The organism is Methanospirillum hungatei (assembly GCF_019263745.1).
Lineage (GTDB): Archaea > Halobacteriota > Methanomicrobia > Methanomicrobiales > Methanospirillaceae > Methanospirillum > Methanospirillum purgamenti.
This window is the reverse complement of record NZ_CP077107.1, coordinates 1,094,655-2,017,400: the sequence shown is the minus strand read 5'-3', so window position 1 is coordinate 2,017,400 and position 922,746 is coordinate 1,094,655. Positions and strand designations below refer to the sequence as shown.

Sequence of the window (922,746 nt, the reverse complement as noted above, 5' to 3'; positions counted from 1 at the left end):
CCACAGCATCCATAAGAGGGAATTTATGAAGTATGTTCAGACGACCTGCCCGTACTGCGGAACCGGATGTTCATTTAATCTGGTCGTAGACAAAGGGATTGTAACCGGGGTTGCACCCTATCAGCGTTCTCCGGTGAATGAAGGAAAATTATGTCCGAAAGGGACCTATGCCCACCAGTTTATCAACAGCCCTGACCGATTGAAAAAACCACTCATCAAAAAAGATGGGAAATTTGTCGAGGCTTCCTGGGATGAAGCACTCAAACTTGTTGCTGAAAAGTTTAGGTCCTATAAACCAGACGAGTGTGCCTGTCTTGCCTCCGCCAGGGTATCAAATGAAGATAATTATGCAATGATGAAGTTTGCCCGTGGAGTGCTCAAAACAAAACACATCGATCACTGTGCCCGTCTGTGCCATGCATCCACGGTAGCAGGCCTTGCAAATATCTTCGGGTCCGGTGCAATGACAAACTCGATCGGTGATATCGCAGAATCCAAATGTGTGTTCATTATCGGTTCAAACACCTTTGAATGCCACCCGCTTATTGGTCGCCGGGTTATGCAGGCAAAGGCAAAGGGTGCAAAGTTCATCTATGCCGACCCCAGGTATACTCCGACCGGAAAACAGGCTGACCTGTACCTTCAGTTCAGGTCAGGTACCGATGTTGCCCTGATGAATGGGATGATGCAGGAGATCATCAGGAATGGCTGGGAAAACAAGGAGTTTATCCAAAACCGATGTAACGGGTTTGATGATCTGAAAAAAGAGGTCATGAAGGATGACTACAGCCTTGAGAATGTGTCAAAGATAACTGGTGTTCCAGCTGAAAAGATCAAGACTGCTGCAGAATGGTTTGCAAAATCCGGGGCGAGTGCAATTCTTTACTCTATGGGTATCACCCAGCACACCACCGGAGTTGACAATGTCAAGTCCTGTGGAAACCTGCAGATGCTGACCGGAAATCTCGGACGACCAGGAACCGGTGTGAATGCACTTCGTGGACAGAACAATGTACAGGGTGCCTGTGACATGGGATGTCTTCCGGTGGTCTACACGGCGTACCAGAAGGTTATCGATGAAGCAGCCCAGAAGAAGTTTGCAGATGCATGGAAGTTTCCTGATGGGATTGCAAAAGGTGAGAACGGATACGAAGTCACGACGTTGATGAATGTCCTGACAGAAAAGCCGGGAGAGATAAAGTGTCTCTATATCATGGGCGAAAATCCGATGATCTCAGATCCTGACCTGACTCATGTGGAGCATGCACTCAAAACTCTTGACTTCCTGGTTGTCCAGGATATCTTCCTGAATGAGACGACAGAGTTTGCAGATGTTGTTTTGCCGGCAGCCTGTTATGCAGAGAAGGATGGAACCCAGACTTCCACCGAACGCAGGGTTCAGATGTGGAGAAAAGCTCAGGATCCACCAGGAGAAGCAAAAGGTGACTGGGAGATCATCGCATCCATTGCTGCTAAGATGGGGTATGGTGCCCAGTTCCCCTGGAAAACTTCAGAAGATGTGTTCAAGGAGATGGCAACGCTTACTCCGTCCTATGGCGGGATGACCTATGAGCGTCTGAACCGGCCTGAAGCACTTCACTGGCCGTGCCCGGCCCAGGATCATCCGGGAACACCGATTCTCCATGGAGAGAAGTTCGGTATGCCTGATGGAAAGGGTCTCATGACTGGTATTCCGTTCAAATGGCCCCAGGAAGTTCCAGACAATGAATACCCGTTTGTGCTGACCACCGGACGTTCCATCTGGCAGTGGCATACCGGCACTATGACCCGCCGGTCTGCAAGTCTTGAGCGTGAAGAACCAACCGGATGGGTTGAGATAAACACTGATGATGCGAAGAAACTTGGTGTCGTAGATAAGGAGAAAGTAAAAGCGAAAACAAGACGAGGAGAGATAACCATCACTGCACGGGTGACACCGGATATTATGCCAGGTGTTGTGTTCATACCGTTCCACTATGTAGAATGCGCCGCAAATGTCCTGACCATCAATGCTCTGGACCCGATTGCAAAAATTCCCGAGTCCAAAGCCTGTGCGGTGAAGATTGAGAAGATTGCGGAGGCGAAGTAAGATGGGACTTTTTGAATCAAAACCTGCCGTCAAGGCTGGTGAAATGGTTTATGCATGGACGACTGAGGACAAGATTGCACAAAAGGCAGAATGTGGTGGTGCGGTCACAGGTCTCTTAAAATATGCCCTTGCCAACAAAATGGTGGATGCCGTTCTTGCTGTGCAGAGAGGACAGGATATTTATGATGCGGTTCCGACCATCGTCACTGATCCAGACAAGCTTGCCGGAACTGCCGGTTCCCTGCATTGTGGAACGCTCCTGCTTGCAAAAGTGGTTCAAAAGTTCCAGAAGGGTTCACCAGACAAAAAACTTGCCGTTACCGTTAAAGGCTGTGATCTCATGGCGCTCCATGAACTCGCAAAACGCAAAGGGGTGAACCTCTCTAACCTGCTTCTCATCGGGGTGAACTGTGGTGGTACCGTCTCCCCGGTCAAGGCCAGATCAATGATAAAGGAGGTCTATGATGTGGATCCGAACCTTGTCCACAAAGAGGAGATAGACAAGGGTCAGTTCATCATCGAATATGAAGGGGGGCATAAGGGGATCTCGATAGATGAACTGGAAGATGGCGGCTATGGGCGACGGTCCAACTGTCGCCGATGCCTGTACAAAGTGCCCCGTCAGGCTGATCTTGCATGTGGTAACTGGGGAGTCATCGGCGATAAGGCCGGGAAAGCAACTTTTGTTGAAGTTTGCAGTGACAAGGGTGCAGATCTCCTGCAAAAAGCCGTAAAGGGTGGTGCTATTGCAACTGCTCCGGCTGATCCCAAGGGAATTGAGATCAGAAAGAAGGTTGAGGGTGCGATGGTGAAACTTGGTCAGAAGTGGCGGAAAAAGGACTTTACCTCACTCAAGGCTGATCTCTGGAATAAAATTGCAGAGGAGACGTCCCGGTGTATCAAGTGTTACTCCTGTATTGAGAACTGCCCGGTCTGTATGCCTGTTTCGAATAACGGAGTTGAGACGAAATCGCTCATGGTCGAGCAGGGTGCACTGCCCCCGTCACCCATGTTCCATATGAGACGGTTTGCCCATATTTCAGATTCATGCGTCAACTGTGGTCAGTGTGAGGAGCTATGTGCTATGGATATTCCGCTGGCATTGTTCTCTCATGCGATCAGGAGTGAGGCTGATCTCGCTTTTGAGCCAAAACTTGGAAAACCAGATTATTCCAATTAATTTTTTTGGGCTGATTAGAACTATTTCTTTCCCGGTTCAACCTGGATCGTTTCATAAAAAGGAAGAATAATAGGATGGACATATCTGGCAAAAACGGTGTCAAATACGCAGGTCTCCAGATCATCAGGCTGAATTCTGCAGATGGTTCCGTCATCTTCTACCCCAATGAGGATCATTCCACCACGATGATTTGCCAGAGCCACGATCTCTTTCGCGAGTAGCTCAGGTTTTATCCCGTCTCTCTTGAATTCGACACCTGAGTTCTCACCATGAGAGATTATCTCAAGCAGATCTTTTGTGAGCATGTGACTCTTCATTTTACTTTGTTTTTCTTCTTCAATAATCCCTGTGTATTTATCCAGAATTATTTTTTTGAGTTCCTTTCCTTAAAACACGGGGTTAAATTTATTTTTAATATTCGTGTTCATATTGCAATTTAATTCAATATTTAAGATAATAAATGACTTAAAATGTGATACTTATAACGGGACGCTATTCTCTGATCATTCCCTGAGCCTATGTCTAACACCCCTTTAAATTGATCTGGAATAGTGGGCTTCTATATGTCTGCATTGCGCCATCATTTTCAAGAATAAGTTATAATATGGGGGATTTTGTTCCCGAATATTTGTCCCATATAAATAATAAGAATTCCGGCTCAATTCATGAGTATTTTTGTTACTCAAGGCCAAAGATAAGAACCGCTGGAGTTCTGTTTCATATATTCACTACTCAATATTATGCATTTTTCGATTTTTACGGATTTTTAGCCCTTATTTGGCTTTATTGATTACATTTTCTGTGATATATCCTGCCATTACACTCATGATCAGAATCATAAGATACCGGAGTCCGATCTCTCCGAAGTAGGTTGGGATATCCATACCATTCAGAGGGAGAAGTATCCCGATGTCCAGAAACCAGTTGATGACAAGCCATATTCCCCCGATCATCCAGCCCTTTCTGACATACCGGTCAGATATCTCCGAAAAAAGTCTGGTCAGAAGTACTGCACCGATAACTCCACCGGCCAGGATCATGATTGTCTTAAAAAAATGCACATCAACCAGGAGTGCTCCTTCGGGTGAATAGAATGGAATTGCGATGATAAATGGAACCAGCCAGACGAGAATACCATATAGGATTGTTTTCAACGTGAAATTCATCTTCAGATATGTGACCTTGTGATCAAATAAAGGGTGAGAGTCTCCGGAAAGGGAGACTTGTCAGAAAAAAATTCCAATCCGTTCTTTCATGGTAGCCATCTGTTTCTCCTATTAGGTATCAAAACCAATGATGTATCGACATGTCACTTGATACGCTCAGATCATCTATCGAAGATAAAGATCATGCAATTATCACCCTTATAGCAGAAAGAATGAGTATTGTAGAGGACATAGCCCGGGAAAAAGAACGGCAGGGACTTCCCGTTCGGATCCCTGATCAGGCCAATGCTGTCCTTGATCGGGCCACAACAGAATCCAATAATCTCGGCCTGGACCCTGCACCCATCCGGGAGATATTTCAGATACTGGTCAGGATGAGCGAAGAGTTTCAGGAGCAGTGGCGGGAAAAAAAGGAGTAATAGTTAGAATAACTCCATCAGGATGATGGCTGCAAAGAAAAACATAATACATCCTATGATTATCCGGATCACTCTTCTTTGTTCAATCCTGAACTCGTTCACCCGCTCCGGTGGCAGGCCCCAGGCAAGCAGGGCAATAATGACCAGAAGCGGAATGATGAATGCAAAGTTATAGATGAGAAGGTATCCAAGACCTCCGCTAACATCAGTCCGGAGCGATATCATCGACAGGATGGCGAGATAAATTCCACCAGTGCAGGGAAGTTCAAACATCCCGACCAGAATTCCAAGCACGAAAGCCGATGGGATGGTTGACTTTTCAATATACCGGTTTATTGTTCCTTTTCTCCCCTCCGGAATTGCTAATGATGGACCCTTTCCCGGATAAAATGCATCCTTTATCATCAGAATACCAGCAATGATCGCAATCACTGCCGCCACAAAGGAGAATCCTTTGACCAGCCCGGTTGTCTGGATAATGGTGAAGATCCCCACTCCGGACAGGAAGTAGAAGAAAAAGACCGCCGCTGAATAGACGATCCCTGCCAGAATCATCTTCTGTCTGCTACCAAGTGACATCAGATATATCAGCAGAATCACAAGGACTGCAAAAGCACAGGGATTAATACCATCAAGAAGTCCTGCTCCGACTATCAGAGGAATACTGATATCCGTCCCGTCTGTATTTGATTGAGACGAGGTTGTAAATTGTGGAAGTGAAGGGAATGAGAATCCTTTCTGATTCAGCTTTTCATATCCACTCACCAGGGGTTCAAAATTTGTCCTGATGGCATAGTCCCCCTCAAGTACTGCATTTCCCATAAAGATGATCGGAACTGATGCATACTGCCGGTTATACTCCGCTTTGCTATTTTCAAACAATTCTCTATTCTCGGTACTATTAAACAGGTCATGGTACGAGATAACGATGCCCGGGTTGGCAGACCGGTATTCATCCAAGTACGCTATGGCACTGTGACAGGCACCACAATGGATATTGTAAAAAAACTGGATGGAGAGGATTTCTGCTGTTGTATTCGGATCCTGGAGAATGGTGATATACGCAGTATCTTCGCTTATCTCAGTTCCGTTCTTCAGATACACTGAACCACTGGCTGGTCCCGTCAGACATGTCAGGAGAATGACAGTTATAATGCCAGCGAGGAGATATTTCTGCAGTATTGTCGTAGCCGTTACACCTCGTCGCTTCGGTCGGTGATCATGGTCCCTACTCCCTCAGCAGTGAAGAGTTCCATGATCAGGTTGTGGGCAAGGTTGCCGTTGATGATGTGGGCATAGGGAACCCCGCCATGAAGGGCACGAAGAACTGCCAGCACTTTTGGGATCATTCCTTCGGATACTACGCCTGATGCAATCAGATCCTCGGCATCCTGTGGTGTCATCCGCCGGTATACCTCAGTCCGCTCACGGTTCATGATGCCATCCACATCAGTCATGCTGATCAGTTTGTGTGCACCAAGAGCGATTGCAAGTTCACCGGCTGCGGTATCTGCATTGATGTTCAGATCATTGCCGCTCCGGTCAATGGCAAGCGGAGAGATGACGGGGATGAACTGGTTATCAAGCAGAGTATGGAGGAGAGCAGGCCGAATCTCTTCTATCTCCCCGACATGCCCGAGATCAACCTCTTCCTCCCGGTTGTCAACTCTGACCTTCTGCCGGTCCATCTTTCTGGCGATGATGAGGTTGGCGTCATTTCCAGAGATTCCAACAGCCCGCCCCCCGGCACGGGAAACGAGGGACACTATCTTTGAATTTATCTTGCCGACAAGGACCATCTGGGCAACTTCCAGGGTGTCATCATCAGTTATCCGAAGCCCGGAAACGAAACGGGGCTGTTTCCCCATGGCCTTCATCTTCTCGGTGATCTCAGGCCCTCCTCCGTGAACAATTACACACTTGATTCCGACCAGCTGGAGGAGAACAACATCACGGATGACCGTGTCCATGATGCAGGTGTCGACCATGGCATGACCGCCCAGCTTGATGACCATGCTCCTGCCATGAAACTTCTGGATGTAGGGCAGTGCCTCCATCAGAACGTCTTCACGCTTCATGTGGTGTACTTCCCGTTAATCTCAACATATTTTTCAGTCAGGTCACAGCCCCAGGCCGTCGCATGCTCTTTTCCAAGGGCAAGGTCAAGTTCAATCCTGACCTCACCGCCGGAGAGGGCAGCCTTCGCCTGTGAGAGATCTGCAGCGATAGTTCCCCGGTCGCATACCTGTGCCCGGATGTTCCGGTTCGCAATCCAGCATGAGACGATCTCAGGATCTATCTCTGCACCAGACCGGCCGGCAGCAGCAACGATACGTCCCCAGTTCGGATCCTCTCCGTACACGGCGGTCTTAACCAGGGGAGATCCGACAATGGTCCGTGCGATGAGGTCTGCGTCATCTTCGGTCAGAGCGTTTCTGACAACAACCTCGATCATCTTTGTGGCTCCCTCCCCATCCTTTGCGATCTGTTTTCCAAGGATGGTGCAGCACTCCTCTAGAGCTCTGGCAAACTCATCCTTCGGGACTTTTCCTGCTGCTCCGGTTGCGGTGAGAAACACCACATCATTGGTACTGGTATCTCCGTCAACCACAACCCGGTTAAAGCTCCGTCTGACTGCTGATTTAAGTGCACCCTGCAGATCCTGCTGGCTTATTTCTGCATCGGTGTACACATATCCGAGCATGGTGCCCATGTTTGGTGCAATCATCCCTGATCCTTTACATATACCACCGATAACAAAACCGTCACGCTCCACAAGAGCGTGTTTTTCGGTCAGGTCGGTTGTCATGATGGCCCGTGCTGCGGTGATCTCTGCATCCGCACTATGGGTGAGGGTTGGGGAGATGCGTGAGCACTGGTCCCGGATCAGGGGCAGGTTCAGGTACCGGCTGATGACTCCGGTACTGGCAACACCAACCGTCTCCGGTTCTACACCAAGGTACTCACCGGCAATTACTGCCATCTCCATGGCATCTGATATTCCCTGTTTTCCAGTCAGGGCATTTGCACATCCACTGTTTGTTATGGTGGCGGTCAGGTATCCCTTCTTCATCCGTTCACGCATGAGGATGATGGGGGCTGCGCTCGCCTTATTCATGGTAAATGCAGCTGCTGCAGTTCCTTCCGCCTCAATAAGTGCAAGACCATATTTGCCCTCTTTGATTCCTGCTGCTTTTACTCCCTCTATCGCACAAATTGACTGCATTTTACGCATCCTTATCGCCAGCCAGGGACCAGACAATGTCCTCTCGGGTGATTATTCCAACAAGCCTGTTATTTTCTGTAACACAGAGCCGATCAATCTTCTTCTCGAGCATCTGCTGTGCTGCAGATTCGATATCATCATCCGGGGAGATGGTGATCACCGGTTTACTCATGATGTCTGCTATCTTCTTTTGTCTGATATCGGTCAGGGCCTTTTTGGTATGTTCCCAGTTGATAAATTCCCTGACTGGAAGTTCGATGATCTCAAGGGGGGATGGAAGCCAGAGATCATCAGAGGGTCCTTTTGTCATGAGGAGCTGTATGATATCAGTCTCGGTAACGATACCAACAAGTGTATTCCCCTCAAGAATGGGAATTCCACCAATCTTTCTGCTGCGCATTACTCCGGCAACATCAGCAATTGAATCGCCTGCCTGACAGGTCACCGGGTCCTTGGTCATTGCATCTCGAACAATCATATTCTCTCCATCAGGGAAGCATCCCCGGATTCATCAGCCCGAGTGTTTCGTCCCATCCGCACATCAGGTTCATATTCTGTATTGCCTGACCACTTGCTCCCTTTACCAGGTTATCAATGACTGATACGGCGACGATCCGGTCCTCTGAAGCTTCAACGATCAGGTCGCAGAAGTTGGATCCCCTGACTGCATTGAGGGAGGGTCGCTGATACCGGACAAATGGTTCGTTCCGGTAATAATCCTGGTATAATTTCTCAACCTCTTTCTGCTCGAGTGGTTCATCAAGCAGGATATGTGCGGTGGTCAGAATACCACGGTTCACCGGAAGCAGATGGGGGGTGAAGTAACACCGGGCCTTTGATCCAAGGTGGGCTAGTTCCTGTCTCATCTCGGCCAGGTGACGGTGACTGGTCAGTTTATATGCCGTCAGGTTGTCCCCGACATTTGGAAAGTGGGTCGTTGCTGACGGGCTGTCACCGGCACCTGATACCCCAGTCTTTGAGTCATAAATGACTGTATGAGCTTTTTTTGCCAGGGGAGCTGATGCCAGGGTAGCACCAGTTGGAAAACAGCCAGGATTGGAGACGAAGGGTGCATTTTTACAGGCATCACGATGTAATTCACATAATCCATAGGGGATATCTTTCCATGCGGTATGTGGCGTCCCGTAGACTTCTTCAAAGACTGCTTTCGGGAGCCGGTAATCAGCAGAGAGATCAATTATTTTTATTCCCTGTTCCATCAGGTCCGGAACATATGCCATGGCGGCCGTGTGTGGGACTGCGAGGAATGCGATATCTGTATCAAGTGCAGATATCTCCGGGTTTTCAAAGGTAAGATCACAAAAACCTTTGAGATGGGGATGTTGTGACGTCACCGGCCTTCCTGCCAGCTGTCGGGATGTTGCGACATCAATGGTCACATGAGGGTGTGATTGCATCAGTCGGATCAGTTCGCCACCGGTGTATCCGGAAGCGCCGATGATTGCAGCTTTCATAGAAGAGTTTCTCATTTTTTAGAGGTTTAATACTATCATTATTACGGCTGAATCGCGTTTGAATTGTAAATCATCCTGAAACATGTATGGTTTCAGAAGGATGTGGTTACCATTTTGGCCTTTCTTCCTAAATGTGTACTAGTTATGAGTGATCCGGCAGCCCCGAAAGAAACCGGGCAAAAAGTAAATGCAGAGAAACCGGGGAAAATTACGCCGGCAATGCAACAATTTTACGATGCAAAGCAGCAGTACCCGGACTGTGTCATCTTCTTTCGGATGGGTGATTTTTATGAGACGTTCTGTGAGGATGCCCGGATTTGTGCCAGAGAACTTGATATCACCCTGACCTCACGGGGCCGGATGCCGGACGGTCAGGAGATTCCGCTTGCCGGGGTTCCGTACCATGCTGTCGATACCTACCTGTCCCGCATGATCAGCAAAGGATACAAGGTCGCCATCTGCGAGCAGGTCGAGGATCCGAAAAAAGCGAAAGGGATTGTGAAGAGGGCGGTTGTCAGGGTCGTCACACCGGGAACCGTCATTGATGCCGCTCTCCTCTCAACCGAACAGGCACGATACCTGATGGCAGTCTGGCCTGACCTGAAAAAGAAACGGGTCGGGCTTTCTTTCATCGACATTTCAACCGGTGATTTTCAGTTTACCGATATCCCCTTACAGGATATGAACGATGGCATCCGGTCTGAAGCAGCACGATATCATCCGTCGGAATGTATCATCCCTGCAGGTGCCGGTGAGGATCTGGTACGGTTTTTGCATCTTGCCCTACCGCTTGTATCATCCCAGGATCCCTCATTGTTCACGATGGCATCCGCAGAGGAGGTTCTCTGCCGGCAGTTTGGTGTCACATCCCTGGAAGATCTGCCCTGTGCCGGTTATCCTGCAGGAACCATTGCAGCAGGGGCTGCCCTTGCCTATGCCCAGAAGACTCAGTTTGATGCATTATCCCATATCAGGTCAGTTCATCGATCAGATCTCCGATCACACCTTGTCCTTGATGCCGTCACCCTGCGAAATCTGGAAGTGCTTTCGAATATCCGGGACCGGACCGAAGAAGGGACCCTTGTTGTAACCATTGATATGACCCTGACCCCGATGGGGCGCCGTCTGCTGAGGCGACGGATTGCAGCACCCCTTCTGGATCCAGATGCGATTAACCGCAGGCTTGATGCCGTTTCATATTGTATTGACCGGTCAGCAATCAGGCATGAGGTTCGGACCTGTATCCACCGGTTCCCTGATCTTGAGCGGATTGCCGGCCGGATCAGCTATGGGAATGCAAGTCCACGTGACCTGGTAACCCTTGCAGGAGCACATGAATCGGTGAAAAATCTCAAGTCTATCCTTTCTAACGAGAGTAACATTCCTGAAGAACTGTCTGATGCAATCGCCGGAATCAGGGATATTACTCCTCTCGCTGATCTTATTACCAAGGCAATTGCCCTGGATCCACCCGCCCTGGTCAGAAAAGGTGGTGTGATACAGGACGGGTATCATGAGGAGCTTGATCATCTCCGGTCTATCTCACGGAACGGGAAGCAGTGGATTGCGGATCTTGAGCAGCAGGAGAAGGAACGGACCGGGATAAAATCCCTGAAAATAAAATACAACGCGGTTTTTGGATACTATATCGAGATAACAAAAGCAAATCTCGCGAGCGTTCCTGATGATTATGAACGCCGCCAGACAACAGCGAACGGAGAGCGATACACCGTTCCTGCACTCCGCGAGATGGAGTCACAGATTGCAACGGCAGATGAGCGGCTGCTGAGTCTTGAAGAGGAGATATTCAGGGATATTCTCGAAAAGGCCAGCCTGGAGGTCCCGGCCATTCAGGAGATCGCCCAGGCGGTTGGAATGATTGATCTCTATGCCGGACTTGCTGAAGCAGCACTCAAACACCAGTATGTCAGGCCTGAACTGATTGATGAACCAACCCTTCTGATCCGGGAGGGGCGTCATCCAGTGGTGGAAAGCAGCATCGGAGGAGGATTTGTCCCCAACGATGCAGAGCTCTCGGCAGGGGAGGACCAGATTCTCATCATCACCGGGGCAAATATGGCCGGAAAGTCCACATACATGCGGAGCGTGGCCCTGATCATCATTCTTGCCCAGATGGGGAGTTATGTTCCAGCAACCTACGCCAGAGTCGGGGTTGTTGACCGGATATTTACGAGAGTCGGAGCATTTGATGACCTTGCCTCCGGGCAGAGTACCTTTATGGTCGAGATGATGGAGCTTGCAACTATCCTCAACCATGCAACGGAGAGGAGCCTGGTCATATTGGATGAGATCGGCAGAGGGACCAGCACCCTTGACGGGTACTGTATTGCAAAAGCGGTCCTTGAACATCTTCATGGAAAGAGGTCAAAAGGGCCGCGATGTCTTTTTGCGACCCATTTCCATGAGATAGTCGGGATAGAAGCAGACCTAAAGCGAGTCAGGAATTGTCATTTCGCGGTAAAGGAGACTGACAGGGATATCATTTTTCTCCGCAAACTGGTGCCCGGTGCAACTGACCGGAGTTATGGTATTCATGTAGCTCAGCTGGCCGGAGTCCCGGCTTCGGTTGTCACCCGGTCTGAAGAACTGATGAAACGTATCATGAGCGGGGAGGATCCGATGGGCGGAGGTGTCAAGCGGTACACCCAGATGATCCTTCTTGATGCAGGAACAGAGCCGGTGAGAGAGTCAGGGCCGGATCCCCTCCGGGAAGAACTCCGCTCGCTTCAGGTGAATGAGATCACACCGATGCAGGCACTTGGCATCCTCGCCGGTCTGCAGGAGAAAGCACAACATCCATGATTGAATCTGCCCCGGTCATCCAGGTCCTTGATGAATCCACCGTCCATCTGATCGCTGCCGGTGAGGTGGTGGATCGTCCGGTTTCAATCGTCAAAGAACTGGTTGAGAATGCGATCGATGCAGCATCATCACGGATTACGGTGGAAGTCTCAACCGCCCATGGTGCGATATCCCGCATCCGAATCACCGATGACGGGGTTGGGATCCCTTCTGATCAGGTCAGTATTGCCTTTCTTGCCCATGCCACAAGTAAAATCAGGACCGGTGATGATCTGCTTTCATGCCGAACTCTTGGGTTTCGGGGTGAAGCACTGGCAAGCATTGCAGCAGTCTCCTACGTGACGATGGTTACAAAGCCAAAGGAATCGGAGACGGCAATCAGGTTTCGGATCACGGGGGGAGAGGTCGTCGAATGTGCCGAGACCGGTGCTCCAAACGGGACTTCGATAATGGTTGAGGAGGTGTTTTTCAACACACCAGCCAGGCGAAAGTTCCTGAAAAGCCTGCAGACAGAGGTTACTCACATCACATCCCTTCTTGAGTCATTTGCCTGCCTGTATCCGGGCATCACCTTCAGATATCTCGTAAACGGGATAGAGAAGTATTCCACCCATGGAGGATCTGACCTTTCTGATATCTTCCGGGCATTGTACCCGTCTGAGGCGGGGATGATGATCCCCATCAGAGGCGAGGAAGGAAATACCCTCGTGACCGGTCTGATCTCACTCCCGAAACTGGTGAAGCAGAATAGGCAACGGTTTCTCATTGCAGTAAATGGTCGTCTTGTTCAGTCTCCTGCGATGATATCTGCAGTAAAACGGGCGTATGGATCGCTGATACCTGGCAATGTATGGCCGGTTGCGGTCCTGATGCTTGAAATCCCTCCTGCAGAGGTCGATGCGAACATCCATCCGACCAAGCGTGAAGTCAGGTTCTCTGCAGAACGAAAGATCCTTGACCTGCTTGTCCGGACCGTCAGGAGAGCACTTGAAGATGCAGATCTCCTTGACCTCCCGACTGAACCGGATGAAGATTCCCAGATCTCTCTCTCTGATATTCCTTCTCCGGCACCAACTCCGATCCGGTATGGGACGATGGCAGCAGCACCGGTTGCACGCCAGGTATGTGAAGCAACTCTTGCCGGGTACCGGACCACGTCACGCCAGCTCCTGCAGACGAGGTTACAGGAGAGTGTCGATGAGGGTCTGGTCAGGGATGAACGGTTTCCTGAACTCTTCTGGATTGGGCAGGTTGGTGGGACATATATTATCGCAAGTGACAAGACCGGGGCATTATTTCTCATTGATCAGCATGCAGCCCATGAACGGGTCAGGTATGATAAACTAAAAGAGCAGGAGTCTTTACACCTGAAAACCCAGGAACTGATTGCCCCGGTAGTGCTCACCCTCAGCCCTTCCGAGGCCGGGCTTATCCCGTCTGTTCTTCCGGTCCTCTCCGATGAAGGGTTTATTATTGAGCCCTTTGGTCAGGATACCTGGTGTGTACGGGGTGTTCCGGTGGTCCTCGGAAGATATGAAGATCCTGAAACGGTCAGGGAGATAATAGGAACCATCCTTTCAGAGGATGATGGACCAGTCAGGTTAAAAGAGCAGGTTCTCCGGCTGGTTGCCTGCAGGAGTGCGGTCAAGGCCGGAGCAGTGCTTACTCCGGAACAGGGGATGGATATTATCACCCAGTTGTCACAGACCGCTGATCCCTGGACCTGTCCACATGGCCGGCCGACGATAATCTCGTTTTCGTGTCAGGAATTAAGTAAAATGTTTAAGAGGGTATAGTTCGCAGAATCATTCATGAAATGCGATCTCAATAAATGATAGATAACAAATATTGATGGAATCATTCATGTCAAATTATTGTTTTTCTATCCATGCTTTGTCAATGGCCCAAGAACGTGATATTTCTCATGAGTGGATTAGAAAAACAATTGAAGATCCTGATTACACAGAATTGAGAGAAGATGGGACGATGCATTATGTTTCTGCAATACCAGAGAGGAAGGGGAAGTTTTTACGGGTAATTGTCAATCCATCTGTTCATCCACAAAGAATTATCACAGTGTTCTTTGATCGGAGGGTTCGAAAATGAAAATTACAATAGATTCTGCAAATGAGGCTCTTTATCTGAGGTTTCATGACTCACCGATTATGGATTCTGAGGAGATACAACCTGGAGTTATTCTCGATTATGATGAAGATAACCGAATTGTTGGTATTGAGCTTCTAAACATGAGTCAGCAGATAATAAGCAATATTATGAAAAATTTCTCAATAGAGACAAAGTGATGTCACATAATAATAAGCGTTGTGGGAAAATATTATGGTAATATCCTCATTTTATTTCCTATTTAAGGTTCAAATTATCAATTTTATGATCGGTGAATCCCAGTTGTCGAAGAACGATCAGAATATAATGAGATTACCGAGTATGCACAAGTCATAAGTCCTCATCTCATGATGAACTACATATCTGTGATTACTACAATCATGTAATATTTCCATATAAAAAACCTGTGCCATCTGGTATTACTCATGATCCAGCCTGAACGAATTACTTCTTTCAATAACCAGGAACCGAAGGGTTCGTACATCCTCTACTGGATGCAATCAGCGGTCAGGACCAGGTTTAACCATGCCCTTGAATATGCCATCGAAAGATCGAACGATCTGAAAAAACCACTTATCGTCGTCTTCTGCCTTGTCCGCTCCTATTCTGAGGCAACACCTGTTCATTACCGGTTTTTATGGGAAGGTCTTCAGGATGTGAACCGTTCTCTCTCCGAGCGGGGAATCGGATTTCAGATCCTGTCCGGGAGTCCGGTTGATATCATTCCCCGGATAGCAGACGATGCCTGCATGGTAGTTACTGATCAGGGCTGGATCCGGCTTCAGCGGGAATGGAGGCAGAAGGTCATTGATGCCGTTCCCTGTAAGGTAGTAGTTGTTGAGACCAATCTGATCGTACCGGTTCAGGTTGCTTCACCAAAAGAGGAATGGTCGGCAGGAACATTCAGGCCAAAAATTACCCGACAACTGCCTGCCTTTCTGCACCCCCTCACCACCCGGCATGTGCAGGTAGAATCGACGGACTATCAGCCATTCATGGAAATTTCGTCCGCAACAAAACGCGAGTTTAACCAGGAACCTGTTACTGATGATACTTCTCCTCAGTTCCTTCCCGGAGGAGAGACCGCTGCAGACCATTATCTCTCTGCATTTCTTTCCGGGACTATCGACCGGTATGAGGCCACCCATAATGATCCGACAGCCCGGGCAACATCATATTTAAGCGCATACCTTCATTTCGGCCAAATATCACCGCTTGATATCGCCCTCCGAGTGATGGACCATCCCGGACCAGGAACAAATGCGTTCCTGGAACAACTCATCGTTCGGAGGGAGTTATCACATAATTTTGTCTGGTATAATCCCCGCTATGATCATTATGATGGCCTTCCGGAATGGACGAGGAAGACCCTTGGGAAACACCGGATGGATTCACGGGAGTATTCATACACACTGGCAGATTTTGAGCAGTGCAGGACTCATGATACGGCTTGGAATGCGATGCAACTCTCGATGATTCGGACCGGCTATCTGCATGGATACCTGCGAATGTACTGGGGGAAAAAGATCCTTGAATGGACCGAAACACCTGAAGAGGCATATGCTGTTGCGCTTTCTCTCAATAACCGGTATGAACTCGATGGACGGGACCCGAACGGATTCTGCGGGGTTGCCTGGTGTTTTGGAAAACATGACCGGCCATGGAAGGAGAGACCTATTTTTGGAACCATCCGGTTCATGAATGAGGCAGGACTCAGGCGGAAGTTCAGGCTGGATGGATGGGTAGATCGGACACTTGAACTCTATTCCTGAACCTGATGTTGGCTAATTTACTCAAGGCCCCTGATAAGGCCCCTCTCTTTTGCAATCCTGATTGCCCTCGCCACTTCTTCAGGTGATACCCGGCGAAGAAGATCAGAAAAGTCGTCTGGACAGGTTCTCCTGATATCACCAGCCGGACGGTACTGGTCCATGATATTGAGCCAGGTATTCGGGGAGATCTGATCAGCGATGAAACGGATAATCTTTTCTGACTCTTCACTCCTTCCGGGGAGGAGAAGGTGCCGGATGAGGAGTCCGTGTGTTGCAATACCGTTCTCAAGGGCAAGGTCACCCACCTGACGATGCATCTCACTCAGTGCTGCCTTACAAATCTGTGGGTAATCAGGTGTATGTGCCAGTATGCTGCCTGTCCGCTCGTCTGCAAATTTGAAATCCGGCATATAGATATCGATGATTCCTTCCAAAAGCTGGAGTGTGTCCGGGTCTTCATATCCTCCTGTATTATACACAATCGGGATATGAAGACCGGTATCTGATGCAATCAGGAGCGCTTTCAGGATTGCCGGGAGTTGGTGGGTTGGGGTGACCAGATTGATATTATGGCATCCCTGCGCCTGAAGATGGAGATAGATGTTTGCGAGATCCTGTTCGGTTATTTCCCTCCCCATCCGCTCATGGCTAATTTCATAGTTCTGGCAAAACATGCATCCCATGGTGCATCCGGTAAAAAAGATGGTCCCTGATCCCTTGGTCCCCGATATTGGCTGTTCTTCGCCAAAATGCTGGCCGAATGAGGCAACATGGGGATGGATACCGATTCTGCAAAATCCATACTCCCCATCGGAGCGTAGGGCTCTGCAGTGACGGGGACAGAGGATACATGGTGAAGAACGTTCCTCTATTGCGTGTATCCGGGAAATGAGAAGTTCACGGGAGATGGTGAGGTACCCTGGACTGGTCATCTGTCAGGGGAATAGTCATCATGGCAGGAGAAAAAAATTGAGATCAGTTCCCTGTAGGGGTTTAAGATTAAAATTTAGATCTTATCTTTTCCGGCTATGTAGTTCAGTGGCTTTTGTCTCTTGCCCCTGACGACATCAAAACCCTGGGTTCTTTTCAGACGCTTCACTTCATCCTGCAGTTCTTCGATAATACCGAGTAAACGGTTTACCAAGGCAGGGTCAGAATTCGAACTGATAATATCAGGGGTGATTTCTTTTAGATATTCAGAAATTTCAGATTTCATAAAGATATTCGTGTATACAAATGGTTTCTGTGAATAAGTAGATTCGGATACCGCGAGATACAGACTGATTTCCGTACATAATCCATTTTCTTGCACTATTATTGTCTGATTGTTCTATAGGTGAGGAGATATATTTGAATGCTACATCCTGAAGACGGGGAGAATATAACTAATATTTGGGATTCTGGTTGACTGGTTACATGGACGAATTTTTTGACTCTGATGATTCTGTATCAATACACCGGTTCAATGCAATGCTTTCAGAGTTTTATCTGAAGAACCGGCGCCCCATGCCATGGAGGGACGAGATTACTCCTTACCGGGTTGTTGTATCTGAGATAATGCTGCAGCAGACCCAGGTCCCCCGGGTCCTGAAAAAGTTTGAGGAGTTTATGCAGATTTTCCCTGATTTTGCGGCTCTTGCGCAGGCATCACTTGAGGATGTCCTGCGGGTATGGCAGGGACTTGGCTATAACCGACGGGCAAAATACCTCCTTCAGATTTCACAGGAGATAATGAACCGGTGGGACGGAGTTGTTCCTGATGACCCAGCAGTACTACAGACGCTTCCTGGAATTGGCGCCGCAACTGCAGGATCGATAGTTGTGTTCGCCTATGATCGCCCGGTAGTATTCATTGAGACAAATGTCCGCCGCGTTTTTATTCACCATTTTTTTCAGGACCGGGGGAGCGTATCAGATAAAGAGATCTATCCGGTGCTCAACCGGACTCTTGACCACACGCACCCCCGGGATTGGTATTACAGTATCATGGATTACGGAACATATCTTGCGGGGGCAATAGAGAATCCGAACCGCCGGAGCAGGCATTATGCGGTGCAATCGAAATTCTCCGGGAGTGATAGGGAGATTCGGGGGAGAATCCTGAAAATCCTATTAGATGAGGGTCCTACAGCGGTTGACATCATCCATCAGAAAATCCAGAGTGAGAAGGAGCGGACGGATCGGATTCTCGGGCAGATGATACATGAGGGCCTTCTGATGAGGGATGGGTCTCTTATCCGGTTTCTTGATAGTAAAGACTTCTTTCTGTGAGTCACTTAAATGCGTTTTTGATGGCCTGCCTAATTTTTCAATTAGGTCTTCAACTTTAGAAAAGCTGCCTAATTAGAATATAGCAATCCTACTTCCTATTATACTTCGGCAGTCCATTTAAGTGTATCAAGAATCTCTTTTTGTCTGGATGAGAGCCCGGTTATCAGAACTCTGTCATTTCCAAGGCCGATGAGACGGATTTTTGTCAGTTCAAGAGCAATTTTTTCGGCAGTGTAAATAGATAACAGTCCCGATTTTTCATACTGTACATGAACCCAGTTGGTTATCACATGGGCGATAAATGCAATAAGGAACGCTCCGTTTCGCATAATTTCACTATCAACAGAAAGTGGGAATACTTGAAAATTTTTAATAAATGTAGTGAGGAAATTTTCAGATTTTGCTCGTTCCTCGAGCCATTCAAGGCAGGTATCCCACTGGTACTCAGGGTCTCCGGAAATGATGACCGATATTCCACTATTTTTTAAATATTTACCCAATGCTTTCTTTTTCACATCAACTAATATTCTATTATTCTGGACTCGCCATTGAAGGAATGGTTCATACTTACCAGCAACATCCGCAACTGCTTCGGCCGGATTCACCCACTTATAAATTGGTTTATCATTTAAATTTTCAAGAATGAGATTCACATCTTCGCTGAATCTCTCTCTGATCTCCTCCTCTTTTCGTGGGCTGTAGATGATATATCCCTTTAAATTCACTGTTTCTAGAGTGAGGTTTACCGGAATAACAAACAATGTTTCACCGCGGAAAATTTTGAGGTTTTTTGGATGCATCAAATCGGTCCTGTAATGCTTTATCTCCTCTTTTATTATGTCATGGTCAGGATCAAGTGGGAAGATAACAGGCAATTCACTATATATCGCTCCATACAGGTTCATTGATGATGAATAGTTTTTTCCTGATATGATTACGCCTTTTTTTCCAGAAAATAGGCGCATTCCGGCGTTAACCGCTTTGATGAGATCTGATGTGATGAGGTATTGGGCCGTTGAAAGATATCCGACGGGAATATTTTCTATATTATCGTAAAACAGAGCAATAGGTTCAATTCCATGGTGAGAGATTCCTTTAAACCATGATGTTTCCTGGATCATCGGAATGTTAACCGTGCTTATTCTCATATTTCCGCTTTCTGGTATCTGTGATAAGGAACGGCAGATACTGAGGTGTATTGATCCTTCTCCCAGTTTTTTCAAAAGTCGGGTAATGTTTTGTGCAGTTATTTTTAGCCCAGAAAAAAACCGTGGAAGAACAGTCCCGTCATACCATGAAGCGGGTGAATGTAATGCATCTGGATGATGAATACCTGCAAAAAGGAGGGTTAAAAAGAGCCTGACTTCATGGTCTGTCAGATGTGCTGCTAAGATCTCCTGAATATGCAAGGTTTTTACTGCCTGAAGATAGGGAATGAATTCTCCAAAAGCATAGACCCGTTCAGGGGTTTTTGCTTTTTCCCTTACTCTGACCGGTTGCCCATCGATATTTTTTCCCAGGTATCTGCTCTTTTGTCTGGTTCTCCTGGTTTCTTTATCGTAATAATAGGTGATCTCATACAGGTATTCATGCCCGTTGATCTTTTTGACACGGGTTGTAGTTTTCACATATCCTAATAGGCATGCAATATATTTTATAATTTTTTGTTTTCAGCATAATGAATTCTAAATTTGCATTAAATCTGGTTGCCTAAATTTATATCCTGAAATATTATTCTAAACAGCAATTTATAGGATCCCAAAGGCTAAATTTAATATATCTCAGTGATAATCTATAATTACCTCTCTGCATTAGAACCTGCATGGAGACACCCCCCATCCGAATAACACCTGACGCATACATGTGAAATGCCTCATTTCACACCCCCCATCAAATGTGTGTATCAATTCATGAGGTTCTTGTAGGAGGAGAATGTTCGATGAAGACCCCATTGGTCTCTGTGATACCCATTATCACTGGTTGACTGCCCCAAGGGAGCAGAGACCAATCCCCTTTCCTTAAAAATTTGTTTATGTTTCTATTCTATGTTCCGGTAACAAATAGAATAAACATTTTTCCTTCAATCACTGGAGGATCTTGAGCTGTTCCTTCGTAAATCTTCTCATCTGAGTAACCCAGATTTTCACATACAACAATCCGACAATTTGGATCAATAGATATTAGTCGTTTGGCTAATTTTTCGATTGGAAATGCAGGATCTCCAATAATACAGGTTTTTCTATGAGATCTTGTCATTTCACAGCATTCAGCAATTGCCTGGTCATGATTTCTTCCATGAGCAGTGACAAGATACAGGTTTGTTAAAGAGATACCTGTCTTTGCTGCACCTAGTTGTACGGAAGATATTCCGGGAATTATCTCTCCTCCAAGATAACCAAGTCCTGATATCATCGGATCCCCGGTTGAAAGTACGATTGCATGGGAAGGAAGTATCCGAAGTGCTTTGTAATCCTCAATGATCCGGACTTCTGCATGTTTGGAGATGTAGTTTTTGACAATTTCTAGAGCGCGTTCTGAACCGACGATAAGATTACCTGTTTGAATTGCTACAATAGCCGCTTCAGTCAGCATTCCCGGCCCGCACCCTACACCAACAATCTTCATCCGGAGTCTCCGATGATCGTTCCTTCCCGGTTCACAATGACAATCCTGACATTTGAGTGTGCGCTCTTATAGATCTGAAAAGATGCCTGCATGGCCGGCAGAAAGCGCTCGGTTGTCATGAATTCTTCAACGGTTGAAAACCCGGTTCCTTCAAGAATTGCGGGATTTACATATTTTAAGACAAGAGCAGGGAGACCGCAGATGGTAACCTCACCGGTGAGATGTGGAATAATAGTGCCCAGTCGGGAGCCAGCAAGGATGACTTTATGGTCTGGGAATAACATCCGGGCATATCGCATACCGATCCTGCCAGTGGTAAGCACGACCCGTTCTGCATGAACCGCCCGATCACATGCGGCCTGCTCCAGGTGATCATCCCAGGGTTCAACAAACCCTGTTGTACCAAGTATGGATATTCCTTCTGTAACTCCGACCATCTTATTCAGGGTTTTTTCAGCAACTTCTCTTCCCTGACGTGCAAAAATCCTGACCGCCACTCCAGATATCCCGGCTTCCTGCACAGCCTCCTCTATTGCGGTTTGTATCTCATCTCTGGCCATGTAAGAGACTGCTGGATCTCCGGATTTGTACCGGGGAGTGTCACGGCTCCATCTGCCGATCCCTTCGCCAAAGATAAGGGAAATTCCTGAATCGGTGACAGTTGCTTCTGCTGTAAAGACCAGTCCTGACGTCACATCTCCCGGATAGTCCCCGGAATATTTACTACATTCCCCGGTTCCTCTGTCTATTGACACCGGTATCTGAACACGAAGACCCGTAGGGGTAAGAATTGATACTTCAGTAATACCGGTTTTTTTGAGGGAGAGGACTGAAGCCTTGGCTGCAGCAGCTGCGGAACTCCCGGTAGTAAATCCACGCCTTCGTATCGTTCCATCTGAAGTAAGGACCGCAAGACCCTGACTGACAAGGAGGCGTGAGGTCTTGTCTGTACAGAGAGTGACCCATTCCTCCGGATATGTAAATCCGCTAACCGGATCCTGCATGTTACTCAATGGTTCCGGCCGCTTCCACGAACATGGTGATGATCTCATTCATGGCAGCAACGGCGACCGGAGTGCCCCCACGTGTTCCTTCGTTGGAGATCGAGGAGATATCAAAGGTCCGAAGGAGTTCTTTTGACTCTGCTGCGTTCACAAAACCAACCGGTGTCCCGATAATAAGGGCAGGTCTGATCCCTTTTTGAATCATATCGCACAGAACCAGAAGTGCTGACGGAGCATTTCCGATAACAATAATGGATCCGGTAAGGTGATCCCCAAGAGCCATAATTGCTGCAGATGTGCGTGTCTTCCCCCCGGTATCAGGTGATGAAAGGGTATCAAGGATACAGGTCACCTTACTTTTGTGTCCCTTCTTTTGGATCCCGGTCTGCACCATCCTGATATCAGTAAATATTGGTGCTCCCGCTCGCAGAGCTGCAAAACCGGCACTCACCGGATCTCCTTGAAACCGCATCAGGTCTGCCATTGCAAAATCACCGACAGCGATTGAGCAACGCTGGCGAATCCGGTCAAGGGGTCCAGCATCTCCGATGGTCTTCCTGGCCAGTTCCCGTGATGTACGTGATATGGCATATCCTTCCGGTGTATCAGCTCCGATATCGGTATAGGTATTAGTAGACATATTTCCGGTGGTACCCGCGGGGGGTGAACATTCCTCTGGCATCTGCATATCTCCTGAGCATTCGTGTCTCTTCACCGCCAATAAAAACAACGGTGTGCATGTCTACACTATCAAAAACGTCCATGACATTCGCAAGAGTGGTGACGATAATCGTCTCATCCGGACGGTAGGCATCCTTTACAATCCCCACCGGGGTTTCACCGGCGAGGTGTTCGCGTGCGATATCGACGACATCTTCAAACAGGCTGGTTCGTGTGCGGCTTTTGGGATTATAGAGTACAATAGGGATCCCGGCCGTACATAATGCCCTGATGCGTTTCTTTATAACATCACGGGGTGTAAGCAGGTCTGAAAGGCTGATGACAGCAAAATCATTGGTGAGAGGAGCCCCAAGCAGAGCAGCACCGGCACTTGCAGCCGTCACTCCAGGAATGATGTCAATCTTCAGGTCCGGAGCAATTCGTTCGGCCATCTCAAGGATAAGTCCGGCCATTCCATATACGCCAGGATCTCCACCGGATACCATGACGACATGTTTGTCCTGTGCAAGAGCAATAGCCTGCTTTGCGCGGTTTACCTCTTTTCCCATCTGACTTTTGATGACTTCCTGATGAGTAAATAAATGGGGTATCTGGTTGATGTAAAAGTCATTCCCGATGACAATGTCCGCGTTCTTTATTGCTTTTTCAGCTGCGATAGTCAGCATCTCCGGACTGCCAGGGCCTATTCCGACGACTGCGAGTGAGCCGGTGGGAGTTTGAGTTTTATTCTGCGATTGCGATGGTGACGTTTCCATAGATCTGTTTCTCCAGGATGAGGTGGTGATGGACTGATACAGCAAGTGCTGCTGGTTCTGCAACACCGGGAAGTCCGAACCGTGATGCAGCAGACTTTGAAGGGGGGGCCTCCTCATTCAGGTCGGATGGATCAAGAAAGATGATATTTCTGCCCAGTGTTCTGATCGCTTCAAGAAGGCCCGACTCATGAGATTTGATTGCGCCGGATGCATAGATGGCAATATCTTCTAAATTGATACCGGCCGCTTCACATGCGGAATGAATTGCCTGCATGATTTCATCTGCAGATGTTCCCAGCCTGCATCCGATACCGACCACATACGGTCCATCTGCAACAAGGAATGAGACTCCTGATCCCGCAATAACCATCCCGGGACCTGGCACCCGGTATACTCCGGCATTCCCGATAAGGACCGATGCGTTCGCCTGCCTGGTGGACCGGGTATTGATAACCCGGAGGTTTTCACGGGTTGCCAGGACTTCGACAGCTTCCCGTCCGGTTGCTTCGGTTGCGGTGGTGATGACCGGAGTTAGGTTGCATCTCTCCTGTAGCAGGTATGCAAGATCATTTGCTCCATGATGACCTCCCAGAACAGGTATTGCATACTGCATATCAGGACTTATCACGACAACTGCAGGATCTGTCCACTTGTCATGGATCAGGGGCGCTATATTCCGGATTACGATGCCGATTGCCATGATCGCAACTATCCGCTGTGTGGTCTGAAAGAGTTCAGAGAATAATCCTGAACGGTAGGGGATAAACTCTGCGTTAATTGCTTTAGCGATTCTCTCTCCCTGCTCCTGAAAGTACGGGAGCGCTGTTACAACCGTACTCATGAATAAAGGAATGACCTGATATGTCCTTGTGGATCTTCTGCAAATACTTCACCAATAAGCAGAAGAGCAGATTTTGTAATCCCTGCATCCGCCGCTTTCCTGGCAATGTCCTGCACCGTTCCCCTGATGATCTTCTGATCTGGCCATGTTGCGTGGTATATTACCACAGCAGTAGTCTCCGGGTGGCAGGCCAGGCGGGATGTAATCTCCTCAAGTTTGTCAGTTCCCAGGAAGACTGCCATGGTTTCGCCGGTCTGTGAGAGTTCGAATATCTTGTCTTTCTCAAGGGTTTTTCCAGCGGGGCGGGTGATGATGACCGATTCTGATACTCCCCGAAGTGTCAGCTGAGCCTGTAATGCTGCTGCAGCGCCAAAGAGCGATGAGACTCCCGGGACGACTTCGACAGATATGCCTTCCTGCTTTAGAAGATCAATCTGTTCAACGATTGCCCCATAGAGTGCAGGATCTCCTGAATGAAGTCTGATTACCGTTTTTCCTTCCCGAATTCCCCTGACCATGATGGGAACCATCTCTTCAAGGCTCATGCCATTACTGTCATACTTCTCGCCCGCCGGAGAACTTGCAACAAGGTCAGGATTGACCAGTGATCCGGCATATATCAGGATGTCAGCGGAGTCAAGGAGTCTTCGTCCCTTCACAGTAATGAGATCAGGATCTCCAGGTCCGGCACCAATAAACCAGATTTTATTCATATGTCACGCTCTGCATACAGGAGTGAGAAGTAACTGCTCTCTTCCGGAAGGTCATCCCCGGTGAGGACCTGCATACCGTCCATATACATCCGCTCCACCAGTGAAAACCTTGAGTACCCTTCTTTCCGGAGATTTTCTGCCAACTCATGGGGTTTTCTGACTTTCATCCGAATCAGGGATTTTATCGCACTCCCGTCGGTGACACAAAATCCCCCGGTAATGGGAAGCCCGGTCTCAGACATGAGTGCCGTTATTGATGAGATGCCGGGAACAGTACCTACGGTGATATCCGGATATCTCTCCTTCAGGATAACCGTGAGACGGGAGAAGGTTGAAAAGATATTCGGGTCACCAATGATTCCAAAGACGACATTCTTATCCCTGGCATCTGTCGCAATCTTTTCAGAATTCTCGATGATCTGCGCCCGAATCATCTCTTCGTCATGACTCATGGGAAAGGGAAGTTCAATGGGGGTGCAGTATGGCTCAACCAGACGCCTTGCCAGACCGCCTGGAATATACACAACATCTGCTTTCTGCAGCATGCGAACCGCCTTGAGGGTCAGAAGCTCAGGATCGCCAGGACCAAGACCCACTCCGGTGAGCATCAGGCAACCCCTCCGGTGATGATGAATACCGGGTCAAGGGGTTTGAGCATAAATCCCCCGGCAAGGGGCATACTTTTTGAAACCTGAACAAGGGTGACGTCATGAAACATATCAAATTCCTGTAATGTTGATTGTGCAATATTGAGCGTTTCAAGAAGAACTGCAGTGATAACAATGGTTTTCACCTTCAGGTGAGCAAGCCGGGTGATGATATCAGAAAGATTCTTCGACCCCCCAACGAAGGCTTTATCTACTTTTTCCAGAGAGGAGAGAATAGAAACAGCGTTGCCAAAGTGCGGTGTTACATTTGCAAAACCACTCTTTCGCAGTTCTTCACAGGTCCATCGGTATGCTTCCTCTCTGATATCCATGGCATGGACATGAGAAACCAGTGGTGCAGCGGTCAGGGTAACTTTTCCGGTCCCACACCCGATATCAGCAAAAATATCTGCTGGTTTCAGATCCAGTTTGTGCATGGCTATTGCCAGCACTTCATCCTTTGTTGGTCCGCCTGTTGGTGGTTTATCCGGTGGACGATGTATCATATGCTCCGTATACATTAGCGGGTGCCCTTCAAAAGTGATTGGTTTTGAACATTTCAGAGGTCAGATACCCGGTAGTTTATCCGGGTTTTCATTGTGTATGAGTGATCGAACCGGAATTGACCGGTTGTTTGTCTGGTTAAACATGGTCACCCGTTCAAAAACCCTGGTAACCATCCCTCCGGTTGTCAGAATAAGACTGGTTCGCCCGTTCATTGCCTGGAGGATACATTTGTCGATGACTGCATAGGAGATATCCGGAGTCAGACCCCATTGGCGGGCACAAATTTTTGCCCTGCTTCCCATCACTCCGATGGTGTCACATGAAGTCCTGGCAAGAATCGCCTGTATATGTGGTCCGGATATCTGGTCAACATCCCCGACATGTATTGTCCCATATCCATTGTCAGAGAGGCGGATTGATCCATGATGATCCTGCTCGATGATTCTGATGATGTCAAGGACGGTTCTAGGTAAGGTTCCCGGTGTTTTCATTCCCCTGCTCTTCAGTTCCTGCGAGAGCTCAAGAAGTATCGGCGTTTTCAGCCGTGCCCGCCTGACCAGTTCTTTATCTGAGAATGCCTCTCCCGGAGTTCCAGATGCTATTATCCTACCCTTTTCCATCAGAACTATACGGTCGGCCCAGGGATAGGCAAGCTCAACGTCATGGGTGGAGATGATGATAGTTTTCCCCTGGTGGTTGAGTTCATCAAGGAGGTCCATAATGTCTTCGCTTCCGGCAGGATCAAGCATGCTCGTAGGTTCGTCCAGGATGAGGACATCAGGATCCATGGCAAGGATCCCTGCGATGGCGACCCTCTTCTTCTCCCCGCCTGAAAGGTGATAAGGAGGACGCTTCTCAAAACCTTCGAGTCCGACGCTATGCAGCGCATCTGTAACTACCTGCTTCACCTGTTCATCTGAATAATCCAGGTTCACCGGTCCAAATGCGACATCCTGCCATACGGTAGGTGCAATTATCTGAACATCCGGATCCTGAAAGACAAACCCGATCTTCTGCCTGATCTTCCGAAGTGATGCACGATCATATGAAACCGGGTTTCCATGGAAGGTAACCAATCCCTTGTCTGGTCGTATCATCCCATTGAGGGTGAGGAGGAGGGTGGATTTTCCTGCTCCATTAGAACCGACCAGAGCAATCTTTTCTCCTCTCTGAATACGGAGGCTGATAGCTAAGAGTGCAGGGGAGGCATATGGATATGCATATTCGAGATCTCTGAGTTCGATGAGTGGTTCCATGTGATCTTTTCCTTTACCCTGATGTCCAGAGGATCATGCCGATGATGATGAAAAGATAGATAGAAACAACAGAAAGAGATCTCCATTCCATTGGATTATAGGTGATCATTTTTGCGTATTTTCCATTATAGCATCGGCAATCCATGGCATGAATAAGATCTTCGCCCGCATCCCATGATGTGATGAAGATGCTCCCAAAGAGCATGCTGTAGGATTTGATTGCTTCGCGGGGTTTGGTGTATCCAAGACGCATCTGTTGTGCGAGATATATCTGGTGGGCTTTTTCCATAAAAATGAAGATGTACCGGTAGATGATCATTGAAAGGTCAATAAACAGGTCAGGGACTTTCAGTTTTTTCATGATACCGAAGAGATCGGTCATGGGTGTTGTCAGGGATATGAAAAACAAAGCGCACATGCCTCCGAAAACTCTAGCGAAAATATGCAGTCCCTGATTCAGGCTTTCCTCAGTTACGGTGAGGGTAAGCCAGGAAAATACCTGGAATGACCATATTTCTGTCACTCCCTCGGAAAGAAAAATGATGACAAGTGCGCTCAAGAGTGCAAAGCTGAGCGGAATTTCAAGCAGTTTCAGATAAAACTTGAAATTTATCTTTGCGATAACAATGATTACGATACTCAAAGATATCGCAAGAAAACAAGGGACAATATAATTTGGCGTTAATAAAACAAGGATGATTGATCCAATACCAAGAAGAAGTTTGGTATATGGATGGACCTGTAGAAGGGCATTATGTTGTGCTGCTTCTTCCAGGAAATCATGGGCAAACATTATTGATTCAATTTTGATTTATTTTTCGTTGTCCTAGTAAGTATCCAAACCCCAGTCCGAGAATAATTCCGCCAAATGCTGCCTGAAGTGCAAATAATCCAGATTCGATCTCACCGGATGGGGGTGCCCACTGGGGAATCAGGGGGGCGACATCATCTTCTGCAACTCCGGTCAGTTCAGAAACAACTGCTGATCCAACGCCGTCTGAACCTCCGAACTCTGCATCCGGGTTGATGGAAGCGGTGTAGAGAAACACTCCGATGAACAGGATCACAATGATTCCGACGATAATCTCAAATTGATATTTCATTTTTCACTCTCCCCGTGCGGCTTTGATCTTCTCTTCAGAGAATATTTTCATTCTGACAATAATGTCTGGTTTAATATCAACAATGTATTTGAACACCAGTGCGAGCACAGCTCCTTCCAGGATTGCCAGTGGAATCTGCGTTATTGCAAAGACACCAAGGAAGGTTGCAAACAGGCCCCCGAATCCAAGGTCTCCAGCCGGTACAGCCAGGGTGAGCTCAAGAGCGGTGATGACGTAGGTGAAGAGATCAGCGAGAGCAACGGCGATAAATACCGTGATATACATGTTTAGTTTGGTATCACGAAGAGCGCGGTAGACATAGTATCCCAAAAACGGACCGCATATTGCCATCGAAAATGTGTTTGCACCAAGGGTTGAAAGCCCACCATGTGCCAGGAAGAGTGCCTGGAAGAGGAGGACGATAAATCCGATGATGGTGGTTACGAAAGGGCCGAACACGATGGCTGAGAGGCCGGTCCCGGTAGGATGGGAACAACTTCCGGTGACTGACGGAAGTTTGAGTGCTGAGAGGATAAAGATAAGTGCGCCACAAATACCCAGGAGTGGAAGTGCATCTTTATTCTCTGTAATGAGTTTTTTCAATTGAACGAATCCGTAAATAATGAATGGTAATGAAATAATCCACCAAATTGCCGCCCAAAGGGGCGGAAGAAATCCTTCCATAACATGCATAATGAGAACTCCTAAAGAAATTTTGTTTTATTGTTAATAAATTTGATCAAAAAACAATGAGGATATTTTTCGAGACTTATGACAAATAACGGTCCATTTCTCTCAAATTTTGTATGGGGGTAATTCGGTTGTAAGATTAACATAACCGCGCAATTCGCCAATACGAGGATTTTTTCACAATCGGAGTGATTCTGAAAGAATGTGAGTTTAGAGTGATATCATACCTACAATCCGGAATGTCGGACGAAGGGAATGGTCTGGGGGTTTAGGATATCAAATCGATGACTATATATCTGGATCAATACAACTTTGTTATCCCACACGCTTCCTGAAACATCAGGAGCCGGCGGCCGGGGAATGTTTGTTCGAGAAGGGCAATACAAAAGTATATAACCTTCAGGGAGCAACGTAAGAGGCCGTTTTAATGGAGAGCCGACGAATGCATTGAAGTGCAGTATCGGTTCTGACATAGGAATACTGGTAATGTGGATATCTGTCTACATCTGCCAATACTTTAAGTGATACAGTGTGCGAGAAATTTGGAAATTCTGGTTGATCCTGCCAGAGGCCACTGCTATCGGGGTTTGACTAAGCCATGCGAGTCGAGAGGTGTAAGACCTCGGCGTACTGCTCAGTAACACGTGGACAATCTGCCCTGAAGTGGAGGATAATCCCGGGAAACTGGGGGTAATACTCCATAGTTCGTGCTGACTGGAATGTTATGCGAACGAAAGATCCGTCGCTTCAGGATGAGTCTGCGGCCGATTAGGTAGTTGTTGGGGTAACGGCCCAACAAGCCTGTCATCGGTACGGGTTGTGGGAGCAAGAGCCCGGAGATGGATTCTGAGACACGAATCCAGGCCCTACGGGGCGCAGCAGGCGCGAAAACTTTACCATGCGGGCAACCGTGATAAGGAAACCCCGAGTGCCAGCACAGGCTGGCTGTCCGCCAGTGTAAATAACTGGTGAAGAAAGGGCCGGGCAAGACCGGTGCCAGCCGCCGCGGTAATACCGGCGGCTCGAGTGGTGGCCACTATTACTGGGCTTAAAGGGTCCGTAGCTTGATATGCAAGTCTCTTGAGAAATCCGCCAGCTTAACTGGTGGGCGTTCAGGGGAAACTGCATTTCTAGGGACCGGGAGAGGTGAGAGGTACTGCCGGGGTAGGAGTGAAATCCTGTAATCCCGGTGGGACCACCTATGGCGAAGGCATCTCACCAGAACGGGTCCGACAGTGAGGGACGAAAGCTGGGGGAGCAAACCGGATTAGATACCCGGGTAGTCCCAGCTGTAAACGATGCGCGTTAGGTGTGTCAGTGACCACGTGTCACTGAGGTGCCGAAGGGAAACCGTGAAACGCGCCGCCTGGGGAGTACGGTCGCAAGGCTGAAACTTAAAGGAATTGGCGGGGGAGCACCACAACGGGTGGAGCCTGCGGTTTAATCGGACTCAACGCCGGGAATCTCACCGGATAAGACAGCTGAATGATAGTCGGGATGAAGACTCTACTTGACTAGCTGAGAGGAGGTGCATGGCCGTCGTCAGTTCGTACTGTGAAGCATCCTGTTTAGTCAGGCAACGAGCGAGACCCACGCGAGCAGTTGCCAGCTTGACCTTCGGGTTGATGGGGACACTGCTCGGACCGCCTCTGCTAAAGGGGAGGAAGGAATGGGCAACGGTAGGTCAGCATGCCCCGAATTATCCGGGCTACACGCGGGCTACAATGGATAGGACAATGGGTTTCTACACCGAGAGGTGATGACAATCTCCTAAACCTATCCGAAGTTCGGATTGCGGGTTGTAACTCACCCGCATGAAGCTGGAATCCGTAGTAATCGCGTTTCAACATAGCGCGGTGAATATGTCCCTGCTCCTTGCACACACCGCCCGTCAAACCACCCGAGTGAGGTCTTGATGAGGATGTATCTCTGATATGTTCGAATCTGGGTTTTGCAAGGGGGGTTAAGTCGTAACAAGGTAGCCGTAGGGGAATCTGCGGCTGGATCACCTCCTAACGAAATGAAAGTAGTAGCAGATGCAGACAGACCATAGAGTTGCCAGTGTTCCGGAATGGAATCAGAGGGCTCGTAGCTCAGTTGGAAGAGCGCGGCGTTTGCAACGCCGAGGCCTGGGGTTCAAATCCCCACGGGTCCACTGGTGTTAGATTTTAGATGCACCCGGTCTGGCGACAGATCCGGGGAAGGGCTTGAGACCCCGTGAAACCGGGGCAATGATACGCTGTGTAAAGGAGACGCAGAAAGAGATCACTAGGCGTTTCTGGACGTTACATGGGTTTGAAGAAACTACAAAGACGTTCTTACGCCTGTCAGTGGATGGCTCGGTTCGGGTGCCGACGAAGGGCGTGCCAAGCTGCGATAAGCTCCGGGTAGGCGCAAGGAGCCATTGAACCGGAGATCCCCGAATAGGACATCCAGATGCGTTCTGCATCATTCCGTCATCGGAAAGGGAACGCCCCGAATTGAAACATCTTAGTAGGGGCAGGAGAAGAAACCAACCGGGATGTCGTTAGTAGAGGCGATCGAACACGACAGAGTTCAAACCGAATCCTTCGGGAGATGTGGTGTATGGACCGCAGCAAAAGACATGCATTCAGAACTGAAGTTGCCTGGAACGGTGTACCAGAGAGGGTGACAGTCCCGTATGTGTATGAATGTATGCTTGAGCGGTATCCTGAGTAACGTGGGTCGGAATTCCCGCGTGAATGTGGGGGTCATCAACCTCCAAAACTAAATACTCCCCGAAACCGATAGCGTAGTAGTAGCGTGAGCGAAAGCTGAAAAGCAACCCTGGAAAGGTGTTGAAAAGTGCCTGAAACTGACAGGTTATCGCGTGATATGGCACGAAAGGATCTTCAAAGCGAAGGAACTCGTTGCAAGACGGTAGTACGGGTTTTGTTGCCGGTGTCATATCGTACGTTTTGAAGAACGGGCCAGAGAGTTTATTCTGTTGGCGACGGTTAATTTCTATGAAAGAAGCCAAAGGGAAACCAACAAGTCCGCAGCCGCAAGGTCAGGGACGACGTACTACCAGTGCGTGAAGTCAGCAGGATAAGACCCGAAGCCCGGCGATCTATGCGTGGGCAGGTTGAAGCGTGCCGAAAGGTGCGTGGAGGACCGCAAGCGGTTTTGATATGCAAATCATTCGCGTGACCTGCGTATAGGAGTGAAAGATTAATCGAGCCGGGCATCAGCTGGTTCCTCTCGAAACATGCCGTAGCATGACCTGGCCTGAGATAGACAGTGAGGTAGAGCACTGATTGGGGAAGCTGGGGGCGAAAGTCCTCACTCTCCTGTCAAACTCCAAATTCCCTGTCATCTGAGACGGCCGGAAGTCCGCATTACGGGGTAAGCTTGTAATGCGTAAGGGAGACAACCCAGACCGTGGTTAATGTCCCTCAGTGCAGGCTCAGTGTAAACACTGAAAGTAGTCCTGGGTCAAAGACAACTGGGAGGTGAGCTTAGAAGCAGCTACCCTTTAAAAAGTGCGTAACAGCTTACCAGTCAAGATTCAGGGCGCTGAAAATGGACGGGGCTTAAGCCTGCCACAGATACCACGGACCATATAATAGTATGATGGCGTAGAGAGGCGTCCTGCATGGGCGGAAGCAGGGTTGCAAGATCCTGTGGACCGTGTAGGAATGAAAATTCTGGCAGTAGTAGAAGCTTAAGATTGGTGAGAATCCAATCCGCCGCAGGGGCTAGGTTTCCTCGACAATGTTCGTCAGTCGAGGGTTAGTCGGTCCTAAGACGTACCGTAATTCGAGTACGCCGAAAGGGAAACAGGTTAATATTCCTGTACCTGCATCAAACAATCCTGACGCTTTCGGATAGGCATTGCGGAGCCGTCGCTCCGTCTAAGCTGGATATGAAATTGGAGTACCGTAATGGTGAGAATTTTTCTAAACGGTGATGGGGTAACAATGCTGATTCCAGGAGCCCGTGAAAAGGGTGATGTAGTCCGTACCGAGAACTGACACAGGTGCCCCTCGCTGAGAAGGCGAAGGCGTGTCGGGAGTAATCGTGTTAAGGGAACTCGGCAAATTAGCCCTGTAACTTTGGGATAAGGGGTGCCTGCCCAGCGATTGGGCAGGTCGCAGTGACAAGATCGCTCCGACTGTCTAATAACAACATAGCAGACTGCAACTCCGAAAGGACTCGTATAGTCTGTGATTCCTGCCCAGTGCGAGTATCTGAACACCGGGTTCAACCGGACGAAGGACTCGTAAACGGCGGGGGTAACTATGACCCTCTTAAGGTAGCGTAGTACCTTGTCGCTTAATTGGCGACTTGCATGAATGGAATAACGAGAGCGATACTGTCCCTAACACGAACCCGTTGAACCTTTTGTACTAGTGCAGAGACTAGTGACTCCTTATGGGAAGTGAAGACCCCGTGGAGCTTTACTGCAGCCTGTCGTTGGGTTACGGTATTACCTGCGCAGGGTAGATGGGAGACGTCGATCCAACCCTTGTGGGGGTTGGTTAGTCAACGATGAGACACCATCCTGGTTTTATTGTAATTCTAACTGATTTATCAGGACATCGATAGGTAGGCAGTTTGGGTGGGGCGCCACACCCTCGAAAAAATATCAAGGGTGCCCTAAGGTCAACTCAAGCGGGTCAGAAACCCGCTGAAGAGTGTCAAGAGCAAAAGTTGGCCTGACGCGATTTCGCATAGCAAGAAATCGCGAGAGGAAACTCGGGTCTAACGAACCAATACGCCCTGTTGATGAGGGCTATTGACTACAGAAAAGCTACCCCGGGGATAACAGAGTCGTCGCCGGCAAGAGCACATATCGACCCGGCGGCTTGCTACCTCGATGTCGGTTCTTTCCATCCTGGCTGTGCAGCAGCAGCCAAGGGTGAGGTTGTTCGCCTATTAAAGGGGATCGTGAGCTGGGTTTAGACCGTCGTGAGACAGGTCGGTTACTATCTATAAGGAGTGTCGGAAGTCTGAAGGCAAGAGTGAAATAGTACGAGAGGAACTTTCACTCGGCGCCTCTGGTCGATCGGTTGTCTGACAAGGCATGGCCGAGCAGCTACGCGCCAAGAGATAAAAGCTGAAAGCATCTAAGCTTGAAACTCAGCCTGAACAAGAGACTTCATTAAAGACCCGGGTAAAAGACCCGGTTGATAGGTTCGGGATGTAAGCACGAAGGCAACGACGTGTTCAGTCCGCGAATACTAATAGTCCTAATAACGTCAAATTCAGTTTCTCAAACCCAGACGAAATCCTGAAACGCTACTGATTCTTTTCCTGCGTCTCCAACACTGTCCAAGCCAGGCCAAGATGGCGGAGCGGCCACGCGGTTGACTGCAGATCAACTACACTCCGGTTCAAATCCGGATCTTGGCTCTCAATAGCGGCCACAGCAGGTGTGTTACACCCGTTCCCTTTCCGAACACGGAAGTTAAGACACCTCACGTGGATGATGGTACTGAGGTACGCGAGTCCTCGGGAAACCTTCCTCGCTGCTATTGTTCAAGTAAGAAATTATCTATTCTTGAATTGTTCTTCTTGTTATTATTGTAAATCGAAAAAGTATTGTTGTATTAATTATCAGCAACTACGTCTGATGATAGATATTTTCTGAAAATGTTTTGAATACTTATATCGTCTTCAATCCGCATTGTTGTATTATTTTCAGGATTTAGATCATTTGGCCAATTAGCATTCCACCAGACAAAACCTATAACATGAGACCATTGGTTTTGCTCAATAAGAGTTGAAAATGCCTCTTCAATCCATACATCAGCAGAGGTATATGGATTTCTTATGTCTGTGCCAAATTCAGATAGTAACACAGGTTTTGATTGAGAAATGTTTCTAGCTGTCTGATATCCTCCGTTCATCATTACCCAAAATGGAAGAGAGTTTTTATCATCAGGGGTGAGTGCCCCATATGCTGAAATCCCGATTATGTCAATCAATTCATCTCCTGGATAGTACATCTTCGGATTATTCCACTCTTCTTCAGGATTTGAATGCCAATTGATATGAAATACCCAGATAAGGTTATCTGCTCCTTCTTCTTTCATAAGTGTAATGATATGTCGATATACTGATTGGAACAATAAGGTCCCCTTTTCTTTGCCAGTCCAATAGCCATTCCATGAGAACCACCATCCATTCATTTCTGTTCCGTATTCTATCAATAAGGGGTATGGCAGTTCTTTTGCCTCTTTTGCGAACTGACGAATTTCAGTATCATAAAAACCATCCCGAATTCTTTTCAGCGTATATAGTGGTTCAGGTCTGTATTGCTTATTATCAGTCCGGAGCATAAGTCTTACATATGGAATCGCTCCAAAAGCATGTATGGTGGTAATCTGTTCTATTGGGAAACTTCTATGTATGCTCCATTCATGTGAAAATGCGATGATTTTCAAAGGTTTCCCTGAGTGATATATATATGATTGAATGCTCTTATTTGAAATTTCCATTTCGTTATTATGATACCGGACTGGTGTGAATGCACCATTCCATAGTGTTCCGTTTTCTGGGAGGCTCAGGTTGATAGCATATCCATTTCCTACGATAATTTGTATCAGAAGTAATAATAGAAGGAACATTCTACTAAAATAAAGGCATGTACGTTTTCTTTCTATAGATATGAGATGATTTGGTATTTTAAATACAGATTGAGTCATACGTTGAATTACTATAGATGCCTGGATATGTAACAATTCACATATCAAAATAGGAGAAGATGATGAAACCTGGAATATTAAAATCTCCGGATACATCTTTGGGAGAGAGATTTCAGGTTTTGTTCGTAATTAGTTCTCCAGATATTGCAGTTTTATCCCAAAAATATCTGGAACTATCAGATCTTTTATCTGTTACGGTTTCTCACAATGGTCAGGAAGCTCTCGCATTTGTACAAAAAAGGTCATATGATGTAATTTTATCTGATTATGATCTTGATGATATGGATGCTATTACACTTCATATCAATCTGGAGCGGATAGGTCAGAAAAAACCATTTTTATTATTCAGTATACCTGACAGAGACCGTGATATTCTAATTGATTATGCGCAGGATCCCCAAAAACATGTTGATAGTGAACATGATGTTAATATCATTTTTAATGAGCAGATTCAGAAAATCGTTCAGTCAGTAGAACTTTTCAGAGCCCGGAACAGACTGGAGCTCTATGCTCGTCACCTTGAAGAACTTGTTGAGGAACGAACCAAACAGTTACAGATTGCGGAGCGTTTTGCAATAATTGGGGAACTTGCTACCATGATTGGGCATGATATGCGAAATCCTCTTCAGGTCATCACAAACATGCAATATCTTTTAGAGATGAAAATCAGCAAAATGCACCAGGACGAAGCATTTGTTCTTGTAAAGCATGGAATTCCTGAAATATTTAATCGGATACGAACTGAGGTTCTCTATTTGAACAAAATTGTATCTGATTTACAGGATTATGCAAGAGATATTCATCCAGAAGTATCAATAGTCAATCCAATTCTAGTTATGGATGAGATACTAAAAAATATCTCAATTCCTGATAATATTCAGGTAATAAAAAGAATAGAATCAGATTTTTTAATTTCAGGAGATCCATTTTTACTCACCAGAGTATTGGAAAACCTGATTAACAATGCCATACAGGCAATGGAAAAAGGAGGGATCCTTACTTTGAAGATATCCCGGGTTAAAGAGAATGTCTGTATAATGATATCAGATACTGGTGTTGGTATTCCTCCGGAGTCTTTATCAAAAATATTTGAACCTCTGTATACAACCAAGCCGAAAGGAACTGGATTGGGATTAGCAGTAACAAAACGGCTGGTTGAAGCACATGGGGGAACGATAACCCTGGTGAATACATCTTCTGAAGGGACAACGTTTGAAGTTACACTTCCTGCATCATAGATTTACATAATGGAGAAAATTATGAAGAGAATCCTAATTGTCGATGATGATTTGGCAATCCTCGATAGTACCAAACAAATTCTTGAATTTGAAGGATATGAAGTAGAAACCGCGGCAACCGCTGGAGGAGGACTGGAAAAAATTGAGTCTCAATTTTTTAATCTTGCACTGTTTGATATAAAACTCCCTGATATGGAAGGAACAGAACTCCTTGAAAGAGCACATAAAATCCGGCCTGATATGAAAAAGATCATGGTCACCGGGTATGCAAGTCTGGAAAATTCGGTTTTTTCACTCAACGCTGGAGCAGATGCGTACATTATGAAACCAGTTAATCCTAAAGATCTGTTACAGAAGATTAAAGAAAAACTGGATGAGCAGGAGAGAGATAAGATTATCGATGGCGATAAAGTAGCCGAATTCTTAGAAGAACGCCTTCTCTCAATCCGATAAATGCACTATCATGAGCGACCTTACCAAGGAAGAATTAATCACCACATTACAGGGGATGGATGTTCCCAATACAGTTTTGCTTGAAGATCCTTCAATTACCCTAGATACCTTTATTCTAGCGATAAAAAAATTTCGAATACAGGCTCCTGATGATTTCTATGCGTTCTTAGCTGACCGGATAGGGCTGGCCTTCATGGAGCGCGATATTCTTTTTGCCAACCCGCGAATTGGTTCAATACTCCCCTATGCAGTTGGTGAAGAAGTTCTCATCGCTCTCCTGGAGTCAAAACCAACATACCTGAAAATTGCAACGGCAAATCCCCTGGATGAACCCTTATTCAAACGGTTAGAAGAGGTATTTGGGAAAAAAATTGAAAAAGTAGTAACACCACTCGATGCCATCCTCACAATCACTGATACGAGTTATCAAGGGCCACATGCGTACAGTGCTCTGAGTGAATTGGTGGATCGTCAACCGGAAGAATCTGCATTCCGGATACTTGTTCCCTGGCAAAAAGCAACAATTATCATCGGCACGATCCTTGTTCTTTTTCTCATTGCCATAAATCCATACTTCTGGCTCTTCATCCTTTTTACCATCATCAATATCACGTATTTCGTGATGAATCCGGTCAAATTCTATGTGTCAATGCAGGGGATGACAGGAGAGAAGAATGTTATTCACATCTCTGATGAAGATATTCAAAATCTGAAAGATGAGGATCTTCCGATATATACCGTCCTGGTCCCACTCTTTCATGAACAGGAGATGCTCCCTCACATTTTGCAAAATATTGCAAATATCAATTATCCGCGTGATAAACTTGATGTTAAAATCCTGATGGAAGAGGAAGATACAGAAACAATTGAAAAGGCCAGAAAATTAGGTCTTTTTGGGAATGTGGAAGAAATCATCTCCCCTATGTCTGAAGCGGAGTATCACGCATTTTTAAGTGTCTTCCACCCGGTTGTCATCCCGAAGGCAGATATCACAACGAAACCCCGTGCCTGTAATTATGGATTAAAGCGTTCACGGGGAGAATTTGTGGTAATCTATGATGCAGAGGATTTCCCTGATCGGGATCAATTAAAAAAGGTAGTTATTGCATTCCAGCGTCTCGGTCCGAAATACGCATGTGTTCAGTGCCTTCTGAATTTCTACAATCCACGGAAGAATATGCTGACACGGTGGTTCTCAATTGAATATTCTTATTACTATGATTTTTACATCCAGGGATTGGATAAAATTGATGCACCAATCCCTCTAGGAGGAACGAGTAACCACTTCAGAATGAAAACCCTGCGGGAGCTGGGTGCATGGGATCCATACAATGTGACCGAAGATGCCGACCTGGGTATGCGAATAGCACGGAAAAATCTCCATACTGCAGTCCTGAATTCTCATACCTATGAAGAAGCAGTTACTCGTGTTCCATCATGGATACGTCAGCGTTCACGATGGGTGAAGGGATTTGTTATCACCTGGTTTGTGACGATGCGGCATCCGGTTAAAGTTCTGAAAGATATCGGAATCAAAAATTTTTTTATCTTTCAGACTGGCTTTGGGGGTAATTTTTACCTCCCACTTATGAATCTCTTCCTTTGGCTGGTATTTGCGGCAGGTTTTATCATTCCGGAATATTTTTCCAGCTGGTTTGATTTCTGGCCCTTTGCAGCGATTGCAGTATTCAATCTTCTGATAGGAAATCTCTTCTTTCTGACCATGATGGTCTTTGCAACCTGGAAAGAAAAGCAACGTGATCTTCTTCTCTATGCACTCTTTTCACCGATATATTGGTTACTGATGAGTATTGGTGCATGGAAAGGAACCCTGCAACTTATCTTTAAGCCGTATAAATGGGAAAAAACAAGCCATGGTACTGAAATTGTTCACGAACAGTTATTAATAGAACACCCGGAGCGGTTTTCTAAACCGGTGAAATGGATAGAGGTGAAATCCCCGGAGGTTGACCGTGGAGCGCGAAAAGTAACCGGCAGCCAGATCGCGTTTTCGATAGGGATAACGATTCTTCTAATTTTGCTCGCTCTGATCATCTTTGGTGTGATAGAGTATAAGCCAATTTCAGACCATTTCACAATTACAAAAATCCCCGGCTTAAGTCAGGTAATGACACCTTTGGAAGATTACCAATCAGGTCGTGATGTACGGTTGCTGAATTATGAAGCATTACCCGGTCCATACTCAACATCACCACCGATTATTAATTCTGAACCTGTGAGAACACAGGAAATTACTTCGTTTGATACCATCGAGCCAGGAAGACCTGCACGAGTATTTTATACACCTGGAGAACCAGGACTTGCCGTCAGATATGATCCTCAGGTGAACCGGATTATTATAATTTCAGAAAAAAGGCTTCCTGAAGGGGACTTTTATGTGGTCACTGCTCGTTCTGGTGGAGTAGAATATTCAAAAAACATGGATATTACTCCTGGGACTATGGTTCTGGACGGTGGATTAAACACAACAGACATCAGAGTTTTCCGGGTGTTGAAGACTGGTGCACGCATTCCTGTGATAGATACGGCCATATAAAAAATCAGATGATGCCACAGGCATCTGTTGAGAAAGGAAGGGTTTGGTTATAGAGGTATATTGCTTCATCCGGAAGCAAAGATTCTGCTGCTGCTCGTGCTTTCCATCTTCTAAACTCCTCGTTTTCAGGATCAAATGAGAGGGCTTTTGTGAAGTATTCGTGAGCAATGGGAAACTTGCCTAATTCATAATAACTTTGCCCGCCAAAGAACCAAGCCCACCGGTTACATGGAAACAGATCGATAGATTTGTCAAACTCATCTGCAGCAAGCTGGTATCTACTTTGGTTCAGGTAACAGTTCCCCTTCGTATAATAAGTCCAGGGTATAGAAGGATCAAGTTGTATCCCTTTATTCAGATATGCTATTGCATATTCACACTGGCCTCCTTTCTGCAGGATATCTCCCCGATAATAATACGCCCAGGCATTTCCAGGATCCAGTAGGATTGTTTTATCAAAACTACATAGTGCATCCTGGTATTTTCCAAATTCATACTGGGCCATTCCCCGGTAATACCATGCCTCCGGATTCATCGGATCGAATTTGACAGCAGAGTTAAGGTAGTTGAGTGCATCTGCATACCTTCCGTCATGATATGCAATCGCGCCCTGATAGAACCACAGTGATGCATTTTTGGGTGCATCTGCGGTCTTCTTCGATACATTTGCCAGTGACCATGAGGCTGGATCCTGTGCAGCCCGGATTGATAGGTACAGGGTTCGGTATTCTTTCGTATATGGGTCGATGGTGAGTGCAGAGTTAATAGCCTCAAGTGCCAGGTCATATTGCATGGTGTTATAATACGCATTGGCAAGTTCATACCAGGCAGGGGCCTTGCATGATGATATCTCAAGACTGGTTTTCAGTTCATTAATAGCAGATTCATAGTCCCCAGAAATAGCCAGGTTTTTTCCATATACAAATCGCGTCCATTCATTATCTGGATTTAATTTTATGGCAGTTTCATAGTGCATTCTGGCAGCGGTAAGGTTTCCCAGTTTTTCAGATGCCCTGCCCATTTCATAATAGGTGCCGGCGTTGGAGGGATCAAGTTCCAGTGCTTTTTGTAGTGCTTCAATTGCCGGTGCATATCTTCCCAGTTCGGTATATGTTGTTCCGGTGAAGTACCAGGCAGGAGCATTGTCCGGATCATATGTGGTTGCTTTGATAAACCAAGGAAGTGCCTCACTGTGTCTTCCCTCTTCAAACAGAAGGCGCCCCTTATTAAAAGCCGACCATGTATTATTCGGTTCAATAAGGAGATCATGTTCAACCTGGATATAGGTCAGGGGTTTGGTTGTATTTACTCGTAAGGATGATAAGAGGTTCAGAGCGGTTTCATTTCCTGGGAGGAGATCAAGAACTTTCAGAAGTTCTCGACCTGCTCGTTCTCTTTCTCCTGCTGTGATGAGTATTTGCGATTTAGTGAGGAGGATTGTACCATTACGAGGATTATACTCTGCAGCTTTTGTTATTGCGTCTAGTGCTCCGTCAACATCCCCATTTTCATAAAGTTCTTTGGCTTTTGCATACCAAAGGTCTGGATTTTTTGGATCTAAAGTTAGTAAATTATTCAGACTCGTCAGAATGGTTGTTGGTTCTTCTGAATTATTCGTTTCAGGTTCTATTCCATTTTTATCAGTTATGCATCCGCATAACAACAAAAGCATAATGAGAATTACAAACAGGACATGATGAGTCTGCATATCATGTCATCGATGTTTAAGTAAAAAAATAAAACTCGAAGAGATAAGGAGAAAAATTAGATAGAAATCCCTGCTGGGAGAGGAACAGTTGAATTTGCTTTTTGCATTGTCGCAATCATTGAGCTGTTGAACTTTTCAGCAGGTGACATGGATGCGATTTCAGAGCTGTTGAATTTTTCAGCAGGGTGCATGGATGCGATTTCAGAGCTGTTGAACTTTTCAGCAGGTGACATGGATGCGATTTCAGAGCTGTTGAACTTTTCAGCAGGTGACATGGATGCGATTTCAGAGCTGTTGAACTTTTCAGCAGGTGACATGGATGCGATTTCAGAGCTGTTGAACTTTTCAGCAGGGTGCATAGATGCGATTTCAGAGCTGTTGAACTTTTCAGCAGGGTGCATAGATGCGATTTCAGAGCTGTTGAACTTTTCAGCAGGGTGCATAGATGCGATTTCAGAGCTGTTGAATTTTTCAGCAGGGTGCATGGATGCAATCATTGAACTGTTAAATTTTGGTATTACCATACCGCCGGGATAAATTACATCATCTGCATAGGCAAAGCTAAGAAATGAAGCAATTAATAATCCTGTTATTATTACGAGTATACCAGACCGAAGGGCTGCCATAATATTTCCTCAGAATTCGTTAGTTATGGAGATATTTAATGATAATCTTTCAAATTTTGAATTCTTGAGGTATGGTAGAGAGATTGAAGAAAAATTTTTAAAGAAAAAATTGGAAAAAATAAATTACCTTATTGTAAGGAAAGTATTACGATATTTAATTGAGTTTCACTCCCGATGGAAGTGGTACGGTTGAAATTGAGTTCTGCATAGTTCCAATTTCAGAGCTGTTAAACTTCTGTGAGTTCTGCATGGTTCCGATTTCAGAGCTGTTGAACTTCTGTGAGTTCTGCATAGTTCCAATTTCAGAGCTGTTAAACTTCTGTGAGTTCTGCATGGTTCCGATTTCAGAGCTGTTGAACTTCTGTGAGTTCTGCATAGTTCCGATTTCAGAGCTGTTGAACTTCTGTGAGTTCTGCATAGTTCCGATTTCAGAGCTGTTGAACTTCTGTGAGTTCTGCATGGTTCCGATTTCAGAGCTGTTGAACTTCTGAGAGTTTTGCATGGTTCCAATTTCAGAGCTGTTGAACTTCTGAGAGTTTTGCATAGTTCCGATTTCAGAGCTGTTAAACTTCTGTGAGTTCTGCATGGTTCCAATTTCAGAGCTGTTGAACTTCTGTGAGTTCTGCATAGTTCCGATTTCAGAGCTGTTGAACTTCTGTGAGTTCTGCATAGTTCCGATTTCAGAGCTGTTGAACTTCTGTGAGTTCTGCATAGTTCCGATTTCAGAGCTGTTGAACTTCTGTGAGTTCTGCATAGTTCCGATTTCAGAGCTGTTGAACTTCTGTGAGTTCTGCATAGTTCCAATTTCAGAGCTGTTGAACTTCTGTGAGTTCTGCATAGTTCCGATTTCAGAGCTGTTGAACTTCTGTGAGTTCTGCATAGTTCCGATTTCAGAGCTGTTGAACTTCTGTGAGTTCTGCATAGTTCCGATTTCAGAGCTGTTGAACTTCTGTGAGTTCTGCATAGTTCCGATTTCAGAGCTGTTGAACTTTTCAGCTGGTTGCATGGTACCTATCATTGAACTGTTAAATTTTGGAATTACCATACCACCAGGATAGATTTCATCGTCTGCATAAGCGAAACAGATCATTGATCCAATCGCTACAATTATACCCATTATAATTACGCCAGAACCGACGGATGCCATATTAAACCTCAGTTCTTTTTGGATAGGAAGATATTTAAGGCTAGTCTAATTTCGGTTATATGTTTTAGACTGAATAAAATAGAGATATTACTTTTACGACTTTTCAATTAGATAAAATAAAAAAAGTAAACGAAATAGTACATTTCACTGATGTTTCTTTAATTTGCCTTAATGTCAAGGATCCAGCGGTAGACAGAAGGCGCAACATTTCCACACTGGCGGCAGCGCAGTATATGATATCCTCCTTGTTCAAGAGCACACACCTGTTCTTTGATTTGGACCGAATTTGAAAATGTTATCCAATGAGCAGTTCCCTCATCAGAAAGCATGGATAAGAAAAGATATGGGGAATTTATGAGTCCATACGGAGTTGGGATAATGATTCGCGAAAATTTCTGACGGATGAAATTGTTTGCTAGTAATGCGTCTCCTCTAATAATGTGAACTTGTGACGACACACCATTCACTATAGTGTTGATGGCCATCCAGGAACACGCATGTTCATTCATCTCAATAGCGATTACCTGAGAACCTCGTGCCGCAGCAGGGATAACATATGGTCCTACACCTGCAAATGGGACAAAGATTCTTTCACCTGGTTTTACAAGGTCGGCGATCCGTTTCCGTTCTGACCCCATTTTTGATGAAAAGTATACATGGCTGACATCAAGATGGTACTTGAATCCAAATTCCCGATGTTCAGTAACCAAATTCTTTCCAAAGATTGGATTGAAAAGTGTAGTCCGAAAAGGTCCGTTCACACTCCCGGTTTTATTTAATATTGTGTGTATTGATGGTCTTCGCGCTAGAAGTGCGGCAACAATAGCGTCATGATACTGCGTGAGAGATGAAGGAATACCGATGATTGCGATATTTCCGATTATTTCATACCCACCAGGAAGCTTGATCAGAAGGTCATCAGGGATGATTCCAGTTAAATCTTTTCGAAGGCCCATGTTATTGTGGTCAAATATATTCTGATACCTGGATTCTCCTGAATCCATTTTATGTAACTTCTTTTGAATCGCTCACATGAATATTGGCCAGTTTTGTTTGTTTGAGTCGGTATAATTTCAGGTGATTCTCCTATCATTTGTATGAATCACTGGTCGTCACAATGAACGTATTTTTTAATCATACCAGACATATGAGAATCACAGGTATGAGAAAGCAACTTACGGCTATCATTGAAAGAGAAAATAATGGATATTTTTCACTCTGTCCTGAACTGGATATTGCCAGCCAGGGGGACAGTGTTGAAGAGGCCCGTGATAATCTCCGTGAAGCGATAGAACTTTTTTTTGAATTTGCTTCATCATCGGAGATACAAAACCAGTTACATGAGGAGATCTACATAACCCGGCTTGAGGTGGCAGTTGGGTAAATTGCGTATCCTCTCCGGAAAAGAGGTATGTATGATTCTTGCGAATCATGATTTTTTTGAGGTGCATCAGTGGGGGAGTCATATTGTTATGCAAAAACAGTTGACAGATACTATCATTACCGTTCCGGTTCTTAATCATCCAGAAGTACGTATTGGTACGCTCCAATCTATTATTCGTCAATCCGGAATTCCAAGAAGTGAATTCGAATAAAATTTTTGTTGATCTATTGGTCTCCCTCTGAGCTAATACGGAGGATGAAATCCGTGATTAGTAGCATGAAACCCTCAGTTCGTTTCCCCCGCCGTCTGTCATATCGATCCGGATAGTCACTTTTCATGGCGTGAAAGCGATCATTGTCGATTGCGAAAGGAGTCAAATGTATAACTGAAGATATAAACTGTTTCTTAAAAAAGGGGTGTAAGAGATCCGAACTAGTTGTTCTAATGCTGTTGACGGGATCCGAACCCGCGACCTCCAGATATCTCAGTCTTGAACTTATGAGTCTGGCGCCCTAACCAGCTAGGCCACAACAGCACAAAGTGCATTATAAGAAAGTCGTTTCAACATAAATACCTGACGATTTTACGATCACATGATCTCATTATAATGAGTGATCAATCTCATTTCATGGAATCAGATGAGCGTAATCAGGTTGTTGTGGTTTTTTGTACGGTCCCATCAGGCTCAGCGCATACCATTGCCGGAGAACTTCTCGATAAACATCTTGCAGCCTGTGTCAACATATTCCCTGTCAGATCTATGTATCGATGGGAAGGATCGCTCTGTGATGATTCTGAAGATCTCCTGATCATCAAAACATGTGCTGGTAAATCGAGTCTATTGACTGAAGTTTTGGTTAGCATTCATCCTTATGCAGTACCTGAGGTTCTTTGCCTTCCCGTACAGGGAGGATTCTCTGGGTATCTGTCATGGGTAGTAGGTGAGGTGTACCCTGCTCATTCCAATTCATGAATAATTATGCTGTGCATGTTTTATAAGAAAGCGAAGAGTATTCGATATCTGCACAGCATATAGTGATGGGGATAAGACTGGCAGAAGGGACCGAAAAAATCATTGAATTAATAGCGGAAAATTCTGAAGGTATAAGTATACACGAGGTTGCCGAAAACCTGGGAATACATCGGAATACTGCTGCAAAATATCTGGAAATACTACATAGCCAGGGTCTTGTTGAAGTAAAAAAAATCGGAGTTACAAAGTTATATTACTCCAGCCGGATGACTCCCCTCTCCTGTGTTATCCGATTATTTTCAGAACCAGTATTTGGGATTGATCGTGGTCGAATCATCCGATCAGTAAATCAATCCGCGCTGGATCTGATCGGACTTTTAAAAACAGAATGCATCGGGCGCTCACTCGTGATGCTTGATGAACACCTCTCTCCAGGTATATTCTCTGGTATTCTACCTGCCCTTCGAGGAGATGAGACGACATTTCAAGCTGTCAGACACACATGTAATGGCAAAAACTGCTATATTATCAAAGGTATCCCTGTCCGACTGGAAAATGGACGAAGTGGGGCCGCGCTTATTGTCCTTGATAGTCAGTCTGTTGAAGGAGCCCAAATGCGTCTTCGGTTTTGTGAACAACAACTTGACCAGTTAAAAACAGTCTCATATCCCTTCATCGCCCAATTTTCAGATACGTTCGAGATAATTTTTGCAAATGAAGGATTTTTACAAACTTTTCATCCCACCTCTACCAGAGGTTCAGGGGGGAGACTTCTCCTGGAATGCTTTGAAAAAGATGACTCTCCCTTGAGAAAAGCAATAGAATGTGCAAAAGAAACCGGAGAACACAAAACAAATATCCGAATGATCCATTCATCCGGTGACGTCAGGCATTATCAATGGACCATCCGGGCATCCCAGGATTCTGACAATTGGAAATTTCTTGCTGTTGGTATTGATGTTACCGAGCACTTTCTTCAAAAAGAACAATTCAACCATTTTTTTGAATCCGCTGAAATGCTCTTTGGGAAAAGAACCCAGGATCTTCGGGAAATAAACCGGCAATTATACAATGAAATCTCTGAAAGAAAAAAATCTGAAGAAACGCTCCGGATGTATGAGCACACCCTCCGGAATGTGGCAGATATGGTTTTCTGGTTTACCCGGGACGGGCATGTTACTTTTTATAATGATTCTGCGAAACAGGCTCTGAAATTACCTGATGAGAATGATAAGATCTGGATCAGTTCTTTCATACCTCATCCACCGCTTGGTGATTGGAATATCTTTCATGGAGAATTGATGCGCCAGGGAAGCATCGTTCTCCAGACATCAATGATCCGGCAAAATCAGGAAATATTCCCAGTAGAGATACGATTCACCTTCATCTCTTATGGTGGCAGGGAATACTGCTGCTCTGTAGCACGGGATATACATGAACGTATTGAAGCACTTGATAAGCTGGTTGTGAGTGAGAGCCGGTTCAGGGAACTTGCTGAAACCATATCAGATGTCGTCTACATCCGTGATCTAGTGCAAGGAAAAATCGATTATTTAAACCGCGCTTTTGAATTGATATATCAAAGACCTATTCAGGAAATGTATGTCTCCCCGTCTTTATGGAGTTCTTCAATCCATCCTGATGATCGTGACAGGTTGATGATGCTTTCAGAAGGTGAAAGTTCATGTGATCGATTAACTATGGAATATCGCATCATACGTCCGTCTGGCGATGTCAGATGGGTGCGATCAAAGATATATTACGTCAGGGATAGTATGAATACTCCCATCAGGGAAATTGGAGTTATAACAGATTGTTCACAAGAAAAACGCATTCAGGATGAGCTAAAAGAAATTAATGAACGATTTTATCTGGCTCTTCATGCAGCACCTGTGGCCATGTTCGGCCAGGACAATGACCTTGTGTACACCTGGGTTGAAAATTCATCAATGGGTCTTACAGACTCTGATATTATCGGGTACACTGACCATGAGATCTTTCCAAAGGAAACTGCCGATGAATTACACAAATTAAAATCAGAGGTTCTTGTTTTTGGAAAACCATGTAACAAGGAGGTTGAAGTGCACCTTGGCGGGAAAATGTGCCCGATTCATCTTTTTCTTCGTCCGTATCGAAATGTGTCTGGAGAGATTACTGGCCTTATCGGGGCAGCCATTGAGATGCAGGATATGTTACATCAGAAACGAAGGTCTACCCTTACTGAAATCCGATATAGGAAATTGTTTGATGCTATCCATGAAGGTTACATTGTTTTTTCGTCAGTTATGAGTAAAAATGGAGAAATATGTGATTTTTGTATTACTGATCTGAATCATTATGCTGTCCGGAGAATAAACCGGTCGAAAAAGGAACTCATTGGAAGGAAACTTTCTGATTTTCGTCCGGATATTGATCATTTGTGGATTGACACTCTCTTAGAGGTTGCCAGATCTGGCAATCAGAAGGAATTTGTATCCTACTCTGAATTTTTTAAGGGGTATTATTCATTTCAGGCATTTTTGGTCGGTGAAGATCTCATTGGTGCTGTCATCAGGGATGTTACTGATGAAATGAGACGGAATGAGCATTTACAGGCATATCGCGATCTTGCCATGGAATTATCTGCGACAACGAATATCCATCATGCACTTGATCTTATTCTTGATACAGCACTTCAGGTTCCTGGGATTGACTCTGGGGGTTTGTATATTCTCCATGATGAGGAAAAATACCCTGTTTTAAAATTATATACTCACAAGGGTCTTTCTGATTCATATGTGAATGCAGTCAGTGAAGTTGTGGTGGATGAGAATATTCTTGGTCTTTTTCATCAAAAAATTCCGAACTATATTACGATTGATGATCCTGAGTCTGATCCAATTAGGCCGGTACTCCAGGAAGAGGGATTGAGATCTTTTGTGCTTATTCCTTTATATGAGGGAGGAATTCTTATTGGATGTTTGAATCTTGGATCGCATTCTCTCCCGGATATACCTGAACGTGAAAAGCCATTTCTTGAAGCATTGTCCGGATGGTTAGGAAAAACGCTTCAACGTTTCATGGATTCTGATAAAAAGATCGATACATCCGGATATGTGATTGTAAAACCGGATGGCTCGATTCTTGAAGGAACACTCTGGAAGAATAGAATCCATGTTCCTGAAGATTTAACCAGCCTTATCCAAAAAAATCATGCGAACCTACTGACCGGTAAGGAAATTGAGGGGTTTATAAATGGACACCTCCAGCCATATGTAATACGGTTCTGTCCATGGGGGGATGATGTTGCTTATATTATCAGATCAGGAGGGGACAGGTCCTGACCTTCGACCAGAACATCTCTTGATAGACACTTCAATAACTGCAATATGTGCAATACTCTCTTCAGGATACAGGCCACCAGAAGTACTGGCATATTTTGATGCAATGATCCCAAGAGCTTCTGATTTTCTTTGTCCGGTAAGAAGCGTGCTCACACCTTCGATCATTACACTCTCATATGCCATTCCATAATCACAGGGATTCTTACTGGAGATAAGTTCACATCCCTGTTCAATTGTGATACAAACACGAGGATTCTTAGACAAAATTTCGATCTTTTTTCCTTCACATGCAGAATGCAGAAGGATTGTTCCATTATGATGCACAAAGCACATCGGAACGCAATATGGAGTTTCATCATCACTCATCGCGACGTGGCAGAAGAGTGCTGTATTGAGGATTTGAGTAATCCTCTCTATTTCTGTTATTTCCTTGTCTTTCCGACGCATTCATGCCTGCCGGTTTTTTTCAATGACAGCAACAAGCCCGGCAGCGATGGCTGCTACTTTTTTATCACTCCGAAGAGGAGTAGACAGCTGGGTCATTCTGGTCTCTTCTTCCTGGATGTACCGCTTCAGGGTCTTATTGATATGTTCTTCCTGGAGGAAGTGTGTATGAGTGTTTCCCGCTATGAATTCAGGATTATGGATGACGGCGTGGTGCAGGGGCAGGGTTGTCTTGACACCAAGTATAACATATTCGTATATCGCCCGGCGCATTCGTGATATTGCATATTCCCTGCTCATACCCCACGCACACAGTTTGGCAATCATTGAGTCATAGAATGGTGGAATAGTATACCCGGCATGAATGCCTGAGTCAAGTCTGATCCCTGGACCGCCTGGTGATCGGTACCTGGTGATCTTTCCAGGATCAGCTGCGAAATTATTCAGAGGATCTTCTGCATTGATTCGACATTCTATCGCATGTCCTCGAAGAGTAATGTCTTCCTGTCCGTATTCGATGGGATCTCCTGATGCAACAATGATCTGCTCTTTTACAATGTCGATACCAGTGACCAGTTCGGTGATGGTGTGTTCAACCTGGAGCCGGGTGTTCATCTCCATGAAGTAATAATTCCCATTATCATAGAGGAACTCCACCGTACCTGCATTGACATAATTGACAGCTTCTGCAACTCTCAATGCTGAGTCTGTCATTTTCTCCCGCAGTTCAGGGGTCATGACCGGACAGGGCGCTTCTTCGATGAGTTTCTGATGTCTTCTCTGTATCGAGCATTCTCGCTCAAACATGTGAACGCGGTTCTTGTGTTCATCACAAAACACCTGCACTTCGACATGACGTGGTTTCTGCAAATACTTCTCGATGAAGACTGTCCGATCACCAAAAGCAGATTCTGCAATTCGCATTGCCCCGTCTATTGCAGACTCGATCTCTGAGGGATCATGGACTATCTGCATCCCGATACCTCCCCCTCCGGCACTGGCCTTTACAATAACTGGATACCCTATTGAATTTGCTATCTTTGCTGCCGTGTCTAGATCATCGATCCCTCCTTCAGTGCCTGGAAGAACCGGAACACCGGCATTTTTCATCGTCTGTTTGGACTGGATCTTTGAGCCCATTGCCGAGATGGTCTTTGATTTGGGACCGATGAAGGTAATTCCTTCTTCAGTACACAGTCTTGCAAACTCGGCATTCTCTGCAAGAAATCCATATCCTGGATGGATAGCTTCAGCACCGGCCTTTTTAGCAACTTCGACAATTCGTTCCTTGTTCAGGTATGATTTCGATGGCGGGGCAGGACCAACCGGGAACGCTTCATCTGCGTAATGAACAAAGAGCGAGTCCTTGTCTGCTTCTGAATAAATCGCAACGGTGTCGATTCCCAGTTCTCGACATGCCCGCATGACCCGGATCGAGATCTCTCCACGGTTTGCAATCAGTATCTTTTCGAAATATTTCATTCAACCACCAGGAGCACATCACCAGCTAGCACGGTGTCTCCGGCATCGACAAAGATCTCTTTTACTACTCCATCACGGGGGCTTGTGATCGGATTTTCCATCTTCATGGCCTCAAGAACAATGAGGGTTTCTCCGGCAGTCACCTGATCCCCACGTCCAACCCGGATCTGAAGAACCATGCCCTGCATATTGCTCTTGACTCCCCCGGGAATATCGGACTTTGGTGGTTCTGATGCCTTTTGTTTTCCTTCAACCAACTGATCCCCGATAGCAAGGATCCGGACTGTAAATGTCTCGCCGTCTACCTCAACCTGCATGGAAGATGGCAGGGAAAGATTTGAATCCTTTTTCTGAACTGCTGATGGAATGGGTTCTGGTTTTCGTTCTCCCTTCAGGAATGACGGGGCAATGGCCGGATAGAGGATGTAGGTGAGTACGTCTTCTTCCTGCCTGATGAGGCCTGCTTCTGTTGCTTCAGCCTTCATCTTTTCATACATGGGTGCCAGAAGGTCTGCCGGCCGCACTGCGATAACCTCTTCGTTACCGATGATCAGCGTCCGGATTTCATCAGAGATGGGCCCGGGTGACTTACCATACAGCCCTTTTACATAATCCTTGACTTCGTTTGAGATGGTCTTGTACCTCCCACCGGTCAGGACGTTAAATACTGCCTGGGTTCCCACAATCTGTGATGTCGGGGTGACAAGCGGTGGATACCCAAGATCTTCTCTAACCCGGGGGATTTCATCAAAAACGGCTTCCATCTTGTCAAGTGCATCCTGATCCTGGAGCTGAGAGACAAGGTTCGTAATCATTCCGCCCGGCAGCTGGTAAATAAGTACATCACTATCAACCCGTTCAGCAACCGGAGTAAACAGACCCTCGTATTTATTGCGGATCTTCAGACATTCATTTCTGATCTGCCGGAGTTGGAGAAGATCTATCCCAGTATCTCGCGATGTTCCCTGTACTGAAGCTACAATGCTCTCAGTGGGTGGCTGGCTTGTCCCGAGCGCAAACGGTGACATGGCGGTATCGAGAATATCCACTCCTGCATCGATGGCAGCATCATATGACATTGGTGCTATGCCACTGGTGCAATGACTATGCAGATCAACCAGGACATCCATCTCGTCTTTTATACCGGTGATGAGTTCTTTTGCAATACCCGGCATGATAAGTCCAGCCATGTCCTTAATGCAGATTGAGTCACAATCACGGGCATATAGTTCCCGCGCGAGATCTACAAAACCCTTGACCGAGTGGACCGGACTTGTTGTGTACGATATCGTTCCCTGAAGGTGAGCGCCGGTCTCTTTAACCCTGGTCATCGGACGCTCCATATTTCTGATATCATTCAGGGCATCAAACACCCGGAATATGTCAACCCCATTTTTATGCGAGAGGTCAACAAACCGATCAACCACATCATCAGAATAGTGGCGGTACCCGACCAGATTCTGGCCCCGCAGGAGCATCTGAATGGGAGTGTGATTCAGTTCTGCCTTGAGTTTCCGAAGTCGTTCCCATGGATCCTCATTGAGAAACCTGATACAACTGTCAAAGGTGGCCCCACCCCATGCCTCAACCGAGAAGAAACCGGCCTTATCTATAGAGCGGGTCAGCGGGATCATGTCCTCAGTTCGCATTCTAGTTGCGATAAGTGACTGGTGCGCATCCCGAAGTGTTGTATCTGTTATGCAAAGCCGTTTTATTCGGTCAGAACTCATTTGGACACCTATATTACCGCCAGGGTGCGGTTCAAACAATAAAGGTTGAACCGGATATAATAAAAAAGTCTCCTGCAATCAGGGAAAAAAGCAAAACGGCGCAGCAAAATGCCCCGGCTATCCGGTCTTTCAATGGTGAAACAAAGACAGGACAATGAGTCCCCCCGCTGGTGTACCCACGTAGGGTAAGAACGACTGCTCGTTCCTGTGCTAGTTGTAGTTGTCGTATGACGACTCCGGAAAAAACCGCCGGGATCATGGTTGGGGATAGCCTCTTTCCTTTCTGGCGGATTGCAACAGATACCCGGTTCGTCTCTCTTGCAAGTACTTCAAGTGAAGACATACTCAGTTCTCCTATAAGTCCCAGGTCAAATCCGGTTTTATTACCAAACAACCAGACCCCAACATCCAGAAGTTCTCCCGGATACCGGCCGGCATACATCCATGATGCAATGATGAGGATTGCCGTAATCCTGATTATATATGAGAAACCGTCCTCTCCTGACCAGATTGCAGCAAGTCCCATTACTACCGGGACAAGGAGAATGAGGATAAGAGAGCGAATGGTTCTGATCGATGTCTGTGCTTTTCCAAAAATCATCCACCAGATCAGAGAAAGAATCGCTCCGGCCAGAGAGACCCACGCCGCTGCTGAAAGGATAACAGTTGCCAGCAGCCTTATTCTTGGATCCTGCATACCGCCTCCTCAAGATCCTGCCTTGAAAGACCAGCGGGACATATCCCATGGTTGAGTAAGTACCTGATAAGTGGAGGTGCTCTCTTCCACCTGGTTAATCCTTCAGGCATTGAGCCTACCTTGGTTAGTACACCATTGTCCAGCTCCCAGAGTATGTCAATCGATGGGAGATGAGTTATGTCATGACTGATGAGAATGACTACCTGGCTGGAATGATCCTCAATAAGCTGGCTCACCCATTCTCTGGCCTCTCCATCTAACCCTGCATAGGGTTCGTCAAGAATGATAAGATCATATCCGCCGGTGAGAATTGCGGCAAGTTCAAGTCTTCTAAGTTCACCTCGCGAAAGTGCAAAAATATCGGCATTCTCTTTACCGATTAGTCCGGCTCGTGCGATGATCATCCGGGTGTCATGGCACCAGCTTGCGGCTTCTTCCTGTACGGTTATAGTACTGACATGGTAACTTGTGTCCTGCAGGAGCATGACTCTCCGTGTCCCTTCCCACCTGATGACTCCCTGGTCTGGTTTCTCAATTCCGGCAAGTATCTCACCAAGTGTTGTCTTTCCTGATCCGACCCGGCCGGTGAGAAGATGTATACCTGGTTGAAATGTGCCATCAGCCTGCAGGGTAAATGAACCATTTTTGCGGACGATTCCTTCAAGGCTAATCCCAGGAGAACTCACAAGGTATCCCTGCCAGATGTTTCAGCAATCACCGTTTTCCAAAATCCTGGATCATTCAGGTGACAATGTCCTCCCTGGTTACCCGTGTTTTGTGAGGATGTATGATCCTGCATCTCGCCATTTTCCAAGGTAATTATCTTGTCTGCATGAGCCAGGTGCTCGGGTCTGTGGGATGAAAAGAGAACATACCTGATCCCTGACTTTTGTATGATATTGTCCAGATGACTACAGAACTCATCATCAAGATGTGAGTCTGTCTCATCAAGAATGAGGAGATCAGGTTGTGCAATCATTGCTGCTCCACATGCAATAAGAACCAGTTCACCACCAGATAGTCCATGAACTGCCCGATCAAGGAGATGAGATATTCCAAGGTTTCTTGCACATACACAGACGATCTTTTCTATATCTGTGCAGTTTTTTTTAGAAAATCTTAGATGACTTGCCAACTCATCAAAAACCCGTGTGAAAAGAATGTTTCTATCCGGATATTCCCCCACCCACCCGATAACACAATCTGCAGGGTTTTTTCCGTCAATGTGGATTGTTCCAGTCCCTGGGGGAAAAATTCCTGCGAGAAGTTTTAAAAATGTGGTTTTTCCCGAACCATTCGGACCGGTTATTCCACAAACACCTGGTTTTATGGCACAGGAAGAGATGTTAAGGATTCCAGATCTTACTGCATGAATCTCGATCATCGGGTTGTAAGCCTGGTTGTATATGGCTGGATTCTTTTGGTTATGAGAAATGCTGCGGTAGACTTGATGATGTCTCCGGGAATAAATGGGAGCATCCCTGCGGTAATGGCCGGGATAATACCCATTGGAACGGACAGTATCAGCCATGATAAGCCAAACAGGTAAATAATGAGAATGCCGCTGGCAAGCCCTGCAACATGGATTTTTTCTGATTCCTGTTCATAGCATAATCCAACCATAATTGCAGCCGGAATAAATCCAATGAGGTATCCTCCGGTTGGACCGATCAGAACTCCGAGCCCCGCTGCACCGTTGTGAAATACCGGAAGCCCGATAGCTCCAAGAAGCAGGTATAATGCCATCGGAATTCCGGCATATCGCTTCATGATCGTTCCTGTCAGAAGAACACCCAGTGTCTGCAGGGTGATTGGTACCGGGATGAATGGGATTGATATCCAGGAAAAAACTGTGGTCATCGCGATGAAAAGGGTGGTGTGGGTGATGATGAGAGATCGGTGATAGTCGCCAGTCATTGTTATATGTGAATACAGTCGCCGGCAATGACTCGTTCTATCTTGCCGTTATCTTTCTTTACAACGAGTGCTCCATTTGGATCGATATCAATTGCTTCCCCTTCAAAGTGGGATCGAAGTGTTACGATCCGAACCCTTCGTCCAATGGTTGAGGAAAAATTCTTCCATTCCCTGATGACCGCATCATATTCTCCTTGTGAGATCATCTCGTATCTGTTCTCGAACTCTTTTAGTATTGCGGCAAGAAGAACAGCGCGGTCCACATCCTGGTTTACTTCCTGGCTGATCGAGGTAATGGTGCTACGGATGGTCTGATTTAGGGACTCAAGATTCACGTTTGCATCAATGCCGATACCTACCAGGCAGTATTCTACCTTTTGACCTTCTGCGCCAAGTTCAAGAAGAATCCCTGCTACTTTCTTGTCACCGATGATGATATCATTCGGCCATTTGATAAGGGCACCAATATCATACATCTTGCGTAAAACCCGTGCAACTGATACCGATGCAGCAAGGGTCAGCATAAAGAGGTGATCAATTGGGATCTGTGGCTGGAGGATGATGGTGACCCAGATACCACCAGTCGGTGAAACCCAGGCCCTCCCCATCCTTCCGATACCGCCGGTCTGTTCCTCAGCGATGATGACCATTCCGTTCATCTCATCGATTCCCCCCTGCTCTGCAAGATCCTTGCCGTACCAGATGGTTGACGGGATGCTTTCAAAAAACCGCATCCTCCTGCCGATGAGTTTTGTTTTCAGGTGTTTGTAGATAATATGGGGACGATAATCCTGGTTTTTATCATGGAGGACATATCCCTCTTCTTCTGAAGCGGTGATGTCATACCCGAGCTGGCGGAGCTCATTGATATGTTTCCATACTGCTGATTTTGAGAGAGAGAGTGCCTGTGCTATCTCACTGGTTTCAACCGGCTCATCTGACTTTTCAAGAATTTCAAGGACTTTGAACGCCTGCGTATACATGATATCACCGCTTTGCCCTGATCTGCTCTGTCGGAAGGGGACAGGGATCTTTCCCACATACCTGTTTAATTATAGTTGACTGGTGTTCCATCAGAGTTGCCAGGTCGAAAATTCCGGTAATGTCCACAAGACCGACTGCTGCGAAGGTATTTCCCTCCTCATCTTTTAAAGGAGCGACTATTACCGGAACCCCTTTGTACTGTCCGGTCGTTGGTGTGACTTTCTGAAGTTTTCCGGACGTTAATACTTCTTCAAGAATGGGACCTGAATAATCGGCGTCAACCACTATGCCTTCTTCAATCCGAATCCCCGGTTTACCTACAGACCGCGCTGTCACTGGTAATTTTCCTACCATTTCATGAATAGCCATACAGATAGGTATCCAATCCGTTGCTTCAGCCTGATCAGATAAGATATAACGGTTCATCATCTTCCCTCAATTATTCCCTTGTGTCTGATTACAATAACCCTTCGCCTCCACCGGCGCAGAACTCGCGGACAAACCGGTGTGAAGGGTATTCATGCAGACTGGCAATGATGATTCGCCCCGAACCATAGGTTATCTGCACCATCACCGGACCTGATGGTGCCTCCAAAATTACCTGCCCGTCTGATATGCCTGTAATGTTATCCAGTATTCCATCAATGGACACTTCGTCAGCCCCATCTTCAAGAATAGATGCTGAGGTGTGTCCTTCATTGACTGCAAGCAGCGTCTTTGCGAATCCATATCGGTATGTTATTGGGACCGGAAGCCAGTCATACGCATGAGACATGTCTGTGCCTGCTCCAAATGCAAGCACAGTGCCCCCTTCACTCACAAATCTTTTGATCCTAGGGCTGATTGCCCGGAGTGCTGCAAGGGTGCTGGTATGACCAGGAGCAGCAAATCCGGCAGGAATGACAACTCCATGAAATCTTCTTTTGAAAAATGGAGCTGCCAGAAGATGTGGAGTGACCAGTTCACAGGTATGGCCACACTCTTCAAATAATCTGGTAAAAAGGATCGGCCCTTCCCAGATGACTGCAACCTGATGTGCCATTTATCCTTTTATAACTCCAAGTGGTTCCAGTCGTGCTACAAGCCTTGACAATCCCAGGTTGTGGACAACAGAGACCACTTCAGATGATGGTTTGTAAGCATCTGGTGCTTCTTCTGCAATGGCCCCGTCATGGGGAGCTTTTACCATGATGCCCGCTTTTCCGAGCGTTTCCCGGATATTTTTTCCTTGGATCTTCTTTTTTGCCTGGGATCGGGAGAGAACCCTGCCTGCTCCATGACAGGTTGATCCAAAGGTCCGGTTCATGGCAACATCTGTCCCCTTCAGAAGGTATGAGGAGGATCCCATGCTTCCTGGAATGATAACCGGCTGACCGACGTGAGAGTAATCAGATGGCACATCGGGACAGCCAGGACCAAATGCTCGCGTTGCACCTTTCCGGTGAACACAAACTCTGGCCTTCTTTCCATCTATCTCATGTTCTTCCAGTTTTGCGACATTATGGGCAACATCATAGACCAGCCTGATGTCATCATATGCAATTCCGCACATGCTTGTAAGCACATTTCTTATCTGGTGGGTGATGATCTGACGGTTTGCCCATGCATAATTTGCTGCAGCGGCCATTCCACCAAAGTAGGCTTTTCCTTCCGGGGATGTCAGGGGAGCACAGGCAAGTTGCTTGTCCGGGAGGTTGATATGGTACTTTGTTACGGCATGTTCGAGGATCTGGAGATGGTCAGTACAGACCTGGTGACCAAGTCCGCGAGATCCACAGTGAACCATCATACAAACCTGTCCTTTTTCTATCCCATATGCCTGGGCAGCCTGTTCATCATAGATCTCTTCTACAACCTGAATTTCAAGAAAATGATTTCCTGCACCCAGCGTTCCACTCTGAGGGACTCCCCGTGAGCGTGCTTTTTTTGAGACATGAGCGGGATCTGCTTCTTTCATCCTTCCCTGCTCTTCGCAGTGGAGAAGGTCATCCTGGTTGCCATATCCTTCTGCAACAGCAAAACCTGCCCCATCGGTCATCATTGTCTCGAGTTGCTTTTCAGAAAGGCGAAGCGTGGATCGTGCACCAACTCCGACTGGAACCGCATCATACAGGTTATCCAGTATCTCTTTCTTCTTAATCAGGTCAGAGGGCTGCAGAGGTGTCGTAAGAAGTCTGACTCCACAGTTGATATCAAACCCTACTCCGCCCGGAGAGATCACACCGGTTCCATAATCAAATGCTGCAACTCCTCCGATAGGAAAACCGTATCCCCAATGGATGTCAGGCATGGCCAGCGAATTATGAATAATTCCCGGCATGGTTGCAACATTCGCCAGTTGCTGCAGCGCTCCCTCTTCAAGGGTTTTCGAGAGCATGTCAGAGAGAAAGAACCGGCCCGGAACATTCATTCCTGGAATAAATCCAACCGGAACTTCCCATTCATATTCACCGATTCGCTGTACTCCGTCAATCATACCTGTCACTCACACATCAAACAATACATCGCAGAAATATTCATTCTGATCCTGCTTTATGGAAAGACCATACCAGGAGATTCCTTTCACTTCAGTTCCTCCTCCGTGAATCTTTGGATCAAACAGTTCGCCTTTGAGGACTGCCCTAATCTCACCCTCACTGATAGTAATATCAAAATATGAGAAGACAAGGTTTTGGACTTCAGATTCATAGAGCAGTTCTGATAGGAATCCATGAAGCAGGTGCTCTATTGTATCACCTGATACTGAGATGATGACATCCTGCACAGGTTTTGCCTCACCTCGGTACATTGTTTTCATCAGGGCGCGGCCAGCGTCTGTAAACAGGCCACAAAGGTCAGGTGCCCTGATGTGCATCAGGATATCTGCAGTATGTTCTCTCTCTTCAAAACTCATCAGAGTCCGTTGTATTCGTCCGGAAAGGCTTCGTCCCGCATCCCGACATGATAGGGAACCAGTCCCATGTGTATATGGTCGATATACCTGGCCTGGTACATTGAGATATATATTGTGCGTTCTCCTGCCTTGAGTGCCAGGTCACTTGGCTTTGGAGGTTTATATGAGACCGGGAGGAGAATCGGGCCGCCACAGGATGTTGAGATTCGAAAATCGGTATTTCGTTCTTTCATATACTCGATAACCTCATTGTCAATGAATATCGAGTGGGAACCAGCCTCATCGTACAGGCCGGCTTTTAGTTCAGACATCCAAGACACATGTGACCCGAGTAGCAAAAATGATTGTGATAATCCTGTTTATACTGCCAGGATTTTTCGGACCGACGGGGCATCCTTTTCTTTGAGCCTGTACATTCTGCAGCGTTTCTTTTCATCCCGGATTCCTTGTAATACTCCGATTCTTGATGAAACAAGGCCAATCATTCCTCCCACACCATGATATGATATTTGATATTTCGGCGCAAGATGCTCGTAAATTTCCTCAATGGTGAGATCCTGTCGGTGAAGAAATAATGAAAGAGCAGCACGCCTGACCCCGTTTGGATCCCCGGAAAGCCAGGCTTTCAGTCTCTGTTCTACCAGGTGCTGGCGTGTCTGAATTGTCATATCCTCCGGTTTTATATCGGCTGATCATAAGGTTTCCTCTATCCTGCCCTGAAATGATGAGAATGGGTGGCCATGTTGAATGGTTTAATGAACATAGGGCTCTAACCCTTCTGCGCATGAATTTTTTCACTTATGATATCAGCTCCATCTCTCCGGTGAAGCTCTGTATCATACCGATGGTGATACTGGTGTTATCACTGGTATCGGTCGGGATGATGTGGATGCAGACCGGCCTCCCGGTTAGTCCGGGCATAGAATTTCAGGGCGGTATCAGTGTTACTATCGTAACAGATGAGACTCCTGAAGAACTGAAGGAATTTTTCTCAGGATATCCCCTAATCAGTGTAAATGAAGGTATCAACAACGGTAAGTATCTGAAGTTCGGACCGATGGATGATGCAACCGCAATTGAGTTTACCAAGAAAGTTGAAGAGAAATATTCCGGTGCAAAAATAGATCAGATCGGCTCCTCTTTTGGAAAAACCCTCCAGGAACAGGCCATCATTGCCCTTCTCATATCCTTCATTGGTATGGCAATTGTTGTCTTTGCTGTATTCAGAACTTTTGTCCCTGCAGCGGCAGTCGTTGTTTCTGCATTTGCTGACATGGTCATGACAGGTGCAGCAATGAATGTGCTGGGTATCCAGTTGTCACTTGGAACAACAGCAGCTCTTCTGATGCTGATTGGTTATTCTGTAGACAGTGATATCCTTCTTACCTCCCGTGTTCTGAAAAGAAAGGGGAAGTTTGATGAGAAGATGCAGGGAGCTTTTAAGACTGGTATTATTATGACTACCACCACCTTTGGTGCCATTCTTGCCATGTGGGCTGTCTCTGCGATTGGTGGTATTCAGATCATCTGGGAAATTGCATCTGTCCTTCTGATTGGACTCTTCTTTGATGTCATGAACACCTGGCTTACCAATGCAGGAATTATCAAGTGGTATATGATCGAAGGAAAAGGCAGGTTATCATCTGGTCAGCGGGGTGCATAAATGGATAAAGAAACCCTGATGGACATGATAAAGGATTACCGGGTTGCACTATACCTGGTTCTTCTCATTGCCTCGATTATTGTCATTTTTCCTCATCCAGGCCCGTCAGGTCTTGATACAAACCTGCAGTTCGGCCTTGATCTGGATGGAGGATCCTGGATCCAGCTCGAGTTTCAATCAGCTATTGTCACATTTAAATCAGACAAGACATTAGATCAGTTAGTCCCAGAACTCAAGACAAAACTGGATGCTGAAGTAAATCTCATCGATCAGAATACCCTGGAAATTCGTTCAGGCATCTCTGAAGAAGAGCTTCGTGCGGTTTTTGCTGAGCTTGATACTGAACTGGTTTCATTCAATCCGGGAGTAACCAAGGAGACTGCAGATGATGTAAAGCGGATCCTTGAGAACAAGATTAACAGTCTTGGTACCCGGGATGCTAAAGTATACGTCATTACTGCTCTCAATGGTATCAGCCGATATATCCGGATTGAGATGGCAGGTGTCTCCATGGGTGAGGCCCAGGAGATCGTGGGAAAACAGGGTAAGTTCGAGATTCGGATTCACACCACCGGCAATGAGACTGAACATATCCTCTTTGGAGATGCAATTCAGTCGGTCGCAAATCCATCCCAGACACCACCCAACAGCAATAACTGGGGGGTATCTTTCGTCATTACCGAAAGTGCTGCCGAAGATCTTCGCCAGGCTGCAATTCGTGTTGGCGCAACCAAGAAACCCGAAGGCCACAACCTGGACATGATCCTTGATGGTAAGGTTGTATATTCAGCACCGCTCTCACCTGATCTTGCAGCAGAACTACAGTCACGGAGTACCTCCAACCTCCTCGCATCAACCGGTGTTGGTGAAGAAGGACGGGAGCAGGCAAAACTCCTTGAGATCCACCTGAGAAATGGTGCGCTGCCTGTTGGCGTTTCGATTGCCGGTTCCGGTTCAGTTTCTCCTGAACTCGGTGATCAGTTCAAGTTCTGGAGTGTCCTTGCCGGATTGTTTGCATTATTAGCAGTTGCAGTCAGTGTATACATCCGGTACCGTGAACCTGGTATCGTGTTCCCGATGGTTCTTATCAATGGATCTGAAATCATCATTCTGCTCGCATTCACAACCTTCTTCATGCAACTGGATCTTGCAACCATCGCTGGTCTGATTGCTGTGCTTGGAACAGGTATTGATCAGTTGGTTATCATCACCGATGAGATCCTGCACGAAGGAAAAGTCCCGTCACCAAACCTGTACTTAAAACGGTTAAAACGGGCACTTGGTATCATTGTTGCATCAGCAGGAACCGTCCTTATCGCCATGCTTCCACTGGCTGTTATGGATCTTTCAACCCTGCGAGGTTTTGCAATCATCACCATTCTCGGTGTTTTAGTGGGTGTTCTGGTAACTCGTCCGGCATATGGACGGATTATCATGTCTATCCTCTCCAAATAACCGATACCATACTTTTATCTGTTTTTTAAACGCAATTCTGCTAAGGTGCATCATGTCAAAACCGATTCTTATGGACTTCTATGCCGAATGGTGCGGACCATGCAAAAGAATGGGCCCGATTCTTGAAGATCTGAAAAACCGTATGGGCGATCTTGTTGAGATCCGTAAAATCAACGTTGATGAAAATATGACTGAAGCTCAGAATTATCACATATCAGTTGTTCCAACCATCATCATCGAGAAGGATGGTATTGTAGTCCAGAAATTCCAGGGTGTTACGGAGGCAGATACCTTGGAATCGGTTCTTCGTCCCCTGGTGGCATAACGTGCGGGTAGGAATCGTAGGAGGAACCGGAGAGATTGGGGAAGGGATGGCAATGCGCCTTTCCCGAATCATGGATGTCTGCGTTGGATCCCGTGAAGTTCAGAAAGCCCATGAGACCTGTGATACATGTCTTATTTCTGCAAAAGAACGTGGAATTAATTGTTCTGTAGAACCAGGATCCAACCAGCAGGTCGTGGATGAGTCAGATCTAATTATCCTGGCAATCCCGTTCAAACATGTTGAGTCAACCATCCGGGGCATCACTGGCTGGGAGGACAAGATTGTTGTAAGTCCGGTAAATCCGATGGAACGGCGTGATTGTTTTGTGTATACTCCTCCGACAGAAGGTTCTGCAGCTCTGTTTATTCAGAAAATTCTGCCTTCGAATACCCGGATATGTACTGCGTTTAATAATATTGCCGGAAACCGGTGGCGGGATGTAGATAGCGTTCTCTCGTATTCAGTCCCGGTCTGCGGTGATGATCCTGATGCGAAGCGAATCGTTATGGATCTGGTTGATTCTATTTCAGAACTCAAATCATTTGACGCAGGACCCCTATCCTCATCACATATTGTTGAAAGTATAACGCCCCTCCTTCTGAATGTTGCACGATTTAACAAAATGAAGGATGTCGGAATCCGGTTTGTGTAGTAGATACATGGTTGTTGATGAATTTTCACGAATAGGAAAACGACTCTTCTCCGAACATCTGGTTGGTGGTAACTTTGGCAACATGAGTGTTCGTGATGAAGAAGAGAGTTTTCTGATCACGAGGTCAGGTTCATACCTTGATGATCCTGGTGAACTTGTCCAGGTGTCACTCTTTGGTGATGTCCCATCCCATGCTTCAAGTGAATGGCGTGTTCACCGGGCAGTATACCAACAGACACGACACCGGGCAATTGTCCATGCTCATCCTCCATATGCCGTTGCAGCATCTTTGGTTCTTGAAGAAATCACTCCTCTTGATAGTGAAGGGAAGATGTTCTGTCCGACGATTCCAATTGCCGTAGGAGAACCCGGCAGCCGGGAACTGGCAGATGATGTTGCAGACTGTCTTGCGTTGACCGGGCTTTGTATCGCCAGAGGACATGGTACCTTTGCCACTGGAAAAACCCTGGAGGAAGCATATCTGTACACATCCCTGGCTGAACATGCATGCCGGGTTTTGTCTCTGGTATCTTCATTTCAGTGATAATGATGACACTTGAAGAAAAGATTGCGTCTCTTCCGCCCCAACTCCGGGATCAGGTGGAAGATTATGTTGATTTTTTAAACAGCCGTCTGAGTGAACAGGAGAATGACACAGGATTCTCTATAGAAGAAGAGGAGGAGCTTGTGCCAATGGATGCACCTTCCTTTTCATCCACGAGTCCTGAATCTTCATTCAGACAAAAAAGCGTAAAGGGCCGGACAGACTCATCTGGAATTATCCTGGCAGAAGAACGTCCTCCGGAAACAGATCCCGACTATATTGATTTTGCTGATATCAACAGCCGGTTTGGTCATACTCCAAAGACAGAGGAAGAACACAGAGGGCATGGCCGTCTGCGTCGCCTTCTTGACTGGATGTAAATTTATACGACACGTGACGTTGTTGAAAGCTCAATACCCTTCCCGGATATAATAAACGGCAGCAGTCTTCCTGGAGGCATAAGTCCGGTCATTTTTTTCACGTTCAGGGTTCTTATGATCTCGTTTCCGTGTTTTTCTTCATGCAGGTGGATAACAACATCACAGAGCCGGATCAGTTGTATTTCGTTATAGGGTGCATGTAGTCCCTCATATAAAGTAAAAAAAGCATTATCGCGTGATGCCTGCACTGTTGCTCTGCATGAGACAACTCCTGCAAGTACTGGATCAATGCCTTCCCGCATGATAAGAGTAGATAAGGAGTCGATTATTAACCCACCATTACCTGCATTTTCAAATATTTCACTCGTTGTCAGATTTCGTGCATGAATCATCCCTTCGAGCAGGTAGCCGTCAAGCATGAAAAATTTCCTATGTTCGGGTAATATTTCCCAGAACTGGCGGGCAAACTGATCAATACCTGAAGTAGCCGAGCCGATAAGAAGGATGGTACTCCCTGGGAGAAATCCTCCGTCAAGAGCAAGATCAAATCCATTTATGCCGGTTCGGTTCCTTCCCACATATGTGCGGATCATCGATCCGGCTTTATCCTCTGATTCTTCAGACATGGTACTATGGGTCAGTTCCTCCTGATTCCCTGCAGATGGGAACTGACAGGTTTCGACATTATCTATATATTGCGTCTTATGTAATTATGGTAGTAGAATAAAGGGGGGTTCTTGGTCAGAGTCCGTTCGGTGTGGGGTGGCACTAGGGGGACTTCAGGCCAAGGATGAATATATGAAAGTAAAGGTGGGGAGTTTTAAAAAACAGGTTCGTGCATCGAATGATAAGGGAAAACCTGCCGGAGAGCCATCTTTACAAGATACTCCACCTAAGGAAAAAGTTTCCCGACTGTCTGCCCTGTCTGGCAAAAAGAAAGAAAAAACTGGAAAAACCAATAAACCAGCAAGTTTACGCCGGCTTGGGAAGAAGGATGAAAAAGATCAGTCCGTTTCTGGTACAGGATCTGGGGAATCGAAAAAGAAGGGTTCACTATTTGGAACAATTGGAAAAATAGCACCTCTGGCAAAAAAACGTGAGCAATATGATCCCAAGGTCCATGGGATGATGGTTGACCTCACGTATGTGCCTCCTCCCGGGACTGAAGAGATAGAGGTCTATCCGGTTAATCCTCCTTTTGCATATATCCGGATTACGTACAACTATACCACGCATGAGTACCTGTACGAAGTTGTTGAACCGGTATATTCAGAAGCAGAAAAGAAGCTTCTCGATGAGCTTAAAAAAGGAATATTTGAACGGGTGAATGTAAACACCCGACAGATTTCACGTGAGACTGCGGGGGAGACTCTTGAGTCCATGATGAATGAGGTGCTGGCAGATTATGCAATCAACCTGGACCCTCTGACCTATGAGAAGATCCATTATCACCTGAAAAAAGACTTTCTTGGGGATGGACTTGTTGATCCGGTGATGCATGATCGGTTTATTGAAGATATCTCCTGTGACGGTATCGGCAGACCTCTTTTTGTATATCATTCGAGATACGAATCAATAGAGTCTAATCTCTTCTATTCTGATAATCCAGAACTTGATTCGTTTGTCACTAAGCTTGCTCAGCGTGCCGGAAAACACATCTCAGTTGCAGATCCGATGCTGGATGCAACAATGCAGGATGGATCCCGTATTCAGATGACACTCGGGACCGAAGTAACAGCACATGGGTCTACTTTTACCATCCGGAAATTCAAAGATGAACCGATCACCCCGACTGACCTGATCGAATGGGGTACCTTTTCTCCTCTCTCGATAGCATTCCTCTGGCTTGCTGTTGAAAACGGGAAGTCATGCATCTTTGCCGGTGGGACAGCGTCAGGAAAGACAACCTCACTGAATGCTATCTCCCTATTTATTCCACCCTTGGCAAAGATAGTCACACTTGAGGATACCAGGGAACTGAAGCTTCCCCATGCCAATTGGATTCCAAGTGTCACCCGTGAGTCCTTTGATGTGAGCGGTAAAGGGGAGATTGATATGTATGAACTCTTAAAAGCTGCTCTTCGTCAGCGTCCTGAGTACCTGATTGTTGGAGAAGTCCGTGGTCGTGAAGCACTCACTCTCTTTCAGGCGATGTCAACCGGGCATGTGACGTATTCCACAATGCACGCGGATTCAGTATCCTCAGCAGTCCATCGTCTGGAAAATCCTCCCATCTCAGTTCCAAGAAACATGCTTTCTGCCTTAAACCTGGTTTGTGTGCAGGTCCAGGCACGGGTCGGCGGTCAGCGCATCCGGCGTAACAAACAGATTATCGAGGTCCTGGATATTGATCCCAGAACCAATGAACTGATCACAAATGAAGTATTCAGATGGAGGCAGGCAACCGATGAGATCTCATACTCTGGCAAGTCGTTTATTCTGGAAGAGATCATGGAGTCACATGGGTGGGATGAGGAAAGAATTCGTCGTGATCTTCTCCAGCGGCAGGAAGTACTTGAGTGGATGCGTGAACAGAAAATCCGCGACTTTCGTGATGTGAGCAAAATTGTTGTCTCGTACTTCAGGGATTCCGAGACCTTAATGGAACAGATCCGGTCTGGTGGCAATGAATTCTTATGAGCGGTTCTGCTTCTCCCTGCTTGGAAGCCGGATGTCAGGCAAACGGGAGAAATACTATGAACTCATTGAGAATCTCAAGTCTGCCAGAATGGGTATTACCTTTGAAGCATACCTTTCTACTGCTGTATTCACCTCTGTTCTTGTCGGAATTATTGGCTCAATCCTGATTGCCCTTCTTGTGTACCTCCTGAACGTCCCGGCACTGATATCTTTTCGGGGTAATGTTCCCACGGATATTGCAGCGACTATCAACCAGTTCCAGGGATACTACCTCATGGTGGGGACACTTATTGCTGGCATCGTCTCTTTTGTGGTGCTGTATGGGACGACATTTCTCATCTATCTGGTTTATCCTTCTGTAGTTGCTGGGGGAAGAAGACGCAATATCGAGACAACCCTTCCATATGCTATCAACTATCTTGCTGCAATGTCTACCGCAGGCATCCCTCCGGCAGAGGTTTTCCGGCAACTGGGGAACTCGACGATATATGGTGAGTCTTCGGTTGAAGCTCGGTATATCATCCTTGAGGTGGATGTGTTTGGGCATGATCTTATCGAAGCATTGAAAAATGTCTCCATGAGTACACCAAGTCCGCGTATGCGTGACTTTCTCCAGGGGTGTATCGGAAGTGTTGCAGCGGGAAGCAACATCTCTGATTTTTTCAGGACAAAAGCAGAACAGTATACCGGCGAAAACAGGCAGACACAGAAACAATTTCTTGATACCCTCGCACTGATAGCCGAGAGTTATGTAACCGCTCTTGTTGCCGGAACTCTGTTCATGATTCTTATTCAGTCTATCATGGCTATTCTGTCTGGAGAATCAACACCCTTGTTTCTGTATATTATCATCTATCTGATCATTCCGTTTGGAAGTGTGATGTTTGTGGTTCTGATAGATTCGATGACGCCGGAGTGGTGAAAATGGGACTATTTGGGGACCGGAAAAAAGAAAAAATCTCGGTTGATCCGAAGAGTGAAGAGATTTATTCAAAAATTGAAACGTACTACCACTACTCCGAGGGCACACTCCGGTTTATCAAACACCCGTTCCGGACCCTGTTTGAAAAACCGATCAATATTCTCTATGTGTCAGTCCCGGCAGGCCTTCTCTTTTTTATTGTCGGACTCACGATGGCCCTTCAGAATGGAGGTCCTGGAGCCCTTCTGACAAATTCGTTCATAGATGATGTAGCAGTATTTACAACGGTTATCATCGTCGGACCCCTGGCGGTAACTGATCTTCTTGAAGGAAGACGAATCACGAGTATCGAGATTGCGCTTCCCAACTTTTTTCGGGATCTGGCTGGTATGCACGAAAGTGGTATGACCTTGCCTGGTGCTATTCACCTGGTATCTCAGGCTGAGTATGGTGCTCTCACCCGGCATATCCGCCAGCTTGATCAGCGCATATCATGGAACTTTGCATTCATTGATGCCATACGCCAGCTTGGAAAAGAGATCCCGATCCCTCTTGTGGAACGGAGTGTGGATCTTGTAGCGCGTGCGAGTGATGCCGGTGGTGATATCGTTGAGGTTCTGCGTGCAGCCGGGAAGGACTCAGCAGAATATGTGATCATGAAGACTGACCGGAAGAACAACATGTTCATCTATGTCATCATCATCCTTGCATCATTTGCAGTGTTCCTCTTTGTAGTCATGATCCTGGTTTCATCGTTCCTGAAGACCATGGCCGATCTTGGAGCAGAAACGGGGGCATCTGGTCAGGCAGGATTTAACCTGGGAGGGTTTGACCTGGCTCTCTATATACGCGTCTTCTCTCATGCCGGTATGTTCCAGGGATTTTTCTCAGGGCTTGTTGCCGGTGTCATGGGTGAAGGGCGTGTTACAGCAGGGCTGAAATATTCAGTTCTGATGCTCCTTATCGCCTGGGTTACATTCAGGTTTATGGTATAACTGGATCAAATGTTCTCTGTGGGGATCTCAACCTTGCGATAACCCCCTTCCGGAACCACGATCTCAAACCTGGCACCAATTCCGAAAGTTCCCTGCTCAGTGATGGTAATACCAGTCAGTCCGAGAACCTCCCGTGCGAAAAAAAGTCCCCATCCGGTACCAGATCCAACACCCCGTTCAAAAATCCGCTCTTTCATAGAATCTGCAATGCCTTCCCCATCATCTTCATAGAGAATCACCAGGTTAGAGTCTCTCATTTTGGTGTGAATAGAGATGTAAAAGACATTTTTTCCATGCTTGAGGCTGTTGTCGATGAGGTTATAGAACACTTTTTGCAGTAACTGATCAGCGTATACCTCTACCTGCTCGCCCTGATAACTGAATGTCAATCCCTTTTTCTTTGTCATGGCATAGGCAAGATTCCAGCATGTACCAAGGTTCTGCCAGATTGGAGCCTGCATCCCGGCTTTCTGGTACTCTTTGGAAAATTCAATATGTTTATTGACTCGGTCAGCTGCCTCTTCTGCCGCCTCCACAAGGTTCAGGATGATCTCATCTGTGGTCTTCCGATGGACGAGGCCAAGCATTCCACGAATGGTGGTCAGCTGGTTTACGATATCATGCCTGGTCATGCTCCCAAGCAGACTGAGTTTTTTGTTTGAGAGGAGGAGAGCCTTCTCGTTGTCCTTGAAGGTTGTTATGTCATTCATAACACAGAGATGCCCTTCCTGCCCACCTTCAAGGGGATAGGGTGCTGCAACGACACTGATATACAGATCAGCCCCATCCTTCTTCCTGGTGTGAAATTCCCGGTGAACTGGTTGATCAGCGAATAGTTCCTCTGGTCGTATCGTCTGTTCAGCCTCTAAGAGGTTCAATATACTTTTACCAGCCAGCTCACCGGGTGTCATTCCAAAAAATGATGCCATCTTTGGATTCGCAAACCAGATATGGTTGTCCGGCCCCATCAGACAGATTCCTTCTTCTGCCAGGGCAATAAGTCTTGAAAGGCGTTGCTCAGTCGCATGTCGCTGCTCTACGGCCTGCTCAATCTGATCAAGCATGAGATTTATAGATCTGCTGAGATCCCCGATTTCATCATCCCGTCCAGTTTTAATCCGCCCTGATAGTAATCCACTTTTTCCAACTTTTTCAAGTTCTGTGTTTAATTCCCCAAGAGGGGCGATGACGATAAGGTTGATGAGTGTTATGGCAACCCCCATGAAACAGATAACCAACAGCAGGAGGGAAAAGAAGAGGTAATCCCTGGTATACAGCCCGCTCATGTAGAGGTCACGAACTCCTTCTACCTTGAGAAGGAGAAATGGGAATCCAAAAATGTCTGGGAGAACCCTGGCTGCCTGAATTGAATCTCTGGTGACTGTCGCGTGCAGGACAGGAAAGTTTTGGGAGGTTTTCTCCTTTTGTGTCAGAATCCGTGCGGTTACATTCTGCAACAGAAGATCTGATATGTCAGCACACATCTGCTGGTCAAGTGGATTGAGAATTGTAAGCGTCCCCCTGGAAGGCCCTTCCTGGTGTGTGGTTAATATTGGGTTTTGTGCAATAAGCCAGGCCGTGTTATTCCACCCGATAAGACCTGCACGCTTTGTTTCAGTCCTGGATTTGTTGATCAATGCTCCAAGATCCGGAGGTATCTCAGTCAGTTCAGGTGCATTATCAGAAATACCCCTCCCGACGATGATGCTTCCATTCAGATCCTGGATAATAAAATATCGGATCTTCAATGCCTCAAAAGTAGATAATGCCAGGTTGGAAGAGATATATGCCGGATCATGTGTCACCAAAAAATCATAGGTTGTATCCCATTCAGCCCAGTCTGTTCCAATCTGCTGGATCCTGTCTATCTCCTGTTCTATTGCATGTTCTGCCCTCAGGATGTCCTGGTCCACGTATTTTTTTTCCAGACTTGAAAAGGAGTCCATTATTGTGTATTCAAACGAGAAGAGGAGGACTACCATGACGGCAAAGAATGTGCATGCAATTACGAGTATCATCTTTGGATAGAGCCGCATAGGAGTCCCCCTGATAGCGATATAGACAAAAGTCCGGTGTGGTGTTGTGAGTATTATATCCGGTCAGGATATCACAAGCAACCGATATTTTGCTTATATGACTACACTAGGATAGTCCCACTCATAAAGGGAAAAAAGTTCGGGATACCTATCACTGGCTGGTCAAATCTACTTTCTGGAGTAGTTCCGGTGTGTCAACCGTAAAGGTGAAGGATCGGAGGATTCCAGACTCATTATGAATAACACCGGTATACTGGCCGTAGAGAAGCTGGAATGTGGTCTGTCCTTGTGAGGATGTGACATCATTACCAACTATCTTTCCCCCGCTTTTTATGGTTACTCTGAGTCCGGATACGGGTATTCCGTTGTTCATGATGTCAATAATAACATTTCCGATGCCTTTCTTGACTGATCTGATCTCAGGAATAGGATTTGATGCAGGAACACGGAGATGGCTTTTATCATATATCCGGCAACCGGTTACAAACCTGCTTGCGATCTCTGGTTCTGTCGGATAAAATGTGAAGTTCTGGCTGTTTTTCAGGAACAGCACACTTCGATCTCCATAGAGGACTCCCGACCGGTCAATATAAATTCCTCCTTCTGGTTCACCTTTCATAAAAATGAGAAATGCCCGATACCCTTCTGCTCCGGTTGTCGATGCAATACCATAGGCCTTTTGCGCTTTCAGTTCTCGGACCAGTTCAGGGAGATACCAACTTCCAAGAGGTTTTGTATTTTCAATGATGAAGTTCAGCGGAACATTCTCATCAAAGTCACCGATATGCTGGGGGACATCTGGTGATGTCTGTTGATATTTTTGTTCAGACTCCTGGAGAACACTCCTCGCAATATCTGCCTGACTGGTATCTTTTCCGGTTACCTTTGCTGAAACTATAGATCCATCTGATCCAAACACTCCTTCAATGCGCCAGAGATGATTGATTTTTTTTCCATCAGGATAGGTTACCGGTCTTTCAAATTCAACATCCGGATTATCTGGTGTAAGGGATTTGACACTATCTGTAATCTGTGCTCGTTCTCTCTCATCGATGTCATGGAAAAACTTCTTACCGATAAGGTCAGTTGCGGGAATACCATACACTGCCCCATATGAGTCATTAGCCCGGATGATTGTGAGGTCTGGGAGAAGATCTACAAAGATTTCAGTCTGCACCGTGAGGACAGAATGGTAGAGTTGTTCCCGTGCTGCCAGTTCCTTTTTTGCATGATGCCCGGCATGTGCCTGGAGGATCCGCTGCTCAAGTTCACTGAACTGTATTACCGGATCGCTACCCTTCCGGATATAGTAATCTGCGCCACTATTCAGGGCAGATATGACGATTTCCTCTTTCCCTTTGCCCGTAAAAAGGATAAACGGAACACCCTCATAATTTGCCCGTACGTATTTGAGGAGCTGGATACCATCCATGTCCTGCATAAGATAGTCTGATACAATGACATCATACTGGCCTGTTCGTAATGAATCTATTGCCTCTTTTCCGGAAGAAACGCAGGTTAATGTGACTTTTCCAGAAGCCCCCAGATACTCCCGGGCGAGCATCAGGTGGGGAACCTCGTCATCAACATACAGGACTGAAACGGGCATAAATGGGTTAGTGTATGATTATTTCCTATTAAAATTAATGGAGTGAACTGGGTAGGGAAGTATCCTGTAAGTATCTTTTATTGACCTTTTTCTCGTGCTTATTATACCTATTGGGGCAAAACGAAAGAATGTACAATGGGTGTTGACGGTAATCAATTTGCCAGAAAGAGAGGAGCAGAGTAAAAATAACTTGATGGGATAGATATTTTTGTGAAATATTGTAAATAAGCCTATTATTCAGGTTTTGACTAACTATTTCTGTTGTCCTGAATGAGAATATTATGGTTATTAATGATGGGTTATACTTTTATTCCCATCTCGTTCAGTGCATTCTCTATGGAATGGAGTTTTCTTTTTATTTCAGAAAATTCTTTCTCAAAATATGATTCAGAGTCTTTTCGTAACCCTTTGATCTCCACTACCGTATCATGCTGGAGTGAGATCATCCCATCCTGTTTACCTAACATCTGATCCTGTTTTTCCAAGCTTATTGTTGTATTTTCAACAATCCGATAGAGATGTGATAATGCGATATCAATTATTTCAAATAATTCCTGGTCTTTATCTCCCCGGATAATTTCAAATTTTGTGTAATCTCCAATTGCATCATGCCAGGTGACATTACATTCACGGACATCTATTGGGTATTCACTAACGTTGATATTCTCGATAAAACTTTTAAGGTCATTTTCTTCACCCTCTGCAATTATTTCGACCTCTCCGGATTCAAGATTCTGTACCTGTCCAAATATTTTTTTCCTGAAGGTGGCTTTTCGAACATATTCACGGTATCCAACAGCCTGAACGTCACCCCCTGCGATTATTTTTACTCGTCTTATCATGTTCATAAATTAGGGAGATGAGCGGAAATAGTTTTTCTGAGAATAATTCGTGCCTTTCTTCAATATCTTCAGTGATGAGTTTGTTAATACTTGTAGATATGAATACAATTGCTTATTTTGTATTCAGGGGGCAAATAATTTCACGAAAAAACCGACTCTCATATTTTCAACAGGATATGGTTTAATATTGATTAATTGTCTTATTATAAACGTAGTCCATTAAGGTTTGGAATTCTCTCTTACAATATCATTCATAAAAAATTGTAGTTGCTTGCTATGTATCGAAATAAAAAAACTGCTGTTGTTGTTCCTGCATATAAAGAAGAATTACTTATAGTGCCGACCCTGGAATCGATTCCGGATTTCGTTGACCGGGTATACGTTGTGAATGATGGATCTCCAGACCAGACAGGTGCCCTCATTGATTCATATGCGAAGAAAGATAATCGGGTAATTCCTATCCATCATCTTAAAAACAAAGGAGTGGGGGGAGCAATCATCTCCGGGTATAAACGGGCATTTTCTGACGGGATGGATATTGTTGCAGTGATGGCAGGGGATAATCAGATGGATCCTGCTTTCCTTCCTGAACTATTAGATCCTGTTGCTGATGAAGCAGTGGATTACTCAGTTGGGAACCGGTTAGTGAATGAGAAATTCCGGGAGGGTATGTCTACATGGCGGTTTGTTGGTAACTCTGTTTTGACTCTCCTTACAAAGATAGCATCCGGGTATTGGCAACTCATGGATCCCCAAAACGGTTATACAGCGATTTCTAGGCGTGCTCTGGAGACTATTTCACTTGATGAGATATATCCCCGGTACGGATATTGTAATGATCTCCTGGTCTGGCTCAATACATTTGGATTTCGCGTCCGGAATGTGCCTCATCCGGCCAGGTATGGGCTTGAGCGATCAAAGATAAAATATTCTACATATATTGTCCGGTTGTCCTGGTTACTCCTGAATGCGTTTATCTGGCGGATGAAAATGAAATATGTTTTATTGTCGTTTCATCCTTTGGTGTTTTTCTATTGTGCAGGCGTTTTTTTTACGTTTATTTCAGTTTTGTTTGGATTATATGCACTCTGGTTTAAGTTTATTATGAATAATTCAATATTTGTTCCGGCAGTAGTCTCTGTGATTTTGTTTGCATTAGGAGTACAGTTTCTTTTGTTTGCTATGATGTTTGATATGCAGGAGGAGAACAGAGGGGCATGGTACAGTTAAAAACCCATAATTTCTAAATTTATACCTGCACGTGTCTAATAGATTGATTTTTCGTTAAAATATAAATGACAAATAATTGTATTCCTTTTGAATGGTGAAAAACTATTCGCGATTTAGACTTTGATGTACTTATGGCAGGATTTTTGCTAGTATTCTAAAAAAGGGATTTTGTTAGGATTATTATCAGAGCAGGCCCCTTTAAATTTTTATTTTTATAATGATGTTTTTAAAGGATTATCTTGACTGTTCCATCTAAAAATCAAGGATATCTTTTTTATGCCATGATTCCATGTTTATGGAGAGCATCTTTTACCAGCTCAAGTTCATGTTCTATTTTATTAAACCGTTCATTCATCTCGGTCTTCAGGTCATATCGTAAGGTCTGAATCTCTTTATTTGTCTGTCTCTGGGTGTCAATCATCTGTTCCTGTTTTTCTATCATGAGGTCTTGTTTCTCGATCATTTGATCTTGTTTATCTAACATGAGATCCTGTTTTTCAAGCATCTTTTCCTGTGAGGACTGTATGCTTAAAATGGCGGGAATTCCTTTATCCAGTTGTTCAACCTGAACTAGGTGTATGTAATCCAGTATATTGATGACCCTTCTATTGTATGGTTCGATTGAAATCTTATCGACAACAGCATGGGTTGGAATAATCTCCTCCAAACCTGTAACAAAGTCTTGAACGACGTCCGTTTCTCCTTCAATACAGATCTCTATCTGCTGAATGGTATCATGGGTACCATGGTTAAATGCGGAAAAGCCGGTAAGTCCTGAAGTCAAAGCCCGGTTTAAGAGGAAAACCCTGTATCCTACTTCATGAACTTTCGGACCTTCTATTATTATTTTGTTTTTTATGATCTGCATGGATATCTGATTATTTTGAATCCGAATTGTAAATAATTTCACAATATCCGGGATGTCAGATTGTCCGTGTTTCCAGTGGTTTGGCTCTGGTTTGATGGGATTTAATGTTTCCTGGTTCTGGTGACTGATGGATTCTAAAAAATTGGCATGTGATGATTTTATGATGTACCCTGGAGGGGAGAAAATCTGCTTTCATCAAATGGGTATGGGTTTCATATGGGCGATTCTAAAACCTCTTTTTCCAACGATATTTTCTCCTCCCTGACATGCAACCAGGATGTGTCACATCTTCTCAAAAGTGACAATCTCCCCATAAATGAGATTCAAAAAATCTTCTTTACAATGGGTCGCTGTTCCCGTATTTTATATCCGCCTATATAAATCACCCTCTTATTATCAATGTCCGTAAAACACCCTTGAGAAAACAATATTCTTTCTTATATTGGGAAACAAGTGCCTGAATGTCCGTATTTTTCCAAGCACCAATTCCAAGGATCAACCTGGACATAATTTCTTAATCCCTGCTCAAATTGGGAAGATTAGGTGAGTGGTCTTCAGGGTTTAAACCGGGAAAATAAGGTTCACGGATTATTGGCATAAAATCCGAAAAAAACTTTAAAAATGAGGTTTTCTCTGTCCCATCCTGTTGGGCTTTAGAAATGACTTTTAGTTATTAATGATCTGCTCATAGGTTAGGAGCGAAAGCTGTATACTATAGATTCTGGTTAAAAATCCTCTTATTTCACCTGCTCCTACTTATAACCAACACTCGCTGCCGCCGAGTGTTGGTTAGTATTCAGATCTGATAATATATCTGGAGGCAGTTGCATAACTAAAATGTCATTTCCGCAAGAGGATAATTTCCACTCGATTGTAAAAAATTCGTTGAAATAATCTCCAATTCTTACCTCATTGTACTATCGGTTTGGAGTCATACAACAGCATCTCTAACTGATTCAAATTTTTGTTAATGGACACGGAATCCTGGTCAGTAATCTTCATAGTTGATGGATATAGTATATAGAAAAGAAGACTTGAATGAAAGGGAGATTGCTGATTCCAATCGGAAATATAAGGGGGTGGTTTTGGGCCCTGAGGGATGGTTTATCCCTCTTTTACCTTCTCAATTGAATCTCCCAAATCAGGTATTGAATCACAAATAGTTACTTTGAACTGGTCTGCAACCTCTCTAGCGGAGTCTTCCACGAATGGAGTAATCATAATCATCCCGTCGACCTTTTTTCCGGTCTTTTTGGAATAATATTCTCCTTTTTTCAAAAATACGAATACATCACTCTTGCTAACCGATGCTTTTAACTCCACTACGAGTGTTTTTTCACCGGTCACAATGACATCTATCTCAATCTCTGATGGATGTCCGAATACAAATCCTTCTGTATCCTTAACCAGGTAGTTGAAGACTTCATATCCGGTCTCAGATAAAATTGTAGTTAGACCATTTCTGAATGATCGTTCAGATTCAACTCCCCATTTTCTTCCAAGACCTCCGATTTTAAATTCGATTGTCCGGGTAAGATCTTTAATAGAGAGTTCGGTATTTTTTTGAGCTTCAGCTAGTTCTTCAACTTTAACTTCAGTTCTTTTTTGAGCTTCAGCTAGTTCCTCAACTTTGACTTCAGTTCTTTTTTGAGCTTCAGCCAGTTCAAAGACTATATTTTTCAGTTCGGTAAAATCTTCTCTCTTTACTCCGAGTGATTCTTTTACAGCTCCCCAGAATTCTATCATTGGATTCTGAAGTTCATTCGGAAAGAGATCAATAACTTCCTTTATTGTATTCATACTGAAAGCCTGATCTGTTAATAATCATATTTGTAAGAATAAATAAGTTCCAGATTTTTATAATCCTCAATTCTGGGATTAGTAATATGAAGAGACAACCATTTCCTTCACGTGTTTCCGAAATTTTCGATCTGATTTAGTGGTTAAATCACTATCCGGAAACAAAATGCACTATTGTCATAGCAATTTTTCCGGGTTAATCCTGATAAATAACATGAAGCTAAAGAGATAGTATTGTGATGAGATTATTTGGGGGCTTTTTTTTGTTGCCTGTTAGGGAAACAAATTGAGAAAGAGTCTTATTATAATGATTTCGGCTTTTTTATGTGTTTTTTACAGAATCTGCCAAATCAGGTAATGAATCACATATGGTTATATTGAACTTTTTTTCGACTTCTCTTGCGGAGTCTTCCACGAATGGTGTAATCATTATCATCCCGTCGACCTTTTTCCCGGTCATTTTGGAATAATATTCTCCTTTTTTCATGAATACGAATACATCGCTCTTGCTTACCTATGCTTTGATCTCCACCACGAGTGTTTTCTCACCGGTCACAATAACATCTATCTCAATCTCTGATGGATGTCCGAATACAAATCCCTTTGTATCCTTAACCAGGTAGTTGAAGACTTCATATCCGGACTATGAGAGAATTGTAGCAAGACCCCTTCTGAATGAGCGTTCAGAATCGACTCCCCATTTTCTTCCAAGGCCACCGATTTTAAAATCGATCGTCCGGGTAAGTTCTTTAATAGAGAGTTCAGTCTGTTTTTGCTCTTCAGCCAATCCAAAGACAATATTTTTCAGTTCGGTAAGATCTTCTCTCTTTAATCCGAGAGATTCTTTTACAACTGCCCAGAACTCTATCATCGGATTCTGAAGTGCATTTGAGAAACGGTCAATGAATTATTTTATGGTGCTCATGGCGTGTTCCGGTCGAAAATTTTTTATTCTTATATATTTATAATATTTACATTGGTCATATTCGTTGACAATTCTAAAAAGGAGAGGTGAATTTCCTGGCAGTTATCATAATGTGTTTTCTAAAAAGCATATTGTGATATTCTCGAAAGGATCCCCTGGAAACTCTTGTTGATCCGGACGGTAAATTGATCCGGAGATTTCAGGTTTTTTTTGAGGTACTTGAGAGTCTTAAACCTGATTATTATCTGGGGATTGGTTCAGGATCATAGGGGAAAAAAACCTAATATACCCGTAAAAGAGTCTGAAAATCAGCTCAAAGAACAGACAGATCGTATCCTGGTGTATGACACATAAGCACGAACCTGAACCAGGAACTTTTGTGGTAAATATCATGATTCCAATTCGCTACGTGGAAGAAGGATTTAGGATTTTGACCCGGCCATTTGGTAAAAAGGTATAAACGTTCAACACTAATATTACGGTACTATCTTTAAATAATCAGTTGTTGGATCATTCATGTAACCGGTGATTTTTATGAAAACAATCATTATTCCAATCACAATAACCTATCTCCCCGAGGGTTTCTTCCTGGCAACTAGTGATCTACTTCCTGGATTAATTGCTCAGGGTAGTAGTATTGATGAAACTATTGAGATAGCTGAAGATGTTGCACGACACCTGATATCGATAGAATTAGAAGAAAAAGGGTGTAATAACACTGAAACAGATCATGAATCAAAATATCTTTTAGATATCCATGTCCCGATTCCTGTATCCGTATGACACGAATACCACCATATCAATCCAAAGAAGTGGTCTGTAAACTGATTAAAGCCGGATATGTTTTAAAACGCCATGGAAAAGGATCACATGAAATTTATTATAATCCGGACATAAAACGTTCCGTAACAATTCCGAATCACCCCGGACAACCAATTCCAATTGGTACTATCCATGCAATTATTCATGCCATGGGTTTATCAAATGAGGAATTTATTTCATTGTAATTGATTATTATCGTGTAGTTGATTCATCCAATTATCATTATACAGAGAGAGTAAAGAGAAGATTCAAATATTTTTTTCCTGTATTGGTAACTGGTAGTTCATATATACCGGGCTTTCAGAGTTTTGAACGAAACATGCCTGAAGAGGTAAGCCGGATGAAAGACCATTAACTCATGAAATTCATATGTTTCATCCAAGGGCTTTATTGTTCAGAATACACTATGATAAAAACTCATCAATAGTTAATTCTATGAATTATTTTATTTATGTGCAAAGATATGTTATTCGGATTATACTTGGAGATACATTATGGAAGTAACGGACCTCACTTATGCAGAAATTAAAGATATCTCAGTATCAGAATATTTATCTGGATTTCAGTATATCCATATAATTAAAGCAAATCGCCCAAAAATAAAAAAAAAGAGAGAACATGCATATGAGGGTATTTGCTCTGCCTTAAGCCGCCTTACAGGAAATTTGACAGATTATATCATCCAGGCAAGAGAAGAACGAATATGAATGGTTTTTTTAATACATCTGCCCGTAAAGATCTTTCATAACGAGGAAGGATTAAAAAAAACCTGTGATTATTCCAGAAAATTATTCCAAAAAATTTCATGAAAATCCTTTCAGTTGTCGGTGCAAGACCGCAATTCATTAAATGTGCTCCGGTGTCCAGAGAGCTTCGTAAGAATCACCAGGAGGTCCTGGTCCACACCGGTCAGCATTATGATCCGGAAATGTCAGAGGTTTTTTTTGATGAACTTAAGATCCCAAAACCTGATTATTATCTGGGGATTGGTTCTGGATCACATGGGAAACAAACCGGTGAAATGCTGGTAAAGATAGAAGAGACAATATCAATAGAAAGTCCCGATTTGGTTCTGGTATATGGTGATACAAATTCCACCCTTGCAGGAGCATTGGCAGCAGTAAAACTCCATATTCCGGTAGCTCATGTCGAATCTGGTCTTCGGAGTTTTGACCGAAATATGCCTGAAGAGGTGAACCGCGTTTTGGTTGACCATGTATCAGATCTGCTCTTTTGTCCGACTAAAACTGCGGTGGATAATCTCCGGGAAGAAGGAATAACAAAGGGAGTGTTCCACACCGGTGATGTAATGGCTGATGCTTTGGAGTATTATCGGAATATTGCCTCAGAGCACTCGAAACTCCTGGGAGATTTTTCTCTGAAACCCGGCCAATATATGGTTCTTACTATCCACAGGCCTTCTAACACTGATAATTTAGAAAATATGAGGAATATTATCGGTGCTGTCAGTGATTGTAAAATTCCGACATTGTTTCCGGTTCATCCCCGGACGAGGAATTTAATCCGAAAATATGAATTGTCTAAGAAACTTCCTGAAAACCTGATAATATGTGATCCACTTGGGTATCTTGATATGATAACAGTGATGAGTTCTGCTGCGAAAATTCTCACCGATTCTGGTGGGATTCAAAAGGAGGCATACCTGCTCTCGGTCCCCTGCATCACACTCCGGGAAAACACCGAATGGGTTGAGACAGTGGATGCGGGTTGGAACGTACTGGTGGGGGCTGACCGGAAAAAGATCCTTGAGATGATCAGTACATTTGCTCCTCCAAAAGAATATCCGGATCTGTTTGGTCGAGGCGGGTCAAAGAGAATTGTTGAGATAATCGGAAAATTTTTAAGTGCAATTTCTCTATGATAATAATCGAGGGAAACAGGTGGGAGTTATCCGTAATCTAAACATACTTAATCCAAATTTTCAGGAGCAATATAAATCCAGAAGTGATTGTGAAAGGACACATTCCCATATGAAACGAACATTCAATTTCTGTGTGAAATGGATTCAAAATCGCTCCAAAGAGTTCTATATTGCATTGAATTTTATTTCATATCAAGTGGTATTATTGGCAAGACTTCTGAAAAGTGAAGTAGATATTCAGGGTTTATCTCATTATTACTAAAAATCCAACAATTTCAAGATTGCCACTCATTAGCGAATGCTATCTAACTATTTTCATAAATTGAGTTAATATGATAGAATTGGGTAATGAAATTGGAGAAAAAATGGACGAACTTGTGAATGACTTGTGTAAGAATATCTTGTTGACAGTATTCGACATTTGCCCCGAATTATAAATGGCAGATTGTCCAGTTCGTTTTTCTTCACTGGATGGCCAATCAGTTAAATCTAATCTTTCTAGTGGTAAATAATATAGGGGACCTGTGGTGAAATCCATACTTGTGGTTGGTTGAAAAGTTCCGATTAGTATTAATATTTCTTAATTTTTAATAATGATTAACTTTTATGAGTTAGAATGAATGACTGTTAACCTATACACGATATTATACCGATTGCTTATATCTTCTGTTATTTATTTCAAGAAGATATCATTTGTAGATCACATTATTAGATTTATTCTAAATAAACCCCTTTACAAAGGGGTAATAATTCTTGGAAGCGGAACTGCAGTGGTTCAACTAATTGGTATTCTTTCCATGCCAATTATTACACGTCTTTATACTCCCTCTGATCTGGGAATTCTTGCTGTATTTTCTTCAGTCTTGGCAATGTTGGGGATTGGTGCTTCACTAAAGTATGAATTTGCATTAGGATTACCTAAAAATGATGGCGAGGCGATAAATCTCCTTTTTTTGTGTGTGATACTCTTGTTTAGTACTACTGTTTCTTTATCTTTTTTACTATTATTTGCTAGTTTTTTTTATACAAATCCTTTCCATATAGATCTATCTAAGAAATATTATGGATATTTAGTGATTGGTTTCTTCGGAATGGGATTGTATAATGTCTTGAATAATTGGGCAATTCGTCAACAAGATTATAAGATGATTACTCATACAAAAATCAACCAAGGTATTGGAGGGGTGTCATTAAAAATTATTCTTGGAATTATATCCTTTGGTCCTTTAGGTCTGATAATTGGGCATATTATCTCTCAAATAACTGGTATACTTATTCTTGGCAGGAGAGTATGGAGCAAAGAAATTAATAATTTAAATAAATTATCTTTCTGTAATGTTAAAATATTAGCAAAAAAGTATAAAGCGTTTCCGATATTTCATTTTCCTGCCTCAATTATAAACACACTATCATTGCAAATTCCATCTATTATATTACTTTGGGTTTATGATTCTCAAATAGTGGGTTTTTATTCGCTTGCATATACTTTAGTAGTGTTTCCAGGTAATGCAATTTCTCAAGCAATGGGACAGGCATACTTAGGTGAAGCAACAAAAATGGTTAGAGAGAATTCGAAAAGTTTGAGAGAATTTTATTTAAAAACAATCAAACATTTGTCAATTATTGCTATACCATTGATAGGTTTACCTGCGTTACTTGCACCCTTTTTAATTCCATATATTTTTGGAGAGGTTTGGAGTGATTCAGGTTTATTTTGTTGGCTTTTGGCACCAATGGCTATTGTTGGATTTATCATTTCCCCAACTTCTATTCTATCGATATATGGAAATAATCATTGGAACCTGATATGGGATATAACTCGAACAGGAGGAGTAATTTTAGGATTTTATTTCTGTATCTTGTTTAGATGTTCAGTATCAATAACACTTACTGTTTATACAATAATTATGATAGTAATGTATTTTGTTCTCGTCTTTATTGTATTGCATGTAATTGAGAAATTTTTGAAATTTGTTGTTATTAATCAATAATTAATCTGTGATACCAATAGTAATGAAGTAATAATCTTTGAAGTTTAAAAGAAAATTTATGAATCCAAAAATATTTTTACATAATATCTAAAAATCCAATTCCATGAACTATAAAGTGAAACATATGATTTGTCCAATCTGTCATTCTAATGCTATTAAACTAAATTCGTTAAGATTATTGAATTTAATAGATTCTTCAACTTACCACTGTAAAAAATGTGGTCTATATTTTAGGGAGCCATTACCTGATGCAAAAACAATAAACGAATATTATTCATCACGGTATTTTCGATATTCAGACAATATTGAGAGAAATATGGCTGAAGTACAGTCTAAATTTATTATTGATGGGCTGAAAAAAATAAAAATTGAGCCACATAAAATAAATTATTTGGAGTTTGGAGCAGGAAGAGGGTGGGTTTTATCATACTTAAAACGATCAGGTTTTTTAAATTCTGGAATGGGATTTGATTCTGATCCAGTTTCAACCCAATGGGGGGAAGAGAATTTAAAAGTCGATTTAAAAGCAGGTTTTTTATGTGAAGATTTGGTAAAGGAAATTGGGATTCATCGTTCAGAAATTAATTTCATTTCTCTAATTCATTTATTAGAGCATCTTGATAATCCTAATAAAATAATTAATATCTTTCAAGCATACTTGCACGAGCATTACCTCTTTTTGGAAGTTCCTGATGCGGAATATGAGGGACCTGTTATGGAAGTAGATACATTCCCATCCAGTTCAATGGGACAACACTTTTGGTCTTTTTCAGAATTGAGCCTTCGAATTCTGTTAGAGAATAACAATTATGAGATATTGTTTTTAGAACGGGTAGGAAATCCTCATTATTGGGATTCACGGATTGATTACCTGTTTATATGGAAGGATTACTTCAAAGATAGAGAAATAATGTTTGAATGCGGTATTTTTAGTTTAAGGAATATTTGTATATCGGATTTTACCATGTGTGTAAGAATAAGCCTAATGTATTTAACTAATTTCTTTAAAAAAAAGAATTCCCGATTAAATTTGCCGGTAATTAGAATACTAGCGAAAAAGAAAGAAATTATATCTAATGATGAAAAATACAACTCGTGATTTTAAAAAAGTCATATGGAATTTTTTTAAGATTTCTCGTTTTAATGGATTTGATCAATTGACTATAATGAATTAAATAATTCGGACTGTAATTGCCAAAGATGTTTTTGTGAGAGAATGGAAATGCTATTGTCTCTTTAAATTGATTATTGTTTAAGAAATTTTTTGACAATCCGATTTCACAAGAAAAATGGGCATCACTTCCTGCAACAAAAGGCTTTTTGAATTTTCGAGCTAATTCGAGAGATGAATTGTTTTCAATTATTGAGGATCTGCTATTAAAGATTTCAATGGCATCACATTGTGAAATTATTTGTTCATAAAGTACATGTCCCCTATAAGGATGAGGCAGAATTACCATTCCTCCTTGAGCTTTAATTTCTTCAATAACAACAATTGATTCTCTCGATTTTATATCCTCGTTTAAATATATTCCAATAATATCTCCAATTTCTGTATTGATCTCAGATCCAATAATCACATGAAAATTTGGATCATTATTAAATTTTTGAGTTTCAATTCCTCCTCTAATCGAATTATGATCAGTTAGGGCAACTGTATTTAAACCACGTTTTTTAGCAATTTTTAATATCTTTTTTGGGGATAAAAGGGAATCATATGAATATTTTGAATGAATATGAAAATCAGCGACAATTTTAAATTTTTGGTTTTCCATGTGGGTACCGTAAATTTTTATTTAAAATTTTTGATTTTAATACAATAATTGTATTTATTATTTGAATGATGTTAGGAAAAAAATCTTCGATCATTATGTTACTAAATGCTTTTTTATTAAATAACTCTCGTATCATTGGTATGATGGAGGAGGGTTTGGAAAATAAAAATAAAAAATCATCTGGAAAAGGCCAACGAAATATTATGTCTTTTGAATAATTATCAATTGGTTCAATATCACCCTTTAATGACATCTCTACAAGTAATCTTGGAAAATCCAGATTTGAAGAGATAGATAAATCTAAAGATCCCCAAAATTTTGGATTAATTTCCATTAGAACATAATTATCATTACGAGTATCTTTTTTGAATTCGACCATGGCTACTCCATGCCATTTAAGTTCTTTTAATATCCTAATTCCAGTGTTTTTCAATTCCTCATAAAAAACACTTTTTGCACAAGTACTAGAGCCACCTGTAATTGGATATTCTCGAATTCTTTGATGCATAAAAAAAGTTCTCAATTCACCTTTATTGAACAGTGCATATAATCCATAACCATCACCAGGTATATATTCCTGAACAACATTTGTAGAAAAATCAATTCTATTTACTTCTTCTTGAGAATTGATATACCTTATTTGTCCTGATTCATAAATTCCTTTGACAACAACGGGATATTTGTTGATGCCTTTAACGGAGTAATATTCCATTGGAGTTAAAATGTTAAGTTTTTTTGCTAAATCTAATGTCTTTCTTTTATCTGATGCAATTTCAATGGCGGTTTTTCCTGCAAGAGGAATTGTAACTAATGGTAGCAGTTTATCTCTGTGGTTAGATATTGTTATTGTTGAATTATATCCAACTGGAAGTAGAATATCTATTTTATTGTTCATTAAATAATTTTCCAAAAATTGAACAAATTCAACTTCATTTTTCGGATCAGGAGAAATTAATTTTTCTTTACAATATTTCGAGTAAAATGACTGGGATCTTTTATTTTGTCCCAAAGCGACAATATAATAGCCTGCTCGACCCAGACTTCTAACAATTCCTAAAGTATGTTTGTAGTTAGCATCTGTCACTATTATTTTAATTTGTGATTTCAAAACTGATTCAATCTCCACAAAGTGATCAGGGCAATAATGGGGTCTCCATATATGCTGGTTTCTTTTCACAATAAACAAGTATTTTCTCTAACACTTTTCTTTCAATATAATTCTCTCTGAAGTTTGTATTATGCCAGTTCACTACAAACACTCCCTTGCATTTGCGCACTGAATCAATTATCTCCTTAACAACTCTCCACGCCCCATCATAATTAACCCGCATATACTGCTGAAACAAACTCATGTACATCACATGGAGTAACAACTCTATAATATCAATTCTTTTCTGGTATTCATCTTTCATAACGGTATAGAAAACCTGGTTTTCTCAATCTCTCTTTTTGACAAAAAGGCTATACCCATAGTGCCGAGATCAACAGTAACAACAACTTTTGTATCATCTTCAATCTCTCTCCAAGCCTTTTGCATCCCTTGAGACCAAGCGATGTCATCAAAGATAATAATTGCATCATCTGCCAAATAGGGTAATGCTTCTTTGAAGTATTTGAGCACGGCATCATGATCATGATGCCCATCGTTGAATAAAAAATCTACATGTTGTAATGATGAAAGAGCACTAAGGTAGGTATCATCAAAAGGACCACATACTACATCAACATTCTTTAATTCAACCTCTTCCATTGTTTCTTTTGCAATTTTACATGATTCTGGAGATCCTTCAAGAGTCAATAATCTTCCTTTTTTATTCAAAGTTAGTGCAGCTGCCTGATATGATGCAGAAATGCCCAGACACGTACCTAACTCTAAACATGAAGCAGGCTTTAGTTTCCGAATTAATTTAAAAATTAAAAGGGCCCAAAATTTCGATTTGCTAATCCTGCATAATTGTGAAACTGAAGTGGTCGAGCGAAATCCTTCTCGCATCTGTTCTTTGGTTCTGTCAGATTTGGGGTTTCCAGCACCATAATCAACACTTTCGACTACCAAATCCGATTTTAACAAAAAAGATCTTCGTTTTTCTACGAGAGATATGTATCGTTCTTCTTCAGGAGTAATTATATTATCAATAGTTTCGATGAGAGCATCACCAATGAGATGAATACTTTCACACTCATGATCTGTTAAAGATTGAATAATATATTTTATTTTTCGTCGGTGGAATGTCAAATGAATGGTTGTTAATACATTGTTGGACTTGACTCTCATAATCTGTATGTGTTTACTGTGGATGAGTGACATGAAACCCCCTTTCAAAATAATTTATTTATATTAACTGATTGTATTGGATTAAGACTTGTTTTGTAATATGGATATGATCATGAAAACTAAATACCTTCACATAGAACGAACATTCGTATGTGTTAACTGGTTATAACTTGTAACTCACCGGATAAATGATTTGATTCATACTTCCTATCCACGCTCCTCTTTTTATTGAGAATGCCATAATCTTTTCTACAATCTTTTTTTCATAGCTATCATTGACATATCCGGTATTATGCCAGTTTATGACCAATACACCACGACAATTATGTACATTATCAATAGATTTTTTAACCACTCTCCACGCCCCATCAAAATCAAGCCGCATATACTGGTGAAACAAACTCATGTCCATCACATGAAGCGGGAACTCAATAATATCAATCTCCTTCCCGGTATTCAAATTCACCGGCTTGTACGGATGACACATTCCACTCCGGAAACCCATACAGTCAGAATATCCAAGTGTCGAATCATATGAAAACCCCGCCTGTTCTAGTAACTCCCAGGTCTTTGGCACCTGGAACTTAAGATAATGACTGCGGTATCCCGTTACCTTCTCCCCAAGTACCTTTTCAAGTCGAGTCTTCTCAATCAATAGTCGGTCCAGGTTAAAGGGAGCATCAAATCCTCCATGTAACCCAATCTCACTCCCTGCATCAAGAATATCACCTAAAACATCTTCAACATCTGATAACCTATATCGGAACTCCGGTTCGCCGGGTTCCAGGGCCTGAAAAAACCAGGTTGACGTTACCCCGTATTTTTCCTCTAAAGATAATATCTCTTTAAAATTATAAAAAGGGCTTTTTCGGTTACATGCCGAACCGATTTCTCGTACGGCTCTCTTTCGGTCGCCCTGCCTGGCAGACAGGAGCCCATTCAGGATTTTCATGTATGGCGATGAATATATCACATCAACATCATGGGTTACACACAGGGCAAATTCGCACCCGTCCGGGTATTCTGGTTTGATTAATCCCTGTTCATACAGGTATTCTGATACCGAAGGTCTGAAGATATCCCTATCCTGGCTTGCCCAGTACGGAAATCTGCCATGCATATCACGGATGGGGTTTTCGTATTCTTCCCGCCTGGTGAACCGATCCCAGAGGTCCGGGCGAGTAAGACGAAGTGTATTACTATCTATCTTCATAGTGTGTAATTATCTCCACAATTTTTGCAGATGCGCCTGACCCAAACAAATCCGGATGTGTTGGTTCGGGAATAAATGTATGGATCATCTTTTCTATTCTGGATCTCTCTGATCCTACTAAGGTGTTCCATCCTGCATTCACTGTTTCAACCCACTCGGTATTATCACGGAGAGTTAAACATGGAGTATGAAGAATGTATGATTCTTTCTGAATACCACCAGAATCAGTCAGGATTTTTAAGGCATGCCGCATCACCATGATCATATCCAGATACCCGAGAGGATCACACAAAATGATGTTATCCGGCATTTTATTCCATATACCAAAATCAATAAGATTCTTTTTTGTCCTGGGATGAACCGGAAATATTGTTTTCACACCACTGTCTGAAATTGCTCTGATGATATCATTCATACATTCAGGGTTGTCTGAGTTGGATGGCCGGTGAATGGTTAGGACCAGGTACTGACCTGACCTGAGAGAGTATTGTTCAAGTATAGGAGATTGTTTTTCCGCCAGCGTAAGATTCTCTATCAATGCATCAGCCATCACATCCCCGGTCAGAAACACGCCCTTTTTTATGCCTTCGCTATAGAGATTATCAACAGCAGTCTGTGTCGGGCAGAATAAGATGTCTGATAGATGATCAACTAAAACCCGATTCACCTCTTCTGGCATGCCTCTATCAAAACTTCGAAGACCGGCTTCAACATGAGCAACCGGAATATGGAGTTTTGCGGCTGCCAACGCTCCTGCCAGAGTTGAGTTGGTATCCCCGTATACTAAAACCAAATCAGGTCTTTCAAGAGAAAGTATCTCCTCAATTTTTACGAGCATTTCACCCGTCTGTTTGCCATGTGATCCTGAACCAATCCCCAGATTATAGTCCGGTTTTGGGATATTAAGTTCTTTAAAGAAGATTTCAGACATCTCCGGATCATAATGTTGACCGGTGTGGATCAGAATCTCTGTGTTTTTCTCTCTAATTAACCGCGAAACCGGGGATGATTTGATGAACTGGGGCCTGGCACCGAGGACTGAAATAATTTTCATGGAATGATTTGGATTTTTTTGGAGGAATCAACCAATAATTTTTTAATAATTTAATCTCGTCTTTCTTTTTTTAGAATTGGATTAAAAACAGTGTAGTGACATTCTTCTGCGACACATGACAATATTGCATCACAACAAACAAAAATCCAATCTTCATTTGCGATTAAAGAAAAAGCTGCTAGATGAAGTGAATCAAGGGTTCGAAGTCCGAATCTTTTTCCATATGAAAATATGAGGTTTTGTGCTTCTTTTATTATCGGTGATGTTGTTGACTGAATGTAATAATTTGCCATTTCCTTTTCAAACCCTGTAATGGCAATAGAGAGTTTTTTTTTGATAATTCATGATTTCGATATCGTCTATATAATGCACTATAATATTCGATTTGTGCAATATCTAATATATAGAGATTATTCTGTTCATTTAAGATCAAATTTTGGATTGATTCTGATCCTTCCTCGTTATGAAATATCTTAACAAGAGCAGATGTATCAAAAAAAAGATTCATACTCGTTCTTCTCTTCCCTGGACAATATCATCTGTCAGGGTTCCTGTAAGATTGTTAAGGGCAGAGCAAACATCCTCATATGCATGTTCTCTCTTATTTTTATGTAATTTTGGGCGAATTGCTTTAATTGCGTGGATATACTGATATACTGATAAATATTCTGAAGCTGACATGTCTTTAATTTCTTCATAAATGAGGTCCTTTACTTTCATAATCTATCTCCTGGTATAATCCGAATCAGATATCTTTGCACATAGAGAAAAAAGTTTATAAACTTTACTATGTGTATGTTATTTTATTATTATGCATTATGGGCAATAAAGCCCTTGGTTGAAGTATATGAGTTTCATGTATCAACAGATTATCATTCAGCTTACCTCTTCAGGTATATTTCAATAATAACTTTGAAGGACAATTTCATCTGAACTATCAATTATCGATAACATGAATAAATATTTGACCATTTTCTGTTTTTTCTCTGTAATATAATAATTAGATCAAGCAATTGCAATTCAGGATTCAATTACAGTTCATTCACAAATATGATGCGTTAATTTTCTTTTCTCGATGAAATTACTTTTTGGTATAATAAAGAATATCTTTCCTCAACTGACTCGAAAGAATACAATTGACTTAACTTTTTAGCCTCTTTCATGAATTTTTGAAGTTGTTCTCTATTTTCAATAAAATACCCAATATCCTGGATTATTTTCTCTTTACTATCGATCTGATCATACAACAAGCTACATTGTTTCAGGTTTTCTCTCTCTTCTATATTTGCCCTGATGATTGGAACAACACCATACAAGAGATAATCAAAGATTTTATTTGGACTACAAGAAACCCAATATGGTGAATTCACATCTATAAGGAAAAATCCAAAATGTGCATCAGAAGTAAAATGAATCACTTCATTTCGGTTCAGATATCCGGCATAAAAAAACCTTCCCGAGTACATCGTTTTAAGGATATCAAATCTCTCCAGGAGATCTTTTTCTGATGTTGATCCCCCTATCGTAACATACACTTCCGGAAATTTCTTTAAAAGTGCTAAGCAAATATCCATCATTCCATTTATATCCCGGTCTACTTTTGTACTTAATGATCCGATGTATGTGATGTTTATCCGATCTGAATGCAATACAGTTGATATTTTTTCATGAATTCTGTCGGCAAACCGATTGTCAATATTTGGATAATTTGGAACAACTACAATATGATTTACACCGGGAATATGAGTTTTCGTACTATGGATTTGGTTATCAGTCACCAGGACAATCCCATCTATAAAAAAACGGGTAAATTTTTCACAATATTTCCCGATACCTTTCATTTCTTCATAATATTCATGACGATCGTAAACGATGAAACTGTTTTTATATTTAAAAATTTTCAAGACTGCTCCAAAAATGAGCAGGAAAGGATCATGAACATGAAAAATAATTCGTTCTCCTTTCTTCTGAACAATTTTCCGAATTAATTTTATTAATTTATACCATATCCATGGAGAAAATAACATTGAAAGATAAACAAGGATATAATTGAATATTCCTCCTTTGAAAATAATCGGGCATTGAAGTGAGTAATTACTCTTTATTTTGTCTATTATCATCTCCGGAGTTTTTTGATGCAGGTTAAACCGTATCCTTTCAATGGGAATCTGATTTTTTTTACAAAAATCAATATGACGGATGATTCGTTGATCATTTTCAGGATGATTATCTAATACGATAATATGAAAAGGGTATAAGCGAGAGTGATTTTGCATCAGTATTATAAATATTTATATTCCCTTATATATTCCTGAACCATTCTGTCAAGAGTAAATTTCTTTTCAACCCTATTGCGATTAAAAAGTCCCATTTCACGACGCAAAGAAGAGTCTTCAGCGAGGATTCTGATTGATTCTGCAAAATCTTTTACATTATCCATTTCACAGAGAAAACCACCCTTTCCATCAACTACCAGTTCAGGCATACTTGAACAATCTGTTGTAACAACAGGCTTTCCACATGCCATGGCTTCTGCAACCGAGAGCCCGAAGCCCTCAAGCCGAGTTGGAAAGAGAAAAATATCTGCATAATTGTATATTTCTACCAGTTCATGTAAAGATAATTTCCCGGTGGATATAATATTAGGTGCATTTAAGTGGGTATTCTTTCGTAATCCCCCACTTATTAACAGCGAATACTTGTCCCCGAGTTCATTCATAATTTTTGGAAGCAGATCACCACCCTTTCTAATTGTTGCATTTCCGGAAAAGAATAATATGGTATTTTTGGAAGGAACTACAATATTTGAGTCAATTCTCTGATTTTCAACATCGAATGGTTTAAAAAAATTTTCATCAATTCCATTGTAAATGAGGATAGAATCAGAATAGCCAAATACTTCTTCAATTTTGTTTTTTGTATAGTTGCTTATACTGATTACTGAATCTGCAACATTAATGCTCTTTTTTTCCCATTGAAAAATATATGAATGATAGAGCCGTTGTAAAGAGGTTTTATAGGGCAGAAAAATTGGATCATGTACAAGAAGGTGTTCTGTTACTAATAAAGGTTGGTTGTTGTTTTTAAATGGATACCCATTCCAGGTATTTGCATGAATGATATCATAACCTGCCGATTTGCAAATTTTTCCCATGAATGATGGGACATATCCAGACCATCTCGGGAGGTTTTGAATATCGGCTTGAATTGATGAGTTATTCAATCCGGAAACAAGATTGTAGGTGAAGACATCTGATCCTGAATCGGCTTGTGCTAATGGAAAAAGTATTTTCAATCCTGATCAACTCTTGGTTTTTCAAGCATCAGGATCCAAGTTGGAATGAATGGATAGAGCAATGTAAGAAATATTGTAGGCATTCGGGTAATCATTGATTCTGGTTTAATTAAATCAGTACCCGCAAATAATTCCGGTTCCCTGATAATCCGGATGGTATAGTCATGAATCCTGAACATTGAGATTATTTTTTTAAAGGACCACCATGTCAGATGTTTCTCATAATAATAATCACCACGATTCATTAGTCTTAAGTAACGATGAGCCAGCCCCTTCGGTATCCATGAAAGAAAAGGAAGATGATAATGCCCTTCCATAATAGAAAGGGCATTCCCTGCAGCACAATAACTTACTCCTCCTGATATAAGTGTTCTATATATTTCTTTGAACAATTTTTTAGAATCTGGGAGGTGTTCATACACATGGTTACAGATACAGAATGCTGTGGAATTGTTACGAAACGGGAGATTCATGCCATCAGCACAGATAAAATCGATATCCTGAAAAAGGTAATCCTGTTTTGCTTTTTTTAATGCTTCAAAATCGATATCAATTCCGATTTTCTGTTGAAAATCTCCCTTCAGATGATGTAATATGATCCCTCCTGAACATCCAATATCAACAACTATCCCGAAATTCCTGTCATTTTTAAAATAATCGTCCAATACCAATTGAATTTTTTTTGCTTTATCCATTCTGTCATTTATATTTAAAACTGCTGGATTGATTTGTGAATATCCTTCCTGGTATTCAGACCTCATTTGATTCATGTAATACTTCCTGATATACTTCAATAAACTGGTCACTTATTTTATCCCAGGAAAAGCGATCCCGAACGGTCTTTAGTCCAGCCTCTCTGAACCGAGCAGCAAGTTCTGGATTTTCAAGGATTTGAATTATTGCATCAGCCAAACCCTGTGGATCACCAGGTGAAACAAGAAGCCCGTTTACACCGTCCTCGATGATGTCCGGAATACCTCCGATATTGCTACCGATAACTGGGACCCCTGATGCCATGGCTTCAAGGAGAACCACACCGAGGCCTTCTGTCTGGTTATTATGGATAATAGAAGGCAGAACAAAAACGTCAGCATTAGAATAATAATGTAAAAGTGAATCCCTGGTAATTCTTCCGAGAAAGGAAATATGTGATAAAATTTTTAACCTTTGCGATAATTCAATTAACTTTTCTTTATCAGGTCCATCACCGATAATATTTAGTTGGACACATAAAGAACTTTTATTCTGGATAATTTGTTGTGCTTTTATAAGATATTCTACTCCTTTCCATCCAATTAACCTACCTACAAAAAGAATTTTTTTTTCTTTATTGTGTCTCTGAATTATTGAATACTCTTCCGGGTGTATCCCCATTGGAATAATATTAATGATTTTGTTTGGGAGTATTCTGCGAATCCGTTTATATGTATGTTGACTATTTGAGGTGATATGATCAGAATATTTTGCTATCACTCTCATCCAGGGATATGCGATCCTGTATGAATGAATGATATGAATATCCGTACCGTGAATTGATAAAATATGTGGAATACCTGTAAAAAAACTGATAGCAGCCCCTATCAGTCCCTGAGGGATTATCCAATGAGAGTGAATAAGATCAATTTTCTCATTTTTCGCGATTTTAAATGCAAACAGTAATTGACATGCTGAAAATAGGAATAACTGAAAAATTGCTAAAGGTGATTGAGTAATCGACGGAATAATCCCTCCCTTTTTATTTAACAGTTGTCCTGTTCGAGTAAACCAGTAAGGAAATCGAAAAATTTTGATACCATCCTGAACCTCATAACAACGAAGTCCTGGTTGATTGGGGCAAAGAACAATTACCTCATATTCCTTGATTGTAATAGCTAAAGTTAAATCTCTCATAAACATACTATGAACGTCTTCTTGATGGGCCGGGTATGAGCTAGTGAGAAATAGTATTTTAACCATACATGAAATGAGGAAGATTTTCTTCATTATTTACTAATATACATACTACAGAAATCTTTAATTAAATCAACTAATATCTTCATTCTATCTATGAGAATGTTATATGTAAATACAATCAAAATTATTTATAAGTGATGTTTGATTTTACGCACCAGGCATACATTGACCTCTGTGCTAGATTAACTAAATCGTCTTATAATTTTTATTCAGTAGCAGAATTCCTTTCGACTTTTTCCAATACTCCTATCTATGACAAAAAAATCGTAATAATTCGCCATGATATTGATCGATGGGTTAATAATGCGGAAAGGATGGCCCATTTAGAAAAAAAAATGGGCATTAAATCTTCCTACTACTTTAGATATCCTAGTACCTTCTCTCCACTTGTTATGAAATTGCTATATTCATATGGTCATGAAATTGGATATCATTACGAAGTCCTTTGTAAAACCAAAGGAGATATAAGTTCAGCCTGGGTTTTATTTCAAAAAGAATTGTCAATTTTTCGTGAAATTATTCCAATTCGTACTGTGAGTATGCACGGTTCTCCTCTCTCTCCATATGATAATCGGCTTCTTTGGAATTATTATTCGCTGTCTGACCTTGGGATTATTGGTGAAGCGTATGATATACCGGCTAATTTTCTCTATTTTACAGATACTGGTCGGGCATGGAATGGAAAAAATAATCTTCGCGATCATATGTCTGGGGGGATATTCTATTTTCGTCAAATTCATACAACTCAGGAATTGATTGAATTTATTTATAAAGAAAAACCCCCTTTTTTATATTTAAATATACACCCTGAAAGATGGAATAATTCTCCAGTAATGTACTCTGTGAGCTTAATTATGGATAATGTCTTTTCAGCGGGAAAAAAGATCATTACGTTATATCAGGATTTTTAATATGAATAATGTGTTTGCAATTTTGGGAACTGCAGGGTGCAAAAAAACACTTCATACAATAGATTACCTCATGACGAGAATGAGGGACCTTCCTATCGTAATTTTTGAAACCGATTTTCGATTTATTTTTACTGCATCTCAAATTATTTTTAAACGTAATCATCTTCTTTTTACTTGGCAGAATTCAACAAAATGGACCGAGAGATTAATCGCTTTAATTAAACTGTTTGGTTTTTCAGTATTTTTGTTCCTTCCACCTTTTATTATAAAACCTTTTTTTATTATAATTGGAATGATTAGATCTGCAATTTTTTCATATCAATTGAGTAACCGTGGGATTAGTTTTTATCCTGTCAAAAACTTATCGACCCAAATAACAAAAACTATTCTCATAAACAATGGGATTACCTGGGCATTCCTGGCTAGTAGTCAATGGATTATAAAACCTGAAATACTCACGAACGAATATAATATTATAAATCTTCATCCTGGAATATTACCCTATCACCGTTCACTAGATTCATTTTTCTGGTCAATATTTTACCATGATGGAATCGGTGTGAGCGCCCATATTGTTGATTCTGGAATTGATACTGGGCCGATTTTAAAAAGGTTCTTCTTTTTTCCTAATGGCATTGATTTAATAAAATTAAGAAAGGAATGTGATCGTTTATTTCCTATTTTTGTATACATTATGATAGATCAAATCTACAATAAGGGAATTCAACCAATACATCAGGAAAATGGGTTAGGTCTCCACCATCGACCGATGAACCTGAATGAACTGAAAATGACGGGAAAAATTCTAAAAAATTTATATCATGATATTTATATTAATTAATTTTCTCAACGCTAATTAATATTTTAGAGGAATATTATGGTATTTTAGATGGCTCCTCATTTGAATGATATGACCTAATATATCAAATGAAAAATATGAGTGAATACATATTGCACCGTTGGCAACCAGAAAGGATACCCGTTCATTTTTGCATGAGTATAAAAAAGAACCATCATAAATTGAATAGAAATTGGGATACTGATCAAAACTCCATAAAAAATAGGGAAAATCCTTTTTGATAACCATATGTCCCTTTTGATGATTGCAGATCCCATAAGTAGGAGATATATCATGAGAACAATCGCAATCATCAAGGATCGATATTGAAGAATTGAAAAACCTGCAAAAATATATCCGGATATTATGATCATGAGTGGACTCAGAAGTATTAGAGATATGGTTGAATAGAAAAGCCATCCTTTTTGGTTTTTTCTTATGAGTGGTGAGAATAGGAGAACCGAGGAGATTCCCATTGGAATATAGAGAGGTGAAAAATATCGCATGTCAGGTAGGCTCCCCTCACTCATTATTGATCCATGCATTACACGGGCATAGGCAATAATGGTAATTCCGATGATAAAAAAACAAAAATATGTCTGTTTTTTAATCTCTGTAGTAAATATTTTACTACATTGATCTCGCGATTTGATCCCATAAACAAGAGCTGGCAGAAAAATCGGGCTCATGAGAAGAATGCCTATCCCTCCATTTAGAGGGTTCATTAAGAGGTAGTATAAATCAACATGTATTGTTTGGATGTTCGGGACAAAGAAATGTATTGCATAGAATATATATGACGTAACATCCTGAAAGATACTACTATTGTTAAAACCACCATTCTGAATTATGGATGCCGTCTCCACAAATCTACTATTTACTACATAATGATATTGAGGGGGTAATAAGGGATTTTGTGTTATTAGAAAGTTATTTAGGAAAAATGGTAAAAGCCCAGCAATTGAACCAATAGTTCCTGCAAGAATCCGTTTAAAATTATTCATATTAAGAATACCAAAATTGCCAGTATTCTTTGTTAGAATGGATACCATTTCCCATAAAGCCAAACCAATTAATATAATTGATCCATATTCCGGTCTAGCCCAGCAAATTAATCCACCAATGAAAAAAACCCCAAAGGTCTTTGGCAATGAATTAGAGCATCGGTTTATAGAAAACGTCAGGATGAGACATGCCACAACAAATGCTATTAATATATGGTCTTTTGCTGATCCTGACCAGAACAGATATGAGGAACATGAGATGACTGACATTGCTCCGAGAATCGATATCGTCCGTGATAGTAGTAATGATCGGAAAGTTGTGTATATCATCGGTGCAATGAGAGCACAGAGTATTTCGCAGGTAAATACTATTGCTGCAGATTCTACCGGACTGTCATCCCAAGTTGTCTCAAATGGCTGGTAGAAATAAAGGTTTAAAAGAAAAAATCCTAAGAATAAGAATAGAAAAATAATAAATACTTTCTCTAAATTTTTATATTGGAATCTGGATGATAATGTAATACATCCAAGGAGAGACAGTGTTCCGGCAACAAACCATCCGATTAGAAAAAGTAAACGGAAAAAATCTCCAAAAGTATGAATTATTAATAAGGATGGGATCGCCAGGAAAGGCAACATCAGGCTATACGCAAGGTAATTATCACGTGTTGTAAAATAAGCACTCAGTTCTCCAGAAAAAAGTCTTCCATATTTACCTTCGTTTTCTATAAGCTGAGAACCAGTGAATAGTTGATTTAGTTGGTTTGTTGTGATCCATTCATCAGTGATAAATAATGATGGAGAGGAAATGGAAAAACAAAGACAAAATGATAAACCTGCTAGGATGAGCATTATTACAAGATCGACTTTATTATTCTCATCCAAATGAAACATCACATAATATTTCTTTTCTCATATGTTTAAATCCGTGGTCTTGTAGAATCACCTATCTAGCTTTAAAACAAATTTTTCATATGCACTTATATCGTGTTCTTTTCTTTCTCTCCTTCTTTCTGGCAATTTTTGGAATAATTGATGGAGCGGATAATTTAGAAAATTCCCTTTTTATAAAATCAATAGATTTCTATCAGAAGGGTGATTATGAAGCATCATTGAAGATGGTTAATGATATTATTTCAATAAATGAAACGAATGGTTCTGCTCTCAATCTTCGCGGTTTAATCAATATGAATCTGGGAAAACATGAAGCCGCTCAAAAGGATTTTGAAAAAACACTGCAATATAGTAGTAACCACTCCCAAATCTATTACAATCTAGGTCTTAATGCATATCATTCTGGGAATATGTTCCAGGCAGATCATTACTTTAGCAAGGCATATGAAGATAATAATCCCTTTTTTAATCTCTTTTATTATGCGGGAGTTGTAAAATCAGAGTTGGGTCAATATAATGATGCAGTCTCCCTCCTTAAAAATGCATCACGTATACATCCTCATGATCCGCAGGCATGGATTCATTTGGGTATCGCATATGAACAGATACGAAAATTTGATCTAGCTGTTCAGGCATATGATAATGCCATTATCTCAGACCCTGCCCTTCCTGGACCTTGGATGAACAAAGGTAAAATATTTCTCTCATTCGGAAACATCTCATTAGCATGGATGGCCTTTGAGAATTATACATCCTTGGATCCTGATGATGATATAGGCTGGTTTTACTATGCCAAATCCCTTCATGATGATAAGATGTTGAATGCGTCAATAGAGGCATTACATCAGGCTATTGAAATTGATCCAACGAATCAAATCTATTCTGAACACTTAAAGTTGTATATCGATGAAAAAAACTCCATAGAATTAGGGGCCGTAAGTGAGCGACTAGATGATCGATTTATTATTTTATTATTATTTATTATTGGTTGCATGAGTATTATAATAATATATAGAAAATAGGGGATAGGTTTTCCTTTACTTGTTGCAGAAAATTTATTTACTCTTTTAAAAATTTATAGGGATATGAAATATTTCCCAAATGTAAATTCTAATATTGGTAACCAATAAGTATATCCGTTTGGTTTTTGATGACCAGTAATAACAGTGTCGATTATCTGAAATGTCAGGGGAATTACAACCAGAATTAAAATGACATAAAGTAAGGTTTTGTTTGAAAATGGATATTCCTTTGATATAGTTGCTAAAATAATACTCAATATTCCAAAAACTATCATCATATATTCCAACGGAACCATAAAATCCTGAAATGATGCACCTTGGGTTGATAAACTCAAAATTATTAGAATGTACGATATTGGAAAACACATTATTGCAGTTATAAATATCTTAAAGACTTTTTCAGTAGTTGAGGAGATAATGGGCGATAAAAGAAGTATTGATACGATATTTAGTGGAACATACAGGGGGGAATAGTATCTCATGTCTGGTAACACTCCAAAACTTACATTTGAACCGTGTAATACCCTGAGGTAGGCAAGAAATGATATAAAGATAAAAAATATTGCAAAATGAATCATCATTTGAGATTTGACCGTATAATTCTTGTGAATATTCTTTCTATGTGCAAAAAAAAATCCACATGCAGGAAGCAGCAATGGAACGATAAAAAGAATACCCACTCCTCCGTTTTGTGGATCTATCATTATCCCATATAAATCAGATATATCTATGCTATCCGGCATGTAGAATGAAATAACCTTCCATATCATCGAAAATACTCCGCTATTTATGTGGGTTATAGCATTCGATTCAATTATCTCTGCAGTTTGATCCACTGGCAAATTTCGAGTAGCAATATAGATGTATTGAGGGGGGATAAATGGATTTTTGGTTGTTATAATATTATTATAGAAAAATGGAATTAAACCACATAGAGTCCCTCCTCCTGCCCATCCTACTGCGATTATTATTTTTTGGAGTGAGCGTCTTTTATCTACATATTGTGGAAAAATGTTTTTCCAAACAAACCATCCAACCAATCCTAATAATACCACAACTCCATACTCGGTTCTTGCCCAGCAAAGCAGACCGCAGATCAAAAATAAAAAAAACCATCTTACTCCTGATTGATGGTTAATAATCAGAGAGATCAGAAAAAAAATACAGGTGACAAGAAAAGCCACTAATATATGATCTTTTGCTGATCCGGCCCATATCAGATATGATGAACAACATAATGTAATGATTGAAGATATAATTGCAGTTTTCCTATTGTTTAAAAATTGGATGAAAGTGCCATATAAAAGGGGTGTCATGAGGCTGAAAAGTACACTCCCCATGAAAATTATGGCCGCTGTCTCAACAGGTCTGATTTCACTTTCTGCGGGGAATGGTCGGTAAAAAATGATGTTTGAGATGAAAAGTGCTGTAAAAATAATAAACAAACACAGAGAGATTATTTCATCCCGTTTATTATATACAAAAAATTTTCTAAATAGGGCGAGGGTGATGTATCCGATGCTTGCCCATATGCATAAAAATAACAATCTAAAATTATCTGATGTGACATGGATTATATGTAACACAGGTAAAGAGACAACTGGAAGAAATAAACTATACGCCAGATAATTCTGTTTGGCTACAAAATATGAGTCTAATTCTCCTGTAAATAATGTACCGTATTTTCCTTCATTAAAGGTAATTTGTGAATTATGAGATATTTGATAAAGTTGATTCAGAGTAATCCATTCATCATTCATCAATATGCCGGGGGTGGTGATAGCGAAACAGCACACAAAGGATATCCCGGCCAATATGCACATTATGATGAGATCTGTTTTTAGAAAACCTGTGTTTTCCGATAAACATGGTCTTAAACGGGTAATATGCATGTGATCAACTATTATTTTTTTATATGATTATAGTTAATGGCACTATTATCTGGAAGTTGTGCCTTATACTATGAAATGCAAATAGAGTGGTAACCTTGAATAATCTTTTTATTATGATTATTCAAAAACGTTGTAACTGGCATAATAATTGGCTGGGAGAAAGGTATTGCATGAATAAAGAAAAGTGCCATGTATTATGTAGATTGAAAAGCAGGAGCATTATATCCAAACTGTTGGTGGTCTCGATACTTGTATTCGTGCTCGGTCTTGTTAATGCAGAACAGACAGGAGATTCTCTGAATACGGACAGTGATTTCAAGAATAATGAGACTTTGTCTAATTGGTTAATACAAGGAGAAAATTTTTTTGAAAATGGGGATTTTGTCCTTGCATTAAAAAATTATCAGAATGCGTATGAGATATCCCCTGATGACTCGGACATCCTGTATAAAATTGGATTAACACATTTAATGCTTGGGAATATGGAGATTGCAGAGCAATATTTTAATGATTCAATACGGAAAAATGGTAATCCTGAAGTTTTATTCTATCATGGTGTTGCAAATTACGGATTGAAGCGTTATTCGCAGTCAGTAAAATCTTATGGAAAATATCTGGATTTCTATCCCAACGACTCATATGCCTTATTTAATCTTGGACAAGCCTACGAGCAAGATGGAAAGTACAATTTAGCCCTACAGGCCTATGAAAATGCAACACGGGTAGATCCATCATATGCAAAACCATGGTATTTTATTGGCGTGTTGTATGGATCGTTTGGTAATCATTTGATGGCCAGAAATGCTTATGTCCATTATATAGAGTTAGAACCTGATGATCATCGGGGTTGGTTTGCTTTATCCCTGGAAGAGTATTCGCTGAAAAATGTAACCGAATCTGTTATTGCAATGGAACATGCTGTTCGGCTAAATTCAAATAATACTATGTACCAACAATATCTCGAAATATTATTAGAAGGAGATAACAATTCTTCGAATAAGAATCAGAATATTCCTTTAAGTATGATATCAATAATAATTGCACTGTTTACTGGAATAATCTCCATTCGATGTCATATGAAAATCATATGATATGAACAGATCAATTGGATCAAAAAAGAGGGTAATTTAAATGATTACTCCACCATCATACCCGGTTGCAAGTGTTTTTGCAACAAGTGTAGATGCACCAACTTTTGGTTTAATTTCAATGGTAAACGAATTCCCCGGTGCCGGACCTGGATTTGGATTCAATGTGACCTTTATCTTTTCTGTTGGCCGAAGAATAGTCGTTCCAGCGCTACCAACTGCAGTATAGCCGGCTGAACCACTTAAATCTCTTGCTTTTCCACCGCTCAAACTCCATACATATGTGACTTCTCTCATTTTCTGAGGTTGTCCACCTTCAGGAATTGAAAGGTAAAGATTGATCTTGTTCGTTGTTGTTCCTGTAAGACTTCCATACAATTGTCCATCTAATACGAGATTAGATGTCGACTGTTTCACACCTGAATAGGTAACTTCCTGAGACTTCTGAGTAGCAAAGAATCCTGCTCCCAGCATGACATATGAAAACACTGCGGCCACAACAACAAAGGCAATCAGAACGATTGCTGCTTCGAGACCGGAAAATGCTGCTTCTTTCTTCATGTCTATTCACCTGTCTGGATCACCCAGACTATCTCACTATTGCTTTATTTATATATAAAACTAGTGGTCTGAACTCTTTATAATTTAGAATCAAAATTTAAAGTTAGTATACTAATTCTCGAACATTGTTTTTGAACAATTGTTCTTTGCATGAAAATTTACAGTAGAAATAACCAAAAAGAAAGATTGAGAAAAAGTTGAATTAAATAATCACTCCGCCAGTGTATCCCGTAGCTAGGGTCTTGGCGATAAGAGTAGATGCTCCAATTTTTGGTTTGATTTCAATAGTAAATGTCTCACCTGGTACTGGTGTGTCGGTTGGAGTTAACGTGACCTTTACCTTTTCGGTAGGGACAAGAATATCATTCGTTAATGCTGGGTCAATTGTAATACCGGTACCAAGAGTTCTCTCTTCCCCAATACCGCCTTCTAAACTATAAACAAAAACGACTTCGCCAATATCTTGTGGCTGACCACCTTCTGGAATTGATAGATAAAATTCAATCGTATCTACATCGCCATCTGTACTATCGTAGTTCCCATATAATTGACCATCTAGTACGAGGTTTGATGTCGACTGTTTTACACCTGAATAGGTAACTTCCTGTGACTTCTGAGTAGCGAAAAATCCCGCACCCAGCATGACATAGGAAAACACTGCGGCCACTACAACAAAGGCAATCAGGACGATTGCCGCTTCGAGACCGGAAAATGCTGCTTCTTTCTTCATGTCTATTCACCTGTCTGGATCACCCAGACTATCTCACTATTGCTTTATTTATATATAAAAGTAATGTTTGGTTCCAGTTTCGTGATTTATAAAATGAAAATCCTCTCTAACCTCATTTGCTCGTAAAAATAAGATTTGTTAGTATAAAACAGGCCCCCCGGCAAATGTCTGACTTAAATGATACGTAACAAAGGTAGATGGTCCCATTTGTGGCTTTAATTCAATAGTAAACCAACCTGCAGGTATGGGTCCGCCAACATCTTTCAGAGTAAATATTTGCTTATCTCCCGGAAACATAATAGGTCCATGTTCAACTCCGAATTTCAAGCCAACGGCCCCCCCTGGACCTCCATATTCATATGTTCTTATCTCTCCATTGGATGAATGGGTATATACAATAACGAGCTTGGACAAATCCTGAGGTTGGCCTGTTTCTAGAACACCTGCAGAAAATTCAACATGATCCAATCGGTTATCATTTCCAAGGTATGCATAAACTGCCCCTTCCATGTACATCGCTGAAGATGCTTGTTTGTATCCGGAAACGGTAACTTCTTCTGTCTTTCCTGCGGTAAAAAACCCAGAGCTTAAGACTGACATTCCAAAAACTGCTGCCACAACGACGAATGCTATTAGAATAATAGCTGATTCAAGCCCAGTGAATCCCTCATTTTTTGCATACATGTGTTATCCCCTTTTAGTACTTTTTAAATTGGAATAAAATACTTTTCGAGTCGTGTGATCAATGAAATAGTAATCTTTGAGAAAATATTCTGGGTATTGGTTTTTTTCACATATCTCAATTATTGGTAATTATCGCGATCCTAAAGATATTTTGATTTATCTTGCTTTATCAGTTTATTTCCTTTTTTTAATCAAATAGAAAAATTTAGAAAAATCACGGCGCGTTCCTGATTTGGATACAATATTATTCATAGTGAATATGGGACCATTGCCAATAACAGAACTGATTAAACACTCTAATTTTTAATTAGTATATATAATCTCGTTTCTCCTCCACTACAGGCGCGGTCTTTCGCAATCATTCAGTAGGGAAACCGAATTCACGTCATGAAAAAAACTCCCGATAAAACTAAAAAAAATAACACCGGACAACCATTATTCAATATTAAAAACTCATATCTGCGTTGAAGGATAATTATCATTCATTAACTCAGGATTCCAATATGCCACAATTCCGGATCGGCACAGACGATTTTAAAAAACTGCGTGATGAAAATGGCTACTTCGTAGATAAATCCCTCTTGATAAAGGAAATAATAGAAGGAAGTGATGTTACCCTGCTCCCTCGTCCCCGGAGGTTTGGCAAGACCCTCAACATGACCATGCTCCGGTACTTTTTTGAAAAAAACGAGACAAGCAATGCATATCTTTTCGAGGGTCTTGAGATTATAAAATATCCTCAATACATGGAGTACCAGGGTCAGTACCCAGTCATCTTTATTAGTTTAAAAGATTTCAAAAGGTCTTCATATGAGAGTTTTCTTGCAGCAGTACGAACCGAAATGTCGCGCCTTTTCTCTTCCTTTTCTGTTCTGATTTCCTCTCTGGATAATGGAAAAAAGGATCGTTTTTTACGTATCTGTAGAGAACAGGCAGACGTTGATGATCTCTATGGGAGCCTGAAAGAGCTCATCCTCAATTGTTACCAGTATTATCAAAAACCGGTTGTGGTAATCATCGATGAGTATGATGCACCGATGATTGAAGCATGGACAAACGGATATTACGAAGAAATCTCTCAGTTCATGAGGTTCTGGCTTGGAGGGGGTCTCAAACACGATAATGCGTCTTCTTTGTACCGTGCCGTTATTACAGGTATCCTGCGAATTGCAAAAGAGTCTATTTTCTCCGAACTAAACAATCTCAAGATCTGCACAACCTTGCTCCCCAATACATTAGCCCACCAATTTGGGTTTACCGAAGAGGAGGTTGAAAAAATCCTAATTGACTTCCATCTCATTGATCAGGCAAAAACCGTTCGTGAATGGTATAATGGATATTCCTTCGGTACAAAAACGATATATAATCCCTGGTCTGTCTCGAATTACATAGATAATTTTCCCGCTCCTCCAGGACCACACTGGCTGAACACCTCATCAAACGCACTCATATACGAAGAACTCAATGGAGGAGGCCTTGAGATCAAAAAAGATCTGGAACGCCTGTTATCCGGAGAAGAACTCAGGTATCCGATCAACGAGACCATCACCTTTCGCGATATTGGAAAGAGCCCTGTCAATATCTGGAGTTTTTTATACTACTCCGGTTACCTGAATGCTGACACTCCGGAGTGGGCGGAATATGATGAAACCCTCCTGACATATTCGTTAAAAATTCCAAATCAGGAGATAGCTGTTGCCTATCGTCAGTTTGTAAATTATACACTGGAAGATGGAGTTCAGCCAGGTGTAAAACAATTTATCTCCGTTTTTCTGGAAGATAAACCATCAATCGTTCTTGAGCAGGTACTTCAGGAACTCACCTTGACCCTTGTCAGCATGTATGATCTCGCGAAACTACCAGAAGCGGTCTTTCATGCATTTGTCCTAGGCCTCCTTGCGAATTTGAGGATTGTCTACGAGATCAAATCAAATACAGAATCAGGATATGGCCGGGCTGATATCCTCATGATCCCAAAAACTTCCCGATACCAGACAGGTTACATTATTGAGTTCAAGTCAATCGGTCTGGAAGAAAATATCGAAGAGGCTTGTACCCGTGCATTGACCCAGATACATAAGAATGTATATCATGCAGCAGTTCACAATGCCGGTATTCCTCCACAACAGGTGAGGTCTCTTGCAATCATTCTACAGGGAAAACGAATTTTCGTGAGAGAAAAAATTCCAGATAAACCATAAAAAACCTCACCTATACCACCCATAAAACAGATACCCGACCGGATTTGTTATCAAATATCTTGTCAATCCTCATCTCTCTTCATTTTATCCAGCTCTTCCCGTGCTCTGACCCGGACGACACTATCTTCATCCTGTGAACACCGGTTCAGAACAGAAATGATCTCATCCTCACCGCCTAATTTTCCAAGAGCCTTGATTGCCCGAAGTCTGACTCCTGCATCAGTATCTTTCGTAGCCTGGATAATATATGGTGTAATGGTTGAGTTACCAATTCTCCCCAAGGTTTTTACAGCCTCTCGTCTGACATAATGAGATTCATCGTATAATGCCCCGATTATGGGATCAAGAGTTGGTATTTTTCCAGACGTGACCCGTAAGGCTACGAGGGATCCGACCCGGACTCTCCAGTCTTTATCATGCACTCCCTGCATTAACTCTGGCACAGCCAAATCTCCCAGATGCCCGAGTGCCTCAGCCGCAGTTTCCTTCACATACCGGTCATCGTCAGTCAGAGCTTTCATAAGCGGTTTGACCGCTTTTATGGCCCCGGTCCGGCCCAATGCATCAGCAGCACTTCGACGGACATATGCACTATCATCGCTTAATGCATGAATCAGGGGGAGAACAATACGTGGATCAGATAATTCGGAAAGAGCATCTACTGCCTCTTCTCTCTCTTTTTCATCCTCACTCCCAAGTGCATTAATAATAGTGTCAAAATCCCCACAAAACTTAGAGAAGGTTTCTTCTTTTTTCCGCTCTCCCCTTTCAATCAGGTCTGTCAAAACCATCTCAACAAGCCTGCGGTCTTTCACATAAAGGAGAAGGACCATAATGGTTGCAAGATCCAGACCGGTATAGAGCATCACAAATGCAATACTAAACTGATACCCAAACACGTCAGCAAATATTGCAAACAAGATTACTGATACCAGAATAATACCAACCAATCTTAAGCCGGATTTCGGATACCAGAGTGCCAGAAGAATGATTGGTATTAAATACAGGTGGGGAATGAAGACATAAATAAACCGAAATCCTGTCCAAGGACTCTCCCAGAGAACATAGATTGATACAAAAAGTGAAATGAGCGCTAAAAGTGCTATGATAAGAATTTTTCCGGGTTCTATGTATCCCCGGTGCACATGAATGTAAGTCAGGATCTTATCGAGCACTGTCATCTCCAAAATGCAGATTAGACTTCACCAAAAATCGTCATACGCGCTTCTTTTTCGAACTCATCCTGGTTTTTGATCGCCGCAGCCTGATGTGCAGGAGTGTCCCAGAAATAATATTTCTCAATCTGCATCAGTCGGATCCACCGGTTTGTTATCTCCTCTCCCACCTGGTATATCTGATAATATGTCTCCGGACGGGGATGTTCACAAACCGAAGCAACTTTGAGTTCTTTTAAGATATTGACCATGGCATCACCAACAAGTTTGGTCTGGTACCACGGATTTTTCTGCCACCGGTGCGTGAGCATCTCCATGAGGTTCAGGTTTTTGAATTTTTTCAGTTCAGGAATATTGATCATGGGGTTCAATTTCATCTCGCTCATGACCTCACCGAGCATCAGGTCTCGGGCGAAGAACATCCCGTTATGCATGACAAAATATCGCCGTGGAATATAGTCCTTAAATGAAACCAGATCATGCATATCACGCATGCTCTCTTTCATGAGATAATATACCTGCGCGTTACGCATAACCGGACAGAGTTTCGCTACAACGACATTTGAGAGCAACGTCCATGGAAGATCGATTATTGACTCGTGAAAGAGCATGTATAGATAAAACATCAGTTTCTTCTTGATCCAAAAGTCAAGATGCCTGGTCTTTTCATCCTTTAAGACATCAAGGTAGATCTGCTCCATGCCGGCGGTTGCAGATTTAGCATCAAAAGAGAGGACTTTAAATCCATTATTTTTCGCGGCAATACCCCTGAGCAGGAGTTTTATTGCATTCTGGGCAATCACAAAGTCTTTGAGCATTCCTATCTGCTGATTGGAAAATGCGATGACATTTCGTGAGCCCGGATATGTATATTGATCCAGCAATATTCCTTTCCGAGGAGCTTCCTGTTTCCGGGAAAGGTGAATCGTTGTTCCCAGCTGTTCTTCAATATGATCGAGGAGAGACTGAAGAGAGGATGATATCTCGTACTTATTTTCCATGGACATCGAGATATTTGGTCATCATCGTATTTTACGGCAGCGATGTGAATGTGTCATTTTTCATATAGTGAAAGCATAAATATTGATCCAACCAATGAGAAAGAATCAGGAATATGGCAGAAAATACTACTCATAAATTTCTTAGTAAGCGTGATGTGCTTCTCAATAAGGCAGATGCGTTTGCACTGGAAGCAGATCAACTTGCCTACCAGGGGAAGTACGAGGAGGCGGTAGATAAATATGATCAGGCGCTTGCGATATACCCCTCTAATCCGGACCTCTGGGCGTTTAAGGCAATCACATTATCTGGAGGGCTGGGCCGGAATGATGAAGCACTTGAATGCTGGGAGCGGGCAAAGAAACTGGATCATGTCTTGGCCGATGCAATTACCGATGTGCCCTCATCAGAATCTGCAATGACGGTCCATGAACGTGATCTTGTGGATTTCAAAGGGAGTACTGCGGATCGTATCCGGAACCTGGTCAAACAGCAGGCTATGGATAAGAAAAAGAAATAATTATTCTAAATTTTACTATTTTTGACGATAGAAATCAGCCTTCTTTGATAATATGATTACATCGCTCTTGCTGATCGAAGAGTTAAAACTCAATGGTATTTGATAAATGGTTTATTGATTTTTCAGTCTCATTTTGTGTTACAGCAATATCTGCATTTTTTTAACTCGTTTAAAATCCTTCTCTCTTATCCATCTGTTCATTTTTCATGATATTTCATAATTGTTGTTGGGATCCTCAAGATTAGCAGGGAAGTATCGGATGACCTTGTAATTGCACTCATGAGTAGTATTTCAGCATACTATTCCACTCAGTTCCACTTTTTGGTGGATAGCCTTGGTGAACCGGCATTCGTATATAAATCATCTTTCTATACAAATCCTGAAGGCTTTCCAAATATAATATAGAAAAGATATGCCCGGTTCAAATCTTCCAATAGGAATTCAATCGTTTTCAGAGATAAGAACCCACAATTATTTGTATGTCGACAAAACCAGGTATATTTCATCCCTATACAACACAGGCAAATACTACTTTCTTTCAAGACCTCGCCGTTTTGGAAAAAGTCTCTTTATAGATACTCTGGATTGTGCATTTTCCGGTAGAAAAGACCTCTTTGAAGGTCTATATCTCACGACTCCTGATTCCGGATGGGATTTTGAGAAAATATACCCGGTCCTACGGGTAGATTTTGCAGGGGGTACTATCCGGAAACCGGAGGATCTTCGGGAACGTCTTGACAGGTTACTCGATGAATGGGAAGATCGTTTTCAGACAAGACAAACAGAGGGCTCACCTGGCGAGCGGATGCTATACCTCATTCCTCAAATCGCAGAGATTAGTAAAACTCAAGTAGTTCTTCTTGTTGACGAGTATGACAAACCAATTCTTGACAATCTGGAAGATCTATCCGTTGTAGTAAATTTAAGGGATCAACTCAAGGATTTTTATGGGGCCATTAAACCCCTTGATGTGTATATTCGGTTTGTCTTTTTGACTGGCGTATCAAAATTTTCAAAGACCGGTATCTTTTCTGGTTTGAATAACCTGAAAGATATCACCCTTGATAAGCGGTATTCATCTATATGTGGGTATACAGAAGAAGATCTGCTCACTGTTTTTCGGGAAAGGGTCACATCATTTGATCTTAAAGAGATTTCAAGATGGTATAATGGATATTCATGGCTGGGGGAATCAGTTTACAATCCATTTGATATTTTATTATTTTTTGACGAGGGAGTATTCAGGCCTTTTTGGTTTGAGACAGGGACTCCATCATTTCTTTTAAAAATCTGGAAAGCAGATCCCAGGTCTCCTGCCGACTATGATGGTATGGTCATTGGTGAAGAGATCCTCGGTTCATTTGATCCTGAACAGATTAGGATGGAGACTCTGCTTTATCAGAGTGGGTACCTGACCATCCGGGAATGGACTGCAGATGCAGTGCGAGGTCTGTCCTGCATCATAGGATACCCGAATATTGAAGTAAGGACATCATTAAACATCCTTTTCTCTGAAGCACTAACTGGCAGAAATATTACATACTACCGGTCCAGCCTATATGATCTGCTTGAAACAGAAAATATCTCTGGACTCCATGATTTCTTTTTAAGGTTTTTTGCATCCATTCCTCATGACTGGTATCGAAAAAACCAAATCGCACGGTTCGAAGGGTATTATGCGAGTGTTTTTTACACCTGCTTTGCATCTCTTGGATACCAGGTAATTCCGGAAGATACTACAAATCATGGAAGGATAGATCTGACTGTTCAAACACATAATGCCATCTGGATCTTTGAGTTTAAGGTTCTCGGTCCTAATCTGGGAATTGAGAAAAGACCTCTTGATCAGATTCGGATGAAGGGATATGCTCAAAAATATTATGGGACAGAACTTTCTGTATACGAGATTGGTGTTATCTTTGATCCGACCATACGAAATATCGTGTCATGGGAAGTAGGACGATGATTCAGGTTACCTGATTCGTAATCTGAAAAATCTGGTGTTTGTTGATTTTTATCAACTATTTAAAAGATAATAATGGGTGTTGCCTAATGGGCTGCCATAAATCATTCACACAATATAAGGTATCTAGCGCTTGAGCAGCATTATATATAATAATTGCGTATTAACATTTGAGTTTTTACGGGTGATCAATCATGATGAAACAAATAATATTCGTTTTAATTTTCCTTATGCTAATAGGCGCCGGTTTACAAACAATAGCGGCGGCTCCGGATGGAGGAGTTCCTGTTCTTTCAGCGGTGGTTAAAACTCCTGATGTTCCGCTTCCCACTCATTATTCACCGCCATCAGTCGTGAGTCCTGTCTCTCCGGCAGCTGGCCCACCTGTCAGCAGATCTCCGGTCGGAATAGTTCATTCTCCGGTTATGGGCAGTTACCTAACCGGGCAAAGTGAACAGGAGCAGGCTACTGCATCCGTCAATGCCTCTAAGGCTGCACCAATGATGAATCAGTCATATGCACCGGATCGGGTAATTGTTAAGTTTAAAACCTCTGGTCTGTCTTCACAATCATCAGTCAGCCAGATTCAGGCCGAGGCGCATGCAGCTTTAGGTGCGATGGTCATTGCTGATGCAAAAACCCTGGGTGTTGAGGGTATGCAGGTTGTGAGTGTTCCAAATAGTACCGGGACGATGAAGGCTATCGGTCTGTACAAGATGAATCCAATGGTTGAGTACGCTCAGCCCGATTATATCTATCATGCTTCTCCAGTGGAACCGATTCATATCCCTGTGCAGGTAAATGAAAAAGCGATCTCGTACCGGACTAATGTGGTCCAGGGTACCGCACACGTACCATCGACTGGTTCGACCACGACTCCTTCTCCACCAGCTATCCAGAATCCGGCTGTCAGTTCTGGTGTGTCAACTGGTCCTGTATCAGCTACGAATGAGTCTGAAGGATTTGGATACATGCACTTCTCCCTCGAAGATGTAGCTCGGATACAGAGTGAATATAATGCTGCAGTCAAGGTAAAAAATGCCCCCCTTTCTACCACTCTGGGAAGTAAAAGCCTGCTCTCCAACATTCAGTATACTCCATCAGAACGGAACCAGGGGAATTGTGGCAACTGCTGGGTCTGGGCCTCGACAGGGGTTATTGAAAATGCCCTCACCGTTCAGAACGGTATAAAAGATCGCTTGTCCATACAGTATTTTGATTCAAATTACAATGGCGGGAGTGCTACCACAGGAGCATGTAATGGTGGATGGGCAAGCACGTTTGCAAATTTCTATAGCACCTCTGGATTTAAACAGGTCATCCCGTGGTCAAATACGAATGCGTATTACAATGACCGGTATGCCTGTTCGTACGGGTGTGGAGCACAGACTCCTGCATCGAGCATCTCAACAACCCCGAACCATCCGGTAACCAGCATATCAACCAGCTGGCTTTCTACATATCGTGTCTCCCAGGCACAGGCGATTGCCAATATCAAGGCACAGATTGATGCAAACAAAGCTGTCTGGTGGGCATTCTTCCTCCCGGACAGTTCCTCCTGGAGTGCATTTAGCTCGTACTGGTCAGGTCATACAGAAGCTGCCCTCTGGAATCCGGACACCTACAATAACAAGGTATATGGATCATCCGGAGGCGGTCATGCGGTTATTATTGTCGGGTACGATGATTCCAGCAGTGATCCGAACCAGCGGTACTGGATAGTCCTGAACAGCTGGGGAAGCAACAGCGGACGTCCGAATGGTCTGTTCAGATTAAAAATGAATATGGATTATAGTGGTCGTTCATCCAATGGGTATCAGAGCCATTATTTCTCTATATTTAATGTAAATTATGGTGCCAGCACACAGACCGGATCCATTTATAACTCTTCAAATCCGACTGGTGCAAGAATCTGGCTGGACGGAACTGACACCGGGAAAAATACCCCGAATACACTCTCATCCGTTACCGCAGGTACTCATTCGGTTACCAACAAACTCCCGAATTATAATGATTATACTACATCTGCGACGGTAACCGGTGGGCAGACCACGACAGTACAGGGCAGTTTAACCCCTTCCGGATCCACCAGTTCGATCTCAAATGATCCATATGCATCATATCTCTGGGGTTTACACAATACCGGGCAGACTGGAGGAACAGCTGATGCTGACATCGACGCTCCGGAAGCCTGGGCTGTAACAAAGGGTTCAACAAGTGTCATTGTGGGGGTTGTTGACACAGGAGTTGATTATAACCATCCGGACCTTAAGGCCAATATGGTCGGTGGGTATAACGCAATTACCGGGACTACCAACCCGATGGACGACAATGGACATGGTACCCATTGTGCCGGAACCATCGGGGCAGTTGGTAACAATGGTATTGGTGTGGTTGGTGTGAACTGGAATGTCAAGATCATGCCGCTCAAGTTCCTTAGTTCATCCGGTTCCGGGTATACGAGTGATGCAATAGAAGCCTTTGCCTGGGGATATAACCGTGGTGTCCGGATCTTCTCGAACTCCTGGGGGGGCTATGGTACTGATACAGCTCTTCAGGACGCGATAAGCCAGTATTCAGATGCATTGTTTATCTGTGCAGCTGGAAATGATGGTTCAAATACTGATGTTTCACCACAATCTCCGAGTGCTCTGCCAAATGCAAATATTATTGCTGTTGCTGCAACAGATCATCGCGATAGTCTTGCTTCGTTTTCCAATTATGGAGCAAGTACCGTCGATGTTGCTGCACCGGGTGTGAGCATATATAGTACCTACCGGGGAGGATCGTATACATATATGTCAGGAACCTCGATGGCGACACCGCATGTTGCCGGGATTGCTGCATTAATTAAGGCGGTGAAATCAGGGTACACGGTTGCACAGGTGAAGCAGGCAATACTGAGTGGGGTGGATAAAAAGAGTGGTTTGTCCGGGAAGTGTGTGACCGGGGGCCGGGTGAATGCGTTGCAGAGTGTCCATGTAATAGAAATATCCAATGGTATTGCAATGTTCCGTCCATCCATTGGATGGTGGTTCTTTGACAATGATCTTGACGGTAGAACAGATAAATCATTTCAATATGGAATTAACGGAGACATCCCACTTGTGGGTGACTGGACAGGAAATGGGAAGGTAGGTATTGCAATGTTCCGTCCATCCATTGGATGGTGGTTCTTTGACAATGATCTTGACGGTAGAACAGATAAATCATTTCAATATGGAATTAACGGAGACATCCCACTTGTGGGTGACTGGACAGGAAATGGGAAGGTAGGTATTGCAATGTTCCGTCCATCCATTGGATGGTGGTTCTTTGACAATGATCTTGACGGTAGAACAGATAAATCATTTCAATATGGAATTAACGGAGACATCCCACTTGTGGGTGACTGGACAGGAAATGGGAAGGTAGGTATTGCAATGTTCCGTCCATCCATTGGATGGTGGTTCTTTGACAATGATCTTGACGGTAGAACAGATAAATCATTTCGATATGGAATTAACGGAGACGTCCCACTTGTGGGTGACTGGACAGGAAATGGGAAGGTAGGTATTGCAATGTTCCGTCCATCCATTGGATGGTGGTTCTTTGACAATGATCTTGACGGTAGAACAGATAAATCATTTCAATATGGAATTAACGGAGACATCCCACTTGTGGGTGACTGGACAGGAAATGGGAAGGTAGGTATTGCAATGTTCCGTCCATCCATTAGATGGTGGTTCTTTGACAATGATCTTGACGGTAGAACAGATAAGTCATTTCAATATGGAATTAACGGTGATATCTGTAAGGCAATTGTACAATAAAACCTCCAATTTCCCATAGTTGAATAGAGCCCATCATCCTATTCAGCATTACTAACAATAATAGGATCAATTTCCATCAAAGTGATCTTTAGCCAACCTATTGTTGATTTCGACATTCGGAGTGTTACTAAATTTTGACAATAAATCGAGACAAAATAGAAACCTTTATATATTTTCGCGCGACCCTACGGTGAGCATCGTAGGGTCAATAGGAGGATATGCAAAAACCTCTCCCAAACGACCCAGAACATCTTGGAACGTGGCAGGATAAATTACTTCCTTATGATTTTTTATTTGAAAAATCGCGTGAAACCGGATTTGTCAAACGATTTCGAAAAATTAATCCCGTATATCTGTTGTATGTCCTAATTTTCGGAGTGAGTAGTCATGGACCCTGAACTCGGCATCAGTTAGGGAATATCTGATAATTTAATTTGCGCGACAAGTCCCGAACCCTCTTCGGAACCTCTGACAATTCAGGACCCTCTCCCACCTGATATGAGTACACTTTACTGAATTTTGTAAGGAGATCGTGCGGAGATATTTGAGTTAAAAGATTGGCTGCCTTCAAACGGTTCAAGATTGCACAATATATGCATAAACAGATAAATGAAACAAAGATATGCCCAAAAAGTGCCTCATTACTTCGCAGGTAAATTTTGTCAGTTCTCAATTCATTTTTGAACGTATCAAAGTGTTTTTCAACCATATCACGTGATTTATAGCCCAAGTTTGCCACTTTTACTTTAGACACCCTTTGAGATCATCCCCTCTCACGATCTAATTTTTCTAATAATTTCATCAGAAAAATGATTTTGACAGTTGACTATTTTTCCATCAAAACTTCATGAAATCCCCCAATTATGGTACAAAATCATCGTGTTTATGGCATCAAAATTGGAGTGAATGAACCTTTTTGTCTTCCTCATCCATGAATCAACGGTAACTGTCAAATTCGATAGCGCCGTTTTGATGAATTTCGTTGACGTATGCTTCAGTTCCGGGATCTCAAATCGGATCAGTGAGACAAATAACTGTGCGATAAATCCAATGATTAATGCTCCGTAAATACTGTTATCGGTCCATACACGCAATGGTTTGATCTCGATTTCGTTCTTGAGAGAGTTGAATATCTTCTCAATTGAGTCCTTTTTTCGATAGGTTAGAAGGGCTTCAGTAAGTGTCAAATTCTTGCTCGATTTCAGGCAGAAAAATCCCTCTCTCCCAGTGATGAACTTTTCTTCAAGAAGCCTTACAGCATCATCTTCGGAGAGTTCAATCAGCTTTGTTTGGATGGAGTAGTCCACCTCCACAAGAAGATTGTTTATCCTGAATCGTTTTGGAAGAGCTTTATTCTTATCAATACTCTCCTGAATGACCTTTGCTTCTTTTATCTCCCGAACGACTTTTCGGGCTCTGGATTCCAGCTACTCTTTCTGTAGCTTTTTTGAGAAGTAGAGATAGTTGGTACTGTTTGGTTTCTCTATTTTAATTCCGCGAATACCTGATTCTACATCAATAACCTGAGGATTATTGGTTTCAAACTCAGCGATGATCTTGTCGTCGCTCTTGTTGAGCTTCTTTCCGGTAATGTACTGGAGATTATCTGCCCGGATCATCTGGGTATTAGCGACACTATTCGCTCCTTTATCGAATATTACCAGAGAATCCTCTTTCAACCGGTTTCTAGACTGTCGATATGTCTTCTTAAAGTGGGTCTGATCATTGAGGTTACCAGGTTCGATTGTCATCCCAATTGGGATATTAATCGGGTCGGAAAGTTCTGTAACACCAACGGTGATCTGTTTTTTATCTGGTCGATGATCCCGGCTGTACCCATACTTTCCAAGTCGGACCTCAGTGCCATGAAGGACAATGCTGGTCCAGTCCATGTTGATGTTGGTATGCTCGAAATCGTACCGAGAAAAAAGGATATCCTGGATGTCAGAGATGATTTCTTCCCGATTAGCACCAAGAATTTCAAGGACGCGGTACAGTGTTCTCTCACTGAAAGAACAGAGGGAAAATTCCTCAAGCACTTCAGGTCGGTTGATCCACTCGTGAGATCTTTTGATGCTGAAGTTATCTGTCAATTTGTAGCTGATGAGGGCCCGAAGCAGACTATTGATATCTATACCCCTCGTCTTGTGTTTCCCGAAGATATCGCTTAAGTTCAGGACTTCATACAGCTTATCAACAAGAAAAATGGTTCCGATAGGAAAAGATATATTGTCATTCGGTTCAAGTTCCCACATTCCGCAGTTTGTTATGTGAAATAGTATTTTTCATGATGCGTCCCAAGCAATCGAATAATTTTTCGAATCGTTTTATCCAAATTGAGAACTTTGGTGACGATTCTGCCTTCAATCCGAAGTGAGAGTTCTCTAACTCTTCGAAATAAAAAGAAAATCCAGCGTAATGTTGGTTTTTGAGTTGGTTTACCGGTTTGATTCGGCACTGTTTCATTAGTCTCTTTGAGACTTTTCCGTAACTTGTACTCTGTTACGGCGTATACATATAGACAAAGAACCATGATCATTGCCAAAGCCTGAATTCTCCCAGTATTTTTAAGAAATACGTCAGATACCCGGAACGTTTTATCCTTCAGAAACCTGAATCCTTTTTCGACCTGTGATTGACCTTTATCCGACACTCGGCACCAAAAAATTTACGCATAATATTTTTCCACATGCGGCCCTATCAATCGAACAATATCTCTTAATTCATCTGTGAAATTTAAAATTCGCACAATTATTATGGAATTATCAATTTCCTTAATCTGCCTTACTCTTCTGAACATGAAGAACAACCATTTTGCAGATGGTCTCTGAGTTGGTTTTCCTTTTTGATCCCGGATTTGTTTCTTCTCAATTTTCAATGTCTCACGAACTACCCACTCTGTGAACGAATATACAAGAAGGCATAGAACCATTATCATGGATAAGGCTGCAACACGATTTGAATTTTCCAGATAAACCTCGGATGCATGAAATGAATTCCCCTTTATGAACCTGAATCCTCTTTCAACGGCATTTTGTTCCTTATAATATTCAAGACAGGTGTTCGGATCGACGGTAGTGTCATTGCTCGCGAGAATAAACCTACCCATCATTGCTTGCTCTTTTTGAATAACCTCCTGGTTTAGGGTTAATTTGCATGAAACAGAATACCATTTCTCAAGAACCTCACCTTTTTTCGGTCTCCCAACCTTCCCTGAGGGTTTTTTGTTATCACATGTAATTTCAATATCAGAAAGGATGTATCGCTTATGCTTTGACATCCATCTTTCTACAGCGAGACGTGCATCATTTTCACATGCAAACCCGTTGACCAATGATTTATTCAGGGCAGTCTGACTTTTCTCCAGTTTATCTTCTATTTTTTCAATATCATGTTTGATGCTGGCTTTATGTCTCTCTTCAGAGTGGAATAAAAACCATTTTTGATCGATACCGCCATACTTACTATCGAAAGCAGCATACTTATACCGGGCATCCGAACATGGAATCCACTCAACGTCAGATTTGAGGATAGTTTTTACCTCCTTAATCGTTTCAGGAACATGAGTTATCCAGTAACAGTGAGAACCTAGATCTTGAACCATTTTTGCGGCGTAAAGGGCTGAATCAGCCATATGGTAAACTTTCTGGTCTGTGTTGAAATTCTTTCGAACTTCCTGAATGGTTCGAATTAAAGTCTTTTTATCTGAGGCATTACCAGATAAAGGCTCCATAAAAACAGGAATCCCACGTTGATCCGTTACTAAACATAGGACTAACTGTTTCAAATCATTGCGGTGATCTTTAGAATGCCCTCGAACCAGCTTAATCAGGCGAGTATTTAGTTCTTCATCATACTCTCCTGTTACACTGATCGTTGTTGTATCATAATGAAGTCGAAGAACTCCATGGAGAAGATTATCAAGGATTTCAAGGATGATACCGGTGAATAACTCTGTTGGACCTGCAGCGGCTATCGCATCAAGAGTTTCACCAAATAAGTACTGATTCAAATGCTTTGCTTCAATTTCCTCGCCAATTAAACGTTCGGTTGCAACATCATCAAAGTATTCTGGCATCAGGTAAAGTCGACGCTCAGTAAAACCCAGGCAATTGAGAAGTAATGCTTTCACTGCCTGGCCATGAGTGACAATATGACTACGTTTTTTGGGAATGAAACGATCGATATATTCACAAATTCCAAGTTTGTCTATTATCCCTGAGACTATGCCTAAATGAGCGATGGTCACATTTGAATCAGCAACGATGGATATTATTCAAAAAGAGTATACAACGCACTCAGATTTAAATGTTTGTACTAAAAATAGGTTTCGTAACACTCGTTGCTGCCGAGTGTCGGATGAAAAATGATTTGGAAACATTACCCCTCAATGCGAGGAGAGAGGATTCTGTACGTGGATATTTGTTCATGGTTTTCATTGCTCTTATTATTCGAATGAGGTTGCAAACCATCATGAAGGAGACAGGACTTGCTACAAAATATTCTGTCGAAAAACTCCTTCTCGAACTCGAAAAGATCAAAGTGTTTGAGTTATCTCAAGGAGAAACTCTGCTGTCTAAAGTCAGTAAGAAAAACAGAGAAATTTTAGACACACTTAATTTATGTGCCTAAAGATCCGGGAGGTGAGGTTAATTAACCCACACTTTTCCACGATGAGCCGATGTAAAGATAACACATAAAAGAGGTTAGAAATTAAATGAGAAGGGAAAGTGTTCAACTATGCGTTTGAACTGCTTAGTTTCAGCGGTATGGGTGTTCAATTCGTCCGGTCAAACTGTTCAGATCTAAGCGTTGTAATCAATCTATGTGCCTAAAGGTTTTCGGGAGGTGAGGTTAATCGCCTTTTAAAATCTCAAATTTCTCTAAAAATATCGGTACTGATGATACTAGCTCAAAGTATTTTACCTCTTGATACCACTCCCATTGGGAACTGATTCGAATTAAATAATCTACTGATTTGTAATTTGGATGTAGATTAAAATTTATAATTGCAGGTATTTCTTGTGATTGAGGATCATTTCCATATTTAATAGAAATATCACCGGCTTCATCACTTTTTATTCTGAGATATAAATAGTTACCTGATTTTTTGTCAATTATATTAGGTATGTTTGAAAATAATATTGGTTCATTGTTGCCAATATTCATTCCTCCTTCTTTTAATAGACTCATTATTGGTTTCTTTAAAAACATAGAATATGAATCAAAAGTTCCCCAGATATAAGGTAATTTTTTAAGAGAAAAATCACGATTGATTTTAGTATCCAATTTAAAATCAAAAGATGGAGTAATGAATCCGCTTCTTAAAGTTAAATTGCTGTTATTAGGTGGATCCATTCTAAAACTAGTGATGTTGTTAATTTCATGAGGGATAGTTATACTAAAAAGGTTTTCTTCTGATTTTGATTCATATATATTTCCGAACATCGAATTTTTTTCGCAATATGGAGATCCATTAATAGAATAAAAAATTTGTATCTGACCATTTGTATCCGAATAATAAAATAAATTTAATGTTGTAGATGCAGATAGTATTTTCTGAATATAAGATCTATTAAAAATTAAATTGGCAATATATGGATCGTCGTTTTCTGATTGTAAAATAATACTACTATTTTTATTCTCTATTTTAATATTATGGATTTCTGGTGTTTCAATCAAGAATGGGATACTCTCTACTTGGCCCAAATTAGGAGTATATAGATTCTGATTGAGGTCATTTCGAAGCCATACTTCAAACATATCAATTTTTCCAATAGGCCTATAATTATTATATATATATTCAGCAATTCGATAATTTCGAAATTCGGTTGGAATCCCATCAATATGCCATCCCCCAGTAATAACAATTGGAATGTTATCTAAATTATCTCGTAATGATTGAATTGTCTCATTTTGAAACCATTCTCCAGCATTTGGAGTAATTACTGAATGAGGAATATATTCTTTACGTAATATTGTGAATGGAAGGAGGAAATTCGAAAGATCGTAATATGTTTCATTATGTTTCAAAAATTGTTGTAAATAGATACCGAGATCATAAACACCATTATATTCATTAAATTCATTTTTGTGAATCTGAACTCGGTTTTCATGTTCATGCCAATTATTAAAAGAAAAAAAACTATTTGAGAAATCTGTTTGAAATGAATTTAATGGAATTTGTGTAATTAGTCCTCCACAAATAAGAATAATGATAAGAAAGATTATTGAAAAAATTTTTTTCTGTTGACACCAAACGAATGGAATTAAACAAGCTAAAACAAGAGTGTAAAATAATGAGAATGATTCCATAAGAGAATGGCGTTGAATACCTCGTTGGGATAAGAATAGGGATGCGATTGAAATAAATACAATAATAATTAACTGATAATTAAATGAATTCCGTTTAAATAATAAACTCCATATAAAAAAAACTAGAATCGATAATGAAAATAAAGGGAATAATGCATATTGAAGAACAACTTTAATGTCATAATTTGAAAAAAGATCAGGATAGGTCCCAGAAGGATCATTAATAATATACATATTAATTATTCGTATAATTGGAGATATTAAAGGAGTATCCGAAATATAACATAAAAAAATGAAGATAAATCCAAATATTATTAATATAGTAATTGTACTGATACAGTAAGGAAATATAAAATTTAAATTTTTCTTGATATCTGTGCCTAATTTGGAATATATCATTAAAAATGTTATCAGTAATACTGCGAAAAGTGATGCTATTCCTGCTTCAGGCCTTAAAGTAATACCAAAAAGAATTACTAATTCCAATAAAATAAAATTACATAAATGCGAATTTCTTAAAAATTTGACAAAAAGGATTGCAGATAAAAATATAATAATGCAATGTTCATCTGGTAATATTCCTAAAAGTGGAAGAAAAATGACTAAGAAAAATGCTGTAGATCCTTCCATAAATTCTTTCAATAAAAAATAACTCAATAGTGCAACTAATAAAGGGGTTATCCATGACCATAAAAAACAATCAAAAGGATAATATCCATTAATGAACGAATAAAGGATTGGAGAGTATATATCCATGAACCCATGAGGATTTGCAATATCGATTTGAGGAAAAGCACCATAATCAAATAATTGCTGAATCACAGTACTTGTTAATCCATGTTCAAATACATTCCCCCTCAATACTTGGGTAAAACTACCTCCTGAAACATAATTGCTAAAAATTATGAGAGCTGATAGAATTGCAGGGAGAACATAATTATTTTGACACGATTCTATGTTAATATATGCCCGTTTCTCTTTTAGTTGATAATGATAGAGCATAAAGCTCATCATGATAAATAATATAAAAATGATTAATGAAAGAATTCTTGCATCAATAAATAACCATCTAGATAGCCAAAATTGGAGTTCGTTTGTTAAAGGGATTGATACGGGATAAAAACAAATTGGCACTAAGCTACAAATTAAAATATTACGATAATTGGGATCAAAAATTCGAATATTAATTTTAGGTAAATATATATAATAAATAATTATTAAAATAAGAAATTGATAGAAATAAATTACAAGCGAATAAAAATCAATAATAAATCCATCATTTTTTAAAACTAGAAATAAAAATGATGTGACAAATGGAATGGTAAAAAATATATGCATAAAATGAAAATCTTTTAAAAATCCCTCGCTTTTATGAAATTTAATTGAATAATTTTTTACAATTATTAAGAAAATTAGACAGCACATCAATGTAAATATGAGGTGTAAATTAAACTGGAAAAGGTGGTTTTTTGATATAAAAAAAAGGAATAAATTTGTAATGCCTAATATAGAAAAAAATGCAAGATAATTGCGTTCTGCATTAAATAACCCGTTTGACATAATTTTAGAGAAATACTTCTCTATGGCTATTACTAAGAATATTGCGAGAACTCCTGTCGATATAATCGCAAATAGATAAAACTTAGTTCTTATTGCAGTATCTACACCATTTAAGATACCAACTCCAATAATTCTATTTAAAAAAGAAGTTACAGGAAAATTTCTACTATCAATGAGTATAGTAAATAAGTAGAAATAATAGAGTGAACAAATAAAAGAGACGATTGCAAAAACATCTATTGGCAACTGATACGCTTTTGATTGAGATAATTCATTTTGAGATGATACCATGTCTAATTTAATTATTTCTATCTAAAGATTATGAAGTGTTTGGTTTGTATTATTTCAGGTTATGAAAAAATGGTAATATTATGAAAGATGACAACTATATTTCCGGATTTCTTGAAGATGCATGCAGTATCATTTATTCTATTGATTGTAATGAAATAAAAAAAATGATTCAGATTTTACAAAAGCTTAGAGAGAATAATGGTAGGCTATTCATTCTTGGAGTTGGTGGAGGAGCGGGTCACGCATCTCATGCTGTCAACGATTTTCGGAAAATTGCTGGAATTGAGTCTTATGCCCCAACAGACAATGTATCTGAGTTAACTGCCAGAGTAAATGATGATGGATGGGAAACAATATTTGAAAACTGGCTAAAGGAAAGCCATTTTAACAAGAACGATTGTATCTTTGTTTTTTCTGTTGGAGGAGGAAATGAGGAAAAAAATATTAGTGTGAACCTTGTAAAGGCTTTGAAATTAGCAAAAGAGATTGGATCACCGGTTATAGGCATTGTAGGGCGAGATGGAGGTTATACTGCTAAAGTTGCTGATGCCTGTGTAATTATCCCTACTGTCAATGAGAAAACGGTGACACCACAGACAGAAGCCTTTCAGGCAGTAATATGGCATTTAATTGTCTCTAGCCCGGAAATGCAAAAATATGAAATGAAGTGGGAAAGCACGAAGTAATTTTTTATGGAATCGGCAGTATTTCTGGACAGAGACGGTACTCTAAATGATTTGGTGCTAAATCAAGTAACAAATGAATATGAACCCCCTCATTCTCCTGAAGAATTAATATTTTTACCTAATGTAATTCAATCGCTCTGTGCTCTTCAAAAAGCTGGATTTAAATTATTTGTTATTTCGAATCAACCGGATTATGCAAAAGGGAAAACAACCCTTCAGAAACTAAAAGACGTCCATCATGCGTTAGATCAGATGTTAAAAAAAAAGGGGATCAACATCGAAGAATATTATTATTGTTATCATCATCCAAATGGAATAATTCCAGATTATTCATTTCAATGTGAATGTCGAAAACCAAGCCCATATTTTATAAAAAAGGCCTCGAAAAAGTTCAATATTGAAATACATAATTCCTGGATGATTGGTGACAGAGATTCTGATATTGAATGTGGAATTGCTGCAGGAGTAAAAACGATTCTTGTGAAATATCCTCTCTCTGTGGAATATCAAAAATTTTCTTCACCGGGATTTATCGTAAAGAATTTAAAGGAATCAATTGAAATAATTTTGGAAAACTGGAATAAAGTATGAGTCAATTAAAAAATTTAAATATAAAACTTTTTGCAGATGGCGCTGATCTCAATGGTATGATTGAAGAATATAACAAAGGAATAGTAAGTGGTTTTACTACTAATCCAACTTTAATGAAAAAGGCTGGAGTCCAGGATTATGAAAAGTTTGCAAAAGAGGTAATAAAATTAATTCCTGATCTACCAATTTCATTTGAGGTTTTTTCAGACGATTTTCAGAATATGGAGCGGGAAGCAAAAATTATCTCTGGATGGGGAAAAAATGTGTACATTAAAATCCCAATCACCAATACAAAGGGAGAATTTTCAATCCCCCTTATTAAGAAACTCTCTCATGATGGTCTCCAGTTAAATATAACCGCCATTTTGACTCTCAATCAAGTTAAAGGGGTATTTGAAGTGTTATCTCCAGAAACTCCTGCGATTGTTTCGATTTTTGCAGGGCGCATCGCTGATACGGGTTGTGATCCTATTCCAATCATGTCAGAAGCAGCAGCAATATTAAAACCTAATGAAAAGACAGAATTATTATGGGCAAGTACTCGTGAATTATTAAATCTCTTTCAGGCTGAAAAATGCGGTTGCCACATAATAACCATCACCAATGACATTCTTAAAAAATTATCACTTGTGGGAAAAGATCTTTCTGAACTCTCATTAGAAACGGTTCATATGTTTTATGCTGATGCACAAAGTGCAGGGTACAAAATATAATTATTTTTTTTACTTTATTTTTAACATTATGGGGCTTATTGTATGAAAATCGGAATATTAGGAGGTGGATTAACTGGGCTAACTTTAGCTTACTTTTTACAATGTGAAGCTGAGGTAATCGAAAAGGATCCTGTTTGTGGAGGACTATGTAGAACCTTCACAAAAAATGGTTTTTCCTATGATTGGGGTGGCCATATAATTTTTTCAAAAGATCAGGAGGTTTTGGATTTTATGGTGTCGGTATTAGATAAAAATGTAGATCGACATTATCGAAATAACAAAGTCCTGTTCAAAAAAGGATTAGTAAAATATCCATTTGAAAATGGCCTATCTGAGATTCCAAAAAATGATAATTATGAATGCTTATTTCATTTTATAAATAATTCATTTCCCAAACCTACCAACTTTAAGGAGTGGATTTATTATACTTTTGGAAAAGGAATTGCGGAGAAGTATCTTATTCCATATAATGAGAAGATCTGGAATATTGATATTGAATTAATGGGACTCGATTGGGTTGAAAGAGTTCCTAAACCCCCTGTAGAAGATATTATAAAATCCGCAATCGGAATTGAAACAGAAGGATATGTACATCAATTATATTTTTACTATCCTATTTCAGGAGGAATTCAAGGATTAATTGAGGCCATTAAGAATAAAATTACCAATGTCTCCAATAATTTTGAGGTTACGAGTATTAGTCGTCAAGCAGATCAATGGGTTGTAAGCAATGGGGTTGATGATAGAAAATTTGATAGAATTATTTCTACGATACCAATATTTAATTTATTAAACGCGTTAGAAGATGTTCCTCATCACATTTTGGATACAGCTAAGAAGCTCAGATATAATTCTCTGATCGTTGTAATGATTGGGGTGAATGTTGAGAATTTATCAGATAAAACCGCGGTTTATATCCCTGATCCACACCACCTATTTCATCGTATATGCTTTAATAAGTATTTCAGTATAAATAATGTTCCTGCTGGAAAATCATCGATTATGGCAGAAATAACTGCGAATAATGGAGATACCATTTGGAACATGACTGACGATGAAATTATTGATAGTGTCATCAATAGTCTTGTTGAGGAGGATTTTTTCAAAAAAGAAGATGTATGTGAAACAGATATTAATAGAACTCAATATGCATATGTCATTCCTGATTTGGAATACTCTCAAAATTTGGCTATTATTCAAAGTTATTTGAAGGATCAGGGCATAGAATTATGTGGGCGTTTCGCGGAATATAAGTATCTTAATATGGATGCATGTATTCGAAGTGCGATGGATTTAGCCAATACTGTAAATAAGGAATTAATATGAAAGCCTTTGTCACTGGTGGTGCAGGTTTTATTGGAAGTCATCTGGTTGATCATCTGATAAAAATTGGTTCTGTAACGGTTTTTGATAATCTATCTTCTGGTAGAGAAAGTTTTATCCATCATCATCACAAAAACAACAATTTTGCCTTGATTAAAGGAGATCTTTTAGATAAGGACTTGCTTATTCGTTCGATTGAGAATCATGATATTGTCTTTCATCTTGCTGCAAATCCTGATGCCAGATTAGGTAATATCGACACATCGTTAGATCTACATCAGGAAACAATCGTAACATATAATGTTCTAGAAGCGATGAGAGTTAATAATATTAATAAAATTGTATTCTCATCCAGTGGAACAATATATGGTGAAGTCCCTGTAAAACCCATACATGAAGATTTTGGTCCCGTATTGCCGATTTCTCTGTATGGTGCCGGGAAATTAGCTTCAGAAGGCCTCATTAGCGCCTTTTGTAATACTTTTGGTTTACAAGGATGGATTTATCGTTTTGCTAATGTTGTTGGAGATCGTGGAACACATGGAGTAATTTTTGATTTTATTAATAAATTAAAAAAGAATCCTTTAGAACTTGAAATCCTTGGAGATGGAACACAAGAGAAACCATACCTTGAAGTAAATGATTGTATCGAAGGGATATTATTTGGTCTTTTCAACTCTAAGGATCGAGTAAATGTTTTTAATTTGGGATGTGATTCATCAACCAGTGTCCAAAAAATTGCACGAATGGTATTAGAAGAAATGAAGCTCACTAATACCAAATGTAAATACACAGGTTCAGATCGTGGGTGGCCAGGAGATGTTCCACAATACCGGTGCGATTGTCTAAAAATCAATACTCTTGGTTGGAAGGCAAAATATACATCCGATGAAGCAGTTCATTTAACTATTAAAGCACTGATTAAAGAACTTGGTGCTGTATAAATGCAGGTTGTAATTCTTGCGGGAGGGTTGGCAACCCGATTGAGACCAATTACAGAAACTATTCCTAAATCGATGGTTTTAATAAACAACAAACCTTTTCTTGAGTATCAAATTAGATTTTTAAAAAAAGCAGGTATTTTTAATATTATTTTATGTGTTGGTCATCTTTCAGAAAAAATTGAAGGGTACTTTGGGGACGGTTCAAAGTTTGGAGTGTCTATTTTATATAGTAAAGATGGTGACACACTTTTAGGTACCGGTGGTGCAATAAAGAAAGCAGAGTCGCTTGTTTGGGATGAATTTTTCGTTATATATGGGGATTCATATCTTTTTTTGGACTTTGAATCTGTTTACAGTCTTTTTAAAAAATCTGAAAAGCAAGCTCTCATGGTTGTCTATAGAAATCAAAACCAATTTGATATAAGTAATGTGTTGGTTTTAAATGGAATGGTCTCAAAATACGATAAAAAGAACATTCTGGGTGATTTAGATTACATAGATTATGGTATTTTGCTATTTAGAAAAAAGGTACTGGATCTAATTCCAATAAACCATGTTTATCCATTAGAGATGGTCCTTCAACAATTAATTGCACAAAATGAGTTATCAGCTTATGAAGCAAAGAAGAGATTTTATGAAGTCGGATCGCATAAAGGTATGGAAGAATTTAGTCAGTATATTCTGAATAATTATAAATAATGGAAGAATACTATGATAATCTCAAGAGCACCTGTAAGGATTTCCCTCGGAGGAGGAGGTACTGACCTGGAATCGTATTATTCGAAATACGGAGGTTTTTTAATCTCCGGGGCAATAGATAAATATATTTTTATATCTGCAAACAGGCGTTTTTACAACACAATTCGTTTAGGTTATTCTAAAACTGAAATTGTGGATTCATATGAAGAAATCCAGCATGGAATCTTTAAGGAAGCTCTCCGACATGTGCAACCACATGATGGATGCGGTATTGAGCTCGTGTCTATTGCAGATGTCCCTGCAAATTGTGGACTCGGGTCATCAAGTAGTTTTACTGTTTCTCTTCTCAATGCCCTGCATGCATATAATCGTGATTATCTATCTCAAAAGCAATTAGCAGAAGAAGCATGTATGATTGAAATTGAGAAACTTGGACAACCGATTGGAAAACAGGATCAATATATTAGTGCTTTTGGTGGAATTACCACTCTCACTTTTGAAAAAAATGGCGATGTGGTTGTAGATCCTATTAAAATGAGTGATGATGCAATAGATGAATTGGAGAGAAATGTTCTGTTATATTATACTGGCATCGAACGAAGTGCATCAGATATTTTGTCAGAACAAAATGAAAAAAGTATAAAAGATGAATCTGATGTTATTGATTCTCTGCATCAGATTAAAAAAATTGGCTATGATACTAGGAATGCATTTGAAAATGGAAATTTGGATAAATTCGGGGAACTTCTTGATGTTCATTGGAACAATAAAAAACAACTTTCAAAAAATATTTCTAACCCCTTTATTGATTCCTGCTATGAAATTGCTCTGAAAAATGGAGCTATTGGCGGTAAAATTATGGGTGCCGGAGGAGGTGGATTTTTTATGTTTTATGCACCTGAAAAACATGATCTTCTTACTCGTGCAATGAAAGAAAAAGGGCTCAAACCAATGAGGTTCAGGTTTGACTTCGAAGGGGCAAAAATTTTATTTAACATGAAAAAATAATGCTCATGGAATTGGATGTGGTTAAAATAATGGTACATGATAAAAAAGAAAATTATCACTATTTTGAGGATATTAATCAAGGAATAGTAAAACATGTTGGCTCAAATTTGAAAATTTTGGATGTGGGGTGTGGCTTTGGAGCATTGGGAGAAGAACTTCAAAAGAGGAATAATATTGTTTATGGGATAGATATCTCAAAATATGCAGTTTCTGTTGCAAAAGATCGTATAAATGGTGCGTTTGTTTCTAATGCTACTGAATTAGAGAATCTTCCAGAGGAAATTGTGAATGAAAAATTTGATTTAATTATCTTTGCAGATATCCTTGAGCATATATATGATCCAGCAGATTTATTAAGTAAATACATTCAATTTCTTAAACCAAGTGGCACAATAATCGCTTCCATACCTAATATTGCAACTTGGAATGTTCGATTTTCTTTACTTTTCGGTTCTTTTACTTATAAAGATACAGGTACATTGGATAAAACGCACATCCGGTTTTTTACAAGAAAAACAGCAAAAATATTGATTCAAAAGGCCGGGTATGAAATCCTTTTACTTGATATTACGCCAAATTTTATCCGGCCCTTTGTACCTTGGATAAAAAGCTGGTTTGTTCGAAATGGCGTTCCTCAAGTAGATCCTAGGATGATTATTCAGTCAAGGCAATACCAATTTTACTTGAAGAGGATATATCCAATTGAATATAAATTAGCAAAAATCTGGAAAAATTTCTTTTCATTTCAATTTATATTTATAGCTAAACCTCATAAATAAAAGGGCGATTTTTATGTCAAATATTTCTGTTGTCATGATTACTTTAAATGAAGAACGAGCAATATCAAAAGTCATTAATGATATTAATTGTATTGTTCCTGATTCTGAAATTTTGATTGTGGATAGTAGTACTGATAAGACTCCTGATATTGCTCATGAATTAGGGTGTAAAGTTATCCGCCAATATCCTCCTCAAGGATATGGGAAAGCAATGGAATTGGCATTAATGTCTGCAAATAATGAAATAATTATTACCCTTGATTGTGATGATACCTACCCTACAAAAAAGATTCCAGAATTAGTTTATTGGATGGAACAGGGATATGATATTGTCAATGCATCACGTTTAGGTAATAAAAAGCCTAAAAACATGCCCTTTGGTAATTATCTTGCCAATTGGTTTTTTGCTTTTTCAACAAAATTACTATTTGGAATTCAAACTACCGATATTCACTCCGGTATGCGAGCATATAAAAAAGAAATGATACACAACATTCAATGGAACCCTGCAGGTGCAGCCTTTCCTGTAGAATTATTAATAAAACCTATTCAAATGGGATATAAAATGAAAGAAATTCCAATTGATTATAATGAGCGCATTGGGGATGTTACAATGAGAGCATTTTCTAGTACAATGTGGACCATTAAAAGATTATTTCACTTAAAATTTTAATTAGTCTAATTATCGATAATTATGAAAAAAATTACTATTTTTGGAATTATTTTAAGTTTTTTTTTTATTGTTTTATGTTTTAAAAATTTTAATTTAGAAGAATTTATTTCTTCATTATCTAATGTTAATATAATTTTAATATTTGCTGCTGCTGCATTTTTTTTGTTTAGTTACATATTACGTGGGATAAGATGGCAAATTATGTTAAAATCGGTGAAAAATATTCAATTTACATCAATTTTTTGTGTTCTTTTTGTTGGATTCATGGCAAATACATTTTTACCTTTGCGTTTAGGAGAATTTGTTAGGGCATATTTAATTGGTATAAAAGAAAATATTAGCAAAATTGCCTCATTATCTTCAATCATTCTTGAACGAATATTTGATGGGATAATCCTCGTTTTATTTTTAAGTATTTTATTGATAATTTATCCCTTTCCTGAATGGGTACGCAATCTAGGGGTTTTTACATCATCTCTATTTTTTGGAGGAATCATAATAATCCTAATCTCTACATATTATCAATCAAAAACTATTACCTTGGTTTCTTTCTTCCTTTTTTTTCTTCCAGGTAATTACGACTTAAAAATTAAAAATTGCTTGGAAAAATTATTTCTTGGTTTAGGTATGTTAAAAAATGGCTGTCAAACATTTTTTACTTTAATCTGTTCGATTTTGATTTGGTTAATTGAAGCTTGCGTGTATTTTATTTTATTAATGGCATTTAATATTTCCAACTCCTCTCTTTTTTTTATTGCCATCTTCACAATGATTATAATTAATTTTGGAATAATGATTCCATCATCACCAGGGAATATTGGCACATATCATTATTTTGGCATTATGGGATTGACTGCTTTTGGGATTAATTCCAACACTGCTTTTGCTTACACAATAGTTGCAAATGCAATGATGTTTGTTTGCATTGTTGTTTCAGGAATTATTAGCACATGGTATTTGGGAATTAGTTTATCTGTAATAAAAAAGGAAATTGATCCATCAGAGTGATCTTAAGATCTCATCGGTTAATATTTAATTACGATTAAAAGATAAAGTAACCGACACTCGGCAGTAGATAATTTTCAATGAATAATTTTAAAAATCATCTATTCTGAAATCAAGTTTAAATTTGATGGTTTTTTCAATTTAGTCAATTTTAAAATTACAGTCGAATAGAGAGAAGAGATTACTCCCTTCCCCCCTTCTAAGAACCGTACGTGAACCTTTCAATTCATACGGCTCAAGCACCTTACAACCCGAATTTCGGGCGGCATTTAGGAAAGTAGTTTAGTTTCACTTGGACATCTGGAGTTCTTCGCTTCATTCTTTCCATGCGATTGATAAAGCCCAAGTTTGCCACTAACAAAAAATAAATGTGCTCTTAGTGATGTTTGAATCGATGAAAATGCAAACAAAACTAAGAACTAATGAACTCCCACGTTCCGCAGATCCTTTTATAAAATTCAATTAATCATAAAAGCTTAACTATAAATACTTCCTGATCGATCTCTATGGATAAACGATGGATTTCGATGATATCTTCGTATCAGATTCAGATCGGACAATCGGTCATCTTGGACTTGTTGCTGGTAGTTATGATGAACTGAATATTGGTCAGATAATTGATAACTTCATTCCAAAAACAGGTCCACATCACTTGACCCATGGCGATATTGTTAAAGCAATGGTCATAAATGGCCTAGGATATATTGAACGGCGGCTTTATCTTTTTCCTGCATTTTTTACCGATATCTCCCTCACTCGTCTTTTTAACAAGGAGATCACTCCAACACAATTGAATGATGATCTTCTGGGTCGGACTTTAGATGCAATTCATGCGTTTGGAGAAACCGAAATGTTCAATCATATTGTATCGGAATGCCTTGAAAGAGACCAATTCGCAATCAATTTAGTAAATAACGATACTACCAACTTTAGTGTCCATGGAAACTATGACTCAGACAGCAATACTGAAGAAATTGAGATAACGCATGGTCATCCAAAGGATGGTCGCTGGGATCTTAAACGATTTGCACTTGGAATGGCAACCAATCAACATGGAATTCCTCTTCTTCTTCAGACATTCTCAGGGAATGAGTCTGATAAAAAAGCACTCCTTGAGATCATAACGAAAGTTAAAAAGAACCTCAATGTTGCAGAAAAAGTCATTCATGTAGCAGATTCAGCATTCTATACTGAAGAAAATCTTCAGACGCTCGGCTTTCATACCTTCTGGATATCACGTGTTCCCTTAACAATATCTGAAGCTGAGTCTCTTCGAAAAACTTCTGAATCTTTCACTTCCTGCGAAGACAGTCGTTATTCATACTATTGCTCATCATCCAATTACGCCGGAGTCAGACAAACTTGGATTGTCTTTCATTCAAGTGAACAACAAAGAAAAAAAGAGAAGGATTTTGATAAAAAAGTAGAGAAAGAACTCATACGAGCTCAAAAATCCCTAAAACACCTGGCCTGTAAACGTTTTGCCTGTGAACCCGATGCCAGAAGTGCTGCTGCCGAATGGGTTTCGAAACACCCGTGGGTAATTTTTGATACTTGTTCTATAAAACAAGTTCACGAGCGATTAGAGAAGAAACGGGGACGGCCTGGAAAAGATGAAACGCTCATACTGAAATATGTTATTGAGGCTGATATCTCACTAAATTTTACTGAATTAGAAAAAGAAAAGTCAATTCTTGGCAGATTTATTATTGCGACAAATGATCTGGATTTGGATCCTGAAACCACGTTAAACTATTATAAAGCCGACACTCGGCAGCAACGAGTGTTACGAAACCTATTTTTAGTACAAACATTTAAATCTGAGTGCGTTGTATACTCTTTTTGAATAATGTCCATCGTTGCTGATTCAAATGTGACCATCGCTCATTTAGGCATAGTCTCAGGGATAATAGACAAACCCACATTCGCCAGATCTTTTTTCAGGTGTAGAATTTTTCATACTCCGGTCCAAGCAAATGTAGTATCTTTAAGTTCTCTGGACTCAATCGTTGAACTGATGAGCATAATCTATCATTGAATACGAGAGTGCAGGATTTTATTTCCCTGAACTTAAAGAAAATCCATTTTAAGGTTGGCTTTTGAGTTGGTTTTTTCTTTTGATTCAAAACAGACGACTTTTCTTCTTGCAACCGCTTTCTCATTAACCACTCAGTATATGCATAAATCATGAGGCAAAGAACCATAATCATACATAATGCCTCAATACGTCTCTCATTTTTCAGATACACTTCAGCAACTCTGAACGATTTGTCTTTTAAGAATCGAAATCCTTGTTCAACCAGCATTTGTCCTTTATAATGGTTGAGTACTGCTTCACCATCCAGATCGAGAACATTTGTTGCAAGAATAAACCTGCCCAGGGAAGCACGTTCTTTCTCAATTGTCTTCTGATTTGGTTTGACAGAGGCCTTTATTTGATATTTCGCCAGGAGAACTTCACCTTCTTTTGGTCTCCCCCGCTTACCATTTGCTCGTTTATGAACAATTTTAACATCAGATTCACTCAGAGCCACCAATGATGCCTTATCCAGATAACGTGTAAGAGCATTTCTGGCATCCGCTTCACATTCATAAAGGATAGTCGTGACCTCTTTCAATCCTTTTATTGCAACCTTGTATCGCTTTTCAAGGTTTTTATCAAATGTTTTTTCCTCACGAACTTTCATTTCTTCAGATGAGACAATGATCCATTTTTGGAGGATCCCTCCATAAGTAGAGTTTACGGAACAGCAGGAATATCTGGGATCAGATGTAGGAACCAAATTCACATCTGCTTTCAGGAGTTCGGTCATCTCGTTAATCGTAGCAGGAACATTGGAGATCCATTTTGTTTCATTGCCTAGAGAATTGATATTCTTTTCAGTATAGAGGGCACTATCTCCCATAAATATGACATCAGGATCAAATTCAAAAGATTCTTTTAGAGAGAGAATGGTTTTGACTAATGTCTCCTTATCTGACTCGTTTCCATCATGAGCCCGAGCAAATATCGGAATGCCGTGTTGATTCACCACTAGACTGAGAACGAATCGTTTGAGATCCCATCGTTTATCTTTTGGATGTCCTTTTGTAATTCTGATACAACTATCTCCAGAACCGTTTTCATATTCACCATGAACACTGAAATTTGTTGTATCTACGTGACCGAGTTGTAATTTCTCCTTGTAAACGGTAAACATTTGAGTAACTAGGTCTGTAAATAACTTTGTGGGTCCATAGGCATGGATTTGATCCATTAATCGACCTAATACAGATTCGTTGAAATGACTGGCTGAAATATCTGGACCTATCAGTCTTTCGAGATCAAGGTTTTGACAGTATTCCGGAAAAAGATATAGACGTCTCTCGGTAAATCCGAGGCCGTTGGGAATAAAAGCTAATAATATTTGAGAACTGGATAATCGGTGCTGCCAGTTTTGGGGAGAGCTTGATCGATTATTTGAGCCAAACCAAGTTTGTGGAATGTTCCTGCTACAATTCCAAGATGATCAATTGATTTAATCGAGTCTATTTGAAGAGGAATTTCCAGGGATTCCATTCTTAATAGATATTGAATAAAACTTAGTTATATAGTTTACTATTATATAATTAATTTAAGAGATCTGGCGAATGTGGGTGTGTGACATGTAGCTGGTATTTCAGATTGCGTAATGCTATTCCATCCGCTCGGAATATCCCTACCATAGCATGCGATTCTGGTAACGGAATGGTGTGAAGCCTATGGGACAACGTGGGGAAAACAGGTAACCAGAACTTGTTCATCTGCAAGGGAAAGGATGTCATGGAGAAACATATGTTGAATCATCGTATGGATCGTAATCGGCGACAAGCGAAAACTGGTTGACTACGCTTGAACCAAAAGGTATGGAATCAGGATGTATTGGTAACCCACACAATATGTCGAACGGACAGATGGTTCCCGGTCTAAAGATGGCTCCTAAAACATCTGAATTATCTGAATATCAGAACTTGGTAACCTGGATATGCTCCTCAATGAGGTAAGAACTTCGTGAGAAAAACTGAAGGTATAGACGGGAGAGGAAGCAGCAAAAAGCAAATGTCTGTCTGCAATTGACAGGATAGGAGTCTCTCCAACCCGAAAGGGTGCTGACTTGCTGCAGGTACTTTACGGCAAAGAAGGGAGGCAAATCTATGAATGTACGTCATTCAACGACGCCAAAGAGCGAGAAACGTGCAAATATTTCTCTCTCCCAACAATGGGATTCCATTGACTGGAAGAATGTGAGAGAAACGGTTAATAGGCTGCAGACCCAGATTGCAAAGGCAGTTAATGAAGGTAAGTATAATTTAGCGAAACGGCTTCAGTATCTTCTTTCTCATTCATTCCACGCAAAACTCCTTGCGATACGGATTGTCACTCACAACCGTGGGAAGAGAACTCCAGGTATTGATGGTGAACTTTGGACCTCTTCGAAAGATAAGATGCAGGCAGCATTAAGTCTTTCAGATAAACAATACAAAGCTCAACCTTTAAAGCGGATATATATTCCTAAACCTGGTAAAGATACGAAACGTCCTCTTTCTATCCCAACAATGTACGACCGGGCAATGCAGGCATTATATGCCTTTACTCTTCAACCAGTTGCAGAAACTCTTGCTGATTCTCGGTCATTCGGATTTAGACTGTTCCGTAGTACTCAAGATGCATCTCAGTACCTATACGTTTGCCTATGGCATAAAACCGGGGCAGAATGGATACTTGAAGGCGACATTAAAGGATGCTTTGACAACATCTCTCATCAATGGCTTAAAGAAAATGTTCTGATTGATTTATCGATCTTAAACCAGTTCTTAAAGTCAGGATATATCTACGAACAGAACTTGTTCCCAACCGATCAAGGAACACCACAAGGTGGCATCATTTCACCGATCCTTGCTAATATGGCACTCGATGGAATGGAAGATCTGATTATGGAAAGGTATCCAAAGATGAAAGTACATTTTGTCAGATATGCGGACGATTTCGTGGTCACTACTCCCACCAAAGAAATTGCTGAAGAAGTAAAATCCCTTATCAGCGACTTTCTTGCAAAAAGGGGATTAACACTATCTGAATCCAAGACGAAAATCACGCACATCAATGATGGGTTTGATTTCTTGGGTATTAATATACGTAAATACAGAGGGGTTCTCCTGATGAAGCCATCCAAAGAGTCTGTGAAGAAGATTACCCGGAAAATCGGATTGGTTCTTCTTAAAGCTGCCGCCTGGAATCAGGACAAGGTGATTCAGAAACTCAACCCAATTATTATTGGGTGGACAAATTATCACCGACATATCGCCTCAACGAAAACATTTAACAGAATGGATTTTATTCTATGGAATCAACTGTGGCAATGGGCGAAACGAAGGCATCCTGATAAGGGACGCAAATGGGTAGCACAACGATACTGGTCAAAGAAAGGGAATCGGAACTGGGTATTTTGTTCGGAGGAACAGACACTAAAAATGTTCTCTGAAACATCAATCCCACATTCCGCAGTTTGTTATGTGAAATAATATTTTTCATGATGCGTCCCAAGCAATCTAATAATTTCCGAATCGTTTTATCCAAATTGAGAACTTTGGTGACGATTCTGCCATCAATCCGAAGTGAGAGTTCTCTAATTCTTCGAAATAAAAAGAAAATCCAGCGTAATGTTGGTTTTTGAGTTGGTTTACCTGTTTGATTCGGCACTGTTTCATTAGTCTCTTTGAGACTTTTCCGTAACTTGTACTCTGTTACGGCGTATACATATAGACAAAGAACCATGATCATTGCCAAAGCCTGAATTCTCTCAGTATTTTTAAGAAATACGTCAGATACCCGGAAAGTTTTATCCTTCAGAAACCTGAATCCTTTTTCGACCTGTGATTGACCTTTATAATAGTTTAACGTGGTTTCAGGATCCAAATCCAGATCATTTGTCGCAATAATAAATCTGCCAAGAATTGACTTTTCTTTTTCTAATTCAGTAAAATTTAGTGAGATATCAGCCTCAATAACATATTTCAGTATGAGCGTTTCATCTTTTCCAGGCCGTCCCCGTTTCTTCTCTAATCGCTCGTGAACTTGTTTTATAGAACAAGTATCAAAAATTACCCACGGGTGTTTCGAAACCCATTCGGCAGCAGCACTTCTGGCATCGGGTTCACAGGCAAAACGTTTACAGGCCAGGTGTTTTAGGGATTTTTGAGCTCGTATGAGTTCTTTCTCTACTTTTTTATCAAAATCCTTCTCTTTTTTTCTTTGTTGTTCACTTGAATGAAAGACAATCCAAGTTTGTCTGACTCCGGCGTAATTGGATGATGAGCAATAGTATGAATAACGACTGTCTTCGCAGGAAGTGAAAGATTCAGAAGTTTTTCGAAGAGACTCAGCTTCAGATATTGTTAAGGGAACACGTGATATCCAGAAGGTATGAAAGCCGAGCGTCTGAAGATTTTCTTCAGTATAGAATGCTGAATCTGCTACATGAATGACTTTTTCTGCAACATTGAGGTTCTTTTTAACTTTCGTTATGATCTCAAGGAGTGCTTTTTTATCAGACTCATTCCCTGAGAATGTCTGAAGAAGAAGAGGAATTCCATGTTGATTGGTTGCCATTCCAAGTGCAAATCGTTTAAGATCCCAGCGACCATCCTTTGGATGACCATGCGTTATCTCAATTTCTTCAGTATTGCTGTCTGAGTCATAGTTTCCATGGACACTAAAGTTGGTAGTATCGTTATTTACTAAATTGATTGCGAATTGGTCTCTTTCAAGGCATTCCGATACAATATGATTGAACATTTCGGTTTCTCCAAACGCATGAATTGCATCTAAAGTCCGACCCAGAAGATCATCATTCAATTGTGTTGGAGTGATCTCCTTGTTAAAAAGACGAGTGAGGGAGATATCGGTAAAAAATGCAGGAAAAAGATAAAGCCGCCGTTCAATATATCCTAGGCCATTTATGACCATTGCTTTAACAATATCGCCATGTGTCAAGTGATGTGGACCTGTTTTTGGAATGAAATTATCAATTATCTGACCAATATTCAGTTCATCATAACTACCAGCAACAAGTCCAAGATGACCGATTGTCCGATCTGAATCTGATACGAAGATATCATCGAAATTCATCGTTTATCCATAGAGATCGATCAGGAAGTATTTATAGTTAAGCTTTTATGATTAATTGAATTTTATAAAAGGATCTGCGGAACGTGGGATCAATCAGAAGGCATTTCATGGTTAAACTCGACAGGAATCCTTTTCTTGACAGAGAGTACTTTCTCAATCGTATCAAGAGGATGAAGAAAAGAACGCCAGATGTTCAAGTGAAATTAACTTACTTTCCTATCTACCGCCCGAAATTCGGGTTGTAAGGTACTTGAGCCGTATGAATCGAAAGGATTCACGTACGGTTCTTAGAAGGGGGGAAGGGAGTAATCTCTTCTCCCTATTCGACTTCACAGATGAATTAAGAGATATTGTTCGATTGATAGGGCCGCATGTGGAAAAATATTATGAGTGAATTTTTTGGTGCCGAGTGTCGGCTTTAAGATCAGTAATGTCAATTATCATGAGGATTATGTTGTCTTAACACATCGTTGTAATGTTTTAAAACATTAATCTCGCCCATCCCTGTATGATCATCCTCTACTGATAAAGTGCCTTTCAATCCTCCAATATCTATAGCCCCATTAACAACATCTATGAAACATCTCTGAGCATTTTGTATCGGGAATTCAATTTCCAATGCATAATCCCCGAATTGATCCAACATCTCCTCAATAAATGTCAGTATTCCTTTATGAATCTGATCAATTCGAGTGAACTCAATTTGTGACTTTCCTGCTTCTTTGAAAACCGGATAAATATCTCCGGATAAACCAGATGAAAACCTGATTAACTGCCCTTTCGGACTGGTTAAAACTGCCTCAAGTAACAGACTATACATAAAGAGTGGATATTGTCTGATATCAGAAGGATCCAAAATTTTTCCATAATATGCTTCAAAAACTGTTGCTCGATTTACTTTTTTAGAATAATTTGAAGTAATAAAATAATATCCATGGATATCTGAACATAGTAGTTCCATCAGAGCTTTTTGAATTGTCCCTGAATATCCCAGATCGACAACTCCTATCTGTGCTTCTTCATCAAAACCCATGCTATGACAATAAGCAAGAAATAATTCACGTTCTTTTTGAGCTTCCACTAATAATTGAGGTAAGACTTTTTGTAAATGTCCAAATAATATGGTATAATCCTCCGGTAATGAGATCTTCATCTCAAGGATTTGTGATCCAAGAATATCCTCAATATTTGATAATGAGGAGACATTTAATCTTTTAGTAAAAAAATCTCGCAAATTTCCTCTATATTCTCCATCTAGCAGAATATGGAGATCTGACTCCATTTGTAATAAAGGAAAAGTTACTGAACGCCGCGAACATAAAAAATATTCACTGGTTGGATATTTTACATTCTCATCTGTTTTTTTTAGATGGTTAACCACTAACATATATGCACTATGTAATAAGTGTCCCTCCCTGGCTAAAAACCAGAGATGATCACACCTCTTTTTCTGTGAATTTTTTATCAGCCACACAATAAAGTTAAAAATTATAGGACCGAAAACAATGTACCCAAAAGAATAGGGTTCTTCAATTGATAAAGAAGATGAGAACATTCGATTATTGTTTGGTTTTAAGCAAAAAAAATTTGCATACTTGCCGAAAAGAAGGTTATCTCTCCAGTTCTTGTATGGATCACTGGTTGACCATAATTGTGCCCCAAAATCTGTCATTTGAAAAAGTGCAGTTGGACGAATTACATGAATAATAATGCCGTATCCTTTATCAAAGAGTCTTTGCCAATCAGTTTCTTCATTATCTCCAACATGCAAATATTTATCCGGAATTAGACCTTCAGATTCAATTACATAATCCCATAAATCCCCCCTATCTTTTCTTTTCCCTGTTTCACTGGATAAATATAGTTTGTCAAAAAAATCAATACCTTTACTTTCGAGAATATGCCTGATATGAGTCTCTTCAAAATAGGTATCAGATATTAGAATCAAGCGTTTTCCTAGATTTTTTGCTTCTCTAGCGGCATCAATAACCTCTTTTCGGGGGATAAGAATTTCCAGTTCCGTGGAGAATTCCAAGTTTAGCATTTCAGATGCCGTTTTATTATCAATTGGGGAAATTTCTGATAGGGTTGCATAAATTTCTGAAAGTTTTACATCACCCTGGTAATTTTTCTTTTTACGAGCGAAACTCTCTGCTTTTTGTCGTAAATTTTTAAACCCCTTAATACCATATTCTGAGAAGATTCGCTCTTCAAGGTAACTGAATACCATATGTGGTGTTGCGAAAGGTCTTATCAGCAGAGTATCAAAGAGATCAAAGGAGACAACGGATATAAATGGAAGAATCTCAATAATTGATGGTTGACAAAAATATTTTTGAAAATTTTTACTACTTTTATAACTTAAATGCAGTAGTTTTGGATTTGTTACTACTAAATGATGAAATCCTTTACTTTGTGCTGATAAAACAAAACATCTTTCAAGAGCATGTTGCAGAGTTCCATCATTTTGGCCTGATTCTTCAGGAAAATCAGTTAACTGGAGATTTAAGTCTAATAATGGTTCTAATGCTTCGCGCTTTATCCAAAATATCGAACCTATAGGGTAATCAAAATAAATATCGGGATCAAATTGAATGTTTAACCGATTTGCAATTATTGATCCTAGATTTTTATTTGATAACCAAGTACATGCGATATATGTCAGTTCTGGAAAAATCTCAGGATATATTATGCCTAATTTCGGATCTTTTAGAAATGCAGTAAAAATGGCGCGAATGAGTTGTTCTGAGCCGAGTACACCTTCAAAAAGATGTTTTCGCCAGTTTTTTTGTTCTTTCCCGCTGTATAATGATTTTTTTGTATGAATGTGGCAGATGTAATCATATTCCCTAATGATTGATTCAAATTCAACAAAAAGTGGCGCAAGGTCTCGTCCACGGTTTTCCACTACTCTTATAATCGAATATTCCAGATGTGGAATTTGTTTTAACTTTTCAGTAATTACTTGTTTATGTTCATGTTGTGTAACAGAGATGAGTAATGTAAAATTGTAGGGAATGTTTTGTAAAAATTCGCAGATTTCATCAAACAAATCAATGTAATAAACATGGGCATGTACAACTATTTTTTTATCAGTTAACATTATGAATTGGGTGGGATTAATTGAATATTTCTCCCCAAAACCATCTCTTTTCCCTATAAATTGGGTATATTTTGGATTTTTGCAATTTTTTATGTGCCTCTTGGCAGCAATAATTAATGCCTTGAAACCATCTTTTTTCAGAATTATTAGTCCATCATGAAAAAGAGAGATATTTCTCTCAATTAAATTGGATATCGGGTGCCATAAAAAATGAAAAAATTTTCTTTTTAAAAAGAGAAAAATTTGCCATCCGACAGTATCTGTGACATTCTTTTTAATGATATCAACAGATTGGATATTACTGTGATTTATTTTCTGTTCGACATCCTCCATGATAGTTACAGATTGTGATGTAAAAGATTTGATTGAATGAACTTTATTATCTCTATTCAATCCTAGAAGATCTGGTTTAGGTAATCGCCCCTCACTGAAACCAATCTTCTCATAATGGATAAGTGGATTAATTCCTGCCTTCTTAATATCTGGATAATTATTGAGGTAAAATTGTGTAGAGAAATTGGGGCCGGGGTTCCTATGTTCACGCCATCCATAGTGTGCGTAATGCCATGCCGGATTAATCCCAAAAACCGCGACATCACGATATTTACTAGTATACCAGTTGGGATCAAAATATATTGATTTTTTTATATATCTATAGTCTTGGCATCCCTGAATAAAAGTAATGAACTGGATATAGGTGTGTTTACTCATCTAAATCATCTCAAATTTATATCGATTTTTTTGAATTGTTTTGTTTGGAAAATGTTGATTATTTCTGTTCTTTTTTTATCAACCTTTGATAATGCAGTGATATGCGGTTTTTCTTTAACTTTTAGAATTTAAATTTCCTCTAATATTATGGAGTTTTACTAATAATTGCCATATTATACTATCTTTAAATCTACTAAGTTCCTGTAATAATTGACTTACTTGATCTTCTCTCTCTTGATTTAATTGTGTAATTTTTACTTCGTACTCCTGAACTTGGTTTTTGTAGCCCTGAATATGAGCCTCGTACTCCTGAACTTGGTTTTCGTAGCCCTGAATATGAGCCTCGTACTCCTGAACTTGGTTTTTGTAGCCCTGAATATGAGCCTCGTACTCCTGAACTTGGTTTTTGTAGCCCTGAATATGAGCCTCGTACTCCTGAACTTGGTTTTTGTAGCCCTGAATATGAGCCTCGTACTCCTGAACTTGGTTTTCGTAGCCCTGAATATGAGCCTCGTACTCCTGAACTTGGTTTTCGTAGCCCTGAATATGAGCCTCGTACTCCTGAACTTGGTTTTCGTAGCCCAGAATCCTGTTTTCGTAGTCCTGAACACGGCTTTCGTAGCCCAGAATCCTGTTTTCGTAGTCCTGAACACGGCTTTCGTAGCCCAGAATCCTGTTTTCGTAGTCCTGAACTCGGTTATCACAGTCCCCCTGTATCTGCTTTATGTGGGCATTTTTCTTTGAAATCAGGGTGTTAGATATATCAATACAACAACTGCGTGTGCTTTTAAGGTCACCTAAATCTCTATTTGATGCAATTGCAACATAGTATACTATATTATTATCATCTTCAGTGAAATTAAAGGAATTCTCATCTCTTTTCATCTTAAAATCGATGGCATTAAAGTTCCCTTGAGGATATAGACTCCAAAGAAGTGATCCTGCTAATACCCTTTGCCCAAAGAACGCAACATCCGAGAAATAATTCTTAAGAAGATGTTTAAATTCATTGAAATAGAGTTCTTTTACATGAAATGGATTGTGATAATCAGGTTCATCTGTATATACCTGTTTATTTGGTGTTGAGATAATAATCAGCCCATCCTTTTTTAAAAGCCGTTTTATTTCAGAAACCAGCTGTTCATGATTCTCAATATGTTCCATTGCTTCAAAACAGACTATGACATCAAAAAGTCCTTCTCCGGGGATTGGAACATTGCATATTGATCCTTGGATATATTCAAGATTTGCTTTAAAGTAACGGTTTTCAGCATGTCTGACTGATTCTGGATCAATGTCAATTCCAACAACTTTGCTTGCTTCTCTGGCAAGTATATAACTACCATATCCTTCACCTGATGCAAGATCCAGGACATCTTTGCCACGAACAAGGTGCGATGCAAAGGCATAACGATGCAGGTGTTCATAATGTATCTCTACATCCCAAAAATCAATATAAGGTAAATATCTTTCTCCAGTCCAATCTAACATTTGTAACACCTAATTATTTTCTGATCCTATTATTATTCCATCTGAAAGATTTACAAATCCTTCAAATTTCATTTTAGATTTAATATTTAATATTAGTTCATCTTCAAATCGATCAAATCTTTCGATTTCATTAGAATTATTATCAGCAAGAGCAACTGCTGGTGTAATAAAATAAATACCGGAAGTTAATATACCATGATATTTGAAAGACACTTTTAATTGTTCGTTCCTCTCTAAAGATTTAATATCACATTTTCCCCATAACGTGTTGATTCCCGTTATCGTAACGTGCTTATTTCGAACTGTTGTACCAACTGTTATTGGTTCATTAATAGATTCATTTGCCTTAATTATCATGTGGATATAAAAATAATCTCCATATTCAATTGAAGAAACTGATAATCCCTTCTCATCACATATTTTCGCTTCAATAATTTCAATCCTACGGGTCCCGGTCCTTATCTTTGGTCTTTCTAAATTCTGACTCACTTTTGGATTAATTGGACATAACAATACAGGCCATCCCCACCCTCCCCAGCAGTAACTGATATCCTGCTGGGAACCCTCAGTAATAAACCGGATAATTACATCTTTTCCCTCATATGCAGAAAGACTGATCATCTGGTTATGCCAGCCCCGGTCGGATGTATTCTCATGAGGTTCAAGGACATGAGAAAAAACCACATCATCATTGATTATCACAGAGAAACGCATCCCATGAGCAATAAAATCGTATGCACTTGGATAAATACCGATCGCAAATGATAACATGGTCCCAGGATTTACCGGAACACGGTACTGTAACTCAGAAGGGGGATGAGCAAAGATTGTTCTTCTTGGTGCATTTTTTATATCAACTCGCAATTCCCGAATACTTTCAGGTGTCTGGATCTTCTTATCCGCTTTTGCCAGGTGATCAATGAAATTATATATTGTCTCCCAATTCTCATCCGGTTTTTCTCCATACTCCTGAAGATTGGCTTCATAATATTTCTGCTCACGTTCAGCAATCAAGGCTAGATATTTATTTGCAATCATCGCTGAATCCCCTAATTCAAGCATACGTCCCCCATCCAGAATCATTGCATGATCACACAGGCCCCGGACTGCTTCAGTATCGTGACCAACATAAAGGATTGTTTTTCCGGATTCTTTCATTTCGTGGATCTTACGAAAACATCGATGCTGAAAAAGTGCATCCCCGACAGCCAGTGCTTCATCAACAATAAGAATATCTGCATTTACATTCACCGCAACAGAGAATGCAAGTCTGGCATACATACCTGATGAATATGTACGGAGAGGTTGGTCGATAAAATCACCAAGTTCTGAAAAGTAGATTATATCTGACATCCGCTTATCAACCTCCTCTTTCGAAAGACCCATAATCGAGCCATACATGTACACGTTTGCTCGTCCGGTAAACTCCGGATGGAACCCGGCACCTAATTCCAATATCGCAGATACTTTCCCCCTTGCCAAAAAAAAACCTCCGGATGGCTCTAATACTCCGGCAAGGATTGAGAGGAGAGTACTTTTTCCTGACCCATTCTGCCCGAGAATGCCGAATGTAGATCCTTTGGGCACGGTAAAGGAAATATCTTGGAGTGCCCAGAATTCCTGATAATATTTCTTTTTACCGAAAGAAACATAATCAAGTAGTCGTTTTCCCTGAGATGGATACAATTTAAACATCTTTGAAAGGTTATTTACTTCAATGGCATATTCATTCATATTAATTCACCAAACCCCCGCTTAACAGAGCGAAATATATATAGAGAGAGAGCGAAGAGCACAATTGTAATAAGTATAATAACTCCCATATTCATCATATCAGGAAATGTATTATAAAGTAGTGAATCCCGATAAAATTCCAAAATATAATACAGGGGATTCAGATAGAGTATCCACCTGATCTCTTCAGGCACAATGGTAATAACATACACAATTGGAGTAACCCAGAACCACACCTGAAATACTGAATTTATTATCTGTGGAATGTCCCTGAAAAAAACAGTTGCAGCTGAGAACAGGAAAGAAAAACCCAGAGTAAAAAATATTTGTAGAATGATAAGAAAAGGTAGAATCAGAACCATAATCCCCGGAATTCCCTTGAGAGTAAAAAAGATCAGGAAATATATCAAAAGACCGATTACGAGGTTGATTGATTCTGATATGGTAATATAGATCGGAAATATCTCACTGGGAAATGGCACTTTTTTGATATAGTTTTTATTATCAATAATTGCCTGGGATGCTCTCATTACCGTGGACTGAAACGCAACCCAAGGAAGAAACCCTGCAGCGAAGTAGAGGGAGAAATCAAAGATACTGTCACTTCCTGGAATTCTCATTTTTAAAAAAAAACCAAAAACAATGATATAAATGATTAATGTAACGAGAGGATTGATAAATGACCAGTAAATACCAAGAAGAGAACCAACATAGCGTTGTTGTAGGTCTCTTTTAACGAAATTCCATAATAAATTACTATGATTAAAAATTGCCATCTTAAAAACTTCCTAATTAGGGGATAATAATATCCGTGATGAAGGATTAACACCATCAAACATTTTTGTAAACAATACTAAATCTCTTGAAATTGCTTTACATTTAGTAAGAATTTTATTCAACCCCGTCGAATTAATTTTTCCATCAAAGAACAGTACCTTCGGCCCGCATAATCCAACATTGGGAAATAATTCTAATTCATGAACTAAATGCAAAAGACAATCCGGATCAAGTTCTGTATCAGTATTGAGAGTAAAAATATATTCACCCTTCGATGCCCGAATGCCAGTGTTTACTCCGCCTGAAAATCCGAGGTTTTTTGAATTTTTTATTATCAAAACCCAAGGGAAATTTTTTGCGACGTAATCACAACTTTCGTCAACAGATCCATTATCAACAAATATCGTCTCTGTATTGGTGTAAGATTGATTCTGAACTGAATTGAGACATCTCTCCAAATATTGAAGACCGTTATAATTTGGAATTACAATGCTGACTAATGGAAATGAATTTATTTTTAACTTATTCATATCAATTTTTTGTATCATTATAAAAATCTTTTATTATTGAATGCGAAACCAAAAAAGCAGTGTCGGATACTAGAAATTTGAAAATGAGCATGGCTAATATACCTTCTTTTTTTTACCATTAAAAAAAGGCCCCTGAGCGCATCCCACTTAGATTGGATTGCAATTTTCCCTTTTCCATGAAATGTATAATAAATAATTATTCCGATTGTCCGCCCAATTATCCATGGCATAGATAATAACAATAACCATAATGGAAAAACCTTGACTGGATACCAGAGAATATTTCGATTTCCATAATATATTGTAATGTCGGAATCAACCCCGGCTGTTCCTCCGTGATGATGAAACACCACGGCATCTGGTATGTATCTGCATTTCCATCCTGCACATTGTACCCGGAAGACAAGATCGACATCCTCCATAAATAAAAAAAAATCATCATCAAATTCACCAGCATCAAAAAAAGTCTCTTTTCTAAACACTGCTGCTCCTCCACATGGTCCGAGGATATCTTCAGAATTGTTATATTGTCCGGTATCTTCTTCTCCCATTCCCCGGTCCCAGGCTGCTCCGGATAGCGAGAAACATATACCAGTAGAGTTAATTCTTCCATCTGGATACAGCATTTTCGGTGCATACATCCCATAATTAGGATATTCAGATATTCCTTCATGTATTTTTATTAGGAATTGTGGGTGGAGCGTTGTGTCAGTATTCAGGAAAAGAAAAAAATCACCTTTTGCTACCCGGGCACCATCATTACACCCTCCTGCATATCCGCGATTCTGATGATTCATGATTATTTGAACATCTGGATATGTTACACGAACAAACGATACACTTCTATCTTTTGATGCATTATCTACTAGAATTATTTCAAAGTCCTGAAATTCTTGGGCAAGTATAGAGTCAATACATGGTCCAAGAAATGCAATCCCGTTATAGTTCGGAATAATTATACTGAATGTGACCATGTTTCATAAGTTTTTGTCACTGCATTGATGATAGCAGTATTAAAGATCTTAATATCAAATTCAGATGCTCTCATCTTACAGGCTTCAAGATATGTTTCCGGATGACGGGATATTTTTTCCACTGCCTCAATAATTGATTTCACATCAGGTTGTATTAACTTCCCGCATTCCGGGGTGACAGTCTCAACAAATCCCCCTTCTGCAACGGCGATAACTGGTTTTCCACTCGCCATTGCTTCTAATGGAGTAATTCCAAAATCTTCATCAATCGCTGTACATATGAGTCCTCGGCAGTGTGAATAAAGATTTATTAATTCAAAATCCGGAATTTGACCAAGAATTGTGACGTTGCTATGCGTATCGGCGATTCTTCTGATATATTGAGAGTACGGAGCTGCATGATCTCCTGAACTTGTACCGCCAACAATGATCAGGTTTTGGTCAGGCATATGGGAGAATGCTTCAATCTGAAGATCAATCCGTTTTTCCGGATAAAGACGATTTACTGACAACCAATAGTTCTCACACTCTCGACAGGAATAAAGGGACGTATCAACTGGAGGGTATATGACAGGGGCTTCACGGAAGTAATATTGTCTGATTCGTCCTTGAACATTTTTCGAATTTGCAACAATGCCATCAATTTTCTTTATTGATTGCCTATCCAGGACTCTCATGACCGATGCCCAACTCGAGAATGCGGTTCTAATCGGATATGGGAAGCGATTTTGAAAAACCGGGTACAGATCATAGAGTGCCCTTATTGGTGTATGACAGTAATAAAGTGAAGGATTATGATTTCGGGAGGCATGATGAGCCCAGTTTCCACTAAAAACAAACATATCATACTTATCTGACAGATCGCTCTGCCAAAACAGTTTCGCCGCTCCCATCTGTCTCAAAAAAGGCTTTTCTGATACTTCTCCTAATGAATGAGTTTTTTTCAAAGGATCAAACCATTCTGGCATTGAACAATCAGTAGTATAGATATCTGCATGAAGGCAATTTGCAATTGCCATAACCACTCTTTCACCCCCGCCAATAGTTGAAAAATAGTCATGAAAAATAGCGACTTTCACACAAATCTGAATTATTAATCGGTGTAATGAAGCATAAATGTTCATGCAAGAGCCAAGATATTATTATGATTTAATCTAACACTTATTATACCACCTCATTGATGACTTGTGACGATAAAAGGAATTATTCTTGCCGGAGGAGCAGGAACTCGACTGTACCCTTTGACAAAGACAATATCAAAGCACCTGCTTCCGGTTTATGATAAACCTCTGATTTATTATCCCCTCTCCATTCTCATGTTATCCGGGATAAAAGAGATTTTGCTCATCTCTACCCCTCGTGATCTTCCACTATATGAGGAACTCTTTGGAGATGGGAAACAATTAGGCCTCTCTCTTTCTTATGCAATCCAGGAGGAGCCACGAGGACTCGCAGATGCATTTATTGTTGGAGAAAAGTTTATTGGTTCTGACCGGGTTGCCCTGATATTGGGTGATAACATATTTTATGGTCAGCACTTTTCTGAAATTCTCAAACGGGCTGTGGCACATGAAAGCGGAGCAACAATTTTTGGATATTATGTCCGAGATCCCACAGCATTTGGTGTTGTCGAATTTGATTTGGATGGAAACGCCATCTCAATTGAAGAAAAACCCCAAAAACCAAAATCCCACTTTGCTGTTCCTGGTTTATATTTCTATGATAATGACGTAGTATCCATTGCGAAAAATCTGAAACCCTCAGCACGTGGAGAAATTGAGATTACTGATGTAAATAAAAAATATCTGGAAAAGGGAAACCTGAAGGTGGAACTTTTTGGTAGAGGGATGGCATGGCTTGATTCCGGGACTCATGACTCTCTCCTTGAAGCCGCTCAATTCATAGAGACAATTCAAAAAAGACAAGGACTGTACGTAGCCTGTATTGAAGAGATCGCATACCAGCAGGGGTATATTACCCGCAATCAACTTTTAGAGTTGGCAAATTGTCTGGATAAAACTGAATATGGCCAATACCTGATTGCTCTTGCCAATGGAAATAGAAGGGAATAAATGGGAAAAATTACCGTAAAACAAACAACTCTTGATGGAGTCCTTCTTATGGAACCCCAGTTTTTTAAAGACTCGCGGGGATTCTTTGTGGAGAGTTACAATAAAAATGATTTCTCTCAGGCAGGTATTATTGACGAGTTCGTCCAGGATAATCATTCAAAGTCGCAAAAAGGTGTGCTTCGTGGTCTTCATTATCAATACCCTCATGCACAGGGAAAACTGGTCCGTGTCCTAAAGGGTTCTATCTATGATGTAGCGGTAGATATCCGGGTAGGATCCCCAACCTTTGGAGAACATTTTGCAGTAATCCTCAGTGAGGAACATCCAGCGATGCTTTTTGTTCCAACCGGGTTTGCGCATGGATTTCTTGTTTTGCAGGATAATACTGAAGTGATGTACAAAGTTACTGATTTCTATTATCCTGTGGGAGATGCAGGACTCCACTGGAATGATCCAACCCTTTCCATACCCTGGCCCCTTGACGTTATTGGTTTAAAATCTCCAATATTATCTGAAAAAGACACCATTCACCCAACTCTTGCTGAACTTAAATCACCTTTTCTATACAACCAGGATTAGAAGATCATGAAACTGCTCATTACTGGTGCCCATGGTCAGCTTGGTCAGGATATGACGAATTTATGTAGAAGAAGTCGATATGAAGTCCTGCCATGTAGTTCCCAGGATCTTGACATCACTGATTATTATACTGTGCTTGAGTATGTGAGTAAAACTCACCCTGATTTCATTGTTAATTGTGCTGCATACAATGCTGTTGATATGGCAGAAAAAGAATGGGAGAAGGCATTTTTTGTTAATGGAACAGGACCGAAGAACCTTGCCCTGGCAGCGAACATGGTCGGTGCAGTTCTGGTCCATTATTCTACGGATTATGTCTTTAATGGTCAGATAGATAGACCATATACAATTGTAGACTTTCCCACACCAATAAGCAAATATGGGGAGAGCAAACTCCTGGGAGAGCAGCAGGTTTTGAGGCATGCACATTCCTATTATCTCATTCGAATCTCATGGGTGTTTGGGTCTGGAAACATGAATTTTGTCAAAAAGGTTCTGGAATGGAGTGAAAAACAGGATTTAATTACCGTTGTCGATGATCAGATATCATCACCAACCTATACTTATGATCTTGCAAAAGCGACTCTTGATCTCATTAAAACCGGTCAATATGGATTATATCATTGCACCAATGCAGGGTTTTGTTCAAGATACGATTTTGCTTCATACATCCTTCAAAAAATAGGATGGACAGGGGATCTTGTTCCTGGAAAAAGTGGTGAATTTAAAACACCCGCCATTCGTCCCAGTTTTTCAGCACTTGATAACTTTGGAATTACCCAGGTAATGGGATACACTATGCCTTCATGGCAGGACGCAGTCGATCGCTTTTTACATGAAATTGGAAGGATATAACATGAATATTCTTGTTACCGGAGTAGCTGGTTTTATTGGCTCAAATTTTGTCTACCAGTACCTCAAAGACCATCCAGGTGACTCCCTAATTGGTTTTGATGCTCTTACATATGCAGGAAATCTTGACAATTTAAGTAATATCCCAGAAGGGGAGAAGAAGAGATTTCATTTTGTGAAAGGAGATATAACGGATCCTGAACAGATCAAAGCTACATTCAATCGCTATGACATTCAGGGAGTTATCAATTTTGCAGCAGAATCACATGTGGATAGATCCATACATGATCCTGCCATATTCCTACGAACAAACATCCTGGGGACACATACGCTCCTTGATGCAGCAAAAACAGCATGGCTGAGGGATGGAAAATGGAAAGAGAACACCACATTTCTTCAGGTATCCACCGACGAGGTCTATGGCGCACTCGGCCCGGATGGTCTCTTCAGAGAGACAACTCCACTTGATCCCCATAGTCCCTATTCAGCAAGTAAAGCAGGATCAGATCTCATTGTAAAAGCATATCATGATACCTTTAGCATGCCTGTGGTCATCACCCGATGCTCGAATAATTATGGGCCATATCAATTCCCGGAAAAACTCATCCCTTTGATAATCACCCGGGCCTTGGATCATCAGTCCATTCCGGTATATGGAGATGGCCGACAGATCCGCGACTGGCTCTATGTCATGGATCATTGCCGTGCAATAGACCTAGCTTTTCATAAAGGAAAAGCGGGTGAAGTATACAATATCGGTGGTTCAAATGAACGGGAAAATATCTTTATTGTAAAGACAATATTGCAGTTTCTTAGTGAAATGACTGGAGATTCGGATATCAATGAAGACCTGATATCGTATGTTACCGACAGGCTCGGTCATGACCGGAGATATGCAATAGATGCCTCAAAAATCCAGCGGGAATTAGGGTGGGTACCAGAAACTTCTTTTGAAGAAGGAATCCGGAACACAATCCAATGGTATCTGGTACATCGAAATTGGGTGAAAAGTGTGATCTCCGGTGAATACCAGAGTTTTTACAAGAAAAATTATGGATGAGCCAGTAAATAACTTTCTCATTTCTCGTTATCACTGGAGGAAGACAAATGGGTAAGACAACTCTTGTCAGAGAATTTATTCGCTCCAGACCTTCACTTTCCTTTTTTTGATAATCACAAAAAAAAAATTATAACAAATCTGATGATATCCTGCAATTAATATCATAACAGATATGGTCTCTCAGAAACTTCCCATTGGAATACAGTCTTTTGAAAAGATCCGAACCGGTGGGTATGCATATGTTGACAAAACGCCCTTTATTTCTGATATCGTTCGGAATGGATCATACTATTTTCTCTCCCGGCCTCGCAGGTTTGGAAAAAGCCTGTTTATTGACACCATCGATTGTGCCTTCTCTGGGAAAGTGGAACTATTTTCTGGATTATATCTTACAACTCCTGAATCCGGATGGGATTTTGAGAAGGTGTACCCTGTCCTGCGAGTTGATTTTGCTGGTGGAACCTTTAGAATCGAACAGGATCTCATCGGAAGGCTTGACCGGATATTAGACCAGTGGGAGGAACAATACCAAACCGAAAAAACTCACGGTTCTCCTGGAGAACGGCTTTTCTATCTTATTCCAAATATTGCATCAAAGACAAAAAGCCCAATTGTGATCCTCATCGATGAATATGATAAACCAATTCTTGACAATCTTGAAGATCCATCTCTTTCGGCTAAAATGCGTGATATTCTCAAGGATTTTTACGGAGCGATAAAACCACTTGATCTTCACCTGCGATTTGTATTCCTGACCGGGGTCTCAAAATTTGTAAAAACAGGGATTTTCTCAGGCCTGAATAATCTGAAAGACATCACCATAGACACACGATATTCATCTATTTGTGGATACACGGGACAGGATCTAATCAACGTTTTTGGCGACAGGATCTCTGGGTATGACATTCATGACATCTCCAGATGGTATAATGGGTACTCCTGGACCGGTGAATCTGTCTACAATCCTTTTGATATCCTTTTGTTTCTGGATCAGGGTATATTTAGACCTTATTGGTTTGAGACCGGAACACCGTCATTCCTCATAAAAATCTGGAAAACTGACCCTCGCCTCCCTGCAGATTATGATGGATTAATAACCGGTGAAGAGATCCTTGGCTCATTTGATCCGGAACACATCAGAATGGAGACACTTCTCTTTCAGAGTGGGTATCTGACTATAAAAGAATGGTCTGCGGATCTTGTCCGGGGTCTTCGGTGTGTGCTAGGATTTCCAAATATTGAGGTTCGGACTTCATTAAATACACTCTTCTCTGAAGCACTGAGTGGAAGAAACGCTCCCGAAAATCGTGATCGTCTTTATGCTCTCCTTGATGCGGGCGATATATCCGGATTACATACTCTGTTCCATGCTTTTTTCGCCTCGATTCCTCATGATTGGTATCGGAAAAACCATATCTCCCGGTTTGAGGGATATTATGCGAGTGTTATATATACGTATTTTGCAAGTCTTGGATATGAAGTAATACCAGAGGACACTACAAATCTTGGGCAGATAGATCTCACAATAAAGACGAATAAAGCAATTTGGTTGTTTGAATTTAAAGTATTAGGATCAAATCGGGAAAAAATAGAAAACCCACTTGAACAACTTCGGAAAAAAGGATATGCAGAGAAATATCGAAAAGATATTCTCCCTATATATGAAATTGGAATTGTTTTTGATCCAGAAAGCCGAAACATTGTGAGATGGGAGGTTCAAGAGCCAGAGAAATTGGGTATGGGAGAATAGTATGAAAAATATTGCATTTTTATCATAAACCAATAAAGGAAAATCTGGTATAATTTATCCCAAAAATCCGCAGCCCTCCCGTTCACAACGCAGAAGCATCATACTTACATGGAGCGCAGTAAAGATTAATTGTAGTCCGATTATTACGCTGGTAAGTGATAATACAGCGTTGGTAATCTGCATAAGTGGACCTGTAGTTGTCACATAATTTACTAATATATACAATCCACTCAAAAAACCTGCAGCCATAAAGATAAACCCAATAACCAGAATCTTCTCTAATGAATGGTATTTAAGAATACGGGAAAACCATGGACCACAGTCATCTAACCGGTGTGTTACACTATATGATTTCATCACAAGCCCGGAAAAAAGAAACTGCAGGCCTCCGAGCATGAAAATGTCTCCCAGAATAAATGAATGAAGGCCCTGTAACTCTACAGTTCTGGAAAAACTTACTACTCCCATGAGTAATAATCCGGTGATGATAAAGACAAGTCCGGGTACAATCAAAAATCTCAATGGACGTAAGAGTAGAATGAACCGTATATGTCGCCATCCATCTGCAAAACTATGTAATTTCGAAGGGCTTTTTCTGGGATAGTAGATAATTGGGATTTCCTCAACAACAAGACCTTTTCGTGCAGCTTCAATAAGCATTTCAGATGCAAACTCCATCCCTCCTGTATGCAACTGTAATCTTCCCAATGCTTCTTTGCTAATTGCTCTCATTCCACTATGTGTATCACTAAACCGGGAATGAAATGTAAAATTGAGTAACCTGGTGAGAAGAGGATTCCCAATATATTGATGGAGCCATGGCATTGAATTCGGCAGAATTTCTCCTTTTAATCGGGACCCTATGACTAAATCTGCCTTTCCACGGATTATTGGTTGAATCAGTTCTGGAATAATGGAAAAATCATAGGTATCATCAGCATCACCGATAACAATGATTTCTCCATGTGCATGGGAAAAAGCTGATAAATAAGCATTTCCGTATCCCCGTTTCTTTGGTTTGATGACCCGTGCCCCATGTTCACGAGCAATCTCCGGGGTGGCATCGGTTGACGAATCGGCTACAATAATCTCATATGAAATATTTTTTTTCAGACATCCTGCTTTCACTTTTTCCAGACAGGAACCAATCGTATCTTCTTCATTCAGAGCCGGGATGATAATCGAGACAAGTGGAGTCATTTATCTAAAACCTATACATTCATTTTCTGTCATATCTATGATAAACCATTCTAATCTTCGTTTAAGAAGACCAATTCATTTTTTAATAACATACCTTGCCCCGCATATGATATGAACACATACTGTTATTATTCTGTCAAGAACCGCAATAGTCACCCCGGTAGCAAGGGGGATTCCATATGATGAAAAAACAGCGGTGAGTCCTCCTTCAACCAGACCAATTCCCGAGAGTGTAATTGGAACAAGAGCCAGAGAACTAACCAGTGATTGCAGGATGGTAATATCTACTATGGGTAGTGAGTAACCCAGAATTTCAGCAAGTAGTATGAGCCGAAAACCATGCATGAATGCTATAAAAATAGTCCACATGGTTGCGACTGGAAGAATGAGTTTCGGGTTTGTAAGTCTTTTTAAACTCGAATGTATTTCAGATCCAAATTGATGGATCCTTTGTAAAGATGGCCGGTTTAAAAAGGTCAGCCCTTTTTCCATGTAAATCCAGGACATACTTAAAAGGAATACCGGTATAATTGAGATTATGATAAAAATTATAGTCATTTCCTGAGGAAATAAAGAAGAAAAAAGAAGGACGGCCAATCCGCAAAATATAATTTTACCAATAAAGTCACAATATCTGTCCAGGATGACCGATGCAAGACCCACGCTTATTGGGATGTGATCCCTGACAAAATAAGGTCTTGTCATATCGCCAATTCTTCCGGGAGAGATATCCGAAAGTAATATTCCTGCTGAAAATGCTAAAAATGATTCATTTATGGAGATTTTGTAATTCATCGAACAGAGGAGATAACGCCAGCGAAGAGATAAAAGAAAAAGTGTCAAAACATAAAGAAAAAAAACTGGAATAAGTGATATCAGGGATACGGAGTGGAGTTCGGATATTATTGATTGAAGGTTACAAGACCATACCAAAAATGCAATGAGAGTTAAACTGATGATTACTTTAATGATGAATAATTCGTTTTTTCTCTCTTTGAAGATTTGAAAAAGAGATTCAAATTTCATGGTCCGTGTTTAAGATATTATAGAGAGCCTGGTGATGTAAATGCCTTTTTTCAATGATTATCTGAATCCTGTATGTGAATAAAGGATATTGGTGCACATGTTAAAATGTAAAAATTTTCTCCGAATGACTTATTATATGGATTGTCATCCATTATCAACTCAGTGAAGATATATTATCTCTCAAAAATAAATGTCCGGTATTTGTAAAGGTTAAAAATGGTCGCATAAGAAATGTATTTCTTTTTTTGGACACATAATGCAAAAAGGAATGCTATCAACTATAAACAAAAAGCTCAAAATAGTCTGTGATGACGTTGGACTTGTCCTGGGTGCGAGCTCATTCCACCTATCTTCTCATCCTTCTTGTATTATTATCATCGTTCACTGGGTTGTGGTTTCGGTTTCTGCCAATGGAGTATCTTGGCGACGGTCCTGTTCAAAAGCTCATTTTTATGGATACCTGGTATTCGATGAGGCAGATTGAGCAGATTACAGCTAATTACCCTGAATATGCATGGTTTGATCCAATGACTGCATATCCAACAGGAAAAGATGTTGACTGGGGTCCCTTGTTCCCCTTCCTGTGTGCAACTCTCTGTGTTCTTTTGGGGGCAGTGACTCGACCTGAAAATATGGTTATGGCATCATATGTTCCCCCATTACTATTTCTTATACTCGTCCCGGTCATGTGGTATCTTGGAAAATTGACCGGTGGAGAAAGAACAGGGTGGATCGCAGCAATAATCGTTCCAATCATTACAGGAGAGCTTCTGTACCGTTCATTTTTTGGGTACCTTGATCATCATCTGACTGAAACGTTGTTCTCAACCCTGTTCATAACACTCCTCCTTGCCCTTATTCTCACGATCCAAAAAGAAAAAACGATAATTTATTCAACAAAAAGCCTGATTCTTGCGGGATCTGCAGGATTTGCGTATTTCCTAGGAATTATGAACATTCCAACCATGGTCCTCTTTCTGGGCATTGGTGCCATAATCCTTTTTATTCATGCGATTTACGTCCGGAATTATAAAGAACTGTCATCTCTTTTCATTCATTTGTGTCTATTCTGGCTCGTTTTTTCTTTATTTTTCCTCTTTCTGGGAATAAATTTTGATGGATTATCTGTGCATCGTTATACTATTGTTCATATTTTTATTGCAATGGTGCTCCCTGTACTTGTTGGGATTTTCGGTCTTATTTCATATGTCTGTGACCAAAAACCAGTTAAATACTTCTATGGCGGAGTAATTGGGACGATTATTGGAGGGTATGCTGTATTTGTAATGGGATTCCCATCCATTCACGATCAATTTGTTAATTATTTAAAAACATTTTTCTTATTCCCGTATGCAGATTCATTCATTAATGAAATGCAGATGTGGGAACCGGTTCGTGCATGGTACTCATATAATATCGCGTTAATCCTTGCGTTTCTGGGAATTTTAATCTGCCTCATTCAACTGTTCCGTTCGTATCATCCGGTACGTATGGGAGTCCTCGTCTGGGGTCTGATTATTCTCTTTGCAACCATCATGCATCTCCGGTATGAGTATTATGCCAGCGTCGTCATTGTTTTGTTTGCAGCGATTACCCTGAGCACGCTTTATACAAAAATCACCGAGTATGAACAGCCCTTATCCAGATCAAAAAAAGATACTGAGAAAAAGCATCCATTATCCATCCGGGCGATGAGTGTTGTTTCCATTCTGATTATCCTGATTGGAGTTTTATCCGCACAGACGATATTTATTATCACTGACACCCAGATCGGCCAGATCTCCATTAGTAATGACTGGGCTGACTCTCTTCTCTGGCTTTCTGACAACTCCCCGGAGCCTGGTATTATGTATGACAAAATCTATGAAAAAGCAAACTTTACTTATCCGGTGGAGTCATATGGGATCCTCTCTTGGTGGGATTACGGGCACTGGATTACATTCCTGAGTAAAAGAATACCAATAACTTCACCTTTCCAGGATAATGTCCCCCCGGTTGCAAAATTCCTGTCTGCACAATCTGAAGAAGATGCGAATACTCATGCCGCAGAAGTAGGAGCAAGGTACGTCATAACTGATTATGCAACCGTTACGTTAAAATTTGCAGCACTCCCCCTTTGGGCATATGGGAAAGACAGCATATCATCATACCAGGAAACATATTACCAGCAATCACCCGAATCAGGAAGGTATGATCCAATCCTCGTATTAAAACAACCATACTTTATGAGCACCGCATCGCGGTTGCACCTTTTTGATGGTTCATACACTTCCGGATCAGGAGGCACTCTTTTAACAATCGATCAAAGCCCATTGAATGATGGAATCCCGGTAATCACAAGTGCTGGCGAGATATCTGCACATGATGCTCAAAATTTGGCCCCCTCATCCCAGCGTCTGGCAGGATCAATTCAGTTCACAAAACCCATAACTGATGTCCCAGCACTTGGCCATTACCGACTGATTTATGAATCACCCACAACGGTTGCATCAGATGATGTACGCCAGATTAAAGAAGTAAAGATTTTTGAGCGGGTCAATGGCTATACTCTGCCTGGCACCGGAACGATTGAGCTTCCTCTCACTTCAAACCAGGGACGCAATTATACCTGGCAACAAAAGAGTTCAAACGGCTCTTTCACACTTCCCTATAGCACACAGAACAATCCGTACGAAGTTCGTGCAACCGGACCATATCGGATAATTGAAACTGGAAAAACAGTGGAAGTTTCAGAAGATCAGATAACCTGATCCTCATACTCTTTTAAAATCATCTTCAGATCGTTCGATATCGTCCTCTTCAAGGTATTCTCCGATCTGAACTTCTATTACTTCAAGGGGAATTTTTCCTGAGTTTCCAAGACGGTGCATTACTCCTGCGGGAACAAAGGTGCTCTCACCTGGTCGGATAAAGGAATGAGTACCATCAAGTTCAACATCCGCAGTTCCATGAACAACGACCCAGTGTTCACTTCGATGATGATGTCGTTGCAAAGATAATCGATTACCTGGGTTTACCGTGAGTCGCTTTATCTGAAAGCCTGGTCCGGTTTCTAGGCCGAGATATGATCCCCATGGCCGGTAAACCAACCGGTGTATTTCTGTTATTGGATTACCTTGTTTTTTGAGATCTTTTACCATATCTCCGACTTTCTCAGCCATATCCCGCCGACAAATTAAAAGGGCATCTGGTGTATCAACGACTACTGTATCCTGGATACCGATGAGTGCCGTTAATCTATCTTTTGTGGTAACAAAATTCCCACATGATTCAATCGCAACACAATTTCCGGTATTCTCACAGGCATCTTTCCCGGAGATTTCATACCATGCATTAAAATTCCCTAAATCAGACCAGCTAGATGTTAATGGCACGACCGCAACCTTATCAGAATGTTCAAGGATACCATAATCGATTGAAATTGAAGGCAACTCATCCCAGATTAACTCTTTTTCAAAAGCATCTGCTATTTCCTGCTGATATGTTCGAAGTTCACTCAAAAATACCGGAGCAGAGAAGAGAAACATCCCACTATTCCAGTAATAACCATCCTGAACATACCGTTCTGCTGTTTTAACATCAGGTTTCTCTTTAAATTCCCTGACGAGATATCCTCCCCCTAATTGAGTTCCAGGAGCAATATATCCGTAACCTGTATGTGGACTATCTGGAACAATTCCGAAGGTTACGATATAATTATCAGCCAAAGGCAACGCTTTTATCAATTCTTCCCCAGCTGAGGCACCAAGCTGATGATCACTGGGAAAAACAAAGATTGACGCGTCCTTGTCTTTTTCTGCGATTTTTTTAACACCCCATGTTATTGCAGGAAGTGTGTTTTTTCCCGAGGGTTCAAGTAAAACCTGGTCATCAGATATCTGATATCCTAACTCAGTAATCTGATTTTTCACCAGGAAATGGTGGAGCATATTTGTTACAACAAAAACGGAACCGGCTTCGCTGTTTTCAAGCGCACGGAGATATGTTTTTTGAAAGAGTGAATGGCCATTTACCTGAAGAAATTGTTTTGGATAATATGTCCTGGAAAGTGGCCAGAGCCGGGTTCCAACTCCTCCAGCCAGAATAATTGTATAAACACCCTTCATCCCTATTACATCACCTTCAAGAACAATGAACCCTGGTATCAAAAATGATGAATGCCCGAAAACATATAGTATGAACGAATATGCACATTCATAAATTTCTGATTATACTCATGCTTCTGATCTTCTCATTCCTGGCTGGATGTATATCTGAGCAGGCTCCACCGCCTGAATCAATTCCCGGGCCTTCTATTATAGAAATTGAAGATATTGCAAGTTCTGGTTCGGTTTTTACTGTCAGTGATGCAACAGGGAGGGAGGTTGAAATTCCTAAGAATATAACCCATATTCTGTGTTCGGGCCCTGGGTGTTTACGATATCTTGCTTATCTTCAGGCGTCAGAAATAACCCTTACAAACAATCCTGAAGAACGATATGTCACCAGATTGGCATGGCTTCCGTACCTTGTAGCTAATCCAGGTCTCCGGGATCTCCCTTCCATCCAGGCTCCGCTATATCCGGCACAGATCCAGTCCCTGTCACCAAAGCCTGACCTGATAGTGCTCATGAATAGTTCAGGACCATATAGTCCGGATGATCTCTCCAGGATGACAAATACCCCTATTCTGGTTCTAAAAGAAGGTGATCTAATCAATGCAAGGGAAGATATGAATTACTCGATCCGGGTACTTGGGCTTATTACCGGAAAAGGTGAACGTGCATCCGATGTGATTCGATTTTTTGATAAAATTATCGATAATCTGAAGAGCAGAGTCTCGACAATTCCTGAATTTCAACATAAGGTAGCATATATTGCTGGTTTTTCGACAGGGTTTAGTACTGGTGCAGATTCAACCGCATCACATTACCACCCATTTGACCTTATTAAAGTTGAAAATGCAGCAGAACAGACAATAAATGGGAATAATGAAGTGATTCAGTTTTCATCAGAACAGATTCGCAAGATGAATCCTGATGCGCTATTCATTGATCTCTCAACCCTCGAAAAGAAAGAGACTGCCATGGATGATTTAGAACGAAATCAGGATTTTTCAAAGATTGGGGCAATAAAAAACGGTGAGGTATATGGTATACTTCCAACTCGCATGTATGGAGAAAGTCATGAAGTCGTACTCATGAATGCATATGGTATTGGAAAATTCCTGTATCCGAATAAATTCATGGACGTTGATCCAAAAACAATGGCAGATTATATCTTCATCTATCTGTATGGAGAACCCATCTTTGAAGAAGTAAATAAGGAGTTTGGTAACCTTGCTTTCAGCAGAATCCCTGTTTTTATGTGATCAGAGTGGTGGCGAATTGTCATTTTCTCCGCTTTTCTGAAATTCTCCTTCCAGGTTCTCACGGGATTTATGTGAACATTTAATCTGGGGCTGTTTTGTTACCTGGAGTGTACCGGAGAGAAGAGATTCGATTTGTAACGTTAGATAATTTTCATACAATTGTTTACGGTATGAATTTTTGAATTGTATCTGAAAAGAATAGATGGGCTCGCTGAGATTCGAACTCAGGATCTCCGCCATGTCAAGGCGACGTCATAACCAGCTAGACCACGAGCCCCCGATTGTGCCTTACAATGTAGCCTTCCTGTACATATATGTGTTTTGATCTGATCTTGAAAAAATGATTAGATCCTGGCAAATTTTGCCGAGTAGATACCTGGCATACCACGGATCGCTTCCATCACACCTTCCGGGACATCTCCATCCACATTGAGGACCATGATTGCCTCTTCTCCGGGTTGGAACCGTCCAACCTGCATACCGGCAATATTGATCTGATGCTCTCCAAGAATAGTAGAGGCGCGACCAATAACTCCCGGACGGTCAAGGTGCCGTGAAATGATTACTGCTCCTTCTGGCACCATGTCCATGGTATATCCGGCGATAGAAACAATTCGTGCCCCACCTTTATAGAACACTGATCCGGAGATTACCAGTTCTGTGCTATCTGTTGTCACCTTCATCGTGAGAAGATTTTTGTACCCGGCGGATTCTTCGGTGGTTGTCTCAGATACTGCAATGCCCCGATCCTTGGCAATGTAGGCAGCATTCACCATGTTTACTGGAAATCTGAGGATGGGATCCAAAAGCCCCTTAATAGCCATATGGGTGATGAGTTTTGTTGACTGCCCTAGTGTTGCGAGGTCTCCCCCATACACCATCTCCAGTTTCTGAACACGGCCATCAACGATCTGGATCATTAGTCTTCCAATGCGCTCACCAAGGGTTGCAAAAGGCTCAATCATTTCATGCTGCTCGGATGGGATAATTGGTGCATTTACAACATATTTTGCATCCCCGCCTCCGAGCACCTCAAGACACTGCCTCGCAATTGAGATGGCCACATTCTTCTGTGCTTCAACGGTGCTTGCTCCCAGATGTGGTGTTACAATGATGTTTGGAATCCCGATGAGTGGAGAGTCTTTTGGTGGCTCCTCTTCAAACACATCTATAGCGGCACCCGCAACCTTTCCTGATTTCACCGCGACAGCAAGTGCTGCCTCATCGATGATCCCTCCACGGGCACAATTGATGATCCGGACACCATCTTTCATGGTGGCTATTGTTTTTTCATTGATGATATGCCTGGTTTCTTTGATAAGAGGTGTATGGACGGTGATGATATCTGCTTTTGTGAAAAGGGTATCAAGGCTCATGGAATCAATGCCCATCTCCGCTGCTTTATCTGGAGAGATGAACGGATCATACCCGATGATATGCATGTTAAACGATGATGCGCGTTTAGCGACTTCACGACCAATACGCCCAAGTCCGACAATTCCTAGAGTCTTCTCATTGAGTTCCACTCCCATGAACTTGGATCGTTTCCACTCTCCTGCCTGCATGGATGCATTTGCCTGGGGAATATTCCGGCAAAGAGACTGCATCATGGCCATGGTATGTTCAGTTGCTGCAAGGGTATTTCCCTCTGGAGCATTCGCCACAATTACCCCATGACGGGTAGCAGCATTCATATCGATATTGTCAACTCCGGCACCCGCTCGACCAATAAACCGAAGTTTTTTGCCTGCTTCAATCACCCGCTCGGTTACCTGGGTACCAGATCGGACAAGCAGCGCATCATAATTCTCAATTGTTGCAACCAGTTCATCTTCAGAAAGCCCGGTGTTCACGTCCACCATGGCATGTTCGCGGAGAATTTCTATTCCTTCTTCCGCGAGTTCGTCACTTACAAGGATGGTATATGTCACAGTACTCTCTTAGAAATTAGAGTGAGATTACTTGATAGTTCGCAGAAATGACTGATCTTTTTTTATGTGAAGGTCTGATTGTTACTATCAGATCAGTTCAAACAAAAATCATACAATTCGTTTTCTTTTATTTTTTGCAGATTGATGAAGGCTAAAAAGTGCTGCATCACTGGTCTTTGTGTCTGCAATATTGTAGATACATACTCCTGTTTTCTTTGCATTTTGAACAAAATTTGTATCTGACTCATTAATTGTATACGGGAAAATATCTACACTGATTCCAATGTCCGAGAATAAATCCTGGAATTCTTCGATCCTATCCATCAGCCGTTTTTCACTTTCCCGAATCACTAAAAGCAGATCAATATCACTTCCTGGAACTGCTTTAAAATGTGCAAAAGAACCAAAAAGCCATACTTCAAGGATATTAGGATAATTCTGAAACCTTTCTGATACTCTAATTAATCTCTCAATAATAAGAGGATAATTAAGCCAGAATATCCTGACAGAATCTAATGATATTTCCTGCACTACTGATTGCTGCATGTGCATCCTCTCTGGTAAAGTGTTCATGGGGTGTGCCATATGTCAATCCGTCCGGATATCGGCTTATTATGTAAAGTCGGTCAAGTCGTTTTGCATGAGAAAGCAGGCCGCCATCGATATCAATTGAATCAATTAATCCAATTAATAATTTCTCTGCAGAATGACCCCAGGCATCTCCTCCGAAATACTGATACAGAGATTTTATAGACTTTTCTGCAGCTTGTTGTGAGATAAAACAAGCCCACTCATAATTTCCTGCCATGCAATTATCAACTGCGGCTTTTAGATCATATTTTGCCTGCACTATCCAATCATGGCTTCGTTCGGGCATAAAAAAATTAAATTTATCTATCAAACAAGGATGTTTGTACATCCCGGTCAACCATGGTCACACACCGGTCATCAGATAACTCATCCCTGATCTCAACCGGATAACACCCGGTCAGGCACCCAAGACACAGGTCATGACGGGGAAGTCCGATACTGTCCACCAGCGAATCAATTGAGAGATAATGAAGACTTGTCGCGGTAATACTTTTCCTGACCTCTTCAACATCTTTATCACTTCCAATTAATTCAGCTCTGGTAGGCATGTCAACACCAAGGTAACAGGGTGCTTTGATGATCGGAGATCCAATTCTCATATGTATCTCTCTAGCACCCGCTTCCCGCATAGTTTCAATTATCCGCCGTGATGTAGTTCCTCTGACGATGGAATCATCAACGAGAATGATTGATCGATCACGAAGATGATCCGGAATTGGATTTAACTTTATCCTGACTGCCCGTTCACGCTTTTCCTGTGTCGGCATGATAAACGTGCGACCCATGTACCTGTTTTTAATCAGGCACTCCATGAACGGAATAGATGATCGTTCTGAAAAGCCAACAGCATAAGCAGTTCCCGAATCAGGAACGGTACATACTGCATCTGCCTTTAATGGATTTTCTTCGTAGATTTGAGCTCCGATTTTTCGTCTGACATCATAAACTAATGAACCATCAATGAATGAATCAGCTCTTGCAAAATAGATGTACTCAAACACACAATGGCCTTTCCGGGAGGCTACCGCAATCTGCTTAAATTTGATGCCATCTTCAGAAATATGGAGCATCTCACCTGGATGGACATCCCGTTCATACTTCCCGTTCAGTGCATCAATAGCAACGCTCTCTGATGCTACTATATATCCGGATTCTGTTCTGCCAAAACAGAGCGGGCGAATCCCATGAGGATCACGAAATGCATAGAGATCCCCGTCAAAGAGCATCACAACCGAGTATGAACCCTTCAGACAGGCCATGCATTTTTTCACCGCGTCTTCAATCGTCCCTCCTTTTCTTATGGACTCGGTGATTATCTTGGAAATGATCTCAGTATCAGAAGTAGACCAGAATATCTGTCCCCGGTCCTCAAACTGTGTCCGAAGTTCCCGATAATTCACCAGGTTTCCATTATGCGCAATAGCAATAACATGCCCGCGAAAGGTGAATAAAAACGGTTGTATGTTTTCAGGCCTGTTTTCTCCGGTGGTCGGATACCTGACATGCCCGATTCCTGCTGACCCTACAAGAGATTGTAGGATCTGTTCACTGAAGACTTCGGAGACAAGTCCGTTGCCCTTGTGTTTGCACAGACCTGAACCGTTAAATGTAGCTATACCGGCACTCTCCTGGCCGCGATGCTGGAGAGCATATAACGCATAATAAAGAGAAAAAGAGACGTCGGCAGAATTCCTGATGCCAACGATCCCGCACATGATTAATGAGTTGCAACTTTTGGCCGCTTGGTTATCCAGCCGTAAGAGCGCATGCGGGTAGAGCGACCAAATCCACATGATGAACAGATTTTATGTCGCTTGTGGTAGGACATCCGGCCGCATCGTCTGCAGGTCAGATGAGTCTGTGTCTGTCTCTTTCCTCGTGATGGTGTTCCTTTTGACATTATGTTACCTCTTTATTGGGGATTCGGGGAGATGTAGATTACATTATCGCCGCGAATAATCAGGGTACCAATACTGTGAGCCTGCCCCTCCACAATTTCCTCGGCTTTGTCAAGAACAAGGTTCATGTGGACATCATATCCCTGGAGAACTCCCTTGATTTCCCTGCCCCCTTTAAGGGATATCAGGACTGGTTGGCGATTCAGGACCTGATCTAAAATATCCATAGGTCTTTTAGTCATATCAATACCCTGCACTACTCGAAATGAGTGAATAATTTGCGCCGGGATGACTCATAAACATACCTGTTGTGTCATGCATATGTACTGCTCCGTTTTGTTTATGGGAATTCAGGTTCCCGTACTATACAACATATGGGTAAGCTGACTTCAAAAAGAAGACATTCAATACGAAAGTCCCAGGTTAGCGGAATACTGGAACGGCTTCGAGAGGAGATAGGGGACGGAGCAGAGCAGTTTTCCGGAAAGATGATTGAAATAATCGAGACAAACCAGGATGTTCACCTCTATCTGGTTGACAAAGAGCCGTTGATCCTTGAAAAGGATGGGATACTGTTTCCCAGCCTGCGTGGTGCATTATCACGTCCGTTTCCACAAAAACGGATTGTGGTGGATATGGGTGCAGTATCATTCGTGGTCAACGGGGCTGATATCATGCGGCCGGGCGTTGTTGACGTATCTCCGGATGTTACTGCAGGAAAACCGGTTCAGATTGTTGATGAGCGTCATGGAAAACCACTGGCACTTGGTATTGCATTATTTGATGCGGCGGATCTCCTCGCGCAGGAGAAAGGAAAGATATCCAGAACATGGCATTACGTCGGTGATGATATCTGGAATCTTGAGTTCTGAAATGAGAAAGGACGCCCATCAGGCCTGAAAAACCAGTATCTTTATTACAACTGACAGAAAAGGTTCTTATATGGGACTTCGCGACCTTCTCTTCGGAAGCAAGGATACCTCTTCCCCGGACGAATATAAAGATCTCACCCTGAAGGAGTATGAACTCAGTGAGAACCCAGCCCTTCTTGTTAAGGTCGCCACGGTTACAGGTCTGCGGGAAAGTCAGATCGTAAAAGATCAGGTATATGACGGGAATATTGTAATTGTTGATATTACTCGTCTGAAAATGGACAAAATCAATTATGAACGGGTTATGAAAGACTTCTATCAGGTTGCACGGGATGTAGACGGGGATATTGTTGGTCTTGGGGATCAACAATATGTAATAATCACCCCGAAAAATGTAAAAATATCCCGTGACCGCATCGGTGGCGGTGCCTGAGCTTGGAACAGGAAGTCAGAGGAACGTGTCCGTCCTGTGGAGAGGAGGTTGACTGGCTCTATAAGACCGAGAATATACCCTATTTTTCAGATATTCTCATAATTACCTGTTCCTGTCCTGACTGCGGCTACCGGTTTTCTGATGTGCAGAATATCACCACAAATGAACCAGTCCGGTATACCTTTTGTGCGTGCTGTGAGGATGACCTCTCGGTCCGTGTGGTCAGAAGTAGCGCAGGAAAAATAATCATACCTGAACTTGGTGTTGAGATTGATCCTGGTCCGGCATGTGAAGGATTTGTGTCAAATGTTGAGGGCGTTCTGCTCCGAATTGACAAGGTTCTTGATGGTGTCCTGATTGATGGTGATGATATACAGCGAAGGAATGCTCTTTCTTTAAAAGAGAAAATTGTAAATCTTCAAAATGGGAAAGGAAGCATCACTCTTATCATTGAAGATCCACATGGAAATTCGTTGATTGATTCAGAAAAAGCTGAAAAGGGGACTTATTGTCCAGATAACTCTTAAAATAGTTTTTTCCCGTTGAGTGATATCCCCGGACTTCTCTCAATTTTTCCAACAACCTGAGCATCAGGATAATATTTTTTGACAGTGTTCACGCCTTCTTGTGGCATGATGATAACATATCCCATACCCATGTTAAACGTCCGGTACATCTCCTGTTCAGATATCCCGCCGGTCTGTACAATCCAGGTGTAAATCTCCTGGGGTGGAAGGGGTGAGTCGAATATATACCCGAATTCTCCGAGACGGTTCAGATTTAAAAGGCCGCCACCAGTGATGTGGCACATTCCATGTACGTCTGTTTCTTCACAAATCCGCAGGACATCTGCATAGATACGGGTTGGTTTTAGAAGACTTTCCCCGAGTGTTTCTCCTGATTGCAGGCGTTCATCATATGATCCATGCTGTTCTACCATCCGGCGGGCAAGTGTCAACCCATTGCTGTGAATACCGGATGAAGGAATGCCAACCATAATATCGCCTGGAACAATGGCTGAACCTGTGATGACCTTTTCTTTTTCCTGAATACCAAGGCATGCTCCGGCAAGGTCAAGACCTGTCACCAACCCCTTTAGCGTTGCTGTCTCACCTCCCAGTATTGAGAGGTTCGCAAGTTTTGCTCCTTCATTGAGACCTTTACCGATCTGCTTCATCTGATCATGAGACAGTTCAGATGTGGCAATATAGTCTACAAATGCAATTGGCTCAAGATTCATAACATACAGGTCATTGACATTCATTGCAATACAGTCAATACCCACCGTAGACCAGTTCTGCAATGCATCAGCGACCAGCATTTTTGTGCCAACTCCATCAACTGCCATGGCAAGGACATATTTTCCAAAAGAGACAAATCCTGCGAAATGACCTATCTCTGATGCCATACTGAATTCGCCCTTCCTTCGGTAGGTCAATTCGGAGATGAGACTTTTGACTGCCGCAGCTTCAAGATCAATATCTACTCCTGCTTCCCGATATGCGTCCTGCTCCATGCTCATACCTCTTCATTCATGAGATTAAATTCATCATGCAATATCCGGACTGCTAATGGGCCATCCTGTTGTCGGACGACAAAAGAAATATTTACTTCAGATGAACCTTGTGAAATCATCATCACGTTAATTCCGGCTTTTCCCAGTGCAGAAAATGTCCGTCCAGCAGTGCCTGCCATGCCCGCCATTCCTGAACCTACTACTGCGACAGCACAGACATCTTCATTAGCAGTAATGTCCCTGAATACACACCGCTCTTTTAATGGCAGTAATGCCTCCATGGCAGTTTTCACCTGTTGTGCTTCGATGATCAGGGTAATATTTGCTTCAGATGAGCCCTGTGATATCATCATCACGTTAATCTGATGCTCAGCAAGCAGGGTGAATATGTGCCTGGCTACTCCTGGTCTTCCTACCATCTGTGCTCCGGTGATAGTAATCGCTGCAACTTTGTCGATATAGGTGATGGCTTTTACGACGCGTGAGTCTTTGAGTTCCCCGCCTTCGATAACCGTTCCCGGATAGTCCGGATTAAAGGTATTCTTGACCCAGACTGGAATTCCCTTTTGCATGGCTGGTTCAATGGACCGTGAATGCATGACCTTTGCCCCAAAGTATGAGAGCTCCATTACCTCGATGTAGGAGATACGGGAAATAACCCGCGCTTCTGGGACCATCCTGGGATCGGTTGTCATGATGCCATCCACATCGGTCCATATCCAGATCTCATCAGCGTCCAGGGCAGCACCAATGATTGTGGCTGAATAATCTGATCCTGATCTGCCAAGTGTGGTAACTACCCCTTTTTCTGTACATCCCATAAAACCGGTGATGACCGGGACTGAATGTTCAATGATCGGTTCAAGACGGGTTTTAATACGTGTTTCCCCGGCAGGCAGAGCGATAGCATCTCCATGGTTTTCTGTGGTGAGAATCCCTGCTTCACATCCGTCAAGTACCATTGATGGTATTCCGCGCTGACGAAGTGCAGCACTTATGATCGGTGCATTGAGGCGTTCACCAAATGAGATGATGTAATCACGGGATCTGACAGTAAGTTCTCTGAGATGATAGACTGCATAAAGAAAATCACGCAGGTTTTCTATGCGCCGGGTGATTATCTCACTGGTTTCCTGGAAAAAATCAGGAGCGACTTCTTGTAAGGTAGTCAGATGATTCTCGATGAGAAATGAGATGAGATCAGATATCTCTTCTGCATCCCGTGAAGTAACCATCGCTTCTGCACAGGAAATCAACCGGTCAGTGACCCCTCTTTTTGCAGAAACTACAACTGCCAGATGATCATGCCTGGAAAATCGGTCATATACAATATCTATAGCCCTTCTGACTGACTCTGCGTTCTGGACAGAAGTGCCCCCAAACTTCATGATGAGTTTCATGCAGGTGCAACTCTCCGTTACTATGTGTTGTTTTTTCTCAAAAGGGATGCTGAAAGATGATCTCTCCTGGTGATGTATTACCAAAAATACAAAGATGGTCTGGTTATGACCTGTATGTAATGCAGATTCAGGAGATCATCAGGTCCCATGTCCTGGTTATCGGGAGCGGGGGTGCGGGAGTCCGGGCTGCTATTGAAGCCTCTGCAGCCGGAACCTGTGTTCTAATTTCACGGACTATTGTTGGAAAAGGTGGGTGCACCATCATGGCTGAGGGCGGATATAATGCCGTGATGAACGAGGAGGATAATATCTCGGATCATTTTGCTGATACGATGAAAGGCGGCGCGTACCTGAATGATCAGGATCTCGTTCGCGTTCTGACAGAAGAGGCCCCCCTGCGAATGAATGATCTCATCTCCTGGGGAGCAGTGTTTGATGTTACCGATTCCTGCACTATCTGTCAACGTCCCTTTGGCGGGCAATGTTTTCCCCGGACTTGTTATGCTGGTGATCGGACCGGACATGAGATGATGATCACGCTGATGGAACGTCTTTCTGGAACCAATGTTCGAATTTGTCATGAGATTGCTGCTTTTGATCTCCTGGTATCTGAAGGCAGGGTAATTGGTGCACTGGGTCTTGACCGGAAAGGACGATTGTACACGTTTCTTGCGGATGCCACAGTCCTTGCAACTGGTGGAGGGACACGTGTCTTTGACATCTCCACAAACTCCACCAGCGGGACTGGAGACGGGTACGCCATGGGGTGGCGCGCAGGAGCTGAGCTGATCGATATGGAGCAGATTCAGTTTCATCCAACCGGAGCTGTCTATCCATGGGATGCCCGGGGAAGACTTGTAACTGAAGCAGTCAGGGGAGAAGGAGGTGTTCTCAAAAACTCTCTTGGTGAACGTTTTATGGCACGGTATGACCCGGTAAAAATGGAACTCTCTACCCGGGATGTTGTGGCAAGGGCCTGTGCAACTGAGATCATGGAGGGAAGAGGCACACCACATGGCGGAGTATGGCTTGATGTTTCCCATCTCCCTGCCAGGCAGATTGAAGAGCGCCTGCCGGTGATGCTTGAGCAGTTCCTGAAATATGGTGTTGATATACGGACAGAACCGATGGAAGTTGCACCAACTGCACATCATATCATGGGAGGACTCCGGATAGATCCCTTCTGCCAGACCACATTGCCTGGTCTTTATGCTTGTGGAGAAGCTGCCGGTGGTGTGCATGGAGCAAACCGTCTTGGAGGAAATGCACTTGCAGAAACACAGGTATTTGGTGCTCGTGCTGGAGGATCTGCATCAAAAGCCAGTGTCCAGAATATCTCCGCACCACAGGATCAGGTAGGTGCCGCATTATCAATGATGGATGGGTATCTGTCTGGTGATGTTCTTCCTGATGTTGTCAAACACGAACTGCAGACGATCATGTGGAGAGGGGCGGGAATTTTTCGAAGTAAAGTTGTTCTTGAAGAGACGAAAGTGGGTCTGGATCATTTATCCAGAAAAAAACTCAAAGCAGTTGACCCTTCCGGGCTTATTGATTGTTGCATAACCAGGAATATGATTGACACAGCACGATTGATTGTAACGGCAGCAATACTTCGGGATGAATCACGAGGTGCCCATGTCAGAACCGACATAATACAGGATTGGGATAGTAAGAATTCACCATTTGGGCATACAATACTCACCAGGACTGGAGCTACCATCGAGCGGAGGAGATCCTGATGCAGATGAATGTGACGATTTCCAGATTTAATCCTGAGACTGATTCTGTACCCCGAATGGAACCCTGGCAGGTAAATGTTGAAGAAGGGGCCCGGGTTTTAAATGTCCTTGATGCTATCCATGCTCTGGATCCGACTCTTGCATACCGGTCCAGTTGCCGGGCTGGTCAGTGTGGAAGTTGTGCTGTAAAAGTGAATGGTGAGCCAGTTCTTGCCTGCACTGAAGAAGCGAAGGAGGGAATGGTGATTGAGCCGCTGGATCTCCCGGTTATCCAGGATTTAATGGTAGATCTTATCTCCGGAATTTCATCTATTCCCCGTATTCATACCTGCACATGTGGCACACTTCCCTCACAGGATGAAGTAGCAAAAATGAAACCTCTTCGTGATTGCATAGAATGTCTCTCCTGTGTATCTGTCTGTCCTGCGATGAAGGTTACTGACTTTCTTGGACCTACCTCGATGCGTTCACAGATGCGGATTGCTCTTGATCCACGAGAACCAGGAAACAGGATTCGTGAAGCAATTTCCCAGGGTCTTTTCACCTGTACGAGTTGCAACCGGTGCTGGCGTGTATGCCCGAAAGATATTGAAACTCCTGGAAAAGCCATTGAAAAACTTCGGGAGATAGCAAACCGCGAAGGTCTCACTCTTCCTCGCCACCAGGAGGTTGCAGAACTGGTCCGGACAACCGGGAGAAGTGTTGAGTCCGGAAAACATGTTTTCCTCGATCTTGTTGATGAAGTCATAGAGCCATATGGAGAAGTCAAACGGGAAGTCGGTTTCTTCTCTGGATGCATGTTTAATGCAAGACTCCCTGAACGTGCACTGGATATGATCGAGGTCATGCGACATGCCGGAATCAGGGTGATCATTCCAAAAGAGCAGGTTTGTTGTGGTTCTCCACTGATAAGAACTGGTCAGACTTCTTTTCTCGATGAGATTAAAGAACGGAATATCAAGGCATTTCAGGATCGAGGAATTAAAACAGTCATGACGATGTGTGCCGGTTGCGGGGCAACCCTCAAGCATGATTACGAGACTCCGTTTGAAGTAAAAGATGTCTCTGAGATTCTGACAGAAACAGGACTGCCCCCACTTACAAAAGTTCCGGTCACTGCTACATATCATGATCCCTGTCACCTGATGAACGGTCAGCAGATAACAGAGCAGCCGCGTGAGATCCTAAAAGATGCAGTAGAACGGTTTGTAGAGATGCCTGCCCAGTGTTGTGGTTCTGGTGGTGGAGTAAGATCCGGACTCCCGGATGAAGCAGCAGCGCTTGGCGAGTTACGACGAACAGCGATTAATAAAACCGGTGCTGATATTGTTGTGACCATCTGTCCATTCTGCGAATACCATATTCAGGAACACAGTGATCGGCCGGTTAAAAATCTTATGACCGTTCTCGTTGAAGCACTTGGAAAAAAACCAGCAGAACTCTGATATGAAACGGGAACCATCCTTCGTCCATGAGTATCTGCAAAATTTTAGGTTGCCAGGCCAGGATGGTCAGACGACATTGCAGCCAGTACAAGCCACCGTGTGTGATGTCGTTTCCATTCAGGGGATAAACTACCACCGGTTTACGAATGAGTTCTGGACAGCCCGTCAGCGACAGGCAGCAAAAATTCAGGAGATATCTTATCGTGCCTGTTTTAAACCCCAACTCCCCCGGTTTTTCATTACTCTCTTAACAGATCCTGGCAATGTTGTCTATGATCCCTTCTCCGGGCGGGGAACTACCTCAATTGAAGCAGCATTACTTGGCCGATCAATTATAGCAAATGACATAAATCCCCTGTCCCGGATTCTGACTGAACCACGACTGAGCCCACCAACACTGGAACAAGTACGTGTCAGACTATATGAAATCCCAGATCTTGCATCACCCGGATGTGATCTCGATCTTTCAATGTTCTACCACCCTGACACGCTCAGATCTCTTTGCAGTCTACGGGAATATCTCATATCCAGATCAAACAGGGGAGAATGTGATCCAGTTGATCAGTGGATCAGAATGGTTGCTACAAACCGGCTTTCCGGGCACTCATCAGGATTTTTTTCAGTCTATACACTCCCTCCAAATCAGGCCGTCTCACCTGAAAGGCAGATTGTAATCAACCGTGATAGAAATCAGACTCCCCCATTCCGGGATGTCAGGGAGATAATTCTCAAAAAAACCAGATCACTCCTGCAGGGTATTGATCCGAAACAAAAAGAGAATTTCGTCAAGACTGCAGAAAATTCCCTCTTTCTCACCGGTGATGCAAGATATACCCCGGAGATCGAAGATAACTGTGTATCACTGACAGTAACGTCACCTCCATTCCTGGATATTGTGCAGTATGCAGCAGATAATTGGCTTCGGTGCTGGTTTAACGGCCTTGATGCAGCAGTTATTGGCAAAAAAATATCCACTGCAAGAAAAACCTCCGACTGGGAAACAATCATGCAGGATGTATTCAGGGAGTTATTCCGAATCACAAAACCAGGTGGATATGTAGCATTTGAGGTAGGAGAAGTCAGGAATGGTAAGATCAGACTTGATGAACATGTTATCCCACTTGGAATACATGCAGGTTTCTCGTGTTGCGGGGTTCTTATTAATAAGCAGGACTTTACAAAGACGGCAAATATCTGGGGAGTAAACAATATGTCTGTTGGAACGAATACAAACCGGATTGTATTATTCTATAAGCCTTTGGCTGGTAATGGTTAGTTATAGTTTATATCTCCATTCCGTTTTTTAAAAAAGAATTATGTTAAATAATTCCTGATGATTGGATAAAAACAGAGAGGAGAATCCGGGTTATTCCTGCATGGGAATGGTTTATCGGAAAAAATGAGTACGTATTTCCTGGTTATCGTGTCATTAGGTAATCAAATGCAGACAGAGCTGCTTTTGCACCTTCGCCACATGCAATAATGATCTGTTTTCCGGATATTGCAGTAACATCACCTGCAGCGAATATTCCTGGTGCACTGGTTCGACAATTTATATCAATCTCAATCTCTTTTTGTTCATTGAGTTTGAGTAGTCCATCAACAAATGAAGTATTTGGTATCCATCCGATTTCTGTGAACAATCCGTCTAATTTTAATTTTTTCTCTTCGCCGGTTTCACGGTTCTTGATTACAACTTCTGACAACCGGTCTTCTCCGGAGAGTTCGGTAATTTCATATCCGGTATAGGTTATAATATTCTGTCTCTGCGCGTATTGCGAAGTATATACAGCATCAGCCCTGATTGAACTTCTGACAATAAGATGCACTTCTTTAGCAATACCACTCATCTCAAGGGCGGTTGTGAGAGCAGAGTTGCCTCCTCCGACAACACCGACAACCTTGTCCCGAAAGAGCGGTCCGTCACAGGTGGCACAGACTGAAAGTCCTCTTCCGATGAACTGGTCTTCTTTTGGGACCCCTAGTTTTCTCGGTTTTTTACCCTGAGCAAGAATGACTGTTTTTCCTTTGAATTCCTGGTCTGAAACAGTTTTGATAGCAAATCCCCCGGACGTGGGAAGGAGAGACTGGATCTGATCCAGCTCAACTCTGATGTCAAGTTCTCTGATCTGTTCCTCAAATTTTGCCATCAGATCATCACCGGTAATCATCCGGTATCCCATGTAATTTTCAATGTTCCAACTCTCGAGTGCCTGACCCCCGATATCTGGAGATATGATGAGTGTTTTTAAATTTTTCCTGACACAATAAAGGGCAGCAGTAAGGCCTGCAGGACCTGCTCCGGCAATGATAACGTCAAAAAGATCTGTTTTCTTTTCAGATGTGAACAGTTCCCTCAGTCTGTCTGTGTCAAATCCTACAATAACCTCATCACCGGAAACGATAACCGGCACACCATATTGCCCGGAAAGCTCAACCATTTCTTTGGCTGCTTTCCGGTCTATTCCGACATCTATTGACCGGTATGGGACATTATTTCTATCAAGAAAGGCTTTTGCCAGTCTGCAATAGGGACAGTTCTGGGTGGAATATACTGTGACCTCGGGCATATGGGATAGATATGTATCTGGTATATAAAAGAGAAGCGGGAGTGAAAACGCAGGATTATTCCCTGCGTCTCAGAAGCAGCAGAGCAAGTCCTGCAGCAAATGGTGCAATGAACAGGGGTGCTTTTGTCTCAGTTGCAACTGGGGTATCAACATCTGTAGGAACATCCGCTATTGTCCCTGATTGTGATGGCGTAACTGATTTATCAATACTCCCTTCTTTTCCTGGAATAAAGGTAAGATCAAGCCGCTGTGATTCTCCTGCGTACAGTTTTACTTTTTCAGCTGCCTGCTTATCACCGATCCAGAAGGTAATATACTGCCCAATCTGATCCTCTGCTCCATTGACAACCAGCCGGCGGTCAAATGTGTCTGGTCCCCCATAGGATCCTGCTTTTGTTGTAGTCACATTCCCTACTTCAGTGCCATTGATTTTGGCAAGAATGACTGTGCCTGCATCGACAGGGGTATCATTCATGGTAGCGTTTCCATAGAACTCATATGGCAGCGGGGGGATTGCAGAAACACCGGCCACAAGAACTGTAAAGAACAGGAGTATTACTCCAATTTTGTAGTACATGGTACGGATCTCCATTCTGAATATGTCTTATGAAAAGGACTTATAAAAATATAGGGGTTTGTTTCAGGCGACCGGGCTGATCGTTCCTGGTGAATCCACATATATCCAGAATCCTTCGAACGGATTGAGCACTGACTGGCTCTGTGCATCTTTCATTGTTGCGTCCCGATATTGTTGTGATGAACTGTCAAATGTAACGAGATATGTCCAGGTTGATAGACCTGAAAGTGCCGATTCAGGCGCTCTTTCTGTTGTTCCGGTAATGCCTGCAAGGTTCCAGCCAGGAGCGAGGAATTTTGATTCAATGACACCTTCCTGAATCTTCAGGGGGATCATAACCGGGGTTGTTGTATAAACCCAGTATCCTGTCATTGGGCTCAGGATATGCTCCTTTCCAATTGTCACCCAACCTGTCTTATCATAGGTCAGCATAGAATGCCCGCCGCTTTGAACATTTTTAAATATCTCTGCAGTCTCAAATCCCGGAGATGGCAGCACAGGAATGTTAATGAGATTCCACCCGGGTTTCAGATTGATTTGAATATCCCGGGGTGCAGGTCCAGATGTAGGTGCTGGTGTGGGTGTTGTATCTCCACTTCCTACGGTAATGGATCCCTGTGTACTCTCTGCCTGAACCTGACTCCCGGCATCATCATCAATAATCAGATTTTGAATAGTTATTTTGGCATTTCCTTCCCCTGATGCCTGAAGAGATAATGTAGCCAGGGTAATGGATGAAGCTCCGGCTTCCACACCACTATTCAGATCGATAGCGCGAAGAGCATACACACCTGCTTCTCCCGGAACTGCTTCGGAAAGGGATGCCCATTGTGGAAATGTAACATTAGTTATTGATACAACTGTCGGATTATCTGAAGAAACTTTCATCTGATATCCGGAAATCCCTGTCGGGGCAGTGTCAAGAATGAGACTTGTGGTACCCGAACTTCCAGGATTTAAAGTAACCGGAGCCATTGATATGACTGCTCCACTCGTAAGCGTGATCATAAAAACTGCTGCAAAAAGCAGTACAATACAGATTATACGATATTTCATGATTGAATCTCCGCAAACAGGGCCTGAACATCACTCAAATCCAGTGCCCCATTCTCATTAAAATCAAACGCATCGGCATATTCCTGAGTCTGAAGCCAGGCAAAATATTTGAAGAAAACTGTAGGATCCTGTAAATCCATCTCTTTATTCCCATTGAGATCTTCATACTTGCCATCTCCGTCAGGGTCGGTTGGTACTGGTCCGTCTCCGTTGAGTGGACCAATCGGTGAACGAGTAATGGGCGTAGAGGTCTGAACCTGCTCTGATTTATTGGTGTTCTCATATCTACTGCCTTCCACTTCAAGAATCCAGAGATCACCCAGAGCGTGATCACCAGAGACATCGCCATCTGAAGAAGCAGTCATCCCGGTTACTACAAGGGTATCTGCATTGGTTCTTTTGACCCATGATCCCCGGTCAACAGAAGATCCTCCAATCTGTCGGTGCCAGATCAATTTTCCATCTCCATCAACCTCACCTATCAGGAGATCTGATTCTCCATGATTTCCGGCAAAGTGTCCGTCAACAGAATAACTGTCACCCACCAGATATGCTCCACCTCCAGGAGACGGCTCCAGTTTCCAGACATTATCACTAAAACTGCCCCCGTATGTCTGGTTCCAGATAATTGTTCCATCAGGGGCGAGACGCATAAGCCAGATGTCCCCTGCTCCGTTGTTTTTTACAATATCTCCATCATCAGATGCTGTGACTGCCGCAACCATCAGGTCACCAGAGGCCAGTTCAATAACTGAATGCCCCCAGTCAAGTGCTGATCCACCAAAAGACTGCTCCCATAACAAGGTTCCATTCATATCTGTCTTAATTATCCAGACATCACTGCTGGTCCGGTTACCTGATACCATACCATCAGTGGAGTTGGTGTTACCACATGCAACAATGGCATTGTCACCAGTTATTGTTACGCTGGTTCCACTATCCCGTCTGCTTCCACCATATGTCTGTTGCCAAAGAAGGTTCCCATCTTTATCCAGTCTGACAAGCCACAGATCGCCACCCCCAAGATGTCTTCGAAGATTTCCATTTGAGGACATGGAGTAGCCACATAATATATATCCGCCATCTGGTAGCACCGCAATATCAGATCCCTCATCGATCAGGTCACCACCAAGTGCCTGATCCCATCGGATATTACCATCTGGCCCAAGATTGATGAACCACAGATCTCCGTTTCCATGATACCCGCTGACATCCCCGTTGTATGATCCAGTGGTTCCGATGACTGCCGCTCCTCCGTCTGGGAGATTTCTGACTGAAAGGGCATAATCAGTTTCATTCCCTCCGAATAATTTTTCCCAGAGTATAGTTCCGTTTGAATCAAACCTGATTACCCAGGCATCTCCGTTTCCAAGTTCACCGAGATCAACTGAATCATCCGGATATGCAACTCCACAGACAGTTGTGTTCCCATCAGGTGAAGTATCAAGCCCATAACCCCATTCAGGTATATTCGGAAGACCCAACACCTGATTTTTCAGGATATCTCCTGGTGATGCTCCACATACCATCACCGGAATACATGCCAGGATACATAGAATTAAAAAGTAATGTCTCATCGCGGTACACTCCCCCATTTAGAAATATTCGGGAATAGCGAATATAAAGGTTCTTCACTGAATATATGAATCATTTTTTATCTGATGTAGCATAGAACCGATAAAATATTAAATAGTCTCCTCTCCTTATACCCGGTATTGGGTGAGAAGAGAACTCTTCTTGGTATTCTGAAATAAATATGAGAGGATAATTTCAGGTTAAGGGGGATTTGTAATGGTGGGTGACGAAGAGATACAGGATATTTATAAAAAAGGAATTGAAGCATATCGGAGGGGAGATCTCAGTCAGGCGTCTCATCATCTGATGCAGGTCGTTGAAACTGATGAGCATGATCATCGTGCCTGGAACGCCCTTGGTGTCGTATTAACAAAGATGGGAAAATATCAGGATGCAGATGTATGTTTTGAAAATGCGCTCATTCTTGATCAGGGGAATGCAGTATATGAAAGAAATCGTGTCAAAAACTCTTCACATGTTAAAAAAGACATGAAGGAGTTGCTTTCATCAGGATATTTCTCACTTCCTGCCAATCTTCCCTTTGGACTGTCTGCTCCATATCTGTTCGGTGGAATCCTGTTGTTATTGATACTAATTGCACTCCTTGCAGTAATTATCCCACCTTTCTTCCAGCCAGAACCTCTCGCAACATCTGCTGGTGATATTCAGATTTCAATCGAACAACTGGATGATCTGATTCTTGTCAGAAATAATGGAGGCGCCGGGCTGGAAAAGGTTGCCGAATTTCTTTTAACCGGCAACAATCAGACGATTCATTCGTTAAGTGGATTACCGCGAAATCTGGGTACCAGCAAAGGATCCACCCTTGGAATACCTCATGAGGACTTATATCCGATTTCTGATGATAACACGGTCACCATCCGGTTATCTGCACGTTATGTGGATGATTCTGAAAGACCTGTCCTGAATCAGAAAATTATCCTTCCTGTACTGGTAAATGAGACCGCAGTCATGAATATAACTCCAGTTCTGATTCCATATGATCCACAATACAAAACCGGTGACATACTGATTAATGAAAGTGGTTCTTATCTCTTAGTTTCTGATTTATTACCTGACAATCAATACAGGATTCAATCGTTAAACCGGCGAAATGAAGGGCTTTTCTTTATTCAACCGAATTCAGCACAAAATATGAGTATGCAGGAGACTGAACAATCTTCTATTAAATCCGCAATGCTCCTGATTCCGGCAGAAGGAATGTTAAGTCCAGACATTCCCTATCAGGCTGTCCGAAATGACTCATCATCAGGGATAGGCCCCTTGTATGTGCCTGGGGATGTTGTCTCTTCATCAAAAAGTTCATCTGAAGAGGCTTTTGTTGTCCTCGGATTTGATTCAGGAACAGATGAATATGCATTTGATAACCTGTATAAGTATCATTCAGGTGAATGGGGGTACCGTCCGGATGCTCTCTCTGAATGGAAGGATCGGAGTGAATTCGAACGCTCATATCCAGTTCGGGAAACCAGAATTGCGTTAAGTCAGGTTGGCATTGGTGAAGAATCCTCTCCACCTGGAACACAACCGTTGTATAAGGATGGTGACATCGTTGCGAAGGACCGGGGTGCCGATGCCTCTCTTCTTCTCATAATGGGGTATGATCCTCTCACGAACTCCTATGTAACATCCCCTATCTGGCAATCATATAATGGCGGGTGGGAACGAGCTGAAAAAAGTGAAGTCATCATTCGCTCTGCTCTGGAAAAAGAGTATTCTTACCGGGTCAGAACCATTGATTCTTCCTTGGTAAAAGTCAGGTAGTGGTAAATTCATCTGGAATTGTTGGGACGGGGGCAAGGGAGGAAGGCTCACCCATTATGATGATAGGTATTGATATATTTCTCCCTGGAAATCCGTCTTTTTGCGAAGATATAACTAATCTGTACATGTTTTCAGGTTCTACAAGGGATATGGGAACAGTTACAAGAAAAGATCCATCAGTACCTGAACTACCTGTTTTATTCATCTCCTGGAATTGAAAAAGAAGGTCAGCAATCACTGGCTGTTTATTCCCATCCACAATCGTTCCTTTGATACGGATGATGTCACCTGGTGCGTAGTATGCACGATCAGTCTGAACACTCATGATTAGATTGCCAGCATTTCCCTCCTGCCCTACATCTGGTGCACTTAGAGCCAGTACCGGACAGAGTATACCTAAACCAGCACAGAGAAGAACACTCAAAACGATTATACAATTTTTATTCATCGAATCACCAGAGATGTGCCCGTTCACTTTCATTCAAATAAAGCGAGTCTCCTTGATTAATATCCGGAAATGCAGTATAGAAAGCTTCGAGATGATATGGAATCATATTGACTCTGAATTTATTCCAGGGGTGGTCTTCAGTCTGGGTAATGTTACGAAGGTTATCATCAGTAATATTTCCTCTCTGTGCCTGTGCAAAAGCGACAAAAAAACGTTGCCGATCTGTAAGCCCGTCATATCCGGGAGTATCAAGGGTATCAGGATTCGGTCTGGAACGAATATAAGCATCATATGCAAGGGTAAGACCACCGAGATCCGCTGAACTTTCAATAAGCATCTGAGTCCCGTTCAAGGTTAGGTTGTCAAGCACCTTTGTTGAATTCACCTGGACAATGAGTGGCCATGCTGCATGGAAGTACTGATTTGCATCATCATCGGTCCACCAGTTTTCTTTCTTCCCGTCAGGACTATACTGCTGCCCTCCGATGTCAATCATATGAGTAAGTTCGTGTCCGTAGACCCAACCAAATGATCCATAATTCCATGCATCGTCAACCAACGGATCAAAAAATGGTGGATTTAAGAAACCGGCCGGGACAACGATCCTGTTATGAACCAGATCATAATGAGCTTCAACACCATGTGGTGACACGTACCAGACATCAGGATCAGAAGGTTCTCCCGATAACTGAAGACTACCGTTTGTGAAATATTCAGTTAACGCGAGCATATTTTCAAGATATGATTGATCTCTGATCGTCAGGTTCTGGTACTCCCCCCAATCTTCAGGATACCCTGCCTGTTCTTTGAGGTACGACATTTTAAGCAGAGCCGTATCCTTCGTTTCCTGACTCATCCAGGAGAGATTGAGAACCCGCTCTCTCATTACCTCCCTGATGTTTTTGATAATATCTTCTGCTTTTGCTTTATCAGATGAACTAAAATATTTATCAACATAGAGATGGGCAATAGGATTTCCCAGGTACAGGTTCAGAATGTCAAAAACTCTGTCTTTTTGTGGAGTGATCTCTTTTTTAGAGAGTTTTTCGTCATAGAACTGATAATAAGCCTCCTGCATATCAGGAGAAGCAAATGGGCTTGCGAATTGTAATACCCGCCAGGTAAGGTATAGTTTCAAATCATCAACTGGTTCTGTAGATAGAATTCTGCCGACTTCCTGAAGATAGTGCGGGTTCATCACGTACACTTCTTTGAGATCAGGCCTTCCCGATCTCTCAAATAATGCTTCCCAGTTGGTGCCTGGAAAAAGAGTGTTCAGATCAGATACATTATATGTTCCTTCACTCAGGTTCTGGGGCGAACTTGAATGTGACGTGTTAAGTAACATCTCAGCACGTGCAAGACGACGCTCAATCCGGAATATTTTATCTGCTGCGTTAATAGCAGCGTTAGAATCCATGCCCTGATTCGTACATGTTGAGATGATGTACTTCTTCATCTCATTTTGAACTCGTTTAGCCTCATCAAATTCAAGTTCATAATATGGTGGAAACCGGATGGTGAAATCTCCAGTCTCAATAACTGCGATAAGCTCCTTTCTCTTTTGAGGATTTTCATCTATATAGAGAATAAAAAAAGGATCAAGCCCACGTGCAGTTAAATTTGATGCAACTCTCCTCACCTCAGCTCTATTTTGTGCACGTTCAATCTCTTCAAGATCATCCTGTACAGGTGTCAGACCAACTTCAGCATTTAGCCGGTCATTCATGGCCGCCCGGTAAAAGGATCCGAGAAGTTGCCGGGGTGTTCCATCTTCAGCTCCATAGTCTAGGGAAGCATCCTCAACAAGTTCTCTGACACGGGTATCAACGGTGTCTTTCACTTCTTCAAATGCAGTGTAGAAGGTGTTCTCAGGTGGTACCGGATGGTCCTGTACCCAGTAATAATTTGCATATGAAAAGAAGTCTTCACCAGGATCGATTGAGAGATTCATTCCTGGTGGTGATGCAGTCGAGACGATGTCAGCATGTCCGAATCCTGATAGGAAAATACCTGTGAAAACCAGGACAAAAAAACCTGTGATTCTCACGGGTATGAGATATTCTTGTTTTTTTTCAGCATGTATCTTGCGCGAAAATTTTTGAAATCGGTTATTTCTTATATTCATGGTGTGATATTCCTGCAAAACATGGATTTGATGGGAAGCCATCATGGCATATGGTGTAAAAGATGTAAGAACTGTTATGGATCCAATGGATAACCAGTATCATTTCGTCCTTATCATCATTCTTATATCACTCATTATCGCTGCTGGAATATCTCTTTTTTTTACCTCCGGGCAGGGTCCGGATTTCTCTACCGATAAATCCTGGAATTCTCCCTATGATGCAAATAATAGTATTGAATCAGACAAACCATCCTCATGGATAGTCAGAATACTCTGGTTTGATGATACAAACCGGACCTATTCATTTCAGGACTATCCATCTGAATTGAAGCCAGATCCGAAAACCTACACGTTCACCGGGGTGTCTCCGACCGGCTCAAAACCTGCGATGATACGGTTTCTTTCCTGGGATGGAAACACAGAACGAATGGTGGGGGCGCAGTACATCATCGATCAGGAGGATGTTACCTCAATTTTAAACAGGTACAGCCTGACAGCATCCAAATCTCCGGACACAATCTCCTCAATGAAAGGAACAACCACTCCAAAACCGGCAGGAACACCTAATCCCGAGATGTTGATACCCGAGGCCGGATTTGTCTGCCAGAATGCAGATGGCACATATACTGCAAGATTTGGTTATATATCCAGACATGATCACCCGGTTTCAGTTCCCATAGGTGAGCAGAACCGGTTTTATCCTGGAGAAGCAGACCGAGGTCAGCCGGATATATTCTTACCCGGAGTTCATCGTGATGCGGTAACTATCACCTATCCATCTGATGCAACAAATCAGATGTGGTCACTTATGAATAAACAGGCATCTGCAGGTACTGTTCCTGCACTGGATACATCAATCAATATTGATCCAAAATCCGGATATGCACCCCTTGAAGTCAGGTTTTCCCAGCGTTCGAGTGGTAATGTAATGACTAATCCCGTGTCTGGTGTTTGGATACTGGGAGATGGCACAACGATAAACCAGACCGGAGCGTTTTCTCACCGGTATGAAAACCCAGGTATGTATCAGGTCAGGTATATTGTGTCAAATATGTGCGGGCAGGCATCTGATTCTGAAGTTATCAGGGTATATCGTGCATCATATTCCTGGACTCCTCATCCGGATGATCCGGCAACGATTACATTTCGGGAAACATCAGAAGGTACACCCACCGTATTCTTCTGGGATTTTGGTGACGGGTATACCTCCTGGGAACGAAATCCTGTTCACATCTATGCCGGTCCTGGCACCTATCATGTTGGGCTGACAATATCTGGCGAGCATGGAAAAGGAACAGCAGTAAAGGCCATTACTATACCATAACCGTGATAACCAGCCATATTTCCTGTTCCTGAGTTTGAAAATCCTCTAAAATTACTTCCTAAAATTCTTTCCCGGGAGGTCCAATTATCTTTTTTACTGCACTCAGGAGGTTTTCTGCAATATATGGTTTGACTACATACCCTCGGGCTCCCATTTTTCGTGCAAGTGTAACCATATTCTCCTCGCCAACAGAGGTACACATCATCACTTTTGCATCCGGGTGCTCTGCCCTGATTCGCCTGAGTACTTCAATACCATTTAAATCCGGCATAATGAGATCCAGCATGACAAGCTGAGGTGCAAGAGCTTCATATTGGCGTATTCCCTCTTCACCACAGTTCGCAAGTCCTGCAATCTCATAACCGGCAGAAGCAAGAATTGACCGAAGAAGATTTCGATCAAAATCAGTATCATCAATAATCAGTATTCCCATGTTTTGTAACCTGTTTGAGGATGATTGTAATATCCGGGTTGGAAATTAAAAATTCCAAATATTCATACGGGCAGGATCAGGGTCTCCAATAACCTCCTTCACTGTAGATAACAGCGATTTTGCTTGGAATGGTTTGATGATAAACCCTTTCGCCCCATGTCTCATGGCAAGGTCAACAACCGGGTCAGAATGTGCTGAGGTGCATATCAGGGCTTTTGTTTTGTTATTCTCTTTCATGAGACTGATAAGAACTTCTATTCCGTTCATCTTTGGCATCATAAGATCAATAGTAACCAGATCTGGCCTGAGTGTCTTACAAAGTTCAACGCCCTCTTCACCACTTCTGGCTGTTCCAATCACTTCATACCCTGCAGAAAGGAGGATAGAATGTAATACTTTTCTGTCAAGTTCTTCGTCGTCAATGATGAGTATTGTAGGCATTCACTGGCTCCACGTTGTTATCTATCCTGTTTTTCCGGAAGAGTAAAGGAAAATGTTGCTCCTTCTCCTACAGATCCTTCAGCCCAGATCCTTCCTCCATGTCGGTGGATAATTCTCTGGACGGTTGCAAGGCCTATCCCATTTCCGGGAAATTCCTGGTACGGATGGAGTCTCTGAAGAGGGGCGAAGAGAAGATGAGATTTTTCTGGTGGGAACCCTGCTCCGTTGTCTTTTACGAAAAAGACCTTCGTCTGCCCCTGCATCATGCTTCCAACCTCGATTTGCGCACTTTGTGTACGCATTGTATATTTCCAGGCATTACCAAGGATATTTTTCAAGGCTATCTCACATAAACCTTTATCACCAAATGCAATAAGTCCATCATCAACAGCCCATTGAACAGAGCGATCAGGATCATTCAGTGCGAGTTGGTTCAGGATTTCAGTAGCCATTTTCGTAATATCAAGATGAACCATCTGTATAGGCGCCCGTGTCACCCGTGACAGCCGTAAAAAGTCCTCAATGAGATGATCCATCTGGTTTGCTGCCTGCCTTATCCTGCTGAGGCATTCTATCCCATCCGGTGGGAGATATCCAGCATATGTTTCTTCAAGAATACGAGAGTATCCGTCTATGGCAATAAGAGGCGCCCGTAGATCATGTGAGACTGAGTAACTGAATGAATCAAGTTCCCGGTTAGCTGCCGCAAGTTCATTCTCAAGTCTTGATCGCTCACGTGCCATTTCTATGGTAACATGCAGATCCCGTTCCCGGAATGGTTTGACCAGATATCCGAATGGTCCTGAATCCTTGGCACGTGCTATTGTCTGTTCATCTGCATATGCCGTGAGAAAAATGACCGGAATATGATATTGAGTTGATATCAGGTTTGCAGCTTGTATTCCATCGATTTTTCCTGCAAGGTGTATGTCCATGAGGATTACATCAGGTCTGCTTTTTCCTGCCTCTTCAATTGCTTCTTCTCCAGTCGGGAGAGTGTCCACAACTTCATATCCATATCTGCGTAATTTTGATGCAATAGATTCTGCAACGATCGCCTCATCTTCTACGATCAGAACCTGTGTCATTTTCTCCCTCCCTGTTTTGGGAATTGTACTGAACATATCATACCTGCCCCCACACCATTCTCTATCAATAATTTACCCCGTATCTGTCTAGCAAGAATTCGTACCAGTCTCATTCCTAGGCTCGATGTTTTCTCGATGTCAAATCCTGCTGGAAGACCCACCCCATCATCAGAATATTCAAGCAAACAGGATTCGTCATTACATGCCAGTTTGATCCTGATCACACCTGATGGCCGATCAACAAAAGCATATTTCATTGAATTGACCATGAGTTCATTCACAATCAGACCAATCGTGACCGATGTGTCCAGACTGAGTCTTATCCCTCCGACATCAATATCAGTTCTGATATCCCGTACGGTTGCAAATCCCTCGGTGACTGCCTGGGACAAATTTTCAAGGTAATGATCAAAGGGGATTTCTGCAAGTGACTCGGTCCGATATAATGTTTCATGAACAAGGGCCATTGAATTTATCCTTTGCTCACAATCATGAAGCGCTGATAGTATTACATCATCAGAAATGTACTCCTCCTGAAGCTGGAGCATGCTGGAGATTATCTGCATGTTGTTTTTTACCCGGTGATGAAGCTCCCTGAAAAGAACATCTTTCTCTTCGATCATATGATGGAGTTTCTCCTGGTACCGCTTGTTTTCTGTAATATCTACCAGGATACCTCGTGTTCCTGAAAACTGGTCATTCTTGATAACCGGCGCCAGAGAAAGGTGAATGATTCGAGGTTCATCGGTATCACCGGCGGCGATAAAATCCCCAGTCATTGGTTTCAGTTCCGCAGCTACCTTATTGAGAATAGTTGAAAAACGAAGATGTTCCTGCTCTGATACAAGTTCGTAGATCTTGCATATGTTTGGATCCTGAAGATTTGTTCTTCCAAATAATGCGGTAACTCCCCTGTTGCAAAAAGTAAGATTTCCCTGGATATCAGCCTCAAAAAGTGGTTCCGGTAGGAGATCTGCCATCTCCCGAAACCGGCGTTCACTCTCAATGAGTGCCTGCTCCTGCATTCTCTGACTGGTTTTATCCCGAATGAGGAGGAGAATTGCATCTTCACCTGCATGAGATATTGGCACGGTGATTAATTCCCCATAGATCCTTTTCCCACTTTTTGTCATGAGAAATCCTTCTCCGGTCGAAGGACCCTGACCTCGAATCTTTGTTTTAATGATGCCCTCAAACCACTTTTGTAAATCTGCATCCAACAAATCATGAAAAGGCTTTCGAAAAAAATCATCCATATTTGCGGTTTCAAATAAAGCATTTGCCGCGGGATTGAGGTATACAATGGTACCATCGGTGAGAATTGCGATTGCATCCGGCGATGTTTCAGAGAGTTGCATATACCGCTCTTCACTTTCAATGAGTGCATCACGTAATGCTTCCTCGGCTTCAATTCTTGAAATTACATTTCCAATCTGTGATGTAACACCCTCAAGTGGATGCCTGATTTCAAAAGGTATTTCTGCCAGGTTGTCTGATGCAAGAATAATCCAACCCATGATATCTCCAAAACGAAGGATCGGAATAAATGCAAATGAAGAGAATCGGGTTTCATATTGGTGCAGATCTGTCAGGCTGACATATACTGGATTACCTGGGGCAAGGAGTATATCATTCTGATTTTTGAAAAAATCCTCTAAAAATCTGTATAATGCTGCCCGATATGGCCCCTGTTCAAGAAAGGGTGTGAGTTTTCCACTCATGCGGTTGTGAAGATATACTGCTCCTGTCTGACACTCACTTATCTCAATTGCAGCAGAAAGGGATGAATTCAATGCCGCTTCAGTAGATGAACTGGTTGCAAGAGAGAGTCCCAGATTGCGTAGAACAGATTCTTGCCTTTCTGTTTCGCGTTGTTTGGAAATATCTCTTCCGACAGCCTGGATCTCCAGTATATTAAATACATTATCATAGATGACCCGAATTGTCCATTGGTGCCAGATTATTTTTCCGTGTACCCCGGTAAATGGTAATTCTATCTCTGCTGACGGATTATCTGGGTCACAAAACTCGATAATGTCCTGTATCTTTCCTTGATGATCTGGATAGAGAGAATGAAAGTTTACTCCACTTAAAATGTCATAAGGAACCTGAAGGTTATTGAGAAATGCCGAATTCACAAAGATGATGACACCGTCTGGATCCAATCTGCAGACAAATTCTGTGAGATCCTCGACGACAGCCCGATATTGGCGCTCTTTTTCAACAAGTGACTTTTCTGCCCGATATCTTCGCACTCCTTTATGGATATAATGCGCGAGTTCCGTAAAGAGTTCTTCTGGATTTCCGCCTTTCTTTATGTAATAATCTGCTCCTGCATTGATCGCCTGTATCGCAACTTCTTCATGTCCTTTTCCGGTAAAAAAAATAATCGGAATATCCTGATTCATCGACCGGATTTCAGTTAACAGAACAATCCCATCGATATCCGGCATTTCATAATCGATAATGAGGCAGTCAAACGCAAACAGATCTTCTCTGGTCAGGGCATCAGAACCCGAATTACAAACCTCAACTCCGATTGAATATACGATCGTCAGATAATCCCGGATCGCAGAAAGCAGGCCCGGTTCATCATCTACAAACAATACTTGTATCGGAGGTTCTGACTCCATTCAAATCCACCTGCTTGTCATATGCAAGAGCCTGATCGGGGTTTTATCTGGTATATTGACAAATATCATTATCCTATTCGGGGTAGATACACTAATCCGTTACAAAGCATTATGAAGCAATACACATATTTCCTTCTCCTAGGTATCATCGCAATCCTCGAGGTTGGAATATTTTACTGGTCAGTAGAGAACCTTGAACCCCTGATTATGACCGGAGCTGTAGTAATTGGGGTACTTGCTGCCTGGATTTCAAGGCAGATGGTGGATGATGTAATTACTGATGAACGTTCTCATCTTATCACTGAGAAGGCATCTTTGAGAACCCTTCAGGTTATGGGAATAACTCTTTTTTCATATGCTCTTGGAGGTGTGGTTATTAGTATCGGGGGAGATACATTCGGTCCTTTTTCTTATCAGATAGCTCGTTTTTCATTCCTTCTCATGTTTATTGTCTTTCTGATGATAATTGTCTACATCCTCTTCATCTCCTGGTACGAGCGAAAATTTGGTGCCGGAGGGGAGGATGAAGAATAAAATCAAGGTTTTCCGTGCGATGTATGATCTAACGCAAGAAGATCTTGCCAGGGAAGTTGGTGTTACCAGGCAAACCATTCTCGCTATTGAAAAGGGAAAATATGATCCGTCCCTTGAATTAGCGTTTAGAATGGCCCGTAGGTTTCAAGTTACGATTGAAGAGATATTTATTTTTGAAGAGAATTCCTCATAAATTCATGGTCGATGCGTGCTAGCGATAACAAAATGCTGAGTATGCTTGTCCATGAGGAAAGTAGATATAACAGAATGTAAATATAACTATACATGCGCAGGAACAATCCTGCACGGAAATGACTGGAGGTGATACCAAAGCTGTTCCATGTAAAGCCCCACACCTACCCATCCGGTATGCCGTCCTCACCAGAGGAATTAATGAAACCAGAAGAGACATGACCGGTTCAGGCAGATACATTTAAACCCCCCATCCAGCACTCCCCGCACAATAATCTGCCTGAATCCGGAAATGGATACACCCCATAAACTTTTCTTGATCCGGGTTCCCTTCCCGGATCAATTACCGATATATTCTATTGTGTTTGCAGGGATGGTGTTCCCATGATCGCAGATACTGTTTCAAGGAGGTTTGAAGCTGAAACAGGCTTCTGAAACAAAGCTTCAGCTCCGGTTCTTTTCGCAAGATCAGGGATCATCTCATGATAAATTGAGGTACAGATGAGAAAGGAGACTGACGGACTGGTCCCTTTCATGACTTTCAGAAGGTCCATACCATTCATATCCGGCATTATCAGATCCAACGTTACGAGATCAGGCTTATTCTGATGAAACAATGATATTGCCTCAGCACCGGATGATGCTTTTCCGGTTACCTGATATCCGGCATTAGTTAATATGTCAGCCAAATAGTCCCGATGTGTGGGTTTGCCATCAACAACTAATATTCCGGGCATAAATGTCTCAAAGGTCCGGATTTGTTTCTTCGATTTTCTAATTATAAATATATGCCATGCAATACGTGAAATCCTTTTTAAAAACCAAATAGGCAGATGAAATGAATATATACGGTATAAATGAGCATCTGGCATATCGTTACCGGAATGCCATATCGGCAAAAAAGCATCATTGGAATATGTACTCCTCTCCTCTCTGCCTGCTGAATGATAATCACATTACTTGCTGCTCCCAGGATAGTGAGATTTCCAGCAATGGTACTTCCTGCAGCAAGAGCAAGGATGACAGATGGAGAGACACCTGGTGAGAGCAGGAGTGGCTGAAAAAGAGCTACAAAGGGAACATTTGAGATTACTTGTGAGAGTAGAACGCCTGCAGTCATAACAAAAAAAACGTCAGAAATTCCGGTCTCCGGGAGTAAATCCTGAAAAAAACCTGTGTCATAAACACTCTGCATAAGTATGAACATAGCTGCAAAAAAGATGAGGGTATACCAATCAATATCCTTGAAAAGCCGTATTTTGTCTTTTGAAAATACTACAACAGGGATTGCACCAGTTAATGCAATCCACTCAATTGGAATTGACCATTTCCATATCTGCAGCCCATCCAGGATCTGGAGACCAACTCCCACCACAAGGATAATGAATGAAAGATAAACAGGCCAGCGGTCTATCGCCATCCTACTTATAAGTAACATACAATCCAAGTTTTCAGGTTCTACCTTTCGAAAAAGAGGACGAAGAATTGCATAAATTACACCCATTGAAAGGATAGTTGGAATAAAAAGACCAATGAAAAAGAGCAAATATGGTGATAGTTCTGGTATGTAGGAAGCAATGAGATAATTTTGTGGATTGCCTATAGGACTGAACACACTTCCTGTTGTGACTGAAAAACAAAGGGCGATCATGGCCCCTGGTTTTGATATTAAAAAACGATCTGCGATCGTTAGGATGAGTGGTGCCCCGATGATAGCAATCGTGTCATTCATGAGCACCGCTGATAACAGTCCCATGGTCCCGATGATGAGAGCGAGTAACATTTCACCAGAATGTGCATGGTGACAGATCCAAGAGATACAATCCTCAAGTATGCCACTGGATTTCACCCCCTCTCCAATAACGAACATTCCAAGTAAAAAAAACATAACTCCTGGATTTATTGCATGGAATGCATCAGAAAGGGATATCTGACCAGTAAAAAGTACCCCACCTGCCCCGATAAGCATGATCTGCCATATGCGGATTGAGTACCCGCCAACCTGTCGAACAGCAATAAGGATAAAGACAAGAACCAGAATAACAAGAGCAAGCTGCGTGATAGCACCTCTCCGGGGGTAAATATATTCTTCTTCTGCTCTGATAATAACAAGGTACACAAAACCCTAAAAAAACCGGATATAATAATCTAGTGTATGAATTGTCCCAGGGTTTTTCTCATTCTTATTATATCTCTGCTTATCCTCTCATCCGGGGTGCTTGCCCTGGATTCAAAAGTACCAAAGGATGGCGTTGTGTTCGTTGGAGAGAATGATATTGACATTTCTGATTGTAATGTCCGTGCAGGTGATGAAATTGCATTCTGGAGTTCCGGTTCACCCGAAGGAACACCTGATTCACGGGCAAAGGTCATGGATGCCCGGCATTTTTTTGTAGATCCTGCGTTCTTTTCCGGGAAAACGGGGACATGGTATGGGCTGGTTAGTAAAAAACCAGTATTTAAGGTTGAAGATCCCTGGATTCAGTTTGATGTAGTTGAACAGGGGATTGATCATGAACCAGAATGGATTAAAAAAGGAAACCTAGTCTCATTTAAAATATCGACAAATATGTATGTGTTAAGTGAGCGTCCTGGTTCAGCAGGAGTTCCTGTCAGGATAAATCTTACCGGTCCGAATGAAACCGTTTACACTACACTCCAGTCTCCTACCGGGTCTTATAATCTTGAAAATATTTTTGTATACTATAGTCCTTTTGACACTGGTGCAGCGTGGGAAACGAAGGATGACACCATCTATCCGGAAGGTGAATATACTGCGTGGGCATCAATACAGGTGAATGATATTGGTGAGAAAAACCCTGGAGATGGTATCACCACAAGTCTGAAGACGACGATAACCCTGAGTAAAGTAAAACCTGAAGAAAAGAAACAAGATGAAACTGATGATGAAAAGGAAGAAAATGGAGCGAATGAATCTTCAGATGATGAGGAGGAGGAGTCAGAAACCCCTACACCAACCCCATCACCGACACCTGAACCAACCGAAGAGCCTACTCCTGTTCTAACCATTGATATTACACCAATTGTAACAAGTTCAGTTGAAGAAGTAACCGCACGACCAACAAAACCTCCTCTCCCCTCCCCTCCAAAGACATCTGATGAAAAAACCCCAAAACAACCACTTGGACTTTTTGTTTGCATATTATCCTTATCTGCGGTTTTTATTCTTGTCGGAAAAAGATTCCATTAACTTTTTTAGAGATACGGTGCCTCCGTGTATTCTGATGGTTCTATTACCCGTACCCTGATATTCCCTGATGACCCACGTTAGTACTACATGAAACGTGCACTCCTCTCAGTCTGGAATAAGGATGGAATAACAGACCTTGCCCGCAGCCTGCATTCAGCCGGGATTGAACTGCTGAGTTCAGGAGGTACAGCAAAAGTTCTCACAAATGCCGGAATTCCTCTTATTGAAGTATCAGAATATACCGGATTTCCGGAAATGATGGATGGCCGGGTCAAAACTCTTCACCCTTTAATTCATGGCGGAATTTTGGGGCGTAGAGGCATTGATGATGCCGTCATGCAGCAACATGCAATCGGCCCAATTGATCTCGTTGTCGTAAACCTCTATCCGTTTGAAGAGATGACAAAGCAGGGACTCCCCCTTGATGAACTTATTGAATTTATTGATATCGGGGGACCTGCCATGATTCGTGCAGCTGCGAAAAACTTCCAGGATGTGCTGGTTGTCATAGATCCGGCAGATTACCGGATCGTTATAGATACAATATCATCCGGAAAAGAATTTACGAAAGGTGAACGCCTGACTTTTGCCAGAAAGGTTTTCGCCAGGATGGCAGCATATGATGGGGCAATCAGCAATTATCTTTACAGCTTAGATCAGGAACTCCCGACGGTTTACTCAGCCCAGTTCAGGCATGGCCGGATGCTTAGGTATGGAGAGAATCCCCACCAGATTGCAGCAGTGTACGGTGAAGCAGGAATCGGTGGAAGTATCCCCCTTCAGGGAAAAGCGATGTCATATAATAATTACCTGGATGTTGATGCAGCTGTTGGTCTTCTTCGGGAGTTTGACGAGTGTGCTGCCGTTATCGTCAAACACAATAATCCCTGTGGTGTCGCAACAGGAAAGGATGTACTGTCAGTGTACAAAGCTGCCCGTGATGTTGATCCGGTATCTGCATATGGTGGCATCGTTGCTGTGAACTGTGAAGTACACGAAGATCTTGCCAGGGAGATAGCATCAACCTTCATTGAAGTGCTGGCAGCTCCTTTCTTCTCCCCCGAAGCCAGAGACATTTTGAAAGCAAAGGAGAACCTCCGATTACTACAGATTACTGAGCCTGTCAGCAAAGAAGCGATCCGGACAATTGACGGAGGTGCTCTTATTCAGGTCACTCCTGTGCAGCGTGAGGAATGGCAGGTTGTATCAGACCGCGATCCGACTGCTGATGAGGAGATTGCCATGATGCTGGCTATGAAAGTGTGCAAACACGTAAAAAGTAATGCAATAGTTTTTGCTGATAAGAACCGTGCACTTGGGATTGGTGCCGGACAGATGAGCAGAGTGGATAGTGCGAAGATTGCCATATCTAAAGCACAGTTTCCCCTGTCCGGTTCAGTTGTTGCATCTGATGCATTTTTGCCATTCTCTGATACTCTTGAGGTTGCTGCAGAAGCAGGAGCTACTGCCCTTATTCAGCCAGGTGGTTCTATCCGGGATAACGAGGTTATTGATGAAGCGAACCGTAGGAAAATGGCTATGGTCTTTACCGGAGTCAGGTATTTCAGGCACTGACCAAAGGAAGATGAACAACAAAACCATACACGTATTAGGCAGTTAGTAATGGCTTTACCATCCACAGCAGAACCATGTATCCCTTTGAAGGATATCATGCTTATGATGATCTCACGGATAGGTGAGATAGCACAGACGCTCCAGCAGGATGAGGTTGATTGTTTCATCTCTGAACTGATGCGGGCAGAACGGATTTTTGTGGTGGGAGCTGGCAGGTCAGGATTTGTTGCGAAATCCTTTGCCATGCGCCTTATGCATCTGGGATTTACATCATATGTGGTTGGTGAAACCGTCACCCCGGCATTTCATAAAAATGATACTCTGATAGCATTTTCAGGATCAGGAAAAACAAAATCAGTCCTTGAAGCATGTGAAACGACGAAACAGATTGGTGGAAATATCTGTCTGATTACCGGATGTAAAACATCACCGATGACAGAACTCGCTTCCTGTGTGGTGCTACTTAGTACCGAAGAGGAGAGTTGTCATATTGGATCTGATCATTTTGACCTTAGGCAGCTTCGTGGCGAGCACCGTTCGATTGCAGCAACCTGTACTCCGCTTGGTACGTTATTTGAGACTTCAGCTATGATATTTGCTGATTCTGTGGTTAGTATCCTCATTGAAATGAAGCACTGCACGGTTGAAGAAATTATGCACCGGTATACCAATATGCAGTAATCCATTCTCCTGATCTATTTTTGAAGATGATATATTCGGAGTTCTTCACCATCATCCAGGATCTCATTTCCAATAGTCTGAAAAAAGTATCCGAATTTTATAAATAACTCTTCACATTTCTCAAAATCCTGTAATGAGGAGATAAGTACCAATATCCTGCCATCAGGTGTTAACACTTCCGGAATCTGTAGTAAAAACCTGCGTAATGGCTCCCTCCCGTCAAAACCTCCATCGAGGGCATATTCGAGCCAGTCATCACATTTCTCCTCTGGGTGTGTCGGGATATAGGGGGGATTGAATAACACGAAAGTAAAAATCCGGCAAATTCCTGCTGCAATATCTGTTCTTACAACATTCAGCCCATTTAGTTTTGCCATAATCGCTGCATGGGGATTGATGTCTGTTGCAACGACGTATAAGCAACCGTCCAGGTGAGCAGCAATATACCCGCTTCCGGTTCCCACTTCAAGGACAATATCATCAGGTTTCAGTTCTTTTTGTGCATGACGCAGTAAAAAAAACGTATCTTCTCTTGGTGGGTATACCTGCGTCGGATCAGATACTGATCCGATTTGAAATGGTGGCAAAGTCTTCAAGATAGAGTGCCTCTGGTCGTGATGATAAAATCTCAGGATCAAGATCCTTAAGAACAGTTTCTATCTTTTCATTTCCATATGTTCCAGCCAATGCTTTCAGGGTGGACTGAACCGTTTTCCTCCGGCGTGTAAACAGTTCACGGACAATGTTTTCATATATCTGCCGGTTTTCAATCGCAAAAAGTGGTTCCCTGGGTTCAATCCACATAACGGTTGATCTGACTGCAGGGGGAGGTGAGAATGCTCCGGGTGGAAGATCAAAACACCTGTTTGCTCTGGCATATGTCTGAAGCATGATAGAAAGTCTTCCACATTCACGAGTTCCCGGGTGAGCCATCATCCGATCAGCAAACTCTTTTTGGTACATGAGGATTGCTGCTTCAAATCCGATATCAAGAAGCCGGAATGTTATCGGTGAAGAGATGGAGTAAGGAAGATTTGCCATTACTATTTCAAATGGCGGGAGGGGAACCTTGACAGCATCTCCGTGAATTATGGTAAGAGATCCATCCGCAAGTTCTGACGCAAATCGGGAAGATAACTTGTCAATGAGATTTGCATCAAGTTCTACAGAGACGACTCTGGCACCCCGATCGAGAAGTGCCTGAGTCAGAATACCAGCACCAGGACCTATTTCAAGAACGATTCTTCCTGAAATGTCCAGAATGTCTGCAATACGAGCGACAATCCGAGGATCGGTCAAAAAGTGCTGATCCCGGTAAGCTCTCATCGTGAGGTAAAGAGGTGGTATTTGACATTCGGATCCTGAATTTCTTCCAAAATCCGGTTGAGTATCATCCGATCAGGATGCGGGATTGTTTTAATCCGCTGAGAGATATCAGCAAATGATTCAAACTGCTTTTTCTCCCGCTCTTCGATGATCTCCCACATCAGCTTCTTTCCAATTCCTGGAAGCAGGTGAAGCATATGGAGTTTGGGGGTAATCGGGATCGAACGGTTGTAAAAATCTACAAATTCCTTTTCTCGATCTTTTACTATTCGTTCGATACCAAAAGACAGTTCCTGAACGGCACTGTGTGTCAGTTCATCAAACCTGAGTCGGCGTTTTACCCGCTCAATCTTTGGACGCTCTCCCCCTCCGATATATACGAGTTCACCAATGTCGAGGTTTGGGGTTTTTGGAATCAGTTCAAGTAGTTTGAACTGCTCAACTCCCACCGCCTGGACTATTGGTTCCCTTCGGTACATGGGCCTTGGATCATCTGGATATCCCTTCGGGAGGATATCCAAAACTACTGCATTGATCTCTTTTTTCTCCTCTTTCATGAGAATCTACCTATCTGAAGTGGGAAATCACCAGATCAATGATAGCATCCAGTTCTTCGGGGGTGTGTGAAAACTTATCTCTTCCAAATACTGCCCGCACTTCATCCCGTGTACGTGGCATAACACTTGCAATACGGTATGCCACGTCAGGTTTTACTTTATCAAGCTGTAGCAGTGCCTGCACAAGTTCTGCTGACTTTTCTGCAGATGTTTTTGAGATCTGATTGGCATGTTCAATACTCCGCCGAAGCTCATATGACATCTCTTTGCCCTTTTCAAGACGTGCCGCTTCCACATTCAGGAGCTCTTCTTTCAGTTCGGGGAGAGTAATTGCTTTTTCCTGCAGGATTCCTTTTATCTTCATGCCAATCTTCCTCTATTTTCGTTTAGTACTGCTGTGCACGGAGGTGCTGTGGACGGGAGATGACCGTTTTGTTTTTGTTACCATCACGGATCTCTACAAGCCAGGCACGACCACGCTGACCGACAACTGAGCCGGTCTTGCCATGGAATCTGCGGTGAGGCATTCCTTTCTGAATGCTCGGTTCACAAACAATATGAACCTTTTGACCAATCTCAAACTTCTGGATAACCAGGGTTACCGGGAGAACACCACGTGATCTGAGATCTTTCTTAAATTTATACCGCGTCTTTTTTCTTGGTCCGTTATGAAGTGCCATGAGATTTCACCTGATCTATCCCTTCCACGTGGATTACATCGAGTTGTACTACGCGAGCAGGGGTTTTCAGGACCTCTGTCAAACTAGGCGTAGTCCGTCCCTGGTCACCGGATATCAGCTCTTTAATATACAGGCCGGATTCACCGGTGACCTCAAGTACGAAGTCTTTACCCTCTTTTCCTGTATATCTGATATCGAGAACGCCCCGTTCACGTACTTTATCTGCCCTCCGGTGGGCTACACGTATTGGCGTGCGCTGACGTATTATAGCCCCCGATAGTTGCTGTACTGCTGATTGAAGGGCGGTTTCCGGGACGGAACCGTCTATATCGACCAGAATCCTGTATTTTTTATGCCCCTTGTGGCTCTTTAAGGTTTCCACCTCAGACCGTGCACTCCATCTGATATCAGCAACTCCTACCCTGCCTTCATTGTAGGTATTTATAGCATTCTGGAGTTCTTCCGGGTTTGCATCCCTAATATGAGGATTGACTATCTCAAGCACAAAAGGTCTACCTGATCCTATCATCACAGCATCAATATCTTCTCTTCCGGCACCATGAAGGATAACTCGTTCAGCCTTAAATATCGGAAGAAGCGGTTTTCCTATGAGTTCTTCCACAGAATCCTGGTATTGTTTTCCAGTACCGGAACATGCCTCACACCCGGCGCCCTTACATGATCTGCATGTCCAGTGTGTCTGCGGAATTCCCCGCTCATATTTGAGATATCTTCCGTAGAGAAAGAGAGGACGGATTTGGACTTCAATGGTGTCTTCGCTGATATTGAGGACTGCAATTAGATCTGGATTTTTTGTATCTCCTACAAGGGTGGATTTTGCAGCAACACACTTCCCTACTTCGCGATTGATTTCTGATTTGAGCGGTTCAGGATCAGAGAGTCCGAGATCACTCCACACCATCTCCTCAGATTCACTCATAAGGGGAGGAACCTTCGATCCGATTACAAAGGTTTTTCCTTCAATTCCTGATAACGCTTCAATTACACGTTCTGCCCATGAATCGGTAGTCTTAAAAAAATCCCCACAAATCCAGCAGGGCTCCTTCTGTTCCATGTATGGCTGATTCAGGGACAAGGCAGCTGAAATCCGAATCCCTTTTCCTCTCATATCATTTGAGAGGCCAAAGGACCGCTTCGCTACCATCCGACCAAGACAATGGTCACAAATATCTCCATATTCTGTTACTTTCTGGTATAATTCAGTCAGTTCCATCCTGATCTCCTTCGGTCGATTTCGTTGAGGATAAGAACAATTGCATGATCTGCATGGACAATTGCCGGTCCGAGAGAATATTTCGGAAGATCCCTGATGCAACTCATCTCCTCCTCTGAAAAGTTCCGGTTGTCTGAGAGAAGGAATGCATCTGGCATATCTTCAGAGGCTATATTCCGGATATCTGTCCCCGATTCATCAAGAACAGCATAGTTTTTCTCTGTAAGCTGATCTGCCAGAACTCCTTTCCTGATTAAAAGGCCCGGACCTGCTTCCCGGAATGTTTTTCCAGTAGGAATCGCCAGCGTTTTTTTTATATACGAGGCAATGTTTCGCTCATCTGGTGACATGCTTCTGAGTGCTGATCCATCAAACCGGATAATTTTACCTGGATGTGGCGGACCTAGAAGCATGATATCACAGATGGTATCTTCCCGGATGCCGTGGGACAAAAAAAGTGATGATGCGATTGCCCGACAAAGGAGGTCCATTCGCCCTCCTCCCCCAGGCAGGTCATTTAACGAGAATGATGCATCGGTACTTGCGGTATGGCCAATGACGGTAAACGATGTCATCAGCCCATTTTCCCGAACTTCTTCATCAACCGCTGCATCCCCTTCTCTCCGCCTTTCAATCCTTTAAATGTCCGTTTCATCATCTTGTAATATTTGATAAGTTCACGGACTTCCTCAAGATTCGCACCTGCCCCTTGTGCAATCCGTTGGATACGTGAACCATTCAGAACTGTTGGATCATCAAGTTCCACAGATGTCATTGAGTCCATGATAACCCGGTATTTGCTCATCTTTGAAGCGGTTACATCAAGTGCTTCTGTCGGAAGATCCATTCCTCCAAGTGGCAGCATGGAAAGAACCTGTTTTAATGGGCCCATTTTATTTACTGCCTCAAGCTGGCGATACATATCCCGAAGAGTGAATTTTCCGGAAAGCATGGCATTGACGTCAATATCCTGTTCGTCAATAGACTCCTGAACACGTTCTGCGAGGGCTTTCAGATCACCCATACCAAGCAGCCGGGATATGTAACTATTTGGATCAAACCACTCAAGATCCTCGATGGTTTCTCCCTGACCAATGAAGACGATACCCGAGCCAGTCTCAGCAACTGCCGACATGGCACCACCACCTTTTGCTGTACCGTCCATCTTGGTGATGATGACACCATCAATGTTTACCGCTTCATGGAATCTACGTGCCTGCTCCCGTGCCTGCTGACCCAGAGCTGCATCTAATACAAGCCATCGGTGTGTTGCTTTTGTAATTTCATTTAGATCAATGATCTCTGTAATGAGTTCATCTTCAAGGGCATGACGCCCCTGAGTATCTACAATGATAACTTCTTCTTTGAGCTTTGCAAGTCCCTCTCTGACAATCTTCCTGGCATCATGCTCTTTTGGATCACCATAGCAGGGAACATTGACTTTGTCACAAAGTGTCTTGACCTGGGTATATGCACCAGGTCTGAAGGTATCAGCACAGATAACGGCAACCCGCATCCCTTTTCGTTTGAAGAACCTGGCTAGCTTGGCGGTTGTTGTTGTTTTACCTGATCCCTGAAGACCAGCCATCAGGATTACCTGTTTCCCCAGAGTTACTTCCACTTTTTTACCGACAAGGGCAACAAGTTCCTCATACACAATACGAAGAACATGTTCCCGTGCAGTAACTCCTTTAGGAGGCTGTTCATCAAGAGCCCGTTTTTTGATGGTCTGCGATAGTTGCATGACCTGCTTGACATTGACATCAGACTGCAGAAGAGCACGTTGGAGATCTTTTACCAGTTCTTCTACTGCAGTCCGGTCAATCACGGTTTTGCCGGCCAGTTTACGCAGGGCATCCTTCAGGTTTGATCCCAGGTTATCAAGCATTATGTATCACCAAGCAGGTCTTCTACGACAAGGCCCGGATTAAAGGCCATAACATCATCATATCCCTGTCCGGTACCGATGAAAAGGAGTGGCTTTCCAACAGCATGGGCTATGGAAATCGCTGCTCCGCCTTTTGGATCCATATCTACCTTTGTGAGCATGATGGCATCCATTCCCACAGATTTTGAAAATTCTTCAGCCCGGATGACTGCATCATTTCCGGCAACTGCTTCATCAACATATACAATGAGGTCTGGTTTGATGACTCTTCGGATTTTTGCCAGCTGGTTCATCAGGTTTGCCCGGTTATGAAACCGCCCTGCTGTGTCTCCGAGAACAACATCGATCTTATGTGCCCGGGCATACTCAACAGTATCAAACAGGACGGCTGTTGGATCAGATCCTTCCTGATGCTGGATTACCTTCACCCCAAGCCGTTCTCCATGAACATCTATCTGTTCGATCGCTCCTGCACGGAAGGTATCACCAGCGCCCAGAACAACTGAAAACCCGTTATTTTGTAAAAATCGGGTTACCTTTGCAATAGAGGTTGTTTTACCTGTTCCATTTACTCCGGTGAAGAGAATCTTTACGGGACGTTCATGTTCCCGGATAAATGCACAGATATCTACTCCCTCTCCCAACACGCCCAATAGGGCATCAGCGAGGGCATTTTTAACAATCGAATCAACAGAAGTTCCGATCTTCCGTTTTGATCCAGATAGATCCTTCTTTATTCTCGAGAGGATTTCTTCAGTAACAGAAAAGGCAACATCACTTTCAAGCAATCCCATCTCAAGCTCGTCAAGGATGTCACTGATGTCTTTTTCTGAGATTATGAATTCCCTGTCACGGACAAAGGAGACGATCTTTTCAGTAAATCCTGCCGGAGTTTTTTTCTCAGGTTCAAGAGCCGGACTCTTTTCTGGCACCGGTTCTGAATGAGGAAGTGCTTTTGATACAGGCTCCGGAGTATTCGAAGGTTCCGGTGCTGTTTCTTCAATAGTTTTTTCCAGTTTTTTTCTGGCAGAAAAGAGTTTTTCTTTGAGTGCTTTGAACATGTTCCGTCACCTGCTGCCAATACAAAAGAGCAGGAGTTTACTGGAGGGAACCTGCACCCTGTTGTTCAGCCTGCGCCTGTCTGTATAATTGTTCGAGACGTTTCTGGATATCTTTAACTTGTGCATCAATTTTTTGCAGGACTTCGGTTAGATTTTTGGCAGATGCTTCCATCTCCTTAATGCGATCCTGCAGGTATGATATTGCACCTGAGTTCGTTTTCTGAACAATGATATCAGAACCAATACTGACAAAAACTTCATCTGGCTGGACAATGTTTGCCCTGATATTCAGTCCGCCACCAATTGGCATGAATACCGGTGATTCCCCTGCTTCAGCGAGGGCATTGAGTGTCTCTATTGAAGCATTTGCCTCACGGATTCCTTCTTCCATAATTCCAAGCTGGCGGGAGTATACTTCGGCCTGCTGGGTATATTGATTCAGGTAATTCTGAAGAGACTGAACTTCCCGGGGGTCAACAGGGGCCACTGGTATCACTCTCCACTCACTTCAGAGATAGATTCAACTTTTATGTAAGGGCGGGCAAGGCGGTGCTTGCTGCCGATTATTGCATAAATCCGCTCTTCTGCCTGGGTGGCATTCGGTGCAGAAAGAACCTTTGTGTATGGTTTCCAGAAGTCACGCTTCTCCTGATAGGTTCCTTTTACTTCAAATTTCTTCTCTTCCATCTTTATTCCTCCTCAAAACCTAAAATATCTTCAATTCTGCCGAGTTCATATCCGCTTGTCCCGACTCCGGCCAGGTATCCGTGGCGGTTTGCAACAAGACCGGTTCCGACCATTGCATTCCCCATGGTAACAGTTCCTTTACCTACAGGCAGGTCACAGACTTCTTCCAGTATTTTTATCTCACCTGGAGTGCTTCGGGGACTGACAACAACACCCGCATTCGTTGCAACAGCTGCCATTCCTACGGTTTTTATCTCACCAAGGGTAAGGGGGATTACCGGGACTTTTAAAAACTCACTCAATGCTTCCATGAGTTCTTCTTCCATTTCCGGGTGAACTGCTGCAAAAGAATCATTTGCTAGAATGACATTTCCTGCAGCATTCATGCCCTCCTCAAGTAGCATCAGATCTCGGTATTCTGAAAGGATCTCGATCTCTTCATCGGATGCCATACCGGTGATGACCAGACCATGATTGTTACCAGCCAGCAAAGATCCGATAATCGGACTTTTCTGGATCGTCGTCCGGATAACATCAACCTTGAGAGCTTCCTGATACTGCTGAATGAGTTCCTCTGGTGCATCTGGTGGAACAACCGCGATATCGTCAAATACGCGGGTGAAAACGCCTATGTGGGGATCTCCGGCTATCGAGACAAAACGATCCATCTACTCCTCAGCCAGCTCAGCCTGAACATGCCCGTCTTCGAGCTTCATTGCCCGAACGCGGACCTTTGCAGGTGGCTTTTCTGTTCCCCTTGACCAGATCTTTTCATTAATATCCTGACCAAGGCGAACATCGTCACTTTTCATGTGGCGGCACAAGAATGCACGGATATCTTTCATTGCTTTTGCACTCCGGCGCCATCGTGGCACTCTCTTTACTCCCCCAAGGGGAATTACATACATCTGTTCCTGAAGTTTCTCAACCATGGATAATCACACCTTCAGGGTGCTCCGCCGCCAGCTGTGACGCTGTGGGTGGGCCATTACTGCTCTGGCTGTCTTTACCATAACCCACTGGGGAACTCTGCGGTTCTGAGTGGTCTTTTTAGATAACCGAATCTTTCGGCACTTTGTCAGTTTGCTCATGATACACCTATGAATTGTTCTTTCTGCCGGTAATGAGGGATTGCTGATGGGCAGGCGGGAAGTATTGAGCGGGAGAAAGACCTCTTTTTATGAGTTCTTCACGGATCCCAGTTTCATAATCCCCGTTTTTGATCTCTCCTGTTTCTCCATATGATACCGTGAGATACCGGGAAACAAGTCTCTCTACCTCACGTTTTGGAAATCCGATAAGAGGCCTGATATAGGAACATCCATATCGATCTCCGATACTTCGGATTTCATCATCGGAAAGCAGGGGTACCCGATCACCAAACCGCGTCCCATCAGCTACCACATCATATAATCCACAAAGTTCCCGGATTGCTTCACGATGAACCTTCTGGATTCCATTATTTGGAAAACCTTCCTGTACAATGAGGTCAACAATTTCATGCAGGAAATCTTCTCCAAATGTATGCACATGATGAGGAAACCCAAGTGACGCAGCAGCCTCCTTTACGTTTGTGATACTGGCATTCTGGCTTAAGAGAAAGGTATTCAGTTCGACCTCATACCAGGTGGAGAGGAGAATGGCAGCAATAGAGCTGTCCTTTCCACCTGAAAAGAGGACGCCGGCCTTCATCCCTTCCGCCTGATATTGAATTCCCGTTTTGCCGGGGTCACCTGCTGGAGGATGACCTTCAATTGTTCATCTGTTATTTTTGCCTTGATTCTGCCGCTTTGTGCGAGCATTACCAGTTGTTGCTCAACAGCCCGTGCAAAATCAGGCTTGGTGAGTTTGATGGTATTGAGTCGCTCCCTGGCTTCCGGCTCAAGAATCTGCATGAGTGCCATCTGCATCTGCGCATCATACTGCTGTTGACGGTCAATCTCCTGCTGTTGTACTGCAGCCTGTTGCTGCATTTCTGCCATTTTTCTTCGACGGATTTCTGCCAGCTCGTCTTCTCCCATCTTTTTCACCAACACCAATCACTGGTTTTCTTTACTGACTGTATAGGCTATTCCATCCAGGAATGAAGTTCCTGCTGGAGTAATGACTCTACCGTTCTTCTGTTTTGCAACAAATCCAGCTGCTTCAAGCTGCTGAAGTGATTTACGCAGGATAGAGCCACTTCCTTTTACAGACTTGCCCGGTTTTGATCCACGGTTTTTCTTACCGCCATAAACCGAGCGCATTCTCTCAACACCGACCGGTCCATCAACATATACACGCCTGAGAACAGCTGCTGCTCTGGTGTACCACCATTCCGGATCTTCCGGAGGCATCTCACGGTGTGTTCCGGTCTTTACAAATGGTGCCCATTCAGGCGCGGTTATTTCGGCTTTTTCCTTCAGTTCCGTTGCCGCTTTTGCGATGAGCTTGTCAGCCGGAACATCATATACAGTAGTCATCGATAGTCCACACTCTCAATACGGATAGTAGTCTCTACTTATACGCGTGTAGTATTCATATATATTTCGAGGTTCCGATTATCGGAACATCTGAGGATCTCCAAGGACCATGGTTCTTCCACGGACCTGAAGGAGTTTTGTTTTGCTTTCTGTCGCAACAGATATTGGATCGACATCAACTGATGCAAGCCACTTTACCTTGATTACTTTTCTGACTTTTACTTGTCCCTTGATCTCATCAATTATTGTGTCGGTTATTCCCTGTTTTCCAACCCATATAGTCGGTTTCAGATCATGAAATGCGGGATTCGCTTGCTTTTTCTTTTCCATTGATATTTTTGCTCCTGCTTATTGGAAATCTGCGGTGCCATCCACAGGAGAGGCAGGTTATAATGACCCGCCCCCGATATATTCGAACTGTTCCAGTCCTCCCGGGAACCAGATATGAATTGCACTTTCTGCAATATCTTCTCCTTAGTTCAGGAGGAATCCGTATCCGTTCCTTCATGGCAATCAGACGGGCTTGTCTGACACAGTGATGACTATATTCCGGATCCCACTGAAAGAAAGATTCAGCCTGGGAAAACAAGATCAAGATCCGTTCCATAGCTATATGCTTTCTATCAGAACGCGGATATCTTCGACTCATATTTCAAGGCAATATTCTAACTCTACGCCCTTCAATTCTCAATCTGTGCTCGAAAAAGAGCCTGACTGCATCTGGGTACGCCTGGTGCTCTTCAATCAGGATTCGGGAAGAAAGACTCTCTTCATCATCATCATCCAGGACCGGGACTGTTCGCTGGATAATTACCGGCCCTGCGTCCATATCCCTGGTTACAAAATGGACCGTGCATCCGGCTACTTTTGTCCCATAATCAAGTGCCTGCTGTTGTGCATGAAGTCCCGCAAAAGCAGGAAGGAGAGAAGGATGGATATTTATCATCTTTCCGTGGTATGTATCAACAATCCTGTCGCCTAACAGACGCATATAACCGGCCAGGATAATGAGATCCGGATTATACCGCGCAATTACTTCCATCAAAGCCTCTTCATATCGGATTTTATCTGAAAATGATTTATAAGAGACGACTTCATGTGGAATTCCTGCTTTATTTGCTCGTGTGATAGCGTACGCATCCGGATTATCGGTGATGAGACAGACACATCGTGCATGAATGGATCCTTCCTTCACCCGGTCAATGATAGCCTGAAAATTTGATCCTCTTCCTGATGCCAGGACAACGAAGGTTCCCTGCTTCATCCCTCTTTCTCCTGTTCTTCATTTGTGAGAAGAGGTGGAATACGGATTAATTTTAAACGATTGATTCTTTTTCCGGTCATCTGTATTACCACCAGTCGGACTCCTTCTTCAGGTAATTCGCATACATCGCCAATCCGGGGAATATTTCCCAGCCGTTCGATAAATAGTCCTGCTATCGTTTCATAGGTTTCACTCATCGGCAGGAAAAGGTTGAGTTCCTTATTGAGATCCTCAACCCACATCCTGGCATCGACCGAATACACATCATCTGCAACTCTGACTAGTTCATGTTCTTCGGTATCAAATTCGTCAAGAATGTCTCCGACCAGTTCTTCAAGTATGTCCTCAACCGTAATAATTCCAACAAAGCTCCCATACTCATCTAAAACGATGGCCATATGGGTTTTTTTGACACGTAATTCCCGCAGCAGGTCATCAATATTCTTTGTCTCCGGGACAAAAAGGGGTTCAGATAGCAAATCGACAATAGATCGTCCTTCCTGTTTTTCAAGCATTGAAAAAATTGCATCCTTGACATTGAGCACTCCCCGGATTGTATCGATATTTTCATGCCAAACCGGCAAGCGGGAGAAACCGGTTGTTTTGAAGATGTCCAATGCCTCATCTGAACTTGCAGTATCTTCAATCATGACAACATCAATCCTGGGTGTCATAACTTCGCGCACACGGGTGTCAGCAAATTCAAAAACCGAGTGCAACATCTCCTGCTCGTCTTTTTCTATTGTTCCTTCTTCCTGTCCAACATCAATCCATTCCTTGATCTCTTCTTCAGTGATCATATGATGAGCAAAAGCTCCTGCCCCGGTCATCTTTCCGGCCAGAGCATTAAATATGTAAATCACCGGTGAGAAGAATCGTGAAAGAAGAAGAATAAATGGAGAGAGACGTAAAGCCAGCTTGGTAGCATTTCTTGTCGCATACATTTTCGGCCATATCTCTCCAAAGATAAGCAGTAATATCACAACGACAATTGTAGCTACTGATACGGCAAGCCCTGTTTCACCAAAAAATCCAATTGATACAGCTGTTGCAACAGATGCCGCAAGAATATTTACAATGTTATTGCCGATAAGAATGGTGATCAGAAATCGATCCGGACTTTTTTTCAGGGTTGCTAGGGCTTCTGATCCTTGTTCTTTTTCATTGACAAGGGTTCTGACCTTTGCCCTGGTTATTGAGAATAATGCAACTTCTGAGCCGGAAAAAAATCCGGACAGAATGAGGCAAAACAAGAAAATAATTAAGTATAGGTAGTATTCTATCATTCACCAATCACGCCGGAATACGGCATAGACTAATTGATTTTCCACAGGTGCCATGGCATTCATGAACCTCTGTCTTACTGTTCTTACATGATATTGTTAACAAAAAGAAAAAGATACCTCTAAAACAATGTTGGAAAAATCCTCGCCATAAGTGAGATACTTGAGTCCTCTCTCGTCTGCCCATCCGCAATATAAATTCTGAATATAGGGCTATTTTTAATAAAATTGCATTTCATCCAGATTTTGATGGGTGCGTGTCTTATGAGAGGGATATTATCTCATAGATTTTTTCAGCCATGCAATCTCCTGAGCCATAAATGTAATTTTATCTGAATATGATAATTCTCTTGGTAAAACCAGGTCATTAATTTCAAGAGTTACCTGGCCGTTATACCCATTTTCTTTAATTTTCGACAAAAATGTGCTGACTTTCGTATCTCCTGATACAGGTCCGTGTAATTTTCCATTTTTTCCTCCGGAAAGGTGAATATTTACCAATTCAGGTTCTCCAATCTCTACAAATGATCTAACAATATCAGGTCCGCTGTCCATAGCATGGGCAAAATCAAATGTAAAACAGAGCCAGGATCGTTCGTCCAGGAGCTTCATGATTTCATCCGGAGCAGTCAAAAGTGCATTTACCGCTGGTTCCATATTTTCTATGGCTACTTTAACTGACAGATCGTCAACAATTTCTTCCAAACAATCAAGCATATGCCCTAGTCTTTGATAATCAGTAATACTGGGAGGTCGTTTTGCAGTTCTCCTTCCTGGATGAATCGTGCAGATAGATGCTCCTATTTGTTCTGCAAGATAAATTGACCGGATAATCCATTGAATAGAAACTTCTCGGACGTCAGGGTTTATTGAGCATGGATTCAGGTCAAGAACCGGTGCATGAACTGATAGCGGGATCTTTGTAGGATACATGGCAATCCACTTTTTTAGGCTCTCAATGTTTAACCCATTCAACCAGAAATCCGGAGTTTCTAACCAGAATTCAAGGGTGTCAGATCCACAGAGTCCGGGTGCCTGAAAAATATCTTCCATTGACGCGTCATGGAAGAACATACTTGAGAACGAAATGTCCATTACCAGAGATTATCTATCCGGATGAAGATAATCGATCAGGCGATCATGGATCAGGTAACACTTGACCAATGGAACAAATCCAGCGGACCACGATCACTCCGGGTCTCTGAAGTGTCAAAAATTATCACCAGACTCCTGGATCACAAAGATCTTCAGGATATCTGGATATCTGGAGAGATTACCAATTTTAAAAAACACAGTTCTGGTCATTTGTATTTTTCTCTCTCTGAGCAGGTATCTGGAAAGGAATCTGTAATATCCTGTGCTATTTGGAAGAATGCGGCACGATATCTTGATTTTACTCCAAAAGACGGTATGGAAGTTTCTGCGTATGGCTCAGTTACGCATTATGAACCTGGTGGCAGATACTCTTTTCAAATATCTCAGATGAGACCTTCCGGGGCTGGAGAACGAGCGTTATTAATTGAGCAATGGCGCAGGGAAATGGCAGGGAAAGGGTGGTTTAGTCAGGAACGGAAAAGACAACCTCCAAAATATCCAGTTAGAATTGGTGTCGTGACATCATCAACCGGCGCGGTAATCCATGACATCAGGAACGTTATATCTGGAAGGTTTTCTGCAGAAATAATCCTCTCTCCTGCGATGGTCCAAGGGTGCTCTGCCCATGAAGACATTGCACAAGCCATAAAAAGAGTTCAGAATATGGTAGATGTTCTGATAGTTGGTCGTGGTGGCGGGAGTTATGAGGATCTCTTTCCTTTTAATCATCCCTGTGTTGTTGAAGCGATAGTCTCCTGTCCTGTTCCGGTTATCGCAGCCATTGGGCATGAAGTAGACATCACTCTTGCTGATCTTGCTGCTGATGTAAGCGCATCAACTCCATCTCATGCAGCAGAACAATGTGTACCGGATAGGCAGGGGGAACTTGAAAACCTTCACCATCTGAAGAAAAGGATGTTTTTGCAAATCCTGAATCGATATGAATCGGCGCAGGATGATATAAATAGTGTCAGGGATCGTATCTCATCAGCCCGTCTTTTCAGAGAAATCGGATTAAAACGCGAATCCCTTGTGGAAATAACCGATCGACTGATTCGTGGGGCACTTGTATCGAAAAGTCATGCATACACACATCTTGTTGAACTTCGGGGCAGACTTGATGGCAAACACCCAGCCACATTTCTAAAACGTGAACTTCCAGAGCAACGGGCATTTCTGGCTGAGCTATCTGAACGACTCTCATCTGGAGTGACTGTAAGGACTCAAAAAGAAAAAGCAGAATTAGAATTATTGTCTGCTCTTCTTTCAGCACGGGGACCTGAAGCACTATTCAGGCAAGGATTCTGTCTGGTCCAGGCTGGAGAAAAGGTGGTCCGTTCATGTTCCGATCTCTCTCCTGGTGACTTAGTCCGGATGCGATTTGTTGATGGAACAGCGGATGCAAGCATTATGCAGGTGAATCATGACAAAAAAGTATGAAGAACTTATTAGTGAACTAAGAGAGATAGTAAAAAAAATTGAGGATAACAATACCAGTCTTGATGAAATGATCACTCTGTATGAACAGGGAACTATCCTTGTCAGGCAGTGTGAGGATCGTTTGACCGAAATTGAAGTAAAAATTACGGAACTTGGGAGAGAATCATGAAGCCGGTTACCAGTGTTATATGTATATCTGTTCTGATTGTTGGCTTTCTCCTCTGTGCTGGTTGTGCCAGTTACACAACCCCGGAGATAAACATTGTTCCTACAATTACGCAGGTAAATGCATCTCCTGATACCTTTACCCTGACATATGATGTGATACTTGATATTACAAATACCGGGTCTAATAATGCATATGATGTTGCCGTTATGGTCCTTGTAAGTACACCAACAGACCTTCCGGAATATCGTTTTATCCATGAGAATATTGAGGTAGGTACAATAGAAAAAAAACAGTCGACGTCTGTAAAAACTCAACTGGCTCTTCAGATGACGCCTGATAATTACTCGTTATTGTCCAGAGGAGAACGAAAGGCAGAAGTGGAGGCAAAGATTACCAGTATGAGTTCAAACATTATGGGATAATCTGATTATCCTTGCATACATTTTATATTCATAGAGTTTGTATCTTTCATCGTGATATCACAAGGCCGGGCAATAATTCTTGTAGATCTCATTTTTGCAGGCATCTCATTAGTTTGTGGGACAATAGCCTGTACTTCATTGGTCAATTACATCGTTGATTCGATTCGGACTGGTGCTCCTGCTTCATTAACCATCCCATGGATTATCGCAACGTTGATTCTGCTTGGAATTACTATCTATTCCTTCCGGAAGATTGAATCTACTCCTATCCGGATGCTGGTAATAATTCTTGTTTTTGTTCCGCAGATTGTGTATCTGCTTATGGACCAGACGATTCCCTTCCCTGATGTCTGGTTTATGAAATAATGAAAAAAGGATTATAGCCCCATCACGGTGCTACCTGTTTTTGAGTCTGTCGCTGAAAATGTCAGAGTATTACTGGTGGATGCCATGTACTTCTCATCGCCTTCAAACACTGCCCGCACCGGAACAACTCCGCCTTCCCATGTGCTAATGGTTCCTGAGAAACGCCCGTCACCATCTGTTGTCGTATCAAGGAGCGGGAGGAAATCAGTGCCATAATCTGGTACTTCGATGGTAATCGACGCTCGTGGTACCCCTTTTCCTGATGAATCTACAAGTCTTCCTGATACCTGGACACTCGTTCCAACAGTGGGACGCAGGTTATCAGCAGAAATGGTCAGGCTGGTGATGACCGGAAGTGATGAATCCTGGGGCTGTGTTGTCGGTTTTGAAACTGGAGTGGTCTGTGATGCCGGTACTGATGACTCTGCCGGAACATATCCGCTCAACCCGGTGGTCTGAATGATCTCTGACTTTGCTGTTGTTCCACTTACTGTAGCCACAGCCTGGAAATATGGAACTGTGTTCAGATCATCCGGAACTGCCCATACAAAGACTCCGTTCTCTTGTGCTTTAATTGTCACAATATCGTGGAATGGATCATCTACTTTCAGTTTTCCCGTAATAGTCACATCGGCATTATAGTTTCTGCCACCAACATATCCGGCGAGAATTGCAGGTTGTCCAGCTTCGGATCCATGTGGGTAATATGCGAGTTTTACCCAGGAATCACTTGAGACTTTCTTCGGCACTTCACTTGTTGGTTCTGGTGTCCAGTCTACTTCGACTGTTGGAAAAAGTCCTATTCCAGCAACAGATGATAGTTCAATATCCCAACCCTCATACGGATTCCAGTAATGTGTCTCAGGAAAATCTGCACACACCATTGGGATCATACTAAGCACCAGCCCCATAAGGAAAATGCCATACAGAATTATCCTGTATATTGCAGGCTTGTTACACCCATCTGATTTCATACCATAGGGATGTACCATATGAAAAGAAAGAGTTGCTGAGAAGACACATGTGTATTATCTTCCAAGGGTGCTATGGGCCCGGGCAAGGTGCTGTGCCGCTAAAGCACCAAGTAATGACAGTTCTCCGGCAAGTACCCCGGATGCTATGATCTCTGCCAGTTTTTTAGCATTGGATCCTGGTGGAGTTCCACTTCCTAAAACATCAAGCATCCTGAGGCTCTCTGCCTGTGTATCTATGCCGGTTCCACCCCCTACTGTCCCAACCGGGAGAGCGGGAAGAGTAACTGAAACGTATACACCATCTGGTGCTGAATCAACTGTTGTGATACATAGTGACCCCTCAACAACATGAGCAGGATCCTGCCCACACGCAATAAACATAGCAGCAATGATATTCGCTGCATGAGCATTGAATCCCAGAGAGCCAGCCCGTGCAGAGCCTACCAGATTTTTTCGTGCATTGACTTCAAGAAGGGATGAAGCGGTTGTTTTCAGAACGCGTTCTATCAACTCATTTGTCAGCAGTATTCCGGCTGATACTGTCTTTCCTCTTCCCATCACAGCGTTTATTGATGCGGGTTTTTTATCCGTGCACCAGTTTCCTGAGAGTGCGATCAGTCGTGCTCCGGTCTTCTGACTGATAAGATCCGCTGCTTTTGCTGATGCAATGGTAACCATATTCATCCCCATAGCATCGCCGGTAAAGAATGCCATCCTGACAAATACTGATGTCCCACCCGTTGTTACATCAATGGAGGTCAGTTTTCCAAACCTGGTGGTTGCTTCTGCTTCTGCTCTGATCTCATCCTGGTGGTTCATGACCCAGTCGCATATTGTTTTTGCATGGATTATGCTGTCTGCTGCAAAGACAGGGGCACGAGTCATACCATCTTTTAAAATTCTGACCTCAGTTCCTCCGGCTGCTGATATGAGGCTGCATCCCCGGTTTACTGATGCAATAAGGGCCCCTTCTGTTGTTGCCAGCGGGAGGTAATAGGATCCTTCTGCATATTCTCCGTGAATCGTGATCGGTCCAGCAACTCCAACAGGAACCTGGATAGTCCCGATCATATTCTCGCAGTTTTTCTTTACAACTGCATCAAGACTGATTGAGAGGTCACCAATGTGCTCGAGCTTTGTATTGGTCTCTTCCTCGATAAACCGGCGACGAATTGCAACGGCCTTATCTGGTGGCAATTCCTTTTCAAGTGCATATAATTTCAGTGATCCATCACGCAATCTGCGGAGGTACTCATCCATACATATCTGTTATACCGGCCCGGCCATAACACATGAGGGATGCAGACGAAACGCTGGTGTCTGAAAGTACACCGGTCAGAAGGTGAGCAGGTAAGAAAAAACCTTATCGAGAAAGGTCTGCTTGACCGGCTCTATAAAATCAGATCTGAGGGTGATTTTCTCCTTATCCCGGTAATCCAGAACATCGATGGGGCAATATGTGAGGAACTTACCCCTATTCCAATTCAGAAAGAGCTCCCCCGGTTTGAACAGGTTGGAGGAATTGCCATCATGCAGGATGATGATCCTACCGGTGCTGGAGAAATCCTTGCATCAAAAGCAACATATCACACGGTTCTCTATGCCGAAAGTGCAGTTAATGGACCGTTCAGAACAAAAAAATACAAATTATTGGCAGGGATGGACACGACCGCAACAGATTATACTGAATATGGCCATCGCTTCTCAATTGATCTCTCTCTTGCATACTTTTCTGCCCGACTTTCCGGAGAAAGGCAGCGCATTCTACATCAGATGCATCCGGGAGAACGGGTAATCGATATGTTTGCAGGAGTAGGTCCGTTTGCAATCACCCTCGCAAAAAAAGCATCCGTTATATATGCTGGTGATATGAATCCCGAAGCGGTCATTCTTATGGTCAAAAATTGCTCCCGTAATCGTGTAACTAACATCGTTCCAATTCTCGCTGATGCCGTTCATCTTCCAGATATGATTCCTGGACTGGCGGATCGGATCATCATGAATCTTCCACTCCACGCAGTTGCATTTCTTGATGCAGCGTTTAAACTAATACGACCAGGAGGAATGATTCACCTGTATGCTCTGGTCAGTAGGGAGGATGAGTACCTTGATATGCTCAAATCCTTTCCTACCCAAAAAATTGATTATAAGTTTGTGAGATCCTATTCACCTGACCGGTTCCATGTCGTGTATGATATAGTGGCAGGGGATCAGGATTTTTCAATTATTGAGTAAACCAGATTTTCCAGAATCTCATCAGCAGAAATGACACTCCATAGGAATTCCAAGAATTATCAGACGGGGCAGGCTGGTATCTGTCTCTTGGCTGATATTATTGTAATAAGCCTCAACTGATGAATTTTTCTTGTACCGGTCAGTTGAATTGACCGTAATATTCGTTTCTTCAGATGTTATCGGGCTTGCAGCAGTAAAGGTAAAAATTACCGGTGAAGTGTTGGCTTGAGGGAGAGAATTCGTCACTCTGTCATCTGCAGATGTTGTCACTATTAGAATCAGGATAATTAGAATACCAATTCCCAGACAAGCCACCCTATCCATGCTCATCATGTTCGTGAAAAAAAGAGATAGTTTTTCTCACCTAATTATTTCGGCGGTGGAACAGGAACCCTACTGCACATAATCCCCCGATAATGGCGAGAAGTGGTACAGGTGCCCGTGTTTGTGTTGGAAGGGGTGTTTGTGTCGGTTCTTTTGTGGGTTGCGCAATTGGCACCATTTCAATTATCATATCGGTTGTATTTCCTCCGGTTATGGTTACCGGCCGGGTTGCGTCAGAATAGTCATTCATCCGAACTATCAGAATATGTTGACCTGGCTGGACTGATGGAAGAGTCAGGGGTGTAATACCCTTAAACAGATTATCCAGGAATACATAGGCTCCTGATGGATTTGAGTTTACTACAAGGGTTCCGTTCTTTGTGGCCGGGTTTGGGGATGACTGAAGGGCAACCTGAACCGTACTGGTTTGTCCTCCATTCACAGATACGGTTCCCTGATAGTCCTGATTTTGTGGATGTGATATCCGAATGGTATATATCCCCGGATTTAAACCCGGAATATCCAGGTATCCGGTAGATGGTGTTTTTCCTTTGTAATCATTGTTCAGGAACACCTCAGAAGACCCCGGAGTGCTTGCTACCTGGACAGATCCATATGATGGCCCATGTGGCTCAAGCTGAGCGGTTATCTGGTTTTGTTGACCGGCATAGAGGGTGACCCCGGAGCTAAAGGTATTATAACCGGCATATTTGAGAACCAGGGTGTGTGCTCCGGCAGAAGCTGATAATGTATATGGTGTCTGTCCATAATACACACCATCAAGGAAGATGTCAGCTCCTGAAGGTGTACTTGTAACGTATAATGTTCCAAATCTGTCAACAGGTGATAATGAAGCACTTACCTGTGCCTCTGTTCCGGTATTGACTCTTACCTGCGTTGTATATGGCTGGTATCCATCTTTGGTAACCTTGATTGTATGACTTCCTGGCAACAGATTATCAAAGGTACATGGAGTGAGATCCTGGTTACCGCCATCAAGGATTGCTACACTTCTGGTAGGATTTGATTGCACCCGGATACTCCCATATTGCGCCATTGGAACAAGAGTCGCAGTTATCGGAATTGTTTGGTCTGGTCCGGGATTTTGAGAAAGGGCAGAGGTCCAGTCGTAATATCCGCTCATTCTGATAAGAATCTGATGAGATGGTGTTCCGGTTGAGTATACTTTTACTAAGGCTGGTGCTGATCCCTGGTATACTCCATCAAAGGTAACTTCTGCTGCTGTTGGGTTTGATTCGATGTATACCCATCCATAATCCGGCCCGATGATGGTAGGAGTAGGGGATGGTGTTGGTGACTCGGTAGGAGTAACGGTGGGAGTAAAAGTAGGAGTCACTGTCGGTTCCATGCTGACAAGGTGGGCATTAATCGGAATAGTCTGACCGGGTGCAGGATTTTCAGAAAGAGATGTACTCCAATCCTGGTACCCATCCATAGAGATGTAAATCTGGTGAAATGGCGAGGCAGTTGATAGTACCTGAACCATAACCGGGCTTTGTCCTTGTGCATCACCGTCAAAGGTGACCCATGCTCCGGATGGAATAGTGTTTATTGATATCCACCCATATTGGTCTCCTATCGTTGGTTCAATCGTGATGGTTGGTAATTCTGTTGGAAAATCGGTAGGATAGACGGTTGGATAATCCGGATCTTCACCTTCGGGAATGAGCGGTCCATCAAACCCTATAGGTACCGCATTATTCACATTCTGTTCTGCAGGCACTGAATTGCAATAAACAATCAATATCAGGATGACTGTTATCAAAACCCTGGAAAGTGACATATGAATGAGTTGGAGTAAAGGGCAATATATCTAATGATGCAATATTCTGAAGAACACTCTATAAAAGAACTATTGACTTCTCAATCATTCTGATTTTGTTTCCTCTGAAAGGGGGTGTAAATGAATCAGTGTCATACGTATATTGATAATTCACGGCGTGAAATATGTAATCACTGGAGTAAGACATGGAAAAACTTCCGTGCGAAACAATTGTGTGGGACTCACTGCCTGCAATCCGGGCTGCTATTGCGGTTGAGATGGTACGGATCGGGCTTTCCCAGAAAATGGTAGCATCGATTCTGAATATGGCACCATCAGCAGTTTCTCAGTATTTATCAGGAAAACGTGGGTATCGTATTGTTTTTTCTGATGAAGTTACATCGGCTATCGCTTCACTTGCTGCAGATCTCGTTTCGGGTCAGATTAGTGATCCAAGAGAAAGAATTTGCAAAATCTGCGTTCTTATTCGTGGAGGAGATTCGGTTTGTTCTGCCTGTACAACTCCGGATAGTCATACACCCACCATATGCAGGCAGGATTAATGTTCCCTGATAACGATGCATACTCCACTCACAATCCCTCCCTGAATAGATACCCGGGAGGTTGAAATAAACACTCTTTTTTTTCTTCCTCCCCTGGCCCGGATAATTGCTTTCAGATCCCGGATTTCATCACCAGTACAGGTTTCCTGGACAAGATCCCGACCGGCATTCAGTTCAGGAGTGATAATGGAAAGGGCAGTACTACCAATGAGTTCATCCCGTGGGTACCCGGTCATCAATTCAGCACCACGATTCCAGGATAGAACTTTCCCGGCAGGTGTTGTCGTAATTACCGCTTCATGAAGCATATCCATAAGTGATGCCAGCAGGACTGGAGCTGATCCGCCTTCCTGGAATCCGGTGATATCCCGGGAAAATCCGATAATTTCTCTTATCTCCCCACCGTTATCAGATATTGGAAATAACCGCTCATCAAACCATCTGACGGTATCCCTCTCTTGTAACGGGAAGATTATCCTGTATGGTTCCCCTTTTGTGTGAACATACCCAGCAGCATCTGATATAAGATGTCTTGCATGTGTGTCACAGAAATTGAGTCTGTTCTCGCCTATCATGCTCTGTGGATCCCGATGATGAGCAACTCCGTACCGGGGATTGACATAGGTAAACATCAGTTCTGGTGTCATGACAAAGATACGCTCATCAGTCTCATCTGCAAGTGCGTGAAACAGTTTATAATATCTGTTTTTACTCTCTTCAGCCTCTTTCCAATCATTTACATCTTCGATAACAAGAAAATGGCCTTTTGTTCCATCGTACATGACGACATCAGCAACAGTAAGCCAGATGAGTCTTTTTCGTTCTGATCTGATTAATTCCACATCAGATGCAAACACCATCGGTCGATCAGAAGAAATTATCCACGTCCTGATATCCTGTTTTAATCCCTGGATCGTGAGTAGATCAAGAACATTTCTCCCGGCCAGCTGGTTGAGTTCCATCTCCAGGAAATCTGCAGCACTCAGGTTTGCATTCCTGATTACGTAGGAGTCATCGGTCTGGATAACAGCTGAAGAGATGTAGTTTAGAAGAGTTGTTATGGGGATTCTTTTAGAAAGGGAGAATATTTTTGCTTTTCCTACAGATCGGACATCAACTATACCAGAGAGAAACATCATCTCAATATACTTGCTGATGGTGTTTCGTGACATGGACAAACCGGCAGATATCTCTGATATTGTTAAACCACCTCGATTCTCTCGTAAATGCTCTGTTATCCGGGAGATGTAATAGTGGGTATTGTCCATCGGTGGAAAGAGATTGTCGGTGTCATTATATAATTGTGGCGATCCCTTGACTCAAGATATATGTAGTGAAAAAAGACATCTTTCATCATGTCACTCCCGAACCGGCTGGTACATGAACACAGCTTGTATCTTCGCCAGCATGCATATAATCCGGTGGACTGGTATCCCTGGGGAGAAGAAGCATTTAAAATCGCTCGGGAGCAGGATAAACCTGTTTTTCTCTCAATTGGATATGCAGCATGTCATTGGTGTCATGTGATGGAACATACATGTTTTGAGGATGAATCTGTTGCACATCTTCTAAATGCTCATTTTATCTCAATCAAAGTAGATAGAGAAGAACACCCGGACATAGATGCCATTTATATGAATGTCTGTCAGGCCATGACTGGCTCTGGTGGCTGGCCGCTCAGTCTCTTTTTAACTCCTGATAAACGTCCCTTTTATGCAGCTACCTATATCCCTCGAGACAGTAGTCCGGGAATGCCTGGGATGCTTGACATTCTTCCTTATCTTGCGGATGTCTGGAAGACAAGAAAAGGAGAAGTTCATGCAATCGCTGACCAGATTATTACAGCAATTCTTAAACACAATGAGAGAAATCAACCCGGCAACATTCAGGATATTGTAGAAAATGCCGCAAAAAACCTTATCAATCGGTATGATCCGGTTCATGGAGGTTTTTCACGTGCCCCTAAGTTTCCTTCAGTCTCTACCCTTATGTTTCTGTTTCGGTATTCCTGGTACCAGAATGAATCAAATATACTCTCAATGGTTGTAAAAACCCTTGATCAGATTGCATATGGCGGGATCCGGGATCATCTGGACGGTGGTTTTCACCGGTATGCAACAGATAATGCATGGAAACTTCCTCATTTTGAAAAAATGCTCTATGATCAGGCGATGGCCGTTCTTGTGTACACTGAAGCATGGCAGGTAACAGGTTCTCTTAGTTATAAACACATTGCAATATCTGCCCTTGAATATATGATGCATTCATTACAGGAAAAAGAGGGTGGGTTTTATTCTTCTGAAGATGCGGACAGCCCTGGTGGGGAGGGGGCATATTATCTCTGGACCTATGATGAAATATCCCATTTGTGTGGATCAGATGCAGAAATAGTATGCCAGCTATTTCACCTCTCTAAAAATGGTAATGTATCTGGTGTGCATGGAATGAAACCTGGAGACAATGTGCTCTATCCGCAGGAGAATCCTATTGAAAAATTAAAAAGTTTGGGAATTTCTGATCCCCAGGAGTACTATCAAAAAATTATTCACACCCTTCGGACTGCCCGGGCAAACCGCGAGAAACCAGCAACGGATGATAAAATTCTTACCGATTGGAATAGTATGGCCGTCTGGGCTTTGGCATATGCCGGATCAGTCTTTCAAATTGACCGGTACATCATGCAGGCTATCAATACTGCTGATTTTTTGTTTTCTACCATGGTCCGTTCTGATGGCACGGTTCTTCATCGCTGGCATGATGGGGATGTAGGAATTGCTGGGACAAGCAGTGATTATCTCTCCTTGTCATGGTCTTGTATGGTACTGTATCAGGTTACCGGAGATGAGAAATGGTTTATCCGGTCACAGGATTTGGAAAAGGAAGCTTCAATGAGGTTTTACGATCATCAGAATGGCGGGTATTTTCAGACAGAAAGCCTGGTTGATCTGCCCGTGCGGCTGAAAGATCATACTGACGGTCCGGTCCCCAGCGTGAATGGGATAGCGTACCTTCTCCTCCGATCTCTTGGAGAAATCACGGGAGATGAGGAATATATAAAAAAATCCCAGGATATTGAGCGATATTATGCTAAGTCTGAAGAGTGGGTAGCATATTCTTCTCCTTCATTTCTCATGGGACTTTGTGAAAACAAACATAGGGGAAGAGCGGTACTCATGGGAGATCCAAAAAATCCTGAATACTCAAAGATGTGGTCAGAACTATGGTCCTGTTTTTGTCCGGGGTTCATAAGAATCCCAGTTAGAGGAAATAAATCATCAATTATTAAAAATATCCTCGGTTCAGATGTTTTGGACAGTATTCCAAAAGTCCTCATCTGCGCAAGAAACCAGTGCTACCCTCCAGTCACATCTGTAGAAAAGTTGCAGGAGTTTTTAAGGAAATCAGATGTTTTTAAGGGCGATGAGGTTTCGAACGCCACTGAGTCTCCAGACAAGTGAGCGCTCTTCAGTGCAGATTGATTCAGGTGGATCCTGTGGTGAATGACCAAGTGCAGCAAGTATATTATTTGAAAGGTTTTGTTCCTGTATGAGTCTTACAAACCGCTCCCTGATAAGTTTCTTTTCAATTGAATCATTCACTTCTTCAAGATAACCCTGAAGGGTTACAAACATGTAACAGGAGAGATCTTTGGTATATTTGTCAATCTCTACAGAGACATAGGGAGATTTTCTGAAATATTCAATCTTTTTACCATACTTAGTGGATAGGAAATAGATGTGTTTCCCATCAAATACATATAAAAATGGTGCAATATAAGGATATTTTTCCCCTGAAAAAGCGATTCGGGCCATGAACCGGCTATGAATTAATGCATCATACTCTTCTTTTTCCATGCGGGGGATCTTCACTATTTCCATGATACCTAAAACAACATTTACCTTACTGGTAATAAACTATGCAGACCTGAGTCTCCAATGGAAATAGTGTTCATCTGACAATTTTTCATGATTTAACATACCTATTGTTATTTGTTTTGAAAGGGAAACTACTTTATTGAATCAATCACATCCTGATTGGAATCTTTGAGATAGATGAGATGGAACATCCTATGATCCGATGTCACTGTATGGTTCAGGTAATCACAGTCTTTTGTATATGCTTTTTTTTTGTCTGTACCTGTATAGCAGCAGAAAGTATCCATGATGCAACGGTATGGATAAACAAAGGGAAAGACGCATTTCAGAATAAGGATTTTGTCAGCGCGATCGCTGCGTATGATCAGGCCCTTCTTCTTGATGAATTTTATACGGAAGGGTGGAAATTACGCGGTGATGCTCTGATGGAACTGAAACGGTACGCTGAAGCGGCAGAGTCTTATGATCGCGCCATCTCAATCGACAAAACAAATGCTGATCTGCTTGGAAAAAAGGGTCGTGCCATTTATGAACTTGGGAAATATCAGGATGCCCTTGATATATTCACACGTGCCGTATCGTTAAATCCGTATATTTTTCAAAACCAGGATGGATATGGGGACGTGCTGGCAGCTCTGAATCGGTTTACCGAAGCAGATTATGCATATACCAGTGCACTTAAAATCGATCCAAAGAGTAATGCCACCTGGAATAAGAAAGGGGAAGTCCTCGCAAAGATGTACCGGAATGAAGAGGCACTTGCTGCATTTAACCAGTCAATCCAGATATATCCTGAGTCAGCAGAAGTCTGGAATAATCTTGGTAGTGTCTATTTTTCTATGGGAAATATGGAAAAAGCTCTAAAGGCGTTTGAGCAGGCTATATCCCTGGATGAAAGTTATATTCCGCAAAAATATGGAGATACGCTCAGCCGGCTTGCAAAGGCCGGTCAGGATGATCAAATAATTTCATCTTCTACAAGCTCCTCTGATCCTGTTTCGCCCCTTATCTTTACTCTCCCGCCCGCCATATTTCTCTTAAACTATGTTATGATCGGGATAGGAATTCTAGCAATTCTCATGATTGGAATACTTGGGTTCATGAAGAGACGGACTCTGAAAAAAAGAGGGTTATAATTTTTGGATCATGAATACCTGGAGAGGATGGTCCTGATTATCTCTTCCCGGTTTATGACCTTTTTCTCTTTATTCTCTGGAAAAGAGGGCTTTATCGTTTTATAAAAAATTCCCAGCGGAATCGGACCGGGGTCAGAATAGTTCCATTGCTGGCCGGTCCTGCAGGCAACATCAAATTGTGACACATTTGCTTCAGATGTTTCGTAAACAAATTCATCATACTGTGGTGTCATGTTAAAAAATGAGGCACAGATCTGCAGAACGTCAATGTGAGCAAAACCCGGATGAAGTATTGCCTCCCGTATGATTCGTTTCAGAAGTGGGATTTTTCTTGAATATCCTCTGGCAACAAAGGTGGCGCCTGATCCAAGGAGCATCTCGATAATGTTTAAGGGATATTCGTGAATTCCTCCCGGAGTAGATTTCCCCCGATATCCATAAGGAGAGGTTGGTGTGTATTGACCGGTTGTTAGCCCGTAAACCCGGTTGTTATGACATATTACCGTGATGTCAATGTTCCGTTTTGCAGCATGAATAAGATGTTCAAGCCCTTCAGCATAGAGATCCCCATCTCCTGCAAAACAAATCACTTTCAGATCCGGATTTGCCATTTTTATTCCCGATGCGACTGGGATTGTTCTCCCATGAAGTGAGTAAAAACTATTCAGATTAAAGTAATCTGCAATTTTTGCATGACACCCGATTCCTGTAACAAAAACAAAATTTTCTCTTGGAACACCTTCTTTTTCAAACTCTTCGATAACAAACTTGACTGCATGCTGAATCGCAAAGTTACCACATCCCGGACACCAGGTATTTTTTGTATCAGCTACCAGCGATTCATTCGGGTTCATACATACCTCCTGATCTGTTCCTCTAGTTCTTCTACAGCAGACGGTCGTCCGTCATACCGTAAAATCTGTTGATCTGGTACTATTCCATGTTCCCGGAGAATTTTATCTAGCTGACCCATTGCACTCTCTTCAATGAGTATGATCTTTTCTACCCCTTCCATCGCTTTCAAAAAGGATTTTTTTGGAAATGGTTCGAGGATAAGAGGAGAGATTATTCTCACCGACATGGTTTGGATTGCTTCTGTCACAGGTCCCCGAACGGATCCCCAGCATATGATACCGGTTGTGGCATTTTTATCTCCATCAATGAAAATATTCTCCGGTCTGTCAACATATTCACAGAGTACCTGTTGCTTTCGCTTTCGTTTCTCGACCATGAACCTGGTTACCTGTGGATCTTCTGTGGTAATTCCCCTGACATCGTGTGTATAACTGTTTACCTTTATGGATTCTCCCGGGTATGGAGGTGAAAGGACCGGGGATATTCCATCAGGATGGTCTGCATACCTGTTATAGGGAAATGTGGGTCCGGGCTTGGTGGTTGGTTCTGTTCTCGGTAATGATGATGAGCCAGTGTATATCCCTTCTGAAAATGTTTTATCTGTCAGAATAAATGCGGGTATCTGGAATTGCGAGGAGATCTGAACCGCTTCTGCACCCAGACGAAGTGCTTCATCAGGATTTGCTGGTGCTGCTATCCATCGGGGAAATTCTCCCTGTCCAGCATGTCGTATAAACATAAGGTCTGACTGAGCAGTATACGTGGGCAGACCGGTTGAAGGCCCTGTCCTTTGTGATACGATAATGACGATAGGGAGTTCTGCCTGTCCGGCAAGTGATAGTCCTTCGGTCATTAGGCAGAATCCACCTCCTGATGTTCCGACAGCAGACTTTTTTCCGGTATATGAGAACCCAAGAGCCATGAGAATTACTGCAATCTCACTCTCCGGATGGTACACCGTGATTCCTGTCTCTTCAGCAACACTTGCGAGAAAATGAAGCACTCCTGAAGATGGCGTCATTGGATAGGCAATATATGCATCAATACCTCCTGCCAAAAGACCTATCGCTATCCATTCATTTCCTGACAGAAATGGTTTCGTCTCTCCTGAAATCGGTGAAATATTAAGGCCTGGTGTGACGGTTTTCCATGCAGCCTGTGCAATCTGCAGGTTTTTCTCTATTTTTTTAGGAATTTTTCGTGATAAAACTGATTCAACATGCTCCCAAGGCACACCAAGATACCTGAACAAAACTGCAATCATAGCAGTATTTCCCATAATAGGGATGCCCTGTAGTTCGTTTATGATCTGAGTGATAGAAATTCCTACACCCTCTGTCTTTACCTTATCTTTATCAAAAAGTATGATCCCATGGTTAGCCAGTTTGTCAAGATGAGTATCTACCGTCTGCTGATCAAAAGCAATAATTGCGTTTACTTTTGTGCGGTGCGTGAAAATAGGCTCTTTTGCAGCCCGGATGATACAAAAATTATGCCCTCCCCTGATGAGTGATGGGTAATCAACATACTGGTATACATGATAACCGAGCGAGGAAAAAATAGAGCCGATTATCTGACCTGCCTGGGAAATGCCATCCCCTGCTTTTCCCCCTATCAAAATAGAATATTCATTCATCAGTGTGCCTCTTGTGGGACATCTGTTCTGGCTGGTAATGAACATTCCTCTCTGTGAAGTATTTGATAGTCAGGGTGTTGGATTAAAAAAATATAGAGATAACTGTAGATGTATAGATTTTTTCGTCAGGTATATTCTTACGCCGCAAATATAATAGAGGGATCAGAACTTTTATATCTCTTAACACCCTGGAGATATATATGCGCGTTTTAACCCTCTCTGGCAGCCCCCTCAAGAAAGGAAACACGAGTCAGCTCATTACTTATTTAACAAAACAAATGGAAAAATCTGATATTCAAGATCTGAAATTAACATCACTTTCCCTCTCCGGTGAAAAAATTTCTCCCTGTAAAGCATGCAAAAAATGCATGGAAACTGGTTCCTGTGTCGTGAAAGATGATTTTCAATCAATCGCAAAGAAGATGCTGAAAAGTGATCTTATCATAATCGGATCTCCGGTTTTTTTCCACGACGTATCCGGACCGGTAAAAAATCTCATTGATCGGACATATTCACTCTGGCATGACCGACAGTTGAAGGGAAAGAAAATTATTCCGGTCGCTGTTAGTGCTGCATCAGGAGAAGATAGAACCCTTGAAACGTTGCGGATATGGGCACAGGCCCATGAGATGAAGATTATCAGGTCAGTATCTGGTCATGGATATAAGAAAGGAGAAGTCCTGAAGGATGAAGAAGCCAGGACAGCAGCGAAAAATGCTCTTAGGGAATTAATGGGAGAACTCCAAATTGAAGAATGATCTCAATTATTTATGATCCAAAGGAATATACTCAATATGTAGGGGTAATCTAAATGTTCTGAAAAAAGTATCTTTTTCAGATTCTATCGCCCAAAATTCGAGTGAACAGTCCGATATACAGGAGATCGATAATACAATACTCTCCTTATCTCGTGAAAACTCTGCTTTCTCTATTCGGCAGTTATGACTTCTGTCCAGATTTTCAGCCATCCGTAAAAGAAGTGACAATATTCTGACTGTTCTTCGCTCTGTTCGTCCAAGTTCCTGAAATGGAACATCACGGCTTCGTGGTAGTTTTTTTCGGTGATATCTGGCAACAAGGCCAATCATGAGCACCTCATATTGATTAAAGCCCAATAGCGGAACCTCAGTTATGAGATAAAATGAATGCTGATGATGATTAGAAAAGGAGATAAATTGTCCTACATCATGCAGGTATGCTGCATGTGTCAGTAATTCTTCAGATTCTTCCTGATATTTGAATAATTTTGACCGAATTGCGGAGTGGTAGAGTTGGAGTGATAATTTGACAATGTGGGCCGCATGTTTTTCGTCGATATGACATAACTTTCCAAGATGCCTGACAGAACGTTCCCTTATGGATACCTGTTCTGCATGAGGAAATTCTGGAATCCGGGAGATATAATCCACCAGAAGACCGTCACGAAGAGATCGGTTTGATACGAATATTCCAGAAACTTTTGTTGCCTTTAGTATTTCATGAAGGATTAATGCTCCAGCAACGATGATATCGGCCCGTTCAGGATTTAACCCCTGAACGTTTTTTCTAGCCTCCAGGGGAAGACCAGATAAATATGATATGATCGCTTCGAGTTCATCGGTTCCCAAAAAACCAGAAACATGAGTACTCTGAAATGGTTTATATGAACTGGCAATGGTTTCAAGTGCAAGAATGGTACCAGAACTTCCAAAGGCTCTTGTTACAGATAAAACCCGGATCTGTTTTGCAATGTGGACAATCTCATGTTCGATATGACGCCGAACCTGTTTCAGGGTATCTGGTGAGATTTTTCCATCTTTTTCTGGGTTTATGAGAGTTCCTGTTGTTCGTATGGCTCCAAGTTTCAGGCTGCGAAGGATACTCGGTTCATGCTGATCACCGACGATTATCTCGGTAGATCCTCCACCAATGTCGATGAAAAGTGCTTTCTCATCGCGAATATCAATCCCACTGGATACTCCCAGCCAGATAAGACGTGCTTCTTCTGTTCCGGAGATGATGTGAATTCTGATTCCTGTTAGGTCTTCAATATGGAGGCAGAGTTCTTCTCCGTTTTCTGCTTCACGTGCTGCAGATGTTGCAACGGCGACAAACTCTTCTACCCCCCGGCTTTTTGCCAGTTCAATCAGTTTTGTAATAACACTGATTGCCCGTTCAATCGCAGTAATGGTCAGACGATTAGCCGGATATTCCCCTTCTCCAAGTCGGATCACTTCTTTTTGCTGAGTGAGGAGAGTGTACGAACCATTCGTGTTTAACCTGACCACCAACAGTCGTACCGAATTTGTGCCAAGATCAATAAATCCAACAACTCGAGGTTTTTTCAGGTGCATATAAGGGAAATCCTGCGGTTTATGGTAGTTTCCAAAAGCTGGCTCTTCTCAGAAAAAACAGCGATATCAATGAGAGATGGATGTCTGCATGTTATGGAAATAATAAGTTCATCATCACCGATAGTGCAGGTAAGATCAGATACTGCATTTTGGTGTGCCCGGTCAAGACTGTCTGCGATCCGAAGTATCCCAGAGCAAAATATCACTATCTGTTGATCTGCACCATCAAGATCACGGAACACTGCATGATCCGGCTTTGGGCTGGTTTTCCTATGATATCGGGCGATTAATGAAACCATTTTTCTTTCCCTGTTACTAAATGGGATAGTCCTATCTGCCAGGATGATGTCTCGTGATGCTTTGTGATGGGCTATCTGAGGCCGACTCCATCCAATATCGTGTAGTAAAGCGGCAGATTTTAAGATGTCACGTTCTTTTTTCTCGTATGTGTGGAGTTCACCAAGAGCCTTAAATAACAGAGCAGAGAGTCTGCACACCTCCCTGGCATGACCAGGATCAGGATCAAATCTGTCTGCATATCCAATGATAACCGGCCATATGGTCTTTTCCATCAGAGAGAATCCTCCGGTTCAGAGACCACATCAAGGGGCTTTCCCTCTGAAATGATCCGGCGGAATGAATCAGGGAGATGCCTTTTTCGCAATGCATCTATGGCTCTTGAAATGTCATATGAAACCCGGACATGAACTATGGAAAATGGATCAAGGCTGAGAAGGGCATAGCATGCCCGGGGATCGCCATCTTCTGTTCTTCCGACACTACCACAGTTTACAAACCAGACTCCATCTACCTGTCTGATAGACGGTATGTGTGCATGGCCGGTTACGATAATATCAGCCTTTGATTTTTGCGCAATTTCCCGAAATCTTGTCTCTGGTGTCTCCTGGACCAGGTATTCATTGAGTGAACCTGGACTGCCATGTGTGACCAAAATGGATGTACCTCTTACCCGGAATCTGTGTTGACGGGGGAGGGCTGCCAGATATGCCCGGTTTTCCCGAGAGAGATGATGATAAGCATATCTCATTGCAATCTGTTTATCCCGTGACTTAGGTCTCCCGGTTTTCCATTTTTTTGAAAGAACCGAACGATCGTAATTTCCGATTACTGATAAGACATGAGAAGACCGGAGCAGGGTCATTACTTCATCAGGAAATGCTCCATATCCAATACTATCTCCTGCATTGAAGACTGCTGATGCTCCCCGCTCTTTTGCATCGAAAAGAACCGCTTCAAGAGCGGGTAGATTTGCATGAACATCTGAAATAAGAGCAATCTTTACCGGTCCTTTTGGATCCTGCTCACATTGCTCCTGAAAGGAATACTGTACCGGAATAGATATCTTCTCTTCAAGCCGAATCCAGAATCCCTCTTCCTTCATTGAATTCCATAGGTTTTGGAGTTCTCTGAATAGTTCTGTACGTTTCTTTTTCCGATTCTCAAGAAGGTCTAAAAAACCTGGTTCCAACCAGGAAAAAAAATCCGGATTTCCAAAATAATCCAATGCCCTTTCTTTTTCATCTTTGATGAAATAAGGTATTTTTTCAATCCATACGTCGCAGTCATGCATATCCCCAAGCACGTCCTGCAAAGATTTAAACATTTTAATTTCAGATTTTAACCCGCATTCGAAGAGACCCGAAAATGATTCAAGCGTATAGCGAAGTCTTTTGGCAGCAATACGCATTTCATGGTGTCTGTGGATCATGTCCGGGTCAGAAAGCCAGGGTTCATACCAGAAAAGATCCTGCATAGCGGTCATAATGTGAAGGAACGCCTGCTCATATGCATAGTGTGAGTTTTCTCCGGTATCAGCCAGTTCTGCTTTGATTTTTTGCTCATGAAGGCAGGTTGCTATCGCTTCGAGATCCCCGGATTTTTCAAGCGTATTTACAACTTTCACGACATCCGGTTGTATCATAAGTCGCCTTTGAACAAGCCTGAAGAGGAGACATTCAAGACCAGGTCTTATATGATCTATTGTTTCAGCGTAAGGCCATACTCCTGGTTTCCTCTCACATGGATGGCATTCAACTGATTCTTCCTGGTTTGGATATGTTGTATCAGTCAGAACCCGGAATTCTTCCTCGTGATAGTGAAAGAAAAGAGGTTCATTCCTTGAATCTGTGACCCTTTTTTCAAAATATTCATGAACAAAAGTTATCTGAACATCAAGATCCCGTGCTTCCCCGAGTGCCTTTGTGAGGTTTCTTATCTTTTTTCTCCATCGTTTTGCATGGGCACTGGGAAGACTGGATGAAAAAATGGTGAAACATGCCCGGAGCCGCCGGGTTGCAACCCGGGCCCGGTGTACATATTCAATATCGTCTGATGACCTGACCCCTGATAATTCCTGCTCCAGCTGGCTCATGAGTGGGAGCATTGTTTCTGCCGTATATCTGCTAAATCCCGGATCTTCTGAATTTTTATATGAACATTTCATGAAAATCCTCCAGGGAGGATCACCCAGGCGGTAATCAGGTATATGATATATGATGAACCGTATTTCTCTTCTTTGATCCTTACACAGATCCTTTATCTTATAAAATAGGGATATGTATCGTTATTTTTTCGATTCAATCGTCATGCAATATTCTAATGCCTGATTCTGTTCTGTATCTCTGGGTTTTTCTTTCTTGAATACGAATGCACTGATTACTGCTTTTAAAACCATAGCAATTGAAAAGATACAGATACCTAATACCAGCCACATGAGCATCGAGACATTGTCCTGGATGATCGGAATATTGCCAATCAGAAATCCTCCCCCTACAAGTCCCCCGGTCCATAGGACTGCCCCAAAAACGTTATAAAATAAAAACCAGCGATAGTTCATCGTTCCTATTCCGGCAAGGAAGGGGGCAAAGGTTCTGACAATTGGGACAAACCGTGCGATAACAATGGTAATGCCTCCATATGTCTCAAAATAGTGATGGGTTTTTATGAGTCATTCTTTATGAATGAATGCAGCAAGGCGACCTTCCATAATTTTGCATCCGGCATACCTTCCTATCCAGAAATTTACGGTATCTCCTATTACAGCAGCAGATCCAATGATGAGAAGTAATACCCAGATATTGAGCACTCCGCTTCCTGCAAGTGCACCACTGACAAAAAGAAGAGAATCTCCAGGCAAAAATGGGGTTATGACAAAACCGGTCTCACAGAAGATGATGAGAAACAGTACACCATAGATAAGAGGCCCTAATTCTCCGGCCATCTGTTCAAGAGATGAGTCAATATGAAGAATAAGATCAAAAATGGTAAAATCCATGTATCCGGAAATGTTCCCTCTCCAGAGCAATAGGGTTTCCCATTGATAGTAATGGCAGTTATTGGTATGGTCATTGGTTGATGGAGCCCTCTCTATGTACATATAGAGAAGTCTGATATCTCTATATTCTCTGGAGGCAATCTGCTTATTATCTAGGTCCATTATAGGTTTTGATGCGTGAGATGCTATGAGGCAGAACAAGATAACGCTATCAGGTATAATTATAATTGGGCTCTTTATTGGAGCTGTACTCCTCTGCGGATGTATCGGAACAAATGAATCCAAATCTTCTACTCCTGAGGGAAGCAGTGAAAATCCATTGAAACAGGCACAGATACCGGAATCCGGTGTACTTACGATTACCGGTTCAACAACTGTGCTTCCGGTCGCAGCCCAGGCAGCAGAACTCTACATGGATACTCATCCTGGTGTTGATGTACAGGTGAATGGTGGAGGCTCAGGAGTCGGTGTCCAATCAGCCGGATCAGGTACTGCCATGATTGGAATGGCTTCCCGTGATTTGAAGAGCGAAGAGAAAGAAAAATACCCGGAACTGGTTGAGCATCAAATTGCCATCGACGGTATTGCAATCATTACTCACAAAACAAACCCAATTGCTTCACTTACCCTTGATCAGGTAAAAGCCATTTATAATGGAAATATTACCAATTGGAAAGAAGTCGGGGGCATTGATGCAAACATCGTTGTAATTGGTCGTGATAGTGCATCCGGAACCAGAGAATTCTTCCATGAGAAGGTCATGAATAAAGAAGATTTTATTCAGACCCAACTTGAAAAGAACTCAAATGGTGCAGTAAAACAAAGTGTTGCACAGACTCCTGCAGCAATCGGGTACGTTGGTCTTGGATATATCGACGAAACTATCCATGCTGTGCCAATCCTCGTTGATGGTACGTCTGTAATACCCTCTATTGAATCGGTAAAGGATAAATCATATCCGATTGCACGGCCACTGAATTTCCTGACAAATGGGGAACCATCTGGTCTTATTGCTGAGTTTATTGCATTCATCGACAGTCCGGAAGGACAAGAAGTTGTAATTGATGAAGGCTTTGTTCCCCTTACCCGGTAAACCCTTTTTTTCTTTTTTCTCCCGCTGTTTGTATCATATCTTTCTGATGGCCTTCTTTTCTGTATTCTGACAGCAGATTCTGTGTTCACATCAGATTGGGGATTTTGACAAGGTCAGTAGTTGCAACCTGCATTGAGTGAAATCCTGTAATAATTCTCAGGTAAAACGGTATCCTTTTAGAATAATTCCGGAAAAAATGGTTAAAAAGAAGAAGAAACGGGAAGAGGAAAGATCAGATTATCTCGATGCGTTCACCTGTTACCATGTAGGTGGTCATCTCAGCAATATTACATGCCTGGTCACCACACCGCTCCAGGTACCGGTCGATAATGACATATCTTGCCAGTATTGAGACATGGTCTTTATCTGTCTCCATTCTTTTGATAAGATCCCTCATTACTTCGCAATAAAGCCGGTCAATCTCAGAATCCCGCTCTCGCATATTCCTGATACGGGATACTTCACGGTCAGTAAATGCATCCATTGCATCTTCGATCATTGCAAGAACTTTTCTACCGACGATAATGAGTTTATCAGGATCAGCAAGACCGCAGCATTGGGAGAGGACCTTGATTGTGTCCCCGATATCATAGCCCATCCGCCCGATCCGTTCAAAATTATATATGATGCGAAGTGACGCTACAATTTCCCTCATGTCACGTGCAACCGGCTGGTATAAAGCCAGGTATCTGAACATTGCTTCTTCAACCGCAATGAATCGTTTTTTGAGTTCTATTTTACGTTCACAAACATCCTGTGCCAGGTCTGCATCTGCACGTTCGAAGGCATCAATGCTGTCCTGAAGCATGGTTATTGCAAATTTCCCAAGATTACATGCTTCCTCATGGATCTGCAAAAGTTCAGTTCGAATCTTATCTGTCATGGTCATCCGAATCTTCCGGTGATATAGTTCTCAGTCAATTCTTTATGTGGATTCTCAAATATCTGCCTGGTTTCACCAAACTCAATGAGGTCACCTAAGTACATAAATGCCGTATAATCTGAAACGCGGGAGGCTTGGGACATACTGTGGGTGACAATTATCACACAATACTCACGTTTGAGATCATCAATCAGATCCTCGATCTTTGATGTTGCTATCGGGTCAAGGGCACTACACGGTTCATCCATCAGGATGATCTCCGGATTTACTGCAAGGGTTCTCGCGATACAGAGCCGTTGTTGCTGACCTCCGGAAAGACTCATTGCAGAATCATGGAGCCGATCTTTTACTTCTTCCCACAATGCAGCTTTTCGAAGGCAATTATGTACTATTTCATCAAGTTGTTTTTTATTTCTGGTGCCATGAACCCGTGGGCCATATGCAATATTCTCGTAGATAGATTTTGGGAAGGGATTTGGCTTTTGGAAAACCATCCCAATCTTTATTCTCAGATCTACCGGATCAGCATCAGGTCCGTTGATATTTTGTCCATGGTAAAGGATGTCTCCAGTGACCCGGCAATCGGAGACCAGATCATTCATGCGGTTAAAACACCGGATTAGTGTGGATTTTCCACATCCGGAGGGACCAATCAGAGCGGTGACCTTTCTGTTCGCTATTGGCAGGGTTACATTGCGCAGAGCCTGGGTTTCGCCATACCAGAGGTTTAAATTCTGCACATCAATGATTATTTCTTCATTCATTGGTTACCACCTGACTTTTTTATCATAATGATTTCTGATGACAATTGCCCCTCCATAAATCAAAATAACGAGGACTAAAAGAACCACTGCGGTTGCGTACTGGTTATTTCTGGCTCCCGGAACATTGGTTGCCAGGATAAAAAGATGGTATGGAAGGGCCATAACCGGATCAAGAAATGAATCCGGAAGCCTGCGTTGCATGAACACAACTGCAGTAAACATGATTGGAGCAGTCTCTCCGGCAGCCCGACCAATTGAAAGAATTGCTCCGGTAATAATTCCTGGAATAGAGGGAGGCAGGACCACCCTGCGAACGGTCTGCCACTTCGTTGCCCCAAGGGCATATGATCCCTCCCTGATACTGTCAGGAACACTTTTCAGGGCTTCTTCGGTGGTCCGTATGACTGTTGGAAGAACCATGAGGGCCAGGGTTACCATACCCGCAATAAGGGAGATGCCAAACCCAAGGAACAGAACAAGGAATGTGAACCCAAACAGACCAAATACGATGGAAGGAGTTCCATTTAGAAGATCTGTAGCGGTTCTGATAATCCGTGTGAGAATATTCTCTTTAGTATATTCAACCAGATATATGGCTGCCCCTATTCCAAGAGGCAAAGCAATGAGAATTGATCCGGTCACAAGATAGAATGTCCCGATAATGGCCGGATATATCCCTCCACCACGTCCAAGATTTCGTGGGGCCTGTGTCAGGAAATCAAGGGTAACATATGGAAGGCCGTTTGAAAATATATCATAGAGGATAAAAATGAGAATGAGTGTTACAACTGCCATCATCAAACCAATTATTGAAAACCATATTTTCTGAATGGTTTGTCTGATACAGTATCTGTCAACCAGTCTTCCGATTATGTAAAGAAGCACAATACATACTGCTCCATACCACATTCCGATACTGAGCAGGGCTAACCCGAGAAGGGCTGTTAATCCCAGGGGGGTATACTGCGTTATCCAGGACAGCCGGTCATTTATCATAAGATCTGAAAACAGTCCCTTTTTCGAACCTCCTCCTGTTTGTGAACTCTTTATCCGTTTCATCACCATCAGGGCTGAAAGGTTGATAATCAGGGTTATCAGAAGTAAAACAACAGCGACCCCAAATAAAGCATGATAATGAAGTGATCCAACAGCAACTTCTCCCATCTCGATACCAAGTGTCCCTGTCAGTGTTCGCACCGGTGAGAGAATATTCCAGATTGGTTCTGGTATTATAGCTGCATTGCCGGTAACCATTATCACTGCCATCGTCTCACCTACCGCCCGGCCGATACCAAGAATTATCGCTGCAGTTATACCGGATAGAGCAGCAGGAATAATTACATGGGAAATAGTCTGCCAATGGGTAGCACCAAGAGCGAGAGATCCTTCTTTTAAGTACCGGGGAACTGAACTGATGGCATCTTCTGATACACTAATAATTGTCGGTAATGACATGATCCCAAGCAGAATTGATCCTGCCAGAACCGATTCTCCGGATGGGACTGAAAGAATGTCCTGTAAAAATTTAACCAGAATGACAAGACCGAAAAAACCATACACTACAGAAGGAATTCCAGCAAGAAGTTCAATGGCTGGTTTCAGAATAGTTCTCATCCGTGGGCTTGCAAGTTCAGCAATATAAATGGCACAGGCAATACCAAATGGAACCGCAAAGATCATTGCCCCGAGGGTAACAAGCAATGTTCCGACAATAAGTGGAACAAGTCCGTATTTTGGAATGACGCTGGCAGGATCCCATCGTTCTCCGGTGAGAAAAGGAATAAGCCCGATATCCAGAAAGGCAGGTACTGCATCATAAAGCAGGAAAATCAGGATGAAAAATATGCCGATGATTGAGGATATGGCACAGACAAACCATAGAGTATGCATGGTCAGTTCAAGTGGTCTTCGTTTCCGGCAAAATTTCAGGGTATTGTGCAGTCCTGATGTCACGTTCTCTCTGACTCCTTATTGAGCGATTGACCGGATTTATCAGATCATACAATATTTGCTGGTAAGTATGAACATTTGCATGATGATGGTCCGGACTACGCAGGTTATGTATCATGCTCCTGAATAAAGCATCAGGTTATGTTCTAGAGAATATGGAGAACTATTGTGAGATATAGGATCTCTATAGGTGACGATGTGTATTTTTCATGATATTCCCTTTTCTTGAAAAAAGAGCTAATAGTCAGGCTTGATGTTATCTTAGTATCAAAAAAATAATAATAATTTATCTTATTGTCTTATTTTTTTGTAAATTTAGATAATATTATGATTGATATCCTGCATATGTTATTATCAGGATGACAGAGGAAACCATCAGGGATATAACCATACTGCCAGGACGAAATCGCAGGGGAATACAGGAGGCATTTGATGAGATCCACATCAGACCAGGCGATACCCTGTCTATCGTCGGGCCGACCGGGTCAGGAAAAAGTGCCTTTATCAACGATATCGAGATATTTGCAAACCGGGATACCGTCACCGGGCGGCAGATCCTGGTCAACGGAAAACTTCCTCCGGAGCGGTATGTCCGTGACCCGGCAGCAAAACCTGTTGCCCTCATCACCCAGAATACCCGGTGCCTGTGTGACCTCTGCGTATCAGACTTTTTACGAATGCATCTCCTTTCCCGTGGATATATGAAAGAGTCCTGCATTCAGGAGACTATCAATCTTGCAAACCAGTTTACCGGAGAACCGATCACCGCCCATGTCCGGATGACCAGCCTTTCCGGAGGACAGACCAGATCTCTGATGGTGGCAGATGCCATTCTCATCTCAAATACACCGATAATCCTGCTTGATGAGGTTGAAAATGCTGGTATATTCAAAGAAAAGGTAATAGAAGTCCTTCGTCAGCATCACAAGGCCCTGCTCTTTGTCACCCATGATCCCCTGGTCTCCCTACTCTCAGATCGGCGGATCGTCATGCAGGATGGTGCCGTCTCCCGGGTCATCGAGCCAGACGGGGCAGAGGAGCATGCAATCCGTCAGATGCTTCACATGGATGGCGTTATCGGCCAGATGAGAGAGATGATTCGTGCCGGTGAACTGATCACTTCGCCCATTCCGGTATCCTACTGATGAAACTCATCATCATCGCCGGTCCTCCCTCGGCTGGAAAGACTGCGGTCACCAGGCAGATAATCAGGACCCATCCGGAGCTGAAAACTGCATACCTGAAGATAGATGTCGTCTGTGCCACCGAAGACGAAGAGATCAGGGATGAGTTTCATATTCCGGCAAAGAAGGTCTACTCCGGTGATCTCTGTCCTGATCATGCAGGCATCATGATCCTTGATGAGGCTATTCAGTGGGCAATGGCAGAAGAGGCAGATATGCTCATCGTCGAGAGTGCGGGCCTTTGTCTGCGATGTACTCCGTATACCACCCAGTCATTTGGTATTGTCGTCTTATCTGCAATCTCCGGGATTCAGTCACCTGCAAAGATGGCACCCATGATAGCCCTTGCCGATATCGCGGTGGTGACCAGGATTGACCTTGTCTCACAAGCGGAGAAGGAGGTGTTCAGAGAGAAGATCCGGGGCATCAGGGGAGATATCGATATTGTTGAGACCAATGCCGTGCAGGGAACTGGTATGCGATACCTGACAAGGGCTATTGGCGAAACCCAGGATATCCAGGACCCGTCCACCATCACCCTCCGGGGTATCCCTCCGCTTGGTGTGTGTACGGTCTGCATTGGAAAGACGAACATCGGATGGAAGCATCATACTGGCGTTCTTCGTCAGCTTGATGGAGATACACTCATGTTCAGAGGTGACTGATGGGAGAGGACTGGACCCCGCCTGGAAGAAACTGTGGTGCATGCGGGTACGGGACCTGTGATGAGTTCTCTCTTGCTCTTCGGACTGGGACCAGAAAAAAGGAGGAATGCCCGTTCTCCTCTCAGGTCCTGCATCAGAAGATGCCCTGTACAGAGGCTATTCTGGGGACCGCTGATATTTTGGGAGACCCCTTTGATTTTATCCTGCACCCATTACCTGGTGAATGTTCGGCAAGGAAAATTCTCCTTCCATTCAGACCTGATCTCGTTGAAAAATGGGATGTCCAGCCGGGTGATATCCTGACCGGACGGCCGATGGGAGCCGGATGCCCGGTCCAGCATGTCCTGCAGGTGTTGTCAGCAAGCAACGTATCAGGGGTGATAGAAACGCACGTTGTCGGTCCGCTCTACTCACGAGGGAGAGAGGTAAAAGATCTTGAGGCCTATCATATCATTGGGTTTGAAGGAATGGCAGAGAGTGTCCGTCAGTCACCGGTATTTGGGAGGAGGATGCGGTTTCTCCCTGCGTATTGTATGATGAATCTTTCCCATACCGGCGTTGTGAACCAGTTATTCTCGCGAAAAGAAGGACTGCAGGTACGGGTGGAGGATATCAGGCTCCTATGAGACCAATCGATGAGATCCGGACTGCCCTTGCTGATGGTTCTGCAGTTATCCTGACCGCATCGGAGTTAAAGAAAAGAATTGCACAAGGTGATACCATCTCTGATGTTGATGTGGTCACCTGTGGAACTTGTGGAGTTATGTCTGGCACCTATGCGGTCCTTTCTGTTCCTGTTGCCCCTCCCGGAGCCTTTTCACGTGCAGATACCATCTCTCTGCAGGGAGTGCCTGCAATTCCTGGTCCCTGCCCGAATGAACGACTGGGTCTTGTGGATCTCATGGTATTCGGGACAGCCCATGCAGATGACCGGTATGGCGGGGGACATCTGATCCATGACCTCATTGCTGGTAAGGAGATCCATGTCGCAGTTACCTCGGCTGGAAAGAACTATGAGGCTGATGTAACCCTTTCTGACCTCCCGTTTGCCCGGTTATTCACAACCCGGAGTGCGTTTAAGAACTACTCTGCAATCATCAATCGTGCCTGCGAACCTGAGAAGACGATATTTTCTGCCCTGCCTCTTCAGGGTACCAGTACACAGGCTACCGTATCCGGATGCGGGGAGATAAACCCGGTGGAAAATGATCCAACCCTTCGGTTCCTCTCTTCCGGTACTCCGGTGATCGTGAACGGGGCTGGTGGCCGGGTTATTGGAACCGGGACCAGGAGTTCTACTGAGCGGCCCAATCTTTCAGTCCATGCCGACCTGAAGGAGATGGATGCACAGTTTTGTGGCGGTTTTCTCACCGCTGCAGGTCCTGAGTGTATCACCAGTATCGGGACTGTAATTCCGGTTGTTGACAAGGATGTCCTCACTTCCCTTTCTGTCCGGGATTGTGATATTCCAATGCCGGTTGTGGATATCAGTGACCGCCAGCCGGTTGGGACTGCCTCGTATGATCAGGTCTGGACCGGCACTGCAACACGGGTCTTGTATCATCCACAGCGATGTCTTCATTGTTCTCCCTGTGATGCCAGAACCTCGTGTCCGGTTGATGCAATCCGGGAAGACGGGACGATCAATCAGATACAATGTTTTGTCTGTGGAACCTGTGTGCAGATCTGTAAAGAATCAGCGTATGAGGGGAATTTTGGTTCCATCAGGAGCGATAGAGATGGATCTGGCATTCCGATTGTCCTCCGGCAGTCTGACCGGAGAAGAGCAGAGATACTCTGCAGGAAAGTGCGGGATATGCTGGTCAGGGGTGAATTTCAGGTATGACCGGATATACGCTCACCTGCCCGGTATGTAATAAGGAATTTTCCGATTCCTATACGCTCACCTGTCCGGATGGGTGTCAGGGACTTATTCGGGCAAAATATTCAGTACGTCAGATAACGCACCATGAGGCGCCGGGTGTTTTCAAATATATGGACTGGCTTCCGGTCATCAGTTCACTCCCGACCCGGGCTGAGCCGGTCTGTTTCAAAAGTGAGGGTCTTGCTCGTGCTTTGGGCCTTTCAGATCTCTGGATTGTCTTCTCCGGGTACTGGCCTGAAGTGGGTGCCTTTGCCGTGAGCGGTTCGTTTAAGGAGTTTGAAGCCTTCCCGACGATGCAGCGGATATCCGAGCGGACGAAGGGAATCATCCAGGTGTCCTCTGCCGGAAATACAGGCCGAGCATTTGCCGAGGTTTCAGCTCAGACTGGTCAGCCGGTCATCATCGTCGTTCCTGAATCTGCACGAGACCGGATATTCACGACCCTACCAGCACACGATATCCTGCTGATTACCATCTCAGGTGATTATACCGATGCCATCAGTCTGGGACACCGGATCTGCACACTCCCAGGTGTTTTTCCGGAAGGAGGAGCGAAAAATGTTGCCAGACGTGATGGCATGGGCACCGTCATGCTGGCTGGAACCCTTGCGATGGGAACACTTCCTGACTGGTACGTGCAGGCTGTCGGGAGCGGAACCGGGGGAATTGCAGCATACGAAGCCTCGCTCCGGCTTATTGCAGATGGTCGGTTCGGGACGAAAATGCCCCGCCTCCTTCTCTTCCAGAATGAACCATTTATCCCGATGGTCAGGGCCTGGCAGGAGGGAAGACGGGAGATCAGAGATGAAGATATGCCTGATGCAGAACATGCCATCTCCCAGGTGTATTCAGATGTCCTGACAAACCGGACACCTCCCTATGGAATTGCCGGAGGGGTGTTTGATACGCTCATCGCAACAAACGGACTCATGGCCGGCGTTTCATCTGAAGATGCACAGGAAGGAGGAAACCTCTTCTCTTCATGTGAAGGAATAGATCCTGATCCTGCTGCAGCGGTTTGTGTGGCAGGCTTACGAGAGGCAGTTCGTTCAGGGATGATCAACCCTGATGAGAAGATTCTTATCAATATCACGGGGGGAGGATATGCCAGGGGAGCGAAAGATCTTCCCCGGTTTGTAAAAGAACCAGGTATCGTGACATCAAAAGAGACTCCCTTTGAGAAGATAACTGCAGTGGTGCAGGAATGGATGAGATATTATGCATGAACAGACCGTTTCAGGGATATTAAAAAAGGAAGCAATTGAGTATATCATCTCGCTTCCCTGTGATCGGACAAAAGATCTCTGTGAGATCCTTGAGAAAGAATTCCGGTATATTACCATCTCACGTGAAGAGGACGGTATTGGGATTCTGTCCGGCCTGTCCCTGATGGGAAAACGGGGCGTATTACAGATGCAGAGTTCAGGTCTTGGTAACTCTCTCAATGCCCTGATGACCCTCCCCTACCTGTACATGCTTCCCCTGCCAATCCTTGCAAGCTGGAGAGGATATTACCAGGAGAAAATATCTGCCCAGATCCCGTTTAATGAAAAGATCCCGGATCTCCTGAAATTATACAATATTCCCTGCACGATTATCCGGGAACCTGCGGATATTGATCTCATCACCTCGGTCATCAGTGATGCCTGGATCGAAAGCAGACCTCATGTTGCTCTTATCTCACCTCAGGTCTGGGAGGGAGAGGAAGAACTCCTGAAATCCGAACCAACAGTACGGACCAGAACAACGAGTCTTTCCTATCAGGGAGTCATTCATGAATCAGTCATGCAGCGGGCTGATGCAATCGGGGTTCTTGCGTCGTTGATGACCGATGAACTGGTCGTCTCAAATATCGGTGTTCCATCAAAGGAACTCTATCATGCATGGGATAATCCGGCCAATTTCTACATGCTCGGCTCATATACACAGGCAAGTCCCCTTGGATTTGGTATCGCTCTTGGAACTGACCGGACGGTGGTCGTCCTTGACGGTGACGGAAGCCTTCTTGGAACAGCTGTCCTTCCGGTTATTGCCGGAGAATCCCCTGATAATCTGATTATTATCGGTCTTGACAACGGAGTATTTGGAAGCACCGGAAATCAGTGTTCTCCGGCATGGAAGACTGTTGATCTGGAATTACTGGCACGAGCCAGCGGATTTGTTCGGACATGGAAAGTTCACACTCCTGAAGAACTCCGGGATGCATATACAAAGGCACGTTCAGGTGGTCCATCATTTATTCATGTAATTATCAGACCTGGAAACCGGAATGTTCCAAATATTTTACTCTCTCCACTGGAGATTAAAAACAGGTTCTATTCTGAGGTCAGGAAGAACTGACCAGAACAGAATCAGACTACGAATTTATTTGTCTCTTTATTGAGGTTTTCGGCAACTTCATGGACATGGATTATCTGTTCTGAAATCTGGTCAATTGCTGCCGAGGCTTCTTCACTTGCTGCTGCTGCTGCAACGGCATCTTTCGCAGTTCCTGAAACAAGGGTATTTACTTCGTTTATAGACGCGGTAATCTCTTCTACTGCAGCAGCCTGTTGTTCTGCAGACTTTGCTACATTATCCATCTGTAAACTGACTGTATTAACCGAATCAATGATCTTATTGAAGACTTCGAGCGTTTCATTCAGAGCTTTTCCACCTTCTCTGACTACCATGACACTCTTATCCATAGTTTCAGAGGCCTGCTCTGTCTTCTTTGTTAACCCCTCAATCATCTCAGAAATATTCTCTGCAGACTTCCTGGACTCAAGAGCCAGTGATTTGACTTCACTTGCAACAACGGCAAATCCTCTTCCTGCCTCTCCTGCCCGTGCTGCTTCAATAGCGGCATTTAATGCAAGAAGGTTCGTTTGTGATGCAATATCAGATATCACGAGGGATATCTTGCTTATTTTGCTCATCTCTTCCATGATCTCATGGACCAGACCAGTGACCATGTCCGTTGAGCTCGTGATCTCTTTCATACCCCGTTCAGCTTCCTGTGCAAGGGCCGATCCTTGTTTCGAGAGATTGTTGGTATCTGAGGAGATCTGATTTACTTCTCCTGTCCGTGCTGATACTTCAGATACGTTGACTGCAAGATCTTCCATTGCCCGCAGAATCTGAGAAAGACCATCTCCACCCTGTTCTGCTTTGAGACTTACATTTTGTGCAATTTCAGCAAGAAGCGAAGATCCACCAGAAATATCCCTGATACTTGAAGAAGCCTGGGTTGAAACATTATTTAATACTTCGATCTGTTTGGTAATGATTGAAATTGCATCAGAGACATGATGGCCCACATCATCAAGGGCTGTTTGAAATGCTTTCCACTCTCCAGAGTATGAAACATCGGTATTCATTCTTCTGGTGAAATCATACTGTGCATAATCATTTGAGACATCCATTGCCTCATGAATCGGGATAACAACTGAATCCAGTGTTTTATTGATCCCCTCGATAATCTTCCTGAAATCTCCTTTATGCTGGGAGGGATCGGCACGAACCTGTAATCTTCCTTCAGATCCTGACGTAACAAGCATATCCACATCAGAGATAACATCCCGGATATTATCCCGCATCCTGACAAGCGGCCCATGGATCTGATCCCTATCTGATGCCTGGATTATCTCTGCATTCATGTCACCGTCTGCAATCCGAGTCACATAAATAATCAGGCCATTTAACCAGTCATGAACCGCATTAATTCCATCTCTAATCTTGGCATGATCACCCACACATTCGATCTCGACTCGTTCACTCAGGTCCCCTTTCCGGATCTTTTGAAGAATCCGGTTTCCTGCCCGGATAGGGGTAAGAATTGCATCAAGCATCTCATTCATACCCTTGATGGTTTCTGCATATTCTCCGGTGAATAATTCTGGTCTTCCCCTGTTTGCCAGGTCACCACGTTTTGCCGCCTCCACCATCAGGGAGATCTCCTTGTGTACCTCCTTCGTAACATCAGCCACTCCGTTGACAGCCTGCCTAATCTTTTCATGCTCCCCGGAATATACCTGGTCGATACCTGCACTCATATCACCTTTCGCAATCTTCTGGAGCACTCGGTTCATGTCCCTGAATGGATGAAGAATGCCATTGAGCATCTCATTGATGCCGGTGATGAGTTTAAACATATCTCCTTTGTAATCTTGTGCATTGAGTCGTGCTCTCAGGTTGCCGCTCTTCATCTCTTCGGCAAGATGGAGAATGTCACGAATAGCATGATGCTCAGGGGTATTATCAATTATTGAAACAATCAGGGATGGGGTTTTAGAATACTCTGACTGGCGAATGGTTACTTTTCCTGATAATTCAACTTTGTCAAACCTGGTAAATACCCATTCAAACCTGGTGTTTTTTCCTCTTTGAACTGTCTTCAGGAGTTCTTGAATCATAACTGCTGAAGAAGAACCATCAGGCTGATGGGTGGGAGACAAATCAGATAGGAAAGATCCCATGAGATCATCTGCCTGGCGCGCCCGAAATGTGCGGATAGCTGCCATATTAGCATATATAATGCGGTTTTCTTTCAGAACCAGAATGGGGTTTGGGATATCATTGAGTATTGTCTGTGATTCCCGGTTCTGGTAGCCATCCGGGTTTGTTGTCTGTTGGTATGAATCCGCCATATTAATCTGGTTTCTCCTTTTTTTGGAGTGGTATGATTGAGTCGGCGGATAAGAAGAAAAAGGTAATGAAGGGATCAGTTCTTCAAAGCCGCCTGAAGTCGCTGATTTACGATCTCCCAGTTCACTATGTTCCAGAAATTTTCGATAAATTTCCCCCGGTCATTCATGTAATCAAGATAATACGCATGCTCCCAGACATCCAGCACCATCAGGATTCGAAATCCGGGAAATACGTTTACATTATGTTTTTCAACCTGCATGAGCAGAAGTCGTTGTGTCCCAAGGCATACCGAAAGAGTAGCCCACCCTGATCCCTCTACTGAAGATGCTGCCTGGGTAAATTCTTTTTTAAACCGGTCAAATGAACCAAAGTCCTTGTTTATCCATTCTGCAAGGATCCCAGATGGTGCTCCTCCACCACCATTTCCTGCCGGGGCAAGGTTTTCCCAGAAAAGCGTGTGAAGACGGTGTCCGCCGATATGAAATGATAACTCCTTGAGGAGTGCCTTCTGATCAAGGTCAGAACCTTCACTTCGTGCCTTTTCCAGTTTTTCAAAAATGGTGTTTGCTCCGGTTACGTAGGCCTGGTGGTGTTTCTGGTGATGCAAAGTCAGTTGTTTTTCAGAAATATGTGGAGATAGTGCTCCGTATGCATATGACAGTGCAGGGAGTGAGTACTTCTTTGAGTCATCCATAGGTGTTTCTCCTGAATGTGAAATTCTCTACACCACTACTTAAGATGTTCGGATCTGATCTGAAATTACACATATTTTTGTCAGATTTCATGCTAAGGATATACATGGATATATATGATACCAGGGTGCCTCATAGCAAGGTTGCTGATGGAAGTCAGTTAGCGGAAATTTTCCATCCTTTACGTCTCAATAGAGACATATCTGCACGATATAGTATCGCTCATGCATGGGTTGAGCCTGGGAAGAAAACTCTGCCTCATCGGCTTATCCAGTCTTCTGAAGCATATTACATCTTATCCGGGAAGGGAATGATGCATATTGGTGATGAAACAGAGGAGGTTTATGACGGGCAACTGGTGTATATCCCTCCAGGAAAAACTCAGTGGATTGAGAATACCGGCTCTGAAGATCTCCTCTTTCTTGCAATTTGTGATCCACTCTGGAGAGAAGAGGATGAGATCATCGGCAGAAAAAGTGTATCTGAACCTGACCGGAATGATCCCTTTATGCAGGCTGCGATAAGGGAAGCAGAACTGGGCCGAGATGAAGGGGGTATACCTATCGGTTCTGTGCTGGTAAAAAATGGAGAAATAATTGGTAGAGGACATAACCGGCGGGTTCAGGACGTAGACCCAGTGGTCCATGCAGAGATTGATTGTATCCGGAATGCTGGAAGAATTGGATCATTCAAAGATTGTATCCTGTACTCGACTTTGATGCCTTGTTACTTATGTGCCGGAGCAGTTGTGCAGTTTAACATTCCTCAGGTTATTGTCGGCGAATCAAGAACATTTCCCGGAGCACGAGAATTCATGGAAGCTCATGGAGTGAAGGTTTTGGATCTTGATCTTTTGGAATGTGTTCAGATGATGGAGGCCTTTATTAGAAAATGCCCGGAACTCTGGAATGAAGATATCGGGGTTTTATAACTTGTGAAAAATTCACAAAAATCAACTTCGATGTATTGATATGCATAACTCAGAAAGGTGTACATGTCATGCCCGGGAAGATCAAGAAGTTAATTGAAACCCTAATTGAGATACGATCACAGGGGAATCCCTCAATTGCCTCAACAACACGAACAAAACTTTTATTAAAAGGAATAGATAGCAAAAAATTTACCGAACAATCTGATGATGATCCTGCCGTTATTAATAGTATTATGCAGATAGCAGATGAAATGGGAATCAAACTGAGGGTATAAATGTCAGTTCATGTAACAAAATCACAAAACCCGGATCCATATGCAGCAGCTGATGAAATCCGGACATCCTTTGCAGAAACAAAACCGTGTCTGGTACTTTTTTTCGCATCCTCCAGTTATGGGCCGGACGGTATAAGTGCAGCGATGAAGAATGCCTTTCCGGATTCGATGACTATTGGGTGCTCAACAGCAGGTGAGTTAATTTCTGGTCACATGCTCAAAAAGTCAGTTGTCGCAATGGGCTTTGATTCAGATACAATAAAAAATGTGTATGCCGATACAATATCGCTTGATTCACAAAAATCTGTGGATACAACTCTTGATAATCTCACCGGCTCAATGGGGAAAACCCCGATCTCACTTGATCCATCCCGTTATGTTGGTCTCATCCTTTTTGACGGGCTTTCTGGAGCAGAAGAAACGGTAATGGAGAGAATTGGTGACCGTACGGATATTCAGGTAATTGGTGGGTCAGCAGGTGATGATCTTGCGTTTTCCGCAACATATGTTTACCTGAATGGCAAGGCCTATAAAAATACTGCAATATTCGCCATCCTTGAGCCATCGAAGCGGTTTGATATTCTCAAAACCCAGTCATTTTGTTCTCTCGGGAAAAAACTGACACCCACAAAAGTTGATTCTGCAAGCAGAAAAGTTCTGGAATTTAATGGAAAACCTGCCGCTCAGGCGTATGCAGATGCAATTGGAGTTTCGTGCAGTGATGTTTCATCCCGATTTATGAAAAATCCGGTTGGTCTGATGGCTGAAAACGAACCTTTTGTCAGAAGTCCTCAGCGGGTTGAACAGGATGCTGTCTATTTCTATTGTCAGGTCCGGGAAGGAGTAGACCTGGAGGTTCTCTCCTCCACTGACATTGTGTCAGATACAAAAAAGGCAATTGAAGAAGCAAACAAAAATGCTCCGATTGAAGCAATAATTAATTTTAACTGTATATTACGAACTCTTCAACTTGAACAGGAAGGGAAAACAGATGAGTATGGGCAAATATTTACTGATATCCCGACAATCGGTTTTTCAACATATGGAGAAGAGTACATCGGTCATATCAATCAAACCGCAACGATGCTTTTATTTTTAAAATAAAAAAATTATTTTTTAGCCGAGACGACATCACTTTCAGATGCAGCATAAGGATAGAGTCCTTTAAACCTGACTTTCAAATCTTCTGGAGGTGATGCAGATGGACGGAAAAATGAAAACGATCCGTCTCGTTCCGTTCGTGTTACCTTCAGGTACTGGAATTTTCCGGGAGTGGCTCCTGCAGCGGTTGATTCCAGAACTATCCATTTGTTTCCAAGCGGCTCTCCTGTAGTGGAAATCAGGGTTCCTGTTATGTAAAATTCCTGTCCTGCCTGAGGTGTTGCAGGATCGAGTGCAATTGATATTTTGGTAGGTATACGGTCCTGCTCTTCTGCACAGACACCGGTCCCAGCAAGGATACCAAAAGCACACACCATCAGGAGGAGGAGTACAGAACTTCTCATCAATGACGAGTGGTGTGAGTACATGTTCATTCCTATCTATTTCAGAGTTCATCAGGTTGCCTGTCATCGGGGCACCCATCCGATTGTACCTCAACTTTTTGAACGATTCTCTAACTAATAGCATAGTTGGATTCAACTGTCAAATCCAGTTCCCCTATGAAATTCTGGGAAAAAAGATCACGATAGTGGATGGTCTTATTTAGTATCTGAAATCAGAGTGGTAAATAAAGGTTGCAGAGATTTCTTGTACAACGAAACAATTGGACTTAAAAGTTAAAATATAACTCTCTAAATAAATAAATCATTTGTTTGATGCAGATATGGTTAACTTTCGGACTATTTCCGATTGGTGAGGGCTATTAAGCATTTTATGGATAAATGGCCTCCCTATTGAGGTATAATGATTATTATGGTTTTTATTCGTACTATTTTATTTTCAGAGTAAAGAGGGGGATTTTTACTCCAGATTTAACAAGATATTATTTACCCAACTAAAACCCTATTATTAAAGACAATTCTATTGCCCTAATTAGTATTCACACATTTCTGTTCATTCCAAATAATGGTGGTTTTTCTATGACTATTTACTACAAATTTGTCAGAATGTCCAAATTTTTTATTGATTCACTGTTTTCAGTAATAAAAAAAGAAAATTCGATTAAAAAATGGGAGCGTAAAATTAAACGTATCAATCTTGAAAACAATGATATTTTATCAAAATTGTTGAATGATGATGATGTTTTTGTGGATGTTGGAGCAAATACTGGATCAGTAACTGAGGAACTCTTAAAGAGAAAAAAACTATCATTATGCATCCTTTTTGAGCCGATACCTGTATATTATAATTATTGTAAGGAGAAGTTTTCAAAGAGTGAAAATGTTATCGTAGAAAACTACGCATTAACTGATAAAAAGGGTGAGTTTAGTATTTTCATGAGTGAACAAAATTTTGGATGGAATACGATGATTGGTAGTAGGGCGAGTCATGATATGAAAGAACTATCTATCAATGGTATTAGTTTTGATGAATATATTGAAAAAAATCCACTTAAAAAAATTAATCTTATTAAAATTGATGTTGAGGGTGCAGAATATAAAGTATTAAATGGCATGAAAAAAACAATTGCCAAATATAAACCAATAATTTTCTGTGAAATTGGATTTGGAAAATCACTTCATCCAAATTGGAATGAAGAAGTAGAAATTTTCGAATGGATCTTCAATAATGGCTATAAAAGAATTGATTATAATGTAGAGAAAACACAAGATGTGATTCTTTACCCATTGGCCAATTGACATAATCGTTTAACCCAAATTTGAGATTTAAACAATTTTTGATGTTTGAATCAACTAAAATACAAAGAAAAATAAGAATCTTTGAACTTGCGCTAAATGAAAGCATATCCATGGCTCTGTTAATTTTTTACGTTTTATAAATGTGACTTTCACAATTATTTGACTTAAGATCTCAATATTTATGGAATAAATGAATCTATCCACCAAAATGACATTTATGTAAAAAATGCTGTCATCGATGGAAGATTATCACTTGTTTTTAGAGACTGAGTCGATTGAGAATACTTTCACCTTTCTTAAAAAACGAGATCGGAGATTAATCCATTACAAGTCTAAACCGATAACATTATTTTATAAATGGTGCCATAAGTCGATCCTTGTCCAGGTAGGGTGGTTCAAATAGTAATCTTTAGATACTGATCTGGTGCACTAAATATGAGGTTCTGCACCGGATCTACCGCTTAATGATATCCGGTTGGAAGTATACTATGGAACATATTGATGAAAGAAGCAGAAACAACATATTTCTCGTTGATGATACAGCAAATCCGGCACCATTAGGACTCTGTGCTTTTGGTATGACAACGATCCTCCTCAGTCTACACAATGCTGGAATTACTGCAATAGGAAGTCCGATTCTTGCTATGGCATTGTTTTATGGTGGAATTGCACAGGTAATTGCCGGAATCCTGGAGTGGAAGAAGAATAATACCTTTGGCATGGTCACGTTTGGAAGCTTTGGATTTTTCTGGATATCCTTTGCCTTTATTCTCCTGTTACCAAAGATGAACCTGATAGGTGCACCAACAAATCCTGAACTTGCCGCATTTTTAGGAGTTTGGGGATTGTTTGCACTTGGTCTATTTATCTGCACCTTTAGAATGCATCGTGTCTTACAGGTAACACTCTTTTTCGTTGTTCTCTTAGTTGCACTGTTAGTTCTCAACGAACTTACCGGAATTGCAATGCTCGGGATCTTTGGTGGATATGTGGGTTGTATTGCAGGTCTCTTAGCATTATATATTGGGATGGGACAAGTCATCAACGAAGTCTTTGGTGAGCGGATATTTCCTGTCTGATTCCTTTTTTTAATTTTCGTAATTTACTATTATGACATTTTTATGATTCAAATTGGTGTGTAATCTGTTCTTCTCTGCACCAGTTTTCTTCCGAGATCTTCGGCGATATAATTCATTTCTGATGGGTCAAGGTATTCTCCGGATTTTGCACCCGCCGATGAAGAAATACTCTCTTCATATAACGTCCCACCAATATCATTTGCTCCTGACATAAGTCCAATCTGCACCATCTTCAGCCCCAGTTTCACCCATGATACCTGGATGTTTTTAAAATTATCAAGGAAGAGCCGTGAGACGGCAATCATAAGCATGTCCTGTCGGCCGGTCGCTCCAGGTCTGGCTAATCCCTTTTGATAGAGAGGTGTGCCTGGATGGATGAAGGATAAAGGAACAAATTCTGTAAATCCTCTGGTTTCATCCTGAATGTCTCGAAGTATCGAAAGGTGGGTAACCTGGTCTTCAACCGACTCACAATGACCGTGCATGATGGTAGCAGTTGACCGTAGACCGATCTCATGAGACTCCTTAATAATCCGTATCCATTCATCTGTCGGGATTTTCTCTGGACAAATTGTTTTTCTGACTGAATCGACCAGGATTTCAGCGGCAGTGCCACAGAGTGTTCCAACACCTGCATCCTTGAATTTTTCCAGGACTTCTCTGGTTGAGCAGTTGGATTTTCTCGCAGCATATGCCACTTCCATAGGATTAGATGCATGAATATGAACACCTGGTGCATGGTCCCGGATGGTTTTGTATATGGACAAGTATGAATCAAGTGTATAATCTGGATGAAGTCCGCTTACCGTACAGATCTCTGTCACCCCTCGGTTTTTTGCATCTTCTGCTTTTTTTGCAACATCTTCAGGAGTTAATTCATATGCCTGTAGATCACTTTTTGTGCAGGAAAATCCACAAAAACCACAGTGGTTCACACAGATATTTGAACAATTAATATTTTGATTTTTTACCCATGTGATTGTGTTTCCGGTTATTTTTTCCCGCATTATATCTGCTGTATATGCGATTAAAAAAGCAGTTTTATCCCTGGTCTTAAAGAGTTCTATTGCTTCTGGAATGGTTAAGCGATGCCCATTTTGTACATCATCAAGGAGGGTTTGCAGTGTAGCAGGGGTGGTATGCATGGTTCCCATGATATGATTTCATGGTGCATCCAGATGAATGTTGACCTTCGTCATGGTGCATGACCATATGGGTGCCGGAAAGGAAAACGCAGAGTACATATGAGTTCCTGCACATACTTTCTTCAGGTACGAGTACAAAGTACATAATTATTATTCCGGAGTGGGTTCGATTAGTCTTATTGAGGATGAGTTACCTGATGAGGAAAAAACTTCAGAAGTGGTAACTCCAGAAGATGAAATTATCAGGGTCCGTCTGCCAAAAAAATCTGAGCATGAACAGTTCGCGATAGCGGAACTCATGATGGGTGCGAATCATATCAGGGTCAGGTGCTCAGATGGAGTGACCAGACTTGGTCGAATTAAAGGCAAAATGAAGAAACGTGCCTGGATTCGTGAAGGTGATATCATTATTATTGTTCCCTGGAGCTTCCAGGATGACAAGTGTGATATCACATATCGATATACACCACCCCAGCGTGACTGGTTACGTCGAAATAATTATCTCTGATTTATCTGACCTGGTTTTTCTGCGATATGGCAGAGAATCTTATTTTTTCTATTTGTTCATTTCTTATTCAATTTGGAATCATTTCACAATACCAAATTGTGGTGTTCATTTTATTACCTGACTCCATCCTATCCAGAGGTCAGCATCAGGATATCAGTACCTTTAATCTACTTAAAAGAGATACCTGCATCAGATATGATCTCGGTGCTTTTTGTTGATGATGAACCGGTGCTTGTTGATATAGGTCGTCTTTTTTTAGAGCGGGTTGGAAATTTTTCAGTGACCGGTGTTGAATCAGCACAGAAAGCACTTGAGATGTTGTCCGAAAAACCCTTTGATGTTATCATTGCAGATTACCAGATGCCAGGTATGACCGGGATTGATCTGCTTCGTATTGTCCGGAGTCAGTATGGTGATATTCCTTTCATTCTCTTCACCGGACGGGGTAGAGAGGATGTCGCACGGGATGCAATCAACATCGGAGCGAATTTTTATGTACAAAAAGGGGGCGATCCCAAGTTACAGTTTGCTGATATTGCACATAAGGTTGAAACCGCAGTCGAACGAAGGAGGGCTTTGATTGCAATAAAAACCTCTGAGCAAAGGTTTCATGACATCATCAACTTTTTACCTGATGCAACATTCGCCATCAATACAGATGGTTCGATAATAGCCTGGAACCGGGAGATTGAACGGATTACCAATACCCGAGCTGAAGATATGATCGGGAAATGGGGATTTGCCCATTCTATTCCTTTTTACGGAAAACGACGCCCGATGATAATTGATCTGTTATTGCATCCTGATCCTGCATTTGAACAAATCTATCCTTCTCTTCACCGGGAGGATGGAATGATAACCGCTGAAGGAGTGCTCTTTTTAAATGATAAAAAACACTTCTTCCTTGCACGGTCCTCTTTTTTATATGGTCCGGATGGAAAAATTGCAGGAGCTATTGAGAGTCTTCGGGATATTACCCGCCAGAAAGAATCAGAAGAGAAACTCATCAGGGTGTTTGATCACCTCCCCCTTGGCCTTCAGATCTTTACCATGAACAAGAACGGTCATCTGGTCTGTACTGGAGGAAATCCTGCTTCAGAAGAGATAACCGGACTTGGTACACGGTGTTCTCCTGGAAGACCCATTGAAGATGTATTCCCTGGTGAAGAAGGCCAGAGGATTTGTGCTGTATCTAAAAAGGTTGCAATGGAAGGAGGCAAGGATTCGATAGATAATCTTGAAATATCTTTGGATGGTTCAAAAAGACATTATAATGTTAGAATATTTCAGACCTATCCAGGGGAAGTTGCTTTGATTTATCTTTGAATTCTGCTATGCATAATTATTCATGTATTTGATACATATGTGAGATACATTATGGGCCAGTCACGAAAATATGAGTTCAAATATTTACATTGATAACGGTGCAGGCATTCCGGAGGATGAGAAGAAAGGGGTTTTCAAACGGGGATCTGGAAAGAATACTGGTCTTGGCCTCTTTCTTATCAGAGAGATCCTCTCCATCACCGATATCAACATCATAGAGACCGGAACTCCGGGGAAAGGAGTCAGGTTTGAGATGACAGTTCCTGATTTATATTTCAGGAAATGTGATCCCTGATCTTATTCCTGTCTTATTGCGATGACACCAGGGAAAAATAACAACGATGCTGAGTTCATACAATACCGAAGACCAGATGGAGGTGGCCCATCATCAAAGACATGACCCAGGTGTGCATCACAGCAGGCACAAAGGACTTCTACCCTGTTCATTCCATGCGAGAGATCTTGTCTGGATTTTATATTCCTGAGTGATACCGGATTTGAAAAACTTGGCCATCCTGTTCCAGAGTCAAATTTATCCACCGATGAAAAGAGATCTGTTCCACAACAGCCACATCGGTATAAGCCAGGAGTTTTTGTAGCATAGTATGCCCCTGAAAAGGCAGGTTCTGTACCTCCTTTTCTTGCAACATCATAGACGATTGGATTCAGGATATTCTCCCATTCTTCATCGGTTCTGACAATCCGTTTAACATCTCTCATTTTTCCGATGTCAGCATGATAGATAGGGATGAGATCTGGATGAGCCATATTATGTAGTGTGGCTATAAAACGGATAAAATGATGTTATCTGCAATCCGTTTGAACCGTCTACTCTCTGGTATATACACCACAAAGAAAAAGGATCTCTTATAGATTGAATCCGAAATCTGTTGTGAACATTCCCTCTCTGCCAGAAATCGCTTACAATGATAACAGATATTTCACGACCGGGATGCATCGAATTGGTACGCCATCATGTTCGATAACATCTTCATAATCGTTCGTAAGGAGAATGGATTCAGGTGTATCATCTCCCTGTAGCGGGATGGTAAACCCTGCTAATTCACGTGAAGGAATCTCCCTGACTGAAATATCATCATACCAGACCTGAATCCTATGGCTGATATTCATCCCTTCTTTTACGATGAAATCGATTTCGTTTCCGTTTTTCGAGAAGTACACTTCTTCATACTGTTGCCTTAGAAAACAGGCGATGACATTTTCAACCTGCCATCCGGTGTCTTCGGAAAATGCGAATGCAACGCGATTACGAAGGCCGTTGTCGATTGCATAGGGTTTGAATCCTGATCGCATGGAATGTTTCAATGAATACGAGAAGCTGGTTACTTGAAAGAGCAGGTAACTTTCTAAAAGTGCAGAGATATATGATTCTGTTTTATCCTGTGAGATTGAAAAATTCTTTTTCAGTTTTGAGATATTTGTGGGCCGTGCTACCTGTGTCAACAGATAGACTGCGAGATTTCGAAGACTTGTCACATCCCTAATCTCATATCTGGATACGATGTCCCGATAGAGTATATCGTCAAAGTAACTCTTCAGGAGGATCTTCTTCTCATTCTCAGTTTTTTTGAGTGTCACTTCTGGAAAGCCACCATACATGAGATATTCATGGAATAAATTTCGTATTGCAGATTTCTTATTGAAATAATCCAGTTCAGTCCGGACATGCACATCGTTGAACCGAAGATATTCGATAAATGAAAGGGGGAAGACCTCAAAAGTGACGTTTCTCCCGGTTAGTTTCGTTCCAATCTCACGGGAAAGGATGGATGCTGATGAGCCGGTTACAAAAAATTTGATATCTTCTGTATCCTGTCTCCCCCGAACCCATGATTCCCAGCCGATCACCTGTTGTATCTCATCAAGAAAAACCCAGCATTTACCTTCCGGATATATCCGTTCCCGATACGTCCGATAGATATCTTCGAGAAGGGTGATGGAGTACTCTAGAGCAAAGAGTGGTTCTTCCAGATTTACCCGGAGGATTGCTGTTGGTGGGATCCCGGTTTTTACGAGTTCCTGAATAACCTGATTCATGAGCGTGGTTTTTCCGGATCGCCGTATTCCTTTCAGAACCAGTACTTCTTTGGATTGAACCTGTGCACAGCAGGCAGGGAGCAGATCCCTGGGAATACCTGCATCAATAGCCCCGGATATCCAAAACGGGTTATATGCAGATAATATTTCCAGGATTTTTGAAGAGTTCACAGGGGTCACCGATATATCTTATATTGTTGTAGTAATATGACCGATATATCGGTTAAGCATTTGGGTTACCCGCCCATTATCTCTTCATAGACCTTGTCAATCATATACTTCGTAACCTGCTCCTTGAACTCCTCACTCTCAAAAAATTTATTCACGATCTTTTCGTTACTCTCCATTCTTCCGGATATGATCATCTTTAGTTCATCTCGTAGGCATACCCGAACTTATTCTTATCAATCGCCTGGGCGGGAATATAGAGTGCATACCGCGAATCGGTTGGTAAAATCCTCAACCTTCGAGAGGAATCATACTAAGCACAAGAATAGAAAAGCCCCGCACTCCAGTTCTCAATCTTGCCGGACAGGGAATGAAAGCAGGGGCACATTACCGGAATCAAACTCTGAACACTTTTTTCTTTCCATCCCCAGGAGGACGTCATTACCTGCTGCATCTGTTGCGAGAGGATTGGAGAATGCCGGTGCAACCCGGATCCCCACCGTCCCTGCCTATACAGACAGTACCGTGACTAGGCACCCTCAGGAAATGGAGCCCATAAACTAGAGTAGCCACCAGGAGCGGGCGATCTCGTTTCGGTCTGCCCGGGAGAACAGAACGAAGCCGGATACCAGAATGCCAGAATCGCCGGCTCAAAGCAGCCGGTTGATATCATCGCATGGAAAGGGGAGAAAGTCCTCTTTCTTGGTGTCTCCTAGTATAAAAAACGACAGAATCATCAGACACACCCAGAAGATCCTCACCATTGCTATCAAAGTTTAAGCGGTGAGCTCCCCCGGATCGCTCCAGTTCTGGCTCTACAAATCCGGAGTGTGGCTTCGCTTTTAAGTCGGGCAGTAATTTTAGATCACAATCTATGCGAATATCATACAATATTATTGATACATCAGGTGGCGAAACGGCAACCTCTTTCTAAAAAGGATTCTCTTTTCATGCAAAACTGATGCCCTGACCTTTTTCTCATTTTTTTCAAGACCTGAAAAGGAAACTCTCCTCATTTGATTATTATTTCACAAAATCTGATTCTATGCAGTCTCGTGCACATTTCCCCGTCATAACCGGATTCTTCAATATTCCCGCGTTATCGGTTCCTGGTAAGATCCCAATACCTGATGAACACTCCGTGAAGGAGATACCAAAATGAATATTTTCAGTTCTCTCTCCAAACCCCCCTCTATTATTCGGCAATCAAATCGCATGATTCAGATTCACTATTGTGACCGAATCATTCATCCAAAAATCCTCATTTCGTTACCTATTAATAGATGCCGAATGGATCTTGTTCTCCCATTAGGACTTTAAAATCGTTAAATCAATTCAAATGGGACTGTTCCCTAAAAAGGAGCACGGTACCATGACAACAAGAAAACAAGATTTCTATCTGTTCTTCTGGGCACCGCTCTCAGATGATCAGTCACATGAAAAGAATATCAACTGGAATCAGAAGAAGAACGAATCCCCCAACCATGAAAAAGCAGGCCAGCTCATCACAGGTGGGGTTCTTTCTATCTTTCCTTTTGGAGAGCAAAAAAGTTCCCCATCCTGGAATTTCGGGACTCTTCCAGCACAACAAGGTCCCGGCCAGGGAAGAAACCCAGGCCACTTGGTCAATGGACTGCTTTCGGGGGCTTTGAACTTAAAGTTCAAATCTCCAGAAGGGATTTGGACACGGATCTGTATCGCTCTGGATCTCACCAGATCGCATCCAAATCAGCACGTGCAACAAGGCAGAGGGATGATCCATGTCTGACACCCCTGATTATTCCACCTGTCGGACCTCGCCTCACGCAGCACGCCGGCTTCTTCAGGAGCTTGGATATACTGCACTGCGGGTCGTAACCCCAACCCTGCCTATCGATATCATAGCATGGAAAAACCGGCAGGACATCCTCTTAATTAAAGTAAAATCCCTGAGGAGACCGCTTAAGAAAGACCGTCTCGTGAGCGAGATGAACCCGCTTTTTCAAATGGCAGCATCAGGTACCTGTCCGGGGACCATCCAGCTCTGGATCAGACGGGCTGCTGTCTGGGATCGCTATCATGTCATGGCCGGTGGATTTGCAGCAATAAAGGAGGGTGTCCATGGCATTTGACCGGAGATCAGAGATCCTGCGAGCCCTTCACCTCATCTCCTCCCCTGGCAGAGTTGTAGAAGTCAGAATTATCACTAATGATGGAATCGGCTCAGGATATTTTGACAACTTTGAGAAACTCGCAGACCAGGTCTGTATCCTGGACGACAATCCGCAGATCCGGGGGATCTACATCACCTTAAACGAAGTAAACCCGGCACTGCTCGCTCGTCGTGCGAACCGAATCATAATCAGACTTTCAAAAAAAGATGCCACAACCGCCGACAAGGACATCATCAGAAGGCATTGGCTTCCTATTGATATCGATCCAGTCCGCCCCTCCGGCGTCTCATCATCAGACGAAGAACACCAGTATGCCATGAACAAGGCACAGGAGATATCTGCCTATCTCCAGTCAGTCGGATGGCCTGAACCTATCATCGCCGACTCTGGAAATGGGGCTCATCTCTTATGCAAAATTGATCTTCCCAATGATGAGGCTGCTACAGACCTGGTCAAAAACTGTCTGACAGCACTCTCTGCCCGGTTCTCTGACGACATCTGTACCATCGATACCGCGAACTACAATGCTGCCCGGATATGGAAACTCTACGGCACAAGGACACGGAAAGGGGACAACACCCCACCTCGTTCACACCGGGTCGCATCACTGACAGAAGAACCAGCATCCCTACAACTGACCGGTTGTGACCATCTCACAACTCTTGCCTCACTGTACCCAACCGAAACCGGAACCCGGCCGTCAGGGAAAACTACGTCAAAAAACCTTATCTCCGATAATCCTGTTGACCTTGCAACATGGCTTTCCAGGTATAATATTGGATATACCAGGAAACCATATGGGGACGGCACCCTCTTTATTCTTGACCAGTGCCCGTTCTCAGATGCTCATCAGGATGGAGCCTATGCCATTCAATTTAAATCAGGTGCCATCTTTGCCGGATGTCATCACAACAGTTGTGGCGGCGGAATACAGCGGTGGAAAGATCTAAAACAGAAATATGAAGGCACACCCTATACAGAAGACCGGCTTTCCAGAATAAAAAAAGAGAATGCCAGGAAACGATATCTGGCCGAACAAAATCTCCTGGGAGGCCTGCAATCATCAGACACCCATGAGACGACAGATATTGATGATTTAGAAGATTCAAAAAATTCCGGATCTTCAAAGTCCCATCCCTGGAAAAAGAAGAAAGCCCAAAAATCAGGTATACAAAAAGAAAATCACCCCAACTTTGAGCACGAAGAAAATCCGGAAATAATACAAAAAGCCGAAGAGATCCTCCGTCAAGGACACCCGGTCCAGTACATGCGTGAAACCTTTGCCCTAGACCATGTCGGGGATCAGGTTGTCGCAGAATGCCTCATTCTCTCGCTTGCATCCCGGATAGTCATCAACTCAAAAGGTCTTCATGTCTCAATCACCGGAGATTCAGGAAAAGGAAAGTCACATGCCATTGACACCATGCTGGCCCAGGTTCCGGAAGAGTTCCGGTTATCCGGCCGGATAAGTGACAAAGCACTCTTTTACTCACAGGATTTGAAACCCGGAAAAGTCATAGCCCTTGATGATGTCTCCCTCTCAGAGCAGATGCAGGAGATCTTAAAAGGAGTCATCACCTCATTTCTGAAACCATTCAAGTATCGGACCGTCACAAAAGACAGAAACGGTATCACCTGTACCATCCCCGAGCGATGTGTCTGGTGGGTCGCAAAGGTCGAAGGGGTCGGAGATGATCAGATCTTCAACCGGATGCTCACCGCATGGATAGACGACAGTGAAGAGCAGGACAAGAAAGTCCTGGAGCGGACACTTCGGGAGGCAGCACAGATACCACCAGCAGTCTCATCGGTCAGGGAAGAGATCCTTGTTATCAGGCAGATATGGCGGATGGTAGAGGACACCTTTGTCATCATCCCCTATGCAGAACAGATAGAGTTTCAGTCTGTTGCAAACCGGCGAAACCCGGACATGCTCCTTGACCTGATCAAGACAAATGCCGCTCTTATGCAGTTTCAGCGTGAGAGAAAAACCGTTGATGGAACTGAGTATATCATCGCATCCATGGATGATTTCAAACAAGCGGTCAGGCTGTACAATGCCCTGAACGGAGATACCGGCGGCCAGATAACAAAGCTCACCCGCAATGAATCATCACTAATTAAAGCTATCCGGATGTTAAACCAGGAAGAACTTACTGTCCTTGACATCCAGCGGGTGACAGGATGGACCAATTCTGCTATATCCAAACTTCTGAACGGATACGCATCACGGGGCCATATTTACTCAGGACTCTTGCAGAAATGTCCGGCCATATCCTTCTATGATCGATCAGTCACCGTCGGAGATGTCGGACAGACCACCCACCGGAGAAGCAAGGTGTATGTCTGGGATAATTCCTTGTATTACGCATGGGTGAAGGGAGGAGCTGTATCACTTCGTCAGTCAGAAGACGATCACCATCATGATGACTCATCTCCGCCTGATGATCCAGAGGATGATTTCAGAAAATTTTCTGCAGAGACCGACCGGATTTCTGCACCTGCAGAAAATGAAAGGACTTCAGATCTCTCTCAAAATAGTACATGTACACATATACTTAGAGATAGAGAATCATTTTCTGCAGCAGGCACACTCACAGAAGGGGCTGAAGATATCAGGAGAAGCACCGGTGATCATGTCTGCGAACCCCTGTGTCCGGACCTGGTTGCAGAAAACGAACTCCTGATTTCAACAGATCAGTCCTCTTTATCAGATCAAAGCAATAAATCTGGGCGGATAACTTCAGAAAATAACAGAAAACATGCAGAAAAGATTGCTGCAACCATCAAACCGGATGAGTACCTCCGCATAGAAGGATGGCCGGAAAAAAAGCCCTGTCATCTTTGTGGACGATCTCTGGTCCAGTACCGGAAAAGATCCCATCAGAAGGGAGAAGAACTGGCATTTCTCTGTGCAGACTGCTATAACAAGGCGGTCAGCAGACATGTTGCATCCATTATACCCCTTCCAGGTCTCATCAGCACTGATCAGATGGTCAGACTCAACGCCAGTGCAGGAAAGTGTCATGTCTGTAATACCAATCCACTGATCTGGTATGATCATACAGCTCATCTTGGCCTGTGTGATGCCTGTTATCTTCGGGAACAGTCAAAAAAGTCTGAAGGGGGCAGTTCATGTTCCCAATGAACCGGCCATCCGCTGGGAATTGTGCTATGAAAAATTGTCCGCATCTTCTTTGGATCTGGTACCTGAGACAGGGAGATCCAAAAAAACCGGCACGGAGGAGAATATGTGAACTTTCCGGAAACTCACCTTCATATCTGGATCGATGCCCTTTGGAGGATGGAGGGATGATATGAACCCATTCACAGTCAGAACAGTCCGGAAGACTCTGTTTGTCCGGTGCGGGAGAATGTTCCTGGATGGTGATCTCCTCCGGATTGGTATTGATGGCCGGGGATGTTCTGCCATCAGCATCGACGAAACTTGGGTAGTCCTTCTTGGCCTGGGAGAGAGTCCGGTCACCGGTCCTGATGGTGAAAGCTCTGGTTCTGCATGGCTTTCAGAGAGTGGAAAGGGGTTTTACTGGACTATCGGGGACAGGGTGTACTCAACCCCGGTCCAGCGGGTAAAGATGGTCCTCTCCGGAAAACACAAAAAAGCCCCCGTATTTGAGAGATTACCTATGACTGAATGTGGTGAGTTTTTCTCTCCCTCAATTCACATCGCGGATCGGATGAAATTGTGATGATGCAGTTACTTCTGAATGTTCCCCGAAATGTTTCTCTCCGGGAGTATTTTCCAAAACATGGTGTAAATATTGCTCAAACCCAACTATCGTCTGCTTTCTTTTATCTCTGCCCTTTCAACCTGATAGTGCCGGAGTGCACACGGCAGGGGAATCGAACATGGCAGATTTTGTATCAAAATCAGTAGTAAAAAGTGCAGAGCGGGTACTTGCGACCCCTCTTGCTGGTAAAGCAGTCTTAAACACCATTATCGGGAATATTCTCGTAGATAATCCATGGGGATGCACGTCCTACATTTCCGGTGGAGACACCCTCCCGGCGGTGGCGAAAAGTTCGGAATATTACACCGGGACGGTTATATATGAAAATAACGACGGAAAGCAGGTAGGAAGGATATCGGTACGTTCACCGGCATCAGGTGCCTTTGATACCACCATCGCCAGCATTCTTGCAAATAGTGCAATAGAGACCACCATGGGTGGTACACCATCACATGACAGCTCTGAAGATGGCTTTAATATCACACTCAAGTGTCATGCTGAAAATGGAGAACTCTACAATGTCAGCTTCAAACGTGACAAGGTGAGCATCTCCAGTTACGAATCAGACAGCATCCTGACTACCGTTGAGACCTGGGCAGATACGGTCAGTGAACTGGCCTGAACTCTCCCTTTTTGGAGATCGGATGAACAAGGTTCTGGTCGCTCTTGGAGTATTGCTGCTCGTTATGCCCTGTGGCCTGACATATGCGGATTCGCTCTCATCATCAATCGTCTGTTCAGGAGCAACCTGGGTATCTTCATCGGTGATCAGTGATGCCCGGTCATATGCAGCACACCTGTTTACTTCTGACCAAGCTGTGGTAAACCGCACCCTCAACATCGGAGAAGTAATTACGACACTCGTATCCGGTAGATCAACCGGTCCACTGGGGATAGATGAGTATACTGGTCAGACCCACAATCAGACAGCACAGGATCCTACCTGCACGTTTTCCGTTCTGAATCAAAAATCCGGACGTCAGGATGATATCTCAACGCATGGCCTCTTCATCAGTGGCGATTATCTCTCACACCGGATCCTTTCAGAGAAAACGGTTGCAGGTTCAGTCGTAAACGGAAGTGGTATCCTTCTTACAAAGGCTCATTCTGATGATGGGAACCGCACGGTTTCACATGCTTCAGATATTGCAGGGTCCATGAATGTCACCGAGGAGATAGTATTCGGGGAGGAAGAAAATGATTGAACTGGTTTTGGCTGCAGGATGTGGAGTCACGTCAATAATCAATGTCCTGTGCACGGTCCTGCTCTGGATGAGATATGCAGATCAGGCAGGGATAATATCAGTGGTCAGGACTGATGAGGATGGGGATGTAACCGTCAGGTATCCTTTCCTTTCACGGGAGAAGTAAGATGCACTGGGCAGATACTCATCCCCCCGGATATTTCCGGGCAGAGAGAGACTGGCTCTCTCCTCCTGATGATAGGGATGATGATGACCCGGAGGATGAGAAAATATGAGACAATAGCAGGCTGATGAAACGGGTAACCCGGTTGGATGGTATGTCAGATATTGTCAGAATTACCTATGTCGGGTATGCTTACTCCCAGCTCGTTTTTTTTCAACGTCATTTCAGAATGTTCATGCAGATTTGGTCTCATACCTGTTTTTATACGATTCTATGAATACATCTGTCCCCCAAGGTCCGGATCCGAAAGAGAACGGTGCAATATTTTTAGGTTGGCTCAAAAAACGTGGGGGATTACGTGGTGCGGCGGATTGTGAGCGAAAATGTAAAGAGAATGGATTTGAAGCGAAACGGTTTATAAAAGACATGGGGGAAGAAAGAATCGCACTTTATCTTTCTCGGTGAAACAAGGTCATTGTATTGAAAGATAAGGTATGGGCTGATCAATGGATGATACATTATGATCTTGAAGTGCCACATCACCAGCATTGGATTGATATGTAAAAATTATTACTGAATGAGATCAATTTTTTACACTTCACTCTCCAATGATATTCAAAGGTGGTGTCATGTGATACCATATTTATCAGGAGGGGATGAATACCATGTCAGAGAAAATATTATCAGAATTACCTGAAAATCTTAAGGATTTTTTGGATATTCCTTATGGTGGGTTATTTGGGAATTCGGCGCAGGCACAGATAGTTGAAGAGATCATTGCCGATCCAACCATGCATTATCGCCCGAAATATCTTGAAGAGATGACGGGCAGGAAACCAAAGACGGTGAGAGATGCATTACAAAAACTGGTACAACTCGGATTAATCGAGAATGTCTCAAAAGATACCTATCATCCGGTATATCGGGTAGTGGTAGAGTCGAAAAAGTTCATTGCACTATCACTCCTGGCATATGCACTGCTTGATGACCGGGATAAAACCCGATGTATGGATACTGCAATCCTGGATTATTATCATAAAAACCTGGAAAAACAGGATAAACCACTGGCATGTGCAACAGCATCTCCTGAAATGTGGGGGATAACTACAGACCGTGAACCCTATAAAAACGGTTTTGTGGTTGCAGAAGGAGTTTAGTATGGATAAAAAGTCAAGTGAGAAAAATAATCCCGGAACTATCGATTTTCAAAAGTTATACGCTTTTAAACCTGAAGATCTGATTTTGGATATCACCAATTGCTCGTACTCAAATATGGCATATGTACAGGTTTCACATCGGGATGTGTCAATTGACTTTCTTGAAATGCCAGGAATTAAAAAAGAGGGTAAAAATGTTGTCAAAGGCACACGCATCTATATGTCTCATGCTGCAGCTCAGAAATTAGCAGAATCGTTATCCAATCTCCTTGATAAGGTTCATTCAGACGGTGAGATGGAAACGTATACTCCGACTACAGCATGCTCAATTGAGTCTCCAGGCAATAAAAAAATCAAATAAACCGGGGCATAATTTGGTATCATAAGATCCTGGGCTTCATTTTATCATACCATGAAATTTTCTCATCCCGTTTATGATCTCCATACCTTCTTCCTGAAATCATAGTCAGAAAACCCGATTATTATTTTAAATTTTCATTGCTTACAAAATATTTATTAAGAATTATAAATATAAGGGCATCTGTTATTGTACGGAATGGGGGGTTTTCTCTATGAAAGATCATAATAGGGTAGATAAAAAATTTAGAATACTATTTATTCTGGGCATAATGCTTCTTTGTCCATGTATCGCGGCCGGTTCAGACTTGATCTCACCGGTCGTGTTCGAATCCGGATATTACAATACTACAGAATCAGGAGGTATTCCAGCGTCAGATGGAGTACTGGCTGATTCACTCACACCTCCGGTTGCTAGCTTCTCTATTTCTCAGTCATCCGGACCGGTTCCTTTGAAAATTCAGTTTACTGATCATTCAACAGGAAATCCAACACAATGGGGATGGTATTTTGGTGATGGCGGAACTTCCAATGATCAAAATCCTGAACATATCTATACTACTCCCGGTGTTTATCCGGTTGGATTCCTTGTCGCTAACAGTGCGGGATATAACAAAACGTTTGTACCAGGCCTGATTCAGGTGCAAAATCCGGTTCCTGCACCAACTCAGGTTCCATCTCCAGGTACATACCCGCCAACAGCATCATTCATGGGATCACCTACTACCGGACCGGTTCCGCTCACCATCCTGTTCATCGATACATCAACAGATAAACCTGTATCATGGGGTTGGTATTTTGGTGACGGCAGTTATTCACCCAGGCAACATCCGTATCATACATATACCCGTCCGGGAATGTACCCAGTCTCGCTTACTGCATCGAACGCAGGAGGATCTGATACCTTCATTGCGGAGAATTATATCGTTGCAACAACTCCGGTCCCGACACCAACGCCACGACCAACGATTAAACCACCCTGTCCTCTGATTCTGTCCCAATCGGTAGAAGTGACAGATCCTTCCTTACCGGTGGCGAAATTCAGTGCAGAAACCATTGAAGCATCAGATATATTCATGGTACGGTTTATTGACGAATCTCTCGGAGATCCGACATTCCGACTCTGGTACTTCGATGATGGCAGCTATTCAACTGATACTAATCCGGTGTATACCTACACCGACCCCGGAACACACCAGGTGTCACTCATGGTGGTAAATGATGCCGGTTCCAGCACGATCTCCGGAATGGTTGAGGTCAATACAGGACAGAACGGTGCAGGAGGAAACACAAATCTCACTCTCCCGTCTTTTTCGAGGAGTACTCCTCTCTCACCCGGATTCGCCAAGTTGGTGGCTGAAAATCCAGACTCCTGGTCCTGGATCTTTGAGGGATGGAATAAGTCAGCAAATAGTGTCCCTCACCCGAATCTGACACCCGGTGGGATATCTGCATCGAAAAATTTTGGGAAAAATACAGGAGAGAGTATGGCCCTCAAAGAAGGGATAATCAAGGGTGGTCTGGGCGGTCTGTAAAAAGGGGGTTTTCTGGATTGTGAAGGGTAGGTAAATCCTTGTTTTTTAAAAGTGAATAATATTTTTTATAAACTCGATGCTCTTTTCCTTTGTTTTTTGATGCATAATCTTCATATACTTTTTAATGACTGTATATCTATGAGGCAGGGTAGATGATTCAACTGGATGATCTGACAATAAGTAAAAAATTGTTGATTCTCGTTATTGTGGGAATCTTAGCGATAATTGTGGTTGGTTGTATCGGAATATTCAGTACACAACAAATAAACGGACAATTGGGTGAGTTATATCAAAATAAATATGCCCATTCAGTTCTGGCACTTGAAGCGTATTCTGACATGATGAGCTTTGCAGTCGGTGGATACATGCTCACCCTGGAGCCTGATCCGGTAAAAAAAGTCGCCATTCAGGATGCGAATCAATTGCCATATGTCGCTTCTTTCAAAGAAAAACTGGCAGAGTATGAATCTATTCCAATGAATGAGGACGAAACAGCAGTTTTTACTGATCTCAAACAGGCGTCAACAGAATATTTCGATCTTGCACAACAGACCAATGACTTAAATTTTGCCGGAAAAGTCGAAGAATCAACAAAATTGAGAACCGAAGTATTAGTTCCGACACGTCAGAAAACCTATGATGGATTAGCGAAATTAATAGAACTCAATACCCAGAGTGCAAACCAATATTATCTGGATGCACAGGCTGGTTATCAGTCAATCGTTCTGATCACGGTCATTATTACCATTATCTGTGCGATTATTCTCCTGCTCATTTCATGGCTCATCATTCGAAATCTTACCCGAAGAATCAATATGCTCATTACTGGTATGGGTGAAGTTGGAGCAGGAAACCTGTCACACCGGATAGCTCTGACCGGTAAGGATGAAATTACCCAAATTGGTTCCTCATTTGATTCGATGGCAGTAAATCTTGAGAAGCAATCCCATGAGATTAACCGGAATATTGAGAGATCAAAACAGGCCAATACAGCGATAATGAATGTAGCAAACGCGATTAAGAGCGGTAACATTGATGCAACCATCAATACCTCTGAACATGAAGGGGAATTTCTTGTAACAGTCCAAAGTGTCAATGACCTTATCAGTGCATTCGTTCATCCGCTTCAAGAGGCAATGAACATCGTCAATAAGTTTGCTGCCGGAAATTTTGCCGCCAGGTATGATTCGAAATCACAGGTAAAAGGCGACTTCGAGAAATTTAAAAATGCTCTCGATAACAGCGGAATGAGTGTATCCGGAGCAATAAATGGTGTCAAGAAAGAGGTGAATACCTTAAGTGGTGTGATGGAAGAGACAAATGCAGGTGCTGAGGAAGTCACCAGTACTATCACCATGCTTGCACAGAACTCTTCATCGGTTAGCATGCTCGCGGAACGAAACAGCAGTAGTATATCTCAAGTTCTTTCTGCTATGGATGATCTTTCCAAAGCTGTTGGGGCTGTTGCATCATCTGCAGAGGAAGCATCAGAAAAAGCAATGCACACCGTGGATCTTTCAAAGAAGGGTCTTAACCTGGCCGGAAAAGCTGAGACCGGTATGAATGGAATAATGGTCTCATTTGAGGATACAGGAAACAATATCCAAGACATCAATAATCAGATGGAGGAGATTGGTAAGATTGTGGACATCATTACCGGAATATCAGAACAGACCGGTCTTCTTGCCCTTAATGCAGCAATAGAGGCTGCCCGTGCTGGAGAAGCAGGCATGGGTTTTGCTGTTGTTGCCGATGAAGTCAAATCACTTGCCCTGGAATCTCAAAAATCCGCAGAAAATATTGCAACCATCATTGGTAACCTGCAAAAGAAATCTCAGGTGGTTTCTGATTCCATGACTGAATCGCTCAGTGAAGTAAAGAGTGGAAATGAGGCGGTAAGAGAAACACTGGGCGTTTTCAATGAGATTGTACAGGCGATCAATGTTATTTACGAACAGCTTGCAGAGGGAGCCAGTGCCTCTGAGGAACAGGCTGCTGCAGTGGAGGAAATAACTGCAAGTGTCCATGAGATTGAGACCCTGGTTCAGCAGACAGCGAAAGAGGCTGTTGATTCAGCAGCAGCCACGCAGGAAGTGACTGCATCCATAGATCAGATCTCACGTGCTATCTCCGAAGCAACTGCATCTGTTCAACGTATCGCAGCAGAAATGGGCCAATTTACGGTCTCATAATTTATTTTTGATACCTATCCCGGTACATTTTTTCATGAGTATTCCCATTACGGACAATAATAGAAATAGCCTGACCAATCCGGTACTTGATAATCCATTTGAACTGACCCTTGGAACAGTCATCCTGGTCGTCTTTGGGATGTTCATGCTTCTCTTCGGTCTGCTCAGGTTCAGAATTCAGACTGGTGAATTGCCATATAATCCGGATAGTGCCTATGGACTCTTGCTTGTTCTGTGTTCCATTCAGATGATAACACTGGGAAAAACCCCATTCGGAACATTCCATCGTAACTGGATACTCATCATTCTTGGATTCTCAACCGCCATCCTTGGGACTGGAGCCTGTTTTATTCCAGGATTTCTGGCTGGGATAATCCCAGAATTGGTTGGTATCCTCATGATAACCGGAGGGTTTGTACTTTTTCTTCATCTGCTCTTCTCAAAAGGAAGGACACAGGAGTGGATCAGGGTTCCAGGAATACTACAACATCTCACCTTCGCCTGTGGATTTGTATACCTGACAGAGATTCTGTTTGGTCTTGTGATTCTTTTCCCCTGGTTTTTCTCAGGTGTTTCTGCCAGTCTGCTCTCTTTGGTCTTTAGTGTCAGTCTCTTTTATCTTGCATGGTGTATTCAGAAAGTCTCATTGGTCTATCCTCAGAAAGAAACTGCAGACCAGACAAATTCTTCAGTTTCTCATAGTAAAAACCGTCTCTTTCAGGTGCTCTTTTTAGAGGAAGTTCCCCTCTCTATTCCGGTTTCATTCCTTCTTCTGCTTGGAGTTATCTTTACCGAATGTGCAGTCCTTCTCATCCCGGTAAGTCAGGGGCTGTATCCGTTCTCTCGTGACAGTCAGTTTGGTCTGCTCATGGTAATCATGGCAATTCAGGTGCTGGCACTTGGAAAAACCCCGCTGGGTGTGTATAAACGATCCTGGATCCTGATCCTTATCGGTCTTGTCGTCGTCTCACTTGGCATATATTCCTGTATCATTCCAGGACTTTTGACCGGCTGGATGTTTTTCAGCTTGGGTATCTGGAATGTGATAACCGGAAGCACCGGTCTTGGAAAGATACTTCATCCGGTTGTTCGTACCATACAAAGCCCTCCGGATGACCTGGTTTTTCCATCTCCTGCAAAGAAAAAACTTCTTCGAATGGTGATTATCCTTCACCTCTTAACAATACTATTTGGAATAAACCTGATTATCCCTGGGTTTATCCCCGGAGAGATAGTTCTTGGGAATCTTTTCATTTTGGGAATTCTTTTAATACTCCTGGCAGGTATGGTGGGAAAGGTACCGACAACCGTGTGAAGAGAATCGAATACCTTAACCTGTGTTGAAAAAAATTAGTTCAATGATCACATGCCCGCATCTTTGGGATAGCAGGCATTCTCTTTGTGAAATGAGGCATTATCATGACAGATCAAACCAATGTAAACACCCTTTTTGGAGAGATTGGAGATGACAAAGCATTCAGGGAGCGGTACGGTGAACAGATCGGTGCTGGAATGGCTGCCGTAATCTATGCCCGGGATGGCGTTGCAGCAAAGGTATTTCGGGATAACCAGCCGCCCAGACAGGCATTTCAGGAGGCGTACACCATGGCAGTCATCAATGAACTGGGTATTCCTGCTCCGAAGGTGTATGGCGTTGAGACCTTCAGTAACCGGACCGTACTGCTTATGGATCTGGTCAAAGGGATCTCACTCCTTGATGTTATGATCAAAGACAGAAGTAAGGTCGCGGAATGTATGGACACAGTCGTAAAACTTCAGGCAGCTCTGCATCAGGTGAAATTTACCGATTTCCGTCCTCTCAAAATGATGCAGCAGGGAATGATTACCGCAAGTCTCGGATTATCACCTGAAGAAAAAGAACGTCTTATCGGAATGCTTCCTTCGCTTCCTGATGATATCATTCTCTGTCATGGCGATTTCCATGGAGGGAACATACTCTGTGATGGGGATTCATGTATGATTATTGACTGGGCAGAGGTCTCCTGTGGCTGTCCTGCAGCTGATGCATGTAGAAGTTACATGGATTATTACATAGCCAGGCAGGGACTTGAGGATCTTTATCTGGATAAATACTGTGCTGTAACAGGGAGAACACGGGATGAGGTTCTGACCTGGCTTCCGGTAGTCGCTGGTTCAGTCTATGGATATCTCTCCCTGGAAGCGCAAAAGATAGTCCGTCCACTCTTCTGATGAGTAGGATGACCCGATCACGAAAAAACTAATTTTTTCAGCACGTATTGTATTCTTCTCATCTTCCTGCTTCAACTTTTTTAAAAATGCAGTATAATTCAACGAATTCAGTATTTTAAAAGAAGACACAGATATAAAATTGTAAAACTTCCTTAATACTCGAATTTTGCTCCAGAAACAATGATGGGAAATGCTTATTTGAGATCTCTTTTTTCATCTGTCAGGAACCAAATCGCTGCCCTACAAAAATAATCCTTGTTTCATAATCCGATTAATATCATATATAATAAATATTTGCCATGCGTTATGGTGATTAATAGTGTGGTGCAGGGGAATCAAACACGCGAAGATAATATGGTACCGTGGGGAACATCATGCAAAACAAATTAAAAAAATGGATCGATAATGCAACAATCGGGCAGAAAATTATTCTCATTTGTCTGATTCTGGTTACCGTTCCGACCATCGTGCTTGGGTATGTAGCGTACTCAAGTGCTGAAACGACAATCACAGATGATATCCGGATGAGTCTTGAGATGCAGACAGCGGATATCACCGAAGAGACGAAAACAGTCTTTGATCTGACTCAGGTCAAGGTAAATAGTGATCTGAATGTCCTTCGTGAGCTCTTTTACGAAAAAGGAAAACCTTCGATAGTAAATGACGAACTCATTCTTGGTTCTTCCTATAAGGTGAATAACAATTTTGAGATAGTGGATGAAGTCCAGTCTCTTCTGGGAGGGGCAGCAACAGTATTTCAGAAGAAAGGAAACCAGGCCATCCGGATATCAACCAATGTAATTGGAGATGATGGAAAACGGGCAATTGGAACTCCGGTTTCAGATGCAGTGTATGATGCGGTCATCAATAAAGGACAGACCTATTATGGAACTGCAAATGTTGTTGGAAAGAATTACATTACCGCTTATGAGCCGATAAAAGATAACTCAGGAAATATTATTGGTATCCTCTTTGTCGGTGTTGAAGAGGCCACAACTATCGGTCTTCTGCAGGAACAGATCAGGAACAAAAAGATCGGTGAACATGGGTACATGTATATCCTGGATAGCAAAGGAAAACTGCTCCTTCACCCATCTCTGGAAGGTCAGGATATGACCTCGCATGACTTTGTCAAGACAATTCTTGCAGAAAAGAAAGGATACCTGGAATACCCCTGGCAGGGTACACATAAAATCGCTGCATATGATTACTTTGAACCATTTGACTGGATCATCGTTGCCAGTAGTGATCTCTCTGACTTTACCGGACCACTTGATACCATTCGAAACACTATCATCCTCGTTGTTGTTCTTGGAATCATTGCTGGGACCCTGGTCTCGTTAGCATTTGGTCGCTCAATATCACGCAGAATGGATGAACTGGTCAAGGTAGCCCATCAGATCCAGCATGGGAATCTCTCGGTGAGCATTGCTGAATCACAAAGTAAAGATGAAATCTCAATTCTAGGGAAAGCCTTTGCAGAGGTTGTATCAACCTTCCAACTCTTCAGGGATGAGGTCCGGACCTTAAGTTCTGCAGCATCATCTGGAAACCTGAACGTCAGGGGAGATGTCAGTAAATTCCAGGGAGATTATGCGGTTATCATTGACGGAGTAAATGAGACCGTTGATGCCATAGCCGTTCCCCTACAGGAAGCCATGAATCTGTGTGGAAAATATGCCACTGGTGACTTCCAGGCCCGGATGAACCCAAACCTGCACCTGGAAGGGGAGTTTATTGAGTTCAAAGATGCTCTGAACACCATCGGTGTGGATCTTTCCCATGCCCTGACCGCCGTCCGTGATCACATGACTATCTTATCTGGTCAGGTGAATGAGATCACAAATAAGGTCAACGAGGTTACCCGTGAAACCGATGTTGCACACAAAAGCATTGAAGATGTCTCTGAAGGTGTCGGTCAGGTCGCCCGGATTGCATCGGCAGTGAATGACCTTGCAGATAAGAGTGGTATGAATACCCAGCAGATCCTCGCAGCCATGCAGGATCTTGCCACAACCGTCTCGTCAGTTGCGGCAAAAATGGAGCAGGTGTCTGTTCTTACAAACACTGCTGCAGAACTCTCTGAGAATGGTAAGAAAGCAGCTGGCGAGGCAGAGACTGGTATGAAGGACATCATGCAGGCATCCTCTACAATCAATGAGATGAACCAGGAGATCAGTCAGCAGATGGGGGAGATCGGTCGTATCGTGGATATCATAAGTTCCATTGCCGAAGAGACCAACCTTCTGGCCCTGAACGCTGCAATCGAGGCTGCACGGGCAGGAGAAGCCGGTCTTGGGTTTGCTGTTGTGGCATCAGAAGTCAAGGAACTTGCAAATGAATCCCAGAAGTCAGCAGAACATATTGCAGGCATTATATCCGGACTTCAGAAAAAATCAGGGGCCATGGCCGCAGCTGTTGGGAAGTCCCTGACCGAGATTGAGAGCGGGAATGTTGCGGTCAATGAAACCCTCGATATCTTTAATGAGATCGTGACTTCCATCTCGGTCATCAATGCAAACATGAGTGAGGTTGCCGCTGCAAGTGAGCAACAGGCCGCATCTGTTGAAGAAGTAACCGCAACGGTAAATGAATTCAGTGACATGGTAACCCAGACCGCGAAAGAGTCAGTAGGCCTGGCTGCTGCAAGTGAAGAGTCATCAGCCGCAGTAGACCAGATTACTCATATGGTCTCCCAGGTGAATTCCTCCATGGAAGAAATACACATAGTAACAGATCAGGCTCATGAAACAGTGCAGCGGATTCATGATGAGATGGACCAGTTTAAGGTTTGATCCCCCTTTCCTTCTTTTCGTTCCTAAACATCTATGAATTCTGATGGCTAACGTGTATCACCATGTTTGCACAACGGATCGAGAATCTTCCCCCCTATTTATTTGCCCGCATAGATGAGATGAAAGCAAAGAAAAGGGCTGAAGGGGTTGATGTTATCGACCTTGGAGTCGGCGACCCTGATCTTCCTACTCCGCCCCATATTGTCGATGCTCTCATTGATGCAGCTAAAAATCCGGACAATCATCATTATCCGTCCTATCTGGGCATGGCAGCATACCGCCAGGCTGTCGCGGGCTGGTACAATAAGCGGTTTGGTGTTGATGTAGATCCCAACTCACAGGTCATCTCCCTGATGGGTTCAAAGGATGGGGTTGCCCATATCCCTGAAGCTCTCGTGGGTCCGGGAGATTATGTTCTGGTTCCAAGTCCCGGGTATCCGGTCTATAGCACAGGAGCCCTCTTTGCTGAAGCAAAAACTCATGAGATGCCCCTTCTCAAAGAGAATGGGTTTCTCCCTGATCTTGATGCTATTCCGAAGGATGTTGCAAAGAAAGCAAAACTTATGTGGATTAACTATCCGAATAATCCAACATCAGCCATTGCACCCCCCTCATTCTACCAGGAGGTTGTAGAATTTGCACGGGAACATGGTATTGTGGTTGTCAGTGACAATGCCTACTCTGAAATCTCTTTTGATGGATACAAGGCACCGTCTTTTCTTGAGACCGACGGAGCAGATGAGATAGGTATTGAGATGCACTCCCTGTCAAAGACCTACAATATGACCGGATGGCGGATAGGAATGGCAGTCGGAAATAAGGAGGTTATCCGCGGTCTTGGTATTGTAAAAACCAATATTGATTCAGGGGTATTTAATCCGGTTCAGTATGCAGCAATAGCGGCTCTTCAGGGTCCCCAGGATTGTGTTGCAGAGGCATGTAAGGTCTACCAGGAACGGCGTGATGTGCTGGTTAGTGGCCTTACCAAGCTTGGATTTGATGTTACCACACCAAAGGCAACCTTCTATGTCTGGATGAGTGTTCCAGATAGCATCTCATTTGCAGCAAAGATGCTTGATGAGACCGGAATTGTTGTAACTCCCGGTGTCGGCTTTGGAAAATCCGGAGAAGGCTATGTCAGATTCGCAATTACCCGCTCTGTTGACCGTATAAAAGAGGCAGTGGACCGGATGGGAGAGGTGAAATGGTGAACCTTCCACCGCATCTCTCCATACAGAATCACCACCTGATGATTGACGGGTGTGATACGGTTGAACTGGCATTCGATTATGGAACCCCCCTGTATGTCACCGATGAGACCAGAATACGGGACAACTTCCGGGGGTATGTGGCTGCTCTGTCAGCCCATTACTCACATATCCGGGTTCTCTATGCAGCAAAGGCAAATGGAAACCTCAATATCATAAAGATCCTTGCAGAGGAGGGTGCAGGAGCAGATGTCTTCTCATCCGGAGAACTGCATATGGCCCTTCTTGCCGGGATGAAGCCAGAGCACCTGCTCTTTAATGGCTCCTCAAAGACCGAGGCAGATCATCGTCTGGCTGTGGAGAAAGATGTCAGGGTATCACTTGATTCGCTGGATGAACTGGCTCAGCTTGACCGGATTGCAGGAGAAGCAGGAAAGGTTGCCCAGATATCCTTCAGGGTTAATCCGGCAATTGATGTGCCGACACACCCGAAGATAGCAACCGGACTTGCAACATCGAAATTTGGTATCCCGGCAACAGAGATTGCCGATGCCTATGCTGCAGCCCTTGCCTGTAAAAACGTCGTCCCGGTTGGTATTCACTGTCACATCGGTTCCCAAATCCTTGAGATCGAACCTTTTGCAAAGGAAGCACAGGTTATGATGGAGGTTGTTGAAGAGCTCCACCGGATGGGTGTGAAGTTCAAATTCATTGACCTTGGTGGCGGACTTGGAGTGGCATATGATCATCATGGACCAGATGCACCATCCTTTGCCAGCTATGCAAGTGCTGTCATGCCGGTCTGCACATCGGTCCTTGGACGGCTCGGTATTTCACCTGAGATCTGGATTGAACCAGGCCGGTCCATGGTCTGTGACTCAACAGTCCTCCTGACCAAAGTGAACTCGGTCAAAAAGGCACACAAGACCTTTGTGAATGTGGACGCAGGATTCAATCTTCTCATCCGTCCGGCGATGTATGATTCATACCATGAGGTGCTCGTGGCAAACCGTGCTGATGAAAAACCGGCTGGAACATACACGATCACGGGCCCCATCTGTGAGACGGGAGATATCCTTGCCCATGATCGGGAGCTTCCCGACGTTGTTGCCAGCGACCTGATAGCTGTCCTTGATGCTGGTGCCTACGGATACTCCATGGCATCCCAGTACAATGGCAGGGGCCGGTGTGCAGAGGTGCTGGTAAGGAAAGGGCAGGCAGAACTGATGAGAAGGGCAGAGACCATTGCTGACCTGATGGCAAACCTCGTGACTCCTTCATGGCTTTCATAACACCGGAGTGAACCGGTGGTCAGATATCACTACGCTCTGGTCGATGACCTGGTTAGCAGGGAAGAATTTGACCGTCTGATAGAGAAAAAAATAAACGATTGCGGAAATCTTGCAGATGAGACTGCTGCAGCCCTGCTGGTGGTAAAAGATCTTGGCCGATCCCATGTCAAGATCCGTGGTCTTCGGGGAAAATCCTCCCTCTTCTGTTTTTATGGAAAGATAATCGGATTCTCCGGTGTAAAGGAGTTTGATAGGTCAGATGGAGAGAAGGGTCTTGTCTCACGGCTGACGGTGGCTGATGAGACCGGACAGGTTGAACTGGTCTTCTGGGACGAACAGGCTGCAGCCCTTGAAGACACGTTTGAGATTGCTGATGTGGTTGAGATTATCGGACGACATGGAAAGTCTATCCGGGAGATTATGCCGCTCAACCTGCGAAAGACGTGTGTTGACATCGACTGCGTGATGGAGGTGAAAGAACGGAAACCTCCTGAGCGCACTGATCTGCATCTTCTCATCCTCAGTCTTGCAGAGCCCCGTCCATTTACCCGTCGGGATGGAACCGGTGGTGAGATGGTGAGCGGACTTGTCGGTGACACAAATGGAACTGCACGGCTTCTCTGCTGGGAATCTGCCCTGTTATCCGGAGTATCGCCTGGGACGTCCATATCGGTGACCGGTGCTCTGGTAAAAGAAGGAGATTATGGGGGAAGAGAGGTTATATTTGACGAAGAGAGTCACATCTCCCCTGTCAATACTATCCCGGCAATTCCGGTAACGCCACTTGGTACCCTTGTCCCTGAACAGAGTTTTACTGTCCGGGGAACCATTACAAAAATCCTTCCTGCAAAACCGTTTACGAAACGGGATGGTACGACTTCCTGGGTCAGGAACCTCCGGTTTTCTGATGAGAGTGCAGAAGTTCCTCTGGTACTCTGGGATGCTGATGCAAAACGAACGCTCCTTTCCGGTGAAACGCTCATGCTTTACAATGCCTATGCAAAGATTGGGCGATCTGGTGAGACTGAAGTATCCCTCGGAAGGAGCGGCGCTCTGTTCGTGGTTCCGGGACAAACAGAAAAAGTCCGGATTGAAGGAGTCGTTCTTCATGTACCAGAAGGTACCCTTCTTGCAACCAGCGAGGGATCATGGCTTGTGGAGACAAAACTTCCTCATGGTACCCATGTGATCATGACTGGCCTGGCAAGTGGAAAAAGAGTCTTTTGCGAAAGTGAAGAAGTGGTAAATCACGACCATGCAGCTATGAAAAATGACATTTCCGCTTTTATCCGGTCACTTTCATAAATGCAGTTTTCACTTTCACCCCGTTTCTTTTAGGCTTAAATACCCCTCGTTGCCACCTGTATGATGAGGAAAATACTATGGCAACAGAAGCATACAAACTTGAGGACATTCCCGGTGTGGGACCTACTACCGCAGAGAAACTCCGCGAAGCCGGGTATGAGTCAGTGGAGAAGATTGCACAGGCAACTGCAACTGAACTCTATGATACTGCAGAAATTGGGGAGGCAACCGCCCGCAAGATGATAAAATGGTGCACAACCCAGCTGAACCCTGATGCAGAAGAATCCACAACTGCTCCGTCCGCAAATAAGGAAGATATAACAAATATGCCACAACGGAGACTGGATATTGAAGATATTCCGGGTGTCGGCCCGGCTATTGCAGAAAAACTTCGGGATGCAGGATTTCTGACTGTTGAAAGTATTGCAACCTCACTCCCTTCAACCCTGGCAGAAGCTGCAGAACTGGGTGAGGCAACCGCAAAGAAGATGATCAAGTGGTGCCGGGATCAGGCAGATATTGGCGGATTTAAGACTGGAACCGATGTCTTTGAGCAACGTCTGAAAGTCAAGAAACTTCGCACCCTTGTTCCGGAAGTCGATGAACTCCTTGGTGGAGGATTTGAGACCCAGGCCATCACTGAGATGTATGGTGAGTTCGGTTCTGGTAAATCCCAGATTGTCCACCAGATGGCAGTCAATGTTCAGCTCCCTGAGGAACTTGGTGGTCTTGGTGGTTCGGTCATCTACGTAGACACTGAAAACACCTTCAGACCTGAACGTATTGAGCAGATGGTAAAGGGCCTAGAGATAGAAGGTGCAGAACCTCAGGAATTCTTAAAAAATATCCACGTTGCCCGTGCCCAGACCTCTGACCATCAGATGCTCCTTATCGAGACATCCAGAGAACTTGCTGAAGAACTGAAGGCTGCAGGGAAACCAGTCAAGCTGGTAATTGTGGATTCTCTTACCGGTCTTTTCAGGTCAGAGTATGCAGGACGGGGATCTCTTGCAGAACGTCAGCAGAAACTGAACCGTCACATGCATGACATCTTCAAACTCTGTGACGAGTACAATGCCATAGGCCTTGTGACAAACCAGGTCCAATCCAATCCGGCAGTTTTCTTTGGTGATCCGACAAAACCTATCGGAGGAAATATCGTCGGCCATACTGCCACCTTCAGGGTATACCTGCGTAAAAGCAAGGGCGGAAAGCGTATCTTCCGGCTTGTTGACAGTCCAAACCTGCCGGAAGGGGAAGCAACGTTCCTTGTGGAAGAGGGCGGTCTTCGGTCCTGCTAAATCCACAATTATAGGAGTTTATCTGTGTTACGGGGCGTGATAACTGATATAGATGGAACACTGACTGATGAAAAGCGCAGGCTTTCGACTGCTGCCATAGAGACAATACGAAAGCTCCAGGAGAATGGTATAGAGGTGGTGCTCTCCTCAGGGAACACCTCCTGCCTTCTCAAAGGGCTCTGCAAGCTCATCGGCACCGGTGGAACATTCATTGGTGAAAATGGTGGCGTGTACCGCATTGGATTTCAGGGCTCAATGAAGGTTATGGCGAACCGGGATATTGCAGTAAAAGCTTTGAACCTGTTAGAAGAATACTATACGAAAAAAGGCATCCGTCTTGAACTTTACTCCCACCAGGAGCGGTATTCTGATATCGCGTTTGCCCGGGAGGTACCGGTAGACGAGGTGAGGTCTCTTCTTGCCGGCTGGCCGGTTGATATCATGGATACGAACTTTGCGATTCATATTCATGAGGCTGGAATCGATAAAGGAAAGACGTTTCATATTGTTGCAGAACAGCTAGGTATACTACCTGAGGAGTTCCTTGGCATAGGAGACTCAGAGAACGATATCGGTATGATTAAGGCTGCAGGTACCGGTTGTTGCGTTGCAAATGCACAAGAAGATGTACGGAATATTTCTGACTTTTGTTCATCAGTTCCGTACGGAGAAGGATTTGTTGAGATTATGAGGAAGTACTTCCCTCACATTCTGGCAAGATAACGGTCTACCACGATAAAGTCCTTGATGTCCCTTACTGCTTCAAAGGGGATAAGCATCCGATCTCCGTCCAGAGTATATCCGGTTGTATCAAAGGACTGGTCCGGCTCGAGCACAAGGTCGGTGATAAGGCCAGTATCAAAATCTACCATCAGATTGCGAAGTGATCCGATTGCTTTCCCGTCATTGGTCACGATCTGTTTCCGTGAGAGCGTGCGGGCAAGTATGGACTTCATATATCAGATTTCGGTTGTATCCAATAATAAATCTCCCGATCAGATACTGATATCTCCGGTTATCGTCCTGGTTTTATACCAGTCTGTTTGAGAGCTTTTTCAATTGACCAGTATCCCCGGTCGAACTCTTCCTGTAATTGCTGGTTAACCTCTTTCTGAGAAAGATTGGTCTGGTTCAGCTCGTTATACCTGGATCGGAGTCGCTCTGTCTCATCTTTATTCCAGGCCTTCCTGGTCCGTTTCCTGCCAGGTTCCTTTGGTGTTTGTGCGGTATTGAGAAGAAATCCGGGGATCAGCGCTGCCATCTCATCTATCCTGGCATCAAACATAACGGGAGATATCTCAAATCCGGTTGCTCTTCGTGAGAGTCCGATCGCAGTTTTTGCGGTTGAAAACCCACCCAGGAAGAGATCACAGACCAGATCCCCTTCATTACTGCTGTACTGGATGATTTTACTTAAAAGAGCGGTGGGAAGTTCATTTTTATTCTTCACCTTTCTTGGTTTATACTCCCGGTTGATGATCCAGACATCCTCCCGGTCCTGGTAATTGAGCGATCCCCCGTTCTCATCCTTCTCCGAGAGGGAGAACCTGCATTCGGTGTTAAAGGTCCGCTTTCCCCCGGGCTTTGCAAAAAACAGGATATGGTAGTGCGATGAGACATACTTCAGACTGGTAAATACCCCGAAGTTATATCGCCAGATGATATGGTTTACTTCCTCCAGGCTGGTTTTGTAGAGTGCATTGAGGATGTGACGAAGATGGGTATAACCAGATACGATATAAAGAGAACCTCCAGGCCTGAGAATACGCTCAGCCTGACCGATCCAGTCCTTTGTAAATGATTCATAATCCTCCGCTGGGATTTCTACATATCCATCTGTTACAAATGATTCATCCCGGTTATAGTGCCGGTGGAGTTTGTCCCCTTCAATGCCATAGGGAGGATCAGTTATGATGAGATCAACGGAGTTATCCGGAATAAGAACAGATCCAGAGATGCATTCACCGTTGTAAAAAATACCTCCCGGAGTTGTAACAGATCGCATGAAAGAGGAATTAATTAGTCGGCAGTGTCCGGAAGATATCTGACTGGGTCAGGATTCCCACCGGTCTGTTCTCTTCGAAAACAACAAGACGTCCGATAGAACGCTCCTTGAATTTTCTGATGACCTCGTAGAGCTGGACCGATGCATCAGCATATACCACATCTTCAGTCATGACCTCACTGACCTGGGTGTCTAGTGGAAGATCCTGTTCTATGGCGTGAAGTATATCTGACATGGTTACAATGCCCCGGAGAAATCCCCCGTCCATGACTGGAGCACCATGGATGTGGTGTGTATTAAAGAGTCTTACGGCCTCTTTCAGGGAATTTTTTGTAGAAAGCATCTTAATTGGGGTGGTCATATAGTCCCGGATAGGTTTTTTTGGCAAAGATACCATCTCAAGGATTGAGACGATCAGGGCTGGCTCATTCTCATCTTTCCCAAAGACTTCACCCTTGATAAGCAGTTTATTGACCGGGGTTGGTCCAATGGTGATGACATCACCATTATTGAAAAGTTTCACACTTCCGATGATCCGAATCTGGGCATGGCAGATATCGGCATGGGAGAGGGTGGTAAAGATGATCTCACCAACTTTCACACCCGGAACAATCTCTCCGTCACGGGAGATCTTGACTTCATATGCTTCCCCGTTGTGTTTCAGGTTGAGTTCTTTGTACGCAAGAGCGGTCGGATGGTACCCCCCTTTTGGCCCTGGAATTCCATCAACGAGTCCTATCGCCTTGAGTGCCTGCATCTGGTTTCTGACAGTTCCGGGATTGCGTAAAATGATGTCAGCTATCTCCTCTCCTTTTATCGGAAGGGATTTTTTCTCATACAGGCTGATAAGAGTAATCAGGATATCGTTTTGAATCGGAGATAAATCCATAATTATGTGCTCATGAGTGCCTTCATCATATTCAATTCCCACTAAAGAACGATGTAGATGCCTGTCAAAAATTTTTGTGACTGGCTGGATCAGGTCTATCAGATTTTATTGAGTGTATCTACATGATAAATCATGATGGTTATGAGGGTATTACGAGATCCTGTATTGATGTGTAAACCTGAATAAATTGGGTATTTTATAGTTGAAAGAAGAACGCGACCATGCCACCAAATTGATTGAGTATATGAGTGTCAGGAATTTACTTTCTTGTTGATAATATTTGACAGGATTACCCACATACTTTTCAAGTATTAATGGCGGGAGTTTTTGTAAATTTGGGGACATCACATGGTATATGTATACAATATATCCGCTAAAACTGAATGCCCCTTTCGTGGATTTTTATTGTTATCCCATAGATAATTAGGATTCATCAAGAGAGGGTGTCCAATTATGGAGCGGTAACTCATCCAATCAAATTTCAGTTGATTTGATCAGCTCGGTTTCTATGTATTAGCCATCTATTCAGTTTTTAACCAACGACAATAAAAGAATATTTTTATCTATAAATGTGGCTTACGAAGTTATATGCAAAGAAAGTTGATTTTGCTGTTTTCACTATTATCTGTGATATTATTAGCTTTTTGGGTTCAGGCAGATAATGATAACAGTAATTACGAGAAAGGTTTGAGGCTTTTTGAACAAGGAAAATTTGAAGAAGCCCTGGATGCTTTTGACCAACAAATTCTAATTAATGAAAAATCATGCACCGTTTGGGCCGCAAAAGCACTTACTCTTTATAAATTAGGTCAGTATGACGAAGCAAAATCGGCAATAGAAAAAGAATTAGAATTAGATCAGTTTAAAGAAAAAACCGTAAATGGCATCATTGGTCAGATTGCTCTTTTTGGAAAAAATATGGGATTTTCAAATGATGATTTTGTTGGTTTTTTTACTGAAATGGTCACAAAATTTGAAAATCCATCCGATACATCAGAAAAAAAGAATGATAACCCCAATACAGTGATTGACACTCCAGATCCGATAAAAGATAACCCTGATTCAGTGAGTGACAAACCTTGCCCGATGACTGGTAGTTCTGATCCAGTGAGTGATAATCCTGTTCCGATAACCGATAATCCAGCTCCTGTCAATGATAATTCTAATCCGATAATTAACAATCCTATACCACTGGATGAGAATTCAGTTCCAATAACTGATGGTCCAGTTCCAGTGAATGATAATCTTGTTGATGACGATGAGAATTCAGATACTGACTGGATTTCTAAAGGAAGCGAGTTTCAGAAAAATGGTGAATTAGATAAGGCAATTGAAGCATTTAACAAAGCAATAGATATTAATCCAAAAGATGAAATAGCATGGAATAATAAAGGGACGGCTTTAGTAGAACAAGGTAAATTTAATGAGGCAATTGAAGCCTTTGATAAAGCGATAAATATTAATTCGGATTTCGAAGATGCCTGGATGAATAAGGGATTAATACTGAAAAACCTAGGTAGATATGAAGAAGCAATTGACGCATTTGAAGAGGTTTTACGAATTAATCCAAATAATGAATTAGTTCAGGAGTATAGAGATGAATTGTTAAAGTTAATCAACGATTCGAATCCAACGAAGAATCAACCACCCGTAAACAATCAGCAACCCATCAAAGAACAACCACCCGTAAACCAAAAGCCCGTAACTCCTCATAAGGATTGTTGTGCAGTAATGATGAGTTGTGGTGGGAATCTTGATTGTTATTATGGTGAGGGATGTGGGACTAATGATTTACCTCTAAATTGCATGGTCTAGGTCAATTATTAATTTTTTTTCCGTGAAAATCTGGAATTTGAATATGATAATCAATAGAGAGGGTGTTGCTTGACGATTAAGTCGGTTTTTTAGTAATAAAATAAACTCATTTTCTGAATCACTCGGTTGTTCTGGCATTTCCCATTGGATTATTCTAATGCGGAAGTCTGAATGGAAAACAAAAGAATGTGATAGTGGGGTTGGGTTAGTGATATCACTTGTTTTTCAGACAGAGCCCTTTCTTTCATAAAATTCTCATTACTTTGAATGAATATCATTCTGCATTTAAGCTTCGCTTTGGAATTATTTTTCTTTTTCAATACTGGTGCAGATGATCATTAATAACCTGATAGGATAAGGTACGATATGAGGTTGTCAATGAAGAGAACCCTTGGTTTTGTATTACTCTGTCTGATTGCTATTCTCTGCAACAATGCAGCGGCAATTGACTTTACCGACTGGAAACAGATCACCGTAGATGAGAGTCTTGTGAACAGTTCATCTGACACGGTATTCACCGTCATGTCCCCCCCAGGATTTGTGAACGCAACAAATGATTCGCCGATTGGTCCTGTTACATCTTTTAACAATGAAACAAATCCTGAATCTGTAATCACGATAATTGTTATAGAAAATCCGATTGGCCAGCAGCTGAACGATACAAATTCAGAAGCATACCTGGATAATTTCATGCTTGGAGCCGACATCACTCCGGATCTAGGAACTGAACCTCAGTACCTGGAAAGCGGGGGTATTGTTGATTATGGTACCCATGGTGACATGGTGGCCGGTGTCTATATTACGAGCACTGATGAGAAGGTCATCATTACATCCGGATTCTACCCTACAAAGGAGGATGCGGCAACAGGAGTTGAAACCCTGGCGATGGTAGCCGGCACGATTGAAATTCAGGCCGAAGAATAATCTTTGGCTCTCATTACCCAATTATCATCTCCTCTTTTTTAAAATGGGTATGAGAATGCCCTGATGTGTAAAAACGGGATAGAGGAGGGTTTTTAGTTCATATACTATATTCCGGACAATCAAGGCGGTATCCTTTGTCATATGCGTCGTTCATCTCATCCTTTCTTCCAAGAGCCTTGAGAACATGACCCTTCTTTCTCCATAAGTACCCTTTATTTGGTCGTATCTGAATTGCTCGCTCGAATGCTGCAAGTGCCTCTTCAAACCTGCCAAGTTCGATGAGTGTATCGCCATTCAACTCTAAAAGCTCAGGATCTTCCGGATTTACCCTGACCGCTTTGTCAAATGCCTCCATGGCTTGCCCATATCGACCTAATTCATGCAAGGCTTTTCCTTTCGATACCAAAGCAGGAATATTATGCGGATATTTTAGAATGACCTTCTCAAATGCATCAATCGCTTCTTCGAATCGAGCCAGCTCGGTGAGAGCACGACCCATTTGCATCAATATATCGATGTCATCAGGAGATAACTCAAGTATCCTGGAAAAATCCTCGACAGCGTTCTGATATCTCTGGATTTGCATATGGAACGATGCTCTTTTTTTCCATGCTTCAACATCATCGGGATGTAACTGAATTAACTGATCAAATTTTATGACAGCCTCCTCATACCTTCCCCGTGCATTCAGATACACCGCCTGATGGAATGATTTATCAAAACTCATGGTCTTTCCTCGTCAATTCAGATAAAAATTGCCCCTCTGATTGTAGGAGATACCTGTCCTGTGGTAAATTAGGATTTGCAGACTGATAAGAATAAATAATTTTCTGATGGCTCTTCTGTTTGTATGAGACCTGTTTAAGCAAAAAAGGATTTTATTTACGAATTGTAATTACGTGTTATTGTTCTGTCTCTGTAAACTCCGTTTCTATCTCTATTGCCGTATCAAATGCTTTTAATGCCTCATCATGCCTGCCCAGGAAATTTAAGGCAAACCCTTTGTTGTTCCATGCATCAGCGTACCGTGGATCAATTTGTATCGCTTTGTTAAAGGCGATGAGTGCGTCTTCATATTTTTCAAGGTGTGTAAGGGCATTTCCTTTATTATTCCATGGATCAGCATAATCTGGAACCAGATGAATTGCATGTTCACATGCCTCAATTGCTTCATCATACCGTTCCAGTACATTGAGAATCGTTCCTTTGTTATTCCATGCCATGGCATCATCTGGGTTTATTTCAAGAGCTTTATTCGATGCTTCAAGTGCTTCATCATATTTCTCCAGGAGGAAAAGAATGGTTCCTTTATTTACCCATGCATCAATATCTTCAGGATTATTCTCAATCTTCGTATTACAGTCTTTTAACGCCTCCTTGTATTCGTCTATCGTTTGTAGAATGTCTTCTTTATTTTTTATGAGATCCGGGCCATTGCCGGAAAAAGATAATTTATCCATACTGATGATTTGATTTTGGAGTGGTTAATAATTATTTTCTGTCTTTTTTCCACGATTGTCCAGGATTTTCTGGTAAAGTGGGAAAAATTTCCCAATTGCTTGGTAAATAAATCAAGAGGGAGTACCTATATACCTGTAACGGTATACATACGGGTGAAATATCGTGAGTTTTGAAAAAATCCCTACAGTCCCCACAGCAGATGAAGTCCTTGATCGGGCACTTCGTCGTGCTGCAAAAAAGATGCGGGAGAAACCAAATAAAAAACGTGCAAGTGTTGAGTTTGTTGAGGCTGCATACCTCTCGGTCCATGATAAATTAGTAGCCGTTATCCAGTCTTTTCCAACCATTTCAGATGAGCCACAGTTTTACCAGGATATTGTTGAAATCCTCTGGACAACCGATCGACTAAAAAAGTCCCTGGGTGCTGTCGGCTGGGCTGCCCGCTGGTCTAAAGATCACCGGGGAGGTCTAGCAAAGGATGTCAGATACTCCTCTGAAGAGAATGCGACTGCATCACGAAAGAAAGCAATAGCACGCCTTTCCTCTGTTGTTCATCAGATTGAAGATGATCTCCTCTTCCTGAATGAAGTCCGGAACATCCTTCGAAAGCTTCCAACTGTGGAAGACTCTTTTACCATCGTTGTGGCCGGATTTCCAAATGTAGGAAAGTCTTCGTTTATCCGGAGAGTCTCCTCTGCAGAACCAGAGATTGCTTCCTACCCGTTCACGACCAAAGGCATCATTGTTGGTCATTATTATCATGGAAGAGAGAAGATCCAGCTCATTGACACCCCTGGAGTTCTTGACCGCCCGGGAATTGAACGAAATGCCATCGAACGGCAGGCATTATCGGCTATCGTGAATATCGCGGATGCCCTCCTCTTTATCCTTGATCCAAGTGCCCATTGCGGGTATCCTCTGGAGGAGCAACTTCGGCTCCTTGAGGAAGTAAAAGGCCTTGTTCAGGTCCCGATAATTGTTGTCTCAAATAAGGCAGACATCACACGTATTCCTGAATACCCGGCCATGTCTACTGGAAACGGTGAAGGTGTCCAGGAGATTCTTGATGCCCTGTTAGTGCAAAAGGCCGGATGGGAACCAAAAAAAGCAAAAGAACCTGAAGAAGATCAGGTTTGAATCTATTTTTCCCGTTACTCATGTCTGAGAGCTTCAATTGGCCTCAGATCAGATGCCTTCCATGCCGGATATAATCCTGACAGGATACTGGTTGCAACACCAAAAATCATCCCATAGGGTATCTGGATAAGGCTTGAAAAGGCAAAGAGATATGATGTCTCCTGGAGCATGACGGCAATTGCTGCATACCCCCCGAGAAAGCTTAAAATCCCTCCGATTATGGAGCCGGTAATCCCAAGAATAAGGGATTCGTAGATGAACATACTTCTGACTTCTGCCCGTTTTGTCCCGATTGACCGGAGAATTCCGATCTCACGGTACCGCTCCATAACTGACATCATCATGACATTAAAGATGGAAACTCCGGCAACAATGAGTGATATCCCACCAATGGCCATGGTAAATGTTGAAATTCTGCCGAATGTTTCAAGGATAGTCTCAAGGATGGCTTTGGTGTCATAGACATTGACCTCAGTTTCACGCCTGTTGAGTTGTGCATCTATGGAATCTTTTACCTGATCGATATCTTTCAGGTTCCTGACCTTCACAATCACCTGGTCATACCCGTTGACATCATAAAAGTCCTTGTACCACTGATCTGACGCAACAATGGCATAATCTGGGCTGATATCAAATCCCATTCCCCGCTCATCCAGTATTCCGACAACTCTGACTCCGGCCTCCTCATCGCCAACCAGTATTCTGGATCCAACGGCAAGGTTATTCTCGCTGGCTAGTTTTGCCCCGACCATTACTCCTGATGCACCCCGGAGGAACTGACCTTTTTCCAGTTCAAGAAGGGTCGGGATGTCCTGGGGATCAATGCCATAAATGGAAGCGGCCAGTATCTCCCGCCCGATCCTGATACGGTCACCTCCGGCGTATACCGCAACCACCTCGTTATTTCCAGAAGCACGTCGGATTTGTTCCAGTTGCCGATCTGTAATCCGTTGATCTGTTCCGGTACTCGTCATTCCCTGAAATGAGATATGGGGAGTTACTACAACTGAATCACCGACATCAGTGAGAGAATCTGCAACAGATAAAACCAGGCTGTTACCTAAGATCCCCATTGAAGAGATCGCAACAACACCGATGATGATACCAATGGCAGCGAGAAGGGATCGAAGCCAGTGAATCTGCAGGTTTCTGACAGCAAGACCAAAAAAAAGACGGTGACTACTCATGCTCCCTCCTTTATCTTTCCATCTTCTATCAGGATGACCCGGTCTGCATACTCTGCCGTCCGGGGATCGTGGGTAACCATGACAATCGTCTTCCCTTGTTCCCTACACAGTCTGGTTAACAGGTCCATAATTGCAGTTCCGGTTTTTGTATCCAGGTTTCCGGTTGGTTCATCACAAAGCATGATCTCCGGATCATTGACAAGGGCCCGGGCTATTGCAACCCGCTGCTGTTGTCCGCCGGAAAGCTGACCAGGGCGATGATGCCAGAGATCAGGAGCAAGTCCCACTGCAGCAAGAACCTCTTTGCACCGGTCCGTGCATCCGGTCTCTCCGGTTTTGAGAATGAGTGGATACTGGACATTTTCAAGGGCATTGAGAAGGAGGATCAGGTTAAACTGCTGAAAAATAAAACCCAGTACATCCCGGCGAAGCTCGGTGAGCTGGTCATCAGTCATGGTTTTGATATTTTTCCCGTCGATGATTACCTCACCTGAAGTTGGAATATCAAGACACCCGATCATATTCAGCAGTGTTGACTTGCCTGATCCAGACGGTCCCATAATGGCAATGAATTCCCCTCTTCGGATCTCAAGAGAGATGTGATTCAGAGCCACAACATCTCCTGCAGCCAGGGGGTAAATCTTGGTGACATCAGAAAAGACGATCACCTGCTGTGTACCCATCTTATCCTCGTGGTCTTCGGCTATACCAGACAGCACCGATCACTCCCAGAGCTATAATCACGATTACTCCGATGATAACTGGTGAAAATCCTTCTTCAGCCTGTTTCGGTTTGGGACCGGTTCCTCCACCAAGTTCAACCAGGGTATCAGAAGAAAATTCGTTCCCGTCATTATCCTTAAAGGAGGTTCTGAGGGGGACTTCTGTTACATTTTCATCGGCACGGAATGTCACTTCAAAACTTGCAAAGTCATCAGGCTTGAGTGCACCTACAGCGTATACCTTGAACGGAAATACCGGGACTGCAGGTTCTTTAGAGGTTATCACAACAGCATTTGCCGTTTCAAGTCCAGAGTTTGTGACATCACCGGTTACCCGGAAATGATCCTTATCGGTATCAACCTGTACATTTGAAAGAACAGTATCTGCCTGCTTCCGACTCTTTTTCCCGATCTCGACAGGCAGGGTGTATGAAACCTCATGCTGGTTGATACCATTCTGATACTGCACAATGAATTCAATGGGGGAATCTCCGTATGGTGTCACAGCAAAGGGGATGTCTACAGAATTATCCGGACCCAGGACACCGGTAAAGAATGATGTCGGTGTAATTTCATGTTCACTGTTTTGAGGTATTACGGTGACTCCGGTTACCTGATTATCACGGGGATTCCCGATATGAAGGGTGATATCTTCTTTCTTTCCGGAAACCCAGGTTTCAGGTTTATTGAGGACTGATACCTCGAGGGGGTTTTCCTGAACAATCACCCTGAAAGGATACCGAAGGAAGTTTGCATCCCTGAAGTCAACTGATAGAATGGGATAAAATATCCCAGTTGTTCCTCCGGCCTGGAGGGTATAGGTAAAACTCATGCTATTACCTGCACCAATTGCACCAACCTTCCCATAACTGTCTGAAAGAACTTTAAATTCTTTAGAGAGAAGTTGTGCGGATGATATCGCCACACTTTTTGTTCCGGTGTTTGCAAGTGTTATCGTCACAGTGGCCGTGTCATATGGCATGAGGACAGCCGGGTCAATTGAGAGGTTAATTACCTGTACTTGAGCAGCTGCCGCCTCGTTTTCCGGCAGAAGTTCGGCTGAGCTTATAGAGATTATCAGGAGAATGACAAAAAACAGGGAATATATTGCCCCTCTCTTCATACAGATCCTCCGGTAAAGAGGAGGAGGCTTGAGAGGGTGTATGCAATGTAGATGAGTACTGGAAGTCCTGCAACGATGAGTGCTTTCTTAGCTGGAAGTCCACAGCAGGTTTCAACACCGATTGACCAGATATTTGCCACCCAGATAAGGAAGATGATGGTGACAATGGTTGAGATGATGCTGAATTCATGAAGAGCCGGATCCAGCATCATGGACATGGCTGCCTGGCTAATTTCTTCAGGATTTGTTGATCGGATGGGGCTGATATCTGCCTGTGGGATATAGTATCCGCTTAGGAGAAGCGTGATGATGGTTGCAAAGACAAGGGGAACCATACCATAGCCGCAGATTTCCATGACCCGCTTGAATGTGCCGGTCCCCTGCATTATTTTCTGAAGTCCAAAGAGGATGACTGCAGCAACCAGCCAGATGACAAAGGTTGAGATGAAAGTGGTAATTGCAGCACTAACTGCAGCGATTGTAGCAAGCCCTTCCATCATCCCGGAGAATAATTTCCCTGAGAGTTCTCCCATCATATAGCCGGTTAATGATCCGACAATTGCCATCACAAAGATAATTATGGCTGGAATTTTTAGAGACGGTTCGTTTGTGCATATTGTGCCGAAAAAGGCACGTGGGTTTGTTAAGATTTCCGTTATCATAGTTTCTTCTTATGTTGTAGGTTCTATGACCTGTTATGAGTTATTCATCTCCGGTTCTGTTTAAGCAGTACGAAAGGTTTATCCGGTAATTGAACCATGAGATCCTTTCATATTTTTCAATTAAATCAATTGGGAATACATGAATAGATGTTCAGATCTCCTCTTTCAGGGGGAATACTTACTGATCATGCTGATAATTATGGGAGAGAGTGATACAAGCCGTTCAGTCGCAACCAGAAACAGCAATTCAGGATCGGTTCTGAAATACGAGTGAACCAGAACATTGCGCATCCCTACAATGTCCCTCCATGGAATACCAGGATACTCGGAAAGAATTTCATTCGGGAGGTGATTTACCGCTTCTCCTATGATCATTATCTGGTCCCTGACTGCACTCATTGTCTTCTTGTCATGAGAGAATTCTTCCAGGGTGAGATCATCGATGAATTCAGATATCAATGATATTGCTTCGTTGATGTCATGGAGATAGAGGATCCAGCTTCTCATATTTCAATCGCATCTGCAAGGATTGCTTCCCGAAGTTCTTGACGAATCGCCCGCCTTGGAACAACATCCACTGTTCTCCCGAAAATATCCTCATAGTAGAGTTTCAGACCGGAAAGGTCGAGGAGATCAGCACCGGGAGCAAAGTCTACCAGGATATCTATGTCACTGTCGTCATGAGCATCACCCCGGGCACGGGATCCAAAAAGGGCAAGTTTATCCACGTGATATCGTTCTTTCACGACATTCAGTGAATGATGAAGAGTGGAGAAAATTTCCTCTGATTTTATTGCCGATGTCATAGTGCCTCCTCTTTATTCATCGTGTAGATCATGTTTTATCATTCGTTTCGATATAAAGGCCCGTAGGAATAGATTTTTACTGTTTTCAATAATTAACTCTCTGACCTGTTATGAGTTATTCATCTCCGGTTCTGTTTCATCATCGAAGAAGAACAGTTCTTCAATGCTGGTATGCAGAATGCAGGCGATATGATGGGCCAGCCGGAGGGATGGATTATATTTTCCTTTTTCAAGAAAAACAATGGTCTCCCGCCTGACTCCTGCTTTCTGGGCAAGATCGGCCTGAGTTATTCCCTCTCGAACCCTGAATTCCTTTATCCGGGTGTACACGGCTCCTCCCTAGTAGACATCACCCTTGTGGTTAAAGTACGTCTGAAAGAGGATGGTGCTGATGGGCATGAGGATGATGAGAATAAGGACGACTGATTCTGCCGGAACCTGCATACCTCCAAGACTTATCGCAGTGGCAAGGAGTATTACCACGATATAAGTCAGGTACCAGGAGCAGGCAATCCCATATGTCCCGATACGGAGGGATCGTTCATCCTGCAGTCCAAGCTCACCATCCTGCCTCTTCATCCTCCAGTGTAAAAGGAGGAGGATCATACCAAAAACCATCCCCATAGTAGGTGTTGCCGGTAGGAGTGGGGTCGGTGTAAGGATTCCGGCGAATGATATACCTATACACAGAATACCCATGACCGCAATAATCCGGCGAACCTCTGTGGTATTGTGCTTTTTCAGAAGATACATGGCTCCAATCCCAAGAGCAATCAGGAGAATCCAGATAAGTGCATCATATGAAAATCCTGATGCCAGGTACGTTCCGATTAGAACGACAAGTATCAGGGCAGTTATGGTTATTTCAAGTGTGATGATTGCAGTTCGGTTCATGCTATCACTGTGAGATATTTCTCACACTATGTTAGATATATTCCACTTATGTGAGATAAATCTAACTATATACGTATGATTCAAAAAACCAATGGATAGAACGATAAAAATGATATCAGGTGAACATCTTTGTCATTGTTTCCTTATCAAATCGGAAACCAATGGATATCAGACCCGAAACTGTCTCATTCATGTTCACGAGGTTGTCTTCAGAGCCTTTTAAAAGAATGCCTATCGTGCCGGTAACTGATAGATCAAGAGCTTTTGCAGTTCGTCTCCCTGCTTTATCATCGATGATAAGAGGGAGATTCAGTTCCTTTGCCAGAATTATCGCTTCAGATTCACCAATTCCAAGATATATGTGCAATGTTTCAACTGCAATGATGTCACTGACCTCTTGAATTCTGATCCATTCACAATTTCTGACTTCCAATGCACCAGGTCTGTTTTTTCCATTTATCACAACCTCCTGCCATACTGCATCAGGAATGATTACCTCATCAAAATAATGATGAAGTAATTCCAATTGTCCCAATGCTGAAAGAACAATGAGAGGTGTAGAATTAGTTATGATTTTTCTCATTTGAGAATTTGTTTAAGGGTATTCAGATCCTCTTCAGCATCTTCTATAGAATAAGCAAGGCCAATATTACGACTCATAAGTTCCTCTATCATATCTATTTTGGTTTCAAAACCAGCAATCTCTGCTGCTTTCCCTAATGAAATCCTCCCTTCACGAAATAACTCAACTGCCAGGGATTTTCGGATATATCCTCCAAGTTCATCTGGTTTTATATTTATAAGCCATGGTAATGATTTTGGGAGATCAATGGTTGTCTGGATGGTACTGGATGTCATAAATGCTACTCATACCTGTATGGATAAATTGACTAAGCTGAATATTCTATTAACAACATTTGGAGCATATATTTTTTCACTATAATACTTTCCACCGAACCAGAATAAATAATCCAAGAGCACTTGCTGCAACTGCACAAAACATGATAAACGAAAATGCAAACGGATTATCCTGCAATGGGAGATGAACATTCATCCCATAAATACTCGCGATAAGTGTCGGTAATGAAATTAGAATCGTGATACTGGTCAGGAGTTTCATCACGACATTCACATTATTGTTAATAATCGAAGCAAATGTCCCGGTCATACCCATGATAATGGATGTATAGATATTTGCCATCTCAAGAGCCTGTTTATTCTCAATAACCATCTCCTCGTACAGGTCATGCTCTTCATCGGTCATTTCAAGGATATTGGAGTACGAAAATTTCTCAACCATCAGTGAGTTGGACCGGAGAGATGTCGTAAAAAACACGAGGCTTTTGTGCAGGTTAAAGAGATCAAGGAGAAGTACGTTAGTTGTTGACCGGTGCAGGTTCATCTCAATCTGGCTGGACATCCGGTTGATATCTTTCAGGTACCGGAGAAACCGAAGAGCAGTCCGGTAACAGATCTGAAGTGCAAACCTGGTTCTGGTCCGGGTGTCGAAATTTCTGACCCATCCGGAGAGAAACTCATCAAGAACATCAACCTCGGTGAGGGTGACAGTGATGATCACATGTCCGGTCAGTATGATGCCAATTGGAAGGGTGATATACGGGATTACTGCTTCTTCCGGTTCCCGTCGTGGCGATCTGATCAGAATGAGGACATTTCCTTCATCCACTTCAAAACGTGCCCGTTCATCTACATCAAGGGGATCGGTAAAAAACTCAACCCAGACTCCAAATCGTTCAACAAGAAGTGATATTTCCTTTTCCGTGGGATTGACTACCTTGATCCAGCACCCGTCTTCCCACGTGTCTACCGGAACCAGACCCTCGTGTGTGGTAATATATGCTGAAATCATGGTCTATCCCCACCAGAATAAATGTGAATAATACTGCAGACTGATGGTATAAATAGGGGTAGGGAGAGCGGAACAGGTGTTTCTTGAATCTCTATGGTGGTATGACTGGATTGGAGGGCCATGTACTGAATATATCAGTACAGGTATGAGGATCTGAATGAGCCTATTTATTTTGAGATAAACACTCACCTTTCACCTGTAACACATATCCGCTCACACAACCATTGAGTACTCTTATGCAGGAATATCCGGTTAAACGAACTCACATTAAGGTTCTTCCTGAGAATATTACCGCGAAGATAACCGAACATTTTGGGATCGCTCCTGTAGAAAAAGACGGGTGGTACACGCTTTCATTTGGCGCCCTTGAATCAATGCAAGTAAAACTGGGAGAGGCAAAAAAATCTATTATCATTGCGACTGTCTCAAAGCAGGGGATAGAAGATGAACAGATTATCCTTGATACCAACAAGCGTTTCCGAAGATATCTGGATGATGTAACCGGGTACTCAACCAAGGACCGGGTAAAAAAAGCAAAAACAGTAGAATAAATTTCTACTCTATTATTATTGCCGGTTTGAAGGGAAGGGCTGATCCTGCCTTCATGTGATGGCATGCATCTGCTGGTACTACTTCTATCTCAAGTTTTGTGTCGTCTACCAGAAATGCTGATGCACCTTTGAATATTGCAAGTTCATCTGGTTTTTGTGAGACAATCCGGTCAACGAGGTCGGATGGGAGTTTGTGGAAGAGATTTGTACACTGTTTTACTGCATCTGCAGCCTCTCTACCCCGTGTTTTTATATCCTCCTTCTGCATGACATCCCGAATGACATTCTTCTTGTCCGGTGCTTCGGCGATGAGTGTTAAGATATCCCATTTCCAGGAAGGTGCAACACAAATGGTCACTTTCCGAGGCGGTGTCTTCAGGATCCGAAGAATTGATTCGATGTCTTCTACCGTTCTGACTAGAAGTTCTTCTGCAATCTCTGCAGGATCATCCATCTTCGCAGTATCTGATTCAGGCCAGGGTGCGAATGAGACCAGACCGTCTCCGATTTCCTTCCAAAGATCCTCACAGGTAAATGGGATAATTGGAGCAAGTAGTCTTACCCATGTGGAACAGAGCGTCTTCATGGCAGTCTTTCCGGGAGGATTTTGACCAAGACGGCGTTTGTACCATTTCAGATCAGATTCAAATCCGAAGAATGCCTCCTGAAGTGCCTGCCTTGTCTGGAAGTTCTCCATGGCTGTAGTTACTAGTGAAATATGATTCTGCATCCGTGAGATAAGCCATCGGTCAATATCCGTATCAGGGCCGTCAGATGCAAGTCCTTCTCTGATAGTCTGTGCGAACCGCTCGATCTGTTTCTTGGTGGAAGAGACAAGTTCATTTCTCCAGTCAAAGTCCTGCCAGGGTTCACCTGAACCTATCAGGAACATTCTGACGGTATCAGCACCAAAGTCATTGATTGCATCCTCAAGCAGGTACACATTCCCCTTTGATGAAGACATCTTTGCCCCGTTTAAGAGACCCATTCCAAAGACCACCATGCCATGAGGGAGGCATTCTTTTGGGAATATTGTGCAGTGGTGGAAGAGCTGGAACGTCAGGTGATTGGAGATGAGATCTTTTGCCGAGAACCTGAAGTCGTACGGGTACCAGTACAGGAACTCCTTTCTCATACCGTCAAGCCGTTCCCGCTCGGGGAGTCCTTCAGAATCTTTTCCAAGGAATATGTAATCAAAGACTGCAGGAGTCAGGAGATTTGGATCAATATGTTTGATTCTGGAGGCAATGGTGTAATACGCCATGTAGATGGTTGAGTCAGAGAGTGGCTCGATAAGCCAGTCCGGATCCCATGGCATTTTTGTACCAAGACCAATACGTCGTGAACATGCCCAGTCCTTCAGCCAGTCAACAGTTCTGAAAAACTCTGCCCTGACCTCCTGGGGGACAAGTTCCATATCCTCAAGATGATCCTTGACCTGCTGTTTCCATGCCTCATCACTATATTCAAGGAACCACTGGTCATGGAGGACTTTCACAAAAACCCTTGATCCACACCGGCACACAACCGGCCGGGTGTCAAACTCGTACATGATACCGGAATGGTGTTTTTCAGTCAGAACCTGGGCGATCTCATCCCTGGCAAACTTGACTGGTTTTCCACCGTACTGTTCGTACATTTTTCCGGTTGCATGTTCGGCAGAATACACTGACTGAGTCAGTTCCACAAGATTTGGATCATCCTGGTTGATGATGTCAGCCTTTTCGACTGCTTCAACAGCAGGGAATTCGCCATATCCTTCTACTTTTATAAGTCCGACTGGTTTGATCTCAGTATACTGACCTTTTCGCTGCAGGTCACGGAGAGCGATGTAGTCATACGGTGCATGAGCCGGGACACTCATCACCAGACCGGTTGCCATGTCCGGATCAACAAAGACTGCAGGAAGGATGGGGATCTCTCCACAGAACGGATGGCTGACGACCTTGTCTACGAGATCTGATCCAGGAATGGTACCAATCTCATTGACCTCATGATCCTGCAGGGAGATCTTCTCCATGGCTTGTCTGGAGAGGATCCATTCTTTTCCATCAACGCGGGCCCTGACATATTCTACCGTGGGATTGACCCAGAGGTTGGTAACACCATAGATGGTCTCTGGCCGGAGAGTTGCACAGGGAATGAATACATCTCCGAACTGGAACATGATAAGAGTGAATTTCTGGATTTCAGCCTTGTCACCCTCAAGGAGATCATGGTCACCGACCGGATTTTCACACTGGGGACAGTACCTGACCGGATGAGCTCCTTTGTTCACATGGCCTGCTTCCCGGAGATGGTACCACTGCCATTCGATAAACTTGCTATAGGTGGGCTCAACCGTGGTAAACCGTCGTGACCAGTCGATAGAAAGACCGGCCTTTGTCATGACCCGTTCATATTCGTTTGAAAAATGGTTGACGATGTTTAACGGATCGGTAAAGGTCTCAAGGACATCTGCCGGAACCCGGTACAGATCCCGGTAGAGTTTTATGGCACTCTCATCCCGCCGTGCAATCCGTTTTGAGATACCGATAACCGGGGCACCGGTGACATGAAATGCCATTGGATAGAGGACTTCCCTTCCCCTCATCCGCCAGAACCGGGCGACAACATCAGGAACAATGTATGTCCGGCCATGACCGACATGCATGGCACCACTTGGGTACGGGTAGGCAACGGTCAGGTAAAATTTCTTTTTTTCAGAGGGGGTGGCAATAAACACCCCGTCCCATTGTTTCCGAATAGCAGCTTCTAAAGCCTGTGTCTCTTCCGTCATTCACACCCTCACACTGTTTTGAGCCTGATGGGTTCGCCTTCGTTATACCTACGCAGCATCTCCTGTGCTATAGTGCTGTTTTTGGCCAGGTGTATCTCGCCTGAATCATTCACAGTAGCAGTGAACAGGTATTCCCGACCGGCAAATACGTCCACGATCTTTCCGGTATTGTCTGGAGAGATGATGGAAAGTTGTTTCTTGTCAATCCTGACCTGGAGACCATCACCAAGCGTTAACTCCTCCCGATCAGGCTGGCCTGGTGAGAGTGCTTTTACCTTCTTAGCAAGTTCTGATGATGGTCTGATATCAATACCAACACCGACTTTATTGACAATTGCAGCGATGTTTTTCCCGCCTTTTCCTATCGCTGCGGGTACATCCCGGTCATCGATATAGACGACTGCCTTTGTTGCAGAGAGCATCTCAACACTGACCTCACCGCCGGTATATCTTCCGATCTCCCGCTGGATGTCACGTTCAGTAATTGCCCATACGTTTGTCTCTTCTTCTTCGTCAGGTTCCTCGTCATCAGATGCTTTTTCCTCGACTGGTTCCTCTTCTGGCTCGGCATGGATGACGGTCTCTTCCGGAGGAACATACTTCTCGGAGTTGTCAGGTTCTTCTTCCTCTTCCTCAACCGGCAGGACAATGGTCTCGGTGCCGTATCTGAAGATTTCAAAGATGGGGAGGTTGGTCTTTACATCTGAAACAGTGGTGACCGGCCTTATCTGCATTTCAGAATCAATCCCCTCTGGGACTTTCATAGAGAAGGCAGTTGAGCATATCTGGTGTATCTGCCCGTCTCTGACATAGATCATGCTGCCAAAGATCTGGGCAAGAACCGAGAAGTCAAGCCGGTCTGCGAATCGTTGGAGTGCCTCGTGGGGTGATACGGCATGAATGATTCCGATCATCCCGATACCGGCAAGCCGCATGTCAGCAAATACCTCAAAATCCTCGTTTCTGCGAAGTTCATCAAAGATGACAAAATCAGGTCTGACCAGGAGGAGTACATCAGCAGTATTGGCCATACTCCCGTCAAGGGCACTGTACTGGGTTATCTGGTCTGGAACAAGCATCTCACGTGGCTGTTCCATCGTTTTGATTATGACTCCTTCATCACAGAGGTAGGTTGCGATTGCCTGGGCAAGGGTGGTCTTTCCACATCCCGGTGGGCCGGTGATAAGAATACCTGGCTTTTCTCCCCGAAGCATCTGCTTGATGAGATCAGATTCGGCATAGTCTTCCAGTGCGAGGTCAACAATCGGCCTGACTGCAGTAATCTCCATTCCATCAGAGAACGGACGTCTGGTTATTGATATCCGCATTGATCCTATCTGGACAACGGTTACTCCCCGCTTTTCTATCTCGATAAATCCGTCAGGGTCACGTTTTGCACGCTCAAGGATCTCCTGGGCGATCATTCGCAGTTCGTATTCCGTGCAGAGTTGGTCACGAAGGGTCATCGTCTCGGTCTTTTGGATGGTCCCTTTTCGTGCAACCGGCTTTGCCCGTTCTTTCAGATAGACGGCGATGGTATGTTCATCAAAAAACTGGTCTATGGCAAGCGGAGTGAAATCTTCCACCTGTGGCCGGAGATAGAGGACATCAAGGCCTTTTGCCTTTGCAACCTCTGACTGGACCACGTCACTGGTGATAAACCTGGCTCCGTAATCAATGGCTACTTTTCGGATGAGTGCATCTATTTCACCGCCACTGGCAAGCTTTACTTGCTCAAGGGTGGGGCGGACACCAACAAATTCTATCGATATTATACCCTGTTCGGCTAGTTTGCAGAGCTCCTGGAGTTCTGTAAGGCCTGAGAAACCTATTTCTCTTCCCTGGTTTGCCTGGGCCTCCAGTTCAGCAACAACTGCTTCCGGTATTATTATATGGGCTCCGTTATATTCTCCGGTATCAATTAGATTGGTGATGCGTCCGTCTATTACGACGCTGGTATCAGGAACTATTTTCAAATATTTTCACCGGGTTATAATTGGTCATTCATTCCTTTTATTATATACCTATTCTCGCTCAAAATCGCGTTCTGATATTTCTTTTCCGGTGATTGTCACCTTCTGATCCCCGGCATCAGGAAGGATGGCAGGACTGGTCAGGAAAAACAGGTGTATGGGTATTCTATGGCATGAACAGAGAGAGGAGAGCCATGAAAAAGTCACCCAGAACCAGTGCGGTCAGAAATCCTGCAGTGATGGGAATGAGGAAGGGAACCCCATAACTTATCCACACCGTTCCGGCTTTCTTATAGAGTTCAAGTTCTTTCCTGTATTGATTCGGATTTTCTTTAAGGGATTTTGTGTACACCCGCTTTCCTCCGGCCAGCATGTCCCTGATTGCCGCCCTGACCGGGATGAATGATCGGGTGAGAACTCCATCTGTCTCGTCAAAATGTTCCATGACAATACCAAACTCATCTGCTATCGTCTCACCCTTGACCGGGTATCCCAGGAAGAGGTAGGGAAGGGGGGCCTTGTTTCCTTTGACCAGGTTCATGATGAAGAAGGCCACCGGCAAGAGCAGGTTCAGGACGACGGCATTAAAGAGGGCACTAAAGGGAAGAAAGACATAGGGGGGAAAACCGAAGAGCGGGTATCCGGTGAGGGGGACAAAGGGGAAACACGGGACCAGTACGGTTATCAGGATGAGTGCCTTGGTATCTGCCATTCCCATGAGATGAAATCTCGTGAAGAGATAGAACGCAACGACAAAGAAGAGGATCAGGGGAATGAGTGGCATCATATAGGGGAGGGAGCCTGAGGTGATGACCGAGTACCAGAACCATATCAGCATCGGGATGCCGATGGCAACCGCCGGGTACCACATCACTACCGGAACAGCCCGTTCCCTGATATCTTCCCGACATCCATAGAGGAGCGTCACCAGAAGAACAATTGCATTGATAAGTAAAGGGATCATTATCGGAGGAAGTGAGAACGGATCCATATGGTAAGATCAGGGAGGAAAAAGGATATAGTGATAGTGATTGGTGCCGGATTTATCTCCGTAATATACCCATGTCGGAGAGTCTGGCCGGCAGGTATTCATCCGTGACAAAATCAAGACCCCGTGCTGCAAATGCCTGCTGTTCTGACTTCAGGTTTAGTGCCAGCTGCAGGTTTATCTGTTCTTTCCAGTAGTCGCCTGCAAACCGGGGATCAGTCAGTTCTGCCTTGAGAGCAGCGATATCCTGCTCAGTCAGGGAATCGGAAGGAAGGTCATAGTCCCTGATATCGGATGGCTGCACCCCAATGAACCGTGAGGATGGAGTAACCAGTATCTCTGATATATGGGCACTCTTTATCGCCCCGTATGCAACACTTGCAAAGATTCGGTATGACCACGGGTCACCATCGGTAAACACGGTGACCGGGAGCTGGAACTCACTGGCCAGCCGGTTTAGGACTCTCCGGGTGGATCGTGCCGGCTGTCCTTTCAGGTGGACAAGAATAGCCTGGTACTTCTCGTCAAACCCGTTCTCGATAAGCCGGGCATACATACCACCGGTCTCGATGGCAATGACCATCTTTGCATCATGCTCGACAAATTCGAGGGAATCAACATTGGTCGGGATCTGGTATCCTGACTCACCGATATCATCCTGGCAGTGGAGTTCCCTCGTTCCCCGTCTTGTATCCTCACGGATCTTGAGTGGTCCGAAGATACTTGCCCCGTCTTCTTCAGGCCGCAGGTGAAAGTGTTCACGCTGGACATCGGTCAGGATCTCAAGGTCTTCTACTAGCAGATTTGAATCATTCTGTGCACCAAATTTTGCCCGTTTCCAGCCTTCGGAGATGTAATACAGTTCTCTGAGCGTTGATGACCGGTTTTCAGAGATCTGATGTTTTAAAAACCAGATGACATATGCCATCTTGAGGATATGCAGAGCACTCTTCTCTGTTCCTGCTTCCCGAAGCCGCTCCCGGTCGCCGTACTTCCATACCTCGGCCTCTTCATCATAGGCGATATTTTTTTTTGTCCGGGTTGGCATGGTGACGGAGGGAAGTTCGCCCCTGGTCATCTGCTCGTACCACTTCTCCGGAATGGCAAGCAGCCGTTTGATGGTGTTTTCCCTGATATCTTCCTTACGACCGGTCAAGATCTACCACCACTTTCTTCTTTTCATCAACACCCCTGATGTCAATCATTCCATTCCCGGTTCCCGTATAGCTGAGCTTCCAGCCCTCACCGCCGGCAAGCCTCATCTGCCAGACTGCGGACTTGTCAGTTCCCATCTCTTCAACAAAGACTGCCGGGGGATCTGAGGTACTGACATCATCGACGGTGATCACATACAGAGTCAGATCAAGGGCGTGGGATGTATAATTCTGAATAGACACGTTCACGATCCCTTTATCGGTCCATTTCTTTGCAACCAGTCGTCGCATGATCTGGCCCTCAATCGGGGTGATATCAGGGACCGGCTTTTCAATGGTCTCTGCAACCTTTGTCGCAATCTCAGGGATGATGGCACAGATTGCCCGGGCACGCTCTTCAGACAGTCTGCTTTTGTCTCGTCGTGAGAGGAAGGTCTTGAGATCCCGGCCTAGTTCCTGCAGTGCAAGGGTTACCTCCCGCTCAATCTCCGGTATTGACGCGATGGCATCCTTGCTTTCACTGGTAAAGGGAACATTGGTTGAGGCAACATGAACCAGGATGAGGACCGGCCCGGTTGGCAGTCCTGACTGGCTGATATTATATGCCCGCCAGTTTACCGTGCTGATACATCCGGTGATGGCACAGGCTCCCTGTTGGTACATAAGGGGAACCCGGTTTGCAAACCGCATGATCCGGGCATTGCCTTCAGCCTCCAGTTTCCCTCCATATCCAAGGGCAGCCTCGACGATGAACGGGTGACCATGGTATACACTGGCCGGTCGGGTCCGTGCAGAACAGAAATCGAATTGAAACTCTTTCTCAAGACCCTGCCTGATGAGGACTTCCCCAATCGGTGAGAGACACTGGTTTGCCGGCGGTGGTGGGACCTTTGCCTGCTGCATGGCGGACTGAAGACGTGCAAGACCATCGGCATCCAGTTTATTGGCTTTTGTCGTCTCTTTGAGCCCGGCGAGCTGGATGATCTCATGGGCTGTCTTCAGGCCGACCCTGGAGAAACTATTGATAAGAAATGGTTCAAGTGGCTCTTTCGAACCGGCTGCTATTCGTTTGAGTTCTCCAAGTTCAACTCCGTGCGGATGAGGGAGTATGGCCTGAGGGGGGATGATCGGTTCATCACTGGCCCGGTCAAAGATGATTGCTTCCCCGTCTATCTCTACCCTGAGCCGGGCATGGGGGTTGACCACCGAGGTATACCGCAGGTATTCAACCAGCCTCTTCCTGGCGGTGAGGGAGCTCTTAAACTCAATTTCTATTCTGGTCCCATGTACCCGGTCCCATGTGGTCTCTTCCCTTTTCAGGATCTCAGGCTCATTGGTCTCGGTTTTTATCTGGACCTGGAACCGGAATGCCGGACGGTCAGACCCGCACCGGGAGATAACAAGCGTCGGTCTGCCACTTGTCAGCTGGGCATAGAGGACGGCGGCAGATATCCCGATACCCTGCTGTCCGCGTGACTGCCTGATCTGGTGAAACCGTGAACCATAGAGGAGTTTTCCAAAGACATAGGGGATATTATCCGGAACAATGCCTGGCCCGTTGTCCTCCACAACAACCTTAAAGATATCCCCCTCCATCCGGAAGATACCAAGATAGATATCAGGAAGGACTCCTGCTTCCTCACAGGCGTCAAGGGCATTATCAATCGCTTCTTTTACTGTGGTGACTATGCCACGGGTCGGGGAGTCAAAACCGAGAAGATGTTTGTTCTTCTCAAAAAATTCAGCAACACTTATACTTCGCTGTTGTTTTGCAAGATCATCAGCATGAGCAGGTTTTGGTGATGCCATAAAATTATGCGGATGTCAGTTTCTCTATTGCCTCATCGGCGGTGACCTTCTCCTGGGTTCCAGCCTTCAGGTCTTTGAGGGTAATGGTCCCGGTTGCAACTTCTTCCTTTCCGATGATGATCGCAAAGTCTGCACTCTTTCCTGCAGCCTTCATCTGGGCTGAGAAGCTCCGGTCCATCAGGTCGGTCTCGGTGATGATACCATTCATCCTGAACTGCTCGGCTACCGTGAGAGCATAGTCCCGTCCTTCACTTGTGGTGATGATCATCACCTGCGGCTGCCAGGGGATCCAGCTCTCCTCTCCCAGAGCGACCATCACCCGGTCAAAGCCGATGGCAAATCCGGCCGACGGGGTATCTTCTCCTCCAAAGAGATGGGCAAGACGGTACGCACCTCCACCAAGGATCTGGTTTTCGGCACCCAGCCCCTCGGCAAAGCATTCAAAGACAACCCCGGTATAGTAATCAAGGCCCCGGGCAATGGCCGGGTTAATCTCGTACGGAATGCCGGATGCGTCAAGGATGGCAAACATCTCCCTGATCCGGACAGCCTCCGGTATCTCTCCGATGACTGCAAAGACATCATCAAGGGTCCGGGCACCACACAGCCGGATGAGGGGATCACACAGCTGGTCCTGTCCGATGTCACGGAGGTATGTGACTGCGGCTTCTTCCTCCCGCTTGTCAAGAAATGCCCGTATCTTCTTCTTGTCGGCATCGGCAAGATCAGCGAGGAGAGTCCGCATAAAAGAGAGATGACCAATGCGGAGAACAAACTTCACTCCTGCGGTCCTGAGAAGGTCATATCCGAGCGTGATAACCTCGGCATCTCCCATGGCAGAGTCTGCACCGATTAGTTCTGCACCAAACTGCCAGAACTGACGGTATCTTCCCTTTTGTGGGCGTTCATACCTGAAACAGTCGGCAAAATAACACCATTTGATTGGCTTGTTAAGAGATCGCCCCTCTTCAACATACGTCCGGAGGACCGGTGCGGTCAGTTCTGGCCTGAGTGCAAGAGACCTGCCGCCCTTGTCCTCAAACACGTACATCTCATTGATGATCCCTTCTCCTGACCGGATGGTGAAGAGCTCCAGTTCTTCAAATACCGGGGTTGCTATCTCCCGGAATCCATAGAGTCGTGCCCGTGCCCGCATCCGTGCTTCTATCTCACGACGCCGTTCCATCTCGTCAGGGAGCATATCCCGTGTCCCGCGTGGTTTTTGTATCATAATGTTACCTTCTGGTATTTTTCCGGGGAACACTCCCGAAGAACCTGGTTATTGCCGGTTCGTTTGTCCAGATCTTCTCTCTCTCCTCTTTTCCCTGAAGGTACAGGCCAAGCAGGACAATCCCGGTCCCAAGGATGGAGACCTCCGGCCACAGAAAGACGATACCTGCACCAGCGGTTGCAAGCGCAGTCTGGTATACTCCGTGTATTGAGGCTTTCCTGTACCCGGGAAGGAGGGACCGTGCCCATATCCGGATATCACGAAGCCAGAGGAAGATACAGACAAGAACGCCAAAGACCGATATCAGAAAGAGAATACTCATCGCAATGAACCTATTATGTACTGTTTCTTGCATATCGTACTTATTCCATATGGAGAAAGGACTGGATCTGAAACACATTCTGCAGGCAGCATATGATCATACCTTGAGTCCGGATGAGGCTCTGGCACAGATATGTGCTGAATCTGTTCTGCCGGTCGGCTCGGTAGCATGTCTTGATATGTCCAGGAAGGCCCGGTGCGGAATCCCTGAAGTAATCCTTGCAGAAGGAAAAGAGCCTGCTCATCTCCGTTCTATTGTTGAAAGTTATGTTATGTCCGCCGGCAGATGCATCATATCCCGACTTGTCCCTGAACGTGCTTTCCCTCTCATGGAATGGGCACGGAGTGAGGATATTTCATCTGTATGGTCGGATGAAGGGCGCGTTCTGGTCCTTGCGAAGGGGACTACAATTGAAAAGACCGGAGGAGTTGTCGGGATCATCACCGCCGGCACGTCTGATATCAGGGTTGCCGAGGAGGCCCGGGTTATAGCTGAAGAGATGGGCTGTGAGGTCCGCAGGGCATATGATGTCGGTGTTGCCGGGATTCACCGCCTCTTCCCGGTCATTCGCGAGATGGACGGATGTCATGCGTTCGTCGTCGCGGCGGGAAGGGAAGGGACTCTTCCGTCTGTGGTAGCAGGTCTTGTGGATCGTCCGGTTATCGGGGTGCCGGTCTCAACCGGGTACGGATACATGGGCGCAGGTCAGGCTGCTCTTGCCAGCATGCTTCAGTCTTGTTCGGTCCTGACGGTGGTCAATATTGATGCAGGATTTGTTGCCGGTGCCTCTGCCGCAATGATCGCAAACCTGGTGGTGAGATCATGATTCGGGCTCTTTATATTGGTAGGTTTCAGCCCTATCACAACGGTCACCATTATGTGATAAACCAGATCGCAAAAGAAGCAGACGAACTCATCATTGGGATTGGCAGTGCTCAGATGAGTCATGAACCTGCAGATCCTTTCACTGCCGGAGAACGGGTCCTTATGATCACTGGTGCCCTTCAGGATCTGCACAAACCACTGTATGTCATCCCGCTTGAGGATATCAATCGCAATGTATTGTGGGTATCACATGTCCGTGCAATGACACCACCATTTCACCGGATTTACTCAGGGAACCCGCTTGTCATCCGGCTCTTTCATGAGGCCGGGATTGAGGTACTCAGTCCTGCTCTGTATGAGCGGGCAACATTATCAGGGACGAAGATCAGGGGCCGGATTGTCAGTAACGAGCTTTGGGAAGACTATGTTCCTCCTCCAGTTGTCAGAGTGATTCAGGAGATAGACGGAATATCCAGAATAAGGGCACTGAACCAGGATGATGGGGACTACCCCGGATTATAAGGAGATGGGTCATGTTTGAATCAATAAAAAAAATATTCAGCAAAACATCAGAAAAAGTATCAAAATCAGCGATATCACTGGAAGAACTCCCTGCCTGGCTTGATGAGAAGGAAGCAGATTGTATCTCCCGCCGGAATGCAGCATCCACGAGTTCACGTGAAAGACTCCTGAAACTTGAACAGGATCTTCACCAGCTTCTGACAGAATTTGGCGATGAGTCATCAGATGAACCCCATCACCACAAAGTGGAGCAGGTCAACCGTCACGCTCTCCCCCAGTTCTGTAAAAAGATAGAATCTGAACTTGAAGGTGATTTCTCAGAGGATGATGAGATCTTTTATCGGGAAGTTGCCGGACTTATCAACGGGTGTTTTAAGGCGTACCGGGGGCCGGGCAAGTACCTGCACCATCTCTACCCAGATGAAGTGAAGGTCTTTAAACAAACCCTGGATCAGATGGGTCACGAAATGAATCGTATGACCGAGGTAATTCGTATTTCACGAGAACGTCTCACGCACATTGCTGAAATGCGTGATCTCCTGCATGAACGGGATGCCCTGATTGAGGAGGATTCGCGGGCAGATGCAGAAGAGAAAAAATATGAAATCCGGTTATCTGAACTCAGAACAGAACTCCAAAAAGCCGAGTCAGAGATGGAGCATCTGGTTGCTTCAGATCTCTATGCCTCATATCTGCATCTTGAAGATGAGACCGAAAAGCTCAGACAGCAGATAGAGAAAGCCAGTGAAACATGGGAGTCCCAGATCCGAATTGCAATCCCGGTATGGAAGAGAGCAGTGAAAGCCTTCCAGGAACAGGCAAAACCAGTAGATGAAAAGAACATGGAGGATCTCATTCAACAGGCCTCGTCACCCCGTCGTGATGACGATGAGATGGCACGACTGGTTTCCTTGACGGCAAAACCTCTCTTCACTCTGTTCGAGTCGGGAACCGTACAGGCAAAGAACTCGTTTGAAAAGAATCTTTTCACATCAGCTGATGAATATGCAAAAAAATTCAGTGAGATATCCACCAGTCTGCACACCCTCTCTGGTGAACTGAACAATAAGAGAAAAGAACTTGAAAAAAATCCAACCCTGGATCAGAAGAATCACATCGCCCAGACCATTGGTGAAGCACAAAAAAGGATAGATGAGATGAACCAGGAAGAGGAGAAGCAAAAAGAGAGACTCTCATCCCTGAATGAAAGAAAAAAAACCATCCTTGAAGATCTGAAAAAGAATTTTTCTGAATTTACCGAAGAGGAGATGGATCTTACGCTCCCAGGTGAAGATACATGAGAACGACACGAACCCTCCCGGTTGAGATGGGAACGGTTGCCTGTCTTCCTACGAAACGTGAAGATATCGAAAAATGCAGGTTTTGTGTTCATTCGGTACGGTTTGGCATCCCTGGAAAAGAGATCCCATCCCCTGCCCGGGCTTTTTGCACCATGAGCCGGGCAACTGAAGAAGTTGACCTCAAAAAAGTCATCAGTGTGGTATGTGATGATGCAGGACTGGAAGGTTTTCGCAGCATCATGAATGTTATCGGCTAAAAAAGGGAAGTATCTCCTCTATCCGGACATGAGCCTCGATGTGATCTGCGAGGGCATCAAAAGGATCCTTGTCCTGTGTTGGTGGTGTCCATGCAAGTCCCTTCCGTTCGCAGAGGAAGGCAACAAATGCTGCAGCGACATCAGGGGATGTGAAAAGACCGTGCATATAGGTTCCAATTAGCAGCCCATCTTCACTGACTACTCCCTCTCCTGAAAATGCTTCTTTGATCTCACCCCTGCAGGTGGTTCCCATATGGATCTCATATCCTGATACTGATGCGATTTTTTCCAGAAATGGTCCGTAACCTGATGATGTGCGTGTCACCTGCACCGTTGTCTTCTCATACCCGGAAAACGTGGTTGTGCAGGGAATAAGACCGAGGCCCTGGTATTCTCCCTCTTTTGACTCAACCCCGGAATCAAGAATCCGTTCGCAGAGCATCTGGTAGCCACCACAGATACCGATAATAGGGATTCCTTGAGCCCTGGCGTTTTTGATCTCATCACCTGTTCCTGACTCAATCACTTCTTTAAGATCTTCAATGGTGTTTTTTGTTCCTGGAAGAATTATGGCGTCAAAACCGGTCAGTGGTGTTCCGGGTTTTACATACCTGACCGACGCATACCGCTCAAGAACCTCATAGTCGGTGAAGTTGGATATCCGGGGCAGGTGGATGACGGCTATCTCAACCGGAGCACTTTTGGCTGTTTTATCCTGCAATGAAAGGGAGTCTTCACTGGGGATATCCACATCTGTCATTGGTACAAGACCTATTGCAGGAACACCGGTAAGGTCCTCAAGGATTCTCATCCCATCTGAGAAAAGTGCAGGATCTCCCCTGAACTTATTGACGATGACTGCTTTAACCAGCGGGCGGATGTCATCCGGAAGGAGTGAGATTGTTCCATATACTTGTGCAAATACCCCTCCCCGTTCAATATCTGCAACCAGAATAATCGGAAAGCGAAGTGCCCTAGCGAGACCGATATTTGCGATATCACGATCAAAAAGATTAACTTCAGCAGCTCCTCCTGCTCCTTCAACAACGAGGGCACCATACCTGCTTTTGAGCGTTTCTGCAGCTTTTAATGCAACGGTTAGGAGGTTATCTGTTACTTTGTAGTAGTCACCGGCATACACATCGTGGTGTGGTTTTCCCAGGAGAACAATTTGTGATGACTGGTCTCCTTTTGGTTTGAGAAGGATGGGATTCATCTCAACACAGGGGGGAATGCATGCCGCAAATGCCTGCATTGCCTGGGCTATTCCGATCTCGCCCCCATCCTCGGTTACCCAGGAGTTCAGGCTCATATTTTGTGATTTAAATGGAGCAACAGATATCCCACGCCTTCGCAGGATACGGCAAAGCCCGGCTACCATTGTGCTCTTCCCGACATGAGAAGCGGTCCCCAGGACCATAACAGACATAGAACTCAGGTATGATGGATGAAGATAATATAGTGCAGCAACCACTTCCATCCACAGATATGAAAAATCCGGAATATGCCGGGATATTTCATGATAAGCATTTAATAGTAAAACATGAGATGGAATAAGTAATGAATGGTGGTATCTGCTCCATATGTGGGCTACCAAAGGAACTCTGTATCTGTGAGGAAGTTGCAAAAGAACAGCAGCGAATAAACGTGAAAGTGAATAAACGTCGGTACGGGAAAGAAGTCACCGTTATTGAAGGGCTTGATCCGACTGACATTGATCTAGAAGATCTTTCAAAGTTTATGAAGAGCAAACTGGCCTGTGGCGGTACGGTGAAAGGCAACTCCATAGAATTACAGGGTAACCACCGTGAAAGGGTTATCAATCTCCTTGGCACAAAGGGATATGCGGTGGATAATATCTCTTAAATTATAAAAGAGGCTATTTTTTCTTTTTTTGCCGAATCATCGAGTGTAAATCAAGGCGGTATGTATCCTCTCTTCCGACCCTGACTACCCGGTCATCTGATTCAGCCAGGCGTGACAGATTCAAATCATACCGACCAGGTTCGATAATTCTGATGCTTTCTATTGAATCCGGATCCTGGTTAATTGAGTCGGGTTTTGTGTCATGAGCTTTTTCCTGAGAGAGATCAGGTTGCGCTGATTCTTGAACTTCAGTGGTGGTCCCCTTTTGTTCCTCCCTTCTCCTACCATTTTCAAATACAAATTTTCCACACCCGCAGACCGGACACCCATCCCTGAGATGACGGGCATCAGGGAACAGGGTTTTACAGCCGGCGCAACGATGGGGCATCGATTACCTACCTGATATCCAGGCGCTGATAAGGCCCCTGTCTTTGCGGATCATCTTGAGTTGATTCGCAGGACCGATGACTGTCAGTCTCCTGCTTTCATCATCTCCTCTGATAAATCTTGAGAACACACTTGTTCCTCTTTGTTTTGAGGGATATGTCTCAATCTCAATACCGGAAAAACCGTCTGGAAGGATCTCCTGCATGGTCATCTCAATAAGGACAGATTGTTCATCGGGTGTCAGGCCGGATTCAAGAATGACTATGGTCCCTTCACGGACATTATCCAGAATAAGCCTGATCTTTTCCATTGAAGCCATCTGGGCAAGCCGTTCTTCAGATATGAGGTCTATTCGTACACCCTGCATGATATTCACCTGAAATGCTGGACCATCTCTTCATAGAGACTTTCTATCTGGGTTCCATCAAGACATGAAACCGGCACAACCGGATGCTGGGGGAATGCACTTCGTATCCGTTGAGGTGCCGCATCAGGAAGATCGATCTTGTTTGCTGCGATAATCACCGGCAGTTTCCTGCTCTCGATGATACCAATCATCATGATATTGACTTGTGCAAAGGGATCGAGGGTTGCATCGATCATATAGATGACCCCATCAATATCCTCTCTAAGCCAGTGCATGGCCTCTGCAACTCCTTCTGTCGCTTCGCGTGCCCGGGTTATCGCATCTTCCCGTTCTATCCCGTATTCTAAAAACTCTTTATAGTCAACCCTGGTGGTAACGCCGGGTGTATCAACAATATCGATAGTAATTGAGCGGCCATTTGAACTGGTTATGGTAATGTTTCCTGTTCTTATTGCTCGTCTGGTCTCATGGGGCACCTCACTGGTTGTTCCAGAAATTGCTCCTGACCAGTCTTCAGCTATCCTGTTTGCAAGAGTTGTTTTTCCCGCATTTGGTGGGCCATAAATACCAATGCGGGCGGTTTTCTTCTGAAAAAGACCTGATAGGATTCGCGAGAGTGTCTGGCTTATACCCATAGTAGTTACGTCCCGGCGCTATTTTTAAAAATCAGGCCAACAAAAGCCTGCCTGTCTACAAGGGTATGATCAGGGAGTATTATTATTGTTGTCATCCCACCTGTCTCGGATCTTAATATTTGATAACCCGGTCACCGGAGCGATGGATTAATACCCGATCCCGATAAGTATCAGAGCAATGCATCTGCCCGGGAAACCGAGAGGTGACAGTAATGAGCTATAACAGTGACACGATCCAGCTCGAGACCAAGGTCCCAGTGCGGGAGATAATGCGAACGAACCCCAAGACTATTGATTATCATGCAACGGTAGCGCATGCTGCACGAAAAATGTGCAGTAAAGATCCATCTGGCAGTTGTATTGTCCTGAAGGATGGCGTTGCTGTGGGGATAGTAACAGAGCAGGACATAAACTGCAAGGTTGTCGCCCGGGATCTCCGCCCGAGTGAAGTTCATGTCAGTGAGATCATGACTTCACCCTTGATCACGATTAGCACAGATAAAACCGTTGAGGATGCTGCACATCTGATGATCCATAACAGGGTCCGGAGATTGCCCATTATCAATGAAAAAGGTGTCGTGATTGGCATAGTCAGTGTCCGGGACATTGTTGCAGTCAGTACCGAGATCAATGAACTAATGGGGGAGCTGGTTGTCATCAACCGTGCTGACGAAATTAGTTCAGGAATGTGCAGTAGATGTGGACAGATGTCAGATGATCTGACGAGTGTTGATGGAACTCTCATCTGTCCGAACTGCATGGAAGATGACCGGTTATAGGGTGCTGCAGCTGACAAAAGCCATCCATGCCGGATGCTTATGTCCGGATTTCCGGATATACACCCGCCGGTTTTTGATAACAGGACGTGTTTCAATAATTGCACACTGTCATCATGAGTTTCGGACGGTGTTCCGTCCGGAGGTATAAATTTTTGAATTTACCCGGACACCTGCTGGTCTGTTTCTTATTTGGATTAGCAGGATGTCCATACATTTTCACCGTCTAACTGAAGGCTGGTATCTCCATGAATTCACATCATGACAACGGTAACAGAACGGTACTTTCGATAGCAACATCGAAGGTGATCTCAGCACCGCCGACAATGCGGATCTTTGGCGCTATTGAGACCCTTACCCAATGGGGATTTCGCAGACTGCCCATTGTTGATCCAGGAACTCACCGGCTGAAAGGTATTATTACTGCACGGGATGTCATCGATTTTCTCGGCGGTGGAGAACTTTTCAACCTCATTAATGTCAAACATGATGGGAATTTCCTCGCAGCAATAAATGAAAGTGTAAGCAAAATAATGAAGACTGATGTCAGGACATTACACCCTGACGCTAGTCTTTCTGAAGCTCTTGAAATCATTTTACGTGACCGCATTGGTGGTATCCCCATTGTTGATGACGAGGGGGTGCTCAATGGTATCATTACCGAACGTGATGTCTTGAAAATCCTGTGTCGTTCACATGCAGCAACTCCGGTTGAAGATGTGATGACCCGTTCACTACTGGTTCAACAACCAGATTGTCCGCTTGCTACGGTTACCAAGGTGATGACTGAGCACCAGTTCAGAAGACTCCCTATTGTAAAAAAAGATATTTTATTTGGGATTATTACCGCGACTGATATTGTCCGGTATATTGGCTCTGGAAAGGTGTTTGAAAAACTCGTCACTGGAGATGTGGCTGAGGTTATGAGTATTCCTGTCAGGGATTTGTTAAGTGGCAATCTGTTCACAACAAATTCAGAAGCGACCGTAACTGATGCAGCCAGGGCGATGATGGCTAAAAAAGTAGGCGCCCTTCCAGTGATTGATCAGAGCCGTCTTGTTGGACTTGTTACAGAATTTGACCTGGTAAGAGCTTTTTCACCCAATGAAATGAGCAGGAGATAAGTGATGCTGGTATCTGATCTGATGTCTACGCCAGTTCATGCTGCTAAACCGAATGACACGGTATCATATGCTCGTAACCAGATGCTTAGACATAAAATATCCAGGATCCTTGTGATTGAAGATGGACGCGCACTTGGGATCATTACAAAGAAGGATATCGGGTTTCGGTTACGGAGAAATAATCCTCAATGGCGGCACCGGCAGATCGATAATGAGCCACTGATCCGGGTGATGAGTACCGATCTTGTACGTTTGTCTCCGGATAGCAGCATTCGGGATGCGCTCCTTCTCCTCCTGGCCCACCAGATTAGTGGTGCTCCGGTTATTGACCAGGGCATGGTGCTGGGAATCCTGACAAGGACTGACATCCTGCGCTCAAAAATTGTAGATAAACTGGATGTTCCGGTTACAGAACTGATGCATGAACCGGTACAGGTTACTCCACAGCATTCCCATGGGCATGTTGTTGATCTGATTAAAAATGGAGCTGAAGCGGTTATTGTTGTTGATGATGGAGGAGCTGTCGGGATAATTACTGACACTGATCTTGCCTTTTATGAAGATCACCCTGATACTGTAGGGTCTGGTACTGCAGCGGGGATTATGCGTTCTTCTATCCTTTCTCTTCCTGAAACAGCGAGAACCAGAGAAGCCGTTGCGGTCATGTTAGAGACCGCCTGCCAGAGTGTGATAATCTCCGGCGAGAATGGCGTAAAAGGAATAATTACCAGAGATGACATAATACGGGAAGTGGTTCAATGACCAATACCATACTTGTACGAGACGTAATGGCAAAACCAGTCACAGTTGCAAAGTCTGCACCAGTGACTGATGCCTTAGATAAGATGCTTGATACCGGACTTGACCCCCTGGTGGTACTTCACCAGGGAGAAGTTGTTGGGACTGTTTCACGTCAGAAGATAGTAGAAAAGCTTGGTGCCAGACACAGCTCTGAAGTTGCACCTACTGCGATTCATGTCTCCAATACGATTGATACTGAATTTACCATTGTATATGAGGATCAGGAACTTGATGTTCTGATTCCGCTTCTTCAGAACCAGGCAAAACTTGCAGTGGTTTATGATGGAGATAACAAAATCGTGGGCCAAGTCTCATACGGAGATTTACTTGCAAAGATGGTTCCAGAAGGGGATCTCTCCTCAGTCACTGATCCACATCATGTAATTGAAGCAGGAGAACGGATGGTACATCTCCGTCGGAAAATGGTTGATGAGAAAATTGCCAGATGCGTTGTCATGGCTGATAACAAGATGGCAGGTCTTGTGTCTGAGACAGATGTTGCTATCGCTCTCACCAAGTTCCGTGAAGCAGTAGATGACCGGCACCAGGAACATCAGATCCGTAACATTCTGGTAAAAGATATCATGAGTGCTCCGGTAATGAGCGTTGAAAAGAACGTTACTATTCCGGATGTTGTGTCAAAAATGCTTTCAAAGAACATCAGCAGCCTTCCAGTCACAGATAATGGAAAGGTTATTGGAATCGTCACCCGGGAATCCCTTATCCGGGCATTATAACTTTTTTTCGATATTTCAATATACATACAGAGTTAATCCGCTGTATGAATCTTCACCCCATGGAGCCGGTTAAACCGGAAAACCGGGTAGATTTACTCCTGAAGCAGATGAGTATGACCGGCTTTCAGGGTAGAAAGCTTGGAGAATCTGTTGCGGTATGGAGCCAGATGATTGAGGAACCTGGTGTTTCGATTCTAGCCGGCCTGTCTGGTGCGATGATCCCAGCTGGTATGCAGGAATGCCTGATCGCGCTGCTTGAGAACCGTTTCATTGATGTTCTGGTATCAACCGGGGCAAATATCTTTCATGACATCTGTGAACATGTGGGTATTCGGCATTATCTCGGACATCATATGGCCGATGATCAGGAACTCTTCAAACAGGGGATTGACCGGATTTATGATGTGTTTGCATATGAGGATCAGTTTCGGGGTGTTGATGCGAAAATTGCAGAGTTCGCACAGGGACTAGGCGATTTTTCAGGTTCTTCTGCAGATTTTATTAGACAACTTGGGATTTGGCTTACAAAACAATATCCTTTAGGAAAGTCTGTAACTGCCACCGCAGCCCGTCTGAATATCCCCATTTTCATACCTGCCCTGTGCGACTCCTCCATAGGAATCGCTCTTGTGATGGCACGAAGGGATGGTTACCAGATCATGATTGATCAGTTAGCTGATGCAGACCAGCTGACCGGTTATGTAGAACAGGCACATAAAACAGGCGTCATCTATATAGGCGGGGGGGTTCCGAAAAATTTCATTCAACAAACGCAGGTTATTGCGTCCATACATGATCATGTGTGCGGGGGACATGATTATGCGATCCAGTATACAACAGATACACCACATTATGGCGGACTTTCCGGCTGTACATTTGAAGAAGCAGTATCCTGGGGTAAGGAGTCATGTACCTGCAGGAAAGTCCAGTGTTTTTGTGATGCGACGATTGCAATTCCTTTTGTTACATCTGCCCTTCTTGGCGCAGGAATTCATCGTTCGGTTCATCCATGATTGGAGTCAGGTGGGGAGCAGGTATCATAACCCTTATATCTCATTCCCATCCACATTAGTAAGCACAATTCCTGTAGCAGCAGATATTCTGTTGCGAGTGTCGATATGATGCGATTTTGCATGTTGAGGTAGCCAAGCCAGGTATGGCGCAGGGTTGCTAACCCTGTGTCCCTTGGGACTCGGGGGTTCAAATCCCTCCCTCAACGCTGACACGCAGGCAATTCCCTGAAGTGAGGCATTGCATGGCTCAGGATGACCAGGAGATAAACTACTTTGTCAGGGTTCATAATACCGACCTTGACGGGACGAAGCCCGTTCTTATTTCCCTGACCGGTATCAAAGGGGTCGGACGACATACTGCCAAGTTCATTGCTGAAACTGCAGGTGTTGAAAAGAACGTATTGATGGGTAAACTTGATGAAGCATCTGTTGACCGGATCCGTGAAGTTATCAGCAACTATGTTGACCGGATTCCTGTCTGGATGACCAACCGCCCCAAGGACCTCTACACCGGTGCAAAGCGCCATCTGCTTGGAGCAGATGTCTCGATGACCGTTGATGATGATATCAACCTTCTCAAGAAGATTCGTGCATACCGTGGAATCAGACATGAGACAGGTCAGAAAGTCCGTGGTCAGCGTACCAAGTCTACCGGAAGAACCGGCCTTATTGTCGGTGTGAAGAGAAAGAAAGCCTAGGCGGGATGAAACATGGGCTATCCAGGTAAAAACCATAAACAGTACCAGACACCCAAGCGTCCGTTCGAACTCTCCCGTATTGAGGAAGAGACCCGCCTTGTTATTGAGTACGGTCTCAGAAACAAGCGTGAAGTCTGGATCGCCAAGGGAGCTCTCCGGAAATACCGAAAAGCTGCACGTGAAATCATCGCTCTGCAGTCAACCGGTTCAGAACAGGTTCGGGTTGAGCGGAAGAAAGAAGAGCTTATTGGTTCACTGCAGCGCTCCGGAATGCTTGGAGAGAACGCAGACATCGATAATGTGCTTGCATTAAAAGTCGAGCAGCAGCTTGACCGGAGACTTCAGACCCAGGTCTATCGCCGCGGGTTTGCTCGTTCTCCAAAACAGGCACGTCAGTTCATCACGCATGGACACATCGCAATTGGTGGACGTCGTGTTACTATTCCAGGGTACACGGTAAGCGCAAAGGAACAGGAAGAGATTTCATACTCTGGTTCTTCACCTCTGGTCAGTGATATTCACTCAGAACGCCAGCGGATTGCAAAGGTTGGGAGATAATCATGAGTGAAGGGAAGGAAAAATGGGGCGTTGCTCATATCTACGCGTCATTTAACAACACCATTATCACTGTAACGGATCTGACCGGTGCTGAAACGATTACGAAAAGCTCTGGAGGTATGGTCGTAAAGCAAGACCGTAACGAGAGTTCTCCGTATGCAGCAATGCAGATGGCTGGAAACGTGGCACAGGCAGCAAGAGAAAAAGGAATTGTAGGCCTTCATGTAAAGGTCCGTGCTCCAGGACGCGGAAAACAGCGTTCTCCAGGGCCGGGGGCTCAGGCTGCAATTCGGGCACTTGCCCGTGCAGGGATGCGTATCGGACTCATCGAGGATGTGACTCCGGTACCACACGACTCAATCAGGCCAAAAGGCGGGAGAAGGGGTCGTAGAGTCTGATGAAGATCGAATTCAGCAGTCTTGAAGAGAACGCTGCGTCGTTTGTGCTCAGTGATATCTCTATCGCATTTGCCAATGCGCTCCGCAGATCCATGGTCAGTGAAGTTATGGCATTTGCAATTGAAGATGTCAAAATTTATGACAATACCAGTGCACTCTTCGACGAAATTCTGGCTCACCGGCTGGGTTTAATCCCTCTGGTTACTGATCCTGATAGTTATGTTCCACGCAGCCAGTGTTCCTGTAATGGAGCTGGTTGTCCACGATGCACCGTTACTCTTACCATGAGCGTTGAGGGTCCGGGTGTTGTGATGTCTGGTGACCTGATATCACAGGATTCAGTAGTGCGACCGGCAGTAGACAATATTCCTATCGTAAAACTTGAGAAGAACCAGAAGGTTGTGATCGAGGCACAGGCATACATGGAGCGTGGAATGGAACATGCTAAATGGTCCCCTACGACGGTATGCGGATACAAGAACTATCCAATTATCACCCCTGATGAGCGGTGTGATGGATGTGGGCTGTGTGTTGAGGTCTGTCCGAAGGAAATTCTACAGGTAAAGGGTTCTGCTATCGGGGTAAAGGATGGTGCTCTTGAGTCTTGTTCTTTGTGCCGGCTCTGTGAGCAGGCATGTCTGAACAGCGGGATAGGAGATGAACCGGCCATTCATATTGGAATGGATGATCGGAGATTTCTCTTCACCGTAGAGAGTGCCGGAGCATTACCTACAGTCGGAATTATCAAGCAGGGACTGCTGTTTCTGAAAAATCAGTCAGATGAATTACACGATGCTTTGAGTGAAATTAGAGGGTAACGGAGCATGACCAGAAGGAATGATAAGTCCAATCCGCGCCTTGCCGAACTCATCAGACTCCTGAAGCAGACGTCGCGTGAGAACGAAGTAGAGATCTGGGGTGATATCGCATCCAGACTCGAAAAATCGCGGAAAAACTACGCGGAAGTAAATGTCAGCAAAATTAACCGGTATGCACAGGAAGGAGAAACTCTGATTGTGCCGGGTAAAGTGCTTGGGAGTGGAGTTGTAGAGGCAGGTGTGACGGTTGCTGCACTGAGTTTTTCAGATGCCGCAGTAAGTAAGATCACCGGAGCAAAAGGGCAGTGCATCAGTATTGAACAGTTGCTCTCCCAGAACCCGAAAGGGAGCAGGACCAGGATACTGAGGTAGGTGTGATCATGGTAACGGTAATTGACGGTGATGGCCTGCTTATGGGGAGACTTGCCAGTAATGTTGCAAAGCGTGCCCTTGCAGGTGAAGAGATCGCAGTGATCAACGCTGAGAAAGCAGTTGTGTCCGGAAGCCGTGCACGTGTTCTTGGCAACTATAAACAGAAACGCCAACGCGGTTCACGGGAAGGCGGTCCGTTCTTTCCACGAAGACCGGATCATATCCTGAAAAGGACCATTCGTGGTATGATTCCTTACAAGCGCGAGCGGGGAATCGAGGCCATGAAGCGGATCAAGATTTATGTTGGTATACCGGATGAGTTATCCGGACTGCCAAGTGAAACGATTGAGGATGCAAGCAAGAAGCGGCTGGGCAACCCGTCACATGTGACACTCGGTGCAATCAGCACGTTCCTTGGAGCAAAATACTGATCAGGTGACCTCTGATGAGAATAATCAATACCAGTGGAAAGAGAAAAACCGCGGTTGCCCGGGCAACGTTCCGGCCTGGTAAAGGGGTAGTTCGCATTAACTCTCTGTCACTTGATGTGTTCTCCACCGAGCTTGCCAGAATGAAGATATCCGAACCACTTCAGCTACTTCCAGATGTGCTGGAGGGTGTGGATGTCTCCATTAAGGTAGCCGGAGGGGGCGTCATGGGACAGGCAGAAGCGGCACGTACTGCTCTTGCCAGGGGAATTGTCAAGTGGCATAATGATCCCCGTATGAAAGATGTATATCACGTGTATGATCGCAGTCTGCTCGTGAATGACTCACGTCAGAAAGAAGCCAAAAAGCCACATGGTCGTGGGGCACGGAAGAAATTCCAGAAATCATACCGGTGAGCTTTATTAGGATGAACAATAACATTAGTGGAGCAACCAGATGATACCGGTTCGCTGTTTCACCTGCGGAAAGGTAATCTCCACAGCATACGAGGAATATAAACGCCGTCGGGATGCGAGCGAGGATCCAAAAAGGATCCTCGACGATCTCGGAATGGATCGGTATTGTTGCCGGCGTATGTTACTCACGCACAAGGAGATTATTGACGAGCTTAACCCATACCAATGAGGGGTCGTAGGGTAGCCTGGACCATCCTAGGGCGTTCGGGACGCTCTGACCTGAGTTCGAATCTCAGCGACCCCATTCTTGTGCCAACGGATTTTTGAGGAGTTACGCATGCAAACTTATACTCGCTATGAGAAGGCGCGGATTGTCGGCGCCCGGGCACTTCAGATATCTATGGGTGCCCCGATCCTCATTGCTAGTTCAAGTATTGATCCACTTGAGATAGCAATGGAGGAATTCGACCGTGAGGTTATTCCGATAACAGTGAAACGGAGATAGGTATCGGATGACCATCACGCGCGCAATAACTCTGCGAACCATCCTCGATTCCAGAGGAAGAAAGACGGTTGAAGCTGAGGTCAGAACTGAACATGGGTTTGGTAGAGCAGCAGCACCGGGTGGTGCAAGTACGGGCATATACGAAGCGGCTGTTCGTGATCCCGCTCTTGCAATATCTGAAGCCGAAAACCAGGTGCTCCCACATCTGATCGGGATTGATTCATCAGATCAGATCGGTGTAGATGCTCTGCTCCATGAGATAGATGGGACCGACAATTTCTCCAAAATCGGAGCAAACCTTACGGTCTCATTATCACTCGCTATGGCGAAAGCAGCAGCTGATTCGCGAAATATTCCGCTTTGGCAACATCTCGGAGGTATTTTTGTGGATTATGCACCAAGGCCCCTTGGCAATGTCATTGGGGGCGGTGCTCATGCTTCCCATGCTACAGAGTTTCAGGAATTTCTCGTAGTGCCAACCGGCTGCGAAAGTGTGCGTGATGGTATCTTCGCCAATGCGCAGGTACATGCAACAGTGCATGATCTGTTGAAAAAACGTGGAATACATGCAGGAAAAGGGGATGAAGGGGCCTGGGCTCCCCCGATCTCTGATCCTGATGCATTTGGGATACTGACTGAAGCCATCTCTCTTGTTTCAGATGAAACAGGATTTGAAATAAGTCCAGGAATAGATGTGGCAGCAAGTCAGATGTACGATCCTGAGTCAGGGATGTACCGTTATCGGGACGGGACAACCAGATCACCAGAAGAACAGGTTACGTATATTGCTGACCTGATTGACGAGTATGATCTGGTATATGTAGAGGATCCTCTCCATGAAGAAGACTATACCGGTTTTGCTGCCCTGAATCGGGAGGCTGGAAACAGGTGTCTTATCTGTGGAGATGACCTCTTTGTAACCAACACAAAGCGTATCCAGGAAGGGATATCTCATGGGAGTGCGAATTGTGTGCTTATCAAGCCAAATCAGATCGGCACACTGACTGACACCTGTGAAGCTATTCACCTTGCACAGCGTCATGGGCTGGAAACGGTCATGAGTCACCGGTCTGGTGAGACTGAAGACACAACCATCGCTCATCTTGGATGTGCATTTCAGTGCATATTTATAAAAACGGGGGTTGTCGGCGGGGAGCGGACAGCCAAATTAAACGAACTCATGCGGATTGAGGAGAGTATCTATGAACGGAAATGAAATGGAGATTGAACTGAACGAACCACTCGTTTCAGTTGAAGAGTATCTTGCAGCAGGTGTTCACATCGGAACCCAGCAGAAGAGCAGCGACATGAAGAACTTCATCTACCGCGTCCGCGGAGATGGATTATATATTCTGGACATCAGGGAAACCGATGAGCGGATAAAACTTGCCGCAAAATTCCTTTCCCAGTATGATCCGGCAAAGATCTTGGTAGTGACCTCACGTCAGTATGGTCAGTATCCTGCACGCAAGTTTGCAGATTCTATCGGAGCAACCCCGATCATCGGCAGATATATTCCGGGAACCCTGACAAATCCATTACTGCCACGATATGCAGAGCCGGATGTTGTTGTTGTGACTGACCCGGTCAGTGACCTGCAGGTTATCAAGGAAGCAATTCAGGTCAGCATTCCTGTAGTCGCTCTCTGTGATACAAACAATATGACAAGCCTTGTGGATGTAGTAGTCCCAACCAACAATAAAGGGCGCAAGGCACTCTCTATGATATACTTCCTCCTGACCAAGGAGTTCCTCCGACATAAAGGATACAACACTTCCCTGACCCCTGAAGACTTCGAAACCGAGATGTAAATTTCCTGATAAACGTTCAGTTGGAACCGATATCCTGAAACGTACCTGGGTTCAATTCCTCGTCCATGAAGAGCAGGGCTAGTACAGTGGCTGGGATGTTTTATCCTGGTGAACCCGGACGTCTCAGGCAACTTCTGTCTGAACTTTTCCGGAGCTGTGCATTTTCCGGTGATGCAGCGGGGATTGTATCTCCCCATGCCGGATATGTATACTCCGGCAGGACTGCAGCTCAGGCATTTGCTGCTTTCGATGAGCAGTTTGATGGGACATTTCTAGTAATAGGTCCCAGTCATCGGGGTTTTCCTTCCTGTATCTCTCAGATTCCTTGGGAAACTCCACTTGGAATCCTTGAACCTGATACAGATCTGGGAGCATATCTACATCTCCCAATAGATGAACGGGCGATGAGTTATGGATCTGAAAATTCTCTGGAAGTACAGATGCCGTTTATACAATATCGGTTTCCGCGATCCAGAATTCTTCCTCTCATGATGGGTCAACAGACTCTTTCAGAAGTGCATCGGATATCATCAATCATAATCGAAGCTCTGGAAAAATATGAACAACCGGTAAAAATCGTGGCATCAAGTGACTTCTCTCATTATGTCTCTCATGACAAGGCATACCGCGACGATCACTATGCAATAGAGGCACTTGTACGTATGGATGTTCCTGAGTTTTTTTCCAGAATAAAGTCGCATAACATCACAGCCTGTGGATATGGTCCAATAGGATGCATGATTGAAGTGTTAAAGACCCGGGGTAAAAACCGGTGCGACCTGCTCGAATATACCACTTCAGGAGAGACAAGTGGTGATTATGATCAGGTCGTAGGGTATGCGGCTTTGGCGGTGCAATAGTGGCAACCTGGAGTGCACCCGGTAAGGTGTTTTTATTCGGTGAACATGCAGTTCTCTATCAAAAACCCGGGATAGCACTTGCAATAAGACCACGAGTATATGTTACCGTAAGGAGAACAAACCATCCACATCAGGCGAAATCTCCATATATTGATCAATGTTTTCGTGAATTTGGTGTGAAGGGGAGTGTATATATCAATTCACAATTACCAAGTTCATCGGGACTTGGGTCATCAGCTGCAGTCACGGTTGCTACACTTGCAGCGATAAATGATGAGTTTGATATGGGGAGAAGCCGTGAGCAAATAGCTGAAATGGCCTGGAAAATAGAGAAAAAAGTGCAAAAAGGCCGGGCCAGTGCAACAGATACTACTGTTTCAACCTATGGTGGGATGTTTCTCATTAAAGAAGGAACACGAAAGCGGCTTGCTCCTCAAAATTATCATCTTGTAATAGGCAACAGTCAGATTTCACATTCAACTAGTAGGATGGTTGAAAAAGTAGCTGAACTGAAACAAAAACACCCCTCAATCATAAACCCGGTTTTGGATTCTATTGAAGCAATCGTCATGGATGCCATGAAACATCTCGATGAACCGGTTTATCTTGGAAAACTGATGGATATGAATCATAATCTCCTTGAGACATTGGGTGTCGGCCACCCCCAACTCTCGAGATTAGTACTTGCAGCTCGTTCGACCGGTGCTTTTGGGGCAAAAATCACCGGTGCAGGTGGTGGCGGCTGCATGGTAGCTCTTGCTCCGAAAAATATTCGGGCCAGGATAGCAGGAGCCATTGAGGTATTTGATGGCCGGGCAATAATCACCTGTATTGATACAGAAGGGTTGAGAAAGGAGCGGGATGCCTGATCGAATTATTCTAAAACTTGGCGGGAGTGTCATCACCGATAAGGAAAGTGGTGAGGTAGGAGTTATTCGTGAGAACATCCTGCAAGAGGTAGCCAGATCACTCAAAGAATTTGCAGATATTTCTCTTCTTCTTATTCATGGTGCAGGATCATGCGGACATCCGCAAGCTCAGCAGTATAAAATTCAGTATGGCGTCTCAACAGAGAACAGAGAAGGGATATATGAAACCCATATTGCGGTATCAGGATTAAATGAACTTGTCGTTAAAACTCTTCGAAACGAAGGAATTGAAGCGATAAGTGTACATCCACTAGAAGGGATGGTTGCTTCAGAGGGAGAACTAACCGGATATTGCCTGGATCACCTGAACCTTATGATGAGTCTGGGATTGGTTCCTGTCCTCCATGGTGATGTAGTAATGGATACAAAGAAGGGAGCATGTATTATTTCCGGTGATCAACTGGTCAGGGTATTGGCACAACAGCTGGGTATGAAACGCATCGGTCTCGCAACTGATGTTGCCGGTCTGCTTGATGCTGATGGGTCAGTTGTGAGGGAACTGCGCCCTTCAATGGCGCATACCATAAGGATTGGAGGCTCCGGCTCTGTAGATGTTACCGGAGGAATGAAAGGAAAAATTACAGAACTCCTTCGCCTTGCTGATATGGGCATTGAGTCAAATATATTCCATATATCACGACTCAAGGAGTTTTTAAGCGGGGCTGATCATGGAGGAACCCGGATCATGCCGGAGGATGTTGCATGAACAGAAGAGAATTTACCTCCTCCCGCAAGTTAGACCATCTTCGTATATGTCTTGATGAGAACATTGAAACAGGAACGACGGGATTTGAAGAAATCAGACTTGTCCATGAAGCACTCCCCGACAGCGATATGGATAGTCTTTCCCTGAAAACCAGATTTTTAGGGCATGATCTCGGCTCACCCCTGTTTATTTCTGCAATGACCGGAGGACATCCGGAGACAAAGGAAGTCAATGCAGTTTTAGGAGAAATTGCTGGTGAACTTGGTCTTGGTATTGGCGTAGGATCTCAAAGGGCAGCGATTGAAAATCCGGATCTTGCAGATACCTTCTCTATTGTCAGGGAAAAAGCCCCGAATACCTTTATTGTTGGGAATCTGGGCATCGTTCAGTTGCGAGATCATGGGATTGAATGGGCTGAACAGGCAGTTGAGATGATTGATGCTGATGCTCTTGCAATTCACCTCAATTTTTTGCAGGAATCAATACAACCCGAAGGAGATCATGATGCAGGTGGCTGTCAGGCCGCACTTCGTGAACTCTGCGGAGAACTGAAGGTTCCGGTTATTGTGAAGGAAACCGGTTCGGGCATTTCGTATGAAACCGGAATAAGATGTTATGGAGCAGGTGCAGCCTGTATAGATATCGGTGGGTATGGTGGCTCTTCATGGGCTCTCATTGAAAGTCACCGGTCAGGAAGTGTTGCAGGCAGAGAAGATCTGTACCTGAAAGGATTAGGTGAGCGGTTTGGAGAATGGGGCCTTCCTACCGCTGTAAGTTTATATGAAGTTACCAGGTGCGGGGGGCCGGTAATTGCGAGCGGAGGGCTTCGATCCGGAATAGATGTGGCAAAGGCACTGGTAATGGGTGCCGGTCTTACCGGAATGGCACTTCCCCTTTTAAAACCTGCCTTCGAGGGCCCTGATACATTGCGGGAAACAATCCGGATCATCCATCAGGAACTCCGGATAAGTATGTTTCTTACCGGAAAATCCCGAATATCCGAGTTACCACAGGCCCGGTGGTATCTCACCGGTAAGACACGGGAAATGATAGAAAACCTTCAAGGAGGAGAGAGAATTGGACATTGAGATCCTTGCAGTGGGCGGGTATAATGAATTTGGGCGAAATATGACCGCCGTCCGCTGTGGCAAAGAAATAATAATATTTGATATGGGTATCAGGCTTGATTCCCTGATGATGTACCCCGAAATTGAAATGGAAAACTCCCATTCACTGGACTTAATTCAGATGGGTGTTATTCCGGATGACACGGTAATGAACCAGCTCGAAGGGACGGTAAAAGCAGTCATCCTCTCACATGGTCATTTGGATCATATTGGGGCAGTGCCTAAGTTAGTTCATCGCTATAATGCACCCATCATCGGGACTCCCTATACCATAGAGCTAGTAAAGCAACAGATTGAGGGTGAAAAGAAATTTGGAGTCAGTAATAAACTGATTTCAATTAAATATGGACAGCGGTATAATATCTCAAATACATTGTCGATGGAGTTTATCCGGACCCAGCATAGTATAATTGATACAGCAACCGTTGCTCTCTATACTCCGAAAGGAGCAATTATCTATGCCCTTGATTTTAAATTAGACCGAAACCCGGTTTTAGGTGAACCACCGGACTTTGCAAAGTTTAAAAAGATCGGTAAAGAAGGGGTACTCTGTCTGATCACAGAATCGACAAATGTAAACCGGAAAGGCCGATGTCCAAGTGAACAGATAGCGAAAAACATGGTCCGTGATGTGATGACAAGTTATGAGGATGATAAAAATGCAATCATCGTCAGCACATTTGCATCACATATAGCCCGTGTAAAAACGATCGCCGAATGTGCACATGAAATTGGTCGAAAACCATTGCTTCTTGGCCGATCAATGGAACGATTCTGTGTTACTGCAGAGCAGATGAAAATGGTCAGATTCCCGGATACCACTAGTGTCTTTGGCAACCGCCGGGTCGTAGAACGAACTCTGCGTCGACTTATAAAGTCAGGAAAAGAGCAGTATGTTCCCATAGTCACCGGTCATCAGGGCGAACCTGGATCAATTCTCACCAGAATTGCCCAGAATGATACACCCTATAAAATCGAACGCGGTGATAAAGTCATGATCAGTGCCCAGCTGATCCCGAATGATATGAATCGTGCTCAGAGGTACCGGATGTTTACCATGTTGAAATCTCAGGGAGCCCGGTTGTTTGATGAATTACACGTGAGTGGTCATGCTTATTGCGAAGATCATTATGAGTTTGTTCATATGCTCAATCCGCAGTATATAGTATCAGCTCATGGTGGAATTGATCTCACATCGGAATATCTGGGTTTAGCAACTGAGCTTGGGTACACTCTGAACAAGGATTTCTTCCTTATGGCGAATGGTCAGAGACAAAAACTGGCATAATGGAAACAGAATGCGTATGGAGCTTGAGACGTATCTTAAAAAAACTGCAGAAGAGGTCAATTCTCTTTTGCAGGATAGTTATGGAGATCCGAAAACCGCTCTTTCAAGGGCGGCGAACCACCTGTTATTTGCCGGAGGAAAACGCCTCCGCCCTGCCTTATTTAAACTGGCAGCTGATGCAGTAAAGCCCGGTTCTTCAAAAATTATCATGCCGGCTGGTCTTTCCCTTGAAGTGACTCACAACTTTACGCTCATCCATGACGATATCATGGATAAAGATGAGTTCAGGCGGGGGCAAAAGACCGTTCATACGCTCTGGGGAGAACCGGCTGCGATTCTTGCCGGTGATGTATTATATGCCCGTGCATTTTCTCTTATCTGTACCGCTGATGCGCCTGAAGAACCGAAAGTGAAAGCGATAGCGCTTCTTGCCCGCACTTGTGAGGAGATATGTGAGGGACAGCAACAGGATATGTCCTTTGAAGAGCGTGGCGTTGTCAGCAGAGACGAATACCTTGAGATGGTAACAAAGAAAACCGGGGTATTGTATGGTGCTGCTGCAGCAATAGGTGCTCTTTTAGCTGGTGGTTCTGATGCACAGGTGGACGGCCTTTATAATTACGGATGCAGGATAGGAGCAGCGTTTCAGATCCAGGATGATCTCATCGACTTGCTTGCGTCATCGGCAAAGTCCGGCAAAGATCAAGCCTCTGATATCCGGGAAGGAAAGCAGACTCTTATTGCTATCACTGCACGGGAGCAGGGGATTGACCTCAAGCCATGGCGTCGTCCGTTAAATCATGAAGAAATTGCATCACTTATCACCATGTTGACAGATAAGGGTGTAATTGATACGGTTCAGAAAGATGCTGAATCGATGATAACCTCTGCAATTCATGATCTTTCTGTATTGTCAGATACGATGGAGAAATACCTGCTTGCTGAGTTAGCCTGGTACTTTATCAGAAGGGACTACTGATGGACGATACACGTTCTGTTTTACTTATCGCAGCTCTCTTGAATGCAGTCAAGCATAAAAGCGTCCCGGCAGCAGGCGCAGTTATGGGGGCCATCCTTGGAACCCATCCGGAACTTCGTTCAAAAGCTGCTGAGATAAAAGGATTGCTTGGCTCTGTCCTTGATGAGGTCTCTTCGTTGTCTATTGAAGAGCGTGAAGAGAAACTGAAGACTCTGGCTCCTGATCAATATGCATCTCTCTTCGAAAAGAAAGAGAAGAAGAAGGCTGGCCTTCCGGATCTTCCAAAAAGTGAGGGAGGAGTGGTCATGAGGTTTGCTCCGAATCCCTCTGGACCTCTTCATCTTGGACATGCACGGGCTGCATTTCTCAACGATGAGTACATCAGACGATATGGCGGTAAATATATCCTCCGGATAGAAGATACCGATCCGAAACGGGTGGATCCCGAGGCCTATGATATGGTCAGGGAAGATATCACATGGATGGGCCTTTCCATCTCTGAAACTATCTTCCAGTCAGATCGGTTCCCAAAATATTATGAGGTCGGAAAGGAGCTCATTCAGAAAGGCCATGCCTATGTCTGCCGATGTGATAACGAGAAGTTTAAAGATCTTAAAATGCACAAGACCGCCTGTCCATGTCGGAGTCAGTCTCCTGAAGAGGCGATGGATCTTTTTGAACAGATGCTCGAGGGAGTATTTGCCGAAGGAGAAGTTGGTGTCAGGTTAAAAACCGACCTGAACCATCCAGACCCTGCAATGCGTGATTATCCGCTATTCCGGATCCTGACCTCCACACCACACCAGCGGGTAGATGCCATCGTTTATCCGCTCATGAATCTCTCCGTTGCTGTTGATGATCACCTGCTTGGAATGACTCATGTTATCAGGGGGAAGGATCATATTGCGAACACGAAGCGACAGGAGTTTATCTTTAATTATATGGGATGGGAAACCCCGGTTTATCGTCATTATGGCCGGATGGGTATTGAGGGTGTGGTCCTCTCAACTTCTCAGATGCGAGCCGGGATTCAGTCTGGTGAATATTCCGGATGGGACGATGTCAGGCTTGGGACACTTCGTGCGATGGCAAGGCGGGGTATTCAACCCCAGGCAGTCAGAAATGCTGTTGTAGAAATTGGTATTGGGGAAACCGATATTCAGTTCTCCTGGGAAAACCTCTATGCCAAGAACAAAGATATCATCGATAGTAATGCAGACCGGTTCTTCTTTGTTCCGGATCCTGTACGTGTTCTCATATCCGGAAGTGAGAAGGTAGTGGCAAAAGCTATGAGATACCCCGGTGATGAATCAAGAGGGTATCGAGAAATACCCTATGAGGGGACAATCTACCTCCCACGAGCTGACTTAGCATCAGGTGCGGAATTTTTAAGACTCAAGGATCTCTTCAATATCAAAGTGTTTCGTGAAGGAGATATCGTGAGAGGTGAATATGCTGGTGATGACCTTCAGGAAGCCAGAAGTAAAAAAGCCCCGATCATTCAGTGGCTTCCGGAAAAACATGCAAATCCCTGCACCCTGAAAACTCAGGAAGGAGATGTCATTGGGGTTTGTGAACCTGAGGCAGTCGCCACGAAAGATCGGATTGTCCAGTTTGAGCGTGTCGGGTTTGCACGAATTGATGCAACTGGCAATCCAGCGGTGGCGTACTTTACCCACCGCTGATTTTTAAAAAATTTTTTACAAAGAAAGAATTTTTTTCAGGTACTCAGGCAGGGCAAATCCTGCTTCATGGGTTGCCCCGTTATAATATTGCAGATCCGATAGAGAACGATCCCGGATAATCTCATCAACATTGGCTTTGGTTATCTGTCTGGGATCTCTCTTATCAGATGCACAGGCCATGCCCCACAGGCTTCCATAGAGTGGGATATACACAAAGTAGGGAGCCACGATGTGAAAGACACTGATGAGGTTTTTCATTAGGCCAGATACCCGCTCAGGTGCATACACCGGCGGTCCGATATGCAGGACAAACATACCTCCCTCATTCAAAAGTGCCTTGCAATCTGCCATAAATCGCGGTGAGTAGAGTTCGGCAGCCGGACCCAGGGGATCGGTCAGGTCCAGTACGATCAGATCAAACTTCTCTCCTTCTCTTGGTCCTATCTCCCTGACATATTTCAGTCCATCCTCGATAAGAATCTCTATTCGTGGGTCATCAAGGGATCCGTGGTGAACTGATTCAAAGTATTTTCGTGAAAGGTCAACAACAGCCTTGTCCAGTTCGACGAGAACAATCCGTTTTACAGATGGATGCTTGAATACCTCATCTGCAGATCCACCGTCCCCTCCACCGATTATGAGGACGGTCTTTGGATCAGGATGAGAGATAAGGGCGGGATGAATCATATTCTCATGATAAAAGAACTCATCCCGTTCTGATGTCATGAAATACCCGTCAAGCCTGAACAGTCTTCCAAGTTCTGGGGTATCCCAAACCTCATAGACCTGAAAAGGTGTTTCACCCCGTTCAAGCAGTGTTCCCTTTTTAAAGAAAAATCCGCTGTTACCGTTCAGTGGTTCGCAGAGGAAATCCGAAAAATTGTTTGAATCCATGGATCAGCTTTCTGCAACTCCGGCAGCGTTGATCTCTCCCCTGATTACTTCATGACTTGCCATTTCTCCAGGAGCAAGAGCAGAAGCTACTTCATTGAATGTCTGTCTTGCCCGATCACTGTTATCACGGCTATAGTTACAGACATATACGTCAAGAGTCACCCCATTATTCTCCGGCCAGGTGTGGATGGCGAGATGTGACTCTGCCAGAACCACGTTGCCCGTGACTCCTGCTTTATTTCCATTTTCATCCATAAACTGGTGGAAATATGTTCCAAGCGGGGTAAGACCAGCGTTCATACATGCATCCACACAGAGTTTCTCTAACTTGCTCTGGTCACACAGTAGATCAGCAGTGCAGGTGCAGCGGTACATATCAGCAATTAGATGTAGTCCATTCATTCGCCATCCCTCCTGTAAGGTTATTAGGGTGGTCTCATCATCAGAGACCAGCGGGTATAAGAATGCGATAGCAATTAAGATAAAGGTATTTGGTAAATGGAAAGTTTTAAACGGAGAAAATGAAATTCAGAAAAAGAATTCTCTGTCTTTTTTGTCAAAATCAAAGGATTATCTTCTGAATAGATATTTTAGGGTGTTTGTAGGGGGCGATGAGTCTGTATATATCTTTCTTCGACGTCTTCTGCAGTGTTTGCTTCTTTCAGGTCTTTATCTTCTCTTACTTCAATAAACCTGGGAAACCGGAGAGCATACCCACCTTCGTAATTGGGACTTTTCTGAATCTCTGAGTATCCTATCTCAAAAACAAGTCGTGGTTCAAAGAAGACCATTTTTCCATTTTTCCGAATAATATCATCTTGAAGTGTTGTAAACAGCCAGCTCAGTTGTTCATCAGAAAAACCGGTTGCAACCCGACTTAGTGGGACCAGTTTCCCATTACTCCTGACGGAAAGAAGAAATGATCCAAAGACATGAGCACGTTTTCCCTCTCCCCACTCAGCCCCCGTTACAACAAGGTCCAGTGTGTCTGCTTCAGGTTTTATTTTTACCCAGTCTTTCCCTCTGACACCGGGTGTATATCGCGATCTCTGTATTTTTAACATAACTCCTTCATGTCCGGCATCAAGGGCTCCATGATAATATGCTTCGATCTCTGTTTCATCACTGGATACCAGTTGTGGTGTCACATACTGCGATGCAACTTTGGTTAACATCTCCCTTCTCTCCTGAAATGGCAGGTCGATGAGCATTTCCTGATTGTAATAGAGAATATCAAAGAGGTTTGGAATCAGTGTGATGGCATCTGCTGCCTTCGCAACATTGTGTTTTCTCCGAAATCTTCGAAGGACCGTCTGAAATGGCATGGGGTGTCCTTCCTGAACAGCAATGACTTCTCCATCAACGATCACATCATCCAGAAGAGCATTATCGAGGAGTGCGACGACATCAGGCATAGCTGCTGTAACCTCTTCAAGCCGCCTTGAGTACATCCTGCAGATCCCGTTCTGTTTGTGAAACTGAAACCTTGCTCCATCGTATTTATACTCAACTGCAACCGGATCTCCCTCCTCCAAAACACCAGAGATGGTTCCCTGCCGTGCAAGCATCATCCTGACCGGATGGAACGGGACCAGCCGTACTGAGCGAAGAGCATCTTCTCCCTTTCGTGCCAGCACTGAAACTTCTCCCATGTCATTTCTGACCTGGTTTGCATACTCAACAAGGCTTGGATCTACCGCGAGTGCCTGAGCAATGGCATCACGAAGGTTTCCTTCTCCAACCCCAATCCGGAAATCTTCGAGGAGAATTGCAGTAATATAATGACCCTCAAGAGGTGAAGCACTGGATAGTATTCGCTGAATAACCCTGATCTTTTCTTTCTGGGAACGACCCCCCTCCATTCCGGATATCTCAACAAGGGCGGCCATAACATCTGTAAGGGTCAGTTCAACCGTGAAAAAAGATGTCTGTGATTTCTGGGAGAGAAGTTCTTCTACCGCAGCACCAGCATCTCCAACCCGACTCAGACGATCAATCACCTCTTCACGTTTTCTTCCCGTGACATATGCCACTGCTTCGTACAAAAGATTCGGGCCAATTCCGAGTTTTTTCCCGCTCCACTCAGGGAACGGTTTTCCCAGGATAAGCCGGCAAAAATGGGGAAGGTCATCATCAGAGAGGCGGGCTATACTCTCAGCAAGTATGGCGATAGTATCCAGTCTTCCTGAAATTTTTTCAAGACGTTTACACAGATCTGAAAATTCCGAAAACAACATGGTTATGAGATTTAAAGGGAAATAGAAATCTTCCAACAATCATCAGTACATTGAAATCTGCAATCACCTTTCGGTTTTCTATGTGCCGGCCGTGTACTGGTATCAATCGAGGATGCAGCAAAGAGGTCTACATCATCTGCTGCAAGGCCAAGGGCTTCATGGGCTTTTCTGATAGCAAGTCCCGGCTCATTATTCTCCTCTGACAGGTGAGCTAGGATGGCACAATGGATTGATTGGGAAATTTCTGCAAGGACTGTCCCGGCATCTTCATTCGAGAGATGTCCCCGTGAAGAGGCTATCCTCCGTTTAAGAAAGGCCGGGTATGGTCCGTCTTTGAGCATCTGTGGACAATGATTCGACTCAAGGATTACACCATCAGACTTTTTTAACATTTCCAGCATACCTGACGTTACCATACCGGTATCTGTACAGTAACAGAGGCGAACCCCATCTTCTTCAATAAGGTACCCAACCGGATCGATTGCATCATGCGAAACTGAAAAGGATGTTACCAAAAAATCACCGATGGAAACGGGATCACCGGGGTGGATTGATTGGAACGGAAAATTCTTTTTTGACTGAATCATCCGGTTTGTTGCATCCAGTGTTCCACTCGTCCCATAAGCCGGCACTTTCAGGGCATTCCCAAGAGGCCCAAGACCTTTCACATGGTCACCGTGTTCATGGGTGATGAGAATTCCCTGGATAAGTTCACGTTTTCCTCCAGCCTCCTGGAGTCGTCCTCTCCGAACTTTTGTTCCAAGTATTTCCCTTGCTGAACGCCCAGCATCAATAATAACAGCGCCAGATGAGCCTTCTATATACACACAGTTGCCCTTGCTTCCACTGGCAAGGACTGATATTTTCATGTACGTACATTTTGGGCTCAATAGTCATAATTTATCGTGAGATAAGAGTGGAAACCCTAATTGCCTTTATGGAATTATCTCACACCCGTTGAATTTTTCATGAGCAAAATCGTTCAGAGTAATATTTCCTTTTTCAATAAGTTCCCGAATTTCTGGAACTATCCCACTGATCGCATCATGAAGAGCCCGAACTGTCTTACACACCAGCTCAACTCCTTCATTCGGCCAGGGCTGCAAAATGGATGAATACAAGCATCTTCCTCCACAAAAATCCAGAATGTCACACGTTTCACATCTCCCTTTCACTGGTATAATCGGAAGAGAGTCTGGTTTTGAAGTGGTAATCGATCCTGCATAGTAATCTTTCATACCCACCATGATGGGACAGGGAGCAATGTTCCCGTCAGTTAGGATTGAATAATTGGAATACCCGGATCCACAACGCAATCTACTTTTCCTACCCAAAAGGATATCCTCAAGGGTATCTATAAATGGATACCATTTTGGAACTTTCCCACTCTTTTGAATGATAAAAAGCCAGTCCTTCGCAAGGTGGTGGATTCCAGGAATATATGAGTTATGCGCCCATTTTTCAAAAGAACGGAGTGAATAATCATTCCAGAAATTTGCATCAATCTGCCAGTGAATAGAGGAAAATGAATAATCCGGATTATGGGAGAGGTATCGGACTGCCTGTCTGATATCTGTTCGCTCGGTCACGGTCATCCGTGCAATAATTTCATTCCGGTATCCGTTCGCATTAATATGATTGATATTTTCCATGACCCTGGCATAGGTTCTTTCTCCCCTTCCTTGATCGGTAGTCTTCTGATCGCCATCTATTGAAATGAGGATAGTATCAAAACGGTTTACGATTTCTGATGGTAATTTGTGAAGGAGGGTTCCATTGGTCTGTATCATGAATCTCTTTACCTGAACTTCATTCATAATTGTACATATCAAGTCATGACGCAAGGTAGGCTCTCCACCAATAAAAGTAAGGACCGCATCTGGATCCTGAGATAAGAATCGGAACAAATCTCTCATATCCCAGGTGATTTCAGCAGGAATAGACTCATCAATGGCAAGGTCATCACAATCAAGTTCAGGGGTATCGAATATTTTACCCCTGCAGTATTGACAGGCAAGATTGCAGGAATCGGTAAGATATAGATGAAAATACACAAAAACCGATACAAGTTAGTTTTAATAATGCATGAACCTGATGAGTCAAAGCATAACAACTCATAAATGTCTTATAACCAGATGTTCATACCATTCTGTATCGAAATATATGGCATATCGAATTCTTCTCATGGATGATGAACCGGCGATCTGTGAAATAACCGGTATTCTATTAAAAAAACTGGGCTACGATCCAACGATCGCGTTCACCGGAGAAGAAACACTTGAGGCGTTTAGAAAAGCACGTGAAGACGGTATTCCATATGATGTTATTATTCTCGATCTGTAACTATTCAGCCGGTCTCAGCGCCCTTATCCCGTCCATCTGAAAACCTACTCTAATATTAGTCCTCTTCTTCTAAAAATTCATTTTTACCGAAAGATCTTTTTATAATGACTATTAACGTTAAATTATCAAATGGACTTTCCAGAAGAACTCAAAGCCAAAATACTTGAATGTCCTCCTGAAGTAATTGCATATATTGTTCACCTACATGAAAGAATTGATCAATTAGAATCCAGAGTCAAAGAACTCGAATCCAGGCTAAACCTCAATAGTCGAAATAGCGGAAAACCACCATCTTCTGATGGGTATGCTAAAAAGAATCGAAATAAATCAGATTCTCGAAAGAAATATCCGGGAGGTCAACCCGGCCATAAAGGGACAACCTTAAGGCAGAGTCCTCATCCAGATCATATCGAATATCATAAACCTCATGAATGCTCCAAATGTGGACATAGCCTTGTTTCTGGAAAAATACTCGGCATTGAAAAAAGACAGGTTTTTGATCTTCCCCCTCCTCCCACAATCGAGATAACAGAACATCAGTCTTTCACTATCTGCTGTCCTCATTGTGGTTTAAAAACATCAGGGGATTTTCCCGAAGATGTTACACATCCAGTTCAATATGGATCCAGAGTCAAATCTTATCTGACCTATTTTTCTCATCATCAATTAATCCCTTATGAACGAGTAACTGAAATCTGCTCAGTTCTTTTCGGTTTTTCTGTTAGTCCTGGAACAATCGTAAATTTAACTCACAATCTAGCGAAGAAATTACAATCATTTAAGGATGATATTGTAAACGTTCTTCAAAATGAGCCCGTAATCCATAATGATGAAACTGGAGTCAGAGTAGAAGGAAAACTTCATTGGCTTCATGTGACCTGTACTCCTAACCTAACTCATTATTCCCTTCAGAGAAAAAGAGGTAAAGAAGGAATGGATAATATTGGAATCCTTCCTGAATTTCATGGGATTAGTGTTCATGATTTCTGGGGTCCTTATCTTTCCTATTCCTGCGAACACAGTTTTTGTTGTGCTCATATTATCCGAGAACTCATCCGGGTTGAAGAAGAAACCTCTCAAAAATGGCCTTATGATCTTATTGAGTTATTATTAGGGGCAAAAGAAAACAAAGAGATATTTCATGGAGTTGGGGTTCCTATTCCTCCAATCATTCGTACCAGTCTGATGGAGTCATACGATGAATTGATACAGATAGGACTGGATGAAAATCCTCCACCGGTTGTAGATGAAGTAAAAAGGGGCAGGAAGAAAAAGGGATTTGTACGAAACTTACTCGAAAGGCTAAAAGAGTGGAGAGAGAGTGTGTTGAGATTTATAAATGATCCTCTCGTTCCATTCGACAATAATCAGGCCGAGAGAGATATTCGTATGATGAAGGTAAAAATGAAAATATCAGGTGGATTTAGAAGCTTCGATACAGCCAGTGCGATTGCTCTGATCAGAAGTTACATCTCAACTATAAGAAAAAATGGAATTAATGTTATTGAAGGAATTGTTTCAGCATTTCATAATTTTCCATGGTCACCAAATAGAACCAAAGATATTAGTGGAGAGTCGTTACTCTCTCAAAATCTTGCATTAGCCTAAGCCGACTGAATAGTTACCTCGATCTTACCATTCCTGGAGGAATGGGAGGAAGGGAGGTTGTTCAAATCATCCGGGAATCAGATCCTGAGGTTAAGGTTCTCGTTTCCAGTGGTGATCTCTCTGATCCGGCAATTGTAGCATTTGCCGAATACGGATTCTCCGGAGTACTGACCAAGCCATATAATAAAACTGGTCTTGATAAGGCAATTAAGTCAGTTCTTTCTCCCGGTTCATAAGCAGGTATTCATACAATGGTTTTCTCTGTATCTTCTCTTTCATTGTACCCTGATTTCATCATCCTGTTCCTGATAGTTCTGATTGGTATTTTGGTTATATCCCTAATAATCTCAAGAAAAAGGATGGTCCGTCAGGCTCAGGTCTTATTTGAGACATGGAAACATGATGAGCAGGATCGATGGCATATATGGATAATGAACGAGGCTGATTCACGAGCAAAAATACAGGCAGAAGGATTATTTAAAGAATGGCAGATTCGTGAAGAACAGAAAATTCGTCAAGACGCAGTGCATCGTTCTCATGCTGTTATCAAAGGGAAAATTACTGAGCACCTTGTTCCCTGGTTTTCAAAATTCCCATACAATCCCTCTGATGCTCGTTTTTTAGGATCTCCTGTTGATTTTATTATTTTTAACGGGCTATCTGAAGGAAATCTGAATGAAATAGTCATCGTTGAAGTAAAAACCGGATCAAGTTCTCTCTCTCCTCGAGAAAGGTCCGTTGCACGAATTGTAGAGGAAAGAAAGATCAGGTTTGAAGTAATAAGAAAAGAATAAGCAAATATGTACTATTCCGAAAATTTGTATTGATCCGGGGGAATATTTACATTTCTCCAGTAATTAATGAGATCCCTGATTGTTTCGGCATATTTTTCGAACTGAACCGGTTTTACTACATAACTATTTACACCTGATCGATAGGTTTCCCCGATATCAGTCTCCTGATCAGATGATGTAAACACAACAACAGGAAGTGTTTTTGTCCGTTTATCTTTCCTGATTGCCTTGAGCACTTCATGTCCGCTGATAAGGGGCATTTTCAAATCGATAAATACCACTGATGGAAGGGTACACGAATTCTCTTTATATTGTCCTTTTCCATGGAGGAAATCCAGGGCTTCTCTTCCATCTAAGAAAACCCTGACCTGATCCCCCATATTTATCCAGTCAACAACATTCAGAAATAGTTCAACATCATTCTGGTTATCTTCAATGAGAAGGATTTCAAGCCTCCTGTCTCCTTTCGTCTCCATCTGTCCCCTGCATTGTGAAATAAAACGTTGTTCCTTTGCCCGATTCAGATTGTACCCAGATTCTGCCATGATGTCTGATAATAATTCTTTTCACCAAGGCAAGACCGACTCCAGTTCCTTCTACTTCTGATGATGGAGTAAGTCTTGAAAATACTTCAAATATTTTATCTGCGTACTGCATATCAAATCCGACACCATTGTCTTTGATATAGTAAATTATTTCTTTTTCTTTCTCATATGAACCAATCGTTATGTCAGGGATAGTGGGAGGGGGAGTAAATTTGATACTGTTCGAGATTAGGTTAAACCACACTTGTCGTATTAATCCGGTATCACCCTTTGCATGTGGCAAATCAAAAATTTTTACTGAAATATTTCTACTTTCTGGCTGACTGGTCAGTTCAGTTATTACTCCTCTGACAAGGTTGGCCATATCTATATCAATAACATATAATGGCTGCCTTCCGGTCCTGGAAAACCGTAATAGATCCTGGATAAGGCGATCCATTGTCATAACACCTTCACGGATCCTGACAATCAGATGCTTACTTTCTTCATTGAGAAGATCACTGTTTTTCATTAAAAGGAGATGTGAAAACCCGTCTATTGCCCGAACTGGTGCTCGAAGATCATGTGAAACACTGTAAGCGAATGCGTCAAGTTCATCGAGCGATTCCTGCAAGTCTTCAGTACGTTTCCAGATTATCTCTTCCAGATCCCGATTCAGTTTTTGAAGAGCTTTTTCAGCTTGTTTTCGTGCAGATATGTCCCGTATAATGGTCACAACTGTTGTTACCTGACCATCATCAAAGATAGGAATGATCTTTGTTTCTATGGTCATCTGGTCATTCTGATTAAGAGTCTTCTCAGACACGAAGATATTGCCGGTATGAAACACATATTCATAATTCAGATAATCCGGTTCATTCAGATATGTTAAAATTGAAAAAAGAGATTTTCCGGTAAAATCTTTAAGAGGTTTAATTAATCCTTCTTTCCTCCCTTTCTTCCAGATATTATGAATAATTATGGTTTGTGTCTTATCTGTCACAAATATCCCATCATCCATAGCATTCACCGTTTCCCTGTACAAGGCATCAGATTCATGAAGACTTTTTTCAAGTTTTTTAAGTTCTGTAAGATCACGCCCTACTGATTGATATTCGATAACAGTTCCATCATCAGAAAAAAAGGCCTGGTCCACCCATTGAATGTAACGGGATTCACCATTTGGGAGAATGATGTGATGTTCATTAAGGCCGACGGGATGATCAGGGGTAAGTGAAGAGAAATGTTCCCTGACTTCGGCTATCTCATCTGCAGGAATTTTTAAAGAGAGTTTTGTTCCAAGGATATTTACACATTTTTTCCCAAAAAGTCTACAATACGCCTCATTTGCAAAAATGTGTGTTCCATCTGGAGTATATCGACAGATATATTCGTTTTGTGTCTCAACGACACTTCGGTAACGTTGTTCACTATTTTTTATCTCTTGCTCTTTTTCCTGAACTTCACTCAGTAATACCTTTATGTTTTCTTCAGCCTGGATTCGCTGTATAAGTTCATTTTTTATCTGGATCTCCTGATTACGAAGAGTCAGAATTGAAGATTTGAGGTTTTTAACAAGCCGGTTTATTGCTGATTCTATCTGCTCAAGTTCCAAAATTCCGGTTGATCGGATCTTATGATCCAATTTTCCATCGGCTATTAGATTCAGATCACCAATAAGTCCTTTTACTGGTTTTGAAAACAATTTTGAGGTCTGCCATACTGCAAGTAATGAAAGTAAAAGGGTACACAGCAGGATTATCAGGTATATAATTGTAGTTTCAACAAGTGTTCTCTGGATTTTTTCAGTAGAGTATACAACCCTGGCTGCAAGGTTCATCATCGGAGACGATGGATGTCGTGTGTCATGAATTGGAAGATAGATATATGTTGTCTCCTGAAGATTTTTAAGGCCTATTTCTGCTGTGTTTGTTTTATTAGTAAATGTATTGAGGATAGATTGCTGGAGATCAGGAGTGTTTGGTATGAATACTTCACTTGCATTCCATTTTGTTACGATTTCTCCCTGAACATTATAGAGGTCAACTGCTACCACGTCCGGATTAAGTTCTGGGATCGTTTTCAGGAGTTCCTCATATGATGATTTTGTCTCGGGTGGAATGAAATCTTCAAAATTTCTGCTGATTTCTAGAATATATTTCTTGTCAGGTGTTCCCTGATACACAAATTTCCTATTCGGCGATCCTTTCACAAATCCTTTCACTGTTCTATCTACAACGTAATCGCCATTTTCCCTGATATTGCTTAGTGTTTTAAAAAAAGATTTGTAATGGCTGAAATTTAAATGTAAATCTGGTTTATATGTAGTCTTTTCAATCATTCCATCTGAATTAATAATATAAAGATCCCAAATACCCCCATATGTTTGATTAAATTGGTTTTTTAAAGAGATGAGATTGATGGCGCCTATCTCACCTTTTGAAGTATTATATGCATCCAGATACTGGTTCATCGCACTTTTAAGACCTGGCTCAAATGAATATTCATAGAGGCGGATTCCACTGTCTATCCATATTACTGATTGATGAAGGGTCTGTTCGGTATGGTTTTTTTGGAGTAAATATCGTGATTCGATCTGATTTTTTGTATCTATATACCAGAGGGTAGTGATAGAAAGAACTGAAATTAAAAGTAAAACCAGCAGTATTACCGTGAAACTGTTAATCAGAGAGGCTCCATGAGATTTGAATAATTGAGACATTCTATAATTATCTCGATGACAATTCTTTTTCGAAATTGTTCAATTCAATCGTGAATATGTAGGTATTCATGTTATATGAAATACTATTCCTGTTTTTTTTGATGAAAAATGAGGTCACAGCTAGGTTTAATATTCTAAAGCTCTGCTTCAATCCAAATGAATTGAGAAATTTTCGTATAAAGAATGCATGGCATATGTTTATCAGGAAAGAACATACGAACAGGATATATGGTTGAAGATGGGGAATTTCTTAACCGAATTCGTAGTTTGCTTAAGATTTACCCCAGAGGGCTTACAATTTCTGAAATTTCACAGCGGCTGAAATGTAACCGGAATTCAGTAGCGAAATATCTTGAAATACTTCAGATTTCAGGGACGATTGAGATGCAGCAGATGGGAGCTGCCAAAGTCTTTTATCTTTCACATCGTGTTCCTCTTTCTAGTCTTCTCGGGTTTACCAAGGAAGGGATTCTGGTTCTTTCCAGTGATGGTCGGATTATCCAGGTAAATGAACGTTTCTGCAGAATGTTTGATCAGGATAACTCAACTGTTACTGGTATGTCATATGATATTCTGTCAGATGAAATCCTGAATGCGTTCCATTTTGATAATTTTCTTCGCTCTGATTCTGAGTCAGAGCATACTGCTGTTGTGACATTTAGCAAATATGACTGGCGTCGTTTTTTTAAAGTAAAATATCTGAAAACAGCACTTGATAATGGTCGTTCTGGTCTCACGCTCATTATTGAGGATGTTACTCTTGAGACCGAAATGGAAGAGCGGCTTCGGATCAGTGAAGCGAGGTACCGTGGCATTGTTGAGGATCAAACAGAACTTATCTGTCGATATGACAAAGATGGCATTATAACATTTGCAAACGGTGCATTTTGTCGACTTTTCCAGCTGAATCAAACAGAAGTACCCCACCATTCATTGTTTGACTTTATGACTCCTCATGTGGTGCAACTGGTCAGGGAAGGGATAGGTGCGTGTTCTTGTCAATCACCAGTTTTTGAAACAGAATTTGAGTTTGTTCTCCCATCAGGATCGTATCGGTGGTTTCACTGGGTCAACAGGATGCTGACTGATGAGAATGGAGCAGTGATTGAGTATCAGGGGGTAGGAAGAGATATCACAGATCGGAAGCGTTCAGAGCTTGAACTTCTCATCAAAAGTCACGCTATGGACTCTTCCATTGTTCCAATTGCCCTTTTGTCCCTTGATGGCTGTATTACATATGTTAATAAAGCGTTTCTCGATCTCTGGGGGTATAATAACCTGAATGAGGTGCTGGAGCTTCCTTTTGATAATTTTGCCACGGGTGATAATTTTTCATTACCAGACATCGTTCATGAGCAAAATAATTCCAGAAGTCCTGAGCCTTCTTTTGAGGTGGAAGGTGTCAGAAAAGATGGAAAAAAGATGCATCTCTCGGTTACCATTTCAGGTGTCTACGATGAGGGCAAGAAATCGATTTGCCATATTGCGTACTTGTACGATGTTACTCATTATGTTCAGATGGTCAGAGAACTTGAAATAAAAGATACGGCAATTGCTCATTCATACGAAGGAATGGCAATTATTACGCCTGATGATGTGATAATGTATGCAAATCCATCCTTTAAACGTATCTTTTCTCGAGTCCCTGAAGGTACCATTATTGGGAGATCAATAGAATGGAGTTTGAGTTTTTATCCTCAGATCATTGGCTCTGTCCCTGATATCCGTGCAGCATTAATGGAGAAGGGTAACTATACTCGTGTTTTTTCTGATATTGATGATAAAAATCTACCACTCGTAATACAGGTTCATTTATCGCGGGTACTTGATAGGTACGGGTTACACCTTTGCACTTTGATCTCTGTATTGGATATCACGAACCAGCGTGCCATCGAGGAGTCTCTTGCCTTGATGGTAGATCAACTTGAAGGAACAGTTGAGCAGATGGGTGATCCTACCTTTATAATCTCTCGTGAACGAGTGGTAGTTGCCTGGAATGAGGCGATGGAAACCCTCACAGGTCTTAAAAAACGGGAAATTATCGGCTCACAGAGTTATAAAGATCTTATAAAAACTCATGTGCCATCCTTGCCGGTTCTTGTGGATCTTTTTGATCTTCCTCCAAAAGAGTTGATTCAGGTATTTCCTCAGGTTTCTCGTGTTGGCAATAGTTTTTATACCGAAGCATTTGTTCCTGCATTTCACAATGGAAAAGGGACGTATGTCTGGGCAAAAGCATCTCCTATCATAGATACATCCGGAAAAGTAATAGGATATATTCAGACCATTAAGGATATGACAAACTGGAAACGGGCTGTTGAATCTGTTGTGGGTAAAAGTATAACCTGATTTTATAATCCCAGAATTGGAAGGATGTCTGAAAATGATGATATTGAAAAATCAGCACAGATACCTTCAGAGAACTCTGGTGGGAGCCTGTTTCCATATTCTGCATGTATGGTGCACATTCCTGCCTGTTTTGCCGGCTTAATGTCATTTACCAGATTATCTCCAACTGCACAGAGCTGATGTGGCTGAATTTTCAGAATTGATGCAGCATGGAGGAACATTGCAGGATCAGGTTTTTTTAAACCGGTGCTATCGGGAGTTACAAGGCAGTTTAAAAAATCAGATGCCTGTATATGGAGTAATCGTTCAGAAGCATGCTCTAAGCTGGCATTCGTGACTGCTCCAATTTTTAGGCCAGCGGTATGTATTTTCAGGAGCGTTTCATATACTCCTGGGTATGCCTTGATCGACTCAATTTTTGCTTTGGTATATACATTTACTGCGAGGATGAACACATCTGGATCGGTAATTCCTTTCTCGGTAAGAAAGGTCTGAATAGCTTTTGGACTTTCCACACCATATGGAGAGAACAAAAATGCACGAATCAGATCATCAACAGTCCCAGTTCCAACAGCATTGACAACCTGTCTGCAGGCTTCTTCTTTAGCAGTCCCAAAATCGTAGAGTGTGTTGTCAAGATCCACGAGGACTCCTAGAAAACGAAAACCTTGCCCCTGACTCACATCTGTTCCAGCCATATCACACGATACTCCATCTGGATATCAGTCTCATGAGATAATAAGGATGGTCACATGATGAGGATAATTCAAGCGAATCTGATATGGAATTAAGGATAATATACGTATATGCATATTTCAGATCCTGTTCTGACAGAAAGAAGGGATCACCGGCTATTATTTACTTCATTATATGTTGCAGTTTTCACAACAATGCTTGGAATCGGTATTGTTATTCCATTGCTTCCCCGGTTTGCTGAAACACTTGGTGCATCTGGTTTTGGAATAGGCATGATTTTTTCTTCATTTGCTGTATCAAGAGCAATTGCGATGCCTTTTTTTGGAAGGTTCTCAGATACCCAGGGGAGGCGGCAGATAATCATCATTGGACTATTTATTTATGCATTATTTTCTCTCCTGTATGTTCCTGCAAATTCTGTGCTTGAACTCTCCGGAATCAGATTTCTCCAAGGGGTTGCATCAGCGATGGTTTTTCCGGTAGCGATGGCATATATCGGAGATATCGCCCCGGCTGGAATGGAAGGGAGGTATTTAGGGACATTCACCAGTTCATTATTCCTTGGAATGGGATTTGGTCCGTTTCTGGGGGGGATCGTTACCGATCTTGCTGGAATGGATATGGCTTTTATTTGTATGGCCGGTCTTACTGGTGTAGCGCTCATAACATGTCTGGTTTTCTTACCTGATTATCGGGGTACACGAAAAGAGCAGACACCTATTATGAACCTGGTTACTCATCCGGGTCTGAGAATACCTCTCTTATACCAGTTAATGAACGCGTTTGCTAATGGAACGTTTATGGTATTTTTACCGGTTATTGCAGCTCATATTGGCAATTTATCCGTGGGAGAGACCGGGATGGTAATTTCTGTATCTGTTCTCTCTACCGCATTGCTCCAGAGGGTATGTGGACGGTTAGCAGATCGGTTTGATAAATATGTTCTCATTACTGTTGGATGTATTATTGTTGCACTTGCCCTGGCCCTGGTTCCTGGTTTTGAAGGATTATGGAATTATATGCTCTTTGCCCTGATTATGGGTATTGGAGGAGGAATATCTGTTCCAGCGATGTATGCCCTTGTCACGATTACTGGACGTGATGTTGGGCAGGGGGCTGCAATGGGGACAGTAAACATGGTTATGAGTATTGGAATGATTATATCTCCTCTTCTATGTGGAATGATTATGGATAACGCAGGAATTACTGCAGTTTTTTATCTTTCGGCAGTGATAGTCCTCATCTCAACGCCTGTTTATTTATCAAAAACACGCTTTTCAATGCATCATAACCACCGGTTCGAATAATGAGGACAAGATCCTTTTTCTGCTGATGATACAGACAATCATGCGATACAACATGTTAATGAAACAATGGGCAATCGTGCTGTTAGTCCTCGTGATGACAACATTCTCCGGCATTTGTTCAGCGGCATCAGATCCAACGACAATGCCACTTGTTCTTACAACAAATACTTCAGAACCTTTTGATGATGATGAATTCATGACGATTGTAAATCCGGTCATCGATGGCCTGACTGACAGATCTCTGAACAGTTCTGAACGGATTGATGTCCAGTCTGTGTATTATTCTGCAAGTGCTATGAAAGTAAGTCCAGAGTTCTATCCGGATGCATTGAACCTTACCAAACTATTGTTTTACCTGGTGACAAGCAGCGAGACAGATGAAGAGCTCGAAAAAAGCAGTGGTCTTGGCACTCACAACAATGATGTCAGGGATTCTCTAAAAGAACAGCTAAAAGCAGATGAATCAGTTGCAGAAGAAGCATGGCGCGGTCTTCGGCACCTCTATCCAAACAGTACCTTGTTTCGATAAAACCAATATCTATTTTTTCCTAACAGGCGTTATTCCTGAGTATGAACGCAGCTGAAACTGATGAACTTGCGGAGAGCGCATATGCCATTTTTGAGCTCTTTTTCGGAAGCCAGCTGCATATGCGAAAAAAATCTCTGTCCCGCATTGTTGAGAGTGGTGAACCTTTTGAAGATCTTTTTTCTGAAATTTTTACCGATTTTTCTTCGATGTACCCTGAAATCGTAGAAATCCTGATAGAACAATTCAATTCACCTGATGAAATATTCAGAATGATCCGGGAAGGTGAAGGAGTCATTCCGAGCAAAACTTTTCAAGCCAGATGGATAGAACAGGATTCTCCGCATGTTGATGGCAAAGCTGCAGATATTGAAAAAGCAGGGAAATGGCTCGTGTTTCTTCCGATGGATGTCGTGGACGATGTTTGGCGGCAGATCCGCGATCTCACCTGGGAAGGAAAACTCGGCCTCTCTGCTAAAGTTTCGACAGCAAAACCTGATCCTGACGCCAGAGATGACAGAAAAGTCATCTATGTTTACACAGCAGACTGGGAAGATGAGTCTGATGTAATGCGTGTCAGAGAAGAACTACGAAAAATTGGCATCACTGACCGGATTGGATATAAGCGCAATATTGAGACCTTTAAAGGTGAATACAGCGCGAGAGGGAAAAAAGTAACGTTTTATTCAGCCTGAAAAATCAGGCTTTCCGATCCTTGTTCTTTGGACGCAGGTTTACATACCCGCATTTTCTACAGCTGACTGCCCTGACCGGGTTACGGGCGTTGCAGTGCATGCATATCTTTACGTTTAATAGTCTTGCTTCTGCCTCAGGAAAACGTGCCATATCATATCTCCGTAAATATCTGTCTTATATAGAGGGATGTAACCTCACATAAGGGTTATGCCTGGTCTCTCCTCAACTCTTCTGCCAGCCAGTCCCGCAATGCATGGAGTCCGATTGCTCGGTGAGATATCCTGTTTTTTTCTTCTTCAGTCATCTCAGCCAAAGTTACTCCATCCACTTCAAAGACTGGATCATATCCAAATCCACTACATCCCCGGGGAACCACTATTTTTCCATCAATTGTTCCGGTGCATACCTTTTGACGCACACCGTCGTAATAGGCGATTCCTGTTTCAAATGTTGCAGATCTGTTTGCAAATCCTGCCATAAGGGTAAGAATTCCGGCATTCCCGATAGTCTTCTGGACATATGCAGCGCATGTTCCGGGAAAGCCGTTGAGTGCCGGTATGAAAAGCCCGGTATCATCGGTAATAACCGGCCGCTTCAGGACAGAAAATGCATATGCTGCTTTTCCTGCTGCAATTTCTGCGATAGAATCATAGCGGAGTTCGGGGATATCCATAGACACATGTTCTATCTCTGCAAGGCCCGCAAGAATACCTGCTGCTTCACGTGCTTTATGTTCGTTACTTGTAACAAATGTAATTCTCACAGATACCTCCCCCGCAATTCAATCTCATGTTCTCGCTCCAGGATATCATTCGCCTGTGGCATTATCTCACGATACCCTCGGATAAAAGCCTCTTTCAGCACGTCAGATTCTGGTGAGGTGCTTTCGAGTACCTGAAACAGGACATGAACGTCAACACCCCGATGTTCTAACTCTGCCGAAGTAGTCGCAAGGCCGAAATCAATAAGCCATATTTTCCTGTCCTTAACCAGGAAATTACAGGTTGTCAGATCTCCATGAACAATCTGTGCAGAATGAAGTTTACCAACCATCCGACCGGCCTCTTCTAACAATAAAGGAGTAAGTGTTTCCCTGAGTTTTCTGCCGGTGATATGTTCCATGATGATGGTATCATGAGAAATGTCACGAATGATTGGTGTTCTGACTCCTGCCTTTCTTGCCTCAACGATTAGCCTCGCCTCTGCACGGGTTCGTTCAGTGATCAGTCTTCTGTCAAGTTCGGAATGACGATACTGTTTAGATGTCCTGATCTTCGCTGCAGAGCCATCTGAAAACCTGACAATAGCCTCAGCACCTCGCGCAGTGTTCTCTTCCGCATGAGTGCTTTTGTTATCTGGTTCGGTTCGCCAGGTAACGTTCACCTGATCTGCTCGGAATGACGGATTGATACGCGATTGTTCAACAGGAATGGTACAACCTGACTCCATCATGACTCGTCCGGTGTATGCAATCATGGCACCATTATCACCCAGATATTGAGAAATTGGTACTGAGAATGCAGCACCTCGTTCTCCACACATCAGCCGAAGCATCTCCTGGAGACGTTTGTTCATACCCACCCCACCAACCAGTATAAGTTCATCCTTACCTGTTTGAGAGAGTGCGCGTTCTGTTACTTCAGTACACATCGCAAATGCTGTTTCCTGAAAGCTGTAACAGACGTCTTCAAGGGATTCTGGTGAGTCTTTTGCAGCACTAACAAGTCCGGAAAAAGCAAGGTCCATTCCCTTCACAGTATAGGGCAGGGGAATGTATGTCCCATTCTGTGCAATCCGTTCGACTTCCGGACCACCAGGATGAGGCAATCCTTTGCTTCTTGCAAATTTATCAATTGCATTTCCTATTCCGATATCTAGTGTTTCACCAAATATCCGGTACCTGCCTTGAAGGTATCCCAGTACCTGTGTATTTGCTCCGCTGGCATAGAGAACGATAGGATCATCAAATCCAGATGCAAACCGTCCAATTTCAACATGTGCCACACAATGATTGACACCAATGAGGGGTACGTTCAGTGATAGTGCAAGAGCCCGTGCAGCTGTTCCGACAATCCGCAAGCATGGTCCAAGGCCAGGACCTTGTGAAAATGCAATTGCAACAGGTCTTGGATTATTCTCAAGTACCTCCTCAATAACACTGGTCACTACCGCTGCGTGATGTTGGGCGGCCTCACGAGGATGTATACCACCTTGTATCGGTTTATATGGATTTGAGACCAGTTTAATCAGGTCTTCATCAAAAAGAGCAGCACTGAGATTCCAGGCAGTTCCCTCGATTCCCAGTACCGGTCCTGTTTTCATCAGGATTACTTCTTAAATTCAGTGTAGCCGCATTTTCCACAGGTGACACGGTCTTTGTGCTCACCCATAAAAACACCCGGCCCACACCGGGGACAGTACCTGCGCTGAGGAACTGCATTCTTTCCTTCAACTTTGAAATAGGCAGACCGCTTGACTGCAGCCTTTTCTGTTTTTTTACCTTTTGCTGCCATATTTCATGCCCCCTTAAGATGCCTCCGCAGCGTCACCGGACGGTGCATCCTGAGCATCTGCGTTGTTTTCCTCTTCTCCAACCATTCCACGTTTCAGGATGTACTCTGGTTCAATCTTTTTCAGATTTTCTGCAGAGGTATAGATCCGGGCATCACCGGTGATTTCTGTCATTCCAAACCGGTTCTGAAGAGATCCAATCACGAGCTGGTCTTTTGGCGTGTTGAGCATTGCTGCAAGTTTTGCATGAACCATCTTACGTGATGGAGTTGCTCCATTGAATACGATGTCAAATCCGACTTCTCTTCGGTTTAACAACACATTCTCTTTATCTGAAGTAATCGTAATCTCCATAGAGATCCGTATTAGGTTACCTGTCAGATATTAAATACCTCGCGCGCAGAGGATGTACTAACCTCTTCAAAACACATAAACAATTCCTCAGCACGTTTTTTCATATCCTGAGTAATTGCCAGCATAACAACTCCCTCACTTGGTTGACCATACAAGATGATTGTGCCTAATGGCGCGTGCATTGCAAGGGGGACTACCGCGAGATCCTCTTCACCCTCAACCTGAATGACGGTTCCAGGTTGCCCCGCTGCTATTGCAGATGCCTCAATTAACTCTTCAGTAAGTCCGCCTGGAGGATTTTTTACAAGGATTTGATGGTACTCTGGTATTTTCACACCAGGATACGGTTGTCGCATCGTGTGCCCGTCAACAACTGCAACATCCGGTGGTCTTCCAGCTGTCAGAAGATGTGCAGTTACCACATCACCAACACTAAAAACATGCTTCCCTGGAAGTTGTATCAGAACTTCTTCAAAGGAGAGAAAAAGGGTGCCAAATGGTTCTTTAAACAATTGGCGATGCCGGGCAGGGAGAACTCGCATTAACGGACCTTAAGTGCGTATCTTCCGGGAAGTGTGATATTCATCCGGTGGGCGACTTCACTATGTTCCGGATCAATGATGACCAGGTACCCGGACCAATCGGCGGTAAGGTTGGAGGTTCCGCATATGGAACATGACGTCCCTTCAACAACCCGGTGGCAGTCACGGCAAACCATGTATTGCTTCTTCTTTCCACCAGCCATGTTTACTCACTCTTTTCTTTTTGTTCGTTCTTCATATCTTCTTCAAGCCAGACAAGGTTTCCAAGTCCTGCCTGTCGCATGGTAAGACCTATCTTACTTTCCCGAGGCTCACGCTCATTCAGACTTAAGGTTACTACTCGCGCACGAACCAGTGATCCAACTCCAAGATGTCGTCCTGAATCCTGGCAGATAAGCTGGGAGTTTTTCTCATCATAACTGATGTATTCATCAGAAATCTGACTTACATGGAGCATTGCATCGATTGGCCCCAGGCTGACGAATGCTCCGAAACTGGTGGTCTCTACAATAATGCCTTCTATTACTTCCTGGAGAGAAAGCCGTAGTGCCAGACCTTCAAAGTCTACATCATAATAGACAGCACCATCTCCAGGGACCATTTCTCCTTCTCCAATTCTGAGAACCTTGGTAACGGCGATGAAAATACCAATTTCTTTGTCAATACTCCCTTCAAGCTGCTCCTGCAGAACATCAAGAATAACAGTTGTAAGATCCTCCCCAAGCCGGTGAGGAGGAACACGAACTTTGTCAATAAGTTCCAACCGGTAATACATACTTTTATCTCCGAATTAACTCTAATTTCTGTTTTCCTGCCAGGCTAACGACAGGGAGACCTTCATCCAGTACCTGGTCACGTAGTCTCCGGTCATTAGTTACAACACCGCACTGCAAATCACGTGCGCTCATAAGGATCTGGTCATCAGGAGTTCCGATTCCAGAGGATGGAATGACTTCACATTTTCTTGCAAAAAGCAGACCAAGGCGGGCTGCTGCTGCATGATTTCCTTTTCCCCTGGATAATCCCTCAAGTTCTGAAAGAACAATGTCTGGGACTACAATTCTCACTGATCCAAGTAACCATTTCAGTTCATCAAGGAGGTCTATTTTGAACTGTGATGCCATGAGAAAGGCATTTGTGTCGATGAGAACCGTCACTCGATCAGCGTCCCCATCCCGATCAGACGCCATCTTCCACCAACCTGCCGGCTGATAGCGATTGGTGATCCAAGACTTGCACAAACCGGACGTTTAAGGATAACTTCAGCTGCATCTTTCCGGGTATTACTCACCACACCAACGGTAACTGCAGTTCCAACCGACAGCATAAGTGGCTCACGTTGTTTGAGTGGTTCGATAGACACTTCACTATTTGAACCAACAACCCGTTCCATAAGTTTTACTGAAAACCACATCTTTTCCCAGACAGGTGGAAGTTTTCCGACATGACCCAGAACCTGTCCGGCAAGCATATCACTCTTGGTAATAGCAGGATCAAGTTTTGTTCCAATGGCAAGAAGTCCACCAGGGGTTGCAATATGGACCTTCTTTTGCCCTTTATGGATTTCTGTCACCTTTGTGACAATGGGTTCCCACTTAGTTTTATTTTCAACCTGGTTCTGAATTCCGGGCCGGATTTCTATCTCTGCACCATCTTCAATCAGACCGCGAATAAGAGAACCACCAACGACACCTCCCTTTACATCTTTCCAGCTGCATCCTGGCCGGTTCACATCAAAAGAACGGGCAATAAGCATGACCGGATCTGCTTCCGGGTGACGGGATGGTTCTGGAATGACCTCATCAAGCGCCTGGATAAGTGCCCAGATATTGATATTTTTTTGTGCTGATACCGGTATGATGGGTGCATTTTCAGCAATGGTACCCTTGACAAATGCCTTTATTTCCTCATAATTTCTGATTGCTTCTTTGTGAGAGACGACATCTATCTTGTTCTGGACGATGACAATTTTTTTAATCCCGACCAGCTCAAGGGCCATGAGGTGTTCTTTTGTCTGAGGCTGTGGACATCGATCTGCTGCTGAAATAACCAGCATGGCACCATCCATCAGAGCAGAACCTGAAAGCATTGTTGCCATCAGGGTTTCATGCCCTGGAGCATCGACAAAGGATACTGCTCTCACTGGTTCAGTTTCACTATCACACCGTGTACATACCGGTGTTGTTGTAAGTCCTTCAGGTCCTCTGCATTTTCTGCATCGGTAAAAGACTGCATCTGCATATCCAAGCCGAATGGATATACCTCGTTTCATCTCCTCACTATGTCTGTCAGTCCAGACGCCGGTGAGGGTATTTACTAGTGTGGTCTTGCCATGATCGACATGACCGACCACTCCAATATTTGTATTAGGAATCAGTTCTTCTGGCACCAGCTATTCAACCTCCTTACGTATTTCCATCGGATCATACTTATAGACATAACTGCAGGGCTGCATGTTCCCTGCCAAATTAGTTAAAGTAATTTTTCTGGTATTGATATAAAGATACACGTAATTATCCAGCCCCTGCACATGCACCATCCAGAGATGGCGGTTCTTCAAGTGCTTCTTCTTCAACACGTTTTCTTTCACGTTCGAGCTGTGCAAGACCTTCCTCTCGGTTCATTTCGTGATCAAATTTACTGGTGGGCTTTCCTGGAATCAGTTGATCAAGCCGATATAGGAGGCCTGTCGAATCAATCTCCGCATATCTGCTTCCATTTTTATCTACAAGTCGTGTAATTATCCCAGAGGTTCCAGTGCGGGGATATCGCACCGGTGTTCCAGCTATAAGATTGGTTTCCATCTTTCTGCATCCTGCATTTCTAACGTTCTATTTACTATCCCTGTATTTGTTCTTCAGTGATTGAATATTCAGCACCGGTTTTGATATTATGGTACTTGCCGGGTATAGTCACTGCTCCAATAGATGCTTCAGTTGGGTATGGCACTGTAAAGGTTCCATTGATACTTTCAGTCCTATATATGAATTCCCGACCTGCATTTGTTTTCACTTGTAATTCCAGTATACCCTCACCAGGAATTTGTGCGCCTTTTACCTTCTCAAAGATCTTCACGTACCTGAGATCATGCATGTCTGTAGGGGTTGTTCTGGTTTTTGATTCATATATCAGACGATAATGTTGAAGAGCTGAAACTGGGCTCACTGGATCAGTATACCCAAAGTTTGCAAGAATGACTTCATATTGTGGATTTTCATTCGGTTTAAATGACTCAACAAGAGCCTTTCCTGCGGTGTAATTCGTCTGTGCACCATCGACAACAACAGGAGCAGATAAACCTGAAGCTGATGGTTTCATGTACCGCAGGAAGTAAACTTTCCCTGGGTCGGTCTGTGATCCGTCAAAGTTATGCAACCGGGATATCATTGTCTGGTAATATGCATTCATTAAAAGCGGATAATTCATCCCTGACTTTGGTTCATCTGGATTTGGGAAGATGAACGTCCGCTGGTATGGATAAACACCAACATCCGGATTATCCCACGTTGACATTGCCCAGAATTTTCCGGTATCCATCTCATAATCAGTGATAACATACCGGGTGTTCAGGTTATCAAGGATCTGGTTTGCTTCACTCTCGTTTTGTGTCATAAAAAAACGGGCAGATCCATTCGGCCCGTTCACACCGTACTGGAATGGATTTGCATTTGGCATCCGTTTCCCGAGATAGGTAATAATATGTCCGTAGTCCCACCAGGACATAACACCATATGCGGTATCCGGATAGGTATAATTTTCCTTATCATAGATGGCGTAATAGTCAACTCCTGGATCTGGGGTATTCTTCTCAAGCCACTCTGTTGCCTCTCTCCAATCAGGATTAAGATTGTATGCTCCCATCATGAGATCCCGTCCCAATGCCTGATATGAGAAAAGTAGTGCCAACACGATTATTATTGCCAGAAAAATGTATGAAGTTGTTCTTACTGTTCCGGAAGTCTTCGAATGTGACTCAGGACCTTTTCCTGCTTTTTTATGGTGGTGATGATGCTCACCAGTATCTGGTACCTTTCTTTCAATAGTTCCGAAAGGATCCTTGACAAAATTCAGGGCAAAACCTACAGCAATTCCTGCAAGAATGGCGACCGGGACTGCCAGGTAATATTCATATCTGATATGCTGGCAGGTTGCATAGAAAATTACCAAAGCCCAGATGAGGGTGAAGGCATGTGAGGGACAGAGTTCTTTTCGGATTCGGTATATGAGAACCGCTGCTCCTGCTGCAAACAGGAGAAGACTATACTGGAATGTTCGCCAGGCATCATCCCAGGTCCAGGCTCGTGCTTCCTGAATGGTCTTCCAATGAATATCGTCTGATCCAAAGAATGCGGTTGCATTCGCTGACAGGTATGCGAACAGGTCTGGGAGTATCAGAGCCAGAGCAATAATTCCAAGGACCGAGACTCCGACGATAGCACCAACGTAGTACCAATATGGTTTATCACGAAGTTGGTATGAAAATCCGAATAATACGACATTTGCTAATATTAACAGGGAATATGCGATTGGATGTCCTGTTGTGTAATAATTTAATCCTCCGTCTGCATGCACTCCGATGATAAAAAATCCAATGATTGCTACAATAAAGGTGACTGAGTTAACGAGAAGTGCAGAAGCTCCAAGATGCCCAATATAGCGCTGAATAATGAACCAGATAGGAGTAAAGATTCCCACGAGTAATGCAAACAGGATCATCGTTGGCATCAGAGCAAGACCGAGAACATACGTGACACCACATAACAACCCCAGGAGTGCTGGAATTTTCCAGGTCTCTTTATTTTTTATATCAACGGGATGTTTTCTACAGTACACGAGTGCTGACAGATAACAAAGACAAAAGAGAGTACTAAAAAAGACCTCTCCTGCATGGTGGTCAAGATAACCGTAAAATGATCGGAAGAAAAACTGACCTGGGACGATAGAGATAAAAAATGCTGCTGCGAGTCCTGCTTTCCAATCTGCAACTCTGCTCACCAGAAGATAGACAACAGGGACCATAAGTGCAGCAAGCGCACATGGGATAAAGAGAGAGACGGTTATGATCTCTGTTCTGGTTACTGCTCCGGTAATCAGGCAGATGGTCGCCCCAAGAAGAGGGAAGAGTGGTCCCCAGTGCATTGGTTGACCATTAGGAAAAAAAGTCATCGGATCAAACCAGGCGATATTTGGGTAATTTGCAAGCACCTGTTCGATTCTTCGAAGTTGGTACGTCGGATCATCCATACCAACAAACATGAGTACATCAGCATTTCCTGAATAAGCAGGAAGTGTTCTTATGAGAAATGAGAAGAAAGTTAAAATTAAAAGTAAGCTCGCAATTATTAAATGAATAGGTTTAAAAACCATTTTAAGGTCCATTTTTCCTCCATTGAATATAATCAATATCTATATGTCTAAATATCTGGTACTCGAGGGGTATTACACCATTGAAATTTGATGAAATGATTTGGATAATTCATCCGTCCTATATAGAATAATCTGCATTGAATCGGTTCTTTTTTTTGAAGAAACTCACCTTATGAGTAGCCTCCTCATTCCTATCATTTTTCCAGATCTTTTTAAACATAAATCCATCATAACACCTATTGTTTTTAATGTTTAAACATCATCAATTATCCTGGTATTGCGACAACAAAAATTCTATTTCTGTTTTTTATCAACAATGGTCATCCAATATTTTTTTAGTTCTTCTTGAAAAATATTATACTCAAACAACTCAGCTCTTTTTTTACATTGATAAGAAAATGTCTCGGGATTTTTGTCAATAAATGTAATCGCGTCTGCAATATCCTGGGGTACTGGCCCAACAAGTAGTCCTGTTACTCCATCAACAACAGTTTCTAAATATCCCCCTTCTTTAACCGCAACAACAGGCTTACCAACTGCCATGGCTTCTAATGGGGTGATACCAAAATCCTCGTCTATTGCAGTAGTTAAAAATCCCCGGCATGAAGCATACAGGTTGTCCAACTCTTTATCATTTACTGTATCTAAAAAAATTACATTACTTGGTGCATTTTTAATAATATTTTTATATTTTGGATATACTTTTCCTACAATAACTAATTTTATTTGAGGTATCAGTTTAAAAACTTCTAATTGAAGTTCAACACGTTTCCACTTATCAACTCTGGTTACGGATAACCAAAAATCACCAGATGTTTCTTTTCGATCTGTTTTAAGATGAACGGGGGGATAGAGGACTTTTGCATCCCGCTGGTATGTCTTCCAGATTCTATTTCTGGTATTATGGGAATTACATGCAATATTTTCTACGTATTTGCATACAAATTTACGATCACAATAGCGGACAATGCCCAATATTATTATCATTATATATTTTTTTAGGAAATGATACTCATTTATTGAAGGATAATACATGTCATATAAAATCCTTCTTGGTGTATGCATATAATATATATGAGGAACACGATGGGTGAGATATCGCAATGACATATCATCCATTATAATAAAAAAATCATAATCCAATTTAATTCTGCGGAATAATAGCATCCCTAAAAATTGTTTATATGGTTCTCCCGGCAATCTATGCTTCAGTGGATGGAATGTAACACTTTGAGAAATTGGATATATTTTTTGGAATTCTGGATCAACATCCAAACAGACAATTGACGCATTTAATGCTAAAGCAATATCTATCTCAAGACGTTCAGCTCCTCCTGGAATTTTAAATTCTCGGCAAGATAGCAGTGCAATTCTCATTTGAACCTAAATACCTAATTTTTTTCAACTGCTCATTATCTCTCTCATCTTGAGAGCAATCCTATCCCATCTCATTTCATCTGGAGGTTCATACCGCTCTTGTGCCCTGGTATTGTATAATTCCATAATTCCTTGAATCAGTGCAGTATTGTCCAATGGCTCGACAAATTTGGTCCCTTTGTATGATCCAAGACTTTCTACAAGACCCCCAACTTTCGTTGCAAGTATTGGCAAACCATACGCAATACCGATATGAGCCACTCCACTTTGAGAAGCCCGGGTATATGGCAAAACAAGTAAATCTGCAGCAGAAAAAAAGATTGGAATGTCTTCATCTGCAATATACCTGTTTTTGAGGTATATCCGGTTTGCAAGAGGAGAGTTATTAATTATCTCAAGTGATTCAAGATCTTCCCATGCTTCTCCGGCAATCAGCAGTATCGCGTTGTCCTGAATTGTTCCAGGTAGTTTTTCAAATGCACGAATGAGATCTGACACACCTTTATATGGTCTTAACAGTCCAAAAAAAAGAATTACAAAAGAATTCTGCACTCCGAGGATTGTTTTGCTTTGCCCTTTGTCAAGTATCGGGTACTGATCATATAATCCATGGGGTATAACTGCAATGTATTTGGGATTAATTTTGTATTGGGATGCAATGAGTATCCTGTCGTGTTCTGAATGAACAATGAACCGGGATGCAGATCTTCGAATAATTCTCCCCATTATTCTTGCATACATACGGAGAGGGAGAATACCATATTCCAAGGGATCAACCACCTCATGAAATTCTATGAATAGTTTGGATTTTTTACCCGATAGCAATAATAAGGCCAGAAACATGTGAACAACGCTTGATGTCCACCACTCAAATATTACTGCATCAGAAGATCTAAGTCGCTTTGCACCCAGAGCCCATGAAAATGGATTATACCAATCCAAAACTTCAAGAACCTCTACAGATGAATTGATACCAATTGAAATATCAGTTTTCCCAATCCGCTTCCATCCGGGAAACAGCCTTTTTGGAAGCATGTTTCTAAATAATATTGCATGGACTGCGTTTTGTGTCGCAAGTGCATTACATAACCTGATGGTATAATAACTGATACCTGAAAGAAACCTGGTTGAAGGTCCTACCACAGAAATAATAATTTTTCTGGTATTATTCATTCTACGGTAACACTCTTTGCAAGGTTTCGGGGCATATCAATCTCACGTTCAAGTCTGTTTGCTGTGTGGTAAGCCAGAAGTTGTAAAAGAACAGTAGATGTAAGAACCTGAATCCAGGGATGGACTTCCGGGATTGGTATCACAACATCAGCGATATCCCTGACATCAGTGTCATTTTCAAGACCAAAAGCAATTATTGGGGTGCCACGGGCTTTCATTTCTTTCATATTGCCAAGCATTACTTCATATGCCTGGCCAGGTGAACAGATAGCAATAACCGGTGTTTCAGGAGATAATAATGCAAAAGGCCCATGTTTGAGTTCTCCAGCAGCATATGCCTCAGCATGAATATACGAGATCTCTTTCATCTTCAGGGCTCCTTCCATCATAACTGGATAAAAAACACCACGACCCACATAAAAAAGGTGATCTGCAGAGCTACAGATGTCCACTGCGTCAGTAAGATCTGTAAGCAATACCTGCTCTATTGCATACCTGGCATGGTCCAAAATATCAATACATTGCCTTCCTGATAGGAGGTTTACGATCTGCATGAGAACTCCAACCTGTGCGAGAAAAGATTTTGATGCAGCAACACTTATTTCCGGGCCGGCATGCATGAGAATCGTATCTTGTGCACTTCTTGTAATTGAGCTGTTCAGTACGTTTGTAATTGCAACAGTTCTTACATTATTACAAATTCCCTTTCTGATGGCTGCCAGTGTATCTGCTGTCTCACCACTCTGTGATATCCCGATGATTACATCACTGAAAGGAACTGGCGTGTATTTATATTCTGAACCAAGTTCTAATCTGACAGGAATTCCACATGCCGGTTCCAGAAGATATCTGAAGATCATACCTGCATGGTACGAACTTCCACAGGCAACGACCGTTATTGATTTCGCATCCCGAAGAGATGATGGTAATGTTTCTTCTGATACGGCGTGGGTAGCACGATGAATAACATCCGGCTGCTCAAAGATCTCCTTGAGCATGAAATGAGCATAGCCACCTTTCTGAACGGTATCCGGTGTCCAGGAGATCTCTTTGATCTCTCTTTCAACTGGATTATTTTGAAAGTACACATGATATGAATCAGCTCGCAGTTCTGCGATATCACCATCATCAAGATATATAACCCGTGATGTATATTCAAGAAGCGGGGTGATGTCTGAAGCAGCAAATATCTCTCCGTCACCGATTCCTAGGACAAGCGGACTTTGATTTCTTGCAGCAATAAACCGGTTTTCTCCGGTTGATACTATCAAAAGGGCATATGATCCGGTCAAAAGGGGCAGCGTTTTTTTAACTGCTTCAAGCAGATCACCTTTATAAGCCTCTTCTATCAGATGTGCAATGACTTCTGTGTCAGTTTCTGAGCGGAATATATGTCCTCTTTCAATAAGATCACGTCTTAAATGAGTGTAATTTTCTATTATTCCATTATGAACAACGGCAATTTTGTCAGTACAATCAAGGTGCGGGTGGGCGTTGATATCAGAAGGAATTCCATGAGTTGCCCATCGTGTATGACCTATCCCAATAGTCCCCTGTAAAATCTCTGGTGAATCAGGGAGATCAGAAACTTTCCCTGCTTTTTTATGAACACATACATCCTCTGCCAGGGTTGCAATTCCATAGGAGTCATATCCCCGATATTCAAGCCTTCGAAGTCCTTGTATCAGAACTGGTGCTGCACTCCGGTATCCGGCATATCCAACTATGCCACACATCTTATATCACCCGGGTTTTATCGGGTATTTGTGTGCATGAAAATTTGAGATTTGATGTCCCTTCAATATGCACTTCATTCCCTACTATGGTATTTTCGAAAATTATAGATGGCTTGCAAAACACCCCATTTCCCATTATCACGCCACACGCAGAACGTACTGCATTTTCTTCATATGGAATAAAACCTGACATGAATACAGCAGACGTATACTCTCCAATGGTACATCCCTCTCCGATAACTGATCCTGATATGCAGCAATGAGATGCAATGACAACATCATCCATAATTATTGAATTTTTTAAAGCCGAGAATGGTTCAATTTTCACTCGTGATCCTATGCTTGTTCCTGGTTCTATTACCACATGAGGCCCGATGGTACAGTCATCCCCGATAATTACGGGACCTGATATTACGGTTCCAGGTCCGATTTTTGTTCCGGATCCTATCGATACCTGCCCATCAATAACAGCAGATGAACTGATGGTTCCAGATTTTCTTTTTTCAACATTAAGAAGGAGTCTCTTATTCATAAAAAGCAGGTCCCACGGATAAATTGCATCCTGCCAGGATTGAGCCTTTATTGCAGATATTTTTGTGCCGTTTCGGATTTCATCATCAATTGCTTCACTTAAAATGTGTGTCTGAATACGCCTGATAATATCTGAACTTAAGTGGTATACACCACAACTGACTGTCATCCTGTTGGCATGAACCGGTTTTTCTATAATACTAGTGATATTTTCATTCTCTATCGTTACGACTCCAAAATTTGATGGATTCTTATGAGTTGTATACAGAAGGGAATTCTTATTGTGTGCAATATTTCTGATAGATACCGGATCAATGTAATTATCCCCGGGAAGGACGATTACATCTCCTGCAATTTTATCTTTTGCGCTCAACAGGGCATGACCGGTCCCCATCTGTTCAGTCTGCCTGACAATCATAACCGGAAGGCTAAGACGAGCAAGGTGTCTCATTACCTGCTCTTTCCGGTATCCCACAACAACAATGATGTCGCGAATACCTGCTTCAACAAGTGAAAGAATTGTATGCTCAATTATTGGCTTGTTTGCTACTGGAATTAGAGCTTTGGGCCGGTTCTGTGTGAGGGGTCGGAGCCGGGTTCCCTCTCCGGCTGCCAGAATTACAGCCTGCAGGGTCATCTTCGTATCACCGTTTCGTCATCAATTATGCCTTCAACAAGTGCATGAGGACCAATTCTGCAATGGTTACCTACAATTGCTCCTACATTTACAGAGCAGTTAATACCAAAGAGGACATCATCACCGATAACTGCACCAAATTTCCTTCTCCGTGTATTTTTTCCTCCAATTATGATGGTACTTTTATCATGGCGTAGGTTCGCAACCTTTGTTCCAGCTCCAAAGTTACATCCACTCCCGATGACACTATCCCCGATATATGAAAAGTGCGGAACATTTGTCTCATCCATGATGATAGTGTTCTTAATTTCAGAACTGTGGCCAATGTGACAATGATTTCCAACAGCTGTTCCCGGACGAATATATGCATGAGGACCGATCCTGCAATCAGCACCGATTATGCATGGTCCTTCCAGATATGATCCTGACATGATAACCGTTCCAGGTCCGATTTGAACATTCCCTTTTATGTAAACCCCCTCTTCTATTACTCCTTCCTGCCTGGAGGAGATCTCCTTCATCATATCCTCATGTACTCCAAGGAGATCCCATGGTGAACCCATATCAGCCCAGTATTGAAGAGGGACTGCCTGGAGTGAACCTGTTTTTATGTATCCCATCAAGGCATCAGTAAGTTCGAGTTCTCCCCGGGGGGAGGGAGTAATTTTATTTAATTGTTCAAATATTTGTGGATCAAATAAGTATATTCCGGCATTTATCTGATCACTTTTCGGAGTAAGAGACTTTTCTTCAAGGCCAGTTACGATCCCACTGGAATGGGTGACAACTCCATAATCCTGTGGATGTGATGATGTGAATATTCCCATAGCCGGGGCAGGAGTCTGAAGCATTTTTTTGATATCTTCAGTCTGGAGGACCATATCCCCATTTAAGAGAAGAAAACGGGTATGAACGTGGGGTGCAACGGTCATCACAGCATCGCCGGTTCCGAGTTGTCTCTTCTGGGTAACATAATGTATAGAAATACCCAGAGATTCACCATTACCAAAGTACGATCTGACTGATGATTCCCCATATCCGACAACCAGAATAAATTCAGAAACTCCTGCATCCCTGGTTGCACAGAGCAGATGTTCAATCATAGGCTTCCCAGCCAGGGGGAGCATGACTTTTGGCCGTGATCCGGTCAGCGGCCTCATTCGTTTTCCTTCACCAGCTGCGAGGATGACACAGACTGTCACGACTTGACCTCTTTTCGAATTATTCGAACCATTTCTTCACCTTTTCGAAGCAGTTCCTTTGCTACATCCATGCTCTTTCCTTCAGCAGTGAACCGTATCTTAGGTTCTGTTCCGCTTGCTCGTATCAGGCACCATCCATCTTCCTCTTCGATACGGATTCCATCTGTTGGATTTACTGCTCCGAGGGCATATAGCAGATCATGTGCATGCTCAAGTTCTATTGATGTTCTCAAAATCGGATATGTGGGTATTGACCCAATTTCAGATGTGATATCCCATTCTCCTGCCATTTCACAGAACAAAGCTGCCGCATACGGCCCGTCCGGACACTTTGAAATTTGTGGAAATATCCAGGCACCTGAAGGTTCGCCACCAAAGTCTCCCCATCTGACGAGTTGCTCTGAGACATAAGCATCTCCGACAGGGGTTCTTCTGACTTCTGCGACCTCTTCTATTGCCATTGATGCATCATACGTAGTAACAACCTGTTTTGCGCCAAGATATTTTGCAAAAAGAATAAGCAGTGTGTCTCCAGGAATAAATTTCCCGTTTTTATCAAACGCCATCATTCTGTCAGCGTCACCATCATGGATAATGGCACATGCAGATCCGGATTTTTGAATGAGTGAGGGGATATATGGAAGATGTTCTGGGAGTGGCTCAGATGGCCGTGAAAAAGTCCCGGAAACATTTGCATTGACTGCGATGGTTTTCGCACCCATTCGGCTAAGTAGATGAGGAGTGACAACAGATCCAGCTCCATTTCCACAGTCTATAACAACCTTTAATCCTTCTTTTATGTGAATATTTTCAGCGATCGCTTCACTATGCAGCTCTCCCGGATATGCAGCCGTTATTGTTCCCTGGTTTTTCCAGTCTCCCCAGGGAATGTCTGCTATAGTCTCTTCAATTTCTTTTTGTTGAAAAGATGAGAAAGAAGATCCATCTGGATTAAAAAGTTTCAGGCCGTTATAGGGTTCCGGGTTGTGAGATGCAGTAATCATGCATGCTGCATCTGTATTTCGACATGTATATGCAATTGAAGGAGTCGGAGCAATCCCCCCATTTAAAATTCTACCCCCTGTGGCAAGCACTCCTGCACAAAATGCAGCAGAGATGAGGGGACCAGTCGTTCGGGTATCGCGCCCGATTACAACCCGGCCAGCTTTAGATCCAACTGCCTTTCCAACCTGCAATGCAAGACCGAGAAGATCATCATTATATCTTCGTCTGATCCCGGAAGAACCGAACAGCATACCAGATTGGTTCAATCTTCAGAGGTTTGAAGGTTCGCTCTTCCGAACGGGCAGAAATGTTCACATTGTAAAAGTTTGGCGGTTCCAACGGTTGATGGCCCCACATACAGGATCTTTTCTGAGGGAATATCTGAGAGAAGAGTAGCCTCATCCGAAATTATCCCCTCATTGTTCATGATGATAATATCTGCCTCTTCCGGTTTGTCAACAAGGGAATTGCCTGCTATTTTTTTTACATCTGGCATATCTCCACAACAATACACGTGTTTACTTTTCAGGATCTTTGCAAGTTCGTCACGACATGGTGCATGATCTGTCTGTGTACAAGCATGCAATTTTCGGACTGTACATAAAAAACCAGATACAGCATTCATTATTCCTCCAGCTGCAGCACGCTGGGCAGATTTTTTTAGAGATGAACCGGTCATGAATGATGCTTTGGTGGTCGCTTTTATTGGCTCATCAGAGACAAATACTGCACTTCTCCCTCCAAAAAGGACTTGGACAGGAACTCCACGTTCATATGCGCACTTGGGAAGATCATAGTCTGGTGTCAGGAGGACCGGGCTCTCTGCAATCCCACACTCTTCCATCATTGGTACTAATGCCTGGACGGCTTTATTCATTGGATGCATTTGTGTTACCATTTTTCTTCATTTCTCCATCCATACGTTCCGATAAGTGGTACAAATCTCACTGCTCCATATTGCTGTGTATGGTATGTTTCTCCTTCTCTTTTTACTCTGACAAGATCCTGAATTGCCCGATCACCAACAGGAGCGACAAGTCTCCCACCATCTGCTAGTTCATCGAGGAGAGGTTTTGGTATTTCCGGAGTTCCGGCGGTTATGAGGATTCCATTATACGGTCCTTCATCAGAGTATCCTAAAGTTCCGTCGGTTACAATGACCCGGACGTTCGTAACATCTGCAGCAGCAAGATTCTTTACTGCCTGCTCTGCAACCTGAGGAATTCTCTCAATTGATATTACGGTGGTGTTGCAAGCTGCGAGAACTGCTGCCTGATACCCGGAACCGGTTCCAATCTCCAGAATAGTATCACCAATTTCCGGTGATAACAGTTCTGTCATGACTGCAACAATATACGGCTGGGAAATGGTCTGTCCATTCCCAATAGGGAGTGGATAATCCTCGTATGCTTCTCGGGAATGTGATTCAGGGACAAACACATGTCGAGGGACTGTTCGCATAGCATGGAGAACCCGGCTGTTTGTAATACCTCTGGCTCCTATTTGCCGCTCCACCATCTCTTCACGTTCTGCTGCCCTGGATGTATCCATTAGAATCCCGATTTCTCTGCAGCATCAATTGCTGCATCTATCTGGTTTTGTAAAACGTCTGGCAGACCTTCTACCTTGACATCCAAAAACCCTCGAATGATGGTTGCGGTTGCTGTTTCTTCATCCAGGCCTCTGGCCATGAGATATTCAATTTCATCCCGTGCTATTTTGCCAACAGCTGCCTCGTGTGATAGTTCGGTATCAACCACGTCTCCTTTAATTTCAGGAATTGCATGGATTGTCCCGTCTCTGAGGATAAGGCCTTTACATTCGATATGACCTTTTGTTCCTTTTACTTTTCCATCAATCCTGCCCCTTGAAAGAATAGTCCCTCCGGTTGTTATTGCCCGGGTAATAAGCTCAGCACTGGTTCCCTTTGCACCAAGTACGGCTGTAGATCCAAGGTCCATGAAAGATCCAGGAGTGCAGACAACAACACTTGAAAACCGTCCAACTGCTCCCTCGCCCTTTAAATGACAGACCGGTGCCATCTGAATTTTTCTTACGGGCTCCATACAGACGTAATTAGAGAGAAACACTCCATTTTCTTCAACAATGGTGGCTGATCTTGGGAAAACAGAAATATTTTTGCCCCAGTTGTGTATCATGGTAGATGTAACTTTGGCACCCTTTCCTACATAGATCTCTGTTATCCCAAGATGTGCTCCGCTATTCCGGGAAGATGAACTCGTACATCCAGAGATGATATGTAGTTCTGATTCCTCCTCAGCGATGACAATATTATGGACATGCTGAATAGCGGAATCGGAGAGGAACAAACAAGCCTGTAAGGGGTAAATGCTTTTCGTTCCTTTTTTGGCAATGATGACAAATCCTTTTGGATCTGGTCTGGATGCAACATATCTGGTGTATTTATCTTTATCTTTTGAAACCGCTTTCCAGATATAATCAGAAACCCAGGGATATTTTTCCAGTGCCATGCTGAATGTCAGGAATTCAATCCCCTCACAGTCGGATGTAATATGACAGACATCCTGGTCTTTTTGGAAGAAACTGCCTGACCTGTTTTTCATATCGACTTCAAGGCCGGTAAGAGCAAGTCGTTTCTGATCATCATCAGAGAGATCAGTCATCTGAATGGTATTATGCATGGTTTTGCCCTTCTTCTCATAGGTTATACGTTTGTATTCTTTATCACTCTGATATCACATTTTGTGCAGGCTACTTTTCTTAGTACGTCTCAAGGATAATTGGAAGTGTTTCTATTGAGTTTATTATCATATCTGGCCTTACATTGCTCTTTTGGATCTCATCCGGTCGATATTTACCGGTACATGTTATTGCTCCAAGAAGTCCGGCATCTTGCGCACCTCTTACATCAGTCATGATGTCATCACCAATCATGAGGACTTGTTTTGTATGTATATTCCAATCTTTCATGGCTGCCAGGAAAAAGTGTGGAGAGGGTTTTCCCATGACAATCGGGGTACAACCGGTACTAAATTCAAGAGCAGTGACAAATGGTCCAGCGCTCAGGGATAATCCATCCACATCCTTCCAGAACCGGTCTTTCTCAAGAGCAATGAGTTTTCCTCCCTGAATGAGAGATCGAAACGCTGAATTCATCGATGTATAGGTAAACCGATCCCCGGCATCTCCCACAACAACCGATGAAGCATATGCGTCATGAATAATACCGGCCTTCTGGAAATCCTCCATTAAATCATTCGTTACCAGGAGATTACAGGCACTTATATTTGCATCTCGGAGATATTGGATTGTTGCCATTGCCGGAGTATATATCTCATCAATAGAAACTCTAACTCCGAGAATCTCCAGTTTTTTCAGGACATTTTTTCTTGACTTTCGGGTACCATTTGATATGTATCTATACGGAATTTTGTTATCCTGAAGGAATCGAATCGCAGCATCTGCTCCAGGTATGGGTTCATTTCCAGTCATCAGGGTGCCATCAATGTCAAGCAGAACTGCACATATCTGCATAAATGAATATACGAAGTTAATAAAAAGAAGGGTTGTGTCATGATTTTTAAAAAGTATTATATACTACTATATCCAACGTTGTAGAGCATCTGCATCGATGGTCTAGAGGTATGACTTTGGCCTTCCAAGCCAATAGCTCGGGTTCGAATCCCGATCGGTGCATTATTTTTTTCTTGAGATCTTGCCGGTCCCTGAACTCTCTTTCTGAAGTATTTTACTATTCTGTGTTTAGGTAGATATATTCTTGAAAATCTATCTCTGCTCAGAGTTCATCTAGATCTGCTAGAATTGAAGGAGGTCTCCATTTATATTGTGTAAAACAGACATCTCCTTGCGTTCTATTCCTGCTTTCTGTTATTACCATACAGTAGAAAAGCAAAATGAAGATCCAGTAAATATATTGCATGCGGTTTATATGTCTCGACAACAAAAATATAAGGGCACTCGTTAGGTTTCAGAAACCGTAATTTCACCTGTTCGGTGCATACTAATTCATGGGGCTCGTGGTCTAGCTGGTTATGACGTCGCCTTCACACGGCGGAGATCCTGAGTTCGAATCTCAGCGGGCCCATGTTCTATATTCTTCAATTTGATTTTTAGAACTTACAATAGATTCTATCCTCATCGGAGGACATTTTTAAAAAAAGTTAATTTGTTGCGTTCCCTGCAGAAGCAACAATTACCGGAGTAACACCGCCCCCAGTTCCACTGCTTCCGGATGACATCTGGGCAAGGACATAAGAAGTCCTTCCTTCAAGAACATTTACAACCTGTTCCCATGGCTGGTACCCTGGCAGTTCAATCCGTATGGTGTGTTGTCCTGGTGTGACCTGTGAAAGGGTAACAGGAGTCTTGCCCTGAGCGACTCCGTCAAGATAAGCAACCCCGTTTCCTGGCATTGACGATATCATTACATATCCATAAATCGGTGTCCACCATGATGGATACAGCGCAGCGGTAACATAGTTCACGCTGCCTCCGCCTCTCACATTAATTGCCTGGTTCCAGTCAAGATATCCATCGGCGGTAACCCGAACCTGGTGGACTCCTGGAGTCACATCAGCAAGCCAGAGTGGACCATTTCCTGCAAGTGCTCCATCAACATATACAGATGACCCTGTCGGGTACGTGTACACACTCAGGATCCCATTCTGGCTTGGCTGTAGTCTCATATCTGCGACTACTTCGGTTGCTCTGCCAGATGTAACCGGGACATTCACGTAATAATCAGTAAATCCGGGTTTTGTAACTTTCAACTGGTGTGAACCAGCCTGAAGGTTGTCAATAGTAAACGTCTGGAGGAATTTTGTTTCTCCTTTCAGAGCATTGTCAAGATATACTGTTGACCTATCCGGAGCATAGATGATCTTGATTGCTCCTGATCCAACTGGTCCGGACGAGACAGTAATGTAATCCGCTTTTATAGCGGTATTTGATGATGCCTGGTTACTTGCTGTCAGTTTTACGGTATACTTACCTGACTGTTGGTAGATATGCAATGGGTTTGCATCAAGGGCTGAACCCCCGTCTCCAAATTCCCATGCCCACATTGTCGGGCCACCCTGGGATCTGTCACTGAATTGGACTGCAAGTGGTGCATTACCGCTTGTCGGTGTCCCTACAAAGTCGGCAATTATGCCCCCCGATGGTGAGACTGTAATGTACCCCTCTCTGACCTTGGTGCTGGTTCCGCTAGATTGAGAGGATGCGGTGAGTTTCACCGTGTATGTTCCCGGATTCTGGTATGTATATGATGGTGATGCTACCATTGAGGTTCCGCCATCCCCAAATTCCCATGCCCACATAGTTGGACCACCGGTGGACATATCAGTAAACTGGACTGTGAGCGGAGCAGTACCCGAAGTTGGTGCCCCTGAGAAATCAGCTACAATACCCCCCGATGGTGAGACTGTGATGTATCCTTCCCTGACCTTTGTGCTTGATCCGCTAGTTTGAGAGGATGCGGTGAGTTTCACCGTGTATGTTCCCGGATTCTGGTATGTATATGATGGTGATGCAACCATTGAGGTTCCGCCATCTCCAAATTCCCATGCCCACATGGTCGGACCACCGGTGGACATATCAGTAAACTGGACTGTGAGCGGAGATGTTCCCGTGGTTGGATTTGCTGAAAAGTCTGCAACAATTCCGGATCCACCTACCGAGATGTAGTTCTCCCTAGTCATGGTATGAGAACCGCCACTATTCTTGACAGTGAGTTTTACCGTAAAGGATCCGCCACTTGAATACACGTGAGCCGGATTTGCATCAGTTGATGTTGCTCCGTCCCCAAAGTCCCATATATATGAAGTTGGTGGGCCGATTGAGAGATCAGTGAATTTCACCTCAAGTGGTGCAGAACCTGAAAGGGGTGTCGCTTCAAACATGGCGACTGGTGGTGGAATGTCTCCTGTCACTGAAATGTAATCAGTTTCAGTCTTTTTATCTGATCCAGCCGTATTTGAGGCGGTAAGACTGACAGAATATACTCCTGCTTCCTGGTATGTGTGTGACGGATTTGCGAGCATTCCTTCTGTTGTGCCATCCCCAAATTCCCATGCCCACATTGTCGGTCCACCAGTTGACTGGTCGGTAAATTGAACGGTCAGGGGTTTTGGTCCACTTCGCTTGTCCACTGTGAAAGCAGCTTTTGGACCTGATCCTGATGAACTAACCGTTATGTATCCTTCTTTTATCTTTGTACTGGTTCCACCGGTCTGTGATGATGCTGTTAGTTTAACAGTATATGTTCCCGGGTTCTGGTATGTGTGTGATGGGTTTGCGAGCATTCCTTCCGTTGTTCCATCCCCAAATTCCCATGCCCACATTGTCGGACTTCCCGTTGAGGTATCGGTAAACTGAACGGTTAATGGTGCAGTCCCGGATGTTGGATTTGCGGTAAAGTCAGCAACAATTCCACCAGCCTGTGTTACCGTAATGAATCCTTCTTTTGTCTTTGTACTGGTTCCACCGGTCTGTGATGATGCTGTTAGTTTAACAGTATATGTTCCCGGATTCTGGTATGTGTGTGATGGGTTTGCGAGCATTCCTTCTGTTGTTCCATCCCCAAATTCCCATGCCCACATGGTCGGACTTCCTGTTGAGGTATCGGTAAACTGAACGGTTAATGGTGCAGTCCCGGATGTTGGAGATGCGGTAAAGTCAGCAACAATTCCACCAGCCTGTGTTACCGTAATGAATCCTTCTTTTGTCTTTGTACTGGTTCCACCGGTCTGTGATGATGCTGTTAGTTTAACAGTATATGTTCCCGGGTTCTGGTATGTGTGTGATGGGTTTGCGAGCATTCCTTCCGTTGTTCCGTCCCCAAATTCCCATGCCCACATGGTCGGACTTCCCGTTGAGGTATCGGTAAACTGGACGGTTAATGGTGCTGTCCCAGATGTTGGAGTTGCGGTAAAGTCAGCAACAATTCCACCAGCCTGTGTTACCGTAATGAATCCTTCTTTTGTCTTTGTACTGGTTCCACCGGTCTGTGATGATGCTGTTAGTTTAACAGTATATGTTCCCGGGTTCTGGTATGTGTGTGATGGGTTTGCGAGCATTCCTTCCGTTGTTCCGTCCCCAAATTCCCATGCCCACATGGTTGGACTTCCCGTTGAGGTATCGGTAAACTGAACGGTTAATGGTGCAGTCCCAGATGTTGGAGTTGCGGTAAAGTCAGCAACAATTCCACCAGCCTGTGTTACCGTAATGTAATTATCCTTCGTTACTGTGTATTCTCCACCCAATGAGCCAACAGTCATTTTCACCGTATAGGTTCCAGGAGTCTCGTATACGTGGCTTGGATTTTTAATTACTGAAGTTCCACCATCTCCAAAGTCCCAGTTCCAGACTGACCATTCTGATGTAGAGGTATCAGTAAACTGCACTGTAAGAGGAGCAGCACCTGATGTCGGTGTTGCAGTAAAGTCAGCACCAAAACCCCCACCAACGGTCAGGTCCAGTTCTTTTGCAACCCCTGGCTCAAAAGGAACGGTCTGGTCAGCTTTTTTATCACCAATATGGAATGTAATTGCTACAGATTCTGACTTAACATCTTCTTCAGTTGCTGCTACAACCAATTTGTCATCAAAAATACCATTTCCACCATATTGTCCAGCAGATGAAAGAACCAGTTTTCCCCTGATCTGATCATTGATCTTAGCAATGAGTGCTGTTCCGGATGCAGCCGGAGATCCATCAACGGTTACTTTTCCATAATATTCAGCTGGCAGTGGAGGCACTGCACTTACTGTTACCATTACAAGGCAAAGCAGAACGGCCAGCATTGCCGCCGGCCTGAGTATTCGAATCCCATCCATCATTTCATCCCCTAAAGAAGCATATTTTCCTGATGTATAGATCAGGAGTACCTAAGTTTCCTGAGTGTTTGAATATTGTGCACAGTGAAGATAAGGATTGTGGAAGAACTCTGCATTACAGGTCTGATATGAACAAAAGAAAGACTTGAAAAAATATTGATATTTTGGTATATTTATTCCTGAATTTTTAATTTAACTATATTTTGTCGGGTTTTTCTTCCTCTGATGTTGATACAATCTCAGATCTGATTGTCAGAAATACCGGTCCCCGAACATCGGTTTTCAGGTTATTATCAGTTATATATCGCATGGCCCAGGGTTCAATTTTCAGATTAATATCTCCTGGGAGTCGTGCCATTTTAATCTGAACTGATGTCGGAATTCCAAAATGTGCTGCCTGCTCAATCTCCGCCGCAGCCTGTGAGGTAACTGCAAAAAGATAAGTTATTCCGGTGGATATGCCGTTTTTCCTGACTTCTGCAAATTTTTCTGTATCAGGAACCCCAAGAATAGCGCCGTTGTAAACAAATATCTCGTTCATACAGGCTGGTCCGAGCAGCTTTGCGTTTTCTTCCGGTTCCTCCACATACACCCGTACTTGTTTTCCGGCGATTTCTCCCTCAAATGCTACAAATGAGCAGGGACCAATTGCACTACTATTTGCAACAGCGGTGTCAATTAAGGATCTCACAAGATTCTTTCCGGGTGTTGTTGCAGGCTCAGTAAGTAATGAGACGCCTGCTGCAAGTTCGGTGTCTGTATACCGGATAGGGAAGAACTGGGGGAAGCAGAGTTCACGAACATCTTTTGCTTTATTCATGATCATGGCCATTCGTTCAACACCAAGGCCAAGGTTCATAACCGGTACTCCAATCCCATATTCTGCCAATGCAACCGGGGAATAGATACCAAAAGTGGCTACCTCAACCCATCCATGATCAGGATGAGCAGCATACACCTCAGTCTGGGTATCAGGCATGTAGTATTTTGATCGTTTGTCATCCGGCCTGAACTCAAAATCAGTGTATCCGAATGCAGAAAGAAGTGCTCGTGCAACCGCTTTTCCATCCTCAATTGTTACATGTTCCCCTGCAACCACACAGGACGCAGAGTGATAACTCATAAGACGATGTGAATCTTCTGCCTGTTCACGTCTGAAACACCGGTCAATAGAAAACAGTCTTATTGGATGAGGGACTTTTTCCCAGATGGAGCCAAGGGTTTGAAACCACCCGCTCGTCATATGGGATCGGAGTGTCTGTCTGGATGATTCAGGTTTTAATTCACGAAACTCCGGGAAAACCTGATCCAATATCTCAACAATCCGAGCATCGTCTGTATGAAGCACTGCAGAAAGTTCATGAGTTAACTCATCCCCATCGATCTCTGACTTCTTATATGCATGAAGCGTCTTTCGGAGTGATTCTTCTTCTTCCTCTGAAAGATAACGACCAAGAATACCATTGATCTTTTGGATCTGTTCTTTCCCGATACCGACATTTGGTCGGGGAAGTCCTCCAAGATAAAAAACCCGGTCAAGGACTGCCATTGCTTCAGGACCAAACTGCCGGTAGACTTCCTTCTCATCAACGATTATCGGATTTTCAGCTTCATCAAAACCGATTGCCAGGTATGCCTGCCTGAGCCGGTGAATTGTTTCAAAAACTGGATGAACCTGAGCCCCGGGGTATGTAAGCCTTGGATACATCAAATCAGTAGTCGGTGGAGTAAGAACAGACGGGCCTGTATGCCATGCTGATTCAAAATCCTCTTTTCCCCGCTTTTTAAACTCTTCTATGTCAAATATCATGAATCTCGCTCCAGACAAATAACCCGTGAAAGACTGTTTTCACCCCGGATCTTATAAGAAAGATGGGGAAGCATTCTCTGTGTAAACCGCTCAACTTCATCATGAAGGGGCATATGCTTGATGGTAAGACGACGTTGGCTGTATCCGACATGCATGTATGCCTTCACTTCAACAAACTGTGCTCCGCTCTCCTGAATAATTCTGGCATACCCTTCAGGATTCTGATCATTGATCCCTCTTACCAGAGTGACCCGTATCGCAGTCCGGTGTCCTGTATCGGTCTCATGTCCAAGATCCGAGAGGCTCTCGAGGATCCTATCCCAGTAATCTTCATCAGGTCGTGCTATCCGAAGATATGTCTCACGATCAGGTCCGGTTAATGAGATGTACTTCTGGTACGGGTGACATTGCTTCAGCACATTTGGCATAGTGCCGTTTGATACTAGAAATGTTGTGCCTCCTGTCTGATTAAGCAGATCAATGAGTTCTGGCAGGTGTGGATACAGAGTTGGCTCTCCGGAGAGGGAGATTGCATACTGGTCTGGTTGTAGTGCCTCCTCCCACTTTTCTTTCGTTACTCTGGGTGAAACTTTGTATCCACCAAGAGCTTTCTTTTGGAGAAATGGGATGCGGGCAACAATCTCTTTTGGATCCAGATCTTTTTCACCAGTATATTCATGCTCAAAAGAGCGCCAGCAAAAGAGACATTTATGGTTACACCGGAGTGTTGGTGTCATCTGAACACACCGGTGACTGGTTATTCCATAAAACTGGTTTTTATAACACTGATCGCCACCGGTAAGTGATCGTTTACACCAGAGGCAGGGTTTGAGTGCTGCTGAGGAATCAGGATGGAAAAACTGGTATCCCATCCCCCGGAGTGCTTTCTCCGGTGGTTCACATTGCCCGGAGTGCATCTATACCCAGCGTTTCCAATGCTTCTTTGAGCGTATTACGAGTCGCATCGACCAGCGTCAACCGGCGATCCCGGATCTTACCTTCAGCTTTGAGGACGGGTTCTGCATGGTAGAAGGAGTTAAAGATATCTGCAAGTTCCCTGGCATAAATTGCGAGAAGATGTGGTTTTAATTCAGTAACAACTTCCTGAATTACTTTTGGGAACAGGGCTATCTGCTTGGTAAGAGCGATCTCTCCCTCACCTTCTGCTTCAAAACATGGTGTGTACGAATTCGCTTTATCCAGAATACTGCAGGCACGTGCATGGGCATACTGGATATACGGACCGCTTTGTTTTTCAAAGTCAAGGGCTTCTTTCCAGTCAAAAACCGTGCTCTTTTCCGGAATAGTTCTGATAATATCATACCTGATTGCAGAAATAGCCACAGAGTGGGCGATCTTCTTTCTCTCTTCTTCAGAGAGTTCCGGCCTTCTTACAGTTACCTCTTCAAGAGCCCTGCGTTCTGTCTCTGCAATAAGTTCATCGGCCGAGATAAATTTCCCTTTTCTTGTACTCATCGAGCCTTCAGGGAGAGAAACAAATTCAAAGAAGACAATTTCTGGAACACGTTCGCCAAGGATATCTAATGTGGCCTGGAGTTGAGTTCCGATAAGTTTGTGATCTGCACCAAGTACATCGATTATCCGGTCAAAGTTGTGTCCTTTCCAGATATGAAACGCTATATCACGCGCAGCATAGACACTGGTTCCATCCGATCTCCTCAGTATATAATTCTTCTCAAATCCATAAGCAGAGAGATCCAGGGAAAGTGTCTCCTCAATACGTGCTTCGGGCAGATGTGATATCCTGGAGAGGATTTTGGCAGTATCGCCATTCCGGATAAAATCACTCTCATATACAAACCGGTCATGTTTCACATGCATGGCTGCAAGTGTGTCTTTAAATCCATCAAGACACCGCTTTACCGGGATTTTGAATTGGCTGATTGTGTCAGGATCTCCGGATTCCACCATCTGCATGAGTCGATCAATTTCTGCATTCAGAGCAGGATCTTTCTCAAGATGGCGGTTTGCTTCGATATACACCTCAGCGATGAGGTGGTCCCCTTTTCCTTCAGCATGGATATCCGCCCCCTGTGTAGCAATACCCCAGGCAACGATGGCTATCTGTCTGCCCATGTCATTGACATAATACTGGACTTCAAGTGGATAGCCGGCTTTCCGAAATGATCTCGTCAGGGTATCGCCAATGATGGTATTTCTAATATGACCGACATGGAGAGGCCCGTTCGGATTGGCAGATGTGTGTTCAAGAACAACGCGTTGGGATTGAGACTGACCTTTCCCATATCCGTCGCAAACAGCCTGTTTCAGGACGTTTGAACAGTATTGTGCGCCAAAAATAAAATTAACATAGGGACCGACTGCAAGGGTTTGTGCACCGGTCTCCTGTAAGACCTTGTCCTTAATGGCTTCTGCAATATCTTTGGCAATGAGAGCGGGTGCTTTTTTTAGTTCCTTTGCGAGACTAAAAGCAATGGTTGAAGCGACATCAGCATGGTCACCTCCATCGGTAAGCAGAACATCTTCTTTCCCAGTATGTTCCCGGAGAATTGTCGTGATAACATCACATGTATTATGGTACATCAGTATCCGGTCCTGTATCTTAAAATTGCGGCAATACCACCAAATGCCGTAAATAACTGTGATCCTTCCTCAAAATCATCAGAGATGATTGCAACTTTACTGTTTGATTGATCTGCAAGATACGTCAGTTCATCTACAATATCAGATGAGTCAGCAAGCACAAGCGGAGACGTGCATTTTGGACAACTTCCAAGTTCGATGTCATCTGGATTTTCTCCAGGCTTTATCTGAACAGTTTTTTCTTCAGTATAGCCACATGCATCGCACCTTATAGACAATCGGCTTTTTCGAAGTTTGTCTGAGAGCAGCAGGGTATCAACAGCTCCAATTTCAAGGTTCGCCCTGATAGACTGTTCTCCATATGCAGCAAGACCATTATCTTTGACAAGTTCCTTAAAGAACCGATCCATGAGGTGTTTTTCTTCAATGACTTCCTGTCCTTTGAGTGCATCTTCTGCAGCCTCAACAAGTTCAGGAAGACCGCTCTCATTGGTATATGCTACATCAAAGAGTCCGATGATTCGTTTCTGTACTTCATGATGAAGGAAATTTCCCTCTTCAAACTCTTCTTTTGTTGGAGACGGCCCACCGATGAGGAGTCCTTTAAACCGATTAAAAAAGTCCTTCTCATTGATGAAGATCTCGCTGGAACGTTCTCCTACTTTTTTATAGAACTCATTAATTGCAATAAGACGGAGCCGCTCAAAACGGATACTTGACTGACCACCTTTCCGCTGTTTTCCTGGAACGGTTGAGGTCGTGCCACCGATAGGATCTATCCTGTTTCCACGTAAAAATCCCCAATATGCTTCGCGGCGGTCTATGACAAGAAGTCCATAAACATATTTCTCCTCAAGCATCTCACGGAGAGGTTCCAGCTCAAACCGGGAACTACACCTATATAAGTAGAGATTCAGGGGCTCAGGCGGATTTACAATATCACATTCAAGATCCTGCCGATCTCCGTGTTTATTTACTGTTCCACAAAAGACTGCTATGCCATTCTCCGGTGGCTTTGAATAATATTTTAGCCTGGAAAGAATACTGGAGATAGCACTCTGGACATTTGTTCTAGTCTGCTTGGACTTGATGTTTGAACACTGACCAAACTCATCCCTGAGCTGGGCGGTTACATCATAGATCTGTTTGTCCGGGGGAATGTACAGGGATATAAGTTCTGTTCCACTACCTTCTTTTGCCTCCAGACGCTCCAGCATCTTTTTAAATTCATATTTCCGTCTAGCTTCGTCCAGTTCAACCGCTTCGCTCATGAGACTATCCTACAGTATAAGCTGGTATATATTGATCTGAGGCTGACTTAAGGTTCACCGTTGTCCCGCGTCATCTTCATAGGTGTGGTACCAGGGTGATGATCCTGTCATCAACTTCCCTGTTTACACCATGAGTTCCGTTGAATGGGATAAACATTGTCCCCTTTCCTGCAGATGTTGCAAGAGATTCCCCTTCTGTAATAGCGATCACCGAATCATCAGGAGCGTGAAACAGAATAACCGGTCTGGGCGTAATCCTTACAACCTGGACATCTGGATCGACACTCAAGAGAAACTCCCTGATTGGGGATGTATAATCCTCTCCGATGCGGTGAAAGCCGGATGTGGAGATTCCGATATATCCTGCAAAATCCGGATCAGAACCTGCAGCAAGTGCGGCATACCGCCCCCCATTCGATTCACCAACCGCATAGACCGGAATATCTGGATACTTTTCATGAAGATACTCCCTGGTGGTAATCATATCAGCACTAATCAGGTAAAACTGCGGCCAGGCTCCTTGTGTAAAGAGTTCAGCATCCTTTTCAATATTCATTGGATAACCGGGGGTTGTCCCTCCATTTCCCCTGACATCCATGATAATGACACCAATCCCATGAACTGGGTAATATTTCATGTATTCTACGTATCCAGTAGCAGGATTGTTGGCTCCTGGAGCCCAGATGAGAAAAGCCACTGGATTTTTCGGGCTTACTAGTATCGCATGCACATCCCCGGCAAATCCTTTGAATATCAGGTCAGTTGTGGTCAGGTTGCTCCCGTCTTCCTGAATTCGTTCATCTACCGCAGTCTTTGGAATAGAAAATTCGATGCTGCCATCTTCTGTGAGATTCCATGATGCAACTGGTTTCTCCTCATCATCTCCGATATTGGTACAGCCTGTACCCAGGAGAGATATGGTGAGAATCAGGACCAGGAGAATATTGGTATTATTCATCAGAACACCCACACATCCACCGGTAAAAGATACAGATAGTCTTTGCATCCACGATCTGTCCCGATCGAATCATATCCCTGATTTGTGGTGAAGTAAACCGCACCGGTTCAATAACTTCGTCCTCATCTGGTGAATACTCCCGGGACGGGACAAGATCTGTTGCTTCAAAAAGCCAGAGGCGTTCATCTGTAAAACCTGGTGTAGTATAGATGTATCCGAGAGCAGTCATGGATCCTGCAGCCATACCGGTCTCTTCGATAAGTTCCCGTTCTGCTGTCTGCATTGGATCCTCTCCTTCTTCCATGGTTCCGGCAGGTGCTTCAAAAATATATGAACCAATGGGGGATCGCCATTGTTTGATAAATAGAAATTCATCTCCTTCGTGGGGGAGGATTACAACTGCATCCCCTGGATGGACAACTACTGCTTCTTTTTCTTGTCCGTCTGGGAGTTGGAAAAGTTTTTTTTCAACCCATAGTCTGCGTCCCCGGTAGAGTTCCATGATTCACCGGTATTGAATAGGATCTTCAATTCCTATTTGTCTGAATGCTTCACGTCTGAAATGACAGGATCCACATATTCCACATGCAATCTCATTTTCAGAATAACACGACCAGGTATCTTCATAAGGGGCGTTTAATTCCATACCGATTTTCAGAATCTCTGCTTTATTCAGCCTTACAAAAGGAGTTTTGAGTTCGATCCCTGAATCTGGCCGTGTCCCCAAGGTGATTACCTTCTGGAATGCGTCGATGAACTCTGGTCTACAGTCTGGATACCCTGAATAGTCAGATGCCTGAACGCCTATATATATTGCATCAGCCGCACGCGCTTCTGCAAAACTTGTTGCAACTGAAAGGAGATTCGCATTTCTGAAGGGAACATAGGTTTCCGGTATACCCTCTCCTGCTTCATTATGTGGTTTAACCTGCATTCGCTGGTCAGTCAGACTGGAAGCACCAACTTTTTTTAAGTATGCGAGATCGACATCCAGGAATTCAAGGGCATTGAGATGCCTTGCTATCCGCTTTGCACACTCTCTCTCTTTTTCTTCAGTCCGTTGCCCATAGGTAAAATGGAGAGCCAGGATATCATAGCCATCATGCTTTGCAAGAAATGCGAGAGTGGAAGAGTCCATTCCGCCTGAAAGGAGACAAACTGCTTTCATATCAGGGTAGTCCTATGAATTTGTGTAATTGAAGCTGCATTCGTGCTGGAAGGTTTTTCTCGAGAATATATGTAGCAATTTGTTGATAATCAGTCCCATAGATTGGCGAGATAAAAATCTCTGAGTGTATTGGATGATTATGAATGATTTTTTCAGCATACTTCAGGTCTTCGTCAGTTCCGACCACAAACTTAACTGAGTCGGTGGATTTTAAACAGGGTAGCAGGGTTACATCACTTGATTCGCCTGAAGAAGGACATTTCACGTCCATACAGACAGAAACGCCATCCGGAAGATCATCAAAAGGAACAGTCCCGTTCGTTTCGATGCTCACCTTTTTTCCGGCGTTCATAAGTTGGCAGGATAGTACTGTAACCTCATTTTTCTGGAGGAGTGGTTCTCCACCTGTAATACAGACATAGTGTGGGTTCTCTAAAAGTACTCTTGTAACAACTTCGCTCACATCCATATCAGTTCCGCCCTGCCTGCTTGTCGGGGTATCACAATAGGAGCATGAGAGGTTGCACCCGGCCAGCCTGATAAAGATGGTCGGGTAGCCGGAGACCAGCCCCTCTCCCTGGAGTGAGGTAAATATTTCAGCGATCTTCATGCCTGAGCTCTGCGCAGCCGGTGGGTGATTCCCATACTCTTATCGTATCGACAATGATATCTCTCCCGCTGTCTTTGTATCGGAGTTCTATTGCATCCCTGATCAGGCGTGCCAGAAGCTCGCTCGTCGGATCACCGGGGGTTGTGATGACCTCATGAAACTCCTGGATACGCGGGACCATCGGATCTGCTTCATTGAGGATGATCTCGTGGTCATAATAGTCCACAACCTCGCGGATCTCATTATAGTCAACCAGAATATTTGTCCCTTCATCGGTGTAACCTGATATCCACACTTCCACTTTCCAACGGTGGCCGTGAAGATTGTGACACTTCCCCCGGTAATGTAACAGCCGGTGACTTGCGTCAAATGAGACCTCTTTGTAGAGTCTGATCTGCATGAGATCAGGTTGGGCGTGAATACAACTATTATATTGCATAAGTGTCAACGTATACAGACAGGTTTCAAAGCCGACATTTTATATCGGAATCGTCGCGCATTTGGATTCTAATTCGCCTCTTATTGGCGAAATTATCGAAGATTATCAGAGTGATGTAATGGGACAGGGTAAATTTGCAGCACGTAAATTAAAGCGTGACTCTGCGAGATTTCGCTGGAGTGACCCGCATTTTGCGAGAACAGCAGGTGGTCTGAAACTGAAGTCCGATCCTCTTGAGGGCGCGCCCCAGGGAAGAGGTATCGTCCTTGAAAAGATCGGTGTGGAAGCAAAACAGCCAAACTCCGCGATCCGGAAATGTGTTCGTGTTCAGCTGATCAAAAACGGACGTCAGGTGTCTGCATTTGCAGTCGGCGACGGTGCCATTAACTTCATCGATGAACACGATGAAGTCGAAATTGAAGGTATCGGCGGTCGTCTTGGTCGTTCCATGGGTGATATTCCGGGAGTGCGGTTTGTTGTGACCAAGGTGAATAATGTCTGTCTCCATGAACTGGTGATAGGACGGAAGGAGAAGCCACGCAGGTGATCGTGATGAGTGAAGAAGTATCTGCCCCGGCACGTCTCCTCTTTAACCGCTGGGACACAGGCGAGGTCACTATTCGTGACCCAGGTATCGCACGGTACGTCAACCTGAACTCGATGATTGTGCCACATTCCTGTGGACGATTGACCCGTCAGGAGTTTCATAAAGCAAATATGCTCATCGTCGAGCGGCTGATTAATCAGCTGATGCGTACTGAAGTAAACACTGGAAAGAAGCAGCTTGCAATTCGCATCGTCAGAGATGCGTTTGAAATAATCAACCAGAAGACCAAAAAGAATCCAATTGAAGTTCTCTGTGATGCAGTTGCAAATTCCGGGCCTCGTGAAGAGACTGTCCGTCTCAAATATGGTGGTATCAATGTGCCAAAGTCAGTTGATACCGCACCTATGCGCCGGGTCAATACCGCTGTCGGTTTAATCGCAGCAGGTGTCTATTCAGCATCTCACAAAAAGAAGAAACCCGTTGCAAATGCCCTTGCAGAAGAACTCATTGCAGCTGCAAACGGGGATCCAAAGTGCTACTCTGTCGCAAAGCGTGAAGAACGGGAACGTGTTGCAAAGTCTGCACGGTAAATAACGGTCCCATTTCTGTTTTTTTAAAAAAATTGCAGGTGAATTATGAGCCGAGGGAAGAAGACGGTAGAGCGCGTTATGCAGCTCATGAACCAGCCGGAGAGTATCAGAAACATCGGTATCGTTGCCCATATCGATCATGGAAAAACTACCCTTTCTGACAACCTCCTGTCCGGTGCTGGTATCATCAGTGAAGATTTAGCGGGTAAGGCCTGCTGGATGGATTCTGATGAAGAAGAACAGGCACGTGGAATTACTATTGATGCATCCAACGTCTCAATGGTCCACGAGTATAATGGAAAAGAATACCTCATCAACATGATTGATACCCCTGGTCACGTTGATTTTGGTGGAGACGTTACTCGTGCAATGCGTGCCGTAGACGGAGCAGTCGTTCTCGTCGATGCAGTTGAAGGGACCATGCCTCAGACTGAGACTGTTCTGCGTCAGGCATTGAAGGAACGTGTTAAACCTGTTTTATTCATCAACAAAGTCGACCGGCTGATCAATGAATTGCAGGTTGACGAGATGGAGATGCAGATCCGGCTTGGAAAAGTCATTGACAAAGTCAACAAGCTGATCAAAGGTATGAATGAGGAGATGTACAATAATGGCTGGAAACTTGATGCCGCCGGAGGAACGGTCGCATTTGGATCAGCACTGTACAACTGGGCTATTTCTGTTCCATATATGAAAAAGTCCGGGATCTCCTTTAAGGAAGTATATGAGCACTGTAAGAAAGGTGAGATGAAAGAGCTCGGAAAGAAGAGCCCGCTCTGTGAAGTCGTCCTTGATATGGTTGTATCATTCCTTCCAAATCCGAAGGAAGCACAGCCACGCCGTGTGGGTGTTATCTGGCATGGTGACATCAACAGCCCTGAAGGAAAAGGTATGATGACCTGTGATCCGAGTGCACCCAGTTGTCTGATGGTCACTGATATCTCCTTTGATCCTCATGCCGGAGAGGTTGCAACCGGTCGTCTCTTCTCTGGAAAACTCAGCCGTGGCAATGAAATGTATATCATGGGAACTGCAAAGAAGGTCAACCGTCTCCAGCAGGTTGGTATCTTTATGGGACCTACCCGTGTGGAGGTTCCAGAACTCTACGCAGGAAACATTGCAGCTGTTACTGGTCTGAAGGATGCTGTCGTCGGTTCTACCGTCTCAAGCCTTATGGACATGACTCCGTTCGAGTCCCTTGAGCACTACTCTGAGCCTGTCGTTACCGTTGCAGTCGAAGCAAAGAACATGAAAGATCTGCCAAAACTGGTCGATGTTCTGCGACAGGTCGCAAAGGAAGATCCAACCCTCCGTGTCAACATTAATGAAGAGACCGGTGAGCACCTGATCTCCGGAATGGGAGAATTGCATCTCGAGATCATCACCGGACGTATCAAGCGTGACAAGGGTGTTGAGATTATCACCTCTGAACCGATCGTGGTGTACCGTGAGACCATCACCCAGGAACTCACTGATGCAGTCGAAGGTAAGTCTCCAAACCGTCACAACCGGTTCTACTTTACGCTTCACCCGCTTCCCGAGCATGTTGTTGATATGATCAAGGGCCATGAGATCTCCATGAACCAGGAGTCTCTTGAACGCCGTGACGCGATGGTGAAAGCTGGCTTTGAAAAAGATGAAGCCAAAAGTGTCAAGGATATCTATGCAACCAACATCCTTCTTGATATGACCAAGGGTATTCAGTACCTGAATGAAACGATGGAACTTATCATCGATGGTATTCATGAAGCCCTTGATGGCGGCCCGCTTGCAGACGAGCCGGTTCAGAACATGCTTATCAAGCTGGTTGATGTCAAGCTTCACGAAGATGCAATCCACCGTGGTCCGGCTCAGGTTATTCCAGCAGTCCGGAGTGCAATCAAGGGTGGTATGCTCCTCGCTGGGGACTCACTTCTTGAACCTATGCAGAAACTGCACATTACCGTTCCTCAGGATCACATGGGCAGTGCAACTTCACAGATCCAGAGCCGACGCGGGCAGGTCTTTGATATGACCAGTGAAGGAGACACCATCACGGTTATTGGAAAGGCACCAGTTGCTGAGCTCTTTGGATTTGCCGGGGATGTACGGTCTGCAACAGAAGGCCGGGCAATGTGGAACAGTGAATTTGCAGGATTTGAGATTGTTCCAGCAGGATCAGCCAAAGATATCGTCCTGCAGATTAGAAAGCGCAAGGGTCTCAAGGAAGAGCTGCCTAAGCCCGCGGATTACCTTGCCTAAATCTTCCCCCCAATTTTCATCACTCAATTAAATCATTTTCTTTATATTTATTTTTCAATATTATCTCTATTTAGACTACCTTTTCTAAAAAAAATTTAACAAGGTATATATAGATCCCCGACGAATTTTTCGTGACCAACTTGACTACATATTTAGTCACGTTTGATGGGGTTGATCAATATGAATGCCTATGAATTAAGGCGAGTAAGCGTTGTGCTACTAATCATCCTGGTTCTCTTGACCGGATGGGCATCTGCTGTCAGACCTACTTCTGCTTTGTATGATCAGACTGGAATAACTACCTCTATTGATGCAACATGTATTGGTACGCTTCTGGTCAATCATGACATGGAGTGGCAGCAGACAAACCTTCCTGGAGGGGATCTGGCGAATAATACACTGACACCCGACGAAACCAGGGCAATTTTTACATATCGTGAAAATACCCTGGCAGCCACTGGGACCACGAAGTACACAAAAGAGTACAATATGGATGGATCAAATGTATCTGAGGGCAGAGATAATTTGTATGCCAGACATACCGTGAATTACGAGGCTGATCAGAGTCAGAGTGGAACTATGCTTTGGGACGAAGAGGCCACAATTACCTCCGCCGGAGCTGCAACAACTCTTGATGATGTCGGTCGTTGTGTCTTTGCCGGTGGGACGGGTAGCAATGCTGCAGGATTTAGGGGAACTGTAGCAGCAGGAAGTGCAATGAATGTTCAGGAGGTTGCAGCAGTCACTACTGTTGGAGGAAGGGCAATATCAGAGAGTTCAACGGTACCGGTAAATCTCCGGTATGGATTTGATGCACAGGGTCTTGGAACGAATGCAAATAACACCCTTGGTGTTGGTGCAGCAGAAGTCTTCATGGAAACGGATTTCGAGACCTATGATGGAACCTTCCTTGACTCTAATCTGACCACAAAGATATCAGACAGGCAGCGTACGGTTGCTCGTGGACTCTTTGACCTTGCACAAACCCACGAATACTCTTCAACAACCTAAAATTTTTTTCCTTTTTTTCATGTCGGTTCAAAACATTGAGTCCTTACTTTCTCTCCTTCATAGTCCGGATAAACAAATACGTGCTGATGCGGTGAGCGGCCTAATAGCCTTAGGCAATGAAGCAGTACCCTATTTGTTACCTTTACTAGAAGATGAGGACTGGGTGATTCGGTATCGAGCTCTGGAAGCCCTGTCCGGAATCCGGGATACAGAATCAATAGATTCAGTTATTCGGACAACCGCAGATCCAAAAGACCATGTCAGGTATATGGCAACAAAAGCACTCGGTGCAATGCTTGATCCCAGAGTGGTTCCGGTTCTTATCAGAATGCTTTCCGATGATCATTCATACACTCGGAAAATCGCTGCAGGAGGGCTTGTACGGTCAGGTAACGTTACAGTTCTTCCTTCTTTGCAAAAAGCCCTTGAAAGTGAGACCGATTCTGAAGTACGTGCCTTTTTTGAAGACGCATTTCATCAGTTACAAAAGTAGAGGTTACCGGATTTTTGTTCCGGCTGGAACCTGAGTTTCTGGTTTTAAGAGTGATGCTTCGTCTCCAGCGGCGAGAATCATTCCATTACTTTCAATACCAAATATTTTTGCAGGTTTCAGATTTGTACAGACTACAACATCTTTTCCAACCAGGTCATCCGGATTATGGAACTGGGCAATCCCACTTACTATCTGTCTGATTTCATCTCCAAGTGAAACCTGTAGTTTGAGTAATTTGGACGACTTTGGTACTGATTCAGCTGAAAGTATAGTGGCGGTCTTTAATTCAACTTTTGCAAATTCTTCAATACTAATCTGTGGAGTCTGTGGTTTTTTCCCGGCATCGAGAGCGTCAATCCGTTCACGAAGTCTTTTATCTAATTCTGTGGTCATTTTATCATCAATTTTTGTAAACACAATTGATGGTGCAGGAAGTGGGCCAGATGTGAGTTTCTCAAGTCCTGCTTCAAATCCGGTTTTTTGGATTGGGGCATCCTGTCCTAGTTGTGCCCAGATAAGGGATGCCCGTTCAGGCATGACTGGCTCCATGAGAAGGGTAAGTGCTTTTGCCAGCTGAAGACAGTTTCTCATGACCTGTGCCATTGCGATCTGATCAGTTTTTGCAAGCTTCCAGGGCTCATTACTCTGAATATAGGTATTTCCCCATGCAGAGAGTGTGAGTATTGCGTCAACAGCACCTTTGAAGTCATATGATTCGACAAGGCTGGTGACATTGGCGATAGTTTCAGATATTTTTTCAAGGATCTCCTGTTCTACTTCTCCTTCAGGGACTCCTCCGAATTGTTTCTGGGAAAGATGGAGGGACCGGTATATGAAATTACCAAGGTTATTTACCACTTCATTATTGATCCGTTCCTGGAAAAGCTGCCATGAAAAGTTCATCTCTTTGGTATGGCTGGTATATGAAAGAAGGTAATACCGGAGATAATCTGCCGGGAGGTTTTGATCAAGATAATCTTCGTTTGTCCAGACTACGTATCCTCGTGATTTTGAAAATTTATGATCATCTATCTTGAGCATTCCTGAAGCAACAACAGCATATGGTGTTCCATATCCTGCACCATGGAGCATAGCAGGCCAGAAGACACAATGATGGTACGTGATATCCTGTCCGATGAAGTGTGTCACCCGAGTATTCTCTCCACACCAGCAGTCCTTCCACTCTTTCCCGACCTTCTCTGCCCATTCTTCGGTAAATGCGATATACCCAATCGGAGCATCAACCCATACATAAACGACCAGTTCATCATGACCTGGGAATTTTACTCCCCATTCAAGTGTCCGGGTAATACACCAGTCATGAAGATCCTCATTTACCCACCCAAGAGCATAATTGATGGCATTATCAGTGCCTTTTAATTCACCAAGGTACTCCCTAAGCCAGTTCTGAAATCCACTCAGCCGGAAAAAGAAATGTTCCTGCTCCCGGTATTCTGCCTGGTTTCCGCATATTTTACAGGTGGGTTCAAGAATTTCACCCGGTTCCAGGTGTTTCCCACATCCCTGATCACACTCATCACCTCTGGCTGGTTTTTTACAATGTGGACATATTCCTTCCAGGTACCGGTCTGGTAAGAACTTCTGACATTTCGTACAGTATGCCTGCTGGATAACTTTTGGGTAAACATATCCACGCTCAATAAGCCGGCTTACCAGATGTTTCGTCCGTGCATGGGTTGTTGGATCATCAGTCATCCCAAAATGGTCAAAGTTCACCTGCATTTTTTTGAAGGTATCAGAGAAGTGGGTGTGATACCGTTCAGATATTTTCCTGGGGGTTGTACCTTCTTTTTCGGCGCTGACAACAATGGGAGTTCCGTGATTATCTGAGCCGCAGATAAAAACCACCTCTTCTCCCTTCCGACGCATGAACCGAACATAAAAATCTGCAGGTACATACGTCCGGAGATGGCCGAGATGGCATGGGCCGTTCGTATACGGAAGGCCACAAGTAACAAGAAGTGGGCGGCTATTCATTGGGTACATTTTTGAAGATAATTCTATAAAATATACAGAGGATACGAACCACTGTTTTCTCATATCCTGAAGTTGCATAATCGTGTGACCGGTTCTTGCGCAGGCAGGGAACCTATGGAGTCAGAACTGGAATGAAAAAAAAACTGGAATTAAAAACACAATCACTTGGATCAGAACCTGATATCCCGGATATCACCACCCTGAAGGAGTTCATCGCTTTATATCGGGGATATGAGGCAGACCTTGTTACATTTCAGATGCTTCGTTCCTATTCAGATCAAAAATCAGCGGATATTCATACGATTGGTGTTGGCGGTGGATATATGCGGCAAAGAATGGAAGAAGGGCTGAAATGGGATGCAGAACAAGGACCTCTCATCCACGTAGATGATCTGGTGTATGATTATTCACTGATTACCAGCAAAAGTGGGGGTATCTGGTCGGTGCATGAAAGTCCTTCAGTTCTGTCCACCTGCCCGTCTCAAGATGATGAAGATTCATTTGCCGAAATGTATCATGGCTTTCGTCAAATACTTCGCACACTACGGGATAATCGTATTTTTAGTCATATTATTCATCTTGAAAGTCCGACACAGCTTGAATTAGAACTTCTCTCCAGTCCAAGATCCCTTTACTTTCTCCGTAATCCTACCCTTGAAATCCTCGGTGATCTTCTAGAACACACATCTGATCTCATCCTTCCTACAGAGAAGATCTCTTTTCTTGGTGAACTCATCGATCAGTTCCAGATCCGAAGAGTAATGTTGTTAGATGCAACGGCTCCGGCTCTTTTAAGTGTGTTAGAATATGTAGATCCGGATCACCTGGTTGTTGCCGGGTATTGCCAGGGATCAGAAGAAAAGTATTGGAAAAAAGTACAGGACTCTGCAATTATTTCTGTATAGTATCAGCGTAATTTGCTATTTTATCAAACCAACGGTTCCTTTTCAAAAATCGGAGAAGGACTTTGTCTTTGAAGGTAAAGTTGAAAAAACCTCCGGCAGCGTTGGGATGACCACCTCCACCAAACTCTCTGGCAATTTTATGACTGATTGGTGGGACAGATCGTATTGAAAATTTTCCTGACTGGGAGACGAGTACTTCAATGTCTGAATTCAGTTGTTTTCGAAGATATGCTGCGGTTTCACTGGGGTACCCATACATGGGGGTAACGATGGTTCGGTACTTTTTTCCAAGCATGCTGGATGCCCGCTTGGTTCGCTCCATGACCCGGTTCATCTCCCTCATGATGTCTTCATATTCACTTCGGATTTTTTTATCATCAAAAACTCCGAGCATGAGCATGTCCCTGACATGTTCCCGGTTTTCATGTCGTTGCAGAACAAGTCCAAGTACCCCTGAACGTGGGTCCTGGTGTTTCCAGAGATCATAGTCGCACACTACAAGACCAATCTCCTGGGTGATAACATCATCGGGGGTTAGGTCACTTGCACATATGCCGCATGCACATCGTCCGGTATCTATGTGTAGCAGATCAACAATGCTCTTTACTAATCCGATCTCATCTTCGTGCCAGCGGTGATGGTCCCGCCATTCGATTCGCCACCCTTTTTGTTTCAACTTTCGAAGGTGCTGCTCTATACCCCGGCGATAAGAGAGATCACTTATTGAAAGGGTATCTCCATTTCCAGCGACCTGTGATAGTATGTCCAGATACAGAGGGAACTTTCCAACCGAACTAAAAATGGTATAGACTCCCTCATTCTTGAACCGGATTCTGTGAACAGCATCTGTGCCAACAGCGTCAAAATCGTTGTGGGTAAGATGAACTATTTTTGCTGTCCGGAGAGCGATATCTGCCTGAATTTTGGGAATATCTGGTTTCGCACTCCGTCTCCTGAAAAACATCGGGATAATGTCAGTCCTCAGATGCCTTAATAAACGTGGTATATGCCTTTCATTAATTCTTAAAAAGGGATTTGAAGTTCGATCCAAATAGAAAGTATTAATTATCTATGGGTGTTATCTGTATAGTCGCGCCTCAGTAGCTCAGACTGGGAGAGCGCCAGACTGAAGATCTGGTTGTCCCCGGTTCAAATCCGGGCTGAGGCATTTTGACAATTTATTTTCCAATTATGGTTGAATTGTTTTTGGGATATCCTTCAATCTAGTTATTGTATTATCCATTATAGCAATTATACTATGAATTGGTAGCATCTTGACGATGTATTTTAAGTATCAAATCGATATATGACAACACTCGTTAGATGCATTTTTCGCATATAATCGGATCATCAATTAAGATGCCCCTCTTATCACAGAGTTCATTGACGGGTGAACGAGTGTCTCTACACCCTTGTGGGATGGAGGCAGATTGTTTGAGCCTTACTCTGAACTTTCGTTCATCAATATATATAAATTTGGAGATTTATTGTGAGTAGATTTGGATCTGACCCACTCAATTTTTTCAATTCTGTGTACCAGAATTTTGCACCATGGGATATTGGTGTACCACAGCCTGCTATGGCTGCTCTTATTGAAAAATATCCACCTAAAAATCCTATATTAGATCTTGGTTGTGGTTCAGGCGACCTTGCTATTTACTTATCAAAGTTAGGGAATCAGGTAACTGGGATTGATTTTGTGGAATCTGCTATCAGGATCGCTCAGGATAAAGTTGCCACTCTTCCCCATGAGACTGCTCTAAATTTAAGGTTTCAAGTGGCTGACGCTCGAAAGCCCTCCTTACTTCAAGAAAAATTCGGAGCGGTTTTTGATTCCGGTTTTTATCATTTATTCAATCCAGACCAATGTGAGCAATTAATTGATGAAGTTGCCTCTATCTTGAAACCACATGGTTGTTATTATTTACATGAGTTTGCAATCGAATTTCCTATTCCGAATGTGCCCCGCCAAGTTTCTCTTGATGAATTACAAACCTGTTTTACGGTTGAAAAAGGATGGCGTATTAAAGATATTCAAATAGTTGAATTCCTGAGTAAAGTCGCTCCACCTGTGCCAGCAATCTGTGCTTGTATTGAACGTCTTTAAGTTAAAATTATGTCTAAAAATTATTAAAATCTCTTCCGATTGCTGGAGTTAATTTGATTGAATAATACCGGGGATTCATTCATCGATCCCCAATTCTTTCATCATATCTTCCAAGGATTTGATATTTTCATCCATTCTGCTGTTTTTTCTGTCAAGTCCTCATCGCAATATCCAGGAGATCGTGGAAGTTCGAAAAATGGGTTCAGGTAATAACCGACTGCTCAACTGCCCGGAGAGCGAAATAGAACGTCACCAGTGCAAAGACCAGGAGGTAGACGAACGATATCAGGATCTCAGTACTGCTAAAGATGAATTCCAGCCCAAGAGCACTGAAATGATCGCCCATTGAGAAGTATCGGAGTCCGTTTGAGAGGTGGGTCAGTGGATTTATGAGAGCAATCTCCTGCAGAACGGGGGGAAGTCCTGCCGATGGATAGAGGGCATTAGACGCAAAGAAGACCGGCATAGAGAGAACCGTCGTGACTCCCTGGTACCCTTCCGGTGATGATGTTTTAAACGCAACGTAAAGTGAGACACAGAGCACCGCTGCTGAAAAGACAGCAACAAAGAGGACCATGCCGATGAGTGAGATGAGCACTCCACCAAAGTTCTCTCCGGAGAAGAACGTGACACCAAGGACTATCCCGAAGACGATGATGATTACCGTCTGAATCAGTGACTTTGTAACTGATGAGAGGGATATCCCGATAATCAGATCACGCCTTGGCATCGGGCTTGCCATGATCTCTCTTAAGATTCCCCAGTTCTTATCAAAGAGCACTGAGAATCCCCCGTACAGGTTTGCAAAGAGGATGGTTGCTGCAATCATCCCCGGACACATGAAGGTCAGGTAATCATAGGAGATCATCCCTGCCGGCGTTGAACCACCACCCAGAATTCGTTCAAAATTTCCTGCCATCCCAAGACCGAAGAGTGCAAGCCAGAGGATAGGATGAAGCATTGAGGTGAAGAGTTGATCTTTGAATCTGACATACCGGCGAAAGTCTCGTTTGAATACCGCAATAAATCCTGAAACCATAGAGAATCACCTCAGTCCCGGATCTCCGTTCCGGTGTAGTGCATGAAGACATCATCCATCGTGGGTTTTTTCAGACTGACTGATCTCACCATGATTCCCTGTTCATCAGCAGCTCTTATGATGCCAGGAAGTACCTGTGCCCCGTCGTTTCCGGAGAATATCAGCAGCTTCCCATCGCAGGGTTGAATCCCGCTGATTCCGGGGATTTCTCGAATCAGGGCAGATGCTGCATTGTTATCACTGGTTTCAAGATAGATGATATCTTTTCCAAGGCCTGATTTGAGCTCATCCGGTGTTCCCCTCTTAATGATCTCTCCATGATCAATGAGGGCAATCGAATCGGAGAGGATATCTGCCTCATCCATATAATGGGTCGTCATGAAGATGGTGGTTCCTTCCTGGTTTACCATTCTGAGATACTCCCAGGTCTTCTGTCTTGTTTGTGGATCAAGCCCGATGGTCGGTTCATCAAGGAAGAGAATCTGCGGACGTGTCATCAGACCACGAGCTATCTCAAGTCTGCGTTTCATTCCGCCGGACAGGTTATTGACCAGTACATCCGCCTTCTCCTCAAGCTCCACTAAGGCCAGAAGCTCTGAAATTCGCTGCAGTTTATTATCCCGGTCCATCCCATAGATATCCCCGTGAAAGTCAAGGGTTTCCCTGACCGTCATGTCCTTGTCAAGGGTTATCTGCTGAAATACTATCCCGATTGACTCCCTGACTTTAACACGGTCTGCCCGGAGATCATATCCTGCGACGGTGACCGTCCCTTCCTGCATCGGGAGGAGCGTGATAAGGGTGTTTATGACCGTCGTCTTTCCGGCTCCGTTCGGCCCGAGAAACGAGAAGAATTCCCCCCTCTTCACCGTGAATGAGACATCTTTTACCGCCTGTACATCACCATACGCAAATGAAAAATTGGATACATCCAGTATGACTGAATTACTCATGAGCCACCTTTATCCTGCAATTCTGCACCTGATTCGTGCCAAAAATCTCGCTCAGGAACCGTCCGGTTACCGATGCTGTATTCGCCATGATCTCTTCCGGAGTGCCGGTAGCGACGATCTCTCCTCCGCTGCTTCCTCCTTCCGGACCCATATCGATGATATAGTCAGCCTGGCAGATCACATCCAGGTTATGTTCTATCACGATGACCGAATTCCCGGCATCAACAAGTCCGTGAATGATCCCAAGCAGCCGCTCGGTATCAGCCATATGAAGCCCGGTTGTGGGTTCATCCATCACGTAGATATTACCCTTCTTATGGAGCTCGGTTGCAAGTTTTAACCGCTGTGCCTCGCCACCGGAGAGCGAACTAAGTGACTGACCCAGCCTGAGATAATCAAGACCAACCAGTTTAAGGACCTCTAATTTTCTCCTGATCTCCGGTGTTTCAAAGAAATCAATTGCTTCCCCTACGGTTTCGTTCAGAATATCTGATATTGTTTTTCCCTTATAACGGAGAGCAAGCACATCAGGACGATACCGAAGCCCGTTACACTCATCACAGACCATCGCGACATCATCAAGGAAATGCATATCCATCTTAAGGATACCAAGCCCCTTGCATTTCGGGCACGCCCCTTTCGAATTGAAGCTAAAGAGGGATGGTTCGGTGCCGGTTGCCCGTGCAAACTCCTTTCTGATAAGGTCAAAGATTCCAAGGTATGTCACCGGATTTGACCGTGAACTCCGTCCGATTGCTGACTGATCAATGACGACTGCATCAGTGTGCTCCTTGCAGAATACTCCGTGAATAAGAGAACTCTTCCCACTCCCGGCAACCCCGGTCACACAGACCAGAACCCCTTTCGGGATGGAGATCGAGACATTTTTCAGGTTGTGAAGGATTGCATTCTCGATTCTGAATTCACCTTTTGCCTGCCTTCTAACGGATGCCATTTCAGCCCGATGGTTTAGGTAATCCGCCGTTTTGGTTCCTGACGTATGAATCCCGCTGACAGGTCCGCTATACGTAATCTGACCCCCGTGTATTCCTGCTCCGGGTCCGATATCGACCAGGTGGTCAGAGGAGAGGATCACCTCGGGGTCATGCTCCACGACAAGGATCGTATTCTTCCGGTCCCGAAGTTCGGTTAAAATCCGGGTCAGATTCCGGATATCACGGGGATGAAGTCCGATACTTGGCTCATCAAGGATATAAACAAGGTTTACCAATGTGCAGTCAAGTTGTTTAGCAATCTTAACCCGCTGTGCCTCACCACCGGAGAGGGTTGCAACCGGGCGATGAAGGGTAAGGTATCCGACTCCGATATCTATCAGATACTGGATGATAAGTCCCATCTTCCGGGCAATCGGTGTTGCATGGGGATGATCAAGGGTATCAAGCCAGGCGAGGAGAGCAGGCATCTCCAGGTGGATAAGGTCAGGAATTGTTCTTCCCGCAACTATGACCGTACGTGCCTGTTCATTCAACCGTGATCCATGACAGGAGTGACAGGTTTCGTACCTGAAGAACTGGGTATATGCATCAGAATTCTCCTCCTTGTTGATATAGGTCTTTTTCAGTCTGCTCAGCACACCTTCATATTGTGCCTGGTACTTCTCCCCAAACCGCTCTCCCAGGATAGTAGTCTGGGGATGATGCATCAGGTTATACCGTTCCTTTTCGGAGAGTTCTCCCACCGGACAGTGAGGATCAAAGAGTTCTGATTTCATCAGAGATGACCAGTAATACCCGCCTTTCTTGTACTGGGGATGGAGAACGGCTCCCTCTGCAACGCTTTTTGAGAAATCAAACACCTTATTCTCATCGATGACCATCAGTTGTCCAAGACCGCTGCATTCCGGGCACATTCCTTCCGCATTGTTGAACGAGAAGAGATTCGATCCCCCGATGAACGGATCTCCACACCGGGAGTAGAGGAGACGAAGGTATGTATAGAGTTCAGTCATGGTCCCGACAGTGGACCGGAGCGTCTGACCAGGTCTTTTCTGATCTATGACGATAACTGGCGAGAGGTTCACAATCTCATCTACGTCAGGCCGGGTAATCTTTGGGAGCATGGAGCGTTCAAAAGTGCTGAACGTCTCAATAAGCTGCCGCCGTGCCTCAAGGCCGATGGTATCAAACACAAGAGAGGATTTTCCACTTCCGGACACACCGGTAAAGACCACAATCTGGTTCTTTGGAATTGAAACCGAGACATTCTTCAGGTTATGGACTCTTACACCGGAGAGTTCTATCGACTCACTCATGTCCTTCCCCTCCTGCATGTGCATTAAATTCATCAAGGAAACTGATAACCCATTCCCGCTCAGCCTTCATCAGAAACTGCCTCCTCTTTGACAAAGCAAGGTTCCCCACCGCACATTCATGATCCTGAAGATACTGTTCCAATTCCTTGTAACAGGTGATACGCTCATCAATGGACTTCAGGTATTTGCCAAGGACTTCGTTCACCTCTTCTGTGGTCAGAAGGTGCAGATTTGCAAGGGCGAGATCAATCTGGTGGATGCTGATCTCCAGTTCAGACATGATCTCAACGATCCTCTCTTTGAGTTCCTTTTTTCCTTTCTCGGTGATGGAGTAGATCTTCTTGACCTTGTTGGTATCGGTGACGGTCAGGTTTACGTCAACGAGCAGTTTCTTCTCGAGTTTTTCCAGAACCTTGTAGATGGATGAGAGTGAGATCTCGGTCCAGTACCGCATGTCATGTTCCCATACGTTCTTTTCAATCTCATACGGATACATCGGTCTTTCAGAGAGAAGCCCCAGAAGGGCTGTCTCCATGTTCGAGATCGAACTCATACAATATTGTACTAGTACAATACTATATGGATATATCGTTGGACGAAGTAATGACAAATTGTAGCACGATAAAAAGGGAGATAATTTTTAGAAAACAACCGGGTTTTATCTCCATTTTACACAATAAGAAGGTTTACATATATCGAGCCTTTGTGTTTAAATCAAAAAAATTAATGTTCAAAGTGAATATGAGCCCGGTTTGTGGATTCAGTTTTTGAAAGGGAGAATGCATCTGAATGCATTTTTACCAGAGCAAGTGACATCTTGAAAAAAGAATCTGGCTTATTAATGAAATCTTCTGGAGAGGGCATCGTCTGTGGAATTGATACCATTTCACCCTGGTAATCAATCATTATATCCAGGTTGTATTCATCAAATGAGAGACGGACTTTTGGATTATCACGGAACACCCCATTCACAAGTCCACTCTCTAAAAATTCAAAGAGGGCGGTTCCAGCCTTTAATGCAACATCTCGACGCGCTCCCCATTTTCTGGCATTCGAGTCGATAAAAGAAAAAACGGTGTCCCCAAGGTTTTGAACATCATCTCTTATCTCAATATTCTCTGTCTGTTTTATGCCAATTCTAAATATTAGGGTCAGGAGTAGTGCGATGATGGTGGAGAGCGTTAGGGGTGATGTGAGAATTGTTGCAAGCCATGTGTAATCTGTGGGGAGAGCAACATTGCTAAAAGTGCTGGCACCCAGGCCAAATACAAGTGATATACCAATGGTAAAAAACCGCCTTGTATCCATAAGCCTGGTCATCATCACTTCTATTCCTGTCATTACCATGTAACAAATGGAATAGATAAGAGCAGCTCCGATAACCGGAAGTGGCATAATCATGAAAAAAAAGGAAACTGGTGGAAAAATGGCCATTGCTAATAAGATGGCTCCGGCAAAAAATCCGATTCTCCGACTTGTTGCACCAGTCGCAAGCGACAGACCGATATTTCCAGATGACGTACTTTGACCAAGACCACTTAACGATCCACAGAGAATGTTGATCAATCCGTCTGTTAACGTCCCTCTGCTATAATTTTGCATATCGGATCTGGTCCATTTTGCATCATTGATCTTCTGACATGATGTCAGATTGCCAATGGTTTTAAAAATTCCTGCCAGACCTGCAATAAGGAAGGGGAATAGTAATGAGGATTCAAAACTCCAGGAGAGAAATGCAGGCTTTGGTATTGCTACCAAAGGGAATGAAATAGAGGTATATATTAGTGAGATTGGTATCTGTCCGAGGAAAAAAGCGGTAAAATATCCTGCAAGAATTCCAATAAAGGCAGGATATAGTTTCATGGAACCCTTTCCCCATATACTGACAATAACAATCACCCCGAGGGTTACTGTTGCTATGACAAGGTTTTCATACAGGAATACACTTTTTTGGCTTTCCATACCCAGAAAACTCTGAATAGAAAATGGAATGGCCGATATTCCTGCCATAATGATGACTAATCCGGTAACTTCCGGGGGAAACAGAAACCGGAGTCTTTTGATGATCCTTGACAATGCAACCTGAAACACACCGCTTACTGCAGTCATCGCTGACATGAGTCCAAGACCCCCGAGAGTATATGCAGCAGTAGATGGAGGGATGAAAAATAACGCTGCAAATGACGGGCATAAAAACCCAGTTCCAATATACTGTCCTTTTAAAGACAGGAGAATTGTCCCGATACCGACGGCAAAGATGGTCATAGAGATAAAAAAAGCAGCTTCAGCATTCCCCATTCCTGTAGATTTGATGAGAATCAGAGGAAAAATAAATGACGTGGCGATGAGAAGTGCATGCTGTAATCCGAGCATGAAGCAAGGAACCAGTGGAGGGATTTCGTCTACTGTATAACTTAGTTCATAAGAGGGTTTTTTATCAATAGTAAATCCCTTCCTTTCCTCATTTTATTTTATTGAGAGCTTTCTGGCAAAGCTTGATAAAAATTACAATGAGTTGTATCGATTTAATAGGTGATCATTTGATTTTTTGCTCAGATAGTATCCATCATGTTGTGGATTATAATAATGAACAGATCATTTTCTCTCTGTCTGCCACCTTTGAGAATAATTTTTTATCAATGGTTGTAGATGTTGTGAGAACTGGAGATAAGTGACGTTAAAAGAGCAAATTTGCTAATCTATTAAATTTTTTAAGAAGTATGCGAGGGAAGCGATTTGAACGCTCGAACGCCTTCGCGACAAGGCCCTCAACCTTGCTCCTTTGACCTGGCTCGGATACCCTCGCTCAATGAACAATAATGTGCTTTCAGATTCATGACATTCCATTCTTACTGGAACATCGTGTCCCTGTGCCTGAATAAGGTCGATGTCCTACGTAAAGAACTTATCTATTTATCCTCCGAAGAATAGCTACTGCCTATAACCAATGAGAAACAGAAATTGATGTATGTGGTCTGCAATTCTTGGGTGGTTTGAAGATTCTCCCTCACAAACCCGTGTGGTTCGGTTTCTTCTGGAAAACGGATTTGGTGTAAATGAAGAGGGAAAAATTTCCTGTAATACAATTGCTATTGCAGCAACGCAGGTAGCCGCAAAACTCCATGTCGACCGGAGAGTTGTTGAAGCAACCGCAAGGCGCATTCTCATATCACCCTTCAAAGATATCTTCATAAATATGCGGGCCACACCAGATCTTTCGGTAATTGCCGAAAATCTTTCTCTATCTGTTATCACAATCATCCCCCAGGATGCGAGTAAACCAGGCATTGTAGACGCCTGTATCCACATACTTTCAGATCACAATATCGGTCTTCGTCAGGTCTTTGTGACCGATCCTCACCTTTCAGAAGAACCGCGCCTGGTAATCATCGCAGAAGGAAAGATGCCGGCCGGAGTCATCGATGAAATACGTGATCTCCCGGTGGTAAAAAAACTAATATTCTAATTCTGATTTAGGAATCAGTCTTTTCTAATAACTGATTTAATTCATGTGCAAGAGCAAGAAACCGTTCTTTTACCTGCCTATCAAACCGGTCCAATGCAGATTCAAACTCCTGCTGATTTAGTACTCTGGTCCCTTTTACCAGATTATCTGCATGTGCAACTATTTTTTCTTCAAGAGTTTCAGGTATCCGATCTACAGGTAGAAGTCCAAATCCTTCCCGCTCGGCAGCACGAAGTCCAGCCCCGATATGACGCTCCACGATCAGGCAGATTTGTTCATCAAAACCAAGAGACCTGCAGATACAACCACCGACATCTGCGTGGTCCATTCCATGTGTCTGTGATCTTCCGATATCATGGATAATTGCTCCGGCAGCAACAAGATCTATGTCAACCTGAGTCCCTGCTTTTTCAATTCCATTCGCAATTCGGACAGCGACATCACGAACTACACGGCAGTGGGCGATGACTCCATCATCACATCCTACCTGTGTTAGAAAAGGGATGAGTTCGTCTCCCGGACTACACATGACCGAGATTCTCTTCAATCCGTGCAATACGACGCTGAAGGGCATTCACGAGCGGTTCGTTATCAAAATGGATCAATTGATCCTCGCAGTTCTGACAAACAAATTGAGTGTCCATTGCATCTGAGAAGGTTACTGTATTCCCACAATTTTTACAACAGTAAAACGCATTCTCATTCTCATATTTAAACCGCTTCCGGAGTTTTTCAACTATGATTTCAAGATCCTTCGATACTGAATCGTACATATTCTCAAGTTCAAGTTGCCAGAGATATGTCAGCCATCCGGTCTCGTTATTTTTTATTCTGCGATATTTCGCCAGTCGGTGCTCATATAAGGTATACAGTGTATTCCTGACAGAGTTAAGGTTAATCTGGGTAACCTCGGCTAATTCTTCATCACTGTATTCCTTATCGGTCGGAAACCGCCGGATGAGTTCAATTCCTTCATCCCCGATCATCCGGTGAAGGTATGCAAAAATAGCCTTGTCGGCCAGCATTTCCTCGTAGGAAACCATCACCGTATATATTGCGTTACTAACCTGATAGTAGTATCCAGAGCTAACTCTGCAGAGGTCACATCCGGACCATTTCCATACACGCTGATAACCGCCCCGCCTTCCTCGAAACTAGCAGGAGGAACCGGGATATCTGCAACATGAGGAATCAGATGACTGAGATCTTCGCATACTTCACATGGCCGGTCAGCAAACAATATCCGACGCATTGCATATCTGAACGGAACCGGACGCTTGTCTGGTATAATTCCCTGGCAGGCATCAATATGGAGCTGTACCAGATTTACTCCGGTGGCTGACTCAATTGTGTCAAGGGTAGCAACAAATCTTGGGTTTAATTCAATTGCATATATGGCTGAATCATTGACCATAAAATCGATACCCAACACTCCAAGACAACCAGATAAGGCTGCAGCCAGTTCAGCATACCTGATCATCTCTTCCTGCATGGGATGATCAAAGGGAGTCAGGGATCCGGAAAAACCAAATTGATATGCTCCTGAACCACGCATGATCTGACGATTTACTGCAATAGCACATGCCTTCCCACATCCGGCTACACAACAGACCGATGCTGGAATTCCCTCCACAATTTTTTGTAAAAGAAATGGTTCATCTGGAAAATTTTCTTTCCAGGATGCAATCTCTTCTTCTGAATGCACAACTGTATTGCGCCAACCACCAGAACCACGAAGAGGTTTGAGCATGGCTGGAAACTCCCCGGGACTTGCTAATGGTGGAACCGGGATATTGAGTCTTTCAAACCACGACTGAACAAATCCCTTGTCAAGGAACTGTCCAGCGGTTCCATGATCTGTTCCAAGAACCGAAACAGGCAGGTTCCGGAGTGTTTCTGCTCCGGATGTTGGAATGATCGCATCAATTTTATAGATTCTGCACATCTCTTCGATGAACCCCGGAATTTCTGAAAGTTCCTCGAATTGACGAAATGATACTGCAATTTTCCTGAGATCCACATCACAAAAATGGTCTATTGCATATACCTCATACCCTGCCCGATGTGCAGAGAGAGCAACATGCCTGGTAGAAAACCCGGCTATCAGAATTCGTTTCAGAGTTCTTCCACCGTTTTTCCACATGGATTTGGATACACCCTGACCTTTGCCCCTGGAAATTCCCGGTGAAGTGCGTTTGGAGCGATATGATCCAGAAATACCGCAAGGCCTGCAATCTCTGAATGGGGTTGGTTTGTTACTGCAACATTGTAATCTGCCATCTGGTAAATATCCCCAGGCACCTTTTCAGCACCAACAACGACCATGATCTTCTCTTTTGTCCTGATCTCTGCCTCTACATCTGGTAGATTCATACCAAACATGGTCAAATGGACAACACATCCCCCATTTTGTTTCCATTTTTTGATGCACGAACTCCACCCGACTTTATCTTCAGCAAAAAAATCTCCGCCAAATCGAGTCGAAACATCAGTAATACTCTCTACAACCCCTTTGTCATCGGCTGCAATATACATCCCTGACGCGCCAAGAGCTCGTGCGGTAAGTCCGACATGTGTTGTGACACGCATATCCCGCTGGGGCCGGTGTCCTATCCGTAAAACAACAATCATTTTTTTCCCTCTCCGACCGGCCTGTACCGGATTACCCCGCCAGATAACTCAAGACCGTCTGTCAATAGATCAGATATCTGGTTTTTCAGTATGATCTCCTCAAAATTGCAGGCACACCAGACATCATTGCGACAGTCAATCAGGCAATATCGTTTGAGTCGGTTCAGTGATGAGGCAATGACCTCTTTATCATATCCGGTCCGGGTCAGAAGCGTATCTTCGGTGCATCCTTTTTCACCGGTTATCATATGATATACCGTCCAGTCGATATCCTCGTCTCTCACTATTCCCACATGTTTACTCTCAAATAGCATGAGTACTTCCTTCCATGACTTTTGCATTTGTTGAAGTCATCGGAAAACGTATGAGGATAGCGTTCAATTTTGATACTATGCATACACACGCACTTGTATCAGCTCTTCTTGTGCTGGTTATCGTAGCTCTTGTCGCACCAGCCTATGCTGCTGAAACGAAAGAAGATATTCCGCTCATTCAGGTGACCGGAAGTGGGACAATCAAAGCAGCACCAGACCGGGTTCAGATAGAACTCACTGTGGTTACAAAAAACCCTGATGTGAAAGCAGCTCAAAAGGAGAATGCAAGAAAGATGGACACCGTCATGTCTGCCCTTCGCGATCCCTCAAAAGGGAATCTGAGCGGCAGGGAGATCGGGACAACATCATACTCTATCTCTGAAGTATACTATCCTGATGATGCACTGAAAGCAAAATATGGGGAAGGGGTTACAATTTACCAGGTTTCAAATACTATCTCCATTGAAACAGAAAAGATTGACCGGGTTGGTGATATTATTGACATCGCTGTTGTATCCGGAGCAAACGCAGTCAGTTCACTTCAGTTCACCTTAAGTCAGGAGAAGACTGCAGAACTTCGAAAAGAAGCCCTTGCAATTGCAGTCAATAAGGCACACACTGACGCAGAGACGGTTGTTGCAGCCATGGGAAAATCCCTTGGTGATGTCCATGAGGTAACTGTTGATGAAAGTTACCAGCCACCCATCTACTATAACCAGGATTACCGGTCATCCCAGCTTGCTGCAGCAGCACCTGCAACCCCAATCGAACCAGGAGCAGTCGAAGTGACAGCACGGGTCACCGCAGGATATCAGATTCTGTAAAACCAACCCATTTTTTCCTACAAGGTCTACCTTTAGTATGGATTTTGAACCCATCCCGTTTTCAGTTTTATCCGGAATAGTTGATCAGATCCTCGAGGATTGTGATGAGGATGTTGTCTGTACCAGAATGCGACTTGCCGGACTTGAGCCTCGTTTCCGGGATGCTATCCTGACATCTGATCTGCTGAATGCCTGGCAGGTGTTTTTTTACTTTTTTCAGGAATATCCAAATGATGAAGCCAGGGAAATTCTTGCTTTCACCCCGGCATCATCGCTTGCTGAAGGAGTGTCAATTGGTGAATACCGTGACTGTCTCTTGACCTTTGTTATGGACAATGCCCGTCCGACGATTATCATCTCTGATGATCTGCAGGAGATGCGCAGATTTTCAGGGGCACAGGCATACCGACAGGCGATAAATTTTATTGATTCAGAATAACAAAAAAAATCACTTATGAAAAGAAGGCTTTGGTGATATCATCCGGTCTGCCCAGGACCATCACCAGGTCACCACTATTGAGTATCTCTTCTCCACCTGGACTGACGGTCATTTGCTGACCCCTTCGGATGGCAACAATTGAAACCTGGAAATTACTCCGTATCATAGTCTCTTTCAACATTTTTTTGGTGTATGGTGAGCCATCAGAAATCCGGATGGTCCGTATTTCAATGTCAGGAACCAAAACCCGGAGATCATCAAATGTATAAGCAGGGGTATTGATACTCCGGAGCATCTGATATCCACCTGCCCGGATTTCACGTACCAAACGCTCTATCTCCGTTGTCGGAATGAGATATGTATATAAAATGCGGGTAAAAATCTCAACAGCTGTCTCAAATTCTTCAGGAATCACCTCATCAGCACCAAGTTCCATAAGGGTCTTGACTTCTCCCATGTACCTGGTTCTGACGATGATATGAATACCCGGATTTAGCATTCTGGCGGTTTGTACTACCTGCTGTGTTCCAAACGGATCATTGACGACAATAACCAGGACACGTGCTTTCGAAATACCAGCTTTTTTTAGGACTTCTCCCTGGGCAGCATCACCAAACATTATCGGTTTTCCTTTTGCTTTCTCTTCCCTGACCGTATCAGGATTCATCTCGATAATACGGTACGGAACCCCGGCAATGTCGGCTGAGCGTGCAACGTTTTTCCCGTTCAGACCATACCCGACGATGATGATATGATCCTCAGGCCCCTGTTCTTGGACATCTGGGCTTTGTTCCCGATTTGGCATAATCCTACAGAGGGGTGAAGAGAGGGGTGCAGCAATCCTGCCAGACAGGCCCATCAGAATGGGTGCTACTCCCATAGTTACCACTGACACATCAAGGAACAGTTGAAATTGGTCCTGAGCAAAAAAACCAAGTGATGTTCCCGTGGTTGCTAAAACAAAAGAGAACTCTCCAACCTGGGCTAGAGAAATACCTGTCATCACACTGGCCCGAGGGGCAAGTCCTGCAAGAAGTGCTGCAATTGTCCCTGCTGCATATTTTACTCCAATGACCAGGAGGACAAGTTCAGCAATAACAAGGGGATTATTCAGGAAATAATTCACGTTAAATATCATCCCGATAGAGATGAAGAAAAAACTGGTAAACAGATCCCTGAATGGAAGAATACTGGACATGGCGTGGGTGCTATATTCTGACTCAGAAATGATGATTCCAGCAAGAAAAGCACCAAGTGCCATTGAAAGACCAAATTCACTGGTCAGATATGCAACCATGAGACAGGTTCCCATTACAATAAAGAGGAACATCTCACGGTTTTTAAGTCTGGCAGCATGGAGAAGCAGGGCAGGAACGACATATCGTGATGCAATGTAGACCACCGACACAATGACAACACTTCCGATGACCAGTTTTGCAAGTGACACATCTGGATCTGATGTTCCGGCAAGAACCGGTGTAACCATGACCATAGGGATGACTATCAAATCCTGGAAGATGAGGATGCCAAGGGTTGCCCTGCCATGGGGACTGTCTACCTCCATTCGGTCTGCCAGGACTTTCATTACAATGGCGGTAGATGAAAGCGAAATGAGCATACCCCAGAAGAATGCATGAGCAATATCCATCCCGGTTACCTGCATGAGCACAGTCCAGATAATTATCGTTGTGATTACCTGGGTAAGGCCGCCGATGAGGACATAGCGTCTGCTTTTGAGAATCCTGGAAACAGAAAATTCAAGTCCTATTGTAAAGAGCAGAAATATTACACCCAGTTCGGCAAAGAAACTTATCGACTCTTCATTGGTGATAAGACCTAAACCTGCCGGACCTGCTATCAGACCTGCTATTAAAAATGCCACAACCGAGGGGATCTTCACACGATACAAAATGATAAGGAGAAGGACTGCGATGAGGAAAACCACCACAATCCCGGTGAAAAGTGACGCTAGCTGCCCTTCCATGAACTGACTATCATGGCACCTGATACCACTAGGTTCTTTTCATGAAAAGGCAGAAACCATCTTTGGAGATTATGACGGAGAGGCAATACCGAATAGCTGGAGCAGCAGATATCGGAGGTACCAATACCCGTGTGGGACTTGTTCAGGAGGATGGAAAAATTATCCGGATGTTGCGGTTTCCAACTCCGGTCACAGGAACAGCTGGAGACATACCACTTTCTATAGCCCGGGCCATTCATGATATCGCAGGTGACATACCTCTTGCAGGTCTAGGAATTGCAGCTGCAGGGCCGCTCGATATCAGGGCCGGAATCCTGGATCACCCTCCGAACATCCCTTTTGACACTGTCCCTATTGTTGTCCCTCTCATGGAGGAAACACACCTTCCGGTTATATTCCGGAATGACTGCCGGGCAGCTGTACTCGGTGAGGTGTGTGCCGGAGGAGCCAGTGGATATGATACGGTCGTCTATATCACCATCTCAACCGGAATAGGAGGCGGGGTATTTACTCATGGAAGAGTTCTCACCGGTCGGGGGGGAAATGCAGGAGAGATTGGACACTTCCCGGTTGATTCTACCTATACATTTCCATGTACGTGTGGCCTTTCTGGTCATTGGGAAGGATTTGCATCAGGAAGAGGAATTCCTGTTTTTTTCAAGGAATGGTGCATTGCTCATAATCTTCCCTGTACAATGACAATTGCCTCTGACATTCTCCAACTCTCCATAACTGATCCCGTGTATAGTGGATTTCTCGATGCTCTTGCTCAGATAAATGGCAGGGGACTCTCGGCAGTGATAGTAGCATATGATCCTGACTGTATCATACTGGATGGAACTGTTATCCAAAGTCATCCAGACTTGCTTGATCAGGCTCTTTTGTATACTGACCGGTACCTTGACCTGCCAGACTGCAAATTAAGCCTGTTACATGGGGATGCTCCACTTATTGGTGCTGCTATGGCGGTGTTTCATCCGGAGATGATATAAACCATGTTCATATGATTTGAAAAACCAAGGAACATACGGAAAAGAAGATGAGAGTAGCACACATTTTTATTCTTCTCCTGTTCATCTGGATTATTCCGGTGGGTATGGGGGAGGAGGCACAGGATGACAGAACACAGGATCTGTCACACAACCTCCTGGTAATATATATGATAGCTGGTGATCTGGAGAGCAATTACCAGGCGGCGACAATGAATATCGCGGAGCTCCTTGATGGGTATGGGGAGACCAGTGAGGAGGATCTTCAGATTGTTCTCGCGTATGGGGGATCAAAAACACCTGGATTTGAAGGAGTGACCTATGTTACCGTGAAAGAGCTGATGGATGATGCATCAGACGGAACAATCGGTAATGCCGAGAATGTCTTGTATTATAATCCAGATGCTGACATGAGCGATCGGAAAATCCTTGAACACTTTCTCTCATGGACCGGAGAGAATTATCATGCTGATCGGAAGATTCTCGTGTTCTGGGATCATGGCAGTGGATATGATGGATTTGGTGTAGATGAGGTTACCGAAGGTCTGCTATCGCTTACGGATATATCAGAGGCTCTTGAGTCATCCAACAGCACTTTTGACCTGATTGGGTATGATGCCTGTCTCATGGGGGCACTTGAGGTTGCCAAAGCCATGGAACCATATGGGATACTCATGATTGGATCTGAAGAGACTGAACCTGGGACCGGCTGGGAGTATGAAACCTGGATCAAAGCCCTTGGTGATAATCCTGACATAGAGTATGAGGAACTGGGTCGAATCATAGTGGACGCCTATATGACTCGTCTTGATGACACTGGCAAAACGCTTTCGGTTATCGACCTTACGAAGATCCCAGCCCTGATTGAGGCGTTGGACAACCTTGGTACCAACCTGATGCCATACACACAGTCTCTGGACGGATACCGGATTGTTGGGAAAGCATACCAGGTACCAGCCAAGTATGGTGCTGACAACCGTGAAGGCGGAGAGACATCGGTTGATCTGAGTTCGTTCCTGATGGTCATCGGAAATCAGACACCTGACCTTGCCGATGAGGTATCTACCGTTGGTGCACTTATTGATGAAACGGTCTTGTATCACCGAAATGATGACTTTGTTCCTGAATCAGGAGGGATTTCTATCATGTCCCCAAGCCGTATTACCCCTGATATCTATGAGGAACTTGGGGATGATGGACGGATTGCTCCTGAATGGGATTCGTTTTTTTTCAATCTTCTTGAAGTATCAGGACAGGACACAGAAAAACCTGAGATTGTCACGTCAGGAACCAGTTTTGTTGTAGATGATCCCTCAAATACAGCATCAGTTTATGCAGAGTATTACTCTGTTGATGGAGATGATCTCATTCTTCTTGGAGATGAGCCCCTTGAAGCTGATGAAAATGGAGAATATACTCTTCCTGATTGGGATGGTCGATGGTTTTACCTGGAGGATGCGAAAGATACCAATAATTATGCCCTGATAGGAATGAGTTATGATTCCATTGTCCCATCTGGATCTCTCCTGTTCACGTCAGAAATTGATCTTATCCGAGGATCACTCAATACCTCTGCGGTCCTGAATGTCTATGTGAATCTGCAAACCGGAGAAACCAAACTCGTTGCTTGTCCATATACCCTTCGTCCGAATGGAGTAGTGCAGTTTTCGCGTCAAAATCTTGAATTAAAGCCCAATGACACGGTTTATTCATATGCCTGGATGATCGATGAGACTGCTACAACTGGTGGAGAATGGGTTGAGATTGGTGCACTGGATATTACTGAAGATACAAAACTTATCTACGACATCCTCCCTGATGGCACCTATGCCCAGGCACTCTATGCAGAGTATGGGAACAAACCTGGTGATTATGCAGGAATAAAACTGTTCCAGATTGAAAATGGAGCGGTAAATCTTACGGAGAGTGAGACAAATATCACATCAGTGGACGAACCTGAAGAATAAAACTGGTAGTTTATTCAGGAGTTCAGGCATTGGAGGGAGAAAAGCCATCTTCTTCATATGCCATTTATTTTTACTCTTTTCGTTTGTTGCATTTCCGTCAGCAGCAGATCAAAATAGTACGATTCTCATCGCACTCTATGCATCAGGCGGGACTCTTGAGCAGGAGCTGGGGCTCATCACCGATGATTTTAAGCAGGTCGTTAAGGGGGCTGAAAATCTCTCTGAAACAATTGATATTCTCGCTGCTTATGGAGGTGCAGACAAACCCGGATGGCATGGGATGACGATAGCGAACCTGACCGACCTCAGGATAGACCTTGAGGATGGTGAACTTGGCAATACCAGTGCATATCAGATTAATTATCCGAATGCGAACATGGGAGACCCTCAAATGCTTTCCCTGTTTTTATCATATATTTCTGAAAACTATCCTTCAAATCGGACTTTTCTCATTTTTATCGGACATGGACAGGCATACACCGGGATGCTATTTGACCAGAACCATGACGAGGATGGTCTTACCATTGGTGAACTCTCAGAAAGCTTTGGGACAGGACCATGGGATATTGATCTTATCGGGTTTGACTCCTGCCTCATGGGATGCCTTGAAGTGCTTTCTGGTCTTTCACCGTACGCTTCATATATAATCGCGAGTGAAGAGGCAGAACCGGCAGAAGGCTGGCCATATGAACAATGGATCTCATATATCTCAAGTCACCCTCATGCATCGGTTGAAGAATATGCCTTTACTCTTGCTGAAGAATATATGAAAAATCCCCGACCAGGCAAAACAATTGCTCTCTTAGATCCTAAGATGGCAGATTTTCTGACTGCTCAACTGGATCAGTTTGCGAAAGATCTGCATGCCCTTGCAGGAACCACCGAAGGATGCCTGAGTATCAGGATCGCCCTTGAAAATACACAACAATTTGGTTTGACCGGAACCGGAGAACTGGAAGAAGCAACCATGGATCTCTACTCTTTTGCAGATAATATCCAGAAACAGACGCATTACCTCTCTGCATCTGCATCCGGTGTCCGTGATGGCATAAATAAAACCGTTCTCTTTTCCCGGCATGATGAGCACATACCGGGTGCTCATGGAATAGCGGTTCTTTCACCTGTTCTTATTCATCCGGTTTTTTATGAGTATTATCGAGAGAGTGCATTTATCACTCCTTCATGGGACCGTTTTATTATCCGGTATCTTTCGTGCCCAAAAGATGAGGATTTAGTGCTGCTTTCTCCTGAAAAAGAACGCGATACTGAGACATAATGCCCCAGCAATCGGAATGATGCTCAGGGGTGTCTCCTTTTGTATGGATTCAAGTGCCTGAATCTTGAGAAGGATTCCGGTAAGGTTTGGCTGGATATCCATTGCTTTCCGGTAGGCATCCTCTGCCCCTTCCCGGTTACCGGTGAGAGCCAGGATGTCACCATACTGCTCATACAGCATCCCGGAATTTGGTCTTTTTACCAGAATGTCATGGTACAATGCCAGAGCTTCAGATTCCCGTCCGGCCCTCACGAGGGTTGTTGCTTTCCCTTTCCGGACTAGGTCGGGATCAGATGTGTTGAGTACCTCAGAGTCCCACACATCCAGGGCATCCTGGTACCGACCCAGTTTCTCATATATCTCGGCCATTCTCCCCTGAAGTGCGATGTTCGTAGGATCTGCACTGATAGCCAGTTCCAGTGAAGTAAGGGCGGTCTCCGGATCTCCAAGGGTTACCAGGTTTCGACTTTTTGCAGCAAGTGCCTGGCTGTTTCGAGGGTCAAGCTGAAGTGCTGCTTCATATGCAATGTCAGCCTCCTGGATTCTTCCAAGGCCGGAAAGACAATTCCCCTTACCAACCCAGGCTGGTGCATACTGCGGATTCATTGTACAGGTTATCTCAAATACTGCAAGTCCTTCCTTACTCCGTGACAATCCGTAAAGGGCATTCCCCTTACCAACCCAGGCACTGAAATCATTCCGATTAAGTGCAATTGCCTGCTCATATGCTGCCAATGCCTCATCATACCGTTTTTCCAGCATCAGGACATCCCCGATACTTTTCCAGACGGTTGAGTCGGTTTTGTTCAGCTTTAATGCCATCTGAAATGCTTTTACTGCATCTTCATACCGCTTGAGTGTCGTAAACACCTGACCGAGTGATGTCCATGCCTTCAAATCCTGCGGATCAATACTTAATGCATCCTCATACGCGTCAATGGCGTCCTCATATCTCTCAAGATCTGCCAGAGCCATCCCTTTGTTGGTAAATGCAACTGCATCCTTTGGATTGTATGTAAGGGCCATCTCATAACTTTTCAATGCATCCTGTAGATTATCAAGATTATACTGGGCGTTTCCCTTGTTATACCATGCTTTACTATCTTTACTGTCTTTTTGCAGGGCTATTTCATATGCAGAGACTGCTTCCTGAAAGTTCCCCTGGTTATAATGAGCATTCCCTTTAGCAAACCAGGTCTCTTCATTATCAGGATCTATCTGAATTGCTGCATCATATGCACGGATTGCTTCCTCATACTGCTGCTGATCAGAGAGAACATTTCCTTTTGCCATCCAGGCCTGAACATCATATGGATCTAACTGGATAGCGACATCATATGCGGCATATGCTTCATTCAGCAGGTTTTTGCTATACAGAGCATTCCCTTTATTGTACCAATAATCAGAGTTACGGGGATCAAGACCTATGGCCACCTCATATGATGCGATTGCCTCATCTACCTGACCCAGTTTATATAAAGAAACTCCTTTATTGTACCATGGCGCTGCATTGGATGGATCAAGTTCAATTGCCCGTTCAAATGCTTCAATGGCTTCAGAGTACATACCCTGACTGTAAAAGGCATTCCCGTCAGAGATCAGATCATCTGATTGTGAAGATAAAACCGGCATTACAAGGAGCATCAGAGCCAGAATTATGAAAAGATGAACCGGACGGGAAGCGGTCATGGTAGCGAAGTTTCTCCTGTGTACCTAAATAGTTTCCAACCTGGGGGTATGTGATCTTGCTTCTGCCCGTCGTATTCTCACGAGTGGTGAACTTTTTTGCAAAAACTCACTGAGAAAGGGTTCAAACCCTGGTTGCCAGCATTCCATCCCTGAATATACTAAATATTCTTCTTTCATGGTATGTTTTACATGTTTTCCAAGAGCCGTTGCAAATACTTCTGATGAGGAGAGTAAATCAAGTGCCCGCCTGTATTTTCGTGGCATTTCCACGCCGTATCTGCCTTCGCGGATGAATGGACCGGCAAATATGATATCGGAGTGAATATATTTTTCAATAAATTTGGCTGCATTTACATGAGCAGTAACCGGCGGTCCTGCATGAAACCTGACTGCAGGGAGGGTGTCAACAAGAAGCTCAAATAATAACATGCTCCGGTCTTCAAGCATCCAGGTATCTGCCCGGGCAATTATAAATTCATTCCTTTTGAGCAGGTCAACCAGGGTATGCAGACTTTTTCTGAGCTGAGGTACAACAATGTCTTCGATATACGGCGGAGTTTTAAAAGTCATTGCGATAAATGCTGACTCCCGACCTTTTAACAAGGTACTCACCTCTTCTTCGGTCAGGATACATATTGGCGGGCGATAAAAAAACCACTTGGATGGCGATTTTAAATATCCCTGACAGAGCTCAATGAACTCAAGGAGTTTTGTTTCAGATACTGAAGCAGAAACATTCCTGCATGGATCAACAGGATCAATGACAACAAGTGGTTCTTCAAACCATTTTGCTGCATGCTGTTCGATATCGATGAACTTTCCTGGTTTCCACTGGGTAGCTTCTTTGAGCAGGGCATGAAATCCGCCATGATAGAGGATGAGAAGTTCGCACAGGTATCCTGCAAATCCCTCGGTCATCTGGTCAGATCCGTACACTCCTCCTGCTTTGACAAACTGTTTTAAAAGTAGAACATCATCGGTGTACTGATCTATGCGGGCTTTGATGTATCGGTTATGAAATGGTGTCCGGTCAACTGCACTTTGAATTCCAGTTGCTTCTTGTACCTGGTAGCAGGGAACAAGATCCACATCAAGTCCCTTTATGGTGGCGTTCAGGTAAGGATGTTCAGCATACTTCTCCCTGATAGTATCAGTATATTGCTTTGCGATGTTCCAGGCAAGGGCCAATCCCTCCCGTTCCAGATCCTCGCGTGGGAGGGAAGGATCAAAAAGCATGAACACATCGAGGTCGCGATCACCATGCACACAGGTCTTTCTGGCAACAGATCCGACCATCATCCCATCAGCCTTACCTGACGCTTGGATATCTGCAATAAGCCGGTCAGCAAGTGCGTACATCCGGTCTAACTCATCCCCGGTTGGGCGGATCTCTGCCAGGACTGACTGCTCCAGATCAGAAAATCTCATGCATTCCCCTGTAAAGGTACCCGGAGAATATCTGTATATATTGGGCCGTCAGGGGTGAGTTCACTCTTTTTTAAAATGAACTCTTTCACTGGAATCGTTCCGGAGCAGGATGTGGATATCTCTGCCAGAGCATCAAAGAGCGATTGGTGGAACTGACGAACTCGTGCGATAGTAATATGTGCCCTGAACTTTCTTTTCTCTGGATCAAATCCAAGTGAGGAGAAAGCTGTATCAATGTTCTCGGCAAGATTCCGGCATTGTCCTGAATCATTTACCTCTGCCCAGACCACCCGGGGAGCCCGCTGACTATTGGTTCCAATTAATCCTACCTCCATCGAGAATGGTGGCACGTCGATGGTTTGCAGTATGTCGGTGATGGATGTGAGGGAAGAACCACTTACCTCTCCAATAAATTTGAGTGTGATGTGCATTGACTCCTGTTCAACCAGCGTAAGACGGGCTCTACATGAACGCAGAGTATTTTGAGCGTCCCTGAACTGATCACTGATATCGTCAGGAAGGTCGATAGCAACGAATAAACGAACCATTCTGCGATATTATGTCTTTATCTTATGAGATAAGGGAGTTTGGATCTCATGCTATCCTCTGTAGTATGTGAATCCTTATATGCCGAAGTTCATAATCTCAAATCCTTATTCAATATGCAAAGACATACCATTATGTGATATTTATGGGGGCGGTCTTTATCGTATATACACTTGAGTTTTGTCCGCGTTGTGAAATTCTCAAGGATTTTCTTACATCTCACCAGATTCCTTTCACGGTTGCAGACATGTCGTCTGCAAAAGCACTCACTGAGCTCCGCGTGAATGGTGTCTTTGTCCAGGAGGCCCCTGTCCTTCAGGTCGGGAAAAAGTTTCTGACCTCTAAGGAACTTTTTAGCGGCGATTCCGTGAATGAAGATCAAATATTGCAGCTCTGCTAGGTGATGTGGTGGCAGGGATTACACGCCAGACTACACTTGACGGCATAGCAATTCCGTCAATGCCACCGGTCAGGACCAGTGACGGGCATATCCTGGAGTGGGACCGGGACCGGATAGTAAAACAGATCCTGAAAGAGACAAGGCTCGTTGAAATTTTTTATGGATTTGATGGAGCCGACGAGGAAACTGCACAGGAAATAGCCAGGGAAGTTGAAGATCGTATCAAAAAACTTAACTTGCGCACCTTGTCCGGCCCCTTGATCAGGGAGATCATGAATATCATCCTGATCGAGCGGGGGAGGATTCAGTGGCGGAATGTCTGCACGAGGGTAGGGACTCCTGTTTATGACGCTCATCAGATAGATGTCGGCAGGGGATTTGAAGCAAAGGATAATGCAAACCTACAGGAGAATGCAGAAACATCCCATAAAAAGAAGGCAGACAAGATTAGCAAGGAACAGTATCTCCTACAACTTCCTCCACACCTTGCTGACCGGCACCTGTGCGGAGATATTCATATCCATGATCTTGAGTATTTCGGAACCAGACCATTCTGTCAGGATTGGGATCTCCGGTATTTCTTCTATTATGGACTCATGCCTGACGGAAATGGTACCAAGGCATCGGTTGCCGGGCCTGCAAACCGGGCGGAGGTTGCCGTACTTCACGCAGTAAAAGCACTTGGAAGTGCCCAGACTAACTTTGCCGGCGGTCAGGGGTACTATAATTTCCTTACCTTTCTGGCGCCATACTTTGCAAATATGCCCTATGAAGAGATGAAACAGCTGATGCAGATGTTTGTCTATGAGATGACCCAGATGATGGTCGCCCGTGGTGGACAACTCGTCTTCTCGTCTGTTCAACTCTCTCCAGGGGTTCCAAAGTTGTGGAAAGATAAGCCCTGTGTATATAAGGGAAAGGTCTGGAATGGAAAAGAAGCCCCGCTCCAGACGTATGGAGCATGTGAGCGTGAAGTCAGGCTGCTCTTTAAAGCACTCATGGAGGTCATGCTTGTCGGAGACTACTGGGGAAAACCCTTTAATTTCCCTAAACCGGAGATTAGCATCGAACCGGATTTCATGCATGAAGATGAAGAGTTCAATAAGGCTCACCCAGATCTCCCGACCTATGAAGATCTCTATCTTCTGACCTTCGAACTTGCTTCAAAATTCGGGACACCCTACTATGATAATCAGCTTCCGGCATATCGTGGTGCCGGGGAGGGGATTTCATGCTATCAGTGTTGTGCTTACCAGTTCTCAACTATGGCGGATCAGGACGCGGACTTTGATAAAAAACTCTATTTCGAGGATGGGATGCACTTTTCCATGGGATCCTGGGGTGTCGTCTCACTCAACTGTCCCCGGGCCTCCTACAAGGCACATGGCGATGAGGAGCGGCTCTTTGCTGAACTTCGGTCTATGATGGATACCGCCGTTGAGGTTTTTAAGATAAAACTCCGGTGGATGGAACATATCAAAAAGAGTAACCGGATGCCTTTTGCCATGCAGCGACCACGTGATCCGAAGACCAGTGAGCGAGGTGCTATGGCGGTTGACTTTGACGGGCTTGTCTATACCATAGGAATTGTCGGCCTGAATGAATTGGTCCAGCACTTCACCGGTCATCAACTCCATGAGTCAGATGACGCGTTCCGCCTCGGGGTTCTAGCAATGACCGAGATGGAACTCTACAGCCAGGAGCTTACCAGAAAGCACGGGATGACTATCGCCCTTGCACGGACTCCTGCAGAAACAACCGGTCAGCGATTTGCCGTTGCTGATCTCCTCCGCAGGGAGTTTCACGAAGGGGCAAAGCAGGTTATCAAGGGTAATCTTGAAGTTGCTTTATCCCGTCTTGGCGATACTCGTGACCTTCCGATCTACTATACGAACGGCACCCATGTCGCTCCTGGTGCAGACATCACCCTTGCACGCCGTGCAGAGATAGAACATGTCTTCTTTCCGATTGTGGACGGTGGTAATATCTTCCATATCTGGCTTGGAGAGGCTCGCCCTGATCCCCGTGGCCTCATGGACATGGCTATGAAACTCTGCCGGAGCACCCAGATTGGGTATTTTGCCTTCACCCGAGACCTGACCGTATGCCTGCACCAGTTCTCTGAGTGGGATGGCAAACATGTACATGTCCCAGTAAAAGAGCCTGGTGGGACGCAATCAGGAATCCAGGCACCTATCCACGTGTGATATCCTATTCTCTTTTTTTCCCATAGTCCCCCCTCATAGCTTTATCAGCTTATATGCCAACCCCCTGATGTGATGGATATCAGGACCACGATCATTGAACATACCCTTATATTAGCACCGAAAGGCAGGTTGGACGGTCATGGATCAGGACTGTTACAGGATGCACTGGCGGCAGGCATGACGGATACCATCCGGTTTGTCTTGTTTGATCTCACTGATGTTCCATACCTTAGTAGTGCCGGCCTCCGGGTGATGGTGATGGCACGAAAACAGGTCGCACCAAGGGACGGAAAGGTCTTCCTCAGCAATGTATCTCCTTTTATCATGAATGTCCTCCAGATGGCCGGGATGCATAAAATATTCCAGACAGAACCTGATGCCCGCACGGTTCTTTCAATCATTCATGATGTCTGTGCAGAAAAACAGCATGATCCTGATACCGTGCAGTATACCATAGATGGAGGGAGTATTGAGATCCAGACCGTTTGCACTGAAAAAGCTACCCTTCACCTGACTGGAAGTCTTTCACGGGTTTTGTATGCACAAATCAGTCCGGACAAGGTACGACTGGTTCGATTTTCGGATTGTGAATACTCCATTGGACTTGGTGCCATGGCTGAAAGTCCCGAAATGGCACGAGAATTGCTCGGTGAGATGATAACCTTGCAGGGATCCATTGTCTGGCTCCCGACCGATGGGAATAAAACCCCGGATTTTTTTATTCCTATTACCGATACCGGGGAAGTCAGGATTTATACTGGATTTAATGCCGCACTCAGGGGCCATTTCCAGGAAACTCTGACACTTACATCAGACACACCAGATGGGATCTCCCTCAGTCAGGTCTATAAGAGGATCTTTGGCCATGCCAGGAAGATGAGGCCGGATTATTCAGGAATAATCGCGATTGCACTTATCGGAGAGTCGGGAGGTGTCAGAAGCTCAGGGATCACTCATCCGCCGGTTCCAGAGAGAGCCCCAATGAACGGGGGTTCAATCATGGACCCCGGCAATGTGGATGAATGGATTGAGGTGTCAGATTCATTTGAGTATGCAGGAGAGAGCATCATCGCTTTTGGGATCGGCATAGACCTCACCCATGATCTGTCAGAATTTCAGCCTGAACAACTCTCTGCTCTATCATATATCCATCCGGCAAACAGAGGGCTTTCGGAGATATCACTGCATACTCATGGAGTGGTTTTTAAAAAATCCCTACTCTCTCCCGAACCTGATATCGGATCGAAGATACGGCATCTCATGAATAACGGGGAGTTTCTGGACATGCGGCATCTTATGGATGATTCACGACTTCGCACCATTCATGGGGCAATAGCGTACATCTCGGAGATTGAAACTGATGAATGACATTCTCATTACCAGGGACATCTATGCTGATGTATATCTGGGTGATTCATTTATTATTAGTACTGTCACAATCCCCATGATACAGGAATGCTCTTGGATTGGCTGCATTCTCTGTAATAATTGCCGATTACCTGAAAAGACAGAAACCTAAACCGAATGATGAATAGTATTTATAGGTATCACTGGAATAATCCAGCGGCGGGAATCAGGACAGATTACATTTTATCCCCTTCCCGCCATTCAGTTCAGGATTCCTGATCCTCGAGATACCGCTCTCCAAAGGCAATAATCCCAGACCGGATCGTGGGAAAGATATTCTCTAATCCGACAATCTCTTCTATTCCTGTCTTGTGCATCATCTCGATAAGCATACACCCTGCTCCGGTAATACCTACAATAATCTTCTTTTCATGAAGTTCTTCGATCAGCTCCCGGAGCATATCTGATGCCGATGAATCGAGATCCGTAATCGCTTCTGCATCAAGGAGCAGGTATCTGACCGGTTCTTCAGATGTAGAAAGAACGGATGAGAGATTTGAAGAAAAATATGATGCATTCGCAAAGAAAAGCGGAGCATCAAATTTATAAACAACCAATCCGGGGAAGAAGAATTTCTCTCCTTCAGAAGAAACTCCATGAAATCCATCTTTCCCTTCATGAATACCAAGAATCGAACTGTGCGGGCGATAAATCCGCCTGATAAATTCGAGCAGAGAGAAACCGACGGCGAGGGCAACTCCTTCAATCAAGCCGAAGACCAGAACGCCAACCAGGGTAAGAATTGCCAGAACAAACTCACTCCGCCTGGCCTGATAGATGGATCTAAATTCCCCGATGTCAATCAGGCTGTATCCGGCGACGATCACAATGGCACCAAGGGCGACCAGGGGGAGATTGCTCAGGACCGAAGTAAAGAAGATAAGAAAGAGAATGACCAGTCCTGCCGCAATGATGCTTGATAGCTGGCTTTTCCCTCCGGCACTGTCATTAACAGCAGTCTTTGTCTGACTGGCCCCGACAGGAAATCCCTGAAAAAATCCGGTACAAATATTCGCTGCTCCGAAGGCGATAAGTTCCTTGTTAGAATCGAGTTTATAGTGATTCTTTTTCGCAAATACCCGGCCGGTCAGTGTCCCATCAGTAAACATGATCACCGAGATTGCGATTGCAGCAGGAATCAGAACCTGAAAATCAGAAAAACTGATGAGTGGAATATGCATTTCAGGGAGTCCGCTGGCGATATCCCCAACGATCGCAATGCCGAACTCTTCAAGATGAAACACTGTGGACACAACAATTGCACCGACGACAACAATCAGGGGCCCGGGAAGACGGGGTGCAAAAATCCGGATGCAGAAAAGGATGATCAGGGTGATGATGCCAAACGCCAGGGTCAGCATGTGTGTCTGGTCCAGTTTGCTGATAAGTTCAAAGAATTTGTCAGAGATCTCCACGCTCGAGAGACTTATTCCAAACATCTTTCCGAGCTGACTGATTATGACAACAATGGAGGTTCCGGTGATATATCCGGTAAGGATTGGCTTTGAAAAGAAATCAGATACAAAACCCAGTCTGAACCGGCCGGCCAACAGACAGATAAGCCCGACGAATAGGGCAAGAGCACCTGCAAGTACTGCATATCGTACAGAATCTCCCATGGCAAGAGGCGCTACGGTGGTTGCAAGCAGGATTGCAGTCGTGGATTCAGGTCCGATGATGATCTGACGTGAACTGCTGAAGAGGGCATATGCAAGCATGGCTACAAATCCTGCATATAGGCCAAAAACTGGTGTAAATCCTGCTAATTCTCCGTACGCCAGGTTCGAAGGAATAAGGACAGCGAATACTACTGCTCCTGCAACCAGGTCATTTCTGAACCATTCACGCTGGTAGGTGGATAGATGCTGAAGGCCTGGGGTATAATGCAACAATCGCTTTATTAGAGATGATGCAGAATCTTTCCTTTTTGTAACTTCATCTGACATGTAGGGAAATTTCACCTGATCGATACCTGATAGAATGCCCTATAACTATAAAAAGAGGAGATAACAGCCTTTTTTATGTACTGTCTCCTGCCTTCTCTTTCTCATTCACTATCATCATGAGGGTCTGGTTAAATGAATGAATGAGCGATTCGGGAACATCGGGAGTAAAAATAAAATAAAAATCATCCTCTTGTAATGTATATACAATCTCATACTTGTCAGGGTTTATGCCGTTTTTCACCATTTCGTATCTTCCGGTACTATCTCCGGTAGCCCAGATATCAACGGTTCCTTCTTCAAGCATCCGGATAAGATCATGAGGATGAAGTCCGCTCGTAATATGATCGGATAAAACCCCGATATTGGTAAGGAGGGTATTTTCTATGGTTCCCTGCACCGTTCCGATGGTATAGTTATTCAAATCTTCTGTTGAAGAAAGGGTAATATTCCTGGATGAAGGGGCATAGAGAACAAACCGACCTTTCGTAAATGGGCCTGCCCACTGGTACAGTGCTTCCCGCTCTGGAGATCGCACTATAGAAAAGAGAACGGTTCCGTTTTCAGTCTGCATCTTTTTGAATCCCTCTGAGAGCGGAACAAAATGCACATCCTCACGTGTTTTGTTAACATGTAATGATTCAAACACTTTTTCAAGAATATCTATTGAAATCCCTGCAGGGACACCATCTTTCTCATAATTATATGGTGCCCATTCCTCTGTCAGATATGTCAGGTGTGACAGACCAGTTGCAGGATTATACCTGCCAAGAATCCGCTCGTACTCACTGACTCCTGTTTCATCTTTATCTGTTTTCAACTCATCAAGTGCCTGCTGAAATGCATGAACGGTAGCATTTGATACATCACGATGAAAGGCATAATAGATGCCCATCTCTTCAAGTGGATATACTACATTGAATGCATAATAATTACCGGTTACCTGCTCGGCGTAATACCTTCCGGTAAGTTCTGGATAACACCAGAGATCAATCTCACCAGACTCAAGCATCCGGATAAGTTCAGAAATATTTGCTTCGGTAACAATCTGCTCTTTGTTCACACCAGCATTCAGAAGCATCTCTGTTCCGGCATGGCCGGGTGTAACACCGATGCGGAATTCTTTAAGATCAGCAGGTTTCTCTATGGATAGGTTAGCCTTTGGGTGAGCAAAAAGAACATCACGCTCTATTGATATGGGTCCGACCCACTGAAATAATCCTTCTCGTTCAGGGGTTCTTCCGGTTGAAAAAACAACGGAATTGTTCTGTGTGAGAGCATTCTCCAATGCAGTTTCCCAGGGAACGATCTGGATATGATCAGCAGGTACTACATATCCTGATTTTTGTATAATTGCTGTAAGGAGATCGATAGAAAGCCCTTTTATCGTCCCATTTTCTTCATAATTATATGGGGGGAGAGGTTCAGTGTAAAAAACCAGATTATATGGAGAATCGTTTGAAGGTAACGGTTCTGATTGCATATCTGCAAAACCAGTGAGTGATATGAGAAGTATCCCAGCACATAGAGATAGAAAGATCCTCGATCTCGGCCCATATGCAAAAACCATATTCTGGATTATGTGAGTTCCTTTTAAAAAGAGTTCCTCTTATAACTTTGATGCGAAATCCAGCCTATATATTCCATTTGTTATCTCAAAATTTGTGATTGCCCTCTTTTTTTCTCCAAATCCGGGAGGAGGACATACACACGAGACAAGAAGATGTGGTTTATTTATGTCTCATGCAGAATACATCAGAGAATGGATCTTTTAATTTTCATTGGCATTCTCTTTTTGGTTATAGTTATCCTCTCTCTCGGATGGAGGTTTGCATCACAGCGCCGGTCACTCCCTTGTCCGGTGTGGATGAAATGGATGTTGGATCCTCCGTTTTCATGGATGAGTGGCCGGACAAAAAAGACCCTCAAACATCTGAATCTCTCTTCTGGTATGCAGGTTCTTGATGCTGGGTGTGGTCCTGGAAGGTTGTCTATTCCCATGGCAAAACTCATCGGTCCTTTCGGGACAGTCACTGCGATGGATATACAGGAAGGTATGCTTGAAGAGGTGAAAAAAAGGGCAGATAAAGACGGAGACGGAAACATCATGTATCTACAGGGGGGTATTGGAGAAGGAAAACTTGAGCCGGAGAGGTATGACCGTATTGTTATGATCACTGTTCTTGGTGAGATTCCTGACCGTAAAAGAGCAATGAAAGAGATTTATGGGGCGTTGAAATCCGGTGGACTATTACTTATTGAGGAGACAATTCGGGATCCGCACTTCCAGAGAGTAAAGGCGGTTCGAGAGCTTGCCAATGAAACTGGATTTGTGGAAAAGGTGTGGGATGGAAGCAGATTTAATTATACTATCCTCTTTGAAAAACCTTGACCTTTCTTTTGTCAGATTCGGTTTTTGAGTATGACAATCAGAGGGGTGGTTTTCATTAAATCCTGATTAATTTTGTTGTTTCTCATAGGTAGTATCAGAGTACACAGTTTTTACAATCCTGCTCCCCACAGGGAATATTGTCGATCTTCCATTTCAAAGCCCATTTCTTAATCCCCCGGATAATCTCAACCAGGTCAAGACCACTTTCGGTGAGCGTATAGTCGCATCTTACCGGAAATGAGGTCGCATCAACCTTTTTTAAAATAATTCCTTCCTCTTCAAGTTCTTTTAGCCTCTCTGAAAGGATCTTCGGAGTTATCTCTTCTAATGCATCTTTCAGCTCAGAAAACCGGCGGGTATACTTATCTCCCTTGTACAACTCCAGGATTATAAGGAAGGTCCATTTCCGGGTCAGGTATTTCACTGTCATATTGACAGTGCAGATCTCTTGCACAGTATATTTTCTGATACTCTCTATTATTAATAATTTAATATGCAAAGGATATCTTGTATCATATCCATACTGAAGGAGATAATCCATGTTTTGTTATCAATGTGAAGAAACCGCCCGGGGAACCGGATGTACTGTGAAAGGCGTTTGTGGAAAAGAGGATCACACCGCAGGTTTCCAGGATGTGCTTATTTATCTATGCAAAGGGATATCAGCGAGAAACATACCTGCAATTGTAAAGGGAGAGGGTAACAAAGATGCTGGATCTTTTATCACCGAGGCTCTGTTCGCAACCCTGACGAATACTAACTTCGACGACCAGAGAATTAAGGAATTAATCAATCAAGCAGTTATCATTAGGGATGCCATACCGAAATCAGGAGACAACGAACCAGATGCCTGTACCTGGACACCAAAGAGTGATGCTGATATCCAAGCCAAAGCGAAAGAAATCGCTGACCTTGCACATGTCGATGATGATGTTCATTCCCTTCAAGCAATGTTGATCTTTGGTTTGAAAGGACTCGCTGCCTACTATCATCATGCCGAGATGCTCGGATACACGGATGATGAAATTACGAAATTTATCCAGAAAGGACTGGATTCGACTCTTCGCGTTCTGCCGGCTGATCAGATGACCGCCCTGGTTCTTGAGTGTGGTTCAGTGGGGGTAAAAGTGCTTGCACTGCTCGATTCTGCAAATTCTAAAACGTATGGGAATCCTGAGATTACTTCGGTAAAAACCACGGCAGGTACGAAACCAGGTATTCTCATCACAGGTCACGACCTTCGTGACCTGGAACAGCTCCTGGAGCAGTCCAAAGATAGTGGTGTTGATATCTACACTCATGGAGAAATGTTACCCGCAAATGCTTACCCAAACCTGAAGAAGTTCTCTCACCTTGTTGGGAACTACGGATCTTCCTGGTGGCACCAGAAAGAGGAGTTTGAGAAGTTCAACGGTCCTATTGTCGTCACTACGAATTGTATCGTGCCACCCAAGGATCAATACAAGGACAAGATCTATACCACCGGACCAGCAGGATATCCTGGAGTTAAGCATATTGCGAAATCAACAGATGGAACTAAGGACTTCTCAAAGGTCATTGAGCATGCAAAAACCTGTCAGCCCCCCTCGGATCCAGGGACAAATGGTCGTGATCTTATCACTGGCTGTGCTCATGAAGCGGTTCTTGCACTGGCAGGTACCGTTGTTGAAGCGGTAAAGAACGGAGATATCAAGAGATTTATTGTTATGGCCGGATGTGACGGACGTCGGGCTGAGCGCCAATACTACACGGATTTTGCATTAGCTCTTCCAAAAGATACCGTGATCCTGACCGCTGGTTGTGCCAAGTTCCGGTACAATTTCCTGGATCTTGGAACTATCGGAGGCATCCCCCGGGTGATAGATGCAGGTCAGTGCAATGATTGTTATTCACTCGTAGTTATTGCACAGGCACTCGCCAAAGCATTCGGTGTTGATATCAATGAACTTCCTATCTCATACAATATTGCCTGGTATGAGCAGAAGGCCTGTCTTGTGCTGTATGCTCTGCTCTCGCTCGGGGTAAAAAATATCACTCTTGGGCCGAAACTCCCTGGATTTGTTTCCCCCGGAGTGCTGAAGGTTCTGGTTGATAATTTCAACATCGGCAAGAACAGCACTGTAGAAGAAGACATGAAACGGATGGTTCCTGCCTGAATAGATCCTAGATAGCAGATGTTTATACCGGTTCCTTGTGATTTATTTAATAAGATTGGATTAGAAGGAATGATGCAAATGGATTCATATGAATGCACAGTTTGTGGATATGTGTATGATCCCGCAAAGGGTGATGAAAAAAATCAAATTCCACCCGGTACTGCATTTGAAGATCTCCCTGATGACTGGCTCTGTCCGCTCTGCCTGGAGGGGAAAGAAGTGTTCGAGAAAGTTTCTTAAGATTCAATTCTTTTTTTGGATCTTTTTAAAAATAGGGGTTATCCGGGGATTTTAACCGAAATGACAACAATGATCGGGATGAAGATGGAGACAGTACATAGTCCGAAGAAAAACGATCATGATGATGTTCCATCAGACTCTGGAACAGGTAAATCAAAACTAGTTACCGGAGAGACCGGAGAATGTCAGCGGCCCCCTGGAGAAAATTTTTCTCCACCCAAAGAAGAGCAGAATAAAGAGTATTCTTAGAATAATCTGATTAATAATTACTTAGAGAATGACCGGAGAAAAAATCTGGGTACAGAGTGCACACATAGCCCAATATGTCCTCCTCTCTCCCCCCGGCGGTTTTCTCCGGTCAGGTGAAAAAGTGGGTACCAAAGCCATTCTGGACCCGGCTTGCGAATCTGAAGAGAAAAGTGGTGGAGAAAAATTTTCTCCGGTCATCTCCGATCAGCCTGTTTTTTCTCCGGTCACAAAAGTCACAATGCCGGATTATCAGGAGATGGGATAATCCGGAGCATCCTCTCTGGATCCTCCTCTATAAAGTAAACATAATCTGAAATCGATGACAGTCCTCCTACATCATCTCCGCCGATAATAAACGAAAAAATTCGGGCATCCTGCTCTTTTTTCACCCGTTTCCACTCGGTGATTACTCCCCTGCCCGAGATCTCAGAGACACCATCAGTCAGGAAAAGCAGGTCAGCACCCCGAAAAGCTGGCTGGTGGAGCGATTCAAGACCTGAATAGAGGGCGGTCATAAAATCAGTCCCTCCTCCAAATGATCTCTGAAGAAATAACAGAAACCCGTCAGTCATCATCCTCTCCGGTGACATCTCAATCTCACTCGTATCACCCGGACCGGAGAAGAGAATCACCTTTACATCCCGTTTCTCTCGCACCATCCGGGTTGCAAGTGCAAATATAATCGACTTGGCAATCGTTTCTGGAAATCCGTTCATTGACCCGGATGTATCCACAAGGGCAACAACCGGCCCCATTTTCTTCTTTGGTTTGCCACCTGCCTGCCCTGGGCCCTTAAGATTATAGGTAAGTAGTTTTCCCTCGGAAAAATCAGCAAAGAATTTTAATTTTAATTTTGGATGTGATATTTTCACCATTTCAATTGGGAGAAGACGGGCGATATCCCTGGATCGGGTGATAGAGTACATCTCTGATCTACTCATCGGAGAGATACCATGAGAAAGAACACCAATGTCATATCTCATTCTCCCGATCTGCCGTATAATTCGTTTTAGCTCCTGATTCTTCTCCGCATACCTCGCAAACAGCTCCAGTTTCTCAATCACTGCTATCTTTTCTGAAGTCATATCCAGCCCCCAGTCAGTCCCAGGTTGGGCCTCAGCAAGAAACCGTATCGCTCTCCGGTGAGGATCCAGAGATTGAATGAGAGAACTGGCAGGATCAATGACAGTCTTTTGAAGAATGGACTGGAGTCTTCTGGACTCTTCTCCAGACTTCCAAAACTCAGGCTGTATCCCATCCAATTCAGTCAATTGCATGTCCTGTCCCTGGAAATGATCCAAAATCTTATGGATAAGAGATGCAATCCGTGAGAGATTATCTGCCCGGATAGTACCTTCTCCATGCCCTCCTGGTCCGTTCTGCGGTACACTGGTTTTCGTTCCACCTGAATCGTCCTTTTCAGGATCTGCTTTCTTTTCAAGATCATGAACCGCCTGTTCAAACTCATCAAGTAGATTTTCAAGGGTATTCGATTCAGGGGCTGATTGGTGTTCTTTCTGCTCTTCTCCATCCTTACAATGTTCAATGGCAGTCATGCAATCCCTACAGAACTCATTCAACACTGGTGGATAACCAAGGTCATCGGTTGTCAGTCTGGAGAGGAGTTCTGTAAGTTCATGAAGAAGAGATGACAGATCAGTGGTCATGGTATCTGGTTTATCCTGTACCGTTTCATCACCTGAATGCTCCAGAGCAACAAGAAATGCCTGTATCTCTTCATCAATATCTGCATAAAGCTCCGTTCCAGGAACATAAGCCCTATCAAGAAGGTCAAGTATCTTGGTAATGAAAAAACGGGCTGCAGGAGCTGCAGTCTCCGGAGAATCTCCGGCCAGGTCCTGTATTTCATGCCACAATGGAGAATAACGAAGGTGGATAAGAATCTGGTAGAAGATCCCATACCGCTCCCTGAACTTATGCGAATCACGAATTGTGCAATGTATCCCTTCCATAAGCTCCAGAACCATAATTGATACAAGTTCCTCACGAATATTGTAGGAAATTCGACGGGGCACAATGGCAATATCACGGACAAGGTTTCTTCCAATAGGTGAGTTGGGATACAAAGGTTCTGGGCTGGAAAGAAAGGGGTTCATGGTATTAGTCACTGGAATTCAGGACCGGATAGCAACAGAAAGGGCATTCATATTCTCTTCAAGGAGAGGCAACCAGGCAAGGTAATTCTGCCGAACAGATAGCACTTCATCAATATCAGAGCATGTGAGCCAGATATTTGCTTCAAGGTTTTGTTTCAGTAGATTACTATCGTCTCTGACAGTGTTTACAAATTTCTGATATTCCTCCATGAGATTGGCATACTCTGCCTCACAGATCTCCCGGATTTCTGAAGCCTGGTATCTTTTGGGCGAAAACTGGTACTCACTCTCTAATATTCCCATTATTTGAGAGAACGGGTACCCGGTTGAAAATGAGGTCTCAATCGAAAAATAATAATATTTTTTCTCTTTTGAAGCCGCGATCAGTTCTCCAAATGAGATAATCTTCTGCTTGTTCCCGTCACTGTCATGAGCGAAGACAGGAACTGGTAACCGGGCATTTTCGTGGATCCCATCCTCCTGGGTAAGCATCCGATACACCTGTCGGATTCCCACCTCAAGCCTTTTCGTATCCGTTCCTCCAGTGACCATATGTTCGATTATGATGGACCGAATCCGATCTTTCTGTTCTGGCAGGTCCCAGAGGAGATGCTGCAATAGGAGGAGCATGGTCCTGTCAACTGTTTTAGTCCCATTTGCGGCTGCTGCAACCTTGAGCACTCCGGTTATCTTCTTCCACCGCCGATCAGACACCCGAACATTTTCATCATCTTCTCCATCCTGATGTTCGAGCTGCCGTTTTAAGGAGAGGATACTATTCTGCACTTCTTCGGGGATGGAAACAGACCTCGCCTGATTCCGGATCTGGGCTACCTTATCCGTAGTGAGAGTTACCGGGGGAATAAATGAAGTGTCAGTACAAAAGAGCAGTGTTCTCACATTATCCGGACTCTGAATGTACCGGACATCATACCTGAAGAGAAATCGGTCATAAAGTGCCTCAAGGTTTTCATCTTCTTCAGGGAGTTCATTTGATGCTCCGAATACTGTCAGAAGAGGCGTATTGATAATGTCAGTTCCATTATGAAACCGTCGCTCGTTTAAGATGGTGAGCAGGCTGTTGAGGATAGAACTGTTCGCCTTAAAGATCTCGTCAAGAAAAGCGATATGAGAGGAAGGGAGGCATCCCTCGGTCTTTCTCCTGAATTCATCACGTTCAAGGGATTGAAGTGACAGTGGGCCGAAAATCTCTTCCGGAGTGGTAAACCTCGTCAGGAGATAGGAAAAAAATTCTGCCCCTTTGATAGAATTACAAATGTTCTGAGCAAGATATGTTTTCGCAGTTCCAGGAGGACCGAGATAGAGGATGTTTTCATTTGAGAGGATTGCAAGGATGGCACCACGTATTTCCTCGTCACGTTCGATGAAATGCGAAGAAAACCCGGCACAGAGAATCTGGATCTCTTCTTTTAGATGAGTGATGGGTTCCATGGTTCAGACCGGTGTGCAGGTATGGCTGGTGATTTCCTGGTTTTTGATTATTATTCCCATTTTTCAGTGTTGTATGAATATCTTTGAAATAGCCATAATTATAATACGAAGATTTCTGTTTGTCATGGTGATCAGATTCTCGTAAATCGTTTAGGATTTTAATGAATTTATAGGTTAAGGCGATTATTTTGGAAATCATCAAAAATAATTGCGTGTCCTGTATAGTGTAAAGGATGTTCCTGGTTTTCATACAATTTCTCTCTCACAAAGATTTTGTGAAAAATTCAGGATGTTTTTTTCAACGACGCAAAGGCTATAAAAATCACCGTCAGATCTCTGGTATGATACATACATGTCCGGGTGTATCCAATCTGAAATCACCAACCCTGGAGATAAAAATCTGTCCTCGCTGTGGTGAAGAAGTTGAAATTTTCTCCGATGATATGAAAGCAACCTGTCAGGGCTGTAATCTTGAGATATTCAATGATATTGTATCCTGTGTGCAGTGGTGCAAATATGCCAGGGAATGTGTAGGGGATGAGATGTTCAACACGTATGCTCCTGAGAAAAATTAACCTGTTTTTCCTCTTTCTCTGAGAAGGATTTATCGAAGACAAAACCCCGAAAAACCGACAGAAGGGGAATTGAATGCATTATCTTTATTATCAAAAATGGAATGAATAAAGTAAATTACAGTTATTTTTTTCGGATATCCTACTCATTGGTTGTAAAATATTTAACAATACACCCGGATAATCAATGATTGTCTCATGGATCATATCTCATCAAAGAAGTATTCGTCTTCTTGTTCATGAAAGGAAAATGAGATTATTCCCCAAAAATTACACGATCGACAATTCAAACTCATTAATTGTTTCATTTAGGAATTAAGGACAGATATGAATGAAAAAACAAAATATTCTATATTATATTCGTGACTTTACGTCTGAATGGGAGGCATAAAATGGAGCCTTCATATCCCACTCTTGATAAGCTCTCTTTGAGTTCAATCCTATCAAGGTTCCAGCCGATTGGCATTTCAGAAATGGATCATGCGAACCTCCAAAACCGCAAAGAATCAAAATACCTGCTCACAACTAAGCAGGCTCTTCATCTCCTCTCAAACCTCCCTGATACGTACCGGGTCTTTGAAGTGGATGGCAAGAAGGTCCAAACGTATTCAACGACTTATTATGACTCTCCAGAATTTCAGTTATACCTTGCTCATCACAATGGGAGAAAACCACGGTACAAAGTGAGAACCCGATCCTATATCGGTTCAGATCTTACGTTCCTTGAGGTCAAGGAGAAGAAAAACACCGGACGAACAGTCAAGCACCGACTTCAGACCGGAGGGGTCATGACCCAGCTTGGATCAGATATCCGGGACTTTCTCTCATCATGTTTTCCCTTAGATTATTCACAGTATAAACCTGTCTTAATCAATGAGTACCAAAGGATTACGCTCGTTTCTGCAGTTCATCCGGAACGAATCACACTTGACATTGATCTGACCTATCATTCAGAATCGATGAACATTCTGCTTTCGGATATTGTTATCGCTGAGATCAAACGAAGTTCCGATCACACCTGTTCACCGGCTTTTGAGTGTTTGAATTCAATGCGGCTCAGGCCAAAGGGATTTTCTAAATATTGCATAGGAATATCACTTCTGTATGGCGATTTGGTAAAACATAATAACTTCCGGATTGTTCTCCGGTTCTTGAGCAAGCTCACCAATGGAGGTCAGGTGCTATGGTAATTGAAACATACAGTTCATTCCTTGCCGGGATTCTTATCAATCTTCTTGCAACGGTGATCATTGCCCGAGGGATTTTTTACCCAGTAAAGCGGGCACAGGATTACATATTTACCTTTCTTGCATTTTCAACCGTCATTTACCTGGTGATGGGACTGTTTACCTCAGTCGAACTTTCAATAGGAGTTGGTTTTGGTCTCTTTGCCTTGTTTTCTGTTCTCAGGTACCGGACAGATACTGTTCCAATTCGGGAGATGACCTATCTTTTTGTCATGGTTGCCCTCCCAATTATGAACTCAATCTTGTATAACAGCGGAGATATCGTAAAGTTATGTCTCTCTGATTTCGTGATCATCGGAGTTCTCTGGATTCTTGAACAAAAATGGGGATTTCGATATGATCAGAAGAAACTTATCAGGTATGAGAAGATTGATCTGATTCGTGCTGATGAGCATGAACGGTTAATCGAAGATTTGAGAGATCGGACCGGACTTGCGATTACCCAGGTAGAAATTGTTGAGATAGATTTTATCCGGGATTCAGCAGATATTGTAATTACCTATGAAGAGGGATCTCCAGTCGTTCCCAAAAAAAGTTCCGGTTTTGATACGATATCAGTGGAAAAACCGATCACTTCAGAACCATGAAGAATGAATAACTTATTTTTTGGAAAACGTGTATTCCTGTTTTATCGTTACATAAGAATGGGATAAAACTCATTACATCTATTATCTCAAATCCTCTCCATAATCTCTTTTTTCAGATCATCCCGCACACAGCCTGATGGGTTCTGGTTAATGCACTCCATATACATGTTCGTTGGTTCAACCGGTCGGAAATTTCAGGTGTAGGCGATATAATAACTGAAATAATCTATTGAATACAGTGGTTGGATATTATTACTGATACAAGGCAACCACTGGTAATGATGGACACCCCAAGAAGACCCTGAAACCAGGAATAAGCATGGATCATATTTACTATGAACATATTCCTAAAGTCGTGAACCAGTGAGGATACAATCATCTGACAGATAATACTCGATGAACCTTCAGGAGTCCTGATGGAGAGCAAAATAAGAACACTCCTTAAATATCGTAGAAAAAGAAAGAGGAAATTAATCTGATGATTGAGAATCTACATACTCCATCGCTTTCGCATATTGGGATCTGATATGACTTTTTATCTCTTCAAATGCAGCATCGAAATCTGATTCATTAGTTAGGTACGTGTATCCTTCTCTTTCACCGTCCGGTCCGATAACAGATGATTGAATAAGATCATGATACTGATCACAGATTTTTTCCAGGTTTGTGGTGTTAAAGCTGGATTCTGCTACAGTTTTAAGAATTTGAACATATTGTACATGATACTCCTCATCGTCCATAAGATATCTGATAAGCGGCCACCGGTCTGTTACATTCTCCATCGAAAATGATACACTCCCTCCCATTCCCATACCTGGTCTGAATTGCTCATCCATTTCGGGCATTGTCATATTCATCCCATCAGGTGGCATAGCACCAAACTGCTCCGGATTGTTCATTCCTGCCGGATCCATGCCTGGTCCGAATCCCTGCATACCAGGGATAGTTATGTTCATTCCTTCAGGTGGCATAAATCCGAATTCCTGCGTCCTGTTCATTCTGTCAGGGCCTGCTCCACCAAAGCCTTTACCCATCCCTTCCATGAATGCGTAATTATTGTCCCAGGGAATCCAACTAAATGTCCCGGTATCCGGATTATTATACAGGTAATAGTTCCGTGAATTTCCACCATATGTGTCCCAGTTATTCATGAGCGTATTGGTAGCAAGCCAGGTAAGAAATTCTGAAACATCAAAGACCGATTCAAATTCTGATCGCCATGATTCCGGATCTTCGGTTCTGGTTCCAGAGTGTAGAATAGTATAGAGCTGTTCTATATCTGAGTAATCCTCTTCATTTTCATTGGTTTTCTTCTCAAAATGCGTGAGGTTTAATTTTCCATATGCAAATGTCGCACCCTCTCCCTCCGGTTTGTAGAGATTTCCCGTTCCATTTGAGAACTGGGTCTCAATAACCGTATCGTCGATGCTTTCTACCAGTGTGTAGAGGCCGAAATATTCAAATCCATCCCCTTTGTCAACGTAGACCTTGTAATAGGCGGTCTCCGGGGCGATTACTCCTGCATCCTGAAAGATTTCTGGGGCCAGTTTTTCTCGTATCACGGAGACATCTGACATTCCGGACTGCAAATTCAACTCTTTAAATCCGTAAAATTTCTGGTTTTTTGTATCCGGGAACTCATCCTCATAGTGATCCATGTCTACTTTCAAGGATATTTTTCCAATTCCTTCGCTCCATGCGGTCATCAGAGAGTTTACTCCTTTATACCTGACACCCACATGGTCCCATGTTTCACCATTACAGGAGATGGTAGCGGGAACATATACCGGGTCTTCCTGGTTCATGAACCCTGGTCCGTTCCCATCTGGCGGTTTTGCCATGTTCATCCCAGCTGATATGTTAAATCCGGTTCTATTCCCACCAGGAGCACCCATCCTGTCGTGTCCAGGCATGCTCCCGCTTCCAAACTCCCCATACTTGGTCTCCATATCTTCCTGCATCTCGGTCCAGTTTTGAGGAGTGATAGTTATGTATATCTCCCTGATCTCATCATCTGGAAAGACTGTTTCGTAGTCAGGGGGTGTATCTGATGCTTGGCTTGAGGAAATCTCATTTGAATCAGCACTTACTGCCTGCATAAGTAGTATACATGATGCAACAAGAATCAGTGTAGCCATCTTTTTTGTAAAATGAGTCGGTTTCATATGATACTCTTCTAATATGATTCATACCACCCGGAATTTCTCTGGTGGTCCCTAAAGTGGTCTCGTGAAAATGATTCGGGCGATAGCTGCCTGAAGACAGATACCTCACCTGAATGTAATATAAAAAAAGCAGATTGTGATGGTTGAAAGATACAACTTATCAGTATGTGATTCTCACATCCATTATATGTGAATTCAGCAGGTTGTTTAGCAGGGAACCGGATACTTGCATATTGCAGAATATGCATGAATTGATGAAATATTACACCGAATGGTTGTGCATTACAACCTTTCAGATGTTCTTTTATTAAATAGGTGGATCACGTCTTTTTTTTGCTCTCTGAAAATTTCTTCATGTAAGAGATTGGTGACATGATGAAGACAATCTACACGATATTGAGTATTTTTTGTCTGGCTGCTCTCTTTGTCTGTTGTGCAAGTGCAGATGATAAGCCAGAGCCACCAAAAGACTGTACTGACTATACAAAAGCAGCAGCTACTCTGGGCATTACAGAGGATGCATTAAAATCTGCGATTCACCCGGGTCCTGATTTTGCATCAGCAGCAAAAACTCTGGGCGTCACGGAAGATGCCCTGAAGGCTGCAATGAGCTCAGGTGAAAAGGGCATGGATTTTGCATCTGCTGCGAAAACCCTTGGTGTTACTGAAGACGCTTTAAAATCAGCGATGGGTATGAAGGAGAGACCAACGGTGGATTACACATCGATGGCAAAAAAACTAGGCGTGACAGAAGATGCTTTAAAAGCTGCGATGGGCACCCAGGAACCCGGGCAACCACGACCAGATAATGCGGCAATTGCAGCACAGCTCGGTGTATCTGAAGATGCTTTAAAAGCTGCGATGGGCACACCTGGAGAGGGCGGACCTGGTATGACGAATGCAGCCAAGACTCTTGGTATCGCCGAAGATGCATTAAAAGCTGCTCTCGATGCAGCCAAGACCTGTTAAAAAAACAGGGACAATTTTTTCCCTTCTGATAAGTAAAATCAGGATTCATCGTAGCAATTTCTCTTTTCCTATCCTGAATTCATCCTCAGTAAGAAGTCCTTCTTCTAATAATTGGTTAAGCTTTCGAATCTCATCAGCAATTGAAGGCTGGGTAGATGTTGCCATAGGGTCACTTCGTAATTTCATCTCCTCAAGAAATCCTGAAGCAAGTATTCCGGTTGGAAGAGCAATAAGGCCGATTCCAATCAACATGATAATGACCGTAAACAATTTTCCTATCTCCGTGACCGGAAACACATCCCCATATCCGACTGTGCTGGTCGTTTCAATAGCCCACCAGAATGCATCATCAAAGTCTTTTACGTTATCCGGCTGTACTGCTGATTCGAACATATAAAACAAGTATGAACTAAATGAGAGAAAAATAAGGAGAATGACAATAATTGAGAATAAATACTGACTGTTTTTCTTTATGACCTGAAATATGACGTCAATAGATCCATAATACCTGAGAAGTTTTAAAACACGAAACAGGCGGAAGAGCCGGAGAAATTGAACAATATGGTGGTCGAGAGGAAGGAGTAATGACAGGTAAAACGGGAATACTGCAAAAAAATCAATGATAAGAGTTATGGAAAAGATATACCGGATTCTACCAAAGAATGGGTCTGCAAAATCAGGATAATAGGTGCAGGTCCATACCCTGAGAAAATATTCACCGGTAAAAATTGCAATCGTAAAATATTCAAATAAGAGAAATGTGCCATGATATTTTGCATATATTGCCGGATATGTTTCGAGAAATATCATTACCACATTCAGGATGATGACACCGATGATAAAAAAATCAAAGATATGATCTGGTTTTCCTCCATCATCCTTGTCGTTTATGGCATCGAAGATTCTTCTTTTCAGAGATTTAAACTCCCCTGTCATCCATCTCCCCAAATTATGAATAAAGTCTGTACTGTATTTGCCGGCTCATCTGAAAGAATCATCTCTTTTACAATAGTCTCATTGACGAAATATCTGTGCATTCGAGGATAATCTTCGGAACAACTGATGAAGGATTATGTTTTTTCGAACTGAAGAACTATATTATAGTATGACCAGCACCCCATGCGTTCATCATGAGGATCGCTTCGGAGATCATTCGTGTCGGATATGCAAAGAAAACCATTGTTCTGATTGTATGCACATCAGCAGTGGCATTTGTCATTCCTGTCTCTACAAAGGGCTGGTTATCATCCTTGTCTTCATGGTCATCTTCTCTTATGTGGCCTGGATTGGGCTCTTTTAAATAAGAGCCGGAAATATTATGGATTCTTTGGCCGATAGTAAAGAGAAGATTCTTCTTACAGGTCGTTCCCGTCATTTGCATTTTCGAGGAATATTATGAACATTTATTCACTATTTCCAATGCTGGTTCTCCTCCTGCTGGTATCTGTTTCCGGATATGTCCTTGCAGAAGAGAACAAAACAAATGTATCGCCCATTATCTTCTCTGTCCCTGACAAGACGGCTTTGAATACTGGAGCATCCGGTCATGATTATGTTTTACAAAAGGCAACCCTTGCGGGAGATTATTCTACGACACGTCCGGGTCGATCAGTAAATCCAAGTATAATTGTTTATAATCAGGGTGGAGATGATACTGCACCTGGAAATGTTCCGGTGGAGGCATGGCTCGGGGATACAAAACTGATTCCGGTTCATGGTGAGTTTATCCCCCACAAAGGTGGAACATCCGCAATGTATACGCTTCGATACATGATTCCCCAGGACATTCCCCTGATGCCTGCTCATCTGACCATGAAGATAGATCCCTGGAATACCAGAAAGGAAGCAGGGACTGGTACGAACGATTTTACTACGCTTGCATTGGTGGTTATTGAAGACCGGAATAATAAATGGGATGATTTCTAATCAGCTTCTCTATTGGAGATCAACGATTATCAGGGTGATGTTATCTGGTGCTCCGGCCTGATAGCAGATATGCAGTATGTTTAACGCTGCTGTCTCTGGATCACCAGAACGTGCAGCCTCAATAAATTCCTCTCCACCATAATCCCATACTCCGTCAGTACAAATAATCAGACGTGATCCTGGCATAGCATCTGTTTTTGAGATCCTGATGTCCGGGGGAAGACGATGTTTTCCGCCTGACAGGCTGGATGTGATAATGTGACCAAGTGGATGTGAACGTGCTTTTTGTTCGGTTAATGTGCCTGCCTCTATCATCTCCTGAATAACCGAGTGATCCCGCGTCATCTGGGTGAGGCGGTGGTGAGGAGAGCCGAGGTACACTCTTGAATCACCACAGGAGAAGATAATTAAATCTTTTTTCAGGCAGAGAACACCTGCCAGGGTTGTTCCCATTCCATCGAGAGTAGGATTTTTTCGGACTATATTCTGAAGGGATGCTGCTGATTGTAATATCCGCTCTGTGAGTTTTTCTTCACCATCAGGACAGGGTGGGCGGGCAAGACACAACATTACTTCACTACTTGCAATATCTCCGGCAACGCTGCCACCAATTCCATCTGCCACGGCAAGGATGACCGGTAGGGACTGAATGTCGAAAACCTGGGGCATATCCATGGAAGTGCCGGCATAGATTTTGGTTCCCACCAACATGCTGTCTTCATTGCGTCTTCGATGTTGTCCGATATTGGTTATTGCAGCTATCCGGAGTAATTGGATCATCTTCTCATCCTTTCTTGGTACTGAATAGGGGAAATACCTGTCTCATATATATCGTATCGAACGGAATATTCACAGGAAAGATATGCACCATTATCTGATTACTCCTTCTTCATACCGGTATATCTGCACACGGATTGGTCTGCGGAAAAAAAGCCTGATCACTGAAGATCAGTATAACCGGCTCTTGAATATGGAACTCTCACAGATTATCAGGTTCATTGGTGAATCAGGGTATCATGAAGAAGTGCATACGCTCTCATCACAGTATTCAGAAATCTCTTTAATTGAACATGCTCTTACTGCAAATCTTGCGGCAACGTACCGAAATATTTTATCAATTGCTCCTGGTGCTCTGCGGGAACTCGCTGAACTGTATTTTTCTCGATGGGATATTGAGAATGTGATGCTCATTATGCGGGGGTGCCAGTTTCATATTCCGGATGACAGAATCGAGGCAGTTTTAATTCCGGCAGGTGTCATTGAACCATCCTGTTTTACTCATCTGCTCACTCTACGAACGATTCAGGAGATAGCAGAAAATTTACCCTCCTGGAAACACCATTCCCTGATCAGTTCAAAGATAGCATCCGGATATCGTCGTGGTCTTTTTGCAGAGCTCGAAAATGACCTTTATCTTGCCTATTACCAGAATCTGCTCTTTGAAGCGAGATATGGAATTAGGGGTGGTGACGTGATAGTGCCCCATCTCAAATTTGAGATAGATATTTTCAATATCAGGAATGTGTTCAGGCTTCGGGCAGGAAGTAAAGTCAGTGATATCACTCCATACATGATTCAGGGAGGGTACCTGTCATCCCAGGATTTTCAGCGACTGTACCAGGTTACTGACCGGGAAGAGTTTGTCCGTGAGCTTGGAAGGGCCGGGATTTTATCTATCCTGACCGAGGCGCTTCGTAATTTACGGTGTGATGAGAGTGTCTGTGAGGCAGATGCTGCTGATGTAGTATGGAGACGATGGGCGGCTCATAAAACTCCTTTGTATACCGTGATGCTTGCCGTCAATGGAATGCTTCTTCATCACCTGGATGGTCTTTCCCGGCGTCATCCGTTCTCTGTATTGCCACTGTTGTCATATCTCGAACATAAACGATATGAGGTCATGAATCTTCGGGCTATTGCGAGGGGGAAACAGTTTGGTGTCAGTCCGGATTTCATCAGACAACATCTGGTGATGTAAGGATGCCGTATCTTCGTGATGTCAGACCCACAAAATCAGAGCTTCTTATTCTCCGAAACAGGCTTCGTATTGCCAATCGCTCATACAAGATATTGCAGATGAAACTGGACGGCCTCATTCTCGAAGTTTCAAGACTTGCTCCACAGGTAAAGGTTGAGTATGATCTTTTGCGTATCAGACATAACCGGGTTCGTCATCTCATCGCTCCGGCGTACATGATTGAGGGAATGCTCAATGTTACAATCGCAGCATATTCGGTTGAATCAAAGACTGAAATTGAGGTTTCAGAAAAAAATCTCTTTGGTATCAGGGTGCCGGTGATTACCGGAACTAATGTCAGAACTGACCTTGTCGAGCGGGGATACGGGCTCCTTGGAACCTCACTTGTCATTGATGATCTGGCGGATGCGTATGAAAATTTAGTGGATGCCATCATTGCATATGCAGGAAATGCTGCAACACTCAGTCGGTTGTTGGGAGAGATTGAGCGGATAACAAGGCGTGTAAAAGCACTTGAGCATGTGGTCATTCCGGCATTGACCAGGTCTATTGCAACTATCACCGCCGCACGGGAAGAGATCGAGCGGGAAGAACAGACACGCCTGTTTCATGTGAAAAAGAAAAGAGAATGAGTCGTGTTATGTTTCGTCACAGGGGACATATCGTCCGGCACATACCACATACTGTTTTTTGTCACTCCCGGTGACCAGGGTGTAATACGCCTCTTTAAAGAAAATTCCTGTTTCAAGGGGATTTGAATACGTGTAAGTGACAAAACCTGTTCCTTCTTTCATAGCTCCGGTTACGATATCATCCCGGAAATTTTTTCCAGATACATCTGGCTTTCCAGCAAAATGAACTCCGGCAAGGTCTGGTCGGCCTGCCTGTGTTATGAGGGTTACACTGGTGTCATAGATGAAAACATACAAAGATGGATCATTACGGTCTAAATAGGGATGTTTTCCTGCCTGAATGTCTGCAAGAGTTCCGGTTGCATCACGGCTTATTGCATCAGCGGTCAGGTTAACAAGATCTGTTATCTGTTGCCTGGGGTGTGTTTTTTCTGCACAAATCGGTCCGATGTACTTCCCCACAATCTTTTCATAGGTACTGATACCCCCTTGCTCCTGATCCTGTTTCATTGCATCAAGTTCGTTCTGGATGATTTCAATAAAACCTGGTTCAGTATTTTGGTTAAATGCGATGTAGTAGGTGGACCTGGTTAGTTCATCCAGAATGTAAAATGAATCAGGATCTTCAGCAATAGTCTGAATCAGGCTTTCTCCAGGGTAATGACCATATGCCCATGCATCAGATGTGCCGTCGATGACTCGCTGAACTGCTTCACTTGGCGTCGTGACGAGGAATATGTTCTCTTTTGAGATTCCTGCATCGAGCGCAACCTGTTCTCCGATATCATCCCTGATGGCAACAACTTTAAGATCCTGGTTTGCAGGCCTGTCGGTTTTCAGATTCGGATTCTCTGAAAAAAGGACAACTGGGCATTGCATCAGGGGACCAGCCCAGCGAAACAGGTTTTCTCGTTCTGGTGTCCGTGCTGTTGAGAAAAGGCCTGTGCCATTTGTGGTTAATGCTGTCCGATATGCATCAGGCCATGCCATCAGGCGGATCTGATCAGAGGAAAATTCTATGTTCGCTCTTTTTAATGCAGTTTCGAGAAGTTCAACAGAAAGACCTGCTGGAACTCCATTTTCAAGATAACTAAATGGCGGATATTCCTCAGTTACAAAAACTATATCCTCCGGCAGTTCAGTTGCCAGACATAGGCCGGAAAAAAGAGAAATGCACATGATAATGAGCATTCCTGTCCGTAGTACAACCATTAGCTGTTTGGATTTTTTTTATGGAGATATATAGGTGTCTGTCAGATGAGGGGATGGGGGCTCTTTTCTCCATGTACCGGAAGATGTGCATGGGTAACATAGAGGGGATTTTCTATGGCAGCCATCCGAAGAAGGATGAGGTATTTTCCCTGAGTAGTGAGTGCATAAACCGGAACCGTCGATCCTGCCTGGAGCAGAGCTGACGGTCCACATCGCTCCCGGACAGTTTTTGAAGCACAGGCAGTAACTATATCTGCATATGTGCACACCATATCCGCATCGGTATCTGAATATCCTGTGGTATGAACTGCGATGATTATTGCATCCTGATCTTCTTCCCGAACAGTTTGTGCATCTTCAGGTTTGCTGATGGTTACTATCAGATGGTCATATCCTGCATCATGAGCCGCCCTGACCCCGGAAACTGGGTTCATTAATGCATTTTTTTGATCAGGAACAATCCCCCCTCCTTCAATAATCCGGCTGATGATATCTGGAATGGGTGAAGTACTGACAAGTCCTGACATTCTCCCGCCTATTCCCTGCACCATCTTTGGATCGGTAATGACAACCGTGCCTGCTCCGTCACAGGCGATAACTGCCGCATCGATAAACCTCCTGGAAAGAGCTGTACTCATTACCTCTGATGCACCAAATCCCACAAATGGTTCTTCTGATAAGAGTTCACGGTTTTGTGTGCACATACCAAACGAATCAATCCGGTTCTGAATATTATTCCGGATGGCTTTTGGTGTCATTTCAGTTACCGGACAGGCAAACCGTCTTGCAAGAGGGCAATCGGTGATAACTGGTTCTCCGATCTCAACGACGTTCCCATCCCTGACAACGACTCTGCATTTTCCGGCTGCTTCGATGATATGTTCATCCATATTATCGTCTCCAGAATAGGCATGCAATACAGAGTCCAAAAAGGCCGGCGAGTGGTAGAACACCTGCCTGCTCTGTCGGAACCGGGGTTGGTGGTGCCGGAAGAGGAGTCCTGTCAGGGAGTGGCTCTATGGACTCTGTAACCGGTGTTATTTCTTGTCCATTGGTCATTTCTGTTGTCTCATTTGGAGGTACTGCTCCGCTTGTCACACTGGTCACCAGGGTTGGGGTAGGAACTGCTTCATCTGGTGTGTTGGTTGGTTCCGGGGTTGCCATGACTGAACTGAGCGAGACTAAACTGATATTATCAATAAATCCTTCGGCTTTTACTCCATTCTGGCCCTCACCAATGGATGTCAGGAACAGGTGGGAAAACTCTTCCATCTTTCCGGTGATCATGACAAAATGACTAAATATTGGAGTGCTCTCACCAGGAGAGGTGACAGTAAGGCTAATCCGTTTTTCAACCGGGTACCAGGTTATCCTGAAATGATACTCTTCCTTATCTGAAAATTTGACTGTTTTTCCGCTATAGTTTGCTTTCCCTGGAATTGAAAATGTTTGAGAGAGAAGGTTTTCCTTGGATATTCCTGTCAGCGAGAATGCCTGTTCTCCATTCTGGTTGTATAATTCTGCTAGAACAAGTGGCCCTTTCTGACTGTCATATCCTTCGGTCCCAAAACCAAATCTGAATGAACTTTTTTCTTCTGTCTTTTCCGGATATACATCAAATTCGAGGGTGAACGGACCTGTGAAGGCTTCTGCAAGCGGATAATAGGCATATGATCCGGTTCCGCCTGTGATCTGGTAATGGTATCGTCCAGTCTGATTATCCAGGTAAAATGAGGACGGACTGTTTGTTTCCCATCCGGTGCTGTCTGTAAAGTCTGTAGAATACAGAGGAGTATCAGCTAAGACAGACCCTTGGAGGATTGTGCTCAGTAAAAGGATGGCGAATATGAATGAAACATGCACAGCAGACATACGTGTGTGCTTATGGTATCGTATGCCAAGAATGAAAGGTTGCCGATACCCTTCTACCCAAGGGTAAGTTCGGCTATTCCACCCTGGAAATTCATATTCTGGGCAGATTTCTGGTAAAAGAACCGGCCGGAACTGTCAGGTCCGATTCCTGCAAACTGAATCCGGGGGCTCTCAACATACTTGTAAGGTTCTGAGTTTATATACAGGGTTGTGTACCGGTCACCTTTTGGCATAGTCAGATTGAGGGTTGACGCATAGCTGTCAAAACCACCAAGGGTGAAGCTGTTGACCGGTCCACGTGCCAGAGTTTCTCCATTCTTAACCAGGGTGATATCATTGAAATTAAACGCAGTAAACCTGTTTTTATCTGTGGAGATAGTACCGTCTGATGATCCAGGACCATATATAAGTTGGATCATATCACCAGGTTCAAAGGCGTAGATCTTTCCAGCAACCTTCATTGAACTCGCCGGGTCAGTGACTCTGAGCTTGACATATCCATCTGGTATCAGGCCACCATTGACACTGCCGGTCAGATATACATCCATGAGGGTTGGAGCAGTGACATTAATGCCGATCTCAGGGGAATACTTGTCAGTTCCGTACGCATTGGTGACCCGCAGGGTAACATTATAGTCACCGGCATTCTGGAATATATGAACCGGATTTTTATCTGATGACTGGCTTCCGTCTCCAAATGACCATTCCCAACTCTTTGGGCTTCCGGTGGAGAGATCAGTAAACTGGACAGTCAATGGAGCCTGTCCTATTGTTGGTTCTGCCAGGAATTTTGCAACCGGAGGAGAACCAATCATGATGAAATCACCTGCAGTTCTTCGATTGGATCCATAGGCATTGGATACCAGGAGGCTTACTGAGTATGATCCCGGGACGAAATAGGTATGAACCGGGTTTTGGAGTGTTGAAGTGGAACCATCGCCAAAGCTCCAGAGAAAATCACTGACCGCTCCATAACTCAAATCATGAAATGTTACGGTAAGTGGTGGATCGCCTACCCTGGGTTCAGCAGTAAAATCACTGACCGGCGGTTGCATGGGATTTGCATCCTTAACATTAACCGGAATATTTGTTGGAAGTGGTGTTGGTGTAACCGGAAGCACCATCTCAACCGGCAATGGTGTTGCAGAAACAACCGGTGGCGGTTCGAGCCTTGCTTTATCTATAAGAAGGCTTTCTCCTTTATCGGTCAGGTAATAGACCTCAACCAATCGTGGTGCATCTGGGAGTGGGTAATAAAACTGAATCCGCTCTCCCGGTGACCATGGCCAGGTTCCGCCCTGGAAATTCATGTTCTGGTTTGGCTGAACATCTCCGTTTACCTTGATGACAAGCCGGTCAGAAGAGAATGAATCACCATTCATGTGCTGCATTACAATGGAGTCGCCTTCGCCTTCAATACTAATAGATGCCTGGGGGATCCGTTCTGGAATCGGATTCCAGATAACAAGGATTACTCCCAGAAGAAACAACACAATCATGATCACGGACATGACCATAATTGTCTGAATCTGTGTCATTGCATGTTCTTTACCCATATCCCTTTTCCATCCCTTTCGGTGGATATCTATACCCCCGCATAGAATATCCTGTCTGTATTAATTATCGCTTCTTTATTGTAAAAGAGGGGTTGTAATCTCATATGATTCAATCCCTCCCCTGAAGTTAAAACCTGCCCCATCCTGAACGCTATAGAGGAGTTTGCCTGTTGAATCAGGCCCGACATTATGCAGTACGACTGTCTGGCCTGATTCTGCCTGTATCACTGGTCCACCGTTCACGAGTCCTTTCAAACCTGGTTGTTGAGCTGTGAACCGCATGGTAATATCAGATGCCGCAATTTTCCCGTACTGATTAATATTGATATTTGTCAGCCACCCGGATTCAAACTCCTTTCCATTCACCCATATTGTCACATTTTCAAAGTTGAACTGGACAATTGCGTTATTAATAATGGAGATTGATCCTGTTCCACCGTCATTGAGATCAATTCTAACCAGATCATCTTTGTTCAGGTAATGGTCTTTTCCACCTACCCGGATGAGCATTCCTGGTCCCTTTACGGTGAAGAACAACTGCCCACCTGCATCGATACTGGCTGATCCCGGCCCTGAAAGGAGGGTATCCTGTCTAACAATCGGGAATACCACGATCTCTTTGTCTGGTGATAATGATGCCTCATCAGGATCACAAAATACCATATCCAGGCTTGCGATGTACGTACCTGGGAATGGGTAAATGTGCTCAGGATACCGGGTATTAGATGTCATGCCATCACCAAAGGACCATGATCTGTTTTGTGCACAAACCTGGGTCTGGTCAGCAAACTGAACGACAAGGGGCTGAATTCCCATTGTAGGCATTGCATCAAATTTGATGAGCCCGGTCTCTCTAGCCAAGTCATAGAGTGGCATCTGTTCTGATGTATTGTTTGATACCGTCATGTTTTGTGTCGGAATCAGAACTTCAGGTGTTAGAACCGGTTCAGGTGTAGGTTCCGGAGTTGGAGTCGGTGTTGGAGTCGGGGTAGGATTTGCTGATGTTGAATACAGGAGAATTTCTCCATCTCCTTTGGTGTAGACAAGTGCAACCGTTGCCGGCTTTGGATAACCAGACGTATCTATTTTCAGCACAGCTCCTTGTGGCCACGGCCAGGAATATCCCCCCATCATCGAAAGTTTTTCCTGCGGTATCTGAACGCCATCGAGGGTAAACTTCACATCCTGCTGATGCAAATCAGGCCCTTCTTCATAATACAAGTAGACGTCTTCTCCTGTCTGACTTGGCGTTATTACGACCACCGGTGGGCCGGATGGCGTCAGCATAGGCATTACAAAAAAAACACCTGCAAGAATTATCGCGGCAATAGCAACAATTGCGATGATAATTAATCTGATATCAATTTCAAGTTCGCGCCCCCCCGATTCCTCTGAATCATCCGCTTCAGGCGCAGCACTATTTTTTATATTCTCTGATTCGGGGAAAGAATCCTCATCAGGCTCATCCAGCTCCAGGTCAAGCTGATCGGCCGTCCCCTCATCGTCGAGAAGTTCGAGCATGTCCTCTTCATCCTTCATCCAATACCACCGTTCCGGATACCGGGGGCTTACATCCCATAAACAGGCCAGATATCTGTATGATCCAATTATCCAATATATTATATAAAAGATGGTGTTTGATAGGAGAACACCTGGTTTTTATTTCTCGCTTATATTGCACAGAGTTGGGAGTTGAGTATTGTTACTATGACTCATCCTGGCTTTCATCAGCCTGTGGCTGCACAGGTGCATCTTCGTTTGTTATCTTTTCCTGATTATCTGTTTCTTCAGGTTCTTTTGTTTCAGTTTCTTTTTTCCTCTGCTGCCATGAATATAGGACTACAACAAGCCCTGCAAGTAACAGGCCAAGGGTTATTCCTAATCCAAGTAACACCGGCGGTTCACGACTCCTGTTCATGAGTTCCTGGATGTTTACCATATCCTTATATGGAACATCGATGGAAACCGGGGTCTGTGTGTGGGTAATCTGAATTGTTTCGTTTACAATTTTAGCAGTTATTACCGGAGTTATTGTAATTGTTGGTGTCGTGGTATTATTCAGGGTGATATTCGGGGTTACAACCGTTGGTGTAATTGTCTCTACGACCGGATATTCAACCGTCAGTACACCAGATGCGGTCCCTGGTGATGATACTGCCTGGATCAGAACCTGGTATGTCGAAGCCGGAAGGGTTCCTGCAGGAATTTCAAAGAGGTACTCCTGTTCACCTGCTGGTCCGGCAAAGGTTGTGGTGGTTCCTGAATATCCTGCCCATTCACCTGATGAACCCTTTTGTGTTGGACCGAACTGCTCATCCGTAACTTCAATCAGAATCTTTGAGTCAGGAGCAATGTTTGTCGTGCCTGAAATGATAATTGGAGTGTCTATTGTGCCGGTTAATGACTCACGGTCAATTCCAATCTTTGGATTCTGAATAAATATTGAATACTCTGTGTAGGTATCATCAATGAATTGGCTTGACAACGCGTTTATGAGTGCAGAAGCTGCAGCAGGGCCCTGTAGTGCTCCCGGTCCACCAACCCTGAAGACTGGTGCTCCCCACCAGGGTGTTGTGCCAAGAACAACTTCCCGGTTTCTGTCAGGCCAGAGGTTAAATTCACCATCAGCCATTGGGTGCTGAACTATGACCGAATATTCTCCTGGTGCCATGTCCGAGGTCATTGCTCTGGAGAGATCATAGGAGAAATATCCTCCCCGTTCAACGCTCGCGGTGTCATACCAGAAGAAATTCCTGCCAAATATCCAGATTGCTACTCCTGCATCCGGATTTCCTCCTGATGAGCCGGTAATGGTCAGTTCGTCTCCCTGGGCTACAGTCATTCTTCTGCTTGAAACAGAAATGTATGGTCGTGTCAGGGTGATGGGGATCGTCTCCCAGGTAGTTCTGTCCAGATGGTATCGATCTGAAGGAGTAGAAACAGCATAGATGGTATATGTCCCTGCATCCAGGCCAAGGTTGCCGGTATATAACCGGTAGTCCCATGTTTCACAATCACTATCAGCCATGGTGAAACTGGACGGATTCCCATTGACAACCGCTCGTCGTGGTGCATCAAGTCTTCCACCAGCAGATGGCAGATTAGGCCCGGTTATGAAGAGGTACGTGTCACAGGAACCAGTATTGACACCACGAAGCCTGATCTCTTCTCCGATGGTGAAGGTGTCAGCACCGGTTGTAAGAGAGACGGATCCCTTTACTACTTCAACCTGGATCTTGTCATATTTTGGATTTGCAGCACCAACCGGCCCTTCAATGTGAATGGTATATCTCTGGTCATCTGTCTCCTGGCTTGTCCGGAATTCTACCGTTCTCCTCCCATTTCTGTCAGGATTTACTTCAGCGTAATAGTACACTCCGCTGTAAGGATACCCGGGAACGATCTCTTTGAGTGTTCTGTCTTTTCCATATGGCCGGTATGATCCAATAGTAAACGGACCATCCGGGCGATCCTGTCTGACTCCTTCCTGTGATGAGAGGATCATAGGTGGCTGATCACCAGAACGTCCGCTTCCGCTTCCTCCTTCAACCCATACAACGTACGGAGTGCCTGGTGATCCGGTTATCGTCACCCCGAATGGATCTCCTCTGACAACCCGGTCGGTTGTTGCATGTAGGCCTGCCCGCTCTGTACCGAGGGTTACTTCTGTTCCCCTGAGGGTATATCTTCCAGAATATGATCTGAGATTATCATCCATCCGGTTGACGGCGAATTGTGGTTCAATTCTGTATAGGCCTGATTCATACCCACTCCATCCGGTATCCCATCCACCTGACTCAATGGGAGGAGCATAGCCAAGTTCTCCTGTCGGAATAAAAGAACTGAACTGGTATTGTCCTCCCCCGGGAGTAACAACGCCGGAAAGTGTTCCTCCGCCAGGGGTCATGATCTGGATCTTCAAGGGGCCGTCATTATACCCAAAATCTGGACGACGGGTGATACCCGCGATGTTGGTTTCGACCTGAATAACCAAGGGAGTTCCTTTCGAAGCTGTTCCATATGATCTATCGCTCATCGTGTTCCTGTCCATTACCTTGAGCGATATCCGTGGATTTCTGACAATGAATGCTACCTGACCTGGCATCCCCCGGACCGGGTCCCACTGATACCATGCACCGGTCTTGTCATAAAAGAGATCGGCAATTACACTAAACCTGTTTTGACTTACCTGCATGATATCAAGTGGTTGATCCCTTCCCGGTGATGATCCTGCAGCATAGTATGCAATTGAGGTGTACGGATAAGGTACTGCCAGATGAATGTCAAGCCCCTCTTCTCCCAGGTATACCTCCCCCCCGAGAGGAATTGTTACCGGATCTGCAAGAACAGGGATGCAGAAGAGGATAAGAATGATCGGAATACACACCAGACGAGAATACATAAGGCAGGCTTTGATCCGGGAAGTGATGAACTTTCCGGAGGTGTGTGATTCCCAAAATCAGCCTTTATTCCAATGAATATTTCCTAAGAGTGAATTAATTCATGCTTTGTGGTTTCTCTGCCTGATTTTGTTACCCATCTGACTGTTGCCAGTCCATCTTTCTCTCCTGTGACATATGCAAGGGTTAAATCTGCTCCGGATGGCTCTGGAATGTAACAGTACCCACCACCCTGGAATGCCAGTGCCTGAATTACCGGAAGTGATCTGGTGCCATGAACATCAGTCTGGTTGAATATATTCTGGTCCTCATTGGGTTCTAAGAGAATTGTTTCTTCGTGTATTGACAGATCTACTGAATCCTGGTTTATTATCTCTTCTGAAGAGAGGAGTTCTACAATCTCTGATGTGATGAGTGGAATGGGTGTATTAAGCGAATATGATGTGGATATGACAATATCATCCTTGATCGGCTGTACTACGGTCAGGAGCACATTTCCTGTTGAGGTTGTATTGGAGAGATCATTTTCATACAGTGCTCCTCCTCCAGACTTCGCAATCATGAGTCTGGCATTGCCATAGGGAACACTATTCTGATCAGCATAACTGGTAATATTTTCATTCACCCACATGGAAGAGACAGGGTCTGCAAGGAGGGTGCCGTTTTCCGCCAGGACTGATATTGACATATTCTGATGAGATAATTCTCCGGATGGATTGTTTACTTCAGAGATGAATGCAGAGAGCCCTATTTGTTCATACATGTCTGCTGCTTTTACTCCCTGAGTTACCAGGTCATCAGGAGTAAATCCTGCAGAGGTGACAGGTGATGCAACGATAACGGGAACCGGGGTAACGGGGGGTACCGGGGCATTTCCTGTCGGGATCAGTTGGGCACTGATACGGGCCTGCTCTTTATCCCTGATAAAGAGGGATGTTGAGTATTGCTGGTATCCGGGCAAATTTATGGTCAGGGAATGAGATCCTTCCGGAAGAGTCAGGGTTCGTGGTGTTTTTCCTCTGTTTGTCCGGTCAAGTATAATATCCGCTCCTTCCGGATATGATTCAACCATCAGGGTTCCTGAAGTTATCGGTGCAAACATCGGCTCAAGGACAATATAGTAACTGTTCTCTTCGTCAGGGCTTACCCTGATATACCTGCTCCATGGTTCGTATCCTTCACGACTCAGTGATATCTGATATGAACCATATCTGATGTTATCAATGGTTTTTGGGGTGTATCCATGAAATACTCCATTAATAGAGAGCATAGCCCCGGATGGAGCGGAAGTAATACGAAGACTGGTGCAACAGGAGACTGGGACCAGGTTTGCATGTATTTTTAGGGTTTCTCCAGAACCAGGATTATTGCTGAGTTCCCGAGTCCATGGTTCGTATCCTGTTTTTTCAACCCGAACAGTGTGATATGGAGTTCCGGTGGAAAAAATTTCCACTATTGCAGGGGTAGTCCCTATATCAGATCCATCAAAGATCACCTGTGCACCAGATGGATTTGATGTAATCTTGTACCACCCGGTATCCCCTCCTATTGGTATATCAACCGGCCCGGGCATCGGGATCGGGGTATCATCGCCTGCTGGTTCAGGGAAAGGGAAAGGTCCGGGAATATCTTCAGGGTCAATTATTATCGACTCATTCTCTTCGTCTGCGATACATGGCATAATACATGCTGCCATGACCATCAGAAAAATGCAGATGATATTGTGGATATCCACTCTCATAAACGAGAAGTTCACGTTAACAGGGAAATTGTTTTCGGTTCTCACTTCCTTCTGGTTAAATTGATGATCTGGATGGTTCCAGTATGGGGGTTATTAGTTGGATATGTTGTTCAGTGGTTTGATGACAATTATTTTCCATTCTTTTCCATGAAACGCAATAGTGTCCCATACTATATCATGAGTTCTATTATTGCTTTCTGGATAATCCTCGCTTTGGATCACAACGGTTTCATTCCCTGAATTCTCTGTCTCAATTTGTCCTATTGTTTTTTTGATTATTGAGTTGTCCATGCTCCCTGAATTACCAATGGTATTTTTTTCCGTTTTATCTGGTTCATTATCATAGAGTATTTGTCCGTCAGGCTGGAGGACGTAAACGTTACATCTGTTATCACGATCTGCAACAAGGATTGCATCAGCGAATAATGTCTTTTGATCAACCAGTATTGAAAGTACTCCGGAGACGGTATTATTTACCAGGATCGGATAGCTAACCGGAATAGCAGGAATTCCTTCAACAGTCTGAATCAAGGTTCCCATCACTGGTTCTCCTGTCCGAACCACTTCATTGAGATGGTCCTGGTCTGATAAATCAGAACCAACGAGATCTTCGTATTCATCATATGCAACTTCGGTTATTATGAGATTTTTGTCAAGAATAATCGGACTTTGTATATGAGGGGAAATATTTCTGATTTCTGCAAGGATTTTTTTCTTTTCGTTCTTATTTGGCGTGCTTTGTGAAATCCGGATTGAATGTGCCGTCATGCTGGTATCAATCAGGAGTAATTCTTTTGATATTACACTGATAAGATCGTCCCTGACTTGTATTGCATCTATTTGTGAGTAATTTGAATTTCCATATTCAATTTCCTGGTTATTCTCTGAATTGCGGATATCAATTTGATCTTCAATGTAGGGATCCAAGTCTGATTTTTTATCACTACATCCTGCATTACCTGAAAATATTATGAGCAGGATAACGATAATAACCATGTGAAGTCGGGCTGCTCCTTTATACATTCAGTACAATTTTGGTGGCTTCATTAATTTTATTTCCATTTTTGGTTGATACCTGCACATCTCAGAATTGATATGGTCGGTCATCCAATGATCATGTAGGTGATGCCATGATTGATCAAAAGAGATCCTATGATATGCAAGTCCGGGATGGCTTTTGTTCACAATGGTGTGTTTTTCATAGGTGAACCCTTCTCCGGATAATAGAGCGTGTATTTTTGTAGCGATAGCTAAATTTTCATAATTCGGATAAATGACAACACAACAACTGATGAGTGATCGTCTCAGGCTTGTTCCTGTAACGGTTGAAACGTGTATCGCAGAACTTGAAAAATCACCGAAATTGTCCGCCCTGCTGGATGCAGATATCCCAGGGTGCTGGCCTCCGCCACTGGTGACTGAAGAAACCCTTCACCAGTTCATCTCCATGCTACAGGCCGATGAGGTCCGGCTCTGCTCGTGGTATTGGATTCAAACTTCCCGGATTCTAAATGGACGGGATATTCTGATCGGAGGTGGGGGATTGTTCACAAATGATGACAATTCCTGTGAACTTGGATATTCAGTTCTCACTGATTTTCAAAACCACGGGTATGCTACAGAGGCGGTGAAGGCTATTCTGACTTATGCATTCTCTGTCAGGGATGTGGAGCAGATATATGCACACACCTATCCACATCTTGTCCCATCGGTGCGTGTTCTTCAAAAAAGCGGTTTTTTGTTTAACGGACCAGGAAAAGAAGAGGGAACAATTCAATTCCTTATCACCCGAAAAACCGCTGATTAAGCATTACAGAGAAAAAAATGGAGTATTATTATAGTCTTCGTTACCACTGAGAGAGAGGATTCTGATGGCATTTATCGTATGGGATGAAATGTATGCAACAGGTGTTGCTTCTTTGGACGAGCAACACAAACACCTGATATCACTGTTAAACCGGATGATTGAGGCAATAGCACAAAAGAAGGGAAAAGAAGAACTCTCATATGTGATTGAAGAAATGGGCAACTATGCCACAACTCATTTTCAGGCAGAAGAAACACTCATGGAGAAAGCCGGTTATTCAGAACTGGAGGAACACCGCTTGTTTCATGATGCATTCATTGCAAAAGTGGATGACTTCAGATTAAAATATGATGCCTGCGATGAGGGACTTACCGCTGAAGTCACGATATTTTTAACGAACTGGTTAAATGAGCATCTTTCTATTGTTAACCAGGAATACATCCCTTTTTTGAAAAAGGCCGGCAAAATTTGATCAAAGAATAATCGGGTGTCTGACCGATACATATAACATCTCTGATAACTTTTTTATTAGGCGCATTTTTGCGTAGGTTATTCGTGAGAACAATTATTGATGGTCAGTTATATGACACGAGAACCTCGACTCTGATTGGAGAACGAGAAGAAAGAGGTTCATTTATGTATAAAACCGGCAGAGGAGAGTATTTTATTTATCACTCAATGTCTGCAGTGTATCACCACCCGCCCAGGATTAATCCGATTAGCAGAAGTGTCGCGATTCGCAGACATTTCAGATATTGTCACAACCAACTTCCGTTTGAAGCCGCTTTTTGTGAATGATAGTTTGATCGTATCCTCCGGGCATATCCCGGTCTCTCAATAGATCCTCGTTTGGACACCATTTGTGCATCCAAAGATCTTATTCTGATAGATCTCAAAAAAAAGGCTTATTGTAGGTCTACAATTCCTATCCGAAAGCTCCGTTGACTTCCTGGATAATTCCATCAATACTTACAACCAGACCTTTCTCATCCGCTACTGGTCTTCCCCGTTCACTCATAACCCTGATATGACCGAATTTATCAATAATCCGGTACTCAATCTCGTATGATTCTCCGGTCTTAATGGATTCTTTTTTCGCCTGAATCACCCGTTGTTTATCATCCGGAAAGATGAGTGGGATGAGAGAACTTATCTGCCCAGATGCAAGTTCTTTTGCTGAGTATCCGGTAACTGATTCCAGGTGATCATTATAAAATTCCATATCTGAACCGGCAAGTGAAACCCTGAATACAATTCCTGGAATGTTCTGCGCCAGAGTCCTGAACTGCTTCTCACTCTTCTCAAGGTTTTCTCCTGCTTCAAATCGCATGATGGCGCTTCCTATCAGTGATGCACCAATTTCAACAGCACTGATCTCCTTTCTGCTCCACACCCGTTCAAAATTGGATTCAAGAAACCCGACTGCCCCCCAGATATCTTTTCTGATTCGGATGGGCACAAGTAAGATAGATTTTACTCCATATGGCTCCAGTACCCGTCGGTCTTCTTCACTGAGATCTTTTACCATGCTGTAGACCGGTTTTTCTTCGGAAAAGACAGACTGGATGACAGAGGTATCTTTTTCACTCTTTATCCGAAGCGAAAAAGGTGACCTGGTTCTTCCTGCTACACCGGTTTTTGCATCCCATTCAAGTTCGGATTTGATAAGCTGAAGGCTGCTCGCCGGTGCTTTTTCAAGCAGACATACCTTTCCGACAGATGTTGCCTCCCCGATAAGACCAATTGTCCGGAGTGCTGCATCCTCGAATGATTTTGACTGAAGGATATCAGAGGCTGCCCGGCTTACTGCTTCAAATATCGCGTTTTGTTTTCGGATCTCGAGTTCCATTATTTTTCTTTCGCTGATGTCGCGAAGTGTCTCAATAATGCCAATGATCTCTCCCTGTAGGTTGTATATTGGAGCAGCTTTAATCCAAAGCCATATCCGGTTTTTTGTAACTGGGTGGAGGGTCTGAACATCAGCTGTGATCTTGTCACCGTCAATATCTGTATTATTATACCGGAACAGGATTGATTCATCCCTGCTTAATATGTAATCAGCGAGGACTGGTCTTTTTTGATGATAAAATGACATAGCACAGGCATAGTCGGGCTTTCCGATAATGTCATTCTTTCTGGTGCCGGTTAGTTCTTCCATAGCACGGTTCCACGCTGTTACCTCTCCTTGTGCATCCAGGACAAAAACCGGATCAGGAAGAAATTCTAAAATGTCTTCAAGTCTCTGATGAGCTTCTTTGATAGCAGCTTCTGTCTTTCTTTGTTCGGTAATATCACGGGTGATTGCTAATACAACCGGTTTTCCCTGCAGGTAAAACAGGTGGGCATTCACCTCCACCGGAAGAGTCGATTTGTCTTTTCTCACCAGGTCAATTTCAAAAAAAGCCTGTTCATTTTGTCTGAATGTTTCGACAACCTCCTGAAAAAAAACCTGCATTGAAGAGGGGATGATATCAGAAAGAGAGAGGGTTAAAAACTCCTGGTACGTGTATCCGGTCATCTGGCAGGTAAGGTTGTTTACTTCCCGGAATCTGGCATGATTTAAATTTTCAGTAAGTTCCATCAGGATAATGGCATCTTTTGCGCCCTCAAAGAGCCGGCGATATTTTTCCTCGCTCAGTGCAAGTTTTGTCTCTGCTTCAAGCCAGGCGGTAATATCACGCCATACTGAAATATAGTCAAGTATCTCACCTGATTCAGAGAGTCGGGGCGTTGTTGTGGTTTCAAACCATATCCATTTTCCTTTCAGTGTTCTGAATCTGAATGATGAGGGAAGCCGTGACCAGTTAACAGTCTGTTCATGGTTCCCATTCTGAAATCTTGGAAGATCTTCAGGATGTATAAATTCTGATATCTTCTTTTCCATCAGTTCCTGTGAGACATACCCGGTTAAGAGCTCACAAGCAGGAGAGACATATGAGATGGTTCCGTCAGTCTCCCACCTGATGATCATATCATGGACACTTTCGGTAATCAGCCGGAGATTGGATTCACTGGTTCGGATTGCTTCCTGGAGTGCTCTTTTTTCTGTGACATCCTCACCGGTGATGACAAGGGCAGGACGTTCCTGGAATGATACTGATGAGATAGTAAAAAGATACAGGGTAACTTTATCTTCCCGCTCTATCCGCGCCTCTTCTGATCTGGTCTCTCCTGTCCGAATCATCCGGATTGCTGCAACAAGGTCAGGACCGAAGAGGTCGTCGAGGTGTAATGCTTCAATACTCAGATTTGATATCGCTTCTATTGTTGTATTGATCATGCGCAAAAATGAGTCATTTGCCCACCGGATGGTCAGATCAATATTGAGAATGATGAGCATATGGGGGGAAAAATTAAGAATGGAGGACTCCGGCTGGATATCTGATAGATAGTATTTTTTCTTCTGCCCATGTTGACGCATCTCCAACTTTCCAGAAGAGACCAGATTGTCCAGGTATCGTGCTACTGTATGCCGATGATGACCAGACAGTCGGGAGATATCAGATATACTCAGGGATTTTTTTCCGAGAGTAAAGGTAGTAAGAATATCCTGGTTTATTTTTGAACTGCCGGAATCCACGATTTTATGTTCTTGTTAATAAGATTTATTCTTTCGGCCACCTTTTTATCTGGGTTTTAATTTCACCAGGATGAATATGATATGCTCATGTGTGTGGGACTTGTTCTCACTGCCTTGAGCCGGAGTCTGCTCTGAACGCAAAATCACACACACAAACGAACAGGGGACAATATAACTTCACTTTGAACATGTGTTCTCCGGGATACGAGAACGATACCCTTCCTTAATACCCCTGTTTCATGAGGTAATGTCTTTTCTTCTCTGACCTTATCTGAAATTATCAGAGATTTTCTTATTCAAAAAAAAGGTTTGAACACCTACTCGTTGTAGGAGATCAGGGTCTTGTGATATCTGATGCAAACCGGATGGATCCTTCTGGTATTGCAATTTCGTACCTGGTTCCATGTCCGGGAACTCCGGTCTCGGCGATAGTAAGACCACTCATCTTCAGCACTTCCCTGACCAGGTAAAGAGGAGGGAGGATGTTGAGCCCTTCTTCGACAGAAAAGATCCTCTCTTTATCACTTTCGGGTATACCCTGACCATCATTCTCCAGAAATAATGAGTACCCGTTTTCAGTTACGTGAAATGAGAACCGAATCTCTCCTGCCTTTAGGCTTGGATCCTGTAATGCCAGGACGATATCGGTCATGATGGTTCCAAGACAGGAATCAACATATACCTCAATGTCCTCCGGAATCAGGTTTTCATATCTGATTGCCTGCGTGCGAATAGTGGTGATAGCTGAGTGGATAAGATTTCTTGCTGGTTGCCAGGTCCGTTGTCCTGATCCTGATCTGATATAGGATTGTGTATTTAAGAGAGTGGTCACCGCGTTCTTCATCAAATGGTATGCATCTTTCACCGTTTCACTTGAATCAGGCCGGTTTTCATCACACTCTGCCAGGAGATCAGCAGATTGTTTTACCTGTGTATTGGTTATTTGTCTGAGCGCAGCAGAGAGAGTTTCAATTTTTTCAGTTGCGGTATGTAATGCAGTTTCAAGTCTCCCCCGCTCAAGGTTTTTCAGGTGTAGTGATTCATTTGTCTGCTCAAGATCTTCGATCAATTTCTGCAATTGAGCGTTCGTGTAATGAAGGCGCTCGTGAGCTACCTGCAGTTCACTATTGTTTTTCACTGCCGTCTCATAGGTGGAGAGAAGAATATTGAGGATCTGCATCCTGCTTGAGGCGATGGTATGCACTTCACTCGAGAACACCACATCCAGAGGCTGGTATGATTCTTCATTTTTTGGGTGTTCTTTTGCCTGCATGATACTGGCAATTCGTGAAAAGATATACTCCGGATCATAAGGTTTGATGATGAAGTTATCAGCACCAGCCTCAAGGCCCTTGATAACGTCGACCGGACTATACAGGTGTGTTACAAGAATTATCGGGATATCAGAAGATTTTTCGTCTTTTTTCACCGTTTTGCAGAGTGTATACCCATCCATGTCCGGCATCATAACATCGGTCAGGATGATGTCTGGCTTTTTTTCTTGGATTCTTTCAATTGCTTCATATCCATTGTTTGCAACCGTAACCTGATGCCCTTTCTTCTCAAGAAGGTGCCTGAGATACTCTGCCTGTGTTCGGTTGTCTTCAACAATCAGGATATGTAATGTTGAGTCAGGACTTGATGTCATACCGGTTTGGTTCCCATCTGCTCTGTTCAAAATTCATGACGTGATACCACTTCAAGCTGATGATTCTACACTGCATAACTCAGAATTGATATATGGATTGTTCAGAAGAACAATTTTGTTTATTGAGATGAGAATAGAGGGGTGTTTCTCATCCAGGTGATAACTGAGGAGATCTAAAGAATAGATGTCAGGATTTAATAGGGAGATGGAATTGCACCGGGATAGAATGTCTCAGTCTCAGATCGTCCCTCAAATCCACCAACGCTTTTTATCACAAGGTTGTTGGCTTTTGCTTCAGTGATCAGGTTTTTGGATTCTTTGCTGATCCCATTTGAAAGAACAAGCAGATGGGTCCCATATTCAGCCATCTGAGAGTCTCTCACAAAGGTTGCTGCATTGATATGGCTCTGAAAATCCGGAGCAAATTCCTTGAATTTGATTCCGTGCTCTTCTGCATATCGCTTGGTGTACATATCAACGCCCATTGACCCACCGGATATGATCTCATCTACGCCACCAATCTCAGAGATGAACTTGTTGATTTCTGCATATACGAGGTCTTTTCTTTCGCAGGTCCTAAGTCCGGAAACGATGAGTTTTTTCATGGTCATTCTCTCCTTTGAATTGTTATTTAACCAGCATCAGGATGCCAGGTGTGAACAAACATCCTTGCATTTGTGTATAAAAATAGGTATTTTTTAGGGTCGACATATAGCATAGTATTAAGGTATGCATTTTTGTTCTTTGAAAAATCCATCAATGATTCAGGACCGAGCTGGGAACCTTATCTGTATTTCGTTTACATGGATCGGCACTGCATAGGATCGGTCATAGTATACGAAGGATCATAGATTGTTCGATGTAAACCTGCTGTGAAAGCACAGGATAGGTTCATGGTTTATAGCAATAGTCCTTATTCACTGTGATTGCTGCCGGGTAGAGGATTTGGAATGTTTTTGGAATGATGCGAACATTCATAGCACGCAGCCTCTCCTGTGCCTTTCAAAAAAAATTTCAGAATGATGCTGCTTAAAAAAGTCAAATTGAGCGGAATTTATGTTTATAGTGCCTTAATAAACGTTTTGGAATAATCGGATAGAAAAGAAGATTATTCAAAGGCGTGCACTCAAAATGCACTACATAGTTTAAGCGAATTTTTCGGAATTATTTCGAAAAGATTCGCATTATGCTATAATGAAAACATGAGAAAAGGAGGGTGTATCTCATGTCAGGTAATAGAGATCTTAAGTTATGGTTGTAATGTAGGATTAGTACAGGGATGGAATTACGCCTGCATGGAATGTCTCTGATTCAGATCGTCCTTCAAATCCTCCGACACTTTTGATCTGAAGATTGTTTGCCCGAGCTTCGGTGATCAGATTCTTTGACTCCTTGCTGATACCGTTTGAGAGAACAAGCAGGTGCGATGCATATTCGGCCATTTGTGAATCTCTGATGAAGGTCGCTGCGTTGATGTGGCTCTGGAAATCAGGGGCAAATTCTTTGAACTTGATCCCATGTTCCTGTGCATATTGTTTGGTGAACTGGTCAACACCATTTGATCCACCGGATATTATCTCGTCAACTCCACCTACTTCAGAGATGTATTTGGAAATTTCTGCATATACGAGGTCTTTTCTTTCGCAGGTCCGAAGTCCTGTAACAATGAGTTTTTTCATGGTCATTCTCTCCACATGTTCGTTGTGTCACCAGCTCCGGGTTACCACAAGTGAACACATATGCTTGTATTCATGTATTTAACTAGGTTATTTTTAAGATGTACAAATTGCATATATTTTAATATATGTATGCAGCCCGTTTCAATAATTTTCTCATCACAAATCTGCAATTATCTGTCAGTTTAAAAATATGATGGCAATTTCCTTACTTTATCTCGTTGGTTTTTTTGACCTGGTGAGATCGATCCATCCTATAGATGGATGATGGATTATATCCAGAATTTCACAGAGTTGATGAAATCTGAATATTATGACGGATTATCAGTCAGAAGAGATAAAGTATGAGAAGGGGGGATTTTCTCATATTTGAGGGAGGTATTGGGTGAACATATCTGAGGGATGGAGGAATTCCCTCAGGCATTAGTAGAATGTTCCGGGGTATGCTCCGGCGTACCCTGTTTCCTGTTCAGACATTCCTTTGAATACGCCGATCGTCTTAATGGTGAGGCGGTTTTTACGTGCCTCTTCGATGAGGTTTAATGATTCCTTGCTGATTCCGTTTGACAGGACAAGCAGGTGTGTCCCATATTCAACCATCCGGGCGTCCCGGATGAAACTTGCCGCATTTATATGGCTTTGCCAGTCTGGCACAAACTCCACATGTTTGATTCCATTTTCTTGTGCATATTCCTTGGCCAGAAGGTCAACGCCCTCCATACCTCCGGAAATGATCTCGTCTACGCCACCAATCTCTGCAATATATTTTGAGATCTCAGTAAAGACGATATCTTTCCGTTTACAGGTTCGAAGTCCTGAAACGATGAGTTTCTTCATGGTCAATCACTTCTTTGTCCGCCGTGTCATCAGCACCAGGATGCCACAGGTGAACACATTCTCTTGGTAATCAGATTATTAATAGAAGTTTTATGGGGCGTCCAAAAACTTTAATTTTATATACTATTTTAAGTATGTCTTCTGCCACCCAAAAAATTCCTCACCATACTGACAAAACAAGTATTGTGGGTTGAGATCTATTGGATCCTCTAGAAGATATCAACTGGGTTGTCTCTTCGAGATCAAAAATCTGGTATTATGTAAAGACAAAAACAGGGTTAGAGGGTAACTTCCAGGAATTTTTTACCCGGAACACCACAGATAGGACAGGCCCCTGGAGCTGATTCAAGAGCAACGTTTCCACAGACAGGACAGAGATACACCTTTGAAACCTCGAGATCTTTTCCATCTTTTACTGCTGCAAGAGCTTTTTCATACAGTCCGGCATGAACCTGTTCAGCTTTCATGGCAAATGTGAATGAACGGGTTGCATCTTCATTCCCTTCAGCCTGCGATTCCTTGATAAATCCTGGATACATCTCGGTAAATTCTTCAGTTTCACCTTCAATTGATGCTTTCAGATTTTCAAGGGTGGAGGGGATTCCATACACCTGCAGGTGACGCCGGGCATGAATCTCTTCTGCAAGTGATGCAGCTTTAAAGAGGGTGGCTACTTTCGGAAATCCTTCTTCTGCTGCTTTTTCTGAAAATGATGCATATTTTCGGTTTGCCTGAGACTCTCCGGCAAACCCTGCCATAAGATTGTCTTTTGTCGCCATACTGATTACTTGAAATCAATGAGTATAAGTGTTTCGAGAAGATGTGATAAAACAGTAATCTCATGTACCTGGTGGATTAACCAGTGAGGGCACACCTATGCCTCCCAAACGGATGAATGAGATCGATCCCTGTGACCGGCCAAGAGAAAAGATCGCACAAAAAGGTGCACAAGCATTAAAGGACGAAGAACTCATTGCGATAATTCTGGATAATGGCAACAAAAATTGTGATGTTTTCTCCATCTCGCGAAAAGTTGCTGAGCTTATGGAAAAAAACAATCTCCCGTCTTATGAAACACTTCTTAATATTAAAGGGATTGGACCTGCGAAATCATCACGGCTAATCGCATGCTTTGAGTTGGCCCGTCGATACGGTACTCCTGATATTCTGGATCCGATAAGAATATCTGAGCCCGAAGATATTTTACAGATACCTGAAGTCATAGATATCGGACATAAACTTCAGGAACATTTTCTGTGTATTACCCTGAATGGGGCATCTGAAGTAATCATGGCAAGGATAATAACGATGGGTCTTTTAAATCATAGTTTAGTCCATCCGCGTGAGGTTTTTGCAGATGCTATCACTGACCGGGCAGCAGCCATAATCTGCGTTCATAATCATCCGTCCGGAAATCCTGAACCAAGTCAGGCAGATATTACTGTAACAAAACAGCTTTGTGAGGCTGGAACAATCCTTGGTATCCAACTCCTGGATCATATCATCATAACGAAAGGAGGGGTAAACTCCCTCCGGTCCCTTGGATATCTGTAATCATGAGTTTTTGGTAAGTGCTGAACCAAGGGCGAATCCTTTATCAAATGCTTCTTTTAGAAGATCCGGGTATTGGTCAAGGTCTACTTTATTATCCATATCCCTGATGAGCAGTTCATCAGCCAGCCGGCAGTCCAGAATATCACAAAATGCAAGGGTCGAGATTTTGATACCATCAAAATTATTCGGCAGGTTCATTCCACTGATCGATAACAGAAGTGTCTTTCGGGTTTTTCTTTTTTCTTTTGGAATGAGGGGATCGCTACGGATATATTTTGCACAGTAAAATACCTGACATCTATCAAAGAATGATTTTAAATGGCCGGGAACTCCCATTGTCATGACCGGCGTTGCGATGATGAGACTATCCATGGATTTTAAAAGAGGATACATCTTTTTCATATCATCTTCCATGATGCAGGAACCCTGCTCCTTGCAGTAATACATCTCCCTGCATGATGAGAATTCAAGTGATGGCACATCAATGAGCGTTACTTCACAACCTGCTTTTTCTGCTCCGGCAATCGCTTGTTTGAGAAGTTTTGCAGTATTTCCTTCAGGGAGCGGGCTTCCCAGAAGCGCAAGGACCTGTGGTTTCATACTATATAGTGTTCACAGCTTCAGCCTTTAAGAACCTGCCTTCTTATATCTGTTTTTTCACCGACAACACAACTCTGCCCGGATTCTTTGATTATCAGGTAAATACCGGAATGTACGGTTTCGAATCAGTTATAAAGATCAAGGATGATTACTGATATGGTGAAAACCGTGACCGAACAAAAAAAGGCAAAGGCTGGTGAAAAGGTCGGCCCGGGTAAATACGTTTGTATTGATTGTGGAAAATCACTTGAATTTACCGAGGCTGAACAGGATTTGCGAAAATGCCCCGCATGTGCCTGTGAAATGTATGATTGCTTCCCCATGACCCACATTCGTGAGGATGTGAAGACTCCAGAGGATGCAATCAACCCACCAAAACGGTAATTTTCTTTTTTCACAGCCGGCACTAAAGTACAGTCTGTTGAATACGTATCAAAGAGGTGATTTCTATGGTAAATGTATCTGATGAAGGACAGGTTTTTGAGTGTGAAATCTGCGGAAACGTCGTAAAAGTCCTGGAAGTCGGAGGCGGAGAACTTATCTGCTGTGGTGAACCGATGGTTCTGCAGGGGTAAGGATCATGAGCTCCGGAATGGATGATCTCGAGAAGAAGATCGGCAAAGTTCCAAAGATATTCAAAAAACTTGCTGAAACCGATCCTGATATGCATGAGATGATTCTTCGTTTAGATCAGTATATCTGGGATGACGGGGCATTGTCTCGAAAAACAAAAAAGCTCATCGCGATTGCAATTGCCACGTCCATGCGGGATCAGCACGCAATCAAGGCTCAGATGGTTGGTGCAAAATCTTTGGGTGTAACCAAGGATGAGGTCGAAGAAGCGCTCCGCGTTGCGTATCTTCTGGCTGGAATGCCGGCCTATGTAAATGGAAAAGTGATCGAAGAGGAGGTCATGTGATGCCCTATGTGTTATGAAGAAGAAGAATGTGACTGTGTCGGGTTCCCGGTGCTTGGAGAACCTGCTCCGGATTTCGAAGCGGTTACAACTCATGGAAAACTGAAACTATCAGACCTGAAAGGCAAATGGGTGGTGCTCTTTTCGCATCCTGCTGATTTCACTCCGGTCTGTACGACTGAGTTTATTGCCTTTACTGAAGCTGCTGATGAGTTTAAAGCATTAAATACCCAGTTAATTGGCCTTTCCATTGACAGTGTTCATTCCCACCTGGCCTGGGTAATGAATGTCAAGGAGAAGATGGGGGTTGAAATTCCCTTCCCGATTATTGCAGACCTTGACATGAATGTTGCTTCACGATATGGGATGATTCATCCAGGGCAGAGTTCTACAGCGGCAGTCAGAGCTGTATTTTTCATCGATGACAAGGGTATTTTACGGGCAATGATCTATTACCCGCTGAGCAATGGCCGGTATATTCCAGAAGTTATCCGGCTTTTAAAGGCGCTTCAGACAACAGACAAAGCTGGTGTTGCAACTCCGGCAAACTGGCAGCCTGGTGATAAAGTAGTGGTTCCGGCTCCGGCTACTACTGAAGATGCAAAGGTTCGTCTGACTCAGGGATATGAGTGTAAAGACTGGTATCTCTGCTTTAAAAAACTCTAATTTTTTTATGAAACCGATCCGAGTGCTTGCAATCGCCGGGAGTCCCCGGCGTCATGGCAACTCTGAGATGCTTCTTGACTGGGTTATTGAAGAGATGAAACATGATCCGTCTGTTCGTGTATCAAAGATTGTCCTGACAGATGCTGATATTCAGCCCTGCCGAGGGTGTAATGCCTGCGAAAAACTCAATTATTGTGTACAACATGACGGGATGGATGCTCTTCATGATCAGATAATTGAAGCAGACTGCATTATTCTTTCATCACCGATTTATTGTATGAGCATCTGTGCCCAGGCAAAAGCACTCGTTGACCGTGCCCAGGTCTTCAGGTCACGGAAATATGTCTTACATCTCCCGGTGGTCCCTCCTGAGCGGGTAGGAAAACGATTCGGACTGTTTTTGTCAACAGCAGGGCAGGACTGGGATTATGTGTTTGATGCTGCAATTCCTGTCGTAAAATGCTTTTTTCATGTGATAGATGTGAAAAACAAAGACCTTTCATATCTCATGATCAGGAATGTGGATGAGAAAGGGGCGATAGCTACGCATCCTACCGCGAAGAGTGAGGCTGCCCGGATATCACAGAACCTGGTTGCGATGATGAAGGAGCGGCTTTCATGAGAAAATCCCCGGTCACGGTGATCGGTCTTATGGGAAGTCCAAGGCGTCATGGAAATACCGAGCAATTGTTGGACCGGTTCTTAGAAGGAGCTGCTGATGCCGGCGGTAATGTTGAGAAGGTACTGTTATCGAAGCTTGCCTACTCATCATGTAAAGGGTGTAATGCATGTCATAAAACCGGCAACTGTATCATGGATGATGATGCCCGGGTATTATATGACCGACTCCTAACCGCAGACTGTATCGTGGTAAGTTCTCCGATTTACACGATGGGGATTACAACCGAGCTGAAATCATTTATTGATCGCGCTCATTATCTCTGGGTCCGGTTTTTTAAAATGGGCAGTCATATCATCAGCCCTGATGAAAAAACCCTCCGCAGGGGATATTTTCTCTCTACTGCCGGTATGGACCAGGATGATGTTTTTGATACTGCTTTTCCGATGATGCGAGCTCTTTTTAACATCCTGGGATTTACTCACTGTACTGGTGTTCTTGCCAGAAATATGGATGGATATGGGGGCATCACTGGACATCCAACTGCTCTCATTGATGCCTATCGGATAGGAACCGAGGCTGTAACGGGAATCTCTGAAGAAAAACCCTGTAAGGATCGAATAAAAAAATAGATCCATCTGTTCGTTCACTTTCACCCCGTGGGTATCACATTTTATATGCCCATCTGGAGACCGTACTTGAGTCATGGCAGGGGCAGATCTCGCAGGTATAGGAAGACGGTGGCAGGAACGAATAGCAGCAGCACCTGAATACACTGTCGTCCCTCATGATAATGTATTCAGACTTGGTCTGAACCGATATCCGGTAAAAGAATCTGTGTTTTTTGAAAAAAATTATTTATTATCCAGACTTTGTCGTGAATATGAAGGAACCTATCTTGAGGATTGTCTGCCTGGTGAGGAATATACAAACCAGGAAGGATTATATTATGTCCTTCATTCCCGGTTTTCTGCCCCCCTGATGGATACCAGTATCACGGAACTTGACAGACTCTTCCGAAAAGAACTCACACTTGTCCGGGGAATCGGACCGGCCATGTCTGTCAGACTCAGAAACCGGGGGTGTAAAACACTTGAAGATCTTGCAATGCAACGAAAGTTCCGACCTTTGGCATGTAGTGTCCTTGAGGTCTTGGAACGGGAGCCGGTGGATATCTGCCGGTTACTTACAGCACGAAAAGGTGCATCTCATCCCCTTACCCTCTTGACATCCGGTCTTTTTAAACCTGAATCTTTCAGATTTGTTGATATTGAAACACTGGGGATTTTTGGCCGGCCACTTATTCTTATAGGACTTGGGTTTTTTAAAGATGGACAGTTCCAGGTCAAACAATATCTTTTGCGGGATTTTGGTGAGGAAGCTCCGGCACTGTGTGCATTTCTTGATGAGATTCCGGATGATGCGGTTTTTGTAAGTTTTAACGGGAGAAGTTTTGATATCCCTTATATTGCAGACCGCCTTGCCTATTACGGCCTTCCACCACTTCCATCTGTTCCCCATTTCGATCTGCTTCATCCCTCACGAAGGCTGTGGAAATATACCATTCCTGACTGCAGGCTTGGTACACTTGAGAGCAGAATACTACAGATTACCCGAGATGATGACCTGCCCGGAGCCCTGGTTCCGGAATGGTACTGCCGGTATATGCAGACACATAATCCCGGCCCCCTGGTTCCGATTGTCGAACACAACCGGCAGGATGTCGTAAGTCTTGCCTTCCTTCTTACCAGGCTTGTCCGGGAATGGTATGAGCGTCTCCGGTTTTCTTGAGCTTGTCCTGGAGAACCGGCGGTACTCCAGCCATATTGCATATATTCATAAAATTCCCGGGAAAGATGCTATATATAGTTCGTGTCCTGAAGTTTTACCTGACCGGGTGAAAGAATGGTTGTTCAGGGAAGGGATTTCTCTTTACTCTCATCAGACCGAAGCCATCAGGGCAATCGCAGCAGGGGAGGATGTTATTCTCTGTACCCCGACGGCATCAGGAAAAACGCTTTCTTTTCTGTTACCATTTCTTACCATCCGGGAACAGGTACGGGATGCAACCGCTCTTGCCATTTATCCGGCAAAAGCTCTGACCCGTGACCAGCTCAGGACCATCAGGGATCTTGAGAAATCAACCGGGATGCAGCTTGATCCGGCGATTTATGACGGGGATACTCCTCAGTATGATCGGCCACTGATACGATCCCAGGCTGGTTTAATCCTGACAAACCCGTACGAACTGCATCAGATCCTCCCGTGGCACCGGCAATGGTCATCATTTTTTTCAAGACTGGAGTATGTCATTCTTGATGAGGCTCACCAGTACCGGGGGGTATTTGGTAGCAGTATGGCCCTTCTCATCCGACGGTTGCTCCGGATTTGTGATCATTATGGTTCAGCCCCACAGTTTTTTCTCTCGTCAGCAACCCTTGCAAATCCCGCAGATTTTGCGTGCCAATTGACCGGAAGAGAGATGACGATAATTGATACCAGTGGTGCTCCGACCGGGTCACGGTATTTTGTTTTGTATAACCCATACCAGGAGATGGCACAACCCCGATCAGTTTATTCAGAGAGTGCAGAAATACTCTCCATCCTGGTTGATTCAGGTCTTCAGTCTCTCTGCTTTACTGGATCTCGACGGATGACTGAACTGGTCTCTGTTTGGACCAAAAACAGTCTTCGTCAAAAATCCCCTGAGAAGATGAACAGTATTGCTGCATATCGGGCTGGGTATCTCCCAAAAGAGAGGCAGGAACTGGAGCGGAACCTGAAAGCCGGAATGATGAGAGGGCTGGTCTCGACAAATGCCCTTGAACTTGGGATCGATATTGGATCACTTGACGCGGTTATTTTAACCGGCTATCCAGGAACGATGATGTCTGTCTGGCAGCAGGCCGGACGAGCCGGGAGATCAACAGCGGATTCGCTTGCTATACTCATTGCGATGCAAAATCCCCTGGATCAGTTCTTTATGAGGCATCCAACGGAATTTTTTGCCCGTCCCCACGAACATGCAATTATTGATACAAAAAACCCCTACATCCTGTCAGGACAACTGCTCTGTGCCTCATCAGAACTTCCCATTCAGCCCGAATCAGATATCCGGTGGTTTGGAAAAGGGATTTCAGGACACCTTGATGCTCTCGTTGAGAATGGTCTTATTGCCAGGACACCACGGGGATATGTCTACACCGGGAGAAAACGGGCAAGTGAATTGGTCTCTCTCTCCCTGATAAGTGAGGTCTGGACAGTTGAAGTAAAAAGCCGGGTAATAGAGACCCTTGATGTCAGACAGGCATGCAGAGAGGCTCATCCGGGTGCGGTTCTGATTCACCAGGGTGAACGCTACATCGTTGCCAGCTGGGATTTTGACCGCCACCGGATCCTTGCGATGAAAGAGGATCCCGGATATTACACCAAGGTAAATCAACAAACCGGGATCGAGATACGGGAACGGCTCATGAGTCGGGAAATTTCCGCAGGCACCTTGTTTCTCGGTCGGGTTGAAGTGTCTGAATTGTATCATGGATACCGGCGGCTTATTGATGAAAAGACGATCTCAACCGAACCGCTCTCACTTGAACCCATAACCTTTGAGACTATATCTGTATGGATTGAACTTTCTTTGGCAGGAATGGCAGCAATTGGATCAGATCGGGACATCGGAGGCTCTCTGCATGGTACAGAACATGCCCTGATCGCGATGATGCCATTTCATGTACTCTGTGATAGGTGGGATCTTGGAGGATTATCTACAACAAGTTCTTCAGAATGTCAGGGAAAACCGGTTATCTTTATTTATGACGGATATGAGGGTGGTATTGGTCTAGCAGAGCGTGCATATCATATTTATGAAGAGCTCTGCCAGTCATCAGAGTCCATGGTTCGCGAATGTCAATGTGCAGATGGATGTCCTGCCTGTATTTACTCACCGAAATGTGGGAATGATAACCAGCCGCTTGATAAAAAGGGCTGTCTGGCTCTTCTCAGAACTATCTCATCTTAGGTCACGAGGGTATTCGGGTTATTTTTTCGCTTTTTCTTTCGCCTTTGCTTCTGCTGCTGCCTGGGCGGCTTCTTTCTTCTTTTTAAAATGTTCTGTTATCTTTGTAATATGGGCAATTTTATCCATCTCTGCACCATAGAGAGCCAATCCCTTCTTGTCAACAGATATTATTTTGTACATCTGTTTTATCTCTTCAGGAATCCTCATGCCAGGAATTGCCCTCATATTTATAAAATTTTCAATTTTTACCTGGAAATTTTTCACCAGTAACGTCCGCATCTCCTGAATATAGGCACGAAGGGCTTTGATGTCTTCCTGATTCCATTGTAAAATAAGCTTTTCAAGTTCAGATAAACGATCAATAGCCTCCTGGCTTTTTTCAATATGCTCATCAACGGCCTGTGACAATGCCATCTCGGCCATCTCAGCGCTATCGATATTTTCATATTGCATATTTATTCACCCTCAGAAATTTGTATATAATATTTCCTGCAGCAGAAATCAATCTTGTTCCTTTGCATCTTCTTTTCCCAGGACTAATACCTTGTCAAAGTCATGTGACCTGATGATGGTTATGAGAGAATCTGCAGCAGAACGAACCGGCACGGTGAGCGGTGTATCTGGATCAAGGCAACCTGGCTGTATTCCGATAAAGTATATCTTCGACCATGGTGAGACCTGATCGATGAGGTATGCGAGAGACATCTGATGTGTCCCAATACCTACATCTCTGATATACTCTGATGGTATTATTCTGATAGTGCCTGGTGCAGATCCCATATCAACCGCATCGACTATCACGATGATATCAGGTTTCCGAGTTCGGATCGGACGAATGAAATTTTCCGGAACAATTCCGGCATTTAATACCTCCCATTCCGAATTATGTAGTGCCTCTGCAACATACGGACCAACACCGTCATCTCCAAGCAGATCATTTCCAACTCCCAGAACAAGATACACATGGTATAGTCAGCGTCCTCATACCTTGAATTATCCGGATTGTTATTAACAATCATTTTATAAGTTACCGGCCAATTTTCAGATAATGGGCGAAGATAAACTGGAAGATATCGTTGATATTCCATATCCGCAACATCCCCACTGTGCTACGGTTCTGGTCCTTGACACTTCTGCATCAATGTCAGGCAATAAAATTGCAGAGTTAAATGAAGGCCTCAGGATTCTCACCGATGAACTGAAAGAGGATGATTTAGCTGTAAAACGAATTGATCTTGCTGTTATTACTTTTGGGAAAGGTGTTGAACTTGTCAGGCCTTTTACGGGAATGTCTGAGTTTGAACCTCCAGAACTGGTGGCTGGTGGTTATACTCCGATGGGTGAGGCGATTCTTGAAGCGATCCGAATAGTAGAAGATAGAAAGGCTGAGTATCGCAGAATTGGGACCGATTATTACCGGCCATGGGTTTTTTTGATTACTGATGGTCAACCGACAGACATGCGAAAAGGTGATGGAAAATGGGAAGAGGTCATACATGCGGTCCATGGTGGAGAACATGATCATAAATTCTTGTTCTGGGCTCTTGGGGTTGATCAGGCAAATATGATCCTGCTTCGGGAGATTTCACCTCCGGGTCGGACTCCTCTTATGCTCAAGGAGGCAAAATGGGCTGATATGTTTTTATGGCTCTCAAAAAGCCTTTCCCAGATATCAGATTCCCGGATTGGTGAACAGATATCTCTTGAAAACCCGGTTGGTCCTGAAGGCTGGGGTATCATTCAGTTGTAATCCTATGCCTGACTCAGGATTAAACAAATTTTTTGCATGTGGAGCCTCAGTCGCAGGAACCAGACATATCCGTGATCTAATTCCGTGTGAAGATGCCTGGGCTTATGATACCTGTAAAGACTTTCTTATTCTTGCTGTAGCAGATGGACTCTCTTCTGCAGAATATGGGGGAAAAGGAGCGGAAATTGCTGTACACTCCAGTATTCAGGCTGCTGTTCAGTCTCTCAGACAAGTACCTGGAGGAGACGACGAGAATGATTCTTCCGTACAAGAAAAGCCTGATTGTTCTGATATTGTTCATAAGGCTATTCGATCAGGGAGAAATGATCTCATTACTCATGCTGAATCAGAAGATATTCCCCTTTCATCCCTGGCAACGACTATTCTCATTGCCCTCCTCTCCAGTGAAGGAGTAACCTGTGGACATATCGGTGATGGTGCCTGTGCGATTTTATCTGGAAACGAGGTATCCCTGCTCTCTGTTCCGGGCAATACAGAATATGCAAATGAGACTGCTGTTCTGACTCAAAACAACTGGGAAAAATCTTTGCGGGTCTCTTTTGGACCTGGAGATGCTGTTCTTCTTGCAACCGACGGATGCCAGGGAGCACTGATGAGAAAAGAAAATGGTCAAGCAGCTCCGTATATACCATTTATTTCTTCTCTGGTACGATCCCTTGAGCGGTTTTATCAGGAAGGTCGGGACTGTAATGTTGAGATTGAGGATCTTTTGTCATCTTCACGGATGCGGGCATTATCTTCAGATGATCTAACGCTTGCGGTTGGCTTTTTGATTTCTGGTGAGTCTGCCTGATGAGTGCCGTGTCATCCGGATCACAACCAAAAATCCGGGTTGACCGTACAGAAATAGATGTATCTCCCCTGGCGTCCGGTCCTGTCAGGGAAGAAATCCTTATTATGAATGAAGGAAAGGGCCGGCTTTATGGGAATATCCGATCTGATGCTCCCTGGGTTACTGTTCTTGATACGAATCTGAACACTCCCCTGGTTCAGCGGATCATTCTTCAGATTAGGCCTGAGAAAGCACCATCCGGAGGAGAGTCATGGGTTCATATTCTGTCAACTGGTGGAATTGTCCGGGTGAAAGTAAAACTAAAACGTTCCCCTGTTCCGGTATCTGCACTGAAACTTGATGAAAAGAATTTTCAGTTTTGTGGAATTACTAAAGATGAGACCCTCTCTTTTTCGCTGACGATACGAAATTCCGGACCTGGATTTTTATCCGGAACTGCTGTACCGCTCAATGACTGGATCGAGGTTCCGGTCAGGGGTATATGGACAAAAACTGTGCAGGTCATCCAAATTGTTGTTCATTCGTCCAAAGCACCTCAGGCAAGACATCCGATTGGGAGAATTCAGATCAGGACCAATGGCGGGGAAGAAACGGTTGAGGTTTCTTTGCATCGTTCACCGGAGAAAGGACCGATTGCAAAATTTACCCCGTCATCTATCCGAATATCCTGGTCTGTGCGGGGTATCATTGAAGAACGGCTTGTTATACGCAATATCGGGACCGGTACACTCCGGGGGACCATCCCATCAAAATATCCCTGGATTTCTGCAATACCATCAATTTTCTCTGTCCAGGACGTGGCGATCATTACCATCAGGGCAGATACCAGGTTATTACCTGGCACAGTCCCGGCATCTGTCCCTCTTGGTATTGTTACAAATGCCGGTTTGTATACGATAAATCTCGAGATTACCAAGGCTTTACAAACTCCGGTCAAACCGCGAATACACCTGCCCAGAATAAAAACCAGGTCCCGGATGACGGTCCTTGATGAGAAGGGCTCCCCTCTCCAGATCATCTCATCTGGAAAATCCGGAGGAGAAGGTGAGATCTGGTATGTTGAGGGGGATGATCACCGATGTGTCAAGGTTTTTCATCCACATCGGAGTTGTCCGGAGATGGAAGAGAAGATTCGGGCAATGCAGAACAGTCCACTCAAGACTCCTCCTGGAACAGGGATGTGCTGGCCGACCGGAGTTATCACTTCGGCATCATCCCAGTCACGGTTTATGGGATATTTGATGACCCGGCTGGATGAGCGGTATACTCCGGTTCATACCTGGTACGATAAGCCGGTGCAGGACTTTTCGTTTTGTCTGAAATCTGCCGGACGTCTTGCCAGGATTGTTGATGTTGTTCATTCCTCCGGACATTGTATTGGGGATCTTCGGGAGAACAATGTGTTCATCAGTGCGTCAGGAGATATCTGCCTGATTGATACCGATTCATTTCAGATAACGGATCCTCTTTCTTCGAAAACATGGTTTTGCAGGGTTGGAACTGGTGAATATCTCCCCCCTGAACTAATCGACGGATCTTTTGAAAAGGAGGATATTGACCGGCTCTTTGCAGATCGGTTTGCTCTTGCGGTTCTCATCTTTCGGTTTTTAATGCAGGGGGCCCATCCATATCAGGCACGTGGCCCGCTCATTGAAGATGCACCAACAACCCCTGATAAGATCCTTCGAGGGTTATTTGCATATGAAAAGAAGATTCCCGGGTTGTATTCTCCTGAGTATGCTCCTCCCTATGATCGAATTCCCGGACCTATCAGGGCTTTGTTTCGTGAAGCCTTTGTCACCGGTCACCAGCATCCACAGGCCAGACCTGAACCATCACGATGGATTTCAGTCCTTGATACATGTCTCCCTCATCATAACTCACCGGTGGTTTTTGCCGTTACACAACCTTCTGCACTTGTTTTTCCGGTTCAGGAAATATCAAAGCCCCCGGAATTTGTGGATGAACTTGGTTCTGTTTTGGAAGCCAAAGATCGGCTTGTCAGAATTCATCATGGGGAAATTCGACAAACCAATCGACCGGGTTACTCACTTCTTGTCGGATGGGAATCATACTCTCCTCTCTCCTCCTTAAAGGATATGAAACTCCCTCCTTCGGTCATTGTTCCGGTTATGATGGTGCATCAGAACACGAAAGCCGGAAAAGCCATTCGGTATCTGATCCCGGATATTGACTTTTCACGATTCGTTCACTGGCATGATGCAGCAGATCCTACCAGTCGGATGAAATGGAAAGGGAAAAAATTCTCCTTCCGTCACCGGGTTGCAGTTTGTCGAAACCTTCTATCAACACTGATCTCAATCTTTCGGGCAGGACTAGTCCCATTCAGCCTGTCACCCCGGTCAGTTTTTGTGGGTCCGGATAGTTCGGTCAGGGTTTTTGCAGTTCCAAAGAGATCCCAATCCTTTGATCATCCGGATGATACCTGGATTTTGCATATTCTGAACCTACTTTGTATGATGCTTATGGACGGATGCATGCTCTATCACCTGGACAAATCCAAATCATCCAAACATCATCTGTCATATATTCCGCATTCCGGAGTCATTCCCTATCCGATGAGAAGGGTTTTTTCGACCAGATTGACCGAATTACAACCATCATTTCACTCAATTGAGACATCTCTGCATGATTGGTTTTCATGTGCTGAAATGGCTCTCTACTCCCTTGTTTCGTGTCCGGTTGATTTGGATCACTGGTTTTGTATCCTTCCCGGTACCTGTCCTTTCTGCCAGAGAAACCAGCATGATGTGTTACAACTTTCATCCGGGCCTGTTTTTTACCAGATATCCTGTTCACCTGTGTTTCTATTATCAGCTCCTGTTCAGACAGTCCGGTATGTTAAACATAGAAGGGTACGACCTGAACGATTGTCAATACCGATCATCTTCCTCCCCTCATGTGTAAAACTACCTTATTTGTTACCCGGAACCAGGATTTTCCAGTTAGTTTCACGTAATAGTCCAGCCAGTTTTATTCCGGTTCGTTGGCAGAGATTTTTGCCTGCAATCATTCCAGTTACATCAACTGCATTGGTTGTAATTCCCCCTCCACGGCCACTTCCTGATGTAATTCATGTTCTTTTGGACATATCCCTGATTGATGAGATGCGATGGGTTGCATCACTTGAACAGATGAAGGCACTCTTCCTACCCCGGCTTATTGTCCCCAAACGCAACAGACGCCAGTATGTGAGAAAGAACTATTCGGTTATGATTTACCCAGGATTTTTTGGATCATTAGAAAAACCCTCTATGGAAAAACCGAAGAAACGAAAGAAGGAGATAAAGGAAAAGTCAAAAAGTGCTAAATCGGGGAAAAAGGGCGGAAAACTCACCAAAAAATTATCTGATTTCATTGAAGAGTATTTTGGTTAATTTTTATTCCGGTTTTCTGATCTTATTTCCCGGATACTTATTCCGGCTTTGGTAACCGGATATGACAGCTCCGTATCCCTGAAAAAAAAGATATTTTCCAAAACCTATGGATATTCTCCTGATCCTAATGAAAATTGGGATGCCTGGCTCTGTCAGGCTTTCCCCGATCAGGCCCGTCGTGATACCATTACTTCAGGTATCATGAGATAGTGAGGTATTTCTCGATATACGAATGAGTCATTTCTATAGATTCAATGAGGATAGGTGTTTCATCAAGGATATCATGAAAAAGCCTAATAACATCTTTCTGATTATACTCGTGAACGATGGTATTTCTTATCTCTCGTATTCGTTTCATATCCTCTGCAGAATTAATATATCCAAGTTTTTCGGCCCTGTTTATCCGATCAAGAATGGTTCCACCTGGTTCAAGTTCAATTATCTGGATAGTCCTGAACATCTGCTGGATAAGTAAATCGCTTGCTCTGGCAAATCTGCTGTTTAATGCTTCAAATGCATCCATCTCATCGAGCGAGTAATCTGTTTTTTTTCCGATCTGATTGCATATTTCATAAGAGTGCACAAGCCATGTTTTGCTTTTCAATAAAAATTCATCATTTTGAATCAGAATTTCTTTTGTTTCTCCCAAATTCATAATTCGATCCCCCCTTTCATGGCTATTTTCCCGAGAGCAGTCATCGGCTCAGGTTCAATGAGAATGTCAATTTTTTGTTCTCCAAGGCTTTCATATAATGCAATTTTTAGATCTCTTTTATCTTTTTCTGTCAGAATATGAGATAAAATAAAAATATCAATATCTCCTCCTTTTTTTGTATCATCAGTTCTCGAACCAAACAGGATTATTCTGGCTTTTGGATCACGGTGATGAATGGTATTTTTTATTGATGAAACTTCCCCATCAGAGAGTCGCATTCACATAGATATGTACATTCTCTCTAAAATTAATTCGGATAAATATGAAAAAAGATGTGATGATGGTTTTTCTTTTCGATAGCCGTAGGGAAATGAGAAACCTGTTTATACCCTCCGGATATACTCATAAGCACTGAACCATCTCTCATTCCCCGAAAAATTTGTGACTGATATGCAGTTCTCACTTTATGCCGGCCTTCTTCTCCTCTCCTGTCTCGTTTCCATAGCCTTAGCCGGTTATGCGTCTCACCGGACTTCTGACAAGGTGATGCGGGCATTTTTATTCCTGATGCTCGGAGTTTTTCTCTGGTCATTTACCTATCTTCTGGAAGCAGTTTCAACGTCAATTGAATATAAACTGGTCTGGGCAGTTTTATCGGTAACAGATCTTATTGTTCCGGTGCTGTTCCTCAATTTTGTGTTGCAGTTCTCTCGTCTTGGCAACCGGATTCCCCCAGTTGCTCTTGCTTTGTTGATGATTATCCCAGCGATAAGTTTTCTTCTGGCAGTAACATTTCCATTTCATGGGCTTGTCTGGCCGGAGATATATGTTGTCCAATCAATGCTTGCCGGGATATCTCTCATCTATATCCATGGTGCCTGGTACTGGGTAGAGATTGTCTATAGTTTTCTGCTCTACTTTGCAGCAGCCGGAGTGCTCCTACACTCTGTTATTCGATCACCACCGGTGTATGCCGTTCAGATGTGGCTTATTTTCGTAAGTTCACTCTTTCCTTTTATTTCAAGCCTGCTCTATGCACTTGCTTCTCCGATATTTCTCGGAATTGATTTTACTCCGATCTCATTTACCGTGACCGGACTCATTTTCATCTATGCAATAACCAGGTATCTTCTCTTTGATCTGATTCCGGTTGCCCATGAGCAGATCCTGATTGATATGCAGGAGGGAGTCATTGTAATTGATGAACGGGACCGGATCGTAGAGATTAATCCTGCTGCTGGAACCATGCTTTCACTCTCGATGGATGTCATCGGGAGTCATATATCCGTGCTCTCTCCTTTCCTTCCCAGTTGTGTTACGGAAGGCCAGGATTGTTCTCTTCCGGAAAACCAGATCTCCCATATAGGTGACCGGTGGATTGAGTTCAGGGTCTACCCGATTCAAACGGACAAATCACTGGCAAAAGGCGAAGGCAGGATTCTTCTTTGCATCGATGTTACCGAGCGTGAACTCTCCAAACTCGATCTTCAATCTCGAAATGAGCAGCTCGAAACTATGAATCTCCAGCTTGAACATGAAGTAACTGAGCGGCGTGCTGCAGAACAAAGCCTTCGTCTGGTTAATAAAAAGCTCAATCTGCTTACGAGTATTACCAGGCACGATATTTTAAACTGGGTAACGGTAGTGAATGGATATTCCCGGATGCTTGAAGATTCGTATCCTGAAAGTGATCCTGCGTACCTCAAGAAAATATTACAGGCAGGAGAATCCATCGGTGAGATTATTTCTTTTACTGGTGTGTATGAAGAGATGGGAAGTCAGGCTCCCCAATGGATTTCTATTGACATGATATTTGTGGAGCCTGATATCACCCAGTTGTCTTCAAAGATTTCTGTTACCCGTGACGTTTCCGGTCTTTTTGTGTATGCAGACCTAATGTTCTCCAAGGTTTTTTACAATCTTCTTGATAATTCCATCCGCCATGGTGGTGGAGCATCACAGGTCCGGATATCCGGTTTCCATTCAGGTCAGAATTATTGTCTGGTCTATGAGGACAATGGGTGTGGGATACCGGATAATGAAAAAGAATTGGTGTTTAAACAAGGGCATGGGAAGAACACCGGCCTGGGGTTGTTTTTAATCCGGGAGATTTTGGATATAACCGGTATTAGTATCAAAGAATGTGGAGTGTTTGGAGAAGGTGCCAGGTTTGAGATCCTGATTCCGGAAGGGGGATTTCGGATAGATATCTCTTCCTCAAGGCAAATTGGTTGATATTTCTATTAGTGCCTTAAATTTGGTTATAATTGGATATAGGTTAATTTTTGATGTTTTTAGCAGAGGGATTATTGTACCTGGAGGTGAGAATAACTGAAGGTGAGTTTTGCCAGTATTTTTGGGGGGTATGGAAAGATAAATCGGTTTATATGGGGTTAAAACTAGATTTATGCAGTTATTTGTGGACTAATTGACTGAAATGAGTACATTTGGACTAATTTGGTTGATTCGGATGTATATCGTGCTTCTTTTGGGGTCGGATTGGTCTTCATCCGGTGGTGTTGAGAAAAGGAGGCCAAAAACGGATGCTGTAGATTGACGGTATTGATAGATCTTATGGTGGGATTATGATTTCAGTGGATGAATAATATGTGTCATAGCAACGCAATAATAACACGTTTATATGTTCATCAATTATAAAAATATATATTTTGATTTTTATTGATTACGTACTAATAGTGGTATCCATCACTACAATAATTACAGATAGTGTCACTAAGTCCTGGGCTAATATCATCACACCATGGGGTATTTTTCTCACATTTGACTAAAATACTCTGGTCATGACCTAATTTCCACATTATATTGTTCGAGAATCTATTCGTCCAAAATGGTGCATTACGAACATCAATGTAAAATTTCTTGGGCTGACATCGGTATTGCTTGACCATTCCTGATCCTGTAAATTCATTCCATGGAAGACTTGATACATGGATTGGAATTTCCAAGCCATCTGATGAACTTTCATATGTAAATTGTGCGACACATGTTACTTTCCCTTTTGAATTCCACATTGGATCATTATATTTTGGAGATTTACATTTACAGACTGTCCCATTTACATAAATTGGGATAATCACGCCGCTTCCAGTATCATCATCTGCAGCACATCCCGTTGATAACTCACCACTTAAATAGAATTCTAAATCATTGTAATCTTTATCGCCCCCATTCCAAAAATCTTCAAAGCTAACCAGATACCTATGATGTGTTCCACTATTTTTAAATGTAATTGCAGCATGAGCTAATTTATCTGGATTTCTTGAGCTTGGGCCGGTATAGTATGTTTTTCCGTTAGCAGTATCGGAGAAGATCAATTCTGTTCCTGCAGGGAATTTACCTAAGTTCCACGTTGTTCCGAATGACGTTCCCTTCCGATCATTTGGCATTTCTCCTTCAGACCAACCTAACGTTTCGGTTCGCGGTTTTGATAATCTGAATTCATTTTTGTATCCAGCAGAAGAATAAGCAAAGTCTACAATAACATCAGTTGTATTGTCCATTACACATACTGACGCCCCAACACCTCCGAGATCAACGGGAATTACTGCAGTTGCAGTTGGTGTAGGGACAATCGGGGTTTCTGTGGGATAAAACCATTCCGGCTCATCAAAGTTTTTATCATCTTTAATAACTTTAAAATCATTTGGTACTTCTTCTTTTCCAGAGCTGATATTACCCCCAATTGATGAACTATAAGGAAAATCACCGATGTAAATGTCTAAGGCTCTTGGCTTTCCAAGGCCTTCATTTATCACACCTTCCTCTGCAACAACAATTGTCCAACATCCAATCAAAATTGCTACAAAAAAAAAACCTGCAATCTTTAAAATTTTGTTAAATTTCATATTAATCACCCGTTATTTTTCATTTGATACCAAATCACAATGACATCTCCATTTTTCATTATGTTAGTATTTCTTTTAAATGCAAATTTTTCTGAATCTTCATAAGAAGGAGAACATATCTGAGTTTTATCCAAGGATGAAAATATCTCTGCAGGATAAAACCACGTTGGATAAACAATGACTCTTTCCATTATGGTCCGATTAAAAAACTCAGTAGACAAGTAAAATTTCATTTTCTGGGGATCGATTGTATCCCCACCTTCATGTCGGGTAACAATAATAAAAGAACTCGAATTACATTGCAAACATGAGGAACTTAACACGACTTTTTCTTTTGCTTCAGGAGGCGGGGTTGAAAGTAATAACACACCAATTATTCCAATTCCCGTAATGACTAAAGCTACAAGAATTAATGCTCCAACAATTTCAGACAATGCTTTCTCTTTTCTCATTTTTACTCACATCGTGCAATCTCACTTTTTGTTCTTCCAAGCCACCACTGAACTTCATTGAAGAAATATACAGTAATTATATCTGACATATTTCCAGTATTATTAAAATCTTCGTGAACCACTACACTCATATTTCCAATAAAATAATTCCATGGCTTTTCTCGTTGTTGAACGGGAATGTGATAGTTATCTGTATCTGAGTCTGCATGTAACTGGTACTTAAATTGTGCATAACATGAGCCATCATCACATCCAGCTGGATTACATCCCGGATCACCTTTTTTCCTTGGATTAACTAAAACTGGAATTAGTTCGTGTGTAGGATCTTTACATGAATTAGAATCTTTAACGCAGGGAGCGTCTTTAATCTGCTCCTTAAAATTAACTTTTACCATGGGGGACTTAAATGGATAATATTGAATATCCATCCCGATTGGTTTTGAAGAGAAATTTTCTCTAAACCTTAAAGTTTGCCCACTTTTCCATTCTTTAACAGTATTCCAATATTCTCTGGATGAAAGACTACTATCACCAATATCGGAAAACATACAATCTTCAGGTGTCCCTTCGTAAACCCACCAGGGAATAATCTCTTTTGAACTTCCATCTTCAAGATAAAGAATGAACTTAATTTGATCCTGAGTCATGGATTCACCACCTCCATGATATAGGATTATTTCATAATCTCCTGTTAAATTACACCGAATGCAATATGACGTAAGTGAAGCTTTCGGTGTTTTATCTGGTGGTGGAGTTGAAAGCATGATCACTCCAATAATTGCCATGCTCAACATAACGATACTTATCAGAAGAACTGCTCCAATAACTTCTGATACTGCAGTTTCGTGCCTCATTGTCATACCCCCAATATGACAAACAATTTTGTTATCATTTGAGAATATATAGGTTTATAACAACCATTAATTATCAGTAATACATTTTTGCAAATTATTACTAAAACGGGAAAAAAAAGTCTAAATTAAAAAAATTTGATGATATTTTCTCTCATAGTAAATGATAATTATACAATACGCACACTCAAATTTGGAAATAGAAGCGATTTTTTAATATTTAAATACCAATTGATTGAAAAGATTATTTTGAAATCACGTCAGTTCCGAATTGATTCAAAACTAATGTTACATCACTTCCTGATGGTGTTGTATAAATAATCATTACTTTATCAACCGGTTTAGGTGGATTTTGGATCCGTAATGAGGAGCCGATGCTAAAATATTTGTCTGACCCTATGTCGTTATATTCTTTAAAACTTTCACTATTGTATGATTTTTTTTCAAAATCCGTCTTATCAAATTTTTCTTCGTTAATAATAATTTTCATCAAATCTATATCTAGAGTGTCCCCACCATTATGACAGAAGTAAATTACATTACATTCTTTAAGATTCGAACACATTGGGGCGATACAATGCTCCATGCATCTTAAAATATCAACAGAAGAATCATCAGCGTAAAATTGTTCCTTATCCGGATATTTTTTATATTTGCAATTCTCCTCACACATTTTGTAATTAAAAGGATCACTTGAAGGATGACAACTAAATGATCCTTGAGTACAGGGAAATTCTGTATCAAAATTATCGATTGTATCACTACATGCCATACTAATTTTTACCTGTGGAATTGATTGTGGTTTAACCATAGGTAGATATATTGATGAATAAATACCAAACACAGCAACGATAATTCCGATTAATGCAATGGCACCAACTATTTCAGATACTCCTTCATTGCAATTCATCAGAGTGCCCCACTCTGCATAACAAGGGATACTTCAGATTCAGTGTAATCTAGGATAAACGGTTCGTCATATCTAGAATCATTCTTTATATATTTTTCAACTGAAGGAAGACATTTGGAGCTGTTATACGTAATGGCTTTACAATCACCAGCTAATTTTCCAACACCTTGGCCTATTAGCAAATTAGAAGAAAATATCCGTTTTGGTTCGTCTTCTATCCGAAATGAATATAAATACCCACTATAAGATCCAACATCTGGTTTATCTGGATTATCTGATATTGTTTTATTTGTTATTGTTTTTACTTGATCAAAGCCTCTTTTCCATAATTCGGTAGAAGTTTTCATCCTTTCAATCTCATCCGTGCCTAATGTTCCAGAAAGAGGGGATGTTGAACTAGTTACTCTTGGATCGTCCGGAATAAACCTTAACCAAATTGCATATGCATTAGGGGTGTTTGCTTCCTTCAACTTGTATTTTTTAATCGAGCCACTACTGGGGAATTCATCCCCAAAATTTGTTAATTCTGTAGTTCCATCAAATAAATTATGATTAATTTGATCAATTTTTGTAAAAATTTGTGCACTCACTGATCCGCTTATGTCTTCTGTATCAGTTATCCGAATATTGTTAATGCTCACTTTTAACGTATATTCATCGTCAATATTTTTAATTGGCGTTATTGCAATAGATGGAACCAGCATAACTGATGATCCCTGATCTGAGGGCTGGTTTAAAAATAAACCTCCCATTTCATATAGTAAATTCTGATTTACCCAGTATCTGTTAGCAGATTCATATTGTAATGATCCGATTCTTGGGGGATAATAATTAATTTTATTTGAGATTGCAGCACTTGCGTAATTATTTGTGTCTTGTTTTAATTCTTGAACATTTGAAAAATAATTATCATAATATTGGGATGAATTATTTACAATGAGGTCATTTAAAATGTTAACTGTGTAGTTAGTTCCATATGATGTATCCAAAGTGATATTCTCGATAATTGTTCTTTCTCCTGTCAATATTCTGTTTGGGTATGTTCTATTATCCCAGATTTCTAATATCAAATCATGAATTTCACGAGTAATTGGGAAGGTGATAGTAGCTGTAGCATTCATGTACTGAGGGGTGGGAGATGGAATAGGAGTTGGGGTTGGAGAATATGTAATATTGCTTAAATTAATAGTTACGAATACATTCTCCAATACTGGACGTTTTTTTAGTGTGATATTGTAGAATCGATCAAATATTGTAAAATTTATTGGGCTGGGTGGGCATTTATTATAATCTTTACACGATATAGTTGACAATTTTGGATAGAAATTTAAATAGGATTCTGCATAATACTTTGAATAATTAGACGAAAAATACTCTGTAGTTGATAATGATGAGAGATCTGTCATATCGCCATTAACAACAACTTCTAGAAAATCATTCTGTTCATTAACCATCAGTGTTCCTGACGCTTCGATATATGAACTCATTGGCATGACACTCAAGGATCCAGATCCCACAGATGATAATGTTCCCAATTCAAAGGAACGAGCAATAGGGAGGTTAATTTTATCATTAATTATTAACCCGTCGATATCAGCTTTGAGGCCGATAAACTCCTGGGTAATATATTTCATATGAGAGATTTCTGCATCTCTTCCCTGAATGGGAACAACATACAAAAGGTACATAGAGAACAGTATCGCTAATAGAGAAACGATCATTAAAAACCCGATTACTTCAGATAGCGCCTGCTCCCGTTTCACTCCCCCACCCCAAATAAGATACTTATCTATCTTTAAGTTTTTGAAGTTATTGACTTCAGAACATATTTTGCCAAATGTCTGGTAGGTACTATCAGAGGCTGTTCCCTATTGATTCGCACCAATTCTTAAAAAAAGAAATCTACGTTATAAACCGAAAAAACAACCCGCTATTACTGGTTTGCTGTTTTCCATTCACCGTCTGGGATCCGGATCTCAAACATCGCTCCATCGCCTTCCTTCCCTGTTTCAGAAATCGATAAACCGGTAATATCAAGTATTTCTCTGGTCAAAAATAATCCAAGCCCGGTATTATTCCCTACCCCTTTCCGAAATATTCTCTCCTTCATCGGTTCCGGAATACCGACTCCATCGTCTCTTATTACCCAGATTGCATCAGTACCATTCTTGTACCAATAAGAGGTTATCCTGGTAATTGTGCCTCCATATCGAAGGGCATTATCACAGATATTATAGATTACCCGTTCCAGAAGAGGATCTGCAAAAATAGAAAATCCATCAAGATCCAGGTTGAGTGTAATATCTCCCATCTTTAGACTAGAAATAGCAGTTAAAAAGGTCTCTTTTGCATTCTGCCATAATGGTTCCTTCACACCAAGATCCTGGTAATCCCTGGTAAATTCTATCTGTTCCTGAATAAGATAGGCAACCTGGTGAGCTTTTTTAATATATGTTCCGATTTGTTCAGGGCTTTGTTCCATCTCTGCATATGTCAGGTATCCTAGTATTCCTGTCAGGCTGTTTAAGATATCATGCCGTGTTATGGATGAGAGGAGATTTAATTTTGAATTGACCAGTTCGACTGATGCCTGGGCGATCTTAAGGTCAGTGATATCAATGATAACAGCAACTACTCCGTTAATCTCCCCGTCTGTCCCTCGTAACGGTGAGTATCGCCCACGGAGGAATCGTTTTTTCGGTTTCTCATGTTCAAATTCCATCTCTTCTTGAAAGGGTACCTCCCGACCGGTGAGTGCCTGCTTTATGAGAGATAGGTGTCGCTCAAATCTTGAATCCCTGCAGAAATTTTCGTATGAATGACCCTCAATTGCCTCCGGGATGAGTCCGAATGATGAACTGAAGTTCTTATTTGCAAGAAGGATCGTTCCTTTCTCGTCAAAACAGATAATTGAGACCGGAACGGTGTCAATAATAGATCTCAGAAGTCCTTTATGTGACCGTATCTCATCTTCTGCTTTCTTTCGCTCGCTAATATCCCTGACTGATGCAATAACACCAATAATAGTACCATCAGAATTCTGGTACGGAGTATATATTAATGATACCCATCCGCTTTTTCCTGTTTTTGGAATATGGTACCAGACATCTTGTGATGTAGAAGTTTTTCCTTCCAGGGCCTTTTTCATATGGCTCTGAAGATCATCTCCTATGAGTTCAGGTATAAAGTTTAATGAGGGCTTTCCAAGCAATTCATTTTCCGAAATGCCAGTAATCGTTTCCATGAACCGGTTCCATACCCGGTAATTGAGCTCGGTATCATAGACAATGATTCCTTCACTGACATTTGAAAGCACCTGCTGGATACATCTGGTTCTGGTAGACAGGGATAATTCAACCTCTTTGAGATAGGTTATATCAATCATCGTGGTCAGGAGAACCTCTTTGTTATCCCAGAGTAACGTATCAACAGAAAATAGCCCGGTAATAAGTTCACCATTCTTTTTCCGTATTATAATCTCTTTATCCCGTGGGGGAGCATCTGGATCATATTCTGCAATAATTGAATCTCTCACGGTTGGATCAAAAAAAATCTGAAGTTCTGTTGAACTCTTTCCGATGACCTCTTCTTTTGTATATCCGAGAGTCTTTAAAAATGCCGGATTTACAACAATAAATACACCTGTGTCCGGGTGAGTGAGAGCCATTGGGATGGGATTTTCTTTAAACACCTGTCGGTAAAACCTGAATCGTTTATTGAAGTTTTTCTGTTTGATCCTGTTCTCTGTTGTCTTGATAATTAACAGTTCAAGGTTTATTGCCCATGCAGAGGATGTTTTATCTATGCAGTAAAATCCGTCAAGATATGATAATAGAACTTTTTGAGAGAGTAATGAGCAGGAATACGTGCACCCGATGATTGGAACATCCGGGTATTGTTTTCTCATTATCTGAATCTTGTCAGGTATTTCTGGTGCATCTCCTATGAATTCGACAAGGAAGCAATCTGTTGAAATGTTTTCTTTATCCCTTTGACACCGGTTATCATCTTCTGAAAAAATGATAATAGATTCAGTTGACAGACCTGCCCGTATGAATGCTGTGAAATCATCTGAAGAATGTAATATGCATACCCGAATAGGTCTTAGATATTCATTCATGTATATGTGGGAAAGAACCCGTACCCTTCATAATTGGATTATAAAGATATAGGTTTTACACTCCGTCAGGTTGTATTTGGATTTGAAGATGTCTCGTGAAAGCTGAAATACATAAAATGATAGGATGATATGGATGATATCATATGATTTAACCTCCAATAATATCCATGCAGCGGAGGATTCCGTATGGTATTATTAACTACCAGGAAGTAATTCAAAAGCAGGCTTATCTGGTTGATAAAACGCCATATATTCAAAAACTTGAATTCATTCAAAATCCGGTTTTCCTCAGGCCAAGAAGATTTGGAAAATCACTCTTCTGCTCTATGCTCCAGTATTATTATGATCTCTCCTACCTGGATGAATTTTCTACTCTGTTTGGATCTACCTGGATCGGTGCCCATCCTACTCCATCACATAACCAGTACATTGTTTTGAAGTTAGACTTTTCTGTTGTTCGGGTAGATGATTCGAGTAAAACTATAGAAGAATCCTTCAATAAACACTGTAATACCCGATTGCGTACGATTCAACAAAATTATCCAATATTTGGTGAAGGATTGGAAAAGATATCACTTGATATAGCTGCATCGGATAATCTTGATACCTGGTTGAATTATCTTCTTATGAGCGGTGGTCCCCAGGTTTATGTAATTATTGATGAATATGATAATTTTGCAAATCAATTAATAACAAATTACCAGGACCGGATATACGAAGAACTCACCGCTGGAGATAGTTACCTGAGAACCTTTTTTAAAGTACTGAAACAGGGAAGACAAACAGGAGCAATCGCAAATATATTCATCACCGGGGTTCTTCCAATTACTATTGACGATCTTGCATCAGGATATAATATCGGCACATTTCTGACACTTGATCCTGAATTCGAACATATGGTGGGTTTTACCCCGGATGAAGTTGTTCATCTCCTGGATAATATTTACCAGGATTATGGATTTGATACTGCTACAAAACCGATGGTTATGGAAGTTATAAAAAGCCAGTATGATGGATATCATCTGGCTACTGCCGATGGGATGGCATTATTTAATCCCACAATGCTGATGTTTTTTCTCAGACAATTTTGTTTGAACGGGACAATCCCGAATCAACTCACAGATTTGAATATCAGAACGGATCTGGGGTGGGTAAAATGGATAACCGGGATGCAGTCAGAAGATACCGAAACCTTCATCCGGGATTTAACCCTCCATGATACTGTGCCATATGATGAGGATTTTCTTGTAACGAAATTTAATATGTCTCAGTTTTTCCAAAAAAGTTATTATCCGATTTCATTTTTCTATCTGGGTCTATTAACAAGGAAGGATGAGTTTTCTTTAAGTATCCCAAACCTGAATATCCGAAAGATCATTACTGAGTATCTGAATGAACTCTACCATATTGATGTCTCAACACGATATGAAGATGCGATGAGACGGTTCGTTCAACACCCGGATCTTCCCAGGCTTTTTGCAGATTACTGGCAGTTATATGTCTCCCAACTACCTGAAGCGATCTTCACACATATACAGGAAAATTTCTATCGGACAACTTTTTATGAGCTCTGTAGCAGGTACTTATCGAAGTGGTTTACCTGGAATGTTGAGCGTTCATATCCGGGGGGAAGAACAGATCTTGAGTTTGTGGGGAAATATAATGAAAAATTTGCACATCTTCGAATATTAATTGAGTTCAAGTATATCTCGAATACAAATTTTCAATCCTATCACTGTCCAATTGAAAACTTTCCTCTCAAGCAGAAAGATACACTCCAGAAAACCGGGTATGCCCGAGATCCTATCAGGGAATATCCTGAAGCTACTTTAAAAAATACGTTATTTATTGTATTGGAAATCACGGGTTTCGAATCTATGATCTGCATTCCACATAGAAAAATCCGTTTCATATTGAAATTACTTCTTCCTGAACTTCCCCTTTGGAACCAGAATCTCAAACCTGGCTCCCAAACCTGGTTGTCCGGTCTCTGATATTGTAAGTTCAGTAATTCCTAATATTTCCTGTGATAGGTTCAGACCAAACCCGGTATTTCTAAAATATTCTCTTTTAAAAATCGCCTTTTTATACTCTGTCGGAATACCTACTCCATCATCTTCACATACGATAACATACGAATCATTGATGAAGGTATCAGTAAAGGAAATTTTGGTAATCTTCTCTCCATATCTTCTGGCATTCTCTGCCAGGTTGTAAAATACCTTTTCAAGGAGAGGATCGGCGTACACAAGCATCTCTGACATCTCAATAATAACCGTTATTGGATCCAGTTTCAATGGGCGGACTGCCTTCATTATCGTCATCTGAATGTCCTGCCACATCGGTTCACGAATACCAATATCCTGATAATCACGGGTGAATTTTATCTGCCGTTCGATATTTTCAACCGAGGCAAGTATTTTAGATATATTTGTTTGAGCTTGTGGATCTTCAGTAGTACTTCTCAGGCCTTCGATGTAGAAGAGTAAAGCTTGTATTTGGTTTAAAATATCATGCCTGGTGATATCTGACAGGAGATGTAGTTTATTGTTCGCAATTTTTAATGCATCTTGTGTATTTTTCAGATTGGTGATGTCGACTACAAAGATGAGGAGACTTATCACATCCCCCTGAGTATCAAAGAGCGGGATTTTATCTGACTGAACCCACAGATGTTCGCCATTTAGGAGTGTCAAAACCTCTACTATTCCTCGTTTTGGCTCCTTTGAAGTAATGACCTCAAGATCATCGGCATAGTATTTGTCAGCAAAATCCGGGAATAGATCATAGGCATTTTTACCTTCAATCTCTTCAATTGGTAATCCGACCGTAGTTGCCGCTGATTGATTTACACGAATAATTCCATTTTTCGTATCTTTATACCATACCATGGCAGGCATATGGTCAAGAATTACCTGGTTTTCATAACTTATCAGTTCGATTTTTTTATGGTATTCTTTTAATTTTGATATGTCTGAAAAACTCTCGAGGAGATACTCCTTTCCATGGATGGTTACCGGTTTAACCGTTTTGATTACCGGGATCTCTCCGCGGGTATGACTGATAAGGATTCGCTCAGCATGGTCAATCTCCTGGTTCAAATCATGAATCGGACATTTCCCCCGTCCTTCCGGACAAATAAATGTATGGCACTCTTTTCCAATCACATCGTTTTCAGGAAGGCCGATAAGGTTTAATGCCTCCTGATTTGCCCTGACAATCGTATGATTACTGGCATCGATAATCATCATTGCCTGCTGATTGTCAAAGATTGTCTTCAATGCTTTTTCACTTTCACAGATTTCCACCTCAGCTAGTTTTTTCTCGGTAATATCACGATTACTTCCCCTTCTGCCAAGGAATTGTCCCTGTTCATCATAAATCGCAGAACAGAGATGGTTTATCCAGATGGTTGTCCCTTTTTTATGGATTACCCGGATATCCAATGAGTATGGGTGATTATCTGCTTCACTTTCTATGATATGGTTCTTCCAGATTTCCCGATCTTCTGGATCAATGATCGAGATGAGGAGATCAGGATTGTTATAAAATTCCTGGGCAGAATACCCGGTTATCCGCTCACATGATGGAGAGGTGTAAATGAACCGGCCATCTATACCGGTCCAGTACTCCCAGTCATAGGTATAATCAGCAACCGTGCGAAATAATTGTTCACGTTTTTCTAATTCAATCTCTTTTCTGTACCTGGTTGTACTTTGAGTGATAAACCGGCTGAGTTCAAATAACCTGAGTAATGGGTCTGGATCTTTTTGTAGGAAAAAGTCGGCCCCAAGATTTACTGCATCAATTGCAACATTCAGTTCTGCTTTTCCAGTGAAAAAAACAAATGGGATCTTCGAATTTTTTTCTCTGACAATTTTTAGAAACTCTACACCAGACAAATCAGGCATCATATAATCAGAAATGATGCAATCGTAATCGTTTTGAGTAAACAAGGCAATTGCTTCATCAGGCGAAGTGGTTGTATCAACTTTGCAACCAAGCTCTGTCTCCAGGTATTCTCTCCCCAAATCAAGAATGATACGTTCATCATCAAGGTATAAAATGTGACACATATTGCCCCCCCTCTGTTGTAATAATTAAAAACAAATACTCCCCAGAAAATATCCATTCATCAGCCGCAGTTAGTCCATATCTTAAACCCGGTCATTCAGATCTTGAATACTCCCCATTGTATGTTTTCCCTGAGATCCTGAGAGCACGTTTCTGACCTTTTCAGATTCAATCATACGGATGTCAAGTTTCCGGATGAATGAATCAATATCGTTTACCGCAGTCGCGACTTTATTCTTATATCCACTCTCACACTCTTCGCAACATGACATAATAACCGATAAAGGATTTCGTATCTGGTCTCCGATAACTGCAATATGGTGAAGATTCTCATTTATCTGGGTAAAAGCCTGGTGTAATTCTTTTATTGCCGCTTTTCTGTACGTAATATCCCGACAGATAACCAGACAGAATCGTGTTCCGTTCTCTTCAAAGAGATGGGCACTTATCTCAACAGGGACAATTTTTCCAAATTTTGTCAGATGTTCCGCTTCGAATGTCTGATGCTTTCTCTCAAGAAGGGTTGCCATAAGCTCCTGGTAATATTCAGAACTCTTCGCATTATCGATATCAGTCATATTTTTACTAAGAAGCTCATCATGTGAGTACCCAAGAAGAGCTGATGTAACTCCGTTTGCTTCTAGTATACGACCAAACTCACCGGTTGGAGTAATTTCATGCAGGATGATTGCATCGTTTGCATTATCAAAGAGATTTTTATATCTTTTCTCTGATATTCGAAGGGATTTATTCATTTCTTCAAGTTCAGTAAGTTTCTTTTCAAGCTGATGAATGAGGCGTTTATTATGTTCGGAGAGATATTCGTTTTCACCAAGTACGATTGTTTTGGGGACAGCAATCTCTTCTTGCGGGATATTTTTTACAAAGTCACGGATTATGTTGATAAATTCTGCCGGATCGGTTGGTTTTACGATAAACCGATCCGCTCCAAGGCTTTCTGCAAATTCACGATCTTTCTGCTCAGTATAGGCTGCAGTGTAGAATATAAATGGAATTTGTGCATAGTCAGGATTCGTCTTCACTTCTCTGCAGAGTTGAAATCCGTCCATCCTTGGGAGGAGGATATCAGAAATGATGAGATCAACTGGTCCTTCTTTCAGCTTTTCAAGTGCTTCTACTCCGTCAACTGCTGATATTACAGAAAATCCATATCCGATAAGAAGTTTTTCGAGAAGATATCGGTTTATATATTGATCATCAATAACCAGTACATTCATCTTATTCATCCCCTATTCCTTCAAGTGAATTTTTATCTCGTCTACAAAGGTAGCCGGATTAATTGGTTTCTCAATGTAATCTGTAGCACCAGCTGTCAGTATCTTTTCCCGGTCACCTGCCATGGCATATGAAGTAACGGCAATAATTGGGATTGTATCAATATCAGGAGTTTTTCTGAGAATCTTTGCAATCTGATACCCATCCATCTCTGGCAGTTGTATATCAAGGAGAATGACATCCGGGTGTTCGTCGATCGCTTTTTGTATTCCAACCTGCCCATTTAATGCCTCAATCACGGTATATCCGTTTGATTCAAGCAGAAAATGCATAAGGTACATATTTTGCTCATTATCTTCAATAACCAGAATTTTTTTCCCCATGATTACTCCTCTCCTGATGGCATATGTATGATAAATTCACTTCCTATTCCTTCTGTACTGGTAACTGAAATAGTGCCTCCATGAAGTTCCACTAATTTTTTGCTGATTGAAAGCCCTAATCCCGTACCTTCATGTTTCCTGGTTGTCCCGGTATCAATCTGATGAAATGGCCTGAATAATTTTTCCATCTGCTCTTTTGAGATCCCGATACCGGTATCTGATACAGAAATTCTGATGGAATCTCCTTCTCGTCTGCTGGTCACAGTCACCGTCCCATTGTCGGTAAATTTAATTGCATTATTTATGAGATTGATGAGAATTTGTTCAATTCTTCTCTGGTCACCGATGATAATGCCTATTTCAGGTCCCAGGTCTGAAATAAGGTGAAGCCCTTTGTCTTCGGCACTTTTTTTCAGGGTTGTTAGGACTGATTCTATGCACTGGTTGACGTGAACGGTGCCCTTTGAAATATTTAGCTCACCTGCTTCAATCTTAGATATATCTAGGACATCGTTAATGAGTGCAAGTAAATGTCTGGCACTCTGCTGGACCATGGTGAGTTGTTTATCCTGCTCTTGATTGAGCGGACCAGCAAGACCCTGCAATAAAATACCGGTAAAACCGATGATTGAATTGAGCGGAGTCCGAAGTTCGTGAGACATGGTTGCCAGGAATGCCGATTTGAGCTGATCAGCTGCTTCAGCATGATCCCGTGCAATAATAAGTTCCTGGTTTGTTTTTTCTAGCTGGAGGGTTCTCTCCCTGACCAGGTCTTCCAGACGGTCCCGATAGGATGATACCTCTTCAAAAGCTTTCTTTTTCTGGCCCTCCTGCTCTTTGATGGTTTGAATCATAAGTGAAAAGGAATGAGCCAGGTCACCTATCTCTCCTTTGGTATTCAGATCAACCGGGTGGCTTACATCCCCGGTTTCAGATATTTTTTTTGTGATCTCTGTAAGTTTCGATAATGGCCTGATTATGGTCTGATCCAGAATAATGAGAGTAATAACACTAAGAAGGATAAGGGCAATGATGACAAATACCAGGATAAAATATATTGACTCTCTGATTTCTGTTTCAAATTGTGAAAAAGGTATAGTAATAAGGAGTTTCCATCCAAGCATTTCAGACGTGTAAAATATAAGATATGATGATTGAAGGGTAATCATTCCCTTCTGTTCGTTTAACAGGTAATCTGCCTGACGCTCCCCTACAATATCTGAAATATTTGTAAACTGAAGTGATGCATCTTTGGATGCAAGAATCATTCCGCTTTTACTGACCAGCATTATCTGGCCTGAGTCTCCGACATCAATTGATGAAATATAATCCGTCAGATTTACGAGGGTTACGTCTGCTCCCAGCACTCCATAAACCGTTCCGTTAGGATAGGTGATGGCTTTCACGATTCCGATATTTACATCCGGAGAAGTAATAGACTGGTACGGCTCGGTTCTCATCACCTGATCAGGATGTTCTTTGGCAAGGATATACCAGGGTCTTGTCCGTGGATCATAGTTCGTCGGTCTGGCACGGGGATGAGATCTCACAAATGTCCCTGATTCCCTGCCCATATACACGGAATTGACCGCCGGATGAGTCAGACGGAATGCATTCAGGACAGATATGATTGCTGCTTCACGATCACCGATTGAATACCGGAATGTCTCCTCTGAGACATTAACAAAATTGGTAAATCCGGTATCATCAGGATCTATGACATTTTTATGCATGAGGAGTTCTGAAATGTCCTGTTCCACCTCCATGATATAGGTAGATAATGCAAAATCAATGTGTTTCAGCTGGTTTTGTGAATCTTTTAACGTAGTCTCTAGATTCTTATCATGCAATGATGAAGGCATGATTACTCCGATACAGACCAGGACAAGAGTGATTATACATAAGTATAAGAGAAGAACCCGGGTTCGGAGTTTCATAAACGTGAATATTTCATTTTATGTTATATAAAGAGATCACAGGAAAAAAGCCCTTCATATTTTCGATTTTAATAGATCCAACGTCAGTTCTTTCTAAGAAGATCTCATATACTCAGAGCACTTATTGGATATTACCGGAGTAATGATGCTGCCAGGTTTATCCTTTCATGTATCGCCCCTTCACCATATCTCCAGAATATTACAATCTTATCCGAATTTGTGGTTATTCATATCATCTGGCATGAGGATAGAACAAATCATGTGGTGGAGATAAATGTCCATAGACCTGTCATTCGTAAAAAAACCACATTTTTATACAATCGCAGGAATTATTCTCATATTTTTTATCATTATACTTACAGGCTATTTAGAAATCCTGGACCAACAGAAGATTGCAGAACAGGAGATTCACTCCGAACTTACTACTATAGCAGAACTGAAAGCAGCATCCATTTCTGACTGGTTCTTTGAGCGAAAATCAGATGCTGAAGTTTCGATGAAAAACCAGATGCTCTTTGGATATCTGAGTAATCTCAAAAACCCTGGAAGGTTTGATATTACAAGAGCCGGTCTTATTGAGTGGCTTTTTAGTCTAGTAACAAGTTATCATTATCAGGGTGCTGTTCTCCTGAATGAAACGGGAGATGTGGTGCTTACTGTCCCGGATGATGCATCAATCAGCACATTTAGTAAGAATGAAACGTTTTTTAAAGCACTGAATTCTGCAAACCCTGTTTTTACTGATCTCTTTTTAGATCCAGAAACCGGGAAGAGAACAATGGAATTCTGGATTCCTATACGGGCAAGAACAGGTGATCCAGCAATAGGGGTCCTGGTTCTTGAGATGAATCCTGAACAATACCTCTATCCCATGATTCAATCATGGCCGAAATCTACAAAAACTGCAGAGTCACTGATTCTCCGGCAGGTTGGGAATGAGGTTCTATTTTTAAATGATCTCAGGCATATTCAGAATGCCGGTCTTAATCTTCAAATTCCATTGGAAAATGAAAATGTTCCGGCTGTAATGGCAGTGAAAGGAATCCGGGGAATTGTCAAAGGGAATGACTATCGGAGTGTGCCGGTTGTAGCATCCATTACAGATATTAACGGAACACCATGGTTTATTGTTGCAAAAATAGATCAGGATGAAATATATACTCCGTTCAAACAATTTTCATTTTTTATAATTGGCCTCATGCTCCTTTTAATCATTATTGCATCTCTTGTCTTTATTGCCTTCTATAAAATCCGGGAAAATAACTACATTCGCCAGGAACTCGACCAAAAACAGCATGAACTTTTCCTTTCTGATCGGATACGCCTTCTTATGGAGCAGGCGAATGATGCAATCTTCATACTGGATACTGATTGGCACATTCTTGATGTCAATGACCGTGCGGTTGTGATGTACGGATATAGTCCTGAAGAGTTTCAGAAAAGAAGATTGTTTGATCTCCATTCTGCAATATCACGAGAAAAACTAACAAATGAAAAAGAATACCTGATTCAAACAAAAACTCGTGTAGTTGAGACTGAGCATCAGAAAAAAGACGGAACGGTTTTTCCAGTCGAAAATAGCATCCGGCTAATTGAATATCAGGGTAAGATATTTTGGCAGGTGATTGTTCGGGATATTACTACCCGGAAAGCCTATGAGACTGAACTCCTGGAAAAAAATGTAGAACTTCAGTCAATGAATGAGGAGCTACATGCCTCAAATGAAGAGTTAGCAACTCAGCAGGATGAACTTCGGGTTCAGATGGAGAGAATATCTGCATCGGAGCATGCACTTCAGGAGGTTCGGGAACGGTTATATGAAGCACAACGAGTTGCTCATATTGGTACATGGGAGTATGATGTTGATGCGAACACGTTATGGGCGACGGATGAAGGCTTTCGAATTTTCCGAATGGAGCCAACACCTGATGGATTTGTAGACCTCGAGACTTTTTTGAGTTGTGTTCCTCATCGCGATCAGGTTATGAAAAAAATGGCTGATCTGATGGAGCATAAGATCCCATATAATATTGAAACGACCATCATCCCTGTTGATGGTTCACCAGAACGGATTGTTGTCTCGACCGGAAATATCCGACAGGGATCAGGTACCAGTTCGGAAAAAATTGTTGGCATCATTCAGGACATTACCGACAAAAGAAAACTTGAAGAAGATATCAGAAAGACGAATGAAAAGATATCTGCATTTTTTGATTCGCCAATTATTGGTATCATTATTGGGGATATACATGGTACTATCTCCCTTGCGAATTCTGAATATCTCCGGATCATTGGGTATTCAGAAGATGATCTCCATTCAGGCAGAATAAAATGGAATGAAATAACTCCTGTTGAATTTTCCGCTCTTGATGAATATGCTATTACAGTAGCAAAAGAACGTGGTAGTTGTACTCCGTTTGAAAAACAGTATATCAGGTCTGATGGGACCAGAATCTGGGTTCTTGTTGGATTTGTGCTGCTGGGGCAGGAGCGGGAAGAAGCAGTTGCATTTATCCTTGATATTTCAAACCAAAAAAGAATTGAAGAAGAGTTGCAAACCCTCAACCAGACTCTTGAGGAAAAGGTAACTGAACGGACTGATCAGATAAAATTTGTGAATGAAGAACTTCTTTCAGAAGTGCAGGAGCGAGTATCTGCTGAAAAACATTTACAAGAGATCCTTTCTATTCTCTCTGCCACGATTGAATCGACTCCTGACGGACTGCTTGTAATTCATAACTCTCACATTGTGTCTGTTTTTAATCATATCTTTCAACAAATTTGGAATATTGAAAATTATGAGATACAGGGGATGCATGAACAGGAACTCTTTTATATCCTTTCAGATCAGGTTTCAGACTCAGATGCATTTTTCGATACTATCAGAAAGGTTGAAAAAAACCCTGACATTGAAACGAGTGATATCATCACCCTTAAAGATAACCGGATTATTGAGCGATATTCAAAACCACAGCATATCGGGTATACTATCGCTGGAAGAGTCTGGAGTTTTCGAGATATTACCGAACGAAAGCGAATGGAAGAGACTATTGAGAAATCTCTTCGCGAAAAGGAAATTTTACTGAAGGAGATCCATCACCGGGTAAAAAACAATATGCAGGTAGTCTCAAGTCTGCTTTACATGCAGTCCCGGATTGCGACAGATCAGAAGATAAAAGAACTCATGGTTGAAAGTCAGAACCGGGTCAAGTCCATTGCTCTTGTCCATGAAGAACTCTATCAGTCATCAGATCTCGAACGAATTGATTACTCATCATACCTTCGAAAGATTACCCGTAACATCTTTGAGTCCTATAAAGAGACCAGTAGCAGGGTAACACTGAAACTTCCTGATACTCCGGTATATATCCCCATTTCAAAAGCAGTTCCCTGCAGCCTGGTTGTAAATGAGCTGATATCCAACTCTTTGAAACATGCTTTCCCGGATATGCGGGAAGGTTCGATATCTATAGATTTTGTTCTTGAAAATGGGATGTATATCCTGAATTATGCTGATGATGGTATAGGAATGCCAGAGACAGAGTTACATCTTATACCAAAAACTCTTGGTATGGAGCTTATCCATGGGCTTGTTAAACAACTCAACGGGACTATTACCCGGACAGTAGAAAATGGGACATCGTATGAAATTAGATTTAGTGACTAATCTGAAAAAATCAGGTCATATTCTCCTTTTTATCTTGATCTATTTCATTTTTGCAAAGATCTCCATGTTTTTTGGGATCAGTTATGGAAATGTGTCCCCCTTCTGGATTCCTGCTGGAATTGCGGTATCTGCCATATTATTTTCCAGAATTTATCTGCTTCCCGGTGTTTTTTTTGGAACAGTATTCTCGGTCGCAACAACCGGGGTCACTCTTCCTGTCGCAATATCTTTGGGCATTGGAAATTTCTTGGCAATTTCTGTTTTTTGTTTATCATTTCAACATTTGATTAAAGAAAAAATGTTCCTAAGCTCACCAGGACTTATTTTTAAGTTTTGTATCATAAGTGCAGGTTCGTCTCTCATTGCTGCAGGAATTGGAGTTAGTTCACTTATTCTATCCGGATATGTTCAGGTTCCTGACATACTGATAAACAGCCTTACCTGGTGGCTTGGGGATGTTGCAGGAATGTTGATAATTGCCCCGGTAATCTTTACCTGGTCAACACTGACGAAAGCATCTCTTGCAACATATATTAGGATTGAGCATGTATTCTTTTATTTTCTGCTTATCATCGGAAGCATGCTCATATTTTCTTATAGCACTCCCTATGTGTTTTTAATCTTTGTAATATATGCTGCTTTTCGGTTTTCTGCCCGTCATGGAACACTTACGGTTCTCATTGGAGATCTGATCGCAATATGGTCGGTATATTTCAGTCAGAGTGTTTTTTTTGGATCTTCTGTTCATGATACCCTCTTCTCTATTCAGTCTTTTATAACCATTACGTCTATTACCGGCCTTTTTCTGATATCTGCATTACATGAACGAAAAAAGGTGATGAATGAACTTCAGGCTGCCAAACGCGAACTTGAGGATCGGGTAGCAAATCAAAGTCTTACGATACGAGAACGTGAAACCAGGTTTTCAGAACTTGTTAATGCAATGCGTTCCGGTGTTGTAGTCTATCGGCCAACTCATGATGAGACAGATTTTATTATAGAGGAAGTAAACCCGGCCGTTGAAAAGATTGAAGGGCTTAAAAGAGAGGATATTGTTGGCCGTTCTGTCAAAGATGTCTTTCCAGGTGTTGAAAATTTTGGACTTTTTCAGGTCTTCCAGGAAGTCAGTAAAACCGGGATAACGAAACATTTCCCGGTCTCTTACTATGTGGATAACCGTCACTCTGGCTGGCGGGATAATTTTGTATTCAAGTTACCTGGTGGTGAAATCGTTGCTGTTTATGAGGACGTCACAGAAGAAAAAGAGGTAAAAAAAGAACTTGTATATGCGAAAAACTGGCTTGAGTTCACCCAGACCGTCGCAAAGATAGGGCTGTGGACATGGGATATACAATCTGATACACTTACCTGGTCAGATGAGTTTTTCGTGATGTTTGGCCTTCCCCCCGGGACCATCCCTTCATTTGACTCCTGGCTGAAAACAATCCATCCTGACGATAGGGATGCTGCATACGAGAGAACTCTCAGGTCTGTGAGCGAGAAAAAAGAACTCTGGAATGAATATCGAATTATTCTCCCATCCGGAGAGATTCGATGGATAGCAGCAGCAGGAAGAACTGAATATGATCACTATGGTGTCGGAATCGGGATGTCTGGGGTATGCATCGACATTACCAGCCGAAAAGATATAGAAAATGCACTCCGGGAGAGTGAAGAACGGTACAGGATGCTGGTTGATAATGTTCCTGATATAATTCTTGTTCATCGGAATGGAGTGCTTTTATATGTTAATCCAGCGGCTGCTTCCATGATGGGATACACAATCCAGGAACTGTATGATACCTTGCTTATCTTTCATGTCTCTCCTGAATATCACGGAATACTCATTGATGCAATAAAGCGCAGGATGGATAGTCAGGATATTGAACCATATGAGTTAGAAATTTTATCAAAAAGTGGAGAAAGAAAACGGGTTGTTGTCAGAGGGTGCACTATCCAGTATCAGGGGGAACCTGCATCACTCAATGTCCTTACTGATATAACTGAACGAAAGATTATCGAGGATCAACTTCGAGATTTTAATGAAAAACTTGAAATAGAAGTGAAAAACCGGACTGAAGAACTTCAGACCTCTCTTGCAGAAAAGGAAGTGCTGCTTAAAGAAATTCACCATCGAGTAAAAAATAACATGCAGGTTATTTCCAGTCTTTTGTTTATGCAGGCAAGAAATGCAGAGCAAAAGGAGGTCCGGGATATACTTCTTGAAAGTCAGAATCGGATTAAATCTATTGCCCTTGTTCATGAAAAGTTATATCAGTCAAAAGATTTTGATAGAATTGATTATCCTGATTATTTGATTCGAATTACAAAGCAAATCGCCGAATCGTACAAGGCCGGACAAAACCAGGTTAGGATCATAGTAAATAATGACACGGTTTATCTCTCAATTGACAAGGCTGTTCCCTGTAGTTTAATCGTAAGTGAATTGGTTTCAAATTCTCTCAAGTATGCTTTTCCTGATAACAGACCTGGAGAGATTCAAATTGATTTCTCTCTTTTGGAAAATGAATATGAACTGATCTATACGGATAATGGGATTGGAATTCCTGAATCTATTGAGCCGGGTAAAACAAAAACACTGGGACTTGAACTCATACAAGGTCTTGTTCATCAGTTAAATGGAACAATGACATTAGATAGGTCGAATGGAACAAAATATACTCTTCGGTTTTCTGCATAACGTTCTTGTTTGGTTATACTTCACAAATGAAAACATCTATCTCTCATGATGATGTATCCTTAATTGTTTGCTCATAACCCGGTAATATCCGATTCATGGAATTCTTATACTAGGAGATAAAACGGTATTTCATTGTAATCAAAAATGCTCTGTAAATCTGCTCTATGATGGACAAAGTTAAAATTCTGGTTGTTGAGGATGAGTTTGTTACAGGACTTGAGATACGTGCACGTCTTGAAGATCTGGGATACGAAGTTCTCGATATCTTGGATACCGGTGAAGAGGCGGTGGAAAAAGCAGGGGTAATGCATCCTGATATCATGATCATGGATATTACCCTGAAAGGTGTGATGACCGGGATTGAAGCGGCAGATCTTATCCGAAGGCAGTATCGTATTCCAATCATTTACCTAACCGCTCATTCTGATGAAGCAACAGTGCAAAAGGCTGTTCATTCAGAACCATTTGGATACCTCATCAAACCACTGGAAGAACGGGCATTACATACAACTATCCGGATGGCTCTTTATAAACATGAGATGGATAAAGCTCTGATTGAGAGTGAAAGAAGGTACAGAGCCATTGCAGAATTAGCTGAAGATTCGATATTCGTTTTAGATAATAATCACAATATCCTTTTTTTAAATACCCATGCAAAGAAATTTTTCGGTCAGGAGCAAGATCTTGTATCTCCTGTACCCATTGGTTCATTTATTCCGGCCAGTCTCCTTGATACTCTGCAGGAACAGATAAAAACAGTCTTTGAATTTGGAAATTCTCTTCGTGTCACACATAATTTTACTTATCATGATGAGGAAATCTGGCTAGATTCTACAATAGTTCCAGTTACTACCCCGGATGGAGTTATCCAGGTGATTGGTCAGCTTCATGATATATCCATGATGATCCGGATAGAAAAAGAGGTAGAGAAAAAAGGACTTGTTCAGATAGAACACAATATGGAACAGTTCCAGATCTTAAATGACCGTATCCGGAATCCTCTGGCAATTATCATGTCACTTGCATCTATGTTCGAAACAAAAGAGGGTGATGAAATTATCGAACAGGTCAAACGGATTGACAATCTTGTAACCCAGTTAGATCAGGGATGGATCCAATCTGATGCGGTTCGGAACTTTTTGCTCAAGCACTATGGGCATGGAAAAATTGCCGAGTAATATACGAGTAATTTGGTGATTCTTGTTTGAATCTCTTTTTTTGATCGTGCTGTGAGAAATGATTGATAATCTATAACACCTGAATTATACAATATACACATACGTGATGAACCAAAGGTATGTAATACCAATTATTTTGCTCATTTTTGCAGGTATTTTTTTATCATTTTCATACTTTCATCCACATTTTGATTCTTCGCTTACTCGGTGTATTGACCAGGGTTATATCATCATTGGCTATTCCATCGAACCTCCATATGCGTATATTGATAATAGTGAAATAACTGGAGAATCTCCTGAAGTCGCACGGGAAATTGTTCGTCGATTAGGCATTTCAAATATTACCTGGCGTCAGACAGAATTTGGATCCCTGATATCTGAATTAGAAGCTGGGAAGATTGATGTTATTGCCTCAGGTATGTTTATTACTGAGGCTCGTAAAGAACAGATTGCATTTTCCCTGCCTTCTATTCATGTTTTGCAGGGATTACTAGTAAAAAAGGGAAATCCTCATAATATTCATTCATATCGACAGGCGTTTCAAAATAAGGATGTCAGTATTGCTGTTCTTTCAGGCTCTGTGGAAGAATTAATTTTCAGGGAACTTGGAATGTCTGAAGATAGACTGATTCATGTTCCCGACGCGATTTCTGGACTGGCAAGTGTTGAAACCGGAAAAATTGATGGATTTGCACTATCTTCACCTCCGATTCGATGGATTGAAAAACACAATCCCTCTCGTATGGTAGAACAAGCATACCCGTTTGATCAAACCGATATCTCAAAGAGCATCATCTCCGGAAATGGAGCCTTCGGGTTTCGAAAATCTGATAAAAAATTATTGGATGCCTGGAACGACCAGATGATCTTATATATTGGGAGTGAGGAACATCAGGAACTTGTAAGGCGGTTTGGAATTATGAAAGAAGAATTGCCAGACTATCATACACAGCAAAATTGCAGTGAGAAAACATTATTATGACTGGTTATTCATATTCTGATTTTATTTCGCTGCTTAAAAATCCCCGTATCTGGATTTGGGGTGCAATATTGTTCACACTCCTGATGTGCATAGGAATTGCAGGGCTTCATTATCAACAACAATATGATGTGAATCAAGCGATTGATACCCTTAACATCATTGGATCAGCACGCATCGATTTAGTAAAGGGATTTTTACATTATTCGCTTTCAAAAGAGTTTGGTACTCCGTATGATGCATCTTCCGGGTATGCTCTTCTTGATCAGGCTGTTAAGTCTTTTGAACAGTCAATTACAAAGTTGCATAATAAAAGTTATCTCTCTGATGCGGAGGGAGAAGCTCTTGTAAATCAGTTCAGTGAAAAGGTAGAGGCATTTAAAAATCTTTTACATCAACAGATGGAATTACCTGGAGATGATCAAAATCTACAGATCCGATTGAGAGTCGCTTTATACGATCTTGAACAGCAGGCTGATCTTCTTGACCTGAAATTTAGGGAATCTTTAACATCCCATACAAAACATTGGGAAGATCTCATAATTTTGACGCTTGGTTTTACGTTTCTTTTTCTTGCAGGGTTATGTGCTGCTGTAATCTACTCGATGCACCATGCTGATGAGATGTCTTCTGTTCTTGCATATACCGAACGACGATATCGGCTGCTTGCGGAAAATGTTGGAGACATCATCTGGAAGATGGACCTTCCGTCGCAAAAATTCACATATATCAGTCCGTCAGTTTCTGTACTCCTGGGATATGATCCGAAAGATGCCACAAACCAGTCACTTGAATCAATGCTTACTCCACAATCACTTCAGGTATTCAAAAAAGAGTATCCTGAGAGAATTCGTGCTATGGAAAGGGGTATTGAATCAGTCCGGGTTCAGACTCATGAGATGGATCTCGTACGCAAAGATAATACATACTTCCCAACAGAAACGGTGACAACTCTCATCACGGATAATAATGGCCGTGTTACTGGAATGGTTGGTGTAACGAGGGATATCAGTGAACGGAAAAAAGCAGAAAATGCACTCTATGAGAGTGAAGAGCGATATCGTCGGATTCTTGACTCCATGTTGGAAGGTTTTCAAATACTTGATCATGAGTTCCAATATATTTATTTGAATGATGTTGCCGTGCAGCAGAGTGGATATTCAAGGAATGAGCTGCTGAAGAGTTCATTGCCCGTGATGTATCCTGGCGTAGAACACACCAGTATGTTTCAATCGCTGAAAAAATCAATGCAAGAGAGAGTTCCCCAGAACATCGAGAGTGAGTTTGTCTTTCCTGATGGGAAACGTTCATGGTATAATTTGAAAATTCAACCTGTTCCTGAAGGGATTGCGATTCTCTCAATCAATATTACTGATCAAAAGTTATATCAGACAGAACTTGAAATCAAAAATCAGGAGCTTGGAGCAACATTTGAAGAACTTGCAGCATCAGAAGAAGAGCTCAGGCAGAATTATGAAGAACTTGAAGCCCAACGGAACGATCTTATAAAAAGCGAAGAAAAATTCCGAATACTTGCAGATTATACCTATAACTGGGAATACTGGCTTTCAGTTGATAATAGATATGTATATGTCACCCCTTCTGTCGAGCATATCTGCGGGTACCGTTCTGATGATTTCTATCAGCAAAAAATTACCATAGAACAGTTGATTCATCCGTCAGATCTTCAGATCTATAATAACCATGTCTCCCTGGATGAGAAAAAAGATAAAGAAGAGATTATCTTCAGGATTATCACCCGTCATAACCAGATAAAATGGATAGCTCATACCTGTGTCCCTATTTTTGATTCAGACGGGAATTTTCTAGGAAGAAGAGGAACAAACCGTGATATAACCGATAAAAAACTGGTTGAAGATGAACTTATTCGATCATATGAAGAGCTTGAGAATCGTGTTCAGGAACGGACTCTGGAATTAACCGAAAAAAATAACGAACTCACGTACATCCAGCATGTTCTTGAAGAAAACCTGGAACGACTTGATGTTGCCGAGGCTATCGCTCATTATGGAACCTGGGAGATGAATATGAATACCGGACATGTATTCTGGTCCAAAGAACAGTATAGAATAATGGGCTATGAGCCGGATTCAGTTCAGCCGTCGTATGATATGGTCATGAGCAGAATGCATCCTGAGGATCGTGACCGAGCCCATCATGAAATTCAAAGAATCATTGACAATCAGTCATCCGGAACAGTGTATCACCGGCTGCTTCTCCCCAATGGAGATGTCAGATTTGTTCATGCCCAGATGAAAGTATTACATGATGAAAGTGAAAATAAAATCCGATTGGTCGGATCTTCCCAGGATATTACTGAAATAGTCCGTGCTGAGGATGACCGGGTGAAAACTGCAAATGAGATTCATGATCTGTATAATAATGCTCCATGTGGATACCATTCTCTGAATTCTGAGGGATTGATTGTCAGGATGAATGACACAGAACTCTCCTGGCTTGGATATTCATCTGATGAAGTGGTAGGCAAAAAACATATCACAGATCTTCTTCCTTCTGACAGTAAGAAAATTTTCATCGCCAATTTTCATGATTTCATTAAAAAAGGAGAGTTGTCTGGGATTGAAATCGAGATGATACGACAAGATGGGACAACCTTCCCGGTCCGGGTTAATGCTTCAGCTATCTATGACAAAACTGGATCCTTTGTAATGTCCCGATCAATCGTAGTAGACATAACCGAACAAAAACAGTTTGATGAGCAGTTGTCACGATCACTGAAAGAAAAAGAAACATTGCTTAAGGAAATTCATCATCGTGTCAAAAATAATATGCAGGTTATATCCAGCCTTCTTTTTATGCAAGCAAGAGCCCTGAAAGATCCGGAAATGATAGAAATTTTTAACGAAAGTCAGAACCGGATCAAATCTTTAGCCCTTATCCATGAAAAATTGTACCAGTCTGATGATTTAGACCGGATAGATTATGGTGATTACATCAAAAAGATCATTGATTACCTGTTCCAATCTTATAAGGCAACTTCTCATAATATCTCGGTGAAATTAGACATTTCAGAGATCTATTTGCATATTGATAAGGCCATGCCATGCAGCCTGATCATCAATGAGATGATCTCCAACTCTTTAAAACATGCATTTCCAGATGGACAAAAAGGAGAAATAACAATAGAAATGTTCTTTGATTCAGATATGTATCACCTGAATTATTCAGATAATGGAATTGGCCTTCCGGATGGTTTTATCCTGGAGAGAAGTTCATCTCTGGGAATGCAGCTTATTAAAGGTCTTATCGGACAACTTGGGGGGAAGATGGAGATTATCAGGAATTGCGGGACCGGGTATCGAGTTAAATTCCCATAAAAAACAGAGAAAAATATCTTTATACTTCCCATACTATCTCATGGAACGAAGGATTCCGTATGGTATATGTAATTATCAGGAAGCTATTCTGAAAAAGGCATATCTGATTGATAAGACATCATATATTCAAAAATTAGAGACGATTCAAAATCCGGTATTCCTTCGGCCAAGGAGATTTGGTAAATCGCTTTTCTGCTCCATGCTTCAGTATTATTATGACCGTTCATATGTGGATTCGTTTGAGGAAATTTTTGGAGAGTCTTGGATTGGTACGTACCCAACTTCATCTCATAATCAATATATTGTTCTGAGCCTTGATTTCTCTGTTATTCATATATCTGATCTGGTATCAGACATAGAAGAAGAATTTGAAGTATATTGTAATAATTGTTTGAAAATGCTAAAATTACAATATTCTGATCTTCTTGAAACATTGCCGGATATTCACCCAGATATATCACCATCAACGAATCTTGCCCTTATGCTTCAGTATTTAAAAGCCACTGGAATTTCTCAATTGTATGTGATAATTGATGAATATGACAATTTTGCGAATCAGTGCATTACTAGTTATCAGGATTTATTGTATGAAGAATTGACTGCAGAGGATAGTTTTCTTCGGACTTTTTTCAAAGTTTTAAAACAAGGAAGACAAAACGGTGCAATTGCACAGATTTTTATAACTGGGGTATTTCCCATAACCATTGATGATTTGTCATCCGGATACAATATTGGAACATTTCTGACACTTGATCCTGAATTTGAGCACATGATTGGGTTCACTCAAAAAGAGGTGAACAATCTACTTGATTGTATCTATAATGATTATGGTTTTGATATTTCAACAAAGCCGATGGTTTTGGATGTGATTAAAAGTCAGTATGATGGATATCACATAGTCAGAACAGATGGTCAGGCTTTGTATAACCCCACAATGGTGATGTTTTTCCTCAGACTGTTTTGCTCCTCGGGAAATATTCCAAACCAACTCACCGATTTGAATCTCCGAACTGATCTTGGTTGGATTAAAAGGATTACCAGTATGCGATCTGATGATACTGAAGTTTTTATCCGCGATTTGACTCTCCAAGACAGTATATCATTTGATGAAGAGTACCTGGTTACAAAATTTAATCTGTTACAGTTCTTTCAGAAAGGATATTATCCCATTTCTTTTTTTTACCTGGGCCTTCTCACTAGAAAAGATGAGTTTTCACTCACCATCCCTAACCTGAATGTCAGAAAAATTATCACCGAATATTTAAACGAACTGTATCACATTGATGTGTCAACCAGATATGAAGAGATGATGAGAAAGTTTGTTTCTCATCCGGATCTTCCAAAACTTTTTGCTGATTACTGGGAGTTGTATGTCTCACAACTACCTGAAGTTCTATTTATGCAGGTTGGGGAGAATTTCTATAGGGCTACTTTTTATGAACTCTGCAGCAGGTATTTGTCAAAGTGGTTTACCTGGAACATTGAAAGGTCTTATCCGAAAGGAAGATCTGATCTTGAGTTTGTTGGGAAATATAATGAAAAATTTGCTCATATCAGGATCATTATTGAATTTAAATATTTATCAAATGCAGAGTTCAGGAAACATTATGATAAATTGGAGAATTTTTCCCTTCAGGAAGAAGATAAGAATCAATTAGCAGGATATGTCGAGGGTTTAATAAAAGAAAATCCGGAATTACAGATAGAACAATATGTCATATATTGTTTTGGAAATATTGGATTTCGGGTATTTGATCTGAAAAATTGAATCCGCCTGGCCATATTGTTAGTTTTTTTACTGAGTTTGGGCCGACATTCAGAGAATAGAGGCGTATCCTTCCACAATATCAGGATTCCTTTGGTTAGATGTTTTCTGACTCGTTATCTCTCACTTTTATCATTTTCTGAACCAACATATATCCGGGCATGTCTATATCCTGTGTTTTCTGTTCTCCAGCCAAGAGCGAAATACTGTTTACAAATACTGTTGCATATTGCCGGAAAGATGATTATCCGGTAACACCCGGCCATCTGCTCATCATTCCTTATCGTCACATCGCGTCTTTCTTTGAAGTGACAGAAGAGGAACAAGTGGCGATCTTTGATCTGGTGAGAGTAGGAAGAAAGTACCTGGATACAACCTATCATCCAGAGGGGTATAATATTGCGATAAATGACGGATCAGTGGCTGGTCAGACAGTAATGCATCTTCATATACATTTAATTCCCCGGTATCCGGGAGATCTGGAGGATCCAAAAGCATGGGTGCATCAGACACTTGGAGTCAGCAAACGAATGCTTGAGCTGAAAGATAACCCGGCACCCCAAAAAATGATGAGGGGTCGAGATCATCGATGATAACCTTGAATCCTTAAGCCCTGTCATTCTTTCACTAATATGCAAAAATGATGCCCGGTTCATCATATGATCCCGAAGAGGTCCAGTTTAATATGGAGTTTTATTGAATCTGTCCAGTTCCGTATCAATGAGTTTCGTTGTATTGTTCATCCTTTCAAGTTCAATATCAATAATAGTGGGTGACTTATTGAATCTGTCCAGTTCCGTGTCAATGAGTTTCGTTGTATTGTTCATTCTTTCAAGTTCAATATCAATGATTGCGGGTGACTTATTAAATCTGTCCAGTTCCGTATCAATGAGTTTCGTTGTATTGTTCATTCTTTCAAGTTCAATATCAATAATAGTGGCTGACTTATTGAATCTGTCCAGTTCCGTATCCACTAATTCAGGAGTCTTGTTGAACCTATCTAGGGAGTAATCAACCAGCCTGTTTGGATGTGATGGACCAGAAGTGTCATCTGCGAGCACCATGCTGGTCATATAAACCATAAACAACAGAACCAAAATTTTTTTCATTATCAGCTCTTTGATATGATGAATTAATTAACTTCCGTCTCCTACGAAAAATTAATTGCATTCTGATTCATTTTTCCAGATTTCCAGGTACATATCCTGGGCGGAAACATGTCCACCACAGCAGAGAGGGGAGATCCCCGATCTCTCACGAGAACAATTACTATATAGTAATATCAGTACTGGTTAACTAAAGAGAAGAGTGCTCATGACATCTCCGGATATCTATTCATCATCAACTGGTCATGATCCAGGAGGCGATCTGATCTCTGTACTTCTTGTCGACGATGATGAATCATTTCTCTTCATTACCCGGCGTTATCTAGAAAACACGAAAGAGTTCAGAGTTGACACGCTCACAACCCCCTTGGATGCCCTGAATTACTCCAATATTTCCGGTTATGATGCAATTGTTTCTGATTATTACATGCCCGGCATGGACGGAATTGCTTTTCTGAAAACCATTCGGGAACAATATGGAGATATTCCTTTTATTCTGTTTACTGTCCGGAGTAGAGAAGAGGTTCTCATCGAGGCAATTAACAGTGGTGCTGATTTTTACATCCAAAAAAGCATCTCCATGGATGCACTATTTACCGAGCTGATCCATAAAATAAAGCTGGCAGTCGCAAGAAAAAATGAGCGCATTTCCCTTCAGGATTCAAAGAAATTTCTTTCAGACATCCTTGATTTTCTTCCGGATGCAACCTTTGCCATAGACCGGTATGGATATGTAACAGTCTGGAACCGTGCCATTGAGGAGATGACCGGATTAGCAGCGCAAAAAATGGTCGGCAAAGGAAATTATGAGTATTCAATTCCGTTTTATGGCACAAACCGACCATTGCTTATTGATCTTATCGACTCAGCAGATGAAATCATTGCGCAATATTATTCTATCGTGTATCGGACAGAGACGACATTAACAGCAGAAACAAATCTCTCTCATCCGAAAGGAAATCAGATATCAGCACTTGTCAAGGTATCCCGACTGTACAATCAGGCAGGAGAAATAATCGGTGCGATAGAATCTATCCGTGATATCTCTGAAATGAAAAAAACTGAACAGAAACTCAGGGAGAGCGAAGAACGATTCAGGGGAATGACTGAACGGTCATCTGACCTGATATTTATTCTGGATGAAAAGATGAGTGCTGCATATGTCTCTCCTTCAGTGTACATACATCTTGGGTACCAGCCTGATGAATTGATTGGAAAATCTATGGGTTTTGCTGCAGAAACAATCTTTTCAAAGAACTATTTGGAGTTTATGCAGGCTGTCGAGCTCACTATGCAGGGCAAACCTGTAGAAAATATGGATATGATCCTGTGTAGAAAAGATGGGAGTCTGATGTATGTTAGTGTGTATGTGGTCCCCATTACGGAGAATGGAAATGTTATGGGTGCACAGGCATCAATGCGGGACATTACGGAACGAAGAAAAACAGAACTTGCGACCCGTGCACTCATGATGAGTGTCGTTGAGACAACCGGGGCGAATTCTCTTCGAATCATCACCGAAACTATCAGTTCGTGGCTGGGTGCTGATTGTGTAATAATTGGTGAATTAATTCAGGAGAATGAAACTGTTCATGTTCTTTCGATGTTTCTTGATGGAAATTACTCATCTGATTTTTCATATGATTTCAGGGGTACACCATGTGAACAGGTGACAAAAACTGGTTTTTCATTATATCCGGATGACGTTGCCTGCACGTTTCCACGATGTAAATTCTTGTCTGAAATGAGGTTCCGGGGATATATTGGAACCCCTCTCCATGATTCTTCTGGGAATATAATTGGAATTCTCTGTGTTCTGTTTCGAAATCCTTTAGAAAACTCCCTCTATGTCAGGCAGGTTTTGGAGATTATTGCTGCAAAAGCAGCAGCAGACATTGAGCGTTCTCACATCGAAGACACTCTTCGTGATAGCCGGGAACGTCTTTTCGAAGCAATGGATCTGGCACAGCTGGTAAACTGGGAATATGACATTGATAAAGATCTCTTCTCCTTTGATGACCGGTTTTATGCCATGTATGGAACAAGTGTGGACCAAGAGGGGGGCATGTTTATGTCATCCGGAACCTATGCCCGGGAATTTGTTCATCCGGGAGATTTTGATGTAGTTGCAAAGGAGATAGAAAAAGCCATTACTGCACAGGATCCTAATTACGTCTCACGACTTGAGCACCGGATAATCCGAAGAGATGGAGAGATTCGATACATTACTGTTAGGTTCAGCATTATTAAGGATGCAGAAGGCAGAACCATCAAAACCAGGGGTGCTAACCAGGACATAACTGATAGAAAACGTGCAGAAGAAGCTCTTCGACAGGCAAATAAACGCCTGAATCTCCTTTCAAGCATCACCAGACATGACATATTAAATGCAGTCTCACTGATTCTGGGGTATCTTGAGTTAGTAGAGATGGACTATTCTGACTCTGAACTCTTAAAATATAATCATCTCATGAAGAATGCCACAAAAGAGATACAACATCAGATTGAGTTTACCCGATTATACGAAGATCTTGGATCACATGATCCTGTCTGGATTAATCTGAGATCTGTTATCCCAAAGCCTCTTGTGTCCACTTCGGTCACTCTGGTAAGTGATCTGGATCATTATTTCATTTATGCCGATTCAATGCTTGAAAAAGTTTTTCATAACCTTCTTGATAATTCAATCCGGCATGGGCAGCACGTGACAGAAATCCGCGTATCTGCCAGAATCATTGATGACGATCTGATGGTAACATGGGAAGACAATGGCATTGGGGTTGCCGATCAATACAAAGAACAGATCTTTGACCGGGGATTTGGTGAGAATACGGGTCTTGGGATGTTTCTCGCCAGAGAAATCCTCTCTTTGACTGGGATATCGATTCATGAGACCGGTAAACAAGGGACTGGAGCCAGGTTTGAAATCCGTGTCCCTGAAGGTGGATGGAAGAGTAAAACAACCCTTGAGTGATATTATCCTGGTTTTTCGACGATGAGACGATGCGTTCGGGTGTTATTGACCTATAGTCCTTTCATATGTTGTTGCTTTAGCCTACAACGTTTGTTTTCATCCTGCTACCCTTTTTTAAAATGTTTTGTCCTCTCCTGATTCCAGGCGATATGCATCAGATATATATTTCTCTAAAACCTCCACAGATTGATCGGTGAGAAGAATTACAATCTCCCCTGAGATATCTTTTTCTTTCACCTCAAACTCTGCATGTACAACTGCAACTGAAGCAGAGTCTGAAAATCTGGTATGACCTAATATATGATCCAGAGAATCCTCATGATATTGGGGAATATGAAACTCAATCTTTTTTCCGAGGATATTTGTGACTGAACCCATCACTGTATTAATGATTATATTTGCTACTTCTGTCAGGGTCACCTGCCAGAGTTCTTCATTTTCCGGATTTTTTTCGGATTCGCCAGTCATAAGGTAGAATAGTCCCTCAGCACTCTTCAAAGGAAACATAAGGACTGCAGTTCCCTCAAAAGCTCCACTATAGTCCTGGTTTATGGCGGTAAAAGGTTGATCCGGGTGTGGCATCTGTTCTTTGAGCTCCCGGATGCTGGATATCCGGATATTTGGTACATGTAACGTGACGTGATGGCCGGTCAGGGTATTAAAACAGCCTGCAGATCTACCGATTCCAATGTTGACAAGTTCTGCCATGCCGTCAAGGACCGGTTGAGATACCTCTTTCATAATTATGATTGTAGAAGAGACGTAATGATCGGTAACAGTTCTTCGGCTTTTACCGGTTTGTTCACAAAAGCCTGTGCTCCAAGAGACAGGCATTCATCTCGTGTCGATTCCTGAACGTCGGAGGTGAGCATAATTACCGGAATTGTATTTTGTGCCTTTTTCAACTCTTTGAGTACTTCAATTCCGTTTTTTTCAGGCATGAGGATGTCAAGGAGAATGAGATCCGGCTTGACCTCCAGGATCTTTTCAAGTCCTTCTTTTCCATTCACTGCTTCAAAGGTTTCAAATCCTTGTGCTTTTAACGGAGCACTGACTACCCTGCGTTGAAACAATGAATCATCCACGATTAAAATCCTGCTCATCGATAATCATAAAGCTGGATATTCAGAAAAAGATTGTGGACTTGTTATTCCCGAAACCTGAAATGTCCCTCCGGAACCCGGATCTCAAATCTGGCTCCTTTTCCTTCAACTCCGGTCTCAATAATCTGCATTCCGGTAATCCCAAGGATCTCACGTGTGAGAAAAAGACCAAGACCGGTATTTGATCCAAATCCTTTGTTAAATATTCTACCTTTGATATTTGTGGGGATTCCTTTTCCATCATCTTCGATAAGCAAGACAATTCCGTCGTCTGCCTTTTTGTACGAAATTGAGATAGTACTGGTATGTTCACCATGCCTGACAGCATTCTCAAGCAGGTTGTAAATGGCTTTGACAATGAGCGGATCTGCTAGAATCTCTAGGTTTTCGACATCACTTTTTATGGTTATCTGTTGAAACACCGGTCCTAACCCCGATGACCTGACTAGCGTCTCTACAGCAAACCAAGTGGGAAGTGCATTGCCCATCTCCTGATAATCTTTTGCAAAGGAAATGTGACGTTTCATTACATCCGCTGCTTCTTTCATTTTTTCCAGGTATTGTTGCACTTTTCCACCTGGATTTTCCTGTATTGAAAAGGTCAGATATCCCTCAAATGCAGTCAGGATATTATTCAGATCATGTCTGGTAATGGAAGACAGAGTGTTTAATTTACTCAGAGCCATTGAAAGGGCACGTTCAGTCTTTTTCTTCTCTTCCAGTTCGTAGGCAATCTGATCTTTTATCTGCCGGTATTTCAGAACCTGTTCGGTGATAGCGGTTACATCCTCAACAGCAATCATCACTCGCACTTCACTGTCAGGAAGTTCAAACAGAGAGATGGATGTTCGCTGATATTTCCCTTCATTCTGGTTCTCATCTTTGAGTGGAAATATCCGTGGGTGAAACCTGGATGAGAGAATAACCGGACCTCCTCCCTGGAGCACTACTTTAAGCCGTGCCTTCTCGAGTGGATTTGCAAACTGAGGCACCACGACTTCCAATGGTTTATCCATGGCATCATCCTGCAAAATACCTGTCCAAATCTCCAGGGTCCTGTTCCATAATGAGATGGTATAATCCTTCCTGATTGTGCATATTCCGACCGGAAGAACATTGAGATTTAAAATGACACTTCTTTTTCGTTCATCCCACATTACAGGCCACACTCCATGATCTCCAGAATTCGTTTTTGTATGTGTTTGAAAGAAGATTCTGTCAGAAAAAAGAATAGTAATCCTTCTATTTCTTTCTCATGAACCTCAAATCTTGTTCTGGCCATGATACCAATATCTGATGAGACCTGAGATGCCGAATTATTCATATTCCTGATTCCTGTCTGGTAACTGGGAAACAGAAATGAGAGTCGGGAAGTGAGCAGGATTGAAAATGAACTCATGACCGAGCTCATAATGATATTTCCTACTTCCATGAGGGTTTCTACCCGTAGGGCATCCATTTCATCCGGTGATTCATCCTCTTTGGTCAGTATGATAACAAGGTTAATGGCACTTTTATTTGGGAAGATAAGATGGAGTGAACCGGTGCATTCACCAAAAAAAGACATGGTTACCTGGGATGTACCCTCAGGAGTCATGGGGTATAATACGGGAGTGAATGCATTCTCCTGTCCCATCTTAAAGATATGAACATCCGGGACCGTCAGAGTGATATGGGCATTTGTCAGATCATTGAGCATACCAGCCGAATGCCCGACGCCTATGGTTACCAGTTCTCGTATTCCGTCAATTACTTCTTCTGATATTTCCATTCAGGATTCCGTGATAGTATACTATGAGGATAGTATAAGTCATTTTTTGTCGGCAAAAATACCGGTATTCAGGTATGTCAGGCACTTACACTATAATCCCTTATGAACACCAATAATTATGGCCTGACAGATCATGAAAAAATCAATCATTACCGTCGTCGGAAAAGATACCGTGGGAATCATCGCACGGGTTTGCACGTACCTTGCTCAAAATCAGGTCAATGTCGAGGATATTTCTCAGACTATTGTTCAAGGGTACTTTAATATGATGATGATAGTTGATACCGATGCATGTTCAAAGCCCTATGCTGAAATGGTCACTGACCTGGAACATCTTGGAGATGAGATAGGAGTTAAGATCCGGTGCCAACGAGAAGACATTTTCACGAAAATGCATCGTATCTGATGGATTTACTATGATTAATATTCTTGAGGTAAACGAGACCAACAAGATGATCGAGCAGGAGAAACTCGATGTCCGGACCATCACACTTGGAATCAGCCTGCTTGACTGTTCTGATGCTGATCTCGATACCTTAAACCAGAACATATATAGTAAGATTACCCGGCTTTCACGAGATCTTGTATCAACCGGAAGGGAGATAGAACTGGAATACGGGATTCCAATTGTAAACAAACGAATATCGGTTACTCCTATCGCTCTTGTCACCGGAAAAGCATGCACAACATGTGATGATTTTGTGTCTGTTGCACATACTCTGGATACGGCTGCCCGTGATATGGGGGTAAATTTTATCGGAGGGTACTCAGCTATTGTTTCAAAGGGGATGACCCGGAATGATGAAAACCTGATCCGATCCATTCCAAAGGCGTTGTCTTCCACCGAACGGGTTTGTAGTTCAGTCAATATTGGTTCGACAAAGACCGGGATCAATATGGATGCAGTAAAACTCATGGGCGAGGTAATCAAAGAGACCGCAGAAGCAACAAAAGACAATAGTTCTCTTGGTTGTGCAAAACTGGTTGTATTCTGTAACGCTCCTGATGATAATCCGTTTATGGCCGGAGCGTTTCATGGCATATCAGAAGCTGATGCCGTCATTCATGTGGGAGTCAGTGGTCCGGGAGTTGTCAAACATGCACTTGAAGAAGTCAGAGGAAAAGATTTTGAGATTCTGTCCGAAACAATCAAAAAGACAGCATTTAAAGTCACCCGTGCAGGACAACTGGTGGCCCAGGCTGCATCTGAGCGGCTTGGTATACCGTTTGGGATTGTTGACCTCTCACTTGCACCAACCCCTTCAGTAGGGGACAGTGTTGCTGAAATTTTGGAAGAAATGGGACTAGAATCGGTTGGAGCTCCAGGGACGACTGCAGCTCTTGCTCTTCTGAATGATCAGGTAAAAAAAGGAGGGGTGATGGCAAGCTCCTTTGTTGGAGGTTTGAGTGGTGCATTCATCCCGGTGAGTGAGGATCAGGGAATGATTGATGCGGTGAACCGGGGTGCTTTAACAATAGAAAAGCTTGAGGCGATGACTTGTGTTTGTTCTGTTGGTCTGGACATGATTGCGATACCTGGTGACACACCTGCATCAACAATATCCGGAATCATCGCCGATGAGGCAGCAATTGGTATGATAAACCAAAAGACAACTGCAGTCCGTCTGATCCCGGTGATTGGAAAAGATGTTGGTGATGCAGTAGAATTTGGCGGGTTATTAGGTCATGCACCCGTTCAACAGGTGAATCCATTTGGATGCAGTGATTTCATCAATCGTGGAGGTCGGATTCCTGCACCTATTCACAGTTTTAGAAACTAATCCGATTATATCTTTTTCGATCTCCATTTTTCACCAGGAACACGTATTTCAAACCTGGCACCTTTTCCAAATATTCCGGTTTCACTAATTGATAGTCCTGTAATAGAGAGAATCTCTCTGGAGAGAAAGAGGCCTATTCCTGTGTTCTTGCCAAATCCATGACCAAATATCTGGGTTTTTTCTGCATCTGGAATCCCAGCACCGTCATCTTCACAAAATATTACCAGTTCCTTTTGTTTTTCATCAACACCAAATGTAATCTGTGTTACTTTCTTCCCATGGCGGATTGCATTCTCAAGAAGAGTGGTAAACACTTTTCGAATAATGGGATCAGCATATACCTCGATAGATTCAGGAACAGTATTATTAATCTGTATTGTTCCTGGAGAAATCTCCTGTTTTGCAGACTCAATAATGGGATGAATCAGTTGCCATCCTGAGCTTGCCACTCCGAATTCTTCATATTCACGGGTAAATCCAATGGTCGCTTCGATTCGTTCACCTGCTTCTTTTGCACGGGTGATGTACTCTCTGCTCGCTTTCAGATCCGGAGACTCCAAAGCCAGCTCATGATAGAAATAAATCGCATTGAGAAGATTGAGGATATCGTGTCTGGTTAGGCCGGTTAACAGGCGTAATTTCTGATTTGATTGTCTTATCGCATCTTCCATCTGTTTTCTTTCGGTGATATCAGATAATTGTTCAATGATGAGTTGTACATTCCCGTTATCATCAAGAATCGGATTGCTGCGGCAGAGAAGATATCGGTTCAGTTCTGGAACATATTTTTCGAGAGTGCAGATTTTTTTACTTGATAGCGCTTTCATTGAAGCACAAATATCACATGGCTTTGTTCTTCCAATGAACGAATAACAGGGTTTGCCACGAACCTCTTCCGGAGTCAGTCCCAAAATTTCATATCCTGCCCGATTGTACCTTATAAGGGTATGATCCGGATTCTGAATGCCGATAATGTCCGGAATACCATCAAGCATCCCTTCAAGCAGCCGGTTTGTTTCACGAAGACTATCTTCTGCCCGTTTTCGGTCGGTAATATCCCAAACCACTGAAATCATCAGGTTTTTTTCGTGAATCGGGATATTCATCGCATTCACGTAGGTTGTTACTTCTCCTGTCCGGGTAATTGGAATATCATCCCAATGCATTCGTGAAGTATCTCCGCTCATACAATCTTCAAGAACCCGTTTTTTTAAAGATTCTCTCATAACCGGGTCTTCATATACATGGTCCCAGAATGCATCAGGTGTATTGAGAGCGTCAGCCGATACACGATACAATTTCAGAAAATTATCATTAAAATATTCAAATGAAACTTCTGGTTCAACTGTATTCACAGCGACCCCGATTGGCAGATTATCAAGAACCGTTCTGATATAATCCTCGCTTTCCTGTAAGGCATGTTCAATGCCTTTTCTCTCAGTTATATCAAGGATAATTCCGATTAATCCCTGTACTTTTCCTGAACGGTCCACAAGGGTAGCTTTTTGAAAGATAACATCATGATTCGTTCCGTCTGCGAACCTGACTTGTGATTCATACACCTGCATTCCTGGCTTTGTAAACAATTCCTTATCTTTCGCATGATACACCTCAGCAAGATCTCTTGGAGAAATATCAAATACTGATTTTCCGATCAAATCATCTTTAGATAGTCCGATATATTTCTCAAATGCACTATTGCATCCGGTATATCTGCCTTCAGCATCCTTGTAAAAAACTGGGCTGGGTATGGTTTCAAGAAGGTAATCCAGAAATAATTTCTTTTCTTTAAGTTCTTCCTGTGCAGTCTTCTCTTCAGTAATATCAATTGTGTGTGCAATGTATCCTGAAAGTAAACATGTCCCTTTGAACAATGGAGTAATCTGAATGAACAGAGTTATTTTACCAGATTGTGTGGATGCATATTGGTTTTGTTGCTTCTGAAGATCAAAGTCAAATTCAGTTACATACTTGATGACTTTTCCTGAACGTAACTCTTCTAATTTTTCTTTTGTAGCACTTGTATCTGAAAACAGGTTATACTCTTTTACGCTTTCAATTGAATCAATACCGAATAATTGTAATCCCGCTGGATTAATTTCAATGATTGTCCCCTGCTCATCAAACAGTTCTATGGCTATCGGTGAGTTATTGTAAATATCGTGGAACTTGCATTCAACTTCTTTTATCGTCTTTTCGGCTTCTCTTTTCTGGACAATGGTCTTTATTTTATGATATAGATCAACAAATTGGGAGCGGATTTCACCTCCTTTCATGACATATCCATCAGCTCCATTTTCAAATGCTGCTATTACTACCTCTTCACGCCCTTTTCCGGTAAAAATGATAAACGGGGTATCAAGACCCTGACTGCGAATATTTTTCAGAAGTTCGATCCCGCTCATCTCATCCATCTCATAATCTGATATGATTGCGTCATATTTTTTTTGTGCAATCATTTGAAGAGCAATTTGGCCGGATTCGGCAGTATCAACCTCAACCGGAAAAGTTATGGTAAGGTACGATTTTGTTGCCTGGAGAACATCTTTCTCATCATCAACTATGAGAAGAATAATCGATGGTGAAATAGAATTGGGCGATATGGTGTTCATTGATATGTGGTATGAATACTACTCATCAATTTGTGATAATTGTATTGATGGATATGATGAGAAAAAATAACTCTTGGAGGGTATCGGTATGCTCTTCCTGGGTAACCACAGCGATCCCCTCCATGATATTTCGGGGCCTCTATATACGAATACGATGATACCTTTTCCTCCAACTGAGTACCCAATGGAATTCAACATCCCACATTCGAGATCATATGAACAACATACAACCTATCCGGATATTGCAGATCGGTGATATGCAAAAGGGTTTTACAAAAAAATCCGGAAATCTTTATGTAAGCGGGGCAGAAGACATCCTCGGACCTGCACAGGAATTTCTGAAAAAAATTCCCAAATCAGCATTTGACTATACCTTTGTCATCCTGGATACTCATTTTTCTGAAGAGTATGCAGAGAGCGTAGAGGCGAAAGAGTTTCCACTTCACTGTGAATACCAGACCGACGACTGGGAACTCTCCCTTGATGTCTCTGGTCTGCCTGAAACGTGGTATCTGATGAAGAACCAGTTTCCCATGTGGAGTGAGCTGAAAGGACAGGTGATATCCTTCACAAATCCTGATAGGAGAATTGCATATGAATCCTTATTTCATTTTGTTGATGATCCCCGTCATCCCAGGCAGGCAATCCCCCGTGATTCATTTATCCATTCCATCGCACCGAAACAGGATCCGGCTAATATCGAGGTAACTTTGTTTGGCGTTGCATCTGATTTCTGCAACCGGTTTGCGATGGAAGGGTGGCTGAGACGAGGGGCAAAGGTGACTATCGTGGAGGATCTTACCAAAGGGATCCATAAAGAGACGTTTTTTGTGCTCGGAGAATGCCAGTACCTGAAATATCTCCCTGACCAACTTCGAACTGTAACCAGTCGGGACTTACTCAGGGAACTGGATATCCTGTAATTGATTGGTTTTTTAAAAAAAGTAATATTCAATTTTTTGCAGTATCAGCAGAAAAATCTGCATCTGCATATACCTTTTTTCCTTCCAGATAGGTAGCAGCAACCCGGGCCTTGTTGATATCTGTGAGAGGCATCGAGAAGAGATCCTTATCCAGAACAACTATATCTGCTAATTTTCCCTTCTCAAGAGTTCCTGTACTGTTTTCCATAAAATTGGTATATGCTCCCCAGTAGGTATATGCTTCAATCGCCGTTTTTAGATCAATCAGTTCTTCCGGATGGTATGGTTCGGTAATGGGTGAGTCCGGAGGCAGGGGAAGTCGGGTTACTGCGGTTCGGATGCCGTCGAGTGGATTATAGGTCAGATAATCAGTTCCCACCGGATAATCAGTACCAAATGCAACCATTGCCCCGCTATCCAGGATTGTTTTGAGCGAGTACATCCGGTGAGCCCGTTCTTCTCCAAGATAGGGAAGAGACACATGTTCAAAGTTTTCATCATAATAGAACCAGTTCGGTTGTAATGCGGCGATTATTCCCAAGTCATGGATCCGGTGAACATCTGATGGATCAATGAGCTGGATATGAGATATTTTATGCCTTGAATCCCTGACTCCATTCTTTTCCTGTGCATTCTGATATGCATCAAGGCACATCCTGACTGCTCCGTCCCCGATTGCATGGATATCTATCTGAAACCCTAAGGAATCAAGAGCTTCAATCATATCCTGGAATTTATTGACATCCCAGTTTATTGTTCCATAGGTTGATGGTTCGTCAGCATATGGCTCGATAAGATAACCGGTATGTCCCTCAACAACCCCGTCAAGGAATAATTTACCTGTTTGAATTCTGAATAATCCTTCATCATCCGAATAATCAGGAATAGTGCTGAGAGTAACATTATACTGTGACTCTCCATCCAGAAGTCCGGGAAGATCGTCTATGTAGGAATATCCCTCCTCTATCGCCGGATATCCCGGATAAAAGATACTTCTTTCCGCTTCCATGAGAGGTATCTCTTCTACTCCCAGTTCAGGAAGGGCAACGATCTCACCAAATACCCTGACCGGTAATTTCCCTTCATCTTCAAGATCTGAAAATGCGGAGATGATCTCTGGTGAGACTGCAGCATCATCGGCTGTGGTAATCCCTGCCTCGGCCGCTCTGGGGAGTATTTTTTCCAGCATTTCTTTTATCTGGGCAATCGTCAGAGGAGGAACTTTGTTTGTCACCAGATTTGATGCGGCCATTTCCCGCAAAACACCTGTAGGATTACCATCTGAATCCCGCTCAATTTTACCTCCCGTCGGTTCAGGAGTTGACCCGGTTATTCCGGCAATCTCAAGAGCCCTGGAATTGACCCAGGTTGCATGACCGTCAAACGATGTCAGAATGACCGGTTTGTCGCTGATTACCTGATCCAGCATCTCCTTATGTGGTCCTGATTCATTAAAAAGAAAATAGTTCCATCCAAATCCTCTGATTACCGGGATATCCTTATTTTTCTCTGCATAATCTCTGATGGTACTCTGAATTTCTGAAGGGGATGTACAGGGGAGCAGATCGACACCGGCCATTATCTGGGCAGCTGCACCAAGATGAATGTGGGTATCAATGAATCCTGGTAAGACCATCTTCCCCTTCAGGTCATGTACCTGTGTTTCAGGACCGATATACGGTTCTATTCCGTTGTTTGAATCGACTGCAAGGATGGTTCTGCCGTGTATGGCAATCGCTTCCTGTGGGGTATCAGGCCAGTCTGTCCCATATTGAACGGTATACACTGTTCCGTTCATGAGGACAATATCTGCATGTTCAGATACTGGTAATCCTTCTGAAAAGACTGATGTGATGAGCAGGCATGGTGAGACGAGGCAAATAAGAGTGATAAGAAGAAACCGGGTGCATATTAGCATATGATACCTGTTACCCTGTGTGAGAATTAATAATTTAGTAGAGGAAGGAGCATAATGATCCAGATAGTTATCTGGTACGGTACTATTAATCGCACGAAATACGGTATTTTCTAAGTTTCCAGTAGTATCAATTGCTTTTTTAATAAGGGATTTTTTATATAAATCGGTTATATCGTTTATGTGCTATTCCTATTGGCAATATATCTGTTACTCTGACAAGATCATGTTCCGGATAGATCATAAAGAACACAGTATAGGTTCTCCCAATATGTAGACGGTAAACATCATTACCGATCTTTTCAATTTCAGAAGCCTGAAATGGATCTTCGAGCCTGCGTAATTGTTTGAGAATAATACGTCGACTTTTTAAAGGTAATTCTTTCACAAAATTACACGCCGATAATTCTATCTCAACTTTCATTCTTTCCAGACTTCCTCGGCCTCATCCAGTGAAAGAAATTCTCCCTCTTCTGCAATTTTTTTTACATGTTGAATGATATCTAGTTTTTCTCGTTCTTCAATCAAATCTACAATGAGATGATCAAAGGTTTCACCAGGTTTTTTAAGGATTGAGAGTTTTTCCCAGGTTGCAGGTGTGACCGGGATCCGTTTATATGTCTGAGTACTGGACATGTTATACACATTGCACATGTGTGCAATTAATATCTTACTTTCATGATGATAGAGAGGGTTTTGTAATCGGATTGATGATTCCTCTCACTTTAATGGCCATTATAATAGAAACGATTCTCAAGTTCTCCTTATTTTACCAGAGTTATAAAAAGAAACCGGATGCTTATCAGCATATCATCCATGTTTAATAATCTCATTAATATAAAAATATATATATGTATAAAAAAATTTAATAATATTTAAACTGCATCATCTCTTGTTCTATTCTCTGCACTGCCTCTTCGGCAAGTTCGGTTGTGTTTCTAATCTTCTCCATTGACTCATTCACTTGCGAGACCATCTGGGTAATCTGTTCAACTGCAGCAGATGACTCTTCACTTGCAGCAGCAAGTCCAACCGATTCTTTTGCTGTCTGCTGAACCATGTCACTAAACTCATTCACCGTTGCTGTTACTTCCTCAACAGATGCTGCCTGTTCTTCACTTGCTGCAGCCACTTCGCTCATATTTGCATTAATGACCGCAATAGATCCGACGATTTCGTTGAAAACTGCAAGAGTCTCACTGACTGAGTTATTTCCTATCTCAACCTCGGTTATGGATTTCTTCACTGCATCTGCCATCGCAATTGATTTTTTCTGAAGTCCTGAGATGATTCCGGCAATGTTCTCTGCAGATTTTTGTGATTCATTTGCCAGTTCTTTTACTTCAGATGCAACAACAGCAAATCCAAGACCTGCTTCTCCTGCACGAGCTGCCTCTATTGCTGCATTTAATGCAAGGAGATTTGTTTCTTCAGCAATGGAGCCGATGATATCAACGATCCGGCCAATCTCCTGCATCTGGTTTGCGATCTCCTGGTTCATCTGGTCAATTGCAGAAGATGACTGCATGATACCATGCATCCCTGATTCTGCCTGACCAGCAGCTTCTTTCCCTTTTTCAGAAAGTTCAGATGCCGTGTTTGTGAGAACTGAAACATGTTCCATTTTTGCTGCAACAGATGAGACGGTTGTGGCAAGATCTTGCATGGCTGCCAATATCTGCTGCGTAGTCATTCCACTCTTATCAGCAAGATCGCTTACTGCTGATGCAATCTGTGCAACCTGACCGACACCTTCTGATACGTCTTCAATACTCGTATGAGCCTCTTCAGTTTCCTCTGTAACTTCATCAACCCGTCCACTGACTTCAATCATCTCTTTTGCAAGGTTCTCCATCTGGATCTTCACTGCAGCAAGAGCCTGTGAAACGTCAATGCCAATTGTATCAAAGGCTTTTTGAAATGTGACAAACTCTCCTTCAAGATGTATGTCTGGGTTCATTCTCGCGGTAAAGTCCCCGGCTGCATACTTACCGGCTAATTTCATAGCTTCCTGTAAGGGGACTGCCATAGCATCCACGGTGTCATTTACTCCATCAATGATTACGGCATAATCACCCTGGAATTTCCTGACATCACCCCTGACATTCAGATTGCCTGATGCAGCAGCGGTACTGATAGTCCGAATTTCATCCCGGAAGAGCTGGAACGTTACAACCACATCTGCAAATGCACGACCAAGAATTCCAATCTCATCTTTGTGATGTATAGTTTCCATATCTCCGGAGAGATCACCATCTCGAACACGGTTTGCAAGTTTTACAAGGTTATCCATCCGGTTCGAAATAGAGCGGCCAAAGAGTGTGGCAACAATAAATCCGCCGATAATTCCAAGAATCATCACGATGATAATGGTATTACGAATGTTATCTATTGGCCCGGTAAAATCCGTTATGTCTGCATTTGCAACGATGATCCAGTCGAATGGTTCAAAATAAGTAAAGACCGCTATTTTAGGAATGCCATTATATGTATATTCCAGATATCCTTCTTTTTGGGTGACTATTTCCTTGATGAACGGAAGATCCGAATCATTTTTTCCTTCCCTGGTCGGATGAATAAGGGCAAGACCAGTACTATCAAGGACGAAGACATATCCATTCTCACCAATTTTTTTGCTTTTTATCTGTTCCTGTAACAGACCAATCGTTTCTGCTTCATCTACACCGACATAGAGAATTCCTATGATATCATTCGCCTGGTTTTTAATTGGTTCATAGGCGGTGTTATATTTCTTTCCTACAACGGTTGCAGTCCCGTAATACGTCTGGCCTTTATTAATGACAGCATCATACACTGCAGCAGATACAGGAGTTCCAACAGCTCGTTTTCCATCCTCTCCGATTACATTTGTTGAAATCCGGATCGCCTGGTCACCTTTCTTTTGAAATACGGTTGCTGTACCACCAATTAATTCCTGGACACCATCAACGATCTCAAAATTGTCATTCACTTTGTATGATGAGCCCAGCATCATGTTCCCGGTAACTATCTCCGGTTTTCCTTTTGAGTAAAAACTCTGCCTCAATACATTCAGGTCACTGTTCACCTTTGCCTGTGTGAGGCCATATACGGTTATTGTCTCTTCCTGTAGATCTTTACTTTGTGTTTCAAGGTTGGTCTTTATATTATCTTTAATAGCCGCTTCTGCGCTGGTATATGCAACAATCCCCAGCACCAAAGTAGGAATAATCACCAGAATAAGGCAGATTATGGTGATCTTCTTCCCAATTGTGGCATTATCAAACCACTTCGTTACTCTACTTCCAAACTCCATCGGTTCCCACCAATATATGGTACTCTGGTTAATGAATTTAAAAGATGTTCGGTTCTTCCTCTACCCGTACACTTATTAAGGGATGATGAGAAAAGCTCATTATTAGATAGTATATTTAACAGGGAGGTCATGCGATTGACAAATGATCAGAAAAAAATTTTCATTCTGACCGTTCTAGTATTCATTCTCGCAATCTCCCTTACGATGCAGTATAGTTATCTTCTTTTTCATGTCATTTCTGAATTTTTCAGTATCATCATCGCCGGTGTTATCTTTGTCATCGCCTGGAATAGTCGGGACAAACTGGACAATGGCTTTTTCCTGGTAATCGGAATATCTTTTTTCTTCATCGGGACATTCGATCTAGTTCACACCCTTGCGTATAAAGGGATGGGAATATTTACCGGATATGATGCAAATCTCCCCACACAACTCTGGATAGCAGCCAGATATATGGAGGCCATGTCGTTCCTGATTGCTCCCTTTTTTATTGTAAGAAGGGTTCATGCAGGGGGCTTTTTCTGGGGATATTTCATTATAACAACATCATTGTTTATTCTTATTTTCAGGAGATATTTTCCTGATTGTTATATTGAGGGTTCCGGCCTTACATCCTTTAAAATCATCAGTGAATATATCATCTGCCTGATCCTTGCCCTGGCAATTTTCCTGCTTTATAAGAACAAACATGCTTTCTCAAAAGATGTACTCATCCTCCTATATGGAGCATTGATAGCGACCATTGGTTCCGAACTTGCTTTTACATCGTATATCAGTGTATATGGACCCGCGAATTTCCTAGGTCACATATTAAAAATAGTTGCATTTGCCCTTATTTATCAGGCAATTGTTGTCACTGGTATTCGAAAACCATTTGAAATGATTTTTCGAAATCTTTCAGAGAGTGAAAAGAAGTATCGTGGATTGTTTGAAAACATGGATGAAGGAATTGCAGTATTTTCATTGATCTTTCAGGACAACAAGGCGGTTGATTACCTGTTCTCTGATCTAAATCTTCAGTACGCCCAGATAATGGGAACAGACCCTGATCAACTGATTGGAAAAACAGGAAAAGAAATCTACAATACTGCTCCTCCTCCCCACATTCAACAGTTTGAAAAAATTGCACGAGATGGGATCTCGGAACGGTTTATTGTCTTTTATAAACCAGAACTGAAATATTATGCCATCTCGGCATTCAGCATGGGCAAGAATACTATCGCAACAGTTGTAGCGGACATTACCGCAATGAAAGTTTCAGAAGGGGCACTTATTCGTGCAAACCAGAAATTACAGTTATTATCCCAGATAACCCGCCATGACATTAATAATGACCTCTCTCTTGCCTATGCTTCAATTGATCTCATCAAAAACAGATTACCTGAAGAACCCGAAGTAGATCAATACTTCATTTATCTTCGTGAATCAATCGATGCCATCAACTCGAAGATATCTTTTACCAGGAATTATGAGCAGATGGGAACACAAAAACCAACCTGGCATCTTGTCAGAAAAGTTGTAGACGATGTTCATGTATCAAATCCCCGTTTTTCAAATATAAAACTCAACAATAATCTCGGAGATCTTAAGATATTTGCAGACATGATGCTTCAGAAGGTCTTTGCAAATTTGATGGACAATTCTGTCAGGCATGGAGAGACAGTAACATCAATTTCACTCTCATATGAGGTATCTGAAACCGGATGCAATATCTATTATGAGGATAACGGGGTAGGTATTAGTCCGAAGAGTCGGGTTTCTTTATTCGAGCCCGGTTATGGTGCAACCCATGGATTCGGACTATTCCTTATCAAAGAGATCCTTCTTCTTACCGGAATCGGGATTTATGAGGACGGAAAAGATGGAAGAGGGGTTCGATTTGTTCTTCAGATTCCTAAAGGTGGGTATGTGGTTCCAGGATCGATGAATAATGGATGACTGGTGATGAAATAAATCCGCGATGACAAACCAGAAATCCTCATTCGGTAGTGTGATCCATTTTTTAATATCGGGAAGGATCAGTACCCTCCTTAACCATAGCTTCTGTAATCAGGACAAATGCAGGAATATTTACGATTAACCATTCAAAGAATGGATAAACTTCTTTATATACTGGTTCAGGTAGTTTTTTCTTTAATATTTGAACTGTTGTGTCCAGGTTTGCAGGCCAGTATTCAACAAAAAACCCATGAGATCGATATGCTCTGAATGCCCAGAGGGATGTCTGCACAAGAACCATAGGATCATAACTATGAAAAATTGCACCCATGAACCTGAGGTAATTTCGTGAGTTATTTTCCATCATTTCGGCATTCCCTTTCCCAATGAGCCGTCCAATATCTGGACGGGCCAGCATTATCCGGTTCAGTTCTTCTGCGATTTCATCAATCTTGTCATAGTACGCGTTTGTTGAATCTTCTGATGGTTGTTTTAATTTCTGTGCAGATTGTATCAGTTTTTGTTCATCCACTGGATTTTCCTCCCCATATGAGCACCAGTTATATCATTTCCATCTTCTTTGTACAATTTATATCTTCCCTGGAAGAGGTATGGTTCATCTCCCGTTTTGCATGACTGATACTATAAAAAAAAGAATAAATTTATCGTTATAGAATTTTTCATATTATAATGTAAAAAAAATGCAGATTCTGCTCATTGATGATAATGAAAAACTGTGCAAGCTATATCAACAACTTCTGATACGCGGAGGTCATGAAACCCGGATCCTGACCGACTCTGCAAAGGCACTGGATACAATACGAGAGTCACCTCCAGACCTAATTCTCCTTGATATCATGATGGAACCGGTATCGGGATGGGAAGTCTTGGAGCAGATACGAAGTTCAGAAGAATTTTCAGAGTTGCCTGTCATTATCCTGACCGGAAAGGTTCTGACTGCACAGGAAGCATTGCAATATGGTCTTAAGATAGAAGGATTTGTTATGAAACCTCTGGAAAGGACTATGCTTCTTGCAGCTATAGACGAAGCAAAAGATCTTATTGACGAAAGTGATGCATGTTATTCTCGAGCTCTGTTATCTGGGCTTTCTCCGGAAAAGGCAATCGCGTGTAAAAGGGCAGTTAAAACCAAAAAAATACTCCTCTTTTTACGGGATACCCTGACAAAACAGGAGACACTCCTGAAAAAGGAGGCAGAACAAAATGATGAGATTCTTCATAGCCTGGATGATCTGAGAACCATGATTACTCAAGAGTTTCAGAAGATCACCCTTATTACTGAAAACTGTCCCTGAACGTTAACTTTTTTCATCTTTAGACATTTGATCTTTCAATTCTGCATAGTGTATCCAGGCCGTATCTAGTTTTGCAATTAGATCAGATATCCTCTCAGTCATTTCGAAAATGTATCCCTGATCCAGTGAATCTCTATCTGATATTTTTAAAAGAAGATCCTGAATTGGAATTCGCATTTCAGAAGAAATTCCACGTATATGCTCAAGTGCTGCATATAGATCAGCATATTCTTTTTTAAATTTTTCAGCTTCAAATAATGCATGACGCTCATTCGTAACATCATCCATGATTGTAGCGATGTGAGTTGTTACACCATCTTTTTTTAAGGGGATTCTTGTAAACTCGATGAACTTTATGACCTCTCCAAAGGTATATTTACGAATTCTTCGTTCAGTCTCTCCTCCCCGGAACATCTCCTGCATATCCTGGAGATCTCCAAAGAATGAGAACCTCGGAGTTTCATACAAGGGTCTGTTGAGCATATATTGACTAATCCCCGCTTTTTTGGCAAGTTCTGCAAACATTGGATTATATCCTGCCAGCATCATTCCTTTGTCAATGACAAATGCAGGAAGACGAAGGGTAGTTGTAAGAGCAACCAGATGCCTGATGATATCAGGGCCGACAAGAATTGATCCATCTTCTGTGTCGTCCCCGGTTTCAAGAATCATCAGGGAATATGGTGTTTTTTCTGATCCCTGAAAGACAAAACCGCTGGTCAGAGTCACCGGTATAATACTGCCGTCTTTTTTTCTGACTGCTACCTGATCAGGGAGGATCATCTCCGTGTCTGATGAAACGGATGGATCAGGAATTTCATTCGTTTTTTGTGAAGTGAAAAAAACACTGGCAGGTTTTCCAATAAGTTCCTGTTTGATAAATCCTGCAATATCAGCTGCTTTTTGATTTATCTCCTCAATGATCCCGGACTTTGAGAGGACAATTGCAGGTAATGAGAGAGTTGCTATTTTTTTCCCCAGTTCTGATATGGTTTCCGGATGAATCTCTTCCCTGACCTTCTTTTTTATCCGGTGTTTATGCAGACTCATCTCGATATTTGTCATAAGTTCCCGCTCTTTGAACGGTTTGAGGAGATAACCTGAAGGGGACACAGCAATTGCCCGTTCAAGAGTTGCCTTGTCTGAATGAGCGGTCAGGAAAATTATGGGAAGATCATACAGTTCAATGATACGTTTAGCAGCGGTAATTCCATCCATCTCGCCTTTGAGTCTGATATCCATAAGAACAAGATCCGGGTTTGTTTCTCCTGCCTTTAAAATTGCAGACTCTCCAGTAATGGCTTGACCAACAACCTCGTAACCCATCCCTCGAAGTTTTTGTTTGATCTCCATCGAAATGATCATCTCATCTTCAACTATCAGAATTTTACTCCCTTGTGGCATCAGATCCACCTCCCATAATAAATCCTTCTTTGACTGGAATTTTCATCTTTACAACAGCTCCGTTATCCGAATGAAAAGAAATTTCTCCACTTGACTGAAATATGAGATTTGCAATAATCTGCATACCAAGTGTATCGCTCGTCTCTATATCAAAATTCATTGGGAGTCCTTTCCCGGTATCCTGGTACGTAATATCGAGATATTGATGATCGTTGGGAACAATGCTGATTGAAATTGTCCCTTTTTTCCCCGGAGCAAATCCATGCTTAAATGAATTGGTAATGAGTTCATTCATGATAAGACCGAGTGGGATTCCTGCATCAATCGTCATCTCAATGGATGGATCACAGATAAGGTTGAGAGTTATTAATGACTCATCAGGAGAATAGTCTGATATTAACGTGTTTGCCAGGGAATTGATGTATTCAAGGAGGTTAATACTTACCAGGTTGTCGGTCCGGTAGAGTTTTTCATGGACAATTGCCATGGATATGATTCTGTTTTTACTCTCCTGAAGCACATCAAACACTATCGGATTGTCAACCATGCTGCTTTGAATCCTGAGCATACTGACAATAATCTGCATATTATTTTTAACTCGATGATGAACTTCACGGAGGAGAATATCCTTTTCCTTAAGTGAGAGACGAATATCCTCTTCTGCCTGTTTTCTCACCGTGATATCCATGATGCTTCCGATGACGGCTGGTTTTCCTTTATATAATATCCCGGAAATGAGATTTTCGATTCGAATTACTCTACCGTCAGCTGTAATTCCCCGAAATTCATAGTCATCAGTTGCATCTTGGTTTTCAATGATCCGTTTATGGTGTTCAAATACCATCCCGGTATCATCCGGATGAATATAGTGTATTATTGGTGAATTATCCAGTTCTTCTCGTGAACAACCAAGTATCTCAGCCATCCGGGGATTGGTATAAATAAACCGATAATCCTGTATAAGATATACACCAACCAGGGATCGCTCGACTGGTTTATGGAATAATTCTTCGGTCTGATACCTGCTGATTGCAGATCCGATTACCTCTGATGCCATTATCAGAGCCTCAATCTCTGCAATCGGACAAGAATGTTCCTTATTAAGGGTGACAAATCCCAAAACTCCCCACAAGGTGTCAAATGAAAAAACAGGGAGGAGAAGGAGAAATGATGGAATTTTACACCCTCCAGGAGTACCTATCTCAACATTGATTGCTTTTTTTTCAGCAAGGTAAAACCGGTTATTTTCAAGGTACTTGTAAAACGAAGGGATAATTTCAGAACATATTTTATCATACTCGCCATTTTGGTGATGAACATCAGGAGATAACCATTCACAGTAATACTCTTCAAATCCCGCCCGGTTATTCAGATTCATCCCCATCAGGATAGCCTGTTCTACTCCTGCAGCCTGACCAAGAAGTTCTAGACACTCTGGGATTATCGGTTCCCATTCATTATTTCTAACAAGAGTCTGGGCAACGGTACTCACTGAACTTAAAATTCTGTCTCGTCTCTCTAATTCTTCTCTTGTTTTTACCAGGTCGGTAATATCAAGGGTTGTTCCAACAAGACCGGTGACATCACCTGACTGGTCATGGACCGGAACCTTGGATGAAACAAACCACCGTGATATCCCATCTTCATTGATAACCTCTTCTTCCAGATTATAGATGGGTAAGTTTCTTGAAAGGACATAAAAATCAGATTCCTGTCTCTTTTCAGATATCTGGACCGGAAAAAAATCAGCGTCCGATTTGTCCTTCAGGTTCTCCGGATTTGCCCCCACAAATGAAAGAAATGGTTCATTGGCCATCAGGTACCTGAGCTTGTTATCTTTCATGTAGATTTGAGCAGTAGATGAAGCAAGAATTGCTGATATCCTCTCATAATACTCATGAATATGACGTTCTGCTTCAAGTCGCTCACGAATCTCCCTTGAGATACAAAAAAGAACATGTCTCCCGCTCCAGACACCTACCGTCCCTCTGGTTTCTACCGGTACTTCTCTGCCTTTACTGTCCAGAAATGGAAACGAATTTTTTATGGCTCCTCCCTCTCCTGTCAGATCCATAAACTGGAAAATGATCTCATCCCGTATTTCCGGGGTATACAGGATTTGGATCGGCATTCCGACCAGTTCTTCTTCGGTGTATCCAAGTACCCGGGTTGTTGCATGGTTTACACTAAGGATGGTCCCATCCATGTCGATAACAATAACCAGTTCCTGCATCGCCCGGTACAGTTCACTCAGTTCCTTTTCACGATGGCGAACCATCTCCTCTGATCGAATTCTGACTAACGTATTCCCAAGCTGACTCGTGAGAAGTTCGATGGTATCCCGGTGTTCTATTGGAACAATCCTGGGGTAACCCATGATAAAAGACAAAACGCCAGTTACCTCCCCTCCTGCCATGACCGGGATCTGCCCGCCTGATATAGATTCTATTACATCAGATTGCTCATTCCCATCTGAAAAGTAGAGCGGAGATTTCAAATGGACAACCTGGTGAAGATCTCCGAAGGTGAACTGTTTGATGAGTTCATTTGGCAGATTATGTGAGATAGCCAGTTCTATTTTATCCGTCTTCTCATTGATGAGGTGAATACTCCCGGATGTACATCCGGAAAGTGATCGGATTGCGGTAAGGGTGGCATCTAGAGCCTGGTTGGATGTTGATGCAACTGAAAGCCTCTCCATCAGGTCACGTTGTGCCCGCATCAGAATTTCACGTGTCCTGCTTCCTTCTTCAGACTCCTTTCTTGCGCGATATTTCTCAACAGAATTGGTAATTTTTTGAGCAATATCTGTAAAAAGCCTGGCTGGCTCCTCTGTTTTGAACTGGATGAAATCAGCACCGGCATTCATTGCGTTTAATATAACTTCCTTTTCATCCTGTCCGGTCAGTAAAACAAATGGAATATCCGGGACAAGTGCTTTTACTTTACGGATGAGGGTAATACCGTCCATATCCTCCATTCGATAATCGGTAATGACAGCATCAGCCTCACCTGCAATGATTTTATCAATTGCATCTTCAGGTGATGTATAGGCGGTTATCTCAAAATCACCGAACCCTTCCAGATAGATGCTGAGAAGTTCACCAAAAGCAGGTTCATCATCCACGGCAATGATTTTGATCATTGGACTTTCCTGATGAAGAAAGATTTTTTTTAAAACTAAAAAAGGTGTTGATTTTAGATGGAGTGAAAAAAATTATACTCTATTGTATCACCTTTTTGGGATTTTTATGATTTTCGTTTTCCATTCAGATATTTTAAAAGCCATGGAATTCCGTCTGCGGATGGGTGAACTTCAATGAACCGGTCAAATTCTTCAATCCTGATATCACTATTCATCATCCATCCAAGATAGGCCATGGCAACCGATGCTGCCGGAGATGCTTCAGATAGTCCCATTACATCTCCGTTTTCATCGAATTCAATGCTGGATGATCCGGTTCTTTTATTCTGTACCTCCCAGAACGTCCCTGGACCTGCCGGACCAGGAATTGAAATACCTTTACTTCCATTTCCTGGTTTTCTGCAATATGCAAGATCATGCTTGAGTTTTATTGCTTGTGGGACTGCTACTGGTTCTGGTTCGAATGAATTTCCAAGAATTGCATCTGCTGCTTTTCTTCCCTGATGACGGGCAACTGGGGTCAGATATCCTGTTCCTGTCACATCACCTGCTGCATATACTCCGGGAGCTGAGGTTTCCATTCGATCATTGACAATCAGTGCACCGTTTGGATCACATGTGATTCCTGAAATAAATCCGGTATTTGGGACCATCCCTGCTGCAAGCAGAACAACATCTGCAGGTATCTCCCGTATCCCTTCTTTATCTCTGATGATTACCCCGGTAACATGATTCTGACCGGTAATACCTGCAACAGTAACCTCTTCTTCAATAGTTACCTGTGCGAGATCCTTTCGTGCTTCATGAACGAGTTTATCAGGAAATGTTCTGAGTAGTGAGCTTCTCGCAAGAATTGTAACCTCTGATCCAAAAACACGAAAGATGTATGCAAATTCTGCTGCAATGACACCGCTCCCGATAATGACCATCTTCTTTGGAAGGTCTGGCATTGAGAGCAGAGTATGAGCAGTATACACCCCTGGAAGACAGCACCCAGAAATCTCAGGTATTTTTGGATGGGCACCGGATGCAATAATAATGGCATCAGCTGGTGTTTCTACCCCGTCAATAAGAAGTGATGATCCCTGAATATCAGCTGATCCATGTATTATTTCAACTCCTGCCTGCACAGTCTCCTGCTCGAGAACACCGGCAATTATCCGTATTGTCTCCTGCATCCGATGAATCAGGGATTCATATGAAAATTCAGAAATTGGACCCAATATTCCTAAACCCTGAAAGCCCCTTGCCTGATCCATGAGCCTCGCAACATCATTGAGAGCACAAATGGTCATACATCCCTGGTGCAGACACTGTCCTCCGACTCCCGCTGACCGTTTTTCTACCAGTCTGACTTTCTTTCCTGCTCCGGAAAGCCGCATAGCCGCGTACCGCCCCGCTGGTCCGCCGCCTATCACGACAATCATAAAGGAGTATCAGACACCGGTGATAATATATGCAATGAATTGATATCGGAAAAAAGTGAAATGTGGTTTTTAGGAAAACTCTGCTTCAGAGATATATTCCGGATCAACACCCGGTAGCTCTGGCGGGACTTTTTCAAGAACTACATCCAGTATCCCATTGCAGAATGTCCATGTGGATGTCTGCGGAACAATTGGAAATTGCAGTTCGATGTTTCCCGAAAGGCCCTGAGTACTGATGTGACAGCTTCGTTCAGAAAATTCAACCAATGGATCTTCTGAAAGGTGGGCAGGGAGTTGAACGGTCAGGTATGCAGTCTTTCCTGCATCAACCATCTCATAGGAGAGCCCGGTTTTTCCTTCTGGATCCTGGTTTTGGGATCCCTGGTGGGGCAGGCTCCCGGTGATGATTGCACACCCGATGATCCCTGGTTTCATCGAAGGTCCGTCCTGCATTTTTTTCATATTCTGTTCCAGTGATGTGATCTGCTCAAGTAGTTTTACCAGGTTTTTGAGTAGATCATCATAGGGATTATTCGGCATAAATACCTCGAATTTCTAATCCTGTTCCTTTCTTACAAACTATGCCTTCATCCATCAAATTCTGGAGGGTCCTATCCACCATTTCCGGAGGAAGGCTGGTCAGATCCCGTATTTCTTCAGTACTTTTTGCCCCATGTGCCAGGGCAACTGAAACCAGCATGCTTTCTTCTCCACTACCAGCACGTTTTCCTTCATGGAGAACTTCACTGATCTGATGATCTATCTCCCGTTCCATCTCTTCAAGTTTCTGGGCAATTTCATCACGTTCCTTGATCATCTGCCTGAGTTTCTGTAAGGAGATCAGGAGCCGTTGTTCACCTGAGAGAATTACCGGGACCAAATCATGGCTCTGGACATCCAGATGTACCTGAATACTGATGTCATGCTCAAGATAGTAATACTTTCTTCTCCGTTCATCACTTCGGAACGCAAGTATTCGTGCATCTTCAAGCATCTGGAGATGATCAATAACGGCCTTTGGTGATATCATCAGCCGTTCAGATATCTCAGTTACAAAACAGGGCTTTTCCCGGAGAAGTTCAATGATTCTCCTACGGTTCCGGTTACCGAGAATATCCAGCAGCCGGGACAGATCTGCCTGTTCCAACATCACTAACTCTATGTTAGTGAAAATGAGTATTTATTATATTCTATAGTTGGGAGCTTCATCGGTGATAGTTATGTTATGTGGATGGCTTTCATGATACCCAGCCTGGGTGATCCTGATAAATCTGGTTTTTTCATGCATATCTCTGATGTTACGCGCTCCAACATATCCCATTGCAGATTTTAATCCACCGATCATCTGGTATATAACATCAGCAACCGGTCCGACATATGGGGTGACTCCTTCCACACCTTCAGGAACAAATTTCGTCTTTCCAATCTCTTTTTTCTGGAAATACCGGTCTGATGAGACACCGGTTGACATGACACCAAGGGAACCCATTCCCCGGTACTGTTTATATTTCCTGCTCTGGATAGTTACGATCTGACCTGGTGATTCATCTGTCCCTGCAAACAGGTTTCCCATCATGACTGAATCTGCACCGGCAGCAATCGCCTTTGCGATATCTCCTGAGAATCGTATACCTCCGTCGGCGATGATCGGAACATCAGCTTCTGTTGCTACTTCTGCAACGGTGGAAATTGCGGTAATTTGTGGAACCCCGACACCGGCCACTACCCGGGTGGTACAGATAGATCCCGGACCAATACCCACTTTCAGACCATCAACAGTATCAGCAAGAGCTTCTGCCGCAGTTTTTGTTGCAATATTACCTGCGACAATATCAACCGAAATACTGCCTTTGATATCCTTGACACTTTTTACTACGTTGAGGTTATGACCATGAGCACAATCGACAACAATAGCATCCACCCCAGCATCTACCAACATCATGGCCCGTGCGTGATCATATGGGCCTACTGATGCAGCAACCCGGAGATTTCCATTACCATCCCTGATGGCATTTGGGAACTGTCTTTTTTCCAGGAGCTCCTGCATAGAAATAATCCCGGTTAATGTCCCTTCATCGTCCACAACCGGAAGTCGTTCAACTTTCCTGGAGTACATGAGGTCAAATGCATCATCTATTGAAATTCCCTCTCTGGCAACAATCGGCTCAGGAGTCATTATTGACTTAACCGGCTGGTTTCCTATCCGACTGACCATAGCCCTAAGATCACGCCTACTGACTATTCCTATGACTTTATCATTTTCAACGACGGGGACACCGCCGATCCCATGATAAGTCATCATACGGTCAACGTCAGCAATAAGAGAGTCGGGTTTTACTGTGAGTACTTCACGCTGAACGATTTCAGACTCAAGTTTGACTTTTCTGACCTCTTCAACCTCCTGTTCTGCAGTCATGTTCCGGTGAATAACGGTAATGCCACCGGCTCGGGCCAGTGCTACTGCCATCGAAGAGGTACTGACCGTGTCCATTGCAGCACTGACAAGAGGAATATTCAGTTCAATATTGCGAGAAAAACGGGTGGTGACCTCTGCCTGATTCGGCTCTACTTCAGAGGCGGCCGGAATGAGCAGAACGTCATCAAAAGTAAGCCCGGTTTCTGCCTGTAATTTTTCTATATACATTTTAGTGAACCATACTTACTGCCTTTAAAACAAGTTCTTCCTGTACCATCGCCGTTCGATCTCCCCCGCATACCATACCCCTGACTCCGATGATCTCCGGATTAATGCGTTTGAGAATTTCTATATCCGGAAACTTCAGGGATCCGGCAAGGGCAGTAGAAAGACCCAGAGATCTATTCAGGGCTGTAAACTCTGTGAGAAGTGCCTCATCCATAAATTCAAAGGTCGATTTTCCATCTTTGATACCAGTATCCACCATTGATATATCTGCACCTGCTTTGGCTGCAAGTGGAGCCATCTCAAATGGTGAAATGGTGTCAAGTCGTTCCCAATCAGAATAAGCGGCGATAACTACCTTTTTTACAGGGTACGTATCTTTCACAGCACGGGTTACTGAGTTGATAACCATCTGTGCTTCTTCTGCCCCATCAAACATCAGCCCGATCTTTATGTAATCAGCACCAGCTGCTGCAGCACCGAGAGCGGTCAGAGCTGCACCTCCTGGTTTATAGTCAAAATCACCAATAGCTGCACTTACGGGTTTATCAGTCAGGTCTTTTATTGCCCTGATTATCCAGGGAAAAGAGGCTCCAAGCGATCCCTCTTCGGGTCGTTTCACATCGACAATATCGGCAGAAAGTGCCTTCTTCGCTTCTTCTAATGTTGCTGGGCTGACAAGCAACTGCATACATTTTATGGAACCGGTATCTAAATAGTGATTACGTTTGTAATATGGACCTATATCTAGCCACAGACTTAAAATCCGGACAAATCGTTCATGGAAAGAGCGGTATGCGGGATTGGTACGTTCCGGTTACCTCTCTGTACGCAGACACTGCTGAACCGGTCAGATTTATTGAACAGATAAAACCCAGGTACTTGTATATTGCAGATTTGGACCGGATTTGCGGCGTTGGAGATCATGATGCCCTGATTCCTGCCCTTGCAGATCGGACAGAACGCATACTTCTGGATCGCGGATGCCGGAGCCCGGATGATGTCCTGGTTCTTCCGCGTGTTCACATGATCGTTGGAACTGAGACTGCTGCAGATACTCTGGATCAATTCAATGGGGGCGTCCTCTCGGTTGATATTAAAAATGATCTGGTGATTCCCTGGAACACTGATCCGGTTACTTTTCTCTCATCCTGCAACCGGTACCAGTTTGAGATGGTCATACTCCTTGACATTGGCCGGGTCGGTACCGGACGGGGACTTGACACTGAAAAATTATCTGCATTCAGGTCTGCTTATGCAGGTCCTCTCCTCTGGGGAGGAGGGGTATCATCTGAAGAGGATCTGGTGCTCCTTGAAAAAGCCGGGTTTGATGGGGCAATTATCGCGACAGCAGTTCACACCGGCAAAATTCCAATTGAGTATATCCGGAGGGGAGTATTTTGCTCGTCACCATAGAAGGCATAGACGGGAGTGGAAAGTCAACGCTTCACAAGGCCTTGGGACCATATCTTGCAGATCTTGATCCAGTAATTACCTGTGAACCAGGATCGACATGGATTGGTGAGGCAGTTCGTCGTGCCATCCGGGAACATGCCGACCCTATAGCAGAGGCTCTCCTGTTTGTTGCTGATCATGCTGCCCATCTCCGGGAAGTCATCCGGCCAGCTTTGTCAGAGGATCGTCTTGTCATATCTGACCGGTATATTGACAGTCGACTTGTCTACCAGCAGGTTACCCTTGACGGGATAATTCCTGATCCGCTCACCTGGCTAAGGGCGGTGCATCATGGGTGGACGATAATGCCGGATCTCACTATTCTGCTTGCCGTTCCGGTCCCGGTCGCCCTGGAGCGGACCGGTAAACGCGAGAGCGGAGAACATTTTGAGCAGGAATCAGTGTTGACCAAAGTTCAGGAGTATTACATGGAACTAGTTGAAGAGGATACAGCCCGGTTCCTTATACTGGACGGGACACTCCCCCCTGAACATATACTGAGGGTTGCAGGTGAAGTGATTCGGTTCCGATATGATGAGATGAACAGGAAGAAAAAGAAAAAATATTAATTTTTACTGCTCTATCGTTATTACTAAACTGTCACTGACCGGAATCAGGTCAACACTGGCTCCTGCAACAGTGTAGGAGAGCTGGGGGAGTACTGAACCATCAGGCACTACAATCTCTTCTCCGTCAACGGTTATCGTAGCCGGAACGGATGTAAGACTCTCTTTTGGTAATGCCTCAATTGCCTGCATGAATCCTTTTGCCTTCCCCCGGAGTTTCGGACCAATGATACCCATATCAAACTTAACCCCACTGACTACCTGTGTCAGTTCAGGCATGCCGGTCTTCCAGGTAAGGGTACAGGTGGATGCGGTGCTTGCGTCTCCTGCATCATCAACCGCAAGAGCCGTGTATACTGTCACATTGCCGAGCGGAGCATTCAGGGCAAGCCCCTTATCATGCTTGTACCGTCTGATCTCAGAGATGACCTGGACCAGGATCTCACCAGACCTGACAGCCTCTTCATCCTCATAGGAGAATGTCACCCAGGGCTGCTGATGAACAGAACTCTCCTCCATGGCTGACCAGACTTCTTCGGCAAAGTACGGGGTAAAGGGTGCAAGCATCCGGCAGATTGCATCCATCGATGTCCGGATGGCAACACAGGCCCCGTCACGGTCTGCAGAATCCGAGTAGAGCCTGCCCTTCACGATCTCGATATAATTGTCTGCGAGGACATCCCAGGCAAACTCCCGTATTGCTTTCAGACCCTTATCAAACTGATAGGTTTCAAGAGATTCTGATACTTCCCGAATGGTCTGGCTTAATTTGGTCAGAAGCCACCGGTCTGCGAGAGCAGTCACCTGTGCATCGGCCTTGTACGGGGCCCGATCAAGTTGCATCAGGGCAAACCGTGAGATATTCCACATCTTGGTAAGGAACCGGTTTGCAGCGACCACATCATTCCAGTTAAATTGAATATCTGATCCGGTTGCAGCACCAAGAGCGGCCCACTGACGAAGGGAGTCAGCACCGTACTGCTCCAGAATCTCCTCAGGGACCGTTACATTGCCCCTGCTCTTACTCATCTTAAAACCATCTTCTCCCAGCACCATGCCGTTTACCAGGATCTGCTCCCAGGGTTTGCCACCGGTGAGGGATACTGCACGAAGTATTGTATAAAATGCCCAGGTCCGGATGATATCATGACCCTGTGGCCGAATCTGTGCAGGGAACAGGGGTGGGACTTTCTGTGTTCCGTCCCATCCGGTCACGTGCATCACCGAGATGGAAGAGTCCATCCAGGTGTCAAGGACGTCAGTCTCCGGGATGAAATTTGAGCTGCCACATTTTGGACAAGGGCGCTTTGGTATATCAACCGTCGGGTCAATAGGGAGTTCGCTCTCCTCCGGCAGTATGATATCACCACAGTCCTTACAGAACCAGACCGGGATAGGGGATGCAAAGATCCGCTGACGTGAGATACACCAGTCCCACTCCATCTGGGTGATCCAGTTCTCCATCCGGAGAAACATGTGTTCAGGGTACCACTTGACTTCCTTTGCGGCTTTTAATGCGGCTTCATGTGGGATCTTTACAAACCACTGATGTTCGGAGAGGATCTCGATGGGTGTTTTACACCGCCAGCAGGTTCCGACACGCTGCTCAAGAGGTTCCTGGCGGAGCAGGATTCCTTCGGACTTCATATCTGCAAGAATTGCTTCCCGGCAGCTGGTGGTATTCATCCCCTCATACTTCCCGGCTATCTGGGTCATATGACCAGTCTTGTCAATTGCTTTTCTGAGCGGGAGATTATGAACCTTCCACCAGATGACATCCTGCTTATCACCAAAGGTACAGATCATAACGGCCCCTGAACCAAAGGACGGGTCAACCGCTTCGTCACAGATGATGGGAACCTCATGACCGAACAGGGGAACTTTCAGTTGTTCGCCTTTTCGACCTTTGTACCGGTCATCATCAGGGTGAACGGCAACTGCCACACAAGCGGCAAGCAGCTCTGGCCGTGATGTTGCAATTTCAAGTCCGGAGAAGTTGAAATAGTTGAGTTTTGTTGTCCGGTCGCTGTAATTGACCTCGGCAAATGCAATGGCAGTCTCACACCGTGGACAGAAGTTAACCGGATGGTCAGACTGGTAGATCTGTCCTGCGTGATACATACGCAAAAATGAGAGCTGGGTTTTGCCGAAGTACTCCGGCATCATGGTGATGTATTCGTGGCTCCAGTCGATGGAAAAGGCCATCCTGCGCATGGATGCCCGCATCTTCTTGATGTTTCCAATCGTCAGCTCACGGCACATCTCACGAAACTTCTGCCGGTCAACATCATTTTTTGTGATCTTATGGATCTCTTCAACTTTTACTTCGGTTGGAAGACCATGGCAGTCCCATCCCTGCGGGAACATGACATTGTATCCTTTCATCCGCTTGTATCTGGCTAAAAAATCGATATAACACCAGTTGAATGCATTTCCGATATGAAATTCTCCGGTGGGATAGGGCGGTGGCGTGTCAATGACAAATTGTGGCTTTTCAGAGCCTTCCTTGAAGTAGACGTCTTCATCCTTCCACGTCTGTTGCCATCGTGCTTCCACCTCACGATATTCATAGGTTTTGGGAAGTTCCCGCAAGACCCGAGACATTGCCCATACGTTTGAAGGTGAAGGGTAATGTAGATGATGGAACATGTGGGGTGAATATGAACTGGTTCATAATCCTGGCACCATCAGGATGAAAAAAAGATTCTGGTATCAGCACAAAGAACCGATGCCGCAGGTAGGGATGTTGTCATTCGAGCCGAACATGGATGAGGATATGGGCGTATATGTATTCATGGCCTGCTCTTTTGCCCGTTGAGCTTCATCTTTTCGTCCCAGTTTCTGAAGTACCCGAGAGTAACTATTCCATACATCGGATCCTGAAGAACCAAGATTAATAGCATGTTCATATGCCCCAGCAGCCTGCTCAATTCGTCCGATTGAAGTGAGAATACCTGCATACTCTGACCAGAGCTGCGGCTGGTTGTCTGATAATCTGAATGACTGATTATAGGCATCTAGTGCTTCAGTAGTTTTTCCTGCTTTCTGAAGAAAACCAGCATATGTTCCATATGCCGCCGCATCTTGTGGAGACAGAATGAGCGTCTGGTTCATAACATCAATTGCTTCACTTGTCTTCCCGAGGGAAAAAAGGACATCTGCTAGTTTTTTCATAACCGGCGCTGTTTCATTCGTCGCCAGTGCTTCTTTAAAAACTACTTCAGCTTCTGAAAGCCGTCCCAGACCACTAAGGACATCACCATATGTTGTGAGGGTATCATAGTCAAGGTCTGATGTCTTTTGCAGATCAGCATATGCATCAGCTGCATGTTTCATCTCTCCGATTGCTGCAAGGCCTTCTGCCTGCTTTTTTAGTGATTCAGCACCCAGATTTTCAGATGATCTGTTCACTCTTACCTGTGAGGGTTTTCCACCGGTGACGCTATCGCGAATACTTGACGACCAGGGAATAACATACACATAATCGTACGTATAGGATATATTTGCCCCAGGTAATTCGCATTGACATGTTGGATAGTACATTCCAAGAGAATGATATGTATGGTCAGTTGTGAGAGCAGAAGAAGTATTTCCATCGCCGAATGTCCATAAAACCTTGTCGCATTCTTCTCCTCCGGGAAATGTAAAGTAAACAGGTAAAGGATTTTTCCCTTCAGTTGGGGCATAAGTCGGGGCTGCAGATACACAAGATGAGAAGCATAAGAGACAAAGAAGCACCGCAGGTGCAATTATTATTCTATTGGATCCGGAATATTCTGGCATCAGGTGAACACCTTCGTATCCATTGCTGTGAAAGATAATAGGGTTTCAGTACCCCGACACCTGGGTGTTGGACATGTGAAGGATCTTATGTCTCTCCATCACACATGTATACTCCATTTTTCTTTACAAAATCTCATTATTGGCATTTCATTCCGGAACAGGTGCATGATACTATATATTCGGTGAATAACCAAATACGTACCCAATGTTTAGCACAGTGAGATGGATTGCATTTGTACTGGCGGTTCTTCTCCTGATAATATCCCCATATCTCCCTCCCGGAGTTCCGGGACTTATCGTAGTTATTACTGCCCTTGCTCTCTGGTTTAAGTCTGTAGAACAGTGGCTTTCGATCGCCTTGGGAATAATCGGATTACTGGGACTATTGGGTATTCTCCCGATTTTTGTTCTCTGTGCGTCTATCCTTATAGTCACGACAAAAGAACTTGTTTTTTCTCTAACCGGAGGGAAAACTATTGAATACGCGTTATCCTTCATTTGCGGTCTTCTGATAACTGCGTTGGTTATGGAATACCTTGGTGTTCAGTCATGGCTGTCAGCGGTGGTCGGGGCCACGGTCTGTGTCCTCCTGCATTCGATTTTAGGAACTCAAAAAAATGCAGTGACAATCGAACTGATTGCGGTTGCCATGATTATGCTCCTGATTGAGGATCTTGAGTATGAAGCAACCTTCCCATTGGTGGCGACCGCTGTTGTGATAGCGTTCGGATTTAGTTACTTTGCCTACCGGCTGAAAACTGCTGACATTCCTGGATTATTTTCTGCTGCTCTGGTCGGTGTCCTTCTTATTGTCTTTGCCGGGATCTCCTGGTTTATGATAATGCTCTCTTTTTTTATTCTGGGTGCTATTGCAACCCGGTTTCATATGGACTATAAAAAGTCCCTCCATGTTGAAGAGGAAAAAGGAGGTGTCAGAGGGTATGTAAATGTCTTTGCAAATGGATTGGTTTCTGTTTGTGCTGCAGTGGGATATGGCGTTACTCAACATCCTGCATTTGTTGCGGCATACCTTGGAAGTGTTGCAACCGCAGCAGCGGATACCGTCGCCGGAGAAATTGGTGTCTGTTATGGTAAACCAAGGCTGATTACAACCATGCAGCCGGTCCGGGAAGGAACAAATGGTGGCATCTCTTTTGTTGGAGAACTTGCCGGACTATTTGGTGCAGTTTTTGTGTCAACCAGTGCAGTTCTGCTTGGTGTCGCAGATTTTTCCATTTTTGTTGCAGCTGTCATCGGAGGATTTATCGGAACAAATCTTGACAGTCTGCTCGGAGAATTATATGAAAATAAGCATTTGTGGGGGAATGCTGGAACAAATTTCCTCGCAACCCTTGGGGGAGGACTTGTTACCGCACTCCTCTGGGCAATAGTCTCATTTTTTTCCGGTTAAACCCGGTTAGTACTTATACCATCTTCCTTTTTCGTCATATTCACCAGGAATAGTGACTACTTCCTGTGTTGCTTCTTTGTAGCATGAATATTTGAAAGTAAGCAGGAAAGGAACCAGAATAAAAGTAACCAATCCAAAAACCAATGATGTAACGATTGTTCCTTCTGGACCGATAAGGGCTTGCCAGTCAGTGAGAGTGTACTGAGAAAAAACTCCCTGCTGTGTTGTCAGGTTCATGTCAATAAATTGAGTAAATCGATCAGCAAGGATCATACCCCAGAGAAAAGCTCCAAAGAGAGACACAATCACGGTCATGATTACACTGATGATAAAAAAACCGACTGACGTGGAGAGCTTGATGGTAACAAGTTCCAGACTTCGTTTCAAAGTATCAAAAATTCTGGTTTTTTCACAGACTGCAACATTGTCGATGTAGATTGAAAAGAGAATTGCAGGTATTAAAATCCCAAGCATGAGGCCGGTGAGGGCATACTCATCGCTTCCATAACCCATAATCGAAAGAGGAACGCTTAAAAGTAATGCCATGATTACAATCATTCCACCAAGAATAACTACAGGAAGGACAATAGGGAAGTAATTTCGAAGACCCGTGGTTATGAGATTTTTTAAATCGGTGTCTCCGGTCATAAGATGATGGTTCATTATCCCGACAATAAATGGGAATGCGATGACAGCAAGCATGGCTATTTTTCCCGCTAGAAACATTCCTCCGGTGAATTCAAGCCAGATTACAAGTGCTGCAATACACCCTGCGTAGACTCCGGAGATCCAGAGAAGAGGCCTGTGTATGAGTAAATGGAGTGTTCTTTTCAATGTTTCAAGTACCATTGTTACCGATCCCTTGGCATTGCTACAATTTCACGAACCTGTAGATCGAAAAAGTGTTGGGTATGAGATGGCCTGATGACACAAACGGTATCAACACCAGACCCTGTACCCCCGAGGGCAATTACTTCATCAGGAACACTTATTGTTCCCTGATCTGCTGCAATCAGGGTACATTCAATCGCGACTTTCAGGCCGACTGCGATCACTTTTCGAAGAGCATGTGCAACTGCTTCACTCCTGGATCCTCCGCCGACTTTGGGAGATGACGAAAATGCGCGTTCCAGGCCGGATAAGACATGTGTACCGGTTATTATGGTAACACCTTCTTTTCGTAGTGACGATGCAATTTCAGAATCAAACTCCCAGACACCGGGCGAAGAAAATCCGACGACATGGGTCACAATCACAAGGCGTAGAGGGGTTTCTTTGAGTTCTTCATACGCAATCTGTGCGGTTCTGCCGCTTGTACTTGGCACGATTATTGTTGATATTCCAAGTTCCTGAGCACGCTCAGCACCAATCCGGATCGCATCCCGACTGTTGGCCTCACCGGGTTTGTCAAAATAATACACTTTTTTGGTGCAGTATCCCATACATACCTGTTAGTTCGCACTGGGATTTGAGGACCATCTATGATAACCCTCGCACTTGCTGGAAAACCAAACTGTGGCAAATCAACCTTATATCGGGCAGCAACTATGGCTCCCGCTGAAATTGCCAATTATCCGTTCACGACAATAGACGCAAACCGGGGAGTGGCTTATGTCAGAGTTCCCTGCCCCTGCAGCACACTTGCGCATCGCTGCGGTGTTTGCGCAGATGGAATCAGGTATATTGCTGTCCACCTGATTGATGTTGCGGGCCTGGTACCTGAAGCCCATACCGGCAAAGGTCTTGGAAATCAGTTCCTGGATCATCTCAGGCAGGCTGACGCTATAATCCAGGTTATTGATGCAAGCGGAAGTACTGATATTGAAGGAAACCCGGATAATCCCGGTACCCATGATCCATTATTGGAAATTCCGATGCTCAAGATCGAGATGGCGATGTGGCTGCATGGAATTATCGAAAAGCACTGGCCAAAAATGCAGCGGCAGGCTCAGTCACGTACATTTTCAATTTACGCAGGTCTTGCCGAGATTCTTGCCGGTCTCTCGATCAGGGAAGAACATGTGATGGAAGCTGAGCGGGAAGCGGGAATTGAGCTCAGGCTGACTGCTGCCAGTGATCTGATTGATTTTTCAAAGATCCTGATGCACAAAGCAAAACCGATGATTATTGCAGGTAATAAGGCCGACCTTGCCTCCCCTGAACTTCTTGAAAAGGTAAAAGGATCTGGTGCCATCCTGACATCAGGTGCAGCAGAGTTGGCTCTGCGGACTGCAGCTACATCACAGATGATCGCCTATCATCCGGGAGATAAGACATTTTCAATTCCAGATGAAGGAAAACTGAGTGAGGCTCAGAAAGCAGGTCTCATGAAGATGAAATCATACATGGATGAGCATGGTGGTACCGGAGTTCAGGATATAATTAACCGGGCAGTGTTTGATCTGCTTGACATGATTGTCCTGTACCCGGTTGAAGATGAAACCCATCTGACTGACGGACAGGGACGGGTTCTTCCTGATGCCTTCCTGATGAAGAAAGGTACCACTCCTCATGACTTAGCATTCCAGGTTCACTCAGACATTGGGAACGGGTTCTTGTATGCTATTGATGCGAAGACAAAAATGCGGATTAAAGAAAGTGCAATCCTAAAAGATGGCGATATCATAAAGATTGTGAGCACTGCAAAATAAATCCGCACCTTTTTATACTACTGAATTAATATAATGGTTTAATTATGGGCGGCGAGGTGTATCAGGCCCAGGTTCTGAAGAATTTCTTTGACACAATCACGGGTACCGACAGGAATCTTACCCGGATATATATGTGTGTCATAAGCCTTGCCAAACTTCGTGGTGAAGATGTCGAGATGATTGGACATCTGGTTGAGCAACTCAAACAGAGTAAAATGAAGAAAGAACTCTCCATTGATGTGCTCGATTATATGTGTGCGATTGCATCAGATCTCGAGATTACCGCGGTAAAAACCGCTTTTGGTGTGAAAGAAATATCAGAAGTTGTTCAGGACTTTGACTCGGTCAGCCTGGATAGTTTGTAACTTTTTTAAGTAGGGATTTCTCCTGCGGTCTTAAATGTCCGGAAAGCCTACATAATCGATATGAAGGTCTGTATCATGTGTGGAGGCGAAGGAACCCGTCTTCGCCCGCTCACCTTTGAACGTCCAAAACCATGTATTCCAATCGTCAATAAGCCTTCAATAGAACATCTCGTATCACATCTCTCAAATCTTGGATTTCATGATATCATCATCACCGTCGGATATAAGAGCGATGCCATTGAGCAGGCACTTGGAGATGGAGCCCTGTTTGGTGCAAAAATAAGTTATGTGTACGAAGAAATAAAACTCGGAACCGCTGGGAGCGTTAAAAATGCACGTGATCTTCTTGGAGAAAAACCCTTCCTGGTGGTCGGTGGTGACCACTTAACCGATATTAACCTATTAGAATTTTACCGGGAACATCTCAAACATTCTCCAATCATTACCATTGGTCTTATTAGCGTAGATGATCCCTCTGAATATGGTATCGCGGAGATTGATGTTGATAACCGAATCAGGCGATTTAGAGAAAAACCAGGGCCTGGTGAAATTTTCTCCAATCTTGCATCAACCGGTATGTATGTCTGCTCACCAGATATTTTTGATTACATACCTGACAATACCAAGTTTGATTTCGCAAAAAATCTCTTCCCGCTTCTGATGGAAAAGGGGATGTTGCTGGATGGATGGCTTGCACGGGGGAACTGGTCAGACGTGGGGAGCCCCGCATCACTCAGACTTGCAGAAAAATGGAAACTTCAGGAGATGAGTTATGCGAACATCTCCGGTGATATGGATATTAAAAATGCGAACATACAAGGCCCGGTAGATTTTGGTGGATCAATTTATGTTGGTCATAACAGCAGAATCGTCGGGCCGGTTGCGATTGGAAGTGGGACATCCATTGGGGACAATGTTCTTATCGGACCGTATACATCAATAGGTAAAAATTGTATTATTCGAAATAATGTCCGCGTCTTATCTTCCACGTTGTATAACCGGGTGGTTATCGGGCAGGGAACATCGGTTTCTGGTGCAATCATAGACAATGAAGCAATGATTGGTGACTCTTGCAGTATTGAACATGGTTCGGTCATCGGTCCAAGAACAGTTATCCGGAACCGGGTGACGGTTCATTCAAACACCCGAATATGGCCAGATATGGTTATTGCTGATGGCACTACCGTGACCGAACATATGCTGAATGACTCTTATGATACCCGGTGCGAAGGATCCTGATCCAGATCAGAAGGAGCTGTTCCAATCCCTCCAAACCGGTGAGTTCCGGCAATGAGCGGGTGACGGGCATAGTCCATGATCTGGATATCATCGATGGTCTTCAGGTTCATGGCTTTTGCTGTCCGTTCAAGTCCGAGTTCAAGGTTTTCCATGATCTCGATAATATATGCCTCAAGAATTTTAATGCCAAGCCGCCTTGCAGCAACTGCACGGTGATGCCCATCAACAAGGATGAGCCGGCCAGGTTTTTTAATCACAATAACCGGCTCTGCAAGTCCCTTTTTGATCTCATAAATCCGTCCTTCCAGTTCATCCATATAAATTCTGGACTGGGTTGGGAGAAGAGTATGAACCTGAACCGGCCCTTTTGAAAGGTGTGGCTTTATTTCATGGAGTCGTTCGATGGTATCCATGAGCTTGTAGACTTTTTCTGGTGAAACATGCTCTATCTGGGATCGCACAACATCTGTGTTCGAGATGATACCGAGGAGTTCATTCTTCTCATTGACAACTGGCAGTTTCTGAATACCAGACCTGATAATTACCCGTGCTACGTCACTAATTGCCATTTCAGGATCTGCCACAATGAGATGATGACTCATGATCTCCTTCACCGGTGTTTCTGGATGAACAAACAAAAGATCCCTGGCTGCAATATATCCCACCACAATGTTTCCGTCTACTACGGGAAAGCCATCATGAGAGGTGACCCTGATTGCATGGATGACCTCTCGCGCGGTTCCCGTCAAAGGGACGGTGTCCACGTCTGTGGTCATGTAATCACGGACCCTCTTTTTTTCCATACGAATCTACTCACCCTTTGCAGGTATGAATTCATCGTTTCAAAAGGGGGCAGTATGAGGAGAATACAAGAACAGATCTCTTTGACAGTAAACAGTTGCATCCTTTATCTTCCGGCAGGGATTACGTAATAGGAATGAAAGGATTCCGCCACCAGCCTTCAGAAAAAAAGGAAGAGATGAACTGGACGAAAATTGGAATCGTCGCAGTTTGTGTTCTGATGGCTGTCTTTATGATTGTATCAATGTTCGGAATGTCATGGCTGAACATCTTCACTCAGGCAAAGCCGGGGAACACCGCTCTCGTTGATTTTACCTTCCGTGACGCGCAGGACCGTCCGGTTGTAACCAGTGTCCTTTCTGTCATAACAAAGGCCCAGGATCCAAGTGTCATGACCTTTAAGGCAAATTCACTTCCGGTCAGAGTAAATGTCTCTTCCGGTGAAGACCTTGTCCCGATCCAGGTTATCAATCCGTACAATGAATACGGAGTCATGGAGTTTGGTCTCTTTGGCCCTGAAATCGATATGATCAGTAATTCCATCGCCGGTATGGGTGTTGGTGATTCAAAGATCCTGACCTACCCGTATGCAGGACAGATGTCCAGGCAGATGAGTATGGAACAGTTCGTGAATATTTCAGGTGAGAGTTTTGCAAATGTTCAGGTTGGAGATCAGGTTCCGCTTGCCTTTATTGACCAGCCGCAGATCCCACTGGACAATGCAACTCCGGCATCGTATATCAGAACTGCCACGGTGGTTGACCGGGATGCAGCCAACATTACGTTAAATTACGGATATCCAACCGTTGAGATTATACTGGCCAAACTGACAACTTCATAAAAAACCGGTTAAAGCCGGTAGGCATATATCCGCTTTATGCGGTTTGCAATCTCATATTTTCCTTTTCTTCTTTGAATTATCCCGTTTCTTAAGCAGATATGGTCGATTCTGGCACGAACCCGATCAATTGAGACGATCTCATCGATAGTGAACCGGTCATCTCCGTCACAGGCAACGTACATAGGGATAGTCTTCTTCCCATCATGAACAGAAATCCTGACGATCACCTCATCAATAGCACGTGACCAGATGGTATCAATCTCTTCTGCGGTTGCTTTCTGAACTCGTTTGTCTCCTACTTCAAGAGACATAATTTCGACTCCGGCGCCTTCACCGTCATCTCTCTCCGCAACGATATAATCTCCAACCTCGACAACTTCACCTTTCATGAGTTCGGCTTTTCCAACGTAGGATTCAGCTTCCCGGCTCACAATGGTCTTTACAAAAACAGGTTCAGGTTCAGGTGGGAGAGGTCTTCGGGATGTCAGTCCGCACACGGTGCAGCGGGTGATGAGATCGCGTGATTCGCTCAGAACCTCCTGTTCTGTCTCTTCTTTACATGTAGTGCAATAGATGTCTACCAGATCCATTGATTACACATGGAAGAGAGTGTGTAAATACATGGTCAGGGAAGAGGAGTATTTCATTGCTCATGGACACTCGAATGTAACGGCAACACATCGCACTACTTTTGAGATAACAAAAGAAGACGAACTTTCTCTGGCAGGTAGTTGTATCATTGCAGTGGGAGCAAAAAAAGGTGCAGCAGATCTCAGTCGCAGTCTCTGTGCTGCGTTAAGGCATCAGGATCAGGTGCTAGTCACGACGCTCACATGTGGTCCGCACATGATTGAGATCCGTTCACAGGGAGATCCGAACCTTACCCTTACTCATCCAACAGATCTGGTATGGAGGCGGTCGTCTTTTACCTGTAACCGGACTATTGGGGTACTTTCAGATCATACCGCTAGTACCATACCCCGGGAAATGGTTTCCCTGCTCGCGAAGGGAGCTGACCTTGAAGTATGTATGCTGGTTGAGTATCCGGACTGATGGTAAAAAACTCTTAAATTAGCGAGAAAAAATATTCATACATATTAGTTTATAAATATCTTTGGAACAAACGAGTATTGTATATCTGATTGGAGGATTCAAAAAATGGATAAAATGGGCCTTGGAATGTTAATTGTTGGTATCATCCTTGTTATTGCTGGTGCCTATGGAATCTGGTTTTTCCTGCCTGATGTTATCAACGTTGTGAAGGGAGCTATCGGAATCATTGCTCTGCTTGCCGGTATTATGCTTGCCGGTATCGGATTTATCCTCGTTAAGGATTAATTCTCATTACAGTAATATCCAGCAGAGAAATCTGCCAAAATAGTTTTTGTTATTTTCTTTTTATTACATGGATTTCAACAGGTATTTCATGCCGATCCCTGGAGTGAAACCAGAAAGTCCGTGGTATGGTAAGTCCGGCAAGTATGGATGAGGTAATTTCCCCTCTACCCTGGATAAATTCTCTGATGAATTGCTCGGATCGGGCGTTAAAGATTCCGTAGGTTATATCTGCTTTTGTAAGTGCCATATCAAGAAACGGGCGATCTGCATGCTCAGTCTGTGCTCCAAAGGGCGGGTTCATGATAACTGTGTCTCCTTTTGGAATAAGAGTCATGGCCTGAGGATCTGTTATATCAATCTGGATGAGCCTGATATTACATCCGAGATCATGAGCATTTGCTTCTGCAATCCGGATCGCTTCTCCGTCATCTTCAACAGCCACGACATCCGCTCCAAGCAATGCAGCGCCTATTGCAAGGATACCAGTTCCACACCCAAGGTCAAGAACCGTCCGTCCGGAGATATCACCTGCAAGCATTGCCATATGAAGGAGACGAGCTGCCAGGGGGGCAGGAGTCTGGTACTGTTCCCGTTCTGCAGATGGATTATTAAACCCGGATACCCGCTGTAATAGCATCTCGAGTTGTCGGAGTTTCATGATATTTCGTCTACCTCATAATCTGCAAAATCCCTAAATCCACAAACAATCTCAAACTCCGCCGGTGTTAGAACCGGAACAGAAAACCTGATTTGATCATCATAGGCAAGGCGGGGACATGCAGTATTTACATAGCAGGGAAATCCCATGTTGAGCAGTTGGTCGGGTGTGACCTCTCTGAGCATGATTTTGTATGCTCTCTTAGAAAGACTGCAGAGATGGTCCGCCAGGTCTGATCTACACTGACCGGTCTTTGATGAAACAATAATTCCATAAGAATATGCTTCTTTTGCTTTTTGGATAAGGCCGAAACGCACCCGGAGTAACCGATCTGCATCCGGCTCTTCAATTCTCCCGGTTATAGGATCACATGCAATTACCCGTGCCCCGGTCGCCAGTTTTATTCCGATTGGGTGAAATAGTCCGGTCCCGAGAAACAATATCTCGTCAGCTCCAGCCTTTCGGGCTGCATGAAATGAACACCCCAGGACCTGACCAGGACATGGTGTCCGTGATGATGGCTCGGCGACAACTGATTCAATTCCGGCGTTTGATAGGAGTTCTACTACTTTTGGAAGGAGATGGATATGCTGGACGGTGGTGACCAGTCCCACCTTTTTTCCGATCAACCTTGGGATGGCTTCGTTAATTACTGAAATATCACCATCAACAGGCCAGGGTTCATAAATAACACGATCGGTTTCATCCACCGGGGTATGACCTATATGAACCAATACATCAGCACAATCACGGGCATTGAGATCCAGGTCACAGGCACCATAACAGGGATCACCACTTATGATTACTTCATATCCGAGGTTTTGCAGATCCTGTGCAAGACGGGGAAGGAGGCGTTTCAGTCCCTCCGGTGCTTGAAGTGCTATTGTATGGTATCCATGAGAAGCAAGCCGGTTATGAAGGTCAGGAAGTCTGATCAACTACTCTCACCGAATCGGTTACTTCAATGGAGACAAGATAGGAATACGGACGTGAAAGGGTCGGTTTTCCTTTCTTTATAACAAATCCGATATCAACAATATCAGCACCGATACTCTCCAGAGCGGCAATGATCCCATTCATTGTGCCTCCGGTACTGATGACATCATCAACAATGACCACCCGATCACCTGGGCAAATTCCGTTTATGTACATCTCTCCCTTTGAGTATCCGGTCACCTGACAGACATCACACTCTCCAGGCAGATTATATCTTCGTTTTCTGATAATGTTCACCGGAATATCGGTCATGAGAGACAACGCTGTTGCAATTGGTATTCCCATGGCTTCAGCAGTCACAATATACTTCACATCTGCAAGGTCCAGAAGGCGGATCATACCGACGGCTATCTCCCGGAGCAGTCCGGGGTCGATATCAGGAATTCCATCGGTGATAGGATGAACAAAATAATTGTATTCACCTTTTTTAACAATGGGGCAGGTAATAAGTGAATTAGTTAGAATGGGAAACATACGATTCTCCAAAGTCTGTGAGGAATGACTCGACAACATCACGGGTTACATGTGGCATGCACACTATCCGAAGGTCGCCCTTCCGTGTGTACGAGACTGTCCAGGGGGAAGGAACGCTGACATGATCAAAAGTTGCGACATTTACATCAGGTGTAACTTTTCGTGGCACTCCGAACGCTTCCATCCCTTCAATGAGTCTTCTGGTATTCTCCATACATCCGGTGACAAGTGCTTTCATTCCTTTTCGTCCTAGATATGCCATTACAGCATATGCTGCTGCAACTGACGCACCAGGCCGTGTTCCGGTCAGACTGTATGCCTGTTTTGTTGTCAGATATGGTGTTTCAACAAGCAGGTTGCAAAATACCCGTTCATCCCGAACCATCAGAATTCCTGATGGAATTGTGCTCATTCCCATCTTGTGGGGATCGACTGATATTGATCCGACACCGGGGACAGAAAAGTCAAATGGTGGTGCATGATCGATAAATGGAAGCACATATCCCCCAAATGCAGCATCAACATGAAGATGTACTCCCTCCTGCTCCGCAAGTTTTCCAAGAGCGGGTATGGGATCAGTCATTCCATATTCTGTAGTTCCTGCAACAGACACTATACAGCATGTGTTTTTGTCAATAAGTTCACCGGTTGCATCAGGTATCATTCGGTACTGGTCATCAATTGGGGCAACACGCATCTCAACATCCATCATCCCGCATGCTTTCTCAAATGAGAAATGCGCTGATGCCGGGACGATAATATTTGGATTCTTAACCTGCTTTGTTTTTTTACAAAACCGAAGAACCTGAATATTTGACTCCGTTCCCCCTGATGTTGTACATCCCCCGGCAGATGGCTCCTGATAAAGATCAGCAAACCACCTGATTAAACGGTCTTCAAGTTGTGCAGTTCCCGGAAATAACCCCGGATCTCCAAGATTTGTTTCCATGAACAGATTATGTGCCTGCACTGCGACTGGATGTGGGGTTGTGCACATGGAAGAGAGGATATGGGAATAGGATCTATCCTCGTTACGCTTCGCCTTGAGAAAACAAAAAAGTTCGTCGGCTGAAAGGCCTTCAGCATCCATAAGGTCTTCTCGCCGCGTCAAGGATGATCCGCTGTTCAGTCCGTGCAACCGTTTCGCGGATCTTTGGGATTGCATCGATATTGGAGGAGACACTGGTAATGCCGTGCTCAACAAGCCAGGTGACCATATCTGGCTCACTTCCGGCCTGTCCACAGATGGACACTTCAACGCCGCCTTTTCTACATGCCTGTATTGCCTGATCAATCAGAGCGAGCACAGCGGGGTGCTTGGGCCAGTACATATCCGTGACGTTTTCATTGTTCCGATCAATGGCTATGGTATATTGGATCAGGTCATTGGTTCCGAATGAAGCAAATTTGATCCCTGCTTTGATGAAATCATCAACAAGGACGGCACTTGCCGGTATCTCGATCATGATACCAAGATCCACGTTCTCAACATCTACTCCGGCCTGTCTGAAGAGTTCTTTTGCTTTGATGAATTCTCGTGGATGAGAGACCATCGGGAACATTATTCCAAGATTGTCATATCCGAGATCCCAGAGACGTTTGAACGTGTCTATCTGTAGTTTAAATTGGGCTGGACTCTGCAGATCTCTTCGAATGCCCCGCCATCCAAGCATCGGGTTATGCTCAATGGGTTCATTCTCTCCTCCCTGCATATTTCTGAATTCATCGGTTGGTGCATCAAGGGTTCTGACCCATACCGGTTTTCCCGGGAAAGAATCAAGGACGACTTTAATGCCATTCATAAGTTCTGAAATGAATTCTTCTTCACGGTGATTCTGGATATACCAGTTTGGCGTTTTATTCAGACCAAGGATAAGGTGCTCAATTCTTAAGAGACCCACTCCATCAGCACCGGTTGCTGCTGCCCGCTGGGCTGCTTCAGGCATTGAAACGTTCACCTTTACAGAGGTCGCCGTGATAATTTTTGCCGGAGCAGAAGCGATCTGAACCTGGGCAGAACCTGCAGCAGGAACCTGTTGGGCGATCACTCCCTCGTAAATAAGTCCCTTCTCACCATCAACGGTAATTACCTGCCCATCTTTGAGAATCTGTGTAGCCTTCCTGGTTCCGACGACTGCCGGAGTTCCAAGTTCTCGTGAGACGATTGCTGCATGACAGGTCATTCCTCCCTCATCAGTGACGATGGCAGCAACTTTTCGCATTGCAGGAACCATATCGGGATTTGTCATCCTGGTGATCATGATGTCACCTTCTTTGACCTTTCCGATATCCTTGACATCATCAATGATGATTACCGGACCACTTGCAATTCCTGGTGATGCACCCTGTCCCTGCAGAATGACTGCATCAGCAGAACCAGTGTTATTTTCTTTTTTCACGGCTCCGACTCCTTTTATGGTTGTTATGGGGCGGGACTGAAGGATAAATATTTTATCTCCGACAATCGCCCATTCCATATCCTGAGGAATTCCATAGTGCTCTTCAGAAACAATACCATATGTTGCAAGTCTTTTCACTTCATCATCAGATAAGACCTGCATCTCCTGGCGGGACTTTTCAACATCCCTGGTGATAGTGCCGTAATTGCCGTCGGCTACAATTTCAATTATTTTCGGTGATATGAGACGATCAGTCGTCCGCTCAAGCCGTCTGTCAAATACATAATTATCAGGGGATACTGCACCGGATACTACGGCTTCACCAAGACCCCAGGATCCTTCAATGATTGTCAGAGATTCTCCGGTTACCGGATGAGAGGTGAATAAGACACCAGCCTTCTCAGAGTTGATAAGCTGTTGAACAACCACTGCAATATTCACAATATGGTGATCAAACCCCTGTTTGGAGCGATAATAGATAGCACGAGCTCCATACAAAGAAGCCCAACATGTCTGTATTCCATTCAGGAGGTTTTCAATACCCCTGATGTTGAGAACAGTCTCCTGCTGTCCTGCAAAACTAGCATCCGGCAGATCCTCTGCAGTCGCGCTAGACCGGGCAGCTACAATCTCTCCTGTACGGGAGAGTTTTTCATATGCGATGCTGATCTCACTTTTAATATCATCAGGCATTTTTGCCTTATGAACCAGATCCTTGGCTTTTTGTGCCGCAGATTCAAGCAAATCATTATCATCCACATCCAGGGACTCTAATAATTCAAAGAGGGGCTTTTCAAGGCCTGTCTGAACTAAAAATCGTCTGAATGCCTGACTGGTAACGACAAAAGCCGGGGGAACGGGCAGCCCGATTGAGGCCATTTCCCCGAGTGAGGCACCTTTTCCGCCAACTGATGGGATATCCTCTTTTCGGATCTCCTCAAGCCAAAGAATGTCTGGAACTCCCGTCATGAAGACTAACCTGTGAGTAAGTATTCCGTTTGTCTTGTAATAGATGTTTTTTTATTGTGATGGTGTATGCTTCAGGAGGGTACAGCGGGAAAAAAATTTCAGGGGTGTGAAGTCCGAAATCTATATATGTTGATAACTACCACCTATTAGAGCACAATCCCGCCTTAACTCAGACTGGTAGAGTGCGCGGCTGTAGACTGAATTGCCGCATGAGGCAAAAGCGCAGCTACCGCGATGTCCCCGGTTCAAATCCGGGAGGCGGGATATGCCTAGCCCAGATAGTGTAGTGGCCTATCATGTCGGCCTGTCACGCCGACGACTCGGATTCGAATTCCGATCTGGGCGTTCTCATTTTCCGGCAATCTTCTATAGTAATCATTCCAATATCTATGAAGATAATCCGGTGCCGTTCATGAATCATAAGATCACCTTTCTAGTCAGTATCTGTCTCTCTTTCATTCTCATCTCTGCTGTGACGGCAGATATTCTTCCGAATGGAACAAATACTACAAACAGACAGATTCCGTCCGAGACCTATCTGGAAGTGATAGGTTCAATGTCTTCTCATCAGACCTACCAATTGGAAACAACAAGTCATGGAGCACATGAGGGTGGTTTCCTCTATGATGGTGAGCGGGTTTCATCCGTTGTATATAAAAATGATATGACAACAAACGGAGGATATCTTGCGCAAAGTAAAGGTCTGAAGATAGATGAGGGTCCACAACAAAAAGGTGCCTTCAATGTAGATTCAAAAATAGTCTCTACATATCTTACTGACCCGGAAATAGGAAGTAAGATGTCATCTTCTGATTCTCTTGAGATGTACACATCCGGTAATTATTCTCAGAACAATCTTTCAGTCCGAAATCCGCTTGTTGCTGAGATCATTGGTGACTATGTCGGTGGCTTTAACAGTTATTACAAAGGTGCATCTGCAACTGACATGACTACCGGACAGATTGCAACGATGGCTCGTGCACGTTCAGTAGGAACAGATAATACAATACCTGCTGAGCTTCGCTATCTTATCGGAATTCATCCGGATATGTCATCTGGAATACCTTATGCAGCAGGATCAGCAAGTACCGAATTTGTTATGACTAATGAAGAGGGAGCACCGACGAATAGTACAAACCTCTCTTCAACAAAGCAGGTCAAGGATAAAACAACGGTAGATGGGCAGATATTCACCTTTGGAAAATCATTTACGGTGACTTCTGGTCTCTCCCCTACTTGATCTCCGGCAGGAAACATATTAGAACTGTCTGACAAACCAGATGAGCGTGAATTACATGACGCATATTCGCGTTTTCATCTCCACAATACTCTTTATCCTCTTTACACCTGTTCTCATTAGTGCAGACTCCTGGTCAGTCTCTCCGGCTTTTGATGATCATGTGAGTGGATCAACAAGTCTTGTTAATATGCAGTCATTTGCGATGGAATCGAAGCTCAAAATCCGGGCTGTCGGGGATGATGCCGGTCCGGCCGGTGTGGAATACATGGTAAGTATCTCTCCAATTATTGGTTCTGACGCTGCTATTGGGACCGTTCGCACTGATTTCAGGGGGAGTATCCTTGAGGCCAGGGGAATTCATCACAATGAATCTGCAAGAAATGAATGGCGTGATTCGTCAATGGTCAGTGGCGCAATTGTAAACTTTATGAAGTCCTTTACCTATACCTCAGGAATTAAATTATGACATCTGCCTGGTGGAGATACGTTCTCGGATTATGTGTTATCATGATATTGATTAGCACAACGGTGCATGCTGCATATACCTTAAAACCATCAATGCTTCCCTCTCCACCTGGATTTACCCGTGGATGCCACCCCTCATATGATGAGTTTGTCATCTCTACAATTGCTGCAGATTTCACTTCAGACAGGACTGAAGGAGATGCGCCATTCCGGGTACGGTTCTATGATGTCAGTTATGGATTTGCAGATGGACGAATATGGGATTTTGGCGACGGCAACACATCAACTGATAAAAATCCCATACATACCTATCGGGAACCTGGTAAATATGACGTCACTCTGACTCTCTATTCCAATTACACCTACGAAACTCCGATGACCGAATACCGGAATACAAGTCGGGGACAAATGACCGATTTTATGTGGTCCAGTATAGATCGTGAACTTGATTACATAACTGTTCATGAACGTGGTTCTGGTGTCAGGCAGGAAGTCCCTGAAGGTTGGTATCCGGAGCCGAGAAACCGGGTTGAAATGCCCTCTGGTGCTGATGGTGCAATTGGGAGTGCATCCTTTACTGCAAATGAAATAACATTGTACAATAGTTCACAGGGCTTCCTGACAGAACGTGGTTACAAGGAAACGCTTGATATAAACGGGGCATATTACCTGGTACATAGTGTCCCCTATAATACTGGATTTTAATCTTTTTTGTTGATACGAATGGAAAATAAAAGCAGAAATCGTATTCTAATACATGTACTCTCCATTTCCCTTCTGACAGGAATCCTGCTCATATGTGGATGTGTTGAAGACCGGCCTATTAATGTGTCAAATATCTCTTCAAATCTGACACTTCTTGCTCAAGAAAAGGCAGAGAATGGTAGTGTCAGTGAAGCGATATCCCTGTATGACGCAGCCATAAAACTAGATGATTCAGATCCAGGTCTCTGGCTGAAAACTGCTGATCTTCTGGCGAATCAAACAAAGGATCTGGAGGCAATTACGACCTTTTCCCATGTTCTTTTACTAAATCCTAATAACAGCACTGCTTTCGTAGGAAGAGGGGCAGCATATGCACGAACAGGTAATTTATCTGAAGCCATCAATGATTTGAATCAGGCTATAGTTTTAGACCCCGGGAATGCTGCTGCACATTCAGAACTTGGTGATGTCTATGCCGGGATGAATGAAACTGAATCTGCACTCTATGAGTATGGAATTGCAGTAAACCTCACCCGAAAGAATTCTGACATATATGTAAAGCAGGCTGAATTGTTATACAACGTTGGAAGGTATAACGAAGCGGCCAAAGCGTACGACAATGCGCTGAAACAGAATCTGAAGGATGCTCATGCATGGAAGCGGCTTGGGGAAATGCTCCGGCTTTCTAACCGGCTTGAAGAGGCTGCAGTTGCATATGGGCAGCTGAATACACTTGTTCCGGATAATACTGATAATTTATATATTCAGGCAGATCTTCTTGAAAAAACCGGGAAATTTAAAGAATCAAAAGAAATCTATGCTCAACTGGTGAAAAACGATCCAAAAAACGTTGATCTTCTGATTGCTCTTGCAAGAGTTCAGAATGTTCTTGGAGAATTTGAAGAATCGGCCGCAATATCCCGAAGTGCATTGATGATAAACCAGAGCAATCCAGATGTCTGGGCAAACCTTGGATTTTCATATGCGAATCTGAAGAAGTTAGAGGCATCTTTTGATGCTTTTAATCAATCGCTGAAGATTGATCCATTCGATCCAATCACTATCACAAATGTCGGATTTTTGCTCATGCAGTCAGGAAGGTATCAGGATGCTTTATACCGGTTTGATAATGCATCCCGGATCAATCCTGATGATGCAGCAACCTGGATGCAGAAAGCACGTGCAGAGCTCGCTTTAGGAAAACGTAATGATGCACAAGCCTCTGCTACCAGAGCAACTAAGTTGTCTCCGTATTCAGTAGATGCATGGTACCTGCTCGGTGATGTTGCCTCAGTCAATAAACAGTATGATGTGGCAAAGGAAGCATTCGAGACTGCTTTACAAATAAATCCCCTCTATGAGGATGCATTCAAATATCTGGTAGAAGCAATGCGACAATTAAACCAGGCGTACGATACTGTCCACTATTATGATCGGGTAATTTCTGATAATCCAAATATTACCATCGCCTGGATGAGGAAGGGGTATGCGGCTGATCTCGCGAAAGAGTATGGAATATCAGAAGATGCGTACCGGGAGGTGGTACGAATTGAACCAGGTAATACTGAGGGATGGACAAACCTTGGATTTGCCCGGTTCCAGCAGGGGAATTACTATGGTGCTATTGATGCATTCAACGAAACACTAAAGATAAATCCCAATCAGTCAGTCTTCTACGTAAACCGGGGAGCAGCGTATCAGAAGATTGACAAACTTGATAAGGCATATGATGACTTCTCCAAAGCACTTGAACTAGATCCTGAAAGCCGTGATGCTCAGTATGGCATGGGAAAGACACTGTATAAAATGGGGAAAGTGAATGAATCATTCCCGTACTTTAAAAAGATTGGAGAAAATCTCTATATTGCCCGGGTTTATGACTCTTTGTATCAGGGAGTAACCTACTTTTCCAATAACTGGAACTACTGGCGTTTCTCTTACCAGTGGTGAAGGTATCCTCTTTTTTGAAGAATTCCTCCATCCATTGTGATATTTGATCCTTCGGTTACCCTTCCGATGATTGAAAAAGGAATGGATAAGGTAGATGTGGCATTCTCCGGAATAAAAAAGAGAAGCTCAAAATCTCCCCCTCCAAACAAGGCTGCTTCTAATGCCTTCTCACGCTCAGCATCAGGAGGCAGAGGAATACGAATAGAGGATATATCCATTCCAACTCCTGACTCACTGGCTATGTCATAGAGTGAGATGGCCAGACCATCACTGATATCCATCATAGCAGTCGCTCCAGCAGTCCGAACTGCTATTCCCTCATGAACTCTGGGCTGTGGTTCACAGAGATCTTTCCAGTACCTTTTATCCCCTGAAAGTCCGAGAATTGCCCTGCCCAGGGTTCCGGTTACGCAGATGCAATCCCCCACATGTGCTCCTATTCTTCGTACCGGTGTTCCATCGGTTATGATCCCAATACCGGTAGAAACGAGGGTAAGTTCTGTGTGGGCATCCAGATCACCACCAGCATAGGTTGCGCCATACTTTCTGCAGCAGGCTTGCGCCCCAGAAACAATACCTGAAAGACGCTCTTCGGTATTCAGACCAATAGCCAGGAGAATCTGAATCGGCTGTGCTCCCATTGCCGCAATATCACTGATAGTTACCGCAACAGACATCCATCCTATCTGCCAGTCAGTCATTCCCTGGGGGAAATCTGAACGTTCATGAAGCATGTCGGTTGATGTGACAAGAGTCCCACAGGAAAGGGGGAGAATTGCACAGTCATCACTACAGGTTTCTGTGCCACATACCGGGCGGATTATGTTGAGTAATTCACGGTCATCCATTACCGCACCTTTCGTTCACGTTCAGCAAGATACTCTTTCATCAGATCATCAAGCATCTCCTCGCTCTTATCTTTCAGGAATTTTTCATGCTCATCGCCCCATCCATCAAGAGCATCAGCAAATTTTTCTTCATCACAGGTTCCCAAATCTCCTTTAATCTGGATCTGCAGATCTGTTGACAATAGAAGGGGAAGTGACTCCTCCAGGAACACATCCCTGAGTTCCCGACTTAAGGTTTCTGCTGCTTTTTCATTCAGGATGACTGCTTCAATACCAGCCTTGGTTATATCATGCACTATCCCTTTCCCCCACTTTGCCAGTGTTCTGATATAGAGGATGTCACCAGGTTGAATGCCGACTCGCTCAGTCAAAAGACGCACACTATCGCGGGAGAGATCTGGAAGCACTTTTATCACCCGTGTTCCTTCCGGCCTCATCTCATCTGTAGTCTCTTTCATTCGCTTGAGCCTGCGCTGAAGTTTTTTATTGTTACGTTCTTCCTGTCTGAGCCGGTGTTTGAGATTTGCAATTATCTGTTCCCGTTTGATAACTTCGGGTTCGGCATTCAGATTCTTCTGTCGTTCAGCTTTCATGCCTGTCAGCTGCCGAGATAATTTCTGGTTCTGCTTTTTCAGATCCATAATCTCCTTCTGGAGATCAGAGACGAGAATTCTGAGGTCTTTTACCTTTCCATCCAGGATTCTGACCCGTTCATCGGAGGTGTCAAGAGATATTTCTGGTTTCTTTTCTTCAGGTTTGGCCGGCGGTTCTTTCCTATCTGACAGGATTTTTTCAAGGGATTGCCCTTTTATAATCCCTGCTTTTACCTCGTCCAGATCGACGCTCTGGGGGACACGTTTTAATATCCCTGAAAATTTATGTTTCCAGAACCTGAAGGCCTCAAGAGCAGCAGTTAAGGCATCCCGTTCATGGTCATTGCTATATCCGAATTTTCCGGCGAGTTCATATTTGGTTTCTACCGGAATATCCTGCCGTGGTGTAAATGGGACTGCCTGAAATGCCCTGCGGATCTTCTCAACGGTAAAAGGCATCGGCACAACATCAGAGGCGACAATGATTGGTTTCCCTAGTGACCAGATAAGCTCTATGACATCGGCCATGGTCATCTGTCGGGAACTTTGAACCTTAATCAACTCACCGTTGAGATCAATGACTGCAATTCCGATAGTAGTGCCAGGATCAATTCCGACTATCAGGTACTTGGGACGGGCAGAAGCAGGTCTGTACTGGATCCTGTCCAGGCGTTTTCCTGAAAGCCGGATCTGGACATCACCCCCTCTTGAAGATGAAACCGGAATCTGGTCGCGTTCTTCCCTGACATGAAATGTAACTCGTGAAACTCCTCCAAATGCCTTATATTCTTTTTTCCAGTACGAGAGACCCCTACTTTGAAGTTCGTGCTCAACTTCCCTCGCATACCTGAGAACATTTCCATGAATTTTCCTGGCATACCTGTTCTGACTCCATCCTCCTTTCCCAGGAGATCGGTTTCTTGTTATGGTGATTTCAGTTTCTTTCTCAAATGCAACGACCTCAACACCTGCTCCATGGAATGCAACCTGAGCTGCTGCCCTGGCTTCTGCATATGGATCAAACCTGTCAAACGTGATATTATACCGTGCAGCGACCTGAATAAGACCAATCTGTCGATCGCCTCCCGTTACAACAATGAGTCGTGTCTTTGATGGAAGAAGTTCCAAAAACCTATAGAGATCCTGGGTATGCGGGGCAATCTCCTGGACCGAGTCTACTGCAAGGATATCTGGCTGATACCGGTGAATAAGTTGAACCAGCCGGTGAAGGGAGACTGCAAGTTCTTTTACAATCTCTCCTTCGTCATGAATAACCAGGGCATATTTCGGCTGAACTGTCCGGGAACGGACTGATCCGGTAATAAGATCTATTCCGAAAATCAGCACCCGGTCACCAGTGTTTTCACATCTTTCATATCAGAAGAAATCCGGTACCGTCGGGAGAAAAATTTTGTGATGGTCTCAAGATCATGATCCAGGATTTCCTCTGCATTTTCATGGTCTGGTGAAACCCATTGAGGCCAGTCGATGATCCAGATCTGCTCTCCATCAAACATCACATTGTACTCGGAAAGATCACCATGGATAAACCCACGTTTATATGCCGCCTGCAATTGTAGTAAGATCTCTTCAAGGACTTCTTTTGGATTGTCAAGAGTACACTCAGAAAGTCGGTCACCGGTGATATATGTCATCGCGATTACATTACGGTTCATTATTAACGGCGTCGGTACTCGCACATGGTTCTGTAATGTGCATAAGGCCATGTATTCCTGTTCTGCAGAGAAATGCGATGCAATTACCCAGGGGCAGTGCTGTTTTTCAGGAAGATAATTCCTCCCTTTTCGCACCGTTTGAAATGATCGTTGGCCAATCCTGTGTAATTTAAGGATGACAGGGCCGGTCCCAAGTGCTTCATATACCCTGGATTCTTTTCCTTCCCCGATGCAGGATCCAAGGGCACTAATTATTCCCTTTTTGACCAGGTGAGCGATTGCAAGTGTATCATATCCATTAAAAACCAGGCAGTATCCTGGATATGGAACCTGCGAAAATTTGACCATTCCCTTTTCCATCAGTTTTGAGATTCTGAAATGAACTTCATTTGCAGACAGTCGTGTGTTGCGAACCAGTTCTTCTTCCGGCACCCAGGAGAATCTGCCCATGAGGAACTCAATGGACTGAAGGATGCGAAGTTCATATTTATGGAGGGATTTTATATGGTCTGCCGAGAGGTGCATTTGCTTATGGTTTTATCATGGTATGTTATAGTGCATTGTATCGGTCAGAGGGTACATAAAAAAAGATTCAGTATGCATTATGTACCACATGAACCTCCTGGGCAGGGTGTTGTCAGAACCATGCAGCAGATGTCGGGAACCATCTGTGTTATTTCAACGGTATTCTGGACGACACTTGTGCGCTACACATCTTGCTGCCGATATTTTAATTCGAGCAAAAAGAACTATCCGGATTCAGGGAGGGCTTGGTAAAAAACCGGTTCTCTCAATAATCTGGGACGGCTCCGCCAGATATCTGCTCCTCTACATTCTTGGATGTATCGTTGGGAATCGTCCGAATATGGAATTTGTCATTCTTCATATCAACTCCGGATGTAATCACCAGGACTCCCCATCCAATCAGGTACCATTACCTTCCGGAATCACCATCAGGGAGAAATATCTGCAATATGAGCATATTACGGAAGTCGTTACCAGTTCTGGTTCAGATAGGATTGTGCAGGCATGTACTCTTGATGATGAAGCGGAACAGGTCCTATCTTCGTTATTATCCGGAGACTGTTGTTCTCTCATATGTTCTGATCAGACCTTTCCGGTACCCTGTCTTACTCCTCTGAGGGAAATTCCCTATACAGAACTCATGATGGTGGCTGATTATTGGGGGGTGCCGATTCAAGAAAAGAAAGGAGAAGAGAGTGATATCAGAAAGATTGTAACAGATCTTACAAATAATCATCCATCTCTTCCCTTTTCGCTCCTGAATTATCGGGATCGACTTTGTGAACTTGGTAAAAACCAGATATGATCTTCCCTATTATGCTTACCCTTTTTTCCTATCTCATAAAAGAAGTAAACAATCATGATCACTGATTCACCAGATCCCGAACCAATACTTGCAGTTCTGAAGGATACTATCCAGTCCAGTCAAGCTTCCGGTTTTGTTATCGGATTATCCGGGGGTATTGATTCAAGTGTATCAGCAGCCCTTTGTGTTCAGGCTGTTGGCCCGGAATATGTGCAGGGCATCTTTCTGCCTTCAGATGTTACTCCATCCCAGGATGCTGAAGATGTCAGAATGCTCGCGGAATTTCTTGAAATTCCGGTCATGACGATTCCAATCGGTTCCATCATTGACCAGTACCGGAGCATGCCTGGATTTAATGACACACCGTACCTTGCTGGGAACCTTATGGCACGAACCAGGATGACAATTCTCTACTATTATGCAAACCAGATGAACAGACTGGTGTGCGGAACTTCGAATTACACTGAGTATTTGGTAGGATATTGCACAAAATATGGTGATAATGCTGCAGATGTGCAACCAATTCTACATCTGCAAAAATCTCAGGTATGGCAGTTTGCCCGAAAGATTGGCATTCCGGAAAGGTTGATTACCAAAACACCATCCGCAGGACTCTGGCATAATCAGACTGATGAGGATGAACTTGGTATGACATATGAGGTCATAGATACAGCCATAAAATGCCTTGAAATACAGGAATGGGTACCAAAAACGCAGGAAGAAAGGATAGTACTGGAAAAGATCCAGCGTGCGGGCCACAAACAGCGCCCGGTTCCTCAGGTAAAAAGGAATAATTTCTGATATTGTTCAAGATATGATCCAGGTTTATTAAGGAATGCCAGGCTTTGTTCATCACCGACACAGGAATAAAGCGCCTGCTGAGGGAAAGGATGCGGTAGTGGTTTCCCATAACAGGTCACTTCGCGTATGTGTGGAACAAAATCCGGGTACCGTGGATTTCTCTCCTTTTTCCCGTCGGCAAAAATATAATACGCAGCCCCCTGAAATGTCTCAAATGGATGGTACTCACTTGTAAATGCGGATGAGACAAGATTTGCCATCAGAAGTGTTTCAGCAGAGGGATTGATAGTCACATGACCATATCCGGGGGGTATAAGAACCAGATCACCTTTTCGTGCCCTGACCAGGACAATATCTGACAAGTCTTCCTTTTGTAACAGATAGAGCACCTCCCCATCAAGGACTTCGTATATCTCAGGATACGCATGACCATCTGGGGCAGGCTGATGATAATGCCCTTTGGTTTTTATCCATTCGCCGCAGATTACCTTTCCTGGAATTCTGGTGACATCATATCTGATCTGATGCCGCTCTAACCATTCTTTATCCTGTTCATTTTTTGACAGGCCACGAAACATCTCGTATGCCATCCCTTCACATCTGCAATCCGGGTCTGCCATGACTGAAAGGAGTTCTGCGCAACTTCTTATGTCCGGATTTTCAAGAGGGAGTATTTGCATGTCAGTTCATCTCTCCTATTTACACTAATACTTACCGCATTACCTGTGATTTACAAATCTGATACAAACTGCATTGTCGAAATGTCAGTCAGCCCTTTCATCGCCTGCATGATGACATTTATTCCTTCTTCCCGGAGTGCCGCCATCCAGTTCGTTCCCCCAAGAGCCGCAAGCCCCATATACTGGGGGTCAACCGCGACACCTAGGCAAGGAGTATTGGGAAGTCCGAGATCCAGTATTCCGGTAAAGTATCCATCAGTAAGTTCTTCTAATACTTCCTCCACATCATCTTCTGCTTCCATATGGCACTCACGTATATTACCAAGCAGACTCCCGTTCCCATTTTTCATGACCTGAAGGACTGATGTTATCTCCTGGGAGACCAGGACCTGTAAGGGATCAATAGTCGTATATTCGTATTTTATCAGGTGGGTAAACCGCTTGGGAATGTTGTCTGCGACTTCAACAACACCTCCGCCGATTGGATTAAAGGGGATCCCACGCTGGAGTAACAGACCGTCAAGGGTGGTACTACAAAGGGTCAGAATCCCACACTGATCCGGTGGTATAACAAAGCCATCTATCTCTTCACCGGCGAAAAGGATCCTGATAAGACTGCTTGGTGAGACCCCAGCTTCACACGTAGCGCGAAACACGGATAATGTATGCTCAAGGTCTGCTGCACGCACCAGAGAGAGGTTATATACCACGGTCCCCGTCCCTTCTAAAGGGCTAAATGTGACCTGCATGGCAAAATCCTCTATCCGGTGACTGACAAACCTGAGGAAATCACTCATGACTCATTGTACGAGCCCGTAGATAGAAAAATATTCTTTTTTCGGACGGCAAACAGTACGGTATGGAGCAGAGAACCAGGGAAAAAGCATCACGGGCAGTTTCAGATATTCTGAAAGCAGCCGGATTTGACGTTCATCATGCAACAGCGCCCCTGGACATGTCTGCAATCAGGAAAAACACATACCTTCTGGTGATGTGTACTGATGATCCGGAAGAGGCATACTCATACTCTGATACTGAGTATACCATCCGGGTGGGGCAGGAAGAAAAGGTCTGTGAAAAACTTCTGGTTACATTTAATCCTTCTATTACAGCCGACAATTGTCTCGTCTGGTACCCGGAAGAGTTTGCTCTGTATGCAGGTGAAGCAGTTCTGGCCCGGGTCTTGAATAAAACACTGGTTCTTCCACTTGATGGGATGGAAGAGAGTTCTTCATATAAGGCGCGTGGTTCACACGAACCCGACACAAGTGTCCGGATCCCTCACCTTCCTGTCCGTGTTCATCGGGATGAAGCTGAAGAAAAGGCCGGAATACCTGGAGTCGCAACCCTTCGTTTTCTTCCATACTGGATGTTCCGATATAGTTGCAGGGGCTGTGCAGTGTATAAAGACCAGAATATCAATTTTGATGGAGATGGTTCGGGAGCTTTAAATGCCATTAATGGCGCGCTTTCAGATATTGATGCAGATACTGTTACCAGGAGAGAAATTCCTGATGGAAGTGAGATTGCAAAACCTTCAATAAACCGCGATGATGCTGAAGTAAAAATCACCCGCCATCTCATTAGTTCAATGACAAAACGGGTCAGGATTCGACAGGTAAAAGGGGATGCAATTTTTTACGAAGAGAAGAATCTCTCCCCTGATCCGGATAATATTTCACTTGATCTTCGGGAGATCTATATCCCGGTCTGGCAGATAAAAGGAAAGAAGATTGTAGAGATTAATGCGTTTACCGGAAAACGACTGATTGAACCGCTCGATGATGGTGTGGAAGTTTTTTAAATCCTTCTTTTTAAATCTGAAAGTCTTTCGGTTACTTCTTCAACATGACCTTTTACTTTCACTTTTCTCCAGATCCCTCTGATGATACCTTCAGGATCTATGAGAAATGTTGATCGTTCGACACCCATGTACTCCTTTCCGTACATTTTTTTGAGCTTCCAGGCCCCAAATGTTTCGATGACAGAATGGTTTTCATCTGACAATAAGGTAATTTTCAGGTCATGCTTTTCAATAAATTTCCTGTGACTTTCCGGATTGTCTGGACTGATTCCAATGACTGGGACTCCATGTTCTGATAACTCTTCGTACACCGCAGAAAATGCCAGTGCTTCTGTTGTGCATGCCGAGGTGTTATCTTTTGGATAAAAGTAAAGAATTAACCAAGATCCATGATGTGAAGCGAGGGTATGGAGAGTTCCTGAATGATCCGGAAGGTTGAAATTCGGCGCGGGATCTCCTGTTTTGAGTTCTTCATTCATTCCTATCTTCCTAACCTTGTGATTGGATGATGAAACCAGATATCATTAACGGCTCTGGGTATGATTACAATCCTGATGGTCAGGATCAAATTATTTGTTATTGGAAAGGTGAAAGAGTCGTATATCCGTGAGGCAATTGCCGATTATGCCAAACGAATTGGTTCATATTGCCAGATAGAATGTAAAGAATTCCTTGAATCCACAATACCTGATGACCATCCGGCTTCTGTTGACGGAGCAAAAAAAAATGAAGGAGAAAAATTATGCAGTGGGATCACACAGCAGGATTATGTAATAGCCCTTGATCGTACTGGAAAAACCAACACCAGTGAGGGTCTCGCTGATATTATCAAATCATGTGAGGTCAATGGTCCTTATCAGATCGTTTTTCTTATTGGTGGTCCACATGGATTGTCAGTTTCTTGTAAAAACAGGGCGGATTATATACTTTCGATGTCAGCAATGACGTTTCCACATCAACTGGCACGACTATTATTGTATGAACAGATATACCGTGCTTTTACCATTATCAGAGGGCAGCCGTATCATCGTTGATGATTCAAAAAGATGATTCAGGAAGAACAGGATGACTTCATAATTTGTATTCGTTCCTGGGTTATCGGGGGAATATGGATTTTTCCAGAATTTTCAATAAATTCAGGAACATTCATGGATAACTCAACCAGATGTGACACATCCTGCCATGGTTCTGGATATATGTGCTGGTCAAGCCATTCACCTTCAGATACTGGTTCATAAGCAATTTGTTCATATTCGATAGAAAATTCTGCAGAAATACCTGGTTTATTTCCTCTGGGATCTAATCTGATCCATTTATCCAGAGGTTCGATATAAACTGCAGCAAGGCCATGAAGCACCCAGCTCCCATTCTCACTTCGCACCCGCTGATAACACAGACCGGCTGGGATCCCAAGTGCCCTGCATAACGCAACAAACAGGTGGGACTTCCCAAAACAGAGTCCATGTCTGGCGTTCAGGACATCGGTCGCATTCCACATCAGATCTTTGTGTCCAGCATCGACTGAATGAGCAATAGAATCCCGAACCCAGGTATACAGTGTTCTTGTTCGTTCGATGTCGTCGATTTCAGATGTGGTAATAGTTCGTGCCAATGTGCGTATCTCTGCATTTGTGCAGTTAATCACTCCTGAGCAGGAAAGGTATGGAGTGATTGATACGGGAGGTATGAGTGGGGGGAGGTGCATCTTGTATCACCAAGGTGATCATCTCAAGTGCTTATCGCATCAATATTTCGATCTGTCAGTTTTCGGTTTTTCTGCAATGATACCGTCAAAATCAGACTAGAGGTCTATTTTATTGAGGGATGACATACCTGATACAAGAAAGGTATTTGTATTTATGAGTAACCTGAAATCTCCAATCCTTACTGATTTGTATGAATTGACCATGATGTATGTCTGGTTTTTATCGGACACCATAAATAATCAGTCCTGCTTTGATCTTTTTTTCAGATCCTGTCCCTTTCAGGGTGAATACATAGTTGCAGCCGGTATAGACGATGCGCTCTTATTTCTTCAAAATGCCCGGTTTTCCAGGGAAGATATCGCGTATATCAGGTCACTCAATCTCTTTGATGAATCTTTCCTGATCTGGCTCTCTGAATGGAGATTTGATGGTTCTGTTCATGCAGTGGATGAAGGAACCGTTGTGTTTCCTGGCGGACCTGTCTTCAGGGTGAGTGGCCCTATTGGATCCTGTCAGCTGGTCGAGACCGCTCTATTAAACCTTATCAATTTTTCTTCTCTCATCGCAACGAAAGCAGCCCGGATATGCATGGTTGCCGGGTTTGATACGGTAATGGAATTTGGAGCCAGAAGAGCCCAGGGACCGGACGGAGCATTATCTGCTTCACGTGCAGCCTATATTGGTGGGTGCACTGGGACATCCAACGTTGAAGCGGGAAAGATGTTTGGCATCCCGGTGAAGGGAACCCATGCTCATTCCTATGTCATGTCATACCATTCTGAACTGGATTCATTCAGGCGGTATGCAGAGGTTTTTCCCCAAGCATCTGTTCTTCTGGTCGATACGTATGACACCATCTTCAGTGGAATGGTTCATGCCATTGAGGTAGGTCTTGAGATGAAAAGACAAGGCCGGACTTTGGCTGGTGTGAGACTTGACAGCGGTGATATGCTCTCGCTTTCGAAACAGGCAAGGAAGATGCTTGACGATGCAGGACTTTCTGATACGAAGATTGTCGCGTCCGGAGACCTTGATGAGTATGGCATTCACACACTCAAAGAGCAGGGTGCCCCCATAGATCTCTACGGAGTCGGGACCAGGCTGGTGACCGGTCATGAATCACCTGCAATCGCCGGGGTGTATAAGTTATCCGCGATAGAACACACTCTCGGACATAGCGAGATGAGGATGAAGGTTACTGACCATACTGAAAAGATCTCGCTTCCTGGCATTAAGCAGGTATATCGCTCCTTTGATGGCAATGGGATGATGACCGGTGACTGTATTGAACTTGAGTCCGCTGGATTTGATGTTCCAGGTTATGTCCCCTTACTCATCCCGGCTCTTCGTGATGGTTCCATCGTCCGACCAGAACGATCTTTGCATGATATCAGAAATCATGTAATGAGCGCTTTGCAGACGATACCTCCAGACGTGGTCAGGCTGATGTATCCATCCAGGTATCCGGTATCAATCGGGCCAGCCCTTACAAAGGCCAGGGAAAAAATGATGAATGAGTTTACCGGTTAATCCGGCATACTCACATTATTCGACAATCATATTTTCATTAAACCGGTCTTCAGTTGCAAGCAGGAAATCTGAAGACATATGCAGGCAGTCTTTTGGACAGATATCATTACACTGGCTGCAGAAGACACACTGGGTAACCCAGATCCTGATTCTTTTTATCTCTGGTATAAATTCAATAGCATTTGCCGGACAGACCCTGATACACATTTTACATCCAATACAGGTGTTCCGGTCATACAGGATCTTACCCCGGTACTTGACCGGTGTTGGGATCGGCGGATGAATTGTTGCCTTTCCTGCAGCAACTGACTCCAGAAATCCGGTGATCGTCGATGGCAGGTTTTTTGCCGGGAAGAAATTAGTTGCCGGCTTTTTAAAGAGCTGGCGAAGCACCATCGGAACTGAGGGGAGTTTGATCATAAGAAACACCCCGCACTGAGAATACTCCCATCAAGTATGATAAGAAACATCCCGATGAGTCCGATGGTCGTGAGCCATCCCCAATACAAAGATACCACGGTGTTGATCCTGAACCGTGCCATAACCACCCGGACAAGTGAAACGGAGAAAAACATGACCACAATCACCTTGAGAAGGAAGAAGATCAGATCTACTCCGGCTGCCATGACTCCTGACATTCCAAGAACCGGAGAGAGATTCCAGGGGAAGAAGAGGAGCACCGCAAGGCCTGCCATCGCCACCAGTTTCGCAGCCATGGAGAGGGAGAAGAGGGCAAGGTTTCGTCCCGAGTACTCGACCAGAAGCCCACCACACAGTTCGGTTTCTGCTTCCGGGGTATCACAGGGGATCCGGGAGAGCTCAGCAGGGGTGACCCATGCAAGTACGATGAGCAGGAGGATACAGCCGATGATTCCGACCGGTCCGACAACTGTCCAAATGGGATTTGCTGCGAGCGTGTTCACAGAGAATGGCATGACCAAACCTTCTACGGCAAGTCTCCAGGCAATTGCGACAATTGCGATTGCAAGAGGAAACTCATAGGCGATCATAGTCACCATCTCACGCTGGGCACCCACACTTGCATAGGGAGATCCTGAAGCAAATCCCCCGGCAACCATCGCAAGGGCCGGGACCGTCAACAGGTACATGATCAAGATCAGGTCTCCATATTCACCAATCATGGGAAGAGGTGTCCCGACCGGGAGAATGCTGCCCAGGGGAAGGTAAAAGAGTACCGTCACTGCTGATGCAAATGCAACGATGGGTGCTGCATTAAAAAGTGACGGGATAGCATTTGCAGGTACGACTGAATCCTTGCAGAGGAGTTTTCTGATATCGGTAAAGGGCTGGGTCAGGGGAGGTCCCTGTCTCATCTGCATTCGTGCTGCACAGATTCGGTCAACACCTATCAGGAAAAGACCGGCTATTATCCCAAACAACGTGATGAGTACAACACCAGCAATGGTGGTAAGAAGCTCCATTATCATGCCTGAAGCCTCCGTGTCTTTTCAACCGATAACCGGTGAAGATGTTCCTTTGTCATGATCCCAGCATCCCCGTCTGTACTTACCACAGCAACCCGATCGGTGCATGACATACAGGGATCAATGGATGCGACAATAATCGGGATGTCAGCAATCTGCTCTCCCTGCAGAATCTCAACCCAGGCCATCTGGTTTGAGTAGGTTGATGCCTTGACTTTCCACATCTCAGGAGCTTCCTGCTTTCCATTCATCCTGACATAGTGCATATCCTCTCCACGGGGAGCTTCAACCCGTGCAAATGCCTCGCCGGATGCCTTCTTGAGATTCATGAGCAGTTTGGCATACTTCTCTTCAGCAAGAACCGGGCCTTCGGGCATCTGTTTCATGCACTGCCTGATGATGTCGATTGATTGTTTCACCTCAAAGATGCGGACAATGATCCGGTCATATACATCCCCGGTACCATCACTGCCATAGACATCAGGAAGCACGATATCAAAATCAAGGTCTCCATATGCTGCATAGGGAGAATCAATTCTGACATCCATGGCAAGGCCGGAAGCCCGAGAGGTTGGTCCAACCGTTGCAAGTTCCAATGCCCGGCGTTTCGTCAGAATTCCGGTGTTTTTGCACCGCATGGCAATGGTCTTGTCATTGAGGAAGAGGTTGACCATCTTTTCCAGGAGCCCCTCATAGTACTGGAGAGCCTGCTCAAGACGGGGGAACATATCGACTGTGATGTCACGACGGGTTCCTCCAAGCATCATGATACCATAATTGACCCGGTTTCCGGTAATATACTCAATTACATCGACTGACTCTTCCCGAATCTGCCAGGCAAGGTAAAAGAGGGTATCAAATCCGAGTTCGTGGGCGGCGACTCCGGCCCAAAGGATGTGAGACTGGATTCTCTCAAACTCGGCAATAATGGTCCGGACATAATACGCCCGGTCAGGAACCTCGATATCTGCAATCTGCTCAACTGCCTGTGCAAAGACAAGTGCATGAGCAACGCCACAGATACCGCAGATCCTATCACACAGGTGCAGGATCTGAACCGGATTTCTTCGCATGCCCATCCATTCAATGCCACGGTGTGCCCGGCCTGGTGAAAAATTGACCTTTTCAACAACCTCACCATTCATCTGAAAGGTGAAATTGATTGGCTCTTTTAATGCCGGATGTATCGGACCGATAGGGAGTTCATAGGGTGCTTTTTTCTGACTCATTCTGCTGCACCTCCGGATGGGGCCTCCTTCGCAGGTTCTGGTTCCTTCTTCTCGACCGGTTCAGGTTCTGCTACCGTGGGAACAGCCCTGTCGGTGGGGCGATCAACTTTCCAGAGTTCCCTGACCATAGAGGGGGGAATGCCTTTTTCATCCTTCCTCCAGGGGTATACATTTTCAGGAAAGTCATCTGGTAGAAAGATACGCCGTGAGTCAGGAATGCCATCAACGGTAACCCCGATCATGTCCTGTTTCTCACGTTCAGAATAGACTGCACCGGGGATGAGCCCGGATATCGTGGGCACATGGGGGTCTGATTTTGGGACCTGAATGGTGAACACAACACAAATCTCCTCATGTTTTCCACCAAAGAAGACCTGAAGATGGTAGAGAAGGTCTATCATATCCCCATTATCTGATGCTGCGATAACCCCGAGGTGTGGATAATCGATTGAGATGAGTTCTGCAACCGCATCATTGATATCTTCACGGGAAACCGTCATCCACACCGTCTTCTGGGGGAGTTTTTTCACTCCTTCACACCGCTCCTTTACCTGGACATTACTCACCCGGGTGCCGAATTTCTGGACAAACCGGTCTGCCAGTTCCTGTGGTGTCATGGTTGCTCTCATGATCTCACCTCCTTTTCTAGCCTCTCAAGTTTTGCAATCGCCTGCACCACGCCATAAATAATCGCTTCAGGCCGTGGTGCACAGCCTGGCACATACACATCCACTGGGATAACCTGGTCGATTGGTCCGTCAAGATTGTAGGAGTCGTAAAACACTCCTCCTGACTGACCACAGGTTCCTACACACATGACAACTTTTGGAGCTGCCATCTGGTCATAGACCCGTTTTACCCGGTCTCTCATCTGGTGAGTAACTGGACCGGTAACAAGCAGGACATCTGCATGCCGTGGTGATCCGACCAGTTTTATTCCAAATCGTTCAGGGTCGTACCGGGGGCAGAGTGCTGCGACAATCTCGATATCACATCCGTTACAAGACCCTGAATTCACATGAAATACCCAGAGTGACCGGTTAAATGATGGAGAGAGTTTCATTTCAGGATCACCACCACGATGAGGACGAGAGCCGTCACAAACAAATATGCCAGGAAATAATCCGAAAGATTACCGGTATGGAAGGGCTTTATGAATTTGTAGTATCCTGACAGGGCATCGGTATATCCCCAGTACAGGTTTCCTGCCCGGATGTGTACCGCCTCTTTTTCAGGTTCTGCATTTCCTGAGAGGAACGGGGCCGTTGCTCCTGCACTCGAATCATAGGTCTTCTCTCCACGTGACCAGATGAGCCATCCTATGATGAAGGCTATAATGAAGGCAATCACCCAGAATACGGCATTCCATGCACCAAATCCGGTTGAAAGCGTGAATGATTCTATCATTTAAGCACCTCCGAGGACTGCCGATATATAGCCCTGGTAATCGATGAGTGCCGTTGCTGCCGGAGCAACCAGGGCATCTACCACCTGTTGAGGGAATATACCAAAGAGGATAACCAGAACTGCCAGTATTCCCATCGCAATGAGCATCGGTCTTGGTGCATCCTCAACGTCCTGATATTCAGGCAGTTTTGGACCCATGAACATGGAATGGAAGACTTTGACGAAGGAAGCCAGAGTCAGGATACTCACGACCATGGCGATGACGGCAAGAAGGGGATTGAACAGGAACGTGGACTCATAAATGAGCAACTTGGATGCAAATCCGTTGAATGGCGGAATCCCGGCGATTGCCAGTGCTCCGATCATGAAAAAGACCATGGTCCATTTCATATTGTGTCCAAGGCCACCAAGCTGGTTGAGATTTCGTGTTCCACACCGGTACATGATGACACCGGCGGTCAGGAACAGAAGACCCTTGTACAGGGCATGGTTCATGATATGGAAGAGCCCTCCCTTGAGTGCCATCATCCCGACACTCTGGGAAAGGCAGGTACTGGAAAGTGCAGCTAGTCCGACTCCGACACCAAGCAACATGTATCCGGTCTGAGAGACTGCATGATATGCCATCAACCTCTTTACATCCTTTTGTGGGATTGCCATCGTGACACCGATGAACATAGAGAGCACTCCAAGAATGATGATGACCCATCCGACGGTAAGCAGGTTTATCTGGCCTCCGTAGAGGGTGAAACATACTCTGAAGAGAGCATACAGACTTGCCTGTGATGAGACAACCAGGAATGCCGTGACTGCTGATGGTGCCATGGCATAACTGTCCGGCGTCCAGAAGTGCATGGGGACTGCTCCACACTTCATGGCAAGGGCAGTAAAGAACAGGACAAATGCGATGATATCAAGCCCGGTCATCTGCATCCGGTCAGCGATAACTGCCATATTGAGGGAGTTATACTGGGCAAAGAGAAGACCGACTCCTACCAGGAAGAGCATGCCCCCGAGGGTAGAGAGTGCTGCATATTTCAGTCCGGCTTCTGCAGCAACTCCCTTATCTATCCGGTAGGCAACCAGAGCAGCTCCGGCAAGGGAACTGATCTCAAGGAAGACAAAGAAGTTGAAGAGGTCTCCGGTTGCGATCATCCCATATACGCCGGTGATAAGAAGCAGGAGGAGGGTAAAGAATCCGTCCTTTCCTGATAATTTCTCCATGCTGGATATGGAGTAGAGGGTGATACAAAAACCGACGATAGCGGCGATTATGAGCATGAAGGCGTTCATCGGATCAATGGTAAAGATGATCCTGATGGGGATGCCCCCTGAATCTGGTGGGATTACCTGTGATATCGTGTCAACCCCGAATGTATACACAATCGTCCCGGTTTCAAGAACCCGTGATGCAACTAAAAGCCCGCAGAGTGATGAAAGGGCGGTGATGAGAAGTATCCAGACATTTCGGACCGTATCGCCTGCTCTGGAGAGGAGTGGAGTTAAAAATGCTCCCAGCAGAGGGATTGCGATAAGAAGTCCTGGCAGGTTGTCAAGTAGTATATCCATTTTTTACCCCTGCAGTTTTGAGACTTCACGGACGTCAGTTGTCCGATAATACCGATAAATTATCATCACCATGGAGAGCAGCAGGGCAAGGGTTGCAACACCGATGACAATGCTCGTCAGCGTCAGAGCCTGAACTGTGGGCATCACCATGGCAAGAGAAGGAGCCCCGGTAAAGATGGGTGCAATTCTGTCCCACCGGTAGCCAAGTGCGATGAGGAAGAGGTTGACTCCGGATTCTATGAGTGATATTCCCATGATAATTTTGATAAGATCCTTTTTTAGAAGGATGGTATACAGGCCGAGCAGGATGGTGATTGCAACGACCAGGAATGGAAGATTATCTATCATTCTCCCTCCTCGTGAGATCGAATTCCACTTGTCATATACAGAATGATGATGCTGAGTCCGCCGAGCACTTCAATCCCCACAGCGATATTCATGATAGGAATTGTGCCTGCGGTATTCAGAAAACCTGGATTAATCCCAAATGGGACTGCCTGACCAAACAGACCTCCGGTTCCATTTAAGAAGTTCATGAAGAAGAGATACCCGAGTGGTATTGCGGCAAGGGCGGTTCCGATAAACAGAATAAGACCTGACATCTCGCATGACTGAAAAGTTTTCTTCTGGAACCATCCCAAAAAGTCCTCCAGTTTATAGGCAACTATCAGCAAAATGAATCCGGTTGCGATTACTGCTCCACCCTGGAATCCTCCCCCGGGGGTTAAGTGCCCGTGAAGCACGATGTAAAAACCAAACACCGTGATAAAGAGGAACATCACATCCGCTGTGGTCCGGATGATTTTACTCAGACTGTCACTCATATTCGTAGTCCTCCTCTTTTTTCCGAAGTCTGAAAAGGACTGATACTCCAAAGACTGCGGTAAACAGGACACATGCCTCTCCCAGGGTATCAAAACCACGGAAATCGAAGACAATGGATGTCACGATGTTATTTGCACCGGTCTGCTCCTGCCCGTGAGCGATAAAGTAGTCATCCATGTCTGACATCGCAGGGCTTCCGAACGGTAATGAGACTGCAGCAAACAAGAGGCCGGCTGCCAGAACTACAAGCGTAAACCATGCTACTTTGGTTCGCATCATGTCACCTCCTGGTCATGGGTCGCCCTGATGGCAATCAAAAATATTGCCGTTGAGACTCCGGCACCGACGGCTGCCTCAGCAATAGCAACATCCGGGGCCTGGAGGATATAAAATTCAATCGAGAGGAGAAAACTGAACGCTGCAAAGGTAACCGCGGCGGAAATGAGGTTCTTCTGCCAGACAATAAATGCTGCAGTGATGAGGATGCCGATTAAAACCAGAATGTGAATAATGTCTATCACAGGCCTGCCTCCGTTAGTTTATCTACGACTGCGGGGTCTGGATTTTGTCCGCTCCGGTGTGCAGCACGGGCGATTGCATGAGATCCTGCAGCATTCGTTATTGCCAGAGCAAAGACGGCAATGATGGTGTGGGTGATGACCATGAGATACTGGGAATCACTGGTCCCTAGGTATTGTGATATTGCAAATACGACCACTCCAAGGCAGAGGAAGATACTTCCAAATGTTGTTGCCTTGGTCGATGCATGAAGTCGCGTGTACACATCAGGGAATCGCAAGAGTCCGATTACTCCAAGAGCATTGAATAAGAGTCCGATGACAAGCAGGACGAGTATAATAGTATCTGCGATCATCAGAGTTCACCGCCGATATGCTTTGCAATATACAGGGTTGAGACAAAGGATAGCAGAGCGTAGACGATTGCAACATCAATGAAGATGTACTGCTGGTACACCACACCGAGCAGAATCATGACCGCTACCGTGAGCGTGTTGATGGTATCCACCGCCACGACCCGATCCGGGTTTGTCGGCCCGAGAACCAGTCTTACCATAGCCCCAAAGGCGATAATTACCGTGAGCAGGGCGGCAATCATAAAGATATCTGTCATTCGGCTATCCTCCGGATCCATGCCGGAATATCCATGTATGAAAAGATCTCTTTTGCCTCAAATGCAGGTTTCTTCTCATCACCTTCGTTCAGATGGATGACGTGGATAAAGAGGTCATGGTTCTTTTCATCTACGTCAACACTCAGGGTTCCTGGTGTGAGCGTAATTGAATGAGCAAGCATGGTCACTCCCAGATCAGATTTCATCCCGGAATGCAGCCTGATAATACCTGGTCTGACCCTTCCGGTAATAACCCGGTATGCAACGTCAAGATTTGCTTTTGTCAGTTCTACCAGGAAAGGCCCACAGATATATATGAGAATACTGATGAGCCGGACCGGGCTTAACATCCGGTAATTCTTATACCTGCAAAAGATCTTCCTACAGATAACTCCGGTCACAAGGCCGATGATTATTCCTGCAAAAATTTCCTCCCATGACCAGAAGAGAACAGAGCCGGATCCAATAACCAACGCCAGATAAAACAGAAAAGCCACACAAGCAGTAACGATAAACGGGATCATTGTATCACCTTTTCCCGGTCATCATAATGGCATACCCATGCCAAACCCTCTCGATATGTCATGATAGATCGTGATCAACTGAGGTGGTTATCCGCATCATATAATATTTTTTATTCGATCAGCTTTCTTATTTTTTTGAAAAACGGCTTTTTTTGAAGTTTGGAGGACTGGTCAGTACAAAGCAGTATGTAGGGATAGATCATACAAATGGGGAGATATGGGTGGATTATACCACGGCAGAATTCTCCTTCACTGGTGTGATTCGTGTCATACGCCGGTTCTTGCAGAGCGTTGTGCATGCGGGGCAAGTACCCGTGCAGTCCCTGTGACCCCTCCTGGTGATGCACGACCAGCATTTTCTGATGATATTGCCTTTGTCAATTCAATATATGAAGATCAGTTTGGAATGTCGATCATTCCCGAAGGCCAGATTGCCCTTCTGAACAAAGTCCCGGATCATGACCGGATGGAAGAGATAATCGTGGGTGGGGCGATAATCGGAGCAATCCGGTACCTTCCGGCAGAAGGTCGCTGGGAGGCTCTTCCCCGTCCGGATGCAGCCCTCATCGCTACCCCAAAAAAGCGGTTTATTATTATTGACGAGGGAGCGCTTTCATCGGTCAGGGAAGGCAGAAGTCTTCTGGCTCCCGGTCTTATCTCCTGTGACTCTTCGGTCAGGGAAGGAGATGAGGTCTTTATGATGACTCCGTCCGGGATCTGTGCTGGTGTTGGCAGGGCACGGGTTGATGCGGATGAAGCAAGCTGCATGGAACGGGGGCAGGTTGTAAAGACAAGAAAAAATATTCCTTCTGCATATACACCCGGTCAGGCAACGTGGGATGATGTCATCAAAGCAAATGCCGACGTGCTATTAAAAGCTGAAGCAGCATCCGGAAAGTTCATCGCCGACAGTATCGGCCCTTATGAGCATCTTCCCATGTCAGTCTCATATTCGGGTGGAAAAGACAGTCTTGCAACATTGCTTGTTGTGATGAACACGTACCGGAAACTCCCGATTCTGTATATCGATACCGGCCTTGAGTTTCCCTCAACCGAAGAAAATGTTTGTGACGTGCAGGAACAGTATGGACTCGAGTGTGTCAGGATAGAATCAATAGAAGAGTTCTGGCAGGACTTTGAAGAATCCGGTCCACCTGCCAGGGATAACCGGTGGTGTTGCAGAACCTCCAAACTTGAACCTCTGCGCCAACACATTGTAAACACCTATGGTGAAGAAGGTGAGATGGTATCATTTATCGGACAACGCAAGTATGAGTCATTTTCACGCATGAAAAATCCCCGGGTCTGGCGCAATTCTTATGTAAAGAACCAGATTTGTCTCGCTCCGATTCATACCTGGACAGCCCTTCATGTGTGGCTCTATATCTTCCGGGAGAAAGCTCCGTTCAATTCTATGTATAAGCACGGTGTTGACCGGATGGGGTGCTACATGTGCCCTGCAAGCGACCTTGGTATTTTGGAGAAGATCAAAATTACGCATCCTGAACTCTGGCAGGAATGGGAGCAGGCCGTATCACAGTGGATGAAAACCAAAGGGATATCGCAAGACTGGTTTGAGAGCGGAGAATGGAGAACACGGGGAGATAAAGCAGTATGAGCACCATTGTTATCGTCGATTATGGCCTTGGGAATATGCGCAGTGTCAGTAAAGCAGTTCAAAAGGCCGGAGCAGAGGTTCTGATCTCGCATGACCTTGATGAGATCCGGGCAGCAGAAGGAATCATTCTCCCCGGCGTTGGTGCCTTTCATGAAGGGATGACCCAGCTTGCAGATCTGTCGCAGACCTTAATCGAATCCGAAGGTCAGGTTCCGATTCTTGGTATCTGCCTTGGTATGCAGATGATGATGGAGTTCTCTGAAGAACATGGGCTTCACCAGGGTCTAGGCCTTATACCAGGGACTGTGAGGCGTTTTTCCGATACTCCGGGGTATAAAATTCCCCATATGGGATGGAATCAGATAAATCTGAAGAAACAGGACGATCCGCTTTTTGAGGGTATCCCTGATCAGTCGTATGTATACTTTGTACATTCATACTGGGCAGATACTCTGGCAGAATATTGTGTCACATCGACCGATTACATCAATACCTTTGCATCGTCGATTCGAAACGGAACCGCTGTCGGAGTTCAATTTCATCCGGAAAAAAGTGGAGACACTGGTCTTTCAATATTACGAAATTTTATCGGGATGATGTGAGGCTGATTTACGGATGCAATGCCATTTCAATAGTAGCGCGAAGTTGATTATCAGTAAAGGGTTTTACAATGTACCCTCTTGGTTTTGTTTTTTTTGCCCGCTCCATAATTGCAGAGTCAATTATTGAGCTGATATAAACAATTGGGATATTAAATTTCCTGATAATCTCAGATGCAACCTCTATCCCGTCCATCTCTCCTGGCAGGTTGATATCCATTAATACCAGAGTTGGAAGTATCTCTTCTATGCGGCTCAGCGCTTCTATGCTATCTTCAGCAGTTCCCGCAACATTGTATCCCATCTCTGAAAGCCGCCAGGAGATGAGATCGGCAATTACCGGATTATCTTCAACAATAAAGAGTGTTACCTCTGGCACAACAACCTCGGAAACTTCACACTTCCAATGCAATAAGGTATCGCATTTGCACAGCATGAAATTATTGCCTAAAAAAATATGGGTGTATTGTTAATTATTTTAGCAGATGCCGATTAATTACCCATTTTCCAGTGGATCAAAACCCCTTCCTCTATTATTGATGTACTGATGAGTTTTAAGGTCGGAAAATCTGATTCTTTGATAAATCCAGGTCCGTCTGCAAGAGTTGGGGCATTATATCCTCCAATGATAATATTGCCCACAAACATGAATAATTCGTCAACCAGACCTTCAGAGATTAAACCCCAGATCAGTGTCCCCCCACCTTCAACCATCAGTCGGGTAATTCCTTCTTCTGCAAGTTTATGAAGGAGATATGTAAGATCTACCTGTTCTTTTCCGGCAACGATCACATCTGATATCGATTTTAGGTTCTGCATCCTTTCCGTTGGTGCTGCTTCAGATACGGCAACGATTCGCTTTCCAGAACCTTTATGGAGGATTTTTGCATCCGGAGGAGTTCGTGCGTGGCTGTCGACTACGATCCGCACCGGGTGTTCTGGTTTTCCCTGCCTGGTTCGCTCGGCGATATGATCAGGTGATTTAATAGTAAGTGAAGGATCATCTGCCAGCACCGTGCCAATTCCTACCATAATGGCATCACATCCGGCTTTTAAGGTGTCTACCCGTTCAAAATCCTGACTTCCAGATATCTTCACCTGTCTGCGCTCTCTGGTAGATAATTTACCATCAGCACTAACCGCTACATTCACGATGACATATGGGCGCATTTCCATCCCTATTTTCTGTTTCGAAGTCGTTCTATCTCTTCCGTCGCCTCAGGAACCCTAATGAGGAATGTCCCATGACAGGGTTTTGTGAAAGGAAAGATCAATGCATTTCCATCCACAGCAACTCTGATTGGTGGAACTCCAATTATGTTGAGATCAAACATCCGGTATCCTGGTTCAATATCATATTTTTCCTGGTACCGGGAGAGGAATTCACGTGATTCTTTAAAGGATATTTTTGACAGAAGAACTTCATACGGAAGTGACTCTAGACATCCCATGGTGCAACCTCCTCAAGTTTTCGTTTTAAAGGCATTGGGTTATGTATGGCAGGTTCGGCAATGATGGTGCAGGGAAATGATATCTCTCGTGTCATCAGTTCTGCTTCTTCACCAAAAATTATTGCAGTAACAGGTCGTTTTGTCAATGATTCTAATGTCGCTGCATAACTTATACCTGCATCATTGTGAACAAATACATAACTGTCAGTAACAGAGAGTGCTCCCTCTGCGAGCGCTGCTATTGTCGCATCCAGATCTTTCATCTCCATGGTGTAATGACCGTCCGGATCTGCAACCCGAATTAATTGTCTGGCAGAAGGGGTACCTGCAATAATGGTTCTGATTCCTGCCTTCTTCATCCGGTTTGAGAGATACAGAACCAGGCTTGTCTGTACCGGGACTTTTGGACAGCCCATTACCAGGAGTGCAACTCTTTGTGTTGGCTCTTCGGGCATAGATATAGAGGTATATGTATCTCAAGGGGTATGAATAAGGTCGTTTTTTCACTGTCATCAGATCTGATACTTTCTCATGTTTTTGGTTTAGAAAGAAACTTCTTGAGCTGCTGATACTGTACAAAGCTATATGCAACGGTTACATATCTGGGTCGCAGGAGCGGTCCTTCTGATCTCAATTCTCGTTTCTGTTACCGTTATCGGCGCAAATCAGACATGTGTGCCATGCGGTGACAGTTGCTATGATCCAAGTACACAATCCTGCTGTCAGGGTGAGGTATATGACGGACTCCGCTGGGGGGTATGCAAAGGAGTCTGCTTTAATATGGAACAGCAGGTTTGCTGTAATGGTGTGCCGGTAAATGGAACCCGGTGTCTTCCATCATGCGGCGATTCATTCTATAATCCAACTACTCAATCCTGTTGTCAGGGAGAACCAAAAGACGGGTTACTCTGGGGTGTGTGTGGAGGGATCTGTTATGATTTAACGAACGAAACATGTTGTAATAATCAAATATACCCGGGGACTGGCTGGCAAAAATGTGGTGACACCTGTTATAACACAAACAATCAGAGTTGTTGTCTTGGGGAAGTATATGATGGGAAGGGGTACACAAAATGCGGTGATACCTGCTATAACCCGAAGACAGAATCCTGTTGTAAAGGGAAAGTTAGTGAAGGAAAAGTTGAGTGTACATATTAATCAATTCTTTTTTTTTTTTTTTTTTCTCATGTGAAAGCGGGATACACTGTCGGTGCCATGTATATCATCTCTGATCTGGTGTGGACGGAGTGATTTTAAAACAGATCGGACACAAGGAAGGGATGGAGAAGTCTGCGAGAAGAGGTACTACGCTTTCCTAGGATCACAACGGATTTCATCCACGGCACCAGGTGGTACTGGGAATGGTATGATAAAAGTAAAATAAACGGTGAGTTATAGAATAAAATCAGTTCTGGATGTAATCATACTCAACCGTTCCGGGAAGCAGAGTCAGGTCACTCACAAAATGAACTCCTGATACTATCCGTTTTATGGGAAGGTCTGCTACGGGTGCCAGTGCATGAGAGAAGAGTTCAAGGTCAGTCGGACCTGTCCAGGCACCTTTGACCGTTACATTTCCAACATGGTACCTGACCAGCTGGTGAATCTTTGGTGTTCCATCGACATCAGGGATCAATTTTACCAGGTAATTTGGTGTCTCCTCAAGCGATTTTTTTATCTCATCGGTTGGCAGTGTTTCCCATTTGTAGCCCATGGTTCCACGGGCGACTTCCAGTTCTCCATAAAATAGTCTGCCTACAAGCGTATCTTTACTTACCTTGTCAACACCAAGGGAAGGAGTTGCGAGTTTTTTTGGAAATCCCCATATCTCTCTCCCGGCCAGGATGGCCGGTTCATTGTCCAGATACATTGATAAAATAAAGAGTCCTGGCTTTCCTTTATACTGGACCGGGATTACCTGTCCTGATTCAGTATAGTCACCAAGTCCTGAAGAATCAGGCATTCGAATAAATTCGTATTTTACAACTGGTTCTGTTATTTCTAGAGGGGGTGGCACTTTTGTCTTTAAAATATCTGGATCAGTCTCATACGTAATGATGAAATATTCCCGATCGACGAAATGGTATGGTGGAGCCGGATATGATGGATTGTCAACAGGCATTGAGATCTTTTCCTGGGGGTAGTTTTCTTTCATGGGAATAGCCTGCCCTGATTGAAAAACAACCAATGATGCCATGAAAACACATGAAAGTAACAAAAACAGTGAGAATTCAGGATTCATGCAACGTTGTATGGAAAGAGAGTATTTAATATTTTACTTTTTGGATTTATTGGGAGAAGCCTGAAATATATCGAGGAAAGGGATAATGACAGATTTTTTTATCTTGCTTTCTTAACCTGATTTACCGAATAGAGCAAAAAGGGTCTTCATTGAGGAATCGGATGATCCCTCAATGAAATATCCATTCCTTTCAGGAAGGGGACATTTGTTGACCATTCCATGCTGTTTCTTGTTCTTTGGCGAGATCGTGACGTATTTTTTAGATCAAATATTACATGGTGGTACTATTCAGGTCGACGAGGGGAATCGTGGTATCCATCCCATACAGATATGTGAATGATGGAACCCAGGTATACTTCCCGTCATCTCCTTTTCTCACCTGGTAAAAGCAGTAATCACCAAACTCGCGATCACCGTTTTCGTTCAATTTGAGCCTGCCTGTTGCACCATACGACGTTTTTCCCAGGTAATCTGCAAGATAGAGATTGTCCTGTATGCCAGACATATTGTGCTCGACAATCCGGGTTGCCATAACCGTTTCATCATAGGGGAGAATCTCGTAAATATGGGGCTGACGCCCGCCGATAGCGGCCTGCACGGTCTCATGTACACGCCAGTAATCAGAACTTGCAACCTGGCTCGCGTCAAAGGAAAGTGCGGCAAGCCCGGTTGCATCTGCAAACTCAGCAGCCGTTTCATTCTCAAGGACCGTCGGGTTCAGGGCAACACCATCCATCCCTGACCAGTGAATCTTTTTCAGGTTTGGATATGCAGAAGCCTGTGCCATCAGATCCGTTATCTCATCCATGGATATGGCAAAGATGCAGACGCTCTCTTCCCCATATTCTTCAATGACAGGAGTAACGAGAGAATCGAGTTCATCAAGGGTTCCGGTAAAGTCCTGGGTATTCGGGGGATATGAAACGATACCGGTAACATTGGTGACCGAACTGACCAAATCAGCAAGATTAATTCCGTATATATCCCCCCGTGATACAACAATGGTCATCGGGTTAATCATGCCCTTGAAATCGGTATTGAAACTTTCCAGTGCCTGGAGAATATGGTAATCATCGGGACACAACCTGACAACTGCATCCCCGGGGAGTGACAGCTTGATTGAGGTAGACGGGCTGATTGACAGGATCCCCTCGTTGGTGATGATCGGCAGGTACCCGGATACCTCTTCAGACGTAGTTGGTCCGACAATGATCTGCACACCCTGGTTGATGAGATCCCGAGCTGCCTGTGCTGCAGCTTCCTTTGATCCGTCTGTTCCGGCTTTCCTGATGATAACCGTTATGTTTTTTCCGGTCTTTGCGTAGTATTCGTTCATGTCAGCTGCCGCAAGATTCACGGCTGCTTCAATTCCCTTCGCAAATGAAGCGGAATCTCCGCTTTCATCGATGATTGCCCCGATAACTATCTCTCTCTCTGCAGATACAGATCCGACAAGGAGGGCACACCACAATATCAAGATGCAAAAAAATATCTTTTTCATAAATTATTACTCCATTGTGACATCCGGCTTTTCAGCACCAATTCCGGACTCAGGGTTCCCATATGGAATATTTCCTGTATTCATTTAAATCTGATGAAATGATGCAGAGGAGTTATTAGTTCGCATCCTGCCAGACTGCCTTTCTGATGAAAACAGGCTTCTTTTTCCTCCGGGGCCGTCTATCTGGCAGCAGCAGGGGGAATAATCCTTATTCCCTCAATGGCATACAGAGAGTCTTAGGGGTATAGGGGTAGTCTTTAGGTAATCCGCTACCTTGTCTATTCAGTCCTGAGTTATGTCTCTATGGTGTAGAAAAATGATGTTTCGATCAAAGATGGAGTGATTAAAGCTGTAAATGAGGAGCCATGGCTTCCTGATTTCTCTTAAAAAACTCACTTTCTATTTATTTCACCTTCTCATGAACCAGTATTGACCTGATTTTAAAAAATCCTTTTACCTAAATACTAGGTTTCACGAGTATGGCTGATTAGTAACGATAACTTAGTATTTGCGATATGCATGCTTTCGATGTCCTGCATCAAGCACGATGATGATCAGTGTATCCTGTTCAATCCTGATTGTGACCTGGTATATTCCTACTCGTAAGGAGTATCGTCTGACGCCATCAGGGCTTTTCAATTTCTTTAACGTAAGAGCAGGATTTTCAAGATGGCAGAGTTCTTCCAGTTTCTGATATATTGTGAATCGGTACTCTTTGGGTATCTGTTTCAGACCCTGCTCTGCAGAATGGGTGAAAGAGAGAGTAAAAATATTATTCGTCCCCCAATCTTCTTTTTATCTCTTCGAGGGAGTATGTCTTCCCGGTTTTGTATTCTTCCTCGGCTTTTTGAACCCTGGCCCATGCTTCGGGGGTGAGTTCTTCCTCCTCGGAACAGAGGGTGATAAGTCGTTCTATTACCTCTGCATAGCTCTCTTCAGGTAGGGCTTTGAGGTTATCTAAGGCGTGTATGGTAGATTCAGGTAATTGGATTGTTGATGTAGACATATGAATGAGTTATATTGATGTGTAATGATATCAGTTCTAGGTATTTTTAAAATTTAAATTATATCTTAAGATAGATTTGTTCAAATAAAATGGTGTTAATTTTCATTCAAAACGTTTTTAAATGCTTTTTCGAGATGTGAATAGATATATTTCAACATAGGTAACTATTCAGCCAACATCACCGTTCTGAATATTAAAATTTCAATTTCTCTATACTGTGTAGGAACTATTCAGCCAGGGGAAGAAATAATATTCCTGAATTGATGATTACGGCTGAATAGCAACGAATATTGTTAATTCACAAATTTTATGTAATCTGTGTTCCATTGATCGATTATGGATGAAATCACCATCATTAACCTCCCTCCTCAACAGGTAATGGGGATAACAAAGACAGGAACATACGGGATAATACCTGAACTCCTTATGAAAGTCTATGAATCCATTGTGGATAAGAAACTGACAATCACCGGTGCACCGATGTTTATCTGCCACGAAACCTGTCCTGAAGCAGTATTGGAGGCGAATGAGAAAGGAACTGCTGTTGTGGAGGTTGCCTGGCCTGTATCAGGGAGTTCTGATAATTCCGGTGAGATCAAAATGTATGAACTCCCGGGAGGAAAAATGGTTCGGGCTTTTCACAAGGGACCCTATGAAACCTGTGAATCAACATATTATAAAATATTTGATTGGATTGATGAGCAACACCTTCAGATTGCTGGCCCAATCAGGGAGATATACCCCAATGATCCCAGGATGGTAAAACCCGAAGAGATACTAACCGAGATCCATGTCCCTGTCCTGTAAATTTTTTTTGCATGGATACCAGGGAAGTGAGAACAGAAACTCCAATTTTGATACCAAACACTCGTTGCCGCCGAGTGTTTAATAAAAGTTTTGGATAATCGGATTATCTGTTGTATTATTCAGGGTATCGATGAACATGGTACATCGAGCAAATAACACGAGAAACAGATAAATTACCGCTCTACCGATCCACATGAGAAAGATGTGAAGCTGGAAAAGATCGGATAAACAATAAGATACACCGGGAAATCCCATCACGAAATTAAGTGGATCAAATAATTTTTATTTTGTCATAACTTTTTGAAACACAAACATTGGTTCATCACTTTTGGGATCCTCTACTCTAATCATCTGAAAACCACATTTGTTTACATAAAAATACACATTTCTCATCAAAACAGGTGGTGTTATTGTTGTCCATGTCTTTGTTTGTGGATATCTTTTTTCAATTTCCAACCATGCTCTATAACCGATACCTCTGTCAAGATAATCAGAATCGACAAATAAAAGGCTTAAAATGTTGTGATTATCATCCTTAATCGTTAATACAGCCCCTCCAACCATCTTCTTATCTTGATAAAAAACTAATGGAGTTTCTTCTGTTTTTTCAAGTATTCCATCTATTGATGGAAGGTCTTCGGGATCATGATTTGCTCCATAATTATCCGGAAAATCGTGCATAGAAGCGGCAAAAGATATCTCCATCATTCTTTTCGCTTCATTGAAATTACCCGGATTCATTGGTGATATTGTAATATTCTGCAACATTTAATCCAACATCTGTGCTATCATAGGAATTAAATGGTTTCTGGCCATCAATTATTATATGGATTTTTTTGATTTCAATGGGCCTGTTGGAGGTAAATCGAGAATATTACAATTCAGGGTTGATAGGAAAGTTCTGTTTATCCTGATTGAATGATGAATTATAATGATATCGTCATGAGTTCGCGGGAATAGAGGTTACATCAATCCTTAGCAAAAAACCGAATAACCATCAGTCCGAATTTTTACCAGGTTACAATGTTAAGTATGAATTTGAATTTTCATATCTCACCTCTGTAATCGTTACCTCACCATCCGACTCAGTCAACTACCCCAAACAAAGCCGCCTACAGTCTCAATTATCTTCACAATCCTCCTGGATTCAATACTTCTATTCACCACTCCTTCCAATTCGTCTGCCCATACATTTTCGCTTTCCCGTATACACCTGGAGGAGAATCCGGGATCTGATCAAGATACACCTGTTCTTTGAGTGTCAGGGCTTTTCCCTTGAGAGGATTCTTCACTATCTGAAAAAAAAATCTGCCTGACCATCCAGTTCAAGTAGCCCCCGGTCCATAATCACGGTAATATGCACAACTGGGCCACCATGCAAAGCCCGTTTCCTGAAGACGGAATTGAGACTTTTTTGTTCATCCGGACAATCGGGTTTGAACCATGAAAGATGATGTTCGATGATGAGAACAGCCGATGTATTGTTCTCTATGGTCATCAGTAATTCGGGAAGATTATTGATCTGGAGGTGAGTATATCGGTAACGATCCTCCTCCCGGATCTTCAGAAGCGGAACGTATTGATGATTATTGATATATGTTATGTGCCCGGTCTTATATCGGGATGGGAGATTTGACAGTTCTTTACGAAAGAGAGTATGAGATCCCTGGATAAAAGTGAATGCATTCTGTGGAAAAATCTTGAGAGGATTGTTTCTATCCTTCATTTACTCAACATTGGGACCAACAGTATATGAATTTTTGATAAACCGGGTGAAAGTGAAAGAAGCGGTTTTTGGATTTATACCTGGTGGGAAAAACATAGAGGTATTAATCGAGAAAACCTTCTTTTAATCGCCCTAACTTTTCCTTTATTGATGTATGATCTGGTTCGGGAATATCCTGAAAATCCCGGAAGGCATGCGTATCAAGGAGTATTCTATATTTCATGAAGCTCAAGAGTACCTTCGCTTTTTCTTTTCTGATATTCACCAATTAACTCGATTTCATCATCAAGAGGTTCAACCTCTCCGATTAGCCGGGTATCAATGATGCTCTCGATTTTTTGGAGAAGAAATAAGACTTCATTATTCTCTGATACAACCTTAGCCATATAGTTCTTATCATTAACAGGAATTATTATAAATTTCCTCCTTAGTAAACATTAACAAGCCCTTTTCGCCAGTTCAAGTAGGTATGCCCAAATTGAATTACCTGTTTCTCAAATAAATCATCGTAATGAACACAACTGGGACATCACATCCGAGTGCTTGTAATGTAAGACTGGGTCATTGCCTTTCCGCGATGAGAAAAAATCCTCACACTCCCATGCTAGAAATGTGAAAATTACTCCACCAAAAAAGAATGTTGCAACCGGTTGCAACTCCTGAAACAAAATAGATTTCAAAATTTCACCCGCATATCATGTACATTTTCCATCTCCATATGTAACTGATAAACCAGATGCAACCGATGAATAATCCTTCGTTCATCAAAGGGTTTGAAGGGAGAATGTGGTTCTCAAAAAATCGCAATATGTAAACGAAGAGGCGTTTCAGACTGTTTTCCATCGGTTTGGGCTATTTGTCTTTTAACCTGTTTCGAACAACACTTGTATGTCACATAAGAAGACCTGCGAAAAATCCTGGAAGTAACTCCAGGATGACTGACAGGATCTCTGTCGGTGAGTAGTGTTCAACATGTCCTCTGCTCTGTTGTATCCAACTCATCCCGTAAAGGGAACTCCCCCGGTCAGGAGAGAGTTTCATGTCCTCCGACTCTTTCCTCCTGACCAGAACGAACTTCACCCGGTCTACACCAGACCGGATTTCCTCCTACAATTCATTCAGCAAAATTCAGTACTTATGGAGATAGACATGCTATTACAAAGTAAATTTACCACAACATACAATGAAAATCAGATTTGTTTGATAGACTACCTGAAGACCCAGATGAAGCCCGGTTCAAACTTCTATGTCGAAGTATATCGCTAAGGATACCGGGTTATCTTCAAAAGAAGTGGGTACCAATATGGCTTTACTGTCGGAGATCTGTCCGGAGTTTAAGATTGAGCGGTATAGTTATTCGAACAGTACCACCTGGCTGATGACAACGCCCCAGATATAATCCTATTTTTTCCTCCTCGTTATTATTGTCCTGCTACCTTTCCTTTCTGATTCCGAAGAGTATCGTAAAGGATCAAACAAAGATATCCTGCCTGAACTGAATACTTAACCCCTGATTCTGGCCGATTAATCCTTTAACATGCGATATAGGTTAGTTATCTCACTATTTTGATACACACTCAGAAGCAATACAAACATCATCAGATGGTGAGTAATCTTCCTGGAGTTCTTAACAATGTAAGATCTTGATAAGAAGGAAAAAAATAAAAAAATAGGTTTTATTCTGAAAGAAGCAGCTATCATTGAACTTTTCTTCTTGATGTTCTTAACAGTGTTAAGAACTCTGTTAAGAACCCTTGAGTCTATATTTTCTTTGAGAACCCTTCCCTTCAGCAACAAGAAAACCATCATCTCCGGACCATTTTTTCAGGTGTCGTGATGCCTCTACCTGGGCAGAGTCACTATCTCCAAGATCCAGTAATTGACGACATTCTTTATTTGTGATCACTCCATGAGACTGAAGATAATCCCTAACCATTTCTGGGTATCTTATAGGGTCAATTCCCTTTGACTTTGAATATGCAACCTTTCCAATTAGCTCTTTTGCAATGGGTTTTGCAAGGTAATATGTTGCTGTTTTTGTGTGTCCCTTTCTTTCAAGAATTCCTCGCTTCGGATGACTCATCTTATCTAGGGCTGCAATGCCCATATTCCGATCTAATTGGAGGATGTTTGAAACATCATCAGTGCTGATAAACCGGTGATCTTTAAGATGGGTCAAGACAATCAACTCATCTAGCCCGATATCTTTTCCCTCCCTATGCCATCTGGCAATAAGACTTGCCATTACATGGTCGAAACTTCCATCGAAGATGTGAAGGGTTACGTGGGAACTATCCGCCTCGTAATGAGGCATTCGTTTCCCATATTCAAGCATTGGTATGAATATCTTACGCCTTCCTGTTCCTGCTGACTCAACGAGTCTCAGTTTAAGAAAAGCGTTGGCCAAAGTCCGGTTACGAGGGGCCGATTCATGACGAAGGATATTCTGGAGTGTAATTCCCCCAATAAAACCTCCTGGACTGGTGACTACCAGTTCCTGAGAAGCATGCCGGATCAGCACTTCTCCAGGATTCGTATAATCACGGTGTGTTACCGCATTAAGCACTACTTCACGGACCACATCAAGAGGAAATGCAGGGATTCTGAGGTTAAATAAGCCAACCTGGATCTCCTCTTCTGGATTGGTTGGGCTTGAAAAGATGTTTTCTATCTTTTCAATAATCTGAAGAAGCCCAATTCTCCATAGATCATTGCGAGCTACTTTGGTTTCTGATGGCTGGTGGACATAATGGACCTGATTTTGCGGACAGAGGGCAGAGATGATGTCTGATTTTCCGAATAGAAGGAGTCCGGTATTAGTTACATTATTCCCTCGAATAGCCTCCAAGCCTCTCAAAAATGGTTCATCACTCATTTTAAGAAGTTCGGACTCTGGGTTTTTGCTTCGTAATATTGCCCGAGCTCTTGCAATTTCGAATGAATCAAGATCTTCAAAGGTAATACCATGGACCGGCTGCCCACTCCAGTCTACTGCTCCGGTTGAAACTCTTGATGAGGCAAATACAGCAGGGTCCATGGGCATACAGTTTTTTCCAACCCGCTGTTTAAACAATCCCTGCGTAGTTCCATAAGGTGGATTGTCCCCTTTTGGGATTCTGACGATGAGAAGTTGCCCAGTACCTTCGGGAACTGTTAGTTCTTCCACTTCAGCATGGATATGAGGAGTAGTTCCATCAAAAATCCCCCTTCTCCATGTGTCAAGAGTATATGCTTTAACACCATGAATCGCATTCGAACGCCCAAGGGTTTTGTCGGAAACACCAAAAACAACAACCCCACCATCCGCATTTGAAAAGCACACAGCGTATTCGATAGCGACCTTCATGTCGTTTTTAGAATCGTTCCACGGTTTAAAATCCAGGGTTTCAGATTCTAGATTATCAGCAATAGCATGGTCCAATTGGTCCAATAATTGAAGGATATCATCGTTTGTTGGAATGGGCATCGTCTTTGTCTGTCTATATGTATCTTGTTGATACCATTAGAATATTGCAAAAAACTGACTATTCATAATGCCTGGGTTCCCGTCTATTCATATCGAGTACGGCAAGCTTACTATCAATTCATGATACAACCATTTTAGTTCATCAAGAATTTCACCAATCTCGAAAACTGGTCTGTCCATAAACCTGTGCTTTTTCCATTACTACCGGAGGATACTCAGGTAGTTTATCGAGATAGGTCTGCTCTTTTATTGCCAAGGCCTTCCCCCGGAGGGGTATCTTCCCTAACTGAAAGAAGTAATCTGCCTTCCCATCGAGTTTGAGAAGCCTCCGATCCATAACAACGGTAATATAAAGAACAGAACCTCCCAATAATGCCCGTTTTCTACACACCGTATTGAAATTCAAGAGTTCATCCATGCAGTCAGGTATACCAGGAGTGATAATGTTCCATTATGAGAAGTGAAGAAATATCGAATTCGATGTAGGTGAGAAGTTCAGGGAGACTCCCAATCTGCAAATGAACAAACCGGTCCTGATCCTCCTCGTTAATCATCAGAAGAGGGATGAAATTATGGTTATTGATATAGGTGATTTGTCCGGTTGGGTATCGGGAAGGGATATCGGCTAGTTCTTTGTGAAACTCTTCGTGGGAGGTCTGGGTGATGGTGAAGGCATTGGGGGGGAAATTCTTGAGCGGATTGTTCCGATCTCTCATTACTTATCTCAATAAAGTGGGAGTATATGAATTTTAGATAAGCAGGGTGAAAGTGTAAATTGCGTATCTTCCAACCCCATCTATCAAAAAAATCGAATCAAGCGTCCCGGCTGCTACCGGAGTCCTCACCCTTGTCGTCGCCCTCTGCTCCTTCGTCCTCTCCTTTGAGAGCTTTCGCTCAACAGCAGTTCTCGCGGATTTGATCCTATTCTCGCTCGGGTAGCTGGCCGAACTATATCGATGCCCTCCTCATCTCCGGGCCCTCTGGTCCTCCGGTCCAACGTCCAGGGGTCATCCTCGGCGTTCGGGTGGGGAGCCCTCATCTCCTTCACCGGAATCAGTAACTGATTTAACATCGCCCACTCTCCGGGTGGGTATTTGTATCAGGCTACCCATGAGAGTTCCGCCCATTTCGCTCTGCATTAGTATGGGAGTACTGATGAACATCATCCGGTCAGACCTGAGAGCTGAGGTTACAGCGGGTGTGACAGCTTTACCGCAGCTCAGTGACAAGGAGGATCGAAGTGAACGGATCAGGAGTTAAATAGAACTGCATCCGGAGAGCGGCTGCTGACATAGCCCGCAATATTGGGGTAACAAGGCAAACAGCTTCACGACACCTGAGTAAAATGAGGGTGTTACAGGGGGAGGAGTGATAACGATAATCAGATTCGGCGAAAATAATATCCGAGCAATAATCGCACTAATCATAACAGTTTGAGTACTACTTTGAAAATCAAACACATATTGCGCCACAATATAGGAGTAAGATGAAGAACCTAAAAGGTTTGAAAGGCCAAGAAGCAATTAAAGGCTTCTATAAAGCGGGTGGAATACCCAGAAAGGGCAAAGGGGATCACATTAACATTAAAATGCCCAATGGACAACTAATAACTATACCAATATCTGGTGAAATAAAAACCGGATTGCTAAAGGCATCAATCCGTAAAGCCGGACTAACTGAAGAAGAATATTTACATTACCTTGAGGATTGAAATGACTGAATATACCATTATTATTCATCCAGCTGAAGAAGGAGGATATTGGGTTGAAGTCCCAACATTGCCAGGATGTTTCTCACAAGGGGAATCAATAGAGGAAGCAATGATAAACGTCAAGGAGGCAATCGAGCTCCACATCGAAGGTCTCATGGAAGAACACGAACCAGTCCCCGTTGAAAATGATCTCATTATCGGAAGAATTCAAGTACCTCAAATTGAAGCCTAATCCATACACTTTTTTCCTATCTAATTTGATCACTCATCCCGGCAAGAGCCGGAGTTCTCACTCTCGTCGTCGCCCTCTGTTCCTTCGTCTTCTCCTTTTCAAATCTCCATTCATCAGCAGCCCTCGCCGATTTAATCCTCTTCTTGTCTGGTGCTGGCCGATCTGTATTGATACCCTCCTCATCTTCGGGCCCTCTGGTCCTCCGGGAAATAAGTCCAGGGGTCATCCTCGGCGTTCGGGTGGGGAGTCCTCATCACCTTTACCGGGATCGCTACCTTGGTTTAATATCGCTCACTCTCCGGGTGGGTTTTTGTATCAGGCTTCCCATGAGAGTCTCACCCATTTTGCTCTGCATTTCCGTTGAAGTGCTCATGAACATCATCTGGTCAGACCTGACAGCTGAGGTTACAGCGGGTGTGACAGCTTTACCGCAGTTAGCTGACAATATGGATCGGAGTGAACGGATCCGGAGTTATCTCGAACTGAACATTGATGTAATGATAGCTGACAAGGTAAGCAGCTTCAGGATTACTATTCTTGACCCCTCTCCTTGGGGGATTTTAAGGATGTTCCGGATGGATATGGGAGTACATGATAATTTTTTCCCAATCTGGATTGCATGTAATGATTTATTTAATAGTTCATCATAAATAAAATGAATTTGCAGGTAGTATTAACAAAACCCATTAGATTTTCAAAAGGTAACTACCAAATAACAAAACTTATAGGGCAATAATAGAATATTTTTAGAAATAAAGACCTTGGAGCGAAACATTACTAACAATTTACTCTCATCACCATATCGTGATGAAACACCTCATTGTGCACGACACCAGATAGGTGCGTTAATTCATGAAAACTGGCTAGTTTTTTCAGCATTATATGAAGGACTTTCTATTAAAGAGGTTCGACAAAAAGCATCCGATGGGATATTGTTTCCTCAAAAGGCCAGAACAACCCGTGAAAGATTCTGGGAAGTAATTCAATATCGTTATTTAAGCAGACCTGAGTGGGTAATAGCAGATATTTGTTCTGCAGCTAAGCTAGGAGAAAGGGATTCTGATTTCCTCCAAATGTTACAGATACATTATATTTTACGAGACTCATTAACATCACGGCTGATTCAAGATTATATTTGGAACAGGTGGGAAAATCAGGACCTTCAAATATCAAAAGCAGATCTTATGGTAGCCATTCAACATTTTGGAGTTGGGCATACTCGGATTGAAAGACTAACTGAAAATAGTTTAAATTTACTGGCTCAAATGATATTAACTTCTCTTCGAGACTTCGGTCTTTTCGAGGGAAAAGTAAAAAAAAGTCTAGTAAAACCTATTGTATCTCTTCAGGTAGTTTCACATCTTCTTCGTATTTTAATTCAAGAAGGATATGGAGGAGATACAATAATCAATAACCCTACCTGGCGGATGTTTTTAATGACACCTGAAGATGTTTCACATCAACTTCATCTCCTTTCTCAACAAGGAACGATTCAATTTGAACGGACTGGTACAACTTCGATATTAATAACACCCAAATCCTGGTTGGAGGGATAGAAACGACAATAGATTGGAAATGGAAAATAGAAGAAGCAATAGAAAGAATTAAAACTCGATATGATTTTATTGGGCATAAAACTGGAGTGCCGTTTCTTGCTATAGTTTATCCCCCTGAAGTTGATCGAGCTTTTCAAAAAGAATTGCAAATCCAAATCGAAGCATTGGCTCCAGATATTGAAGGCAGATTCGTAGATATCGTTGAGATTACCCAAAATGTTATTTCTGATTTAGGGATTGAGACGATTATCACGGAATTATCGGATCCTGACAACTCAGAGAATGCAAAAACAGATCTTGGCAGAATGTGGATAGAAGAGATTAAGAGTGCTGTGAGAAACGCATCCTCTGTTTCTTCAGAAGGAAAACCTGTAATAATTATTGATGGGATTACCGCTCTTTTCCCTGCTGCCGGGCCATTTATGCTCATGCAAAGTTTGTGGAATGATGAGCAGGCAAAACTTAATTGTCCCATTATTGTTCCTATTCCAGGAATGGTGACTGGTCCTCGCAATTATCGATTTTTAAATCGAATTGATGAGCTTATGTATCGGGGAGATTTATTGTAGGGGGGGTACTTATGAAAATCGAGGAAATTTTTGAAATTCCAATATCGGATAAAATTGAAGCTGTAATTAAGGTTGCAGAAAAGGGAGATGAAACCAAACTTGCTGCAGAGATTGGTAGTTATGTTGTAACTCCTCTTATCGAGAAAATATTAGATGAATTTCTCGATCATTATACCGATTCATTCAGAAAAGACACCACAGAAGTGGGTGTTTGGATATCTGGATACTTTGGATCTGGAAAGTCTCATCTTGCAAAAATAATGGGCTTACTTTCTGAGAATCAGATAATCAAGGGTGTGACAGCGTGTGAGCGATTTGAGAGCAGGATTACAACAGGATCAAACTACCGTGATTCAATAATCCGCAGTTTAAAGCTCATGAATCAGTGTGATACTGAAGTCCTTGCATTCAACCTGAATACCATACAGGATGCAAAAAAGCATGATCTGGCCCATCTTCTTCTTTCGCAGTTTTATTGGTCGCGGGGATATTGTACAAATCTAACTTATGCAAGAGTAATTGAGGCTGAAGTTGACCGTTCAGGAAAACTGGATGACCTCCACCAATTAGTAGAAACCTTATCCGGAAAAAAATGGGAAGATATCAGGAAGAATCCTACCTTCTTCCTCAAATATTTTTATGAGGCTGCTTGTACCCTGCTTCCGGAGAATTTTCCAAACGCCGATTCTTTAAAAGAATCTCTTCAACGAGCTGAACGCGAAGAACTGGTTAATGTCGCCTTTTTAGTTCAGGAATGTCTTGCATATCTCAAACGTAAAGAGCTACAACATCCAGGGCAACCACAACGGCTTCTCTGGGTACTTGATGAAACGGGACAATGGATAGAAGCTAACAAAGGAAGATTATCTGCAGTTCAGGCATTTATTGAAGAATTAGCGATTAAGGGTCAGGGGAAGATTATGGCGATAGTAACAACCCATGGAGATATGGGTGCTATCTATGCTGAAGCTCGAGCACTTGACACCGAGATGAAAAAAATTGCAGGAAGATTCTGGATAAAACCCACTCTCACGACAGAGAACATCGAGTTGGTTCTTGAAGAACGACTTCTAAAAAAGAATCATGGTGGAGAGAAATTACTTGCTGATGTATATTCAAGACGTGGAGGAGGTCTCAGGAGTATTGGCGAACTTGCGAATACAAATCAAAAACTTCCTGATTGCACAGATACCTCATTTATTAAATATTATCCCTTTTTTCCCTATCAGATTCACCTCATCCCTGAAATTGTAAAGTCCATTCGTTCGAAGGGTGGTCATGGAGAACAGATGAGTGGTTCGACAAGAACCCTCCTTGGCATTGTACATGGGATATTGAAAGCCGGAAGAAGGCCTTACCTTCATTCTGAAGTCAGACCCATGGTTTCATTTGATGAATTTTATTATAATCTAGAGGGGTCGGAGATCAGTCCTGATGTGAAATCTGATATCATGAGGATTGTATCCAAAACCGGAGGTTCTGAACTTACCAGGCAGGTTGCTGAAGTTCTTTACCTTGTTCGAGAGCTTCCCTATATACCCCGCTCTTTAGGAAATATATCCCGCCTACTCGCTTCAGATATTGAAGAAGATCTTCCACAAATAGAAGCCAGAGTAGAACAAGAACTGGCAGTTCTTCAAGATGCAAAACTCGTTGCAAAATCCGGAGATGAATATGAATATCTTACCGGAGAAAAGCGTTCTTTTGAAGAGGAAGTTGCATCTCTTATGACCATGGACCCGACTGATAAGGAAAAGGGTCTGACTAAATATTTCGTGAAAGGTGATGGGAAGGAACCATATGTCGAATGGCTTGGAATCGCAACTCTTGAGTATCTGGGTAACAGATTTCCGTTTACCCTTATCATTGATCATACCCCGGTTACCGGTACGAGTGGAAGTGTAACTCTTGATCTGATTACACCATATGGAAGAGTGGCACAAAAGGAAGATTCTATTGTCCAAAACAGTTTGACATCGCAGAATACTCTTTTTGTTGTTTCAGGACGTGTTCAGGAGCTGGAGCAGAATCTTACCAGATATCTTGCTATGAAGACTGTTGCAGAGAATTGGAGAGGTGATTCCTCAAAATCTGAGGAGGCACGAAAGCTCGCTCGGGAACGTGAAGAAAATGACCTCAAAAAACTTCGTCGTGCAGTTATGGATGATCTTGCAACAGGTCTTGCCGGAGGCACTCTGATATTTCGTGGAGCAAAAATTCCGATTCCACAAAAAACAGGGATGAAACCTGGGGATGCTCTCCGTTCTTTATGTGGAGATCAACTGAAGAGCATTTATACTCAGTATGATCGTGTTGCAGTTCGGGTGAAAGATGACCAAAAGGCTATTCGTGATGTAGTTTCAGGAAAAGGAGCATCAAATGCTGATGTCCGAGATCTGAATGTCTATGATATCGGCTCTTCAACCCTGAATGAACACGCAGCTTTATTAAGTGAGGTTTCAGGGTATCTTCGTTCAGAGTATATGCAAGGACGGAAAGTAACTGGAAAAGCCCTGATGAAACAGTTTGAAGAACCTCCCTATGGATGGGACTCGAATGCAATCAGAGTGGCTGTTGCAGCTCTTGTTAGAGAAGGTCGTATAGAAATTAGTATTGGAAACCGACCCTTTAGAAATCTGGATGATCCAGAATTACTTGAAGCTCTCCGTATTAAAACAAAATTTGATTCTTCAAGTATTGCACCTGCCGGAGAGGTTGATACTGCTGATGTTACTACCGCTCGAAAATTCCTGATTCAATTAACCAAAAAGAAGAATATTGATGAGACCGCTCCTGCAATTTATGCTGCTTTTGATGAGATATATCAGAGTGTAACCTCTCTTGCAAAACCAGTAAAAATTTGGGCATCAGGTTCAGGCCTTCCCATACCCACGACTTTTTCTGAAGGGCTTATCGCTTTTGATGATGTTTTTTCGATTACAATTCCCAGTCAACGTGTGATTGAGATTGTAAAGAACCAGGATCTTCTTTCCCAGGGATATAAGGCAGTTCATGAATATGCTACATTTCATACCAAGCATGGAGCAACCTTTGTCGATTTGAAAGAATTTGTACAAACGCTTGAGGGAATATTACATTATGCAACTGAAAAACCGGAGATTGATGAGTTTGTTTCACGGTATAAAGAAGCGACTCAAGCCAGGAAAGTAGTTGATCCTACTGTCTGGTCTGGTCTTATCGATGGTAAAAACAAGGCAGATCTTGCCCTTCGTGAACTGATTGTAGATTGGAAGGAAAAAGCGAGGGATGCTGCTTTTGAGATACGTTCTGTGGTCATTGACAAGGCAAAAGGTCTTCAAATTGAAGAAGAATTTGTAGAAGGGTTGCTTACTGACCTTGGGAAATGCTCACAGATGATTGATGCGGAGACACATCCTGTAACTCTGGCAGTCCTGGCCGGGAGGATATCTGGTCTTCAACTAGGGATTATTAATAAACTGGAAGATGAGTATAAAAGACGTCATCCTGATCCCTTTCCTGGAGTGCGAGAAACAAAACTCGAAAAGATTAAGGTCGCTGATTTCATTCAAAAGAAACGGATTGTTTCAACAGGTGACTGGGATCAGGTACGTGATTCCCTGGACAAGAAGGTAAAGGACCTTCTGAAACAGGAGTTTGAGGTTGAATTGGAATAATACCAATTAGCAAGAGCAGAATTTTCTCTGTTTCCAGTCAGATCAATTATTTCTTCTAACAGTCCCTATTATATCTCACAGGAGGTGAGTAATTATGGCAAAACCAATAGAAATCGGACTTGTCCTGGAAGGGGAAGATGCGAAAAAGTTCTATACCTACATGGATAATCCTACAATAACCAATAAAGGCCGTGAACTCATCAGAGAAGCGATTCGCCTTTCGAAATCCCAATCGTGCGAATGAGTCAGATACCTAGTTCGATACCAATGCGTTCTTTTTTTTAGATAAATATTCCACAATATTGTTATTTAACATGATAATTCAGAAGTTTCTCATATTCTTTATGGTCCAACCAATCAATAATCAGAGAGATTCTCCCTTGGTCATCAGTGAGTATCGCATAGATTAATCTCCACCTGTCATTGAGATCAATTTTCCACAGGTTATCGAACAATCGGTAATGTTTTGGTATACAAGCTTTCTTTATTTGTTTTCCAGCAATCGCATCCTGACTTAATTCATCAATTTTTTTACTAATGAGGTTATAAAGGAACTTCTCCTCATGTGTTCCTTCCTTCAGCTGATGAAATCTTTTTGCGGTCTTTTCATCGGCAAAAAAGATTTCAGATGGCTGTTTCATCGAATCTGAAGTTCGGGGCGGCTTCTATAGAATCCGGCGAGGACAGGATTATATGTCCAGCAGATACATTCATCGCGGTCAAGGAGTATTTTATTTGAATGATAAAGTTCGAGAAGGACATTTCGTGCAACCGTATGATTAATCCCCTTTGAATCAAGAATCTTACAAATCTGGGGGATTGTTTTATCTCCGCTCTCCTGTTTTATTATGTCAATTATAAGATTTTTTTGTTCTTCAGCCATTTTTTTAAATTCTATAGTTTCTGGTTTTTCAAGTTCTGGAAAGAACTTCTCTATGAGTGATGCCATATCACGCTCTGGAATGGGTTCAGAAGAATCATTGGTTGGTATATATATGGATTGCCTAATAAATCGTTCAATTATTTCTTTTTCACTAATATTATGACGGGTAGACCGGTTATGGATATTGTTACCAGTGTCAATGGTATCATCTTCCGTCATGATAATCACGTGTAATGGATGTTATATGCTCTGAATCTTTATCAAACTCTTCCTCAGATAAACAGATTTCTTTCGGTATCCTCATCTGGGTTCTCAACCAATGGTATTATATTATGGTGCGGGGTTTCGTGTCACTCCAGAGGTTTCGAATAAATTCTGATCTTATCTCCAATACATTTATTCTCTCAATAAGGAGGCCTTTCTAATGGATCCGGAGCAGAAGAAGATCCTCCGCCCGCTCTGTCTGAATCTTCGCCATATCCTTGAAGGATATTATGACACTGATGATGTCTGGCATGCCGGAGATCTGGAGCAGCGACTCAACTCACTTGGAATCTGGTGGGACCGAGATCCCCTACCTGCTGAGCAGCTAACTCATCTGTCACCCGAAGATAAAAACGCCCGGACCGTAATAGATGCCTATCTTGCCCTTCGTGACGAGGCTGGCATCGATCGCAAAGTAGCGGTGGAAGAATTCGTGCGGGAGACCGCGTACAGCTGGGCGAACCGTCTTCTCATCCTCCGGTGCATGGAATCACGAGGGCTCATCGACGAGGTGATCATCACCAAGGATTCGTATGGTGGTCGATCCCTGGCACTTAAACGGATTGCAGAGAAATCCCCCCAACTCTGTACCGGTCAGGATGGCGGACTGTTTGCCATGTTGGATGCGGCGTTTTCAGAACATGCAAAAACCCTGCCTGGCATTTTCGACCCCCAGGCTCCGGGTGTTGCTCTCCGGCCATCTGTAGCGGCTCTGAAAGAATGCATCGCTCTCCTCTCCGGAACCCAGGCGGTGAGCGGAAAGATAATCGCTGACGATTCCGTCTTCTCCGCTCCTGATGCCCTTGGATGGGCATACCAATACTGGAATGGAGAAGAGAAGGACCGGGTCTTTGAACAACTCCGGACAAAGAAGGGGAAGAAGATCGAGGGTGCAGCCGAGATCATCCCGGCCACCCAGCTTTATACCGAACCGTACATGGTCAAGTTCCTGGTGCAGAACAGCCTGGGAGCGATCTGGATGCAGATGCACCCGGAGTCTAATCTTTGTTCCTCCTGGGAATACTATGTGAAGGACGCTGACCGTGCTCCGGTGAAGCAGAAGAATGTTGCATCAATAACGTTTCTCGATCCTGCATGTGGATCCGGGCATTTCCTCATCGAAGCGTTTGATATCTTATACCAGATGTACGAGGCAGAAGGGAAGGTGACGGAACCGGATAAGATATGCAAAGGAATCCTCTCCCATAATCTCTTCGGGATTGATATCGATGAACGGGCCGTTCAGATTGCCCGTGCAGCCCTCTGGATGAAAGCGGCTACCCAGGTCTTTGAATTTACCGGGACACCGAAGAACCTGGTTGCGACAAACATCCGGCTTCCGAAGGAAAAGGATCACCTTGCTGAATTTTTAGCCAAACATCCTGAAGATAAACCACTTTCAAAGGCTCTTGAAGCAATCTTTGATGGCCTGGCCCATGTTGATGAACTGGGAAGCCTGGTGCAGATCGAAGAGCCGGTAAAGAAAGAGTTAGAGGTTATCCGGAAGGGCCTCGGTGGTCAGGCAACCTTTGGCGGGGAATTATCCGGACAGACCATGCTGATGGCTCCGAAGAGCACCGGGGAGTACGAGGAATGGCAGGCCGGGGTGATGGACCGGATTCGGGAGCAGTTTTCTGCGGAAGCAGAACGGGCGAACCCGACTGAGCGTTTCTTCTCGCAGGCTGCCGTGCAGGGGATGCAGATCGTAGATCTCCTGTCAAGACGGTACGATGTGGTGGCTGCGAATCCCCCGTATATGGGCTCGGGAAACATGGGGTCGATGCTCAAGAAGTATGTCGAGAGACATTATTCGGAAGGGAAACGCGATCTTTATGCAGCTTTTATTCTTCGAAATCTTGGGCTTAATAAGAAGGGTGGTAAGGTAGCGATGGTCACCCAACAGTCGTGGATGTTTCTTGGGACATTTTCAAATTTTAGAGCAAGATTTGAAGAAAAAGGCAAAGATGTATCAAATTATAACTTCAAAGGATTATTGAGAGAAAGTTCAATTGAATTATTAGCTCATCTTGGGCCACATGCTTTTGAAGAAATTGGTGGGGAAGTTGTTAGTACTGTATTATTCATCCTATCAAACCAGACTCCACATGAAAAGCACGAAATCCTTACTTATCGATTAACTGGTTGTTGTAATGCAGCAGATAAACAAAAAGGATTGATTAATAAAAATGTTAGTGACATAAAAAAAATTAACCAACTAATTTTCACAAGAATAGAAAATTCTCCTCTAGTATACTATTTAGAATATCCTTTAATCGAGATACTAATACATAATCAAAAACTGTCTTCATTGTCCCAATCCAGACAAGGATTAGCATCAGCAAACAATGCTCGATTTGTTAGATTAATTCATGAAATTAATTACAAAAATACCTTAAGATGGGTAATTTTCGTAAAAGCAGGTAGATTTCAAAAATGGACGGGATTAGAAAATTATCTAGTGGATTGGGGTTCCAACGGTTCCCGAATAAAAAACTCTGTTATCGAAAAATATACCTATTTGAAAGGGGACTATGCTTGGGTTGTAAAAAATGAAAGTACTTATTTTAAGGAAGGATGGACATATACAAAAGTTGTTAGCGGATTAGGATTTAGAAAGTTAAATTCTTGTATTTATTCGCATGGCAGCAATAGTGTCTTTTTTAATGAAGATTTTTCGGATAGTTTATTTTATATTGGGATTTTAAATTCACATTTATCAACATTTTTTGCTAGGGCTATTTCTCAAAAACTGGGGTTCGAATCGGGTTACATTGAGCGTTTGCCAATTCCATCTTTAAATAGTTTTAAGAATTTAATAAGTAGATGCGTAGAAATAGCTCTTTTTTATAAGGGAAAAAATTGTGCTACAGAGTTACTAGAAAAATCCTATAATTTTAGAGAAAAATCAATTCTTGATGAATTAATAATCATAATTGTCGAAGGGATAATTGAAAAATTATCCTTTGAATCCTTTGAAATTGATGAAAGTTCTCAGGATTTGATCATTTATGAAACCGGAACTCCTGCCGGCTGGTTCCCTCTCATCACCAACTACGATTCTCTCCCTTCTCTTCCAGATGATATCCCTAAACTTCCCCAGGAAGTTATTGATTATCTCATTACCCACCACCGAATCTCCCTCAATGACTCAATAAAACCCCGCCTCCGCTCCCTCTACGAAGCCGGACCGGGAGCGAAGGAGGACGAGCCCGAAGAACCCGCCGGAGGCGATGAGGAAGAAACCGTTGTTGGTGCCCGGATCCCCATCCCTGCCGAAACCTTTCTCGAAGAACTCTCCCAGAAACTGGAGATTCACCCCATCTCTATTTACTGGCTCCTTCAGGAAGGTATTGCTGAAGGCTGGCGGTGTATTCCCGAGGAACAGCGGATCCTTGCCGACCGGTACACAGTCCTGATCCTCCAGATGCTTGGTCACCGGTGGCCGAAACAGATCGAGGCGGGTGAACCGGTCCCGGCCTGGGCTGACGATGATGGTATCATCCCGATCACCGGGGGATGTGGAGAGTCGACCCTGCTTGAACGGGTTCGGGAACGTCTGACCGCAGAAGGTGAGGATCTCCGGGAAGCGGAACGATACTTCACCGAGGTCATGGGCTCATCCCTGGAGGCCTGGCTGACAACCACGTTCTTCAAACACCATACCAAGCAGTTCAAGAAACGGCCGGTTGCCTGGCAACTGCAGAGTGGAGCCTTCACCAAGAAGAAAACCCCAGCATTTGCCTGTTTTGTCTATTATCAAGCGATGAACCAGGACACGATCCCGAAGATCCGGAGTCAGTATGTGGGAACGCTCAGGCAGCGGTATGAGACACAGCTTCGGGACCTTGAAGGGATATCAGACCGGAGTGAAGACCAGGACCGCCGGGTTCGAGAACTTTCAGAACTCATTGGAGAACTGAAAGCGTTTGATAAGAAACTGGAAGAGCTGGCAAAGCAGGGGTTTGCCTGCAAAAAACTTGAGGAGATTGTAAGGGGTGAATCCCTTGATAATTGGTGTTCTATCGACGGCGTTAAACCATTCCCATCTGATGCTGCAGGATTCCTGGCCCAGGAACAGGCGTATGTTCCGGATATCAACGACGGGGTCAGAGTGAATGTTGCTCCGGTCCAGAAGGCAGGGGTACTGGCTGCGGATGTGATTGCAAAGAAGGATGTGGAGAAAGCGATCGCAGACCGGGCTGAATGGCGGGCTGATGAACGGAGATGGTGCCGGGAAGGGAAATTGCCGAAGTGTGGGTGGTGGTGATGGGGGATGGAATTTCGATGCATGAATTATCATATTGTTACAATAGCTGGTATAGAGTAATTAATGAAGGGGAAATATGAGGAAAAAACAGCCCGATATATCTGATAGAACGTTAAGCGATAATAATTTTGGACAATTAATTCGAGAATCCAATTCGAATCACTACTCTTCGAATTATAAAAATCATCAAGTTCCAAAAGATACAGAACGTGGATTTGATTTATTAGATATTAACTCCCCTCTAACCGATTGGTCGAGCTTAATTTTAGCAATAGATACTCAGAACTCAATTGAACAGATCATCACAGAAAGAAAATTTGCAGATAATCTCGCTAAATATGGATTGAAACCAAAACAAAAACTATTATTTACCGGTCAACCGGGGACAGGGAAAACATCATCAGCCGAGGTTTTAAGCTTCAAACTTTCCCTTCCTCTTGTTACGGTAAATTTTGAATCGGTAATCTCTTCATATCTTGGTGAAACGTCGGCTAATTTAAAACATATCTTTGATTTTATAAGTATTGGACAATATGTAGTTCTTTTTGATGAATTCGATATTATTGGTAAAAAACGGGATGATCCAACTGAACATGGTGAGATTAAACGTGTAGTAAATAACTTCATGCTTATGTTAGATCATTTCAAAGGCAACTCAATTATTATCGCAGCAACAAATCATGCCCATTTATTAGATGTTGGAGTGTGGCGACGATTTGATGATATTATTTTTTTTGACTTGCCTTCTGTCAAAAATAGAGAAAGGATCTTTGAGAAATATCTTAAGATGGTTCACCTCTCTGACGAAGTAAATATTGAAAAGATTGCAAGATCCGCTTCGTATTATTCAGGTTCAGATATTGAACAGGTTTGCGTCGCAGCGATAAAAGAATGTATATTGAATAATCGCACCACAATTGAACTATCTGATATTAAAGATGCAATATCTCGACAAAACAAGAGAAAAGGTTTCTTGAAGGGATCTTATGCCTGAACATTTAGATCTAGTACACTATCGGCCGCTATCAAAAAGACGAAAAGGAAGACCTGGGATAATTTCAACTCATATTAATAGAAATGAATTTTTTGCTCAAATAAATCGAGATATTGAATCAGTCCGTACTCACTTTAATACTGATCCAAACCATATTGAAGGATTTCCTCATCTTTTTGAATTAATAGTAAATCAATCATCGATACATGAACAGTCTTTCACCACTTTTCTTAAGAGAATCGATATTAATGTTATATCACCGAATCCTCTAAAAAAAGGTACATGGATTACTTCAACAACTGATATCTCATTCTCAAAATTTTATAAAAAATGCGCAACATATTCTCAGGAAGAAAACAGGTACAAAGAATTTGGAGCAATAGGAAATATTCGAAAAATATCTCCTGAAAAAAAGATTGGGAAAAAATTACAAAAAAATCCTTTACTTACAGATAGTTATGAAATAATTGATATTGAATTATGGAGATTGGAGAGAGCCTACTTAAATAAAATTATTGATAAGATTAAAATTTATGTGTTAGATAGGGGAGGGGATTTTTTAGATCAATTCATATCAGAAACCTTTGCATTGGTTAAGTTAAGAATTAATAAGGAAATTTTCTCAACTCTTCTTCAATGGGACGAGATTTGCAGAATCGATCGGCCAAACAAACCGTTATTATCCTTACATACACTTCCCTGTTCAATCAAGAATTTACCAGTCCCAAAACAACTGAAAGAAGGTTCCCCTTCTGTTCTTATGATTGATAGTGGGGTTCGCTCAGGTCATCCCCTATTGATAAATTCAATATATCACGAATATACATGTAATACAGCCGTTGATCCTCCAATTATTACAGAAACGGCAGGAGACTCTTCAGGTCATGGAACTGAAGTTGCCGGGATCATATTATATGGTGATCTTTATGAATCTCACCGGTCAGAAAATTACTCTCCAGTTTGCAGATTAATTTCAGCGAAATTGCCATACTCTGATACAAATGGATCTCTTGATGAAGTGTCTATTGAAGAAAACTCAATATTTGAAAAGTGCCTTGAATATTTAATTACTCAAATTCTTGAAAAACACCCAGAAATAAGATTAATTAATTGTTCCTTTAATCTTGATAATCCTGATAATTATGATGAAACACTTGATCTTGATATGACTTATGATAATCATCTCTCCCCTTTGTCTGCTCTTATCGATGAATTATCCAACAAATTTGATTGTATATTCGTATGTTCAGCTGGGAATTCGTATCCTACCGATTATCCTGAAAGATATCCTGATTATCTATTAGGTGAGTACGAAGATTATAACATCAGATCTCCTGCAAATTCAGCTTATGCTGTGGTTGTGGGCTCCATTGCTCAGGAATATTCTTTTTATGAAGGAACTCCTGAAAAAATTATGGTTAAAAGCAACGCGGGGTATCCTTCTCCTTTTACGAGCATCGGCCCTGGATATGGTAAGATGATCAAACCCGAGTTTGTTCACCAGGGTGGTGATATTATTTATTCAACCATACCAGATGAAGAAGGTGAGTATGCTTTAGAAGATGGAGTTCTTGTTCTCGAACCTAATTGGATAACAAAAGGGAATTTTTTAGGGAAAGATATTGGAACCAGTTTTTCAACACCCTATATCACTCATTATTACTCACAATTGTTCGCTAAATTCCCGTCTTATTCGGCAAATCTACAAAAGGCATTGCTCTTTTCTTCAGCTGATTTTCCAGATGAATTGCCAACTCAATATTTGAAATATAAAGATAGCAATACTGACAAAGAATTATCAAAACTTCTTCATATCTATGGATATGGAAAACCATCAATTCAAAAAGCATTACTTTCTGATGACCATTCCGTGGTGCTAAAAAAAGTCAATTCCATTTCACTGGATCATGTGCAATTTTATACAATATTTCTGCCTTCAGAATTCATCACTACGAAGGGAAAAAGAACGATATCGGTATCATTAGTATATAATCCTCCTACAAATAGAAACCGCATCGATTATCTTGGTAACATGCTTTCTTTCAGGTTATTCAAAAATATCTCTGTAGATGATCTAAGAAAATCAGCCTCATTTTTAAATCAGGATGAAAATGAAGAAGATAATGAAACAAACGCATTAAAAAAACATGAAATTGAATTATACCCTAAGACAAATCTTAGAAAACGCAGTATTCATCAGAAAGGGATACGAAAATTTCAAAAAAAGCCTGATATTAATCCGTTATACCCCCTTATAGTTGCTGTAACTGCTCATAATAAATGGATTACAAATCCGAGATATAAACAAGACTATGCTATTGTGGTCCGATTAACTCACCAAGCGGAAATTCCGTTGTACGTATCATTAAGAGAAAAAAACACAGTAAGAGTAAGAATCCGGTGATTTCATTTTCGTATGTTTATCATCAACTAACCTAATTTTAGATGAATTCGAATCTTGGAAGTTAAGATAATGAAGAATAATCAAACTCAAAAAAGATTGCATCCATTAGCTGCAAAAGATGGAGACCCGTATAATCGGCGTATTCACGTAGAACCTAAGAAAGAGCCTGAATCCTTACGGATGCAAGAGCCACGGAACTCATTTCATCGTGATAGAGACAGAATCCTGTATTCACGTTCGTTTAGACGGATGATGCATAAAACCCAGGTGAGTTTTACCGGTGAGATGAATGAACATTTAAGAACACGACTTACCCATACACTTGAGGTTGCTCAGATTGCTCGATCTTTAGCTCGGGCAGTAGGTGTTCATGAAGATCTTACTGAAGCCATAGCTTTAGGGCATGATGTAGGTCATACTCCTTTCGGCCATATCGGAGAAAGAACCCTTTCTGGTTTTTTATCTGGAGAAGATGCACATATCTGGGTAAAATCAAAGCTTGATCCAATAGGTCAAATAAATATTGGCTTTAAACATAACTATCAGAGTGTTCGTTTACTTTCAGAAAGAGAGAAAGGGTACTTTAGTTTTTCTGGGTTGAATTTAACGATTCCTGTATTAGAAGGTATATTGAAACATTCAAAACTAAAATATCGAGAATCAAAATATAATGTCGAATACGAGGGGATATCAGATAATGAAGATTTTTATATGCAAAATTCTTTTGCATCTACAATTGAAGGACAATTAGTTAGTCTTGCTGATGAAATTGCTCAGGTAAGTCATGATGTTGAAGACGCAATAGAAGCTAATTTTGCAAGTAAAGATATTATACTCCAACAAATTGAAGATCAAATAAAGAATGGAAAATTATCAAAACTGCTATCAGATTATCCACAAATTGAAAATCTGATTGATAAAAACTCCCATAAATTAAAACCCCAATATTGTAAGGAGTTTGTCAGTATATTGATTGGAAATATCGTGTTACATTCAATCGAAAGAATTCAACAAAAGATGGAAGATTATTACAAAATACGTAATCAAAATACAATTTATCAAGATAAAACAACTTTTTATCCCATAGATATGGATATATGTTCAGAAAATGCAATTTTGAAAAGTAATCCAATATATCTATTTTTAAAGGATATTCAAGAGAGATACATCGTAAATGATTATTCTGTGATAAGTGAAAATGAGAAAGGGAGATTTGTAATAAGGCAACTGCTAAAAGCCTACCTCTCAAATCCACTACAGTTGCCAGATTCTGTTCTTCTCTATTATTCAGTTAATTGTAAAATTGAATCTATTGGTAAATTATTGTTGAAACAAAAAAGCTTGGAGATGAATATCCGATACATATCTGATATTAACGATGAAAAAATGAGAAAACTAGTAGTATATGATCCGTTATTTTTACGCACAATCTGTGATTATATCTCCTCAATGACTGATTTATTTGCAATTTCTGAGTATCAGAGGTTATATGGGATGAAGATCTCATGATATTTCGAATATCAATAAATATTGAGGTTTACTCACATCAAAATTGTACTCTTTTATGGTAACTTGAATGAGAGATAATGAACTTTCATTAAGAAAAGAGGATTTAATTTCAATTGGTGTTGAGAGTATTAATCAAATATATGATCTTTTACCAACTCCCATATCTAAAGATGTTATTCTAGATGACCATCTTTATAATATATACCAAGAATCTTATCGATGTTTGTGTTTCTCTCTTTTTGATGCTGGAATAATTCTGATAGGACAATTACTTGAAAAAACTTTGAAAATAATTATTCTCTTGAAAACTGGAGAAGTGAAAACCGGTACAATGGGAAGTGCTATACAATATGCTTTCAACAATAATTTATTATTTTTAGAGGATATATCATTTTTAAGATTTTTTACAAAGAAATTCCGCAATCCCTATACTCATCTGAATCTTAAGGAGATTATTGGATATCATCCAATCCCTATCTTTAAATATTCAACAGGGAAGACCATTGAAGATTTAATTTACAATACTCAATTAATCATGAAAAAAATTAGAGAAGGAAAAGTAAATCCCCATTTTGTCGATGCATCAAGTGATTCTTTATTAGCTTCAATGGTGAAACCAGAAATTGATAAGAAAAAAGCATTATTTTGTGCATGGATTGCATATATGAAATTTGAAGAAATGGCAAAAATTTACATAAAGCCAAAAGATTTTGAGAACTATATTGAAAAATTTGGTTCTCCTTATGATAAAATTGCATCAATAACCACGAACGAAGATTCAGATTAGGCTATGATTATCACAAACATCGTGGCATCGGGAGATTTGCACCAGTCTGTTGACCTTGATACGCTACGGTCCCTTGGTTCTATCTATATTTATAATACTGAAAAGTATCATGGGGGATATATCTTGCTCTCCTCCTGCAAGGCTACAGTGTATAGATCTGGAAAATACATCTTTACTGGGCTGAAAAATCCCGATATACTTATTGAAACCTGGAAAGAATTCATTTCGTTACTTACATCATATGTCAATACGTCTTTAGCAGAATCACCAATTATAAGAAATATTGTCATTCTTGAGAACTATGGAGAGAAAATTAACCTTACACACATGTGTAATAGTGCATCGATGGAAAATGTTGAATACGAGCCTGAACAATTCCCAGGTCTTATCTACCGGATGAAACATGGGACTGCTCTGATTTTTTCAAGTGGGAAAATTGTAATCGCAGGTGTAAAATCAATAGATGAGGCTAAAGATTCATATGCGAATCTAAAGTCAATTTTGGATACTATGTAAGGGATGAAGAACAAAATATGTATTCATTAATAGGGCTAGCCATATGACATCGGCTTCAGATAACAACAAAACATTTCACTCCTGGTTATCTTCAATTATCTGTCCGTACCTAAATGACGAACATGGTTGGGTTCTCTGGTATGATAGCCAGGGAGAATGGAAAGATATCCTTAAAAAATTCTCGTCTGATAGCAATATAGAATATTGGGACGGAGAGGAAATACATGAACTCAATATTCGATATACCCTCAATCAGGAACCTCATCGCCCCCGGATTATCCGACTACCTATCCAAGATAATGAAATGACCTGGTTTGCTATCGAAGCACTCAAAGCACCTTGTACAAAACAATTACGATTAGCCGAGGCTTTACGTTCATTTGGAGCAGAAATTCCCTGGGACCAAGAGCAGAAGATGGGAGAAACCCTCAAATCTTACGCCCTTCAGTGGTTTGATGAGACAAAAGATGTATGGACCAGAAGCGGATCGGACAATATTATTACCGATGCCAGGGTCCTGGAAATAATTGGGAGTCCAACCTCCCGTTTATCTGATCTGAAACAGGATGAATTCATCCTATTATCAAATCGACTAGTACACGAATTCGGTCTGCCTGAACCCACCTTAGAAGATGAAAAAAAATGGAGACGTGAAGTTGTCGCAACTCTCCTGTGTACAGAGATCGCACGACAATACCCCGGAAAGAATCCTGGGGATAGCCACCGGGTAATTCCTGAAGGAAAGATTCGGGAAAAAACCCTGAAAAATATACTGGATACCTGGAAAAACACCGTTCCATATTTTGAGACATATGAACGAATCGTATTAGAAGCCGAACGACTTACCAGCATCCGTTCGATTGCACCCGATATCCCTGACAATGCTGAGCCATCGTCATCATATCACATCGAACGTGAATTATTTCGCAGAGAGATCTCATCACTAATTTCCACTCAATCAATACAGGATCTTGCACAAATCCTTTCAAAAAGAAAAGAATGGTACCAATCTCATACCGATTCTTTCTTTGGGAACCGTGCATCAGTTGATCATACTGTTTGGTGGAGTCATCTGTTAAAATTAAGTTCTATAGCCCAGACTCTATTGGTTGGAAATGCCATCAATCCGTGGTCTTCTGTTATGCAGGCCATTGAATGGTATACCCAGTCTGGTTATACCATCGATGAAGCTGGTGAATTACTATTTGAAGAAAAAGAAGAGTTCTCCGATGATATCAATGAAATAAGGGATCGATTAAAGCGACTTTACCTCCAGATTGTATCTCATATTGGCTCGCTCTTCTCAGAACGTCTCGCTCATGACTGTAATGGGATCTCAACACTCGAGACCGCTGGTGAAAAGGCAAATAATCTTCTTCAGCTCCAAAAAGGTCCTTTGGTTTTCATATTTCTTGATGCCCTACGATATGATCTGGGTGTAAGACTAGCCGCAATGCTTAACCAGGGTGAAGGGGGACAACGTGCTCAGGTCCATTATGCCCGGGCTTCACTTCCCAGTATCACCATGATCGGGAAACCCCATTCACTCCCTATTTCTTCCTCTCAATTGAAAGTATCATTCGATGAAACTAAAGGGAATTTTACCGTAACAACGAACGACTTCCTAAAAGATCTTACCGTTGCGGGTAATTGGAGGGACTGGTTTTCCCGTTCTCTTGGGGTAAAACAGTTTATGTTAATGGATGAGGTCTTAAGTGGGGATATCAAAAAGCCAAATAAAAACAATCCGATGATGGTTGTTGAGGGGGGAGAACTCGATGCAAGTGGAACCATTGGAGAATTGAAACAAACCGGTGCAGAGAACCTTCTCAGGCGATATACAAAGGGAATAAAAAAGATACGGGAAAAAGGATGGAACCGTTTTGTAATTGTCACCGATCATGGATACTTCCATTGGCAACCTGGCGAAGATGATATCGAGACTATTGAAAATAACGGAAATATCCTTTGGCAATCAAGACGAGCAGTTGTTGGCAGAAATTTGAGTTCTACAAAATCTCTCATCCTTCCTGCCTCTGGATCTGATCTGACGGTTCGTGTCCCATGGAGTACAAATGCCTTTAAAACATATGGAGGGCTTGGATTTTTCCACGGTGGAGCCACCCTTCAGGAGATCATTATCCCGGTAATTTATGCAGAATGGCCTCAAAAAACTACTGAGATCACCATCGTTCTAAAACCCGTTCAGTTTATTACAAGCCTGACACCTCGGGTTCAAATTGAAGATGGGGGGCAGAAACGATTGTTCGGAGCTGATGAATCCCTTTCTGGCCGAACTGTTCTGGTAAAAGTGAGAGATAAAGAGGGAAGAGTGGTCTTTAAACAGAAAGAACCAATATCTGTTAATCCCGGTGGAGGAGTTCAGACCATACAACTTGAACTTGTCCCAGGTGCTCCAGCTCTTCTTTCCGGCGAATATCTTATGGTATGTGTAGAAGACGCCGAAAATGAACAACGATTGGCAGAGGAACAAGTGGAATTGAGGCAGGATATCGATGACTGGTGATTTACCCGATACCTTGGATCAGAAACTTATCGAAGCGTTTCCTGGTCGTGTAGTCAGAAAAGATTTGGTCCATAAATTAAAAGTCGGGTTTACCATCCCGGTATACGTTCTTGAGTACCTTCTTGGAAAATACTGTTCAACAACAGATGAAGAAGAGATACGGAAAGGATTGGAACTGGTTCACAGTACAATCAATGAACGAGTAGTCAGGGCAGACCAGACCGAACTTATAAAATCACGACTTCGTCAGTCTGGCTCAATGAAAATCATTGATCTTGTCACCGTATCATTTGATGAGAAGGATCTCGGCGGAAAATATTGGGCACAACTTGCTACTTCAGGTCTATCGAAAGTTCATATTGATGAAAAAATTGTCATGGACAATGAACGGGTATTAACCGGAGGTATCTGGTCTAATATCGAACTTATTTACGATGAAACGATAGTTCATGGAGGAGTAACTCGGCCATTTGTTATCAAACGAATACAACCGATCCAGATCGCAAGTGCCAGGTTGGAAGACTGGATTGAAGGGAGAAAGCAGTTCACTCGCGATGAATGGGTTGATATTATCCTTCGTTCCATGGGGTATGAACCCAATCACCCTGATTTTACTTGGCGTGTGAAAATGCTGATTCTTCTCCGCCTCATACCAATGGTTGAGAAGAATTACAACCTTATCGAACTAGGTCCCCGTGAGACTGGGAAATCTTTTGTTTATCGGGAAATATCCCCTTATGTCATGCTCCTTTCCGGAGGACAAGGATCAGTAGCTGATCTTTTCGGATGGAAGAACCGAAAAGACAAACCCGGACTTGTAGTAAAAAATGATGTAGTTGCTTTTGATGAAGTAGCCGGCTCTCATTTTAAGGATGAATCTAACAAGCAGATGTTTAAGGGGTATATGGAACAGGGTTCATTCTCACGGGGAGATGATAAGGGAACCCTTTCCGCTGAAGGTGGCATTGTTTTCAATGGTAATATCGATGGCGACGTGGAATCAATAGCCCGTACAACTCATCTTTTTACTCCTCTCCCTGAAACAATACGAAATGATACGGCATTTCATGACCGGTGGCATGGGTATTTACCCGGCTGGGAGATGCCAAAATTAATTCCGGATCATTTAACCACACATTTAGGATTTGTTGCCGATTATTTTGCTGAAATCTTTCACAATAATCTCCGCCCATTAAATTATACCTACCAATATGAAGAATTCTTTAAATTTGGTTCTGCAAGTAAACGTGATGAAAAATCCGCAAAGAAAACAATATCCGGTCTGATGAAACTCATTCATCCAGATGGAAAATGCTCAAAAGAAGAAATGGCTGAATATGTGGCTTTTGGACTTGAGATGCGACGAAGAGTGAGAGAACAACTGAAACGTATTAATCCTCTGGAATTTTCTAAAGTCAATCTTTCCTATATCGACAAAGAAACAGGAGAAGAGTTTTATGCGGAATGCAAGGAACTGGGAGTATCTAAATTGATTCCAGAAACCCCTCTTTCTCCTGGAGACATATTCACAATTGGATGGGACAATGGCCTGGGGAGAGTCGCACTCTTTCGGATACAAGTTGCAGGAACCACGGGGTCTGGGAAATTAAAACTGGTAGGAATTAGTTCAAAATCCATAAAGGATTCTGCACAAATGGCTCATAATTATCTGAAAGTGAATAGTCGAAAACTTGGGCTTGAACATGACATTGATAGTTATGATCTCAGTATCCAGGTCATGAGTCCGGGACATGGAACCGATTCACCAGATCTCGGAGTGGCGTTTTTTACCTCAATGTTGTCAGCAATTGTCAACAAACCCCTGGCAGGGGGGATGGTTGTCCTGGGCGAGATGACGATTCATGGTGTTTTAACCAGAGTCGAGCATTTGGGGGATAGAATACGTGTTGCAATGGATGCCGGTGCAAAACAGGTTCTCATTCCAACAACGAATGCAGCTGATTTTGGTAACATTCCTCCAGAACTACTGGATAAGGTTCAAGTCACCTTTTACTCAGAACCTATGCAAGCAGTATTTAAAGCTCTGGCAACAGAATAGGATAAAGAATGAAATATTTGGTGGCTTCTTCAAACAGAATGAATTCCGAGATTACAGATAAAAAACTAATCTGGGGTATTCCGAAAAGGAATAAAAATCTACATGAGCGGGTATCTCTTGGAGATAAAATTCTTATGTATGTCAGGCAGGAACACGAAGGCGTTATGATTCTTCCTCCTGCAATATCCGGAGCATATGAAGTAGAAGCGAAGTTTGAAGAATCAAATGCAATATTTTCAATACCTTCCCATATGGGTGAAGAACTTTTTCCTTACCGATTCAGATTAAAACGAATATCTGTATATACTCCCCCGATTGATTTCAAACCTCTCATTGATTCGCTTGATTTTATCACCAATAAGACAAAGTGGTCCGGGCATCTTCGTGTTGCAATGCGTGAAATACCGAAAAGTGATTATGATAAGATAATTACATCAGGGAAAAAGAAATGACGGAAATTATTGGTGTTACTTTTCCGATACCGAAGTCCTATATGGGGCGGTTTTTTAAGGGAAAAACAGTATTCATTAAACCCGCAACCTGCTTCAAAGAAATTCAACCGGGTATGAAACTGGTTTTTTATCAATCACGAGAAGATACAGGGTTTGTTGGTGAAGGGGTTATCGCCGAAATCGCTTTTGATGAAAATCCCCTAAACTTTTTCACAAGATTCGGAAATAAGATATTTCTGTCATCTGATGAAGTAAATCAATATTTGGAATATCAAGATCATTGGAAAAGTACAAGACGTCGGAAAGGAAATGTGAAAAAGAAACCCTGGATGGCCCTTGTATTAAAGGATATCAAACAATATTCGAATATAGAAAAACCTGAACGATTTGTTCCAGTTGGTGGTCAGTATATCCGGAAATGACACGGGTGATAAGAACGGATCCGGCTGGATGTAATTATGCAGTTACTGACTGCACTATCTTATCATCGTCCCGTGTGAGAAAATCAGGATGGATATATCTCCTAAGGTCTATGAGTCCCGTACATTGTGGAAACCTATCATTGTTGTTATACATTCGTTGATAATTAAAAAACATGGATACTGATGAATTCCCATGAACATATTCAGGAATACAGATCTCTACTCCTGGTAGGGTGAGCCCGGATCCCATGCCTGGTTTCAGGATATTGTACATGACCGCTGGACGGTGATTCAGTCTCACCACCATTTTCTTCTTTCTCACGCTCAAGGGCGTATCAATAGGGTAGTGAATCACTCGGATTACTTGTTCGGTTGCTTGTTCGGTTACTCGTATCGGCTGAAAAAAGTAAATTTCACCGCACCTTTCCAGATGGGAAACGATGTCTTATTGTACCAGTTCAGGCAGAAACCGGTGGAGACCTTCAAGGAGCCTGTTGAGATTAAATCGCTGATCCCGGAACCTGCGTTTGTCACGGAAAAAAATATGGTCCGGTCCCTTCATTCTCCTCAACCAATTATCTCCAACAGAACCCTGGCTCTCCACTTTTCCCCCATCCAACTCGGTCGCCGCTTCGCGGCTCCCTCACACCCCCCCTAGCAACCCCGACATCAAAACCTCTTAAATCCCTCCGAAAACTCAGAAATCTTGCTCCCTCATACTCCCTCGCTATCTAAACCCTACCTTCTCCCCTATAAACCCCCTGTCCGGAATCACTTCCGCCCACCTCGTGAAGGGAGGGGTTTCTATGCAGCTCCGGAAATTCGACGACCCAAAGACAAAAAAAATCGTTATCATTTATAAACCCGAGGCTAGGGGCACCCAGGTACAAGCCTAAAGAGAGTCTATAGTATACCTTTCTCAAATACCCAAAACTCGTATCAATAAAAAAATATCCTGAAAACAAGCCTTAATTACGAAAAAACGCCTTCTATAAAAAAACAACACCGAAACAAACGTGCAAAAAAGGGGACAGTATACGAAATGAGTGCGCTGACCGGGACTCGAACCCGGGTTTAGGCGTTGGCAACGCCTAGTGATAACCACTACACTATCAACGCAGTTGCTCTACATCGTCAGCTCTGTGAGTAAATAAATCTGCCGAAATCGCTCTGGCTCCGGTTCGTATGAACAATGTCAGGAATAATTGGACAGATTGATATTTTCTACCTACAAAACTCATACGAATGATTCCCCTGATGATTGACTTTACCGGAAAGAAAGTAATCATTTTCGGGGGAGGGGTAGTCGGAGCCAGAAAGGCACGATACTTCGCACATGAAGCAGACGTCGTCGTATACAGTCGTTCTTTTCACCCGGAGTTTCAGGAAATCCCGGTCAGAACGGAGGTCTGCAATCTGACCAGAGACCTTGAAACCCTGCGAAATATGATTCACAATGTATCACTGGTCATCGCTGCCACATCAGATCCTGAATTAAACGAACTGATTGAAAGCGCCTGCACCCGTGAACATATCTGGTGCAATGTAGCGGCGGGGAAACAAAGTGATGTCGTCCTTCCGGCAAAGATATCTGGGAACCGGTATGTCATCGCGGTCAGCACCTCTGGTTCGGTCCCGGCAGTATCCCGGCTGATCCGTGAAGAGATCGAGAATACGTTTCCTGATCTTGATGATCTCATTCTCCTGGGCGAATGGATCCGGGACACGTACCGGGGGGATCGGACCGGTACCGATTCATATGATACTGTCCTGTATGCTGCTCTCCGTGACCCTGAAACAAGAAAATCCCTTACAAATGGAATGAATGCAGCCCAGGAATATGTACAGAGGAGATTTGCTATATGACTCATGCGCTCTTTTCTCCGTTCACCATAGCAGGAATATCTCATCATTCTGCATCGGTTGCAGACATGGAATCGGTCCGGTTTCCTGATGAAGAGGCATTCCTAATTCGTGCAGGGGAGTGGTTTAAAGGAGTCATCCTGCTGCAGACCTGTAACCGGATAGAGATCATGGTGCACGGGAGTGCAGATCTCCTTGGCACATTTCTCGAGAGTGAAGGAAGGGCCGGGTGGCAAATGTGGGAGGATGGAGATGCCTTATCCCATCTTCTCGATCTCGCAGCCGGTCTTGACTCGATGGTCATCGGTGAGGACCAGATCCTGGGACAGCTCAGAAAATCCCTGAGCCAGTCTGAATCGATGTCGGTTGCTGACCCTCTGATCACCCTCTGTATTAACAAGGCAATCCATGCCGGGTCCGAGGCCCGGAGAATGAGTGGGATTAACCGGGGTGCAGTATCGATCGGGTCTGCAGCGGTTCTGTTGGCTGATGAACTCCTGGGTTCGCTTGCAGGCCGGCACATCCTTGTCCTGGGGACCGGAGAGATGGGGGTTCTCGTCACCCAGGCACTTGCTGCGAAACAGTTATCTGCAATTTATGTTGCGAACCGGACATTTGACCGGGCCCAGCGACTTGCTGAGAAGGTTCACGGGACGGCAGTTCTGATGGGAGATCTCTACCGGTATCTGACGATGTCTGATGTCATCATCTGTTGCACCGCTGCTCCTCATCCGGTTATCAAAGTTGATGAGGTGATGGAAGCACTGAAGGGACGGTCATGGCCGCTTGATAATTCCCGCCGTCCGCTCCTGATTGTAGACATTGCCCAGCCACGGGATGTTGAGGAGGATGTCGGGAAAATCCCTGGAGTCTGTCTGTACACGATAGATGATCTCCGGAAAGTCAATGACGATACCGCACAGTTCAGAAAAGAAGCGGCTGAGAAGGTCCGGGAGTTTCTTGACCAGGAGCTGGTTCAGTTTACCCGGCTCTTTAACCGGAAGGCAGCAGATGAGCTCCTGGCAACATTGCACAGCTGGGCTGAGCAGATTCGCATCAGGGAGCGGGATAGAGCTCTCAGCAGGTTGTCAGGGTGTGATGACCGGCTTCGTGATGTGACCGATGATCTGACACGGGTGCTGACCAGGAAACTGCTCACCGATGTCACCCTCACTATCCGGACCTGTGCTGAACGGGGAGAGATGAAGATTGCAGAGGACCTGGTTGGTGCTATTACCAGAGGAGAGATGTTATGTTCCCGCACGTACGATTGAGAAGACTTCGCAGACGGAAGATTATCCCGCTGCTTGCAGAGACCCATATTGGGAAAGATGACCTGATTGCACCGCTCTTTTTTGATGAGAACATAGCAGGGCCGGTTCCGATTCAGGCAATGCCCGGACAAAACCGCTGGCCGGTCTCTATGGCCGGGGATGTTGTAATACGGCTGAAGAGAGCCGGTATCCGTGCCGTTCTCCTGTTTGGTATCCCGTCCGTCAAGGATGCAGAAGCCTCAGGAGCATATGCACCGGATGGGGTTATCCAGCAGGTGACCCGGGCAATGAAACAGGCATGTCCTGATATGGTCATTATCACTGACCTGTGTGCCTGTGAATATACCGATCACGGGCACTGTGGATATGTGGGCGAGTGTTGTGACGGGCCAAACCTTCTGAATGATGCATCGCTTGAGATGATGCAGCGGATTGCTGTCTCGCAGGCAGAAGCAGGTGCAGATATTGTCGCTCCCTCCTGTATGCTGGACGGCATGGTTGCTGCCATCCGGGAAGCCCTTGATGATTATGGGCATCAGGAAGTCCTCATCATGTCATACTCCTCGAAATTTGCCTCCGCCCTCTATGGTCCGTTCCGTGAAGCGGCGGGTTCTGGGTTTTCATTCGGGGATCGGACCGGGTACCAGGCTCCGGTCTCAAACCGCCGGGAAGCATATCGGGAATCTGAACAGGATGCAGCAGAAGGTGCAGACATTTTGATGGTCAAACCGGCAGGGTGGTTTGGGGATATTATTACTGACATTAAACAACTCGGCCTTCCGGTTGCAGCATATCAGGTATCAGGAGAGTATTCCATGATCCGGGCTGCAGCAGAGAAGGGCTGGCTTGATGAACGGCGGGTCGTTATGGAAAGTCTGGTCTCGCTTAAACGGGCGGGTGCAGACCTTATCATAACCTATTTTGCTGAAGATATATGCAGGTGGCTTGATGAATAATTGTGAAAAGAGCAGGGAATATTATACCACTGCCAGGGAGCTGATGCCTGGTGGTGTTTCAAGTCCGGTCCGGGCAATACAGCCACACCCCTTTTACACAGTACGGGGAGTTGGCTCCCGGATATATACTGCAGACGGGATTGAACTGATCGATTGCTGTGGGGCATACGGACCTCTGATTCTGGGTCATGCCTGTAAACCGGTTGGAGTTGCAATCTCTTCTGCCCTGAGTGACGGCTGGCTGTATGGCACCCCGACTCCGGCAGAGATAGATCTGGCGCAGATCCTTATTGCTGACCATCCGTCCATTGAGATGGTCAGGTTTGTCACCACCGGTTCTGAAGCGACCATGGCAGCAATCCGGCTTGCACGGGGATATACCGGAAAGAGTGAAATCATCAAGACAGAAGGCGGATTTCACGGAGCTCATGACGGAGTCCTTGTCCAGGCAGGGTCAGGATGTACAACCCTTGGTCAGCCTGATTCTGCAGGAGTTTTGTCAGATATCGTGCGGCACACGAGGCAGGTTCCATACAATGACACCGAGTCACTCGTCTCTCTGGTGGAAAAATGCGGTGATGAAATCGCTGCGATGATCCTGGAACCGGTGATGGGAAACATCGGCCCGGTCCTTCCAAAGCCCGGATACCTGCAGGAGGTTCGGAAGATAACTGCTGAACATGATATCCTGCTCATCTTTGACGAGGTCATTACCGGATACCGGGTGGGTATTGGTGGAGCACAGAAACTCTTCGGGGTAACGCCGGACATCACTACTCTGGGTAAGATAATAGGCGGAGGACTCCCCCTATCAGCATTTGGCGGGAAGAGAAAGATCATGGAACGTATCGCACCTGCCGGACCGGTGTATCAAGCTGGAACTTTCTCCGGAAACCCGCTCAGTCTTGCAGCGGGTGTTGCAGCACTCCGGGAGATTCATGCACGAAAGGAGATGTATACCCATCTTGATAAGGCGACTACCGTGATCGGGGAGTCATGCCAGGGGAAAGCGGGCTCATTTGTGAAACTCGGATCCATGTTCAAGTTCTTCTTCCGCTCATCGCCTCCTGAAAATTATGCCCAGGCAAAAGAATCAGACACGATAAAATTCCGGGCATTCTGGGAGAAGATGCTGGAAAAGGGGATCTTTTTACCCCCGTCACAGTTTGAGACGAACTTTTTGTCGGCTGCTCATTCTGATTCGGATGTTGAATACCTCTCTTCAGCGTATGCATCATGCCTCTCCGCGTAGGAACCAGGGCATCACAACTTGCCAAAGCCCAGGCAGTAAAGGTCTGCACCCTGCTTGAGGAACTCGGGGTTGAGACGGAGATGGTATTCATCTCCACTGCAGGGGATGAACAGACAGGAGTCCCCCTTCATGAGATCGGCGGGCAGGGAGTATTTGTCCGGGCACTTGACGATGCACTGGAGCAGAATAAGATTGATCTTGCCGTTCACTCGATGAAGGACATCCCTGCAGAGCGGCCATCAGGTCTGGTTACGTCTGCCATTCTTGCCCGTGATTCGCCGTGTGACTATATCGTCACTGACCTGAAGCTGGATGAAATCACAACACTTGGCACATCCAGCACCCGGCGGACCGCCCAGTGTCGTCGCAATCTGCCCTGGGCTGATATCAGACCACTCCGGGGGAATGTGAACACACGGCTCTCCAAACTGCAGATAGGTGAGTATGATGCCATCATGCTTGCAAAGGCTGGTCTTGAACGACTGTCCATGACGCTGGACGGGTTTCAATTGGATCCTCATGTGCACGTTCCCTCCCCAAACCAGGGGACCATTGCGGTGGTATCACGGACAGACCCGGATATTACTGGTATAGTATCCCAAATCGATGACTATGGGACCAGGATGGATACCATGCTTGAACGGCGGGTTATGGAGATGATTGGGGGCGGATGCTTCACCCCGCTTGGGATCTATTGCAAGGACCGGATGATGATTGCAGAAGTTCTCTCTCTTGAAGGTGACCGCCACTTCAGGCTTGAACGAATGGTATCAGATATTGACGATGCAGGCCGGTTCGGTATGGAAGTCAGGGAGAAGGCAGGAGATCTGATAAGCGAAGCATACGAGCGGCTGGGAATTACACATGGATAAGAAAGGTACGGTATATCTGGTAGGATCAGGTCCGGGTGGACTGAGCCTCATGACAAAACGGGCACGGGAAGTTCTGGATCTGGCTGAGGTCATCCTCTATGACCAGCTCCCTGGTGATGAGATTCTGGCTAGCCTTCCGGCCCATGCTGAGAAAGTAGATGTCGGAAAGTACGGGGATCATCACACCCGCGAGCAGGATGAGATAGAACAGCTTATGGTCTCCTATGCAGAGCAGGGCCGGAGTGTTGTCAGATTAAAAGGAGGAGATCCGTTCCTGTTCGGACGGGGGGGTGAGGAACTGGAGACATTAAGGGCGCATAATATATCAGTGGAGGTTGTCCCTGGTGTGACCAGTGCCATCGCTGTTCCTGCATCGGTTGGAATACCGGTAACTCACCGGAAATTTGCATCACAGGTAACCATCCTGACCGGTAATGAGGATCCCACAAAGAAAGAATCAGCTATTGACTGGGACTGGCTTGCAAAGTCACGAGGCACCATCGTCATCCTGATGGGTGTCAAAAACCTCGGGAAGATAGCGAAATTTCTCGTGGATCACGGGATGGACGCTGCAACACCGGTTGCCGTGATTGAGCGCGGGCTTCGGCCTGATCAGCGTGAAACGATTGGAACCCTTGAAACAATAGCAGAACGTGCGCAGGAACGAAAGGTCAGGCCCCCCGCAGTGATAGTAATCGGTGGCGTGGTCTCACTATACACCGGTGAGCATGTCATCCCCCGGTAACCTCATTTTTCCGATTATCAGAATTGATGTCCCCGGCGCCGGTAACAGAGGCATTCATAGGGCATTTTCCTTTTTGTAAAAAACACTGTACTCTGGATATTTCCTGACAACAAGCCTTATAAGGTCACATATGAGAGTATGTTTCATCACAAGGCAATACGCCTTGAGGAGTGGAATGATGAGAACCTTCTGGAAAATTAGCATCACATGTCTGATGCTCATCGTATGTGCTCTGGTGGCATTACCGGCCTCAGCTGAAGAAGTTAGTGTACTCAGTGAACAACAGGCATCACTCTGGCAGGGACAGACCTCCCAGGTGTATGAGGTTACTTTGAACTGTCCGGGAACAGCAACAGTCACCTCGAGTTATGGAGCACGGTTTGATCTGTATGCAAAGAAGAAATGGGGGTCAGCCTCCTGTCCGTCACCAAACTCAATCCTGTACAACTATGACAAGGTTGCGTACGGATATAGCGGAACTGCATCAATGACTCTTGAAGCAGGAACCTGGTGTCTGGTCGTATACGGATACTCAGGAAGCGGTTCATATTCGCTCCGGGTGACCTCTAACTGTCCATATCCGACTCCATATCCAACTCCCTACCCCACACCCTACCCGACTCCCTGTGGCGTCTATAAATCTGATACCCGTCAGGGATTCTTAAACCAGGGCCAGGCAGCAGTGTATGGATATTACATCCCGACTGATGGAAGATCGAAAATTGAGTGGTCAATGAGTTCAACCAGTTCTGGTGGAAGCACACCAATCATCGTCGCTTCTGCTGGTCAGTCTGTTGAAAGTAGTTCTTATGGAAGCAGCACCTTTGACCTGTATGTCTTTAAAGACTGCAATCCACGGAACTCATACTGCAACACCCGGTACTACTCCTATGGCCCGAACGCCTATGTTTCAGTAGCTCCACCATCCAGTGGTTCAACCTACTATGTGATGGTCTATGCCCGCAGCGGCAGTGGTACCTACAACCTGAAGATGAACAGCTACAAGTGTAGTGGCAGCACTCCAATCATCGTGGCCTCCACCGGAATGGAATCAGTATCAACTGCATCTGATGATACCGGATCAGGTTCAGAAGTATCAGCCCCAACTGCAGAAATTGTCATTGCAGAATGATTGGGATGTATTAATTTCCGGAAAACCTTTTTTTTGTTCCGGAAAAAATTCGGAACGACGGCCTGAAAAGCTTTAATCATATCTCGTAGATAGTATCAAACAGAACAAGGCATCGGCCTTGGGGAGTGTATACATATGCGAAAAATGTGGATTCGTGGAATAACCCTTTTACTACTCATTACCTGTGTACTGGTAATCTCATCGGCTAGTGGATACACGGCAGACTTTCCCAAGTCATACCGTCTGTGGCAGGGTTCTGCAGCAATGCATGAAATCGGGGTGTATGGATATTGTGGAACACAGATAACCGTCCAGTCACCCTATGGAGCAGCTTTTGATCTCTATGCAATGAAAAATTATGGTTCACCTGGGACCTGTCCGTCGAATGACTATATTATGAGTCATTATGACAAGTACGCGTACTCAAGTGGAAATGGTGGAAGTGCTACTCTGTATCTTGATCAGGGTCTTTGGTGTGTTGTAGTGTATGCTCGATCAGGAAGTGGAATGGCATATGTGACTGCAGATAGCAATTGCTTCCCACCTGGACCGGTTCCAACACCTCTGCCTCCGACACCAGGTCCATGTAGTCCGTATAAGACAGTAGATAGATCAGGGTTCCTATACTCAGGCCAGGCAGCAGTCTATGGATACTTTATACCAACCGATGGAAGATCACAGATTGAGTGGACATTGACCGGTTCAGGCGGAAATACCCCAATCATTGTCTCCTCGATGGGAAGTCAGGTATTCAGCGGCAGTTGGTTTAGTCCAAACTTTGATCTGTATGTCTTCAAAGATTGCAACCCGCAGTATTCTTACTGCAATACAAATTACTATGCGAATGGACCGAATGCATATGTTTCGATTTCCAATCCGCAGCGTGGCTCTACCTATTATGTGATGGTATATGCACGCAGTGGAAGCGGGACGTATAATCTGCGGATGAACAGTTACAAGTGCTATGGAGATACGCCAATTATTGTTGCCTCTGCACCAGTGTATGCTTCTACTGCTTCAGTAGACTATTCAAGTGCAGGCTCAGGATCTGGAGCAGATACGGCTGTAAGTTCCTCTATTGCAGCACCAACGGCTGAATTTGTTTCAGTTTCATCTCAATAACCTCTTTTTTACCCTGCTTACAATTGGTAAGATTCATTACCATCATGCTCGAGATCACACAGGAAGAGCTGGATGGGTCAGATATGGAATATCAAAAAAAATGGTTCATTATTCTTTTAGCACTTGCCTTGATCTCTATGCCTTGCCTGGTTATGGGTGCCTCAACAGAGTCTTTTGCGAATGCCCTGTATGCCGGGCAGAATAAGATGTATACTGTGCAGGTTCCCTGTACTGCAACGATTCTGCTGAATGGTGATCCTGATAGTCAGTTATCCCTGTATGCAAAGAAGGCATCAAGTACCTGGGTTCCTTCATCAATTCATGTAACCAGATATGCGGATGTCAGTTCTCTCAAACCATCCAGTTCACAGACCATGCACCTGGAGTCAGGTGAGTGGTTTATTGTTGTGGAGAACCAGAGAGCATTTGCCGAATATTCACTTCTGGTTGATAAGGAATGTCCAATTACAACGACATGTTATGGAGGGCCGTGTTTTAATCCGGCTGACTGTGTTCCTGCAACGGTGTATCGGGATAATGTTCAGAATGGATTTTTAAATGCCGGCGAATCTAAAACATTTGCATACCGTCTTTCGGGAAATCGTTCATATGTTGAGTGGATACTATCCGGCCCATGTGACAATAATGCCCCATTGATGCAGAGCAAAGCAGATGTTGATCTGTTTGTAACCAAGAACTGTGGTCCGGACTTTGATGTATATGTGTATGAGGGGTGTAATCCGAAGTATAAACCATGTGTTGCAGTTGCAGCAGATATCGGCCTTGGAAGTAATGCATATGTTGGGTTATCACAACCGGATGAGCAAAAACTCTACTATGTAAAAATCTATGGAAAGCGGGGGAGTGGGAATTATCATCTGACTGCAAGATCATATACCGGTCAGGATATGATAATTGCAGGAATAAAGCCTTCAGAATATGATGGATTTATTGCTTCGGCAACTGATGTCACGTCACCGGATGACCTGAATGTCACGATCCCGGTTCCCCCAACTGCCTATACCATCAGGGCAGCGGAACTCTAAAAATAGATTTTTTTTATTCAAGCAGATGAACCAGTAGTCCGCTTAGGAGTTTTGGTTCAAACCATGTTGATTTTGGTGGCATAATTCCACCTGCATCTGCAATAGAAAATACCGTTCTTACATCCACTGGCTGCATTGCTAGTGCTGCAGCAAACTCTCCGCTGTCAACCTTTGTCATCAGATCGCGAATCGGACGGGCACCTCCCAGGTATTGGAGTCTGGGGTCACCTCGAGGATCTGTGATTCCTAAGAAGGGGATCAGAATCTGTTCCTGAAGAACACTCACGTCAAGACCTCTGATATCTGTTATCTTAGGATTATGGGGGATAACACATTCATACCAGGTTCCTTTGATGTATAAATGAAAAACGTGATCTTCTTTTCCACCTATTTTTGGTTTTAAAGCAAAGGATGACCTGTCAGCCTCCCCATATGGTGTGATATGTGCGATATCTGAAATCTTTTTTAAGAAACTCTCCGGAGTTAAGGGGGAGAGGTCAGTGAGGAGTCTGCTATACCCATGTACCTTGACTTCATCCTCGGCAAATATTACACCCAGGACATGATGCGTCTCTTCAGGGACTTTCGCTCCATCTTTTTTTCTTTTCTCAACAATATTTACCGCAGACTTGCACCGGTGATGACCATCAGCGATATAGAGTGCTGGAATAGAGACAAATATTTCAGAGAGTCGTTCAAGAATTTCTGAATCGGTTATTGAAAAGATCTCATGTCTGCTGCCATTGGCTGCAGAGGTTACCATATCCGGCGAGTTCCCCTCAACTACTTTTTTCAAAATATTTTTTATCTCTGCATGAGCTCCGTGGAGAAGAACAACCGGACCGGTATTGGCATTCATGGTGTCAATATGCCTGGTCCGATCTTCTTCCTTATCATACCGGGTGAGTTCATGACGCCGGATCTCCCCGCTTTCATATTCCCTTGTATCAGCACAACATGCAATACCGGTATAGGTTTTATCTGCGTCGTATACCCGGTACACATACATTGCAGGCTTTTCGTCCTGGATAAAAAGGCCTTTTTCCCGATATTCATCAAAAATATTGCGGGAAAGTTCATAGACTTCAGTGCTGTAGGGATCAATGTCTGGAACCAGTGCGTCAGCCCGGCTTATCCGGAGGAAACTGAACGGATGGTTTGAGATGATCTCACGTGCTTCTTCAGCACTAACCACATCATAAGGGACTGCAGCAATCTCTTCTGCCTTTCCTGGGGCAGGTCTTACTGCTCTAAAAGGATATACATGAACCATGTCAGGCACCAGGTGTTCTTACCTATATTCCCCTGTTTCTATATGATAACACTGACAGATCAGTACAGGCTTTGATGCAGGAAGGAAGTCTCCGGATCAGAAAAATGACTCCGGTGGATATTATGGGTGTACAGTGGATTGAACGAAGTTCTTTCCCGGATCCCTGGGCGCGTGAAACGCTTGAAGAGGCCATCGCGACCTTTGCTGATACAGTATTTATCGCAGAATCCCTTGGGACTATTAAAGGGTATATCATCTGTGGTGTTGAGAATACCGGTGAAGAAAGGTACGGGCATATCTGTAGTCTGGCTGTAGCACCGGATAAGAGAAATTCAGGGATAGGTACTGCATTGGTCAAACGGGCAGAGCAGGCTGTTATGGTTCAGAAAGCTACTGCCATGCAATTGGAAGTCAGAGTTTCGAATACCGGCGCAATTCAGTTTTATACAAAACTTGGATATGAACCGGTGTTTCAGATTTGTGGATATTATGCAGATACAGAAGATGCGATTGTGATGATGCGGTGGTTCCGGTTTTGAATTACCAGAAACACTAACATTTTTCAGATGAGAGTTTTATTCTGCAACAATTTTTGGTTCAGAAAAATGATGAGAATCAATAGAAAAAAGTGTATAAATTTTGTTTGTCTTTTCCTGTTACTTATCATTCCATTTTGTGCAACTGGTGAGGAAACATCTGCTGATCTCGGGCTGGTCTCTCTTGATGTCCAACCATCGTCTGCACCAGAAGCACCCTTTTTCGGAAGAATTACTGCTGTAAACTATGGTCACATGATCTCGATGAGCCGAAAAGTAATCCTGTATCTTTCTTTGGATGATGAGATTACACCGGCAGATTATGAAGTCGGCTCAGTGCAATTTTCATTTCTGCGGCCTGGAGAGACCGCTCATCGGGAGTTTTTAGGTACACTGCCTGATACAATTCCTCCTGGTTCATATACAGCAGGTGCAGTATTTGGAGCAGGTTTTTCACTGACTCCTGATCCGAATCCTGAAAATGACGCTATCACCGGTGGTACGGTTGTCATCGAGGGTACCTATACCCGGCCTCAGGAGTGGTTAAACGAGCAGATCGCAGATATTATCCTTGATTTTTCAAATGAGGAACGGGCATTGAGAAGTCTTGGGGCATTAACCCGGGATTCAGATCTTGACATCATTGCTGTGGAGCACAGTCAGGACATGGCGAAGAGGGATTTTTTTGATCATACCAATCCAGATGGAGAAGACCCAGTAGACCGGGCAGAACGACATCATTATGATCAATCCCGGATTCTGTCTGACGGCTCATCATTTTTTGGCATTGGGGAAAACATTGTAAAAATTCCCGTGGAGAAGAATGTCTATGGATTTGGGGAGATATTAAACGATGATCCTCATGAAATTGCCAGAGTAGCAGTTGAATCCTTTATGGACAGTCCTCCTCATAAGGAAGCATTACTCCTTCCTGCCCATGAAAAAATAGGAATAGGGGTGGCATTTGATGGAGAATATTATTATGCCACTCAAAATTTCTTTTAATTTATATTTTAAATGCCTGTATCTGTGTTCGAAGTTCTCCGGAGAGTTCCTCTACTTCCACAATTGCACTATTGATCTCCTGGACTGATGCACTAACAGATTCTGCCAGGGCTGACAACTCTTCTATCTGAGTGAGGTTATCCTGTGTCAGGTTTATTCCATCACGGGCTGTGTTGACAATTGATGTAGCAATGTTTGCTTGATCTTCTATCGCCCGAACAATCTCGCCCATATCCCGGGTAACCTCTGAAGCACCACTGACCATGATATTTAAGGATTCAATGGTCTTGTTTACACTTTCCACACCGATTGCGATCTCAGAATGGGATGATCGTATTGCAGTTGAGGTTTTTTCACTACTCCGCTGAATTGCAGTAATTACATCTGCAATATGATCTGTAGCCTTCCGGGCATCAGCAGCTAGGTTCTTGACTTCTCCTGCAACAACAGCAAACCCTCTTCCAGCATCACCAGCACGGGCTGCTTCAATAGCTGCATTCAGGGCAAGCAGGTTGATCTGACCGGCTATGTCATTGATCATCTTGACGATTTTATTGATCTCCCTGATTTGTGAGTTTAGTTCGTCAATATCCTCAACGCTTTCCTGGGCAATCTTCATTACCAGGCCCATTTTATCATTTGCCTCATTGCCAAGTGTCTGCGCCTGTCCACCTCGTGTTGCAACATCCCGTGCATGGCGCAATACTTCCTGGCTTGTGCTGGTAATCTCTTCATTGGAAGCAGACAGAGTGGAAATTTGATTTGTTATATCTTCCATGTGTTCTATCAGATTTTTTCCAATTTCTGATGACTGCATGGTATTTTTTGCAACTGCCTGTGTAGCCTGGGCAATATCTGAAGAACCTTTACTTATCTCTCCCATATTTTCCGAGACGCTGGTTGAGACTCTGCTTACTTTTTGAAGTGCTTTTCGAAGTTCTGCGATGGTTTTATTTGCATTATCTTTGACAAGCAGGAGCGGATCGTTTTCCCGTTTCAGTATCTCTGTTGTCATATCACCGTTCGAAACCAGGGCAAAGGCTTCTCCAATATCTTGTGCAGCAATATCCAGCAGATTCGCATGTTCTTCAGCTTCTTTCATCATCCGCTGGATCTCCTTCTCTTTTCGTATCTCCTCTGTTTTGTCTTTATATGTGGACATGACACTGACCACTTCGTGATGCTTATCCAGAAGCGGAATAATATCTTGTTCAATATGGTGGACACCTGTCGGGAATTCTACGATGAGTTGACCGGTTACCGCTTTTTTCGTCGTAAGGGCATCACGAAGACCTGATCCGGATTTTTCTAAAACCTTAAAATCATTCGCCCGCATTGAAAGTAGTTGCTGTTCAGAATACCCGCTCATCTCCAAAAATGAAGCATTTACTTTTTGGATTTTTAATTTCAGATCCATAAGAAGGAGTGGCAGCGGGTTTTGATTAATCATTGTCATCTCCTGCTGCTGAAGCTCTTTTATGGTCTCCATTTGCTCGTGCATTGAACGCTCTGCTTTCTTCCGCTCGCTAATGTCACGGAATGTGGCCTGGATACGTGGCCCTTCAGGAAGATTGAGAATTGTCAGGGTGAGTTCAACATCAAAGGTCGAGCCATCAAAGCGGTTTATGATGCACTCAACGTCCTGGGCCATACCCTGTTTGGCAGATGTAATAATTTTGCTAAAAAAATCTCTCGATAATGTGCCATCTGCTTGTTTATCAGGAACCAGGGAGTAGATAGATTTTCCTATTATCGTGTCCGAATTTGGGACTTTGAAGATTTGAGGAGTAGTCGCATTACATTCTATCAGGATATCATCGTCAAAAAGTGTGATGGCATCATACGAAGAATCAATCATCGCCCTGAATTTTATCGCTTCAGCTCGCTGTAATTCTTCAATTTCACGACGCTTTTTCCTGTTTTCCGCTTCTCGGATCTCTCGTTCGATAACAGGAAGGAGAGGTGACAGATTCCCTTTGAAAACATAGTCGTGAGCGCCTCGTTTCATCAGGGTAACTGCAGTATCTTCTCCAATTTCTCCGGAAACAATGATAAACGGGTAGTCAAGATCACGTTTTCGGTATTCTTCGATTACATCAACACCGTTGAATCCAGGCAGACTGTAGTCACAAAGAATTACATCCCATTTTTCAGAGTCTAGTGATGAGCGTACATCCTCCAGGGTTTCAACTCGTTTCAGAAGCGGATCATACCCACCCTTTTTCAACTCATGGATAACAAGAAAGGCGTGATCTTCATTATCCTCAACAAATAATACTTTAATTGGATTTCCAGCCATACTACTTCCCTGTTTAAAAATGCCCCTGCTAACGTTCAGATAGTAATGCTTTCTCTGTAAAGTTGAAAATGATTCCTTCTTGATTTTTCCTGAAAATGGTTGCTCCATTGCCGCAGGTAACCATGAAGGGGCAATATAGTGATGAATATCTGCGCGGAATTACTCCGCAATCTGAAAAAAATGAGTCAATTCGTGTATTCTCATGTTCTAATATTTTATGTAGTATATTTCATTCATTATAAGAAAATCTGGGTTTTCTTTTTATATATAATTCTAAATGAAAAATAAAATCTAGAATACACTTTTCTCGCAGTTATAAAAAATTCTCATGTATCCCGTTCATTTCATTCATTAAAAGATTTTTGAAAAATATTACCGAAAATTTATATATTGGTCTTCAAATATTGAACTATTGTCAGGGATTTGTGTGAACATATCAGGCATGAGATATCCGGGGGGTTATAATCAGCACACATAGGCAGGTGTTATTCTCCTGCTTTCCACATTCCCTGATTATTTTCAACGAACACTTCTTTTGTATTTGTCATTCCAAAGATTGAAACCTGTAAAGAATATATCACTCATCAGGTATGGTAGTTGAAATTCTCGAGTTTGACTTAGGGGGAGAATCTTATGCCATGGATATTGGGATTGCCCGTGAAATTGTAGAGATGCTACCGATTACACCAATCCCGCGGGCACCTTCTCATGTAACTGGTCTTCTCAACCTACGTGGTGAAATAACTACAATAATAAATTTGCATCATCTTCTTGGAATTTCACCTGCAAAGGAACGAAATGAACAAAAGATTATGGTTCTGGTTCCTGATGCTTTTGAAAATACCAGTGTCGGAGTAATTGTTGATGAGGTTCACAGTGTTCTGACTGTTGATGAGATTAATATTGACACGAATATTCGTGGGGTTGATGAGCATCTTACCGAATATGTTCAGGGGATCATAAAACTGGGTGAAGACGAGGGAATTAAAACAGATGGATCAGAAAACCGTGAATCAGACAAACGACTTATTATCTGGGTTGATGTGAAAAAAATTTTAACCGGGACAACAGAAACATCGTCATCCCTTCTTGAATAATTTTAGATGAGTGTTTGGTATGGGGGTACTTACATACCCATGCCCATGTCGCCCATTCCACCCATACCGCCCATGCCTCCCATTCCGCCTGGTGGCATGTCAGGTGCTGCTGATTTTGCTGATGCGATGATGTCATCGATCCGCAGGATCATAACTGCTGCTTCTGCTGCACTTGCAATTGCCTGGGTCTTGACACGGAGAGGCTCAACAACGCCTTCTTTGTACATGTCTGCCGGCTTTGCTTCAAAGACATTCAGACCAACAGTCTTCTGACCCTTCTCATGTGCTGCACGAAGTTCAACAAGCATGTCGATTGGGTCAAGACCTGCATTCTCTGCAAGGGTCCGGGGGATAATTTCGAGTGCTGCTGCAAATGCTTCGATAGCGAGTTGTGCACGGCCACCGACACTTGCTGCATACTCGCGAAGACGTAATGAGAGTTCAGTCTCCGGAGCACCGCCACCAGCTACACACTTCTTGTCTTCGAGGACAACACCGACTACGCGGATTGCATCTTCAAAGGCACGGTCAAGTTCTGCAACGACATGTTCAGTTCCACCACGAACGATGATAGAGACAGCCTTCGGGTTCTTGCATTCTTCAACAAAGATCATCTCTTCGCCGGAGATTTTGCGTTCCTCAACTAAGCCTGCGAATCCAAGTTCGGATCCCTGGATTGCATCGATGCTGGAGATGATGGATGCACCGGTTGCACGGTTGAGTTTTTCCATGTCTGATTTCTTAACACGGCGAACCGCAAGAATTCCTGCCTTTGAAAGGTAGTGCTGTGCTATGTCATCAATACCCTTCTGACAGAAGACGACTTTTGCTCCACTCTTGACAACTTTGTCAACGATGGCCTTAATCATCCGCTCTTCTTCATCAAGGAATGCCTGGAGCTGGTCCGGGCTGGTGATATTGATCTCAGCGTCCACTTCGGTTTTCTTGAACTCGATAGCGGCGTTGAGGAGCATGATTTTAGCCTTGGTGACTTTTTCAGGCATGCCCGGGTGAACACGTTCCTTATCAATGACCATGCCGAGAATGATCTCGGAATCTTCGATTGAACCACCGACTTTCTTTTCAATCTTGATATTTTCAGTGTCAACCGTTCCATCAGTCTCTGCAACCATGGTGACTGCTTTGACTACAAGATCACAGAGTTTTTCCTTTGCTGCCTCTGCGCCCTTTCCTGTCATCGCAGTTTCTGCAATTTTCTTAAGTATCTTGGTATCTTTTGCCTTGACATCGATTGCAATGGTCTTGAGCAGGTCCTGTGCCTTCTCTGCTGCCATCCGGTATCCATGTGCGATAACCGTTGGGTGAACATCCTGTTCGAGGAGTTCTTCAGAGCGTTTCAGGAGTTCTCCTGCAATAACTACTGCAGTGGTAGTTCCATCGCCGACCTCATCATCCTGGGTCTTTGCGACTTCAACCATCATCTTTGCAGCCGGGTGTTCGATATCCATCTCTTTCAGGATGGTTACACCATCGTTGGTAATGACAACATCACCGATGGTATCGACCAGCATCTTGTCCATGCCTTTTGGTCCGAGTGTAGTCCGGACTGCATTTGCAACGGCCTTTGCTGCGGCGATGTTCATGCCCTGTGCATCGCGCCCGCGAGTACGGGAGCTTCCTTCTTTAAGAATAAGAATTGGCTGTCCTCCAAGTTGTGTAGCCATAAAATATCACCACGTTGTAGGATAAGGTTGTTTAGTGGTTCTATATAAAAATATCAGTTTAGAATCAAGTTGATGAGGTCGTCAGGTTCATCAAGAGAAAGGAGGGAATCTTCTCCAATCATCAGAGTACGCCCTATTCTGCGCTGCCTGTGATCATCGGTCATTACACACATGGCATGAGTTCGCGTCACCTGGGAAATGTTGCCTATGATTCCTGCCCTTCTGGCTACCTTCTGAGATGATCCATATCCTGTCAATATTGTGTGAGAATCATATCTTACGAGAGCCTGGAAAGGAGCATGATGCATGGGTTGGACATGCATCCCCATCTCCTCAATTGCAGCCTGAATCGGCATTTCCTCTGGGGTTGTGAGATTATTATGTTCTTTGAACTGCGATTTGGATTGAATCAGATCAATAGGCTCTACTACTCCTGAATCAAACGTCTCTTCAATTCTGAGAGCAATTTCAATGGTAGTCCCCATTCCTGATTCGTATTTCGCAACAGTTCGCCTGGAAACACCTAGTATCTGACCAAGATCTCCTAATGAAAGGTTAGAATGTTCACGAAGTTCACGAAGGCGTTCACCGCTGATATTCACATAGAGACCTCCTGGTGATGCATAAATGAGAGGTGGTGAATCTTCTACAAAATAGTCATGCAAGGTTGGGTAGTTTATCGCAAAAATTCCATACCTGACATAAACCGCACCTCGTTCCAGCTCAGCATCCCTGGCTCTCTCACCAACAATCAGCGGTGTTCCACTGAGATTGCGGGCAATCCTGTCCAGGTCCCGTGCATTTTCTTCACTGATGCTATCAATATGAGAAATCACCTTCAGGACAACAATCCGTTCACCATTTCCGGCAATGATGTCAAAACTCTTAGGTCTCATTGCGAAAACTTCGGATACTTCATATCCTGCCATGATCATCACACTGATGACATTACGAAGCAGACGATCCTGGGACATGTACTACCGTATTTGGTACTTGTATAATTCCTGTACATAAGGAATGTGGTGCGCAGGTGGTTATTAGACCAAAAATCCATATGGGCCTAATCTTGTAGAATCACTCAATATGGGGAGCAGATGAAAAAATATGACAAATATTCATTTTTATATCGGTCTGGATGATACCGATGCTCCGGATGGTATGTGTACTACCTGGCTTGGTGCTCTTCTGGCTACCATTATCAAAGCGAAGGGTATGAGAATAATCAGTACCCGGTTGGTAAGGTTAAATCCTACCATACCATACAAAACTCGCGGAAACGCAGCGATTTCTCTGTCCGTAATCGGTGATCCAGATTATACGTTTGATCTTACATGCAGTATTGTTTTAAAACATGCATCATTATCCTGTGAAAATACTCATCCTGGAATTGTAGTCTCTTTGAAGAAGCCGCCATCTGATTTTTACTGGAAAGCTGTCAGCGGAATTTGCACCATCGATGAAGCACGTTCATTCCTTCCTTCGCATGTTCTCCACTACCAGGGATATAAACTTGGACGTGGTCTTATCGGAGCCGCCGCTGCTGTCTGTAGTGAATTTCCTGATCACACCTGGGAACTGCTTGCATATAGAGAACCAGGACGGTTCTCGCTACCAAGAGAAGTTGATGCAGATAGTCTTCGTCTCTCTGAAGATATTACATCTCCTCACACCTGGGACACCTGGGATTCTGATTTGAATAGTCCGGTCTGTATCCCGCATACTCCGGATCCGGTTTTGTTTGGAATCAGGGGCGATTCACCATATTCGGTTGATCACGCATATTCGGCGATTCAATCTGAAAAACCCGGTATGTATCAGATATGGATGACAAATCAGGGAACTGATGCCCATCTCGTATTTTATGATTCAGGCCTCCCTCAAAATGGCATATCATATCTCATGAGAGGATTTGTGTGCACAAAACCGAAAACTGGCGTGGGAGGGCATGTCTCTTTTGATTTCAAGACTCGTGAAGTTGTGATATCCTGTATGGCGTTTGAGCCAACCAAAAAATTCAGAGACATAGTACGGTCATTACGGCCAGGCGATGAATTACTGGTTGCCGGAAGTTATCTAAAAGAAACCCTCAACCTGGAAAAGATCTACGTCTTTTCTGCAGAGCCATACTCAAAAGAAACCCCTCCTCTTTGTCCGGAATGTGGAAAACGCATGACCAGCGCCGGTTATAAAAAAGGGTTTAAATGTAAACGTTGTGGGGCCAGGGAAAAAATACCGGAGATAACATTTGAATCACGGACAATCACACCAGGTTGGTATGAGGTTCCTCCTGGAGCGAGGCGGCATCTTTCTCGCCCGATGAGACGAGGATTTGTTCCGCCTGATCCTTCGTATCTCCCTGCTCATCGCAGTCAGTTATTGTTAAATGGGCAGCAAATTTGAGAAAATTGTATTGTTCAAACATTATGGATAGGTTTTTCCATCCACTTTTTTACACGTCAGGTACTTGGCATGAGAGTGCCTATCTATAAGACATGGAATGTGATGTGCCGGTTCGACAGGTCCATCTAACGTCTGATATGACAGTTAAATCTCTCATTCAGGCAATGGAACAAGCGGGAGCGTATAATGGTGGCGCTCTCTCACGTGCGGTTCAGATCACCGGTACGATGTACAAGGACGCTGATGTTACTCGTTTCTTTGGGCTCGCAGGGGCAATGGTCCCTGCTGGCATGGGGGGTATTGTTTCGGATTTGATGGAATCAGGGCATATTGATGTACTGGTTTCTACCGGGGCAAACCTGACTCATGATGTTATCGAAGCTATCGGATGCCATCATTTCCGTGGGACCGAGAAGTGTAATGATGTTGAGCTTCGCCATGATGAGATCAACAGAATTTATGATGTATATCTCCCAAATGAGTCATTTATAAAATTTGAGGAGTTCATGCAGGATGTTCTGTCAAAAATACCTGATGGAACTGTTCTTTCAATTTCAGAATTACTTGCTTATATCGGTTCTCATCTGCCTAGTGGAATTCTTGCAACGGCTGCACGGAAAAAAATCCCTGTATTTTGTCCAGCAGTTCAGGATTCCATGATCGGTCTGCAGTTCTGGTTATATCGGCAGACTCATAAGGTTATCATCGATGCTTTTGGCGATATGAATAAAATTATGGACATATGCTTTGCTACGAAAAAAGCTGGAGCATTTCTTGTCGGAGGAGGGGTTCCGAAGAATTATATCCTGCAAAGCATGCTTATGACACCGAAAGGGTTTACATATGCGGTTCAACTAACCGGCGATCGCCCGGACCTTGGAGGGCTTTCAGGCGCAACACTTGATGAAGCACGGTCATGGGGGAAGGTCGATGAAGATGCAAAGACGGTGACGGTGTATGGAGATGCAACAATTACATTTCCTTTGATTATATCCGCAGTTTTGGAGTAACTATTATGACTGACATCATTCTGGCACTTGATGTATCTACAGGGAAAGATGCATTATCAATTGCAAAAAAGACCGCTCCATTTATTGATGCTATTAAGATCGGATATCCCCTGGTTCTGGCTGCTGGTCTGGAAATAGCCAACCAGTTGTCTGATGAAGGTCTCCCGCTGATAGCTGATTTTAAAGTTGCAGATATCCCTAATACCAGTCGTCTTATTGCAGAAGAAGTCTTTTCTCATGGATTTTCTGGCATCATATGCCATGGATTTGTGGGAAGGGATTCTGTTCTTGCATGCGTGGAAACAGCCCATGACCATGGTGGTGAATGCTATGTGGTAACAGAGATGAGTCATCCTGGAGCAGTTGATTTTTTCCATGGAGGAATTGCTGAGCGGATTGCAGGTCTGGTCTGTGAGACAAATGCTGATGGAATAATTGCACCTGCAACAAGACCTGAACGAACCTCACTTCTGCGCACCCTGATCGGAACAAAAAAGATCCTCTCACCTGGAGTAGGAGCCCAGGGAGGAGATCCTGCAGCAATTGCTTCTATTGTTGACGGGATTATTGTTGGTCGCGCTATTTACGAAGCAAAAGATCCGGGATCTGCAGCAGAGGAATATTCCCGTTTCAGAACCTGATCTGAAATTACTAAACAACCCAATGTGTTAAGGAATGAAAAGGTGAATTAAGATTATGAACTGGACGATAGAGCAGCGTGAACTGGCAGAGAAGTATTCCTGCAAGGAAGAGATCCCTGTAAGTGAACGTAAATACAAATGTCATACCTGCCACCTGATTGTTGATGAGAGTCCATGCCCTGTTTGTGGAGATGTAAATCCGGAAATCATGTGCCCGCTGGACAATTGTGACTGTTCACATGAAATTGCTGCAACGATTGAATATTGTCCACTTTGTGGTGAACCGGTTTGTCCGGAATGCGGCTGTCATGATGTTGTCCAGATTAGCCGGGTGACCGGATATCTACAGGATGTCTCCGGGTGGAATGCAGGAAAACAGCAGGAACTCAAAGATCGTCAGCGATATAGTGTCACATGAGGTACTACCTCAACTCATCATCCCTGATTGTCAGGGGGAAATTTCGCGTATGTAGTTCCAGTCTGGATGGTGGAATCAGGGACTGTACAACACTCATTAATCATCAGGTCTCAAACAATTTTTCAGGTGATCCCGATCGGGAACTTGAAACTCTGGTTTTATCTCTTGGACTGTCAAAAAAATCTACCGCAGGTCTTCTCACCGCAGTGTCGATGAATACACTTTGTATTCTCTCCTGGGATAGTCTCACTGTCTTTATTACCGCAGGTGTCACACATCCGGATCCTGTCGGTTCGGATGTAATCCAATCTCCTCCCACAGCGGGAACAATAAATATTATAGTAATGGTCCAGAATTTTTCAGATCAGGGTCTTGTTGATGCTGTGATTACCGTGACTGAAGCAAAGTCATTAGCACTCCGAAATATTGGTCACTCCTTTGCAGGTACCGTTACAGATGCAGTGGCGATTGCGACCGAAGGATCTGGAGATGTCAGGTATGCAGGAAGTGCAACAGAGATTGGGCAGCGCATTCATGCGACGGTGTTCTTTGGAACTCAACAGGCCCTTATGAGACAGACTGGAGTTATTCAGCGAAAAAAGCCTTCGTTTTTTATCCAGTCCAGTATGGGTGGTTCACATTGGATTGAATGGGAAAAAAAGAACTGCCCTTATTATCCGTGTCATTTTGAAGGCCAGCGGTGTGATTTCTGCTATTGTCCTCTCTACCCATGTGGTGACACAACCCTTGGAGACTGGATTGAGAAACCAGGAAAGGCTTCGGTGTGGAGTTGCACCAGGTGTACGTTAAACCATGATCCCCGGGTTACCAGTCATCTCAAGAGAAATCCTGAAGCCTCACTTGAGGAATTAAAGGCTCTTTTCTTGAAAATATAATTTATTTTTACATTTTTTTAAACCCTGAATACTTTCACCCTCCGGGAGTAGGATTTAATATGTCCTGATGGCGGACCTTTTACCTGGAGATGAAATGGAACTAAAAGAAATCGCAGACAGGATCTCCGAAAAATTTGCTGCAGCAGGTCATCCAATCGACCGGGCAAAACTGGAGGAGCGTATTTACCGATTTGTAGACGAGTTTTCTGTGCCACCCGCAGAGGCAGAACGGTCAATTATGAGCGATTATGCCAGGATGTTTGGCATGGAACTCCCCTCATCTACACCGACGAAGAAAAATAACAATGAGCTCACTCCAGTAGCAGAGATTCAGGCTGAACAATGGGTCACAATCGAAGGACAGGTTGTTACTCTGTTTCCGTCCCGTTCACCCTCTATTGCACAGAGTGGCATTATTGCAGATGGTACTGGGTCGATCCGGTTTGTCATCTGGGCAAATGATAATGCACCCGCTGTCGAACAAAAAAAGTGGTACCGGTTTGAATCTGCTGTAGCTGATGAATATAACGGACAAGTGAGTCTGAAGGTTCACAAAGGTACAACCATAACCGAAATATCAGGAGAAGATGCTCCTGCTCCGGAGATTATACCAATTGGGCAGTTGGTCCCCAACAGGTGGATTTCGATAGAAGGTGAAGTCACAGCTCTTTTTCCCCCACGTTCTCCGTCGATTTCTCAAACCGGAATTATTGCAGATGGAAGTGGGACTACCCGGTTTACCGTCTGGGCATCAGCTGAAGCCCCTCTGATGGAGAAGGGTGAGTGGTATCGGCTTGATCTCGTGGAAACCGATGAATTTAACGGACAGGTAAATGTAAAAATTCATTCTGGAACCACTATCACTCCATTGAACCGTGATGATATCCCTAAAATGGAAAATACACCAATTGGGCAGATCACCCCTGGTGTTTTTTCGGTAGGAGCAAAGGTTGTCGCCGTTGAGAATCCCAATATTGAGCAGATACTTCAGCGCGGTATTCTGGCAGATGAAACAGGCGCTATAAAATTTGTCATTCGCAATACTCCGGATGCGATACCACTGGAGGAAAACCGGTGGTATGAGATATCTTCAGCAGTTGTTGATCGATATCGTGGTGCACTCAGTCTGCAAATCGCTCCGGGATCTTTTCAGGCTCTTGAAGATGATAGGAGTATCAGACCAAATATTATCCCGGTTGGTCAGGCAGGCCCTGGAATTGTATGTTTACGGGTTAAACTCGTCCAGGAATATGAGACGACTTCAGATAGGATATTACAATCAGGTCTTGTTGGAGATGAGTCTGGAACCATGCGTTTTGTTACCTGGAAGGATGATAGTGCTCAGCGGCTGTTACCAGATATGGTCTATGGCATCTACTACGCTTCGGTAGATGAATTTAATAATCGTCTTTCTCTCACCTTGAATGGTGCAACGCTTCTACCAGATGAATCTGCAACAATTCAGGTCCGCTCATCCAATGAAGAAATAAAGGGAGCATTTGTTCATCTCTCTCCAGGCTCCGGGCTTATCAAACGGTGTCCGGTTGAAGGATGCGGGAGAGTCTTATCACGACAAAATTATTGTCCAATTCATGAAATACAACCAAATTATTTCTATGATCTTCGGGTTAAGGGATGGCTGGATGATGGACAGAAGACCTATGATACAATTATTTCTCGTGAAGGTGTGGAAGAGCTGACCGGATTGAATCTCATTTCAGCGCAGGAGATGGCAGAGAACAATCCGCTTGGGCTTGATACCGTTTTTTATCATGTGAATGAGCAAATTCTGGGTCGTTACCTTATATGTCGGGGAAAAACGTTTGATAATCGGCTATTTGCCTATAATTGTGAATTTCAGACATTTGATTCCGGGACATTAGCAGAATTGATAAACCGTGCGGAGGGTTCATCAGATGAGTGATAATTCAGCAAATAAAAGATTTGAACGTGAGTCTGCAAAAAGGGTATTTGCAGCAGAACTGAGAGACGCGTATCACCATTTCAGAGAAGGATCAGATGATAAAAGCCCTACATATATCCTTCTTCCAACTGGTGAGCGATGCAACAGAGTTTTTATCACCGGAACCCTGACCGAGAAGAAAAAATCGGAAGGTGAGGCTGTATTTTATCAGATTCGGGTGATGGATCCGACGGGCATTTTTTTTGTCAGTGCTGGAAGTTATCAACCAGAAGCATTACACCAGATCTCAACCATAGAATCACCATCATATGTTGCCATTATCGGAAAACCCGGTGTCTTTCAGGCTCCTGATGGGAGAAATCTGGTGTCGATCCGGGCTGAATCTATAACTGCTGTTGATAAATCAGTCGTAGATTGTTGGATCCTTGACACAGCCAGGCTGACACTGGACAGAATAGAAAAAAACACTGATGACCAGGATCATCAAAAGGCTGCTGAAATATACCAGCGTTCGCCTGATTCCTGGCGGCCAAAAATCAAAGAAGCACTTGCTTCTATCCAACTCTGATTTTTTAAAAAAAAAGTTACGTAACGGTAATTAACCGTTGTTTATAAACTGTGCTGGAAACTCCCCCTCTGTTCGTTGTCAGTCTCACAGAAAATGTTCCTTTTTTCAGATACGTGTGATATGGATTTTTCTGATAGGAGAATCCTCCGTCACCAAAAGACCATATCCATCTGTTTGGATTTCCATATGACTGGTCAATAAACTGTACTCGTAATGGTGCTTTTCCATACACTGGTGCAGAATAAAATGCTGCATTTAACTGGGAGCCAGGTTTTGGTGTTGGTGACACAGTTGGAGTAGCGGTTGGATACGGATTATACGTCGGAGAAGGGGTTGGTGACTTTGTGGGCGTTACAGTTGGGTAAGGAGTTTTTGTTGGCGTTGGAGTCGGTGCTGCTCCTCCGAGCGCTTTTGCTGCGTTGAGTCTTCCACCTGATGCCACCTTTCCTGAGAGAGACGTGACTCTGTCAACACTACTGAATATTTTACTTCGTATTTGGGTTCCTGACATGGAGGGATTTTGTGATTTAATAAGTGCTGCAACTCCTGCAACATGAGGTGTTGCCATCGATGTGCCGCTTAAGTATTGGTAACTTCCCGATCGGGCAGTACTATAGATGCTCACACCCGGGGCTGCCAGATCAACAGAATTCGATCCATAATTCGAGAAAGAGGCCAGCCGGTCATAATAATCTGTGGCAGCAACAGAGAGGATATTACTGCTTGAGAATGCAGCCGGATATTGGGGACTTGCATCTGCGTTCTTTCCACTATTACCTGCTGCACAAACAACAACTGCATTTGATGCATCAATTGCATCTTTCAATGACTGGGTGTATCCACTTCCACTCCATGAATTAGAAATAACTGCTGCCCCTTTACGGTTTGCATACAATATTGCAGATATTGCATCAGACACATATCCTGACCCCTGCGCATTTAGGAATTTCAGTGGCATTATCTTGACATTCCATGCTGTTCCTGCGACACCGATTCCATTATTTCCAACAGCCGCAATGGTACCCGCACAATGTGTTCCATGTCCGTTGTCATCCATAGGATTGTTATTCTTTGAGGCGAAGTTCCAGCCACGAATGTCGTCAATGTATCCATTCCCATCATCATCCATTCCATTGACAATTTCACCCGTGTTCTGCCAGATATTCGAAGAAAGATCAGGATGCGTATAATCAACTCCGGTATCTACAACCGCAACAACAACATGGGGCGAACCAGTCGTAATACCCCAGGCATCAGGAGCATCAATGTCTGCATCAGAAGTCCCATAAAATGGGGCCTGCCCGGTATTGTGCATTCCCCAGAGATATTTATATCCAGGATCATTTGGGTAAATAGCACTTTCAATACTTAAAGCCCCTGCGTCGACAACTTTTCCATTCTTTTCGACAGGACTTAATGATATTTTGTAATCAGGTTCAACATAGAGCACATCAGGGCTTGCTTTATACGCTTCCATTGCAGCATCTAATGTATTACTGGTGACTTGCACAACCTGCATACCTGGAACTCCGGCATCAGACAAATCTGCGAGAACTGATGTTCCTGCCTGGGCATTGGTGACAGACTCGATAGACATCATGCCGGTTTGAGCCCGTGGTTTATCTGGATTGTACCTGACAATGAGACGATCCGGCGCATATTCTGCAGAGACAGCTATCGGTGTTTCCGATATAGGAATGGCAGAAGACTGTATTGTAGATCCTGAAGAGACAGGAGCAACAGCTGTTGATTGAACCGGGCTTAATGCTGATGGAACGGTCAGAATTCCAGTGTCTGGAATTGCAGTTCCTGTCTGTGTGAGAGCACAGATAATTACTGTCACGAAAACTAAAAGAGTGACAATAGAAATGTTACTTCGTGAAATCATAGAAACCCCCTATGAAAAACATAACCGGATTTATATTTAATCTTCTATATGAAAGAAGTTTCTCATATATTTGGTTCATATTTTAGATAAAGTTCAAAATATGTAAAGAAGAGACATTTTTTGAGAGTCACCGGATTAAAATAGATCCAGAATAAGAAGTGTATACAAGACCCTTCCCCGGGTGATGCTGATACCATGGGAGATATAATCTGCCCTAAATGTAACTCGAAAGATACAGATTTTGATGATCTCGTGACCACAGAATCTGGAAGTATGATTGCAAAGTGTAAATGTAATGCATGTAATCATACCTGGGATATGCCCTTCGGGTTGTAATCTGTACCGCTCATTGATTTATCTCATGGAAGCATGTTCTATGATGAATTATTTTCGTAATGTCAGTATTGGTGTTATTGTCATAGGCCTATTCATTCTCAGCTGGGGTATCGTCTGGCTAGGAAATGATCTTGGGTTTTGGCATTTCACATTCCCCTTCTGGCCGGTAATTGTTATTCTTACCGGAATTACCATCCTCCTGTATGAACTAAAAAAGAGCGTTAGGGAGGATTAACATAGGCTTTTTTTAGGCTTCCGATGAAGAGACACTCATCTGGAGAGATTAATTCTATTCCTTCATAATCTCCAAATTCAATATCAAATCCCCGAACTAAAGCCGCTGGAATCTGTTCATTTGATTCACCCATGATTAATTCAGCTGCTGAAGCAAGGTTATCTGCAATCGCTCTTCTGGTTACCTTCAGTTCTCTTCCAAAGAGGTCATGCTTTCCACGTTCATCAATCACAGCAGGAATACCTGAACATGCTATCGCTACACCACCTGATCCATATCGCATCGGATGAGTACGACTGTCGACAATAAGTACAGCAATATGGAATCCTGTTTTTTCAAGGATCGTCATCCGTAGGTTTCGGGCCAGTGCATCAGGATCAGAAGGCAGGAGGGTAACATAACCTTCCGGGGCATTTGATCCGTCTACACCAGCATTGGGAAGAAGATGTCCTGATTTTATTGATAATAAAAAACCAGGGATTCCGCCAACAATAACATCAGATTCACTGATGACAATCTCAGCAAGGGCAGGATCAATATCATACTGTTTTGCAATTTTTCTTGCATGGTCAGATGGTATAATACCTGACAAGGGGGTGACTCGTCCCTGCGCTGTCGCAACTGCAGATTCTGCCAGAATAAGGATGTCATGCTCTTTAAAAAATAGATTCTGGTTTTGCAATGCGGTAAAAATATGGTCCAGAAGTGTATCTCCTGGTTTTATAAGATTTGTACGAAGGCCAAAAATCTGAAAATGATTCATGCAGTATCTCTCATATGCATAACTGTTTTTATTAAATCCATTGTTTCTGGGATGTCATGAGCACGAATAACTGCAGCTCCCTTTTCTATTAATAGAGATGTTATTGCAAGGGTTCCAGCCAGTCTTCCAGTTGGGGATTGACCTGTTGCTTCTCCAATAAATGATTTTCTTGATACTGCAGCCAGAATTGGATGCCCGTATTGTTGAATTGTTTCAAATTTCTTGCACAATTCCCAATCATCTTCTGCTGTACGTGTAGGTACCCATTTCCCAATTCCAGGATCTAAAATGATGTCTTCTATGCCAAGCGAAGAAGCTCGAGAAAGAATCAACCTGATAGCTTCATGTGTTTCCTGTATTGATGTTGCATCTCCCGGGCTTTTCCGCGTCGCCATTATCACCGCTGGTATTCCTGCGTCTGCGATAACATGACCTAATTCAGGATTCATAAGTCCGGATATATCATTTGCAAGACTTACATCAAAATGAAGAGCAGCATTTAATACCTCTGGGTACATGGTGTCAATGCTCACCACATAATCCTCACCGTTTAGTTGGCGAAGACATTCCCGAATTCTTTCTACTTCTTCAGAAACCGATATTGGTTGACTGTTTGGAGCAGTGCTCCGTGCACCAATATCAAGGATTTCTGCGCCGGCTGCAGTCATTTTATCCGCAGCTTCATGCACGGCGGATATTGGTACAAATGATCCTGGATAAAAAGATTCAGGGCTGATGTTCAGGACACCCATCAGAACAGGTCTTTGCCTGCCGATGTGAATATCCTTTACATAAAAGGACCGCATCGGTTCCTTGCACTATTGACGGTGTTCTCCATGAGTGAAGCGATGGTCATCGGACCAACACCACCAGGAACCGGTGTTATGGCTCCAGCGACAGGTTCAACCTCTGAAAATGCAACGTCACCACAGAGTTTTCCATTCACCTGATTAGTCCCCACATCAATGACTGTTACACCAGGCTTTACCATATCTCTTGTGATAATTCCCGCTTTCCCTGCAGCACTAACCAGAATATCTGCTTGTTTTGTTATTGAGGGGAGATCTTCTGTTTTGCTATGACAGATTGTAACGGTGGCATGTGCATGAAGAAGAAGGAGTGCAATCGGTCTTCCGACATCGACACTTCTTCCTACAACAACCGCCCGTTTGCCAGCAATGGGGATATGATATTCCTGTAACAGGGTCATGATGCCCTTTGGTGTGCAGGGCCGTGGTCCTTCAAGACCGGTTACTAGCCTTCCCATATTGAGTGGGTGAAATCCATCAACATCTTTTTCAGGCCGAATTGCTGAAAGCACTGCTTGTGTGTCTATGGATGCAGGCAGAGGAAGCTGAACAAGAATCCCGTCAATATCAGAATCTTCATTCAACTGATGGATTCGGTCAAGCATAGTATTTGTTGTGGTATCTTCTGGAAGGGAAATATTCACAGAAGAAATGCCCACCTGCTCACAGGCACGGTGTTTCATCCTGACATACATATGAGATGCAGGATCATCACCAACCAGTACTGTAGCAAGAGTGGGGGTAAGGCCACCCTCAATTATATCTTCTTTCAGCAACTCCAGTCTTCGTGCTGCAAGTCCTTTACCATCTAATATCATGTCAGATCAGGGTAAAGAGGATATTGGCTGGCAAGGGATTTTACCTCTTCCCTGATGCTTTCCTGAAGGCTTGTGTTTTTACTGTCACGGATGACTGCAGCAATCCACTCACCAATCTGTTTCATTTCACTCTCTTTCATACCGCGGCTGGTAACTGCAGGAGTTCCGACACGAAGACCACTGGTAACAAAAGGACTTTTCGTTTCATTTGGAATTGTATTTTTATTGACTGTTATCCCTGCATTTCCAAGTGCCTGCTCAGCTTCAAGTCCGGTAATGCCAAAGTTTGTCAGATCCAGTAGACAAAGATGGTTATCAGTTCCTCCTGAAACCAGTCTGACATTATGCGCAGCAAGCGTTTCGGCAAGAATCCGGGAATTTTTTACAACCTGTTCTGAGTATTTTACAAACTCTTTGGTTGATGCTTCCTTAAAACAGACCGCTTTTGCTGAAATAATGTGCATAAGTGGGCCACCCTGCATTCCCGGAAATACTGCTTTGTCAATGGGTGCGGCAAATTCCTTGTCACAGAGGATGAATCCTCCACGAGGGCCACGGAGGGTCTTATGCGTGGTTGATGTGGTGAAGGTTGTATGCCCAACCGGGCTTGGGTGTATGCCTGTTGCACAAAGACCTGCAATATGAGCGATATCTGCAACGCAGTATGCACCAACATCTTCTGAAATATCTGCAAATGCTTTAAAATCTATCTCTCTCGGATAAGCGCTTGCACCACAGACAATGATTTTTGGCTGTATTTTTTTTGCCATTTCAGCAATACTGCCATAATCCATCCGTTCTGTCTTCAAATCCACACCATACTGATGTGACTCATAGATTATCCCTGAAAAATTAACCGGAGAGCCATGGGAGAGATGACCCCCCTGAGAGAGATTCATGGAGAGGATTTTGTCACCTGGTTTTAAAACCGCAAAGTAAACGGCCATATTAGCCTGGCTGCCGGAGTGTGGCTGAACATTTGCATGTTCTGCACCAAACAGTGAACATACTCTGTCACGTGCCAGATTTTCTGCCATATCATGGAACTCACATCCGCCATAGTATCGCTTGCCAGGATACCCTTCAGCGTATTTGTTAGTCATGATCGAACCAGAAGCTTCAAGGACCGCCCTACTTACGACGTTTTCTGAAGCTATCAGTTCAAGACCGTTTATCTGACGATTGGTTTCTTTATCGATGATCGCTGCGATTTCTGGATCAGTCGTTTCCAGATAGGACATGTGCATACACATCTGGCATAAAAGGGTAATATGGTTTTGTAAATCCCGTCATTATCGTCCCCACGCTGGTGTCTTATTCGCATAATCTGAAGAAATGAGAAGGGAAATATATATGTATTGGTATCTAACACTATCACAGATACTCTAATCGGGTTAAATCAGGGCTGTTATTCATGAGTGAAGAAGGGTTTGGGACGAATAATCTTGATGAGCGGGTCCGTCAGCTAGAGCGGAAAATTGTTGATCTAGAAGCCCTCATCAAAGGTCTGACTGACGAAATGCTGGATATGAAGGCTGTTGTTATGAAATTGAAAAAGGAACAGCGTCCACCACCGGTCATCCAGGCAGTAGCACCACCGATATCACGGGGAAAAGTTGAGCGTGAATCTGCAGAAGCTGATAAGGATTTGGCAAAACCTCCCGTTACACCGCCTCGTGACAAAATTACCCTGAAGATGCAGCCGGATGGAACACTTCAGCCAGAGAAAGATATGGGTGAGGATATAATCATAGCGTCAGCCCGTGATGCCAGAAGCCGGTACAAAGACCAGCATCAACGGAGTGGACAGAGTGATCTCATTATTGCTGAAGACAAAGAGCCAACTGAAGACTCGTAATATTTGAATAAAATACCCTTCCTTGCTCTGGTGTAAGGATTTGCATATCACACAGCTTGAAATTGATAATTTCAAATCTTTTGGGAGAAAAACAAAAATCCCATTTTTACCAGGATTTACTGTAATTTCAGGACCAAATGGATCTGGAAAAAGCAATATTATTGATTGTATTCTATTTGCCCTTGCACTTTCTTCATCCCGTCATCTGCGTGCCGAGCGACTGACTGATCTTATCAATCTGAATAATGATCGGAATACTGCAGAAGTTGAGATTACTTTTTCTGACGGGACTGTTATCAGACGCAGGATTAAACGAACCGAGAATACCTATTACAATTACCTGTATCTGAATGGTCGACCCTGCAGGCAGGGTGAACTGTTAGAATTTTTAGCTGGCCATGGAATTGTCCCTCATGGGTATAATGTCGTCATGCAGGGGGATATCAACCGGATCATCGAGATGAGTGACTCAGAACGGAGAAAGATCATCGATGAGATTGCAGGAGTTGCAGAGTTTGATGCAAAAAAGGAACTTGCCTTGCAAGAGTTATCCCAGGTTCGTGAACGGATGGCTGAAGAGTCCGTTCATATTGAGGAACTGAGTATACGTCTCACTCAACTGGAAAAACAGAAAGAACAAGCGGTGTTATTTCGAACACTCCATGATGAGCTTAAAAATCTGACGAGGTGCCGATCTGCTGCTCGTCTCTCCGCCCTGAAGAAAGATCAGGATGCTCTTTTGATGGGTATTACTGAAGAAAAGGATCAGGTTATTCAGATAGATGGAGATATTTCGTGGAAATCGCATGAACGTGATTTCATCCGGGAAGAAATTGCAGCAATTGATCAGAAAATCGCTGCAAAAACAGGCAGTGATTATATGGCTCTGGTCTCCCGGATTGCTGAAGCAAAAGCTTCAATTGATAGTCTCCATCGGACTATTGATCGGGCTTTACGAGAAAAGGAAGAAGCAAACAAGAGGCTATCCGACATATTTACTGGGGTAAAAAGACAGGAAGAGCGAGTTCAGGCCCGTGATAATGAGATGCGTAGTCTGATGATAGATCGGACAAACCTTTCGATGACAGCTACAGCGGTTCAGAATGAGTTTGATAGGATCTCTTCTTCAATTGCGCAAGAGACAAAAGGTCTTGAAGAGGAAGAATCTCGTCTCGATTCTTTGAGATTTGAGATAAACCGCCTCAAAGAAGAACGTGGTGAGTTGCTTCAGGAGCAAAACCTGCTTATCGAACGCTCCCGAATGCGAAGTGCTGAAGAGGACCGTCTGACTTCCCGGATATATTCGCTGGATAAAGATCTAAAAGAGAAGGATGAGGATATTGCCGGCCTTACTATAGCTCTTGCCCGCCTTACCGAAGAGAAAAAAGAGCATGACAAGAAAATGGCAAATCTTGATACAGCCCTCTATTCTCAAAGGGAAGAACATGAGCGTTTGATACGACAGATTCGGGATCTTAAAGTTGAGATTGGCAGGAAGGAAGCTCAACAACAGGCTCAGGGCCGGTACAGCCGTGCGATGGAAGCAGTTCTGGGAATGGATGGTGTTTTTGGAACAATTGGAGATCTGGGAACATGTAAACCAGAATATTCAACAGCATTGAATGTTGCTGCTGGAGGAAAAATCCATTTTGTTGTTGTAGAAACCGATCAAATCGCCGCTGATGCTATCCGGTATCTGCAGGATCATAAACTCGGCCGTGTGACATTTCTTCCTCTCAATAAAATAAGACCAAAACCGCTTCCACCCCTCCCTCCTGGATCAGATGTTATTGGATTTGCACTTGACCTTCTTGATTATGATCCACGGTTTGATAGTGCATTTCGTGTTGTTTTTGGTTCCACACTGATACTTGATACTCTTGAACATGCTCGCAGGCGTATTGGGTCATCACGGATGGTTACTTTGGATGGTTCATTGATTGAGCCATCTGGATCGATGACTGGAGGGAGTATTAAAAAGGACACTGGGGGATTTGGCTCAACCTCTGTGGATGAGTTAAAACACCTGACCTTACAGTTATCTCATCTGACTGCTGAAGAGGAGATGATATCCGAGTCGCTTAAACAACAGACTGTCGAGCGGGATGAAGTGCAGAAGCGAAGACTTGAACTGGAAGCCGCTGTTGTACGGGCCAAAGGTCAGTTGGAGTCTGCAGAAGCTGCAAAATCCTCTTTACTATCAGAAAAAGAATCACTTCAGGTACAACGCGATGCAACTCCTGGAGTGGTTCATGGAGGGACCAATGACCTTGCAGTGATTGAGAAGGCTATTGAGGAAAAGAACCAGAGTATCACCCGAATTCAGATTTCAATAAATGAGATCGCAGACCGCTTATCTGATACTGGCATCCCTCTTTTATATGAGCAACGTGAAGAAGCAGAACGGCAGAAGACAGAGATACAAAGGCGCCTGCATAACAAGGAACAGGAAATAAGCGAAATCCGGATGGAACTTTCTTTCGCACAAAAAACTGTTGAAGAAGAACGGCAACAAATGGAACGCATTCGTGAAAAAGTCAAACAGTATGATGATGAGGTTCGGGAATGTCAGGAAGAAATTATTATAAAAGAGAAGGTAATTTCCGAAGCCGAATCCACCGTTGCTGAATTTTCTCAGGAAATTGAAGATCTGAGAGCAGAACGGGGCGTTCTTTCTAAAAAATCTGATGATTTTGATCTAGAGGTTCGTGAATTTATCAGTAAAAAAGACCGTGTCCTGTTGAAGATAGAAAGCATGGAAGAAAAATCCCAGATTCTTGCTCAAGAGATTTCATCACTTGCAGAACAAGCCGGTGATTGTGTTACCGATTTGACTGAAGATGAGATAGAAATCAGGGTACAAAAAACAACAATCTCAATTGAGAAACTGGGCGATGTGAATATGCGGGCAATTGAAGAGTATGATCAGGTCTATGCCGTTGTAACGGACCGTATGTCTCGTGTGGAAATATTAGAACGTGAATTATCAGATATCAAAGACCGAATAGAATTCTTTTCAAAGAAAAAGTATGAAGCCTTTCATGAAGCATTTACCACGATTGATACAAATTTCAGGGACATTTTTTCACGTCTGACGATGGGCACAGGTGAGTTAAAACTGGAAAATCCGGAAGATCCATTTACTGGAGGGCTTTCATTTGCAGTCCAGCCCAGGGATAAAAAAGTACATCATCTTACTGCTCTTTCCGGAGGAGAAAAATCTCTTACTACTCTTGCTTTCATTTTTTCAATTCAAAAGTACATTCCGGCACCATTCTATGCATTTGATGAGGTGGATATGAATCTGGATGGGTCAAATGTTGTGAGAATTGCAGATATGATTCGTGAATTATCGAATAAATCTCAGTTTATTAATATTTCTCTTCGGAAGCCTATGATAGATGCAGCTGATAGGATTCTGGGAGTTACTATCCGGCCGGATAAAACAAGTCTAGTTACGGGAGTGAGTATGGATGACTCATGATCCTGTTGAGATCTTGGTAAAAATGGCAGAGCAGGGTGAGATAGATCCCTGGAATATTAATATCATTGAAGTAACCGACCGGTTTTTTGCTGAAATGGAGAAACAGGAAATGCTTGATCTTCGTCTTTCAGCGCGAACTCTCTTATATGCTGCTACACTTCTTCGAATCAAATCAGATTATCTCAAAGAAACTTCCTGTGTTTCAGATGAAGAAGACGAATATTGTGGTTTAACTGACGATGATTCTGATCCCCACAATCCGGGATTGCCTTTTCATGATCCTGTATCTTTGCTTGAGCATGAGATCAAGCGTCGTTTGGAACGCAAAAACATGCGGAAACAACCAATTACTCTGTATGATCTGATAAATCTTCTTCGAAATGCTGAAAAAGAAGAGCGACGGCGCCAACGTGAGGTCTGGAGTTTTGACGGACTAGTTTATACCGAAGAAGTCGTGTCAATCGCTCATGAAGAAGCCTACCAGGAAAGTGCTATGCAGGTTCTGTCCTGCTTTGCCGATTGCGCTACTTCCGGGGGCACAGTCACCTTATCAGATATGGCGAATCGGCTTTCATGGCCTCCGGTTCATGTCTTTATTCCCTTGTTATTCCTTATGCATGAAGGATATCTCGAGATCATTCAGGAGACATTTTTTGGCGAGGTGTATATTTCTCCCTTGCCGGGACTCTATGCGGTGAATCATGAATATCAGAGTATCAGTACGAACTGAAACTGCGCTATAGAGACAATAGAGATCTCCAGAGATCTAACCAGTTCCTGTTTCAGATGTATAATTTTGAAAAAATATCGTTAAAAAATTGAATTAGAAAATATCGGGTGATGAACCAGAGGCAGACTGAATATTATATGGTGGCCGAAATTTTCCTTCAGATTCAGGATATCTATATATGTGACTTCGATCAACTATTGTATCCCACACGCTTCCTGAAACATCAGGAGCCGGCGGCCGGGGAATGTTTGCTTCGGAAGGTAAATACAAAAGTATATAACCTTCAGGGAGCAACGTAAGAGGCCGTTTTAATGGAGAGCCGACGAATGCATTGAAGTGCAGTATCGGTTCTGACATAGGAATACTGGTAATGTGGATATCTGTCTACATCTGCCAATACTTTAAGTGATACAGTGTGCGAGAAATTTGGAAATTCTGGTTGATCCTGCCAGAGGCCACTGCTATCGGGGTTTGACTAAGCCATGCGAGTCGAGAGGTGTAAGACCTCGGCGTACTGCTCAGTAACACGTGGACAATCTGCCCTGAAGTGGAGGATAATCCCGGGAAACTGGGGGTAATACTCCATAGTTCGTGCTGACTGGAATGTTATGCGAACGAAAGATCCGTCGCTTCAGGATGAGTCTGCGGCCGATTAGGTAGTTGTTGGGGTAACGGCCCAACAAGCCTGTCATCGGTACGGGTTGTGGGAGCAAGAGCCCGGAGATGGATTCTGAGACACGAATCCAGGCCCTACGGGGCGCAGCAGGCGCGAAAACTTTACCATGCGGGCAACCGTGATAAGGAAACCCCGAGTGCCAGCACAGGCTGGCTGTCCGCCAGTGTAAATAACTGGTGAAGAAAGGGCCGGGCAAGACCGGTGCCAGCCGCCGCGGTAATACCGGCGGCTCGAGTGGTGGCCACTATTACTGGGCTTAAAGGGTCCGTAGCTTGATATGCAAGTCTCTTGAGAAATCCGCCAGCTTAACTGGTGGGCGTTCAGGGGAAACTGCATTTCTAGGGACCGGGAGAGGTGAGAGGTACTGCCGGGGTAGGAGTGAAATCCTGTAATCCCGGTGGGACCACCTATGGCGAAGGCATCTCACCAGAACGGGTCCGACAGTGAGGGACGAAAGCTGGGGGAGCAAACCGGATTAGATACCCGGGTAGTCCCAGCTGTAAACGATGCGCGTTAGGTGTGTCAGTGACCACGTGTCACTGAGGTGCCGAAGGGAAACCGTGAAACGCGCCGCCTGGGGAGTACGGTCGCAAGGCTGAAACTTAAAGGAATTGGCGGGGGAGCACCACAACGGGTGGAGCCTGCGGTTTAATCGGACTCAACGCCGGGAATCTCACCGGATAAGACAGCTGAATGATAGTCGGGATGAAGACTCTACTTGACTAGCTGAGAGGAGGTGCATGGCCGTCGTCAGTTCGTACTGTGAAGCATCCTGTTTAGTCAGGCAACGAGCGAGACCCACGCGAGCAGTTGCCAGCTTGACCTTCGGGTTGATGGGGACACTGCTCGGACCGCCTCTGCTAAAGGGGAGGAAGGAATGGGCAACGGTAGGTCAGCATGCCCCGAATTATCCGGGCTACACGCGGGCTACAATGGATAGGACAATGGGTTTCTACACCGAGAGGTGATGACAATCTCCTAAACCTATCCGAAGTTCGGATTGCGGGTTGTAACTCACCCGCATGAAGCTGGAATCCGTAGTAATCGCGTTTCAACATAGCGCGGTGAATATGTCCCTGCTCCTTGCACACACCGCCCGTCAAACCACCCGAGTGAGGTCTTGATGAGGATGTATCTCTGATATGTTCGAATCTGGGTTTTGCAAGGGGGGTTAAGTCGTAACAAGGTAGCCGTAGGGGAATCTGCGGCTGGATCACCTCCTAACGAAATGAAAGTAGTAGCAGATGCAGACAGACCATAGAGTTGCCAGTGTTCCGGAATGGAATCAGAGGGCTCGTAGCTCAGTTGGAAGAGCGCGGCGTTTGCAACGCCGAGGCCTGGGGTTCAAATCCCCACGGGTCCACTGGTGTTAGATTTTAGATGCACCCGGTCTGGCGACAGATCCGGGGAAGGGCTTGAGACCCCGTGAAACCGGGGCAATGATACGCTGTGTAAAGGAGACGCAGAAAGAGATCACTAGGCGTTTCTGGACGTTACATGGGTTTGAAGAAACTACAAAGACGTTCTTACGCCTGTCAGTGGATGGCTCGGTTCGGGTGCCGACGAAGGGCGTGCCAAGCTGCGATAAGCTCCGGGTAGGCGCAAGGAGCCATTGAACCGGAGATCCCCGAATAGGACATCCAGATGCGTTCTGCATCATTCCGTCATCGGAAAGGGAACGCCCCGAATTGAAACATCTTAGTAGGGGCAGGAGAAGAAACCAACCGGGATGTCGTTAGTAGAGGCGATCGAACACGACAGAGTTCAAACCGAATCCTTCGGGAGATGTGGTGTATGGACCGCAGCAAAAGACATGCATTCAGAACTGAAGTTGCCTGGAACGGTGTACCAGAGAGGGTGACAGTCCCGTATGTGTATGAATGTATGCTTGAGCGGTATCCTGAGTAACGTGGGTCGGAATTCCCGCGTGAATGTGGGGGTCATCAACCTCCAAAACTAAATACTCCCCGAAACCGATAGCGTAGTAGTAGCGTGAGCGAAAGCTGAAAAGCAACCCTGGAAAGGTGTTGAAAAGTGCCTGAAACTGACAGGTTATCGCGTGATATGGCACGAAAGGATCTTCAAAGCGAAGGAACTCGTTGCAAGACGGTAGTACGGGTTTTGTTGCCGGTGTCATATCGTACGTTTTGAAGAACGGGCCAGAGAGTTTATTCTGTTGGCGACGGTTAATTTCTATGAAAGAAGCCAAAGGGAAACCAACAAGTCCGCAGCCGCAAGGTCAGGGACGACGTACTACCAGTGCGTGAAGTCAGCAGGATAAGACCCGAAGCCCGGCGATCTATGCGTGGGCAGGTTGAAGCGTGCCGAAAGGTGCGTGGAGGACCGCAAGCGGTTTTGATATGCAAATCATTCGCGTGACCTGCGTATAGGAGTGAAAGATTAATCGAGCCGGGCATCAGCTGGTTCCTCTCGAAACATGCCGTAGCATGACCTGGCCTGAGATAGACAGTGAGGTAGAGCACTGATTGGGGAAGCTGGGGGCGAAAGTCCTCACTCTCCTGTCAAACTCCAAATTCCCTGTCATCTGAGACGGCCGGAAGTCCGCATTACGGGGTAAGCTTGTAATGCGTAAGGGAGACAACCCAGACCGTGGTTAATGTCCCTCAGTGCAGGCTCAGTGTAAACACTGAAAGTAGTCCTGGGTCAAAGACAACTGGGAGGTGAGCTTAGAAGCAGCTACCCTTTAAAAAGTGCGTAACAGCTTACCAGTCAAGATTCAGGGCGCTGAAAATGGACGGGGCTTAAGCCTGCCACAGATACCACGGACCATATAATAGTATGATGGCGTAGAGAGGCGTCCTGCATGGGCGGAAGCAGGGTTGCAAGATCCTGTGGACCGTGTAGGAATGAAAATTCTGGCAGTAGTAGAAGCTTAAGATTGGTGAGAATCCAATCCGCCGCAGGGGCTAGGTTTCCTCGACAATGTTCGTCAGTCGAGGGTTAGTCGGTCCTAAGACGTACCGTAATTCGAGTACGCCGAAAGGGAAACAGGTTAATATTCCTGTACCTGCATCAAACAATCCTGACGCTTTCGGATAGGCATTGCGGAGCCGTCGCTCCGTCTAAGCTGGATATGAAATTGGAGTACCGTAATGGTGAGAATTTTTCTAAACGGTGATGGGGTAACAATGCTGATTCCAGGAGCCCGTGAAAAGGGTGATGTAGTCCGTACCGAGAACTGACACAGGTGCCCCTCGCTGAGAAGGCGAAGGCGTGTCGGGAGTAATCGTGTTAAGGGAACTCGGCAAATTAGCCCTGTAACTTTGGGATAAGGGGTGCCTGCCCAGCGATTGGGCAGGTCGCAGTGACAAGATCGCTCCGACTGTCTAATAACAACATAGCAGACTGCAACTCCGAAAGGACTCGTATAGTCTGTGATTCCTGCCCAGTGCGAGTATCTGAACACCGGGTTCAACCGGACGAAGGACTCGTAAACGGCGGGGGTAACTATGACCCTCTTAAGGTAGCGTAGTACCTTGTCGCTTAATTGGCGACTTGCATGAATGGAATAACGAGAGCGATACTGTCCCTAACACGAACCCGTTGAACCTTTTGTACTAGTGCAGAGACTAGTGACTCCTTATGGGAAGTGAAGACCCCGTGGAGCTTTACTGCAGCCTGTCGTTGGGTTACGGTATTACCTGCGCAGGGTAGATGGGAGACGTCGATCCAACCCTTGTGGGGGTTGGTTAGTCAACGATGAGACACCATCCTGGTTTTATTGTAATTCTAACTGATTTATCAGGACATCGATAGGTAGGCAGTTTGGGTGGGGCGCCACACCCTCGAAAAAATATCAAGGGTGCCCTAAGGTCAACTCAAGCGGGTCAGAAACCCGCTGAAGAGTGTCAAGAGCAAAAGTTGGCCTGACGCGATTTCGCATAGCAAGAAATCGCGAGAGGAAACTCGGGTCTAACGAACCAATACGCCCTGTTGATGAGGGCTATTGACTACAGAAAAGCTACCCCGGGGATAACAGAGTCGTCGCCGGCAAGAGCACATATCGACCCGGCGGCTTGCTACCTCGATGTCGGTTCTTTCCATCCTGGCTGTGCAGCAGCAGCCAAGGGTGAGGTTGTTCGCCTATTAAAGGGGATCGTGAGCTGGGTTTAGACCGTCGTGAGACAGGTCGGTTACTATCTATAAGGAGTGTCGGAAGTCTGAAGGCAAGAGTGAAATAGTACGAGAGGAACTTTCACTCGGCGCCTCTGGTCGATCGGTTGTCTGACAAGGCATGGCCGAGCAGCTACGCGCCAAGAGATAAAAGCTGAAAGCATCTAAGCTTGAAACTCAGCCTGAACAAGAGACTTCATTAAAGACCCGGGTAAAAGACCCGGTTGATAGGTTCGGGATGTAAGCACGAAGGCAACGACGTGTTCAGTCCGCGAATACTAATAGTCCTAATAACGTCAAATTCAGTTTCTCAAACCCAGACGAAATCCTGAAACGCTACTGATTCTTTTCCTGCGTCTCCAACACTGTCCAAGCCAGGCCAAGATGGCGGAGCGGCCACGCGGTTGACTGCAGATCAACTACACTCCGGTTCAAATCCGGATCTTGGCTCTCAATAGCGGCCACAGCAGGTGTGTTACACCCGTTCCCTTTCCGAACACGGAAGTTAAGACACCTCACGTGGATGATGGTACTGAGGTACGCGAGTCCTCGGGAAACCTTCCTCGCTGCTATTGTTCAATGAAAAAATGATCTATTCTTGAATTGTTCTTCTTGTTATTATTGTAAATTGTTATATTGATTTGATTTTTGAGTTTAATGGTCGATTGCCGTTTTTTCTATTTCGTGTCTCTACTTAAGCATGAGATCAAGTGTCTTTAAAACGGAAAAACACGCGGAAATAACCAATTACTCTGTATGATCTGATAAATCTTCTTCGAAATGCTGAAAAAGAAGAGCGACGGCGCCAACGTGAGGTCTGGAGTTTTGACGGACTTGTTTATACCGAAGAAGTCGTGTCAATCGCTCATGAAGAAGCCTACCAGGAAAGTGCCATGCAGGTTCTGTCCTGCTTTGCCGATTGCGCTACTTCCGGGGGCACAGTCACCTTATCAGATATGGCGAATCGGCTTTCATGGCCTCCGGTTCATGTTTTTATTCCCTTGTTATTCCTTATGCATGAAGGATATCTCGAGATCATTCAGGAGACATTTTTTGGCGAGGTGTATATTTCTCCCTTGCCGGGACTCTATGCGGTGAATCATGAATATCAAAGTATCAGTACGAACTGAAACTGCGCTATAGAGACAATAGAGATCTCCAGAGATCTAACCAGTTCCTGTTTCAGATGTATAATTTTGAAATAATATCGTTATAAAATTGAATTAGAAAACATCGGGTGATGAACCAGAGGCAGACTGAATATTATATGGTGGCCGAAATTTTCCTTCAGATTCAGGATATCTATATATGTGACTTCGATCAATTATTGTATCCCACACGCTTCCTGAAACATCAGGAGCCGGCGGCCGGGGAATGTTTGCTTCGGAAGGTAAATACAAAAGTATATAACCTTCAGGGAGCAACGTAAGAGGCCGTTTTAATGGAGAGCCGACGAATGCATTGAAGTGCAGTATCGGTTCTGACATAGGAATACTGGTAATGTGGATATCTGTCTACATCTGCCAATACTTTAAGTGATACAGTGTGCGAGAAATTTGGAAATTCTGGTTGATCCTGCCAGAGGCCACTGCTATCGGGGTTTGACTAAGCCATGCGAGTCGAGAGGTGTAAGACCTCGGCGTACTGCTCAGTAACACGTGGACAATCTGCCCTGAAGTGGAGGATAATCCCGGGAAACTGGGGGTAATACTCCATAGTTCGTGCTGACTGGAATGTTATGCGAACGAAAGATCCGTCGCTTCAGGATGAGTCTGCGGCCGATTAGGTAGTTGTTGGGGTAACGGCCCAACAAGCCTGTCATCGGTACGGGTTGTGGGAGCAAGAGCCCGGAGATGGATTCTGAGACACGAATCCAGGCCCTACGGGGCGCAGCAGGCGCGAAAACTTTACCATGCGGGCAACCGTGATAAGGAAACCCCGAGTGCCAGCACAGGCTGGCTGTCCGCCAGTGTAAATAACTGGTGAAGAAAGGGCCGGGCAAGACCGGTGCCAGCCGCCGCGGTAATACCGGCGGCTCGAGTGGTGGCCACTATTACTGGGCTTAAAGGGTCCGTAGCTTGATATGCAAGTCTCTTGAGAAATCCGCCAGCTTAACTGGTGGGCGTTCAGGGGAAACTGCATTTCTAGGGACCGGGAGAGGTGAGAGGTACTGCCGGGGTAGGAGTGAAATCCTGTAATCCCGGTGGGACCACCTATGGCGAAGGCATCTCACCAGAACGGGTCCGACAGTGAGGGACGAAAGCTGGGGGAGCAAACCGGATTAGATACCCGGGTAGTCCCAGCTGTAAACGATGCGCGTTAGGTGTGTCAGTGACCACGTGTCACTGAGGTGCCGAAGGGAAACCGTGAAACGCGCCGCCTGGGGAGTACGGTCGCAAGGCTGAAACTTAAAGGAATTGGCGGGGGAGCACCACAACGGGTGGAGCCTGCGGTTTAATCGGACTCAACGCCGGGAATCTCACCGGATAAGACAGCTGAATGATAGTCGGGATGAAGACTCTACTTGACTAGCTGAGAGGAGGTGCATGGCCGTCGTCAGTTCGTACTGTGAAGCATCCTGTTTAGTCAGGCAACGAGCGAGACCCACGCGAGCAGTTGCCAGCTTGACCTTCGGGTTGATGGGGACACTGCTCGGACCGCCTCTGCTAAAGGGGAGGAAGGAATGGGCAACGGTAGGTCAGCATGCCCCGAATTATCCGGGCTACACGCGGGCTACAATGGATAGGACAATGGGTTTCTACACCGAGAGGTGATGACAATCTCCTAAACCTATCCGAAGTTCGGATTGCGGGTTGTAACTCACCCGCATGAAGCTGGAATCCGTAGTAATCGCGTTTCAACATAGCGCGGTGAATATGTCCCTGCTCCTTGCACACACCGCCCGTCAAACCACCCGAGTGAGGTCTTGATGAGGATGTATCTCTGATATGTTCGAATCTGGGTTTTGCAAGGGGGGTTAAGTCGTAACAAGGTAGCCGTAGGGGAATCTGCGGCTGGATCACCTCCTAACGAAATGAAAGTAGTAGCAGATGCAGACAGACCATAGAGTTGCCAGTGTTCCGGAATGGAATCAGAGGGCTCGTAGCTCAGTTGGAAGAGCGCGGCGTTTGCAACGCCGAGGCCTGGGGTTCAAATCCCCACGGGTCCACTGGTGTTAGATTTTAGATGCACCCGGTCTGGCGACAGATCCGGGGAAGGGCTTGAGACCCCGTGAAACCGGGGCAATGATACGCTGTGTAAAGGAGACGCAGAAAGAGATCACTAGGCGTTTCTGGACGTTACATGGGTTTGAAGAAACTACAAAGACGTTCTTACGCCTGTCAGTGGATGGCTCGGTTCGGGTGCCGACGAAGGGCGTGCCAAGCTGCGATAAGCTCCGGGTAGGCGCAAGGAGCCATTGAACCGGAGATCCCCGAATAGGACATCCAGATGCGTTCTGCATCATTCCGTCATCGGAAAGGGAACGCCCCGAATTGAAACATCTTAGTAGGGGCAGGAGAAGAAACCAACCGGGATGTCGTTAGTAGAGGCGATCGAACACGACAGAGTTCAAACCGAATCCTTCGGGAGATGTGGTGTATGGACCGCAGCAAAAGACATGCATTCAGAACTGAAGTTGCCTGGAACGGTGTACCAGAGAGGGTGACAGTCCCGTATGTGTATGAATGTATGCTTGAGCGGTATCCTGAGTAACGTGGGTCGGAATTCCCGCGTGAATGTGGGGGTCATCAACCTCCAAAACTAAATACTCCCCGAAACCGATAGCGTAGTAGTAGCGTGAGCGAAAGCTGAAAAGCAACCCTGGAAAGGTGTTGAAAAGTGCCTGAAACTGACAGGTTATCGCGTGATATGGCACGAAAGGATCTTCAAAGCGAAGGAACTCGTTGCAAGACGGTAGTACGGGTTTTGTTGCCGGTGTCATATCGTACGTTTTGAAGAACGGGCCAGAGAGTTTATTCTGTTGGCGACGGTTAATTTCTATGAAAGAAGCCAAAGGGAAACCAACAAGTCCGCAGCCGCAAGGTCAGGGACGACGTACTACCAGTGCGTGAAGTCAGCAGGATAAGACCCGAAGCCCGGCGATCTATGCGTGGGCAGGTTGAAGCGTGCCGAAAGGTGCGTGGAGGACCGCAAGCGGTTTTGATATGCAAATCATTCGCGTGACCTGCGTATAGGAGTGAAAGATTAATCGAGCCGGGCATCAGCTGGTTCCTCTCGAAACATGCCGTAGCATGACCTGGCCTGAGATAGACAGTGAGGTAGAGCACTGATTGGGGAAGCTGGGGGCGAAAGTCCTCACTCTCCTGTCAAACTCCAAATTCCCTGTCATCTGAGACGGCCGGAAGTCCGCATTACGGGGTAAGCTTGTAATGCGTAAGGGAGACAACCCAGACCGTGGTTAATGTCCCTCAGTGCAGGCTCAGTGTAAACACTGAAAGTAGTCCTGGGTCAAAGACAACTGGGAGGTGAGCTTAGAAGCAGCTACCCTTTAAAAAGTGCGTAACAGCTTACCAGTCAAGATTCAGGGCGCTGAAAATGGACGGGGCTTAAGCCTGCCACAGATACCACGGACCATATAATAGTATGATGGCGTAGAGAGGCGTCCTGCATGGGCGGAAGCAGGGTTGCAAGATCCTGTGGACCGTGTAGGAATGAAAATTCTGGCAGTAGTAGAAGCTTAAGATTGGTGAGAATCCAATCCGCCGCAGGGGCTAGGTTTCCTCGACAATGTTCGTCAGTCGAGGGTTAGTCGGTCCTAAGACGTACCGTAATTCGAGTACGCCGAAAGGGAAACAGGTTAATATTCCTGTACCTGCATCAAACAATCCTGACGCTTTCGGATAGGCATTGCGGAGCCGTCGCTCCGTCTAAGCTGGATATGAAATTGGAGTACCGTAATGGTGAGAATTTTTCTAAACGGTGATGGGGTAACAATGCTGATTCCAGGAGCCCGTGAAAAGGGTGATGTAGTCCGTACCGAGAACTGACACAGGTGCCCCTCGCTGAGAAGGCGAAGGCGTGTCGGGAGTAATCGTGTTAAGGGAACTCGGCAAATTAGCCCTGTAACTTTGGGATAAGGGGTGCCTGCCCAGCGATTGGGCAGGTCGCAGTGACAAGATCGCTCCGACTGTCTAATAACAACATAGCAGACTGCAACTCCGAAAGGACTCGTATAGTCTGTGATTCCTGCCCAGTGCGAGTATCTGAACACCGGGTTCAACCGGACGAAGGACTCGTAAACGGCGGGGGTAACTATGACCCTCTTAAGGTAGCGTAGTACCTTGTCGCTTAATTGGCGACTTGCATGAATGGAATAACGAGAGCGATACTGTCCCTAACACGAACCCGTTGAACCTTTTGTACTAGTGCAGAGACTAGTGACTCCTTATGGGAAGTGAAGACCCCGTGGAGCTTTACTGCAGCCTGTCGTTGGGTTACGGTATTACCTGCGCAGGGTAGATGGGAGACGTCGATCCAACCCTTGTGGGGGTTGGTTAGTCAACGATGAGACACCATCCTGGTTTTATTGTAATTCTAACTGATTTATCAGGACATCGATAGGTAGGCAGTTTGGGTGGGGCGCCACACCCTCGAAAAAATATCAAGGGTGCCCTAAGGTCAACTCAAGCGGGTCAGAAACCCGCTGAAGAGTGTCAAGAGCAAAAGTTGGCCTGACGCGATTTCGCATAGCAAGAAATCGCGAGAGGAAACTCGGGTCTAACGAACCAATACGCCCTGTTGATGAGGGCTATTGACTACAGAAAAGCTACCCCGGGGATAACAGAGTCGTCGCCGGCAAGAGCACATATCGACCCGGCGGCTTGCTACCTCGATGTCGGTTCTTTCCATCCTGGCTGTGCAGCAGCAGCCAAGGGTGAGGTTGTTCGCCTATTAAAGGGGATCGTGAGCTGGGTTTAGACCGTCGTGAGACAGGTCGGTTACTATCTATAAGGAGTGTCGGAAGTCTGAAGGCAAGAGTGAAATAGTACGAGAGGAACTTTCACTCGGCGCCTCTGGTCGATCGGTTGTCTGACAAGGCATGGCCGAGCAGCTACGCGCCAAGAGATAAAAGCTGAAAGCATCTAAGCTTGAAACTCAGCCTGAACAAGAGACTTCATTAAAGACCCGGGTAAAAGACCCGGTTGATAGGTTCGGGATGTAAGCACGAAGGCAACGACGTGTTCAGTCCGCGAATACTAATAGTCCTAATAACGTCAAATTCAGTTTCTCAAACCCAGACGAAATCCTGAAACGCTACTGATTCTTTTCCTGCGTCTCCAACACTGTCCAAGCCAGGCCAAGATGGCGGAGCGGCCACGCGGTTGACTGCAGATCAACTACACTCCGGTTCAAATCCGGATCTTGGCTCTCAATAGCGGCCACAGCAGGTGTGTTACACCCGTTCCCTTTCCGAACACGGAAGTTAAGACACCTCACGTGGATGATGGTACTGAGGTACGCGAGTCCTCGGGAAACCTTCCTCGCTGCTATTGTTCAATGAAAAAATGATCTATTCTTGAATTGTTCTTCTTGTTATTATTGTAAATTGTTACATTGTGTTACCTTGTTCCTCATTATCTGGAAAAACTCATATATTTAACAGTTCTAGAGGATACTGAAAATTGTATGATGAGAATTTATAATATTATCTGTGTGTCTTTTCTTTTATTGACTACCTCCGCAATTGTATGTGCAACGGGAAATGAAAGCCAAATATCAGAGGCTTTTTTTATTGATTTAACTATTTCAGAAAATTCTATTGAAATTGGAGATACGTTTCTGATTGAAGGATATATTGTCCCATCTTTATTATCACATCCGGGAGACAGAATTTTACTGCAGGTTACTTCTCCCAAGGGTAGTCGTGCAGGTGTCTATTATCAACAGCGTGTAAACTCTGAAGGACTATTTAGTCTTGAGATGAATGCAGATGCGATAGGTGACTGGAGTTTTAATGCCAGGTATGGAGAATACTCAAGCCCATCAGTGCCATTAAAAGTTACTCCCAGATTACGTGTAAAAGAGACTGAGCTCACATTATCAGGTCCATTTAATACTGTCTTTAAAGGAGATAATGTTCAGATGAGCGGATGGCTTCGCGATATAGAAGGAAATGGTATCGGGTATCGACAAGTTTCGTATTCTTTTGGATTACCCTCGTATAGTTGTGCTCTGTGCGAAGATGATACGAGAAGGATTTGGCAAACTTTAGGTCCGGTTACAACGGATGAGATTGGTTATTTCGAATTTTCATTTCCTGCACGTGATAATGGGAAGTATGCAGTGAAGGCAACATTCCCCGGAGATGAAATATATGGACAAAGTGATTCTGAAATAGCATATCCTGTAGTTTTGTAACGAAAGGAAAAATCGGGATTATCCCGGTATAGCATACTTCTTTTCTAATGCATTTGCTCCGAATGTTGTAATGGTAACAAGTGCCAGATACACTAATGCTACTGCGAAAAATGTTTCATTATATGCAAAATATTTAAGTGATGAATATTTAATCAGATAAATAAATTCATTGGATATTCCTGGAATTGACCGTCTTAATGCCTGAGGTAAAACAATATTTAATACAGCCTGATTTTTTGTCATTCCCAGTGCTTTCGCTGCAATAAGCTGACCCTCTTTCACTGAAAGAATTGACCCTCTAATATATTCTGAATTATATGAACTATTACATAAAATAAAACCGAGAACTGATGCAACAAAAGGAGTCAATACAATTCCAAAAGAAGGCAGACCGAAATACAAAATAAATAAGAGAAGTAGTAAGGGGCACCCTCGGAAAAAAATGGCATATAATTGCATCAACCAAGTCAGTCCTTTACCTCCATACACTCTCCCACATGCAACTCCTATACCTATGAGTAATCCAATAGGTGCAGTTACTGCAACAAGAGCAAGGGTCATGAGTAAACCGTTTCCAAAGGCCGGAATCATGACGTCAAAAATAAATGTTGTCTGATCCATTTTTCTGGTTTATTGACTGTATTCTCTGAATTCTCCGATAAAAGCTTTACATCGTTCAAAATTCGGATTATTCAGTAGTTCATCTGGTGACCCTTCTTCCTTAATATGCCCATGTTCCATGAAACAAATTTTATTCGCAACAGAACATGCAAACCCCATTTCATGGGTGACGACTAACATGGTCATACCTTGTTGTGATAATTTTTTCATTACTTCAAGAACTTCTCTGGTAAGTTCCGGATCAAGAGCACTTGTTGGTTCATCAAAGAGCATAATGTCCGGATCCATTGCCAGGGCCCGGGCAATTGACACTCTTTGTGCTTGTCCTCCAGATAATTCGGCAGGGTAATGATTAGCCCAGTCTGCCATGCCAACCTGTTTCAATTCAAACATTGCTTTTTCTCTTGCTTCTTTGGCTGACATTTTTTTTACTTTGAGAAGAGCGATTTCAACATTTTTTACTGCAGTGAGATGATCAAACAAGAAAAAATTTTGAAATACCATGCCAATTTTCTGTCTGAAGTAATTTATCCGGGGACCAGCATGAGTGACTTCTTCTTCATTGAGGAATATCTTTCCACTATCCGGAATAGTGAGCTGATTTATACACCGAAGGAGCGTACTTTTTCCAGTACCAGATGGACCAATGAAGCATATTGTCTCACCTTTTTTAACTTTTATTGATACACCTTTTAGTACTTCATTCGTTCCAAATGCTTTTTTAACCTCTTCAACCCGTAAAATATATTTTTCTTCAGTCATGTAATTATGACCCTCCTGGTCCGAACCCGGGAATTTCAATTTTTTTCTCAAGCATATGGATACCTGTCGTGCCTACATAACTCAAAAGAATAAATATGACCGCACATGCCAGATAAATTGGTAAAGTAACATAGGTTTGAGAAACAATCTGTGATGATCGAGTGAGTAGTTCAGCTACTCCAATAGCATAACATACAGATGATTCTGTTAAAATTTCAGGGTATTGATTAGACCATCCTGGGAGTGCAATTCTCATAGCCTGAGGCAAAATGACACTTCTTATTGCCTGAAATCTGGACATACCAAGTGATCGTGCTGCAGTCATCTGTCCTTCAGATATTGATTGGATTGCTCCTCTGAAAACTTGTGACTGATAAGCTGCACCCCACAACCCCAAAACAACTGCTCCAACATAAAATGCAGGAAAATCAAAACCCAATGCAGGAAATATACCAAAATAAAACAAAAAGAGAAGGACAAGGACAGGAAGACCTCTGAAAAACCAGACATATATGGATATTCCAGTCCTGACTGGCAAAGAGCCATATACTTGTCCTAATGCCATAGGAAGACCAAGACCGACTCCGATTATAAGGGCTGATGCAACAAGTCCAAGAGTCAGGACAATACCGCTGAAAAGATACGGAAACCAGTCAATTAGAATCTCTATAACCATAATCAGTAAAACTCCGACCTAAACATCATGGCTTCCCAGAGTTCTTTATTCGACTCTTTGATACATGACGTAAGGCATGGGACGTATTGTATTCAATAATAGGTGATAAGAAAAGATGAAATGTTTTATTCCATCTCATATTTTTGTTGTAATTCGATCCACTTTGGAGATGCCATCAGGTGAGCCAGTCCTTCATTAATCGTCTCAAGAAGTTCTGGGTCAGTCTTTCGAATAGCAACACCATAATCTTCACCTGTATCAATTTCACCGATTATGTGAAGTGGTTTTCCTGAAATTGCATCCATCATTGGTGGTCTGTCGTAAATTGCGAAATCAATCCGCTTATTTTGGAGATCTGTTGCGACCAGTGGGAAATTATCGTATGTTACCAACATATCGGCTGACATCACACTCTTATTGACAAGGTTTTCTTCTACCCAGAAAGCTCCGGTAGTTCCGCGCTGTGCACCTACTTTTCCGGTTCCGGCCATAAAGTCATCCATTGTCAAGTTTGTATCATCATGTACCGCAACAGATTGGTTAATTTTCAAATATGGGGTGCTAAAGTTAACTACTTCTTTCCGTTCATCTGTTATGGTCATACCTGAATAGACCATGTCAATCTTGCCAGCCTGAAGTGCAGGAATAATTCCATCCCATGCCATTGCTTGAATCTTGACGTTAAAGCCCATATCATCAGCAATCCACTTGACTGATTCCACATCAAATCCTTGTGGCTCACCATTTTTATCGATAAAACTGTATGGTGGATATTCGCCGTCAATTCCAACAATGTATGTTGGTTTGTCTGAAATAGCTGCTTCAGATGTAGTTTCTGGAGAGATAATTTCACCTGACTGTTCCGCGGGTTTTTCCGTGCATCCACATAGGCACACACCTATGAGAACAAAGATACCCAGAATCACAGATACAACCTTTTTGTCCATCATCAAACGTTTTTATCAGAACTCATTTATCCGTTTTGCTTTTGTTTTCATAATTCTATCCCGATAAATTTAGGTATATAAATCATAATGGACATTCGTATGTGAATCATTTCCTAATACATATGTACGAGGCAGACAATACCATCAATGATGAAGAAAAGTGTATTAGTACTAGTCTCTCTCATCGGACTGGTAGCCTTATTGTTTGTATGTGGATGTACGACAACAGAGCAACCTGCATCAACACCTGAAGCAAATGTACAAACAACAGAGTCAGCTCCTGTCACTCAAAGCACAGCAGATTTTTATAGAGTAGGAATTGATGCAGCTTATCAGCCATTTTCAATGGTAGGTCCTGATGGAAAAGCGACCGGGTTTGATGTAGATTCAATGAAATGGATCGCGAAAGATCAGGGATTTGAAGTAGAATTTATTCCAATCGCATGGGATGGAATTATTCCTGCACTCCAGGCAAGCAAGATTGATCTTGTGTATGCAGGGATGACCATCACTGATGAAAGGAAAGAAAAAGTAAACTTTTCAAAGCCATACTGGACCGTCAATCAGATGGTGGTTGTGAAAGAAGGTTCTCCGATAACATTAGATCAGGTAAAGAATGGATCTGTAATTATTGGAACTCAGCGTGGATGTACTGCTGCAATCTGGATTGATGAAAACCTTGTTAACAAGAGTCTCATGTCTGCAGCGAATCTGAAATTATATGACAATACACCATTGGCAGTTGATGATCTGGTGTCTGGTCGTATTGATGCAGTTATGTATGACAGTACCGTAATGAATGACATCATTGCAGGTAAACCTGTTGCAAAAATTGGTATGGTAGAGACTAATGAGGATTTCGGCATTGCTGTGCGGAAGGATGATACAGAACTGCTTGAAAAACTGAATGCAGGTCTTGACAAATTAATGGCATCCCCTGACTGGGAAGCTTTGAAACAGAAATATAAAATGGAATAATCCATCTCCTTTTTCCGAATAGCATAAACCTGATCATGATAAATCTGTCAGAGATATCCTGGTCCGGATTATATGCATCATGAATTTTAGACAGCAAAATTTAATTCCTCTCCTGTATGCTACATTATCAGCAGTATTTTTTGGGAGCTGTGCTCCGGTTACCAAATATTTTGTCTCTGATATTGAACCCCTCATGTTAGCTGCTCTCTTTTATCTTGGCAGCGGGCTTGGTATGCTTACATTGATTATTGGGTGCAGAATATTCCGAAGAGGAAAACCACCTTCAGATTCACCAGTAACCATTCATGATCTGCCTTATCTTGCTGGAATGTCTGTTTTTGGCGGAATATTAGCACCTGTTGTCTTAATGTATTCGATGAAAGAAACACAGGCGGCAACTGGATCCCTCTTATTGAATTTCGAACCTGTTGCTACCGGGCTTTTTGCAGCATTTATTTTTCAGGAAGCTGTTGGAAAACGGATCTGGGGGGCTATGGTACTGATTACCATGTCCTGTCTCCTTTTATCATATGATCCATCAGGGATTTTTGGATTATCTCTGGGCGCTGCTGGAGTTTTACTGGCATGTATTTTTTGGGCACTCGATAACAATATCAGCAGGAGAGTGTCTGGAAAAGATCCTTTTTCATGTATAATGATAAAAGGGCTTTCTGCAGGATTGTGCACTGGTTTTATAGCAATTCTCATAGGAGAACATCTGCCTTCTTATGTTGAAGTGCCTATGTTCCTTTTGATTGGTTTTTTTAGTTATGGTGGCCTTGCGAGTGTATTTTTTTTATTGGCTCTCCGTTCTATTGGTACTGCACGAACAGGTTTATTTTTAGCGTTATCTCCATTTTTTGGAGTTTTATTCTCATTTTTATTGTTTCATGAACCTATTCATCAGGCATTTCCACTTGCATTTCTGATCATGATTCTTGGAGTATATTTGTTGGTCAGTGAAAAACATGCCCATATACACACACATGTTCCCTTGGTTCATGATCACCGTCATGCACATAACGACCTTCATCATGATCATGTTCATGGTTCCCACGTACCACCGGTATCATCAACTGGTGAACATAGTCATCTACATGCACATAAGGAGATAACTCATGATCATCCTCACAAACCAGATCTCCATCATCAGCATGAGCATAAAATATGAATGTTCAATCCAAAGAAAGATCAATCAAAAATATGGAAGTGGATAATTCTATGAAGAGCAGATTATGCCGGATAGCATTACTACAACAATCGGTTGATTCAACTATCAGAAATACTATACAGCAAACCGAAAAAAATATCCGAACCGCTGCACTTAATGGTTCAGAAATTATCTGTCTTCCTGAATTGTTTTCATCAATTTACTTTCCTCAGTACATAGGATTTGACATCAGGCAATATTGTGAGAGTTTGGATGGTCCTTTTATTCGTGGTTTTCAAAGACTTGCTCTAGAACTGGGTATTGTATTAATACTCCCATTTTGTGAAATAAATAAAGAAAGAACTGTTTTTAATACTGCAGTTGTCATAGATGCAGACGGTTCACTCCTTCCTCCTTATCATAAGGTGCATATTCCACAGGATCCTTATTTTTTTGAAAAAGGATATTTTCACCCTGGGGAGAACTATCTCACTCACCAAACCCGTTATGCAAACATAACAGTTTTGATATGTTATGATCAGTGGTTTCCTGAAGCAGCACGATCAGTCGCCCTGATGGGGGCAGATATTATCTTTTATCCAACCGCGATTGGGCATATTAAAGGAGAAATTCCGGGTGAAGGATCCTGGAAAGAGGCATGGCAGATCATCCAGCGGTCACATGCTATTGCCAACAGTATTCCGGTCGCTGCTGTGAATCGGTGTGGGTGGGAGGATAATATCTTCTTTTTTGGAGGTTCTTTTGTGTGTGATGCATTTGGAAATATTTTGACCGAAGCTGCAGAAAAAGAAGAGATACTGTATGCTGACATTGATCTCGCTTATGGTTCAGATATACGCGAAGGATGGGGTTTTTTTAGAAACCGAAGGATTGACACATATAAATCTATTGTTTCAAAAGTCGATTACCAAAGTACTGGATCTTACTCTCTGACTCCTGCCAATCAGGGATATCATATGCCTGCTGAATGGGAACAGCACCAGTCAGTATGGATGGCATGGCCACATAATGATTTGACATTTCTCCATCTCGAAGAAGTAGAAGAAACCTATCTGAATATAATTATCGCACTTGTTCCCACTGAACATATTGAAATGCTTGTTCCTGATAGAGAAATGGAGGAAAAAATCATACATTTTCTTCATATGAGAGGGATAGAAAACCCGGGTATTACTTTTCATATTTCGTCATATTCTGATGTATGGATTCGTGATTATGGCCCCTCGTTTGTAATTAATCGTGCTCAAAAGAATATTTCTGCAGTCTTCTGGGATTTTAATGCATGGGGGAATAAGTATGATGAGCTCATTGACGATGGGATTATCTGTAGGAATATACTCTCTCAGCGGCAGATTCGGACATTTTTCCCCGGAATCATTCTTGAAGGAGGATCCATTGATGTAAATGGCAGGGGCTGTGTTCTCACAACAAGACAATGTCTCCTAAATCCGAACAGGAATCCATCACTTACGCAAGATGATATTGAACAATATCTAAAAGACTACTTGTGTGTTCAAAAAATAATCTGGTTAAATAATGGTATTGTCGGAGATGACACTGATGGTCACATTGATGATATTGCCCGGTTTGTTAATCCCACAACAATAGTCTGTGCTATTGAAGAAGATCCGGACGATGAAAATTATCAGATATTGCAGGAAAACTTTCAAATTTTGACAGGTGAAACAGATCAGAATAATAAACCGTTTACCATCATCACGATTCCAATGCCCCATCCGGTTCAAGATGAAAACAATCGGTATCCAGCAAGTTATCTGAATTTTTATATCGGCAATACCATTGTTTTGGTTCCGATTTTTAATGATCCCAGGGATCAAAAGGCACTTTCTATTTTGCAGTATCTGTTTCCTGAAAAAAAGGTTGTAGGGATAGATGCTCGTGCTATGGTTGAGGGTTATGGAACGATTCATTGTGCCACACAACAGCAACCAGCCATATAATCAATTCTATCATGCAAAGCTTCAATTGTTATTCGATTGGATATACCTGTGACTACCATGTCTTTATTAGCAGAATTTTTTGAATTTTTAAAAGAGTACAAAGTTGTTGCGTTAGCAGTGGCATTTATCATGGGTGTAGCAGCAACTGCTCTTGTAAAATCATTTGTTGACAATCTTATTATGCCAATAATTGGTGTCCTGACCCCTTCCGGAAATTGGAAAGAAGCAGTATTGCCAGTAGGATCAATCAATTTTGGTATCGGGCCTTTTGGTGCAGAGTGTATAAATTTTATCATTATTGCTATAGTTGTTTTCATGATCGCAAAAGTTGTGATGGGTGAAGAGAAGGTAGAAAAGAAATAACAATGAACACTCTGGATTATGTCCCTGACATCTGGTATATGATAGCGGGTCGGATAGCTCCTCCGATATGTTGTACAAATCCAACTCCATTTCATCGTGCATTTTCGATGGCTATGATTGAAGTCTCGAAAAAAGACGGAGATCTGGATCGAGCTGTCAGTCTGCTTCAGGAGATCATTGCATCAGTTCCCCCTGAGTGGATGGTTTTTGAACAGGCCGGGCAATTGCTCAATGTGATTGGATGGAGAACTCAATACCACAAAGAATGGTTTCCTCCTGATCGAAAGGTACGTTCATTTAAACCAGGGGTCTGTGGTCCTCATGTGGCTCATGCATATGCTCTTATGCAGACAGGAGCGGATGATGATGCGTTGCATCTTGTAAGTCGGATAATACATGAAGGAGTTCCGGGGTCTGATGATATTTATATGGCATCGTTAATTCGGACTGCAATATATATTTGTCAGGGCAGAATAGATATGGGAGAAGAAGAACTTCGGTTGATTCACCAAACATAAGGATCTTATACTTTTTTTAGTAATCCCACCAGTTCAATACATGGAAAAGATCCATCCATCTCATCAGGGTCATTCACGTCAGGAGATTATCGAAATTCTTGAAGGATTAGCACCTCCTGAACTTGCAGAGCCATTTGATTCAGGTAGAATTGGATTAATTGTTGAAGGAAAAAATGAAATTAATAGAATAAATACCTGCCTTGATGTTACTCCTACAGTTGTCCGGGCTGCAATTGCTCAAAATGCTGACCTTTTGGTAGCACATCATACTCCTATATGGAATCCGCTGACTCGTATCAATGGTGATAATGCCCTTTTATTATCTGAAATTTTAAGCTCTGGTCTGAATGTCTATGTGATGCATACAAATTGGGATCATGCACCTGGAGGCGTAAATGACATTCTGGCTGATATACTTGGGCTCACTGATACAACTCCAATGTCACTTGGGCTCGTTGGAACATGTTCAATAACGTTAGAAGAAATAACTCAAAAACTTCATGCTCCTTTACGCATATGGGGAAAAATTCATTCCATAAGGCGATTGGCTATTGTAGCGGGATCAGGATTTGATATAGACATCATCCATGAAGCGACACGACTTGGAGCTGATGCATTTCTTTCAGCAGAACTTCGTCATTCAGTATTTCGATCATCACCCATCCCTCTTCTGGAATCAACTCATTATGCTCTTGAATCTCCCTCAATGCGCGTTTTGGCAGAAAAATATGGATGGACCTATATTGATGATCCTCCCCAATTGCTCACACATGCATGATTACTCCTCTTGATGATTTGTATGATACCAATGTTCTCGATGAGCGGATGCGAAGACGGATAGGTGGATTTTACCGTAATCGTGGAGTAAAAGCCCTGGAAATAATTGATCATGACCGGGTTAAACGATATCGGGATTTTTTTGTGGTTGTTGGTGAAACCGGGGAATATGTGGTCGAGGGTAATTACTGTTCATGTGATGATTTTCTTCATCGGGGTGGAATGTGTGCTCATATTTTAGCCGTTCTGATTTCCCGTGCTATCGGGAGATACGAACTTATCGATCTCTGGTATTATGAAGATTTGAAAGATCAGGGAATTACACCCATATAGAATACAAGCGGATATCTAAGGCATCGCAGGCAATCCTCATGATGGAAAATGAATATCAACTTGAATATTTCAGGTCCGAAGGTCTCACTCGAAACATTTGTACTTCGTGTGGAAAGGCATTCTGGACCCGGGATCCTGATCGGACCGTGTGCGGGGATGCTCCCTGTGAACCATACCAGTTTATTGGAAATCCTATCTTCAGGCCCCATACTGTCGATGAGATGCGGGAAGCATATCTTTCATTCTTTGAAAAACAAGGACATACACGAATTGATCGGTATCCTGTAGCTGCACGATGGCGTGACGATATCTACCTTACGATAGCATCTATAGCAGATTTTCAGCCTTTTGTTACGAGTGGAGTAGTGCCACCCCCAGCAAACCCGCTCACCATCTCACAGCCCTGTATCCGACTGAATGATTTAGATTCTGTCGGGCGGTCTGGTCGTCATCTGACCTGTTTTGAAATGATGGCGCACCATGCATTCAACTCTGATGAGAAAGAGGTTTATTGGAAAGATCGGACTGTTGAACTGTGTGATCAATTGCTTACCTCCCTTGGTGCAAACAAAGAGATGGTGACCTATAAAGAGCACCCATGGATAGGTGGAGGGAATGCAGGCCCGAGTGTTGAAGTGCTTATTGGCGGCCTTGAAGTTGCTACTCTGGTGTTCATGAGTCTTGGTAAACAAAAGACAGACAAACCACCAATTGAACTTGAAGGGACGCCCTATTATCCGATGACACTTCGGATTGTAGATACCGGGTATGGGCTTGAGCGATTTGTCTGGGCATCACAGGGTTCTCCAACAATATATGATGCGGTATTTCCTGAGATGGTCAGCCATGTCATGCAGGAAGCAGGATTTGGGCATCGTCTGCATGATCCAGATTTTATCCGTATTCTTGGAGAAAATGCAAAGTTTGCAGGTCTTATGGATATATCCGGACAGCGGATTTATGAACTGCGGCAAAAAGTTGCTGATAAAATCGGAATACCTGTTGATAAACTCGAAAAGATGATAGCTCCGGTTGAGAGTGTATATGCAATCGTTGATCATACCCGCTGTCTTTCGTACATGCTTGGAGATTGTATTGTTCCATCAAATGCAAAAGACGGGTATCTGGCACGACTTGTTATTCGCCGGACATTACGGATGATGCGTGAACTTGATCTTCCTGATGACAAATTATCTGATCTCATCGAGCGGCAGATGAAGATTATTGGGCTTCCAAGGTTTGAACAGGATCTTGATGTAGTCATGGAGATCGTTGACCGTGAGGTGGATAAGTACCGGACAACAATGGATCGTGGTGCAAGAACGGTAGATCGTCTTGCCCAGACGTATAAAAAGAAATGTGAAAAGATCCCTCTTGAAGAGATTGTTACGCTCTACGATTCCCATGGAATTCCTCCAGACATGGTTCGCGATCTGGCAACAGCACAGGGTGCTGTAGTTGATCTGCCGGATGATTTTTACTCCCGGATTGCAGACATGCATTCTGAATCTGAACAGGTGCAGGAGAAAAACCCACTGTTTGATTATCTTGATCGGTTAGCCCATCTTCCTGAAACGAAAAAACTCTATTATGAACGTCCGGGATCCATGGAGTTTGAAGCACGAGTCCTTGAGATATTTGATAATGAATATGTCGTTCTTGACCAGACTCTCTTCTATCCTGAGGGTGGTGGCCAGCCAGGAGATACCGGACTGCTTTTGACACCCGATGGTCTTACCGTCAGAGTCAGTGATACATTAAAACTTGGTGAATCCATCCTTCACCGTATTTCCGGAGGTATCGTCCGAAAAGGAGATACTCTTCGTGGAATACTTGATGAAGATCGTCGGCTGTCTTTGATGAGACATCATACTGCAACACACATTCTTCTTTATGCTGCAAAAGAAGTCCTTGGGGCTCATATTCATCAGGCTGGTGCACAAAAAGGAGAATATAGTTCTCGAATTGATATCAGGCATTATAAACACATCAGTCCTGAAGAACTCAAAAAGATCGAAGTTGTGGCAAACAGGCTTGTAATGGCAAATACCGCAACGACGATTGGTTGGGAAGACCGGACAGAAGCGGAACAAAAATATGGATTCTGTCTGTACCAGGGAGGTGTCCCTCCTGGATCCCGCATCCGGGTAGTGAAAGTAGCGGGCGATATTGAAGCATGTGCAGGAACTCATTGTGCCCAAACTGGTGATGTTGGAACAATTACTATAATTCGTGTAGAACATGTTCAGGATGGTGTGGAACGTCTTGAATTTGCTGCAGGATTAGCCGCAATACAACATAAACACCACCAGGAAGATATTCTGAACAAATCAGCTGAAGCATTCTCTGTACAGGTAGATGCTCTTCCAGCAACTTCAAAACGTTTCTTTGAGGAGTGGAAAGAACAAAGAAAGGAGATTGAACGTCTTTCTGCCAGAATCAGTGAGATGGAACTAAAAAATCTGGAGACTGTTGATTACAATGGTGTATCAGTCCTTTTAAAGCGGCTTGATCTTCCAAATCCTGAACTGGTAAAAGTTGCAACAGGTATTTCAGATAAAGGTGGGATTGCGGTTCTTGTTGCTGGTGGCGAGACTGCCCGTGTAGTTGTTTCATCCGGTAACAAAAATATCAAAGCTGGTGATCTTATCGCATCGGTATGTGTAGTGCTTGGTGGAAAAGGTGGAGGAAAACCAACCCTTGCACAAGGTGGAGGTCCAGACACATCAAAGATAGATGAGGCACTTGCAACCGGTGAGAATTTCATTAAAACTGCACTCCATGTCTGATGATCAGATAAGTTCAGAACAAACCCAGAAAGTCAGGCTGCTCTCACCGGAAGATGAGCAGACCCGGCTTATCGGGAAAGCAATTGCTAGTGAAACGGCAGGAAAAATTCTATCTTCAATGTCCGGGAGGGAGGTAACCGCAATGGTACTGGCCGAGGAATTACAGATCCCGGTTTCAACGGTTATGTATCATCTTGAAAACTTAGCCTCTGCTGGTCTAATAGAAGTGAGTAAAACCCGGTATAGCGTGAAAGGCCGGGAAATGAAAGTATACCGGCTTATTGATCAGGTCCTCATAGTTTCATCCAAAAAACATGATATAAAAACAGTCCTGACCAGATGCGCAACATTACTTTCACTTCCACTGGCAGTGGCGTGTATCCTTGCATATGTGAATAATTTCAAAACCTGGGGAGTAGTTTCTTCATCAGATTCTGCAACCGGGGATGGAGTTGCTAAAATGGTGATGAATACTGGTTCATTTGCAATGGAGCAAACCATGGAAGCTGCTCCAGCACCTTTGGCTATGGGAACCCCGATTACTGAAACGTTCATTGAGCCCCTTTTTTATTTTTCAGATCTTGCTTTGGGTATACTCATAGGGGCAGTTCTGGTTGTCCTTATTGGGATTTTCATCGATTATCATCAAAAATCCTAATTGAAAAGACATATCTCTAAAAAATTTTCTGTAATTTTTTGTTCAGTCTTTTTTATTAAGAATAAATACTGCTCCGATAATCGCTGATAACAGGCTAATAAAGGGAAATGATGATTGTGTTGGAGTCGGGCTGGGAGGTGCTATTATGGTTTCTGGTGTAATGACTGGTGTAGGTGCACTGGTTGGTTCCTCTGTTGGTTCAGTTGTCAGAGCTGTTCCCTCGGATTGTGATGGATCTGATACGGTAAATGTATATTCACCGATATATCCGGATTTATCTGATATGCTTGCCTGGTACTCTCCAGAGGAAGGAACAGGTATTGTGGTTGAAAATTCTCCAGAGTTATCTGCAAATCCTTTCTTTGTAATGACCTGTTGTGGGCCATGCATAAATTCATAAGGCCCAAAGAGCCGAACAGTAAGCACCCCATCGCCAATTCCTCTCATTCTGCCAGAAATGGTTAATGCCTGTGCAATTTGTTGGCTTTGAGGAGATGTCAGTGTTATTTCATCAGATCTGTCAGTAATCTGAACAATTTTTCTTACTACTGAAGAAGATCCCAGTTGTCGTTCTACAAACAATTCATTGTCTGAAACAACATTATGAACTTCTACTTTGTATTGACCTTTTTCAAGATTGCGGGTATCAAAATCAACACGGAATACCTGTGTCTTATCTACTATTACCCGTGTTCGTGCTACTTCTCCTGCTGTATATTTTGAATAAAAGAGTACCAGATCAAAATATGAGTCCTCAGGAAAGGACGTGCTTCCGGTAACAGTTAATGGAGTTCCCTTAATCATGGTTTTCGGGGCATCAATGGTGATAATATATGCTTGTACCGGATACGCGATACAAATCAGCATCAGGAGAGTGATGGTGAAAAATAATGGGTATCGTTTCATATATAGAAATTTGATGAGCTGGTATATTGTGCTAGTGGGTGAATCTCTTATTCACAGGACATAGCATAAAAACCCGCAACTCTTCGTGCAATAGTATCACCGAGAAGTTCTGCAATTTTTTTCTCTAGTATTTCATAATATTCAGGCGAAATGCAATGGAGACTTTCTTCTCCGGACATCACAAGGTTTACCAGGTACTCAATATCATCAGCATCTAATCTGCTTATCCGGAGACGAAAATCTTCAGCATCAGATGCATAATGATTCGCAACCGGAGGGAGGATGGAACGATAAAACATTCCTGAACCTGTACAGGACTCTCCACAAAATTCAGGGGCAAGAATTTTTAAAAGTGCAATATCCCGTTCAGATAACTCTCGTGGCATATCTGTATATTTGAGTCTTTTATCCTATTATTTCTGTAAGAGAGGTAATGCATCCGGAGAACCTAAGAATACTCATGGTTGTAATTCCGTGGCAGGCCAGACTTGGGATAATTCTGGTTAGTTGTTCTGCAGTTGTGTATATGACAAAACTTACCGTTATAGATAATGTCCCAGGAACAATAGAATACATCTTCAACTCTTTTGGATTTCTTTTCATCAACGTTTTACTTGTTACACTGGTAATAAACGAATTACTTTCAAGACGCGCCAGAAATGCCAGACTTGAAAAACTCAATATTGTGATTGGTTTATTTTTTACTGAAGTTGGAAATGATCTGCTCAGGCGAATTATTCCCGCTGATGTTGATAAACACAACTTTGGGGATTCTTTTTTACTTAAGGGGAAAGAGCGACCAGATGAGCGGGTAATGCAGCGTGTTGTAGCCGAACATCATTTTAAACTCGAACCTGAGCAGCTGGATCTTCTGGAAATACATGATTTTCTTCAAAAAAAGAGAAATTTTCTGCTTCGTCTCATGGAAAATCCGGTCATGCTGGAACATCAGAGTTTTACCTTTTTATTACAGGCAGCATTTCATCTGACTGCAGAACTTGGACATCGTTCTGATCCATCTCATGTCAGTACTTCAGATCGGATTCATCTTGCAGGGGATATTGGCAGGGTTTATAAGGCACTTACATTCGAATGGGTCCATTATATGGGATATCTGAACAAAAATTACCCGTACCTGTATTCACTTGCAGTGAGGACAAATCCTTTTGATCCATCAGTTCAGGTAGAGGTTCAATGACATCAAGTGTTTTTTAAAAATTTTTAGGAGTCAGATGTATTCGGAGCAGTATATGTTCTGGTTCCAAGTTCTTTATCCAGCATATACAAAAGACCAACCCCTTTTTCTACACTAATCATCTTGAGTTGATCAAGAATAGTTCGTGCATTTTCTTCTTCTTCGACCTGTTCATTAACAAACCATTGGAGGAAATTTACCGTTGCATGGTCTTTTTCTGCAATGGAAAGATCCATCAGGCTATGAATGAGACTTGTTACTTTCAATTCATGGGATAATTGTGTTTCAAATGCATCTTTTGCATCTTTCCAGGTGCTTTGGGGTGTATCTATCTGTGTCATGATAGCACGACCACCTCTGGCGAGGAGATAATCCAATATTTTCATTGCATGATCCCGTTCCTCCATTGCCTGAATTCGTTCCCAGTTTGAAAATCCTTTCAGACCGGTTGCGTCAAACCATGACGACATTGAAAGATACAGGTATGCGGAATATAGTTCAGCGTTAATCTGTTCATTTAACGCTTTTTCGATTTTTGGGTTCATGCTACCTGTTGGGGCTACATTTACCTTTTTTCTTGGGGGCATGTGTGCAAATTGTACCTTCAAATATTTCAAGATGCGGGTGCATCGGAGTCACAGGGACAATCTACTTCCTTCTTACGTTTGACTTAAAGACTTTCCATATATATTTTAAGAGTGACGGAAGGAAAGGGATTATACTGTTCACAAAGAAAGATAACTTGTTCGGATATAACCGGACCATCTTATCCGGTACAGATAACATTCTGTGCACAGGGAGAAGTAACCATGAATCTTAAACGTCCAAATTCCAATGAGGCTGTTGGAACAGTAAATCGCTCACGCGATGTTGTTCCAATGTCCGGATTATGTTCCCGTTGTGTGGACGGGTGTAAAGGAGCCTGTGATGTATGGCTTGCATCGTTTCGGGGAAGAGAAGTTCTGTATCCCGGGCCTTTTGGTGAGGTCACTGCAGGGGCAGACAAGAATTACCCGATTGATTACTCTCATCTGAATATTCACGGCTATGCTTGCGGAGCAAATGGACTTCCGGATGGAGTGTCTGCAAATCCTGATACAGCAGTTTTTGAGGATGTCAACACAGAAACCGAGTATGGGTGGGACATCAAAGTAAAGATGCGCGTACCAATCTTCACCGGTGCTCTGGGCTCTACTGATATTGCACGAATCAACTGGGAGCACTTTGCTATCGGAGCTGCAATTTCAGGTGTTACTTTAGTTTGTGGAGAAAATGTCTGTGGTGTAGATCCTGAACTGAAACTTGGTTCAGATGGTAAGGTCGTTTCATCACCTGAAATGGATCGCAGGATCAATATTTACAAGAAATTCCACGAGGGCTTTGGAGAACTTCTCGTTCAGATGAATGTGGAAGATACCCGGCTCGGAACTGCAGAGTATGTTGCTTCCAAGCATAACCTTGAGACCATTGAACTGAAATGGGGTCAGGGTGCCAAGTGTATCGGTGGTGAAATTAAGGTAAGGAATCTTGAAAGAGCTCAGGAACTTAAAAAACGTGGATATATCGTTCTTCCAGATCCAACCCGGGCTGATAATATTGCAGCATTCAAGGATGGAGCTATCAAGGAATTTGAGCGTCATTCACGTCTTGGTTTTGTCTCTAAGGAAGGATTCCTTGAGGAAGTAGACCGACTCCGGGGTATCGGATTTAAACGGGTAACCCTGAAGACCGGAGCATATTCCATGAAGGAACTTGCAATGGCAATCCGGTGGTCATCAGAAGCCAAGATTGATCTTCTGACTATCGATGGTGCTCCGGGAGGAACCGGAATGAGCCCATGGCCAATGATGAACGAGTGGGGTATTCCAACCTTCTATATCCAGTCACTTGCATACCAGATGGCAGAGGCATTAAAGAAAAAAGGAATGCGTGTACCTGATCTTGCAATCGCCGGAGGATTTGCAGATGAAGCAAATGCATTCAAGGCAATCGCCATGGGTGCTCCATACTTCAAGGCTGTCTGTATGGGTCGTGCTCTCATGATTCCGGGAATGGTAGGCAAGAACATTGAGAAATGGATCAAGAATGGTGAACTTCCAAAAACCGTTTCCAAATATGGATCCAGCATCCCTGAGCTCTTTGTCACCTATGAAACCCTGAAAGAAAAATACGGAAACCGTATGAGCGAAATTCCGGCAGGTGCACTTGGTATTTACACCTATGCCCAGAAATTCAGAACCGGAATGCAGCAGATCATGGCAGGAAGCAGAAACTTCTCCCTGAAATCAGTTTCCAGAAATGATCTCATGTCCCTTACCCCAGAAGCATCAGAAGTATCTGGTATTCCATATGTCATGGAAGCATACCGGGACCAGGCCTGGGATATACTTCTCGAATAAAATAGAGAATTTTAACAATCCTTTTTTTTTAAATTTTATGATCCGGGTGGCTGCTTTACCGGAGCAGAAAAACAATACCTGGATAATGCCTCAATTAATTTTATTGTTACATGTGATCCGAGTTCAGGTTCGAGGGATTCAAGCCAGACATAAAATCCCACTTTTGGTGGAGTTTTTCGCTCATATTTGAATGTTCCCTGACCATCATAGACCATTTTATAATATTCCTTTTTTTGACGTGGCTTCAGGTAGATAAGCGGACTGTAATCAGGAATATCGGCGGCGAGGATTATTTTTGAGAAGTTGGCCTGCAATTCTTCAGCATCATATTCCTTATCTTTATAGACAAAACGGTAATGTTCACAGAGTCGCTTTATCGTTGATGGGAAAAGACGACCAAACAGGATCTTTTTTACAAGTGTGTGCGTTCGATACGGTGAAGGGAGATCAATAGCACCCTCATCAACCAGGTGAGTGAATACCCACTCCCGTTCCATATCATGGAACTGCTTGTAAGGAAAGGGAGCTGATGTGATAAGTTCGGTTGAGAGACATGTCTTTCCAGGTGGATAAATGGGTTTCTGAGCTTGCTTGCTCCAACTACCCGAAATATGTTTCCTGAAATTGTCACATGATCGGGTACACAATGAAATATGTTCTTCTGATCCGAGTACTTTTCTTCCGCCTTTGTAATTTGTAAGTGGGAAGGATGTGACCAGGATAAAAGTAACTGCTTTCTGATTGAACAGATATCTGATAACCTGTTTTTTATAATATATTTCCTGGAGAAAATCTTTCAGATCTGACGGAGATGTAACTACTTCAACAAATATTACTGATCCATCAGGTTTCGTCATCAAAAGATCAAATTCAGCAAGATCCTGACCATTTCCCCTGATGGTAATATCGCCGTTTCTTGAGTAATAAAAACCATTTTGACCGAGTGCTGGGAAAGGGTTTTTTCCCCTCACATCAGCACCTTTCAGGACAACTGTCTTTATCGCATCGGTCTTACCAGCAATATCAAGAAAGAGTTCATAGGCGATCATCTCAAACCATCGCCCTTCTGCAGACCGCATGTAAGAAATCTCATCAGAGAAGAGATTTTTCTTTTCAACCTTTGAGAGATGCCTTAAGGCCCGCTGAGCATGCTCTTTTCGGGGCTGACAAAGTTTTTGGTGAGATTCTATCCATTCGGCGAGATTGTCCATTATGTAATGACACTTTCCTCCATATTCCGCTGGGTATGGTATTGTACAAAAATCATCCTGATTATTTATCTCCAGAACTGGAGAAGGACAATTCCTTTAAAACTAGACCATGAAGACTGATATATGTTATTCCCGCGCAGGTATTGATTTTTAATATCGTGGGTTATGAGTGAAGATATTATGATCCCTTATGTAATCCAACTCAAAGAGTGACAAAAGTAGTGGATACATTTATATCTAAAAACATCATTCTAATAGTGCTGCAAAGCAGTGACTAACAGGGTTCGTAGCTCAGTTAGGCAGAGCGCCTGGCTTTTAACCAGGTGGTCGGGGGTTCAAATCCCCTCGAGCCCGCTCCACGACAGTTGTGGTCTTTTGTGCAGACTTTTTACCGAAACGCGTTTCCAGGGGGTATGGCGTGACCGCCGAGCTGAACGTACTGAAACATGAGATGGTACCAGAACATAGTATCATGAGCGAAGAAGACGTAAAAACTCTTTTTGCTCGATACCAGATCGGACCTGAGCAATTGCCGAAGATTTATCATGATGATCCGGCAGTTTTAGCGATAGGGGCAAGAATTAGCGACGTTATCAAAATCGTCCGAAAAAGTATGACCGCCGGCCGTGCTGAAGCATACCGACTGGTTGTAAGGCGACCGAAAAAATAACCTTCCGGGGCTGATCTGTTGATAGACCTTAGTATACTTTCCCAGGCTTACTTTTCCCGTGAACATGTTGCCCGACATCAGTTAGACTCTTACAACCATTTTCTTATCAATAATCTTCAGAAGGTTGTTGATGAACAGCGTGTAATTGAAACTGATATCGAAACACGAGGAAAAGGGAACGAACCGGTCTCTGTAGAACTTGGAGACCTGAAAATTTTAAAACCACTTGTCCGTGAAGCAGATGGATCTCAGTCTGAATTGTATCCTGGTGAAGCACGGCTTCGTAACATCACCTATGCAGCTCCGATTCAGTTAGATCTGACTCTTGTTCAGGGAGGAGTCAGACATGAACCGGTTACTGCAACAATTGGTCAACTTCCAATTATGGTGGGTTCTGTTGCGTGTAACCTGTATGGGATGACTGATGAGGAGCGGACATCACACGGAGAAGACCCACTTGATCCAGGTGGCTATTTTATCGTAAATGGGACTGAGCGTGTCCTTATGACGCTCGAGGATCTTGCTTCAAACAAGATCATGACAGAATACACCGAGCGGTACAATGAACGTATCTATGTAGCGAAGGTGTTTTCACAGTTCCGTGGTTATCGAGCACTTGTAGTAGTTGAGCGGAACAGAAAAAATCTGCTTGAAGTAACCTTCCCGTCTGTTGCAGGTCATCTCCGTTTCGTTGATATGATGCGGGCACTTGGTATGACCAGTGATGCTGATGTTGTCCGTGCTGTCTCAACTGATGAGGAAATACTCACCTTCATGATGCAGAATCTTGAGGAGAGTGAATGTGAAACTGTTGAGTGTGGAGTCATGTATGTCGGAAAAAAACTGGCTCCAAATCAGACTCGTGACTATCAACGAAAACGTGCTGAATTTGTACTGGACAATTATCTGCTTCCCCATCTGAATTACCTGATGCCTCGGACTGTAAATGAGGAGGATGAAGAATGTATGAGAATTGTGCATTCTGTCCGGCTTGCAAAAGCACATTTCCTGGGCCGTATGGCAGAAGCATGTTTTGATCTGGTTCTGAATCGCCGGCGTATTGATGATAAGGATCATTACGCTAATAAGCGACTCAAACTGGCAGGTGATCTGATGGAAGATCTGTTCCGTATTTCTCTGAACCGGTTGACCCGTGATGTCAAGTATCAGCTTGAACGTGCAAGTATGAGACATCGTGATCTTTCCATTGCGACAGCAGTACGTGCAGACGTATTAACCGAACGTCTCCTCCATCCACTTGCAACAGGGAACTGGGTTGGTGGAAGAACTGGTGTATCACAACTTTTGGATCGTGTGGATCACATGAGTGTTCTCTCTCATTTACGAAGAGTAATATCTCCTCTTTCCAGATCCCAGCCTCACTTCGAAGCTCGTGATCTGCATCCGACCCAATGGGGGCGTATCTGTCCGAGTGAAACTCCTGAAGGACCAAATTGTGGTCTGGTGAAAAACTTTGCACAGATGGTTGAGATAAGCAAAGGTGTTCATTCTGATGAGGAAATTGTTCGCATGCTCTATGGAATGGGAGTAGAGAGAATCGGAGTTGAGATCTGATGATTACAACTCAGTCACGGGTATTTGTTGATGGAGCATTAATCGGACTTGTAGATGATCCAAAAGAACTGGTTGCAAAAATCCGGTCCATGCGTCGCCAGGGTGTCATTTCAACCGAGGTGAACTGCTCATACAAGGAATTTAATGGGGATATTATCATCCATACCGATCGTGGTCGGGCACGCAGACCTTTGATTGTGCTTGAAAATGGGATCCCTACCGTTCCTGATGAAGAAGTTCAAAAACTTAAAAATAAAGAGATCGTATTTACCGATCTCATAAAAAAAGGTTATATTGAACTCATCGATGCAGAAGAGGAAGAAGATCTTCGGATTGCAATAAAGCCTGAAGATATTACTCCGAACCACACTCATCTTGAAGTTGATCCCTCGCTTATCCTGGGAATCGGTGCAGCTCATGTTCCATTCCCTGAACATAATGCATCTCCCCGTGTTACAATGGGGGCAGGAATGGTCAAGCAGGCACTTGGATTTGGCTGTGCAAATATGAAACTCCGGCCAGACACTCGTGGTCACCTGCTCCATTATGTACAAAAGCCTCTGGTATATACGCAGACTTCTGATGTGATTGGTTCAGATGACCGGGCTGCAGGACAGAACTTTGTTGTCGCTATCCTCTCCTACGAAGGATATAATATTGAAGATGCACTTATTTTCAACAAAGCGTCCATAGACAGAGGTCTTGGCCGTTCACACTTTTTCAGAACATACGAAGGCGAGGAACGCCGATATCCGGGAGGTCAGATTGACAGGATTGAGGTTCCTGATGAGGAAGTGACGGGAGCTCATGGTTCAGATTATTATTCAAATCTGGATGATGATGGTATCATCAACCCTGAGACAGTTGTCAAAGAAAAAGATGTAATCATCGGAAAGACTTCACCACCTCGTTTCCTCGAAGAACCAACATCAGAACTAATAACTGTGGAAAAACGCCGTGATACATCCGTTACAATGCGGTCAAATGAACATGGTATTGTTGACACCGTTATCCTGACTGAAGGAGAGAACAACTCAAAACTTGTGAAGGTCCGAACCCGTGATCTTCGAGTTCCAGAAGTTGGTGACAAGTTTGCATCCCGGCATGGGCAGAAAGGAGTGGTTGGATTAATTACTCCATCTGTTGATATGCCCTTTACTGCCGGAGGTATGGTCCCGGATCTTGTAATTAACCCACATGCAATCCCGTCTCGTATGACCATCGGTCATATGCTTGAGATGCTTGGAGGGAAAGTAGGATCCTTAGAAGGTCGTCGTATCTCCAGCACTGCTTTTTCGGGAGAACGTGAAGAGAATCTTCGTGCATCACTGAAAAAGTTTGGATTCTCTCATACTGGCAGAGAAGCAATGTGGGATGGCATCACCGGAAGACGGTTCTTTGCTGATATCTACGTTGGCGTTATTTACTATCAGAAACTTTACCACATGGTCTCATCCAAGATGCATGCCCGTTCCAGAGGTCCGGTTCAGGTGCTTACCCGTCAGCCAACAGAAGGTCGTGCCCGTGAAGGAGGTCTGCGTTTCGGAGAAATGGAACGTGATGTCATGATTGGTCATGGTGCTGCCATGGCTCTCAAAGAGCGTCTGCTAGAAGAATCCGATAAGGTCACCGAATTCGTGTGTGCACGGTGTGGTATGGTAGCTATGCTTGATCGGAAGCAGAATATCACCCGTTGTCTGAATTGTGGCAGTGAAACAGACATTTACCCCGTTGAGATGTCATATGCATTTAAACTGCTCCTCGATGAGATGAAGAGTATGACTATCGCTCCCCGTCTCAATCTTGAGGATGTTGTATAAGGAGGAGAGAAACAATGCCAAGTCCTAAACGGATCGGGAAGATTGAGTTTGGTCTCCTCTCCCCGAAAGAAATCAGACAGATGAGTGTCAGGAAGATCATCTGGGCTGATACCTATGATGATGATGGGTTCCCTTATCCCCAGGGTCTCATGGATCTACATCTTGGTGTGATTGATCCTGGTCTCCGGTGCAAAACCTGCAGTCAAAAAGCAGGAGAGTGTCCAGGACATTTTGGTCACATTGAACTTGCAAAGCCTGTCATTCATGTAGGATATACGAGACTAATCAGAAAACTGCTCCGTGTTACTTGTCGTGAGTGTGGACGTCTTCTCCTGTCTGATGAAGAGATTGAAAAGATCATCGGACCTGAAGAAGAGATGGGTACTGACTCTGTCAGTGAAAAGGATGTTAAAAAGGAGCGTATATGTCCTCATTGTGGTGAGCAGCAGCTCAAGATTAACTTCGAAAAACCCACCACTTTTGCAGAAATTACTACTGACGACCGGGGAAAGAAGGTAGAGAACAAACTTACCCCGGCTGATATCCGGGCTCGTCTTGAGAAGATTCCTGATGATGATCTGCAGAAACTTGGTATCATCGGGAGTGTTGCCCGTCCTGAATGGACTATTATGACTGTGCTTCCGGTCCCTCCGGTCACCATGCGCCCATCCATTATCCTTGAGAATGGTCAGCGTTCCGAGGACGATTTGACTCATAAGCTCGTCGATATCATCAGGATTAATCAACGGTTCAAAGAAAACCAGGATGCAGGAGCACCTCAGCTGATTATCGAAGATCTTTGGGAACTTCTACAGTACCATGTGACCACCTATATAGATAACGAGGTCGCTGGTTGTCCGCCTGCACGTCACCGGTCTGGTCGTCCACTCAAGACTCTTTCCCAGCGTCTGAAAGGAAAAGACGGGCGTTTCAGAGGAAGTTTGTCTGGTAAGCGTGTGAACTTCTCATCCCGTACTGTCATCTCTCCGGATCCAAACCTCTCGGTCAATGAAGTAGGTATCCCACAGAAGATTGCAAATGAGATGACCATCCCTGTGCAGGTTACGGTCTTTAATATTGATGAACTCCGTCGGATCGTCAGGGTTGGGCCGGAACGTCCTAACCTTAAGGCGCCGTGTGGAGCAAATTACGTCATCAGACCTGATAAGCGTCGTATTCGTCTGGTGAAAGGTACCGGAACTGATGACGGAAACCTTGACTTTGTAGCTGACCAGATAGAAGTCGGATGGATTGTTGAGCGTCATCTCCGTGATGGAGATATTGTGCTCTTTAACCGACAGCCATCTCTTCACCGCATGTCAATCATGGCCCATTGGGTCAGACTCATGGATGGCAAGACATTCCGTCTGAATCCGGCAGTTTGTCCACCATATAACGCGGATTTTGATGGTGATGAAATGAACCTGCATATTCCGCAGACTGAGGAGGCCAGGGTTGAAGCGGCCATGCTTGCTGCGGTGCAGGAGAATATTCTTTCACCCCGCTTTGGTGGACCGATTATCGGGGGTATCCACGACCACATTTCTGGTATTTTCCTTCTGACACACACGCTCCGGTGGTTTACCAAGGAAGAAACCATTGATCTCCTGAAAAATAATAAAATTGATCGGTTGGGAGAACCAGGAAGAGTGGAGAACGGGATTTCATACTGGTCCAATAAACAGATCTTCTCCAAAATTCTCCCTGATGATCTGAACATGGTCTTCCGTGCATCATCCTGTAAAGGGTGTGACGAATGTCAGCGTATTGATTGTGAGCGTGATGCATATGTCCAGATCATTGATGGTGAGTTAACATCCGGAGTTATTGATAAGAAAGCAGTCGGTGCGTTCGATGGAGCCATCCTTCACCGTATTATCCGTCAGTATGGATATGCCCGAGCAGCACGGTTTATTGATGACATGACCCGGCTGTCTATCCGTGCAATTATGCATGACGGATTTACCTTTGCGATTGATGATGAAGATCTGTCAAAAAGCGATTACGGTCAGATACGGGAGGTTCTTGAACGTGCTGCTCAGGACGTTGAGCGTCGTATTCAGATCTTTGAGGACGGTCAGCTAGAGCCCATGCCTGGCCGTACTCCGGAAGAAACCCTTGAGATGCAGATCATGCAGGTGCTCGGCAAAGCTCGTGATAACACGGGAGAGATTGCAGGCCGACATCTTGGTCTGTCCAACTCTGCGGTTGTCATGGCTGTCTCTGGTGCCAGAGGTTCTATGCTGAACCTGACACAGATGGCCGGTTGTGTTGGTCAGCAGGCAGTTCGTGGTGAGCGTATCATGAGAGGATACGAAGACCGGACTCTCCCTCACTTTAAGAAAGATGATCGGGGGGCAATGGCTCACGGATTTGTTATGAACAGTTACAAGTCCGGCCTGAACCCGACAGAGTTCTTCTTCCATGCAATCGGAGGTCGTGAAGGTCTTGTGGATACTGCAGTCAGAACATCACAGTCTGGTTATCTCCAGCGCCGGATGATAAATGCATTGCAGGATCTGAAAGTCGCATATGATATGACTGTCAGAACCACCGGAGGAAGAATTATCCAGTTCGAATATGGTGAAGACTCAACTGATCCAATGAAGAGTTCATTTGGTGAACCGGTGGATGTTGAAGGAATTGTGAGTAACATCCTCAAGGAGGAGATTTAATGGAAGAGCTGAATATCCCCTCCGAAGCAGCAGCAGCGGTACTCCGCTATTTTGATGAACATAAAGTAAAAAAGAAATTTCCGGATGATGTTCCAGAACACATTCGTGAAGTTCTCATCGAGATGGTAGAGTACCGGATGAAGGAAGAGGATGAGGAGGCGGAAGATACCATCGATGACCAGATGTTCATCGCAAAGATGGAAGATCTCATCCATGCAGAAAAATTCTATGAATGGCTGATGGATAGTTTTACTCCTCTTGTTACCTCATCTGATGATGAAGAGGAGGTTGTTCTTCCCCAGACCATTATCACTCCGACAGCTCGTCCACGGCTCACCACCCTTGATAAAAAAGCCATGGAAGTCAGGGAACACTTCTCTGATTACCAGATGACGATAGAGAAGATCGGATCTATCCCTGAGCGGATCGAGAAGATACTCAAGGATCGGATTAAGGATATCAAGCGGGATGAGAATCCGAATTTCAGATTGACCCAAAAACAATATACAGTCTTTTTGACTGATCTTCTTAAAAAGGGAGATTTTGAAGACTGGATTATGGAGACGTTCCCGCTTCCGGCTGATATGGAGCAGGAAGTCTTTACAGTCAGGAAGGTTGTTCCTGAAGAAGAGATCAAGATCCCTGACTGGGTCGACGCTACAGCCTTTGAGAGATTGAACCGGTTTGAGCAAGATAAATTCCGAGCATTACTCCGGGATCATCTCACTTCTCTCAATGAACTTATAGAGCATCCACAGGTAACCCAGCGGATGTCAAAACGGTTTTTTGAGTTGATTGCAATCGGCCTCCCGCACCGGACCAACACGACCCTTGCCAAGATCATTATCGCCAGAGAGATAGATGGTCTGAATGAACCAGCTCGGATTGTTACCGATGAGCATTACTCCAAAATCCTGGCCCAGATGGTTAAGGAGTATAAGCATACCCGAATTGAGCCTTGTGAAGCGGTTGGTGTTGTTGCAGCCCAGTCGATTGGTGAGCCAGGCACCCAGATGACGATGCGTACCTTCCACTACGCGGGTGTCGCTGAAATTAACGTTACTTTAGGACTTCCCCGTCTGATTGAGATCATGGATGCGAGGAAAGAACCCTCCACACCAACCATGACTATTTACCTCCGTGAGGGGTATTCAACCGACCGTGACAAAGCAAGGCAGGTATCCTGGCAGATTGAGGCGGCCCCGCTTCAGGAGTTTGGAGACATTACTACTGATATGGCAAATATGCAGATCGTAGTTCATGTCAACAAGGCGGTCTGTGAGAAACGGAAGATCTCTGTCCGGGAGATCCTGGAGATTGGACCTAAGAAGATCAAGGAACGAAGGCACTATCGTGACTTTGACTTTGAGACCAATGAATCTGAAGGTCTCCTCATATTCCTTCCAAAGGACCGGGGGAGTTATCAGAACCTGTTTCAGTTGAAAGAACATGTGAGAAATGTCATTGTCCAGGGTATTGATGACATCGAGCGTGTGGTGGTCAGAAAAGAGTCTGGTGAATATATCCTCTACACTGAAGGTTCCAACCTGAAAGATGTGTTTGCGATCCGGGGTGTTGATACAACCAGGACCAGGACCAACAACATTAATGAGATCTCACAAGTTCTGGGAGTTGAAGCAGCCAGAAACGCCATCATCAATGAAGCACTTGCAACCCTTGGTGAACAGGGTATCATGGTTGATGTGCGCCACATCATGCTGGTTGCAGATATGATGTGCATGGAAGGTGAAGTAAAGCAGATCGGACGTCACGGTATCGCCGGAGAGAAGGAATCAGTTCTTTCCCGTGCCGCGTTTGAAGTGACCGTGAACCATCTCCTGGATGCAGCAGTAGCTCATGAGGCTGATATCCTCTGTGGTGTGACTGAAAATGTTATTGTTGGTCAACCCATCCAGCTCGGAACAGGGGATGTTAAATTAGTAGTAAAGCAGAAAGTATAGGGGTATCTGATATGGATTTCAATACATCGCTCAGGCGTGCAATTAAGACGGGGAAAGTAATCCTCGGTCAGAATGAAACAAAGGACAGCATTGAGAAGGGATCTGCAAAACTTGTAGTAGTTGCGGCAAACTGCCCTGCTGATTTTGCTGGCTATCTTACAGGAAAAGACGGAGTAAAGACTTATACCTATGAAGGATCTGGCGTCCAGCTTGGTCGTGCCTGTGGTAAACCCTTCATGGTGAGCGCACTCTCAATTGAAGAGTCCGGTGACTCCGACATTCTTACCCTTTCCCGGTAACGAGGCTGCATGGGAGTAGTCCTGAATGAAGAAACAATCGCACTTATCGCCCAGTTTGAAAAAATCACCGGGGCAGGAAGTCGCGATGTTATTGATGACGGTGAAGATGATCGTCTCATTTTCATAGTAAATCCCGGTGATATGGGATATGCGATTGGGAAAAAAGGCGTCAATATTAAAAAGGCATCAGAATCCTTCGGTAAAAGGATAGAGGCAGTGGAGTATTCTGACGATCCAGCCCAGTTCATCAGGAACTGCTTTCATCCGGCTCAAGTGAAAGAGGTACAGTTTTCAGATTATCATGGGGATCAGATTGCTCATGTTGTTATCCGGGATGAAGATCGGGGACGGGCTATCGGGAAATCAGGAAAAAACCTGGTCCGAACAAAAATGCTCGCTCTCCGTGAACACGATATTCAGAATATCATCATTGAATAACCGGATTACCTGGGAATCATCCCACATTTTTCTTTCAAAATCTTGAAATAGGTAGCAGTAGGATTCTCTCATATGGCTCTTCATATGAGAACATTGAAATGGGTCCTCTGCGGAGCACTTCTGGTTACAATAATCACTGGCTTTTCGTCAGGAACATCTGAAACCGGGGTTTTTCCCATACCTGTTGAGACTGTTAAACCCCCCGCTAACCTGACAGTATCTGTTCAACTCAATCAGGAAGGGATGTATACAACAGCAATTTTTAGAGGGGGTCATGGACAAAGTCTGCTAAAGGAGATTCAGGTCGATGTAATCCATCCTGATGGTTCGAAGGACTCAGGAGCCATTGGAAATGATGTTGGAGATTTTGTTACCTTGAGAGGATCAGGGTGTGGTGATCAGGTAATTGGAACTGCTTATTTTAAAAATGGAATGAGTTACGTTGTTCTAAATGAAAAAATGCAATACATCCGGGGCATATGTCCAGCAGACTATTCAGAAACAATAGATCCGTGCGCTGAGATAGCAGCCTCTCCTGCATTAAAACCAGACCCAGTACAGGAAATTCCGTTTAACAAGTCTGTTATCATTCAGGTAAACCCTGATATCAGTACTATTGAGGTCCAGTTCCGAGGAGGATTTGGTCAAAACATGATCAAGACTTTACAGGTTACCCGGACAGGTCCGGATGGATCAAAAGAGACAATGGATCTTGGTCACAGTATTGGTGATGAGATAAATTTCAAAGCTACAAACAATTGTATGGATCGGGTATATGCTGATGTCTCATTCATAGATGGCACTATGTATCATTTCTATGATGAGGTAATTCACATAAGCAGGATGATATAATCCTGAACTTTTTTTTAAAAAAATTAGCGGACCTGGAGGGATTCGAACCCCCGACATTCGGGTTAGAAGCCCGACGCTATATCCTGGCTAAGCCACAGGCCCATAAAAGATGTGCCTTATTTTGTTTACATCCATACCTGATAATAGTAGCGTGTCAATCAAACATGAGGGAGGGGTTATTTACCCTGCATGAAAGGCGACCGGCCTGACAACATCGACGATTCTTGGCTCGGTTATGGAACACCTGGTAACATTAGCACGAATGGTTGAGTTTGAAAGATATTTTACTTTACACCGTGCTGATAATTTTTCGCGCTCCATGATATGGTAACCATGTCCCGATTCAACGGTATGTTTCATAGTAATTGCAACCGATAGTATCTCGACTACAATTCCTGAGTCTCCTACAGAGAGATCTTCACAATCCACGGTTGTCATGAATATCTGCGAACCTGGATTTACCTGTGCAAGTGATATCACATTATGGGCACTGGTAAGTTCAACTGTCCGTGGTATTCCTTTTTTGAGTTCATCGATAACCTGGGGAAAAATCCCTGTGAGTGCAATACATTCCATGGTTATCACCCATACATTGGCAGTTGCTGTTCTTTCCTGACCGGTTGTTCTTCAGCGGTCTGGACATCTTCTGCAAGTCTGTGCATCTGTGCTTCTATCTCTTCTGCCTGTTCGATGAGTCCCGTTGTTTCTATTCCAAGATTGTACAATACATTGAGGACTTCAATAGTTTTTGCTGCTGCTCTTGGATCCGGTGCATTAATTGTCTCACCCAGTAGTCCAATTCCGGGAATCCCCCGAATCTTACATTCGGTTAGCAAACTACTTGCGATACCAGAAATACTGCCTATTGGAAGTCTTATCGCAGATTCTCCTAGCCGATCGAGGAGAGTTTTATCAGTTGCTACACCAAAAACGCGTTTTTCAGGTTCATTCGTTATGATACCTGCCAGAGTAATTACCTCTGAAATCTTAAAGGGAGTGAGCCAGTCAAGGATGGCGTTAGACACTTCATAGCATATCTGAGGGTGTATTGGTATGTCTGCAAGGATAGCTACTAATTTGTCTTTCTCATAAATCCGCACTGGAACTGCAATGACCCCTTCTGACATCATAGCCATTGGAGGAAAATACTTACTGGTCATAGTTCCAATCGAATCAAAGCCAAGCTTATCAACCATGTATGAGAGTGCAATACTCCCTACAAGACCACTTCCCGGAAATCCAATCAATATTGCCGAACCTTCGGAAGTGAGTGGCCGTGCCTGAACAATAACGTCAGGTATCTGGCTGGTGGTCATAATACAATGATAGGAAGATTAAGGAAATAGGTCTGTCGCATTCCATCTCAAGATAGTATATGAAACGGTACTTATCTCATGAAAACGAAATTCTCATAGACTGATGTTTCATCAAATTCAATTTCGGAAGAAAAAAATTAACCTCAAAATAGTCTTTTTTATTGGTATCTGTATTTTCTTTCTGATTTCCTCTGGGTGTGTACAGACAAACGCTGGCTATACTATTCGTCCAGAAGCATTTACCAATCCGCCGGATATCTATGCAGATGAAAATTCTATGCAGGTGACTCTTCCCCTGAATGGAACGATGCTAGTTTCATATCCCTGGACTCCGGAAGATGGGCGATACTGGAGAATTTCTGTCACAAGTGGTTTGTTTGTAACTGGTGATCGGTATGTTCCCTATCCCCCAGATATGCCGGTTGCAGTATCAGGAACCAGACAATGGATGGTCAAAGCAATAGCTCCTGGCGATCATATGTTTATGGGAAATTTGCGACCCAGAACCACTTCCTGGAATCAGGAGATTGTTCAACAAAGACTGAATGTCATTGTTGTTGATGATGCAGATATGAGCCAAAGTACAGAGGTACTATGAGGTTTGGAGTTGCAGCAAAACTGCTCTTGGTAATGATCCTGCTCACTAGTATTATCTTTCTTGTAATTGGAGGAGTTTCCTGGATAATGATGGATAATCTGGGGAATTATGCAACCGGCTCAAGTCAGGCACTAGGTGAAAAAGCAATAGGGGAAAGCACCACCGCACTAGAAGAAGATGCCGAGATCTATCTTCTCCGATTAGCGACTGATCAGGCAGAGATAACCGACATGATATTTGAACGGATTATCTCAGAGATGAATGTCATCAATGCATATGGGAGAGAGATAATACAAGGTTCGAATACCACTCCTGTTCAGTGGTATACAAAAGACAATAAACCTCTGAAACCTGGTGAAGCCGGTGTAATTCATCTCTCTCCTGAGGTGCAATTAAACGATGTCCGTGATGAAATTGACCGTATCAGTTCTTTTCAGGCGGTATTCAATCCACTGTTCCATGCAGATAACCGGCTGACTGCCCTGTATGTAACATCCTCATCAGGAATCACAATTATATTTCCATGGACTCCAAGAGTTGACGCGACATTTGAACCACGTTCAAGAGATTGGTTTATAGATGCACTGGCAAAAAAAACTCTGACATGGTCTGATCCCTATGTTGATGTACTTGGAAATGGTCTGACCATAACCTGTTCAAAAGCTCTTGAAGATCCAGTACACAATCAGACCTGGGTGATGGGAGCGGATATTACCATTGAAACCATCAATTACCGTATCATCACAACGCAGCTTGGTGAAAATGGGTATGCATTCCTGATTAACCAGAGAGGAGACATCATTTCTCGTCCCGGGCTTACTGCAGGTGCTACCAGATGGGACGAATCATATGAGACCGAAAATCTTCTTCAGAGTACCAATGAAGATCTTCGGAAGATTGCAACTGAAATGACTCAGGGTTTTTCAGGTGTCAGCAGGTGCCGGTTTGAGGAAGGCGACAAATACATTGCATATGCACCGGTTAAAAGTGTTGGCTGGAGTATCGGTCTCGTTTTGCCGGTTGAAAGTGTCATTGCACCAGCCCAGATAACAGGGAGTGTTATTCGAAATGCCAGCGAAGAGACTCATACTCACATCACTCACCAGATGTCTTTTTTACAGACAGTTCTGATACTCAGTTTTATCCTGTTATTCATTGGAGTAACCGGCATTTCGATATTCTTCTCGAAATTTATTACCGGGCCTGTCCGAATTTTGAGTGAAGGGGCCAAAAGAATTGGTACTGGTGATCTTCAGACTCCGGTGACGATTAATTCCGGTGATGAGTTTGAAGAACTTGCCGGAGTCTTTAACAAGATGACGGGCGATCTTCGAAATTATATTCTTGAATTACGGCGTACAACAGCAGAGAAAGAACGTTTTACCCGGGAGTTGGAGATCGCACAAGGAATTCAGCAGAGTTTTCTCCCTGATTCAGTGCCTGATATTCCTGGTATGGAGCTTGCCGTTTTTTCCAGCCCAGCCCTTGAAGTTGGGGGTGATTTTTATGACTTTATTCCGGTTGGAGATCATGAATGGGGGCTTGTTATTGCTGATGTGAGCGGAAAAGGAGTTCCCGCTGCATTGTTTATGGCATTATCAAGGACTCTGATTCGGGTGAGTGCTACCTGGAAAAGTGATCCGGCATCTGCGATAACTGAAGCAAACTCACTGATCTGCCGTGATTCAAAAGCAAGCATGTTTGTTACCTTGTTCTATCTGGTAATCGATTCAGAACACCGGAAAATTACCTACGTGAATGCTGGTCATAATCCTCCGCTCATGTTGACGAGGGAGAATAAAAATGACATCACACTTCTGAAAGCTGAGGGTATAGCTCTTGGAATAATCGATGGTATTGATCTTGCCTCAGTCACCGTTGATTTGAAGGAAGGAGATTTTGTCGCACTGTATACTGATGGTATCACTGAAGCGATGAATAAAGATGGGGAAGAGTATGGTATGGAGAGGTTTTCTGAAGTTTTGATAAATAACCGGGATCGAAAACTTCCTGATCTTATAGAAAAGATCAGAGAATCAATAAAGGAGTTCACGAAAGAAACGCCTCAATCAGATGATATTACTCTAATTCTGATTCGAGCCTGTTAGTGATGGGTCTTTTGTTGAAAACTTAAGAACCATCTCTTCTGATTCTTTTCCGGGAATTTTAACAAGTTCGCCGCCTGCATATTTGATTGATCTGATCATGGCACGGGAGAGAGGAAGGCATGGCTGAAAGCAAGCACCATTTGGAGCAATTTTGATAAGGACAAATTCTGGTAGAGTATTTATCGTAATGTGCGCTTCATCTGCACCATACGTGTAATAGTAGTCAATGAGGACACTAAAAAAATCTGAAAGTCGTTCTGAATCTGCATAAATGGTTTGAGGATCTATTGGAGAGTCGATAGTAATTTTAATGTCCGAAAGGTTTTGATATTCTGCCAACCTACACACGAGCACTTTTTTAAATTCGTCTTCATCGTCTGCCTTGAGTAGAATTTCCTCATCACTCATCATATGAGAGGACCTCCGATGAGCAACATCCTGAATTAAATCAACAGGATTGACGAATGAGAGAGAGCCGGTTGGAATGTTCCCCTGAATTGAGGATAGAAGATCTGAAAAAAGTTGTAGAGTACGCCTGAGAAGAGATGAATCAATGATATTTTCAACATTATTTCCCGAGAGAAATGACTTGATCTTCTGCAATGTCTGAATCGCTTTTAAGATAACCTGGTACTCACATCGTAATCCACTTTTGAAATTATCATAGTAGCGGGAAAATTGTACTAGTATTTTATCAATCTCTTCATCTGGAAGGATCTTTTCAAGGTTCCGGGCAAGATCATCCTCTTCCAGTTCTTCAAGACGGTATCGAAGAAGCATAATTCTCCCGGCTAGAATGGGAAGGATCCGATGAGCTTCATCGATGAGGTCTGTTGCATGTAATAATGCCCCTGACAATCGGGTTTTGTCAAACATCGTGATTTCTGGCATCGCATCCAAATCTTGCTGAAGATTCATAAGATTCTTTTTCAATTCATCTGATGTACAGGCATTTCCATGGCCCTGACAGATTATTGAAATTTTTTGGTTCAGTATGATCCATGATAGCCGAATTATCGTTCTGGATAATTCTTTTGGATTCCATCCCGGCACTCCAGCTATTCCGGGACTAGTAGCGAAAGGAATATCCCCAACATGCAGGAGAGATCCTGCCTGAACTGCGATACTGTCAGCAGAATGTCCAGGAACCTCCCAAAAACTGATGCATTGGTTATTCGGAAAGATAAAACGTACGCATTCTAATGACACTGAGTCAGATAATTGATAGTGCTTGTGTTCTATTTCGATTTCAGGAATATTTGACAGACCCTTAAGATCTAAATTTTTCTGAAATAGTGGGATGTCTACACAAAGAGAGGGTATTGGGATCCCCACAAGCTCTGCCTGTGTATATTTTTGATCACCGGATTTTAGGAGATCAGATCCTGATGTATGACAAACATAGAATACCTTCCCATAATTTTGAAATCTCTGGTCAACGAGGCCAAGATATATGTGATCAACATGTGTATGGCTAAATATTATGAGAATTGGTTTCTGATTATCCTGACTGAGCTCAGCGAGCACCTTACAAATGGAATCCATGAGACCCCGCGATACACCTGTATCAATAAGTACCGTAAAAGCCCCGATATCAATGATGAAAACATTAGAACATGTAACATCCGGCTTTCGCATAAATGGAAAAATCCGTCCGCCATTCATGCCAGGGATATTATTCCAGCTTTCATTTTTCAGGGGAATTTTTCCTTCCTCCAGGAAATGATCTCTATTTCACAAGTCATAAATTCCATGCAATGGACTTCATATATAAGAATTGACCTGTTACAGATGAAGAGTTGATAAACGAATGGAAGGAAATCTAGCCGTAAGCGAGCGCGAAGTGTCTGGAGTCACAATCCTTGACATATCTGGGAGAATTGATGCCGCGACCTCTTCACAAATTGAGGGAGAACTTGGAAAGAAGATCGACTCCGGTGTTACAAGCATGGTGCTAAACATGAGTGATTTAAGTTACATCAGTAGTTCTGGTCTTCGTGTCATTCTTGCAGCACTCAAACGGGTGAAATCCTGTGGAGGGATTATTGCTCTATCCAATCTACAGGCTGGTCCCGGTGAAGTGTTTAAAATGACAGGATTTGATCGTCTTTTTCCAATATGCTCCTCAGTTGATCAGGCTATTGAAAAATTACAGACTAAATAATGCGTTTCTATCTGTTTGATATGAATGGCAACATACCAGATTAACCTGACAGATCCTGAACATGCCGTAACCCAATTAGCTGATTTTCTCTCTGAAATACTGGAAGCAGAAAATTCTCCCCCGGATGTGGAAAACGCGATGCAACTTGCTGCTGAAGAAGCCGTTGTAAATATTATGAATCACGGGTATAAAGGAGGTCCCGGACTCATTGAAATTCGTTGCATCATCTCTGCTCATCAGGTTGTGCTTTGCATCCGTGATGAAGCACCATTCTTTAATCCACTTACACTTCCCACTCCTGACACAGAGGCAGGTATTGATGAGCGCCGTATTGGAGGCCTTGGAGTGCACTTGATACGATCTCTCATGGATGAGGTTACGTATAAACAGACAGAGTCCGGAAATTGTCTGATTATGAAAAAAAACCGGGCTCATTAATATTATTCTTTCAATTTCTAGCGGAAACAATCTCAACCTCTACATGAAATGTAAAAGAACACATGTCACAATCATATGTTCATGGGTATTCAGACCGTGAAGCTCAACGTCTGGCCGATCAGGCTGGTACTCTGACTCATCTTATACATCATGACTCAGTTTTTCCAAAAAACAGCCGGATACTTGAAGCAGGATGTGGAACTGGTGCTCAAACAGGTATTCTGGCAACACTAAATCCATCCTGTGATTTTGTTTCGGTTGATATCTCAACAAAATCTTTGGACTCTGCCAGAACAAGGATCCATGGAATGGGGCTATCTAATGTTATCTTTCAACAGGTCGATATTCTCAGCCCGAATATATCACTCGGTCTCTTTGATCATGCCGTGTTCTGCTTTGTTCTTGAACACCTGGCAGATCCTGTAGGGGCAATCAGAAAAGTGATGCAGATGGTAAAACCTGGAGGCACCATTACTGCGATTGAAGGAGATCATGGTTCAGTCTGTTTTCATCCTGAATCTGAAAAGGCACTTTTAACGATTCAATGTCAGGTCATCCTTCAGGAGCGAGCTGGAGGAGATGCCTGTATTGGCAGAAAACTCTATCCAATACTTGTGTCATCGGGTCTCAATCATGTAACTGTGTCTCCCCGTCTTGTGTATGCTGATGCTGGAAGGCCTGAGATGGTAACTGGTTTTACAAAAAATACATTCATAGCAATGATTGAGGGTGTCCGCGAACCAGCAATTGCGGCAGGTCTTCTCACAGCAGAAGAATGGAATAAAGGCATAGCAGATCTCTCTCGCTCGGCTTTAGATGATGGGACGTTTAGTTATACTTTTTACAAAGGAAAGGGAATTGTCCCCTAATTCATTACGATTTTAGGATTTTGAGATACGCGCAATGTGATTCTCCACAAATGCTTTAAGCAAAACTGTTATCGTGGATTCTTAGATCTTTTTCCTCTGAATTTGCTGCAAATGGACCATTAACTTATTACCCTATTGAGGTAACCTAAAGAGACATGGATCGGATTGTAACGTTCCTTCTCTTACTGGTTTCAGCAGTCCTGCTGGTACCGGGGTGTATTGCAGAAGAACAGGTAGCACCTGAAGTTCTCCCTGAAGGCGCTGTATTAGAAGAAGTTGTTGAAGAAGCAGTTGCAGCACAGCTTCCAGGTGAAGAGGTCGTTGAAGAAGTGACCGAAGAGATCACCGAGGAAATCTTTGCATACAATGTCACTGCAGACGTGAACACCACTGACATCAACATGACTGTTGGTCAGGTTGTCATGATCGAGCTCCCAGAAACCACCGACTTTGAGTGGAATGTAACCGCATCTGAAGGTCTCACCATTGTAAACGACACCCACATCGATGCAGTAGAGGGCACAGTCGGCGCTTTCCACCAGTGGTTTGTTGAAGCAGCTGCAGCCGGAGAACAGGCTTTCTCTGGTGTAGAGCAGAAGGCAGATTCAGAAGAGACTGGCAGCGAATACACTCTTAACATCCTCGTAGAGTAAATTTCATTCATTGTCGGTTCGACCGGCAATTCTTTTTGTTTTTGTTTCGTGTTTTTTTTAATAATTCGAGTATACCACCATCTTATTGGGGTAGTAAGATAACCTGATCTGATATGGATCGGATTGTAACGTTCCTTCTCTTACTGGTTTCAGCGATTCTGCTGATCCCGGGGTGTATTGCAGAAGAACAGACAGTATCTGAAGTAGTTGATGAGGCAATAGTCACGCCGGCGTACAACGTCACTGCAGATGTGAACACAACTGAACTAAATATGACCATGAATCAGGTTGCATTTGTTCAACTTCCGGAGAACCCCACAACTGGCTATTCATGGAATGTAACTCTCTCTGATGGGCTTGCACTTCTGAACGAGACATATGTTCAGGATGCAGCAGCTGAAGGTATGGTGGGCGTTGGGGGCGTTCATGAATGGTACATTGAAGCTATTGCAGTCGGAAACCAAACCTTCGATGGTATCTACAAGCAGCCATGGGAAGAAACCGTTGGCAATGAAACGACCTATTCTCTGGCAATTCTTGTAGAGTAACATTCAAATAAAAAAGGCCGGACCTCCGGCTTTCTTTTTTATGGGTGCTCTTTGTTATGTACGTCTCTTACGGACCGAAAGAGTCTCTAAAAAATTTTCACAAAATGAAAAATTGACCTTAAGAGTCAACAATAACTGGAGTTCCTTTTTCAATGGCATGAATATGAAGCTCAACAAGTTCCTGCATTTTTGGAACCTGAAACTGATCTGCAACATCCTGAATTGCTTCTAATAAATGTACTGCTTCCTCAAGATAACTCAGGATATCTGCGGCATAAATCTCAATACCAAACTCGTCCCGAAGGTACTGACTTATTTGCACATGATCAAGGCCGGATTCCCGAAGTTCAATAATTTCTCTGACAAATTTCCTTTCCGGGCATCCACAAAAGGGATTGTCCTGGCATTTGCATGAGAGAAAACTCTTGATGAAAGTGATTATCTGTTCCCTTGTTGATCTATCAAATGAGTCATAGGGAATTGAAAGGAGGGCTTCGAGGGTTGCACCATGAAATGCACCCTCAGGTAAGCGATATCCGATTAATTTTCCAATCTGACGATGATAACGAAGTCGTGCACGGGACGCAATCACGAAACTTCGCCTGCTTCCTCATCAAAGTTCTTCAGGGTACCCATTGCTTCATTGATGGTTTCAATCTGTATAAGCCACTCATCAAAGACTCCCATATCTTCTGAATCTTTGATGTATCTGCCACAACATGATTTACCGTTTATAACGTTTGCACCGATATCAGCTGCAACGGCAAGTAGTTCCTCGGTGTTCTCCTCATCGATACCCCTCCCTTTTTTGACAAGTGCCTTGATATCCTCTTCAAAACCACCCTCAAGGAATTTCTTGGCAGATGCAAACAGGACAAGTAACTGGAAGTGCATGGGGGCTATGAGTTCAATCATATCCTCATCAACCTCCTGTTCCATAATGATCCCCTCTACCTCGATGAGTTTTGTCATAGACTCATCCTTAGAGAACCGGTTATTCTGATAGAGTTTGATAATTTTCAATACTTCAATACAAATATCCTGATTAAATCCATTCAACATCTGGTATCCTTCAGGCATCTCGTCATCATCGCCACCTTCGAAATCAGCCTCACGCAGGGAGTTAATCCAGTTATCCCATCGCTCCTGACTGTAAAAGATATAGAAGAGCTTCATGGGAGCTTCTTCCTGCGCTGATGCCGAGTCTTTCTTTTTGCGTGGAGCCATTACATACACCTGTGATTTGATCAGCATAAGAGTTTGTCGGCTGCACAACACATTCTGATCAGAGTCATCCCCTGACAACAGGCATTTTTGGACAGAACCTAAAGTACTGACAAGATGGAGCAGGATACCCGCAAGGTAGTGATGGTCCGGTTTGGAGAAATATTTTTAAAGAGCGAACCGGTGCGCAGGGAGTTTTTAAACAGATTACGTGACAATATTCGGTCAGCTCTTAAAGCGAGTAATGTGGACGGATCGATTACTATCACCCGGAGCAGGATTCTTGTGAATGCTGAGTCATCTGAAGATCTTGTTCTCCTGCTCTCCAGAATTTTTGGCCTCATAGATATTTCTCCGGTTACTATCTGCGGAAACAGCATGGATGATCTCTGCGATGCTGCGTTGAAGGTTGCCAGATCCCATCTCGTTCCTCATACAAAATTTGCAGTACGGGCACGGAGGGAGGGAGTTGATGGATTTTCCAGTCAGGAACTTGCTGCAGAAGCAGGCTCCCGAATCATTACTGCCATTCCAGACCTGAAAGTGGATCTGACCACACCGGAATATGAGATCTTTATTGAGGCCCGCAAAGAAGGAGGAATGGTATATGATACCAGGATTCCAGGACCTGGTGGTCTTCCTTATGGGACACAGGGAAAAGCGGTCTCTCTCATCTCTGCAGGAATAGATTCACCTGTTGCTGCATGGCTCATGATGCGCAGAGGTGTCAGAATGGTTTTTCTCCACATTGCTCCTGGGAAGTTTGGTGGGACTGATATTCCAAAAAATATGTTGAACAATCTCTCAGCCCTCTCACGTTGGGTACCTGGTCTTGAATTACGGCTGGTTACCGTTCCTGCTGAACCACTTTATCAGGCATTAATGGATCTTTCTGAAGCAAAACTTCGGTGTGTTATATGCAAGCGGGCAATGCTGCTCCTTGCTGAGCAGTATGCGAGAGATACCGGCTGTGATGGTATTGTAACTGGAGATAACCTGGGGCAGGTTGCAACACAGACACTTCACAACCTTGCTTCTATCTCTACCGGCATAGGGATTCCCATCTACCGGCCACTCATCGGGTATGATAAAGAGGAGATTATCTCCCTGGCACGAAAGATAGGATCATTTTCTTCAGAGCCTGGAGACACATCCTGCCATGCTCTGCCTCCCCGCCCGGTGACAAAGTCTGACACTGCTCAAATAGAGGCATCTCTTGCCCAGGTATCAATGAAGGCAGTTATCAGCGATATACTGAGTCAGGCTACGATAACAAAAATAAAGTTATGAAGCAGGTTATTTTTTCGTTTGAAAAATGTAATGTTCAGGCAATTCCTTCAGCTTTTGCAATCTCGACAAATGCATCAGCAACATACGATGCCTGTTCCTTTGTTATGCCATAACTATTGAATTTCCAGACTCTGGTTGAACCTGCAAGAATGCCGGTTATCCCCCGTTCCCGAAGTGCACTTGTCAGGAAGAATCCTTTCTTTTTATGTTTTTTTGCTACTTTATCAAATGAATCGGTGGTATTCATTCTGGTCAGAGTATGCCTCCGAGGGTATTCACTCTGAACTTGTGTTCCATCTATTGTCAGGAGTGCATCAACAATCATATTACCGTACCTGACCTGGGCATCAAATTCCTTCACTCGTTTCTTTACATGAGGGAAAGAGGCCATCATTCCAACAGAGGTCACACCCATCAGGGTGCATCCCATCATCTCCACTTCTTTGACTCCGAATGTTCTGCCGGTGAGATCACCTTTTACTCCGGTTGTTCTGAGGACAGTTTCTGCCCATTCATTGGTAGTTGCAAGCACTCCTGATGGTGCAGGGGCTGCCATACTTTTATGGCCTGATCCTACCAGAAAATCCGCACCCAGTTCTTTCCCATCTACTTCCATAATTCCAATTGTATATGCTCCGTTACAGAGAACGGGGATATCATATTGATGAGCAACTTTTATGAGATCCTTAACCGGGTGTTGATTCCCGTACTGATAGTCAACTTGTTCAACAAACATTAAGGCAGGAGTCTTCCCTGTTGTTTTTATTACCTCTTCTATCCTGGAAGCTGCAGCATCGGGGGTTATAATATGCGAGTCATTTGCAGGTATCTCAAACGGTTGAGCTCGTGCCTGCTCTACTGAAAGAAACTCTGTATAGTGAGAATATGCAGTTAAAAGAACTGGATCATCAGGTTTTACCAATGCGTCTGCAACCGCCTGAAAACCTCGTCGAGCTCCTGGGACAAGACGTGCGGTGTCCATATTGAGAAATGTAGCCAGATCTTTGTGAAATTCAGCAAGGGGTGGCTTTGAGATATGATCAAGTCTGAACGGTTTTGTACAATGATCACAGACTGAATATCCATCTCCATATGCGAGGACTGCTTTCATCGCATCGGTGGTAAGCCGACCACCTGCCTGAATGGGATCAAGATTGATGAAAAGCTCGTCAATCTGTCTGGTGTCAATACCTTCACCGCAGTTCATAAGAGGAGTTCCTCCTTTAATATTGCAACTTGTTTCTCCAACTTCCCAAGAATTTTTTCTGCTTCTGTTTTTTGCTCCGCTGATAATCGATGGTGCGGGACGGTGTCCCGAAGTATGCCTCTGACATCAGTTAGCAGGTATAGTCCCTGAAATACGGCATCTACCGCCCGTTTTGACATAAAATCACCTGTTATATGGTTGGTGTCATGATGCAATAAGAGAAACGATTCCATACGCCTGTGGTATAAAAATGGATTAGATAGTTCCACACCTTGGGTGGGATTTTTATAAAAAAAAATAATGAATCTGGTTTTGGATTGATTGCTGGTTGATCAATACTGGCAGTCCTGCTTACCTTCGAGTACAGCACCCCGGCAACAGGTCTGTGTTTTTGGATTATAGCAGGTATCCCCGCATTTTTGATAGCCTATCCCATCAAATACCTGCTTTTGACAGCATGATTGGGTTTTCGGGTTATAACATCCATCTCCACATGGCTGATATCCGGTTCCATCATAAACCTGTTCCTGGCAGCAGGTTTGGACCTTTGGATTAAAACAGGTATCTCCACATGGCTGGTATCCAAATCCATCATACACTATCCCATTGCAACATGACTGGCTTTTAGGATCAAACGTTTTTCCTCCACAAAACATCACACCCTTTCCATCATATACTTTATTTTGTGAGCAAAACTGGATTTCAGAATCATAACAGGCATTACCACATTCTTTCCAGTTCGCACCTTCGTAGGTTTTATTATTACAACATGACTGGGTTGATGAATCATAACATTCGTCTCCACAGGCTCGCCAGAACCTGCCGTCAAGTATCTGACCATTACAACACGACTGAGTATCGGGATTAAACTGTACACCATGGCAGGTTGACAAACATCTGCTGCCATTTACTGGGTATCCTTCACAACAGACCTGCTTTTCTTTATTAAAACAGACTCCTTTGCATTCTCCCCACATAAGCCCGTCATATACCTGACCTCTACAACACGATTGTGTACTTGGATCATAGCAACTGTCACCGCAGGGGACAATTTTTGATTTGTCATCATAGACCGTTCCCTGACAACAGGCTTGCTTCCCAGGATCATAAGAACTGTCTCCACAGGGGACAAGAGCAGCATATGCACTGGATATTAAAACCAAAGAAATCACTGCAAGAAAAAGAATATGCCCCGCAATTTTGATACACAGATTTTGCATGTAATTTTGTACAGTTTCATGGTTCAAGTAGTCTTCGCTTCCTGTTTTTACTCAGTTTTATCAAATACCAAGGATGGGTATACGTATCGTTCAATTATTATTACATCCGGATTGATACACCTATCATACTATGGAGGATAGGTATAACCAACTGACCGGGACAGATGTTCTGACGTATCGGTGGATTGTTCCGTCGGAGAGCATGACTGCTGTTGGGGAACTGGTTGTCGTATCAGATGAGAAAAAAAGCATCAGGTATTTTACACGAGTCACCGGCATGCATCATGAATATGAATCCGGAGGAGTCCTGGTCACTGGATTTCCTATTGGTTGTATCGGATCAGATAACATCTTTCGAAAGCCCCGGACAATCCCTCCACTACATTCTCCGGTTCGCGGGATGGATACAGAAGAAATCTCTCTTCTTAATATGTTCATGGGAGATCTTGAAATGGGATGTATGATGAGTGGGAACCGGTTGATTTCTGAGATCCCTGTTGGAATTCCTCCTTCTGTATTAAATCAGCATTTGGGGATTTTTGCAACGACCGGGATGGGAAAAAGCAATCTCATGAAAGTGTTGTGTGCATCGGCTATCGTTACGAGAAAAGCCGGGATTCTCCTTACCGATCCTCATGGGGAATATGCAACCGGACAACCAGGAGATCCTCATGCTTGCGGACTTGTCCACCACCCTCTGGCTCATGTAGGACTTTCTGTTTTTACTATCCGGGATGAGTCATTTGCCAGAATGCATGGATTAAAACCGTTGAAGATATCACATTCTGATCTCTCCATAGCAGATCTGGGTCTGATTTTTGACCTTTCGCACGATCAATATGAAGTCATCCATCTTCTGATGCCATTTAAAACCGACGAGATTCTTGATTTTTTTATACATGATGATGTCGAATCACTTCCATCTCATCTTCGGACGACAGCATACATCGGAAATCATCAGGATATAGCTCAACGAGTCAGGTCTGCGTCACCTGATGCACTGCGTCTGGTTCAGCGACAGATAAGAACTCTTCTAGATCTCACGTCTGGTTTTGTCAATAAAACAGAATCATCATTTCCGGAGATTATCTCTGCTCTTGACGAGAACAAAGTTGTCTTGATTGACATTCCTGGGATGAGTGATGCTGCTGAATTGTTTGTTCTCTCAGCGATATCCCGGTCTATTTTTAAAGACCGGCAAAACCGGTTTATAAATGAAGGTTTATCGCAAACAAATGGGAATATTCTCATTTCAATTGAAGAAGCTCAACGTGTTCTTTCTCAGCGATCTGAAAAGACTGGAATATTTCGTGAGATAGCAATGGAAGGGCGTAAATTTGGTGTTGGGATAGGTGTAATTACCCAACAACCAAAAAATATTGATCAACGGGTATTAGCCCAGATGAACACTCTTATTGTAATGGGGCTTGCTGATCGCCAGGATCGTGAGATTATCGCTTCATCTGCGAAACATGATCTCAGAATTCTGGATACCGAAATTCAGACGCTTGACCGGGGTGAGGCCATTATCTCAACAATTGGTATTCCCTTTCCGGTCAGTTGTCATATTCACCATTTTGAGGAGTACCTCAATTGGTATTCCTAAACCTCATTACGATCTAATTTCCTTTTGAAAGGCTATCCAGAGAAGTATGCCTGAGAAGACCAGTCCTCCAACAAGATTTCCAAGGGTGACTGGTAGAAGGTTATTGAGGAGAAAAACACTCCATGCGAGATTTCCTGCAAGTGGTCCGACTTCTGCTACCTGTAACGGAGTAAGATACGGGGCTGAGAAAAGTCCTGCAGGTATCAGGCAGGCATTTGTGATCGCATGTTCCATCCCGGTTGATGCTAAAGCCATTGATGGAAACCATATTCCTGCAATTTTTCCAATCGCATCATCGGCACAGATTCCAAGAAGAACCGCCAGGTTCAGGAGCCATCCGGCTGCAAGAGCTTTTAAGAAACATGAAAGTATCCCTGCTGCTCCCGGGTAGCTACATCGCTCCGCAGCAAATGCCACCATAGAAACAGCATAGGATCCAGCCGCGTATCCTTCAGAACCTGGCTGAAGTAACACTCCGAATGTAATCAGCCCTGCAAACCCGAATGCCCCTATTATATTCCCAAGATATGACAGAATCCAGATCCTGAAAACTGAAAGTATTCCAGTATTAAATGAAAATGCGGCAAATGGTGCCAGCATCGCATCTCCGGTAAATAGTTCAGCACCGGTCAGTACAATCAGGATTAGTCCAAGAGGGAATACAAGACCCATGAGAAACTGAGCGATCCCTATCCCAAGCGTTGCGGCAACACCTGATGATACAATAATCATCAGGACTCCACCCATTCCCATATATGCTCCGGCCATTCCACCACGAAGAAGGAGATTCCAGCCAGGGAGCGACATCCGGTATCTTCCGGCTTTTGCGCCTTGTGCAATGATTTCGTAAGGAGAATGATAACTCATTTCTATTATCCTCAAATTATTGACTTCTCTTTCAGTACACCCAAGTCTTTTCATCACAAAAGTATTTTCAGGTGATCACCATGTAAGCAATAACTGATAATACAACCGCAAGGAGTAACATTCCGGCACTGATAGGGACAACGTACACGAGAATGGTATTTACTATACTTGCGAGCTGGGCTATTGAATCAGATCCAAAGATGATAACTCCGTTGCAGGTCGCAGAACTTCCAGCTGCACGGGCATCAGATCTATCGTCAAGGGCACTTTCTACACCATCGAGAACATGACTGACAATATCATCCGGAGATATTCGAAATCCGACTGGATTTTTCCCGCTGATGGTATTGACAACATGAGTGTCAGTGGTCATAATTTCAGCTTCGTCTACAAGAGTAAGAACCTCATCTCTGATTCGCTCTCGTACTCCCTGAGCCATGTTGTTCCCGTCAATGAGAATATATGCAGTCGTCTTCCCCGTGTCTGTGATCAGTACCTGAAGTCCGATGTCTCCAATTCCTTCCTCTCTCGTATAGGGAAGTGGAAGATGTACATACCCGATTTTGAGGGGAAAGAGTGGAACCTTTTCCCAGGTGTCCATGGCCTGTGAAGCAGCAGTGAAGTATTCATGTGCAGTTCTGGTTCCTGGAAGGATAACATCAATCTCTTCACCAAGACAGTTATGTGCATCAATAAAACCGATATGGGGGGTGATTTTATGTCCTTCACAAATTATTGCATGTCCGATTCCAAAATCAATGTCTTCGGTTTTATCTGGGGATCGGGTACTTACCATAAGAAGTGTGTCACCGATTCGCTGATATAATAATGAGACAGTTCCTGCCTGAATTCTACCAGATACTCCTGCTGTCGTGTGCCACTTGAGTTGTTCCCTTGTCTCGTTTACTGCATCCACGATCTTGTCGATTTCAGATTCAGAAACAAGATTATAATCATGAGTGGCACATCCGTGAGCAACCATCATTTCTTCATCAAATCTGCCTCGGAGTATTGATGGAAGATTACCTCCCCCTATCTCCCCCATAGGACCGGGATGCACATTTGGTATGGTAAATATGAGATCTTTTTTTCCTTCTCTTTGAAAGAAAATGCTCACCTGAGGAACCCATGCTTCCTGACCAATTCCCCTGAAAAAATCCTCCATGCCTTTGTCACCATCAGTAAGATGGGCAATGAAAGCATTCAGAAATTTAAGGCCTCTAATGCGAAATGCCCGGTACAGTGGCCGGTCAATAAGCCAGATCAGTATGGTAAATCCGGTTCCAAAAAAGATCATCAGGACCGGAGCAAGTACCAAAAAAGGATCCGGGAGGATGAAAGAGACAAGCAGCCATCCGGCCAGACTTTGAATTACTGCCGGAAACACCATACGTGTCGTCCGGTAATCGGCTATCGAAACAAGGACTAAAAGCCTGACTCCAAAGATAAATCCTAAGGAGAGGGCATAGCATAAATCAAGCAAATCCTGCAGGAAAATCAGTCCGATAAGGGTAATCAGACATGAGAACAGAGTGCATGAAACAGCTAGAAGAGCACTCCGGTTCCAGGTCATCTGCCGGTTTTGAATAATAATGAGTGGTCTTGTCAGAAGAAATGCTAAAAAACCTGGTAAAATAAAAGCCAAAAGGCCGAACCATTCATATGAAGGATCCAGTCTTCGGGAGAGAAATTCTATCAGAAGTCCCAGAATTATCAGAATAATTAATGATGCAGGCCACCGAGGTGCGGTGAAGATATACTTTGACATCTTCTCCATCCGCACTGCACTTCCGGGTACTGAATCCATACAAATTTACCCGAGATTATGCCCTATTCGGACCATGTGTCGGAATGGGGCCAAACTTTTCTTCAAACCGTCCTGCCATCGTATTCCAGTCTGGCAGCCCAATCTGGCATCCACAGGTTTCCACAACAAAAGATGCAGTAACCGCTCCGATTTTACATGAATCTTCAGATGAATATCCCGCAGCATATGAGGTTAGAAAACCTGCCCTGAACGCATCTCCTGCCCCGGTTGGATCAACACACGGGACTGATACAGAAGGAATAACCTTTTCTTCGCCTTTTTCATACAGGATAGCTCCTTCCCCTCCCCGTGTTTCTATTGCCATTGGGACCTGGGAGATTAAGTCGTCCCTGTTCATGTCAAGGATCTTGCACATCCCCGCGTATTCATGATGATTTGCAATAAGAAGATCGATTGAGTCTATGATAATAGAAAGAGTGTCTGTTGTATACCTATGGAGATCCTGACCAGGATCAAAAGATGCAAATCCTGCTTTTTGTGCCACTTGCATATTAAATCCCGGATCAGCGGTTGCCATATGCACAAAGGGAAGTGATGGAGCTGGCTCTGTTTCAAAAAGACATGATGCTCCCCATTCAAAATATGTCATCTGGTCTCCTTCCGGATTTGTGAACATAAATGCTGTAGCGGTGTGCTTATCAGGAACGATAAAAAATTGTTGTTTTATTCCCAGTTCTTTCATCCGGATATCATAGTCACTTCCAGGAAAATCACCACCTACTGCACTTATGAGGGATGTCTTCCCTCCAAGGAGTGCAATTCCGACTGCAATATTTGCTGCACCACCACCGAATGCAATAGTTCTGTTCAGTATGGATGCAGATGCATTCGGGCCTGGAAGATGGGATACACTACAGATATGATCAACAGCAGTATGGCCGACTACTGAAATCACAGTTCTTCAACCTCGATGATCTCCAGAGGGATGTCACGGAGTGCTTTTCCGATAGTCGAGAGTGCGATTCTTCTTGCGTGTTCCTCGGAATCTGCCTTATACACTTTCATCTCCATTTTAATCCCGACGAGGGCGGTCTTGGCAACCACAAGAGTACACGGAAGTTCCTCCTCGCAATAAGGACAGGAGAGGTATCCCGCTTCGACTTCGACAAACTTCGCTTTTGGATTTAATCGTTTTCCTGCTTCGCTAATGGCAATGCTGATAGCATCATCCACTGAGTTTGCATCACGGATAGTCCATGCAGATTCTAAAACAACCAGATAATCAGGCATTATTTCTCCTTTTTTCTAAATATTTGGGCTACCAGTACCCGAAATGAACATGTTCAGCAGTTTCCATTCGATGCGGTGATGGGTTGACTTCTTTGGTATATCCAGCGGTAAGAAGCGTGACTGGTCTGATATGCCCTGGTAAATCCAATGTTTCACGTACCATTTCATCATCAAAAGCTCCAGTCCAGCAAGAACCAAGCCCTGATGCATGAATAGCCATCATCAGATATGTTCCTGCAATAGTTGCATCCTGCATAGCATAGAGAATACCTCGTTCACCGTACCTGGACATGGAACGTACGTAATTTGCGCAGACAACAAACACAACAGGAGCTGCTGATACATGTTCCTGGTTAAATGCTGCATCTGCCAGAAGTTCTCTGGTCCCTTCATCCGTTACCACGACAACATCCCAGGACTCAAGGTTCCCTGCTGACGGAGCAGATCTTGTAGATGCAAGGATTTCTTCTATGATGTTATCAGGTACCTGGTCTGACAAATAATGCCTGACCGAGGTTCTCCCAGCTAAAAATCGACTAAGTTCAGACAAATTCATGTTTTTCAAGTTCCTGCCATGCCATCATCGCAACCGTTGTCGCATTACTAATTGCAGCACCGATGGTTTTCACCGATTGGTCAAAATCATTGCTTTCAACAAGGCTGATAGCCTGGTTCAGGTTGTCTATTGATTTTTGGAATTCGTGATCGTTTGTTGCACGTAATGCAAACTGGAGTTCAATACGCACTGATTCAAGACACTGCAGTACAATCTTTCTCCCGCCGGTGCGTTCAGCATCTTTCAGACCTGAAAGAACAGTAATCAGTTGTGATGCGATGATTAGTTCTGATTTTGCTCGTTCACCATACTGATATGCAGAAACAGCACCTTTTTTATCCATAGTACATGCTGACTTTACACATTATAGTTAATGTCCGATCTTTGTGGAAAAGTTTTTGAAAATAGATTGTTGTCAAAATGCGTGTCTTGAAATAACCCCTACTTTTCGGTTCATTCCAGGAAGTAACATTTTGCACCTTCCTGGAGTTTTTGTGGCGGAAAAAAGTTTACTAAGGGTATTTGGTTATTTCGAGCGCTGTTTCTGGCCAAGCATGGATACTTTCGGGCGTCCCATTCTTCTCCGGGCTGCCATGGTTCGCAGAGACTGAGTCTGTCCTCCCCTGCTTCCGCCACGACCTCCACCGCCGCCTCTTCCACCTCTGCTTCCGCCACGCATCTCGTTGCCGCGGCCTCTTCCACCACGGCCTGCAGCCCGCTCCATTCTTTTAATGGTGGTCTGTGCTTTGAACCGCTGGTTTGGACCCGGCTTCTTTGTTCCTGCTTCTTTCTTCGGTACAAGGCGTATCTGACCCTTGCTTCCCTTTATCTGCATCCATTCCGTGGTTCCTGTCTTGCCCATAATTGCACCTCGCGAATGCCTGTACTATTGCCTGTTATCATCAATTAAAGATTGTCTAATATGAGTCACTCTTTCATGGTGATTTGAGTACACGAGAGATAGACTCGCGGAGGATCTGGTTCACAACTTTTCCATCAACAGATCCTCTTACTTCTTTCATCACGACACCCATAATTGGCCCGGTTGCTGCATTCCCGCGCTCCCGGATAAAGTCACTTCGTTCGGTCACAATCCGTTCTATAATGAGGGTCAGTTCATTTTCTGTAACTTTCGGTGCAGCAATCTCACATGCCTCTTCCGGCTTTTTCCCTTCTGCTAATGCAGAGAGAATAGGAGATAGTGCTTCTTTAGCAATGTCTCCAGAATTTATTGCACAGAGGATTGTTTTGATGTCATCATCCGCAATCCGGGTTATCAATATTCCTTCACGGCTGAGTTCCCGAAGAGTTGAGTTAAAAGCCCGTTCTGCCAGTGCTGGTTTAATTCCTGATGCTATGACCTCTTCAAACGCACTTCTCCGTTCAGAATATGCCATCTGCCTGGCAACTTCCCGTGTAAGACCAAACTCCTTCATGTACCGTGCAATGGTGTCATCAATCATCTCGGGAATTTCAAGGTCTGCAAACCGCTCCGGAGTGACTCTGACCTGGAATACATCTGTTTCAGGATACATTCTGGCAGCTCCAGGAAGTGGGCGCATATATGCTGTAGAGCCTCCCTCAAGCATTTTTCTGGTCTCTTTTGGTATGCCCTCAAATGCCATCTCTGCTCGTCTGATAATCTGCTTAATTGCACATTGGCATCGTTGTGGTTTGTCTGCAACTATGATGACACAATCTTCTGGTGATGCAGAGAGTGCCGCTTTCAGGCTGACAACTTCTTCCTCAGTAACCCCGTACGCTGGTAGTTCATCGGTGTGGAAAAGACCTCCTACCCCACATTTTTTGGCATAATCTGACATTTCACTACCAAGTCTTCGTCCTGGTTGAATCTCCCTGCCTACAAGTCCTGCACATTTGTTCAGTTTGATTGCAAGGATCATTGATGCATTTTTTAAGACCCTGCTTTTGCTTTCAGAAAAAAGGGATGTCACATCAACCGGCGTCTTTTCTATCGATGCACCACGTTTTTTGAGTTCTTCTCTGATTTCAAGAAGGGCTACCTGCCGCTGTGCTTCTCTTCTGACGACTTCACTGATCAGATCAAGTTCTTGCACACCTTTGATCTCAACCCTGGCTCCTTCCCGGATGGAGATGTTAATATCCTGTCTGATTGTTCCAAGTCCTCGTTTTACTCTCCCGGTGGACCTGAGAATCATCCCTATCTGAGCGGCGGTTTCCTGAACTGCTTCCGGGGTATGCAGACAGGGACTGGTGGTAATTTCAATCAATGGAATTCCAAGACGATCCAGAGAAAAGAAGGTGTCTTCAATCCGCTGAGCAGCCTCTTCTTCAAGACAGACAGTTTCAATTTCTGCTCCTCCGGGAAGTATACCATTCATCGCAACCAGGGCTGTCCGCTGAAATCCACTCGTATTTGACCCGTCAATGACGAGTTTTCTCATGGTATGGATTTCAGGAACCGGGGTCATACCACAGACTTTGGCAATAGTAAGGACGATATCAAGAGCTTCCTGGTTCATCGGTGCTGGGGGTTCTTCATCGTTTTCTACAAGACAGGTCGTATCATAGGTCAGATATCGAAACTGTCGTACCTGCATCATCTCTTCTTCTGCAGCCCGGTCCAGCTCACCCATTTCACTTTTTGTTGCCCTGAGGTACCTGAAAAACTCACCATTCGCTTCTTCAGCTTCCCTGATTATGGTTGGACATCTACAGAACAGTTTTTCTTTTGTGTTCAACTGTTGGTGAATCTCGATTCCTGCAACCAGCCCGAGTGCTGCATAGTCTTCACTCATTCTGCAGACCTCCACGAGATCTCTCCGGCAATATTGTGTGTCATCAGGTTCCGTGCTTCTTCCTGGCTTTTACTGTTGCCCAGAACCCACATGAGTTTGACCAGGGCTACTTCCGGGAGGAGATCTTCACCCTCGATTACTCCAACGGAAAGTAAATCCCTGCCAGTGTCATACACCCGGTCACATACTCTTCCATGAAGGCATTGTGAGGTCATTATCACCATTGTTCCTGATGCAATCATGTCCTGAATTTTACTGATAATTTCAGTTCCGACATGCCCAAGCCCGGTCCCTGCAAGTACAATTCCTTTATATCCATCCCACGCCGAGAGGATCTTCGGATCCATGCCTGGATAATACCAGACAACGCCACACTTTTCTTCCAGATTATCTTTCAGTATTAGTTCTGATGCCCCTCTCCTGATGGCATGAGGGGAGAGCGTTACCTCAAGTGAGGGATATACGATGTTTCCAAGTTTTTCCTGCCCAATTGTCTGAAATGCATCACGTTTTGAGGTATGCATCTTTCTGACTCTGGTTCCCCGGTGAATTGCACAGGAATCATCACTTGTTGATCCATGCATGACCACAACCACCTCTCCAAGGTCTGACAAGGCTGTTTTAGCAGCACACATGCCATTCATAACATTATCACTGCTTGGCCTGTCTGCTGACCGCTGTGATCCGACAAATACAACGGGAACCGGTGTCTTGAGCATAAAACTAACCGCTGCTGCACTATATGCCATTGTATCCGTTCCGTGTGTTACCAGGATGCCTTGTGCTCCGGCTTTTATTTCATCGTGGATTGCTCGTGCCAGTTGTTGCCAGATGGCAGGAGTCATATTTTCAGAAAGAATATTACAGAGCTGGACTGCCCTGAATTGTGCAAGAGATGCGAGACCTGGAATTGCATTCAGAATATCTGTTGCACGGAACTGACTCGTAACAGCCCCGGTACGGTAATCAATTTTACTTGCGATAGTTCCACCGGTAGAAACGATTGAAATGCAAGGAAGAGTTTTATCCTGGGTAACTTCGAGAACTTTTGGTTCTGTCATCTCTGATGAACCATTTTTTGTCAGGGCCTCAATCGGAATACCAATATTATATCCTGATGTCAGTTTTACCGTTGCCATACCATTCCGTGATGCAATATATGTTCCCTCACAGGAAGAGCCCTGCAAGGTACATCTGACATTGTCACCAGTCTCCAATAATTCACTCATAATTGTGCAATTCTCCGTGCATGTGTGAGAAGTTCATCAATAGATTCGTTAATCCGGCTTTTCTTATCCGTAATCATTTCAATATCCTTTTGAAGTTCCTTTTTTCGTCCTGCCAGGGATTTTTTTACCGCATCTGGAGCCGGACCACCGGGAAGGGATCTGACTGAAAGGGATGTTGTAACAGATAGTGCTGATTCAATCTTTTCCTCGGTAATGCCAAGAGAAGAGAGGGTTTTGCCATGGAACTCTTCCGCTGCTTTATCAAGGGTTACAAGGTCTAATGATCCGTCCCTGACTGCTCTCCCAACGATATGATGGGCCGTCCTGAATGGAATATTATATTCCCGAACCAGGGTGTCCGCAAGTTCTGTTGTAGTTGTTCCACCCTTTCCTGCTTCTTCAGCCATACGGGATGTGTTAAATCGGGCAGATGCAATCATGCCGGCAAGAAGATCCACATCTCTTCTTATATCTGAAATTCCGCGCCAGAGATGAGGATTGAGATCCTGCATATCCCGGTTATAAGCCATCGGAAGACCTTTCATGATTGTTGCCGCCGAAACAAATGTGCCAAGAATCGTTCCAGCCCGTGAACGAAGGATTTCTGCAACATCCGGATTTTTTTTCTGTGGCATAATTGAACTGGTTGAGCAGTACCGATCATCCAGGATGACAAATTGTACAAATGAGGAACTCCAGAGTATGAGTTCTTCACAAAAACGTGAGATATTTACGAGGAGGATCGTATCACAGGCAAGAATCTCTTCTGCAAAATCACGTGAAGCAACAGCATCCATTGAGTTTTCGAGATACCCATTGCATCCAAGCAGCTTTGCTGTATATTCACGGTCTAGAGGATAGCCTGTGGACGCAAGAGCTGCAGCTCCGAGAGGAGAATAATTTACCCGCCTTAGAGCATCGAAGAGCCGATCAAAATCCCGTGCAAACATCTGCTCATACGCAAGAAGATGGTGGGCGAGTGTTACCGGCTGAGCATGTTGCAGGTGGGTAAATCCCGGCATCACCGTTCTTACATGATCGTCAGCCACTTCCAGTAACGCAGTCCGAAGTCTGTTCACCGCTTCAAGTTGATCAAGGATGGTATCTCTCGTTCTTATTCGAAGACAAGTAGCGACTTCATCATTTCGTGATCTGCCGATATGGAGCCGGCCACCAGCATCCCCTCCGGTTTTTTTGGTGAGCACCGTTTCGATACCTGCGTGAATGTCTTCACATGACGGATCATATGCATCAATTGGGACGCCTGATTCGTACATCTCCAAGAGTTCCCGCATGAGGGTTTTTGAATGCGTTTCATTTACGATTCTCTGCCTGGTCAGCATCACCAAATGTGCCATATCGACCAGAACATCTGAAGAAGCAATATTCCTGTCCGCCTCCATCGAGGAGAGGAGTGATTCAATATCTTCTGTTCTCTCCCCGGAGAGCCGTGCCTTTCTGACGACATCCCTGGTCATAATCGGGTACATCTTTCACCGGAGTATCATTAATTCCCACTGTATAAACTCAGAGAATCATTCGGTATGATCTTATTCTTGAAATCAAAAAAGGTGATACAATAAGACAACTAATTTTAAAATAATTTGGCTATTTTGCTTTAATTCGTTCGTATATGGGGTACTTTATGAATATGAATACCCCTAGTATATGAGAAAGGTGAATTATGGTAAAGAAGGTATGGTTCATAGCCTCATTATTTCTCATGATTGGTCTGGTGCTTCTGTGCGGATGTACTGGGACACAGGAATCAGCCAAGACCACTGAACAAAATGGGACAGCCGGAGATAAGACTGTCTTAAATATTGGATATCAGCCAAGCACGCATCAGATGGCATTTATGACCGCCTATAGCAAGGGTATGTATAATGAAACACTTGCGCCCATGGGCATCAAAGAAGTGAAAGCATACAGTTTCCCGACTGGTGCTCCTGAGATGCAGGCAATGCTGGCTGGAGATCTTGACTTTGCATATGTTGGTGCAGCACCTTTTGTGACTGCTGTTGCAACAGGCCTTGATGGAAAAATCGTCGCCGCTGCTCAGACGCAGGGTTCATCAGTAGTGTTAAAAACCGGACTTAACTATACCAGTCCAGCTGATTTGAAAGATCTGACAATTGCTACATTCCCTGCAGGGACTATTCAGGACACAATACTGCGAACCTGGCTGAAAGAACAGGGTATGGATCCTGAGAAAGATGTCAAAATTGTCGCTATGGGACCTGGAGATGCAACCACAGCTATCATGGCTGGAAAAGTCGACGCTGTATTCCTTCCTGCACCTTCCCCAACCACCATTGAGGAAGCCGGAGCTGGAAAAATTATCATCCATTCTGGTGAAATGTTACCAAACCATGTCTGTTGTGTCCTTGTCGCAAGCGGAAAGATGATTCGGGAACATCCCGAGATAGTTGCTGAAGTCATGAGAATTCATGAACAGGCTACCGAGTTTAACAAAGAAAACTGGGATGAGGCTTCACAGCACATGGAAGAGATGACCTCTATGAACCGTTCAGTAATTCTGAAATCACTTGAGGAATGGGATGGTGAGTGGGTATCTGATCCAAATATCATTGTTGAATCAGTTTCCAGTTATGCGAATGATCAGGCAGCTCTTGGGTACATCAAGACTCAGGTAACCAAAGACGACCTGATTGACACGAGTTTCTGGGTCAAGCAATAAAGCTAAGCCCATACTTTTTCCTTTTCTCAGTGACCAGTACTCAGGAGAGATGTGTCAGCGTGCTGGCACCTATAGTGAGAATAAACTAATGACAGGAAATCTTCCGGGATTACGATCCCCCGGCTACATTGTCCTTTCAATATCGGCACTTCTGATATTCTGGCAATTGCTTGCAGTAGAAGTAGTTCAAAACCACTTTATTCTTCCATCCTTTACCGATGTGGTTTTTGCGTTTTATAATCTTCTTTTTGCCGGGACTCTGCCCATGGATTTTGCCGTGAGCATGGTTCATTTCTTTATCGGACTTGGTTTGTCTGTGCTTATTGGTGTTCCGGCAGGAATCCTTATCGGTTGGTTCCCGATAGCAAACAGGATATTAGATCCGATTATTGAGATCATTCGCCCTATTCCCCCTCTGGCATGGATACCTTTTGCAATAGTCTGGTTTGGACTTACAGACCTTGCTGCAGGATTTGTCATCTTTATCGGTGCCGTGTTTCCTGTACTTGTCAACACGTACGAAGGTTTCCGAAACATTCCACGGATTTTTGTGGAAGCTGGAAAAATGCTTGGATGCACAAGTAATGCCTCTCTTATCCGGCACATAGCCCTGCCTGCAGCACTGCCTCATCTGGCGTCTGGATTCCGGGTTGCCAGTGGTGTTGCCTGGATGTGTCTTGTTGCTGCTGAAATGTTCGGAGTATCCCGGTTTGGTCTGGGTCAGAAGATTTGGTGGTATTACAATCTTCACCAGATGGACAATGTCATGGTGTATATGTTGATTTTAGGATTCGTTGGTCTGTTTATTGACTACTTATTCAGATCTGCCATGAACAGGACACTTCTGAAATGGCGTGAAGGGGAGGTGAACTAAATGGGCAGCGTTGAGATCTCTCACCTGTGCAGAGAATTTGTCCGTGATGATGGCGACCGGGTTATTGCTCTGTCTGATATCAATCTCTCTATTGCTGATGATGAGTTTGTTTCATTTGTCGGGCCGTCTGGTTGTGGAAAAACAACATTACTCCGGATAATTGCAGGACTGGATACGGCAACCTCCGGAGAGGTGCGGGTAGATGGTTCTCTGATAACTGGTCCTGGTCAGAAGGTCGGGATGGTATTTCAGGAATATTCGCTGTTTCCCTGGAGGAGCGTTTTAAGTAATGTTGCCTTCGGACTTGAGATGCGGGGAATAGCGAAAGATGAGAGAAACGAAATTGCCAAAAAGTTCATCGCACTCGTTGGTCTGTCACAGTTTGAACAGAGTTATCCATATGAATTATCCGGCGGGATGCGTCAGCGGGTGGCAATTGCACGGGCACTTGCAACTGATCCTGATCTTCTTTTAATGGACGAGCCATTTGGCGCACTGGATGCCCAAACACGGAATCATATGCAATGTGAGTTATTGGATATCTGGGAGACAAAGAAAAAGACTATTTTGTTTGTTACGCATAGTTGTGATGAAGCCGTGTTTCTCTCGGATCGGGTGGTTGTATTATCTCCCCGTCCTGGTGTCATTCGGGAAATTGTCAACATCTCCATCTCTCGCCCCCGTGATCGGACGAATAAGGAGTTTATTGATCTCAGGCGACATCTTCTTGATATGATCGAAGAAGAGGAACGAGAGGAAGAAAAGGTTAAGTGCAAATCCGGCAATTTATAAAAGCACATATCAATACAGGAGTTCGGGTTCATGGTCAGAAAACCAAACAGCATGTACAGAAACCTTGCGAAGAAGGCCTATACTCGCAAGGAATATATGGGAGGTATCCCCGGGGTTAAAGTCGTTCACTTTGATATGGGGAACCTGACAAGCGAATTTCCAATGGAAGTTTCCCTGGTTGTGGATGAGAGTTGTCAGATTCGTCATTCTGCTCTTGAAGCAGCCCGTATGAGCATTAACAGAAAGTTGAACAAGGAACTGGGACGTATGAACTACCACCTGAAACTGCGGACCTATCCACATCATGTCCTGCGTGAAAACAAACAGGCAACTGGTGCTGGTGCTGACCGTGTGTCACAGGGGATGCGCCTTGCATTTGGAAAGGCAGTAGGTACTGCAGCCCGTGTCCAGCAAAACCAGAAGATCTTTTCAGTCTTCTCAAACCCTGCAGGTGTTGAGAAGATTAAGGATGCACTTCGTCATGGTGGACACAAACTCCCGTCTCCGACTCATCTCGAAATCAAGATGAAACCGGAAGCCTGAATTCTCCTTTCTATTCTTTTTTGTGATCAATTCCATCAGGTCTTTACCGCTTTCATACAGATATGTATCTCATGTCTGTTTCCGGTGATCCTGCATTCCTGAAATCTCTATCTGATGCTACCTGGAAGGCAGTCAGGGACGCTGAGATAAATCTTCCTCCTGATGTGAAGACCCGGCTGGAACACGCTCATCGTAATGAATCTGTTCTGGTTGCCAGAAAGGAACTTGAAAATATTTTAGAAAACATCCGGCTGGCAGAAGAACGATCAGCTCCACTCTGTCAGGATACCGGAATACCTGTGATGTATGTCACCATACCTCCTGGTTTTTCCTGGTCACCTGAGATGGAACAAGCCGTGCATGAAGGGATAAAAAAGGCAACAAATGATGTTCCTTTACGGCCGAACCTCGTTCATCCATTAACCAGGGAAAATACCCGGACAAACACCGGCCTTGAGATGCCACCAGTTCATGTATGTACTGGTGACCGGTTTACCATCACGGCATTACCAAAAGGAGCTGGTTCAGAGAATGTGTCCCGCATCCACATGATGAATCCGTCAGAAAAAGGTTCGATTCCACGATTCATTGTTGAGACCATGCTGAAAGCCGGTGGCCGACCCTGTCCTCCGGTTTTTCTGGGAGTTGGTGTCGGAGGAACATTTGATAAAGCTGCTTCCCTTGCAAAAGAAGCATTATTAGAACCGGTTGATTCTATGACTGAGTACGAACAGGATATTTGTGACCAGGTAAACCGGCTCGGGATTGGACCGATGGGACTCGGTGGTGATACAACCTGCCTTGTTGTCAAAGTTAAGTTCGCTGGTTGTCATACCGCATCACTTCCGGTAGCGGTAAATATTCAATGCTGGGCAGCACGGCGTGCAACGGTGGAGGTTTCTCTATGAAACATCTGACAACGCCTCTCGGTGAAGAGATTTTAGATCTGAAAGCCGGAGAAATGGTTACCCTTTCCGGAATTGTGTATACTGCACGTGATGAAGCTCACCTCCATATCATGGAGCATGGTTTTCCTTTTGATCCCCATGGAGCTGTATTATATCATTGCGGCCCGGTAATCCAGGACAACCGCATTGTCGTTGCAGGACCGACCACTTCGGCAAGAATGAATCCCCTGACCGGTTTTATGATTGATGCAGGTATCAGAGGTATCATAGGAAAAGGTGGGATGTCTGCTCATGTCAGAGATCAGCTCAGGGGAAGAGCAGTATATTTCGCTTTTACCGGAGGGTGTGCAAATCTTGCTGCTGCCCGAATGAATCTGACTGGTGTTCATTATTCTGAACTTGGTATGGCAGAAGCAGTATGGATTATTGAGCTGGATAAGCTTCCGCTTACGGTTGCAATGGATGCTCATGGTGGAGATCTCTTTGCGGTGGTTGAGGGGCATGCACATGAAGTATTTCAGGGTATGTATCCAACCAGTACGACCGGAATATGAAACTCGAGATTGACGAATCCCGGTGCAAAGGATGCAACCTGTGTACCATGGTCTGTCCGTATAAAATTTACAGGCCGGGGAGTCGTCCAAACCGGAGGGGGATATACGTTCCTGAACTGGATCGGCCGGAACGATGCCCAAATTGCCGACTCCAGGAGTTATATGGACGAAGATTATGTGGCGTGTGTGCGCTGATTTGTCCAGACCAGGCAATACGGTGGGTGCCTGAAAAACCCTATGAACCAATGAAAGTGGTGATTGAGTATTAGCCGGATAGCGTTTATGCAAGGGAATATTGCATGTGCAGAAGGAGCCCTCGCAGCAGGATGTAATTTTTTTGCCGGATATCCCATTACTCCCTCAACTGAAGTTGCTGAGCATATGGCATCGCGTATGCCAAAAATGAAGGGTTCCTGCTATATTCAGATGGAAGATGAAATTGCTTCCATGGCGGCGATTATTGGGGCTGCATGGACTGGTGCACGTTCCATGACTGCAACTTCAGGTCCGGGTTTCTCACTCATGATGGAGAATATCGGGTATGCAGTTATGACTGAAACTCCCTGCGTCCTTGTCAATATTCAGCGGGGAGGGCCTTCAACCGGACAACCGACCATGGGAGCACAAGGTGATATGATGCAGGTGAGATTTGGTTCTCACGGAGATTATAGCACCATAGCCCTCTGTCCATCCTGTGTTCAGGAATGTTTTGATCTCACTGCAAAGGCCTTTAACCTGGCTGACCGATTCAGAACGCCGGTTTTCCTGATGGGTGATGAGGTGATTGGACATATGCGGGAGAAGATTGAGATCCCGGATTCGGTGGAAATCATCCGCCCGAAACCGATGCCTGAAAATTCACTCCCATTTTCACCAGGAACAGACGGAATTCCAGGATTTGCAGCATTTGGTACCGGACGGCATATCCCCGTCACTGGCCTTACTCATGATGAACGAGGGTATCCTGATACAACAAACTCTGTCAGACATGATTCATTGGTTCGGAGACTTGTTTCAAAGATAGAAGATGCACGACATGAGATAGCAGACTACACCATCGTCAATGAAGATGCAGAATATATTTTTGTCTGTTATGGTGCACCTGTCAGAACGGTTCGCGAAGTAGTTGAAAGAAAGAAGGTACCAAATACGGGGTATCTGCAACTTCGGATAGTCTGGCCGTTTCCCGAAGATTTACTCAGCCGCTTCCCTCATGTGAAGGCATTTATCGTTCCTGAGATGAACCTTGGAATGATATCCCGGGAAATTGGCAGGCATGTTCATGTTCCAGTGATCCCGCTTGGTAAGATTGGTGGGGAACTGCATACCCCTGAAGAACTCATCGATGCTGTAAGGATTGCTGGAGGATCATCATGAGAGACGACTGGTTCAGAGAAGATCGCCTTCCCCATATTTATTGTGCAGGATGTGGGAATGGGACGATCATGAACTGTGTCCTGGAAGCCGTGTCAAAGACCGGATGGGATCAGACGAAAACGGTGTTTCTTTCAGGGATTGGGTGTTCATCTCGAGCACCTGGTTACATAATGACTGATTCACTTCATACAACTCATGGACGTGCATTAGCGTTTGCAACCGGAGTAAAAATGGCAAACCCATCCCTGCATGTCGTTGTGTTTACCGGGGATGGCGACCTTGCGGCAATTGGTGGAAACCACTTCATCCATGCATGCCGAAGAAATATCGATATCACTGTGGTTTGTATGAACAACCACATTTATGGCATGACTGGAGGTCAGGGTAGTCCTACAACCCCTCTCGGGAAAACTTCGACAACGACACCTTATGGTGCAACTGAATCACCGTTTGATCTTGTAGAACTGGCAATAGCAGCAGGAGCAAATTATGTTGCACGGTGGACATCATTTCATGTTAAACAACTGACTGATGCCGTACTTACCGGTCTTCAAACACCTGGTTTCTCTCTTATTGAGGTCAGGTGTCAGTGCCCGACCTCGTATGGTCGGCGGAATAAATATCGTGAGCCGGTTGATTATATGAACTACCTGAAATCCCACGCAATATTAAAGGAAAAGTGGGAGCGGACAGGACAGCCTGGTGATGAATTACCCGATGATTCGTTCCTTGTCGGAGAGTTTGTCAGAAGGCATCGTCCTTTTATGGGGGTGCCTGATGAGGCATGAGGTTCGGTTTTCAGGTTTTGGTGGTCAGGGTATCATTCTGTCTGCGGTCATTCTTGGTCGTGCAGCAGCACTCTATGATCAAAAGCATGTTGTACAGACTCAGGTGTATGGTCCGGAGGCGAGAGGTGGTGCTTCTATGAGTGCGGTCATCATTGATGATGAGCCGATTTTATTTCCAAAGGTACGGGATCCTGACACCTATGTTATCATGAGTCAGCAGGGATTTGAAAAATACGGAAAAAATTCCAGAGAAGATGCAATCATGCTCCTCGATTCTGGGCTTGTACATGATCGCCCGAGCTGTACCTGGGTTGGCATCCCGGCAACAGTTACAGCAAAAAAAGAATTAGGTCGTGAAATTGTTGCAAATATCATAATGCTCGGGGCATTAACTACTGCAACTACTGTCGTTACCGGATCGGCTCTTGAAAAAGCAATATTGGACAGTGTTCCAAAAGGAACTGAAGAATTGAATTTGAAAGCGATGAAACGAGGTCAGGAGTTAGGATCGGAGGACGGTTCATAATGAAACTGAAAGAGTACGAGGCAAAGGATCTGTTAAACAAAGCAGGGATCAGGATTCCCTGTGGGTTACATGTAAAAAAAGGAGAAGAGTTCATTGTCACTCCTGATATAAAGGAAGCAGTGGTGAAAGCCCAGGTCGAGGTTGCTGGCCGGGGAAAAGCCGGAGGCATCCTTATGGCTGAGTATGCGAAGATCCAGGAAGTAGCAGATCAGCTTTTTGGTGCTACCATAAAGGGAGTTCCGGTTGAGGAGATTCTCATTGAGGAAAAACTTCAGATTCAACATGAATATTATCTTTCTATTACAATCGACCGCTCCCAAAAAGCTCCAGTGATTCTGTTTACAACAGAAGGTGGTGTAGATATCGAAGAGGTAGCACAAAAAAACCCCGATGCTATCAGAAAAGTAACTGTTTTTCCTCTTCTTTCTTCAGTTCCTGGTTATTCACTCCGGTATCTTCTGAGTGGTGCACCAAAAGAGATAGGACCGGTTATCCAGAAATTATATTCTGTTTTCATGGCGCAGGACGCTCTTCTTGCGGAAATAAATCCTCTGGTAATGACTCCTGAAGGACTCTATGCAGCTGATGCAAAATTAATCCTTGATGATAATGCCCTAGCCCGTCATGGAATTTCAGAAAATCGCGATCTTTCTGAACGTGAACGTCTGGCTGCAGCCCATGGATTCTCATTTGTTGAACTGAATGGCAATATAGGGGTAATTGGTAATGGTGCAGGGCTTACAATGGCAACCGTTGATCTTATCAACCGGATGGGTGGTAAGCCAGCTAATTTCCTGGACGTCGGGGGAGGAGCCGATCGGGTCAGGGTTGCCCATGCAGTGCGACTGCTCGGCTCAATGCCAGATGTTACCGTTATCATTGTAAACCTCCTTGGTGGAATAACCAGATGTGATGAGGTGGCTGCTGGTATTATTGAAGCAGGAGTCAGTCAGCAGATTATTGTACGTCTTGCTGGGACAAATGAAGTAGAAGGAAAAGCCCTTCTTTCCTCGAAAGGGTACCGAATGCTTGATACGATGGAAGAAGCGGTGCATATTGCGGTGGAGGCTGCATCATGATTTATGCTGACAAGTCCACAGGTGTTATTGTATGTGGAGCGACTGGTAACCAGGGTTCTTTTCATATTGACCGAATGAATCAGTATGCCCGCTCAGTTGGAGGAAGGGGTGTCGTTGCCGGCGTCACCCCTGGAAAAGGCGGGCAGCAGGTTCATGGTGTTCCTGTATACAACTCAATAGGAGAGGCTGCAGAAACAGAGGATGCTTCAGCAGCTGTTCTTTTTGTTCCCGGATCGGCAGCAGGTGATTCTATCATGGAAGCAGCTGATGCTGGACTGGACCTTGTAGTTACTATCACGGAACATATCCCGGTCCACGATGTGATGAAAGCAGTCACCTATGCAAAAATCAGGGATTGTACGGTCATCGGCCCGAATTGTCCTGGATTATTATCTCCTGGTGAGATCAGCATGGGAATTATGCCGGTCCATCTCTCCACTCGAGGATCAGTTGGAGTCATCTCCCGGAGCGGGACATTAACCTATGAAGTGGTTCATGAGTTGACTCGTGCAGGAATAGGCCAGAGCTCGATAATAGGAATCGGAGGTGATCCAATTATTGGTCAGACGTTTGCAGATGCACTTGATCAGTTTGCGAATGATTCCCAAACGAAAGCGGTAGTCATCCTGGGAGAACTCGGCGGAAATCTTGAAGAAGAAGGAGCACGAAATACTGACCTTCCGATTGTTGCATTTATAGCCGGGACCACTGCACCTGCTGAAAAACGAATGGGTCATGCAGGAGCAATTGTTACAGGTGGGGAAGGAGATGCCAATGCAAAAATTTCCCGTCTCAGGGGTCTAGGTGTCCCCGTAGCAGATCGTCTCTCAGAAATCCCGGCAATGATTCGAGAAGTGATGTAAATGTCAATCATAGACAATCTCCGTGTCAGGGGAGATGGGGATGAATCGAGTGGAGGAAAGTTCAATCCATTTCGAATTCTAGAGATTGGAGAGAGCATGATCCGATATTGTGATGGTATCCGGATCAAAAATTACAATTTTCTTGCTATTCTGACCAGTGATCGACTTGTTTTGATTGAAAGTGCCCAGCAGAGTGCGGGGACGATTGCAAAAGAGATACCTGTTTCCATGATTCAGGGTGCAGTTATTGAACGGGATGAGAAGAATCGTCCTGCACTTGCGGTATCAATGGAAGTAGGTGGGCAAACCCGGCTTATGATACTGGTGTTTACCGGTCTCATTACTGAACCGGAGACTGAATGTCGGGAGTGGTTTGCCGCAATTAACGGGTATTCACCAGAACCCGAACCAGAACCTGAACAACAAGTGCAGCCTCAGGCACCCCAAGTACCTGTCCCACCTCCTGTTCCAGCCCCCTCTCCTGAAACAGTAGTCCAGGTACCAGCTCCGATAATAGATGCAGAGGTGCCTCTTCCTCCTCCTGTACCTGCCCAGGAGGTTCAAAATGTGGTGCCTGAACCAGTTCCACAACCACCGGTTTCTGAAATAAAAGAACCAGAACAACCTTTCATACCTCCAGTACAGCCCCAGGATGAGATTCCACTTCCACCGCAATCGGTTATCCCGCCATCCATTCCTGTTCAGCCATCGCCACCAATAGCAACGAAAATACCGTCCAAAGCTCCAGCTCCGGTAAAACAACCCATTATTGTACCAACACCGGGGAGCGACTCAATACTGATTCATGTTGAAAAACCGGATATCACATCAATCAAGATTGGGAGAAAAATAGGCTCTCACACAAGTACAAGTGGGGGGAAACCCAGGTTTTGCATCCATTGTGGCTCTAAGATCTCACTGTATGCCAGATTCTGTCCGGTGTGTGGAAAATCCCAAGTATAAGTTCATTTATGGCAGTTCATCAGGGCAGATATCCGGAACTGGATGCATGCCGTGGTATTGCTATTGTCATGATGATTATTTTCCATTTTTTTGTTGATTTGGTTTTTTTAGGTATTCCTGGTCCTGATCCTTTCGCTGGATTTCTCCGTGGATTTGGGCTTTGTACTGCAATTCTTTTTGTTGGAATTGCGGGTGTATCTGCCAATATTAAGATCTCCAAAACTCCTGATTTATCAGATCAGATCCTGAGTTTTTTCAGAAGGGGCGTTTTTTTGTTACTCATTGGCTTTGGAATCACTCTTGTAACATGGTGGATTTTAAACGGTCACGGATTTGTTGTATTTGGAATTTTACATCTGATTGGTGTTTCCTTGATCCTGGCACCTTTTCTCCACCGTCTTGGGTATTATGGAATCGTGTGTGCAGCAATTCTTCTTCTCATCTCATACAGCGGAATACTTCCCTCAGGTCCATTATGGATGGCATGGTCTGGAATGTATCCCACCAGTTTTTACTCAGTCGACTATACTCCACTCATTCCCTGGCTTTCGGTTTTTTTAATAGGATTATCACTCGGGAACTATTTTTACTCAAAAAACTCATCCGGATATCTGAATCATTTTCATGATTCGGTCTGGATGACCACTCTTTCGTATCTTGGAAAAAAGTCGCTTCTTATATACCTTATCCATCAGCCAATACTCATTACCCTGCTGATATTATTATCCGGAAAAAGTATTGTATAAAAACGGGATTATTTTAGAATATTCAAAATACCGGATAGTAATTCTTTTTCTTTAGGCTTCGTATTATTTTGGGGAACTACATCCTGAGAGAAATTGGTTGTAGTGGCATTTTTTCGAACTGATTCCAAACGAGTCTGGACAACAGTCAGATTTGGATCTATCTCAATTGCCTTTTCAAAAGAGGTGACTGCTTCATTATACTGACCAACTTTCTCGTAAATTGTTCCGAGATAATACCAGCCGATAGCATTTGTCGGATCATTGGAGGTTGCATTTTTGTATGCACTTATTGCTTCGGTATATTTCCCCTGGTCAAAATATGATGCTCCCATATTTTCCCATGCACTGGAGAAATTTGGTCTGATGGCAAGGGCCTGACGATATGAGTCTACTTCCTCTTCATATCGTGAGAGTTTTCCAAGGGTGATGCCCCGGTTGTACCAGGCATCTGCATCATTGGGACTTACCCTGATACCATTATCTGCTACTTCAAGTGCTTCTTCATATTTTCCTTGTCTGTTCAGGACGATGCCCAGGTTGTTTAGCGCATCTGAAAAGTCGGGTCGCATATCCAGCGCAAGTCTGTATTCTTTCGTTGCATTCTCATATTGACCAAATGAGGAGAGTGCATTTCCCATTAAATAATGTTCATCAGCCGTCATCTCATCAGTTTCAGCAGAAGATATTGGAACCAGTATGAATAGTGCCAAAATAGTGACGACAAGTAATGATCGATTCATTCCGTACACGGTTGGAATGGTATGAAATAAGGGTTGTGGCTAAATGATTGAAAACGATGATATAGGCGGATTTATTTTTGTCTTTTTCATATTCGACGGATGCTGTAATCCTGAGCACCGGAATGGTGTAGTACGAATTACTTTGTGAAAAACTCTCCAATAATCCGGGTACAGGATCTGGTTTGGGTTATTTAATTATTAGTCTTTAATTTTAGAAATAGGCGTTCTATCCGGGTATAAAAAATGTATTTATACTTACGGCGGCAATGTTTACATTATTATGCCAGTCAACCAGGCGCAGGTCGACAGCATCATTTCTTCGGCATCTGCCGAAGATCCTGAGATTCAACTGCTTAAGCTCAGAGATGAGGTTGAGTTGCTGAAGACCTCGATTAAACGCCTGCTTATCGATATACGGGAACGTATGAATGATGCGGAAAATCCGCTTGTTCAGGCGTTAAAGGGGAACCCGGTGGAGTTTGTCGGGCAACACTCGTCAACTCCAACTCCCATGGAGGGGTATATTGATGATTATGATGAAGAACCATCCGGAGGCGGTTTTTCAGAAGAAGGGGGGTCGATGTCAGTGTCAGAGGAACCAGAAGCTATGGAACCGGTTGGTCAGCCGGATATGGGGATGAGTGCAGGAATTGGTGGGGGAGCAGCCAGTGTCTCATCAGCGTTGTCCTCTCTTGCAGCAGAGAAAGGGATGCTTGAAGCACTTAGAAATCAGTTGTTTACGCAACCTGCAACGTCAGCCGAACCAGTGAAACAGAAAAAACCACGTGAAAAGGTGAAAATCCAGAAAGTATACAGCCTGTTTGAATGGACGACAAATAATGTGAAACGATATGGGCATGACCGGGTTGACCTCATGCTTGAATCGTATAAGGAGATGGGTCATATCTCCGAAGAACACTGTAAACAGGTGAAAGATATTGCCCGTCTTATGGCACCGTCTATCGGAGAAGTCCATGAGATGAAAGCAGATGAATTCGTACTTGCTCTTTATGAACTCAACCGGATATTACAGCCTGAAGATCCAGGCCTTGATCGGGATATGCTTGATGTGCTGATCGAGAAACGTAAGATGGGAATGCCATCCGGTCGGATTGAGGAGACGGATAATCTGATTGAGGATGACTCTGAGTTTGAGTATATTCCCTCCCGAGAGTAAATGCCAATATGGCAAGCGAAGCTATCTCATCATCGATCATGATAATAGGGGCGGTCCTTGGGGCCGCAGTCCTTATTACCGCTATTCTTCCAGCAATATTTTCTGCTGGTGATACCTTCGGGACTGTTTCGTCGTCGGCTGAGCAGAAACTTAAGACGGATTTTCGGATAGTGAATACGTATACTGATGGGACTGTTGTGAAAGTATGGATGAAGAATGTTGGTTCTAATCGAATTTCTGAGAATGATTTATATAAGGCAGATGTCTTTTTAGGAATCGATAAAGAAGTTGGAACCAATTCTTACGATAGATATGTTCATTCAAGTGTTGGAGGAAGTAAAACGTTCTCTGATGATTTGGAGCAGGCATATTGGACAATAGGGGAAACCGTAGAAGTAACAATTACTCTATCAGCAGATTCTATTGTGGATGGTGATGTTGTTTCTTTTACGTTTACTCTTCCAAATAGTGTAAGAAGATCTGTAACTTTCTCACTCACATAATTAATGGCATCTTCACTAATCGCAGGGGCAGTAAGTCTATTACTTATCATTATTGCAGGGTACGTCATAGCAACAGGTATCCTCATGGTTGCAGAAACCACCGTTTATACTCAAATGGATGTCTCATATAATCAGGAATTAATTAAACAAACAGATATATCGATGGAATCTTCGTGGAATTCAAACATTCTCTCATTAAATGTATTTAATAATGGATCGACATCATTTACGAGTAAAGACTTTTTAAATATGGATCTTTTTACATATGATTCTGTAAATAAAACAAAGAGGTATACGAAAAATAATTGTGTCCGTTTTGAAGTTACTACTGCTTCTGACATCATTAATAAAGGTATGTGGGATCCTTCAGAAGTTTTAATTGTAAATATTTCTCTGACACAACAACCTACATGGGCAAAATTTGTCACACCAAATGGCGTTACTGCGACTTCATAAGTAATATAAATAGAATAATATCTCTAAGCAAATAACTAACTCACGAATAATATCATTTCAATAAACAACAAATTCACTTAAAATCAAAATCAAAGAAAAAAAATTAGGTTTAGATAACACCTAATACTACACGAAAGGAATATAATTATAGGGGCATTCATCACATGGCGGAACTAGATCTTACATCTATCGAAGAAGCACGGGGAGACATTGCAGATCTCCTCGGGAAAGAAGAGCGAAAAATTCTCACAACGGGAAATGCTGAAATCGATAAAAAAATTGCAGATGGTTTACCACTCGGTTCGTTAACACTCATCGAAGGGGAGAATGATACTGGTAAATCAGTGCTCACCCAGCAGTTCATGTGGGGAAGCATGCATAACAACCTCAGAGTCGATCTCTTTTCAACCGAGCTTACCACGAAAAGTTTTCTGACCCAGATGGAATCAATGTCTCTTGACATCTCTGATTTCTTTGCCTGGGGATATATCCGCCTGTTTCACTGTCACCTGGTGGAATTCAAATGGACTCCGGATGCGATGAATGATATTCTGGAACGTATTATCACCCATGTAAAATTTAGTAATACTGATGTGGCAATTATTGATTCATTGACCATCTTTACAGAATATACAACGAATGAAGCCGTCCTTTCATTTTTAACCCAGGCGAAAAATATCTGTGATCAGGGGAAAACAATCCTTATTACGATGCATAGTTATGCGTTTACCGATGAAGTGCTGACACGGGTCAGATCCATTTGTGATGCACACCTGCTCCTGATGAGAAAACTGATGGGAGATAAATATGTCATGGTTCTGGAAGTGGTCAAAGTCAGAGGTGCCAGAAAAACGACTGGTAACCTGGTGAGTTTTGAAGTCCACCCCGGTTATGGTATGAAGATTATTCCGGTCTCGGTTGCAAAAGTCTGAAAATGTCCCGGTTGCAGATTCAGGGTAAAATACCTTTTCAGGAAGCTGAAAGTCATGATACTGAAGAGTGTGTCATAAATCCTGACTCCTGTGCTCTCTACCGGATGCTTCCGGCGAATGCAAAAGAATATGCCAGAAATTATCCTCATCTCCTTGAATATCTGCATATATTTCCCGTAGATGAGTTTGGAATCCCCTTGTTCTTTTCTGAACTAAAACGAGACCTGAAGGGAATCAAAGATCCAAATCTCATCTATCCAGCAAAACCGCCAATATTCATTCATATATTTTTTGATCCAAATGATGTCCGGAATTTTTACATCCCCATCGAACCCTCATTCATGCATAATATCGGACGGTTGCTTCCGGCAATCGAATACCGTCTGGTTGACTTACTTGATGCATTAGATGAAGATCCAGTCACTCCGGAAGAGCGTACATCAGTATTAAAACGCTTGCTCAGGCAGGTAATGTATGTTAAAAAACCTGGGCAGGCCATCGATCCATCCCTTTTGAAGATCGAAGGGCCGACTGGGTTTGGGGATAAATTTAAAAATTTTTTAACAACCGATCTGACTGCGAAAGAAGAACCTGGGGCTGAACGCCTTTTTGCAGATGTCCCTCATCTTGCCGACGGCAGGATAATTGTCAGTCCCCAGGAATTTGATGCAATAGAATACCAGATGATCAGGGATAAAATAGATGTCGGTCTGCTATTCCCGTTTATTTCAGATAATTTTATTGAAGATATTACTTGTGACGGATTAGGTCCCATTTTTATCGAACATAAAATTTTTAAAGGCCTCAAATCTGTCGTCGGATTTGATCAGGAAGCTGCACTTGATGATTTTTGTATAAAGTTAGCAGAAAAGTCCCGCAGGCCGATTACGTATAGAAACCCGATTGTCGATGCTACTCTTCCGGATGGTTCTCGTATCAATATTGTCTATTCAACAGAGATCAGCCGTCAGGGGAGTAATTTCACTATCCGTAAAGCTATGGATGATGTCATCTCTATCACCAAGCTGGTGGAGTTTGGCACCTGCAGTTATGCACTCGCAGCTTATCTCTGGATTTGCATAGAGAACGGTATGTCCCTTTTCATGTCTGGTGAGACAGCATCAGGAAAAACCACCTCGATGAATGCACTTACGACATTCATATCACCAGAGTCGAAGATTGTAAGTATCGAAGATACTCCTGAACTCATTATCCCTCATAAAAACTGGACTCGTGAAGTATCAAAAGGGAAGGGGAAAGGAGAAGGTGAAGGTGGAGATGTGACCATGTTCGATCTGCTCCGTGCTGCACTCAGACAGCGTCCGAACATGATCATGGTCGGAGAAATCCGTGGAGTTGAAGGTGCAGTTGCATTCGGTGCGATGCAGACCGGTCACCCGGTTATGAGTACATTCCATGCTGCAACGGTTGAAAAACTCATTCAGCGTCTTACCGGAGATCCAATCCTTATCCCGAAGACATTCATTGATAACTTAAATCTCGTGGTAATCCAGAGTGCAGTACGTCGTCCTGATGGAGCGATGGTCAGACGCCAGTTAAACGTATCAGAACTGGTGGGATATGATCCACAAAGTGGAGGTTTCTCGTTTGTTGAAGTTTTTACCTGGGACCCGGTTACTGACACACATGAATTTACCGGAAAAGGCTCTAGTTTTCTTCTTGAGAATAAGATTGCAACCATGCTTGGTATCCCGGAACACAAAAAAGCGCAGATCTACATGGAAGTTGACAAGCGCGCGAAAATTCTTGAAAGACTCCATAAAGCCGGTTATACTGATTTTATTGAACTCTTCCTGATGATCACGAAACTGAAAAAGCAGGGTCTTCTGGCGATCGACATCTAGATTTATGGCACTTGAAGGATTTTTAGACCGGTTAAGGACATCAAATTCAGGGAAGCTGCCCTTTGAGGATTTGTATGCAGATGTCCATGCAAGACTCTACAAATTTTTTATTGAAGATAAGTACATGGGGTCAGATCTTCTGTTTATGCTTACCTACATGGCAGCAATTATCACAGCCGACGCCTCTCGTCCGGAAATTTTTTCATATACGGGTGCACGAGCTGAATATGTCTCAACAAAGTATATCCGCCGTGCTGACTTGCTGGTGAAACGATGGGGGTATAGTTATGTTGAAGCTCTTACCAATGTAGCCAAAAAAATCGAGAGTCAGATGCTGTTTTCGATGATAAACCGGTATGCAAATGCTATTGAATCCGGTGTCCCTGACAGCGATTACCTAACCCGTGAGCTTGAGACAATCAGGAACGTGTACAAGTCAACCTATGAGCAGGGCATTGAAATGCTGAAAAAATGGGGTGATGCGTACATCTCCATGCTCTTCTCTGGAGCTTTAGTTGGGATCATCATCATGGTCTCTATTGCAATATATGCACCTGATGACATTCAGGGGACCCTGATGACCTCTTATCTTATTATCGCTCTCATCTCTGTCGTAGGAATAGTTACGATGTATAAGGCAGTTCCTGCCGATCCAAAATCACATCGTCTCCAGCAGGGTTCACCTGAACAGAATATGATCCATCGGATGGAGAAGAAAGTCATTCCGATTCTTGCGATTATTGTTATTTTATTATTACTATTGGGTATGAATTTCGGCCTTGTGCTCATGTTAATTGGAATGCTCTTATTTCCACTGGGAATTATTGCCTATATTGATGATGGGAACATCACTCTCAGAGACTCTGAATTTCCTACATTTATTCGGGGAGTCGGTGCGGTACAGGGTGGAAAAGGTACAACCATCGCTCCTGCGATTCAGGATATCGATAAAAAATCTCTTATGTATCTTGAGCCTCTGATAAATGCGGTTTTTTCCAAACTGAATCTCGGTCTTGATGAGGACCGGACATGGCAGCGGTTTATCAATGACGGGGGCAGTTACCTGATATACAAATATTTGAATATCTATCGGGATGCGCTCAAGCTGGGTGGGAAAGCTGATACTGTCGGACAGATTGTAAGCTCATCAATGCTTGATCAGGTTCTTCTGCGTGATCATCGGCATACCATTTCAATGGGATTTATGACGCTTCTTGTTCCGATGCATGCCATGATGGTGGCAATATTTTTATTTCTCTACCATATTCTCGTTGTTATGGCAGATGCCATCGCTGAAAAAATGGCATCGCTTGGAGAAGCGGGAGCAGCCCTCACTTCAGGTCAGGGAGCATCGATCGCCGGTGCAATGGGTGGCAGCATGTTTGTCTTCTCAAATTTTGACAAGGATGCTATCGGTTTTTATGTAATAATTATTATATCAATGCTAACGATATCGAATGTTCTCGCAGGCAAGATTGTATCAGGAGGAGATAATGCGTTGGTATATTTTTATACAAGTCTTATCTGTTCCGTATCCGGCCTTCTTTATATTGTGGCCCCAATCATTACCGGAATATTCTTTATGATCCCCGTCTTTGAAGGTGTATAAGCGATGGTTGAACTCTCTGACTCTACCCGGCGTCTTGTAATATTCGTGGCTATTGTTCTTGGGGGTTCAATTCTTCTCATTTTTGATATCCCTGTATTATATCTCATGATGGGTGTCATTGGCATCGCTGTTATTCTACTCATCATCACCGGCACGATAATTCTATCTGAATTAATTCATAATTTAAGACAATGGCTTAAAAGTCGGCCTAAAAAACCAAAAAAGGAAAAATCTGCCAAAGAGAAAGGAAAAGCTCCGGGAGAGGGAATTTTCTCTTCATTATCTGATAAATTTAAATTGCCCTCCATTTCTCTGCCTGCAATAAAGTTACCTTCACGCTCTGAAAAACCCCGTAATGAAAAGAAAAAGGGGACGGAAGAGAAAAAGGGCAAAGCAAAAAAATCCACTACAAAAACAGAAAAAACTCCAGACCCGTCAGGTGGCACTGATGAAGAATCCGATGCCGTAGGGAATGTTGAAAAATCTGAAGATAGTTCATTTGATGGAGATTTACTTGACGGGCTGGATCTTGATGATAGCCTGGATATTGATGCTGAACTGGATTCAGTAAATCCGGAATTTGATAACATCCGGACTCCGTTTGGAGATTCAGATGCAATGTCAGATCTGCCGTCAGACTCTGATGTTAAAAAGATGGATATATCTACTCATGATGAAGAAGAAGAGATCATCCTTGATGATGATCAGGGTCCTGATGAGATAGATGCTATCTATTCCAGCACGATAGAGATTGGTTCTGATTCAGGTGATGATGTTATCTCTAATATGGAAGGTGGAGACTCGATCAGTACATCTGATCTCTCTACCTACAGTTCATCTGAAGAAACACCCTATATGTATGGTCAGGATGACGATGACTCTGGTGGTGAAGAGCAGTCTGAACTAAGCCAGACAAAGGGAAGCGGTGATGATGACCTTATCGCCTCACTGAAGGCAGATATTGAAGACCTGAAAAAACGGGATGATGATGTGCTCCTGCGTGACTTGAAGGATATTCATGTGACTGCAGAGGAACTTGCTGAAGAACTTCAGGAGATCATGAGCATTATCAACCGAAGAATAAAAAGAAGATAAACACCATATAAAGAGATCAGAAAGGGGAATATGGCAGAGGTTCCGGCAAAACTGGAAAAGGGCGGGTCATGGGTGACCTCACGAATCGATATCGGAAATGACGGTATCGCTTTAAAAGACCCATGGAATACGACAGTTAGCTACCGGAGTATTGTAGATCTTCAAAAAAGGGGACAGATGATCACCCTGCTGGTCACCATGCCTGATAAAACCGAGCGGGCATACAAAATCGCATCGGTTGAAAAAGTCCTCACCATTTTAACCAAGAAGATCATCATGGCCTGTAATGCATACAGGATCATGGCACATTTCATGTCCCCGGCTATCAGGGGGGGTGTGCTCGTCACTGATGCAAAATGGGAAAAGGGCGCTATTGCTGTTTTAAAGACTGGTATCTGGTTTGTCAGCCAGGAAAAACAGATCAGTGTCCCGCTCAAAGAAGTAGCAAGTCTTGAACTTACCAAGCGTGAGTTACAAAAGAAGAAGCTTGATGTGATTAAGATTGACCACCTGGAGAGTGGTGAGGTGGTTACCAGTTTTATTCTCTGTCCTCTTTCAACCTTACAGGTTCTATATAATTTCCTTCGGGATGCAACAAAAGACATGGATATGAAGGGTTCAGAGCTTGACCAGCTTGATGCCCAGACTGCCCAGGTTGCCATGCTTATCTACAGCGGTATGGATACCAAATCAATAGAAAATATGCTCAGCCTTCCACCTGAAGAATTAAATGCAATCTATGAAACTCTTTTAAAATTAAAACTCGTGGATGTTGTTATGGTAAGGAAAGAGGTACAGCTCACTCCAAAGGGTGTACGATACATCACTGATGCTCTCAAACCACCTTCTTAAGACCAGATATTCCACAACCCTTTTACCAATTAATATCGTTTAATTCATAGGAGGAACCGTTCACCCATGGGACGAATCCTAATTGTCGATGATACATTGTTTATGCGAACCTTGCTCAAGAACATTCTCAGCTCCGGGGGACACGAAATTGTCGGCGAAGCTGAAGATGGTGATATCGGCGTCACCAAGTATAAAGAATTGAAACCTGATCTTGTCACAATGGATGTTGTCATGCCAAAAATGAATGGCATTGAAGCATTAAAAGCGATTAAGGCACTTGATACAAATGCGAAAGTCATTATGTGCACTGCGGTCGGTCAGGAACAGATGGTCAAACTTGCAATTAAAAGTGGGGCGAGGGGCTACATCGTAAAGCCGTTCCAGGCGCCAAAGGTCCTGGAAGAAATTGGAAATGTCCTTGGTGCTTAATACATGATCAGGGTTCTCGTCATCGACGATTCACTCTTTATCAGAACTGTAGTTCAGGATATGCTTTCAGATGATCCTGATATTCAGATTGTAGGAGTTGCATCCGATGGTCTAGAGGCACTTGATAAAATCCGGGAATTAAAACCAGATTTGATTACGCTTGATATTGAGATGCCCAGACTAGATGGATTGTCGATGCTTGAGCGAAAAAAGGAGATTGACAAATTTCCAAAGACGCTGGTATTAAGCTCATTAACATCAGAAGGCGCAGAGATGACGAAAAGAGCGATTGCTCTTGGTGCAGATGATTTTATGCTCAAGCCCCGGGGGATTAAAAATATCCGGGAGATTGGTGGAGAACTCAAGCACAAGATAAAAAACATCTGTACGATCGCGTACATTACGTCAAAACCTGCGCTGAAGGATGTGAATGCCCGAAATATTGTACTCATTGGGTCTTCAGCAGGCGGCCCGCCCATGCTTGATACCATCGTTTCAAAACTACCCGCGAATTTGAATGCTGCTGTGATAATTACACAACACATGCCAAAAGGTGGTTTTACCGCTGCTCTAGCTGCAAGACTGAATCGTATCTCACCTCTGCAGATTCGCGAAACCGAAAATGGTGATCTTTTAAAAAACGGAACCGTTCTCGTTTCAAGAGCAGGTTTTCATACGGTCATATCATCTGTTCTTGATCGGGGAGGTAGTCAGGGTGGTAAGATTATTCTGACTGATTCTCCTCCGGTTCATAATGTGAAACCTGCTGTAGACAAGACCTTCATTTCGGCCGCACAAGTCTTTGGCCCTCATTGTGTGACAGCAATCCTGTCTGGAATGGGTAATGATGGTGGAGAAGGAACTGAAGCAATCAAGAAAGCAGGCGGGGTTACCATTGTCTGTAGAGAAGAAGATTGTCTGGTATATGGAATGGCGCGGTCTGCTTTATCACGGAACTGTGTTGATCATGTGCTTGCTCTCCAGGCGATTCCTGAAAAAATTAGTGAATCTATCAGGGCAATGAACGGGTGAATTATGTCTGACCTTGACGCATACCGGAGTCTCTATGTTGCAGAATCGCGGGAAAACCTTGAGGGAATTGTAAGTAATCTTCTGGTTCTGGAAAAAGGGACTGATTCTCATGCAATTGATGAGATCTTCCGGTCTGCTCACTCTCTGAAGGGTATGTCTGCTTCGATGGGTTTCATGCACATGGAGGAGATATGTCATGCCCTCGAGGATGTATTTTCTCAAATCAGAAGTGGAAAGCTTGAGGTTACACAGTCTTTAGTTGATGATCTCCTCGGCGGAGCTGATGATATCGAACTCATGATTGATGAGATCGAGGAAGGAGGGGAAGGTCAGCTGGAGCATAAAGACCAGCGTGTGAAAAGCCTGAAACGCTGGTTAACTGTTGCTGATGGTGGAACAAAAGAGACCAGACCTGATCCTGAACCGACCCCCCTCATTCAGTATGAACCAGATTCTGATCAGTCTGGTGATATGTATGAAGGCCCGTCATATGATCAGGATGCTGGTGCTGGTTGTCAATCGTATGAAATCTCCCTTTCCCTCGCAGATAATGTAGATAATAAAAATCTTCGAGGGATGCTGATCCTTCAAAACCTGGAATCAATCGGGGAAATAATTCAGACTGGCCCGGATCGTTCGGTCATTGAAGATGATGAAAATTTTTCCGGTGCAATCACCCTCCAGTTCAGAACAAATGCAGGAATCGGAGCGATTGAAACTATTCTTGGGGTATCTGATGTTCAATCGAGGACAATTACTGTCGCTCAGCACCCCATCGGAGAACCAGTTATTCCTGAAAAAGATGACATTGAAGTTCTCTCTCCTGTAGAAGTGATTTCTGATGGAGAAGAACAGTACACAATTCATATAGAACTATCGTCCTCTGTTGACTCCAAAAATCTGCGCTCGATGTTATTGCTCCAAAATATCGAAGGATTAGGAAAAATATCACAAATAACTCCAAAAAGGGCGATCATTGAAGATAGTGATTCATTCAATGGCATCATCGATCTCCTCTTTATTACAAACGAACCAAAAGAGAAAATTCTGTCATTGCTCAAAGGATCTGATATCAAGAACTATTCTGTTCAAAAAGAAGAACCTGTGATCGCCCCTGTCTCTGGGATCTCAGTCGATTCTTCTGACGATATAACTCCAACGGGACCTCGCACTTCAACTCCGGATAAAACTGAGAAAAAGCGCGAAGTAAAAAATATCCGTGTGGATATTGATCGTCTTGACCATATGATGAACCTGGTTGAAGATCTGGTCATTAACCGGGGAAGATTGGAACAAATCGCGCAGCAATACAAAATAAAGGAACTTGATGAAACCCTGAACATGGTTGGCAGATCAGTATCTGATCTGCAGGTCATGATGATGGATATCCGGATGATTCCGCTGAACCACATTTTTAACCGGTTTCCCCGAACAGTCCGTGATATAGCAACAAAAGAAGGCAAAGAGGTTGACTTTGTCGTTGAAGGAGGAGATACTGAACTTGATCGCTCGGTAATGGATGGTTTGAATGATCCACTCCTTCATCTGATCAGAAATGCCCTTGATCATGGAATCGAGTCCCCTGATGTCAGGATTGCAAATGGCAAAAATCCAAAAGGTCTTTTAAAATTATCAGCATCCCGTGATAAAGACAATGTCGTTATCGTGATAGAAGATGACGGCGGTGGAGTTAATGTTGAGAAGATCAAGAAAAAGGCATTAGAGCGGGGACTGGTTACTGAAGAATCGCTGGCTTTAATGAGTGATCAGGAGGCATATGATCTTCTCTTCCAACCGGGATTTTCAACTGCAGATAAGATTACCGATATTAGTGGTCGGGGAGTTGGCCTTGATGTTGTCAGAACCACTATTGCATCATTACAGGGGACAATAAAACTCGAATCAGTCCCTGGAGAGGGGAGCAGATTTGAGCTTGTGCTTCCCCCGACTATGGCAATCGTCATGGTTATGATGATCCGGATCAATGGCAAACGATGTGCCATCCCCATTACGAACGTTGCTGAAGTGGCAAGTTTAGCCGCTTTTCCAATTCAAAATATCGGGAATGGAGAAGGTCTTCTGATGCGGGATGAAATAATTGTTCTTTATCGTCTGGATGACATGTTCGGTCGTTCAAAAACTGAGGAAGTCATTGTAGTTCTTCAGAATGGACCAAAGAAAGGGGCGATCATTGCCGATCTTATCGAAGGCCAGCAGGAGGTGGTTATAAAACCACTCTCAAAATTTGTTGGAACATGTGAGGGAGTAAGCGGAGTTACCATTCCTGGTGATGGTGAAGTCGTTCCGGTTCTTGATGTAAAGGCAATTCTTCGTGAAGGAGGGCAAAAATCAGCAAAAAAAGCTGGAGGCAGAAGGGGGAAAAAAATGGTTAAAAATGTGGTGACTGACGGGGATCTGGTAATCAGTGAACAACAGGCAGATGAACTACGGGAACTTGGGAATATCGGAGCGGCCCATGCAGCGACTACCCTGTCAACAATATTAAACACGATGATTCAGATTCGTGTCCCGGAAATAATTCTGGTCAACCTTGCAAATCTTCGTAATTACCTGGATGATGTACGGGCAGCACTGACTGTTTTTCAGATCCAGGGGCAGATATCTGGCGAAGGGTATCTTATTCTGCACATTCCTGAAGACTCCATCATTCGGCTGACCAATATCATGATAGGTACAACAGAACTGAATCGTGAGATTGATGACATGGACAAGAGTGCAATAAATGAAATTGGCAACATTATGACCTCTTCATTCCTTGATGCATGTGCAACACTTCTCAATATCATCATGATACCATCACCACCTTCAATGGTCATAGACATGCCTCATGCAGCACTTGAGTCAATAATTGCAACACAGGAGATCCGCGAGAATGTTGATGAAGTGGTTCTTTTCAGAACCGAACTCACATGTGCAACCCATGAGATAAAAGCCAATATCATACTGCTTCCAAGCAGATCTCTATTACAGGAAATATTTGCACGCATGGAGAATGTAATCGCAATTTCAGGCTGAATTGAATGAACGGAACTACTACCGGCAATGACCAGCGTGAGGTCATCATTATCGGTATTGGTGAATGGAGTACTGGGGACTCCGTTATGACCTCAATAGGGCTAGGTTCATGTATCGGGCTTGTTCTTCATGATGAAACAAAGAAAATTGGAGGACTCGCTCATGTTATGCTTCCAAAATCAAGTGGAAAACCAAATGAGCGGGCGGGAAAATATGCAGACACCGCTGTTGAAGTGCTCATAAAAGAGCTTACCCTTAAGGGAAGTAAAATATCCAATATGAAAGCAAAACTTGCAGGAGGTGCTTCAATGTTTCAGAACTTTTCTGGCAATCTCAATATTGGCGAACGAAATGCCGAGGCACTGAAAGCAATTCTAAAAGAACTCTCAATACCTATCGTTCGGGAAGATCTAGGCGGAACGATTGGAAGGACGGTTACATATTTCCCAAAAGAAAATGGACGGCTTGTTATCAGGCAGGCTGATGGAACAACAAGAGAAATTTAGTTTAAATTCCTGCTGCTGAATCTTCAATAATCTTTTCAAGCATCTTTACAATGTCGAGGAGCACCGGAGGGTTTGGCAGCATAAAAATGTTCAGATTCAATTCATGCTCGTCACAAATTAATTCTGTTTTGAAAAATACTACATTGTCGTAAAGAATATTGCTCTCCTGAATGACCAGATCAAAGACATTTTCAGGCAGATCAAATATGGTCCGGGGAGGGGAAGGGAGCATAATTATTCCAAGAAGTTCGGCTGTTCCATCAAGGAAGGCTGATACCATGATATTGCCTATCTCATTGATGGCACTCTCATCCATTTCATTGAGTGGCCGTTCTGGCTCGATTGGCATACCCAGCATAATGGAGGTCATCTGAATGACAGATTCCTGTGGAACATGCAGGATAACATATCCGGCCTTTGCCATCTGACCTTCCATGGTAAAGATAACCATCGCTGAAAGAGTTTGTTCTATCTCCTGGTTTATCTTCTGAAGATCGACAATATTTATCTCCGGAACATTCAGCATAATCGGAGTATTCAACATTGTTGACAAGGTAGTCGCTGCATGTGATGCACCGATATTACCTAGTTCCCGAAGAGCATCTTTTTGATTTTCATTCAGATCAACTCGAATGCCCTCTTTCTGTTCCATAGCCATAGTTCCACTCAACGGTGCTGCTCCGGTTTGAGGAATACTATCTTCCTGTTCTTCTTTATTTCCTTCATTGGTCACTTCGGCAGGAATCTCATCCTTAAACTGCATGAGGATGCTCATGACCGGATCGTCCTCTATCATTGCTGGTGATGGTGCTTGTGAAGGTAATTCTTTTGTTTCGTCAGGCACTTCTTCCGGTTTTTCTTCTGGCTGGTCAGAAGAATACTGAGCCAGAATTGACATGACAAGATCTGCTTCAGACTGAGGTTTTTCAGGAACCGATGATTTCATTATTGGCTCTTTTTTCGGTTCAACAATTGGTTTTTCAAAGAGATCATCATCTTTTATGTTATTTGGAATATGTTCTTTCGTTTCCAATCCTGCGGATATTTCAGGTTTCTTTTTTCCATCCTTTTCAAAAGTCTGACACCGATCAAGATGTTCTTTTGCTACCGGATCTCCGGGATAAATTACCAAAGCTTCTTCAAATGCCTTGCATGCAAGGGAATATTCTCCAAGTTCCTCATATGCAAGCCCTATCTTTAAAAAAGGTTCGATAAAGTCGGGATGAATGCCACTCGCAGAATCAAAATATTGTACTGCTGCATAGAAGTTTTTCTGATCCATCAGAAGGTTGCCCCACTGCATATACCTGATATAGATCTCTTCCTCCGGCCGGGAACGATATTTGGGACGATATTGATCTGATTTTTGTCCAGGTCGCATGAGGAGGCTTAAATTTTTTCTTGCAACCGGGTTTTCAGGATCAATATCAAGTGCTGTTGTAAAGCATTTTCTTGCATGAGAAAATCGCCCCATGCGAACATAGGTATATCCAAGATTGGTTATCGCAGCGACGTTATCCGGATCCTGTGTGAAAGCTTTTCGAAATAGAAATGATGCCTGATCATAATCTCTTCGCTCCAAGGCTGATTCACCCATTCGGAGTAGATTTCTGACTTCCCGGCGTAGTGCGGCATCCATAGCAATCATGATATATGTATCATAACCCGAAGAAAAAACCGGGTTACAAGGCTGATAGTAGAACTATTCTGTGTATAGATTATATACATTGCTCAACAGTACTTTGAATAAGCCTCATTACATGATAAATACTGCAGCAGCAAGAACTGTTGTCCATTTACCATTAAGTTCTCCCTTTTCTGAAATGCAAATATTTGACGTTTTAATTATTTTTCCGCTTGCTTTATAGATCTGTTCTCGTTCCTGCCAGGCAGTATCAGGATCAAACTCTATTCCTAAGGTTGTTGCGAGCATAGTTGCTGCAAGATCCTCAGCATATTCTCCTGCCTGTAACTCTGTTTCACCATATGGATGGTGTTCTGAAAGATACCCATAATGGTTTTTTTCTTCAGGGACTGCAAGACCTATAGCTGCGCTTACCAGGCGGTTTGGTTCATTTGTATCATTCCTTGCCATAACAGCAAACACAATTTCACCAGGTTTAAGCATTTTTAAACCCTCTTCCCTGGAGATTTCGATACAGTTCGGTGGATATATGCTTGATACATTGACGATATTAAACATTTCAATGCCTGCAGAACGCAATGCAGCTTCAAAAGATGCGAGTCTGTCTTTATGAATACCAACTCCTTTTGTAAAGAAGACTCTCCGCGGAACCATCATTGATATATTCATAAGCTATACTGGAGGATAAAAACAATCCGTTCCTTGTCCATAAAAAAGATAAAAAAAGAACCTCTGTTGATCATTCGTGGTACATAATAAAATGTCCTTTTTTAGATCGCGTTCACTTTTCCGGTCGTACCTTATAATCTTATCATGCAAACATATATGGGATATTCACCATGAAGGCAGTGCTCGGACTCGAGAATGGACGATATTTCTTCGGAGAGGGCTTTGGAGTTGAGGGTGCGACAGGAGGCGAACTCGTGTTTACTACCCAGATGACCGGATACATGGAAGCTCTCACTGATCCGAGTTATCATGGCCAAATTCTTCTTTTTACCTATCCATTGATTGGAAATTATGGCGTCGATACAGAAAATTTTCAAAGTTCACGGGTTTGGGCAGGGGGGTGTGTTATCCATGAACTCTGTCGCAAACCCGCGCAAAACTCTTCTCTTGAAACTTTTTTTGAGGAACATGGTCTTTTTGGAATATCCGGGGTTGATACCCGGAACCTTACCATCAGCATCCGTGAGCAGGGAACTGTGCGGGCAGCTCTCCTGACTGGCAGTGATGACTGGCAGGCAGCGGTTGAACAGGCCAGAAGTACTCCTGACATCACTACACAGTCCCTGATTCCAAGTGTAAGTTGTACGGAGCCCTGGCATAAACCTGGAAATGGTCCAAGGATCGCTGTTCTGGATTTAGGAATCAAGACCAATATGCTCAAATCTCTGTCGTCGCGTGGAGGAGATCTCTATGTATTTCCACATGATACCAGGGCAGATGAGATTCTTGCATGCCGTCCTGATGGATTATTTATCAGCAATGGACCAGGTGATCCAGAACAGGCAAAAGATACAATAAAAACTGTTCGCGAACTGATTGGACAGTTGCCGGTGTTTGGTATCTGTATGGGCAACCAGATATGTGGTCTTTCACTTGGAGCTGAGTGTAGAAAGATGAAGTTTGGTCACCGTGGGGCAAACCAACCGGTAAGACATATTGATGGAGAAATCTCTATCACTTCCCAGAATCATGGATTTGTGGTTGATGGCGAGACCCTTCCGGAAGGTTGCAGAATTACGTTTGTCAACTGCAATGATGGAAGTCTTGAAGGATTTGAAGATCCATCCCTGAATATTAATTGTGTTCAGTTCCATCCGGAAGCACACGCAGGTCCTCATGACACTGAAAAACGGTACTTTGATAACATGTTTCGGAGGATGGCCTGATGCCCCGCGATCCATCAATTAAAAAGGTTCTGCTCATAGGATCTGGTCCGATTCAGATAGGTCAGGCTGCAGAATTTGATTTTTCAGGTTCACAGGCATGTCGTGCTCTTCGTGAAGAGGGAGTATCGGTTGTTCTTGTAAATTCCAATCCTGCTACCATACAGACCGATCCTGATATGGCTGATGTTACCTATGTTGAGCCATTACAGGCTGATATCATCGCCAAAATAATTAAAAAAGAAAAACCTGATGGTATCCTCTCAGGAATGGGTGGCCAGACCGGATTGAATCTGACAGCCGAACTTGCAGAGATGGGGGCACTTGATGGGGTTAGAATCCTTGGAACTCCTCTGAAAGCAATTTACGAAGGAGAAGATCGTGAAAAATTCAGAGACTTGATGAACCGGATTGGAGAGCCGGTTCCTCGTTCAGTGATCGTAAGTTCCCTGGATCAGCTTGAACATGCAGCATCTGTTGTTGGTTTTCCGGCAATCATTCGGCCTGCATATACCCTTGGTGGTGCCGGTGGAGGTATTGCATACAATTTTGATGAACTCAGGCGAATTGTCGAACTTGGTATTGGTAAGTCACGAATTCACCAGGTTCTCATAGAAGAGAGTGTTGCAGGCTGGAAAGAGATCGAATTTGAAGTCATGCGTGATGCCAACGACACCTGCATTACCATCTGTGGGATGGAGAATGTCGACCCGATGGGAATTCATACCGGGGAAAGTGTGGTTGTTGCACCAATTCTGACATTGCGTGATGATGAATTCCATCTTCTCCGAAACGCTGCTCTCAAAATAATCCGTGCCCTTGATGTCCAGGGAGGATGTAATATTCAGTTTGCGTTCAAGAAAGATGCTGAATACCGGGTTATTGAGGTCAATCCCCGGGTATCGCGGTCTTCTGCATTGGCATCAAAAGCAACCGGTTATCCCATTGCACGGGTTGCTTCAAAGATCGCCATTGGTCTGCGACTTGACGAGATATTGAATACTGTAACCGGAAAAACACCAGCATCCTTTGAGCCTTCAATAGACTATGTTGTTGTAAAGGTTCCCCGGTGGCCCTTTGACAAGTTCAAAACCGCTGATCGGACGTTAACAACTGCGATGAAAAGTACCGGAGAAGTGATGGCGATCGGACGGTGCGTAGAAGAGGCATTTCTCAAATCAATCCGTTCACTAGATACTGATATTGATCATCACTCAGTCCTCTCTGAAATAAAGATGATTCTTCAGCGACCAACAGATGAGCGGTTTGGTGCCCTGTTTGATGCATTCCGTCAGGGGATGACTCTTGAAGAGATTGCAGATATAACAAAAATCACCCCGTTCTGGCTTGAAAAGATCCAGAACATAGTGAATCTTGAAAAGGCTCTCTCAATTGGTGCTGACACAACTCTCATTAAAAAAGCCAAGCAGTATGGATTTTCTGACGGAGAGATCGCACAATTGTCAGGCAAAGATGTTGCTGATATCTCTGCAGTAACCGGAAATCCTGTCTACAAAATGGTGGATACTTGTGCAGCAGAGTTTCCGGCAATGACTCCATACTTTTACTCAACCTATGGGGATGATGTATGTGAGATCTCCCATTCTGACAAGAAGAAAGTGATGATACTGGGTTCCGGTCCTATTCGAATAGGTCAGGGTATTGAATTTGATTACTGCACGGTCCATGCAATCACAGCACTCAGAGAAGAAGGATATGAGGTCCATGTCGTAAATAATAATCCTGAGACTGTGTCGACTGATTTTGATACTTCTGACCGGCTCTTTTTCGAACCGATGACACTTGAGGATGTTTCAAACATTCTCCAGAAAGATTCCTATTATGGTATTATGGTTCAGTTTGGAGGTCAGAATGCGGTCAATTTGGCAGTGCCTCTGAAAAATGAGATTGAACGACTGAAATTACAGACCCGTATCCTTGGAACAACCCCGGATGCAATGGATATGGCAGAAGATCGGGACCGGTTTAGTGTGCTGTTAGATTCTCTTGGCATACCCACACCTCCGAATGGATCAGCATATAGTGAAAAGGAAGCGTTTAATACTGCTGAACGTATCGGATATCCGGTTCTGGTCAGACCATCCTATGTTCTCGGTGGCCGGGCCATGGAGATTGTGCATGATGACGCAGAACTTTCAACATATATGCGGGAAGCTGTCAAGGTTTCAAAAAGCCATCCGGTTTTGATTGATCGGTTCTTACAGAATGCAATTGAACTTGATGTAGATGCAGTCTGTGATGGGACTGATGTCATCATCGGTGGAATTATGGAGCATATTGAGACAGCAGGAGTCCATTCTGGTGATTCTGCCTGTGTTATTCCACCTCAATCACTCTCTCCACAAATACTTGCTGATGTCCGGGATTATACCCGGAAAATTGCACTTGGTCTGGGAGTTGTCGGTCTTGTAAACATTCAGTTTGCTGTTCAGGGAAACACTGTGTATGTTCTTGAGGCAAATCCCCGGGCAAGCCGGACGGTTCCCTTTGTAGCAAAATCCGTTGGAATCCCTCTTGCGAAAATTGCTGCGCGTGTTATGATGGGCGGTAAACTTGCCGATCTCCCATACAAAGAACAGGAAATTTCACATGTTGCAGTAAAAGAAGTTCTTTTACCATTTAACAAACTCCCTGGTGTAGACACGGTTTTGGGACCTGAGATGAAATCAACTGGAGAAGTCATGGGGATTGACTATGATTTCGGCCGTGCATATTACAAAGCAAGTATTGCTGCACATAACCGGCTCCCGAAATCAGGAAATGTTTTCATTTCTGTGACTGATGACCTGAAAGATCAGATATTGAAAGTCGCGAAGACTTTTGTTGAGAATGGCCTCTCGATATATGCAACAAGCGGTACGGTAGAGTTTTTTGCAGAACAAGGAGTGACTGCAAATCTTGTCCGAAAAATTGCAGAAGGTTCACCCAATGTTCTTGATATGCTTCGTGCTGGAGAAATAAGCTTGATAATCAATAATTTTGCTGATAAACAGTCACGCCATGATCATGAACAGATCATGAGGATTGCCGTTGATTATGGGATTCCATATATCACAACCGTACAGGCAGCAGTCGCAGCAGCAGAAGCAATTAATTCGGTCAAGGAAGAGAACCTGACCATAGAACCCCTCCAGCATTACCTTTGCAGCTAAATCTGCATCAGTATCTTTTTTTACAAACGGTTTTTCTTTCTTAGTGACTCATATGTAGGAGATTAACCGGTGAAATTTCCATGGGAAAAGGAACAGTAGTACTTGCATATTCAGGCGGTCTTGACACGTCCATTTGTATTCCGCTCCTCAAGGAGGAGTATGGGTATGACCGGGTAGTGACCGTTGCTGCTGATGTCGGACAGCGGAAAGAAGAAATTTCAGTTGCAGAAGAGAAGGGCAAGAAGTTAGCCGACAAGCATTATACGATTGATCTCATCGAGCCATTTGTTGATCGGTGTCTGATGCCATCTATTAAGGCAAATGGTCTGTATGAAGGGTACCCGATGGGAACGTCTCTTGCACGGCCGGTCATTGCAGAAGCGGTTGTTGAGGTTGCAAAAAAGGAAGGAGCAACTGCGGTTGCACATGGATGTACCGGAAAAGGAAATGACCAGCTCAGATTTGACGTTGTCTTCCGATCAGCTGATCTTGAAGTTGTTGCACCAATCCGTGAGCGGAATATGACCCGTGAATGGGAGATCGAGTATGCAAAAGAGCATGGTGTCCCGGTTCCGGTTGACAAGGAAAAACCCTGGTCAGTCGATGAAAACCTCTGGAGCCGGTCTATTGAAGGTGGGAAATTAGAGGATCCTGCATTTCACCCGCCGGAAGAGATCTATGCCTGGACTGCTTCCCCACTGAAAGCCCCGGATGAACCAAAAATCCTGACAATAACCTTTGAGAAAGGAATACCCGTCGCTCTTGATGGGACCAGGATGAAGGGAGCTGAACTCATTCGAAAGCTCAATGAAATTGCAGGTAGTCATGGAATCGGCCGCAATGACATGATGGAGAACCGTGTTCTGGGAATTAAGGCACGTGAGATCTATGAGCATCCGGCAGCTACCGTTCTTCTTGCTGCACATGCAGACCTAGAACGCCTTGTTCTGACCAGGGAAGAGTATTCATTCAAACAAAGTGTGGATGCAAAGTGGGCACAACTTGCATATTACGGCCTCATTTATGAACCACTCTGGGATGCCCTGAATGCTTTCATTGATACAACCCAGCTCAGAGTGAATGGTGATGTGGATGTTCGTCTTTTTAAAGGTTCAGTAACAATCATCGGAAGGTCTTCTAAGGATTCGTTCTATTCGATCGATATTGCTTCATTTGATTCGACTACGGTTGATCAGACTGATGCCATCGGGTATTCCATGTATTATGGTCTGCAGGCACGGTTGGTCCGGAAAAAACTGAATAAATAAATTTAAATTTCTCTTTTTTGTCAAATGTTTGATTATTCCTGAAAAATGAACTTTTCAGGTATTGGTCTTCCAATTGGTGTCCTGTCAAATTCATGGTTATTACTAACAAAACACACAGATTGGCATCAATGTATCGATAGAGTCGAATAAAGAGAAGAGAGTATTCTCTTCTCCCTCTTTGACGAAATAATTATCTCCTCCCTATGACATCTCTAATCACCGCGAGGTGTATCAGATGAAAATGTGGGTATCAATTATATTGATTGCTATCATTCTGCTGCTCACAGGAATGAGTAATGCCGTACCTGGGGATTTTTCTGGAGAACTTCCCGGTGGTTCAGGCACAGTAGCAGTGAACGTTCGAACTGTTCCAGATGGGGCAACGGTATTCTTTGATGGGGAGAAACAGGAAGCAAAAACTCCGGCATATTACTATGTGAATCCCGGAGTTCATCGCATGAAGGTCACACTGATTGGATATAAAACCTACATGGATGAATTTTCGTTTCCTGAAGAGGAACTACCGGTAATTTACCTGGAAAAAGCGGTAGAAGGGACCCTCCATATCGATTCTACCCCTCAGGATGCATCTGTATACCTGGATGGGGAATATAAAGGTCAGACACCAGTTGATATCCTGACTACTGTTGGATCACACGAACTGGTCATTGAAAACCAGTTATACAAGACTATTGAAAAGACCGTGGAATTGAAAGCAGAACGTCAGGGAATGCATTATAACCTGAAACCAGGATCAGGAGCTGTATACATCTGGTCTATTCCTGAGGCCACGATCCTGATCGACGGGGAAGTTATCGATCTTGAGAACAATCCAGGAATTGTTGAACTGGATCCTGGAACCTATACCATCACTGCACGAAAAGAAGGGTATAAAGTCGGCCAGAAAGACATCACCGTGAAGGGTGCAGATACACAGGAGGTCTATTTTGTTCTTTACGGGCCTGGTGGCCAGTATACCCGGGTCAATGATGATATCATAAATATTGGTATCACCTCTGAACCAGAAGGAGCTACCGTCTATATCAACGGTGAAGAAAGGCAGGGTAAAACCCCTGGTGTATACCGGGTATATCCTGGAATAAATCAGATTCGTCTTGAATTATCTACATACCAGATCTATGATGAAGAGATAGATTTCCCTGATGAAAGTCCACTTGTCGTTCCACTGGTCAGGTCACCATCAGATCACCCTGATATCCAGGGGCCGTCTCCGGAAGGGTCAGGCAGGCTTGAAGTTGAGGTTTCTCCTGCAGATGCTACAATAAATATTGATGGGTCAAATGTTGACATCTATCAGCCATTAGAATTGGATGTTGGTGAATATCTGGTCAAGGCATCCTCTGATGGGTACATAAGTCAACAGGACACGATTACTATTCAGAAGGATAAGACAACCAGCATCAGCATCCACCTCGTTCCTGAAGAAGAGCAGAATAATGACATGAGTCCGTCTCCGGAAAGGTCAGGCAGGCTTGAAGTTGAGGTTTCTCCTGCAGATGCTACAATAAATATTGACGGATCAAATATTGACATCTCTGAGCCACTAGAATTGGATGTTGGTGAATATCTGGTCAAGGCATCCTCTGATGGGTACATCAGCCAACAGAACACGATTACTATTCAGAAGGACAAGACAACCAGCATCAGTATCAATCTCGTTCCTGAAGAAGAGCAGAATGATGACATGGGGCCGATTGTCTATTTCCCCGGGCCTGATACCGTGAATATAAAAATTGATTCAGATCCCCAGGGAGCTGATGTCTTATACAAAGGGAAAGCCATTGGAACCACTCCTTTTACTCGTGATGTCAAGCCACGAATTTATCTTATTGAACTCCGGTTGGATGGGTATGAACCCACCTTTAAACAGATAGACGTGAGAAATTACATAACTGCTTCTACGAAGGTGGATATGGAGACCGGGATATGGGATGAACTGAAAGAGGAGTCAGAATAAATCGATAATTAAATTTTTCATATATCTGGTATCACTTTTGTTTTTTTATCCAAATATTTATTCAATGTGGGGATATCCTCTGGGTTAGTTCAGAGCCTGTTTTTCTTCTTCCCCGTTTTTATTGGGAGAATCATCTTATCAAGCACATCATGGTATTTCTATCTCAATTCAATTCCCTAATACCGTGTTGCCCGAATGTCAATCGCTGAATTATCAGAAAATTCTCCTCTCTGGCATTGTTCGTTTCAGTTTTTGGTATAATGTTTTGAGTCACATGAATGATCAAAAATAAGAATTTATAGCCGAACCGGTACTTGTCCCATATTCCGCAGACTTTCTCATTCTCTCCGATAGACCTCCGCTCAGGAAAAATTACCTCCTCTCCGGAATTATTCCTGATACCTCTCCTGCTGGACCCGATATAACAGATTTTCTATGGTTCTTGTTATGGGGAGATCATGAACGTGTATGAACGGGTATGATTGTGATACATGCTCAAAGCCCACTCTTCCTTCTACTGCTTCGGGATCAAGCGGGAGAGAGTTTTCCGGATCCCTGATCTCCGGAGTTGCGTCCAGTACTTCGAAAATCCTTGCCATTGATTCATTTGCCCTTGATGATAAAGGGTAACACAATTGCATGATAAGAAGCGAATTCATCAGGATAAGGAGGTAATGTGCTGCAGATGTTACATTCCCAATCTGACAAATATTTGCGATGATTGCCGCTATGAGCATAAAAAATTTAATATCCAGGACATTTTCAAAATTTCCTGTGAGGATTCCATTGTCTAACAGGGCAGCACTAAGGGTAAGAATTGCATGGATGCCTCCGGCAACGATCATTTTTAAAACAATGGATAGAAGCAATCATCGCCTGTATCCATAAAAAATAGTGAATAATCGTTTTTAATACGAAATCGTCATAAGATCACAAAAACTCTATGGATCTTTCCGGCTCTATTGGTGATAAAGGGATCTGAAAAATCGTCAGTGTAACTTTATGGAATCTGATTTATTGATTTTCACAATTCGGAACCTGGAGAAAAGGACATTTTGGTTATTATCATAACAACTGATAAATGAAGCAGTAATAAATTCAAAAGTTTATGGTCAATATTTGGTCACAGGTATGTATCTGAAATACCCTATATTTGCCTTAATTTGTGAAAATACCGGATTTTATACCTACCTGTTGGGAGGAAATATTTATCTTACCACAATGGGCTTCATTTTAGGATTAGGTCTTGAAAATCAATTTCTCACGGGGTCGCTATTAATGCCTATTGATGAGCCGATGATATGATGATTACTATGATATACTCTTTTAGGCGGTATATTAAAAACATCTATGTCTATTTTAAACGGGGGGAAGCACATCGAAAAAATGGTGTGAAATTATGGAGATCCGGGAAAGAATGGGGTGCATTTCGGTTCTGATTGAATGTCCTGTGCCTAGTCTGACAAAAAATTGAGGGAGATCAAACCAATTGATATTTTCCGGGGAATAATTCTTCGCATCTTTGTGATATCATTGCTGGTTTACACAAACAATCAGCAATCATTATTCCTCTTTCCGTTTCTTAAATATATTTAGTCATATGGTCTGTGTATTATACACTGTTTCATCTTTTTTTGTCCGAAAGCAGGATCTGATGCTTCTGTTACCAGATATTTGATAGTTCTTCCGGATTTCTGTTTTCTTATTAATTCTTTATCCAAAAGTTGTGAAAGGTGCCAACCTGCTGCCTGAGCTGAAATCTTTAATCTATCTCCTATCTCCTGCCTGGTAAGACCCGGATTCTCCTTTAACATCAACATGATCCGGTGCCTCGAAGGAGAAGTGGTAAGGTTAATGGCTCTTTTCTCATCCGCAGAGTATCCTGGTGGATAATATCTTGCAAACCCTCCGGAGTGGAGTTTTGTCACCTGTGAAAACCGTGCCAGTTGATCAAGATGATACCGGACAGTCCCAAGTTCCATATTCATGGCTGAAACAATTCCCCGAAGGTGAATTCCTGGGTTTTGAACGATGAATTCATAAATATCTCTCCTTGATCTGGATTCAAACAGGGTATTTCTATTGATTACCCGGTACCCAAGAAAGAGGAGCTGTTTCATCAGCATGAAGATGGGACTTAAGAGCACTACCTGGGTTATAAATAACCAAAGGGGAAGTTCCCAAATCTGAACCTTGTCCGGACTTTTCGACTGAGTATCTGGTAAATCCTCGTATGCACTGGTGACGATGTACCGGTCTGCCATAACCTGGACCGGAAGGAGAAGAAGTATGAACAGAAAGATGGGTAAAATTCTCATGTTACTCATCCCATGATTCTATCTGGAAGGATACCGGGCTTGCATCTTCCGGTAGATGAACCTGGTAATACCATCTTCCCGGATCAAGGCCGCTTTCTGAATAAATTCTCATGAATATTGCGTTGTCTTCGATACCATCATCAATATCGGAGTATGTTCCATACTCCTCATCCGGGGTCAGTACCTGTAGTGAAACAGGAGCCTGTGTGTCATATGTCACCCGAACGTATTTTTTTGTCTGATCCTCTGATATGGTATCAGAAAAAAACCTGGTTTCTCCGGGATGTAATAGTTCAGATCCGGATGATGAATTGTTACCGGTTGAAAATGGTTCATCAGAGATTATTGCGACAACAACATTTTCTGTTCCGACAGAGGTTGTGCGAATTATCCCATATTTCACAGATGTTTTGTTGCCTTCGTCTCCGATTGCAATGACTGTTACGGAATTATTAATGGGATCTGCATAGGTTATGGCATCCGTTAAATTAGGATCTCCCTGTACTGGAGAAATAACCGCAAAAATAACAAGAATTAAATATATAACGATGATTGGGATCTGTGGGGTCCTGAACATCATGTTCCTATTGTTTGTCTGATGTATATTGAATCGTTCTGGCACATCTCTTTTCCAATAAAATGGGTAAGGAAATTCAGGAGTTATCCTTTATATCCATAACCTGCGAATTCTCCCGTTTTTTTATCATAAAAGGTATATCTTCCGGATGCATCCGGACCTTCTATCCTGAAATCATTTTTTGATTCTGATGCACGAATTTCCATCTCGGTAGGGGTCATCGTTTCCAGAATTTCTCCGGTGTCAGCATTGGTAACGGTGCATAAAGATTCTGTACACTCGAGTTTGGTGGCTCCTGAAATGGTTATCTCTTCTTCTACTGCAGCCATTACTATACCTGTAAGGGCAACTGCAATGGTTAAAAGAATGCCCAGGATTATGATCCTGGTCATATGAGGGGTTGTTTTTGTTTTCATATCAATCCGGGGATGATGGGGTTTACTGGTTTCATCCCCGCTCATAAGGTCAGTGGATCAGTAAAAGCTGTTTTTGGCACAATCGTTTTCTGTTTGATAATTCCTCTCTTAAGGTGTGAAATTGCGGATAATGGTTAATTTTCAGGACAATTTGTTTAGAATTTTAAAAATAAACTGTATTCATTATGTCTGGACAAGTTATCTGATGTCTCCCAAGATGAAAAAAATGAATGATTTCATGGAAATCCGGTTCATATGTCTATTCCATTTCTAACGTTTAACCTCCATATTATTGATTGAGAAAGATGCGAACGGATCCGAACATTCTCCGGATTCTGCCCTCATAAATCCTTCTTCTTCAAAAGCAGAACAAAGGACGCATGAGCTTTTTGAGGTATTTCGGGATGATTTCAAGAATCTGGATGTTTTCCTCCTGATTCATTCGACCGGTACAATACTGGGTATGCCGAGTATATCGAGCGGCTGCCTGGATGGATGACCCTGAAGAACGAATTATTCCGGAAAATCTGTAATAAATGTTATAAGAACGCTGAGAAGAAGGAATAATCATTCCGGACTCTTCCGGGAACACTGAATATCGCCGGGATGAAGCGGATATATGTAGATGTTGGGCAGTGCTGTGTCTGTAATACCGGGAAGGCAGTCTGGAAAGATCCCGAGAACCAGATCTCGATCTGTGATTCCTGTTATTCAAATGCCGGAGGGAGAGGGACAGTGATGGCACGAGATGTTACTGTGTATTCAACCGAGATTGATGAGGCAATTAAGAGCGTTCAAACTATGAACCGGACGATTATTCCTCGGTATGTGACTGAAGAGGAGATCTGGGAGAACCGGCATAAGTACCTGAGAGTTGGAGAACATCCGGAGATTTCGCTTCGAATGGTGATCTCTGAACTGGTGAGCTGGAGACCTGATACCAAGATTTACGGGATGTGTCCCGTTTCATGTGCATTTGATTGCATCTCCTCTTCCCAAGGGGCGAAAGCATGAGTGAGGTACAACGGTCTGGGGTCAGGGTCGTGAGGAGTCATGAAATAGATAGAGCGATGGATTCCAAATCTCACCGGAATCCTGACCGTTATCGTCATTCTCTGCTTCTTCATCCTCTCGTTCTCAAACTTGCGGTATGCAGCAGAGTTATCGAGGATTGATCCGGTCCTCACCTGGGCCAGGCCGGTCTGTATTGATTCATTGTTGGTTTCCGGTTTTCCGCTCATTCTCCGGAACTCTCTTCGGCAGGAGAGTACCCGGTTCGGGTGGTTCGTGTTCTCGGTCTTTACATTGGTGAGTATTCTGTTCAATGTGACAGTCAGTTCGAACAATCTACTCAGCCAGGCGTTTCATGCTATCCAGCCGATTACACTGATGGTAACGGTTGAGATTCTGCTTTCGATTGTCCGATCTGATCTTTCTTCTTCAGAGAAGAATCAGGTAAAAGTTACAACTGTTACACCAGACCGTAGTGATGTTACACCACCTGTTACTATGGTACATCAGGGTGCTGGTAAGAATGTAACATCTGATCAGGTGTTACAGTTCTTTCGGGAGAATCCGAGTGCAAGTTATGTTACTGCAGCTGCGAACCTGAACATTGCCCGACAAGACGGTTTCCCGGTATGTCCCCAGTTTGCTTGAAGATGGGATACTGGAGAAAGATGGGGATCTATTTGTGATTCCGGACCGGGAAGGCAGGGAGAATGCTTGATATCGAAGTAGGGGAGGATTTGTGTACCGTGGGTGAGTGGGAGGGGACGGAACGAAACGACGACCCCGACCCTTGTGTATATGAAATCAGGAATAGCGAATATAGTCCCTATTCGATAATGAAAAGAGAACAATTATGAGTATAATTATTGTTTATTCGATGGAAAATTGCCAGAATTGTGACTAACTCAAATCTACACTGAACGGTTTTGATATCATGTTTGAGGAGTGGGATCTTAAGACGAAAGAGGTGATTCTCGATCTTCGTTGCCTTGGATATTATCCCCAGGAAGCCCCAGTCCCCCAACACGGAAATACCTGTTATGAATTCCCGTCGATTTTTGGGGCAGATGATACTGTAACTAAACAAATTATTCGCCAGATTTCAGGGGTACCTTGAATTCGTCTTTGAATTAGATAATTCTCGGATGTATTGATCTGGAATCGTTTGAATTTGCTGCAATTCCTATGGGATAGTCGCATATTCGTTATCCGGGTTGCTCATAGTGGTTGACTAAGAGGCGATAGATCTCCGATTATCAACAAAGAAACAAAGAGATATGGTACTAACAATAACAATATACAAAAAGTGGGTACGATGTTTCAAAAATTTAAAGTGGTGATTGAGCCGGGAGAAGATGGATGGTTTGTCGTGACGGTCCCTGGTCTGCCAGGATGTATCACTCAGGGGAAGACTATCGATGAGGCTACTGAAAATTCTAAGGAAGCAATAGAAGCATACCTTGAATCAGTTCATAATCATGCGATCCCCGTTCGGGCAAGTCAGGTGTGTGTCAGAGAAGTCCTAGTAGATGTACTGTAATGGCAAAATTCCCACTTCTCCCTGCACGAAAAGTAATTAACGCTTTGATTCGTCTGGGGTACTCAATCGATCACCAGAAGGGAAGTCATATTGTTCTAAAAAATACCAATGAACAACGAACCATTGTCGTTCCTGATCACGATGAACTTGATAGGGGAACTCTCAAGGCGATTTTAAAACAAGCCGGAATTGATATTGAAGATCTATTATCGGTTCTCACGCTGATCTGATACTGCAACGCTCCTCTTATGAGTTGCAAACACATAGACGCTCCTGAATCCTCAATTCGGCCACCTATCGCCCTGTTTTTGGTTCCGTTTAAACTATTTGTAAACTCCTCCCGTATGTATTTATACCGGAGTCATTCGAGTGGAGTAATTTAATGGCAGATTTTGTTCAGAAATCGCTCGTGAAGATCTCTGTTCGGAAGTTCGCATCTCCGATCCCAGATCTCACCACGTCATTACGTTTGCACAGACCATACTCGATACGAACCCCTTGGGATGTACCGATTATACCCTGAGTGGTGCGAATGTCGAGGGGGTAAACCGATCATCTCAGGCATACTCTGGAAAGATCATCTATGAGAACGCTGAGGCGAAGACGGTTGGTCAGATCAGTATTAAGGCTCCTACTGTAGCGGCTTTCAACACGGATGTAACAAAACCATTCTGGGAACTGCCGCTCTTGGAACAGCGATGGGTGGTTCTCCCTCTCATGACAGCTTAGAAGATGCCTTTAGCTGCACCTTTAAGTGTCATGATGCAAATAGCGAGTTTTATACCGTTTGCATCAATCGCGATAGTTTGACGGTTTCCAGCCGAGACGGGAAAATGAACTGGATATTTCTGGTTTCTGGTGGTCTGATCCTGGTTTTCTCCGGTCTTGTGGGTGCTGATTATCTGAGTACCTCAATCCTCACTGACAGATCGTTCGTGCTTGCGAGTTCAGGGCAGACGGAGAACGGATCGTATGCCTCCCGTGTCATGGCTGCGGATGCATCAGAAATTACGCGATCTATGACGGGAGGGGAAAGCCTTGTTTCAGATCTCTCGGTGAAGAGTTCCGGTCCGGTCCTGGTCTCGGATTACGCTTCCGGGAAGTCGGCTTTGATTCCCGACAGCCTTGCCTTTGTGTTCATCAGGCATGTCCAGGGGTAGGAAGAAGAATCTGAACTCTATTCAATGGGGATATAGAACAAGGGAAGTTATGCAGCGTCATGGGTGGTCGGTCCCGGTCTAACCGGTGGTCTGGATGTATATGGATCCCGTATGATGAGTTTTGGATCGCTGAAGTTCGGAAACGATACCCTGCAATCTTCCGGGTTTGTGTCCCGGGAATCTGACTCTTCGTAACTTTGTGAAGTATGGGGGGAGATTGTGATGTGGGAGATGGTAAGCGGGATTCTGGGGGGGATCTACGGTGATCAACGCGATTGCCGCTCTCCTGGTGTACCGATATCTGAAACTGGCATCTGAACCGATGGAGTTTGCAGCCCTGGTGGTAACTTCGATTGAGGAAGCAGAGGATGGAACGATATCAGTTAATCTTCTTGCTCTGGCAGCTACGTCGATGGATCATATCAGCCAGTTATCCGGGCTGCTCAAGTGGGTCCGGCTCTGATTCATTGCAGTTATAAACGAGCGGGTCAGATATTGTTGTGCCTGATGGATAAGCCGGCTTTCTGGGGAGAATAAAGAATAGCGGGTTCATTCCCTTATTCTTTATAATCGCGGATTGAGTCTCGGCAATTCCGTGAACGCATAAACGCGGATTATCCTTTCCATATGGTTTCATCGGAATGTTCTTCTGTATGGTTCAGTGGCTGACATTTGTTCACATCCCTTGTAAGAGATACCCATAAATCACCTCTCTCTTTCCCACTTTCTTAAAAATGGTTAAATTTGATAATCTACAAATCAATTCCACATTTCGGTATTTTTGATATTTCTCCTCTGTCCTCATCCATGATATCATCGTCCATCCCTGATCAAAACGAAAGGGATAGGTACTTTTATTGTCATAAGGTATATACACGCAGAGGGGGCTATGCAATTCTCCTTTAATTCTGTTCATGCTACCGATCTTGAAGAGTTCAAAAAATCATTTGATGACCTGAGTGTAATTCCCCATAAATCCGGGAATTTGCAGGTGATCGCAACAGTAGCTGATGGGTTGACTCTTCAGAATTTTAAAGATTCAATTATCGAGTTTGGGTTTTCAATACTCAAAGAATGTGGTTCCTATTTTGAAATAACAAAAGAGCACAAAGACCAGAGAATTGTTCCCTTTTCAGTTTTCTTTGACGTTTCAAATCAAATCGGGCTATTCATTACTGATGCAAAAAAAACCGATGAAATTCCCCATCTTTTATTTGAATATATCTATCTCTCCGGCTCACTCTCGAATCTTTGGATAGCTCCAACGGTCATGAAAGAAATAAAAGATGATCTGGCATCTAATTATCAGAACCTGATTATATCCTATTTCTCAGCAAAACGTGGACCTACCACTAAAACAAAATCATATTATCGACCTTCAGTTACCCGGGGAATACAATACCGAGGAGTTGATGGAAAGGACACACTTGAAGAGTTGGAGTATTATTATGGTATTCTCCCAAGGATTCTTGATTTTACTATTCCAAATGTTGGGTCTTTTAGATTAGATAATAAAGGCATCATTACTGTAAAAGAGGGAGCAGTATCAGGCATTTTTGGTATTTTGGATCATATTATTGAACGGATTGGACCTCTTCGAGATGCTATTACGAGTTCTTCATACACTCTTCATCAAGGAAATAAACCATATTTTAATTACAATATTCAAAAACCATGGTCCCTTAACCTTTCCCGCCCCGTTAATTCTGATGTAATTGATCAAATTATAAAAGAAATACATACAGAAGAATGGGAATTTACACTCTTAAGGAGAAACGAGAATCAGAATCAGGAATATCTGGAAGCAAGATTAATTGACAACTTGTCAGGTTCTCTCATTGATATTGAAGCAAGAGAAGAAGGTATCAGTATCTATCCAGTTGAAAAAACAAGTATTGGCTCTTCAATGCGATTTTTTGAACTTATAATAGAATCTGTTGATTCAATGGCAGTAGCCGTGTGAGGAATTCGTGGATATTCCTGGGGTGATGGATAAAACGGATTCGTTTTTTCATCGACTATCGACAAGTCAAAAAGAAGAATATAAAGTTCGCCTTGAAAAATGGAAACTGATCAACAAACCAAATTTTCTCGGTCGAGTTCACCGGGAATTATCCAGTGAATATGAACACTTGGAGATGGTTCAGGCATGTTGCCGTGCTTTTTGCGGAACAGACCTAGCCATCAAAACAGGATTCCACTTTGTTTGTGCAGAACCACTCATTGAGTTTGGGGGTCTTCAGGAAGGGAATAAGAGTTTTGATCTTTTACTATTCAATGATACTAGCAAAAAGGCAATATTTATCGAATGTAAATCATCCATCAGCAGTGTGAAAAATGTTAGCACTGAAATTGAACAATCGATTCAATTAGTACAAAAGAATAAGGAGTATCTCTCTGAAAGGATAGATGATACAATCTCTTGGGATGACTGTGAATATGTCTTATGTATCGCTGATAAAGATTCAGAAAAAATTCATCAATCTAAAGATGATTCTATTCAGAAAAACAAGTCCTCTATGTTGAATAGAGATGGATTTGTTATATGGATATTCCATCCATTCTCTAAGATTGCTCAGATATCAGAGAAATATTCTCATGCTGATCCTGTTCTGCATGAACTTCTTCAAATGGGAACTGAAAAAAAGTCATTACAAACACGTCTTGACATCCCTTATTGCATCACAAGCCATCCATATATTATCATTGAACAGGCAGTGCTCGGGCAGTGTTATCCAAAACAGTATGCTAAACGGGAAAGCATCGAAGATCCAAAGCGAATAACCAAAAATTTGATGATGAATGAGATGATGAAATCGATCTCTCTCGTAACATCGCCCTCAGTAAAAAAGGATATGGTGAAAAGAAAATTAGAGGAGGTCGTTGCATACGGTTTACGATATGATCTTTTTGCCGATGAAGATAAAGAATCATTCAGAATAAATTGTCGTGGTGAACGAACCAAGACCGTTGTTGATGTACTAAAAGAAAAATACATCGAAAATTGGGCTGTGTATGAAGCAACAATTGAAGCCCGTTTAAAAGTTGAAGATGAAATGATGAAAACCATCAGCCAAAAAGAAATATCCGATTTTGGGAAAAAGTAATCTCGATCACCGGTTGAGTAACAATTTAATAAAAACCATAAAGACTGAATTTCCGATAATTTTTTATACAAATCCTCGCAATCTCTCAATTATATTGTTTTAATCCATGCATCGGGTATGATATGCCGGGGGATTTGACCAAACCATTTTCCAGTAAATCGTAAGGAATGGTGTTATGAACCGGGAAGCCTGAATATATGATACGGAATACCCGTCGATGAAAAAATCTTCAGAGCCACTATCAGATATCGACTTGACGCATAAAGGGTTTCAGTACTACCGGATGGGAGAGTTTGAAGAGGCTATTGAAGCTGCTGATCAGGCTATTCGCTTAAATCCGCAGAATGCAGAAGCCTAGGCAAATAAAGGAATGGCCCTGGATTCTCTCTGTAAATATCAGGAAGCCCTGGCAGCATATGAGGTTTCCATCGTGATGGATCCCCGGAATACAGCGACCTGGATATGCAAGGAATTTCTTTACGGAACCTCAACCGGGATGAAGAGGCACTTTCCTCCTTTGAACAGGCTATCTCTATCAATCCCAAAATAGCGGATGCCTGGATCCATAAGGCCATTGTTCTGCTGATATTTGGCAGGATTACAGAAGCAGTAGAGATCGCTGAAAAAGTAACCAGGAAAGATCCTCAAAAAGTGATAGCATGGTACACTCTGGGGGTTGGTCTCTCATCTCTTCATGAGCATGAAAAGGCACTTGATGCATTTAATCAGGTGATCCAGTTAGACCCCTTTTCTACGGAGGCTTATTACAAAAAGGGGTGCGAATTGCTTTATTTTAACAAACGGGAAGAGGCAATCGCAGCATGGAGAGAGGCAACCGGGATTGATCCTGATTACTATCAGGTCTGGCACCGGATTGGCATGGCTTCGTTTGAACTCGGAAAGTTTGAGGATGCCATTGATGCCTTTGACCGATCTCTTGCCCTTGATCCCACAAACCTGGACAGTGTGTATTACCGGGATCTTTCAAAACAGGGGTTTGAGATGATGAATAAGAAAAAAGCTCCCAAGAAGAAAAATACTTAGTTCTTGGCAGCCATCTCAATGTCTTCAGTTTTGAGCGTCTTCCGTCCTGCATGGGTTGCGAGTTTATCTGCTTCCTTTGTCAGTTTTGCGATGTATTCTTCGGCCTTCTTGACAGGATCCTACACCACTGTACTACGATGAATATCAGAGGGGAGAGTTACCGGATGAAAGACAGAAAAAAGCATAAACTACACCTCAAATCTGATGATTAACCTCTGATAGCGAGATTGCAGTCACCGGAGATACATTTAAGTGATCTGGGGAATATTATTCCGGCAGAATGGGGGATTCTACACCGGTGATGACAACCCCTACTAATTAACATATAATATTTGGATCCTTGCGTCTTTGAGCCTTCTATAGGATAGTCCCCATACAATCTGAAATATCATATTTCGTAGATTTTTGAATAAAGAAGCTACAATTTCATTAATGTCTAAGTTTGAGTTCTTAGTATGTGCCAATATAGATATGGAAATCATAAAGAGTGTTCTGAAATAAATTACCCTGGTTCGGACTATTGTATATTACACATTAATTTTCCAGAGTATCGAGGTAGTAAGGAGTGGAAGACACTTGATAATTTAAAACAAGAATTTTTTCAAAAGGAAATCAAAAAAGATGACTTTAATTTTGAGGGGGGAATATTTGGAAATCTCAATTATAATGGTATTTTTAAAAACCTCCTAATTTTAAAAATACGAAGTTTTTAGGAGGAGTGGATTTTTCAAATTCCTTTATTGGTTTAACCGACTTTTCGAATTCAGTGTTTTATAATTGGGTAGATTTTTCAGGCGCAAAACTCGGTTCTCCCGATTTTTCGAATGTAATTTTTTTTGGAGCAGCCCTTTTTGAAGGGGTTACCTTTATTGGTGATACGAATTTTTCAAGGGCATCTTTCGCAAAATCTGAAAACTCTTCTTTTTCAAAGTCTGATTTTTTAAGTAAAGTTAACTTTTCTGAATCTACTTTCCCTGGTATTACCGATTTTTTTGGAGTAACTTTTTCTGAGGGACCAAATTTTAGGGGTGCAGAATTTTCTGGAGAGACAAATTTTAATGAGGTAAATTTTCCCTATTGTACATTATTTAATGATGTTTTTTTCGGGAAAATAAATTTTTCAAAGGCTACTTTTCCTAATGGGGCATCTTTTGGTGGTGTTACGTTCTCAGGGCACACTAATTTTATATCAACAGTTTTTTCGGGTATGATAATATTTTCCAACTCTTTTTTTTCAGGTGATATCTATTTTTCAGAACAGAACACTCAAGATAAAGAAAATCGATTAAAAGCTACATTTTCTGATTATGTATTTTTTAACGGAGTCAATCTCTCTGGTTGGACCTTTTTTTCAGATATTATATTTCCCATGGGAGTTGACTTTTCAAAGGCAATATTCTCCGGAATAACTGACTTTAGTAGGACAATATTCAAAGATAGTTCAGATTTCTCAAAAGCGATATTTTATTCGAGTACCAATTTTACTAATGCTGAATTCTCGAATATTACCAATTTTTCAGAAGCAATCTTTGATATTTTTCATGATACTAATATGACTTTTTCAGAAATTATATTTTCAGGAACGATTTTTTCAGGAGAAACGTATTTTTCTGGAGTGACATTTTCAAGTAATGCTGATATCCTTCATAATGCAAAAATTATGAATGATTTCGATTTATCTAGGACAAACTATCGACATTCATCGATTATAAATCCGCAATTAATAGGTAAAAAAGCAAAATTACTAATAAATAATTCAATCTTTGAACATGATTTACATTTAGATCTTTCAACTTCAAGCGACATCTCCCATCTTGAAATGATATCTACAAAAGTGTCTGGAAACCTAATTATTGAACCCATGAGAATTGGCGGGATTATCAATTTGAATAACTTAGAGGTTTCTGGAGAAATTTATGGTATAAATAATATTAGCTTTGAAAATTATATCTCGGAAGAAAACTTTTTTAGAAATATTAAGAACCACTATGAAAACTTGGGTAATAATCATGAAGCTGATGAATTTTACTTTAAAGAAATGATAGCTAGGCGGAAACAAAAACCCTGGTATTTCCGAATCATCGAATTACCACTCCAAAAATTTTTCTTTTATGGTACTAGACCGGGGTTAACATTCATCTACTGGCTATTATTTGTTGCATTATTTACTATTCTATATCTTGTATTAGACATGACTCAGCACCCAGTCTTTAACGCAACAGACCTAAGTGATTTTGTTTATTTCAGCCTTACTAATGCAATAACTCCAGGATATGGAGGAATGATAATTAACCCAGGTTTAGGGAAATATCTAGCCAGTTTTGAAGCTATTGTTGGAACTTTTTTCATAGCTTCTTTTATCACAATATTCGCAAGAAAATATATGAGATCTTGAGAATCCTCATGTTCTACTTTTAAAATGATTTCAGTAACAAAAACCTTTATATCCGATTCAATAAAAAACCTGATTCTTTTATTAATATTTAATAATTCTAAGTCCAATGCGAATGGTAATCATTATAACCATTTTTAGTCCCTTTTTAAAGGGTACTGAAATAATTGAAAAATGAAAAAAAATATCACTCAAATACTCTCCCTAAATTCGAATCCACTGTTCTTTTGATGATTTTAATAATAGTAATAAACCTTGATGGCATTGGTTCAATCTTTCTGGAGACGCTTGGAAAAACCCTTCTTTAAAAAGAGAGAGATTTTCTCCTTGATGCAACCACTGTTCAACCTTTTGTTCAAAGAAAGGGGTTTTTTCATTATAGTATGACTCACGTTTCCAATTATATCTGCCAATTGGTGACCAGATTCGACCCTTGGATAGATCAGGGTAGATCTGATCAATATAGATCAATGATAATAAGTATTCAAACAAATCAAAAGTCTCTGAATAGTGATTTTCATTTGAAAAAAATGTGGATAAAGGATCTTTTAATCGATGATAAAGATATTCGCTGACTGGAGCATACAAATTTTCTGCATTTGGATAATCTATCTGTTTTTCGGCACTATCTCTAAAAACTGTTCGGGTATTAATAATCGAAATTGATGGTTTTCGTTCATTATAATCATAACAAATTGGGTTAAGTAATAATTCTGATAACTGTGAAAATTTATCATCTTTAAGCAGAATGATTCCTGAAATATAAGCAATTAATAGTGCTGGATAATATTGTAAGGAAACTAACTTGTTATACCATCCTTTCTCCTGAACAGTCATTAATTGTTCAATAATGGATCTAAAAAACGGTGAGTAACTTTGATCTCCAAAAAAGGCAACATTCATACAAATAATTTCAAGATTTTTGATATTAGTTTCGAAATGAGCCATCAAATCTTTGACGGTAAATGAAGTCTTTGATATTGCCCTTAATATTTCGTTATTGTTTTTCTCCTGAACAGATTTTACTTCTGTGTTCAATAATTCCCACAATTTTATTTGATTTTTTGTGTCACTGAGATATTTTCTTACTCGGATTACCAACAATTCATCAGTCAGCGGCTCTTTGTTATGTTCCATTAGGAAAGTAACATTTTCGGACAATTTTTCAAAAAAATCATCTGCATCTGAAATCTCTACTGGTATGGTATTTGGTATTTTGAGTAACTCCTGAATCGCTGGTTTCTTTTTACCTCGAGAGGAAACATAAATTGGATATGGCGAATCACTCCTTCTTGCTTTCAACCGTTCGATTATCGCACAATCATATTCTCCAGACCATCCACAGGTAATTAAACCAAATTCATCAAAAATTCGATCCAGATATTGATTTATCAAATCTGGATACCTTGCTAATTCTTCAGGAGTATTTCGGAGTTGAGTATCCAAATAATCCCCATGAATTTTGAAGATGATACAAGAATGCTGAATGTGTGCAGGAGGGGGGCAACTGCGTATCCCACTTTCATGAAATATCACATACGGATGAAATCCGATATCATAGACAGCAGTCTCAATAAGCCGATCAAAATTTGTGGTGATTATTATCTTAATATATCCCGTTTTGACTAATGAGGCAATTGCCCGATGAGCTGCCTGCGGTATTTTTCTTCCTTCATCTATATCAGCCTCCCGTGGTTCAAAATAATTAGCCAATAGATCCCTTCGCCCTGCTTGGGAAGAGGTTAGTTCATCCAGTAGAGTATCGTACGATGGCTCTTTTCCGAATTTCTCCTGATACCATTGGACCGGATTATCAAGTTTTTTTTCTCCATTGATTTTTCCCACTCTTTGAATCAGGTCCAGCATTACCTCCCAACCCGTCAGAATTTCAGCACTTCTTGATACACCAGAGCCAAGAAGCAGAGCATATGCTCCAGGGGATGAGTATATTGAGAAAGCAAGTTTTACAAGTGAATTACTTTGTGCAATTGGGGATTCAGGCATACTTTCTCTCTTTGTAATAAATAGGAATTATGATTTTTTCCCTTTTCCATACGGCTGCTTTTTCTCGGCAACTGCCATCGGAGGTGATGAACTGAGGAGAGGGGAGACCGGTTCATCCCCTAATCCAAGTTCTGCCAAAACCTCCCATAACCTCTGATCTGCAAGAGCCCGTTCTTCTTCTGCCTCTTTCAATAAGAATACGGCATCCTCCAAGGGAATCGTATCATCTACGGCTGCTTTTGCAATATAACGGGAAGGAGAGAGGTTATAATCACTCTTCGCTGCTTCTGAAGTGGTAATGATGATGGATATCTCATCGACTGCTTTCCACTGTAGATATATCTCCCCCATCGTTTTGATTGCATCAGCGGTGAGGAAATTTTTCGGTCTTCCCTTCTCAAACTGACCGGACCCGTTGATCAGAAGAATCTCACGGGGGTGTCTCTTCTGTTTATTCACAATCAGGATGATTCCTGGTGCAGTTGTATTGAAGAAGAGATTTTCAGGGAGAAGAATAACTGATTCAATCAAATCCTGCTCGACATATGCTTTTCTGATATCCCGTTCCCGGTTTGAGCCCCCGCTCCCACTTCCCCGTGAAACCGCACCGGTATCAAGAACCACTGCCATTCTCCCCGAATCAGTGAGATAAGCCGCCATATGCTGAACCCATCCCCAGTCTGCTGAAGAATTGTTCGGATAACCCGAGAAATACCGGGAGAATTCATCATTCTCATAGACTCTCTGATCAAACTTCTGATTCCACATCGGGTTTGACGTGACCATATCAAAATGCTGAAGTTTCCCTTTCCTGGAGAGAAACTTCGGATTATTCATCGAATCACCGATGGCAATCTCTGCCTCCATATTATGGAGGAAGACATTCATCTTTGCCATTGCAGATGTAAGAGCGAGCCACTCCTGTCCGTAATATTTGAGAGGGGCAGTTGACGATTGCTCTGAATACTTATCACGGAACCGAAGAGCACACTTGATAAGCAGACCACCCGACCCGCAGCAGGGATCATATACGGTCTCACCCGGTTCTGGGTCAAGAATACATCCCATCAGGCGGGCAACTTCAGGCGGAGTAAAGAACTCACCTGCCGATGAACCAGAACCTTCGGCAAATTTACGAAGCAGATACTCATATGCCCGTCCGATGATGTCAGCCTGTACATCATTGATCCCAAGCCGGTATTTTGAGAGAACCCCTACCAGAACGATAAGACTATCGTCGCTGATGATCCGTTCCCCTGATGTGGTTGCATTGAAATCTACAATATCAATTGCACCACTCAGTTTCGGATTCTCACGAGCTAATTTTCGAACGATATCGGTAAGATACTGGCCGACATCTTTCTTCTTTTTTGTGATTGTTTCCCAGCGAGCATCAACAGGAAGATAAAACCTGACAAGATTATGATCTTCCAGAATGAGCGCTTCAACGATCTCACTCTCTCCATACTCGTAGATGAGGCGGGTTAGTTCGTCTTCAAAAACATCGGAGAGGCGTTTAAGAAAGATAAGCGGAAGAATATAATCACGGTATTTAGCTGCATCTATCTCTCCGCGAATTTTACATGCTGCATCCCAGAGCCAGTTTCCTAACGTGGTTTCATCGAGAGTGGAATTATTCGAAAATGAGGCTTGGGACATCCGATATAGTATCTGTAAAAGATACCACTAATTAATTGCTAATTGGGTTTTCTTCTAATATGGTAATTGAGGTAAGAAATTCAGATACAGAACAAAAGAAATAATCCGCATTGCTCTGATCTGATATCATGGCAATCTGGATCGCCTCCGGGAACCGGGAGAATTGGGAGGTCGTAAAGACGCACAATATCTGGGGAGTTCCAAAACGGAGTAAATCCCTGCACACCCGGGTGAAAGTCGGGGATACCATCCTCATGTATACTCGATCAGAAGTCCGTGGAAAAGATGTACTCCCATCGGCAATCATGGGAGAATTTAAGGTGACTGAAATTTATGAGGATGTGAGACTCCTCTTTACCGCTCCTCCTCAAATGGGGGATGAAGTATTTCCATACCGGTTCAGGCTAAAACCAGTTAAGATATTCAAAGAGCCAGTAGAACTCAAACCTCTCATTCCGGAACTTGGATTTGTAACTAATAAGACTATGTGGTCTGGTCACTTCAGGCAGGCGATGCGGGAAATTCCTGAAGAAGACTATCGGAAAATTATTGAAGCAGGGAAATAATCCCTTAAATCCGACTCCTCTGCGTCAGTATGCCTTCCCATCACTCCCCCTCCCGGTTAAGTCCATGGAAGATTTGAATGGGTAGTGTATTACTGGGATCTAAAAAAAAGGGTAAGAAATCTTCTAAGAAAAAAATTAGTTCTTATCAGCCATTTCAATGTCTTCGGCCTTGAGTGTCTTCCACCCGGCTCCATTTGCTTTTGCGATCCTGATTACTGCTGCAATTGGTAAATCTGCCATAATATTCTCATTGAGTATTATACCTCGAATAGCATAAAAAGGACTAGACAGGAGAACCCTCATGTCAGTGTGGAACAAACGAATATGCTGGAATAAAGACCGGTACCTGTCAATAGATCCTAAGCACACCCGGAAAAACTCCTGGAGGAACCCCATCATGCCCGCCACTGAAACCATAGTTCTTGATGCACTCGTTGATCTGATCCAGACCGATCAGTTGTATGAAGATCTGAACCGGGAAGCAAAGAAGGCAGGTGGGAGAGATGGCAATGGAGAACTCCCGCAATCATTCTTTGAATCCTACAGTGCTATGGCAAATACTAACGGGGGTGTGATTCTTCTTGGAATCGAAGAGAAACCAAAGAATCATTTCTCTGTATATGGACTCCACCAGGTTCAAAAGATCAGGGAAGACCTCACCAATACGCTGAATAACAAGCAGAAAGTAAGTAAGAACCTCTTACAGGATTCAAATATCTCTGAAGTCCAGGTAGCTGACAAGACCATTCTTGTCATCTGGGTTCCTCGTGCCACCCGCAAGGAAAAACCGATTTACCTCAACAATAATCCCATCACCGGAACATATCGCAGAAATTATCAGGGAGATTACCGGTGCGATGAATCGGTGGTAAAGCGAATGCTCGCTGAACAGGTCAGTGATGGACAGGATAAGCGGATAATTCCTCACACCGGCATTGATGATCTCCATCTTGAAAGCTTTCATGCCTATCGGAACCGGTTCAGGATAACTAATCTGTCACACACCTGGAACAACGACTCTGATTATGATTTCCTTACGCATCTCCAGGGATACCGGAAAGACCGTGAGACCGAAGAAGAAGGGCTTACCGTTGCCGGACTGTTGATGTTTGGCAGGTGGGAGACGATCACCGAATTTCTCCCGGAGTTCTTCCTCGATTATCGTGAGATTCCTGAAGGAAGTGGTTCTGTCCGGTGGATTGACCGGTTGGTTCCTGATGGAAGCTGGTCTGGCAACCTGTTTGATTTCTTCCAACTGACATACCGGAGATTGAAACGCGATCTGAAAAGTCCGTTTCATCTTCATGATGGGCAACGGGTGGAAGATACCCCGGCAGAGGCAGCCATCCGGGAAGCATTAGTAAATGCTCTCATTCATGCAGACTATTCAAGTTCGGTTTCAATTCTTATAGAAAAGCGGGTAGATCAGATCATATTCAGAAATCCTGGGACAATGCGTATCCCCCTCGAACTGGCAGCTCATGGGGGGACGAGTGACTGTCGGAACCGTGCATTGCAGGTCATGTTCCGGATGGTAGGATTTGGTGACCAGGCAGGATCAGGCATTCCCAGCATCTTTTCCAACTGGGCTCAGGAACAGTATCGCAATCCTCATTATGTCGAGTCATTCGGACCGGATACGACGACCCTGACTCTCTGCATGATACACCTCTTCCCGGAGAATATTCTGGCATATCTTGATTCTACCTATGGAGTATCCTTTCATGCACTCTCACATGAACAGAAGATCGCTCTTGCATTGGCCTATTCTGATGGTGAAGTGACACATAAGAGGATCCGGGAGATGTCAGGAATCCATCCTTCTGATCTGACTAAAGATCTGAAGATTCTGGTGGATCTGGGATTTCTCGTTCCGGAAGGAGAGTCACGAGGAAGAGTCTATTATCCGAAGAATCCTCCTCAGAGTACTGTTACCCAGAGCCATCTCACTGATGATACAGGAGAGTCGAGCTTGTCACATTCAGGTGGCAGCTTGTCATATTCAGAAGCGAGCTTGTCACATTCAGAGAATACCCTGTCTCCTTCGCTCATGAACACCGGAGCAGTCCCTCTGACAAAGAGGATTGAAAAAGGAATGAGGGGCCGGAAAAATATTCCGAAGGAAGAGATGGAATCATTCATTCTTGATATCTGCTCAGAACAATTTCAGACCCTTGGTGATATTGCTTTGATGCTGCACCGGAGTGAAAGAGTGATTCGGAATAATTACATTCGGACCATGGTACAGAAGGGTATCCTGATTCCCCGGTATCCTGATAAGAAAACTCACCCGGATCAGGCGTATATTCGTAAATCATTATGATATCTGTTTTATTAATTGATATTCTTCAAGATTGCATGCTATATGGCCCATGCCTGTCTTTTCCCTTTTCTGTCAGGGATCGGGTATCCATCCACGTATCCAATTGCCCGAATTGAAGTAAGATTCTTCATCTTTTACAAGGATTAAACCGATAATCAGCGCTTAATTATTTTTCAAGAGCTGATCCATATATCCGGCTATATGTGGAGAAAGAGGTGTTCTGGATTGAAGGATGATCAAGTATATCTAAACATATTCTCGATGAAATATCTTTTAAGGTGTATATCTGAAGGAAAGTCCTTTGATGGCCTTATTTCTGATAATTATTGCTAACTTGAGATATGTGTTAACGAGGCGAACTTCAGATGGAGGTGCTTTCATAGAAGGGGAATGGGTGGAGAGGTATGATTTGAAACTTCTCTTTCTACAGAACAGAATAATCCTTTATAGTTCCAAATATTTTGTTAATTTACACGAGGGAACATAATGGCAGAACCAATTGATCTCGGACTCATTCTTGAAGGTGAGGATGTCGAGGTATTCATGCAGTATATCAAGCATCCAATCTGTAATCCCGCTGGAATGTAGGTAATTAAAGATGCAAAGACGCTGGCACAATCCATCGAACAGTGATAAATCCATCTTTTTTGTCAAGTCTAACAATAAAACGTTTGACATTGGATTGTGACCTATCTACCTTCCAATGTTGCAATACAGATCTTTATGAATCACACATCCCTGCTTTTTTTCGAGTGATTGGGTCATGGATGAAACCGGCGCCCGAACATATAAGAGAGTAACTGATTATCTGAGTGTGAAATCTGAATCGTTATTTTTTTGGGGGAAAACAATGCATTATCATCGCCCACTATCGTATTATTTTTAGTATCTTGAGAAAAACGGCTTCAGTGTACACTCTCTTCATGAACCAATCCCTGATATGAAAGGAGGAGAACAGGATCCGGATATTATGCATCATTTCAGAATACCTTCATTTATGGTGATCAAGGCCGGGATGTTGAGGGGTTAAAAATTCTTTTCTAACAATGTAAAGAATTCTATCACCTATTCAGGTCGTCCCAGGGGCAAATACCCTTACTCTGTTGCAGTCCTCAATCCATCTGCAGGTACCACATTCCTCTTTTATTTTATGGTTCTCTGAAAAAAACGTTCGGATCTGGATTACAATTATCGATCTCTTTTGCAGTCAAAGGAGTCTGACCATAACTAAAATGAACAAAATAAAATATATATGATATTTAATTATTTCGTTCAAACGGTTGAATTTCATCTAATTTTACCAACTCAAGAGTACTGTGAGAAATACAAAGGATAAGGACTCCCATTGGCTGTATAACATCGATTTAAATAAGGAAATTTGACTAAAGAACCAAATGGGGTGAATTATTGGGGTTCTCCCATTCAATAATATAAGCAGTATTCCCATCTCCATCGTTTCGATGATCACCCCATGTTGCAGATGGAGTACAATTTTTCATGTAGAAAAATAACCTATCTTCTTCTCCTCTATAATCATTAGGCTCTTCAGCAAACCAATTAGTATACTCCCATTTTTCCCCTGTCACCCAGGCCCACCCAGCACTTGAATTATCTGATCCTGAAGGTTGGTATCCACCTAACCATGGTCCAAAAATATTACCTCTACAAGGAGACCAAAAGGATGCGTTCTTAATGTATGAGAATACCAACTCATTTTCCTCTTTACTGGTGATTGTAACTAAATGTCCACCTTCTGTAATTGCGGCATCTCTTGCTTGAGTCCAGGTAATTCCAGGAGCAATTACAGCTTTGTATACATGAGTAATATTGTTCATATTACTTGACCACTGTATTGAGTAATCTGGAATTTTTACCTCGTTTGATTGTTCAGGTACCGCTTGCTCAATAGTATTCGAATCTAGTTCATGCGATGGACCTACTGTCTGGAATATGTTAATATCAATAATATCAGAAAAAACGGACAGGTTTGTCGGTAAAGACAGATTTATTGTTATCAACCCTGATGATGAAGAAGCACAAGCGGAATAGGTAATTATGGTTAACACAACCAATAACTGAAATAGACGAACCACTCCTGAAAGCATACTGGTATTATATTTTGTATCTAATCAGTCTATCTTATATTCTAGTGGATCAGGGGTTTCTCGTATTGGAAGAGCAATCCTGAGGAAGCGTCTACTATCCAAAGAATCCTCCCCAAGGTACGAATGCCCAGATTCATGATATAGGAGAGTCGAACTTGTCACAATCAGAGAATATCCTATCTCTTTTGTTCATGAATATCAGAGAGTGTTTCTCATTTGCAGAGAGGATTGAAAAAGGAATGAGAATGACTATTCGAGAGCATTTACTAAACAGATAGCAAAAAAAATTATAAAATTATCCGGCAAAGATTTTGAAAGAATAACAAAAAGACGTCCCGGCTGGGACTTGAACCCAGGTCAAAAGCTCCGCAGGCTTCTAGGATATCCACTACCCTACCGGGACTAACCGTGCCTGTATATGTTATTCATTATCGCATATGAAGGTATTCATAACTCACTCTTTGTCTTTATATGCATCCGGACAATCATCCCAATTGACTCTTTGCTCGCATTCCTGATGTGAGTTGACTGGATGATGACATGCCGGTAGGTTTCATCTTTCATTTTCACAGCAATATGTTGTCTTATACCGAGAACCAGACTTTCTCTTATAACATCCAGGAATGTGTCAGAGAAGACAATTTTTTGCCTGGTATCATAAAATGTCAGAAAATTCCCTATTGGTTTTAATATAATGTCATTGCGCTGAACATTCAGGAGATACTCTCCATAAGGATTGATAAAAATTATCCTGCCCCGGATATCAAGAATGAAATAGGCATCCAGGTCAGATAATGCTGCTCGTGCCAATCGCTTAATTTTATCTTCCTGATAATCCTTGGATCTTTTAAATATTCTCTCCCTGTGAAGAGCAATTTCTATGTTTGAATAGAGATCTTTCGCAGTAAATGGTTTTATGATAAAACTTGCTGGTTCTGCAAGTGCTGCCCGTTCAAGTGTCGTATCATCATCCTGGCCTGAAAGGAAAATGACCGGAGTATGAAAAATTGAGGCTATAAATTTCGTTGCGGTTATCCCGTCTATCTTACCGGCCAGGTTAATATCCATAAGAACAAGGTCGGGAAGATGCTCAGCTGTTTTATATAAGGCATCTTCACCGGATGCAACCTTGGCACAAACTGTATAGTTATACTGGATCAGAAATCGTTCGATAAGAGTGGCAATGATCTCATCATCTTCAACGACGAGTATCTCTGATTTACTCTTTTTTTGGGATTCGAACATGTAATGTCAGTGTGTTGCCAGAATTACGGGTTTCATCCTTGTATACCTGTTGTATACTCTGGTTTATTACTTCTCGGATGATTGATTACCGGTATTCCTTTTTGGTATACTGGTATTTTTCCGCATCGCCTCCATGGAAGACAATATAAAACCATTCATAAATAGAACGGAATGCACCAAATTGATCATACCTTCGCATTGAAAATCCAACAAAGAGTTTCCTGTCAAATTTTACCTTCCCAATCCTTCGCATCCGGTGAGCAATCTCAAGATCATCACCTGCATCAGATACCCGGTACATGCCAGCCTTTTTAAACTCATCAGCCCGGAAAGCACTATTACATCCAAGGGTAAAAAGAACTGTTCCTGTGAGATATCCCAGATGTGCAAAAGTATTTGCCATGAACAAATACAGTCTGTTTTTCAGAGTTGACTCGATAGGCCAGACCGGACCATACACCATAACCACATTTGGATTCGTAAATCCCTTCTTTATTCTGACAAGCCAGTCCGGTGGAAGAAATGTATCTGCATCGGTTGTAGCAATAATCTCCCCTCTGGCGCGAACTGCCCCGTCATTTCTGGCACCGCCCACCTTCGGACTCGTCTGAATAAAGACGATATCTGCATATTTTTCTGCAATCTCACGGGTGTTGTCTTTTGAGCCACCATCAACCACAATAATTTCATACTCATTTCGTGGCAGATCCTGTTTTAATAATGACTCAAGGCATCGTTCTATTCGTTCACCTTCATTAAATGACGGAATAACTACCGATATCATGATGTAACCAGTTTATTGTAAAGAGAGAGATGTTCAGCACAGACCTGCCTGATATCATATCGTGAGGAAAAGTCACGTGCTCCATGTGCACACTTCTCCAAAGAGGACTCATCATGGAGTTCTGCATGGGCATCATCAGGAGTTGAAAAATATCTGACTGAATCTTCATATATCTCATGAAACTCAGGGATATCACGAGCGATTACTGGAAGACCACATGCTTGAGCTTCGAGAACTGCAAGTCCGAATGTTTCTGCATAGGTGGGCATAATGAATACATCTGCAGCACAGTATGCTTCTGCGATATCTCTGACAAATCCAGTGAAGAGAACATTTTTTGGTTTTCTCTGTATCATCGTCTTTATCTTCAGATAGTCTTTGGAAGCAAGTCCATATGGAAAGCCGCCAACCCAGATAAACCGGACTTCCGGATTTTTTGCTGCAAGGCTCATGAAATCATAAAATCCTTTTCTTGGACTAATCTGGGCAACCGTCAGAACAACCTGTTCCTCTGGTGATATGTTCCATGCCTCTCTGAATTCTTCACGTTTTGTGTGAGATGGAGAGAAATACTCCCTGTTAATACCGTTTGGTATCCGGGTGACCGGAATATCAGGAACCATCTCTTTCACCTCCTTTTCACATGCTTCTGAAATGGTTATGATATGGTCAAATTTTCGATATATATCCGGGTACCTCTTATTGATGGTTTTTGTGAGTGCAAGGTTTCCAATGTTTACCCGTGGAGTTGAATGAGCGGTCAGAATCTTTTTTCCGGATGCCAGACGCCTGTTTAACAATGCAATCGGGCCAAAGGTGTGATAATGCGAGATGTCAGCCTGAAATTTATACCGCTCCCAGCTAATATCTATCCCGTTCTGATTTTTCAATCCTCGGTACAGGGTTTTCGCTACAGTGGAACACCCAATGTACTTAAAGACAAACATGTCTTCTACGACAAAATTGATCTTCATTTCAGATCGCGTGTAAAGTTCATGACCGAACGGATGATTCCATCCATGTTCAGATATTCAAATTGTGAAAACCGTCCGACAAGGGATATGCCGCTGTTCTGGAAGTATTTTTTTATGATCTCAATATTTCTCAGGTATGCGAGATCATAAACAACATATGCAAATGGAGATCGTGATACATGGGTTGTTATGATCTGTTCTGGTTTAAAAAGCCCGATTCCTGATAACGAACTCACAACATGGTCTATAATCGCTGCATCGGTCATCTGTGAAACTGCATCACCATCATTGTATGTTATCTCAGCTAATATTGAAGAACACCCCTCCGGAGCAGTGGTGTCTGAAAAATTAGAGGGAAATGATATCCGGTTTGCCAGAGATGTGCCAGTATCCGGAATATATGCCCATGAGTATGGTGGGACGGAACCTGTAATGCCAACACCCACAGCAATAACAGAATTATATTTCAAATCACGTATGGCCTTTTTTATTTCTTGTGGGATATCATCGAGACAGAGAGCAAGATGCTGCAGAGGAATAGTACTGATGATTCTTTCTGCTGTAACGATCTGCGTTCCATCGCTTATTTCATATCCGTCTGCTTGTTTTCGTATCTGTGATATCCGAAATCCGGTTTTTATCTTATTTTTGACCGGGGCAGCAATGGCATGAATTAAGGCCTCAATTCCTCCGGTGATCGGATATGAGAAGACTGCCTGATGGACATATCCTTCCGTAGCGATGCCGACTGCAGATTTTATGATGTCTTCAACAGGAGGCCTTGGAACTCTTCCTTCCATCCAGTGAGCCGACATCAGCTCAGGAGGATAATTCCAGATTTTTGTATTATATGGGATCAGGTACGCATCAGCTATACCCTTCCCGAACGTCTGTAGAATCCACTCCTGAAAATTGTGTGGAGGATTATTCTCTCCCTTTTCAGAAGTAATAAGTGCCTTAATGTATTCATACAGGCATGTGTAGCAGTCTTCAGGTGGGAGTTCAGACAGGGCGTTTTCAAATGGGTATTTTACATACCTGCCCTTGTAGAGTATTTTTGTGTTTCTGATTCTTTCGGTCCTGTTTGCACCAAGAACATCATGAATAAACCCAAGAACCTCGGTATCCCGTGAAAAAATGATATGGGATCCCCCAATATCAAAGGTAAAACCGTTCGAATTACATGATCTACACAGGCCACCCGGAGTAATCTCCTGTTCCAGAACGGTAACATCATCCCCCTTTTCAGAGAGGATGCGTGCAAGAGTGATGCCTGATAAGCCGCCGCCCAGTATTGCTGTTTTCATAATTTACTTCAAGAATATGTGTTTTAATCAACCGTACTTTATATAGAAAATTGTTGATATGGTTTTCAATATGTCAATACATGTATGACGGTACATACAAAAAAAGGACTGCCAGCAAAGGATGTGATATTACTCAGGGCAAAGGGAATTCATACTGGACTACTTTGAACTATATTAGAGAATACGACTTCTTTTTAGATTTATTAATGATTGTCTGATCATTCTGGAGACTTCTATACTCATGATCTCACCATGTCCGGGATACGCAGATGTTATTTTTCGTTGTGCCAGTTCTTCAAATCCCTGTAAAAAACCTTTTTCGTATGTATTCTCTGTTCCCCAGATTATAAGCGGTGTATCCCCGGAAAAGAGGATCTCCTCCTCTGGACAATAAATACAGACAGAATCTGATGTATGGCCTGGAATGGTAATTATCTCAAAGTGATAAATTCCACATTTTACCACATCTCCATTAGAAAGAACAGTATCTACTCCTGCAAGATATGATGACGCTGCATAGACAACTGGATGAAATTCTTCCTTTATTCTTCCCAGAAGTTTGGCATGATCATAATGAGAATGCGTAAGAATGAGTTTTTCAACCGGATTCTTCCCTGTCTTTTCTCGCATCTGTCGTAAATAATCAAGGATGACAGGATCACATCCGGTATCGATGAGTATACCATAATCTTCTGGGCTATGAATACACCCGCATAACCAGGCATTGGATGTATATATTGAACTCTGCTTTGTCAGATTGATGACATTCATCAGTTAAAAAATCCTACTCTTGCGAATGTTTCTGAGCGATTCCATCATGAGGTGGGGAACATTACCTGTGATTTGATCCCCATGGCCTGGATATATTGCCTGTAAATCTGCGGCGACAAACAGTTCAAACGCATCAAGATACTGGGAAGTAAATTCATTATCATGAGAATAAACCCGAATAGGTACATCACCTGAAAAGAGCAGGTGTTCCTCTTCGCAGAGTAAACATAATGAGTCTTCACTGTGTCCTGGTGCATACACCGCCATACATATCTCTTCCCCTACCTGGATTTCCTGCCTGTCTAGGAGTGGAATTGTCCCACTATTTCTGCTTGCAGGATGAGCATATATCTTCGGATTATATCGCTCAATAATTTTTGGAACCATTCCAGCATGGTCAAAATGAGAATGTGTCAGGATAATCTGTTCAACCGGCTTTTTCCCAAGGCCGCATTTGATGGATTCAAGAGTATTCAGGATACCCGGATCCCTTCCGGCATCGATGAGTGTGTTTATATCAGATAATGAATGGTATACTCCGCAGATATGCCACACATTGGATGTATAATAATCACTGTGATCAGTGAGATTTCTCACCTGCATAAGGGTCATGTTTCCTGAATATCTGTGCATTCATGACAATCTGATCAAAGGAACCTGTGAGTTCATCAGGAAGTTTCTGTGTGTGCTCATGAAGCATAAAACCCCCATACTCAAGAGCAGTCCAGAACATATTCCAGACTTTCAGACGTTCCTCAGCTGAAAAGTGGAGAAGGACATTTTTACAGATAATCAGGTGCACTCCTGTGCGGATTGGTTCATATGTCAGAAGATCATGCTTTTTGAACTGAACTGCATTTCGTATCTCGTCAATAACATAGACAAATCCTGGATCCTGAGGATCTGATCTGAAGTACCGTTGAAATATTTCCGGAGGAATTCGCTGAAGATCTTTTTCTGGATATCTGCCGGTTCCGATTATCTGTACATACTGGTTGTACGTGTCAATATCTGTGGCAAAAATTTTTACATTTCGAAAGAGGTGTGGCCCCATTCGTTCACGCAATAATATAGCAAAGGTGTATGGTTCCTGACCCATGGCACACCCGGCACTCCATATTGTGATAGTTTGTCTACTCTGAACAAATGGTAAAAAATGATCAATTGCAAGGCTCAGGGTTTGAGCATCCCGGAAAAAGAATGTAAATGCCATAATTGGATTGAGTTGAATATTGAGAGCTATGGAGAGCGTCAAACAAGGACCAGGATTCGCCTGGTCAGGCTTTTATGAACCCGTTGTTCATAGTACCCATTGATGGTAAAGATCTGTTCAGCAAGTGGTCGTATGTCCTGGTGTGTCACAAGTACTGATCTTTTGCCTGGTTTTACTACTCGTCTGATCTCCTGAAGTGCTTGACGATACAGATCAAAGAGGTTTCCGACAATCACCACCGATTGTCCATAGGGAAGATCTGAAACAACATGATCGATTGAGGCGTCAGGGAATGGAAGATGTCGTGCATCTGCGACTCCGGTCATCGCATAGGTGAGATTTTTTCTGCTCCCCTGAATCATCTCAATATCGGCATCAGTTCCAATTGCCGGACATCCGATGAGGGATGCTTCTATGAGTGTTCCGCCGGTTCCACAAAAAGGATCAAGAATCCATTCTCCTTTGATTGCTCCGGACATATTAACCAAGGCCCGGATCATTCTTGGCATCATCACGCCCGGATGAAAGAATGGGCGATTTCCTGGTTTTCTGCTGTGATAGGGATTTCTGTCAAGTTCCCAGAGCAGTTCACCAAAGTAGCATCTTCCACCAGATATGATGGCTCTAAAACACGTGTAGGTGTAGATACTGACACTGGTCCGTTCACATAAAATCCAATCAGGCGTTCAAGATCGGCACTCGGGGTATCCATTCCATGATCGACCATTTTTTTCACCCGGCCACAGAATGGCTCTGAAGATGTTATTGCCATATCCGTAAGCATTCGAACAAATGATTCTTTATCTGCTGCACATTCTCCTAAAAAACGCATCGCAGCATGTGTATACGCAAATCGTTCTAATATGTTCAAGTCAGGAGCATCTACAATGAGAACCTGGGTATTTTGATCATAAACCGGAATTATTGCTTTTACTTCTTCAAGAGGAATATTTGGATGTTCCCCTGACAATTCAAGGATTAATTTCACAGAGGCACCTATTGAGCGTTCGTCATAAAAAAAATCAGGATGTAAGTGCCTTTTCAATTGTGGATAAAATTACCTCTCGTGTGAAAGGTTTAACGATGTATCCCTTTGCACCAAGGGAAAGAGCTTCCTGTACATGTGTTGACTGCTCAGAAGCGGTACACATCAGAACGCGGGCATTTGGATCTAATCCTCTGATTTTTCTGAGTGCTTCAAGTCCATTCATATCAGGCATCAGGATGTCCAGAATAACAATGTCTGGTTTAACCTTCTCATAGAGTTCGATAGCAGTTTCACCTGTTTCTGCTTCGCCAACTATTTCGTGCCCTCCCTTTTTCGCCATGATACCGACGAGTCGCCTCATATACCCTGCATCATCAACAAGGAGGATCCGCGCCATGTACTTTGTACTTTTCCTGCAGAAACGTTTAAGGGTTGTGATAGGTTTCGATAAGAAGGGGAGAATTTATCCCCCTAGAATAGATTCAAAGAATCCTTTTTTTTCATTTCCTGATCCTGAAGTCGATTTTTTTCCTTCTAAATCCAGGATCTTTTCATAGAGTTCTTTGAGCTCTCCGGTCAGATGTTTGGGAATCTGCACTTCAACTTCCACGAGAAGATCGCCAGGTCTGCCCCGTTTGCGAATGCCTTCTCCTGAAATACGAAGTTTCTTCCCTCCCTGTGTTCCGGCTGGAACCTTCACTTCAAGATGCCTGTCATCAATTGTTGTTACTTCAACAACTGTTCCCAGCACTGCCTGTGCCGGAGATATCTGGATCTTTGTCAGAAGGGTGTCACCATCCCGGTGGAATCTGGGTTCGGGTTTGACATGAATCTCAATATAGAGATCACCATTAGGTGCACCGTGGTCGCCTGCTTCCCCATACCCTTCCAATCTGAGCCGCATTCCGGTATCAACTCCCGGAGGAATATGGACTGATACTTTTCTTCTGACTTTTTCGTGTCCGGTTCCTTTACATTTTGTACAGGGTTTTTCTGCTACCTTACCCCGGCCATGACAGAGATCACAGGTGGATTGCCTGACAAAATTTCCAAAAGGTGTCTGGGTTGCCTGTCGTACTTGCCCGGATCCGCCACATTTTGGACAATTTTTTGTCTTTTTTGTCTCCGAACCTGTTCCATCACACGTGGAACATGATTCGGCATGCATCACTTCGATCTCGCGATCTGCACCAAACACGGCATCACGAAGGGTGATTTCAAACCGCATGAGGAGATCGTCACCACGTCGTGGCCCCCGCTGACGCCCGAATCCTCCGAAAATATCCCCGGCGAAGTCGAAGATATCACCAAATCCGGAGAAGTCTGCATTAAACCCTCCGCCGTATCCTCCTCCGCCATATGATCCCTTGGAGGCATTGGTAAAGGCTTCATGCCCCATCCGATCATATTGTGATCGTTTCTGGGCATCGGACAGGACACTATATGCCTCATTGATCTCTTTGAACTTATCCTCTGCACCGGGATCTTTGTTTACATCCGGGTGATATTTCCGGGCCAGGCCTCGATATGCCTTTTTTATTTCGGTATCATCGGCATTGCGGGACACGCCAAGGATATCGTAGTAATCTCCCGCAGCCATCTATGAGATCTCACTCCTTCTTTTCCGTAAAGTCAGCATCTACGACATTGTCGTCAGAACCAGAGGGAGAGCCTTTCTCTGGGTTCTGAGCTGCCTGTTCTGCCTGTACCTTCTGGTAGATCTTTGTGGTAACCTTGAATACTGCTTCTGTCAGTTCTTCCATCTGCTTCTTAATTTCCTCAGAATCAGTTCCTTCAAGCGCAGTCTTCATTTTTGCAATATGATCCTGGATGGTTGTCTTATCTTCTTCTTCGATCTTATCTTCGCTCTCTTTCAGAAGTTTCTCTGCAGAGAAGACAGCCATATCTGCATTATTGCGGATTTCAATCTCTTCTTTCTTCTTGTTGTCTTCATCTTCAAACTTCTTCGCGTCGTCAACCATCCGCTTGATCTCATCATCAGAGAGCTTCTTGCTACCCTTAATGGTGATTGCCTGCTCATTACCGGTTCCAAGATCCTTTGCAGTTACATGGATGATACCATTCGCATCGATATCAAATGTAACTTCAATTTGTGGAATTCCACGGGGTGCCGGTGGGATTCCGGTCAGCATAAACCGCCCAAGGGTAAAGTTGTCATTTGCCAGCTTTCGTTCTCCCTGGACGACATGGATTTCGACTGATGTCTGGTTGTCTGCTGCGGTGGAGAAGATTTGACTTTTCTTTGTTGGAATTGTCGTGTTTCTGTCGATGATTGGGGTCGCAATACCACCAAGGGTCTCGATTGAGAGGGTGAGCGGGGCGACGTCGAGCAGAACAATATCACTGGTCTCACCTGCAAGAACTCCTCCCTGGATTGCTGCTCCAACTGCAACACATTCATCCGGATTTATTCCCTTATCCGGTTCTTTCCCAAGGAGATCTTTAACTTTCTGTTGGACCAGCGGAACTCTGGTTGAGCCACCAACAAGGAGCACACGATCAATTTCAGCGGTCTTGAGCCCTGAGTCAGAGAGTGCCTGCTTTACCGGACCGATAGTGCTCTCTACAAGATCTGCAATCAGTTGTTCAAACTGTGCACGGGTCAGATCAATATCAAGGAATTTCGGACCGGAGGAATCGGTGGTGATATATGGAAGATTAACGTTTGTCTTCTGTTTCTGGGAGAGTTCGATCTTTGCATTCTCAGCTGCATCACGAAGACGCTGCATTGCCATGGGATCTTTTGAAAGGTCTATACCCTCTTTCTTCTTAAATTCTGCAACCAGGTAATCGATAACACGCTTATCAAAGTCATCGCCACCAAGGTGATTGTTTCCGGATGTTGCCTTGACTTCAAATACTCCATCACCTAATGTGAGGATTGAGACATCAAAGGTTCCACCACCAAGGTCGTATACCAGAACGGTATGGTCTTCTTCTTTGTCAATACCATATGCCAGGGCAGATGCAGTCGGTTCATTAATAATACGAAGAACTTCAAGTCCGGCAATGGTTCCTGCATCCTTGGTTGCTTGTCTTTGTGCATCATTGAAGTATGCAGGGACGGTAATGACTGCCTTTTTAATTTCTTCTCCGAGATATGCTTCTGCGTCGGTTTTCATCTTCTGCAGAATCATTGCAGAAATTTCCTGGGGGGTAAATGACTTGCCGGTGAGTTCTATTTTTTTGGCAGTACCCATGTCACGCTTGACTGATATTACGGTATTCTGGTGGTTGGTAATTGCCTGTCTCTTTGCAAGGCTGCCAACAAGCCGCTCACCTTCTTTGGTGAACGCGACAACTGACGGTGTGGTCCTGCCTCCCTCTGCATTTGGGATGACAACTGCCTTTCCACCCTCCATGATAGCCATGCAGGAGTTCGTCGTTCCAAGATCGATACCGAGGATTTTTTCGCTTGCCATAATGAATTTCCTGAATATGAATGATTACTTCTGTTCGACTGGTGCTGTTCCTTGTGAGACAACTACCTGTGCAGGACGAATTACTCTATCCTCAAGGCAGTATCCTTTGCATACCTGATCGCAAATTACTCCTTCATCTTTAGGTGAAGGAACCATTGCAATCGCTTCATGGCGGGATGGATCAAATTTTTCTCCTACTGATTCAAATGCCTCAACACCCTGTCTTTTCAGCACCTGAGTGAGCAGTTTCTGAATCTGGTTCAACCCTTCATGCGTTCCACCTTCTGCCTGCATAGCCCGGTCAAGGCTATCCGCAACCTCCAGCATATCACGGGCAAACTGCCCGATAGATTGTGCTATCCGGTGTTCAGTGTCCCTGATGGAACGTTTTCTGAAATTTTCAAAGTCAGCTGCGAGCCGCAAATATTTGTCATTGAGTTCCTCATACTCTGAGCGGAGTAATTCGAGTGGAGATTTTTCCTCATCCGGGGGAGATCCTTCTGGAATCAGGCCTCCCTCTTCTTCCTGATTCATTTCTGATTTTTTCTCATGATGAGTATCTGCGGAGTCGTTCATAGAGGTTCACTATTATTGTTGTAATGTAGTTCTATATAAATTTTATTCGATCTGTATGATCATATGTAATTAAATTATCATAATTCCATATTCTGATTCGCATAAATAATCTTTAAAATTTAAAATTAGATAAAATTTGAAGACATTCTCTCGTAATTGCAACATTAACTTCAGGTTAGGGTTAATCCCAAGAGGGATTTTTTCATTCAGGTCAAAAACGCGCCGATAATAAACGCATAAAATGCTCTCTTTTTTAAAAAATATCGGAATATTCTAAAAAGTTAAAAATATCTCTATAATTTGCGGTGAGATTTGTCTGATGTCTGCACCCGTTTCACACCTCATTGCCGAATATAAATAATTCGGTTTGATTTTTGAAAATTCCTATTTTTTGATTGTTAAATTTAAAAAAAGTACCTCTTTGGCACGCGCTCCAGTGGAAATGAAGGGGTTCATCTCTCTGGATGCAGGCCACATGAACTGAATTTATACTTTGTCAGCCTGCAATAATTCCACGTACGAGGAGATGATCAGATATGCAACCGGGAATGAACGTCCAGTTTTTCTTTGATTTCTCCCTTTGGATAGAATTTTTTTCAGTCAGATTCCTTTTGATCCACTCTGTTGCTAAAAGAAAATTCTGTTCTGGGTATAATAATCCGTCTGTGTATGTTTTCCAGGTTGATTTGTTAAGAATTCCGGATTCAAAAATTTTCGCATACAACAGAGTTGCGTATACGTCTCCAATAGGGTAGATCCAATACATACCCGCAGTATCACCTGAAAAGTGTGGGTGTCGTAATAAGTATCCACCCTGATCAGTAACCTGAGCACCAGTAATATGTGTATAAATTTCCTGATACCATTCATTGAACCGAACGGGTTCTCTTGACTGGGCTATTTTGAGATCCAGTAAACTGATGATGGTATCTTTCGCCAGATTCCACCGATGCTCGTCCGAATAGGGATCTTGAGATCCAGCATACAGATGAACGAAGTTATTGTTTTGTAATAATTGATTATTATTGGCGGGGTACTGTATTATTGCAAGAATTTCAGGCGTCCAGGCAATGTATTCAAATAATCTGGATGATGCTTCAGTCATTTCTATAGGAAGTGTTACTGGAACTGCAGACTCTGATGAACCAGTCAGGATGAGGGTATACAGATGACCGAATTCATGAAACATTAAAGTATAGTCTTCTTCCTGCATTCGAGTTCCCTCATTTTGGTTATGGATTGTTCCACTTACAATAAATACTGGTGCTGAAATGATTGAACCATCATCATCACCATTATACCCTATTCCTGATATCTGAGCTGTCAACCATTCCTGCGTTTTTCCAGATCTGTTCTTCAGGTCAAGATAAAACCAGCCATGTGTTTTATTTGTACTGATATTTGAAACCCGGAATAATGATACCCCGGGTGCATATACATCCACATTATTAATTTCTTCAGTTTTCACATTCAAAAGACAGGATATTACCATAAGGGTTCGGTTTATGGTAATATCCGAAGATTGGAAAAGATTTTTCGGTGTAATGGGTAAATTTAAGGCTTTTTCTGAGATGAATCGATCAATCTCATAATCATATATTGTTGGAGAAGAATTTTCTACTTCTTTATTTGTTTGTATTTCACGGATGATCGGTTGGATCATCTGTTTTATTGTGGGAGTTATATTATCAAACAGCAATGCAATATCTGATCCCGTTATTGACCATCCCTGCCTGTCGGCTTTTAAATCAGTCCAGGTTTCATAGCCTTCATGGAATGCGATATCACTTCGGATGGAGGCTGACCTCTCAATTATCTGCAAATTTTCAGTGAGTGGTCTGTTTTCTCTGATATTTCTTATATAATCATTTTGTAATGAAAACAATTCTTCATACAGTGGTGTTAGTTCATTTTCATCAGGTATAGAATCAGTATTTGCATCTCTGAAGAAACGAAGTTCCTGGTTCTTTAACCAATATCCATATACTGATTCTGGTTTAGTTTCTCTGATACATGCATAGATTTCTGCGTCTGCCGATAATCTCTGAATAAATTCTGCATGTGTTTTGGTTGCCAATAATGATGCATTTTGAAGATTTTTATCTGGATACAATCCGGAAAGGACCAGATATTTTTGCAAGGTATGGTCCAGTTTTGTCAGGATTTCCTCAAGTCTGATGATGGTATTTTTTTCATTCCGTTCATGTCCCGGAATTGAGCATATTGCTGTGATTTCATGTGATGCGTTCGAAATTGCATCATGCACTTCATCGTTGATCTTCTCTCCTGTATCAGGAAATGTGATACCGGTCCCTATTGATGGATGAGGTGATAGTGCAATATCAAGAGCTGATACAGCTATTGGAAACATTATCTGTATACTTAGGAGGAACAAGAAAATTTTCTGAAAACTTCTTTTTTTGGAGCACTGCATATGGTGATTCCTATTTAGGTAAATCGAATTCCTGGTATCGATGGCTTGATATAGCCTTCATGAGAATATCCAAGTCAGGGATGATCTATGGGATCACAAGGACGTAAAATTGTCGGCATGGATGTTGACAACCTGATTTCTCTCTTAAACAAGGCATTGGCAGACGAATGGCTTGCGTATTATCAGTACTGGATTGGATCCAAAGTAGTAAAAGGTCCTACGAAGGATGCAGTTATTGCCGAACTGGTCCAGCATGCAACCGAAGAACTCTCTCATGCTGATATGATTGCTCTTCGGATTGTTCAACTAGGAGGAACTCCTGTTCTCGAACCAAAAGAATGGTATAATCTGACGAACTGCGGGTATGATGCTCCGATTGATCCTTATGTGCAATCAATTCTCGAACAGAACATTAAGGGTGAACAGTGTGCCATCAAGACATATGATCATCTGATGAAGATAGTAGAAGGAAAAGATCCAGTTACCTATAATATGATTCTTACTATCATCACCCAGGAAGTAGAACACGAAGAGGATCTTCAGAGCCTGCTTGAAGATCTGGAAATGATAATAAAAAAATAACTTCACTTTTTGTCTTAATAGTGGCTGAGAAAGGGTGCATTTATCAAATAGAAATACTGAATGGATCCGGGCAATTACCCTGCATCACCCTGCTTTGAACTTCTTCACGATTTTTACATATCCTTATACACACAGACGTGTATCCTATACATCATAAACAAATGAAAGGGATCAATGGTGTGGAGGGATTGTATGAATAACATATTCATTTGGATGACAGGAGCCCTGATTTGTATGTGTATCCTGTCTGGAACAGTTAGTGCTGACTATTCTGATGACAATACCCAGATGTTTGTTGATCAGCAGGGATCAGGAATAGCAGAGCCATTTTATCCGGCAAGTCCTCCCTCTCCTGATATGTATTCAACACCATATCCAACACAGGGGCCTTTTATTCCGGAACAAAATAATGCCGGTATGTTTGTGAATCCGGGTAATTCAGATACTTCTTTTACACCAAATCCTTCGAATATTGTCCTTGATGTTCCAGCCGGGACTGTCTTGCAGAGTGAACCAGTTCAGGGTTCCTATCAGGATCCAGGTACTGCTGAACCTTATTATCCTTCAAATCCTCCATCGCCAGGCACGTTAGATCAACCCATTCAGATTTCACCGGTAACTGGACCATACCAGGATCCGGGCTCTGCTGTTCCATATTATCCTACCTACCCTCCAACACCTGAACCAACACCTACTCCATACCCCCGTGATTATTCATCACCTGTATACTACCCCTCATACCGATATCAGGAGCCTACAGTAATTCATCACTGGTATGATGATGATAGATCACGGACGTACCGGCCTACATATTATGACAAATACGATAGGGAGTATTATTCTTATGATCGATACCGTGGGTATGATTATTATACCTATGTTGATGGAACCCTGAAGATTGCAAGCGAGCCATATCAGGCTGAAGTATATGTTGATAATCGATTCAGGGGATATACACCATATTCCGGGTATTTGACTTTAAATGACATCCGACCAGGAACCTATACTATCCGTCTGAAATATTCTGGATATTACGATTATTATGAAGATGTATACATTTCCAGGGGTCGAACGACATATATAGATGCTGATATGGTCAGGATTGGAGAGAGATATTCAAAATCCGGCTCTATGAATATCCAGTCTGAACCGACCGGAGCGAGTGTATATCTGGATAATGAATATCGCGGATTTTCTCCGGTTATGTTCGGGTCGGTTTCTCCGGGTGAACATACCCTGCTCATTCGAAAGGACGGGTATGCAGATTATGTAAGTAAAGTGACTATTACAGATAAACAGACCGTCATGATATCTGCAGTACTCAGCCGTCTGAATGTTCCTGCAGAGGCGACTCCATCTCCCACTCCAATACAGACTCCTGTTCCTGAACCTACAAAATCCGGCATTTTTACTGGTATTATTTGTTTTGCAGTGATATTTGGTGGAATTTTTATCTTGAGAAAAAAATCTTGATACTTTTGGATACACCCACTATTTTTCGTAACTACTAAACGTTAGAACAGAAAACGGTACTATTGATAATAATTGGAAATCGGTGTATAGTGAACACAAACACTGAAAAACATCCAAACCGTCCCCATTGCCTGTATTTATGGTTTCATCATGGGACACCGGTTTGTTCTGAGGAAAAAAGTAATCGGGAATGCCCATATCCGTTCTGGAAATGTCCGGTACGAGGACAAAAAATGAGTAATCAGATGATGGTCACTGATGCTGTCATGTCTGATGTATCTGATCTCACCGGAATATCTGTGCGAACTTAGGTAGAGATTTCTTTGTCACAATCACTGGCGATTTACCGAGCTAAGGCTACCGTTTCTCCATATTGTACAACATGACCTCGCATCGCTTTGATAAGGTCATCTTTTGTTGATCCAGGTGGAAGGTCAAGCATCGTATCTAGGGCATAAACTCTAAACTGATATCGGTGCATTTCCCCATCTGGTGGACATGGTCCATGATATCCAATGGTGCCATAATCGTTTATTCCCTGTACTGCCTGGACCGGTTTTAATACCTGTGGTTCTTTTGGAAATCCTTCAGGGATCCGAGAAAGTGGGGGAATATTCCATATTATCCATGGTGTGAAAGAACAACAGGATTTAATAAACGGATTAAAAACCATAATCGCGACTGATTGAGCATCCAGGTTTTTAATGTTTAATGCAGGAGATCGATCTTCTCCTCTGCAGGTATTTCTGGGTGGGAATTCAAGAAAGTCAAGGGTTACTATAATTGGAGTAATGGCATTCATAGGAGATCATACCTCATTCGATCCCTGTCTAATAAAACCTAATCCCCCAGCGGTGATCAGATCCTCCCGCTTTTCTGCTCTGACGAGTGGTGGAATTTCTCCCCATATGATACTGGTTTCACCAAAAACAGCATAAATCCCATCAATATCTTCGCATACATCTTCAAGCGGGGATTGATCTGATAATGAGAGACTATTACAAACAGATGTGGCAACAGCATCAGCAAGTATAGGATCTTGTGAAAAAACAGTGACACTGTCTGCTGAACCGAATGAGAATGAATGGCCGACTGTTGCAGAAGATGTGCATATACCGTATATTTCGTCTTTCGGTGGTATGAGGAATGCATATTTTCCTGATAAGGGGGAGTCTCCTGCATAAAGTCCGACCCGGATTGACCTGTCAGATATCAAAGCAATGTCACCCCCATTATCTACAACACAATAAGCAGATCCTGCAATTTTTGCAGCACGAACACCTGCATCTGCTACGGCCCCTGCAACACTTGCCATGGGTCCGACTCCTGCATTCTGTGCTGCATCCCCCATCCTGCGAATGATGTCCGGACCAACCGGTATTGGTATGGGTTCATAACTGGTAGCAAAAAAAGGATCCCGGATGATGTATTTCTCAATCTCGAATCTTGCCTGACGTATTCCTTCACAGGCTGCATCGATGTATTGATTATCATCCGCAAGGATGGTCGCTATGGTTTCCCTGAGTTCAAAATGATGACGGAGCGTCATTCAGTTTAATAACTGAGAGACAGTGCTGCATGAGGACAGCTGATGATACATCTTCCACATAAAATGCATTTTTTTGTTGAAACCTGTAATTTCCAGTTTTCATCAAAAGAAAAGACACCTTTTGGACATATAGAGATACAGGCCCCACAATCAACACATTCCTCTTCGTCATGTCTGATTCCTTCTTCAAGAATTCTGACTTCAGCACCCAGTGATCTCATCCGTTCGCTTACAATAATGCAGTTCTCATCTGGAACGTCAACGAGTGCTTCTTCTCCCTCATGAGCATCAGACCGTGCCCGATCAACATTAATGAGAACTCCGGTGTCTTTTACAACCTGCGCAATAATCGGCTTACTTTCATGAATCAGACGGACTAAGAGTTTCATGGTCTGGCCCCTCCGGGTTTGAAGAGTTTTCCTAAATCACTGGCATGGAGGATTGCGATACACTGATTTTGTGCATCTACTACCGGGAGTGCACTGATCCGATGATGCTCCATCTTCTGGGCAGCAATGTCTATTGGTTCATCAGCGAGGGTAGTGATTACATTCCTGGTCATGACATCCTGAACTTTTACTTTCCGTTCTGGTCGTGCAACTGCTTTTGCAATATCAAAGGTCGTGACTACTCCGGTCAGTCGTCCCTGTTCATTTAACACTGGCAGATGGTTTGTCTCTCCCCTAAGCAGTTTTTTTGCAGCCTCTGTTATGTCCTGTTCTTCCTTTATTGTCACAACTTTTCTCTGCATAATCTCCTGAACCAGGACTACTTTTCTTGTTTCTCGCATTGGTTTTGCCTGTTTGGAAGGATCGAGGTACCGTGTTGGAAGACACAAGGTCATATGCCCTTCCTGTATCCAGGTTTTCAGGGTGTTTGCAACCATCTTGGCCCGTCGGTACGAGGACAGCGATGAAGTCTTTATCTCTTCGTTATTCAGTTCAATAGTGCCTGATTTCAGTTCTGCATAACTTACTTGTCCAAGGACCGGCCTGCTCCGGGATGGAACGCCGTAATCCCTGATACTGACCATAATATCTTCATCTCTGACTGATGTCCGTCTGACCGTTTCGATATCCAGAACAGGTAAAGGAATACCTACCCCAAGGTAGAGCGTGGGGCCATACCGATACATATATGCTGCCCGCAAAAAGTCTGAATTCATTTCAGCCATATCAGCGGTTGTCATCAGGGTTGCGAAGTTTCCTGCAGATGAATGTTGTGTTCCTTCACCAACTACCATACCTGGAGCACCACCAAGTAAGATTGGTACACCACTTCCGATGAGCCGAAGGTTTGGGTCGTTACATATTGGGTTTAACGTTCCTGCACCCGAAAACGACACGTTTGCACTATGGGGGAGGAGAGTTCCCATATAGGTGTACAGGGTGTCATCAGATGTGTTTACTGCTGCATCATATCGCTGGTAGGCATTTCGTGGATTGACCATGATTGCCTGGTTCAGATCTTCAAGCCTGACTTCAGTTGTAATACTTCTTCGTGGATAACAATCTGATCCTGATGATTGTGCCCGGAGTTCTATGGCCTTGCCTGAAATGAAGTCTTCAATAACATGGGCACCTCCATAACTCTCCATTCTGGTAACAGACTTATTTGTCGCACCGATGTAGGTATCGACTGCTGCAATACCGCCGTATGCTTCAACATCGTTCAGCCAGAGCCGTTCCATCTTGATTGGAGGTTCTGCATGACCGAAGTTCAAAAATGCCCCTGATGAGCACATGGCTCCAAAGGTTCCGGTGGTAACAACATCCACCTCCTGGAGTGCCCCTTCTTCTCCGAGTTCGCTGACGATGTCTGGCATCTCATCGGCAGTGACCACCCGGGCTGAACCATCACGAATACGCCGGTTGATCTCATCGATGGACTTTTCCATAATAGTAACCAGTTAGGAGATCAAAGGAGTTATAGGTTTAGTTTTGCGTCTGCGATGCCAGAATTATTTCTGGGAAAAATTACTTTTGAAAAAAAGGGTTACTGGAGTACAGCACCACGGTTTGCCGGTCCCACCGCAGCAGCATATCTGGTAAGAACACTGCTGAGTGGTTTTGTAAGAGGTTTCCATCCGGACTTTCTTCTCTCAATTTCTTCAATACCAATATCCAGGTTGATTGTTTTGGAAATGAGATCAATTGATATGGTATCTCCGTCTTTTACAAATGCAATTGGTCCGCCTGCTGCAGCTTCCGGAGCAACATGCCCGATACATGGACCCCTTGTCCCTCCTGAAAACCGGCCGTCGGTAATTAGGGCAACCCGGTTATATCCAAGGCCGACAAGTGCTGATGTTGGTGAGAGCATCTCCGGCATTCCAGGTCCGCCTCTCGGGCCTTCGTACCTGATGACCACTACATCACCTTCCTTGATCTCTCTTCCAAGGATAGCCTTCATGGCCGGTTCTTCACCGTCAAAAACACGGGCAGGGCCGGTATGCTGCCACATCTCACTCTGAACGGCTCCACTTTTTATAACCGCTCCATCTGGTGCAAGGGTTCCGGTAAGGATCATCAGACCACCACTTGTATGCACTGGTGATGATTCCGGTCGGATAATTGACTCATCCACATATGTTACACTATCCGCTAATGAAAAGACGTCCTTTCCTGATGTAGTGGGGCAATTTTCGAGATGAGATCTGATCTGCCTGAAGACTGCCGGAATTCCACCTGCATGATGGAGAGCCTGCATGGAATGAGGTCCACCTGGCATCATCGAGGCGATATGTGGGACCTGTTCTGATATTTTATTAAATTCGTCAAGATCAAAGGGCACCCCTGCTTCGGTTGCGATCGCCATCAGGTGTAACACGGTATTTGTTGATCCACCAAGTGCCATATCAACTCTGATTGCATTTCGAAGACTTGCCGGGGAGATAATATCCCGGGGAAGAACCTGCTGGTGCACAAGGTCTACGATTCGTTTGCCTGACCTGAATGCTAACCGCTGCTTTTCTGCATAAACAGCTGGAGTTGCAGCACAGCCTGGAAGAGACATGCCGAGAGCTTCTGTCATACATGCCATGGTATTTGCTGTATAGAGACCCTGACAGGATCCACATCCTGGCATTGCAGCCGTTTCAAGTTCCCGAAGTTCTTCTTCGGTCATTTTCCCACCGGCCACTTTTCCGACTCCTTCAAACACATCAGTCAGTGATAATTCGCATCCCTGATGGTGACCGGGGAGCATATTTCCTCCGGTTAGAACAATTGCCGGGATATTACACCTGGCTGCTGCCATGAGCATGCCTGGGACAATTTTGTCACATGTGCAGATACAGACAATGCCATCAAATTTATGTGCCTGAATCATGAGTTCAACGGAATCTGCAATATTTTCACGAGATGGGAGGGAATATCTCATTCCTTCATGTCCCATTGCAATTCCATCGCAGATTCCGATGGTATTGAACTCGAACGGTGTTCCGCCTCCGGCAGTAATCCCTTCCCTGACCCGTTCACCAAGAATCCGAAGGTGGGTATGGCCGGGTACGATGGTATTCCAGGAGTTAGCAATCCCGATAAATGGCTGGTTCATTTCACTCTCGTCGATTCCGAGAGAACGAATGAGTGAGCGGTTCGGGGCCCGGGCATATCCTGCCTTTACATCATCACTCCGCATAATACTCATGAACAGATAGGAGATGACACTAGATAAAGGAAAGGTTGTTGGTGCAAATTACGATTCCTCATGCACCACTTAAAGCGGCAAGCTTTCGATCACATGGTGCATATCATCCGGAAACATATACTTAGCATGGTTTTTACGTGTGCTCAATGTGGTCAATGCTGTATGTACCTGGGGGACTACATTGTCATTGATGCAAAGACCGGGCCATATACCTTTTCCTGCTCTTGTGTTTCAACAAATACTCTCTTTCAGGCAGTCGTCGATGAAGATAAACGGAATTTTTTTGACAATACTGAGTTTTCCCGTGCCCATCCCAATGCCTGCCCGTTTCTCCGGCCGACTGATGACGGGCGGATTGTCTGCACCATCCATGAGACCAGTCCTGCCCAGTGTAAAATGTACCGATGTGTGGCAGTGAGAATATTTTCCGGGGAAAAACAGATCGGATATATCACCGGTATGGGTGCCCTGCACTCTGATGATCCGTCTTTGCGTTCCCTCTATGAATCATGCGTCCAGCAAATCCCGGAGGGGGATCAGGAACGGGATGAATGGTTTGCCCGGTTATTTGAAAAGCACGGGTACCGGACTGAATAACCATATCACCGGGAGTCCAGCCATGGGGCCATATCTGCTATATTGAGGATCATAACTCCGATATTTCTCATGTCCAGCACGTTTGCCTCATGGATCTCCTTTGTCTGTGCCCCGGTAGCATCACCCACGAGGATTGTTTCATAGTTATACGCCATGGAATCAAACACCGTGGTCCGGACACAGTTCGGTGTCTGGATTCCTCCCACAACTACGGTATTCACTCCAAGGGTCCGGAGCATCAGGTCAAGGGTGGTTCCGATGAATGCACTCATCCGGACCTTCTCGATCAGGTGCTCACCGGACACAGGTGTGAGTTCATCGATAACCGCAGCACCGTGTGTGCCCCTGACAGCAAATGGAGTAGATTTGAATTTTTCAGCCCTGAACCATTCGACGTCTGAACCATCCGGTTCATGAATCCTGACGATATGGAAGATTGGAAGTCGTTTTTCCCGGAACAGAGAGAGTAGATGAGTAAGAGGGGTGATGACCGCTTGTGCTCCGACAACCGGGTTTACTGCATGAGTTGAGGCAAAATCATTCTGCATATCGATGATGAGCAGTGCAGGTTTTTGTGTCATATATACGAATAGTATTAAGGTTTAATCATAGTTGTGACTGGGTTACTGACAAAGCGATTGTTCCAGATATTAGATTAGATGAACTGGAATAATGAATATCCTTTAGTGTGACATTTTTGGTCTGACTGGGTCCTGAATATCCGGTAATTATTTTTGCAAATTGCGTCGTTATGCACAGAGTAATAATGTAATTTCCATGAGGTTTTTCGATATTGTGATATGGAAAAAATGATGAAGTACTACTATGAGTACGAGTTCTCACTCATCTCTTCCATTTGTTCTATCAGAATTGAATAGTCATATTGATGAGATAAGGGAGAAGTATGGGGTAACGAGACTTGGGGTCTTTGGTTCTGTCAGCCGGAGTGAGGATACTCCGGATAGTGATATTGATATTCTTGTGGATTTTCCCCATGAAAAGGGGATATATCGGAGATTTATTCACTTAGCCGATGAACTTGAAGAAATTTTTGGCCGGTCAGTTGATCTAGTAACCGTTAAGGGATTATCACCATACATACGACCATATGTAGAGCGTGAGGTGATTTGGATTTATGGATGATGAGATATTCCTTACTCATATCCTGGAAGAGACCCGGTTTTTTCTTCCTAGAATTGTTCTGATCCTATGTGTAGTTCTTTGTATGATTGCACCGATTCATGCAGAGCGGGTATTCTTCTCTGACGGCACATTATATGATGCATCCCTTTCGAAAGACGATATTCTGGAACGTTTTGAAGAATACACCGGTGAAGGACCGGTTATTGTATTTCATGATCTCATCTGTCAATCCTGTCAGGATGCGATGGATTATTTCAGGGAGTTTGAACAGGTCTACCCGGAAATTTCTATTGAATACTATGACCTTCATGGCAACATGACCAATAAACTGCTGTTTGAAAAATACATGAAGAACTATCACCAGGCAAACCTCCTTGCACCGACTGCTTTTGTGGGTCCTGCAGGGATAGAAGGGAATGAGTCGATCCGGCTTGTGTTTGAACCGTTTACTCTGTTATATGTCGATAATCAGTGAATTTTATAAACTATTTTTCATGGAGCGTTTTAAATAGTTAGGTATTAGTCTCACAAAAACGGACTGCTTCATAATAATTGTGATGCATTGCACCCTTCATGAGAGAGAGTTACCAGGATAGAAGATCGATCCACTCCTTCGCAAATCCGGATGGGACATTCAGCCCTATACAGACAAAACTCCCTTTTCCTCGTATCATGCCGTTGCCCTTGAAGAATATCCAACTAACAACGGTCCGGCAGATTATGCCCTCATTCTAAACGGAAAATTGTCGGAGTCATAGAAGCGAAACGAGAATCTGTCGGACCACAGGAAGTCCAGACTCAGGCAAGAAGATATGCAAAAGGGATCCCTGATTCTGTTGCTTTGTTCTCATTTGATGAATATCGGGTTCCTTTTCTCTACTCTTCCAATGGAATGATCAACTGGTTCATTAATGTCCGTCATGAACAGAACCAGTCTCATGAGATCAAACGGCTTCATACTCCGCAGGCTCTTCATGAACGATACTCTTCAGATTTTGGTGTAGTCTCCCTAAAAATCCTGAGCACACCAAATACACATCAACGGCTCAGATCCTATCAGATTCAGACAAATGATGCGGTTGAAAATGCCATTGCATACTGAAGCAGAAGATGCTTGTTACTATGGCGACCGGGACATGGAAGTATCATCTTCCAGCGATATGATATCTGATCTTTGCGATGACAGCTGTCTTTGCACAGTCATGTCGAGAGGACATAAAGAATTTCAGGTATCATTGTCTTATCCTCTCGGTTCGTTCTGGTTTTATTTTGTCCGAGGCTGGAACAAACGTACCGGACAACGCCCGCTGTCCCGATCAGGAGGTACATTCCCGAGGATCTTACATTCTCCAGTGTCAGTAGTTTTTGTGGTATAATTAATGCAGTCTTTGCAGGTTGGCATGGTAACTTCCTTTTACTTCTTGGTTTTAGTTTATCCTTTGTTGAAAGTTATCCTGTTATTATCATGAGAAGGTTTAAAATATTCGGAATAAATGGAGGCAACTCATGGAGGTATGAATTCTTCCTAAAATGGTGCTGATTACACGAATTCTCCAATATCTGATGTTCAGATTCCACATGGTACGGCCGGGATTATCTGTTGAATATTGTTTGTTATCCCCCATTGAGTATTTTTTTTGGAGTGGTGAGTTTTTCATCAATCATCTCTTCTCGCAGCCAGAAATACCATAAAATTCAATTTTTTGAGAATTTATCAGTAATAGGGGAGAATCTCACCATAACTAGCAACCGGTTAGATTCATCTTTTCCGATGATGGAACCTATTAGTCTGCCATTTTGACTTCAGATCCTACAGCGAGATCGTCCGCCATCGTTATCGGTTTTTCCCAGAATTTTATCGGAAAGGTAATTTTGACAATTGAAGATATATACATCATAGCTTAATGGAAAGCCCCAGTATTGGTACAAAATTATCCTCCTGAGGGTATCAACATGGAGTGAATGAACCTTTTTGTCTTCCACATCAAAAAAATTGCGGATTATTGGTATCAAATCCAGAAATTATTTTGTCATCACTCTTATGAGTCACTTTCCAGTGATGTACTGGAGATTATCTGCTGGTTCATCTGGATATGAGCGACACTGTTTGCTCCTTTCTCGAATATCACCAGAAAAACCTCCTAGCACAGATTGATTTTATTGGCTTTGCAGGAATTGAAGAAATGATTCAATATGAAGACAGCCCCCTTTGAAGGACTACTGGAGAAATCTACATCTGGAGGGAAGTAAGGAGCCGGAGAGTTTTACCCCAGCTTACCATCCCTCTCCCTTGTTTCCTCACAGTATCTTATCCTTTCATCATGATTCTGACAAAAAGATGTACTGATGGATTTCTTTGATACACTCTGTCAGAGACGGTCGGTCAGGAAATACGGCCCCGACCCGGTTCCCAATGCCGATATCGCCAGGATTCTCCAGGCGGCCAACATGGCCCCGTCTGCGATGAACCACAAACCCTGGGAGTTTCTTGTGGTCACTGGTGATCCAATCAGGGAGCTTGGTGTAAGTTTTGGACGAGTTCTTGACCGGATCCAAAAAACACGGGGAGAAGAACTCCCAGCCGAAGTTGTCACCTTTGCCAGGACCTATGGCGGTGCTCCGGTGGCAATCGTGGTACTCTGCACCACAAGTGACCTCCCGAACTTTCAGCGGGCTTACCTGGAGAGTGCCAGTGCAGCGATGGAAAACCTTCTGCTTGCGGCAACCGCTCTTGGCCTAGGCACCTGCTGGATGACCGGACCACTGGAAGATGAACCTTTTCTCCGGGAGATCCTGGAGATCCCTGAGGACCGGACCCTGGTTGCCATCACCCCGCTTGGGTATCCTCAAGAGATGCCGGGCCCCCATTCTGTCGTCGATCCAGATCTGGAGAAGAAGATCCACTGGATCTCATGAGCTCAACTGCGGCCTTTTCAGTTTCATCATTACCACCTGACTACACAGGGCCAATAACTCACCAGGGTTGAGATCTTAATACTTACCTGGGTTGGTAAGGATACTATTGTAGTAGATGAACTGTAAAAAAACAAGTTCACCATTGTTTTTTGAACTCCCTGAAAATTCAATACAACACTGGATTCACATCCAGATGGAGGTAAGCATCCCTAATATTCCATTCAGACATTGGATGGATCATTCCGATCCGCGGCCCTGTGAGAAATCCTGTCCCTCTTCTTAAGGACAACTATTCATTCTGAATTATTCATCTTCCATAAAGTGTGGAATTAGAGATTAGATACATCTCCCGCATTACCTGATAAACAACCTGAAAAAAGGCAGAGTGAAAGGATAGATGCCTTAGAAATATTAAAAGCCTCATCCGGCTCAACACATATGTGATGCAGTTATATGGGCCGGTTTCCTCATGTCTGAAACTTCTTATCGGTCTGATTCCACCCCTTATTATTGGCAGTATTGCCTGGGGTGTGGGCCTTGTTGTTCCTGTTCTCGGCGGACCAGTAATTGCTATCCTCATTGGACTGGTTGTCGGTCAATTATTTGGTCTTAGAAATGAATGGGCTGAAGGGGTGTCGTTCGCCTCAAAAAAAATATTGCAAGGCTCGATAGTGCTTTTAGGTGCAGGAATGTCACTAACCCAGGTTGCACAGATTGGAGGTTCAGGTCTTCCTGTCATGATAGGGACACTGGTTATCTGTTTAATAGCAGGTCTTGTTATCGGCCGAGCTATGAAAATAGAGGAACATATTCGCTCTCTTATCACATACGGAACGGCCATATGTGGTGCTTCTGCAATAGCAACAATGAGCGCAGTAATTGGGGCATCAGGTCCAGCTATAGCTGTTTCAATAACTGTCATTGTTCTCTATAATGTCCTCGGTGCGGTTCTTTTTCCCACGATTGGCCATATTCTTGGTTTATCTCAGGAAGCATTCGGTATGTGGGCCGGGACTGCTATCAATGACACATCTTCAGTCGTTGCCGCAGCAACGGTGTACGGCTCTGTCGCTGCCACATATGCGGTCGTAGTGAAATTAACCCGGACACTTGCCATCATTCCCTTGGCGTTATTTAAAACTTGGTCGTTGAATTCGCAGTTGCCTGGAGAAGAACAACGGACTACCGTGTTCTACAAGCTTATCCCTCCCTTTTTGATCCTGTTCATCCTCGCTGCTGCAGTTCAATCCATTGGACTGATTCCTAAAACATGGAATGATCCGATTCATTTCCTGGCACATTTTGGGACAACAGTAGCCATGGCAGCAGTTGGGATGAGCAGTTCTCTCACCGCAATCAGAGATGCGGGATGGAAACCAGTTGCTCTTGGGGCTATTCTCTGGTTCTTTGTAGCGACAAGCAGTCTTGCTCTGCAGTGGTTAAGTGGTAGCCTGTAAGTGTTATCGAAACAAAATACTATATTCAATCAATTTTTCTTCTATTCGTGGAATAAAAAAATCTTTTCAACCACTTCCTGAAAAAGAAAAGGTGATACTTATGCCAGAGCCGCGATCGCGTTAGCCCAGATCCCGGGCGTGGTTCTAAGAGAGTCAGCCGGAACGGGAGATAATGCTGTCCAGTATAGGTGACAAGGAAAACCCGTTGCTGGCATGACACTTGAGCGCCTTGCTGAAGGTATCCTCTGAACTGTCACGGGATGCCGAGACCCCGGTCCCCATCGCTCCGGTGATCGTGGCATTGCCGGTGATCTGGGTGACGGCCGTGTTGACTGCTGCCATGGTCGGCCCTTTCACCGGAATCTGCCCTACCTTCTTTGCTTCCGCGTTCTCATAGATGATGCTTGCTGCATACGATTCTTTGGAGGTTTTCACTGCAGGATGGGAAACTCCCCCTGATTCGTAGGCAGTACAGCCCCATGGATTGTCATCCAGGACATCCTGGACGATTGTATTGAACGTGGTATATTCTGCAATCGGGCTTGCCAGTTCCCGGACCGCTGACTTTACCACCGTTTTCTGAGTAAAATGGGCCATTTTCGAAGACCCCTGCCGTCTCTCGGACGGCATAATATACTTAGAGGTTCTTTATAAAGAGGTTTTAACAGGGTAGAGGAAAAGGCAAGGAGCGGGGATGGATTGGAGAATGGAGGGGTTTGAACTATTCTGGGGGTGAAAATGAGAGGAGGTCTCAAAAAATTTATTACTCGAAAGTGATTTAAACGTAGAAATTTTGTATCTATTATGTCCGACTTAGATGATGGCCCATCGATACGGATATGTTCTCAATGTGGAGAAGAGACAGAGTACGAGTATGATGACTATGAATGGGAGGCACGAGATTGCCTCTGTGAGCAATGTGAAGATGATCAAGAAACTGAAGAGTTGCTGGCGTTGGATATTATATAATGAACATCAACGAAGAGATTTGAGGCTAATTTGTATCTCTATAGACGGACAATATGATTTATTGGCCCAAAATATGAAGAAATAATGATATAACCATCTAGGAATTTTTACAAAGAAGTAAAGCAGTTAAATTTTTTCCAATATTCGGGTTATGTACTACAGAATTCAATGAAATTTGTTGTTTTATCCATAAAATCCTCGGAACTTAATTGCAATAATAAACAATATCAATTATTCTGGAAAATATTCGGAAGTAATACTGGAAAGTTATATTGGCAAGAATGTGAAATTATTCAGAAATTTGATAATGAACTAAAAATTCAATGTAACGACAATACTGGAAAAGCAAATCAATTAGATTTCCAGTCCATTTTTTTAAATTTATACAATATAATATCGGATTCAACGATAACAATCGTAGCAGACTATAATGATATCAAAAATTCATTCCAGATTTTACCTAATAGTGAAAAAAATATTGATCTCTTATCTAAATGTAATTTTTTTTCTTTTCGTCACTCATCAGAGATTGTTAATTTGATGTTGAAAGACAACGTCCCATTTAATGAATTTCCTGATATTAATGAAATTTATCATCATTTGTTTCATCAGAATTTCGTGATTTCTTCGGCCAAAGAAGAGGTAATAGTTCTTGCTAAATGCTACTTGAAGTTATGTCAAATCGGAATCATAAAAACCTCTAATATTGATCAACTAAAAGATTTTTTTAAAAATTTATCTCTGGATCCTACAAATATCGGGTGTTTGTTTCATCTGGCAATTTATTATGAAAAAATAGGACGGGGAGATATCGCATATTCTTATATAACTAATATATTAGAATTAAATCCTAATTCCAAACAGGCAATTGAAATAAAAGACCGGTTACTCTCTAGATACAAACTTGATGAAAAAAAATATCAACCTCATACTGATGCTAAACAAAATACTACGAAAATAATCCTTTCCCAAGAGAATATAGATATTATACAAAATAGATCAAATATCGATTTTATTGAAAATTCTGCCAATAATTGGATGGATTTAGCCAAATTAGAGAAAAAGGAGAAAAATTATCTCAAAGCAATCGCGTATTATCTAAAGGCACTTACCATCTCTGACAAAATAAAATATCCCTGGCATAACATTGGAACGTGTTATTACCTACTTAAACAATTTGAAAATGCAATATTTGCATTTAATATGAATATTTCTCTCTATCCTGACTACATCGTGAGTTATTTATGTAAAGGGAAATCTCTTGTAAAAATTAATGATCTTGATAATGCCGCGGATTGCTTTAAAGTAGTAATAAAAAGGGGAAATCAATCAGCTCCATGTAAAACCGCTAAACAATTACTCGATAACTTAGAAAAGCAAAAGAAATCAGAATCCATATCACCAGAGAATGTAGAACATCAATCAGACAATATTGAATTTATTAGACACCTAATAGAAGCAATCGAAAAAAATACGGGGAATGACAGAACACATCTCCGACTTGCCGAGAGTTTATTAGAAATAGATTGTTTAGAAGAAGCAGAAGCGAGAGTAAATTATTTCTTGAATTTGAATCCCACTCATGAACAAGCAAATCGTTTAAAAGAAGATATCGAATATCGAAAAAGAACAACAAAGGTACAATCAAATCCGATTTGTTTGGAAATTAAAAAAGGGAATATTAACAGAAGTTCATCTAATCAAGAATCCTTCACCCTGCATAAATCAGGTAATCTTTCACTACATGATGCAATTAGAGAGATTGATAATAGTATCTATGTTCAGGAAAGAGAAAAAAAGATTCAGAATGTTATTGAAAGGGATATTAAAGGTGTTCAGCGAATACGTGGAATAGCTGGGACTGGGAAAACTATTATCCTCTGTCATCGAGCGGCATATTTACATAAATTACATCCAGAATGGAAGATTGCCCTAGTTTTTTTTACTAAATCTCTGTATGATCTAGTTGAAACAACCCTCCAGGAAATCGCATATGAATATTATGGACTGGAATGGAGTCCCATAGATATAGATTCTAATCTCCGAGTAATGCATGCATGGGGGGAAGATAATAAACCTGGCTTTTTCTACTTACTTCGAATGGAAATTGATCAAAAGGCAAAAAACTACATAGATAAAGGGAAAATTCAGGATAATTTCGCAGCAGTCTGCAATAACTTCCTACAAAGAAATCCCAAATTTACTCCCCAATGGGATGTTGTTCTATTAGATGAAGCACAAGACATCCTTACCGATAATCCCGAACTCCTGTACAACGGGGCCCAACCCGCTTTTTGGTTGATTTATCATAATATTAAACCGATTACTCAAACCAATAGTGCAATCAGAAGATTCATTTTTGCTTATGATGAATACCAAACATTAGGCACGATAAAAATCCCAACCGCAAAAGAAGTGTTCGGAAATAAGGAGGAATATTCAAATTTGTTTTCATTAAAAGGGGGAGGGGATCCTATCTCATTGGAGATCTGTTATCGGACACCTCTTCTTACACTTCTAGCAGCTCAAGCAATAGGGATGGGACTATACAGAGAATCAGGAATGATTACCCCCATTACAACAGTAGCCGAATGGGAGGAATTGGGGTATTCGATAAATATGACTCGGAAAAAGTTTGATACAAAAGGAAATGAGATCAAACTCTTTCGACGAGATTCAAATACTAAAAATCCTTTGTCAAATATTTGGATAAAGCCAATTATTGAGTTTAAATTGTTTGAAAATCGTGAATCAGAAAATAACGCAATCTATAATTTCATTTGTGAATTGAAATCAAATGGTATTCCTCAGGAAGAAATTGCAATACTATTGCTTGGAAAAAAATGTGATATTAATTTAGAATTTCCTTTTGATGGAATAACCATTTTTCGTCCGGATAAAGAGAAAACGAAATTTAAGTCAAAAGATAATATCACAATTGGACACACTCCCAGAGCGAAAGGGAATGAGGCTAAATTCATAATTATTCCTCGATTAGATACGATTGCTAAAGAATTAGAACAGACAGAAATGGAATTAAAAAATTCAACAATTCATCCACGTAAAGAAACATTGATTAATACAATTATTGAAAAAAGAAACTATCTGTATGTGGCGATGACTCGAACTAAAGGATGGATAATTATGACCGGAATAGATGGAGAATACTCTCTCTACCAAGAAATAAAAAAAGTTCTGAAGAATGTAACTGAAAACCAATCCTTAGATATTATATATAATGGTAAAATTCAGGATTGTTTAAGATAACCAATATATGATCATTAATCACAGTGAATCAAGCGATATCTGGGAAAAAAAGGGTAAAATTCATTGGGATAATAAAGACTATGAGATAGCGGAACGATGTTTTGATAAAGCAATAGAAATTAATCCACATTCACCATACTCTCGATATTGCAAAGCAGCATTATTATGGAGACGTGGAAAAGAAACAGAAGCAGTGAGTAGATTTGAGGCTATTGAAAAGGATATTAGACAAATTAATATTAACGGTAAAAATCAGGGTATTAACCCAATTCATACACATTTTCCAAAACATAATCCTTTCCAAGATATTGCAAAAATAATCAGACCGGATAATCCCACAGACGAGGGCCTAAAAAATTATATCCAGGATAATAAGATTACTATTAAGAATTTACTCGACGAAATAAGACAGCCCAATTCTGAAAAACCCATTCAATACGAGACTATTGATTATCAAAAAGCATACCTACTCCTTTATTTTCCCTATTACATAGAAAATATTTATTCTGAATTATCAATTCTCCAAAAAAAAGGTGTCCTGGAAGGACTTCAGGATCATATCAGTGTCAATATCTTTGGATGTGGACCAGCACCAGAATATTTAGGAATGCTCACATTTGTCTCACAAAACCTACCCAAAGTAAAACATCTCACAACCTATTTCTTTGATCGAGAATATTGGAATACAACTCGAAATACTTGTATAGAGGTTTATTCTCCAAATTATTGCAAAAACAACAAACTTATCCTTGAAAATTTTTCTCCGAAATGTGAAAATTTAATCGAGTTGTTACAGAACTGTGATAATTATCCTCAAATACAGGTTGCCGACATTCATATTTTTCAGCATTCTTTCCGTGAGTTATTGCATAGTAAAGGGGAGGGAATTTTTGTAGATTTTGGAATTTTTTTCAACAACATTAAACCTGGCAGTATATTGATATTTATTGAAAATGTTTACCCAAAAGACATTAAATTGCTTGAAGAATTAGCAAAATATTTGAGTTTAAATAACAAGGCACTCATTTATCGTGACTCGACAATTAAGTGGACATTTACACAGGTTTTTTCTAAACCAAAATTTCTGGATACTTTTTTTGAAAATATTAATAAAACACAGTTTAACACAAAATATTCGTCAACTGTTCTAATGAAGGTATAAAATATGCCACCCTGGGAAAAAGTAAAAATTATTACAGAGAATGGCAAACAGGTCGAAGCCATTGCTCCGGTTATCATATCCGCCAGTCGATCTACTGATATTCCTGCATTTTATATTGACTGGTTCATCAAGAGAATGGAAATAGGATATTTAGTCTGGATAAATCCATTCAATCGGAAACAAACCATCTTTGTTTCATTCAATAAGACAAGAGTTATTGTTTTCTGGACAAAAAACGCTTATCCTTTGTTAAAACAAATAAAAACTCTCGATAGTTACAAAATAAATTACTACGTTCAATTCACCTTAAATGATTATGAACTAGAAAATTATGAACCAGGAATACCATCTTTAAATGATCGAATAGATACATTCAAACAATTATCTAGCATTATCGGAAAAGAGAAGATCATTTGGCGATATGATCCAATATTAGTCTCAAATGAACTTTCACTGCCTATAATTCTCTCCAGAATCAAGAATATCGGAGATCAAATCCACGAATATACTGATAGATTAATCATTAGTTTTGTTGACATTAAGCCATACGAAAAAGTCCAACATAATGTCGCAATATCAGGAATACATGAACTCACACCAAATGAGATATACGACTTTTCAACCCAATTGTCTGTAATAAACCAATCATGGGGATTGAAACTGGGTACCTGTGGGGAAGAGGTAGATCTTACCCAAATGGGCATATCGGCGATGAGTTGTATTGATGGGACACTTATTAGAAATTTATTTGAGACTGATAGTAAATTAGTCCAATATCTCCACCGTCATAATAAAAAAGACAAAGGACAAAGAAAATCGTGCCTTTGCATAGAAAGTAAGGATATAGGTCAATATAATACATGCTCACACCTCTGCATCTACTGTTATGCGAATCGATCAAAAGGAGAAGTTGAAAAAAATTATTTCCATCATTTGCAAAACCAATTTGCAGAAACGATAACCGGGGAATATATCCCCCCACCAGATGATGAAAGAAAAGAGATAAAACAAACAGATTTCTCTCAATTTATTCAATAGAGAGCCTAATATGCCTTCTCTCCCTGGATCACCAAATCACAACTCTCAAAAAAATGCGTTGAATATTCGAAACTCAAATAATATATCAGGAGCACTTGAAATCCTGGAAAAACTTCATCAAGAAAAACCTGAAAATATCACCATTATTTTACATTTAGTTGAGACTTTGATTGCTTTAGGTGGGGAACATAACCTTACTTTAGCTGAAAAATATCTCAATAAAACCGGCTTTTTTGGCCAGAATCAACAAAATAATAATTCTATAACTAATTTCGTTCAAAAAATTAAAAAAAACTCAAATATAATTTATCAGGTTAAGGAATTCAAAGCAAAAGAGGCCAAATATGGGGTTTTGAATAGGCAACTACCCAATGTATTATCTGAATATTTAAAAAAGAAAGAGATTCGTCTTTACACTCATCAATGTGAATCAATCAATCAGATTCGAAATGGTAAAAATATTATTCTCACTTCTGCGACTGCCAGTGGAAAGACGCTCGCATTCAATTTACCAATAATTGAGAAATTAATAGAAAATTCTCAAGTAAGAGCTCTCTATCTCTATCCCACAAAAGCTCTATCTCAGGACCAATTGAAAGCACTTCAAGAACTTGAATCAGCTATCCAAATTCCCATACAAGTTGATCGATATGATTATGATACGCTAAAAAGTGAAAGAGCGAATATTCGAAGCAATTCAAGAATCGTAATATCGAACCCCTACATGCTTCACAGAGTACTCCCACACCACAATCAATGGAGTAGTTTTTTTAAAAATTTACATTATGTTGTGATCGATGAAGCTCATTATTACCGAGGAGTATTTGGTTCTAATGTAGCCTACGTAATTAGAAGGCTTAAACGAATCGCTAGGTTGTATGGTGCAAAACCACAGTTTATTCTTCTTTCTGCAACAATAGGCAATGCTGAAGAGTTTGGCACTAAACTTATCGGTGAATCGATTCAACCCATAACTATTGACGGTTCAGCAAGAGGAGAAAAAACCTGTATTCTTCTTAGTAACATAAAAACGAAGATGTATAGGACTGCGGTTCATTTGCTAGTTGAATTGGTACAAAATAATATTTCGACAATATGCTTTGTAAGAAGAAGGAGAATGGCAGATCAACTTGGAAAGTGGATTATCGATGATTTGGAAAAAAAAGGGAAATCGTATAAAAATCGGGTTAGAGCATATCATGCAGGATATACCGTAAAGGATAGAAAGGAAATTGAAAATGACCTAAAGAAGGGTAACATTTCTGTTTGTATCGCATCGAATGCATTAGAACTTGGAATAGACATCGGGTCCCTAGATGGTGCAGTTTTAACTGGATATCCTGGCTCAATTATGTCCTTTTGGCAACAGGCAGGAAGATCAGGAAGGAGAAATAAACCTTCTCTTGCAATAATGATCTGCCATGATAATGCATTAGAACAATTTTTTTTAACTCATCCTGAAGACTTTTTCACAAAAAAACCTGAAGATGCAGTGATTGATCTCAATAACAAAAAGATTTTCTGTGGCCATTTACTCTGTGCATCTGATGAATATCCAATTACATCGAATGATAACACATTTTTCGGCGATAAACTAAAAGAGAATATTGAGTCTTTACTCATTGAAGACAAGTTGAAGGTTTTTGATAATAATCGGTATAAGTATTTTGGTATTCATGGAGAAATTCAAAGAGAAGTAGAATTAAAATCAATTCCTTCGAGTTCATACAAAATCATGAAGGGTGACAAAATATTAGAGACCCTCACTACTGAACAAGCTTACCGGGAAGCACATGAAGGAGCGATAATTACTCATATGGGTGAATCATTTATGGTATCCAAATTAGATCTGGATGCCCATACTGCTTTCGTCGAATCTATACCCAAAAATATTACAAATTATACCCAATCCCAGAAATACACAAATATCCATCATACGCAAATATTAAATTCATTTTCATTAGGGAGTCTTGAATGTAATTTCGGGGAGGTTACTGTTGAAAATAATTACTACAAATATAAGACTTTCAATGACAACCAAGAAGTAATTGAAGAAAATGATCTTCATCTACCCCCTATTTTTTTTGAAAGTAAGGGTTTTTGGTTTGATATCCCCCAAAAGATTATCCAAAATATTTTAGAAAATTGCTCCGAACCTCTTGAATCAGCCTTAGAAGGGACAAAAAATATTTTAAAAATTGTTACCCCCTATTTTTTACTCTGCGACCCGCATGATATTGACATTCACATAGATTATGAGGACCGTCAGATATTTACATTATATGATGAGTATTCAGGAGGAATAGGCATATCAGAAAGGATGAATAGTGTTTTTCCTAAACTAATTGAAATTGCAATAAAAATTATCAAGAATTGCCCATGCAATAATGGTTGTCCATCATGTGTTTGCTCTTCTATAAATTCTGATAATGCAGTAGATAAATCAATGACCACAAATTTTTTGGAACTCTTACAACAATTGCTTAATCAAGAACAATCACTGTAATCAACAAAATACCGCACCAAAAAATTAAGGGGTTTTCACCCTCCCGCTCTCGCTATCCGCTTCTTCTCATTCACCATCTCCCGGTTCTTCTCAAAGTATTTCTGCTGGGACTCCCGGTGTCTCATCACCCGGTCCCGCTCCCTGATCCGGTCAAGAGCATCCTGTAGCCTCATGGTCACCCCATGCTGGTCGCTCGTTCGCTTCGCTCACTCGCTCCCCCCACTCCCGAACACTCCCGGGCATAACAGGTCTCACACAGCCCGAAGTGCTCAACCGGATCAAACCAGACGATCGGTCCGGTATCACAGAGATGACACCTCCCGAGAGCTACCGACCATCGTCTCATATTGCCGGTCTTGATCATTCCGGGAAGGGCGATACACTGGGCAGCCTCCCGCTGCTGGGCTCTGGCATAACAGGTACGACACATCCGAAACGCCTTCCGCCTCGTCTTCTGCCGCTCTTTCGTCATCCGTTCGATGTAATGCACATACTTCCCGTCACATACATCACAGGACCGCGTTCGCCAGATCCATCTAATCATATTGTCACGAAAAAGTGCGAGGGGTAATGCGGATAACAGGGAAATATGCGCCTGGAATAAAATCACTCCGCCAATCCTACTTTCGATAAGGTATTTTTTTCGCGTTCTCACTCCTTTCTCACATACTCGCATTCACATGTTATCTCTGCAATTGCCGCAGCCACCACCTGAACAACCTCCCAATCCCGGAGATCCATCTAATCTTTGAACCATTTGCACTCATATATCACGACAATCAGTGAATTGAATCCATGAGGAAAAATCCGACCCCCCATCTGAACCAGATGATATTGTATCCTTCAGAAAAGAGGTTAACTAATAATAATTTCCGGAGAGACTGGAGAATTCCAACAGGCGATCGGAGAAATTTTTTCTCCGGTCAAAGGCTCTCAAATTATTGAGTAATATGAAATTAACACAATAATAATAAGTTTTTATTATGACTGGAGAAAAAATCCGGGTGCAGAGTGTGTAAATGATCCAGCTTCATCTTCTCTCTACTTCGGTTGGTTTTCTCCGGTCCCTAAAAAATCTCACTTTAATGATTGTATTGGGCTTTATTCATCAAATGGATGAAAAATCCTCCGGGGAAAAATTTTCTCCAGTCATTCTCCGATCGGTCATTTTTTTCTCCAGTCAATCACATGACCTACTCATGAGGGATACTGGTGATAATAAAAAGGGGGTATTGAGTATCTGACTATTCACTTCCCTCTCACACACCCACATTTTTCGCCATCTCTGCAACCGCTGTTGCCACTGCCTGAGCCACCCCCAGGTCCAGGGGATCCGAAAGAATTTTTTTGGGGTTGGATTTTCAATTACCAAGCAATACAATGAGCAGCTGCGATCTTCATCTCCTTGTTGATATTCGTTACACCTGCATCAAGAGCTCCCCGGAGTGCACCTGGAATTTTTCTTTTTTTCTTTTGGTTGCAGCTTATTCACTCTTCTAGTATCCACTTCCAGACCGGCATTACCCTGATATTTTGAGCTGGCTGTTCTTCCTGTTGTAATGTTAATATATATCCTCCCGAACCAGGGAACATAGTACATGCCTCAATAACTCCATCATACTCCCGTTTGCGATTTTCATCAGACAGGTGCCAGCAAACCTGAATCGCCATACTCACTTTTCCTTGCTCAACTACGATAAAATCACATTCGGATTGTCCTTTAAGCCAGTATAATTCATATCCTCTTCTGCAGAGTTCCAGCCACACGATGTTTTCAAGGAGAAGGCCATAGTCGTCTGAAAATCTGAAGGCTACAGCGTTACGAAGAGCAGTATCAATCCCATAATATTTTTGGTTTCGTGAGAGTTGTTTCTTCATAGAGTATTCAAAAGGTGAAAGACTTCCGATAAGATAATTATCTTCAAGATATCCAATCCAGTTTTTAAGGGAAACCGGGCTTTTCATCTGGACAATTGAAGCCAGCGATGTAAGACTTGCTTCTCTTGTCATATTCGTATACAGGTATCTGCATAACAACCGAAATGCCTTAACTTCACGAATGGCATATCTGGCGATGATATCACGAAACAGAATGTCATCAAAGGTTCTCCGTAATATTTCCGGGTCAGGATCCTTGAGAAATTCAGGAAATCCCCCGTCTTCAATGAACTGAGAGAAAAGCCGGAGAGCAGCAGCAGATTCAACGGTAGTATGGATGCCGGTTGTTTTCCAGGTAAATTGATAAAAGGTACAATATTCATCAAATCCGAAGGGGTATAATTCAACTCGTACATATCTCCCGGTCAGATGGGTTCCCAGTTCTTTACTCAGCATCTGTGCATTTGATCCGGTCAGAAAAATCCGGTATCCTTCATCATGCATTCTTCGAACAACACGTTCCCATCCGGGAATATTCTGGATTTCATCTAAAAATGCCGTTCTTACTCCGGGAAATAATTCCTCCCAGATGAGGAGGAGAGATCCTAAGTCATCAGTGGTGGCTCCGATTAGCCGGTCATCATCAGCATTCAGGTATAAGAAAGATGGGAATCCAAGTGCTAATTGTTTTAAGAAGGTGGATTTCCCGGATCTGCGAACTCCGGATATGATTACAATTCTGTTTCTGCTCCGGTACTGTTCAGGATCAATTCTCCGGGGTATGCCAGGTTCCTGATTATGAAACCGCAGATGTTGATCTCCAATGACTTCTTTTAGGATATGATAGGCGATCATATATTACCAATAAACTAAATTCTTTTTTTTGTTTATTAGTAATAAATGTTTGTTGGATTAGATGTATTCAACAAATCACCAGTTTGTCCAGATGATTTTTATAAAATGGGGAGGTTTTTAATCCATTTGTTCTCTTATACCTGATTAATCAGTGAGATCGATAATGGTTTCAATAAAACCCTATAGGTTATCTAAACCCCGTGGTTTGGTATCGCAGAGAAGAGGTTAATGAATAATAATTTCCGGAGAGACTGGAGAATACCAGCGGGCTATTGGAGAAAATTTTTCTCCGGTCAAAGGGTCTCAAATTATTGAATAATCTAAAATTAATACAATAATAATTAGTTTTTATTATGACTGGAGAAAAAACCCGGGTACAGAGAGTATAAATGAATCAGCTTCATTCTCTCTCTACTCCGCTAGGTTTTCTCCGATCAACAAAAAATATGACATTAGATGGCTTATGGGGCTTTATTCATCAAATGGATGAAAAATCCATAGGTGGAAAATTTTCTCCAGTCATTCTCCGATCGTGCTTTTTTCTCTCCAGTCACTCCAACAACTTTCTCATGAACGATTCTGGTGATGATGGAATGGGTAGTTTTGTGACAGATCATTCACTCCTTTCTCACACACTTACATCTCCTCGCCATCTCTGCAACAGCTGCAGCAACAGCCCGTGCAACCCCCCGATCTAATGGGTCTGGAAGAATCTGGTCCGGAGTCGGATCCTTTACATACTCTGCAATGGCATGTGCTGCAGCGATCTTCATCTCCTCGTTGATCTTCGTTGCACCTGCATCAAGAGCTCCCCGAAATACTCCAGGAAACACAAGCACATTATTCACCTGGTTTGGGAAGTCTGATCGTCCGGTGCCGACAATTGCAGCACCCCCTGATTTTGCTACATTTGGCATGATCTCCGGAGTCGGGTTTGCAAGGGCAAGTACAATCGGATCTTTATTCATCGTCCTGACCATGTCTGCTGTTACCAGGTTGCCACTTGATACACCGACAAAAACATCGGCATTCTCTAATGCATCTGCAAGAGTTCCTTTCCGAAGCATCTTGTTTGTCTCATCACCAAGAAGATATTTGTAGATATTATGATAGAGCCCGGGTCTTCCCCGGTAAATTATTCCCGTTCTGTCGCAGACGATTAGTTCCTTTACAGCATGGCATTCTTCTCCTTCATACCCGATACATTTGAGCAGCCTACAAATAGCATATCCTGCAGCTCCAGCTCCTGAAACGACAACCGTAAGATCTTTGAACCGTTTTCCAGTCACCCGACAAGCATTGATGAGGGCTGCTAGAACAGCAATTGCAGCACCATGCTGATCATCATGCATCACTGGAATACCAAGATCCTGCAGTTCTTCTTCAATTTCAAAACAACGAGGAGCCGCGATATCTTCAAGATTAATTCCTCCAAAAACTGGAGCTATACTTCTGATATGGCTGATGAGATCGTCATGATCTCCAGTAATACAGATTGGAAAAGCATCTATCCCTGCAAACTCTTTAAAGAGGATGGCTTTTCCTTCCATGACTGGAATCGCTGCAGCAGGACCGATATTACCAAGACCCAGAACTGCAGTTCCGTCAGTAATAATTGCGATGGTATTGTGTTTTAAGGTGCATGAAAAAGTCCTTTTTTCATCTTCAGCGATATATTTGCAGACATGAGCAACTCCGGGCGTATATGCCAGCGAGAGATCTTCCCTGGTCTTTACCGGAACTTTTGACTGAACAGATAATTTTCCCCGGTTTTCCAGGTGGAGTGTAAGTGATTTATGTGCGATCTCCTCTCTATCAATATCCATAGAATGAGAGTCTCACCTGTTTTATATCAATGTTTGGATGCCGACAGGTGTCATTTTAATTTAGGAAACACCAAACCCAAGCAGAATTGAAGTTATGTAGAATGAAAACCGGGAAAATCCCGGTCCAGGAGGAGGAAAGCGATAATGAACGCTTTGTTCGGAGTTGTGTATCCGGTAACTAATCCGGATATTCTCCTGCCACCCGGGGGATGGCGGTGTGATAAGTAATAGTAATACACAGGCAGTTATATAATTAACGTATATTGCATCGACATATCCCGAACGTGCCTATATAGTCATGTGTGGATAACGTGGATTAATAAATTAAAAAAAGCCAAAAAGAGGTTAAAAAGATTAAGCCGGGACAAATTTTGTCCCATAGAAGATTGCGCCGCTGGATCCGTCTTCTCCCAGTTTTCTAAACACCCGTTTCACCGGCATCCCGATATGAACCTTGTCAATATCACAGACCAGGTGTGTCGTAAGACGAGACCCTTCTTCCAGTTCAATGATGGCAAGAACATAGGGAGTCAGAAGCTTAAAGTTACCTGACGAACTCCGGATGATGGAATAGGTAACGACCTTGCCGACCCCTTTGAACTGGTGCTCAACAATCTTTCCTTCTCTCCGGCATTCTGGACAAAAACCACGGGGTGGATAGAAATATTTACCACATGTGGTACAATGTGTTCCAATCAGATTATACCGGTTCTGTTGTTTTCTCCAGAATCGTGCAACCGACATCTTATACCCTCCCGAAAATATGACAAACGACTGTGGCTCCGGTTCCTCCAACGTTGTGTGTCATTCCGATTTCAGTATCGATCTGCCTTCCTTTTGCATCGCCACGAAGTTGCTTTACTGTCTCATAAACTTGTTTCACCCCAGTTGCTCCAACTGGATGACCACAAGCCTTCAGACCGCCACTTGGGTTGACTGGAATCTTACCACCGATTGCTGTCTGGCCTTCTTCGGTTAATTTTCCTGCTTCACCTTTCTTGCAGAATCCAAGATCTTCAATTGCACAGATCTCTGCGATGGTAAAACAGTCATGCACTTCTACAAATCCGATATCCTTCCGTTCAACTCCGGCCATCTGGAATGCCCGGTTTCCTGCGGCAACTGTTGCATCCAAAGTACAGATGTCCTTTCTGTCATGAAGAGCAATCGTACTGGATGCCTGACCTGCTCCAAGGACTTTAATTGGGGTATCGGTAAACTCCCGTGCCCGTTCAAGTGGGGCAAGAATTACTGCTGCTGCTCCGTCAGTCACCGGTGAGCAGTCAAACAGGCGGAGTGGATCTGCAACAAGGGTTGAGTTTAAGACAGTGTCAAGAGTGATCGGTTTCCTAAACTGTGCATTTGGATTTTTTGCTCCGTTGTCATGGTTTTTGACTGCAACCTGAGCAAGTTGTTCCCGGGTCAGACCATACCGGTGCATGTATTGAGTTGCAATCATTGCATACAGACCTGGGAACGTGATACCTGCAATACCTTCCCATTCTCTGTCAGCAGCAGCTGCGAGCACATCGGTGGTAACATCAGTGCCAACATCGGTCATCTTTTCAACACCGGCTGCAACGACAATATCTGACATCCCGGAAGCTACAGCAGTATATGCCTGTCTGAAAGAGAGTCCTCCGGATGCACAGGCAGCTTCTACACGGGTTGCCGGAACATTAATTGTTGCAAGTCCGGCATAATCTGCAATTAGGGCACCAATGTGTTCCTGTTCAACAAATCGGCCTGCACTCATGTTTCCGACAAATATCTCGTCGATATGTTCGCCGGAGATGTTTGCATCTTCAAGAGCCAGGGCACCTGCTTCAACGAAAAGGTTTCTAAACGAGGTTTCCCACTTCTCTCCGAATTTTGTACAGCCTACACCGATTACTGCAACTTCTCTCATTCCATCATCACCACTTTGCCTTTGTGTTTTGCATAGACTGCATAATCCACGATCTTCTTGTCTGCAAGGAGGGCAGACACGGTCGGGGCTGCGTCACGGTTGAAGAGATCTGAATTGATAACATCAGTGACGGTTAAGTCAAATGAATCACTTCCGGATCCAGAACCATAACTGGTCATAAAGATCCGGTCACCTGGTTTTGCAATATCAAGGACTGCTGAGAGTCCGACCATTGATGCACCGGAATAGGTATTTCCTAGATATGTAACGGCAAGTCCGGGTTTAATTTGGTCCATGGTGAATCCAAGCATATTTGCAGCCTGAACCGGGAATTTACCGTTTGGCTGGTGAAACACTGCATAGGTATAGTCAGATGGTTTTGTTCCCATCTTTTCCAGCATCATCTTTGATGCACCGATTACATGCTTAAAATATGCAGGTTCACCAGTAAATCTTCCTCCATGACGAGGATAAGGCTTATTTTCACGTCTCCAGAAGTCGGGAGTATCAGTTGTGAAAGAACAGGTATGGTTTATCTCGGCTATCGGGTCATCATTTCCGATGATCATGGCCGCTCCACCGGCTGCTGCAGTATATTCAAGTGCATCACCAGGCTCACCCTGGGCAACATCTGCACCGACTGCTATTGAATACTTCACCATATCTGATTTCACAAGACCCATTGAGGTCTGAATAGCAGCAGTTCCTGCTTTACAGGCAAATTCATAATCTGCTGCAGTCATAACCGGGGTTGCTCCAATTGCTTCACCAACGGTAACTGCAGTAGGTTTCACCGCGTATGGATGAGACTCTGACCCGACGTAAACTGCTCCGATATCTGCAGGATTGACTGGTCTTCGTGCCATTGCAGCACGAGTAGCTTCTACAGAGATCGTGATTGTATCTTCATCCATATCAGGCAGTGCCTTTTCATAGACGCCCAGTCCCCGGGAGATTTCTGTGCCGTTCGCACCCCAGACACGGGCAATCTCTTCTACTTTGATACGGTACCGTGGAATATAAGCACCGTACGAGATGATTCCTACCATTTTTCTTCCCTCAATCTCTCCACGATATCTTCGATTCCCTGTGTAGTACACATCAGGGTGATGTTATCTTTTTCAGCCATTTTTGGCACAATCGGATGAACATTATCGAGTGATATGCCATGAAGTACTACGCACCGGGGCTTGAAAGGAGTAACACGGATAGCCACCATCGGTGATTTTCCATTCGAGACTCCGGTAAAAATTAGCGCCCGCTCAGTGCTCCAACCATATATACGGTTAAATTCGCTTGCAGTAAGGTTCATAATTGCCCGGAGACTGTCAATTACCGTATATCCGTAAATACTGAGATGTGTCGGACCGGTAATGACATCTGCACTTATAGCACCGGCAAATGTTGCAAGATCGATGGGGCTTTTGTAATCATGAAGATCATATATTACTCCGTCCCCCATCTCGGCAAAGAGCAGGGATGCATACTTATGAATATACTTCCCGCCTTTCGCTTCATCAATGGCAAGAATACTGTCAACAATTCGTCCGATGATTGCAGTGCCCGGACTCTTTCTCCTTCCGCTTTCATAGTCGCTAATGACTGATGGCGATACACCAAGGTACTCGGAGAGCTGTCCCTGAGAGATGTCAAAACTAAGACGCCATTTTTTCAGGGTTTTTCCCGGAGAATCAGATAGTGTTATCTCCCCCGCCATCTTCTCCGCGAGTCGATGACGAAGTCCCGATTCCATGTTAGTACACTAGGATCCAGGGATGTTATATAATTAACGAAGTTTCAATCGACAAAGAGCGATACTGGATCCGGTTACAATTCCGTATCCTCTTGGACTCTCCTTGCCAAACAGGTTTTTTGCTTTTCGAGTACTTGTTTTGCCTCTTCATCAGTGACGCCAGGATCGCGGAACCTGAAATACCGCTCACAGGGCATTTCATCACACTGTCCAAAATGAACCAGGTGTTTTATATTAACACAGCAGTCATAAACCGGGCAGCATTCAATGTCAACAAATTCATTCCAGAATATTGCCCCTTCTGATTCATCACATCCCTGGCAGTCTTTTTCATAGTGATCACATTCATCACAGTACATGCCACATACCGTTGGGATCAATTTGGACATAAATAATGGTCTGGAACGGCAGTGAATAAAATTCTTTACCCGGTAGATGAATCACTGAAATTCAGACGCTTTTATAAAAAACAAATGATAATTGTTAAGGTTATAGTCAAAAATTTTATGTTTTGATACATCAAAAAAGGGGTTGTCTGATAATCAGACAAGAGGAGATGACCATGGCAATCGTCAGGCGTGATCCATTCAATGCATTCAGAGGTGAACTGGACAACATGTTTGCCGAGATGGAGAATCGGTTTCAGTCTTTCCTCCCTGGGTTTCCTGCATATTCACAGAGTGGGCGGGAACTGGCTCCGGTATTTTCCGGCGGATTCACCGTTGATGTTAAAAAGCAGGATGACCAGGTAATTGCAAAAGCAGATTTGCCTGGATGCAATAAAGAGAATGTAAAAATCCGGCTTATTCGTCCCAATCTTCTTCAAATCTCTTGTGAACGAATGGAAGAGAAAGAACAGGATGAAAAGGACTTTTACATCAGAGAGCGGTTTTTTGGTTCAGTCAGCCGGAGTGTTCCCCTGCCTGCCGAGGTGGCAGAGGAAGGAGCAAGTGCTACCTTTGAAAACGGAGTTTTGGAAGTAACATTAAAAACTACTGGGAAGGAGTCCGGAGGGGATATTCCTATTCAGTAACTCATTTTTTACCCAAGGATTGTAGTAAATTGGCGGATAGGCTGAATTGAAACGGTCACCTGTTTTGATAAGAGGCCAAGGATATGTCCACCGGCATCACGGGAGTCTGTAATAAAATGCGGATGAAAACCTGCATAATTTACTCCCTGCATCCATTCGGGAAACCAAAATCCGGTAATGCTTCCTGAAGTATTGTGTAACACAAAGACTGACTGATTATTGATAACAGATGTCAGCGGGGGATATGGCTCATCCTGCATTGGAACACTCCTCACCGTCATGTTTTCATACACACCATCCACGCGGAATGCATAGATTGCGTCTTTATCTGGAAAAGAATCTTCAATATTTTTTAACAGGGTATCTTTATCCATAGATGTATTCAACTGGTACGATATTTCTGGATCAAATACGATCGTATTTGCAAAACAAACACCTGTATCTCCGGATGGAATGAGTACCTCCCCATCAGAACGGATTTTATATGTAATTCCGTCAATCTGGCTCAATTCACCGTCCATATCTTCAAATCCTCCAACCCCGAAATTTCCATATTTGTTCAGATCGTTAACCGTTATGATCTCTGAATAATTACCATCTTCAAGCACCGCGAATGCTGATACCTGGTACATTACTGGTTGGACATCGGGCTCATCTGCATAGGTAGAAAAGCCTCCGATACTCAATGAAACCACACCGAAAAGAAGGAGAACTCTGATCCACTCTTTTATCATATAGATATTATATTGTTTTTCTTCATGTGAGAATGTTTATGTTTTTTTTTGGATACCCGAAAACAGGGAGATAGAGGATTTATGTTCAGGTTTCTTTGTCCTGAATGTGTTTTACCTGCATTCGTTCTAAAAGTGCAACTGCTTGTTCTTCAACATGTATCCCCTGAATATGGGCGGTGTTCGATAATATCACAACCCCAACCTGAAGGTCAGGATTAAATGCAATTGCGGCCTGGTGTGCATTCGTTTCACCTGCTTTTTTGATTATCGTTGTACCATCCCGGTTATGCAATACATCCCAGAATATGGCCTGTTCCTGGAGGGGCGGGCCTTCGGATATGAGCGCCAGTGGATTATGGCTTTTTCTGATTGCTTCAGAAAGTGGTGTATCCACAAGGAATAGTTGTGCTGCAAGAAAAATGGCCATGTCCTCTGCCGATGAGTGAATCCCTCCGGTGGCGGTCCAAAACTCATTAAACCTTATCACAATGGCCTCATCCATTGGATATTCATATGCACGGTATCCTTTTGCTCTCTGGCCTAATTCGTCTCTTGTCCAGGATGCTCCAGTATGGGTCATTTGCAATGGATCAAAAAGATGTTCCTGTACCAGGTCAGGATATGATTTCCCATACGCCTGGGCAACACTATCACCGGCCAGAGCAGCTCCAAGGTTTGAATAGAGATGCTGGTATCCGGGAGGAGCAAGAAGTGTGGTGTTCTTTACCCAGTCATACACCTCATCCCTGGTCATGGTCGTAAAATGTTGCATTGACTGTTCTAATTGGTCTGCATACGAAGCGGATGGATCATATTCTGAAAATGGATCCGGAGAAGAAGGAAGACCGGAATAATGAGTTGCAAGATGTAATCCGGTAATTTCTTCACCTTCATAGTCTGGAAGTGTAACTGTTTCAGAAATCCAGGTATTTGCTGGTGATGACAGATTATATACTCCGTTAATTTCAGCTTCTGCCATCAGAATTCCTGTCATTACTTTCGATAGCGAACCGATATCAAAGAGGATCTGGCTATTTGAATCTTCCCCGGAAACGGTCCTGATGTCTCCAAATGAAAAATTGGTATATCCGTTTTTATCAACCAGAACCACAATCAGACCTTTACTCAGATTATAGGTTATGAGGGGAGAGATGTACTGGTTTACTTCTTCTCTGGTCATGGCAGAGAAATTATCTCGTGCAGATACCTTCCATTCTTCAGGTGTCGGCAGGGCTGTTCCCAGGTTACTCAATAAAAACAAGCATATACAGAGAATAATAATTCGATTCATTCGAATCATACACTCATGTATCTATGATCCACCCTTCTGATATGTGCTCCTATTGTAGTATCATTTTAATATATTCAAGAGGCATCCAGGTCTTTTCTGCAATTTTTTCAGGTGGTAATCCTTCTTTTCCCAGGTTTTTCACAACATGTTCCATAGACTCACCAACCTCAATCAGGTTCCCATCAGGATCAAAGAATCGGATTGTACGCTGATTCCAGGGAGTAACCTGAATCTGGTGAAGGAGGGGCACTTTTCTCTCCTGCAGTATGGTAGAAAATTCCACAATTTCATCAGTCTCAAAGTAGAGTTCCTGTGCTGGCTTTTCTGGATTTGTTATCGTGTCAGATCCGGGGTAGAGGAGATATAATGCATCTTTCTTCTCCCAAAGAGAGATTCCGCCAACGAATGTGACAAGACCTCCAATGTCAAGTTCAATCTCCAACTGAAAGAGATCCTGATAAAACTGTTTTGATATGGCTATGTCTGAACATAACAGGACAACTGATTGATACCGTATCATTTACATTACTCCTGCACAGGTTCGAAGAATTGAAAATGTAATTCTCTTCTCGAATATATGCTACCGATACATGTTTTGTGATCAGGTATATGAACTTTTGATAAGCAGGGTGAAAGTGTAAATTATCGTAAATATTATGATATTTCTCAAATATCAGATAAATGTGCTCCAAAAATTGATTTCCTGATGTTTCATTCTATATTCTCTTGTGATAATGTATACATATTGCACGAACCGATATTGAGGGTTTATCTGGGATGCATCGGTAGGTCTGGTAGTAATTCATGAATGAGCTGATTGAATTTTTTGCAGCATGTATAGCAGGGATTCTGAATGCAGTAGCGGGAGGAGGCACACTGGTTAGTTTTCCAGTACTTATTGCTCTTGGAATTCCTCCCATAACCGCAAACATTACCAATACCCTTGCACTCTGTCCAGGATATTTTGGCGGTATAATTGCACAGCGGAAAGAGTTTAAAACTCAGAAAAACAGGCTTTGGCAGATAATTCCAATCAGTATCCTGGGAGGTTTGATCGGAGGATTTTTACTTGTTCACTCTGATGAACAATCATTTCGGATTCTCATTCCCTATCTGATTTTGTTTGCAACACTTCTTCTAGTACTGCAGGTTCCCATAAAGAGATGGATACAATATCGTTCAGATATCCACTCTCCTCCTTCTTCGGTTCAGTATGGGGGATTTCTTCTCCTGTTCCTGTCGTCTGTTTATGGCGGGTATTTTGGAGCAGGTGTCAGTGTTATCGTTATTGCCGTCCTGGGACTATTGTATGATGACTCGTTGGCAAGCCTGAACATTCTGAAACTTGCGATATCGTTCAGTGTTAATGTAACCGCCGCTGTGTTTTTTATCTTCTCCGGAACAATTGAATGGCTTATTGTTCTTGTTATGAGTGTCGGCTCAATTCTGGGCGGTCTGTTAGGTGGCACTCTGGTCGAAAAGATAAATCCTGACCTCTTTCGATGGGTAATTATCTGTGTAGGATTGTTACTTTCTGGAGCATATTTCTATACTGGGTAATATTCTCGTTTACTATGATCATGAATGGTCAACATGTCATCGGATTTTCAGATCGCTCCTCTCTATTATTCAGCCGGATAAAAATTCCCGTACAGAAAAGGCTCATAACTCCTGAAACATAAAAAACCATATCAATTCCGGAAAGGTCCATAATCACCCCAGAGAGGAGCGGAGCAACAATCAGCCCAATTGCAAGTGACATATTTACCATCCCCGAAGCACTTCCCTGACCGATTTCCCGTCCTGCACACGAGACCAGAGCAAATAGAGATGGAAGTGAAATCCCTCGTCCTACTCCCAAAAGGACAGCAGATAGCAGGTATGCTGATAATCCCTGCACAACCGGAATAACAAGGAGTGATGCTCCTATCATGGTAACACCAAGTGCAATGAGATGATACCGCCTGAAGGAGTCTGCAATCCGTGAGAAGAAGTGCTGAAATATCGGTGTCGTAAGCACAGAAACCAGGATGATAACTCCGATCTCTGAAGCAGATATCAATGGGTCCTGTATCGCCAGAATTGGGAGAAAAACCATGAATGTTCCATTTGCCAGAGCATACATCAGTTGATATAGTACCGGGCCCTGGAGGTTTTTATGAAAAATAATCTCCCTGAAAGAAGTTTTAATTGCCGGGCCTGTCTGAATATCTGGGAGGTAGAGTATACTTGTCACCAGGGCCAGCAAAGAGAAAAAAGCCATGGCAAAAAAGACGGCATTCATCGAGAGAAGATCCATAATCACACCGCCGATAAATGGTCCAAAGCTCATGCCCAGATAGATTGAACTAACAAATGATCCGATAAATTTCCCTTCCTCTCCAATCGGTGCAATATCATTAATGTATGCAAGAGCAATCGGCAGGATCATAGCAGAAGCCATACCATGAAAAAACCTCAAAGCTGTGATCTCATACACCGATCCTGCCAGAAGATACAAGAGTGAGAGAACGGTGTACGCACAAAGGCCATATACGATTAATCGCTTCCTCCCGATTGTGTCAGATATTTTTCCAAAGAGGGGGAGGAAAATAAGACGTGATATGGCAAATGCGGAAAAAATTGCTCCAATCCAGATACCTGTTGCACCTAGGGTAACTGCATACCGGGGAAGGAGCGGAATTACTATGCCAACCCCAATCATTGCGGAGAACACAGCACCATAGAGTGAGAAGTAGATTCGGTTTCTCGTTGCCTTATCTACATGAAATGCTGTGTTCGCTGTCATGGATTATCGTATATGTTTTAGTATGGACGCGAATGGATGTAAGGGATTCTCCCTGGATCCTAGGTTACATGATTACCCATTCGGTGTGCAGAAAATGGTCTGCAAAACAAATCAATTGATGGATGAAGAATACCTGTGGTAATGTAACCAGTTCTTTTTGCTAGTATACCTAAGAGGAGAGTTCTTGAATAACTTCCGACCAGATGATCTGGTTTATCTGATCCTATTACAGATTACACCATATGAACCGTAGATGTATCATTATCAGTCTCTTTTTGATTCTTGTTTTTTTCTTAATGGTTCCTGTTTCATCATCTAGTACAGAAACGGGGAGTCAGGGAGATCTTGTTTGGTCTGGAACAGTCCTCTCAATCAGGAATGTCTCAGTACATGATCTCATCAGATTTGTTGAAACTGCAACAGTTTATGCAGAACGGGAAGGAAAAGATGCTGCATTGCATGAATTTGCCCTACAGAACGGTTCATTTACCCGTGGCGATCTGTATATCTGGGCATATGATTTTGAAGGTGTTAACCTGGCTCATCCATGGCATCCGGAATTTTCAGGCAAGAATAAGTTGGATCTTACTGATCCGACCGGTTTTCACATGATAACAGCCATGCGGGATATGGCCTTTAATGGGAGCGGATTTGTCTGGTACCAGTACGAGAATCCGGTTTCCGGAGCAATTGAACCAAAGCTTGCATATGTGAAGCGTGTAGATGATACCTGGTGGCTTGCTTCTGGTATATATGGTCCAAATGTATCGGTGCCACAGGATACGCCAGATTCTATTCGGGATTTCCTCATTGGACATGTCCAAAAAGCACTCGACTATGTACAGGAACATGGAGAAGAGGATGCAGTTGCCCTGTTTAATGACCCTTCAGGACCATTTGTGACAAATGAGACCTATGTGTTTGCCTTTGACAATACCGGAACTACGCTTGCAATGCCGTTTTACCCAGATACTATTGGGAAAAATGAACGGGATAAGGTTGATGTAAATGGAGTGCTTATCGGCGAAGAAAAACTCATGGTAGCAGCAGACGGCGGTGGGTTCTTTTATTATGTTTTTGAAAATCCACATGCACAGAATGCTTCCCAGTTTAAAGTCTCATTTATTCATCCGGTTTCTGATAGTCTCATCGTCGGAGCCGGAATGAACCTTCCTGACGTCCATGCCTCGTTTTCTGAGAAAAGACGTGTGGCCCTCATATCAAAAGTCCAAAAAGCAGCGGCATTTGTACAAGAACATGGGAAAGAGGCTGCAATAATGGAATTTAATGATCTAAATGGTTCATTTTCTGATAGGGAGATGTTTGTCTTTGCCTTCGACTCTAATGGCATTCTTTTAGCCAACCCCTTCCTTCCTGGACTGGTAGGACAGAGTCGTCTTCAGGATCGGGATCCCTATGGCAAATATCCGGTTAAACAACTCATCTGGAACGCAAAACAGGGGGGAGGATTTACCTATTATTTCTTTGCTGATCCGGCATTTGAGTATGCAGTCAGATTAAAACTTGGGTATACTGAAATGGCAGAGGATGACTTGATTGTAGGTGCCGGTATATTTCCCGAGTCCTAAAAAATCCTCAATTTAATTTTTATTTAATGAACTCAATAAACCTCAATAAGAGATGTGGATCTGTATGAATATATCTGGATGACCAGAACCAGACTAAAAAATTATGTGGATATTTTCTTCAGCAGCCATGCCATATTTTGTGCAAGGTTTTTCATATTGTCAAGACCTTCTGTGTCATTTTTCACATCGCCTGGTTGCATTCCCGTTCCGATATTCCAGTATGTAGATCCCACGGTGAACATGCCACTTATTCCAAAGAGATGATTAATGGTATCGTATGCATGGGTTGCACCAGCTCTTCGGACAGCGACAACAGCCGCTCCTGCCTTCCTGGTAAGTTTACCTCCATTCGCCATACACACAAACCCTGCCCGGTCAATAAGTGCCTTGACTTCAACGGAGACATCGGTAAAGTATGTCGGAGTACCGATGATGATGCCATCAGCTTCTATCATCTTCTGAATACAATCGTTCACAAAGTCATTCTCAATGACACACTTGTTATCCTGGTTTTCAAAACATTTCATACAGGCAGTACATCCATGGACCTGTTTTCCACCGATTTGAATAATTTCAGTTTCTATACCTTCTTTTTTTAGTTCATCACACACCGTTGACAGAAGAATGCTGGTGTTCCCTTCTTTTCTTGGGCTCCCATTGAATGCAACAACTTTCACCTTTTACCTCCATAACAACATATGATTTAAGGTATTAAATCATGTGCAGTATCTTTTTTATGATATAATCTCTAAAATGGTACTAATGGAAAATACTTCTTCAAAGAAGAAATACAGTTGCCCTGTGGAGGCTGCTATAGATATCATAGGGGGAAAATGGAAACCGGTTATTCTCTGGCATATCCGGGATGGTCCTCTTCGATTCAACGAGATACGGTCAATATTGCCCGCAATAACACAGGGGATGCTCACTCGCCAGCTCAGGGAACTGGAAGCAGATCAAGTGGTAAACCGGACAGTATACGCAGAAGTTCCTCCCCGGGTTGAGTATTCACTCACTGAGTTTGGAATGACTGTCATCCCGATACTGGATGATTTATGTGAATGGGGAAGGACGTACCTGAAAATAACCAATGATTTTTGCGAAAAAAAAGACCTCAGCTCTTCATCCCAAGCAGGAATTGATGAAGGATCATGTTATGCAGATATCTCTGCCCATCAATGACCGCTATTCTATATGTCTGACAAAAATTGAATTTATGTTCGAAACAGAAAAATGATTGTATTTCAGACAATCTTGCCTGCAGCCATCTCGATATCTTCTTCTTTAAGAGTTTTTCTTCCCGCATGAGCGGCAAGTTTTACTGCCTCTTTTACAAGTTTTCCGAGATATTCCTCTGTCTTTGCTACAAGGATCTCTGAGGCGTCGGATCCGACCCGCTCAGCACCACTGTTCTTTGCAACACGTACAACGGCTGCAATTGGTAAGTCTGCCATAGTTTTACCTGGATATAAATATTGCAACACTCATATAAAAAAAATTGCATCGAAATTCCGAATTCAACCAATGAGGAGGTATGAAACCGTATGGTCGGTTAGTATCTTCTCATGTCACTTCACTTTCACCCTGTTTCCCTGAACTTCTTATACTAGCACAATAAGGTGCTAAGAGAGCGTCATGACCGGACAATTCATAACCATTCCAAAGAACGGATTTTCGATATTTATTGGTTCCCGAGATTTTCTGACCGGAATACTGGCAAACATAGGAGAAAGATTCAGATCCGGTTCACTTCTGTATATTCATAACACCGCTGAATTGCCGTACCAGGAGTCTCTATCAACAGTCCATCATCGGATTGAATTCAGACAAGAGCGCAATATTATTGATATTATCGCTATGCTGGAGACCAATCCCTCTAGATTTGTTATAATTGAATACTCACCTGACTGGTTCATTCATAATGACGAGTATATTGGACCATTCGGGTTTGTGTGCAGGGAACGGTCCCGCAGACGTCAGGAAGTTCTGTTTATTGCAAAGTACGTAGATTCCTGTATATCAGAATTGGAAACAATGGCTGATAAAGTTGTGTATGTTCAGGATATCCTCACCAGTTCGGAAAGATGCATACCTCTTATGGGGAAAAAAACTGGTCAGCAACCCCTTTTCTGCTGAGATGAACGTTTTAAAAATTGTGTGAAAATGCAGGCATTGGGGTATCCTCTTTGGGAATGACCACCAATATGTATACTGCATCATGGAACTTCTTTTTACTTCGATTCTTCTTGGAATTGGTCTTGCAATGGACTGTCTGGCAGTATCATTTGCCGTCGGAGCCCATCAGAAGACTTCCCGAATCAAAGCAGCATTTATTCTTGCTCTCTTCTTTGGAGGATTTCAGGGTGGTATGACGGTGCTGGGCTGGTTGCTTGGGACCGGTTTTGCAGATTTTATTTCAGAATATGATCACTGGGTTGCATTCGGACTTCTTTTCATCATTGGTGGAAAAATGGTCTATGAGGGGGTACAGGATGGTGAAGAGGAAACAGCACCGGATGTTTTTAACCTTGTAGCTGTTCTCATACTTGCCATTGCAACAAGCATCGATGCTCTTGCAGTTGGTCTTAGTTTTGCATTCTTACAGATTTTCCCCATAATTCCTGCAATAATCATCGGAATTATCTCTGGGATATTTGCTACAGCAGGAGTTTATACCGGGGGGAGGCTGGGTCATTTACTGGGACGGCGTGTTGATATTGTCGGGGGTATCATTCTCGTCCTCATTGGGCTTCGGATACTCCTTGAACATACGGTATGGAACGGAACCGGTCTGTGATTCAGATCCGGTTCCCTGTTTTTGTCACCCTAAAATGAACTGAAGGATTATCCCGGCACACCCAATAAGAATTCCAATCCCTGCCAAAGGAAGAGTATAATTTCTGATAACCCCCCATGTTTCGTCTCCGGTAAACCGCCGTACAAGCCAGAAATAGGGATCACTGACAAACGAGACCATACAGGAACCACCTGCTATCATCAGGATAAGAGCAGCCGGATAGATACCCGGATACCCTGCAGCATGAAGAATCTGGGCCGTTGTTGCGGCAGATACAACCCGTGAACCAGATGCTGCCTGAAGAGCTGCTGCCAGGATAAATGGCAGAATAATTACCGGGATACTCCCTGAAATCAGGGTGTAAATATCAGCCGGAAATGAACCTGCTGCAATTACTGCACCAAATGCCCCCGCACCACAAAGGTCAAACATAATAAGACCAGCATATTTTGTCCCCTCATGCATTCCAATTTCCCTGGCTTCCTTTCCAACGGTGATCATGGCGACAAGAAGTCCGGCAAACAGTGCTACTGAAATTATGGAAAGGAATGATACCGCTGGAATTATCAGTCCGATGCCGACAAGGATAAAGGGAGAAATAATTGGAGCCCAGGCTTTCAATCGTGGATGTCCGGATGGGCATGGTTTTTCCTGAGGAAGTATGGTGCCAGTTACTCGTGCATAAATAAGAAGCAGAACCAGGAGCAGGCCTGCGAGCGGGACCAGGATGGTGTTGAGTGCCCAGGGATCATGAAGATTTGAGAAAAGGGTTGTGACAACCGGAACAACTGCCGGTGAAGGATATATCAGCACAAATGAGATGATGGATCCTATTGCCGCAACATAGAGATATGGTGCTTTTCCTTCTTTTCCAACGGTCCGTTCAATAATCGGAGCAATCAAAACAAATGCAGTATTACAGCACATCAACGGAAGTGATAGGATAAATCCTCCAATTCCTGCGGTATCAACCGGATTTTTCACCACACAGGAGATATCGTATACAATGGTGTCAATATGTCCGGATCGTCTCAGCATATGGGCTATGCAGACACCACAAAACACCATAATCCCAAGGATTTGAAAAATTTTTGCCGCACCTGTTCCGATTACCTGAAGAAGAATGGACGGATCATTTCCTTCAAGAATACCATATAGAAATGACGCTGATATGAGCGTAACAAAGGGAGATATCCGAAACTTGACCGTAAGAACCAGTATAAAAATGAGAGATCCAATGAAAAGAAGTGGTGTAATCATGATATACCAAAAAAATACCTGAAATGTTTCTAATTTATGTTCGTGATTTTAACCGGTACATCCCTTTTGGGATACATATTTCAAATCTGGCACCTTTTTCGTATTCACCATTTTCACAAATGGTAATATCGGTAATAGAGAGGATCTCCCTGACCAGAAAGAGACCAATACCTCCGATAAGACCTGTTCCTCGATCAAAAATCTTCTCTTTTCTCCGTTCCTCGATCCCGATCCCGTTATCTTCGAGAACAAGCGATATCCCATTTTCATTTTCAGTATATGTGAACCTGTATAGGTTTGCATGTCTGCCATGTTTGAGGATATTTTCCAAAAGATAGAGAAATGCATCTTCAAGTAATGGATCTGCAAAGATCTCAAGCCGTTCCAGAGAGATCTCCCGCTCATATTCAGAAAAGTCAAGGTGTGAAAGTGCAAAAATATAAACCTCCAATACTCCCTGCCATTTTGGGGGGTGAATCCCCATATTCTGATATTGTTTTGCGATGTGGAGCACTCGCTCTATCTTTTGCATCTGTAGGAGAGATTTATCCAGGTAATCTGATGCAGGCTCCTCTGACACAACCTCTTTTGTCAAAGTCAGGTACCCGCTCAATGAGAAAAGGGCACTTTGAATATCCTGAAAGGTAAGAGTATTTAAAAGATTGAGTTTTTTCCGTGCCAAATCCAGAGCTGACTGAATAATTCGGAGTTCCTCATAATTTTCGCGGAGTTCTTCTTCTTTTTGTTGAATTTCTTCAATCGCATCAAGAAGTTCTCCATTTGTCTGTTCAAGTTCATGCAGTCGTTGCTGAAGTTCAGGATAATAACTTTTCCGGATAGAGGACTCGCCTAATCCAATGATCTTCATCCGCTGGTCTTCCCAGTCGGGTGATTCCTCAGAGGGCTCCTTCATATATTTGTTCCAGTTCTGTAACAGTCAGTCTTCGTGGATTTGTCGCAAGGCATGGATCCCGCATTGCAGATTTTGCGAGAGCAGGAATGTGTTCTTTGGTAACTCCCAGATCACCAAGTCGTTCTGTTATTCCGAGCTCATTCCTGAGTGTTTGAAGAGCAGATAATAACTTCTGTTTAATTCCCTGTGTGTCATGTGATTGGCAATCTACATTCATAGCCTCTGCAACTGCTTCGTACCGGTCTGGACATACAGAAAAATTGTAGTCAATCACCGATTCCAGAAGGAGTGCATTGCATTCACCATGAGGGAGATCAGAGAGTCCTCCAAGACTATGAGCCATCGCATGAACTGCACCAAGACTTGCATTTGAAAAAGCCAGACCGGCAAGCAGGCTTCCAAGCATGGTCTTATACCGGTACCCGATATGATCCGGATTATGGAACGCGAGGGGGAGATACGAACTTAAGAGACGGATCGATTCAAGAGCCTGGATGTCTGTAATCGGGGATGAGGCATTTGATACATATGCTTCGATACTATGAACAATTGCATCCATCCCGGTATGTGCGGTCAATTCTTTACTCAATGATGTCAGGGGAACCGGGTCACTTAAAGAAATGTCTGGCACAATTTTCTTACTGACAATTGCAATCTTAACTTTTCTGCTGGTGTCGGTAATAATTGCAAATTGTGAGACATCGGCTGCTGATCCGGCTGTTGTAGGAATACAGATTAGGGGGGGAGCCGGAATCCTGACATTGTCAATGCCTTCAAATTCCAGAATATGTTGATCATTTGAGACCACAATCCCTATACCTTTCGCACAGTCCATAGGGCTTCCCCCACCGACTGCAACAACAGCGTCACATCCTGCAGATTTGTACTGCTCAGCACCGGTCATGACCTCATGATCGCGGGGATTTGGAGAGACTTCTGAAAAAAGGGTATGCCGGATCCCCTCGGACTCAAGACTATCAATAACATCCTGAACCCATCCGGCTTTGATGATATTCGGACCGGTTACCAGAAACACATGACTGGCACCAAGGTTTTTTGCATATCTTCCTGCTAATTGCCGGGCATCCACACCGATTATGAATTCAGGAGCTACAAATTTTCTCAGCTCGAACGTTGTCTCAGTCATGGTCTTCCCCCTTTTTCTTATTAGCATTACTCCACATGCTTGTATTTATGTATTGAGATATGGATGCCGGTTTTTTAGTCCCTTCCAATCCCAAATATTTTTGCTCTGAAGGGAAGCTCAAAAATTAGCACAATAATCCATATCCCTATATATGATTTCATCGCTTAAACTCTGTGTATGTCTTTGTCTGTTCTGTGCCTGATCTACGTACAGATTTGGAACGATATTATATCTCTGTTTTAAAAAAATGAACCAGGGAGAATGGTATGGTTTTTGAGCTGGAACGTCTTGTTGAGCTCTGTGATGGTGTAGCAGTTATATCCCTGATTGCGTACTTCCTAACCAGGAGCAGGTATGCGGGAGTTTTTCTCTCTAAATCATTTTCTCCATTCTCAGTTCTGTTTATGGCCCTCATAGGCGGATTTTTTTATGCATATGGGATCCTGACTGGCGTTGAGATAGGGCCATATTTTATCAGCATCCAGATTCTTGGTCCGGTTATTGCTGGATTAATTGCTGGAATTCCCGGAGGATTTCTGGCAGGATGCCTTGGTCTCCTGATTCAGGTTGCAATAGGACATCCAGTTGAGCCGTCTGGTTGTCTGGTAACCCTTCTGTGTGGAGTCATTGGAGGGGTGTTCCGGTTGTTAAATAAAAATGAGCTGATCCGAATCCCTCATGTTTGTATCCTAGGATTTTTTATCGGCCTCCTTCAGTTTGGCATTGGGGATAATGGAATCAGGGCTGATATTCTTGATCCTGGTGAGATGATAGAAGGGATTCTTGATATCTTTCTCCCGACAATTGCAGGGCTTGTAATCTTTGTCTTCATTGTAAATAACCTGCGAATTGAAGCAGAAAATACCAGAAAGTCTTACCAGATTGAAGGTGAACTGCAGGCAGCGAGACAGATACAACTCGGTTCGCTTCCTCAGAAGACTCATGAGCAGAACACTCTCAAACTTTCTGCATCGTTGATTCCTGCTTCCTATGTCGGCGGTGATCTCTACGACTACCTTGAACTTGATGATAATAGCCTGTATTTTGCACTGGGTGATGTATCCGGAAAAGGTGTTCCTGCAGCACTTTTGATGTCCTCAACAAGGATGCTTCTCAGATCGAAAATCCGGGAGACCCGTGATCCCTGTGCTCTGGTCAGTGAAGTAAATCGTTCATTTCTTGAAGATGGTGATTGTAAACAGTTTATTACGCTGATTGTTGGTATCATCAGACCTAATGGAGTGGTTACCTATTGTAATGCCGGCCATCCTGCCCCCTTCCATATTTCTCAGTCTGGTTCTGGTGCATATCAGGAGGAATCAGATGGGAACCTGCCAGCAGGAGTACTGGAAGAAGAGAAGTTTTTGTGCCATATGATCTCTTTAAACCCTGGTGATATTCTTATGGTTGTCAGTGACGGAGTGACTGAAGCAGAACATGGTGAGGAATTTTTCGGGGTAAAAAGGACCATAGAAGTATTAAACCAAAACACATTCAAAGGTCCGGATGAGATCGTTTCACTTCTAAACACTGAAGTAAAAGCCTGGACTGGTGATCAGCCCATGAGTGATGACTGCACCATCCTCGCTATCGGGTATTACCCGAAGAAATAAACGATAGATGCCTTGTGAATATTTTTCTGAATACTTGGGTATCATAAGGATCAGAATACTCATGCATGTGAACTACCAATGAGTACTGAAAAACATGAAAGAACAGTATGGCATACCCCCGAAAATACCCCGGACGATGAGCACCCAGCACCCGGACAATGTCCATACTCCATTTTTTACTGAAAATATTGAATTAACCGGTGAAGATGAGGTAAAAGAAGCATACTATGTGTACTCTCATTTAGGGTGCACGGAGCAGATGTGGGACTGTGAAGGAAAGGAGGTTGATAATTATGTGGTAAAAAAACTCCTCTCCAGGTATGGGGATTATTTTAAGGACCGCCACCTCGGGTGTGACCTCTTTTTAACCCTTCGTGTACCAAATCCGGAGATCGAACGAACTGAAGCGAAGATCCTCCTTGAAACACTAGGATCTATCCCCCGTTCATATGATGTTGCCCACCACTTTTACGGAGATACCCTTGCACCCATCTTCGAAGTCATCCTTCCGATGACGACTTCATTTGCATCAATTGATAATATCTACCAATATTACTGTGATTTTGTCATCGGCCAGCAACATAAAAGACTTGGTGGCCGGGATCTTACCATTGCTGACTGGATTGGTTCATTCCATCCAGATAAGATACGGGTTATTCCGCTTTTTGAGGACAAAGACGGAATTCTTGGTGCTGATACGATTCTGCGGCGATATTTCCAGGATAAAGAACTTGATTACCAGCGTGTCTTTTTTGCACGGTCCGATCCTGCGGTAAACTATGGACAGATCGGGGCAGTGCTCCTGAACAAGATAGGGCTCTGGCGTCTTCATCTTCTCTCTGAAGAGAGCGGGATTCCGATTTACCCCATTATAGGGGCAGGAACCGCTCCGTTCAGGGGGAACTTACGACCTGATACGGTCAGACGGGTAGCAGATGAGTATGCCGGGGCATATACATTTACGATTCAGTCTGCATTCAAATATGATGCACATCTTGATGAGGCAGTATCAGCTATCCGGTACCTTGAAGAGCGAGAGATAGCACCTGCCAGGGATATTGACGATACAATAGCAGTTTCATTGATTGAGCGGTACGCTGCCGGATACCAGAAACAGATCCAGGGACTTGCTCCGCTCATCAATCGGGTCGCATCATATATTCCAAGTAGAAGAAAACGAAAATTACATGTTGGTCTTTTTGGGTATTCACGAAACATGGGAGCGGTATCATTACCCCGAGCCATTACCGTGACTGCAGCTTTGTATTCTATTGGAATTCCTCCGGAAATACTCGGACTGAATGTATTGACAGAAAAGGATCGCGATTTTGTCATGGATAACTACCGGTACATTACTGACGATCTTGCTGATGCTTGCAGATTCCTGAATCCAGATTCCACATATCTTCCGGCAGATGTGAAGAAAATCCTGCCTGACTGGGTTGACCTGGATCCTCATCCAGAACATATGGCACTTTCCGGTCAGATTGAGAAAGCAGTAACTGCATGCCAGATAGATAGTGTTCAGGACATGATCATCCGTGCAGGAGCAATTAGGAAATTCCTTGGGTGAGGGTTTTCATGAAATCATCACCGCTAAATACCAGAAGCACCCGTTTTATCTTGGTGCTGGCAGGTCTGCTTATTTTTTCCTGCATTCTTGCAACATCATTCCTGTTTGGAGAATCCATATTATCCTCTTTGTCTTCTCCTTCCGGATGTTCGGGAGTTTCAGAACACATTCCGGTATTTCCAGATCCTTCAGAAAAACTGAAAGAACTACAGGATCCGGATTTTACTCCGCGGCTTTTTGATGAAGCGGTAAAATATGAGCCATTACTCAACACACCCGGCACTCAGGTTCATATGGGGTTTTACTCTGCAAAAGGAAATCATGGAAGCCTGCTCCGGCTGATAGATTCCATAAATGATGGCAGTTACCAGAATGGTACACAAAACCGTGCGATTTGGGCCCAGGGTGTGGATGGATATTTCCCCTATCCCTCTTGGCAACAGATTATGAATGAACACTGGTATGAGCGCTCAAAGGCTGAAAATGGAACTGTTATGATCTTTGGAAAACCATACCAGGATCCCCATCCGGTTACATTTGAGCAGGCTGATGCGATATGGGCAGCATATTCGACCAGATTTGCAGAAATGGCAGAACTTATTTCAAAAGCAACTGGAAAGCCTGTAAAAGTATGGTGCTATGTGGAAGGTGCAAAACCAACCCGTATATTTTACAATTATGAATTTCAGGTATTGAAGAAATTGGAAGAAAAAGGAATCGTCGAAGTTTATTTTGCCAAAACACAACAATCTGAATGGGATAATCCTGCCGACTGGATGAACGGGACAGTCAATGTCCCCATCCATGCTCCATAGCCGACTAAACCAAACCCTGGCTGATTCATCAATCATTTGATAATTCAGTCTTTCCTGTTTTTCTTAATTTGAGAGAATCGTATCGTTTTTTCCATTGAATCCAAATAGATATGAATATCATATCTTACTTCAAGAATATCGATATCCATATGTGATCTCTGATATCAATACCGGGAGGAAGGGCGATGAAAACAATTGTGTATTATTTTACTGGCACTGGGAACTCTCTGTCTGTTGCGAAAAAGATCGCCGGTTCATTAGAAAACTGTGAGATGATTCCTATCTCTACCTTCAGGGATTCTACCGGATCTATTGTCCCTGATGCAGACCTGGTGGGAATTGTATGCCCGGTTTATTTTACCGGCCTTCCTGTAATGGTTGCAGAATTTGCCAAACGTTTGGATCTTTCAGGGATTGGGTACGTCTTCTCCGTTGTTACCAATGGAGGGGGAGGAGGACGCACTACACTTACTCAACTGGATGAACTTCTCAAACAAACAGGCCGGGGGCTTTCTGCCGGATATTCTCTTCGCATGCCAGGAAATTATATCCTGATGTATGAGCCGCCAACCGGAAAAAAACAAGATAAACTCTTGAAATCAGCAGATACAGAGATTCAGAAGATAATAGGTGATATTCGTCAGGGAAAAGTAAAGCCCGTATCCCGGTCATTAATATTATCATTTTTTCACTCTCTTTTCTATAACCGGTTTGTTTCTGATGTACACAATAAAGATCGGCTATTTACCGTCAGTGATACCTGCATTTCCTGTGGGATCTGTGTTTCTGTCTGCCCTGCAGCAAATATTGAACTTGTAGATAAAAAGCCGATCTGGAAGCATCATTGTGAACTCTGTTGCGGATGTATTCATATCTGCCCTGTACAAGCTATTCAGGCAGGAAAAAAGACACACGGACGGGCACGGTATCGTAATCCGGATGTATCGATACCAGAACTACAACATGAATTATCGGATACTTCATGAGTAAAAACGAATGAACTCCTATTTTTCAACTTTATTTCTTTTCATCGACTCTTTGACATATTTTAGCTACCCGGGCTTTTTTCTCTAGAAAAACCAGAAAGCATTTCATTCTTTCATTCGAACGCCTTTAGTCATGGATGTAAATCTTATCTCATCAATGTTTGAAGGATTGCCCCGGCAAGGTCCGGGTTTAGATGAAGCAACAGCATATGCTTTTTCTTTCCTCCCTCCTGATGCTAAACGGGGAAGGATTCTGGATATCGGATGTGGATCCGGTATGCAGGATCTAACACTTGCGAGGATTAGCCCTGACTCTCATATCACGGCAACTGATCTTCATCAGCCATTCCTGGATGATCTCACAAATCGGGCAAAAACAGCTGGGCTTGACCGGAACATTACAACCCGTCAGGCATCTATGGATAATCTGCCCTTTGATGAAGAAATCTTTGATATCGTCTGGGCAGAAGGTTCTGCTTTCATTATTGGCATATTGCCAGCCCTTCAGACGTGGAAGAAATTTATAAAACCACAAGGGTACATGATGATCTCTGACTGTACCTGGTATACCAATTCCCCTTCTGAAGAGTGTAAAAACTTCTTTAATGAAATATCTCCTGATATGCCATCGGTGCCGGAAGCAGAAGAGATGATTCGTTCAGAAGGGTATTCTCTTATTGGTTCATTCAGGCTTGCAGATACTGGATGGTGGAATCACTTTTATAAACCGTTAACTACCAGGCTTGGTATGCTAAAAGAGAAATTTACAGATAATAGTGATGCACAGTGCATTATCCAGGGTCTTGAAATGGAGATGGATATTCACAGGAAATATTCTCATGAGTATGGATATACCTACTTTATCATGAAGAAAAGTCCATTGACGTCATAAATAAGGAGGTAATAAAAAAATTCATCATTTTAATGAGGGATTCGCTTCTATCCGGTGTACATGCTGACCCAGGAGATAAAACATTATTATCACCAGCGGGACCAACAGATCCATCCAGAGAATAGGGCCGGCATTGTTGACTGCCATATTTCCAGTTGTGATTATCTGCCAGATATGGCCGATCCCGGCTCCGATCATGAATATGCTGTATGCAATGATTGTCGCAACCTGAAATGATCCTATCATCCTGAATGATAATAGTCCAAGAACTCCGATAGCCAGGTTTGCCAGCCCAACCTCCTGCTGAAAGGGATTTCCAACTGGCCATCCAATACTCTCCGCTACACGGTCTGCAAAAAAGGTATGCCCGATAAATGCCCAGATACCACCAAATCCGACTATTACGAGAAATATCCAGCTCAGAAGTATTTCAATCCGGCGGGATGTGGTAATTCCCCTATTTTCTTTCATCATCTGGGCAAAAGTGCCAACAATTGCTACAATTATAAAAATCAGTGGGGTAAAATCGGTAAGTGCCATAAAAAGAGATCGATGAGATAGGATATAAAAGATGAGGCAGAGAGCATACCCAAATAGAGGTAATGATGATGAAAAAATGGCATGAGTTTTTCAATTCTTATCCGGATATCTAACAAAAGTACATGTACCAGATTTCATGGTTTCTCCGGGAACCAGTGCGAGCAAAAACCGTTCAGCATGGTCTTCACATACCGCAGATACACAGCATCCAAGAAACTGCATACCTATAGCGGGTTTGCCACAGACACAACATGTCATGTTGTCGGTCATTATCATCCTGTAAAATGATTTTTTTGTCTTATTCCTTTTCTGGTAACAATCGGAGAGCAGATGCAAGGATTTTTGTCTTTCCTATTAAGGCCGCAATCATGATAGTGTCAAATATCTCATCGCGGGTTGCTCCTTCCTTTTGTGCAGTATTGATGTGAACTTTCAAACAATTTTCTGCACCGGCTCCTGCCGCAGCTGCAATAGCAACGAGTTCAGCTATCTTTGGAGAAAGATGGTTCGGTCTTCCGGTTTTACAATCGGCAAGGGTTGATAGAACAAATGTATCGGTTCTCTCTTGCATGACCGAAAAAATAAACGGGGTAACCCCAAGCATCTTTTCAACTTCAAGCATGATATCATCACTTAATTCCTCACTATGCTCTAAAAAATCCGAAATGATCTGTTGATTCTGTTCCTGCATGGTACCTGATTGGGGTATAAAACAATAAAACTGCCTTATTACTTTTATCAACCTCATGTTATGGAAGAATCAAAGGAAAATTTGTGAAACATATAATTTTTCAAAACTTTTGGGTTTTAATCGGAGTTTTTCTTGTTAGTAAATACGGGAAATACTTTCAAAGATGCTTTCATTATAAATTCCTCTCCCAAAAATCCGCCTTCATTCTCCTTTTCACCCACCCTCGGGCGGGACTTGCCAGAAATGGGACAATAAATAAAGCAGCGATCCCAGATACCCCACACCACCATTCAGGAACATCGGGATAGTTTGTGATACGAAGACCAATATAAAAAAGGAAGATAATAAACGAGAAAAATGAAACCGCTGTATATTGTAGTAACCGGTTATTCGGGATTACAATAGCCAGGTATGTAGGAAGTAACTGGGTAATTATGTAATAAAGAGCGATAATCCCAAGGATTGTTCCAGTGATAAAGATCCACCAGGGTGAGATACCAAGACCATGAGTGATATTCCCAAAATCGTCATGAGCCTGGAATGACCGGGTATACACATATTCAAACACCATTGAAAAGGTTACGATACAGGTCCAGAAGATGCAATGAAATATTCGGGGATGGTTTTTCATTGCTTTTATCGATAAAATCCAGGCGGTAATAATAAAGAGCAATATGTTGGAGAATGGCCCTGCACATGCAATGGTTGCTGCCAATGTACCTTTTCCAGTTGCAAACAGGCTTGTATAATCTACATTTTCATCCCAATGTGATCCAATCCAACTTCCATAGACGATATCAAGAGGATCCTGTTTTGCCCCAAGCAACACAGCAAGAAGACTATGGGAGAGTTCATGCATCAGGAGAACCACTAGATAAACAACTACAAAGGTACCTGTAAGAAGTGCCAGATATGAGATTAAATCCCAGTATCTCCGTCTTTTCTGTATTTTCAGGCCATTTTCTTTCTTAACCCTGTATCGCCGGTTTCCTGTATCTTCATCGCCAGATTTGGAACGCTCAACTCTTCGGTCAATTGCTGGAAGAATACATGCAGAATACACCACGAAGATCCCCAGTATCACACAGAGAACACGTGATGTCTCCAGGACTTCCATCGTGATGGCAAAGAGCAGAAAAAGACCAATTGCCACAAGGAAAAAGGTTATCGATCCCAGGATTATCTTCGGTATAGAGCCAGACATACAATCAACTACACATAATCGATGTTCTTATGCTGAAACGGCTGAACAGACCATCATTATATCTTTCAATTATTTGTCGGACATTCCAAAAACAATTATTGTCCATCCACACTATTAAATTTCTGTAACTGAAATAAGATGTCATCTACATCCCGCTCCAGGTCACTTGTCTGATGGCTTATGATCCCGTTTCTTCATCCAAATGCTAAAAAAATTTCTCTACGTCAGGTGATAATACTCCTAGTTATCCTGAGTGTTATACTGCTCTGTTGCTGTCCGTTTGCTACAGCCCGAGAGGTCAGGATTGCCCAGACTGAGCTGAAACCTACCCTTTTCACCGATGAACAAGGAAATCCGGCTGGATTTATAGTCGACCTGATCGAAGACCTGGCAAAAAAAGAGGGCTATGATGTCATCTGGATCAGGGGGACGCTCTCTGAGAGCTGGGATAGACTTTCCAGTGGTGAAATTGATCTCATACCTGCCGTGACGGTCACATCAGAGCGGTTGAAAATGTACGACTTCACAAATGAGTCGGTTATGTCTATCTGGTCCCAGGTCTATGCACGCCCTGATTCTGGCATTAATACCATCCTTGATCTTGAAGGAAAACATGTTGCATTTGTCAAAGGTGCATCCAGTGGGATCGGATTGAAAGAATATGCAACAAAATTCGGTATCACTGCTACATATCTAGAGAAAGGTACGCCTGCTGAAGTTCTTACTGCAGTCTCAAAAGGAGAAGCGGACGCTCTGGTAGTGTATAATTCTGCAGGTCAGGAAGAGATGAAAGAACATGGGCTTACTGCCACTCCGGTGATGTTTAATCCGGCAAATTTTGGATTTGCAACCTTGAAAGGGAAGAATCCTGACCTCCTCAAGGAGATAGATCGGTATATTGCAGCAGGGAAGAAAGATCCCTCATCCACCTACAGTATGTCAATGCGGAGGTGGTATAGTATAACAGCCGAAGAGATAATTCCTGCTTTTCTATGGTGGGTTCTTGAAGGAGTTGCAGGTCTTGCTTCTCTCTTTCTGATCATGAGTTATCTTCTTCGGCGTGAGGTCAGACGGAAAACTGCTGAACTTGCAAAGCAGAACGAGGAACTGGTTCGGAAAAATGAGGAGTTAGGAGCTGCATATGACCAGCTTACTGCGATGGATGAAGAGCTGAGGCAAAACTATAATGAACTGAGAAAAAGTGAAAGTGCACTGATTCAGGCTCGGGAAAAATTAAATCTCCTCAACAAACTCACAAGCCAGGAAATTAAGAATGCATTCTTCAAGTTGGCAGGATATATCCAGATATCAAAAGAATCTGAATCCTTTGATGAAGCAAAGGGATACTTTGAGAAAGAGGAGATTATCATGCAATCCGTTCAGGAAAGCCTCGCCTTCTCAGAGAAATATCAGACACTCGGGATCAACCAGCCTCGATGGCAGAATGTAGTGTTTGTTCTTCTGAATGCCATCTCCCACCTTGACCTTTCCTCTCTCAACCGGACGATAGATCTGCCTGATATCGAGATATTCGCTGATCCTCTGCTTGAAGATGCATTTTTGGCTCTCATGGATTTAATTGCCAGACAGGGAGAGGTTACCAGCATAGGACTGAAGTGTCGAAAAAATCCGGAGAGCCTTACTCTCATTATTGAGTCTGATGGTCAGGGAATACCAGCAGAAGAGAAAGAGAAGATTTTCAAATGGGAGTTTCTTGGCAAAAGTGGAACCAGTCTCTTTCTTGCCCGCGAGATCCTCTCCATAACAGAAATATCCCTGCATGAGACCGGAGAAGCAGACAAAGGTATCTGTTTTGAAATTACTATACCAAAAAGTGAGTATCGCATCGTGGCTCAAAAAAATGAGCGGCTGGATAGTTATCCCAGTAACTCATCTGGGTAGTAATCTGCCAGTCTAATTCTCAAAAAGCGGGGATAATTCGACCTTTTGCCAGTCTTTGTCCATGACATTCATCCAGAGTGTCTGGTTCTGTGGTTCGTAGACGATCTGGTGATTGCTCGAGTATTTCCCACCACCCAGTTCAGAGTGGCAAAACTTTGAGCCCCCATTTTCGATACAGACATCCCGTATCTCCATCATCTTCTCTGCATCAATCATTCCTTTTGCTTCTTCTGCCTGCCGAAGGAGATTATTGTACCGGGAAAGCGAATGTTCAGGAGGGTCTGGTAGGTTCCAGGAGGGATCAACGAAACGGTTCGCAGCAGCGATAACCTCGTCACCAGTTCTCTTTACCGTCCGGTCGGTTGATTTCTCAAGCACAAAAGCCTCATCAGGTCCTGCGACATCAACAATCCAGCCGACATCCGGGGCAGTGCCGTTGATTGCAGCCTCGAGTGCGTTCAGATCAGAATAGTCGAACATGAACCTATAGTATTCGGTGATAAATTCCGGACGAATTTCTGGTGCATTATCTTCCCGCCCACAGTTGTCATCAGCAATAAAGAGGCCTTTGTTGTTCATGAAGGTCTCTGGCCGAGCTCCCGCTGGACTCCAGGTAGCAACACTATTACTTCCATCCGTCGGACGGAATATGGTAAGAACATACCATTCTGTGAGTGGCATTATCGTATCGACCAGATCCCAGTTCCGGGAGACCACCGGAGAGCCGCTTTTTGTATAATTCCCCCAGGCAGCCAGGTAAGAACAGGACGCAGGGACTGGTTCTGAGTTACTTGAGGCTAATAACAGGAAAATTGGCCCGTAATAGAGGAATGCGATATCATCATAGGTACGTCCTGTCGTCTCAGACATACCAGTAAAGATCTCTTTTATCCTCTCCGGGTAATAAGCATGAACCTCTCTGGCAGATTTCATGATCTCTTCCTTTGTTATTCCCTGACTGGTTACTGTGTTTATAAGGTATGAATATTCATCGTTCAGTTCAGTTTTCATAAGACCACCATACTGACGACCCATCTCATGATAGGATCCGGAAAGGACAATGACCGGATAGATTCCAGCCTGGTACCGCTGACCACCCTCAAATGTGGCAATAAGGGGAAGATTGGTAATCGGTGTTTCGACAGTGGTTTGCTGCTGCGGTAAAGAAAAGACGGAAGCAGGAATTATGAGTATACTGAGCAGCAGAAAAAAGAGAAGAACTTTCATAATGGTATCAATTATTTTTTAGATATATAAAGAGGTGTATCATTGAGGACGGTCAGAAATCCTAAATAAATCAATATTTTTTAATATTGTTCTTATATTTCATTTTAAATAAAAAGCGATTCAAAATTTAGCAATTTTAACAGACTTGGTGATCAGCCAATAATTTAAGTAGATTCCTGTCAATAAGAGATATATGCTCCGAATTTTTGATAATATTTCTCGCTTACTCTTTTTTTCTATGGTTTTGATAGTGTTCATGATGCCCAGTGTTTATGGGCTCAGCACTGAGCCCACGGTTATCATAACAGGATATAAAATATCTCCAGATGTGATCCTCCCGAATGAGGTGGGAACAATTGAGGTCACCATAGCAAATACTGCGATGCAGGCATCTAAGACGGCAACAGAATCGGTGGGATCAGATGAGGATCCTTTTGCCCAATCCATAACTGTTCCAGTCAACGCCTTTATTGAGTCTGCAACTCTAAAAACCACTGATTTTACGGTATTATCCGGATGGTACCAGGACATCGGCGAGATCGGTCCTGGGCAGTCGACAACCCTGACATTTCTTGTTCAGGCACCTGGTCGTGAAGGTCTCTTTTTCCCTGAAGTCTGGATTCGGGTCAGAGGGGCGGAGAGTGTAAAGTATCCGATCCCGGTCAATGTCAATACCCGGCATACGCTCATCAAGCAGCCATCCATCCGTCTCTCACGGTCTATACCTGGAAACATCACACCGGGAAGTTTTTTTGATGTGACTCTTGAACTCCAAAATGAGGGCCTTGCATCGGCTCATGATATCATCGTCGAGATAATAACCCCCAATACTTCACTATCTTCACAAAGTCCTGAACGACAGTTTATCCGGGAGTTGAAATCCGGAGATATTAAAACAGTAACGCTTTCATTCCAATCAGATAATGACATTCCTATAGGAATCAGGCAGATTCCGGTTCGCATCTCATATCTGAATGCAGACGGAACAAGGCTTATTCAGAACGAACAGGTGGGTATACTCATTCAGGGGATGGGCGAACTGGGAATTGCAAAACAGATTCTTGATCCTGAACAGGTTTACCTTGGTGATATGTTTAGTCTGGTGTGTAGAATTGAGAACACCGGAACAGATAAGGCAAAATCAGTCCGGGCAACACTTGATATTCCGTTTGATGGAACAAAAGAGGCGTTTGTCGGAACAATCGGACCGGATAACGATGCACCTGCAGTCTTCACCCTGAAGGCGACACAGGCAGGAGACATTCCTTTTCATCTGACCATCAGGTACAAAGATGATTTTGGTCTTCATGAAGAGGTTATTCCACTCCATGTCTTTGTGGGTGAACAGAATGGTTCGGGGATGATAATCATTCTGGTACTGGTTCTTTTGGCCGGAGCAGGATTCCTCTACTGGAGACGACAGCGTCAGCCCTGATCATGACCGGACATCACCTATCCGTTGCATTTTTTCTTGCAATCCGTTCGATCCAGCGTGGGAACCGGTTTACCTTCCTCCTCACGGTTGCTATTATGGGACTGGTGTTTGTAAACCTTGTATTTCTTCCATCTATAATCTCTGGTGTCGTTGTCAACTTTAACAGCCAGTCCATTGACTACAATTATGGGAACCTGGTCATCGAACCACGGGAGAATAGTCTGTACATTACTGGTGTTTCAGAAGTTAAGCAGAAAATAGATCAGATCTCTGAGGTGACCGGCACATCACCACGACTTTCAGCCGGTGCTACATACAATTATCATGGAAATCAGATATCAGGGCAGATAATTGGTTTTAATCCAAGGTATGAGCAGGAAGTAACTCTCCTTCATACGAAACTCAAAGAAGGAGAATTCCTAGCCGAAGGTGATACAGATCGGATCCTACTCGGGTCGCAACTTGCCGGAAACATCGATGAACGTCTGGATAAAACCGATTCTCTTGGTGGGGTCACAACCGGGGATTCTGTTGATGTGATCTTTAACAATGGAGTAAAAAAAACTCTGAAAGTAAAAGGAATTCTAGAAACCGGCTCATTTGGTGTTGATAGGAATGGATTTGTGACCTTAAAAGAGATGGAACAGGTATATGGGATATCAGATACGGCTACATCGGTCCTGGTAAAACTCAGTCAGAATGGCGATGAAGAGAAGTACAAAATGATCCTCATGGAATATGGGATTGCTGAAAAGATTAGAACGTTTCAGGAGAAGGGCCAGGGATTTGTTAATGATGCAATCCGGAGTTTTGAGATCATTAATGCTATCTCAACCATGGTGAGCCTGGTAATCGCTATCGTGGTTATCTTTATCGTTATTTTCATCAATACTATCAATAAAAGACGTCAGATCGGCATTCTCAAGGCTATCGGTATAAATAAACGAATTATTGTCTATTCGTATATCATTCAGGTTTTAATAATTGCAACCTGTGGTATTCTTCTGGGCCTTGCTTTAAGTTCAGGTCTTGTGACGTATCTTACGTATAATCCGCTTGTTTTTCCTGGAGGAGCTGTATATCCGGTTGTTGAATCAGGGCCGGTCATAAGAAGTGTTATCAGTCTTGCTCTGGTGTCTTTGATATCCGGATTTATTCCGTCATGGAAGACTGCAAATGAACCGATTCTTGATGCAATTCGGGGGCAGTAATGATCGAGGTTACTGATGTCACACGGGTGTACCAGATGGGGCTTGTTGAAGTTCAGGCACTCCGGGGAGTCAGATGTAGAATAGAAAGTGGCGAATTTGTCGGGATTATGGGGCCTTCCGGGAGTGGGAAATCAACCCTGCTTCATATCCTTGGTCTGCTAGATGAACCAACCACCGGGTCTGTGACAATTGACGGAATACATGTAGAGGCCCTGTCTGAAGAGGAGAAGAGTGACTTTCGGCTGAATAAGCTAGGGTATGTCTTCCAGGATTATGCATTGGTCCCTGAACTTTCCGTACAGGAGAATGTTGTTCTTCCGGCTATGGCAAGAGGAATTTCACCTGATGAGTATCTGAAAGAGAGTGAAAAGATCTTAAACCAGGTTGGCCTTGGTCACCGTATTCATCACCGTCAGTTTGAGCTCTCCGGTGGAGAACAACAACGGGTTGCCATTGCACGTGCTCTTATCAACCGTCCCCGGATTCTCTTTGCTGACGAGCCGTGTGCAAATCTTGACTCAAATACATCGAGGACAATTCTTAACCTATTTCGTGAGTTAAATGAAAAATTTGGTCAGACAATCATTATGGTTACTCATGAGGACTGGCATGAGGAATACATGTGCCGGGTACTGAATATGAAGGACGGGATGATTGAAGATGAAAAGGCATGTAAAATGACAAAAAACAATAGTGAGTGAAGTTTGGAGAACAAGGTATAGATCTTTTTGATATTGAACAGGTAATTCTGGTTGGAGAGATTGGGCTAAGATGAACTGTATGCAGGCACAGAATTACCTGGTTTGCTGGAATATTTAAATTTCTCTATTGAGAAAATCGGTCAGAACAAGTTTCTATGAACCAATGTATTCATTGCAACCAAATTCGAATAGGTATCTATGGTTATGGTTCCTCCTCCTGATGAAGCACCGGATAGTGAGGCTTTAGGAGGTATTCCACCTTTATCTCCAGGAGTAGTAATCCAGGATTACCCTGATGAACCAGAATACATGGATGAATCGGTTATATCCTGCGATGAAGATGAAGAAATATCCTGTATTCCTCCAAAGCCAAAGATAATAGTAGACACAAGCCTAAACACACTTCTTATAGTTGTAAGACAGCTCATCAGGGAGCACGAGTGGCAGAAAGCTATCCCTTTTATTCACCAGATTATTTCGCTCGATCCTAATGAATCATCAGGATGGCTCTATCTCGGGATAGTATGTATATATACCGGTAAACCGACAGAAGCATCTGAAAATTTAAATCGTGCACTTCTCTACGAAGATACACGAATGTCAGCCTTATTTTTTATTGCGCTGAATGACTATCGTCAGGGTAGATATATAGAGGCCCAGAAGTATCTCCAGGATCTTCTCACCCTTGATGCAAGCCAAATCCGTTCTCGGTTTCTCCTTGGGCTTTGTCTGGTACGTTTGAATCAGTATCATCCTGCAGTTTTAGAATTTGAGGAGATCCTTCATCAAAATCCGGATCATGATCGGGCACTTTTACTTATCAGTTATTGTCATTTCAACCTTGAAAGGCCGGATAATGCAATTGGGTACCTGGATCATCTCCTGGAATTGGATGAAAAAAACATTGTCGCATGGGAATTAAAAACACGTTCACTTCTGACACTTGAGCGGTATGCTGAAGCTTTATCAAGTGCAAAACGCCTCATAAAACATAATCCCGGGAATTTTCAGGGTATGAATCTCATCTGTTTCTCCCTTCTGAAACTCGGTCGGTATGATGAAGCTCTCTCTGTATCCAAACAATTGACAAAGGACTATCCTCTCAAAACTTCGGGATGGACACAGGTAGGTCTTGCATTGATGATGATGGATCGCTATCAGGATGCCATTGCACCTCTCGAACAGGCGTTAAAATTAAATCCACATGATAAGAATACCCAATTATACCGGATTACTGCCTTACGAAAACTCAAGCGATATGGCGACCTGCTGCAATATTATGAATACATCACTGAAACTGATCCTGAAAACCAGAATGCCTGGTATAATAAAGGTATCCTGCTTCATCGTGCAGGGAGGTTCCAGGAAGCGATTGACTGCTACAAGCAGGTATTATCCAAAAATCCTTCAGATATACGTTCATTACTTAATATGGGACGAGCATATCAGGCACTACATCAGACCCGTGAGGCAATCACATCGTATAAAAAAAGCATCCAATATTCTCCAGATAATGCGGATAGCTGGTTTTTTCTTGGGCAGATTTATGCAAGCCTCGTCAGACTGACTGAAGCTCTCTCTTGTTTTGAGCAAACTCTCCGGATCAGGCCTGAACATGTAAAAGCGTTAGTCTGGAAAGCTCGGGTGCTTGATGAACTCGGTATGAAACAACAGGCATACCAGACCTTAAGCAAAGCAAGAAAATTAGATCCAGATATTTCGACACGTTTATCCAGCAAATACGTTCATGATTGAAATAAGGTTTTTTATCTTGATTCAAATCCTATTATTAATTTTATGTAAGACTTCCTGTGATGGGCATTTTTGGTTATCAACGATGGTCATGAAATGTCGTCTCAATTGGAGCGTATGTTTGCATTATGGTGATAAACTGGCTTTTCGTGGATGAATTAAAAACTTACATTATATGGAAACCGGATCGTTCAGTGTCTCTCTATGCAAAAAATTATTCTTCCGGATTTCCGGAAACTTCAACAAAGTATTCGATAGTTTCATCTCCAAGATTTTGTGAGAGAGAATGAGATGGGACATCTCCTTTAAAAACAGAGGTATCTAATGAAACCCCTGATATTTCTTTGAATATATCTTTCATTTTTTCTTCATTCATTCTCATATCATCAGATGTATCGAAATGGGTTTTCAGGTATTCATAATCATTCCAGACCAGCGGTGCATTATCAAAAACACCGGTTCCACTCATTATCTCATATGGAATCTTGGAATATCCTTTATTCACTGGTATATCGGTATCAACAAAACCAATCCCTGCAGGAATCTGGTGTATGTATGCATATTCCTTGTACCGGTCAAATTCTGAAATATCTGACCATCCAGTCTGGTTCGTATTACTCCAGCAATTTCCAGCAATGTATGGGCCGCCGATAATATTTGAGCCTGGAACCGGGCCGGATGGATGATTCCAGGTATAACGTCCGATATCTCCGGATCCATCTACTGACACCTGACCGGTCAGATAATTATCAAAGATATTTCCAGAGCCATTGCCATTCCCTGCATTGACGAAAATCCCTGCATCATCACTCGCAATGATAAAATTTGAGTATAAGGAGAGATCTTCTGCCCGGTCATTGAGGTTTATTCCTATTGGATTTCGATACATCTCATTTCCGGATACTGATGTATTACTGCTCATGGCTGAGAGAGTGATCCCGGCTGCTTCATTTTGAATCATAATATTATCTTCGATGATGGCATGGGGAAAGAAGTTATTAATTCCTTCCTTCTTATTTAAAATCGCAACATTTTCTGACAAATTGGGATAATATCCATGCCCCTCTTCACCAGGATCAGGCCCGACATACAACCCACCGGCATATATCCCTGTCTTCGTGTTGTAAAATGCCATATTTCTGGAGATGTCAGCATAATTACCTTGAGATAAGATACCATTCCTGTTGTAAAATACTGCGTTATCACGAATAGATGAATTATGTCCCCATGAATATATTCCCACGTCATTGTGATTCGACGCAACATTTCGCGTAATCACAGAATTATTGCCAAATGATACAATACCTGACCAGTGATTGTTATGTGCCTGTGTATTAGAAATGGTGAAATGATCACCAAATGAATAGATCCCGAACTGGAAATCTGATATCCGGGAGATGTTCTGAATGGTACAATCCTCTCCCTCTTCCTGAACTTCGATACCTGTCCCCTCACCTGAACCGGTTATCGTATGTTGATATCCGTCCAGAAAAACATCTGGAGATTCTATTGTGATAGCATTTCCTGAAGTCTTTCTCGTCAAATCATCTGAAAGACGATATCTCCCTGCTCCGGTTATGATGATCTGTCCGTCAGAATAATTTCCGGTAAAATTATAATCCGGCCCAGTATGGTTTGGCTCCAAAACTGTCTCCAGTTTTGGATCAGGCATATCATAAGCTAAAAATGCAGTTGAATCACCAATCCGCAGAATGTCTGCATAGATCTTAAACCAGCCTGATTCACCCCATTTTGTACCCCAGCTGTTCTTACAGATCCAATATACTCTTCCATCCTGTTCTCCCCATCCGACGATTATAATTCCATGATTAGAATATGTGGCTTTGGTATCACTGTCATAAATTCCCGAACTATAATAGGAAAATCCTTTATCTACATAAAATGCTGATGCAACCGGTCCATGTTGGTATATTACAGTCTTTATTACATCAATAGCAGGAATCTCGGAAGGGCCTGGATATACATAATACCATGTTTCTCCGGCACTGGTATCCATGGTATACCGGGTACATGAGGAGAGATTCTTGCATGCTCCATCCGTTGCTGTGTAGGGATAATCAGATTCAAGGACTGTCCCAACTCCACCTGATGCACCTTCTTTATCAACAAAATATGATAATGAGCTAAATCCACCACCATTACATCCTTGCATATCATTGGCACAGTTTACCAGGTATTGTTCAGCATAGTCAGGATTTAAGTGAGGATTGTGGTTTTTGATTTCTTTATATGATTCAAATACTCCGGTAACCGCAAACGCCCAGCAACTTGCACAATTCCCCTGATCTCGAATGGGGTTTGTCCAGTCACCGCCATAATTTCTCCAGTCAAAAGATTTTGGGAGATCAGATGAGGCTGTAATATTCTTTGATGAAATGTGTGATGAAAGCTGATTCAGATCATTTCGAAATCCGGTCAGATTTTTACGTTCCTCATCGGTCATCAATGCTATCGGGTTGACTGCTGCAGTCCATGAATAATTGTGCTCCTGATTGAATGCATTCAGTTCGTTTACCTCAGCTTGTGTTGCCAAAAGAATTTCTTCAGGATTCATGGGATTCACGTTCTGAAGCATAACTCCGTTCATCTCTTCACAAGTTGGACAGGATACATCACCGTCACCCGCTTTGTCATATCCTGGATCAGGGATGTGTTCTTCAACGTGTGGCAGGATTTTGTTTTCATCTCCTATGACCGGAGTCAGAACGAATAGTACTATCAAAAAAGCCAAAATAGTGTTCGTATTCCATTTTTTCATTTCCTTTTTCCCTCATCATCACCAGATTATTGAATGAATAATATATTTGTCATATTATTATTAACCCTTGATAAACGTTTTGAGAAAACCGATCTGTTAAAGACAAGTGCTCCACATCCCACCCACTCTTTCCCTATGCTCTGTATGAAAAACCATATGTTCATTATGGTTTAATGCAAATCTTCCACAAAATACCTAAAAATATTAAATTGAAAGTGAAGTCTACAAAAAGCTCAGGTTTCAAAAATCATAACCCGTTCGTAACGATATTATCAAAACACTTAGCCGGGCACCGTGAATTATAGAACATACATGGATTTTATACACTCATGTCAGAGAAAAAACCAGTATCAGGAAGTAAGCCGGATGATTATCCGTCATACCGTACACGGTTGTTTCTTGTAATTACCTTGATCTTTTTCATTTTTATAGTCCTGATTTCATCAACGCTCTATATATTTTCCATTCATCAGGTATCAAATGAATTTATCGACTCACAGCTCCAGGCAGAAAAAACCTTCATTTCATCTGTCATTTTGACAGAATATGGCATTGAGAATTTCGATGCTCAGTTTGATTTCCTTCTCCAGGATCGAATGATCCCATTTTTGGAGGCATACCAAAAGAACCGGAATGATCCCTCGTCAATTGATCTCATCTCTCTTAAAAAGAACATTTCATCCGGTGTTCCTGGTGAGATTGAATTATTCATGATAAACAAGAACGGAATCGTAGAGTTTACAACATATGCACGAGATTTAAATTTGGATTTTAAAAAATATCCTGATTTTTATACATCTCTATCTCAGTTTATTAATGGAACTGAGTTCAAATCCGATCGCTGGATAAGGGATTATAATGATTCGAAATTGTACTGGAAATATGGATACTACCCCACAGATGATCATGAGTATATCCTCGAGCTCGGCCTTCGGAATGATAAGTATTCAAAGATGCATAAAACGATGGTTTCGTCGCTCAAGGATATAACCGAAGAAGCCATGAACATCCCGAATATTGTTCATGTAGAGGTGTATGATAAAGCATATCGAAAACAGACGTATTGGATACAAAATAAAAGTCAGACATTGTCTTCGGTTACCGGCATTTTTGATAATGAAAGCCTGCATACTATTTTAAACCAGACATTTGAATCAAAAAAATCCTTCTTTTTTAATAATCCGAAGAAAAACCAGGTCATTTCGATTCAATATATCAATCTCTCAACCGTCAGGTCACTGTCTGGATCAGAACTTAGTGTTGTTGGTATTCTAGTATTAAGCAAAGAAAAAATTGAGACGGTGATTTTTTATTACCAGATAGGATTCATTGTCATCACTATTATTTCTTTGATATTAGGCCTGCTTATTGCACAATATCTCTCGATTTATATTTCCCGACCTATAACCATGATGACAGAGGATATTGGAATTATCGCCTCTTCGTCTCTTTCTCACCCGATCCGGGCCACTGGTCTTCGTGAAACAGAGATGCTTCGGCAAAGTATTAATCAGATGGTGGCCAGCATCAATGAATATATCTCTGAAATTGAGACCCAGAAAACCACCCTCGAATCTGAACTTCGGCTTCGTGAAAAGGTAGAAAAATCGCTTGCCAAGGCAAATAAGAGACTAACCCAGCTTTCACAGATAACCAGGCATGATGTTTTGAACCAGGTTACATCTCTCCAGTTATACCTGGGATTGATATCTGAGCTTGAAGATATATCTGAAATTCCTGTTTATACTGAAAAAGCCAGTCGTGTGCTGAAACGAATATCTATGCTCCTTGCATTTACATATGATTATGAAAAAATCGGAGAAGATGGATCGGTATGGCAGAATATCGGGGAGATTCTGGATCAGAGTCAGAGCGAATTCGCCGGAAAGATTACCATCATTCATTCCCTCAATGATCTCGATGTAAAGGCTGATCGACTTATAAAAAAGGTTTTTTACAATCTTATCGATAATTCCATCCGTCACGGAATAACCGCAGATACAATAATCGTGTCCTTTGAAGAGGGAGAATCAGGTCACCTTATATACCAGGATAATGGGATTGGAATTCCGGATAATGAGAAGGAAAAGATATTTTGCAGAGGATATGGGAAAGGGACTGGCATTGGTATGGCATTCATCAAAGAGGTTCTTGAATATAATGATATTCGGATTGTTGAGAATGGTGCTCATGGGCAGGGTGTCAGGTTTGAGATAATCATTCCAAAAGAAAATTACCGGATATTATCAAATCTTTGAGTGAAACCTGGATAATCCTAATACTATTGTATTTATCTTCGTCTTTGAACGCATTTGTTGTAACACACTAGTAATCACGCCCTTTTGGTTTATTTTCTGATTCTGAATTTTCACACTCTTTTGCATGACGACTTTCACCTATGTTTGGACTGATCCTTATCAGTTGTGACAGAATAACCCATTTACTGGTTGTGTACAAAACAGAATAATAAATTATTCAATCGGATTATCCGGTGAATTTCTGAAAAAAATTCCCAGTATGATAAACGGAACAAAATACAGGATATCAATGAGCGGAAGGTTGGCATATATCCAGAAAATTCCCAATGCTGCTACAAAAAGGGGGACAAAGCATTTTTTCAGGAGAAGGGTTGTTTCGGTGGGAGTCAAATCAGGGTCAAGAAGGAATGGATGTGAATGTGCATAGTACCAGAGATAGACAAGTAATATTGCGAGTACGAAATAATTGATCTGGAAAAAATAATCCGTAAAGATGTAATTTTTATTTCCCAAATTACTGAACGATGATGAAAAAGGGATAAGAACAATAGCCATCAGGGCAAGCATATGGACGTGTAAGAAATGATAATCAAAGGTTTTCATCCGGTGGAACATCTGAAAGAATAACATCCAGAACATGGCAAAAAGGATAAAAACGCCCAAAAAATCCATAATTGAAAAAATCGTTTCATCAACAAAATTTTCAACCGTGATCTGGGATGCCTGCAAATACTGATCAGAAGTTACAATATTCCGGGCAAGGAGCGTCATGGTAAATGCAAAAATACCATTGGTGATTCTGTCCAGGTTGACTTTGGTTATCGGTTCATGTATTGCCATTGGGAACGTCCGTTTAAATCAATAAGAGATATTTATTGATAATTCTTTGTTTGCATCCATATCTACATATAATTTTTAGAGATAGCAGGTCTGATTTCTGTATGTATATATGGAACCGGAATCCCGGGTATATCATCACCGAACAGACATCCTGGATCATGGAAAAAGACGGGGTAGAGATAAGGAAAGTGCCGATATCATCTCCAAGGATTGTCACATCTGGAGTGATAGGCATAGTGGTGATGGTGGTTGACACTTCGAAAAAAAGGGATTATCAGGGGGTTATTTTTATTGCCCGGTCGTAGACTATCTCATTCCAGGCCGGACCTACTGATGTTTCAGGCTCTACATATACTCTGAATCCGATAAAACAGGGTTCATCAGGTTCAACTCCATGTGCTCCAACTCCAGATGGAATCACTGAGGTTGATGGATTTCCATCTTCTTCACGACTTATTTTTGCAACATAGAGGTATTGTGCATTTGGGTTTCCTGGCAAATACTCTTCTGCAGTCCCTGAATAGTCATGATTAGAGACCCCTTGTATGCCATTGAGGGCAGCAAGGCCATACAGACCAAAATTTGCATAGGTCGCCTTTCCGGTTGCGACATGATTTACCCCGTATACTATGATACATTCCCCTGTTTTGTCTCCGAGGATGGTATTTGTGGTATTCAGGTAGACGGTATCCCTGATATCGCCCAAAGCATCTATTCCTCTCTGGATGGCATCATACCCTTCAAATATCCAGATCTTGGTCTCCATATCATCTGCTTGGTATCCGTCGTACCGGTCAATAATGGCCTGGCGAAGTTCTTTCAGATCATCCATCAGATCCAATTCATGTACATCCCCATTTCCTCGTGGGATTAGGTCAGGGATTTCAATAAATGAAGGCTCTTCCTCATTTTCCGGGGTTAGCCTGTATACAACTCCCGGAGTACTATTCATGTATGCATCTCCTTCTTCTTGATTTGTGAAAAACGCTACCCGATGAAGGGTTGTGAGGGTATCGGTTTCTGATTCAAGTCCCAGGTTCACAAGGGTATGCGGAATCACGAGGGTATGGATGATATCCTCCGGATATCCGGCAGTGGTAAGAGCTGTTCTTGCCTGTGCATCTGCGTTCAGATCAGCGGTAAAGATGATAATGATCGGTTTTGAAAAGACACCATTCATGTATGCAGGTTCTTTTTTCAGCCTGGCAAGACTGATTGCATCTCCAAGACTTGCATACACCCGGCTTTTTTCCTTTGTTAACGGGAAATATCTCATGGCTATATACCCACAATAACTGAAATAATCACACTCAGGTGGAGTTGTCCCAATATAGACAAAAGCCTCATCCGGACGTGTATGGTAATCAAGCCAGAGTCCTTTGTTATCCGGATTGATCGGTGAATCTGATATTGTGTTATTACTGGTTTGTCCTGGTGCTTTTGGAACTTTAAAAGACATATATGGTGCACTTGGGTTAATTGCATAGCAGGATGGCGTAATTCCTGCATCATAGAGACCGATTGCATCAACGGTCTGCATTTTTCCAAGACCTATCTCAAACCCGTTTTCCTGGAATGCCTGAATTGTTGTATTTTCGTCAATTCCGGTAATGTCAGCCATACAAGAAAAACTGAAAGGGATTATCATAATCAGGAATGCTGCGATCCGAATCATATCGTGCATACCATGAATAGAGATGGTCAGGAGAAAAATATTATGAATTGAGTTTTCGTGAAAATTCTGGGTCCAGTGGTGAGGAGTGATGATCGTAATATTAGTAATTATCACCTGATCTTTAAAATTTTTTATTATCCGTTATTTCTTTTTCTGTTATTGAATTGACTTTTTTCGCAAATTCTCTCATCCTTGCACTTATATCAGTCCCGAAACTGGTTCCCACGTCGCTCAGTGTCATGGGGATCTGAAAAATAAACTCTTTCCCCCGAGAAGCATCCTCCAACCTGGCCTGAATATTCTGCTGTGCTATTTTATCGACGTTTTTCAGTGATTCCCCAACAGGATTTGTAACCGTCTCCATGAGTCTGATGAGTTTTTGTAACATATCATGATCTGCTGATAATGGGGGTGATTGTCCAGTTTGGCTTTTTTTCTGTTCTCTTTCCGGTATTGTTTGATGAAGGATGTCATGGCCGGTCTCAATATCAAGGGCATATTGAACAAGTTCTGACGCAGAGATGGTCTTACCGCTCTCATCAACAACCGTAATATTCTGTATATTTTCATCCTTTGCCATCTGCTGTAACAAATGGGTGGCGTTTTTGTGCATGCCACCCGCAAAAGCTGCCATAGTTCCTGCCAGTATCATGATCTCATTCTTTCGGTCAAGGGCTAGCTGGACACCAGGATATATCTTTTGCACCTGATTGAGCATGGTGAGAGATTTGGCAAAGGTAGCAGGGACACCAATCGAAACAAAAACTCCCGGAAATAGAACTGCAACGGCACCGATTATTTCGATAATGGTAAAAAGGGCACGTATCTGTGCCTGAAGAGTTTCATCATGACTTACAGACTGGGCAGTCTGTGTATCTTTCGTTCCCATTGAGAGATATTCGTTCATCTTCAGATGGGTGTGTTGGAGTGGTCCGTTATCGAGCGATTCGATTATTTGTTGCTCTTTTCCGAAATTAATCGCTTCAAGAGCATCATCCAGCAATTCTTCGTACTGAGTCAATAATTTTGAAAAATCCTGAATAGTATTTGTATCAGTCTTGTCAAGGCCAAGAAAAATATGTGTTGAGGTTAAAGATTTGAGACCGGACAATTTCTCTGAAATTTTTGCTTTTAAGGATTTGCGTCTTTGTGGAGTACAGATATACTGGTAGAGATCACCCCTTATCTCATGAAGCACGATTCGGGCAGAAAAATAGTCCTGAACCTTGGTATTGGATTCGTTTTGATCAGTATGAGGTCTTATATCGTCAGGGTTCATGAATGGGTATCCTGCTTAAGGAGTTCGGTTTGAATGAATTAAACTATTTTTATCGGATGAAAAAAGTTTTCATTGAATCCGGGAACTCTCCGAATCAGCAGAGTATTATGTCCATCAGGTCTTAACGCATTATCATGTGATTAGTCTTTAATATCAGATTTTAACTTTCCTAAATGCGTGGACTGCAAGTCCTACTACGATAATGCAGAGGATGGAGAGAAGGCTTATCTGGGTAACCGGAACCTCTCCGGTCTGTAATATCCTGATACCGTCGATAGCATAACTTAACGGATTCAGCCTCGCTATAGGGGCTAACCACTCCGGCATGACATCATAGGGCATCATGGCTGATGATGTAAAAAATAGAGGCATTGATATCATCGCATTTGCTGCTGCATACTGGTCATGATCATCTAGATATATCGCGATTGATGTTGCGGCAGCAGAGAGGAGTGCTCCAAAAATACACAGGATAATGTATGTTCCAAGGAGCTGGACTGGTGTATACAGATGTGCCCCGAGCATAAATGCAAACAGGAGAATTATGGTTGACTGGATGATTCCCCGGATAGTAATGACCAGAATTTTCCCAAAAAGAATAGTCTCCCTGGGCGGGGGAAGTGCAAGGAATTTATTAAAAAAACCAAGCATCCGATCCATAATCAGGAGACCTCCACCGGCTAATGAGGCGGAAAGGATAGTCATGACCAGGATTCCTGGTGTCACAAAATCGATATAGTTATCTGTAAACCTGATAGGAAGAGCAAGCCCAACAAATATCAGCCATGCTGCCGGCATCACCATAGCAGCAATAAATCCCCATTTTCCCCGAATCCATCGCCTAAGATCCCGGTGACAATATACCAGAATTGGATTCATCGTTTCCCCATCATGTTCCTGAAAGTACTTAGTTTAAAGGGACTTTTATCATCTGCACTACTTACGAGGTGAAGAAAGACATCATCAAGAGAGGGTCTTCGAAGAGACATGGCCTCAACTCTCATACCTGCTTCGGTCAGAGCATTATGTACCAGTGGCAATGCAGCCTCGCCATGTTCTGCATAAAAGATCAGTTGTTCATCTTCAGAAAATGCAAATCTGACCCCCGGCACATCTATCGTGGAAAAGGAACCGGATATGGTGACCGATATGATATCCTGAGAAATCATGTTTTTCAAATTATCCGGAGTATCAACAGCCTGAACTCTTCCCCGGTCAATTATTGCAACTCTGTCACAATATTTGTCTGCTTCGTCCATGTAATGGGTCGTCACAAAAATTGTCATTCCCTGTTTACGAAGTATTTTGATATGCTCCCAGATTTTTTTTCGTGCTGCTACATCAAGTCCGACAGTTGGTTCATCCAGAAAGAGAACCTTTGGATTGTGAACAAGTGCCTGTGCCAGTTCAAGTCTTCTTCTCATCCCGCCCGAATACACCTTCGCCCGTTCATCAGCCCGGTCTGCAAGCTCTAAAATCCTCAGTGCCTCTTCGGTTTTCCTGGCGGGATCTCTGACACCATAGAGTTCGGCAAACATCATGACATTTTCCCGTCCGGAGAGTCTGACATCTACCGCCATATCCTGAGGGACATAACTGATAGAATCCCTGACCTGTCTGGGATGGGTATGGATATCATATCCGCAGATACTTGCTGTTCCGTCGGTAGGTTCAAGAAGTGTTGTCAACATCAGAACAGTTGTGGTTTTCCCAGAGCCATTCGGGCCTAAAATTCCAAATATTTCATTTCCTACGGAGAGATTCATCTGGTGAACAGCATAGAGATCTCCAAACTTTTTTGTCAGGTTTTGTGTAATTATCGGATATTCGCTCTTTGATAGGCTGTTATCAGTGTATTTGTCCATATCTCCTCGTATTTCTTGTATTCTGATATGTATTTATGAGTGTTTGGATGGGCTGTATATAAAACTATTATGAATTGTAGTATGAAGTATAACAATTATATTTTAAAGTAATAAATTTTCTTTGCTTTCAGAGACAGAGCGATGCATGAGATCATGGAACGAATAACCATTCGGTTAAGATTTTATTCAGTACATGAACGGATTAGATACTGGGATGGTGGTACCCCTTCTCTCTATCCTGGAGAATGGAGGATGGTGATTTGAAAAAGAAAAGCCCTACATGTATGCGGTAAGGAAAAACAGTGGTATCAAATCCTCCATACAATGTCTTACATGATCTGGATTTCCGAAATACCAAGCAACGCTTCGTTTCTCTTATACGTAGGGATTTTGTTTATTTATCACTCAGTTCCGAGATAGATATAGAGTCCGCGTTGAACACAGGCAAAACTCTCAATTCGTTTTCCGATTTTCTTCAAAGTCAATCCTTTATTATACCATGTTTCGGCATTGAGTGGATCACAGACAATAGCGTCATTATAACTTGAAATAGCATCTTCAAATCGACCCATCATATCTAGAACATTTGCCCGTGAATGAAATGCCCTGGCATTCCGTGGATCTATGGTTATGACCTGATCGTATACCTCAATTGCTTTTTCATATTTCCCGTCCATTTTCAGCTCATCTGCCTGATGGAGCATTTTCTCCACATGAGGGTTCAGATGGGATATGATACGTGTGTCTGTACCGAATCCCCTTCTCTCTATCATATGTAGATGGTTGCTCTTATTTTATTTATAGTTATTTACAATAAAATTTTAATGTTATATAATGATTATGCTAATTGTGTTTGTGACTTAGAATTAGTATTTAAATCTGTGCTAATTCTGTATAATTCATTTAAGATCTATTCAAAGAATGATGATGTAGAATTATGCGAGGATTCATGCTGCAATATTACAAGTCATTCTCTGAAAAAAAGGTAATTTTGCTGATAAAGTATCTTGCTGGATGAGCGAATGATAATGATACACCAGTGATCCTGAATAATTAATCTTCAGCCATGCTATCTGGAATTCTTGGTTCATCTGTATAGGCATGCACATATCTCTGATCCTTATATACATCTTCGATTGCAGTTTTTTCCGAGGTTCCAGCCCAGAAATGTATCCGTTCATCATCCAGGAATTCTTTATTTGTAAGTATTATCGCACCCTGCGTTTTACCGTATGCAGTAAGCGAAGAAAATCCTCGAATATGCAATGATTCTCCGATAATCGCTGAACGATACCCATAGGCTTTCAGGGATCCCTGTTGAATCGCAATTGTTCCATTGGGAACAGATATCCCGATGCTCTCGCCGTTTACTGTCAAAAGACTGTTTGCATGAAAATTTCCCTGAGCGACAACAATTCCGGAGCCTCCCAAATCTTTCATACGGGTATTCATTACTGTAATGATCCCTCCCTGGATATTCATGGAGCCTGACTGAACCAGAATACCGTATTCTTCCGCAGAAATGTCTATAGCGCCGCCATTTATAATCAGGTTTCCTTTTTCCTGAACCACTCCTGCGAATTGACCAGAAACATGAAAGGATGATCCCGCAATTTCAATATCATTGATTGCGTAAATCCCGGTATTTCCGGTAATAATTACTGAGAGTGTGGATCCAATATGGAGGGAGCCTCCTTTTAGAGAAATACCTATCTCTTCACCAGTGACGTTTAGTTCTCCTTTATCCATCTTCAGAGAACCCTGCACAGAAAATCCAATGTTTCCTGATGCAAATAAGGTAAATCCTAATAAAAAGACATTCCCTGATACTTCCAACCCACAAGTCCTCCCGTTTGTCTTGAGGATACCATGTGTCATTATCATTTCTTTTCCAGAGATCTTCATTCCTTCATGAGATTCCCCGGATATCGTAATGTCGCCACCGGATTGTGTGTATGATCCTTCTATAATAATTCCATGCAACTTTCCAACACCGATGATGAGTCCATCAGATATCTCAAAATTGTTGGAGACATGCATGACCGTGTCTCCATTGAGAATAAGAATTCCTCCGGCTAATTTAAAATCACCACCAGAGTAGATTGCATTTTCTCCTGATGCAGTAATATTAGAATTTGCTATCTGTAGACTTCCTTTGATCGACAAAGCATTTTTTGCTGAGCATTCAAAGCGTCCTCCTGTAAATTTCGCGTCTCTTGAGACAAATAATCCGGTTTCATCTCCGCATATGGTAAGCAGACTTTTTTCAAAGGAACTCATCCCATGAACCACAATCCCGCATGATCCGTGCAAGTTACATTTCATTACATTAAAAACCAGATTTCCGTTCTTGATATGGATACATATTTCACTACTTATGATATCCAGAAGGCAGTCTGCCAGAGAGAGTGAACCATGATGGATTTGTATTCCAGAGCCCTGCGAGGATTCTATGTGGTACAGACCGGTTGAAATAGTAACATCTCTGGATATAATAACGCCGGATTCTTCTCCGAATATTTTTAAAACCGTTCCAAGGTTTGAATGTAGGTTTCCAGAATCGGATATCAAACCGTTTGATCGGGAATGAATCTCAATTACTGTGTTATTTGTCAGGTAGATTGTACCGGACGCATGCATTCCATTTCCTTTTGTCCGGATATCCAGCACTGACTGTTGGACTTCCAGCGAACCGGATGAGACAAAAATTCCTTGTTCTTCTGCCTTGATGGATAATATCCCATATCCGGTTATTTTCAGATCCCCATTTAAGACATGAATAGCCGGACCATGAGGACTCGTGATATGGTTATCTGCCTGGTCAATTCGGATGGTAACAGAACCTGATACTTCAATGGCCGAGCCATGGTAGTTAGTAAGGATTAATGTTCTGGTTTCAGAAATCCAGGCCCATCCACTTCCATATCCATTTTCCTCGATGGAATAGACTTTTCCAGCAATGACATATTTTTCGGTTGATGAGTGGGTCCGTGCCCTATTCTGGATGACGATGGCTGCGTCAATATTCGTATGCGACTCACGATCATTATTTTTCGCTAAAATAAGTTCGTATTCCATCCCAAGCGTAAGGATAGGCCCGGCAATAGGCAGAAGGGTGGTGCAATGGTCTATCACTGCTTGAAAATCGCCATATCGCCTGATTAAATCAATAACCTGCACCCATTTTTTCGATGAAATATCTGCAAATGATTTGTTGTTTGAAAAAATTAGTGATATTGCATTTTTTCTACATTGTAACGCTAATTCATGTTGAAATCGGCTGTCAGCACACCAGGCAGCATATACATAGTATGTTATGGCTTTTTCATGGTTTTGTTCTCCCAGCTTGATGAACGCAGCACGAAGAAAAAGATAAGGAGATTCTGCCCCCTCAGTGTGACACAGACTCACGTATTCTGGTGATCGAAGATATTCCCGGTTTATTGATGTAGGTTTCTCGATATTTTCTGCAACATATCCACAATGAGGGCATACTTCAAGGAGATTTTTGAGGATGTATTCGGTTAATTCTTTTGGCCGGCCATCAAGGTCTACGATTTTTGATGGACCCAATGAATCAGGATGTTGAAATTTATCTCTTTTCAGATGATGAGATGTATTTTGGCATACATAACAGGTTTTTGAAACGATGTTATTTTGTGGCATTGTAATAAGAAACAAAGGACCAGGAATATATCCGAAACAGCCGTTTTTGCTGCATTCTGATATGAGTAGTAATTATCACCTGACACTACAAATACCTGCTCATATACTTTTGGTTGATAAAATAATTCCTCTATTTAATTGATTTTAATATTTGCATTAAAAAATTCAATTCATAATTGTAATATTTTTAGATAAAGGAGGTAATGGTACAATTTTATCTAAAAACATTTATTAATATGTTATTTTTGTGTCAATTACTAATATATAAATAATACAGTCTGCACTACAACCTACTTACTTTCCTCTTTTAATATATAAGTAAAATTCTTCTGTTTTTAGAATTGCACCGCATTGGTTTGATTAATACCTGTACTTCCGCAAGAGGGAGTAAAGAACATGAGTTCAGATCTCATGTCCGGAAAGGAGGATTCATCATGACCATAAAAATCAACATTGGTGCTGTTCTGATAGGAATGGTACTAGTATCATTCATTATATTCCCTGTATCAGCCGATGCAGATCCCTTTGAATACGCTGGAGATCCGGTCACTCCCGGGCTCCCATCATCACTCCCGTTTGAACTTCCTGATGGAGTAGGAACGGTTGGTTCAGATGGCAGTCTCCATGTAAACCTTGCAAACGAACCACAAAACACCCTGGTTGCCGGGAACACCCAATCATTCTCTCCAGATCAGATTGTTGGATCATATCAGGATACAACTATGAAGAAGACAACCGGAGTTGATGGCTCTCTCTTTGAGGGAGGAGCTGATATTGATTACACGGTATCCCATGACAACTCAGTATCCGAAACAGTTGCATATAAATTCATAGAACAAGGATGGACTATCAAAGTAAAAGGCACAGTATCTGGTGAGGTATCCCCAGACGGTACCCTTACCCTTACCTCTGATGATGCAATGGTGAAATATGCCGGACAAACCTATCCGATTAGCATGAATGTAAATGCTCAATATACCGGAGACCAGTTTGAGGGAACCAAAGTTATCACTGCAGCGGGCGTTACTGGAACCCTCGATTTCACCGGGCAGCGGATTGTGTAAATTTCTGAAAGTACTATCTCCAGATAATCCTCCTTTTTTATAATTTTCAATAACCGACTCTCATCTTCTGGGTGTCTGGTTTCAGATATCATTACGAGGATCGGTTCATGTATTAATATACCTGAAGGAACAGTTTGATGTTCAGTGTTTCTGATTCATTCAGCGCTATGTTTCCGGGAAGGGATAATCCTCTGGAGGAGAAATATCCCCAAAAATGACATTTTATTGATAAATTTTTGTATTTTTTTTATTTGCCGATATTCTGGAATCATGTAAGGTACTTCTTTTTATTCGTTATATGTCGAAACACTATACGTTAATTATATACATTCAGGGGAACAACTACTATTCATCACACCGTCATTCTCCGGGATGACAGGAGAAGAACCTCACGAAAAGGATGATCATGGGGATCATCAAGATTGTAATCGTGTGAATCATTCCTCTAACATTTCAGGGGGGATATCTCCCTCAACACTTCCTCCTCATTCTAATTGTCTGATTATTTTATCCGGAATACGCATTGTAATATAAATCGGTAATCCTGGAGAAAAAAGGGAGGATGGAGGTTCCTCTTAGGACGTGTACAATTCTGGTTTAGTGATATCGTTCAGGACTGGATGACAAGGAAATGGGTGCAATGTGATTCTCTTGTCCATGTTCACATTGTAGAAATGCTTTTTTAATACAGGGTATCAAATCCCCTCTTGCCATCACATAATAATGTATACAATACAGATACAAAAATGTTACTAATAATATCATTCATAATATTAATTCAATATTTGTAGGTTTCGAATTTTTTCTATTCACAATACTATCTTATCATAGCCAATTTTTGTTTACAATAGAATATGAAAATTACGAATGAATTGAAATTTTTCATGAAAATTTGAAGAATAGAAAAAACAAAGCCTCATCTATAATTCTTACTTTTTTAAAATTTTTATGAATAATTATATTAAAATAGAATGAGATATAGTGTTCTCATAAATTATGAGACATTGGTATCTTAAAAAAACCTTCTTCCTTTCTCGACTCTCAAAAAATCAGCAAAAATGAATCAATAATGAAAATTTCAGGTATTATCTGGGGCGGGGAACTACCACTCCTCACTCAGGCATGTACAAACCAGGGGTTTGATCATAACTTCTTTACAAGCATTGCTGCCCGGAATCCCGAGAAATTAGAAGAGATACTCGCTCACCTTGAATCATCAGATCTTTTCTTAATTCATCCATCAACCGATCCCTTCTGGGATGAACTCATTCCTAAAATCCCAAAAAATATCCCTGTGATTCCCATTGGATACGACCAGGAAGGGCTATCTGCATCAACAGTCGATCTTAAAATAGCAATAACCACCTCGACCTATTATATCTATGGTGGAGAGAAGAATCTAGATAATCTTATCCGGTATCTCCGGGCAGAGGTCCTCCATGAACTCATCGTATATGATTCCCCTGAACCGGCGGTTTGGGATGGGATTTATCACCCGGATGCCCCGGAGATCTTTACCACTGTCGAGGATTATTTCGCATGGCGGGGAAGAAAACATGATTCTCTCATCGGGATTCTCTTTTATCGCCTGTACTGGGCAAACCGTGATCTCCGGGTCATTGATGCACTTATCAGAACAGTTGAGGAGTATCATGATGTTATTCCGGTTTTTTGTATCGGAACCGGAGATGCAGATCTTGGTGCACGACCCGGACAGGAAGTAATCAACTCATATTTCTCTGGAATAATAGATCTGCTCATCAACCTTCAGTCAGTCACCCTCTCAAAAAACCCGAAAGAGACGGTGGAAGGACTCAAGGGGTTGAATGTTCCTATCATCCACCCGGTTGTCATCTATAACCGGACCAGAGAAGACTGGGAACAGGATAGTGCAGGCCTTACAGCATCAGAGGTCGGATGGGCGATTGTTGTCCCTGAATTTATGGGGATGACAAGTATGATACCCATCGGTGTTAAATCACCAGACGATCCGGTCATGGGAGAGACCGAATGGCATGACCCTCTCCCTGAGCGGATAAACCGATTAACCCAGCTCATCTCCGGATGGGTCCGATTGAAGAAGAAAGTTCCAGCCGATAGAAAAGTTGCTTTCATCCTGAATAATTCACCCTGTGCTGCACTGGAAGCTACCGTCGGAACGGCTGCACATCTTGATGCCCTGGAGTCAGTAGCACGGATTCTACAGGTAATGAAAGATGCAGGTTATAGCGTGGATCCTCCGGCAGATGGAAAGGAACTTATAACCACGATACTTGATAAAAAGGCCTTTTCAGAGTTCAGGTGGACATCGGTTTCTGAAACGGTTGCCAAAGGAGGGGCTCTTGCTTGCATCGGGCAGGAAACCTGGGGACCATGGATTGCTGATCTTCCTCACACACTTCGGGACCAGCTCAAAGAAACCTGGGGAAACCCCCCGGGAGAGGAGAAAGACGGGGTTCCAGCGGGGATGCTCCACAATGGGAAACTTGTCATTACCGGTATCTCCTATGGAAATGCCCTCGTCATGACCCAGCCGAAACGGGGATGTGCAGGCAGTCGGTGTGATGGTCAGGTCTGTAAAATCCTGCATGATCCAACGATTCCTCCCCCCTATCATTACCTGGCAACCTACCAGTACCTGGTGAGGGAATACAAGGCTGATGCCGTAATTCACGTCGGAACACATGGAACCCTTGAGTTCCTTCCAGGGAAATCAACCGTTCTCTCAGGTTCCTGTATCCCTGATGCCATCCTTGGTCCGGTTCCGTATCTCTACATCTATAACACCGACAACCCCCCTGAAGGGACCATCGCAAAAAGGCGGACTCAGGCAACCCTCATCGGACATATGCAATCGCTTATGACCGAAAGTGGCCTCTATGGAGAGTTGTCTGAACTTGCTGACCGGATTGATGAATACACCAGAACCAGAGATGGAGATCCTTCTAGGGCCCATGCATTAGAGCATGTCATCCTGGAACTCATCAAAAAATCCAGGCTGGAGCAGGAGATTAACCTGGAAAAGATCCGGGAGAGTGGCGGAGGGATGAATGAGGTTATTGATGCCGTTCATGGATCGTTGACCCGGATCTATAACACTCAGATTCCTGATGGGATGCACATATTTGGTTCTGTTCCGGAAGGTGAGAGACGGGCGGCCTACATCACCGGTCTTCTCCGGTTCAATCAGGAGCTTCGGTTACTTATCGTAGATCTGATGGGTCTTGATATCACACCAAAGTCCGGTGAATTAGCTCTCCTCAGGATGCTTGATGAGGCAGGGATAGTATTTACTAAAGCCATTCTTGACGGAAAAACCCCTGAAGATGCTGCAGTAACAGCCCTGGGTTCCCGTCTCCAGAGGAGCGAATCCTTACTTCTTACTCCGGTTACCAATAAGATATTGGAATTATCTGACCAGATAGAATCATCAGATGAACATACTGCCCTTTTACGGGGCCTTTCCGGTGCATTTATCGAACCCGGGCCATCAGGTCTTGTGAGCAGGGGCAGAACTGACATCCTCCCGACTGGCAGGAACTTTTACAGTCTTGACCCGTACTCGGTCCCGACCGAGGCAGCATTCCGGGTTGGAAGAAAACTTGCCGAAGTTCTTCTGGAGAAATACCTGATAGAAGAGGGAAGATATCCTGAAACGGTGGCCGTGTACTGGATGGCATCTGACATCATGTGGTCAGATGGGGAGACATTTGGAAAACTCCTCCATCTTCTTGGAGTAGAGCCGGTATGGAGACAGGGGCGGGTCAGAGATGTAAGAATTATACCCATTTCGAGTCTGGGAAGGCCCAGAATAGATATCAATATCAGGGCCTCCGGGATTCTTCGTGATTGTTTCTATAACTGTATCGAACTACTGGATGATGCAATCTCAATGGTTGCTGCTCTTGACGAACCTGATGAGATGAATTACCTCAGAAAACACCAGGGAGAAAGCACTAGATCGACTCCACGGATATTTGGGAGTAAAGCCGGAACATATGGGATGGGAGTGAATCTTGCCCTGTATGCATCGGCATGGAAAGAAGAGGCTGAACTTGCCGATATTTACATCGCCTGGAACGGGTATGGATATGGCAGAGATGCCTATGGAACAGCTTCTCATGATGAACTCATTGCCCAGTTGAAAATGGTTGATGTCACCTTTAATAAAACTGCTACAGATGAATACGATCTCCTTGGATGCTGCTGTTACTTCGGAACTCATGGGGGACTGACCATCGCCGCAGAGACGGTGAAAGGAGAGAAAATAGCGACATATTATGGGGATACCCGTAATCCCTCCCAGATTGAGGTTCGAACACTTGCTGAGGAGTTAACCCGAGTGGTCAGGACAAAATTACTCAACCCGAGATATATCGATGGTTTCAAAGAACATGGGTATGTAGGAGCCGGGGAACTTTCACGAAGAATTGGTAGATTATATGGGTGGGATGCCACAACCGGCCAGGTGGACGACTGGATCTTTGATGACATAGCACGGACATTTATCCTGGATGACAAGAACCGTGAGTTTTTTGAAGAGAATAATCCGTATGCCCTTGAGGAAATAGGACGAAGACTCCTTGAAGCGAGTGAGCGTGGGATATGGCAGGCTGATCCTGATGTCATCGACGACCTGAAAGAGGCATATCTTATGATTGAAGGATGGATGGAAGATAAAATGGATGGAACAGGAGGAGATGTGCAGGGCGGTTCGATTGATATCTTTACCATGAACGACATCGCCGGCTGGAAAGAGAAGATTGGGCATATGAAGGTGGGTAAATAATGACACATCAATTAAAAAAAACTCTTCTTCCGTTTAGTGCAATTGTTGGTCAGGAACAGATGAAAAAAGCCCTCCTTCTCAATGCTATTAATCCTTCGATTGGAGGAGTGCTTATCAGGGGAGAGAAGGGCACAGCAAAATCGTCCACCGTTCGTGCTCTGGCAGAGATCCTACCAGAAATTAAGATAGTACCCGGGTGTCCGTTCTCATGTGACCCAAAGAGAGAGACAGAGCTTTGTGATCTCTGTACTGATAAAAAGGGTAAGAAACATCTCTCCGATTCAATCAAACGTAAGGTCAGGGTTGTTAACCTCCCGATAGGAGCGACAGAAGATAGGGTGGTTGGAACAATCGATATCGAACGAGCATTAAAAAAGGGAATCAAGGCACTTGAACCAGGTATTCTTGCAGATGCAAACCGGGGGATCCTCTATATCGACGAGGTGAACCTACTTGATGATCATGTTGTGGATGTTCTCCTTGATGCAGCAGCGATGGGAGTAAACACGGTGGAACGAGAGGGGATCTCATTCTCTCATCCCGCACGGTTCATCCTCATCGGCACCATGAATCCTGAGGAAGGGGAACTCAGACCCCAGCTTCTTGACCGGTTCGGTCTGCAGGTCTCTGTTGAAGCGATTGATAACCCGGATGACCGGATGGAGATTGTCAGGAGGGCTGAAGAATTCCATCAGAATCCGCGAGAGGTTCGCAGGAGATTCAAAAAAAGCCAGAAACGAATCTCAAGGCAGATACAAAAGGCCATGGAGATTCTTCCACAGGTTGTTATATCAGAGATGCTTGTCAGAAAAGCGGTCGATATCTGTATCAGCCTTGGTGTAAGGACCCACCGTGCGGAGATCACCATTGTACGCACAGCAAAAACCCTGGCGGCCTTGGATGGTAGGGATAAAGTATCTCCTGATGATCTTAGACAGGCTATAGAACTGGCACTTCCTCACCGGATGAGAAGAAGGCCCTTTGAGGAGCCAAAAGTAGATCCCCAGCAGCTTGATGACCTTATGTACCAGGAACCTGAGCAGCAACCTGATGATCTCAATGATACCCCCTCAACACAGCAGACTGGTTCTGATAATTCAGAGCCACAGAACGTATCCTGCGAACAAAACAGTCAGAATTGCCAGAATGAACTATCTGGATCCCGGGGTTCAGATCCGCAGGAACAACAACTTTTTTGTATCGGATCTCCCATCGATCCGGAAAAACTGAGGCCGAAGAACAAGAAGAGACCTGATAAAATATATGCCCCAGGCCGGAGGTTTGATACAAAGGGATCTGACCGGAGGGGCCATTATATTGGGGCAGAGAAGAGAGTATCCGGTACAGATATTGCACTTGATGCCACTATCCGTGCTGTAGCACCTGGTCAACGAACAAGACCTTCAGGTGATCTTGCAGTAGTAATACGGGCAGATGAACTCCTCCAGAAGAGACGGATAGGTAAATCTGCAACCGCATGCCTCTTCGTTGTTGATGCAAGCGGGTCTATGGGGGTAGAACAGCGGATGGCAGCAGCAAAGGGAGCAGTGTTCTCTCTGCTGGAAGAAGCGTATACATTCCGTGACCGTGTAGGGCTCATCGCCTTCAGGGGAGAGACCGCTGATCTCATCCTCCCTCTTACATCAAGCATCGATCTTGCTTTTACCCGTCTGTCAGAACTCCCGACCGGTGGAAAAACACCCCTTGCTGCCGGACTTCAAAAAGCCCTTACAATATTCCTCAATGAGAAGCGAAAATATCCCTCCCTGGAGCCCCTTCTTGTTCTGATAACCGATGGGAGGGCTAATGTTGGAACTGGTGGACGACTCAAGGAGGAGATAATGTCCGCCTCTGATGACCTTGCCAGGGCAGGTATTGAGACCGTGGTAATAGATACAGAGAATAAAAAGTCAGGGTTTGGACTGAAACTCGGTTTTTGTCCTTCAATTGCTGAACGAACTCATGGAAGATATTTCCGAATATCTGATCTATCAGCTGAAACGGTATCCGGTGCAGTATTGTCCTCTCTCTCTACAGTTAATGGAACGGGCTGATAATCAGGATACGTCCCCGGAAATTTTTTAAAAATTGGTGAATTGTGACTCCCACATCATTATATCTGACAGGGAAACGGCAGAAACTTATCATTCTTATTTCACTGCTTGTTGTTCTTGTTGTAACCATCTTCTATGCATTATATGCCGGATCATACCACATCCCCTTTGATAGGATTATAACAATTATCATTCAGGCGATAACAGATCCTGCAGCTCTTGAATCTGTTAAATCAGAGAAGACTGTTGTCATAGATTTTAGAATGCCCAGGGTTATCCTTGCTATCCTGACCGGAATAAGCCTCTCCATAGCCGGCTGTGTCATGCAGGCTCTGCTTCGAAACCCCCTTGTAAGCCCTTTTACTCTTGGTCTCTCTTCAGCTGCGTCCTTCGGTGCCGCCCTGGCAATTGTGTTTGGTGTATCACTTATGCCCTTCATTCCGGCAGAATTTCAGAACGGAGTCATTATCCTCTGTGCATTTCTCCTTGGATGGCTCTCAATTCTTCTCATCTACGTGATATCACGGATGAAAGGTTCATCCAGTGCTACTCTTATCCTCGCCGGTGTGGTCATTGGCTATATCTTCACCGCTGGAGTCATGATCCTGAAATACCTGACAAATGATGAAAAATTACGGGAGATTACCCTCTGGCTCATGGGCGGGATGTGGGGGGCAAACTGGGGAGCAGTCATTATTGTCGCTCCCATAACACTCCTTTGTTTCCTCTATCTTGAATCATGTGCCTGGGATCTGAACAGTCTTTCAGCCGGTGATGATGTTGCCAAAAACCTGGGAGTGAATGTGAACCGGCTTCGTTTGACCGGATTATGTGTATCCACCCTTGCAGCATCTGCCTGTCTTGCATTTACCGGGATTATTGGCTTTATCGGGCTGATGGGGCCGCATATCGGACGGATGCTCATTGGGAATGATAACCGGTACCTTATTCCCTGTGCTGCCCTGCTTGGGGCATTGATCCTGCTCATTTCAGATACCGCTGCAAGGACTGTAATGGATCCTGTTGAGATTCCAGTCGGGGTTATCATGTATGTCATTGGAGGAATCTTTTTCCTGTTCCTGATTCTTCGGGGAAAACACCGGGTGATTACCTGAGGAGAATTATATGGCCCTGACAATTGAGCAGTTGAATGTATGGTATGGTCCTGTTCAGGTCCTCCATGATATCAGTTTCTCCGTGTACGATGGAGAGGTTCTGTGTGTTATCGGTCCGAATGGGTCTGGAAAAAGTACCCTCATTAAGACCATAGCAGGAATCATCGACCAGAAATCAGGAACCTTGTCAATGAACGGAAGAAAATTGTCAGAGTTCTCCCGGAATGATGTCGCAAAAAAGATAGGATATGTCCCCCAGGACTTTCAATATCTGACCTCTTCTACCGTTCTCGAAGCTGTTATTCTTGGCCGGCGTCCTCACGTTCAATGGGCATTGACCCCTCATGACCTGGAAAAAGTTGATATTGCGATGGACATGCTCAATATTACTCCCATGGCAGAGAAGATGCTGACAAAACTCTCCGGAGGTGAACGACAACGTGTCTTCATCGCCCGGGCAATCGCCCAGGAACCGGAGTATTATCTCTTCGATGAACCCACAAGTGCCCTTGATATCAGGCATCAGATTGATGTATTCACCATGATCCGGACCATAACCAAATCCGGGAGAGGTTCTGTATTTGTTGCCGTGCATGATCTCAATTTTGCTTACCATTATGCAGACCGTGTCGTCCTTTTGAATAAAGGAAAGATCGTTGCAATGGGAACAGCTGATGAAGTCATGACCAAAGAGAATATCATCTCGGTGTATGGTGTCCCTATGCAGTTTATCTCAACCGAATCAGGACAATATGTTGTACCTGACTGGAAAAAAGCAGAAGATGGATGACACTAGATCTTGGGTAATACAATGAACACCGGCCATGAAGATACGAATGATCCAAAACCGATGATTCTCACAAATAATCTGACAAAAAAACGACATGATGTAGCCATCAGGCTCGACCTATGAAAAACAGTTAAGGTACCGAGCTTTACAGAATAATGGGCAGAGCAGGCTGTTCAAATTTTAGGATATAATCCTGGGAAAAAAACTAACCGTTAAATTGCTCTCGCAGGCTAAAGTGCGACTTTGATCGCGGATGACAAATTGGCCTGTTAGGCAATTCATCTGCCCATTATCAGTGATAACTATGACTGAGCAACTTCATATAGCCGCTGGTCTTGACCTTCACAAGTCTTTTCTAATTGCCACAATCCTGACATTAACTGGCGAAAAAATTGTTGACCGCTTTAACCGAACACAGCCTGGATTAATGGCATTAAAGAATTGGATCGTGACCCATAATGTTCAGGCAGTAGGATGTGAATCAACAAGTGATTATTGGATTCAGATTTACGATCTTCTAAGTCCAATCTGTGATGTGATTGTTGGAAATGCACGGGACATGAAAGCTCTCTCACATAAAAAAACAGATAAGATCGATTCTGAGTTTATTGCTACAATTACTCTGAAAGGAATGATTCATCCCTCTCGAATATTTCCACGAGAACATCGTGAATTTCGTTCAACGATTCGATTAAGACATAAATTAGTTCAAAAGCGTTCATCCATCAAGAATGAAATTCATCATATTCTTGATTCAGAGTTATTCCGACTCTCTTCAGTTTTATCGGACATTTTTGGTAAATCGGGTAGTTTAATCATGAGAGGGATTCTCAATAATATTGCAATTGACGACATTGTGAGTCTTCTCCCTGCATCAGTTACGAAGAAAGAAGAAGCATTAAGAGAAGTTTTAGAAACTACACTCTCTGAAGGTGCACTAGAACGACTTGCTTCATGTCTTCAGATAATAAAGATTCTGAATGAGGAAATTGCCAGTTTAACAAAAATTTCAACGAGCTATGCAGTAACTAATTTTCCAAGGGAATTTGGAATACTTAAATCCGTTCCAGGAATTGGAGATATTGTTGCAATCACCCTTCTTGCAGAAATTGGAGATGTAAGAGATTTTTCCTCAGGTGATAAATTATCAAGTTGGTTAGGGATGGTACCCAGAGTATACCAATCTGCTGATAAACTTCGGACCGGATCAATCACTAAGCGGGGTTCGAAGATTGCTAGATGGATCCTTATTCAAGCAGCACATGCAGCAGTCAAGTCAAGGGATAACGATCTCAAAACGTTCTATTCCTCAAAAAAGGACATTATTGGTGCAGGGAAAGCTATTGTTAGTGTCGCAAGAAAGATGGTAGTCATTATCTGGCATCTTTTGACGAATGATGAAATTTACGAAGACACTCAGTATCAATCAATGAAGCAGTCAAAAAAAGTCTATATTAAGGTTCCGAAAAAAACTTCGATTGAGGAAGTTTTACGATTATTAAGTGAGGCAGCAGTAATTCTTAAAGAACCAGACCCAGAAACTGGTTAACCCGATCTTAGTTGACCGGGTTTTTCATGACAAATTTGGAGAATTCTGTGCAGTGAATCGGATGAATATATCCGTAGGGAATGAAATATTTGGAATTTTAGGTCCGAACGGATCAGGGAAGACGACTACGGTCCTGATGCTTACAACACTTCTGGAACCAACAGAAGGGACGGCCAGTATTTGTGGTTTTGATATCTTAAAAGAACCTCGTCAGGTTCGAGAATCGATAAGTTATGTCCCCCAGGATATGGCGGTTGATGTCAGACTGACCGGCCGGGAGAATGTAATGCTGTATGCAGAACTCTACGGCGTCCCAAATCCTGCTGAAAAAACTGAAAATGCCCTGAAGACTCTTGATCTCCTGGATCGGGCAGATGACTTTGCAAAGGTCTATTCCGGGGGAATGAGGCGAAGGCTTGAACTTGCCCAGGCTCTCGTACATAATCCGAAGGTACTCTTTCTGGATGAACCAACCGTTGGACTTGATGTAGCGGCACGAAAAAAGATCTGGGAGCATATCAAAGTCCTCCAAAAGAATGGAATGGCGGTTTTTGTAGCAACTCATTATATGGATGAGGCTGATCGGTATTGTGACCGGGTTGCAATCATCGATCATGGAGTAATAAGGGCAATAGACACTCCTGAAAGGTTGAAAGGATTCATATCTAAGGATGTTATCTCAGTATCGATTGAGGGTGAGTATCAGGGCATTAGCATTCCCGGAGTCAGGTTTGCATTTCATGATGGTGATGATCTCATCTTTTATGCTGATAATGGAGAATCGGCATTACCTCTGGTAAAGGATGCACTTTCTGATGCAGGAATTCGCGTTCAGGCTATGTCGCTCAGGAGACCGTCACTGGATGATGTTTTTCTCCATCTTGTTGGGACAGAAGAGGATACAAGCCCGTTTAAACTGAGTACCTTTCGTAATATGACCGGAAGGAGAGGATGAATCCAGTTCTTGTCTACTGCCGGAGGGATCTTATCCGGTGGTTTCGGGGAAGATGGGGTTTTATCTCTGCTATGGTCATGCCAGCGGCCTGGCTAATATTTGTGGGCCTTGCCCTTCCGATTCGGTTTACCGATCATTACATAGATTTTGTAACACCGGGTATTCTTGCAATGACAACCCTCTCTGCCTCAATGACTGGCGGGGGGCTGCTAATCATGGATCGGATGTTGGGGTTTTTCAATAAATTTTTAGCTCTTCCTCCTCCCCGCGAGACGATCCTGTTTGGAAAGATCCTTGTCATTACCATCAGAGGCCTTATCCAGACGACTGTGATCTTCATCATCGCATTCCTGCTTGGTGCCCGTCTCTACTCTCCGTCACAGCTCCTGATGACATATCTCATCCTCTTCATCTTCGGGGCCCTTCTGTCATCAGCGGCAACAACACTTGCGATTTACGTCGGGGATCATGACCAGTATTCGGCGGTCAATGCCATGGTAACTATGCCCATATTTTTTGCATCAACCGCGATGATGCCCTACGATCAGATGCCTGAATGGCTACGAGTCATAGCTCATATCAATCCCCTGAGTTATGCAATAGATGGCATCAGACTGGTGGCTGATGGGATAATCCCGTTTTTACAGATTGAAGTCCTTTCTGTTCTGTGCATTGCGGTTCTTTGCCTCTCTGTGCGGGTATTCAGAAAGGTTGGACTATGAACATCTCAGTATAAGAAAAAATCCAGGTAAAATTATGAAGAACATAACCGTTATGAAATTTTGTATGGTCGTATTGCTCATTTTTCTGACCGGAGCATCCATCTGTAGTGCAACCATTGCATTTACCGACTCAACCGGGCAGGAGATCTCGCTCCCAAAGACTGCAGAACGGGTGGTATGCCTGAATAGTGATGCAGCAGAGATGATGGTTGTACTTGGCATTGGAGATAAGGTTGTCGGTGTTGTAGAAAGTACAACCACCGATCCACAACTCATGTCACATCTTCCAAATGCACAAAGTGTTGGAAACTGGCAAACTCCGAGTCCTGAACGGCTGCTTTCATTACAGCCTGATGCGGTTGTTTCATACTCAAGTTCAAAGCCAAAAAATGCAGACCAACTTATAAATTCAGGAATTCAATTGATCTATCTTGACTGTTACAAGATTAACACCCTTGAACACGATGTTGTAGCACTCGGTATCATGACCGGTGCAGAAACAGCATCAGAGAATTATCTAAAATTTTTCAAAAAATGGAAGAGTGTTGTAGATGAGGATCTTCAGGATATCGCTTCTGATGATGAACCTGCTGTTTATATTGAAGGGTATACTGACTTTACTGCACAGGGACTTGATAGTGGAACTGATCTTCTGGTTAGAATGGCAAAAGGAAAGAATATTGCTGCAGATCTGAAAGAACAGTGGCCGAAGGTCACTTCTGAATGGGTCATGAGTACAAACCCTGAAGTTATCCTGAAGGTTGTATCGGTAAAACCTGATAAAACACTTGACCAGGTCAGGGAAGACGTTCTTAAAAGAGCAGGATTTGATACCCTGTCAGCAGTTCAAAACGACCGGGTATATGTTCTGAACGGTGATCTGGCATACGGACCAAGGAGTCCGGCGGGCCTGGTATATATTGCAAAATCTTTGCATCCGGAAAAATTTGTAAATATTCATCCGTCAGATGTGCTTAAAGAATATGCAGATACTTTTATTCCCGGAAGTACTGGAGGGGAATATTTCTCTCCGACCTTATAGGGCTTTTTCCCCTGATAGTCAGTTTCACTCTTATTTTTATTTTATGAAACCACTAAAAAAGTATCCAAAGCATTATTTTTCCTTTGATATGGTTTCTATCCTCCAATGTAATTCTTATGCAGGGTGTTCTTTCAGCACTGCCTGACTTTTTCAGGCTCGGAAGACATACCAGCATAATTATCATTGTAAATGTGGTGCTGGCCCTCCTGCAAATTTTACGCTGATAGTATTAGCCAGAATAGGTGTTATATCCCCGGCACTCGGGGCAGTCGGCCCACGGGTTGCCGTAGCGATAGTCCTTTTAAAATTAGCACGGCTTGCGTATATAAAGGGGGAATCGGATCAAATATTTACCCATTAAAATATAATTAGAAAAAGATCATAACAATTCAAAAAACGTAATAATAAATACAATCTAATCGTACATCTGTATGTTTCGTTCATTCTCTAAAACCTTTTTTCTAGGGTTTATGGTGGTTTCTCTCCTCGCAGGAACATTTGTATTTCCTGTTTCCGGAGAAGAGACAACGATTACTGACGGTCTCGGAAGAGAGGTCACGGTCCCTCTCAACCCTGATTCGGTAATCTGTTCAGGAGCTGGATGTCTGCGATACCTGACTTACCTGCAGGCACAGGATAGGGTAATCGCGGTTGATGCCCTGGAGGTAAATATCTCTCCGGACGATTCACGTGCATACCGTCTTGCAAATCCACAGTTTGGCGATCTCCCTATCTTTGGTGAGTTCAGGAAGGATGATCCGGAAAAGATCACAAATATCGGTCCACAGGTAATCTTCAAAACATACACAAACAAGGATGAGGCAAATCAGCTTCAGGAAAAGACTGGAATCCCGGTAGTTGCATTAAATTATGGGGACCTGGTTGATGAGTATGAGGATATGCAGAAAACCCTTCGTCTCATGGGAAAAATCCTCAATAAGGAGAACCGTGCAGAAGAGGTAATCTCTTTCTTTAACGAACGTAAGCAGGATCTCTCTGATCGGACGAAAGATGTACCCGATGCAGACAAAATATCTGCATATGTCGGAGGAGTGGGATGTGCCGGATCACATGGTCTACAGGGAACTTCATTTGCATATACCCCGTTTCAGCTGGTAGCAGTCAAAAATGTTGCAGCAGAATCAGCAAAACCTGATATGGATTGTGGTGATGTTGCAAAGGAATCTATCATCGGCTGGGATCCGGACATGGTATTCATTGACCTTGGTTCACAACAACTCAAGTCCCAGGGTGCAGATGCTTTAAGTGAACTGAAAAAATCAGAATTTGAGGATATGAAAGCGGTAAAGAGCGGGGATGTATATGGGTTACTCTCCTTTAACTGGTATACCACAAACCAGGAGAGCGTTCTTGCAGATGCCTATTACATCGGAAAATTACTCTATCCTGAAAAATTCTCCGATATCGATCCGGTCAGTGAGGCTGATGATATCTATGAATTCCTTGTTGGGAAGAAGTTGTTCTCACAGATCAACAGGGATGGATTTGAAGGTCAGGCATTCACACAAATGAGTATGCAATAAGGAGAGAGGAAGTAGTAATTCATGCATTTTGACAATGAAGAACTACCAGTAGCTTATCTCCAGTATACCCGGACGAAGATCATTATCCTCCGTATCGGGATAATTATTCTTTTTTTTCTCCTGATATTATCAATTTCAAGCGGTGCGGTATCAATTCCCCCGATTGAAGTGTTTCAGACATTAATAGGGGAGTCTGTATCGCCAAAATGGAATAAGATCATTCTGAGTATCAGACTTCCTCAGGCATTGACTGCTATCGTAGCCGGTGCCGGACTGGGGTGTGCCGGTCTTGCGATGCAGTCGATCTTACGAAATCCTCTTGCTTCACCATTTACTTTTGGTATAGCTCATGCAGCAGCGTTTGGAGCAGCATTCTCTATAATTATCCTTGGTTCAGGTGTGATGCAGAATAGTTCCATCAATCCGTATGTCATTGATAATCCATTCGCGACTACATTTGTCGCTTTCATTTCATGCCTGATGGCTACCGCAGTAATCTTATTGATTTCCCACCTGAAACGGGCGACACCTGAAGTTACTGTTCTTGCCGGAGTTGCAATTGGTTCATTATGTACTGCCGCGACCATGTTTCTCCAGCTTTTTGCAGATGATACCCAGCTTGCAGCGGTTGTATTCTGGACCTTTGGAGATGTGAGCAGGGCAGACTGGGGGGAACTAGCAATTATGGCAGTTGTTACTGTATTATCCCTGGTATATTTTTACTATCACCGGTGGGACTACAATGCTATCGATGCCGGCGATGAGACTGCATCAAGTCTTGGAGTTCATGTAGCAAGGGTTCGGATTGTAGGAATGATCGTTGTTTCAGTGATAACTGCGGTGATAATGTCATTTTTAGGAATTATTGGATTTGTGGGTCTCATCTCTCCTCATATCATCCGGAGGATTGTGGGTGATGACCATCGGTTTACTATTCCGGGGACGATTATCATGGGGTCAATTTTACTTCTGGCATCAGATACCGTCGGAAGGGTGATAATAGTCCCGCATGTTGTACCGGTTGCTGTGGTCACCTCATTCCTTGGTGCACCTGTGTTTCTCTATCTCCTGATCAGGGGGTATAATCGATGATTCTTACCGTCGGTAATTTATCGTTTCAGTATAAAAGCAGGGAAATTTTTAATGATGTGACCTTCGACCTGGGACGAAACGAAGTTCTTGCCATAATGGGCCCGAATGGGGTTGGGAAAACTACCTTGCTGAGATGCCTGAATCTGATCCTCAAACCAACCGGGGGGACGATTATGGTAGAAGAACAGAATATCATGCATCTTGCGAAACGTGACGTGGCAAAACGGCTCGGGTACGTCCCACAGAAACAGGAAAGTGGAAGGATGACGGCATTTGATGCTATTCTTCTTGGGCGGCGGCCTCATATCACCTGGGATATTTCAGAAAAAGATCTGAAGATCGTTCATGGAGTCATAAAGCGGTTAAACCTGGAACATCTCTCTCTTCAGTATATTGACCAGATGAGCGGTGGGGAACTTCAAAAAGTATCTATAGCCAGAGCTCTTGTCCAGGAGCCTGATTTACTTCTCCTTGATGAGCCAACATCCAGCCTGGATCTAAAAAACCAGCTAGAGATACTCTCCGAGATCCGCAATATTACCCGGTTTCATTCAGTCTCTGTCATCATGACCATGCATGATCTCAACCTTGCATTGCGATTTCTTGATAAGTTCATCTTTCTCAAATCCGGAATGATTTATTCTGCAGGATCCTGTAAGGATGTTACTCCGGAGATGATCCATGATGTCTATGGTGTACAGACAGCAATTAGTGAGATGTATGGATATCCGGTTGTTATCCCGTTAACTGGATAAATGATTTATGACATCTATTATTGAAACACACGATCTTACCAAACGATTCGGTTCACACACTGCCGTGAACAATATCTCTCTGACTATCCAGAAAGGGGAGGTTTTCGGACTACTCGGACCGAATGGTGCGGGTAAAACCACTTTTTTATCTATGCTCTGTACCATCCTGAAACCCTCCTCTGGTTCTGCACAAATAAACGGGTTTGATATTATTCGTGAATCGGCTCAGGTCCGCAAGTCTATAGGTATCGTATTTCAGGATCCAAGTGTTGATTCTGATATGACATCCCGTGAAAACCTCCAGATGCATGCTGATCTCTATGGGGTTCCGATTTATGAGCAGAATATGCGGATTCACGAGGTTCTAGAACTCGTCGGATTATCTGATAGGGCTGATGATTTCATGTATACCTATTCCGGAGGGATGCGAAGAAGACTGGAAATCGCTCGCGGCCTGCTCCATTATCCCCGTGTCCTGTTTCTTGATGAACCCACCATTGGTCTGGATCCCCGGAGCCGTGAACATATCTGGGATTACATCAGAGAATTGCGAAAAAGAGAAGAGATGACCATTATTCTGACTACTCATTACATGGAGGAGGCAGACCGGCTTTGTGATCGGGTTGCAATTATTGATAAGGGAAGAATAGTTGCGATGGACACGCCGTCATTATTAAAACAGGAAGTTGCAGGAGATACTATTATAATGGGTTCTGATCAGATCCAGAATCTGTCAGACGTGCTGATACGGGATAATATTGTAAAAGATGTGTCCGTTCAGGGGTCGGAAATTAAAATCTTTGTGCAGAATGCTCAATTCCTTCTTCCCCGAATTGTCGAATCAGCAGTTCATGCAGGTATACGGATTGACCATATTACCATCACCCATCCGGACATGAATGATGTCTTCATCCATTACACGGGAAAAGACCTGGTCGGGGGAGAGGTTCGGGAGCAGACCGGCAGGGTTGCTATGATGAAGAGGCGGAGAGCCAGATGAGTGAACTTCGGGGGATTTACACCCTGTGGCTACGGGAAGTTAAGAAATTTCTGCGGGAAAAACCCCGGCTCATAAACGCCATCTGTCAGCCACTGTTATGGCTTTTTATCTTTGGGACTGGGATGCGATTTTCATCTGGTATGCCTGGAATAAATTATCAGGAGTTTATTTTTCCCGGGCTGGTGGTCCAGGCAATGCTGTTTACAGCTATGTTCATGGGAGTGTCGGTCATATGGGACCGGGAATTCGGGTTTCTAAAAGAGATCCTGGTCTCTCCTATCTCAAGGACGTCAGTCTTTCTGGGAAAAATGCTTGGAGTCAGTACAGATGTCATGATCCAGGGAATCATCATCTTTCCGTTTGCGTACCTTATCGGAATACCGGTTACGGTGTTCATGGTATTCGAGGCTCTGCCACTCATGATCCTGATAACGACCGGTCTTGTGTGTATTGGCCTTACCTTTGCAAGCTTGATGAAAAGTTTTGAGGGATTCGGGCTTATTCAGACGTTTATCAATCTCCCGATGTTCTTTTTAAGCGGGGCACTCTTTTCGCTTGCCAATGTTCCAGTATGGCTTCAATGGGCGAGTTATGTAAATCCTCTTACGTATGGGGTTGATGCCCTCCGGACGGTCATGATGGGAGATACCTGGGTGCAGCTCTTCCCGATGGAACTGGATGTCCTGGTCCTGTTGTGTTTTGACATCATCATGTTCATCATCGGAAAAACAGCATTCTGCAGGACTGAATAGTCCAACTTGGTCACACAATATGGTTGAAACCAGGATTTAATCATCCTGGTATTTTTTCGCGATGGGATCGACATTATGCGGGAACATCGCACTGAATGGATCCGACCGTCCGGTGTCATTTACGGTACAATAATGCATACTGGTATCTGATCCGGTCATAAGGAGTGGTTCTGCTCGTTCAACATCCCATGAACCGTCCTGCTTGTATATTTCATCAAGAATCTCAAGATGGACAACTTTTCCGATAATGAGGATGTATGATGGCTCTTCAATGAGTTTATCCAATGTACATTCCATCCATGCATAACAGCCCATTATACCCGGGGGTTTTACGACGACTGATGGTTTCTCATCAAGACTGGCTGATATAAATTCATCCTCTTCCGGAGGAGAAAATCGGGCAGTGGGAATTACTGCATCGGTTAAATCAGTTGTTGCCATGTTTATGACAAACTCCCCGGTTTCCCTGATATTGTCAAGAGTATCACGTCTCTTAGCTGTTGCAATACAGACCAGATCGAGTGGTCGTAATATTGGCATGACACAAGAATATGGTGCGATATTTCTGATGCCTTTTGAACTGATCGTTGAGATAAGGGTTATTGGAAGGGGAAAGACAGATTCCCTCTTCATTGGTTTAAGTTCCATAATTGAATCTTCTCCTGTTGTAAAATCAGGGTTTTGTGTTCTGTTCTCTTACATCCCAGACCATCATGCCGGTTATTACCTGTGATCGGGCAAGGTATTTTCCATCTTGTGTATGGGGTGTGATATACTCCCTGATACGGTCTTTCATCTGGTCATCAATCTGTCTTGTGGTGCTGAAAAAACCAGCAGTAGTCTCAATATACTCATCTATCGTCTCGTAATTACTCCAGTCATCCTCCAGAAGGGATACTACCGGTCGGTACCCGAGCAGGTACAGATACATGAACGGGAGGTAAAACCCATGGGGTGATTCTTTGAACTCCTCATGAAACAGAGTTTTGTAGAGGTCATAGTATGAGGGATCCCATTTTCGATGAACCCACCCACTGTAATAGCAGATTCCTTTTGCAGTTTCAAGCATGAGGGAGAGATCATGGGGATTCCTGACTGCAGGTGTCATGGATGCAATAACAAGATCAAATTTGTCATGAAAAACCCGGTCAACTAAGATCGGGTTAACCAGTTTCTGGGTCTGGTTCTTTAAGAATTACTGCTGCCTCACTTAATAATCGTAAAACTTCCTCAATCGAAGTTTTTTTCGGAACCTTAATATAGACTTTTTTTGACTGCTTCATTGATTGATACTGAGTGTCTTCGTAAATTTCATCATTCGTCAAAAGATGCCAGATAATGACTACCATCTTTCTTGCGACACTAACAATAGCTTTCCCTGCACCAATAATGTCCTTTTTTGAGGAATAGAACGTTTTGAGATCGTTATCCCTTGACTTGACTGCTGCATGTGCTGCTTGAATAAGGATCCATCTAGCAATCTTCGAACCCCGCTTAGTGATTGATCCGGTCCGAAGTTTATCAGCAGATTGGTATACTCTGGGTACCATCCCTAACCAACTTGATAATTTATCACCTGAGGAAAAATCTCTTACATCTCCAATTTCTGCAAGAAGGGTGATTGCAACAATATCTCCAATTCCTGGAACGGATTTAAGTATTCCAAATTCCCTTGGAAAATTAGTTACTGCATAGCTCGTTGAAATTTTTGTTAAACTGGCAATTTCCTCATTCAGAATCTTTATTATCTGAAGACATGAAGCAAGTCGTTCTAGTGCACCTTCAGAGAGTGTAGTTTCTAAAACTTCTCTTAATGCTTCTTCTTTCTTCGTAACTGATGCAGGGAGAAGACTCACAATGTCGTCAATTGCAATATTATTGAGAATCCCTCTCATGATTAAACTACCCGATTTACCAAAAATGTCCGATAAAACTGAAGAGAGTCGGAATAACTCTGAATCAAGAATATGATGAATTTCATTCTTGATGGATGAACGCTTTTGAACTAATTTATGTCTTAATCGAATCGTTGAACGAAATTCACGATGTTCTCGTGGAAATATTCGAGAGGGATGAATCATTCCTTTCAGAGTAATTGTAGCAATAAACTCAGAATCGATCTTATCTGTTTTTTTATGTGAGAGAGCTTTCATGTCCCGTGCATTTCCAACAATCACATCACAGATTGGACTTAGAAGATCGTAAATCTGAATCCAATAATCACTTGTTGATTCACATCCTACTGCCTGAACATTATGGGTCACGATCCAATTCTTTAATGCCATTAATCCAGGCTGTGTTCGGTTAAAGCGGTCAACAATTTTTTCGCCAGTTAATGTCAGGATTGTGGCAATTAGAAAAGACTTGTGAAGGTCAAGACCAGCGGCTATATGAAGTTGCTCAGTCATAGTTATCACTGATAATGGGCAGATGAATTGCCTAACAGGCCAATTTGTCATCCGCGATCAAAGTCGCACTTTAGCCTGCGAGAGCAATTTAACGGTTAGTTTTTTTCCCAGGATTATATCCTAAAATTTGAACAGCCTGCTCTGCCCATTATTCTGTAAAGCTCGGTACCTTAACTGTTTTTCATAGGTCGAGCCTGATGGCTACATCATGTCGTTTCTTTCGAAATCCTTCTTCATCAAGATTAATTGTATCCCAGGATTTGAAGACTGTCTGTATGGTGACTTTCTCCTCATCTGCCCGTTTATTTAATTTTTTCAGCATCTCTTCTGAAAAATCAAGGGCGGTCACATGTGCACCCATATGCGCAAGTGGGATTGAGAGAGAACCAGTTCCGGCACCGATGTCAAGAACCTGGGATCCCTTTATGTCAATACCTGTACTGATAATCAGGTCCAATATCTTTTTCAGTCTGGCCTCTTCTTTTTCCTGGGGTGTGTCCCGGGCATATCGGTGAGCCATATGGTTCCAGAACCCGGGAGTCATTGGCCCTTTCTTGTTTCCGGTTTGGGTTGTCTGTTCTCAGAATGCAGCCCAGTACCGCGAGTTGTTGTTTTCATTCAGATTATCTGTCATTGTTTTCATCCTAAATGTATACTCATATTTTCTTCATCTATCATATATTTATGAATATTATATATATTTTATATCTCATCGTATGAATACTATCTAATAAATAACAAATTATGGGGTGCTAATGAGTACATGATATAAATAGATAATAATAAAATTCTTCTGCATTTAAAAATTTTGGGTTTCTGTAGAGATTTTCTGGAAATATGGTAAAATTGAGACTTAGTTTAGACCTTACCTTAATTGACATATATACGTTCATACTCTAATTATCCTTCATGATGGTAATTTGATGGATTATTGAATAATGTATACTGTAAGAGGTAATAGTTAAAATTATATTGTTAAATTTCTCTGGTGTGAATCACTTATGGTTTACTCTAACTTTTGGCATTTCAGCTCCATAGCAGGTCATAGTTGGCAGATCTCAGTCCCTTTGATACTTTATTCGGATCATTTTTCCATGAGAATAGCGATACCTTGAGAAATTTAAATTTGGACTTATTTTTTATATCTGGGTAATTTAATGCGGTTTATATGGGGCACATTGATCCGTACAAAAATTACCCTCAAATTGCCCTATTTTTGAGATATCTCCGTGCAAAAAAACATGTGACTTCTCATTCCGATTTAGATAACTAAAAGAAGAGATTCTGCCGATTTAAATATATAATGGGATATTGAATCCATTAATTGAATGAATACTCTGATATTATTATTAGCAATCAGGTCTGTTTCCATATTCGATATAATGGCATGTAATGAGGACTTATGAATTTGTTTATATTTATAAATATTTAGTAATACGATAATTATATTTATTCATAATTCTCATCATATTATATGGTGATTTGATGGATCAGTCAGATAGAATTAATCTCATTCGCCGCCAGATCCTTCATGAGTCGATCCTTTATTATGAGAAGAAGATTTCAGATTTGGAGAAAGAGGTTCGGATAATAACCGTAACTCAAAATAATGTCACATAGGATTCTGTACATCCATCTGGAATTCTCTAAAAACTTCTGTTTTTAGGTTTTTTCCGTGGGAATGGTGCATCTTTTATTGAAAAGAGAAGAGGCAGATTCTGAAAGGGAACGTATGGGTACTTTTCCGGCAAGAATACCCCTCATGATCACGATAAATCATGTATGAAACTGCTCGAATGAATTTTTACATTCATGTACTACACCTCTTCAATATTCCCCATCAGTAGTAGTACAATACTAATTTTATTTCTTAAAATATATTAATTTTATCAGTTATAAATAAAATAGTTCTTTTGCATTAAAAGAATATGGGTGACGAAGATAGCGTGTATGAGAAGAATTACTCTGTCATCCCCTTCGTATTAATTTCAAATACCAATCTGATAATGAGGTGATAGAATACGGGCAGATGCAAATTTTTGGGGTGTAAGAAGGTGACACAGCTAACGAGGTGCATCTGCCCTAAGATCGGTATTTTTTGGATTAGATCGTTGTCTCTTCTGGTTCTTCTTGTACAAACACCTTTGTTGCATGCTCCTAGCTGTGGTACAATTATAGTGTATGTTGCTACAATTTAATAAAATTCTCCTTTTGTTGTTCGAGCACTTATTTAACAAAATAGTACCTGAAATAATATTATCGAATGAAAAGAGAGGATTGCAGGTTCCTCTCCGGGACGTGTACTAAATGTAAAAAAAATATTGTATTATGTTGCAGGAATTATCAGAGATCGTTCCCCGGCCGGTTCGAATTCTCGTATTGCACCACGTGCAAACTCTTTTCTGGGTTCTGAGAAATCAAACCGGAGGGAGGGATCGGCAAAGGTAATTTTTACCCGGGCATCAAAGCAGAATGCATCATTACGACCGAAATGTGCTGCTCCGACAATAGCAGCATATTCACCCTGATGGCCGACATTCATGGCATAGTTTGGATAATTCGGACCTCGAAGCTCTCCCATCGCACCACGGTCAGGTTCCATTGAGAGGGAATTTGCTGACCCGCACTGGTCCTGGAGGTCATACCCGAAAAATCCGAGTCTGGACCAGCCGTCTTTGTGGATGATCATCGAGAGGTACCAGCCGTTTAAACCTGCATTGGAATTGCCGGTACCCATGGAACAGGTGATCCCGGATGCTGCTGCTAGAACAGCTGCACGCTGTGAACCACCAAAGTGATCCTCCATAAGAGTTGGAAATTGTTCGTACTGTTCCATTCCATACAGGGTAACTTCGGTTGCAAGATCGTTAACCATCTCCTGTGTTGGTTTTATAGTCTTGTCCGGACCTGGTTGTGTATAATCATATCCATATCTGTCTTTGATGTAATCCATCCCATAATAGGTGAAATCATCGAGGATGTTATCAGTATATGCAGCGGTTGCATACTGGGTAAATCCGACACCACCAGACATGTATGATCCCAGCCAGATCTGGTCGAAGAGGACTGCACCAGCAGCTACCTGTTCAAGGGCTGACCAAGCTGGATCATCAGGATATTTTCTGTTTGTCTGTATTATATCACTGAAAAGTCCAAACTTAATACCTCCTGGTTCATTTGGACCTCGTGCACGACGGGCCGGAAGGTGACTCCCCATCTGGATAACTCCGGCATGTTTTGCAGCAAAGGAAAGATCGGCAACAGCAGCTTCTCCGGCACAGGTCCGGTATGCAGCAATAAATGACATTCCAATTTGCATCGCTGACCATCGGCTTGTTGTGCCTCCATCACAGGTACGGCTGACAATGGTAGGGATGTGAATAGCCTGCCACATAGACTTCCCAATCTCTGCTTTTAACTCTTCAGCATGTTTTTTGCAAAAAAGTTTCTCGATATTCAGGAGATATTGTTTATCAATCTGATCTGCTACTTCATCGTCCCCGGTAAAGATTTTTACATAACAGTCGTCAACCAGACCTGGATGAGTCTCAACCATGTGTTCCTGAACAACTGCCCCACCTGGCATCGCATGGTTCAGGATATGAAGATATTCATTTATAGTCTCCGGGGTAACCTCTTTTCCAAGACGTTTTTGCAATGTGTTGTGAGCCATGTCCATTCCGACAATAACTGTCCGGCGGATTTCATCCCACATCTGCTGCATTGCAGTATTATTTACAAAATGAAGATCATCACCTTCGACATAGGTTCCTGTTCCAGATACCTCGTATGACATGAGCTGACGCTGGCCCATGGGGATCCCACCAAGATGGCAATGATCAGGATCATACATGGACATTCCACGTTTTTCTTCAATTCGTTTATTAATTTCAATAAACTCACGTTTTCGTGCTGACTGGTGTACACCGTCAAAGCAGTAAAATGTGGTCTTTGTGGATTCTACATTCTGATCTTTGAACTTATCCTTCAGTGCTTTTAAAAAACGTTTTTGTGAGTGTTCTACCCGGGTCATTTCTTTTCCTCCTTTGGCATGAATCCATATTTTGTCCGGAGTGTGTGTATTCTCTGCAGATATTCGATATATTCAGGATCTTCTCGAAGGGGGGTTCCAACAAGAGAATGGAACATGGTAGTATGTTCTTTTAGCCAGTCGTCATCAAGTGGCTTTCCTACATCCACCTGACGGTCAAGTGGCACACCAATCTGGTCTTTTACGTACTTAACTCTCCCATCATCACCCATGATGCACCGCTGAATGGCGTCAAATTGCATGCCTTCTTCAGAAAGACGTAACGAATGGCCGTGAACTGTGGCACCACGAAGACTTACTCGTGCTGGGTCAAACATTTCTGTTTCAATGAGAGTACTACAGTACTTTTCAAGATCCCGTTCTCTACACTCTACAATCTGACGTCCGGAAAGTGTTCCAGGATCAATACCTCTGAACCGGTACATTTCTGCATATGTTCTCTGGTATGGCTGACATGGAGCGTTGAACATGGAATCTGCAAATTGCACATACCTGACCCGGTCACCATGTTTTGCACCCTCTGTAGGTTTAACCAGATCTCTCATCGGACAGTTTACTGGAGGGAGTTCATCAACCGGGGGATGAACACTTTTAAATCCTTCTCCTGGAGCACGGTGACCCAGGATTAAAACGATGTCCTCATCTGTCACTTTTCTCATTTTCTGCAGTTCAATATTGGGATTCATCTGTTTACGACGATTTTCTGCAACAATAGAGGTTCCTGGTCCGTATTGAGGAGTATATTTCATGTCAGTCACCTTATCCTTCAAGCATATTATTTTCACAACGGTATGTCGTTTTTATGTCCTGTTCTTCATGAGAAACAACCATCACTGGCCGTTCTTTCGAACGGGGATCAACCATTCCAATGAGTGATGGATCGGCATTTGGCCCGTATTTCGCATAATCAACCATGGTCATACTTGGTTTGATAAATATCCCTTTTTGCATGATAAATCCAAATTTGACAAAAAAATCATTGCAAATCCGGTTGATAAGTCCGATAGTACATTCATCATCAAGTTCTAGTATTACATCTCCGACCAGCATCCGGATGTTACAGGTTGTATCACCCACGGTGATATCCCGTTTCATAGTAGTTTTATTCTCCATTCCTCTGGCCGGTCCATAGGGTATGACTTTAGGGATATTCTGTCCGTGAAGAAGGATTCTGCGAATTCCTGGAATTTCTACTAATTTATTCAGCAATCCCTCACATGTTTCAGGCTTCATCATCCGAATAGAACAGATCCTGATCTGAGGATATGCTGATGAAGTATGTGTATATGCACCCATCCTTAAGTCCCCTCCGCGATAAGGTGAATTGGCTTACTGAAAACGTCGATCTGCCCATATGTCTCTCCCATTACTTTTGAGGTTGTTTCTGGGGCAAACATCTGCGTTCCTGCATCCATTGCAGCGGCTGCAACTACACAGGGTATAGCAACTCCAGCAGCATGCCTAGTTACTACATGGTTTCCATTGAAAATACCTGGTCCCCCTCCACCATAAATTGAATGAGAAAAGAAAGAGAACCCTACCCCTGTGCCCATACTTCTACCGAAATCACTACAAGGAAGGCCAGTTTCGTGTTCAATCAGATCATTGAAATATAATAGGGTTGCAGATACAGCCTGAACAAATCTTCCAGCCCCACAATTTACAATTGTTGCTGCAAGTGTTCCTGCAGAAACGTATGCATTCCAGAGCATTGGGTCATCGGTATCATAGAAAGTAAAATATCCGCCTTTTTTACCTGGTTTTATCACCCGGTCTTCAAGGGCCCGCTCAACCAGAGACTGTACTACCGTTCCAACAGTTCCCTCTTGCCCATTCTCTTTAACCAGGTCATATACCATGTTGTTTGCATTAAGCCCCTGGTATGCATAACACAGAAGCTGATTTCGTTCATATGGCCCAACACAGCCCATTTCAAATATTCCTGTATGTTCCAGTGTAGCAGCGAGGGCTGCTCCCTGAAGAGCATTCCTTTTCGTCATCATGACAAAATGGTTTACGGAAATATTTCTTAGAGCATACCCGATTCCTTCATTATTTTGGGGTATGGTAAGAATAGAGGTAACAAGAGATCCTTCCATATCCTGTGTCTGTGGATATGAACCCCAAGCTGCTGCTTTTACTGTTGAGGCATCAAAAGGACTAATATCAAATTCATCTACGATAGCATACGTTACTGCCGATGCCACTGAAGTTATGGCTGCATCATATGTTGCTGCCCCAGTGATCCGTTTTGTAGGAACCTGAACCAGAAGGAGATTCCCATTATTAAATTCAAGAATTTTGGTATCATCATTCTCTTCAAGTTCTACCATTTCCTTGATTCGTGCCACAATGGAGTCTTTATGCTCCATGATAGGGAGTTTTAACTCTCTACCTGGTATTCGTCCCTTTCCGAGTCTTCCTCCTGCAAGAACCTGTTCAATTCCTTGAAGGTTGACATTGATGGTTCGTTTGGTCAGGTCAATTATTCGGCGGGTTGCCGGATTAAGGAGAGGATGGATCCGGTTTATTGTCGTCCCGCTTTTTAACAGTTTTCCATCATCAGAATATAAATCAATGATGTCCTGATATTGTTTCATAGTCTTTTCCTGTGATACTATTGAAAGTCCAGCAAACCAGAATGTTCCTGGTACTGAGCTACAAATATGGTGTGCAGTTTTACTTAATTAGTATTACGAATATTTTGAATATTATTACATTATTCTCGGAATATTTTTTCCTTGAGAATATAAAAACTTTTATTTTTATTTGGTCATTGCCTCTTCTATTTTAAAAAATAAAATCATATTTGTATTAGATGTGGGCTCGATAAATCTATAATAAACAGTTAAATTGAATGATTTTGTAAAAGTATATGCGGAAGTACAATTTAAATGGCACGCAGATATAATTCTATAAATTATTATTTCTAGTGAAAATTTTATATTATTTTATTACTATTAACAAATCAAATCTAACTGGATTTCAAAAAAAGATTTTGTTCACGTGTTGAATTTAATAATTAATAGGATGCTTTGATGGTGTGCTCGTGATTATGAAAGGAAAAAATAGTGAACGCGGGAAACACACACTATTTTTTATCGTAATTAACCGAATGCAGGGTGGCGGAGTTTAGGTCTTTTCATGATTCTCTTGTCCATTTTCCTCATGAAGCAGGTACGACGATTTAATATTGAAGTACTTCCCCAATCCGCCGCCACATAATGAATTGATTTTAATACTACAAAAATATCACGAAATTAAAAATTCGTATTAATAAATAATTAAATTGTCGGTTGTGGAATAATATAAAAAGGTGAAAATTATACTATGCATTGTTCCTGGTTATCTTGTTTGATAATTGCTGGGGCAATAAATGGTTTATTCTCAGATAATCCAATAAAATCCGGATCAGAAATTTTTTCAGATGAAATGAGATCTGAAGTTGATGGTTCTGTTTTTATAAATTTTCCAACAAGAATCTGAAATGCCAAATCATTGAAAAATTCTCCGCAATATTCTGCAACCTCATCGATTACCTTTTCATCTAAGGCTTCGATAATGACGTCACCCATAAGTATGTGCATCTGAATTGGTTGATTGGCAATTTTAATATCGGTTGGTGTTGGTATATGGGTTGATAAAATATCTCGTGGTTTGTTTATCGCTTCTTTAATTATACCCGGCCCATGTACAAGGACTCTTCTAACTCCCGGTATATAGGTAAGCCCATCTAGAAATTTTTCTGCGTTATCCGGATGAAGCATACGGATAGGAATGATTTGACATTGTGGATAATTAATATCCTTCATTTTCTCTCCTCCTCTGCAGAGTGATCATATACCAAATGATGACTATGATAATTCTCTGCATGGTATTAGATTGCATGATGAGATGAAAAAAGTTCTTACAAATTTATATAATCGTATTAAATAATATTATCTCTATCTTTAAAATCTATAAATGATTATACAAAATAATAAAAAGCAGTATGATTGAAGAACAATTTAGGAAAGATAAAAACCTGGCAGGAATGGCATCTGCCAGGTTAATGAAAAAATTGTCTCTTTAGTATGGTTATAACAAACTTATTTTACTCACACATCCCTTCTGGGGTACAGGATTTTAATTTCCGTTTTCCCAGCGCTTCAAGAACCGGGGGCAATACTTCTCCAATTGCACCAAAATTCATAGAATCAGCAGTTCCGAGGAATACGCCGGGGTCAAGATGTTCTTCGAGATTTTTAATACCTACTTTATCCATAAGGGCAGTAAGTTGAACCAGTGATTCTTTCGCCATCATCTGGGTGAAACTAGCTGGAGCTCCAAGAACATTCATCACCGATTCACGATAGGTGAGAAGTCCAGCATATGTAATCGCAGTAAGGGCAGCACACATATCACATACCGGCCCAAGAAGTTCAGCAGGAAGCTTGAATGCTTCGCCTCGTGCTTTCATTCCAATATCCATCAGTTTTTTAATGGTTTCTTCTGATGCATATCCCTCAGAAATGAATGCTTGTCCTTTCATCTCAGGAACAGCTCCAGGATGATAAGACGATATCTGAACATTTTTGGATTTCGTGAGGCCCAATTCCTCAAAAATTCCATAGAATTTCGTCGTGGGAATTGTGCATGCATGGGTAATTATCGCACCCTCTTTAATATCTCCAGCAAACTTTTCGATTATTCCCTTCTGCATATCGCCTTTAGGTAGCCAGGTAATGATCCAATCTGCATCCTTAACTGCTTCACTATCATTGGTTGTAATTTTAAAACCAAGATCTTTTGGGTGAGTGAAATGAATTGCTCCTTTCGGTGGTTTAGGCAGCTCTTTTGCAACTTCTTTGACCTTTGCCCGAATTTGTGGCATGATGGATTCAGGATTTCCACTTAGGTGAGCTTTCATAACATCTTCGTATGCGAAATCATCAATGACTGTAAATTGTCCGTCAAAGATTGGATCGGAAATTGTTATGTCAGATATATCTGCCAAATATTTTAGTTCGGCTCCCATTATAACTGTAGAATGGGCCATTGATATCTCCGGTTTACCGACCTTTTCAGCAACAGCACATGCACGTGAAAAATTTGTGATTCCGGCAGCCGCATGTGTCCGGTAACATCCGGCCCCTAGTATTGCAACTTTCATGTTCTCTCCTATGTATTACTGCATATTCACAATTTATATTTAAATCTAATTTAGTAATACAAATATGAATAGCAGTAATAATTGCTTATTTTATAATGCTATATATTTTATCATTTAATCTTTAATTATAAGATTCAAATAAATTTAACAATAGTTTCAATGTGAATAAACAAAAATTATAAAAAATAATAAATGTATAAAATTTTAACAAGAATATTCAAAAATTATTACTTAAGATATCAGGTGTTATTGTGATACAGGACATACTCAAAAAGATAAAACATGATGATTCTCTAGAAAGGTCTGATATTCTGAAATTATTTTCATCAGTTAATAATGATGTTGATTTTCAGCGTATTCTTAATATTGCTCAATCTATCAGAGATGACCTGGGTAAACATATTACCCTGACATCTACCATCCACATCACAAATCAATGTTCCGTTGTCCCGAAATGCAAATATTGCGGATTTGCTGCAGGAACATCAACAGGTGGGTATTATCATCCCTTTTATAAAACACCTGATGAGATTCTTAAAGCAGCAAAAATCATTGAAGAATCAGGAATTCCCAGAGTAAGTTGTTCAGGAGCACATGGTCATAACGGAGAACATGCTGTCGATGCAGCAAGAATTGTAAAAAAGAACACTTCTCTTAATCTTTTAGTAAATGTGGGAACGGATCTTACCTCTGAAACTCTCAAAAAATTAGCTGACTATGGGACAGATACTGTTTGTTGTAACATTGAAACTACGAATGAAACATTATTTTATTATATCAAACCCGGTGAAAGACTTTCTCATAGGATCCGGACCTGTAATATGATATCAGAGAGTGGTCTGGAGTTATCATCAGGCCTCCTCATCGGTATTGGTGAATCCTATTCTGATCGGATACACCATCTGCATTTTTTAAAACAATTTCCAAACCTTCGGGAAATCCCAATTATGGGTTTTAATCCATATAAGGATACTCCTATGCAAAATCATCCTCCCTGTTCGCTGAAAGAACAGATGATAACGATTGCCGTAACTCGGATCCTCTTTCCAGAAATCCGTATTACAGTACCTACTCCTACAATTGGTCCTGAAAATGTCCGATATTCACTTCTTGCAGGAGCAGATAATCTTGCGACTGTTATACCTGATTCATATCCTCATGATATCAAAGGAGTCGGAAACCCTGAGTGTGGTACATTACCGAATGTTCTATCCGTAATTCATGAAATGGGATTAAAAACATCTTTTAAATCGCATTCGATGCATCTACAACGTAATATTCCTATAGTAAGTTAAAATTTCAGGATACTATGAGTTTAGAAAAAAAAATCCATGTTGCTTATGAAGAATCTGCGTTAAAATTCCGTAAAGGGGATACCTTCGAAGAAGTTCAGGAAATTCAATCCTATATTAGAGCAGCAAGAAAAATCGTCGTTCCGAATTGGAATGATGAAAAATTGCAAGCAATTAACTCAACATTGGAATCATATGGTCTCAATTCGGCGATTCATCTCCAATTTTATACACATTGTTGTGACTTAAGCCGGATACCTGCTCTCACCAAAGCACATATGGCACTGGATTTATGCGATGCCGACCTTGTTATCGCCCGGGGAAGACTTGGAATTCCAGGATCTGGTTCTATGCTCATTATCATTGACAGAAAAGGTCGTATTCTGTCAGCAGCTCTATCTCCACCCCATATTTTTCATACGAAGACTGTTTATGATGCTGTTGTTGAAGAATTGTCTTCTGCACTCGAACGTATCGGATTCACGAGGGAAAAAAATGCTACCCCCGTATGATACAGAAACTGGTATTACAGAAACTGTTACTACAGTGTTTTCTCAATACTCATTCCTCAATATCATTGAATTAATTTGTGAAAAAAAGATTCAAGGAGTATTGTCCTGGCTAGATGAAAAAAATCTTGACCCTGCCCACTGTTTAATAATTGGATCATATCTTACTGGAATCAGACTTGCAAATTACCTCATTCATTCAACCCAGGTTACTGTTCTTGATATCTATCCACATTTAAGCGGTTTTTTTCACCCGGATATTCGGTTTGTAACGGATATAAAGGAGATTATCAAAGATGAGTTCGATGTTATCATAAATACAACGGGGCTTGGTGGGATCACTTCACAAGAATTAGCTCTGTTCCATCCTCCAAAGGCATTCATCATTGAAGATCCCAGTTCAGATGGTAGTGACCAATATACGAGAAATATCAGTAACCTGTTATCCCAGATGAGTATTTATCCCTCCAGTATGTGTGGGATAATCAAAACAGATGGTTTGATGACAAAAACATCGGGCACTATGACATTGACTCTTGAAGTAGTGAAAAAGTCGATGAAAGAAGTAGAGAGCAAAGAAGGAGTGCTCTACAGTTCTTCCACCCTGGATTTTTTTGAACGAATCTTGTTCAAAGATAAAAATCCAGACCTATTTTTAGAGGTCCTCTCTAAACCCGCTCTAGTCGCTTCTTCTCTAAAAAACCTGGATATTAATTACGTAATCGAAAATGTTCTTTCTTGTATTAATTCCCGCCTTCTGGATCGGATGTGTTGATTCCATGAAAGCATCAGAACTTTTTCAGATAATTGAGCAGGAAATTCCATTAAAACTGGCAATGAAGGGTGATATTGTTGGTTATATTGGTACTATTGATCCCGCTATATTCTATGTCCAAAATATTCTCGTACTAATGGATTATATCTCACCTTCACCTTTAGAAAATGAGTATTATAATCAATTTGATCTTCTGATTCTTCATCATCCCCCAATTACCATTCCGCTAATTCCTACATATGTCATTCATTCAAACTGGGATATTATTCAAGGAGGAGCATGCGATGCTCTTGCTGATTGTCTCCATATTGTCCCAGAATCTCTCCTTGATGATGAGAATAAACTTGGGAGAATTGGACAGATCTTGAATGGCCCGGTGTCATTAGAACGATTTATTCGCGAATTACAAAAAAAACTCAGAATAATGGATATTCGTATCGTGAATTATAATAACTTAAAAATGATCAAAAAGGTTGCATTGGTGTCAGGTTTTGGTTTGAATTCTAAACTCATTCAGATAGCTATTGAAAAAAAGGTTGATGTTTTTGTTTCAGGAGATATGACTCATCCTGGTGCGATTCTTGCAAAAGCAGCTGGATTAACTCTGATTGATGCAACTCATTATGCAACTGAGTTTCCTGGTCTGTGTAGACTTGGGAATTTTATCGCCACACTTGGCCCGAATGTAATAGTAAGAAACGAAGCTCTGCCATGGCAGAATATTATGAACACCCTCTCGGTCTAATTAATATGATAGAAACAATTGAAATGAATAAAAATCCCCGAGGAAAAGTTACTCTTGTTGGTCTGGGGAGACTTGGTTTGAGGACTGCGCTTAATCTGGTACAGGTACACAGGGGAGGGCCGGCATCTCTCACCGTAATAGATGGACAAAAAATTTCTGACGATGATGTAATATTCAAACCGTTTGGATCAGTAGGCGATTTCAAAGTAATAGCATTTAGAAAATATATGGGATACGGATTATCAAAGAAAATTATTGCAATCCCAGAATATATATCTGTAAAAAACCTGGGGCATATTTCTGGTGATGTTATCTGTATTGAGATAGCTGGAGGCGATACATTACCACTTACTGCTGCTATCATTCATCATGCCCAAAAATTAGGGGCAATAACCATCAGTACGATGGGAGTATTTGGGATTGGAGAAGAGCCAATTGTAACGACTGATATCTTATCTGCTGATACGAATAATCCTATTGTTAGTTCACTTCAATCATTCGGAGTCCATAATCATCTGCTTATTGGTACAGGAAAACTCATCCGTGATTGGGAACCGGTCACTCCATATGTTCTTGATAGGGTTTCGGAGATAATTACCCGAGAAATACTGAAGGCATTGCATAACAAATGCTGATCCGAATAGCAACAGCGGAGTGTTTTACCCATGGTAAAATTGCTACTGAAATTCATGCTTTTTCCCGAGGATATCCACTCTCATTTAATTGGAGATTAGTAAATAGCAGATACCAATTATCTCTGATTGCCGGACTTTTTATTCCAACCTTGTCAGGGGTCAATACGGTTTTAGGGTGTGCTCCTCTTAATCCAGTTGCAAACCTTCATGATATAAAAGTGTATGATCAGGATCAGGATTTGATTATGGCGGAGATCATGGCAAAATCCGTAAAACGTATTACTGGTGCAGATATTGGAATTGGCACAACTGCAGGTATTGGGAAAGGCGGGATAGCTATTTCTTACCATGATAAATGTGTAAAATTTTCCTCAGAATGTGATGCTAATCTCCTATTCGATTCTTATCCTGTCATTCAGAAAAGACAACAATCTGGCATAATAAAAACACTCGAGATGTTAGAAAAGATATTGGAGCAAGAATTTTCACCAGGTATATAATTTTAACATACAAATGCAGTTTTTTAATCTATAATAAGATCAGAATTAAAAAATTACATAATTATTTTTAATAATTTAATCATAAGTAATACTTATACAAAATTTAATTGTGGAAATCATATGATAGAACTCTTAAGGCAAGCTGCAGTAGATCTGGACAAGGCATGGGAACTCTCTAAAATGGAGAAAGATCCTGAAGAAATAGTTCAAGCGGTGTGTTCACTAAACAGGGAAGAGGCAATCAACCTAGGTAATAATTTCAAGCGTTTCCCTCTCGGTTGTGATCTGACTGAAATTCTGGTAGGAACATGCGCTTCAGATCTTGAAAAACGAGACATTTTAGGAAATTCAAGAATTGCGGATTTAATTGGAGCATCAATACATGTATGTGCCTATGCTTTTGCTGACATTGCCGAAGCACATGGTATGAGGGGAATAGATCTTCTAAGAGAAGTTCGAGAAATTACTGATGTTCCATTGGACTTGGATCATTTCGGAAGATATGGTCCAATGAGACTTCCACAGGAAATTATCAGTTGTCCTGGACAGTGTTATAATGAGGGTCCACCATTTGATGGATGTCCTCGTGACCGAATCCATGCACGACTCCTTGACAAAGAAAGGGATGGTCTATTTGATCGAGAAGAGTGGATAAAAATCTCATCATCTGTAGCTGTAAATCTGACATGTGTTCAAGGTGCAGAAGGGCATGCAGCACCATTAGATGAAGCAAAAGAAATCGCGGAACTGGCAAAAAAATATGGAAAAGGGACAGAAGGAATCCTTTTTGTAGGTGATGGCTATGAAGATTTGCTTTCAGGATTTTCTGCAGGTCTTGATCTAGGAATTGATGTATTTGTTATTGAAGGAGGCCCTTTTAATTGTGCTTCGGATCGTCTCACTTCATTTGCTCATGCTGTAACAATTGGTAGGATTCTAGCTCCTGGTAAAATTGTTGCAACCAATGGTGCATATGAGGATGAATGCAGAATTGGACTTCGGGCAGGATTAAACGCAATCATCACTGGTTTCCCGAAAAACCACCATGGATATATGTGCGGATATGAACCTGGTACTGCAAAAAGAGGTCAGTTTGGTTTGCCAAGGGTTATTCAAATTATGAAAGAAGAAGTTAGGGACCGGTGGACTCAAACTCCCATTCAGAAAGAAGAACTCATTGCCCTGGCGAAATCAATTAAAGTGGTCGGGACTGAAAATGTATACCCACAAAAGATTGGGTTTACTTATGTTGGAGATGCACATTGGGCATGCCTCTCACATACTCCGCTTTATGAACAGACCAGAGTGTTAAAAACTGCGTCTGATATCGCGGCAATGGCAATGGATGGACAAATTGGGGATAATGTTGCTTTATTTGGTGGTAGGTTTGTTTCATGGGTTATAGCAAAAAAATTAGATGGCATTGTTCAAGATATCACCATCAGTGATATCGATCCCTGGGTTGAAAAGACAACCGTTGATAATTTGCAATCTGAATTATCCTCTTTAGTAATTCCAGCAGAATCGAATGATCTCTCTGCTTATGAAAATGCAGATACGACTATTATTTGCTCCACTATCCCCGCACTGGTTCAAAAAATGTCATGGAGTTATTCTGATGCGATTACTCTTATCTAAATATATTAAAAACGTTCATAACGTTTTTTAACGAGAGAAAAATCAGTATTGTATGATGTGGCAGGTATTGGGAAAATTATCAATAACTCTCCAGCTTCGTGATTCATTTATTCCCGTTTTTCAGAAATTTGAAAATCTCTGAAAAAATTCCCTCAATCCTGCCAATATGATATTCGTTTTTAAGTAAAAAATTATTACGAAATTATAATTTTGTCTTACCTAAATGGAGATTATAATTCCATTATTTTTGTAACACCAATCAAATTTACAACAAATACAATATCATATCTAAATTCACGTAAATTTTGTAAGTGGCTTTGCTACAAAAAATTAAGAAAGTATTAATAGGTATGAGATTACTTTATCATCACATGAATCCTCATAACACATCCAATCATAGTATTCTGCAATGGAAAATATCTCATCCAACGATTGAACATTCAGGAGCTCTGGTCATATTTTTCCCAAATTGGGTATATGGATTACTTCCATTTTGTGGTCCGGGAAGCCGGAATGATGCCTGGAAGAGAGAGATCTCTTTCGAAAAGGAAATTTGTGACTTTTTCAACGGCCATGGTATTGCCACCCTTTCTCTTGAACCAGACAATCTTCAAAACATTCCAACCGATGATGAAATAATGGCATCGTCATATATACACAGAACATATTCTGTAATAAAAGACATAACAAAGGAATCTGGCATCATGATCAAAAAAACGATTTTGTTTGGTCATGGATTTGGAAGTAGAATGCTCTGTGAAATTGTTTCATACGGGCTTAAGCCGGCTGGATATATTATCGCAGGTGGTATGTATACTGATATTGATTCAATCCTTACACAAAAATATCTACCTTTGAAAAATAATGGAATCAATTCACGGGGAGAGAATATTATCCCATTACTTGATCCGGAAACAAAAATCATCATGTCTAATCTTGGAAAGATACTCCAGGCGTCTAGAAAAGGGAAAGGAGTGATAAAACTAAAAGATAATGGTAATACAATGAGTATTCACCTGCCGGATGATTTTTTTTCAGAAAATAAATCTCCGTCTGCTCTTCTTTCTATCCTCGATGCTCCATGCCTTATCCTACATGGATCAGGAGACCTTGACATACCTGTTAGTAATGCTTTTTTCCTTGAAACAAAATTGAGGCAAAAAAATTCTTCCATTAGTCGAATAGTCATACTCGACAAAGATCATTGGTTCAGGGATATGCCTCATGATGGTGATGATAGGATAATCGAACGTATTACTGGGGTCTGTATTCAAAACCCGGTAGATCATCGATTTTTGAAACATTGTCTCCTTTTTATTGAGGATATTCTGAAAATAAGACGAAATAAAAAAGGAACCACCAGTATATTGCATAACCCCGGGGCACCTTTTTTTCAGGTTGATACAATGTCCGGAAGTTAGTATAAACGTTTTACATACTGGTGAATTATATTAGTGGGAATCATTTTAAAGAAATTTATTATTCTTATATTTTCGAATTGAGGCTAAATATATATCAGGTTATATAAATTATACTTTGTATGTCACCAGATGCGAGATAATCGTACTCATGCGAGTATGAAATCATCATCAGGGAGAAAACCATACGTCTCTGATTTTAATATAGTTCTATAGAATACTTATGGGATAATTATTACATACTGAAATTCGTACCATACACTAATGATAAAAAAATTTTTAATTTTTTTATTAATTTTTACATGTACTGTTCTCTTTGTGATTCCCTGCATGGGGGCTGGGGAGATAATTCAAAATGAAAGTATATCTAGGAGTATTAGCGATACAAAAGATTTTAAAGGATTATTTGAGATCAGGATAGTATCTCCGGAAATGATGGAATCAGTAATATCCAATATTGGACCTGAAGGAATTCCTCTGAAAGTTGAAAAAGGTCTTTTTATTGGAGTTATTACTCCGGGTGTAGTATATTTACGAGGTGATCTTAATGAAAAAGAATTTCCTGTTCTTGATAAAGAAATGGAAAATGTCAAGGAAAAAATTGGAAAGCACCTAATAGAAATTACATTTGGTCGGGATAATGCCAAGACAGATCTTTTTGAAAACACACAGGATTATATGATCTGGATTGATGCAATGTATCAACAGTCTGATGTGGAAGCTTTAAGAGAATATATTGATGTTGTAAACGATCTCTCTCAAACGATTACTTTTGAAGACGAAGAAATCGCTCTTCCATCATATACACCCAATTATGTTCCGATTCAGTATCTCTATTATAAGATTAGTATAGTAGACAAAGATATGTTTAAAGAATTACTAGATGACCGTGATAGTGCTACCGAACAATTGTTAAAAGATAAAAATGAAAATAACGTAGGAATTGTCAGAAAAAACCATCTTTACCTGCTTTCTGATCTGACTGGAGATGAACGGAAACATTTCCTTCTAAGAGGATTACTATTTAGTATGGGTTTCCATGGTGAAAGTACACTGCCGGACAGTATTTTCAATCCAGATAATACGAAAATCACTGAACTCTCTGACCTTGATAAGGGGGCAATTGAATTGATGTATGGCGGACGATTGCAATCAGGTCTTGATACGAATGCAATTAAAAAAGCCCTGGGGATTGATAACGACGAATAATCCCAAATTTTTTCCTATGTGAAAGATGGAAATTTCCAATGGGAAAAAAAGGGCAACAATCAATCAAAAAAGTAGTTTTAATACAATATATTTGTAACATAGTTAGAACATTGTAATATTAAGGTATGAAAAATTATGAAGTGGAATGTAGTTTTATGCATTGGACTCTTTGTCCTGGTTCTGTTCAGTGCCGGATGTATATCTCAGCCAGCAGAGAGTATAACAACAGAGACAGAACAGACAAATCATGATGAAAAAACTGTCACTGAAGAAGAAAAACCGGCATTGCAAAACCAGGATACCAGTCCAAAAGCAACAGAAATAGCGACGTCTGATAGCAATTCTGTTATATCCGATAAAGGTGTGGATGATCGATATTTCTATAACATCAAGATTGTTGCCCCTGCTGATTTGGAACAACTGAAAACAGAAATTACCTCTGATGAATATCCAATTTATAACGAAAACAATGACCTGATTGGTATTGTCTCTCCCCGAATGTTGTACCTCCGGGGCGATCTTGTTGATGTTCAAAAGGGAACAGAAAAAACCGGAAAAACCTTTGATAAAACAGATGTTGCCGAGCATCTTGTAGATATTGTTTTCGGAAATGATAATCCAAAATTAACTCAGTTTAAATCAAACAAGGATTATCAGTTCTGGATGGATGCATTTTACACTGCTGATGATACAAAATTCCTTCTTGAACTGGCTCCGGTGTTGAATTCTCTATCCGACACGACCCAATTTGAGGATGAAGAACTCGCACTTGGATTTTTAAAAACAAATTATGCCGATGTTCCGTATAACTTCTATAACATCAAGATTATCCCGCAGAAAATGCTGGATGATTACAAGGATGACCGGAAAACAAATGAACGACTCATTAAGGATCCGGAAGGTAAGCTCATCGGTATGGTTGCTGATGATCACCTGTATCTACTTGATTCACTCAATACCGAAGATCGGCATTATTACATGCTCTATGGTATCCTTTACAGTATGGGGATGCATGGAACAACCTATTCAGAAAAAGATAGTTTCTTCTACCAGGTTGGTGGGGCACGGAATACTGAATTGTCTGATCTAGACAAAGAAGCAATAAAATTACTCTACGGTGGGAGAATCAAATCCGGTGCTGATATGGAAGAGGTAAAAAAGACCCTGGGACTGAAAACCTAATATTTCAGTAATAATCCTCTTTTTCTCGAACTTATATCTTCTGCATGAGATTTTCATCCGGATGAAGTTTACCATCTGTCATGTATACAATCCGATCTGACATGAATGATAACACATTCCGGTCATGAGAGATGAAGAGATATGATATCTTTTCTTTTTTCTTTAGATCCTTCAACAGATGGAGAATCTGTGCCTGTACTGATATATCCAAACCTGATGTAGGTTCATCAAGAATTATAAACTCCGGTTTAAGGAGCAAAATCCGTGCAAGAGCGAGCCGCTGTGCCTGACCTCCTGAAATCTCTTGTGGATACCGGTTAAGGATTTCAGGATGAAGCCCGACGGTTGAGAGTATGGTAGTCATATCTGACTCGGACAGATGAAGATCATACAAATCAACAACACGATGCAAAGAGGTGCCAAGTTTTTTCACCGGATGAAATGTTCCCTGGGGATCTTGAAAAAGAATCTGGATTTTTTGTCGTATTCTCTTTTTTGTAATCTTATCTGCAGTAAAAATATTCTTTCCATGAAAAAAGATCTGCCCTGAATCAGGATGCTCCAGACCTGCTAGAAGACGACCCAGTGTACTTTTCCCGCATCCGGAAGGGCCGCATAATCCCAGAGTTTCACCTTCCTGAAGGGTAAAAGAGCATGAATCCAATATCTTATGAGTTTTTCCCAAAAGTCCCTTCCGGTATGTTTTTTGGATGTTTCGTGCCTCTAGCAGAACAGATGACATCTGACCATCCTCCCATGTTTTTGGATACATTCTGGTTTATGATTGCATTTTTCAGTGGCATACTCACACCGATCCTGAAATCGACATCCTGATGGCATATTCGCGTAGGAAGGAGCAGAACCAGGGATCGGAATAAATCCGTTCTCCGGTAGGCTTTTGAGAAGTCCACTGGTGTATGGATGAATAGGGCTTTGTAAAATATCGTGTGTTTTCCCGGATTCAACAATTTCTCCAGCATACATGACCAGCAATTCTTCAGAGAGATCTCGTGCAAGGGAAATGTCATGGGTTACTAGTAATAATGTCCTTCCTTCATCTTTAATTTCCATAAGACAGGATTTTACATCAGACACCCGAAATGAGTCTAATCCCTTAGTGGGTTCATCAGCAATTACCAGATCAGGAAGGAGTGAAAGGACAACCGCAGTAACCGCACGTTGATTCATTCCTCCTGAGCAATTACAGGGGAAAAGAAGAGCTGCCTCTTTCGGGTGAGAAAACCCTACTTTTCGTAAGGTTGTGATAATATGCTCTTTTCTATTTTCTTCCGGCACTACCCGATGGTTTCGTAATGGCTCTACCAATTGCCTGAAAATCCGGTAGGTTGGGTTCAATGCCCGGTCTGGACTTTGAAATATGATGCCAATCTGTCTTCCACGAATGGTATTCATCTCATCCGGTGATACATCATGTAATTCCATTCCCCTGAACTGCACCGAACCTGAAACCAATGCGGTTTTTGGGAGAATTTTGAGGATTGCATGAGCGATTACTGATTTACCACACCCGGATTCTCCAATGATTGCCGTACATATACCATTGTTCAGCTGGCATGAAAAACCGGTTACCGCCTGAATAGTGTCGCCATTTGTCCGAAATGTAACTGATAGATCAGATACCTGGAGAAGTGGGTTCTTATTCATTCTACCATTGACTCCTGTCCGGGCTTTTCATAAACCATACCGATCCTGATGACAGAGATAATCACCCCACAAATGCAAACGGCAGGAGGAAGAAACCACCACCACATCTCTCTGATAAAACCACCGTGAGTAAATGCATCAGAGATCATTCGTCCCCAACTATTCATCGTAGGGTCAGAAAGTCCCAGAAAAGAGAGAGATGCTTCAGATATCATGGCTCCGGCAATCGTGAGCATAAATTTGGGAAGAATAACCGGATACATGACCGGTAATATGTCAGAGATAAGTACCTGGTACGAGGAAAATCCCAGAGATCGTGCCGATAAGATATATCCGGAAGTACTGATCTGCAATGTTCTTGCCCTGACCACCCGGGCTGTTGTCTCCCATGAAAAGAATCCAAGGATGAGAATAAGAATCCAGATGCTTGGTCTAAGGAAGGCAGAGATGAGGATAATTGCGGGTATTTTTGGAATAGTGAGGACAATGTCGGTAACGCTCATAAGGAGGTCATCAGTCCATCCCCTGATATATCCACTGATGAGGCCAATTGAGGTTCCGATAAGAATGGAAACGCCCCCCGCACATAATCCGATAAGAAGTGAGATACGTGCAGCATAGATAAGCAGGCTGAGGATATCATATCCCATATCATCGGTTCCGAGAAAATGATCAATATCCGGATGCTGGTACGGGATAAATCGTTCATTTTCTGTATAGGGTGCGAAAACTCCGGGGATCACCGCAACTATGAAAAAAATGGCAATAACTCCGATACAGAGGTATAATGAGACGTCCTGAATGGGTCTCTCACATCCCTCCCCTCTCATTCATTCCTCCCGACACGGGGATCCAGTATAATACTGAGGATATCTGATAGGATGTTTGCGAGAATGACGAATACTGATATTACTAAGAAGGATCCGGTCAGTACGGGATAATCCCGAAGGAGAATGGCATCATAGACAAGACTTCCCATCCCGTTTAATGAAAACACAATCTCTATGAATAATGCACCTGAGAAGAGGAAACCAAAATCAAGTGCAATGAGTGTAATAAGGGGGATTATGGCATTTTTTCTGACATGTCTTGATATTATGTCTTTTTCAGATATTCCCAGCGATCTGACAAACTGCGGATATAGTAAGGATTTTTCTGAGAGGACTGTTCCTCTCATGATTAATAAATTCCGTGATGCGTAAAAGAGTGTCAAAACTGAAATCGGAAGAACAAGATGATGAATGATGCTGATTATACTGAATGTATCGTAAAATCCCTTGAATGGAAACCATCCAAAGTGATACACGAAGATAACCAGAAAGATAAGACTGAGAAGATACGGAGGTGTTGAAGATATGATTACCGCCCCGGCAGACAGGATATGAGCCCACCATTTTTCACTCTCCCATCCGGCTTTTTCTCCAAGCACAATACCGATGATCATTCCACAAAATATTGCAATTCCGATATAGAGCAATGTCCAGGCTGCCCGGTCAATAAGAAGAGAACTCACCGGTGCGTGCATATGAAAGGAATATCCAAGATCCAGTTGGGTAAGTTTCAAACAATATACAAAAAATTGTTCATGTAAAGGAGAATCAAGGCCGAATGCACTCCGAAGCTCGAGTATTTTTTGTGGAGAGAGATATACATCTTCACCGACAATATTTGCGATCGGATCTCCTGGCATCATCCGTGGTAGAAGAAAGACCACCAGGAGTATTATGATAAAGGAGAAGATGTATCTGATTATTTTTCGTGTAAGATAGTGGAACGATAAAAATAAAGTACCCATGGGAAAACCTGAGAGATCAGGCTACAGGTTTTACACTGGTTAGGGTAAATTCATTCATGATACCATAGAGTGGATTTGAATACCACCCGGTGATCTTCTTGTTGTATGGGGTAATGTCATTCTTCCAGTAGAGTGGAATCCCTGGAAGGTTATCTGCGTAATAATTCTGGACTTCTTGTGCATATCCACTTAAAAGGGTCTGATCTGTTGTGCTCAGGATATTGTCACAGAGCTCTAGGAATACCGGATCATCAACAGTATGAAGAACTCCCTGTCCGGTTCTCCGGCTGTCAAAGTATCCGGTTGCCCAGTTCGCATGCATCAGCATACCCCAGGGGGTTGTTCTGGTCAGGGTGAGGTCATATTCAAAGTTGTCTTTTAATTCAAACCAGGTATTGTCTTCCACTGAGCGGATCTCAACACCAATTCCTACTTTTTCTAGATATTCTTTCAGAAGTTCAGCTTCCCGGCTGTAAGCATTCCTGATTAAGAGATCCAGGATTACATCGTTTCCATCCTTTCCTTCGACAATTCCATTCCCATCTGAATCTTTAAACCCTGCTGTTTCAAGTTTTTTCTTTGCAGTTTCCGGATTGTATTCCATTGCAGGGGTGCTAGTATAACCATCCATTGCCGGGGGAATGAACCCACGGTTTGGAACTTTTCCATATCCCAGGGTTGCAATGTTTACCATTTCCTGATAATTAATGGCATAACTTATAGCATCTCTGAATGATATGTCTGATAATGGTTCATTTTTCAGATTAAATCCTAAAAATGTCATTCCAGAAGTGGGTTTTTCCAGGACATCAAAGTTCCCTGAGGATTTTATTGAATCAATTGCAGCATAAGGATAGGATGATGCATATTTCCAGTAGGTATCCATATTCCCACTTTCAAGAGCTTTTGCTGCTGCATCTTCATTCTTAAACCAGCTGATCTCCACGGTATCATATGCTGGAGATGTTCCCTTCCAGCTGGGATTTCTCTTAAAAATTACCTTTCCCGCATTCAGGTCAACGTTATCCAGGTAAAATGGCCCTGCACCCACATATGGACCGGTACTGGTGTATTCATTCGGGTTTTCAATAGATTCCCAGATATGTTTGGGCAGAATGCTGTATGATGTGAATTCGAGAGCCAGATTTGTGTACGGTTTGTTAAAGGTGAATGTAACCTTGTTTCCATCTACTACGGTATCAGTCAGGGTTTCTCCAATCCATCCTGCATTTGGTACACTTTCTCCATACATCTGAATAGAAAATGCTACATCATCACCAGTAACCGGAGTACCATCACTCCAAAACTGATTTTCTTTTATGTAAAATGTCCATTGTGTGTTATCAGATGATACTTCATAATGATCCGCCAGAAGACCAATGAGTTTTCCATTCTGATCCATCTGCATAAGAGGCGGGTTCGATATGTGGTTAAAGAGACCAAGAGTATAATCTCCAATAAACGCCGGTGATTTTACTTCATTCGTGGTTGAAATTCGTAGGGTATTCTCTTCAGCCAGAACAGATATGGAACAAAAAAGTGAAAGGATGCTGACTATAGATATCAGTATCACTATCTTTCGATTAGATCTCATCGTCATGGTAATACAAATTTAGAAAATTATCATATATATTATATGTGAAATGATATTCTTTATAGAAAGTTATTATCTTGAATTTAAATTTTTTTTTGAATGGACACTCTTGCTCGTATTGCTATGAAGGATGATCGGTTTAAGTAATCTTCCCCCTGTGCCATTTTTTCCACAAACATGCTCATTCGTTCAACCTTTAGTATGTAAGAGTGGGAACATCTATACCTGGTCATACTTTGGGAAACTGTTTCGAATCCCACCACAGGCATACCCGGATTGTATCACCGCTCTCCATGATTGAATCTCCATCGATTCTGATTTTATCAGAAATATAAGACCTGATGAGAGGATCATATTTTTCTGAGCACCCTACCTGCTTTCTCATATCTGAAATCATGTGGTCAAGTGATGAGTACTTTTTTTTATATTTCATCTCATGCACGGTCATATTCGGGTAAATTCCCTTCTGGTAGAGGACATTATATAATACATCCGCTTTAGGTCCGTGTTGGTATGAGTCATTGTGGATTTTTGGCCATAACCGCTCCATGTGTTGTTCCCAGGGTGTTGTTCCCGCAAACCAGAAAAGCCAAATCTGCCCGTTTGATACCATATTCATCTTATCAATCGCTGTATTGATGTCTGGCATTCCAAGTGAATATGATGCAATAATAATGTCAAATAGTCCGGTCAGGTCTAATTCAGGATTGATATCTTCCCATCGTTTCTGCACAATGGTCAGGTTGGATAGGTTTTTTTCTCGAGCTAGATCTTCCATTACTGCAACCATTCCAGGAGATGGCTCTACCGCAGTGACGTGTAGAGCCCGTTCTGCGAATGGAATCGCAAGTGTTCCAGGACCTGCTCCGATATCAAGAATCCTGCTGGAATTCGTAATCGGAAGTCGGGATAATACCTGTTCAATTCGTTCAGGATTCTCTCTGGACATATTTAGAAATTCAAGAGCTCGTTCTTTTGATTCCCAGAGAGATGCACAATCACCGACTTGTTTAAACCGACTCCCTGCTTCATATTGTTCTGTCCATACTTTTGCCCAGTCTGTCATGTAATACTCCGTTTATTCGTAAATTCTCAAAATAAGTCCTGAAAATTGAAAACGATTTGTGTTATCAGGATGCCTTCATAGGTTGAAGGCCGGGCACAATACACCTTACTCCTCCAACCGTCCCCATCATGACTGGAAGTCCATACACATCTTCGATTATTGCAGGTGTAACCTCACTGAAATCGCCATGAAAGTGAACATTTCCATCTTTTAAAAAGATAAACCGATCTGCATATCGTAATGCCTGATTCAGGTCATGCATCGTCATAACGGCTGCAATTCCATGTTCTCTGACAATTCCAACAATAGTTGACAAAATTTCCACCTGGTTCTTCAAATCAAGACTACTGGTAGGCTCATCAAGAAGGAGAATGCGTGGTTCCTGGACTAAAGCCCGTGCAATAGCAATCTTTTGAAGTTCCCCGCCGCTCATCTCATCAATATAAGAGAGACGAAGATGATCCATGGAAAGACGGGTGAAAATGGCATCAACTATTCGAAGATCCCGTTCACTGACATCCCAGGAGATGTGTGGTCTTCTGCCCAGAAGGACTGCATCAAAAGCAGTCAATCTCCCTGTTTCAACCCGCTGCGGGACATACCCTGCCCTTCGTGCAATTTCTAGAGTATCAAGGCTTTTAATCTCTGATCCGTCTAAATAAATCTGACCTTTTTTTGCTTTTAGTATTTTATTTAGACATTTGAGTAGTGTGGTTTTTCCAACTCCGTTTGGACCGAGAATCGCAATAATTTCACCATGATTTACTTCAAATGCAATATCATGAAGTACATCATGATTCCGGTACAAAAATCCGAGTTCCTGAACATTCAGAATCATCGTTTATACCCCCTGATAATCAGGTAAATGAAAACCGGTGCTCCCATAAATGCGGTAAGAACTGCCACAGGAAGCACGTATGGAGCTACGATAAGACGTGCAACTGTATCTGAAGCAAGAAGGAGAACGCCCCCCATAACACAGGATCCGGGAATAAGATACCGCTGATCATCCCCGATAATTCTTCTAACCATATGGGGGCAAACAAGACCGACAAATCCTATTACTCCAAGAAATGCCACGAGAACGGCTGTAACTAGTGCAGAAAGGGTCATCCCAAATAACCTTATCCGTTCAACATTCACACCTAGCCCCTTTGCAGTTTCATTCCCAGCATCAATGGCATTGTAGTTCCATCGATTGCAGAGGAAATAGATACACGAAAGGACAACAATCACAGTCATCAGGGCAAGTTCAGACCAACCTGCCCTGCTGACATCACCAAAAGTCCAGAAGACGACTGCTGCGAGTTGGGTGTCTGATGCAAAGTACTGTAAAAACATAGTTCCGGCAGTAAACAGGGATGAAAGGGCAACACCAGTGAGAACCATTACTTCCGGAGATGCACCCCTGATCCGTGATATCAGGAGAATTATTGCGGTTGCAATCATGCAGAAGATAAAAGCCGAAATAGTCGTGACATAAGGATTATTTATTGTAATTGGATTTGCTATCGTTGACTGTATTTTTCCTGCTCCAAAAAAAATAACCGAGACTGCAGCACCAAATGCACCCGCATTGGAGATACCTAAGGTAAAAGGAGAGCCAAGAGGATTACGAAGAATGGATTGCATGGTTACGCCGGCAACTGAAAGTCCTACTCCTGCAACAATAGCCGTAATTGCTTGTGGGAGTCGGATATTCCAGATTATGGCATCATACTTGTGATTTACATTCTGACCGAGCAGGGTCATAAGTACATCATAAGGCGGGATGGCGACCGCACCCACTGATATTGAAAGGATAAACAGGATGAATAAAAGTATAACTCCAAACATAATCCATAGGAATTTTACCCGGACATATCCAAGGTAATCCGCAGGGACTTCTCCATCAGCGACATGCATGTTTGTCACCTCTGGGAAAAAAAGTAAAATGAGTGTTCATAGTAGCATCAAAGAGAGATTTGAGTAAATCCCATGTTTTTATACTGGGAATTAATCTGCTTGAGTGGAGAAGCACCAAGGAATTTAGTCATAATCTCATCTGTTTTCTTTTCCAGATCAATATCTGCAAACTTGTCTGGATAGACCGTTTTTCCAATAAAGTAGGCATCTGCTAGGACATTTTCGTAATTAGTGTTATAGAAGTTGTATGGAAGAACTCCATATACATTCCCGTTCTTTATTGCAGACAATCCCTGTAATGCAGGATCATTCTTCAGTTCGCCAATCCCGCCTTCACTGTCCATCTGGAGTGTTCCAACATCCATAAACAGGTATTCAGGATCCCAGTCAACAATTGCTTCTTTGGCAACGTCAGCATGTTGAGTACCCATTTTCCCGGCAACATTCTTTACATGTGTCCAAATGAATGGTGGATAGGCTGGTTCCGTAGAGATGATCCCATGAGCTCCTGCATAACTGACACCCCCAACATAAGCGGTTTTCTGTTCAGATTCCGGAATATCTTTTGTCCGGGTTTCAAGATCAGAAATAGTTTCTTCGATATAGGTGATGAGTTCATCAGCCCGTTCTTTCTTCCCGATTACATCGCCCATAATCCGAAGAGCACTGAACATCTCTGCCTGTTCCTTTGCGTCACGAAGTGATCCGTAGGGAATCATTACAACAGGAATTTTTGTCTTTTCAGTCAGTTTGTTTCCTTCTTCTGCATTTGTAGTGGCAGTTGTTCCAGAGCCGGTAAGACCGGTTTTAAAGACAAGCTGTGGAGCAATCCCAATAATTTTTTCAGGATCATCTTTCCCTCTAAATTCACCAAATAACGGGTAATCCTTAAATTGAGGATTGAGTAGAGCATATCCCCGGGCATCCATGGTCTGTGGTTCTTTTTCAATACTATCGACACCAACAATGAGATCCTGTCCTCCAAGATAAGTAAGGTATCTCAGGCATCCAGAGCCGGAACACAATACTTCTTTGACTTCAGCAGGAATGGTTACTGATCTGCCATATCCGTCTGTAATGGTCTTTTCTGGTCCTGTTGTTTCGGCTGCCCATGCTGGTATTGCAAGAAGAGAAATTAGCAGCATACATGCTAAGAAGAATGTCTTGATTTGTGTCATGTTTTCACTCACATAAAAAAATTATAGGTAATATTTTCCCTAACTCCAGTATTCTCAAATCATTCCCAGAACTTTGTACGGGTTGTTTCCCGCTGTCTTTAATTCAGTTAAAAGTTTTTCATCAACCTCAAATTCTTTGAGGGTTTTTATGGCACTTTCAGGTTTGTCGACATAATCCATCATGCCAATATCCTGAACCAGTTTTGGAGCCCATGCAGGTCCGGTCCAGTTCGCAACCCCCAATTCTTGACTGATTGTATCAAAATCAAATCCGAGGGCAATACCCTTACCTTTTAATGAAACACTATTCCATTTGACAATAATTCCTGCAGGACGAATGCCATACTTTGCTTTTACTGCTGCCTCATCTTCAGGACTTAAAGCCATGACATACATACTGTTTTTACCTGGAGTACTGTCCCAGATCATTTGGTATGCATCTTCCTTACACCAGTTCGGACATCCAATATCAATATAGGTCTCCGCAGACTGATTTGTAATTGGCATGACCTTTTCAACATATTTTATGATCATATATCCGCTGGTAACACCAGGGCAGAGGTGGTCATGAAATGCAGCTGCGTTCATAAAGTCATATCCTGCGCCAGCAGCCCAGACATTGGAAATACCGATAAGGGAAAATTCATTTCCGCTGAATTTTTTCTTGTTAAATGTCGTATTTCCTTCATTCGGATTAGCAAGCATCTTATCTAGATCCACCTGCATGAGTGAAATCTGTGAGAAGGCCTTATCAGCAGCAAGAGATTTGCGGTCTTCGGTACTCATGGAGTAAAAAGCAGCATCCGGCTCCATATATGCAGCCATCCCTGAATCCTTGTTAAAGAAATAGAACCAGAGTGGTTTCCAGTTTGGTCTGTTTACCTGGAAGAGATTATTGTTACCATTGGATAGCCTGGAAACATCGGTTATCCCCGTAAGTGCATGTTCAGTGGTTTTTCCCTTTACCATTGCATGACCTGCATTGGTAAGACCCAGGATGTTGTCTGCTCCTGGCTCAAAATTTAGAAGATCCATTCCTACTTCTGCAGCCCGCGACCCGAGATCATACATAAGATCATCTTCAGCAAGAGCTGAAATAGGGAGTAATAGGCAGCAAAATGCCAGTAGGAGGGTATACATTCGTTTCATGCGATTCCTCATTCATCCGGAATGATTGTCTTTTAATGCCGTTTAGATGTTTTTCCAAGATTGCATCATGAATGAAACATACATGTTATGTCGCAATATTCTTGAAAACCACATCCCATTTAGTTATACTATTGCTATGAAATTTATAACTTTTGAAAATGATCAATTATTTTGTTACAATTGTGATGATAATATTGATAATTTTTCAATTATTGTTGTAAAAATCTGAATAAATAATGATTCACATCATACTCAAGAACAGTATTTCGATGCATATAAGAATCCTTCAGGATAACGTAAGTGTATGTGTTCACCTCAATCAGTACAGGAACCAAAAGGAGAGTTCATTACCTACGAAGAAGCAGTCAGGTTTCATGGACATTCATGTGGAGGGCTTTCATCCGGGTATCGTGTTGCCATTGCTGCCATGAAGGCACTCGGGGTTGAACGCCCAAAAGATGAAGAGTTAGTTGCTATTGCAGAGACTGACGCCTGTGGTGTGGATGCTATTCAGATGGTCACCGGATGTACGGCTGGCAAAGGGAATCTTATTATTCATGATTATGGAAAACATGCATTCACATTTTACTGTCGAAGAAGTGACAAAGCGGTACGTGTTGTTACAAATCTTGATGATGTGTTACCAAGAAAAGAGATGGATGCATTACGACCAAAGGTCTTTTCAGGGCAGGCTACTGAAGAAGAGATGAAACAGTTTCAAACATTATCTGATCAGGCTTCAGATGCAATCCTTCATGCTCCGGAAGAAAAAATTATAAAAATTACATTTATAGATATGGAACCTCCGAAAAAAGCCCGGATATTCAAGTCAATACCCTGTGAATGTTGTGGTGAAATGGTTGCTGATGCAAAAACCCATGAACTTAATGGGAAGCGTGTGTGCATGCCGTGTTATATTTCAGCAACCAACTCATAGTTCTCCCTTAATAATTTATCAATTTTTGATATTCTCTTAATCCTCGTTCTTAAATTTTTCAAAGTATTTCCTGATTGACTCTCAATTAAATTTATTTTTTCCTAATACAAAATAACTGAGATTAATACGTGGTTACACAACATGAATTATTTCAGCCTGATACATAAAGAACGGGTATTTATAAAATATTGTTCGAGATCTTACCAAACCTACAGAAAAGAGAACCCAATAGCAGAATCGGCTGTTTCTCCGGTTATTGGAATAATGCTTATGCTTATTGTCACCGTAATTCTTGGAGCCATAATCAGCGGATATGTCGGAGGGATGTCAGAGACCAAAAGTCAACCACCCCAGTTAGTTATGCAAACCGAGGCGTGTAGATCTCCGAATTTAAATGTGACTATGATGGTTTTATCGGCAGGAGATGGAATTCCAACAAAGGATATCAAAGTTATTACATCCTGGGGAACGAATCATGGGAATTCGACCTTTGGAACATCAGGTATCTACCCTACCGGATTAGGTCCAGGTATAAAAGGGTCAGAAGGTTCCGATCATTTTGGAAATTACACCCTTCTTGGAGGAACCCGAATGTTCATTAATAGTACAGACTCCCGAGCTGGATTTCTTGGAGAGGATTACGAAGATCTGGGTACCGGCGATCCTTTTCGCATTCGGTTCATTCATCTACCATCTCAAAGTACGATTTATGATCAGCAGGTAATAGTGGGTGAATGCTGATGAAAGCAGAGTCAGCGGTTTCTCCGGTAATAGGGGTTCTGCTTATGCTGACGTTAACTCTCATTATTGCAGCGATAGTGAATAGTTTTGCCGGGGGTTTAATGCATACAAAAGATAAATCTCCCGTAGTAACACTTCAGTCAGAATTTCACCGTGAAGATGGAAAGAAATGGAATCTTACCATACATCATATATCAGGGGATCCTCTGCCAACCTGTTGTGTGAATCTTATTATTCGTCCTTCTAAGACATTTTCCTGTGGATATGGAACGATAAAAGAATTGGATCGGGAAAATATCAAATTAAATACCAGTTCAGATAAGTCCTGGGCTGAAGGGATCTCATCCATGCATGCTGGGGACATCCATGTTATTTCCGGGACAAATGATGATATTGATCAAAAAATTCAGCCTCCTGGAGTAGATTTTCTGGAAGAAAGTTCGATAGGGAATACCTTCTATCTCGAATTTTATTATGACCGAAATCTCATCGCCAGATCAGAAGTATTAATTCAACCCTGAAAAAAACGACATGATGTAGCCATCAGGCTCGACCTATGAAAAACAGTTAAGGTACCGAGCTTTACAGAATAATGGGCAGAGCAGGCTGTTCAAATTTTAGGATATAATCCTGGGAAAAAAACTAACCGTTAAATTGCTCTCGCAGGCTAAAGTGCGACTTTGATCGCGGATGACAAATTGGCCTGTTAGGCAATTCATCTGCCCATTATCAGTGATAACTATGACTGAGCAACTTCATATAGCCGCTGGTCTTGACCTTCACAAGTCTTTTCTAATTGCCACAATCCTGACATTAACTGGCGAAAAAATTGTTGACCGCTTTAACCGAACACAGCCTGGATTAATGGCATTAAAGAATTGGATCGTGACCCATAATGTTCAGGCAGTAGGATGTGAATCAACAAGTGATTATTGGATTCAGATTTACGATCTTCTAAGTCCAATCTGTGATGTGATTGTTGGAAATGCACGGGACATGAAAGCTCTCTCACATAAAAAAACAGATAAGATCGATTCTGAGTTTATTGCTACAATTACTCTGAAAGGAATGATTCATCCCTCTCGAATATTTCCACGAGAACATCGTGAATTTCGTTCAACGATTCGATTAAGACATAAATTAGTTCAAAAGCGTTCATCCATCAAGAATGAAATTCATCATATTCTTGATTCAGAGTTATTCCGACTCTCTTCAGTTTTATCGGACATTTTTGGTAAATCGGGTAGTTTAATCATGAGAGGGATTCTCAATAATATTGCAATTGACGACATTGTGAGTCTTCTCCCTGCATCAGTTACGAAGAAAGAAGAAGCATTAAGAGAAGTTTTAGAAACTACACTCTCTGAAGGTGCACTAGAACGACTTGCTTCATGTCTTCAGATAATAAAGATTCTGAATGAGGAAATTGCCAGTTTAACAAAAATTTCAACGAGCTATGCAGTAACTAATTTTCCAAGGGAATTTGGAATACTTAAATCCGTTCCAGGAATTGGAGATATTGTTGCAATCACCCTTCTTGCAGAAATTGGAGATGTAAGAGATTTTTCCTCAGGTGATAAATTATCAAGTTGGTTAGGGATGGTACCCAGAGTATACCAATCTGCTGATAAACTTCGGACCGGATCAATCACTAAGCGGGGTTCGAAGATTGCTAGATGGATCCTTATTCAAGCAGCACATGCAGCAGTCAAGTCAAGGGATAACGATTTCAAAACGTTCTATTCCTCAAAAAAGGACATTATTGGTGCAGGGAAAGCTATTGTTAGTGTCGCAAGAAAGATGGTAGTCATTATCTGGCATCTTTTGACGAATGATGAAATTTACGAAGACACTCAGTATCAATCAATGAAGCAGTCAAAAAAAGTTTATATTAAGATTCCGAAAAAAACTTCGATTGAGGAAGTTTTACGATTATTAAGTGAGGCAGCAGTAATTCTTAAAGAACCAGACCCAGAAACTGGTTAACCCGATCTTAGTTGACCGGGTTTTTCATGACAAAGCCCGGATATTCAAGTCAATACCCTGTGAATGTTGTGGTGAAATGGTTGCTGATGCAAAAACCCATGAACTTAATGGGAAGCGTGTGTGCATGCCGTGTTATATTTCAGCAACCAACTCATAGTTCTCCCTTAATAATTTATCAATTTTTGATATTCTCTTAATCCTCGTTCTTAAATTTTTCAAAGTATTTCCTGATTGACTCTCAATTAAATTTATTTTTTCCTAATACAAAATAACTGAGATTAATACGTGGTTACACAACATGAATTATTTCAGCCTGATACATAAAGAACGGGTATTTATAAAATATTGTTCGAGATCTTACCAAACCTACAGAAAAGAGAACCCAATAGCAGAATCGGCTGTTTCTCCGGTTATTGGAATAATGCTTATGCTTATTGTCACCGTAATTCTTGGAGCCATAATCAGCGGATATGTCGGAGGGATGTCAGAGACCAAAAGTCAACCACCCCAGTTAGTTATGCAAACCGAGGCGTGTAGATCTCCGAATTTAAATGTGACTATGATGGTTTTATCGGCAGGAGATGGAATTCCAACAAAGGATATCAAAGTTATTACATCCTGGGGAACGAATCATGGGAATTCGACCTTTGGAACATCAGGTATCTACCCTACCGGATTAGGTCCAGGTATAAAAGGGTCAGAAGGTTCCGATCATTTTGGAAATTACACCCTTCTTGGAGGAACCCGAATGTTCATTAATAGTACAGACTCCCGAGCTGGATTTCTTGGAGAGGATTACGAAGATCTGGGTACCGGCGATCCTTTTCGCATTCGGTTCATTCATCTACCATCTCAAAGTACGATTTATGATCAGCAGGTAATAGTGGGTGAATGCTGATGAAAGCAGAGTCAGCGGTTTCTCCGGTAATAGGGGTTCTGCTTATGCTGACGTTAACTCTCATTATTGCAGCGATAGTGAATAGTTTTGCCGGGGGTTTAATGCATACAAAAGATAAATCTCCCGTAGTAACACTTCAGTCAGAATTTCACCGTGAAGATGGAAAGAAATGGAATCTTACCATACATCATATATCAGGGGATCCTCTGCCAACCTGTTGTGTGAATCTTATTATTCGTCCTTCTAAGACATTTTCCTGTGGATATGGAACGATAAAAGAATTGGATCGGGAAAATATCAAATTAAATACCAGTTCAGATAAGTCCTGGGCTGAAGGGATCTCATCCATGCATGCTGGGGACATCCATGTTATTTCCGGGACAAATGATGATATTGATCAAAAAATTCAGCCTCCTGGAGTAGATTTTCTGGAAGAAAGTTCGATAGGGAATACCTTCTATCTCGAATTTTATTATGACCGAAATCTCATCGCCAGATCAGAAGTATTAATTCAACCCTGAAAAAAACGACATGATGTAGCCATCAGGCTCAACCTATGAAAAACAGTTAAGGTACCGAGCTTTACAGAATAATGGGCAGAGCAGGCTGTTCAAATTTTAGGATATAATCCTGGGAAAAAAACTAACCGTTAAATTGCTCTCGCAGGCTAAAGTGCGACTTTGATCGCGGATGACAAATTGGCCTGTTAGGCAATTCATCTGCCCATTATCAGTGATAACTATGACTGAGCAACTTCATATAGCCGCTGGTCTTGACCTTCACAAGTCTTTTCTAATTGCCACAATCCTGACATTAACTGGCGAAAAAATTGTTGACCGCTTTAACCGAACACAGCCTGGATTAATGGCATTAAAGAATTGGATCGTGACCCATAATGTTCAGGCAGTAGGATGTGAATCAACAAGTGATTATTGGATTCAGATTTACGATCTTCTAAGTCCAATCTGTGATGTGATTGTTGGAAATGCACGGGACATGAAAGCTCTCTCACATAAAAAAACAGATAAGATCGATTCTGAGTTTATTGCTACAATTACTCTGAAAGGAATGATTCATCCCTCTCGAATATTTCCACGAGAACATCGTGAATTTCGTTCAACGATTCGATTAAGACATAAATTAGTTCAAAAGCGTTCATCCATCAAGAATGAAATTCATCATATTCTTGATTCAGAGTTATTCCGACTCTCTTCAGTTTTATCGGACATTTTTGGTAAATCGGGTAGTTTAATCATGAGAGGGATTCTCAATAATATTGCAATTGACGACATTGTGAGTCTTCTCCCTGCATCAGTTACGAAGAAAGAAGAAGCATTAAGAGAAGTTTTAGAAACTACACTCTCTGAAGGTGCACTAGAACGACTTGCTTCATGTCTTCAGATAATAAAGATTCTGAATGAGGAAATTGCCAGTTTAACAAAAATTTCAACGAGCTATGCAGTAACTAATTTTCCAAGGGAATTTGGAATACTTAAATCCGTTCCAGGAATTGGAGATATTGTTGCAATCACCCTTCTTGCAGAAATTGGAGATGTAAGAGATTTTTCCTCAGGTGATAAATTATCAAGTTGGTTAGGGATGGTACCCAGAGTATACCAATCTGCTGATAAACTTCGGACCGGATCAATCACTAAGCGGGGTTCGAAGATTGCTAGATGGATCCTTATTCAAGCAGCACATGCAGCAGTCAAGTCAAGGGATAACGATCTCAAAACGTTCTATTCCTCAAAAAAGGACATTATTGGTGCAGGGAAAGCTATTGTTAGTGTCGCAAGAAAGATGGTAGTCATTATCTGGCATCTTTTGACGAATGATGAAATTTACGAAGACACTCAGTATCAATCAATGAAGCAGTCAAAAAAAGTCTATATTAAGGTTCCGAAAAAAACTTCGATTGAGGAAGTTTTACGATTATTAAGTGAGGCAGCAGTAATTCTTAAAGAACCAGACCCAGAAACTGGTTAACCCGATCTTAGTTGACCGGGTTTTTCATGACAAATTATTTTTTACCCACCACAATTAGTCCATATGGATGAGCAATAACCTGTACCCAGGTGAACCCGATATCCTGTAATAGAATCTCTAATTCATCTTTGGTATACGCTGCCTGAACTGATGTCTGAAAGCCCTTTTTTATTTCAGGGCCCTGACAACTACCCAGCATGAATTGATAGATCTCCAGTGACAGATCCCTTCGGAGATCACTTACACTGAATGTACTGCCTGGCTTTAAAACCCGGAATATCTCAGAAAAAACTTTCTCCGGATCTTCCCATTCATGCATGGATCCGTTTGAAAATGCACGATCAAAAGCATTGTCCTCGAATGGCATCGAAAGAGCATTTCCTTCCTTATAGATGACACGTTCCGAAAGATTATATTCATGGCTGTTCTTCTCTGCCAGGCGAATCATTGCGGAGCTGATCTCCAGACCGGTCAGGAAGGTTCCTGTGGTATGCTTGAGCCATTCAAGACCGAAGTATCCAGGCCCCGGACCAATTTCAAGGGCATTATCTCCTGCTTTTGTTGTCCGGACAAGTTCTTCAACCGGGAGGTGGCCGTCATCCCGAAGCCCTCTTTGCATATGGTCATACTGCTCTACGGTTATTTCATCCTGAATTCCGTCTGATGTTTCTGGTATTCTGGGTTTTACTGTCATGTGTTCCTCTTTTATGTCTGTTTCACGGTGATGTGCATATCGTGTATCAACAACTTCTTCTAACCTGAGCAGTCTGCCATTTCGCCTTTGTATGAGCGGGATACGGTTCTGGGTTCCCGTTTCCCGGAATGATCTCATCGACGAAGTAAAACTGGCAGTATCATGTACGCCTGAAAACCGTGCACAGAGGTCAGCAAACTGTTTTTGTTCATCGGGTGTTAACCTGGAAAGACCGGATTCGAGAAATCCATAGATCTTTTCTTCAGTAGAAAGGACCCATTCCTCACCTTTCTCAGTAGGTATCACCTGAATACTCCGTCTGTTCTCTGAATCAGGAGCCCTTTTGACATATCCCTCACGTTCAAGATAATTGACCAGATCTGTTGCAGAGCTGGGGGATATTTCAAGCATCCCTGCAATATCTCCCATACAAATCCTGGAAAAATATGATGAGTAGAGTATCTCAATCGCCCCCGGACTGAGAAGGTTTTTTCTCCCTTTATTTGTTCCAAAGATCATACTCACGACCGTTGAAACAAATCCCAGGGAGAGCCGTAATCTGGATGTTGGATCCATCTGCATATAATTAGGATATCCGTAATGATATAAATATTACGGGTGGCCGTAATGAGTGTCTGAAATCATATATTCAAGTTCTCATACTTGGCAGAAAAAAATCATGAAAACATTGGAATATTACAAGATCCATATGATAGAAAACAGGAGGGTCATATGTGCGAATTCACCGTATATGTAAAAAACGCAGATTCTGAAGAGCAGGAGAAGATAACCCGGAATATTGTTGGTGCAATAAAAAAAGACAACTCTGTTACTCTCATGGATGTTCTGGGAAATTCTCAGGTCGTTGAGAACGTATACATCGAATCGGTGAGTACGATGAAACAGGAGTTGATTCTTAGGAAGTTGAGTTAACCAAAGGTTGTTTCGAGTGTTACATAATCCAATAAGGCGAATTATTATTTTTTAGCCCTAATACTGTCATCTTAAATTGAAGTAACTGATTATTCAGATGGGGCTGTGACACCATTAAGAACATTTATGATTACATTTTTTTTCAGATATCTATTCGTTTGTAACGAACAGTAACCCTATGAAAAAACCACCCGATCAAAAATTCATATTGAGGTAATTATCTCAATTGTGACATTGATTTGAAATTTTCACTTTGCAAAACCTTTTTGCGACCTTCTCGCTTAGTATGTAATGTTGAAACAAGAAAACCCCCTTATCTATCTGAATAACGCTGCAACCAGCTGGCCAAAACCGCCGGAAGTAATTCAAGCCGTTCAGGAATCATTGGAACTACCCTTTGGTGGGGGTGGAAGAGGAACCGGCAAAGCCCAAAGAGATTATCTGACCGAAGGACGGGAAACGGTAGCACATTTCTTTGGAGAAGATTCCCCGGATAAAATCGTCTTCTCGTCGAATGCAACCGATGCCTTAAATACTCTCATTCATGGATTTGCTGCATCACAAACCGAAAAATTCCATGTAATAACGACCACTCTTGAGCATAATTCGGTGCTAAGGCCCCTTCATCATCTGGAAAAAACCGGTGCGATAGAACTGGATCATATCCCCTTTTCCAATACACAGGTAAATCCTGAATCCATCATGGAAGCGGTGACTGATAAAACCCGTCTGGTGGTAATGAATCATGGGAGCAATGTCCTTGGATCGGTTCAGGACATCCGTGCCGTTGGGGAGTATCTGCATGATAAAGATATTTTCTTTATCGTTGACGGATCACAAACCGCCGGACATATTCCCCTGAACCTCTCCTCCCTGGAATTGGATGCCTTTGTGTTTACCGGGCATAAAGGTCTTTATGGAATGCCGGGTATTGGAGGTTTTTGCATTCGAAATCCCGATCCTGTTCTTCCGGTCCGGATGGGAGGGACCGGCACTGATTCCGGATCTCTTGATCAACCGATCGATCTGCCTGAGCGATATGAGATAGGAACTCACAACTATCCGGGTGTTGCGTCCCTGATTGCAGGAATTTCGTTCCTCCAGACGATCGGGATGGATGCTCTTCGGAGGAGATCAGATCGTCAAATTGAGTTTTTCATGA

The 922,746-nt window shown here is 43.1% G+C and carries 877 protein-coding genes, 20 tRNA genes, 9 rRNA genes and 9 pseudogenes (1 of these 915 cut by a window edge); 450 read left to right on the top strand and 465 right to left on the bottom strand.

Annotated elements, in window-relative coordinates:
- Positions 1-25: 25 nt before the first annotated feature.
- Entirely contained in the window at positions 26-2,089 is a 2,064-nt protein-coding gene (gene fdhF, locus KSK55_RS09685) for a formate dehydrogenase subunit alpha (RefSeq protein ID WP_218606762.1), read from the top strand.
- Between the two features lies 1 nt (position 2,090).
- Positions 2,091-3,269 (top strand): Coenzyme F420 hydrogenase/dehydrogenase, beta subunit C-terminal domain, encoded by a 1,179-nt coding sequence (locus KSK55_RS09680; RefSeq protein WP_218606761.1) that lies wholly within the window; start codon positions 2,091-2,093, stop codon positions 3,267-3,269.
- Between the two features lie 20 nt (positions 3,270-3,289).
- Here KSK55_RS09680 and KSK55_RS09675 read toward each other — a convergent pair whose 3' ends face one another.
- Both KSK55_RS09675 and KSK55_RS09670 read right to left on the bottom strand, forming a co-directional pair.
- Positions 3,290-3,574, bottom strand: coding sequence for an AlbA family DNA-binding domain-containing protein (locus tag KSK55_RS09675; protein ID WP_256663975.1), 285 nt, complete (start codon positions 3,572-3,574; stop codon positions 3,290-3,292).
- A gap of 468 nt (positions 3,575-4,042) precedes the next feature.
- A complete protein-coding gene (locus KSK55_RS09670; protein ID WP_218606760.1) occupies positions 4,043-4,435 on the bottom strand; it encodes a hypothetical protein in 393 nt (130 codons plus the stop codon).
- A 140-nt stretch (positions 4,436-4,575) separates the two neighbouring features.
- Between KSK55_RS09670 and KSK55_RS09665 the strand changes: the two genes are divergently transcribed.
- The gene (locus KSK55_RS09665) at positions 4,576-4,854 is read left to right on the top strand and encodes a chorismate mutase (protein ID WP_218606759.1); all 279 of its coding nucleotides are present in this window, start codon (positions 4,576-4,578) and stop codon (positions 4,852-4,854) included.
- 3 nt (positions 4,855-4,857) lie between these two features.
- Here the strand turns inward: KSK55_RS09665 and KSK55_RS09660 are convergent, their stop codons facing one another.
- The 5 genes from KSK55_RS09660 to argC form a co-directional block, all read right to left on the bottom strand.
- Positions 4,858-5,958 (bottom strand): cytochrome c biogenesis CcdA family protein, encoded by a 1,101-nt coding sequence (locus KSK55_RS09660; RefSeq protein ID WP_218606758.1) that lies wholly within the window; start codon positions 5,956-5,958, stop codon positions 4,858-4,860.
- An 89-nt stretch (positions 5,959-6,047) separates the two neighbouring features.
- The gene (argB, locus tag KSK55_RS09655; protein WP_214419868.1) at positions 6,048-6,932 is read right to left on the bottom strand and encodes an acetylglutamate kinase; all 885 of its coding nucleotides are present in this window, start codon (positions 6,930-6,932) and stop codon (positions 6,048-6,050) included.
- Positions 6,929-8,080, bottom strand: coding sequence for a bifunctional glutamate N-acetyltransferase/amino-acid acetyltransferase ArgJ (gene argJ, locus KSK55_RS09650; protein ID WP_214421265.1), 1,152 nt, complete (start codon positions 8,078-8,080; stop codon positions 6,929-6,931). The genes argB and argJ overlap by 4 nt, the downstream gene beginning before the upstream one ends.
- Before the next feature lies 1 nt (position 8,081).
- A complete protein-coding gene (locus tag KSK55_RS09645; RefSeq protein WP_218606757.1) occupies positions 8,082-8,558 on the bottom strand; it encodes a CBS domain-containing protein in 477 nt (158 codons plus the stop codon).
- A 10-nt stretch (positions 8,559-8,568) separates the two neighbouring features.
- A complete protein-coding gene (gene argC / locus KSK55_RS09640) occupies positions 8,569-9,555 on the bottom strand; it encodes an N-acetyl-gamma-glutamyl-phosphate reductase (RefSeq protein WP_218606756.1) in 987 nt (328 codons plus the stop codon).
- 144 nt (positions 9,556-9,699) lie between these two features.
- Here argC and mutS point away from each other — a divergent pair, with 144 nt between their 5' ends.
- The 5 genes from mutS to KSK55_RS09615 all read left to right on the top strand — a co-directional run bounded on the left by mutS (position 9,700) and on the right by KSK55_RS09615 (position 16,274).
- Positions 9,700-12,378, top strand: coding sequence for a DNA mismatch repair protein MutS (gene mutS / locus KSK55_RS09635; protein ID WP_218606755.1), 2,679 nt, complete (start codon positions 9,700-9,702; stop codon positions 12,376-12,378).
- Positions 12,375-14,174: a DNA mismatch repair endonuclease MutL gene (gene mutL, locus KSK55_RS09630; RefSeq protein WP_218606754.1), complete on the top strand. Its 1,800-nt coding sequence runs from the start codon at positions 12,375-12,377 to the stop codon at positions 14,172-14,174. The genes mutS and mutL overlap by 4 nt, the downstream gene beginning before the upstream one ends.
- Positions 14,175-14,241: 67 nt before the next feature.
- Complete coding sequence (locus tag KSK55_RS09625; RefSeq protein WP_218606753.1) at positions 14,242-14,484, top strand: DUF4258 domain-containing protein; 243 nt, start codon at positions 14,242-14,244, stop codon at positions 14,482-14,484.
- Complete coding sequence (locus KSK55_RS09620; protein WP_218606752.1) at positions 14,481-14,681, top strand: DUF2283 domain-containing protein; 201 nt, start codon at positions 14,481-14,483, stop codon at positions 14,679-14,681. The genes KSK55_RS09625 and KSK55_RS09620 overlap by 4 nt, the downstream gene beginning before the upstream one ends.
- Positions 14,682-14,927: 246 nt before the next feature.
- Positions 14,928-16,274, top strand: a complete 1,347-nt coding sequence (locus KSK55_RS09615) for a deoxyribodipyrimidine photo-lyase (RefSeq protein WP_218606751.1) — start codon at positions 14,928-14,930, stop codon at positions 16,272-16,274.
- A gap of 17 nt (positions 16,275-16,291) precedes the next feature.
- Here KSK55_RS09615 and KSK55_RS09610 read toward each other — a convergent pair whose 3' ends face one another.
- Both KSK55_RS09610 and KSK55_RS09605 read right to left on the bottom strand, forming a co-directional pair.
- Positions 16,292-17,206 carry a radical SAM protein gene (locus KSK55_RS09610; RefSeq protein ID WP_218606750.1) on the bottom strand — a complete coding sequence of 305 codons (915 nt, stop codon included), beginning with the start codon at positions 17,204-17,206 and terminating at the stop codon, positions 16,292-16,294.
- Between the two features lie 74 nt (positions 17,207-17,280).
- The gene (locus KSK55_RS09605; protein ID WP_214419877.1) at positions 17,281-17,490 is read right to left on the bottom strand and encodes a hypothetical protein; all 210 of its coding nucleotides are present in this window, start codon (positions 17,488-17,490) and stop codon (positions 17,281-17,283) included.
- Between the two features lie 200 nt (positions 17,491-17,690).
- On the opposite strand from KSK55_RS09605, the gene KSK55_RS09600 reads away from it, so the two are divergent.
- Positions 17,691-18,545, top strand: coding sequence for an HhH-GPD family protein (locus KSK55_RS09600; RefSeq protein ID WP_256663974.1), 855 nt, complete (start codon positions 17,691-17,693; stop codon positions 18,543-18,545).
- A 98-nt stretch (positions 18,546-18,643) separates the two neighbouring features.
- Here the strand turns inward: KSK55_RS09600 and KSK55_RS09595 are convergent, their stop codons facing one another.
- The 13 genes from KSK55_RS09595 to KSK55_RS09535 form a co-directional block, all read right to left on the bottom strand.
- Positions 18,644-20,173: a hypothetical protein gene (locus KSK55_RS09595; protein ID WP_218606749.1), complete on the bottom strand. Its 1,530-nt coding sequence runs from the start codon at positions 20,171-20,173 to the stop codon at positions 18,644-18,646.
- Positions 20,174-20,588: 415 nt separating this feature from the next.
- Entirely contained in the window at positions 20,589-21,170 is a 582-nt protein-coding gene (locus KSK55_RS09590) for a cobalt-precorrin-7 (C(5))-methyltransferase (protein WP_218606748.1), read from the bottom strand.
- Positions 21,167-22,174, bottom strand: a complete 1,008-nt coding sequence (locus tag KSK55_RS09585; RefSeq protein WP_218606747.1) for a cobalt-precorrin-5B (C(1))-methyltransferase — start codon at positions 22,172-22,174, stop codon at positions 21,167-21,169. Before KSK55_RS09585 ends, KSK55_RS09590 begins: the two co-directional genes overlap by 4 nt.
- Position 22,175: 1 nt before the next feature.
- Entirely contained in the window at positions 22,176-22,814 is a 639-nt protein-coding gene (locus KSK55_RS09580) for a precorrin-8X methylmutase (RefSeq protein WP_256663973.1), read from the bottom strand.
- The gene (gene cobJ, locus KSK55_RS09575) at positions 22,804-23,610 is read right to left on the bottom strand and encodes a precorrin-3B C(17)-methyltransferase (protein WP_218606745.1); all 807 of its coding nucleotides are present in this window, start codon (positions 23,608-23,610) and stop codon (positions 22,804-22,806) included. The genes KSK55_RS09580 and cobJ overlap by 11 nt, the downstream gene beginning before the upstream one ends.
- A complete protein-coding gene (gene cbiG, locus KSK55_RS09570; RefSeq protein WP_218606744.1) occupies positions 23,579-24,451 on the bottom strand; it encodes a cobalt-precorrin 5A hydrolase in 873 nt (290 codons plus the stop codon). Before cbiG ends, cobJ begins: the two co-directional genes overlap by 32 nt.
- Positions 24,448-25,164 (bottom strand): precorrin-4 C(11)-methyltransferase, encoded by a 717-nt coding sequence (gene cobM / locus KSK55_RS09565; RefSeq protein WP_218606743.1) that lies wholly within the window; start codon positions 25,162-25,164, stop codon positions 24,448-24,450. Before cobM ends, cbiG begins: the two co-directional genes overlap by 4 nt.
- Entirely contained in the window at positions 25,161-25,772 is a 612-nt protein-coding gene (locus KSK55_RS09560) for a cobalt-factor II C(20)-methyltransferase (protein WP_218606742.1), read from the bottom strand. The genes cobM and KSK55_RS09560 overlap by 4 nt, the downstream gene beginning before the upstream one ends.
- Positions 25,772-26,317, bottom strand: a complete 546-nt coding sequence (locus KSK55_RS09555) for a bifunctional cobalt-precorrin-7 (C(5))-methyltransferase/cobalt-precorrin-6B (C(15))-methyltransferase (RefSeq protein ID WP_218606741.1) — start codon at positions 26,315-26,317, stop codon at positions 25,772-25,774. The genes KSK55_RS09560 and KSK55_RS09555 overlap by 1 nt, the downstream gene beginning before the upstream one ends.
- Positions 26,318-26,377: 60 nt before the next feature.
- Positions 26,378-27,574, bottom strand: a complete 1,197-nt coding sequence (locus KSK55_RS09550; RefSeq protein ID WP_218606740.1) for an energy-coupling factor ABC transporter ATP-binding protein — start codon at positions 27,572-27,574, stop codon at positions 26,378-26,380.
- Between the two features lie 13 nt (positions 27,575-27,587).
- The gene (gene cbiQ, locus KSK55_RS09545; protein ID WP_218606739.1) at positions 27,588-28,367 is read right to left on the bottom strand and encodes a cobalt ECF transporter T component CbiQ; all 780 of its coding nucleotides are present in this window, start codon (positions 28,365-28,367) and stop codon (positions 27,588-27,590) included.
- Positions 28,368-28,374: 7 nt separating this feature from the next.
- Positions 28,375-28,677, bottom strand: a complete 303-nt coding sequence (locus tag KSK55_RS09540) for an energy-coupling factor ABC transporter substrate-binding protein (RefSeq protein WP_218606738.1) — start codon at positions 28,675-28,677, stop codon at positions 28,375-28,377.
- Positions 28,678-28,680: 3 nt separating this feature from the next.
- On the bottom strand, positions 28,681-29,370 hold the full coding sequence (locus KSK55_RS09535) for an energy-coupling factor ABC transporter permease (protein WP_218606737.1): 690 nt from the start codon (positions 29,368-29,370) through the stop codon (positions 28,681-28,683).
- Positions 29,371-29,915: 545 nt separating this feature from the next.
- Between KSK55_RS09535 and KSK55_RS09530 the strand changes: the two genes are divergently transcribed.
- The 5 genes from KSK55_RS09530 to rrf (KSK55_RS09510) all read left to right on the top strand — a co-directional run bounded on the left by KSK55_RS09530 (position 29,916) and on the right by rrf (KSK55_RS09510) (position 34,868).
- Positions 29,916-31,381 (top strand): 16S ribosomal RNA (locus tag KSK55_RS09530).
- Positions 31,382-31,449: 68 nt separating this feature from the next.
- Positions 31,450-31,522, top strand: a tRNA-Ala gene (locus KSK55_RS09525).
- A gap of 151 nt (positions 31,523-31,673) precedes the next feature.
- Positions 31,674-34,596, top strand: a 23S ribosomal RNA gene (locus KSK55_RS09520).
- Between the two features lie 75 nt (positions 34,597-34,671).
- A tRNA-Cys gene (locus KSK55_RS09515) sits at positions 34,672-34,743 on the top strand.
- A 3-nt stretch (positions 34,744-34,746) separates the two neighbouring features.
- Positions 34,747-34,868 (top strand): 5S ribosomal RNA (rrf, locus tag KSK55_RS09510).
- The 16S, 23S and 5S rRNA genes sit together here with 2 tRNA genes alongside, the layout of an rRNA operon.
- A 72-nt stretch (positions 34,869-34,940) precedes the next feature.
- On the opposite strand, the gene KSK55_RS09505 is transcribed toward rrf (KSK55_RS09510), so the two are convergent.
- On the bottom strand, positions 34,941-35,777 hold the full coding sequence (locus tag KSK55_RS09505; RefSeq protein ID WP_218606736.1) for a glycoside hydrolase family 26 protein: 837 nt from the start codon (positions 35,775-35,777) through the stop codon (positions 34,941-34,943).
- Positions 35,778-36,097: 320 nt separating this feature from the next.
- On the opposite strand from KSK55_RS09505, the gene KSK55_RS09500 reads away from it, so the two are divergent.
- From KSK55_RS09500 to KSK55_RS09490, 3 genes are read left to right on the top strand one after another with little or no spacing between them, the layout of a single operon-like run.
- Entirely contained in the window at positions 36,098-37,276 is a 1,179-nt protein-coding gene (locus KSK55_RS09500) for a sensor histidine kinase (RefSeq protein WP_218606735.1), read from the top strand.
- A 21-nt stretch (positions 37,277-37,297) separates the two neighbouring features.
- Positions 37,298-37,729, top strand: coding sequence for a response regulator (locus KSK55_RS09495; RefSeq protein WP_218606734.1), 432 nt, complete (start codon positions 37,298-37,300; stop codon positions 37,727-37,729).
- A 10-nt stretch (positions 37,730-37,739) separates the two neighbouring features.
- Complete coding sequence (locus KSK55_RS09490) at positions 37,740-40,286, top strand: glycosyltransferase family 2 protein (RefSeq protein ID WP_218606733.1); 2,547 nt, start codon at positions 37,740-37,742, stop codon at positions 40,284-40,286.
- A gap of 4 nt (positions 40,287-40,290) precedes the next feature.
- On the opposite strand, the gene KSK55_RS09485 is transcribed toward KSK55_RS09490, so the two are convergent.
- The 4 genes from KSK55_RS09485 to KSK55_RS09470 form a co-directional block, all read right to left on the bottom strand.
- Positions 40,291-41,994 carry a tetratricopeptide repeat protein gene (locus KSK55_RS09485; protein WP_218606732.1) on the bottom strand — a complete coding sequence of 568 codons (1,704 nt, stop codon included), beginning with the start codon at positions 41,992-41,994 and terminating at the stop codon, positions 40,291-40,293.
- A 56-nt stretch (positions 41,995-42,050) separates the two neighbouring features.
- Entirely contained in the window at positions 42,051-42,620 is a 570-nt protein-coding gene (locus KSK55_RS09480) for a DUF1601 domain-containing protein (protein ID WP_218606731.1), read from the bottom strand.
- 154 nt (positions 42,621-42,774) lie between these two features.
- The gene (locus tag KSK55_RS09475; protein ID WP_218606730.1) at positions 42,775-43,767 is read right to left on the bottom strand and encodes a hypothetical protein; all 993 of its coding nucleotides are present in this window, start codon (positions 43,765-43,767) and stop codon (positions 42,775-42,777) included.
- Between the two features lie 158 nt (positions 43,768-43,925).
- A complete protein-coding gene (locus tag KSK55_RS09470; protein WP_218606729.1) occupies positions 43,926-44,771 on the bottom strand; it encodes a class I SAM-dependent methyltransferase in 846 nt (281 codons plus the stop codon).
- A gap of 158 nt (positions 44,772-44,929) precedes the next feature.
- Here KSK55_RS09470 and KSK55_RS09465 point away from each other — a divergent pair, with 158 nt between their 5' ends.
- Both KSK55_RS09465 and KSK55_RS09460 read left to right on the top strand, forming a co-directional pair.
- Positions 44,930-45,151 (top strand): type II toxin-antitoxin system HicB family antitoxin, encoded by a 222-nt coding sequence (locus KSK55_RS09465; RefSeq protein ID WP_218606728.1) that lies wholly within the window; start codon positions 44,930-44,932, stop codon positions 45,149-45,151.
- Positions 45,144-45,362: a type II toxin-antitoxin system HicA family toxin gene (locus KSK55_RS09460; protein WP_256663972.1), complete on the top strand. Its 219-nt coding sequence runs from the start codon at positions 45,144-45,146 to the stop codon at positions 45,360-45,362. Before KSK55_RS09465 ends, KSK55_RS09460 begins: the two co-directional genes overlap by 8 nt.
- A gap of 234 nt (positions 45,363-45,596) precedes the next feature.
- Here the strand turns inward: KSK55_RS09460 and KSK55_RS09455 are convergent.
- Positions 45,597-45,686 (bottom strand) — tRNA-Met (locus tag KSK55_RS09455).
- A 72-nt stretch (positions 45,687-45,758) separates the two neighbouring features.
- Here KSK55_RS09455 and cutA point away from each other — a divergent pair.
- Together cutA and KSK55_RS09445 are read left to right on the top strand one after the other, a co-directional pair.
- Positions 45,759-46,124 (top strand): divalent-cation tolerance protein CutA, encoded by a 366-nt coding sequence (gene cutA, locus KSK55_RS09450; RefSeq protein WP_256663971.1) that lies wholly within the window; start codon positions 45,759-45,761, stop codon positions 46,122-46,124.
- Between the two features lie 65 nt (positions 46,125-46,189).
- The gene (locus KSK55_RS09445; RefSeq protein WP_218606727.1) at positions 46,190-49,447 is read left to right on the top strand and encodes a PAS domain-containing protein; all 3,258 of its coding nucleotides are present in this window, start codon (positions 46,190-46,192) and stop codon (positions 49,445-49,447) included.
- On the opposite strand, the gene KSK55_RS09440 is transcribed toward KSK55_RS09445, so the two are convergent.
- Genes KSK55_RS09440 through KSK55_RS09375 form a run of 14 tightly spaced genes read right to left on the bottom strand, consistent with a single transcriptional unit; the run spans position 49,427 to position 60,262 of the window.
- The gene (locus KSK55_RS09440; protein ID WP_218606726.1) at positions 49,427-49,894 is read right to left on the bottom strand and encodes a pyridoxamine 5'-phosphate oxidase family protein; all 468 of its coding nucleotides are present in this window, start codon (positions 49,892-49,894) and stop codon (positions 49,427-49,429) included. The genes KSK55_RS09445 and KSK55_RS09440 overlap by 21 nt on opposite strands.
- Complete coding sequence (locus KSK55_RS09435) at positions 49,895-51,373, bottom strand: acetyl-CoA carboxylase biotin carboxylase subunit (RefSeq protein ID WP_218606725.1); 1,479 nt, start codon at positions 51,371-51,373, stop codon at positions 49,895-49,897. It abuts the gene before it with no gap.
- The gene (locus KSK55_RS09430) at positions 51,370-53,103 is read right to left on the bottom strand and encodes a pyruvate/oxaloacetate carboxyltransferase (RefSeq protein ID WP_214419904.1); all 1,734 of its coding nucleotides are present in this window, start codon (positions 53,101-53,103) and stop codon (positions 51,370-51,372) included. The genes KSK55_RS09435 and KSK55_RS09430 overlap by 4 nt, the downstream gene beginning before the upstream one ends.
- A 31-nt stretch (positions 53,104-53,134) precedes the next feature.
- On the bottom strand, positions 53,135-53,800 hold the full coding sequence (locus KSK55_RS09425; RefSeq protein ID WP_214419905.1) for a hypothetical protein: 666 nt from the start codon (positions 53,798-53,800) through the stop codon (positions 53,135-53,137).
- Positions 53,782-54,486, bottom strand: a complete 705-nt coding sequence (locus KSK55_RS09420; RefSeq protein WP_218606724.1) for an ATP-binding cassette domain-containing protein — start codon at positions 54,484-54,486, stop codon at positions 53,782-53,784. Before KSK55_RS09420 ends, KSK55_RS09425 begins: the two co-directional genes overlap by 19 nt.
- Complete coding sequence (locus KSK55_RS09415) at positions 54,483-55,184, bottom strand: ABC transporter ATP-binding protein (protein ID WP_218606723.1); 702 nt, start codon at positions 55,182-55,184, stop codon at positions 54,483-54,485. The genes KSK55_RS09420 and KSK55_RS09415 overlap by 4 nt, the downstream gene beginning before the upstream one ends.
- Positions 55,181-55,717, bottom strand: a complete 537-nt coding sequence (locus tag KSK55_RS09410) for a biotin transporter BioY (RefSeq protein WP_218606722.1) — start codon at positions 55,715-55,717, stop codon at positions 55,181-55,183. The genes KSK55_RS09415 and KSK55_RS09410 overlap by 4 nt, the downstream gene beginning before the upstream one ends.
- A gap of 2 nt (positions 55,718-55,719) precedes the next feature.
- Complete coding sequence (locus tag KSK55_RS09405; RefSeq protein WP_214419909.1) at positions 55,720-56,700, bottom strand: biotin--[acetyl-CoA-carboxylase] ligase; 981 nt, start codon at positions 56,698-56,700, stop codon at positions 55,720-55,722.
- 4 nt (positions 56,701-56,704) lie between these two features.
- Positions 56,705-57,127: a DUF2111 domain-containing protein gene (locus KSK55_RS09400; protein WP_218608918.1), complete on the bottom strand. Its 423-nt coding sequence runs from the start codon at positions 57,125-57,127 to the stop codon at positions 56,705-56,707.
- Between the two features lie 31 nt (positions 57,128-57,158).
- Positions 57,159-57,743: a hypothetical protein gene (locus tag KSK55_RS09395; protein ID WP_218606721.1), complete on the bottom strand. Its 585-nt coding sequence runs from the start codon at positions 57,741-57,743 to the stop codon at positions 57,159-57,161.
- Positions 57,744-59,177, bottom strand: coding sequence for an RtcB family protein (locus KSK55_RS09390; protein ID WP_218606720.1), 1,434 nt, complete (start codon positions 59,175-59,177; stop codon positions 57,744-57,746).
- A gap of 9 nt (positions 59,178-59,186) precedes the next feature.
- Complete coding sequence (locus KSK55_RS09385; RefSeq protein WP_218606719.1) at positions 59,187-59,594, bottom strand: archease; 408 nt, start codon at positions 59,592-59,594, stop codon at positions 59,187-59,189.
- Entirely contained in the window at positions 59,594-59,905 is a 312-nt protein-coding gene (locus KSK55_RS09380; protein ID WP_218606718.1) for a hypothetical protein, read from the bottom strand. Before KSK55_RS09380 ends, KSK55_RS09385 begins: the two co-directional genes overlap by 1 nt.
- A gap of 48 nt (positions 59,906-59,953) precedes the next feature.
- Positions 59,954-60,262, bottom strand: coding sequence for a DUF2551 domain-containing protein (locus tag KSK55_RS09375; protein WP_218606717.1), 309 nt, complete (start codon positions 60,260-60,262; stop codon positions 59,954-59,956).
- A gap of 116 nt (positions 60,263-60,378) precedes the next feature.
- On the opposite strand from KSK55_RS09375, the gene KSK55_RS09370 reads away from it, so the two are divergent.
- From KSK55_RS09370 to KSK55_RS09345, 6 genes are read left to right on the top strand one after another with little or no spacing between them, the layout of a single operon-like run.
- Positions 60,379-61,257: a protein translocase subunit SecF gene (locus KSK55_RS09370; RefSeq protein ID WP_214419915.1), complete on the top strand. Its 879-nt coding sequence runs from the start codon at positions 60,379-60,381 to the stop codon at positions 61,255-61,257.
- Positions 61,258-62,712 carry a preprotein translocase subunit SecD gene (locus KSK55_RS09365; protein ID WP_218606716.1) on the top strand — a complete coding sequence of 485 codons (1,455 nt, stop codon included), beginning with the start codon at positions 61,258-61,260 and terminating at the stop codon, positions 62,710-62,712.
- Positions 62,713-62,764: 52 nt separating this feature from the next.
- On the top strand, positions 62,765-63,037 hold the full coding sequence (locus KSK55_RS09360; RefSeq protein WP_214419917.1) for a thioredoxin family protein: 273 nt from the start codon (positions 62,765-62,767) through the stop codon (positions 63,035-63,037).
- A gap of 1 nt (position 63,038) precedes the next feature.
- Positions 63,039-63,689, top strand: a complete 651-nt coding sequence (gene npdG / locus KSK55_RS09355; RefSeq protein ID WP_218606715.1) for an NADPH-dependent F420 reductase — start codon at positions 63,039-63,041, stop codon at positions 63,687-63,689.
- A 7-nt stretch (positions 63,690-63,696) separates the two neighbouring features.
- On the top strand, positions 63,697-64,233 hold the full coding sequence (locus KSK55_RS09350) for an aldolase (RefSeq protein WP_218606714.1): 537 nt from the start codon (positions 63,697-63,699) through the stop codon (positions 64,231-64,233).
- Complete coding sequence (locus tag KSK55_RS09345) at positions 64,197-64,613, top strand: hypothetical protein (RefSeq protein WP_218608977.1); 417 nt, start codon at positions 64,197-64,199, stop codon at positions 64,611-64,613. The genes KSK55_RS09350 and KSK55_RS09345 overlap by 37 nt, the downstream gene beginning before the upstream one ends.
- 2 nt (positions 64,614-64,615) lie before the next feature.
- On the opposite strand, the gene KSK55_RS09340 is transcribed toward KSK55_RS09345, so the two are convergent.
- Positions 64,616-65,239 carry an RAD55 family ATPase gene (locus KSK55_RS09340; RefSeq protein WP_214419921.1) on the bottom strand — a complete coding sequence of 208 codons (624 nt, stop codon included), beginning with the start codon at positions 65,237-65,239 and terminating at the stop codon, positions 64,616-64,618.
- Between the two features lie 172 nt (positions 65,240-65,411).
- On the opposite strand from KSK55_RS09340, the gene KSK55_RS09335 reads away from it, so the two are divergent.
- The 3 genes from KSK55_RS09335 to KSK55_RS09325 are packed head-to-tail and all read left to right on the top strand — an operon-like array spanning position 65,412 to position 69,170.
- Entirely contained in the window at positions 65,412-67,253 is a 1,842-nt protein-coding gene (locus KSK55_RS09335; RefSeq protein ID WP_214419922.1) for a type II/IV secretion system ATPase subunit, read from the top strand.
- Complete coding sequence (locus KSK55_RS09330; RefSeq protein WP_218606713.1) at positions 67,240-68,175, top strand: type II secretion system F family protein; 936 nt, start codon at positions 67,240-67,242, stop codon at positions 68,173-68,175. Before KSK55_RS09335 ends, KSK55_RS09330 begins: the two co-directional genes overlap by 14 nt.
- Before the next feature lie 2 nt (positions 68,176-68,177).
- Complete coding sequence (locus KSK55_RS09325; protein ID WP_218606712.1) at positions 68,178-69,170, top strand: type II secretion system F family protein; 993 nt, start codon at positions 68,178-68,180, stop codon at positions 69,168-69,170.
- Positions 69,171-69,175: 5 nt separating this feature from the next.
- Here the strand turns inward: KSK55_RS09325 and KSK55_RS09320 are convergent, their stop codons facing one another.
- The 3 genes from KSK55_RS09320 to KSK55_RS09310 all read right to left on the bottom strand — a co-directional run bounded on the left by KSK55_RS09320 (position 69,176) and on the right by KSK55_RS09310 (position 73,657).
- Positions 69,176-71,206 (bottom strand): CHASE4 domain-containing protein, encoded by a 2,031-nt coding sequence (locus tag KSK55_RS09320; RefSeq protein ID WP_218606711.1) that lies wholly within the window; start codon positions 71,204-71,206, stop codon positions 69,176-69,178.
- A gap of 151 nt (positions 71,207-71,357) precedes the next feature.
- Positions 71,358-72,815: a response regulator gene (locus KSK55_RS09315; protein ID WP_214419926.1), complete on the bottom strand. Its 1,458-nt coding sequence runs from the start codon at positions 72,813-72,815 to the stop codon at positions 71,358-71,360.
- 299 nt (positions 72,816-73,114) lie between these two features.
- Positions 73,115-73,657 carry an acylphosphatase gene (locus KSK55_RS09310; RefSeq protein ID WP_256663970.1) on the bottom strand — a complete coding sequence of 181 codons (543 nt, stop codon included), beginning with the start codon at positions 73,655-73,657 and terminating at the stop codon, positions 73,115-73,117.
- 276 nt (positions 73,658-73,933) lie between these two features.
- On the opposite strand from KSK55_RS09310, the gene KSK55_RS09305 reads away from it, so the two are divergent.
- On the top strand, positions 73,934-74,887 hold the full coding sequence (locus KSK55_RS09305) for a glycosyltransferase family 2 protein (RefSeq protein WP_218606710.1): 954 nt from the start codon (positions 73,934-73,936) through the stop codon (positions 74,885-74,887).
- A gap of 274 nt (positions 74,888-75,161) precedes the next feature.
- Here the strand turns inward: KSK55_RS09305 and KSK55_RS09300 are convergent, their stop codons facing one another.
- The 4 genes from KSK55_RS09300 to KSK55_RS09285 all read right to left on the bottom strand — a co-directional run bounded on the left by KSK55_RS09300 (position 75,162) and on the right by KSK55_RS09285 (position 78,426).
- Positions 75,162-75,755 (bottom strand): acylphosphatase, encoded by a 594-nt coding sequence (locus KSK55_RS09300; protein WP_218606709.1) that lies wholly within the window; start codon positions 75,753-75,755, stop codon positions 75,162-75,164.
- Between the two features lie 1,104 nt (positions 75,756-76,859).
- Positions 76,860-77,555, bottom strand: coding sequence for a DUF3782 domain-containing protein (locus tag KSK55_RS09295; protein ID WP_218606708.1), 696 nt, complete (start codon positions 77,553-77,555; stop codon positions 76,860-76,862).
- 322 nt (positions 77,556-77,877) lie between these two features.
- Positions 77,878-78,015, bottom strand: a complete 138-nt coding sequence (locus KSK55_RS16725; RefSeq protein WP_372238750.1) for a hypothetical protein — start codon at positions 78,013-78,015, stop codon at positions 77,878-77,880.
- 183 nt (positions 78,016-78,198) lie between these two features.
- Positions 78,199-78,426, bottom strand: coding sequence for a DUF3782 domain-containing protein (locus KSK55_RS09285; RefSeq protein WP_218606706.1), 228 nt, complete (start codon positions 78,424-78,426; stop codon positions 78,199-78,201).
- 588 nt (positions 78,427-79,014) lie between these two features.
- On the opposite strand from KSK55_RS09285, the gene KSK55_RS09280 reads away from it, so the two are divergent.
- From KSK55_RS09280 to KSK55_RS09255, 6 genes are all read left to right on the top strand, one after another.
- Positions 79,015-79,263, top strand: coding sequence for a type II toxin-antitoxin system HicB family antitoxin (locus tag KSK55_RS09280; protein WP_218606705.1), 249 nt, complete (start codon positions 79,015-79,017; stop codon positions 79,261-79,263).
- On the top strand, positions 79,260-79,487 hold the full coding sequence (locus KSK55_RS09275) for a type II toxin-antitoxin system HicA family toxin (protein ID WP_218606704.1): 228 nt from the start codon (positions 79,260-79,262) through the stop codon (positions 79,485-79,487). Before KSK55_RS09280 ends, KSK55_RS09275 begins: the two co-directional genes overlap by 4 nt.
- Before the next feature lie 309 nt (positions 79,488-79,796).
- Positions 79,797-80,009 (top strand): hypothetical protein, encoded by a 213-nt coding sequence (locus KSK55_RS09270; RefSeq protein ID WP_218606703.1) that lies wholly within the window; start codon positions 79,797-79,799, stop codon positions 80,007-80,009.
- A gap of 98 nt (positions 80,010-80,107) precedes the next feature.
- Entirely contained in the window at positions 80,108-81,184 is a 1,077-nt protein-coding gene (gene wecB, locus KSK55_RS09265; protein ID WP_218606702.1) for a non-hydrolyzing UDP-N-acetylglucosamine 2-epimerase, read from the top strand.
- A gap of 620 nt (positions 81,185-81,804) precedes the next feature.
- Positions 81,805-83,175: an oligosaccharide flippase family protein gene (locus KSK55_RS09260; RefSeq protein ID WP_218606701.1), complete on the top strand. Its 1,371-nt coding sequence runs from the start codon at positions 81,805-81,807 to the stop codon at positions 83,173-83,175.
- Between the two features lie 103 nt (positions 83,176-83,278).
- Positions 83,279-84,274: a class I SAM-dependent methyltransferase gene (locus KSK55_RS09255; protein ID WP_218606700.1), complete on the top strand. Its 996-nt coding sequence runs from the start codon at positions 83,279-83,281 to the stop codon at positions 84,272-84,274.
- Here KSK55_RS09255 and KSK55_RS09250 read toward each other — a convergent pair.
- From KSK55_RS09250 to KSK55_RS09195, 13 genes are all read right to left on the bottom strand, one after another.
- Complete coding sequence (locus KSK55_RS09250; RefSeq protein ID WP_218606699.1) at positions 84,249-84,950, bottom strand: PHP domain-containing protein; 702 nt, start codon at positions 84,948-84,950, stop codon at positions 84,249-84,251. The genes KSK55_RS09255 and KSK55_RS09250 overlap by 26 nt on opposite strands.
- A complete protein-coding gene (locus tag KSK55_RS09245; protein WP_218606698.1) occupies positions 84,931-86,076 on the bottom strand; it encodes a carboxylate--amine ligase in 1,146 nt (381 codons plus the stop codon). Before KSK55_RS09245 ends, KSK55_RS09250 begins: the two co-directional genes overlap by 20 nt.
- A gap of 7 nt (positions 86,077-86,083) precedes the next feature.
- Positions 86,084-86,362 carry a polysaccharide deacetylase family protein gene (locus KSK55_RS09240; protein WP_218606697.1) on the bottom strand — a complete coding sequence of 93 codons (279 nt, stop codon included), beginning with the start codon at positions 86,360-86,362 and terminating at the stop codon, positions 86,084-86,086.
- Entirely contained in the window at positions 86,359-87,258 is a 900-nt protein-coding gene (locus KSK55_RS09235; RefSeq protein ID WP_218606696.1) for an O-methyltransferase, read from the bottom strand. Before KSK55_RS09235 ends, KSK55_RS09240 begins: the two co-directional genes overlap by 4 nt.
- Before the next feature lie 130 nt (positions 87,259-87,388).
- Complete coding sequence (locus KSK55_RS09230) at positions 87,389-88,438, bottom strand: polysaccharide deacetylase family protein (RefSeq protein ID WP_218606695.1); 1,050 nt, start codon at positions 88,436-88,438, stop codon at positions 87,389-87,391.
- Positions 88,425-89,492 carry a non-hydrolyzing UDP-N-acetylglucosamine 2-epimerase gene (wecB, locus tag KSK55_RS09225; RefSeq protein WP_218606694.1) on the bottom strand — a complete coding sequence of 356 codons (1,068 nt, stop codon included), beginning with the start codon at positions 89,490-89,492 and terminating at the stop codon, positions 88,425-88,427. The genes KSK55_RS09230 and wecB (KSK55_RS09225) overlap by 14 nt, the downstream gene beginning before the upstream one ends.
- Positions 89,493-89,542: 50 nt before the next feature.
- A complete protein-coding gene (locus tag KSK55_RS16465; protein WP_256663969.1) occupies positions 89,543-89,785 on the bottom strand; it encodes a PIN domain-containing protein in 243 nt (80 codons plus the stop codon).
- Positions 89,746-90,000, bottom strand: coding sequence for a type II toxin-antitoxin system VapC family toxin (locus KSK55_RS16460; protein ID WP_256663968.1), 255 nt, complete (start codon positions 89,998-90,000; stop codon positions 89,746-89,748). The genes KSK55_RS16465 and KSK55_RS16460 overlap by 40 nt, the downstream gene beginning before the upstream one ends.
- On the bottom strand, positions 89,997-90,212 hold the full coding sequence (locus KSK55_RS09215) for a hypothetical protein (RefSeq protein ID WP_218606693.1): 216 nt from the start codon (positions 90,210-90,212) through the stop codon (positions 89,997-89,999). The genes KSK55_RS16460 and KSK55_RS09215 overlap by 4 nt, the downstream gene beginning before the upstream one ends.
- A 338-nt stretch (positions 90,213-90,550) precedes the next feature.
- Entirely contained in the window at positions 90,551-91,768 is a 1,218-nt protein-coding gene (locus KSK55_RS09210; RefSeq protein ID WP_218606692.1) for a glycosyltransferase family protein, read from the bottom strand.
- A gap of 5 nt (positions 91,769-91,773) precedes the next feature.
- Positions 91,774-92,787 carry a glycosyltransferase family 4 protein gene (locus KSK55_RS09205; RefSeq protein WP_218606691.1) on the bottom strand — a complete coding sequence of 338 codons (1,014 nt, stop codon included), beginning with the start codon at positions 92,785-92,787 and terminating at the stop codon, positions 91,774-91,776.
- Complete coding sequence (locus KSK55_RS09200) at positions 92,784-93,557, bottom strand: class I SAM-dependent methyltransferase (RefSeq protein WP_218606690.1); 774 nt, start codon at positions 93,555-93,557, stop codon at positions 92,784-92,786. The genes KSK55_RS09205 and KSK55_RS09200 overlap by 4 nt, the downstream gene beginning before the upstream one ends.
- Entirely contained in the window at positions 93,538-94,677 is a 1,140-nt protein-coding gene (locus tag KSK55_RS09195; protein ID WP_218606689.1) for a glycosyltransferase family 4 protein, read from the bottom strand. Before KSK55_RS09195 ends, KSK55_RS09200 begins: the two co-directional genes overlap by 20 nt.
- Positions 94,678-94,877: 200 nt before the next feature.
- Between KSK55_RS09195 and KSK55_RS09190 the strand changes: the two genes are divergently transcribed.
- From KSK55_RS09190 to KSK55_RS09175, 4 genes are all read left to right on the top strand, one after another.
- A complete protein-coding gene (locus KSK55_RS09190) occupies positions 94,878-95,651 on the top strand; it encodes a polysaccharide deacetylase family protein (protein WP_218606688.1) in 774 nt (257 codons plus the stop codon).
- Between the two features lies 1 nt (position 95,652).
- The gene (locus KSK55_RS09185; RefSeq protein ID WP_218606687.1) at positions 95,653-96,492 is read left to right on the top strand and encodes a formyltransferase family protein; all 840 of its coding nucleotides are present in this window, start codon (positions 95,653-95,655) and stop codon (positions 96,490-96,492) included.
- Between the two features lie 1,038 nt (positions 96,493-97,530).
- Positions 97,531-97,917 (top strand): hypothetical protein, encoded by a 387-nt coding sequence (locus KSK55_RS09180; protein ID WP_218606686.1) that lies wholly within the window; start codon positions 97,531-97,533, stop codon positions 97,915-97,917.
- A 550-nt stretch (positions 97,918-98,467) separates the two neighbouring features.
- Positions 98,468-99,409 carry a tetratricopeptide repeat protein gene (locus tag KSK55_RS09175; protein WP_218606685.1) on the top strand — a complete coding sequence of 314 codons (942 nt, stop codon included), beginning with the start codon at positions 98,468-98,470 and terminating at the stop codon, positions 99,407-99,409.
- A gap of 53 nt (positions 99,410-99,462) precedes the next feature.
- Here the strand turns inward: KSK55_RS09175 and KSK55_RS09170 are convergent, their stop codons facing one another.
- Positions 99,463-101,169, bottom strand: a complete 1,707-nt coding sequence (locus tag KSK55_RS09170; protein WP_218606684.1) for a hypothetical protein — start codon at positions 101,167-101,169, stop codon at positions 99,463-99,465.
- Positions 101,170-101,471: 302 nt separating this feature from the next.
- Between KSK55_RS09170 and KSK55_RS09165 the strand changes: the two genes are divergently transcribed.
- Complete coding sequence (locus tag KSK55_RS09165) at positions 101,472-102,392, top strand: tetratricopeptide repeat protein (protein WP_218606683.1); 921 nt, start codon at positions 101,472-101,474, stop codon at positions 102,390-102,392.
- Between the two features lie 36 nt (positions 102,393-102,428).
- Here the strand turns inward: KSK55_RS09165 and KSK55_RS09160 are convergent, their stop codons facing one another.
- From KSK55_RS09160 to KSK55_RS09150, 3 genes are all read right to left on the bottom strand, one after another.
- Positions 102,429-102,950, bottom strand: coding sequence for a flagellin (locus KSK55_RS09160; protein WP_218606682.1), 522 nt, complete (start codon positions 102,948-102,950; stop codon positions 102,429-102,431).
- Between the two features lie 202 nt (positions 102,951-103,152).
- A complete protein-coding gene (locus KSK55_RS09155) occupies positions 103,153-103,680 on the bottom strand; it encodes a flagellin (protein WP_218606681.1) in 528 nt (175 codons plus the stop codon).
- A gap of 138 nt (positions 103,681-103,818) precedes the next feature.
- Positions 103,819-104,364 (bottom strand): flagellin, encoded by a 546-nt coding sequence (locus KSK55_RS09150; RefSeq protein ID WP_218606680.1) that lies wholly within the window; start codon positions 104,362-104,364, stop codon positions 103,819-103,821.
- 503 nt (positions 104,365-104,867) lie between these two features.
- Here KSK55_RS09150 and KSK55_RS09145 point away from each other — a divergent pair.
- Positions 104,868-106,565, top strand: a complete 1,698-nt coding sequence (locus tag KSK55_RS09145; RefSeq protein ID WP_218606679.1) for an AAA family ATPase — start codon at positions 104,868-104,870, stop codon at positions 106,563-106,565.
- 62 nt (positions 106,566-106,627) lie between these two features.
- Here KSK55_RS09145 and KSK55_RS09140 read toward each other — a convergent pair whose 3' ends face one another.
- Together KSK55_RS09140 and KSK55_RS09135 are read right to left on the bottom strand one after the other, a co-directional pair.
- On the bottom strand, positions 106,628-107,746 hold the full coding sequence (locus KSK55_RS09140) for a HEAT repeat domain-containing protein (protein ID WP_218606678.1): 1,119 nt from the start codon (positions 107,744-107,746) through the stop codon (positions 106,628-106,630).
- A gap of 14 nt (positions 107,747-107,760) precedes the next feature.
- On the bottom strand, positions 107,761-108,741 hold the full coding sequence (locus tag KSK55_RS09135; protein ID WP_214419979.1) for a hypothetical protein: 981 nt from the start codon (positions 108,739-108,741) through the stop codon (positions 107,761-107,763).
- Between the two features lie 113 nt (positions 108,742-108,854).
- Here KSK55_RS09135 and KSK55_RS09130 point away from each other — a divergent pair, with 113 nt between their 5' ends.
- The 4 genes from KSK55_RS09130 (at position 108,855) to KSK55_RS09115 (ending at position 115,432) form a co-directional block, all read left to right on the top strand.
- Positions 108,855-109,259 (top strand): tetratricopeptide repeat protein, encoded by a 405-nt coding sequence (locus KSK55_RS09130; RefSeq protein ID WP_214419980.1) that lies wholly within the window; start codon positions 108,855-108,857, stop codon positions 109,257-109,259.
- A 412-nt stretch (positions 109,260-109,671) separates the two neighbouring features.
- A complete protein-coding gene (locus tag KSK55_RS09125; RefSeq protein WP_218606677.1) occupies positions 109,672-111,225 on the top strand; it encodes an ATP-binding protein in 1,554 nt (517 codons plus the stop codon).
- Between the two features lie 191 nt (positions 111,226-111,416).
- Positions 111,417-115,034, top strand: a complete 3,618-nt coding sequence (locus tag KSK55_RS09120; protein ID WP_218606676.1) for a S8 family serine peptidase — start codon at positions 111,417-111,419, stop codon at positions 115,032-115,034.
- 218 nt (positions 115,035-115,252) lie between these two features.
- On the top strand, positions 115,253-115,432 hold the full coding sequence (locus tag KSK55_RS09115; protein WP_218606675.1) for a hypothetical protein: 180 nt from the start codon (positions 115,253-115,255) through the stop codon (positions 115,430-115,432).
- Between the two features lie 447 nt (positions 115,433-115,879).
- On the opposite strand, the pseudogene KSK55_RS09110 reads toward KSK55_RS09115, so the two are convergent.
- The 3 genes and pseudogenes from KSK55_RS09110 to KSK55_RS09100 all read right to left on the bottom strand — a co-directional run bounded on the left by KSK55_RS09110 (position 115,880) and on the right by KSK55_RS09100 (position 119,307).
- Positions 115,880-117,289, bottom strand: a pseudogene (locus KSK55_RS09110) (IS1634 family transposase).
- A gap of 11 nt (positions 117,290-117,300) precedes the next feature.
- Positions 117,301-117,678: pseudogene (locus KSK55_RS09105) on the bottom strand (IS1634 family transposase); the annotation flags it as partial.
- Between the two features lie 24 nt (positions 117,679-117,702).
- Positions 117,703-119,307: an IS1634 family transposase gene (locus KSK55_RS09100; RefSeq protein ID WP_218608915.1), complete on the bottom strand. Its 1,605-nt coding sequence runs from the start codon at positions 119,305-119,307 to the stop codon at positions 117,703-117,705.
- Positions 119,308-119,390: 83 nt separating this feature from the next.
- On the opposite strand from KSK55_RS09100, the pseudogene KSK55_RS09095 reads away from it, so the two are divergent.
- Positions 119,391-119,666 (top strand): annotated as a pseudogene (locus tag KSK55_RS09095) (IS1634 family transposase); the annotation flags it as partial.
- A gap of 222 nt (positions 119,667-119,888) precedes the next feature.
- On the opposite strand, the gene KSK55_RS09090 reads toward KSK55_RS09095, so the two are convergent.
- The gene (locus tag KSK55_RS09090; protein ID WP_218606673.1) at positions 119,889-123,200 is read right to left on the bottom strand and encodes a hypothetical protein; all 3,312 of its coding nucleotides are present in this window, start codon (positions 123,198-123,200) and stop codon (positions 119,889-119,891) included.
- A gap of 80 nt (positions 123,201-123,280) precedes the next feature.
- On the opposite strand from KSK55_RS09090, the gene KSK55_RS09085 reads away from it, so the two are divergent.
- The 11 genes from KSK55_RS09085 to KSK55_RS09035 all read left to right on the top strand — a co-directional run bounded on the left by KSK55_RS09085 (position 123,281) and on the right by KSK55_RS09035 (position 133,467).
- Positions 123,281-123,886, top strand: a complete 606-nt coding sequence (locus tag KSK55_RS09085; protein WP_218606672.1) for an SIS domain-containing protein — start codon at positions 123,281-123,283, stop codon at positions 123,884-123,886.
- A 6-nt stretch (positions 123,887-123,892) separates the two neighbouring features.
- On the top strand, positions 123,893-124,477 hold the full coding sequence (locus KSK55_RS09080; protein WP_218606671.1) for a D-glycero-alpha-D-manno-heptose-1,7-bisphosphate 7-phosphatase: 585 nt from the start codon (positions 123,893-123,895) through the stop codon (positions 124,475-124,477).
- Positions 124,474-125,190, top strand: a complete 717-nt coding sequence (locus tag KSK55_RS09075; protein WP_218606670.1) for a transaldolase — start codon at positions 124,474-124,476, stop codon at positions 125,188-125,190. The genes KSK55_RS09080 and KSK55_RS09075 overlap by 4 nt, the downstream gene beginning before the upstream one ends.
- 42 nt (positions 125,191-125,232) lie before the next feature.
- On the top strand, positions 125,233-126,516 hold the full coding sequence (locus KSK55_RS09070) for a protoporphyrinogen/coproporphyrinogen oxidase (protein ID WP_218606669.1): 1,284 nt from the start codon (positions 125,233-125,235) through the stop codon (positions 126,514-126,516).
- Positions 126,513-127,457: an NAD-dependent epimerase/dehydratase family protein gene (locus KSK55_RS09065; RefSeq protein ID WP_218606668.1), complete on the top strand. Its 945-nt coding sequence runs from the start codon at positions 126,513-126,515 to the stop codon at positions 127,455-127,457. The genes KSK55_RS09070 and KSK55_RS09065 overlap by 4 nt, the downstream gene beginning before the upstream one ends.
- On the top strand, positions 127,458-128,156 hold the full coding sequence (locus tag KSK55_RS09060) for a sugar phosphate nucleotidyltransferase (protein ID WP_218606667.1): 699 nt from the start codon (positions 127,458-127,460) through the stop codon (positions 128,154-128,156). It begins immediately after the preceding gene.
- Between the two features lie 12 nt (positions 128,157-128,168).
- The gene (locus tag KSK55_RS09055) at positions 128,169-129,164 is read left to right on the top strand and encodes a GHMP family kinase ATP-binding protein (RefSeq protein WP_218606666.1); all 996 of its coding nucleotides are present in this window, start codon (positions 128,169-128,171) and stop codon (positions 129,162-129,164) included.
- A gap of 5 nt (positions 129,165-129,169) precedes the next feature.
- Positions 129,170-129,943, top strand: coding sequence for a class I SAM-dependent methyltransferase (locus KSK55_RS09050; RefSeq protein WP_218606665.1), 774 nt, complete (start codon positions 129,170-129,172; stop codon positions 129,941-129,943).
- A gap of 13 nt (positions 129,944-129,956) precedes the next feature.
- Complete coding sequence (locus KSK55_RS09045) at positions 129,957-130,616, top strand: glycosyltransferase family 2 protein (protein WP_218606664.1); 660 nt, start codon at positions 129,957-129,959, stop codon at positions 130,614-130,616.
- A gap of 21 nt (positions 130,617-130,637) precedes the next feature.
- Entirely contained in the window at positions 130,638-131,624 is a 987-nt protein-coding gene (locus KSK55_RS09040; RefSeq protein WP_218606663.1) for a lysylphosphatidylglycerol synthase transmembrane domain-containing protein, read from the top strand.
- A gap of 514 nt (positions 131,625-132,138) precedes the next feature.
- Complete coding sequence (locus tag KSK55_RS09035; RefSeq protein WP_218606662.1) at positions 132,139-133,467, top strand: IS1634 family transposase; 1,329 nt, start codon at positions 132,139-132,141, stop codon at positions 133,465-133,467.
- A gap of 94 nt (positions 133,468-133,561) precedes the next feature.
- Here KSK55_RS09035 and KSK55_RS09030 read toward each other — a convergent pair.
- Positions 133,562-135,180 (bottom strand): annotated as a pseudogene (locus KSK55_RS09030) (IS1634 family transposase).
- A 614-nt stretch (positions 135,181-135,794) separates the two neighbouring features.
- Between KSK55_RS09030 and ltrA the strand changes: the two are divergent.
- A complete protein-coding gene (gene ltrA / locus KSK55_RS09025) occupies positions 135,795-137,162 on the top strand; it encodes a group II intron reverse transcriptase/maturase (RefSeq protein ID WP_218606661.1) in 1,368 nt (455 codons plus the stop codon).
- Here ltrA and KSK55_RS09020 read toward each other — a convergent pair.
- From KSK55_RS09020 to KSK55_RS08985, 8 genes and pseudogenes are all read right to left on the bottom strand, one after another.
- A pseudogene (locus tag KSK55_RS09020) lies at positions 137,150-138,768 on the bottom strand (IS1634 family transposase). The gene ltrA and the pseudogene KSK55_RS09020 overlap by 13 nt on opposite strands.
- A 433-nt stretch (positions 138,769-139,201) precedes the next feature.
- Positions 139,202-142,582, bottom strand: coding sequence for a rhamnan synthesis F family protein (locus KSK55_RS09015; protein ID WP_218606660.1), 3,381 nt, complete (start codon positions 142,580-142,582; stop codon positions 139,202-139,204).
- A 114-nt stretch (positions 142,583-142,696) separates the two neighbouring features.
- Complete coding sequence (locus KSK55_RS09010) at positions 142,697-144,073, bottom strand: class I SAM-dependent methyltransferase (protein ID WP_218606659.1); 1,377 nt, start codon at positions 144,071-144,073, stop codon at positions 142,697-142,699.
- A gap of 9 nt (positions 144,074-144,082) precedes the next feature.
- Positions 144,083-145,807, bottom strand: coding sequence for an ABC transporter ATP-binding protein (locus KSK55_RS09005; protein ID WP_218606658.1), 1,725 nt, complete (start codon positions 145,805-145,807; stop codon positions 144,083-144,085).
- A complete protein-coding gene (locus tag KSK55_RS09000) occupies positions 145,804-146,583 on the bottom strand; it encodes an ABC transporter permease (protein ID WP_218606657.1) in 780 nt (259 codons plus the stop codon). The genes KSK55_RS09005 and KSK55_RS09000 overlap by 4 nt, the downstream gene beginning before the upstream one ends.
- Before the next feature lie 12 nt (positions 146,584-146,595).
- A complete protein-coding gene (locus KSK55_RS08995; RefSeq protein ID WP_218606656.1) occupies positions 146,596-147,132 on the bottom strand; it encodes a glycosyltransferase family 2 protein in 537 nt (178 codons plus the stop codon).
- The gene (locus tag KSK55_RS08990; protein ID WP_218606655.1) at positions 147,132-148,088 is read right to left on the bottom strand and encodes a glycosyltransferase family 2 protein; all 957 of its coding nucleotides are present in this window, start codon (positions 148,086-148,088) and stop codon (positions 147,132-147,134) included. Before KSK55_RS08990 ends, KSK55_RS08995 begins: the two co-directional genes overlap by 1 nt.
- Positions 148,070-149,107, bottom strand: a complete 1,038-nt coding sequence (locus KSK55_RS08985; protein ID WP_256663967.1) for a glycosyltransferase — start codon at positions 149,105-149,107, stop codon at positions 148,070-148,072. Before KSK55_RS08985 ends, KSK55_RS08990 begins: the two co-directional genes overlap by 19 nt.
- Positions 149,108-149,275: 168 nt before the next feature.
- Here KSK55_RS08985 and rfbA point away from each other — a divergent pair, with 168 nt between their 5' ends.
- From rfbA to KSK55_RS08960, 5 genes are all read left to right on the top strand, one after another.
- The gene (rfbA, locus tag KSK55_RS08980; protein ID WP_218606653.1) at positions 149,276-150,160 is read left to right on the top strand and encodes a glucose-1-phosphate thymidylyltransferase RfbA; all 885 of its coding nucleotides are present in this window, start codon (positions 149,276-149,278) and stop codon (positions 150,158-150,160) included.
- On the top strand, positions 150,161-150,739 hold the full coding sequence (gene rfbC / locus KSK55_RS08975; RefSeq protein WP_218606652.1) for a dTDP-4-dehydrorhamnose 3,5-epimerase: 579 nt from the start codon (positions 150,161-150,163) through the stop codon (positions 150,737-150,739).
- Positions 150,740-150,745: 6 nt separating this feature from the next.
- Positions 150,746-151,594 (top strand): dTDP-4-dehydrorhamnose reductase, encoded by an 849-nt coding sequence (gene rfbD, locus KSK55_RS08970; RefSeq protein ID WP_218606651.1) that lies wholly within the window; start codon positions 150,746-150,748, stop codon positions 151,592-151,594.
- Position 151,595: 1 nt separating this feature from the next.
- Positions 151,596-152,651, top strand: coding sequence for a dTDP-glucose 4,6-dehydratase (gene rfbB, locus KSK55_RS08965; RefSeq protein ID WP_218606650.1), 1,056 nt, complete (start codon positions 151,596-151,598; stop codon positions 152,649-152,651).
- 172 nt (positions 152,652-152,823) lie between these two features.
- Positions 152,824-154,401 carry an ATP-binding protein gene (locus KSK55_RS08960; RefSeq protein ID WP_218606649.1) on the top strand — a complete coding sequence of 526 codons (1,578 nt, stop codon included), beginning with the start codon at positions 152,824-152,826 and terminating at the stop codon, positions 154,399-154,401.
- A gap of 54 nt (positions 154,402-154,455) precedes the next feature.
- On the opposite strand, the gene KSK55_RS08955 is transcribed toward KSK55_RS08960, so the two are convergent.
- Complete coding sequence (locus tag KSK55_RS08955) at positions 154,456-155,601, bottom strand: glycosyltransferase family 2 protein (protein ID WP_218606648.1); 1,146 nt, start codon at positions 155,599-155,601, stop codon at positions 154,456-154,458.
- 75 nt (positions 155,602-155,676) lie between these two features.
- Complete coding sequence (locus KSK55_RS08950; RefSeq protein ID WP_218606647.1) at positions 155,677-156,627, bottom strand: lysylphosphatidylglycerol synthase transmembrane domain-containing protein; 951 nt, start codon at positions 156,625-156,627, stop codon at positions 155,677-155,679.
- A gap of 410 nt (positions 156,628-157,037) precedes the next feature.
- Here KSK55_RS08950 and KSK55_RS08945 point away from each other — a divergent pair, with 410 nt between their 5' ends.
- Positions 157,038-159,377, top strand: coding sequence for an oligosaccharyl transferase, archaeosortase A system-associated (locus tag KSK55_RS08945; RefSeq protein ID WP_256663966.1), 2,340 nt, complete (start codon positions 157,038-157,040; stop codon positions 159,375-159,377).
- Positions 159,378-159,380: 3 nt separating this feature from the next.
- On the opposite strand, the gene KSK55_RS08940 is transcribed toward KSK55_RS08945, so the two are convergent.
- Positions 159,381-160,733 (bottom strand): mannose-1-phosphate guanylyltransferase/mannose-6-phosphate isomerase, encoded by a 1,353-nt coding sequence (locus KSK55_RS08940; RefSeq protein WP_218606645.1) that lies wholly within the window; start codon positions 160,731-160,733, stop codon positions 159,381-159,383.
- Positions 160,734-160,843: 110 nt separating this feature from the next.
- On the opposite strand from KSK55_RS08940, the gene KSK55_RS08935 reads away from it, so the two are divergent.
- On the top strand, positions 160,844-161,977 hold the full coding sequence (locus tag KSK55_RS08935; protein WP_218606644.1) for an ABC transporter substrate-binding protein: 1,134 nt from the start codon (positions 160,844-160,846) through the stop codon (positions 161,975-161,977).
- Positions 161,978-162,180: 203 nt separating this feature from the next.
- Here KSK55_RS08935 and KSK55_RS08930 read toward each other — a convergent pair.
- From KSK55_RS08930 to KSK55_RS08900, 7 genes are all read right to left on the bottom strand, one after another.
- A tRNA-Val gene (locus tag KSK55_RS08930) sits at positions 162,181-162,254 on the bottom strand.
- 67 nt (positions 162,255-162,321) lie between these two features.
- Positions 162,322-163,908 carry a phosphoglycerate dehydrogenase gene (gene serA / locus KSK55_RS08925; protein ID WP_218606643.1) on the bottom strand — a complete coding sequence of 529 codons (1,587 nt, stop codon included), beginning with the start codon at positions 163,906-163,908 and terminating at the stop codon, positions 162,322-162,324.
- Between the two features lie 108 nt (positions 163,909-164,016).
- Positions 164,017-164,454: a nucleotidyltransferase domain-containing protein gene (locus KSK55_RS08920; RefSeq protein WP_218606642.1), complete on the bottom strand. Its 438-nt coding sequence runs from the start codon at positions 164,452-164,454 to the stop codon at positions 164,017-164,019.
- A complete protein-coding gene (locus KSK55_RS08915; protein WP_218606641.1) occupies positions 164,396-164,785 on the bottom strand; it encodes a HEPN domain-containing protein in 390 nt (129 codons plus the stop codon). Before KSK55_RS08915 ends, KSK55_RS08920 begins: the two co-directional genes overlap by 59 nt.
- 13 nt (positions 164,786-164,798) lie before the next feature.
- Positions 164,799-166,214, bottom strand: a complete 1,416-nt coding sequence (purF, locus tag KSK55_RS08910) for an amidophosphoribosyltransferase (RefSeq protein ID WP_218606640.1) — start codon at positions 166,212-166,214, stop codon at positions 164,799-164,801.
- Positions 166,215-166,216: 2 nt separating this feature from the next.
- Positions 166,217-166,399 carry a 50S ribosomal protein L37e gene (locus KSK55_RS08905; protein WP_011449998.1) on the bottom strand — a complete coding sequence of 61 codons (183 nt, stop codon included), beginning with the start codon at positions 166,397-166,399 and terminating at the stop codon, positions 166,217-166,219.
- Between the two features lie 12 nt (positions 166,400-166,411).
- Positions 166,412-166,639 (bottom strand): LSM domain-containing protein, encoded by a 228-nt coding sequence (locus tag KSK55_RS08900; protein WP_214420059.1) that lies wholly within the window; start codon positions 166,637-166,639, stop codon positions 166,412-166,414.
- A gap of 132 nt (positions 166,640-166,771) precedes the next feature.
- Between KSK55_RS08900 and KSK55_RS08895 the strand changes: the two genes are divergently transcribed.
- The 3 genes from KSK55_RS08895 to KSK55_RS08885 all read left to right on the top strand — a co-directional run bounded on the left by KSK55_RS08895 (position 166,772) and on the right by KSK55_RS08885 (position 168,229).
- Positions 166,772-167,269 (top strand): RNA-binding protein, encoded by a 498-nt coding sequence (locus tag KSK55_RS08895; RefSeq protein WP_214420060.1) that lies wholly within the window; start codon positions 166,772-166,774, stop codon positions 167,267-167,269.
- A gap of 70 nt (positions 167,270-167,339) precedes the next feature.
- Positions 167,340-167,702, top strand: a complete 363-nt coding sequence (locus KSK55_RS08890) for a cell division protein SepF (protein WP_011449995.1) — start codon at positions 167,340-167,342, stop codon at positions 167,700-167,702.
- 2 nt (positions 167,703-167,704) lie between these two features.
- Positions 167,705-168,229, top strand: coding sequence for a ZPR1 zinc finger domain-containing protein (locus tag KSK55_RS08885; protein WP_214420061.1), 525 nt, complete (start codon positions 167,705-167,707; stop codon positions 168,227-168,229).
- On the opposite strand, the gene purM is transcribed toward KSK55_RS08885, so the two are convergent.
- On the bottom strand, positions 168,226-169,218 hold the full coding sequence (gene purM / locus KSK55_RS08880) for a phosphoribosylformylglycinamidine cyclo-ligase (protein WP_214420062.1): 993 nt from the start codon (positions 169,216-169,218) through the stop codon (positions 168,226-168,228). The two genes, KSK55_RS08885 and purM, sit on opposite strands and share 4 nt — an antisense overlap.
- Positions 169,219-169,220: 2 nt before the next feature.
- Positions 169,221-170,618: an aspartate kinase gene (locus KSK55_RS08875; protein WP_250545210.1), complete on the bottom strand. Its 1,398-nt coding sequence runs from the start codon at positions 170,616-170,618 to the stop codon at positions 169,221-169,223.
- A 119-nt stretch (positions 170,619-170,737) separates the two neighbouring features.
- On the opposite strand from KSK55_RS08875, the gene tfrA reads away from it, so the two are divergent.
- From tfrA to KSK55_RS08860, 3 genes are read left to right on the top strand one after another with little or no spacing between them, the layout of a single operon-like run.
- Entirely contained in the window at positions 170,738-172,360 is a 1,623-nt protein-coding gene (tfrA, locus tag KSK55_RS08870) for a fumarate reductase (CoM/CoB) subunit TfrA (RefSeq protein ID WP_218608914.1), read from the top strand.
- Positions 172,357-173,805 carry a fumarate reductase (CoM/CoB) subunit TfrB gene (gene tfrB, locus KSK55_RS08865; protein WP_372238748.1) on the top strand — a complete coding sequence of 483 codons (1,449 nt, stop codon included), beginning with the start codon at positions 172,357-172,359 and terminating at the stop codon, positions 173,803-173,805. Before tfrA ends, tfrB begins: the two co-directional genes overlap by 4 nt.
- 1 nt (position 173,806) lies before the next feature.
- Positions 173,807-175,081: a DNA methyltransferase gene (locus KSK55_RS08860; protein WP_218606638.1), complete on the top strand. Its 1,275-nt coding sequence runs from the start codon at positions 173,807-173,809 to the stop codon at positions 175,079-175,081.
- Between the two features lie 142 nt (positions 175,082-175,223).
- Here the strand turns inward: KSK55_RS08860 and KSK55_RS08855 are convergent, their stop codons facing one another.
- The 4 genes from KSK55_RS08855 to KSK55_RS08840 all read right to left on the bottom strand — a co-directional run bounded on the left by KSK55_RS08855 (position 175,224) and on the right by KSK55_RS08840 (position 179,585).
- The gene (locus KSK55_RS08855; protein ID WP_218606637.1) at positions 175,224-176,375 is read right to left on the bottom strand and encodes an FAD-dependent oxidoreductase; all 1,152 of its coding nucleotides are present in this window, start codon (positions 176,373-176,375) and stop codon (positions 175,224-175,226) included.
- 55 nt (positions 176,376-176,430) lie between these two features.
- Positions 176,431-176,952 carry a hypothetical protein gene (locus tag KSK55_RS08850; RefSeq protein WP_218606636.1) on the bottom strand — a complete coding sequence of 174 codons (522 nt, stop codon included), beginning with the start codon at positions 176,950-176,952 and terminating at the stop codon, positions 176,431-176,433.
- Between the two features lie 63 nt (positions 176,953-177,015).
- Positions 177,016-178,008, bottom strand: coding sequence for a hypothetical protein (locus KSK55_RS08845; protein ID WP_218606635.1), 993 nt, complete (start codon positions 178,006-178,008; stop codon positions 177,016-177,018).
- A complete protein-coding gene (locus KSK55_RS08840; protein ID WP_218606634.1) occupies positions 178,005-179,585 on the bottom strand; it encodes a hypothetical protein in 1,581 nt (526 codons plus the stop codon). The genes KSK55_RS08845 and KSK55_RS08840 overlap by 4 nt, the downstream gene beginning before the upstream one ends.
- A 214-nt stretch (positions 179,586-179,799) precedes the next feature.
- Here KSK55_RS08840 and KSK55_RS08835 point away from each other — a divergent pair, with 214 nt between their 5' ends.
- The gene (locus KSK55_RS08835) at positions 179,800-181,368 is read left to right on the top strand and encodes a tetratricopeptide repeat protein (RefSeq protein ID WP_218606633.1); all 1,569 of its coding nucleotides are present in this window, start codon (positions 179,800-179,802) and stop codon (positions 181,366-181,368) included.
- On the opposite strand, the gene KSK55_RS08830 is transcribed toward KSK55_RS08835, so the two are convergent.
- Positions 181,361-181,816, bottom strand: coding sequence for a hypothetical protein (locus tag KSK55_RS08830; RefSeq protein ID WP_218606632.1), 456 nt, complete (start codon positions 181,814-181,816; stop codon positions 181,361-181,363). The two genes, KSK55_RS08835 and KSK55_RS08830, sit on opposite strands and share 8 nt — an antisense overlap.
- 4 nt (positions 181,817-181,820) lie before the next feature.
- On the bottom strand, positions 181,821-183,866 hold the full coding sequence (locus KSK55_RS08825) for a M13 family metallopeptidase (protein WP_218606631.1): 2,046 nt from the start codon (positions 183,864-183,866) through the stop codon (positions 181,821-181,823).
- Between the two features lie 121 nt (positions 183,867-183,987).
- On the opposite strand from KSK55_RS08825, the gene KSK55_RS08820 reads away from it, so the two are divergent.
- Entirely contained in the window at positions 183,988-185,268 is a 1,281-nt protein-coding gene (locus tag KSK55_RS08820; protein WP_218606630.1) for a PKD domain-containing protein, read from the top strand.
- A 58-nt stretch (positions 185,269-185,326) separates the two neighbouring features.
- Here KSK55_RS08820 and KSK55_RS08815 read toward each other — a convergent pair whose 3' ends face one another.
- From KSK55_RS08815 to KSK55_RS08800, 4 genes are read right to left on the bottom strand one after another with little or no spacing between them, the layout of a single operon-like run.
- Positions 185,327-185,701, bottom strand: coding sequence for a response regulator (locus tag KSK55_RS08815; RefSeq protein WP_214420073.1), 375 nt, complete (start codon positions 185,699-185,701; stop codon positions 185,327-185,329).
- A 45-nt stretch (positions 185,702-185,746) separates the two neighbouring features.
- Positions 185,747-186,142, bottom strand: coding sequence for a response regulator (locus tag KSK55_RS08810; RefSeq protein WP_214420074.1), 396 nt, complete (start codon positions 186,140-186,142; stop codon positions 185,747-185,749).
- Positions 186,143-186,159: 17 nt separating this feature from the next.
- Positions 186,160-187,230: a sensor histidine kinase gene (locus KSK55_RS08805; RefSeq protein WP_218606629.1), complete on the bottom strand. Its 1,071-nt coding sequence runs from the start codon at positions 187,228-187,230 to the stop codon at positions 186,160-186,162.
- The gene (locus KSK55_RS08800) at positions 187,227-189,863 is read right to left on the bottom strand and encodes a PAS domain S-box protein (RefSeq protein WP_218606628.1); all 2,637 of its coding nucleotides are present in this window, start codon (positions 189,861-189,863) and stop codon (positions 187,227-187,229) included. The genes KSK55_RS08805 and KSK55_RS08800 overlap by 4 nt, the downstream gene beginning before the upstream one ends.
- Positions 189,864-189,974: 111 nt before the next feature.
- Here KSK55_RS08800 and KSK55_RS08795 point away from each other — a divergent pair, with 111 nt between their 5' ends.
- The 3 genes from KSK55_RS08795 (at position 189,975) to KSK55_RS16455 (ending at position 190,834) form a co-directional block, all read left to right on the top strand.
- Positions 189,975-190,397 carry a DUF2178 domain-containing protein gene (locus KSK55_RS08795; protein WP_214420077.1) on the top strand — a complete coding sequence of 141 codons (423 nt, stop codon included), beginning with the start codon at positions 189,975-189,977 and terminating at the stop codon, positions 190,395-190,397.
- Complete coding sequence (locus KSK55_RS08790; protein ID WP_218606627.1) at positions 190,387-190,590, top strand: helix-turn-helix transcriptional regulator; 204 nt, start codon at positions 190,387-190,389, stop codon at positions 190,588-190,590. Before KSK55_RS08795 ends, KSK55_RS08790 begins: the two co-directional genes overlap by 11 nt.
- Before the next feature lie 118 nt (positions 190,591-190,708).
- Entirely contained in the window at positions 190,709-190,834 is a 126-nt protein-coding gene (locus KSK55_RS16455) for a hypothetical protein (RefSeq protein ID WP_256663965.1), read from the top strand.
- 111 nt (positions 190,835-190,945) lie between these two features.
- On the opposite strand, the gene KSK55_RS08785 is transcribed toward KSK55_RS16455, so the two are convergent.
- On the bottom strand, positions 190,946-191,326 hold the full coding sequence (locus KSK55_RS08785; RefSeq protein ID WP_218606626.1) for a response regulator: 381 nt from the start codon (positions 191,324-191,326) through the stop codon (positions 190,946-190,948).
- 77 nt (positions 191,327-191,403) lie between these two features.
- Positions 191,404-192,708, bottom strand: a complete 1,305-nt coding sequence (locus KSK55_RS08780; RefSeq protein WP_218606625.1) for an ArsB/NhaD family transporter — start codon at positions 192,706-192,708, stop codon at positions 191,404-191,406.
- 36 nt (positions 192,709-192,744) lie between these two features.
- Between KSK55_RS08780 and KSK55_RS08775 the strand changes: the two genes are divergently transcribed.
- From KSK55_RS08775 to hxlB, 3 genes are all read left to right on the top strand, one after another.
- Positions 192,745-193,800, top strand: coding sequence for a DUF3821 domain-containing protein (locus KSK55_RS08775; protein WP_218606624.1), 1,056 nt, complete (start codon positions 192,745-192,747; stop codon positions 193,798-193,800).
- Between the two features lie 87 nt (positions 193,801-193,887).
- Entirely contained in the window at positions 193,888-195,375 is a 1,488-nt protein-coding gene (gene purH, locus KSK55_RS08770) for a bifunctional phosphoribosylaminoimidazolecarboxamide formyltransferase/IMP cyclohydrolase (protein ID WP_218606623.1), read from the top strand.
- Between the two features lie 48 nt (positions 195,376-195,423).
- Positions 195,424-196,056: a 6-phospho-3-hexuloisomerase gene (gene hxlB / locus KSK55_RS08765; RefSeq protein WP_250545211.1), complete on the top strand. Its 633-nt coding sequence runs from the start codon at positions 195,424-195,426 to the stop codon at positions 196,054-196,056.
- Positions 196,057-196,070: 14 nt separating this feature from the next.
- Here the strand turns inward: hxlB and KSK55_RS08760 are convergent, their stop codons facing one another.
- The 22 genes from KSK55_RS08760 to KSK55_RS08655 all read right to left on the bottom strand — a co-directional run bounded on the left by KSK55_RS08760 (position 196,071) and on the right by KSK55_RS08655 (position 209,593).
- Positions 196,071-196,652 (bottom strand): HemK2/MTQ2 family protein methyltransferase, encoded by a 582-nt coding sequence (locus KSK55_RS08760; RefSeq protein WP_256663964.1) that lies wholly within the window; start codon positions 196,650-196,652, stop codon positions 196,071-196,073.
- Positions 196,612-197,382, bottom strand: a complete 771-nt coding sequence (rsmA, locus tag KSK55_RS08755; protein WP_218606622.1) for a 16S rRNA (adenine(1518)-N(6)/adenine(1519)-N(6))-dimethyltransferase RsmA — start codon at positions 197,380-197,382, stop codon at positions 196,612-196,614. Before rsmA ends, KSK55_RS08760 begins: the two co-directional genes overlap by 41 nt.
- A complete protein-coding gene (locus KSK55_RS08750; protein ID WP_214420084.1) occupies positions 197,379-197,939 on the bottom strand; it encodes a DUF655 domain-containing protein in 561 nt (186 codons plus the stop codon). The genes rsmA and KSK55_RS08750 overlap by 4 nt, the downstream gene beginning before the upstream one ends.
- A 10-nt stretch (positions 197,940-197,949) precedes the next feature.
- Positions 197,950-198,303: an RNA polymerase Rpb4 family protein gene (locus KSK55_RS08745; protein ID WP_214420085.1), complete on the bottom strand. Its 354-nt coding sequence runs from the start codon at positions 198,301-198,303 to the stop codon at positions 197,950-197,952.
- Between the two features lie 22 nt (positions 198,304-198,325).
- The gene (locus KSK55_RS08740; protein WP_214420086.1) at positions 198,326-198,619 is read right to left on the bottom strand and encodes a 50S ribosomal protein L21e; all 294 of its coding nucleotides are present in this window, start codon (positions 198,617-198,619) and stop codon (positions 198,326-198,328) included.
- Positions 198,606-199,853: a tRNA pseudouridine(54/55) synthase Pus10 gene (locus tag KSK55_RS08735; RefSeq protein ID WP_218606621.1), complete on the bottom strand. Its 1,248-nt coding sequence runs from the start codon at positions 199,851-199,853 to the stop codon at positions 198,606-198,608. The genes KSK55_RS08740 and KSK55_RS08735 overlap by 14 nt, the downstream gene beginning before the upstream one ends.
- Positions 199,844-200,428: a tRNA (pseudouridine(54)-N(1))-methyltransferase TrmY gene (gene trmY / locus KSK55_RS08730; protein WP_218606620.1), complete on the bottom strand. Its 585-nt coding sequence runs from the start codon at positions 200,426-200,428 to the stop codon at positions 199,844-199,846. Before trmY ends, KSK55_RS08735 begins: the two co-directional genes overlap by 10 nt.
- Entirely contained in the window at positions 200,428-201,741 is a 1,314-nt protein-coding gene (locus KSK55_RS08725; RefSeq protein ID WP_214420089.1) for a signal recognition particle protein Srp54, read from the bottom strand. The genes trmY and KSK55_RS08725 overlap by 1 nt, the downstream gene beginning before the upstream one ends.
- On the bottom strand, positions 201,741-202,802 hold the full coding sequence (gene ftsY / locus KSK55_RS08720; RefSeq protein WP_218606619.1) for a signal recognition particle-docking protein FtsY: 1,062 nt from the start codon (positions 202,800-202,802) through the stop codon (positions 201,741-201,743). The genes KSK55_RS08725 and ftsY overlap by 1 nt, the downstream gene beginning before the upstream one ends.
- Before the next feature lie 37 nt (positions 202,803-202,839).
- Positions 202,840-203,289, bottom strand: a complete 450-nt coding sequence (gene pfdA, locus KSK55_RS08715) for a prefoldin subunit alpha (protein WP_214420091.1) — start codon at positions 203,287-203,289, stop codon at positions 202,840-202,842.
- A gap of 5 nt (positions 203,290-203,294) precedes the next feature.
- Positions 203,295-203,489 carry a 50S ribosomal protein L18Ae gene (gene rpl18a / locus KSK55_RS08710; protein ID WP_214420092.1) on the bottom strand — a complete coding sequence of 65 codons (195 nt, stop codon included), beginning with the start codon at positions 203,487-203,489 and terminating at the stop codon, positions 203,295-203,297.
- 2 nt (positions 203,490-203,491) lie between these two features.
- A complete protein-coding gene (locus KSK55_RS08705) occupies positions 203,492-204,157 on the bottom strand; it encodes a translation initiation factor IF-6 (protein WP_218606618.1) in 666 nt (221 codons plus the stop codon).
- Positions 204,158-204,421 carry a 50S ribosomal protein L31e gene (locus KSK55_RS08700; protein WP_214420094.1) on the bottom strand — a complete coding sequence of 88 codons (264 nt, stop codon included), beginning with the start codon at positions 204,419-204,421 and terminating at the stop codon, positions 204,158-204,160.
- Positions 204,422-204,427: 6 nt separating this feature from the next.
- Positions 204,428-204,580, bottom strand: a complete 153-nt coding sequence (locus KSK55_RS08695) for a 50S ribosomal protein L39e (RefSeq protein ID WP_011449956.1) — start codon at positions 204,578-204,580, stop codon at positions 204,428-204,430.
- Between the two features lie 7 nt (positions 204,581-204,587).
- Positions 204,588-205,181 carry a DUF7411 family protein gene (locus tag KSK55_RS08690; RefSeq protein ID WP_214420095.1) on the bottom strand — a complete coding sequence of 198 codons (594 nt, stop codon included), beginning with the start codon at positions 205,179-205,181 and terminating at the stop codon, positions 204,588-204,590.
- A complete protein-coding gene (locus tag KSK55_RS08685) occupies positions 205,178-205,510 on the bottom strand; it encodes a DNA-binding protein (protein WP_214420096.1) in 333 nt (110 codons plus the stop codon). Before KSK55_RS08685 ends, KSK55_RS08690 begins: the two co-directional genes overlap by 4 nt.
- A gap of 18 nt (positions 205,511-205,528) precedes the next feature.
- Positions 205,529-205,951: a 30S ribosomal protein S19e gene (locus tag KSK55_RS08680; RefSeq protein WP_214420097.1), complete on the bottom strand. Its 423-nt coding sequence runs from the start codon at positions 205,949-205,951 to the stop codon at positions 205,529-205,531.
- A gap of 78 nt (positions 205,952-206,029) precedes the next feature.
- On the bottom strand, positions 206,030-206,281 hold the full coding sequence (locus tag KSK55_RS08675; RefSeq protein WP_214420098.1) for a YhbY family RNA-binding protein: 252 nt from the start codon (positions 206,279-206,281) through the stop codon (positions 206,030-206,032).
- Complete coding sequence (locus KSK55_RS08670; RefSeq protein ID WP_256663963.1) at positions 206,244-206,558, bottom strand: ribonuclease P protein component 4; 315 nt, start codon at positions 206,556-206,558, stop codon at positions 206,244-206,246. Before KSK55_RS08670 ends, KSK55_RS08675 begins: the two co-directional genes overlap by 38 nt.
- Positions 206,559-206,603: 45 nt before the next feature.
- Positions 206,604-207,215, bottom strand: a complete 612-nt coding sequence (purN, locus tag KSK55_RS08665; protein ID WP_218606616.1) for a phosphoribosylglycinamide formyltransferase — start codon at positions 207,213-207,215, stop codon at positions 206,604-206,606.
- A complete protein-coding gene (locus KSK55_RS08660; protein WP_306127206.1) occupies positions 207,212-208,468 on the bottom strand; it encodes a hemolysin family protein in 1,257 nt (418 codons plus the stop codon). Before KSK55_RS08660 ends, purN begins: the two co-directional genes overlap by 4 nt.
- Positions 208,469-208,774: 306 nt before the next feature.
- The gene (locus KSK55_RS08655; protein ID WP_218606614.1) at positions 208,775-209,593 is read right to left on the bottom strand and encodes a sugar phosphate isomerase/epimerase family protein; all 819 of its coding nucleotides are present in this window, start codon (positions 209,591-209,593) and stop codon (positions 208,775-208,777) included.
- 21 nt (positions 209,594-209,614) lie between these two features.
- On the opposite strand from KSK55_RS08655, the gene xseA reads away from it, so the two are divergent.
- Genes xseA through KSK55_RS08635 form a run of 4 tightly spaced genes read left to right on the top strand, consistent with a single transcriptional unit; the run spans position 209,615 to position 211,990 of the window.
- Entirely contained in the window at positions 209,615-211,033 is a 1,419-nt protein-coding gene (xseA, locus tag KSK55_RS08650; protein ID WP_218606613.1) for an exodeoxyribonuclease VII large subunit, read from the top strand.
- Positions 211,017-211,202, top strand: coding sequence for an exodeoxyribonuclease VII small subunit (gene xseB / locus KSK55_RS08645; RefSeq protein ID WP_218606612.1), 186 nt, complete (start codon positions 211,017-211,019; stop codon positions 211,200-211,202). The genes xseA and xseB overlap by 17 nt, the downstream gene beginning before the upstream one ends.
- Positions 211,199-211,624 carry a hypothetical protein gene (locus KSK55_RS08640; RefSeq protein WP_218606611.1) on the top strand — a complete coding sequence of 142 codons (426 nt, stop codon included), beginning with the start codon at positions 211,199-211,201 and terminating at the stop codon, positions 211,622-211,624. The genes xseB and KSK55_RS08640 overlap by 4 nt, the downstream gene beginning before the upstream one ends.
- 51 nt (positions 211,625-211,675) lie before the next feature.
- Positions 211,676-211,990, top strand: coding sequence for a hypothetical protein (locus tag KSK55_RS08635; RefSeq protein ID WP_218606610.1), 315 nt, complete (start codon positions 211,676-211,678; stop codon positions 211,988-211,990).
- Between the two features lie 11 nt (positions 211,991-212,001).
- On the opposite strand, the gene KSK55_RS08630 is transcribed toward KSK55_RS08635, so the two are convergent.
- Positions 212,002-212,964 (bottom strand): carboxypeptidase-like regulatory domain-containing protein, encoded by a 963-nt coding sequence (locus KSK55_RS08630; protein ID WP_218606609.1) that lies wholly within the window; start codon positions 212,962-212,964, stop codon positions 212,002-212,004.
- A 54-nt stretch (positions 212,965-213,018) separates the two neighbouring features.
- Positions 213,019-214,224 carry a hydroxymethylglutaryl-CoA reductase (NADPH) gene (hmgA, locus tag KSK55_RS08625; protein ID WP_218606608.1) on the bottom strand — a complete coding sequence of 402 codons (1,206 nt, stop codon included), beginning with the start codon at positions 214,222-214,224 and terminating at the stop codon, positions 213,019-213,021.
- A gap of 39 nt (positions 214,225-214,263) precedes the next feature.
- On the opposite strand from hmgA, the gene KSK55_RS08620 reads away from it, so the two are divergent.
- A complete protein-coding gene (locus KSK55_RS08620; RefSeq protein WP_218606607.1) occupies positions 214,264-215,199 on the top strand; it encodes a class I SAM-dependent methyltransferase in 936 nt (311 codons plus the stop codon).
- Between the two features lie 21 nt (positions 215,200-215,220).
- On the opposite strand, the gene KSK55_RS08615 is transcribed toward KSK55_RS08620, so the two are convergent.
- Positions 215,221-215,523: a hypothetical protein gene (locus KSK55_RS08615; protein WP_218606606.1), complete on the bottom strand. Its 303-nt coding sequence runs from the start codon at positions 215,521-215,523 to the stop codon at positions 215,221-215,223.
- Positions 215,524-215,563: 40 nt separating this feature from the next.
- The gene (locus KSK55_RS08610; protein WP_218606605.1) at positions 215,564-217,327 is read right to left on the bottom strand and encodes a PEGA domain-containing protein; all 1,764 of its coding nucleotides are present in this window, start codon (positions 217,325-217,327) and stop codon (positions 215,564-215,566) included.
- 185 nt (positions 217,328-217,512) lie between these two features.
- On the opposite strand from KSK55_RS08610, the gene KSK55_RS08605 reads away from it, so the two are divergent.
- Complete coding sequence (locus KSK55_RS08605) at positions 217,513-217,869, top strand: transcriptional regulator (protein ID WP_218606604.1); 357 nt, start codon at positions 217,513-217,515, stop codon at positions 217,867-217,869.
- On the opposite strand, the gene KSK55_RS08600 is transcribed toward KSK55_RS08605, so the two are convergent.
- Positions 217,866-219,137 carry a PAS domain S-box protein gene (locus KSK55_RS08600; protein ID WP_218606603.1) on the bottom strand — a complete coding sequence of 424 codons (1,272 nt, stop codon included), beginning with the start codon at positions 219,135-219,137 and terminating at the stop codon, positions 217,866-217,868. The genes KSK55_RS08605 and KSK55_RS08600 overlap by 4 nt on opposite strands.
- A gap of 87 nt (positions 219,138-219,224) precedes the next feature.
- On the opposite strand from KSK55_RS08600, the gene KSK55_RS08595 reads away from it, so the two are divergent.
- Complete coding sequence (locus KSK55_RS08595; protein ID WP_218606602.1) at positions 219,225-221,327, top strand: thioredoxin domain-containing protein; 2,103 nt, start codon at positions 219,225-219,227, stop codon at positions 221,325-221,327.
- Here the strand turns inward: KSK55_RS08595 and KSK55_RS08590 are convergent.
- Positions 221,271-221,747, bottom strand: a complete 477-nt coding sequence (locus KSK55_RS08590; protein ID WP_214420115.1) for a pyridoxamine 5'-phosphate oxidase family protein — start codon at positions 221,745-221,747, stop codon at positions 221,271-221,273. The genes KSK55_RS08595 and KSK55_RS08590 overlap by 57 nt on opposite strands.
- A gap of 191 nt (positions 221,748-221,938) precedes the next feature.
- On the opposite strand from KSK55_RS08590, the gene KSK55_RS08585 reads away from it, so the two are divergent.
- On the top strand, positions 221,939-222,880 hold the full coding sequence (locus KSK55_RS08585; RefSeq protein WP_218606601.1) for a tetratricopeptide repeat protein: 942 nt from the start codon (positions 221,939-221,941) through the stop codon (positions 222,878-222,880).
- Between the two features lie 8 nt (positions 222,881-222,888).
- On the opposite strand, the gene KSK55_RS08580 is transcribed toward KSK55_RS08585, so the two are convergent.
- Entirely contained in the window at positions 222,889-223,734 is an 846-nt protein-coding gene (locus tag KSK55_RS08580) for a thiamine pyrophosphate-dependent enzyme (protein ID WP_218606600.1), read from the bottom strand.
- Positions 223,731-225,371 carry a 2-oxoacid:acceptor oxidoreductase subunit alpha gene (locus KSK55_RS08575; protein WP_218606599.1) on the bottom strand — a complete coding sequence of 547 codons (1,641 nt, stop codon included), beginning with the start codon at positions 225,369-225,371 and terminating at the stop codon, positions 223,731-223,733. The genes KSK55_RS08580 and KSK55_RS08575 overlap by 4 nt, the downstream gene beginning before the upstream one ends.
- Positions 225,372-225,571: 200 nt before the next feature.
- Here KSK55_RS08575 and KSK55_RS08570 point away from each other — a divergent pair, with 200 nt between their 5' ends.
- Positions 225,572-226,129, top strand: a complete 558-nt coding sequence (locus KSK55_RS08570) for a flavodoxin family protein (protein WP_214420119.1) — start codon at positions 225,572-225,574, stop codon at positions 226,127-226,129.
- Positions 226,130-226,135: 6 nt separating this feature from the next.
- On the opposite strand, the gene KSK55_RS08565 is transcribed toward KSK55_RS08570, so the two are convergent.
- From KSK55_RS08565 to KSK55_RS08545, 5 genes are all read right to left on the bottom strand, one after another.
- Positions 226,136-227,704, bottom strand: a complete 1,569-nt coding sequence (locus KSK55_RS08565) for a Ppx/GppA phosphatase family protein (protein WP_218606598.1) — start codon at positions 227,702-227,704, stop codon at positions 226,136-226,138.
- On the bottom strand, positions 227,695-228,276 hold the full coding sequence (locus tag KSK55_RS08560) for an HD domain-containing protein (protein ID WP_218606597.1): 582 nt from the start codon (positions 228,274-228,276) through the stop codon (positions 227,695-227,697). The genes KSK55_RS08565 and KSK55_RS08560 overlap by 10 nt, the downstream gene beginning before the upstream one ends.
- Positions 228,276-230,168: a CHAD domain-containing protein gene (locus KSK55_RS08555; protein WP_218606596.1), complete on the bottom strand. Its 1,893-nt coding sequence runs from the start codon at positions 230,166-230,168 to the stop codon at positions 228,276-228,278. Before KSK55_RS08555 ends, KSK55_RS08560 begins: the two co-directional genes overlap by 1 nt.
- 120 nt (positions 230,169-230,288) lie before the next feature.
- Positions 230,289-230,621, bottom strand: a complete 333-nt coding sequence (locus tag KSK55_RS08550; protein ID WP_372238747.1) for an SNARE-associated domain-containing protein — start codon at positions 230,619-230,621, stop codon at positions 230,289-230,291.
- A 51-nt stretch (positions 230,622-230,672) separates the two neighbouring features.
- A complete protein-coding gene (locus tag KSK55_RS08545) occupies positions 230,673-230,999 on the bottom strand; it encodes an SNARE-associated domain-containing protein (RefSeq protein ID WP_218606595.1) in 327 nt (108 codons plus the stop codon).
- Positions 231,000-231,186: 187 nt separating this feature from the next.
- On the opposite strand from KSK55_RS08545, the gene KSK55_RS08540 reads away from it, so the two are divergent.
- Positions 231,187-232,092, top strand: coding sequence for a phosphate ABC transporter substrate-binding protein (locus tag KSK55_RS08540; RefSeq protein ID WP_218606594.1), 906 nt, complete (start codon positions 231,187-231,189; stop codon positions 232,090-232,092).
- Between the two features lie 232 nt (positions 232,093-232,324).
- On the opposite strand, the gene phoU is transcribed toward KSK55_RS08540, so the two are convergent.
- The 3 genes from phoU to pstA are packed head-to-tail and all read right to left on the bottom strand — an operon-like array spanning position 232,325 to position 235,629.
- Positions 232,325-232,975, bottom strand: coding sequence for a phosphate signaling complex protein PhoU (gene phoU, locus KSK55_RS08535; protein WP_214420125.1), 651 nt, complete (start codon positions 232,973-232,975; stop codon positions 232,325-232,327).
- A gap of 2 nt (positions 232,976-232,977) precedes the next feature.
- Positions 232,978-233,739 carry a phosphate ABC transporter ATP-binding protein PstB gene (gene pstB / locus KSK55_RS08530; protein ID WP_214420126.1) on the bottom strand — a complete coding sequence of 254 codons (762 nt, stop codon included), beginning with the start codon at positions 233,737-233,739 and terminating at the stop codon, positions 232,978-232,980.
- 3 nt (positions 233,740-233,742) lie between these two features.
- Positions 233,743-235,629 carry a phosphate ABC transporter permease PstA gene (gene pstA, locus KSK55_RS08525; RefSeq protein ID WP_218608911.1) on the bottom strand — a complete coding sequence of 629 codons (1,887 nt, stop codon included), beginning with the start codon at positions 235,627-235,629 and terminating at the stop codon, positions 233,743-233,745.
- A gap of 419 nt (positions 235,630-236,048) precedes the next feature.
- Between pstA and KSK55_RS08520 the strand changes: the two genes are divergently transcribed.
- Genes KSK55_RS08520 through comE form a run of 6 tightly spaced genes read left to right on the top strand, consistent with a single transcriptional unit; the run spans position 236,049 to position 241,763 of the window.
- On the top strand, positions 236,049-236,834 hold the full coding sequence (locus KSK55_RS08520; RefSeq protein WP_218606593.1) for an ATP-binding cassette domain-containing protein: 786 nt from the start codon (positions 236,049-236,051) through the stop codon (positions 236,832-236,834).
- Positions 236,834-237,538: a GTP-binding protein gene (locus KSK55_RS08515; RefSeq protein ID WP_218606592.1), complete on the top strand. Its 705-nt coding sequence runs from the start codon at positions 236,834-236,836 to the stop codon at positions 237,536-237,538. The genes KSK55_RS08520 and KSK55_RS08515 overlap by 1 nt, the downstream gene beginning before the upstream one ends.
- A complete protein-coding gene (locus KSK55_RS08510; protein WP_218606591.1) occupies positions 237,538-238,164 on the top strand; it encodes a (Fe-S)-binding protein in 627 nt (208 codons plus the stop codon). The genes KSK55_RS08515 and KSK55_RS08510 overlap by 1 nt, the downstream gene beginning before the upstream one ends.
- On the top strand, positions 238,161-239,384 hold the full coding sequence (locus KSK55_RS08505; RefSeq protein ID WP_218606590.1) for a methanogenesis marker 16 metalloprotein: 1,224 nt from the start codon (positions 238,161-238,163) through the stop codon (positions 239,382-239,384). Before KSK55_RS08510 ends, KSK55_RS08505 begins: the two co-directional genes overlap by 4 nt.
- Positions 239,381-240,649, top strand: coding sequence for a cysteate synthase (locus tag KSK55_RS08500; RefSeq protein WP_218606589.1), 1,269 nt, complete (start codon positions 239,381-239,383; stop codon positions 240,647-240,649). Before KSK55_RS08505 ends, KSK55_RS08500 begins: the two co-directional genes overlap by 4 nt.
- Positions 240,642-241,763: a sulfopyruvate decarboxylase subunit beta gene (gene comE, locus KSK55_RS08495; RefSeq protein WP_218606588.1), complete on the top strand. Its 1,122-nt coding sequence runs from the start codon at positions 240,642-240,644 to the stop codon at positions 241,761-241,763. The genes KSK55_RS08500 and comE overlap by 8 nt, the downstream gene beginning before the upstream one ends.
- A gap of 11 nt (positions 241,764-241,774) precedes the next feature.
- Here the strand turns inward: comE and KSK55_RS08490 are convergent, their stop codons facing one another.
- Both KSK55_RS08490 and KSK55_RS08485 read right to left on the bottom strand, forming a co-directional pair.
- Entirely contained in the window at positions 241,775-244,051 is a 2,277-nt protein-coding gene (locus tag KSK55_RS08490; RefSeq protein ID WP_218606587.1) for a methyl-accepting chemotaxis protein, read from the bottom strand.
- A gap of 74 nt (positions 244,052-244,125) precedes the next feature.
- On the bottom strand, positions 244,126-244,746 hold the full coding sequence (locus KSK55_RS08485; RefSeq protein ID WP_214420134.1) for a superoxide dismutase: 621 nt from the start codon (positions 244,744-244,746) through the stop codon (positions 244,126-244,128).
- Positions 244,747-244,850: 104 nt separating this feature from the next.
- Here KSK55_RS08485 and KSK55_RS16450 point away from each other — a divergent pair, with 104 nt between their 5' ends.
- The 3 genes from KSK55_RS16450 to KSK55_RS08465 all read left to right on the top strand — a co-directional run bounded on the left by KSK55_RS16450 (position 244,851) and on the right by KSK55_RS08465 (position 247,054).
- A complete protein-coding gene (locus KSK55_RS16450) occupies positions 244,851-245,675 on the top strand; it encodes a deaminase (protein WP_256663962.1) in 825 nt (274 codons plus the stop codon).
- Between the two features lie 68 nt (positions 245,676-245,743).
- Positions 245,744-245,950 carry a hypothetical protein gene (locus KSK55_RS08470; protein ID WP_218606586.1) on the top strand — a complete coding sequence of 69 codons (207 nt, stop codon included), beginning with the start codon at positions 245,744-245,746 and terminating at the stop codon, positions 245,948-245,950.
- Complete coding sequence (locus KSK55_RS08465) at positions 245,951-247,054, top strand: FIST signal transduction protein (RefSeq protein WP_214420136.1); 1,104 nt, start codon at positions 245,951-245,953, stop codon at positions 247,052-247,054.
- A gap of 5 nt (positions 247,055-247,059) precedes the next feature.
- Here KSK55_RS08465 and KSK55_RS08460 read toward each other — a convergent pair whose 3' ends face one another.
- A complete protein-coding gene (locus tag KSK55_RS08460; protein ID WP_214420137.1) occupies positions 247,060-247,479 on the bottom strand; it encodes a hypothetical protein in 420 nt (139 codons plus the stop codon).
- 552 nt (positions 247,480-248,031) lie between these two features.
- On the opposite strand from KSK55_RS08460, the gene KSK55_RS08455 reads away from it, so the two are divergent.
- Positions 248,032-248,751: an FkbM family methyltransferase gene (locus tag KSK55_RS08455; protein ID WP_218606585.1), complete on the top strand. Its 720-nt coding sequence runs from the start codon at positions 248,032-248,034 to the stop codon at positions 248,749-248,751.
- Positions 248,752-249,239: 488 nt separating this feature from the next.
- Positions 249,240-249,830, top strand: coding sequence for an acetate uptake transporter (locus KSK55_RS08450; RefSeq protein WP_218606584.1), 591 nt, complete (start codon positions 249,240-249,242; stop codon positions 249,828-249,830).
- A 47-nt stretch (positions 249,831-249,877) separates the two neighbouring features.
- Here the strand turns inward: KSK55_RS08450 and cofH are convergent, their stop codons facing one another.
- Positions 249,878-250,975 (bottom strand): 5-amino-6-(D-ribitylamino)uracil--L-tyrosine 4-hydroxyphenyl transferase CofH, encoded by a 1,098-nt coding sequence (cofH, locus tag KSK55_RS08445; RefSeq protein WP_218608909.1) that lies wholly within the window; start codon positions 250,973-250,975, stop codon positions 249,878-249,880.
- Positions 250,976-251,192: 217 nt separating this feature from the next.
- On the opposite strand from cofH, the gene eif1A reads away from it, so the two are divergent.
- The 3 genes from eif1A to KSK55_RS08430 all read left to right on the top strand — a co-directional run bounded on the left by eif1A (position 251,193) and on the right by KSK55_RS08430 (position 253,104).
- Entirely contained in the window at positions 251,193-251,483 is a 291-nt protein-coding gene (gene eif1A, locus KSK55_RS08440; RefSeq protein WP_371816501.1) for a translation initiation factor eIF-1A, read from the top strand.
- Positions 251,484-251,555: 72 nt separating this feature from the next.
- On the top strand, positions 251,556-252,809 hold the full coding sequence (locus tag KSK55_RS08435) for a response regulator (protein WP_218606583.1): 1,254 nt from the start codon (positions 251,556-251,558) through the stop codon (positions 252,807-252,809).
- Positions 252,810-252,879: 70 nt separating this feature from the next.
- A complete protein-coding gene (locus KSK55_RS08430) occupies positions 252,880-253,104 on the top strand; it encodes an ATP-binding protein (RefSeq protein ID WP_218606582.1) in 225 nt (74 codons plus the stop codon).
- A gap of 2 nt (positions 253,105-253,106) precedes the next feature.
- Here KSK55_RS08430 and msrB read toward each other — a convergent pair whose 3' ends face one another.
- The 3 genes from msrB to KSK55_RS08415 form a co-directional block, all read right to left on the bottom strand.
- Positions 253,107-253,577: a peptide-methionine (R)-S-oxide reductase MsrB gene (gene msrB, locus KSK55_RS08425; RefSeq protein WP_218606581.1), complete on the bottom strand. Its 471-nt coding sequence runs from the start codon at positions 253,575-253,577 to the stop codon at positions 253,107-253,109.
- Between the two features lie 153 nt (positions 253,578-253,730).
- Positions 253,731-255,038, bottom strand: coding sequence for an ATP-binding protein (locus KSK55_RS08420; RefSeq protein WP_218606580.1), 1,308 nt, complete (start codon positions 255,036-255,038; stop codon positions 253,731-253,733).
- A 347-nt stretch (positions 255,039-255,385) separates the two neighbouring features.
- Positions 255,386-255,535, bottom strand: a complete 150-nt coding sequence (locus KSK55_RS08415) for a hypothetical protein (RefSeq protein ID WP_218606579.1) — start codon at positions 255,533-255,535, stop codon at positions 255,386-255,388.
- A gap of 872 nt (positions 255,536-256,407) precedes the next feature.
- Here KSK55_RS08415 and KSK55_RS08410 point away from each other — a divergent pair.
- The 21 genes and pseudogenes from KSK55_RS08410 to KSK55_RS08315 all read left to right on the top strand — a co-directional run bounded on the left by KSK55_RS08410 (position 256,408) and on the right by KSK55_RS08315 (position 278,384).
- A complete protein-coding gene (locus KSK55_RS08410; protein WP_218606578.1) occupies positions 256,408-256,803 on the top strand; it encodes a hypothetical protein in 396 nt (131 codons plus the stop codon).
- Positions 256,796-257,146, top strand: a complete 351-nt coding sequence (locus KSK55_RS08405) for a hypothetical protein (protein WP_218606577.1) — start codon at positions 256,796-256,798, stop codon at positions 257,144-257,146. Before KSK55_RS08410 ends, KSK55_RS08405 begins: the two co-directional genes overlap by 8 nt.
- Positions 257,136-260,336, top strand: a complete 3,201-nt coding sequence (locus tag KSK55_RS08400) for a hypothetical protein (protein ID WP_218606576.1) — start codon at positions 257,136-257,138, stop codon at positions 260,334-260,336. The genes KSK55_RS08405 and KSK55_RS08400 overlap by 11 nt, the downstream gene beginning before the upstream one ends.
- A gap of 169 nt (positions 260,337-260,505) precedes the next feature.
- Positions 260,506-260,898 (top strand): hypothetical protein, encoded by a 393-nt coding sequence (locus tag KSK55_RS08395; RefSeq protein WP_218606575.1) that lies wholly within the window; start codon positions 260,506-260,508, stop codon positions 260,896-260,898.
- 160 nt (positions 260,899-261,058) lie between these two features.
- Positions 261,059-261,562, top strand: a complete 504-nt coding sequence (locus KSK55_RS08390) for a hypothetical protein (protein ID WP_218606574.1) — start codon at positions 261,059-261,061, stop codon at positions 261,560-261,562.
- 22 nt (positions 261,563-261,584) lie between these two features.
- Positions 261,585-262,145 (top strand): hypothetical protein, encoded by a 561-nt coding sequence (locus KSK55_RS08385; RefSeq protein ID WP_218606573.1) that lies wholly within the window; start codon positions 261,585-261,587, stop codon positions 262,143-262,145.
- Entirely contained in the window at positions 262,138-262,311 is a 174-nt protein-coding gene (locus KSK55_RS08380) for a hypothetical protein (RefSeq protein WP_218606572.1), read from the top strand. Before KSK55_RS08385 ends, KSK55_RS08380 begins: the two co-directional genes overlap by 8 nt.
- Before the next feature lie 270 nt (positions 262,312-262,581).
- The gene (locus KSK55_RS08375; RefSeq protein WP_256663960.1) at positions 262,582-262,773 is read left to right on the top strand and encodes a hypothetical protein; all 192 of its coding nucleotides are present in this window, start codon (positions 262,582-262,584) and stop codon (positions 262,771-262,773) included.
- A 200-nt stretch (positions 262,774-262,973) separates the two neighbouring features.
- Positions 262,974-263,465: a helix-turn-helix domain-containing protein gene (locus tag KSK55_RS08370; RefSeq protein ID WP_218606571.1), complete on the top strand. Its 492-nt coding sequence runs from the start codon at positions 262,974-262,976 to the stop codon at positions 263,463-263,465.
- A 1-nt stretch (position 263,466) separates the two neighbouring features.
- On the top strand, positions 263,467-263,826 hold the full coding sequence (locus tag KSK55_RS08365) for a DUF3467 domain-containing protein (RefSeq protein ID WP_218606570.1): 360 nt from the start codon (positions 263,467-263,469) through the stop codon (positions 263,824-263,826).
- Positions 263,827-264,037: 211 nt separating this feature from the next.
- Positions 264,038-265,357 (top strand): PKD domain-containing protein, encoded by a 1,320-nt coding sequence (locus KSK55_RS08360; RefSeq protein WP_218606569.1) that lies wholly within the window; start codon positions 264,038-264,040, stop codon positions 265,355-265,357.
- 152 nt (positions 265,358-265,509) lie between these two features.
- On the top strand, positions 265,510-267,549 hold the full coding sequence (locus KSK55_RS08355) for a HAMP domain-containing methyl-accepting chemotaxis protein (RefSeq protein WP_218606568.1): 2,040 nt from the start codon (positions 265,510-265,512) through the stop codon (positions 267,547-267,549).
- Positions 267,550-267,583: 34 nt separating this feature from the next.
- On the top strand, positions 267,584-268,864 hold the full coding sequence (locus KSK55_RS08350) for a hypothetical protein (protein WP_218606567.1): 1,281 nt from the start codon (positions 267,584-267,586) through the stop codon (positions 268,862-268,864).
- 104 nt (positions 268,865-268,968) lie between these two features.
- A complete protein-coding gene (locus KSK55_RS08345) occupies positions 268,969-269,760 on the top strand; it encodes a phosphotransferase family protein (protein ID WP_218606566.1) in 792 nt (263 codons plus the stop codon).
- 374 nt (positions 269,761-270,134) lie between these two features.
- Positions 270,135-272,555, top strand: coding sequence for a methyl-accepting chemotaxis protein (locus KSK55_RS08340; RefSeq protein ID WP_218606565.1), 2,421 nt, complete (start codon positions 270,135-270,137; stop codon positions 272,553-272,555).
- A 62-nt stretch (positions 272,556-272,617) separates the two neighbouring features.
- Positions 272,618-273,766 (top strand): LL-diaminopimelate aminotransferase, encoded by a 1,149-nt coding sequence (locus tag KSK55_RS08335; RefSeq protein WP_214420165.1) that lies wholly within the window; start codon positions 272,618-272,620, stop codon positions 273,764-273,766.
- Complete coding sequence (gene lysA, locus KSK55_RS08330) at positions 273,763-275,055, top strand: diaminopimelate decarboxylase (RefSeq protein WP_218608908.1); 1,293 nt, start codon at positions 273,763-273,765, stop codon at positions 275,053-275,055. Before KSK55_RS08335 ends, lysA begins: the two co-directional genes overlap by 4 nt.
- Positions 275,056-275,070: 15 nt before the next feature.
- Positions 275,071-276,360: an OB-fold nucleic acid binding domain-containing protein gene (locus tag KSK55_RS08325; RefSeq protein ID WP_218606564.1), complete on the top strand. Its 1,290-nt coding sequence runs from the start codon at positions 275,071-275,073 to the stop codon at positions 276,358-276,360.
- A 77-nt stretch (positions 276,361-276,437) separates the two neighbouring features.
- Positions 276,438-276,563: pseudogene (locus KSK55_RS16600) on the top strand (helix-hairpin-helix domain-containing protein); the annotation flags it as partial.
- A 123-nt stretch (positions 276,564-276,686) separates the two neighbouring features.
- A complete protein-coding gene (radA, locus tag KSK55_RS08320; RefSeq protein WP_306128585.1) occupies positions 276,687-277,661 on the top strand; it encodes a DNA repair and recombination protein RadA in 975 nt (324 codons plus the stop codon).
- Between the two features lie 24 nt (positions 277,662-277,685).
- Positions 277,686-278,384, top strand: coding sequence for a phosphoglycolate phosphatase (locus KSK55_RS08315; protein ID WP_218606562.1), 699 nt, complete (start codon positions 277,686-277,688; stop codon positions 278,382-278,384).
- Here the strand turns inward: KSK55_RS08315 and KSK55_RS08310 are convergent.
- The 3 genes from KSK55_RS08310 to KSK55_RS08300 are packed head-to-tail and all read right to left on the bottom strand — an operon-like array spanning position 278,366 to position 280,555.
- Positions 278,366-278,617: a PRC-barrel domain-containing protein gene (locus KSK55_RS08310; RefSeq protein ID WP_011449883.1), complete on the bottom strand. Its 252-nt coding sequence runs from the start codon at positions 278,615-278,617 to the stop codon at positions 278,366-278,368. The two genes, KSK55_RS08315 and KSK55_RS08310, sit on opposite strands and share 19 nt — an antisense overlap.
- A gap of 59 nt (positions 278,618-278,676) precedes the next feature.
- Positions 278,677-279,666, bottom strand: a complete 990-nt coding sequence (locus KSK55_RS08305) for a DNA-methyltransferase (RefSeq protein ID WP_218606561.1) — start codon at positions 279,664-279,666, stop codon at positions 278,677-278,679.
- 10 nt (positions 279,667-279,676) lie between these two features.
- Entirely contained in the window at positions 279,677-280,555 is an 879-nt protein-coding gene (locus KSK55_RS08300; protein WP_214421281.1) for a CBS domain-containing protein, read from the bottom strand.
- A gap of 588 nt (positions 280,556-281,143) precedes the next feature.
- On the opposite strand from KSK55_RS08300, the gene KSK55_RS08295 reads away from it, so the two are divergent.
- Positions 281,144-282,370, top strand: coding sequence for a tetratricopeptide repeat protein (locus KSK55_RS08295; protein WP_214420170.1), 1,227 nt, complete (start codon positions 281,144-281,146; stop codon positions 282,368-282,370).
- A 378-nt stretch (positions 282,371-282,748) separates the two neighbouring features.
- Positions 282,749-283,294: a hypothetical protein gene (locus tag KSK55_RS08290; RefSeq protein ID WP_214420171.1), complete on the top strand. Its 546-nt coding sequence runs from the start codon at positions 282,749-282,751 to the stop codon at positions 283,292-283,294.
- A gap of 97 nt (positions 283,295-283,391) precedes the next feature.
- Here KSK55_RS08290 and KSK55_RS08285 read toward each other — a convergent pair whose 3' ends face one another.
- Together KSK55_RS08285 and KSK55_RS08280 are read right to left on the bottom strand one after the other, a co-directional pair.
- Entirely contained in the window at positions 283,392-284,021 is a 630-nt protein-coding gene (locus tag KSK55_RS08285; RefSeq protein WP_214420172.1) for a tetratricopeptide repeat protein, read from the bottom strand.
- Between the two features lie 175 nt (positions 284,022-284,196).
- The gene (locus KSK55_RS08280; RefSeq protein ID WP_214420173.1) at positions 284,197-284,754 is read right to left on the bottom strand and encodes a tetratricopeptide repeat protein; all 558 of its coding nucleotides are present in this window, start codon (positions 284,752-284,754) and stop codon (positions 284,197-284,199) included.
- A gap of 163 nt (positions 284,755-284,917) precedes the next feature.
- Between KSK55_RS08280 and KSK55_RS08275 the strand changes: the two genes are divergently transcribed.
- Positions 284,918-285,892, top strand: coding sequence for an NOG1 family protein (locus tag KSK55_RS08275; RefSeq protein ID WP_214420174.1), 975 nt, complete (start codon positions 284,918-284,920; stop codon positions 285,890-285,892).
- A 14-nt stretch (positions 285,893-285,906) separates the two neighbouring features.
- On the opposite strand, the gene KSK55_RS08270 is transcribed toward KSK55_RS08275, so the two are convergent.
- The 11 genes from KSK55_RS08270 to KSK55_RS08220 all read right to left on the bottom strand — a co-directional run bounded on the left by KSK55_RS08270 (position 285,907) and on the right by KSK55_RS08220 (position 293,156).
- Positions 285,907-287,079, bottom strand: a complete 1,173-nt coding sequence (locus KSK55_RS08270) for an ABC transporter permease (protein ID WP_218606560.1) — start codon at positions 287,077-287,079, stop codon at positions 285,907-285,909.
- On the bottom strand, positions 287,076-287,762 hold the full coding sequence (locus KSK55_RS08265) for an ABC transporter ATP-binding protein (RefSeq protein ID WP_250545219.1): 687 nt from the start codon (positions 287,760-287,762) through the stop codon (positions 287,076-287,078). Before KSK55_RS08265 ends, KSK55_RS08270 begins: the two co-directional genes overlap by 4 nt.
- Before the next feature lies 1 nt (position 287,763).
- The gene (locus KSK55_RS08260) at positions 287,764-288,924 is read right to left on the bottom strand and encodes a COG1361 S-layer family protein (protein WP_214420176.1); all 1,161 of its coding nucleotides are present in this window, start codon (positions 288,922-288,924) and stop codon (positions 287,764-287,766) included.
- Complete coding sequence (locus KSK55_RS08255; protein ID WP_214420177.1) at positions 288,921-289,586, bottom strand: Yip1 family protein; 666 nt, start codon at positions 289,584-289,586, stop codon at positions 288,921-288,923. The genes KSK55_RS08260 and KSK55_RS08255 overlap by 4 nt, the downstream gene beginning before the upstream one ends.
- A gap of 165 nt (positions 289,587-289,751) precedes the next feature.
- Complete coding sequence (locus KSK55_RS08250; protein WP_214420178.1) at positions 289,752-290,093, bottom strand: HepT-like ribonuclease domain-containing protein; 342 nt, start codon at positions 290,091-290,093, stop codon at positions 289,752-289,754.
- A complete protein-coding gene (locus KSK55_RS08245; RefSeq protein WP_214420179.1) occupies positions 290,090-290,392 on the bottom strand; it encodes a nucleotidyltransferase family protein in 303 nt (100 codons plus the stop codon). The genes KSK55_RS08250 and KSK55_RS08245 overlap by 4 nt, the downstream gene beginning before the upstream one ends.
- 108 nt (positions 290,393-290,500) lie before the next feature.
- Complete coding sequence (locus KSK55_RS08240; RefSeq protein ID WP_214420180.1) at positions 290,501-290,722, bottom strand: helix-turn-helix transcriptional regulator; 222 nt, start codon at positions 290,720-290,722, stop codon at positions 290,501-290,503.
- Positions 290,723-290,731: 9 nt separating this feature from the next.
- Positions 290,732-291,286, bottom strand: a complete 555-nt coding sequence (locus tag KSK55_RS08235) for a hypothetical protein (RefSeq protein ID WP_214420181.1) — start codon at positions 291,284-291,286, stop codon at positions 290,732-290,734.
- Positions 291,287-291,401: 115 nt separating this feature from the next.
- On the bottom strand, positions 291,402-291,869 hold the full coding sequence (locus tag KSK55_RS08230) for a hypothetical protein (protein WP_214420182.1): 468 nt from the start codon (positions 291,867-291,869) through the stop codon (positions 291,402-291,404).
- Positions 291,866-292,144: a UPF0175 family protein gene (locus KSK55_RS08225; RefSeq protein ID WP_214420183.1), complete on the bottom strand. Its 279-nt coding sequence runs from the start codon at positions 292,142-292,144 to the stop codon at positions 291,866-291,868. Before KSK55_RS08225 ends, KSK55_RS08230 begins: the two co-directional genes overlap by 4 nt.
- Before the next feature lie 79 nt (positions 292,145-292,223).
- Positions 292,224-293,156 carry a magnesium transporter CorA family protein gene (locus tag KSK55_RS08220; protein WP_214420184.1) on the bottom strand — a complete coding sequence of 311 codons (933 nt, stop codon included), beginning with the start codon at positions 293,154-293,156 and terminating at the stop codon, positions 292,224-292,226.
- A gap of 236 nt (positions 293,157-293,392) precedes the next feature.
- Between KSK55_RS08220 and KSK55_RS08215 the strand changes: the two genes are divergently transcribed.
- Complete coding sequence (locus KSK55_RS08215; protein ID WP_214420185.1) at positions 293,393-293,707, top strand: DUF5611 family protein; 315 nt, start codon at positions 293,393-293,395, stop codon at positions 293,705-293,707.
- Between the two features lie 4 nt (positions 293,708-293,711).
- On the opposite strand, the gene leuS is transcribed toward KSK55_RS08215, so the two are convergent.
- From leuS to KSK55_RS08180, 7 genes are all read right to left on the bottom strand, one after another.
- Positions 293,712-296,486, bottom strand: a complete 2,775-nt coding sequence (leuS, locus tag KSK55_RS08210) for a leucine--tRNA ligase (protein WP_214420186.1) — start codon at positions 296,484-296,486, stop codon at positions 293,712-293,714.
- 8 nt (positions 296,487-296,494) lie between these two features.
- On the bottom strand, positions 296,495-298,462 hold the full coding sequence (locus tag KSK55_RS08205; protein WP_214420187.1) for a PINc/VapC family ATPase: 1,968 nt from the start codon (positions 298,460-298,462) through the stop codon (positions 296,495-296,497).
- Positions 298,463-298,625: 163 nt separating this feature from the next.
- Positions 298,626-299,450 (bottom strand): A24 family peptidase C-terminal domain-containing protein, encoded by an 825-nt coding sequence (locus KSK55_RS08200; RefSeq protein ID WP_256663959.1) that lies wholly within the window; start codon positions 299,448-299,450, stop codon positions 298,626-298,628.
- Positions 299,451-299,502: 52 nt separating this feature from the next.
- Positions 299,503-300,603 carry a DNA topoisomerase IV subunit A gene (locus tag KSK55_RS08195; RefSeq protein WP_256663958.1) on the bottom strand — a complete coding sequence of 367 codons (1,101 nt, stop codon included), beginning with the start codon at positions 300,601-300,603 and terminating at the stop codon, positions 299,503-299,505.
- Positions 300,590-302,410 (bottom strand): DNA topoisomerase VI subunit B, encoded by a 1,821-nt coding sequence (locus tag KSK55_RS08190; protein WP_218606559.1) that lies wholly within the window; start codon positions 302,408-302,410, stop codon positions 300,590-300,592. The genes KSK55_RS08195 and KSK55_RS08190 overlap by 14 nt, the downstream gene beginning before the upstream one ends.
- Positions 302,411-302,414: 4 nt before the next feature.
- Positions 302,415-303,641: a histidine--tRNA ligase gene (hisS, locus tag KSK55_RS08185; protein ID WP_218606558.1), complete on the bottom strand. Its 1,227-nt coding sequence runs from the start codon at positions 303,639-303,641 to the stop codon at positions 302,415-302,417.
- 4 nt (positions 303,642-303,645) lie between these two features.
- Positions 303,646-303,996 (bottom strand): ABC transporter permease, encoded by a 351-nt coding sequence (locus tag KSK55_RS08180; RefSeq protein ID WP_250545222.1) that lies wholly within the window; start codon positions 303,994-303,996, stop codon positions 303,646-303,648.
- A gap of 16 nt (positions 303,997-304,012) precedes the next feature.
- Here KSK55_RS08180 and larB point away from each other — a divergent pair, with 16 nt between their 5' ends.
- Genes larB through KSK55_RS08160 form a run of 4 tightly spaced genes read left to right on the top strand, consistent with a single transcriptional unit; the run spans position 304,013 to position 306,868 of the window.
- Complete coding sequence (gene larB, locus KSK55_RS08175) at positions 304,013-304,789, top strand: nickel pincer cofactor biosynthesis protein LarB (RefSeq protein WP_218606557.1); 777 nt, start codon at positions 304,013-304,015, stop codon at positions 304,787-304,789.
- Complete coding sequence (locus KSK55_RS08170) at positions 304,786-305,310, top strand: nicotinamide-nucleotide adenylyltransferase (protein ID WP_218606556.1); 525 nt, start codon at positions 304,786-304,788, stop codon at positions 305,308-305,310. The genes larB and KSK55_RS08170 overlap by 4 nt, the downstream gene beginning before the upstream one ends.
- Positions 305,311-305,321: 11 nt before the next feature.
- Positions 305,322-306,611 (top strand): coiled-coil domain-containing protein, encoded by a 1,290-nt coding sequence (locus KSK55_RS08165; RefSeq protein ID WP_218606555.1) that lies wholly within the window; start codon positions 305,322-305,324, stop codon positions 306,609-306,611.
- Positions 306,608-306,868, top strand: coding sequence for a hypothetical protein (locus KSK55_RS08160; protein ID WP_218606554.1), 261 nt, complete (start codon positions 306,608-306,610; stop codon positions 306,866-306,868). The genes KSK55_RS08165 and KSK55_RS08160 overlap by 4 nt, the downstream gene beginning before the upstream one ends.
- On the opposite strand, the gene KSK55_RS08155 is transcribed toward KSK55_RS08160, so the two are convergent.
- Positions 306,858-308,297 carry a cobyric acid synthase gene (locus KSK55_RS08155; RefSeq protein ID WP_218608904.1) on the bottom strand — a complete coding sequence of 480 codons (1,440 nt, stop codon included), beginning with the start codon at positions 308,295-308,297 and terminating at the stop codon, positions 306,858-306,860. The two genes, KSK55_RS08160 and KSK55_RS08155, sit on opposite strands and share 11 nt — an antisense overlap.
- A gap of 131 nt (positions 308,298-308,428) precedes the next feature.
- On the opposite strand from KSK55_RS08155, the gene yciH reads away from it, so the two are divergent.
- A complete protein-coding gene (yciH, locus tag KSK55_RS08150; protein ID WP_214420194.1) occupies positions 308,429-308,734 on the top strand; it encodes a stress response translation initiation inhibitor YciH in 306 nt (101 codons plus the stop codon).
- Between the two features lie 13 nt (positions 308,735-308,747).
- Here the strand turns inward: yciH and KSK55_RS08145 are convergent, their stop codons facing one another.
- The 3 genes from KSK55_RS08145 to KSK55_RS08135 are packed head-to-tail and all read right to left on the bottom strand — an operon-like array spanning position 308,748 to position 310,123.
- Entirely contained in the window at positions 308,748-309,122 is a 375-nt protein-coding gene (locus KSK55_RS08145; RefSeq protein ID WP_218606553.1) for a Zn-ribbon domain-containing protein, read from the bottom strand.
- Between the two features lie 3 nt (positions 309,123-309,125).
- A complete protein-coding gene (locus tag KSK55_RS08140) occupies positions 309,126-309,491 on the bottom strand; it encodes a DUF2073 domain-containing protein (RefSeq protein WP_214421287.1) in 366 nt (121 codons plus the stop codon).
- Positions 309,492-309,493: 2 nt separating this feature from the next.
- Positions 309,494-310,123, bottom strand: coding sequence for an Era-like GTP-binding protein (locus KSK55_RS08135; protein ID WP_214420196.1), 630 nt, complete (start codon positions 310,121-310,123; stop codon positions 309,494-309,496).
- A 212-nt stretch (positions 310,124-310,335) separates the two neighbouring features.
- On the opposite strand from KSK55_RS08135, the gene KSK55_RS08130 reads away from it, so the two are divergent.
- The 26 genes from KSK55_RS08130 (at position 310,336) to KSK55_RS08005 (ending at position 328,152) form a co-directional block, all read left to right on the top strand.
- Entirely contained in the window at positions 310,336-310,902 is a 567-nt protein-coding gene (locus tag KSK55_RS08130) for a CBS domain-containing protein (protein ID WP_214420197.1), read from the top strand.
- Positions 310,889-311,050, top strand: a complete 162-nt coding sequence (locus KSK55_RS08125; RefSeq protein ID WP_214420198.1) for a hypothetical protein — start codon at positions 310,889-310,891, stop codon at positions 311,048-311,050. Before KSK55_RS08130 ends, KSK55_RS08125 begins: the two co-directional genes overlap by 14 nt.
- Positions 311,051-311,147: 97 nt before the next feature.
- Entirely contained in the window at positions 311,148-312,023 is an 876-nt protein-coding gene (locus KSK55_RS08120) for a CBS domain-containing protein (RefSeq protein ID WP_218606552.1), read from the top strand.
- A 3-nt stretch (positions 312,024-312,026) separates the two neighbouring features.
- Positions 312,027-312,785: a CBS domain-containing protein gene (locus KSK55_RS08115; protein ID WP_218606551.1), complete on the top strand. Its 759-nt coding sequence runs from the start codon at positions 312,027-312,029 to the stop codon at positions 312,783-312,785.
- Positions 312,782-313,561 (top strand): CBS domain-containing protein, encoded by a 780-nt coding sequence (locus tag KSK55_RS08110; RefSeq protein WP_214420201.1) that lies wholly within the window; start codon positions 312,782-312,784, stop codon positions 313,559-313,561. The genes KSK55_RS08115 and KSK55_RS08110 overlap by 4 nt, the downstream gene beginning before the upstream one ends.
- Before the next feature lie 44 nt (positions 313,562-313,605).
- A complete protein-coding gene (locus KSK55_RS08105) occupies positions 313,606-314,574 on the top strand; it encodes a deoxyhypusine synthase (protein ID WP_218606550.1) in 969 nt (322 codons plus the stop codon).
- Positions 314,575-314,696: 122 nt separating this feature from the next.
- Positions 314,697-314,780, top strand: a tRNA-Ser gene (locus tag KSK55_RS08100).
- A gap of 36 nt (positions 314,781-314,816) precedes the next feature.
- Complete coding sequence (locus tag KSK55_RS08095) at positions 314,817-315,272, top strand: 30S ribosomal protein S13 (protein ID WP_214420203.1); 456 nt, start codon at positions 314,817-314,819, stop codon at positions 315,270-315,272.
- Positions 315,273-315,284: 12 nt separating this feature from the next.
- A complete protein-coding gene (locus tag KSK55_RS08090; RefSeq protein ID WP_218606549.1) occupies positions 315,285-315,830 on the top strand; it encodes a 30S ribosomal protein S4 in 546 nt (181 codons plus the stop codon).
- A 2-nt stretch (positions 315,831-315,832) separates the two neighbouring features.
- Positions 315,833-316,228, top strand: coding sequence for a 30S ribosomal protein S11 (locus tag KSK55_RS08085; protein ID WP_011449845.1), 396 nt, complete (start codon positions 315,833-315,835; stop codon positions 316,226-316,228).
- The gene (locus KSK55_RS08080) at positions 316,228-317,046 is read left to right on the top strand and encodes a DNA-directed RNA polymerase subunit D (RefSeq protein WP_214420205.1); all 819 of its coding nucleotides are present in this window, start codon (positions 316,228-316,230) and stop codon (positions 317,044-317,046) included. Before KSK55_RS08085 ends, KSK55_RS08080 begins: the two co-directional genes overlap by 1 nt.
- A gap of 6 nt (positions 317,047-317,052) precedes the next feature.
- The gene (locus KSK55_RS08075; RefSeq protein ID WP_214420206.1) at positions 317,053-317,418 is read left to right on the top strand and encodes a 50S ribosomal protein L18e; all 366 of its coding nucleotides are present in this window, start codon (positions 317,053-317,055) and stop codon (positions 317,416-317,418) included.
- Positions 317,419-317,426: 8 nt separating this feature from the next.
- Positions 317,427-317,849 (top strand): 50S ribosomal protein L13, encoded by a 423-nt coding sequence (locus KSK55_RS08070; protein WP_214420207.1) that lies wholly within the window; start codon positions 317,427-317,429, stop codon positions 317,847-317,849.
- Between the two features lie 11 nt (positions 317,850-317,860).
- Positions 317,861-318,262: a 30S ribosomal protein S9 gene (locus KSK55_RS08065; protein ID WP_214421288.1), complete on the top strand. Its 402-nt coding sequence runs from the start codon at positions 317,861-317,863 to the stop codon at positions 318,260-318,262.
- 40 nt (positions 318,263-318,302) lie between these two features.
- Complete coding sequence (locus KSK55_RS08060) at positions 318,303-318,491, top strand: DNA-directed RNA polymerase subunit N (RefSeq protein ID WP_214420208.1); 189 nt, start codon at positions 318,303-318,305, stop codon at positions 318,489-318,491.
- Positions 318,492-318,566: transfer RNA gene (locus KSK55_RS08055), tRNA-Pro, on the top strand.
- A gap of 33 nt (positions 318,567-318,599) precedes the next feature.
- A complete protein-coding gene (locus KSK55_RS08050) occupies positions 318,600-318,767 on the top strand; it encodes a DNA-directed RNA polymerase subunit K (RefSeq protein ID WP_214420209.1) in 168 nt (55 codons plus the stop codon).
- Positions 318,768-318,774: 7 nt separating this feature from the next.
- Entirely contained in the window at positions 318,775-319,983 is a 1,209-nt protein-coding gene (gene eno / locus KSK55_RS08045) for a phosphopyruvate hydratase (protein ID WP_218606548.1), read from the top strand.
- Positions 319,970-320,578, top strand: a complete 609-nt coding sequence (gene rpsB / locus KSK55_RS08040) for a 30S ribosomal protein S2 (RefSeq protein WP_214420211.1) — start codon at positions 319,970-319,972, stop codon at positions 320,576-320,578. Before eno ends, rpsB begins: the two co-directional genes overlap by 14 nt.
- 65 nt (positions 320,579-320,643) lie before the next feature.
- Entirely contained in the window at positions 320,644-321,438 is a 795-nt protein-coding gene (gene amrB, locus KSK55_RS08035; protein WP_218608832.1) for an AmmeMemoRadiSam system protein B, read from the top strand.
- Positions 321,438-322,307, top strand: a complete 870-nt coding sequence (mvk, locus tag KSK55_RS08030; protein WP_214420213.1) for a mevalonate kinase — start codon at positions 321,438-321,440, stop codon at positions 322,305-322,307. The genes amrB and mvk overlap by 1 nt, the downstream gene beginning before the upstream one ends.
- Positions 322,300-323,073 (top strand): isopentenyl phosphate kinase, encoded by a 774-nt coding sequence (locus tag KSK55_RS08025; protein WP_218608831.1) that lies wholly within the window; start codon positions 322,300-322,302, stop codon positions 323,071-323,073. The genes mvk and KSK55_RS08025 overlap by 8 nt, the downstream gene beginning before the upstream one ends.
- Positions 323,070-324,161, top strand: a complete 1,092-nt coding sequence (gene fni, locus KSK55_RS08020) for a type 2 isopentenyl-diphosphate Delta-isomerase (RefSeq protein WP_218608830.1) — start codon at positions 323,070-323,072, stop codon at positions 324,159-324,161. The genes KSK55_RS08025 and fni overlap by 4 nt, the downstream gene beginning before the upstream one ends.
- The gene (locus KSK55_RS08015) at positions 324,151-325,488 is read left to right on the top strand and encodes an RNase J family beta-CASP ribonuclease (RefSeq protein WP_214420216.1); all 1,338 of its coding nucleotides are present in this window, start codon (positions 324,151-324,153) and stop codon (positions 325,486-325,488) included. Before fni ends, KSK55_RS08015 begins: the two co-directional genes overlap by 11 nt.
- Positions 325,489-325,504: 16 nt before the next feature.
- The gene (locus KSK55_RS08010) at positions 325,505-326,467 is read left to right on the top strand and encodes a polyprenyl synthetase family protein (protein ID WP_218608829.1); all 963 of its coding nucleotides are present in this window, start codon (positions 325,505-325,507) and stop codon (positions 326,465-326,467) included.
- Positions 326,467-328,152, top strand: coding sequence for a glutamate--tRNA ligase (locus tag KSK55_RS08005; RefSeq protein WP_218608828.1), 1,686 nt, complete (start codon positions 326,467-326,469; stop codon positions 328,150-328,152). Before KSK55_RS08010 ends, KSK55_RS08005 begins: the two co-directional genes overlap by 1 nt.
- 15 nt (positions 328,153-328,167) lie before the next feature.
- Here the strand turns inward: KSK55_RS08005 and speE are convergent, their stop codons facing one another.
- The 5 genes from speE to KSK55_RS07980 form a co-directional block, all read right to left on the bottom strand.
- Positions 328,168-329,046, bottom strand: a complete 879-nt coding sequence (speE, locus tag KSK55_RS08000) for a polyamine aminopropyltransferase (RefSeq protein ID WP_218608827.1) — start codon at positions 329,044-329,046, stop codon at positions 328,168-328,170.
- Positions 329,047-329,049: 3 nt separating this feature from the next.
- Positions 329,050-329,448 carry an adenosylmethionine decarboxylase gene (speD, locus tag KSK55_RS07995; protein WP_214420220.1) on the bottom strand — a complete coding sequence of 133 codons (399 nt, stop codon included), beginning with the start codon at positions 329,446-329,448 and terminating at the stop codon, positions 329,050-329,052.
- A gap of 188 nt (positions 329,449-329,636) precedes the next feature.
- Positions 329,637-331,283 (bottom strand): ATP-dependent DNA ligase, encoded by a 1,647-nt coding sequence (locus KSK55_RS07990; protein WP_218608826.1) that lies wholly within the window; start codon positions 331,281-331,283, stop codon positions 329,637-329,639.
- Positions 331,284-331,294: 11 nt separating this feature from the next.
- Complete coding sequence (locus KSK55_RS07985) at positions 331,295-332,152, bottom strand: MBL fold metallo-hydrolase (protein WP_218608825.1); 858 nt, start codon at positions 332,150-332,152, stop codon at positions 331,295-331,297.
- 66 nt (positions 332,153-332,218) lie between these two features.
- Positions 332,219-333,337, bottom strand: a complete 1,119-nt coding sequence (locus KSK55_RS07980) for a TIGR04084 family radical SAM/SPASM domain-containing protein (RefSeq protein ID WP_218608824.1) — start codon at positions 333,335-333,337, stop codon at positions 332,219-332,221.
- Between the two features lie 109 nt (positions 333,338-333,446).
- Between KSK55_RS07980 and KSK55_RS07975 the strand changes: the two genes are divergently transcribed.
- The 4 genes from KSK55_RS07975 (at position 333,447) to KSK55_RS07960 (ending at position 336,028) form a co-directional block, all read left to right on the top strand.
- Positions 333,447-333,626: a hypothetical protein gene (locus KSK55_RS07975; RefSeq protein ID WP_218608823.1), complete on the top strand. Its 180-nt coding sequence runs from the start codon at positions 333,447-333,449 to the stop codon at positions 333,624-333,626.
- A 129-nt stretch (positions 333,627-333,755) separates the two neighbouring features.
- Positions 333,756-335,234 carry an IS66 family transposase gene (gene tnpC, locus KSK55_RS07970; protein WP_218607127.1) on the top strand — a complete coding sequence of 493 codons (1,479 nt, stop codon included), beginning with the start codon at positions 333,756-333,758 and terminating at the stop codon, positions 335,232-335,234.
- 41 nt (positions 335,235-335,275) lie between these two features.
- Positions 335,276-335,470, top strand: a complete 195-nt coding sequence (locus tag KSK55_RS07965; protein WP_218608822.1) for a response regulator — start codon at positions 335,276-335,278, stop codon at positions 335,468-335,470.
- A gap of 15 nt (positions 335,471-335,485) precedes the next feature.
- Positions 335,486-336,028, top strand: a complete 543-nt coding sequence (locus KSK55_RS07960; protein ID WP_218608821.1) for a Holliday junction resolvase-like protein — start codon at positions 335,486-335,488, stop codon at positions 336,026-336,028.
- 11 nt (positions 336,029-336,039) lie between these two features.
- Here KSK55_RS07960 and KSK55_RS07955 read toward each other — a convergent pair whose 3' ends face one another.
- On the bottom strand, positions 336,040-336,504 hold the full coding sequence (locus KSK55_RS07955) for a response regulator (RefSeq protein ID WP_214420226.1): 465 nt from the start codon (positions 336,502-336,504) through the stop codon (positions 336,040-336,042).
- Entirely contained in the window at positions 336,476-339,274 is a 2,799-nt protein-coding gene (locus tag KSK55_RS07950; RefSeq protein ID WP_218608820.1) for an ATP-binding protein, read from the bottom strand. The genes KSK55_RS07955 and KSK55_RS07950 overlap by 29 nt, the downstream gene beginning before the upstream one ends.
- A gap of 228 nt (positions 339,275-339,502) precedes the next feature.
- Between KSK55_RS07950 and KSK55_RS07945 the strand changes: the two genes are divergently transcribed.
- A complete protein-coding gene (locus KSK55_RS07945) occupies positions 339,503-341,623 on the top strand; it encodes a PAS domain S-box protein (RefSeq protein ID WP_218608819.1) in 2,121 nt (706 codons plus the stop codon).
- 2 nt (positions 341,624-341,625) lie between these two features.
- Here KSK55_RS07945 and KSK55_RS07940 read toward each other — a convergent pair whose 3' ends face one another.
- Complete coding sequence (locus tag KSK55_RS07940) at positions 341,626-342,321, bottom strand: HAD family hydrolase (RefSeq protein WP_218608818.1); 696 nt, start codon at positions 342,319-342,321, stop codon at positions 341,626-341,628.
- A gap of 108 nt (positions 342,322-342,429) precedes the next feature.
- On the opposite strand from KSK55_RS07940, the gene KSK55_RS07935 reads away from it, so the two are divergent.
- The 3 genes from KSK55_RS07935 to KSK55_RS07925 are packed head-to-tail and all read left to right on the top strand — an operon-like array spanning position 342,430 to position 344,847.
- Positions 342,430-343,626: an MFS transporter gene (locus KSK55_RS07935; RefSeq protein ID WP_218608817.1), complete on the top strand. Its 1,197-nt coding sequence runs from the start codon at positions 342,430-342,432 to the stop codon at positions 343,624-343,626.
- Positions 343,627-343,651: 25 nt separating this feature from the next.
- The gene (locus KSK55_RS07930; protein WP_218608816.1) at positions 343,652-344,155 is read left to right on the top strand and encodes a hypothetical protein; all 504 of its coding nucleotides are present in this window, start codon (positions 343,652-343,654) and stop codon (positions 344,153-344,155) included.
- A gap of 41 nt (positions 344,156-344,196) precedes the next feature.
- Positions 344,197-344,847: a putative phosphothreonine lyase domain-containing protein gene (locus tag KSK55_RS07925; RefSeq protein WP_214420232.1), complete on the top strand. Its 651-nt coding sequence runs from the start codon at positions 344,197-344,199 to the stop codon at positions 344,845-344,847.
- A 4-nt stretch (positions 344,848-344,851) separates the two neighbouring features.
- Here the strand turns inward: KSK55_RS07925 and KSK55_RS07920 are convergent, their stop codons facing one another.
- From KSK55_RS07920 to KSK55_RS07815, 22 genes are all read right to left on the bottom strand, one after another.
- Complete coding sequence (locus KSK55_RS07920; protein ID WP_214420233.1) at positions 344,852-344,998, bottom strand: 50S ribosomal protein L40e; 147 nt, start codon at positions 344,996-344,998, stop codon at positions 344,852-344,854.
- A gap of 55 nt (positions 344,999-345,053) precedes the next feature.
- Positions 345,054-345,611: an RdgB/HAM1 family non-canonical purine NTP pyrophosphatase gene (rdgB, locus tag KSK55_RS07915; protein ID WP_214420234.1), complete on the bottom strand. Its 558-nt coding sequence runs from the start codon at positions 345,609-345,611 to the stop codon at positions 345,054-345,056.
- On the bottom strand, positions 345,608-347,170 hold the full coding sequence (locus KSK55_RS07910) for a bifunctional N(6)-L-threonylcarbamoyladenine synthase/serine/threonine protein kinase (RefSeq protein WP_218608815.1): 1,563 nt from the start codon (positions 347,168-347,170) through the stop codon (positions 345,608-345,610). The genes rdgB and KSK55_RS07910 overlap by 4 nt, the downstream gene beginning before the upstream one ends.
- Before the next feature lie 5 nt (positions 347,171-347,175).
- Positions 347,176-347,361 carry a 30S ribosomal protein S27ae gene (locus tag KSK55_RS07905; protein ID WP_214420236.1) on the bottom strand — a complete coding sequence of 62 codons (186 nt, stop codon included), beginning with the start codon at positions 347,359-347,361 and terminating at the stop codon, positions 347,176-347,178.
- Between the two features lie 13 nt (positions 347,362-347,374).
- Positions 347,375-347,713, bottom strand: coding sequence for a 30S ribosomal protein S24e (locus KSK55_RS07900; RefSeq protein WP_218608814.1), 339 nt, complete (start codon positions 347,711-347,713; stop codon positions 347,375-347,377).
- Between the two features lie 23 nt (positions 347,714-347,736).
- On the bottom strand, positions 347,737-348,255 hold the full coding sequence (locus tag KSK55_RS07895; RefSeq protein ID WP_218608813.1) for a GTP-dependent dephospho-CoA kinase family protein: 519 nt from the start codon (positions 348,253-348,255) through the stop codon (positions 347,737-347,739).
- Positions 348,255-348,458: a transcription elongation factor subunit Spt4 gene (gene spt4, locus KSK55_RS07890; protein ID WP_214420239.1), complete on the bottom strand. Its 204-nt coding sequence runs from the start codon at positions 348,456-348,458 to the stop codon at positions 348,255-348,257. Before spt4 ends, KSK55_RS07895 begins: the two co-directional genes overlap by 1 nt.
- Positions 348,459-348,460: 2 nt before the next feature.
- Positions 348,461-349,030, bottom strand: a complete 570-nt coding sequence (locus tag KSK55_RS07885) for a DNA-directed RNA polymerase (protein ID WP_214420240.1) — start codon at positions 349,028-349,030, stop codon at positions 348,461-348,463.
- A 4-nt stretch (positions 349,031-349,034) separates the two neighbouring features.
- Positions 349,035-349,445 (bottom strand): type II toxin-antitoxin system VapC family toxin, encoded by a 411-nt coding sequence (locus KSK55_RS07880; protein WP_250545223.1) that lies wholly within the window; start codon positions 349,443-349,445, stop codon positions 349,035-349,037.
- Complete coding sequence (eif2g, locus tag KSK55_RS07875; protein ID WP_218608812.1) at positions 349,409-350,644, bottom strand: translation initiation factor IF-2 subunit gamma; 1,236 nt, start codon at positions 350,642-350,644, stop codon at positions 349,409-349,411. The genes KSK55_RS07880 and eif2g overlap by 37 nt, the downstream gene beginning before the upstream one ends.
- A gap of 124 nt (positions 350,645-350,768) precedes the next feature.
- Positions 350,769-351,059: a DUF2098 domain-containing protein gene (locus KSK55_RS07870; RefSeq protein ID WP_218608811.1), complete on the bottom strand. Its 291-nt coding sequence runs from the start codon at positions 351,057-351,059 to the stop codon at positions 350,769-350,771.
- Between the two features lie 34 nt (positions 351,060-351,093).
- Complete coding sequence (locus tag KSK55_RS07865) at positions 351,094-353,634, bottom strand: oligosaccharyl transferase, archaeosortase A system-associated (protein WP_218608810.1); 2,541 nt, start codon at positions 353,632-353,634, stop codon at positions 351,094-351,096.
- A gap of 282 nt (positions 353,635-353,916) precedes the next feature.
- Entirely contained in the window at positions 353,917-354,999 is a 1,083-nt protein-coding gene (locus tag KSK55_RS07860; protein WP_218608809.1) for a glycosyltransferase, read from the bottom strand.
- A 24-nt stretch (positions 355,000-355,023) separates the two neighbouring features.
- A complete protein-coding gene (locus tag KSK55_RS07855; RefSeq protein WP_218608808.1) occupies positions 355,024-356,172 on the bottom strand; it encodes a glycosyltransferase in 1,149 nt (382 codons plus the stop codon).
- Positions 356,169-357,908, bottom strand: a complete 1,740-nt coding sequence (gene glmS, locus KSK55_RS07850) for a glutamine--fructose-6-phosphate transaminase (isomerizing) (RefSeq protein ID WP_218608807.1) — start codon at positions 357,906-357,908, stop codon at positions 356,169-356,171. The genes KSK55_RS07855 and glmS overlap by 4 nt, the downstream gene beginning before the upstream one ends.
- A gap of 1 nt (position 357,909) precedes the next feature.
- Positions 357,910-359,076 carry a sugar phosphate nucleotidyltransferase gene (locus tag KSK55_RS07845; protein WP_256664284.1) on the bottom strand — a complete coding sequence of 389 codons (1,167 nt, stop codon included), beginning with the start codon at positions 359,074-359,076 and terminating at the stop codon, positions 357,910-357,912.
- The gene (gene glmU / locus KSK55_RS07840) at positions 359,073-360,278 is read right to left on the bottom strand and encodes a bifunctional sugar-1-phosphate nucleotidylyltransferase/acetyltransferase (RefSeq protein ID WP_218608806.1); all 1,206 of its coding nucleotides are present in this window, start codon (positions 360,276-360,278) and stop codon (positions 359,073-359,075) included. Before glmU ends, KSK55_RS07845 begins: the two co-directional genes overlap by 4 nt.
- Complete coding sequence (locus tag KSK55_RS07835; protein ID WP_218608805.1) at positions 360,275-361,534, bottom strand: phosphopentomutase/phosphoglucosamine mutase; 1,260 nt, start codon at positions 361,532-361,534, stop codon at positions 360,275-360,277. The genes glmU and KSK55_RS07835 overlap by 4 nt, the downstream gene beginning before the upstream one ends.
- An 11-nt stretch (positions 361,535-361,545) precedes the next feature.
- Positions 361,546-362,181, bottom strand: a complete 636-nt coding sequence (locus KSK55_RS07830) for a hypothetical protein (protein WP_218608804.1) — start codon at positions 362,179-362,181, stop codon at positions 361,546-361,548.
- Positions 362,175-362,834: a protein-L-isoaspartate(D-aspartate) O-methyltransferase gene (locus KSK55_RS07825; RefSeq protein WP_218608803.1), complete on the bottom strand. Its 660-nt coding sequence runs from the start codon at positions 362,832-362,834 to the stop codon at positions 362,175-362,177. Before KSK55_RS07825 ends, KSK55_RS07830 begins: the two co-directional genes overlap by 7 nt.
- Complete coding sequence (locus KSK55_RS07820; protein WP_214420251.1) at positions 362,834-363,946, bottom strand: SufB/SufD family protein; 1,113 nt, start codon at positions 363,944-363,946, stop codon at positions 362,834-362,836. The genes KSK55_RS07825 and KSK55_RS07820 overlap by 1 nt, the downstream gene beginning before the upstream one ends.
- A gap of 79 nt (positions 363,947-364,025) precedes the next feature.
- Positions 364,026-364,799, bottom strand: a complete 774-nt coding sequence (locus KSK55_RS07815) for a TIGR01458 family HAD-type hydrolase (RefSeq protein WP_218608802.1) — start codon at positions 364,797-364,799, stop codon at positions 364,026-364,028.
- A gap of 91 nt (positions 364,800-364,890) precedes the next feature.
- Here KSK55_RS07815 and KSK55_RS07810 point away from each other — a divergent pair.
- Positions 364,891-364,961, top strand: a tRNA-Gly gene (locus KSK55_RS07810).
- Between the two features lie 335 nt (positions 364,962-365,296).
- Positions 365,297-365,370 (top strand) — tRNA-Val (locus KSK55_RS07805).
- A 76-nt stretch (positions 365,371-365,446) separates the two neighbouring features.
- Here the strand turns inward: KSK55_RS07805 and KSK55_RS16445 are convergent.
- From KSK55_RS16445 to KSK55_RS07720, 10 genes are all read right to left on the bottom strand, one after another.
- A complete protein-coding gene (locus KSK55_RS16445) occupies positions 365,447-369,124 on the bottom strand; it encodes a PKD domain-containing protein (RefSeq protein WP_306128542.1) in 3,678 nt (1,225 codons plus the stop codon).
- A 193-nt stretch (positions 369,125-369,317) separates the two neighbouring features.
- Positions 369,318-370,931, bottom strand: coding sequence for an O-phosphoserine--tRNA ligase (gene sepS, locus KSK55_RS07760; RefSeq protein ID WP_218608801.1), 1,614 nt, complete (start codon positions 370,929-370,931; stop codon positions 369,318-369,320).
- The gene (twy1, locus tag KSK55_RS07755; protein WP_218608800.1) at positions 370,928-371,848 is read right to left on the bottom strand and encodes a 4-demethylwyosine synthase TYW1; all 921 of its coding nucleotides are present in this window, start codon (positions 371,846-371,848) and stop codon (positions 370,928-370,930) included. The genes sepS and twy1 overlap by 4 nt, the downstream gene beginning before the upstream one ends.
- The gene (gene argS / locus KSK55_RS07750; protein WP_218608799.1) at positions 371,829-373,496 is read right to left on the bottom strand and encodes an arginine--tRNA ligase; all 1,668 of its coding nucleotides are present in this window, start codon (positions 373,494-373,496) and stop codon (positions 371,829-371,831) included. The genes twy1 and argS overlap by 20 nt, the downstream gene beginning before the upstream one ends.
- The gene (gene prf1 / locus KSK55_RS07745; RefSeq protein ID WP_214420256.1) at positions 373,496-374,767 is read right to left on the bottom strand and encodes a peptide chain release factor aRF-1; all 1,272 of its coding nucleotides are present in this window, start codon (positions 374,765-374,767) and stop codon (positions 373,496-373,498) included. Before prf1 ends, argS begins: the two co-directional genes overlap by 1 nt.
- A gap of 76 nt (positions 374,768-374,843) precedes the next feature.
- On the bottom strand, positions 374,844-375,725 hold the full coding sequence (locus KSK55_RS07740; RefSeq protein WP_218608798.1) for an alpha/beta hydrolase family protein: 882 nt from the start codon (positions 375,723-375,725) through the stop codon (positions 374,844-374,846).
- Positions 375,718-376,227 (bottom strand): NUDIX hydrolase, encoded by a 510-nt coding sequence (locus tag KSK55_RS07735; RefSeq protein ID WP_218608797.1) that lies wholly within the window; start codon positions 376,225-376,227, stop codon positions 375,718-375,720. Before KSK55_RS07735 ends, KSK55_RS07740 begins: the two co-directional genes overlap by 8 nt.
- Positions 376,228-376,230: 3 nt before the next feature.
- Positions 376,231-376,893, bottom strand: a complete 663-nt coding sequence (queC, locus tag KSK55_RS07730; protein WP_218608796.1) for a 7-cyano-7-deazaguanine synthase QueC — start codon at positions 376,891-376,893, stop codon at positions 376,231-376,233.
- Between the two features lies 1 nt (position 376,894).
- Complete coding sequence (locus KSK55_RS07725; protein WP_218608795.1) at positions 376,895-377,503, bottom strand: 7-carboxy-7-deazaguanine synthase QueE; 609 nt, start codon at positions 377,501-377,503, stop codon at positions 376,895-376,897.
- Positions 377,490-377,903 carry a 6-carboxytetrahydropterin synthase gene (locus KSK55_RS07720; RefSeq protein ID WP_218608794.1) on the bottom strand — a complete coding sequence of 138 codons (414 nt, stop codon included), beginning with the start codon at positions 377,901-377,903 and terminating at the stop codon, positions 377,490-377,492. Before KSK55_RS07720 ends, KSK55_RS07725 begins: the two co-directional genes overlap by 14 nt.
- Positions 377,904-378,060: 157 nt before the next feature.
- Between KSK55_RS07720 and KSK55_RS07715 the strand changes: the two genes are divergently transcribed.
- The 5 genes from KSK55_RS07715 (at position 378,061) to KSK55_RS07695 (ending at position 382,824) form a co-directional block, all read left to right on the top strand.
- Positions 378,061-378,489 carry a 30S ribosomal protein S12 gene (locus KSK55_RS07715; protein WP_011449776.1) on the top strand — a complete coding sequence of 143 codons (429 nt, stop codon included), beginning with the start codon at positions 378,061-378,063 and terminating at the stop codon, positions 378,487-378,489.
- 5 nt (positions 378,490-378,494) lie between these two features.
- Positions 378,495-379,079, top strand: coding sequence for a 30S ribosomal protein S7 (locus KSK55_RS07710; protein ID WP_214420261.1), 585 nt, complete (start codon positions 378,495-378,497; stop codon positions 379,077-379,079).
- Between the two features lie 45 nt (positions 379,080-379,124).
- Positions 379,125-381,320, top strand: coding sequence for an elongation factor EF-2 (locus KSK55_RS07705; RefSeq protein WP_218608793.1), 2,196 nt, complete (start codon positions 379,125-379,127; stop codon positions 381,318-381,320).
- A 180-nt stretch (positions 381,321-381,500) separates the two neighbouring features.
- Positions 381,501-382,331, top strand: coding sequence for a hypothetical protein (locus KSK55_RS07700; RefSeq protein WP_214420263.1), 831 nt, complete (start codon positions 381,501-381,503; stop codon positions 382,329-382,331).
- 19 nt (positions 382,332-382,350) lie between these two features.
- Positions 382,351-382,824 (top strand): HEAT repeat domain-containing protein, encoded by a 474-nt coding sequence (locus KSK55_RS07695; RefSeq protein WP_218608792.1) that lies wholly within the window; start codon positions 382,351-382,353, stop codon positions 382,822-382,824.
- A gap of 3 nt (positions 382,825-382,827) precedes the next feature.
- Here KSK55_RS07695 and metG read toward each other — a convergent pair whose 3' ends face one another.
- Entirely contained in the window at positions 382,828-384,822 is a 1,995-nt protein-coding gene (gene metG, locus KSK55_RS07690) for a methionine--tRNA ligase (RefSeq protein WP_256664281.1), read from the bottom strand.
- 131 nt (positions 384,823-384,953) lie between these two features.
- Between metG and KSK55_RS07685 the strand changes: the two genes are divergently transcribed.
- Positions 384,954-385,727 (top strand): hypothetical protein, encoded by a 774-nt coding sequence (locus KSK55_RS07685; protein ID WP_218608790.1) that lies wholly within the window; start codon positions 384,954-384,956, stop codon positions 385,725-385,727.
- Here KSK55_RS07685 and KSK55_RS07680 read toward each other — a convergent pair.
- Positions 385,714-386,691: a DHH family phosphoesterase gene (locus KSK55_RS07680; protein ID WP_218608789.1), complete on the bottom strand. Its 978-nt coding sequence runs from the start codon at positions 386,689-386,691 to the stop codon at positions 385,714-385,716. The genes KSK55_RS07685 and KSK55_RS07680 overlap by 14 nt on opposite strands.
- A 130-nt stretch (positions 386,692-386,821) precedes the next feature.
- On the opposite strand from KSK55_RS07680, the gene KSK55_RS07675 reads away from it, so the two are divergent.
- Positions 386,822-386,895, top strand: a tRNA-Phe gene (locus tag KSK55_RS07675).
- Between the two features lie 321 nt (positions 386,896-387,216).
- Complete coding sequence (locus KSK55_RS07670; protein ID WP_218608788.1) at positions 387,217-387,834, top strand: class I SAM-dependent methyltransferase; 618 nt, start codon at positions 387,217-387,219, stop codon at positions 387,832-387,834.
- 202 nt (positions 387,835-388,036) lie between these two features.
- Here KSK55_RS07670 and KSK55_RS07665 read toward each other — a convergent pair whose 3' ends face one another.
- The 6 genes from KSK55_RS07665 to KSK55_RS07640 all read right to left on the bottom strand — a co-directional run bounded on the left by KSK55_RS07665 (position 388,037) and on the right by KSK55_RS07640 (position 394,904).
- Positions 388,037-388,873, bottom strand: a complete 837-nt coding sequence (locus KSK55_RS07665) for an ABC transporter permease (protein ID WP_218608787.1) — start codon at positions 388,871-388,873, stop codon at positions 388,037-388,039.
- 11 nt (positions 388,874-388,884) lie between these two features.
- Positions 388,885-389,826 carry an ATP-binding cassette domain-containing protein gene (locus tag KSK55_RS07660; RefSeq protein ID WP_218608786.1) on the bottom strand — a complete coding sequence of 314 codons (942 nt, stop codon included), beginning with the start codon at positions 389,824-389,826 and terminating at the stop codon, positions 388,885-388,887.
- Positions 389,819-392,098: an ATP-binding cassette domain-containing protein gene (locus KSK55_RS07655; RefSeq protein WP_218608785.1), complete on the bottom strand. Its 2,280-nt coding sequence runs from the start codon at positions 392,096-392,098 to the stop codon at positions 389,819-389,821. Before KSK55_RS07655 ends, KSK55_RS07660 begins: the two co-directional genes overlap by 8 nt.
- Positions 392,091-392,651 carry a PadR family transcriptional regulator gene (locus KSK55_RS07650; protein WP_214420272.1) on the bottom strand — a complete coding sequence of 187 codons (561 nt, stop codon included), beginning with the start codon at positions 392,649-392,651 and terminating at the stop codon, positions 392,091-392,093. The genes KSK55_RS07655 and KSK55_RS07650 overlap by 8 nt, the downstream gene beginning before the upstream one ends.
- A 170-nt stretch (positions 392,652-392,821) precedes the next feature.
- Positions 392,822-394,471, bottom strand: coding sequence for a uracil-xanthine permease family protein (locus tag KSK55_RS07645; RefSeq protein WP_214420273.1), 1,650 nt, complete (start codon positions 394,469-394,471; stop codon positions 392,822-392,824).
- Positions 394,472-394,819: 348 nt separating this feature from the next.
- A tRNA-Leu gene (locus KSK55_RS07640) sits at positions 394,820-394,904 on the bottom strand.
- A 162-nt stretch (positions 394,905-395,066) separates the two neighbouring features.
- On the opposite strand from KSK55_RS07640, the gene KSK55_RS07635 reads away from it, so the two are divergent.
- A complete protein-coding gene (locus KSK55_RS07635; protein WP_214420274.1) occupies positions 395,067-395,564 on the top strand; it encodes a regulator of amino acid metabolism, contains ACT domain protein in 498 nt (165 codons plus the stop codon).
- 7 nt (positions 395,565-395,571) lie between these two features.
- On the opposite strand, the gene KSK55_RS07630 is transcribed toward KSK55_RS07635, so the two are convergent.
- Genes KSK55_RS07630 through KSK55_RS07610 form a run of 5 tightly spaced genes read right to left on the bottom strand, consistent with a single transcriptional unit; the run spans position 395,572 to position 398,509 of the window.
- Positions 395,572-396,093, bottom strand: coding sequence for an HDIG domain-containing metalloprotein (locus KSK55_RS07630; RefSeq protein ID WP_214420275.1), 522 nt, complete (start codon positions 396,091-396,093; stop codon positions 395,572-395,574).
- Positions 396,086-396,607 (bottom strand): transcription factor, encoded by a 522-nt coding sequence (locus KSK55_RS07625; protein WP_214420276.1) that lies wholly within the window; start codon positions 396,605-396,607, stop codon positions 396,086-396,088. Before KSK55_RS07625 ends, KSK55_RS07630 begins: the two co-directional genes overlap by 8 nt.
- A complete protein-coding gene (locus tag KSK55_RS07620) occupies positions 396,607-397,707 on the bottom strand; it encodes an ATP-grasp domain-containing protein (protein WP_218608784.1) in 1,101 nt (366 codons plus the stop codon). The genes KSK55_RS07625 and KSK55_RS07620 overlap by 1 nt, the downstream gene beginning before the upstream one ends.
- On the bottom strand, positions 397,680-398,195 hold the full coding sequence (locus KSK55_RS07615; protein ID WP_214420278.1) for a tRNA (cytidine(56)-2'-O)-methyltransferase: 516 nt from the start codon (positions 398,193-398,195) through the stop codon (positions 397,680-397,682). Before KSK55_RS07615 ends, KSK55_RS07620 begins: the two co-directional genes overlap by 28 nt.
- On the bottom strand, positions 398,192-398,509 hold the full coding sequence (locus tag KSK55_RS07610) for a hypothetical protein (RefSeq protein ID WP_218608783.1): 318 nt from the start codon (positions 398,507-398,509) through the stop codon (positions 398,192-398,194). Before KSK55_RS07610 ends, KSK55_RS07615 begins: the two co-directional genes overlap by 4 nt.
- 14 nt (positions 398,510-398,523) lie before the next feature.
- Between KSK55_RS07610 and KSK55_RS07605 the strand changes: the two genes are divergently transcribed.
- Positions 398,524-399,333: an SIMPL domain-containing protein gene (locus KSK55_RS07605; protein WP_218608782.1), complete on the top strand. Its 810-nt coding sequence runs from the start codon at positions 398,524-398,526 to the stop codon at positions 399,331-399,333.
- A 37-nt stretch (positions 399,334-399,370) separates the two neighbouring features.
- Positions 399,371-399,772 carry a hypothetical protein gene (locus tag KSK55_RS07600; protein ID WP_214420281.1) on the top strand — a complete coding sequence of 134 codons (402 nt, stop codon included), beginning with the start codon at positions 399,371-399,373 and terminating at the stop codon, positions 399,770-399,772.
- A gap of 13 nt (positions 399,773-399,785) precedes the next feature.
- On the opposite strand, the gene KSK55_RS07595 is transcribed toward KSK55_RS07600, so the two are convergent.
- Positions 399,786-401,756 carry a monovalent cation:proton antiporter family protein gene (locus KSK55_RS07595; RefSeq protein WP_218608781.1) on the bottom strand — a complete coding sequence of 657 codons (1,971 nt, stop codon included), beginning with the start codon at positions 401,754-401,756 and terminating at the stop codon, positions 399,786-399,788.
- Between the two features lie 71 nt (positions 401,757-401,827).
- Between KSK55_RS07595 and KSK55_RS07590 the strand changes: the two genes are divergently transcribed.
- The 3 genes from KSK55_RS07590 to KSK55_RS07580 are packed head-to-tail and all read left to right on the top strand — an operon-like array spanning position 401,828 to position 405,988.
- Positions 401,828-402,748: an ROK family protein gene (locus tag KSK55_RS07590; protein ID WP_214420283.1), complete on the top strand. Its 921-nt coding sequence runs from the start codon at positions 401,828-401,830 to the stop codon at positions 402,746-402,748.
- 47 nt (positions 402,749-402,795) lie between these two features.
- Entirely contained in the window at positions 402,796-404,712 is a 1,917-nt protein-coding gene (locus tag KSK55_RS07585) for a clostripain-related cysteine peptidase (protein WP_218608780.1), read from the top strand.
- The gene (locus KSK55_RS07580; RefSeq protein ID WP_218608779.1) at positions 404,672-405,988 is read left to right on the top strand and encodes a clostripain-related cysteine peptidase; all 1,317 of its coding nucleotides are present in this window, start codon (positions 404,672-404,674) and stop codon (positions 405,986-405,988) included. Before KSK55_RS07585 ends, KSK55_RS07580 begins: the two co-directional genes overlap by 41 nt.
- Here KSK55_RS07580 and KSK55_RS07575 read toward each other — a convergent pair.
- From KSK55_RS07575 to thpR, 3 genes are read right to left on the bottom strand one after another with little or no spacing between them, the layout of a single operon-like run.
- A complete protein-coding gene (locus tag KSK55_RS07575) occupies positions 405,944-407,677 on the bottom strand; it encodes a tetratricopeptide repeat protein (protein ID WP_218608778.1) in 1,734 nt (577 codons plus the stop codon). The genes KSK55_RS07580 and KSK55_RS07575 overlap by 45 nt on opposite strands.
- Positions 407,678-407,701: 24 nt before the next feature.
- Positions 407,702-409,105, bottom strand: a complete 1,404-nt coding sequence (cca, locus tag KSK55_RS07570) for a CCA tRNA nucleotidyltransferase (protein ID WP_218608777.1) — start codon at positions 409,103-409,105, stop codon at positions 407,702-407,704.
- The gene (thpR, locus tag KSK55_RS07565; RefSeq protein ID WP_218608776.1) at positions 409,102-409,653 is read right to left on the bottom strand and encodes an RNA 2',3'-cyclic phosphodiesterase; all 552 of its coding nucleotides are present in this window, start codon (positions 409,651-409,653) and stop codon (positions 409,102-409,104) included. Before thpR ends, cca begins: the two co-directional genes overlap by 4 nt.
- A gap of 143 nt (positions 409,654-409,796) precedes the next feature.
- On the opposite strand from thpR, the gene KSK55_RS07560 reads away from it, so the two are divergent.
- The 4 genes from KSK55_RS07560 to KSK55_RS07545 all read left to right on the top strand — a co-directional run bounded on the left by KSK55_RS07560 (position 409,797) and on the right by KSK55_RS07545 (position 413,777).
- Entirely contained in the window at positions 409,797-410,051 is a 255-nt protein-coding gene (locus KSK55_RS07560) for a glutaredoxin family protein (protein ID WP_214420289.1), read from the top strand.
- Positions 410,052-410,110: 59 nt separating this feature from the next.
- Positions 410,111-412,258 carry an anaerobic ribonucleoside-triphosphate reductase gene (gene nrdD / locus KSK55_RS07555; protein ID WP_256664298.1) on the top strand — a complete coding sequence of 716 codons (2,148 nt, stop codon included), beginning with the start codon at positions 410,111-410,113 and terminating at the stop codon, positions 412,256-412,258.
- 72 nt (positions 412,259-412,330) lie between these two features.
- Positions 412,331-413,626, top strand: a complete 1,296-nt coding sequence (locus KSK55_RS07550; RefSeq protein WP_256664297.1) for an STAS domain-containing protein — start codon at positions 412,331-412,333, stop codon at positions 413,624-413,626.
- The gene (locus KSK55_RS07545; protein ID WP_218608773.1) at positions 413,619-413,777 is read left to right on the top strand and encodes a hypothetical protein; all 159 of its coding nucleotides are present in this window, start codon (positions 413,619-413,621) and stop codon (positions 413,775-413,777) included. Before KSK55_RS07550 ends, KSK55_RS07545 begins: the two co-directional genes overlap by 8 nt.
- Before the next feature lie 94 nt (positions 413,778-413,871).
- On the opposite strand, the gene KSK55_RS07540 is transcribed toward KSK55_RS07545, so the two are convergent.
- Together KSK55_RS07540 and KSK55_RS07535 are read right to left on the bottom strand one after the other, a co-directional pair.
- The gene (locus tag KSK55_RS07540; protein ID WP_218608772.1) at positions 413,872-415,611 is read right to left on the bottom strand and encodes a SulP family inorganic anion transporter; all 1,740 of its coding nucleotides are present in this window, start codon (positions 415,609-415,611) and stop codon (positions 413,872-413,874) included.
- 73 nt (positions 415,612-415,684) lie between these two features.
- The gene (locus KSK55_RS07535; RefSeq protein ID WP_218608771.1) at positions 415,685-417,091 is read right to left on the bottom strand and encodes a substrate-binding periplasmic protein; all 1,407 of its coding nucleotides are present in this window, start codon (positions 417,089-417,091) and stop codon (positions 415,685-415,687) included.
- A gap of 279 nt (positions 417,092-417,370) precedes the next feature.
- Here KSK55_RS07535 and KSK55_RS07530 point away from each other — a divergent pair, with 279 nt between their 5' ends.
- A complete protein-coding gene (locus KSK55_RS07530) occupies positions 417,371-418,000 on the top strand; it encodes a class I SAM-dependent methyltransferase (RefSeq protein WP_218608770.1) in 630 nt (209 codons plus the stop codon).
- 94 nt (positions 418,001-418,094) lie between these two features.
- Here KSK55_RS07530 and KSK55_RS07525 read toward each other — a convergent pair whose 3' ends face one another.
- Positions 418,095-418,454 (bottom strand): winged helix-turn-helix transcriptional regulator, encoded by a 360-nt coding sequence (locus KSK55_RS07525; protein WP_214420296.1) that lies wholly within the window; start codon positions 418,452-418,454, stop codon positions 418,095-418,097.
- Between the two features lie 85 nt (positions 418,455-418,539).
- Between KSK55_RS07525 and hcp the strand changes: the two genes are divergently transcribed.
- From hcp to KSK55_RS07505, 4 genes are all read left to right on the top strand, one after another.
- Positions 418,540-420,156 (top strand): hydroxylamine reductase, encoded by a 1,617-nt coding sequence (gene hcp / locus KSK55_RS07520; RefSeq protein ID WP_218608769.1) that lies wholly within the window; start codon positions 418,540-418,542, stop codon positions 420,154-420,156.
- A 78-nt stretch (positions 420,157-420,234) separates the two neighbouring features.
- Positions 420,235-420,396, top strand: a complete 162-nt coding sequence (rd, locus tag KSK55_RS07515) for a rubredoxin (protein ID WP_214420299.1) — start codon at positions 420,235-420,237, stop codon at positions 420,394-420,396.
- Between the two features lie 60 nt (positions 420,397-420,456).
- Positions 420,457-420,645, top strand: a complete 189-nt coding sequence (locus KSK55_RS07510) for a hypothetical protein (protein WP_218608768.1) — start codon at positions 420,457-420,459, stop codon at positions 420,643-420,645.
- A gap of 28 nt (positions 420,646-420,673) precedes the next feature.
- The gene (locus KSK55_RS07505) at positions 420,674-420,910 is read left to right on the top strand and encodes a hypothetical protein (RefSeq protein ID WP_218608767.1); all 237 of its coding nucleotides are present in this window, start codon (positions 420,674-420,676) and stop codon (positions 420,908-420,910) included.
- Here KSK55_RS07505 and KSK55_RS07500 read toward each other — a convergent pair.
- Both KSK55_RS07500 and KSK55_RS07495 read right to left on the bottom strand, forming a co-directional pair.
- A complete protein-coding gene (locus KSK55_RS07500; RefSeq protein WP_218608766.1) occupies positions 420,879-422,762 on the bottom strand; it encodes a VWA domain-containing protein in 1,884 nt (627 codons plus the stop codon). The genes KSK55_RS07505 and KSK55_RS07500 overlap by 32 nt on opposite strands.
- Before the next feature lie 18 nt (positions 422,763-422,780).
- Positions 422,781-424,214, bottom strand: coding sequence for an AAA family ATPase (locus tag KSK55_RS07495; protein ID WP_218608765.1), 1,434 nt, complete (start codon positions 424,212-424,214; stop codon positions 422,781-422,783).
- Between the two features lie 341 nt (positions 424,215-424,555).
- Between KSK55_RS07495 and KSK55_RS07490 the strand changes: the two genes are divergently transcribed.
- The 3 genes from KSK55_RS07490 to KSK55_RS07480 all read left to right on the top strand — a co-directional run bounded on the left by KSK55_RS07490 (position 424,556) and on the right by KSK55_RS07480 (position 426,620).
- Positions 424,556-424,789, top strand: a complete 234-nt coding sequence (locus KSK55_RS07490) for a hypothetical protein (protein ID WP_218608764.1) — start codon at positions 424,556-424,558, stop codon at positions 424,787-424,789.
- 389 nt (positions 424,790-425,178) lie between these two features.
- The gene (locus KSK55_RS07485; RefSeq protein WP_218608763.1) at positions 425,179-425,976 is read left to right on the top strand and encodes a polyphosphate polymerase domain-containing protein; all 798 of its coding nucleotides are present in this window, start codon (positions 425,179-425,181) and stop codon (positions 425,974-425,976) included.
- Positions 425,970-426,620: a DUF4956 domain-containing protein gene (locus KSK55_RS07480; protein WP_218608762.1), complete on the top strand. Its 651-nt coding sequence runs from the start codon at positions 425,970-425,972 to the stop codon at positions 426,618-426,620. Before KSK55_RS07485 ends, KSK55_RS07480 begins: the two co-directional genes overlap by 7 nt.
- 470 nt (positions 426,621-427,090) lie before the next feature.
- On the opposite strand, the gene KSK55_RS07475 is transcribed toward KSK55_RS07480, so the two are convergent.
- Positions 427,091-428,785 (bottom strand): CotH kinase family protein, encoded by a 1,695-nt coding sequence (locus KSK55_RS07475; RefSeq protein ID WP_218608761.1) that lies wholly within the window; start codon positions 428,783-428,785, stop codon positions 427,091-427,093.
- Positions 428,786-429,157: 372 nt separating this feature from the next.
- Here KSK55_RS07475 and KSK55_RS07470 point away from each other — a divergent pair, with 372 nt between their 5' ends.
- On the top strand, positions 429,158-429,754 hold the full coding sequence (locus KSK55_RS07470) for a hypothetical protein (protein ID WP_218608760.1): 597 nt from the start codon (positions 429,158-429,160) through the stop codon (positions 429,752-429,754).
- A 45-nt stretch (positions 429,755-429,799) separates the two neighbouring features.
- Here KSK55_RS07470 and KSK55_RS07465 read toward each other — a convergent pair whose 3' ends face one another.
- Positions 429,800-430,690 (bottom strand): ion transporter, encoded by an 891-nt coding sequence (locus tag KSK55_RS07465; protein ID WP_218608759.1) that lies wholly within the window; start codon positions 430,688-430,690, stop codon positions 429,800-429,802.
- Between the two features lie 157 nt (positions 430,691-430,847).
- A complete protein-coding gene (locus KSK55_RS07460) occupies positions 430,848-431,129 on the bottom strand; it encodes a hypothetical protein (protein ID WP_214420307.1) in 282 nt (93 codons plus the stop codon).
- Between the two features lie 20 nt (positions 431,130-431,149).
- Here KSK55_RS07460 and KSK55_RS07455 point away from each other — a divergent pair, with 20 nt between their 5' ends.
- Positions 431,150-431,680 carry a hypothetical protein gene (locus tag KSK55_RS07455; RefSeq protein WP_218608758.1) on the top strand — a complete coding sequence of 177 codons (531 nt, stop codon included), beginning with the start codon at positions 431,150-431,152 and terminating at the stop codon, positions 431,678-431,680.
- 9 nt (positions 431,681-431,689) lie between these two features.
- On the opposite strand, the gene KSK55_RS07450 is transcribed toward KSK55_RS07455, so the two are convergent.
- Positions 431,690-432,460, bottom strand: coding sequence for a PP2C family protein-serine/threonine phosphatase (locus KSK55_RS07450; RefSeq protein WP_218608757.1), 771 nt, complete (start codon positions 432,458-432,460; stop codon positions 431,690-431,692).
- Positions 432,461-432,542: 82 nt separating this feature from the next.
- Here KSK55_RS07450 and KSK55_RS07445 point away from each other — a divergent pair, with 82 nt between their 5' ends.
- Both KSK55_RS07445 and KSK55_RS07440 read left to right on the top strand, forming a co-directional pair.
- A complete protein-coding gene (locus tag KSK55_RS07445) occupies positions 432,543-433,658 on the top strand; it encodes a V-type ATP synthase subunit C (protein WP_214420310.1) in 1,116 nt (371 codons plus the stop codon).
- A gap of 2 nt (positions 433,659-433,660) precedes the next feature.
- Positions 433,661-434,290, top strand: coding sequence for a V-type ATP synthase subunit D (locus KSK55_RS07440; protein WP_218608756.1), 630 nt, complete (start codon positions 433,661-433,663; stop codon positions 434,288-434,290).
- 6 nt (positions 434,291-434,296) lie between these two features.
- Here the strand turns inward: KSK55_RS07440 and KSK55_RS07435 are convergent, their stop codons facing one another.
- The 8 genes from KSK55_RS07435 to KSK55_RS07400 form a co-directional block, all read right to left on the bottom strand.
- Positions 434,297-435,502 (bottom strand): transporter substrate-binding domain-containing protein, encoded by a 1,206-nt coding sequence (locus KSK55_RS07435; RefSeq protein ID WP_218608755.1) that lies wholly within the window; start codon positions 435,500-435,502, stop codon positions 434,297-434,299.
- 41 nt (positions 435,503-435,543) lie between these two features.
- On the bottom strand, positions 435,544-436,392 hold the full coding sequence (locus KSK55_RS07430; RefSeq protein ID WP_218608754.1) for a methanogenesis marker 8 protein: 849 nt from the start codon (positions 436,390-436,392) through the stop codon (positions 435,544-435,546).
- A 1-nt stretch (position 436,393) separates the two neighbouring features.
- Positions 436,394-437,374: a hypothetical protein gene (locus KSK55_RS07425; protein ID WP_218608753.1), complete on the bottom strand. Its 981-nt coding sequence runs from the start codon at positions 437,372-437,374 to the stop codon at positions 436,394-436,396.
- 53 nt (positions 437,375-437,427) lie between these two features.
- Positions 437,428-438,930, bottom strand: a complete 1,503-nt coding sequence (locus KSK55_RS07420; protein WP_218608752.1) for a PKD domain-containing protein — start codon at positions 438,928-438,930, stop codon at positions 437,428-437,430.
- 75 nt (positions 438,931-439,005) lie between these two features.
- Positions 439,006-440,469 (bottom strand): PKD domain-containing protein, encoded by a 1,464-nt coding sequence (locus tag KSK55_RS07415; protein WP_218608751.1) that lies wholly within the window; start codon positions 440,467-440,469, stop codon positions 439,006-439,008.
- Positions 440,470-440,635: 166 nt separating this feature from the next.
- On the bottom strand, positions 440,636-443,332 hold the full coding sequence (locus KSK55_RS07410) for a DUF3821 domain-containing protein (RefSeq protein WP_218608750.1): 2,697 nt from the start codon (positions 443,330-443,332) through the stop codon (positions 440,636-440,638).
- Positions 443,333-443,415: 83 nt separating this feature from the next.
- Positions 443,416-445,071 carry a PEGA domain-containing protein gene (locus tag KSK55_RS07405; RefSeq protein WP_218608749.1) on the bottom strand — a complete coding sequence of 552 codons (1,656 nt, stop codon included), beginning with the start codon at positions 445,069-445,071 and terminating at the stop codon, positions 443,416-443,418.
- 93 nt (positions 445,072-445,164) lie between these two features.
- Positions 445,165-446,094 carry a cache domain-containing protein gene (locus KSK55_RS07400; RefSeq protein WP_218608748.1) on the bottom strand — a complete coding sequence of 310 codons (930 nt, stop codon included), beginning with the start codon at positions 446,092-446,094 and terminating at the stop codon, positions 445,165-445,167.
- Between the two features lie 250 nt (positions 446,095-446,344).
- On the opposite strand from KSK55_RS07400, the gene KSK55_RS07395 reads away from it, so the two are divergent.
- From KSK55_RS07395 to KSK55_RS07385, 3 genes are all read left to right on the top strand, one after another.
- Positions 446,345-446,878: a GNAT family N-acetyltransferase gene (locus tag KSK55_RS07395; protein ID WP_218608747.1), complete on the top strand. Its 534-nt coding sequence runs from the start codon at positions 446,345-446,347 to the stop codon at positions 446,876-446,878.
- Positions 446,879-446,942: 64 nt separating this feature from the next.
- Positions 446,943-447,350, top strand: coding sequence for a bacteriohemerythrin (locus KSK55_RS07390; protein ID WP_214420321.1), 408 nt, complete (start codon positions 446,943-446,945; stop codon positions 447,348-447,350).
- 83 nt (positions 447,351-447,433) lie between these two features.
- The gene (locus KSK55_RS07385) at positions 447,434-447,676 is read left to right on the top strand and encodes a hypothetical protein (protein WP_214420322.1); all 243 of its coding nucleotides are present in this window, start codon (positions 447,434-447,436) and stop codon (positions 447,674-447,676) included.
- 127 nt (positions 447,677-447,803) lie between these two features.
- Here KSK55_RS07385 and KSK55_RS07380 read toward each other — a convergent pair whose 3' ends face one another.
- The 6 genes from KSK55_RS07380 to KSK55_RS07355 form a co-directional block, all read right to left on the bottom strand.
- Complete coding sequence (locus KSK55_RS07380) at positions 447,804-450,458, bottom strand: PAS domain S-box protein (protein ID WP_218608746.1); 2,655 nt, start codon at positions 450,456-450,458, stop codon at positions 447,804-447,806.
- 334 nt (positions 450,459-450,792) lie between these two features.
- Positions 450,793-452,106 carry a hybrid sensor histidine kinase/response regulator gene (locus tag KSK55_RS07375; protein ID WP_218608745.1) on the bottom strand — a complete coding sequence of 438 codons (1,314 nt, stop codon included), beginning with the start codon at positions 452,104-452,106 and terminating at the stop codon, positions 450,793-450,795.
- Between the two features lie 194 nt (positions 452,107-452,300).
- Positions 452,301-452,711 carry a DUF2493 domain-containing protein gene (locus KSK55_RS07370; RefSeq protein ID WP_214420325.1) on the bottom strand — a complete coding sequence of 137 codons (411 nt, stop codon included), beginning with the start codon at positions 452,709-452,711 and terminating at the stop codon, positions 452,301-452,303.
- 663 nt (positions 452,712-453,374) lie between these two features.
- Positions 453,375-453,785 (bottom strand): DUF2493 domain-containing protein, encoded by a 411-nt coding sequence (locus KSK55_RS07365; RefSeq protein WP_214420326.1) that lies wholly within the window; start codon positions 453,783-453,785, stop codon positions 453,375-453,377.
- Between the two features lie 420 nt (positions 453,786-454,205).
- Positions 454,206-454,619, bottom strand: coding sequence for a DUF2493 domain-containing protein (locus tag KSK55_RS07360; RefSeq protein ID WP_214420327.1), 414 nt, complete (start codon positions 454,617-454,619; stop codon positions 454,206-454,208).
- A gap of 278 nt (positions 454,620-454,897) precedes the next feature.
- Positions 454,898-455,398, bottom strand: a complete 501-nt coding sequence (locus tag KSK55_RS07355; protein ID WP_214420328.1) for a rubrerythrin family protein — start codon at positions 455,396-455,398, stop codon at positions 454,898-454,900.
- A 97-nt stretch (positions 455,399-455,495) separates the two neighbouring features.
- Here KSK55_RS07355 and radC point away from each other — a divergent pair, with 97 nt between their 5' ends.
- Positions 455,496-456,173 (top strand): RadC family protein, encoded by a 678-nt coding sequence (radC, locus tag KSK55_RS07350; protein ID WP_214420329.1) that lies wholly within the window; start codon positions 455,496-455,498, stop codon positions 456,171-456,173.
- On the opposite strand, the gene KSK55_RS07345 is transcribed toward radC, so the two are convergent.
- The gene (locus KSK55_RS07345) at positions 456,174-456,773 is read right to left on the bottom strand and encodes a flavodoxin family protein (RefSeq protein ID WP_218608744.1); all 600 of its coding nucleotides are present in this window, start codon (positions 456,771-456,773) and stop codon (positions 456,174-456,176) included.
- 156 nt (positions 456,774-456,929) lie between these two features.
- On the opposite strand from KSK55_RS07345, the gene KSK55_RS07340 reads away from it, so the two are divergent.
- The 8 genes from KSK55_RS07340 (at position 456,930) to KSK55_RS07305 (ending at position 462,992) form a co-directional block, all read left to right on the top strand.
- Positions 456,930-457,157: a zinc ribbon-containing protein gene (locus KSK55_RS07340; RefSeq protein WP_214420331.1), complete on the top strand. Its 228-nt coding sequence runs from the start codon at positions 456,930-456,932 to the stop codon at positions 457,155-457,157.
- 65 nt (positions 457,158-457,222) lie between these two features.
- Entirely contained in the window at positions 457,223-457,348 is a 126-nt protein-coding gene (locus KSK55_RS07335) for a desulfoferrodoxin FeS4 iron-binding domain-containing protein (RefSeq protein WP_109940061.1), read from the top strand.
- Positions 457,349-457,353: 5 nt separating this feature from the next.
- Positions 457,354-457,692 carry a carboxymuconolactone decarboxylase family protein gene (locus tag KSK55_RS07330; RefSeq protein ID WP_214420332.1) on the top strand — a complete coding sequence of 113 codons (339 nt, stop codon included), beginning with the start codon at positions 457,354-457,356 and terminating at the stop codon, positions 457,690-457,692.
- Between the two features lie 6 nt (positions 457,693-457,698).
- On the top strand, positions 457,699-458,355 hold the full coding sequence (locus KSK55_RS07325; protein ID WP_214420333.1) for a peroxiredoxin: 657 nt from the start codon (positions 457,699-457,701) through the stop codon (positions 458,353-458,355).
- Positions 458,356-458,362: 7 nt separating this feature from the next.
- Positions 458,363-458,977, top strand: a complete 615-nt coding sequence (locus KSK55_RS07320) for a flavodoxin family protein (protein ID WP_218608743.1) — start codon at positions 458,363-458,365, stop codon at positions 458,975-458,977.
- Positions 458,974-459,606 (top strand): flavodoxin family protein, encoded by a 633-nt coding sequence (locus KSK55_RS07315; RefSeq protein ID WP_214420335.1) that lies wholly within the window; start codon positions 458,974-458,976, stop codon positions 459,604-459,606. Before KSK55_RS07320 ends, KSK55_RS07315 begins: the two co-directional genes overlap by 4 nt.
- 73 nt (positions 459,607-459,679) lie before the next feature.
- Positions 459,680-460,765 (top strand): ribonuclease H-like domain-containing protein, encoded by a 1,086-nt coding sequence (locus KSK55_RS07310; RefSeq protein WP_218608742.1) that lies wholly within the window; start codon positions 459,680-459,682, stop codon positions 460,763-460,765.
- Positions 460,743-462,992 (top strand): DEAD/DEAH box helicase, encoded by a 2,250-nt coding sequence (locus KSK55_RS07305; RefSeq protein WP_218608741.1) that lies wholly within the window; start codon positions 460,743-460,745, stop codon positions 462,990-462,992. The genes KSK55_RS07310 and KSK55_RS07305 overlap by 23 nt, the downstream gene beginning before the upstream one ends.
- Before the next feature lie 18 nt (positions 462,993-463,010).
- On the opposite strand, the gene KSK55_RS07300 is transcribed toward KSK55_RS07305, so the two are convergent.
- On the bottom strand, positions 463,011-463,445 hold the full coding sequence (locus tag KSK55_RS07300) for a hypothetical protein (protein WP_214420338.1): 435 nt from the start codon (positions 463,443-463,445) through the stop codon (positions 463,011-463,013).
- 48 nt (positions 463,446-463,493) lie between these two features.
- Positions 463,494-463,955, bottom strand: coding sequence for a hydrogenase maturation peptidase HycI (gene hycI, locus KSK55_RS07295; protein ID WP_214420339.1), 462 nt, complete (start codon positions 463,953-463,955; stop codon positions 463,494-463,496).
- Positions 463,956-464,040: 85 nt separating this feature from the next.
- On the opposite strand from hycI, the gene KSK55_RS07290 reads away from it, so the two are divergent.
- The 3 genes from KSK55_RS07290 to KSK55_RS07280 are packed head-to-tail and all read left to right on the top strand — an operon-like array spanning position 464,041 to position 468,954.
- Entirely contained in the window at positions 464,041-464,742 is a 702-nt protein-coding gene (locus tag KSK55_RS07290) for a vWA domain-containing protein (RefSeq protein WP_218608740.1), read from the top strand.
- Positions 464,696-465,556: a PP2C family serine/threonine-protein phosphatase gene (locus KSK55_RS07285; RefSeq protein WP_218608739.1), complete on the top strand. Its 861-nt coding sequence runs from the start codon at positions 464,696-464,698 to the stop codon at positions 465,554-465,556. The genes KSK55_RS07290 and KSK55_RS07285 overlap by 47 nt, the downstream gene beginning before the upstream one ends.
- Positions 465,556-468,954, top strand: coding sequence for a hypothetical protein (locus KSK55_RS07280; protein WP_218608738.1), 3,399 nt, complete (start codon positions 465,556-465,558; stop codon positions 468,952-468,954). The genes KSK55_RS07285 and KSK55_RS07280 overlap by 1 nt, the downstream gene beginning before the upstream one ends.
- A 199-nt stretch (positions 468,955-469,153) precedes the next feature.
- On the opposite strand, the gene KSK55_RS07275 is transcribed toward KSK55_RS07280, so the two are convergent.
- Both KSK55_RS07275 and KSK55_RS07270 read right to left on the bottom strand, forming a co-directional pair.
- The gene (locus tag KSK55_RS07275) at positions 469,154-469,609 is read right to left on the bottom strand and encodes a hypothetical protein (protein ID WP_218608737.1); all 456 of its coding nucleotides are present in this window, start codon (positions 469,607-469,609) and stop codon (positions 469,154-469,156) included.
- The gene (locus tag KSK55_RS07270; protein ID WP_218608736.1) at positions 469,606-469,887 is read right to left on the bottom strand and encodes a nucleotidyltransferase domain-containing protein; all 282 of its coding nucleotides are present in this window, start codon (positions 469,885-469,887) and stop codon (positions 469,606-469,608) included. Before KSK55_RS07270 ends, KSK55_RS07275 begins: the two co-directional genes overlap by 4 nt.
- Before the next feature lie 172 nt (positions 469,888-470,059).
- On the opposite strand from KSK55_RS07270, the gene KSK55_RS07265 reads away from it, so the two are divergent.
- The gene (locus KSK55_RS07265; protein WP_218608735.1) at positions 470,060-471,844 is read left to right on the top strand and encodes a histidine kinase N-terminal 7TM domain-containing protein; all 1,785 of its coding nucleotides are present in this window, start codon (positions 470,060-470,062) and stop codon (positions 471,842-471,844) included.
- A 455-nt stretch (positions 471,845-472,299) separates the two neighbouring features.
- Here KSK55_RS07265 and KSK55_RS07260 read toward each other — a convergent pair whose 3' ends face one another.
- The 6 genes from KSK55_RS07260 to KSK55_RS07235 form a co-directional block, all read right to left on the bottom strand.
- Positions 472,300-473,475 carry a DUF4114 domain-containing protein gene (locus tag KSK55_RS07260; RefSeq protein ID WP_218608734.1) on the bottom strand — a complete coding sequence of 392 codons (1,176 nt, stop codon included), beginning with the start codon at positions 473,473-473,475 and terminating at the stop codon, positions 472,300-472,302.
- 5 nt (positions 473,476-473,480) lie between these two features.
- Positions 473,481-473,927: a type IV pilin N-terminal domain-containing protein gene (locus KSK55_RS07255; protein WP_218608733.1), complete on the bottom strand. Its 447-nt coding sequence runs from the start codon at positions 473,925-473,927 to the stop codon at positions 473,481-473,483.
- A gap of 2 nt (positions 473,928-473,929) precedes the next feature.
- On the bottom strand, positions 473,930-474,712 hold the full coding sequence (locus KSK55_RS07250; RefSeq protein WP_256664276.1) for a type IV pilin N-terminal domain-containing protein: 783 nt from the start codon (positions 474,710-474,712) through the stop codon (positions 473,930-473,932).
- A gap of 310 nt (positions 474,713-475,022) precedes the next feature.
- The gene (locus tag KSK55_RS07245) at positions 475,023-475,688 is read right to left on the bottom strand and encodes a hypothetical protein (protein ID WP_218608731.1); all 666 of its coding nucleotides are present in this window, start codon (positions 475,686-475,688) and stop codon (positions 475,023-475,025) included.
- Positions 475,688-477,451 (bottom strand): hypothetical protein, encoded by a 1,764-nt coding sequence (locus KSK55_RS07240; protein WP_218608730.1) that lies wholly within the window; start codon positions 477,449-477,451, stop codon positions 475,688-475,690. The genes KSK55_RS07245 and KSK55_RS07240 overlap by 1 nt, the downstream gene beginning before the upstream one ends.
- Before the next feature lie 170 nt (positions 477,452-477,621).
- Entirely contained in the window at positions 477,622-479,808 is a 2,187-nt protein-coding gene (locus KSK55_RS07235) for a PAS domain S-box protein (protein ID WP_218608729.1), read from the bottom strand.
- A gap of 167 nt (positions 479,809-479,975) precedes the next feature.
- On the opposite strand from KSK55_RS07235, the gene KSK55_RS07230 reads away from it, so the two are divergent.
- Positions 479,976-481,802: an AAA family ATPase gene (locus KSK55_RS07230; protein ID WP_256664273.1), complete on the top strand. Its 1,827-nt coding sequence runs from the start codon at positions 479,976-479,978 to the stop codon at positions 481,800-481,802.
- Here KSK55_RS07230 and KSK55_RS07225 read toward each other — a convergent pair.
- From KSK55_RS07225 to KSK55_RS07210, 4 genes are all read right to left on the bottom strand, one after another.
- Complete coding sequence (locus tag KSK55_RS07225; protein ID WP_218608728.1) at positions 481,728-483,884, bottom strand: PAS domain S-box protein; 2,157 nt, start codon at positions 483,882-483,884, stop codon at positions 481,728-481,730. The two genes, KSK55_RS07230 and KSK55_RS07225, sit on opposite strands and share 75 nt — an antisense overlap.
- An 81-nt stretch (positions 483,885-483,965) precedes the next feature.
- Positions 483,966-485,120: an ATP-binding response regulator gene (locus tag KSK55_RS07220; protein WP_218608727.1), complete on the bottom strand. Its 1,155-nt coding sequence runs from the start codon at positions 485,118-485,120 to the stop codon at positions 483,966-483,968.
- 12 nt (positions 485,121-485,132) lie between these two features.
- Positions 485,133-485,501: a response regulator gene (locus tag KSK55_RS07215; RefSeq protein WP_218608726.1), complete on the bottom strand. Its 369-nt coding sequence runs from the start codon at positions 485,499-485,501 to the stop codon at positions 485,133-485,135.
- Between the two features lie 2 nt (positions 485,502-485,503).
- Positions 485,504-487,438 carry a hybrid sensor histidine kinase/response regulator gene (locus KSK55_RS07210; RefSeq protein WP_218608725.1) on the bottom strand — a complete coding sequence of 645 codons (1,935 nt, stop codon included), beginning with the start codon at positions 487,436-487,438 and terminating at the stop codon, positions 485,504-485,506.
- A gap of 274 nt (positions 487,439-487,712) precedes the next feature.
- On the opposite strand from KSK55_RS07210, the gene KSK55_RS07205 reads away from it, so the two are divergent.
- From KSK55_RS07205 to KSK55_RS07175, 7 genes are all read left to right on the top strand, one after another.
- The gene (locus KSK55_RS07205) at positions 487,713-491,105 is read left to right on the top strand and encodes a PAS domain S-box protein (protein WP_218608724.1); all 3,393 of its coding nucleotides are present in this window, start codon (positions 487,713-487,715) and stop codon (positions 491,103-491,105) included.
- Positions 491,106-491,169: 64 nt separating this feature from the next.
- The gene (locus KSK55_RS07200) at positions 491,170-493,806 is read left to right on the top strand and encodes a PAS domain S-box protein (protein ID WP_256664271.1); all 2,637 of its coding nucleotides are present in this window, start codon (positions 491,170-491,172) and stop codon (positions 493,804-493,806) included.
- A 164-nt stretch (positions 493,807-493,970) separates the two neighbouring features.
- Positions 493,971-494,984 carry an ATP-binding response regulator gene (locus KSK55_RS07195; protein WP_218608722.1) on the top strand — a complete coding sequence of 338 codons (1,014 nt, stop codon included), beginning with the start codon at positions 493,971-493,973 and terminating at the stop codon, positions 494,982-494,984.
- A 106-nt stretch (positions 494,985-495,090) separates the two neighbouring features.
- Complete coding sequence (locus KSK55_RS07190) at positions 495,091-495,966, top strand: transporter substrate-binding domain-containing protein (RefSeq protein ID WP_218608721.1); 876 nt, start codon at positions 495,091-495,093, stop codon at positions 495,964-495,966.
- On the top strand, positions 495,963-499,322 hold the full coding sequence (locus tag KSK55_RS07185; RefSeq protein ID WP_218608720.1) for a PAS domain S-box protein: 3,360 nt from the start codon (positions 495,963-495,965) through the stop codon (positions 499,320-499,322). Before KSK55_RS07190 ends, KSK55_RS07185 begins: the two co-directional genes overlap by 4 nt.
- A gap of 40 nt (positions 499,323-499,362) precedes the next feature.
- A complete protein-coding gene (locus tag KSK55_RS07180; RefSeq protein WP_218608719.1) occupies positions 499,363-501,090 on the top strand; it encodes an AAA family ATPase in 1,728 nt (575 codons plus the stop codon).
- A 158-nt stretch (positions 501,091-501,248) separates the two neighbouring features.
- Complete coding sequence (locus KSK55_RS07175) at positions 501,249-501,680, top strand: HIT family protein (protein ID WP_218608718.1); 432 nt, start codon at positions 501,249-501,251, stop codon at positions 501,678-501,680.
- A gap of 87 nt (positions 501,681-501,767) precedes the next feature.
- Here KSK55_RS07175 and KSK55_RS07170 read toward each other — a convergent pair whose 3' ends face one another.
- The gene (locus tag KSK55_RS07170; protein ID WP_218608717.1) at positions 501,768-502,160 is read right to left on the bottom strand and encodes a hypothetical protein; all 393 of its coding nucleotides are present in this window, start codon (positions 502,158-502,160) and stop codon (positions 501,768-501,770) included.
- 241 nt (positions 502,161-502,401) lie between these two features.
- On the opposite strand from KSK55_RS07170, the gene KSK55_RS07165 reads away from it, so the two are divergent.
- Complete coding sequence (locus KSK55_RS07165; RefSeq protein ID WP_218608716.1) at positions 502,402-505,167, top strand: hybrid sensor histidine kinase/response regulator; 2,766 nt, start codon at positions 502,402-502,404, stop codon at positions 505,165-505,167.
- A 114-nt stretch (positions 505,168-505,281) separates the two neighbouring features.
- Here KSK55_RS07165 and KSK55_RS07160 read toward each other — a convergent pair whose 3' ends face one another.
- From KSK55_RS07160 to KSK55_RS07145, 4 genes are read right to left on the bottom strand one after another with little or no spacing between them, the layout of a single operon-like run.
- Positions 505,282-505,908 carry a chemotaxis protein CheX gene (locus tag KSK55_RS07160; protein ID WP_218608715.1) on the bottom strand — a complete coding sequence of 209 codons (627 nt, stop codon included), beginning with the start codon at positions 505,906-505,908 and terminating at the stop codon, positions 505,282-505,284.
- A 2-nt stretch (positions 505,909-505,910) separates the two neighbouring features.
- Positions 505,911-506,270, bottom strand: a complete 360-nt coding sequence (locus KSK55_RS07155) for a response regulator (protein WP_214420367.1) — start codon at positions 506,268-506,270, stop codon at positions 505,911-505,913.
- Between the two features lie 44 nt (positions 506,271-506,314).
- Entirely contained in the window at positions 506,315-507,439 is a 1,125-nt protein-coding gene (locus KSK55_RS07150; protein ID WP_218608714.1) for a sensor histidine kinase, read from the bottom strand.
- Positions 507,427-508,041 carry a hypothetical protein gene (locus tag KSK55_RS07145; protein ID WP_218608713.1) on the bottom strand — a complete coding sequence of 205 codons (615 nt, stop codon included), beginning with the start codon at positions 508,039-508,041 and terminating at the stop codon, positions 507,427-507,429. The genes KSK55_RS07150 and KSK55_RS07145 overlap by 13 nt, the downstream gene beginning before the upstream one ends.
- Before the next feature lie 133 nt (positions 508,042-508,174).
- On the opposite strand from KSK55_RS07145, the gene KSK55_RS07140 reads away from it, so the two are divergent.
- Together KSK55_RS07140 and KSK55_RS07135 are read left to right on the top strand one after the other, a co-directional pair.
- A complete protein-coding gene (locus KSK55_RS07140; protein WP_214420370.1) occupies positions 508,175-508,447 on the top strand; it encodes an ACT domain-containing protein in 273 nt (90 codons plus the stop codon).
- A 10-nt stretch (positions 508,448-508,457) separates the two neighbouring features.
- Complete coding sequence (locus tag KSK55_RS07135; RefSeq protein WP_218608712.1) at positions 508,458-509,822, top strand: PFL family protein; 1,365 nt, start codon at positions 508,458-508,460, stop codon at positions 509,820-509,822.
- A 5-nt stretch (positions 509,823-509,827) separates the two neighbouring features.
- On the opposite strand, the gene KSK55_RS07130 is transcribed toward KSK55_RS07135, so the two are convergent.
- Entirely contained in the window at positions 509,828-512,434 is a 2,607-nt protein-coding gene (locus KSK55_RS07130) for a response regulator (protein WP_218608711.1), read from the bottom strand.
- Between the two features lie 215 nt (positions 512,435-512,649).
- On the opposite strand from KSK55_RS07130, the gene KSK55_RS07125 reads away from it, so the two are divergent.
- Positions 512,650-513,357, top strand: coding sequence for a cysteine hydrolase family protein (locus KSK55_RS07125; RefSeq protein WP_218608710.1), 708 nt, complete (start codon positions 512,650-512,652; stop codon positions 513,355-513,357).
- Positions 513,358-513,385: 28 nt separating this feature from the next.
- On the opposite strand, the gene KSK55_RS07120 is transcribed toward KSK55_RS07125, so the two are convergent.
- The 4 genes from KSK55_RS07120 to KSK55_RS07105 form a co-directional block, all read right to left on the bottom strand.
- Positions 513,386-515,275: an amidohydrolase gene (locus KSK55_RS07120; RefSeq protein ID WP_218608709.1), complete on the bottom strand. Its 1,890-nt coding sequence runs from the start codon at positions 515,273-515,275 to the stop codon at positions 513,386-513,388.
- A gap of 154 nt (positions 515,276-515,429) precedes the next feature.
- Positions 515,430-515,696, bottom strand: coding sequence for a hypothetical protein (locus KSK55_RS07115; protein ID WP_218608708.1), 267 nt, complete (start codon positions 515,694-515,696; stop codon positions 515,430-515,432).
- Positions 515,693-515,908, bottom strand: coding sequence for a hypothetical protein (locus tag KSK55_RS07110; RefSeq protein WP_256664264.1), 216 nt, complete (start codon positions 515,906-515,908; stop codon positions 515,693-515,695). The genes KSK55_RS07115 and KSK55_RS07110 overlap by 4 nt, the downstream gene beginning before the upstream one ends.
- Positions 515,909-516,137: 229 nt before the next feature.
- On the bottom strand, positions 516,138-518,567 hold the full coding sequence (locus KSK55_RS07105; protein WP_218608706.1) for a methyl-accepting chemotaxis protein: 2,430 nt from the start codon (positions 518,565-518,567) through the stop codon (positions 516,138-516,140).
- A 129-nt stretch (positions 518,568-518,696) separates the two neighbouring features.
- Here KSK55_RS07105 and KSK55_RS07100 point away from each other — a divergent pair, with 129 nt between their 5' ends.
- Positions 518,697-520,505: a sensor histidine kinase gene (locus KSK55_RS07100; RefSeq protein ID WP_218608705.1), complete on the top strand. Its 1,809-nt coding sequence runs from the start codon at positions 518,697-518,699 to the stop codon at positions 520,503-520,505.
- 64 nt (positions 520,506-520,569) lie between these two features.
- On the opposite strand, the gene KSK55_RS07095 is transcribed toward KSK55_RS07100, so the two are convergent.
- Entirely contained in the window at positions 520,570-521,037 is a 468-nt protein-coding gene (locus tag KSK55_RS07095; RefSeq protein ID WP_218608704.1) for a hypothetical protein, read from the bottom strand.
- Positions 521,038-521,206: 169 nt separating this feature from the next.
- Here KSK55_RS07095 and KSK55_RS07090 point away from each other — a divergent pair, with 169 nt between their 5' ends.
- Positions 521,207-521,821 (top strand): response regulator, encoded by a 615-nt coding sequence (locus tag KSK55_RS07090; RefSeq protein ID WP_218608703.1) that lies wholly within the window; start codon positions 521,207-521,209, stop codon positions 521,819-521,821.
- A gap of 3 nt (positions 521,822-521,824) precedes the next feature.
- Here the strand turns inward: KSK55_RS07090 and KSK55_RS07085 are convergent, their stop codons facing one another.
- The 7 genes from KSK55_RS07085 to KSK55_RS07055 all read right to left on the bottom strand — a co-directional run bounded on the left by KSK55_RS07085 (position 521,825) and on the right by KSK55_RS07055 (position 531,129).
- A complete protein-coding gene (locus KSK55_RS07085; RefSeq protein WP_218608702.1) occupies positions 521,825-523,225 on the bottom strand; it encodes a response regulator in 1,401 nt (466 codons plus the stop codon).
- The gene (locus tag KSK55_RS07080; RefSeq protein ID WP_218608701.1) at positions 523,209-526,370 is read right to left on the bottom strand and encodes a PAS domain S-box protein; all 3,162 of its coding nucleotides are present in this window, start codon (positions 526,368-526,370) and stop codon (positions 523,209-523,211) included. Before KSK55_RS07080 ends, KSK55_RS07085 begins: the two co-directional genes overlap by 17 nt.
- Positions 526,371-526,474: 104 nt before the next feature.
- Entirely contained in the window at positions 526,475-527,797 is a 1,323-nt protein-coding gene (locus KSK55_RS07075) for an FAD-dependent oxidoreductase (RefSeq protein ID WP_218608700.1), read from the bottom strand.
- A 69-nt stretch (positions 527,798-527,866) separates the two neighbouring features.
- Positions 527,867-528,337: a CS domain-containing protein gene (locus KSK55_RS07070; protein WP_214420383.1), complete on the bottom strand. Its 471-nt coding sequence runs from the start codon at positions 528,335-528,337 to the stop codon at positions 527,867-527,869.
- Entirely contained in the window at positions 528,327-528,947 is a 621-nt protein-coding gene (locus tag KSK55_RS07065; protein ID WP_218608699.1) for an ArsR family transcriptional regulator, read from the bottom strand. Before KSK55_RS07065 ends, KSK55_RS07070 begins: the two co-directional genes overlap by 11 nt.
- Before the next feature lie 33 nt (positions 528,948-528,980).
- Entirely contained in the window at positions 528,981-530,441 is a 1,461-nt protein-coding gene (guaB, locus tag KSK55_RS07060) for an IMP dehydrogenase (RefSeq protein ID WP_218608698.1), read from the bottom strand.
- Between the two features lies 1 nt (position 530,442).
- Complete coding sequence (locus tag KSK55_RS07055; protein ID WP_218608697.1) at positions 530,443-531,129, bottom strand: (5-formylfuran-3-yl)methyl phosphate synthase; 687 nt, start codon at positions 531,127-531,129, stop codon at positions 530,443-530,445.
- A gap of 44 nt (positions 531,130-531,173) precedes the next feature.
- Here KSK55_RS07055 and KSK55_RS07050 point away from each other — a divergent pair, with 44 nt between their 5' ends.
- Positions 531,174-531,854, top strand: coding sequence for a HisA/HisF-related TIM barrel protein (locus tag KSK55_RS07050; protein WP_218608696.1), 681 nt, complete (start codon positions 531,174-531,176; stop codon positions 531,852-531,854).
- Positions 531,839-532,462 carry a dTMP kinase gene (gene tmk / locus KSK55_RS07045; RefSeq protein WP_218608695.1) on the top strand — a complete coding sequence of 208 codons (624 nt, stop codon included), beginning with the start codon at positions 531,839-531,841 and terminating at the stop codon, positions 532,460-532,462. Before KSK55_RS07050 ends, tmk begins: the two co-directional genes overlap by 16 nt.
- A 3-nt stretch (positions 532,463-532,465) precedes the next feature.
- Here the strand turns inward: tmk and KSK55_RS07040 are convergent, their stop codons facing one another.
- A complete protein-coding gene (locus KSK55_RS07040) occupies positions 532,466-535,063 on the bottom strand; it encodes a valine--tRNA ligase (RefSeq protein WP_218608694.1) in 2,598 nt (865 codons plus the stop codon).
- A gap of 108 nt (positions 535,064-535,171) precedes the next feature.
- A complete protein-coding gene (locus KSK55_RS07035; RefSeq protein ID WP_218608693.1) occupies positions 535,172-536,242 on the bottom strand; it encodes a tetratricopeptide repeat protein in 1,071 nt (356 codons plus the stop codon).
- Between the two features lie 205 nt (positions 536,243-536,447).
- Here KSK55_RS07035 and KSK55_RS07030 point away from each other — a divergent pair, with 205 nt between their 5' ends.
- Positions 536,448-537,653 carry a TIGR00297 family protein gene (locus tag KSK55_RS07030; RefSeq protein WP_214420390.1) on the top strand — a complete coding sequence of 402 codons (1,206 nt, stop codon included), beginning with the start codon at positions 536,448-536,450 and terminating at the stop codon, positions 537,651-537,653.
- 6 nt (positions 537,654-537,659) lie between these two features.
- On the opposite strand, the gene KSK55_RS07025 is transcribed toward KSK55_RS07030, so the two are convergent.
- Both KSK55_RS07025 and KSK55_RS07020 read right to left on the bottom strand, forming a co-directional pair.
- Complete coding sequence (locus KSK55_RS07025) at positions 537,660-538,502, bottom strand: hypothetical protein (RefSeq protein WP_214420391.1); 843 nt, start codon at positions 538,500-538,502, stop codon at positions 537,660-537,662.
- 2 nt (positions 538,503-538,504) lie between these two features.
- Entirely contained in the window at positions 538,505-539,095 is a 591-nt protein-coding gene (locus KSK55_RS07020) for a pyruvate kinase alpha/beta domain-containing protein (RefSeq protein ID WP_218608692.1), read from the bottom strand.
- 39 nt (positions 539,096-539,134) lie between these two features.
- On the opposite strand from KSK55_RS07020, the gene KSK55_RS07015 reads away from it, so the two are divergent.
- From KSK55_RS07015 to KSK55_RS07005, 3 genes are read left to right on the top strand one after another with little or no spacing between them, the layout of a single operon-like run.
- On the top strand, positions 539,135-540,304 hold the full coding sequence (locus KSK55_RS07015; RefSeq protein ID WP_218608691.1) for a redox-regulated ATPase YchF: 1,170 nt from the start codon (positions 539,135-539,137) through the stop codon (positions 540,302-540,304).
- 44 nt (positions 540,305-540,348) lie between these two features.
- Positions 540,349-540,669 carry a hypothetical protein gene (locus KSK55_RS07010; protein WP_214420394.1) on the top strand — a complete coding sequence of 107 codons (321 nt, stop codon included), beginning with the start codon at positions 540,349-540,351 and terminating at the stop codon, positions 540,667-540,669.
- A gap of 60 nt (positions 540,670-540,729) precedes the next feature.
- Complete coding sequence (locus KSK55_RS07005) at positions 540,730-541,908, top strand: sugar phosphate nucleotidyltransferase (protein ID WP_256664260.1); 1,179 nt, start codon at positions 540,730-540,732, stop codon at positions 541,906-541,908.
- Here the strand turns inward: KSK55_RS07005 and KSK55_RS07000 are convergent.
- Complete coding sequence (locus KSK55_RS07000) at positions 541,881-542,711, bottom strand: CBS domain-containing protein (protein ID WP_214420396.1); 831 nt, start codon at positions 542,709-542,711, stop codon at positions 541,881-541,883. The genes KSK55_RS07005 and KSK55_RS07000 overlap by 28 nt on opposite strands.
- Before the next feature lie 134 nt (positions 542,712-542,845).
- On the opposite strand from KSK55_RS07000, the gene KSK55_RS06995 reads away from it, so the two are divergent.
- Positions 542,846-543,550 carry a hypothetical protein gene (locus KSK55_RS06995; protein ID WP_214420397.1) on the top strand — a complete coding sequence of 235 codons (705 nt, stop codon included), beginning with the start codon at positions 542,846-542,848 and terminating at the stop codon, positions 543,548-543,550.
- 8 nt (positions 543,551-543,558) lie between these two features.
- On the opposite strand, the gene KSK55_RS06990 is transcribed toward KSK55_RS06995, so the two are convergent.
- The gene (locus KSK55_RS06990) at positions 543,559-544,140 is read right to left on the bottom strand and encodes an HVO_0476 family zinc finger protein (RefSeq protein WP_214420398.1); all 582 of its coding nucleotides are present in this window, start codon (positions 544,138-544,140) and stop codon (positions 543,559-543,561) included.
- A gap of 31 nt (positions 544,141-544,171) precedes the next feature.
- Between KSK55_RS06990 and KSK55_RS06985 the strand changes: the two genes are divergently transcribed.
- Both KSK55_RS06985 and KSK55_RS06980 read left to right on the top strand, forming a co-directional pair.
- Complete coding sequence (locus KSK55_RS06985) at positions 544,172-544,603, top strand: DUF371 domain-containing protein (RefSeq protein WP_218608690.1); 432 nt, start codon at positions 544,172-544,174, stop codon at positions 544,601-544,603.
- A 105-nt stretch (positions 544,604-544,708) separates the two neighbouring features.
- Positions 544,709-544,888, top strand: a complete 180-nt coding sequence (locus tag KSK55_RS06980) for a hypothetical protein (RefSeq protein ID WP_214420399.1) — start codon at positions 544,709-544,711, stop codon at positions 544,886-544,888.
- 49 nt (positions 544,889-544,937) lie between these two features.
- Here the strand turns inward: KSK55_RS06980 and KSK55_RS06975 are convergent, their stop codons facing one another.
- Genes KSK55_RS06975 through ppsA form a run of 5 tightly spaced genes read right to left on the bottom strand, consistent with a single transcriptional unit; the run spans position 544,938 to position 550,384 of the window.
- Complete coding sequence (locus tag KSK55_RS06975) at positions 544,938-545,546, bottom strand: METTL5 family protein (RefSeq protein ID WP_218608689.1); 609 nt, start codon at positions 545,544-545,546, stop codon at positions 544,938-544,940.
- Complete coding sequence (gene dph2, locus KSK55_RS06970) at positions 545,543-546,484, bottom strand: diphthamide biosynthesis enzyme Dph2 (RefSeq protein ID WP_218608688.1); 942 nt, start codon at positions 546,482-546,484, stop codon at positions 545,543-545,545. The genes KSK55_RS06975 and dph2 overlap by 4 nt, the downstream gene beginning before the upstream one ends.
- Positions 546,468-547,016, bottom strand: a complete 549-nt coding sequence (gene hpt, locus KSK55_RS06965; protein WP_218608687.1) for a hypoxanthine/guanine phosphoribosyltransferase — start codon at positions 547,014-547,016, stop codon at positions 546,468-546,470. Before hpt ends, dph2 begins: the two co-directional genes overlap by 17 nt.
- The gene (gene mfnA / locus KSK55_RS06960) at positions 546,997-548,106 is read right to left on the bottom strand and encodes a tyrosine decarboxylase MfnA (protein ID WP_218608901.1); all 1,110 of its coding nucleotides are present in this window, start codon (positions 548,104-548,106) and stop codon (positions 546,997-546,999) included. The genes hpt and mfnA overlap by 20 nt, the downstream gene beginning before the upstream one ends.
- Positions 548,096-550,384 (bottom strand): phosphoenolpyruvate synthase, encoded by a 2,289-nt coding sequence (ppsA, locus tag KSK55_RS06955; protein WP_218608686.1) that lies wholly within the window; start codon positions 550,382-550,384, stop codon positions 548,096-548,098. Before ppsA ends, mfnA begins: the two co-directional genes overlap by 11 nt.
- A 158-nt stretch (positions 550,385-550,542) precedes the next feature.
- On the opposite strand from ppsA, the gene KSK55_RS06950 reads away from it, so the two are divergent.
- The 6 genes from KSK55_RS06950 to KSK55_RS06925 all read left to right on the top strand — a co-directional run bounded on the left by KSK55_RS06950 (position 550,543) and on the right by KSK55_RS06925 (position 554,744).
- Positions 550,543-550,648 (top strand) — tRNA-Tyr (locus KSK55_RS06950).
- A gap of 8 nt (positions 550,649-550,656) precedes the next feature.
- A tRNA-Asp gene (locus KSK55_RS06945) sits at positions 550,657-550,729 on the top strand.
- Between the two features lie 67 nt (positions 550,730-550,796).
- Positions 550,797-551,624 (top strand): hypothetical protein, encoded by an 828-nt coding sequence (locus tag KSK55_RS06940; protein WP_214420404.1) that lies wholly within the window; start codon positions 550,797-550,799, stop codon positions 551,622-551,624.
- A gap of 55 nt (positions 551,625-551,679) precedes the next feature.
- Complete coding sequence (locus KSK55_RS06935) at positions 551,680-552,090, top strand: hypothetical protein (RefSeq protein WP_218608685.1); 411 nt, start codon at positions 551,680-551,682, stop codon at positions 552,088-552,090.
- A complete protein-coding gene (locus KSK55_RS06930; RefSeq protein ID WP_218608684.1) occupies positions 552,087-552,794 on the top strand; it encodes a PKD domain-containing protein in 708 nt (235 codons plus the stop codon). The genes KSK55_RS06935 and KSK55_RS06930 overlap by 4 nt, the downstream gene beginning before the upstream one ends.
- A gap of 18 nt (positions 552,795-552,812) precedes the next feature.
- On the top strand, positions 552,813-554,744 hold the full coding sequence (locus KSK55_RS06925; protein WP_218608683.1) for a tetratricopeptide repeat protein: 1,932 nt from the start codon (positions 552,813-552,815) through the stop codon (positions 554,742-554,744).
- Here KSK55_RS06925 and thiL read toward each other — a convergent pair.
- Genes thiL through KSK55_RS06910 form a run of 3 tightly spaced genes read right to left on the bottom strand, consistent with a single transcriptional unit; the run spans position 554,732 to position 558,386 of the window.
- Complete coding sequence (thiL, locus tag KSK55_RS06920; RefSeq protein WP_218608682.1) at positions 554,732-555,592, bottom strand: thiamine-phosphate kinase; 861 nt, start codon at positions 555,590-555,592, stop codon at positions 554,732-554,734. The genes KSK55_RS06925 and thiL overlap by 13 nt on opposite strands.
- A complete protein-coding gene (locus KSK55_RS06915) occupies positions 555,592-557,532 on the bottom strand; it encodes a DUF460 domain-containing protein (RefSeq protein ID WP_218608681.1) in 1,941 nt (646 codons plus the stop codon). The genes thiL and KSK55_RS06915 overlap by 1 nt, the downstream gene beginning before the upstream one ends.
- Complete coding sequence (locus tag KSK55_RS06910) at positions 557,526-558,386, bottom strand: serine/threonine-protein kinase RIO2 (RefSeq protein ID WP_218608680.1); 861 nt, start codon at positions 558,384-558,386, stop codon at positions 557,526-557,528. Before KSK55_RS06910 ends, KSK55_RS06915 begins: the two co-directional genes overlap by 7 nt.
- Positions 558,387-558,465: 79 nt before the next feature.
- On the opposite strand from KSK55_RS06910, the pseudogene KSK55_RS16720 reads away from it, so the two are divergent.
- From KSK55_RS16720 to KSK55_RS06900, 3 genes and pseudogenes are all read left to right on the top strand, one after another.
- A pseudogene (locus tag KSK55_RS16720) lies at positions 558,466-558,546 on the top strand (hypothetical protein); the annotation flags it as partial.
- Between the two features lie 15 nt (positions 558,547-558,561).
- On the top strand, positions 558,562-559,191 hold the full coding sequence (locus KSK55_RS06905; RefSeq protein ID WP_218608679.1) for an adenine nucleotide alpha hydrolase family protein: 630 nt from the start codon (positions 558,562-558,564) through the stop codon (positions 559,189-559,191).
- A gap of 54 nt (positions 559,192-559,245) precedes the next feature.
- Positions 559,246-559,992: an NAD+ synthase gene (locus KSK55_RS06900; protein WP_218608678.1), complete on the top strand. Its 747-nt coding sequence runs from the start codon at positions 559,246-559,248 to the stop codon at positions 559,990-559,992.
- Here KSK55_RS06900 and KSK55_RS06895 read toward each other — a convergent pair.
- Positions 559,968-560,672, bottom strand: a complete 705-nt coding sequence (locus KSK55_RS06895) for a glucose-6-phosphate isomerase family protein (protein ID WP_256664256.1) — start codon at positions 560,670-560,672, stop codon at positions 559,968-559,970. The genes KSK55_RS06900 and KSK55_RS06895 overlap by 25 nt on opposite strands.
- 50 nt (positions 560,673-560,722) lie before the next feature.
- Positions 560,723-561,469 carry a DUF128 domain-containing protein gene (locus KSK55_RS06890; protein ID WP_218608677.1) on the bottom strand — a complete coding sequence of 249 codons (747 nt, stop codon included), beginning with the start codon at positions 561,467-561,469 and terminating at the stop codon, positions 560,723-560,725.
- Between the two features lie 62 nt (positions 561,470-561,531).
- On the opposite strand from KSK55_RS06890, the gene KSK55_RS06885 reads away from it, so the two are divergent.
- Positions 561,532-562,476, top strand: a complete 945-nt coding sequence (locus tag KSK55_RS06885) for a hypothetical protein (protein ID WP_218608676.1) — start codon at positions 561,532-561,534, stop codon at positions 562,474-562,476.
- Here KSK55_RS06885 and bcp read toward each other — a convergent pair.
- Entirely contained in the window at positions 562,473-562,955 is a 483-nt protein-coding gene (gene bcp, locus KSK55_RS06880) for a thioredoxin-dependent thiol peroxidase (RefSeq protein WP_218608675.1), read from the bottom strand. The genes KSK55_RS06885 and bcp overlap by 4 nt on opposite strands.
- Before the next feature lie 60 nt (positions 562,956-563,015).
- Here bcp and KSK55_RS06875 point away from each other — a divergent pair, with 60 nt between their 5' ends.
- Positions 563,016-563,510 carry a 23S rRNA (pseudouridine(1915)-N(3))-methyltransferase RlmH gene (locus KSK55_RS06875; RefSeq protein ID WP_214420416.1) on the top strand — a complete coding sequence of 165 codons (495 nt, stop codon included), beginning with the start codon at positions 563,016-563,018 and terminating at the stop codon, positions 563,508-563,510.
- A 17-nt stretch (positions 563,511-563,527) separates the two neighbouring features.
- On the opposite strand, the gene KSK55_RS06870 is transcribed toward KSK55_RS06875, so the two are convergent.
- Complete coding sequence (locus KSK55_RS06870; protein ID WP_218608674.1) at positions 563,528-564,181, bottom strand: transglutaminase-like domain-containing protein; 654 nt, start codon at positions 564,179-564,181, stop codon at positions 563,528-563,530.
- Between the two features lie 154 nt (positions 564,182-564,335).
- On the opposite strand from KSK55_RS06870, the gene KSK55_RS06865 reads away from it, so the two are divergent.
- Complete coding sequence (locus tag KSK55_RS06865) at positions 564,336-565,712, top strand: nicotinate phosphoribosyltransferase (protein ID WP_218608673.1); 1,377 nt, start codon at positions 564,336-564,338, stop codon at positions 565,710-565,712.
- A 15-nt stretch (positions 565,713-565,727) separates the two neighbouring features.
- Here the strand turns inward: KSK55_RS06865 and KSK55_RS06860 are convergent, their stop codons facing one another.
- The 14 genes from KSK55_RS06860 to KSK55_RS06795 are packed head-to-tail and all read right to left on the bottom strand — an operon-like array spanning position 565,728 to position 573,842.
- Positions 565,728-566,132: a 4Fe-4S dicluster domain-containing protein gene (locus KSK55_RS06860; RefSeq protein ID WP_218608672.1), complete on the bottom strand. Its 405-nt coding sequence runs from the start codon at positions 566,130-566,132 to the stop codon at positions 565,728-565,730.
- Positions 566,129-567,154, bottom strand: a complete 1,026-nt coding sequence (locus KSK55_RS06855; protein ID WP_306128454.1) for a respiratory chain complex I subunit 1 family protein — start codon at positions 567,152-567,154, stop codon at positions 566,129-566,131. Before KSK55_RS06855 ends, KSK55_RS06860 begins: the two co-directional genes overlap by 4 nt.
- 2 nt (positions 567,155-567,156) lie before the next feature.
- Positions 567,157-568,386 carry a hydrogenase large subunit gene (locus KSK55_RS06850; RefSeq protein WP_218608670.1) on the bottom strand — a complete coding sequence of 410 codons (1,230 nt, stop codon included), beginning with the start codon at positions 568,384-568,386 and terminating at the stop codon, positions 567,157-567,159.
- Positions 568,383-569,015, bottom strand: coding sequence for an NADH-quinone oxidoreductase subunit C (locus KSK55_RS06845; protein WP_218608669.1), 633 nt, complete (start codon positions 569,013-569,015; stop codon positions 568,383-568,385). The genes KSK55_RS06850 and KSK55_RS06845 overlap by 4 nt, the downstream gene beginning before the upstream one ends.
- Positions 569,012-569,449 carry an NADH-quinone oxidoreductase subunit B family protein gene (locus KSK55_RS06840; protein WP_214420423.1) on the bottom strand — a complete coding sequence of 146 codons (438 nt, stop codon included), beginning with the start codon at positions 569,447-569,449 and terminating at the stop codon, positions 569,012-569,014. Before KSK55_RS06840 ends, KSK55_RS06845 begins: the two co-directional genes overlap by 4 nt.
- Positions 569,446-569,793, bottom strand: coding sequence for a hydrogenase (locus tag KSK55_RS06835; RefSeq protein ID WP_218608668.1), 348 nt, complete (start codon positions 569,791-569,793; stop codon positions 569,446-569,448). The genes KSK55_RS06840 and KSK55_RS06835 overlap by 4 nt, the downstream gene beginning before the upstream one ends.
- Positions 569,794-571,362, bottom strand: a complete 1,569-nt coding sequence (locus tag KSK55_RS06830) for a proton-conducting transporter transmembrane domain-containing protein (protein WP_218608667.1) — start codon at positions 571,360-571,362, stop codon at positions 569,794-569,796.
- Between the two features lie 3 nt (positions 571,363-571,365).
- On the bottom strand, positions 571,366-571,710 hold the full coding sequence (locus KSK55_RS06825) for a sodium:proton antiporter (RefSeq protein WP_218608666.1): 345 nt from the start codon (positions 571,708-571,710) through the stop codon (positions 571,366-571,368).
- Positions 571,707-572,186, bottom strand: a complete 480-nt coding sequence (locus tag KSK55_RS06820) for a Na(+)/H(+) antiporter subunit B (RefSeq protein WP_218608665.1) — start codon at positions 572,184-572,186, stop codon at positions 571,707-571,709. Before KSK55_RS06820 ends, KSK55_RS06825 begins: the two co-directional genes overlap by 4 nt.
- A complete protein-coding gene (gene mbhE / locus KSK55_RS06815) occupies positions 572,179-572,466 on the bottom strand; it encodes a hydrogen gas-evolving membrane-bound hydrogenase subunit E (protein ID WP_256664252.1) in 288 nt (95 codons plus the stop codon). The genes KSK55_RS06820 and mbhE overlap by 8 nt, the downstream gene beginning before the upstream one ends.
- Positions 572,463-572,708, bottom strand: a complete 246-nt coding sequence (locus KSK55_RS06810; protein WP_218608664.1) for a hydrogenase subunit MbhD domain-containing protein — start codon at positions 572,706-572,708, stop codon at positions 572,463-572,465. The genes mbhE and KSK55_RS06810 overlap by 4 nt, the downstream gene beginning before the upstream one ends.
- A complete protein-coding gene (gene mnhG, locus KSK55_RS06805; RefSeq protein WP_218608663.1) occupies positions 572,705-573,061 on the bottom strand; it encodes a monovalent cation/H(+) antiporter subunit G in 357 nt (118 codons plus the stop codon). The genes KSK55_RS06810 and mnhG overlap by 4 nt, the downstream gene beginning before the upstream one ends.
- A complete protein-coding gene (locus tag KSK55_RS06800) occupies positions 573,061-573,318 on the bottom strand; it encodes a cation:proton antiporter (protein WP_218608662.1) in 258 nt (85 codons plus the stop codon). Before KSK55_RS06800 ends, mnhG begins: the two co-directional genes overlap by 1 nt.
- Positions 573,315-573,842 carry a Na+/H+ antiporter subunit E gene (locus tag KSK55_RS06795; protein ID WP_218608661.1) on the bottom strand — a complete coding sequence of 176 codons (528 nt, stop codon included), beginning with the start codon at positions 573,840-573,842 and terminating at the stop codon, positions 573,315-573,317. Before KSK55_RS06795 ends, KSK55_RS06800 begins: the two co-directional genes overlap by 4 nt.
- Before the next feature lie 217 nt (positions 573,843-574,059).
- Here KSK55_RS06795 and KSK55_RS06790 point away from each other — a divergent pair, with 217 nt between their 5' ends.
- On the top strand, positions 574,060-575,460 hold the full coding sequence (locus KSK55_RS06790) for a phosphoadenosine phosphosulfate reductase domain-containing protein (RefSeq protein ID WP_218608660.1): 1,401 nt from the start codon (positions 574,060-574,062) through the stop codon (positions 575,458-575,460).
- Positions 575,457-576,062, top strand: a complete 606-nt coding sequence (hisH, locus tag KSK55_RS06785; protein ID WP_214420433.1) for an imidazole glycerol phosphate synthase subunit HisH — start codon at positions 575,457-575,459, stop codon at positions 576,060-576,062. The genes KSK55_RS06790 and hisH overlap by 4 nt, the downstream gene beginning before the upstream one ends.
- Positions 576,063-576,069: 7 nt before the next feature.
- On the opposite strand, the gene KSK55_RS06780 is transcribed toward hisH, so the two are convergent.
- From KSK55_RS06780 to KSK55_RS06765, 4 genes are all read right to left on the bottom strand, one after another.
- On the bottom strand, positions 576,070-576,438 hold the full coding sequence (locus tag KSK55_RS06780) for a response regulator (protein ID WP_218608659.1): 369 nt from the start codon (positions 576,436-576,438) through the stop codon (positions 576,070-576,072).
- A gap of 113 nt (positions 576,439-576,551) precedes the next feature.
- Positions 576,552-577,229, bottom strand: a complete 678-nt coding sequence (locus KSK55_RS06775) for a 2,5-diamino-6-(ribosylamino)-4(3H)-pyrimidinone 5'-phosphate reductase (RefSeq protein ID WP_218608658.1) — start codon at positions 577,227-577,229, stop codon at positions 576,552-576,554.
- An 8-nt stretch (positions 577,230-577,237) separates the two neighbouring features.
- Positions 577,238-577,510: a DUF1894 domain-containing protein gene (locus KSK55_RS06770; RefSeq protein WP_214420435.1), complete on the bottom strand. Its 273-nt coding sequence runs from the start codon at positions 577,508-577,510 to the stop codon at positions 577,238-577,240.
- Positions 577,498-577,965, bottom strand: a complete 468-nt coding sequence (locus KSK55_RS06765) for a DUF1890 domain-containing protein (RefSeq protein WP_218608657.1) — start codon at positions 577,963-577,965, stop codon at positions 577,498-577,500. The genes KSK55_RS06770 and KSK55_RS06765 overlap by 13 nt, the downstream gene beginning before the upstream one ends.
- Before the next feature lie 130 nt (positions 577,966-578,095).
- Here KSK55_RS06765 and KSK55_RS06760 point away from each other — a divergent pair, with 130 nt between their 5' ends.
- Entirely contained in the window at positions 578,096-578,668 is a 573-nt protein-coding gene (locus KSK55_RS06760; RefSeq protein WP_214420437.1) for a hypothetical protein, read from the top strand.
- Positions 578,669-578,915: 247 nt separating this feature from the next.
- Here KSK55_RS06760 and KSK55_RS06755 read toward each other — a convergent pair whose 3' ends face one another.
- The 4 genes from KSK55_RS06755 to KSK55_RS06740 all read right to left on the bottom strand — a co-directional run bounded on the left by KSK55_RS06755 (position 578,916) and on the right by KSK55_RS06740 (position 582,259).
- Entirely contained in the window at positions 578,916-579,707 is a 792-nt protein-coding gene (locus KSK55_RS06755) for an acetoacetate decarboxylase (protein ID WP_214420439.1), read from the bottom strand.
- A 316-nt stretch (positions 579,708-580,023) separates the two neighbouring features.
- Entirely contained in the window at positions 580,024-581,253 is a 1,230-nt protein-coding gene (locus KSK55_RS06750) for an ABC transporter substrate-binding protein (RefSeq protein WP_218608656.1), read from the bottom strand.
- A gap of 501 nt (positions 581,254-581,754) precedes the next feature.
- Positions 581,755-581,952, bottom strand: coding sequence for a type II toxin-antitoxin system RelE family toxin (locus KSK55_RS16715; protein WP_372238746.1), 198 nt, complete (start codon positions 581,950-581,952; stop codon positions 581,755-581,757).
- Positions 581,953-582,025: 73 nt separating this feature from the next.
- Positions 582,026-582,259 carry a DUF7557 family protein gene (locus KSK55_RS06740; RefSeq protein WP_218608655.1) on the bottom strand — a complete coding sequence of 78 codons (234 nt, stop codon included), beginning with the start codon at positions 582,257-582,259 and terminating at the stop codon, positions 582,026-582,028.
- Positions 582,260-582,595: 336 nt separating this feature from the next.
- On the opposite strand from KSK55_RS06740, the gene KSK55_RS06735 reads away from it, so the two are divergent.
- Positions 582,596-583,066 (top strand): GyrI-like domain-containing protein, encoded by a 471-nt coding sequence (locus tag KSK55_RS06735; RefSeq protein WP_218608654.1) that lies wholly within the window; start codon positions 582,596-582,598, stop codon positions 583,064-583,066.
- A gap of 282 nt (positions 583,067-583,348) precedes the next feature.
- On the opposite strand, the gene KSK55_RS06730 is transcribed toward KSK55_RS06735, so the two are convergent.
- The 5 genes from KSK55_RS06730 to KSK55_RS06715 all read right to left on the bottom strand — a co-directional run bounded on the left by KSK55_RS06730 (position 583,349) and on the right by KSK55_RS06715 (position 585,872).
- Positions 583,349-583,834 carry a GNAT family N-acetyltransferase gene (locus KSK55_RS06730; RefSeq protein ID WP_214420445.1) on the bottom strand — a complete coding sequence of 162 codons (486 nt, stop codon included), beginning with the start codon at positions 583,832-583,834 and terminating at the stop codon, positions 583,349-583,351.
- Between the two features lie 392 nt (positions 583,835-584,226).
- A complete protein-coding gene (locus KSK55_RS16440; RefSeq protein WP_256664246.1) occupies positions 584,227-584,358 on the bottom strand; it encodes a hypothetical protein in 132 nt (43 codons plus the stop codon).
- On the bottom strand, positions 584,358-584,792 hold the full coding sequence (locus KSK55_RS06725; protein ID WP_218608653.1) for a hypothetical protein: 435 nt from the start codon (positions 584,790-584,792) through the stop codon (positions 584,358-584,360). Before KSK55_RS06725 ends, KSK55_RS16440 begins: the two co-directional genes overlap by 1 nt.
- Before the next feature lie 212 nt (positions 584,793-585,004).
- Positions 585,005-585,178 (bottom strand): hypothetical protein, encoded by a 174-nt coding sequence (locus KSK55_RS06720; protein WP_218608652.1) that lies wholly within the window; start codon positions 585,176-585,178, stop codon positions 585,005-585,007.
- Between the two features lie 505 nt (positions 585,179-585,683).
- Entirely contained in the window at positions 585,684-585,872 is a 189-nt protein-coding gene (locus KSK55_RS06715; protein ID WP_218608651.1) for a hypothetical protein, read from the bottom strand.
- Positions 585,873-586,038: 166 nt separating this feature from the next.
- On the opposite strand from KSK55_RS06715, the gene KSK55_RS16795 reads away from it, so the two are divergent.
- Positions 586,039-586,191: a DUF7123 family protein gene (locus KSK55_RS16795; RefSeq protein WP_463144708.1), complete on the top strand. Its 153-nt coding sequence runs from the start codon at positions 586,039-586,041 to the stop codon at positions 586,189-586,191.
- Positions 586,192-586,536: 345 nt separating this feature from the next.
- On the opposite strand, the gene KSK55_RS06710 is transcribed toward KSK55_RS16795, so the two are convergent.
- The 3 genes from KSK55_RS06710 to KSK55_RS06700 form a co-directional block, all read right to left on the bottom strand.
- Entirely contained in the window at positions 586,537-588,258 is a 1,722-nt protein-coding gene (locus KSK55_RS06710; RefSeq protein WP_218608650.1) for an RNA-binding domain-containing protein, read from the bottom strand.
- A gap of 151 nt (positions 588,259-588,409) precedes the next feature.
- A complete protein-coding gene (locus KSK55_RS06705; RefSeq protein WP_218608649.1) occupies positions 588,410-588,676 on the bottom strand; it encodes a hypothetical protein in 267 nt (88 codons plus the stop codon).
- Between the two features lie 4 nt (positions 588,677-588,680).
- The gene (locus tag KSK55_RS06700) at positions 588,681-588,974 is read right to left on the bottom strand and encodes a hypothetical protein (RefSeq protein ID WP_218608648.1); all 294 of its coding nucleotides are present in this window, start codon (positions 588,972-588,974) and stop codon (positions 588,681-588,683) included.
- Between the two features lie 770 nt (positions 588,975-589,744).
- Here KSK55_RS06700 and KSK55_RS06695 point away from each other — a divergent pair.
- Together KSK55_RS06695 and KSK55_RS06690 are read left to right on the top strand one after the other, a co-directional pair.
- Entirely contained in the window at positions 589,745-589,969 is a 225-nt protein-coding gene (locus KSK55_RS06695) for a type II toxin-antitoxin system HicA family toxin (protein ID WP_214420525.1), read from the top strand.
- Between the two features lies 1 nt (position 589,970).
- Positions 589,971-590,201, top strand: coding sequence for a type II toxin-antitoxin system HicB family antitoxin (locus tag KSK55_RS06690; protein ID WP_218608647.1), 231 nt, complete (start codon positions 589,971-589,973; stop codon positions 590,199-590,201).
- Between the two features lie 16 nt (positions 590,202-590,217).
- Here the strand turns inward: KSK55_RS06690 and KSK55_RS06685 are convergent, their stop codons facing one another.
- Entirely contained in the window at positions 590,218-590,427 is a 210-nt protein-coding gene (locus KSK55_RS06685; RefSeq protein ID WP_218608646.1) for a hypothetical protein, read from the bottom strand.
- A 100-nt stretch (positions 590,428-590,527) separates the two neighbouring features.
- Between KSK55_RS06685 and KSK55_RS06680 the strand changes: the two genes are divergently transcribed.
- The 5 genes from KSK55_RS06680 (at position 590,528) to KSK55_RS06660 (ending at position 596,226) form a co-directional block, all read left to right on the top strand.
- Positions 590,528-590,851, top strand: a complete 324-nt coding sequence (locus tag KSK55_RS06680) for a hypothetical protein (RefSeq protein ID WP_218608645.1) — start codon at positions 590,528-590,530, stop codon at positions 590,849-590,851.
- 111 nt (positions 590,852-590,962) lie between these two features.
- The gene (locus tag KSK55_RS06675) at positions 590,963-591,757 is read left to right on the top strand and encodes a BrxA family protein (RefSeq protein ID WP_218608644.1); all 795 of its coding nucleotides are present in this window, start codon (positions 590,963-590,965) and stop codon (positions 591,755-591,757) included.
- 86 nt (positions 591,758-591,843) lie between these two features.
- Complete coding sequence (locus KSK55_RS06670) at positions 591,844-592,326, top strand: hypothetical protein (protein ID WP_218608643.1); 483 nt, start codon at positions 591,844-591,846, stop codon at positions 592,324-592,326.
- Positions 592,327-592,337: 11 nt separating this feature from the next.
- Positions 592,338-595,982, top strand: a complete 3,645-nt coding sequence (gene brxC / locus KSK55_RS06665; protein WP_218608642.1) for a BREX system P-loop protein BrxC — start codon at positions 592,338-592,340, stop codon at positions 595,980-595,982.
- A gap of 94 nt (positions 595,983-596,076) precedes the next feature.
- Entirely contained in the window at positions 596,077-596,226 is a 150-nt protein-coding gene (locus KSK55_RS06660) for a hypothetical protein (protein WP_218608641.1), read from the top strand.
- 61 nt (positions 596,227-596,287) lie between these two features.
- On the opposite strand, the gene KSK55_RS06655 is transcribed toward KSK55_RS06660, so the two are convergent.
- Positions 596,288-596,623, bottom strand: coding sequence for a hypothetical protein (locus KSK55_RS06655; protein ID WP_218608640.1), 336 nt, complete (start codon positions 596,621-596,623; stop codon positions 596,288-596,290).
- Positions 596,620-597,084: a hypothetical protein gene (locus KSK55_RS06650; protein WP_218608639.1), complete on the bottom strand. Its 465-nt coding sequence runs from the start codon at positions 597,082-597,084 to the stop codon at positions 596,620-596,622. The genes KSK55_RS06655 and KSK55_RS06650 overlap by 4 nt, the downstream gene beginning before the upstream one ends.
- A gap of 205 nt (positions 597,085-597,289) precedes the next feature.
- Here KSK55_RS06650 and pglX point away from each other — a divergent pair, with 205 nt between their 5' ends.
- From pglX to KSK55_RS06600, 10 genes are all read left to right on the top strand, one after another.
- The gene (gene pglX / locus KSK55_RS06645) at positions 597,290-601,396 is read left to right on the top strand and encodes a BREX-1 system adenine-specific DNA-methyltransferase PglX (protein WP_218608638.1); all 4,107 of its coding nucleotides are present in this window, start codon (positions 597,290-597,292) and stop codon (positions 601,394-601,396) included.
- A gap of 76 nt (positions 601,397-601,472) precedes the next feature.
- The gene (locus KSK55_RS06640; protein WP_218608637.1) at positions 601,473-602,390 is read left to right on the top strand and encodes an AAA family ATPase; all 918 of its coding nucleotides are present in this window, start codon (positions 601,473-601,475) and stop codon (positions 602,388-602,390) included.
- On the top strand, positions 602,383-604,794 hold the full coding sequence (locus KSK55_RS06635) for a S8 family peptidase (RefSeq protein ID WP_218608636.1): 2,412 nt from the start codon (positions 602,383-602,385) through the stop codon (positions 604,792-604,794). The genes KSK55_RS06640 and KSK55_RS06635 overlap by 8 nt, the downstream gene beginning before the upstream one ends.
- Before the next feature lie 69 nt (positions 604,795-604,863).
- Positions 604,864-606,303, top strand: a complete 1,440-nt coding sequence (locus KSK55_RS06630) for a deoxyguanosinetriphosphate triphosphohydrolase family protein (RefSeq protein WP_218608635.1) — start codon at positions 604,864-604,866, stop codon at positions 606,301-606,303.
- Positions 606,304-606,370: 67 nt separating this feature from the next.
- A complete protein-coding gene (locus KSK55_RS06625) occupies positions 606,371-607,090 on the top strand; it encodes a hypothetical protein (RefSeq protein WP_218608634.1) in 720 nt (239 codons plus the stop codon).
- 21 nt (positions 607,091-607,111) lie between these two features.
- The gene (locus KSK55_RS06620) at positions 607,112-607,606 is read left to right on the top strand and encodes a TBP family protein (protein WP_256664242.1); all 495 of its coding nucleotides are present in this window, start codon (positions 607,112-607,114) and stop codon (positions 607,604-607,606) included.
- Between the two features lie 43 nt (positions 607,607-607,649).
- On the top strand, positions 607,650-610,133 hold the full coding sequence (locus tag KSK55_RS06615) for a PglZ domain-containing protein (RefSeq protein ID WP_218608632.1): 2,484 nt from the start codon (positions 607,650-607,652) through the stop codon (positions 610,131-610,133).
- Positions 610,123-612,192 (top strand): protease Lon-related BREX system protein BrxL, encoded by a 2,070-nt coding sequence (gene brxL, locus KSK55_RS06610; protein WP_218608631.1) that lies wholly within the window; start codon positions 610,123-610,125, stop codon positions 612,190-612,192. Before KSK55_RS06615 ends, brxL begins: the two co-directional genes overlap by 11 nt.
- Before the next feature lie 38 nt (positions 612,193-612,230).
- Entirely contained in the window at positions 612,231-612,644 is a 414-nt protein-coding gene (locus KSK55_RS06605) for an EVE domain-containing protein (RefSeq protein ID WP_256664240.1), read from the top strand.
- Positions 612,641-613,066: a DUF365 domain-containing protein gene (locus KSK55_RS06600; RefSeq protein WP_218608629.1), complete on the top strand. Its 426-nt coding sequence runs from the start codon at positions 612,641-612,643 to the stop codon at positions 613,064-613,066. The genes KSK55_RS06605 and KSK55_RS06600 overlap by 4 nt, the downstream gene beginning before the upstream one ends.
- 34 nt (positions 613,067-613,100) lie before the next feature.
- Here KSK55_RS06600 and KSK55_RS06595 read toward each other — a convergent pair whose 3' ends face one another.
- Both KSK55_RS06595 and KSK55_RS06590 read right to left on the bottom strand, forming a co-directional pair.
- Positions 613,101-613,367 carry a hypothetical protein gene (locus KSK55_RS06595; RefSeq protein WP_218608628.1) on the bottom strand — a complete coding sequence of 89 codons (267 nt, stop codon included), beginning with the start codon at positions 613,365-613,367 and terminating at the stop codon, positions 613,101-613,103.
- 746 nt (positions 613,368-614,113) lie between these two features.
- Positions 614,114-614,185, bottom strand: a tRNA-Gly gene (locus KSK55_RS06590).
- A gap of 126 nt (positions 614,186-614,311) precedes the next feature.
- Here KSK55_RS06590 and KSK55_RS06585 point away from each other — a divergent pair.
- The 9 genes from KSK55_RS06585 (at position 614,312) to KSK55_RS06545 (ending at position 623,328) form a co-directional block, all read left to right on the top strand.
- Positions 614,312-614,932, top strand: coding sequence for a precorrin-2 dehydrogenase/sirohydrochlorin ferrochelatase family protein (locus KSK55_RS06585; RefSeq protein WP_218608627.1), 621 nt, complete (start codon positions 614,312-614,314; stop codon positions 614,930-614,932).
- Entirely contained in the window at positions 614,929-616,203 is a 1,275-nt protein-coding gene (gene hemA / locus KSK55_RS06580; RefSeq protein WP_218608626.1) for a glutamyl-tRNA reductase, read from the top strand. Before KSK55_RS06585 ends, hemA begins: the two co-directional genes overlap by 4 nt.
- Positions 616,182-617,159 (top strand): porphobilinogen synthase, encoded by a 978-nt coding sequence (hemB, locus tag KSK55_RS06575; RefSeq protein ID WP_218608625.1) that lies wholly within the window; start codon positions 616,182-616,184, stop codon positions 617,157-617,159. The genes hemA and hemB overlap by 22 nt, the downstream gene beginning before the upstream one ends.
- On the top strand, positions 617,152-618,411 hold the full coding sequence (gene hemL, locus KSK55_RS06570) for a glutamate-1-semialdehyde 2,1-aminomutase (protein ID WP_218608624.1): 1,260 nt from the start codon (positions 617,152-617,154) through the stop codon (positions 618,409-618,411). Before hemB ends, hemL begins: the two co-directional genes overlap by 8 nt.
- Positions 618,396-619,283 (top strand): hydroxymethylbilane synthase, encoded by an 888-nt coding sequence (hemC, locus tag KSK55_RS06565; RefSeq protein WP_218608623.1) that lies wholly within the window; start codon positions 618,396-618,398, stop codon positions 619,281-619,283. Before hemL ends, hemC begins: the two co-directional genes overlap by 16 nt.
- Complete coding sequence (gene cobA / locus KSK55_RS06560; RefSeq protein WP_218608622.1) at positions 619,276-620,028, top strand: uroporphyrinogen-III C-methyltransferase; 753 nt, start codon at positions 619,276-619,278, stop codon at positions 620,026-620,028. Before hemC ends, cobA begins: the two co-directional genes overlap by 8 nt.
- A 175-nt stretch (positions 620,029-620,203) precedes the next feature.
- Positions 620,204-621,160 carry a hypothetical protein gene (locus KSK55_RS06555; RefSeq protein ID WP_218608621.1) on the top strand — a complete coding sequence of 319 codons (957 nt, stop codon included), beginning with the start codon at positions 620,204-620,206 and terminating at the stop codon, positions 621,158-621,160.
- Positions 621,161-621,295: 135 nt separating this feature from the next.
- Positions 621,296-622,282, top strand: a complete 987-nt coding sequence (locus tag KSK55_RS06550) for a hypothetical protein (RefSeq protein WP_218608620.1) — start codon at positions 621,296-621,298, stop codon at positions 622,280-622,282.
- A 44-nt stretch (positions 622,283-622,326) separates the two neighbouring features.
- Positions 622,327-623,328 carry a hypothetical protein gene (locus KSK55_RS06545; RefSeq protein ID WP_218608619.1) on the top strand — a complete coding sequence of 334 codons (1,002 nt, stop codon included), beginning with the start codon at positions 622,327-622,329 and terminating at the stop codon, positions 623,326-623,328.
- A gap of 13 nt (positions 623,329-623,341) precedes the next feature.
- Here KSK55_RS06545 and KSK55_RS06540 read toward each other — a convergent pair whose 3' ends face one another.
- Positions 623,342-624,601, bottom strand: a complete 1,260-nt coding sequence (locus KSK55_RS06540) for a DUF1015 domain-containing protein (RefSeq protein WP_214420463.1) — start codon at positions 624,599-624,601, stop codon at positions 623,342-623,344.
- A 74-nt stretch (positions 624,602-624,675) separates the two neighbouring features.
- Here KSK55_RS06540 and rimI point away from each other — a divergent pair, with 74 nt between their 5' ends.
- Both rimI and KSK55_RS06530 read left to right on the top strand, forming a co-directional pair.
- Positions 624,676-625,140 (top strand): ribosomal protein S18-alanine N-acetyltransferase, encoded by a 465-nt coding sequence (rimI, locus tag KSK55_RS06535; protein ID WP_214420464.1) that lies wholly within the window; start codon positions 624,676-624,678, stop codon positions 625,138-625,140.
- A gap of 66 nt (positions 625,141-625,206) precedes the next feature.
- Positions 625,207-626,142 carry a CAP domain-containing protein gene (locus tag KSK55_RS06530; RefSeq protein ID WP_218608618.1) on the top strand — a complete coding sequence of 312 codons (936 nt, stop codon included), beginning with the start codon at positions 625,207-625,209 and terminating at the stop codon, positions 626,140-626,142.
- A 1-nt stretch (position 626,143) separates the two neighbouring features.
- On the opposite strand, the gene KSK55_RS06525 is transcribed toward KSK55_RS06530, so the two are convergent.
- Positions 626,144-628,549 carry a methyl-accepting chemotaxis protein gene (locus tag KSK55_RS06525; RefSeq protein ID WP_218608617.1) on the bottom strand — a complete coding sequence of 802 codons (2,406 nt, stop codon included), beginning with the start codon at positions 628,547-628,549 and terminating at the stop codon, positions 626,144-626,146.
- A 482-nt stretch (positions 628,550-629,031) separates the two neighbouring features.
- Between KSK55_RS06525 and KSK55_RS06520 the strand changes: the two genes are divergently transcribed.
- Positions 629,032-629,538 (top strand): chemotaxis protein CheW, encoded by a 507-nt coding sequence (locus tag KSK55_RS06520; RefSeq protein ID WP_218608616.1) that lies wholly within the window; start codon positions 629,032-629,034, stop codon positions 629,536-629,538.
- Between the two features lie 29 nt (positions 629,539-629,567).
- Here the strand turns inward: KSK55_RS06520 and thsA are convergent, their stop codons facing one another.
- On the bottom strand, positions 629,568-631,223 hold the full coding sequence (gene thsA / locus KSK55_RS06515) for a thermosome subunit alpha (RefSeq protein WP_214420468.1): 1,656 nt from the start codon (positions 631,221-631,223) through the stop codon (positions 629,568-629,570).
- Positions 631,224-631,276: 53 nt separating this feature from the next.
- Complete coding sequence (locus tag KSK55_RS06510; RefSeq protein ID WP_214420469.1) at positions 631,277-632,197, bottom strand: transcriptional regulator; 921 nt, start codon at positions 632,195-632,197, stop codon at positions 631,277-631,279.
- A gap of 130 nt (positions 632,198-632,327) precedes the next feature.
- On the opposite strand from KSK55_RS06510, the gene KSK55_RS06505 reads away from it, so the two are divergent.
- The 7 genes from KSK55_RS06505 (at position 632,328) to KSK55_RS06475 (ending at position 639,080) form a co-directional block, all read left to right on the top strand.
- Positions 632,328-633,623, top strand: coding sequence for a tRNA(Ile)(2)-agmatinylcytidine synthase (locus KSK55_RS06505; RefSeq protein ID WP_218608615.1), 1,296 nt, complete (start codon positions 632,328-632,330; stop codon positions 633,621-633,623).
- Between the two features lie 92 nt (positions 633,624-633,715).
- Positions 633,716-634,633 carry a deoxyhypusine synthase gene (locus KSK55_RS06500; RefSeq protein WP_218608614.1) on the top strand — a complete coding sequence of 306 codons (918 nt, stop codon included), beginning with the start codon at positions 633,716-633,718 and terminating at the stop codon, positions 634,631-634,633.
- 5 nt (positions 634,634-634,638) lie between these two features.
- Positions 634,639-635,274: an orotidine-5'-phosphate decarboxylase gene (pyrF, locus tag KSK55_RS06495; RefSeq protein ID WP_214420472.1), complete on the top strand. Its 636-nt coding sequence runs from the start codon at positions 634,639-634,641 to the stop codon at positions 635,272-635,274.
- A 55-nt stretch (positions 635,275-635,329) separates the two neighbouring features.
- Complete coding sequence (gene nrdD, locus KSK55_RS06490) at positions 635,330-635,692, top strand: anaerobic ribonucleoside-triphosphate reductase (protein WP_214420473.1); 363 nt, start codon at positions 635,330-635,332, stop codon at positions 635,690-635,692.
- On the top strand, positions 635,689-636,588 hold the full coding sequence (locus KSK55_RS06485) for an adenosylcobinamide amidohydrolase (RefSeq protein ID WP_218608613.1): 900 nt from the start codon (positions 635,689-635,691) through the stop codon (positions 636,586-636,588). Before nrdD (KSK55_RS06490) ends, KSK55_RS06485 begins: the two co-directional genes overlap by 4 nt.
- Before the next feature lie 94 nt (positions 636,589-636,682).
- Positions 636,683-638,512: a hypothetical protein gene (locus KSK55_RS06480; protein ID WP_218608612.1), complete on the top strand. Its 1,830-nt coding sequence runs from the start codon at positions 636,683-636,685 to the stop codon at positions 638,510-638,512.
- On the top strand, positions 638,505-639,080 hold the full coding sequence (locus KSK55_RS06475) for an RPA family protein (RefSeq protein WP_214420476.1): 576 nt from the start codon (positions 638,505-638,507) through the stop codon (positions 639,078-639,080). Before KSK55_RS06480 ends, KSK55_RS06475 begins: the two co-directional genes overlap by 8 nt.
- 16 nt (positions 639,081-639,096) lie before the next feature.
- Here KSK55_RS06475 and KSK55_RS16595 read toward each other — a convergent pair whose 3' ends face one another.
- A complete protein-coding gene (locus KSK55_RS16595) occupies positions 639,097-640,968 on the bottom strand; it encodes a S8 family serine peptidase (RefSeq protein WP_214420477.1) in 1,872 nt (623 codons plus the stop codon).
- A gap of 361 nt (positions 640,969-641,329) precedes the next feature.
- On the opposite strand from KSK55_RS16595, the gene KSK55_RS06465 reads away from it, so the two are divergent.
- The gene (locus KSK55_RS06465; RefSeq protein ID WP_218608611.1) at positions 641,330-641,539 is read left to right on the top strand and encodes a hypothetical protein; all 210 of its coding nucleotides are present in this window, start codon (positions 641,330-641,332) and stop codon (positions 641,537-641,539) included.
- Here KSK55_RS06465 and cofE read toward each other — a convergent pair.
- Genes cofE through glyA form a run of 4 tightly spaced genes read right to left on the bottom strand, consistent with a single transcriptional unit; the run spans position 641,526 to position 645,170 of the window.
- Positions 641,526-642,302 (bottom strand): coenzyme F420-0:L-glutamate ligase, encoded by a 777-nt coding sequence (gene cofE, locus KSK55_RS06460; protein ID WP_218608610.1) that lies wholly within the window; start codon positions 642,300-642,302, stop codon positions 641,526-641,528. The genes KSK55_RS06465 and cofE overlap by 14 nt on opposite strands.
- A complete protein-coding gene (gene folP, locus KSK55_RS06455; protein WP_218608609.1) occupies positions 642,299-643,108 on the bottom strand; it encodes a dihydropteroate synthase in 810 nt (269 codons plus the stop codon). The genes cofE and folP overlap by 4 nt, the downstream gene beginning before the upstream one ends.
- Positions 643,090-643,929: a bifunctional methylenetetrahydrofolate dehydrogenase/methenyltetrahydrofolate cyclohydrolase FolD gene (gene folD / locus KSK55_RS06450; protein ID WP_214420481.1), complete on the bottom strand. Its 840-nt coding sequence runs from the start codon at positions 643,927-643,929 to the stop codon at positions 643,090-643,092. Before folD ends, folP begins: the two co-directional genes overlap by 19 nt.
- Positions 643,926-645,170 (bottom strand): serine hydroxymethyltransferase, encoded by a 1,245-nt coding sequence (glyA, locus tag KSK55_RS06445; RefSeq protein WP_214420482.1) that lies wholly within the window; start codon positions 645,168-645,170, stop codon positions 643,926-643,928. Before glyA ends, folD begins: the two co-directional genes overlap by 4 nt.
- Positions 645,171-645,343: 173 nt before the next feature.
- On the opposite strand from glyA, the gene KSK55_RS06440 reads away from it, so the two are divergent.
- The 15 genes from KSK55_RS06440 to KSK55_RS06370 all read left to right on the top strand — a co-directional run bounded on the left by KSK55_RS06440 (position 645,344) and on the right by KSK55_RS06370 (position 662,191).
- The gene (locus KSK55_RS06440) at positions 645,344-645,787 is read left to right on the top strand and encodes a DUF7518 family protein (RefSeq protein WP_214420483.1); all 444 of its coding nucleotides are present in this window, start codon (positions 645,344-645,346) and stop codon (positions 645,785-645,787) included.
- Positions 645,788-645,827: 40 nt separating this feature from the next.
- Positions 645,828-649,271, top strand: a complete 3,444-nt coding sequence (smc, locus tag KSK55_RS06435) for a chromosome segregation protein SMC (RefSeq protein ID WP_218608608.1) — start codon at positions 645,828-645,830, stop codon at positions 649,269-649,271.
- Positions 649,261-650,001, top strand: a complete 741-nt coding sequence (locus tag KSK55_RS06430; RefSeq protein ID WP_218608607.1) for a segregation and condensation protein A — start codon at positions 649,261-649,263, stop codon at positions 649,999-650,001. The genes smc and KSK55_RS06430 overlap by 11 nt, the downstream gene beginning before the upstream one ends.
- Before the next feature lie 432 nt (positions 650,002-650,433).
- A 16S ribosomal RNA gene (locus tag KSK55_RS06425) occupies positions 650,434-651,899 on the top strand.
- Positions 651,900-651,967: 68 nt separating this feature from the next.
- A tRNA-Ala gene (locus tag KSK55_RS06420) sits at positions 651,968-652,040 on the top strand.
- 151 nt (positions 652,041-652,191) lie between these two features.
- Positions 652,192-655,114, top strand: a 23S ribosomal RNA gene (locus KSK55_RS06415).
- Positions 655,115-655,189: 75 nt separating this feature from the next.
- Positions 655,190-655,261 (top strand) — tRNA-Cys (locus tag KSK55_RS06410).
- A gap of 3 nt (positions 655,262-655,264) precedes the next feature.
- Positions 655,265-655,386, top strand: a 5S ribosomal RNA gene (gene rrf, locus KSK55_RS06405).
- A 279-nt stretch (positions 655,387-655,665) separates the two neighbouring features.
- Entirely contained in the window at positions 655,666-655,941 is a 276-nt protein-coding gene (locus tag KSK55_RS06400; protein ID WP_256664235.1) for a hypothetical protein, read from the top strand.
- 432 nt (positions 655,942-656,373) lie between these two features.
- Positions 656,374-657,839, top strand: a 16S ribosomal RNA gene (locus KSK55_RS06395).
- A 68-nt stretch (positions 657,840-657,907) separates the two neighbouring features.
- A tRNA-Ala gene (locus KSK55_RS06390) sits at positions 657,908-657,980 on the top strand.
- 151 nt (positions 657,981-658,131) lie between these two features.
- A 23S ribosomal RNA gene (locus KSK55_RS06385) occupies positions 658,132-661,054 on the top strand.
- A 75-nt stretch (positions 661,055-661,129) separates the two neighbouring features.
- A tRNA-Cys gene (locus KSK55_RS06380) sits at positions 661,130-661,201 on the top strand.
- A gap of 3 nt (positions 661,202-661,204) precedes the next feature.
- A 5S ribosomal RNA gene (gene rrf / locus KSK55_RS06375) occupies positions 661,205-661,326 on the top strand.
- 133 nt (positions 661,327-661,459) lie between these two features.
- Positions 661,460-662,191 (top strand): hypothetical protein, encoded by a 732-nt coding sequence (locus KSK55_RS06370; RefSeq protein ID WP_218608606.1) that lies wholly within the window; start codon positions 661,460-661,462, stop codon positions 662,189-662,191.
- 18 nt (positions 662,192-662,209) lie between these two features.
- On the opposite strand, the gene KSK55_RS06365 is transcribed toward KSK55_RS06370, so the two are convergent.
- The 4 genes from KSK55_RS06365 to KSK55_RS06350 form a co-directional block, all read right to left on the bottom strand.
- A complete protein-coding gene (locus KSK55_RS06365) occupies positions 662,210-662,812 on the bottom strand; it encodes an amino acid ABC transporter permease (protein WP_218608605.1) in 603 nt (200 codons plus the stop codon).
- 9 nt (positions 662,813-662,821) lie between these two features.
- The gene (locus KSK55_RS06360) at positions 662,822-663,574 is read right to left on the bottom strand and encodes an amino acid ABC transporter ATP-binding protein (RefSeq protein WP_218608604.1); all 753 of its coding nucleotides are present in this window, start codon (positions 663,572-663,574) and stop codon (positions 662,822-662,824) included.
- A gap of 4 nt (positions 663,575-663,578) precedes the next feature.
- The gene (locus tag KSK55_RS06355; RefSeq protein ID WP_371816488.1) at positions 663,579-664,250 is read right to left on the bottom strand and encodes an amino acid ABC transporter permease; all 672 of its coding nucleotides are present in this window, start codon (positions 664,248-664,250) and stop codon (positions 663,579-663,581) included.
- Between the two features lie 125 nt (positions 664,251-664,375).
- Complete coding sequence (locus KSK55_RS06350; RefSeq protein ID WP_256664234.1) at positions 664,376-665,200, bottom strand: ABC transporter substrate-binding protein; 825 nt, start codon at positions 665,198-665,200, stop codon at positions 664,376-664,378.
- A 144-nt stretch (positions 665,201-665,344) separates the two neighbouring features.
- Between KSK55_RS06350 and KSK55_RS06345 the strand changes: the two genes are divergently transcribed.
- The 9 genes from KSK55_RS06345 (at position 665,345) to KSK55_RS06305 (ending at position 674,745) form a co-directional block, all read left to right on the top strand.
- A complete protein-coding gene (locus KSK55_RS06345; protein ID WP_218608603.1) occupies positions 665,345-666,175 on the top strand; it encodes a basic amino acid ABC transporter substrate-binding protein in 831 nt (276 codons plus the stop codon).
- Between the two features lie 79 nt (positions 666,176-666,254).
- A complete protein-coding gene (locus KSK55_RS06340; RefSeq protein WP_218608602.1) occupies positions 666,255-667,346 on the top strand; it encodes a DMT family transporter in 1,092 nt (363 codons plus the stop codon).
- 50 nt (positions 667,347-667,396) lie between these two features.
- Positions 667,397-669,307 (top strand): agmatine deiminase family protein, encoded by a 1,911-nt coding sequence (locus KSK55_RS06335; RefSeq protein ID WP_218608601.1) that lies wholly within the window; start codon positions 667,397-667,399, stop codon positions 669,305-669,307.
- Positions 669,308-669,364: 57 nt separating this feature from the next.
- The gene (locus KSK55_RS06330) at positions 669,365-669,670 is read left to right on the top strand and encodes an MscL family protein (protein WP_218608600.1); all 306 of its coding nucleotides are present in this window, start codon (positions 669,365-669,367) and stop codon (positions 669,668-669,670) included.
- Between the two features lie 2 nt (positions 669,671-669,672).
- Complete coding sequence (locus KSK55_RS06325; protein ID WP_218608599.1) at positions 669,673-670,188, top strand: hypothetical protein; 516 nt, start codon at positions 669,673-669,675, stop codon at positions 670,186-670,188.
- 40 nt (positions 670,189-670,228) lie between these two features.
- Positions 670,229-670,966 carry a Nif3-like dinuclear metal center hexameric protein gene (locus KSK55_RS06320; RefSeq protein ID WP_218608598.1) on the top strand — a complete coding sequence of 246 codons (738 nt, stop codon included), beginning with the start codon at positions 670,229-670,231 and terminating at the stop codon, positions 670,964-670,966.
- On the top strand, positions 670,963-671,298 hold the full coding sequence (locus KSK55_RS06315; RefSeq protein ID WP_214420536.1) for an SWIM zinc finger family protein: 336 nt from the start codon (positions 670,963-670,965) through the stop codon (positions 671,296-671,298). The genes KSK55_RS06320 and KSK55_RS06315 overlap by 4 nt, the downstream gene beginning before the upstream one ends.
- Positions 671,299-671,336: 38 nt before the next feature.
- Positions 671,337-674,087 carry an alanine--tRNA ligase gene (alaS, locus tag KSK55_RS06310; RefSeq protein ID WP_218608597.1) on the top strand — a complete coding sequence of 917 codons (2,751 nt, stop codon included), beginning with the start codon at positions 671,337-671,339 and terminating at the stop codon, positions 674,085-674,087.
- Positions 674,080-674,745, top strand: a complete 666-nt coding sequence (locus tag KSK55_RS06305) for an ArsR/SmtB family transcription factor (RefSeq protein ID WP_218608596.1) — start codon at positions 674,080-674,082, stop codon at positions 674,743-674,745. Before alaS ends, KSK55_RS06305 begins: the two co-directional genes overlap by 8 nt.
- 42 nt (positions 674,746-674,787) lie before the next feature.
- Here KSK55_RS06305 and KSK55_RS06300 read toward each other — a convergent pair whose 3' ends face one another.
- Complete coding sequence (locus KSK55_RS06300; protein WP_218608595.1) at positions 674,788-675,651, bottom strand: hypothetical protein; 864 nt, start codon at positions 675,649-675,651, stop codon at positions 674,788-674,790.
- 47 nt (positions 675,652-675,698) lie between these two features.
- Positions 675,699-676,037 carry a hypothetical protein gene (locus KSK55_RS06295; RefSeq protein ID WP_214420540.1) on the bottom strand — a complete coding sequence of 113 codons (339 nt, stop codon included), beginning with the start codon at positions 676,035-676,037 and terminating at the stop codon, positions 675,699-675,701.
- A 74-nt stretch (positions 676,038-676,111) separates the two neighbouring features.
- Here KSK55_RS06295 and KSK55_RS06290 point away from each other — a divergent pair, with 74 nt between their 5' ends.
- Positions 676,112-676,849, top strand: coding sequence for a hypothetical protein (locus KSK55_RS06290; protein ID WP_218608594.1), 738 nt, complete (start codon positions 676,112-676,114; stop codon positions 676,847-676,849).
- A 23-nt stretch (positions 676,850-676,872) separates the two neighbouring features.
- On the opposite strand, the gene KSK55_RS06285 is transcribed toward KSK55_RS06290, so the two are convergent.
- Positions 676,873-677,391, bottom strand: coding sequence for a ferritin (locus KSK55_RS06285; protein ID WP_250545234.1), 519 nt, complete (start codon positions 677,389-677,391; stop codon positions 676,873-676,875).
- 264 nt (positions 677,392-677,655) lie between these two features.
- On the opposite strand from KSK55_RS06285, the gene KSK55_RS06280 reads away from it, so the two are divergent.
- Complete coding sequence (locus tag KSK55_RS06280; protein ID WP_214420543.1) at positions 677,656-679,245, top strand: FMN-binding glutamate synthase family protein; 1,590 nt, start codon at positions 677,656-677,658, stop codon at positions 679,243-679,245.
- Between the two features lie 35 nt (positions 679,246-679,280).
- Here the strand turns inward: KSK55_RS06280 and KSK55_RS06275 are convergent, their stop codons facing one another.
- Positions 679,281-680,456 carry a hypothetical protein gene (locus tag KSK55_RS06275; protein ID WP_218608593.1) on the bottom strand — a complete coding sequence of 392 codons (1,176 nt, stop codon included), beginning with the start codon at positions 680,454-680,456 and terminating at the stop codon, positions 679,281-679,283.
- 280 nt (positions 680,457-680,736) lie between these two features.
- Between KSK55_RS06275 and KSK55_RS06270 the strand changes: the two genes are divergently transcribed.
- From KSK55_RS06270 to KSK55_RS06230, 9 genes are all read left to right on the top strand, one after another.
- Positions 680,737-680,810, top strand: a tRNA-Lys gene (locus KSK55_RS06270).
- A 64-nt stretch (positions 680,811-680,874) separates the two neighbouring features.
- A complete protein-coding gene (locus KSK55_RS06265; protein WP_214420545.1) occupies positions 680,875-681,126 on the top strand; it encodes a DNA-directed RNA polymerase subunit H in 252 nt (83 codons plus the stop codon).
- A gap of 18 nt (positions 681,127-681,144) precedes the next feature.
- A complete protein-coding gene (locus KSK55_RS06260) occupies positions 681,145-682,701 on the top strand; it encodes a DNA-directed RNA polymerase subunit B'' (RefSeq protein ID WP_214420546.1) in 1,557 nt (518 codons plus the stop codon).
- On the top strand, positions 682,701-684,521 hold the full coding sequence (gene rpoB, locus KSK55_RS06255) for a DNA-directed RNA polymerase subunit B (RefSeq protein ID WP_214420547.1): 1,821 nt from the start codon (positions 682,701-682,703) through the stop codon (positions 684,519-684,521). Before KSK55_RS06260 ends, rpoB begins: the two co-directional genes overlap by 1 nt.
- A 14-nt stretch (positions 684,522-684,535) precedes the next feature.
- A complete protein-coding gene (locus tag KSK55_RS06250) occupies positions 684,536-687,196 on the top strand; it encodes a DNA-directed RNA polymerase subunit A' (protein ID WP_214420548.1) in 2,661 nt (886 codons plus the stop codon).
- Positions 687,196-689,157: a DNA-directed RNA polymerase subunit A'' gene (gene rpoA2 / locus KSK55_RS16710; protein ID WP_372238735.1), complete on the top strand. Its 1,962-nt coding sequence runs from the start codon at positions 687,196-687,198 to the stop codon at positions 689,155-689,157. Before KSK55_RS06250 ends, rpoA2 begins: the two co-directional genes overlap by 1 nt.
- 11 nt (positions 689,158-689,168) lie before the next feature.
- Positions 689,169-689,456, top strand: coding sequence for a 50S ribosomal protein L30e (locus tag KSK55_RS06240; protein ID WP_218608592.1), 288 nt, complete (start codon positions 689,169-689,171; stop codon positions 689,454-689,456).
- 9 nt (positions 689,457-689,465) lie between these two features.
- Positions 689,466-689,894, top strand: a complete 429-nt coding sequence (locus KSK55_RS06235) for a NusA-like transcription termination signal-binding factor (RefSeq protein ID WP_214420550.1) — start codon at positions 689,466-689,468, stop codon at positions 689,892-689,894.
- Between the two features lie 72 nt (positions 689,895-689,966).
- Entirely contained in the window at positions 689,967-690,746 is a 780-nt protein-coding gene (locus tag KSK55_RS06230) for a hypothetical protein (RefSeq protein WP_218608591.1), read from the top strand.
- A gap of 27 nt (positions 690,747-690,773) precedes the next feature.
- Here KSK55_RS06230 and KSK55_RS06225 read toward each other — a convergent pair.
- The 3 genes from KSK55_RS06225 to KSK55_RS06215 form a co-directional block, all read right to left on the bottom strand.
- Positions 690,774-690,848: transfer RNA gene (locus tag KSK55_RS06225), tRNA-Arg, on the bottom strand.
- A 78-nt stretch (positions 690,849-690,926) separates the two neighbouring features.
- A complete protein-coding gene (locus KSK55_RS06220) occupies positions 690,927-691,322 on the bottom strand; it encodes a DUF473 domain-containing protein (protein WP_214420552.1) in 396 nt (131 codons plus the stop codon).
- A 5-nt stretch (positions 691,323-691,327) separates the two neighbouring features.
- Positions 691,328-692,062, bottom strand: a complete 735-nt coding sequence (locus KSK55_RS06215; RefSeq protein ID WP_218608590.1) for a proteasome assembly chaperone family protein — start codon at positions 692,060-692,062, stop codon at positions 691,328-691,330.
- 103 nt (positions 692,063-692,165) lie between these two features.
- Here KSK55_RS06215 and KSK55_RS06210 point away from each other — a divergent pair, with 103 nt between their 5' ends.
- Both KSK55_RS06210 and KSK55_RS06205 read left to right on the top strand, forming a co-directional pair.
- Positions 692,166-692,660 (top strand): protease inhibitor I42 family protein, encoded by a 495-nt coding sequence (locus tag KSK55_RS06210; protein ID WP_218608589.1) that lies wholly within the window; start codon positions 692,166-692,168, stop codon positions 692,658-692,660.
- Positions 692,657-694,768, top strand: coding sequence for a SpoIIE family protein phosphatase (locus KSK55_RS06205; RefSeq protein WP_218608588.1), 2,112 nt, complete (start codon positions 692,657-692,659; stop codon positions 694,766-694,768). Before KSK55_RS06210 ends, KSK55_RS06205 begins: the two co-directional genes overlap by 4 nt.
- On the opposite strand, the gene KSK55_RS06200 is transcribed toward KSK55_RS06205, so the two are convergent.
- A complete protein-coding gene (locus KSK55_RS06200; protein WP_372238745.1) occupies positions 694,745-696,406 on the bottom strand; it encodes an MBL fold metallo-hydrolase in 1,662 nt (553 codons plus the stop codon). The two genes, KSK55_RS06205 and KSK55_RS06200, sit on opposite strands and share 24 nt — an antisense overlap.
- Before the next feature lie 172 nt (positions 696,407-696,578).
- Here KSK55_RS06200 and KSK55_RS06195 point away from each other — a divergent pair, with 172 nt between their 5' ends.
- The 5 genes from KSK55_RS06195 to KSK55_RS06175 all read left to right on the top strand — a co-directional run bounded on the left by KSK55_RS06195 (position 696,579) and on the right by KSK55_RS06175 (position 699,440).
- Entirely contained in the window at positions 696,579-696,932 is a 354-nt protein-coding gene (locus tag KSK55_RS06195; RefSeq protein ID WP_214420557.1) for an STAS domain-containing protein, read from the top strand.
- 24 nt (positions 696,933-696,956) lie between these two features.
- On the top strand, positions 696,957-697,370 hold the full coding sequence (locus KSK55_RS06190; RefSeq protein ID WP_218608586.1) for an ATP-binding protein: 414 nt from the start codon (positions 696,957-696,959) through the stop codon (positions 697,368-697,370).
- Positions 697,371-697,432: 62 nt separating this feature from the next.
- Positions 697,433-698,239, top strand: coding sequence for a methyltransferase domain-containing protein (locus tag KSK55_RS06185; protein WP_218608585.1), 807 nt, complete (start codon positions 697,433-697,435; stop codon positions 698,237-698,239).
- 155 nt (positions 698,240-698,394) lie between these two features.
- A complete protein-coding gene (locus KSK55_RS06180) occupies positions 698,395-698,892 on the top strand; it encodes a protease inhibitor I42 family protein (protein ID WP_214420560.1) in 498 nt (165 codons plus the stop codon).
- A gap of 113 nt (positions 698,893-699,005) precedes the next feature.
- Positions 699,006-699,440, top strand: a complete 435-nt coding sequence (locus KSK55_RS06175) for a protease inhibitor I42 family protein (RefSeq protein WP_218608584.1) — start codon at positions 699,006-699,008, stop codon at positions 699,438-699,440.
- 118 nt (positions 699,441-699,558) lie between these two features.
- Here KSK55_RS06175 and KSK55_RS06170 read toward each other — a convergent pair whose 3' ends face one another.
- Both KSK55_RS06170 and KSK55_RS06165 read right to left on the bottom strand, forming a co-directional pair.
- The gene (locus tag KSK55_RS06170; protein WP_218608583.1) at positions 699,559-700,032 is read right to left on the bottom strand and encodes a DUF5814 domain-containing protein; all 474 of its coding nucleotides are present in this window, start codon (positions 700,030-700,032) and stop codon (positions 699,559-699,561) included.
- The gene (locus tag KSK55_RS06165) at positions 700,029-700,667 is read right to left on the bottom strand and encodes a DUF2150 family protein (protein ID WP_214420563.1); all 639 of its coding nucleotides are present in this window, start codon (positions 700,665-700,667) and stop codon (positions 700,029-700,031) included. Before KSK55_RS06165 ends, KSK55_RS06170 begins: the two co-directional genes overlap by 4 nt.
- Before the next feature lie 114 nt (positions 700,668-700,781).
- Here KSK55_RS06165 and thiI point away from each other — a divergent pair, with 114 nt between their 5' ends.
- The gene (gene thiI / locus KSK55_RS06160) at positions 700,782-701,954 is read left to right on the top strand and encodes a tRNA uracil 4-sulfurtransferase ThiI (protein ID WP_250545235.1); all 1,173 of its coding nucleotides are present in this window, start codon (positions 700,782-700,784) and stop codon (positions 701,952-701,954) included.
- A gap of 34 nt (positions 701,955-701,988) precedes the next feature.
- Here the strand turns inward: thiI and pscS are convergent, their stop codons facing one another.
- The 3 genes from pscS to KSK55_RS06145 all read right to left on the bottom strand — a co-directional run bounded on the left by pscS (position 701,989) and on the right by KSK55_RS06145 (position 704,381).
- Complete coding sequence (pscS, locus tag KSK55_RS06155) at positions 701,989-703,161, bottom strand: O-phospho-L-seryl-tRNA:Cys-tRNA synthase (protein ID WP_214420564.1); 1,173 nt, start codon at positions 703,159-703,161, stop codon at positions 701,989-701,991.
- The gene (locus KSK55_RS06150; protein ID WP_214420565.1) at positions 703,158-703,340 is read right to left on the bottom strand and encodes a hypothetical protein; all 183 of its coding nucleotides are present in this window, start codon (positions 703,338-703,340) and stop codon (positions 703,158-703,160) included. The genes pscS and KSK55_RS06150 overlap by 4 nt, the downstream gene beginning before the upstream one ends.
- Before the next feature lie 153 nt (positions 703,341-703,493).
- On the bottom strand, positions 703,494-704,381 hold the full coding sequence (locus tag KSK55_RS06145) for a hypothetical protein (protein WP_214420566.1): 888 nt from the start codon (positions 704,379-704,381) through the stop codon (positions 703,494-703,496).
- Positions 704,382-704,511: 130 nt separating this feature from the next.
- Here KSK55_RS06145 and KSK55_RS06140 point away from each other — a divergent pair, with 130 nt between their 5' ends.
- The gene (locus tag KSK55_RS06140) at positions 704,512-705,987 is read left to right on the top strand and encodes an ATP-binding protein (protein WP_214420567.1); all 1,476 of its coding nucleotides are present in this window, start codon (positions 704,512-704,514) and stop codon (positions 705,985-705,987) included.
- Positions 705,988-705,993: 6 nt separating this feature from the next.
- On the opposite strand, the gene KSK55_RS06135 is transcribed toward KSK55_RS06140, so the two are convergent.
- The 10 genes from KSK55_RS06135 to argH all read right to left on the bottom strand — a co-directional run bounded on the left by KSK55_RS06135 (position 705,994) and on the right by argH (position 715,955).
- Positions 705,994-706,854: a formate/nitrite transporter family protein gene (locus tag KSK55_RS06135; protein ID WP_218608582.1), complete on the bottom strand. Its 861-nt coding sequence runs from the start codon at positions 706,852-706,854 to the stop codon at positions 705,994-705,996.
- Between the two features lie 67 nt (positions 706,855-706,921).
- On the bottom strand, positions 706,922-708,661 hold the full coding sequence (locus tag KSK55_RS06130) for a DUF2070 family protein (protein WP_214420569.1): 1,740 nt from the start codon (positions 708,659-708,661) through the stop codon (positions 706,922-706,924).
- A gap of 16 nt (positions 708,662-708,677) precedes the next feature.
- Positions 708,678-709,577: a carbohydrate kinase family protein gene (locus KSK55_RS06125; protein ID WP_214420570.1), complete on the bottom strand. Its 900-nt coding sequence runs from the start codon at positions 709,575-709,577 to the stop codon at positions 708,678-708,680.
- The gene (locus KSK55_RS06120; RefSeq protein ID WP_214420571.1) at positions 709,574-709,912 is read right to left on the bottom strand and encodes a DUF555 domain-containing protein; all 339 of its coding nucleotides are present in this window, start codon (positions 709,910-709,912) and stop codon (positions 709,574-709,576) included. Before KSK55_RS06120 ends, KSK55_RS06125 begins: the two co-directional genes overlap by 4 nt.
- A gap of 28 nt (positions 709,913-709,940) precedes the next feature.
- Positions 709,941-710,468: a nitroreductase family protein gene (locus tag KSK55_RS06115; protein ID WP_218608581.1), complete on the bottom strand. Its 528-nt coding sequence runs from the start codon at positions 710,466-710,468 to the stop codon at positions 709,941-709,943.
- Complete coding sequence (locus tag KSK55_RS06110) at positions 710,455-710,811, bottom strand: hypothetical protein (RefSeq protein WP_214420573.1); 357 nt, start codon at positions 710,809-710,811, stop codon at positions 710,455-710,457. Before KSK55_RS06110 ends, KSK55_RS06115 begins: the two co-directional genes overlap by 14 nt.
- A 183-nt stretch (positions 710,812-710,994) precedes the next feature.
- On the bottom strand, positions 710,995-711,330 hold the full coding sequence (locus KSK55_RS06105) for a DUF5350 domain-containing protein (RefSeq protein WP_214420574.1): 336 nt from the start codon (positions 711,328-711,330) through the stop codon (positions 710,995-710,997).
- Positions 711,331-711,403: 73 nt separating this feature from the next.
- Positions 711,404-713,248 carry a Glu-tRNA(Gln) amidotransferase subunit GatE gene (gatE, locus tag KSK55_RS06100; protein ID WP_218608580.1) on the bottom strand — a complete coding sequence of 615 codons (1,845 nt, stop codon included), beginning with the start codon at positions 713,246-713,248 and terminating at the stop codon, positions 711,404-711,406.
- Complete coding sequence (gene gatD, locus KSK55_RS06095; protein WP_214420576.1) at positions 713,245-714,477, bottom strand: Glu-tRNA(Gln) amidotransferase subunit GatD; 1,233 nt, start codon at positions 714,475-714,477, stop codon at positions 713,245-713,247. Before gatD ends, gatE begins: the two co-directional genes overlap by 4 nt.
- Positions 714,474-715,955 (bottom strand): argininosuccinate lyase, encoded by a 1,482-nt coding sequence (argH, locus tag KSK55_RS06090; protein WP_218608895.1) that lies wholly within the window; start codon positions 715,953-715,955, stop codon positions 714,474-714,476. The genes gatD and argH overlap by 4 nt, the downstream gene beginning before the upstream one ends.
- A gap of 206 nt (positions 715,956-716,161) precedes the next feature.
- Between argH and KSK55_RS06085 the strand changes: the two genes are divergently transcribed.
- From KSK55_RS06085 to KSK55_RS06020, 14 genes are all read left to right on the top strand, one after another.
- Complete coding sequence (locus tag KSK55_RS06085; protein WP_218608579.1) at positions 716,162-717,178, top strand: ABC transporter substrate-binding protein; 1,017 nt, start codon at positions 716,162-716,164, stop codon at positions 717,176-717,178.
- 88 nt (positions 717,179-717,266) lie between these two features.
- Positions 717,267-718,052: an ABC transporter permease gene (locus KSK55_RS06080; RefSeq protein WP_214421306.1), complete on the top strand. Its 786-nt coding sequence runs from the start codon at positions 717,267-717,269 to the stop codon at positions 718,050-718,052.
- Positions 718,053-718,844 (top strand): ABC transporter ATP-binding protein, encoded by a 792-nt coding sequence (locus KSK55_RS06075; protein ID WP_214420578.1) that lies wholly within the window; start codon positions 718,053-718,055, stop codon positions 718,842-718,844.
- 30 nt (positions 718,845-718,874) lie between these two features.
- On the top strand, positions 718,875-719,387 hold the full coding sequence (locus KSK55_RS06070; RefSeq protein WP_214420579.1) for a 50S ribosomal protein L16: 513 nt from the start codon (positions 718,875-718,877) through the stop codon (positions 719,385-719,387).
- Positions 719,388-719,458: 71 nt separating this feature from the next.
- Positions 719,459-720,295: a fumarate hydratase gene (locus KSK55_RS06065; RefSeq protein ID WP_218608578.1), complete on the top strand. Its 837-nt coding sequence runs from the start codon at positions 719,459-719,461 to the stop codon at positions 720,293-720,295.
- A complete protein-coding gene (locus KSK55_RS06060; RefSeq protein WP_218608577.1) occupies positions 720,292-720,849 on the top strand; it encodes a FumA C-terminus/TtdB family hydratase beta subunit in 558 nt (185 codons plus the stop codon). Before KSK55_RS06065 ends, KSK55_RS06060 begins: the two co-directional genes overlap by 4 nt.
- Positions 720,846-721,118 carry a 4Fe-4S dicluster domain-containing protein gene (locus tag KSK55_RS06055; protein WP_214420582.1) on the top strand — a complete coding sequence of 91 codons (273 nt, stop codon included), beginning with the start codon at positions 720,846-720,848 and terminating at the stop codon, positions 721,116-721,118. The genes KSK55_RS06060 and KSK55_RS06055 overlap by 4 nt, the downstream gene beginning before the upstream one ends.
- A gap of 13 nt (positions 721,119-721,131) precedes the next feature.
- Entirely contained in the window at positions 721,132-722,226 is a 1,095-nt protein-coding gene (locus KSK55_RS06050) for a 2-oxoacid:acceptor oxidoreductase subunit alpha (RefSeq protein ID WP_214420583.1), read from the top strand.
- Entirely contained in the window at positions 722,223-723,014 is a 792-nt protein-coding gene (locus KSK55_RS06045; RefSeq protein ID WP_372238734.1) for a thiamine pyrophosphate-dependent enzyme, read from the top strand. The genes KSK55_RS06050 and KSK55_RS06045 overlap by 4 nt, the downstream gene beginning before the upstream one ends.
- A complete protein-coding gene (locus KSK55_RS06040) occupies positions 723,004-723,540 on the top strand; it encodes a 2-oxoacid:acceptor oxidoreductase family protein (protein WP_214420584.1) in 537 nt (178 codons plus the stop codon). The genes KSK55_RS06045 and KSK55_RS06040 overlap by 11 nt, the downstream gene beginning before the upstream one ends.
- Positions 723,540-724,619, top strand: coding sequence for a succinate--CoA ligase subunit beta (locus KSK55_RS06035; RefSeq protein WP_218608576.1), 1,080 nt, complete (start codon positions 723,540-723,542; stop codon positions 724,617-724,619). The genes KSK55_RS06040 and KSK55_RS06035 overlap by 1 nt, the downstream gene beginning before the upstream one ends.
- Positions 724,616-725,482, top strand: coding sequence for a succinate--CoA ligase subunit alpha (sucD, locus tag KSK55_RS06030; protein WP_214420586.1), 867 nt, complete (start codon positions 724,616-724,618; stop codon positions 725,480-725,482). The genes KSK55_RS06035 and sucD overlap by 4 nt, the downstream gene beginning before the upstream one ends.
- Positions 725,483-726,445, top strand: a complete 963-nt coding sequence (locus KSK55_RS06025; protein ID WP_218608575.1) for a zinc ribbon domain-containing protein — start codon at positions 725,483-725,485, stop codon at positions 726,443-726,445. It abuts the gene before it with no gap.
- An 8-nt stretch (positions 726,446-726,453) separates the two neighbouring features.
- Positions 726,454-727,191, top strand: a complete 738-nt coding sequence (locus tag KSK55_RS06020) for a heparan-alpha-glucosaminide N-acetyltransferase (RefSeq protein WP_218608574.1) — start codon at positions 726,454-726,456, stop codon at positions 727,189-727,191.
- A gap of 8 nt (positions 727,192-727,199) precedes the next feature.
- Here the strand turns inward: KSK55_RS06020 and KSK55_RS06015 are convergent, their stop codons facing one another.
- Entirely contained in the window at positions 727,200-727,931 is a 732-nt protein-coding gene (locus KSK55_RS06015; RefSeq protein WP_218608573.1) for a tetratricopeptide repeat protein, read from the bottom strand.
- Positions 727,932-728,211: 280 nt separating this feature from the next.
- On the opposite strand from KSK55_RS06015, the gene KSK55_RS06010 reads away from it, so the two are divergent.
- From KSK55_RS06010 to KSK55_RS05940, 12 genes are all read left to right on the top strand, one after another.
- A complete protein-coding gene (locus tag KSK55_RS06010) occupies positions 728,212-729,108 on the top strand; it encodes a hypothetical protein (protein WP_214420590.1) in 897 nt (298 codons plus the stop codon).
- An 8-nt stretch (positions 729,109-729,116) separates the two neighbouring features.
- Entirely contained in the window at positions 729,117-729,611 is a 495-nt protein-coding gene (locus KSK55_RS06005; protein WP_218608572.1) for a flagellin, read from the top strand.
- Positions 729,612-729,614: 3 nt separating this feature from the next.
- Entirely contained in the window at positions 729,615-730,067 is a 453-nt protein-coding gene (locus KSK55_RS06000; RefSeq protein WP_218608571.1) for a hypothetical protein, read from the top strand.
- Between the two features lie 164 nt (positions 730,068-730,231).
- Positions 730,232-730,999 (top strand): archaellum protein ArlH, encoded by a 768-nt coding sequence (gene arlH, locus KSK55_RS05995; RefSeq protein WP_214420593.1) that lies wholly within the window; start codon positions 730,232-730,234, stop codon positions 730,997-730,999.
- A gap of 2 nt (positions 731,000-731,001) precedes the next feature.
- On the top strand, positions 731,002-732,864 hold the full coding sequence (locus KSK55_RS05990; protein ID WP_214420594.1) for a type II/IV secretion system ATPase subunit: 1,863 nt from the start codon (positions 731,002-731,004) through the stop codon (positions 732,862-732,864).
- A 4-nt stretch (positions 732,865-732,868) separates the two neighbouring features.
- Positions 732,869-734,473, top strand: coding sequence for an archaellar assembly protein FlaJ (gene flaJ / locus KSK55_RS05985; RefSeq protein ID WP_218608570.1), 1,605 nt, complete (start codon positions 732,869-732,871; stop codon positions 734,471-734,473).
- Positions 734,474-734,476: 3 nt separating this feature from the next.
- Positions 734,477-735,568, top strand: a complete 1,092-nt coding sequence (locus KSK55_RS05980; RefSeq protein ID WP_218608569.1) for a hypothetical protein — start codon at positions 734,477-734,479, stop codon at positions 735,566-735,568.
- 30 nt (positions 735,569-735,598) lie between these two features.
- On the top strand, positions 735,599-736,420 hold the full coding sequence (locus tag KSK55_RS05975) for a CheF family chemotaxis protein (protein WP_218608568.1): 822 nt from the start codon (positions 735,599-735,601) through the stop codon (positions 736,418-736,420).
- Between the two features lie 66 nt (positions 736,421-736,486).
- Entirely contained in the window at positions 736,487-736,849 is a 363-nt protein-coding gene (locus tag KSK55_RS05970) for a response regulator (protein WP_214420598.1), read from the top strand.
- Between the two features lie 3 nt (positions 736,850-736,852).
- The gene (cheB, locus tag KSK55_RS05965) at positions 736,853-737,881 is read left to right on the top strand and encodes a chemotaxis-specific protein-glutamate methyltransferase CheB (protein WP_214420599.1); all 1,029 of its coding nucleotides are present in this window, start codon (positions 736,853-736,855) and stop codon (positions 737,879-737,881) included.
- Positions 737,882-737,884: 3 nt separating this feature from the next.
- Positions 737,885-740,917 (top strand): Hpt domain-containing protein, encoded by a 3,033-nt coding sequence (locus tag KSK55_RS16420; RefSeq protein ID WP_256664223.1) that lies wholly within the window; start codon positions 737,885-737,887, stop codon positions 740,915-740,917.
- 5 nt (positions 740,918-740,922) lie between these two features.
- Positions 740,923-741,423, top strand: coding sequence for a chemotaxis protein CheD (locus KSK55_RS05940; RefSeq protein ID WP_214420600.1), 501 nt, complete (start codon positions 740,923-740,925; stop codon positions 741,421-741,423).
- Between the two features lies 1 nt (position 741,424).
- Here KSK55_RS05940 and KSK55_RS05935 read toward each other — a convergent pair whose 3' ends face one another.
- Both KSK55_RS05935 and KSK55_RS05930 read right to left on the bottom strand, forming a co-directional pair.
- Positions 741,425-743,071: a tetratricopeptide repeat protein gene (locus KSK55_RS05935; protein WP_218608567.1), complete on the bottom strand. Its 1,647-nt coding sequence runs from the start codon at positions 743,069-743,071 to the stop codon at positions 741,425-741,427.
- A gap of 108 nt (positions 743,072-743,179) precedes the next feature.
- Positions 743,180-743,725 carry a pyruvoyl-dependent arginine decarboxylase gene (locus KSK55_RS05930; RefSeq protein ID WP_214421309.1) on the bottom strand — a complete coding sequence of 182 codons (546 nt, stop codon included), beginning with the start codon at positions 743,723-743,725 and terminating at the stop codon, positions 743,180-743,182.
- 182 nt (positions 743,726-743,907) lie between these two features.
- On the opposite strand from KSK55_RS05930, the gene carA reads away from it, so the two are divergent.
- The 4 genes from carA to KSK55_RS05910 all read left to right on the top strand — a co-directional run bounded on the left by carA (position 743,908) and on the right by KSK55_RS05910 (position 751,379).
- A complete protein-coding gene (carA, locus tag KSK55_RS05925; RefSeq protein ID WP_218608566.1) occupies positions 743,908-744,963 on the top strand; it encodes a glutamine-hydrolyzing carbamoyl-phosphate synthase small subunit in 1,056 nt (351 codons plus the stop codon).
- Entirely contained in the window at positions 744,963-748,133 is a 3,171-nt protein-coding gene (carB, locus tag KSK55_RS05920) for a carbamoyl-phosphate synthase large subunit (protein WP_218608565.1), read from the top strand. Before carA ends, carB begins: the two co-directional genes overlap by 1 nt.
- A gap of 80 nt (positions 748,134-748,213) precedes the next feature.
- Entirely contained in the window at positions 748,214-749,401 is a 1,188-nt protein-coding gene (locus KSK55_RS05915; protein ID WP_218608564.1) for an argininosuccinate synthase, read from the top strand.
- Positions 749,402-749,636: 235 nt separating this feature from the next.
- Positions 749,637-751,379, top strand: a complete 1,743-nt coding sequence (locus tag KSK55_RS05910) for a PEGA domain-containing protein (RefSeq protein WP_218608563.1) — start codon at positions 749,637-749,639, stop codon at positions 751,377-751,379.
- 389 nt (positions 751,380-751,768) lie between these two features.
- Here the strand turns inward: KSK55_RS05910 and KSK55_RS05905 are convergent, their stop codons facing one another.
- The 4 genes from KSK55_RS05905 to KSK55_RS05890 form a co-directional block, all read right to left on the bottom strand.
- Complete coding sequence (locus KSK55_RS05905; protein ID WP_218608562.1) at positions 751,769-752,248, bottom strand: hypothetical protein; 480 nt, start codon at positions 752,246-752,248, stop codon at positions 751,769-751,771.
- Between the two features lie 723 nt (positions 752,249-752,971).
- On the bottom strand, positions 752,972-753,697 hold the full coding sequence (locus tag KSK55_RS05900; RefSeq protein WP_218608561.1) for a winged helix-turn-helix transcriptional regulator: 726 nt from the start codon (positions 753,695-753,697) through the stop codon (positions 752,972-752,974).
- A gap of 1 nt (position 753,698) precedes the next feature.
- Positions 753,699-754,277: a hypothetical protein gene (locus tag KSK55_RS05895; RefSeq protein WP_218608560.1), complete on the bottom strand. Its 579-nt coding sequence runs from the start codon at positions 754,275-754,277 to the stop codon at positions 753,699-753,701.
- Positions 754,278-754,357: 80 nt separating this feature from the next.
- Positions 754,358-754,735, bottom strand: coding sequence for a hypothetical protein (locus KSK55_RS05890; protein ID WP_218608559.1), 378 nt, complete (start codon positions 754,733-754,735; stop codon positions 754,358-754,360).
- A gap of 561 nt (positions 754,736-755,296) precedes the next feature.
- On the opposite strand from KSK55_RS05890, the gene KSK55_RS05885 reads away from it, so the two are divergent.
- The 11 genes from KSK55_RS05885 to KSK55_RS05835 all read left to right on the top strand — a co-directional run bounded on the left by KSK55_RS05885 (position 755,297) and on the right by KSK55_RS05835 (position 762,552).
- The gene (locus tag KSK55_RS05885) at positions 755,297-755,704 is read left to right on the top strand and encodes a hypothetical protein (protein WP_218608558.1); all 408 of its coding nucleotides are present in this window, start codon (positions 755,297-755,299) and stop codon (positions 755,702-755,704) included.
- A 129-nt stretch (positions 755,705-755,833) separates the two neighbouring features.
- Positions 755,834-756,349: a DUF2637 domain-containing protein gene (locus KSK55_RS05880; protein WP_256664222.1), complete on the top strand. Its 516-nt coding sequence runs from the start codon at positions 755,834-755,836 to the stop codon at positions 756,347-756,349.
- Between the two features lie 667 nt (positions 756,350-757,016).
- A complete protein-coding gene (locus tag KSK55_RS05875) occupies positions 757,017-757,241 on the top strand; it encodes a type II toxin-antitoxin system HicB family antitoxin (protein ID WP_214420612.1) in 225 nt (74 codons plus the stop codon).
- Positions 757,241-757,471, top strand: coding sequence for a type II toxin-antitoxin system HicA family toxin (locus tag KSK55_RS05870; protein WP_214420613.1), 231 nt, complete (start codon positions 757,241-757,243; stop codon positions 757,469-757,471). Before KSK55_RS05875 ends, KSK55_RS05870 begins: the two co-directional genes overlap by 1 nt.
- 268 nt (positions 757,472-757,739) lie before the next feature.
- Positions 757,740-757,970 carry a hypothetical protein gene (locus KSK55_RS05865; protein WP_218608557.1) on the top strand — a complete coding sequence of 77 codons (231 nt, stop codon included), beginning with the start codon at positions 757,740-757,742 and terminating at the stop codon, positions 757,968-757,970.
- A gap of 104 nt (positions 757,971-758,074) precedes the next feature.
- On the top strand, positions 758,075-758,401 hold the full coding sequence (locus KSK55_RS05860; RefSeq protein ID WP_218608556.1) for a hypothetical protein: 327 nt from the start codon (positions 758,075-758,077) through the stop codon (positions 758,399-758,401).
- 262 nt (positions 758,402-758,663) lie between these two features.
- Complete coding sequence (locus KSK55_RS05855; protein WP_218608555.1) at positions 758,664-758,864, top strand: hypothetical protein; 201 nt, start codon at positions 758,664-758,666, stop codon at positions 758,862-758,864.
- Positions 758,865-759,290: 426 nt separating this feature from the next.
- Positions 759,291-760,364 (top strand): hypothetical protein, encoded by a 1,074-nt coding sequence (locus KSK55_RS05850; RefSeq protein ID WP_218608554.1) that lies wholly within the window; start codon positions 759,291-759,293, stop codon positions 760,362-760,364.
- A gap of 7 nt (positions 760,365-760,371) precedes the next feature.
- Positions 760,372-761,508, top strand: a complete 1,137-nt coding sequence (locus tag KSK55_RS05845; RefSeq protein WP_218608553.1) for a hypothetical protein — start codon at positions 760,372-760,374, stop codon at positions 761,506-761,508.
- Positions 761,509-761,725: 217 nt separating this feature from the next.
- On the top strand, positions 761,726-761,866 hold the full coding sequence (locus KSK55_RS05840; protein ID WP_218608552.1) for a tetratricopeptide repeat protein: 141 nt from the start codon (positions 761,726-761,728) through the stop codon (positions 761,864-761,866).
- 104 nt (positions 761,867-761,970) lie between these two features.
- The gene (locus KSK55_RS05835) at positions 761,971-762,552 is read left to right on the top strand and encodes a tetratricopeptide repeat protein (protein ID WP_218608551.1); all 582 of its coding nucleotides are present in this window, start codon (positions 761,971-761,973) and stop codon (positions 762,550-762,552) included.
- On the opposite strand, the pseudogene KSK55_RS05830 reads toward KSK55_RS05835, so the two are convergent.
- Positions 762,549-762,665: pseudogene (locus KSK55_RS05830) on the bottom strand (histone-like protein); the annotation flags it as partial. The gene KSK55_RS05835 and the pseudogene KSK55_RS05830 sit on opposite strands and share 4 nt — an antisense overlap.
- Between KSK55_RS05830 and KSK55_RS05825 the strand changes: the two are divergent.
- A pseudogene (locus tag KSK55_RS05825) lies at positions 762,657-762,764 on the top strand (ATP-binding protein); the annotation flags it as partial. The pseudogenes KSK55_RS05830 and KSK55_RS05825 sit on opposite strands and share 9 nt — an antisense overlap.
- Positions 762,765-763,270: 506 nt before the next feature.
- Positions 763,271-764,947, top strand: a complete 1,677-nt coding sequence (locus KSK55_RS05820; protein ID WP_218608550.1) for a pentapeptide repeat-containing protein — start codon at positions 763,271-763,273, stop codon at positions 764,945-764,947.
- A gap of 201 nt (positions 764,948-765,148) precedes the next feature.
- On the opposite strand, the gene KSK55_RS05815 is transcribed toward KSK55_RS05820, so the two are convergent.
- Together KSK55_RS05815 and KSK55_RS05810 are read right to left on the bottom strand one after the other, a co-directional pair.
- Positions 765,149-766,810 carry an SIR2 family protein gene (locus KSK55_RS05815; protein ID WP_218608549.1) on the bottom strand — a complete coding sequence of 554 codons (1,662 nt, stop codon included), beginning with the start codon at positions 766,808-766,810 and terminating at the stop codon, positions 765,149-765,151.
- 165 nt (positions 766,811-766,975) lie between these two features.
- Entirely contained in the window at positions 766,976-768,607 is a 1,632-nt protein-coding gene (locus KSK55_RS05810) for a type I restriction-modification system subunit M (RefSeq protein ID WP_218608548.1), read from the bottom strand.
- A 128-nt stretch (positions 768,608-768,735) separates the two neighbouring features.
- Between KSK55_RS05810 and KSK55_RS05805 the strand changes: the two genes are divergently transcribed.
- Positions 768,736-769,173 carry an EVE domain-containing protein gene (locus KSK55_RS05805; protein ID WP_218608547.1) on the top strand — a complete coding sequence of 146 codons (438 nt, stop codon included), beginning with the start codon at positions 768,736-768,738 and terminating at the stop codon, positions 769,171-769,173.
- Positions 769,174-769,474: 301 nt separating this feature from the next.
- A complete protein-coding gene (locus KSK55_RS05800; RefSeq protein ID WP_218608546.1) occupies positions 769,475-771,496 on the top strand; it encodes an RNA-binding domain-containing protein in 2,022 nt (673 codons plus the stop codon).
- 1,382 nt (positions 771,497-772,878) lie between these two features.
- On the opposite strand, the gene KSK55_RS05795 is transcribed toward KSK55_RS05800, so the two are convergent.
- The 16 genes from KSK55_RS05795 to KSK55_RS05725 form a co-directional block, all read right to left on the bottom strand.
- Positions 772,879-773,601 carry a lectin-like protein gene (locus KSK55_RS05795; RefSeq protein WP_218608545.1) on the bottom strand — a complete coding sequence of 241 codons (723 nt, stop codon included), beginning with the start codon at positions 773,599-773,601 and terminating at the stop codon, positions 772,879-772,881.
- Between the two features lie 331 nt (positions 773,602-773,932).
- Positions 773,933-774,004: transfer RNA gene (locus KSK55_RS05790), tRNA-Arg, on the bottom strand.
- Between the two features lie 44 nt (positions 774,005-774,048).
- Complete coding sequence (locus KSK55_RS05785; protein WP_218608544.1) at positions 774,049-774,846, bottom strand: response regulator; 798 nt, start codon at positions 774,844-774,846, stop codon at positions 774,049-774,051.
- Positions 774,847-774,931: 85 nt separating this feature from the next.
- A complete protein-coding gene (locus tag KSK55_RS05780; protein ID WP_218608543.1) occupies positions 774,932-775,630 on the bottom strand; it encodes a glycosyltransferase family 2 protein in 699 nt (232 codons plus the stop codon).
- Complete coding sequence (locus KSK55_RS05775) at positions 775,627-776,604, bottom strand: glycosyltransferase family 4 protein (protein WP_218608542.1); 978 nt, start codon at positions 776,602-776,604, stop codon at positions 775,627-775,629. The genes KSK55_RS05780 and KSK55_RS05775 overlap by 4 nt, the downstream gene beginning before the upstream one ends.
- Entirely contained in the window at positions 776,601-777,911 is a 1,311-nt protein-coding gene (locus KSK55_RS05770; protein ID WP_218608541.1) for a protoporphyrinogen/coproporphyrinogen oxidase, read from the bottom strand. Before KSK55_RS05770 ends, KSK55_RS05775 begins: the two co-directional genes overlap by 4 nt.
- Positions 777,912-778,085: 174 nt before the next feature.
- A complete protein-coding gene (locus tag KSK55_RS05765) occupies positions 778,086-778,682 on the bottom strand; it encodes an MBL fold metallo-hydrolase (RefSeq protein ID WP_218608540.1) in 597 nt (198 codons plus the stop codon).
- 3 nt (positions 778,683-778,685) lie between these two features.
- Entirely contained in the window at positions 778,686-779,294 is a 609-nt protein-coding gene (locus tag KSK55_RS05760; RefSeq protein WP_214419163.1) for an MBL fold metallo-hydrolase, read from the bottom strand.
- Positions 779,263-779,937 (bottom strand): CheR family methyltransferase, encoded by a 675-nt coding sequence (locus KSK55_RS05755; RefSeq protein ID WP_256664221.1) that lies wholly within the window; start codon positions 779,935-779,937, stop codon positions 779,263-779,265. The genes KSK55_RS05760 and KSK55_RS05755 overlap by 32 nt, the downstream gene beginning before the upstream one ends.
- On the bottom strand, positions 779,934-780,482 hold the full coding sequence (locus tag KSK55_RS16415) for a TRM11 family SAM-dependent methyltransferase (RefSeq protein WP_256664295.1): 549 nt from the start codon (positions 780,480-780,482) through the stop codon (positions 779,934-779,936). The genes KSK55_RS05755 and KSK55_RS16415 overlap by 4 nt, the downstream gene beginning before the upstream one ends.
- Positions 780,407-780,883, bottom strand: coding sequence for a hypothetical protein (locus KSK55_RS16410; protein WP_256664220.1), 477 nt, complete (start codon positions 780,881-780,883; stop codon positions 780,407-780,409). The genes KSK55_RS16415 and KSK55_RS16410 overlap by 76 nt, the downstream gene beginning before the upstream one ends.
- Before the next feature lie 34 nt (positions 780,884-780,917).
- A complete protein-coding gene (locus KSK55_RS05745; RefSeq protein ID WP_214419160.1) occupies positions 780,918-781,280 on the bottom strand; it encodes a response regulator in 363 nt (120 codons plus the stop codon).
- 66 nt (positions 781,281-781,346) lie between these two features.
- Positions 781,347-782,483, bottom strand: coding sequence for a molecular chaperone DnaJ (dnaJ, locus tag KSK55_RS05740; RefSeq protein ID WP_214419159.1), 1,137 nt, complete (start codon positions 782,481-782,483; stop codon positions 781,347-781,349).
- A 10-nt stretch (positions 782,484-782,493) separates the two neighbouring features.
- Positions 782,494-784,326 carry a molecular chaperone DnaK gene (gene dnaK, locus KSK55_RS05735; RefSeq protein WP_214419158.1) on the bottom strand — a complete coding sequence of 611 codons (1,833 nt, stop codon included), beginning with the start codon at positions 784,324-784,326 and terminating at the stop codon, positions 782,494-782,496.
- A gap of 24 nt (positions 784,327-784,350) precedes the next feature.
- Positions 784,351-784,902: a nucleotide exchange factor GrpE gene (locus KSK55_RS05730; RefSeq protein WP_218608539.1), complete on the bottom strand. Its 552-nt coding sequence runs from the start codon at positions 784,900-784,902 to the stop codon at positions 784,351-784,353.
- Positions 784,903-785,398: 496 nt separating this feature from the next.
- Positions 785,399-787,273, bottom strand: coding sequence for a M3 family metallopeptidase (locus tag KSK55_RS05725; RefSeq protein WP_218608538.1), 1,875 nt, complete (start codon positions 787,271-787,273; stop codon positions 785,399-785,401).
- Between the two features lie 150 nt (positions 787,274-787,423).
- On the opposite strand from KSK55_RS05725, the gene KSK55_RS05720 reads away from it, so the two are divergent.
- The 3 genes from KSK55_RS05720 to KSK55_RS05710 all read left to right on the top strand — a co-directional run bounded on the left by KSK55_RS05720 (position 787,424) and on the right by KSK55_RS05710 (position 789,702).
- Positions 787,424-787,918 carry a ferritin-like domain-containing protein gene (locus KSK55_RS05720; RefSeq protein ID WP_214419155.1) on the top strand — a complete coding sequence of 165 codons (495 nt, stop codon included), beginning with the start codon at positions 787,424-787,426 and terminating at the stop codon, positions 787,916-787,918.
- 192 nt (positions 787,919-788,110) lie between these two features.
- Positions 788,111-789,391, top strand: a complete 1,281-nt coding sequence (locus tag KSK55_RS05715; protein ID WP_218608537.1) for a PEGA domain-containing protein — start codon at positions 788,111-788,113, stop codon at positions 789,389-789,391.
- An 89-nt stretch (positions 789,392-789,480) separates the two neighbouring features.
- Positions 789,481-789,702 (top strand): hypothetical protein, encoded by a 222-nt coding sequence (locus tag KSK55_RS05710; protein WP_214419153.1) that lies wholly within the window; start codon positions 789,481-789,483, stop codon positions 789,700-789,702.
- Between the two features lie 32 nt (positions 789,703-789,734).
- On the opposite strand, the gene KSK55_RS05705 is transcribed toward KSK55_RS05710, so the two are convergent.
- The 5 genes from KSK55_RS05705 to ilvD form a co-directional block, all read right to left on the bottom strand.
- Complete coding sequence (locus KSK55_RS05705) at positions 789,735-790,193, bottom strand: YbhB/YbcL family Raf kinase inhibitor-like protein (protein WP_218608536.1); 459 nt, start codon at positions 790,191-790,193, stop codon at positions 789,735-789,737.
- 6 nt (positions 790,194-790,199) lie between these two features.
- Positions 790,200-790,940, bottom strand: a complete 741-nt coding sequence (locus KSK55_RS05700; protein WP_218608535.1) for a UPF0280 family protein — start codon at positions 790,938-790,940, stop codon at positions 790,200-790,202.
- Between the two features lie 5 nt (positions 790,941-790,945).
- Positions 790,946-791,329, bottom strand: a complete 384-nt coding sequence (locus KSK55_RS05695; protein WP_214419150.1) for a 4Fe-4S dicluster domain-containing protein — start codon at positions 791,327-791,329, stop codon at positions 790,946-790,948.
- The gene (locus KSK55_RS05690) at positions 791,326-792,837 is read right to left on the bottom strand and encodes a homocysteine biosynthesis protein (RefSeq protein ID WP_306128349.1); all 1,512 of its coding nucleotides are present in this window, start codon (positions 792,835-792,837) and stop codon (positions 791,326-791,328) included. The genes KSK55_RS05695 and KSK55_RS05690 overlap by 4 nt, the downstream gene beginning before the upstream one ends.
- A gap of 98 nt (positions 792,838-792,935) precedes the next feature.
- Positions 792,936-794,579, bottom strand: coding sequence for a dihydroxy-acid dehydratase (ilvD, locus tag KSK55_RS05685; RefSeq protein WP_218608887.1), 1,644 nt, complete (start codon positions 794,577-794,579; stop codon positions 792,936-792,938).
- 135 nt (positions 794,580-794,714) lie between these two features.
- Between ilvD and KSK55_RS05680 the strand changes: the two genes are divergently transcribed.
- Positions 794,715-795,185 carry a YkgJ family cysteine cluster protein gene (locus KSK55_RS05680; RefSeq protein ID WP_218608534.1) on the top strand — a complete coding sequence of 157 codons (471 nt, stop codon included), beginning with the start codon at positions 794,715-794,717 and terminating at the stop codon, positions 795,183-795,185.
- A gap of 5 nt (positions 795,186-795,190) precedes the next feature.
- Here the strand turns inward: KSK55_RS05680 and KSK55_RS05675 are convergent, their stop codons facing one another.
- Positions 795,191-795,766 carry a cysteine hydrolase family protein gene (locus KSK55_RS05675; protein ID WP_218608533.1) on the bottom strand — a complete coding sequence of 192 codons (576 nt, stop codon included), beginning with the start codon at positions 795,764-795,766 and terminating at the stop codon, positions 795,191-795,193.
- A gap of 244 nt (positions 795,767-796,010) precedes the next feature.
- Here KSK55_RS05675 and KSK55_RS05670 point away from each other — a divergent pair, with 244 nt between their 5' ends.
- The 5 genes from KSK55_RS05670 to KSK55_RS05650 all read left to right on the top strand — a co-directional run bounded on the left by KSK55_RS05670 (position 796,011) and on the right by KSK55_RS05650 (position 800,701).
- Positions 796,011-796,328: a nucleotidyltransferase family protein gene (locus KSK55_RS05670; protein ID WP_214419147.1), complete on the top strand. Its 318-nt coding sequence runs from the start codon at positions 796,011-796,013 to the stop codon at positions 796,326-796,328.
- On the top strand, positions 796,321-796,803 hold the full coding sequence (locus KSK55_RS05665) for a hypothetical protein (protein ID WP_218608532.1): 483 nt from the start codon (positions 796,321-796,323) through the stop codon (positions 796,801-796,803). The genes KSK55_RS05670 and KSK55_RS05665 overlap by 8 nt, the downstream gene beginning before the upstream one ends.
- A gap of 417 nt (positions 796,804-797,220) precedes the next feature.
- On the top strand, positions 797,221-797,430 hold the full coding sequence (locus tag KSK55_RS05660) for a hypothetical protein (RefSeq protein WP_218608531.1): 210 nt from the start codon (positions 797,221-797,223) through the stop codon (positions 797,428-797,430).
- 1,244 nt (positions 797,431-798,674) lie between these two features.
- Positions 798,675-799,244, top strand: coding sequence for a nitroreductase family protein (locus KSK55_RS05655; protein ID WP_218608530.1), 570 nt, complete (start codon positions 798,675-798,677; stop codon positions 799,242-799,244).
- 443 nt (positions 799,245-799,687) lie between these two features.
- Positions 799,688-800,701, top strand: a complete 1,014-nt coding sequence (locus KSK55_RS05650) for a YeiH family protein (protein WP_214419143.1) — start codon at positions 799,688-799,690, stop codon at positions 800,699-800,701.
- 153 nt (positions 800,702-800,854) lie between these two features.
- Here KSK55_RS05650 and KSK55_RS05645 read toward each other — a convergent pair whose 3' ends face one another.
- Positions 800,855-801,298: a hypothetical protein gene (locus KSK55_RS05645; protein ID WP_218608528.1), complete on the bottom strand. Its 444-nt coding sequence runs from the start codon at positions 801,296-801,298 to the stop codon at positions 800,855-800,857.
- A gap of 207 nt (positions 801,299-801,505) precedes the next feature.
- Here KSK55_RS05645 and KSK55_RS05640 point away from each other — a divergent pair, with 207 nt between their 5' ends.
- From KSK55_RS05640 to KSK55_RS05620, 5 genes are all read left to right on the top strand, one after another.
- Positions 801,506-801,670, top strand: a complete 165-nt coding sequence (locus KSK55_RS05640; protein ID WP_218608527.1) for a hypothetical protein — start codon at positions 801,506-801,508, stop codon at positions 801,668-801,670.
- Between the two features lie 168 nt (positions 801,671-801,838).
- On the top strand, positions 801,839-804,937 hold the full coding sequence (locus tag KSK55_RS05635; RefSeq protein ID WP_218608526.1) for a hypothetical protein: 3,099 nt from the start codon (positions 801,839-801,841) through the stop codon (positions 804,935-804,937).
- 7 nt (positions 804,938-804,944) lie between these two features.
- The gene (locus KSK55_RS05630) at positions 804,945-806,099 is read left to right on the top strand and encodes a tetratricopeptide repeat protein (protein WP_218608525.1); all 1,155 of its coding nucleotides are present in this window, start codon (positions 804,945-804,947) and stop codon (positions 806,097-806,099) included.
- A 3-nt stretch (positions 806,100-806,102) separates the two neighbouring features.
- Positions 806,103-807,137 carry a DUF1848 domain-containing protein gene (locus KSK55_RS05625; RefSeq protein WP_218608524.1) on the top strand — a complete coding sequence of 345 codons (1,035 nt, stop codon included), beginning with the start codon at positions 806,103-806,105 and terminating at the stop codon, positions 807,135-807,137.
- Between the two features lie 10 nt (positions 807,138-807,147).
- Positions 807,148-809,643, top strand: coding sequence for a DEAD/DEAH box helicase (locus KSK55_RS05620; RefSeq protein WP_218608523.1), 2,496 nt, complete (start codon positions 807,148-807,150; stop codon positions 809,641-809,643).
- A 35-nt stretch (positions 809,644-809,678) separates the two neighbouring features.
- Here the strand turns inward: KSK55_RS05620 and KSK55_RS05615 are convergent, their stop codons facing one another.
- The 9 genes from KSK55_RS05615 to KSK55_RS05575 form a co-directional block, all read right to left on the bottom strand.
- Positions 809,679-809,816 (bottom strand): hypothetical protein, encoded by a 138-nt coding sequence (locus KSK55_RS05615; RefSeq protein WP_218608522.1) that lies wholly within the window; start codon positions 809,814-809,816, stop codon positions 809,679-809,681.
- A gap of 2 nt (positions 809,817-809,818) precedes the next feature.
- Positions 809,819-810,298 (bottom strand): hypothetical protein, encoded by a 480-nt coding sequence (locus tag KSK55_RS05610; RefSeq protein WP_218608521.1) that lies wholly within the window; start codon positions 810,296-810,298, stop codon positions 809,819-809,821.
- 833 nt (positions 810,299-811,131) lie between these two features.
- Entirely contained in the window at positions 811,132-812,376 is a 1,245-nt protein-coding gene (locus tag KSK55_RS05605; RefSeq protein WP_218608520.1) for an ATP-binding protein, read from the bottom strand.
- 617 nt (positions 812,377-812,993) lie between these two features.
- Complete coding sequence (locus KSK55_RS05600; RefSeq protein ID WP_218608519.1) at positions 812,994-814,202, bottom strand: NAD(P)-dependent malic enzyme; 1,209 nt, start codon at positions 814,200-814,202, stop codon at positions 812,994-812,996.
- 354 nt (positions 814,203-814,556) lie between these two features.
- On the bottom strand, positions 814,557-814,946 hold the full coding sequence (locus KSK55_RS05595) for a Zn-ribbon domain-containing OB-fold protein (RefSeq protein WP_214419140.1): 390 nt from the start codon (positions 814,944-814,946) through the stop codon (positions 814,557-814,559).
- Position 814,947: 1 nt separating this feature from the next.
- Entirely contained in the window at positions 814,948-816,111 is a 1,164-nt protein-coding gene (locus tag KSK55_RS05590) for an acetyl-CoA acetyltransferase (protein ID WP_214419139.1), read from the bottom strand.
- The gene (locus KSK55_RS05585; protein ID WP_214419138.1) at positions 816,108-817,160 is read right to left on the bottom strand and encodes a hydroxymethylglutaryl-CoA synthase; all 1,053 of its coding nucleotides are present in this window, start codon (positions 817,158-817,160) and stop codon (positions 816,108-816,110) included. The genes KSK55_RS05590 and KSK55_RS05585 overlap by 4 nt, the downstream gene beginning before the upstream one ends.
- Positions 817,154-817,864: a helix-turn-helix domain-containing protein gene (locus tag KSK55_RS05580; RefSeq protein WP_214419137.1), complete on the bottom strand. Its 711-nt coding sequence runs from the start codon at positions 817,862-817,864 to the stop codon at positions 817,154-817,156. Before KSK55_RS05580 ends, KSK55_RS05585 begins: the two co-directional genes overlap by 7 nt.
- 74 nt (positions 817,865-817,938) lie before the next feature.
- A complete protein-coding gene (locus KSK55_RS05575) occupies positions 817,939-818,253 on the bottom strand; it encodes a DUF3795 domain-containing protein (protein ID WP_218608518.1) in 315 nt (104 codons plus the stop codon).
- 173 nt (positions 818,254-818,426) lie between these two features.
- Here KSK55_RS05575 and KSK55_RS05570 point away from each other — a divergent pair, with 173 nt between their 5' ends.
- The gene (locus tag KSK55_RS05570; protein WP_218608517.1) at positions 818,427-818,897 is read left to right on the top strand and encodes an Hsp20/alpha crystallin family protein; all 471 of its coding nucleotides are present in this window, start codon (positions 818,427-818,429) and stop codon (positions 818,895-818,897) included.
- 8 nt (positions 818,898-818,905) lie between these two features.
- On the opposite strand, the gene budA is transcribed toward KSK55_RS05570, so the two are convergent.
- The 3 genes from budA to KSK55_RS05555 all read right to left on the bottom strand — a co-directional run bounded on the left by budA (position 818,906) and on the right by KSK55_RS05555 (position 821,442).
- Entirely contained in the window at positions 818,906-819,631 is a 726-nt protein-coding gene (budA, locus tag KSK55_RS05565; protein ID WP_214419134.1) for an acetolactate decarboxylase, read from the bottom strand.
- A gap of 85 nt (positions 819,632-819,716) precedes the next feature.
- Positions 819,717-820,883 (bottom strand): serine hydrolase domain-containing protein, encoded by a 1,167-nt coding sequence (locus tag KSK55_RS05560; protein WP_218608516.1) that lies wholly within the window; start codon positions 820,881-820,883, stop codon positions 819,717-819,719.
- Positions 820,884-820,971: 88 nt separating this feature from the next.
- Positions 820,972-821,442, bottom strand: a complete 471-nt coding sequence (locus KSK55_RS05555) for a VOC family protein (protein ID WP_214419132.1) — start codon at positions 821,440-821,442, stop codon at positions 820,972-820,974.
- A 284-nt stretch (positions 821,443-821,726) separates the two neighbouring features.
- Here KSK55_RS05555 and KSK55_RS05550 point away from each other — a divergent pair, with 284 nt between their 5' ends.
- Entirely contained in the window at positions 821,727-822,482 is a 756-nt protein-coding gene (locus KSK55_RS05550) for a sulfite exporter TauE/SafE family protein (RefSeq protein WP_214419131.1), read from the top strand.
- A gap of 28 nt (positions 822,483-822,510) precedes the next feature.
- Here KSK55_RS05550 and KSK55_RS05545 read toward each other — a convergent pair whose 3' ends face one another.
- On the bottom strand, positions 822,511-823,710 hold the full coding sequence (locus KSK55_RS05545) for an MFS transporter (protein WP_218608515.1): 1,200 nt from the start codon (positions 823,708-823,710) through the stop codon (positions 822,511-822,513).
- A 296-nt stretch (positions 823,711-824,006) separates the two neighbouring features.
- Between KSK55_RS05545 and KSK55_RS05540 the strand changes: the two genes are divergently transcribed.
- Complete coding sequence (locus tag KSK55_RS05540; protein WP_218608514.1) at positions 824,007-825,299, top strand: cache domain-containing protein; 1,293 nt, start codon at positions 824,007-824,009, stop codon at positions 825,297-825,299.
- A gap of 101 nt (positions 825,300-825,400) precedes the next feature.
- Here the strand turns inward: KSK55_RS05540 and KSK55_RS05535 are convergent, their stop codons facing one another.
- Positions 825,401-825,976, bottom strand: a complete 576-nt coding sequence (locus tag KSK55_RS05535; RefSeq protein ID WP_214419128.1) for a flavodoxin family protein — start codon at positions 825,974-825,976, stop codon at positions 825,401-825,403.
- Positions 825,977-826,100: 124 nt separating this feature from the next.
- On the opposite strand from KSK55_RS05535, the gene KSK55_RS05530 reads away from it, so the two are divergent.
- Complete coding sequence (locus tag KSK55_RS05530) at positions 826,101-826,481, top strand: winged helix-turn-helix transcriptional regulator (protein ID WP_306128335.1); 381 nt, start codon at positions 826,101-826,103, stop codon at positions 826,479-826,481.
- A 62-nt stretch (positions 826,482-826,543) separates the two neighbouring features.
- On the opposite strand, the gene KSK55_RS05525 is transcribed toward KSK55_RS05530, so the two are convergent.
- On the bottom strand, positions 826,544-826,753 hold the full coding sequence (locus tag KSK55_RS05525; protein WP_214419127.1) for a histone family protein: 210 nt from the start codon (positions 826,751-826,753) through the stop codon (positions 826,544-826,546).
- A 181-nt stretch (positions 826,754-826,934) separates the two neighbouring features.
- On the opposite strand from KSK55_RS05525, the gene KSK55_RS05520 reads away from it, so the two are divergent.
- Both KSK55_RS05520 and KSK55_RS05515 read left to right on the top strand, forming a co-directional pair.
- Positions 826,935-827,435, top strand: a complete 501-nt coding sequence (locus tag KSK55_RS05520; protein ID WP_218608512.1) for a hypothetical protein — start codon at positions 826,935-826,937, stop codon at positions 827,433-827,435.
- A gap of 82 nt (positions 827,436-827,517) precedes the next feature.
- A complete protein-coding gene (locus tag KSK55_RS05515; protein WP_214419125.1) occupies positions 827,518-828,096 on the top strand; it encodes a manganese efflux pump MntP in 579 nt (192 codons plus the stop codon).
- Positions 828,097-828,120: 24 nt separating this feature from the next.
- Here the strand turns inward: KSK55_RS05515 and KSK55_RS05510 are convergent, their stop codons facing one another.
- The 3 genes from KSK55_RS05510 to ercA are packed head-to-tail and all read right to left on the bottom strand — an operon-like array spanning position 828,121 to position 831,416.
- Positions 828,121-829,356: a GntP family permease gene (locus tag KSK55_RS05510; protein ID WP_218608511.1), complete on the bottom strand. Its 1,236-nt coding sequence runs from the start codon at positions 829,354-829,356 to the stop codon at positions 828,121-828,123.
- A gap of 34 nt (positions 829,357-829,390) precedes the next feature.
- A complete protein-coding gene (locus KSK55_RS05505; protein WP_218608510.1) occupies positions 829,391-830,269 on the bottom strand; it encodes an ATP-binding protein in 879 nt (292 codons plus the stop codon).
- Positions 830,253-831,416: an alcohol dehydrogenase-like regulatory protein ErcA gene (gene ercA / locus KSK55_RS05500; protein WP_218608509.1), complete on the bottom strand. Its 1,164-nt coding sequence runs from the start codon at positions 831,414-831,416 to the stop codon at positions 830,253-830,255. The genes KSK55_RS05505 and ercA overlap by 17 nt, the downstream gene beginning before the upstream one ends.
- A gap of 266 nt (positions 831,417-831,682) precedes the next feature.
- On the opposite strand from ercA, the gene KSK55_RS05495 reads away from it, so the two are divergent.
- The 5 genes from KSK55_RS05495 (at position 831,683) to KSK55_RS05475 (ending at position 837,295) form a co-directional block, all read left to right on the top strand.
- Entirely contained in the window at positions 831,683-833,029 is a 1,347-nt protein-coding gene (locus KSK55_RS05495; protein ID WP_218608508.1) for a PP2C family protein-serine/threonine phosphatase, read from the top strand.
- 94 nt (positions 833,030-833,123) lie between these two features.
- A complete protein-coding gene (gene ppcA, locus KSK55_RS05490; protein WP_218608507.1) occupies positions 833,124-834,602 on the top strand; it encodes a phosphoenolpyruvate carboxylase in 1,479 nt (492 codons plus the stop codon).
- A gap of 8 nt (positions 834,603-834,610) precedes the next feature.
- Positions 834,611-835,417, top strand: coding sequence for a hypothetical protein (locus tag KSK55_RS05485; protein WP_218608506.1), 807 nt, complete (start codon positions 834,611-834,613; stop codon positions 835,415-835,417).
- 185 nt (positions 835,418-835,602) lie between these two features.
- Positions 835,603-836,403, top strand: a complete 801-nt coding sequence (locus KSK55_RS05480) for an EFR1 family ferrodoxin (RefSeq protein ID WP_218608505.1) — start codon at positions 835,603-835,605, stop codon at positions 836,401-836,403.
- A gap of 133 nt (positions 836,404-836,536) precedes the next feature.
- Positions 836,537-837,295: a class I SAM-dependent methyltransferase gene (locus KSK55_RS05475; RefSeq protein WP_214419117.1), complete on the top strand. Its 759-nt coding sequence runs from the start codon at positions 836,537-836,539 to the stop codon at positions 837,293-837,295.
- Between the two features lie 24 nt (positions 837,296-837,319).
- On the opposite strand, the gene KSK55_RS05470 is transcribed toward KSK55_RS05475, so the two are convergent.
- From KSK55_RS05470 to KSK55_RS05455, 4 genes are all read right to left on the bottom strand, one after another.
- The gene (locus tag KSK55_RS05470; RefSeq protein WP_218608504.1) at positions 837,320-837,835 is read right to left on the bottom strand and encodes a DUF6790 family protein; all 516 of its coding nucleotides are present in this window, start codon (positions 837,833-837,835) and stop codon (positions 837,320-837,322) included.
- A 90-nt stretch (positions 837,836-837,925) separates the two neighbouring features.
- Entirely contained in the window at positions 837,926-838,105 is a 180-nt protein-coding gene (locus tag KSK55_RS05465; RefSeq protein WP_256664205.1) for a hypothetical protein, read from the bottom strand.
- 28 nt (positions 838,106-838,133) lie between these two features.
- Positions 838,134-838,526: a carboxymuconolactone decarboxylase family protein gene (locus KSK55_RS05460; protein ID WP_214419114.1), complete on the bottom strand. Its 393-nt coding sequence runs from the start codon at positions 838,524-838,526 to the stop codon at positions 838,134-838,136.
- Positions 838,527-838,698: 172 nt separating this feature from the next.
- Complete coding sequence (locus tag KSK55_RS05455; RefSeq protein ID WP_218608502.1) at positions 838,699-839,730, bottom strand: hypothetical protein; 1,032 nt, start codon at positions 839,728-839,730, stop codon at positions 838,699-838,701.
- Between the two features lie 180 nt (positions 839,731-839,910).
- Between KSK55_RS05455 and KSK55_RS05450 the strand changes: the two genes are divergently transcribed.
- Positions 839,911-841,632, top strand: a complete 1,722-nt coding sequence (locus KSK55_RS05450) for a transporter substrate-binding domain-containing protein (protein WP_218608501.1) — start codon at positions 839,911-839,913, stop codon at positions 841,630-841,632.
- A gap of 12 nt (positions 841,633-841,644) precedes the next feature.
- Here the strand turns inward: KSK55_RS05450 and KSK55_RS05445 are convergent, their stop codons facing one another.
- Positions 841,645-842,859 (bottom strand): C45 family autoproteolytic acyltransferase/hydolase, encoded by a 1,215-nt coding sequence (locus tag KSK55_RS05445; RefSeq protein ID WP_256664204.1) that lies wholly within the window; start codon positions 842,857-842,859, stop codon positions 841,645-841,647.
- A 256-nt stretch (positions 842,860-843,115) separates the two neighbouring features.
- Here KSK55_RS05445 and KSK55_RS05440 point away from each other — a divergent pair, with 256 nt between their 5' ends.
- The 4 genes from KSK55_RS05440 to KSK55_RS05425 all read left to right on the top strand — a co-directional run bounded on the left by KSK55_RS05440 (position 843,116) and on the right by KSK55_RS05425 (position 847,961).
- A complete protein-coding gene (locus tag KSK55_RS05440) occupies positions 843,116-844,294 on the top strand; it encodes a COG1361 S-layer family protein (RefSeq protein WP_218608500.1) in 1,179 nt (392 codons plus the stop codon).
- A gap of 2 nt (positions 844,295-844,296) precedes the next feature.
- A complete protein-coding gene (locus KSK55_RS05435) occupies positions 844,297-845,505 on the top strand; it encodes an ABC transporter permease (RefSeq protein WP_214421407.1) in 1,209 nt (402 codons plus the stop codon).
- Positions 845,505-846,206, top strand: coding sequence for an ABC transporter ATP-binding protein (locus KSK55_RS05430; protein ID WP_214419109.1), 702 nt, complete (start codon positions 845,505-845,507; stop codon positions 846,204-846,206). The genes KSK55_RS05435 and KSK55_RS05430 overlap by 1 nt, the downstream gene beginning before the upstream one ends.
- 204 nt (positions 846,207-846,410) lie before the next feature.
- On the top strand, positions 846,411-847,961 hold the full coding sequence (locus tag KSK55_RS05425) for a tetratricopeptide repeat protein (protein WP_218608499.1): 1,551 nt from the start codon (positions 846,411-846,413) through the stop codon (positions 847,959-847,961).
- Positions 847,962-848,172: 211 nt separating this feature from the next.
- Here KSK55_RS05425 and KSK55_RS05420 read toward each other — a convergent pair whose 3' ends face one another.
- Positions 848,173-850,737: a C1 family peptidase gene (locus KSK55_RS05420; RefSeq protein ID WP_218608498.1), complete on the bottom strand. Its 2,565-nt coding sequence runs from the start codon at positions 850,735-850,737 to the stop codon at positions 848,173-848,175.
- Between the two features lie 329 nt (positions 850,738-851,066).
- Here KSK55_RS05420 and KSK55_RS05415 point away from each other — a divergent pair, with 329 nt between their 5' ends.
- Positions 851,067-852,995, top strand: coding sequence for a HAMP domain-containing sensor histidine kinase (locus KSK55_RS05415; RefSeq protein ID WP_218608497.1), 1,929 nt, complete (start codon positions 851,067-851,069; stop codon positions 852,993-852,995).
- A 213-nt stretch (positions 852,996-853,208) separates the two neighbouring features.
- Here KSK55_RS05415 and KSK55_RS05410 read toward each other — a convergent pair whose 3' ends face one another.
- A complete protein-coding gene (locus KSK55_RS05410) occupies positions 853,209-853,835 on the bottom strand; it encodes a TMEM175 family protein (RefSeq protein ID WP_218608496.1) in 627 nt (208 codons plus the stop codon).
- Positions 853,836-853,936: 101 nt separating this feature from the next.
- On the opposite strand from KSK55_RS05410, the gene KSK55_RS05405 reads away from it, so the two are divergent.
- Positions 853,937-854,140, top strand: a complete 204-nt coding sequence (locus KSK55_RS05405) for a hypothetical protein (protein WP_218608495.1) — start codon at positions 853,937-853,939, stop codon at positions 854,138-854,140.
- Here KSK55_RS05405 and KSK55_RS05400 read toward each other — a convergent pair.
- The 6 genes from KSK55_RS05400 to KSK55_RS05375 all read right to left on the bottom strand — a co-directional run bounded on the left by KSK55_RS05400 (position 854,110) and on the right by KSK55_RS05375 (position 862,227).
- Positions 854,110-855,519, bottom strand: a complete 1,410-nt coding sequence (locus tag KSK55_RS05400; protein WP_218608494.1) for a hypothetical protein — start codon at positions 855,517-855,519, stop codon at positions 854,110-854,112. The two genes, KSK55_RS05405 and KSK55_RS05400, sit on opposite strands and share 31 nt — an antisense overlap.
- Before the next feature lie 112 nt (positions 855,520-855,631).
- A complete protein-coding gene (locus KSK55_RS05395) occupies positions 855,632-856,789 on the bottom strand; it encodes a hypothetical protein (protein WP_218608493.1) in 1,158 nt (385 codons plus the stop codon).
- A 153-nt stretch (positions 856,790-856,942) separates the two neighbouring features.
- The gene (locus KSK55_RS05390; RefSeq protein ID WP_218608492.1) at positions 856,943-857,668 is read right to left on the bottom strand and encodes an ABC transporter permease; all 726 of its coding nucleotides are present in this window, start codon (positions 857,666-857,668) and stop codon (positions 856,943-856,945) included.
- Positions 857,665-858,654 (bottom strand): ATP-binding cassette domain-containing protein, encoded by a 990-nt coding sequence (locus KSK55_RS05385; protein WP_218608491.1) that lies wholly within the window; start codon positions 858,652-858,654, stop codon positions 857,665-857,667. Before KSK55_RS05385 ends, KSK55_RS05390 begins: the two co-directional genes overlap by 4 nt.
- Positions 858,655-859,055: 401 nt before the next feature.
- Positions 859,056-859,358 carry a tetratricopeptide repeat protein gene (locus tag KSK55_RS05380; protein WP_218608490.1) on the bottom strand — a complete coding sequence of 101 codons (303 nt, stop codon included), beginning with the start codon at positions 859,356-859,358 and terminating at the stop codon, positions 859,056-859,058.
- Positions 859,359-859,707: 349 nt separating this feature from the next.
- Positions 859,708-862,227 (bottom strand): carbohydrate-binding domain-containing protein, encoded by a 2,520-nt coding sequence (locus KSK55_RS05375; RefSeq protein WP_218608489.1) that lies wholly within the window; start codon positions 862,225-862,227, stop codon positions 859,708-859,710.
- 527 nt (positions 862,228-862,754) lie between these two features.
- Here KSK55_RS05375 and KSK55_RS05370 point away from each other — a divergent pair.
- From KSK55_RS05370 to KSK55_RS05305, 14 genes are all read left to right on the top strand, one after another.
- Positions 862,755-863,384, top strand: a complete 630-nt coding sequence (locus KSK55_RS05370; protein ID WP_218608488.1) for a hypothetical protein — start codon at positions 862,755-862,757, stop codon at positions 863,382-863,384.
- Positions 863,385-864,453: 1,069 nt separating this feature from the next.
- Positions 864,454-868,173, top strand: coding sequence for a cobaltochelatase subunit CobN (cobN, locus tag KSK55_RS05365; RefSeq protein ID WP_218608487.1), 3,720 nt, complete (start codon positions 864,454-864,456; stop codon positions 868,171-868,173).
- A complete protein-coding gene (locus tag KSK55_RS05360) occupies positions 868,173-870,227 on the top strand; it encodes a putative cobaltochelatase (RefSeq protein ID WP_218608486.1) in 2,055 nt (684 codons plus the stop codon). The genes cobN and KSK55_RS05360 overlap by 1 nt, the downstream gene beginning before the upstream one ends.
- 44 nt (positions 870,228-870,271) lie before the next feature.
- A complete protein-coding gene (locus KSK55_RS05355) occupies positions 870,272-871,342 on the top strand; it encodes a FecCD family ABC transporter permease (RefSeq protein WP_256664203.1) in 1,071 nt (356 codons plus the stop codon).
- A gap of 10 nt (positions 871,343-871,352) precedes the next feature.
- The gene (locus tag KSK55_RS05350; RefSeq protein ID WP_218608485.1) at positions 871,353-872,132 is read left to right on the top strand and encodes an ABC transporter ATP-binding protein; all 780 of its coding nucleotides are present in this window, start codon (positions 871,353-871,355) and stop codon (positions 872,130-872,132) included.
- Between the two features lie 304 nt (positions 872,133-872,436).
- Entirely contained in the window at positions 872,437-873,681 is a 1,245-nt protein-coding gene (locus tag KSK55_RS05345) for an IS110 family RNA-guided transposase (protein ID WP_218608232.1), read from the top strand.
- A 61-nt stretch (positions 873,682-873,742) separates the two neighbouring features.
- Positions 873,743-874,636 (top strand): ATP-binding cassette domain-containing protein, encoded by an 894-nt coding sequence (locus KSK55_RS05340; protein ID WP_218608484.1) that lies wholly within the window; start codon positions 873,743-873,745, stop codon positions 874,634-874,636.
- Entirely contained in the window at positions 874,633-875,358 is a 726-nt protein-coding gene (locus KSK55_RS05335) for an ABC transporter permease (protein ID WP_218608483.1), read from the top strand. The genes KSK55_RS05340 and KSK55_RS05335 overlap by 4 nt, the downstream gene beginning before the upstream one ends.
- Positions 875,359-875,392: 34 nt before the next feature.
- Entirely contained in the window at positions 875,393-876,400 is a 1,008-nt protein-coding gene (locus tag KSK55_RS05330) for an ABC transporter substrate-binding protein (protein WP_218608482.1), read from the top strand.
- Between the two features lie 470 nt (positions 876,401-876,870).
- Complete coding sequence (locus KSK55_RS05325) at positions 876,871-877,944, top strand: iron ABC transporter substrate-binding protein (protein WP_256664200.1); 1,074 nt, start codon at positions 876,871-876,873, stop codon at positions 877,942-877,944.
- 21 nt (positions 877,945-877,965) lie between these two features.
- Positions 877,966-879,036, top strand: coding sequence for a FecCD family ABC transporter permease (locus KSK55_RS05320; RefSeq protein WP_218608480.1), 1,071 nt, complete (start codon positions 877,966-877,968; stop codon positions 879,034-879,036).
- Positions 879,033-879,791, top strand: a complete 759-nt coding sequence (locus KSK55_RS05315; protein ID WP_218608479.1) for an ABC transporter ATP-binding protein — start codon at positions 879,033-879,035, stop codon at positions 879,789-879,791. The genes KSK55_RS05320 and KSK55_RS05315 overlap by 4 nt, the downstream gene beginning before the upstream one ends.
- A gap of 7 nt (positions 879,792-879,798) precedes the next feature.
- Positions 879,799-880,791, top strand: a complete 993-nt coding sequence (locus KSK55_RS05310; protein ID WP_218608478.1) for an ATP-binding cassette domain-containing protein — start codon at positions 879,799-879,801, stop codon at positions 880,789-880,791.
- Entirely contained in the window at positions 880,788-881,543 is a 756-nt protein-coding gene (locus KSK55_RS05305; RefSeq protein WP_218608477.1) for an ABC transporter permease, read from the top strand. Before KSK55_RS05310 ends, KSK55_RS05305 begins: the two co-directional genes overlap by 4 nt.
- Before the next feature lie 36 nt (positions 881,544-881,579).
- On the opposite strand, the gene KSK55_RS05300 is transcribed toward KSK55_RS05305, so the two are convergent.
- From KSK55_RS05300 to KSK55_RS05285, 4 genes are all read right to left on the bottom strand, one after another.
- On the bottom strand, positions 881,580-882,191 hold the full coding sequence (locus KSK55_RS05300; protein ID WP_218608476.1) for a flavin reductase family protein: 612 nt from the start codon (positions 882,189-882,191) through the stop codon (positions 881,580-881,582).
- Positions 882,192-882,216: 25 nt separating this feature from the next.
- On the bottom strand, positions 882,217-882,651 hold the full coding sequence (locus KSK55_RS05295) for a hypothetical protein (protein ID WP_218608475.1): 435 nt from the start codon (positions 882,649-882,651) through the stop codon (positions 882,217-882,219).
- Positions 882,652-882,706: 55 nt separating this feature from the next.
- Positions 882,707-883,951, bottom strand: coding sequence for an IS110 family RNA-guided transposase (locus KSK55_RS05290; RefSeq protein ID WP_218608232.1), 1,245 nt, complete (start codon positions 883,949-883,951; stop codon positions 882,707-882,709).
- Between the two features lie 181 nt (positions 883,952-884,132).
- Positions 884,133-884,495, bottom strand: a complete 363-nt coding sequence (locus tag KSK55_RS05285) for a class I SAM-dependent methyltransferase (RefSeq protein WP_218608474.1) — start codon at positions 884,493-884,495, stop codon at positions 884,133-884,135.
- Positions 884,496-885,436: 941 nt separating this feature from the next.
- Between KSK55_RS05285 and KSK55_RS16405 the strand changes: the two genes are divergently transcribed.
- On the top strand, positions 885,437-885,571 hold the full coding sequence (locus tag KSK55_RS16405; RefSeq protein WP_256664198.1) for a hypothetical protein: 135 nt from the start codon (positions 885,437-885,439) through the stop codon (positions 885,569-885,571).
- A gap of 706 nt (positions 885,572-886,277) precedes the next feature.
- On the opposite strand, the gene mcrA is transcribed toward KSK55_RS16405, so the two are convergent.
- The 6 genes from mcrA to hmd form a co-directional block, all read right to left on the bottom strand.
- Positions 886,278-887,984, bottom strand: coding sequence for a coenzyme-B sulfoethylthiotransferase subunit alpha (gene mcrA / locus KSK55_RS05280; RefSeq protein ID WP_218608473.1), 1,707 nt, complete (start codon positions 887,982-887,984; stop codon positions 886,278-886,280).
- A complete protein-coding gene (mcrG, locus tag KSK55_RS05275) occupies positions 887,981-888,751 on the bottom strand; it encodes a coenzyme-B sulfoethylthiotransferase subunit gamma (protein WP_218608472.1) in 771 nt (256 codons plus the stop codon). Before mcrG ends, mcrA begins: the two co-directional genes overlap by 4 nt.
- Before the next feature lie 10 nt (positions 888,752-888,761).
- On the bottom strand, positions 888,762-889,298 hold the full coding sequence (gene mcrD, locus KSK55_RS05270) for a methyl-coenzyme M reductase operon protein D (RefSeq protein WP_218608471.1): 537 nt from the start codon (positions 889,296-889,298) through the stop codon (positions 888,762-888,764).
- A 2-nt stretch (positions 889,299-889,300) separates the two neighbouring features.
- Positions 889,301-890,602 (bottom strand): coenzyme-B sulfoethylthiotransferase subunit beta, encoded by a 1,302-nt coding sequence (gene mcrB / locus KSK55_RS05265; protein ID WP_218608470.1) that lies wholly within the window; start codon positions 890,600-890,602, stop codon positions 889,301-889,303.
- 723 nt (positions 890,603-891,325) lie between these two features.
- Positions 891,326-891,814, bottom strand: coding sequence for a methyl-coenzyme M reductase operon protein D (locus tag KSK55_RS05260; protein ID WP_218608469.1), 489 nt, complete (start codon positions 891,812-891,814; stop codon positions 891,326-891,328).
- Between the two features lie 281 nt (positions 891,815-892,095).
- Complete coding sequence (hmd, locus tag KSK55_RS05255; RefSeq protein ID WP_218608468.1) at positions 892,096-893,154, bottom strand: 5,10-methenyltetrahydromethanopterin hydrogenase; 1,059 nt, start codon at positions 893,152-893,154, stop codon at positions 892,096-892,098.
- A 251-nt stretch (positions 893,155-893,405) separates the two neighbouring features.
- On the opposite strand from hmd, the gene hmdB reads away from it, so the two are divergent.
- The 10 genes from hmdB to KSK55_RS05205 all read left to right on the top strand — a co-directional run bounded on the left by hmdB (position 893,406) and on the right by KSK55_RS05205 (position 903,057).
- On the top strand, positions 893,406-894,449 hold the full coding sequence (hmdB, locus tag KSK55_RS05250) for a 5,10-methenyltetrahydromethanopterin hydrogenase cofactor biosynthesis protein HmdB (RefSeq protein ID WP_218608467.1): 1,044 nt from the start codon (positions 893,406-893,408) through the stop codon (positions 894,447-894,449).
- A gap of 14 nt (positions 894,450-894,463) precedes the next feature.
- Positions 894,464-894,958: a DUF3236 domain-containing protein gene (locus KSK55_RS05245; RefSeq protein WP_218608466.1), complete on the top strand. Its 495-nt coding sequence runs from the start codon at positions 894,464-894,466 to the stop codon at positions 894,956-894,958.
- Complete coding sequence (locus KSK55_RS05240) at positions 894,942-895,730, top strand: SAM-dependent methyltransferase HcgC family protein (protein WP_218608465.1); 789 nt, start codon at positions 894,942-894,944, stop codon at positions 895,728-895,730. Before KSK55_RS05245 ends, KSK55_RS05240 begins: the two co-directional genes overlap by 17 nt.
- Before the next feature lie 4 nt (positions 895,731-895,734).
- Positions 895,735-896,475: a Nif3-like dinuclear metal center hexameric protein gene (locus KSK55_RS05235; protein WP_218608464.1), complete on the top strand. Its 741-nt coding sequence runs from the start codon at positions 895,735-895,737 to the stop codon at positions 896,473-896,475.
- Between the two features lie 5 nt (positions 896,476-896,480).
- A complete protein-coding gene (locus KSK55_RS05230; protein ID WP_218608463.1) occupies positions 896,481-897,110 on the top strand; it encodes a hypothetical protein in 630 nt (209 codons plus the stop codon).
- A complete protein-coding gene (locus tag KSK55_RS05225; protein ID WP_256664191.1) occupies positions 897,104-897,610 on the top strand; it encodes a FeGP cofactor biosynthesis protein HcgF family protein in 507 nt (168 codons plus the stop codon). Before KSK55_RS05230 ends, KSK55_RS05225 begins: the two co-directional genes overlap by 7 nt.
- Positions 897,611-897,730: 120 nt before the next feature.
- Positions 897,731-899,248, top strand: a complete 1,518-nt coding sequence (gene hmdC, locus KSK55_RS05220) for a 5,10-methenyltetrahydromethanopterin hydrogenase cofactor biosynthesis protein HmdC (protein WP_218608462.1) — start codon at positions 897,731-897,733, stop codon at positions 899,246-899,248.
- A gap of 371 nt (positions 899,249-899,619) precedes the next feature.
- The gene (locus KSK55_RS05215) at positions 899,620-900,669 is read left to right on the top strand and encodes a hypothetical protein (RefSeq protein WP_218608461.1); all 1,050 of its coding nucleotides are present in this window, start codon (positions 899,620-899,622) and stop codon (positions 900,667-900,669) included.
- 315 nt (positions 900,670-900,984) lie between these two features.
- Positions 900,985-901,875, top strand: a complete 891-nt coding sequence (locus tag KSK55_RS05210; protein WP_218608460.1) for a hypothetical protein — start codon at positions 900,985-900,987, stop codon at positions 901,873-901,875.
- A 135-nt stretch (positions 901,876-902,010) separates the two neighbouring features.
- Positions 902,011-903,057 (top strand): hypothetical protein, encoded by a 1,047-nt coding sequence (locus KSK55_RS05205; protein ID WP_218608459.1) that lies wholly within the window; start codon positions 902,011-902,013, stop codon positions 903,055-903,057.
- Positions 903,058-903,088: 31 nt separating this feature from the next.
- Here the strand turns inward: KSK55_RS05205 and KSK55_RS05200 are convergent, their stop codons facing one another.
- The 10 genes from KSK55_RS05200 to KSK55_RS05155 all read right to left on the bottom strand — a co-directional run bounded on the left by KSK55_RS05200 (position 903,089) and on the right by KSK55_RS05155 (position 913,409).
- Positions 903,089-903,799: an ABC transporter ATP-binding protein gene (locus tag KSK55_RS05200; protein WP_214419093.1), complete on the bottom strand. Its 711-nt coding sequence runs from the start codon at positions 903,797-903,799 to the stop codon at positions 903,089-903,091.
- Entirely contained in the window at positions 903,781-904,722 is a 942-nt protein-coding gene (locus tag KSK55_RS05195; protein WP_214419092.1) for an ABC transporter ATP-binding protein, read from the bottom strand. Before KSK55_RS05195 ends, KSK55_RS05200 begins: the two co-directional genes overlap by 19 nt.
- Positions 904,719-905,552, bottom strand: a complete 834-nt coding sequence (locus tag KSK55_RS05190) for an ABC transporter permease (RefSeq protein ID WP_214419091.1) — start codon at positions 905,550-905,552, stop codon at positions 904,719-904,721. Before KSK55_RS05190 ends, KSK55_RS05195 begins: the two co-directional genes overlap by 4 nt.
- Complete coding sequence (locus tag KSK55_RS05185; RefSeq protein WP_214419090.1) at positions 905,549-906,517, bottom strand: ABC transporter permease; 969 nt, start codon at positions 906,515-906,517, stop codon at positions 905,549-905,551. The genes KSK55_RS05190 and KSK55_RS05185 overlap by 4 nt, the downstream gene beginning before the upstream one ends.
- A gap of 16 nt (positions 906,518-906,533) precedes the next feature.
- Positions 906,534-908,111, bottom strand: a complete 1,578-nt coding sequence (locus KSK55_RS05180) for an ABC transporter substrate-binding protein (protein WP_250545167.1) — start codon at positions 908,109-908,111, stop codon at positions 906,534-906,536.
- A 229-nt stretch (positions 908,112-908,340) separates the two neighbouring features.
- A complete protein-coding gene (locus tag KSK55_RS05175; RefSeq protein WP_218608458.1) occupies positions 908,341-909,177 on the bottom strand; it encodes a class I SAM-dependent methyltransferase in 837 nt (278 codons plus the stop codon).
- A 64-nt stretch (positions 909,178-909,241) separates the two neighbouring features.
- Positions 909,242-910,015 (bottom strand): ABC transporter ATP-binding protein, encoded by a 774-nt coding sequence (locus KSK55_RS05170; RefSeq protein ID WP_214419087.1) that lies wholly within the window; start codon positions 910,013-910,015, stop codon positions 909,242-909,244.
- On the bottom strand, positions 910,012-911,082 hold the full coding sequence (locus KSK55_RS05165; protein ID WP_214419086.1) for a FecCD family ABC transporter permease: 1,071 nt from the start codon (positions 911,080-911,082) through the stop codon (positions 910,012-910,014). The genes KSK55_RS05170 and KSK55_RS05165 overlap by 4 nt, the downstream gene beginning before the upstream one ends.
- 47 nt (positions 911,083-911,129) lie before the next feature.
- Positions 911,130-912,260 (bottom strand): iron ABC transporter substrate-binding protein, encoded by a 1,131-nt coding sequence (locus KSK55_RS05160; protein WP_218608457.1) that lies wholly within the window; start codon positions 912,258-912,260, stop codon positions 911,130-911,132.
- A gap of 54 nt (positions 912,261-912,314) precedes the next feature.
- Positions 912,315-913,409: an FmdE family protein gene (locus KSK55_RS05155; RefSeq protein ID WP_218608456.1), complete on the bottom strand. Its 1,095-nt coding sequence runs from the start codon at positions 913,407-913,409 to the stop codon at positions 912,315-912,317.
- A gap of 304 nt (positions 913,410-913,713) precedes the next feature.
- On the opposite strand from KSK55_RS05155, the gene KSK55_RS05150 reads away from it, so the two are divergent.
- The 8 genes from KSK55_RS05150 to KSK55_RS05115 all read left to right on the top strand — a co-directional run bounded on the left by KSK55_RS05150 (position 913,714) and on the right by KSK55_RS05115 (position 919,957).
- Positions 913,714-914,346 carry an FmdE family protein gene (locus KSK55_RS05150; protein ID WP_218608455.1) on the top strand — a complete coding sequence of 211 codons (633 nt, stop codon included), beginning with the start codon at positions 913,714-913,716 and terminating at the stop codon, positions 914,344-914,346.
- Between the two features lie 141 nt (positions 914,347-914,487).
- Positions 914,488-915,087: a type IV pilin domain-containing protein gene (locus KSK55_RS05145; RefSeq protein WP_218608453.1), complete on the top strand. Its 600-nt coding sequence runs from the start codon at positions 914,488-914,490 to the stop codon at positions 915,085-915,087.
- The gene (locus tag KSK55_RS05140) at positions 915,087-915,608 is read left to right on the top strand and encodes a type IV pilin N-terminal domain-containing protein (protein WP_256664190.1); all 522 of its coding nucleotides are present in this window, start codon (positions 915,087-915,089) and stop codon (positions 915,606-915,608) included. The genes KSK55_RS05145 and KSK55_RS05140 overlap by 1 nt, the downstream gene beginning before the upstream one ends.
- 220 nt (positions 915,609-915,828) lie before the next feature.
- Positions 915,829-917,073: an IS110 family RNA-guided transposase gene (locus KSK55_RS05135; RefSeq protein WP_218608454.1), complete on the top strand. Its 1,245-nt coding sequence runs from the start codon at positions 915,829-915,831 to the stop codon at positions 917,071-917,073.
- Positions 917,074-917,149: 76 nt separating this feature from the next.
- On the top strand, positions 917,150-917,230 hold the full coding sequence (locus KSK55_RS16400; RefSeq protein ID WP_256664294.1) for a hypothetical protein: 81 nt from the start codon (positions 917,150-917,152) through the stop codon (positions 917,228-917,230).
- A 141-nt stretch (positions 917,231-917,371) separates the two neighbouring features.
- On the top strand, positions 917,372-917,971 hold the full coding sequence (locus tag KSK55_RS05125; RefSeq protein WP_218608453.1) for a type IV pilin domain-containing protein: 600 nt from the start codon (positions 917,372-917,374) through the stop codon (positions 917,969-917,971).
- Complete coding sequence (locus KSK55_RS05120) at positions 917,971-918,492, top strand: type IV pilin N-terminal domain-containing protein (protein WP_256664190.1); 522 nt, start codon at positions 917,971-917,973, stop codon at positions 918,490-918,492. Before KSK55_RS05125 ends, KSK55_RS05120 begins: the two co-directional genes overlap by 1 nt.
- A gap of 220 nt (positions 918,493-918,712) precedes the next feature.
- Complete coding sequence (locus tag KSK55_RS05115; RefSeq protein WP_218608232.1) at positions 918,713-919,957, top strand: IS110 family RNA-guided transposase; 1,245 nt, start codon at positions 918,713-918,715, stop codon at positions 919,955-919,957.
- 34 nt (positions 919,958-919,991) lie between these two features.
- Here KSK55_RS05115 and KSK55_RS05110 read toward each other — a convergent pair whose 3' ends face one another.
- Complete coding sequence (locus KSK55_RS05110) at positions 919,992-921,227, bottom strand: methyltransferase domain-containing protein (RefSeq protein WP_218608451.1); 1,236 nt, start codon at positions 921,225-921,227, stop codon at positions 919,992-919,994.
- A gap of 156 nt (positions 921,228-921,383) precedes the next feature.
- Here KSK55_RS05110 and KSK55_RS05105 point away from each other — a divergent pair, with 156 nt between their 5' ends.
- Positions 921,384-921,584 (top strand): CooT family nickel-binding protein, encoded by a 201-nt coding sequence (locus KSK55_RS05105; RefSeq protein WP_218608450.1) that lies wholly within the window; start codon positions 921,384-921,386, stop codon positions 921,582-921,584.
- A 291-nt stretch (positions 921,585-921,875) separates the two neighbouring features.
- A protein-coding gene (locus KSK55_RS05100; RefSeq protein ID WP_306128295.1) for an aminotransferase class V-fold PLP-dependent enzyme crosses the window boundary here: on the top strand, positions 921,876-922,746 show its 5' portion. 293 nt of this gene lie beyond the right edge of the window; the window shows 871 of its 1,164 coding nt (coding positions 1-871); the start codon lies at positions 921,876-921,878; its stop codon lies off the right edge, out of view.

Bases quoted from the DNA above. Each gene is read 5' to 3' on its own strand.
- fdhF (WP_218606762.1), top strand. From the start codon at position 26: ATGAAGTATGTTCAGACGACCTGCCCGTACTGCGGAACCGGATGTTCA.
- KSK55_RS09680 (WP_218606761.1), top strand. From the start codon at position 2,091: ATGGGACTTTTTGAATCAAAACCTGCCGTCAAGGCTGGTGAAATGGTT.
- KSK55_RS09675 (WP_256663975.1), bottom strand. From the start codon at position 3,574: ATGCTCACAAAAGATCTGCTTGAGATAATCTCTCATGGTGAGAACTCA.
- KSK55_RS09670 (WP_218606760.1), bottom strand. From the start codon at position 4,435: ATGAATTTCACGTTGAAAACAATCCTATATGGTATTCTCGTCTGGCTG.
- KSK55_RS09665 (WP_218606759.1), top strand. From the start codon at position 4,576: ATGTCACTTGATACGCTCAGATCATCTATCGAAGATAAAGATCATGCA.
- argB (WP_214419868.1), bottom strand. From the start codon at position 6,932: ATGAAGCGTGAAGACGTTCTGATGGAGGCACTGCCCTACATCCAGAAG.
- argJ (WP_214421265.1), bottom strand. From the start codon at position 8,080: ATGCAGTCAATTTGTGCGATAGAGGGAGTAAAAGCAGCAGGAATCAAA.
- KSK55_RS09645 (WP_218606757.1), bottom strand. From the start codon at position 8,558: ATGATTGTTCGAGATGCAATGACCAAGGACCCGGTGACCTGTCAGGCA.
- argC (WP_218606756.1), bottom strand. From the start codon at position 9,555: ATGAAAGCTGCAATCATCGGCGCTTCCGGATACACCGGTGGCGAACTG.
- mutS (WP_218606755.1), top strand. From the start codon at position 9,700: ATGAGTGATCCGGCAGCCCCGAAAGAAACCGGGCAAAAAGTAAATGCA.
- mutL (WP_218606754.1), top strand. From the start codon at position 12,375: ATGATTGAATCTGCCCCGGTCATCCAGGTCCTTGATGAATCCACCGTC.
- KSK55_RS09625 (WP_218606753.1), top strand. From the start codon at position 14,242: ATGTCAAATTATTGTTTTTCTATCCATGCTTTGTCAATGGCCCAAGAA.
- KSK55_RS09620 (WP_218606752.1), top strand. From the start codon at position 14,481: ATGAAAATTACAATAGATTCTGCAAATGAGGCTCTTTATCTGAGGTTT.
- KSK55_RS09615 (WP_218606751.1), top strand. From the start codon at position 14,928: ATGATCCAGCCTGAACGAATTACTTCTTTCAATAACCAGGAACCGAAG.
- KSK55_RS09610 (WP_218606750.1), bottom strand. From the start codon at position 17,206: ATGACCAGTCCAGGGTACCTCACCATCTCCCGTGAACTTCTCATTTCC.
- KSK55_RS09605 (WP_214419877.1), bottom strand. From the start codon at position 17,490: ATGAAATCTGAAATTTCTGAATATCTAAAAGAAATCACCCCTGATATT.
- KSK55_RS09600 (WP_256663974.1), top strand. From the start codon at position 17,691: ATGGACGAATTTTTTGACTCTGATGATTCTGTATCAATACACCGGTTC.
- KSK55_RS09590 (WP_218606748.1), bottom strand. From the start codon at position 21,170: ATGAAGATTGTTGGTGTAGGGTGCGGGCCGGGAATGCTGACTGAAGCG.
- KSK55_RS09585 (WP_218606747.1), bottom strand. From the start codon at position 22,174: ATGCAGGATCCGGTTAGCGGATTTACATATCCGGAGGAATGGGTCACT.
- KSK55_RS09580 (WP_256663973.1), bottom strand. From the start codon at position 22,814: ATGTCTACTAATACCTATACCGATATCGGAGCTGATACACCGGAAGGA.
- cobJ (WP_218606745.1), bottom strand. From the start codon at position 23,610: ATGGAAACGTCACCATCGCAATCGCAGAATAAAACTCAAACTCCCACC.
- cbiG (WP_218606744.1), bottom strand. From the start codon at position 24,451: ATGAGTACGGTTGTAACAGCGCTCCCGTACTTTCAGGAGCAGGGAGAG.
- cobM (WP_218606743.1), bottom strand. From the start codon at position 25,164: ATGAATAAAATCTGGTTTATTGGTGCCGGACCTGGAGATCCTGATCTC.
- KSK55_RS09560 (WP_218606742.1), bottom strand. From the start codon at position 25,772: ATGCTCACCGGAGTGGGTCTTGGTCCTGGCGATCCTGAGCTTCTGACC.
- KSK55_RS09555 (WP_218606741.1), bottom strand. From the start codon at position 26,317: ATGATACATCGTCCACCGGATAAACCACCAACAGGCGGACCAACAAAG.
- KSK55_RS09550 (WP_218606740.1), bottom strand. From the start codon at position 27,574: ATGGAACCACTCATCGAACTCAGAGATCTCGAATATGCATATCCATAT.
- cbiQ (WP_218606739.1), bottom strand. From the start codon at position 28,367: ATGTTTGCCCATGATTTCCTGGAAGAAGCAGCACAACATAATGCCCTT.
- KSK55_RS09540 (WP_218606738.1), bottom strand. From the start codon at position 28,677: ATGAAATATCAATTTGAGATTATCGTCGGAATCATTGTGATCCTGTTC.
- KSK55_RS09535 (WP_218606737.1), bottom strand. From the start codon at position 29,370: ATGCATGTTATGGAAGGATTTCTTCCGCCCCTTTGGGCGGCAATTTGG.
- KSK55_RS09500 (WP_218606735.1), top strand. From the start codon at position 36,098: ATGATGAAACCTGGAATATTAAAATCTCCGGATACATCTTTGGGAGAG.
- KSK55_RS09495 (WP_218606734.1), top strand. From the start codon at position 37,298: ATGAAGAGAATCCTAATTGTCGATGATGATTTGGCAATCCTCGATAGT.
- KSK55_RS09490 (WP_218606733.1), top strand. From the start codon at position 37,740: ATGAGCGACCTTACCAAGGAAGAATTAATCACCACATTACAGGGGATG.
- KSK55_RS09485 (WP_218606732.1), bottom strand. From the start codon at position 41,994: ATGCAGACTCATCATGTCCTGTTTGTAATTCTCATTATGCTTTTGTTG.
- KSK55_RS09480 (WP_218606731.1), bottom strand. From the start codon at position 42,620: ATGGCAGCCCTTCGGTCTGGTATACTCGTAATAATAACAGGATTATTA.
- KSK55_RS09475 (WP_218606730.1), bottom strand. From the start codon at position 43,767: ATGGCATCCGTCGGTTCTGGCGTAATTATAATGGGTATAATTGTAGCG.
- KSK55_RS09470 (WP_218606729.1), bottom strand. From the start codon at position 44,771: ATGGATTCAGGAGAATCCAGGTATCAGAATATATTTGACCACAATAAC.
- KSK55_RS09465 (WP_218606728.1), top strand. From the start codon at position 44,930: ATGAGAAAGCAACTTACGGCTATCATTGAAAGAGAAAATAATGGATAT.
- cutA (WP_256663971.1), top strand. From the start codon at position 45,759: ATGAGTGATCAATCTCATTTCATGGAATCAGATGAGCGTAATCAGGTT.
- KSK55_RS09445 (WP_218606727.1), top strand. From the start codon at position 46,190: ATGGGGATAAGACTGGCAGAAGGGACCGAAAAAATCATTGAATTAATA.
- KSK55_RS09440 (WP_218606726.1), bottom strand. From the start codon at position 49,894: ATGCGTCGGAAAGACAAGGAAATAACAGAAATAGAGAGGATTACTCAA.
- KSK55_RS09435 (WP_218606725.1), bottom strand. From the start codon at position 51,373: ATGAAATATTTCGAAAAGATACTGATTGCAAACCGTGGAGAGATCTCG.
- KSK55_RS09430 (WP_214419904.1), bottom strand. From the start codon at position 53,103: ATGAGTTCTGACCGAATAAAACGGCTTTGCATAACAGATACAACACTT.
- KSK55_RS09425 (WP_214419905.1), bottom strand. From the start codon at position 53,800: ATGCAGGATCCAAGAATAAGGCTGCTGGCAACTGTTATCCTTTCAGCA.
- KSK55_RS09415 (WP_218606723.1), bottom strand. From the start codon at position 55,184: ATGATCGAGATTCATGCAGTAAGATCTGGAATCCTTAACATCTCTTCC.
- KSK55_RS09410 (WP_218606722.1), bottom strand. From the start codon at position 55,717: ATGACTGGCGACTATCACCGATCTCTCATCATCACCCACACCACCCTT.
- KSK55_RS09405 (WP_214419909.1), bottom strand. From the start codon at position 56,700: ATGTATACGCAGGCGTTCAAAGTCCTTGAAATTCTTGAAAAGTCAGAT.
- KSK55_RS09400 (WP_218608918.1), bottom strand. From the start codon at position 57,127: ATGAACCGTTATATCTTATCTGATCAGGCTGAAGCAACGGATTGGATA.
- KSK55_RS09395 (WP_218606721.1), bottom strand. From the start codon at position 57,743: ATGGCACATCAGGTTGCAGTCATCTGGGAAGGGCCGATCCTTTTTACC.
- KSK55_RS09390 (WP_218606720.1), bottom strand. From the start codon at position 59,177: ATGATTGACGGAGTACAGCGAATCGGTGAATATGAATGGGAAGTTCCG.
- KSK55_RS09385 (WP_218606719.1), bottom strand. From the start codon at position 59,594: ATGAGTTTTGAAGAGAGAGAACATACTGCAGATATCCTGATGCACATC.
- KSK55_RS09380 (WP_218606718.1), bottom strand. From the start codon at position 59,905: ATGTCTGAACTAAAAGCCGGCCTGTACGATGAGGCTGGTTCCCACTCG.
- KSK55_RS09375 (WP_218606717.1), bottom strand. From the start codon at position 60,262: ATGACAATTCAGACACGCCAGCACCTGGTAGAACAGAGACTGAAAGCC.
- KSK55_RS09370 (WP_214419915.1), top strand. From the start codon at position 60,379: ATGAATTTTTTCACTTATGATATCAGCTCCATCTCTCCGGTGAAGCTC.
- KSK55_RS09365 (WP_218606716.1), top strand. From the start codon at position 61,258: ATGGATAAAGAAACCCTGATGGACATGATAAAGGATTACCGGGTTGCA.
- KSK55_RS09360 (WP_214419917.1), top strand. From the start codon at position 62,765: ATGTCAAAACCGATTCTTATGGACTTCTATGCCGAATGGTGCGGACCA.
- KSK55_RS09350 (WP_218606714.1), top strand. From the start codon at position 63,697: ATGGTTGTTGATGAATTTTCACGAATAGGAAAACGACTCTTCTCCGAA.
- KSK55_RS09345 (WP_218608977.1), top strand. From the start codon at position 64,197: ATGCCGGGTTTTGTCTCTGGTATCTTCATTTCAGTGATAATGATGACA.
- KSK55_RS09340 (WP_214419921.1), bottom strand. From the start codon at position 65,239: ATGTCTGAAGAATCAGAGGATAAAGCCGGATCGATGATCCGCACATAT.
- KSK55_RS09335 (WP_214419922.1), top strand. From the start codon at position 65,412: ATGAAAGTAAAGGTGGGGAGTTTTAAAAAACAGGTTCGTGCATCGAAT.
- KSK55_RS09330 (WP_218606713.1), top strand. From the start codon at position 67,240: ATGAATTCTTATGAGCGGTTCTGCTTCTCCCTGCTTGGAAGCCGGATG.
- KSK55_RS09325 (WP_218606712.1), top strand. From the start codon at position 68,178: ATGGGACTATTTGGGGACCGGAAAAAAGAAAAAATCTCGGTTGATCCG.
- KSK55_RS09320 (WP_218606711.1), bottom strand. From the start codon at position 71,206: ATGCGGCTCTATCCAAAGATGATACTCGTAATTGCATGCACATTCTTT.
- KSK55_RS09315 (WP_214419926.1), bottom strand. From the start codon at position 72,815: ATGCCCGTTTCAGTCCTGTATGTTGATGACGAGGTTCCCCACCTGATG.
- KSK55_RS09310 (WP_256663970.1), bottom strand. From the start codon at position 73,657: ATGATAAGACGAGTAAAAATAATCGCAGGGGGTGACGTTCAGGCTGTT.
- KSK55_RS09305 (WP_218606710.1), top strand. From the start codon at position 73,934: ATGTATCGAAATAAAAAAACTGCTGTTGTTGTTCCTGCATATAAAGAA.
- KSK55_RS09300 (WP_218606709.1), bottom strand. From the start codon at position 75,755: ATGCAGATCATAAAAAACAAAATAATAATAGAAGGTCCGAAAGTTCAT.
- KSK55_RS09295 (WP_218606708.1), bottom strand. From the start codon at position 77,555: ATGAATACAATAAAGGAAGTTATTGATCTCTTTCCGAATGAACTTCAG.
- KSK55_RS16725 (WP_372238750.1), bottom strand. From the start codon at position 78,015: ATGACCGGGAAAAAGGTCGACGGGATGATAATGATTACACCATTCGTG.
- KSK55_RS09285 (WP_218606706.1), bottom strand. From the start codon at position 78,426: ATGATAGAGTTCTGGGCAGTTGTAAAAGAATCTCTCGGATTAAAGAGA.
- KSK55_RS09280 (WP_218606705.1), top strand. From the start codon at position 79,015: ATGAAAACAATCATTATTCCAATCACAATAACCTATCTCCCCGAGGGT.
- KSK55_RS09275 (WP_218606704.1), top strand. From the start codon at position 79,260: ATGACACGAATACCACCATATCAATCCAAAGAAGTGGTCTGTAAACTG.
- KSK55_RS09270 (WP_218606703.1), top strand. From the start codon at position 79,797: ATGGAAGTAACGGACCTCACTTATGCAGAAATTAAAGATATCTCAGTA.
- wecB (WP_218606702.1), top strand. From the start codon at position 80,108: ATGAAAATCCTTTCAGTTGTCGGTGCAAGACCGCAATTCATTAAATGT.
- KSK55_RS09260 (WP_218606701.1), top strand. From the start codon at position 81,805: ATGACTGTTAACCTATACACGATATTATACCGATTGCTTATATCTTCT.
- KSK55_RS09255 (WP_218606700.1), top strand. From the start codon at position 83,279: ATGAACTATAAAGTGAAACATATGATTTGTCCAATCTGTCATTCTAAT.
- KSK55_RS09250 (WP_218606699.1), bottom strand. From the start codon at position 84,950: ATGGAAAACCAAAAATTTAAAATTGTCGCTGATTTTCATATTCATTCA.
- KSK55_RS09240 (WP_218606697.1), bottom strand. From the start codon at position 86,362: ATGAAAGATGAATACCAGAAAAGAATTGATATTATAGAGTTGTTACTC.
- KSK55_RS09235 (WP_218606696.1), bottom strand. From the start codon at position 87,258: ATGTCACTCATCCACAGTAAACACATACAGATTATGAGAGTCAAGTCC.
- KSK55_RS09230 (WP_218606695.1), bottom strand. From the start codon at position 88,438: ATGAAGATAGATAGTAATACACTTCGTCTTACTCGCCCGGACCTCTGG.
- wecB (WP_218606694.1), bottom strand. From the start codon at position 89,492: ATGAAAATTATTTCAGTCCTCGGTGCCAGGCCCCAGTTCATCAAATCA.
- KSK55_RS16465 (WP_256663969.1), bottom strand. From the start codon at position 89,785: ATGGCAAATTATTACATTCAGTCAACAACATCACCGATAATAAAAGAA.
- KSK55_RS16460 (WP_256663968.1), bottom strand. From the start codon at position 90,000: ATGAATCTTTTTTTTGATACATCTGCTCTTGTTAAGATATTTCATAAC.
- KSK55_RS09215 (WP_218606693.1), bottom strand. From the start codon at position 90,212: ATGAAAGTAAAGGACCTCATTTATGAAGAAATTAAAGACATGTCAGCT.
- KSK55_RS09210 (WP_218606692.1), bottom strand. From the start codon at position 91,768: ATGCAAAATCACTCTCGCTTATACCCTTTTCATATTATCGTATTAGAT.
- KSK55_RS09200 (WP_218606690.1), bottom strand. From the start codon at position 93,557: ATGAATCAAATGAGGTCTGAATACCAGGAAGGATATTCACAAATCAAT.
- KSK55_RS09195 (WP_218606689.1), bottom strand. From the start codon at position 94,677: ATGAGAGATTTAACTTTAGCTATTACAATCAAGGAATATGAGGTAATT.
- KSK55_RS09190 (WP_218606688.1), top strand. From the start codon at position 94,878: ATGTTTGATTTTACGCACCAGGCATACATTGACCTCTGTGCTAGATTA.
- KSK55_RS09185 (WP_218606687.1), top strand. From the start codon at position 95,653: ATGAATAATGTGTTTGCAATTTTGGGAACTGCAGGGTGCAAAAAAACA.
- KSK55_RS09180 (WP_218606686.1), top strand. From the start codon at position 97,531: ATGGATACCATTTCCCATAAAGCCAAACCAATTAATATAATTGATCCA.
- KSK55_RS09175 (WP_218606685.1), top strand. From the start codon at position 98,468: ATGCACTTATATCGTGTTCTTTTCTTTCTCTCCTTCTTTCTGGCAATT.
- KSK55_RS09170 (WP_218606684.1), bottom strand. From the start codon at position 101,169: ATGAATGATGAATGGATTACTCTGAATCAACTTTATCAAATATCTCAT.
- KSK55_RS09165 (WP_218606683.1), top strand. From the start codon at position 101,472: ATGAATAAAGAAAAGTGCCATGTATTATGTAGATTGAAAAGCAGGAGC.
- KSK55_RS09160 (WP_218606682.1), bottom strand. From the start codon at position 102,950: ATGAAGAAAGAAGCAGCATTTTCCGGTCTCGAAGCAGCAATCGTTCTG.
- KSK55_RS09155 (WP_218606681.1), bottom strand. From the start codon at position 103,680: ATGAAGAAAGAAGCAGCATTTTCCGGTCTCGAAGCGGCAATCGTCCTG.
- KSK55_RS09150 (WP_218606680.1), bottom strand. From the start codon at position 104,364: ATGTATGCAAAAAATGAGGGATTCACTGGGCTTGAATCAGCTATTATT.
- KSK55_RS09145 (WP_218606679.1), top strand. From the start codon at position 104,868: ATGCCACAATTCCGGATCGGCACAGACGATTTTAAAAAACTGCGTGAT.
- KSK55_RS09140 (WP_218606678.1), bottom strand. From the start codon at position 107,746: ATGACAGTGCTCGATAAGATCCTGACTTACATTCATGTGCACCGGGGA.
- KSK55_RS09135 (WP_214419979.1), bottom strand. From the start codon at position 108,741: ATGGAAAATAAGTACGAGATATCATCCTCTCTTCAGTCTCTCCTCGAT.
- KSK55_RS09130 (WP_214419980.1), top strand. From the start codon at position 108,855: ATGGCAGAAAATACTACTCATAAATTTCTTAGTAAGCGTGATGTGCTT.
- KSK55_RS09125 (WP_218606677.1), top strand. From the start codon at position 109,672: ATGCCCGGTTCAAATCTTCCAATAGGAATTCAATCGTTTTCAGAGATA.
- KSK55_RS09120 (WP_218606676.1), top strand. From the start codon at position 111,417: ATGATGAAACAAATAATATTCGTTTTAATTTTCCTTATGCTAATAGGC.
- KSK55_RS09115 (WP_218606675.1), top strand. From the start codon at position 115,253: ATGCAAAAACCTCTCCCAAACGACCCAGAACATCTTGGAACGTGGCAG.
- KSK55_RS09090 (WP_218606673.1), bottom strand. From the start codon at position 123,200: ATGGTATCATCTCAAAATGAATTATCTCAATCAAAAGCGTATCAGTTG.
- KSK55_RS09085 (WP_218606672.1), top strand. From the start codon at position 123,281: ATGAAAGATGACAACTATATTTCCGGATTTCTTGAAGATGCATGCAGT.
- KSK55_RS09080 (WP_218606671.1), top strand. From the start codon at position 123,893: ATGGAATCGGCAGTATTTCTGGACAGAGACGGTACTCTAAATGATTTG.
- KSK55_RS09075 (WP_218606670.1), top strand. From the start codon at position 124,474: ATGAGTCAATTAAAAAATTTAAATATAAAACTTTTTGCAGATGGCGCT.
- KSK55_RS09070 (WP_218606669.1), top strand. From the start codon at position 125,233: ATGAAAATCGGAATATTAGGAGGTGGATTAACTGGGCTAACTTTAGCT.
- KSK55_RS09065 (WP_218606668.1), top strand. From the start codon at position 126,513: ATGAAAGCCTTTGTCACTGGTGGTGCAGGTTTTATTGGAAGTCATCTG.
- KSK55_RS09060 (WP_218606667.1), top strand. From the start codon at position 127,458: ATGCAGGTTGTAATTCTTGCGGGAGGGTTGGCAACCCGATTGAGACCA.
- KSK55_RS09055 (WP_218606666.1), top strand. From the start codon at position 128,169: ATGATAATCTCAAGAGCACCTGTAAGGATTTCCCTCGGAGGAGGAGGT.
- KSK55_RS09050 (WP_218606665.1), top strand. From the start codon at position 129,170: ATGGAATTGGATGTGGTTAAAATAATGGTACATGATAAAAAAGAAAAT.
- KSK55_RS09045 (WP_218606664.1), top strand. From the start codon at position 129,957: ATGTCAAATATTTCTGTTGTCATGATTACTTTAAATGAAGAACGAGCA.
- KSK55_RS09040 (WP_218606663.1), top strand. From the start codon at position 130,638: ATGAAAAAAATTACTATTTTTGGAATTATTTTAAGTTTTTTTTTTATT.
- KSK55_RS09035 (WP_218606662.1), top strand. From the start codon at position 132,139: ATGGATTTCGATGATATCTTCGTATCAGATTCAGATCGGACAATCGGT.
- ltrA (WP_218606661.1), top strand. From the start codon at position 135,795: ATGAATGTACGTCATTCAACGACGCCAAAGAGCGAGAAACGTGCAAAT.
- KSK55_RS09015 (WP_218606660.1), bottom strand. From the start codon at position 142,582: ATGAGTAAACACACCTATATCCAGTTCATTACTTTTATTCAGGGATGC.
- KSK55_RS09010 (WP_218606659.1), bottom strand. From the start codon at position 144,073: ATGTTAGATTGGACTGGAGAAAGATATTTACCTTATATTGATTTTTGG.
- KSK55_RS09005 (WP_218606658.1), bottom strand. From the start codon at position 145,807: ATGAATGAATATGCCATTGAAGTAAATAACCTTTCAAAGATGTTTAAA.
- KSK55_RS09000 (WP_218606657.1), bottom strand. From the start codon at position 146,583: ATGGCAATTTTTAATCATAGTAATTTATTATGGAATTTCGTTAAAAGA.
- KSK55_RS08995 (WP_218606656.1), bottom strand. From the start codon at position 147,132: ATGATACAAAAAATTGATATGAATAAGTTAAAAATAAATTCATTTCCA.
- KSK55_RS08990 (WP_218606655.1), bottom strand. From the start codon at position 148,088: ATGGTCACATTCAGTATAATTATTCCGAACTATAACGGGATTGCATTT.
- KSK55_RS08985 (WP_256663967.1), bottom strand. From the start codon at position 149,107: ATGGCAATTGCAAATTGCCTTCATGCAGATATCTATACTACTGATTGT.
- rfbC (WP_218606652.1), top strand. From the start codon at position 150,161: ATGGGAAAAATTACCGTAAAACAAACAACTCTTGATGGAGTCCTTCTT.
- rfbD (WP_218606651.1), top strand. From the start codon at position 150,746: ATGAAACTGCTCATTACTGGTGCCCATGGTCAGCTTGGTCAGGATATG.
- rfbB (WP_218606650.1), top strand. From the start codon at position 151,596: ATGAATATTCTTGTTACCGGAGTAGCTGGTTTTATTGGCTCAAATTTT.
- KSK55_RS08960 (WP_218606649.1), top strand. From the start codon at position 152,824: ATGGTCTCTCAGAAACTTCCCATTGGAATACAGTCTTTTGAAAAGATC.
- KSK55_RS08955 (WP_218606648.1), bottom strand. From the start codon at position 155,601: ATGACTCCACTTGTCTCGATTATCATCCCGGCTCTGAATGAAGAAGAT.
- KSK55_RS08950 (WP_218606647.1), bottom strand. From the start codon at position 156,627: ATGAAATTTGAATCTCTTTTTCAAATCTTCAAAGAGAGAAAAAACGAA.
- KSK55_RS08945 (WP_256663966.1), top strand. From the start codon at position 157,038: ATGGAGTATCTTGGCGACGGTCCTGTTCAAAAGCTCATTTTTATGGAT.
- KSK55_RS08940 (WP_218606645.1), bottom strand. From the start codon at position 160,733: ATGAAGGGTGTTTATACAATTATTCTGGCTGGAGGAGTTGGAACCCGG.
- KSK55_RS08935 (WP_218606644.1), top strand. From the start codon at position 160,844: ATGCTTCTGATCTTCTCATTCCTGGCTGGATGTATATCTGAGCAGGCT.
- KSK55_RS08920 (WP_218606642.1), bottom strand. From the start codon at position 164,454: ATGCAGCAATCAGTAGTGCAGGAAATATCATTAGATTCTGTCAGGATA.
- KSK55_RS08915 (WP_218606641.1), bottom strand. From the start codon at position 164,785: ATGCCCGAACGAAGCCATGATTGGATAGTGCAGGCAAAATATGATCTA.
- purF (WP_218606640.1), bottom strand. From the start codon at position 166,214: ATGTGCGGGATCGTTGGCATCAGGAATTCTGCCGACGTCTCTTTTTCT.
- KSK55_RS08905 (WP_011449998.1), bottom strand. From the start codon at position 166,399: ATGTCAAAAGGAACACCATCACGAGGAAAGAGACAGACACAGACTCAT.
- KSK55_RS08900 (WP_214420059.1), bottom strand. From the start codon at position 166,639: ATGACTAAAAGACCTATGGATATTTTAGATCAGGTCCTGAATCGCCAA.
- KSK55_RS08895 (WP_214420060.1), top strand. From the start codon at position 166,772: ATGGGTAAGCTGACTTCAAAAAGAAGACATTCAATACGAAAGTCCCAG.
- KSK55_RS08890 (WP_011449995.1), top strand. From the start codon at position 167,340: ATGGGACTTCGCGACCTTCTCTTCGGAAGCAAGGATACCTCTTCCCCG.
- purM (WP_214420062.1), bottom strand. From the start codon at position 169,218: ATGGAGCAGGACGCATATCGGGAAGCAGGAGTAGATATTGATCTTGAA.
- KSK55_RS08875 (WP_250545210.1), bottom strand. From the start codon at position 170,618: ATGAAACTCATCATGAAGTTTGGGGGCACTTCTGTCCAGAACGCAGAG.
- tfrA (WP_218608914.1), top strand. From the start codon at position 170,738: ATGCAGATTCAGGAGATCATCAGGTCCCATGTCCTGGTTATCGGGAGC.
- KSK55_RS08860 (WP_218606638.1), top strand. From the start codon at position 173,807: ATGAAACGGGAACCATCCTTCGTCCATGAGTATCTGCAAAATTTTAGG.
- KSK55_RS08855 (WP_218606637.1), bottom strand. From the start codon at position 176,375: ATGCCCGAGGTCACAGTATATTCCACCCAGAACTGTCCCTATTGCAGA.
- KSK55_RS08850 (WP_218606636.1), bottom strand. From the start codon at position 176,952: ATGTACTACAAAATTGGAGTAATACTCCTGTTCTTTACAGTTCTTGTG.
- KSK55_RS08845 (WP_218606635.1), bottom strand. From the start codon at position 178,008: ATGAAATATCGTATAATCTGTATTGTACTGCTTTTTGCAGCAGTTTTT.
- KSK55_RS08840 (WP_218606634.1), bottom strand. From the start codon at position 179,585: ATGAGACATTACTTTTTAATTCTATGTATCCTGGCATGTATTCCGGTG.
- KSK55_RS08835 (WP_218606633.1), top strand. From the start codon at position 179,800: ATGGTGGGTGACGAAGAGATACAGGATATTTATAAAAAAGGAATTGAA.
- KSK55_RS08830 (WP_218606632.1), bottom strand. From the start codon at position 181,816: ATGAATAAAAATTGTATAATCGTTTTGAGTGTTCTTCTCTGTGCTGGT.
- KSK55_RS08820 (WP_218606630.1), top strand. From the start codon at position 183,988: ATGGCATATGGTGTAAAAGATGTAAGAACTGTTATGGATCCAATGGAT.
- KSK55_RS08815 (WP_214420073.1), bottom strand. From the start codon at position 185,701: ATGGGAATACTGATTATTGATGATACTGATTTTGATCGAAATCTTCTT.
- KSK55_RS08810 (WP_214420074.1), bottom strand. From the start codon at position 186,142: ATGCCTACAATACTCATCATTGACGACGAAGAACTTGACAGAAAAGTA.
- KSK55_RS08805 (WP_218606629.1), bottom strand. From the start codon at position 187,230: ATGACACAGGTTCTGATCGTAGAAGATGAGGCGATCGTTGCAGAATCT.
- KSK55_RS08800 (WP_218606628.1), bottom strand. From the start codon at position 189,863: ATGGAGTCAGAACCTCCGATACAAGTATTGTTTGTAGATGATGAACCG.
- KSK55_RS08795 (WP_214420077.1), top strand. From the start codon at position 189,975: ATGAAGCAATACACATATTTCCTTCTCCTAGGTATCATCGCAATCCTC.
- KSK55_RS08790 (WP_218606627.1), top strand. From the start codon at position 190,387: ATGAAGAATAAAATCAAGGTTTTCCGTGCGATGTATGATCTAACGCAA.
- KSK55_RS16455 (WP_256663965.1), top strand. From the start codon at position 190,709: ATGACTGGAGGTGATACCAAAGCTGTTCCATGTAAAGCCCCACACCTA.
- KSK55_RS08785 (WP_218606626.1), bottom strand. From the start codon at position 191,326: ATGCCCGGAATATTAGTTGTTGATGGCAAACCCACACATCGGGACTAT.
- KSK55_RS08775 (WP_218606624.1), top strand. From the start codon at position 192,745: ATGAATTGTCCCAGGGTTTTTCTCATTCTTATTATATCTCTGCTTATC.
- purH (WP_218606623.1), top strand. From the start codon at position 193,888: ATGAAACGTGCACTCCTCTCAGTCTGGAATAAGGATGGAATAACAGAC.
- hxlB (WP_250545211.1), top strand. From the start codon at position 195,424: ATGGCTTTACCATCCACAGCAGAACCATGTATCCCTTTGAAGGATATC.
- rsmA (WP_218606622.1), bottom strand. From the start codon at position 197,382: ATGAGAGCTTACCGGGATCAGCACTTTTTGACCGATCCTCGGATTGTC.
- KSK55_RS08750 (WP_214420084.1), bottom strand. From the start codon at position 197,939: ATGAAAGAGGAGAAAAAAGAGATCAATGCAGTAGTTTTGGATATCCTC.
- KSK55_RS08745 (WP_214420085.1), bottom strand. From the start codon at position 198,303: ATGAAGATAAAAGGAATCCTGCAGGAAAAAGCAATTACTCTCCCCGAA.
- KSK55_RS08740 (WP_214420086.1), bottom strand. From the start codon at position 198,619: ATGGCACTTCATAACGGACCAAGAAAAAAGACGCGGTATAAATTTAAG.
- KSK55_RS08735 (WP_218606621.1), bottom strand. From the start codon at position 199,853: ATGGAACTGACTGAATTATACCAGAAAGTAACAGAATATGGAGATATT.
- trmY (WP_218606620.1), bottom strand. From the start codon at position 200,428: ATGACATCGTTTACCGTCATTGGCCATACCGCAAGTACCGATGCATCA.
- KSK55_RS08725 (WP_214420089.1), bottom strand. From the start codon at position 201,741: ATGCTTGATAACCTGGGATCAAACCTGAAGGATGCCCTGCGTAAACTG.
- ftsY (WP_218606619.1), bottom strand. From the start codon at position 202,802: ATGTTCAAAGCACTCAAAGAAAAACTCTTTTCTGCCAGAAAAAAACTG.
- rpl18a (WP_214420092.1), bottom strand. From the start codon at position 203,489: ATGGAAGAGAAGAAATTTGAAGTAAAAGGAACCTATCAGGAGAAGCGT.
- KSK55_RS08705 (WP_218606618.1), bottom strand. From the start codon at position 204,157: ATGGATCGTTTTGTCTCGATAGCCGGAGATCCCCACATAGGCGTTTTC.
- KSK55_RS08700 (WP_214420094.1), bottom strand. From the start codon at position 204,421: ATGGTTGAGAAACTTCAGGAACAGATGTATGTAATTCCCCTTGGGGGA.
- KSK55_RS08695 (WP_011449956.1), bottom strand. From the start codon at position 204,580: ATGAGCAAACTGACAAAGTGCCGAAAGATTCGGTTATCTAAAAAGACC.
- KSK55_RS08690 (WP_214420095.1), bottom strand. From the start codon at position 205,181: ATGAAGGCCGGCGTCCTCTTTTCAGGTGGAAAGGACAGCTCTATTGCT.
- KSK55_RS08685 (WP_214420096.1), bottom strand. From the start codon at position 205,510: ATGGGAGAAGACGAGCTGGCAGAAATCCGTCGAAGAAAAATGGCAGAA.
- KSK55_RS08680 (WP_214420097.1), bottom strand. From the start codon at position 205,951: ATGACTACTGTATATGATGTTCCGGCTGACAAGCTCATCGCAAAAGCG.
- KSK55_RS08675 (WP_214420098.1), bottom strand. From the start codon at position 206,281: ATGGAAAAGAAAAAGCAAGCGAATCCCGCATTTCATGATCTGAAACCG.
- KSK55_RS08670 (WP_256663963.1), bottom strand. From the start codon at position 206,558: ATGGAACGGATCTTGATCTTGTTTTCCCAGGCTGAATCTTTCTTTCAG.
- purN (WP_218606616.1), bottom strand. From the start codon at position 207,215: ATGAAGCAGGGAACCTTCGTTGTCCTGGCATCAGGAAGAGGATCAAAT.
- KSK55_RS08655 (WP_218606614.1), bottom strand. From the start codon at position 209,593: ATGGACATTTCGTTCTCAAGTATGTTCTTCCATGACGCGTCAATGGAA.
- xseA (WP_218606613.1), top strand. From the start codon at position 209,615: ATGAAGATAATCGATCAGGCGATCATGGATCAGGTAACACTTGACCAA.
- xseB (WP_218606612.1), top strand. From the start codon at position 211,017: ATGACAAAAAAGTATGAAGAACTTATTAGTGAACTAAGAGAGATAGTA.
- KSK55_RS08640 (WP_218606611.1), top strand. From the start codon at position 211,199: ATGAAGCCGGTTACCAGTGTTATATGTATATCTGTTCTGATTGTTGGC.
- KSK55_RS08630 (WP_218606609.1), bottom strand. From the start codon at position 212,964: ATGAAATCAGATGGGTGTAACAAGCCTGCAATATACAGGATAATTCTG.
- hmgA (WP_218606608.1), bottom strand. From the start codon at position 214,224: ATGGATGAGTACCTCCGCAGATTGCGTGATGGATCACTGAAATTATAT.
- KSK55_RS08620 (WP_218606607.1), top strand. From the start codon at position 214,264: ATGCAGACGAAACGCTGGTGTCTGAAAGTACACCGGTCAGAAGGTGAG.
- KSK55_RS08615 (WP_218606606.1), bottom strand. From the start codon at position 215,523: ATGGATAGGGTGGCTTGTCTGGGAATTGGTATTCTAATTATCCTGATT.
- KSK55_RS08610 (WP_218606605.1), bottom strand. From the start codon at position 217,327: ATGTCACTTTCCAGGGTTTTGATAACAGTCATCCTGATATTGATTGTT.
- KSK55_RS08605 (WP_218606604.1), top strand. From the start codon at position 217,513: ATGGAAAAACTTCCGTGCGAAACAATTGTGTGGGACTCACTGCCTGCA.
- KSK55_RS08600 (WP_218606603.1), bottom strand. From the start codon at position 219,137: ATGGACAATACCCACTATTACATCTCCCGGATAACAGAGCATTTACGA.
- KSK55_RS08595 (WP_218606602.1), top strand. From the start codon at position 219,225: ATGTCACTCCCGAACCGGCTGGTACATGAACACAGCTTGTATCTTCGC.
- KSK55_RS08590 (WP_214420115.1), bottom strand. From the start codon at position 221,747: ATGGAAATAGTGAAGATCCCCCGCATGGAAAAAGAAGAGTATGATGCA.
- KSK55_RS08585 (WP_218606601.1), top strand. From the start codon at position 221,939: ATGATCCGATGTCACTGTATGGTTCAGGTAATCACAGTCTTTTGTATA.
- KSK55_RS08580 (WP_218606600.1), bottom strand. From the start codon at position 223,734: ATGAACCCGAATGAATCGCTGGTAGCTGATACAAAAAATACCTGGTGT.
- KSK55_RS08575 (WP_218606599.1), bottom strand. From the start codon at position 225,371: ATGAATGAATATTCTATTTTGATAGGGGGAAAAGCAGGGGATGGCATT.
- KSK55_RS08570 (WP_214420119.1), top strand. From the start codon at position 225,572: ATGCGCGTTTTAACCCTCTCTGGCAGCCCCCTCAAGAAAGGAAACACG.
- KSK55_RS08565 (WP_218606598.1), bottom strand. From the start codon at position 227,704: ATGCACCTGAAAAAACCTCGAGTTGTTGGATTTATTGATCTTGGCACA.
- KSK55_RS08560 (WP_218606597.1), bottom strand. From the start codon at position 228,276: ATGGAAAAGACCATATGGCCGGTTATCATTGGATATGCAGACAGATTT.
- KSK55_RS08555 (WP_218606596.1), bottom strand. From the start codon at position 230,168: ATGAAATGTTCATATAAAAATTCAGAAGATCCGGGATTTAGCAGATAT.
- KSK55_RS08545 (WP_218606595.1), bottom strand. From the start codon at position 230,999: ATGGATTTTACCATTTTTGATCTTATTCTTCATATTGACTCATCTCTT.
- KSK55_RS08540 (WP_218606594.1), top strand. From the start codon at position 231,187: ATGAGGCAGAACAAGATAACGCTATCAGGTATAATTATAATTGGGCTC.
- phoU (WP_214420125.1), bottom strand. From the start codon at position 232,975: ATGACAGATAAGATTCGAACTGAACTTTTGCAGATCCATGAGGAAGCA.
- pstB (WP_214420126.1), bottom strand. From the start codon at position 233,739: ATGAATGAAGAAATAATCATTGATGTGCAGAATTTAAACCTCTGGTAT.
- pstA (WP_218608911.1), bottom strand. From the start codon at position 235,629: ATGCATACTCTATGGTTTGTCTGTGCCATATCCTCAATCATCGGCATA.
- KSK55_RS08520 (WP_218606593.1), top strand. From the start codon at position 236,049: ATGACAGAGGAAACCATCAGGGATATAACCATACTGCCAGGACGAAAT.
- KSK55_RS08515 (WP_218606592.1), top strand. From the start codon at position 236,834: ATGAAACTCATCATCATCGCCGGTCCTCCCTCGGCTGGAAAGACTGCG.
- KSK55_RS08510 (WP_218606591.1), top strand. From the start codon at position 237,538: ATGGGAGAGGACTGGACCCCGCCTGGAAGAAACTGTGGTGCATGCGGG.
- KSK55_RS08505 (WP_218606590.1), top strand. From the start codon at position 238,161: ATGAGACCAATCGATGAGATCCGGACTGCCCTTGCTGATGGTTCTGCA.
- KSK55_RS08500 (WP_218606589.1), top strand. From the start codon at position 239,381: ATGACCGGATATACGCTCACCTGCCCGGTATGTAATAAGGAATTTTCC.
- comE (WP_218606588.1), top strand. From the start codon at position 240,642: ATGCATGAACAGACCGTTTCAGGGATATTAAAAAAGGAAGCAATTGAG.
- KSK55_RS08490 (WP_218606587.1), bottom strand. From the start codon at position 244,051: ATGGCGGATTCATACCAACAGACAACAAACCCGGATGGCTACCAGAAC.
- KSK55_RS08485 (WP_214420134.1), bottom strand. From the start codon at position 244,746: ATGGATGACTCAAAGAAGTACTCACTCCCTGCACTGTCATATGCATAC.
- KSK55_RS16450 (WP_256663962.1), top strand. From the start codon at position 244,851: ATGGATATATATGATACCAGGGTGCCTCATAGCAAGGTTGCTGATGGA.
- KSK55_RS08470 (WP_218606586.1), top strand. From the start codon at position 245,744: ATGCCCGGGAAGATCAAGAAGTTAATTGAAACCCTAATTGAGATACGA.
- KSK55_RS08465 (WP_214420136.1), top strand. From the start codon at position 245,951: ATGTCAGTTCATGTAACAAAATCACAAAACCCGGATCCATATGCAGCA.
- KSK55_RS08460 (WP_214420137.1), bottom strand. From the start codon at position 247,479: ATGTACTCACACCACTCGTCATTGATGAGAAGTTCTGTACTCCTCCTC.
- KSK55_RS08455 (WP_218606585.1), top strand. From the start codon at position 248,032: ATGACTATTTACTACAAATTTGTCAGAATGTCCAAATTTTTTATTGAT.
- KSK55_RS08450 (WP_218606584.1), top strand. From the start codon at position 249,240: ATGGAACATATTGATGAAAGAAGCAGAAACAACATATTTCTCGTTGAT.
- cofH (WP_218608909.1), bottom strand. From the start codon at position 250,975: ATGCATACCACCCCTGCTACACTGCAAACCCTCCTTGATGATGTACAA.
- KSK55_RS08430 (WP_218606582.1), top strand. From the start codon at position 252,880: ATGAGTTCAAATATTTACATTGATAACGGTGCAGGCATTCCGGAGGAT.
- msrB (WP_218606581.1), bottom strand. From the start codon at position 253,577: ATGGCTCATCCAGATCTCATCCCTATCTATCATGCTGACATCGGAAAA.
- KSK55_RS08410 (WP_218606578.1), top strand. From the start codon at position 256,408: ATGACAACAAGAAAACAAGATTTCTATCTGTTCTTCTGGGCACCGCTC.
- KSK55_RS08405 (WP_218606577.1), top strand. From the start codon at position 256,796: ATGTCTGACACCCCTGATTATTCCACCTGTCGGACCTCGCCTCACGCA.
- KSK55_RS08400 (WP_218606576.1), top strand. From the start codon at position 257,136: ATGGCATTTGACCGGAGATCAGAGATCCTGCGAGCCCTTCACCTCATC.
- KSK55_RS08395 (WP_218606575.1), top strand. From the start codon at position 260,506: ATGAACCCATTCACAGTCAGAACAGTCCGGAAGACTCTGTTTGTCCGG.
- KSK55_RS08390 (WP_218606574.1), top strand. From the start codon at position 261,059: ATGGCAGATTTTGTATCAAAATCAGTAGTAAAAAGTGCAGAGCGGGTA.
- KSK55_RS08385 (WP_218606573.1), top strand. From the start codon at position 261,585: ATGAACAAGGTTCTGGTCGCTCTTGGAGTATTGCTGCTCGTTATGCCC.
- KSK55_RS08380 (WP_218606572.1), top strand. From the start codon at position 262,138: ATGATTGAACTGGTTTTGGCTGCAGGATGTGGAGTCACGTCAATAATC.
- KSK55_RS08375 (WP_256663960.1), top strand. From the start codon at position 262,582: ATGAATACATCTGTCCCCCAAGGTCCGGATCCGAAAGAGAACGGTGCA.
- KSK55_RS08370 (WP_218606571.1), top strand. From the start codon at position 262,974: ATGTCAGAGAAAATATTATCAGAATTACCTGAAAATCTTAAGGATTTT.
- KSK55_RS08365 (WP_218606570.1), top strand. From the start codon at position 263,467: ATGGATAAAAAGTCAAGTGAGAAAAATAATCCCGGAACTATCGATTTT.
- KSK55_RS08360 (WP_218606569.1), top strand. From the start codon at position 264,038: ATGAAAGATCATAATAGGGTAGATAAAAAATTTAGAATACTATTTATT.
- KSK55_RS08355 (WP_218606568.1), top strand. From the start codon at position 265,510: ATGATTCAACTGGATGATCTGACAATAAGTAAAAAATTGTTGATTCTC.
- KSK55_RS08350 (WP_218606567.1), top strand. From the start codon at position 267,584: ATGAGTATTCCCATTACGGACAATAATAGAAATAGCCTGACCAATCCG.
- KSK55_RS08345 (WP_218606566.1), top strand. From the start codon at position 268,969: ATGACAGATCAAACCAATGTAAACACCCTTTTTGGAGAGATTGGAGAT.
- KSK55_RS08340 (WP_218606565.1), top strand. From the start codon at position 270,135: ATGCAAAACAAATTAAAAAAATGGATCGATAATGCAACAATCGGGCAG.
- KSK55_RS08335 (WP_214420165.1), top strand. From the start codon at position 272,618: ATGTTTGCACAACGGATCGAGAATCTTCCCCCCTATTTATTTGCCCGC.
- radA (WP_306128585.1), top strand. From the start codon at position 276,687: ATGCCACAACGGAGACTGGATATTGAAGATATTCCGGGTGTCGGCCCG.
- KSK55_RS08310 (WP_011449883.1), bottom strand. From the start codon at position 278,617: ATGAAGTCCATACTTGCCCGCACGCTCTCACGGAAACAGATCGTGACC.
- KSK55_RS08305 (WP_218606561.1), bottom strand. From the start codon at position 279,666: ATGCGATCTGTTACAACTCCGGGAGGTATTTTTTACAACGGTGAATGC.
- KSK55_RS08300 (WP_214421281.1), bottom strand. From the start codon at position 280,555: ATGGATTTATCTCCGATTCAAAACGATATCCTGATTACTCTTATCAGC.
- KSK55_RS08295 (WP_214420170.1), top strand. From the start codon at position 281,144: ATGCAAAGAAAGTTGATTTTGCTGTTTTCACTATTATCTGTGATATTA.
- KSK55_RS08290 (WP_214420171.1), top strand. From the start codon at position 282,749: ATGAAGAGAACCCTTGGTTTTGTATTACTCTGTCTGATTGCTATTCTC.
- KSK55_RS08285 (WP_214420172.1), bottom strand. From the start codon at position 284,021: ATGAGTTTTGATAAATCATTCCATCAGGCGGTGTATCTGAATGCACGG.
- KSK55_RS08280 (WP_214420173.1), bottom strand. From the start codon at position 284,754: ATGGATAAATTATCTTTTTCCGGCAATGGCCCGGATCTCATAAAAAAT.
- KSK55_RS08270 (WP_218606560.1), bottom strand. From the start codon at position 287,079: ATGAGTAGTCACCGTCTTTTTTTTGGTCTTGCTGTCAGAAACCTGCAG.
- KSK55_RS08265 (WP_250545219.1), bottom strand. From the start codon at position 287,762: ATGGGTACACAGCAGGTGATCGTCTTTTCTGATGTCACCAAGATTTAC.
- KSK55_RS08260 (WP_214420176.1), bottom strand. From the start codon at position 288,924: ATGAAGAGAGGGGCAATATATTCCCTGTTTTTTGTCATTCTCCTGATA.
- KSK55_RS08255 (WP_214420177.1), bottom strand. From the start codon at position 289,586: ATGATAACGGAAATCTTAACAAACCCACGTGCCTTTTTCGGCACAATA.
- KSK55_RS08250 (WP_214420178.1), bottom strand. From the start codon at position 290,093: ATGAGAAGCTGGATCCTCTATCTCCATGACATCAACGAAGCAATATCA.
- KSK55_RS08245 (WP_214420179.1), bottom strand. From the start codon at position 290,392: ATGACATCGGCAATAAAATCAGAGGAAATTTTCTCCACTCTTCATCAT.
- KSK55_RS08235 (WP_214420181.1), bottom strand. From the start codon at position 291,286: ATGAACCGAACTGCAATCATCACACTTGAAATAACCATAACTGCCCTG.
- KSK55_RS08230 (WP_214420182.1), bottom strand. From the start codon at position 291,869: ATGAGAAAAATCATAACTAATTCTACACCTCTCATTGTTCTTTCAGCA.
- KSK55_RS08225 (WP_214420183.1), bottom strand. From the start codon at position 292,144: ATGACATCCAGTACCATCCAGACAACCATTGATCTCCCAAAATCATTA.
- KSK55_RS08220 (WP_214420184.1), bottom strand. From the start codon at position 293,156: ATGATTTCAGCATATATTACCACACACGAGGGTCTGGTTCCGGTAGAC.
- KSK55_RS08215 (WP_214420185.1), top strand. From the start codon at position 293,393: ATGCAGGAATATCCGGTTAAACGAACTCACATTAAGGTTCTTCCTGAG.
- leuS (WP_214420186.1), bottom strand. From the start codon at position 296,486: ATGACGGAAGAGACACAGGCTTTAGAAGCTGCTATTCGGAAACAATGG.
- KSK55_RS08200 (WP_256663959.1), bottom strand. From the start codon at position 299,450: ATGGATCCGTTCTCACTTCCTCCGATAATGATCCCTTTACTTATCAAT.
- KSK55_RS08190 (WP_218606559.1), bottom strand. From the start codon at position 302,410: ATGGCATCACCAAAACCTGCTCATGCTGATGATCTTGCAAAACAACAG.
- hisS (WP_218606558.1), bottom strand. From the start codon at position 303,641: ATGATACAAAAACCACGCGGGACACGGGATATGCTCCCTGACGAGATG.
- KSK55_RS08180 (WP_250545222.1), bottom strand. From the start codon at position 303,996: ATGCAAGAAACAGTACATAATAGGTTCATTGCGATGAGTATTCTCTTT.
- larB (WP_218606557.1), top strand. From the start codon at position 304,013: ATGGAGAAAGGACTGGATCTGAAACACATTCTGCAGGCAGCATATGAT.
- KSK55_RS08170 (WP_218606556.1), top strand. From the start codon at position 304,786: ATGATTCGGGCTCTTTATATTGGTAGGTTTCAGCCCTATCACAACGGT.
- KSK55_RS08165 (WP_218606555.1), top strand. From the start codon at position 305,322: ATGTTTGAATCAATAAAAAAAATATTCAGCAAAACATCAGAAAAAGTA.
- KSK55_RS08160 (WP_218606554.1), top strand. From the start codon at position 306,608: ATGAGAACGACACGAACCCTCCCGGTTGAGATGGGAACGGTTGCCTGT.
- KSK55_RS08155 (WP_218608904.1), bottom strand. From the start codon at position 308,297: ATGTCTGTTATGGTCCTGGGGACCGCTTCTCATGTCGGGAAGAGCACA.
- yciH (WP_214420194.1), top strand. From the start codon at position 308,429: ATGAATGGTGGTATCTGCTCCATATGTGGGCTACCAAAGGAACTCTGT.
- KSK55_RS08145 (WP_218606553.1), bottom strand. From the start codon at position 309,122: ATGCCCCATCGTTGCGCCGGCTGTAAAACCCTGTTCCCTGATGCCCGT.
- KSK55_RS08135 (WP_214420196.1), bottom strand. From the start codon at position 310,123: ATGGGTATAAGCCAGACACTCTCGCGAATCCTATCAGGTCTTTTTCAG.
- KSK55_RS08130 (WP_214420197.1), top strand. From the start codon at position 310,336: ATGAGCTATAACAGTGACACGATCCAGCTCGAGACCAAGGTCCCAGTG.
- KSK55_RS08125 (WP_214420198.1), top strand. From the start codon at position 310,889: ATGACCGGTTATAGGGTGCTGCAGCTGACAAAAGCCATCCATGCCGGA.
- KSK55_RS08120 (WP_218606552.1), top strand. From the start codon at position 311,148: ATGAATTCACATCATGACAACGGTAACAGAACGGTACTTTCGATAGCA.
- KSK55_RS08115 (WP_218606551.1), top strand. From the start codon at position 312,027: ATGCTGGTATCTGATCTGATGTCTACGCCAGTTCATGCTGCTAAACCG.
- KSK55_RS08110 (WP_214420201.1), top strand. From the start codon at position 312,782: ATGACCAATACCATACTTGTACGAGACGTAATGGCAAAACCAGTCACA.
- KSK55_RS08105 (WP_218606550.1), top strand. From the start codon at position 313,606: ATGAATCTTCACCCCATGGAGCCGGTTAAACCGGAAAACCGGGTAGAT.
- KSK55_RS08095 (WP_214420203.1), top strand. From the start codon at position 314,817: ATGGCTCAGGATGACCAGGAGATAAACTACTTTGTCAGGGTTCATAAT.
- KSK55_RS08090 (WP_218606549.1), top strand. From the start codon at position 315,285: ATGGGCTATCCAGGTAAAAACCATAAACAGTACCAGACACCCAAGCGT.
- KSK55_RS08085 (WP_011449845.1), top strand. From the start codon at position 315,833: ATGAGTGAAGGGAAGGAAAAATGGGGCGTTGCTCATATCTACGCGTCA.
- KSK55_RS08080 (WP_214420205.1), top strand. From the start codon at position 316,228: ATGAAGATCGAATTCAGCAGTCTTGAAGAGAACGCTGCGTCGTTTGTG.
- KSK55_RS08075 (WP_214420206.1), top strand. From the start codon at position 317,053: ATGACCAGAAGGAATGATAAGTCCAATCCGCGCCTTGCCGAACTCATC.
- KSK55_RS08070 (WP_214420207.1), top strand. From the start codon at position 317,427: ATGGTAACGGTAATTGACGGTGATGGCCTGCTTATGGGGAGACTTGCC.
- KSK55_RS08060 (WP_214420208.1), top strand. From the start codon at position 318,303: ATGATACCGGTTCGCTGTTTCACCTGCGGAAAGGTAATCTCCACAGCA.
- KSK55_RS08050 (WP_214420209.1), top strand. From the start codon at position 318,600: ATGCAAACTTATACTCGCTATGAGAAGGCGCGGATTGTCGGCGCCCGG.
- eno (WP_218606548.1), top strand. From the start codon at position 318,775: ATGACCATCACGCGCGCAATAACTCTGCGAACCATCCTCGATTCCAGA.
- rpsB (WP_214420211.1), top strand. From the start codon at position 319,970: ATGAACGGAAATGAAATGGAGATTGAACTGAACGAACCACTCGTTTCA.
- amrB (WP_218608832.1), top strand. From the start codon at position 320,644: ATGAAGAGCAGGGCTAGTACAGTGGCTGGGATGTTTTATCCTGGTGAA.
- KSK55_RS08025 (WP_218608831.1), top strand. From the start codon at position 322,300: ATGCCTGATCGAATTATTCTAAAACTTGGCGGGAGTGTCATCACCGAT.
- fni (WP_218608830.1), top strand. From the start codon at position 323,070: ATGAACAGAAGAGAATTTACCTCCTCCCGCAAGTTAGACCATCTTCGT.
- KSK55_RS08010 (WP_218608829.1), top strand. From the start codon at position 325,505: ATGGAGCTTGAGACGTATCTTAAAAAAACTGCAGAAGAGGTCAATTCT.
- KSK55_RS08005 (WP_218608828.1), top strand. From the start codon at position 326,467: ATGGACGATACACGTTCTGTTTTACTTATCGCAGCTCTCTTGAATGCA.
- speE (WP_218608827.1), bottom strand. From the start codon at position 329,046: ATGGATTCAAACAATTTTTCGGATTTCCTCTGCGAACCACTGAACGGT.
- speD (WP_214420220.1), bottom strand. From the start codon at position 329,448: ATGAATGGACTACATCTAATTGCTGATATGTACCGCTGCACCTGCACT.
- KSK55_RS07990 (WP_218608826.1), bottom strand. From the start codon at position 331,283: ATGTTGTTTTCGGAATTTTCAGATCTGTGTAAACGTCTTGAAAAAATT.
- KSK55_RS07985 (WP_218608825.1), bottom strand. From the start codon at position 332,152: ATGAAAATATCAGTCCTTGCCAGTGGAAGCAAGGGCAACTGTGTGTAT.
- KSK55_RS07975 (WP_218608823.1), top strand. From the start codon at position 333,447: ATGGCATATCGAATTCTTCTCATGGATGATGAACCGGCGATCTGTGAA.
- tnpC (WP_218607127.1), top strand. From the start codon at position 333,756: ATGGACTTTCCAGAAGAACTCAAAGCCAAAATACTTGAATGTCCTCCT.
- KSK55_RS07965 (WP_218608822.1), top strand. From the start codon at position 335,276: ATGGGAGGAAGGGAGGTTGTTCAAATCATCCGGGAATCAGATCCTGAG.
- KSK55_RS07960 (WP_218608821.1), top strand. From the start codon at position 335,486: ATGGTTTTCTCTGTATCTTCTCTTTCATTGTACCCTGATTTCATCATC.
- KSK55_RS07955 (WP_214420226.1), bottom strand. From the start codon at position 336,504: ATGGAGACGAAAGGAGACAGGAGGCTTGAAATCCTTCTCATTGAAGAT.
- KSK55_RS07950 (WP_218608820.1), bottom strand. From the start codon at position 339,274: ATGTCTCAATTATTCAAATCTCATGGAGCCTCTCTGATTAACAGTTTC.
- KSK55_RS07945 (WP_218608819.1), top strand. From the start codon at position 339,503: ATGGTTGAAGATGGGGAATTTCTTAACCGAATTCGTAGTTTGCTTAAG.
- KSK55_RS07940 (WP_218608818.1), bottom strand. From the start codon at position 342,321: ATGGCTGGAACAGATGTGAGTCAGGGGCAAGGTTTTCGTTTTCTAGGA.
- KSK55_RS07935 (WP_218608817.1), top strand. From the start codon at position 342,430: ATGCATATTTCAGATCCTGTTCTGACAGAAAGAAGGGATCACCGGCTA.
- KSK55_RS07930 (WP_218608816.1), top strand. From the start codon at position 343,652: ATGATACAGACAATCATGCGATACAACATGTTAATGAAACAATGGGCA.
- KSK55_RS07925 (WP_214420232.1), top strand. From the start codon at position 344,197: ATGAACGCAGCTGAAACTGATGAACTTGCGGAGAGCGCATATGCCATT.
- KSK55_RS07920 (WP_214420233.1), bottom strand. From the start codon at position 344,998: ATGGCACGTTTTCCTGAGGCAGAAGCAAGACTATTAAACGTAAAGATA.
- KSK55_RS07910 (WP_218608815.1), bottom strand. From the start codon at position 347,170: ATGAAAACAGGACCGGTACTGGGAATCGAGGGAACTGCCTGGAATCTC.
- KSK55_RS07905 (WP_214420236.1), bottom strand. From the start codon at position 347,361: ATGGCAGCAAAAGGTAAAAAAACAGAAAAGGCTGCAGTCAAGCGGTCT.
- KSK55_RS07900 (WP_218608814.1), bottom strand. From the start codon at position 347,713: ATGGAGATTACGATTACTTCAGATAAAGAGAATGTGTTGTTAAACCGA.
- KSK55_RS07895 (WP_218608813.1), bottom strand. From the start codon at position 348,255: ATGCGAGTTCTCCCTGCCCGGCATCGCCAATTGTTTAAAGAACCATTT.
- spt4 (WP_214420239.1), bottom strand. From the start codon at position 348,458: ATGGCTGGTGGAAAGAAGAAGCAATACATGGTTTGCCGTGACTGCCAC.
- KSK55_RS07885 (WP_214420240.1), bottom strand. From the start codon at position 349,030: ATGTATTACCGGTTGGAACTTATTGACAAAGTTCGTGTTCCTCCTCAC.
- KSK55_RS07880 (WP_250545223.1), bottom strand. From the start codon at position 349,445: ATGGCGTCTGATCGGGATGGGGACGCTGATCGAGTGACGGTTCTCATC.
- KSK55_RS07870 (WP_218608811.1), bottom strand. From the start codon at position 351,059: ATGGAAACCAATCTTATAGCTGGAACACCGGTGCGATATCCCCGCACT.
- KSK55_RS07865 (WP_218608810.1), bottom strand. From the start codon at position 353,634: ATGGACCTTAAAATGGTTTTTAAACCTATTCATTTAATAATTGCGAGC.
- KSK55_RS07860 (WP_218608809.1), bottom strand. From the start codon at position 354,999: ATGAGAATTGCACTGCTATCTTGCCGAGAATTTAAAATTCCAGGAGGA.
- KSK55_RS07855 (WP_218608808.1), bottom strand. From the start codon at position 356,172: ATGAATAATACCAGAAAAATTATTATTTCTGTGGTAGGACCTTCAACC.
- glmS (WP_218608807.1), bottom strand. From the start codon at position 357,908: ATGTGTGGCATAGTTGGATATGCCGGATACCGGAGTGCAGCACCAGTT.
- KSK55_RS07845 (WP_256664284.1), bottom strand. From the start codon at position 359,076: ATGACCCTGCAGGCTGTAATTCTGGCAGCCGGAGAGGGAACCCGGCTC.
- KSK55_RS07835 (WP_218608805.1), bottom strand. From the start codon at position 361,534: ATGCTGTTCGGTTCTTCCGGGATCAGACGAAGATATAATGATGATCTT.
- KSK55_RS07830 (WP_218608804.1), bottom strand. From the start codon at position 362,181: ATGGTAACACAAATGCATCCAATGAATAAAGCCGTCCAGGCATTAGTA.
- KSK55_RS07825 (WP_218608803.1), bottom strand. From the start codon at position 362,834: ATGGATACATCCAGGGCAGCAGAACGTGAAGAGATGGTGGAGCGGCAA.
- KSK55_RS07820 (WP_214420251.1), bottom strand. From the start codon at position 363,946: ATGCATAATACCATTCAGATGACTGATCTCTCTGATGATGATCAGAAA.
- KSK55_RS07815 (WP_218608802.1), bottom strand. From the start codon at position 364,799: ATGCAGATATGTGCAGTTCTGCTTGACATTGATGGCACCCTGATGACT.
- KSK55_RS16445 (WP_306128542.1), bottom strand. From the start codon at position 369,124: ATGATGGATGGGATTCGAATACTCAGGCCGGCGGCAATGCTGGCCGTT.
- sepS (WP_218608801.1), bottom strand. From the start codon at position 370,931: ATGATATTTGACATAGAAGAGTTTAAAAAGCGGGGAAAAGAGGATTTT.
- twy1 (WP_218608800.1), bottom strand. From the start codon at position 371,848: ATGCACTCCGGGCAATGTGAACCACCGGAGAAAGCACTCCGGGGGATG.
- argS (WP_218608799.1), bottom strand. From the start codon at position 373,496: ATGTACCATAATACATGTGATGTTATCACGACAATTCTCCGGGAACAT.
- prf1 (WP_214420256.1), bottom strand. From the start codon at position 374,767: ATGAGCGAAGCGGTTGAACTGGACGAAGCTAGACGGAAATATGAATTT.
- KSK55_RS07740 (WP_218608798.1), bottom strand. From the start codon at position 375,725: ATGAATAATACCAATATTCTCCTGGTCCTGATTCTCACCATATCTCTC.
- KSK55_RS07735 (WP_218608797.1), bottom strand. From the start codon at position 376,227: ATGGAACTCTACCGGGGACGCAGACTATGGGTTGAAAAAAAACTTTTC.
- queC (WP_218608796.1), bottom strand. From the start codon at position 376,893: ATGAAAGCAGTTTGTCTCCTTTCAGGCGGAATGGACTCTTCCACTCTC.
- KSK55_RS07725 (WP_218608795.1), bottom strand. From the start codon at position 377,503: ATGAAGATCGCTGAAATATTTACCTCACTCCAGGGAGAGGGGCTGGTC.
- KSK55_RS07720 (WP_218608794.1), bottom strand. From the start codon at position 377,903: ATGCAGATCAGACTCTACAAAGAGGTCTCATTTGACGCAAGTCACCGG.
- KSK55_RS07715 (WP_011449776.1), top strand. From the start codon at position 378,061: ATGGGACAGGGTAAATTTGCAGCACGTAAATTAAAGCGTGACTCTGCG.
- KSK55_RS07710 (WP_214420261.1), top strand. From the start codon at position 378,495: ATGAGTGAAGAAGTATCTGCCCCGGCACGTCTCCTCTTTAACCGCTGG.
- KSK55_RS07705 (WP_218608793.1), top strand. From the start codon at position 379,125: ATGAGCCGAGGGAAGAAGACGGTAGAGCGCGTTATGCAGCTCATGAAC.
- KSK55_RS07700 (WP_214420263.1), top strand. From the start codon at position 381,501: ATGAATGCCTATGAATTAAGGCGAGTAAGCGTTGTGCTACTAATCATC.
- KSK55_RS07695 (WP_218608792.1), top strand. From the start codon at position 382,351: ATGTCGGTTCAAAACATTGAGTCCTTACTTTCTCTCCTTCATAGTCCG.
- metG (WP_256664281.1), bottom strand. From the start codon at position 384,822: ATGAATAGCCGCCCACTTCTTGTTACTTGTGGCCTTCCGTATACGAAC.
- KSK55_RS07685 (WP_218608790.1), top strand. From the start codon at position 384,954: ATGAAAAAAAAACTGGAATTAAAAACACAATCACTTGGATCAGAACCT.
- KSK55_RS07680 (WP_218608789.1), bottom strand. From the start codon at position 386,691: ATGTTTTTCAGGAGACGGAGTGCGAAACCAGATATTCCCAAAATTCAG.
- KSK55_RS07665 (WP_218608787.1), bottom strand. From the start codon at position 388,873: ATGGTTTCAGGATTTATTGCGGTATTCAAACGAGACTTTCGCCGGTAT.
- KSK55_RS07660 (WP_218608786.1), bottom strand. From the start codon at position 389,826: ATGAGTAATTCAGTCATACTGGATGTATCCAATTTTTCATTTGCGTAT.
- KSK55_RS07655 (WP_218608785.1), bottom strand. From the start codon at position 392,098: ATGAGTGAGTCGATAGAACTCTCCGGTGTAAGAGTCCATAACCTGAAG.
- KSK55_RS07650 (WP_214420272.1), bottom strand. From the start codon at position 392,651: ATGAGTTCGATCTCGAACATGGAGACAGCCCTTCTGGGGCTTCTCTCT.
- KSK55_RS07645 (WP_214420273.1), bottom strand. From the start codon at position 394,471: ATGCTCGGATTACAGCATGCACTTCTCATCGCCACGTCATTTATTTTT.
- KSK55_RS07635 (WP_214420274.1), top strand. From the start codon at position 395,067: ATGTGGTCTGCAATTCTTGGGTGGTTTGAAGATTCTCCCTCACAAACC.
- KSK55_RS07630 (WP_214420275.1), bottom strand. From the start codon at position 396,093: ATGTGTAGTCCGGGAGACGAACTCATCCCTTTTCTAACACAGGTAGGA.
- KSK55_RS07625 (WP_214420276.1), bottom strand. From the start codon at position 396,607: ATGGTTTCCTACGAGGAAATGCTGGCCGACAAGGCTATTTTTGCATAC.
- KSK55_RS07620 (WP_218608784.1), bottom strand. From the start codon at position 397,707: ATGTGGAAAAACGGTGGAAGAACTCTGAAACGAATTCTGATAGCCGGG.
- KSK55_RS07615 (WP_214420278.1), bottom strand. From the start codon at position 398,195: ATGATTGTTGTTTTACGGATAGGACACCGGCCCCAGCGGGATATGCGT.
- KSK55_RS07610 (WP_218608783.1), bottom strand. From the start codon at position 398,509: ATGCTATTTGAGAGTAAACATGTGGGAATAGTGAGAGACGAGGATATC.
- KSK55_RS07605 (WP_218608782.1), top strand. From the start codon at position 398,524: ATGACTTTTGCATTTGTTGAAGTCATCGGAAAACGTATGAGGATAGCG.
- KSK55_RS07600 (WP_214420281.1), top strand. From the start codon at position 399,371: ATGGATTTTGAACCCATCCCGTTTTCAGTTTTATCCGGAATAGTTGAT.
- KSK55_RS07595 (WP_218608781.1), bottom strand. From the start codon at position 401,756: ATGGAAGGGCAGCTAGCGTCACTTTTCACCGGGATTGTGGTGGTTTTC.
- KSK55_RS07590 (WP_214420283.1), top strand. From the start codon at position 401,828: ATGACGGAGAGGCAATACCGAATAGCTGGAGCAGCAGATATCGGAGGT.
- KSK55_RS07585 (WP_218608780.1), top strand. From the start codon at position 402,796: ATGAGAGTAGCACACATTTTTATTCTTCTCCTGTTCATCTGGATTATT.
- KSK55_RS07575 (WP_218608778.1), bottom strand. From the start codon at position 407,677: ATGACCGCTTCCCGTCCGGTTCATCTTTTCATAATTCTGGCTCTGATG.
- cca (WP_218608777.1), bottom strand. From the start codon at position 409,105: ATGAGATTTTCTGATCTGGAGCAGTCAGTCCTGGCAGAGATCCGCCCA.
- thpR (WP_218608776.1), bottom strand. From the start codon at position 409,653: ATGGTTCGTTTATTCGTTGCTATCGACCTTCCTGACGATATCAGTGAT.
- KSK55_RS07560 (WP_214420289.1), top strand. From the start codon at position 409,797: ATGGGGGCGGTCTTTATCGTATATACACTTGAGTTTTGTCCGCGTTGT.
- nrdD (WP_256664298.1), top strand. From the start codon at position 410,111: ATGCCACCGGTCAGGACCAGTGACGGGCATATCCTGGAGTGGGACCGG.
- KSK55_RS07550 (WP_256664297.1), top strand. From the start codon at position 412,331: ATGGATATCAGGACCACGATCATTGAACATACCCTTATATTAGCACCG.
- KSK55_RS07545 (WP_218608773.1), top strand. From the start codon at position 413,619: ATGAATGACATTCTCATTACCAGGGACATCTATGCTGATGTATATCTG.
- KSK55_RS07540 (WP_218608772.1), bottom strand. From the start codon at position 415,611: ATGTCAGATGAAGTTACAAAAAGGAAAGATTCTGCATCATCTCTAATA.
- KSK55_RS07535 (WP_218608771.1), bottom strand. From the start codon at position 417,091: ATGCAATCAGAACCGTTACCTTCAAACGATTCTCCATATAATCTGGTT.
- KSK55_RS07530 (WP_218608770.1), top strand. From the start codon at position 417,371: ATGGATCTTTTAATTTTCATTGGCATTCTCTTTTTGGTTATAGTTATC.
- hcp (WP_218608769.1), top strand. From the start codon at position 418,540: ATGTTTTGTTATCAATGTGAAGAAACCGCCCGGGGAACCGGATGTACT.
- rd (WP_214420299.1), top strand. From the start codon at position 420,235: ATGGATTCATATGAATGCACAGTTTGTGGATATGTGTATGATCCCGCA.
- KSK55_RS07510 (WP_218608768.1), top strand. From the start codon at position 420,457: ATGACAACAATGATCGGGATGAAGATGGAGACAGTACATAGTCCGAAG.
- KSK55_RS07505 (WP_218608767.1), top strand. From the start codon at position 420,674: ATGACCGGAGAAAAAATCTGGGTACAGAGTGCACACATAGCCCAATAT.
- KSK55_RS07500 (WP_218608766.1), bottom strand. From the start codon at position 422,762: ATGAACCCCTTTCTTTCCAGCCCAGAACCTTTGTATCCCAACTCACCT.
- KSK55_RS07495 (WP_218608765.1), bottom strand. From the start codon at position 424,214: ATGGAACCCATCACTCATCTAAAAGAAGAGATCCAGATTCTCTGTGCC.
- KSK55_RS07490 (WP_218608764.1), top strand. From the start codon at position 424,556: ATGATACATACATGTCCGGGTGTATCCAATCTGAAATCACCAACCCTG.
- KSK55_RS07485 (WP_218608763.1), top strand. From the start codon at position 425,179: ATGGAGCCTTCATATCCCACTCTTGATAAGCTCTCTTTGAGTTCAATC.
- KSK55_RS07480 (WP_218608762.1), top strand. From the start codon at position 425,970: ATGGTAATTGAAACATACAGTTCATTCCTTGCCGGGATTCTTATCAAT.
- KSK55_RS07475 (WP_218608761.1), bottom strand. From the start codon at position 428,785: ATGAAACCGACTCATTTTACAAAAAAGATGGCTACACTGATTCTTGTT.
- KSK55_RS07470 (WP_218608760.1), top strand. From the start codon at position 429,158: ATGATGAAGACAATCTACACGATATTGAGTATTTTTTGTCTGGCTGCT.
- KSK55_RS07465 (WP_218608759.1), bottom strand. From the start codon at position 430,690: ATGACAGGGGAGTTTAAATCTCTGAAAAGAAGAATCTTCGATGCCATA.
- KSK55_RS07460 (WP_214420307.1), bottom strand. From the start codon at position 431,129: ATGACGGGAACGACCTGTAAGAAGAATCTTCTCTTTACTATCGGCCAA.
- KSK55_RS07455 (WP_218608758.1), top strand. From the start codon at position 431,150: ATGAACATTTATTCACTATTTCCAATGCTGGTTCTCCTCCTGCTGGTA.
- KSK55_RS07450 (WP_218608757.1), bottom strand. From the start codon at position 432,460: ATGATCCAATTACTCCGGATAGCTGCAATAACCAATATCGGACAACAT.
- KSK55_RS07445 (WP_214420310.1), top strand. From the start codon at position 432,543: ATGCACCATTATCTGATTACTCCTTCTTCATACCGGTATATCTGCACA.
- KSK55_RS07440 (WP_218608756.1), top strand. From the start codon at position 433,661: ATGCCGTATCTTCGTGATGTCAGACCCACAAAATCAGAGCTTCTTATT.
- KSK55_RS07435 (WP_218608755.1), bottom strand. From the start codon at position 435,502: ATGGTTGTACTACGGACAGGAATGCTCATTATCATGTGCATTTCTCTT.
- KSK55_RS07430 (WP_218608754.1), bottom strand. From the start codon at position 436,392: ATGGATGAACATATCATCGAAGCAGCCGGAAAATGCAGAGTCGTTGTC.
- KSK55_RS07425 (WP_218608753.1), bottom strand. From the start codon at position 437,374: ATGTCTGCTGTGCATGTTTCATTCATATTCGCCATCCTTTTACTGAGC.
- KSK55_RS07420 (WP_218608752.1), bottom strand. From the start codon at position 438,930: ATGGGTAAAGAACATGCAATGACACAGATTCAGACAATTATGGTCATG.
- KSK55_RS07415 (WP_218608751.1), bottom strand. From the start codon at position 440,469: ATGAAGGATGAAGAGGACATGCTCGAACTTCTCGACGATGAGGGGACG.
- KSK55_RS07410 (WP_218608750.1), bottom strand. From the start codon at position 443,332: ATGTATTCTCGTCTGGTGTGTATTCCGATCATTCTTATCCTCTTCTGC.
- KSK55_RS07405 (WP_218608749.1), bottom strand. From the start codon at position 445,071: ATGAGAGTGGATATCCACAATATCATCTGCATTTTTCTGATGGTCATG.
- KSK55_RS07400 (WP_218608748.1), bottom strand. From the start codon at position 446,094: ATGTATAAAGGAGCAGCCCGACTTCACATGGTTATTATCGTTATCCTG.
- KSK55_RS07395 (WP_218608747.1), top strand. From the start codon at position 446,345: ATGACAACACAACAACTGATGAGTGATCGTCTCAGGCTTGTTCCTGTA.
- KSK55_RS07390 (WP_214420321.1), top strand. From the start codon at position 446,943: ATGGCATTTATCGTATGGGATGAAATGTATGCAACAGGTGTTGCTTCT.
- KSK55_RS07375 (WP_218608745.1), bottom strand. From the start codon at position 452,106: ATGACATCAAGTCCTGACTCAACATTACATATCCTGATTGTTGAAGAC.
- KSK55_RS07370 (WP_214420325.1), bottom strand. From the start codon at position 452,711: ATGAAAAAACTCATCGTTTCCGGACTTAGGACCTGCGAAAGAAAAGAC.
- KSK55_RS07365 (WP_214420326.1), bottom strand. From the start codon at position 453,785: ATGAAAAAACTCATTGTTACAGGACTTCGGACCTGCGAAAGAAAAGAC.
- KSK55_RS07360 (WP_214420327.1), bottom strand. From the start codon at position 454,619: ATGAAGAAACTCATCGTTTCAGGACTTCGAACCTGTAAACGGAAAGAT.
- KSK55_RS07355 (WP_214420328.1), bottom strand. From the start codon at position 455,398: ATGGCGACAAAAGACAATCTTATGGCAGGGTTTGCCGGAGAGTCTCAG.
- radC (WP_214420329.1), top strand. From the start codon at position 455,496: ATGCCTCCCAAACGGATGAATGAGATCGATCCCTGTGACCGGCCAAGA.
- KSK55_RS07345 (WP_218608744.1), bottom strand. From the start codon at position 456,773: ATGAAACCACAGGTCCTTGCGCTTCTGGGAAGCCCGCTCCCTGAAGGA.
- KSK55_RS07340 (WP_214420331.1), top strand. From the start codon at position 456,930: ATGGTGAAAACCGTGACCGAACAAAAAAAGGCAAAGGCTGGTGAAAAG.
- KSK55_RS07335 (WP_109940061.1), top strand. From the start codon at position 457,223: ATGGTAAATGTATCTGATGAAGGACAGGTTTTTGAGTGTGAAATCTGC.
- KSK55_RS07330 (WP_214420332.1), top strand. From the start codon at position 457,354: ATGAGCTCCGGAATGGATGATCTCGAGAAGAAGATCGGCAAAGTTCCA.
- KSK55_RS07325 (WP_214420333.1), top strand. From the start codon at position 457,699: ATGTGTTATGAAGAAGAAGAATGTGACTGTGTCGGGTTCCCGGTGCTT.
- KSK55_RS07320 (WP_218608743.1), top strand. From the start codon at position 458,363: ATGAAACCGATCCGAGTGCTTGCAATCGCCGGGAGTCCCCGGCGTCAT.
- KSK55_RS07315 (WP_214420335.1), top strand. From the start codon at position 458,974: ATGAGAAAATCCCCGGTCACGGTGATCGGTCTTATGGGAAGTCCAAGG.
- KSK55_RS07310 (WP_218608742.1), top strand. From the start codon at position 459,680: ATGGCAGGGGCAGATCTCGCAGGTATAGGAAGACGGTGGCAGGAACGA.
- KSK55_RS07305 (WP_218608741.1), top strand. From the start codon at position 460,743: ATGAGCGTCTCCGGTTTTCTTGAGCTTGTCCTGGAGAACCGGCGGTAC.
- KSK55_RS07300 (WP_214420338.1), bottom strand. From the start codon at position 463,445: ATGCAATATGAAAATATCGATAGCGCTGAGATGGCCGAGATGGCATTG.
- KSK55_RS07290 (WP_218608740.1), top strand. From the start codon at position 464,041: ATGGGCGAAGATAAACTGGAAGATATCGTTGATATTCCATATCCGCAA.
- KSK55_RS07280 (WP_218608738.1), top strand. From the start codon at position 465,556: ATGAGTGCCGTGTCATCCGGATCACAACCAAAAATCCGGGTTGACCGT.
- KSK55_RS07275 (WP_218608737.1), bottom strand. From the start codon at position 469,609: ATGAATTTGGGAGAAACAAAAGAAATTCTGATTCAAAATGATGAATTT.
- KSK55_RS07270 (WP_218608736.1), bottom strand. From the start codon at position 469,887: ATGCGACTCTCTGATGGGGAAGTTTCATCAATAAAAAATACCATTCAT.
- KSK55_RS07265 (WP_218608735.1), top strand. From the start codon at position 470,060: ATGCAGTTCTCACTTTATGCCGGCCTTCTTCTCCTCTCCTGTCTCGTT.
- KSK55_RS07260 (WP_218608734.1), bottom strand. From the start codon at position 473,475: ATGAAATTTAACAAAATTTTAAAGATTGCAGGTTTTTTTTTTGTAGCA.
- KSK55_RS07255 (WP_218608733.1), bottom strand. From the start codon at position 473,927: ATGAGAAAAGAGAAAGCATTGTCTGAAATTGTTGGAGCATTAATTCTT.
- KSK55_RS07250 (WP_256664276.1), bottom strand. From the start codon at position 474,712: ATGGCAATTATTGGAGTGATCATGCTTTCAACTCCACCACCAGATAAA.
- KSK55_RS07245 (WP_218608731.1), bottom strand. From the start codon at position 475,688: ATGAATTGCAATGAAGGAGTATCTGAAATAGTTGGTGCCATTGCATTA.
- KSK55_RS07235 (WP_218608729.1), bottom strand. From the start codon at position 479,808: ATGAATGAATATCTAAGACCTATTCGGGTATGCATATTACATTCTTCA.
- KSK55_RS07230 (WP_256664273.1), top strand. From the start codon at position 479,976: ATGCAGCGGAGGATTCCGTATGGTATTATTAACTACCAGGAAGTAATT.
- KSK55_RS07225 (WP_218608728.1), bottom strand. From the start codon at position 483,884: ATGTGTCACATTTTATACCTTGATGATGAACGTATCATTCTTGATTTG.
- KSK55_RS07220 (WP_218608727.1), bottom strand. From the start codon at position 485,120: ATGAATGTACTGGTTATTGATGATCAATATATAAACCGATATCTTCTC.
- KSK55_RS07215 (WP_218608726.1), bottom strand. From the start codon at position 485,501: ATGGGGAAAAAAATTCTGGTTATTGAAGATAATGAGCAAAATATGTAC.
- KSK55_RS07210 (WP_218608725.1), bottom strand. From the start codon at position 487,438: ATGAAACTCCGAACCCGGGTTCTTCTCTTATACTTATGTATAATCACT.
- KSK55_RS07205 (WP_218608724.1), top strand. From the start codon at position 487,713: ATGTCCATAGACCTGTCATTCGTAAAAAAACCACATTTTTATACAATC.
- KSK55_RS07200 (WP_256664271.1), top strand. From the start codon at position 491,170: ATGTTTTTTGGGATCAGTTATGGAAATGTGTCCCCCTTCTGGATTCCT.
- KSK55_RS07195 (WP_218608722.1), top strand. From the start codon at position 493,971: ATGATGGACAAAGTTAAAATTCTGGTTGTTGAGGATGAGTTTGTTACA.
- KSK55_RS07190 (WP_218608721.1), top strand. From the start codon at position 495,091: ATGAACCAAAGGTATGTAATACCAATTATTTTGCTCATTTTTGCAGGT.
- KSK55_RS07185 (WP_218608720.1), top strand. From the start codon at position 495,963: ATGACTGGTTATTCATATTCTGATTTTATTTCGCTGCTTAAAAATCCC.
- KSK55_RS07180 (WP_218608719.1), top strand. From the start codon at position 499,363: ATGGAACGAAGGATTCCGTATGGTATATGTAATTATCAGGAAGCTATT.
- KSK55_RS07175 (WP_218608718.1), top strand. From the start codon at position 501,249: ATGTCTATATCCTGTGTTTTCTGTTCTCCAGCCAAGAGCGAAATACTG.
- KSK55_RS07170 (WP_218608717.1), bottom strand. From the start codon at position 502,160: ATGACCAGCATGGTGCTCGCAGATGACACTTCTGGTCCATCACATCCA.
- KSK55_RS07165 (WP_218608716.1), top strand. From the start codon at position 502,402: ATGACATCTCCGGATATCTATTCATCATCAACTGGTCATGATCCAGGA.
- KSK55_RS07160 (WP_218608715.1), bottom strand. From the start codon at position 505,908: ATGAAAGAGGTATCTCAACCGGTCCTTGACGGCATGGCAGAACTTGTC.
- KSK55_RS07155 (WP_214420367.1), bottom strand. From the start codon at position 506,270: ATGAGCAGGATTTTAATCGTGGATGATTCATTGTTTCAACGCAGGGTA.
- KSK55_RS07145 (WP_218608713.1), bottom strand. From the start codon at position 508,041: ATGGAAATATCAGAAGAAGTAATTGACGGAATACGAGAACTGGTAACC.
- KSK55_RS07140 (WP_214420370.1), top strand. From the start codon at position 508,175: ATGAAAAAATCAATCATTACCGTCGTCGGAAAAGATACCGTGGGAATC.
- KSK55_RS07135 (WP_218608712.1), top strand. From the start codon at position 508,458: ATGATTAATATTCTTGAGGTAAACGAGACCAACAAGATGATCGAGCAG.
- KSK55_RS07130 (WP_218608711.1), bottom strand. From the start codon at position 512,434: ATGAACACCATATCGCCCAATTCTATTTCACCATCGATTATTCTTCTC.
- KSK55_RS07125 (WP_218608710.1), top strand. From the start codon at position 512,650: ATGAACAACATACAACCTATCCGGATATTGCAGATCGGTGATATGCAA.
- KSK55_RS07120 (WP_218608709.1), bottom strand. From the start codon at position 515,275: ATGCTAATATGCACCCGGTTTCTTCTTATCACTCTTATTTGCCTCGTC.
- KSK55_RS07115 (WP_218608708.1), bottom strand. From the start codon at position 515,696: ATGAAAGTTGAGATAGAATTATCGGCGTGTAATTTTGTGAAAGAATTA.
- KSK55_RS07110 (WP_256664264.1), bottom strand. From the start codon at position 515,908: ATGTCCAGTACTCAGACATATAAACGGATCCCGGTCACACCTGCAACC.
- KSK55_RS07105 (WP_218608706.1), bottom strand. From the start codon at position 518,567: ATGGAGTTTGGAAGTAGAGTAACGAAGTGGTTTGATAATGCCACAATT.
- KSK55_RS07100 (WP_218608705.1), top strand. From the start codon at position 518,697: ATGCGATTGACAAATGATCAGAAAAAAATTTTCATTCTGACCGTTCTA.
- KSK55_RS07090 (WP_218608703.1), top strand. From the start codon at position 521,207: ATGCAGATTCTGCTCATTGATGATAATGAAAAACTGTGCAAGCTATAT.
- KSK55_RS07085 (WP_218608702.1), bottom strand. From the start codon at position 523,225: ATGCCACAAGGGAGTAAAATTCTGATAGTTGAAGATGAGATGATCATT.
- KSK55_RS07080 (WP_218608701.1), bottom strand. From the start codon at position 526,370: ATGATCAAAATCATTGCCGTGGATGATGAACCTGCTTTTGGTGAACTT.
- KSK55_RS07075 (WP_218608700.1), bottom strand. From the start codon at position 527,797: ATGATTGTCGTGATAGGCGGCGGACCAGCGGGGCGGTACGCGGCTATG.
- KSK55_RS07070 (WP_214420383.1), bottom strand. From the start codon at position 528,337: ATGCCGAATAATCCCTATGATGATCTACTCAAAAACCTGGTAAAACTA.
- KSK55_RS07065 (WP_218608699.1), bottom strand. From the start codon at position 528,947: ATGTTGGAACAGGCAGATCTGTCCCGGCTGCTGGATATTCTCGGTAAC.
- guaB (WP_218608698.1), bottom strand. From the start codon at position 530,441: ATGTATATAGAAAAATTACAGGCAGAAACCGGGCTTACTTTTGATGAC.
- KSK55_RS07055 (WP_218608697.1), bottom strand. From the start codon at position 531,129: ATGCAGTTGCTTGTCAGCCCAGCAACATTAGAAGAAGCGAAGAAGGCA.
- KSK55_RS07050 (WP_218608696.1), top strand. From the start codon at position 531,174: ATGGACCTATATCTAGCCACAGACTTAAAATCCGGACAAATCGTTCAT.
- KSK55_RS07040 (WP_218608694.1), bottom strand. From the start codon at position 535,063: ATGTCTCGGGTCTTGCGGGAACTTCCCAAAACCTATGAATATCGTGAG.
- KSK55_RS07035 (WP_218608693.1), bottom strand. From the start codon at position 536,242: ATGCCAGAATATTCCGGATCCAATAGAATAATAATTGCACCTGCGGTG.
- KSK55_RS07030 (WP_214420390.1), top strand. From the start codon at position 536,448: ATGTTTAGCACAGTGAGATGGATTGCATTTGTACTGGCGGTTCTTCTC.
- KSK55_RS07025 (WP_214420391.1), bottom strand. From the start codon at position 538,502: ATGGTACTTGAAACATTGAAAAGAACACTCCATTTACTCATACACAGG.
- KSK55_RS07020 (WP_218608692.1), bottom strand. From the start codon at position 539,095: ATGGGATACTGCACCAAAAAAGTGTATTATTTTGACAAACCCGGTGAG.
- KSK55_RS07015 (WP_218608691.1), top strand. From the start codon at position 539,135: ATGATAACCCTCGCACTTGCTGGAAAACCAAACTGTGGCAAATCAACC.
- KSK55_RS07010 (WP_214420394.1), top strand. From the start codon at position 540,349: ATGGGCGGCGAGGTGTATCAGGCCCAGGTTCTGAAGAATTTCTTTGAC.
- KSK55_RS07005 (WP_256664260.1), top strand. From the start codon at position 540,730: ATGAAGGTCTGTATCATGTGTGGAGGCGAAGGAACCCGTCTTCGCCCG.
- KSK55_RS07000 (WP_214420396.1), bottom strand. From the start codon at position 542,711: ATGGAAAAAAAGAGGGTCCGTGATTACATGACCACAGACGTGGACACC.
- KSK55_RS06995 (WP_214420397.1), top strand. From the start codon at position 542,846: ATGAAAGGATTCCGCCACCAGCCTTCAGAAAAAAAGGAAGAGATGAAC.
- KSK55_RS06990 (WP_214420398.1), bottom strand. From the start codon at position 544,140: ATGGATCTGGTAGACATCTATTGCACTACATGTAAAGAAGAGACAGAA.
- KSK55_RS06985 (WP_218608690.1), top strand. From the start codon at position 544,172: ATGGTCAGGGAAGAGGAGTATTTCATTGCTCATGGACACTCGAATGTA.
- KSK55_RS06980 (WP_214420399.1), top strand. From the start codon at position 544,709: ATGGATAAAATGGGCCTTGGAATGTTAATTGTTGGTATCATCCTTGTT.
- KSK55_RS06975 (WP_218608689.1), bottom strand. From the start codon at position 545,546: ATGAAACTCCGACAACTCGAGATGCTATTACAGCGGGTATCCGGGTTT.
- hpt (WP_218608687.1), bottom strand. From the start codon at position 547,016: ATGTTTCCCATTCTAACTAATTCACTTATTACCTGCCCCATTGTTAAA.
- mfnA (WP_218608901.1), bottom strand. From the start codon at position 548,106: ATGGATGCTGAAGGCCTTTCAGCCGACGAACTTTTTTGTTTTCTCAAG.
- ppsA (WP_218608686.1), bottom strand. From the start codon at position 550,384: ATGACGGGAGTTCCAGACATTCTTTGGCTTGAGGAGATCCGAAAAGAG.
- KSK55_RS06940 (WP_214420404.1), top strand. From the start codon at position 550,797: ATGAATCATAAGATCACCTTTCTAGTCAGTATCTGTCTCTCTTTCATT.
- KSK55_RS06935 (WP_218608685.1), top strand. From the start codon at position 551,680: ATGACGCATATTCGCGTTTTCATCTCCACAATACTCTTTATCCTCTTT.
- KSK55_RS06930 (WP_218608684.1), top strand. From the start codon at position 552,087: ATGACATCTGCCTGGTGGAGATACGTTCTCGGATTATGTGTTATCATG.
- KSK55_RS06925 (WP_218608683.1), top strand. From the start codon at position 552,813: ATGGAAAATAAAAGCAGAAATCGTATTCTAATACATGTACTCTCCATT.
- thiL (WP_218608682.1), bottom strand. From the start codon at position 555,592: ATGGATGACCGTGAATTACTCAACATAATCCGCCCGGTATGTGGCACA.
- KSK55_RS06910 (WP_218608680.1), bottom strand. From the start codon at position 558,386: ATGCACCTCTCGGCAGACCATATAAAATCCCTCCATAAATATGAACTT.
- KSK55_RS06900 (WP_218608678.1), top strand. From the start codon at position 559,246: ATGATCACTGATTCACCAGATCCCGAACCAATACTTGCAGTTCTGAAG.
- KSK55_RS06895 (WP_256664256.1), bottom strand. From the start codon at position 560,672: ATGCAAATACTCCCTCTTGAAAATCCGGACATAAGAAGTTGCGCAGAA.
- KSK55_RS06890 (WP_218608677.1), bottom strand. From the start codon at position 561,469: ATGAGTGATTTCCTCAGGTTTGTCAGTCACCGGATAGAGGATTTTGCC.
- KSK55_RS06885 (WP_218608676.1), top strand. From the start codon at position 561,532: ATGGAGCAGAGAACCAGGGAAAAAGCATCACGGGCAGTTTCAGATATT.
- bcp (WP_218608675.1), bottom strand. From the start codon at position 562,955: ATGAATGAAGAACTCAAAACAGGAGATCCCGCGCCGAATTTCAACCTT.
- KSK55_RS06875 (WP_214420416.1), top strand. From the start codon at position 563,016: ATGATTACAATCCTGATGGTCAGGATCAAATTATTTGTTATTGGAAAG.
- KSK55_RS06870 (WP_218608674.1), bottom strand. From the start codon at position 564,181: ATGCACCTCCCCCCACTCATACCTCCCGTATCAATCACTCCATACCTT.
- KSK55_RS06865 (WP_218608673.1), top strand. From the start codon at position 564,336: ATGAGTAACCTGAAATCTCCAATCCTTACTGATTTGTATGAATTGACC.
- KSK55_RS06860 (WP_218608672.1), bottom strand. From the start codon at position 566,132: ATGATCAAACTCCCCTCAGTTCCGATGGTGCTTCGCCAGCTCTTTAAA.
- KSK55_RS06855 (WP_306128454.1), bottom strand. From the start codon at position 567,154: ATGGAGCTTCTTACCACCATTGCTGGTGTTGTACTCATCACGTTGTTT.
- KSK55_RS06850 (WP_218608670.1), bottom strand. From the start codon at position 568,386: ATGAGTCAGAAAAAAGCACCCTATGAACTCCCTATCGGTCCGATACAT.
- KSK55_RS06845 (WP_218608669.1), bottom strand. From the start codon at position 569,015: ATGAGAGCAACCATGACACCACAGGAACTGGCAGACCGGTTTGTCCAG.
- KSK55_RS06840 (WP_214420423.1), bottom strand. From the start codon at position 569,449: ATGAAACTCTCTCCATCATTTAACCGGTCACTCTGGGTATTTCATGTG.
- KSK55_RS06835 (WP_218608668.1), bottom strand. From the start codon at position 569,793: ATGATAGAATCATTCACGCTTTCAACCGGATTTGGTGCATGGAATGCC.
- KSK55_RS06830 (WP_218608667.1), bottom strand. From the start codon at position 571,362: ATGGATATACTACTTGACAACCTGCCAGGACTTCTTATCGCAATCCCT.
- KSK55_RS06825 (WP_218608666.1), bottom strand. From the start codon at position 571,710: ATGATAGATAATCTTCCATTCCTGGTCGTTGCAATCACCATCCTGCTC.
- KSK55_RS06820 (WP_218608665.1), bottom strand. From the start codon at position 572,186: ATGAGTGACAGTCTGAGTAAAATCATCCGGACCACAGCGGATGTGATG.
- mbhE (WP_256664252.1), bottom strand. From the start codon at position 572,466: ATGATGCGAACCAAAGTAGCATGGTTTACGCTTGTAGTTCTGGCAGCC.
- mnhG (WP_218608663.1), bottom strand. From the start codon at position 573,061: ATGATCGCAGATACTATTATACTCGTCCTGCTTGTCATCGGACTCTTA.
- KSK55_RS06800 (WP_218608662.1), bottom strand. From the start codon at position 573,318: ATGACAGATATCTTTATGATTGCCGCCCTGCTCACGGTAATTATCGCC.
- KSK55_RS06795 (WP_218608661.1), bottom strand. From the start codon at position 573,842: ATGATCCCGTTTATCGTTACTGCTTGTGTGGCTTTTCTGTTTTATCTG.
- KSK55_RS06790 (WP_218608660.1), top strand. From the start codon at position 574,060: ATGGGTGGATTATACCACGGCAGAATTCTCCTTCACTGGTGTGATTCG.
- hisH (WP_214420433.1), top strand. From the start codon at position 575,457: ATGAGCACCATTGTTATCGTCGATTATGGCCTTGGGAATATGCGCAGT.
- KSK55_RS06775 (WP_218608658.1), bottom strand. From the start codon at position 577,229: ATGCGCCCATATGTCATCGTGAATGTAGCGGTTAGTGCTGATGGTAAA.
- KSK55_RS06770 (WP_214420435.1), bottom strand. From the start codon at position 577,510: ATGGGATGTCTAGAGTCACTTCCGTATGAAGTTCTTCTGTCAAAAATA.
- KSK55_RS06765 (WP_218608657.1), bottom strand. From the start codon at position 577,965: ATGCCCGAAGAGCCAACACAAAGAGTTGCACTCCTGGTAATGGGCTGT.
- KSK55_RS06760 (WP_214420437.1), top strand. From the start codon at position 578,096: ATGCAACGGTTACATATCTGGGTCGCAGGAGCGGTCCTTCTGATCTCA.
- KSK55_RS06755 (WP_214420439.1), bottom strand. From the start codon at position 579,707: ATGGCATCATTGGTTGTTTTTCAATCAGGGCAGGCTATTCCCATGAAA.
- KSK55_RS06750 (WP_218608656.1), bottom strand. From the start codon at position 581,253: ATGAAAAAGATATTTTTTTGCATCTTGATATTGTGGTGTGCCCTCCTT.
- KSK55_RS06740 (WP_218608655.1), bottom strand. From the start codon at position 582,259: ATGTCTACATCAACAATCCAATTACCTGAATCTACCATACACGCCTTA.
- KSK55_RS06735 (WP_218608654.1), top strand. From the start codon at position 582,596: ATGGATGAAATCACCATCATTAACCTCCCTCCTCAACAGGTAATGGGG.
- KSK55_RS06730 (WP_214420445.1), bottom strand. From the start codon at position 583,834: ATGTTGCAGAATATTACAATATCACCAATGAATCCGGGTAATTTCAAT.
- KSK55_RS06725 (WP_218608653.1), bottom strand. From the start codon at position 584,792: ATGAAGGATAGAAACAATCCTCTCAAGATTTTTCCACAGAATGCATTC.
- KSK55_RS06720 (WP_218608652.1), bottom strand. From the start codon at position 585,178: ATGGCTAAGGTTGTATCAGAGAATAATGAAGTCTTATTTCTTCTCCAA.
- KSK55_RS16795 (WP_463144708.1), top strand. From the start codon at position 586,039: ATGTCGAAGTATATCGCTAAGGATACCGGGTTATCTTCAAAAGAAGTG.
- KSK55_RS06710 (WP_218608650.1), bottom strand. From the start codon at position 588,258: ATGCCCATTCCAACAAACGATGATATCCTTCAATTATTGGACCAATTG.
- KSK55_RS06705 (WP_218608649.1), bottom strand. From the start codon at position 588,676: ATGGATGAACTCTTGAATTTCAATACGGTGTGTAGAAAACGGGCATTA.
- KSK55_RS06700 (WP_218608648.1), bottom strand. From the start codon at position 588,974: ATGAGAGATCGGAACAATCCGCTCAAGAATTTCCCCCCCAATGCCTTC.
- KSK55_RS06695 (WP_214420525.1), top strand. From the start codon at position 589,745: ATGAAGAACCTAAAAGGTTTGAAAGGCCAAGAAGCAATTAAAGGCTTC.
- KSK55_RS06690 (WP_218608647.1), top strand. From the start codon at position 589,971: ATGACTGAATATACCATTATTATTCATCCAGCTGAAGAAGGAGGATAT.
- KSK55_RS06685 (WP_218608646.1), bottom strand. From the start codon at position 590,427: ATGACCCCTGGACTTATTTCCCGGAGGACCAGAGGGCCCGAAGATGAG.
- KSK55_RS06680 (WP_218608645.1), top strand. From the start codon at position 590,528: ATGAGAGTCTCACCCATTTTGCTCTGCATTTCCGTTGAAGTGCTCATG.
- brxC (WP_218608642.1), top strand. From the start codon at position 592,338: ATGAAAATCGAGGAAATTTTTGAAATTCCAATATCGGATAAAATTGAA.
- KSK55_RS06660 (WP_218608641.1), top strand. From the start codon at position 596,077: ATGGCAAAACCAATAGAAATCGGACTTGTCCTGGAAGGGGAAGATGCG.
- KSK55_RS06655 (WP_218608640.1), bottom strand. From the start codon at position 596,623: ATGAAACAGCCATCTGAAATCTTTTTTGCCGATGAAAAGACCGCAAAA.
- KSK55_RS06650 (WP_218608639.1), bottom strand. From the start codon at position 597,084: ATGACGGAAGATGATACCATTGACACTGGTAACAATATCCATAACCGG.
- pglX (WP_218608638.1), top strand. From the start codon at position 597,290: ATGGATCCGGAGCAGAAGAAGATCCTCCGCCCGCTCTGTCTGAATCTT.
- KSK55_RS06640 (WP_218608637.1), top strand. From the start codon at position 601,473: ATGAGGAAAAAACAGCCCGATATATCTGATAGAACGTTAAGCGATAAT.
- KSK55_RS06635 (WP_218608636.1), top strand. From the start codon at position 602,383: ATGCCTGAACATTTAGATCTAGTACACTATCGGCCGCTATCAAAAAGA.
- KSK55_RS06630 (WP_218608635.1), top strand. From the start codon at position 604,864: ATGAAGAATAATCAAACTCAAAAAAGATTGCATCCATTAGCTGCAAAA.
- KSK55_RS06625 (WP_218608634.1), top strand. From the start codon at position 606,371: ATGAGAGATAATGAACTTTCATTAAGAAAAGAGGATTTAATTTCAATT.
- KSK55_RS06615 (WP_218608632.1), top strand. From the start codon at position 607,650: ATGACATCGGCTTCAGATAACAACAAAACATTTCACTCCTGGTTATCT.
- brxL (WP_218608631.1), top strand. From the start codon at position 610,123: ATGACTGGTGATTTACCCGATACCTTGGATCAGAAACTTATCGAAGCG.
- KSK55_RS06605 (WP_256664240.1), top strand. From the start codon at position 612,231: ATGAATTCCGAGATTACAGATAAAAAACTAATCTGGGGTATTCCGAAA.
- KSK55_RS06600 (WP_218608629.1), top strand. From the start codon at position 612,641: ATGACGGAAATTATTGGTGTTACTTTTCCGATACCGAAGTCCTATATG.
- KSK55_RS06585 (WP_218608627.1), top strand. From the start codon at position 614,312: ATGATTCCCCTGATGATTGACTTTACCGGAAAGAAAGTAATCATTTTC.
- hemA (WP_218608626.1), top strand. From the start codon at position 614,929: ATGACTCATGCGCTCTTTTCTCCGTTCACCATAGCAGGAATATCTCAT.
- hemB (WP_218608625.1), top strand. From the start codon at position 616,182: ATGTTCCCGCACGTACGATTGAGAAGACTTCGCAGACGGAAGATTATC.
- hemL (WP_218608624.1), top strand. From the start codon at position 617,152: ATGAATAATTGTGAAAAGAGCAGGGAATATTATACCACTGCCAGGGAG.
- hemC (WP_218608623.1), top strand. From the start codon at position 618,396: ATGCCTCTCCGCGTAGGAACCAGGGCATCACAACTTGCCAAAGCCCAG.
- cobA (WP_218608622.1), top strand. From the start codon at position 619,276: ATGGATAAGAAAGGTACGGTATATCTGGTAGGATCAGGTCCGGGTGGA.
- KSK55_RS06555 (WP_218608621.1), top strand. From the start codon at position 620,204: ATGATGAGAACCTTCTGGAAAATTAGCATCACATGTCTGATGCTCATC.
- KSK55_RS06550 (WP_218608620.1), top strand. From the start codon at position 621,296: ATGCGAAAAATGTGGATTCGTGGAATAACCCTTTTACTACTCATTACC.
- KSK55_RS06545 (WP_218608619.1), top strand. From the start codon at position 622,327: ATGCTCGAGATCACACAGGAAGAGCTGGATGGGTCAGATATGGAATAT.
- KSK55_RS06540 (WP_214420463.1), bottom strand. From the start codon at position 624,601: ATGGTTCATGTATATCCTTTTAGAGCAGTAAGACCTGCCCCAGGAAAG.
- rimI (WP_214420464.1), top strand. From the start codon at position 624,676: ATGCAGGAAGGAAGTCTCCGGATCAGAAAAATGACTCCGGTGGATATT.
- KSK55_RS06530 (WP_218608618.1), top strand. From the start codon at position 625,207: ATGATGAGAATCAATAGAAAAAAGTGTATAAATTTTGTTTGTCTTTTC.
- KSK55_RS06525 (WP_218608617.1), bottom strand. From the start codon at position 628,549: ATGGAGCAACCATTTTCAGGAAAAATCAAGAAGGAATCATTTTCAACT.
- KSK55_RS06520 (WP_218608616.1), top strand. From the start codon at position 629,032: ATGGTAGTTGAAATTCTCGAGTTTGACTTAGGGGGAGAATCTTATGCC.
- thsA (WP_214420468.1), bottom strand. From the start codon at position 631,223: ATGGCTACACAACTTGGAGGACAGCCAATTCTTATTCTTAAAGAAGGA.
- KSK55_RS06510 (WP_214420469.1), bottom strand. From the start codon at position 632,197: ATGTCCCAGGATCGTCTGCTTCGTAATGTCATCAGTGTGATGATCATG.
- KSK55_RS06505 (WP_218608615.1), top strand. From the start codon at position 632,328: ATGACAAATATTCATTTTTATATCGGTCTGGATGATACCGATGCTCCG.
- KSK55_RS06500 (WP_218608614.1), top strand. From the start codon at position 633,716: ATGGAATGTGATGTGCCGGTTCGACAGGTCCATCTAACGTCTGATATG.
- pyrF (WP_214420472.1), top strand. From the start codon at position 634,639: ATGACTGACATCATTCTGGCACTTGATGTATCTACAGGGAAAGATGCA.
- nrdD (WP_214420473.1), top strand. From the start codon at position 635,330: ATGAACTGGACGATAGAGCAGCGTGAACTGGCAGAGAAGTATTCCTGC.
- KSK55_RS06485 (WP_218608613.1), top strand. From the start codon at position 635,689: ATGAGGTACTACCTCAACTCATCATCCCTGATTGTCAGGGGGAAATTT.
- KSK55_RS06480 (WP_218608612.1), top strand. From the start codon at position 636,683: ATGGAACTAAAAGAAATCGCAGACAGGATCTCCGAAAAATTTGCTGCA.
- KSK55_RS06475 (WP_214420476.1), top strand. From the start codon at position 638,505: ATGAGTGATAATTCAGCAAATAAAAGATTTGAACGTGAGTCTGCAAAA.
- KSK55_RS16595 (WP_214420477.1), bottom strand. From the start codon at position 640,968: ATGATTTCACGAAGTAACATTTCTATTGTCACTCTTTTAGTTTTCGTG.
- KSK55_RS06465 (WP_218608611.1), top strand. From the start codon at position 641,330: ATGGAAGCATGTTCTATGATGAATTATTTTCGTAATGTCAGTATTGGT.
- cofE (WP_218608610.1), bottom strand. From the start codon at position 642,302: ATGAATCATTTTCAGATTTTTGGCCTTCGTACAAATCTTATAAAACCA.
- folP (WP_218608609.1), bottom strand. From the start codon at position 643,108: ATGCGGTCCTTTTATGTAAAGGATATTCACATCGGCAGGCAAAGACCT.
- folD (WP_214420481.1), bottom strand. From the start codon at position 643,929: ATGATATTAGATGGTAAAGGACTTGCAGCACGAAGACTGGAGTTGCTG.
- glyA (WP_214420482.1), bottom strand. From the start codon at position 645,170: ATGTCCTATCTGGAAACGACTGATCCAGAAATCGCAGCGATCATCGAT.
- KSK55_RS06440 (WP_214420483.1), top strand. From the start codon at position 645,344: ATGAGTGAAGAAGGGTTTGGGACGAATAATCTTGATGAGCGGGTCCGT.
- KSK55_RS06430 (WP_218608607.1), top strand. From the start codon at position 649,261: ATGACTCATGATCCTGTTGAGATCTTGGTAAAAATGGCAGAGCAGGGT.
- KSK55_RS06370 (WP_218608606.1), top strand. From the start codon at position 661,460: ATGATGAGAATTTATAATATTATCTGTGTGTCTTTTCTTTTATTGACT.
- KSK55_RS06365 (WP_218608605.1), bottom strand. From the start codon at position 662,812: ATGGATCAGACAACATTTATTTTTGACGTCATGATTCCGGCCTTTGGA.
- KSK55_RS06360 (WP_218608604.1), bottom strand. From the start codon at position 663,574: ATGACTGAAGAAAAATATATTTTACGGGTTGAAGAGGTTAAAAAAGCA.
- KSK55_RS06355 (WP_371816488.1), bottom strand. From the start codon at position 664,250: ATGGTTATAGAGATTCTAATTGACTGGTTTCCGTATCTTTTCAGCGGT.
- KSK55_RS06350 (WP_256664234.1), bottom strand. From the start codon at position 665,200: ATGATGGACAAAAAGGTTGTATCTGTGATTCTGGGTATCTTTGTTCTC.
- KSK55_RS06345 (WP_218608603.1), top strand. From the start codon at position 665,345: ATGATGAAGAAAAGTGTATTAGTACTAGTCTCTCTCATCGGACTGGTA.
- KSK55_RS06340 (WP_218608602.1), top strand. From the start codon at position 666,255: ATGAATTTTAGACAGCAAAATTTAATTCCTCTCCTGTATGCTACATTA.
- KSK55_RS06335 (WP_218608601.1), top strand. From the start codon at position 667,397: ATGAAGAGCAGATTATGCCGGATAGCATTACTACAACAATCGGTTGAT.
- KSK55_RS06330 (WP_218608600.1), top strand. From the start codon at position 669,365: ATGTCTTTATTAGCAGAATTTTTTGAATTTTTAAAAGAGTACAAAGTT.
- KSK55_RS06325 (WP_218608599.1), top strand. From the start codon at position 669,673: ATGAACACTCTGGATTATGTCCCTGACATCTGGTATATGATAGCGGGT.
- KSK55_RS06320 (WP_218608598.1), top strand. From the start codon at position 670,229: ATGGAAAAGATCCATCCATCTCATCAGGGTCATTCACGTCAGGAGATT.
- KSK55_RS06315 (WP_214420536.1), top strand. From the start codon at position 670,963: ATGATTACTCCTCTTGATGATTTGTATGATACCAATGTTCTCGATGAG.
- alaS (WP_218608597.1), top strand. From the start codon at position 671,337: ATGATGGAAAATGAATATCAACTTGAATATTTCAGGTCCGAAGGTCTC.
- KSK55_RS06305 (WP_218608596.1), top strand. From the start codon at position 674,080: ATGTCTGATGATCAGATAAGTTCAGAACAAACCCAGAAAGTCAGGCTG.
- KSK55_RS06300 (WP_218608595.1), bottom strand. From the start codon at position 675,651: ATGAAACGATACCCATTATTTTTCACCATCACTCTCCTGATGCTGATT.
- KSK55_RS06295 (WP_214420540.1), bottom strand. From the start codon at position 676,037: ATGCCACGAGAGTTATCTGAACGGGATATTGCACTTTTAAAAATTCTT.
- KSK55_RS06290 (WP_218608594.1), top strand. From the start codon at position 676,112: ATGGTTGTAATTCCGTGGCAGGCCAGACTTGGGATAATTCTGGTTAGT.
- KSK55_RS06285 (WP_250545234.1), bottom strand. From the start codon at position 677,391: ATGAACCCAAAAATCGAAAAAGCGTTAAATGAACAGATTAACGCTGAA.
- KSK55_RS06280 (WP_214420543.1), top strand. From the start codon at position 677,656: ATGAATCTTAAACGTCCAAATTCCAATGAGGCTGTTGGAACAGTAAAT.
- KSK55_RS06275 (WP_218608593.1), bottom strand. From the start codon at position 680,456: ATGGACAATCTCGCCGAATGGATAGAATCTCACCAAAAACTTTGTCAG.
- rpoB (WP_214420547.1), top strand. From the start codon at position 682,701: ATGATTACAACTCAGTCACGGGTATTTGTTGATGGAGCATTAATCGGA.
- KSK55_RS06250 (WP_214420548.1), top strand. From the start codon at position 684,536: ATGCCAAGTCCTAAACGGATCGGGAAGATTGAGTTTGGTCTCCTCTCC.
- rpoA2 (WP_372238735.1), top strand. From the start codon at position 687,196: ATGGAAGAGCTGAATATCCCCTCCGAAGCAGCAGCAGCGGTACTCCGC.
- KSK55_RS06240 (WP_218608592.1), top strand. From the start codon at position 689,169: ATGGATTTCAATACATCGCTCAGGCGTGCAATTAAGACGGGGAAAGTA.
- KSK55_RS06235 (WP_214420550.1), top strand. From the start codon at position 689,466: ATGGGAGTAGTCCTGAATGAAGAAACAATCGCACTTATCGCCCAGTTT.
- KSK55_RS06230 (WP_218608591.1), top strand. From the start codon at position 689,967: ATGGCTCTTCATATGAGAACATTGAAATGGGTCCTCTGCGGAGCACTT.
- KSK55_RS06220 (WP_214420552.1), bottom strand. From the start codon at position 691,322: ATGGAATGTATTGCACTCACAGGGATTTTTCCCCAGGTTATCGATGAA.
- KSK55_RS06215 (WP_218608590.1), bottom strand. From the start codon at position 692,062: ATGACCACCAGCCAGATACCTGACGTTATTGTTCAGGCACGGCCACTC.
- KSK55_RS06210 (WP_218608589.1), top strand. From the start codon at position 692,166: ATGTTTCATCAAATTCAATTTCGGAAGAAAAAAATTAACCTCAAAATA.
- KSK55_RS06205 (WP_218608588.1), top strand. From the start codon at position 692,657: ATGAGGTTTGGAGTTGCAGCAAAACTGCTCTTGGTAATGATCCTGCTC.
- KSK55_RS06200 (WP_372238745.1), bottom strand. From the start codon at position 696,406: ATGCGAAAGCCGGATGTTACATGTTCTAATGTTTTCATCATTGATATC.
- KSK55_RS06195 (WP_214420557.1), top strand. From the start codon at position 696,579: ATGGAAGGAAATCTAGCCGTAAGCGAGCGCGAAGTGTCTGGAGTCACA.
- KSK55_RS06190 (WP_218608586.1), top strand. From the start codon at position 696,957: ATGGCAACATACCAGATTAACCTGACAGATCCTGAACATGCCGTAACC.
- KSK55_RS06185 (WP_218608585.1), top strand. From the start codon at position 697,433: ATGTCACAATCATATGTTCATGGGTATTCAGACCGTGAAGCTCAACGT.
- KSK55_RS06180 (WP_214420560.1), top strand. From the start codon at position 698,395: ATGGATCGGATTGTAACGTTCCTTCTCTTACTGGTTTCAGCAGTCCTG.
- KSK55_RS06175 (WP_218608584.1), top strand. From the start codon at position 699,006: ATGGATCGGATTGTAACGTTCCTTCTCTTACTGGTTTCAGCGATTCTG.
- KSK55_RS06165 (WP_214420563.1), bottom strand. From the start codon at position 700,667: ATGGCTCCACGCAAAAAGAAAGACTCGGCATCAGCGCAGGAAGAAGCT.
- thiI (WP_250545235.1), top strand. From the start codon at position 700,782: ATGGAGCAGGATACCCGCAAGGTAGTGATGGTCCGGTTTGGAGAAATA.
- pscS (WP_214420564.1), bottom strand. From the start codon at position 703,161: ATGAACTGCGGTGAAGGTATTGACACCAGACAGATTGACGAGCTTTTC.
- KSK55_RS06150 (WP_214420565.1), bottom strand. From the start codon at position 703,340: ATGTCAAAACGGGCGGTAGATGCCGTATTTCAGGGACTATACCTGCTA.
- KSK55_RS06145 (WP_214420566.1), bottom strand. From the start codon at position 704,381: ATGCAAAATCTGTGTATCAAAATTGCGGGGCATATTCTTTTTCTTGCA.
- KSK55_RS06140 (WP_214420567.1), top strand. From the start codon at position 704,512: ATGGAGGATAGGTATAACCAACTGACCGGGACAGATGTTCTGACGTAT.
- KSK55_RS06135 (WP_218608582.1), bottom strand. From the start codon at position 706,854: ATGAGTTATCATTCTCCTTACGAAATCATTGCACAAGGCGCAAAAGCC.
- KSK55_RS06130 (WP_214420569.1), bottom strand. From the start codon at position 708,661: ATGGATTCAGTACCCGGAAGTGCAGTGCGGATGGAGAAGATGTCAAAG.
- KSK55_RS06120 (WP_214420571.1), bottom strand. From the start codon at position 709,912: ATGCCTGATTATCTGGTTGTTTTAGAATCTGCATGGACTATCCGTGAT.
- KSK55_RS06115 (WP_218608581.1), bottom strand. From the start codon at position 710,468: ATGAATTTGTCTGAACTTAGTCGATTTTTAGCTGGGAGAACCTCGGTC.
- KSK55_RS06110 (WP_214420573.1), bottom strand. From the start codon at position 710,811: ATGGATAAAAAAGGTGCTGTTTCTGCATATCAGTATGGTGAACGAGCA.
- KSK55_RS06105 (WP_214420574.1), bottom strand. From the start codon at position 711,330: ATGGGCAAGACAGGAACCACGGAATGGATGCAGATAAAGGGAAGCAAG.
- gatE (WP_218608580.1), bottom strand. From the start codon at position 713,248: ATGAGTGAAGACTATGCAGCACTCGGGCTGGTTGCAGGAATCGAGATT.
- gatD (WP_214420576.1), bottom strand. From the start codon at position 714,477: ATGAGTGAATTATTGGAGACTGGTGACAATGTCAGATGTACCTTGCAG.
- argH (WP_218608895.1), bottom strand. From the start codon at position 715,955: ATGACCAGGGATGTCGTCAGAAAGGCACGGCTCTCCGGGGAGAGAACA.
- KSK55_RS06085 (WP_218608579.1), top strand. From the start codon at position 716,162: ATGGTAAAGAAGGTATGGTTCATAGCCTCATTATTTCTCATGATTGGT.
- KSK55_RS06080 (WP_214421306.1), top strand. From the start codon at position 717,267: ATGACAGGAAATCTTCCGGGATTACGATCCCCCGGCTACATTGTCCTT.
- KSK55_RS06075 (WP_214420578.1), top strand. From the start codon at position 718,053: ATGGGCAGCGTTGAGATCTCTCACCTGTGCAGAGAATTTGTCCGTGAT.
- KSK55_RS06070 (WP_214420579.1), top strand. From the start codon at position 718,875: ATGGTCAGAAAACCAAACAGCATGTACAGAAACCTTGCGAAGAAGGCC.
- KSK55_RS06065 (WP_218608578.1), top strand. From the start codon at position 719,459: ATGTCTGTTTCCGGTGATCCTGCATTCCTGAAATCTCTATCTGATGCT.
- KSK55_RS06060 (WP_218608577.1), top strand. From the start codon at position 720,292: ATGAAACATCTGACAACGCCTCTCGGTGAAGAGATTTTAGATCTGAAA.
- KSK55_RS06055 (WP_214420582.1), top strand. From the start codon at position 720,846: ATGAAACTCGAGATTGACGAATCCCGGTGCAAAGGATGCAACCTGTGT.
- KSK55_RS06050 (WP_214420583.1), top strand. From the start codon at position 721,132: ATGCAAGGGAATATTGCATGTGCAGAAGGAGCCCTCGCAGCAGGATGT.
- KSK55_RS06045 (WP_372238734.1), top strand. From the start codon at position 722,223: ATGAGAGACGACTGGTTCAGAGAAGATCGCCTTCCCCATATTTATTGT.
- KSK55_RS06040 (WP_214420584.1), top strand. From the start codon at position 723,004: ATGAGGCATGAGGTTCGGTTTTCAGGTTTTGGTGGTCAGGGTATCATT.
- KSK55_RS06035 (WP_218608576.1), top strand. From the start codon at position 723,540: ATGAAACTGAAAGAGTACGAGGCAAAGGATCTGTTAAACAAAGCAGGG.
- sucD (WP_214420586.1), top strand. From the start codon at position 724,616: ATGATTTATGCTGACAAGTCCACAGGTGTTATTGTATGTGGAGCGACT.
- KSK55_RS06025 (WP_218608575.1), top strand. From the start codon at position 725,483: ATGTCAATCATAGACAATCTCCGTGTCAGGGGAGATGGGGATGAATCG.
- KSK55_RS06020 (WP_218608574.1), top strand. From the start codon at position 726,454: ATGGCAGTTCATCAGGGCAGATATCCGGAACTGGATGCATGCCGTGGT.
- KSK55_RS06015 (WP_218608573.1), bottom strand. From the start codon at position 727,931: ATGAATCGATCATTACTTGTCGTCACTATTTTGGCACTATTCATACTG.
- KSK55_RS06010 (WP_214420590.1), top strand. From the start codon at position 728,212: ATGCCAGTCAACCAGGCGCAGGTCGACAGCATCATTTCTTCGGCATCT.
- KSK55_RS06005 (WP_218608572.1), top strand. From the start codon at position 729,117: ATGGCAAGCGAAGCTATCTCATCATCGATCATGATAATAGGGGCGGTC.
- KSK55_RS06000 (WP_218608571.1), top strand. From the start codon at position 729,615: ATGGCATCTTCACTAATCGCAGGGGCAGTAAGTCTATTACTTATCATT.
- arlH (WP_214420593.1), top strand. From the start codon at position 730,232: ATGGCGGAACTAGATCTTACATCTATCGAAGAAGCACGGGGAGACATT.
- KSK55_RS05990 (WP_214420594.1), top strand. From the start codon at position 731,002: ATGTCCCGGTTGCAGATTCAGGGTAAAATACCTTTTCAGGAAGCTGAA.
- flaJ (WP_218608570.1), top strand. From the start codon at position 732,869: ATGGCACTTGAAGGATTTTTAGACCGGTTAAGGACATCAAATTCAGGG.
- KSK55_RS05980 (WP_218608569.1), top strand. From the start codon at position 734,477: ATGGTTGAACTCTCTGACTCTACCCGGCGTCTTGTAATATTCGTGGCT.
- KSK55_RS05975 (WP_218608568.1), top strand. From the start codon at position 735,599: ATGGCAGAGGTTCCGGCAAAACTGGAAAAGGGCGGGTCATGGGTGACC.
- KSK55_RS05970 (WP_214420598.1), top strand. From the start codon at position 736,487: ATGGGACGAATCCTAATTGTCGATGATACATTGTTTATGCGAACCTTG.
- cheB (WP_214420599.1), top strand. From the start codon at position 736,853: ATGATCAGGGTTCTCGTCATCGACGATTCACTCTTTATCAGAACTGTA.
- KSK55_RS16420 (WP_256664223.1), top strand. From the start codon at position 737,885: ATGTCTGACCTTGACGCATACCGGAGTCTCTATGTTGCAGAATCGCGG.
- KSK55_RS05940 (WP_214420600.1), top strand. From the start codon at position 740,923: ATGAACGGAACTACTACCGGCAATGACCAGCGTGAGGTCATCATTATC.
- KSK55_RS05935 (WP_218608567.1), bottom strand. From the start codon at position 743,071: ATGATTGCTATGGATGCCGCACTACGCCGGGAAGTCAGAAATCTACTC.
- KSK55_RS05930 (WP_214421309.1), bottom strand. From the start codon at position 743,725: ATGATGGTTCCGCGGAGAGTCTTCTTTACAAAAGGAGTTGGTATTCAT.
- carA (WP_218608566.1), top strand. From the start codon at position 743,908: ATGAAGGCAGTGCTCGGACTCGAGAATGGACGATATTTCTTCGGAGAG.
- carB (WP_218608565.1), top strand. From the start codon at position 744,963: ATGCCCCGCGATCCATCAATTAAAAAGGTTCTGCTCATAGGATCTGGT.
- KSK55_RS05915 (WP_218608564.1), top strand. From the start codon at position 748,214: ATGGGAAAAGGAACAGTAGTACTTGCATATTCAGGCGGTCTTGACACG.
- KSK55_RS05910 (WP_218608563.1), top strand. From the start codon at position 749,637: ATGAAAATGTGGGTATCAATTATATTGATTGCTATCATTCTGCTGCTC.
- KSK55_RS05900 (WP_218608561.1), bottom strand. From the start codon at position 753,697: ATGAGAATTTTACCCATCTTTCTGTTCATACTTCTTCTCCTTCCGGTC.
- KSK55_RS05895 (WP_218608560.1), bottom strand. From the start codon at position 754,277: ATGATGTTCAGGACCCCACAGATCCCAATCATCGTTATATATTTAATT.
- KSK55_RS05890 (WP_218608559.1), bottom strand. From the start codon at position 754,735: ATGAGCGGGGATGAAACCAGTAAACCCCATCATCCCCGGATTGATATG.
- KSK55_RS05885 (WP_218608558.1), top strand. From the start codon at position 755,297: ATGAAGCGGATATATGTAGATGTTGGGCAGTGCTGTGTCTGTAATACC.
- KSK55_RS05875 (WP_214420612.1), top strand. From the start codon at position 757,017: ATGTTTCAAAAATTTAAAGTGGTGATTGAGCCGGGAGAAGATGGATGG.
- KSK55_RS05870 (WP_214420613.1), top strand. From the start codon at position 757,241: ATGGCAAAATTCCCACTTCTCCCTGCACGAAAAGTAATTAACGCTTTG.
- KSK55_RS05860 (WP_218608556.1), top strand. From the start codon at position 758,075: ATGAACTGGATATTTCTGGTTTCTGGTGGTCTGATCCTGGTTTTCTCC.
- KSK55_RS05850 (WP_218608554.1), top strand. From the start codon at position 759,291: ATGCAATTCTCCTTTAATTCTGTTCATGCTACCGATCTTGAAGAGTTC.
- KSK55_RS05840 (WP_218608552.1), top strand. From the start codon at position 761,726: ATGAAAAAATCTTCAGAGCCACTATCAGATATCGACTTGACGCATAAA.
- KSK55_RS05835 (WP_218608551.1), top strand. From the start codon at position 761,971: ATGCAAGGAATTTCTTTACGGAACCTCAACCGGGATGAAGAGGCACTT.
- KSK55_RS05815 (WP_218608549.1), bottom strand. From the start codon at position 766,810: ATGCTGGACCTGATTCAAAGAGTGGGAAAAATCAATGGAGAAAAAAAA.
- KSK55_RS05810 (WP_218608548.1), bottom strand. From the start codon at position 768,607: ATGTCCCAAGCCTCATTTTCGAATAATTCCACTCTCGATGAAACCACG.
- KSK55_RS05805 (WP_218608547.1), top strand. From the start codon at position 768,736: ATGGCAATCTGGATCGCCTCCGGGAACCGGGAGAATTGGGAGGTCGTA.
- KSK55_RS05800 (WP_218608546.1), top strand. From the start codon at position 769,475: ATGTCAGTGTGGAACAAACGAATATGCTGGAATAAAGACCGGTACCTG.
- KSK55_RS05795 (WP_218608545.1), bottom strand. From the start codon at position 773,601: ATGCTTTCAGGAGTGGTTCGTCTATTTCAGTTATTGGTTGTGTTAACC.
- KSK55_RS05785 (WP_218608544.1), bottom strand. From the start codon at position 774,846: ATGTTCGAATCCCAAAAAAAGAGTAAATCAGAGATACTCGTCGTTGAA.
- KSK55_RS05780 (WP_218608543.1), bottom strand. From the start codon at position 775,630: ATGATATCGGTAGTTATTCCGTCATTTAATGAAGGTGAACGAATAGAA.
- KSK55_RS05775 (WP_218608542.1), bottom strand. From the start codon at position 776,604: ATGAAGATCAATTTTGTCGTAGAAGACATGTTTGTCTTTAAGTACATT.
- KSK55_RS05770 (WP_218608541.1), bottom strand. From the start codon at position 777,911: ATGAAAACAGCAATACTGGGCGGCGGCTTATCAGGCATCACTCTTGCA.
- KSK55_RS05765 (WP_218608540.1), bottom strand. From the start codon at position 778,682: ATGAATGTCATCAATCTGACAAAGCAGAGTTCAATATATACATCCAAT.
- KSK55_RS05760 (WP_214419163.1), bottom strand. From the start codon at position 779,294: ATGACCCTTATGCAGGTGAGAAATCTCACTGATCACAGTGATTATTAT.
- KSK55_RS05745 (WP_214419160.1), bottom strand. From the start codon at position 781,280: ATGGCGCGGATCCTCCTTGTTGATGATGCAGGGTATATGAGGCGACTC.
- dnaJ (WP_214419159.1), bottom strand. From the start codon at position 782,483: ATGGCTGCGGGAGATTACTACGATATCCTTGGCGTGTCCCGCAATGCC.
- dnaK (WP_214419158.1), bottom strand. From the start codon at position 784,326: ATGGCAAGCGAAAAAATCCTCGGTATCGATCTTGGAACGACGAACTCC.
- KSK55_RS05730 (WP_218608539.1), bottom strand. From the start codon at position 784,902: ATGAACGACTCCGCAGATACTCATCATGAGAAAAAATCAGAAATGAAT.
- KSK55_RS05725 (WP_218608538.1), bottom strand. From the start codon at position 787,273: ATGTTTCCAATAGCTGTATCAGCTCTTGATATTGCACTATCACCTCAT.
- KSK55_RS05720 (WP_214419155.1), top strand. From the start codon at position 787,424: ATGGGATCACAAGGACGTAAAATTGTCGGCATGGATGTTGACAACCTG.
- KSK55_RS05715 (WP_218608537.1), top strand. From the start codon at position 788,111: ATGAATAACATATTCATTTGGATGACAGGAGCCCTGATTTGTATGTGT.
- KSK55_RS05705 (WP_218608536.1), bottom strand. From the start codon at position 790,193: ATGAATGCCATTACTCCAATTATAGTAACCCTTGACTTTCTTGAATTC.
- KSK55_RS05700 (WP_218608535.1), bottom strand. From the start codon at position 790,940: ATGACGCTCCGTCATCATTTTGAACTCAGGGAAACCATAGCGACCATC.
- KSK55_RS05695 (WP_214419150.1), bottom strand. From the start codon at position 791,329: ATGAAACTCTTAGTCCGTCTGATTCATGAAAGTAAGCCGATTATTGCG.
- KSK55_RS05690 (WP_306128349.1), bottom strand. From the start codon at position 792,837: ATGGAAAAGTCCATCGATGAGATCAACCGGCGTATTCGTGATGGTTCA.
- ilvD (WP_218608887.1), bottom strand. From the start codon at position 794,579: ATGCGGAGTGATGATGTAAAGGCAGGATATGCCCGGGCCCCGAACCGC.
- KSK55_RS05680 (WP_218608534.1), top strand. From the start codon at position 794,715: ATGGTTTTTACGTGTGCTCAATGTGGTCAATGCTGTATGTACCTGGGG.
- KSK55_RS05675 (WP_218608533.1), bottom strand. From the start codon at position 795,766: ATGACACAAAAACCTGCACTGCTCATCATCGATATGCAGAATGATTTT.
- KSK55_RS05670 (WP_214419147.1), top strand. From the start codon at position 796,011: ATGAGTACGAGTTCTCACTCATCTCTTCCATTTGTTCTATCAGAATTG.
- KSK55_RS05665 (WP_218608532.1), top strand. From the start codon at position 796,321: ATGGATGATGAGATATTCCTTACTCATATCCTGGAAGAGACCCGGTTT.
- KSK55_RS05660 (WP_218608531.1), top strand. From the start codon at position 797,221: ATGATCAACTGGTTCATTAATGTCCGTCATGAACAGAACCAGTCTCAT.
- KSK55_RS05655 (WP_218608530.1), top strand. From the start codon at position 798,675: ATGGATTTCTTTGATACACTCTGTCAGAGACGGTCGGTCAGGAAATAC.
- KSK55_RS05650 (WP_214419143.1), top strand. From the start codon at position 799,688: ATGCAGTTATATGGGCCGGTTTCCTCATGTCTGAAACTTCTTATCGGT.
- KSK55_RS05645 (WP_218608528.1), bottom strand. From the start codon at position 801,298: ATGGCCCATTTTACTCAGAAAACGGTGGTAAAGTCAGCGGTCCGGGAA.
- KSK55_RS05640 (WP_218608527.1), top strand. From the start codon at position 801,506: ATGTCCGACTTAGATGATGGCCCATCGATACGGATATGTTCTCAATGT.
- KSK55_RS05635 (WP_218608526.1), top strand. From the start codon at position 801,839: ATGAAATTTGTTGTTTTATCCATAAAATCCTCGGAACTTAATTGCAAT.
- KSK55_RS05630 (WP_218608525.1), top strand. From the start codon at position 804,945: ATGATCATTAATCACAGTGAATCAAGCGATATCTGGGAAAAAAAGGGT.
- KSK55_RS05625 (WP_218608524.1), top strand. From the start codon at position 806,103: ATGCCACCCTGGGAAAAAGTAAAAATTATTACAGAGAATGGCAAACAG.
- KSK55_RS05620 (WP_218608523.1), top strand. From the start codon at position 807,148: ATGCCTTCTCTCCCTGGATCACCAAATCACAACTCTCAAAAAAATGCG.
- KSK55_RS05615 (WP_218608522.1), bottom strand. From the start codon at position 809,816: ATGAGGCTACAGGATGCTCTTGACCGGATCAGGGAGCGGGACCGGGTG.
- KSK55_RS05605 (WP_218608520.1), bottom strand. From the start codon at position 812,376: ATGATCGCCTATCATATCCTAAAAGAAGTCATTGGAGATCAACATCTG.
- KSK55_RS05600 (WP_218608519.1), bottom strand. From the start codon at position 814,202: ATGGATATTGATAGAGAGGAGATCGCACATAAATCACTTACACTCCAC.
- KSK55_RS05595 (WP_214419140.1), bottom strand. From the start codon at position 814,946: ATGTCGGTTGCACGATTCTGGAGAAAACAACAGAACCGGTATAATCTG.
- KSK55_RS05590 (WP_214419139.1), bottom strand. From the start codon at position 816,111: ATGAGAGAAGTTGCAGTAATCGGTGTAGGCTGTACAAAATTCGGAGAG.
- KSK55_RS05585 (WP_214419138.1), bottom strand. From the start codon at position 817,160: ATGGTAGGAATCATCTCGTACGGTGCTTATATTCCACGGTACCGTATC.
- KSK55_RS05580 (WP_214419137.1), bottom strand. From the start codon at position 817,864: ATGGAATCGGGACTTCGTCATCGACTCGCGGAGAAGATGGCGGGGGAG.
- KSK55_RS05575 (WP_218608518.1), bottom strand. From the start codon at position 818,253: ATGTCCAAATTGATCCCAACGGTATGTGGCATGTACTGTGATGAATGT.
- KSK55_RS05570 (WP_218608517.1), top strand. From the start codon at position 818,427: ATGGCAATCGTCAGGCGTGATCCATTCAATGCATTCAGAGGTGAACTG.
- budA (WP_214419134.1), bottom strand. From the start codon at position 819,631: ATGATAAAAGAGTGGATCAGAGTTCTCCTTCTTTTCGGTGTGGTTTCA.
- KSK55_RS05555 (WP_214419132.1), bottom strand. From the start codon at position 821,442: ATGATACGGTATCAATCAGTTGTCCTGTTATGTTCAGACATAGCCATA.
- KSK55_RS05550 (WP_214419131.1), top strand. From the start codon at position 821,727: ATGAATGAGCTGATTGAATTTTTTGCAGCATGTATAGCAGGGATTCTG.
- KSK55_RS05545 (WP_218608515.1), bottom strand. From the start codon at position 823,710: ATGACAGCGAACACAGCATTTCATGTAGATAAGGCAACGAGAAACCGA.
- KSK55_RS05540 (WP_218608514.1), top strand. From the start codon at position 824,007: ATGGTTCCTGTTTCATCATCTAGTACAGAAACGGGGAGTCAGGGAGAT.
- KSK55_RS05525 (WP_214419127.1), bottom strand. From the start codon at position 826,753: ATGGCAGACTTACCAATTGCAGCCGTTGTACGTGTTGCAAAGAACAGT.
- KSK55_RS05520 (WP_218608512.1), top strand. From the start codon at position 826,935: ATGACCGGACAATTCATAACCATTCCAAAGAACGGATTTTCGATATTT.
- KSK55_RS05515 (WP_214419125.1), top strand. From the start codon at position 827,518: ATGGAACTTCTTTTTACTTCGATTCTTCTTGGAATTGGTCTTGCAATG.
- KSK55_RS05510 (WP_218608511.1), bottom strand. From the start codon at position 829,356: ATGATTACACCACTTCTTTTCATTGGATCTCTCATTTTTATACTGGTT.
- KSK55_RS05505 (WP_218608510.1), bottom strand. From the start codon at position 830,269: ATGAAGGAGCCCTCTGAGGAATCACCCGACTGGGAAGACCAGCGGATG.
- ercA (WP_218608509.1), bottom strand. From the start codon at position 831,416: ATGACTGAGACAACGTTCGAGCTGAGAAAATTTGTAGCTCCTGAATTC.
- KSK55_RS05495 (WP_218608508.1), top strand. From the start codon at position 831,683: ATGGTTTTTGAGCTGGAACGTCTTGTTGAGCTCTGTGATGGTGTAGCA.
- ppcA (WP_218608507.1), top strand. From the start codon at position 833,124: ATGAAAGAACAGTATGGCATACCCCCGAAAATACCCCGGACGATGAGC.
- KSK55_RS05485 (WP_218608506.1), top strand. From the start codon at position 834,611: ATGAAATCATCACCGCTAAATACCAGAAGCACCCGTTTTATCTTGGTG.
- KSK55_RS05480 (WP_218608505.1), top strand. From the start codon at position 835,603: ATGAAAACAATTGTGTATTATTTTACTGGCACTGGGAACTCTCTGTCT.
- KSK55_RS05475 (WP_214419117.1), top strand. From the start codon at position 836,537: ATGGATGTAAATCTTATCTCATCAATGTTTGAAGGATTGCCCCGGCAA.
- KSK55_RS05470 (WP_218608504.1), bottom strand. From the start codon at position 837,835: ATGGCACTTACCGATTTTACCCCACTGATTTTTATAATTGTAGCAATT.
- KSK55_RS05465 (WP_256664205.1), bottom strand. From the start codon at position 838,105: ATGACCGACAACATGACATGTTGTGTCTGTGGCAAACCCGCTATAGGT.
- KSK55_RS05460 (WP_214419114.1), bottom strand. From the start codon at position 838,526: ATGCAGGAACAGAATCAACAGATCATTTCGGATTTTTTAGAGCATAGT.
- KSK55_RS05455 (WP_218608502.1), bottom strand. From the start codon at position 839,730: ATGTCTGGCTCTATACCGAAGATAATCCTGGGATCGATAACCTTTTTC.
- KSK55_RS05450 (WP_218608501.1), top strand. From the start codon at position 839,911: ATGATCCCGTTTCTTCATCCAAATGCTAAAAAAATTTCTCTACGTCAG.
- KSK55_RS05445 (WP_256664204.1), bottom strand. From the start codon at position 842,859: ATGAAAGTTCTTCTCTTTTTTCTGCTGCTCAGTATACTCATAATTCCT.
- KSK55_RS05440 (WP_218608500.1), top strand. From the start codon at position 843,116: ATGATGCCCAGTGTTTATGGGCTCAGCACTGAGCCCACGGTTATCATA.
- KSK55_RS05435 (WP_214421407.1), top strand. From the start codon at position 844,297: ATGACCGGACATCACCTATCCGTTGCATTTTTTCTTGCAATCCGTTCG.
- KSK55_RS05430 (WP_214419109.1), top strand. From the start codon at position 845,505: ATGATCGAGGTTACTGATGTCACACGGGTGTACCAGATGGGGCTTGTT.
- KSK55_RS05425 (WP_218608499.1), top strand. From the start codon at position 846,411: ATGGTTCCTCCTCCTGATGAAGCACCGGATAGTGAGGCTTTAGGAGGT.
- KSK55_RS05420 (WP_218608498.1), bottom strand. From the start codon at position 850,737: ATGAAAAAATGGAATACGAACACTATTTTGGCTTTTTTGATAGTACTA.
- KSK55_RS05415 (WP_218608497.1), top strand. From the start codon at position 851,067: ATGTCAGAGAAAAAACCAGTATCAGGAAGTAAGCCGGATGATTATCCG.
- KSK55_RS05410 (WP_218608496.1), bottom strand. From the start codon at position 853,835: ATGGCAATACATGAACCGATAACCAAAGTCAACCTGGACAGAATCACC.
- KSK55_RS05405 (WP_218608495.1), top strand. From the start codon at position 853,937: ATGTATATATGGAACCGGAATCCCGGGTATATCATCACCGAACAGACA.
- KSK55_RS05400 (WP_218608494.1), bottom strand. From the start codon at position 855,519: ATGCACGATATGATTCGGATCGCAGCATTCCTGATTATGATAATCCCT.
- KSK55_RS05395 (WP_218608493.1), bottom strand. From the start codon at position 856,789: ATGAACCCTGACGATATAAGACCTCATACTGATCAAAACGAATCCAAT.
- KSK55_RS05390 (WP_218608492.1), bottom strand. From the start codon at position 857,668: ATGAATCCAATTCTGGTATATTGTCACCGGGATCTTAGGCGATGGATT.
- KSK55_RS05385 (WP_218608491.1), bottom strand. From the start codon at position 858,654: ATGGACAAATACACTGATAACAGCCTATCAAAGAGCGAATATCCGATA.
- KSK55_RS05380 (WP_218608490.1), bottom strand. From the start codon at position 859,358: ATGCTCCATCAGGCAGATGAGCTGAAAATGGACGGGAAATATGAAAAA.
- KSK55_RS05370 (WP_218608488.1), top strand. From the start codon at position 862,755: ATGACCATAAAAATCAACATTGGTGCTGTTCTGATAGGAATGGTACTA.
- cobN (WP_218608487.1), top strand. From the start codon at position 864,454: ATGAAAATTTCAGGTATTATCTGGGGCGGGGAACTACCACTCCTCACT.
- KSK55_RS05360 (WP_218608486.1), top strand. From the start codon at position 868,173: ATGACACATCAATTAAAAAAAACTCTTCTTCCGTTTAGTGCAATTGTT.
- KSK55_RS05350 (WP_218608485.1), top strand. From the start codon at position 871,353: ATGGCCCTGACAATTGAGCAGTTGAATGTATGGTATGGTCCTGTTCAG.
- KSK55_RS05345 (WP_218608232.1), top strand. From the start codon at position 872,437: ATGACTGAGCAACTTCATATAGCCGCTGGTCTTGACCTTCACAAGTCT.
- KSK55_RS05340 (WP_218608484.1), top strand. From the start codon at position 873,743: ATGAATATATCCGTAGGGAATGAAATATTTGGAATTTTAGGTCCGAAC.
- KSK55_RS05335 (WP_218608483.1), top strand. From the start codon at position 874,633: ATGAATCCAGTTCTTGTCTACTGCCGGAGGGATCTTATCCGGTGGTTT.
- KSK55_RS05330 (WP_218608482.1), top strand. From the start codon at position 875,393: ATGAAGAACATAACCGTTATGAAATTTTGTATGGTCGTATTGCTCATT.
- KSK55_RS05325 (WP_256664200.1), top strand. From the start codon at position 876,871: ATGGTGGTTTCTCTCCTCGCAGGAACATTTGTATTTCCTGTTTCCGGA.
- KSK55_RS05320 (WP_218608480.1), top strand. From the start codon at position 877,966: ATGCATTTTGACAATGAAGAACTACCAGTAGCTTATCTCCAGTATACC.
- KSK55_RS05315 (WP_218608479.1), top strand. From the start codon at position 879,033: ATGATTCTTACCGTCGGTAATTTATCGTTTCAGTATAAAAGCAGGGAA.
- KSK55_RS05310 (WP_218608478.1), top strand. From the start codon at position 879,799: ATGACATCTATTATTGAAACACACGATCTTACCAAACGATTCGGTTCA.
- KSK55_RS05305 (WP_218608477.1), top strand. From the start codon at position 880,788: ATGAGTGAACTTCGGGGGATTTACACCCTGTGGCTACGGGAAGTTAAG.
- KSK55_RS05300 (WP_218608476.1), bottom strand. From the start codon at position 882,191: ATGGAACTTAAACCAATGAAGAGGGAATCTGTCTTTCCCCTTCCAATA.
- KSK55_RS05295 (WP_218608475.1), bottom strand. From the start codon at position 882,651: ATGACACCTGCAGTCAGGAATCCCCATGATCTCTCCCTCATGCTTGAA.
- KSK55_RS05290 (WP_218608232.1), bottom strand. From the start codon at position 883,951: ATGACTGAGCAACTTCATATAGCCGCTGGTCTTGACCTTCACAAGTCT.
- KSK55_RS05285 (WP_218608474.1), bottom strand. From the start codon at position 884,495: ATGACTCCCGGGTTCTGGAACCATATGGCTCACCGATATGCCCGGGAC.
- KSK55_RS16405 (WP_256664198.1), top strand. From the start codon at position 885,437: ATGGATCAGTCAGATAGAATTAATCTCATTCGCCGCCAGATCCTTCAT.
- mcrA (WP_218608473.1), bottom strand. From the start codon at position 887,984: ATGACCCGGGTAGAACACTCACAAAAACGTTTTTTAAAAGCACTGAAG.
- mcrG (WP_218608472.1), bottom strand. From the start codon at position 888,751: ATGAAATATACTCCTCAATACGGACCAGGAACCTCTATTGTTGCAGAA.
- mcrD (WP_218608471.1), bottom strand. From the start codon at position 889,298: ATGGGTGCATATACACATACTTCATCAGCATATCCTCAGATCAGGATC.
- mcrB (WP_218608470.1), bottom strand. From the start codon at position 890,602: ATGAAACAATATCAGGACATCATTGATTTATATTCTGATGATGGAAAA.
- KSK55_RS05260 (WP_218608469.1), bottom strand. From the start codon at position 891,814: ATGAAGGATATTAATTATCCACAATGTCAAATCATTCCTATCCGTATG.
- hmd (WP_218608468.1), bottom strand. From the start codon at position 893,154: ATGAAAGTTGCAATACTAGGGGCCGGATGTTACCGGACACATGCGGCT.
- KSK55_RS05245 (WP_218608466.1), top strand. From the start codon at position 894,464: ATGAGTTTAGAAAAAAAAATCCATGTTGCTTATGAAGAATCTGCGTTA.
- KSK55_RS05240 (WP_218608465.1), top strand. From the start codon at position 894,942: ATGCTACCCCCGTATGATACAGAAACTGGTATTACAGAAACTGTTACT.
- KSK55_RS05235 (WP_218608464.1), top strand. From the start codon at position 895,735: ATGAAAGCATCAGAACTTTTTCAGATAATTGAGCAGGAAATTCCATTA.
- KSK55_RS05230 (WP_218608463.1), top strand. From the start codon at position 896,481: ATGATAGAAACAATTGAAATGAATAAAAATCCCCGAGGAAAAGTTACT.
- KSK55_RS05225 (WP_256664191.1), top strand. From the start codon at position 897,104: ATGCTGATCCGAATAGCAACAGCGGAGTGTTTTACCCATGGTAAAATT.
- hmdC (WP_218608462.1), top strand. From the start codon at position 897,731: ATGATAGAACTCTTAAGGCAAGCTGCAGTAGATCTGGACAAGGCATGG.
- KSK55_RS05215 (WP_218608461.1), top strand. From the start codon at position 899,620: ATGAATCCTCATAACACATCCAATCATAGTATTCTGCAATGGAAAATA.
- KSK55_RS05205 (WP_218608459.1), top strand. From the start codon at position 902,011: ATGAAGTGGAATGTAGTTTTATGCATTGGACTCTTTGTCCTGGTTCTG.
- KSK55_RS05200 (WP_214419093.1), bottom strand. From the start codon at position 903,799: ATGTCATCTGTTCTGCTAGAGGCACGAAACATCCAAAAAACATACCGG.
- KSK55_RS05195 (WP_214419092.1), bottom strand. From the start codon at position 904,722: ATGAATAAGAACCCACTTCTCCAGGTATCTGATCTATCAGTTACATTT.
- KSK55_RS05190 (WP_214419091.1), bottom strand. From the start codon at position 905,552: ATGAGAGGGGAGGGATGTGAGAGACCCATTCAGGACGTCTCATTATAC.
- KSK55_RS05185 (WP_214419090.1), bottom strand. From the start codon at position 906,517: ATGGGTACTTTATTTTTATCGTTCCACTATCTTACACGAAAAATAATC.
- KSK55_RS05180 (WP_250545167.1), bottom strand. From the start codon at position 908,111: ATGAGATCTAATCGAAAGATAGTGATACTGATATCTATAGTCAGCATC.
- KSK55_RS05175 (WP_218608458.1), bottom strand. From the start codon at position 909,177: ATGACAGACTGGGCAAAAGTATGGACAGAACAATATGAAGCAGGGAGT.
- KSK55_RS05170 (WP_214419087.1), bottom strand. From the start codon at position 910,015: ATGATTCTGAATGTTCAGGAACTCGGATTTTTGTACCGGAATCATGAT.
- KSK55_RS05165 (WP_214419086.1), bottom strand. From the start codon at position 911,082: ATGCATGTCGCTGATGGAGAAGTCCCTGCGGATTACCTTGGATATGTC.
- KSK55_RS05160 (WP_218608457.1), bottom strand. From the start codon at position 912,260: ATGACACAAATCAAGACATTCTTCTTAGCATGTATGCTGCTAATTTCT.
- KSK55_RS05155 (WP_218608456.1), bottom strand. From the start codon at position 913,409: ATGAAACGAATGTATACCCTCCTACTGGCATTTTGCTGCCTATTACTC.
- KSK55_RS05150 (WP_218608455.1), top strand. From the start codon at position 913,714: ATGTGTTCACCTCAATCAGTACAGGAACCAAAAGGAGAGTTCATTACC.
- KSK55_RS05145 (WP_218608453.1), top strand. From the start codon at position 914,488: ATGAATTATTTCAGCCTGATACATAAAGAACGGGTATTTATAAAATAT.
- KSK55_RS05140 (WP_256664190.1), top strand. From the start codon at position 915,087: ATGAAAGCAGAGTCAGCGGTTTCTCCGGTAATAGGGGTTCTGCTTATG.
- KSK55_RS05135 (WP_218608454.1), top strand. From the start codon at position 915,829: ATGACTGAGCAACTTCATATAGCCGCTGGTCTTGACCTTCACAAGTCT.
- KSK55_RS16400 (WP_256664294.1), top strand. From the start codon at position 917,150: ATGGTTGCTGATGCAAAAACCCATGAACTTAATGGGAAGCGTGTGTGC.
- KSK55_RS05125 (WP_218608453.1), top strand. From the start codon at position 917,372: ATGAATTATTTCAGCCTGATACATAAAGAACGGGTATTTATAAAATAT.
- KSK55_RS05120 (WP_256664190.1), top strand. From the start codon at position 917,971: ATGAAAGCAGAGTCAGCGGTTTCTCCGGTAATAGGGGTTCTGCTTATG.
- KSK55_RS05115 (WP_218608232.1), top strand. From the start codon at position 918,713: ATGACTGAGCAACTTCATATAGCCGCTGGTCTTGACCTTCACAAGTCT.
- KSK55_RS05110 (WP_218608451.1), bottom strand. From the start codon at position 921,227: ATGGATCCAACATCCAGATTACGGCTCTCCCTGGGATTTGTTTCAACG.
- KSK55_RS05105 (WP_218608450.1), top strand. From the start codon at position 921,384: ATGTGCGAATTCACCGTATATGTAAAAAACGCAGATTCTGAAGAGCAG.